The sequence below is a fragment of the Xanthomonas sp. NCPPB 2586 genome, from assembly GCF_041475775.2.
GTDB lineage: Bacteria > Pseudomonadota > Gammaproteobacteria > Xanthomonadales > Xanthomonadaceae > Xanthomonas > Xanthomonas campestris.
Map to the genome: position 1 here is coordinate 1,210,544 of NZ_CM192981.1, position 922,746 is coordinate 2,133,289.

Below are 922,746 nucleotides of genomic sequence, written 5' to 3' on the forward strand. Positions count from 1 at the left end.
GCAGGGAGTCTGAGATGACCAATGGAACAAACGACTATCTGACCCTAGAAGTGATTGCCGGCACGGCTTTTCGCTCGACTGCTGACACGGATGAACTGTCTCAGCGAGTCAAAGATCGACTTGGGTTCGGGTCCTTCAACATCCCTGCAAGACTGGCATTAGCCCGCTCTTTGGCCATACCTGCGCTGCCCTCCAAGGTGGAGGGCGAGGTGGGCCGGGTTATCAAGGGCGATGTGCTGTTTGGGACGGGGGCCGACCTAGCCAGTTGGGTGTCGCTCCTTATCGAGCATGCTGGCAGTTCGCTCACCATCAAGGATCTGCAAAGCGTCGTCCAGAGACACTGGGCCAGAGGCATGAAGATTCTGTCTGAGGAGCTCGATGCTTCAGATGGCGACAATTCCGAGTTCTGGCGCCGTCTGGCTGAGAGTGCTCTGCCAGAGGTGACGGAAAAGCGTCGTAGTGGAACTTCCCCAGTCGTGGCAGAGATATCGCGCGGCCCGGTGCCAGTGCGCATGGGTGAGATCGGTCACGACGTTTCGAACAATGAAGAGGTCATTTGGACGCTCAATGCTCCAGGAGGTAGTCCTCATAGCGCTTTCATGGGCGGCGTGGGCAGTGGTAAGACCCGGACGGCTGCTTTTGTATTGAGGTCTATCGCTGAGCAGACTAACGTCCCGTTGTTGGCGTTCGACTTCAAGGGGGACATGGCGGACAAGCACAACGCGTTGGACAAAGCCTTCGGCGCGGTCGTTCTTTCGCCGCCGAACATCACTATTCCGTTGGACGTGTTTGCCCTGTCAGACAACAGCAAGCATGGAGTAGTCAATACCGCACAACGCTTGCGAGACAGCCTGAGCAATCTCAAGCAAAACAAGCTGGGAGACCAGCAGCGCCGCAGGCTCAATGATGCATTGGAAGAGGCGTTGCGCACTCGCCATCCCTGCACGCTGGAATACGTGAAAGAGTGTCTTGAGGACGTCTACGCGTCTGCCGGGGTCAAGGAAGATGGCGCAGTCTCCATGCTGGTGGATCTGTGCAGGCTTCCGCTATTTGAGCCCAAGATGACGCCAGAGGAGTTCTTTTCCCGGTCTTGGATCATCTCGTTGCCCGCCAGTGTCCCAGAACTCGTTCGAGTGACGGTTGTGGCGTTGCTGACGGATGCCTTGGAGCGCTTTATCAACTCTAAGCAAGATTCGGACACCGATGCCGAAGGCAATCGTTCGCTGCGCATTTTGTGTGTCATCGATGAGGCTCACCGCGCTCTGGAAGCCAGGCTCCCAGGTTTATCGAACCTCATCCGGCTTGGCCGTTCGAAGGGTGCGGCCGTCATGCTCATCTCGCAGAAGCCGGACGATTTCGAAGGCGAGGACGACGATTTCTTGTCGGAGATGGGGCTTCTCGTGTGCTTTGGAACAAATGCACGAGAGGCTTCGGTCAAGCGCATCTTGGGGGCAGGGGCGTCTTTGACCTCCCTCAAGAAGGGCGAAGCTTATGTTCGCGCCCGCGGAGACATGAAATCGCGCAAGGTTTTGGCCTGGAAATAAAGATACATCTAGTCTGGAGTATGCGCCGGACCGAAATGGTCCAGCGCATGCTTATCAAATCAGAGAGGGATGCCTTGCCTAGCGGCATAGCGCATCGCAGGTGTGAGCAATTTTAGGTCAAACTCAGACACGTGCTCATGCATATATTTTGCAGCCGCTTCTCGTAAAGCAACGTCAGCTTGCACGCGCTTTAGATACGCACCAGGGACAAACTCTCTGCCATCAAAACCGGTTGAGAAGTAGCGTCGGGTTTTGGATCCGTTTGACGTCAGTAGGTCGAATACAACTTCGCCATTGACATGGCGCTGGCGCAGCTCTTGCGCTACTTCCTCAAGATTTTCTTGAGGAAGGGATGCACCCGTGGACATCACGACAACAGCGAAAGCCTCAGTAGGCGAGTGAAGAACAACAAAGTTTTTCATGTGCCTTCCTTAGTTCCTTCAATGTGTTGGTGAGCAACTTCAATGGTATCTAAAACATCGTTAACGAGCGCAACAGCAACATCGCGAGACTCAAGAACACGAGAATTGACGCCTTGTGCATCCATGTGGAACAACCTGTGACGCTGATCCCGCCAAAGTGCGTAGCACTCAACTAACTTGCCCTGAACCTGGGGCGTTGCCGTCCCATGGTAGATGGTAAGTAGCGATGGTGAAGAGCCTGTTGTATCAAAGAACTCACCCAACTTGCACTTGCTTTCAAGCTGAACCTTAACTTCTTCGGCCAAGAGCTGGAAGCAGTAGCCTTCGAGGCCTCGAAGCGCTGAAAAGGCGATGGCCGAATGATCTTCGAGACAAACGCCCACCTTCGTAAGCGCCAAAGCTGAAGACAGCTGAACCCGCACCTCTTCCCTTAATCGGTCATGGACATGTGGAATTCGGCTTTCCAGATCTTGCTTTATCTGCGTAACGGTTAAAGGAACCTCATATACAGCTTTCTGATGAGCTAACACCTCGTTCAGCGGCATTAAGGTCTGAACAATATCAAGCGCCCATGCCGCGACCTGGGCATGGAAACCTTGAAGCTGCAACGTCTTGCTGTTGAAATGCTTAACTGTAAGCTTGTCGCCGTTAGGACCCTTCACCCACACTAGACGATAAACGTCCCTTGCCTCGTCGGTCTCAACTTGAGCTCCCTGCTCTTGAAGGAAAAAAATTAAATGCTTGAAGCTCGCATCGCTGAATCGAGGAATTGATGTGTTTAAAGCTGAGGACGCGCCATACCCGCAAGTTTCGCAAATCGATCTGGCGAGGAAATCGAAGGTTTCGCGATCAAATCCAACGGCGTAGCCAATGGTGCATTTTCCGTTTCCTGACACGAAGACATTCAGTAGGAACCTCTTTCCATCATACGTTCCGCCGTGCTGTATCAGCTTCCCACCATTCTGCTGAACTTGGTGAAGGTTTTCACACCCTAGGCCCTCAAGCGAACTGCGGATCCTCGAGTGGTCCAGGGCAATGCTCTTGTATGGATTGACTGCCACTTCCGTGTGTCTCGATAGGTGTAACAGACTACTATAACAGGTTTTCCGGCTAGTCAAGCCTCACGGGTAAAACCTGGATGTATCCGACAGCTGCGAAGCGAACTGCCCCCGCTGGTAGCGCGGCAGCTCCACGTTGGGCTGATACAGCTCCAACGCGCTGATTTGCTTGCTACGCGTAATCTGCGGCTTCTTGTGGAGGTAGTGCCTGCGCAGCACCTGAACCCGGTCGCGGGGATCGGTGCTATGGCCGGTGACCAGCGCAATTTCTTTTTCTGGAACGTCCTGGACATCGAGCTCGGTGGCCAGCGTGTGGCGGAAGGCATGGAACCCGATGCCTTTGGGGAAGCCCAGACTCTTCAGGTAGCGCCCAAAGTCCACCACGAACTGTTGGCTGTAACGCGCATTGGTTTCGCCTGTTGTGCGGTTCACCCCAGCAGAGAGCAGCGGGAACAGCCGAGGATGGCCCGTTTCCTTCATGTCCTCCACGAACTCCAAGAAGCCTGCCTCCAATAGAGGCTTGGCGATGGGGATGATGCGCATGCAGCCCGCGCCTTTCATGCTTTGCCGGCTGCGCCGCCGTCGCTTTGGGTCTGCGGCCAGGTCTGGGTCGAGTGTCTTTTGGAAGGCGATGCACCAAACGCCGCGTTCCTCGATGATGTCGGTCAACTTCAGCTGGCAGACTTCGTTGACCCTGGCACCGGTATACAAGCCGATCATCGGTGCCCACCAATACTGCGGTTTCTTGGCCCAGGGGATGAAGGTTGCGGGGTCAAAAATGGCTTGCAGGTCTGCGTCCTCGAACAAGCGGATCGCCTTGTCGGGGTCGATGGTGTGATCTTCCTTGGGCTTCCGAAACGCCTTCATCGGTGACACGTCGATGGCTTGTCCGTTGAACAAGTGGTTGAAGAAGGCAACAAGGAATCGGCGGTGACGCTCTTCCGTGGCAGGCGAAAGCGGCGGCACGTCTTGCTCTTTCCCCAGCGCGATCGCTTCGTCGAAGGTTAGATCCTTCAGCAGCGGATCAGACACCAAGTTCCTTGGGGCCCAGCGCAGCAGTTTCCAGAGCGCCTGGATGTGGTAATAGTCCACTCGAGCCGCCGAGATGTTGCCGCAGGTAAGAAGCAGCAGCTTCAACGTGCGCTCGGTGGACTGGATGGTTTTGGGCTCCAGTTGCCGGCGACGCATGTCCGCCAGATGATCCTCGATCTCCTTGGCCAGAGGGCGTGACGGTGTGCCCATGGGCAGCTGCGCGGGGTAGCGTGTGTTGTTCTTCAGGCCGCTCTTTCGTCCGGTTTCGTCGAGCGCGGCGAGGATGCATTCTTGGAGATTGATGGCGGCTTCCCGGCCTCGGACAATAGCGAGGTCAATACGGTAGCGGCCAATGTGGATGCCTTCCAAATGCAGGAGGCCAAAGGGTGAGGCGATGTAATCGTTGAGTGCTGCGGAGGGGTTGCTGGTCATGGGTCACTTCCATCGAGAGATGGAAGTAGGGATAAAACAGGGCGCGAATTCGTCAATGGGGGCGATACAAAAATCTGCGGGGTCGGCGCAGTCCTTAGGCGTCAGGGTGTCCCCTCGGATGTGCCTGCCAGATTCGCTAATCTGTTACCTGGTGAGAAGCCTTATGGGCCAAGGGTTTTAAGAAGATCTGGGTCGATTTATCGCAGTCAATTCCGTACTGTTTGCAGTAAATAAGCTAACTAAATGGGTTTGGTGGCCGATTTTAAAAATGAATTTAAGTTAAATGTTAGCCTATTATTGTTAGCCTGAATTTAAATTCAAAACACCGATATGCCTGGATCGGAACTTTCTGACACACGATAGCGCGCGACACCGATGGTGCGGCGAATGCCAGGAGTGCAGTCTGACCTTGCCGGACGTGGGACCCGATGGTCGCTCACCCTGCGGACGCTTGAGCAGCGTCGTGCCGGCACCCGAAAGTGATTCCGCGCTGCCTTGGTGGATGCGTCTCAAGCAGTGCGACAAGGCTGCTGATACTCAAGCCCATGAACAGAGCCGAGCTTCGCCGTCACCTTGAGCGTCTGGATACCGCGGTGCCCGCCCTGCGGGCTTCCAGTCCTGATCGCCGCCACTTCTGGCAAGCCTTTGCCAACATGGCTGCTGCCATCGAGCAAGAGGCTACGACTGGTGAGGACGTGCAGTTCGTCGGCCGTCGGGCCGAGGAAATCTTGTCGTGGCACGGACTGGGAAACATAGACGAACACGTCTGAGCCCGTTGGTGCCGACCAGCCCATCCCGATGCCTGCGTAAGGCAAGCACAGGGTCGCAGTAGCCCATCACTGGCTACAAAGCCCAGTCATCGCCTGCTGACATCAATCGCCCCCGTCCATCCGAATGCCATTTAGCCCGCAGGCCTTGTTGGCATACATGGTGTTTTCTTCACCAGCGCTGGGCCTCTAAATGGACCTTAGCTCCGCTGTCCCAATCGCAAGGACAGGCCTCCTTCTCGGCGCTGGCGCTTTGTTGCGGCCCTTCACTGTGCGCCGCTTGCGCGGTGCTCACTCCCGGGTGCGGTCGGGCCGGACGCTTCGCCTGTCGGTTCCCACGAGGCGCCTGTCGCGCCGGTGGAGAAGAACCGATGAAGCGCACCCAAGACCTGAAGGCCCAATACCAACTCCAGATGGACGAGGAAGGCATCTTGCTCGCTGCCGCGACCATCCTTGAGCGACGGCTTCAGCGCCAAGGCCGCATCCAAAGCCCCGACCAAGCCGGCGACTACTTGGTGGCCCGCTGCGCTCACTTGCCGCACGAGGTTTTCGGCGCCGTCTTCCTCGACAACAAGCACCACATCATTTCTACCGAGCACTTGTTCTCCGGCACCGTCGACGGCTGCGACGTTCACCCGCGAGTCGTTGCCAAGCGTGCCCTGGAGCTCAACGCCGTCGCCGTCGTCCTCTTCCACAACCACCCGAGCGGGAACCCGGAGCCGAGCGAAGCAGACCGCAAGGTCACCGAACGCCTGAAGCAGGCGCTGGCGCTGCTCGATATCCGAGTCCTCGACCACTTGGTCATCGGCGGGCGTCAGCACACCAGCCTGGCGGCCAGGGGGTGGGCATAGCCCGCCCCTTCACCTTGGCAGCCTGCCGACGCTAGACTGCCAAGGCAGATGCACTTCCAGGGAGCAGGAAATGAAGGCGTTTCACGTGCGCGGGATTGTGTGGGGGACCGATGGCAAGCGTCCCGCGTTGCCGGCCGAAGCCACTGTTGAATGCGATAGCGAAGACGGTATCGCCAACGCCCTCAGTGACGCCTTTGGTTGGCTTGTGAGCGACTTTACGGTCGTAGAAGAACTTGAAGAATTAGAGTCTCTTGACGGGGCGCAACGTAGGAATACGACAATGAGCAATGAGCCCAAGAGAGGGGAATTCTTCCAAGTGCAGCCAGACGCTCGGCGTGGAGGAAAAGGGCATGGGGTGGTCTTTGAAAACGAGAAGGTTCTGCGAATACCCCCGCGCCTGATCGTAAAGCCAAAGAAGGGCGGTTTCCCGCCGTTGCGCGAAACCCCGCGCCTTGTTTACCACCCGAGTGAAGGTGTGTTGCCTGAAGACCTAGAGGGGGGCTTTAGCGGATATTGGTTAGTTTCCGAACGGCTGCGTCGTGTGATGGAGTCAGTAGATGCGGAAGCATTCGCCTTCGCTGACGCTGACTATCGTTTGGCCGATGGGTCCAAAGGTCCGACCGTCTTCCTCTGCGATGTCGTCCGCACATTGGACGCGTTGGACGAAGAGGCTTCTGAGCTCAACATCGAGATCAGTGACGACTTCGAAGCGGGAAAATACTACGACCTCACCGGCGATATCCGGCTGGCCTTCCGGCGAGATGTGCTGGGTTCTGCACATGTTTTCAGGTTGTCTTTCCATGGCGGCGTCTTCTGCGATAGAGCGTTCAAGGAGGCCGTTGAGGCGGCGGGCATTGTCACGCCCAGCAAGTCCAATGGGCTTTGGTTTTACGACGTTGTGAACTGCTGATTGCGAACACGGGCAGCAAGGAAGGAGCCTGATCCATGGCGAACTATCGGACGCTATTCCAAGACCATCACAACATCGAACAGCAGACGCTGAAGAACAGCGAGCTGTTGGCGAAGTTGCAAGAGGTCGGGAAGTTTCATATCCATGCCCCTGAGAACCGCTTATTTCTGCCGGCTAGTCCTCAACTGGCTGACGCGCTTGGGGTCACACCGCATAGCGGCGGCCCTTTAGCGGAATACCAAAAGGGCATGCTTGAACGGTTGAATCGCATTCAAGCGACGCGGGATGGTCAGGCGGCTCTGGAGGGTGACACGGCGGCGATGGATCGGGTCATTAAGCGCGTTGAGCAACTGCGCGATACAGTCAAGGTCGGACTGATCAACAATGACTTAAACACCAACACGCCAGTGGGTGAACTTCCGGTCCAAACCAACCAGAGAGTTCGCCAGTTCTTTCGTGATATCCCTGCTTACTACCAAGCCCACGCCCAGCAAATCGGGGCTTTGAAGGGTTTCACGGGGGTGGACCACGGATGGGGAGCTGTTGCGCATTCCGAGTCGCGCATCGTCACCACGCTCAGCCAGATACAGGTCAGTAACACCGCCATCATTCGAGGCGGGGACATCGAGCTTCAGCGCAGCGGATTGTCGCTCGCCGTCGCAAATGCTCACCACGATGGGCGCGTGGTCTTGTCCGAACAGGGCATCCTCAAGGTCGAGCAGGTGCTGGGTCCGGAGGCCGCACACAACCTGCGCGTGCCACGAGGCCAGCGCGGTTCGGCGTCCCTGGAAGTGCTGCTGGGCGATGCATCGGCCAGGAGCCTGGCGCGTTCGGGCGGTTTGTTGGCGACGGGGGCAGACGCAGTGTTGACCTCCCGCCGTTCCGCCGAGTTGCTGGAACAGGGCAATGCCACGGCCGCGCAGTCCGAGGTCACCCATGCATTGGCCCGTAACGTCGGCGGCTGGGCTGGCGGTGCATCCACGGCAGCAGCGCTGGGCGGAAGCGGCTTCGTGCCCGCGGCGTTGGTGGTCGGTGACGCGCTGCTGATGAGCAAAGCGTTCGACAAAGGTGCCGATCTGCTGGACGACCGAGCCATCTACCACCAGACCGACAAGGCGCGCGTGGAGTGGCAGTTCAACGGTCGCAACTGGCAGCGCGAAGCGGCCATCGACCTTGCCCAGGATGGCCGACGCACGAGCGGCGAGCAGCCTGTGGTGGCCAGCTACGAAAAGTCCCAGGAACTTGGCGCGCTGGCAAACGCAAAGGCAGTAGAACTGGCACTGGGCAAGGCGCCTCTACCCCAGGACCCATTTAACCTCCCTGCACGGGCCAGCGACCAAGTTGGGTTGGACAACCAGAACTGGCACCGCAATCCCGAGAGCCAGGCATGGGAGCGCCAAGTCAAAACCGCTGTGTCCGGTGCCAACGATCGGGGCAGCTACGAGCACCAGACCGCCTCCCCGGAGCGCGCGCAGCAGCTCAACCAGGAAGCCTTGGCGCGCATCGAAAACAGCATTGCCACCGGGCGCGAAGCCATCGCGGCCGCCTACTTGGAAAACCATGCCGCGCAACGGGCCCAGGCCTATGGAGTGGAAGTGCCGGCAGCCGTGGAAAGCGCCCTCGCCAAGCAAGGTCTCGTGCTAGGACACGACGGGCAGGTCTACCAGCGGAGCGAGGCTGGACAGTGGGCCGGCAAGAACGGCGTCGTTAGTGGCAATCTGGCGGTAGAGCTGGAACTGACCGACCAACTGCGGCAGCCCTCAATCGAGCGCTCCCAGGAAGCCTTGGCAGCGATCCAGGCGCTTCCCGCGCCCACGGCTGCGCAGATAGAGCACAACGAGCTGCTGCACCGTTACCGGGCCGCAGGTGTCGATTTGAACGTCAACCCGCAGACCCTGCAGGCAGTGGAGCTGGCCGCGCAACGGACCATGGAAGCCAACGGCATCACCGGGCCGACCATGCAGCAGCTACAACGCAATGAGTTGGGGCAATACGGGTATGACAGCCCCATCGCGCACTTTCAGCGGGGCAGCGATGGGGTGACTCGCGTGGTTGCCGTCACCAGCAGCGAAGAGATCCGGCAAGCGTTGAGCGAGGCGCAAGGCAATCGACTACAGTCGCCAAGCCTAGGGCGCGTGCCTGAGGGAACGGTAGACGCGGACACCTCGGCCTCCGAGTCGTCCAATCCGCAGCAGGTGCTGGATATCCAGGCGCGCATGCAAGCCTCTGTCGCGGCGCAGGCGCGGCAAGAACGCGAACAGCAAGATCGTCTTGCGCAAGAGCAACACGCCGCGCAGGTGCGCGAACACCTCCAGCAGGCACATCCGGAGCACGAGGATCGGGCGCAGAGCGAACAGGCGGTCCAGGCGCATGCGGTGCTGGAAGGTCAGCGCCAAGCCGAGCAGCATCGGGAGTCAGAAGAGCGGCAAGTGCAGGAGCGGCAAGCACAGACCAGCCAGCAACGCGAGCTGCAGGAGCGTGAGGAAAGGGATGTCCAGGAACGTCAGGCGCAGGAGCGCCAAGCCCAGGACAACCAGCAGCGGGAGCAGCAGCAAGAGCGCCAGGCTCAAGAAGCCACGCGGGTTGAGGTCCAGGAACATCAGGTTCAGCAAGCGCAGCAACAAGAGCAACGACAAGAAGCCTCGCAGCAACCGGACGCTCAGCTGCACGCTCCAGATGCGGCGCTGGATCAACAAATGCCGCAGCCCGAGTTGCAGCAGGCATATGCCCACCAGCAGCTAGATGCGCATAACCAACAGGCAGGCGAACGCGCGGCTGACACTACGCCCGACCCACGGACGCAGCCGCATCAAGCAAGAGAAGCGGGACGCGCGCTGGAAATGCAGGCAGTGGAAAGCCGCGATGCCTCGCGCCTGCCGATTCCTGCACCCGAGGGCCAGAAATCCGGCAACCAACCTTTGCAAAGCGCGGAGGCCGATGCGGTGTCCCTGGCGCTGTATCGCCAGGTGCAACCGCAGCAGGCCGAGATGGAGCAAGCGTCGGCCCGTCAGCAAGACGTGGCGCGTGAGCAGGAGGCAACACCGGTTCGGGCCATGGCCCCAACAGCAGAGCCGTTGACGGCATCACTTTCCAGAGCGTCTACTACGCCTGAGCGAGAAGCCGAGGCTGAACAGCCCCGTCCTTCAAAGGCTTTGCTCGCTGATCATGGTGCACCGGTGTTGCCCGCAGAACACTTCGCGCAAGCGCGTGAGGAGTCATTGGCAAGCAGTGCGGCCACTCGCGTGTCCGTCGGGTCTGCTGACGCAGAAAACCAACAAACGCAATCAACCCCAGCGCAGGATCACAGCGCCGCAGACCCGGGTGGCGCCCTGTTCCTGGAAGAGACCATGCGCTCGCTGCGCCAGCTGCAACAGGAAATTGAGGCGGCGGATCGGGAAGACGAACGCTTCCACCGGGAATGGAGGGGGTATCGCGAGCGCGGAGAACCTTATCCCTTCGCTCAAAAGAGGGCGCTAGACCAAGAGGGTAGCAGCATGGATGCATTCAGCGCGCACCAACCAAGTCGCCGCTCGCCCAGTGAAGCGGCTGAGCAAGCCGATGCCTTCCAATCTCCAGTTCAGCGCTTTGCCGGTCCAGGGGAAGGGAATGCGCCAAATGACTCGTCGAAAGCTGAGCGCAAATCGATCACGGGCGACCCGGATGTGGACGAAGTGCTCTACGCGCTCGACAGCAAGAACGAGTTGGCGATCGAGCAAGCGCTGAACCGAGTCGCCAACAGCGCAGCGACGCAGGCGCTCATCAAAAGAGGCAACGAGTTCCTGGAGGCGCAAGCCCAGCAGGAGGCCCAGGAGCTCGCCGCCACACGTCAGGCGCTGGGGATGGATGTCTCAGCGGAAATCAACACCAGTCGCGGGCCGGTGATGGTGATGACCTTGCCGGAGTTTGCCAAGGGGCCGATGCAGAGCGGTCCCCAAGGGGACGGCGGTGGGGGTGGAGACGGCGGTGGTGGTGGTGGAGGGGGCGGCGGTTAGTCAAAATCGCTTCCGTGACCAGCCGAGCTCAGGAGACCTCATGGACAGGCAAGACGCCGCCGCAATGGCGGAAATGATGGCCACGTTGAATGCATCGAACGTGTCGTTGCAGGAGACGGTCAAAGTGCTGACGACGCTGGTTGCATCCATGCAGCAGCGCGAACAACGGCTGCGCGAGGTGGTTGCCGAGCAACTTCAGGTAGTCCAACACGCGGCCAGCAGCGCCGATGCCAAGGTCACTCGGGTATTGGACAATGCACTGCCGAGGCTGACGCAGCTGACCAATCAGGCGTTGACGCAGACGCTGGAACCGGCCGCCAAGCGGTTCAATAAAGAGATGGCCCATGCGGACGAGACGTTGCAGCAAGCCACTCGGCGTTACGCGCATGCCCAGCAGTCCCTGGAAACGCGGAGCACGCGGCGCATGTGGATCGCATCGGCCACGATGCTCGTGGCGGGCGTCTTAGGACTGGGGGCGGTGGCTTACTCGGTGGGCATCATCAACGAGAAGCGCAGCGAGCTGGTGCATCTCCGCACTTCAATCGACTATTGGGAGCGTGTTGCGCGTGCTGACCTGGCTCCTTGTGGCGAAGGAAGGATCTGCGCCACGCTCGAAAAGAACGGCCCACGTTTCGGCAGTCAGAAGCAATACCGTGCCGTTAGCCTGCGCAGCGCCTCAGACGCGCGCTGATGCTCGTTGACCTATGGTCCTGGTGCGCCGTCGAGCTCCTGACAGCGCCGGGCGTGTTCTCTCAAATGGTCGGGATTGGGGCGGTTCTTCCTCGACTCCGGCTTACGCACGGTCTGGCCTCTGAGAGCAAGGTAGTCAGTGGTAAGCAACGACGGAGCCAACGCGACCTTGTTCTCTGGGGTGATCCAGAGCAGCAGGCAGTCGAAAAGGGTGTGGAGGTCGGCGCGGAGCAACAAGCCGTTGTCCACCCGGTCGGTGTGGTCTCCCCGGTAAGGCAATATATGCGCCGCCTCCAAGACCTCCTTCGCCGAACAGCCAGTGATGGCACAACGGCCGCCATACGCGTCCAACAATTGGTTTCGGAAAAAAGATTGACCGCGGCGCTGGGCTACCGCACGCATGGTCCAGACACGTGCGTCATGGTCTGAATCCAATGGAGGCAGATGCGCAAATGCCGCATCCTGCCCTTCGGCCTCGGCTTTCGATTGCGGGGTGGCGGGTAACTGCACAGCTTCCCAAATGCCGCCTTCATTCGGCTGTAGAGTCCAGTGGGCATGGATGCTTGGTCGAAAGGGCTCATACGTCACGCCTCGGGATTTGCCTCGCCGGAAAAGGAGATCACGAGGATGATTGGAGTTTGAGCGCCAATCCTTCCGCGTCTGGTCGTAATGCCGCCGATTAGTGTCGTTGACCGTCAAAAATGAAAGGTTGGCTCCCAAGTCTGAGTGGTCCTCGCCTGGGTAGCGTCCTTTGAGCCACTCTCGAATCTCTGCGGTGGAGGAGGGCTTGGCCAGTGCTTGCACGGCTTCGGCCACGTGCCAGTATTTCACGGTAGCCCGGTCGCGCAGGACCATCTCTCTTTCAGGGATCTCGCCAGTGCGCTCAAACGCAAGTTTAAAAGAATTGGCCGCGAGCGATACGACCTGCCCGACCAGGCTGAAGTCCGGCTCGAAGTCGTTGAAGACGCGTGCGGCATTGCCAGCCCTGACTTCCGTCGGATTGTCAGAGGTCGCCACCACGACTCGGATTGGCAAGTTTTCTGCCTGGGCTTGTTCGAGATGAGCGCGAAAAGTGTGCTTGCCTCTGCCCTGCCAATGGGCGGTCTCCATCGCATAGCGGGACATGTCGGAAGAAAAGTTGTGTGACCACAGGCTCAAAATGACCTGGCGCGGATTCTCAGACAGGGCGGACGAGTTGAACTGCGGGTCCTTGATCTCAACGCCATATCGGCGAAAGGCATCGCTCATTCGCATGGGGTGTCAGTGTCCTCGGCAACGGGTGTGCAGGCGTGGCGTTATGGTGTCGATCCAATCGGCGTGATCACAATCATGCGTTCGTCAATGGCTGGCCCTCGGTCGAACGTGTATTCGAAGCGGTAGCCATTGCCTTCCAGGGTAAGGTTTTTCTTGCCCTTGAACGCTTTAAGCAAGGCCTTGTCGTGGTCGCTGGGATAAAGTTTGATGAGGTCGTGGATCATCTTGTCCGCAGCTTTAGCGTCAGCGTGGAGCCCATAACCGCGATCCTTGAACCAGTCGTTCCATAGGAACTTCGTGGTGGAGACCCTGCCGGTTTCCGGCTCTTCGTTGATAAAGAACTTGACTGTCTCGGCCTCGCCGCCGATACAGCCAAACAGGGCCCCCCAGCCTGAGGTTCCTGGCGTGATCTTGGTTGACTTGCATGAAAGCACTGCCTTGCTGCGCTCGACCTCGTTTTGGAATGGAGTGACCACTGAACGATCGGCCGGCTGCTGCGTTGAGCTTTCCGTGGGCAGCGATGGCTCGGCCGGAGGCGGAGATGATTGGGAGCACGCAGTCAGCAGCAATACGGCACTGGGGAGCAGGCGACGGATCAACATCCGATGTGAGTTCCAGTTGGAGGCGTGGGCCACCATCTTCCCATTGCAAGTCGCTTTCGAACCAGCTGTTTGAACACGTCGGGAGATGGTGCAGGCCCTTGCCGCTTGTGGCGTCCTTGATTGCAGCGTGTATGCGCGGCCACCACGTTCTCGGGCACATCCAAACCGCCGTCTTGTTGAGCAATCAGGTGTTCGGCAGTGCACTGGTAGGGACGTGCAGAGCGGGGCCGCAAGCCCAGCTCGCTGGGCGAGGTTAGCCACATCGGGAGGCCGCAATAAAAACAGCAGCCCGACTGGGCGTGAAAGGCACGGATGCGAAGAGATTTGAGGCGCTTGTTGCTCATAGTAGGCTCCGGAATCAAAAGAAGATTCCCGTGCCTCCTAGTGGAGAACCTCGGGCACCCGGAGCCTAGTGGCTATGCGGGCACAACACCGGGGGATGCCCCCACTGGCAGACACGTTGTAACCGACCATCGGTGCGGCTGCAACCCTTCGACGCGCGATGGGCAGGGCGGGCGAGCAGGCTCAATGCGTGCTGTGACCTTCTTCGGCGTTCGAGATTTCCATTCGCAACGCGCCGAGGGAGCTCGCTTGGTTACGGATTGCCGCGTCGCTCCGATTTCCTACGTGAGCCAAAAGCGCACCCACCAACTCGGCATCCTCCAGCGATTCTGCTCCTGCAATGAACACGAGCTCTGCCACCCGTGTGCGTCGCTTGGCTTCTTCGCGGCGTTGCATCTCCTTGGCCTTCACCGCTTGGCGCTGTTGCGCTAAAAGCTCGCGCGCTTGATGCTGAGCCAAGCGCTCCGTGGCTCGTTGGATTTGGTCTCGGTAGTGATTGGTGGTGGTCATGGGTTTCTCCTGCGTTGCTGAAATGAGTCAAGCAGGAAAACGGCTTGCGTCAAGCATCCAGGTGGTCTCGAATTTCGCCCGCATCGAAAATCGGAAAGCTTGAAAAACAGAGCTTCAAAGAAAGAAGCAAGAGCGCACCTAGGCATTCCTACGGAACGCGTGCGCAAAGGGCTTCGCCCCTTGAACCCCAAGCGCCCAAGGCGCTTGCGAAAATCCAAAGCCGAGGCATAAACCAGGCAACCCCACTGCTTCGGAGTCGCCGCCTCATGGCCATCTACCACGCCAACGTCAAGACGTTTAGTCGCGCCAAAGGGCATTCGTCCATCGCAGCGGCGGCCTACCGCGCTGGGCTGCTGCTCGAGGACGCGCTCACCGGCCTGCGCCACGACTACCGCCGGCGGGACGGCGTGGTCGAGACGCGCTGCATCGCTCCCGAGGACGCGCCCGACTGGGCCCTGGTCCCCGCCGAGCTCTGGCCGGCTGCAGAAGCGGCTGAGCGTCGCAAAGATTCAACCGTCGCGCGCGAGTTCGAGTTTGCCTTGCCCCACGAGCTCGATGACGTCCAGCGGTCCGACCTGGCCGTGGAAGTCACGCGTGCGCTCGTTGGACGCTATGGATTCGCGGCGCAGGCCAGCATCCACAGCCCTGGCTCCAAGGATGGCCTTAACTGGCACGTCCACGTCTTGGCAACGACGCGTCGCATCGGGCCTGATGGCCTCACAGACAAAACCAGGGAACTCGACGGCGGGCCGTCGGGCAGGGCGGAGGTGGAGTGGGTCCGCGAGCTGGTCGCTTCCACCATCAACGCCCACCTTGAGAAGGCGGCGCTCGAGATTCGCGTGGACCACCGCAGCCTGGCCGCCCAGGCCGACGATGCCTTGGCCCGGGGCGACCTGGCCAAGGCTGCCGTGCTCTCCCGTGAGCCCACCCAGCACGTCGGCAAGAACGGCACCGCCTTGGCCCGGCGGGGTCAGCCGTCGGAGCGTTCGGATGCAAACCGTCGAATCGAAGAGACCAACGAGGAGACCTTCCAAAAGCTCATCGCCGTGTTCGAGCAGGAAAGGCGTGCCATGCCGGTGCCCGACGGTCACAGCCCCGCCCAGGCCGAGCGCGATGCTCGCCGACGTTCTGACGGGCTGTCCTTGCCGCTCAGACGCGGGGCAGGACACATCGAGGTGTCCCGCAGCATGGCGACCATTGCCCGTGGGCTGGGACTGATGGAGGCAGATGAGGCCAAGCCGCCCCGCGCCCCACGTTCGGTCGCCGAGCTTGCGGAGGAGGGCAACGACGAATGGGGTGTGGCTGTTCAAGCCGATCCCCGCTTGGCTCAGACGCTCCAAGCAACCCAGCGCCTGTTGCAGTGGATCAGGGAACACGTGGCTGCCTTCGCCGAAGAGGCCCGGCTACGCCCGGACCTCAACGAGTTGCTCCGTCGACTGCGGCGCTTCAAGGCAGCGACCATGAAGTTCGCCCGGCGGCTATTGGCGGTGCGCCGAGCGGAGAAGCTGCACCACATGGCCGAGAACGCGTGGCACGACTTTCTGGCGAACAATCCCGAGCCTGGGACCTCATGGACGCAGGGGGACTGGAAGCAGCGACGCGGGCGTCGGTTGAGCACCCTCGAAGCCCGGGCGTCGGAGCTGGCTGATGCAAGGGCCAGGGTGACTCCGGAGGAACAAGGCCTCTGCGAAAAAGAGGCCTCGGCCAGCGCGGCGCACCTCGAGGCCTGGAGCCAAGACATGCTCCAGCGCTATCCCCTCCAGGTCGACATGGCGAATCAACCGGACGGGCCCCGTCCAAGCCCTGCCGTCTCCGTCCCTCCGGTGCCTGTCTACGTTCCCAAACCGCCGCGCCTCCACTGAAACCAAAGAGCCCCGCACTGCGGGGCTCAATGTTTGCGTGCTTGCGTCCGTCTCAGTGAAGGGTCGGACGCTTCTTGCCGCGCACTGGATCTAGCTGCGTGTCTTTCTTCTTCCGGCCTGCGCGCCATTCCTCCACCGACGGGAACTCGCGCACGATGACGGCCTCGCGGGTGCGCACCGGTTGGGAGGGCTGGGGAGGGGCGTGATCCAACGATTGAGCGGCGGCGCCTCCGCCGGGCGGCTTCTTCTGGCTGTAGACGATCAGCTCGCCAGCAGAGGCCCAGGCATTGCAGACGTTGCGTTGGCGCATCAGCGGTTCGTCCGAGAGGGTTTGGCTCATCAGTCCGGCGAGCAGTTGGCCAGCGATTTCGAGTTGTTGGGGATGGGTGGTCATGAAAACTCCTGCTTGTGGGGGAAGTCCTCATCCAATCAACAATTTCCAAGCACGCAAGAGCTCGCTTAACGCTTTCTTTCACAAATTTGAATGCGGGCGAAGATTTCATCTCTGGTATGTCTGACGTTGATATGTGAGCTGCGGTCGATCTCCAGAGCAGCCAGGAAATTGTGGACCCACGCGCTGGGGGCGCACGACTCGCAGGCAAAGGGGCGAACGGCCGCCCTCCCGGCGGCGTCTGTCCGATCCCCGAGCAGTCCAAGGTTCGCAGGCACAGGGCCTTGAAGCGCTTCCGTTCGCTTGGCTATGATCGGGTATCACGCGGGGTATCACAAAAGGTATCATTTTTGGATCACCCCACTCCGGGATAAGCTAGGAAAATCAATTGGTTGGCGTGGTGTGATTCTGTTCCCATCGCCCGCTCCAGCCGTGGAAGGCCGTGATGGCAACTGACGGCGCTGGCTATCCCAGAAGGCGAGCACGAGCCTCGAACGGCCCGCCAGGCAGTGTTGAGGTGGCGTTTCCAAACCTTCGCGCCCTTAAATTTGGATGCCTTGAAGCGTATCTCTTGGTAGCTGCTGATTTGCAGCCCATAGATTTGCCTTTCCCTCGTGCGCTGTCTGATTGACTCCATGTGATGCTGTTAGCTGCCCGGCGATGTCACGATCGAAGCACCCATCGCAGGAAGGCAGAGGACGCTGGTGTATCTGGAAGACGCGCTGATGTCTGCACCTTCGCTCGATGTTCTTGCAGGTCAGCTAGTAATTGCCGCGTGGTTTATTGCGTTTGGTTGCTTGTTGCTGATCGTGTCGAGACGCATGTCTGTTCGTGCGCGCTATTACTTCCAAAGCTGCGTCATAGGAAGCATGGCCGTCGGGTTGCTGCTGGCCTTCCTGCTGCCGTCTTCGTTGTACGTGCTGAAATTTATGCTGATGCTTGCTCTTGCAGTCGTCATAAGTGTGATGGGGTTGAAGCATGGGCCGCGCAAATACGTATGGTTTGGTTTGCTCGCGGTGGTGCTGGCCTACGCTGCTGTAGCGCTTCAATACGTGCTTATGGAAACTGCAAGAGAGCGCGGCAGATCCATTGAAAGCGGCAGCAAGATGGATAAGCCTAAGGTTCGAAACTAGCTAATTCCACTGCCTCTCTAGTGCAGTACTCGTTACCTGACTGCTATACCGCTCAACGCTCCAGAGCGCATCGATGTGATCGCACAGCTGCGCGAAGACACGTTGATGGATGCGCCGCAAGAAACCCCACGTACTCTTGCGGTATCAGCTGCATGGGTGCTGGCGCGCCTCAGCATTCTGCACGGCCGGACACAATCAGGAGAGGCGTCTGTGTCACCGGCGCTGCGCCGTTTTCAGCGGGCTCAGCGGCTCAGCGGCTTGTCGAAGGCCGCTTCGTTTGATTTAAGGGTGTGCTTGCGAAGGCGCGATGCATCAGAGAGTTCGAATGCCCGGCTTGGGTATGCGCTCCATCCGCTCAACTGCGTGACATCTGCGATTCGAACGAAAAGCTCAAACACGCCATGCGCACCACCGCCTAACGGCCGGGCCGTCATGGCGCAGTCGATCGCACTCGCGCGCAGCGGATCAATCACACGTCAGGCTCACGCACCCTGAGCGACGGTGAGCAGGTGGCACTGTTGCCCTGGGAGAAACGCATGAGCACCGACAACGACAGCAATCAAGGCCCCTCCGATCCGAACCCGCCGGATGGCGTCAAGACGCCGGGCAAGCCGCATGCCCCTGTGCAGGAAGGTCCGGCACAAGACAGCGAGATCGATGATGACGACAGCATCGAGGACTAGGACGCTTGAGCATTCCGTCCTCTCAGACGGATGCCGGGCAGGTGTGTAGACCGCTGCTGGCGCCATCGTTGGCGAAGCGGCCGCGCAGTTTGCTTCGCAATTTCCTTCCCCACCGTCAGGAAGCTCCTGATTGAGCGGGGTCGAGCGTACGCCCATAGTGGCAACATCCTTCGACACACGCGCCATGGCCACCACGCACACCCAATTGGTTGGAGCACTCCTCAAAGGCATGCGGCGCGCCGAATATGCGCGAGCCGCGTCGGTCGCCTATGCCGCCGGCATGGCGGACCAGATGAACAGCGGCTTCGGCACCCTGGACGATGCCGGCCAGGTGCTGGAGATGTTCGGGCTGGATGCCGAGCAAATTCAAGAGCTTGGCTTGATCGGTGTGGAGGAGCTTGGGGAGACGGTGTTCCATGCCTGGTCGATCAATGCCGGCGAAGTGGAGCGCGTCAGGCAATGGTTTTGCGCGCCACGGGTCGAATTCGTCGGCAAGCACTGCAGCGAGCTGATCCGTACCGGGCGCATCGGCCCGGTTTTGACCATGGCGCGCGAGCAGGCGCTGCTGCGGCCACGCTGAGCGGGCCTGCAACTGCCGTGCTGCAGCCGCTTTACGCTGGGCGGTGCAACGGCAATACTCGCTGACCTGTCCAAGAATTTTGCTTCGCCCATGCGCCAAGGTTCGCCCGCGTCACCCTCCGCCGCCGCCAAAGCCCAACTGCTGGAAGAGCTGCGCAAGCTCGAGCAGGAAGAGGCGCAATTGAAATACGCCCAGACCCTGGAAGCGTTCGACCAGGTGATCGAGACGCTGACCCAGTTCGGTGGCCGTTTCAACACCAAGCAAAAAGCCCAGATCGCTTCGCTGGCCACGACCGGCAAGGTCAAGGGCCCGCTGACCTCGAACGGCGAGGTGGCCGCAAAATACTGGCTGCCGCATTCGGGCGAGACCTGGTCTGGCCGTGGTCGCACGCCGCGCGCGTTCAAGGCGTGGGAGGGCACCAGCTCCTATAAGGAATGGAAGGCCAAGCACCCGGACAAGCGCTTTCCGTTGTATCCGGGCTGAGCTGCGGTCGATCGCTACTTGTGGCACACACGCATAGAGATGGAAATCAAACGGCCGCGCGGGCGAGATCGACAGCCTCACACTTGGTAGCGCGGCCGCGCGCTGGGGGAGGGGTCAACACAGTCTGGCGGCCTCCGGCGTGACCCTTTGTCGGAAGTGATGCTGGCGCTCGCTGCGCGATAACCGTTTGCAAGCGCATCACGATCACGGTCGAACATCAGCCGCGTGCGCGTAAACAATAGGCCTAAGCGAGCGCGAGGCTGCAGGTGGCATTGCACCCTGCATGGCATCGCTGATAAGTCATCGCCTGTCCACACCAGCCGCGCGTGCCGCAGCATGTGGCGCAAGCTGGCCGTGATGGGCGCTGGGCCGGCTTGGCTACGCAGCCAAATCGAAAAGGCCCGCCATTGTGTCGGCTGCGCCCGCGCTGCAGGCTGCCAGATATCCGCATACAAACAAGTAGCCACAAAAAAGCCCGCCTTCCATCCAATGAAAGGCGGGCTTGCTAACGCACGCTCAGGCAATCAGCCCACCTTGCACTCGAACACCGTGATGCTGCGCGGCGGTGCCAGGAACTCGCTGGCGCCGGCCGGCATGCTGTCCACTTCCAGCGCTTCGTCGGTGGAGAGCGCAAGCTTCCAATGCACCGGTTCGTCGGAGGAGGGCAGGGTGAAGGTCACGCCCTCGTGGTAGGCATTGATCACGATCAGCAAGGTAGCGTCGTTGCCGCGTTCCTTGACGCCAGAGGTCTGCGCCTTGCCTTCCAGCAGCAGTCCCACCGAGCGCGCGCCGGCATCGGTCCAGTGCGCGTCGTCCATCTCGGTGCCGCCCGGATTGAGCCAGGTCAGATCACGCAGGCCAGCTTCTTCGTTGTACTGCCCGTTGAGGAAGCGGCCACGCGACAGGATCGGGTAACGTTTACGTAGCGCGGTCAGTGATTTGACGAAGTCGGTCAGGCGGCCGTCGGTGGGGTCGTTCTCCCAGTCGAGCCAGGTGATTTCATTGTCCTGGCAATAGGTATTGTTGTTGCCGCCCTGCGACTGCGCCCGCTCGTCGCCGGCCAGCATCATCGGCGTGCCTTGCGACAGCAGCAGCGTGGCGAGCAGGTTCTTCATCTGCCGCTCGCGAAGTTGCAGGATGTCGGCGTTGTCGGTCTCGCCTTCTTCGCCGTAGTTGCACGAGCCATCGTTGGAGGAACCGTCGCGGTTGTCCTCGCCGTTGTCGATGTTGTGCTTCTCGTTGTAGCTCACCAGATCGCGCAGCGTAAAACCGTCGTGCGCGGTGATGAAGTTCACCGATGCCCAGGGGCGGCGACCGCGGCGGTCGAACAGGTCCGCAGAGCCGGTGAAGCGAGTAGCAAACTCTGCCAGCTTGCCGTCCTCGCCCTTCCAGAACTCGCGCGCGTTGTCGCGGAATTTGTCGTTCCATTCCGACCAACCTGGCGGGAAATGCCCCACCTGATAGCCGCCCGGGCCGCAATCCCATGGTTCGGCAATGAGCTTGACTTCCGACAGCAGCGGATCCTGGTTGCAGGCATCCAGGAAGCCACCGCGTTGATCGAACCCGCTCGGCTCGCGGCCCAGGATCGTGGCCAAGTCGAAGCGGAACCCGTCCACGTGCATTTCGCCGGCCCAGTAGCGCAGCGAATCGTTGACGAACTGGATCACCCGCGAGTTGCTCAGGTTGAGCGTATTGCCGGTGCCGGTGTCGTTGATGTAGTAGCGCTTGTCTTCGGCGAGACGGTAATAGCTGGCGTTGTCGATGCCCTTGAACGAGAGCGTCGGCCCCAGTTCGCTGCCTTCGGCAGTGTGGTTGTAGACCACGTCCAGGATCACTTCCAGGCCTTGCTTGTGCATCGCCTTGACCATGTCGCGGAACTCGTCGCGATGGCCGCTGGAAAGGTAGCGCGACTTCAGCGCGAAGAAGCTGATGGTGTTGTAGCCCCAGTAGTTGCGCAGGCCCTTGTCCAGCAGGTGCTGATCATCCAGATACGCATGCACCGGCAGCAGTTCCACCGCCGTAATGCCCAGGTCCTTGATGTACTGCAGCACCGATGGCTGCGCCAGGCCGGCGAAGGTGCCGCGCACGGCTTCCGGCACCTGCGCGTTGCGCATGGTGTAGCCACGTACGTGGGTCTCGTAGATCACAGTCTCGTTCCACGGCTTGAGCAGGCGCGCGTCGTCTTCCCAGTCGTAGGTGTCTTCAACCACCACGCACTTGGGCATGAACGGCGCGCTGTCGCGCTCGTCGAAGCTCAGGTCGCCATCAGGATGCCCGACCGTGTAGCCATACAATTCATCGGCCCACACCAGGTCGCCATCGAGTTCGCGCGCATACGGATCCAGCAACAGCTTGTTGTGGTTGAACCGGTGTCCCTCGGTGGGTGCATAGGGACCGTGCACGCGGTAGCCGTAGCGCTGGCCGGGCTTTACGTCGGGCAGATAGCCATGCCAGATCTCGTTGGTGTACTCGGGCAGGTCGACACGGCTCTCGTTGCCCTGTTCGTCGAACAGGCACAGCTCCACACGCGTGGCGTGCGCGGAAAACAGCGCAAAGTTGGTGCCCTTGCCATCGAAGATGGCGCCGCGTGGGAACGGGCGGCCTTGGCGGATGCGGGAGGGGGTGGCGTAAGCCGCGCTGGCGGGATGTCGCATTGGGCAGGATCTCGTGAACCGGCACGCCGGCATTAGGGGGCTCAAGCATTGCTGGTGAGGCTGTGCAAGACACGTCACGGCCGCAGTGGGGCGGCGTGAGGGTCGCTGCGCATGCGTCGTTGGGTGATCAATCAACCATGCACGGTCAGCAACCGGCATCGTGATGCGTTGGTGCTTCGGCTCGATATCGCGCGTCATGTCGCGTCCGCTCCGTGTCACAAAACGCGGCGTTGCCATCACCCTTTGCTTGAGCAGCGCGCTGGCGCCCTGCTAGCATCGATCCCGGCTGAGGTCGCGCAGTTCGCGTTGCCACTTCCTCGCTGAGTCGCTTTCGCTTCCCATTCCTTGGGGCCGTCGCATACCAGTCGGATCGACGCGTGCAAGGCGCATGGCAGCCTGGCAACGATCGGCTCATTGGCAGCGGAACGGGCTTGGGGCTTTCGTCGCCATCAGATCCCGACCATGACCAGGCCGCGCCGCGCGAATGCCGCGATGAAAATCGCCATCCTCTCCCGCAACAGCAAGCTGTATTCGACCCGCCGCCTGATCGAGGCCGGCCGCACGCGCGGGCACACCGTGCGCATCCTCGACCCGCTGCGCTGCTACATGCGCATTGCCGCGGACGGTTTCAGCCTGCACTACAAGGGCAAGCCGATCACCGGGTTCGACGCGGTGATTCCGCGCATTGGCGCATCGGTCACCCGGTACGGTACCGCGGTGCTGCGGCAGCTCGAATTCATGGGCACGTATACGCCCAACCCCTCCGACGCCATCCTGCGTTCGCGCGACAAACTGCGCGCGCACCAGCTGCTGGCGTCGCAGGGTATCGATATGCCGGTGACTGTCTTCGGCGACAACCCCGACGACACCCAGGACCTGCTGTCCATGCTCGGCCCCCCGCCGCATGTGGTGAAATTGAACGAAGGCGCCCAGGGCGCCGGCGTCATCCTGACCGAGAAGGCCAGCGCGTCGCGCGGCGTGGTCGAGGCGCTGCGTGGGCTATACGCCAATTTCATCGTGCAGGAATTCATCGGCGAGGCCGAAGGCGCGGACCTGCGCTGCTTCGTGGTGGGCGACCGCGTGGTGGCGGCGATGCGGCGACAGGCCGCCGACGGCGACTTCCGCTCCAATCTGCACCTGGGTGGCACCGCCGCCATGGCCGAGGCTTCCCCGCAGGAGCAGGATGTCGCGGTGCGCTCGGCACGCGCGCTGGGCCTGGCCGTGGCCGGCGTGGACCTGATCCGCTCGCAGCGCGGGCCCTTGGTGCTTGAGGTCAACTCCACCCCGGGCCTGGAGGGCGTGGAGGGCGTCTGCGGCGTGGATGTGGCCGGCACCATCATCCAGCATCTGGAGCAGGCCATCCGTTGATCGGGACGCCGGCTGTTTTAGCGAAAAGTTAACGAAACTCTAATCCTTGCCCCGCTAACGTCTGACGACCGTAGCTCCGCTCTCGGCAGTGACGGTGATCGGGATGAACATTTGGCCCAGGTGCCTAGCCGCACCTGGGCCTTTTTGTGACGGCTTGCCGGCCCTCAGGTTCAGGTCTACATTCAGCAACAACTGCAATGGATCAGCGGACAACACGCATGACGCAACAGGGGGCGAGACCAACATGGAGAGAGGCGTCCGCACTCGGCGGCACGATCACCATTGCCGGCCAGGTTGCGCTTGGCCAGCGTGGGCATCTGCAGCGCGCCCTGCCCGCAGCCATCGTTGATCCCGCTGGCGTAGGTGTCTGGCAGTGGCGTCCGCGCTGCAACTTTCCAGCCTTATTGCCTGTCATAGCAGACGCTGTGCGTGCTTCAGCACATGCAGGCTGTTCAATGCGGTATGACCGGGCAGCGGGCCGGATGCATGTGGGCCACCTGCACGCGTTAGGCTACCGGCCCAGGCGCATGACGAATGACGGCGGCCGAATGGCGCCGGATGCAGAATGCCAACCAGAAAACGATAAGGCGCGGCGGCAACGGCAGATCGCCAACCGCCGCGTCAGTGACTCAAAACAATCGAGGTTCCAGTGCGAATTCTAGTAATCGAAGACAACAGCGACATCGCCGCCAATCTGGGTGACTACCTGGAAGACCGTGGCCACACGGTGGACTTTGCCGCTGACGGCGTCACCGGCCTGCATCTGGCGGTGGTGCACGAGTTCGACGCCATCGTGCTCGACCTCAACCTGCCGGGCATGGACGGCATCGAGGTCTGCCGCAAGCTGCGCAACGAAGCGCGCAAGCAGACGCCGGTGCTGATGCTCACCGCACGCGACTCGCTGGACAACAAGCTGGCCGGTTTCGATTCCGGCGCCGACGACTACCTGATCAAGCCGTTCGCGTTGCAGGAAGTGGAAGTGCGGCTCAACGCGTTGTCGCGTCGCGGCAAGGGCGTGCACACCCGCGTGCTGGAAACCGGCGACCTGGAATACAACCTGGACACGCTGGAAGTGCGCCGCCGCGGCAAGCTGCTGCAACTCAACCCCACCGCGCTGAAGATCCTGCAGGCGTTGATGGAAGCGTCACCGGCCGTGGTCACGCGCCAGGAACTGGAAACCCGCGTCTGGGGCGAAGAACTGCCCGACTCGGATTCGTTACGCGTGCATATTCATGGCCTGCGTGCGGTGGTGGACAAGCCGTTCGACGTGCCGATGATCCAGACCCGCCACGGCATCGGCTACCGCATCGCCTCGCCCGATGCCTGAGAGCTCCAGCGGAACGCGGCCCGCCCGCAGGCGTGGCCGCTACCGGCGGCGCCTGCGCAGCCGCATCATTCTCTCGTTCGTGTTGCTGGGCTTCTGCCTGACGACGCTGTTCGCCTTCGCCACCACCTGGGCGCGCTCGCGCGTGGAAAACCAGCTGGTGGAGGACGTGATGAACCGCAATATCGACGCGTTCGCACAGCGGTTCTATTCCGACCCGTTGCGTAACCCCGACCTGCCGGTGCAGCAGATGCGCGGCCGCGTGGTGAAGAGCGACAAGTTCGAAGCGCTGCGTCGCGAGCAGCCCGAGTGGTACCAGCTACGCGATGGCATTCACACCATCTCCGGCGTGGACGAAGGCGGCAACGCATATTCGTACAAGCTTGCGGTGCGCAAGACGCCCAGCGAGTGGTTCTTCCTCGCGTACGACATGACCCAGACGCTCAAGGGCGAGATCCAGCTCAAGCGCACCTTGACGTTGTCGGTGCTGGTTTTCAGCGGGCTGTCGCTGCTGATCGGCTGGTGGTCCGCGTCCAAGGTCATGCGCCCGGTGTCTGACCTGGCCGCGCGCCTGCGCGCCTACCGCGGCGGCACCAGCGAACCGAAGCCGCTGGCCGCACATTTCCCTGACGATGAAGTGGGCCAGCTCGCCGAAGCGCTGGACGACTACTCCGCGCGCCTCACCGAGGTGGTCCAGCGCGACCGCGAATTCAATGCCGACGTCAGCCACGAACTGCGTACCCCGCTGGCGGTGATCCGTGGCGCCACCGAGCTGCTGCTGACCAAACCCAACCTGGACGAAAAGGTGCTGCAGCGGCTGCAACGCATCCAGCGTGCCGAACAGCAATGCAGCGATCTGATCGGCTCGCTGCTGCTGCTGTCGCGCAACGAGCGCGGGCAGGGCAGCAGCAACGTGGCCAAGGTGGCCGAGCAACTGATCGACTCACACCGCGCCCAGCTCGGCGGGAAACCGCTGGAACTGCTGCTGGAAGGCGTGCGCGACCTGGTCATCGACGCACCCGAATCCGCGCTCTCGGTCGCGCTCGGCAACCTGATCGGTAACGCCGTCAAATACACCCAGGATGGCCAGGTACGGGTACGCGTGCTGGCAGACGCGGTAGAAGTCATCGACTCCGGCCCCGGCTTGAGCGAAGAAGACGCCGCCAAGCTGTTCCAGCGCGGCTATCGCGGCACCCACGCCGGCCACTCGCAAGGCGGCGGCATCGGCCTGTCGATCGTCAGCCGGTTGTGCGACCTATACGGCTGGCGCGTCAGCGTGCGTCCAGGCCAGGAGCGCGGCGTCATCGCAACACTGGCGTTACATCGCTAACCAAGCCGCGTGGTAGGAGCGCACTCGTGCGCGAGGGCCTTACCGGCAATGCTTCACCCGGCGATTGGTGGCAGTCCTGGAATCATGAAGCGCACCACCTTCCGCGACTGTCTCCCACCTTCTACCGCGTCACTCGACCAGATCACAGACTGGCTTTCAGGTCTTCCAGCGTGACGACCAGCACCATGGGATCCAGCGGGGAAGGTTCGCAGCCGATGCGCTCGTAAAACGCCTTGGCGTCCGCCGAGAGCGCATGCACGAGCAGCCCGCGAATGCCGATGGTGTCGGCCGCATGCAGGATGCGCTTGCCAGCATCCTGCATCAGGGCGCGGCCAAAACCTCTGCCATGCAGGGATTGGTCAACAGCAAGCCTCCCAAGCACCACCACGGGGATCGGGTCCGGCATGTTGCGACGGAAGCGGCCGGGCGTCGCGTCCACGGCGACCGCACTCGACGCCAGGGCGTAATAGGCCACCACGCGGTCATCCTCGCAGGCAACGAAGGTCCGTGACGCACCGGTTGCCTGATTTTTCAGGGCGCGGCGCTTGAGCCAGTGATCCAGGCTCTCCACGCCCGATGCTAACGGTTCGACCCGGTGATGCGCTGTCAGCGGTTCCGGCGCCGATACCGTCATGCCTTCTCCCAAGGAGCGGGCGTCTGCATCGTCTTGCGCAGGCGCGCGTTCGGCTGCGGCGGCATGTCCAGCCGTGCCAAAAAGGCGGCGTAGGCGTCCGGGCTGGCCGTGATGAGGGTCTGGTCCAGCAAGGCTTCCTCGGCCGCCGAGCGCGCTGCGTCCAGCATGAAATCGGTGCGGTTCTTCCCGCGCGCCTTGGCGGCCCGGTCGATCAGGCTGCGCTCCTCCGGCTTGATGCGGAGATTCAAGGTTTCGCGCTTGCCAGGCGTAGTGTTGGGTGTGGACATGGCGTTGGCTCCTGCTAGTTGGCGCAGTGTGGCGCTTCCGTAATGTCGATGTCATTACGAAGGCGTGTCACTGTTCATTGCGAGGGCGCGCGCTCCACCGTCACCACCAACTCGCCCTTGCGCGCAGTGATCTGCAGCTTGCAACCAACCGCAAACCCCAACTGCTCCAGCCACAGCCCGCGCAAGCGCACGCTGGGAATCCGCTGGCTGTGCGGCCGGCCAGGCTCCGCCTCGTAGAACGCATAACCCACCGTGCAGCTCGTGGGCGTGCGCGCCTTGCGCGGTGGGCGCGGCGGCAGATCGTCCACGCGGCGCCTGGGGCGACGGTCGAAGTTGAGGTTGTCCACGTCGAACGTGGGCGAGGGCACCAACCGCACGGGCTGTGCATCGATCGCGCGCTTAGGCTGCTTGGCGGTAGCGGTGCGTTTGGCATCCGGCTTGGACCGCTTCGAGGTTGGAGACTGCCCCCGGCTCATCCCCTCACCTCGGCCAGTACCAAGGAGCGACAACGCTCACCCATCTGCACTATCGATACATTTGCCATGACAACGCCTCCTTCGAAAAACAGGCACCGTCGCCGGCCGGCGACGGGATGTCGGGAGGTTAGAAACCGTGCATAGTCGGCGGGCGTATTCCTCCCGAAGGAGTGTTGTATTAGCCGCCCTCCCGACGCAGGCATCGCGTCGGCTTGCACCTGCAGGCAGGCACAAAAAACCCACCGGTTTGACGGAGGTGGGTACCGCTATGCATGGAGTTTCTACGCTCCTTGAGGCAGAGGTTGCTACTGGTTGCTTGCAATGTCAATTGCAGGAAAGTACATCAGGCGAAAGGTGAGTTCCTTGATTCCGGCTTGGAGTACATCACGCTGTGAGTGGCGCATGCCACATGTGCCGGCAGGCCTGCTGTGCAGGAATAGTGGATTCCGTGCATTGCATCCAAATCATTTTTAACCGATGTGATGGTGGCCGTGCGGCCGTGGCGCATATCGCATACGGGAGTATCAAACGTTAGTTTTCGATTCGATGGGTTTGAAGCGCCGCTCTGTAAGTCGCATCCAGCCGTTGCGCCTGTTGCGCCAACTGGTCCGTATTGCCCTCATTACTGACAACATCATCGGCGATGGCCAGTCGCTGTGCGCGAGAGGCCTGCGCGGCAATCATCTGACCGGCAAGGGCCGACGTACTGCCGTCGCGTTGCATCAGGCGGGCGTGTTGAAGCGCAACCGGTACGTCGACGACCAGGATGCGGTCGAGCCAGGGATAGGTCGCCCGTGCCCCTGCTTCAGCGAGTAATGGGATTGCCACGATAGCGTAGGGGTGATTGGCCGCTTTCGCCGCGCGCTGCAATTCGGTGCGAATGGCAGGATGGGTGATCGCTTCGAGCGCTCTCCGCTCGGTTGGATCCGCGAAGACGATCTTGCGTAAGGCCTGTCGATCCAGCGTGCCATCCGGCAACAAGATGCCTTGGCCAAAGCGGTTCGTGATGGCATCAAGTATGAGACCAGGCGCCACCACTTGCCGCGCAACGACATCGGCATCGATCACCGGCACGCCCAGCTTCTCGAACTCAGCGGCGAGCGCGCTCTTGCCGGAGGCGATGCCGCCGGTGAGGCCGACGATGAAGTTGCTCATCGTCGTGGCTTGCTCAGCGCAGGCCCGCGAAGCGCAGGTAGCCATCTACCAGGTCGTTACCCCAGAAGAACACCACCCAGCCGGCGATGGCCAGATAAGGCCCGAACGGAATCGGCGTGGCGCGGTCGCGCCCCTTGGCGAACAGCCAGATCGAACCGAGCACGGCGCCGACCAGCGAGGAGATCAGGATGATCGGCAGAATGCCCTTCAACCCACACCACGCCCCCAGCGCAGCCAGCAGCTTGAAGTCGCCGTGGCCCATGCCTTCCTTGCCGGTGAGCTGCTTGAACAGCCACCACACCGTCCAGAGCGAGACATAGCCGACCGCCGCGCCCAGCAGGGCGGGCTTGGCTGGCATGTAGAGGTTGTCCATCGAACCGACCAAGCCTAGCCACATCAGCGGCAAGGTAAGCTGATCCGGCAGCAGCTTGTGGCGCAGGTCGATACCCGACATCGCCACCAGGAAGCAGCTCAGCACGATCGCGCCAAAGCCCTGCCAGCCAAAGCCAAAACGCCAGACGCTGGCTACGCACAGGATCGAGGTCAGCAACTCGACCAGCGGATATTGGATCGAGATCGGCTTGCCGCTGTAGCGCGACTTGCCGCGCAGCATCACCCAGCTCAGGACAGGGATGTTTTCCCACCACTTGAGTTTGTCGCCAGTGACCGGATCGTGCGATGGCTCCACTACGATGCCCGGCGGCGGCGGCTCATAGATGTCCGGCAGCTCCAGGATCTCGCGCGCATCGCGCCGCCACTGCCACTCCATGCGCTTGGGCAAGCGCAGGATCACCACGTTCAGGAAGCTGCCGATCAGCAGTCCCAGTCCGGCCGCGGCGGGAAAGCCGAGACCGGGATGCTGGTCGAGAAATGCCATTACGTCTTATCCAACCACCGAAGCGAGCTTGAAGATGGGCAGGTACATGCCGATGACCATGCCGCCGACTACTGTACCAATGAACACCATGATCAGGGGTTCGATGAGGCTGCTCAATGCGTCCACCGCATTGTTCACTTCTTGCTCGTAGTACTCGGCCACCTTGAACAGCATGGCGTCCAATGCGCCCGCTTCCTCGCCGATCGCCGTCATCTGGATCACCATATGCGGAAACAGGTTGACCTGTTTCATCGACACGTTGACCGGATAGCCCACCGAGACATCCTCGCGCATGCGCAACACGGCTTTCTCGTACACCGAGTTACCAGTGGCGCCGGCGACGATGCCCAGTGCTTCGACCAACGGCACGCCTGCCTTGAAGGTCACCGCAGTAGTGCGCGCAAAACGCGCAATCGAGCTGTTGTGCATGATCTGGCCGATGATCGGTACCTTGAGCACCAACCGATCCATGCCATGCTGCATTGCAAGCGATCGCTTGTAGGCAAAGATGAAGCCCACGATCGAGCCGACGATCACAAGCAGCATCAGCCACCAATACGAGACCATGAATCGGGACGCATTGACGATCAATTGGGTAAACGCCGGCAGTTCCGCGCCAAACCCCTTGAACACGTCCTCGAACTGCGGAACGACCCAGATCAAGAGTATCGAGCTCACCAACAAAGCCACTGCCACGACCATCGCGGGGTAGAACAAGGCCTTCTTGATCTTGCCCTTCAGGGCTTCCAGGTTCTCCTTGTACGAGGCAATGGTATCCAGGACGGTTTCCAGCACACCAGCGCCTTCGCCGGCCTTGATCAGGTTGCGATACAGCTCGTCGAACTGCACCGGATGCTTGCTTACCGCTTCGTGCAGCGAAGATCCGCCTTCGATGTCGGTACGGATCTGCCCGACCATCTGCTTCATGCGCGGGTTCTTGTGACCATTGCCGATGATCTCCAGCGACCCGACAATTGGCACGCCCGACTTCATCATGGTGGCCATCTGACGGCTGAAGAACGCAATTTCCTTCGGCGTGATCTTCTTGCCTGCCGCCCCGAACAGTGGCTTAGGCTTTGCCTTCACAACGCTGGGCGTAATGCCCTGCCGGCGGAGTTCCGCACGCAACATATTGGCGTTGCGGGCGACCTGTTCGCCTTTCATCTTCACGCCGCGCTTGTCTGTTCCCTCCCAGACGAACGGACTCATCTGCTGTTCGGCGCTGATGCTCGCCGGTTTGTTTTTGATGGTGCTGCGGACTGCCGACATGTTTGATCCCCATCCGCCATCCCCAGGCGAATACCCAGGCGATGGTAACGGGTTCTTTACCTCATGGCATCTCCAGAGACGCCTGGCTCTTCAAGGAGGTAGTTGGCTGACCTGCCGCGTCACTTATTGACCCGGACAGGCCCTGGTGCAACTCTGTCGCAAATCTGAGAAAGATGTACGCCTATGCAGCAAGGAGTAGGGCATTATCCGGGCTCAGGAGTTGACTGGCAGTGGAGCCATAACGTTGGCACGCATTTTGCTTGATATCTCCTGCACGTGGCATCAGCTGCGCGGCGCCCAAAGGGAGTGGCCCGCGGGCGGACAACTTTCACCAAACTCTAGGGGATACCTATGAAGAAGCAGCAAGGCTTTACGCTGATCGAACTGATGATCGTAGTCGCGATCATCGCCATCCTGGCCGCCATCGCGCTGCCGATGTATCAGGACTATGTTGCCAAGTCGCAGGCGACTGCCGGTCTGGCAGAAATTAATCCTGGTAAAACGCAGTACGAAGTATTAGTTAACGAAGGCACGATCCCTACCAGCGCTACGCAGATTGGTTTAACGACTCCCACTGCGCGCTGTACTGTAACTGTCAGCAGCACCGGCATCCAGTGTCTTCTCAAAGGCAACGCGTCCAAGATCAATAACAAGACTATTCGCCTTAACCGTGATGCAACAGCTGGTACTTGGACATGTGTGACTGGCGCAGGGTTGGAAGATAAGTATAAGCCCGCCGGTTGTTCCTAATCGCTGGCTATTGATTTAATATTGGTGTGTCTGACATAACTACCCCGCTTACGCGGGGTAGTTTTTTGATGGATGAGTGCTTTGATATCCGTGGAGGAGGCTTCATGGCGCGAGACACAGGATTCACTCTGATCGAGTTGATGATAGTTGTCGCTATCATCGCCATACTTGCAGCCATCGCAATGCCGATATATACCGCTTATATTGGCCGAAGCCAAGTGGTGTCCGGTCTGGCCGACATCAGTATTGGAAAGGCTGGCTATGAGAGCCTTATGGCAGGGGAGCGTCCAAGCTCGGACTATTCTCCGGATGGTATAGGCATCAGGGATGTCACTGTCCGCTGCTCCAGCGTTGTAGTGGCTGCGCCTTCAGCAAGTGGAAATACGCAGGCAATTGCATGCGTGCTGAACGGAGGCAGCGGCGTGCAGGGCCGAACTATTCGGTTGGATCGTGATGGGAATGGCGCGTGGCAATGCAAAGGCAACATGGCTTCAAATTACCTGCCTGCTGGATGTGTTTCAGGGTAAGTGTGCGACGAAGTATTTGAATGGATGGGCGGACTCGACGTACCAAAGAGGCGGCTAGATGCGTGGTGTCAATAAGGCTGGTTGGCATAACCTGAGTGTTGCATTTGTTATAGCTTCGCTGCCTGTATTGCTGATGTGGGCTGGTGTGCATGGTGGTTTCATTTTTGATGACTATGGAAACATAGTATTCAATCAAAAAGTACATTTGCAGCAGTGGGACATGCCTTCTCTCAAGATGGCTTTGCTAGCATACGGTGGTCCCATCTCGCGCCCGCTGGTGACATTCAGTTTTGCCTTGAACTATTGGTTTGGCGGCCTGGATCCTTTCGGTTTTAAGGTGGTTAATCTACTGCTACATTCCATCAATGCCATCCTGGTTTTATTTTTTCTGCAGTTGCTATTCGAGTGTGTATGGGTTGGTGCGACGCGTCGCCGCAGTAAAACGGCTGCAGCGATTTCCGCCCTGACATGGGCAATACATCCGATCCAAGTTTCTTCTGTACTTTACGTTGTGCAGCGCATGGAAATAATGGCTGCTGCATTCGTCCTGATAGCCTTGATCTTATATTTGCAAGGTCGCGCAAGGATGTTGCGGGGCGAGCGTGGCTGGTTTTTACTTGTGTTGTCTTCACTGGCTACAGGTGCTGGCCTGTTGTGCAAAGAGAGCGCAGTTTTAGCGCCGCTATACACGCTCGGGCTAGAGCTATGTATCTTGCGATTCCGTGCAGATCAGCCTCGCGATAGGCGGCTGCTTCTTGTTTTTTACAGCCTTGCCGGCGTTGTGGCATTGCTGCTTATGCTTTGGGCCATTCCAGACGCTGAAGCAGCATATGTCAGTCGCAATTTCAGCATGCTGGAAAAGGTACTTACTCAGTTACGCATACTGCCAATGTACTTGGGTCAGATATTCTGGCCATCGTCCTCTTCGTTGGTTTTTTACTATGACTGGATCGAGCCCTCGTCGTCACTGTTGACACCGTCTACTACATGGCTTGGTGGACTGTTTTTGCTTGCTTTGACAGTTTCTGCGGCAATGCTACGTCGAATTCGGCCATTGTATGCGTTTGGGGTTTTCTTTTTTCTTGCTGCTCATTCCCTGACAAGTGGTTTCATCGCTTTGGACTTGGCTTTTGAGCATAGGAATTACATTGCGCTACTGGGAGTCGTGATTGCTGTTTGCGATATTGTGCGCCTGGTCTTGGCGAAGATATCTGCCTCTGTATTGACGGCGCTCGTTACGGCAGTTCTGATTTTGCTGGGAACTGCGACGACGATACGCGCTCTAACTTGGTCAAATCCGATCGTTCTCGCGAACAGCTTGGCCAAAGACGCACCAGAATCGCCGCGTGCCGCTTACACGCTCGGTGTACTAATGATTCGGAACTCGGGCGGAGACGCGGGCTCCATCGCCTATGGCTTGGGCATGATGCACCTCATGCGAGCATCTGAAATGAGATTTGCTTCGCCGCTACCAATGCAGGCAATGATCATTGTGCATGCCAAGACGGGGCAACCTGTGCCGGATGAGTGGTGGCAGGCGCTAATGAAAAAATTCGCAGAACGCAGTATGGGAGCTCAAGAGCAGAGCGCATACGGTACGCTGATATCTGAGCGAATTGCTGGTCTTCCCTTATCTGATATTCGCTTGCAGGAATTGAGCGAGCTGGTTGTTCGCCAGCGTCCCGATCTCAAGGAGCTGCACCTGTATTACGCTGATTTTGCCCGTGCTCGACTTAAAGACCGGGAACTCGCTACGCAGGAGTACCGGAAGGCTATCGCGTTAACGCCACCGAAGCAGCGGCTAGCATTTGTAGAGCAGGTAATGTCAAACCTCGTAAGTGAGGGGGATCCAGATATGGCCATGGCATTGGTCAAATAAAATGTCTCTCGCTTGCCATTACTGTCGCCGATTCCATCGCGTGCCAGTTTGGAACGTTTGGCGATTTGCATATCGGCACTGGCCATGGCAGTACAGTAGTGTTGCTTACAGGATGAATTGGAAATGAAAAATCCCGAGGATCTCTTCAACAGCTACGCACGCCACTATCGGGCAGGTTCTGAGTCTTACTTCATTGATCCCGCTCTTGCGAAAGCACGTCATAAAAGTCGCCTGCCTGCGTGGATGCGAAAGATGTCCCGCGAGATCAGCATCTTGGATGCTGGTTGCGCAGACGGGTACATGTTGTCGATACTTCAGAATGAGGGTTTTCATGACATCGCAGGAGTCGATGTATCTCCCGAAATGTGTTCAATTGCCCGTTCCCGCTTGGGGGGCGATATTAAGATCGAAAATAATTCGCTGGCTCAATTTTTAGCTGACGAAAAAGACAGTTATGATGTCATCCTGCTTCATCATGTAATTGAGCACGTGCCACGTGAGAAAGCTTTAGATTTGCTGCGTGGCCTCCGTCTGCGATTGAAGTCAGGTGGCTTTCTCGCTATCCGTACTCCCAATGCCAACACGTTGGCCCCTGGTTATCACTGCTACGGTGATTTCACCCATGTTGTGGCGTTCAACGAGCGATCAATGCTACAGGTTCTTGAAGGTGCTGGTTTCTTGTCTGATCGGATTTCCGTGCAAATTAATCCGCCGGAGCTTTTCTGGTCATTTAGGCATCCTTTGGGCATGATGTTCCGTGTGCTGAACCGTTTTCGATGGTCATTGAATCGATGGATCCATCTTGGGGTTTATATGCTCGGAGATCTTCGTCCATTACCAAAGTCGTTCGACTGGGAGTTGGAAGTCATTGCGCGTAGGTAGATTTACATTTCGACAGCATTTCCGCCTTCATTTGAAGAGATGCAAGAGGCTGGTCGAATGGATACTCTATGCTGTCTTTGATGCAGTGGTCTTGCGATTGCCGCCTCCTGTTTCAGGTCATTCTGCGGTATTCGTTTGTGCTCAGCTGCTCGGGGATTATGAGCTATGCAAGCCTTACATTCGCGCATGCTTTGAGCAGTGGCGCCGCGAAAATCTTAAGACTGTCCTGGTCTGCAATGCCGCGTGGAAGGAACTGGTGGCCGACGATTTGCATCCTGATCAGACCATTGATGTCGATGTGTATAAGCTTACGCACGACCTTAGATATAGAGTCGGGATGCTACGCGGCTTACGTCGATTGCAGGCTTGCATTGCGATATGTGCCGCTCACCCGCGTGACGGAATAGTCCATGATGCCTGCATGAAGTCAGTGGCTGCATCAAAGTCCTTTTGCTATCAGGACGAATATTCCGATAGAGCAGCGATAGATGGCAGAATGGCAAGGCGGCACTACACGAATGTTGTTCGGTGCCCCTCAGATATTCATCGATCGGAGCGGCATGCTCTGCTGATTGCAGCAGCAGGTATTTCGCCGCCTAGTGAGCCGGTCCCTTTGCCAAGGGGTAAGCTGCATTTGGAAAATCCGAAGACTCCTTATCTTGTGATTTCTCCAGGGGCAAGTAGACCCGAAAAGACTTGGCCATTAAGCCGCTTTGTGGCGATTGCGAACCGGGCTATGGTGGAGTATCCGGACCTTTCCTGTGTCTTAGTAGGCTCTCCTGCCGAGGCGGTATGGATAGATGCAATGTGTGCCGAACTCGGAGAGCGCACAACGAGCCTGGCCGGACGAAACTCACTCAGTGAACTGCAGGCTTGTATCCGGGATAGCGTAGCGGTGCTGGGGAATGACTCTGCAGCTATTCATATCGCTGCAGCATGCCGTGTGCCAAGTGTCGTGGCTATGAATGGTGCAACCTATGGGCATTGTCTGCCTTATCCGCATCGGGATAATCCGGTGTTTCCGATTGCGCCGACAATGGCAGTTGAGATCATGCCCTGCTTCCGCTGTGACTGGAACTGCAGATTTACTATTGCCGACGGAGCGCCATTCCCCTGCCTTGATGCGTTGAAGGTTGACCAGGTCTGGGACAAACTCAGCCCTATCCTCGCACAGCGGCAATAGTGTCAGGCATCGACCAAGGCGTGATAAAGCGCTTTCAAGGGCATGGTGCTTTTGTATCGAATGCAGCGAATCAATGCTCTCGTAGGTAGAATCAGTATCCTGCCAATCGTCATCATAAGCCTGTCGATTCCATTTTTGCTCAACTTGCTTATCAACATGATGTGTGCTTTTGCGATCCTCGTCTCGTAGAATCGCGTGGCCATGCCGCTACTGGCAGAGCCCTCATGTCGTACTAGTAAGCTTGGTACATGAATCATTGCGCCCGGAATAGACCCGAGGCGCGCCCCAAGCTCGATGTCTTCGCCGTACATGAAAAAGTCTTCGTCGAACAAACTGGTTCCAGTTTTGATCAAATTTATTAGGATGCAACATCCGCTTGGGTACGAGAATGATCCAGGTAACTTCTTATCAGTGATCAAGCCTGTGAGACGGTGATAGTAAACAGTGCCTCGAACCCATCCCCCGTGGTCAATGCTAGGGTAAACAAGCATCGCCTCAGGATTGAGTAGCAGCTGGGAGCAGAGTAGATCCAAAGCACACGGGAGCAAAATAGCATCGTTGTTTATGAGGAGAACTTGGCTGTCTGGGAACCTTGCAGCAATGTCTGCAAGACCTTTGTTTACTCCGGCCGCAAAGCCGAGATTGCATTCAGGTAAGACGATGCTTACTCGATGTTTCTGCTTTGTCATGGCATATAAAGAATCAGCGCTGTGTCCCCCGTCAGCACTATTGTCCACTACAAGAACGTGATGAGCGTTTTCTGATAGAAGCGAATTGATACAGGCAGCTGTTAGCGCAGCATTGCGGTGGTGAAGCGTCAAGCCGATGACTGTGGGAGTCAGCATGTTCCGGCACTTTCCATCAAGCACTCTCGGAATTGGGAGTAGGCTGTTCGATTGGATAAACAGTCTGCGTAGAAGCGGTTGGATGCTTCAGCCATCTGCTCTTGCAGCGTAGTGTTGTCTGCCAGGCGTACGATGGTATCCGCAAGCATCGCGGGATCGCCAGGAGGTATTCCGAGAAAAGGAGGCTGTCCGTAGTCCCGTGTTGCCTGTTTCAGCCAGGAAGAATTTCTAGTGATGACCGGACGTCCGACACTAGCATACGCATAAATTTTGTAGGGGCATACGCGATCAGCTTTTGAGGTGCTGCCAAAAATACCTAAACAAATACTTGAATTAATAATGTAACTGGCTAGCTGTTCGGGAAGCATCCACTTGCGTTCCCATATCAGATTGGAAGCTCCTTCGAGGATTGAGTTCTCCACTGCTTGCGCTTCCTGTCCGTCCCCGACGATTGTGAAAACTATATCTTCTCGACAGCTTAATAGTCTTGCGGCGGCTAGAACTACTTCGATCCCATGCAGTGGTATAAGCGTACCTACGAAGAGGACGTTGCATGTCCGCTTTTTTGATAGTGGGAATTGCGAGTAATTCTTTTCATTGGTTGATAAGGGGATGGGCCTGAATAATTGACGTGGAAGGTGAAAGGTCTCTGCGTAGAATTTTGCGTTCTGCTGAGTGTCTACGACAATCACGTTGGCGGTGCCAAAGGCTCGTCGCTCGGCACTTTTCAGTAGCTTGGAAACGTAGCCATCTCGGCTCAGGAGCTGGCGGTCATTTATGACGGTGTCGTAGATTGAGATGAATGCGTCGGCAACGATTCTACGCGGGCGTAGCTGCTTGGGAAAAAAAGACCATGCTAAAAGCAAGAATGTACTTGGATAGGGAATGTATACGCACCGCGGAGGTCGTAGGGTTAATGTGCTCCATAATACACCAACGTGGGCGGTCATAAACTTCAGTGCCGAGCTGAGACGACGGTTTCGCAACTTGATGGCACCTCCGGTTTCAGGAAGTAAAGGAATGTTTATTTCCTGCGGGGAAAGGTCGCTGCGTAGTTTTTCTAGTATATAGAGGGTGTTGGGATAAGCTTCGCTCGCAGTATGCACGCCTATTACAAAAAGATCTTTATCATTAATTTTCTGCCGGTGAGTCACTTGGTATTCCACTGGCTTATTCCATCTTTCAATCCGCGCACAAAAGAGCATATTTTTTTATTGCGATTACCCTCGAAAAATACGATGCCTGCGAGCTCTCCAATCAAGCGTGCAATCTGTCGTACGCACCAGACAGGATTTCTTAGAAAGTATTTTCGTATTGTCCAGAGTGTATTGCGCGCAATGTAATATTTGCGTATCGGTTCGTGTGATAGGGAGAGGGCTAGGGTAAATCTATTGCCGGCGCGATGGGTCCCAATTTGATGTATCATCAATGGGATTTTCGTAATCATTATCTTGGCCCCGTTTAGCGACGCGCGTAGACAGAATTCATGGTCGACGGAGTCGATGAAGTAATCATCTCGAAATCCACCAATCGCTTTTGCAAACTCAAGGCGCAGCAGCATCCCTGAAGTAATTACAGTTGTCTTGGGGAATGGGTCAACGCCGCTGGAGGGGGGCGGATGTGCAATGCGATCGCGGTGTGCATGATAATAATTTGCGCCGAGAAGGAATTCTGACGCACTTATTTTCTCGCTTGAGCGCTTCATCTCATTGAGGAAATTCGATAAAGGTTCGCAATCTTGATCGAAAGTAACCGCCCATGCGTATCCAGAATTCAAGGCATCCTCTAGGCCCTGATTAAGAGCCGTGGCGATACCTAAATTTTGTTCATTGTGACGAACTTTCAGCGAGGCTTTGACTTCAATTTCAGGAAAAAGCGCGGACCCATTATCGACTATGAATATCATTGAGAACTGCGTTAATAGTGTCTCAATGAGGTTGAGGAAACTGGATTTTGGGTTGTATGTGATGATGATGGCGCAGATATTATTTGCTGCTACTGGGTTGGAATTCATCTGCGATCCCGATGTATTTCGATATCTGACCAGTACTTTTGATGTTTAATTATTTCTTGTACGTCAGTGTCGTAATTTGTTCTGAAATAAGACCAATGAGAAAAATGATAACGGAGGCGCTGAGTAGTAGTGCGCTCATGTTGGTGAACCGATGCATGCTCGCGAAAGTGTAGCCGTAGTATCCTAGTCCTAATAAGAAAAAAGAAATTGCTACAGGTGCGAAAAGCTTTAGCGGTGAATACAATGTGGCAATTTTGAAAATGATGAGCAGAAAACGGGCGCCGTCTTTCAATGGGCGTATGTGGCTGCCGCTGCCCACGCGCCTGGCAACAGCGATGGGGACGTATGCCACAGGGTAAGCGCTACGAAAGAAAGCCATCGTGCTAGTAGTTGGATAGCTAAAGCCATTAGGAAGCAGGTGTAAAAATTCTCGAAACTTCTCTGCGCGAACGACTCGGAATCCAGAAGTGAGATCTCTCACCTCAAATCCTGTCATGCGGCTGGCCAACCAATTATAAAAGCGATTTGCAAACTCGCGGTGCAAGCTCGCCTGTCCACTGCTGTCTCGTGCTCCCACTACCATGTCGTAGCCTTGATCGAGCTTAGCAAGTAATTTTTCTATGTCATCCGGATCGTGCTGTCCGTCTGAGTCCATAAAGACGAGTATCTCCCCGTTCGCGGAGCGAGTTCCGCGCTTGATTGCCGCGCCATTTCCCATTGGGTAGGGGCTGCTTATGACCATTGCTCCATACTCCTGAGCAATTTTAGCGGTCAAGTCAGTGGAGCCATCATCGACGACAATGATCTCTGCTGAAGGCAGTTTTGCTTTTAGCTTCGGCAAGGTTTTGTTGAGTCCTGTAGCCTCGTTTTTGGCCGGCATGATGATGCTAATGTTTTCCACGGCTGCGCCCCTTGTACCCGGCCACTATAGTAATGCCTGAAGTAGTGTGGGTGCAGGCGTCTTTTTGAGAGGGCCGCCATGTAGTTCGTAGCGCCCACTTTCACACGGATTTACAGTATCGTTTGCCTTGATACGGTCATCAGGTGTTTTCCGCTATGAACGCAGTGATCTCAGCCAATCTCGTTGGCATAACCGGCATAGCTCGTCGGCTGGTTCAAGACGGCGCACTTGATGAAACGGCGGCCCGTACCGCCATGGAGCAAGCTGCTTCAGCCAGGGTTCCTCTGCCCCAGTGGTTTGCGGAGAGAAAGTTAGTGACTGCATCCCAGCTTGCCGCCGCAAACGCGGTTGAGTTTGGCATGCCTCTGATGGACGTTTCCGTGTTCGATGCCAGCCAGAACGCGGTCAAGCTGGTCAGCGAGGAGTTGCTCCAGAAGTACCAGGTGCTACCGCTGTTCAAGCGCGGCAACCGGTTGTTCGTGGGGGTGAGCAATCCGACCCAGACCAGGGCGCTGGACGACATCAAGTTCCATACCAATCTGGTGGTCGAGCCGATCCTGGTCGACGAGGATCAGATCCGTCGCACCTTGGAGCAGTGGCAGGCCAGCAATGCGGCGCTTGGCTCGTCGATGGGTGACGACGACGAGGGGATGGGGGATCTGGACGTCTCCACCGGCGACGAGGACATGGGCGCCGGCGGGGATTCCGGGGTCGATGCCAAGGGCGACGACACGCCGGTGGTGAAGTTCGTCAACAAGGTGCTGGTGGATGCGATCCGGCGGGGAGCCTCCGACATCCATTTCGAGCCGTACGAAGACGACTACCGGGTGCGCTTGCGGATCGATGGCCTCCTGAAGAATGTGGCCAAGGCGCCGGTGAAGTTGAGCCAGCGCATTGCGGCGCGCCTGAAGGTGATGTCGCAGCTGGACATCGCCGAGAAGCGGGTGCCGCAGGATGGGCGCATCAAGCTCAACCTGTCCAAGACCAAGCAGATCGACTTCCGTGTGAGCACCTTGCCGACCCTGTTCGGCGAGAAGGTGGTGCTGCGTATCCTGGACGCGAGTGCGGCCAAGCTGGGCATCGAGAAGCTGGGCTATGAGGCGGATCAGCAAAAGCTGTTCCTGGATGCGATCCACAAGCCTTACGGCATGGTGCTGGTGACCGGGCCAACCGGTTCGGGCAAGACGGTGTCGTTGTATACGGCGCTGGGCATCCTCAACGATGAGACGCGCAACATCTCCACGGCCGAGGATCCGGTCGAAATCCGCTTGCCTGGTGTCAATCAGGTCCAGCAAAACGTCAAGCGCGGCATGACGTTTGCTGCGGCGTTGCGCTCGTTCCTGCGCCAGGATCCGGACATCATCATGGTCGGCGAAATCCGCGACCTGGAGACGGCCGAGATTGCGATCAAGGCGGCGCAGACCGGTCACATGGTGTTGTCGACGCTGCATACCAACGATGCGCCACAGACCATCGCGCGTCTGATGAACATGGGCATTGCGCCGTACAACATCACTTCGTCGGTGACCTTGGTCATTGCGCAGCGTCTGGCGCGGCGTTTGTGCAACAACTGCAAGCGCAAGGCGCCGCTGCCGGAGCATGCGTTGCTGGCCGAAGGGTTTACCGCAGAGCAGATCGCTGCCGGAATCGAACTGTACGAGGCGGTCGGCTGCGATGAGTGCACCGAAGGCTACAAGGGGCGTACCGGTATCTACCAGGTGATGCCGATGACCGACGAGATCGGCGCGATCGTACTGGAAGGCGGCAACGCGATGCAGATCGCCGAGGCGGCGCAGAGGATCGGCATCCGCGATTTGCGGCAGTCGGCGCTGGTGAAGGCGGCGCATGGGGTGACGAGCCTGGCGGAGATCAATCGGGTGACGAAGGACTGAGCGCAGATTGCAGCGGTACCGCTGCTGCGCGTGCTTAACCGACGTGCCGAAGACGATTTTAGGTCAATGCCGTGTCATTGGATCAGCAGTGCCATCGGCAGCACGACCGGCAGTGCGGGCAGTCGCACATTTGACTCTGTAGATGTCTTGAATTCGACAATGTCACATTGACAGGCCTACGCCATAGGGCCGTTTGTGAGTGAGCGATCACAAATAACTTCCTGCTGACCTTTTTTGCATTGACAGTAGCTAAGTTGCGTTCAAATAATTCTTTCGATAGCAACTGTTTTTACAAATCATTTTTGCTGATCTGAGGTTTCTTCGACTGGCGTGGTCCTGAAGGAGTTGCGTAATGATTAGGCTGAAAGTCTGTAGTTTCGTCGCCCTGGTGTGCGGATTGGCCTGTTTTGGTTCGGTGAATGCTGCGGTTCAAACCATTACGGCCAGTGCTCGCAATGGTGGTTCAACACAAGGGAATGCGATAGCGTCAACGCTATCCGTTGTGACCTGCACCCAGGCAACAGGTGGGGGACAAGCAGGCACATTTTGCTCGGTGCAAGCTCCAGGGTGGAATGGCGTCCTGTCGGTAGGTGAGTCGATAGGTACCAATGCACCAGGCAATGTCGTCCTCAATTGCATCGGTTCCTACGCAGCTAGTGGTGGTGGTTTGAACTGCGCAGCAAGGATTGATGACACCACATGCTCACCGGAGCAAACGATCTTTGGCTCTGCACGTAATGGCAGCTCGTTCCGCGGCTTGGCCCCGGTCAAATCTGCAGCCATCATCCAGTGCACTCAGGCGTCGGGCAGCGTCACAGGTACCACCTGCGGGATACAGTCCCCGGGCTACAGTGGAAGTCTGACTCCTGGTCAGTCAGTTGCGTCAAATGGCCCGGGAACCGTGTCGCTATCGTGCGGTGGGCAATATTCGGCAAATGGTGGAGGCTTGTCCTGCTCTGCTCAGGTGAGCCAAGTTTGTCCTTGATCCATGAGTGGAGCTTTCTGTAAGCGCCCTCAAGATGGTTGATCCGACAACGTTATTTTCATCTACTACGAATGCAGGGCGTAGTTCATAGGAGCTCAGGGCTTGGTGGGCTTGAGCTCCAATCCTGGAATCCTGCCGACATCAACTGGATCGCACGATATGGCACGCGCGCCAGGTTGATCGATGGTCTTGCTCGGTTGAGCAGGAGCCTACTAGCCTGCATCAACGGCTCGATAGTGTTTCCCGCTGAGTAGTCTGCAGCGGCTCGTTCGTGTCACGTGCAAGAGACTTAAAGCGTTTCGCGCCCGAGATTCACGTGAGGGTGTTGTGGTACACCTGCTCGTCTTGTAGCCCTAGCTGCGGAATCGTTCGGAAGCAGGCATAGCAATAAAGCAGCAGCTACTCCATCCCCAACTTCTTGAGCTTGTAGCGCAGCGCACGAAACGTGATGCCGAGCTGCGCGGCGGTTCTGGTCTTGTTCCAGCGATTCTCCTCCAGCGCTTTCTGGATCGCGGCGCGTTCCAGTTGTTCGATGTACGAGGGCAGGGCGGAGGAGGCAGGGTCGATGTCGACCACCGCTTCGCGCGGTTCAACCGCAGCGGTGCCCGGGCTGGCGGCAAGGCGGTGGCCGCCATGGGCGGGCAGGCGCAGGTCGGTGGCGCTGATCTGGTCGTCTTCGGCCAGGGCCAGGGCGCGTTCGAGGATGTTTTCCAGTTCGCGCACGTTGCCCGGAAAGCCGTAAGTATCCAATGCATCCAGGGCTGACTGGGTCAGCAGCGGAATCGGGCGGCCATGGCTGCGGGCCAGCCGCGCAATGATGGCGGCGGCCAGTTGCGTCAGGTCGCCACTGCGCTCGCGCAGCGGTGGCACACGGAGTTCGATCACGTTGATGCGGTAATACAGGTCGTGACGAAAGCGGCCGTCGGAGACCAGGTCGCCCAGGTCCTTGTGCGTGGCCGACAGAATGCGCACGTCCACCAGCGTCTCGCCCGACGCGCCGACCGGGCGCACCGATTTTTCCTGGATGGCGCGCAGCAGCTTGACCTGCATCTGCAGCGGCAGCTCGGCCACTTCGTCCAGAAACAGCGTGCCGCCATGCGCGGCCTGAAACAGGCCGGGCTTGTCGGCATGCGCGCCGGTAAAGCTGCCCTTCTTATGGCCGAAGAACTCGCTCTCCATCAGCTCGGCCGGGATCGCGCCGCAGTTGACCGGAATGAACGGCCCGGCCGCGCGCGCGCCCTGCTCGTGGATGGTGCGGGCCACCAGCTCCTTGCCCACGCCGGATTCGCCGACGATGTAGACCGGCGCCTGGCTGCGCGCGACCTTGCCGATGGTGGAGCGCAGGCTCTCCATGGCGGTCGAATCGCCGAGCAGGCGGCTGGCCTGTTCCGGCGGGGGTGGTGGCGGCGCCGGCCGGTCGCGGTTGTTCAATTCCAGTGCGTGCTTGACCAGGCCGCGCAGCACGCTGATGTCCACCGGCTTGCTGACGAAGTCGAACGCGCCGGCTTTCAGCGCTTCCACCGCCAGGTCCATGCTGCCGAACGCGGTAATCATGGCCACCGGCGTCTGCGGGTATTGGCGCGCGATCTCGGTCACCAGTTCGATGCCGTTGCCGTCGGGCAACCGCATGTCCGTCAGGCACAGGTCGTACGGGTTGCTGGCCAGCAATTCGCGTGCTTCGGCCAGGTTGGCGGCGGTGCTGATGCGCAGCCCCATGCGGCCCAGGGTGAGAACAAGCAATTCGCGGATGTCACGCTCGTCATCGACGACCAGGGCACTTTTCGTTTCGTTCATGTTGCGCACGATAGCCCAGCGTGATGACAGTCGACAATTACCGGCGCTGTTGGACCTGAAGCGTCATGTGTTGCGCGTGCAGGGCTGCTACCGATGTTCGCCCCACGTTCGGCGCCACAAGGCCTCGCTCGCGCGGAGATCGATGCTGATTGCGAGCTGGTTGTCTGCACGTGCAGGACAGCCGGACCGCGTAGAGTCGCTCTGCTCGCCTACTTGCCGAATAGCCCATTCGGGCCCTGTAGCAGGATGCGGAAACACGCGCCGCCGCCGGGGACCGACACGTAATCCAGTTGTGCCTGATTGGCGCGGCACAGCTCCTGGGCGATGTACAGGCCGAGCCCGGTGCCGTGTTCGGAGGTGGTGTAGAACGGCCGGAACAGTTGCGCTGCCACCGTCTCCGGAATGCCGGGGCCACGGTCGATCACGTCGATGGCCACCATGCGCTCGCGCCGCTCCACCCGCAGCTTCACCCGTGCCGGCTCGTCCAGGACGCGGCCGTACTTGAGTGCGTTGTGCACCAGCGCGGTCAGGACCTGGTGCAGGTGCTTGGGGTCGATCAAGGCGTGCACCGAGGCGCCCTCGATGCTGGCTTCCAGGATGTCGGTCTCCATCGACAAGGTCTGCCGGTATTCCACGACGAAGCGGCGCACGAACGCGGCCAGGTCCAGGTTTTCCGGGTTGGCGCGCTCGCGCCGGGCCAGGCCGAGCACGCTTTCGACAATGCCGTTGGTGCGCTGGCATTGCTGGTGGATGATCTGCAGCAGGCGGCGGTCGGCATCGCCGATGTCCGGTGATTCTTCCAGCAGCTGCGAGGCGTAGTTGATGGCCGCCAGCGGGTTGCGTATCTCGTGGGCCAGGCTGGCCGAGAACCGGCCCATGGCCGAGAGGGTGAGCGATTCGGCGCGCCGCGAGACCACGCTGGCATCGTCCAGGAAGATCAGCACCAGGTCGCTGTCGGCAAGCAGGCGCACGAAGCGCGGCTGCACTTCGGGCCGGTCCGCGCCCAGCTGCAGCGGGGATTCTTCGTGGCGCCAGCCGCTGCGCCAGCGCTGCAGCCGGCGCGCCAGTTCCGGGGTGAGGGCGGCCAATGCCAGGTCGGCCGGGGCGTTGCGCTGGTCGCCGTCGCCGAGCAGTGCCAGGGCGGCTTCGTTGGCCAGGGTGATGCGGTTGTGGGTATCGACCACCAGCACGCCGGTGCGCATGCGGCGGATGATCAACTCGTTGATTTCGTAAAGGTTGGCGACCTGCGCGCCGCGCTGTTCGGCCAGCGCCTGGTTGCTGCGCGCGCGTGAGGCGATCTGCTGGCAGATGTAGGCCACCGCCACGTAGCTGGTGGCGAACATGGCCAGTTCGGCCACCGGGCGGGTGGTGCCGCCTTCCAGCAGCGTCCACAGGTACTCCAGTACGATCGCGGTGCTGGCCACCACCGCGACACTCATGCCATAGCGCAGCCGCAGCAGGATCGAGCCGGCCGCCACGTTGAACAGCAGCATCATCGCGATGCCGGCGCTGGCGCCGGGCAGGGCGTGCGTGGCCAGGGTCGCGGCCAGGATGTCGGCCAGCACCGCGCACAGCACGGTGGCGGTGAGGCGGCGCTCGCTGCGGCCCCAGAACAGCAGCGGGATGGCCATCGACAGATAGCCGATCGCCACGCCGGCGGCCAGGCGTGGGTAGCGCGGCTCGGGGATGGCGTCGGACAACGGGCTGAACACCAGCGCGGCGATCAGGCCGGCCACCAGCACGCGGTACAGCGAGAAGAAATACAGCTCGCGCTGCGGCGCCGACTGGATCCGGTCGATGAGCGATACGCTGGATGCCACGCCTGAACCCCCTGCTGAAACGAGCCGCGAGTATAGGCAGCTGCGCCGCCCACGGCCGCTTGCGCATGCATTCGCGCATTGCGCAAGCGCACAGATCTGGCTGCCAATGCCGGCGAATTTTGCGCCGCAGGGCGTGGTCGGCCACAATAGGCGGCCCGCTCGCGTCTCCCGACGTGACCGCCCCGTCGGTCTGCGTTGCGCGCAGCGGTCGTTTCCTTTTCCCACGGTGACGCATGAATTTCCACGAATACCAGTCAAAACAGCTGCTTGCCGAGTACGGCATCCCCGTCCCGGCCGGTAAGGTCGCGTCCACGCCGGACGAAGCGGTTGAAGTCGCCAACTCCTTGGGCAAGGGCCCCTGGATGGTCAAGGCGCAGATCCACGCGGGCGGCCGCGGCAAGGCTGGCGGCGTCAAGTTCTGCAAGACCACCGACGACGTGAAGGCCGCAGCAGACAAGATGCTCGGCACCAAGATGTCCACCTACCAGACCGCAGGCGTCGAGTTGCCGGTCAACCTGGTGCTGGTGACCACCGCCGGCGAGATCGTCAAGGAGCTGTACCTGTCGATCCTGGTCGACCGCGGCACCAAGACCATCACCTATATCGCCTCGAGCGAAGGTGGCGTGGAGATCGAACAGGTCGCCGCCGAGACGCCGGAGCTGATCCACTCGCTCAACGTCGATTTCGTCGAAGGCGTGCAGGGCTACCACGGCCGCGATTTCGGCTTCAAGCTCGGCCTCAATGCCAAGCAGGCCGGCCAGTTCGCCAGCATCATGGTGAACCTGTATCGCCTGTTCAACGACAAGGACCTGGCGCTGGTTGAAATCAACCCGCTGGCGATCCTGGACGACGGCAACCTGTACGCGCTGGACGGCAAGTTCGACAGCGACGACAACGCCGCATTCCGTCAGAAGGCGCTGGTCGCCATGCGCGACAAGACCCAGGAAGACGAGACCGAAGTGACTGCTTCGGAGCTGGACATCAACTACGTCACCATGGACGGCAACATCGGTTGCATGGTCAACGGCGCTGGCCTGGCCATGGCCACCATGGACGTCATCAAGCTCAACGGCGGCGAGCCGGCGAACTTCCTGGACGTGGGCGGCGGTGCCAACAAGCAGCGCGTCATCGAGGCGTTCAAGCTGATCCTGTCCTCGGACAAGGTCGAAGGCATTTTCGTCAACATCTTCGGCGGCATCGTCCGCTGCGACATGATCGCCGAAGGCATCATTGCCGCGGTCAAGGAAGTGGGCGTCAAGGTGCCGGTCGTGGTGCGCCTGGAAGGCACCAACGTGGAAGAAGGCAAGCAACTGCTGCGTGACAGCGGCATGGCCATCATCCCGGCCGACAACATCAACGACGGCGCCAAGAAGGTCGTTGAAGCTGTCAAGAACGCTGCCTGATCCACGACACCGAAGGAACTATCCATGTCCGTTTTGATTAACAAGAACACCAAGGTGATCGTGCAGGGCTTCACCGGCCAGCAGGGCACCTTCCACGCCACTCAGATGATCGAGTACGGCACCCAGGTCGTTGGCGGCGTGACGCCGGGCAAGGGCGGCACCACGCATATCGATCTGCCGGTGTTCAACACCGTGGCCGACGCCGTGCAGAGCACCGGCGCCGACGCGTCGGTCATCTACGTGCCGCCGCCGTATGCGGCCGATGCGATCCTGGAAGCGGCTGCGGCCGGCATCAAGGTCATCGTCTGCATCACCGAAGGCATTCCGGTGCTGGACATGCTGCGCGTCAAGAACGTGCTGACCCGCTCGCATCCGGACACCGTGCTGATCGGGCCGAACTGCCCCGGCGTGATCACCCCGGGCGAGTGCAAGATCGGCATCATGCCGGGCCACATCCACAAGCCGGGCAAGATCGGCATCGTGTCGCGTTCGGGCACCCTGACCTATGAAGCGGTCAAGCAGACCACCGAAGTGGGCCTGGGCCAGAGCACCTGCATCGGCATCGGTGGCGATCCGATCAACGGCCTGAACTTCGTCGACTGCCTCAAGCTGTTCAACGAAGACCCGCAGACCGAAGGCATCATCATGGTCGGCGAGATCGGCGGCGACGCCGAGGAAGCCGGTGCCGAGTACATCAAGCAGTTCGTGAAGAAGCCGGTCGTCGGCTTCATCGCCGGTGCCTCGGCGCCGGCCGGCAAGCGCATGGGCCACGCCGGTGCGATCGCATCGGGCGGCAAGGGCACGGCCGAAGGCAAGTTCGCGGCGATGGAAGCGGCCGGCGTCAAGACCGTCCGTTCGCCGGGCGATCTGGGTGCGGCGATCGCTGCGCTGGTGAAGTAAGTCTCACCAGTGTGGTGTCGTGGAAAGCCGCCTTCGGGCGGCTTTCTGCGTTTTGGGCGATGTCTTACCTGGATGGCAGGAATTGCTGACTGCCCCGCGCGCGTTGGGCCGACTGCCCGGCTCCCTGCTTGCAGCGATGCTGAGCTCTGAATCGCACAAGGAGCGTGTCATGCAAAGTGTGTCACAATTGTGCTACTGTGAGCCTGTCATCCGGTCTTCCGAGGTTGCCATGTCCACGACCACAATCCGTTTGCCTGACGAACTGAAAGCGCGTGTCGCCAGGGCGGCGAAAGATGCCGGAACTACGGCGCACGGCTTTATCGTCGACGCCATTGCGGAAAAAATCGAGGCGCACGAGCGCCGCACTGCATTCCATGCCGAAGCGCAGCAACGCTGGGCTGCTATCGAAGGCGGCGACAACACGCTGTCCTGGGCGGACGTACGCCAGTACATGCAGCAGCTTGCTGACGGAGAGAACCCCGCGCCACCGGTCGCCAGCGCCGTCGAGCGCTGACAGGTGACCAGGATCGCGCTTGCCGCGCGCGTCGCCGACGATGCGCGCCGTTTAGTCGCTTATCTGCTGGAACACGATGCAGCCAGTGTGCAGCGAAAGCTCGCTGGCATCTTCCAGGCGATCGACGCATTGGCGGACAATCCACTGATGGGGCGCGCAGTGCATGGCGGATTTCGCGAACTGGTCATAGGCCGCGATGCCAGCGGCTATCTGGCGCTCTATCGTTACGCACCGTTGGACGACACCGTGTATGTGCTGGCGATCCGTTCGCAGCGCGAAGCGGGTTACCTTGAAAGCCTGTTTTGATGGAGTCAGCAGTGACAGCACACACCCTTCGTATCGCCATGGCCCAGTTCGACTTCCCGGTCGGTGCCGTGACGCAGAACACCGATCGCATCATCGAGTACATCGCCGCGGCGCGCGACGAGTTCGATGCCGATATCGTGCTGTTTCCGGAATTGGCGATCAGCGGCTATCCGCCGGAAGACCTGCTGTTGCGCCCCGGGTTTCTCGCCCACTGCGAGCAGGCGCTGGCGCGGATTGCCGCAGCCACGCGTGGCATCGTCGCGGTGGTCGGCTGGCCGCAGAGCGCCGGCAGCGTGGTCTACAACGCCGCCAGCGTCTTGCGCGAGGGGCGCATCGAAGCGACCTACCGCAAGCGCGAATTGCCCAACTACGCGGTGTTCGATGAGCGCCGCTACTTCGACGTGGACCCGGACGGCGACAACTGCGTGGTGACCGTCAAGGGCGTGCAGGTGGGCGTGGTGATCTGCGAAGACCTGTGGTTTGCCGAGCCGCTGGCCAAGACCGTGCAGGCCGGTGCCGAACTGGTGCTGGTGCCCAACGCATCGCCCTACGAGCGCGGCAAGCATGCGCAGCGCGATGCCTTGCTGGCCGAGCGCACCCGCGAGAGCGGTGCGGCGATTGCCTATCTCAATGTGGTCGGTGGCCAGGATGCGCTGGTGTTCGACGGCGCCTCGGTGGTGGCCGACGGTGATGGCACCGTGCATCCGGCCGCAGCGGCATTCGTGGACCAGTGGCTGGTGGTGGACTATGCCGCCGGCGAGCGCAGCTTCACCCCGGTGGTGTGGGTGGACGATGGCGACGAAAGCATGGACGCGCTGGCCTGGCGCGCGGTGGTGCGCGGGCTCAAGGATTACTGCGGCAAGAATGGCTTCCGCAAGGTGTGGCTGGGCCTGTCCGGCGGCATCGACTCGGCGTTGGTGTTGGCGATGGCGGTGGATGCGCTGGGGGGCGAGAACGTCACCGCGGTGCGCCTGCCGTCGCGCTACACCGCCGGGCTGTCGAACGATCTGGCCGAAGAACAATGCCGCGCGCTGGGCGTGAAACTCGAAACGATAGCGATCGAGCCGGCGTTCGAAGGCCTGCTCGCGGCACTGGGGCCGCTGTTCGCAGACACCCAGCCCGACATCACCGAAGAAAACCTGCAGTCGCGCAGCCGCGGCGTGATCCTGATGGCGTTGTCCAACAAGTTCGGCGGGCTTGTGCTCACCACCGGCAACAAGAGCGAATACGCAGTGGGTTACGCCACCATCTACGGCGATATGTGCGGTGGCTACGCACCGCTCAAGGACCTGTACAAGACGGAGGTGTTTGGGCTGGCCAAGTGGCGCAACACCGTGGGCGGCGCGCCGGTGATTCCGCCGGCAGTGATTTCGCGCCCGCCCTCGGCGGAACTGCGCGACAACCAGACCGACCAGGACTCGCTGCCGCCCTACGACGTGCTCGACGGCATCCTGTACCGCTACGTTGACCAGGAGCAGTCGCGCGACGACATCGTCGCGGCCGGCTATGCCGCCGATACGGTCGAACACGTGCTGCGGCTGGTGCGGCTCAACGAGTGGAAGCGCCACCAGGCAGCGCCCGGACCGAAGGTGTCGCGGCGCGCGTTCGGGCGCGAGCGGCGTTACCCGATCACCAATGGCTATTCGGGTCAGTAACCGGGGGCACCGGGCGTCGTGCGCGCTGGCGCCGACGCCGGAGGCTGGGCGAAACCGGTGAGCAGCTCCAGCGTGGGCTTGGGGCGCGTCAGGTCGTACATCAGGCCGAAATGGCCTTCGACGCCCGAAATGGTGGTCTGGTCCAGCAGCTCGTAGACGTTCACCTCGGCCACCACGTCGGCATAGTGGTCGCGCACGGTGCGTAACAGCTGGGCCAGGCTGTCGTAACAGCCGCCATCGCCCTGGGCGCCGCCGCTGACATTGCCGGTATACACCTCGGCGCAGTTGAGTTCGTTGAAGAACACCGGCGTGTTGTAGGTCTGCGCGGCGGTGCGCAACTGCCCCAGATACAGGTCGGTCCAATAGCCGGCATCGTGGTGGAACGCGTAGTAGTGGAAGCTGATGTGGTCGAACGCAAAGCCGGCCGCCCGGGCCTTGGCCAGAAACCAGAGGGAGCCATTGCGATCGCCGGGGCAGCGCGCGGTGGCACTGTGGTCGTCGCTATTGCAGGCGGTGATGTTGATGGTGAAGCGCAGCCCTGCGCCCAGCTCGTTGGACGCCTGCCGCATGCCCTGGTACATCGTGGTCATCGCCGCGATCCTGGCGTCGGCCTCGGCACGCACCAGATCCTGTTCGTTACCGATCTCCCACACCTTGATGTCGGCGGCGTAGCGGCGCGCCAGCTGGTAGCCGATCTCGTGGGTCATCGGGTAGACCATCGGGCGCAAGGTGATGCCGTATTTGCGCGCGAGCGGAACCAGCGTGTCGAGCGTGGCGTAATCGCGTGGGTCCACGTCGAAGCGATAGCTGCGCAGGTTGCGCGCGGCCAATAGTTTGAAGCGGGCCTCGGCCTGCGTCATGGCGTAGGCGGGGCGGTTGTCGTGGGCGTTGACGCCGTAGACGATGGGGGCGGCATGGGCGGTGGCTGCGAGCAGCAGCAGCCCGAGCGCGAACACGATCCGCTGACCGGACATCGACATACAGCCTCCTTGGCGTACGCCGGCAGGATGTCGTACCTGCCTTATGCCTGGAGTATAGGAAGCCTCGCCAGGTCAGTCGGTGACCTGGTGCCGGGTCTCGGGCGCTTGCGCTGGCGATGTGGCCCGGATCCGGTTCGGGATGCATGAGCTCGCTCGGGCCGAGCATGGTTGCTGCTCAGGACTCGTGCGCATGCAGTTGGCAGCCGGACACACGGTGGCTCAGGGTGAGCATGGCAGCGAAGTCGATGGCGATATCCACCTCGCGTGACACCCAGGAAGACCACGCCACGGACTGCAGCCGGCGCTGGCCCGTACCAACGTGTCGCCTCGCGAGCACGTCCTGCCAAGGGAGCGCCTTGTCGCGCTGCCAGTTGGCGCTGCGGCAATCAAGCGTTGCGGCAATAAAAAAGGGGCCTTGCGGCCCCTTTCATCTCATCGCCGATCGATCTCTCAATCGCGACTCATCTGTGCATTGCGCTGGCCGGTGGCGGCGGACTTCTCGCCAGCGAACGGGTTGAGCTTGCGCACGGCCCACGGATACTTCGGCCAGTCGCCGGTCAGCCACGGGTGCTGCGGGCTGTTGAGCTCCAGCACGCGGCGCGCGTCGGCGGCCAGGGTCTTGTTGCCCAGGTGGGTGTAGGCCTCGGCCAGCACGGCGACTGCGTCGTACTGGAACGCGCTCTGCGGGTAGGTTTCCAGCAGGTAGTTGGCACGCCCTGCAGCCGACACCCAGGCATCGCGGCGCAGGTAATACAGCGCGTTGTCCAGTTCGTGCTGGGCGAAGATGTCGCGCAGCTCGATCATCCGCTTGCGCGCGTCCGGCGCGTAGCGGCTGTTGGGATAGCGGTCGGTGACGGTGTTGAAGTCGTTGTAGGCCTGCTGCGGTGATGACAGGTCGCGGCGGCTCGGGTCCAGCGACCACACGCGGCGCAGGAACACCGTGTCACGGTTGCTGTTGGCCAGGCCGCGCAGGTAATACAGATACGAGATGTTGCGGTGCGTCGGATAGGTACGGATGAAGCGGTCGACGCTGGACACCGTGTCGTCGTGCTTGCCGGCCTTGTACTGGGCGTAGGCGGTTTCGATCATCGCCTGCTCGGTGTACGGGCCGTACGGGTACTGGGCGATCAGGCGCTTGTAGCTGGCTTCGGCGCCGGCCCAGTTGCCTTTCTCCATCAGGCCGTGGCCCTTGCCGTAGAGCTGCTCGACCGGCATGCCCTCGTCGGGATTCTTGTCCTTGGCGCCGCGGTGGCAGCCGGTGACGACAAACGCCATGACCAGCATGAGGGCAATCAGGCGCGCAGGCGCGGAAAACGTGGACCGTCGGATCATGGGGTCTGGGCAGGACGCGTCAGGAAAACGAAAGGGCGATGATAGCCTAGTGGCCTGTCCGGCGACTGACTCCCGCCGCCCGGACCCCAAATTCCTTGGTTTTTGCCTGAGTACCCGCGTCCATGTCCGACCAATCCTCCGAACCCCTCGATTCCTCCCTGCGCCAGGCTGTCGTGCCGGACAGCGCCGCCGGGCGTCGCTTCGATGCGGTGCTGGCCGAGCTGTTTCCCGAATTCTCGCGCTCGCGGCTGTCGGAGTGGATCAAGTCCGGCGATGCGCTGCTGGACGGCGAGACCGCCCGCCCGCGCGACACCTTGCGCGGCGGCGAAACCGTCCAGGTGCAGGTGGTGCTGGAAACCCAGACCCACGCCGCGCCGCAGGACATCCCGCTGAACGTGTTGTACGAAGACGACCAGGTGCTGGTCATCGACAAGCCGGCGGGCCTGGTGGTGCATCCGGGCGCCGGTAACCCGGACGGCACCCTGGTCAATGCGCTGCTGTTCCGCGACCCGAACCTGGCTGCGGTGCCGCGTGCCGGCGTGGTACATCGCCTGGACAAGGACACCAGCGGTGTGATGGTGGTGGCGCGCACGCTGCAGGCGCAGACCGCGCTGGTGGAGCAGCTCTCCGCGCGCGATGTGCACCGCCAGTACCTCGCAGTGGTCGTGGGGGCGCTGGTCTCCGGCGGCACCGCCGATGCGCCGATCGACCGCCACCCGCGTGACCGGCTCAAGATGGCGGTGCGCGACGACGGCCGCGACGCGGTCACCCATTACCGTCTGCGCGAGCGCTTCCGCGCGCACACCGCCCTGGAATGCCGTCTGGAAACCGGGCGTACCCATCAGATCCGTGTGCACATGGCGCATCTGAAATCGCCGATCGTCGGCGACCCGCTGTACGGCGGCGCGCTCAAGCTGCCCAAGGGCGCCACCGACACGCTGGTGGCGGAGCTGCGCGGCTTCAAGCGCCAGGCCCTGCATGCCGAAACGCTGGAATTCCTGCACCCGGTCAGTGGCGAGCCGGTCCGCGCCAGCGCGCCGGTGCCGGAAGATCTGCAGCGGCTGATGAGCGCCCTGCGCGAAGACAGCGCACGCGCCGCCGAGTTGGCGCGGCGCTGAGGTGAGCGCCGTGCCGTCGTTTGTGTTGCCGGCGCAGTGGCCGGCGCCGCCGCGCATCCACGCGTTGACCACGCTGCGGCACGGCCTGGGCGTGTCGCCGGCACCGTTCGACAGCCTCAATCTCGGCAACCGCAGCAGCCCGCAGGGTGACCTGCCGGCAAACGTGGAACGTAACCGGGCGCTGCTGACACAGGGGCTGGGCCTGCCAGGCGCGCCGCATTGGCTGCGGCAGGTGCACGGGGTGGAGGTGGTGCGTGTGGACGCGCCGCGTGCTGTGGATGCGGCGCACGCGCAGCTGCGGGAGCTGGACGAGCCGGTGGCCGATGCCGCCGTCACCAGCGTGCCCGGCGTGGTGCTGGCCATCCTCACCGCCGACTGCCTGCCGGTGGTGCTGGTCGCCGCCGATGGCAGCGAAGTGGCGGCCGCGCATGCGGGCTGGCGCGGGCTGGCCGACGGCATGCTGGAACGCAGCGTGGCCGCAATGCGGACCCCGCCGCCACAGCTGGTCGCCTGGCTGGGGCCGGCCGCAGGGCCGCAGGCGTACGAAATTGGCGCGGACGTCTTCGAGGCGTTTGTGACGCGTGATCCGCAGGCAGCCAGCGCGTTCGTCGCCACGCGCCCGGGCCACTGGCGGGTGGATCTGTACGCGTTGGCGCGGCTGCGCTTGTGCAGCGCGGGCGTGCCGGCCGAGGCCATCCATGGCGGCGAGCTGTGCACCATCTCCGACCCGACGCGGTTTTTTTCGCACCGGCGTGATCGTCGCAGCGGGCGCATGGCCACGCTGGCCTGGATCGCGCCCTGAGCACGCCGCTGTTTGCGCAGGTGCTGGGCGCGGCAGCCTTCGCCCAATTGCCGGCGCCGGTGCGCGCGCTGCACGCGGTGCAGCAGCGGCAGCGCTTCGTTGGCCGTGCGCTGGTGCGCCGCGGTGCGCATCCGCTGGTGCCGCTGCTGGCATGGCTGAGCCGCTTGCCGCACAGCGGACAGGTGGCGGTGGAGGTGGAGTTCCTGGTCGATGCGAACGGCGAGCGCTGGCATCGGCGCTTTGCTGGCCTGCCGATGCACTCACGGATGTGGCGTCACGGCGCATGGTTGCGCGAACACCTGGGCGCAGTGCGTTTCGAGTTCGCACTGCACGCCGATGCCACCGCGCTGTGCTGGCAGGCGCGGCGGGTGTGGGCATTCGGCTGGCTGCCCTTGCCGGCGCACTGGTTCGAGCAGGTGCGTTGCCGTGAGCATGCCGACGACGGCCGCTATGGCTTCCTGGTCGACGTGCATCTACCGTGGGTGGGGCCATTTATTCGCTACGAGGGTTGGCTTGAACCGCACTGAGCACGCCGCGCCGCCTGCCACCATCGTGTTCGATGGCGTGTGCCTGCTGTGCAATGGCTGGGTCAGATTCCTGTTGCGCCACGACCACTGCAGGCGCTATCGCTATGCCGCCATGCAGGGCACGGCCGGGCGCGCATTGCTGGTCCAGCACGGGCTGGACCCGGAGGATCCGCTGTCGTTCCTGCTGGTGGACGCGGCAGGTGCCTGGACCGATACCGATGCAATCGTGCGGGTACTGAGCGGGCTTGGTGGCCCGTGGCGCGTGGCGGCAGTGCTGCGCCTGGTGCCGCGTTCCTTACGTGACATCGGCTATCGCGTGGTGGCACGCAACCGCTACCGCTGGTTTGGCCGCAGCACGCACTGCATGTTGCCCACGCCTGAGCAACGCGCGCTGTTTCTGGATTGATGCCGCCGCATGTGGAATGCGGTGCTGGGTAGGAGCGCGCTTGCGCGCGATGGGGCGTTATCGGCGAGGCCACGTCGCGCGCAAGCGCGCTCCTACGCAGGCTGCGATTTCTAGCGCTTTGGTGATGCCGCCACGTTGTCGATAGGCGCGCAAAACCTAGTCCGCAATGTCTGCCGATATCGGCTGGCACACGCGTGCACGCACCGCAGCTGGTTACGCAGTAGCTGCTTTCGATTGCAGTGCACAGATGGGGATTCGCGCCGCCGTTTTTTAACGACACACATGACGTAGGAGCGCGCTTGCGCGCGATGGGGCTTTATCGGTGAGGCCTCATCGCGCGCAAGCTCGCTCCTACGCGGGTTGCGATTTCTAGCGCTTTGGTGATGCCGCCGCGTTGTCGATAGGCGCGCAAAACCTAGTCCGCAATGTCTGCCGATATCGGCTGGAACACGCGTGCACGCACCGCGGCCGGTCACACAGAGGCTGCTTTCGATTACGGTGCACAGAAGGGGATTCGCGCCGCCGTTTTTTAACGACACACATGACGTAGGAGCGCGCTTGCGCGCGACGAGGCGTTACCGGTGAGGCCCCATCGCGCGCAAGCGCGCTCCTACGAATGCGGGTGGTGTGCGGGGTTACGCCGCCGCACTTCCAAAACTGCCGCGTACCACGTTCGAGCTACCGCGGGTGTCTGATTGCAGGCGGAAGATGGACACCGCATCGGCCAGTTCCACTGCCTGTTCTTCCAGGCTGCGCGCGGCGGCGGTGGCTTCTTCCACCAGGGCGGCGTTGCGCTGGGTCACTTCGTCCAGCTGCGCCACGGTGCGGTTCACCTGCTCGATGCCGCTGGACTGTTCGGCGCTGGCCGAGGTGATCTCGCTCATGATGTCGGTGACGTGCTTCACCGAGCCGACGATCTCGCGCATGGTCGCGCCGGCGCGGTGCACCAGACCCGAGCCCAGTTCCACCTTGTCGGTGGAGTCGGCGATCAACGATTTGATCTCCTTGGCTGCATCGGCCGAACGTCGCGCCAGGGCGCGCACTTCCGAGGCCACCACCGCGAAGCCGCGGCCCTGTTCGCCGGCGCGCGCTGCTTCCACCGCGGCGTTGAGCGCCAGGATGTTGGTCTGGAACGCGATGCCGTCGATGACGCCGATGATCTCGCCGATCTTGCGCGAGGCAGTGCTGATCTGGCTCATGGTGGACACCACATCGTCCATCACCTGGCCACCGTTCTGCGCCACTTCGCCGGTGCCCAGCACCAGCTTGTTGGCCTGCTGCGCGCTGTCGGCATTCTGCTTCACGGTGGAGGTGAGCTCTTCCATGGAGCTGGCGGTTTCTTCCAGGCTCGCGGCCTGTTGCTCGGTGCGTTCGGACAGATCGGTGTTGCCGGCAGCGATTTCCACCGCAGCGCGGCGAATGGTGTCCGACGCGGTCTGGATGCCGCCGATGATTTCGGTCAGGCGGATCACGGTCTGGTTGGTGTCGTCACGCAGGCGCGCGAAAATGCCATGCGCATCGCCATCCACGCGCTGGGTGAGGTCGCCCTCGGCCAGCGCGCTGATCACGCGCGCCAATGCAGCCAGATGCGTTTCCACCGAGTCGTAAATGCGGTTGATGCCTTGCGCCAGCGACAGCAGCACGCCGTCCATGCCGTCCATCTGCATGCGGCGGCTGAAATCGCCAGCGGCAGCGGCATCGATGATCTCGATCAGCGCCTGCTCGGCGTTGACCTGCGCGGTGACGTCCATCCACTGCGCGATGGTGCCGAGCTTGGTGCCGTCGGCGGCGATGATCGGGCTGTAGACGAAGTCGATCTGGCGGCCGAAGAACGGCGCACGCACGGCCTTGGAGGCGGTGAGCGCACGCATACGGTCGATGGCGGCCTGGCTGTCCGGATAGATGTCGCCGATGCTGCCGCCGACGAAACCTTCGGCATGGAAGCTGGGGCGGAAGCTCTGCACGTCCGGCTCGATCAGCTTGAGCATCTTGAGCAGTTTGCGGTTGGCGAACAGCACCTGGCCGTCGTCATCGGCGATGCGGATCATGGTGTCCAGATCGTCCAGCGCCTTGATCACGAACTGGCCGTGGCGCAAGCCTTGCTCCATCACGTCGAGGCGGAGGGCGAGCTTGTCCTGGGTGGCTTGCAGGGTGCGCAGCAACGGCGCGAGTTCGCCGCTGGCGCTGCGCGCGTCCAGGCGCTGGAAGCGGCCTTCGCCGATGGCGGCAATGGCGGTGACTGCCTGGTCGAGCTGGGTGGCAGTGCGCCGGCGCGACCACCACCACAGCCCCGCACTGGCGGCGCCGAGCACCAGTAATGCCGGTAGCAGCGTGCCCAGGGTGTGCCAGAAGCCGCCGGGCATGGCCGTGGCGGCGTAGACGGCAAGCAGGATCAGCAACGCGGCCTGCGCCGCGGCCGGCAACCAGGCTGTCCAGGTGGCACGCGCAACGTTCCGGCCGGTGGGCGGAGGAGAGGCGGGTGCGGCATCGAGGGTAGGCAACATAGGCTGGTGTCCGACTGGTGTTCTGGGTGGGGAGCGCGTCCGGCAGTGTGTAGCTGCAAGGGGGTATCGGCGGCCGGGCCCGAATCATGACGGTGTGAAGGCGCCGTTCGTCGGAATCAGCACGCCGGTACCCTAAAAATGCCGATGTGCTTGATTTGGAAGCGGTTTCAGTCCTGAGGCAGGGTTGGACGCTCCCGGCGATTTCCTGACGAAGCGCACATTTATTTTGTTATTGAAATGTGAACTTTCGGCCTGCCCGACAGTGCATGGGGTTCAAGACGAAGGGTGCAGCCTGCGCTCCGTATCCCAGGCAGGAACCCCCCGCGATGGCGAGGCTGGGCCGATCGCCGCTGCCGCATCGCAGCTCGCCCCGCGGGCAATGGCGTGCGCTAACTCGCTGTGATTCGCTTGCGGCCGCACGCACGACGCGGCGGGAAGTGCCCCTCGGAGCGCGGCGCTCTTCAGGCACGCACAAAAAAACCGGCCGTCTTGCGACGGCCGGTTCAACGTCACTGCACAACCTCAGACGTTATTTGGCGCTGGCGGCCGCGTCGTCGGGCAGTGCCCAGGCAATGACGCTGTCGCCGGACTTGGTTTCCATGCGGTCATGGCCACCCACCGCGGCAACGATGTACTGCTTGCCATCGATGGTGTAGCTCAGCGGCGCGGCCTGCGGGCCCGCAGGCACGCGGGTCTCCCAGACCTGCTTGCCGGTGCGGGTGTCAAAGCCGCGGATGAAGTTGTCCAGGCTGGCACCGATGAAGGTGACGCCGCCGGCAGTGGCCAGCGAGCCGCTGTTGTTCGGGGTGCCGATCTCGAACTTGGTCTTGGACGGGATGCCCATTGGGCCCTGGTCGTAACCGGTGCCCAGCGGACGGCGCCAGATCACCTGCTGCGTGCGCAGATCCACGCCGGAGATATAGCCCCACGGCGGTGCCACGCACGGCGTGTTGAGCGGCGACATCCACGGCTCCTTGCGCGCGCCATAGGCCAGGCCTTCCTGCGCCATGTAGCCCTTGGTCTTGCTGCTGCCGTTGAACACCGACATCACGCCCAGCTCGTTCATCACCGTGCGCGGGTAGACGTGCTCGGTATAGGGCAGGCGGTTGCTGTTCATCACCATGATGCCGCGCTGCAGATCGACCGACACGCCGCCCCAGTTGATGCCGCCATGGTTGCCGGTGAACGACAGCGAGCCCTGCAGGCTTGGCGGGGTGAACATGCCTTCGTACCGCAGCTTCTTGAACTCGATGCGGCAAGCGAGCTGGTCGAACGGGGTCATGCCCCACGCGTCAGATTCAACGATGGTCTCGTAGTCACGGCTGGGCGCACCCACGGTGTTGGGCATGCCCGGCGACACCGGCTGGGTGGATGCGGTCCAGTCGCCATGGTCGGTGCCCTGCGGCACGGCGATCTGCTTGACAGGCATGATCGGCTGGCCGGTGGCCCGGTCGAGCACGAACACCTGGCCGGACTTGGTGGCCTGGATCACGGCGGGGCGGGTGCCACCGCCGGCAACCGGCCAATCAACCAGGTTCGGCTGCGGGCCGATGTCGTAGTCCCACAGATCGTGATTGACGGTACGGAAGTGCCAGCGCTCCTTGCCGGTTGCCGCATCCACGGCCACCAGCGAGGCGGTGTATTCCTCTTCCTGCGGGGTGCGGCCCTTGCCGAAGAAGTCGCCGGCAGCGTTGCCGGTGGGCAGATACACCAGCCCCAGCTCGTCATCGGCGGCCATCAGCGACCACACGTTCGGGGTGGAGCGGGTATAGGTCTGGCCGGCCGGCGGTTCGGCGGTGATGGCCGGGTTGCCCAGATCCCAGGCCCAGCGCAGCTGGCCGGTGAGCGCGTCGAAGCCGCGCACCACGCCGGACGGCGCATCGCGTTCCTGACCGTCGCGCACCTGCCCGGTGGGCTGGATCACCACACCGCGCATGACCACCGGCGGCGAGGTCGGGCCGACGAAGCCCGGCTTGGTGTTGCCGGTGCCGGCATTGAGGTCCACATAGCCGTTGTTACCGAAGCTGGCGCAGAGCTTGCCGGTCTGCGCATCCAGCGCACCCAGGCGGCCATCGACCATCGGCCAGAAGATCCGCGTCGGGCACTCGGCAGTGCCTTCCGGCGCCTGGTAGTACGACACGCCGCGGCATGTGGTGGCGGCCACGCCGGCCATCGCCTTCGGATTGGTCTGCGGGTCGAAGCGCCAGCGCTCCTTGCCGTTGGCCGCCTCCACCGCAATCACCTTCTGGGTCGGGGTGCAGATGTAGAGCAGGTCGCCGACCTTGAGCGGGGTGTTCTGGAACGCATAGCCCAGCTTGGAATCCTTCGGCTTGAGATCGCCGGTATGGAATTCCCAGGCCACCTTGAGGCCCTTGACGTTCTCCGGCGTGATCTGCGCGCCGGGGGTGTAATGGTTGGACAGGTTGGAACCGGCGTAGGCGGTCCAGTTACTGGCATCGTGGTTGGCCGCCACGTTCCCGTCCGGGCTGGGCACGCTGCCACGGCTGAACGGCGTTGCCGCATCGGCCGGCTGCTTGGATGCATCGGCCAGTTCCACATTGCGCGGCACCAGCAGCGGCCACAGGATCAGCGCCGCACCCAGCACCGGCAGCACGCCGGTGACCACGACATAGCCGAGCCCGGACAACGGCTGCATGCGCCGCCGCGCCACGCCCCAGAACGGCAACAGCACCAGGCCGAGCACCGAGATCCAGGCCAGACGTGGGATCAGGCCCCAGCCATCCAGGCCCACTTCCCACAGCGCCCACACGATGGTGGCCGCCAACGTAGCGCCAAACAGCCACAGGCCAGCGCGTTTGCCCAGTGCCAGCAGCACACCGGCCACCAGCACGGCGATACCGGCCAGCACGTAATACCAGGAGCCGCCAACGGCCACCAGGCGCCCGCCTTCATAGGCGAGCGCCGCACCAAGCACGGCGAGCACCACGGCATAGGCTACCAACAGCCAAGTGCCGAGCCCGCGTTTAGAGGATTGATCAGTCATTTTGAGTTATCAGGAAGGACCCGGGCACCAAACAAACGGTGCAGGTCGTGGAGGGAGAGAGGCAGCGGACTGGCGAAAGCGGCCGCACCTGGATATGAACGCGCCGCCCCTCCCAGGGTCCTCGGCGCTAATCATGTGAATATTTTAGACCCATCCTTATCCCGTGTCCGTGACGGAATAGGAACCATCGGTCCAACCTGCACACCTGAAGCACACGAAGTAGGCAAAAACTAAACGCAATTGCTGATTCGTTGACTGATAGTCGTTAGTCGCCGGTCGCCTGTGCTGATTGCCGATACTAGTGACGGTGCCGATTCTTGAATTTCTCTAATCAGCTTCGGTGACGCACACGTAGCTCATATCCGTAGCCTCGCTGTCGCTGTCGCTGTCGCTGTATTGCCCTGTTTGCGATCAACACATCGATCGGCCGCCCCCCCAAGCCTGAGACTTGGCTCAGCACCGCTGTTCCGCTCTTGCTCCGCTTCACCCAGTCGCCTTAAAGCAAGCCGAGCACCGCAGCCACGCGTGGCCGAAGAGGTGCCCTTGTCTGAGCGTAGCGAGTTTGGGCGCCGTGCCGCGCGTGGCGAGGAGCGCAGGGCACAGGTGCGGCTTCACCGCACCGGATTGCGTCGGCGACAGCGGTTTTGGTTCCTTTCGCCAAGACAAAAGAAACTCGCGCCGCAGGCGCGAAAGCTCTGCACTTGCATTGTTTTGCCGTGAAGTGCCTTGCATCGAAAGACGCTATCAACAACTCAGCAGCTGAACCCCTGCGCGCAGTCATCTAGGCAACGCTTTCTCACGCTGACGGCGAGAAAATTGCATCAACGCAGTGACGCGAAACGCGACAGCGCGCATGAAACAGCCAGACTCAGATATCGGCCAACGCCTGCAAATACCGTTGCCGCCAATGATTGATGTTGTTCTTGCGCAAGTGATCCATCATCGCGTGCCAACGCTCCACCCGCGTCGCCAACGGCATGCTCGCCGCCGTCGCAATCGCGTCGGCCACACCATCCAGATCATGCGGATTGACCAACAGCGCCTCTTTCATCTCATCGGCTGCACCGGCCAGCAACGACAACACCAGTACACCCGGATTCTCCGGATCCTGTGCTGCCACAAATTCCTTGGCGACCAGATTCATGCCGTCGCGCAATGGCGTTACCAGGCCCACGGCCGCAGCGCGATAAAACCCGGTCAACGTGGCATGGCTGAAGTTCTGGTTGACGTAACGCAGCGGCGTCCAATCCGGCTCCGCATGACCACCGTTGATATGCCCGGCGATCTGCTCAAGCTGCCCGCGCAGCTGGCGATATTCGTTGACGTCCCCGCGCGAGACCGGCGCGATCTGCAGATAGGTGAGGCTGCCGGATTGATCCGGATAGCGCTCCAGATAGCGCTCAAACCCCTGGAAGCGCTCGGGCAGACCTTTGGAATAATCCAGGCGATCCACGCCGATCGCGAGCTGGCGCCCACGCAGGCTTTCGCGCAGATCGCGCACTGCCTGCTTGGAGACCGACGCCTTGGCCTGATTGGCAATCAGGTCGGTATCGATGCCGATCGGGAACGCAGCGGCGCTGAAGCGACGCCCACCCGGGCCTTCCACCAGGTCGCCCTCCAGCACGCGTCCGCCACCGAACAGGCGCACATACGCCTTGAAGCGTTCGGCATCGCGCTGGGTCTGGAAGCCAACCAGGTCGTAGGCGTAGAACGTGCTGAACAAGCGCGCGTGATCCGGCATTGCCTGCATCAAGTCGGCCGACGGCATCGGCACATGCAGGAAGAAGCCCATCTTGCAGCCCACACCGAGCTCGCGCAGCATCGCGCCGAGCGGAATCATGTGGTAATCGTGGATCCACAGCGTGTCGCTGTCCTTGAGCAAGGGCGCCAGCTTCTCGGCGAACAGGCGATTGACGCGCATGTAGCCCTCGCGGGTGGCGCGGTCGTAATCGACCAGGTCCAGGCGGAAGTGCAGCAGCGGCCACAGCGTGCGATTGGCGAAGCCGTTGTAGTAGGAATCGATGTCGCGCTTGTTGAGGTCCATGGTGACGAACTTGATGTCACCGTCGGTCTGCTCGTGCATGCCGCCGCTGTCGCCGCGCACGGTCTTGCCGCTCCAGCCGAACCACACCCCGCCGCGCTCCTTCAGCGCCGCCAACAAGCCCACTGCCAGGCCGCCGGCACGGCTTTCGCCAGGCACGGCCACACGATTGGATACCACCACCAGACGACTCATGACGCCTCCTGCCAACTCCGCGACAAGCGCATTGCTGCAATGATCAAGCCCACATGCGAATAGGTCTGGGGGAAATTGCCCCAGGCTTCGCCGTTTTCAAACGATAGGTCTTCAGAGAGCAAGCCGAGGTGATTACGGCGCGAAAGGATGCGCTCGAACAATTCACGCGCCTCGTCCTTGCGCCCGATCGCGGCCAGTGCATCGATGTACCAGAACGTGCAGATGGTGAAGCTGGTTTCCGGCTCACCGAAGTCATCCGGTGCGATGTAGCGGTATAGCGCGTCGCCATGCTTGAGCACGCGGCCGACTGCCTCGACCGTGTGCACGAAGCGCGGATCGTCGTTGGCCACGATGCCAATGTCGGCCAGCAGCAATAGCGAGGCGTCCAGGCGATGGCCACCCAGGGTGTCGGTGAAATGGCCGTGTTCGTCGCTCCACGCCTCGGCCAACACGCGTTCGCGGATGGTGTCGGCGCGCTCGCGCCAGTACATGCTGCGATCGTCCAGCGCGAGCCGTTCGGCGATCTTCGACAACCGGTCGCAGGCCGCCCAGCACATCGCCGCGGTATAGGTATGCACCTCGGCGCGGCCGCGGAATTCCCACAGGCCCGCATCCGGCACGTTGTGCAGGGCGAAGGCACGCTCGCCCAAGGGTTCGAGCTTGCGGAACGTGGACGCGTCGCCTTGATCTTTCAAGCGCAGGTCGAAGAACAACTGCGTGGAGGCCAGCACCACGCTGCCGTAGACATCGTGCTGCTGCTGGATCCAGGCCAGGTTGCCACGACGCACCGGGCCCATGCCGCGGTAGCCGTCCATGGTGTCGACTTCGTGCTCTTCCAGCTGCGATTCGAAGCCGATGCCGTACAGCGGCTGCATGGTGCCGTCGGTGGTGGCAATGTTGAAGATGTAGCCGATGAACTGCTCCATCGTGCGCGTGGCGCCCAGGCGATTGAGCGCACGCACCACGAAGGCGGCGTCGCGCAGCCAGCAATAGCGGTAGTCCCAGTTGCGCGGTGTGTTGGGCGCTTCCGGTATCGAGGTGGTCATTGCCGCGATGATTGCGCCACTGTCTTCGTACTGGCAGAGCTTGAGCGTGATCGCACTGCGGATCACCGCTTCCTGCCAGTCCAGCGGAATCGACAGATAGCGCACCCATTCGCGCCAGTACTCTTCGGTGCGTTCCTGCGCTTCCTGTACATAGCCGGTGAGCGAGCGGGTGAGCGATTCGTCCACGCCCAGCACCAGGCTGACCGGATGGCTGAGCACGAACGGCAGGCCGTCGCGGACAAAGCGCACCGGCACATCGGTGGTCAGGCGCAGGGTGAAGTCCGGCAGCACCCAGCGGATGTGGTTGCTGCCCCAGGTGGTATCCGGCGTGCGGCCGCCCCAATCGGCTAGCGGGCGTGCGCGCACCACGATGCGCGGGTTGCCGGCCAGTGGGCGGATCTGCCGGATGATGCTCACCGGCCGATAGAAGCGGCCGTTGTTGCGCCAGCGCGGGGCGAAGTCGATCACCTCGACTTCGCCGCCCTTGCTGTCGCGCAGTACCGTGCGCAGCACCGCGGTATTGGGCAGGTAGTGTTGTTCGCTGCTCTCGAAATCCTCGAGTTCCACCGCGAAGTCGCCACCTTCGCCCTTGGGCGAGAGCAGCGAGCAAAACGCAGGGTCACCGTCGAACGCCGGCAGGCAGCTCCACACCACGCGTGCCTGGCGGTCCACCAGTGCACCAAAACTGCAATTGCCGATGACGCCCAGATCCAGAGAAGACTCGGTCATGAAATGCGTAACGTCCTGGGGGAAAAACGATGGGGAGCGCGTAACGCGCTCACGCGGTATGCGCGTTGCGCTGCAACCAGGCATGCACGGCGGCGGTGCCTGACACGCGGAAACGTGCGTCGGTCTGCGCGCGGTCGCCGACCAGCACGCTCCAGCCGCCGAGGCGATTGGCCGCCTGGAAACCGAATTCGTCGGTGAGATCGTCGCCGACAAACACCGGCGTGCGGCCCGCAAATGCCGGCTGCTGCATCAGCTGCTCGACCGCCAGGCCCTTGTTGCTGCCTTCGGGAACAAATTCAACGACGTGATCGCCGGGCTGCAGGCGGTAACCAGACAGCGCCGCGATTTCCTGCTGTGCGAAGGCGAGTACGTCGGGGCCGGCAAGTGGTTGCGCGCGCCAATGCAGAGCGACGCTGACGCCTTTGTCTTCGACCAGCACGCCAGGATGTTGATGCGTGAGTGCAGCGGCGCGTTTATGCAAGCCGTGCAACCACTCGGACGTGTCTTGCGGCATCGCGGCGCGTGCAGCGATATCGCTGCGGAGTTCATGTCCGTGCAGGCCGGCTGCTGGGAGCAGCAGCGGTGCGAACAAGGCGTCCAGTTGCGACAGCGGTCTGCCGCTGACCAGAGCCACTGCGCCGTTGAGGCGATCGCTCAGACGCTCGATCGCCGCGCGGACCTCGGGCAAGAGCCGCACAGCCTCGGGGCTGTCGGCAAAGTCGATCAGGGTACCGTCCACGTCCAGGAACAATGCGCAGGCATCGTCCAGCAATGGCGGCGACGGAAGGGGGGAATGCAAGTCTGCCATCGCGCTAGTGTGCGCAAAGCGATGTGATATTCAGGTTATGCAACGGCGACTGCCATCCCTTCTCCCCTCGGGAGAATGTGCCCCGCAGGGGCGGATGAGGGTACGGGCAAAGCCTCGTGCAGTTGGAACGCCACGAGGGCTTCGCTCCGTACCCTCACCCCAACCCCTCTCCCGCAGGAGAGGGGCTAAAGCGGTAGCCTCGGTGTTCTCCCTTCTCCCCTCGGGAGAAGGTGCCCCGAAGGGGCGGATGCGGGTACGTGCGAAGCCTCGTGCAGTTGGAACGCCACGAGGGCTTCGCTCCGTACCCTCACCCCAACCCCTCTCCCGCAGGAGAGGGGCTAAAGCGGTAGCCTCGGTGTTCTTCCCTTCTCCCATCGGGAGAAGGTGCCCCGAAGGGGCGGATGAGGGCACGAGCGAAGCTTCGTGCAGTTGGAACGCCACGAGGGCTTCGCTCCGTACCCTCACCCCAACCCCTCTCCCGCAGGAGAGGGGCTAAAGCGGTAGCCTCGGTGTTCTCCCTTCTCCCCTCGGGAGAAGGTGCCCCGCAGGGGCGGATGCGGGTACGGGCAAAGCCTCGTGCGGTTGGAATGCCACGAAGGCTTCGCTCCGTACCCTCACCCCAACCCCTCTCCCGCAGGAGAGGGGCTAAAGCGGTAGCCTCGGTGTTCTTCCCTAGCCTCGGTGTTCTTCCCTTCTTCCCTTCTCCCCTTGGGAGAAGGTGCCCCGCAGGGGCGGATGAGGGTACGGGCAAAGCCTCGTGCAGTTGGAACGCCACGAGGGCTTCGCTCCTTACCCTCACCCCAACCCCTCTCCCGTAGGAGGGGGGCTAAAGCAGTCTCTCTGAGGAGAGAGGTCTCAAGCTCTTCGCTTTCGCTCAGAAGCTATACCGCACCCGTCCATACCAGTACGCGCCATTGCTGCCGATCGGCGATAGCACGTCGTAGGGCAGGTTGCCGAAGTAGGCGATGTCGTCGATGGAGCGGTCCGAGTAGTTGTCCAGGATGTTCTGGCCGCCGATCGCCAGCGTCCATTGCGTGCCCAGGCGGTATTCGGCTTCCAGGTCCAACTGCCATTCCGCACCGTAGGTCTGGCGCGGCACGAAGCCGGCACCGAAGTCGAACACGCGGGTGGCGCTGCCGTAGCGGTTGATGCGGCTCTGCAGGTTCCAGTGCTCGTTGCTCCAGTTGGCGGCGAGCGATGCGCGGGTGCGCGGGGCTGCATCGGTGAGCGTGTTGCTCTCTTCCACGCCGAACAGCACGTAGTCCGGATCCAGCGCCAGCAGTTGCGACGGCGTGGCGATGACGTTCTTCAACTCGGTCTTTGCGTAGCTGTAGGTGCCGGTCAGCAGCAGATCGCCGCCGAAGGCGTACTGGCGCCAGTTGGCGACCAGCTCGGCGCCGCGGGTGCGGGTGTCGGCGGCGTTGAGGAAGTAGCTGGCGCTCTGCACGGCGGTGACGCCGAAATTCTGCTGCACGAAATCGGTGAGGCTGCTGCCGGTGATGTCTTCGGACAGCGCGATGCGGTCGTCGATGTCGATCTGGAAGAAGTCCAGCGACAGGTCGAAGTGATCGCCCAGCTTGCTGGTGAAACCCAGGCTGGCGTTGATCGACTTTTCCGGCTTCAGATCGGTGGCACCGAGCGCGCGGGCGATCGGGTTGTTGACCGACAGCAGGCGGCCCTGGGTCAGGCGGCCGGCGGCGTCGTAACCGGTGGAGGTGGCTTCGTACCCGATCTGGCTGAGCGAGGGCGCACGCACGTTGTTGGAGACCGCACCGCGCAGCGCGAATACCGGTGCGAAGGCGTAGCGTGCAGCCAGCTTGCCGGTCCATTGGCTGCCGAAATCCTGGTAGTGCTCGTAGCGGCCGGCCAGATCGGTGGAGAACTTGTCGCCGAACTGGCTGGACACGTTGGCGTAGACGCTGGCCACATTGCGCGACAGGTCGGCTTCGTCCTGCGGGGTGAGCCCGCCGCCGGCCTGCGAGCCGGTGGGGCGATCGGTGAACGGGCCGGCCACGTAGCTGGCCGGGTCGCCGGCATGCGTGCGGTACTGCTCACGGCGGAATTCGGCGCCGGTGCCGAAGGTGTGGGTGGCACCGGCCGCATCGAACACGCGGGTCAAATCGAAATTGCCCACGGTCTGCGCAAAGGCGAAATCACCGGTCTTGAAGCGCGTGGTGCTGCCCGGCCCGAGCGAGGCGTTGAGCGAGTTGCGCAGCCGGTAGGTGAAGTCGTTGCGGCCGTAATCCAGGCTGGCGTCGTAGTCCCAGTCGCCCCATTGCCCGCGGGCGCCGGCCACGATCTGCAGATCGCGGTTTTCGCCTTCGGAAATCGGGCGGTAGCCGTTGGGGTAGATCTCGCGCCAGTTGGCGCTGCTGTCCGGGTAACGGAAGTAATTGGCGCCTTCGGTGTCGCGCTGGTTGTAGGTACCGAAGGCGTAGAACTCGCCGGTGGCACTGAACGGAATCTTGGTGTTGAGCCAGGCGTTCAGGCCCTTGGTAGCCCCATCGCCAAGCACGTAATTGCGCTGGCCGGCCAGGGCCAGGTTGGCGGGGGTCTGTTCTTCGAACGGCGGAATCTGATCGAACCCGGCGCGGTTGGTCGCCTCGCGGTTCTTCAGCTCCAGGCCCACCTTGAAGAAGCCACCGTCATCGCCCAGCAGCGTGCCGACCTTGGCGCTGGCGTAGCTGGTCTGGCCATCGGTGACGCGCCGATTGATCGGCTCCACATCGGTGTTGTACGCACCGAAGCTGGCTTCCAGTTCACCGCGCTCGGGGTTGTCGTCCAGGATCACGTTGATGACCCCGGCGATGGCATCGGAGCCGTATTGCGCACCGGCGCCGTCGCGCAGCACTTCGATGCGCTTGATGGCGTTGATCGGGATGGAATTGAAATCCACCGGCGTGGTGCCCTTGCCGATCTTGCTGTCGGTGTTGACCAGTGCCGAGGTGTGGCGGCGCTTGCCGTTGACCAGCACCAGCACCTGGTCGGGGGAGAGCCCGCGCAGCTGTGCGGCGCGGATATGGTCGGCGCCGCCGGAGTTGGACTGGCGCGGGAAGTTGAAGGACGGCAGCAGCGCCTGCAGCGCGCTACCCAGTTCACCGTTGACCACGCCGGCCTTGCGGATGTCCTCGGCGGTGAGCACGTCCACCGGCACCGTGGATTCGAGCACGGTGCGGTCGCTGGCACGGGTGCCGGTGACGATCACCGTGTACAGCGTGGTGGCGCCGGGCGCGGCTTGCTGGGCCTGGGCGCTGGCGCTGAGGACGGCGGCCACGGCCAGGCCGATAACCGAAAGGGTGGGGCGGGTCATGCTGTCTCCTGAAATACGGCAGGCCGCCGCGCGTCGGCATCCGGCCGCGCTGGCGTGCAAGGTGGGGACCGGGAGTGTTCCACTTCCATCCGGATGGAGAGATATTATCGTGTTGTTCAGGCCGGCGCGAGATGGCACAGTGCCCCCGCGCCGGCATGAGCTGATATCCCGCCTGCATGAGCCGGCCCCCCCCCTGGAGAGATCGATGAAGTTGTTGCCGTCCTGCCTGTTCGCCGCCGTGTTGGCGTTGTCTGCCTGCGCCACCACGCCGGGGCACGCGCCGGCCTCCACCACCGCCAGCCTGCAGGGCGATGCCGCGCGCCCGGCGGCAGCGCGGGGCTGGGTGCGGAGCGAGCTGTATTTTGGAGTGGGCGAGGAAACCGGCCCGGCCGACCGCCCGCAGACCCGCACCATCAGCGACGCGCAGTGGCGCGCGTTCCTGGACAAGGAAGTGACCCCGCGCTTTCCGGACGGGCTCACCGTGTTCGACGCCGACGGCCAGTGGCTGTTCCGCGGCGCCAAGGAACCGAACCGGCTCGGCACCAAGGTGCTGGTGATCCTGCACGAAGACAGCCCGCAGCGGCGCAACGACATCGAGGCGATCCGCCTGGCGTGGAAGCAGGCCACCGGTCACCAGTCGGTGCTGTGGGCGCGGCAGCCAGTGGACGTGTCGTTCTGAGCCGGATCCCTGCGGGCAGCCGCATGCGCCGCCGCTGGCAGGTGCCGCACCTTGGCACCGTGGCACGCGACGGTGTGCTTGCCGCAGCTGCGCTGCTCACGTGCGCCGCGTCGGCACGCGACACCCACGTGCAACTGATGCTCGATGCGCACACCCGCGCCACTGCCAGCCTGGTCGGCACGCGCCTGCATGTGGTGCTGGCGCCCGGCGGCCAGCAGCAATGGCTGGACGCGGACCTGGACGAAGGCGAAGCCACCGGCAGCGTGCGCAGCGACGATTACAACTTCGATGGCCATCCGGATCTGGCAGTGACCGTGATGCTCGGGCAGGTCAACGAAGCCACGCGGGTGTTCCTGTATGACCCGGCGCAGCGGCAGTTTCGCCTGCTGGCCGCGCCTACGCGCCCGCAGGTGCAATGCGCAGGGTTCTGGAATCTCACCCCGGACCCGCAGCAGCGCAGCCTGAGCAGCTCCTGCCGCAGCGGGCCAATGTGGTACGCGGACGTGTACCGCTACGACGCCGCTGGGCGCCTGTATGTGTCCACCACCCAGCAGCCGATTGCCGCGCAGGCGATCCTGGACGTGCTGGGCCCGGGTACCGAAGAGGGCATGCCGTTTTCGGTGTGGCCGCGTTTCGATGCGCAGGGCAGGGTGATCGGCACGGAGATCGGCCAGAGCCTGGAAGCGCCCCGGCCTGCCACATTTCAGGTGCAGGTGCCGCGCTTGCCGCTGTATGCCACGCCCACCGCGACCACCACGCGGCGCTATCTGATCGAGGGCGATCGCCTCGAAGCGCTGGACGTGAGCACGGACCAGACCCGTCTGCAGATGCGGTTTCGCAGTGCCGGCCATGCGGAGAGCACTGGCTGGATCCGCGCCGACCAGGCCATGCCCTGAGTCGTCGCGTGCATATGGATAACGCCGCAGGCGGTCCTCAGCGGCGGCGCTGCAGCAGCACGCTCTGATCCACCGCGCCGCTGTCACGCATGCGGGGCAGCGGCTACCATCGCCTGTCCCCACGCATCCTGGCTCCCATGTCGGCCCCTTCCTCGCGTACTGCGGCACCGCCGCGCTGGTTCGTCTCCGGCGACCTCAATGGCTTCTTCGGCCTGGTGGTCGACAATCTCTCCATCCTCGGCTTCATCGCGATGGCGTTGATCGGCCTGTTCCAGTTCCCGCCCGACGTGGTGTACGGCCGCATGTTCCCCGGCACCGCATTCGGCGTGCTGGTGGGCAATTTGCTCTACACCCTGATGGCGCGTCGCCTCGCCCGGCGCACCGGTCGTGACGACGTCACCGCCATGCCCCTGGGCCTGGATGCGCCCACCAGCATCGGCATGGCGCTATTGGTGCTGGGCCCGGCGTTTGCCAGCTTCAAGGCGCAGGGACTGGACCCGCAGGCCGCGGCGATCGCCACCTGGAAACTGGGCATGGCCGCGCTGGTGGTGATGGGGCTGCTCAAGCTGGTGCTGTCGTTTGTTGGCGAAGCGGTTACGCGCGCGCTGCCACGCGCCGCATTGCTGGGCTCCATCGCCGGCATCGCGCTGGTGCTGATGGGCCTGTTGCCGCTGCTGGAAACCCTGCGCTCGCCGGTGGCCGGCTTCGTCACCCTGGGCTTGTTGCTGTATGTGCTGCTGGCCAAGGGCCGCCTGCCGATCAAGTTGCCCGGGGTGCTGGTGGCCTTCGTGATCGGCACGGCGCTGTATTACGGCCTGGGGCTGGCCGGCCTGGGTGCGCCTGGATTTGCGGTCCCGGCCTGGGTGGCGCCCCAGGTGGTGTTGCCGCTGCCGAATCTGGGCTTTATCGATGGCTTGCCGTCCACCTTGCCGTATCTGCCGTTGCTGCTGCCGTTTGGCCTGTTGATGGTGGTGGGCGGGATCAACGTGAGCGAAAGCGCGCGTGCGGCCGGCGATGATTACCGCACCCGCGACATCCTGCTGGTGGAAGCACTGGCCACGTTGGTGGCCGGCGTCTGCGGCGGTGTGGCGCAGACCACGCCGTACATTGGCCAACCTGCTTACAAGCATATGGGCGCACGCACTGGCTATACGCTGCTGACCGGGTTGTTCGTCGGCATCGGCGGCATGCTCGGCATCATCAGCGGGTTGGTGCAGTGGCTGCCGTTGGCGGTGCTGGCGCCGATCATCGTGTACGTGTCGATCGACATCACCACGCAGGCCTTCCAGGCCACGCCGAAGCAGCACGCCGGTGCGATGGTGCTGGGCTTTTTGCCATCGGTGGCCTACCTGCTGGCGATCAAGGCACCAATCTGGATCGCGCCGGAGCAATTGGTGGCGCTGACCACCAAGGTCGACAGCCATGGCCTGCCGGAACTGGCCGTGGTCTTCGCGCTGGGCAATGGCTTCATCATCACCGCGATGTTGTGGATTGCGGCGGTGGTGGCGATGATCGACGGCAGGCTGCGGCGCGGCGCGGTGTTCCTGCTGGTCGCGGCCGGGCTGACTTTGTTCGGGTTGATCCACTCGGTGGACCCGCGCGGCGGCATCTATCTGCCCTGGTCGCTGCAGGGCCTGGCGCGTGTGATCAGCTGGCAATTCGTGGGTGCGTATGTGGCGATGGCGGCAACGCTGCTGCTGCTGTCGCTGCTGCCGGCACGTAAAGAGACGCTGGCATGAATCGGCGCGCGCACGCGCTGCGGGTGGTGCTGGCCGGTGCGGCGTTGCTGGCCAGCGGTGGCGCGTGGTCTGCATCGTTCGACTGTGCGCGCGCAAGCACGGCGGTGGAACAACGCCTGTGTGCGGTGAAGGCGCTGGGCCTGCTCGACGAACGCCTGGATGCGTCCTATCAGGAACTGCTGCAGACCACGCCGCGCAGCGCGGTGGCCGCTGTGCGCGAGCAGCAACGCGCCTGGCTGCGGCAGCGCAATGCCTGCGCGCAGAACGCCACGCCGGACGACTGCCTGCAGCGCAGCCTCACTGCCAGGGCCGATGCGCTGGACACGGCGCTGGCCGCGCAACAACAGGCCCTGGACCGCATCATTGCCAGCATCCCGAGCGCACCGGCGGCCGCGGCGCGCCAATTGCAGGCCTACGACACGCCGCTGGCGTCGGCGTGGTTGGTGTACCTGCATCAATTCGTGCCGGCCGCGGGTGTCGATGCAGCGCTGTCTGCGGCGCGTTTTCAGAGTGCGCGCGCGGCATTGCGCAAGGTCGACAGCTTTGCCGATTCGGTGCTGAACGATGAGGCCACCGGTCCTGACGTGCAGGAACCGGACAAGACACTGACGCTGTTGCGCATGTGGATCGAACGCAACGACAGCACGCGCCCGTATGTGCATTGCTTCATCTTCAGCACGCTTGGCGAGCCGGCGTACGAGGCATTCGGCCCGCTGTACGGTTCCACCCGCGACAGCTTCGCGCCGTTGTGCGAGCCGCCGGGCGGCCTGTTCGCGCTGCCGGCCTGGACCCAGCTCGATGCGGCGTTTGCGTCGTTGATCGAATCGATCAGCAAGGACGCCGGCACCATTCGCTACGCCAGCTACGCCGAGTGGGAGGTCATCGCGCTGCGTGCGTCGGTGTCGCCATTGCTGTATCTGCAGCCGGCCTTGCGCAAGCGCTATAGCGGCGATCCTGACCAGGCGTTGGCTGCCTGGACCGGCGACGCCAGCGCATGGCCGGCCGACGACCGCAAGGCCGCACGTGCACTGCTGCCGAAGGTGCGTGCCGACACCGCCGCCTGGCTGGTGCGCGAGAAGCACTTGCCGGCCGCACAGGCGCAGCAAGTGGCTGTTGCGATTGTCACTGCCTGGGTGGACGCCCGCCTGGACTTCGACAGCTGAGGCAGCGGCGGCCTGCAACCGCGACTGCATGGCAGTTGCGGATGCGCTGGTTGGCCGCGCGCTTTCGTTGCTTGCGGTGACGCACGTGTTTGCGGCGAGGCGTAAACGCGGGGCTCGTTTGTTATTTGCGAAAACCGACTATCGCTGGCGTGCTGCCGCGCTTGGAGGCCGCATGTAGCCTGCGTGTGCTGCAGCTTCCCTGCGGCGTTCGCAGTCTCTGGCACCTATTCACACGACTGAGCAGCGGCGCTTGGCTGCGCATGGCGGCTGCTGCGCTGCGCAGATGCGCGTGCAGCAGCCCGGACGCGTGCAGTAATCGATGGAACCACCGCGCGATCGCATGGTCACACCTTGGTGTGTTGTCGATTTCTAGGAGTTCCCTGATGCAATCCAGACCTTCGCGCTGGCCGTGGCTGCTGGCGATTCCGGTCGTGATCGGTGCCGGATGGTGGCTGTTCCGCGGCACTGTCGAGGCGCCCAATGCGGCTTCCACGCCCAAGCCCACAGCCGTGGCGGCTGCGGCGCCCACACCGCCCGCGCCCGCTGCCCCCAGCGCGCCACAGCACCCGCTGCCGGCGCACCCGGCCGATGCCGCCGATGCGGCAATTCCACCGCTGGCGAAAAGCGATAGCGCCGCCTGGGAGGCCCTGCGCGCGCTGGTGCCCGACGAGGCTGCGCTAGCCATCGTGCTGCGCGATCACCTGATCCAGCGTGCGGTGGTGATGATCGACAACCTCACCCAGCCCAGCATGAGCCGACGTGCCTCGGTGTTGCAGCCGGTGCCCGGTGAGTTGCAGGTGGCCGAGGCCGACGGGCGCAGCGTGATCGACACCCCCAACGCCACACGTTACGCACCCTACGTGGCCGCGTTCACCGCGCTGGATGCACAGGCGCTGGTCGCCACGTATGTGCGCTTCTATCCACTGATCCAACAGGCGTATGCGGAGCTGGGCGCGCCGGACCGTTATTTCAATGATCGCCTGATCGCGGTGATCGATCACCTGCTGCTGACCCCGGAAGCGGCGCAGCCGATCGTGGTGGTGAAAGACGAGCGCGGGCGTTACCGCTACGCGGATCCGGCGCTGGAGTCGCTTTCGGTGGGCCAGAAGGCCCTGCTGCGGCTTGGCCCGACCCAGGCGGCAGCGGTAAAGGCGCAGTTGCAGCGAATCCGTGCGGCGGTGCTGCGCGGGCGGTGAGCGGTATCTAGTCAGGCAGCGCGTCGATCACGCTGCCGAAGACCTGTGCTTAAACACGGCCGCCATCGGCCACACTGGTCGCAGCACGCGCTGGCGCGCGGCGACCGGTGGCGTGCTGGCCTGCTTCAGTGCGCGCCTGTGCTGTGCACACAGCGAGGCACATGCGCAACGCTGCGCGATCGCGGCGACCGCGTCACGCCGCATCCAGCTCCGGGTAATGCCGGAAGATGCCGTTGGTGTTGAAGGCGACGCGGCGTTCCGAGGCCAGATACGCGGCAATGCGCGGCCGTTGCGCAACGCGCTGCTGCAGTGCCTTCAAGCCCGGAATATCGGTGGCGAGTGTCGCCATCCGCTTGGGGAACATGTACTCCAGGCCGCTGACCAGCTGGAACAACGACAGATCCACATAGGAGTGCTCGCGCAGGATGTGGTTGCCGCCGGCGTGTTGCAGCACCTGCTCGAAATAGCCCAGGAACTTCGGCAGCCGGTTTTCGCGCAGGTCCTTGGCGCGTTGCTTGGCGGCGTCTTTCTGATCTTCGTAATACTGCATGCTGGCGATCGGGTGGTGTGTGTCGTGCACCTCGGCCACCAGGTCGGCGATGGTCATCTGCAACTGCAGCGCCTGCAGGCGGCGGGCTTCTGATTCCGGCACCAGCTGCAGCTGCGGGCCGAGGAAATGCAAGATCGCCGCCACCTGTGCCACCACCGTGCGGCCGGCCTTGAGGAAGGGCGGTGCAAACGGGCGTGCACCGTCTGCGCTGCCGTCCAGGAATGTGTTCATGACCTCGTCGCCTTCGACGCGGGCCACATCGGTGTAGTCGGCACCGGCGTCTTCCAGGGCCAGGCGGACGAATTCGCCACGGCCCTGCAGGCCGGTCCAGTAATAGAGCTGGTAGTGCATGTGCTGCTCCAGGAGAGGGCAGGGCAGGCTAGGCAATCAACGGCTAGGCGGGCGTGAGCGGCGCGTCGTCGGGCCGTGACTCGGCAGGCAGCAACCCCTGTGCCTGCAACCAGGCCAGCTTGCGTGCGCGCGGTTGCTGCTTGAGCAACCACTCCGCGCGGGAGGCGGCGGCCCGGTCCGGATAGGGATGGCTGGCCAGCACCTGCAGCGGCGGGTTTGCACGTGTGTAGCGGGCGCCGGTGCCACGCAGATGCGCCTGGAAGCGCCGCTCCAGATCGTTGGTGATCCCGGCGTAATAGCTGCCATTGCGACAGAGCAGCAGATAGAGGTGCCAGGGCTTGGGTGCATCCATCGGCGCATTATCGCCGCTTCGTGCGCGCCGCACAGCCGCGCGCGCATTGCGTGCGCCGGCTGCAACACAGACGGTTGCGTGCGTGAGCGAATAACCACCAAGCCATTGGTTATTTGACGCCTGTGGTGGTGGCAAACAGCGATGCAGACATCGCGCTGCGCGGCCGAGTCGGCTCGCGCGCCATCGCTGCCGCCATGCCTGGCATGGCGCATCCACAAGGAACTGCATGTCCGTGCGCTACCGGTCCCCGGCCGACTCCACTGCTGCCTCCACCGTGTTCTCGGCAGCAGCTGATCGTGCAGCTCTGGCGGCAGCATGGCTTCACCCTGGTGCTGGTGACCCACGACGTGGCCGAGGCCAGCGCGCTGGCCGACCGCATCGTGGTGATCGAGCACGGCCAGGTCGGTCTGGAGGTGGCGGTGCCCGCGCCGCATCCGCGCCTGCCCGGTGCGCCAGCGGTGGCAGCGATCCAGGCACAGGTGTTGTCGCGTCTGCTGGGGCCGCCGTCGCCCGGTGCCGCCGCGGCGGCAGAGGCGCAACCTGGCGCTGCCGCGCAGGTCGACAAACCGTTGCGGCGGTTCGCCTAGCGGCCCCTCTGCGGACCCGCGCCAGGCCAACAGCGGCGGCGTCACGGCCCGCTGCCAGGGGCGTGGACACGGCGCCCAGCCTTGAAACGCCGCCCGCCAGCCGCATCTGCACGGTATCGCCGGAAACGCCGGCCACCAGTTCAGAGGATTTCTCATGCGGATGGACAAGCTCACCTCGCGGTTCCAGCAGGCGCTGGCCGACGCGCAATCGCTGGCCGTTGGCCGCGACCACAACATCATCGAACCCGTGCACGTACTGGCCGCCTTGCTTGACCAGAGCGGTGGCAGCACGCGCCCGCTGCTGTCGCAGTCCGGCGTCAACGTGCCGGCACTGCGCGAGCGCCTGGGCGAAGCGCTGGACACCCTGCCCAAGGTGTCCGGGCAGGAAGGCAACCTGTCGATCGGCAACGATCTCAATCGCCTGCTCAACCAGACCGACAAGCTCGCCCAGCAGCACGGCGATGCCTTCATCGCCAGCGAGTGGTTCGTGCTGGCCGCTGCCGACGATGCCAGCCCGCTGGGCGTGGCCTTGCGCGCGGCCGGTGGCGACAAGAAGAAGATCGAAGCGGCCATCGATAAATTGCGCGGTGGCGAAACCGTGCAATCGGAAAATGCCGAGGAGCAGCGCCAGGCGCTGGAGAAGTACACCATCGACCTGACCGCGCGCGCGGAGAGCGGCAAGCTCGATCCGGTGATCGGCCGCGACGAAGAAATCCGCCGCACCATCCAGGTGTTGCAGCGACGCACCAAGAACAACCCGGTGCTGATCGGCGAACCGGGCGTGGGCAAGACCGCCATTGTCGAAGGCCTGGCGCAACGCATCATCAACGGCGAGGTGCCCGAAGGCCTGCGCGGCAAGCGCGTGCTGTCGCTGGACATGGGCGCGCTGATTGCCGGTGCCAAATTCCGCGGCGAATTCGAAGAACGCCTGAAGGCGGTGCTCAGCGACCTGTCCAAGAACGAAGGCCAGATCATCCTGTTTATCGATGAGCTGCACACCATGGTCGGCGCCGGCAAGGCCGATGGCGCGATGGATGCCGGCAACATGCTCAAGCCGGCGCTGGCGCGTGGCGAGCTGCATTGCATCGGCGCCACCACGCTGGACGAATACCGCAAGTACATCGAAAAAGACGCTGCGCTGGAGCGCCGTTTCCAGAAAGTGTTCGTGGGCGAGCCGACGGTGGAAGACACCATCGCCATCCTGCGTGGCTTGAAGGAGCGCTACGCGGTGCATCACGGCGTGGAGATCACCGATCCGGCGATCGTGGCTGCGGCCACCTTGTCCAACCGCTACATCACCGACCGTCAGTTGCCGGACAAGGCCATCGACCTGATGGATGAAGCCGCATCGCGCATCCGCATGGAGATCGATTCCAAGCCCGAAGAGCTCGACCGCCTGGAGCGCCGCCTGATCCAGCTCAAGATCCAGCGCGAGATGCTCAAGAAGGAAAAGGACGAGGCCTCGCGGCAACGCCTGGCCGATCTGGAAAGCGACATCGACAAGCTCGAACGCGAATTCTCCGACCTCAACGAAGTGTGGAAGTCGGAGAAGGCCGCGCTGCAGGGCACCACCAGGATCAAGGAGCAGATCGAGCACGCCAAGCTGGAGCTGGAAGCGGCGCAGCGTCGCCAGGACTACGCCAAGATGAGCGAGATCCAGTACGGCGTATTGCCGCAGCTGGAAAAGCAGATGCTGCTGGCCAACGAAGTGGAGCATCACGACTTCAAGCTGGTGCAGGACCGCGTGACCGCCGAAGAAATCGCCGAGGTGGTGTCGCGTTGGACCGGTATTCCGGTCAACAAAATGCTGGAAGGCGAGCGCGACAAATTGCTGCGCATGGAAGACGAACTGCACCGCCGCGTGGTGGGGCAGGAAGAGGCGATCAAGGTGGTGTCCGATGCGGTGCGCCGCTCGCGTGCGGGCCTGTCCGATCCCAATCGTCCGAGCGGTTCGTTCCTGTTCCTGGGGCCGACCGGCGTGGGCAAGACCGAGCTGTGCAAGGCGCTGGCGGATTTCCTGTTCGACAGCACCGAAGCGATGATCCGCATCGACATGAGCGAGTTCATGGAGAAGCATTCGGTCTCGCGCCTGATCGGTGCGCCTCCGGGCTATGTGGGTTACGAGGAAGGCGGTTACCTCACCGAGGCGGTGCGGCGGCGCCCGTATTCGCTGATCCTGCTGGATGAGGTGGAAAAAGCGCATGCCGATGTCTTCAACATCCTGCTGCAGGTGCTTGACGATGGCCGCCTCACCGACGGCCAGGGCCGCACCGTGGACTTCCGTAATACCGTCATCGTGATGACCTCCAACCTGGGCTCGCACCAGATCCAGGAGTTGTCCGGCGACGGCAGCGCCGAGGCCTACACGCAGATGAAGGCGGCGGTGATGGGCGTGGTGCAGGCGCACTTCCGCCCGGAATTCATCAACCGGCTCGATGACATCGTGGTGTTCCATCCGCTGGACAAGGCGCAGATCAAGTCGATCGCGCGCATCCAGTTGCAGGGCCTGGAAAAGCGCCTGGCCGAACGCGGCCTCAAGCTGGACCTGGACGACCCGGCGCTGGAACTGTTGGGCAATGTCGGCTTCGACCCGGTGTATGGTGCGCGCCCGCTGAAGCGCGCGATCCAGTCGCAGGTGGAAAATCCGCTGGCCCAGCAGATTCTCTCCGGCCAGTACACCAGCGGCGACACCGTGCGTGTACGCACCGAAGGTGGGCATCTGGCGTTTACCAAGGGCTGATCCTGAGGTTCACGCAGTCACGATCGCCCCGCTGATGCGGGGCGATGTGTTTGGCGGAGGATCATTGGTAGCGGTGGGTGCGCGCCGCATCGGCACGGCGCTATGATCGTGGCAGGCACTCAGGCAAGGAATGCAGATGCGCATCTGTCATCTGCTTTTTGGCTTCTGCATGTCGATCACGTTGGCAGTTGCGGCTCACGCGGACGCACAGCCCGATTTCAAGGCAGCTGTCGATGCGTATCAGGCGCAAGACTACGCGCGCTGCGCGGAGATCCTGGGTGCGCTGCAAGGTGCCGTCATTCCGTTTCCCAGCAATGGCGAGCTTCTGTATGCCGAATGCCTGGCGGCGGCCGGGCAGACCGATCAAGCATTACGGTATCTCGATAATGAAATGCCGAGCAGATGTATTGCGGTGGAGGATCTGCGCAGCAAGGATCGTCCTGGGCTCAATCGGCTGCGCACGACGGCTGGATGGCCCGCGTTGCTAGCGAAAGCGGAGCATCTCAGTGCGCAGCAGACTGCAGCAGTGGATCAGCCATTGCGCAACGAGCTGCTGGCACGGGTTGAACAGGATCAAAGAGTCCGCCATGCCGCGATTGCTGTCGGCGGCAAGCCGGAAGACTGGGTACGTACCGCGCCAGTCGATCGCGACAATACGGCTTGGTTGAAGCAGGTGATTGCTCGCAAGGGCTGGCCAGGTCGTTCGCTGGTTGGTGAGGACGGCGCCAATGCTGCATGGACGCTGGTTCAGCATGCCGACGCGGACCTCGCCTTTCAGGAGCAGGCATTGAAGCTGATGGAGGCTGCGCTCACCAGACGCGATGTGGCGCCTAGCGAGGTCGCGCTGCTGACAGACCGCGTGTTGGTTGGATAGAATAGGCCGCAGCGCTACGGCACGCAGTTCAGGGCAGAGGCCGATGGCAGCATGGCGTTGCGGCCCACCGAAGATATCGCGGGACTGGAGGGCGCGGCGTCGCGCCGTTGGGTTGCCGCCCATGGCCGAGTACAGACAAACCTTGCGTGAGGGGTATCGCGTGCCGGTGCGTTGATGGCATGCGTGCACGCGGTTGTATCCTGTTCGAACTTGGTGCGACTTCGATTCTGCGTTAGCGAACCTGCGCGCTGGCAATCTGCTCATAGCCGGTCGTCATGAGGCAGGCGCCGCAGGCCGGGTATCGTTGGGCCTCCTCCTGAGCGAGCCGCGCCATGACCGATCCGCAGTGGAAGCCTGAAACCATCGCCGTGCACGGTGGCTACCGTCCTGATCCCACCACCCGCGCGGTGGCGGTGCCGATCTATCAGACCGTGGCGTATGCCTTCGACGACACCCAGCATGGCGCGGATCTGTTCGACCTGAAAGTGCAGGGCAACATCTACAGCCGCATCATGAATCCCACCAACGACGTGCTGGAACAGCGCGTGGCTGCGCTGGAAGGCGGCATCGGTGCGCTGGCACTGGCGTCGGGGCAGGCGGCGGTGACCTATGCGATCCAGACCATTGCCGAGGCTGGCGACAACATCGTCTCCTCCAGCGCGTTGTATGGCGGCACCTACAATCTGTTCGCGCACACGCTGCCGCAGTTCGGCATCACCACGCGCTTTGCCGATTACCGCGATCCGCAGGCGTTTGCCGGCTTGATCGACGAGCGCACCAAGGCGGTGTTCGTCGAGTCGATCGGCAACCCGCGCGGCAACATCACCGACATCGAAGCGGTGGCCGCCGTGGCGCATGCGCACGGTGTGCCGCTGATCGTGGACAACACCGTCGCCACGCCGTCGCTGCTGCGGCCGATCGACTTCGGCGCAGATATCGTGGTGCATTCGCTGACCAAATACCTGGGCGGGCACGGCAACAGCATCGGCGGTGCGATCGTGGACAGCGGTCGCTTCCCGTGGGCGGCGCACAAGGCACGCTTTGCGCGTCTCAACGAGCCGGACGTGAGTTACCACGGCGTGGTCTATACCGAAGCCCTGGGCGAGGCCGCCTATATCGGTCGTGCGCGCGTGGTGCCGCTGCGCAATACCGGTGCGGCGTTGTCGCCGTTCAATGCATTCCTCATTTTGCAAGGCATCGAGACCCTGCCGCTGCGCATGGAGCGCATCAATGCCAACACGCTCGCGATTGCGCGGTATCTGCAGGAACACGCGCGCGTGGCCTGGGTCAATTACGCCGCATTGCCGGATCACCCCGAGCACGCGTTGGCGCAGAAGTATCTGGGCGGGCATGGCTCGGGCGTGTTGACCTTCGGCCTGCCGGGTGGACGCGCGGCGGGTGCGCGGTTTCTGGATGCGCTGCAGCTGTTCACGCGGCTGGTCAACATTGGCGACGCCAAATCGCTGGCCACGCATCCGGCCTCCACCACGCACCGTCAGCTCGGCCCCGCCGAACTGGAGCATGCCGGCGTCAGCGAGGACACCGTGCGGTTGTCGATCGGGATCGAGCACATCGATGATCTGCTGGCGGATCTGGAGCAGGCGCTGCAGGGCGCGTGATGCTTTTTTAGCCCATCTCCTGTCGGGGCGCGGAGCGGGGTTGGGGGTGAGGCCTAGCGGAGCACGATGCCTGCCGGGACTGGCTTCGGTAACGGGCGCCAGCGCGGCCGGTGATCGGCTCTTCGGCTCGGTCAGACATCCTGTCTGACTCGCCGCGCGGCACATCCGTGTGCCGCTCTCCGCCAATCCCCGGCCACGCTGCCGCTTCGGCACGTTACTTCCATGACCTGGAAATCTTGAACAAGCCAAGATGCGTGCTTGAGCCCCTCTCTCCTCGGCAACGGCTAGCCCCTCTCCCGCTGGGAGAGGGGTTGGGGTGAGGGTACGGGGGCAAAGCCCACTCCTATGTGCGAGATGAAGCTCAGTCGCGGACGTGCTGGCAACCCCGGCATGCGGCTCCATACATGGTATGCGGCTTCGCCCCGTACCCTCATCCGCCCCTTCGGGGCACCTTCTCCCGGTGGGAGAAGGAATCGGCAATTCACCGCCCCGGCGCGAGGCGTCGCGCTGCGCTTGGCCGGTTGCCGGAGACTGCCGAGGCGCCCCAGCCAATCCTGCTACCATGCGCGCCCCTGAGGTGACTGCCGGAATTCCGGTGGTTTAAACGGGAATCCGGTGCGCGCATCGCCTTGGCGAGACGCAAGTCCGGAGCTGCCCCCGCAACGGTGGGCGAGGTCAGGTGCCGCAACAGGCCACTGTGCACACGCATGGGAAGGCGCGGTACCGGAAGCGCAGGCTTCCACTCGCGAGCCCGGAGACCGGCCTGAGGGATTGACCCGGCACGCGGTGGGCGTGGCCTTGTGCGTCTGGTGCTTGCGCGCCGGACGCCTGGCCCGTGCTGCCTGCCGCCCCCATTGCCCCCGCGCGGGTTGGCGCGGTTCCTGGAGCAGCAGTTGATGTCCCTTTCTTCCGTTTCGCCGTGCCGTGCCGTGCTGGCCGTGTGCCTGTCGATGTGCGTGGCCGCGCTGGCCCAGGCCGAGGCCGCTGTCGATCTCGACCAGGTGGTGGTCACCGCCACGCGCACCGCGCAGACCCAGGACCAGACCCTGGCGCCGGTGACGGTGATCGACCGTGCGCAGATCGAGCGCCGCCAGATCAATTCGCTGCAGGACCTGTTGCGCGGCGAAGCCGGCGTGTCGCTGGCCAATAACGGCGGCCCCGGCAAGCAGACCTCGCTGTTCCTGCGCGGCACCGAGGCCGACCACCTGGTGGTGCTGGTGGACGGCGTGCGTGTCGGCTCGGCCACCGCCGGCGGCGCGGCGTTGCAGGACATCCCGTTCGAGCAGATCGAACGGATCGAGATCGTGCGTGGCCCGTTCTCCAGCCTGTACGGCTCCGAGGCGCTTGGCGGCGTCATCCAGTTATTTACCCGGCGTCCGGAAGGCCGCTTCGTGCCGACCTTCAGCGCTGCGGCCGGGAGCGACAATGCGCTCCGCTACAGCGCCGGCGTGGCCGGGCGCAGCGATGGCGATCTGGGCGAGCGCGGCGGTTGGTATTCGGTCAACGCGGTGCACGACGAGACCGACGGCATCAACGCCTACCTGGACACCCGCTCCAGCAGCTACGACCCGGACCGCGACGGCTACCGCAACGATTCGTTGAATGTGCAGGGCGGTTGGCGCTTCAACCGCCAGTGGGATGCCGACGTGCACGCCTTGCGCGCGCAGAGCCGCAACGAATACGACGGCTCGGCCTTTGGCGGCAACCTGTCCAAGGGTGTGCAGCAAGCCGTGGGCGGCCGCGTGCGGTATGCGCCGACCGACGCGTTCAAGCTCACGGCCAGCCTCGGGAGCAGCGTGGATTTCAGCGATGCGTCTTTCGACGGCACCTACGTGTCCACCTACGACACGCGGCGCAAGCAGGGTTCGTTGCAGGCCGATGTGGATGCCGGCCCGGGCTTGCTGACGGTGGGGTTTGACTGGCAGCGCGATGCGATTGCCAGCAGCGACACCTACGATGCCGACAGCCGCATCGACCGCGCCGCATTCGCGCAGTGGCAGCAGAGCTTCGGCACGCAGTCGCTGCAGGCCAGCTTGCGTCGCAACGACAACAGCCAGTTCGGTGGCAAAACGACCGGCAGCCTGCTGTGGGGCTGGGATATTGCCGCGCATCTGCGTGTGACCGCCAGCTATGGCACCGCGTTCAAGGCGCCCACGTTCAACGAGTTGTATTACCCGGACTACGGCAATCCGCTGCTGGGGCCGGAAACCTCCAGGAGCGCCGAGCTGGGCCTGCGTGGCAACTACGACTGGGGCAACTGGACGCTGAGCGCGTTCCAGACCCGCATCGATGATCTGATTGCCTACGACGCCGGGCTGGTGGATGCCACGCATCCGTTCGGCCAGCCAAACAATATCGACCAGGCGCGCATCCGCGGCGTGGAAGCCGGCTACGACACCGAACTGGCCGGCTGGACCGTGCGCAGCGCGCTGACCTGGCTGGACCCGCGTGCCGATGGCGACGTCAACCATGGCAACTGGCTGCCGCGGCGTGCACGCCAGAGCGGGCGCATCGACGCGGACCGCAGCTTCGGCGCGTTCGGCGTGGGCGCCAGCCTGTTCGGCGCCGGCAAGCGCTACGACGACCTGGCCAACAGCGACCGCCTGGCCGGTTATGGCCTGCTCGATCTGCGCGTGAGCTATGCGGTAAACGCAGACTGGAAGGTGTCGCTGAGCGCCAACAATGTGTTCGACCGCCAGTATGAAACCGCGCGCTGGTACAACCAGCCCGGGCGCGCCTACCTGCTGACGTTGCGTTATCACCCGGCGCAGTAACCCTGCGCCGTACAGCGTGCAGGCGGGCCACGGCGGCAACCGGAATCGCCACGCACGAGGCAATTCCGATTGCGTCGCCGCTACCTGCAGTTGATGTCACGCCCTGAAGGAGATTGCCGATGCTGCCGCTATCCCGTCCTGCCGAGCGTGCGGTGTTCATTGCCGCGCTGCTGGTGATGACCGCCACGCGCTTTCACCACACCAGTGATTGGCTGCATCTGCCGGATGCGTCCATGGCGCTGTTCTTTCTCGGTGGCCTGGCGCTGCGCCGGCACCGGTATTTCATCGGGCTGCTGCTGATGTCGGTGCTGATCGATTGGGCGGCGGTGACGCTGGCCGGTGTCAGCGACTTCTGCATCACCGCGGCCTACGCCGCGTTGCCATTCGCCTATGGCGTGCTGTGGTACGCCGGTAGCGCGTTGCACGCGCGCGTGGGCCGCAGTGCAGTGGCCCTGGGCGGTGTGTGGTGCGTGGGCGTGCTGGCTGCGGCGGTGTCGTTTCTGATCTCCAATGCGGCGTTCTACTGGTGGGGCGGGCGTTATGCCGATCCGCACTGGGGCCAGTATCTGGCGCGTGCCTGGCAGTGGGGGCCGCTGTTCGTGCGCACCACCGCGCTGTATCTGGCGGTGGCGCTGCTGGCAGGGTGGTGTGTGCTGCGCTGGCGTGCCACGCGACGCAACGCGGCCAGTGCATCTGCGCTGGAGCTGTCGTGAGCGCGGTGCGCTTGCCCTGGCGCGGCAGTGAGGGACTCACTGTGCACGGTGCCGCGGCCTGGGCCGGCGGGCTGCTGTTGGCCGCGTTGATGGTGTGTACGCGCGGCCAGCATGTGGCCAGTCTGGATGGCTTGCCGAGCGCGTCCTGGGCGGTGTTCTTCCTGGCCGGCGCCTTGCTGCGGCCGGTGTGGATGCTGCCGCTGTTGTTCGGGCTGGCCTCGGCGCTGGACCTGGCCGGCATGGCCGCCGGCAGCCTCTCCGATTGGTGCGTGTCGCCGGCGTATTGGACCTTGGCGCTGGCCTATGCGGCGTTGTGGGGCGGCGGCCGCGTGTATGCGATGCGGCTGCACCGCGGCGGGTGGGGCGATTTGCCGCGCCTGCTGCTGGCGCTGGTGCTCAGTGGCAGCGTGGCCTATCTGTTATCGAAGGGCGGGTTCTATGTCTTTTCCGGGCGCTACCCGCAGGCCTCGCTGGCAGGGTTCATTGCGCGGGTGCCGCAGTATTACCCGCCGGCGCTCGGTGGCCTGGCCGCTTATGTGGGCGCCGTGCTGGCCGTGCGTGCAAGCGTGCATGCTGTGATCCCACGTTCCACCCTTGGAGTTGGCACATGAGTACACCCGAGCACGACGACGCGCATTACCGCGAACGCGCGCAACGCAAGAAGGAACTGGTGGACCGGCGCATCGCACGTGCGGTGATCGATCGCGGCGTGCTGCTGGTCAATACCGGTAACGGCAAGGGCAAGAGTTCGTCCGGCTTCGGCATGCTGGCGCGCTCGCTGGGCCACGGGCTGTACTGCGGCGTGGTGCAGTTCATCAAGGGCACATTTTCTACCGGCGAAGAAGCGTTTTTCCGACGCTTTCCGGATCTGCTCGACTATCACGTGATGGGCGAAGGGTTTACCTGGGAAACCCAGGACCGCGAACGCGACATCGCCGCTGCACAGGCGGCCTGGCAGCTGGCGCGCGGCATGCTGGCCGACCCGCGCTACGACTTCGTGCTGCTGGACGAGCTCAACATCGCGTTGGTCAAGGAGTACGTTGCGTTGGAGGAGGTGCTGGCCGCTGTCGCTGCGCGGCCGCCACGCCAGCATGTGGTGATCACCGGGCGCGGCGCGCCGGCCGGCCTGATCGAGGCGGCCGATACGGTCACCGAAATGCGCCTGGTCAAGCACGCCTTCAACGCCGGCATCAAGGCACAGCTCGGCGTCGAGTTGTAGCCGTGACACTGCCCGCACACTGCCCCGCGTTGCTGGTGTCCGCGCCTGCCTCCGGGCAGGGCAAGACCAGCGTGACTGCTGCGTTGGCGCGCTGGCATACGCGGCAGGGGCGGCGCGTGCGGGTGTTCAAGACCGGGCCGGATTTTCTCGACCCACTGCTGCTCGAACGCGCCAGCGGCGCGCCGGTGTTTCAGCTGGATCTGTGGATGACCGGCGAGGCGGACATCCGTCAGCGCCTGCATGCCGCCGCGTGCGACGCCGACCTGCTGTTGATCGAAGGCGTGATGGGGCTGTTCGATGGCGCGCCCTCCAGCGCCGATCTGGCCGTGCACTTCGGCATTCCGGTGCTGGCGGTGATCGATGGCGCCGCCATGGCGCAAACCTTCGGCGCGTTGGCGCTTGGGCTGGCCCGCTATCGCGACGATCTGCCGCTGTATGGCGTGGCCGCCAATCGCATCGGCAGCGCGCATCACGCCCGCCTGCTGCGCGACAGCGTGCCGCCTCCGCTGCAGTGGCTGGGTGCATTGCCGCGTGCGCCGGCGTTGCAGTTGCCGGAGCGGCACCTGGGCCTGGTGGCCGCTGCCGAAGTGGCCGACCTGGAGCAGCGCCTGGACGCGCTGGCCGATGCCTGGGCCGCGCATGCGTCCACCGCGTTGCCGCCACCACTGCAGTTCGCGCCGCCGGACGCTCACGCAGCGATTGCACCCGTGCTGCAGGGCGTGCGCATTGCCATCGCCCGCGATGCGGCGTTCTGCTTTGTGTATCCGGCCAATCTGGAACTGCTGGCGGCAGCCGGCGCGCACCTGCAGTTCTTTTCGCCGATCGCCGGTGATGCGCTGCCGGACTGCGATGCGGTGTGGCTGCCGGGCGGGTACCCGGAACTGCATCTGCAGGCCTTGTCGCAGCGTCGCGATCTGGCTGTGGCATTGCGTGCGCACTGCGCGCAAGGCAAGCCGCTGCTGGCCGAATGCGGCGGCATGCTGTTCCTGTTGGAGGCATTGACCGGCAAGGACGGCGTCAGCGCACCGATGGCGGGCCTGCTGCCCGGCACGGCCGCGCTGCAGGCACGCTCGGTGGCGCTTGGACTGCAGGAGGTCGCATTGCCGGAAGGCACGCTGCGCGGGCATACCTTCCACTACGCACGCGCCAGCATCGCGCTCAGCCCCTTGGTGCATGCGCGCAATCCCAACACCGGGCCCAGTGCCGAGCCGGTGTACCGGCAATGGCGGATGACGGCGAGCTTCGTGCATTTCTACTTCCCGTCCAATCCGGGCGCAGCCATGGCGTTGTTTCTGCCATGACGCGCTGTTACGCCATCGCACCATGCTGCTGCTGATCGCCACCGCCGCAGTGTTGCTGGATCTGCTGCTGGGCGAACCCCGGCGCGCGCATCCGCTGGTGCTGTTCGGCGGCTGGGCGCAGCGCATCGAAGCGCGGCTGCACCGCGACATGCGCGCAGCCGGTGTGCTGGCCTGGTGCGTGGCGGTGCTGCCGTGGGCGGCCGTGGCCGCGCTGGTGCAACTCGCGCTGTGGTGGTGGTCGGCCTGGGCCGGCGCGGCATTCGCGGCGGTGGCGCTGTATCTGGCACTCGGCCTGCGCAGCCTGGGCGAACATGCGGTGCCAGTGGCACAGGCGTTGCGTGCAGGCAACCTGCCTGAGGCGCGCGCGGCAGTGGGGCGCATCGTCAGCCGCGACACTGCCGCTCTCGATGAGGCGCAAGTGGCCGCAGCCGCCACCGAATCGGTGCTGGAAAATGGCAGTGATGCGGTGTTCGCCGCGTTGTTCTGGGGCGTGCTGCTGGGCGCGCCGGGTGCGGTGCTGTATCGCCTGTCCAACACGCTGGATGCGATGTGGGGCTATCGCACGCCGCGCTATCAGCGCTTCGGCTGGGCGGCCGCGCGCATGGATGATGCGCTCAACTGGCTACCGGCGCGCATGACTGCGCTCACCTACGCCGTGCTCGGGCAGACCCGTGCCGGTGTGCGTTGCGCGTGGCGGCAAGGGCGCGGCTGGAAGAGCCCCAACGCCGGCCCGGTGATGGCGGCGGGCGCCGGTGCGCTGCAGGTGCAACTGGGTGGCTCGGCGCCGTACCACGGGCAGTGGCAACACCGCCCGCCACTGGGCGAGGGCGCTGCCGCCGATGCAGGCAGCGTGTTGCGTGCGCTCTGGCTGGTCCGCGCTGGCGTGGCGCTGTGGCTGTTGCTGGCGGGCCTGGCAACGGCGGTGCTGCGATGAGTCGGTATGTCCAACGCGGTGTGCGATTGCACCTTCGCCATGCGTCCTGCACGTCGGCGTTGCGCGGGCCAGTGCACACAACCGGTTGTGCATCCGGCAAGCCGTGTTGCGATTCCCATTGGATGACTGGAGCCAAGCATGCTTGAACACGGTGGACGCCTGCGCCGCGCTGCGCAGAGCTACAGCATTGCGCTGGAACACTGGCTGGATCTGTCCACCGGCGTCAGCCCGTTCGCCTGGCCGGTGCCGGCCATTCCGGCGCAGCACTGGCAGCGCCTGCCCGAGGACGACGATGGCCTGGCCGCATCTGCCGCCGCCTATTACGGCGCGCCGCAGCTGCTGCCGGTGGCCGGCTCGCAGGCCGCGATCCAGGCACTGCCGACGCTGCGCGCACCCAGCCGCGTGGGCGTGCTGGCACCGGGCTACGCGGAGCACGCACAGGCCTGGCAGCGCGCCGGTCACACCGTGCTGCCGATGCCGGCACAGCCGCTGTTGCAGCCGGATGCGCACTGCGACGTCATCGTCTTGATCCATCCGAACAATCCCTGCGCCGACACCTTCGACAGCGCCGCACTGCTGCAGCTGCATGCGCGGCTGGCTGCACGTGGCGGCTGGCTGGTGGTGGACGAAGCCTTCATGGATGCAACGCCGCAGCACAGCCTGTGCGCACACACGCACTTGCCCGGGCTGGTGGTGTTGCGCTCGGTGGGCAAGTTCTTCGGCATGGCCGGGGCGCGTGCCGGATTCGTGTGTGCGCATGCCACGTTGCTGGAGGCGCTGCGCGAGCAGCTCGGGCCGTGGACGCTGGCCGGCCCCACGCGCTGGGCTGTGCAGCAGGCGTTGATGGATACGCACTGGCAGACGCAGGCGCGCGCACGCTTGTACGGTGCCTCGCAACGCCTGGCCGCGCTGTTGACCACGCACGGGCTGCTGCCGGCCGCAGGCACCGCGTTCTTCCAGTGGTGCCGCCGCGACGATGCGCCTGCACTGCACACCGCGCTGGCGCAGCGCGGCATTCTCACTCGCCTGTTCGAGACGCCCGCCAGCCTGCGCTTCGGGCTGCCGCCGGATGCCGCCGGCGAAGCGCGCCTGGCCGCTGCCCTGCAGGAACTGCAGGCATGAGTGCGCGCGTGCTGATGGTGCAGGGCTGCACCTCCGATGCGGGCAAGAGCACGCTGGTGGCCGCGCTGTGCCGCTGGCTGCATCGTCAAGGCGTTGCGGTGGCCCCGTTCAAGCCGCAGAACATGGCGCTCAATTCCGCGGTCACCGTGGATGGCGGCGAAATCGGCCGGGCCCAGGCAGTGCAGGCGCAGGCCTGCGGGTTGCCGCCACACACCGATTTCAACCCGGTGCTGCTCAAGCCCAACAGCGACACTGGCGCGCAGGTGATCGTGCACGGGCATCCGGTGGCCACGCTGGATGCGGTGGGGTACCACGCCTACAAACGCACTGCGCGCACGGCGGTGCTGGCCTCGCACGCGCGGCTGGTGGAACGCTTCGACGTGCTGCTGGTGGAAGGCGCCGGCAGCCCGGCGGAAATCAACCTGCGTGAACACGACATCGCCAATATGGGTTACGCCGAGGCGGTGGATTGCGCAGTGATCCTGATCGCCGACATCGACCGCGGCGGCGTGTTCGCCCATCTGGTCGGCACGCTGGCGTTGCTGTCGCCGAGCGAGCGCGCACGGGTGGCCGGTTTCGTGATCAATCGCTTCCGTGGCGACCTTGCCTTGCTGCAGCCCGGCCTTGAGTGGCTGGAGCGCGAAACCGGCAAGCCGGTGCTCGGCGTGCTGCCGTATCTGCATGGCCTGCAGCTCGATGCCGAGGATGCGTTGCCGCGCGGCCCGGTGCACAAGCCGCAGGCGCGCCTGCGCGTGGTGGTGCCGGTGTTGCCGCGGATCAGCAACCACACCGATCTGGACGCCTTGCTGGCGCACCCGCAGGTGGACGTGCAGCTGATCGGGCCAGGCCAGTCACCACCGCCGTGCGACCTGATCGTGCTGCCGGGCAGCAAGTCCACCCGCCAGGATCTGGCCTGGCTGCGCGCGCAGGGCTGGGAAGCGGCGATCGCGCGGCATCTGCGCTACGGCGGCAAGCTGCTCGGCATCTGCGGCGGCCTGCAGATGCTGGGCGAACAGGTGCACGACCCGCACGGCATCGAAGGCGCGCCCGGCAGCAGCGCCGGGCTGGGCTGGCTGGCACTGCAAACCGCATTGCAGCCGCACAAGCAATTGCACCGCGTCGGTGGCCGGCTGCTGCCCAGTGGCGCAGCGGTCAGCGGCTACGAAATCCATTGCGGCCTCAGCACCGGTGCGGCGCTGGCGCGGCCGCTGCTGCAGCTGGACGATGGCCGTAGTGACGGTGCAGTGTCCGAGGATGGTCAGGTCATGGGCACCTATCTGCACGGCATCTTCGACCACCCCGCGGCGCTGGCCGCACTGCTCGCCTGGGCCGGGCTTGCCGACGCCGCACCGCTGGACCTGGTCAGCCTGCGCGAAGCCACGCTCGAACGCCTGGCCGACACCGTGCACGCCCATCTGGACATCGGCGCACTGACGCGGCTCACCCTGGGGGAGCCGGCATGCGCCAGTTGATCCTGGGCGGCGCGCGCTCGGGCAAGAGCGCGTTCGCCGAGCGCATTGCCGCCGCCTCCGGGCTGGAGGTGGTGTATCTGGCCACTGCGCAGGCCTTCGATGGCGAAATGGCCGCGCGCATCGCCCATCACCGTGGCAGCCGCCCGGCGCACTGGCAGTGCGTAGAAGAACCCATCGCGTTGGCCGCCACCCTGCAGGCGGTGGCCGCACCGGGCCGCTGCGTGCTGGTGGATTGCCTCACGCTGTGGCTGAGCAACCTGCTGGGCCACCCCGACAGCGCTGTGTTCGCCCGTGAGCGCGAGGCGCTGCTGGCCACGCTTGGCCAGTTGCCCGGGCAACTTGTGCTGGTCAGCAACGAGGTGGGGCAGGGCATCGTGCCGCTGGGCGAACTGACGCGCCGGTTTGTCGACGAAGCCGGCCGGCTGCACCAGGCATTGGCGCTACAGTGCGAGCGGGTCGTGTTCGTGGTGGCCGGCCTGCCCATGGTGTTGAAAGGAGAGGCGGTGTGAGTATCGAGTGGATCCAGGGTGCCTGCGCGGTGCCGGATGCGCGGGTGCAGGCAGCGGCGCTGGCGCGGCAGGAGCAATTGACCAAGCCGCCCGGTGCGCTGGGCCGGCTGGAGCAACTGGCGGTGCAATTTGCCGCCTGGCAACGCAATGAACAACCCACCGTACAACGCATCTGGATTGCGGTGTATGCCGCCGACCACGGCGTGGCCGCTGAAGGCGTGTCGATGTTTCCGCAGGCGGTGACCGGCGAGATGGTGCGCAACTTCGCGCGCGGCGGTGCGGCCATTGCGGTGCTGGCGCGCGAACTCGGTGCCCGGCTGGAAGTGGTGAACCTGGGCGTGGTCAACGACCCCGGCGAGTTGCCACGGGTCCGCCGTGCCTGGATCGCGCCGGCGTGCGCCAATATCTGCGAGCAGGCGGCGATGACGCCGGCGCAATTACGCGACGCACTGGCGGCCGGCGCAGAGAGCATCGCGCAGGCACGCACCTGCGGCACGCAGCTGTTTGTCGGCGGCGAAATGGGCATCGGCAACAGCACCGCCGCTGCCGCGCTGAGCTGCGCGCTGCTCTCGCAATTTCCGCAGGCCATGGCCGGCGCCGGCACCGGCCTGGACGCCGAAGGCATTGCGCACAAGGCCACCGTGATCACCCGCGCGCTGGCCGTGCATGCCGACGCCGCCACACCGCTGGAGCGGCTGCGCCGGCTTGGTGGTTTTGAAATCGCCGCGCTGGTTGGGGCGTATATCGCGGCTGCGCAGGCCGGCATCCCGGTGCTGGTGGATGGCTTTATCAGCACGGCCGCGGCGCTGGTGGCGGTGCATTTGAATCCCGGCGTGCGCGAATGGCTGTTGTTCGGCCATCGCTCGCAGGAGCGCGGCCACGCCGCCTTGCTCCGCGCGCTGGAGGCCGAGCCGCTGCTGCAACTGGACCTGCGCCTGGGCGAAGCCAGCGGCGCGGCAGTGGCCATCCCGCTGCTGCGCACCGCCTGCGCCCTGCACAACGGCATGGCGACCTTTGCCGAGGCGGGGGTCTCCGACGCATGAGCGCGCAGATCACCTTGCTGCGGCATGGCGACACCGGCCAGCGCAGCTACCGCGGCCAGCTCGACGACCCGCTCACCGCCACCGGCTGGCAGCAGCTGCGCGAGGCCACCGCCGCGGGCGAATGGGATGTGGTGGTGGCCTCCACGCTGCAGCGCTGCGCCTTGTTCGCGACCGAATTCGCCACGGCGCGCGGCCTGCCGTTGCAATTGGATCCCCGCTTGCGCGAATACCACTTCGGCCGCTGGCAGGGCGTGCCGGTGGCCGAGATCGATCGCGATGAAGGCGCGGCGCTGGGGCGCTTCTGGTCGGACCCGCTGCGGTATCCGCCACCGGAGGCCGAGCCCTTCGAGGCGTTCTGCGGGCGGCTGGCTGCGGCGCTGGATGCGATCGTGGCCACTTACCCTGCGCAGCGCGTGCTGGTGGTGACCCATGGCGGTGCGATCCGCGCGTTGCGCTGCCTGGTCGCGGGCGATGGCTTCGGCCACATGACCGAGCTGGCAGTGCCGCATGCCTCGCTGCATCCGTTGCGCTGGCCGCCGATGACTGTGGCCACCGCGCAGGCATGATCGATGGGCTGCTTGCGGCGGTTGGCTTCCTGACCCGCATTCCGGTGCCGGCCTGGGCATTTGCCCGCCCCGGCGCGCAGGCGCGTTCGTTGCCGTGGTACCCGCTGGTCGGGCTGCTGCTGGGCGTCTTGCTGCTGGCGCTGGCGTGGTGCCTGCGCGGCGCCGCTCCGCTGCTGGCCGCCGCCATCGTGCTGAGCAGCTGGGTCTGGCTGACCGGCGCGCTGCACGTGGATGGGCTGGCCGACAGCACCGATGCCTGGGTTGGTGGCATGGGCGACCGCGCACGCACGCTGGCCATCATGAAGGACCCCACCAGCGGCCCGATGGCGGTGACGGCGGTGGTGCTGATGCTGTTGCTCAAGTGCGCCGCGCTGACGACGTTGTTGCCGGCTGCGCCAGCGGCGCTGTGGCTGGCGCCGCTGTTGGCGCGCGCTGCGGTGGTGGCGGCATTTGCGAGCACGCCGTACGTGCGCGCCGGCGGCCTGGGAAGCGCGCTGGCCGGCGCCAGCCGCACGGTCTGCGTGCTGGCCGTGGCCGCTGCAGTGGGGGTTGCCTGCATGGCGGGCCCTGCACGTGCGGCGCTGGCCTGCGGGATCGCTGCGCTGGTGTTTGCGTTGTGGCGGCGCGCCTGCCTGCGCCGGCTCGGCGGCATGACCGGCGACACCTGTGGCGCACTGATCGAACTCAGCGAGACCGCCGTGCTGGTAGGCCTGGCGGTGTACGCCGGCTAGGCGGTGCCATGTGGCGTGGTTGAGCACGCTGCCCGTTGGCATGCTGCGCAAGATCGGGACCGCACACGCCCGCGTGTTCGGCGATGCTGGGCGCACAGACGAGGACCCGCCCATGCATGACGCAGCCACCGCGCACCGCCACCGCAACGTCGAACGTGTCGTGGCCCATTTGCAGGACAGCATCCGCGCAGGCAGCCCGCTGCCGGATCTGGCCGCGCTGGCCGCGGTGGCGCATCAGTCGCCGCACCATTTCCACCGGGTCTACCGCGCGCTGGCCGGGGAAACGCTGGGCCAGACCACCGCCCGCCTGCGCCTGAGCCAGGCCGTGCATCTGCTCGGCGAGCCAGGCCGCAGCATTACCGAGGTAGCGCTGGCAGTGGGCTACCAGACCCCGCAGGCGCTGGCGCGTGCGTTCCGCGCGCTGCTGCAGGTGAGCCCGAGCAGCCTGCGGCAGGCGCCGGCGATACGCGCCCAGACCCTGCAGCAGCTCGCCACGCCCGCGCTGGCACCGCACGCTGCGCCCGCGCCGCTGCAGGTCACCGTGCAATGGCTGGAGCCGCTGGAAGTGGTGGTGCTGCGCCAGCGTGGCGCCTTCGATGACCTGGACCGTGGCTTTGGCCGCATCGCCGCCTGGGCCGAGCGTGCAGGCGTGATCGAGCACCTGCACGCACTGATCGGCGTGCCACTCAGCGACCACCGCGACGTGCCAGCGCAGCAGCATCTGTTCGAGTGCGGCATGGCCTTCGCCACCGCTGTTGCGCCGCCCGCGCCGCTGCACGTGCGTGTGCTCGGCGAGGGCGCGCACGCCGTGCTGCGCCACACCGGCAGCTATGCCGGCCTGGAAGACGCGCTCGACCGCCTGCTCGCCGACTGGCTACCCGGCAGCGGCCACGCACTGCGCGACGCACCATTGCACTACCTCTACCTCGACGACCCCGAGACCGTGGCCGAAGCCGACTTGCGCGCCGACATCCGCGTGCCGGTGGTGGCGGTTGCCGATCAGGATTGATCGGAGTAGAGATTAATCACGGTGGCGAAGGAATACTGCTGCATTCAACGTATTGCAGATCCACGCCTTGAGAAGCGACGTGTGCGAGTGAGTGTGGGCTCCATCAATTGTTTGCTTCAAGCAGAGACCTGATCCGCTCTACATCCCTCTCCAAAAATTTCAGCTGGGCCGGAGGAATGAAGTTGTGCTTGATCTGGCTTTCGAAACTTGAGCCATTACACATGCCAGCCATGCATGCACTATCCATGCGAAAAGACCCGAGGCTGCACTCGGCTCCGGCACGGCAGGCAGCCAGCTCCCACGCATACTCGGAGTAGTTGCCACCAGGCTGCGATGCATAAGCCCCCAGGTCAACAGATGCCTTCGCTAAACTCAACATGTCCCCGAGCGCGAATATCGCTTCGGGATCTCTGCTCTGAAAGGCTTTGGCCACGAGTTCGCGATACGCCGCCTCAGTCGGCTGATTTTCGATGGTTGTCGCGACTTTTATCTGTGCGATCAAATCTCCGCGCCGGGCAGCTTCGGCATACCAGAGCTGGTACGCCACCATCGGGATGCGTTTGCCACTATCGATCGAATCGCAGTAGTGCGAAAGGCGTGCTCCAGCCGCTACATAGTGCTTCGAATTCTCCACATCCGCCTTTGCAAAAGACGCCAGCGTTCCCCTGAAATTCTCAGGCGACTGGCTGCAGAGCATGCAACGCTCGTAAATCTGTGCGAGCTTGCGCTGGGCCACAGGGTCGCCCGACTCCGCCCTGTTCCTCGTGTCGTGGAAATCGCGATCAATCTCAGCGCTGGAGGCCGATGCCCAAGTTGTTGCAGGCGTCGCATCATGCCCAGCGCTGGTTACCCGGTCGCTAGCCTCTGAAGCATCCACGGTAGCGACCTGCTTGCCGGTTGAAGGCGCGTTTTCCAGGACATCGGGTTGCCCGCGCACATAAAGCAAGGCGATGGTCACCAACGCCAGCACTGCCATCGCGGCCAATGCGATTCTTTTCAACGGTGTTCCACGCATAAGAAGTTGCACGGCTTCCATTCCCAGCAGGCACGACATGGTTGATACGTTGCCTGGTCGCGCAGGAGCTGCGCAAGTCGGCCAGGTGTTGTCGGATGTTGGCTTTGCACTGCAATCGCTGAGCCTCGCCTGGCAACTCAGTTCAATCACCGCTTTAAAGCTCTTTCCCCGGAATATCTTAGCTGAGTGACGCAAGCGCGGGACGGTCGCCTGGGCGACGACGACATGCAGGACGTTGGTGGGCCGCCAGCACGTAAAAGCTCAGTGCTGCACCGGCAAAAACACCCTCTGCGGCGGCGGGTGCATCAGGAACTGCTGATGCGAAATATTCCACGCATACGCACCCGCCAACGGGAAGGCCAGGCAGTCGCCGGGGGCGAGCGCTGCAACGCGCTGATTGCGGGCCAGCACATCCTTGGGCGTGCAGAGCTGGCCGACCAGGGTGACCGGGGTGTCGCGCAGCACCGGTGCGTGTGCACCGCGCACCACCACGCACGGATGGTCGTGGCCTTGCGCGGCCGGCGTGCGGAAGTGATGGGTGCCGCCACGGGCAATCGCAAACCACGCGCCGTGGCTGCGCTTGATGTCCAGCACCTCCATCAGGTACCAGCCGCAGCTGGCGCTGACATAGCGGCCCGGTTCCAGGCGCAGTTGCAGGCCGTCGCCGTGCGCGTGCAGCACCGCGGGCAGCCCGGCGCAGAAGCCTGCCCAGTCGAACGAGGCCTCTGGCGTCAGATAGTCCACGCCGAAGCCGCCGCCGGCATTGACCAGCAGCGGGCCCAGGCCATGGCGCTGCCGCCAGTGCTGCACGGTGCGCAGATACGCCGCGATCAGGTGCAGCTGCGCGGCGGCGTCGCGTTGGTGCGACATCAGGTGGAAATGGAAGCCGCGCAACTCCAGTGCCAGGCTGGCGCGTAGCTGCATCAGCGCAGCATCCAGGTCGTCCGGGTCCAGCCCGAATGGCGATGGTTGGCCGCCCATCATCAAACGCGTGGTCTGTGCACCGGGCACGGCGATGTTCATGCGCAGGAACACCGGGATGCGCCGGCGGTCGGGCTGGGCGATCTGCCGCGCAATGGCCGCCAGCCGCTGCAATTCGCCCACGCTTTCCACATGCACGGTGCAGTCGGGCAGGCGCACGGCCTGCGCCAGTTCGCTCTCCAGTTTGCCCGGCCCACCAAACAGCAACGCCGCATCCGGTTGCTGCTGGTGCAGCCAGGCGAGCTCGCCACCGGATGCGGCTTCGAAACCATCCACATAGGGCGCCAGCGTCTGCAGGATCTGCGGTTCGGCATTGGCCTTGGCGGCGTAGAACAGCGTGCAGCCGGGCGGCAGCTGCGCACGCATCCACGCTGCATGCGCATCCAGTGCGGCCAGGTCGTAGACGTACGCACATAGCGGGGTGTCGCTGTGTGCACGTAACTGCGCCACCGCTGCGCGCACCGCCGTGGCATCGATCTGCAGACTCATGCGGCCACCTGCTGCACTGCATGCATTGGCGCGATGGGGTTGGGCAGGGCGGTGTAGTCCGATTGGCGATCTGCACGTTGCAGCAGTCGTGTGCCCAGGTTGTTCTTGCCGGGCAGCGGTGCGCCGTCGATCAGGCCTTGCAGCGCCGGCTGCGCGCCATTGCGCTGCTGCCAGCGTGCGGCAATCTCGGCCACGCACTGCCACAGGCGTGCTTCCAGGACCGCGGCGCCATCGCTCAGGTGGAAGATCGCTTCGGCCAGATTGTTGACCAGCGCGCAGTAGGCCACGCGGTTCCAGGCCTGCTCGGGCGTGTAGTACAGCGATTGCCGTGCGCGCTCGCCCACGCCATGCAGGCGCGCAGCCGGCCAGCGTTGCGCGAGCAGCTTGGTGCCTTCCAGATCGCGGATCCACACGCGCGTGGGCCAGCCATCGCTGAAGCCAATCACGGTGTTCTGCAGATGCGGTTCCAGCGCAATGCCGTGCTGGAACAGCGCACTCCACACACCATCCAGCAGCAGCCCGGCATATGCGCGAAACCAAAGCACGGTGGCGGTGTGCCGGTTCAGGCGATGGACGCTGTGCGCACGCAGCGCAGCGGCGGCCACGCTGTGGCCCTGCGCATCGCAGGTGAACAGCGCGGCCGCCACTTGCGGGCGCCAGCGCGCACGTTGTGCGGCGGTGGGCGCCTGCCGATACAGGATGCCGAAGCTCTCGGCCAACGCACGCGTGGCCAGCGGATCTGCTGCGGCCAATGCCGGGTCGAACTGGGTGACATCCAGCGAAGTGGCAGCCGGCTCCAGCATCACGTCGAAGCCGGGCACCTGCGCGGCCAGTGCCTGCCAGCTCGGTGCCAGCAGGTGGGTCAGCGCCACCGCGCTTTCCAGCTCATACCAGGCGTTCTTGCGCACGCAGTTGGTCAAGCGCACATGTACCGAACACTTGAGGAAATACGCCAGCGCCGGGTGGTACAGCGTGCGCACCGACGAGGTGGGCCGCAGTGGCTCGCCCAACACGCCCACGGGTGTGATCGCGCCGCGTGCCTGCAATTCCTGCAGCAGTGGATCATCGCGCAGGCGTTGCACTTCCCATGGGTGGCAGGGGTACAGATCGTCGTGGCCGCTGAGCTGTTGCAAGGTGGCACGCACATCGCGGCCCTGCACGCGCAGCAGGCGCGGGTCGATGCGGAACCAGTACAACGCAAACGCCGCACGTGCTTCCGGTGCGCAGGCCAGGACCTGCGCCAGCGCCACACCTTCGCGGCTTTTGGGCGTGGGGTGCAGTGCGTGGCCCCATAGCAAGGCCTGTTCGGCATCGATCAACGTATCGCCGGTGGGCGTGGCGGCCTGTGCCTGGCGCAGTAACGCGGCGGTGATTGCCACGCTGTTGTCGCTTTGCGCCAACAGTTCCGGGTTGACCGCATGTGTGCTGCCCAGTGCCTGCAGCAGGCTGCGCGCCAAGGCATGCCCGTCCAGGCTTTGCCAGGGCTGCCCGGCGGCCTTGAGGAACGGCGTGGACACGAACCGGCAGCGGCCCAGCCGGTCGGCATGGGCAATGCGCACGCACAGCACGCCCGCGTCCCCCAATGCGATCCGCAGCCAGCGGTCGTCTGCGGTGAGTGCGCCGGGGCGATCCGGGCCGGTGTAGTCGAAGTCGGCAGTACCACGCGGGATGGCGAACTCGCGCAGGTAGCAATTCAACCAGCAGGCGCAGGCCTGCGCATCGGCCATGCTGTCGAACCAGGGGTCAGGCATCGTGTGCGGCGACATCGGCAATTCTCCTCGACGGAAAGCGCACCAGGACGGTGAGCGCAGCAGCGGCGGCCGCCAGGGCGGCGGCCAGGAACGGTGTGGTCGGGCCCCAGCGCTGGGTCAGCGCACCGGCGGCGACGCCGGCCAGCACGCCGGCCCATTTGCCGCAGGCATCGAAGCGGCCGAACAGACGCCCGGCGCCCTGGCCAGTGGCCACGGCAGCCAGGCTGCGGTTGAGCCCACGCAGGCCGAACAACATGCCCAGCCCGAACAGCAGGCGCGCGCCCGCCATGGCCACGGTGTCGTCGAGAAACGCCTGCCATGCGCAGGCCAGTGCAAACACCAGCAAGCCCGGCACCAGCCAGGCCGCGCCATCGCCGCGGCGCCACCACGGCAACACCACCAGATAGACCAGATGCGGCAGGCTGTAGAGCAGCCCAGCCAACGCGTCGTGCCCGGCACCGCGCGCCAGCGCATACGGAATGAAATACGGAAACGTCACAACCATCGCGAAGCAGAACAGGAACTGCGCCACCATCAATGCCGGCCAATTCGCGCTGGCCATGGAGGGCAGTGCCTGGGTGGCGCGTGGCGATGCGGTGCGCGGGCTGTGGGCGGGTGGAGCCGGTTGGTCGGCCGGCAAGCGCCAGGTCAGCGCGAAGGCCACCAGCGGCAGTAGCGCCAACGCGCGGTACAAGGCTTGCGCCGGCCCCAGCGCCACCGCAAGCCCGAGCAAGGCCGGCGCACTGACCATCGCCAACCGCGCCGAGTACTGGGTCCAGTCCAGTGCACGCGCCAATGGCCCGGCCTGCGGCTGGCTGGCCAGGTACGCGTTGGCGGCCGCCAATGAGCCGCCGCAGGTGCCCTGCACGATCAGCCCGACCACCAGCCAGGGCAGGGTGGGTGCGAAGCCGGCGATTGCAAAGCCCAGCGCCAGCCCGAGTTGGGCACGCAGCAGCGAGCGCTTGCGTCCATAGCGATCGGCCAGCCGCCCCCAGGTGCTCGCGGTGAGCGCAGTGCACAGGGTTGGCAGCACATACAGCACGCCGCTCCAGCCGATTGCCGCCGACGGTGCCAGTTCGGCCAGCACCTGCGGCAGAAACAGCGGCATGCCCAGTGCGGTGAAGGCGGCCAGGTAATGCGCAGCCAGCACCGGGCCGAGGATGCGCTTCATCGCTGCGCCACCTGCCGGCGCAGTGCCGCGTCCTCGGCATCGGCAAAGGCCGCGCCAAACGGGTTGGGTGCGCTGTCGCCGTAGAACTTGTTGATATCGCGTGCTCCGGTGTGCTGTTTGCTCAGCAGGCTGCCGGCGCTGAGCAGGTACTTCACCGGGAGCTGCGGTGCGGCGAGCAAGCGCCGCGCCGGTGCGGTGTCGATGCGCTCGGCGTCCAGCTGCGCCAGCGTCTGCGCCAGTTGCGCCTGCAGCTGCGCATACAGCGGTGCCCGCAACGCGGGTTGCCATTCGGCCAGGCCCTCGAGCACGGCCTGCAGATCCAGCTGCAACACGATCGTGCAGAACATCTGCGCCAGTGCCTGCGCATCGTCCACCGCAATGCGTGCATCGTGCAGCGGGCCGAGCGTGTCGATCTCGGGCAGCTGCGCGCGCAGCTGCGGCAGCGCGATGCGTGCGGCGTCGTTGTCCTTCATCAGCAGGCGCGTGGGCTGGCCGGGTGCATACACCAGCACGCTGTTTTGCTGGTTGGCTTCCAGCGCGATGCCATAGCGCAGCCATAGCCGCAGATGCACGGCAAGCAGCAGTTCGGTGTAGTCGCGCCACCAGGCCAGCAGGTCGCCACCGCTGAAGGTCTCGGCCAGATGGATCGCCATCGGCCGGCCATCGGGCATCAGGGCGCACAGCGCAGCCACGGGCACCAGGGTGGCGGTGTCCAGCGCTGGGTAGCGCCGCAGCAGGTAGGCCAGATGCCGGGTCTGCCCGACGTGCCCACCGTGGGATTCGTCAACGAACACGCAGCGCCCGCGCAGCGCGGCATCGTGCGCATCGATGCGGCGCAGCGCCTGCTCCAGCCAATGGCCGTCGTACAACGTGGAAGGCTTGATCAGGCGCAGGTTCAATGCGCCGAGCGTGCGCATCGGGATCGGCAGTTTGAGATGCAGGTGCGGATGCTGCATCGGCACCAGCGTGCGCACCGACAGCGTCGGGCGCACCGGCAGGTACGTCAGCGGTGCACGCACGCTACCGGCAGGAAGTGCAAACCCGTCCTGTTCCAGCCGCGCCCACACCAGCGGATGCACTGGCCAGAGCTGGTGTGTCTGCGCGAGTTCGGCCGGCAACCCCACGCGCGCAAGGTCCGGCCATAGCTCCGCAGGCGGCGTGCTGGTGCAACTCACCTGCGCCTGCGGAATGGCCAGCCACTGCAGTGCAAACGTTGGTGCGAATTCCGGTGCATAGGCGCGCAGTTCGGCGGGCGCCAAGCCGGTCTTGGCGCGTGCGGTGGGATAGAACGGATGGTCGCGGTAGCTGGCCAGCTGGTCGCAGCGGTACGCGCGCTCGGCAGCATCCGCTGCGCGCAGGGCCTGCGCCAGGTGCGGTGCCTGGGCGGCATACGCGTCGCGTGCCAGGCCGCGATGTGCGGCGGCGCACGCGGCTTCATCGGCGTAGGCGCGGTGCAACTGTTGCGTGTCCGGATCCAGCCCCTGGCTGAGGCGTTGCAGCCAGGCGGCTGCGCCGTGTTCCAGCTGCACCACCGTGCCGCGCTGCACCAGCCAGCGATCGGTGCACGCGCTGGTCCGCTGCAGATAACCCCCGTGGTGAATCGGTAGCCATACGGTGCCATCGGGCAGGTGTGGGATGCGCCACCACTGAGTGGGCGGCTGCGGCGCGGCCCAGTGCGCCAGCAGCGCGGCGTCGGGCATGGCCGCGCTGCCGCGGCTGGCGATGCCGCGCAGATCTTCGCGCAGGCAGGCATCGATGATGCGCGTGGTGATGTAGTGCTGATCGGTCGCGTTGCTCATGCGCGCAGCTCCGGTGGGTCGATCCGCCACTGCAGGCCGGCTTCGGCCTGGTGCACGGCCTGCTGCAATGCATCGGCATCGCGCGCCAGTGCGCTCAGCACGCCGAGGTAATCCTTGTTGGAATGGCTGAGCCGGATCTGCTCGCCGGGCACGCGCATGCGGCGGTACTGCACATCGCTGTGCGCGCTGCGGTGGTTGCGGTCGTCGCTGGCACTGACCAGCTCGCCGGCATGTTCGGCCACGTAATAGCGCAGCAGTGCGTGCGTGCGCTCGCTGTGCAGCAGTGGCAGCGGCTGGCCCAGGTGCGGTGCCAGCGCGGCGGCAAACCACTGCTGGCCGAACATTGCATCGAGCAGGAATTCGCGCCGGTCGCCGATGCTGCGGTAGTTGATCTCCACCAGCACCGGCCCGTCGCGGGTGAGGATGAATTCGCTATGGCATAGCCCGAAGCCCACGCCGAACGCCCGCAATTGCGCCAACGCCTGCGCGATCACCGGCGTGTCCACCTGCGCGTCCCATTGCGCCTCGCATTCGACAAAATGCGGTGGCGGCGACAGCCGCACCTTGAACCCGCCGATGGCCTGCAGGTGCTGCCCGTCGCCCAGCGTTTCCAGCGTGAAAAAGTCACCTTCCAGCAAGCCTTCCAGCAACACCGTGCGTTGCGGGTGGCGTTGCCACACATCGTCCAGATACGCCTGCAATTGCGCGGCATCGGCGCACTGGCGCACATCCAGGCTGGCCACGCCCTCGCGCGGTTTGGCCACCACCGGCCACGGGATCTGCGCAGGCAAGGCCGCGCCCGGCGCCAGCGTGCAAAACCAGGGCGATGGCATCCCACGCGCCTGCAGGCGCTGGCGCATCGCCGCCTTGTTCTTGGCGGCGTAGCACACCTGCCAGTCCTTGCCGGGCAGCCCCAGGCCGGCAGCCACCAGCGCGGTGCTGGTCTGCAGATGATCGCTGTTGCTGAACACCGCGCGTGGGTGCACGCCGGCGTCGTGCAGCACGTCCAGCACGCCCAGCGGATTGAACACATCGCAGGCGATCACCCGCTGCGGCGCGTGTGCCGGATGCGCGTTGAAGTGCGCAAGGTGCTCCAGGCGATGGTCGGTCAGCAGCCACACCGGCAGACCCTGCGCGTGTGCTGCAGGCAGGAAGCCATCGGTGATTGCCGGGTGGCAGACGTGGGTCAGGATCACCAGCGGTGCATCGGGTGTTGCGTTCATGGCAGCTCTCGTTCGACAGGACGGTGGGGTCAACCGGTGTAGAGCGGGCTGCCTGGCATCGCACACGCGACACGGGGTGGCCTACGACGCAGCAGGTCGCATCGCCGCAGGGCGGCGCGAAGTGCGCCTCATGCGCACTGTCTTCGGTAGTGCGGCAGCGTGATGCGGCTGCCGCGTGGCGCAACTCAGAACGTGTATTCGAGTCCTGCAGTCACGGTGCGCCCGGGCGCGGCCTGGCGGCCCCAGGGGCTGGTATCCACGCCGCGGAACCAGTACTGCCGGTCGAACAGGTTGTTGATCGCCAATGATGCGCTCAGCTTCTGCCCGCCGCGTTCCAGCAAGGTGTGGCTCACTTGCGTATTCCACACCCAGTACGACGGCAGTTCGCCAACCGAGGCAATGGCATTTTCCTGCACCGTGTTGGCGGCATCGCTATAGGCCTTGCTGAAGTAGTAACTCGACAGCGCGACAGTGGTATGACCGAGCGCGTAGGTGCCGCCCAAGGTGATCTGGTTGCGCGAGGTGTAAGGCACACGCAGGCCATCGAAGGCACCCGATTCCTGCCGCGCATCCAGATACGCGTAGCCGGCGTTGAGGGTCAGCGCACGCAGTTGCTCCGGGCTCCATTGCAGTTCCAGCTCGCCGCCTTGATGGCGGGTCTTGCCAAGGTTGCGGAACACCCGCGTTGTGTTGTCCAGCTGGATCTGCTGATCGAAATCAATGAGGTAGGCGCCCACCTGGATGCGGGTGCGCTCATTGGGTTGATAGCGTGTGCCGAGCTCGTAATTCCAGGCCAGCTCCGCGTCCAGATTGTTGCCGAAGATGATCTGGGTCACCTGCGGCGCGCGCATCGAGCGTTGCCCATCCGCATACACAAACCACTGGTCGTTGGCCTGGAAGCCAACCGTCAGGCCGGGCAGCACATCACGGGTCTGGTTGAGCGTACTCACGCCGGTGGCGCGGTTGAAATAGCGCGAATCCAGCCGCTCGTACCGTAGGCCCGGGGTGATGGTCAGGCGCGCATCCGGCAGCGTGATCGCGTTGCTGACATAGGCCGCCAACGCACGGTCTTCGAACTGCCAATCGCGCACGCTGGTGAACAGGCCATCGCGCAGGCGCAGATTGCCGACCAGAAAATCGATGTCTTCATGTACCGCGCGTACGCCGGCGGTCCATTGTTGCTGCACGCCGCCGGCATCGCCCATGCGCCAGGTCAGGCGCGGCTCACTGCCGACCACACGAAAATCACGCGGCGCCGTCTGGCGCAGTTGCGGTGGCAGATCCGAACGCCAGGTTTCGGTGGCGGCTTGGCGCATGCCGACAATGAAGTTGCGGCTGCTGCGCGCGCTGAAGTTGGTCCATGACAGCCGCACGTCCTGCAGCGGGCCCCAGTCGCCAAACACCTGCTCGTAGCTCAACGACGCGCGCGTGGTGCGGCCGTTGAAGCTGTCCAGCGGCCGAGTGGATTGGCGTGGATCGCGGCGGTAATCGTCCGGGCTCAGCGCGCCGGCCAGATCCATGTCCACCAGATACCGCTGCACGCTGGCCTTGAGCAGCTTGGTATCGTCGATCCACCACTCCGCACGCACGCGCAGGTTGCTGATGTCGGTGTCGCTGTGCGCGCGCCAATACTCGCCGTAGGTGCGGTTGGCATCCACCTGCAGGCCAAGGCTGTCGGTGACGTAGCCACCGCTGCTCAGCGCGCTGTCCTGCAGGAACTGGCCCTGGCCACCGGCAGTGATCTTGTGCGCCAGGGTGGTGGTCCAGTCGCTGGGAATCTCCTTGCTGACCAGGTTGATCACGCCGCCCACGTTGTTGGGCCCGTATTGCACGGCCGCGCCGCCGCGCACGATGTCGATGCGGTCGATCTGGTTCAAGCCGACCGGGAACAGCGAAAGGCTGGTTTGCCCGTACGGCGCCAGTGCGAGCGGAATGCCGTCTTCCAGCACCTGCACGCGCCCGCTGCGGCTCTCGTACAGGCCGCGCAGCATGAGTTGCGGCAGGGCGCCGGTGCCGGTTTCATCGAAGATCTTGATGCCGGGCACGCGCTGCAGGGCATCGTCCAATGAGCGATTGCCGCCATTGCGCAGTTGTTCGCGGTCGATCACCTGGCGGCTGCCGGCGTAGCGCTGCACGTCTTCGGGCTTGGAGCGGCCCAGCAGGCTGCCTTGCACCTGCACCGCATCAAGCGCGCGAATCGAAGTATCGGTCTCTACCGCAGTGCCGTCGGTCTCGCCGGCCCGCGCCAGCGGTGCAGCGCTCAAGGTGGTGGCGGCGATGGCAATGGTTAGGGCGTGGAAACGGAACGTCGGCATCTACGGCGTGCTCCTGCAGGCGGGTGATGAAATGGGTGCGGCAAAGGTGGCCAATTGGGCGCGTAATGCGCGTTGAATCAGGGCACGGTCTTCGCCGGCAAGCAGCCAGCGCAGATCCGGTTGCTGCAGCCAGTGCGTGCGTTGCGCGTCGGTACGTGGGTTGGGGCAGAACGGCACCGCAGCGCTGCGGCATTGCGCGTCCATTTGCAGCAGCAAGGCCCACACCTGTGGATGCGTGGGCTGTGGCCCAAGGCCCAGATCCAGCGCAAGATCGAGCGCGCCTTCCATCACCAGGGTCACGCCGGGCACGGCCAGAATCTGCGGCAACGCCGCAATGCCGGCCGCGCTTTCGATCATCGGCACAATGCGGATGTCGCGGTTGGCCTGCGCGATATAGGTGGGCAGATCTACGTTTCCGAAGCCGGTGACGCGGCCCCCAGTGATGCCGCGCCGGCCCAGCGGCGGAAAGCGTGCCGCGGCGATGGCGGAGGCCAGTTGTGCCGCTGACTCGGCGCGCGGAATCACGATCCCGCGTGCGCCGGCATCGAGCACGCGACCGATCAGTTTTTCGTCCACCTCCGGCACGCGCACCCAGGCCTCGCAGCCGGACAGCTCGCAGGCGCGGATGGCGTGTTCCAGCTCATCCGGCGCGCGCAGCACATGTTCCAGGTCCAGCACCACGAACCCGTAGCCGATGCGGCCCAGCAGTTCGCACAGCTGCACGCTCGGCAGTGCATTCAGAACGCCAACACGCAGTGACATGGATGAGTCCGCCAGTGGAACGGGCGCTCATCCTGCGCTTGATGGGAATGATTATCAAGTGTATTGAAGGGCGTTTTTATGGGTCGCGAGTCGCATTTCTGCATGGCGGCGCAGCGGAACTTGCACGGCAAAACGCCCGCCTACAGTGCGTGTTGGCGGGCGTCTTTTTGAAAGGCGATGTGTTGTCGCCAATTACGACGCGGGCACACGCAATGCGCGATACGGCGGGGTGGACATCACCATCTCGGCCAGCGAGTACGCCAGCTCGCGTTCGGCCAGCACGGCGCCGTCGGCACCGTGTTCGAGCAGGTGCTTCACTTCTGCATCGCTGTGCGCGCGGGCCAGCAAGGTCAGTGACGGGTTGAGTGCGCGCAGCTTGGCCAGCGCTTCGCCGGCTTCCAGCGGCTGCGGGATGGCCAGGATCGCAATCTTGGCCTGCTCCGGGCGCGCTTCGGCCAGCACGCGGTCGGCCGCGGCGCTGCCACGAATCCCGGGAATGCCCGCCGCGTGCGCCTTGGCCACATGGTCGCCGTTGTCGTCGATCACCAGTACCGGCACGCCGCGGCTGCGCAGCAGTTGCGCCAGCGCGCTGCCTACGCGGCCATAGCCGATCACGATGGCGTGGCCGTCCAGTTGCAGCGGCGGGCCGGGCGGCAGTTCCGGCTCCACCGTCGCCGGGGCGTCCTGCGCCTGCTTGGCCTGCCAACGGTCCAGCCACGAGAACAGGAACGGATTGGCCACGATCGACAACAACGCCCCGGCCAGGATCAGGTCGCGCCCGGTTTCAGGCAGGATCGCCAACTGCACGCCGAGCCCGGCCAGGATGAAAGAGAACTCGCCGATCTGCGCCAGGCTGGTGGAAATGGTGAGCGCGGTGCCGGTGGGGTGGCCGAAGGCACGCACGATCACGAACGCCGCCAGCGACTTGCCCACGGTCACGGTCAGGAAGGTGGCCAGCACCTGCCAGGGATGGGCGATCAGGATCATCGGGTCGAACAACATGCCCACCGACACAAAGAACAGCACCGCGAATGCATCACGCAGCGGCAGCGAATCGCTGGCCGCCTTTTGGCTGAGCTCGGACTCCTTGAGCAACATGCCGGCGAAGAACGCCCCCAGCGCGAACGACACGCCGAACAACTTCGCCGACCCGAACGCCACTCCCAGCGCAATGCCGAGCACGGCCAGGGTGAACAACTCGCGCGAGCCGGTGGCGGCGACCTTTTCCAGCGACCATGGGATCACCCGGCGCCCAACCACCAGCATCACCGCGACGAAGGCCACCATCTTCAGCAGCGTCCAGCCCAGTGCGGCCAGTAGCGAGGTCGACTCGCCGGCATGTTCGGCAGCGCCGGCGCTGCCGCCGAGCACATTGGCCAGCGCCGGCAACAGCACCAACGCGATCACCATCACCAGGTCTTCGACAATCAACCAGCCCACCGCGATCCGGCCGCGCTGGGTTTCCAGCAGGCGGCGTTCTTCCAGCGCACGCAGCAGGACCACGGTGCTCGCCACCGACAAGGCCAGGCCAAACACCAGCCCCTGTATCAACGGCCAGCCCATGCTCCATGCCAGCGCCCAACCCAGAAGCGTGGCCACCACGATCTGCGCCAGCGCACCGGGCACTGCGATCCACTTCACTTCCATCAGGTCGTCGAGCGAGAAGTGCAGACCCACCCCGAACATCAGCAGCATCACGCCCAGCTCGGAGAGCTGGTTGGCCATGGTCTGATCGGCCACGAAGCCCGGCGTAAATGGCCCGACGCATACGCCGGCCAATAAATAGCCAACCAGCGGCGACAGCTTGACTTTTTGTGCGAGCGTGCCCAGCACGAAGGCGACCGCGAGGCCGACGGCGATGATGTCGATGAGGCTGGTGTCGTGATGCATTTCAATCCGTTGTGAGAGTGTCCGGGAGACGGCGAGTTGCAGCCAGCCAACGGCACTGCGCCGGGCATCGCCTGCGGGCATGCAACCTGTTTGCTGGAGTCCGGCGCGAGGGGAACAGGACCGCGGGGCGGTCCGGTTGGCCGGACACCCATAGTACACAGCGCTCGATTAACGCGATGCGACACGCGTGGAGGTCTTTGCGTGGCTGCTGGCAGCGCGTGCGGCGGCAAGCAGCCTGTGCACGCGTCGCGTGGTCATCGTGGCGTGCTGATGCGCGCAGAGGCCGATGCCGGCGCGGGCACTCGGCACTGCTTTGCGTGGCTGTGGCACAGCCTGGGCTGTTGACCCACCGTGATGCGATGAGGCAGCGGCAAAGCGGTGATCGCGTAGGCCGTCAGTAGCAATCGTGGGCATCGTTTACCTTGCGTGTTGCGCCTCGCTCTGCAGGTGCAGATGCAGGTGCGGTTGCAGTTTGCAGTTGCACCTGCATTCGTAGTTCAGGGCAGCCGCACTTCGGGACAGTTGCAGTTGGCGCGTTACCTGTGGGGGCGACTCCGCATCAGCGAGCCCCGCAGCTCCGCTTTAGTGCACGTGCAGCGCCGTTGCTGCGGCGCAGCGTCAACGCCACACGCACCGCGATGCTAGCGAGCCCGACGCAGCCTTCCCGGCTTGTTCGCTCCACGAACAACAGCTGCGCCACGCCCGGCGGCAGCACATCGCGCAGCGCAAGAGCCTGCTTGCCTGCACGCCGCCGCCGCCGCAGCGGCGAAGACCGCAATCCACACCGCGCGGGGTTGTTGCCAGCGGAGCAGACACAGCGCCCATTGTCCCGCCGCGCAGTAGCCGCTGCGCCGGCCAACCTCTCCCAATAGCAGGTGACCGCCGAGTAGCCACTTCCAGCACGTGGCGCACCTCAACGCTCCGATCTCCTCGACTTTCCGGACACCGCTTCGCCCTGCGGCAGGGCATGTGCCGATGAGAACCCAACACTGGGCGCGGTCGATGTGTGCGGCGCCTGGCCGCACACGCGCCATACCGCCTTCGCGGCTGCGAAGGCAGGCATTGCACGGAACCACTATGCAGCTCAGCGACTTTGCAACACCGGCTTTTCGGCAAGACCCATACCCCATGTATGCGCGTTTGCGCGCAGCTGGCCCGCTGTTGCAGATCAGCGACAACGGCTGGGTGTCTGGCCACTACACCGTGGTCGATGCACTGCTCAGCGACCGCCGGCTGGGCCGCAACTACCTGGACAGCATCCGTGTGCGTTATGGCGCGAACGCAGCGGAGATGCCGCTTTTCCAGGGCATGAGCCGCATGTTTCTGCTGCTCAATCCGCCGGTCCACACCCAGCAGCGCGCATTGATGACCAAAGCCTTCGGGGCGCGCCAACTGGAGGCGCTACGTGAGGTGGCCGTCGACACTGCCGACGCGTTGCTCGATCAGCATGAAGACAGACGTAGCTGCGATCTGCTCAATGACTTCGCGATGCCGATGACGATCTCGCTGATCTGCCGGATGTTGGGGCTGGCGGTGACCGATGTGGTGGCGCTGGGGCAGGCGAGCAGTGCGCTGGCCAAGGTCTTCGACCCATTGATGCGTCCGGAAGACATGGCACAGGCCACCGCGGCATACACGACGTTGGAGCAGTATTTTCGCGCGATCGTGCTGCAGCGTCGGGATACGCAGGAGGATGATCTGATCGCGCGCCTCATTGCCGCCGAAGACCATGGCCAGCGCATGCCTGTGGATGACATCGTCTCCAATGTGATCATGCTGTTCACGGCCGGCCACGAAACCACCGCCAACATGATCTGCAATGCGCTCATCGCCTTGCACCGGCATCCCGAACAACTGCAGTTGCTGCGCGATACCCCCACACTGATGCCCAACGCGGTGCTGGAATGCATGCGCTACGACAGCTCGGTGCAGGTGGCCATGCGTTCGGTGTTGCAGCCCCTGCAGGTTGAGGGAACGACCCTGCCCGTTGGCGCCATCCTGTACCTGATGCTGGGCTCCGCCAATCACGACGCGGAGCAGTTCACCGCACCGCAGCAGCTGGATCTACGCCGCCAGCAAGGACGTGCACTGTCCTTTGGCGGTGGCGTCCACCATTGCCTGGGCAACCGGCTCGCATTGATCGAACTGGAAACCGCGCTGGAGCGCTTGCTGCAACGCGCGCCCGCATTGCGCCTGCCCGAGTTGGACAATTTGAGCTGGAACGAACGTGCCAATCTGCGCGGCATCCAGGCGTTGCACGCCACTTGGTAAGACGTTCGCTAACACCGGGATGACGCCGGTGGGCGATGTGCCGCGGGCAAAAAAAACGGGCCATCGCGGATACCGCGATGGCCCGGATCTCGCCGCAGTGGATCAGAACCGGTAGGTCACCCGGCCATACCAGTAACGGCCGTTGAAGCCGAACGGGGACAGCGAGGAATACTGCAGGCCGCCGGCACGGTCGTCGTAGGCGGTGGTCAGCTGCGCCTTGGTCGGGTACTGGTTGGTGAGGTTGTCCGCGCCCACGGTGAAGGTGAAGGCGTTCCAGGTCTGGCTGGCGGACAGGTTCAGGATCCAGCGTGCGTCATAGGTCTGGTCCTGGCTGCCGTCGACCGGGTCGCTGATGCGCTTGATCGAGCCGTACCGCGTGGCGTTGCCGTTGAGCGTGAATCCACCGATCGCCCAATCCGCCGAGGCCATGTACTTGGTGCGCGGCGTGGCATCGGTGAGCAGGCCCTGGCTGGCGCGGCCGAAGTTGGGGTTGGACAACTCCAGGATGGTGGTCTTGTTGTAGTTGGCGCTGGCACCCAGGGTCAGCTGGCCCAGATCGCCCAGATCGGCGATGTAGCTGTTGACCCAGTCCACGCCGCGCGTGCGGCTGGTGGCACCGTTGACGAAGAACTGCACCGCGGCCACCTGGCCGATCGGCTGCGCCAACTGCAACTGGTCCGAATACAGGATCTGGTCCCAGATGCGGATCTGGTACACGTCCAGGCTGGATGTGAAGTTGGCAGTTGGCTGCCAGACGCCGCCCAGGCCGTAGTTGCTGGATTTTTCTGGGCTCAGCGGGCGTGCGCCCAGCGCCAGTGCCACCGGGTCGGAGGTGCGGTAGGTGCCCACCTGCACCAGCTCGCCGTTCTGGATCAGCGTCACCACCGAAGCGTAGTTCTGCTGGGCCAGCGACGGCGCGCGGAAGCCGTTGGAGATCGTGCCGCGCAGCGAGAAGGTGTCGGTGAAGGCATAACGCGCCGACAGCTTGCCCGAACGCGTGGCGCCGGCATCGCTGTAGTTTTCATAGCGCCCGGCGATACCGCCGGAGAGCTTCTCGGTGAGGTTGGCTTCCAGGTTGGCGTAGACCGCGTTGCTATGCCGGCCGAACTTGCCTGCCACCGACGGCTCCAACCCGGAGAACACCTGTGCGCCACCGGGATACGGCGCGCCATCGGCCGGATTGATGGTGGTGGGATCGAAGAAATACGAGTCCGGCGAGCCGGCGGTGATGCGGTAGCGGTCCTGGCGATGCTCGGCGCCGAAAGCGACATTGACCGGATACGCCAGGCCCCAATCGAAGGCGCGGCTGATGTCCAGATTCACCGTGCCCTGCTGGGTTTCGAAGCCGCCGGAGTTGAAGTTTGTCGGCGATGCACCGGTGGTATAGAACAGGTTGGTGTTGATGCTGTTGAGGATATTGAAGCTCATGTCGTTCTTGCCGTATGACGCCGACAGATCCCAGTTCCACTCGCTCTCGGTGCTGCCCTTGATGCCGAGCACTGCCGAGCGATCGTTGACCGGGTTGTAGATCTGCGGCAGGAAGCCGTTCGGATAGATCGAGGGCACGTTGCGCGCGGGGTTGTCGGCGGCGCGGTAATAGCCGTTGGAGGTCACCTCGCGGCGGCTGGCACTGAAGTGGCCGTACAGTTCCAGGTTCGGCGAGAACTCGTAGCCGAACGCGGCCAGGCCCTGGTAGAACGTGGACTTCGGGTCGCCGTGGCGCTGGTACGGCACGCCACCGGGGTTGGGCGTGCCGGGCACGGTGGTGGCGCGGTTGGTGTTTTCGCCGCGGTTGGTGCTCATGGTGTTCTGGTAGTTCCACGACAGCCGCACCCAGCCTGGCGCGGTATCGCCGCCGGTGCCGCCGAAGCCCATGCCGACCGAGCCGTCGATGCCGTTCTGCTCGCCGTCGCCCTTGTCCATGAAACCGCCGTTGACCGACACGCTGTTGTCGCCGGTCTTGGCACCGTGCTTGAGCACGATGTTGACCACGCCGGCGATCGCATCGGAGCCGTATTGCGCCGAGGCGCCATCACGCAGCACTTCGATGCGCGCCACCGCCGACATCGGCAGCGAGTTGAGGTCGGCCGGCGCCGAGCCGCGCCCCACATACGGGTTGTAGTTGATCAGCGCAGAGGTGTGATAGCGCTTGCCATCCACCAGCACCAGCACCGCATCCGGCGACAGGCCGCGCAGCGTGGCCGGGCGCGCGGCATCGTTGCCGTCGGAAATGGCCGGGCGCGGGAAGTTCAAGGACGGCAGCAGCTTGCCGAGCGCGGTGGCGATGTCGGTCGCACCGGTCGCCTGCAACGACTGCTCGGTGATGATGTCGATCGGCGATTCGGATTCGGCCACGGTGCGGTCGGCTACGCGCGTGCCGGTGACGATCAAGGTGTCGAGGGTTTTCTGTGGGGGCGGCTGCTGTGCCTGCGCGGTACCGGCGAACGCGCTGGCGGCCAGCGCGATGGAAACCGCAATCGAAAGAGACGTGGACGTGTGCATGGGATGAGGCGCTCAGGAGGAAAGGGAAGCAGGGGGAAAGGGATGGAGCAGCAAACGCACGGCCATGCGGCATGCAGGAGCGCGACAGCGGCGGGCAGTTGCACTGCAACCGCAGCGATGGCGTCGTTCGTCCTTGCGTGGGGCAGGTGCAGTCAAATGCAGGTGCGCCGGTCGCCGCAGTGGCCGCGCCTGCAAACAGCGCGGCTTTAGGCCGATCAATGCACCGAATGAGGAGTCACCCCGGCGCGTCGTTGCCAAAGGCGCCGGGGCGGATACCGCGATGGAGCACCGGCAACGCCACCGCGAGGAGGCGTTGCCGGCTGTCCTAGTGACTTACCACTTGTAGTTCACGTTGGCGTACACCAAGGCGCCGTTGAAACCGAACGGCGAGGCGCTGCTGTAGGGCAGGTAGGTCCGCGTGCCCAGGCCGGCTTCCTGACGGTCGGGATATTCGTTGAGCACGTTGTCGCCACCGACAGTGAAGTTCCAGCTACCCAGCTTGTAGGAGGCGGCCAGGTCCAGCGTCCACTTCGCGGCATAGGTCTGGTCGCTGCCGGCGTTGGTGCCGAAGGTGGTGAATTCGCCCCAGCGCGTGGCGGTGCCGGTGAACGACCAGTTGCCCGGCGACCAGGTGCCGCCCAGGAAGAACTTGTCGCGCGGCGTGCCTTCGGTGATGCGGCCGAGCTCTGCACGGCCGATACGCACCGCGCCCGGATCGATGGCTTCCAGCGCGGGCGGATTGGCCGCGATCTGTTCGACCTCGGTCTTGTTGTAGTTGTAGCCGGTGGTCAGCTCCACGCTGCCGCTGTCCAGGTTCCAGCGATAGGTGCCGACCGCGTCCACGCCCTGGGTCTTGGTGTCCACCGCATTGGTGAAGTAGCGCCCGCCGCCGATCCCCGGGAAGCCATTGGCCTGCAGGTAGTTACGCGCCGCGATGGAGGTGAGGTTCTCCGACAGCACGATGCGGTCATCGATGTCGATGCGGTACGCATCGACGGTGATGTAGAGATTCTCCACCGGCTGCAACACCACGCCCAGACCGTAGTTCTTGGACTCTTCGGCCTTGAGCGGTTCGGCACCAAGCGCGATGGCGGCCGGGTTGTCGGTACGGAAGGTGCCGATCTCGAACGGAATCGCCGACACGCCGCCATTGGGCTGCGCCACGTTGAGGAACTGCGTGGCAATCGACTGGAAGTTCTGCTGCTGCAGCGACGGTGCGCGGAAGCCGGTGGAGGCGGTGGCACGCAGCGCCACCTTGTCGGTGAACGCATAGCGCAGCGACAGCTTGCCGGTGGCGGTGTCGCCGAAGTCGCTGTACTTCTCATAGCGCCCGGCCAGGCCGGCTGACAGCTTTTCGGTGAGATCCGCTTCCAGGTCCACATAGGCCGAGTGGCTGTTGCGGTTGTAGTAGCCGGCATCGGAGAGCTTGAAGCCCGGGAACACCTGCGCACCGGGAATCAGCGCGCCGTTGGCCGAGGGAATGCCGCCGTTGGCCGAAGAAGCCGCATCACCGGGCGATTGGTTGAACTTTTCGCCGCGCCATTCCGCGCCGAATGCCAAGGCAACCGGGTAGGCCAAACCCCAGTCGAGCGTCTTGGTGAAGTCGGCGTTGAGCACGTTCTGGGTGACTTCCAGGGTGCCTGCGTGGAAGTCGGTGGGGCTGGTCACGCCCAGGCTGTTGTTCAAGCTGTTGCGCACATCGAAGGTGAGGTTGTTCTGGCCGTAGTTGTAGCTCAGATCGATGTTCAAGCCGCCTTCGGTGGAGGTCTTCAACCCGCCCACCCACGACACGTCCTTGCTGACGTTGTAGATCTGCGGCAGGAAGCCGTCCGGATAGATCTCCGGGCGGTTGCGGTTGTCGCCGGCAAAGCGGAAGTAGCCGTTGGAGAGCACTTCGCGGCGGCTGACCATGCCGAACGAGTAGAAGGTCAGGTAATCGGTGGGGCTGTATTCGCCGTTGAACGACACCGCGCCCTGGTCGATCTCGGGATCGCCGTAGCGCTGCTCCACGCGGCCCTGGAACGGCAGCGCGCGGTTGGTCTGATCCGAATGCCCGGCCTGCGCGGCCAGGTGCACCTTGCCGGTACCGGCAAAGCTGAAGCCGGCATCGCCGGACAACTGATACTGCTCGCCGTCGCCGGCGCTGTACTTGCCGTAGCGGCCATTGACGCTGCCGCCTTCGCCGCTGCCCTTGAGCACGATGTTGATCACGCCGGCAATCGCATCCGAGCCGTATTGCGCCGATGCGCCATCGCGCAGCACTTCGATGCGCTCTACGGCGGCGATCGGAATGGTGTTGAGGTCGGCCGGCGAGGAGCCGCGCCCCTGGGTGTCATTCAGGTTGATCAGCGCGGTGCTGTGATAGCGCTTGCCGTTGACCAGCACCAGCACCTGATCGGGCGACAGGCCGCGCAGCTGCGCAGGGCGCACCGCATCCGAGCCATCGGAGATGGCCGGGCGGGGGAAATTCAGCGAGGGGATCGCGCGCGACAGCGCGGTGGCCAGCTCGGTGGTGCCGGTGGATTCCAGTGCCTGCGGCGAAATGATGTCGATCGGCGAGGCCGATTCGGCCACGGTGCGATCGGCCACGCGCGTACCGGTCACGATCAGCGTGTCGAGGGTCTTCTGGGTAGGCGCCTGCGACTGTGCGACAGCAGTTGAAGCGGAAAACGAGAGTGCAAGAACAACGGCAACAGCGAGTGGACTGGTCTTGCAATTCATGCGGTGACAACTCCGAGTGGGGAACGGATGCATCGCAGGGGGCCCCCTCCCGGGCCGCGTCCGTTGCGGCAGCTGCGGTGCGTTCCCAACCATTAACCACGCGTAACCACATGTCAAATTTTGGTTACGTTGCGCAAGTAACTGTCATCAATGACGTGCTACTGCCATCGTTGTCATCATGCACCAAAGTGATGCGTGGCTTGCACCACACCTGCAATGGTGCGGCCTGGTTTGCACCATGTTGGACAATGAATACCAGTTATGAAACTTCGGCATCAGTAGGTGATCTGCACCGCCTCCGCACTGCGTTGCGCAGGACCATGGAAGACCGCCTCGATGTTGTTGCCATCCGGGTCGAGCACAAACGCCGCGTAATAACTCGGGTGATACGGGCGCACGCCCGGCGCGCCGTTGTCACGGCCACCGTGTGCAAGTGCGGCGGCATGGAAGGCGTGCACCATCGCCACATCGTGTGCCTGGAAGGCCAGGTGATGGCGGCCGGTGAGTTCGCCCTGGGCAACGGTGTGGCGGTCGGACACGAACAGCTCGTCGGCCCAGAAGAATCCCTCGCCTTCGCCGCCCAGCGGCACGCCGAGCACATCGAGCACGGCGCCGTAAAAGCGCCGGCTCGCCTTCAGGTCCTGCACCACCAGATGCAGGTGATCGATCAAGCGTCCACGCGACAACTGTGCTGTTTCCATCGGAGCGCTCCACATGACAGGAGCGCACGTGATAGCACTGCCGAGGCGGGAAACCCTTCACCCGGCGTTGAGGCCTCCGGCAGCCACGCCATGCCGCAAACAAGGCCGCAGGGAGTAGCCGCCAGCGGCCCAAAACGCATACGCCCCGGGCAGGCCGGGGCGTGTGGACTTGCAGTATGGCAAGGCTTACCAGCGGTAGTTGATGCGGCCGTACACGTAGGCACCGTTGAAACCGAACGGCGACAGATTGCTGTACGGGAATTGCCCGCTGGTGGAGTTGGCGAAGTTGTTCTCGTCCGGGTACTCGTCCAGCAGGTTGTCCGCGCCCAGGGTGAGCGTCCAGCGGTCGATCTTGTAGCTGGCCGAGGCATCCACCACCCACTTGGCGCCGAAGGTCTGATCGTTAATCGCCGCGGCCGGGCGCGTGGTGTATTCACCGTAACGCGTGGCACCCAGCGCCAGTGTCCAGTGCTCCAGATTCCAGCTGCCGTTGATCAGGAACTTGTCGCGCGGGAAGCCTTCTTCGATGCGGCCACGTTCGGTGCGGTCGATGCGCTCCAGGCTCAACCCGTTGGCCGACAACGCGGCCGGGTTGGCGGCCACGCTGCGCACTTCGGTTTCCGAATAGTTGTAGCCGGCGGTCAGGTCGATGCTGCTGGCGGCGAGCTGCCAGCGGTAGCTGCCCACCACGTCGACGCCGCGGGTGCGCGTGTCCACCGCATTGGTGAAGTAACGGCCGCCGTTGATGCCGAAGATGCCTTGCGATTCCAGCAGCGAACGCACGCCGGTACCGGTGAGGTTGGAGGACAGCACGATGCGGTCGTCCACATCGATCTGGTACGCATCCACGGTGACGTACAGCGCGTCGGTCGGCTGCAATACCAGGCCCAGGCTGTAGGAGAGTGAGGTCTCCGCATCCAGCGGCTCGGCGCCGAGCGCGCGTGCCACCGTGCTGTCGGCCGGGAAGGTACGGATCTCGAACGGGTTCGGATTGCCGGCCAGGAAGGTGGTGCTGGTGGACTGGAAATACTGCTGCGCCAGCGACGGTGCGCGGAAGCCCGACGACACCGTGCCGCGCAAGGCGACCTTGTCGGTGAACGCATAGCGCGCCGACAACTTGCCCGATGCCTGGCTGCCGAAATCGCTGTAGTCCTCGTAGCGCCCGGCCAGGCCGGCGGAGAACTTGTCGGTGAAGTCGGCCTCGATGTCGGCATACAGCGCGTAGCTGTCGCGCGAGTACTGCCCGGACACACTCGGAGCAAACCCACCGAAGCCCTGCGCGCCACCGGCCAGCGTGCCGCTCTGGAAGTACGAGCCCACTTCGCCCGGCGACTGGTTCCACTTCTCGTTGCGGTATTCGGCGCCGAACGCCACCGTCACCGGATACGCCAGGCCCCAATCGAACCCGCGCTTGACGTCGAGGTTGACGATGTTCTGCGTGGTTTCCAGCGCGCCGTCATAGAACGACGTGGGCGAGGTCGGCCCCAGGCTCACGTTGAGCGTGTTGCGGGTGTGGAAGTCGATCTTGTTGTAGCCGTAGTTGTAGCTGGCATCCCAGTCCCAGCCGCTGGCGGTGGAGCCGCGCACGCCGGCGACCAGCGAGCGGTCCTTGGCGTAGGTCTGGATTTCCGGCAGGAAGCCCTGCGGATAGATCGACAGGATGTTCTGCGCGGTGCTGCCCGGCGCGCGGTAGAACGCGAACGCGGTGATGTCGCGGTTGCTCGCGGTGGCGAATGCGTAGCCGGTGATGCTGTCGCTGAAGTTGAATTCGGTGTTGGCCGACACCGCCTGTGCGTTGACGTCGGGGTCGCCGATCTTGAAGGCCTTCTGGCCAACGGCCGGCTGCGAGGCGCTGGGTGCGCCGGCGTAGGCGCGGGCGCGGTCGGTCGGGTCCTGCTGGTTGAGCTGGGCGGCCACGTGCAGCCAGCCGCGGTCGCCGCCGTAGGCCACGCCGGTGTCGCCGGACAGCTCGTAGTTGCTGCCGTCGCCGGCCGAATACTGGCCGAACCCGGCCTGCAGGCTGCCGCCCTTTTCCGCGCCCTTGAGCACGATGTTGACCACACCGGCGATGGCGTCGGAGCCGTATTGCGCCGACGCGCCGTCACGCAGCACTTCCACGCGCGCGATGACCGCGACCGGAATGGTGTTCAGGTCCACTGCCGCGGCGCCGCGGCCGATGGTGCCGTTGAGGTTGAGCAGCGACGAGGTGTGGCGGCGTTTGCCATTGACCAGCACCAGCACCTGGTCGGGCGAGAGCCCGCGCAGCTGGGCGGGGCGGATCGCGCTGGTGCCATCGCTCAACGCCGGGCGCGGGAAGTTCAGCGAGGGCAGCGCACGCGCCAGCGCAGTGGCCAGCTCGGAGGTGCCGGTGGCCTGCAGCGACTCGGCGCTGATGATGTCGATGGGCGATTGCGACTCGGCCACGGTGCGGTCGGACACGCGGGTACCGGTGACGATGACCGTGTCCAGGGTGTTGGCGGTGGCCGCCGGGGTGTTCTGGGCGAGGGCGGGGGAGGCAAGCAGCGCGGCGACGATGGCGGTCGCAAGCGTGGACAGCGGGGTATTCATGACAACTCCAAAACGAGGGCCCTGGCGGGACCAGCAAGGCTAGGCAGGCCGGGGTCGCGGCAAGGCGAAGACTGCCGCAGCCAACCTGAAGGCGCTAATTATTCGTTAACGCTAGAATGGCGTCGCAGGAATGCTGCTCATCTGCTCATTCCTTTTCGTTCTATCGGACTGTCCATCAATGATTTCCCTGCGCAACTTCTCCATGCGACGCGGCGAGCGTCTGCTGCTGTCCAACGTCGACCTGACCATGCATGCCGGCTACCGCGTCGGTGTGGTGGGCCGCAACGGCACCGGCAAGTCCAGCCTGTTTGCCGCGGTCAAGGGCGAGCTGGAAGCCGACAAGGGCGACGTCGACCTGCCCGGCAAGGTGCGCACCGCCAGTGTCTCGCAGGAAACCCCGTCCTTGCCGGACCCGGCGCTGTCGTTCGTGCTCGGCGGCGACATCGAGGTGTCCGCCATCCTGCAGAAGGAAGCCGAGGCGACCGCGCGCGAAGACTGGGAAGCGGTGGCCAATGCGCACCAGACCATGGCCGAGCTGGGCGCGTACGACGCCGAGGCGCGCGCTGGCAAGTTGCTGCACGGCCTGGGCTTCCCGGCCGATACCCACCATCGCGCGGTGTCCTCGTTCTCGGGCGGCTGGCGGGTGCGGCTGAACCTGGCGCGCGCGCTGATGATGCCCAGCGACCTGCTGCTGCTGGACGAACCCACCAACCACTTGGACATGGACGCGGTGCTGTGGCTGGAGCAGTGGCTGCTCAAGTACCCGGGCACCTTGCTGCTGATCAGCCATGACCGCGAGTTCCTGGACAACGTGGCCACCCACACGCTGCACCTGCACGGCGGCACCGCCAAGCTGTACGTCGGCGGCTACACCGATTTCGAGCGCCAGCGCATCGAGCACCTGCGCCAGCAGCAGATTGCGCACGACAAGGAACAGGCCGAGCGCGCGCATCTGCAGAGCTTCATCGACCGCTTCAAGGCGCAGGCCAGCAAGGCCACGCAGGCGCAGAGCCGCATGAAGCGCCTGGCCAAGATGGCCGGCACCGAGGCGGTGCGCGCCGAGCGCGAATTCCGCATCCAGTTCGCCCAGCCCAATCGGCTGCCGTTTTCGTTGATCCGGCTGAATCATCTGGATGCCGGGTATGCGGCTGCGCCGCGGGAATCGGGAATCGGGGATGGGGAATCGCAAAAGCGTGGGTCCAGCGATGCGATTACCGTGCTGCACGATGTTGGATTCGGGCTGGAGGCGGGCGACCGGATCGGGTTGCTGGGGCCCAATGGCGCGGGTAAGTCGACGCTGGTCAAAACACTGGTGGGTGAGCTTGCACCGCTGTCGGGCGAGCGCAGTGCGCACCCGGACCTGCGCATCGGCTACTTCGCCCAGCACACGGTGGAATCGCTGCACGAAGGCCAGTCGCCGATGGACCATTTCCGCGATCTGTCGCCGGACGGTTCCAATCAGGCGTTTCGCGATTTCCTGGGTAAATGGAATTTCGCCGGCGACCGCGCGTTTGAAGTGGTGGATGGCTTCTCCGGGGGCGAGCGCGCGCGCCTGGCGCTGGCGCTGATCGCCTGGCAGCAGCCGAACGTGCTGCTGCTCGACGAACCGACCAACCATTTGGATCTGGAAATGCGCGAGGCGCTGGCCGAGGCGCTGAGCGACTTCGAAGGCGCCATCGTGATGGTCTCGCACGACCGCCATCTGATCGGCCTGGTCTGCGACAGTTTCTGGCGCGTGGCCGATGGCGTGGTCGAGCCGTTCGATGGCGACCTGGACGAATACGCCGCCTGGTTGCGCAGCCGCCCGGCCGCGCAGGGCACCAAGCAGAAGATGGCCGAAGTGGCACCGACCCCGCCACCGCCGACCAAGCCACTGCCGCCAAAAAAAGCAGTCAATCCGCACAAGTTGGCCAGCGCCGAAAAGCGCGTGGGCGAACTGGAAGCCGCGTTGGCGGACCTGGACCGGCAGCTCGCCAACCCGGCCAACTATCCAGATGCCGACAAGATGGCGGTATTGGGCCGCGAGCGCGAAACCACCGCGCAGCAGCTGGCCGCTGCCGAAGCGGCCTGGATGGAGTTGCTGGACGGCGCGTAACGCGCAGGCGTTACGATGCGCAGCGAGCCAAGCACACGGATGTCGCGGACATGATCAGCGCCACCATCAGCCTGGAAGATCATCTGGCCGCGCAGCGGTTGCATGCGCGGCATACGGCCAAGCGGTTGATCGTGGTGCTCGTGGTCCTGCTGCTGATCGGGATGGGTTTGCTTCAACTGATCGGGGCCGGCGACATCATCGGGCCGGTGCTGATCGGCGCGGGCGGCGGCGGCTTGATCGGCCTGGCGGTGTTGCACGTCTGGGGCTTGCCACGAAAGATCAAGCGCCTGCATGCGCAGCAGGCCGCGCTGCGGCACACCTACACCTATGCGTGGGACGACACCGGGCTGGAAATCACCTGGGCAGACGGGCATCTGCGCCGTCCCTGGTCCGATTACATCCGCTGCCGCGAAAACGAGCGCGTGCTGTTGCTGTATCACAACGACCGGTTGTTCGAGCTGTTCGCTCCGCACTGGTTCGCCGACAGGGCGCAGTACGAAGCGTTTCGCCACTTTGCGTTGCAGGTGGGGAAGGCGTCCGCGCGTCGTTGAGCGCGGCACGCGGCGACGCCGCTCAATCGGCGCGCTGCTGTTCGGCCAGCAGCCAGGCGCGCAGCCGGGCTTCGGCGTCGCTTTCCGGGCGCGAGCGTAACCGGGTCAACCAGTAGCGCCCCGCATCAATCTCGATCGGGAATGGGCAGGCCAATCGCCCCGCGCCCAGGTCCTGGGCAAACAAGCGCAGCGGCAACAACGCCACACCAGCGCCAGCCGCGGCCGCACTGGCCAGTGCCAGCGACGAATCGAACATCGCGCCACGCGCAGGCACCTCCGAGGCGCCTGCAGCACGAAACCACTGTGCCCACTCGTCCGGCCGGTACGAACGCAGCAACGGCACGTGGGCCAGATCGGCAGGCGTGCGCAAGGCACGCGCCATCGCCGGGGCGCATACCGGCGCAAACGGTGCCTCCATCACGGCATGCGCAATCTGCCCCTGCCAGTCGCCGTCGCCGAAGCGGATTGCTAGGTCCAGCCCTTCGCCGGCCAGATCCACCCGATTGTTGTGGGTCGACAGGCGCAGTTCGATGTCCGGATGTGCTGCGTGGAAGGCGGCCACGCGCGGCAGCAACCAACCGGTGGCAAACGTGGCCACCACGCCCACGCTGAGCACCTCGCGATAGCGGCCGCCGGCAAAGCGCTCCAGCGTGGCGGCAATGCGGTCGAATGCGTCGCCCAACACCGGCGCCAGCGCGGCGCCCTCGTCGGTGAGCGCCACCCCGCGCGGCAGGCGGTGGAACAGGCTGGTGCCCAGCTGTTGCTCCAATGCCTTGATCTGGTGGCTGAGCGCGGCCTGGCTGACGCACAGCTCGCCGGCCGCGCGGGTCAGGTTCTGATGGCGCGCGGCGGCCTCGAACGCGCGCAGGGCATTGAGCGGGAGACGCGGTCTGGGCATGCCAGGAGATTAGTTCAATTCATGCCAGGGATCGAAACATTGCGGTGGTCGGCCAGCGCGCCGGCCCCGATACTGCGGGCTCTCTCAAGGAGGCGGCGCCATGTTGAACCGACGGCAGTTCCTGTCCATGACCGGCGCAAGCGTGCTGATTGCGGCGTCCCGGCCCGCATGGGCGCTCTCCCCGGCGGTGAACGTGGACGATATGTTGCGTGCGCGCTGGGCCGAGATCCAACGCGGCACCGGCGGCCGCCTGGGGACGTGCCTGCTCGACAGCGGCTCCGGATGGCGCATCGGCCAGCGCGAGAACGAGCGCTTTCCAATGTGCAGCACCTTCAAATTTGTATTGGCTGCGGCGGTGCTGCAGCGGGTGGACAAGGGGGAGCTGCGGTTGACGCAGCAGATCAAGATCCGCGCCTCCGACATGCTCGAACATGCGCCGGTCACCGAGCGCCATGTCGGCGGCTCACTGAGCGTGGCCGAGCTGTGCCAGGCCACGATGATCCATAGCGACAACCCGGCCGCCAACCTGCTGTTTCCGTTGATCGGCGACCCGCCGGGCCTGACCCGCTTCCTGCGCGGGATCGGTGATACGAAGACCCGCAGTGACCGCCTCGAGCCGGAGATGAACGGGTTCGCCCCAGGCGAGCCGCGCGACACCACCACGCCGGCGGCGATGGCCGCGACCTTGCGCACGCTGCTGCTTGGCGATGCGCTGCAACCGGCGTCGCGCAAACAGCTCACCGCCTGGATGATCGACAACCGCACCGGCGACGATTGCCTGCGCGCCGGCCTGCCGCGCGACTGGAAGATCGGCGACAAGACCGGCAGCAATGGCACCGACACCCGTAACGACATCGCGATCATCTGGCCGCCCGGGCGCGCGGCGCCGTTGCTGCTGACCGCGTATCTCAATGGTGCCACCGTCGATGCGGCCGCCCGCGACGCCGCGTTGAAGGCGGTGGCGGCAGCGGTGCGCGACCTCGTGGGTTGAGCGCGGCGGCCAGCGCAGCCGCGGCGGCCTGGTGCACCTGCATCGCGTGATGCGTCCGCGCCGCGCGTCGACTGCAACCCACGCCATCGCGGCGTGGGAAGCGGCGCGCGCCTGAGGCGATCCGCAGCGCATGCGCGAGATGCCGAAGGCATCGAGCACCACGTCAGCGAAGCCACCATCGCCGCGTTTCTGGAGCGGCGGGATGACAGCACCCCGTGAGCGCCAGGATGTTTCCGCTTCACTTCAATTCGGAGGTCGACAATGCACTGGCTTCGTGTTGCCCGGACTGCGGCGCTGGCGTTGCTGCTCGCTCCCGCCGTGGCGCCGGCGCGCGCCTGGCTGCCGCCACCTGGCCACGTCCAGACACCGCTCTGGCCGACCGTGGTGCCTGACGCGTTGCCTCACCCACGCCCCGAATCGGTCGGCACCGGCGAGGGCAAGCGCCCCTGGACCAAGGTGGGCGATGTCAGCCGCCCGACGATCACGGTCTATGCCCCCAAGGGGCAGAACACCGGCGCGGCGGCGGTGGTGTTTCCCGGTGGCGGCTACCAGGTGCTGGCCATGGACCTGGAAGGCACCGACATATGCGATTGGTTGAGTGGGCGCGGCATCACCTGCGTGCTGCTCAAGTACCGCGTCCCGAATTCGGGGCCGACCTGGACCAACGGCGGCCGCTATTACCCCAAGGTGCAGACGGCCTTGCAGGATGCGCAGCGCGCACTGGGCCTGGTGCGCCAGCATGCCGACGACTGGGGCGTGGACCCGCACAGGGTCGGCGTCATCGGATTTCCCGCCGGTGGCCACCTCGTGGCTGCGGTGAGTACGCATTTCACTCGGCGCACGTACCCATCGGTCGATGCGGCCGATGCACAGTCCTGCCGCCCGGACTTTGCCATTGCCGTCTATCCGGGCCATCTGTGGGCGCACGAGGACGCAGATCGTGCCAAGCGTGATCCAACGCATCTGCCGCTGCGGCCGGACATCACCGTGACCGCCGACACGCCACCCACCTTCCTGCTGCAGGCCGAGGACGACGAGGTGGATGGCGTCAGCCAGTCACTGGCCTACTACGTGGCCCTCAAGCAGGCTGGCGTGCCGACGGAAATGCATCTGTACGCCGAAGGTGGGCATGCGTTCGGTCTGCGCGCAGGCAAGCTGCCGATCGCGCAGTGGCCGCACCTGGTGGAAACCTGGCTGGGGACGATCGGCATGCTGGGCACGGCCAGCGTGCCGTGAGCGATGCGGGGCGCGGCAGTACGCACGACCGCATGCGTCGGGCTGCGTCTTCGCGTGTGGCCAACGCGCGACAGAAAGCCGCAGCGCTCAGCCGAGCGCGCCGATCGCGACTGGGTGGTCCTGATACAAGCGCGCCGGCCCGCCCATGGCCGGGTCGCTGACGCTGTCTGCTCCGGTTTCCACGCGGCCGGCCAGGCGTTGGCTTGCGCCGTCGTGTTCGATCCACAGGTCGTACCAGCCGCCGGCGGCCGCGGCGCTCCAGCTGCGCTGGTGACGCTGCCCGGGCGCGATGGTGACACCCTCGCGCGGTTGCGCGTTGGCAGACGCGGCCGGTTGCAGCGTGACCGCGACCGGCTCGTTGCCGGGGTTGTGCAGCGTCAGGCGGAGCGCCTGTGCATCACCGGGATCTTGCGCAACATCGGCGATCAAGGGAACGACGCCCACATTGCCGCGGTAATGGCGATGAAACCCGTTCGGCCCGAGAACCCACAGGTCGTAGCGGCCGTCGTAGGTGGTCCAGGTGCCGTCCAGCGGCGCATCGGCGCCGACGGTGTAGCGGCGCGGAATCGCGGCCAGGTCGTAGCGGTCGTAGACGTGCAGCACGGCCGCCGCGCCGGCATTGGCCATGCGCAACACCACGTCGCCGCGGGCCTGTACGACATCGAGTTGCACGCGGGGGCGATACGGCACCGCGCGCGAACGCCGGAGGCCGAAAGCTTGCTCCGGTGGCTGCAAGGTGGGCGGTAGCGGCGGCAACGTATGTTGGTGCAGGGCGGCGGCGCGCGTGGCGGTGGCGCTGATATCCGGCAGCGTGCCGACGAACGGGCGCGTGTCCGTGCGGCTGAAATCGAACGCCGCGGTGAGATCGCCACACACCGCGCGCCGCCACGGGGTGATTGCAGTGCATGGCACGCCAAACCGCCGCTCCAGCAGGCGCAGCACCGAGGTGTGGTCGTAGACCTGCGAATCCACCCAGCCGCCGCGGCTCCAGGGCGAGAGTACGTACAGCGGCACGCGCGGGCCCAGGCCGTACGGGCGCCCGCGCAACTCCGGCAGGTCCACCTTCTGCTCGCCCGGCGCCGGGTGGCGGTGATACTCGTCGTCGGTGGCGATGCTCGACGCACCAGCGAACCCGCCGGCCGCACGTGGGTCCGGCGAAGGCGGCGCCGGCGGCGGCATGTGGTCGAAGAAGCCATCGTTCTCGTCGAACATCAGCAGCAACGCCGTGCGGCTCCACACCCGCGGATCGGCGGTGAGCGCATCCAGCACGCGCGCGGTATAGGCCGCGCCCTGGGCCGGGCTGGAGGGATCGGGATGCTCGCTGCCGGCGGCATCGGCAATGATGAAACTCACCGAGGGCAGGCGCCCGCCGATGACGTCTTCGCGCAGTTGCTCCACGCCACGCGTACTCACCCCACGCGCGCGCAGCTGCGCATCATGGCCGGGCGTCTGGCTGTAGGCCTGGCGGAAGACGTCGAAGCCGGCCAGCGGGTTGTCGGTGAAGTTGTCGCGCATGTCCTGGTAGATCTGCCAGGACACGCCGGCACGCTGCAATTGCTCCACATAGGTGGTCCAGCGATAGGGCTCGGCGAACCCGCCCAGCGCGGGAAAGTTGTCGTGCGAGTTGCCGATCACCGGCCCACCGGCGCGCGCCTGCGGATCGTTGCCGCCGGTCCACAGGAACACGCGGTTGGAGTTGGTGCCGGTCTGGATCGCGGCGTGGTACGCATCGCAGACGGTGAACGCATCGGCCAGCGCGAACTGGAACGGAATGTCCGCGCGGCGGTAATACCCCAGCGCGTGGTTGTGCTTGGCCGCCGGCCAGTTGCCGAGCCGGCCGTGATCCCAGGCGCGCTGCGCGTCTACCCAGCTGTGCGGCGTACCCTGCACACGCATGTAGCCGAACTGCGCTGCGGTATCCAGCGCGAACGGGGCCAGCCATTGGCGGCCGTCCTCGCTGGGTTGCAGCCACACGGTACGCGCAGGCGCGCCCGGCAGCGGTGGTGCGGGAATCGGAAAGCGGTCGCCGAAGCCACGGACGCCCGGCAGGCTGCCGAAGTAATGATCGAACGCGCGGTTTTCCTGCATCAGGATCACCACATGCTGCAGGTCTTCCAGCGTGCCGCTGCGGCGGTCCGGTGCGATGGCCGCTGCCCGCGCGATGCTCGGCAGCAAGGTGGAAGCACCACCGGCAAGGCCGGCCTGCAGCATGCGGCGGCGAGGAAGATCGATCATTGCGTCACCTGCTGGGTTGATCCTTGGAGGGCGATTGCTGCATGAGTGGATGCGGCGGCTGCGCGCGACTGAGCAGTGATGGTGCCCGAGTGGGAAGGCGAATGCTTGCCCTCGCACGCTGCGGCAGCGGCCCGATCCTGCAGGAGTGCGTGTGCAGCCATTCGACGTCTCGGTGATGCGCCGTCGCGCGTGTTGCATGCGGACGAACGGTGCCAGCAGCGAGTGGTCTCATGCCACTAACCAAGCCTTCCGCGATCCGGAAGGCCGCCACCCCTGCAGGCAGCCACGGGTGACGCCGTTACTCCGTGACACCGGCTGAGTGACGATCCCGCCATCAACCCGCATGTCCGGAACACTGCCAGGCGCGAACGCACGACGCGCCCGGCATCTATTCCAGCGCAGTGCTTCGACCTCAAAGATCCAGCGTCAAGGTCAGCCCCAACGTGCGCGGTGCGGCAATAAACGCGCTGTCGCTGCCATCTACGCCTTCCAGGTAGCGCTTGTCGGTGAGGTTGCTGACATTGAGCGCCACCTGCATGCCCTTGAGGTGCGCGGAAAGTTGCGACAGTTCCAGGCCGAGATTGGCATCGAAGGTGGTCACGCCATTGAGCGCGGCGCGGTTGGAGGCATCCAGATAGCGCTTGCCCAGGTAGCGGCCGGAGACGCCGAAACGCCAGGCATCGCCGCGCCAATCCGCCGACACCACCAGCGTGTTGCGCGGTTGGCCGATGACCTGCGCACCGGGGGTGATCTCCAGTGCGGTGTCGCGCGCGGCATCGCCACTGCCAAGGTAATCGGCCTTGTTGTAGGTGTAGGCACCGTTGAGGCGCCAGCCGTTGTCCCAGCCGTAGCCCAGGGCCGCTTCCACACCGCGCGCATGCACGCCGCCGAAGTTTTCGTACACGCCATCGGTTTCGCCCAGGTAGTCGATACCGCTGACGAAGTTGGCCGGCACGTAGACGATGCGGTTGTCGAAGCGGATGTCGTACAGCGTGATGCTGCCGGTCAACGGCCAGCGGCTGATGCGCAGGCCCAGTTCGATGTTGTCGGCGGTTTCCGGTTGCACGCGGCTGAGCGCGACCGGGTCGGTCTCGCCCAGTACACCGGACGGAATCGCCGCGAAGTTCTGCGAATAGCCGGCGAATGCTTCCAGCCCTTGCACCGGCGTGGTCCAGGTCAGGCCGGCCGAGAGCAGTGGGTCCGGATGCGCGTCCGATTCCACATGCTGCGCATCGCCGATGCGGCGGTCGCGGGTCTGGTCGACGAAGAACTGCTTGACGCCCACGCGCCAGGCAAACGCACCGTACCGCATCACATCTTCGACGTAATACATCTGTTCGTCGGTCTGGTAATTGTCCTTGAACTGCACCCAGTACGGCTGATGGTCGAAGCTGATGTTGGTGCCGACATTGAGCAGGCGATGCCAGTCGCGGGTGACGCTGCGGTCGTAGCGCTCCAGCCAGGCGCCGGCGCGCACGGTGTTGTCGATCGGGCCCAGGTCGTGGCGCCATTCCACATCGGCCATGGCACCGGCGCGGTGATTGTCGTAATGGCTATGGCGATACGACTGCACCGGTACCGAACCTGCCGGATAGCAGGCCGGGTTGGATTCGGCCGGCACCGCATCGCTGCCGGTGCAGCCGGCTAGCTGCGTCGCCGCCGCGCCGTCCGGGGTGAGGTAATACAGCTTGCCCAGGTCGCTGCCGGCATACACCGTGTTGCCGCCGCGCGCCTCCGATTCCGGCGCGCCCGCGCCGTCGTTGGTGACGTCCACCAGGTAGGGCGGAATCCAGTCGCCGCGGCCTTGCATGCGATGCGCGTAGCCGGTGAGCGTGGTCTTGAAGCCGTTGCCGCCATCGAAGGCGCCGCGCAGATAGCCGAAGGTGTTCTCGCGCAATGCGCGGGAGCCGGAGCGGTAGTTTTGATCCAGATACGGAATGCCGGTGAGCGTGCCGGTGAGCAGGTCGTGCTCGGGATCGCGCGCGAACTGCTCGGGCGTCACGCTGGTGTATTCGGATTCGTCAGCATCGTCGTAGGACAGATAGCCGCTCAAGGTCCACTTGTCCAAGCTGCTGACGAACTTGCCGGCCAGATGATCGCGGCGGGTGTGGCCGCTGCCGTCGATCCAGTCGTCGTTGCGCGCCGAGGAGCCGCTGACCCAGGCGCGTGTATGGCCCCCGAGCAGGCCGGTGTCGTAACGCGCGTAGTACTTGCGCGCCTGGTTGTCGCCAATGCCGCCGATCACGCGCACGCGCTGTTCTTCGAGCGGCTCGCCGGTGAGGTAGTTCAAGGTGCCGCCCAGCGCTTCGTTGGAGCGCGAGGCGATATCGGCAGTGCCCTGGCTCACTTCCACGGTTTCCAGATCCGGCATGTCGATGAAGCGGTTCGCCTTGGAGCCGCCGCCATAGGCCGAGCCGCCGTTGGGCACGCCGTCGATGGTGGTGCCGATCTGCTGCGTATCGCGGTTGCTGACAAAGCCACGCATGCTGATCTGCGTGCCCCAGTCCGAGGAGCCGAACGCATCGGCTTCGGTGACCACCACGCCGGGCAGCTCGTTGAGCGCATCGTTGACGCTGCCCAGCACGAACTGGCGGTCCAGCATTTCCTTGCTCACCGTGGTCTTGGAATACGTCATCGCCTGGCCCACCACCTGCACCTGATCCAGCGTGGACACCTGCGTGCCGCCATCTGGTTCGGCCGCTGCCGGTGTCGACGCGGCGCCGTCGGGCGTTTGCTGGGCGTACGCGGGCAGGGCGAGCGGAACCAGCAGCAGGGCCAGCGTGGCCGGGTGGCGCACGCGCGAGGAGGACGTCGAATCCATTGCAATCCACGGGCAGGGGGGAGAACCCCCAGCCTGCCGCGCTTGCATTGCGTGATCATGACCGCGCTGCCGATGGGCCAGCGTCACGCTTGTCTCCACACAGCAACGCCCGGAGAGCCCGGGCGTTGCTGTGTGACTGTGCGTGTTGCAGCGCGCTCGTCGGCGCGTGCCTAGGCGACCGGCTCGGCCACCGTGCTGGCCGCCGCCAAGGGCACACGGGCATGTGCGCCACGGCTACGTGCCACCGCGTCCAGGAAGTCGCGCCCCCAGTGGTCGATGTTGTAGTACTCCACGCTGTCGTACAGCTGCCGCAGGCGCCCGGCCGCTTCGTCATCGGGCATCGCCAGTGCCTGCAACAGGCCGGCCGCCAGATCGGCCGGGTCGTGCGGGTTGGTCAGCACCGCGCCTTTGAGTTCTGCAGCCGCGCCGGCAAATTCGCTCAGCACCAGCACGCCGCTGCCACCTTCGATGCCTTGCACCGCCACGAATTCCTTGGCCACCAGATTCAAGCCATCGCGCAGCGGGGTGATCCACATCACCTGCGCGGCGGCGTAATGCGCCACCACCTGCTCGAACGGCAGCGCCTGTGCGAAGAAGCGCACCGGCGTCCAGTCCAGCCGCGAGAACCGCCCGTTGATGCGGCCCACCGCCTGCTCGATCTGCGTCTGCAAGGTGCGGTAGATGGTCATTTCGCGCGCCGCCGGCACGCACACCATCAGCAAGGTGACCTTGCCCAGCAGCTGCGGCTGGCTGTCGAGCAGGCGCTCGAACGCCTCCAGTTTCGCCAGCGTGCCCTTGGTGTAATCCAGCCGCTCCACCGACAACACCAGCTTGCGCGCACCGATCTCGCGGCGCAGCTTGAAGATGTCGTTGCGCACGTCCGGCTTGCTCAGCGCCGCGCGAATGCGGCGCAGGTCGGTGCCCACCGGATGCGCGCCCAGCGCCACGTCGCGATCGGCCACGCGCAGGCAGGTGGTCATGGTGTCCAGGCCCACCGCGCAGCCGTAGGTGAGAAACCGTGGCGCGCAGCTTTCCTGCGCCAGCCGTTCCACCGGCATCACGCCGCGCACCACGTCCACGAAGTTCTCCACCTGGCGCGGGATATGGAAGCCCACGTAATCGCAGCACATCAGGCTGCCGATGATCTCGCGGCGCCATGGCACCACATTGAACACGTCGGCCGAAGGGAAATAGGTGTGATGGAAGAAGGCGATCTTCAGATCCGGGCGCAGCTCGCGCAGGTACGCCGGCACCATCCACAGGTTGTAGTCATGGATCCATACCGTGGCGCCGTGCGCGGCCTCGGCCGAGGTGGCGTGCGCAAACTTGCGGTTGACCGCGAGAAATACCTGCCAGTCGTCCTCGCGGAAACGCGCGCGTTCCCAGAACACGTGCAGCATCGGCCAGAACGCTTCCTTGGAAAACCGCTTATAGAAGATGTCCACCTCGCTCTTGCTCAGCGGCACGCGTGCAGCAGTGAGGGTGGGGTAGCGCTGCGCATCCACCTCGGTGTGGGTCTGGAACGGCCCGCGCTTGGGGTCGTCCACGCTCCAGGCCACCCACGAGCCGCGCTGGCCGCCCTCGAAGAAACTCAGCAGCGAGGGAATGATGCCGTTGGGCGAGCGCGGCGCGCGGCGTACCAACTCGCCGTGTTCCACCACTTCGTCATACGGCAGGCGGTGATAGACCATCACCAGCTCGGCGCCGCCCTTGCGCGGGGCCTGCACTGCCGGCACATGCGGGTCGTCGTCGGCAAGCAGGCCGAAGTGCGCAATCGCCTCCAGGATGCCGCCACACCCGGGCGCACTGGCGTGATAGGTCGCCTCCAACTGCGCAGTGGCCTGCGTCAAGGCTGTTTCCGAATCGCCCACGCAGACGCCGCGGAAACCGGCCAGATACATGGAGAGATCGTTGAGCGTGTCACCGGCCACCAGGATGCGCTCGCGCGGCAGCTCCAGCTGGCGTGCCAACGCCCCCAGGGTGCGGCCCTTGTCGGTGTCCGGCGGCAGAATGTCCAGATAGCGGTCGGCCGAATACAGCACGTCGCAACCAAGCGCGCGCGCGGTCTGCTCGATCTGCGCACGCAGCGGCGCCAGCGTGTGCGGATCGCAGAAATACGAGCAGCGGCGCTCCTGCGGCACGTCCTGGCGCTGCAATTGCGGGAATGCGCGCATCGCCTGCGCCACCACCTGCTCGCCGGGCCAGTGCGCGTCAATCATCGATTGCAGGGGCTGCAGCGGTTGCAGCGTGTGGCCGTCCACCACGGTGGCACCCACGTCGCACACCACATAGTCGGGCCGGGGAATGGTGGGGTCGGTGAGCAAGGGCATCACCGCTTCGAGTCCGCGCCCGGTAATGAAGATCAGGCGGATCTCGGGATGCTGGTCGACCAGGCGATACAGCTGGTGACGGTGTTCTGCAGAGCCGGCCAGGAAGGTGCCATCCAGGTCGGTGGCCAGGATCACGGCAGGATCCGGGCGGGGGTGGGTCAGGGATGAGGTGTTCGGGAGTCTGGTTTGATCAGTCAATGTGTTTCCTTGTGAGGAGGGGAGGGTGAATCGGTTTCCGGCATCAGCTCCAGCGCCGATGGCGTGGTCCGCAACATCGGGCGGAACGCGATGGGATGGGTGCGCAGGCGCTGGAAGCGCAACAGGCGCGCCAGCGTGAACCCGGCCAGGGCCAGCAGCATCACCGCGAAATACGCAGGCAACGCCGCCGGGCCGAATTTCTGCATGGCCCCGCCGGCCAGCGCCGGGCCAATCGCCGCGCCCACGCCATGCACCAGCAGCAGGCTGCTGCAGCCGGACAACAGATCCTCGCGCGGCAGGTAATCGAGCATGTGCGCCACCGCGAACGGATACAGCGAGAACGCCAGCCCGCCATACACGAAGAACAGCAGGAACAGCACCTGCGTCTGCGCCTGCACAATCGGCAGCGCAGCGGCGATGGCGATGCCGGCGGCCAGCACGCTCACCGTGACCAGGCCAATGCGGCGGTCGTGGCCATCGCTGATGCGCCCGATCGGCCACTGCAACACCGCGCCACCCACGATGGCGGTGAGCATGAACATCGCCACGCCATCGGCATCCAGCCCGATGCGGTCGGCATACACCGGCAGCAGCCCCCAGAACGCGCCCATCGCCAACCCGGACAGGCCAGCGCCGATGGTCGCCACCGGCGCCAGCGCATACAGCGTGACCAGCCGCAGCCGCGACACGTGCGGCACCTCGGGCGGAATCAGCCGCGTGGTCACCACCGGCATCACCGCCGCGCAGATCAGGATGGCAGTGAGCGTAAACATCGCCGGCGCCGTGGCATCGCCCGCACTGAGCAGTACCTGGCCCAGCGCCAATGCCGACAGGTTGATCGCCATATAGACCGAAAACACCCGGCTGCGGCGGCGCGCGTCCGGCTCGGCGTTGAGCCAACTTTCGATCACCGTGTACAGGCCCACCAGCGCGGCACCGGTGACCAGGCGCAACAGGCCCCAGCCCCACGGATCGAGCCAGATCGGGTGCAGCAACACCGCGATTGCGGCCAACGCGGCATAAAACGCAAACGCGCGGATATGCCCGATCCGGCGGATCAGCGGCGGTGCGAAGAAGGTGCCCAGAAAGAAGCCGGCAAAGTAGCCGGACATGATCAACCCCAATGCACGCGCATCGAAGCCGGCTTGGCCACCGCGTACGGCAAGCAAGGTGCCCAGCAGCCCGCTGCCGGTCAGCAACAAGGCCACGCCAAGCAACAGCGCAGTCAGCCGCAACACGAATGCGGCCCTCGTGGGGGAAAAGGCGCGTCGGTCACGTGCCCAAGTGTACCAGCTCGACGGCAGTGGCCTGTTTCACCTGGGGCTGTGTGATGGCTGTCGCGCGCTGTTTTTGCGGTGTTTGCACACCTGCACGGTGCGTTTTTTGGTGGTGATCCGCTGCGTAAGTGGATAGCTGGATGGAAACGCGTTGCGCGTCATGTGCGGCTATTGCGCTGCGCGGATGTGGTGCATCGCTGTGCTGGTCCCTGCATGCGCACTGCGGTACCTGGCATTGTGCGGTGTAGATGAGGAGCAGCGGAGGCGAGGTATGGCGGGCGCTGCCGCAGCGACAGCCGTAGCGAGCGATGACTGCAAAGTGCGATGCAGGCCGCGCATATTGGCGTTCGTGGGGAACTAGGTAGAACGCTTCTGGCTTGTCTTTGCATCGGGCGAGGTGCACAGGCGAATTCGGGCGCTGACCTTTCACTGCAGTGGCAAACAGTCGCAGCGGCAGGGCGCTGCAGCGTGTAATGCCTGGCGCGCACGGCGGCCTTCGCAGGGCCTCGGCAGAACGCTCTCAGGTACTCCGCTCCGTCGAGCAACTACGGACAGACGAATCCGTCTGCCGATCACTCGGCCCCGCTGCGGCCAAACACGGCCCAAGCACGCAAAGCGCCGCTGCCTGCGGTACGGAGATTCCGTCACGCCGCCATCCGTCTCCCGCAGCCCAGCCCAGGTGACGATGCACGCGGCCCCAAGTCACGACCAGCCGGTAACGCTGCTGCCATGCGCGTCGGTGACCACATCTGCGCCGGGCCGTCCACGAGATGCCCGCAGCGCCGGCCCACGCGCGCAGCGGTCCGCGGCGGTCTAGAATCTGCGCCCTCGCGTTCTCTTTCCGCTGACTCACCATGCCTATCTACGCCTTCCAGTGCACCGCCTGCGACCATCAATTCGATCGGCTGCTGAAAATGTCCGACCCGGTGCCGGAAAGCTGCCCCGCCTGCAGCGCCAACGCCATCAAGCGTCAGGTCACCGCGCCGTCGTTCCGCCTCTCGGGCAGCGGCTGGTACGAGACCGATTTCAAATCCGCCGGCGAGAAAAAGAAGAACCTCACCGAAAGCAGCAGTAGTAGCAGCGGTGGCGATGCGAAGCCGGCCGCGGCCAGCGAGAGCAAGCCGGCCAGCAAGCCCGCGTCCGACCCGGCGTGACCTCTCTGGCGCGGCGGTGGCCTGGTCGCATCCGCGCCGGTCTGTGTCTGGTGGCGCTGGTCGCCGGCCTGGCCGGCTGCGCCACACCGCCGCCGCCAGCATCGGCCACCGCCACCGCGCCAGCCGACCAGTTTCTGGCCGCGCTGGCCGCCTACTGCGGGCAGGCCTTTGCCGGGCGCGTGCTGATCGACACGCCAGCGTCCAAGGCGCCCAGCCCATTTGCGGGGCAAGCGCTGGTGATGCATGTGCGCGGCTGCGATGCGCCCACCCGCGAACTGCGCGTGCCGTTCCATGTCGGCAACGACCACGCGCGCACCTGGGTGTTGACACGCACTGCCACCGGGCTGCGCCTCAAGCACGCGCATCGCCATGCCGACGGCAGCGCGGAAGTACTGAGCAATTACGGCGGCGACACCGTCAGCGCTGGCGCTGCCACCCGCCAGGAATTCCCGCTCGATGCCGACTCGCGCGCGCTGTTCCAGCAGCAAGGCGCGGCGGCGTCCCTGCACAACACCTGGGCCTTGGAGGTCCACCCGGGGCGGAGTGTGGTCTACGAACTGAGCCGCCCGGACGGGCGCCTGTTCCGGGTGGAATTCGACCTTACCCGGCCGGTGGCGCTGCCGCCGGCACCCTGGGGCGGCTAAGAGCGGCCAACAAAACGTAGCGATTAGTCGTCAGGTGGGTGCGCACGGCGCATGGGAACCGGGGTGTACGTAGGGACATGTCGATTTCGACCACCGGCCGCGCCCGCCTGGCGGCTGCGCGGTCGTTTTGATAGCGGCTCCAAGTCAGCGCACCGGCAATCGAACCACGCCGTATCGCCACGTCGTCGGCGTTGAAACAGCGACGTTCCGGCCTCGCTGCGGATCAAGCCGCAGCGACGCCAACCCGCGCTGGAATGCGCAGGCGCAGAGACACTTACCGCTCAGATTCCGACGCAGGCCTCAGCGCGCCTCGAAGCGTGCGCGGCAGCCGTCGTTGACCCACACGGTGGCACGGCGCGGGTCGTAACCCCAGCTGTGGCCTTCTTCGCAGCGGGTATCGGACAGCTGGCGGGTCAGCACCGGCCGGCCATACCGGCCATCCCAGCCGCAGGTGCGCAGGCGGCGGTCGTCGCTGCTGCAGGTGATGGTGTAATCGTTGCGCGGGCGGTCGTCGCGGCCGCCATAGCCGCCGTCACCACGGTCCCAGCCGCCGCCGCGTGCCTGCGCAAATTCGCCCCGGCAGCCGTCGTCCACCCAGATCCGGCCACCGTCCTGCCGCCAGTTGCGGCCTTCCACGCAGGGCGTGTTGGACAGCTGGCGCACCAGGATGGCGCGGCGCCAGCCGGTGTCGCAGATCTTCTGGCGCTTGTCGTTGCTCTCGCAGCGCACCGTGCCGGCAACCCCGCCTGGGCCGCTATCGCCGCCCCAGCCGCCGCCATTCCCGCTGCGGCCTTCGACGAAGCGCCCACGGCAGCCGTTGTCCACCCAGACCCGGCCGCGGTCGCTGCCCCAGTTACGGCCCTCGATGCAGCGGGTGCCGGAGATGTTCTCCACCAGCACCGCGCGGCCGCGGAACGGCGTATCGCATTCGCGGCGGCGGTTGTCGTTGCTGGCACAGGTGATGCTGGGGCCATTCCAGCCGCGGTCCTGCGCGGCGGCCGGGCGGCTGCCCACCGCGCCGGTCACGGTGATGAGGCAAAAGCCGGAGATCAGCAGGGCGGTGCGCAGCATCGTGGCGTCCTTGGGTATACGAGAGAGGCGTGGTGCCTATTCAGCCGGGCGCTCACTTAAGCGACCGTGACCGCCTCCGCATTTGCTCCCGCCGCCCGCCGGCCCCAGAATATCGGGCTCTCCGGCGCCGTCCTGTGCCGGGTTTTCAGCGGAGCTTTCGATGCGTACCCACTTTTGCGGCCTGGTCGATGAGACCTTGATCGGCCAAACCGTCACTCTCGCCGGCTGGACCGACGTGGCCCGCAATCTGGGTGGGGTGTGTTTCATCGACCTGCGCGACCACGAAGGCATCGTGCAGGTGACCGTGGAGCCCGCCGAAGGCGACGCCAACTCCGCCGAGGTGTTCAAGGTGGCCGCCAGCCTGGGCTACGAAGACGTGTTGCAGGTCGAAGGCGTGGTGCGTGCGCGTCACGCGGTCAACGACAAGATCCGCACCGGCAAGGTGGAAGTGATCGCCACCCGCATCACCATCCTCAACAAGGCCGCGCCGCTGCCGTTCCATGCGCACGAGAACCCGGGCGAAGACACCCGCCTGAAGTACCGCTATCTGGATCTGCGTCGCCCGGAAATGCAGCGCATGCAGCGCACCCGCATCAAGTTGGTGCAGGCGCTGCGCCGACATCTGGATGCACGCGATTTCCAGGACATCGAAACCCCGATCCTGACCAAGGCCACCCCGGAAGGCGCACGCGACTTCCTGGTGCCGGCGCGCATGCATCCGGGCGAGTTCTATGCGTTGCCGCAGAGCCCGCAGCTGTTCAAGCAGATCCTGATGGTGGCCGGCTTCGACCGCTACTACCAGATCGCGCGCTGCTTCCGCGACGAAGCGCTGCGTGCCGATCGCCAGCTGGAATTCACCCAGCTCGATATGGAATTTGCCTTCGTGCGCGAGCGCGACGTGCAGGATTTTGTGGAAGACATGATCCGCGCCATCTTCAAGGAAGTGGTGGACGTCGAACTGGCCGCGCAGTTCCCGCGCATGACCTGGGCCGAGGCGATGCGTCGCTATGGTTCGGACAAGCCGGACCTGCGCATCGCGCTGGAGCTGGTCGACGTGGCCGAGCTGGTCAAGACCAGCGAATTCCCGGTGTTCACCGCCGCCGCCAACGATGCCGACGGCCGCGTGGCCGCGCTGCGCATCCCCGGTGGTGCCACGCTGAGCCGCAAGCAGATCGACGACTACGCCGCGCACGCCGCCAAGTACGGTGCCAAGGGCCTGGCCTACATCAAGCTGTCGGAGACCGGCGAGGTGAGCTCGCCAATTGCCAAATTCTTCGGCGAAGAGGCCTTTGCAGCGCTGCTGGCCCATGTGGGCGCGGCCAATGGCGACATCGTGTTTTTCGGCGCCGGCGGCTACAACAAGGTGTCCGACTTCATGGGCGCGCTGCGCCTGAGGGCCGGCAAGGACTTCGGCCTGGTTGCCGCCGGTTGGGCGCCGTTGTGGGTCACCGACTTCCCGATGTTCGAATGGGACGAGGAGGCGCAGCGCTACGTGGCCCTGCATCACCCCTTCACCGCGCCTGCTGTGGACGACATCGCCGACCTGCGTGCCAACGCCCGCACCGCGGTGTCGCGTGGCTACGACATGGTGCTCAACGGCAATGAAATCGGCGGCGGCTCGATCCGTATCCACCGCCCGGACATGCAGAGCGCAGTGTTCGAGCTGCTCGGCATCGGCGCCGAAGAAGCGCGCGCCAAGTTCGGCTTCCTGCTGGATGCGCTGAACTACGGCGCGCCGCCGCATGGCGGCATCGCGTTCGGCATCGACCGCATCGCCGCGCTGATGGCCGGCACCGAGTCCATCCGCGACGTGATCCCGTTCCCCAAGACCACCGGCGCGCAGGACCTGATGACCGATGCCCCGTCGCCGATCGCGGCCGAGCAGCTGGCCGAAGTGCACGTGCAGGTGCGGCCCAAGCAGGCCTGACCTGCCGCAGTGCACGGCCATGCAGTGGCATGGCCGTGCCTGGTTGATCAGTCGGCGTTGACGGCTTTGCGTGAGTTGCCTCCGTCAGCAGGGCGCGGCTGCTCATCGGGCCGGTCTTCATCGGCAAGCATCATCCACCCGGTGCTTGCTCGGAGTGCATCAGTTGCCGCTCCGACATGCTGTCGTTGAGGACCACCGCGCCGGTGCAAGCAGATCCCTGCGTCATGCAGGGCTCACGGCCCTGGCATGCACCGCGCTGATCCCGCAGACCACCGTCCCGACCCAGGCTTGCGGGAGCGCCGCCGCATGCGGGAAGCTGCAACGTCACCCTGCACGAGACGCCCCGCATGACCCGCATCCGCCGCGCCACGCCCGACGATGCCGAAGCGCTGTCGCTCCTGGCCGCGCGGACGTTTACCGAAACCTTCGGCCATCTGTATCCCGAAGAGGACCTGCGCGGTTTCCTGGAAGAAACCTATGCGGTCGAGCGCGCACGCATCGTGCTGGCGCACCCCGACTATGCGATCTGGCTGCTGGAAATGGATGGCCTGCTGGTTGGCCATGCCGCAGCCGGCCCCTGCGGGCTGCCGCACGCAGATGTGCAGCCGGGCGATGGGGAGCTCAAGCGGCTCTACCTGCTGAAGGACTACCAGAACACCGGCTGGGGCAGCCGGCTGTTCGAGACCGCGCTGCAATGGCTGGAACGCCACGGGCCCGGCACGCTCTGGATCGGCGTGTGGTCGGAGAACTTCGGCGCGCAGCGTTTCTATGCACGCTACGGCTTCGAAAAGGTCGGCGAGTACGAATTCCCGGTCGGCCGCATCCTGGATCGCGAATACATCCTGCGCCGCGCGCCGGTGGTCGCGGAACCGTAATGCCGGGCTCGGTGGCTGCGCGCGGCGTGGTCGTGCACGCCACCGCATTGAATGCGGGTTGCGGTGGTCGATGTGTCGCTCCTGCGGTATTTCGCGCGGCGCCATCCTCCCGGAGCGTCCACGCATGAGCGGCGGCGACGACCTGCAGACACAGAGCGGGCATCCCGAGGCTGCCTCCGCCGATGTGTTGCTCGTGCATGGCATCTGGAACACCGCGTACTGGTTGCTGCCGCTGGCAAGGCGTCTGCGCACGGCCGGCATGACGCCGGCGCTGTTCGGCTATGCCAGCGTGCGCGGCGGCCCGGCGCAGGCGGTGCCCCAGCTGATCGCCCGCCTGCGCGCCACACGCGCACCGTTACTGGTTTGCCACAGCCTGGGCGGGTTGATGGCCTTGCAAGCCTTGCAGCAGGCGCCGGAGCTGCCGGTGCAACGCGTGGTCTGCCTGGGCTCGCCGTTGTGCGGCAGCGCGGCTGCACGTGGGCTGGCGCGGCGTGGCGGCCACTGGGCGATGGGGCGCAGTGCGGCGCTGCTGCAGCGCGGGTTTACGCATTGGGACGGCGCTGCCCAGGTGGGCCAGATTGCCGGTTGCGTGCCACGCGGCCTGGGCCGCTGGCTGGCGCCGCTGCAGGCCGGCTCGGACGGCACGGTGGGGCTGGACGAAACCCGTCTGCCCGGCCTGCACGACCATTGCGTGGTGCAGGCCAGCCATAGCGGCCTGCTGCGCTCGCCCGCCGCCGCGCAGCAGGTGCTGGCGTTCCTGCGCGATGGCCGCTTTGCGCACTGAACGGCCTCACCCCGGTGCGGGCAGGCAATCAGGTAAAATCCGCGCCCTGTCATCCAAGCCAGTCTGGAAACACTCATGGGTAGAGGCCCCTCCATCGAAGGCCGCAAGAACGCGTCCGACGCCAAACGCGGCAAGATCTTCACCAAGATCATCCGTGAGATCAGTGTGGCGGCGCGCGCCGGCGGCGGCGACCCGTCCAACAACCCGCGCCTGCGCACCGCCATGGACAAGGGCCTGTCGTCGAACATGTCCAAGGACGTGATCGAGCGCGCCATCAAGAAGGCGACCGGCGAGCTGGAAGGCGTGGAATACGAAGAAGTGCGCTACGAGGGCTATGCCCCTGGCGGCGTGGCGGTGATCGTGGACTGCCTCACCGACAACCGCGTGCGCGCGGTGGCCGACGTGCGCCATGCCTTCAGCAAGTGCGGCGGCAACATGGGCACCGACGGCTCGGTCGCCTTCATGTTCAGGCGCCTGGGCGTGCTCAGCTTTGCGGCCGGTGCCGATGAGGACGCCGTCACCGAGGCCGCCATCGAAGCCGGCGCCGACGACGTGGTGGTGTACCCGGAAGATGGCGCCATCGACGTGCTGACCGCCCCGGATACCTTCGCCCAGGTCAAGCAGGCCCTCGCCACCGCCGGCTTTGAACCGGCCCACGCCGAGATCACCTTCCGCGCCGAAAACGACATCGCCGTCGATGGCGATACCGCCGTGCAGGTGCGCAAGCTGCTGGACATGCTCGAGGACCTGGACGACGTGCAGGACGTATATTCGAACGTCGACCAGGCCAGTCTCGGCGCGTAAGCGCCGGGAATCGGGAATCGGGAATCGGGAATCGGGAATGGAGAATCGGGAATCGAAACAGCTGCACCCTGCATTGCTCGGCAGCGTCCGAGACTGCAGCAGGCCGCTCTACCCATTCCCGATTCCCGATTCCCCACTCCCGGCCCACAGATGACCCGCATCCTCGGCATCGATCCCGGTTCGCAGCGCACCGGCATCGGCATCATCGACGTCGACGAGAGCGGTCGCAGCCGGCATGTGTTCCATGCGCCGCTGGTGCTGCTGGGCGAGGGCGACTTCGCCCAGCGCCTGAAGCGCCTGCTGCACGGGCTGGGCGAGCTGATCGAGACCTACCAGCCGCAGGAAGTGGCGATCGAGAAGGTGTTCATGGGCAAGAGTGCCGATTCGGCGCTCAAGCTCGGCCACGCGCGCGGGGCGGCGATCTGCGCGGTGGTGCTGCGCGACCTGCCGGTGCACGAGTACGCTGCCACCGAGATCAAGCTCGCGCTGGTCGGCAAGGGCGGCGCGGACAAGGTCCAGGTGCAGCACATGGTCGGGATCATGCTCAATCTCAAAGGCAAGCTGCAGGCCGACGCCGCCGACGCGCTGGCGGTCGCCATCACCCACGCCCACGTGCGCGCCACCGCGCAGCGCCTGGGCGTCAATACCCAACAGGCGTGGAGCCGGAAAAGATGAGAATCGGGAATCGGGAATCGGGAATCGGGAATCGCAACGGCACACGCGGAGTCAGCTCTGACGATTCCCCATTCCCGATTCCCGATTCCCGGCGCCCCGCAGGCGGTGCCCAATGATCGGCCGTCTGCGCGGGATCCTGGCCTACAAGCAGCCGCCGTGGCTGGTGATCGACGTGGGCGGGGTGGGCTATGAACTGGAGGCGCCGATGAGCACCTTCTACGACCTGCCCGATGTCGGCCGCGACGTCATCCTGTTCACCCATTACGCGCAGAAGGAAGACAGCGTCTCGCTGTACGGCTTTCTGCGTGAGGGCGAGCGCCGGCTGTTCCGCGACGTGCAGAAGGTCACCGGCATCGGCGCCAAGATCGCGCTGGCGGTGCTGTCCGGGGTCACCGTGGACGAATTCGCGCGGCTGATCACCAGTGGCGACATCACCGCGCTGACCCGCATCCCCGGCATCGGCAAGAAGACCGCCGAGCGCATGGTGGTGGAGCTGCGCGACCGCGCGGCCGACTTCAGTAGCGGTGCGCCAATCACCGGCCAGTTGGGCCCGGATGCGGTGTCCGAGGCCACCGTGGCGTTGCAGCAGCTGGGCTACAAGCCCGCCGAGGCCGCGCGCATGGCACGCGAGGCCGGGGCCGAAGGCGACGAGGTCGCCACCGTCATCCGCAAAGCCCTCCAGGCCGCGCTGCGCTAGGCGCGGCGGTCCAAAACCACCGCGCCGCCGCCAAGCGGGCGCGGCCAATGCTCGGCATCGGCGGGTTGGGCCCGTACACTGCGCATCCCGAGCGCAGTGCCCAGCCTCACCTGGCGTTTGCCCGCAAGGCCGGGGCGGTGCCCCGGTAGCGCGCCGTCTTCCTCTTCTTCACGCTGTCTGGCGAAAACTCCTCACCTCATGTCCCACACCCCCACTCCCGCAGCCGGCTCCGGCCATGCGCCCGCCAATGGCCACATGGCCCTGGTCATCGGCGCGATCGGCGTCGTCTTCGGCGATATCGGCACCAGTCCGCTGTACACCCTCAAGGAGGCGTTCTCGCCGCACTACGGGTTGACCAGCGATCACGACACCGTGCTGGGCGTGCTGTCGCTGGCGTTCTGGGCGCTGATGATCACGGTGACGCTCAAGTACGTCACCATCATCATGCGCGCCGACAACGAAGGCGAGGGCGGCATCATGGCGCTGATGGCGCTGACCCAGCGCACCCTCAAGCAGGGCTCGCGCTCGGCGTATGTGGTGGGCATCCTGGGCATCTTCGGCGCCTCGCTGTTCTTCGGCGATGGCGTGATCACCCCGGCCATCTCGGTGATGGGCGCGGTCGAAGGCCTGGAGATCGCTGCGCCCAGCCTGCATCCGTTCATCGTGCCGATCACCGTGGTGGTGCTGCTGGTGGTGTTCATGGTGCAGCGCTTTGGCACCGAAAAAGTGGGCAAGGTGTTCGGCCCGATCACCTGCCTGTGGTTCCTGTCGCTGGGCGCGATCGGCATCTGGAACATCGTCGACGCACCCGAAGTGCTCAAGGCCTTCCACCCGTGGTGGGCGATCCGTTTCTTCATGGAGCACGGCTGGCACGGGGTCTTCATCCTCGGCGCGGTGGTGCTGGCGGTGACCGGCGGCGAAGCGCTGTATGCCGACATGGGCCATTTCGGTGCGCGCCCGATCCGCCACGGCTGGTATTTCTTCGTCCTGCCGATGCTGTTGCTCAACTACCTGGGGCAGGGCGCGCTGGTGCTGAACCACCCGGCCGCGCTGAAGAACCCGTTCTTCGAAGCGGTGCCGAGCTGGGCGCTGTACCCGATGATCATCCTCGCCACGCTGGCGGCGGTGATCGCCTCGCAGGCGGTCATTACCGGTGCGTACTCGGTGGCCCGCCAGGCCATGCAGCTGGGCTATATCCCGCGCATGCTGATCAAGCACACCTCGCGCGACACCATCGGGCAGATCTACGTGCCCGGCATCAACTGGCTGTTGATGGTGATGGTGATCGCGCTGGTGCTGATCTTCCGCAGCTCCACCAACCTGGCGGTGGCCTACGGCATCTCGGTCTCGATGACCATGCTGATCGATACGCTGCTGCTGGCCCTGGTGGCCCGCTCGCTGTGGCCGCGCTGGCGCAACTGGGTGCTGCCGCTGTGCGTGGTGTTCTTCATCATCGAGCTGGCGTTCGTGATCGCCAATGGTGCCAAGCTGCTGCAGGGCGCCTGGTTCCCGCTGGCGCTGGGCATCGTGGTATTCACCCTGATGCGCACCTGGCGCCGTGGTCGCGCGCTGCTGCGCGAGGAAATCCGCAAGGACGGCATCCGCATCGACAGCTTTCTGCCCGGCCTGATGCTGGCGCCGCCAGCGCGCGTGCCCGGCATGGCGGTGTTCCTGACCGCCGACCCAATGGTCGTGCCGCATGCGCTGATGCACAACCTCAAGCACAACAAGGTGCTGCACGAACGCAACATCTTCCTCAACGTCGACACCTTGCCGATCCCTTACGCACCGGCCGACAAGCGCCTGCAGATCGAATCGATCGGCGACGAGTTCTACCGCGTGTACGTGCGCTTCGGCTTCATGGAAACGCCCGACGTACCGTTGGCACTGATGCGCTCCTGCGACCAGGGCGGCATCCATTTCGACCCGATGGACACCACCTTCTTCGCCAGCCGCGAGACCATCGTGGCCAGCGCCAACCGCGGCATGCCGATCTGGCGCGACAAATTGTTCGCGCTGATGCATCGCAACGCCGCCCCGGCCACCGGCTTCTTCCGCATTCCCGGCAACCGGCTGGTGGAACTCGGCGCGCAAGTGGAGATCTGAGCGTGGCCGGCCTGGAATGGAAGGTCTACGGTCGCGCGCCGACCCTGGACACCTTCTGGGACGAAGCACTGAACCTTGGACGATCTCCGGCCACCGATGCGTCCATCGCCGCGGCGCAGGCGCGGCTCGGTGTCCGCCTGCCGGACTGGTTGCGGCATCTCTATGCACGCTACGACGGTGGCGCGGTGCAGATGGCGCGTGGTCAGTCGCTGCAACAACCGGACAATTGGCTTGCTGCCGAATGGCTGATTCCGCGAGCGCGCCTATTGGGTGCGGAAGCGCTGTTCTCGTTCGCGCAGGTGCGCGCCCGCGAGGACTACCGTGACGATGCCTACGCCGGCCTGGCCGCCAGTGGCGACGACCGCTGGTTGATTGCCATCGCCGCCGATGCCCGCGCGCCCAGCCGGGCGCTCTGCCTGGACTACGCAGCGCCCGACACCGAGCCGACCTTGGTCTACGTCGATGCGGGCAGCGGGCAGCGCTTGATCGTGTTCGATGGGGTGGAGCATCTGCTCGCGCAGCTGGTCGATGTCGTGTGCTGGTCGCCCGCGTTGCAGGCGAAATACGACGACAACGAGCGCGTGCAGTGGCAGCCGCAGCCGCCTGCACTGGAGACGTTCTGGAGCGGCCCCGGGCACTGGAGCGACGCACCAACGGTTGCGGACACCAAGGCCCTGGCAGCGGCCGAAGCGCGGCTGGGCGTGCGCTTGCCGGCATTGTTCAAGCGTCTGTACAGCGTCCAGGACGGCGGTGATACCGGCTGGTGCTGGGCGCCACGCACCCGTTTCCCTTCGGACCGCTACGTGGATTGGGAGTGCGTGCTGGTCGACCGCTACTTATCGCCGCTGGCCCAGATCGGCAGCGTGCTGGACTTCGCCGCCGCGTTCGAAGACCCGCAGGATTTCAGCGCAGTCGCAACTCTGCATGCCGGTCTGGACCAGGTCCTGGTGCTGTCGAGCCACAACGTCGACTGCCTGCTGTGCCTGGACTATCGGGGCCGCGGGCCGCAGTACGCGCCCGAGGTGGTTTACTTCGAACGCTGGGAAGGACTGCATCCGACCTGGCGCGCGCCGAGCTTCGAGGCGTTTTTCAGCACGCTGCGGCAGGCCGACCTTGATTTCTAGATGCTGCGCCGGCTGCGCGCGGCGTGAGAAGATGGCGGGATGACTGAACAGCGCACCATCGCCAGCAGCGCCACCCGTGAGGACGAGGCCGCCGATGCGAGCATCCGCCCCAAGCGCCTGGCCGATTACCTCGGCCAGCAGCCGGTGCGCGATCAGATGGAGATCTACATCCAGGCGGCCAAGGCGCGCGGCGAGGCGATGGATCACGTGCTCATCTTCGGGCCGCCCGGCCTGGGCAAGACCACGCTCAGCCACGTCATTGCCAACGAACTGGGCGTGAGCCTGCGCGTCACCTCCGGCCCGGTGATCGAAAAGGCCGGTGACCTGGCCGCGCTGCTGACCAATCTACAGCCGCACGATGTGTTGTTCATCGACGAGATCCATCGCCTTTCGCCCGTGGTGGAAGAAGTCCTGTATCCGGCGATGGAAGACTTCCAGATCGACATCATGATCGGCGACGGCCCGGCCGCGCGTTCGATCAAGATCGACCTGCCGCCGTTTACGCTGATTGGCGCGACCACCCGCGCGGGCCTGCTGACCGCGCCGTTGCGCGACCGCTTTGGCATCGTGCAGCGCCTGGAGTTCTACTCGCCGCAGGAGCTGACCCGTATCGTGATCCGCTCGGCGGCGATCCTGGGCATCGACTGCACGCCCGATGGCGCCGCCGAGATCGCGCGCCGGGCGCGTGGTACGCCGCGCATTGCCAACCGGCTGCTGCGGCGGGTGCGCGATTTCGCCCAGGTCAAGGCCGCCGGCCACATCGACCTTGCGGTGGCGCAGGCCGCCATGCAGATGCTGAAGGTGGATCCGGAGGGCTTTGACGAGCTCGACCGCCGCATGTTGCGCACCATCGTCGATCACTTCGACGGCGGGCCGGTGGGCGTTGAGTCGCTGGCCGCATCGTTGTCCGAGGAACGCGGCACGCTGGAAGACGTGATCGAGCCCTATCTGATTCAGCAGGGCTTCCTGATCCGCACCGCGCGCGGCCGCATGGTCACGCCGAAAGCCTATCTGCACCTTGGGCTGAAACCGCCGCGCGACCGTGCGCCCGCAATCGGCGAACCCGGAGACCTATTCTGATGTCGATCCGTTCGTCGCTCGCCCGGGTCGTCTCGACCAACAATCCGTGCCCATGACCGCCGATTCCCGACTCCCGATTCCCCAATCCCCGCCTGTATTCAGTTGGCCGACACGCGTGTACTGGGAAGATACGGACGCCGGGGGCGTGGTCTACCACGCGCGCTACGTTGCTTTCATGGAACGGGCGCGCACGGAATGGATGCGGGCACTGGGCTTTGGGCAGGAACGCCTGCGCCAGCAGCATGATCTGGTGTTCGCAGTCCGCTCCATGCAACTGGATTTCCTCAAGCCGGCTCGGCTGGATGACGCACTGTCGGTCTCGGCGGTGCTCACCCGGTGCAAGCGGGCCAGCCTGATATTTGCGCAGTCGGTCAGGCGCGAGGGCGAAGTTCTGCTGGCCGCCGAGGTGCGCATTGCCGCACTCGGTGGCAGCGACTTTCGCCCACGCGGAATGGACGATGCGCTGTTTGACGCGTTGAAAGCTCTAGAAACCATAGAATCCGATTACTAAGGAACCAACGGATGTCGATCGCATTGCTCCTGGCCCTGCAGGACACGGTAGTGGAAGCACTGCCGCAGGAAGTCACCGCCGCTGCGGCGCAGACCGCCAGCGTGGCGCACAACAGCAGCATCAACTATGCCGAGTTGATCCTGCGGGCCAGCATCCCGGTGAAGATCATCGTGCTGTTGCTGCTGATCGGCTCGTTCATCAGCTGGGTCATCATTTTCCGCAAGGCGCGTGCCTTCAAGCAGGCCAACCGTGAGGCGGACGAGTTCGAAAACCGCTTCTGGTCCGGTGCGGACCTGGCCAAGCTCTACGCCTCGGCAACCGATCGCAACCGCACCGTCGGTGGTCTGGAGTCGATGTTCGAAAGTGGCTTCCGCGAGTTCTCGCGGCTGCGCGACCGCCGTCGCCTGGATGCGCGCGTGCAGCTGGAAGGCGCACAGCGCGCCATGCGGACCGCCTTTACGCGGGAAGTGGACCAGCTTGAGCGCAATCTCGAATTGCTGGCCAACATCGGCTCCACCGCACCGTACGTGGGTTTGGTCGGCACCGTGTTCGGCATCATGGTGACCATGCACGACATGGTCAGCAGCGGCGAGCAGGCCGGTATTGCTGCGGTGGCGCCGGGTATTTCCGAAGCCTTGTTCGCTACCGCCATCGGCCTGTTCGTGGCGATTCCGGCGGTGTGGGCCTACAACCGTTTCACCACCCGCGTGGAACGGCTGTCGGTGCGCTATGAGACCTTCGCCGACGAGTTCAGCTCGATCCTGCAGCGCCAGGCCGGCGCGGACGAATAATGCGCGCCGCTGGCAGGCGCCCGCAGACAGGCGAGTCCCTCGCAAACACCCGCACCTGCATGTGCGGGGCATCCCTTAGGAACGTTCCGCGATGATGTCCGGTATTTCCCGCCGCAAGAAGCACAAGCTCAAATCCGAGATCAACGTCGTGCCGTACATCGACGTGATGCTGGTGCTGCTGATCATCTTCATGGTCACCGCGCCGCTGCTCACGCTGAGCACCGACGTGACCCTGCCGAGTTCGCGCGCCAAGGCGCTGGAGAGCAAGCAGGATCCGATCGTGGTGGTGGTGGCCGCCGACGGCCAGCTGGCGCTGCAGTTGCCCAAGGGCAAGCCGCAGGCGATGGACGTGGCCGGGTTGCAGGCGCAGCTGGCCGCGATCGTGGCGCAGGACAAAGAGGCCCGCGTGGTGGTGGCCGGCGACCGCGCCGCGCCGTACCAGAAGATCATGGATGCCATCGACGTCCTAAAGCAGGCCAAGGTCGAGAAGGTCGGCCTGATCTCCGACTCCGGCGGCGCTGCAGGCAGTGATGCACGCTGACGCTTTCCCCCAACAGACAGCGCGCGAGGATGGCTGGGCCCGCCCGGTCATGCTGGCTTTGGCCGTGCACATTCTGGTGGCGCTGGTGTTCATCGCCGGCTGGCTGTGGTCGCCCGAACGTTCGGTAGAGCCAGCCGCTGGCGACCCGAGCATGGAAGCCTCGCTGGATGTGTCGGCTGCCGAAGCCCGCGTTGCCCGCCAGGCATTGAACGCGACCCCGATCGCACCACCTCCGCCGCCGGCCCCCTTGCCCGAGCCTGCGCCGGAAGACAGCGTGCCGCCGCCGCAGCCGATTGCCGAGCTACGCCCGCAGGATGCGCCGACGCAGCAGCAGGCGCAGGCGCAAGAGCGCGTCGCCCAGCCCGACAAGGTGGATCAGGACAAGGTCGATGCATTGGCCATTTCCGAAGAAAAGGCCAAGCAGGAGCAGGAAGCCAAGCGCCGGCAGGAGCAGATCGACCTCACCGAACGCAAGCGCCAGGAAGAAGCCGAGCAGAAGCTGCGCCTGGCCAAGCAACAGGAAGAGGAAGACGCAAAGAAGAAGCAGGCCGCCGCGCAGCAGGCCGCACAGGCCGAACGCGAAAAGAAGATCGCCGACATCCGCCGCCAGCGCGAGCAGGCCGACAAGGAAGCCAAGCTGGCTGAGCAGAAGCTGCGCCAGGTGGCTGCGGCACGTGCGCAGCAAGCGTCTTCGGCCGCTGCCGCAACTGCCCAGCCCACGGCAGGGCAGGGCGGCACCAACACCGACCTGTCGGCCAAGTACGCCGCGGCGATCCAGCAGAAGGTGCTGGCGCAGTGGGTGCGTCCGCCGTCGGTCCCGCCGGGCCAGAAGTGCACCATCAACATCCGCCAGCTCCCCGGCGGCCAGGTGATGGAGGCGAAGGTCGCGCCGGGCTGCCCGTACGACGAGGCAGGCCAGCGGTCGATCGAGGCCGCCGTGCTGAGCGCCCAGCCATTGCCGTACCGCGGGTTCGAATCGGTGTTTCAGCGCAATCTGACCTTTGTGTTCACCGCGCAGGATCAGTAAGCGGGAGGTGCGTGCCGCGCGCCTGGCTCTGTGGCGCTGTACGCGCGAATCCCGCGCCGGGAGTTGCGCAGCACGCAGGCGCATGTGCCCGGACGCGTTGGCCGCTGCAAGGTCCCACGCCGGGCAGCATCAGCGCCTGCAACGGTTTTGCGCAGTCCCGGCACCACTCGCTTCATTTTCACGTTGTCTCGTTCATGATTGCGAGTATGTTCACTCGCTGATTGGTATCCCTTGCCCACTTTTCCTGCCCGATCCGAGCCGTCCATGAAGAAACCGCTGCGTTGGTTAGCTGCCTTGACCGCCCTGTTGCTGCCGCTGAGCGCGTTCGCGCAACAGCAAGGGCTCACTATTGATATTGTCGGCGGCAGCGCCTCGGCCACGCCGATCACTGTCGTTCCCATGCCGTACCAGGGCTCCGGTGCCGCGCCGCAGACGGACGTCTCCGCGGTGGTCAGTGCCGACCTGGACCGTTCCGGTCAGTTCCGCACCCTGCCGGCCGCGCAGATCGTTGAAAAGCCGACGCGCGGCACCGAGGTGCAGTTCCAGACCTGGCGCACGCTCAAGCAGAACTACATCGTGGTCGGCCGCGTGATGGACGCGGGCGAGGGCGCCTATCGCGTCGAATACGAGCTGTTCGACGTGGCCAAGGGCGAGCGCCTGCTGGGCCTGGCAATGACCGCACGCGCCAATGCGATGCGCGATGTCTCGCACCAGATGGCCGACGCCATCTATGAAAAAGTCACCGGCGTGCGTGGCGCGTTCTGGACCCGTATCGCTTACGTGACCGCCAGCGGCAGCGGCGGCTCGATGCGCTATGCGCTGATGGTGGCCGACTCCGATGGCTACAACCCGCAGACCATCGTGCGTTCGGCCGAGCCGTTGCTGTCGCCGAACTGGAGCCCGGACGGCAAGAAGCTGGCCTATGTGAGCTTCGAGCGTGGCAATTCCTCGATCTACCTGCAGGACATCGCCAGCGGCGCACGCGAACTGGTTTCCAGCTTCCGTGGCATCAACGGCGCGCCCTCGTTCTCGCCGGATGGCCGTCGCTTGGCGCTGGCCCTGTCGCGCAGCGGCAACCCGGAGATCTACGTGATGGACCTGGGCAGCAAGCAGCTGACCCAGCTGACCAACCACTTCGGCATCGATACCGAGCCGACCTGGGCACCGGACGGCGGCAGCATTTATTTCACCTCCGACCGTGGTGGCCGCCCGCAGATCTATCAGGTCGCAGCCAGTGGCGGCAGCGCCAACCGCGTGACCTTCCAGGGCAACTACAACGCTACCGCCAGTGTCTCGTTCGACGGCAAGAAGGTCGCCGTGGCACAGGGCAGCGGCAATACCTATCGCATCGCCATGATGGATCGCAGCCTGGGTTCGCCCAGCTGGAGCACGTTGTCGCCGGGTTCGCTGGACGAATCCCCGAGCTTCGCGCCGAATGCCAGCATGGTGCTGTACGCCGCACGTGAGGGTGGCCGGGGCGTCCTGTACGCCGTGTCCGCCGACGCACGGGTCCGCCAGCGCCTGGTTCTGGCCGACGGTGATGTAAGAGAACCCGCATGGGGGCCTTACCGAACCGCGCATTAATGTTAATATTTCGCTGCGTTAAACCACTCATTGGCCCAGAGCCTCCATAGGTATCCCATGAACAAGTCCACCCGCGTCTTGCTTGTCTCCCTGTTGTCCGTTGCAGTGCTGGCCGGTTGCTCCAAGAAGGTGAAGGAAACTCCGCCTCCCGCAACTGACACCACCGCCGGTTCCACCGCTCCGACCGGTCCGTCCACCTCTGGCCTGTACGGCCCGGGCGACCTGGATACCGATGCTTGCCTGCGCCAGCGCGTTGTCTACTTCGATCTGGATCAGGACTCCCTGAAGCCGGAATTCCAGGCCATCATGGCGTGCCACGCCAAGTACCTGCGTGACCGTCCGTCCTCGCGCATCACCCTGCAGGGCAATGCTGACGAGCGCGGTTCGCGTGAATACAACATGGGTCTGGGCGAGCGTCGCGGCAACGCCGTGTCGTCGGCTCTGCAGGCTGCCGGTGGTTCGGCCAGCCAGCTGACCGTTGTCAGCTACGGCGAAGAGCGTCCGGTCTGCACCGAAACCAGCGAAAGCTGCTGGTCGCAGAACCGCCGCGTCGAGATCGTGTACACGGCTCAGTAAGAAGCGATGCGCTTTCGAGTGACATCCCTGTTCGTCGCGGCGGCCCTTGTGGTCGCCGCGCCGGCATACGCGCAGCGGGCCAGTCTCGCTGACCGTGTTGCCGTGCTCGAGCAGCAGCAGGCCAATAGTCAGGCCAACAACGATCTCCTCAATCAGCTGCAGCAGGCGCGTTCGGACCTGCAGGCGTTGCGGGCGACAGTGGAACAGCTGCAGCATGACAACGAGCAACTCAAGCAACAGTCCAAGGACCAGTACCTGGATCTGGACGGGCGTCTGAATCGGCTGGAAGGTGCGGGTGGTGCGGTTCCGCCACTGCCATCGGCCACCGGCAGCGTCACCCCAGCCCCGGCACCGGCCGCGCGGCCTGCAGCGGCGGCGACTTCCGAGAAGCCGCCCACTGTCCACGGCGACCCTGGCACGCTGGCCATCAGCAACGAAGAGCGCACTGCCTACAACGTGGCCTTCGATGCATTGAAGAACGGCAAGTACGACGATGCGTCGCAGCTGTTCCTCAGCTTTCTCGAGCTGTACCCCAATGGCGTCTACACCCCCAATGCACTGTATTGGCTGGGTGAAAGTTATTACGCCACCCGAAATTTCCAGCTGGCCGAGGCGCAGTTTCGCGATCTCGTGAGCCGCTACCCCACGCATGACAAGGCCGCTGGCGGCCTGCTGAAGCTCGGCCTGTCGCAGTATGGCGAAGGCAAGAACACCGAAGCGCAGCAGACCCTGCAACAGGTCGCTACGCAGTACCCAGGCTCCGACGCGGCACGCGTTGCCCAGGAGCGTCTGCAGTCCATCCGCCTCGGTCAGCAACTGCGCTGAGCCGTTTCGCGCTGGCGCCTTCGGGCGCGGCGCATACTTTGCCCATGAACGCCGCCGCCGTCCCCAGCGAGATCGTCCAGTCGCCGTTGCCGCGATTGAAGATCACCGAGATTTTCCTTTCCTTGCAAGGCGAGGCCGAAGCGGCCGGCTGGCCGACGGTGTTCGTGCGCCTGACCGGCTGCCCGTTGCGCTGCACCTACTGCGATACCGCCTACGCCTTCCATGGTGGCGAGTGGCATGACATCGACGCGATCGTGGCCGAGGTCGCCAGCCACGGCGTGCGCCACGTCTGCGTCACCGGCGGCGAACCGTTGGCACAGAAGCGCTGCCTGGCGCTGCTGCACAAACTCTGCGACGCCGGCTTCGATGTCTCGCTGGAAACCTCCGGTGCGCTGGATGTGTCCGCTGTGGATGCGCGCGTCTCGCGCGTGGTGGACATCAAGACCCCTGCCTCGGGCGAGGACCACCGCAACCGCTGGGACAACCTTCCGTTGCTGACCGCGCGCGACCAGATCAAGTTCGTCATCTGCAGTCGCGCCGACTACGAATGGTCGCGCGATGTGGTCGCCACGCAGGCGCTGGATCGGCGGTGCACGGTATGGTTTTCGCCCAGCAAGGGGCAGGTGAGCGCGCGCGAGTTGGCCGACTGGATTGTCGCCGACCGGCTGCCGGTGCGTTTCCAGATGCAGCTGCACAAGATCCTCTGGGACGACGAACCGGGCCGCTGAAACGCCGGCCGTACCGCTGCGGTGCATGTGGAGGCGCGGATTGAGTTGAGGTGAGCGCCGCGGTGTGTGGTGTGTTGCTTGCGCCGGTGCGTCAGGCGCAGAAGATGAAAAGTCTTCTGCCTTATGCGCTGCGCTACCGCCTCACCGACCGACCCTGCTAGCCTTTCCGCTTCTGTTGTCTACTGCCTGATCCGTCATGAAAAAAGCCGTTGTTCTGTTGTCCGGGGGCATGGATTCCGCCGCCGTTATCGCGCTTGCGCAAGAGCAGGGCTTCGCGGTGCATGCGTTGAGCGTGCGCTATGGGCAGCGCCATACCTCCGAGCTGGACGCGGCGGCGCGCGTCGCCGCCGCGCAGGGCGTGGTGGCGCACAAGGTGGTGGACGTTGACCTGCGCAGCATCGGTGGCTCGGCGCTGACCGCTGACATCGACGTGCCGGAGGCAGGAGGCGCGGGAATCCCGGTCACCTACGTGCCGGCGCGCAACACCATCATGTTGTCGCTTGCCCTGGGTTGGGCCGAAGTGGTCGGCGCCAACGACCTGTTCTGCGGCGTCAACGCGGTCGACTATTCCGGCTACCCGGACTGCCGGCCAGAGTTCGTGCGTGCCTTCGAGGTGCTGGCGAATCTGGCCACCAAGGCCGGCGTGGAAGGCGCGGGCCTGCGCGTGCATGCGCCGCTGCAGTTCCTCAGCAAGGCCGACATCGTGCGTGCGGGCGTTCGCCTGGGCGTGGACTTCGGCCTCACCGTCTCGTGCTACAACGCCGACGCCGACGGACGTGCCTGCGGCCATTGCGATGCCTGTCGTCTGCGCGCAGCCGGCTTTGCCGACGCCGGCGTGCCGGACCCGACGCATTACGCGATTTCGTCTTGACGCCGGTGTAGGGTAGAATGCGCACCCCGGCGCACAGTCGGGCAGTGGGCCGTTAGCTCAGTCGGTAGAGCAGAAGACTTTTAATCTTTTGGTCGATGGTTCGAATCCATCACGGCCCACCATTCAATTCAGTCAGCAAAAAGGCGCCTTTGGCGCCTTTTGTTTGTCTGTACGAGCCGTTCTGGCTGGCACTCCGCGGCCCCGGTCGGTCGTTGCAGGGAGCGGGCCTGCGTTCCGAGGCGTCTACGAGTGGCCAAGATGGCAGCTCGTGTCCGACATGCATCCCCTGGGGCAACAGTCGTCGCGGCTGTCACGGCTGCCACCGTGATGCCGCGCGCGTAGCACGGCGGTCTGCGGTGAGCGCTGGATGCCGTCAGTCGGTGACGCCGGCCGAAGCTGCTGCCCCGGTCTTGCCCGGGGCCAGTGTCAGGTGGCGATGTGATCAGCCTTTGCAGATCCATTTGCCGGTGACGGCGTAGGTCCTGGCATTGATTGCACGTGCGTTGACCCGGCCCAGCCGCACGGCGGTGGTTTGCGGAAACGCAACGCGGCATTGCGTTGCGCCATCAGCCCATTGCTGACTAAAGATCTCGGTCCGGCCGGGCCCGCCAGCGGTGAAGGAGGTCATCTGAGTCGTTTGATAGACGAATTTCAAAGGCTTTGCGACGGCCAAATTGGTTCCCGCAAATAACAGAAAAATCGCGGAAGCAATAATGGTCTTTTGAATCGATTTTCGACGCAGGGGCTCGTGCATGTTCATAAGGGTCGCTTTGATAGGAAATGGAGTTATGCGGCTGGTGGAGCGTTGTCATCGCGCAGGCTACGGCGCGGATAAGACGATCCCATGATGCTTGCAGCCTCTTGTGTATTACCGATGTGCGTTATTCAGCATGCTGCGGCGAATGGTTGATTGCCTATCTCAGGATGCTGAGAATTGGACGCGTTCGATTCATTCTTCAGGCGTGTCGACGGCCTCGCCATAGATCTGCGCGCACTGCTCGGGTGACACAAAGCTGACCCTGTAGAAACTTTCCTGATCCTGGATCTGGCACAGCCATTGTGTCCAATGCCTGCGTAGCGTGAGGAAGGAATGCGCGGGAGCGATTGGTGCGTTTTCAGTGCCGCTTGAATATCGATGCGGCGAATGTATTTCATTTTGATAGAGAAAGAAGGCGGCCGTTAAAACCAGTAATGAAGGAATGACGCCCTGTCGGAATTTATTGAGTTTTTCGGGGATCTCTCTTGAGAGGGTCATATTGATCGGCCTCGCCCATTACCGCGTTGGCCGGACAGTACGCAATTTGGTCGCTCGTCTGGAAAATCGCATTCGCTCCGGCGGTTGGTTGTTCCGATCGATTCCCAATATTCAAAAAAGCGCTGCATCGCGGGAAGTGATGCAAGCCGGTCAGATCCCTATCGAAGTGACGCGCGATTGCTCGCACGTCGCCAATAGGTCGAGGTCATGGCACGCGATTCGATGCCAATGGTGCGCCTGGCGTGCGCAATGGATCAGTCCGCCTGCCGGGCGTGGTTCATGATGAGGCTTTCACATCAGCCTGCTATCGTGCACGCCAATTCCGGGGCCAGATGACGTGATAGCCGAGCAGCAAGAAGACGCCGCGAAATCGCGCATCTACAAAGCGCTTTTGCAGGCCACTCCCGATCTCCTGTACGTGTTCGATACCCAGCACCGTTTCATCTACGCCAATGAAGCGCTGTTGGCGATGTGGGGCATGGAGTGGGAGCAGGCGTCCGGCAAGACCTGTCTGGAGATCGGCTACGAGCCGTGGCACGCGGCGATGCACGATGAGGAAATCGAGCGCGTCATTGCCACCGGCCAGCCATTGCGTGGCGAAGTGCCGTTCCCGCACATCAGCAAGGGCGTGCGGGTGTATGACTACATTTTTACGCCCGTCTTCGGGCCAGATGGCCGCGTTGAGGCCATTGCCGGTGCCACCCGTGACGTCACCGAACGCAAGCAGCATGAGCAGCATCTGCAGCTGCTGATCAATGAGCTCAATCACCGGGTGAAAAACTCCCTGGTGATGGTGCAGTCCCTGGCGCGGCAGTCGCTGAAGAACGCTGAGAGCCTGGACGATGCCAATGAAAAGATCGACGCGCGCCTCATGGCGCTCTCCAGTGCGCATAACACCTTGACCCGCGAGAATTGGGTGAGCGCCGATATCGCCGAACTCACACGCGATGCGGTGGAGCTGTGCGAGTCACACCAGGGGCAGCGGTTCGAACTGCATGGCAGTTCCTGCCGGCTGGACCCGCGCCGCGCACTGGCGCTGGCGATGGCCTTGCATGAGTTGTGCACCAATGCGGTGAAGCACGGTGCGCTGTCGTCCGCGGAAGGGCGCGTACGGATTGCCTGGGAGTGCACCATGCGCGAGGGCGAGAATCGCCTGGAGTTGTTGTGGCAGGAAAGCGGTGGCCCGGAAGTGCGGCCGCCGCAACGCAAGGGCTTCGGCTCGCGATTGCTGGAGCGGGGCCTGAAGCACGATCTCAATGGTGATGTGTCCTGGGTCTTCGATACGGCGGGTATGTCCTACCGCGTGTCGTTGGCGTTGCCGGCTGCGACCGCGGAGCTGGCAGCATGAGTGCGCGCGTACTGGTGGTAGAAGACGAGTCGCTGGTGGCCATGTTGCTCGAAGATTGCCTGGCCGAACTGGGCTATGAAGTGGCCGGGACCGTGGGCGATGTCAGCACCGCGCTTGAGGCGGTGAAAAAGGGCAATCTGGATATGGCAGTGCTGGACGTCAATCTGGGCGGCACGATGTCCTTCCCGATTGCCGAAGAACTGGATGCGCGCGGCGTGCCGTATATCTTCGTGACCGGCTATGCCTCCAGCGGGATTCCAGAGAAGTTCCGTCACCGGCACGGGGTGCAGAAGCCCTTTCGTTTCCGCGACCTGCAGGACGCATTGGCGCTGTTGCAGAAAGCCTGATCGCGCCTAGCGTTGGCACGCACTGCGCCCGAATCGCTGAAGCGACTATGTCGTCCATGCGATCACCCTGCACGGCAAAACTCTCCGGAACGCCCGAAGATCGCGGCGTTCCGGGGAGTCCTTGTGCAGGATCGATCAGCGCTGCTTGTCCAACAGTTGCTGGCGCACCGCCACGATGCAGCTGTCCTTGATGGCCAGATGCTCACCGGCACTATTGTCGCTGGCCTTGCCGGTGCCCAGGTCCACCAGTGACACCTGGGTGCTGCCGCGCTGCTCGAAGGCGGCGATGGCAGTGGTTGCATTCTTCAGCGGCACGGTGGCGTCATTGGACGAGCCGCACAGCAGCGTCTTGGTCCGCGGGCGCCAGTCCAGCAGGTCGTTGCGGGCCAAATCCTTGCGGAAGGGATTGTTCGGGTTGCTGGCAAAGTCGCGGTAGAAATCGGCCTGGAAGTACTGTTTGACCTTGCCGATCTCCGGCAAATCGACAAACAGGTCCAGCAGGCTCTTGGTGCCGGGGAATTGTGATTCGACGGTGGCCGCCCACGGCGCGCGGAACACCTGCGATGGCGCGGTATAGATGTTTTGATACGCGTGCTGCATGCCGACGATGGCGTAGCTCGCCAGCACCAGGCCGAAGGTGCTTTCGCCGACCGTATTACGCCCGCTCCAGCTATCGACAAAGGTCTGTTCGAGCGCGTACGGGCCGGCAATCGGTGCGCTGGCGACCAGATTGAATTCCTTCGACAGATGCGCTTCGATCTCGCGTTGGCTGGCCATCGCCGCGTGCCCGCCGACCGAGTAACCCGACAACATCACCTTGCCCGACAACGGCGTGTTCAACCGGTCCAGCACGGTGCGGGCCGCGCGCAGCGCATCGATCATCGCGTTGGCTTCGGTCGCGCTGTGCAAATAAGGATGGAAGGGATAGCTGGACTTGCCGAGCCCGAGGTAATCGGTGCTGACGACCACATAGCCCTGACTGGCCAGGTGCGTTACCAGCGGGTCATTGCCCTTGGCATCGCGGATGTCCTTGGCCATCTCATCGCGCCGCAGCGTCTGCGTGCCGTCGCCCCAGCCGAGCAGGGGATAGGGCCCCTGACATTGCGGGCCTCCCGGTACCAACATCGCGGCGGAGGCCGTGGTCGGCTCGCCGTTGACACCAACGGTGGCATAGGTGAATTCGGCCAGCCGCACATTGCATTTGGGCTGTTCAAGCGGCTGGTCGTCTTTGACCAGCACGGCGATCACATCGCGTGGGTAACTGCTCAGGAAGTTGCTGTTCAATAGCGTGCCGAGTGCAGGCGCAGCCAACGCCATGCCGGGCAGCAAGGCGCCGGCAACGGCGATGGCAAGGATGTGGAGCGCTGTGCGGTGTTGGCGTGGAAACATGGGAGTGACCTTGTTTCAAGGGCCCAGGGCGGGCCGGAAGTAGGAGTTGGTCAGTGCGCTGATCGAGGTGATGCCGGGTGCGCGCGTCCGGCGTGCAAGCAGGCTGCAGCGGACTCAGGAGGGGGTGTTCATCGATCAAAGCTCAGCGCGTTGAGAGCGCGCACTATGTGCCTGCATACCGCCGCGAAGAGTCGGCACGGCGAAGCACATGGCCATCGTACGAATCGGCATGGCCTGCGCTGACACTGGTTTAGCCGGCAGGCACGTACCGGCGCACGCACTGCGTTTCACCGCTGGCCGTTGACTGCTGCAATGTGACAGGCGCTATCGTTTTGCCGCAGTGCGTGCGCCTGAGGACTCATGCGTTGGCTGCGCGTTGTCTGTCTGTGGCGCTGACCAGCAGGAGCGTCTGTTGTTCTCAGGAGCGCGCCGCGGCGGCCGGTGAAGTGGGCGCCGCGAGATGAAATACCCAGGGCTTCAACGTTGGCGTCCGCAGCGATGTTGCACAATGACGCATCCTCACTGCGCGCGTGATCCTGCTCTGCCGGGCAGGACGTGCATCTGCCCTCATGCAATCGCTACGCCTCCGCGTTTCCCGGTCCCTACAGCGTGCACGGGTCCCGCTCGATCTGCTGCTGGGCTGGCTGCGCCGGCAGTTTCGCGCCAACGATCTGTGGTTCATCAGCCTGGCTGCCGTGGTGGGCTTGATCGCCGCAGTGCTGACCGTGCTACAGGCAGGTCTGGCCCACACGTTGCAAACGTGGCTGTACGGGTTGGCGCCCGGCGAGCGGCTCAGTACGGCGGACGGCATCGGCGTGCAGCAATTGTTGGTGTTGCCGCTGGGCGGCCTGCTGGTGGGTCTGGTCGCATTGCTGGCGCGCCGCCGTCAACGGCCATTGGTGGACGCGGTGGAAGCCAATGCGCTGCACGGCGGGCGCATGTCGATGCGCGACAACCTGATCGTCGCGGTGCAGACCTTGCTCTCGAACGGGTTCGGTGCATCGGTGGGCCTGGAGGCGACCTACACGCAAATGGGCTCCGGTGCGGGCTCGCAGCTGGGACGGGTCCTGCGCGTGCGTCGTACAGACATGCGCACGCTGGTCGGCGCAGGCTCCGCGGGGGCGATCGCCGCCGCGTTTGGTGCTCCGCTGGCCGGCGCGTTCTACGCATTCGAGATCGTGATCGGTGCCTATACGCCATCGGCGCTGGCGCCGGTGGCGGCAGCCGCGCTGGCTGGCGCGTTCATGGCCAACGCCTTGGGTGCCACGCCATACGCACTGCCGGCGGCGGTGGCCTACCAATTGCAGCCGCGCGACTACGCGATCTATATCGCCTTGGGCCTGGCCTGTGCGGTGATCGGCATTGCGGTGATGCGGCTGGTTGCCGGCATCGAGCGTGGCGTCGGGCGGATCAATCTACCGCTCTGGGGCCGGCCAGTGATCGGTGGGCTGTTGCTGATTCCCCTGGCCGCGTATTCGCCGCAGGTGCTGTCCTCCGGCCACGGCGCCTTGCATCTGGATCTGACCAGCACCACCACGCTGCAGTTTCTGCTGACCTTGCTGGTATTGAAGTGCCTGGCCTCGGGCATCTCGCTGGGATTCGGGTTCCGCGGCGGCCTGTTTTTTGCGTCGCTGTTCATGGGCTCGTTGGTGGGCGCCTTGTTTGCGGTGGGCACCAATCTGCTGATGGGTGCGGCAGTGGTGGATATCACGAGCGCCTCGCTGGTAGGCATGGCGGCGCTTGCGGCGGCGATTGTGGGCGCGCCGATGACCATGGCAATGCTGATCCTGGAGGGCACGCACGATTTCGTGCTGGCCAGCGCTGTGATGGCCGCCGTGCTGGTGGCCAACACGGTGGTGCGTCAGGTGTTCGGTTATTCGTTCTCTACCTGGCGCCTGCACCTGCGTGGCGAGAACATCCGTAGCGCGCGCGATGTGGGTTGGGTGCGCCACCTGTCGGCTGGCAAGATGATGCGCAAGGATGCCAACCACACCCGCGACGACACCAGCGTCAGCGAATTCCGTCGGCGCTTTCCACTGGGCTCCACGCAGCGGGTGGTGCTGGAAGACGCCTTGGGGCGATACGCCGGCGTGGTGCCATTGGCCATCCTGTATGGCGATCGCGTGCGCGAGGATGCGCCGGTGAGCGACTACGCACAGCACCGCGACGCCGCGTTGCTGGCAGACACCGATATCGTGGCGGTGATGAAGGTCTTCGATGCCACCCAGGCCGATGAGCTGGCGGTGATCGATCAGCAGCGCACCGTGCTGGGCGTGTTATCCGAGGGCTTCGTGCGCAAGCGGTATGCCGAAGAGCTGGAGAAACGCGAGCGCGAGTTGATGGGCGAGCGCGGGACTGGCGAGGAGTGAGCGTGCGTTGGCCGCGTGGGCGTGGGCCGCGCGGAGCCTGGAACGCGACACGCGAAGCGCTTCGAGCAGCGCTCAGTGAGCGGGTCCCTGCTTGCCAACGCGCAAGCTCGCCGCCGCTGCGGTTCGCAAGCTATCGCCCAGGCGCTGCAAGGTCGTCGAGCGCACCGCGGCATGCTGCCAGTACAGCGGCACATCCAGCCAGCGCGTCGGGTCGATGATGAGCAGCGTCTTGCGCTCGACTGCCGGCAACACCATCGCCTCCGGCGCCAGGCACCAGCCCAGCCCACGCGCGGCGGCGTCCACGAAGCCGGTGGATGTGGGCAGGTAGTGGATCGGCGGCGACAACTGCATGCGCGTGATGCGTCGCGCAAAGCGTGCCTGCAGCGCGTCCTTGCGGTTGAACACCATCATCGGTGCGCGGCTCAATCCGGCGGCGTCCAGGCCGCTGCTGAAGTAGCGGGCCACAACATCCGGCGACGCGATGGCGTGGTAGCGCATGGTGCCCAGCGGCTGCACATTGCAGCCTTGCAGTGGCCGGCGTTCGGCGGTGACCGCACCCAGTACCGTGCCAGCGCGCAGCAGCTCCAGGGTGTGGTCCTGGTCATCCACATGCACGTCGAACAACAAGCCGTGCGCCTGGTGCAGGTCGGCCAATGCGGACAGCACCCAGGTCTGCAAGGAGTCGTCGTTGACGGCGATGGACAGCGTGCGCGGGGTGCCGCCCACTCCCGCGTCAGGCAGGAAATCGGCCATGGCCTCGGCTTGCAGCACCTGCATCGGCCGCAGCCTGCGGAGCAGACGCTGGCCGGCCGGGGTCGCGCGGCAGGGCGCTGTGCGCAACACCAGAACCTGGCCGAGCCGGTCTTCCAGTGCCTTGATCCGCTGCGAAATCGCCGAAGAGGTCACCGACAGCCTGCGTGCAGCCAACTCGAAGCTGCCTTCATCAAGCACGGCAGCGAACGCGGCCAGTTGGGGGTGCAGCAACTCCATGCGAACTCGGTGGGATTAGATTTCCTTTGGAGCATACAGAATATTTAGGTTTCCTAATCCTAGGGGCGGCGGCAGTCTTGCCGCACGCAACCAACAGACACCGCGCCATGGTCTTCAACGCAGCACTTTCCGGCTTCATTGCCAGCGCTGGGCTCATCATCGCCATCGGGGCGCAAAACGCATTCGTCCTGCGCCAGGGGCTGCAGCGGCGGCATGTCGGCCTGGTCGTGGCCATCTGCGCCTTTGGCGACATCACCTTGATCCTGGCCGGCGTCGCCGGCATTGGCGCGGTGGTGCAGCACTGGCCGCAGATCCTGCAGCTGTTCCGTTATGCGGGTGCGGCGTTCCTGGCGGTGTACGGGGCGATGGCCGCCCAACGCGCCTGGCGCGGGCAGGGCGCACTGGCACCTGCCGAACGCGACGATCAGCGCTGGCAGCAGGCGGCGCTGACCTGCCTGGCTTTCACCTTCCTCAACCCGCACGTGTATCTGGACACCATGGTGCTGCTGGGTAGTCTCTCCGCACGCCATGCCGGCGTCCTGCGCTGGGCATTCGCACTGGGTGCCTGCCTTGCCAGCATCACCTGGTTCTGCGCGCTGGGCCATGGCGCGCGGCTGCTGCAACCGGTGTTCCGTAACCCACGCGCCTGGCGGGTGCTGGATGCTTGCATCGCCGTGTTCATGCTGCTGTTGTGCGTGGCACTCCTGCTGCCGCAGCATACGACCTCGGGTTAAGCGCGGCGAACGCAAGCAAGTGCGCGGTCGTCGGTTGGTGCGGATGGTTTGAAGCAGCCTGAGTGGGCAAGCTGGCCGTGCCGGATTCTGCTCACCGGCCGCACGCAACTGCGGATGCGCACGTCGCTTGTTCGTCGCTCCACGCCCTTTGTCAGGACACTTCACATGCCGCACTTGCACGTCAGCGCCGACAACTCCCTGCTCGATATCGGCTTGATCCATCGCACGCTGTCACAAGATACCGATTGGGCCAAGGACATCCCCATCGCCCTTGTGCAGCGCGCGATCGATCATTCGTTGTGCTTCGGCGGGTTTGTCGATGGCCAGCAAGTCGCGTTCGCCAGGGTGATTTCCGACTATGCGACCTTTGGGTACCTGGGCGATGTGTTCGTGCTGCCGGAGCACCGCGGCCGCGGCTACAGCAAGGCGCTGATGGATGCGGTCATGGCGCATCCCGATCTGCAGGGGCTACGCCGCTTCAGCCTGGCCACCAGTGATGCGCATGGCCTGTACGCCCGCTACGGGTTTACGCCGCCGTTGTTTCCGCAGTCGTTGATGGAGCGGTATGTTCCTGGGTTGTATTCGACCTAGATTCCGGGCGCGCTTTGCAGCTTTGCTGCTGGCTAGTTGGCCAGCAATGCGCGGGGGTGACCCTGCGCGATGCGCGCCACTCGCGTGGTGCGGCCGTGGCGTACCACGTAGCCGTCGCAGGCGGCGGGTGCGAGAGGACACAGCATGCAACGTGCGCAGCCATCATCTCTGCGCGGCATGCATCCAGTCTTCTGCACATGCCAGGGCGTCGGCTTGGGTTGCGCTACAACCACCGGCCAGATGGCGATCGTGCGCAGGGTCGATCGCCTCCCATTCCCAATGTGGTGCAGACGGCCACACCGCGAGCATGCACATGCGCGCATCGGCCAGCCGGACATCGCGCTGCCAGATTTGCAGCGCGTCTACCCACACGCGGTGCCAATGCAGATGCATGCAGTCGGCGTCGGCAAGCACGCCTGGATCGCGCATGGACGACGCAGAACAGCCGGTGTTGGCACTAGCGCGCACGGAGCGCATCCGGAAGGAGTGAGCGGGAGCAGTGACGATCATCACGGGGATCCTTGGTCGAGCAGATGCGCCATGCGGGATGTGTCACTCCCACCCACACATCTGCGTTACCGGCAACGCCGGCTGCGGATGTCGTGGGTACCTGATGGCTAAGATGCCGCCTATCTGGCGGCGGCCGGGCTACCATCCGGCCTGCTCTCTTTCGACCGCGGCAGCGTACCCAGCTGGCGCCATCTGCGCAAGCACTCCCGCGCCTCGTTCGGTGCTTGTTTTTAACTGGTTTCTGTGTGCAAACAGGCGTGTGCCAGCGATGTATGCGTGACCGAAAAAACGCGTTCAACTGCGGCTGGCACATACGAACAGAGCGCCTGTTGGTACGCCCTTTCTTGTTGGCGTTTTCAGACATCGCAGCCGCGTCCCGGCGATGTGATCCCTATAGCGGGATTCTGGACTTACGTGCCTTTTGTCAACCGCGCTACCGGCCCGGTGTTGCGGGCGCTTGTGTCGCGTGACTGCCGCTATCGAGCTTGAAAAGCGCCACGCCGCAGCGGTGAGCTAAGCTATTTGCGGACCATCACCGCTGCGCCACATGCAGGCGCAGCCGGCGAGGGCGCACACGTTGGCCGTGATCAGGCTTCCAGTGCGGCGAGCACGTCAGCGTGCAACTGCTCGGCGCCTGCCTCGGTGTTGAAGCGTGCCACGACATCTTCGCCAGAGATCAGGCCGATGCGGACCGTGTGGCAATACGAACCAAAGTTCTCCCCGGCATTGAACGGATCGCTGATGACGGAGATATGGTTGAGGCGAACCCGGGTGGTGCCGAACGTGATGAACATCTGTGGTCTCCTGTGTGAGTGGCAAGTGTCCCACTTTGTGCGGCATGGCAGAAGCACGAGGCTTGCCGGGCCTTGGCTGGTGCCGCTGTGCGGATGAGCGAGGCGCACAGCGGCGCAGGGCTGCAGGCGTCGTACCGGCGGCAGCGACCACGTACACTGCCCGGCCCTGACGTAGAGCATGACCGATGTCCGATCCGATCCGTCTCGACAAGCACGTGGCTGCCGTGTTCGGCTGTTCGCGCGGCGAGGCGCAGCAATACATCGAAGGGGGATGGGTCAGTGTGGACGGCGTGGTGGTGGAAGAGCCGCAGGCGCCGATCACCGGCCAGCAGGTGAGCCTGGCGGCCGACGCGGTGCTTGGGCAGGCCGAGCCCGCCACCTTGCTGCTGAACAAGCCGGCTGGCATGAGCTGCGAGGCCGCCGTGGCGCTGGCCACGTCGCAAAGCCGCAGCAGCCTGGATCAGACCGAGATCCGCGTGCTGAAGCGCCACTTCCTGCGCCTGAGCGCGCCGATGCCGCTGGACGACGAGGCCAGCGGGCTGCTTGTGCTCAGCCAGGATGGCCGGATCCTGCGCAGGCTCACTGCCGATGCGGCCACGATCGAGCAGGAGTATCTGGTGGAAGTGCGCGGCGAACTGCGCCCGTACGGCATGGCGCGGCTGGCAAGCGGCCTGGTGTATCAGCAACGGAGCCTGCCGGCCTGCAAGGTGAGCTGGCAGAACGAAGAGCGTCTGCGCTTTGCCATCAAGCACGTACAGCCGGGGCAACTACGCTACATGTGCAACGAGGTAGGGCTGGAGGTGGTCACCATCCGTCGCCTGCGTGTTGGCCGGATTTCGTTGGGCAAACTCGCGCCAGGCGAATGGCGTTACCTGCCCACCGGCGAGCGCTTCTGATCTTGTGGCGTCTGTCGCCCGATAACTCGTGCGGTGATAAAAAAGCGGTTGGAATTCCGAGCGTTGCCTGATGTGCTGCGCTGAGGGCATCACGATGCGCCTGCCTCTGCCTCTGCCTCTGCAGATGGGCGAGGGCTGATCGTGATGTGAGCCGCTGCAGTAATCGGCAGGCTGATCGAGGCGCGAGAGTAAGCAAGCTTTCGTCGCGCTAGGCGATGTCCGCCATTGCACATGCCGCGAACAGACTGCCGATCCGCGAGGTACTTCGAACTCCCCCAAAGCTAGAGTAGAGACGCGCCTTTCAGCGCGCCGACGTGCTCCGCCGCAGTTGCTGCGTGTGAATCACTTCTTGTTGCGCTTCTTCTTGGCGCGGGTCACCAGCCACACGACCACGGCGATGATGCCAACCACCAGGATGACGAAGGCCGGTGACAGAAATGAGTTATCGCCCATGTGGATCTCCTGAAATTCAACAGCCAAGCGCTGCACTGGGTTTAGCCTAGCGAGCGCCTTGGGTGATAGCGTGAAATGGACACGCAATCGCGGATGCATGCATGCGGTCGCAGCGCTGCTGGCCTTTCTCCTAGTGCGTTCGACTGCGCGTTTGGCGTTGCCACGACGCACGCATCGACGTCAGGCGACGTTGATCGAAAGATTGATGGCAAAGCTCATCGCATGCGTGTCAAGCGTTCCTCCGGCTTGGTCGCAGGCTCGAACCAGGTGCGTGCAACCGGTCGGCAGGCGCTCATGGATAGACGCTGATGGACAGAACGGCGCAAGGACGCTCAAGGGCTGCGGATGCAGTGCATCCAAGGAAGGCCGCTGCCGGAAGTACGCCACCAAGGTGGATACAGCAAGCGTACTCAGCGATGCATTCAAAGTGCGCTGGTCGCAGCCGTGTGTCACTGAGCAACTGAAATGTTGAACGCGGCCTCAGGCGCCAAGCACCACGACAGAATCAGTTGATGCGGCGAGTTCGATCGCTGAACTTGAGAAAGCATCGATCGCAAGCGCGATGCGCATGCCTTGGTCTGGTGTGGCCACAGGCCAGAGAATTTGCTGATGTGCTGAACCGCAGTGCTCATTCAATCTTGCGCTGGATCGTAGACGTGCTAACTACTGACGCCATGCAGCTAGCGACTTACGCCGTGCAGCTAGGCACCTTTCACTACCGTCTGGCAGCGAGCGCAACCATTTCCGGGCAACGTCAGACAAAAAGCCAGGCAGACAGTCATCTTCCGCCTAAGGCAGTGACCATCATGATCCGGCGAGGGCGTGCTCCGCGCCCCGCGAGTTGAGCGGCCAACAGGCCTCGCGTCCGGCAGCTGCAGTATCAAGTGAGGTGTGCGTCACGAAAATCAGGGGCGAACTGACGGGCTGTCAGGGCGTTCCTGACAGCGGTCTCGGCCGCAAAACGCCTGCTGCGCCGGGCTTACGCCATCGGTGTGGACGGCACGCGGTGCTTGGCCATGACGCTGCGGATCGCATTCAACAGCTGCTCGGGCGTGTACGGCTTTTCGAGGAAAGCCACGCCGTCGGGCAGGATCTCTTCCACATATTCCACGGCCAAGCCGGAGGTCAGCAGGATCGGCAGGTTGTACGGCGCATGCGCTGCTTTCAGCGCGAGGTCCACGCCTGTGAGGCCGCCCGGGAAATGGATGTCGGAAAACAGCACATCGACGCGCGGGTCGCTTTCGATCAACGCCAATGCTTCTTCCACCGAACCGGCACTGCGGCAGGTGAAGCCATAGCTCTCCAGCACAAGGCAACTGAGTTGACGTGTTCCATCGCCATCTTCGACGACGAAGACAGCCGGTCGTTCCTTGTTCTGTGACATGAGCACATCTCGTGAGGCAAGCCACATTTTCCGCAAAGCAGGGGTGAACCCCTTGTCAATGCAGGCCGAGCTGTAGTGTTACCAACCGAATGGGCCAGGGCCGTAACCGCCAGGTGCGTAGCGCGGGCCGAAAATGGGGCCTTCGCCGCGGCCAACGCTGATGCTGACGCCGATCTGATGCGCCTTGCCGTCATCGTCGTAGTAGGTCTTGCACGAATTCAGATTGACGGCCTGCCAGTTGCTGTTGCCGCCACGGTTCGAATAGCCCATGCCGGTCTCGACCGCACCGTGCAACTTGCCCTGGCACTGTTCGGCCCGCTCGGCGGCGATGGAGGCAGCGGAAGGACGCGCCAACGCCGGTTGTGGGCCCGTCTTGTCGCCATAAAAGGTGCCCGGCGGATCGGTGCTGTATTCCGGATCGGAGCGGTACTGCACCGGCTCCTTGGGAATGCTCAAGTCCAGCGAACGGGGCGTCACCGCGTCGGTGCCGCTGTCGCCGGTCTGGGCGAGCGCACTGCCGGTGGCGAGCAGGGTGGCCAAAAGAAGCAGGCTGCGTTTCATCGGTTGGACTCTACAGGAGGGACTGGCGGCGCGCGCCAGATCGCTCCGTTGAAACTAGCAATGGCAGATTGAATGCGCGCTGTCGCTTGCGCGAATTTTGTGCAGGCCGCGACACCAGGCCGACACACACCTGGCGCATCAGCCCTGTTCGCGCACGATCTCGATCAGTTGCGCACCGTAACGGGCCAGTTTGCCGCCGCCGATGCCGCCCACACGCGAGAGGGCGTCGATGCTGGTTGGCCGTTGTTCGGCGATATTGCGCAGTGTGCTGTCGTGGAAGATCACGAACGCCGGCACGTTCTGCTCCTTGGCCAGCTCCGCGCGCAGGCCGCGCAAGGCATTGAACAGCCCCAGGTCCTGCGGCTGCACCGGCAGCCCGGTGCGTTGCGCGCCGCGGTCGCGCTCTCGCCCGGCAGCCGGGTTTTCGCGCCGCATCATCACCTGTCGCTCGCCCTTGAGCACCTGGCGGCTGGCATCGGTGAGGCGCAGGCCGCCATGGCCTTCGCTGTCGACTTCCAACAGGCTGGCGGCCACCAGCTGGCGGAACACGCCGCGCCAAGTGCGCTCGTCCATGTCGCGGCCGATGCCGTAGGTGCTCAGCTGGTCGTGGCCGAGCTGCTTGATGCGCTCGTTCTCGCTGCCGCGCAGGATGTCGATCAGATGGCCCACACCGAAGCGCTGCCCGCTGCGATACACGCAGCTCAGCGCCTTCTGCGAGGCCACGGTGGCGTCCCAGGCGGCGGCCGGGGTCAGGCAGTTGTCGCAGTTGCCGCAGGGCTTGGGATAGGTTTCGCCGAAGCCGGCCAGCAGCACCTGGCGGCGGCACTGCATGGACTCGCAGTAGCCGAGCAGGTGATCGAGCTTGGCGCGTTCCAGGCGCTTGCGCTCTTCGGCAGCCTCGCCCTGTTCGATCATCTGTTTGAGCAGCACCACATCGCCCAGGCCATAGCAGAGCCATGCCTCGGCGGGCTCGCCATCGCGGCCCGCACGCCCGGTTTCCTGGTAATAGCCTTCCATCGATTTGGGCAGGTCCACGTGCGCTACGAACCGCACGTCTGGCTTGTCGATGCCCATGCCGAAGGCGATCGTGGCGGCCATGATGATGCCGTCCTCGCGCAGGAAGCGGCGCTGGTTCTCCGCGCGCACTTCCGCCGGCAGGCCGGCGTGGTAGGGCAGGGCATTGAAGCCTTGCGCACACAGCTGTTGCGCGGTTTCTTCCACCTTGCGCCGTGACATCGCATAGACGATGCCGGCCGAGCCGCGGTGGCGGCCCAGGAACTCCTGCAGCTGCTTGCGCGCGTTGTCCTTCTGCACCACGGTGTAGCGGATGTTGGGGCGGTCGAACGAGCTGACGAAGTGGCGCGCCTCCACCAGGTCCAGGCGCTCGGCGATCTCGCGTTGGGTGGGCGGGTCGGCGGTTGCCGTCAATGCCATCCGCGGAATGTGTGGCCAACGCTCGTGCAACACGGTGAGCTGGCGGTACTCCGGGCGGAAGTCGTGGCCCCATTGCGACACGCAGTGCGCTTCGTCGATGGCGAACAAGGCGATGCGGCTACGTTCCAGCAGCGACAGGAAGCGCGGGGTGAGCAGCCGTTCCGGCGCCACGTACAGCAGGTCCAGATCGCCCGAGAGCAGGGCGCGTTCCACCCGCTGGGTGTTTTCCGCATCCAGGGTGGAGTTGAGGAATTCGGCGCGCACCCCGAGCTGGCGCAGGGCTTCCACCTGGTCCTGCATCAGGGCGATCAGCGGCGACACCACGATGCCGATGCCGTCGCGCAACAGCGCCGGGACCTGGTAGCACAGCGACTTGCCGCCGCCGGTGGGCATCAGGACCAGCGCGTCGTTGCCGGCGGCGACGTGTTCGACAATGGCTTGCTGGGGGCCGCGGAAGTCGTCGTAACCGAAGACGCGGCTGAGCAGTTCGTGTGCGGGGGAAGACATCCGCCTAGGATACCGCGCGGGTCAAGCCCGGGCCGGTGTCATGCGGGCGGTGTTGCGCAGTGGTGTGTCGGGGATCGCCGCGACGTGGTGGATGCGGTAGACGAAGACGTTCGCGGATGCAGTTGAGCGCTGGCCGCGTGGCGCTGGAGATGCCAGCCAGCGGGTGCAGGTGCGACAACCAGGGCTTCGCTCCGTACCCTCACCCCAACCCCTCTCCCGGGGGGAGAGGGGCTTAGTGTCTAGCACTGCTTACCGGTGGTAGGCGATTGCGCAGGGGGCCAAGGTTGGGCAGGGCTCAAGGTTGTGCCTTTGGCGAAACCTTGGACAAACCCGTGGAGGCTACGCCTGAAGGGTTTACTGCAGCAGCGAGCGCAGCATCCAGGCGTACTTTTCGTGGGTCTGCAGACGCTGGGTCAGCAGGTCCACGGTCGGGTCGTCGCCGGCGTCGTCGGCGGTGCCCAGCACCTTGCGGGCGGTGCGGCAGACCGCTTCATTGCCGCTGACCAGCTGGCGCACCATCTCGCGCCAGTCGGCGCTGTCGCTCAGGCCCGGCTCTTCCGGGATCGAGGTCAGCGCCACGAACTCGCGGTACGAACCCGGTGCGTTGTAGCCCAGGGCGCGGATGCGCTCGGCCACTTCGTCCAGCGCGCCCCACTGCTCGGTGTACTGGGTTTCGAACATGGTGTGCAGCGAGTTGAACATCGACCCGGTGACGTTCCAATGGAAGTTGTGGGTCTTCAGGTACAGCGTGAACGCGTCGGCCATGTAGCGGGCCAGGCCGTCGGAGATCTGCTTGCGATCGGCATCCTTAATCCCGATATCGATGTGTGGCGCCGAGGGAGCGGCGACCGGCAACGCGTCAGTGGGAGCCGCGGGTTTGTTTGCTGCGTTCTTCTTCTTGGACATGGATGGTCCTCCTTAGGAACTGATATGGCGTCACAATAGACAGGCTAAAGGATCACTTGTCATTCAATCTTTCACATTTTCCCATCGATGAGCGCTATCGACACTGACCTCGCCACCACGTTGCGTGAGCGCCGCGGCGCCGTGGATGCTGCCATGAGCCGCGATCGTGGCCGTTTGCTGGGCCTATGGTCGCGCTGGCAAGGCAAGCCCGGCAACCCGCAGCTGCGCCAGGCCTTCGAACAGGCGCTGGCCGCCTCGCAGGCGCAACGGCAGGCGCGTGCCGCGCAGCAGCCGGCGATCACGCTGGATACGCAACTGCCGATCGCGCGCGAAGCCGATCGCATCATCGCGCTCATCCGCGACCATCCGGTGGTGGTGATTGCCGGTGAGACCGGTTCGGGCAAGACCACCCAGTTGCCCAAGCTGTGCCTGGCAGCCGGGCGGGGTGCGGCCGGCATGATCGGCTGCACGCAGCCGCGGCGTATCGCTGCGCGCGCGGTGGCCGCGCGCGTGGCTGAAGAACTCAACACCCCGTTGGGCACCACGGTGGGGTTCCAGGTGCGCTTCACCGATCGCGTGGGTGAGGACTCGCGCATCAAGTTCATGACCGACGGCATTTTGCTGGCGGAGATCGCCAGCGACCGGTGGTTGTCCGCCTACGACACCATCATCGTGGACGAAGCGCACGAGCGCAGCCTCAACATCGACTTCCTGCTGGGTTATCTCAAGCAGCTGCTGCGCAAGCGTCCCGACCTCAAGTTGATCGTCACTTCGGCGACCATCGACACCGAGCGGTTCTCGCGGCATTTCGATGATGCGCCGGTGATCAACGTGGAAGGCCGCACCTTCCCGGTGGAGGTGCGCTACCGCCCCCTCGAAGGCGAGTCTGGCGACGGCGACACCGGCGATGGAGGGCGCGATGGCGAACGCACCGTCAACGACGCCATCGTTGCGGCGATCGACGAAATCACCCGCATCGACCCGCGTGGCGATGTGCTGATGTTCCTGCCGGGCGAGCGTGAGATTCGCGATGCGCACCAGTCGCTGGAGCGGCGCAAATACCGCGAGACCGAAGTGGTGCCGCTGTACGCGCGGCTGTCGGCGGCCGACCAGGATCGCGTGTTCAACCCGGGCCCGCGCCGGCGCCTGGTGCTGGCGACCAACGTGGCCGAAACCTCGCTGACGGTGCCGCGCATCCGCTACGTGGTGGATCCGGGCTATGCGCGCGTCAAGCGCTACAGCCCGCGGCAGAAGCTGGACCGGCTGCATATCGAGCCGATTTCGCAGGCCAGCGCCAACCAGCGCATGGGCCGCTGCGGGCGTATCGCCGAGGGCATCTGTTACCGGCTGTACGCGGAGGCGGATTTCGCTGCGCGCCCGGCCTTCACCGACCCGGAGATCCGGCGCGCGTCGTTGTCGGGCGTGATCCTGCGCATGTTGCAGTTGGGGCTGGGGCGCATCGAGGAGTTTCCGTTCCTGGAAGCGCCGGACGAACGCGCCGTGGCCGATGGCTGGCAGCAGTTGCTGGAGTTGGGCGCGATCGATGTCGAGCGGCGGCTGACGGCGATCGGCCGGCAGATGGCGCGCCTGCCGGTGGACGTCAAACTGGCGCGCATGCTGGTGGCCGCGCAACAGCACGGTTGCCTGCGCGAGATGATCATCATCGCCGCGTTCCTGGGTATCCAGGATCCGCGCGAGCGCCCGCCGGAAGCGCGCGAAGCCGCCGATAACGCGCATGCGCTGTTTGCCGATGCGCGCTCGGAGTTCGTCGGCATCCTGCGCCTGTGGGACGCCTACCGGCAGGTGCACGAAGACCTCACCCAGTCCAAGTTGCGCGATTGGTGCGGCCGGCATTTTCTCGGCTTCCTGCGCATGCGCGAGTGGCGCGAGCTGCACCGCCAGTTGCGCTTGCTGTGCGAAGAACTGGGCTGGAGTGAAGAGCCGGCCGGCGCGATGCTGGCGCCGCTGCTGGCCGGTGCCAGCGCGCCGGTGCGCGAGGATGGGCAGGCGCACCGCGCCACCCGTGGGCAGCTGCACCGTGCCGCGCGGCTGGCGCGCGAAGGCAAGCCGGATCCGGCGGCGCCACCCGCGCAGGCGAAGGCCGCGGCTGCAAAGAGCCCACCTGCCGATGCCACCGACGCGGCGGTGCGCACCACCGAGTGCGAACGTGCTGCCGCCTACCAGGCCTTGCACCGCGCACTGCTGGCGGGACTGCCGACGCAGATTGGCCACCGCACTGAAAAAGGCGATTACCTGGCCGCGCGGCAGCGCCGTTTCGTGCCGTTTCCGGGCTCCGCGTTGGCACGCAAGCCGCCACCGTGGATTCTTGCGGCGACCTTGCTCGACACCCAGAAAGTGTGGGGCATGACCAATGCGGCGATCGAGCCGGACTGGGCGATTGCCGAGTTGCCGCACCTGCTGGCACGCAAGCATTTCGACCCGCACTGGTCGCGTGCGCAAGGGCAGGTGGTGGCCTCCGAGCAGATCAGTCTGTTCGGCCTGGTGCTGGCGCCGAAGAAGCCGGTGCACTTCGGCAAGATCGACCCTGCCACCTCGCACGACCTGTTCGTGCGGCAGGGCCTGGTGCCGGGCGAAATCAACACGCGTGCGGCGTTTGTCGCCGATAACCTCAAGGTGCTGGAACAGGCGCGCGAAGAGGAAGCCAAGCTGCGCCGCGCCGGCATCGTGGCCGACGAAGACTGGCAGGCGCGCTGGTATCTGGATCGCATTCCGGCCGAGCTGCATTCGGCCAGCGGCCTGGATGCGTGGTGGAAGACCTTGCCTGCCGACAAGCGCCGCAGCCTGCATTGGTCGTTGAACGATCTGCTGCCCGGCGAAGGCAGCGAGGCGGACCGGTTCCCGAAGTATTTCGCGTTGGGCGATGCGCGGTTGCCGTTGCAGTACCGCTTCGAGCCGGGGGCCATCGACGATGGCGTGACGCTCGAGGTGCCGTTGCATTTGCTCAATGCGCTGGATCCGTCGCGCTTGTCGTGGCTGGCGCCCGGATTTGTGGCCGACAAGGCGTCGGCACTGATCCGCAGCCTGCCCAAGGCGCAGCGCCGCAATTACGTGCCGGCTCCGGATTACGGCCGCGCGTTCTACGAGGCCTTCAGCACGCCATCGGCGGACGATATGCGCGGCGAGCTGGCGCGCTTTTTGAGCAAGGCCACCGGTGCGCCGGTGGCGGCGCTGGATTTCGACGAAGAAGCGCTGGACACGCACTTGCTGATGAACCTGCGGCTGCGCGACGAGGACGGCAGGGTGCTCGCCGAATCGCGCGATCTGGTGGGATTACGTGCGCGCTTTGGCGAGCGTGCCGGGCAGGCCTTTGCCGCGCGTGCCGGACGCGCGCTGGCGGCGGAAGGGCTGCGCGATTTCCCGGCCACGCCGATCCCCGAACAGGTGGCCGGCGAAGCGGGCGTGCCCGCCTATCCGGCCTTGGTGGATCAGGGCGAGGATGCCGCGCTACGGATCTTTGCCGACCGCAACGAAGCGCTGCGGGCGCATCCGCGTGGTGTGCGCCGGCTGCTGGAAATTGCCTTGGCCGACAAGATCAAGCAGGCGCGCAAGCAGCTGCCGGTGTCGCCCAAGACGGGGCTGTTGTATGCAGCGATCGAATCGCAGGAGCGCCTGCGCGGCGATCTGGTCGATGCGGCGCTCAATGCGGTGCTGGCCGAGGGGCTGGGCGCGATCCGCGACCCTGCCGCGTTCGCACAGCGCCGCGAGGATGCGGTCAAGCGGCTGTTTGGCGAAGCGATGGCACGGTTGACGCTGGCAGAGAGCATTCTCGGCGCGGTGGCCGAACTCAAGCCTTTACTGGAAGCACCGTTGATGGGCTGGGCGCGTGGCAATCTGGATGACATGGAACAGCAGCTACGCGCGCTGGTGCATGCCGGGTTCCTGCGCGACACGCCGGCCGATGCGCTGGCCAATTATCCGCGCTATCTCAAGGCGATGATCCTGCGCACCGAACGCGCCAAGCGCGACCCCGCGCGCGACCAGGCACGCATGCTCGAGCTCAAGCCGTTCGTGGATGCACTCAACGACGCCGCGGCGCGTGGGCTGCAACAGCACCCGGATTGGCAGGCGCTGCGCTGGGATCTGGAAGAACTGCGGGTGTCGGTATTTGCGCAGGAGCTGGGCGCCAAATCCGGCGTCTCGGCGAAAAAGTTGTCGCAACGCGTGGCGGCCTTGCGAGGGTAAGGCGCGCGCTGGCAGATGGCGGCGGGTTGCCGCTGCCTGCGAGGCGTCGCCTTGCCGTCTGGTTTCGTGCGCGTGAGTCTGCGGATGTTTGGCGTGTGATGCGCGCTATTGCGTGTGCCGCTGCCCACTCCGCAGGCCTCAACCGCAGAGCGCAGCTTCGACACCGCAGCGCCGTGCAGGTCGTACTGACCCGCTAACACCACGGCGCCGGGAGCTGCTGCATTGCTCCCGGCGCCCTGGCATGCGGTAGGTCAAAACTTCAGGTGCAGGGTCGCCATGTAACGGCGGCCACTCTTGTAGCGCCCGGCCAGATGCTCCTTGTCGCCGAGATACTGCAGGTATTCCTCGTCCAGCAGATTTTGCGCGTCGATCTGCAGCGACCAGTTCGGGCTGAACGCATAGCCCACGCTGGCGCCGAGTTCGGCGTAGTCGTCCACGCTGGCGGGCGCGGCGCCGGCCACGTAACCGCCGGCCAGGTAGCTGTCACGCCAGTTGTAGGTCAGGCGGGCGTTGAGCGGGCCTTTTTCGTAGTACGGCGAAAACGCCACGCTGTTGCGCGACTGGTAGGGCAGCGGGTCGCCGGTGTTGTTTTCGCCATTGGCATAGGTGTAATTGGCAGTCAGACCGAAGCCGCTGTCGCCGAACGGCTGCTGGAAAGAAAGGTTGAACCCCTTGACCTTGCCATCGCCAGCGTTGCGTGGCCGCTGGATGCTGTAGTCGCAATAACCGTCGGCGGTGCAGCCGTTGCTGCCGATCAGCTGCGCCCAGCTTTGCGGCGCGGTGTCGCGCAGGGCGTTGTATTGCCGCTCCACGCTGACGCTGGTGTCGATGTAGTTGTCGATCTTCTTGTAGAACACCGACCAGGCCACCACCGACTGCGGCGCGAAGTAATACTCCGCCGACAGATTGAAGTTCCACGATTCGTACGGCGATAGCTCCGCGTTGCCACCGCTGCCGGTCAGTGTGGTGTCGTTGAGGAAGGTGTTGTTGACCATCTGGTTGTACGGCGCCCAGGCGATCACCTTGGCCGCGGCAAAGCGGAACACCCAGTCGTCGCTGGTGTCGTAGGACAGCGTGAGCGATGGCAGCAGGAAGTCTTCCTTGCGCGTGCGCGTTTGCCACAGGCTGTCGGCGTTGGCCAACGACGGGGTGCCGCTATAGACGAACCCGCTGCCTTCGGTCTTGGAGTCCACATAGCGCACACCGAGGTTGCCACGCAGGCCGCCGCTGGAGAAGTTCACCTGTGCGTAGGCGGCGTTGTTGGTCTGCTCCAGCGCCCAGCTGTTATTGAGATAGCTGGCCGGATCCGGCGCGCTGTAATCCACCGGGCTGTTGCGGATCCAGTTGAGCACATTGTCGCGGCCGGCCTGCACATGCTGCCCGTGGTCCGGGTAGAAACCTTGCAGGTCGGTCAGGCCGATCGTGCCCACATCGGCCAGCGTGCCCGGCGTGACGCCACCATAGACGTTGAGCTCAAAGCGCTCGTCGTGTTTGCCGTGGCGCACGCCCAGTAGCAGCTGATTGAACACGCCATCGAATTGCAGGTTGAAATCCAGCTGGCCGTAGGTGTCCTTGCTCTCGGTGGAGAAGATGCCGTTGTTGCCGAACCAGCCGCCGGCCGAGCCCCAGTTGGCCGGGTCGCGTGCAGCGGCCGGGTCATCGAAGCGGATGCCGCGGCGCGTATCCCAGCTGAAGCCGCCGTTGTAGAACGGCTCGATGAAATACTGCGACAGATCCTTGTTTTCGGACTTGCTCTGGCCCACCTGCCCGTTGAGACCCCAACCCTCGCCGCGGAGGGCGCCACGCAGGTCCAGCCCTTTGGTGGTCACTTCCGATTCGCGCACGTTGTTGTCGTAGATCACCGTGCCGCCCAAGGGGTCGGCGTTGGCGCTGGAATGGCCGCTGGTGACCACGCCATTGCGCACGCCACCCAGCTGGTCCACCGCGCCAACAGTGCCTGCATTCCAGGTGAGAAAGCTGTACATCGACTGGTTGTAGTTGTCGAAGTTCTCGTTGATGTACAAGCCGCTGAGATTGAACTCCAGCGCATCGCTGGGCTTGAGCTGCAGGTTGACCACGGCGCTGTCGCGTTCGCGGTCCTGCTGGAACCACGCGGCGTTGATCGAGTTGGGCACGTCCGCATCGGCCGGCACGCCGCCGGCTGCATTGGCGAAGGTGCTGGCTGGCGCATAGCCGAACACTTCCATGCCGCGCCGGTCCACGCGTTCTTCGTAGTGCTGCGCGGAGACGGTGACGCCGAAGGTTTCTGCCGGATTTTTCCAGCTGTACAGCAGCGCCGCATTCGGCTTGCCCTGGCTGGCCTGGTCGCTGTAGCTATAGCCGATGGAGGCGGCCACCTCGTTGGCCTTCAGGTCGAGCGGCTGGCGCGTGTGCATGAGCACGGTGCCACCCAGGCTGCCTTCGGTCAGGCGTGCTTCGGACGACTTGATGATTTCCGCACGCCCCAGGATTTGCGGTGCCAGCAAGGTGTAATCGAAACCGCGGCTGGGTTGTTCGCCGTAGAGCCAGATTGCCTGCGCCACCGGGTGGCCGTCGAGAAAGGAGAGATTGAGGCTGGGGTCGGTGCCATCGATGCTGACGCGCTCGCCCTGGCCAAAGCGACGGTCCAGGGTGACGCCGGGAATCTGCGACAGCGCTTCGGCCACGTTGGTGCTGGGGAACTTGCCGATGTCCTCGGCGGTGATCGCTTCGGAAATGCCGGTGTTGTTACGCTTGGTGTCCAGCGATTTTTCAAGGCTGGCGCGGATGCCGACCACCTGCACGGCATCCAGTTCGGTGGCCTGTGGGTCGGCCGTCTGCTGTGCCTGGGCGGCGAACACCAGCGACATGCCAATGGCGCTGGACAGCAGCGAAGTGCGGTATTTCATGATGTCTCTCCTCATCACGCAACAGGGATGGACGGCGGGCCTGCGCTCGCCGGATGCACGGGGGTACACGCCGCTCGCGGTCGGGAGACGCGAGTGGTGGAGCGCTTACGACACCTCGGTGTGGTGTTGCAGATACCAGCTGGCCGCGCCGAGCACGCCGAGTTGCCCGTGTTCGACCAACTTGACCGGAATGCGCTCCAGCACCGGGCGCATGCGGCCCTTGGCGAGGAAGCGTTCGCGGAAATCACTCGCAGCCAGAAACTGGCCGATGCTCGGCAGGATGCCGCCGGCCAGATACACGCCGCCGGAGGCGCCGTACGCCAGCGCCATGTCGCCGACCGCGCTGCCGAGCAGCGCGCAGAACAGCTCCAGACACCGCCGCGCCAGTGCATCGTCGCTGTGGAGCGCGGCGTGGGTGATGTCGGCGGGCAACGGGTGGATGGGCGTGGCCGCGTGCAGTTCGCACAGGGCCAGATACAGGTTGCGCAACCCGGGGCCGGAGAGCACATGCTCGATCGGCAGATAGGATGCGTCGCGCGCCAGGATGCGCAGCACCTGCGCGGTGTCGGGGTCATTGCTGGCCAGTGCCACCTGGCCGGCTTCGGTGGCGAGCACGGTCGGCTGGTGCGGTCCGTTGATCCACACCGCAGCGCCTAGCCCGGTGCCCGGGCCGACCACCAGGATCGGGCCACCGGGCTGCGCATGCCGCGGCGTGGGGCCGCTTATTTGCACCACCGCACGCTGTTCCATCTGCGGCGCGGCATACGCCACCGCTTCGAAGTCGTTGACCAGATGCACCGCACGCACGCCGAGCGTGTCGCGCAACTGACGCGGCGCGATGGTCCAGGGCAGGTTGTTGCTGATGAAGCGGCCGTCGTCCAGCGCGACACCTGCGCTGGCGATCACCACTGCATCGACGGCGCGGCTATCGCGCAGGAAATCAGCCAGGATCGCGTCCAGGCTGGCATGGTCGGCGCAGCGGTAGGTGCGGTACTGCGAGAGCTCGATCGGCGCATCCGCGCCATGCGAGACCCGGCCGACACGCACATGCGTGCCGCCGACATCGGCAGCCAGAAACGTGGTGGGAGCGGGGACAACGGGCAGAGCAGAAGCGCAAGCAGAGTGCGAGGTCGCAGCCACGGTCAGTCCTCTGGGACGCCTGGATCGGCCGATGCCGTCAGCGCGTAGTGGCCTGTTTAGGAGCCGATGACAACGCTGTCAATGGTCCAGTCGGGTTGGATCGATCTTGTTGACAGGCTCAAGCGCAAAAACAGCTCCGGGATGGACTTTGTGCAGAGTTCATTGCGCAAACTGTTGAAGCCATACCAATCGTTTGCAGGGATTTACCGGCCGTGCATGAGATCGTTGTGCCTGCGATGTGGCAGGCGCAGCGGTGTCCATTGCGACGGTCGAAGGCGGCCATGAGGAATGCCCAGGCCAGATTCCTGTCCTGCTCCAGCCACCAAGTCCTGCCGGCGTGCTCAAGTGGCGGGCGGCGGCGCGACCGCAGGCAAGGTCCGGCAGGCGGCGTTGTCCGAGGGCGGCGCCTGGGTCGGGTAGTCCTGCTTGCCGAGTACATAGGTCTGGCTGGTGGCGACAAAACTGTCTGCGTAGGTGGCTTCCACAAAATAGGCGCGCCAGCCGGCGTCAGGAATTTGCACCGGAACCGTCACCGCACCGCGCTTCCAGGTCACCGCCGTGGCGGTGTAACGGATGCCGCAGGCAAAGCGGAAGTCACGCGCCCGCGGGTTACTCGCGCTCCATACCTTCACCTGCACCGGGCGCTCGCTGGAACGCAGGCGGATCGCGGGCTGTGCGCCACCACGCAGGCTGCCGCGCAAGTCCGGCAGCGGGCGCTGCTGCTGCAGCCGGTTGACGAACGGCACCAGCGTATCCACCACCGATGCGCGGATGCCACCGTGCGATGCATTGGGCACCACGCGCAGCGCCTTGGCGCCGGGCAGTGCGTCATAGAAGAACTGCGCGTTGTCTGGCACGAAGAAGTCATCGCCACTGGCATTGACGATGTATTTGGGCACGGACAGCCGTTTGCGGTAGCGCGTGTGCAGGTACTGCAGGGGGTCCTGGATCTGCACCAGCTGCGCAAACGCAGGCGTGGTGAGCTGGTTGGTAATGCCTTCCTTGGCGTAGGCGTTGAACGCGACCGGCCAGTTCCCGCCATAGACCTTGGCCATGTGCGTGAGCACGGCCGGCATGTTCAGGATGTCGATCACGAAGGGCACCACGGCCTCCACGCGCTGATCGGCGATGGCCGCATGCCAGCTGGCCCAGCCGCGCTTGGACGCCCCGGCCAGGATGAAACGGTGAATCTGCAGCGGCGCCAGTTCGCGTTCGGCCAGGCTCATGGTGCGCGCGATCGCCGCGGCCATCGGAACATGCAGCGGCAAGGTCTTGCGCTGCGCCGGCGCTTTCATAAACAGCGACCAGGTGTGCGCAACGCTGTCGTCTTCGCGGCGTGCGGTGCCGTCATCGCGATACGTCAGGGCCTGGCTGGGGAGGTCGCTCAGCACGATCACCACGGTGCGCGTGCGCTGTGCCAGGGCCGCGATCGCCTCGGGGGTCAGTTCACTGGATGGCTGCGCCGGGCCACCATCGACGGGCTGGCGCGTGCCATTGCTGGAGATCAGCAGCGCACGCGTGGGCAGGGCATCGGGCGGCACATAGAGCGCAACGTCGTGCTGCCAGCTGGCCGGCTGGACCAGGTCTTCCGGTGACCAGTCCTGCGAGGTCAGCAGATAGTCGCGGCGTTCGACCCCGGCCACGCTGCTGGTGGCAGTACGCCGGTAGCTCAGCGGCTGCGCCTCCACCGCATCGTGGTAACACAGCAACGCCTCGCCGAATGCCACGGCGGGATCGGTGACGCAGCGCTGCGTTGCGGGCGATGCACAGGCCGAGCCGGCAGCGAGCAGGGCGAGGAGTAGAACGCTGCGACGAGCGAAGGACGTCATTGCATGTCTCCAGACGCAGGATGCGGGGCTAGCGGGTCTGCAGTGAGCAGGCGCGCCAGCATGTCACAGCGCTGATCGGCGATGGCCGGCCCTGCGAACCCATTGCAGCAAACACGCATCTGCGGCGTGCATGAGTTTCAGGCCAGGGCGTGTGCGGCGCGCCAGCAGGCGACGCCGCTGTGCGCGCGGGCTTGGGAACGGTGTGTTCCCGCCGGGTGATCGGAAACGATCCCTCCGCCGCCGGCACCCATCTCGCAAATGCTTACTTGACCCGGCGCACCTTGGCCTGGGTGTTGTAGCCCTCGATCTGCATGTACCACACGCCGATCAGGCCGGGCTTGATCTTGGTCTTGGGCGAATCCTTGCGCACGCCGGGCAAGGTCACGCTGTCGGTCTGCTCCCACTCCTGCCCATTGGCGAGGGTGTAGGTGCGGCCCTTGGAGAAGCCCCTGAATTCACCGACCACGGTGCTTTCAATCGGGTCCTTGATACCGAAATCGGAGAAGCCGCGATTTTTCACGATCACTTCCTGGCGGCCGGCTTCCTTGGCTTGCTCCACCACCACCGCCGCTTCCTTGGCTACCTTGCCTTGCAGCCAGTCGTTGAGCGCGGCGAGTTCGCGGGCATCGAGCTTGTCCAGGCCGGCGGCCTTGAACTGTTCAGCGCTCATCTGCGACTGCAGGTCGCCCTGCACGGCGCGCTGCGCCAGGACTGGCGTGGCGTGTAAGGCGAGGGTCAGGCAAACCAGGAGGGGAACGCGGCGCGCGAACGACATGGAGGCAACCCGGAGAGAGAGGCGGCTAGTGTAGACGCTCGGCCGCGTGCCGCCAGCGGCTCATTCGGTGTCGCTGATTGCGGCCTCGGCGGCGACGGCGGCAGGACGCTCCGGCCGGCGATAGATGAAGTCCGGTGCCGGCGATGCGGCCTCGCGTTCGGCGGTGGCGCGGATCCCGGCATGGGCCGGGGAGCGTTCGCAGACCGGGTCCAGGGTGGCGGCATCGCCGGCCAGTGCCAGTGCCTGGCAGCGGCAACCGCCCCAGTCGATCTCCCGCTTCGGGCAACCCTGGCAGACCTCGGGCATCCACGCGGTGCCGCGAAACCGCGCAAACGCCTCGCCGTGATTCCAGATATCGGCCAGCGAGCGATCGCGCAGGTTGTCGAACTGCAGGCCGTCGATGGTTTCGGCCGCATGGCACGGCAGCACGTCGCCACGCGGCGAGATATTGACGAAGCGCTGCGCCCAGCCGCCCATGCAGGGCTTGGGCTGGCGCGCGTAGTAATCGGGGGTGACGAAGTCGATGGCCAGCTGGTCGCCAAGGCTGCGCCGCGCGGTCTCCACCGCCACGATGGTCGCGGCCAGCTGCTCGCGGCTCGGCATCAAGGCGGCACGGTTGCGCAGGCCCCAGCCGTAGTACTGCGTATGCGCCACTTCAATGCGCTCGGCGCCCCATTCCAGCGCCAGCGCGATCATGCCGGGCACGCGCTCGGCGTTGTGCCGGTGGATCACTGCGTTGAGCGTCAGTGGCAGGCCGCGCGCGCGCACCGCAGCGGCGAAGGCACGTTTCTTGGACAGGCTGTTGCGGTAGCCGGCAATGTGGTCGGCGCCGGCCGGGTCCACGTCCTGCACGCTGAGTTGCACATGTTCCAGGCCGGCGGCCTGCAATTGGTCGAGCATCGGCTCGCCGCCGGCCACGCCGGAGGTGATCAGGTTGCTGTACAGGCCCAGCGCGCGTGCATGCGCCACCAGTTCGGGCAGGTCCTTGCGCAGCATCGGCTCGCCGCCGGAAAAGTGCGCCTGCAGCACGCCCATCTCGGCGGCCTGTTCCAGCAGCGAGCGCCAGCCGGCGGTGTCCATTTCCTCGCGCAATGCCGCCAGCGCGATGGGATTGGAGCAATACGGGCAGGCGAGCGGGCAGCGATGCGTCAGCTCCAGCAGTACCGACAGCGGTGGCGGCACAGTGCTCATAACCGCAGCAAGCGCTTCTGGTGCAAGGTGGTGGTGAGTTCGATCACGTCGGTCTCGATCTCGCTCGCATCGGCATCGAATTCGGCGGCCAGCGTCTGCGCGATCTGCGCCAGCGACTGCGTCCCGTCGTAACGCTGGGCCACCACCAGTGCGATGTCATCCAGCTCCACCACGCGTTCGGGCGCCAGCAATACCCACTGGTCGCGCGCGCGGTCGTGCTGCAGGCGTACGCCGGCACGCAGCGCAGGGCAGCTGTCGCGGCTGATGGTGCTCACGCGGCGGCCCGCTTGCTGTCGCGCTCCGGCACGAACGCATCCGGCCAGACAACGCCGGGGCTGACGTAGGCCACGTGCAATGCGTCGAGTTGTGCCCACAGTACCGAGCATTTGAAATGCAGCGCGGCTTTCACCAGCTGCTGTTTTTCGATGGTGTCGGCGTGTTGCTTGACGTAGTCCAGCGCGAAATCCGAATCGCGCGGCGCTTCGGTCAGGCGGTGCTCGAAATACGCCAGTGCTTCCGGCGAGACAAAGTCGTAGTGCTGCAGCATGCCGGCCACGCGCTGGCCGATGATGTTGGGCGCAAACAATTCGGTGAGCGAAGAGGCGATCGCTTCCAGCAGGCTCTTTTCGCGCACGAAGTGCAGATAGGCCTGCACCGCGAAGCGCGTGCCCGGCAGCAGGGCACGGCCCGATTCGACCAGCTCGCGTGGCAGGCCCAGTGCGTCGGTTAGGTGCAGCCAACGCGCGATGCCGCCATCGCTGGGGCTGTTGCCATCGTGGTCGAGAATGCGCTGGCGCCAGATGCGGCGCAGTGCGGGGTCTTCCATCCGCGCCAGGATCGCCGCGTCTTTCAGCGGAATGCAGCGCTGGTATTCAAAACGATTCAACGCCCATGCCTGCACCTGGCCGCGATTGAGCTTGCCGTGGTGCAGCAGTGCATGGAAAGGATGCTGGTCGTGATACAGCCGCGCGCCGATCGCGCGCAGATCCGCTTCCAGCTGGTCGGGCGAGAGCAGGGCAGTCACAGGGAAATCTCCAGGCCGTCATGTGCCACGTCCCAGCCGGCTGCGCGCACTGCGGCGTGCTCCGGCGAGTGAGCGTCGAGGACGGGGTTGGTGGTGTTGATGTGGATAAGGACCTTGCGCGCCACCTGCAACTGCGCGAACGCGGCCAGGGTGCCGTCAGTTCCGTCGATGCTCATGTGGCCCATGCGCTGGCCAGTTTTCTGGCTCACGCCCAGTTGCACCATTTCGTCGTCGCGCCACAGCGTGCCGTCGAAGAACACCAGCTCGGCGCCATGCAGGCGCGCGCGCAGGTCATCGGTCATGGCCGCGCAGCCGGGAATGTAGTGCACGCGGTGGCGGCCATCGTCGATGGTCAGCCCAAGCGTCTCTTCGTTGGAGCCGGCCAGGTCGCCGCCGCTGCGCGATTCCATAAACAACGGCACCTTGCCGGGAACCGAGAACGGCGTCAGCTGCAGGTCGCACAGGGTCAGCGGGGTATTCAACGCGAACGGATGCCGGTCCACGTACTGCGGATTGAGCGCGTCGAAGATCGGGTTCTGCGCGAGCAGGTCAAGCACGCGGCTGCTGGCATGCAACGAAAAGCGTTGGCTTTCGCGCATCGAGAGCAGGCCGGCAATATGGTCGATCTCACCACTGGTCAGCAGCACCGATTCGATCGGTGAATGGCGCAGGCCGTGTTGCGGCCAAAGCGCGGGCGTGGCGAGAATCTGTTGGCGAAAATCGGGAGAGGCGTTGATCAGGACCCAGCGCTGGCCGTCGGCACTGACGGCGATACTGGCCTGGGTACGACGCTGGGCACCGTCCGCTTGCTGCCATGCCCGCTGACTCGCGGGTGTGTGGCAATTCCACTGCGGGTGCCCACCGCCGGCCGCCGATCCCAAAACGATGATGCGCATGGAGAACTGTTACCTGTCTGCCGGCAACAGCCGGTCATGCATCGAAAGGAGGGCGGCAGGGTCGCTCAGAACTCGCCGGAAACGTAGCAGTTGATCTCGGCGCCACAATTGACTTCACGTACAACAGGCTTCTTCCAGGTCTTCATCGGCTACCTCGCAGTTGGTTGGAGTAACGCCGGCGCAGATTGCGCCGCGACGACGTGCAGGGAGCATAGGCACGCGGTTTGGGCCAGTTGTAAAGAGCATGTAAAAAGCTTGGGCCACGTCGCGCTTTGCAACGGCTTGGCGCCGCGATGGTTTGCGAATCAAGGCATTGTCGGGTGAACCGTGCGTAAGCGCAGCGGGCACGCATGGGCGTGAGGGCGCACGAAACACGCGTTGTGGAGATGGTGACGCGCACGTTACCGTAGCTGTCAGCCCCCATGTCCCTGCCGCCTTTGTGTCCACCGTTGTGAACAGCTCCGCCCCCGACCGCCTGCATGCCGTGCTGCAGCGTCCCGCCCTCGCATCGATCGCGCCCGCCTTGCGCGATGCGTTGGCCCAGGCCTGGGCAGCGTCCGAAACGGCGCAGGCAGACATCGTGCCGTGGGCCTTGCTCACCGATACGCTGGACGCCCTGGCGCACCTGGCGGCCGACGAAGCGACCCTTGTGGCCGCGTTGTTGTTCGATATTCCGGCGCTACGCCCGGGTGTTGCCACGCTGCCATGGCAGCCGGCGGAACGGCGCGGCGTGGTGGAGGGGCTGCTGGATGGCCTGGATGCCGCCGACCAGGTCTGGGCGCTGCATGCCGGGCGCGAGGCGGGGCGTAACAGCGAGGGCCTGCGCCGCCTGCTGTTGTCCATCATCCACGACCTGCGCGTGGTGCCGATCCTGCTTGCCCGCCAGCTGGCGCGCATGCGCGTGGCCGACCGGCAGAGCGAGGAAGAACGCCGCGCGCTAGCCCAGCTCACCCGTGACATCCACGCACCGTTGGCCAACCGGCTGGGCATCTGGCAGGTCAAGTGGGAGCTGGAGGATCTGGCGTTCCGGCACCTGGAACCGGATACCTACCGGCGCATCGCCCGCGATGTGGACGAAACCCGGGTGGCGCGCGAGCGCTACATCGAGGCGGTCAAGCGCACGCTCTCGGCGGCGCTGGCACAGCAAGGCCTGCGCGCGGATGTCAGCGGGCGGCCGAAGCACATCTACAGCATCTGGCGGAAGATGCAGAAAAAGCGGCTCTCCTTCGACCAGCTCTACGATGTGCGCGCGGTGCGGGTGATGGTGGACGACGTGGCCGCCTGCTATGCCGCGCTGGGTGCGGTGCACGCGCTATGGGCGCCGGTGCCTAGCGAGTTCGACGACTACATCGCCCGGCCCAAGGCCAACGATTACCGCTCGCTGCATACCGCGGTGGTGGGCCCGGAGGGGCGCACCATCGAGATCCAGATCCGCACCCACGAGATGCACGCCCAGGCCGAACTCGGCGTGGCCGCGCACTGGAAGTACAAGGAAGGCGGCAAGGGCGCGGAAAAGGCGTTCGATCGCAAGATCCTGTGGATGCGGCAGTTGCTGGAGCAGGTGCAGGACGGCGAGCACGGCGAACTGGCTGGCGCGCTGGATGCGGAGCTGATCGAAGACCGCGTTTATGCGCTCACGCCCAAGGGCGAGGTGATCGACCTGCCGCAAGGGGCCACGCCGCTGGATTTCGCTTACCACGTGCACACGATGGTGGGGCACCGCTGCCGCGGCGCACGCGTGAACAACCGCATCGTGCCGCTGACCTACCGGCTGCGCAGCGGCGACCGCGTGGAAATCATGACCGCCAAGGAAGCCGACCCGCGCCGCGATTGGCTGTTGGCCTCCAACGGGTTCCTGGCCAGCGGGCGCTCGCGCGACAAGGTACGCGCCTGGTTTCACAAGCTCGACCGCGCCCGCAACGTGCAGGCCGGCAAGGACGTGCTCGATCGCGAGCTCAAGCGCTTGGGGCTGCAGCATGCCGACCTCAGCGTGGCCACGCGCAAGTTCCACGCCGACAGCATCGACGACCTGTACATCCAGGTGGCGCTGGGCGATACCGGGCCCAACCAGATCAGCCGCGCGTTGCTGGAAGCCGAGCGTGCGGCGTCGCAGCCGGCCGTCCCGGCGCCGCCGCGCCCGACCGCGCGCCGCGACGGGCTGGGCAAATCCAAATTTACCGTGCAGGGCGTGGGCAATCTGCTGGTGCAGCTGGCGCGCTGCTGCCATCCGGTGGCGGGCGAGCCGATTGCCGGGTATCTCACGCGTGGCCGCGGCATCACCGTGCATCGGGCCGACTGCGTGGCGCTGTCGCGTCTGGCTGCCGCGCATCCGCAGCGGGTGCTGCCGGTGGAGTGGGGCCAGGCCGGGAGCGGTTACGAGGTGGACGTGCAGGTGCGGGCGGTGGACCGGCGCTGGCTGCTCAAGGACATCACCAACCTGATCGCGCAGGAAGACGCGCATGTGCTGGAAATCAACAGCGATAACGTGCGCGACAGTGGCCGCGCGCAACTGCGGCTGCGCCTGAAAGTGAGCGATTACGAGCAGCTCTCGGCGCTGCTGGGCAAGCTGGACGCCTTGCCCGGGGTGAACGAGGTGCGCCGGCTGGGCTGAGCGCACGCAGTCTTCGCAGCCGGGCCGGCTACCATTGCGTGGTGAACGCGTCCCCGTCAGGTCGCGCCAAGGACGGACGCCACCGCATGTTCCCGCTTCCGCGCTGGGCCAGATCGCCGCGCCTCTGGGCGCCGCTGCGCAGCCGTGCGCTGTGGCGCGTGGTGCTGGTGCTCGCCGCGTGCCTGTTGCTGAGTGTCATCGTGTTCCGGCGCCCGCTGGCCGATCTGCTGTGGCCGGACAGCCGCATCCAGCAACTCCTGCAACGCGGCGACGCGGCGCTGGCACGTGGTCAATTGAGTGCTGCCGATGGCAGCGGGGCGCGCGAATTCTTTGCCGCGGCACTGGCACTGGACGGCGACCGTAGCGAAGCGCGGCAGGGCCTGGCCCGCACCGGTGCGGCCGCGGTGGTGCAGGCGCGTGCGGCACTGGCTGCGGGCGATGTGCCGGCGGCCCAGCGCGGGGTTGCGTTGGCTCGCGCGCTGGAAGTGCCGCAGGCGCAGATTGCGCCGGTCGAGCTGCGCCTGCGGCAACTGCAGGCGCGCCGGGCCGGCCTGGATGCGCTGGTGGCCCAGGCCGTCGCCGCGCAACAGCAGGGCCGCCTGGACGGCACGCCCGACACTGCACTGCCGTTGTATCAGCGGGTGCTCTCCCTGGCCCCGGACCGCACCGATGCCCTGGAAGGCCGCGAAGATGCGCTGACCGACCTGCTGGCACAGGCCCGCCACGCGCTGGCTCGCGATGCGCTCGCCGAGGCGGCCGCCTTGCTGGCCGCGGCCAAGCGCTACGACGCCGGGCATGCCGATGTTCCTTCGACCGAGGGCCAGTACCACCGGCTACTGGATCAGCGCCGGCAGCGCGCCGATACGCTATTGCGGCGCGGCCGGCTGGCGCCTGCGGTGCGCGACTTCACTGCCGTGCTGGCTGCCGAGCCGGGCGATGCGCAGGCGCAACGCGGCGTGGAGCGGGTTGCTGCCGAATATGCCGCGCAGGCCACCCGGCAGGCCGCGGATTTTCAGTTCGATGCGGCAACACAGTCGCTGCAGCAGGCGCGCGCGCTGGTTTCCTCCGGCCCATCCATCGCCGCAGCCGAGCAGGCGATCGCGCGTGCGCGCGATGCGCAGCGCGGGCCGGAATCCGGGTTGTCGCGGGGGGCGCGCGAACGCCGCCTGCGCAGCCTGCTGCAACGCGTCGCCGCAGCCGAAGCGCAACAGCAATGGATGACGCCGCCTGGCGCCAGCGCCTACGACGCCGTGCGCGCCGCACAAGCGCTGGCACCCCGCGACCCGCGCGTGCTGCAGGCCGCCGCACGCGTGGCGCCGGCCAGCCAGCGCTGTTTCGAGGACGAGTTACGCAACAACCGGCTACGCGCCGCGCGCGGCTGTCTGGATGCCTGGCAGGCCCTGATGCCCACCGGCGAGGCTCTGGCGAGCGCGCGCCGGCGTTTGGCGCAGCGCTGGGTGGCGGTGGGCAGCGAGCGGCTGGGCCAGGAAGACGCGGCCTTTGCGCGCCGCGCGCAGAACGAGGCCCGTCAGTTGGATCCCTCGTTGCCGGAGTTGGCGGACTTCAGCCGGCGCGTCAAAGCGGTGAGTGAAGAGCGCTGAGCGAATGATCGGTTGAGGCGGTGTCTGTGAGAGCCCATGCAGTACACCAAACGGCGCATGCACGCCCACCTCGCCTCACTCAGCGATAAACAAAGTCCGCACCGTCGCGCGTGCGGCATCCAGCGAAAAATGCTGCGCCACGTTGCGCAGGCCGTTGTCGGCCAGGCGTTGCCAGAGCGCGGCATCCTGATACAGGCGCACGATGGCGGCGGCGAACGCATCTGCTTCATCTGCCACGCACACATCCTCGCCGTCGTGCAGGTGCATGCCTTCCACTGCGCAGGTGGTGCCTACGACCGGCTGGCCGTGCGCCATGCTCAGGTTGATCTTGCCCTTGACGCCGGCACCGAAGCGCAGCGGCGCCACTGCAATACGCAGCGTGTCCATGTACGGCACCAGATCCGGCACGTGCCCATGCAGCTGCACGCCCGGCGTTTCATCGGCCAGTAACTGCAGCGCGGCGGGCACGTCGGCGCCGATGCAGTGGAACACCACGTCCGGCAACTGCGCGCGCACCAGCGGAAAAATCGCACTGATGAACCACTGCACCGCATCCACGTTCGGTGGATGCCGGAAGCCGCCGACAAACACCAGATCGCGCCGCTGCGCGAACGGCTGGCCGCTGCCGGCAACCTCGTGCAGGTTGGAGAGCAGGGCAGTGCGGATTTGCGGCGCATCCGCGTGCAGCTGCGCCTGCTCGGCCGCCGACACCAGCACCGTCACGTCGGTGGCCGCCATGATCTCCAGCTCGCGCAGGCGCGTACGTTCGGCGCTGCGCAGCAGGTTGGCGTCGCCGGCAAGCTCGGCGCCACGGCGCTCGCGCAGATAGTGCAGATCCACCGTATCGAACAAGGTGCGTGCCTGCGGCGCGTAACGCTTGAGCAGTGGCAGGCAGGCATGGGCGACGTGGTGGCGCACCAGCAGCACCGCGCTGAAACGTGGGCCATGCGTGCGCAGCCAGGTGCCGATGCCGTCCAGGAACGGCGCATACCAGACTTCCACGCCGAGTTGCTGCAAGGCCTGCGTGTGGCGGCCGGCATGCTCGCGACGGGTGGGCACGAACACCACGTGTGCGCCTTCGGCGCACAGCAGGCGGATCAGGTTGAACTGCCGCAACGAACCGGAGTCACGGTCCGGCTGCGGCACGCATTCGTCCAGGATGAGGACCTGGCGTTGCTGGCGGTGCAGGCTGGCGGGGTCGGGGACGCTGCCAACCGGCAACTGCGCCTGCAGCACCTGCTGCCATTTTTCGGCGAACACGCTGCGGTTGCGCACCTGATACGCCTTGACGCCGGTGCGGGTGTCGGTGCCGTTGCTGGTGCCTTCGTCATGCACCACCACGCTAGCCGGCTGCACCAGCACGCTGTGCCCTGCGGCACGTACCGCAAAGGCCAGGTCGGTGTCTTCGTAATACGCCGGCATGTAGCGCCGATCCAGCCCACCCAAGGTCTGCAGCAGCGCACGCGGCAGCGCGATCGCCGCGCCGGAGCAATAGTCCATCTGCCGCACGTAGGCGTAGCGCGGATCTTCGGCCGACTCAAAACGCCCGTAGCTCCAGGCGCTGCCATCGCCGAACACCACGCCGCCGGATTCCTGCAAGCGCCCATCCGGATACACCAGCTGTGCGCCTACCAGGCCGGCGGATGGATGCGCGGTAAAGGTGCCGATCAACCGGTCCAGCCAGCCCGGCTGCGGCACGGTGTCGTTGTTGAGCAGCACCACGTAGTCGCCGCGTGCCAGCCCAATGCCGTCGTTGCAGGCAGCGATGAAGCCGCCGTTGCGTGCGCGCTGGTGGTAGTGCAGGCCCTGTACGTGCGGCAGATTGGTAGCGGTGGCGTCGCTGCTGCCGTCGTCCACCACCACGATCTCGATGCCCAGCGCCGGTGGATGCGCGGCCAGTGCACGCAGGCAGGCGAGTGTGTGCGCGATCTGGTTGTACACCGGAATCACCACCGTCACCTGCGGCGTGGCGCTGTGCGGCACCGCAAATGCCGTAAATGGCGCAGCCTCGGGCAACCACAGCGGCGTGCCGAGCGCGACCGGCGGCGCCTGCGTGTGCACGCGGATGCGCTGCCAGGTGGCGCGCCATCCGCGGGTCCGCATGCTGGCGACGCTGCGGTGGATCAGGCCAAGCACGCGATTGAACAGATAGCGCGCATCGGCCAAGGACATCGACATTCCGTTGGAACTCCAGCTTAAGCCACAGGGTCCGGCACGCCGCAGCCACGACAGGGCTGCGCTAGACTCGCCGGACTCTACATTCTCGCATCCCTGTGCCCCGACGCTACGATCACGACGCTCCCGACGATTTCGAGGACGACTCCGCCGAACAAGGCTTCCGCTGGCAACGCAGGCTGATCGTCTGGAGCCTGGCGGCATTCGCGCTGGCGCTCGGTTTCCTGATCCCGTACACTATGTATCTGAACAAGCAGGTGACCCAGCGTTTCGGGGAACTGCGCTGGCAGATCCCCACGCGTGTGTACGGCCGGCCACTGGTGCTGGTGCCGGGCAAGGCGCTGGACGCAGCCACGCTGAAGACCGAGCTGGACGCGGCGTCCTACCGTGATGACGGGCTGGGCAAGCTGGCGGGCACCTATCAGCAGGACGGCAGCCGCTTCGTGATTGCCAGCCGTGGCTATATCGACGTGGACGGGCAGGTGCCGGCGCGTCGGATCGAGGTTGCGCTGTCCGCTGGACGGGTAGCCAGTGTGCGCGATGCGGCCGACCGCAAGGCGCTCAAGAGCGCGCGGCTGGATCCGGCACGCATTGCCACGCTGTATGGCCAGAAGCAGGAAGAGCGCCGCCTGGTGCGCATGGAAGAAGTGCCCGAGCTGCTGGTCACCGGCCTGCAGGCGGTGGAAGATCGCGATTTCAATAGCCACCACGGCATCGACCTGAGCGGCATGGTGCGCGCGGCCTGGATCATGGCGCGCTCCGGCGGCCAGGTGCGTCAGGGTGCCAGCACGCTGACCCAGCAGCTCGCGCGCAGCGGCCTGCTCGGCATCGGCAAGGAACAGACGGTCACCCGCAAGTTCAACGAGATTTTGTATGCGGTGATCATGGAGGCGCGCTACGACAAGCGCACCATCCTGGAGGCGTATCTCAACCAGGTGTACCTGGGCCAGCGCGGCGGGCAGGCCGTACATGGCGTGTCGTCCGGTGCGGAGCTGTGGTTCGGTCGCGAGCTCGGCTCGATGACCACCGAACAGGTCGCGCTGCTGATCGGCCTGGTCAAGGGGCCGTCGTATTACGACCCGCGACGCAGCCCCGCACGCGCGCTGGACCGGCGCAATTTCGTGCTGGGCAAACTGCGCGAGAACAATCTCATCGACGAGGCCGAGTACAAGCGCGCGCTGGCCGCGCCGCTCGGCGTGCCCAAAGAGCCGGGCCTGGTCGCCGCCAATCGCTTCCCGGCCTACGTGGACCTGGTGCGCCGGCAACTGGCGCATGACTACCCGGAAAGCGTGCTGCAAGGCGCTGGCATGAGCGTGCTCACCGGCATGTCGCCGTCTGCGCAGGCGTATGCCGAAGGTGCGGTGACCGGCACCATCAAGCGGCTGGACAACAAGAAGCGCCCGCCGTTGCAGGCCGGCCTGGTGCTGACCGACGTGCATAACGGCGATGTGCTGGCGGTGGTCGGCAGCCGCGACGTGGCCAAGCCCGGGTTCAACCGCGCCGTGGAAGCGCAGCGCCAGGTCGGCTCGCTGCTCAAGCCCTTCGTCTACTTGCTGGCACTGGCCTCGCCTGACCGTTGGGCGTTGTCCAGCTGGGTCGACGATTCCCCGGTGACCGTGCAGCTTGCGCGCGGCAAGACCTGGTCGCCCGGCAATTCGGACAACCGCAGCCATGGCACGGTGCGCCTGATCGATGCGCTGGCGCATTCGTACAACCAGGCCACGGTGCGGGTGGGCATGCAGGTGGGTCCGGAGCGCGTGGCGCAGCTGATCCAGGTGCTGGCCGGCATCAAGGCCGAGACCAATCCTTCGTTGATCCTGGGCGCTACCGACCAGAGCCCGTATGGCATGGCGCAGCTGTACCAGTTTCTGGCCGCCGGTGGCGAGATCCAGCCGCTACATGCGGTGCGCGGCGTGCTCGATCCGCAGGGCAAGTTGCTCAAGCGCTACGACAAGACCCCGGCGCCTGCGCAGGAAGGCGATTCGGTCGCCGCCAACCTGATCAGCATCGGTCTGCAGCAGGTGGTCAGCGGTGGTACCGCGCGCCAGTTGCTCGGCGATGGCCTGGGGCGGTTGTCGCCGGCCGGCAAGACCGGCACCTCCAACGATGGCCGCGACAGCTGGTATGCCGGCTATACCGGCGACCATCTGGCGGTGATCTGGATGGGCAACGACCAGAACGCCGAAACCGGTCTGTATGGTGCCACCGGCTCGATGCGGGTGTGGTCGAGCATCTTTGCGCGGCTGCCAAGCGCGCCGTTGAAGGTCAGCGGCAAGGGCCTGGATTGGCAGTGGGTGGACGCCAGCGGCACCGGCGTGACCGATGCGGGTTGCCCCGGTGCGCGCCAATTCCCGTTCGTGGTCGGCTTCACCCCCGCATACGCGTCGTGCGCCGGCAACGCACCGTCCATCGAAGAGGCGCCTGCCGACGGCAGCGCACCGGCCGAGCAATCCAGCGGCGGCGGCTGGCGCCGGTTCTTCGGTCTGGACAAGAAGACCGAAACGCCCGCGGCCGCACCTGCCTCGCCCCCACCTGCGCACTGACAGGAACGACTCATGATCCGATTGCACCGTTTGCTTGCCCTTGTTGGCGTCCTCGCCACCCTGACCGCCTGCATCAGCGCGCCGCCCGCGCCACCACCGGCGCCGGTGGACACCACCACCCCGGCGCAACGGCTGGCCTTGATCGAACGCGAAGCCGGCGTCGACGATACCGAGCTGTCGGTGCAGCCGCTGCGCGACCCGCAAGTGGACGATCTGCGCGAAACCGCCAAGGCCAAGCGCCAGATCGGCGACCTGGCCGCGGCGGCGGCGGCGCTCGATCAGGCACTGGGCCTGGTGTCCGGTGACCCGGCGATTCTGCAGGAGCGCGCCGAAGTGGCCGTGTTGCAGGGCGATTGGAATGCCTCCGAGCGCTTTGCCAAGCAGGCCATCGAACTGGGTTCCAAGACCGGCCCGCTGTGCCGCCGTCATTGGGCGACCATCGAACAGGCGCGCTTGGCGCGTGGCGAAAAAGAAAACGCGGCCTCGGCCAAGGCGCAGATCGTCGGGTGCACGGTGCCGGGCGTGAAGCGGTATTGATCGAGCTGCAGGGCGGGTAGCCGCCCTGGGAGTGGGGTGAGGCACGGCGCGCGCGGCCGCCTGCGACGCGTTGATGTGTGCGGGCGGTTAGGTGGCATGTGCGAAGCGCTGCTCGCAGCCTTGAGGATGCGCACAGTCAACGGCCTGCTGTTTGTCTCGTTCGCTCGTGGCTGCCTGGCAAGTCATGCCGATGGTCCGAAACCGTGCCGGTAGGCCGGAAGGTCCTGGAGACCACGGCGTGCCCCAAGGCGCGGCGTCTGCAGCCGGGTAGCGCATTCAAGCTCCAAGCCGGCCCGTGGCCGCCAACGATTAGCGCCTCACGTTGAGGCCGGCAGTCGCGTGGTGCCACGCCGCCCGCAACAGGCTCCGCGCCCAGGCCCGTCCTTCACGCTCATGCTCGTCCTTCAACAGTATCGCCTGGCGTGCGATCCGCCATGCCCCGCCAAGGCAGCGGCCGCGCGCACGCGTTAGGCTGTTGCGTTCCCCACGCTGTCGTCGTCCGTCATGTCCCAACTTGCCACTGCCAGCATCGAGGCGCTTAGCGAAGGCGGGGCGCTCGCGCGCCAGCTCGACGCGTTCGCGCCACGTGCCGCGCAGTTGCGCCTGACCGGCGCCATTGCCGAGGCCTTCGAACAGCGCGACGTGCTGCTGGCCGAGGCCGGTACCGGTACCGGCAAGACCTATGCGTATCTGGTGCCGGCGTTGTTGTCCGGGCTGAAGACCATCGTCTCCACCGGCACGCGCGCGCTGCAGGACCAACTGTTCCATCGCGATCTGCCGCGCGTGCGCGCCGCGCTTGGCATCGGTCTGCGCAGTGCGCTGCTCAAGGGACGCGCCAATTATCTGTGCAAATACCGCACCCAGCAGGCGCGTGGTGAACCCCGGTTTGCCAGCCCCGAGCAGGTCACCCAGTTCCAGCGCATCGTGGCCTGGAGTGGGCGCACCCAGTTCGGTGACATGGCCGAGCTGGATGCATTGCCGGACGACTCGCCGCTGCTGCCGATGGTCACCTCCACCGTCGACAACTGCCTGGGCACGGAATGCCCGTTCTATTCGGAATGTTTCGTGGTGCAGGCGCGGCAGCGTGCCCAGGCGGCCGATCTGGTGGTGGTCAACCACCATCTGCTGCTGGCCGATCTGGCGCTCAAGCAGGAGGGGTTTGGCGAAATCCTGCCGGGCGCGCAGGCCTTCGTGATCGACGAGGCGCATCAGCTGCCGGAACTGGCGGCCAATTTCTTTGGCGAGAGCTTCGGCATGCGGCCATGGCAGGAACTGGCTCGTGATTGCATGGTGGAGGCGCGGTTGGTGGCCGGCGCGCAGGCCAGCCTGCAGGCGCCGATCCTGGCGCTGGACGACGCCCTGCGCGGGCTACGCGCAGGCATGGAAGGCCTGCCGCCGCGCGGCACGCAATGGCGCGCGCTGGCCAAGCCGCAGGTGCGCGAGGGCTTCGATGCGGTGCTGTCCGCGCTGGCGCGGCTGGGCGAGGCGTTGCTGCCGTTGCGCGAGGCTTCGCCGGGGTTTGACGGCTGCACGGCGCGTGCGCAGGAGGCGCTCAATCGCCTGTCGCGCTGGCTGGGCGAAGACGTGCCGGTGCCGGATTTCGAACAGGACCTGCCGGAAACGGTGGACAACGACGTGCTGTGGTACGAGCTCAGCCCGCGCGGCTTTCGTTGCCAGCGCACGCCGCTGGATGTGTCCGGCCCGTTGCGCGAGCACCGCGAAAAATCGCAGGCGGCGTGGGTGTTTACCTCCGCCACGCTGGCGGTGGGCGGGGAGTTCGACCACATCGCCTTGCGGCTGGGCTTGAACGACCCGATCACCTTGCTGCAGCCCAGCCCGTTCGATTGGGCGCGCCAGGCGCTGTGTTATCTGCCGCCAAATCTACCGGACCCGGCCGCACGCGGTTTCGGCACGGCGCTGATCGCCGCACTGCATCCGGTGCTGGAAGCCTCCAATGGCCGCGCGTTTTTGCTGTTTGCCTCGCATCGCGCCCTGCGCGAAGCCGCCGAAGCCTTGCGCGATGGGCCGTGGCCGTTGTTCGTGCAGGGCGAGGCGCCACGCGCGACCTTGCTGCAGCGTTTCCGTACCTCGGGCAATGGCGTGCTGCTCGGTTCGGCCAGCTTCCGCGAGGGCGTGGACGTGGTTGGCGATGCGTTGAGCGTGGTGGTGATCGACAAGCTGCCGTTCGCCGCGCCTGACGACCCGGTGTTCGAGGCACGCCTGGATGCGATCCGCCGCGACGGCGGCAATCCCTTCCGCGATGAACAATTGCCGCAGGCGGTGATCGCGCTCAAGCAGGGCGTGGGCCGGCTGATCCGCAGCGAAACCGATCGCGGCGTGCTGGTGTTATGCGACCCGCGGCTGTTGAACAAGGGCTACGGACGTACCTTCCTGAATTCGTTGCCGCCATTTTCGCGCACCCGCGAGATCGATGATGTGCGTGCGTTTTTCGGTGCGGAGCCCGAGGCTGGGCAGGCCGGATCAGAGATTGCGACGTTGCTGCCCGACTGAGCAGCTGTCAGGCGCGATTGCGTCGCTGCGCGCGGATGGATTCGCTGCGAAGACTGCTGCAGGTACGCATGCCGAACTGTGGCAAAGGCGCTGCCGACAGCGGCACTGCCGCACGGTCGCCGCTGATGCAAATCTTAGAGCAGCTATCAAAACGACTGCGCAGCCGGCAGGCGGGCGCGGCCGGTGCTCGGAATCGGCATGTACCCCCGTACACTCCGGTTCCTCCGCGCCGTCCGCACCCACCTGACGGCTGCTCGCTGCGTTTTGTTAGCCGCTCTTAGTCAGTGCTGCTGCGAGCCTCCCGTCACCGCAGCACGTGGCGTCATCCATCGACACAGACGCCCCGCCGCATGCCGCCAACCCGCTACGACCCGGCTTACGCCACGACTCGGGCGCCCCAGGTCGATCAGTTAAACTTTGCGTCTCTCCGGGCCCCGATTCCCGGTCCCTGATTCACGGTTCTCGCCCATGAAGCTCCTCGCATTCGAAACCTCCACCGAAGCCTGCTCCGTCGCGCTGCATGTCGATGGAGCCGTACGTGAGCGCTTCGAACTTGCGCCACGCCGGCACGCGGAGCTGGCGCTGCCCTGGGCCGAGCAGCTGCTTGCCGAAGCCGGCATCAGCCGCCGCCAGCTGGATGCGATTGCAGTGGGCCGCGGGCCCGGTGCCTTCACCGGCGTGCGCCTGGCGATCGGCATCGCGCAGGGCATTGCCCTGGCATTGGATCTGCCGGTGCTCGCCATCTCCACCCTGCAGGTCTTGGCGCTGCGCGCACCGGCCGAGGCCGCCCATGTGCTGGCCTGCATCGATGCGCGGATGGGCGAGGTGTATGCCGGGCTGTTCGAGCGTCAGGGCGAGGCGATGCTGATGCTCGGGTCCGAAGTGGTCTGCGCGCCGGAAGCCGTGCTGCTGCCGCAGAGCGCGCCGCAGTGGGCCGGTGTCGGCACCGGCCTGGCTGCCGGCGAGATGCCGCTGCAGCAGCGCTTCGCCGGCCGGCTGTCCAGCGTGGATGCGGCTGCGCTGCCACATGCCGCGGACCTGCTGGCCTTGGCGCTGCCTGCAGCGCTGCGCGGCGAGGGCGTGGCACCGGAGCGGGTGGAGCCGGCCTATCTGCGTGACAACGTCGCGCTCACCCTGGTCGAACAGCAGGCCGCACGCGCAGCGAAGGCGGCGGCGGTCCCGCGTTGATGGACAGCGCAACGGCACAGGCGCGTTTCCGTGGTTGCCTGCTGGGGCTGGCGGTGGGCGATGCACTCGGCACCACGCTGGAATTCTGCGCGCCCGGCAGCTTCACCCCGATCACTGACATGCACGGTGGCGGGCCGTTCGCCTTGCGCGCCGGGCAATGGACCGACGACACCTCCATGGCGCTGTGCCTGGCGCACAGCCTGCTGTATCGGCAGGGCTTCGACGCCGCCGATCAGATGAACCGCTATTGCAACTGGTACCAGCACGGTTATCTCAGCAGCACCGGCACCTGTTTCGATATCGGCGGCACCGTCCGCCAGGCGCTGGAGCGCTATCTGGATGGCGGCCCGGCTTTCAGCGGCAGCGACGACCCGCGCTCGGCGGGCAACGGCTCGCTGATGCGTCTGGCCCCGGTGGCGATGTTTTACGCGCAGCGTCCCGAGCAACTGGGCGAGCGCGCCGCAGACAGCTCACGCACCACCCATGCCGCGCCAGAGGCGCTGGATGCGTGCCGCCTGTTTGCGTTCCAGCTGCGTGCGGCGCTGCTCGGCAGCGGCCGCGATGAGGTGTTGCGGCCAGCCGCGTTGCCGTCGCAATCGTTGGTGACGCCGGCAATTGGCGCGCTGTTGGTGCGCGTGCATGCATCCGTGGCACGTGCGCAGATCCGCGGCACGGGCTACGTCGTCGATGCGTTGTCGGCGGCGTTGTGGTGCTTCGCCACCACAGACACCTTTGCCGATGCAGTGCTTCGCGCGGCCAACCTCGGTGACGACGCCGACACCACCGCAGCGATCTGCGGGCAACTGGCCGGCGCGTTCTACGGTATCGACGGCATTCCGGCGGCCTGGCGTGAACGGCTGCAGGATGCCGCCGAGATCCTCGCGTTGGCCGATCGCCTCTACGAAGCAGCGCAGGCGATGTGATAGCGGTTGCGAAGCGCTGGTAAGCCAACGAGGCGATCGATCGCCCGGCGTGCTGCATCGTCGCCGTGTGCGTGTGCGTAGCGATTGATTGGGCGACCGATCGCCACACATCGAAGCGCGCTGTACTCCAGTGCGCAACGTGGGCGTTTCTCAAGACGCTATCGATTCACCAGCAGCACTTGCCCAGGCAGTGCCCATGCAGCCCCTCGCGGATGCACGCTCAGCGGTCGTCGTGCAATTCCCCGCCGGGCAGGAACAACCAGGTGCGGGTGACCTGCAGGATGTCGACATCGTCCTTGCTGCGCGGCAGCGGCGGAAACGGCTGCGCCAGCTGCACCACCCGCAAGGCGGCCGCATCCAGCACCGGGGTGCCGCTGGAGACCAGCACGCGGCTGCTTTCCACGCTGCCGTCGCGGCGCACGCCAACGCTGATCACCACCTTGCCGCCCAGCCGGCGGCGGCGCGCTTCGTCAGGGTAATTGAGGTTGCCGACCCGTTCGGCGCGGTCCACCCAGGCACGCAGATAGTTCGCGTAGGCGTACTCGCGGGTGCTGGCAGAGACGAATTTGCGGTTGGGGCGCTTGGCGTACTGCTCCGAGCGCAGATGCACCTCGGCCGCCAGCCGCGCCATCTCGGCATCGCGCTGCACGCGTTGCGCGTCGGCAGGCGAGAGCGGGTCGGTCTGCGGATTGGGTTGCGGGGTCGGCACGGCCTGTTCGCCGCGGCGGCTGGACACCACCCGCGTCTGCGTCGGCAAGGGCGCCTGCACGGTGGTGGCACGCTGCGCCTGAGGCGCCAGCCCGGTGCGGTCTTGCGGCACCACGCCCGGTTGGCTGTCGCGCGGGCGCTGCGCGGTGTCGTGGTTGCCGCCGCCCTGCTGGTTGGCCTGGGCCAGGAAGTCGGCCTGCTTGGGCGTCAGCGGGGTGCTGGTCTGGCTGAAGATCACATCCAGGGTCGGCACCAGCGGTGCGTCTTCGCTCACCGCAAAGCCCACGCACAGGATCAGCAGGCCATGCAGCAGCAGCGAGATCACCAGCGTCGCGGTCAGGCGCTGGCGTTCGTCCATCGGTGCAGGCAAGGCCGCGGCCGTGCTCATTGCGCGGTGCCGGCCTCGATCGCGTCGAACAGCAGCCCGGCAATATTGAGCCCGAACTGTGCATCCAGCTCACGCACGCAGGTGGGGCTGGTGACGTTGACTTCGGTGAGGTAGTCGCCGATCACGTCCAGGCCCACGAAGCGCATGCCGCGGCGTTTCATTTCCGGGCCCACCTGCGCGGCGATCCAACGGTCGCGCTCGGACAACGGGCGGCCTTCGCCACGGCCGCCAGCGGCCAGGTTGCCGCGGAACTCGTCGCCCTGCGGGATGCGTGCCAGGCAATAGTCCACCGGCTCACCGTCCACCAGCAGGATGCGCTTGTCGCCGGCAGTAATATCGGGGATGAAGCGCTGCGCCAGGGTCAGCTTGCGGCCGCCATCGGTCAGCGTTTCCAGGATCACGTTGAGATTGGGGTCGCCGGTGCCGCTGCGGAAGATCGAGCGCCCGCCCATGCCGTCCAGCGGCTTGAGCACCGCCTGGCCATGTGCGAGCACGAACGCCTTCAGCGCGGCCGCATCGCGGCTAACCAGGGTCGGCGGGCAGCACTGCGGGAACAGCAGCGCGGCCAGCTTCTCGTTGTAGTCGCGCAGGCCCTGCGGGTCGTTGACCACCTGGGCACCGGCGCGCTGCGCCACGGCCAGCACCTGGGTGTCGTAGATGAACTCGGCATCCACCGGCGGGTCCTTGCGCATCAGCACCACCTGGCCGGGACCGAACACCAGCTCGGCGAACGCGCCCAGGGTGAACCAGTTGGACGTGTCCTCGCGCACGCTCAGCGGCGCGACCTGCGCCACGGCGCGTCCTTCGTGCAGGCTGAGTCCGCCGGGGCGCACATAATGCAGGCGGTGATCACGGCGCTGGGCTTCCAGCAACATGGCGAAGGTGGTGTCTTTGGCGATCTTGATGGAGGCGATGGGATCCATCACCACAACGACGTCGAGCGACATGGGGCTAAACCTTTAGAACAAGCTGCCGATGGTAACTTCAAGCGGTGGGCGATGGCGCGCCCGGCGGGTTGCGAATGCGCGACTTCCCGGTCCAAGGGCGCCCTGCTGCGGTCGGAACGTCCGCCTGGCGGGGCCCCGGCAACGCACCCTTGACAGTCGATGCGGGTCTTGGGATATACATGCAGTTTCGTAGCGACGTCGGAAGGGATGAAGCGTCGCGCGCCCGGGGATATTTGCATGACTGAAAACATGGCTGCGGGTGGGGAACTCGCAGGACTGAAGGTGATGGTTATCGATGATTCGAAGACCATTCGCCGCACTGCCGAAACGCTGCTCAAGCGCGAAGGCTGTGAAGTGGTGACAGCGACGGACGGATTCGAGGCACTGGCCAAAATTGCGGACCAGCAACCTCAGATCATTTTCGTGGACATCATGATGCCGCGCCTGGATGGGTACCAGACGTGCGCGTTGATCAAGGGCAACCAGCTCTTCAAGTCGACGCCGGTGATCATGTTGTCGTCCAAGGATGGCCTGTTTGACAAGGCACGCGGCCGCATCGTCGGTTCCGAGCAATATCTGACCAAGCCATTCACCCGTGAAGAACTACTGAGCGCGATCCGTACGTACGTCAACGCCTGACCAGGGGGAAAGGCAACATGGCTCGAATCATATTGATCGAGGACTCGCCCACCGACCGGGCAGTCTTCAGTCAATGGCTGGAAAAAGCTGGCCATACGGTCGTCGCCACCGACAACGCCGAAGAGGGACTTGAGCTGATTCGCAGCCAGGCGCCCGATCTGGTGCTGATGGATGTGGTGCTGCCCGGCATGAGCGGCTTCCAAGCCACACGTGCACTTGCGCGCGATCAGGCAACCAAGGACATCCCCGTGCTGCTGGTCAGCACCAAGGGCATGGAAACCGACAAGGCCTGGGGATTGCGGCAGGGTGCAAGCGACTACATCGTCAAGCCGCCGCGCGAGGACGATCTGATCGCGCGCATCAAACAACTGGTGCGTTGATGCGTTCTCCATTCGACATTCTCGAAGACTACGAGCGCCGTAGCCTTGCGCATGCCACGCCGCTGCCGGAACGTCAGTTCTCGGCCGATATCTGGCGTGGCGTGGGGTATCGCGTCGGCACCCGCCGGCTGGTCTCGGACTTCCGCGAAGTCGCCGAAATCGTGCCGATGCCGCCGGTGACGCCGGTGCCGGGCGCGCAACCCTGGCTGCTGGGCGTGGGCAACCTGCGCGGCAACCTGTTCCCGGTGATCGATCTGAAGCAGTTCCTGGAGGGCCGGCGCACGGTGCTGCAGGAAGGCCAACGCGTGCTGATCATGCGTCAGAGCGGCGGCGACGTCGCGCTGACCATCGATGAGCTGTACGGCCAGCGCAGCTTCGAACAGGCGCAGGCGGTCGAACCGGGCGAGTTGGCGCAAGGCCGCTACGCCCACTTCATCGACCGTGCTTTCCGCAACGAGACGCAGGACTGGGGTGTGTTCTCCCTGGCGTTGCTGTCACGCACTCCTGAATTCCGGCAGGCCGCGGCCTAAGCCGCGACCCCGCCACGTCATACAGATCGAGGTCGAACCATGAGTACCGCCCCGGACGCCCGCAAGACCAACAAGCTCGGCAGCGTCAGCACCAGCTTCTGGCTTGGCCTGCTGGTGTTGTCGATGATCGTGTTCGGCGCCAATACCGGCGTCGCCACCTGGCAAGGCAGCCGCCTGGCCGGTGCCAGCACCGGCGCGGCCGACCTGCAGGTGCTCTCGCAACAGCTGGCCAACCAGGGCCGCGAAGCGGTCTCCGGTGACGCCAAGGCCTATGCCGCGTTCAAGGAGACCAAGGGCCGCATCGACAGCACGGTGAGCGAACTGGATGGCCGCTACGGCCAGGAAGGCTCGGTCTCTGGCGCAATGGCGCAACTCAAGTCGACCTGGGTGCCGCTGAGCAAGAACGCCGACCAGGTGATCGCCAGCGAACCTGCCGTGCTCGGCCTGGCCGGCAATGCCGACCGCTTCTCCGGCAGCGTGCCGCAGCTGCAGGCGCAGTTGAACGAAGTGGTGCGCGCAATGACCGTCAGCGGCGCGCCCGCGTCGCAGATCTACAACACGCTGCAGCAGGTCGTGGTCGCCGGCACCATGGCGCGCCGGGTGACCGAAATGCGCGCTGGTGGCGCCAATGCGGCGTCCTCGGGCGACGCGCTGGCACGCGACTCGGTGGTGTTCACGCAGATGCTCGAAGGCCTGCGCGCCGGTAACGACGAACTGGGCATTGCCGCGGTGCGTAACCCGGCCGCGCTGTCGGCACTGGAGCAGTCGCAGGCGCAGTGGACGACGATGAAGAAGGACGTCGACGCCATTCTGGCCAGCTCGCGCAATCTGTTCGCCGCGCAATCCTCGGCCGCGGCGCTGACCGCCGGCTCGAGCAAGATGCTCGACGACAGCAAGAAACTGTTCGATGCGTTCTCCGCGTTCGGTTCGGTGCGTGACACGCGCCTGTTCCCGAACTTCTGGCTGGGCGTGGTCTCCGGTTTGCTGGCGCTGCTGGCGATTATCGGATTCGTGTGGAGTACGGTGCGTGCGCGCTCGCGCGAGCAGGACGTGCGCTACCAGTCGCAGGTGGAATTCAACAGCCGTAACCAGCAGGCCATTATGCGGTTGCTGGACGAAATCAGCTCGCTCGGTGAGGGCGACCTGACCGTCAAGGCCTCGGTGACCGAGGACATGACCGGCGCCATCGCCGACGCAATCAACTATGCCGTGGACGAGTTGCGCCACCTGGTGACCACGATCAACGACACCTCCGCCAAGGTGGCCGTGTCGACCGAGGAAACCCAGGCCACTGCAATGCAGCTGGCCGATGCGGCCGGCCAGCAGGCCAACCAGATCACCACCGCTTCCGAGCGCATCAGCGAAATCGCCGCCAGTATTGAGCAGGTGTCGCGCAACTCCACCGAGTCGGCCGAAGTGGCGCAGCGCTCGGTGGTGATCGCCGCCGAGGGTGCCGGCGTGGTGCGCGAGACGATCCAGGGCATGGATCAGATCCGCGACCAGATCCAGGAAACCTCCAAGCGCATCAAACGCCTGGGCGAGTCTTCGCAGGAAATTGGCTCGATCGTGGAACTGATCAACGACATTTCCGAGCAGACCAACATCCTGGCGCTCAACGCCGCGGTGCAGGCCGCCTCGGCAGGCGAGGCCGGTCGCGGTTTCGCGGTCGTGGCCGACGAAGTGCAACGCCTGGCAGAACGCACCTCCAGTGCGACCCGACGCATCGAAGGCCTGGTCCAGACCATTCAGGCCGATACCAACGAGGCGGTCAGCTCGATGGAGCAGACCACCTCCGAAGTGGTGTCCGGTGCACGCCTGGCTGAAGACGCCGGCACCGCGCTGACCGAAATCGAGCGCGTGTCCAATGCACTGAACAACTTGATCAAGAACATCTCCATCGCCGCGCACCAGCAGTCCGCTGCGGCGGCGGACATCACACAGACCATGGGCGTGATCCGTCAGATCACCAGTCAGACCTCGCAGGGTGCAGGCAAGACGGCCGCGTCGATCGGCAATCTGGCCCAGCTGGCGGCCGATCTGCGCCGTTCGGTTGCCGACTTCAAGCTGCCGGCGTGACCACGACGCGGAACGGGAAAGGATCAGCAGATGGCGCGTAGTCGCGTTACGTCGATGCAGGAATGGGCCAAGCGCCGCAATTGCGGTCGTGCGGTCGTTGTCAGGGGGCTGCAATGAGTGCGCTTCGCGATGCGATGAGCCACGCCGCACTGGGCTGGGTCAAGCCGGAGCTGGATGAAACGTTGCGCCAGGCGCGCAACGAGATCGAGTACTTCGCCGAAGAACCGTCCGACACCAGTCGGATGCGGTTCTGCGCGGGCTATCTGCACCAGGTGCAGGGCACGTTGCGGATGGTCGAGCTGTACGCGCCGGCGATGGTGGCCGAAGAACTGGAACTGCTCGCCAACGCGGTGCAGGCCGGTGAGGTCAGCGACCGCGACGAGGCCTGCGCGATGCTGATGCGCGGCACCGTGCTGCTGCCCGATTACCTGGAGCGCCTGCAAAACGGCCACCGCGACATTCCGATCGTGCTGCTGCCGCTGCTCAACGAGATCCGTGCCACGCGCGGCCAGCCGGGTCTCAACGAGAGCGTGCTGTTCGCCTTCGATCCGCAGGCCGGTGTTGCCACCGAGGCCGAGCTGGATCACGCCCGCGGCAGCCTGAGCGGACGTAACCGCGAATTGCTCGACACCGTCGGCAATGCGGTCAAGGAAGAACTGCTGCGCGTCAAGGACGCGCTGGACCTGCATCTGCGCACCGGTGGCGACATCGCCGAGCTGCAGACCCAGGTCAAGGAACTCGGCAGCGTGGCCGACACGCTGGGCATGATGGGCCTGGGTGTTGCACGCAACGTGGTGGTACAGCAGCGTGATGCGCTGGCCCGCGTGGTCGATGGCCAGGTGCAGATGGACGAAGGCGTGCTGCTGGATATCGCCGGCGCGCTGCTGTACGTGGATGCCTCGCTGGACGATCAGGTCGCCAGCCTCGGTGCCGACGTCGGCGAAGCCGGCGATGAAGCCAGCACCAGTGCCAGCGCGTCGGAAGTGCGTCGCACGGTCGACGTGCTGGCGCAGGAAGCGATTGCCAACTTCGGTGCCGCGCGCGAACACTTCGTCGCTTTCATCGAAACCAACTGGGACCACGCCCGCCTCACCGATGTGCCGCATCTGCTGGGCGAAGTGGGCGGTGCGCTGCGGATCCTGGAATTGCCGCAGGCCGCCGATTACCTGGAAGGCGTGCGCCGTTATGTCGATCTGGAACTGATCGGCAAGCAGCGCGTCCCCAGTGGTCGCCAGCTGGACACCCTGGCCGATGCCATGGCCAGCCTGGAGTACTACCTGGAAGCCCTGCGCGAGCGCCGTCCCGGCCGCGAGGAAATCCTCGACATCACCCGCAACAGCCTGGAAACCCTGCGTTACTGGCCGTTGCCGTCGGGCCAGCCGTCCGAACTGCCGGTGGGCGCCGACCAACCCGGCGCGGCCGAACCGCAGCCTGCGGTGGTGCCGTTCGCACAGCAGCTCAGCGGGCCCAACCCGGCCGCAAACGACGCCGCGCCCGCTGCGTCGCTGGAATGGGCCAACGAGACCGTGCATGAAGCGCCGTTTGCCGACAGCGCGGTGCAGGACACCGGCGCTGCGGCAACCGACAGCGTGTTCTCGTTCGACCCGGTGGCCGCGGAAGAAACCGTGTCCGGCCAGTCGCACGTGCCGTTCACCATTGCCCCGGTGGCCTTGTCCGATGACGGCGCGCAGGCGCCGGGCAGCTGGCAGCTGGACACCACCGAGCAGAGCGCACCGCCGACGTTGTCGGCGTTCGACCCGGTCTCGGCCGAGCAGGACGGCAGCGATGCCGAGGCCGCGCAGGTCAGCTATACCGTCGATCTGAGTGCGCTGGAACAGGACGTGCCTGTCGTGCCGGTGGTGGCCGAGGAGGCTCCGCTGCAGATCGAGCAGATCGACCTGCTGGGCGAAGACACCATTGCGCCGCTGGAGTTCATCACCCCGGTGCAGTCGCAGCGTGCCGGCAGCCTCGAGGATGCGTTCTCGCCGCCGCCCCCGCAGGAAGACGACAACCCGTTCGTGGAATCGGCGCCCGAGCCGACGCCGGAACCGTCCGAACCGACCCCCGAGGCCGCGGGCCCGCGCGTGCAGCAGGCCACGGTCAGCGAATTCGAGCTGGACGATGCGTCTGCCGCGTTCCTGGCGCAGCTGGATGCCGCTGCCCAACAGTTGGACGTCGATGGCGCACCCGCCACGCCGGCAACCGCCGATGCGGCAGCGACGCCGGTCCCAGACGCGCCCGCGCCGGTCGCGGCAGAGGCCGGTATTTTCGGCGGATTCGGCGACAGCGATATCGATGACGACATCCGCGACGTGTTCCTGGAAGAATTCGACGAGGAACTGGTCAACCTGGGGCAGTTGCTGCCGGTGTGGCGCGCTGCGCCGCACAGTCAGGAAAACCTGCGCCCGATCCGCCGTGTCTTCCACACCCTGAAGGGCAGTGGCCGTCTGGTGGGCGCCAGCACACTCGGCGAGTTCAGCTGGAAGATCGAGAGCATGCTTAACCGCGTGCTCGACAACTCCCGGCCGGCCAGCCCGGCGGTGGTGGCGATGGTCGAACTGGCCTACGAGGTGCTGCCGCAGTTCAACGCCGCACTGCGCGACCAGGGCCGCATCAGCGCCGATTTGCCGGACATCCAGGCCGTGGCCGAGCGCGTGGCCGCTGGCGAAGAAGCCTATTACGTGCCCGCCGTGCAGGCGGTGGCCGAGGCGCCGGTGATCCCGGCGCTGCCCGCCGGCACCCCGCCGATCACCGAAGGCACGCCCGCGTCGGTGGACAGCGTGTTGCGCGAAATTTTGGAAGCGGAAGTCGCCACCCATCTGGAAACCGTGCATGGCTGGCTGCAGGCCGCCCAGCACGGCCCGCAGTTGGTAACCGAAGAACTGTTGCGTGCCGTGCACACCATGAGCGGCGCGTTCGCCATGACCGATGTGCCGGAAATCACCCTGGTCACCACGCCGGCCGAAAGCTATGTGAAGCGCCTGCTCGGTGCGTCGGCCACGCCGTCTGCAGAGGGCGTGGAAGCGCTGGCTGCCACCGCGGCGGCGATCGCCACCACGGTGACCGCGCTGCGCGCCGATGCGCCGCTGATTCCGTCGTTCGCGCCGCTCACCGAGCGCCTGCGTGGGCTGGTGGACGAGCTGCCGGAAGCGCAGTGGCCGCCACAGGTGTTCCTGGACGAACTGGAAGAGGTGGATGCCGCGCAGGACACCGCCGGCATCGAACTGACGGGTGTGGAAGACCTGTCGCGCTACGTCAATGCGGATGCCTTGGCGACCACCGGCGATGTGTCTGCACAGGCCGCTGGCGACGCGGCGTTGGACGCCCAGCCGCAGGACGACGCGCCAACTGCAGTCGACGAACTGGCCACCGCCGAAGCCGACGACAGCAGCGCGCTGTCGCTGGACGACGCCGCGCCGCGCGAAGCGATCAGCGACACCGCCGAGCTCGAACAGCAACTGCGTGAAGCGATCGACGCGGTGCCGATGTCGGCCGATGCCTCGCTGGAGAACACCCAGCAGGCCGACAGCGATGCCGATGCCGAACTGACCACCGCCCAGGACACGGTTGCCGACGAACCGGTGCTTGCCGCCGATGCCTGGGACGCGACCGATCTGCAGACCACCGCGCCGGCCGCTGTCGATGCGCATGCAGGTGATCGGACGTACGAGGATGCGGCGACGGACCGCGCCGCTGACGAGGCCGAGCACACCGCGCACGCCGAGACAGAGGCCGCGACCTTTGCGGCGAGCGATGCGGTGGCCGTCGATGAACTCGCCGAGGCCGAAGCACGCCTGGGCGATGCGCAGACTCTGGACGTGCCGTCGCTGGATGAGGCGCCGGCCGAGCAGCACGCGTCGAGCGATCTGCAGGCCGAGCAGGGCGAACAGCCCTCCGAGCAGACGCACGCCGATGCCGATGCACTTGGCGAGCATGCCGAACAGCAAGATCAAGATCGCGACGAACACGCGGCCGATACGTCGGTCGAGACGATCGACGCGTTGGAAGCGGTGCACGCCGGGACCGACGCGAACGATGGCGCGTATGCGCCGGTAGCCGAAGAGTGGACACCGGAAACTGCCGCACTGGATAGCGTGGACACCACGCACGCGATGCAGGATTCCGGGCAGCAGCAGGAGCAGCACGAACTGCCGCACGACCACGTGCAGCCGTCCGAGCACTTCGACGCGCAGGACGGCGACGCCGGCCACGATCACGACCAGCAGGTGGCTGACGAGGCCGCGTTGCTGGCGGTGGATGGCGCGCAGCCACTCGATGCGTTTGCCGCATCCAGCGAGACCGACGCAGCGCAACTGGACGACGCACCGCTGGAGCACGCAGAGGCAGGCGACAGCGTGCCGGCGCAGACCATCGAGTCGGTGCAGGCGTTCGAAATGGCGCAGGTCGCCGACCGTGTGGAACAAGCCAGCGATCCGCTGGCCGATACCTTGCCGAGCGAGGCGATTGCCGACGTTGCACCGGCGCAGGACGCCGCCGCTGGCGATGCGGACAGCAGCAACGACCAAGTCGCCGACGATGCCGATCGCAGCAGCGATCAGGGCGCCGCGCAGCTGCACGACACCACGCGTGACGCGCAGGACGAGCACGTCGAGCACGCCGAGCACGTCGAACAGGTCGCGCAGGAAGAGCCCGCCGTCACCGCAGAAGATGCAGCAGCCAGCGCAGAAGAAGACACCGCGCCGGTGGCCTTCAGTGCGCCGGTGGAAGAGGCCGCACCGGCCGACACCACCGCCAACGATGCCGGCGCTGCCTTCGATATCGGCCCGCTCAACTTCGACGAGCTCGATGGCGAACTGGTCGACATCTTCGTCGAGGAAGGCCGCGACCTGCTCGACCATTGCGATGGCCTGATCGCGCGCATGCGCGAAGTGCCGGAAGACCGCGATGTCCTCAACGGACTGCAGCGCGATCTGCACACGCTCAAGGGCGGCGCGCGCATGGCCGGCATCAACGCCATTGGCGATCTTGGGCACGCGATCGAATCGCTGCTCGAAGCCGTGGCTGCCAACCGCACCGACATCGATCGCGATGACGTACGGCTATTCGAGCGCGGCTTCGATCGCCTGCACCAGTTGTTGACCCGCACCGGCATGCACCGCGCCGTGGCGATGCCGGTCGACCTGGTGGAAGCCTTCGAAACCCGCACCCGTGGCCGTAGCACCGCGCCGCAAACTGATGCCGATGTGCGTGCCATCGCCAAGGCCTCGGTCGAGCCGGCACCGCTGTCGGCACCGATCCCGGTGGATGGTCAGGTCGAAGAGGATTTCCTGCCGCGTGTGCAGCAGGAGCAGGTGCGCGTGCGCGCCGATCTGCTCGACCGTCTGGTCAACCACGCCGGCGAAGTGGCGATCTACCGTTCGCGGCTGGAACAGCAGCTGGGCGCCTTCCGCGGCGCCATGGGCGAACTGGATCGCACCAACGCCCGTCTGCGCGACCAGTTGCGTCGTCTGGATCTGGAAACCGAAGCGCAGATCGTTGCGCGCTATCAGCGTGAGCAGGACCAGGGCGATCGCACCTTCGATCCGCTGGAACTGGACCGCTTCTCCACCCTGCAGCAGCTCAGCCGCGCGCTGAACGAATCGGCGGCCGACTTGGGCGGCCTGCAAGGGGTGCTGGAAGACCTCTCGCGTCAGTACGACGGCCTGCTGCAACAGCAGTCGCGTGTCAGTTCCGAACTGCAGGACGGCCTGATGCGTGCGCGCATGGTGCCGTTCGACGGCCTTGTGCCGCGTCTGCGCCGTGTGGTGCGCCAGGCGGCGACCGAAACCGGCAAGCAGGTGCACCTGGTGCTGGAAGGCACCCAGGGCGAACTGGACCGCAACGTGCTCGACCGCATGGTCGCGCCGCTGGAACACATGCTGCGCAACTCGGTGGCGCACGGGCTGGAAACGCCCGAGCAGCGCCGCGACGCCGGCAAGCCGGAAGAGGGCAGCATCGCGATCCGTCTGCGCCGCGAAGGCTCGGAAATCGTGCTGGAAGTGGCCGACGACGGCGCCGGGCTGGACCGCGAGGCGATCCGTCGCCGTGGCGAACAGCGCGGCCTGATCGAGCCCGGCCAGGAGCTCAGTGAGGCCGAACTGGATGGCCTGATCTTCGCGTCCGGCTTCAGCACCTTCGACCAGGTCAGCCAGCTGGCCGGCCGTGGCGTGGGCATGGACGTGGTACGCAACGAAGTGCGTCAGCTCGGCGGCTCGGTGGACATCCACTCGGTGCGCGGCCAGGGCGTCACCTTCACCCTGCGCCTGCCGCAGACGCTGGCGGTCACCCAGGCGGTGTTCGTGCGGATCGGCGAAACCACCTTCGCGGTGCCGGTGGGTTCGGTCAGCGGTATCGGCCGCATCTCGCGCACCCGTTACGAGTCGGGCGAGGGCGGCTACCACTACGCAGGCGAGGAGTACGTGCTGCACGACCTGGGCTCGCTGGTCGGCCAGCCGGTTGCGCGTGCCGATGGCCAGGCACAGGTGCCGTTGCTGCTGGTGCGTGCCGGTGATCTGCGCGCCGCCGTGGCGATTGACCAGGTGCTGGGCAACCGCGAAATCGTGGTCAAGCCGGTGGGCCTGCAGATTGCCTCGGTGCCGGGCATCTACGGCGCCACCATCACCGGCGATGGCCGCGTGGTGGTGATCCTGGACGTCGCGCCGCTGGTGCGCCGTTACCTCACCCAGCCGGCACGTCCGGCACTGGAAACCCCGGCCGAAGCACAGCGCCAGGTACCGTTGGTGATGGTGGTGGACGACTCGCTCACCATGCGCAAGGTCACCAGCCGCGTGCTGGAACGCCACAACCTGGATGTCACCACCGCACGCGATGGTGTCGAGGCATTGGAACTGCTCGAAGAGCGCGTGCCGGACCTGATGCTGCTGGATATCGAAATGCCGCGCATGGACGGCTACGAGCTGGCCACCGCGATGCGTGCAGACCCGCGCTTCAAGGCAGTGCCGATCGTGATGATTACCTCGCGCAGCGGTGAAAAGCATCGCCAGCGCGCCTTCGAGATTGGCGTGCAGCGGTACCTGGGCAAGCCTTACCAAGAGTTGGATCTGATGCGAAACGTGTATGACCTGCTGGGGATCGCCCGTGTCCGAGAATAATGGCGCTATGGGAACTCCAGTGGCCCTGCTGGGCCGGCCCGGGCAGGCACGCGAGCGTCTGCGCGAAGCCCTGACACTGGCCGGTGCGCAGGTCGTGCTGGAAGACGAGCCGGCAGCGGTCGACGTGCAGATGCTGCGCGATGCCGAGCCGGTCGCGGTGCTGGTCGCGCTGGAGCCGGCAATCGAAGATGCGCTCGAAGCCCTGGAGCCGGCCTTCAACATGCCCGGTGTCACGGTGATCTTCGACGAAGCCGAGCTGACCGTGCGCCGCGAGGGCTGGGAAGCGCAGCGCTGGGTGCGCCATCTGGCGGCCAAGCTGCACGGCCATGCCGATGTGCTGCCGCCCGGCACCGAAAGCGAGCCATCGCTGCAGCCGGAGCCGGGCCTGGCGTTCGTCTCCAATCGTCAGGATTCGGACCTGCAGCTGGATCAGCACCTGGAAGCGGCTGCGCATGCCTTCGAACGCGTGCCTGGCGATGGGATGTTCAGTCACGTAGCCGAGGCCGCACCTGCGGTGTCTGGGTCGACATCGGCGCTGGGCGATTCCAGCACCTGGGGCCTGGTCGATGAGGTGGCCGTGGTGGTGCGTCCGCGCAGCGAGCCGGATATGGCCGCGCTGTCCACGGGCAGCCTGTCGCTGGTGGATCTGGATCAGGCCGCGGCCAGCAAGGGTGCGGTGCTGGTGATGGCCGGGATTGGCGGGCCGGATGCGATCCGCCGCCTGCTGGCCGCGCTGCCGCCGGCCTTCCCGCGCCCGCTGCTGGTGCGCATGGCCCTGGATGGCGGGCAGTACGGCAACCTGGTGCGGCAGATGGGCCGGGTGTCGGCATTACCGGTGGAGCTGGGAGAGATTGGCCAGCCGATCGAGGCTGGCAAGGTCTATGTGTTGTCCGACGAGGTCGGCGTGCAGCAGCAGGCCGGTGCACTGGCCTTTGCCGCGCAGACCGACCCGGCGGCGCTGGTGGCCGCGTTGCCGCCGGCCGACAGTGCGGTGCTGATGCTCAGTGGTGCCAACGAAGCACTGGTTGAGGCCACGCTGGCCCTGGCCGGGCAGGGTGGTTGGGTAGCCGGGCAATCTGCCGATGGCTGCTACGACCCGGCCGCCGCCGCGCGCCTGGCGCAGCAAGGCATGCTTTCCGGTGACCCGGCGCAGTTGGCGCAGGCGTTGGCTCAGCGTTGGCCGGCGTAAGCCGGGCGTTCCCACCCAGATTGGAAGACAAGCGATGAGCTACGCCAACAATGACGAAATCCGCGGCGTCCTGATCCAGGCCGGGCAGGAGCGCGTGCTGCTGCCCAACGCCACGGTGGCCGAGGTAATGTCGCGCGTGGCGGTGGAGCCGCTGGCCGACATGCCGCGCTGGATGGTCGGCCGCATCGACTGGTACGGCTGGAAGGTGCCGCTGCTGTCGTTCGCGCGCCTGAGTGGCATGGGCGAAGAGCCCACCGCGCTCAACAACAAGGTGATCGTGCTGAAGGCGCTGGGTGGCAACCCGGTGCTGCCGTATTTCGCATTGCTCACTGCCTCGTTCCCGCAGCTGATTTCGGTGCCGCGCGATGGCCTGCTGGCCGACGCTTCCGAAGATGTGTTGCCCGACGGCGTGCACATGCGCGTGCTGCTGGGCGAACAGAGCGCGTTGCTGCCCGACCTGGACGCCATCGAGGCGCAGGTGGGTCAGGCGCTCGCAGCCGCGGCCGCCTGACACCAACGCCCCACGGCTGCGTGACCGCCACGCAGCCATGTGTGCCATTGCCTCCGGTAGCGAACGTAGCGACGCGATGGATGCGTTGCAGCGCTGCTCGTTCAGAGCGGCCACCAGTGCTCTGTTTCAGCCGTCGTTCTTTCTATCCAGATGAGCCGCGCATGCTGCGGCTGCGTGCGGGCGTCGCCCTTGTTTCTGCGGCTACGCGCTGTGCGAATGGCCTGCCTAAACGCTGTCGTCAGCGATGCAGTTGATCGGCGCGAGCGTGCCGCGTTTGGGCAGGATGCGTCGTTCGAGCGCGCCACCGTGAGCATTCCGGTGTTTGCACCGCTACGGCATGCCGACGGCGTGGTGTTGTGCGACCTGGCCGTGGTGGACCCGGCAGCCATGGCCGACTACCACACCCGCAATCGCGCTCACCTGGCCGATGCCATGCCGGCACGGCCGCCGGCGTTCTACACGACCGATGGCTGGCGGCGCCTGTGCATCGCTTACCGCACCGCAGTGCCGGGCGAGCGCGAACTCCAGCTGGTGTTGCTGATGGAGAGCCAGGTGATTGGCACGCTGGGCTTTACCCAGATCCAGCGCGGCGCATTTCAGGCCTGCCACATGGGCTACGGGCTGGATGCGCAGCGGCAGGGCCGTGGCCTGATCCACTGGGCTGCCACCCAGGGCATTGCTTTTGTATTCGAGGCGCTGGGCCTGCACCGGGTGATGGCGCAGTACGTGCCCGACAATCAGCGCAGTGCGCGCGTTCTGCAGCGCCTCGGCTTCCAGGTGGAAGGGCAGGCGCGCCGCTATCTGCAGTTGAATGGCGTCTGGCGCGACCATGTGCTGACGAGCCTGCTGCGTGAGGATGGGTTTCCGGCCGAGGAGTGATGGATGGCCTTTGAGTAACCGTTGTATTCGGTTGCACGCGCTTGGTCGGTCACGCTTTCTCAGTCGCTGTTTGGGTTGGTGCTGAGAGCGGAGTTGCGGATGGACGCGCTTCTGGATGTATCGCGCTGTTTAAGAAGTCTGGATACGGCGAAGGCCACATGGAGTGGGGCGACACGAACGCCCGTGTGAGCGTCAAAGTCTTTGCGGCCCAGCGGCTACGGCTGCTCGACAGGCCGCTGGCATCATTCCTGCGCGTTGCTGGAAGAGACGTCCACGCGCAGCTGGTCCGCTGCCAGCTGCGTGTCCTGCAAAACGTCCACGCGCGTTGTCCAGCCGCGTTGCTGGATTTGCTCGCGCAAACCCGCGGCCCAGCGCTGTACAGCCGGTGTGTCGGGTGCTGCAGCCCACAGACGGATGCGCGGTGGCGCAGTGTTGGGCGCACGTTGGGCGAACCACGCGGTAGGGCGTACCGAAAGTGCGACGACCTCGCCTGCGGGTCGTGGCGCCGGGGATGGTTTGGCGGGGACCTGCATCGCAAGCGACGCTTCGGCAGGCAGCGGTGCCGACTGGATATCGCGCTGCGCGTCGTTATGGATGAGCGGTGCGCGACGCGCTGACGCGCTGAACTGACCGACCACGGTTGCAGCCGGGACGGATGCCATGTCGGCAGGCGATATGGAGGATGTGGATCTGCTGCGGTCCATCACCGAGGTTGGTGCGTCTGCCTCTGCCGCGGCCGCTGTGCGAGGCATCGCAGCAGGACGCATCGGTGTTGTCTGTGCAAGCGATGCATCGGCAGACGCATCTGCCTGGCTCGCGGCGATCGGTGCAGGCGGTGGTGGCGCTGCGGTGGGTGCGGCTTCGGCTGCAGCATTGCCTTCGGCCATCGGTTCCGGCAAAGACGGCGCCGCTGCGACTGCGAATTCGTAGGGCGCCGGTGGCGCTGGTGCCGCTGCCGGTCGTGCAACGGCAGGCGCCAACGGAGGCGCAGGGGCCGGCGGCGATTTGACTGTGACTGCGGGCGCTTCGGCGGGCGAGGGCGGAGCAGGCGGCGCAGATGCACGGGCAGATGCAGGTGCATCGATGGGCGCCTGCACGGCCATCGAAGACGCTGCGGGGGCATCGATCAGCTGTGCCATCGGAAGTGGTGGTTGGCCAGAATCCGTCGTTGCTTGATGTGCATCCGATGGCGGGGCTGGCGCTACGTCCATCGCCGCATCGGGCACGGGTTGATGGGCCTGCCATTGCAGCCCCACACCGACGGCGAGCGTGATCGAGGCGGCAAATGCGAGTGTCGGCATCCAGCGCCTCCGCCGTGTGCTCCTGAGGGCTGGCGTTGCGGGCACATGCGTGTCAGCCATGGCAGGTTGCGGTGCTTGCTTCGTTGCCGCTGCGGCCACCTCGCGCGTATCGCGTTCGGAGGCGGGCTGAGGAACAGGCCCGGTGGACGCTTGTGCCGCATGTGCGTGCACCTGCTTGCCCAGGCGATGATTGTCGCTGTCGCTGTCGCTGTCGCTGTCGCTGTCGCTGTCGCTGTCGCTGTCGCTGTCGCTGTCGCTGTCGGTTTTGCTGTTGCTGTTGATTTCAAACCGACGCGCTGAGGTAATCCCCGAGTGATCATTCACCTCAGCAGGTGCAGCCGTTCCCGCGGATGTCTCCGAATCCGACAATGCATCGCCGCGCGATGAAACGCTGCGAGCAAACGCAGTGGGCCGCTCCGCCAGCTCCATGTGCTGTTGCGCGTCGATCCACGCGCGCGCCTGCGCGCTCAATGGCGCACCGACTGCCTGCACGGCATCCACGCCGTGTGCCAGTTGCGTCTGCACAGCTTGTCGCTGCGACGCCTGTGCCTGATCGGCCTGCGCAGCAGCAGCAGAAAATGCTGCCTGCAGGCTGGCTGGTGGCTCGAAATCAAACGTCTGCGCTCCCGCAGCGCGGATCACTGATGCCGCCCCGGCTCGCGCCTGCGGTGCTTCTGCTGCGGCTCCTGCTGTGGTTGCCGCATTCGCTGCCGCTGCCCGTGCCGCCTGCACAAACCACGCATCCATCCCCGCCGGGGGCGCGTACGCAGGCAGTGCGCGCAGCAGCGCCGAGATGCCGTCTTCGCCCGCCAGGAACTGCTCGAACAGTGCGCTCATTGCACCGCATCCAGGCTGACGCGCAGCTTGGCGAATGCATAGCGCAGGCGGCTTTTCACGGTCTCGAAGCCTTCGCCCACCACGTGGGCGATTTCTTCAACACCAAGTTCGGCAAAGAACCGCAGCACCACCACTTCGCGCTGCGCATCCGGCAAGGCCATGACCGCAGCGCGCACGCGGTGCTGCTGTTGGCCAAGCATCGCCAACTGCTCGCCCGACAACTCCTGGTCGGGTAGTTGCAGATGCGCGTCGTCCAGCGCGGTCGAGGTGGTGTGGTGGGCGCTGCGGCGCGCGTCGATCCACGTATTGCGGCCGATCTGGAACAGGAATGTGGTGAACGCGCCCTGCCCGGGCCGGTAGTCGCTGCATCGGGTCATCAGCTTGACCCAGGTCTTCTGCGCCAGGTCTTCGGCCTCGCTGAGGTTGCCCTCGCAGAGCCAGGCCAGGAAATTGAACAGCGCACGGTTGTGACGCTGGAACAGCATGCTTGCCGGTTGCTCGATGAAGCCATTGGCGACGAGGAGCATGAGCTCCTCGTCGGGAAGTTGCGCAAGATCGGTCGATGGCATGCGCGCAGTGTAGAGCGCGTGCTGCGTGGCGCAATGGCTCATTGCCAGCTCAGCGCGCATGCCATCTCCCGGGGAACGTCCTGGGGGTCAGTCGTTAGTGGCAAGCGGCCGGCTGCTCAATGCGTCTGCCTGCTGCAGCAGTTGCAGGAAATCGGCGCGGTAGCCGTGCCGGTCGTTGCCCAGGCTGCCAGCCGCCAATGCGCGCAGCTGCGGGTAATCCCACCCGTGCAGCTGGCTGCCGCCACGCAGACGTTGACCAAAGCCGGCCACCGCTGCCGAAAAGCGGAACGCATCGCTGGTGGCAGCCAGCGCTTGCTGCTGGTTGGCACGCACGACGGTATCGAGCAGACGGCTGCGCTGCGCCTCCGGCAGCTTGTAGCGCAGCTTGACGTGCGCCAGCTCGTTGCCGGTCACCGGCTGCTGGCGCCGCGCCGCGGTGGTGGCGTAACGCAGCGGGTCGACGGAGGCGGCGCCCTGTGCCGGGGTGATTTCATACAGTGCGGTGACGGTGTGCCCAGCGCCGATGTCGCCGGCGTCGACCTGGTCGTTGTTGAAATCCTCGCGGCGCAAGGCACGGTTTTCATAGCCGATCAGGCGGTATTCCTTGACCGTGCCTGGGTTGAATTCGACCTGGATCTTGACGTCGCGCGCGATGGTGGCGAGTGTCGATCCCAGTTCGTGGGTGAGCACCTTGCGTGCTTCCAGCGCCGAGTCGATGTAGGCGTAGGCGCCATCGCCGGCGTCGGCCAGTTGCTCCATGAGCGTGTCGTTGTAGTTGCCGGTGCCAAAGCCGAGCGTGCTCAGTGCCACGCCGGAACGGCGCTTTTCGGCCACCATGCCCTTGAGCTGGTCGAAGTCAGTGACGCCCACGTTGAAGTCGCCATCGGTGGCCAGCAGGATGCGGTTGATGCCGCCGCGCAGATACGCCTGCTGGGCCGCTTTGTAGGCCAGCTCGATGCCACTGGCACCGGCGGTGCCGCCGCCCGATTGCAGGCTGTCGATGGCTTCGACGATGCGCGTTTGTTGGTCGCCGGATGTGGGCGGCAACACCACCGCGGTGCTGCCGGCGTAGGTCACCAGGGTGATGCGATCCTGCTTCCGCAGTTGCCGCACCAGCAATTTGAGCGATGACTGCAGCAGCGGCAATTTGTCTGGCGCGCCCATCGAGCCGGAGACATCCACCAGGAACACCAGGTTGGCGGCCGACAACGCGGCGGTTGGCACATCGCGGCCGGCCACGCCGATGCGCAGCAGCAGCGTGTCGGTGTTCCAGGGCGTGGGAGCCAGTTCTATGCGGACCGCAAACGGCGTGCCATCCGTCGGCGCCGGATCGTCGTAGCGGAAATAGTTGATCAGTTCTTCCACGCGCACTGCATCCACCGGTGGCAAGGTGCCGGCATTCAAGAAGCGGCGCACATTGCTGTAGCTGCCGGTATCCACGTCGATGCTGAAGGTGGAGACCGGCTGTTCGGCTGCCTGCACGATCGGGTTGTCGCTCAGCGTTTGATAGGTCTCACGGTTCTCGGTGGGCGGGCTGGGCGGCATTGGCATCAGCCGCTCGTGCATGTGCATCGGCTCTGCGAGTGCGGCCGCCGGGACAGGGGCTGCGGGGGTGGAAAGCACCGGCGGTGCAGGCAGCATTGGGCGTGAGGCTGTCTTGGAGGCCTGCACGTTCCCTTGTGCGCGCTGGCGCAGGGAGCTTTCGACCTGGGGCGCCACCATGCTGGTCTCGGGTAACGGCAGGTTTGCGGCCGAGTCCGCTACTGGTGGCTGCTGTTCGCGTGGTGTGGCGGCGTCGTGGGTGAGCGACGGGGTAGTGGGCTGATTGCTGCTGCAGGCGCCCAGGAGCAGGGCGAGCGCGAGAAGGCTGTGGCGCGGCATACAACGTCCTTTGCTTGTCGTGAACAAGCGTGGCGAGAGAAGAGGTCCGGAGGTCGCCGTGCACTGCGCCTCTGAACGTCTAAGGATGGTCTGATCAACGGCGTCGGAGGATGAGCCCAACTACATCGGCTAGGCTGACGGCGCTCAGATCCTCGATTTTTTTGCCGTTTCCGGCGCGTTTGCAGGGTGTTGCCTGCGTTACAGGCGCACGCTCCCCATAGCAGGCAATAACTGCTTTCGCTTCATCCACAGGTTTGACAGCGCAAACAGCGTCAGCACCTGCGCGGTGTTCTTCGCCAGGCCGCGATAGCGGACCTTGGTGTAACCGAACTGGCGCTTGATCACCCGGAACGGATGCTCCACCTTCGCGCGCACGCTGGCCTTGAAGTGTTCCCAACGCTGTTCCCGAGCACGCTCCCGCTTGTTGCCGATGGCTTGAAGCACCGAACGCTTGGCAGCAATGAAAAATGCAGCCTCGCAGTCCTGCAGTTCTTCGCGCTTATCCGCACCGGTGTAGCCGCTGTCGCCAAACACGCTGTCTTCTTTGCCATGCAGCAACGTGTGCGTCACCGTGACGTCGGCGACGTTGGCGGCTGTGCAATGGACGTGGTGCACCAACCCGGAAAATTCATCCACGCCGATGTGCGCCTTCATCCCGAAATACCACTGATTGCCCTTCTTGGTCTGATGCATCTCGGGGTCGCGTGCATGGTCGGCGTTCTTGGTCGAACTGGGCGCCGCGATCAGCGTCGCATCGACGATCGTGCCCGACCGCAGGCTCTGGCCCTTGCGCGCCAGATGCGCGTTGACCGCTTCCAGCATCCGCGCGGCAAGGCCATGGGTCTCCAGCAGGCGGCGAAAGTTGAGAATCGTGGTCTCGTCCGGAACGTTGTCCAAGCCACCGAGCTGGGCAAAGCGCCGCAAGGTCGGGATCTCGTGCAGTGCTTCTTCCATCGCCGGATCGCTCAACGCATACCACTGCTGCAGCAAATGAATCCGCAACATCGTCGCCAGTGCGTACGGCTGCCGACCTGGCCGGCCCGACACGGGATAGTGCGGCGCGACCAGCCCGAGCAATTGCTGCCACGGGACGACCTGCTCCATCTCGGCCAGGAAGATCTCGCGGCGCGTCTGCTTGCGCTTGCCCAGGCCCTCAGCGTCACCGAACGTCAGTTGCATGGATCACCCCTCAACATCAGGCGGGTAGTGTCGCGTATCTGTGGTGCGTTGTTCAGAGGTTCCCTAACGGGCCAGGATGGGAAACGGGGTTAACCGATGCGACATTTTTTCGCCGACTTGGCGGCTGCGCTCGCGCTGCCGTGGATCGCGTTGTGCGCGGATCCGCATGCACGGCAGCGGCGTTGTGGTTTATCGGCGCGCCACGCTGTCGCATCATGGGAGGCTGCCGCTGATCACGCGGTCACCTGTTTCCGTCACGGAGTGCATCTGGATGATCCAACGTCGTCACTTCCTCAAGAGCGCCACGCTGGGCGCCATTGCCTCAGGGCTGGCCGGGTGGGGCGCGCGTGCGCAGGCAGCTGCGGGTGCGGCTAGCACGGCACGCGTGCCGGTCCTGCCCGCTGGCGCGGCGCGGGTGATCTCCACCTGGGATTTCGGCATTGCCGCCAATCAGGCGGCCTGGGACATTCTGAAAGCCGGCGGCAAGGCGCTGGATGCGGTGGAAGCGGGCGTGCGCGTGCCCGAGGCCGATGCCAGCAATCCCACCGTGGGCCTGGGTGGCTATCCGGATCGCGACGGGCGGGTGACCCTGGATGCCTGCATCATGGATCACCTCGGCAATTGCGGTGCGGTGGCTTCGCTGGAAGATGTGGTGCACGCCATCTCGGTGGCGCGCGCGGTGATGGAAAAAACGCCGCACGTGATGCTGGTGGGCGATGGTGCGCGGCAGTTCGCGCTTGAGCAGGGGTTCCCCAAGACCAAGCTGCTGACGCCCACTTCGGAAGCGGCGTGGAAGGAATGGCTGAAGACGTCCAGGTATTCGCCCGAAGCCAATATCGAGAACCGCGCCTGGCGCGATGCCAAGCTGCCGGGTGGCAAGGACAACCACGACACCATCGGCATGCTGGCACTCGATGCGCACGGCAATCTGTCCGGCGCGTGTACCACCAGTGGCATGGCGTGGAAGATGCACGGCCGGGTCGGCGACAGCCCGATCATCGGAGCGGGCCTGTATGTAGATAACGACGTGGGCGGCGCCACCTCCACCGGTGTGGGCGAAGAAGTGATTCGCAATGTAGGCAGCTTTGCGGTGGTGGAAATGATGCGCCAGGGAAAGTCGCCAGCGCAGGCCTGCCGCGAGGTGGTGATGCGGCTGGTGCGGCGCAAGCCCGAGCTTACGCGCACGCTGCAGGTGGGCTTTCTGGCGATGAACAAACGCGGCGAGGTCGGCGCGTTCGCGATCCAGAAGGGTTTCAGTTACGCGGTCTGCGATGCGCAGCGCCAGGACCTGCTGGTGCCCGGTGAGAGCCACTACCGCAACGAGCCCGCCGCATGAGTGCGGCAGACGTCGTGGTGGGACTGGAAGTGGCGGCCGATTCGGTGGGCTCGGCATTGGCCGCGCAGGATGGCGGTGCGATCCGCGTCGAACTCTGCGGCGGGCTGGATGGCGGTGGGCTGACGCCCTCGTTCGGCACCTTGGCAGTGGTGCGCGAACGCTTACATATTCCGCTGTATGTGCTGATCCGCCCGCGCGTGGGCGATTTTGTTTTCGACGCCGCGGAAGTGGAGGTGATGCGGCGCGACGTGGAGCAGTGCGTGCGGCTGGGCTGCGACGGCGTGGTACTGGGCGCGCTGGATCTGCAGGGGCAAGTCGACCTGCCGGCGATGCGTGCGTTGATCGAGGCCGCAGGAACGCTGGGGGTGACGTTCCATCGCGCGATCGATGTCAGCGCCGATCCTGCGCGCGTGCTGGAGGATGCGATTGCGCTGGGTTGCGAGCGTGTGTTGACCTCGGGTGCGCGTGCGAGCGCGCTTGAAGGTGTAGAGACCATTGCCGCCCTGGTGCGACAGGCCGGCGAACGGATCAGCATCATGCCGGGTGCGGGTGTTTCGGCGGCCAATGTGCAGGTGTTGCGCGCAGGCACCGGTGCGCGCGAATTTCATGCCTCGGCGCGTGGCCCGGTGGCGGCACAGGTGCATGCACCGCATCCGTACATCACTGACCTGGGCGGCGATTATCAACGCACCGACGTGGCGCGCGTGCGCAGCATCGTGCAGTTGTTGCAGACAGCGTAAGTGGCGGGTGCGGGCGGGTTGCTACTAGGTGTTGTCTGCCTGTGCTCTAGGTCATCTGAGCGCGATGCGCCTGGGTCTATCAGCTGTCGGGACTTCGAGTGAAAACGCAGCCTGAAAACGTCTTCAGTGCAGCGGGCGTGTCGGCGCAAGGCGTCAGCGAGGACCTGCCAACACAAGCTCCTCCCGCCTCGGGAAAGGAAGCGAGGTTGAGGGCGCGATCGCTCGCCTTTTGAAAGCGATACGCGTAAATCGCAGCTGACTAAAAAGCGCAAGGCCGTGCCGGCTCATTTTCATCGAGAATGTTTCTCTCAGCTTGCTCCATCTTTTTTAATCGCAATGAGGCAACTCCGACGACTTAGAGCGGCTAACAAAACGCAGCGAGCAGTCGTCAGGTGGGTGCGGACGGCGCGGAGGAACCGGAGTGTAAGGGGGTATATGCCGATTCCGAGCACCGGCCGCGCCCGCCTGGCGGCTGCGCAGTAGTTTTGATAGCTGCTCTTAGGCCGTAGCAGCGTTTGCCGGGACGTAAACCGAGATCTGGATTCGGCTATGCGCACCATAGGGTTCGTGCCCCCAGCCCCCCCACCGCACCAGTAGGCGCAACCCTGCGATCCGCGCCATCAGATCAAGTTCCGATGGCCACACGTAACGCCGGCGCTCAGTGAAGATGCGCGTGCCGTCCTCGCCCAGGACTACCACGCGCTGATCGAGGCGCTGTTGCACTGGGTCGGGTTGCGAGCACACCAGCATCACTGCGGCGCCGGTGCCCCGCGTCTCCGGCACGTCGATCACTTGGCTCACCTTTCCGCCGCTGTCGAACACTTCGGCGCCGGGCACTGCAGTCTGGATCACGAGCTTGCCATCTGGCGCCAAGCAGCGCGTTGCATTGATGATGCAGCGCAACTGCTCGGCCTGGGTGAGCAGATAGCCGAAGGAGGCCACCGCGTAGATCAGGCCGAATGGCCCAGTTAACGGCATGTCAGCAAAATCGGCGCAAACCAGTTGCAGCTGCTCGCTACCGGGTTTTGCACGCAATGCGTCCAGCATCGCCGGTGAGTTGTCGATACCAGCCACCGGCACGCCTCGCTGCGATAACGGCAGTCCGATGCGCCCGCTGCCGATGCCCAACTCCAGTGATGTTCGTCCATCAGCCAGTTCGGCTAGGGTTTGCACGCATCGCTGCAGCGCCTGCGCCGGCCAACGATCATGAAAGCTGTCGTAGAAAACGGACATCCGATCATACTGGTGAGTGACAGGCATACACATCGCGCTCGCTTGCAAATCAACTCGACGATAACACGCGGTGACGGCTGCACTGCGGCGTTGGCGACAGAGGCTAGGTGCGCACCGTTCTTCGTATATCGCAACTTCTTTGCGCTATGTGGCTTGACTCAGGCAGCGCATAACCCGAACAATGAAACTGCGTTATCGAAAATTGTAGAAATGCTCCGTAACCAGTCCTCTCTCCTATCAAGGAAAATCTTCATGAAGCATTTTTTCAAAGCGCTGTCGCGTTGGATTCAGGTCATCAGTGGCCGCAAGCTCGGCTATATTTACGGATATTGACCATCCACACTGTTGCGGGAAAGGAGGTCTCTTTCTCGCAACCGCACACGTTAATGCATTGCTGGTCTGCTTTTATCTCCAGAATTCGTAACGTGCCAATTTTAGTCGCTGGCAACCTGCGATGCGCGCATGACTGCAGGTAGCAAGAGCGCTATCCCCCCGGGTCCGACCGGACACTGGGCATTCGGCAACCGGGGTCATTTTTCCGAAGATCCTTTGGCGTTCCTGCAAGACTGCGTTCGTAAACATGGCGATGTAGTCAAGGTTGCTAAACGAACCTATCTGCTCGCCGCACCGACCGTGATCAGTACAGTTCTTGGCGACGACGGTGCGCTTTACGGCAAGGTCGATTCTGACCCGGGCGTGCGGCGCCCTGCATTTCCTGCTTCTGTGATGAACAGCACTGGCGCAGTCTGGCAGCATAAGCGGCGGGCGCTACAACCAGCCTTTCGTGCGACGTTGGTCCGCGACGCGGCAACACACGCATTGGTGGCCACCCGATCTTTATTGCGCGAGCGGGGCGAATCCTGCGCGATACAGGACATGCGCACACTAATGACTGAGCTATGCGCGCAGTTGGGCGCCGGCTTCCTGCTCGGTGATCCGGCACACGCACCAGACCTGCTGCTTATGTTGCCTATGGTCGATGCCATCTTGCAGCAGACCCGCCGTCAATCCATGGCTCCCTTGTGGTGGCCATCTGCAAACCGGCATCGCTTGCGCCGCGCACGTGCGGATCTTGACATGGCATTGGACCGGATCCTGGCGCGAAGCATGCAGCGGCCGCCGCACGTAGCATCGGTCTTGGCGCTGCTGCTAGCCGAAACCGCACAAGGCGATGGAGACTGGCGCCGCGACGAAGCGGCGGCGATACTGATGTCGGCACTGGAGCCGATGTCTGCAGCGTTGACCTGGACCTTGTTGCTACTGGCTCAGCACCCGCAGATTGCCCAGGAGGTGGCGCAAGAAGCCAACGCACTGGACGATGCCGATGCCGCTCCAGGCACCAGCTTGCTCGATTGGTTGCCGCAAACGCGGGCCTGTGTGAAGGAGTCCTTGCGTCTGTATCCACCGGCCTGGATAACCGCAAGGATTGCGCAACGCGACGCCACATTGAATGGCTTCCATGTCCCCTGCGGCACCCAACTGCTCGTCAGTTCATGGGTCGTGCATCGCGACGGGCGCTATTTTTCCGATCCCGAGATTTTCCTGCCCGCACGCTGGCTTGACGATACCGCCACTCACTCGTTGGCGCGTTATAGCTACTTTCCTTTTGGAGGTGGCTCGCGCAGTTGCATCGGCAGCATGTTGGCGCTGACCCAGATGACCGTAGTCATCGCCACCATATTACGCACGTGCACCCTACATCTGGCTCCTGACGCGCGGCCCTCGCCCTTTCCCGCTCTTGTATTGCGGCCACTTGATGTGCGTATCGCGCTGCGGCCACGAGCGATACGCTCAGCCGCCCCGGCGCAGGCGCATGCCGCCACAGCGTTTTTCACTCCGGTATCGCCCGATGATTAGTCAGCAAGTTCGCAAGAAAACCCGGGAATATCGCAACCGATTTTTCGATTCCAGCGTATGGAATGATCTGGCGCCACGCGAGGGCGATATCGTGATCGCTAGTTACGCCAAAGCAGGCACGACCTGGCTGCAGCAGATCGTGGCCCAGCTAATTTTTGGCGGCGAACCGGACATTGATGTCTCGGCAATCTCCCCTTGGGTAGACAGCGTCTATCCGGACAAGGCGACCAAGCTCGCGCTGCTGAAGGCGCAGAGCCACCGGCGCTTCATGAAGACACACCTACCGGCCGATGCGCTGGTCACTAGTCCGCTCGCCAGATACCTTTACATCGGCCGCGACGGCCGCGACATGGCGCTGAGCCTGTACGACCATCAATGCGCGGTGAGCCAGGATGCGCAGGCACGCCTGCACGCTAATGGGGGCAAATCCGGCAAGTTGCGTGTGGTGTCGCCGCCGGGCCTGCCGCGTGATGCCTACGTGGCGCATTGGCTCGAATACGATGGAGCGCCGTTCTGGCCATTATGGGAAAACGTGCGGTCATGGTGGGAACGACGCGAGGACGCGAATGTGCTGCTACTGCACTACGCCGATCTGCTAGATGACCTGCCCGGCCAGATCCGTCTCATTGCCGCTTTTCTCGGCATTACGGTCGCTCAAGAGAGGTGGGATGCGATTGTGGCGCACTGCCGCTTCGACTATATGCGGCAGCATGCGGCGCGCTACGTGCCGCAGGGTACCGGTTTGTGGCGCGAAGACGGAAAGGCGTTTTTCAACCAGGGCCGAATCGGCCGCTGGCGTGAGGTCTTGCCGGCTGAGCTAAATACCGCTTACTCCCGGCGCGCAGAGGCGGAGCTAGGCCGGGACGCAGCGCAGTGGCTGGCCCACGGCCAGACGCAAACGTCGTGAGTCTCCAGTTCATTGGAGCCGGCCTGGGTCGTACGGGCACTCTTTCGCTAAAGCTGGCGCTCGAACGGCTCGGTGTGGGCCGGTGCTATCACGCTATGGAATTGGCGGCGAACCTGCGTCAGGACTTGCCGCAATGGGAGTCTGCCATCGACGGGCGCCCCGACTGGGACAGAATTTTCGCCGGCTATGCGGCGACCACCGACTATCCCGGCTGCTGTTTTTGGATGGAACTGGCCGCGCGTTATCCACATGCCAAAGTGATTCTGACCGTGCGCGATCCTGACGCGTGGTTCGATTCGGTAAGCGCGACGATTTTCTCGGGTAGTAACAATTTACCGTCGCTGTTTGGTAGCCGTGGGCAGCGCCTGAGTCAGTTCCTGCGCCGCGATCTGGGCGCGCGCCTTGGAGAGCGCGCTTTTATGACCGACTACTTCCGACGCTGGAACCGGGCTGTGATCACGCATATACCGGCGCCGCGCCTGCTAGTGCTCGATACCGATACCGAATCGAGCTGGGAACGACTGTGCGCGTTCTTGGCGCTGCCAGTGCCGGCGTTCCCCTATCCGCGTGTCCATATGCGCGGAGCCAGCGTGCCACAGCGTCCGCTTCCAACGGAGCCTGCACTAATCGAACAACGCATGCGCACTTATCTGGACCGGCTCGCCGAGGAGGCCTTTGCTCCGCCGACGGCCCCATAGCGGCGGCATATGTATATGCATGCGCATGAGCGAGACTGGGCGGGAGCAGCCTTGCATGCCGCGAGCGGGTGGAAAAGGTGCGCGGTTGGGTCACCTGTAACGTTCGGGACTTGGGGTTGACTGCGGAGGCGGTGCCTCGGTGACAAGAAGCGTTGCGTCTGAGCAATTAATCATGGCAGAGCGTGGGCATGCGGACATCAAGAGTGAACACGGCAGATGCAGGTGCGGTGGTATCCGAAGACATCAGTGACGCCCGCATGATTCTTCCTATGTCCTTGGGGGTCCACGCAGCATCCTCCGTTGACCACTCGCTGTATCAGCTGTCGCGAACCCTGCAACCGTCTTTATGGAGCATCAGACCCGCTCACTCAACGCACCAATCCCAATCAACGCACTATTAATTTCGCCGGGTCGATCACCACATGCTTGATGCGCTGGCGCTTCCAGGTGTAGCTGATGTGCACCAGGCCATCGCGGGTTTGGATCACGGCCGGGTACGAGAATTCATCTTTCGGGCTGTCTTCCAGGGTGAGCACGCGGCGCCACTGCACGCCGTCGTCTGACACCGCAACGGCCAGCGTGCCGCGGCCATCCCACCATTGCTTGCCGGCAATGCCCGGGTTGTAGACGAGCAGGGCACGGCCGTCGTGCAGCATCACGGCATCCGTGCCGCTGTTGGGGTTCTCCACGTCCAGCAATTGCATTGGCTGCCAGTGCAGCCCGCCATCGTCGGAGAAGGCACTGAACAGTTTGTTTTGCTGGCTGCGGCCAAGCGCCTGCAGGCGGCCATCGGCGTGCAGCAACAGGCTGGGCTGGATGGCGCCGATGGTGGCGGCGTCGTTGAGCGGCAGGCCTCGCTGCCAGTGCGCACCGTCGTCGTCGCTCCATTCCAGATGTGTGCGCCAGCCACGGTCTTCGCTGCTGCTGGGTGCGAGGATGCGGCCGTTCGGCAATTGCACCGGCTTGTTCTTGATCGGGCCGAGAATGCCGTTGGGCAAGCGCTGCGGTGGCGACCAGTGCACACCGTCATCCGTTGATGTAATGCGCAGGCCCCACCAATCGCGCGGATTCGGGCCGAGCTTGTAGTACAGCTGCACCGGCCCGGTGGCGGACTGAAACAGCACCGGATTCCAGGCCGGCAGTGCGGCGCCATCCACGCCTGCGTGTGCGCCGTCTGCGATGCGGCGCGGTGTCTGCCAGTGCTGCGGGCCGCGTTGGGCGAGCCAGATACCGACATCGGCCGCACCCTCGTGTGCGCCGCCGAACCAGGCCGCCAGCAGCGTGCCGTCGCGGGTTTCCAACAGCGTAGAGGCGTGCGCCTGTGGCGTCGGTGCCTGGTCGGCAATGAACTCGCTGAGCATGATCGGTGAGGGCGGCGGCATGGGCGATTTGGCTTGAACTGCGTAGGCAGCAAGGCTCGCAACAAGGCAGGTCAGCAGGCGTGACAGCGGCATTGTGGTCCAGTCCTGTGTAGATTTTAAAGATACCTATTTATCATCTATTAAATACCATGTGCTCTGGTCAACCCAGGCGGCCGTGGTCGCCGACCACTGCGAGGACCCGCGATGTCGTCACACCCGCTCTCCCCATTGCGCTGACTGGCCGCACTTGGCCTGACCGCGTTGACCCTGCCCACTGCCATCGCGCAGAACTTCGCTGCGCCTGCGATGTGCATTGCGTAGGTGTTGTGGGGATTCAGTCGCACGCGCGCAGGCCGTTATCGAGATGACACGGTGTGCGTGGGCTGCTGCATGGTCAGCGCACCGCGCGCAGTAGGCAGGTGCGGTTGGCTTCCAGCGCAGATCGGTCTGCAAACGCGCATGCCGTGTATCCGTCCACTCAGGAGCGCGCACATGGCTTTTCCAACCGCAGTCAACGATCACATCACCGATGCCGTCACGCAGACCAACGTCAAGGTGATCGGCGAAGCGCCTGCAATGGCGATGGGTACGATCTACCAGAGCATGGCGCATGCGACCGGCACCCTGTTTCAGAACGCGGCGCAACAACAGCAATACACCTTGGCGCAGGCGGCAACCACGCAGGGCGTGATGCAGATCTACAGCATCGATACGACCGCTACGGCGGCGGACGTCGAGAAGGTCGCGCAAGTGGGCGTGGCCGACAATCTGACCAGTCTGCTCACCGTGCTCAAGGCGTTCAACGGCGGCAAGTAATGGCGATTGGCGACAGCTGCAGTGCTGTCGCCACTGGTGCAGTTGCTGACGCGAGCGCGTCGTCTCGCTCAGGCCGCATCGTTGTCGCGCGCTTGTGGCGGCAGCAGGATCTGCGGCTGTTTGGCCGAGTGGGTCTGGCACAAGAACGTCATCAGGTGCGCCGCTTCGGTGCTGCCGATCGGCTGGCTGGGCGCGGGCTTGCTGTGGACGTGTTCGGCAAAGGCGTGCTGGGTCTGCTCCGGAACCGCGGAGACAGGGTCTTGCGTAACGGTGGACGACGACATGAAACGCTCCTGGAACTCACCAACCGACCGTCGCTCGATGGAACGACGGGAATGCGCCACTGCCTTCCACAACGGCGTGAGCCGGTGATCTTGCCTGGAATGCCATCCGTTCGATACAACAATTGGTAGCAGACGCTGCGCAGGCGGCGAACGTACAGATAACGGCGCGGGCGCGGCGGTCTGAAGGGCTATTGCTGAGAGATGCAAACATCTCTGGCAGATCCGGTTCACGTTCTGGCAACGCATGCAGCGGAGTCAGCCAAGAACCATTGCCCCAGCAGACAGCAGACAGCAGTCAGCAATAAGCAGTAAGCAGTAAGCAGTAAGCAGTAAGCCTCCACTACGCCGACCACCCGAACGCTTGCCCCAGGCGGTCGGAGAAGCCCGACTGATCTAATTGCTCAGTGACGCAACGCCAGCTCGGCCAGACTATCCAGGCGTTGTTTGATCTCCCGCCAACCAGGCATATGGGCAGCGAGCAGGCGATAGAAGCCCTTGCCGTGGTTGTGGATTTTCAGATGACACAGCTCATGCAGGATGACGTAATCGATACAGGCGCCCGGGACACGGATAAGACCGAGATTCAAGCTGATCCTTCCCGAGGGTGAACAACTTCCCCACTGGCGCTGCATCATCCGCAGTGAGAGAGGGGGCATCTGTTTGATCCAGCGGAGTTGGGCGGCCATGTTGGCCACGCGCTGCGGTATTAGCAACCTGGCGCGCTCGCGTTGCCAGTCTTCCAGCGCTGCGCGCACCACCTCGGGCGCACGGCTGGGCACCCGTGCTTCGACGTAACCGCAACGCAGGCGGACGTCATGCATCTGGTCGTCAAGGATCACCTTCAGCCGGTAGCGCCGCCCCAGATACAGCACAGTTTCGCCACTGACGTATTCACGCGGAGCGACGTGCCGCAGGCGGTTTTCGATCTCCACCAAGCGAAGGTCGATCCAGCGTGCGCGCTGGGTCAGCGCGCGTCTGATCTGAACATCGGTCGCATGCAGCGGCGCATCCAGCCGTACGCAGCCATCGGGCTCCACATGGATGGCCACGCGTTGGGTGCGCCTTAGCGCGGATCGCCGGATCTGGCAGTGGATGCGGCGCTCGCCGTAGGTCACCACCATCTCGGCGTCGGTCTGACCTGGTGTCACGTGCGGCTGAGCCCAATGCGCGTGATGTGCACGACCTGCTCCACGATGGCCTTGGCATGGTCCAGCCCGACCAGATCGAAGATGGGCGGAAGCAATGTCTGGCGAATCTGTGACTCGATGCTGTGCAGGTTCAACGAGTTCTCGGCCATGGCGGTGCGCACCACGCCATCGATCGTCAGTGCCAGATCGGCCAGATGCGCTGTCTCTGCAGCACTCTTGGCGTGCATGGCATCCTCGCCCAATTCCAGCAGGATCGCGCCGTAATAGGCACTGGCATGGGGGTTGTCGGCCAATGCCACCGGAATACTGGGGATCTGCCTGACCTCCAGGCGCTGCTCGAAGGCCTTGAACACGGCGTACTGCTTCAAGGGATGATCGAACATGGCTTCTGCCTCGGCAATGGCCTCACGCAACAGCTCGCCGAAGACTTTTTGCGCGTACGGGTCGCTGGCCAGCTCCTGTTCGATGGTCTTGCGCAGACGCGTCTGGATCAGATCGGCCTCGTTGCGGGTCTTCTCCTCCGACCAGGTCTGCGGATCTTCGCGCTTGCCCAATTCGTGCACGACGTAAGCACCCGAGGATTCACGCACCTCGCGGCCAATCACCTGTTTGTCCACCAGCTTGCGGATCTGCTCTTCGTAGATGCTGTAGTCCACGGTTTCCATCGCATCCTGGCGTGCGGTCCTGCGCAACCCGGAGAAAAAGCGCAGGTCGTGCTTGTAGCGGTCGATCAATGCATCCGGAAAAGCGGCGTCTTCAAAGAAGCTGCGCGAGGAGAGTGCAGTCTGCAGGCACAGGCCGAACTCGGTCAGCACGGCGGAGAAATCGTCGCGCAGTTTCTGCCGCTCGTCGTAATCGGCGCCCTCTTCGTCAGCGACGAAGCGCGGGCTCAGGCGCTGCCTGAACTGCTCCGGATCGTCATGGCTGGCTAGCCCGTCAAAGAACGCCCATAACCTTGCATTGAGCGCAGGCAAGCGTCGGTACTCGGTACTGATCGCCTGGTACAGGCCCTCGATATCGGCCACATCGAAGCCGCCTTGGGTACGGGTTTCCAGGTCCTGATACGCGCGTACCGCCGTGTCCAGTTCGGTCAGGATGCCGCGGTAGTCCACCAGGATGCCGTAGCGCTTGGCGTCGTGCAGGCGGTTCACCCGTGCCACCGCCTGGATCAGGTTATGGCCCTTGAGCGGTTTGTCGATGTAGAGCACCGCATTGCGCGGCTCATCGAAGCCGGTGAGCAGCTTGTCCACCACGATGAGCAGATCCGGATCGCCATCGCCACCGAAGTCGCGTACGGTCTGCCGCTCGTACTCCTGCGGATCCAGCCGTTGGTCGGTGATGGCCTGCTTCCACCATTTCTGTACGTCGGGCAGGGTGTCTTCATCAACGTCGCTGTTGCCCTCGCGGGTATCGGGCGGGGAGATCACCACCGCGCCTGTCACCAGGCCGGTCTCGTCCAGGGCGCGCTTGTAGCGGATGGCGTCGCGCTTGCTGTCGGTCGCCAGCTGCCCCTTCAGGCCCAACGGTTTGATGTTCTCGTTGAAGTGCGCGGCAATGTCCCAGGCGATCAGTTCGATGCGGTTGGCCGCCCCATAAATAGCGCGCTTGCTGGCGAACTTCTTTTTCAGATCCGCGCTCTGCGCGTCCGAGAGCCCGGCGGTGATCTTGTCGAACCAGCGCGTGACCGCCGCCGCGTTGACCTCTAGCTCCGGCACGCGTTCTTCGTATAGCAGCGGGGCCACGGTCTGGTCTTCGACTGCGCGCTGCATGGTGTAGGCATGCAGGATCGGGCCGAACTTGTTGGCGGCTTTCTCGTTCTTGAGCAGCGGGGTGCCGGTGAACGCCAGATAGGCTGCATTGGGCAGCGCCTTGCGCATGCGCTCGTGGGTTTCTCCGCCGTGGCTGCGGTGGCCTTCATCCACCAGCACGATCAAATCGGCCGAGGCGTTGTGGCACTCGGGCAGCTTGGCGGCGGTGGTGAACTTCTGCACCAGCGAGAAGGTGATGCGCTCGCTGCCCTGGCCGATGCGGCGCGCCAGATCGCGGCCGGTCGTGGCCTTGCTGCGCTCACCTTCTTTTTTGGTGCCGACGGCCGAGCCAAACGCGCCGCCGCTGATGAAGTTGCGCGACAGCTGCGCCTCCAGGTCGGTACGGTCGGTCACCACCAGCACCCGGCACTGGGTCAAGGCCGTATCCAGCACCAACGCCTTGGTCAGAAACACCATGGTGAAGCTCTTGCCCGAGCCGGTGGTGTGCCACAGCACGCCGCCCTGGCGTCCGCCGTCGGGGCGACGCGTGCGGATCTGCGCCAGCAACGCGCGGATGCCGAAGAACTGCTGGTAGCGCGCCACGATCTTGCCGACCTTGCGGTCGAACAGCACAAAACCGCGCAGCACCTCCAGCAGCCGGGCCGGGGTGAGCAACCCGGCCAACAGCAGGTCCTGCTCGGTGGGCAGCATGGGCTTGGCCCACAACGCCTGGCAGTAGGCCCGCAGCGGCGCCGGCTTGTCTGCCAGCAGGGCATCGCGGGTAGCCGCAGGCAGTGGCAGGTTCTTGAGGCGGCGCAGCTGCGCCTGGTCGAACTGCTCGTCGCGCCAACGCGCCCAGAATTTGGCCGGGGTGTGCGTGGTGCCGTAGCGCGCCTCGGTCAGGCTGATGGCAACCAACAACTGCGCATAGGCGAATAACTGCGGAATCTCTTCTGCCCGCTGGTTGCGCAATTGCTGGCTCACCGCTTCGGCCACCATCGACTTGCCGGCATGCCCGGCATCGGCGCGCTTGGTTTCGATCACCACCAGCGGGATGCCGTTGACGTAACCCACGATATCGGGCGTGCGCGTATGCGTACCGTGGGCGGAGAGCACCTCGCATTCTTCGGTGATATCCCACAGGTTGTGGGCTGCATCGCCCCAGTCGATCACCGCGATGGTGGGCTGGTGCTTCTTGCCGTCGGGCATGAACTCGGTGACGGTAATGCCCAGCGTCAGCAGTTGATACAGCCGCTCATTGGCGGCCAGCAGCCCATCGCCCAGCGGTAGCGCCGACAGCTCGCGCACGATCTGGTCGATGCCGCTCGGCGAGAGCGGGTAGGTCTGCCCCTTGTAGTCGAAGCGACGGCTCTGCAACGTCTCAATCAGACGCGGCAGCAACAGCACCTCGCGGGTGCTGCCGCGCAGCGCCAGGCAGTGCGCACTGCTCAGGTAGCGCCAGCCCAGGTTGCATAGCAGGTGCAATGCGGGCAGCTGCGCGCTGGCCTGTTCGCGGGTGTCCGGGGCGCTGTGGGTCATGCGTGTGCGGCTTCGTCGGTGGGCAGGCGCACGCGGCGTTTGCCGGTGAGGAGTTGGGACATCAGAATGACTTTTTCCGCCTTGAGTCGAGCAAGCTGATCGCGGAGGTTTTTTACTGTTGAATGGGCTCCGCCGAGGATCGATGCTATGCGCTTTTGCTCGGCAATAGATGGAAGGGCGAGTTCCATGCGCATCACATTCGCTTTGGAAATATTGAAGCGAGTCGAGCCTTGCGCGATTTGTGTCATGAGAGCCCTAATATGAGGTGCGCGCAGTACAAATCCTGCATATTCTGGCAATAAGGTTTTGAAGTCGTTTAGTCGATATCCAAAGCAAAAACTATTCAAGTAAAGTTCGTTCACGTCATCAAGCAGTACCGATGCCATGCCGACCTCATTGGGTGTTTCAGAAGAAATTGTGAAAATAATGTCTCCTGACTTGACTCGAGTTTGGTTTTCGTTTTCCGATATTTTTACTAAGGAAAAGTCTTCAATGTCAATACGATTATTTTTGAAAACGTTGGTGTATGGGATGAATTTAGCGCCGAATCCAAAGTCCTCGCCTTTTTTTCCGGAAAGGCCGCTATAAGTCCGACCAAGCTCACCAAGTGTGAACTTTGCCCAAGGTGAAGGTGTCGAGGTTGTTCGCTGTGTCCCGAGAGTTAGGTCGCGCAGAAGTATGTCCATTTGCTTCTGGCTATTTTTAAGCAATCGTTCCGTGGTGGCGATGGCTTGATCCCAGGTCGAAAGCACTTCGACAATTGCAGCTTGCTCTTGCTTAGGTGGCAGTGCCAACTCAAGTTGTTCAAGCCCGGATTTTGTCAGCTTGTAACGACCTACACCCTGCCGGGAAAGAGTCGCGGTCAGATCCCTGTGCATGAAGCAGTAGTAAAACCATTTCGCCAGGCACTCCTTCGAATCGCCGATAATGTGCGCATGATTGTTGACGTTTGCTTTTCCATCGAAATATAGGGTCATCGGGCGATCCCGAAACTTTAGAAAATGGTCGCCGTCTTCGCCTATGAGCGCAAAGGGTTCATCGATTCGGTAGTGATCGATCGCGTCGAGCTTTCCGGTCGGGCCGAAATACGGATACTCACCAGGCATGTTCGCCCGGTCCGTTGCATTTAGTGGAAATCGCAACGTGTTTCTGATTGTGCAACTCTTGCCGACAGTTGTTTTTACCCATCCATCAGGAAGCATTGCTGGATCCTTCCTTATTCAATTGCTTTGTTATTTCGGTTGGCTGTGCCAAGTTGACACCCCCAACACTTTGCGGTCCAAGCGCTTCTCTACCCGGCATCAACTTCAAATCATCAAGAGGCACGTTTGCCTCCTTACGTGCAGCTATATCCAACAATTCCAATGCCTTGATGTCTTCCACATCCGCCGCCAATGCTTCTGCCGTGCGTCGCTTCGTTTCGAAGGCGGCGTAGCGCTCATGCGCGATCTGCTGCATGCGCTCGTGACTGATGGTGCTGTCATCTTTCAGCAGCGGCCATTCGTTGAACTCGACAAAGCAGTCTACGCACTGGCGCGAGTCGTCCATGCGCAGATCCTGGCGCTGGCTGGCGCGGTCCTCGGCGTAGCCCAAAAACATCAAGGAGATGCGGTTCAACTGCGCGACCTTCTCTGGGTCGAGAGCGTTCCTGGCAATGATGAGATCGTTCTTGCGCACGTGGCTGGCTTTCCCGCCGGTCAGTGCGATGTTGGGCTTGCTGGGCTTGGCGGGTTCGACCGCCGGTTGCGCAGCGGTCTTCTGGCCGTCGGCGGCAGTTGTCACGTCCTCTTTGACAATTGATGCCTCAATCCGAGCCTGTGAGAGGGATGCCCATCGCTGCAAGCCAGGTAAGGCGGTTGTCCGGATGGCCCTGGGAAGGGGGGGGTCAAATTGACCCCCCCCTTTCGGCAAGTGGTTGATTTCCAAAGTGGCAAGGCGGCTGTTCATTTTTTGTCCTTGTCCTGACCCAGTGCCGGCCTGGCGTCCTTCTGCAGCCGCTTGATGCTGGTTTCCGGTGCAGGCAGGTTCTCCGGCAAGGTTCCGCCCAGCTCCTGAATGGTCTTGCGTACCGTCTGGCCCACCTCCAAATGCGTCCGGTTGGCGGCCGTCTTGCCCTGCACGTTGTCGCGGCGCAGCTTTTCTTCGGCCTGCGTGGCACGGAACAGGTTGGCGGCCAGTTCGGTGCTGCCCATGTGGTCGAGGATCGTCTGGCTCTTCTTCAGGGCTTTGCGCGCATGGATGTCCTTTGCGCCCAGGCCGCCATACAACCCCTTGTAGCCGTGGTCCTGGAAGACGGCGTACTCCAGCGGCGTCTCTACACCGGCCTGTTTCGCTGCGGCGGCCAGATCCTTGTTGTGCTGGCTCATCTGGTCGCGCAGGAACAGACGTCGCTGGTTCTCGCTCAGGGCATCGAAATCGACGGCTTCTTCGCCCTGGAGACGTTCGTTGCCGATGCGCGCCAGCCAGCGCTTGAAGGGTTCGGCCTTTGGCGAGGGGATCGATTGAATGATGCGTAATGCGCCTTCCAGCGTTGTGCAATTCAACAACTGCGGCCCGCCCGCCGTGGTGACGCGCAAGGGCATCACCAGGGCGTCCCAACTGCCGGAAAGTGCTTCGTCGCGGCGACGCAAGTTGCGTAGATAGTTTTCCGGACTCTCCGAGTCTGTGAGTGCGACGACCACGTCGATGACCGCAAACCACCATTGGCCTTGGTGCCATGTGCGCCGGACTGCGGCACTGTCGTGTGCCGGGAAGCCCTCGTCAGCATGTGTGGCGATATCTTTTTTTTCGTCACTCATAGCCAAGCTCCTTGAGATAGGCGGCCATCTGCATTTCGAGTGTTGCCAGCTCGCCCTTCAACTGCTCGCGCTCGCGGCGCACTGCCATCAGGTCGATCTCTGCTTCTTCCTCGAAGGTATCCACATACCGCGGGATGTTGAGGTTGTAGTCGTGGCCGGCGATCTCGTCCGGGCTGGCCAGGTAGGCGTACTTGTCTACATTCTGGCGCGCCTGCACCGTGTCCAGGATGCGTTGCAGGTCGCTCTCGCGCAGCAGGTTCTGATTCTTGCCGTCCTGGTACTGGCGGCTGGCGTCGATGAACAGCACTTTTTTGTCTTTCTTCTTGGTGCGGAACACCAACACTGCTGCCGGGATGCCGGTGCCGTAAAACAGCTTCTCCGGCAGGCCGATCACCACGTCCAGCAGGTTCTCTTCGATCAATTTCTGGCGGATGCGGCCTTCGGCGGCGCCACGGAACAACACACCGTGCGGCACCACCACGGCCATGCGGCCGGTGCGCGGCTTCATGGTGGCGATCATGTGCAGGATGAAGGCGTAGTCGCCCTTGGTGCGCGGCGGCAGCCCGCGACGGAAGCGGTCGTGCGGGTCGGTATCGGCGCTGTCGTGGCCCCACTTTTCCAGCGAGAACGGTGGGTTGGCCACCACGATGTCGAAGTGCTTGAGATGGTTGCCGGCCAGCAGCTTGGGATTGCGAATGGTGTCGCCCCATTCGATGCGGTGGTTGTCTTCGCCATGCAGGAACATGTTCATCTTGGCCAGCGCCCAGGTGCTGCCGATCGCCTCCTGGCCGTAGAGCGCGTACTTGCCGCTGCCGGTGCGCTCGCGGATCAGCCGGCCGCACTTGAGCAACAGCGAGCCGGAGCCGCAGGTGGGGTCGCAGATCTCGTCGCCTTGCTGCGGATCCATCAGACGCGCCATCAGTGCGGAGACTTCCGGCGGGGTATAGAACTCGCCGGCCTTCTTGCCGCTGCTGGAGGCAAAATTCTTGATCAGGTACTCGTAGGCATTGCCGATGATGTCGAGCTGCCCAATGCGTGAGGGGCGCAGGTTGAGCGCGGGCTTGGCGAAGTCTTCCAGCAGGTGCCGCAGCAGGTCGTTCTTCTGCTGCTCCTCGCCGAGTTTGTTGGCGTTGAAGCTGATGTCCTGAAACACGTCGCGTAGCTTGCCCAGGTTGGCGTCTTCGATGGCGTGCAGCGCGGTGTCGATGCGCTCGCCGTTGCCGGGGCGGTGGCGCTGGTCGTACAGGGTGTAGAAGTTGGCGCGATGCGGCAGTACGAAACGCTCATTCTTGAGCAGCTCTTCGATCAGGCCGGGCTTGTTGCCGTGCTTGGTTTTGTAGTCGTCGTAATGGTCCTGCCAGACGTCGGAGACGTATTTCAGGAACAGCATGGTCAGCACGTAGTCCTTGTAGACGCTGGGGTCCACGGTGCCGCGGAAGGTGTCGCAGGCAGTCCAGACGGCGGCGTTGATGGTGTCCTGGGCGATATCTGTCTTGTTCATGGGGGGGTTCCAACGTCTTAGGCGAGAAGGCGCTCGGCGAGGATCGCCAGCTCGGCGGTGCGGTTGTTGATCAGTGCGTGCAGGGCGGCGCGCTCTGCCTGTGCGGCCTGCTCCAGCGCAATGACCGCCTGTTGCAGTGACAGTGGAGGCAGGCGGATGGGGGTCATGTCCAACACCGTGCGGCGGATACTCAGCTGGTTGCTGCCCTCGGCCGACTGGCGCAGATAGCGTTGTGCCGGCGCCTGATTGAGTTGCCACGCGAGAAAGGCGGGCAACAACTGCTGCGGTGCCTTCACCCGGATGACATAGATGTGCGGGGAGCACAGCGTGCGTGGCGGCGGTGCCTGCACCAGCGCCGCGAAGGTGTTGGCCCCTCTGGCGATGAACACGATGTCCTGATCCAGGAGCCAGTCGGGGTGTTTACGACCTTCCACCTCTGTTGCGACAAGCGTGTCGTAGGTGCAGAGCCGGGTGCGTGGGACGTCCCTGATTTGGACGACGCGCACGCTGCCCCCGGCAACCTCAGGAATCGACCCGCGAAACGGATAGCCCATGCGGACGTCCGCGTGCTTGGCAAGGGTGGCGATAAGTGCATGATTGGCCATGAAGCGCACAATGAGGTGGAATCCACTTTTTGTCAATAAAATTTTGCTTCATTTGATTTGATGCAATAAAAATGGATGTGCGAAAGCCCGTTGCTTGGTAATCTCATGGTCAAGGAGCGGTGTCTCCTGACGTGAGAACAGGCCATGCGGTGTGCGATGGGAGAAAAGAATGCAGCAATCTTTTGACGGTGATGGCTCCGTGCTGGGTTATTACCTGCCCGAGCACGCGCAAGACCGCCTGCAGAAGCTTGGCGAGCACATGCGTTTTCTGGCGCGGATTGCGGAGCCGCGCACGCGCGCAGAAGAGCAGTCCCCGCAACTGGCGATTCGCATGGACGAGCTGGCGCTCTGTCTAGAGTTGCTGGCAGAGCAGGTGCGTCTGATTCTTGATGAGGCACGCTGGCCGGCGACGCTGCACGCTTCGGTTTGAAGGATGCGGGTGGGTGATGGTGTCGGCGCGGATGCGTGTCAATCCGTATGCGGCCCGTGCAGTGTTTAATGCGTTCGTTGCCCGCGATATGGATGCGTGGCAGCCAAGCCTTGTGCACTCGGCACTAAGCGACGTCCTCCCGCGCTGAGTAGCGATCGGGTTTAGAGTGCGGAGTGGATTTGACCCGCCCCCGATTCCAGGGCCATTAGTCGGTAGAGATTTCGGCCTGATTTGGCGCCTTTGATCGGCCAGTGAGAAGAGTCAGTGCGGTTGAGACACTCCGCTTGCAGGCGTCCGTTGAAGCTCTCTATCGAGGCGCTACCGGTTTGGCGTGCCGCGCCGGGAGAAGTTCAGCTCCCGCCCGTTTTGATACGCCAGCGAGTCATCAATTTATATTCGAGATGAATGCTGTTCGATTTCATGTCGGCTGTTCTCTCCAAGGCAAGGAATTTCGCAGTTGGAGCGAGTCCTGCAGATAGAAGGCAGACTATTTCCGCACCGCATCATGTGGATATTTGGCTATGCGCATTCAAGAGCACGCAAACAGCTCTGCCCGCTCGTTTGATTTGTCTACTCCCGACGCCCTTGCTTCAGCGAACGATCTGCCAGCTGCCGATGGCTGGCCCATGAGTCTGGAATCGTTAAAGCGAAAGGCTTCCCAACGAAAGCCCGTCTCCGGCCACGCTTCAAAACACAAAGCTGGCGAAAATGCCATGGCCGAAATTCAGGAAGCAGAGGCGGTCTATGATGCATTCGTGGTCGCCAAGTATCTTGCCGATCCACTGCATGGCACTGTAGACAATACGGCGGAACTGATCGCGGAAATGCCCAACGCTGGCGAACCGGAACATTCCCCGGAAGCCGACCAACCCGCGCATTCACACGAACACACGCCGATCGATCACACGCCAGTGTCGGCAGACCATCAGACGCAGCATGGTATCGGCGCGGAGCACTCTCTGGATCCGCATCCGGTAGAGCCTGCAGCGCAAGAGAGCCTCCTGCACACCCTGGCTGAGGAGGGGGCGCCGGAAGGCGTTGCCGATCTGGCAATGAGCTTGAGCATCAGTGGCGCCATGCTGCCGCTCTCTGGCCTTGCGATCTACGCCGCCTACAAGGAAACCCGCGAAGTGGCCGAACAACGCGGCGCCCTGCGGCAGCGCGAACGGCAGCTGCGGTCAGAGATGGCATCGTTGCGAACTGTGCCGGAGAGCGGCCCATTGAATGCAGTTGCAGGCGCTCAGGTCCATGCCTTGAGCGAGGCGATTGATACAGTCGCTTACCAACAACAGCGCAACGCACGTGATGGCGCTATCGCGGTGACCTCGATGGCGTCCGCAAGCGTGATCTTTACCAAGGCCACGACAGAACTCGGCATCCAGGGCGGGTTGGCACTCGGCGCCAATAACGCAAATGCTGCTGGCTTGATCGGCCACAGCACCGCCGCCGCAGGCGTCGCGTCGGCGGCCGGTATTGCCGGCACATTTGTGTTGGCTCCGCTGGCAAGCGTCGCTGCCACCGCGCTTGGCGGTACGTTTCTGCACCAGTCACGCAAGGAGAAAACGCGCGTGGTTGCCGATGTGGCGCGTGTCGAAGACTTCATGCAACGCCTGGAACCGGGCGAGCTCAGCCCTGGCGCACAACGCTACCAGCACTTCTTGAGCACCAAGCTGACCCAGCGCAGCGGATTCGCCGGCAGCTTCAACAACTGGAACAAGGGCTTTGTCGTTGGCGGCGTCACCTACACGGCCAGCACTTTGACCAAAACCGGAGTCAGTGCTGCTGTTGTGCTGGGTGCAGCCACCGTGACCGGGCCGGTGGGCACCGGTTTGGTGGTCGGTGCCGGTCTGCTGGGTGCGGTCACGATGGGTGTTGGTGGCCACCAGTTTCTGCTGGCGCATGGCAAGCAAAAACGGTATCGCAACTACGAGACTGCGGAGATGCCCAGCGTGGACCGGGCATTGCTTGCCATGGCCGACCTGCTGCCCACGCCCGAGGCGGGCGTCGCTGCCTCACCGGGGGAAGTGGATCCGCATGGCACACCACGCGTCAGTGACGGTGCCTCGGGAAAAGCGTCGGACACCGTCGTGACGACGGGCACTGGTGACCAGCTGGAGTCTGACCATGTCATGCCCGGCCCAACCGAACACACGGTGGCTGCCCAGTCGGTAGCGGCAAAACAGGCATCGCCTGCAGCCGACGACGCGTCAGCCGCGACGGAGGCGACTGTTGCCGTTCCGCAGCATGGATTCGAACTGCGCAGCGCCCTGTACGCCTGTATCGACGGTCAGGAAAAAGCACGGGACGCGCTCTTGCAGAGCTGCGCCAACGACATGAAGAAACGCTATCGGGCAGTGCCTCGCTCTACCGATCAGAGCCCAGCAACTGGTCAGGCGGCTCAACCGTCCTCGCTCGCCAAGCGAGCCAGGGCAGCGCTTTTTGCTGGGGCGACCTACGGGCGAGCAGTGCTCACCGGCAAACCCCGCGTCGCTGGCGAAAAAGCCGCGCGAAGCTATGCAAAACATACCGATACATTGACCGAAACAGCGTTGAACCAGTGGCTGCAAACGCCAGGCTCGGTCAAGTCGCAGGTTGCGTACATGCAAAGTTGCCTGGAGTTACAAAAGAAATATCTAGACTCGAAACTGCGCTTACGGGTGGAGCTGCCGGCGGAGGATGCTGCCAGTGGTGCAATCCCAGACACAGAGGCCACAGCCACGACGGCTGCGCAGGCGCACGCACGCTTGACCACGCAACTGCATCAAGCGCGTGAGCGCGACGAGTTCCAACTGCGATCTGTCAGCTTGATGTTGGAAGAACTGGGCATGGCAAACGAGGAGCTGGAAAGTTCGGACATGAGAAAAATCCAGCGCGCAGAAAACAGGATGCAGGGGCTGCAACAGCGCCTGATCGCTGCGTTGACCGCAAACGCGATCACGCCGCAGCCAGGAAGTGCGGGCTTTGCGCATTTCTGCATGAAACAGGCCCGGCGGCACACTAGCGATGTGCGCGGCACGTTGCTGGCCACCGAAATGCAGGCCGCGCGCATCCGCGAAGGCGCTGCGGCCGCGGCAACGCCGTCATTCAGCCCTTGAGCGATCAGCAACAGTGGCGTCGTTGCCAGTGGAATGCACACCTGCCGCCACGGCCTGGAGTGGCTGACAACACTTGGCGAGCAGTCTTCAGTGTATGCGGGCTGCGCGCTCAGAACCGCAGCGTATGAGTGGTACGTACCTGTCTACAAAGCCTTGGGCGTATCAATGCTTCGTCGCCTCAACCAGGACTTGGGTGAGCCACCGCGAAACGGAGCGCTGCTCGCCAAACCGCGACACGGGAAGATCGCTTTCAAGAAAACGGATTCGCCTCCGAGAGTTACTTGCATCGTGAATGCCTGACAACATCAACATCAACCCAAACAGGCATTTCAAATAATGGACAGATTATTTAATTTTGACTATAAAAACTATCTCGAAATGACGGAGGCGGCGGATGATCACCGCAATTCTCCGCCCCCTGAAGAACACAGGGAAAACTACAGCACGGGTTACAACATGCATCCGCTGCTTGAATCCCTCCCGCGAAGAAATCCCACGCAAGTGCCTGCCGATAGCTCGGTCCATCAGATGCGCGCAGCCGCGCCGACCTCCAATCGCCATAGGAGTTACTCAAGATTATTAGATCTAAGTGGCGCCTATGGTGATGGCAAAAAAATGTCAGAACTGCTAAGAAGCTTTCCAACTTTTGATTTTTATTTGAAAACCGACGGCCTATCACATCGGGCTGGCATGCAGATGCTTCGGGAATTGAGCGGAGATCAATGCGACCATGTCATAGGTCAAATAATAAGACGAGTTGAGAATTGCCTGGGTCCTGCAAAGCGAGAAATCGCGCTGAGCAACCTGGAGTTGGATTGCAGTCAAAACATTGTGCTGAGCCAACTGACTTTAGATCGCATTGCCAAAGCCAAAGCCAAAGTCAAAGGCAAAGCCAAAGCCAAAGCCGAAGCCGAAGCTAAAGCCGAAGTCGCAGTCGCAGTCGAAGTCGCAGCCAAATTCGCAGCCGAAGACGCAGCCACAGCCGCAGCCGCCGCTGCAGCCCAGAGTGTGATCAGTAAAATTATCGAACATCTACCAATATATGAAACATTACAGAAACTGCCGCGCCACGCGGAGGGTGTGAGCGGGTTCCAGAATTACTTGTGTAAAAATGGCTCATTTGGCCAAGCGTTAATCAACATCCTTGAATACGCCACCCCAGATCAGAAGGAAAGATTGAAGCAGGCAATTCAGAAGCGCCGACAGGCCTTGGCTGCACATAACGCCGTGGCTGCAACTAAGAGTAATGTGCCCAGAACTGGAGTATTCCGGACCCTTTATAAAAATCCAAAGTTAATTCTTGGAATCTCAGGCAAATTAAGCAAAAGAACATGCAGTATTAACGATGCAAGCAGCGGATATTTATCACAAGCAGACCTCGAAAAAATAGTCGACGAGAAAACCGGCGAACTGACTCCTCTGGGTGAAGAAGTGATTTCAGGTGCATCCGAAAGCATCCAGGATGCAATTCGCGCCAATTTCAGAATGCGTTACCAACAACCGGAACTGCCCCCCAACAGCCCCCCTCAGGCCTTTTATCCGCAGGAAGAAAATCCGCCGCCCTCATCGTTCTTCCAGGGGGTGAGCTCATATTGGAGACATGTGGGCTGCGAGCCGGAACCGGACACTCCGCAATACCCCCCTCAAAGCCCAGCTTCGACTTTTAGTGGCCTCTCCTCCATGAGCCATTACGGCCGCGAATTCGACCTCAATACGCCCCAGCAGATCGAGCAGCCAGGGTGGCAGGGCGCCACGCCCGCCCAAAGCACGGACTCGACCTTCGGCGGCCTCTCCTCCATGAGCCATTACGGCCGCGAATTCGACCTCAATACGCCCCAGCAGATCGAGCAACCAGGGTGGCAGGGCGCCACGCCCGCCCAAAGCACGGACTCGACCTTCGATGGCCTCTCCTCCATGAGCCATTACGGCCGCGAATTCGACCTCAATACGCCCCGGGAAGAGCAGCTTTGGAGCACTGATGGGGACTATGGCACTCAGGCTCCCGTGGGGCGCTCGGCCACCCCCGCCATGAGTCCCGAGAGGATTGATGTGGACAATCTGCCGTCGCCCCAGGACGTCCCAGACTCCGAGCTTCCTCCAGCGACGGCCACTTCGTGGCTGCTAGACGGCCATTTGCGCGCCTACACCGACGACCTCGCCCGCCGATTGCGAGGGCAGCCCAATGCCCATTTACTCCACTTTGCCGACTCGCAGGTAGTGACCATGCTGAGCTCCACAGATCCAGACCAACAGGCCCGCGCACGGCGCCTTCTTGTTGGAGACGACGTCCCACCTATCGTGTTCCTGCCGATCAATCAGCGCGACACTCATTGGTCATTGCTCGTCGTCGACCGTCGTAACAAGGACGCTGTTGCGACCTACCACTACGATTCCATGGCACAGATGCAGCAACAGCAACGCTACCTTGGGCAGATGGCGGTCTATCACCTAGACCTTGATTACCAACAAATTCATGAAATGCCCACCGCGATACAGCGGGATGGTTATTCCTGCGGCGATCATGTGCTGACCGGAATAGAGATGCTGGCTCACAGGGTGATCGACGGCACCTTCGACGATGCGGACGGCAGGGACCTGCGCGGTATCACACCAGACCGCGGCCTCATCAGGGGTCGTCTTGCCCAAGCGGAGCAAGCTCCGGCAGAAAGCAGCGTCAGGCAAGCTCCCGAACTGCCCATCGAACAGAAGAAAAAGAAAAGCAAGTGGTGGAAGTTCCAGTAATTCGACCATCGGCGGTAGAGGGGCGGCAGCAAGTCGTTAAAAAGTTCTTTGCTGGCAGCGGGCTAGCTTATTTTTGGCTATTTTTTACACGAATCCCTGCCGACCCTCATTCCGAGCACCAACTGCGACCGCCTGTTGGCCACGCAGTCGTTTTGTTGGCGGCTCTTAACCGATCGAAGCGAACGCTGCGCCCGTCTGATGATAAGCGCGGTGGTTTCTTGGCCGCGCTTACTCCTTCGGCGTGATCCACACCTGCTGCTGCAAACCACGCACGCTGGGCTTGGCGGTGCTGTCCAGATCGAACACCACCACGGTGTTGTCGCCCTTGCGCTGGAACGGTGCCGGGAAGTACAGCGCACGTTGCGCGCCGATGTTCCAGTGGCGGCCCAGGTTGACGCCGTTGGTCCAGGTCACGCCCTTGCCGAAGGCGCGCATGTCCAGATAGGTATCGGTCGGTGTGTCGATGCGCAGGGTGCCGCGATGGAAGGCAGGGCCATCGACGTGATTGCGGGTCCAGCCGCGCAGGCTGTCGGGCGAGCGCATCGGCAGCGGGAAGGCCTGCCAGCCGGTGAGTTGCCGGTTGTCCAGCAGCACCGGGTCGACCAGGCCGGCGCGGCCGTCGGCCATGCGCGGGCCGTAGTTGATGCGGCCGCTGTTTTCCACCAGCACATCGAGCGTGTGTTCGCCGGCCGGAATATCCACGTTGGTGGAGACCTGCTGCAGGCGACGTTCGACGCTGCCGACCGGCTTCTTGTCCAGATACACGCGTGCTACGTCGCGCACCTCGCCCAGGTACAGCGCGCCCTTGCGCGGGCCGGTGACGGTGGTGCGGTAGAGGATGTAGCCGTAATCCTGGCCGAAATGTTCCATCGGCTGCGGGGTGTCGATGGCGATCGGGGCGGGCAGGTTGTCCCATAGCGAGGCGGATTCGCGCAGTTGGGTTTCCGGCAGGGCGGCGATGGCGATCGGTGCCGGTAATGCAGGCGGTTGCACGCCGGTGACGCGGGTGATGGCATCGCGCATCAGTGCGAACTTGGGCGTGGCACGGCCGGCCTCGTCGAGGATGGCGTCGTAGTCGTAGCTGGTGGTCTGCGGGGCGTAATGGTCGCTGGGATTGCCCTGGAAATTGGCACCATTCATGAAGCCGAAACTGGTGCCGCCGATGAACATGTAGAGATTGGCCGAATGGCCCTGGCGCAGGATCCACTCGAGTTCTTCGGTCTGTTGCTTGGCATCGGTGCTGGCGTGCGGCTTGCCCCAGTGATCGAACCAGCCGGCCCAGTATTCGCCAACCATGCGCGGTTGGTCGGGGCGGAACTTGATCAGTTTGTCGAATGCGCTCTTTGCTTCGCCCGGCGCAAAATTCACCACCGCCAAGGTGTCCGGCAAGGTGCCGTTGGCGAGCATGTCGGCGCCGTCTGAGGTGAACAGCAAGGCGTCGTCGAAGCCGGCCTTGACGTACATGGCGCGGTTGTCGGCCATGTAGGCGTGGTCGTCGTCGTAGGAGCCGTATTCGTTCTCGACCTGCACGGCGATGATCGGGCCGCCGTTATGGTTAAGCAGCGGATGCACCTGTTTGGACACGGCATCCAGATAGGCCTGGCTGGCAGCGAGAAAGCGCGGGTCGCGGCTGCGTACGCGGATGTTGTCCTTGCCGAACAACCAGGCTGGATACCCACCGGTTTCCCATTCCGCGCAGGCGTACGGGCCGGGGCGCAGGATCACGTTGAGGCCTTGCGCGGCGGCCTCGCGCACGAACGCGGCCACATCGTTGTTGGCGTTGAAATCGAATTGCCCCTGCTGTGGTTCGACCAGGTTCCAGAACACGTAGGTTTCTACCGTGTTCAAGCCCAGCGCACGCGCTTTTTGCAGGCGGTCTTTCCAGTAGGCACGCGGAATGCGCTGGAAATGGATGGCACCGGAAAGCACTTGGTACGGCTTGCCGTCGCGCACGAACTGCGTGCCCTGGGTGGCGAAGGTGGGCCACTGGTCATCGCTGGCGGCCGTGGCGGTGATGGGCAGTGCGATGGCCAGGGCCAGAACGAGCGGGGCAAGCGTGGTACGCAACATGGGAATTCTCTGCGATGACGAATGACGAATGACGAATGACGAATCACGAATGACGTGGGGCGAGTGACACGGACGAAGGGCTGACAAGGCTGCAGTGCCGGTGCTGCGTGCGCACCGCAGGCTGTCTGTCGTTGCGCCATGCAGCAGGCCGCGGTGGCGCGCGAAGCGGCTTGAACGAGCGCGCCGTTGCGCTGCGATCATCCGAGCGCAGCGCACCAGGTGTGGCCGCCAACGCGTGGCGCTGACGCAACGATCGCGCGCGCTCAGGCGAACGACGGCGGCAGGTCCTCCTTGCTTGCACCGAATGCCAGGTTGGGGGTGGCCCCCATGCGGAATTCCAGCGTGCCGCCAGCGGCCAGATCGGCATGCCGCATCCAGCTGCGCGTGATCGGCGTGCCGTTCCAGGTCAGCGACTGCACGTAGAGGTTCTTGGCGCTGGTGTCGCGGGCAATGATGCGCAACGTGCGGCCGTTGCCCACGTCCAGCTCTGCGCGCTTGAACAACGGGCTGCCGAGTACGTAGTTGCCGCTGACCGGGTCCACGGCGTACAGGCCAAGTGCGCTGAGCACGAACCACGCACTCATCTGCCCGCAATCCTCGTTGCCGGACAGACCATTGCGCGCATCGTGGTATTGCTCGCGCAACAGCCGGCGCACCATCGCCTGGGTCTTGTAAGGCTGCCCGGCGTAGGCGAACAGGTACGCCACATGGTGGCTGGGTTCGTTGCCGTGCGCGTACTGGCCAACCAGGCCGTCGATATCCGGCGGTGCGTCGGCCGGCAACTCGGAGCTGGTGGAAAACAGCTCGTCCAGCTTGGCCAGGAAGCCATCGCGGCCGCCGTACAAATCCATATAGCCATACAGATCGTGCTGGTTGAGGAAGGTGGCCTGCCAGGCATTGGACTCGGTGAAATCGCGCCACTTGGCGATGTGCCCCATGCCGCGCGGGTCGAACGGTGTGGCCCAGCTGCCGTCTTCCAGGCGCGCCTGCACGAAGCCGCTGTCGCGGTTGAACACGTTGCGGTAATTGCGCGAGCGCTCGCGCAGTGCGCGTGCATCGTCGGTGGCGCCAGCGGCCTGCGCCAGGTGCGCGCAGGCCCAGTCGTCGTAGGCGTATTCCAGGGTGCGGCTGACCGCCTCGTCCACCTTGTCGGCGGGGATGTAACCGAGCTTGCGGTAGTACGCCAGGCCGTGGGTGGTGTCGTCCATCGCACGTTTGCGGTACGCCGGCCAGGCGGCTTTGTAGTCGATGCCGGTGAAGCCCTTGGCGTGCGCTTCGGCCAGCACCACCGCCGAGTGGTAGCCGATCATGCAGCCGGTTTCCACGCCCTGCAGCGGCCAGATGCCCACGCCGTCCGGGCACTCGTTGGCGCCGCGCACCAGGCACTGCACCAGGTCCGGCACGCGCTCGGGTTGCACCAGGGTGAGCAGCGGATGCGCAGCGCGGTAGGTGTCCCACAGCGAGTAGGTGCTGTAGTTGTGATACCCCTTGGGTGCGGTGTGGATCTGCAGGTCCATGCCGCGGTAGCGGCCATCGACGTCGCTGAACAACGTAGGCGCCAACAGGCTGTGATACAGGCCGGTGTAGAAGATGCGCCGTTGCGCCTCGTCGTCGCTGTCGATGCGCACGCGCCCCAGTTCCTTTTCCCACGCGGCCACGGCTTGCGCATGCACGCGGGCGAAGTCGAAGTCGGGAAGTTCGGCATCCAGGTTGGCCAACGCGTTGTCCGCGCTCACCGCCGAGATGCCGACCTTGATCAGCAACGGCGCCTCGGAGGCATCCGGATAATGCAGTGCGGCCTTGAGATGCACGCCATCGGCGCTGCGCAGCCCGGCGGCGAGGGGCTGGTCTTCGTTGTACAGCTGTACCTTTTCGAACGGGCGCGACAGCCGCATGGCGAAGTAGATATAGCGGCCCTTGGCCCATTGATAGACACGGCGACCGCCGGTGATGGTCTGTGCGTCGACCACGCGCAGCTGCGCATCGCTCACGCGGGTGGCGATGCCGGGTTTGTCCTGCATGCCATGGCACAGGTCCAGCAGCACATGCGCGGGCTTGCCCTTGGGAAAGTGGTACCGGTGCAGGCCGGCGCGCGCGGTGGCGGTGAGTTCGGCATGCACGCCGCTGTCCTTGAGCCGCACGCGGTAGTAGCCAGGCGAGGCCGCTTCATCCGCATGATCGTAGCGCGAGCGATAGCCGGCGTCGGGATCATCCAGCGGGCCGGGCACCAGCTTGACCTCGCCGGTGGCTGGCACCAGCAACACATCGAGCATGTCGCCAATGCCGGTGCCGGATAGATGCGTGTGCGAAAAGCCCATGATCGAGCCATCGGACTCGTGGTAGCCCGAGCACGAATCCCACACCGCGTTGTAGGTGTCCGGGCTGAGCTGCACCATGCCGAACGGCAGCGTGGCGCCGGGGAAGGTGTGGCCGTGGCCGCCGGTGCCGATGAAGACATCGACATGGCGGGTGAGGTCGGCGCGGGTGCGCGCATCGGCCGGCAGTGCGTAGGAGCCGGCGCGTGCGCGGGCGAGGCCTGTGGCCAGAGCGCCGCTACCGAAGAGGGCTGCTGCGATGGCGCCTTGTAGAAAACCGCGTCGTGTTGCCATGTGTCTGGTCTCGGAGTTTGCGGGCCGATGCCGGGGCACCCTCATCCGCCCTTCGGGCACCTTCTCCCGGCGGGAGAAGGGAAGATCAAGTGCTCTGTCATTCCGCCTGGAAAGGAAGATCTAGCGCTTCGGACGATCAACTACTGCGCAGCAACTGCGGTTTGCGCTGATGCAGGTCGATGATGAGTTCGCCGAACAAGGTGTTGGCCCAGGCGAACCAGTCACGCGTAAATGTGGCCGGGTTGTCCTTGTCGAAGGCCTCATGCATGAAGCCGGTGCCGGCATGCGTGGTCTTGAGCCACTGCAGGCATTGGCGCAGCTGCGCATCGTCGTCGCTGACCAGCGCGTACTGGACGATCGCCATTGGCCAGATGGTACCCATGCCGCTATGCGGGCTGCCCACGCCTTCGGCCGCGGTGCCGCGCGAGAAGTACGGGTTGCGCTCGCTCCAGGCCAGTTGACGTGTGCGCAGGAACACTGGGTCGGCGCGATCGCAACACCCCAGGTAAGCCAGGCTGAGCAGCCCGGGCGCGTTGGCGTCGTCGATGAACAACTGGTTGCCGTAGCCGTCCACTTCAAACGCCCAATACGCCTGCCCGTCGCTGTCGCGCATCTGCCCGAACTGGCGTGTGGCGGTTTCCACTTCGTCGGCCAGCGCCGTGCAGTCGGCCGCGAACGCGCTGTCGCGATGGATCTGCGTGCTCATGCTGGCCAGCTGCCGCAGCGAGGCCACCGCGAACAGGTTGGCCGGCACGAACAACGGGAATACGCAGGCATCGTCGGACGGGCGGAACATTGAATGGATCATGCCGTTGGGCTTGGTCGGCTGGCCGTAGCCTTCCAGCACCAGCGTCTCGGTGGCCAGCGGCGAGGGGCGCTGGAACACGTACGGGCCGCGGTTGTCCTTGCGCTGCTGTTCGCGGAAGGTGCGTACCACCACGTGCATCGCCTCGCGCCAGTCGTCGTCGAACGGCGCGGTGTCGCCGGTGGCACGCCAGTATTCGTGCGCGATGCGGATCGGGTAGCACAGCGAATCGATTTCCCACTTGCGCTCGCCCACACCGGGCTTCATCTCGGTGATGTCGTTGAGCGACCACTTCAGGCGCTGGGTCTGGCCATCGGGCAAGAACGCGTTGGCATACGGATCGAGCTTGATGCAGGCGGCCTGGCGCTGGATCAGGCCATGGAACATGCGCCGCAGCGCGGGGTCGCGCCTGGCCAGCGGCACGTACGGATGCACCTGCGCGGACGAATCGCGCAGCCACATCGCGTGGATGTCGCCGGTGATGACGAAGGTGTCCGGCTTGCCGTTGCGGGTGCCGGTTTCCACCGTGGTGTCGAGCGTGTTGGGGTAGCAGTTCTCGAACAGCCAGGCCAGTTCCGGGTCGGCGATGCGCGCTTTGATCTGGGTGATCTGCTGCTCCACCGCGGTGCTGACGAAGCGGCGCTGCGCCTTGGGCGGACGCTTGCTGACAAAACCCGAGGCCGGCGACGAGGTCGCTGCGCGTGCACCGGGAATGCCGCCGATCAGCGCGCTGCCTGCGGCGGCGCCGAGCATGCCCAGCATCGTGCGTCGCGAGACGCCGGCGGTAGTGGGTTGCGTGCTGTCGTCGCGCGCTGGCTCGGTGATGCTGTCTGTGGGGATCTTACGCATGGATACTCCTGATGCCGCGCCCGTGCTGCGGGCGCGTGGTGTTCGTGACGCGCATGCCGGCACTGCGCCGGCGCGCTGCGAATGGCCCTACTTTGGCAGCGGTGCGCGGCCCTGGATGGTGAGCGCCACGCTCTGGCCGGGGGCGCCGGTGTCTGGCTGGCCACCACCGACGAACAGCCGGTAATCGCCGGCTTCCACCACGCGCGTGCCTGTACGGTCCACATCGCTCAGGGCACGCGCATCCAGGGTGAAGGTGAGCGTGCGCTGCTCGCCGGGTTGCAGATGCACGCGCTGGAATCCAACCAGGCTGCGCAATGGCGACTGCGGGCGGTCTGGATACTGCAGATACACCTGCGCCACTTCATCACCCGCGCGTTCACCGGTATTGCGCACGGTGGTGGTCACCTGCAGCGGGCTGCCGGCCTGCAGCGTAGTGACGGACAGGCGCGGCGTCTCGTACGCAAAGCGGGTGTAGCTCAACCCGTAGCCGAACGGAAACAATGCCTCGCCCTTGAAATAGCGGTAGGTGCGGCCCTTCATGTCGTAGCTGACGTATGGCGGCAGGTCCTTGGTGGAGCGATAGAACGTCACCGGCAGGCGCCCGCCGGGGTTGTCGTCACCGGCCAGCGCACGGGCAATGGCGGTGCCGCCGGACTGGCCGGGGTACCACGCCGCCACGATTGCATCGGCATGGGTCTTGGCCCAATTCAATGCCACTGCGCTGCCGCTCATCAACACCACCACCAACGGCTTGCCGGAGGCCTTGGCACGCTCCAGCAAGGCCTGTTGCGCGGCGGGCAGGGCGATGTCGTTACGGTCGCCGCCGTCGAAGCCGGGCACGTCGATGCGCAACTCTTCGCCTTCCACATCGGGCGAGAGCCCAACGAAGGCCACCACCGCATCGGCCTGCGCCACGGCTTGTTCGGCTTCGGCCAACTGTGCGGCGGCCGGCGCCAGCCACTCCAGGCGCACGCCCTGGTCCTGGCCGCGGTGTTCGAGTTCCAGGCGGATCTTGCGCGGGCGGGTGTCGTCGAAATGCAGCACGGTCTCCACGCTGCGGCCATCGGCGTTGTGCATGCCGGCCGGCACGTGCTTGTCTTCGGCGTTGCCGGCGACCACCAGCTTGTCGTCGATGTACAGCCGCACCGGATCATGGCCGGTGCAATCGAAACAGCGCGCCACGCGTACTGCCAGCGTGTAATCGCCTGCACTCGGCGGCAGCAACTCGCCGCTCCAGCGCACCGCATAGCGATCGGCCGGCACGCCCTTCGCCGGTGCGACCTGGTCCCAGTTGAAACTCACCACGCGGTCCTGTCGCACCACGCGCGCAGCACCGGTCATGTCGACATTGTCGAAATATTCGCCACGCAGTCCCGGCTTGCCATCGCTGCGCAGTGCGGTCTCCGGAATCATGCCCGGCACACCGGCCGCCAGCGGCGCGCCTTGCGCGCAGCGCACCTGCTGCGCGCCGAAGCGCTGGCGCAGGCCGAGCAGCGGCGTCACCGGCTGCGATGAGGTGCCTTGGTAGTTGGCTTCCAGTGCAGCCAATGCATCGGCGTTGGGGCCGATCACCGCCAGCCGTGTGCCGGCCTTCAACGGCAGCGTGGCGTTCGCGTTCTTCAGCAGCACGATCGACTCGGCGGCTGCCTGCAACGCCAGCGCTCGGTTGCCCGCATTGTCGATGTCCTTGGCGCCGAGCCTGGCGTAGCGGTCCTTGCGCGGCGCCTGCAGCTCGCCCAGGCGGTAGCGTGCGGCGAACAAGCGCACCAGCGATTGATCGAGCAATGCTTCGTCCACTTCACCGCGTTCGATCGCGGTGCCAAGCGCGCGATAGGCAGTGCCGCAGTTGAGATCGTGGCCGGCCTTGAGCGATGCCGCCGACGATCCGGCGTTATCCGGGCGGAAATAATGGAACTGGGTCATGTCGTCCACCGCATCGCAGTCGGAGACCACAAAGCCCTTGAAGCCCCAATCGCCGCGCACGCGGCCGTTGAGCAACCAGTCCGCCGCGCATGCCGGCGTGCCGTGCAGGGAGTTGTAGGCGCACATCACCGAGCCGGCCTGGCCCTCGACCAGCGCGGCGCGGAACGCAGGTGTGTAGGTCGCTTCCACATCGCGCGGGGAGACGTCCACATCGAAACCATGCCGGCCCGGCTCCGGGCCGCTGTGCACGGCGATGTGCTTGGGCGTTGCAATCGTGCGCGGATGTTCCAGGTCATCGCCCTGCAGGCCGCGAATGAAGCCCACGGCCAGTTGCCCGGTGAGGAAGGGGTCCTCGCCATAGGTTTCCATGCCACGTCCCCAGCGCGGGTCGCGGAAGATGTTGATGTTGGGCGACCAGATGGTCAGGCCTGCGTAACGCTTGTGGTCCTTGCCCGGGCCGCCGGCCTGGTTGAACTTGGCACGTGCCTCGGTCGACACCACCGTGCCCACCTGCTGCATCAGCTGCGTATTCCAGCTGGCGGCCAGCCCGATCGCCTGCGGAAACACCGTGGCGTAGCCATTGCGCGCAATGCCGTGCAGGCCCTCGCTCCACCATTCGTAGGCGGGGATGCCCAGGCGCGGAATCGCTGGCGCCGCGTTCATCGCCTGGGCCACTTTTTCCTCGCGGCTCATCTGCGCGACCAGTGCAGCGGCACGCTGTTCCGGCGTGCCGGTGGGCGCTGCGGCCTGAGCGGGCGCACTGGTCAGCGGTGCAGCCAAGGCAAATCCGAGAGCGAGGGCCAGGCGATGCGGAAACACGGACAACGACATCATTTCACTCCTGCCGTGCGGCAGTGGCTGCGCGGCGTTGCATTGGGGTACCCGTCGCGTGGCGACGGGCAGGGATGGATCTGGATGCGGCAGGCCGTGTATCGGCGCTGCCGCGGTAGTGCGACTTCTGGCTCGCGCTGCAGTGCAGGTGCAAAGCGGTGCGATGGTGCGGGCGTGTGCGTCGCGCGTTGCACCAACGATGATGTTCACCGCGGTGCACGCGCCGCGCTCACTGAGCGCAATGTGCAGCGAACTGCAACGTCATTTGCTCTCGGCCGGCTCCGGTGGTGCACCCGCCAGCGTGCTGGCCAGGTCGCGGACCTGCAGCGCAGACTGCAACTGCGCCAGCGCTGTCTTGCTGGTCACGTGCACGGTCAGCGGCTCGCCCGGCAGCAGATCGAAGGCGTTGTCCGACAGCGCGGCGTCCACGTCGCCGAAGGATAGCCACACCTCGCGCGCCAGCGTCTTGCTGGACAGCGTGAGCGCGTAACCATCGCCATCAGCGCGCCACTGGCTGTCGATCGTGGCGGTGGGCAATGCCAGCTGCTTGGCGGCCGCGAAGAACACCACTTCGCGTGAAAGCACGGTATCGCCATCCAGCAGTTCGAACACCGCGTAGCTGCGCTTCGGATCGGCGTTGCCCAGCAATTGCTTGTCGCTGAAGTTGCCCACCTGCAGGCTGCTCAGCGGCTTGAGCGTGGCTTTTTCTTCGCGCTTGCTCAGCACCTTGCCCTCCATGCTCATCACGCGCATGCGCCAGCGCGCCTGCAGCGGCGTGGTGCGGTCGGACACCAGCGAGACCTCGGTCTGGCCCTTGTCGTTGCGCAGCGCGGCGATCATCTCCGGCGCATAGAAGCGGCGTGCGTGGTAGTGCAGCGCCTTCCAGCGGCCGTAGTAGTCCACGCTCGACCAGGAGGCGCCGGGCCACACGTCGTTGAGCTGCCAGTACAGCGAGCCCATCGACTGCGGACGCGAAGCGCGTAGATGCGAGGCGGCCAGGTTGATGCCCTCGGCCTGCATCAGCTGGCTCAGGTAGACGAAGCTTTCGAAATCCTTGGGCTCGCCGAATTCGCGGCGGATATACAGCATTAGCCGTTTGTTGCCGTTGCCCTTGTCGAACTTCTGATGCACGCGCATCACCGGCGATTCCGGATCCATGTCGCCGGGTTCGGCGAACGCGCGCACGGTACGCATGTCCGGGAACGACTGCAGGCCGTATTCGGACATGAAACGCGGAGTGACGTTGAGGTATTCGGTGACCGGCAGCGCCGGGCCGCCCCAGACCTTCCAGTAATGCATGTCGCCGTCATTGGCCTGGTCGGCGGCACCGTCGAAGTTGGTGCCGGGCGAGGTGGACCAGTACGGCACATCGCTGTCGTAGGTGGCGACCACTTCGCGGAACACGGTGCCGAACAGCGTGGTCATGCCGCGCTCGATGCGGCTGCGTTCTTCCGGGTCCACCGACTGCTTGAACTTGACCCGGTCGCCCCAGTTTTCCCAACCGGTCTGCACTTCGTTATTGCCGCACCACAACACCACGCTGGGATGGTCGCGCAGGCGTTTAACCTGCTCGATCGCTTCCTGGCGCGTGTTTTCGCGGAACTCCACGTCATACGGCGGCACCGCGCCACCGAACATGAAGTCCTGCCAGATCATGATGCCCAGCTCGTCGGCCACCTCGTAGAAGTGGTCGTCCTGGTAATGGCCGCCGCCCCACATGCGCAGCATGTTCATGTTGGCATCGCGCGCATCCTGCAGGGTGCTGCGCATGCGCGCCTGGCTGACGCGCGAGGGGAAGGCATCCAGCGGAATCAGGTTAGCGCCCTTGGCAAAGATCGGGATGCCGTTGATCACGATCTCCATGCTCTTGCCGAACTTGTCTTTTTCGCGGCGCAGCTCCACCGAACGCAGGCCGGTGATGCGCTTGATCTGCTGGCTGTCGCCATCGGCATCGCGCACCGTGGCCACGAAGGTGTAGCGGTCCTGCGCGCCGTAGCCGGCCGGGAACCAGCGCTTGGGCTTGGCGATGCGCACCGCCAGATCGATGCGGTTCTGGCCCGGGTCGACCACCGCGTCCTGGGTGAACTGGCCCACGCGTTGGCCATTCGGGCCGAGCACGTCAAGGTTGACCTGCACCGGGCCGCTGCGGCCGGCCTGCAACTCCAGCTGCGCCTGCAACTGCGCACTGTCGGCATCCACGCGCTGCTGGGCGATATGCAGCCCATCCACGCGCACCGCATCCCAGGCTTCCACACGCACGTCTTTCCAGATGCCGGCGTTGACCATGCGCGGGCCCCAGTCCCAGCCGAAGTTGTACGGCGCCTTGCGCACGTAGGTGGAGCTGTGCCGCGATTCGGGCTCGTCGCCGAAGGCCGAATCGTAGGCGCCCGGCAGCGCGTACGGCTGCTTGGCCAGCCACGGCTGGATCTTCTTGATCGGCGAAAACAGCTTCACTTCCAGCACGTTGTCGCCGCGCTTGAGCAGCGCCTTGGCGTCCACGCGCCACTGCCGGAACATGTTGTCGGCGCTGAGCAACGGCTTGCCGTTGAGGGTGACCTCGGCAAACGTATCCAGGCCATCGAACACCAGCTCCACATGCTCACGCGCGAGCGTGGTCGCATCCACGGTGAAGCGCGTCTGGTACTGCCAGTCGCTCAGGCCGGCCCACTGAATCTTGCCTTCGTTGTCGCGGTAGAACGGGTCCGGTACGACCTTGGCGGCGATCAGATCGGTCTGCACCACGCCCGGCACCTGCGCCGGCAACCAAGCCGCGGCCTTGGGGTAGGTCTTGGCCTGTTCCTGCCCCGGCACCAGCCGCACCTGCCAGCCGCTGTCCAGCGTCACGGCCGTGGGCGGCGCTGCCCAGGCCTGCGACATGGCGAAGGCGAGGGCAAGCCCGAGGCGGGCGGGTGCAGGAACACGACGTTGGCGGGACAGGGACATGCAGGGTTCTCCTTGGAGGGATCAGCGCGTGGCGGCGGGGGGCGCCTGCGCGGTGGTTTCAATCAGATGGACGGCGCCGATGGCATACAACGGGCCGGTGATGGGGGCGGTGAAGCGCAGGCACAGATCGTGCGTGCCGGTGCGTGCAGACAGCGCGCTTTCCAGTGTGAATTGTTCGCCGAGCGCGTTGCCCTTGGGCAGCGGGATGCGCGCGAGCAGCTCGCCTTCGCAACCCAGGCGCACTTCGAGTTCGCCGCCGGGTGTCTTGGCCGGGTACTTCTGCACCTTGGACTGCTCGTGCGCCAGGCCGAAGTTGCGCGCCAGGCGTGCGACGTCCACCTTGATCGCGCCCACACCATCCAGCCGCGCCTGCGGATACAGGCGGCAGGCATGGAACAGGTCCACGTTGTAGACCGGCGTGTCGGCGCCCGGCAGGTCCGGCAGCAGCGGCAGGCGCAGGCCCAGCGCCCCTTGCTCGACACAGTGGCGCAGACCCTGGGTGTCGCGGCTCAGCAGCGCGGCACGGTCAAAGGTGCGGCTGCGTGGGGCGGCCAGTGCAATGCCATCGTCGGTGAAGGCGGTGGCCTTGACGGTGGTGGGCAGCTGAATCGCGAACGGCGCCGTGTAGCGCGGTGCATCCGGCGTGGGGTCGCTGCCATCCACGGTGTAGTGCAGGCTGCCGGCGCCGCTCTGGTTGCCAAGCGATACCTTGGCCGGGCCACCGGCCAGTACCGCGTTGACGTCGCCGTCCAGATCGATGTCGGCGGCAAACGCGCCATCGCTGTAATCGATGCCCAGCGCCTGATAACGCTGCAGCTGCGCCGGCATCCGCGCCAGGAAATTCTTCCAGTCGCGCGCGGCCATCGGCGACCACGTCACTTCGGCTACCGCTGCCAGGCGCGGGAACAGCGCGTGGTCGACGTGCCAGCGCGAGGGGATGTATTCGGCCCACAACGCGCCCTGCGCGCCGAGCACATGCCTGGCCTGCTCGGCATTGAGCGCGGCCGGCACCGGGTTGAACGCGTAGACCTTCGAGAGCGGCAGCGTGGTCAGGCGGCCGTTGGGTTCATCGCTGCGCGTGGTCTGCAGGTTGTCCAGATACAGCGAATCGCCCGGTGCCAGCACCACGTCGTGGCCTTGCTTGGCGGCGGTCACCGCGCCTTCGATGCCACGCCAGGACATCACGGCCGCGCTGGCCGGCACGCCGCCTTCGAGGATTTCGTCCCAGCCGATCATGCGCCGGCCATGCTGGGTGAGGTACTGGGCCAGCTGTTCGTTGAACCAGCCTTGCATCGCGTGTGCGTCCTTGACGCCGAGCTTGCGCATCTGTGCGCGAACGGCCGGCGAGGCTTCCCATTGGTCCTTGACTGCCTCATCGCCGCCGATGTGGATGTAGGTCGACGGGAACAGCGTGAGCACTTCATCCAGCACATTGGTGATGAAGGTCAGGCTGCGTTCGCTGGTGTTGAACAGGTACGGGTTGACGCCCCAGTCCACACCCACCTGGGTGCGCACACCGGGGACGCCCACCTCTTCGGGGTAGGCGGCAACGGCCGCCTGCGCATGCCCGGGCATATCCAGCTCGGGCAGCACGGTGATGTGCAGGCGCGCCGCGTAGGCCACCACTTCGCTGATCTGTTCCTGCGTGTAGAAGCCGCCATAGCGCTCCGGTGTGCCGTGCTGGCCCGCGCCCGGCGGCGTGCGCCACGCACCCACCTCGGTGAGCTTGGGGTAGCGCTTGATCTCGATCCGCCAGCCCTGGTCATCGGTGAGATGCCAGTGCAGCACGTTGAGCTTGTGCACGGCCATCGTGTCGAGCACATGCTTGACCGTTGCCACGTCGTGGAAGTGGCGCGCCACATCCAGATGCTGGCCGCGCCAGCTGAAACGCGGCCAGTCGCGGATGGCCACCGCCGGTACCTCGACATCGCCCTTGCGTGCATCCGGGGTCATCAACTGCCATGCGCTCACGGTGCCGTAGAACAACCCGGCGCCATCACGCGCCTGGATGCGGAGGCCCTTCGCGTCGCTATCCAGGCTATAGCCTTCCTTCTGCGCTACCGGTGCCTGCGCGCTGCGTTCCAGGCGGATGCTGCCCGGTGAGGCGCTGGTTTCGTTGCGCACTTCCAGCGACAGGCCGCGCGTGCGCTTGAGCAGCTCGGCGAGATATTCGGCGCTGCGGCGTGCATCGGCATCGCCACCGACGATCGAAATCACCGTGCCGGCACCGATGTGGAAACTGCCACTGCCGCGTGTGACCTGCGCCGGTGCCGGAATCAGGGGCAGCGGTGTGTTGGCGGCAGGTGCCGCGGGGGCGCCTGCACTGGCAACGGCCGGTGCAGTGCCGGCCTCGCGTTGACCACATCCAAGCAGGGCGCTGACTGCAACGCAGCAGACAAGCAGGCGCGACGGCAATCGTGTGGACAGCAGCCGTCGCGACGACATCATGCGTGGAACAGGGCCGGTGTTGGAGATCATGCAATCACATCCCGATGTGGCAATCAGCGCGTGTCATGCAGCTTGCCACGCGCCAGGACACGGCAGCCACGCACAGTAGCAAAGCCGTGGCGAACAACGCAGGGACTGGCGCACGCTTCGTGCGCGCGCCGCCCTGTTGCATGGCGGGCTCAGCGCTGCGCCACCGGCAGCTCGTCCCACACCTTCGGATCTTCAGCGCCCAGCACCCAGCAGCTGAAGCCTTCCAGACCGTACTGCTTCACCATGTCGTAGCGTGCCTTGAAGCTGCGCGCATCCGGGCGGAATACCCACTCGCGCATATCGTCGCGGTAGAAGTAAAACCACGATTCCTGCTCCACCGGATCCCACTGCACGGTGGCGTTCTGTTCGATCGCCAGCGGGAAGGATTCGTCGGCATCGATATACGTGGCCGAGATGTTCGACGCTTCGGTGCCGTCTTCCTTCACCGGGTTGCCGGTGTACCAACGGTAGCCGTAAGTGGCAATACCCAGCGAGAGCTTTTCCTTCGGTACCTGGGTGATGGCGTAGTCCAGGTGCTTCTTCATCCACACCATGCCATCCACCGGGCCGGGCGTGGTCCAGCGGGTGTGCTGGTCGTAGGTCATGATGCTGACCAGATCGGCGGCCTGGCCCAGTGCTTTCAGGTCATACGCACCGCGCCAGTATTCCCACATCCACTTGGAAAACTGGCCGCCTTCGGCATGGCCCGGCGCATTGGGCACCACTGCCACCGACATCTTGAAACCGGCCTTGTGCAGCGCATCGGCGGTCTGCTTGACCATCAGCGTGTAGGCATCGCGATCGGTCCAGGCGATGTTCTCGAAATCGAACTGGAAGCCGTAGTACTTGTGCTGCTTGCCGTGGATCAGCAGCGATTCGATCATGCGCTTCTTGGCCGCTTCGTCATGCATCAGCTTGTGGAAGCCGTCGCGGCCGGTGGTCATCGACAGGATCGGCATCACGCGCAGATTTTTCTGCTTGGCGATGTCGTACAGATACATGTTGGGCGTGCCGTTGACCAAGCCGTTCTGATCCACGCCATACCAGGTGGGCACCACCACATCGATCTTGTCGACATTGGCCAGGAACGAATTGGTCGATTTCTGCGTGTTCATCAGATAGAACAGCGCCGTAGGGTTCTTGGCCAGCGCCAAGGTGGGCGCGCAGGCAACCGCCAGCGCGAGCAACATCCAGGTCAATCGCTTGATCATGAAGACAGGATCCGTCAGGGAGTGGAAGAGGGCGCAAGGTCGATGCGGAACACGTAGGCGCTTTCGCCGACCGGCTTGGCCGGCAGCCGCAGGTGCAAGCCATCGGCCTGTTGTTCGAAGGGAACCTTTTTGCCATTGGCCAGCAGCGTCACCCCGCGCACGCCATCGGCGGCGGTGAGCGAGCGGATCACCGCCTTGCCATCGGCCGGCCAGCCCAGTTCGATGGCATATAGCGCGCCATCGCGGGTGGTGAAGCGGAAATCTTCAGCCGTGTACGGCTTGGTCTTGACGTCCTGGAAGGTGCCGCCCACCACTTCGGTGGGGCCTTCGCCATACACGCGCCACGGCTTGCTGTCGTAGATCGCGCCGCCATTGGTCTTGAGCCACTTGCCGATCGAAAGCAGGATGCCGCGGTCGGTGTCGGGGATGGAGCCATCGGCGCGCGGGCCGATGTTGAGCATCAGGTTGCCGTTCTTGGCCACCACATCGGCCAGCATGTGGATGATGAAGGTGGGCGACTTGTAGGTGTCGTTTTCGATGTAGCCCCACGACGCATTGCTCACCGAGGTGTCGGTCTGCCAATGCGTGGGGTGGATGCCGGTGAGCTGGCCGCGCTCGATATCCAGCGTGCCGGCGCCTTCGGGGAACGCACCCAGCTTGTAGTTCACCACCACGCCACGGTCGGCTTCGGTCCGCGCCGCGCCCTGGTTGTAGTAGTACGCCAGCATGGTCGGCAGGCTGCTGCGGAAGGTGGGATGGGCGATCCACCAATCGAAATAGATCAGGTCCGGCTGATAGACATCAATCAACTCGGTGGTGCGCGCCAGCCAGTCGTCCAGCCACGCCTGCGACACCGGCGTCCAGTCGTTGGCGACATCGGCGTCGTCCTTGCCGGGCAGGCGCACCTGCGCGGGGCCGTACAGCGCCGCATAGCGCGGGTCGTTGACGTCCGAATCGAACTTGCGCCCGCCATCGAAGAACCAGTTGTGCTCGGCGCGGTGAGAGGACAGCCCGAAGTGCAAGCCTTGCGCACGGATCGCGGTGGACAACTCGCCCAGCAGGTCGCGCTTGGGCCCCATCTTCATCGCCGTCCAATCGGACAACTTCGAGTCGTACAACGCAAAGCCATCGTGATGCTCGGCCACCGGCACCACGTAGCGCGCACCGGATTCACGGAACAGCTTGGCCCAGCCAGTGGGGTCGAACTTGGGTGCGGTGAACTTGGGAATCAGGTCCTTGTAGCCGCTGCTGGCCTGCGGGCCATAGGTCGCCACGTGGTGCGCGAATTCCTTGGAGCCTTCCAGATACATGTTGCGCGAATACCACTCGCTGCCGAAGGCCGGCACCGAAAACACGCCCCAGTGAATGAAGATGCCGAACTTGGCGTTGTCGTACCACGCAGGTGATTGGTACGCCTTCAATGCGGCCCAGTCAGGGCGGAACGGCCCCTTGCGCGCGCCGGCTTGCGCTTCGCGCACCAGCCGTGCGCGTTCGGGCGCGTACTGCGCGGTGGCGTCGAGCCACTGCTGGTCGATGACCTCGGGGCTGAGCGTGGTGGCGGTCGGCGCAGTGGGCGATTGCGCAGCACTGAGCGTGGCGGCAGGCAACGCGAGCAACAGACCGAGCGCGAGCATTCGCGTTCTGGGTGCAGCTCCGGCGTGGCGGCGGGATGGAGCCGCAAGGCGGCTATCGGTCGTCATGGGAACTGCACTCCTGTGGGCAAAGACGCACCGGCATCAGGCATCCGGCCCGTGGTTGCGGAAGCGGGACTGGCCATCATCCTTCAGCGAAGGGCGATGGCCAGGTCCACTCAATGTGCACTGCATGCACTGTCGTTGCCCCATGCAACGACAGAAAAAAAGGCGCGCCACCGTGGAGGGTCGGTGGCGCGCCGTCACACCATCAGAACTTGAAGTTGAGCTGTGCCTGGTAGCCGCGGCCGTTCTTGTAGAACGCGGTCGGGGTATCACGCGTGTTGCTGAAGACCCGGTAGGTGGAATCCAGCAGGTTGGTCGCGCCGAAGGTGATGCCCATGTAATCGGTGATCTGGTAGGAGGCGTTCAGATCCAGCTGCTTGTAGGCATCTGCAAAGTCACGCGACTGCAGGCGACCGATCTGGGTGAAGTACTTCGAGCGGTAGCTGTAGTTCACGCGCACCGTCCAGTCGCCGTGTTCCCAGTACGGAATCACGTTGTAGGTATCGCGCGACAGGTACGGCAGGTTCAAGCCGGAGCTGGAATCGGATTCGGCAAAGGTGTAGTTGGCCTGCAAGCCAAAACCCAGACCGAAGGTCTGCTGGTAGTTGACCGACACGCCGGTGACCTTGGCGTCCGACACGTTGACCGGCGTGGTGACCTGGTAATCGCCCGGCCGGGCCGGCGGTGCCGGATTCAACGGCTGCGTGGTGGTAGTGCTTACGATGTAGGAGCTGATGTCGCGATAGAACACTTCACCGGACAACATGCTGGACGGGGCGAAATACCACTCGGCCGCCAGATCGTAGTTGGTGGATTCGTACGGGTTCAGATCCGGGTTGCCGCCGTTGGCGGTCAGGTCACCGGTACCGCTGTTGATGGTGAACGTGCCGGCCAGGTCGGCATAACGCGGACGTGCAATCACCTTGGCCGCCGAGAAGCGCAGCACGGCATCGTCGGTAACGTCATAGGCGATATTGAAGCTTGGCAGTGCTTTGCGGTAATCGTTGGTTTCGGCCACACGGTCGAAGTTGGCGCCGCCGTCGTTGCTCTGCCAGAACTCGGATTTATTGGTTGTGTCGACCAGGCGCACGCCGACGTTACCGCGCCATTGGCCGGATTCGAAGTTCAACTGCGTGTAGACGTTCTGGGTAATTTCCTTGACCTGGAACGAGGCGCCGAAGTCGGTGAGGTACGGACCCTGCGGCTGCGACAATAGATAGTTGCGCACCGAATCCAGACTCGCGGTCGACCAGTTGGTGAGATCGCCACTGGCACCCAAACCGTCGTACAGGCTGCTGGGCGTTCTGCCGGGATTGAACTGCGTCAACGACACTGCGTCGGTGGAGTTGATGCGATTGCCGCGTGCCTCTACGCCATTGTTGTGGTTGATGTACTTGTAGCCGAACTGCAGCTTGGTGAACGGGCCCCATTCCAGGTCGCGCGAGGCGTCCCACTGGAAGTACTTTTCGTCGTCCTTGCTCTTCTGGTAGGCGATACCGCCGGCCTGCATGATAGGCGTCCCTGTACCGGGAACATTACCCACCTGACCTGGTGCCAGGCCTGCCGGATTGCCCGGTAACACCCAGTTGGCCGCGCCACCATTCTCATAATTGACCGCAGTGTTGCGGCCATCAAAGGCGTAGTTATAGCCGCCATCCTGCATCAGGTACTTCATCAGGTATTCGGGGTTCTTGCCACCCGTCGCCTCGGTGTAACCACCCTGCGTGGTGAAGACCCACTTTTCGCCCGACCAGTCGTGACGCAGGTTCAGGCTTTTGGTGGTAACAGTACTTTCGCGATAGATCGTGTCCAGCTGCGAATAGGGTTGGGCAAGACCGTTATCGGCGAAATTTGCAGACGTGACCACGCCATCCTGTACTGTCGCCCTATCGATCAGACGCATATTGTTGATCTGGACCTGGTTTCCGTTCGCGTCCAGCGACCCATCGGCTGCCGGAGAAGAACAGTTCGGGCAGACATAGCGCGCCTGGCTGAAGTTGTTGTACTTGCCCTTGATGTACAGACCGGTCAGGTTGAACTCGTTCTGCTCGTTGGGCTTCCACTGCAATGCACCCTGCAGGCCGCTGCGCTCGCGGGTCTGCTGGAAGAATGCACTGCTGATGCCGGCCGGCACGCGGGCGGTGGCCACATCGCTGCCGTCGCCGGTGATGGTGGCGCTGGCGGGGATGTTGGCACCGGTGGTGTAGCCGAAGTATTCGATACCGGCGCGTGCCAGGTCCTGCTTGTCGTGCGTGGCGGAGATCAACGCGCCGAAGGTTTCGTCGTCGTTCTTCCAGCTCCACAACGCCGAGCCGCGCGGATTACCTTCTTCCGAGCGATCGTTGTAGTTGTAGCCGATCGAGCCGCGGATGGTGTTCTTGGGCAGGTCCAGCGGCTTGCGGGTGTGCACGATCACGGTGCCGCCGATCGAGCCTTCGTCGATGCGCGCCTCGGGGGTCTTGTAGACCTCCATCAGGCCGATGATTTCCGGCGACAGCAGCGTGTAGTTGAAGGTACGGCCGCTGGTGTCGGTCGGGTTGCCGCCCCAGTCGCCGGAGGCGATGGTCTGGCCATTGAGCAGCACGCGGTTCAATGCCGGGTCGGTGCCGTTGATGCTGACCTTTTCGCCTTCGCCGAACTGGCGGTCGACGCTGATGCCCGGCAGGTGCGAGAGCGATTCTGCGGCGTTGATGTCCGGGAACTTGCCGATGTCTTCGGCGCTGATGGCGTCGACGATCGAGTTGGCCGAGCGCTTGACCGCCTGGCTCTTCTCCAGCGAAGCGCGGTAGCCGGTGACGGTGATCGTGTCCAGCTCGGTGGTGGACGAGGGCGCGTTTGGAGCAGCTTGCGGAGCGGCTTGCTGTTCTTGTCCGGCAGCCATGGCAGCGCCGGAGTAGTACAGGGCGGCGGTAATACAGAATGCTAACGTCGTGGTGCGGCTGTGCATGGCTAAACCTCGTTGGTTAGTGCTTTGAGCGCGGATGGCCCGTGGTGAGGCGCAACGCGCTCGGCGTGGCCGGCAAAACAACACGCCCTGACCGATCGCGGTGATCGCCTGACCGAACTTCGGGCGAAGTGCGGCTGCGGTAATTCGCGTGGTAGAGGAGGTGTCCCCCGTGTGGTGGTGCAGTGGAGCGAACGCGACATCTGCGAGTGCAGCGCCCCATGACGCGTGGCTCGCAAATCTGGATGTTCCGGGCGAGGGGCGCGCCAATCCGTACAGTCGTAAAACAGTCCATGGCCCCTCCTGCCTGAACTCCGATTTCAATCGAGTCTCGCGTAGCGTTGACAGCGTTGTCAACACATCGTCACAGATCTCTGAAGTGGCTGCGATTGCGCTGCAATGCAGCATTTTTGTGCGGTGGTTTGCGGAACGCCAGCGGCGCTGCGCAATTGGGCCGCACGCGATGTGTGCAGCCATCGGCCGTTTCTATGGCTGATGTGCAATTCAAGCCGACATCACTAAAGTTTGTGCCGGAATCACCATTACCAGCGCTGATATTTGTTGGATGATGGAATTTGCCGCGCGCGCGACGCAGTACGCGCGCGACGGTTGCGTTACAGGACGATTGCTGACAACGTTGTCTACCCGCTCGCCGTTCGTCGGCCAGCAGGACGATGTCGGCCCCGCTGCCACTTATCAGGAGAATGCGTGAGCGCAAGCAGCCCAATGGAAGCGGTGGCATTTCCGCGCCCCGAAACCTTCGTTGCCGCCGATGTCGGAGGAACGCATGTGCGCCTGGCGCTGGCCTGCGAGAGCAACGATCCGCGCAAGCCGGTCACCGTGCTGGATTACCGCAAGTACCGCTGCGCTGATTACCCGGGCCTGGCCGAGATCATGGCCGCGTTCTTTGCCGAGCTGTCCTGCGCGCCGGTGCGCCGTGGCGTGATCGCCAGCGCCGGGTATGCACTGGAAGATGGCCGTGTGATCACCGCCAATCTGCCGTGGGTGCTGGCGCCGGAGCAGATCCGCCAGCAGCTCGGCATGCAGGCCTTGCACCTGGTCAACGATTTCGAAGCGGTCGCCTACGCGGCCAATTACATGACCGGCAATCAGGTCATGCAGCTGTCCGGCCCCGCCCAGGGCGCTCCTGGCCCGGCGTTGGTGCTCGGCCCGGGCACTGGCCTGGGCGCGGCGCTGTGGATTCCCAATGGGGGGAACTCGGTGGTGCTGCCGACCGAGGCCGGCCACGCCGCACTGGCGGCAGCCAGCGATCTGGAAGTGGCCTTGCTGCAGGAGTTGCGCCGCACGCGCACCCATGTGGCGACCGAACACTTTCTCTCCGGCCCGGGCTTGCTCACGCTGTATACCGCGCTGGCCACGCTGCGCGACGCGCCGGCGGTGCACGCCACCCCGGCTGCGGTCACTGCCGCAGCACTGGCGGGTGACGACGTGCTGGCGCACGAGGCGCTGCAGACGTTCTGCGGTTTCATGGGCAGCGTGGTCGGCGACATGATGCTGTTGTACGGCGTGCGCAGCGGTGTGTATCTGGCCGGTGGTTTCCTGCCGCAGATTGCCGACTTCATCGCCCGCAGCGACTTCGCTGCCCGCTTGCTCGACAAGGGCCCGCTGCGCCCTGCGCTGGAGCAGGTGCCGGTGCGCATCGTCGAACATGGCCAGCTTGGCGTGATCGGTGCCGCCAGCTGGTTCCTGCAGCACGGCCGCTAAGCGCCCGGGTTTCGCGGGGCGCGGAGGCAGCATGCGTTCGGTACGCAGCGCTACCACGCGCCTGGTGTAGCCGGACACACGTAGGAGCGCTCTCGGGCGCGATGAAGCTCTACCGGTAGAGCCCTCGCGCCCAAGGGCGCTCCTACATAAGAGCGGATCGCCTCACAGCCAGCGCCTGGTCCGCGGAATGCTTGGTCAGCGCGGTACGTGCCTGGCTGAAGTCCGCCCTAAGATTCCCAATTCGACTGCTGCGCGCCGTCATCACGCAACCCGCTGATGCCGATGTCGAGATGCGCGGCTTCGATAGGTAAGCAGGGATAAGTAAGCAGGAAAGTCACAGCACATCGTAGGAGCGCCCTCGGGCGCGATGAGGCTCTACCGATAACGCCCTCGCGCCCGAGCGCGCTCCTACAGAAACGTAGCCCTGACAGGGCGTGCCTGGCCAGTGCCGCACACACACGAACAACCGGCCCTACAAATCCCCAAATCGCGACTGCAGCGCCGCAATCGCTGCCAATCCCGCGGTTTCGGTGCGCAGGATGCGGGGACCCAGGCGCAAGCCGGTAAAGCCGGCCTCGCCCAGCGTTGTGCGGTCGCGCGGTGACCAGCCGCCTTCCGGGCCAATCGCCACAATCAGCTCTTGCCCGGGCTGCACCGCCAGCGTGCCCAGGCGATGTTCGCCGTGCGGGTCCAGCGTCAACCGCAGCGCCTGTGCATCGCTTGCACGCGCGGCGTCCTGCAGCGAGGAAGGCGGTGCCAGCGAGGGAATGCGTGCGCGCCCGGATTGCTCGCAGGCCGAGACAATCACGCTGCGCCAATGCGCCATGCGTTTTTCCAGGCGCGCGGCATCCAACTTCACCTCGGTGCGCTCGGCATTGACCGGCACGACCGCTGTCACGCCGAGCTCGGTGGCTTTCTGCAGAATCAGGTCCATCTTCTCGCCGCGCGCAATGCCCTGCAGCAGGGTGATTGCCAGCGGCGGTTCGTTGCTCACTGCCTCGACGCGCTCGACCACAGCCCGCGCCTCGCGCTTGCCGGCCACGGTGATGCGTGCGTGGTAGTCACTGCCGTCGCCATTGAACAGCACGCAGGCATCGCCTTCGCGCAGCCGCAGCACACGCAGCAGGTGGTTGGCCGATTCCTCCGGCAGCGTGACATCGCCGCCGCTGTGCAGCGGCAATGCAACATACGAACGGGTCAGGCGCATGCAACGGCCTTGGCGATGGCGTGGCGGGTGGTGTCGGCAAGCAGCGCAAGCTGTGCGTCGTCCACGCAATACGGCGGCATCCAGTACAGCACGTCGCCCAACGGGCGCAGCACCACGCCACGTGCCAATGCAGCGCGGTAAGCCTGCAGGCCCACGCGCGCGGCGGCGGGGAAGGGCGTGCGCTTGTCGCCGCCCTGGGTGAGCTCGAAGGCCACGATCATGCCGGCCTGGCGCACGTCGGCCACCGCGCTGTGCTCGCCGATCTGCGCAGCGAGCTGGGTCATGTGTGCAGCGGTACGTTGGTTACGCGCAATGATGTCGTCGTCGGCGAAGATCTGCAGCGTCGCCAGCGCCGCCGCACACGCCAGCGGGTTGCCGGTGTAGCTGTGCGAATGCAGGAAGGCGCGCTCGCGCGAGTCATCCAGAAACGCGTCATACAGCTGCTGCGTGGCCAGTACCGCCGACAGGGGCAGGAAGCCACCGGTGAGTCCTTTCGACAGGCACAACAGATCCGGCATCACGCCGGCCTGTTCGCAGGCGAACAAGGTGCCGGTGCGGCCAAAGCCGGTGGCGATCTCGTCGGCGATCAGGAACACGCCATGCGCATCGCACAGTTCGCGCGCGCGGCGCAGGTAGGCCGGGTGATACATGCGCATGCCGCCGGCGCACTGCACCCGCGGCTCCAGGATCAAGGCGCAGATTTCGCCCGGGGATTGCTCCAGCAGATGCTGCAGTGCATCGGCCGCCTGCAACGCGTAGTCCTCGGCGCTCTGTCCCGGCTCGGCCAGGTACGCATCGGGCGAAGGCGCGAAGATCGATTCCAGCAACAGCGGCGCGTACACGCGGCGGTACAGCGGAATGTCGCCCACCGACAGCGCACCGATGGTCTCGCCGTGGTAACCGTTCTCCAGCGCGATGAAACGCGTGCGGCGGTGCTCGTCACGGTTGTGGAAATAGTGGAAGGCCATCTTCAAGGCGACTTCCACCCCGGCCGAGCCATTGTCGGCGTAGAACACCTTGGCCAGTGGCGCGCGGTCGGGCTGGCGCGGCGCGATGGCCAACAGCCGCTCGGCCAGTTGCACGGCGGGCGCATGCGTGAAGCCGGCCAGCATCACCTGTTCCAACCTGCCGGCCTGCTGCGCGATGGCCGCGCCGATGCGCGGTTCGGCGTGTCCAAACAGGTTGGTCCACCAGCTGCTGACCGCATCCAGATAGTGGCGGCCATCGTGGCCGATCAGCCAGGCGCCGTCGCCACGTGCGATCGGCACCAGGGGTAGTGTGTGCGGGTGCTCGCGCATCTGGGTGCAGGGGTGCCACACCACCGCAAGATCGCGTTGCCGCCAATGTTCGGCAGCTTCGAAGGCTGCCGGGTCTGCTAGGATTTCGGGCTCATGAACATGTCGATGCATCTGCCTATTCTATCGGCCGGCTCCGCCGCTGCGTGCTGCGCATGAGCACGCGTCTGCCGACCATCCACAAGATCACCGATCTGGGCGAAGGGCCGTTCCGGCGTCAGCAGCTGGATCTGGAATTTTCCAACGGCGAGCGGCGCCTGTACGAACGTCAGCTCAGCCAGGGCCACGGCGCGGTGGTGGTGGTGCCGATGCTCGATGCGCAGACCGTGCTGCTGGTACGCGAGTACGCCGCTGGCGTGCACCGCTACGAGCTGGGCCTGGTCAAGGGCCGCATCGATGCCGGCGAGACGCCCGAGCAGGCCGCCGACCGCGAGCTCAAGGAAGAAGCCGGCTACGGCGCGCGCCAGGTGCAGGTGCTGCGCGCCATGACGCTTGCTCCTACTTATATGAGTCACCAATCCTGGCTGGTGCTGGCGCGCGACCTCTACCCCGAGCGTCTGCCCGGCGACGAACCCGAAGAACTGGATGTCATCCCCTGGCCCTTGGCACGCCTGGACGAACTGATGCTGCGCGAAGACTTCTCCGAGGGCCGCTCCCTGGCGGCCCTGTTCATTGCGCGCGAGTGGCTGGAGCGCAACCCATGATCCGCATCCCGATGGAATTGCGCGAGACCGTGATCGCGATCGCGCGCCAGGCCGGCGACGCCATCATGGAGGTGTACGCGCAGGATTTCGCTGTCGAGATCAAGGCCGACGCCAGCCCGTTGACCCAGGCCGACCTGGCCGCCAACCGCGTCATCGTGGAAGGCTTGCGCCGGGTCACGCCGGATGTGCCGGTGTTGTCGGAAGAGTCTGTCCACGTGGCCTGGGAAGAACGCCAGTACTGGACCAGCTATTGGCTGGTCGACCCGCTGGATGGCACGCGCGAGTTCGTCAAGCGCAATGGCGAGTTCAGCGTCAACATCGCCCTGATCCACATGGGCGCGCCGGTGCTCGGCGTGGTGCAGGCGCCGGTCGATGGGCGGGTCTGGTATGCGGCGCGCGGTGAGAACGCCTACCGCCGCGATGGCGACCGCGACGAAATGCTGCATTCGCGCACGCCCGCTGCTGCCCCGTTACGGGTCGCCGCCAGCCGCTCGCATCGCGATGCACGCACGGCCGCCGCGCTGGAACGCATGGGCCAGATCGACGTGGTGGCGCAGGGCTCCTCATTGAAGTTCTGCCGCATCGCCGAAGGCGAGCTGGATGTGTACCCGCGCTTCGGTCCCACCTCCGAGTGGGACACCGCCGCTGGCCAGTGCGTGCTGCATGCCGCCGGTGGCGCGTTGCTCGCGGCCGGCACCGGCAAGCCGTTCCGCTACAACCGCCGCGACACCTTGCTCAATGGCGACTTCATCGCCCTGGGCGACCCCGGCTTGCCGTGGCGCGACTGGCTGGTGTAAGCCTGCCGCCCCGCCGTACCCAACGAGAGATCCGATGAGCCAACCTCCTTCCAGCGGCGACGTCGCGCACCTGCTGCAGCTGATGGCGCGCCTGCGCGACCGCGAGCAGGGCTGCCCGTGGGATGTCGAACAGACCTTCGCCACCATCGCGCCGTATACCATCGAAGAAGCCTACGAAGTGGCCGATGCGATCGATCGCCACGACCTGCCCGGCCTGCAGGACGAATTGGGCGACCTGTTGTTGCAGGTGGTTTTTCACGCGCAGATGGCGTCTGAGCAAGGTGCCTTCGGGTTTGCCGACGTGGTCGCCAGCATCAGCGACAAGCTGGTGCGTCGCCATCCGCATGTCTTCGGCGCGCAGCAGGTGGATGGCGCGCAGGCAGTGAGCGCCAACTGGGAGCAGATCAAGCGCGAGGAGCGCCGTGCGGCGGGAGAGAAAGACAGCTCCGCGCTGGCCGGCATCGCACGCGGGTTGCCGGAGTGGCAACGGGCCACCAAGTTGCAGTCGCGCGCGGCGCGGGTCGGTTTCGACTGGCCCGGCCCGGCGCCGGTGCTGGAAAAACTGCAGGAAGAAATCGATGAGCTGCGCGTGGAGTTTGCGCGTGGCCCGGTCGCCGACAACCAGGCACGACTGGAAGACGAGTTGGGCGATGTGCTGTTTGTCTGCGCCAACCTGGCCCGGCATGCCAAGGTGGATGTGGGCGCGGCGTTGCGCCACGCCAACCTGAAATTCGAGCGTCGCTTCCGCGCGATGGAGGCATATGCCCAGGCCGACGGTACCGCGCTGGACGCGTTGTCGCTGAGCGAACAGGAAGCGTTGTGGCAACGCGTCAAGCGTGACGAGCCCGCCGCGCAGTGAGCGCAGCACTGACCACGCTGCTGTTGTTCGTGGCCACCGCGGTGGCCGAGTTGGTGGGTTGCTACCTTCCTTATCTTTGGCTGCGCAAAGGCGGCAGCGTGTGGCTGCTGCTGCCGGCGGCACTCAGCCTGGCGGTGTTCGTCTGGTTGTTGACCTTGCACCCGGCCGCCAGCGGCCGCGTGTATGCCGCCTATGGTGGCGTCTACATCGCCACCGCACTGCTGTGGTTGTGGTGGGTGGACCGGGTGACACCCACGCGGTGGGATCTGCTCGGCGCCGGCTGCTGCCTGCTGGGCATGGCCATCATCATGTTCTCGCCGCGCTCCGGTTGAGTGCGCTCGTGCGGGTGGGTCACAGGCATGCAGTGCCTTGCCATCGCGCTGCACGTTGAGGCAAAGCCTTTCCACACCTTCTTAGAACCTGTTCACGATCTTCTGAGTAATAGCGCCAAGAAGGCCAAATGGATGAACTGCAGGCTGGTGTTGAGTTTGCGCTCGCAGTTCTTCCATAGCCTTCGGTTCTTCTCCAGCCAAGCAAAACTACGCTCGACGATCCATCGCTTGGGCATGACCTTGAAGGTGTGCAGTTCGCTGCGCTTGGCAATCTGCACCGTGAGCTGCTCGCCTAAAATCTCTCGCACGCCGTCGGCAAACCGTACGCCGGTGTAACCGCTGTCGCACAGTAAGCTTTGTACATGCGTCAAATTTGACTGGCAGCGCTCCAACGCCTGCAGCGCACCTTTGCGGTCGGTCACCTCCGCCGTCGTCACCGCGATTGCATGGGGCAATCCCTGAGTATCAACAGCGATATGCCGCTTGATGCCCGACACCTTCTTGCCCGCGTCATATCCCTTTTGCCCTGCTGTGTCCGTGTTCTTTACGCTCTGCGCGTCCACGATCAAGAACCTGGTGCAGGCGTTGCGCTCCTGTCTGGCGCGGGCCACGCCAACCTGATTTTTTAAGTGCCTGCTCCAGCAGGCTCACTCCCTCATCGTTGCACTCGCTCCACTTGGCAAAGTACGAGTGCACGGTCCGCCACTTTGGAAAGTCGCTGGGTAGCGCTCGCCATTGGCAACCGGTTCGCAGCAAGTACAACACTGCGCACCACACCTCATACACATCCACACGGCGTGGCTTGGTGCGCTTACGCGCTTGTTCCAGGATCGGCAGCACGTGTTCGAACTGCTCCCGGCTCATGTCACTTGGATAGGTCTTTTGGCGCATCCGCATAGTCTGCACTGATCAGGAAAGATCGTGAACAGGTTCTTATGCGTCGCGGTAAGAACTGCCTTCGGCAGGTCCGAGACAGATCGCCGTGGCTGCTGCACTGCGCAATGCGAGGGGATCACGCGCGTACTGATCAAGCGCCGCGCACACGCGTAAGGTTGGTCATGCGCAGCGCCTATGCGCCGCCTGCGTGATTGCCCCCATCGATGATCTGCCGCGCGTGCGTTCCGTCTTCCAGCGCATTCGGGCACTCCACGCACAGGCCTATACTTGGGCAAGGATCGTTCGCTTCGGGGAAGGAGTCGCACATGTTTCCAACATCGTTCTTGGCAATCGTGGTTCTGGTCGCTGGCGTCATCGTGCTGTTCAAGACGGTGCGCATGGTGCCGCAGGGATTCGAATGGACCGTGGAGCGCTTCGGCCGCTACACCCACACGATGACGCCGGGCCTGCATTTCCTGATTCCGGTGGTCTACGGCGTGGGCCGCAAGATCAACATGATGGAACAGGTGCTCGACGTGCCCAGCCAGGACGTCATCACCAAGGACAATGCGGTGGTGCGCGTGGACGGAGTGGTGTTCTTCCAGGTGCTGGACGCGGCCAAGGCCGCCTATGAAGTGTCGAATCTGGAAATCGCCAGCATCGCCCTGGTGCAGACCAATATCCGCACGGTGATCGGTTCGATGGACCTGGACGAATCGCTCAGCCAGCGCGAAACCATCAACGCGCAGCTGCTCAGCGTGGTCGATCAGGCCACCAACCCGTGGGGCATCAAGGTCACCCGTATCGAGATCCGCGACATCCAGCCGCCGCGCGACCTGATCGATTCGATGGCGCGGCAGATGAAGGCCGAGCGCGAGAAGCGCGCGCAGATTCTCGAAGCCGAAGGTTCGCGCCAGTCGGAAATCCTGCGCGCCGAAGGCGAGAAGCAAGCCGCCGTGCTCGAAGCCGAGGGCCGCAAGGAAGCCGCGTTCCGCGATGCCGAGGCACGCGAGCGCCTGGCCGAGGCCGAAGCCAAGGCCACCCAGATGGTGTCCGATGCGATCGCTCAGGGCAGCGTGCAGGCGATCAACTATTTCGTTGCGCAGAAGTATGTGGAAGCGTTCAAGGCGCTGGCCACCGCGCCCAACCAGAAGTTCGTGCTGATGCCGATGGAATCCAGCGGCATCATCGGCTCTATCGCCGGCATTGCCGAGCTGGCCAAGGAGGCCTTGGGCAAGCCCGACGCGCCGGTGGTGCGCACGCCGCCACTGCCGCCGCGCGCGGGAGGCTGAGCGATGCGCTGGGACATGGTCGCCTGGGCAATGCTGGCCTTGCTGTTGATCGCCGCCGAGACGCTGGCGCCCGGCGCGTTTCTGCTATGGATGGGCATCGCGGCCGCAGCGGTGTGCGTGCTGGTGCTGGCCGTGCCCGGCATGTCGGTACTGTTGCAGATCTTGGCGTTCGTGGTGCTCAGCTTCGTCGCCATCCAGGTGTATCGCACCTGGTTCCGCGGCAAGGGCCGGCAGAGCGATCGGCCCTTGCTCAACCGGCGCGCCGAACAGTTGATCGGCCGCAGCGTGTTGCTGGATCAGGCGATCGTTGACGGACGTGGCCGCGCCAAGGTGGACGATGCGTTCTGGGTGGTGAGTGGCCCGGATCTTCCCGCCGGTGCGTTGGTGCGCATCGTTGCGGTCGACGGCATGACCCTGCAGGTGCAGCCCAACACCTGATCCACCCACGGGCGCGTGATGCGCCCGTAGTGCGCCGCACGCCACTCAATCGGGAACTCATCGGTCGCCGCTGGTCGGGTGCGTCCGAGCGGCGCACGCACCCCGATGCCCACGCACCGGCCGTGCGTTGCCTCAGCGCCAGCCCGCGGTTTCCCCCAAGCGTGGCCGGCCGGCGATAATGGTCCTCTTTCCCTTGGACCGGCGCTCATGACCCAGAAGACCATCCTCAACGACACCCATCGCGCGCTCGGCGCCAAGATGGTCGACTTCGGCGGTTGGGACATGCCGATCCACTACGGCTCGCAGATCGACGAACACCACCAGGTGCGTCGCGACGCCGGCATGTTCGACGTCAGCCACATGACCGTGGTCGATCTGCACGGCGCGCGCGTGCGCGAGTTCTTGCGCTACCTGCTGGCCAATTCGGTCGACAAGCTCAAGGTCTCCGGCAAGGCGCTGTACACCTGCATGCTCAACCCGCAAGGCGGCGTGATCGACGACCTGATCGTGTACTTCATGCAGGAAGAGTTCTTCCGCCTGGTGGTCAACGCCGCCACCCGCGACAAGGACCTGCAGTGGATCGGCGAACAGGCCGCACGCTTCGAGGTGCGCGTGGAAGAACGCGCCGACTTCGCCATGATCGCGGTGCAGGGGCCCAACGCGCGCAGCAAGGTGATCGATCTGCTCGACCCCGCCGATGCCAGCGCGGCGAGCAAGCTCGGCCGCTTCGCTGCGCTGCAGACGCGCACGCGCGATGGCGTTGCGTTGTTCCTCGCGCGCACCGGCTACACCGGTGAGGACGGTTTTGAAATCGTGTTGCCGCAGGCCGATGCGGTCGCGTTCTGGAATGCGCTGCTCGCGCATGGCGTGGCGCCTGCCGGCCTGGGCGCGCGCGACACCTTGCGTCTGGAAGCGGGCATGAATCTCTACGGCCAGGACATGGACGACGACGTCACTCCGTACGAAGCCGCGCTGGCCTGGACCATCACGCTCGACGAAGGCCGCGACTTCATCGGCCGCAGCGTGCTGGAGTCGCAAAAAGCGCAGGGCGCAGCCCGCCAGATGATCGGCGTGGTCATGGACGAGAAGGGCGTGCTGCGTCACGGCCAGAAGGTGCTCAGCGCAGGCGGCGAGGGCGAGATCCTGTCCGGCACGTTCTCGCCCACCCTGGGCAAGGCCATCGCCTTCGCACGCGTGCCGGCCGGCAGCATCGACGACCTGCGCGTGGACATCCGTGGAAAGCAGGTGCCCTTGCGCGCGGTGAAGTTTCCGTTTGTGCGCGATGGCCAGGCCCAGCCCGGCGTACTCGGCGCGTAAGCCTGCCGCTGCCGGTCGTTCGCGCGGCCGGCAGCAGCGATCCATCGGCATTGCCATCACGCGATGCCAGCACCTGACGCACGGCCTTGGTTAAACTAGCGCCTTGTCCCCGAACCCTACGTTTTCCCGGAGCACACCCATGAGCGAGATCCCTGGCGACCTCAAGTTCCTCAAATCCCACGAGTGGGCCCGCCTCGAAGGCAATGGCCGCGTCACTGTCGGTATCTCCGACCACGCGCAAGGCTTGCTGGGTGACCTGGTCTACGTCGAACTGCCAGCCGTTGGCGACACCGTCCAGGCTGGCAACGGCGCTGCGGTGGTGGAGTCGGTCAAGGCCGCCTCCGACGTCTACAGCCCGGTCACCGGCACGGTCGTCGAGGTCAATGCCTCGCTGAGCGACAAGCCGGAAACCATCAATGAAGACGCGTACGGCGAAGGCTGGATCTTCGTGGTGGAGATCGACGACAAGGAACAGCTCAACGAACTGCTGGCCCCGGACGATTACGCCGAGCTGCTGGAAGACGACGCGCACTGATCGCGCCGCCTGCTGCATCCCGATGGCCGCTCATCCGAGCGGCCATTTTTTTTGCCTGGCGGGTGGTGGTTCGCCGACCGAGCACAGACCTGCATGCCGTCGTTTTCTAGCTGGGGGTGATGCATGCGCACGTGCAGGGCGTCGGCGCGCGGAGCAGTGGTTGACCGAATCGATGTCATCGCGGTCGCATCCGTCACGGGCGATAGTCGGCCGATGCGCTACATGCGGGCGGTCGATTGTTGGTCAGGAGTGTGCGGTCGTTTTTCGTCGCGTCGGAATTCTGGCGTGAGCCACTCGTGAGGAGTTGGCGTGCGCTCGGTGAAAAAGTGGTCGTCGTACTGCCATTGCCGATGGCGCGAACCAACGCATGCGACTCCATCGGTGCGTGTGCGCCGCACCGCATGCAGTACAAAACGGCGCAAGAAGTTTGCGCATTTGTGCTTGTGCGACGCCGGAAGCGGCAACGCCGGCAAAAAAATTTTCAGCTGGCGGACAGGCGGCGCAGCGGTCATCGCAGACACCGCGTCGTGTTGCTGGCGCGCAGTGCCTGCGTATGTGCTTGAACGGCATGCATGAAAAAAACAGCGCAAAAGAAGTGCTTTTTAAAAAACCACTGCGCAAGCGCCTGTGCGAATGCGGGGTTGGTGATCGCCGGCAACGCCGGTTTGCGTCGCCGCTTGCCGACGCGTGGCGACACCAGACTGAAAAATATTTGCAAAAGAGTGTTGACAGTAAAAAAAAGCGTGATTAGGTTTCGCCCAGCAGACATTGCTGCGGAAGAGAGTGAGCAGAATCGACATCAGGCCGACACGCTTGTTCCAGATGTCCACCGAAGCACCATCAACGGTGGAGTCGGGTTCGCTTCTCTCCAAAAAAAACGCAGCGGTCGTTCCGATCACGCACCCGTGTCGCCGTTCGATGCGGGTGTTTCTGTATCCGTCCCGTCGCGCATCACCTGCGGACGGTTCCCGACGACGGCATGCCGTCACGGGGTTTGCTTCAACTGGGCGTTTTCCAACTCCATAGTTCACTGACGAGGAGCCAAACACATGGCCACCACTAAAAAAGCTGCGAAAAAGAAACCCACCGCCAAGAAGGCAGTGAAGAAGACTGCCGCCAAGAAGGCCGTCAAGAAGGTCGCGAAGAAGGCGACCGCCAAGAAGGCAGTGAAGAAGACCGCCGCCAAGAAGGCCGTCAAGAAGACTGCAAAGAAGGCAACCAAGAAGACTGCTGCCAAGAAGGCCGTCAAGAAGACTGCGAAGAAGGCAACCAAGAAGACTGCCGCCAAGAAGGCAGTGAAGAAGACTGCAAAGAAGGCGACCAAGAAGACTGCCGCCAAGAAGGCCGTCAAGAAGGCCGTCAAGAAGACCGCCAAGAAGGCAGCTCCGAAGAAGGCGACCAAGAAGTCCGCCACCAAGAAGTCTGCTGCCAAGAAGCCTGCTGTGAAGAAGGTCGCCAAGAAGAAGCCGGTCGCTCGCAAGAAGAAGGCCGCTCCGGTCGCGCTGCCCGCAACCCCGGCACCGCTGATCTGATTTGTAACACCCGATCGCCGTAAACATCGAGCTCTCTCCCCGACGCCCAGCGGGGAGGGAGCTTTTTTATTGGGCGGATGCAGTTGGGCGGGTTGCCGCGGCAGAGCATCGTCGCTGACGCGGCGGATGGATGCAGGCGGCTGGAGCACGCGCTTGTGGGTTCTTGGGTTCGTACACTGCGAATCGGCATTGCAATAGGGCAGCGGGCAGTACGTTAGGGTGCAAGTGCGGCCTGTTCCAGGCCCAGCCGACGCAGGACGTCGCGCCCTATGCTGCGGCGGGCTGCAGCCCAGGGATGGATGAGCACCTCGGGCTTGCAGGCTGCGTTCCACAGCCGACAAGGTGCCATAGCCGCGCCTGCCGACAGCTCGACGCGGCACCTTACTGGACCGATCAATGACCGCCGAGTTTTTCTGCGTCGGCTGTATCGCCCATCACCAGCGGCTAGCTCTTAGTCATAGCTGTAGTTGCAGCAACCGATCTTCAGCTCAGTTGACCACCACGCCAGCGACTTCCTTGCAGTCGTTGCAGATCCCCCGGGTCGATCCGCCGATTGCATTACCGGCATCGTTTTCGAAGCGCCTCAATGTGCATAACCGCCTGCAGATGGCGGTGACCCTGCCGCTACCTGCCTGCCATCGCCATTTCCCTTCCATCACCAAACGCGGAATCTGTTCGCAGCGACACGAGCTTCGGGGTCTGCCCGTCAGTGGCTGTCCATCCGACGTCCCCCCAATTTTGAGTAGCGCCTCAGTTTGGAGTCCAATTCCCTACCCCGAGGAGATTGGACGTGAAGAAACGTTTTACTGACGAGCAGGTCATCGGCTTTCTGCGCGAAGCCGAAAGCGGCGTCGCCATCAAGGACCTGTGCCGGCGGCATGGCTTCAGCGAGGCCTCGTACTACCTGTGGCGCAGCAAGTTCGGTGGGATGAGCGTGCCCGATGCCAAGCGGCTCAAGGACCTGGAGTCCGAGAACGCGCGGCTGAAGAAGTTGCTGGCCGAGCAGTTGTTCGAGAACGACCTGATCAAGGATGCACTGCGAAAAAAGTGGTAAGCGCACCGGCGCGTCGTACGCTGGTGCGCGAATGGATCGGGCGTGGTGCCAGCGAGCGTCGTGCGTTGGCAGTGATCGGCATGAGCGCCAGTGCACTGCGGTATTGCCCGCGCGAAGATCGCAATGGCGAACTGCGCGAACGCATCTGTGCGTTGGCACATCGCCATCGCCGCTATGGCGTGGGAATGATCTATCTCAAATTGCGGCAAGAAGGGCGCATCGTGAACTACAAGCGTGTGGAACGGTTGTATCGCGAGCAGCAGCTGCAAGTGCGCCGCCGCAAGCGCAAGAAGGTCCCAATAGGCGAGCGTCAACCGCTGCTGCGGCCATCGCAGGCCAACCAGGTGTGGTCGATGGACTTTGTGTTCGACCGCACCGCCGAAGGCCGGGTGATCAAGTGTCTGGTGATCGTGGACGATGCAACCCACGAAGCGGTCGCCATCGAAGTGGAGCGCGCGATCTCCGGGCACGGGGTGACGCGCGTGCTGGACCGACTGGCGCACAGTCGCGGTTTGCCGAAGGTGATCCGCACTGACAACGGCAAGGAGTTTTGCGGTAAGGCGATGGTCGCTTGGGCGCATGCCCGTAATGTGCAACTACGGCTCATCCAGCCAGGCAAACCGAACCAGAACGCCTATGTTGAATCCTTCAACGGCCGACTGCGCGACGAATGCCTCAACGAGCACTGGTTCCCGACGTTACTGCACGCGCGCACCGAAATCGAACGCTGGCGACGCGAATACAACGAGGACCGACCCAAGAAAGCAATCGGCGGCATGACGCCGGCTGCGTATGCCCAACATCTGGCAAACACCGATATCATCAACCCCGGACTCTAAACCAGGCCGCTACTCAGGGCGGGGGGACGTCGCATCACCAACCCCGGAATCTGTCTGCCAAAGGTCAACCGACACAAGCCTCGTCATCTGTCTGCCAGTGGTCAGCCGGTACGAGCTTTGGGAGCTATCTGCCAGTGGCAGGCCAACATGAGCTTCGGAAGCTGGCTGCTAGTGGCCAGCCGGCACAGAGCGTGCCGATCACCACGCCCTTAAAGATCAGTGCGCAGGTTCGCTTGGCCGAGTGCAAAGCACTCAGCGCTTGCGGGTTACCTGGTACGTAAATACAGCGACGAGCCACGTGTTGCTTCCGCCTCATGTGTGCCCGGGAGGCCGCTCAGCCGCGTGCTGCGCCGGACAACCCGCGCTAGCGCAGTAGAGCTAGAGCAGCTCATTGTCGTCGAGCTGGCCCACGGTGCTGCCGTGTGTGGCCTGCACTTCGTCCGCGTCATGGCCCTGTGGGTCGGATAACGTCGAGGCAAGCGCGGCTAGCAAGCATGCATAGCGAAACGGCATCTCACCTGCCATCGGCAACTTCAGTTGGCATGGGTGTCATCGCATCTCACGCACTCACGCACTCACGCACCAGCCGCAGGCTCGGGCGCAGGCCCGCCAATCCACGCACCAACGATCGGCTGCCCCGAAATCCATCGCATCGCCTCCCAGCAAGGCAACAAAAAAGGCGGCCGAAGCCGCCTTTCGATCTATGCGTTATCCAGCCACCAGGTCAGCGCGGCGATGCCACCGACTTGCCGGACGAGGCGCCCTTACCGGCAGGATCCGGACGCTCGGCCAGCATGTTCTCGCTGCCGAAGTCGCCGTCCACATCGATATCCAGCCAACGCTTGGCCGGCAGGCCAAGGGCGCGATCCAGGATGGTCGGCAGCATGCCCGAGGGCAGGCCGCTTTCGCCGTTCCACATGATGGCAATGCCGAGGTCGCGTTCGGGCAGCAACGCCACCAGGCCGCGATAGCCCTGCACGGCGCCGGCGTGGAAGATCACCTGATGCCCGGCGTAGTCGAACACGCGCCAGCCCAGTGCATAGCTGGCTGCGTCCACGCGCTCGTGGCGCCAGCCCGAGCGCATTTCGCCCGGTGTGGAGATCAGCGGTGCGTGCAATGTCGCCAGCAGCGGCGCAGGCAGGACGTCGGTGCGATGCCCGGTGTGGGCGAGCAGCCACTGCGCCATGTCGCTGGCGCTGGCATTGACGCCGGCGGCCGGTGCCAGGCGGTAGTAGGTCGGCTTGGGCGTCAGCGACACCCAGCCATTGCGGCTGCGCACATGCGGGCGTGCCCAATGCGGGCTGGCCTGGATACCGGCCAGGCCCATGCTGGCATCGTTCATGCCCAGCGGCTTGAAGATGCGGCGCTCCACTGATTGCTCATAGAAGCTGCCCGATGCCGCGAACACCACATCACCGACCAGGCTGAAGGCGACGTTCTGGTAGGCATAGCAATCGCCAGGCGCGCAGCGCAGTGGCGCGGCTGCCAGCTTGTGGCTGAGCGAGTAGTAGTCGGCGTTGGATTCGATGTCGCGGTCGTAGGCGTTGCGGGTCAGGCCGACGCGGTGGCTGAGGACTTCGGCTACGGTGAGCTGACGGGTGGCAGTGGAGTCGCTGAGCTGGAAGCCGGGGACGTAGTCCACCACCTTGCTGTCCCAGCGCAGCACGCCGTCGTTGACCAGCAGCCCGGCCATGGTGCCGGCAAATGCCTTGGACAACGACGCCAGCCGGAACACGGTGTGGCCGTCGACAGGCTGCGGATGATTGACGTCGGTGACGCCATAGCCGCGCGCGCTGAGCACCTTGCCGCCCTGCACGATGGCCATCGCCATGCCAGGTACGCGGTTGCCGTAGGTGAGCTGGTCGGCCATCGACTCGAACGAAGGCACATCGAAGCCAGCGGCAGGCGCCAGCACGCTGCTGGCAGGCAGCGACGTGCGGTAAGGCAACGGAGCAGTGGGCGACTGCGCGGCGGTCGCCGGCTGCAAGCTATTGGCAGTCAGGGCAGGGGTCTGCGCGGTGGAAGAAAGCGCCAGAGGCAGCAATGCCCCGAACAGCCCAACGGCCAACGGACGGAACCGTCGGCGCCTGCGTATTTCTGTCATGGTGTTCCCGCCTGTTCCACTGCCTCCGGCGATTCTAGCGCCGCGCTTTGCAATAGCACAAACTGCCGGAAGATGAATGGGCATCGTATTGATCCTATTGATGATTCTGCTTGTGAAAAAGCCCGCATGCAGCGCGCCTGGGCGGGCATGCAGACGCCACGATCAGGCAGCTGCAAGCCGCGTGCCCAGGTGCCGAGCAGGCCTCGCCAGGACCGTTAAAACCGCGCAAGTGCTTGGCGCCGCTGGCTGCGAACGCGTGCATCGGCTAACTTGCGCGCTTTCCTGCGGGCGCTGCGCTGTCATGGTCTTGTTGTCGAGCTCGCCGCACCGAGCGCTGTCATGCCGATGAACGGCCAGTCATCTTCGCGTCGATCGGTGGCCCACCTGGCGGGTGCTTTGCGCAGTTCCCCGCCGTTGGCGTGGTCGTTCCTGTACTTCTTCTGCCTGCTCAGCGGCTACTACGTGCTGCGCCCCGTGCGCGAAGCGATGGGTGCATCGGCGGATGTGGCGGCAATTTTTCCGGCCGGCATGATCGCGTTCTTCGGTGCACACGGCATGCCGCTGAAGGACTTCACCTTGCAGGTGCTGTTTACCTGCACCTTTTTGATCACCCTGCTTTTGCAACCGATCTACGGGGCCCTGGTGAGCCGCTACCCGCGCCGCGTATTTCTGCCGGTGGTATACGGCTTCTTTATCGCCACGCTGCTGCTGTTCTATGTGCTGTTCGACACCGGTGTGCCCGGGCGCGGAATGGCGTTCTTCCTGTGGACGGGGGTGTTCAACCTGTTCGCCGTGGCAGTGTTCTGGAGCTTCATGGCCGATGTCTTCAGCAATGCGGAGGCGCGCAGCTATTACGGCTATATCGGTGCGGCCGGCACCATCGGCGCGTTTCTGGGGCCGATCCTCACCCGCACCCTGGTGGAGCGGATCGGCATTGCGCACTTGATGCTGGTGTCGGCCGGCTTTCTGGGGATGTGCGTGGTATGCCTCTTGCGCCTGCGCCTGTGGGCGGTCGCACGCGAGCAGGAGCGCCAGGTGACCTCCGGCGAAGTGCCGATGGGCGGCGACGTGTTGGGCGGGCTGAAGCTGATCGTGCGCGAGCCGCTGCTGCGCTGGCTCGCGGTCATGGTGGTGTTTGGTGTGGGCGTTGGCACGCTGCTGTACAACGAGCAGGCCGCGCTGGTGCGGCGCCTGTATACCGATGCGGCAGCGAGCACCGCCTACTACGCCAACATCGATCTGGCGGTCAATGCGCTCACGCTGGTCCTGCAGTTGCTGGTCACGCGGGCCTTGTTGTCGCGCTTCGGCATTGCACCCGCGCTGCTGATTCCCGGCGCGGCGATCATCTTCGGATTCGCCGTGTTGTCTGCTTCACCGTTGCCCATGATGCTGGCGATCGTGCAGGTGATGACCCGCTCCAGCGAGTTTGCCCTGGCCAAGCCGGCGCGCGAGACGCTGTACACGCGCGTCGATCGCGAATGGCGCTACAAGGCCGGGGCCACGATCGACACCGTGGTCTACCGCGGCGGCGATCTGAGCGTTGTGTGGATCCACAAGGTGGTGTCGGCGTTCGGTTCCAGTGTGGTCTTCGGTGTGGGCGTGTTGATCGCATGCGGCATGACGGTGGGCGCCCTGGGCGTGCTGCATGAGGCACGCAAGCTCCCCGCCGAACGCGATGCGGCGGCAAGGCGCATCCGCGAGTAAGCCGCACGCCAGTCATCGCCGCTATGCTGGCGCCTACCTTGATCGAGCCAGTCCCTATGTCCATCGTTGCCATCGTTGCCGGCCTGTGTGTTGCGCTGCTGCACGTCTACATCCTGGTCCTGGAGATGGTGCTGTGGACGCGCCCACTGGGCCTGAAGACGTTCCGCAACACGCCGGAGAAGGCACAGGCCACCCGCGTGCTCGCGGCCAACCAAGGGCTCTACAACGGCTTCCTTGCCGCCGGCCTGTTCTGGGGCGCGCTGCAGGCCCGCATCGACGTGCTGGGCTTCTTCCTGGGCTGTGTGGTGGTGGCGGGCTGCTACGGGGCCTACAGCGTCAATCGCCGCATCTTCTTCGTGCAGGCGTTGCCGGCGCTGATTGCATTGGCACTGCTGTGGTTACCGGGTTGAAGTCGCTATTGCTTTGGTAGCGGTGAGCGGCCGACGCGCTGCAACCGGCGCGCAGGGCACGTTAGGCGGGAGTTTGGCAGCGCATCGTCGGTTTGCTGGGCGCGTTCCAGCGTGTCTTCCGTTGGCACTCGGGTAGGGCGCTGTGCTGCTGCCTGGCGACGCCAGCGCTAGAAGTGGAAAGAGATCACCTCCCGTTGCGCCGAACGAGATTGTGCAGGGTGCCAAGTGACCTCCGCAGCGATGCACAGCCAGGCCAATCAGCGCAGTAGTGCAGGTGCAATGACGATTGCTCTCTTGCGCGCGGCAAGCACTCGTTCGCCAGGCTCCAGAGACAACAGTGGCGAAGCACAATCCGCTCGCAGAGACGCTGTGCAACAAGCCTGCATCTCTCTGAGACAAAACGCGGCCGGACCCATCGGCGCAATCGCTCCACGCGATGCCTACAGCGTTTTGCACATTCGTCAGTGCGCATTTGCCACCTCAGAACAGCAACGGCCAGCCTGAGCCCGCCGTTGCAAAGACGCTGCGCGACGAGTCGCTCATCCCCTTCTCATCAACGCTGCCGGATCAGTCGGCATGACCATCCACTCGCTGACAACGGCACGTTCGCCTGCGCTCACGGGTCAAGCGCCAGAAACAACAACGGCGAGCCTGAGCTCGCCGTTGTGCTTGTTCCTCGTTGCTGCCCTTACGCGGCTTCGCGCGGCTGCTGTGCCTGCGGCTTGTCGTAGAAGCTGGCCGCGCGCAGTTCGTGCGGATCGAAATCGTCCACGGTGATCGTGTCCATCATGATCTCGCGCAGCTCTTCCAGCAGCTTGCGCTCGTCCAGGGTGAGCACGCCCTCGGCCACGGCTTCGTCCAGCTGCGCCGGGAAATCCAACGCCTCGATACCCTTGGTCTTGAGCGCCTTCAGGAACTTGCGTTCCACCGGCTCGGCCATCACGGCCTTGGTCAGGTAGCTGGCGATACGGCCGCCCGGATTGTTGGCGCATGGTGTGAGGAAGACGCCCTGTGCCAAGCGATCGCGTGCTTCGTTAGGTGCCATCAGGATCGATGCCACACGATGGCCCAGGCGGTCGCCCGGTGCTTCGGCACGGCGGCCCAGCGGGAAGATCAGCACCCACATCAGCCAGCCCACCGGGCGGATCGGGAAGTTACGCAGTGCCGCCGACAGCGCGGTTTCGATCTTGTGCACGCTGTCGTGGAAGGCCCAGGCCAGCAGCGGCTGGTCGGTCGCCGGTGCGCCTTCGTCGTGATACCGCTTGAGCATCGCGCTGGTCATGTAGATATGGCTCAGCACATCGCCCAGGCGACCGGACAGCGACTCCTTGAACTTCAACTTGCCGCCCAGCATCAGCATCGACACGTCGGCCATCAAGGCCAGGTTGGCCGAATAACGATCCAGCTTGCGGAAGAACCGACGCGTGTACGCATCGCCCGGCGCCGCACCGATGCGCGCACCGGTCAGGCCGAACCAGAACGAGCGCACGGCGTTGGAGATACCGAAGCGGATATGGCCGAACAGGCTCTGGTCGAACTCTTCCAGGCCGCGACGCGTATCCGGATCCTGCGCCGCCTTCATTTCCTTCATCACCCACGGATGGCACAGGATCGCGCCCTGGCCGAAGATCAGCAGGCTGCGGGTCATGATGTTGGCGCCTTCCACGGTCACACCGATCGGTGCGGCCTGCCAGGCGCGGCCGGCGAAGTTGCGCGGCCCCAGGATGATGCCCTTGCCGCCGATCACATCCATCATGTCGCTTACCACTTCGCGGCCCATGGTGGTGCAGTGGTACTTGGCAATCGCCGACGGCACCGACGGTACATCGCCACGATCAACCGCTGCGGCAGTGGCCTGCGCCAGTGCGCTAATCGCATACGCCTTGCCGCCGATACGCGCCAGCGCTTCTTCCACGCCCTCGAAACGGCCAACCGACAGGCCGAACTGCTTGCGGATGCGTGCGTACGCACCGGTCACCACTGCAGCGTACTTGCCACCGCCACTGGCGGTGGAGGGCAGGGTGATCGAGCGGCCCACGGCCAGGCACTCGTTGAGCATGTTCCAGCCCTTGCCGACCATCTCCACGCCGCCGATCAACTGGCTCAGCGGAATGAACACTTCTTCGCCATGGATCGGGCCATTCTGGAAAGGCGAATTCAACGGGAAGTGGCGACGGCCGATCTCCACCCCGGGGGTGTCGCGCGGCAGCAGCGCCAGGGTGATGCCGATGTCCTTCTTGTCACCGATCAGGCCGTCCGGATCATAGGCGCGGAACGCCAGACCGATCAGCGACGCCACCGGCGCCAGGGTGATGTAACGCTTGTCGAAGGTGAGCTTGACGCCGAGCACGTTGGCGCCATTCCACTCGCCCTTGCAGACGATGCCGTAATCCGGAATCGACGTGGCATCGGAGCCTGCGAACGGGCCCGTCAGACCGAAGCACGGCACCTCGGCACCCACCGCCAGACGCGGCAGGTAATAATCCTTCTGTTCCGGCGTGCCGTAGTGCAGCAGCAGCTCGCCCGGCCCGAGCGAGTTCGGCACACCGACGGTGGAACTGACCACGCTGGAGATCGACGACAGCTTCTGGATCACCTTGTGGTGCGCCAGCGCACTGAAACCCAAGCCGCCGTATTGCTTCGGAATGATCATGCCGAAGAACTTGTGCTTCTTGATGTAATCCCACAGCTCCGGCGGCAGGTCAGCGTGGACATGGGTGATTTCCCAGTCGTTGACCATCTTGCACAGCTCTTCCACCGGGCCATCCAGGAACGCCTGCTCTTCGGCGGTCAACTGCGGCTTGGGATAGTTGAGCAGCTTCTGCCAGTCCGGATCACCGGTGAACAGCTCGCCCTCGAAACCGACCGAGCCGGTTTCCAGCGCAATACGCTCGGTCTGCGAGAGCGGCGGCAGTACCTTGCGGAAGAACGCCATCAACGGCGTGGTCAGCAGTGGCTTGCGCAGGAACGGCAACAACACCGGCGCTGCAATCAGCACGACCAGCGCGGCTGCAACGATGGTGGCGGTGAGGTTAGCCCCCAACAGCCAGCACGCCACCAGCACGCAGGCGCTCAGCGCGACCCACGTGGCAAGGCGCATGCGGTGATAGGCAGCGATGCCCGCCGCCAGGATGACGAGGAGGAACGGTGCAACGATGCTCATGGTCTTGCTCCAGTGACATGCTCGGTAATGTTGGACGCGGTGCTGATGCCAACCGAGGGAAGTGCGTCCAGATAATGCAACACGGTGGCGGTAAACGTGGTGTTGTCGTCGCCGGCCAGCATGTGCGTGGCGTGCGGCAGTTGCACGTGCTGCGCATGCGGGGCGATCGACAGGAATTCAGTGATGGTTTGCGGCGTGACCAGATCGCTGCGTCCGCCGCTGATCAGCAGCATCGGGCACCGTACCTGTGCGGCAGCCTCCATCAGTGCCTGTTGCTGCGCCTGGCTATCCTGGCCCGCCAGTTCGCTGACCAGGCGCGGATCCCAATGCCAATGCCATTGCCCGTCGCTGCGCTGGCGCAGCAGCAACTGCAGTTGCGCCGCACTCTTGCGCGGGCGCTGCGGCAGATATGCGGCAATTGCATCGGCGGCCGCATCCAGCGACGCAAACCCCTGCGGATGCGCGGTCATGAAGCGCAGGATGCGCTCCACGCCGGTGGTATCCCAGCGTGGCGTGATGTCCACCAGCACAATCGCGCGAAACAAGCCCGGCCAACGCGCTTCGGCCAGCAGGCCGAACAGCCCGCCCATCGACGCAGCTACCAGCACCGGTGGCTCGGGCAACTCACCCGCCAGCACGATCAGGTCATCGGTAAATTGCGCCGCCGAATAGGGCAGGGACGCAGGATTGATACTGGAGTCGCCATGCCCACGCGCATCGAACGACAGCGCCTGATAGCCGGCCTCCGCCAGTGCCGTGGCCGTCGCTTCCCAGGCATGACGTGTCTGCCCGAATCCATGCGCCAGTAACACGGTGGGCGCATTGCCAGCACCACGCCGCGAAACCGCCAGCGACGCATCTCCCACGCTGATGCGAGCAAGGGATGCAGTCTCGGCGAGGCTAGAGGGATGGCTGACCATACCTAATGGTATGGATCCCGCCCGGGTGGTGTCAATACTCCCTGGTATGGACGGTTAAACCGTTGAATTGCCGCGCTTTGCGTTATCGGCAGATGGCGCATACTGCAACCGACCCGAGCGTATGGTTAAATCGTCACAATGAACGACATCACCGAATCCAGCCCTGCCACTCCCCGCGCCAGTTCCGGCCGCAGCAACCGCCTCAGCGCCGACGATTGGGCGCAGGCTGCGCTGGATCTGATTGCCGAACAAGGCGTTGGCGCCGTTGCAGTGGAACCGCTGGCGCGCCGTCTGGGCGTCACCAAGGGCAGCTTCTACTGGCACTTCCCCTCGCGCGACGCACTCTTGCAGGCCGCACTCGAACGCTGGGAAATCTTCGAACAGAAAGAAGTGTTCGGCAGCCTGGAGGACGTGCCCGACCCAAGCGCTCGCCTGCGCGCGCTGTTCCAGCTGGTTGCGCACGAGGTCAAGCCGCATGTGATCTACAGCGAGTTGCTCAAGGCGCTGGATCACCCCGCAGTACGCCCGGTCATCGACCGTGTCTCGCAGCGCCGCCTCGACTACCTGATCGCCTCGTTCCGCCAAGCCGGCCTCAGCCGCACCGACGCCCAACACCGCGCCCGCCTGGCCTACGCTGCTTACGTCGGCTTTCTACAACTCTCGCTGCAACTGCAGCAACCCAAGCAGGCCCGCGAAGATTTCGAAGCCTACGTCGAGCATGTGATTCAGACGTTGATTCCGGGGTAATTCAACGCATCTGGTGGCATCGATCAACGATACGAGCAGATAGAACTACGGCCCCAAATGGGGCCGTAGTTTTTCTTACCGAAGCTTCGAACTATCAGAAGCGCTGACGGTACTGCATGTACATGTAGCGGCCCGGGACGTCGTACTGCGGATCGAAGCGGTTTGCCGAAGTGCTGTAAGCGACCGGCGGACCCTTGTCGAAGGCATTGTTCAGACCAACCGAAACCGTGGCATTCCAGGGAGTGCTGTAACGAACCTGGATGTCGTGGTACGTCGTGGCACCGATGTGATTGCGCGGCTCAGCGCCATCAGCCGTGACGCGGTCAGGATCGGAGCAATAGGCTTGCGCCAGCGCCGTCGACAACGGGCAAGCTTCTGCCATGCCGGACTTATAGCGCAGGCCCCAGTTGATGCCGAAGTCGCCAAGCGACCAGTCGACATACAGATTGGAGCGGATGCGCCAGTAAGGGTCCTGATTCAAATAGCGACCCTGGAACTGCTCAAGCTCGGAATCCGCAGTTGCCTTGGTTTCCCAGCTGGACAGATAGGTCGAATCCCAGCTGATCGTGAACTGGCCGATCGCCGTTTCGGGCAGGCGGTAGTTCACCGCAAGATCCCAGCCTTCCACCTTGTAGGAGGCTAGATTCAGCAGCGGCATGTTGATGTTCGTAACGGTGTAAGCGCCATCCGCATAATTCGGATCACGCGTTACAAGCGCGCAGTACTCGGCCTGCTCACCTGCGCTGCCGCCGTAGCACTTGTCCAGGATGAACTGCGATTCCGGACGCGTGATTGCGTTTTCGATCTCGATCTGCCACCAATCCAGGCTGATATTCAGGCCCTGCGCAAAGCTCGGGCTGAAGACCATGCCCAGCGTACGGCTGGTCGACGTTTCCGGCTGCAGCTGGTCGTTGGACGTCCAGGTGAAGGGCTCAAGCGTCTGCTTGGCACCATTGCCAGCGCCCGGCTGCACGAAGTTCGCAGGAACGCCTGCTGCCGCACAATTCTGCGCCACGACCGGGTTGCTCAGCTGGCCGGACTGGCTCGAGCATGGATCGGCATAGGTTTCGAACGAATCGGAGTTGCCTGCGAACAGATTGTTGATGCTCGGAGCGCGGAAACCTTCGCTGTAGTTACCGCGGATCATCAAGTCCTGGATGGGCTTCCAACGGAAGCCGAACTTGTTGTTCACGGTATCGCCGAAGTTGCTGTAATCGGAATAGCGGGTCGCCAGGCTGAAGTCGAGCAACTGAGCGCCAGGCAGATCGGCCAGCACCGGAACCGACAGTTCGAGGTAGAACTCGTCCAGGCTGTAGGAACCCGCGGTAGGACGTGCGCCGTTACCGGTGCTCAAGCCCGCGGCGATGAATGCGTCGGGGTCGAACTGGCCGCTTTCCTTGCGGTATTCATAGCCTGCTGCAAAACCCAGGGGGCCAGCCGGCAGGGTGAAGAGCTCGCCGCTGATGTTGGCGGTGTAACCCTTGGACTCGACCATGGACGAGTCATGCGCGGTGAAGCTCGTGTAGTCCAGTGCGTCCTGAGTGATCGAGCCACGCGGTCCAAGCGGATTGACGGGCACGCAGCCCGGAATCACGTCGCCGCCCGGGCCCGAAACGCAGACCGGAACACCATTGCGCAGTTCTGAAGGGCCATAAGCGTTGTTGAGGTTGGCGAGGTTGAACAGACCATAGGTCAGAACATTCTCGTCGGACTTGTCGTAGCGATAGCCCACGTCCCAATCGAAGCTGCGATCAGCAAATTCAAAGAAGCCTTCCAGGCCACCGTAGAAATGCCAGTTCTTGACGTTCTGATTGAACGAGCGGCCACCGGTTTCGATGAAGCGACGGTTGACGCTGGTCAGGTTCTGATCAAACGGGTTGTAGAGGCTATCTGCGCTGAGAGTCAGGCCAGTAACCGGCATTGCGGCCAGCAGCTGCTCGGACTTGCGCTCGTTGTACATCGCCTCGGTGCGGAACGTCACGTTGTCCGTGAAGTTGAAGCTACCCTGGGTGAACAGCGAGGTGCGCTCCTGCGGAGTCAGCAGGTAGTTGTCCGGTGCGGTGTTGTAGCCGTGCACGTTAGCAACGTACGGCGTTTCAACACCATTGATGAGGATACGACGCGAACCATTGCGGACATACGAGCCGGGAAAACCCGTTCCGCTCTGGCCGCTGAAGAACGGGGGGCCGCCGGCGGAAATCTCGCGATCGCCAGCCATCACCGAATCTTCCTTCACGTAGGAGGCGCCAACCATCAAAGTCGCACGGTCGGTGGTGGTGCCCAACGTAAAGTCGTACGCCTGACGCTGACCATCACCGTCGCTGTACTGGCCAACGTTGACGCCGGCTTCGGCGCCGTCGAAGTTCTTGCGGGTGATGATATTCACCACGCCGGCGATTGCATCCGAGCCGTAGATCGTCGAGGCGCCATCCTTCAGGATGTCGATGCGCTCGACCATGGCGGTCGGGATGGTGTTGAGGTCGACGCTGCCGTCCAGGCCAGTGGTCCAGCGACGTCCATTGACGAGCACCAGGGTGCGTGCGCTGCCAAGGTTACGAAGCGCGATGCCGGAGCTGCCGTCGCCACCATTGTTGAACGTACGGTTCAGAGCCGCGCCATTGGCCGCTACACGCTGCAGAACATCCGCGACAGAGGTGACACCCTGCTTGTCAATGTCCTGACGGGTCAGCGTCAGCACGGGCTGCGACGTTTCGATGTCTGCGCTCTTGATGCGCGAGCCGGTGACTTCGATCTTGTCGAGGTTAGTGGTACCGGCTTCCTGAGCGATGGCGGTACCAGTACCGCCGACGCCCACGACAAGCGCGAGGACAACTGCATCGCGCAGCTTGTTGGACTTGCAATTCATTAGCTCTCTCTCCAAGTGATCTTGGGTACTGCCAAGGGTTTGTTGGCCCGGCGGGGGATCCGAAGAAGCGGATCCAAAACGTCAGGGTGAACCGATGGTATATCCGTTGCGTCAGGAATTAAAGTCCCGTTAATGAAAAAGAAGAAAGACGTGAAATAGGGCGACGAACGGTCGGCCACAACGCAAAACGCCACCGGCTGGTGACCGGTGGCGTTGTTAAATTCTTCTTCAGAATCAGAGGCTTACAGGTCTTGCTCATACCTGACGTACGGGATGGTCCCGTCGCTGTTGCTCTCGTTGTTCGGGGCAAACGGGTTCTTGCCGCGGGAAATGACGTTCTCCGCGCCGACCGTGAGCTGGCCGCTCCAGGGGGTGCGCCAGGTCAGGCCGAGGCCCAGGCCTTCCCACTTTTCCGGCTGGCCGGGGACGTCGACCACGCGCCCGATGACATTGGCGCTGAAGGCGCCGTAGCCGCCGCCGACGCTGAGGGTCTTGCTGTCCCATTGGTCGGCAATGGCCGGCGAGACGTCGGCCAGCGGCACCAAGCGGGCGCGGGCGTAGGTGCCACCGATGGACACGAAGCCTTCGCGGCCGATGTTCTTCTGGCCGAAGACGGTGAGATCGTTCTGCTCCACGCGGGTTAGTGGGGCCTTGCCGGCACCGATCAGCCAGGAGGGCAGGGTGTCGCGGCCGGTCCCCGCAGTCACACCGGCGCGTGCGCCATTGCGGTTGAAGCCCAGCGTGGCCGACACGCGGCGCGACGCGGCCGCGCTGTCTTCTTCGTCATCGCCGATACCTGCGAGCAGGCAATGGCTGGCAAGGCCACTGATATTGGTGCCGCGGCTGCTGTTGCACAGCAGGCCGAGCGAATCGCCGGAGGTCAGGCCGAACGCGGCATCGAGCGAATTACGCCCGAAATGCCAGCGCGCGCCGGCCTTCTGCTCGCCGGTCGGTTCCAGGTAGAGGAAGGCTTCGACCTTGCCGCTGCCTTTGTTCCATACCGGCAAGATGGTGCTTTCACGGATCTGGGCTGCCGACTGCGCGTGCACGCCGCTGGCTGCCGCGAGGGCAACCAAGAGAGCGAGCGGAAGGCGCAGAAGATGTCGCATACCAGAGTTCAGACCCAGAGGCAGGTGTTAAGTTCCCGATAGCGGGCAGTGGGGATGCTAGGGTGTTTATGAATATTTAACAAGTCCTCGCTCTCCCCAGAACGTCGCTTGCCAGATGCTCTCTACTGCAACCGTTCTGGCGCATCCTGCGATGGCTGCGCTTCGCTGAAAAGTACGTCCAGCTCGGTCAACGGGAAGTGATACTCACGCCCGCAGAACTCGCACCGCACCTCGACTTCCCCAGTCGGCTCCGCTGCCGCGCGCGCTTCGTCTTCGCCCAGCGACTGCAGCATGGCGGCGACGCGCTCGCGTGAGCAAGAACAGCCGAAGCTTAGCGCCTTGTTGCCCACCAATTCGGGCGCTTCTTCATGGAATAGACGATGCAGCAGGTCTTCGCCGGCGACCGAAAGCAGTTCCGGGGCGCCCAGGGTGTCGAACAGGGCGCCCACGCGGGTCCAGCCGTCGGTGTCGCCTTCGTCGCCGGGCAGCTTTTGCAGCAGCAGGCCAGCAGCCTGGTCTGGCCCGGCGGCCAGCAGCAGGCGGGTGGGCAGCTGCTCGGACTGCAGGAAGTAGGTTTCGAACGCTTCGGCCAGATCCGGCGCCTGCATGCCGACCAGGCTCTGGTAGCGCTGCGGTTCGCGCGGGTCCAGGCCGGGGTTCTCGATGGTGATGGCCAGCAGGGCGTCGTCGCCGAGCTCGCGCAGATCGGTGGGCGCATCGGTGCCGTCGGCGATCTGGACGATGCCGCGCAAGGTGCCGGCGGCGGTGCATTCGGCAAACAGCGTGCGCAGGCGCTCATTGCCGCGCAGCTGCACCGACAGCCGGCCGTCCACCTTGGTGTGGCCGGTGAACAGCGCGGACGCGACTGCGGCTTCGCCAAGCAACTGGCGTGCAAATGGCGGGTAGTGGGCAGTGCCCTGGATGTCGCGCCAGGCCTGGGTCAGACGCACATGCACGCCACGCACGCCGGCGGCAGGCAACAGGAAACGGGAAAGCTGATCGTGATCGGTCATGAGGGCGTCGGACGTAAGGGACGCCAGTGCCGGATAATGCGGCAGGCATCGGGATGAAGGTCGTAGCGAACAATGGGGACGGACGGATTGGATGACAAGCAGGTCAGGCCACCGCGTCGGGCGCGGCGCTGGCTGCGCTGGGTGCTGGCGGCACCGTTGCTGTTCGCTGCAGCGAGCGTGCTGCAGGTGTTGGCGCTGCGCATCATCGACCCGCCCATCAGCACGGTGATGGTGGGCCGCTACCTGGAGGCCTGGGGCGAGGGTGAGGCGGGGTTCTCGCTGCACCATCAGTGGCGCGACCTCGACGAGATCGCGCCCAGCCTGCCGATTTCGGTGGTGGCCGCCGAAGACCAGCAGTTTCCGTCTCACCATGGGTTCGATCTACAGGCGATCGAGAAGGCACGCGACTACAACGCGCGCGGTGGCCGCGTGCGCGGCGCCAGCACCATCAGTCAGCAGGTCGCCAAGAACGTGTTCCTGTGGCAAGGCCGCAGTTGGGTGCGCAAGGGGCTGGAGGCCTGGTACACGCTGCTGATCGAGCTGTTCTGGCCCAAGCAACGCATCCTGGAGATGTATGTGAACGTGGCCGAATTCGGCGACGGAATTTACGGCGCGCAAGCAGCTGCGCGGCAATTCTGGGGCAAGGATGCGTCGCGGCTGACGCCGACCGAATCGGCGCGTCTTGCAGCGGTACTGCCATCGCCGCGCCGCTATGACGCACGCCGCCCCGGCGCCTATGTGCAGCGCCGCACTGCGTGGATCCAGCGCCAGGCTCGCCAGTTGGGTGGCCCCGGCTATCTGCAGGCGCCATGAGCGCGACCGCGATGCTGCCGGCCGATCAGAACGCTCCGCTCACCGCGGAACGCCTGACCGTGGTGATTGCCGCCTTCAACGAAGCGACCAGCATCCCGTTGCTGCACCCGCGCCTGCAGGGTGTCCTGGCTGGCCTGAGCGGCGTGCAGACGCACGTGCTGTATGTCGACGATGGCAGCACCGACGACACCTGGCAGGTGCTGCAGGCGCTCACCGATGCCGATGCTCAGGTCAGCGCAGTGCGGTTGTCGCGTAATTTCGGCAAGGAAGTGGCGATCTCGGCCGGTCTGGACCATGTGCTGCCGGGCGCGGTGGTGCTGCTGGACGCCGATGGCCAGGATCCGCCGGAGCTCATTCCCGAGTTCGTCGCGTTGTGGCGCGCCGGGTACGACAACATCTTCGGCACGCGGGTGTTTCGCGAAGGCGAGAGCTGGTTGAAGCGTGCGGCCGCGCATGCGTTCTACCGGGTGATCCGGCAATTGTCGCGAACGCCGATTCCTGCCGACACCGGTGATTTCCGGCTGCTCTCGCCTCGGGTGGTGCAGGCGCTGCAGCAATTGCGCGAACGCCATCGTTTCATGAAAGGCCTGTTTGGCTGGGTGGGATTTCGCCAGGTGGCGCTCCCGTACCGGCGCGCACCGCGCCTGTCGGGGCGCAGCAAGTTCACGGTGTGGCGGCTGTGGAATTTCGCGCTGGACGGCATCACCAGCTTCTCCACCGTGCCGCTGCGCGCGGCCACCTACCTGGGCATGCTGACAGCGCTGGTGGCGTTCGTGTTTGGTGGCTGGGTGATCGTCAAGGCGGCACTGATGGGCGATCCGGTGCCCGGCTGGCCGACCATGATGTCGATCATCCTGTTCCTGGGCGGCATCCAGCTGATCGCGCTGGGCATGATCGGCGAATACCTGGGGCGCCTGTACGACGAGGCCAAGCAACGGCCGCTGTATCTGATCGACACGTATCGCGGCGTGGCGGGAGTATCCTCGGGCGACCAGTCCAATCGCGGAGCAGGCCATGCAAACGGTACGGCAGCTGTTGGGGATGAAGCAGGTTGAGGTGTTTTCCGTCGCGGCCGACGCCGCGGTGATCGAGGCCATCCGTCTGATGGCCGACAAGAGCATCGGTGCGGTGTTGGTGATGGAGGGCGAGCGCCTGGTCGGCATCGTGTCCGAGCGGGATTACGCGCGCAAGGTGGTGTTGCGGGACCGTTCCTCGTCCAGCACCAGCGTAGCCGAGATCATGAGCCACGCGGTGGTGACGGTGTCGCCCGCAGACTCGGTCGAGCACTGCATGCAGCTGATGACCGATGGGCGTTTCCGGCATCTGCCGGTGGTAGATAACGGCCGGGTGCAGGGCGTGATCTCCATCGGCGATCTGGTCAAGGCGGTGATCGAAGCGCAGCAACAGGACATCGATCAGTTGCAGCGCTACATCTCCAGCTGAGGCGAGGCGTTACTGCGCGTACTTGCCGCCGCAGTCGCTGTCCTTGCCGGGGCCGGGTTCGAAGGTCGCCAGCAGGGCAGCGGGCGGGGCGATGCTGCCCAGTGCAACCGCGATGGCGCCACGCACGCCCAGCGCCTTGAAATCCGGGCGGAACGACGGGTCCTTGAAGGTCCCGCCGATCCGCAGTGGCGAGCGCAGGCTGAGGATGCTGCGATCCTTCGGGCGCGGGCGCAGCAGCAGATCCAGCTGCTCGTCCTTCAAGCTGATGCTGCCTTCGCCGATGATGATGGTGTCGGTGCTGTCGAATGCCAGCGCGCGCGATTGCATCACGCCATCGCGCACACCGAAGTCGCCGAAGATGCAGCGCACCGGAATCTGCCGGTCGCGGGTGACAAGGTATTTCAGCGATTCGGCAATATCCAGGCCGGCCAGTTCCATGATCAGGTTGCCCACGTGACCGCGGCCCATGCCCACACCGATCGAGCCGTCGGCGGTACCGAGCATGGCGGCGATCGAGTTGCCACGTCCTTTCAGATCCAGATCGCCACCGATTGCGCCAGACGCCTGCTTGGCCAGGGTGGCATCGGGAAACAGCTTGTCCAGGCGGATACCGCGAATCGCGGCCTGCAGCTGGGTGGAAATCACCGGGTTGCGTGCGTCCATGCGGATGGTGGAGCGGATATCGCCGCCCGCCATGCCGAAATTGAGTGGATCCAGCTGCAGCAATCCATCCTTCAAGCGCAGCGATGCATCCATGTCGTCCAGCGGCCATGACGGTGTATTGATGCGCTGCGCGCGCCAGCGCACCTGCGCATCCATCGCCCGCAATTTGGACAGGTCATAGGGCGTGTCGGGCAGTACGCGGGTGTCGGCGGCCAATTGCGCTGCCCGCTTCTTTTGCTCGGCGTTAGCCGATTCGTTGGCGCCGGTCTTGGGCGGTGCACCGACAAACCCGGCGAGGTCGTCGAAATCCAGGCGTTTGGAGGCCAGATCGGCGCGCAGGAAGGGGCGCTTGTTGCGCAGATCCACTTCGGCGGTGCCTGAGAGATCGCTATCGCCGGCCTTGCCGGTGAAATCTTCGTAGCGCCAGATATCGCCGTTGCGGCGCAGGTGGCCATCCAGCGTGTACGGCGGGGTGGAGGGAATCGCCACGCCGGTTAGCGGATACAGGTCCTCCATGTCCTGGCCGCTCAATGCCATCTGCAGGTCGAACACCTGGAACTGAAACGGATTGGTCAGCGTGCCGCGCACGTGGGTGCGGGTGGCCCCGGCACTGCCGCGCAGGTCGATCCGGAACGGGTGCTCGGTCTGGCTCAGCTCCAGCGGCGAGGCGGTATTGCCTTTGAGCGTGAAGGGATACCCCTTCCAGCGACCCTTGCCGTCGATGCCGATCGGCGCGGCGCGCTGATCGCTGCGCGGTGGTGCCAGGCTGTTGATGGCGACGTCCACGTCAGACTTGTTGGCCGCATCGATGTACTGCAGCCGGCCGTCCTGCACCAGCAACCGGCCCAATCGCGGCAGGGTGCCATCGCCACCGCTGGTCTCGAACACCCAGTTGCCGGGGTGGGTATCGTCGCCGGCTTCCAGTACCACCTTGGTGTGCTCCAGCCGGATCTCCGGCAGGCGCACCTTGCCGCGCAGCAATGGCCAGAATTCGACATCGATTTCGGCTGAGCGCATCTGCGCCATGGGGCCGCGTTTGGACCATGCAGCATTGCCCAGGCTCAGCTGCTCACCGCGCACGGTGACGATGCGGCCCAGATCCACATCCAGATGGCCCAGGTGGAATTCGCGCCCCGTCTTGGCGCTGACTGCGCGCTCCACCGGGCCGCGCAACCAGTTCCAGTCGAACACCAGCACCAGGATCACGATCAGTGCCAGCACGATGCCGGTGCCGATCAACCAGCGGCGTCGGCGTGGTTGGCGGGAAGGGCGGGCGGCGATGGAAGCTGTCGGGGTAGTCACCCGACCCATGGTTGGCGAAGCCTCGTGCACGGCGCGCGAACGCGCCATCGGTCACACGATTTGCGCGGTCACCGCCACAAAGTGGCAAGCGCTGCCGGCGAGCACGAACAGATGCCAGATGGCGTGGAAATAGCGCTGCGTGTCGCGTTGGTAGAAGTAGGTGCCCAACGTATAGAAGAGCCCGCCGGCGAGCAGCCAGCATAGAGACCAGGTGTCGACCGCCGCCAGCAGCGGCTTGATCGCCACGATGATCAGCCAGCCCATTGCCAGGTAAAGGATGGTCGACAACAGCCGGAAGCGGCCGGTGAAAAACAGCTTGAAGATCACGCCCGCTGCGGCAATGGTCCAGATCGCAGCGAACAGGCTCCAGCCCCATGGCCCACGCAGGTTGATCAGCATAAACGGCGTGTAGGTGCCTGCAATGAGCAGATAGATCGCGCAGTGATCGAGCACCTGCAGGCGGGCCTTGGCACCCACGTGCGGGATGGCATGGAACAGCGTGGATGCGACATACAGCAGGATCAGCGTGGCACTGAAAACGATGGTGGTGGCCAGCTGCCAGCCATCGCCGTAGATCGCGGCCAGGGTGATCAGGACCGAGCCACCGGCCAGTGCGGCGATCGCGCCCAGGCCGTGGGTCACCGCACTGGCGATTTCATCGCGCAGGTCGGTGGAGGGGGGGGCATCTGCATTCATGCCCAAAAGGTACCGTAACCGCGCGCAAATCGCATCGCCAGCGGTGGCGCTGGCTTGTGGCGATTCAAGTGGCGGTCAATCGACCGCCGTGGCGTAGGCGTGTTCGCGCGTTGCGGAAAAGCGCACGTCCGGCGCGCGTTCCTGGGCCAGTTGCAGGTTGACCCGGGTGGGTGCGAGATACACCAGTTGCCCGGCCGCATCGATGCCCAGATTGCCGGCGTTCTTCTCGCGGAATTCTTCCAACTTCTTGGGGTTGTCGCAGTGCACCCAGCGTGCGGTGGTGACGCTCACCGGTTCGAAGATCGCATCCACGCCGTACTCGTCCTTGAGCCGGTAGGCCACCACGTCGAACTGCAGCACACCGACCGCGCCGAGGATCAAGTCGTTGCTCATCAGCGGGCGGAAGAACTGCGTGGCGCCTTCTTCGGACAATTGTGCCAGGCCCTTCTGCAACTGCTTGAGCTTGAGCGGGTCGCGCAGGCGTGCGCGGCGGAACAATTCCGGCGCGAAGTTGGGAATGCCGGTGAACGACAGCGATTCGCCTTCGGTGAAGGTATCGCCGATGGAGATGGTGCCGTGGTTGTGGATGCCGATCACATCGCCCGGCCACGCTTCGGCGGCGATCTCGCGATCGGAGGCCATGAAGGTCAGCGCGTTGGCCAGCTTCACGTCCTTGCCGCTGCGCACGTGCAATGCCTTCATGCCGGCGGTGAACTTGCCCGAGCACACGCGCATGAACGCCACGCGGTCGCGGTGCTGCGGGTCCATGTTGGCCTGGATCTTGAACACGAAGCCGCTCAACTTGGGCTCGACCGCTTCGACCCGGCGGCCGGTGGTATCGCGTGCCTGCGGCGGCGGTGCGTGCTCGACGAAGAAATCCAGCAACGGCTGCACGCCGAAGTTGTTGACGCCCGAGCCGAAGAACACCGGCGTCTGCTGCCCGGCGCGGTAGGCATCCAGGTCGAACGGATTGCTGGCGCCTTGCACCAGTTCCAGCTCCTCGCGCAGTTCGTCCAGCATCTGCGTGCCAATCTTTTCGGCAAGACCCGGTGCATCGAGCGAGGGAAAAATGGTGGAGTCCTGACGGGTGAAGTTGCGGCCCTGCTCGTACAGGTGCACTTCGCCGGTGATCAGATGCACCACACCCTTCAGGCGCTGGCCCATGCCGATCGGCCAGGTGACCGGGGCGCACTGGATGCCCAGCACCGTTTCCACTTCGTCCAGCAGGTCGATCGGGTTCTTGCCTTCGCGATCGAGCTTGTTGATGAAGGTCATGATGGGGGTGTCGCGCAGGCGGCAGACTTCCATCAACTTGATGGTGCGTTCTTCCACGCCCTTGGCCACGTCGATCACCATCAGCGCCGAGTCCACCGCGGTCAGCACGCGATAGGTGTCCTCGCCGAAGTCGGCGTGGCCGGGGGTGTCGAGCAGGTTGACGATCTTGTCCTCGTACGGGAACTGCATCACCGAGGAGGTCACCGAGATGCCGCGCTCTTTTTCCAGCGCCATCCAGTCCGAGGTGGCGTGGCGGGCAGCCTTGCGTCCCTTCACCGAGCCGGCCATCTGGATCGCGCCGCCGAACAGCAGCAGCTTTTCGGTCAGCGTGGTCTTGCCGGCGTCTGGATGGGAAATAATGGCGAAGGTGCGGCGGCGCGCGGCTTCGTTGGAGACTTCGGACATGAGGGGGCGCGCCCGGTCGGACGCCTGTGGAAACTGAGGAAGCCGGTGATTATAGCGGCTTCGGTGCGCCGGCCAGCGGTAGCCCAGGGCGCCTGGCTGGCGCTGGCGGCACGCGTCAGGGCGCGGGCGAGGGGAAGTGCAGCTCGCCTTGTGGGCCGCTCATCCGGAATGGCAGCGAGATCAGCCGCAGGCCGACATTGCGTTGCACCGCGAAATGCAGGTGCGGCGCGGTGCTGAAGCCGGTGCTGCCGGCGCTGCCGAGCCGCTCGCCGCTACGCAGGCGCTGGCCGGGGTGCACCAGCACGCCCGTCGGAGCCAGATGGGCGTAGATCGCCATGCTGCCATCGGCATGCAGCAGGCGCACCAGGTTGCCGCCGCCGGCGTCCGGCCCATGCGGGCCGGCTTCGTCGGCGCCTTGCTGGATCTCCATGACCACGCCGTCGCGGGCGGCCAGCACCGGGGTACCGGCGGGCAGGGCGAAGTCGATGGCATACCAGTTGGGATCGTCGCTGTGGCTGTACTGACCGCCATAGCCTTGGTCCACCTGGATCGGCACATCGCGGAACGGCAACTGGTAGCGCGCTTCCTGCAGTTGCGCCTGCGGGTCGCCGGGCACCACCTCCAGCCGCAGGCCGAGCCCGTCCAGGGTCCTGCGCTGGCTGACCGGGTACACGCGGGCCAGCAGGCGCCGTTCGCGCGCGCCCAGCAACTGCACCAACGGAAGCTGCGGCACGGCGCGGTAGTCGGCGCTGGGCGGTGCGCTCAGGCGCACTTCGGCCGGGCCGTCCAGTGGATTGACGGCCCAGGCCAGATACACCGGCGCCTGCCATTCGAGCTGCAGGGCCGGGCCCGGTGCGGCAGTGGTTTCGGCGCGTTGCGACGCACTTGCAGGTGGCATTGCGCCCGTTGCCGCTGCGCCAGGCCAATGCCAGCGCAGCTGCGCGACGACAGGCGCCGCGGGGGTGCACAACAGCAGGATGACGGCGGAAACGGCGGCACGAAGCATGGGCGAGCGACTGCAGTCGAGGTCGGGCGAGAGGGGCGCAAGTATGCGGTCCATCACAGCCAGGTGGTATCGGATGAAAATATATCTTTCCATCCGCATGAAGAGATTGACATCGCAAAAAGGCGGTGGCATCGTAGCCTCACCATCGAGACCGGCGGAGGGACAGGCCCTTTGATGCCGGGGCAGCCAGCGGAGCGCGCAAGCGCACGCGTTTGGTGCCAAATCCTGCGGGGACCTCCGCGTCCGCCGAAAGATGGTTCGAATCGTGCCCTCTGCACGTCGAACGCGAGCTCCCGCGAAGCTCGATGGCCGATCCACCCCGGATATCGCCATGAGCCTCGTGACCACAGCATCGCCACTCACCACCGCTGACACCTACACGCCCGCCGCTGATAGCGACGCCCCGCCTGCCGTGCGCGGCGAGCTCGTCATCAATCTACCGATGTGCCACGCCGGCCAACGCGAGCTGCGCCTGCGCTACGAACTGGTTGGCGCGGAGCAGGCGCCGGTGGTGTTCGTGGCGGGCGGAATTTCAGCCCATCGCCATCTCGCTGCCAGCGCTGTGTTCCCCGAGAAAGGTTGGGTAGAGGGGCTGGTCGGTGCCGGCCGCGCGCTGGACCCGGCGTCGCGCCGACTGTTGGCCTTCGATTTCCTCGGGGCCGACGGCAGCCTGGATGCGCCGATCGACACCGCCGACCAAGCCGATGCAATCGCCGCACTGCTGGATGCGCTGGGCATCGCGCGCCTGCACGGCTTTGTCGGTTATTCCTACGGCGCGCTGGTCGGCCTGCAATTCGCCAGCCGACATGCGGCGCGGCTGCACACGCTGGTTGCGGTGAGTGGTGCGCATCGCGCCCATCCGTATGCCGCCGCATGGCGTGCCCTGCAGCGGCGCGCGGTGGCGCTTGGCCAGTTGCAATGCGCCGAGCACCACGGGCTCGCCCTGGCACGCCAGTTCGCGATGCTGAGCTACCGCACCCCGGAAGAATTCAGCGAGCGCTTCGATGCGCCGCCGGAAGTGATCAATGGCCGCGTGCGCGTGGCCGCCGAAGACTATCTGGATGCCGCTGGCGCCCAATACGTGGCGCGCACGCCGGTGAACGCCTATCTGCGCCTGTCCGAGTCCATCGACCTGCACCGCATCGACCCGGCCGCGGTCGCCGTGCCCACGGTGGTGGTTGCGGTGGAAGGCGACCGCCTGGTGCCGCTGGCCGATCTGGTCAGCCTGGTCGAAGGGCTGGGCCCGCGCGGCAGTTTGCGCGTGCTGCGCTCGCCCTACGGCCATGACGCCTTCCTCAAAGAAATCGATCGCATCGACGCGATCCTCACCACTGCCCTTCGCACGACCGGAGAAACCGCATGAGCTTTCGTGACCCTGCCGACGCGCCCTGTAGCGCTGCCACCGCCGCCGTCCGTGCCGGAATCGACCGGGACACCGCCTACGGCGCGGTGACGCCGCCGATCGTGCTGTCGTCGAACTTCTCCTTCGACGGCTTCGGCAACAAGCGCCAGTACGACTACACCCGCAGCGGCAACCCCACCCGCGACCTGCTCGGCGAAGCTTTGGCCGAACTGGAAGGCGGCGCCGGCGGCGTGATCACCTCCACCGGCATGGGCGCGATCAACCTGGTGCTCAATGCCTTGCTGCAGCCCGGCGACACCCTGGTGGTGCCGCACGATGCCTACGGCGGCAGCTGGCGGTTGTTCAACGCGCTGGCCAAGAAGGGCCATTTCGCCTTGATCACCGCCGACCTCACCGACCCGCGCTCGCTGGCTGATGCATTGGCGCAGTCGCCCAAGCTGGTACTGATCGAAACCCCGTCCAACCCGTTGCTGCGCATCACAGATCTGCGCTTTGTCATCGAGGCCGCGCACAAGGTGGGCGCGCTGACCGTGGTGGACAACACCTTCCTGTCGCCGGCGCTGCAAAAGCCGCTGGAATTTGGCGCCGATGTGGTGCTGCATTCCACCACCAAGTACGTCAACGGCCACAGCGATGTGGTGGGTGGCGCGGTGATCGCGCGTGATGCGGAGCTGCACCAGCAGCTGGTGTGGTGGGCCAACGCGCTGGGCCTGACCGGATCGCCGTTTGACGCGTTCCTGACCTTACGCGGGCTGCGCACGCTCGATGCCCGCCTGCGGGTGCACCAGGAAAACGCCGATGCGATCGCGGTGCTGCTGGACGAACACGCGGCAGTGAACCAGGTGTATTTCCCCGGGCTGGCATCGCATCCTGGCCATGCGCTGGCGGCGCGCCAGCAGAAGGGCTTCGGCGCGATGATCAGCTTCGAGCTCAATGGCGGTGAGGCGGCGGTGCGTGCGTTCGTCGACGGGCTGCGTTATTTCACCCTGGCCGAATCGCTGGGCGGCGTGGAGAGCCTGATTGCGCATCCGGCCTCGATGACGCACGCGGCGATGACCGCCGAAGCGCGCGCTGCGGCCGGTATTTCCGATGGCTTGTTGCGGCTGTCGGTGGGCATTGAATCCGCTGAGGATCTGCTGGTCGATCTGCGCGCCGGCCTGGCACGTGCGGAAGCCGCGGTGAGCGCGGTCGCGCGCAAACAGGTCGACGCGTGAGCGCCGTGCTGCCTGTCTCGCGCCGTTCGCCGGTGGCTGCCGTGACGCCCACACCGCGGCTCGCCCTGTTGGGCACCGGCACGGTGGGGCGTGCCTTCGTGACGCGCTATACCGCCTTGCAGCAACGTCAGTTGCGCCTGCCGCGCTTTGACTGGCTGGCCAACTCGCGCATCGCCCACGACTGTGGTGCTGGCGCAGAGCAGGCACTGCAGCTGGCCAACGCGGCGCCGCGTGGCCGTGCGGAGCTGCAGCCGTGGGCAGAAACCACTGCGCTGCGCGCCGGCGATGTGCTGGTGGATGCCACCGCCAGCGACGTGGTGGCGGACTGGCACGTGGAGTGGCTGACCCGCGGCGTGCATGTAGTGACCGCCAACAAGCTGGGCCAGGGCACGGCGTTGTCGCGTGCGCAGGACCTGTATGCCGCGCGTCACGCCAGTGGCGCGTATTACGGCGACAGTGCCACCGTGGGTGCTGGGCTGCCCTTGCTCAGCAGCGTGCGTGCACTAGTGGCCGGCGGCGACCAGATTCATTCGATCGAAGGGGTGTTGTCGGGGTCGTTGGCGTGGCTGTTTCATCGCTACGATGGCAGTACGCCGTTCTCGGCGTGCGTCCGCGAAGCGATGGCGGCCGGGTACACCGAGCCCGATCCGCGCATCGATCTCTCCGGTGAGGACGTGCGCCGCAAATTGCTGATCCTGGCGCGTGCGGCCGGGCAACCACTGGAAGCCGAGCAGGTGCATGTGGAATCGCTGGTGCCTGCCGCGCTGGCGTCCGTGGGGCCGGAGGCGGTGGATGCGCACCTGGAAACACTCGACGCGCTGGTGCAGACACGTTGGCAGCAGGCCCGCGCCGCGGGCCGCTGCCTGCGATTCGTCGGCCGCGTGGACGGGCATGGGGCAAGCGTGGGCTTACGCGAATTGGCCCTGGACCACCCGCTGGCGGGCGGCGCGGGCACCGATAACCGTGTCGCCATCAGCAGCGATCGCTACCGCGACCAGCCGCTGTTGATTCAAGGGCCGGGCGCCGGTGCCGAAGTGACCGCGGCGGCGTTGCTGGACGATGTGCTGCGGATCGTTGCTGGCTGAGGTTGCGGTGCTTCGCACCCGACGTCTTGTTGGTGCTGTCGCGTGCGAAGGATGCTGCGGTTCGGCCCGTGCGGTGTCGCCGCTGCGCTGTCGGCTCCTGCGGTGCGGGCAAGCTGGGGCAGCGCGTGGGTGACCGCAGACAGCCCCCGTGGAATGCTTCTGACAGAATTGGATTTGCGCGCTAAACCACGTGTTCCCAATCGGCGTTAGGCGCGTGGTGATCGCGCACGCGCCTGGAGCTGGCAGGCGGCGCGCATGTCAGAGTCTGCGCGCCGCAACTGGCTAGCGGGAAATCGCCTTCAATAATTCAGAATTGAAGCGCACCGGATCCTGCACCTGTGGCGAATGTCCCAGGTCGGCGAATTCGACCAGCGTGGCATTCGGAATGGCCTCGGCGGCGCGTTTGCCCAGCTTGGTGTAGTCACCCACGCGCGCCTTCACCGCTGGCGGTGCGGTGTCCTTGCCGATGGCAGTGCGGTCCTTGAGCCCGATGAACAGCGTGGTTGGCACGGCGAGCTTGGGCAGCTCATAGACCACCGGCTGATTGAACACCATGTCGTAGGTCAGCGCCTGATTCCAGGCCACGGCCTGTTTGCCGCGGCCCAGCGACATGCCGGCCTGCATGCGCGCCCAGCGCTCGAATTCCGGCTTCCATTGGCCAGCGTAGTACACGTCCATCTGGTACTTCTTGATGCGCTCGAAGCTGATCTTCAGCTCATTGTCGTACCAGGCATCCACGCTGCGCCACGGAATGCCTTCGGCCTTCCAGTCTTCCAGCCCGATCGGGTCGACCAGCGCGAGGTGCTCGGTCGCTTGCGGGTACATCAGTGCATAGCGGATCGCGAGCATGCCGCCCATCGAGTGCCCAACCACCACGGCGCGCTGGAGACCGAGCTTCTGCAGCAGGGCATGCGTGTTGTCGGCGAGCTGTGCGAACGAGAACTGATAGGCGGCCGGTTTGCTGGATTTGCAAAAGCCCACCTGGTCCGGCGCGATCACGCGGTAGCCGGCCTTGCTCAGTGCGGCGATGGTTTGCTCCCAGGTGGCGGCGCAGAAATTCTTGCCGTGCAGCAGCACGGCGGTGCGCCCGTTGGCTTTGCCCGTTGGCGCAACATCCAGGTACGCCATCTCCAGCGCCTGCTGTTGCGACGTAAAGGCGTAAGTTTTCACTGGATATGGGTAATCGAAGCCTTCCAGGCGAGGGCCGTAACTGGCCTCCTGGGCCATCAGCGGGCCGCAGGCCAGCGCCAGGGCGAGAGAGCAGGCAAGGTGTCGCATCGCGATCTCCAGGTGAGCAATGCCGCAAGGCTACACAGCGCGCTGTGGTGAGCGCGTACAGCACGTGGCGGCCGCTACTGAGCGCCACCCAACGCTTGCGCTGTACACGGGCGTCGCGGCTGTACCTGGATCGAACTGTCGAGCAACGGTTTGGTTGGCAGCTAGCGTCGCGCTGACCATCGCGATTTGACGCGCGCTTGTCAGAACAGGCGAGTGGAGAAATAAAAGAAGCATCGCAGACGCGTGCGAGGGCAACACGGTGCCACGCGCACCACGCGGGCGATTGCGATCAACGTATCCACGGCGCGCCGCGGTGCCGTACGGCCGCTGCTTGGAACAAGCGCAGCGTCCGCGCGTAGTACTGTCATGTTGTCCAACCGGTCACCGCTTGCGTCCAGCAAATGATGGCCGGTCTTGTGTCACGCACGCACTAAGAGCAGCGATCAAAACGACTGCGCAGCCGCCAGGCGGGCGCGGCCGGTGCTCGGAATCGGCATGTACCCCCCACGTACACTCCGGTTCCTCAGCGCCGTCCGCACCCACCTGACGACTGCTCGCTACGTTTTGTTAGCCGCTCTAAACCACGCACTGGCTCAGCATTCGATGACATTCACCGCCAGCCCGCCACGGCTGGTTTCCTTGTACTTGTCCTGCATATCGCGGCCGGTGTCGCGCATGGTCTTGATGACCTTGTCCAGTGACACCTTGTGCTTGCCGTCGCCACGCATGGCCATGCGGCTGGCGTTGATGGCTTTCACTGCCCCCATCGCGTTGCGTTCGATGCAGGGGATCTGCACCAGCCCGCCGATCGGGTCGCAGGTCAGGCCGAGGTTGTGCTCCATGCCGATTTCCGCTGCATTCTCGATCTGCCCGGGGTTGCCGCCGAGCGCGGCGACCAGGCCGCCGGCGGCCATCGAGCAGGCCACGCCCACTTCGCCCTGGCAGCCCACTTCGGCGCCGGAAATCGAGGCGTTTTCCTTGTACAGGATGCCGATTGCCGCTGCGGTGAGCAGGAAGTCGAAAATGCGTTGTTCCGAAGCGCCCGGGCAAAAACGATCGAAGTAATGCAGCACCGAGGGAATGATGCCGGCTGCACCGTTGGTGGGCGCGGTGACCACGCGGCCGCCGGCAGCATTTTCTTCGTTGACCGCGAGTGCGTAGAGGTTGACCCAATCCAGCGTGGTCAACGGGTCGCGCATCGCCGCTTCGGGCTTGGAGGAGAGCTCGCGGTACAGCGCGGGCGCACGGCGCGAGACGTTCAGGCCGCCGGGCAGGGTGCCTTCTTCGCGAATGCCGCGTGCCACGCACGACTGCATGGCGTTCCACAGCTCCCGCAGGCCGGCGCGGATCTCGTCTTCGCTACGCCAGCTCTTTTCGTTCTCGAACATCAGTTGCGCAATGCTCAGGCCGCTGCGCGCGCACTGTGCCAGCAGCTCGTCGCCGCTGAGGAACGGGTAGGGCAACGGAGTCTCGTCGGCCACGATGCGGTCGTCGGCGGCGTCGTCCTGGTTGACCACGAAACCGCCACCCACCGAGTAGTAATCGCGCGTGGCAATCACCGCTTCGGTTGCATCGTAGGCGGTGAAGCGCATGCCGTTGGTGTGGTACGGCAGCTTCTGCCGCTTGTTCATCGGCAGGTCGCGCTTTTCGTCGAAGCTGATTGCGTGCTGGCCCATCAGGTTGATGCGCTTGCTGCTGCGGATGCGCTCAAGCGTGGCGGGGATGACATCCGGGTCGATCAGGTTCGGGCGATGCCCTTCCAGCCCCAACAGCACGGCCTTGTCGGTGCCATGGCCGCGCCCGGTCAATGCCAGCGAGCCGAAGACTTCTGCGCGCAGACGCGTCACCTCCTGCAAGCGGCCGGTATCGAGTAACCAGCGGTGGACGAAGCGCTCGGCGGCGCGCATCGGTCCCACGGTATGCGAGGAACTCGGACCGATACCGATCTTGAACAGGTCGAACGTACTGACAGCCATGCGTGCCGGAGAGGTGAGCAAGAAGCCCGCTATTCTAAGCGCTTGGCGATTGCAGCACGGCTGCAGCGCAGCATGAGACCCCCCGCATGGCCCTGACCCTTTACCAGCGCGACGACTGCCACCTCTGCGACCAGGCCGTGGAAGCGCTGGCCCAGGCGCGCGCAGGCGCGTTCTTCAGCGTGTTCATCGACGACGATGCGGCGCTAGAGTCCGCTTATGGTCTGCGTGTGCCGGTGTTGCGCGACCCGATGGGGCGTGAGCTGGACTGGCCATTCGATGCGCCACGTCTGCGCGCCTGGCTGGACGCTGCACCCCATGCATGAGACATAAAAAAACGGCGGACCCGACGAGGTAGTCCGCCGTTCAGTGGCCGCGTCCTGGTGCGGCCGGTGGCGCGTCACTTCGCCTTGAACACCACCTTGGTGCTGATTGCCGTTTCGTTGGGAATGGTCTTGGTATCGGTCCAGTCGCCGCCGCCCACGCCGAAGTCCAGGCGCTTGACGGTGGCCTTGCCGGCCAGCACCGGCTGCGCGCCGGGCGTCCAGGTGAAGGTCAGCGTGACCGGCTTGCTGACACCGCGCAGCTCCAGGGTGCCGTCGGCGGCGTACTGGTTGCCGCCCAGCGCGCGGAATTTCTCGGCGTGGTAGCGCGCGGTGGCGAACTTGGCCACGTTGAAGAAATCCGGCCCCTGCAGGGTGGAATCACGGTCGCCGTTGCCGCTCTTGGCACCGGCCAGCGGGATGCGCACATCGAGCTTGGCGCCGGCCAGGTTGGCGGGATCGAAGCTCAGCGTGGTGTCGAAGCCCGGGAAGGTGCCGGTGAACACTTCGCCGTCGTACTTGCTGGCAAACACCAGCGAGGAGCCGGGCGCCTGGACATAGTCGGCGGCCAGCACCGGGGCGGCGGCGAAGGTGGCGACCAGCGCGGACGCAACCAGCAGGGGGGAGGCAAACAGCCTGGAAGACATGCGACATCCTTTACGGTTTGGGGGAGAGCCAGCCACGCGGCAGCATGCGCGTCAGCGTGGCATCGCGTTGGAAGAGATGGTGGTAAAGCGCGGCGCCGGCATGCGCCAGGACCACGGCAATCAACAGCCAGAAGCCCCATTCGTGCACGGCGTGCGACACCGCGCGCAGCTGCTCGTCCGGTGCGCTGAGCTTGGGCATGTTGAACAGGCCGAACCAGCGGAACGGGCGCAGCCCGCTGGTGGAGTCGTACAGCCACCCGGACAGCGGCATCGCAAAGATCATCGCGTACAGCAGCCAGTGGGTGAACCCGGCGATGCGCTCCTGCCAGCTTGGCGTGCCCGGCACCGGTGGCGGGGCGCCGGCATACAGCCGCCAGCCCAAGCGGGCGATGACCAGGGCCAGCACGGTCAGGCCCACGGATTTGTGCGCGGTGTAGACCCAGAAATACTTGGGCGTCTTGGGCAGCTCGCCCATGGTCAGGCCCACGATGCCCAGCACCAGGATCAGCAGCGCGATCAACCAGTGCAGGGTCTGGCTGACGCCGCCCCAGCGCTCCACATTCTTCAGGCTCATCGGCCGCTCTCCGTATCGGTGGTCGCTGGCGCGGGTTGCTCCGGCGCGGCGGGCTCGGTGGTCTTGCCGGCATCGTCGTCGCTGTCGGCGCGGCCTTCGCGGACGGCCTCGGCTTCGATGCGCAGCTCGACGGTGTCGCCGATCATCGACTTCCAGGCATCCACGCCGAACGCGGCGCGGCTGAGCGTGGCCGTGGCCGAGAAGCCGGCGGTGCGGCGGAATGGCGGTAACGGATGCCGCTTGAGCGCGTTGAGGGTGACGTCCAGCGTGACCGGCCGGGTGACCCCGTGCAGGGTGAGGTTGCCGGTGACCTTGGCGTGGGTCGCATCGCTGGCCTCGACCTTGGTGGAGACGAAATGCGCGTCAGGAAAGCGCTCGGCGTCGAGTAGGTTGCGTGCCAGGGTGGCCTCGTTCCATTTCGCATCGCCCAGGTCCGCGCGTCGCAGCGGCACGGTGACCTCGAGCGTTGCCGCCGCCCAGTCGTCCGCGTCGAACACCAGGGTGCCGCTGCTGCCGGATACCGTGCCCAGAGCCTTGGAAAACCCGGCATGTTCCACCGCGAACAGCACCCGGGTGTGGACCGGATCCAGCGCGTAGCGCACCGGCGCGGCGGTGGCGGCGAGGCTGGTCAGGACCAGGGCAGGGAAGGCCAGCAGGCGGGCGAGAGGCGTCATGGGCGGATTCTAGACACATCCCGGCAGCGCGCGCTTGGCTTGCGTTCGCAACGATCCGTTGCGAGCATGCCGGCTGGACGTGGAAAGGATGCCCACATGCGTTTGCTGTTGTTCGTCGTGCTTGCTGTCCTGGCAGGGGTTCCTGCGTTGGCAGAGGTGCCGGCCATTCCGAGGTTCCGCATCGTGGGCCCGGCCGATGGGCTGCCGTCGACCATGATCACCGCCATTGCGCAGGATCGCGCCGGTTATTTGTGGATGACCACCGGCGACGGGTTGATCCGCTACGACGGCGCCGGGTTCAAGGTGTGGCGCAACGACCCAGCCGACCCACGCTCGCTAAGAAGCAATCTGCTGCAGGCGATCTATATCGACGCACAGGATCGCATCTGGCTGGCGTTGGGCGGAGCCGGTGTGGCGATGTTGAGCGCCGATCGCGCCACCTTGACCGCTTACCTGCCTGACAAGGTGCCGGAGTTGTCGTTCGGTGACGTCTACGCGATTGCAGGGCGCGGCGACGAAATCTGGTTCGGCATGTCCACCGGCAACGTGCTGCGCCTGGATGCAAAGGGAACGTTCACCTCGCTCGATCTGGCCAAGATGGACGACCCGCTGGCGCCCAGCGCGGTGTACGCGCTGGCGCTGGATGATCGCGATCGAATGTGGATCGGCACGCTCGGCGGCCTGGCGTATCACGATGGTCTGGCCGCGCACCGCGTTCACCCGGATGGCGACGACAGTGGCATCAATGCGCTGCAGTGGGTGGGGCAACGGTTGTGGGCCGCCACCGACACCGGATTGCGTTACATGGATCCCTCCGGCGTCTGGCACACACCGTCGTGGGCGCCGATGTTTGCGGCGGGCAACCGAGTGTGGACCGTTGCCGACGCAGGCGATGGCGAGTTCTGGCTAGGGACCGAGCAAGGTCTCTGGCATACACGGCCCGGGCAGCCACCGGTCCCCGTCAACAATGGTGATTCCCCGTTGGTGTCCAACCGGCACGTCACTACCATCTGGCGCAGCCCGCATGGCGGCATCTGGGTGCCGCTGCATGGGCGTGGTCTGGCCTATCTGCGTGAAGACTGGCGTCGTACTGCGGCCTTCAAACAGGTCAACGATCAGGGCAAGGGGCTGTCCTGCAGTCTTGCACCGGCAGCGCGATCCGGCGGGCTATGGCAGTTCGATGGCAACGGGCGTCTGCTGCGCTACGACACATCATCCGGCGCCCTGATTCAGACCGGCATCCAGGCTGCGGATCTGGGCACGATGCAGATCACCACCGCGCTGGAAGACAGCCGCGGCAAGCTCTGGTTGGCCAGCGGTGAATATGGATTGTCGCGCCTGGACCTGCGCACCGGCGCGCTGGAGCACTTCAGCGACGAAGGCCCGGCCGAAGCGGCACTGTGGATCGGTGAACCGGGCGACGGCACGGTGTGGGCCGCTTACGAGCAAGTCATCCAGCAGCGCGATCTGGCCACCGGACGCCTGTTGGAGACGATCGATCAACAGCATCCGCATGGGCTGACGGAAGTGGTGTCGCCGCAGATCCGCAAGGGGCCGGATGGGCGGATGTGGTTGAGCGCCTTCGGCGGCATGTATGCGTGGCAGGCCGCAACGCGGCGCTTCGTCTCGGTGCCAGGGCTGAAGACGGACGAGACGCTTCAGGCCTTCGTGGTCGAAGATGCAACGCACCTGTGGCTGTATCGCGCAGGCAGTCTTGAGCGTTGGTCCAGTGATGGCGAAGTCTGGAAACGGGAACGCCGCATCCGTTCTGCCGAGGGTTTTCCGGCGATGGACGCCTACGGGCTGGAACGCGATGGCGCCGGCCGGCTCTGGATGTCCGGGCCTCGCGGCCTGTGGCGCATCGATCCGCGCACGCCGCAGGCACGCATCCGCAGCTTCGGCGTGCGCGACGGATTGACCAGTCTGGAGTTCAGCCACCGCTGTCTGATGATGGCCCGTAACGGTGTACTCGTCGGCGGAACGGCCGATGGCTACACGGTGCTGATCGACACGCAGGCGCCGGACGTGCCCTCGTTCACCCCGGCAATGCGCCTGGAAACGGTCAGCGTGCAGCTTGCCGATCGGCGCCGCATGCTGCCGATCAGGGGTGGTTTTTCGCTCTCGCCAGATGATCGCCAATTGCGCATCAACATGCGGCTACTGTCGTTCGTGGACCCTATGGCCAACCGGTATCGCACCCGCCTCAGTTGCTTCGACACCGGCTGGGTGGATCACGATGCCAGCGGGATGCGCGAATTCTCGTCCTTGCCACCTGGCGACTACGTGCTGGAAATGCAGGGGATCGACCCGCTGGGTAACGCCTCCAAGGTGCAGACGCTTGAATTCATCGTCAATCCCCCCTGGTGGCGCAGCCGTTTCGGCATCGCCGTGATGGTCTTGGTCGGCATGATGTTGGGTGTCTTGCTCGCCGCCGCTTATCGCCGGCGCGTGCGTATGCGTGCGCAATGGCAACTGGCGCAGCACAAGCGTGAGCTCGCCGAACAGGCCTCGCAGGCCAAGACGCGTTTTCTGGCGACGCTTGGGCATGAAGTGCGCACCCCCATGACCGGTGTGCTGGGCATGAGCGAGTTGTTGTTGCAAACGCCGTTGGATGGGCGTCAGCAAGGCTATGCCAGTGCGATCCAGTCGGCGGGCAAGCACTTGCTGCGGCTGGTCAACGATGCGCTGGATCTGGCGCGTATCGAGGCGGGCAAACTGGCGTTGGACGATCGCGATTTCGATCTGCGTCAGTTGATCCGGCAGGTGGTCGACCTGGTGCGGCCCAGTGCCGAACAGAAGCAGCTTGCGTTCGAGTGCCACCTGGATGAGAGCCTGCCGCGCGCGCTGCATGGCGATGCGAACCGGGTCCAGCAGATCCTGCTCAACCTGTTGTTCAACGCGGTCAAGTTCACCGAGCGCGGGCAGGTGCGTCTGCGCGTGTTGCCCCTGCAGGCGGGCGGCGGCGGTATCCGCGTGGAGGTCAGCGACACCGGGCCGGGCATGAGTGAAGAGCAGCGTGGGCGGCTGTTCCAGCGCTTCGAACAGGCCGAAGGAGGGCGCACGACCACGCGGCATGGCGGCAGCGGGCTGGGCTTGGCGATCTGTCGCGAGTTGGCAGCGGCGATGGGCGGGTCGGTGGGCGTCAGTAGCGCGTTGGGCCAGGGCGCCTGTTTCGTGGTGGAGCTGCCGCTGCGCTGGGTGAGCACGCCGGCGCCTTCGACCACCGCGGTGGCACGTGCGGTTCCGCCGGTGCACCAGGCGCCGCTGCAGTTGTTGCTGGTCGAAGACGACGTGACCGTGGCGCAGGTGATTGTTGGCCTGCTGCAGGGGCGCGGGCATCACGTCACGCACGTGTTGCATGGCCTGGCGGCATTGGCCGAGGTGAGCGCGCGCAGCTTCGACGCGGGCCTGTGCGACCTGGACCTGCCGGGGCTCGATGGCGCGGCGCTGGTGGCGCAGCTGCGCGCACGCGGCGTGCGCTTCCCGATCGTGGCGGTGACCGCGCGCGCCGATGCCGACGCCGAGCCCCAGGCGTTGGCCGCCGGATGCAATGGGTTCTTGCGCAAACCGCTCACCGGTGACCTGCTGGCACAGGCCTTGGCCCAGGTCCTGGCCGACGATGCGATGGACAAGGCGCCGCCGGAGACGCCGGTCTGAGTCCTGAACGCCAGCGTGCGGGTACAGTGCGACTGGCGGATGGCATTGGGGAATGCAGGGACGATGGGGATCACAGTGCAGATGCGGAAACATGCCAGCTGGGTGCTGGCGGCGGTGCTGCTGCTGATGGGCGCGAGTGCGCTGGCGGCAGAGCAGATCGAAACACCACGCATGCGCCGGTTCGGTCCGGGCGATGGCTTGCCTTCGCGCATGGTGCTGGCCTTGGCACAGGACCGGCAAGGCTATGTCTGGGCCGCAACCAGCGATGGGCTGGCGCGCTATGACGGCATCGGCTTGCAGGTGTGGCAGCACGACCCACTGAGCGCGCGCTCGATCCCCGGCAACGAAGTGGAGACGCTGCTGGTCGATGACCGCGACAGGGTCTGGCTGGGCATCAATGGCTCGCCGCTGGCCATGTTCGATGCCGAGCGCGAGGGCTTTGTCAGCTTTCCCGCCGTCAGCAACGCCTGCGCCGGTCAGGTATGGGCGCTGGCACAGGCGCAGGGCGCACTCTGGATCGGAACCAGCAACGGTGGCCTGTGCCGGCGCGAAGAAGATGGCCGGCTCACGGTGTTCCGTGCCACGCCCGATGCGCCGGACGGGCTGCCCAGCGACACCATCATGAGCATGCTGACCGACGCACGCGGCCGGTTGTGGATCGGCACCGGCAGCGGGCTGGTGATGCGCGATGGCGAGCGTTTCGTGCGCATTGCACCCGAGCGCCTGAGTGCCACGGTCTTCAAGCTCAGCAAGGATCCGGATGGCACGTTGTGGGTGGGCAGCAGCAAGGGCCAGTACCGGGTCACGCCCGCTGGCGTGCTGGAGCCTGCGCCGTGGAAGGGCGCGGAGAACGTGCGCGCCGGGACCGTGGTGCACGACGTCCACGGGGGCTACTGGGTCGCTGCCGCCGATGGGTTCTTTCGCGTGGCCCCCGGAGAGACCGCGTTGCGGGTCATGGACGGTGACCGTGGCAGCGGGTTTCTCACCGCAGAAAGTGGCGTGCTTGATCTGCTGCAGGATCGCCAGGGCGGGCTGTGGCTGGGGCTGATTTCACAGGGCCTGGCGTATCTGCCGCCGGACTGGCAACGCTTTTCCACCATCTTGCAGACCCAGGGCAAACCGCTGGAAAGCCTGTACCTGGTCAATGCCGCTGCCGATGGCGACAGCTTTCTGGTGACAACCGGCGACGGGGTGTATCGGCTTGGTGCGCAGGGTGACGTGGTGCCGGTGGTGCACAGCGCGGCGCTGGGCGGGGACACCGTGCAATCGGTCTTGCCCAACGCCGACGGTAGCCTGTGGATTGCGCTGCGGGATGACGTCACCCACTACGTCCCTGCGACTGGCAAAAAGCGCCGGCTTGGGCTGCAAGTTGACCAGGACAAGAGCCAGCGACCGGAGTTGATGGCGCGCGGGATCGATGGCGAGTTCTGGCTGTCGATTGTGGGAGGTGGCGTGCAACGGCGTGCCGCAGACGGGCGCCTGCTGGCGGAGTTCCGCTTCGGGACCGATCTCAGCGAACCCGGCGGCATGGTGCAGCAGCTCACCATCCGGCCAGACGGCTCGGCCTGGGTAGCGGCTGGCGATGACCTGTGGGTCTGGCAGGGCGAGCGCTTCCGCCGGGTGATCGACGATGCCGAGCACGAGGTCTATGCACTGGCATTCGTGTCGCCACGCGAGTTCTGGGCCGGGCGCCCCGGGGCGCTGGAGCGATATGGCTGGGATGGCCACAAGGCCACGCTGCTTGAGCGCGTGGGCCATGCGCAGGGGATGCCGGCCACCGAGATCCGTGGCCTGGCGCTAGGGGGCACTGACACGGTGTGGGCCACCACCTCGCGTGGCTTGTTCGCCTACCGACGCGGCCAACCGCAGGTGCGCATGTTCGGTCAACGCGACGGCCTGCCGGACAGCGAATTTTCGATGCGTCCGCCAGTGACCGGCCCCAGCGGGCAGGTGTTGGCGCTGACCACCAGCGGCATCGTGTTGTTCGATCCCACGCGGCCGTTCGCCCCGGTGCCGCAGGCGCAGTTGGTGATCCAGTCGGTACAGGTACGCCGCAACGATGCCGAACGCCCGCAGCAGGTGCCACACAAGCGGCCGATCGTGCTGCAGGCCCGTGACCGCGACCTGCGCATCAGCGCACGGCTGCTGTCGTTCGTGGATCCGGGACTTGCCCGTTATCGCTATCGCGTGGACGGCTACGACGAGCGTTGGGTGGAGCAGGGCGCAACCGGTGAGCGTGTCATCTCGCGGTTGCCGCCGGGCGACTACCAGGTGCAGGTACAGGCACGCGCAGGCACCGGCGACTGGGTCGCTGCGCCAGCGCTGACGCTGCAGGTGCAGCCACCGTGGTGGATGAGTCCGGCGGCGCAGATGGTCGCAGTGGCGGTGTGCCTGTTGTTGTTCGGCCTGGGTGTGTGGGCGTGGCGGCGGCGGGTGCGGCGTCAGCAGGAATGGGTGCTGGCGCGGCAGCGTCAGCAGCTTGCCGAGCAGGCATCGATTGCCAAGTCGAACTTCCTGGCAACGCTGGGGCATGAAGTGCGCACGCCCATGACCGGCGTGCTGGGCATGAGCGAGTTGCTGCTGGCCACGCCGCTGGACGCAAAACAGCGCGGCCATGTCGATGCGATCCGCAAGGCGGGTGCGCATCTGCTGCGGCTGGTCAACGACGCGCTCGATCTGGCGCGCATCGAGGCCGGCAAGCTGGAACTGGTGCAACAGCCGTTCGAACCGTCGCAGCTGACCCAGGAACTGGCCGATTTCATGCATCCCATCGTTGAGGCACGCGGCCTGCGCTTTCACTATCGAAATCAGCTGCCCGCCGCGCTGGTGGTGGTGGGCGATGCCACGCGCGTGCGCCAGATCCTGATCAACCTGCTGGGTAATGCGATCAAGTTCGCCGAGCGCGGCGAGGTGGGGCTCACCGTCAGCCAGCATGGCGACTGCCTGCGTTTCAAGGTGCGCGATTCCGGGCCGGGCATCGGGCCGGAGCAACAAAAACGCCTATTCCAGCGCTTCGAACAGGGCGAGGGCGCGCGCACCAATGCGCGCTATGGGGGCAGCGGATTGGGGCTGGCCATTTCGCAGGAACTCACCGTGGCGATGAAGGGCAAGATTCGCGTGCGCAGCCGGCTCGGGGTCGGCACCCAGTTCACCGTGGATCTGCCGTTGCCGATCGACCGCTCGCCCTTGCGTCCGGTCGCCGGCGAGGCGCGTATACCAGCCGGCGCACCGCTGCGCATCCTGCTGGTGGAAGACGACCCCACTGTTGCCGAGGTGATCAGCGGCCTGTTGGCCGGGCGCGGCCATCGGGTGGTGCATGCCGCACACGGTTTGGCGGCCTTGTCCGAAGCGGTCGACGGCGAGTTCGATGTGGCGCTGCTGGACCTGGATCTGCCCGGGCTGGATGGCTTTGCGCTGGCGGCGCAACTGCGTCGGCTCGGGCACGCATTCCCACTGCTGGCGGTGACCGCACGCGCCGATGGCGACGCACAAACCCAGGCACAGGCCGCCGGATTCGATGGGTTCCTGCGCAAGCCGGTCACTGCCGACATGCTGGTCGAGGCGATCGCCGCCGTGCAGGCTGTGGCACGCGAGCGTGACCGGGCAACGCCGCTGCTTGGGTGACTTGGCGACGTCGGTCAATGGCGATCTTCTACTGGCGAGCGGATGCGAAACCCGGCGCAGCGCTGTTCAACGCCGCGCCAAGCGGGCGTGCAGCGCTTCGATTCGCCCAGCAATGCATGGCGCCGATCGCGCCTGGCAGTAGTTGATCCTGAGTAGTGGTAGAGCTGCGACCCGCCCCGGCCTGATGTGATGCGCCCCGCGTCGGTAACTACATGCGCGCTGCTCGGCCGTGGGCTGCCACACGCTGCCGGCCTGATCCGGGCAAGCCGGTTGACGCTAACGCAACGCTATGCGTTTGCAACTACAGATGCCTCGCTGCTGGTGCTGCTCTGCAGATACTCCAAGCATGCAGCCGATGGCTCACCGAAGCAGTGCAGCGCGCAACCCGTCGCGGATTGCCAGCGTGAACGCTTGAGGTTGCTCGCGCTTGCCGGCGCAGCGCGTGGCAAGCACTATGCGGCGACTTGTCGTGAAACGTGTCCAGTGCGCCTTTTTCCGTCTGTTCTCCATTGGGTTGTCGCCTTGTTGCTGCTGGGCCTGTGCGTGACCGTGTCACCGGCACTGGCCACGCGTGCGCCGGTGATGCCGGTGCCCAATCAGGTCACGGTTGCAGACGGGTTGCCATCGGACGTCATTGGTGAACTGGCCGAAGACAAGCAGGGCTACCTATGGCTGGCCAGCGACGACGGGCTGGCCCGCTTCGATGGGCGTAATTACCGCATCTGGCGGATGGAAGAGGGGCTGACCGGTAACGCGATCTGGACCATCTGCGTCGATCAGGACAACCGGGTCTGGATGGGCTTTGAAAATGGCGGTGCCGGGTTTCTCGAAGCCAAGACACGCACTTTCAAGCCCCTGGAGAATGCGCAGTTCCCCGAATTGCGCCAGATCACGGTGTGGTCGCTGGCGCAGACCCCGAACGGCGACATCTGGCTCGGCACTGCAGCGAACGGGCTGTATCGCCGCCGCCCCGATGGCAGCATGCAGCAGTTCTTGAACGTGCCCGGCGACTCGGCCAGCCTGCCCGCCGACGCGGTGAACGCACTCCGCGTGGCGCCCAACGGGACGCTGTGGATTGCAACGCCGGGCGGGCTGGTGCGCTGGGACGGCAAGCAGTTCACGCGTGTGGCGCTGCCGGGAAGCAGTCAGACGGTGGGCCGGCTGCGTCTGGAGCGCGATGGCAATACGTTGTGGGTGACCGATGGAGCAGGCGAGCTGTTTCGCCTGGATGCCGAGGGGCGTTTCAGTCCCCATCCGTGGCAAAACATGCCCGCGGACCAGCGTGTCTACAACGTCTTGTTGCGCGATCGTCGTGGGCGCTATTGGCTCGATACCAACGCCGGCATGGCGCTGTCTGAGACCGGCACCGACGTGGTCCGCGTGCCGATCTACAGTTTCACTGCCCACAGTTTGGTAAATCGCAACTGGATCGACTCCTACGAAGATCGGGAAGGCGGGCTGTGGTTTGCCGCGCTGGAAGGTGGCCTGTGGCACCTGCTGCCGCATTGGGACACTTTTGCGGTGTTGGCGCATCGCCCCAAGGAGCCTCACTCGCTGGCCAATACGTCCGTTCTGGCGACTGTCGCCTCGGCCTCGGGCGGGGTGTGGCTGGTCGGCAGCAAAGGTGTGCTGGAACGGCTCGACCCTGCCACCGGCCGTTTGCAGACGCATCTGGAGCACATCGACCCGCTGCATCCGCCCGACTCGGTCTTCGAGGACACACGTGGGGTGGTCTGGATTGGCGTCGAAGGCACGCTGGTGCGCTACGACCCGCGGACCCGGCAGGTCAAACGGTTGCCCATCCGTGCAGATGTGGCACCTGATGCCGAGGGGGCCGCCGATCGCCCCCTGTGGATGGCAGAGGATGGGCAGGGGCAGCTGTGGGTGTCGGTGCTCGAATACGGCCTGCAGCTGCGCGATGCACAGGGCAGCCTGGTGCGGACCATCGTCAACGGCACGCATGGGCTGGAGCCGCTGACCATCTTGGACATCGGCACCGGCCCGGACGGCCAGGTCTGGCTGTCCAATAACGCCGGTCTGCGGCGCTGGGACCCGCGTGCGGATCGGTTTGTGCCGGTTCCCGGTGCGCCGTCCCAGGCCACCTATGTGTTTCGGTTCGCCGAAGGCGGCGTGGTCTGGCTGGGAGTGGTCGGCGAAATACGCCGGTATCTGTGGGACGGCACCCAGCTCAAGCTGCTGGACACCATTGGCAAGGACCAGGAATTCCCGATGGTGGCGCCCAACGGGTTGGTGGTCCATGCCGGTGGGGTGGCCTGGATGTCGAGCCAGCGTGGGCTGATCCGGATCGACCCCGGCAGCAAATTGGTGCGCGTGTACGGTGTGCACGACGGGCTGCCTAATCCGCTGATGATCAACCGGACACTGGTGCAGGCCACTGGCGGGCAGATTGTCGGTGCGGCGCCGGATGGGGTGGTGGTGTTCGATCCCACCGCGATGCATCCCAATACCCGCAGGCCACCACTGCTCATCGAGCGCGTTGGCGTACGGCGTGGCGAGCGTGGTCTCGACATCACCGGGCAGGAGCCGCTCACCATTCTTGACGACGACCGCGACCTGCACATCGTTGCGCGCATGCCCACCTTTACGCATCCGGATTCGTCCAGTTACCGCTTCCGCCTCAGTGGCTACGACCCGGACTGGATCGATGTCGGCCCCAGCGGCGAGCGCCTGTTCTCGCGCCTGCCACCGGGCGACTACACGCTGGAAGTGCAGGGCCGCACTGCCGACGGCATCTGGTCGGCCAGCCAGACGCTGACCTTCCAGGTGCTGCCGCCGTGGTGGCGTAGTCCGTGGGGACTGGTGCTGCTCACCCTGCTGGCGTTGTGTGTCGTGGTGGCGGTGGTGCTGCTGTATCGGCGCCGCCTGCGCCGCCTCAACGCCTGGCAGCTGGCCGTGCACAAGCAGGAGCTGGCCGAGCAGGCGTCGCTGGCCAAGACACGCTTCCTGGCTACGCTCGGCCATGAGGTCCGCACGCCGATGACCGGTGTGCTGGGCATGAGCGAGCTGTTGCTGAAGACCCAGCTGGACCACAAGCAGCGCAGCTATACCGAATCGATCCGGCGCGCCGGCTCGCATCTGCTGCGGCTGGTCAACGATGCGCTGGATCTGGCGCGCATCGAGTCCGGTCGTCTGGAGCTGGATCTGCAGCCGTTCTCGGTGCGCCAGCTGGTGGCCGAAGTGGAAGCGCTGATGGCGCCGCTGGCGCAGGAGCGCGGGCTGCGTTTCAGCCTGGAAGTCGGCTTGCTTGGCGACATCACCGCCAGCGGTGACCCTACCCGTATTCGCCAGATCCTGCTCAACCTGCTCAGCAACGCGATCAAGTTCACCGAGCGCGGCGTGGTCGGGCTCAAGCTCAGCACGCTTGGTTCCTACCAGGGGCTGCGCTTCGAGGTGGCCGATACCGGGCCGGGCATCAATGCCGACCAGAAGGCGCGCCTGTTCCAGCGCTTCGAGCAGGGCGATGGCGCCAAGACCACCTCGCGCTACGGCGGCAGCGGCCTGGGCCTGGCCATCTGCCAGGAGTTGGCGATGGCGATGGGCGGGCATATCGAAGTGATCAGCCGCCTGGGCGCAGGTACGCGCTTTGTCGTCGACCTGCCGCTGCGCTGGGTTGCCTCCAATGCCGTGCTGGCCGGCGAGGTGGCACGCGACAGCGCAAACGTGGCGCCCTTGCGCATCCTGCTGGTGGAAGACGAACCCACCATCGCCGAGGTCATCGTGGGCCTGCTGCGCGCGCAAGGGCACTCGGTGGTGCACGCACCGCACGGGTTGGCCGCACTCACCGAGGCCGCGGATAACGCATTCGACCTGGCACTGCTGGATCTGGATCTGCCCGGGCTGGACGGGTTCGCACTGGCGCGGCAGTTGCGCGTCTTTGGCTATGACATGCCGCTGATCGCGGTGACCGCGCGCTCCGACGAAGCCGCCGAACCCACCGCGCAGCAGGCAGGCTTCGACAGTTTCCTGCGCAAGCCACTTACCGGCGACATGCTGGCCGATACGATTGCCGAGGCGTTACGGCGAGTGCGTCCGCGCGAGGAGTTGTAGCGCGGGCTTGGTGGGCAATGCAGAGATTGCCGTCGGCTCCGCAGGGCATGCCGTGCATGAGAAAAGCGGCAGCGACGTTCGCTTGTCCAAGTGCTGAAGCAGCATGCCTCCTGCATCCGTTGCCGGGGCGTCTCGGTTGGGAAGCATGCCTTCTGTGCATTAGGTGGTGAGGCGCTAGTGCACGTGTCCGCGATGCCGCGCGCATCAGAACGCGGCAGCGTGACTGATAGCCGGCGTCGTGATGACGGTATGCGCAACGCGCCGAAACTATGGGCGCCCACTGCAGTCACGTAACTGCCGTGACGAGCACCGCACGTGCATGCCGCGGCAGCCAATCAACTGCCATCAGCGCGCCGCCACCCGCATCACCCAAGCCCGCTCACTCGGCAACTTCTTCCACTTGCTTGGGATGCGGCAGCGTTTCGGCCAGCTGCCAGAAGATCAGCGTCGACGACAAGGTGATCGCGCCGACGCACAGGAAGGTGGCGTGCAACGCCGCAGTGGCGCCGTGGCTGTCGCCAAGATGCGTGTTGAACGCCGCCATCAAGCTACCTGCCGCTGCCGCGCCGAACCCGGTGGCCAGCATCATCACCATCGACAGCAGGCTGTTGCCGGGGCTGGCCTGGTCGCGATCCAGGTCGCGCAGGGTTACCGTGTTCATGACGGTAAATTGCAGCGAGTTCACCGCGCCGAAGCAGGCCAGCTGCAGCACGCGCAGCCACAGCGGCTGGCCCGCACTGATCAGCGCGAAGCTGGCCATCGCCAGGCCCACCAGCACGGTGTTGAGCATCAGGATGCGGCGGTAGCCGAAGCGACCGACCAGCTTCACCGCAGCGCGCTTGGCAGCCATGCCGGCCAGCGCCACCGGCACCATCATCAGCCCGGCATTCATCGGGCTCATGCCCAGGCCCACCTGCAGCAGCAGCGGGATCAGGAACGGCATCGAGCCGCTGCCCACGCGCGCGAACAGATTGCCCAGAATGCCGATGCGGTAACTGGCCACCTTGAACAACGCCAAGGGGAACAGCGCCGCCGGCGCGCTGGCCGCATGCAGCCAATAGCCGGCCAGCGCGGCCAGCCCGCCGATCGCCAGCAACATCACGAACGCATGCCGCAGGCCGAGCTCGGCAATGCCGTCCAACGCCAGCGAGAGCGCCACCATGCCGAACGCCAGCATCAGATAGCCGACCAGATCGAAGCGCTTGCGTGCGTCGCCGTAATGCTCCGGCATGATCTTCAGTGCGGCGATGAATCCGATCACGCCGATCGGCAGATTGATCAGAAACACCCAATGCCAGGAGGCGATTTCCACCAGCCAGCCGCCCAGCGTCGGCCCGATCAGCGGCCCGATCAGCGCCGGGATCGCGATGAAGCTCATCGCCCGCAGGAAGTCGGCGCGCGCAACGGTCTTGAGCACCGCCAGCCGGCCGACCGGCAGCAACATCGCACCGCCAATGCCTTGCACCACGCGTGCGGCCACCAGCTGCGGCAACTGCTGTGCGGCGGCGCACAGCAACGAGCCCAGCGTGAACACGATGATCGCGGCGAGGAAGGTCCGGCGCGTGCCGAAACGGTCGGCGATCCATCCCGAGGCCGGGATGAACATCGCCACCGCCAACGCATAGCTGAAGACCACCGACTGCATCTGCAGCGGGCTCTCGCGCAAGCTGCGCGCCATCGACGGCAGCGCCGTATTGACGATGGTCGCATCCAGCATCTGCATGAAGATGGCCAGCGACACCAGCCACAACAGCGGCTTGATGGTGGCATAGGCGCGCATGACGGGAACGGGCTGAGACATGGGGGCTCCGTCGAGAGGACGGGGCATTATCTCCGCCGCGCTGTGCAGGAACTCAGAAGGGTGTGCGCATTTGCGGGGCTTTATCGAGCGATGGGTTGGTTGTGCTCTCGACTGCGCCGCACCGGGGCCGGTGTTCGGTGTCTATCTCCCTGTCTGGTGGGCCCAGCGGTTGCGCAAGGCTGCATTGATCGTCGACTTGATTTGCCGCCGATCGCGCAGTGCCGTGCGGTAGCAAACTTTTTGGCGTCTGCGTCGTTGCCTTATGCGCTCAACGGTTGCGCAGGGCTTCATTGATCGGCGTCTTGGTTGTGCCGTCCATCGCGGCGGGCAGTCCAGGTGTTCGGCGTCTGCGCCTCAAGCTTGCGTGCTCAATGGTTATGCGGAGCGTGAGCAATCGATGAGTGGGTGGTGCTGTCGATCGCGTGGTGCCGCGCCGACGTTCGGCGTTTGCCAGTGTCTTGGTGTTCCCAACGGTCGTGCGGGGCTGCATCGATTGATGGCTTGGTTGTGCTGTTGAACGCTGCACCGAGGCCAAGCGTTCGGCGTTTACGCCGGTGCTTTTGCGCCCAGCCGTTTCCACGATGGATCTGTTGCAAGCCGCGCACGCCTTTCTGCAGGCGCGACCGCACACTGGGATCACCCGTTTCGATCAAGGCTTGACCCCGGTACCCGCAGTGGCATTGTCGGGGCCCGATACCAACCAGTTGGCACGCCTGGCGGCCCTGGTAGCACACGCGTGCGGCTGGCGCTGGATTGCGGCTGGGATGGCAAACGCAGGGCGGCACGTTCGCCGCCAGCTTGGCGCATGTCAGAAGGCTTGCTTGAGCACCACGTCCACGAGGTCGATGGGTTAGCGCGTGCCTTGTCAGTCGCTGTCGCATCGCGCGGACAGCACCCATCACACGGCATCGGTCGCCACCATCGGCTCAGACCGACATCGTGCACGATCGACAGCAGTGGCTGTCGATCGCTTGCTACTTCACCGCTTGCTCAGCGTCTGCACCGCTTCCACCAGCACGCCAACGTGATCCGGATTCATGTCCGGCGACATGCCGTGGCCGAGGTTGAAGACATGGCCTTCGCGCGAGCCGCCGTTGCCGTACGCGTAGCTGTCCAGGGTCTTGCCAACTTCGCTGCGGATTGCCTCTGGCGAGCCGTACAGCGTGGCCGGGTCCAGGTTGCCCTGCAGGGCAACACGGCCGCCGGCGCGCTCGGCGGCGTCGGCCAGCGAGATCGTCCAGTCCACACCCACCGCTTCGGCGCCGCTGGCCGCCAGCTCGGACACATAGGCGCCATTGCCCTTGCCGAACAGCACCAGCGGGGTGCGCTTTTCGCCGCTGCCGCGCTCCAGTTCCTGGGCGATGCGGGTGAGGTAGGGCAACGAGAATTCGCGGTACATCGCCGGCGACAACACGCCACCCCAGGTATCGAACACCTGCAGCGCCTGCGCACCGGCCGCGCGCTGTGCGGACAGGTAGGCGATCACCGCATCGGTGACTGTGCTGAGCAGGTGGTGCAGCAGCTGCGGCGCGTTGAAGGCCATGGCCTTGATGCGCGCGTATTCCTTGCTGCCGCCGCCTTCGATCATGTAGCAGGCCAGCGTCCACGGGCTGCCGGAGAAGCCGATCAACGGCACCGCGCCATCCAGCTCGCGGCGGATCAAGCGCACCGCGTCCATCACGTAGCGCAGCTCGGTTTCCATGTCCGGCACGCCGAGGCGATGGATGGCGTCGGCCTCACGCACCGGGTGGCGGAACTTGGGGCCTTCGCCTTCGACGAAATACAGCTCCAGTCCCATCGCATCGGGGATGGTCAGGATGTCGGAGAACAGGATCGCCGCATCCAGCGGAAAGCGCTCCAGCGGCTGCAGGGTGACTTCGCAGGCGATGTCCGGGTTCTTGGCCATGCCCAGGAAGCTGCCGGCGCGCGCGCGGGTGGCGCGGTATTCCGGCAAATAGCGGCCGGCCTGGCGCATCAGCCAGACGGGGGTGCGGTCCACGGGCTGGCGGCGCAGGGCACGCAACAGACGGTCGTTCTTGAGCATGGAGGTGATTCCTCAGCGCGGCGCGTCGGCGCCGCCGGTGATGACATGGAAGCCGCGTTTGAGCTGGGTGTCGCGGGCCTTTTCGAAGGCCCGGTCCGCCTCGTCCTGCAGCAGGTATTGGTCGCGTCGCAGTTGCGTGCGCCCGCCAATCTGGCCGCTCTCGCGCAGCAGTTCCCAGCCACCGAACAGATCCGGTTGCAGGGTCAGCTGGACGTAGCGAAGCGGCTCGTTGCCGCCCGGATCGTGTTGCAGGAGGATGCGCATGGGCCAATTGTAGCCGGGCGCTGCTGAAGGCTGCGTGGGCTGGGTGCGGGGCGATTGCCATGATCGCGAAGGCCTTGCATGTGGGGGTGGCGGGCGGCTGGCAGGGGCGGCTGGCGGATGAGTGGCGGGTTGTCAGATAGCAAGGGCAGAGGATGGCGCCGCGTAATGGCAGTGCCTTTGCGAGCGCGTGCAGTGAACGCGCAGCGTCTTGTTGAGTTGTCTGGCAGGCCGGGCAGGGCATGACCCATCAGATCGAGGGTGCTCTGTAGGAGCGCGCTTGCGCGCGAGGGGCGTTACCGGGAAGGCCCCATCGCGCGCAAGCGCGCTCCTACAAAGACGGGATATTGGCGCTGCGATTGCGTAGTGGTGCCTGCAGATGTGTGGTGGCCTGCGTGCAGCCGGCGAGCAGATTCGTTAGGTGCCTGGGCAACGCGGTCGATCAGGGCGATGGCTACGCGTAGGAGCGCGCTTGCGCGCGATGGGCTTTACCGGGGAAGCCCTATCGCGCGCAAGCGCGCTCCTACAAGTTCGGGGTATCTGCGCTGGGATTGTCTGGCTATTGCTGCAGATGTGTGGCGGCGGTCTGGCGGCCGGCAGAGCACCTTCGTTAGGTGCCTGGGCAACGTGGCTGATCAGGGCGATAGCTGCGTGTAGGAGCGCGCTTGCGCGCGACGGGCTTTACCGGGAACGGGAAGGCGTCGCGTGCGAGGGGCGTTCCCGAGAAGGCGTCTCGCGCGCAAGCGCGCTCCTACGAGGGCGGGCATGTCGACGCGGCCGCTTGCGGGCGTAACGCGGCACCCAGCATTCCGCGCCGGCCACACGTGACCACCGCAGCGGGCGCTCCACGCCAGCCGCACCGGGCCCGCGCCCGACCTCACCTGACCAGCGCCAAACCTCAGTCGGCTAGCGCAAACGTCAGCCGGCGAGCACAAACCTCAGTCGGCCAGAATCTCCAGCACCGCAGCTTCGTCCACGTCGGGGACGACTTCGGCCTTGCCGATCCCGCGCCACAGCACCAGGCGCAGGCGGCCGGCGATGTTTTTCTTGTCCAGCCGCATGCGGCCGAGCAGGGCTTCCGGTGCCAGGCCGGTCGGGATCTGGGTGGGCAGGCCGAATTCATGCAGCAGGGTGCGCAGTGCCTCGGTGTCCTGGGCGTCGGCCATGCCCAGTGCGGCCGAGAGCCGCGCTGCCAGCACCATGCCCACTGCCACCGCTTCGCCATGGTTGAGGTTGTCGTTACCCGGCGCGCCGTAGCCCTGTTCTGTCTCGATGGCGTGGCCGAAGGTGTGGCCCAGGTTGAGCAGGGCGCGCTCGCCTTTTTCCAGCGGGTCGCGCGCCACGATGTCGGCCTTGTGCTCGCAACTGCGTGCAATCGCCTGCGCCAGCGCGGCTGGGTCGCCGTCCAGCAGCGCGCGGCGTTCGGCATGCAGCCACTGGAAGAACAACGGGTCGCCGATGGCGCCGTACTTGATTACCTCCGCCAGGCCAGCGCGCAGCTCGCGCGTGGGCAGGGTGCGCAAGGTGTCGGTATCGGCAATCACCGCGCGTGGCGGGTGGAATGCCCCCACCAGGTTCTTGCCCTGCGGGATGTCCACCGCGGTCTTGCCACCGACCGAGGAATCCACCATCGCCAGCAGGCTGGTGGGCAGTTGCACGCAATCCACCCCGCGCATCCAGCAGGCGGCAGCAAAGCCGGCCAGATCGCCGACCACGCCACCGCCGAGCGCGAACACGCAGGCATCGCGGGTGGCGCCCAGTTCGGCCAGTGCGGTGATCGCCAGGGAGAAGTTGTCCAGGGTCTTGGAGGCTTCGCCGGCGGCGATGACCAGTTCGCCAAGCTGCAGGTCCGGCCGCGCCTGCAACAGTGCAGCGCGCACGCCGGCGGCATAGTGCGGCGCCACCTGGGTGTCGCTGAGCAGCAGCACGTGGCGGCCGCGTACGTGGCGGGCCAGGCGCGCGCCGTCGGCCAGCAGGCCCGGCGCAATGGAGATGGTGTACGGCTGCGCGCCGTCGACTTCGACGCTGCGCAAGGAGGGGGGAAGAGTCATGCAGGGGTACTCGACATGCGCCATTGCGCGGCCAGGCGCAGCACCAGCTGCGCGGTGGCCTCGGCGGGGGAAAGGTGATCGGTTTCCAGGGTGAGGTCGGCCACTTCCTGGTACAGCGGGGTGCGCAGCGCGGCCATGCCGTGCAGCACCTGTTCGCGGTCCGGGCGCTGCAGCAGCGGGCGATTGCGGTCGCGCGCCAGCCGGGTGAGCTGGGCCGGCACGCTCACATGCAGGTACACCACGAAGCCGCGCTCGCGGATGCGCTGGCGATTGCCCGCATCCAGGATCGCGCCGCCGCCGGTGGAGACCAGTTTGTTGCTCTGCGCGAGCAGGCCGTGCAGGGCCTCGGCTTCGTGCTGGCGAAAGCGCGCTTCGCCGTGCTGTTCGAAGATCGCGGGGATGCTGCTGCCGACCTGCTCGACGATGGCCTGGTCCACATCCACGAAATCCAGCCCGAAGCGCTCGGCCAGGCGGCGGCCGATGCAGCTTTTACCGGCGCCCATCGGGCCGATCATCACGAGATTGGGAGCGGGGTTCATGCGCCCGGATCGTAACATTGGCATTGCGGCCCAGGGCCGCGTGCGCCATGCGTGATCCTCCCGGCGGCGTGGGCTGTCGCTGCAGATCCTGCGCTGCCGGCCTTGGCCGCAGCCGCCACTGCGACACCAGGGCCATAGGCGCAGCGGCGGCGATGCGCCCACAATAGGCGTCTGTTTCGCTTCCCTTGCCTGCCATGACCGATCTGTACGCAGAAGCCCTCGCCACCTTCGCCACGCTGTATGCCGAGGCGCAGAACAGTGCCGAAATCGAGGCCAGCGCCATGACCGTGGCCACCGCCAACCTGGACGGCCGGCCAAGCGCGCGCACGGTGTTGCTGAAGGCGTTCGATGCACGCGGGTTCGTCTTCTACACGCATCTGGACAGCGCCAAGGGCCGCGACCTGCAGACCCACCCGCAGGCGGCGCTGCTGTTCCTGTGGCGCAGCCTGCGCGAGGCCGGCATCCAGGTGCGGATCGAAGGCGGCGTGCAACTGGTGAGCGCCGACGAATCGGACGCCTATTTTGCCTCGCGGCCGCGCATGAGCCAGATCGGTGCCTGGGCGTCGCTGCAATCGCAGACGCTGGGCTCGCGCGAGGAGTTCGAGGCGGCCATTGCCAAGGTCGAAGCCACCTTCGACGGCCGCGACGTGCCGCGCCCGGATGGCTGGGGCGGATTCCGCGTGGTGCCGCAGGCATTCGAGTTCTGGTACGGCGCCAAATTCCGCCTGCACGAGCGCTGGCGCTACGAGGCGGACGCGGCCAGCCACTGGAGCAAGCGGATGCTGTATCCGTAAGGCCACGGCCCTGCCGGGCCGCAGCGCCGGCCGTGCTTGATGGCAGCGAAGTGGCCCTGAATGCCCCCTGCCTGACGGCCGTTCTGCTGTTCACCAAGTCTCTGTAGTATGTCCGCCCATTGCTTGACCGTTGCGGCCTCACCGCCGCCGCACTCCGCCGCCGAATGACCAAAGGACAGGACATCCCATGACGCAGTACACCACTGTTGAACTGCACGGCCTGCTGGCCGAGCGCTACCGCGACCAGCCGATCGAGGTCGAACTGATCGACGGGCTGGAGCCGGCCATCAACCTCACCCTGGCCGATCACGGCGACATGCAGATCCAGGTGGCCGCGTCCGGTTCGCAGGTGTTCGTGTCCACGCTGCTGGCCAACGCCGACCAGGTCAGCGACCGCGCCGCGTTCAACGACGCGTGCCTGCGGCTTAACCCGCTCAATCCGCTCTCCAATCTCGGTCTGGTGCAGGTCGACGGCAAGGACGCCTACGTGGTGTTCGGCGAATTGTCGGCCTCCTCGACGCTCGACCAGATCGACGAGGAAATCCAGACCCTGGCGGCCAATACGCTGGATGCCGCCGAATCCCTCAAGCCGTTCTTTTCCTAAAGGCGTGTTGTCATGAGTATCTTTTCCAAGCTGATCACGCTGCTGCGTGGCACCGCACACGAAACCGGCCAGAAGGCCGTGGACGCCAACGCCCTGCGCATCCTGGACCAGGAAATGCGCGATGCCGGCGCCCAGCTCACGCGTTCGCGCGAAGAGCTCACCAAGCTGATGGCGCAGAGCAAGCTGGCGCAGCAGAAGATCGACGCGCGCGCCGGCAAGATGGCCGAGTACACGCGCTATATCGAAGGCGCGCTGGCCAAGAACGATGAAGCGCTGGCGCACGATGTGGCGGTCAAGCTGGCGGCGCTGGAAAGCGAGGACGCCGGCGACAAGGCCTCCAAGACCGCGCTGGATCAGTCGGTGGTGACGCTCAAGGCCACCATCCAGAAAACCGAAAACCAGCTGCGCGGCATGCGCCAGCAGATCGACACCGTCAAGGCCACCGATGCGGTGCAGAAAGCGCAGGCCGCGATTGCCGCGCGGCATTCCGGTGCGAGCAGCAAGATGGGGTCGGCGCTGGAATCGCTGGAGCGCATCAAGGCGCGCCAGGCCGAAACCTCCGCACGCATCGAATCAGCCGAGGAGCTCGAATCGTCCACCGGCGATGGCGATCTGAATCGGCGCCTGGCCGCGGCCGGCCTGATGGAAGGCGAGTCCAACGCCGCTGCAGTGCTGGCGCGCTTCAAGAAGCCGGCCGCTCAGCTCGGGCACGACACCGCCAGCGGCACCGCGCCGCTGATCGGCCAGGTCCGCGACGTGCAGCAGGTTCCGCGCAGCGACAGCTGACCGCACCCCCCCGGCACAGGACGCGCCATGATCATCGTCGGACGGCTGTACCGGGTCTTGCGGCGCCACGTGCGCCGCGTGAGCTGGGGCATGGTGGCGCTGGCCCTGCTGGCGCACATGGGGTTGAGCTGGGTGCTGTTCGTCCTGGCCGGTGAGCACAAGCTCGTCGGCCTGGACGCGTTTCCGTACTACTACATGACCACCGCCACCACCATCGGCTATGGCGACCTGTCGCCGGGCTCGGTGGCCGGGCGCTATATCGCCGCGTGCGTGCTGATGCCGGGCGCTGTGGCGCTGTTCGCCACGGTGCTGGCCAAGACCAGCGGCGTGCTCATCACCTTCTGGAGGCGCCACCACATGGGCAAGATGGCCTACGCGCAGTTGAGCGGGCACACCATCCTGATCGGCTGGCAAGGCGCGGCCTCGGTACGCTTGCTGGAGTTGCTGTTGTCCGACACCGCCACCGACGACGAAGGCGTGGTGCTGGTGGCCGAGGGCGTGGCCGAAAACCCGATGCCCGACCACATGCGTTTCGTGGCTGCCGAGTCGTACACCCACACCGATGTCTACCTGCGTGCGGGCATCGCCGGTGCAGCGCGGGTAATCGTCAATCCGCCGTCCGACGACCAGACCCTGGCCGCAGTCTTCGCACTGATGGCGCATGCGCCGCGCGCGCACATCGTGGCGCATTTCGATTCGGCCAGCGCCGCACGGCTGGTGGCCTGCCATTACCCGGCGATCGAATGCACGCGCCCGATGACTGCCGAGATCCTGGCCCGCGCCGCGCAGGATCCGGGCAGTGCGGCGATCACCGCCGAGCTGTTGTCGGTGGACGATGGCCCCACGCAGTTCAGCCTGGCCGTGCCGGCACAGCTGGAGGCGCTGGACTACAGCCTGCTGGCGGCTGACTTCAGCCAGCGCGGTGCCTTGTTGCTGGGCCTGCGCGCGCCCGATGGCGCGTTGCGGTTGAACCCGCCCGCACAGACCGCTGTCCCGGCCGGTGCCATGCTGTATTACCTGGCCGAGCAGCGCGTGCCTGCGCAGTCCATCGCGTGGCAGACCCTGCGCGCTGCGGCCGTTTCCGCTTCCCCATCGCCACGAGGTGCATGACGATGAGTTTTTTCAGCAAGTTGTTCGGCCAATCCCAGCCAACACCGCTGCCGACCACCGGCACCGGCGCGATCGGCCATGCGCTGCCGTTGGGGCTGCGCGTGGGTGGCCAGCTCGAGATCGACACCACGCTGTACCGCATGGCGCCCGAGGCGATGACCGCCGAATTGCCCGGTGGGCATCAGGGCATCCCGTGCTATGGCCACGTCAATCTGGGCGATGGCTATGCGCTGCACCGGTTCTATCTGGACGATGACGCGTTTCTGCAGATCACCACCGTGGGCGGCGATCTGGAGGCGATGAAGGCCTTCGTGTATTGCGAGACGGTGAATCCGCCGAGCAAGCAGGCCTTCCAGGAATTCGTGATGCAGCATCCGCACCTGGGTGCGGCGCAGATCGAGTACGCCGGCAAGCGCTGGGACCGTGCCACCCAATCCACCGACGATGCCGCGCGCATTCCGCCGATTGCCTACGACGAGGTGCTGTACCGCTATCAGCCGCCGCGCCGCGATGGCGACCTGACGCATTACGCCATGCTCTACAGCCGGCCGGTGCCGGAGCTGCAGCGCGAGGAGTTCCTGCTGGTCACCGGCGAGGATTCCGGCCCCAACGAATTCTGCGTCACCTACGCGGTCGGCATCGACGTCACTGTCGCCGATCTGGACATCACCTGAGCGCTTACCCGTCTTCCACCACCCTGGTCCTGTCATGAACCCGATCAATCTGCAGAGTTTCCTCGCGTTTCTTTCCTACTTCGGCACCGGCCTGGGCGTGTTGATCGTCGCGGTGGTGCTGGTGACCCTGGTCACCCCGCACAAGGATTTCACCCTGCTGCGCCAGGGCAACGTGGCGGCCGCCACCGCGCTGGCCGGCAACCTGATCGGCGTGGCGCTGCCGCTGCATTCGGCCATCACCCATTCGGTGAGCCTGGTGGATGCCTTGATCTGGGGCGTGGTGGCCTGCGGTATCCAGGTGGTGGCGTATCTGCTGGCCAACCTGGTGGCCGGGCGCATCTCGCGGCAGATCACCGACAACGTCGCTGCCGCCGGCATTTTTTCGGCCGGCGTGTCGATCGCGGTTGGCCTGATCAACGCCGCGGCGATCACGCCGTAACGGAGCGCAGGCATGAAGCGATCACGCAATCTCAAGCTCACCCTGATGGCCGCGCTGCCGGCCGCCTTCGTCACCGGTTGCGGCTCGGAGCCGGAAACCGGCGTGGTGTTGCAGTCGGCCTCGGACTGCTACCAGATCAAGCAGGAACAGGGCGACATCCAGCAGTGTCTGAAGGCGTATGACGAGGCCGTGGCCAAGCACCAGCAGGCCGCGCCGCGCTTCCCTTCGCGCTATGAGTGCGACGCGCAGTTTGGCAGCTGCACCGAAGTGCCAGGCCAGACCCAGGGGCAGCAGAGCTGGATCCCGCCGATGGGCGGCTTCCTGCTCGGCTACGCGCTGGGCAACATGAGCGGCGGCGGGTATCGCTATGGCGGCGCGATGCCGCTGTACCGCGATTACCGTAGCGGCGGCTATTACAAGCCCAACGGCGATCTGGCCAGCAACCGCATCGGCACCGTGCGCGGCCGCGCCGGCAGCGTGGACATGCCAACCCGCGCCATTACCGTGTCGCGCTCGGGTTTTGGCTCCAGCGCCGCGGCGCGCAGCTCGTTCGGCAGTGGCGGGCGCAGCTCCGGGTTTGGCGGCTGACATGCAACGCATTGCCATCGCCGAGCGCCCGGATTGGCGCACCCAGGCCGAATCGCTCGGCTTCCAGTTCCACACCATCGACGGCGAACCGTACTGGGACGAAAGCGCGTACTACGCGTTTTCGTTGCGGCAGATCGAAGACGACATCGAGACGCCGACGCAGGAACTGCACGATATGGCGATGCAGTTGGTCGACGAGGTCGTCGGCTCCGAAGCATTGATGACGCAGCTGGCACTGCCGCCGTTCTACTGGGACTGGATCGCCACCTCCTGGAAGAACCGCGCCCCGCATCTGTACGGCCGCATGGATCTGGCCTATGCCGGCAACGGCCCGGCCAAGTTGTACGAGCTCAATTACGACACACCGACGTCGTTGTACGAGGCGGCGTATTTCCAGTGGCTGTGGCTGGAACAGCAGATTGCCAGCGGCGCGCTGCCCAAGGGCACCGACCAGTACAACCTGATCCAGGATTTGCTGTGCGAAACCCTGGGTGCGCTGGCAGTGGATGGAGCGATTGGCCCGCAGATGCATTTCTCTGCAGTGCGTGATTCGCTGGAAGACCGCGCCACCGTGCGCTACCTGCGCGATTGCGTGCACCAGGTGGGCATCAGCGCCGAGGAAGTGGCGATCGAAGACATCGGCCTCAGCGCCGATGGCTGGTTCACCGATGAGCAGGACCGGGTGATCCACACGCTGTTCAAACTGTACCCGCTGGAATTCATGATGGAAGAGCGCTTCGGCCCGGCGTTGATCGCCAACCGGGTGCGTCTGATCGAACCGGCATGGAAGGCAGTGCTGAGCAACAAGGGCATCCTGCCGCTGTTGTGGGAGCGCCATCAGGGCCACCCCAACCTGCTCGCCGCGCGCTTTGCACAGGCCGGCGAGGCGCCTACTGCCGGGTGGGTGCGCAAGCCGCTGCTGTCGCGCGAGGGCGCCAACATCGCGCTGGTTACCGCGCAGGGCGAGATGGCACACACCGATGGGCCGTACCTGGATGGCCCGGCCATCCTGCAGGCGCATCATCCGCTGCCGGTGTTCGACGGCCGGCATGCGCTGGTCGGCAGCTGGGTGGTGGCTGATCGCCCGGCCGGCCTGGGCATGCGCGACGACGACGGCCCGATCACCCGCGATACCTCGCGGTTTGTGCCGCACGTGATCGTGGATTAAGAGCAGCTATCAAAACTACTGCGCAGCCGTCAGGCGGGCGCGGCCGGTGCTCGGAATCCTCATGTACCCACGTACATTCCGGTTCCTCCGCGCCGTCCGCACCCACCTGACGACTGCTCGCTACGTTTTGTTAGCCGCTCTAAGACGCTGCTGTGCGTGCACCGCCACTGCGAGGTGGCGGTGTGCGCTGCATGCGCGGGTCTGGTTTCGAGCAGCTACATCAGTGGTCTGCGTACTGACGCGCGGCGACGGCCGGCTCTCTGCTGAGTTGCTGCGCGCCAATCGCTTGGGCTCAATCTCGGCGTGCACTCCACGCGTTTGGAACCGGCAGTAGATGGTTGCTGTCGCCATGCGCCTCCATCGCAGCGCGCGGCCCTGCATGCAGCACATCGCATCAAGCCGCCTTGCACACACCGGCAACGGCACGCAAGCCGTGCCGCGCGCACTGCGTTGATCGGGTTTTCCACATCCCCTGTGGATGAAGACTGCACAAGGCTGTGGACAAGTGGGCGCAGGCCCCGGCCCGTCACGCTGTCAAGATGGGTGGCGAAAAAATGACCAGTCGGTTGCAGGTGTGTGTCTGCACCTGTGATCGGCGCGAACCCGGCAGACTCAGCAAAGTGATCGTGCGGCTGTGGACCGGTTCGGTCGGGTGCGTCTCTGACACGCGCGCTGCACCGTCCACGAATCCTGACGTGCCAACCACGCCCTCCAATTACGCCGGGTCAGCAGCCAGGCCCACGCGCGCGCAGCACGCCGCGGAGTGGCTCCGGGCCATCTGCTCGCAGCAACGCGACGCAGTGACGTTCGCCACCGCCACCCTCACACCCGGTGCGCCACCCAGAAACTGCTCAGCGCCAGCACCCACGCCAGCGCAAAGACGCTGGCATAGGCCAAGGGCGTGGCCGAGCCCAATAGCGCGGCAAACAGCGCGCCGGCCACCGCAAGGACGCCCGCCACCGCAATCGCCTCGCTGAGCTGCAAGGCCGAACTGTTGGCACCTTGCTCGGCGGGTGGCGACAGCGACAAGGTCAGCACCGACAGGCTCGGATACAACAGGCCCATGCCCAACCCGGTCACGGCCCAGCCGGCGATGGCGGCCGGCACAGGCATGGTCGGCCAGATTGCGCCCGCACTGATCACGATGCCCGCCGACATCAGCACCGCGCCGGTCTTGAGCAGCCGTGGCCGCGACCAGCCGCCGGTACTGTGGCCCTGGTACCACGAACCGCTGAACCAGCCCAAGGCGCCCACGCTCAGCGCAATGCCGGCCAGCAGCGGCGAGAGGTCACGTTCGCGCGACAACAGCAGCGGCAGAAACGCTTCGAAGCCGAAGAACGCTGCCGCCGCGATCCCGCGCAACGCGATCACGCTGGGCAGGCCGCGTGCCAGCCGCAAGGTGCCGGCCGGCAGCAGATGCCAGGCGCACACGCCGGTGACTGCCAACGCCGGCGCCATTGCCAGCACGGCGGGCAGGCCGTGCAATTGGCCACCGACATACACGCCCAGCACACCCAGCGCCGCGCCAATCGCCCAGCCCAGCACGTCCTTGCCGGGCAGCGCGGCCTGCGTGCTCCAGTCGCGCCCACGCAGCGCCGGCAGCAGCATCAGGCCGGCCGGGATCGCCAGCAGCGGCACCGACAGGAATACCCAGCGCCAGCCGGCGTGCTGCACGATCAGGCCACTGATGCCGGGCCCGATCAACGACGGCACCACCCAGCCCGCAGAGAACGCGGCAAACACGCGCGGGCGCAGGGCCTCCGGATACAGGCGGCCCACAATGACGTAAAGCGCTACCGAGTAACCGCCTGCACCCAGGCCCTGCAGCAGCCGCCCAGCGATCAGCAGCGGCATGTTCGGTGCCAGCCCGGCGATGACAAGCCCCAGTACGAAGCACAGCAACCCGGCGCCCAGTGCGCCTGCCGGCCCGCGCCGGTCGCTCCAGCGCCCGGCGGCGGTCATGCCCACCACGCTGGTCGCCAAGGTGCCGCCGAAAGCCAGTGCGTACAGCGGCAGGCCATTCAATTCGCGCGCCACCGTGGGCATGGCCGCGGCCACTGCCAGCGATTCAAACGCGTTGAGCGCCACCAACGCCACCATGCCCAGCGTGGTGGCACGGTACGGCGCAGCGAGAATGGAGGTGGCGCGCGCATCGGTGGGCGATGCAGTGGGCAGAGCGGTGTGGGTCGTCATTGAACATCCAAGAAAGCAAAGCGTGAAACGGCAGCGCGGGCAGGGCTTGCATCCCGCCATGGCCGCGCAGCATCCTGCCTCAACCAAGGTTGAGGTCAAGGCAATGCAGCGTGAGTTGTCCGTGGGAGATGTGGCCAAGCGCAGTGGCGTGGCGGTGTCGGCGTTGCATTTCTACGAGCGCAAGGGGTTGATCCGTAGCCTGCGCACTGCCGGCAATCAGCGCCGCTATGCGCGTGATGTGCTGCGGCGGCTCGCAGTGATCCGCGTGGCGCAGCGGCTCGGCGTCCCGTTGCAGCAGATGCTGGATGCGTTCTCGGTGTTGCCGGACCAGCGCACTCCCACGCGCGCGGAATGGGCGCGCATGTCGGCACGTTGGCGTGGCCAATTGGACGCACGCATTGCCGAGCTGCAGGCGCTGCGCGATCAGCTCACCGACTGCATCGGCTGCGGCTGCCTGTCGCTGCGGCGCTGCCGCCTGAGCAACCCCGGCGACACTCTGGCCGAGAGCGGTGACGGCGCAGTGCGCCTGTCGGGCACTGTCGGCGGCTGAGCGCGCACCGGGACCAATGGCAGTGCCTGGATGAGGTGGGCCGCCGTAGGATGGTTGTCCCCCCTCGTCGCAGGACTTCGCATGTTCCCCACCGTGCGCCGCTCGCTGGCTGTTGCGCTTGCACTCGCGTGTCTTTCGTTCACTGCACTGGCGGCCCCGCCAGCGGCCGCTCCTGCAGCGGCCAGCCCGTTCGACCCGCTGGCGCTGTTCGCGCCCTTGCAGCTGCCCGATGCGCCCAACGCGTATCGCGGCGGCAGCGGTAAGCCGGGGCCGCTGTTCTGGCAGAACCGGGCCGACTACGACCTCAGCGCGCAGATCGACCCGGCCACCCACACCCTCACCGGGGAAGCGGCGATCCGCTACACCAACCACAGCCCGGACACGCTCGACGTGCTGTGGCTGCAGCTGGACCAGAACCGCTACCGTGCCGACGCGCGTGCTGCCGTCAGCCGGCCATCGCGCCGCTCCCAGACCACCGAGGGCATGCAGATCGCCAGCGTCGAGGTGGACAGCGGCGGGCGCCGACAGGCGGTACCGTTCTTGGTGGACGACACGCGCCTGCGCGTGGACCTGCCGCAGCCACTGGCCGGGCAGGGCAAGGCGCTCACCGTGCATATCCGCTACCGCTACCGCATTCCCGGCACCTGGGGTGGGCGCACGGCGGTGAGCAACAGCAAGCAGGGCGAGATCTACGAGATTGCGCAGTGGTACCCGCGCATGGCCGTGTACGACGACCTGCGTGGCTGGGACACGCAGCCGTATCTGGGCTCGGAGTTCTATCTGGAATACGGCAGCTTCGACTACGCGGTGACGGTGCCCGACGGATTTCTGGTGGCCGGCTCCGGCGCGCTGACCAATCCCGATGAGGTGCTCAGCCGTACCGAACAGCAACGCCTGGCCCAGGCACGCGGCAGCGATCGTACCGTGCTGATTCGCACGCCCGCCGAGGTAGCCGCGCGTGCTGCGGCGCCGGCAAGCACGCGCACGCGTACCTGGCGGTTCCACATGGACACCACCCGCGATGTGGCCTTCGCCGCGTCGCCGGCCTTCGTGTGGGATGCCGCGCGTATCAATCTGCCCGATGGCAAGCAGTCGCTGGCGATGTCGGTGTATCCGGTGGAAGGCGTGGGCGAGGCGAAATGGAACCGCTCCACCGAGTACGTCAAAGGTGCGATCGAGCATTTTTCGCAGTGGTACCCATACCCGTGGCCGGCCGCGATCAACCTGGGTGGCTACGGCGCGGGTATGGAGTATCCGGGCATCGTGTTCGACGGGTTCGACGATGGCGGCAAGGACCTGTTCTGGATCACCGCACACGAGATCGGCCACACCTGGTTCCCGATGATTGTCGGTTCCAACGAGCGCCGGCATGCCTTCATGGACGAAGGGTTCAACACCTTCATCGACGTCTACGCATCGGATGCCTTCAACAAGGGCGAATACGCCCCCAAGCGCGACTCGGAATATGCGCCCAAGGGCGGCAACCCGGTGGACGAAATCTTGCCGTTGCTGGCCGACGCCAACGCACCGACCTTGATGGACACCGCCGATGCCACCAGCGAGACCTACCGCCACCCCTTGACCTACTTCAAGGGTGCGCTGGGCCTGGTGTTGTTGCGCGAACAAATCCTGGGGCCTGCGCGCTTTGATCCGGCCTTTCGCAAGTACATCGCCACCTGGGCGTTCAAGCATCCGACACCCTCGGATTTCTTTCGTTTGATGGAAAGCGAAAGCGGCGAGGACCTGAGCTGGTGGTGGCGGGGCTGGTACTTCAACAACTGGCAGCTGGACATGGGCATCAGCGAGGCGCACTACGTGGACCAGGACCCGGCGAAGGGCGTGCAGGTCACCCTGCGCAGCCGGCAGCGGCTGGTGATGCCGGTCACGCTGCGCGCGGACCTGGCAGACGGCAGCCATCTGGACCGGCGGGTACCGGTGGAAGCCTGGCTGCAGCAGACCGCACCCAAGCTCACGCTGGCGACTACGCAGAAAGTACTGCGCGTGCGCCTGGACCCAGACCATGCACTGCCGGATGCGGCACGTGCCGACAACACGCTGGAGCTTGCCCGCTAGGCGCCAGCACCGCCGCCGTCGCGCGCATTGCTGCGCGCTTTTTCCTGACGGCACGCACTGTTGAGCAAGGCCACAACGGCGCAATCGATTGCAGCGATTGCGCCGTTGTCGTGCGCGTCATGCAGCAACGCCACCGTTTGCACGTAGCGCTGCGCACGCGGGTTGCGGCTTGCACCGTTGCGCGTTTCTCCGATAAGCGATCTATACACCCGGCCACGTTGGCAGGGCGCTTGCGCAAGTGTTGGCATGGTCACGCCTGCAACGGTTATGCGGCCTGTTTTCAGCGCGTTTTGGCGGTGTGTTTTCGAGGCGTGCTTGGTAACGCTTACAGCCACGCCGTTGTTGAAGCTGCGCTGCGGGCTCAAGCGCAGCGCTTTTTGCAGGCCCGGTCGGGTTGTTAAAGATTTGCTGCAACGCACGGTGACAAGCGCTGTGGCCGGTGACTAGGCTGCGCCGCGTGTTAGCGCTATCACGCCGGCGGCCATTGCAGAGCAGGGCCACTGGCGCAGTCATCAGCTGGAACGGATCAGAGGAAGTCGCCGTCGTACGCGATGGGCAGGACACGACTGGCTCGGGGGATCCGTCGTTGGGTTGCACCGCAGGGGATCACAGAACTTGCTGCAGGCAGTTCGCCAGGCATCCGCAGGGATGCCGGCAAAGACAGTGGCGGTGTCGCATGTCGCGCGCACGGCCGTGGGCAGTTGCACACCACCCGAGGACACATCGATGCGTCGTACGTTGAAGAGCTTCAAGTCGAAGGCCATGTTCACCTTCGTTGGCGGTTTGCTGGTCATCAATCCCGCCTTTGCGCAGGACACGACGCCGCAAGCACCGCCGCCACAGTCCAGCAGCGACGCTGCCACCACGCTCGACACCGTCAACGTCACCGGCATCCGCAGCAGCCTGGACCAGTCGATGGGCATCAAGCGCGACGCCGCCGGCGTGGTGGATGCGATCAGCGCTGAAGACATCGGCAAGTTTCCGGATACCAACCTGGCCGAGTCGTTGCAGCGCATCACCGGTATCTCGATCGAACGCCGCGATGGCGAGGGTGCGCAGGTCACCGCGCGTGGCTTCGGCCCGCAGTTCAATACGGTCACGCTCAACGGGCGCTTGATCCCGGGTGCGGACGCCTTCGGCGCACCGGGCCAAACGCCAATCGGCGGCGTAGACGTGGGCACGCGCGCGTTCAACTTCGCGCAGCTGGCCTCTGAAGCGATCACCGGCATCGAGGTCTACAAGACCAGCCGCGCCACGGTGCCCAGCGGCGGCATCGGCGCCACCATCAATATCCAGACCGACAAGCCGTTCAACCATTCCGGCGTGGTGGCCAATGCCGGCTCTAAGATGGTGTCTGACCGCTCGCAGCCATTCGGCGATTCGCTCACCCCCGAAGTGTCGGGCATCTTCAGCTACACCAACCCCGACAAGACCTTCGGTATCGGCCTGAGCGCCAGCTACCAGAAGCGCCATGGCGGCTCGGTGCAGGCCACCGAAAACACCTGGAATATCCAGCGCTGGACCGGCACCGATCCCGCGCTGCGTCCGGATGCGGTGGTGACCAACGCACCGGCGATCGGCCAGCTGTACGGCATGCCCAATGACCTCCGCTACGCGTTCGCCGACTTCCAGCGCGAGCGCATGAATGGCCAGGCGGTGATGCAGTTTGCGCCCACCGATAGCCTGACCTTGACCCTGGACTACACCTATTCGTCCAATGAAATCCGCGAGGAGCGTGGCGAGCAGGGCATCTGGCTGCAGCGCGCCAACAGCTTCACCGACCTGACCTTCGATACCGGCCAGGCCGTGGCCACGCCGGTGTATCTGCGCGATGTGCCCAGTGGTGCCAAGGACTTCGGCATGGAGCAGCAGCGCAACGAGCAGAAGTACACGCTCGGCTCGCTCGGCTTCAACGCGGACTGGCAGGTGAGCGACCGCTTCCAGCTGAGTTTCGATGCGCACAACTCCAAGACCAAGAGCCTGCCCAACGACCCGGTCACCGGCGGCAGCGCCACCTATTTCAGCCTTGCCGGGACCAACAACTGCGCCAGCGGCCCGCTGTGCGGCGGGCAGTGGGGCCAGGAGTTGTGGTTCAACAATTCGCTGCCGATCGGCGCACGCACCTGGTACCCCACCGCGGCCGATTCGCTGGCCGGCACCAATGGCGTGGTCAACCCGGACTTCACCGCGGGCAACCTGGGCTCGCAGGTGTTGCGCATCTACTACCAATCGCAGGTGACCGAGATCAAGGAAGGGCGTGTGGACGGCACGTTCGACTTCGACGACGGCCGCTTCCAGTTCGGCGTGAGCTCGGCCAATACCAAGATGAACCGGCTCACCAGCGACACCAACTCCACGCTCGGTGACTGGAGCGTGGCCAATGCCGGCAATGAGCCGGGCATGGTGGCGTTGCTGCAGCCGGTCAGCATCACCGGCATGTTCAAGGACTTCAATGCCAATGGCGCGGCGCCCAGCGCCTGGCGTGGCGATGCCGACCAACTCGCGTTGTGGGGTGGCAGCCAGTACGGCGCCACCACGCGCTACAACCCGCAATACAGCGCCGATAACCAGGTGGAAGAGAAGACCCGCGCGGCGTACGTGCAGCTGGAATTGCAGGGCGATATCGCCGGCATGACCACCAATACGCGGCTGGGCCTGCGCTACGAGCGCACCGATGTGGAATCGGTGTCGCAGGTGGCCACGCCAACCGGTTTGCTGTGGCAGTCCAACAACGACTTCCAGCTGGTCCGTTCGGCAGAGCTGCAGCCCTTCAGTGAAAAGACCAGCTACAACTACATCCTGCCCAATCTCGATTTCAGCATCGACATCACCGACCAGCTGAAGGGGCGTGCCTCGTTCGGCCAGACCATTGCGCGCGCACCCTACAACAACCTGATTGCCGGGCCCACGCCCAACACGCCCAACGGTTCGATCCTGATCAACCCCTCCAACCGTGCCGGTGGCGACTCGCAGAACCCGCAGCTCGATCCGCTGGAATCGGACAACCTCGACCTGGCGCTGGAGTGGTACTTCGCCGACGCCAGCTATGTGTCGGCCACGTTCTGGAACAAGCGCGTCAGCAACTTCATCGGCAACACGGTGTCGCGCGAATCGCTGTACGGGCTCACCGACCCTACCTCCGGGCCGGATGCGCAGGCGGCGTTGGCCTTCCTGCAAAGCGGTGCCTGCGCAGCCCAGGTGGGTGCGTCCGGCAATGACGTTGCCGCGGCGTGTTCGGCCAACGACACCTCGCTGTTCGCGGCCATGGCGTTGTTGCGCAACGCCGCAGCCACCGGCGGCCTGGGTGCCTACAACGGGAGCTCCGCGCAGAGCCTGGCGCTGGAGAACGCCTACGACATCACCGGCAACAGTAGCGACCCGCTGTATCAGTTCGATGTCTCGCGGCCGATCAACCAGAACAAGGCCAATATTCATGGCTGGGAACTGGGCGGGCAGTACTTCTTCGGCAGCAGTGGCTTCGGCATCTACGCCAACTACACCATCGTGGAAGGCGATGTCGGCTTCGACAACACCGTGATCGACCGCGACCAGTTCGCCTTGCTGGGCTTGAGCGACACCGCCAATGCCATGCTGATGTACGAAAAGTACGGCTTCAGCGCGCGTCTGGCATGGAACTGGCGCGACGAGTATCTGATCGCCGCCAACCAGGACAATTCCAACCGCAACCCGTACTACGTCGAGGCATATCAGCAGTGGGACCTCAGTGTCAGCTACGCCTTCAGCAAGCAGCTGTCGATCGGCTTTGAAGCCATCAACCTGACGGGCGAGGACGTGCGCTGGCACGGGCGATCGGACAAGCAGATCATCCGCCTGATCGACCAGCAACCGCGCTATACGCTGGGCGTGCGCTACGCGTTCTAACCGCGGATGGGGCGCAGTTGCCGGTCTACGGCAGCTGCGCACTGCGCTTGCCGCACCGCTTGAGGCCGGTGCGTCAATGCGCCTCGCCTGGCGAGCGTGCTGCGCGTGCCGCACGCGGATGCGGTGCGTGCACGTCTGCAGCTGCATGGTGCTGTGCGGCTTGCCGGCGGCGCGCTTTTTCGCAATGCTCGCCTGCAGCAGACGCTTGATGCAGCGGCCGCTCCACCGCCGCCTTGCAGCGGAGAGTGCCGGGCAGGCCACTTACCCGCCGGAGTTTCGATGACGCGATACGCAGTGCTCAACAATGTGGCGCATCACGATGTGCGCGTCATCCTGCAGTTCGGGGCGCAGTTTGGCGATGCGGTTGGCCTGGTGCCGGCCTTCGTCACCGAATTTGCCGAGTTGCAACGCGAATACCCGCTGTTCTTTCGCAAGGATCCCGCCAGCGGCGCGTACCAGGCTGTGGCGGTGCTGGGCTTTGCGCACGACGAGAACCTCTTCCTGCAGGACCAACGCTGGAATGCCAGCTACCTGCCGGGAATCACTGCCAAAGGGCCATTTTTGATCGGCTTCCAGGAGCAGCGCATCGATGGCGCGCTGGTACAGGAGCCGGTGATCCATGTCGACCTGGAGCATCCGCGCCTGAGCCGCACGGACGGCGAGCCGGTGTTCTTGCCGCAGGGCGGCCATAGCCCGTATCTGCAGCACATCATCGATGTGTTGCGCGGCATCCGTGATGGCATGGATGCCGGGCAGCCGATGTGCGCGGCGTTCGATGCGCTCGGGTTGATCCAGCCGGTGCGGCTGGACATTACGCTGGACGCCAACCACGCCGCGCATCTGGACGGGCTGTATGCCATCGATCGCGAACGCCTGGCAGCCCTCGATGCGCCTGCACTGCATCAGTTGCATCAGGCCGGCTACCTGGAAGGTGCCTTCCTGATGCTGGCCTCGCAGCACAATCTGCGCCGCTTGATGGCCGAAAAACAGCGTCGTCTGCAGCAGGCCACCACCACACTCGCCGCCGCGCACGCGTGAGCCCACGCAGATGACCACGCCGTTCGACGCCATGGCACCAATCGCCGAGCGCAGCGATTGCACGGCCGATGCGCTGCCGCTGGCCGCGCTCTGTGCCGCGGCGGAGCCGGTGGTGTTGCGCGGGCTGGCACGCGACTGGCAGCTGGTGCAGGCCGGCCAGCGTGGCGATGCCGAGGCAATGGCCATGCTGCGCAGATTCGACCGTGCGCAGCCGCTGCAATATTCGTATGGCGGCCCGGAGATTGCCGGGCGCCCGTTCTACACCGACGACGCCACCGACCTCAACTTCGAAGTGCGCCGTGGCAGCTTGAGCAGCGTGCTGGAGGCGATTGAAGCGCATCGCAACGATGCGCCGCCGCCCACCTATTACCTGGCCTCGCTGCCGGTCGATGACTACCTGCCCGGGCTGCGTGCGGGCAACGACCTGGACATGCGCGCCAGCGGCAGCAACGTGCAGCCGAGCATCTGGATCGGCAACCGCGTGGTCGCCTCGTGCCACTACGACGTGCCGAATAATCTCGCCTGCTGCGCGGTGGGGCAGCGGCGCTTCACGCTGTTTCCGCCAGAGCAGATTGCCAACCTGTATCCCGGGCCGCTGGAGCCGACGCCCGGCGGGCAGGTGGTGAGCATGGTGGACCTGGCCGCGCCCGATCTGCAGCGCTATCCGCGCTTTGCGCAGGCGTTGCCGCATGCGCGTACCGCCGTGTTGCAGCCGGGCGATGCGGTGTTCATTCCCAGCATGTGGTGGCACCACGTGATGGCGCTGCAGCCCTTCAACGTGCTGATCAATTACTGGTGGGGCAGCATGCCCGCGCATGTGCCCGCACCGATGCCGGCGCTGTATCACGCGCTGTGGGCCATTCGCGACCGGCCCGCCGCGGAAAAAGCCGCCTGGCGCTCAGTGTTCGATTACTACGTGTTCGGTCCGGCCGAGCAGGCTGGCGCGCATCTGCCCGAGGCCGCGCGGCAGGTGCTGGGCACCATCGACCCGGCGCTCGCGCGGCAACTGCGCGCACTGCTGATCGCCCGGCTCAATCGCTGATCAGGTTCACTTTTCACCCTTCTTCGAGGAACACGCAGTGACGCAGGCACGCATTCGCAAGGTTGTCATTGCCGGCGGTGGCACCGCCGGGTGGGTTGCCGCCGCCGCGCTGGCGCATCAGTTTCGCGGGCTGCTGGAGATCGTGCTGGTGGAGTCAGAGCAGATCGGCACGATTGGCGTGGGCGAATCCACCGTGCCACCGATCCGCGCGTTTCATCGCTTCCTGCAGATCGACGAGCAGGAATTCCTGCGTGCGGTGGCCGGCACCTTCAAGCTGGCCATCTCTTTTGAAGATTGGCAAGGCCAGGGTGATCGCTACATCCACCCGTTTGGCAGTACCGGGCAGGGCACGCTGGTGTGCGCCTTCCACCACTTTTGGCTGGAGGCGCAGCGGCGTGGCATGCACAGCGGCTTCGACGAGTACTGCCTGGAAGCGCAGGCCGCGCGTGCGGACCGCTTCGCGGTGCTGCAGCAGCCCGCGGTGAACTATGCCTACCATCTGGATGCCGGCCTGTATGCGCGCTTTCTGCGCACCCACGCGCAGCGCTATGGCGCCACCCGCATCGAGGGCAAGATCCAGCAGGTGCGCCAGCATGCCGATAGCGGCTTCGTCGAGGCGCTGGTGCTGGAAGACGGGCAAGTGGTCGAGGGCGACCTGTTCATCGATTGCACCGGTTTTCGCGGGCTGCTGATCGAGCAGACCCTGCACACCGGCTATGAAGACTGGAGCCATTGGCTGCCCTGCGACCGTGCAGTTGCGGTGCAGACCGAATCGGTGGAGCCGCCGGTGCCGTATACACGCGCGATTGCGCATGCGGCCGGCTGGCGCTGGCAGATTCCGCTGCAGCATCGCGTGGGCAACGGGCTGGTCTACGCACGGGCGCACCTCTCCGACGATGAAGCCAGCGCCATGCTGTTGGCAGCGGTGCAAGGCACGCCACGGCGCGACCCGATGCTGGTGCCGTTCGTCACCGGCCGCCGGCTGCAGACCTGGAACAAGAACGTGGTGGCGCTGGGCCTGGCGAGCGGTTTCGTGGAGCCACTGGAATCCACCAGCATCCATCTGGCGATCGTGGCGGTGATGCGCCTGATCACGCTGTTCCCCGCCGATAGCATCGCGCAACCGCAGGTGGACCTGTTCAACCGCATCAGCCGCGCCGAAGCCGAGCACGTGCGCGATTTCGTGATCCTGCATTACCACGCCACCCAGCGCGAGGAGGCGCTGTGGCGGCAATGCCGCGCGATGGAATTGCCGGAATCGCTGCAGCTGCGCCTGCGTGCATGGCGCGAGGGCGCCCATGCTTGGCAGGATGGCGACGAACTGTTCCGTGTCGATTCCTGGACGCATGTGCTGCTCGGCCAGCGCGTTGCGCCCGCGCAGCATCATCCGTTGACGCGCGCCTTGCCCGACCAGCATCTGCAGCAGTTGCTGGATGGCATCCGCCAGCCACTGCAGCACGTGGTGACACAGCTGCCGACCCAGCAGGCGTTTATCGACAGCTACTGCAAGGTGGATCAAAGCACCTGGGGCTGACGGACAGCAGGGTCGTTACGCTGTAAAGCCGTCACGCAGCGGAGCGGCCAGCCAGCGCCGCTGTCGCTGTTTCGGTTATTCGCTGAGGCAGCGTTGCAGGTCATCGCGTTCAGCGGCCAACCGCGCACCGATGGTGGCGCAGGTCTGGGCGTGGGCAGCGGCTGTCTGGCATGCGGCGTGGACGCTATCCAGGCGTGCGTCCATGACGCGGTCCTGCTCATACACACACGCACTTGCCTCGGCATCCGGGTACAGGTGCGGCGGTACTTCAATCCATCCACGGCCATACCAGGGCGAGAAGCGGACAGACCGCCTCACCTGCGCCTGCGCCACGGTTGCCTGCAAGCGCGGGAAGGTGGTCAGCATCGATGCCGCCAGCAGGGCGGGCTCGGTGAGCCTGGGGACTTCGGTGAAGCCGGGGGCAGCAGCTGTAGGTGCACCCGCAGTTCCGTTGCGCTGGTGTCGGTACCGATAGGCCCCTCGCGCACCACGATGCCGGTCACGGTGTAATTGCCGCCGTGCGTGAATAACTGCGGTGCCGCGACATGCAGCGACGCACCGGGACGGGACGTGCCGGCACGACGCCCGCCGCACGCAGCTGATCAAGCGACTGCAACGGAACGCGCGCCTGCACAGCAAGGTCGCAGTCGCGTCTACTCGGGATGCTCAACGCAGGCGTTGCACAAACTCGCTCAGTGGCGCTGACCGATAGAAGGCCATGCACTGCGCAAAGATCCGGTTGTACGGCCCCAGCCGCTGCTCGTCCTTCATTGGCACCTCGGCGCGGTGGAAGTCGGCCGTCTGTTTTGCGACGAACTCGTGCAAGCGCGCAGTGGCCCCGGCCCGTGCGTTGTCGAGCGCGTAAGTGGTGGTCAGGAACGAGCGGTCGCGCAACTGGTCTTCGGCATATTTGCCTGCGCGTTGGTAATTGGCATCCAGGCACAGCTGCAGGGCATAGGCCTTGACGTCCTCGCTGTTGGCGGGCTTGGCTGCGGCCATGGCCGGCGCAGCGGTTGCGCCCAAGACCAGCACCAGCGTGGCAACGGCAGAGAAAGGGGAAGAGTGGCGCATACGCGTCCTTGGCTGAGCGGGGCCAACAGTGTGCATGATCGGCACACACACGTGGAGTGTGCAGGCCGTTGCACGCACGTGGCAGGCCATGCCGAAACACAAGACCACGTTAGCGCGCCGCGATGGTGCCGCCCGTGCGCGGCAGCCTCGTCTACGTGCTCGTGGCATCGGCTGGACGTGGGTTTAATCGGCCCGGATCAACACTACGCCTACGGTATTTCTGCCGTGTTCCACACAGTTGAGGAGTACACCAATGGCTGATCAAAACACCAGCAACCGTGGTTTCGCATCGATGGACGAAGACAAGCAACGCGAGATTGCGAGCAAGGGCGGCAAGGCCGCACACGCCAGCGGCAATGCACACGAGTTCGACTCCGAAGAAGCCAGGGAAGCCGGCCGCAAGGGCGGTGAGTCGGTGAGCCAGGACCGCGAGCACATGGCCGACATCGGCCGCAAGGGTGGCGAGAACAGCGGCGGCGGCAACCGCTGAGTCGGCACTGCTGGCAGCGGCACGGGTGCGCCTACCCCGTGCCGCCGATGGGTTAGGACGCGCTGTCTCGGCAGCGCAACCATGCGGAAAAGAAAGCGGGATGGTGTGGGGTGATGGCTGCTTCGCCAGCCGCCACAGGCCGCATGTACCTCTCAGTGACGAATCGCACCGCGCTTCAGCGCTGCACGATGACCGGTACCGCGTAACGCAGCATGCCAGGGCGATAGGTGCGCGTGCCTAGTGTGCGTAATGCCATGATTTCGCTGCACAGCGCAGTGCGTACTTCGCGCGCGGTCATGCCACTGATCTCCAGCGTGCTGATCAAGGCGGCAAAACCGTCCCAGAAGGCGCTTTCGTTTGCACGATGCAGCTCGCTCAAACGCCAGAGCTCGGCAAGCGCGTGCGCCAGGTCTCGACATCCTGTTGTGTCCGTCATGCCGGCTCTCGCCACGCAATGGAGCGCTGAGCCTAGCACCGCCGCGGATCGGCGCCGATACCGAAGGGTGCCTGCAGGCGTGCCATCACGCATTCAGATGCGAAGTGTGTGCACTGTGCTGCATGAGGTCGCTGCCCGCTGCCCGCTTCACCGATGCGAAGAGACCGTCTTCTTTCGTCGCCGTTTACACGGCTCTACGCACTGCGCCAACACGGCCCACGCGATGGTGAAACCGGCTCATCACTGGAGTAGCCTATGGTCGACAACGACCTGCACCGCCAGCAACACCGCGATGTCATCGTGATCGGTGGATCGGCTGGGGCCGGCGAGGCGTTGCGGCGCCTGTTGGGTGCGCTGCCAGCGCAGACGCCTGCCGCCATCCTGGTGGTGCTGCACATGTCGGCGCATGGTCACGGCATCATGCGCACGGTCAGTGCCGGTGCCAACGGCATTACCGTGGTCGAGGCCGCCGATGGCATGCGCATCGAACCGCACACGCTCTATGTCGCGGTGGCCGACCGTCACCTGATGGTGGCCGACGGGCGAATCGTGCTGGGCACCGGCCCGCGCGAAAACATGTCACGGCCGTCGATCGACGCTTTGTTCCGCTCGGCAGCGGTGGCCTTCGGGCCCAGAACGGTGGGGGTGCTGCTATCGGGGATGCTCAACGATGGTACCGCGGGTCTTGACGCGATTCACGCCTGCGGGGGCACGGTGCTGGTGCAGGATCCTGGCGAGGCGGTGGCCAGCGACATGCCACTGAGTGCACTGCAGCGCGTGCCCGCCGATGCCGTTCGCAGCAGCGCCGAGTTGGGCGGCCTGATTGCGGAACTGGCGCAGACAGCGGCAGGGCCGGCGCAGGTGATCACCGATGCATTGCGTCTGGAAGTGGCGATCGCACGCGGTGCATTGACCACGACCGACGACACCGCGCAGATCGCCACGCCGGTTGCAATGAGTTGCCCGGCCTGTGGCGGCGTGCTGTCGCAGATATCGGAGAGTTGCGTGCTGCGGTTCCGCTGCCAGGTCGGGCATGCCTACACAGGCGAGAGTCTGCTGTCGGCCACCGAAGGGTCGGTGGACGAGGCCCTGCGCATTGCCTTGCGCATCATCGACGAGCGGGCCACCTTGGTGGCGCGGATGGCCGATTCCAACACCCGTGCGCAACCGAATACCGCAGCGATGTACCGCCATCGCGCGGACGAATACCGTGGCTATGCGGACACCTTGCGCAAGGCGTTGCTGCGCAAATCGCCGCTCGCTGCGGCGGTGGAACCCTCAGAGTGAGCCCGCATTAGCGGTAACAGCTGGCTGTCGCGTTGCACGACATGCCTAACAACCACTTATGCATCGCCTGGCAAGACACCGAGCCACGCAAAGGTGCACGTCTTCAAATAGACGCGTGCGCGACCACAAGGATCGCGCACGCAGCACTGCTACACAGTCGCTCGACCCTCCATCAGGCCTTACGGGCCCAGGAAGGTGGAGATGGTGGAATACACATCCGAGAACCGCGAGTAATAATCCGGGTCGCTCTGCGCGGTGCAGTACGAATACCCACCATACAGGCCGCCCCGCAGCTGGTAGGCGCCACCACTGGCGACGGTGAACAAGGCCGAGCCCGACGAGCCGCCCTCGGTTACACCATCGTTCCAGACCACGCGGTAGAGCGGGGTCTTGCCATCGATGGAGGTGTTCAGCCCGGTGACCGAGCCCAGCGAGTACTTCTTCACGTCGCCAGAGGGGTGATGGATGCCGACGATCGACGTGCCGGTGGCCCCGATGGCCGCGCTATTCCACGCCGCGTAGAACGCGCCGCTGGGCGGTGCGGTCTTGAGCTCCAGCAAAGCGGTGTCACGCGTGGTGTTGGCATGGCGCAGGAACGCACCGCCGGTCAACGTGGTGGCCTGCGCACTGGCGGTATTGCCGTTGCAACTGGCTGCATCGTAGAACCAGTAGGTCTGTAGCGAATTGGCCACCGTCTGCGTGCTGATGCAGTGTGCGGCGGTCCAGAACAGATTGCGCTTGGGCGTGTTGGTGTTGTTGAGCAAAGTGCCCGTGCACAGGAACGAGCCCTGGCTGGTGGTGAACACCATGCGCGCCACGGCCTTGGACGCACTGGTGAAACCGGCGGTGGGGTTGGCGCGGCAAACGATGTCGTTCTGGCAGGAATCGCTCTCGCCAATGGCAATGGTCATCATATCGCGCGGGTTGGCGGTGGGGCTGATGTCCAGGTGCGACAACTGCGGCACCGACAGGCTGAAGTTCTGCGGGTATTGCCCAGCCGGCAGCGACAGCTCGACCAGCAAGGTGTCGCCGTTGACCGTCGGCGACCAGCCGATGTCATTGCCGCTGGTGCTGAAGCTGGTACCGGATTGCTCGAACACGCGACCATCGTCGCCGGCAAAACGCAGCGTCACCTTGGACGGGTCGCCCGGCGTTGCGCCGGCCCCCCGCAGCACCAGCGAGGCGCGCAATGCAGCGGCCTGCGCAGAGCTGAGCGTCAGCGTTGCCACGCGGCCGCCATCGCTGGTCATCTGCCAATCCAGCTTGGACAGGTTGACCAGTGGTTGCGTCACCGCTCGCGAGAAACCGATCTGCAACGGCAGCCCGTGCTTGACCTGCGCAATGCGACGCTCGCGCACGCGTGCCAGTTCGCTGCTGCCGGGTGCAGCCAATTGCGCAACACGGGTTGGCAGCACGCCACCACGCAGGCTGGCCGACTGCAGCTGTGCGGCACCCAACTTGGCGGCTTGCGGCGCCGTGGTCACCGGCGCGGCGTCCATTTCGGTCGGCGGCGCTGCCAGCGCCGTGCCGGAAAGTGCGGAGAACAACGCGAGATACAACGCATTCTTGCGATTCATGGATAGTCCTTCTCGTCAGGGAACGCTGGGCAACGGCGGGGGCCGTGGTCCGCGTGCGCCATCGATGGCGCGTCACGAGACTAGCGAAAGTTCAACTCTGAATATGTGCTTAAAATCTCTTTCATGAAGTGACTTTCACGAAAATGTGCGATCTGGCGCGTTGTATCGATGGTTGCCGCTTCAAACGGCAGTCCTTACCGGTGCTCGGTTGAATGCTTGAGCGCAGCGCGGCACGCGAACGTATGCAATTGCGCGACGCAACATTGAGTGTCGCCATGCTGCGCGACGGCGTAGCGGCATCTGCAGGCGGTGGCGTGCGCAGCACTGAGCAGCACGCATGACATCATCTGTACGCATTGCGTGCGGCATCCGCATGGAGACGCATGGCGCAGTCCATGCGCTGCATTCAACGTCGAAGATGGCGCGGTAGCTTCGACGTGCGCTCACCGCACGTACGCATGCACGCGCACACGCGCAGGCACGCACGCAGCATTGGAATTTACAACGCGTCAGTAGCGCGGAATTCGGTCGAGCGCCCGCTGAACTTGAGGAAGGCCAGCACGGCCAGGCCGACCACCATCCAGGCGCTGCCGCCCAGCTGCGCATGCAGGTCGGCATTGATCAGCACATAGGCCAGGATCACGATGCCGATCACTGGCACCACTCCGTGCAGCACCTTGCGGCCATGCGCGCGAAAGTGCCAAAGCACCGCCACATGCAGCAGCACGAAGGCGGTAAGCGCGCCCACATTGCATAGCGAGGACAGCAACGCGATCTGCCCGACGAACACTTCACCCAGCACCATGCTCAGGGCCGCCACCAGCAGGATCGCCCGCTGCGGCACGCCAGTGCGCGGATGGATGTAGCGCAGGAACGCGGGCAATTGGCGGTCGCGCGCCATTGCAAACAGTAGCCGCGAGGTGGCTGCCTGCGCCACCAATGAATTGGCGATCGCCGCACTGATGGCCACCGTCAGCGCAATCACGATCTGCATCCACGGCCCGGCAATCAGCCGCCCGATCTCGAAGAACGCATCGTTGGACGCTTGCGCGCTGGGGTAGCGCTGCAAGTGCGGCTGCAGCAACGCCGCCAGCCAGGTCTGCAGCACGAACAGGCCGGCCACCAGCACCAACGCCAACAATGTCGCGCGTCCAACCACCCGGTTGCCGCCGCGGGTCTCCTCCGACAGCGTGGAGATCGCATCGAAGCCCAGGAACGACACCACCGCCACCGACAGTGCACTGAAAATCAACTGCGGCGAAAATGCCTGCGGGTTGTAGAACGGGCGCAGGGTCCACTGTGCGCCGTTGACGCCGCGCTGGATGGCCAGTGTGGCCAGCACCACGAACAGCGCCAGCACGATGAGCTGCGCATACAGGAAGACGCGGTTGGCACGCGCGGTGGTCTCGATGCCGCGCAGATTGACCACCGTGTTGAGCACCACGAAGAAGGCGATCCACGCGGGCTGCGGCACCTGGGGCAGCACGTTGTGCATGGCGTTGGCGCCGACCACGTAGAGCAGGGTGGGTACCAGTAGATAGTCCAGCAGGATGGCCCAGCCGGCCAGAAATCCCATGCCGCCGCTCAAACCGCGCCCCACATACGCATACACCGAACCGGCCACCGGAAAGGCCTGCGACATCTGCTGGTAGCTCAGTGCGGTGAACAGCATCGCCACGAAGCCCACCAGATAGGTCAGCGGCACCATTCCCGCGCTGATGTCGAATACCCCGCCGAAAATCGAGAACGGCGCGGTCGGCACCATGAACACAAGGCCATAGATCAGCAGGTCCTTCAGGCTGAGCTGCCGCTTGAGTTCCTGGGCGTAGCCGAAGCGTTCCAGCGTGGCCGCGTCGCTGCGGCCTGGGGTGTCGGTCATGCAGATATCCGCTGAGTGGAGGGCCGGGCGGTGCCTGGCGGCGCTGGCGCGCGGCCAGTGCCGTGGGGGCGGGTGTTGCCCCGGCATTGTGAACATAAAGCGCCCGGCGAGCCCATCCATTGGTAAAAATGCTAGGTTTTCCATGCTGGATGTCATCCAGTGGCAGTCGCCGGCACCGAAGGACATGCACCATGTTTGACACATTGGCCAGCCTGGGCCGCGATCTCCAGGCCCGCGAGACGCTCAATGCCTGCCTGGACCGGGTGTTTCGCGATGTCTGCGCGCTGGGATTCCAGTCGCTGGTGTACGACTACGCGCCGGTGCCGCTGAGCATGGAGGGCGCGTTGATCACCCCGTCGGTGTTCCTGCAGCGCAATGCGCCCGACGACATGCACAACGTCTGGTGCGAACACGGCTATTACCAGAACGACCCGGTGCAGCAGCGCGCCACCCGCCGCACCACGCCGTTCGTGTGGTCGTACCGCACCGAAGGCCGCACCGAGGGCGTGGAATACGTGGGCGACCAGCACCGGCAGGTCACCCGCTACCTGTGCGACAGCGATATGGGCACCGGTGTCACCGTGCCGCTGCACCTGCCCGGTGGCGCGTTTGCGACCTTCAGCGCGGCAGTCAATGCCACCCAGGCCGAGGCCCCACGCCTGGCCGAAGCCCAGCTGCCGCCGTTCCTGCTGCTGGCGCATGCCTTTCAGGCACGCGCGCAGGAACTACTCGATCCGCAGGAGCGCCGCTGCCACCACATCGCCTTGACCCGCCGCGAGCGCGAATGCCTGCAGTACTCGGCCAAGGGCATGACTGCCAAGAGCATTGCCGCCACGCTCAACCGCTCCACGGCCACCGTGAACCTGCATCTGAATTCGGCAGCCCGCAAACTGGGCGCACGCAATCGCGTGGAAGCGGTGGTACGCGGCATGCATTACCGGCTGCTGGAGTTGTAGGAAGGCTCAGTTGGTCGGGTTTGTCGGCCGCGTCGTTGGCGCGGGCGTGGTTGTTCATGTTCGAGGGAGCGGTGGCAGACCGGCGTTCGCATGCAGGCCTCATGGCACATCGCACACACGACGGTGTCGCAATTCGCGCATTTCGCGATTGCCGCCCGGTGTCATCTCACTTAACATGGATGCTGACGACACGCGGTCTCCATCGTCAGATTGAACGAGTCGTGGTGTCCACGATTGGCACAGGCAATCAGCGCAACTGGCCAAGCACGCATCAAGCTGTTTAGCCCAGGCAGCAAGGGCGCGGGCATTCGCAGCGTAGACGGCATCCGCGGATCTGCTATGCCTCAAGATGCATGGCTAACCTGGCAAATTTGCCAGTTATCCCGACCCGCTGCGCTGGGTAGGCTCGCCGCTCTCATTGCCGTAAGTGGGCGCAGGTTATGCAGTGCACCGAGGGTTTCGTCGAATTTCGCGGCTATCGCACCTGGTACCGCATCACCGGCGACCTGCACAGCGATGCGTGCCCGCTGATCGTGCTGCATGGCGGCCCGGGCTGCACGCACGACTACGTCGACAGCTTTGCCGATCTGGCCGGCCGCGGCCGCGCGGTCATTCACTACGACCAATTGGGCAACGGCCATTCCACCCATCTGCCCAATGCCGACCCCAGCTTCTGGACGGTCGGCCTGTTCCTGGATGAGCTGCAGGCGCTGATCAGCCATCTCGGACTGGCACAGTACGCGCTGCTGGGCCAGTCGTGGGGCGGCATGCTGGCCGCCGAACACGCGGTGCGCCGCCCTGCCGGACTGCGCGCACTGGTCATCGCCAACTCGCCCGCGTCGATGGGCTTGTGGCGGGCCGCCGCGCTGCGCCTGCGCGCGCGCCTGCCCGAGCCCGTACAGGCCGCCCTGGACGAACATGAAGCCGCCGGCAGCCTGGATTCGCCCGCCTACCGCGCCGCCACGCAGGCGTTTTACGCACAGCACGTGTGCCGGGTGCTGCCGTGGCCTGCGGAGGTGGCGCGCACCTTTGCCGCGATCGATGCCGATCCCACCGTCTACCACGCGATGAACGGCCCGACCGAATTCCACGTGGTGGGCAGCCTGCGCAACTGGAGCATCATCGAACGCCTGCACCGCATCACCGCGCCGACGCTGGTGCTGTCCGGCAAATACGATGAAGCCACGCCGGAAACCGTGGAGCCTTACGCACGGTTGATTCCCGATGCGCGCTGGCATGTCTTCCCCAACTCCAGCCACATGCCGCATGTGGAAGAGCGCGAGGCCTGCATGCGCCTGGTCGGCAACTTCCTCGACGACCACAGCCCTTGGCCAGGCGGGCAGCTGACCCGCACCTCGGCGCTGGCCAATCGCACCGTCTGAGCGGGTGTAACGCTGCAGGGCCGCGGGTTGCTGGCCTTGGTAGACATGCCGACGACCGCGCGGTTCCGCAGACGGGCGCGCTTGGACACTTAGAGCTGGCTAACAAAGTAGCGAGCAGTCGCCAGGTGGGTGCGTGCGGCGCGGAGGAACCGGCGTGTGTGGGGGTACATGCCGATTTCGAGCACCGGCCGCGGCCGCCTGGCGGCTGCGCAGTCTTTTTGATGGCCGCTCTTAGTTAGACGTCATCGGGTGCCGAGCCGCACCAGCATCGCGCGGGCGTGGCAGCGTGTTCATGGCCACGCACAGGAGACGGGAGTGATGCGCAGCTCTGCCTTGGCTCCTACATGCACGTTGCGGCGTTGAGCCATGCGCGCCTTCGAGCCGTCTTGATCGCCGCCGCCTGTCCGGCCAGCCAAGCCCGCACCGTCGTGCCGAGCATGCGTACAGCATCATGCTGCGGCCTTGTCTGTTAGTGCTGCGCACTACGTTGCGCTTCATCCCCATAACTGTACGCAGCATTCGCCGCCGCGCTCGATAGCACCATCCGATGCGCGCGAACGCGCCACTCGCGCACGCTCGGCAGTGCTCGCCTTCGCCTGGCCGACTCAGCCGATCATCGCGTGCGCAGCATTGACCCATGCGCCATCCGTAAGACTCTGGGCGATCGCGCTGCTGCTGCAGGCGCGCATCTGCAACCTGTATCGATGATCGGTTTGGAAGAGCTTGCAAACACGACGCGATGGATCTCCTAGCGGTGATGCACGCGCGCGCGTGATTGATGCGGCAGCCGCGCATTAGGCCTGAAATTCCAACCAAACTGAGCTGCTGATCATCGGCGCGCTGTGGCTGCGTGGTGATCAAGCGCGGCCGTGACGCGTCGCGTTGAGTGTCGTTCGCTTCGCTGCAACGCGGCGCGGCGCGCTGCATAGCGCAGTAGCGCATGCACAACGGCATGCCATCGCAGCATGCAGCAATCACACGCACAAGACATGTTGCAGCGCAGTGGCACGGTGTCCTGTCTCCGCTGTCCATTGCTGTCTCTTTTGCGTGTCTCTCTGCGCGAATGCCGCGGTCTGTCAAATTTCCACAACTGGATAATTGTTTTCTGTTTCAAGACGCGCGAAGAATGCACGCCCCCACGCACCGCGTTGCCGTCGTCATGCACTCGCTGACGCCCTGCAGCGTTTTCGAATTCCATTGGGAGAGGCTGCATGACTAGCAAAACGCTTCAGGGCGCACTCGCGCTTGCACTGTCCGCTTGCGCTGCGGGCGCGATCGCAGGTCCGGTCGGCTACGGTGCCGCCACCACCGGCGGCGGCAATAAGGTTCCGGTGAATGTGGCCACGTTCGAGGCGATGCAGTCGGCCATCGACAGCTACTCCGGCAGCGGCGGCCTGGTGCTGAACTACACCGGCAAGTTCGACTTCGGCACCATCAAGGATGTCTGCGCGCAGTGGAAGCTGCCCGCCAAGACCGTGCAGATCAAGAACAAGAGCGATGTCACCATCAAGGGTGCCAACGGCTCGGCTGCCAACTTCGGTATTCGCGTGGTGGGCAATGCGCACAACGTGATCATCCAGAACATGACCATCGGTCTGTTGCAGGGCGGCGAAGATGCCGATTCGATTTCGCTGGAAGGCAACTCCAGTGGCGAGCCGTCCAAGATCTGGGTCGACCACAACACGGTATTCGCCTCGCTCACCAAGTGCTCCGGCGCCGGTGATGCCTCCTTCGATGGCGGCATCGACATGAAGAAGGGCGTGCATCACGTCACCGTGTCCTACAACTACGTCTACAACTACCAGAAGGTGGCGTTGAACGGTTACAGCGACAGTGACACCAAGAACTCGGCCGCGCGTACCACCTACCACCACAACCGCTTCGAGAATGTGGAATCGCGCGTGCCGCTGCAGCGCCGTGGCTTGAGCCACATCTACAACAACTACTTCAACAACGTCACCACCTCCGGCATCAATGTACGCATGGGCGGCATTGCCAAGATCGAGTCCAATTACTTCGAGAACATCAAGAACCCGGTGACCTCGCGCGACAGCAGCGAGATCGGCTACTGGGACCTGATCAACAACTACGTCGGCAGCGGCATCACCTGGGGCACGCCCGATGGCAGCAAGCCCTACGCCAATGCCACCAACTGGATCAGCACCAAGGTGTTCCCCGAATCGCTGGGCTACATCTACACGGTCACGCCGGCTGCGCAGGTCAAGGCCAAGGTGATCGCCACCGCAGGGGCGGGCAAGAACCTGGCCGAGTGATGGCGTGGCGCTACCCTGTATGACTGAAACCCCGGCCTTGGTCGGGGTTTCTTTTTCAAGCGGTTCGCCAAGCGAAGTGCCCGTTGCACCCACCGGCATCGCTGGGCCTACGAGGCGCTAACCGAGGGCGATGCGGCGTGGGCGAGGGGGGCGAGGACGACGCGGTGCTCACCGCATGGCGTGCGGCCTGTTCCGTCGCCGCCTGCCAGGTGCGTGGTTCAGCATGTCATGCGTGCCCGTGGCGATGTCCGCACGGCTGCAGCAAGGAGCGCACGGGCAGCGCACGGCCTGCACGTGCGTGGCCGCCGTTGCACCGCGCACGCCGCTACAGGGCTCGCGGCCGGAGGCGGTGGCGGTGCCGCCGTCAAGAGGCGCGGCGGAGCCCGCGACGCGGTATCGTGTCGCGTTCCCGTCATCGTCGATCCTGTCCATGCCGCTTCCGACCGATCCTGTTGCTGAGACTGCTTCGTCCGCTGCGCCTGCGCTGCGTCATGCGCTCAAACCCCGGCAATTGATGATGATGGGCCTGGGCACGGCGATCGGCGCAGGCCTGTTTCTCGGCTCGGGGGTCGGCATCCACGCGGCCGGCCCGGCCGTGCTCGTGTCCTATCTGATCGCCGGCGCGCTGGTGATCATCGTGATGAACGCGCTCGGTGAAATGGCCGCGGCCAAGCCGGCCAGCGGCGCGTTTTCGGTCTACGCGGCCGATGCCATGGGGCCGACCGCCGGCGCAACCGTCGGCTGGTTATGGTGGCTGCAGATCGTGGTGGTGATCGCCGCCGAAGCAGTGGGCGCGGCAAGTCTGCTGGCCACGGTGTGGCCGGCCTTGCCGGTGCCGATGCTGGCGTCGGTGTTCATGGCCACCTTCACCGTGATCAACCTGCTGGGCGTGCGCAATTTCGGTGAGTTCGAATTCTGGTTCGCCATCCTCAAGGTGGTGGCGATCCTGATCTTCCTGATGATTGGCGGTGCGCTGCTGGCCGGGTTGCTGCCGGGCGTGGCGTCGCCGGGGCTCTCCAATTTCACCCAGCACGGCGGGTTCGCGCCCAAGGGCCTGGCCGGCATCGGCACCGCACTGCTGGTGGTGGTGTTCGCCTTCGGCGGTACCGAGATCGTGGCGGTGGCGGCAGCGGAAACCGCCGACCCCGGGCGCAGCCTGGCGCGCACCATCCGCACGGTGGCCTGGCGCATTCTGGTGTTCTATATCGGCTCGATCAGCGTCATCGTCGCGGTGGTGCCCTGGACCAGTGATGCACTGAGTTCGCCGTTTGCCGCTGTGCTGGAAGTCGCGCGCATTCCTGGTGCGGCAACCGGCATCACGCTGGTGGCGGTGGTGGCGCTGTTGTCGGCGCTCAATGCCAATCTCTATGGTGCCTCGCGCATGATCTTCTCGCTGGCCCAGCGCGGTGAAGCGCCCCGTTGGCTGGGCAACACCAGCCGCCAGCAGGTGCCGCTGGTGGCGGTGATCGCCAGCGTGTTGTTCGGCTTTGCCGCCGCGGTGCTGGAGTTGCTGTATCCCGGCAAGGTGCTGCCGATGCTGCTGAATATCGTCGGTGCCACCTGTTTGCTGGTGTGGACGATCTCGTTGCTGTCGCAGTTGATCCTGCGTGCACGCGCCGACCGCGCCGGCATCGCCTTGCCGTTCCGCATGCGTGGCTACCCGGTACTGACGCTACTGGCGTTGGCGATCCTGGCGGTGATCTTCGTGCTGCTGGCATTGTCGGCCGACACCCGCGCGCAGTTCCTGTCGATGGTGGGGCTCACCGCCGGCATCGCGCTGGTGAGCGAGCTGGCGCGGCGGATGCGCAAGCGCTAGACCGTATTGGCTGACAGGCGGCGCCTGCGTGCGCCGCTAGCAGCAGCGTGGCGAACGGCGCTCACGTGGCCGTGTGTGTTGGTTGGCAGTCAATGGCAGACGCGTGATACCTGCGCGATAGCGCGATGCCGCGCGTTCGCAGTCGCCCGGTACGGCGCTGCAACGCAGCCGGATGCCTTGATTCAACGCAATTGCGACGCGACACGTTGACGCAGTGCGACGCCGTGTCGCATCGGGAACGGGCGCACGCGTCCCTATCATGATCCTGTCGCACGAAGGATCTGCTCGCACACCACAGGGATTCCTCGGCGATCGATCCGCAGCCTGCGCGCTTGCGGTCATCCCCACTTTCCTGGAGCTTTCTCCATGGACGCCCTGCTGTTGTCACGGATCCAGTTCGGGTTCGTCATCGCGTTCCACGTGTTGTTTCCCGCGTTCACCATCGGCTTGTCCAGCCTGTTGGCATTTCTGGAATGGCGCTGGTTGCGCACCCGCCTGCCGGTCTGGCGCGAGCTGTATTTTTTCTGGCAGAAGATCTTCGCCGTGTCCTTCGGCATGGGCGTGGTCAGCGGCATCGTGATGGCGTTCCAGTTCGGTGCCAACTGGCCGGAACTGAGCCGCATTGCCGGCAGCGTGATCGGTCCGTTGCTCAGCTATGAAGTGCTCACCGCGTTCTTTCTGGAAGCCAGCTTCCTGGGCGTGATGATGTTCGGCTGGGGCCGGATTTCCGAGCGCCTGCATTTCTTCGCCACCTGCATGGTGGCGCTGGGCACGCTGTTTTCCACGTTCTGGATCCTGTCGTCCAACAGCTGGCTGCAGACGCCGGCCGGCTACGAGGTGGTCAACGGCATCGTGCATCCGGTGGACTGGCTGAAGATCATCTTCAACCCGTCGTTCCCGTACCGGTTGGCGCACATGGCGCTGGGTTCGTTCATCACCACCTGCTTCGTGGTGGGCGCGGTGGGTGCGTGGTATCTGCATCGTGGCGTGCACCGCGAGGCAGGCCTGCGCATGCTCAAGCTGGCGGTGGCGTTTGCGGCGATCACCGTGCCCCTGCAGATCTTTGTTGGCGACATGCATGGCTTGAACACGCTCGAGCACCAGCCGATGAAGATCGCCGCGGTGGAAGCGCACTGGCACGACGAAGCGCCGGGGGAGGGCTTCCCGCTGGTGGTGTTCGCGGTGCCCAACGCGGCGAAAGAGCGCAACGATTACGAGATCGCCATTCCGCGGCTGGGCAGTTTGATCCTCACCCATCGCCTGGACGGCCGCATCGCGCCGCTGACCACGGTGCCGGCCGCCGATCGCCCGCCCGTGCTGCCGGTGTTTTTTGCGTTCCGCATCATGGTGGGGCTGGGCAGCCTGATGCTGGTGGTGGCCTGGGTGTCGGCGTTTGCCTGGTGGCGCGGCAAGCTGGTGCAGTGGCGTTGGTTGCTGGCCACCTGGCGCTGGATGCTGCCGAGCGGCTTCATCGCGCTGGTGTCGGGCTGGTTCGTGACCGAGATGGGGCGGCAGCCGTACGTGGTGTATGGGTTGCTGCGCACCGCCGATGCGGTGGGCCCGCAGTCGACGTTGATGACCGCCATCTCGATGGCGGTGTATGTGGCCGGCTACGCCTTCGTGTTCGGCTGGGGCATCTGGTACCTGGTCAAGATCGGCAAGCTCGGGCCCACCCCGCACGATGCGCCGCAACTGGATCACGGCGAACACACGCCCGCACGGCCGCTGTCGGCCGCCGACGAACCGATCGATGGAGCTGCCTGATGGACATGACGACCTTCCTGCCGGTGGCGTGGTTTGCGGTGATCGGTTTCGGCGTGTTGATGTACGTGGTGCTGGATGGCTTCGTGCTCGGCATCGGCATCCTGGCGCCGTTTCGCAAGGACGAAGCGCAGCTGGACCTGATGATGAACACTGCCGCGCCGATCTGGGACGGCAACGAAACCTGGCTGGTGCTGGGCGGGGCAGGGCTGCTCGCCGCGTTTCCCAAGGCGTATGCGGTGATTCTGTCGGCGCTGTATCTACCGGTGCTGCTGATGGTGATGGCGCTGGTGTTTCGCGGGGTGGCGTTTGAATTCCGCTTCAAGGCGCATCGCTCGCGGCGGCTGTGGAGTAACGCGTTTGCCGCCGGTTCGATCCTGGCGACCTTTGCGCAGGGCGTGATCCTGGGGGCGTTGGTACAGGGCTTGCCGATCGAGAACGACCGGTACGTCGGCGGCATCTGGGGCTGGTTCAGCCCGTTCGCGATGCTCACCGGCGCGGCATTGGTGGCCGGCTATGCACTGCTCGGCAGCACCTGGCTGATCCTCAAGACCGACGGCCACGTGCAGCAACTGGCGCGCCAGCTATCTCGGCCACTCGCGTTGACGGTGCTGGTGTTCATCGGCCTGGTCAGTGCGTGGCTGCCCTCGCTGCAATCGCACGTGATGGAGCGCTGGTTCGAAGGCGCGCACTACCTGTGGCTGATGCCGATCCCGGTGCTGGTGGCGGTGGTTGGCGTGGCGTTGTGGCGCGCCACCGACGCCGGCCAGCCGGACACGCCGCCGTTCCTGCTGGCGATGGCCTTGTTTGTGCTCGGCTTCCTCGGGCTGGTGCTGGGCATGTGGCCCTACCTGGTGCCGCCGGTCTACACGATCTGGCAGGCGGCCGCGCCACCGTCTTCGCAGCTGTTTGCGCTGGTCGGCCTGGTGCTGCTGCTCCCGCTGATCCTGGGCTACACGGTGTGGTCGTACCGCGTGTTCCGCGGCAAGATCACCGCCGAGACTGGCTATCACCACTGAAGGCTGCGGGCGTGCGCAGCCGAGCGCGCCGTGTGCGCGTAGCGCGCTGCGAGCACGAACAGCGACGGCAGGGCTGCGCGGGGAAGCCAAGCTAGGGCGGGGGCGGCTGGGTGCAGCGCCGAGTCGCCACAACGGCCTTGCCGCTGTGGTGACCAGTGGGCCGCAGCGCGATCTGTTGCGCTACAACGGCAGATCGAGCGAGACCAGCACGTTCACGCAGGAGATGCCAGCCGCGCCCTTGCCAGCGATGGCCAAGTCGAGGTCTTCCCAACCAGCTAGCGCAGGCGCTGCTTGAACATCCAGTCCCACATCGCCGGATCGGCGTAGGTGGCGTCCCAGGCGTTGTGGTTACCGTTGGGGTATTCGCTGTAACGCACGTTGGCGCCCACGCCCTTGGCGGCGCGGTACAGCGCGCGGTCGTCGTGCGGCGGGACCGCCTCGTCCTTGGCGCCATGGAACATCCAGATCGGCACGTGCTTCAGGCGCGTGACCGCCGCGGTATACGGGTCGGCTTCCTGTGCCACCAGGCTCACGTACAAGGTGCGGCGCTCATCGCGCGGGGCCTTGAGCGCGCCGCAGATCGGCACGATGGCGGCAAAGCGCTGCGGCTGCATCAGGCCGATTTCCCAGGCGCCATAGCCGCCCATTGAAATACCGGTGAGATAGGTGCGCTGCGGGTCGGCGGAAAACTCGGCAATGGTGGCATCCAGCGCGGCAATCGCCATGCGCGCATTGATCCCCAGCCATTCCTCGTCGTCCGGTACCTGCGGCAACACCACCAGCGCGGGAAAGTCGGCGGTGTGTTCGCTGAGGTAGGGGCCAACGCCCACCTCGGCCTGGTTACGGCCATTGTCGCCACGCTCGCCCGAGCCATGCAGGAACAGCACGATCGGCCGCGGTTGCGGCGACGTGCCCACCGGCACAAACACCTGGTACTGATAGTGCCGGCCTTCAATCTCCAGCGAGCGCGTCACGAAGTGACCGCGGCGGGTGTCCTGGTGCCGGTCAACCAAGCTGGAACAGCCGGCCAGCAGCAGCGCGAGCACCACCAGCAAAAGACAACGACGCATCACGCAGCACTCCCTGGCAAAGACAGGCCTGCAGTATCGCCGCCAACGCGTGTTGCGGCATGTCGCGTTGCGGCGAGGGCCCGGCGCGCGTCATCGGCTCAGCGCAACAGGATCAAGGTGGCCAGGCCGAGGAAGCTCAAAAAGCCCATCACATCGGTCAGCGTGGTCAGGATCACGCCGCCCGCCAGCGCAGGGTCGAAGCCGAGTCGCTTCAGCGTCACCGGCACCAGCACGCCACCAAACGCGGCGGTGAGCATGTTCAAGGTCAATGCGGTGCCAATCACCAGCGACAGCATCGGTTGGCGGAACCACACCAGCACAATCACGCCCAGCCCGATGCCCAGCACCATGCCGTTGATCAGCGCCACGGTCAGTTCCTTCTTGAGCAAGGTCATCACGTTGGACGAGCCGATCTGCCCCAGCGCCAGGCCGCGCACCATCAATGCCAGCACCTGGGTGCCGGCATTACCGCCCATGCCGGCCACGATCGGCATCAACGCCGCCAGCGCGACCAGTTTTTCGATGGTGCCTTCGAACTGGCTGACCACGCTGGAGGCCAGGAACGCGGTGCACAGGTTGATGCCCAGCCAGATCAGGCGGCGGCGGAACGCGCGCCGCGCCGGGCTGAACATGTCTTCGTCCTCGTCCAGGCCGGCGGCGCTCAACGCCTGGTGCTCGGCCTGCTCGCGGATGATGTCGACCACGTCATCGATGGTGATGCGGCCGAGCAGGATGTTGTTGTCGTCCACCACCGGGGCGGAGATCCAGTCATGGTCGGAGAAGCGGCGCGCCACTTCGTCCGACCCATCGCCGACATCGATCGCCGGCTGCTCGTCGTCGATCAGCCGATTGACCGGCGTGCTGTCTTCATGCGTGACCAGCGCCGCCAACGGCACCCGGCCCAGATACTGGTGGCGCCGGCTCACCACGTAGAGGTGATCGGTGTGGTCGGGCAGCTCGCCGCGCAGGCGCAGGTAGCGCAGCACCACGTCCACGTTGACGTCGGCGCGTACCGTCACCACGTCCGGGTTCATCAGGCGCCCGGCGGTGTCTTCCGGATACGAAAGCACCTGTTCCAACCGCTCGCGGTTCTCGCGATCCATCGACTTGAGCACTTCGTCGATGACGGTATCGGGCAGGTCCTCGACCAGGTTTGCCAGGTCATCGATGTCCAGGTCTTCGACCGCGGCGACGATTTCGTCAGGGTCCATGTCGGCGAGCAGGCTTTCGCGTACTTCATCGCCGACGTGCAGCAGCACCTCGCCATCGTCTTCCGGGTCGACCAGCCCCCACACCACCTCGCGCTTGCCCGGCGGCAGTGATTCCAGCAGGTTGCCGATCTCCGCCGGCGCCAACGTGTTGACCAACCGGCGTACCGGCCCGAGACGCCCGCTGTCCAGCGCGTCGGACAGCAGGCGTAGCTGGCGCGCGGTCTTGTCGTGGCGGACGGCTTCGGCCATGCGCGGCTCCCTGGTGGAGTGAACGCGTCTCTTCAGAGGCCGCGGTGCTGGATCAGCAGGGCATTATCGCTTGCGCACGGTGACGAAACATACAGTGCATGTGCAGCGGTGCCCGCGCGCTGTGGGCGCGGGTGTGGCGCAACTCAGTGCAGCAGGCCTTGCGCCACGCTTGCCAGCCATTTTTCGATGCCCTTGCGGTCGCGCGCGCGCAGCAGTTTTTCGCCGTGCACGCGCAGCTGGCCCAGATGCAGGTCGCGCACCGCGCGGCGCACCTCCAGCAAGGTGGCCGGATGCAGGCTGAACTCGGTGAGGCCCAACGCCAGCAGCATCGCCACGAAGCGCGGGTCGCCGGCGATTTCGCCACACACGGCCACCGGCTTGTTGTGCGCCCGCCCGGTGGCGATGACCTGCGCAATCAATCGCAGCACCGCCGGATGCAACGGCGAATACAGCTCGCCCAGCGCCTCGTTGTTGCGGTCCACCGCCAGCAGGTATTGCACCAGGTCGTTGGTGCCGATCGACAAAAAGTCGATGTCGTCGATGAAACAGTCCAGCGCCAATGCCGCCGCCGGTACCTCGATCATCGCGCCGAGCGGAATGTGCTCGGCGATCTCGTGGCCTTCGTCGCGCAGCTGCGCGGTGAGCTTTTTCAGCTGTTTGCGCACCAACAGGATTTCCTCGCGCCCGCTGACCATCGGCACCAGGATGCGCACCGGGCCGTAGCCGGACGCGCGCAGGATCGCGCGCAGCTGTGCCTGGGCCACCGCCGGCCGGGCAAGCGACAGGCGCACCCCGCGCAGGCCCAGCGCCGGGTTGTCCTCATCGCTCAGGGTGAGCCCGGTGCGGTCTGCCTTGTCCGCGCCCAGATCCAGCGTACGGATCGTCACCGGCCGGCCGCTCATGCCCAGCACGGTGTCGCGGTAAGTGTGGAACTGCTCGTCTTCGTCCGGCAGCTCGTTGCGCTGCAGGAACAGGAATTCGGTGCGGTACAGCCCCAGTCCGCTCGCGCCCAGCGCATGCGCCTTGGCCACGTCTTCCAGCGACTCGGCATTGGCCAGCAGGGTGATGTCGACGTTGTCGCGCGTGCGGGTCGGCTTGGAGCGCAACCGGCCCAGTTCGCGTTGTTCCTTGGCCAGCGTGCGCAGGCGTTCGCGGTAGTCGCGCAGATGCTCGGGCGTGGGGTCGACGATCACCTGGCCGGAGCCGGCATCGACGATCAGCACGTCGCCATCGTTGACCCGCTGCACCGCGTCGGCCACGCCGACCACCAAGGGCAGGTGCAGGCTGCGCGCCAGGATCGCGCTATGCGAGAGCGCACTGCCGGCAGTGGTGACGATGCCGACCACGCCTTGCGCCTGCAGCTGCGCCAGCTCCGACGGTGCCACGTTGTCGCACACCAGGATCTCGCCGGCCACGCCCTTGAGGTCCGGCGCGCGCTTGTGCAAAAACGCATGGATGCGGCCGATCACATGGTCCAGATCGTCCATGCGGCTGCGCAGGTAGGCATCTTCCATGCCGTCGAACACCGCCGCCAGACGATCGCGTTGCACGCGCAGCGCGTAGTCGGCGCTGTAGCGGTGCGTGCGAATCAGATCGTCTAGCCCCTGCAGCAGTTCCGGGTCGTCCAGTAACAGCGCGTGCAGTTCGAGGAATTCGCCCACTTCGCGGGCCAGCGCGCCATGCAGGCGGTCGCGCAGTTGCTGCATCTCGGTGCGTGCGGCGGCAATGGCCGCGTGCAGACGCTGCAGCTGCGTTTCGACCTGGTTGGCCGGCACGCGTTGCTCGGCCACCTCCAGTGTGTGGCTCTGGCGGACGCGGGCGCGCCCCAATGCGTTACCGCGCGAGGCGGCATGTCCGCGCAAGCGCAGACTCATGCGCGGCCTTGGCGCAGCCGCGCCGTGTCGGTCAGCACGGCACCGACGCAGCGCATGCTCAGCTGTCCTCGTCGAATCGGCGCTCGAACAGGTCCACCAACGCCTGCAGCGCCTCGGCCTCGTCTTCGCCATCCAGGCGCACCATTACGCTGGTGCCCTGGCCGGCAGCCAGTAGCATTACGCCCATGATGCTCTTGGCATTCACTTCGCGGCCCTTGGCCGCCAGCGTGGCGTTGGCGCGGAAGGACGACAGCGTCTGCACCAGCTTGGCGGTTGCCCGCGCATGCAGTCCCAGTCGATTGGAAACTATGAGTTCGCGTTCAAGCATCGTCGATGATCGCTCCGTTGCGGGTACCGGCCGCCGCGGTGGCGGGCAGCTCCTGCAAACCTTGTTCGGGGTAGTTCATCACCCGCAGCAGCATGGGCAGGCTGAGCGCAGACACACGGCGAACCGGGGTGCCCAGCTTGGCCAGCCGACTGGCGAGATTGCTGGGGCTGGCGCCGTACAGGTCGGTCATGACCAACACGCCGTCGCCGCTGTCGACCCGACGCATCGCTGCCGAGGCCTGGGGCAATAACGCGTCCAGGTCTGCATCGAGCGGAACCTCGAAGGATTCGGTCTTCAACGGCAAATGCCGCAACAGCCCCGTCGCCACGTCCAAGAACGCTGCGCCGATGCCGGGATGAGTAATGAGGAGAATGCCACAGGCCATGCCGAAACGTTAACAGGTCAGCATGACCACGCGATAGCGTTTGCCGGGCACCGATGTGTTGCGAAATGAATGGGCGTTTAGCCTGCTGCAATTGGGCGTGGATTGCAGGCGATGCGCGCTCCGCTGACAGCGTGACGATGTGACGTCCGTTGCGTCTGCACCGGTATTGCGGCAAGCGAGCGCTGCAGTGGGTTGATCAGCGGCGATGCTCGTAGCCTGCGCTACTTGGCGATGCCTTTGCCGTGTTTCCAATTCGCCATGCGTGCCGACCCCTATCGCTTGGGTCAGCGCGGTCGACCGCGTGGAGATGGAGCAATGCAATAAATGCGTCGGGCGCACGCTCTGCTCCGCGACGCCCAATCACATCAAGCGCGCACAGTAGCCGCATCAGGCAAACGCAAGGCTCCCTCCAGCTGACCAGCCACGCTGCAGACCGCATCACACCGCTTCAACGATTCCCAAATCCCGATTCCCCAATTCCGAGATTCAATCCTGCTCGCGATGAAACGTCGCTACTTCCGGCCAGCCCTGTTCGCGCGCATGCCGGGCCATGCGTTCGGCCAGATACACCGAGCGGTGCTTGCCGCCGGTGCAGCCGAACGCGATGGTGACGTAGCTGCGGGTGTCGTTGCGCAGGCGCGGCAGCCAGGTATCGAGCAGGTCCACGATCTGCGCCGAATAGCGGATCACGTCCGGCTCCTTGTCCAGGTAATCGCGCACGCCGGCATCGCGGCCGGTGAGTGGGCGCAGCTCCGGGTCCCAGTGCGGGTTGGGCAGCACACGCGCATCGAACACGAAGTCGGCCTCGGCCGGCACGCCGCGCTTGTAGGCGAAGGATTCGAACAGCAGCGACAAGCGGTCGCTGTTGCCCAGCGCGAACTCGGTGACAACGCGTCGGCGCAGTTGGTGCACGTTGAGCGCGCTGGTATCGATGATGGCATCGGCCTGCGCACGCAGCGGCGCGGTCAATTCGCGCTCGCGGGTGATCGCTTCCGGCAACGCCAGGCCGAGCTGGCTGAGCGGATGGCGGCGGCGGGTATCGGCGTAACGCTTGAGCAGGGCTTCGTCGCTGGCTTCGAAAAACAGCAGGCGGGCCTCGATGCCGTATTCCTGCGCGGCCTGCCGCCACTGCGCCAGCTGGGTCAGGTCGCTGCGGCTGCGCACATCGATGCCCACTGCCAGGCGCTGGTCGCCGAGCGGGTTGCCCCGCAGCCGGCTGCGCACAAAGTCCGGCAGCAACTCGACCGGCAGATTGTCCGAACAGTAATAGTCGAGGTCTTCGAAGGTCTTCAGCGCCACCGACTTGCCGGAGCCGGACAACCCGCTGACGATCATCAAGGTGGACGCGGCAATGCTCATGGGGTGCGTCGCTCCAGCAGGTTGCTGTGGCGGGCGATGAACATCGCCGCCGGGTCGATGCCCTTGGTGCGCAGGATGTGCAGGCGGGTGGCCGCCTCGGTCAGCACGGCCAGGTTGCGGCCGGGCATCACCGGCAGGGTGATCAGCGGCACGTCCAGATCCAGCACGTGGCGGCTGCCGGAATCACCGGTCAGGCGCTCATAGCCGGAAGGCGTGGGCTCGGTCATCGGCCGGGTCAGGTGCACGATCAGGCGCAGGTACTTGTTCTTCTTCACCGCGGTGTCGCCGAACATGTCGCGCACGTTCAACACGCCCAGGCCGCGCACTTCCAGCAGATCCTGCAACAGCTCGGGGCAGGTGCCGTCGAGTACGTCCGGCGCGATCTGGGTGAATTCCGGTGCGTCGTCGGCCACCAGGCGGTGCCCGCGGCTGAGCAGTTCCAGCGCCAGTTCGCTCTTGCCCGAGCCGGCTTCGCCGGTGATCAATACGCCGATCGAATAGATCTCCATGAACACGCCATGCAGCGTGACCCGCGGTGCCAGCGTGCGCGCCAGATGGTAGGAAAGGTGGTTGAGCAGCTCATGGCCGCGCTTGGGCGAGATCCACAGCGGGGTATTGGATTCATCCGCCGCCGCGCGCAAGTCTTCCGGGCAGGACTGGTTCTTGCTGATCGCCAGTGCCAGCGGCTGCACCTGGATGATCTTTTCGATCGTCTCCCAGCGTTGCCGCGCATCCAGTGAATCGAGCCACGCCAGCTCCTCGGTGCCGAGAATCTGCACCTTGTTTGGGTAGATCACATTGAGGTAGCCGGCCAGCGAGGGGCGGCGCGCATTATTGCTGCCGGCTTCGATTTCGCGGTGCTCGCCCTTTTGCCCGGCAACCCAGCGCAGCGCCAGCTTGTCACGCTGCTGGTCGAACAGCTCACGTGCGGTGATGCTGGTATTCATGCGGCGCTCGCGTGTGGGGGCGGTACCTCGGTCAGCAGCGCCATCAGCGCTTGCGCATCGGGCGCGGCGCGCAGCTGCTGGCGAAATTGGCTGTCAGAAAAGCGCTCGGCCAGTTCCGACAACAGCATCAGGTGCTGATGCGTGTAATGCGCGGGCACCGCCATCGCAAACACCAGGTCCACAGCTTCTTCGGCGCCGAACTCCACCGGCGTCTGCAGCCGCAGCAAGGCGCCGCGCGGTTCGGTGAGGTTGGGGCAGCGCCCGTGCGGAATGGCAATGCCGTGGCCGATGGCGGTGCTGCCAAGGGCTTCGCGCTCGCACAGGTTGGCAAATAGTTCGTCGGTACCGGCCTGGCGGCAGGACAGCAGCTCGGCGGCGGTATGCAGGACGGTGTCGCGATCGGCGGCCGGCGACACCATGGTGCGCACGGCCGCCATCAGATCGGTTAAAGGCATGAGGGCATCAAGCGAGAAGCGTCATGCAGGATTGTCGCGCACCTCGCGGGCGTGGTGGTTACATTTCTTCTCTTTGTGCTTGAGCACCAGGCGGTCGAGCTTGTCGACCAGCAGGTCGATGGCGGCATACATGGTGGAACCGCTGGCATCGGCGTGCAGGGTGCGGCCGGGGAGGTTGACGGTGGCAACCACATGGTGGTCTGGCTTGCGGACGGCCAACTGGGTTCGGACTTCACAGTGCTGGTCGAAGTGGCGCTGCAGGCGCTGCAGCTTGCTTGCCACGTAGTCCCGCAGGGCGGGGGTCACTTCAAGCTGGTGGCCATACGTCTCGATACGCATCGGATACCTCCATTGGTCGGTGGGCCAATGAACCTTTCCGGTGGTCCGGCGAACCCGGCATAGGCCGGCGTTGCGGTGGTTGCAACGTCAGGCGATGCGCACGCGTTCGTGGGAGGCGGAAATGTTCATGGCCTCACGATACTTCGCAACGGTGCGGCGCGCTACTGGTACGCCGGAAGTTTTCAACAGATCTGCCAACTTGGCGTCCGACAAGGGTTTGCGCGGGTTTTCCGCATCGATCAGGCGCCGGATCATCGCCTGGATCGCCGTGCTGGAAGCCTCGCCGCCGCTGTCGGTGTCGATGCCGGAGGCAAAGAACGAGCGCAGCGGGATGGTGCCGCGCGGCGTGCGCACGTACTTGCGGGCAATGGCACGCGAAATCGTCGATTCGTGCAGGCCCAGCTCACCGGCGATCTCGCGCAGGGTCAGCGGGCGCAGCGCTTGCGCGCCGAACTCCAGAAACCCGGCCTGGTGCTGCAGCAGGCAGCGCACCACCCGCAGCAGGGTCTCGCCGCGCGCCTCCAGGCTCTTGAGCAGCCAGCGCGCTTCCTGTAGCTGGCCGCGCAGGTAGCCGGCGTCGGATTCGCCGCAGCTGCGGATCAGTTGCTCGTAGCCGCGGTGGATGGTCACCTTCGGTTGCGCGCGGCCAGCCAGGGCGGCGCGCCAGACGCCACGCTGGCGCCAGATCACACAGTCCGGCACTACATAGGTGTCCTGCGACAGCGCGCTGATCTGCTTGCCCGGGCGCGGGTCCAGCGAGCGCACCAGCTGCACGGCCTGCTCGACATCGGCGGCAGAGCGCTTGAGTTCGTGGGCCAGGCCGGCAATGCCGCTGCGCGGCAGCCGCTCCAGCGGCCCGGCCACGATCTGCAGCGCCAGCTCGCGCGCCGGCGTCGCCGCATCGAGCACCTGCAGTTGCAGCGCCAGACATTCGCCCAGCGAGCGCGCACCGATGCCCACCGGGTCGAAGCGCTGGATCTGGTGCAGCACTGTCAGTACTTCGGCCTCGTCCACGTTGCCAAGGTTGAGCGTCTCCAGAATCGCGCTGAGCGGCTCGCGCAGGTAGCCGTCTTCGTCCAGGGCATCGATCAGGATCGCGCCGATCTGGCGGTCCCTTGGCGACAACGGTGACAGGTGCAACTGCCACAACAGGTGGTCGGCCAGGGTTTCGGACTCGGCCACGCGTTCGGCGGCGTCGCCGTTGTCGTCATCGTCGAAGCTGCCGCCACTGCCAGTGCCGGTCCACTGCAGCTCGTCCTGCGACCAGTCGTCGTCGCGCTCGGCAGGCGCCGGCTCGTCGCGTTGGCGTTCTTCGTTGGAGGCGGAGGGCGACGGTTCGACCGGCGCCTCGCTGGCCGCGTGCGCGGCTTCGTCGGCCCACTCCAGCAGTGGATTGGTCTCCACCGCTTCGGCGATTTCCACTTCCAGCTCGGTGGTGGACATCTGCAATAGTTTGATCGCCTGACGCAATTGCGGCGTCATGACCAACTGCTGTCCTAACGATGTCTGGAGCCGGGCTTTCATGCGGACACTAGCTGGATGACCTATGGCGCGGCGACGCGCTCAAAGGCGGAAGGTGTCCCCCAGATAGACGCGCCGCACGTCGGGATTGTTGAGCAAAGCGTCCGGTGCCCCCTGCGCCAGCACGCCCCCCTCGGCGAGGATATACGCGCGGTCGCAGATTCCCAAGGTCTCGCGCACGTTGTGATCGGTGATCAACACGCCGATGCCGCGTTCCTTGAGGTGGATGACGATGCGCTGGATCTCGCCGACCGAAATCGGGTCCACGCCGGCGAACGGTTCGTCGAGCAGCATCATGCGCGGTTTGGCGGCCAGCGCGCGGGCGATCTCGCAACGGCGCCGCTCGCCACCGGACAGGCTGGCGCCCAGCTGGTCGGCCACGTGGGTGATCTGCAGCTCTTCCAGCAGCGAGGCCAGTTCTTTCTCCTGGCCAGGCCCGTCGAGGTCGTCGCGCAGTTCCAGCACCAGGCGGATGTTGTCGGCCACGCTGAGCTTGCGGAACACCGACGGCTCCTGCGGCAGGTAGCCCACGCCGAGCTTGGCGCGCGCGTACATCGGCTCGGCGGTGAGGTCGCGGCCGTCCAGTTCGATACGCCCGGCATCGGCCTCGACCAGCCCGACGATCATGTAGAAGCACGTGGTCTTGCCGGCGCCGTTGGGGCCCAGCAGGCCGACCACTTCGCCGGCTTCCAGGGTCAGGCCGAACTCCTTGACCACTTCGCGCTGCTTGTACTTCTTGCGCAGACCGGTGGCGACCAGCATTACTTCTTCCCCTGCGGCTTGGCCGGTGCGGGCGCCGCGGCGGGCGCGGCAGTCTTGGGCTGGATGATGGTGCGCACGCGGCTGCCGTCGCCGCCGCTCTGCATGTTGCCGGTCTTGGTGTTGTAGACCATGCGCTGACCAGCGTTGGTGCCCTTGGGCGAATCCACCTTGTAATTGCCGGTGAGGATGATGATTTCGTCGGCGACCTTGTATTCGATGTTGTCGGCCTGGCCGTTCATCATCGCGCCGTCGTCCATCTCCTGCTTCAGCGTGGCCTGCTTGCCGTTGAGCACCACGCGGTCGGTCTGGCCGTTCTTCTGGAAGATGTCGGCGGTGTCGGCGTGGATTTCCAGCGTGCCCTGGGTGATCACCACCTTGCCGCTGAAGCGGCACTTGCCGCTGTCATCGAGCATGTTGCAATCGTTGCTGTTGGAGTCGATCGTCATCGGCTGATTGCGATCGCTGGTCTTGGCCATCGCCAATGCGGGCAGCAGCAGTGCGGCAAACGCCAGTTTAGCGGGCAGCATTCGGTTCATAGCGGGTCTTGACCTGGGAAAGGAGCTTGTACTGGCGTGTCTTGAGATCAGCCTCGAAGCCGACCCCGCTTTGCATGATACCCGGCCGGCGCATGGTGACCGGCGCGGCGGTCTTGGCCAGGTTCTGCTGCGGAAATACGTCCAGGCTCTCGGTGCGGAAAGTGGTGGGCGGGGTGTTGCCGGTGGTGGGGCTGTCGCCGGCGACGTCGCCGCGCAGGCGCATTTCATCGCCCTTGGGGCTGATCCAGCCGGTCTTGGAGCGCAGCGTCCACGGATTGTTGGCGTTGTCGGGCAGCAGGAACACCGGCGTGGTGATCTCCGAGGTCTGGTCGGCGCGGTTGCGGTGCATTTCCGGCGCGCGCAGCGTCATCGACTCCTTGCCGCTCTCCTTGTCCAGGGCAATCAACTCGAAGTCGCGCAGCACGTAGTCGGCCTTGGAATCGTCCACCGCCGCGGCAACCGGACGCGCGCGCTGCTGCCAGGCTGACCAGCCGCTGATGATCGCCGCCGCCAGCAGCACCGCGCCGAGCGTGGTGCGCCAGTTCCAGGTCATGCCGAGAACCTCGCGATGATGCTGTCGACCTGGCCCTGAGCGGCCAGCACCACGTCGCAGACTTCGCGCGCGGCGCCTTCGCCGCCACGTGCGCGGGTGTGCCACTGCACGCGTTCGGCAATCCACGGGTGCGCGTTGGCGGGCGCGACCGGCAAGCCGACCGCCAGCAACGCCGGCAGGTCGGGCAGGTCATCGCCCATGAACAACACTTCGTCCAGCGAGAGCCCGTGCTCCTGGCATAGCGCCAGCACTGCCAGGCGCTTGTTCTTGACCCCGATCTGCACATGCAGGCCCAGATCCTGGCCACGTTTTTCCGCCGACAAGCTGGCGCGTGCGGTGATCAGCGCCACGTGGATGCCGGCATGCTCCAGCTGCTTCAGGCCCTGGCCGTCGAGCACATTGAAGGCCTTGCTCTCGTTGCCGGCGTGGTCGTAATACAGGCGGCCGTCGGTCAGGGTGCCGTCGACGTCGAAACACGCCAGGCGCACGCGGGCGGCGCGGTCGATGAGGTCGGCAGGAAGGTCTTGCAGGGGGGAATAGGGCATCGGCACGAATCGGTGAGAACGGGGTCCGGCGGTTGAAAACTGAACCTGTTAAACCACCTTGGCGCGCAACAGGTCGTGAATGTTCAATGCGCCGACCGCGCGCTGCTGCGCATCGACCACGATCAGGCCATTGATCTTGTAGTCCTCCATCAGCCGCGCGGCCTCGGCAGCCAGCTGGTCGGCACCGATGGTCTTGGGGTTGCGGGTCATCACCTCGGCAATCCCGGCACTGCGCACGTCGATGTCGCTGTCCAGCGCGCGGCGCAGATCGCCGTCGGTGAACAGGCCGATTAGCCGCTCCTGCGCGTCCACCACGGCGGTCATGCCCAGGCGCTTGCGGCTCATCTCCATCAGCGCCTCGCTCAGGCTGGCGTCCTCGCGCACGCGCGGCAGCTCGTCGCCGCCATGCATCACATCGGTGATGTGCAGCAGCAGGCGGCGGCCCAGGCTGCCGGCCGGATGCGAGCGGGCGAAGTCGTCGGCGGTGAAGCCGCGCGCGTCCAGCAGGGCCACCGCCAGCGCATCGCCCATCGCCAATGAGGCGGTGGTGCTGGAGGTCGGCGCCAGGTGCAGCGGGCAGGCTTCGGCAGACACGCTGACATCCAGGTGCACGTCGGCGGCCTGCGCCAGGGTGGAGGCCGGGCGGCCGGTCATGGCGATGATCGGGTTGCCCTGGCGCTTGAGCACCGGCAGCAGCATGCGCACTTCGTCCGATTCGCCCGAATACGACAGCGCCAGCACGATGTCGGCCTCGGTGATCATGCCCAGGTCGCCATGCCCGGCCTCGCCCGGGTGCACGAAGAACGCCGGGGTGCCGGTAGAGGCCAGGGTCGCGGCGATCTTGCGCGCGATATGCCCGGATTTGCCCATGCCGGTGGCGACCACCCGCCCGCGCGAGGCCAGCACCAGCCGGCAGGCGGCGGCAAACGGCGCACCGATGCGCGCGCCCAGCGCGGCCAGGGCCGCCTGCTCGATCTCGAGCACGCGCTGCCCGCTGGCGACCAGGCTGGCGTCGCTGACGGTGGCGGAGGGTAGGTGCGAGACGGCCATGCAGGGCTCGGGTGAAGAGTAGAATGTGCGCTCATTTTATGAGGAAACGCCCTTTGGACGCCGAAACCATCCGTAAACTCATCGAATCCGGCTTGCCTGAGGCCCGCGTCGACGTGCAGGGCGAGGATGGCGTGCATTTCGAGGCGACCGTGGTCAGCCCGGCCTTTGTGGGGAAAGCGCCGCTGGCCCGCCACCGCATGGTCTACGCCACCCTGGGCGAGCTGATGGGCGGGGCGATCCACGCGCTGCAGCTCAAGACGCTGACCCCCGACGAGGCCTGAGCGGTTGGTAGCACCTGGCTGGACGCGCGCCCCTGCGCGTGACCGCCAGGCTCCAGCGCGCGCCTGACCGCCTCCTCGTTCCCCTGACTTCATTTCGGATTCCCTGAGTTCCCATGGCAAAAATCGTAGTGACCGGCGGCCAAGCGCTGCACGGTGAGGTCCATATTTCCGGCGCCAAGAACGCGGTGCTGCCGATCCTGTGCGCGACCCTGCTGGCCGATGCGCCGGTGGAGATCAGCAACGGGCCGCACCTGCACGATGTGATCACCACGGTGAAGCTGCTCAGCGAGCTGGGCGCCGAGGTCACCATCGATGAAGGCACGCTGGCCAAGGGGCGCTCGATCCTGGTCGACCCGCGCTCGGTCACCCACCAGATCGCGCCGTACGAGCTGGTCAAGACCATGCGCGCCTCGATCCTGGTGCTGGGCCCGCTGCTGGCGCGCTACGGCACCGCCGAAGTGTCGCTACCCGGCGGTTGCGCGATCGGCTCGCGTCCGGTGGACCAGCACATCAAGGGCCTGCAGGCGCTGGGTGCGGACATCAGCGTGGAAAACGGCTACATCAAGGCCACCAGCAACGGCCGGCTCAAGGGCGGGCGTTACGTGTTCGACATGGTCAGCGTCACCGGCACCGAGAACGTGCTGATGGCCGCCGTGCTGGCCGAAGGCACCACCGTGCTGGAAAACGCGGCGATGGAGCCGGAAGTCACCGACCTGGCCGACTGCCTGATCGCGCTGGGTGCACAGATCGAAGGCGCCGGCACGCCGCGCATCACGGTGCAGGGCGTCGAGCGCCTGGGCGGCGGCCACCATGCGGTGCTGCCGGACCGCATCGAGACCGGTACCTTTTTGGTGGCCGCAGCGATGACCGGCGGCAGCGTCACCGTGCGTCGCGCGCGCCCGGACACCCTGGACGCGGTGCTGGACAAGCTCACCGAAGCCGGCGCGACGATCACCACCACCGCCGACAGCGTCACCCTGGACATGCACGGCAAGCGCCCGCGCGCGGTCAACCTGACCACTGCGCCGTACCCGGCGTTTCCCACCGACATGCAGGCGCAATTCATGGCGCTCAACTGCATGGCCGACGGCGTGGGCGTGATCAACGAGACGATCTTCGAAAATCGCTTCATGCACGTCAACGAACTGCTGCGCCTGGGTGCGGATATCCAGGTGGAAGGGCATACCGCGATCGTGCGCGGCGCCGAACGCCTCAGCGGCGCGCCGGTGATGGCCACCGACCTGCGTGCGTCGGCCTCGCTGATCCTGGCCGGCCTGGTCGCCGACGGCGACACCACCATCGATCGCATCTACCACCTGGATCGTGGTTACGAAAACATCGAGGAGAAGCTGGGGGCGCTGGGCGCGACCATCCGGCGCATCGCATGATCCTGCGCGGCCAATTCACCACCCGCCGCAAGGTGCTGCTGGGCGTGATCGTGCTGATCCTGGCGTGGCTGGTCTACGCCTGGTCGGTCGGCATGGCCATCACGCAGGGCGTCGAGTTCAAGGACATGGACTGGAACGGCGACGGCACGGCCAGCCGCGAGGAAATCGCGCAATCGTTCTACGCGGTGGCGGTCAAGAAGACCGTCGAAGGCAAGCGCCACTGCGACCTGTTTTATTGGCGCTCAACCGAAGCGCAGATTCGCGTGGATTGCCGCACGGTGTTCAATACCGGCGATGACAAGGCTGCGGCCAAGCCCTGAGGTGAGTGCGTGAGGACGTTGAGAGCCTTACGCGTCTTGCATGTGCCTCGATCTGCGAGGTGGGTCGTGCCAGGTGCGAGCCGCGGCGAGACACATGCAGACACAAAAAAGCCCGGCACGCTGCCGGGCTTTTTGATGGTCGATGCGCAGCGCAATGAACCCGCAGATGCACCATCTTCATTCGTAGGAGCGCGCTCGCGCGCGATGGGGCTTTATCGATAACGCCTCATCGCGCGCAAGCGCGCTCCTACGTCCGGCCGCACACCCGAGATCAGGCGACGGCCTGGCGAGTCGTCAGCGCAGCGCCTTGATGGTCAGATCCAGCGCGTCCTGGCCTTTTTCCTTCTGCAGCAAGCGCGCAGGCACCGGCAGGTCCTTGACCACCCATGCGATCAATTCCTTGTCGCCGTCCACACGCGACACCTTGGTGGCCTGTTCCTGCTTGCCGTTGACGGTGATGGTTTCCTTGCCCACCACCTTGTAACTCATCGGCTTGATGCGGCCTTCGTCCACCATGCGGTAGTTCAGCGGCTTGCCAGCGGCCAGGTCGCGGGTGATGGCCAGATTGATCAACAGCGCATCCATATCGCCCGGCTGCAGCTTGACCGGGCCGCGGCGGTCCGGCTTGATGTCGCCGCTCCAGGTGGCCTGGCTGGTCTTCCAGTCGTAGTTCGCGGTGACGTTGCGCCGCTTGACCATCATCGAAGAGGTGTCATTGCTGCTGACCGGGCGCAGCTGGCCATTGGCCTCTTCGAACACCGTGCTCTGGGTCAGGTTGGCCAGCTGGTTCTGGATGGTGAGCGTGTAGCGCCACTGGTTGGCGCCGGCCGCGGCCAGGGTCATGGTGCCGTTGGCCTGCATGCCCATGTAATTGGCCGAGTAATCGGCCTGGAACGGCTGCACGGCCAGCGCGGGCAGGCTGGCAACCGCCAGGGCCGCTGCGGCAATCAACGAACTGGTACGGGAGAACGTCTTCATGGGTCAGGCTCCTTGGTATTCGACCAGGCGCAGATCGACCTGATCCTCACCTTTGTCACGTTGCAGGATGCGGACCGGCGTAGGTACGCCGTTGGCAATCCAGAGGATGGTTTCGTTGTCGCCGCTGTTGACGCGGTATACGCGCAACGCGTCGTAGCTGAGGTCGCCCACCTGCACCACTTCGGTGGCATCGGCGGCGCGGTAATCGTATTGGCGCACCCGGCCGACATCGACGTAGCGGTAGCTCAGGCTGCGGCCGGGTTGTGCGTCGCGCATCAGCGACAGATTGAGCGACAGCGCGCTCTGGTCGCCGCGCTGCAGCGGAATCGGCTGCTGACGCTCTTTCTTCAGGTCGCCGTCCCACTGCGCAGTGCCGGCCTGCCAGTTGTAGACGCCGGTGACCTTCTTGCCGAAGAACATCGCCTTGCGCACGGTGCTCTGGGTCAGCGGCACGTAGGTGTCGCCATCGACACGGAACACGGTGCTCTGCTCCAGGTTCAGTCCCAGGATGCTGGCAAAGCCCTTGCGCCCGCGCACGGCCATGTCGATACGCCATTGGTTGCCGTCGCCGTGACTGACCTGCATGGTGGCGTCGCCGGCTTCCTTGCCGCGGTAGAACGCCTGGTAGGTCGCCACGAATGGCTCCAGCGCGGGCGGCGTCCAGCTACTGGCCGGCAAGGCCGGAGCGGCTGGTTGCGCGGGCACGGGCGCGGCGGCCGGGGCCTGTTGCGCACGGCCGATACCGGCCTGGCAAAGCAGGGCCGTGGTGAACAACGCGACAGCGAAGGGCAGGACTTTCATGCGCGGGAGCGAGGCACGGGGCCGCAAGGATGTCCGAGAGGGAATGAGGGGCGCGTGTCCGCGCTAAACGAGCGCGATGCCAGCGGACTCTAGTCGCAGTGGTGTAAACAGGCACTGACCGTCGATATGCACGCGCCCGTCGGGCGTGGTGACCCGGCCGCTGGCCAGTAACCGCAGCGTGGCCAGCAGCAGCGGGTGTTCGCGGTCCAGCACCCGCGCCGCCAGTGACTCGGCGGTGTCGTCCGGCAACACCGGCACATGGGCCTGGGCGATCACCGGGCCGGCATCCAGTTCCGGCACCACCAGATGCACGCTGGCACCGTGCTCGGCATCGCCGGCCTCCAGCGCCCGCGCATGCGTGTGCAAGCCGCGGTATTTGGGCAGCAGCGAGGGATGGATGTTGAGCATGCGGCCGGTGAAGCGGCGCACCAGAGGCTCGCCCAGGATGCGCATGTAGCCGGCGCAGATCACCCAATCCGGCTGCACTGCGGCGATGGCGTCGCCCAATGCACTGTCGAACGCCGCGCGGTCGGCGAACGCGCGTGGGCTGGCGCTCCAGCGTCGCGACGCATCCACTTTCTGCAAGGCCGGCGCCTGTTCCCGGTCGGAAAACACACCGGCCACCTCGGCCGCCAACTGCCCGGCGGCAATCGCATCGAGGATGGCCTGCAGATTACTGCCGCGCCCGGAGGCCAGGACTGCAAGGCGCAGGCTCATACAATCACGCCCATCGTTATATCGGAGACGCAGCTCAAGCGGCTGCCGCGTTGGTGACAAACAACGCCTTGACCTGCGGCCGCAGCAGAACCACCAGCGTAAACACGCCGACCACGGTGCCGAACGGCATGAACGAGCAGGAAATGCCGGCGACGATCAGGTAAAGCAGATGCCGTCTGCGCTGGGCGATGCAGCGACCCGCATACGCCATGAAGCCGGCCAATGTCAGGCCGCAGGCGATGAAGCCTGCCGCGAACACCACGAAGAACCAGCCGAACCAGCGGGGATCCATCTCTGGCGCGTCGGCATTGGTCGTGGTCATCGGCAGGTGGCCGGTGACGATCGCCAGCCCCATGAACAGGTGGATCAACGGGAATAACGAAAACAGCCCGGTGATGCCGGCCAGCACGTAATGGAAGATCGACAGCAACTTCAGCTGCTGCAGATCCTCGGCGGTGGCAGTTGTAGAGACGTAAACGGGCGCGGCTTCCATGCGGGTGCTCCTTGGGTCAACCAATCCGGACGCGTTCGTCGCCCTGTGCCGTCACCACCTGGCCAATGCGCCAATGCGCCAGCGACTGCGCGTCCAGCGCCTGTTCCAGCGCGGCGGCCTGCGCTGGTGCGGCGACCAGCACGAAGCCGATGCCGCAATTGAAGGTGCGCCACATTTCGGCATCGGCCACCGCGCCTTCGCGCTGCAGCCAGGCGAACACCGGCGGCAAGATCCATGCCGTGGCATCGATGTCCAGGCCCAGGCCGTCCGGGATCACCCGGATGATGTTCTCGGTCAGCCCGCCACCGGTGACATGCGCCATGGCGTGGATCGCCTCGCCGTGCGACTTGAGCAGCGCCAGGATCGGCTTGACGTACAGCGCGGTCGGCGCCATCAGCGCATCGATCAGCGCCACGCCGTCGTCCAGCACCAGATCGGCCGGCGCCCCGGCACGCTCGTAGATCTTGCGGATCAGCGAATACCCATTGGAATGCGGACCGGAGGACGCGATGCCGATCAGCACGTCACCCTCGCGCACCTGCGCGCCGTCCAGCAGCTGCGATTTTTCCACCGCGCCAACGGTGAAGCCGGCCAGGTCGTATTCGCCCGGCGGGTACATGTCGGGCATCTCCGCGGTTTCGCCACCGATCAGCGCGCAGCCGGAGAGCTCGCAGCCACGCGCGATGCCGCCGACCACCGCCGCGGCGGTGTCGATATCCAGCTTGCCGGTGGCGAAGTAGTCCAGAAAGAACAGTGGTTCGGCGCCTTGCACCAGCACGTCGTTGACGCACATGCCGACCAGGTCGATGCCGATGGTGTCGTGGCGGCCGAGTTGCTGGGCGAGTTTGAGCTTGGTGCCCACCCCGTCGGTGCCGGAGACCAGCACCGGCTCCTTGTACTTGCCGGACAGGTCGAACAAGGCACCGAAGCCGCCCAGGCCGCCCATCACCTCCGGTCGAAAGCTGCGCTTGACCAGGGGTTTGATGCGTTCGACCAACGCATTGCCGGCATCGATGTCGACGCCCGCGTCACGGTAGGTCATGGGCGAGGGATTGGAAGGCGTTGGGCTGGTCACGGGTGGGGTGGCTCGGCGGTAAAGGCGGCGATTTTAACAGCCACGTTGGCGCTAGCGTCCCATTCGGGCAACAATTCACCCGGATACGCTTACGTCATGGAACCGTCGATGCGCCGCAGTCTCGCTTTCTTTCTCGCCCTCGTGGTCGCCATGCCCGTGTTGCCGGCCTACGCCCAGGCCGATCTGCGCACCGAAGGCGACGTCGCCAAGGCGCAGGGCGCCTACGATGCCGAAGTGCCGGTCAACAGCCAGAGCGAGTCCGATCGCCCCGGCGCGTTGGCGCGTGCTCTGGGGGCGGTGCTGGGCAAGGTGTCCGGCGACCGCAGCGTCATGAGCCGCCCCGGCGTGCCGCAGGCGCTGCGCAATGCGCCCAACTACGTCGATCACTACGACTACCGCCAGGATCAGGGCACCTCGCGCAGTGGCGCGCCGACCTTCCGCACCGTGCTGGTGGCGCGTTTCCGGCAATCCGACGTCGATGGCCTGATCGCCGCGCTGGGCCTGCCGGTGTGGCCGCAGCCGCGCCCGAAACCCGTGCTGTGGCTGGCCATCGACGACGGCAGCGGCCCGCGTCTGGTCGGCGTGGCGCAGGCCAACGCCGCGCGCAGCTTGCTCGACCGTGCGATCGAGCGTGGTTACCGGCTCGGCCTGCCGGGTGGCGCGGCCGCCGAACAGGCCCTGGCCGGCGCCATCTGGCGCAAGGACACCGCCGCCGTTGCGCGCGCGTCGGCCAAGTACAGCCCGCCGATGCAGTTGATCGGCAAGCTCTACCGCACCGATAGCGGCTGGACCGCCGACTGGGTGTTCGTTGACAACGGCAACGTGCTCTCCAGCTGGACCAGCAGCGACGGCGATGCCCGCCGCGCGATGGCCGCCGGTGCCGACGGCGCCGCCGATGCACTGGTCAAGCGCTACGCCAAGCGGGTGGACTCGGGCGTACCCGGGGTCTACCGCGTGGTGATCACCGGCATCAGCAGCGCCGACGACTATCTGCGTGTGTCCGCCGCGCTGCAGGGCGTGTCGGTGGTGCGCAGCATCCGCCCGGTGAGCGCAAATGGCGATCGCATGGAGCTGGACCTGGAGCTGCTCACGGGCATTTCCGGGCTCAACCGTATGCTCGGCGACAACAGCCCGCTGATCTCGGTTTCCGTGCCGACCGAAGGCCCCATCATTCTCGAAAACGAGCACGCCGAGTACCGCCTCAAATGATCCTGACCCCCGAGGCGGAAATCGCCCAGTTCCTGCGCCGCCTCAAATGGGCGGCGGTGATCGTCGGCGTGCTGTGGGTGGTATCGCTGCTGTCGCCGATCCTCACCCCGTTCGTGCTGGCGCTTCTGCTGGCCTGGCTGGGCGACCCGCTGGTGGACCGCATCGAACGTGCCGGGCGCTCGCGCAACATGGCGGTCACCCTGGTCTTCATTCTCATGGTGCTGCTGGTGGTGCTGGCGCTGATGATCCTGGTGCCGATGATGGAGCGCCAGATCATGACCCTGATCGATGCGCTGCCGCAGATGCGCGACTGGGCGATCGGCACCGCCATTCCCTGGCTGGAGCGCCGCACCGGCGTGGAGTTGATGGGCTGGCTGGACCCGGAACGCCTCATAGAGTGGATCCGCAGCCACTGGGAGCAGGCGGGCGGCGTTGCCAAGACCTTCTTCGGCTATGTCTCGCGCTCGGGCTTTGCAATGGTCACCTGGGTGATCAACCTGGCCTTGTTGCCCATCCTGGCGTTCTATTTTCTGCGCGACTGGGACCGCATGGTGGAGCGTGTGGCGGCGGTGATTCCGCGTGCCTACATCGGCACCGTGAGCCGGCTCGCGCTGGAGTCCAACGACGTGCTGGGTGGCTTCATTCGCGGCCAGTTCCTGGTGATGCTGGCGCTGGGCGCCATCTATGCCACCGGCCTGTCCATCATCGGGCTCAACCTGGGCTTGCTGATCGGCATCATCGCCGGCTTCATCAGCTTCATTCCTTACCTGGGCGCCACTACCGGCATCGTGTTGGCGCTGCTGGCAGCGATCGTGCAAGCGCAGGGGTTCGACCTGAAATTGCTGATCGGCGTGGGCGTGGTGTTCACCGTCGGCCAGTTGCTGGAAAGTTACGTGCTGACCCCGCGCATTGTCGGCGACAAGATCGGCCTGCACCCGGTGGCGGTGATCTTTGCGGTGATGGCCGGCGGCCAGCTGTTCGGCTTCCTCGGCATGCTGCTGGCGCTGCCGGTGGCGGCGGTGGCCAACGTGCTGTTGCGCTATGCGCATGAGCGCTACACCCAAAGCGATCTGTATGCCGGCGAGCGTGCCGGCATCGTGTTGCAATCCGGGCCCGAGCGCAGCGTGATCATCGACGCCAGCAAGGACGCGGATCGGTCGTGAGCGTGCCGCAATTGCCGTTGGCGTTGCGTGCGCCTTCCGACCAGCGACTGGACAGCTATATCGCCGCACCGGACGGTTTGATCGCGCAACTGCAGGCGTTCGCCGCCGGCCAGCTGAGCGACTGGCTGTATCTGGCCGGCCCAAGCGGCACCGGCAAGACCCATCTGGCCTTGTCGGTCTGCGCGGCGGCCGAGCAGGCCGGGCGCAGCTCGGCCTACCTGCCGTTGCAGGCGGCGGCTGGCCGCTTGCGCGATGCGCTCGAAGCATTGGAAGGGCGCAGCGTGGTGGCGCTGGATGGCGTGGACAGCATTGCCGGCCAGCGCGAGGACGAAGTGGCGCTGTTCGATTTCCACAACCGTGCGCGCGCTGCCGGGATCACGCTGCTGTACACCGCCCGCCAGATGCCCGACGGCCTGGCGCTGGTGTTGCCCGACCTGCGCTCACGCCTGTCGCAATGCGTCCGCATCAGTTTGCCGGTGCTGGACGACGTTGCACGCGCGGCGGTCTTACGCGACCGCGCGCAGCGGCGCGGGCTCGCGCTGGACGAGGCTGCGATCGATTGGCTGCTGACCCACAGCGAGCGTGAGCTGGCCGGGTTGGTGGCCTTGCTGGACCGGTTGGACCGTGAATCCCTGGCTGCGCAGCGGCGGGTGACGGTGCCGTTCCTGCGCCGCGTGCTCGGCGACCGCACGTCCTGACGACGGCGCTGCCGCGCTCAGTCGCGGCGCTGAGTCAGTTGTGCATCCAGCTCGGCCAGCCGCTGTGGTGTGCCTACATCGGTCCAGCGACCACGGTGGTGCACGCCATCGATCCGGCCAGCCGCCATTTGCGCGCGCAGGATCGGCGCCAACGGGAAGCGCGGCGGGGCCTCACCGGTGCTGGGAAGCGGCCCGATCACACGTTCCCACGCGTGCAGTAAGGCCGGGCGATACAGACCGATGCCGGCATAGGTGAGCGTCGGCATCGCCGTGCTGCTGATCTTGCCCTCGTGAGTCAACGCAAAATCCGCGCGTGCCGCATAGGCTGGCGCGTCGACCAGCACCAGCGTTGCCAGGCTGTCGGCTGCGATGTCGAGCGTGGCGAAGTCGATGTCGCTCCAGATGTCGCCATTGACCAGCAGGAAGGGCGCATCGCCCAGCAACGGCAGCGCGTGCAGCATGCCGCCGCCGGTTTCCAGCGGGGTGCTGCCTTCGTAGGAATAGGTCAGACGCAGCCCGAAGGCGCTGCCATCGCCCAGCACCTGCGGAAACTGCGCAGCCAGCCACGACGTATTGATGACCACCTCGTCCACGCCCAGTGCAGCCAACTTGCGCAGATGCCAGACGATCAACGGCGTGCCGCCCACCGACAACAGCGGCTTGGGCGTGTGTTCGGTCAACGGACGCATGCGCTCACCGAATCCGGCAGCAAAGATCAACGCCTTCATGCGGCGGTTCCATTGGCGTTGCCGTGTGCCATGCGTGCGGCCAGTGCGGGTTTGATCTGCTGGTCGAGCAAGTCGATCAAGGGTGCCAATTCGGCATGGCGCGGCAACACTTCGTCCAGGTAGGTGATGAAGCGCGGCACGTTGTCCAGGTACCAGTGCTTGCCATCGCGGTAACTCAATCGCGAAAAAATGCCGAGGTTTTTCAGATGCCGCTGCACGCCCATCCAGTCCGCATCGCGCAGGAACTGCGGCCACGCCGGCACCGGCAAGCCGGCCACCTGCGCACGTGCGTGGTATTGCGCCAGCCACGCGTCCACACGCGCTAGTGGCCAGCTCACCGAGGTGTCCTTGAACAGGCTGATCGGGTCGTAGGCGATCGGGCCGACCACGCAGTCCTGGAAGTCCAGCACCGCCGGGCCGTCAGCGACCGGCATCAGGTTGCGCGGCATGAAGTCGCGATGGGTGAACACGCGAGCTTGCGCCAGCGCGTTATCCATCAGACGGCGTTGCACCAGCTGCAATTGCTCTGCGTGCGCGCAGTCGAGCTGCAAGCCCAGGTGGCGGCCAAGAAACCATTCCTCGAACAGGCCGGCATCGCGTTGCAGCAGCGCTTCGCCAAACACGCCGCTGCCGTCGGGCGGCGGGATGTGCTGCAGCAACAGCAGTTGGCTGATCGCCGCCTCAAGCAGAGCATCAGCCGTGGAATCGGTGAGCGCCTGTGCCAGCGTCGGCACCCCCAGGTCTTCGAGCAACAGCAAGCCTGCGTCCAGGTCGCGCGCCAGCACCTGCGGCACGCGCACGCCGTGCTGCTCGAGCAGGTCGCGCATGCGCAGCCACGGCGCCACATTTTCCAGATCCGGCGGCGAATCCATCACGATGCGATCCGGCCCGGCGCCCTGGCTGCGCCAGTAACTGCGAAAACCGGCATCCACCGACGCACGCTGCAGCGTGGCCTGTGGATCGCCCAGCGCCTGCCGCGCCCACTGCAGGCGCTGGCTGTCACGCGAGGTATCGGAAGAAAGTGATGAAGTCATGGCAAAGCGCACAGTAAAACGGCGCACAACGCACGCCGCAGAAAGGAGGGATGTCTTAGCGCTTGCTGCCGCTGAACAGGCGCAGCAGTGCCAGGATGGCGATGGCGCCCAGCAACGCGCCCAGGAAACCCGCCGGTTCGCCGGCGTGGTACCAGCCCATGTAGCGGCCGAACCAACTGGCCAGCAAGGCACCGGCGATGCCCAGCACGATGGTCAGCAGGCAGCCCAACCGTTGCGTGCCGGGCGTGATGAAACGTGCCAGCAGACCGACCACGAAGCCGACCAGGATGATGTACAGCCAACTGTCGCTACCAAACAGGTTGTTCATTGCAGCACCAGCGGGAAGAAGAGCGGCAGACTAGCATTGCGCGTTACCGACGCCATGTGCAGATCGACGCGGGTGGTTGCACGGAGTGCTTGCAGCCGTGCGGTCAAGACAGCCGGCCGGCCCGCAGTGCGCCAGGCTGGCCGATCGTCGCAGTGCGCTGCCTCAGCAGCAGCCATGTCCACCATGTCGGGTACCGCTGTCCGCTGCCACCGGCGAGCCGCTGGTTTCGCCACGCAGGCAGGCGGCGTGGTGCTCGGTGATCACCTTAGAAACGCAGGCGGTGACGCGCTTGCCCATCGGGATGTGCAGGAATTCGTTCGGGCCATGCGCATTGGAATGCGGGCCGAGCACGCCGGTGATCATGAACTGCGCACCGGGGAATTTCTCGCCCAGCATGCCCATGAACGGGATCGAGCCTCCTTCGCCCATGTACATCGCCGGCTTGTCGAAGAAGGCGCGGCTGGCGTCGTCGATGGCTTTCTCCAGCCACGGCGCCATGCCCGGCGCGCTCCAGCCGGAGGAGGCCTTTTCCAGTTCCAGCGTGACCTGCGCGCCGTTCGGTGGGTCGCGCAGCAAGGCCTGCTTGAGCAGCTCGCCGCAGGCCTTGCCGTCAGCAGTGGGCGGCAGGCGCAGCGACAGCTTCACCGCGGTCTGCGGACGCAGCACGTTGCCGGCCGAGGCCAGCGGCGGCATGCCATCCACACCCGTGACCGACAAGGCCGGGCGCCAGGTCCGGTTCAACACCAGCTCGGTGAGGTCCTCGTGCATCGGCACCAGCCCGTCCACCATCGGAAACTTGTCGAAGATGGCCGTGTCCAGCGTTGCCGCCGCACTGCGGGCCTGTGCCAGTCGCTCGGCGGGCACGTCCACGTGCAGGCCATCGAGCAGGATGCGTCCGCTGGTTTCGTCCTCGATCCGCGACAGCAGCTGGCGCAGCAGGCGGAAGCTGGACGGCACCACGCCGGACGCGTCGCCCGAGTGCACGCCTTCCTCCAGCACCTTCACGGTCAGGTTGCCGCCGGTCAGGCCACGCAACGAAGTCGTGCACCACAGCTGCTCGTAGTTGCCGCAACCCGAATCCAGGCACACCACCAGCGACGGCTTGCCAATGCGCTCGGCCAGGTGGTCCACATAGGCGGGCAGGTCGTAGCTACCGGATTCCTCGCAGGCTTCGATCAGCACCACGCAGCGCGCATGCGGCAGGCCTTGTGCACGCAGCGCCATCACCGCAGCCAGCGAGCCGAAGATCGCGTAGCCATCGTCCGCGCCGCCGCGCCCATACAGTTTGTCGTCGCGCAGCACCGGCTCCCAGGGGCCGAGATCGGCATCCCAGCCGGTCATTTCCGGCTGCTTGTCCAGGTGGCCGTACAGCAGCACGGTGTCCTCGCCCGACTCCGACCCGGTGGCCGGGATCTCGATGAAGATCAACGGCGTGCGGCCTTCCAGGCGCACCACCTCGACCTGCATGCCGTCGATGGCCTGGGCGCGTGCCCAGGTTTCCATCAGGGTGACGGCCTGTTCCATATAGCCATGCGCGACCCAGTCGGCATCGAACATCGGCGACTTGTTGGGGATGCGGATGTAATCGACCAGTTGCGGGACGATCTCGCGATCCCACGTGTCGCTGACGAATTGGTCGATCTTGGCGCTATCCATACGGGCTCCGAATGCGTGACGTAATGGCACATTCTACGCCGCAGCCAGGGGGTAGGGATTTCCCTACAAGGCACCGCGCAGTTCACCGGCTGTGTGAAAAGTTCGTTGGCGATAGGATTGCTGCATGTGGCGCGGGACACTGGCTCCGCCGGCAGGAATGCTGGCTAGGACCATCACCCAAGCCACAAGGAGCGTTGCAATGAAGTCATTTACCGTAGTCCTGAAGTCCCTGCTACTGGCGTTGTTGTTGTCCTCGAATGCGTATGCACTCGATAAGGTCGATATCAACACCGCGTCTGCTGAGGAATTGGACAAGGTGCTGATGAATGTCGGGCGATCAAAAGCCGAGGCAATCGTCGAGCACCGTCAGGCAAACGGTCCCTTCAAAAGTGCCGAGGAACTGGCACTGGTCAAGGGCATCGGACTCAAGACGGTCGAACGGAATCGAGACCTGATCGAAGTGGGCGCCACGATGGCTCCCGCCAAGAAGGCTGCCATGGGGGCGGCGGTGAAACCGGTGGGACGGCGTTAAGGGGAAGGGATCCGAGATACGGTTCGACGCGAGGATGCGTGGCCGCAACCTAACTGGACAGGATGTCTGGGGGATGGCTGGAAGCCGACAAGGACGTGAAATCGCCCGGTGTTGCACTTGGATGTGCAGCCGGGCGTTTTTCGTTTGGGTGCTTCATAGCGGCCAGCTGCGCAGCCCGGGTTAGGTGGCTGTAGTGCCGGATCCGGTATGGGCGTGACGCTGATCTCTGGCTTGACGGTGGGCTGCGTGGTGTACGCGCGCGACCTTGCATACGTGTTCCGCACTGCCATGTGTTCTGCGGTACGCATCAGTACGCCGGAGACTGATGCTGATGTCTCGGCATCTTGATGATGGCACTTTCGGTATGGACGTACGCGATGGCAATTGCGCGCGTGCGCTCGTCTGGACATGGGCAAGTAGGCAGGCAAACACACTCATGCAGGCACACATGCACGCTTGCGGCACAATGCGCCGATGCAGCTGACAGACCTGAGCAGCCGGGTGATCCCGGCCACCGAGTACCGCCGTGAGCGGTGGCGCAACCAGTTGGGCTGGACCCGCGAGATCCTGCGGCTGGGAGAGCCCGACGATGCCTGGGCGCTGCGGCTTTCGATTGCCGAGATCGAACAGGACGCGGCGTTCTCCGCATTTCCCGGGATCGACCGCGAGCTGGTGTTGCTGCGTGGCAATGGCATGCAGCTGCAGTTTGGCGACGGGCGGCAGCACAGCTTGCTGCCGCCGTATCAGCGGCTGCGGTTCGCGGGCGAGGAGGCGGTCACCGCGGTGCTGAGCGACGGGCCGACGCAGGACTTCAACCTGATGTGGCGGCGCGCTGTGTTGCAGACCGAGCTGCTGCACCGCCCGCTGGTGGGCACGATGCTGTTCTTTGCCGACCCCGGCAGTGCCTGGGCGATCCATCTGCTTGCCGGGCAGGCAAGTTTTGGCCGCGATAGCGGGTTGCCGCCGTTGCTGGCCGGTGACACCGCGTGGTTGTCGGCGCGAACGCGCAGCCGCTTCGTGCTGGATGGCGGCGGCGAACTGCTGGCGATCCGGGTGAGTCCGGCTGGCTGAGGTGGTGGACTTTCAGATGCAGGTGCAGGTGCAGGTGCAGCTTCACGGGGCCGTTGCATGTGCAGATCCATGCAAGCCGCTGCACTGCGGCTAACAAGTGAAGCGCAACATATCCGTTCACAGCAGTGGAGTTTCGCTTGCAATAACGACCGTCAGTACACGTCGCGACGATACCGCCCGCTGCTGAGCAGTGCCTGTTTGAGGTCGGTTCCCAGAATGCTGTCGAGGGCGGCATCGACCTCCGGGGCCATGCCGCGCAGGCTGCCGCAGACGTACACGCAGGCGCCTTGCGCCACCCATGCGCGCACGTCCGCCGCCGCGGCGGCCAAGGCGTGTTGGACGTAGCGATGCGGCTGGCCGCTGTCGCGGGAATAGACGCGGTCCAGTCGTTCGATCCAGCCGTCGCGCTGCCAGTGTTCGAGTTCATCGCCATACAGCGTGTCGTAGGCTGCGTTGCGTTCGCCGAACAGCAGCCAGTTGTGGCGCGCACCGGCGGCGATGCGCGCGCGCAGGTGCGCACGCAAGCCGGCGATCCCGGTGCCATTGCCGATCAGCAGCATTGGTTGCGCAGCGGCGGGCGGGTGGAACCCGGGATTGGTCCGCACGCGTAGCGCGATGCGTGCGCCGATTGGAGCCGCCTGGCAGAGCCAGCCGCTTCCCAGGCCGGGCGTGCCATCGGCATGCAGGTGTTGGCGGATCAGCAGTTCGGCATGGCCTTCGTCGGGGAGCGAGGCCAGCGAGTACTCGCGGTGTGGCAGCGCCGCCAGTGTGTGTACCCATGTATCCAGCGAAGTGATGTCGGGGCCGTCGTCAGGTAGGGTCGTGCCGCTGAGCCATGCGTGCAACGAACGCCCCTGCACCTGTTGGGTGCCGTCCAGCCGATGCCGCTGCAGCCAGGCCTCCACCATCTGTGGCGAATGCTGCGGGCGGATTTCGGCGATGTCGCCCGCGCTCCACTGCGGCAAATGACCGTCGCAGGGGATCAGGCGCAGGCGATACACCGCGGCGCCCGCGCTGCCCGGATTGACATGCACGCGCTGCTGCAGCTGCCAGTCGGCATAACTGGGCACACTCCAATCCGCTTGCGTCGCCAGTGCCGGTGCCAGTTCAGCCAGCCGTTGCTGCCACTGCTGCAGGGACTGCGGCTCGGCGTTGTCGACCTCGATGCGTGCGAACAAGGGGGTTGCACCTTGCGCCTGCAAGCGTGCATCCAGGCGCCGCCCAAATGCGCAGAACTGCGCGTAACGGCGGTCGCCCAGCGCAACGACCGCGTAACGCAGCGCGGCCAGATCGGTATCGCTGCCGGCGAGCCAGGTGCGCTCGGCTGCTTGTACGTGATCGGGTGCATCGCCTTCGCCGGTGGTGCTGACGATGCAGAGCAGGCGCGGCACGCGCGATAGTTGATTGGCATCCAACGCGTCCAGCGGCAATGCATGCGCACCGACGCCGGCCTGCTGCAGGGCAGTGGCGCTGCGTTCGGCCAATTCACGCGCGAACCCGGTCTGGCTCGCCCAGGCGATCAGCACGTTGCTGTCATCGCCGCGCGCAGCCGCAACGCGTGGACGCCCGCGCAGCCACAGGCCGAAACAGACGATGGCGTAAGCCGCCAGGCTGAGGCCCGCCCATTGCCAACGGTGTGGGGCGGGGGCGCTCCACCACGGGCCCGCATGCAGGCTGCCCAACCAGGCGGCCAGTACCGCCAAGGCCAGCAGGATGACGCCGTTGCCAAGCCACACGCGTGGGGAGGCGAGGCTCATGCGGCAGCCAGATGCGTTTCAAACGCCGGGCTCATGGATTCCTGCAAATCCGCGCCACGGCGCTGCAGAAAGCGCACCGCCAGCCCTGCGTTCGTCGCATAAGCCAGGCCCGCGTCAACACCGAGCACGGTCATTGCGGTTGCCCAGGCATCGGCATGCATCGCATCGTGCGCCAGCACGGTGACCGCAGCCGCTGCATGCGCAACCGGCGCGCCCAGGCGTGGGTCGAAGGTATGCGCGTAACGTACGCCGCCGGCCTCGAAGCGGTGCCAGCGGTCACCGGAGGTGGCCACGGCCAGTCCATCCAGTGCCAACACGCGCGCGGGCAATGCGGCGCCTGCGTCTTCGTCAGGCGCTGATTCCACCAGTACACGCCATGCGCTGCCATCGGGTTTGCGGCCGTATCCAAACAGCTCGCCGCCGACATCGATCAACGCGCTGGTGATTCCCGCCTGCGCCAACGCGCGCTGCACGCAGTCCACACCGAAGCCCTTGGCGATGCCCGACAAATCCAATGCAAGCGCGCCGGGTTGCAGTGCGCGGTCTGCCTCCAGGTGCAGGCGCTGCCAGCCACAGCGCTGCCGGGCCAGGGCGATCTGCTCGGCACTGGGCACCTTGCGCGGCCCACCGGCGGCACCGAAGCCCCACAGGTCGACCATCGGGCCCACGGTCGGATCGAACGCGCCATCGCTGGCACGCGCAATCTCCAGCGCCGTGGTCAGCACGCGGTGGAATGCGTCCGGCAACCGCTGCCAGGTGCCGGCGGCAGCACGGTTGAAGCGGGTGATGTCCGAGTCTGCGTCCCAGGTGCTCATCTGCGCGACTACGCGATCGAGCGCACCCTGGATCACCGCATGCAACGGATGCAGGTCGCGGCCGCGCGGCGCCACCAGCTTCACGCTCCAGGTGGTGCCCATGCTGCGGCCGCCCAGGGTGGCAACGGCGTCATCTGCGGAAGAAACTGGGTGCATGTGTGGACCGGTCGAGCAGGCGCTGCCTTGAGGCAGCCATGGTGACGCGCAAACGTGCCGTTTGCATCACGCGGCGTGCTTTTGAAGCAGCAGAGGATGCGTCGGTTGGTGCAGCGTGCGCTGCGCACGCGGTAGACCGTACACGCCGATAGCATGTGCCGCCTCAACAGCGCCACTGCATTGATCAAAGGATCAATGCAGTGGCGTGCGTGCGGCGATTACTGCGGCAACACTTCCAGTGTGGCGACATAGCCGAGGCGGCGCTGCTTGGCCTGTGGCAGCGAGGTTTTGGTGTCTTCGGTGGTGGTTTCCAGCCAGTACATGCCCGGCTCCGGCCAGGTCACGCTGAAGCCGCCCTTGGCGTCGGTCTTGAGCTTGATCTCGTTCTGGGCATCGCGGTAGCGGGTACCGCCACGCACGATTTCGATCTCCAGGCCGGCCGCTGGTTTGCCATCCAGTTGCAGGGTGAACTGCGCGGCTTCACCAGCGACCAGGTCGTTGGGGTGAGTGACCGGAATCAGCTCGATGCCCTTGCCGCTGGGCTTGAACACGGTGGTGGTGGGCGCGCCGCGGGTCACGAAGGTTTCCACGCGATTGAGCGACTGGGAGACCTGCAGTTCCTGCGCGTTCTTCGGCACTTCGGTGGCGAAGCTGGTTTCGTTGCCGCGCCAGCGCTTGGGCTTGCCGTCTTCCTTCCAGCTGGCGAACAGGCCGGCGTTGGTGATGCTGAGCTTGTAGGTGCCGGGCTGGGTGAGCTGCAGATCGAACACGCTGCGGTACTTGCCGGTGGCCGGGTTCTCCGGCTTGAGCGCGCTGCCATCGGGCGCAGTGATGCTCAGGTTGTCCAGCCGCAGCGGCACGTGGTTGAAGTAGAACAGGTCGTTGGACACCGCGGCATCGACGGTGATCCATGGTGCTTCGCCGGCGAGGACGGTTTGCGAAGGCAGCAACCAGGCCTTGTGCGCGAGGGCGGTGACCGGCAGTGCGGCGAGCAGGGCGATCAGGACGAGAGGACGTTTCATGGCAACTCCTTGCAGAAGATGAGGGCGGTGGTCGCGTGTCTGGTCAGCGCACAGCTGCGCCGCGTGGATGCGTGGAAGATCGAATAACGCCGTGCGTGCGGGGGGACTCGTATTGCACTCGGCGCGTGCGAGCGACCGCGCGCAGCGCACGATCAGGGCTTGGCGACCATGCTGACCGTGCCCAGTTCGCTGCTGCCGCTGGCCTTGGCCGTCTGTGCAGCGGTGGCCGGCCAGGTGAAAGGCACCTTGACCAACTCGCGGCCGCCCACTTCACGCGCGGCCTCCACCACCAGCGTGTATTGGCCGGCCGGCAGCGACTTCAGCGCACCCTTGGTATCGGTGAACGACAACGCGTGCGCGCCGGCGGGGCGGGTCGGGCCGGTAACGCCGTCGACCGGCACCTCCAGGGTGCGCCCGCTCTTGCGCCACCACTGGCGCAAGTCCGGCAGCCACTTGGTGCCATGGCCTTCGGCGGTGTCCTTGGACTGGTACCAGACCGCCAGGTTGGCAGCGGCCTTCTGGTCGGCGCCTTCGACCCAGATCGCCACGTACGGGCGGTGGTATTCGGCGACATTGAGCTTGGGGATCTCGACGTTGATATCGAGCGTGGCCGCATACGCCGGCATGGCGAGCAGGCCGCTCAGGGCGATGGTCAAGGTGGCGCGCATGGTCGTCTCCGGAGGCGAGGGTCAGTGGATCAGCAACAGGGCAAGCAACAGCGGAATCAGCAAGCCCAGGCCAACCAACGGCCAGGTCATGCGCCGCTGACGCGCGTGCAGGTGCAGTAAAAACAGGCCGGTGATGCAAAACACCAGGCACGCGATGGCGAACACGTCGATAAACCAGCCCCAGGCTGGCCCGGCGTTGCGGCCCTTATGCAGGTCGTTGAGGTAGGCGATCGCGCCGCGCCCGGTGCGCTCGTATTACACCGCGCCGGTGCTGCGGTCCAGGCTCAGCCAGGCATCGCCACCGGGGCGCGGCAGTGCGAGATAGATTTCCTCCGGCGACCATTCGCCCTCGCGCGTGCCGACGCTGATGTCCAGTTCGCGGCCCAGCCACTGTGCGACGCGTGGCGGCAGTGGCGCATTGCCTTCCTGGCGCGTGCCCAAGGCCTGTAGCAACGCGGTAGGCAGCGTAAGGGTGCGGTGCTCGGTCGAAGGAGTGGCTTCGATGCGCGCGGCGTGATTCAAGGTGAGGCCGGTGACGGTAAACAGCAGCATGCCGATCAGGCACACCGCCGAACTGATCCAGTGCCACTGGTGCAGCATGCGCAGCCAGAAGCCGCGCCGTTGTTGCGCGGCGCCGAGCTGATCGGTGGAGGAGGCGGGCGCCATGTGGGTCAGGCCGCCGCCGTGGTGGCAGCGGGCGGCGCAGGCGACTGCCGCGCACGCACTTCGCTCAGCAATGCGCGCAGGCGGGGCTGTGGAGCGGCGGCCAGCAGCGGGGTGAGTTGGCGCAGGAACCCGGCATGCCCGCCGGCGATGGCGCGGCGCATCCAGGCTTCGGCCTGATCGATGTCGCCGTCGTCGGCCAGCACCGTCGCAAAACCGGCCTGCCCGCGGAAATCGCCGGCCTCGGCGGAGCGGCGATACCAGTCGCGGGCGGCGTGCGGATCTGCAGCGCCGGCCAGGCCTTGCTCCAGATAGCGCGCCACAAAGTTCATCGACTTGGCGTGCCCGTGTTCGGCAGCGCGGCGATACAGCGCCAACGCCTGGGTGTGGTCCTGCGCGACGCCGCGGCCGGAGGCGTACAGGTGGGCCAGGTTGTACATGCCCCAGTCCAGGCCATGCGCGGCGGCGCGGCGAAACCAAAGCGCCGCCAGTTCCAGATTGCAGGGCGTGCCGAAGCCCAGTTCGTGGCAGCGCCCGAGCTGGTTCATCGCTTCCGGATGCCCGGCATTGGCGGCCACTTCGTACCACAGCATTGCCTGGATCGGATCGGCCGCGACGCCGCGCCCTTCTGCGTAGAGTTGTGCCAGCAATAGCTGTGCTGCCACGTCCTGGCGATCGGCCGCCTTGCGCAGCAACGCCACCGCCTGCGCGGGCTGCGTGCGCAGTGCGGCGATCAACTGCGCGGTGTCCAGCGCCGACTCAGACATCGGCCCATTGCCGCAGCAGGTTGTGATACACGCCGGTGAGCTGGATCAGCGAAGGGTGGCCGGGAGTGTCTTGGGTGAGCCGGCGAATCGAGACATCCAGCTCGAACAGCAGGCGGCGCTGTGCATCGTCGCGCAGCATGCTTTGGATCCAGAAGAACGAGGCGACACGCGTGCCACGCGTCACCGGCATCACTTTATGCAAGCTGGTGCCGGGGTAGATCACCAGATGCCCGGCCGGCAATTTCACCGACTGCGTGCCGTAGGTGTCTTCGATCACCAGCTCGCCGCCGTCGTAGCTTTCGGGGTCGCTGAGGAACAGCGTGGCGGAGACGTCGGTGCGCACCGGATCGGCGCCACCGCGGCTGCGGTCGTAACGCACCGCGTTGTCGACGTGGTAGCCGAACGACTGCCCGCCGCTGTAGCGATTGAACAGCGGTGGATAGATCCGGCGCGGCAGCGCGGCGGAAAAGAACGTGCTGCTGCGCGACAGCGCGTCGAGCACCAGCGCACTGGCCTCGCGCGCGATTGGGCTGTCTTCGGGCAACTGCGCGTTGTCCTTGGCCTGCGCGGACTGATGGCCGGCGGTGATGCGGCCATCGGCCCAGTCGGCCGCGTCCAAACGCTCACGCAGCTGGCTCAGCTGGGCGGGCGTCAGGACGTCGGGAATGGGCAACAACATGCAGTGGTCTCCACGCCGTCCGCGGACTGCGGACGGCGCGTTGATGGATCAGAAGCTGAAGGTCGCGTTCAACACCGCCGAGCGACCATCACCCGGCAACGCCCAGCCACTGCCGGCGGTGACGGTACCCGCGGCGTTGACGGTGAGGTTGTTGCGGATGCTGGTGTAGTACTCCTTGTCGAACAGGTTGTTGACGTTCAACTGCAGGCTGAGCCAGTCGTTGACGCGCAGGCCGACCATCGCACGGTGCACCCAGTATGCGTCGGTCTTGCGGTAGACCGCGGTCGAGGTGTTGTTCGGATAGAAGCTGCCCTGGTAATTGACGCCGTACCCGAAGGTCCACTCGTTGAGCTGATAGGTGGTCCAGAGATTGCCGGCGTTGCGCGGGGTCTGCACCAGTTCGCGCCCGGCAATCGGGTCGCCGGTGAGGCTGGCGGTGCGGTTGGAAACGCTCTGCAGCACTTCGCTGTCCAGGAAGGTGTAGTTGGCAAAGACCGACCAGCGCTCGGTCAGGTAGCCGGCCGCGCCCAGTGCAATGCCATCCACGCGTGCCTTGCCGTCGAGCACCTGCTCGGGAATCAGCGGGTCGCCGCTGTTGACCTTGTAGTTTTCGCGCTCGTTGCGGAACACCGCCGCCGTCAGTGCCAGACGCTCGTTCAACACGTCCCACTTGCCGCCGAGTTCGATATTGACCGCGCTTTCCGGCTCCACATTGCAGTTGGCGCCGGCGGTGGCGGTGGCAATCGGCGTGCACGAGCCATTGACCGAGGCCTTGGACGGGGTCTTGCTGTTGGCGTAGGACAGATACAGGCTGGCGTTGTCGACCGGCTTGAACACCAGGCCTGCGCGGTAGGAGAACAGATCCTCCTTGCTGCCTGCCGGGAACCCCGGGGTTACGCCGGTCACGCCGCCGGTGGCATTGACGGTGTAGGTGGTGCTGTCGCCTTCGTTGTGTTCGTAGCGGCCGCCCAGGTTGAGCATCCATTGCTCGTTGAACTGCAGCGTGTCGAACAGGTATACCGCCTGATTGGTCAGGCTGCCCTTGCTGCGTCCGGTGCGGAAATAGTTCTGCGGGCCGGTCCAGATGTTGTACGGGTTGTCGAAGGTCTGCAGCGGGTAGGTGATGCCGGTGGTGGAGCCGTCGGCATTGCGGAAGATGCTGCCGCTATCGAGTTCGAAATCTTCCTTGCTGAAGGCCACGCCGGCGACCACGCGGTGCTCAATGGCGCCGGTGCGCAGGGTGGCGGTCAGGTCGGTCTGGCTGTGGGCGATGAAGTTTTCGGTCTCGCGCACCAGCCCGCGCGGGCCGCTGTTCGGGTTCCAGGTGGACGGCGGCTGGCCGACGCAGGCGCGGCCGGTGTAGGCGTTGGTGTTGTTGGGCAGGCACCAGGTGCCTTCCGGCGCGGTGGCCGTGGTGGTCTGGTCCACGCGCTGCACACGCGCCAGGCTGCGCAGTTTGACGTTGTCGTCAAAGTCCATTTCCAGCACGCCGGTCAGCATGTCCACGTCGATTTCCTGACGCGACACATTGCGATAGCCGTAATAGGTTTCGCGGTCCACGCCCGGCAGCGGGCCATCGTTGAACGGGCTGAGCGCGAACGGCACGCCGTACTGCGGCAGGTTGTTGTCGTGCTGGTGCAGGTAGCTCAGCGTGAAGCGCGTGTCCGAGCCCAGCCCGAACGCCACCGACGGCGCAAAACCCCAGCGATGACGGAATTCCTCATCGCGCCCCGGCACGTCCTGGGTGTGACCCATGGCGTTCAAGCGCACCGCGGTGCCGTTTTCGAAGTCGTAGTTGCTGTCGACGGTGAGGCGGCCGTAACGGTCGCTGCCGCCGCCGATCAGCACGTTGGTGAAGTCGCCCTGGCCGGCGGTCTTGGTCACCAGGTTGATGTTGCCGCCGACCGAGCCGGCGCCGGACATGGCCGAGTTGGCGCCGTTGATCAGCTCCACCGCTTCCAGGTTGAAGGTGTCGCTGCGGCTGTACTGCGCGCTGTCGCGCACGCCGTCGGTGGTGATGTCGCTGCTGGCGGTAAAGCCGCGCAGGTTGATGCTGTCGCCATAGCCGCCGCCGCCTTCGCCCGCGCCAAAGGTGATGCCGGGCAGGGTGCTGAGCACATCACGCAACGACAGCAGGTTCTGCTGGTCCATGGTCTGCTTGGTGACCACGGTGATGGTCTGCGGGGTGTCGCGCAGCGCCTCGGTGTACTTGGGCGAGGACGGCTTCTGCGCACGTTCCTGCTGCACCCGGATGGCATCCAGATCCACTGCGCCCGGAGGTGCCGGCGCGTCGCCAGGCTGGGCGAAGGCAGGAGCGGACAGCGTCAGCAACACGGCCGAAGTGAGCGGGGAAATCCTGGGAGTCATGGGACGTCTCGAAGAGGGAAGCGATGCTTCGGCCTGGCGATGGCTCGGCGGATGCGGGAAGGGAATGCACGCCTGTCAGCCCGATGCCGCCTGCTGCCAGGCCCGGCGTCCGGGCACGCGGCAGCGCTGCGCCGAACGGCACAGTGCGGACGAACACCATGAAGAAGAGGGCATGGACAGGGGCAGGCGCATGGGATCGCAGGAAGGCCAGTTGTTAAGAAGGCCTGAAGGGCTGCGATCTTAAATGCAAATCATTCTTCTTTGCAATCTTTGCCGATGGATGGCATACGGCTGAAAGATTGAGGCCTTGCGGTGCGCTGACAGTGGCGGCTGGGCACTGCGCTCAGCGGTCGTCGCGGGTCCAGATACCGCCGTGTTCCTGCTTCACCGGGAACTTGGGCACTGCGGAATAGGCCGGGGCGCACAGAGGACGCCCATCGCGGATATCGAAGCGCGCGCTGTGCAGCAGGCACTCGATGGTGCCGGCGGCCGCGTCGAAGGTGCCGGGCGAGAGTTCGTAATCTTCGTGGCTGCAGCGGTCTTCCAGCGCGTACAGCGCGCCGTCGAGGTTGAACACCACGATCGGCGCATCGGTCACTTCATCCCACACGGTCTTCAGCTCGCCCGGCAGCAACTCGCCGCTGGCGCAGACAAAGGTCCAGTTGTCGCTCACAACGCGGCCTCGCCGAGCGGCTTCTCCAGCACTTCGAAGCGCAGGTCCTGACGCAACGGCACGCCGAAGCGCTCGTCGCCATAGGGGAAAGGCTTGGACACGCCGGTGCGGCGATACCCGCGGCGTTCGTAGAAGGCGATGAGTTCGTTGCGCACATCGATCACGGTCATGCGCATCAGCGGCAAGGCCCACTCGGTGGCGGCGATACGTTCGGCCTCGGCGAGCACGGTCTTGCCGATACCGCCGCCCTGCAGGGTGGGGCTGACCGAGAACATGCCGAAGTAACCGGCGCCGTCTTCGTCGGCAACATGCGCGCAGGCCACCAGGGCGCCGTCCTGTTCCACCAGTAGCACCAGGCTGCGGTCGCGCAGGATGTCCTGCCGCAACACCGCCGGGTCGATGCGCGCACCGTCCAGGATGTCGGCTTCGGTGGTCCAGCCGACGCGGCTGCTGTCGCCGCGATAGGCGGAGGTGACGAGCGCGACGATGGCATCGATATCGTCGACGGTGGCGGTGCGGAAGGTGGTGGTCTGCATGTGGAACAGTTTATCGGGAATCGGGAATCGGGAATCGGGAAAAGCGTTGCGCCGCTCAATGAGCTACTCCCCCTCTGTCGACCAGCGACAGCATGTGGGAGACCCGCTTGTTCGATTCTCCATTCCCGATTCCCGCAGTCAATCAGCCCAAAAGCTGACGCACCTTCACCAACGCGGCAACAAAACGCTCGATCTCGTCATGCGTGTTGTAGAACGCCAGCGAGGCGCGGCAGGTGGCGGCCACGCCGTAGTACTGCAGCAGCGGGTGTGCGCAGTGCTGGCCGGAGCGGACGGCCACGCCTTCCAGGTCGAGCAGGGTGGCCAGATCGTGCGCATGTGCGCCTTCGATCAGGAACGACACCACCGCCGCCTTGTCCGGCGTGGTGCCGAAGATGCGTAGGCCGTCGATGCGCTGCAGCTCTTCGGTGAAGTGCGCGAGCAGCTCGGTCTCGCGCGCTTCCACGTGCGCCAGGCCGACTGCGTCCAGATAGTCAACCGCCGCGCCCAAGCCGATGAAGCCAGCGATATTCGGCGTGCCGGCTTCGAACTTGTGCGGGCCGTCGTTGAATACGGTGCCTTCGAAGCTCACTTCCTTGATCATCTCGCCGCCGCCCAAAAACGGCGGCATGGCCTGCAGATGTTCGCGGCGCGCCCACAATGCTCCGGTGCCGGTGGGGCCGCACATCTTGTGGCCGGTGATGGCGTAGAAATCGCAGCCGATGCCGGCCACGTCGACGCGGCGGTGCGGTGCGGCTTGCGAGCCGTCCACTACGGTGACGATGCCGCGCTTGCGTGCCTCACGGCAGATCTCGCGCACCGGGTTCACTGTGCCCAGCACGTTGGACACGTGGGTGATCGCCAGCAGCTTGACCTCGGGGGTCATCGCCTTACGCAGTGCATCCAGATCCAGCGCGCCCTCAGGCGTGATCTCGGCCACGCGGATGGTGGCGCCGGTGCGCTGGGCCACCAACTGCCACGGCACGATATTGGCGTGGTGCTCCATGCGCGATACCAGGATCACATCGCTCGGCCCCAGGCGCGGCAGCGCCCAGGAATAGGCCACCAGATTGATCGCGAAGGTGGTGCCGCTGCACAGCACCAGCTCGTCGGCGCGCACGTTGAGAAAACGCGCCAGCTTGCTGCGTGCGCCCTCGAACGCGTCGGTGGCTTCGGTGCCCAGTGCATGCACCGCGCGGCTGACATTGGCGTTCTGCCGGCGATAGAACTCGTCGGTGGCAGCGATCACCTGCAGCGGCTTCTGCCCGGTGTTGGCGTTGTCGAAATAGATCAGCGGCTTGCCGTGCACCTGCCGCATCAGCAGCGGGAAATCGGAGCGTACGCGCTCCCAGTCCGGTGCCGGAGTGGCGGCGACGGAGGCGTTCATGCCACGCCCGCCGAATTCAGGGCGCGGTCCAGCTGCACGGCCAGCAGATCGCGCAATGGCGACGGCAGTGCGCGCAACGGCTCATGGCAGAACGCGGCGCTGAGCAAGCGCTGCGCCTGCTGCTGCGGCAACCCGCGCGAGCGCAGGTAGAACAGCGCGTTGTCGTCGAGCTGACCCACGGTGGCACCGTGCGCGGCCTGCACTTCGTCCGCGTCGATCACCAGCACCGGCTGGGTGTCGATTTCGGCGTTGTCCGAGAGCAACAGGTTCTTGTTCGACAAACGTGCATCGGTGCCATCGGCGCCCTGGCGGATATGGATGCCGCCGTGGAACACCACGCGGCTGCGGTCGGCGCCGACGCCGCGCCAGACCAGCTCGCAGGCGGTGTCGCGGGCGATGTGCTCGATGCCCAGGCGGGTATCCACATGCCGGCGGCCATTGCCCAGCAGCACGCCATTGGCGGTGAGCCGTGCATTGTCGCCTTCCAGCCGCGCATTGAGTTCGTGCCGGGACAGGCCTGCGCCCAGCTCCAGGTCCACACGCTGGTACTGCGCATTGCGCGCCAGCACCGCATCGGTCCGCGCGAACGCGGTGGCGCGTGCGCTATCGGCCTGCACGCGTGCGTGCGAAAGCACGGCGTCCTGGGCCAGATGGACATGCATCACGCTGTTGTCCAGATGCGCTGCATCGCCTACGTGCAGGTGGTGCTCGACCACGCCGAGCGCGGCGTCGGCACGCAATTCGATCAGATGGCGGTGGTGCCAGGCCAGGTCGTGCTCGCCGCCCACGCTAACGAACACCAGCTGCAGCGGCAGCGCCACCTTGACACCTGCGTCCACGCGCACCAGCGCGCCTTCATCGGCCAGCGCGGCATTCAGACGCGCGAAAATTTCATCGCTGCGCTCGAAGCGGCGGCCAAGCAGCTGCTGCGCCGATTCATCGCCAACTAGTGCGGACGACAGCGTCTGCACCTGCACGCCTGCCGGAAGTTCGGACAGATCGCTCAGCGCATCCGACGCACTGCCATTGACGAACACCAGGCGCGGGGTGGGGATCTCATCCAGCACCGCGGCATCGATCAGCGCCGGCACCAACGGTGCAGGCTGGAAGCTGCGGCGTTCCAGCTGGCGCAGCGAGGTGTATTTCCAGGCTTCGGCACGCGGGCCGGGAAGGCCGGTCTGCAAGGCCGCGTCGAGTTCGGCGCGCCGTGCAGCGTTGCCGCTAAACCCGCTGGCAAGGGATTCCAACAAGGCACTCATCAGGCGGCGGCCTCCGGCACCACACGGTCCTTCAGGAAGTGGTAGCCGTGTTTTTCCAGTTCCAGCGCCAGCTCCGGGCCGCCACTCTGCACGATGCGCCCATCGGACAGCACATGCACCACGTCCGGCTTGATGTAGTCGAGCAGGCGCTGGTAATGGGTGATCACCAGGAACGAACGCTCGGTCGAGCGCAGCGCATTGACGCCGTCGGCCACGCTCTTGAGTGCGTCGATATCCAGGCCGGAGTCGGTTTCATCCAGGATCGCCAACTTCGGCTCGAGCACCGCCAGCTGGAAGATCTCGTTGCGCTTCTTTTCGCCGCCGGAGAACCCTTCGTTGACGCCACGGTGCAGCAGCTCGTCCTTCAGATGCAGCACCGCCAGCTTCTGCCGCACCAGCTTGAGGAACTGCATGGAATCCAGCTCTTCTTCGCCACGCGCCTTGCGCTGCGCATTGAGCGCGGCACGCAGGAAGTAGGTGTTGTTTACGCCGGGGATTTCCACCGGGTACTGGAAGGCCAGGAACAGGCCGGCCGCAGCGCGTTCTTCCGGCTGCAGGTCGAGCAGGTCGGCGCCTTCGAACTGCACGCTGCCGGCAGTGACTGCGTAGCCATCGCGACCGGCGAGCACATTGCCCAGGGTCGATTTGCCGGCGCCGTTGGGCCCCATGATGGCGTGCACCTGGCCGGGCTGGATGTCCAGCGACAGGCCCTTGAGGATGTCTTTGCCGGCGATGCTGGCGTGGAGATTTTCGATCTTGAGCATATGCGTATCCAGTGATTGAGCCCCTCTCCCGCCGGGAGAGGGGTTGGGGTGAGGGGCGCCGCAAACAACTTCGAAGGCGTCAGCGACTGATGAACGCGTCGCCACGCGCCATTGAAGTGAACATCCAGGAGCTCTTCGATTATTCACCTGACTGGCGCGTGGCGACGCGTTCGTCATAGCCAATCTTTTCGAGATCCTCCTGGCGCCCCTCATCCGGCGCTGCGCGCCACCTTCTCCCGAGGGGAGAAGGGGAAAGGTGTCAGCCGACGCTGCCTTCTAAGGAAACTTCGAGCAGCTTCTTGGCTTCCACCGCAAATTCCATCGGCAGTTCGCGGAATACCTGCTTGCAGAAACCATCCACGATCAACGACACCGCGTCTTCCTGGCTGATGCCGCGTGCGCGGCAGTAGAACAGCTGGTCGTCGCTGATCTTGGAGGTGGTGGCTTCGTGCTCGACTGTGGCGCCGGGATTCTTCACCTCGATATAAGGGAAGGTGTGGGCGCCGCACTGCTTGCCGATCAACAGCGAATCGCACTGGGTGTAGTTGCGCGCGCCATCGGCGTTGCGGTCCACCTTGACCAGGCCACGGTAGGTGTTCTGGCCGCGGCCGGCGCTGATGCCCTTGCTGACGATCTTGCTCTTGGTCCGCTTGCCGATGTGGATCATCTTGGTGCCGGTATCGGCCTGCTGACGATGGTGGGTGAGAGCTACCGAATGGAACTCGCCCACCGAATCGTCGCCGAGCAGCACACACGACGGATACTTCCAGGTGATCGCCGAACCGGTTTCGACCTGGGTCCAGGTCACCTTGCTGCGGTCGCCACGGCATTCGGCACGCTTGGTGACGAAGTTGTAGATGCCGCCGCGGCCTTCTTCGTCGCCCGGGTACCAGTTCTGCACGGTCGAATACTTGATCTCCGCATCTTCCAGCGTCACCAGTTCCACCACAGCCGCATGCAGCTGGTTTTCGTCGCGCATTGGCGCGGTGCAGCCTTCCAGGTACGACACGTAGGCCTTGTCTTCGCACACGATCAAGGTGCGCTCGAACTGGCCGGTGTGGCCGGCGTTGATGCGGAAGTAGGTGCTCAGTTCCATCGGGCAACGCACGCCCTTGGGAATGAACACGAAGCTGCCATCGGAAAATACGGCCGAGTTCAGCGCGGCAAAATAGTTGTCGCCCACCGGCACCACGCTGCCGAGGTACTGCTTGACGATCTCCGGATGTTCCTTGATCGCCTCGGACATCGAGCAGAAGATCACGCCCTTTTCGGCCAGTTCCTTGCGGAACGTGGTGCCGACCGAGACCGAGTCGAACACTGCATCCACTGCAACACCGGCCAGCCGCGCGCGCTCGTGCAGCGGCACGCCGAGCTTGTCGTAGGTGTCGAGCAGTTCCTTGGGCACGTCATCCAGCGAGGCGTATTTCGGGCCCTTGGGCGCGGAGTAGTAGCTCAACGCCTGGAAATCGATCGGCGCGATCTTCAGCTTGGCCCACTCCGGCATCGGCATTTTCAGCCAGTGACGGTAGGCCTCCAGGCGCCAGTCGGTCATCCATTGCGGCTCTTCTTTCTTGGCCGACAGTGCACGGATGATGTCTTCGTCCAGACCGGGCGGGAGCGAATCGGATTCGATCTCGGTGATGAAACCGGCGTCGTAACGTCGGCCCAACCGTTCGAGGATCTGCGCATTCTGCGGGGGGGCAAGTTCGGTGGCCATCGGCTGCCTACTGGGTCAGGTGGTCGCGACGCGCGCGGCGATGGAACGCCGACGGTTGTCGCCAGGGAGGGAGAGGGGGTGCAGCATCTGCGCCAGGGTCACGCGACGCAGGGCATCGCCCACCACATCGTTGATCAGGCGCCAGTTGGAGCGCACACCGCATTGGTGGGCGATCCCGCATTGACTGTGGTCCTGGCTGCATTCGGTGATGGCCAGCGGCCCTTCCATGGCCTCGACGATCTCCACCAGGGTGATCGCGCTGGCCGCACGTGCAAGCCGGTAGCCGCCGTGCACACCGCGCAATCCTTCCACCAGGCCAGCCTGCGACAGCGGCTTGAGGATCTTGCTCACGGTGGGAGCTTCCAGGCCGGCCTGTTCGGCCAGTTCGCTCGCGCTGAGCACCTGGTCGCTCCGTGCAGCCAGCACCGTCAAGACGACGGTGGCGTAATCGGTCAATTTGGTGACGCGCAACATGCGAGGACGGTGAATCCCTAAAGCGGACCGAAATTGTACTCTTTTGCTCCGCTCAGTCCAACCGCGCGGTTCAGCCGCCGGAAAGGCCAGCCCGTTGCGGTGGCAGGTGCGCTTGTGCTTGGCGCGTGGGCGCGCTGCGGTCACAATGAGCGGCCCCATCACCGGACCCTTTCATGTCGCGCAAAGTTGCCGCCCGCAAGTCACGTATCCATGGCAATGGCGTGTTCGCCGTCGCTGCGCTCAGCAAGGGCGAACGCATCATCCAGTACAAGGGGCGCCTGCGGACGCATGCCGAAGTGGATGCCGACGACACCGGCGATGTGGAAAGCGGGCACACCTTTCTGTTTACGCTGAGCGATGACTACGTGCTCGACGCCAACTACGAAGGCAATATCGCGCGCTGGATCAACCACAGCTGCAATCCCAATTGCGAAGCGGTGATCGAAGAGGCTGAAGGCGAGGACCGCAGCAAGGACAAGGTCTTCATCGAAGCCAAGCGCGCAATCAAGCCGGGCCAGGAGCTGACCTATAACTACGGCATCACCCTGGGCGAGCGGCACACGCCGCGCTTGAAGAAGATCTGGGAATGCCGCTGCGGCTCGAAGAATTGCACCGGCACCATGTTGCAGCCCAAGCGCTGAGCAACGGCGCGCGGCGGTCGGCATGACGCGGCGCGCACATCGGTTCACGGATGCGCAACACGCGCATTCCTAGGGTGCATGCTCCTTTGCAGATTGAGGAGTTCCTCATGACCCATTCGCTCTCCGGCAAGACCGTTGCCGTGCTCGCGACCAGTGGCTTCGAACAATCCGAGCTGCAGGAGCCCAAGCGCTTGCTTGAGTCCTGGGGCGCCACCGTCGAAGTGATCGCGCCCGGCGACGATGCACAGATCCGTGGCTGGAACCACACCGACTGGGGCGACAGCGTGCCCGTGGATACGCCACTTGCGCAGGCCAAGCCCGACCGCTACGACGCGCTCGTGCTGCCGGGCGGTGTGATCAACCCGGACAATCTGCGCACCAACACGCAGGCGATCGATTTCATCCGTAGCGTTGCGGCCAACGGCAAGCCGGTGGCTGCAATTTGCCACGGGCCGTGGTTGCTGGTGGAAAGTGGGCTGGTGCGCGACCGCAAGGTGACGTCGTGGCCGTCGGTCAAGACCGATCTGAGCAACGCGGGCGGCCGCTGGGAGGATGCCGAGGTGGTGGTGGATGGCCAGCTGATCACCAGCCGCAAGCCGGACGATATTCCTGCATTCACCGATGCGGTTGCCAAGGCACTGGCTGCCTGAGGTCACGCAGCAGCTATAAAAGAGAGCCCGGTGCAGCGTTGCGCCGGGCTCTTTTAATTTTACGTTGGCAGATGCGCGGTGTGCTCGCAGCGCCGATCGGTTACTTGCCTGGCATGGCGCCGGCCGGCACCAATTGCTCGATATTCTGGTTGAAGTTCACCGCCAGCCGGCCGTTCTGGATCGCCACCGACTCCACCTGCACATTGCCCATCACGGCCGCAATGGCGGGATCGATCTTGTAGATCGGCTCCTTGCGTGCGTAGTCGGCCAACCACGCGTTGAGCAACTGGCGCGTGCTGCTGTCCAACTTGGCACCGGCGTTGGCGGGGCGGAAATCATCGACCGTTGGCCGGTCGAGATAAAACCCCTGCTTTGCCGTGTCGTAACGCAGCGCGCTGCTCAAGGTGACGTTGCCCACCGGCGCCGGCGCGCCGCCGGCCGTGGCCAATGCAAGGTCGAACGCCATCTTCAAACGGTCGCCAGGTGGCAACGACAGCGCCGGGTTGCTGACCGTCATTTCGATCAACCCACCCAGCGCATCGTGGGTCTGCGGGAAGCGCCCGCCCAGGTACTGCTGCACGTCGGCGGCCTGCACGCTGATTTGCCGCCCCTGGATCTGAGGCGCCGCCCACGCTGCGGACAGTGGCATCGCCAGGGCGAGGGCAAGCAGGGATCCGGCAACTAAACGCAGTTTCATCGGGCAACTCCGGCGGTGGATGGCATCACCTTAGTCAGCGCCGGTGAACCACGGGTTAGCGTGCTGCGGTATGGCGGGATGAGTACGACACTGCGTGCCGCGGTGGTTGGGGTGCTCGCAGCGAATGCGCTTCGGTGTTTACGGGCGTCGACTGCGGATCTCGCGTATCCGCCACCTCTGCCTGCGAACGTGCAATTGCTTGGACGGCGGCTCTAACGCAGCACCGGCTGCAGGGTGGCCGAATAGATTTCCCACGTGTCGCTGCCAACGCGTGGCTGCAGACGGTAAGCACCGACCAGGCGTTCGGTGCCGGTCGTGGTGCGCACGGTCAGCTGCACCGGCACTTCGATCAAGCGCGGCGGGTGCTGTTGGTCCAGCGCGATTGGCGGATCGTTGTTGATGCGCAGGCTGATGATCTGCCCGATGTTGCGCAGCACCGCATCGTCCGACACGGGTGCGGGATGGCCGCCGGTCCACAGGGCATCCGCATCGGCACGTGCAGCACCGGGCAGTGCGCCCAGATAACGATGCACGGTTGCGCTTGCTTGCGCGTAGTTCGCACTTGCAAGCGCCTGCTTGGGATCGGTGGCGGTCGATGCAGCGCCGGGACGCTCGCTGGCCACGGGCGATGCAGCAGTTGTGGCGACAGTCGCCGATGCAGGCGGGCTGTTGGCGGCCTGTGGTTCGGGCGTGCGTTGGCAGCTGCAGCCGGCCAGCAGCAGTAGCGAAAAGACACTGATCAGTTGGCGCATCGCCGCTCCCCGTCACGATCGGCGCAGTGTAGCGGCTGTTGGCGCCGCGCGGATCAGCGCCCGGCAGCGGGATGCACGCGTTGCAGGCGCTCCAGCAATAGCTGCAATTTCGGCCGTAGCGCGTCCAGGGCATTGCTGGGCCGCGCGCGTGGGCGCGCCGCCAGGTCCTCGAGCAATTGCGAACCGACGGTGAGCGCGGCGCACTCGTCACTGCTCAGGTCGCGGCGCAGGTGCAGCTCTTCGAACAGCCGCATCCAGTCCGCGCGCGAGCGCTGTTCGAACTCGATGGTGCAGCGGTCATGGCAGGGGCTGCCGTCGTTTTCGATGGGCGTGACCGTAATGCGATAGCGTTTGCGGGACATGGAAGGTCGCGTCACTGTGGGGCTGGCTCCACCATAGGCGCGCGTGCGCAGGGTCTCGATAGGCCGGGCCATGACGCAGTGTTCCAGCGCGCTCAGGGTGCCTGCTGTGGCGCGGGTTGCCGGAGCAGTGGCAGCGGATCGTACGCACCGTTGCGCCCATAGATCCCGTAATGCAGATGCGGCGGCGTACCGCGCGCGTTGCCGGTGGTGCCGACCATGCCCAGTGCAGTGCCGGGCTCGACCACATCGCCGACTGCCAGTCCGGGCGCCCAGTCGTCCAGGTGCGCATAGTAGTGCCGTTCCATCGCCGGGCCGAGCACCCACACCTGTTTGCCACCCAGCCCTGTGTCGCGAATGGAACTGACCACGCCACGAGTGGCGGCCACCACCGCTGTGCCGCGCGGCGCGAAGATATCGACACCGGCATGGCTGCGGTCGCGTCCGCGTGGGGCGCCGAAGGTGTCGGCAATCTGGCGACCACGCACGCCGTCTACCGGAATGTGTAACTGCGTGGGTGCCGGCATTTGCGATAACTCCCAGCTGGTGCGCAGGCGTTCGGCCATCGGTGACAGCCAGGCCCAGCGCGCAGCAACACCCAGCGCGCACAGCATCACGATCGATACCAGCACGCTGCGCACGCGTCTGGCTGAGCTGCGTGTTGGCGATGACACGGTCACGGGCACTCTTGGTTGCGAACTCACCGCCAGGGTAGGGCAGCGGCGATGAGTGCGATGTGGTGTGCCTGTCAGGAGGCTAAGAAGACGTGGCAAGCGCGCAAAAAAAAGACGGCCCTAAGGCCGTCTCGATCAAACCGGATGCAGCGCGATTACAGCGCGGCGTCCTTCAACTTCTTCAGCAGGCGTGCCTTGACCTTGAAGTACGAAGGCTTGGCGGCAAAGGTCTGCTCTTCCTTGGTGAACGGGTTGATACCCTTGCGCTTCGGCTTGGCCGGCACGTGCACGGCGGTCAGCTTCAACATGCCCGGCAGGGTGAACGAGCCAGCGCCCTTCTTGCTCAGCGAGGAGTGCGCAACGGTTTCCAGCGACGCCAGCACGGCGCGGACGTCCTTCGGAGCCAGCTGGGTGGTTTCGGCGATGTGCGCGACCAGGCCGGTCTTGCTCAGGGCTTCCTTGATCGGCTTCGGCGCGGCGGTCTTGCTAGCGGCCTTGGCCGGCTTTGCGGTCTTGGAGGCGGCGACCTTTTTCACTGCCTTCTTGGGGGCAGCCTTCTTAGCGGCGGTTTTTGCCATGAGTTATGTGTTCCGTATTCGTTGGTGGTGTTTGGGTCTGCCGACCCAGTCGGCAACGCGAAATGTAGGGCAACTGCCGCGCGCCGCCAATAGGGAATCGATGAAACAACACGAAAAGACCGACTTGGCACGGGCATTCGTTCACTGGACGCCAAAAAACACGAGAAAAAAGCGCTCTGGGTTCGCTTGGCGTGGGATGCTGCGCGCGGTCTGACGCACAGCAGCAGATCAAGGTGACGCGGCATGGATCGCGGATTGGCGCGATCTGGGCAGCTGCTGCACAGGCGCATGTCGATCAATGCGTTCGCTTGGCGAGGCATGCCTCGACCCAGCCAGGACGCCGTAGTCGAGGAAAAGCCGCATGCCAATGTGGCGAAGAATGGCGTGCGTGCTGCCTGCCAATCGATTGCAGGCGCCAAACGAAGTGCATTCGATGAAGCCGGGGCTTGCATCATTCCGCATTCGGACAGCGATGCGCCGAATAGCGCGTCTCCAGGCAAGCGAGCGATCCAGCAAGCCAGCGACGACGCATCGCTCCCGCGGATCAGTCGTTGGCTGCCGACAAACTGCGGCCGCGTTCGGTCGCCGCGGCAATCGCGGTGGTGGTCAACGCTTCGAAACCGCCGGCCTGGAATGCCTCGATCGCGGCCTGCGTGGTGCCGTTGGGGGAGGTCACGCGCCGCCGCAACACCTCCGGTGCTTCGCCGGATTCGGTCAGCATGCGGGCTGCGCCGAGCAGGGTGTGCAGCACCAGCGTGCGGGCGGTCTCGGCGGGCAGGCCTTGCGCGCGTCCGGCGGCCTCCATCGCTTCGGCGAGCAGAAAGACATAGGCAGGGCCGCTGCCGGACACCGCAGTGACCGCATCCATCTGTGCCTCGTCGTCGAGCCAGACGGTGACGCCGGCGCTTTCCAGCAGCCGGGTTGCCTGCGCGCGCTGCGCCGCGCTGACGCGTGCATTGGCGTACAGGCCGGTCACGCCGGCGCCGAGCAGGGCCGGCGTGTTGGGCATGGCGCGCACCACGGCGGCCGTGCCGCCGCACCAGCGCTCCAGTTGCGTTGCGGTGATGCCCGCGGCGATCGACAGCAGCAGCGGGTGCTGTTGCTGCGCGAGATCGGCCAGCTGCGTGCACACGCTGGGCATGACCTGCGGCTTGACCGCCAGTACCCAGAGTGCGGCGCCCTCCACGGCGCTGCGCGCGTCGTCGAACACCTGCACGCCGAAGTCAGCGGACAGTGCCTGGCGCAATTCGGCGACCGGCTCGGCGACGCGGATGGCGCTGGCCGGCGCGCCCTGGCGCAGCAGCCCGGCGATCAGGCTGCGCGCCATGTTGCCGCCCCCGACAAAGGCAACCACCGGAGCATCGCCGTGTGCAACCACAGCTGTGGAGGAGGAAGGCTGGGTCATTGCAGCACCATCAAGAAGGAGGAAGGAAACGGCCGACGTGACAGGCGGCCGGTGGCGCGTTGCGCTGGCCAAATAGCGCCGTGCCCACGCGCACCATGGTGGCGCCGGCCGCAATGGCATCGGCGAAGTCCGCGCTCATGCCCATCGACAAGGTATCTGCCTGCGGATACTGGCTGCGCAGTGTCGCGAACAAGGCCTGCATGCGCGCGAATGCCTGGTGCCGGCGCGTGACCTCGGGAAACGGCGCGGGAATCGCCATCAATCCGCGCAGCTGCAGTTGGGGATGGGTGGCAATCTCCGCGGCCAGGGCGTCGATTGCCTCGGGCGCGCAGCCGTGCTTGCTGTCCTCGTCGTCGATATTGACCTGGATCAGCACATTCAAGGGTGCGCGGCCGTCCGGGCGATGCCGGGCGAGCAGTGCGATCAGCTTGGCGCGGTCCACGGTCTGCACCCAATCGAAACACTGGCTGGCCATGTCGGCCTTGTTGGATTGCAGGTGGCCGATCAGGTGCCACTCCAGCTGCAGCGCTTGAAGCTGCGCGATCTTGGTGGCCGCTTCCTGCACATAGTTCTCGCCGAAGGCCTGCTGGCCTTGCGCGGCTAACCCGGCCACGGCGTCGGCCGGCTGGGTCTTGGACACCGCCAGCAGGCGCGCGGGCGCGGCGTTGGGAGGGGCTGCCGCCTGGATGGCGGCCAGCATCTGGTGCAACGAGGAAGCGGGCACAGGTCAGCCAACGGGTAAGCAAGGCGGCCATAGTGCCGCGCCCGTGCCTTTCCTTCCAGTTGTGCCGGTGCGCGCCGGGCGCGGCGGATCTTCCTCGCGGCGAGGTGGGGTGGATAAAGGCGCGCTGCGGCAAACGATACCGCCGCCCCGGACATCGGAAACGCCGGCCATCGGCATTCATGCTGGCGGGCTGAACCGACGCACGGCGCGCTTCCAGGGCGCTGCCAGAACGCTATACTGCCGGCCGGGGAGTATCTTCCAATCGCAGCCTAGGGGAAAAGCAGCGCATGGATATCGCTGAACTATTGGCGTTTTCTGTCAAGAACAAGGCATCGGACCTGCACCTGTCTGCAGGCTTGCCGCCGATGATCCGTGTCGATGGCGATGTCCGCCGCATCAATATTCCGGCCTTGGACCATAAGCAGGTGCACGCGCTGGTCTACGACATCATGTCGGACAAGCAGCGCCGCGATTACGAGGAATTCCTCGAGGTCGACTTCTCGTTCGAGATTCCGTCGCTGGCGCGTTTCCGCGTCAATGCGTTCAATCAGAACCGTGGCGCCGGTGCGGTGTTCCGTACCATTCCGTCCGAAGTGCTGACGCTGGAAGACCTGGGCTGCCCGCCGATCTTTCGCCAGTTGATCGACCAACCGCAGGGTCTGATCCTGGTGACCGGCCCGACCGGTTCGGGCAAGTCGACCACGCTTGCCGGCATGATCGACTACATCAACAAGAACGAATACGGCCACATCCTCACCGTCGAGGATCCGATCGAATTCGTGCACACCTCGCAGAAGTGCCTGATCAACCAGCGCGAAGTGCACCGCGACACGCACGGCTTCAACGAGGCGCTGCGTTCGGCCTTGCGTGAAGACCCGGACATCATCCTGGTCGGCGAGTTGCGCGATCTGGAAACCATCCGCCTGGCACTGACCGCCGCGGAAACCGGCCATCTGGTGTTCGGCACCCTGCACACCAGCTCGGCGGCCAAGACCATCGACCGCATCATCGACGTGTTCCCGGCCGGCGAAAAGCCGATGGTGCGCTCGATGCTGTCCGAATCGCTGCGTGCGGTGATTTCGCAGGCATTGCTCAAGAAAGTGGGCGGCGGGCGTACCGCAGCATGGGAAATCATGGTCGGCACCCCGGCCATCCGCAACCTGATCCGCGAGGACAAGGTGGCGCAGATGTATTCCTCGATCCAGACCGGCCAGCAATACGGCATGCAGACGCTGGACCAGCATCTGCAGGACCTGGTCAAGCGCAGCCTGATCACGCGCAACCAGGCGCGCGAGTACGCCAAGGACAAGCGGATATTCGAGTGACTCGGGAATAGGGAATCGGGAATGGGGAATTGCAAAAGCACGTTTCCCTGACCGGTCCCGGTTTCCAGCTTCTCCAATTCCCGATTCTCGATTCCCTATTCCCTGCTCCGAGGGAGCACGCCATGAGCACCATCGACTTCACCTCCTTCCTCAAGCTGATGGCGCACCAGAAGGCGTCGGATCTGTTCATCACCTCTGGCATGCCGCCGGCGATCAAGGTGCATGGCAAGATCAGCCCGATCACCCAGGCGCCGCTGACCGCGCAGCAGAGTCGCGACCTGGTGTTGAACGTGATGACGCCCTCGCAGCGCGAGGAATTCGAAAAGACCCACGAGTGCAACTTCGCCATCGGCGTGTCCGGGGTGGGGCGGTTCCGTGTGAGCTGCTTCTATCAGCGCAACCAGGTGGGAATGGTGCTGCGTCGGATCGAGACGCGCATTCCCACCGTGGAGGAGCTGAGCCTGCCGCCGGTGATCAAGACACTGGCCATGACCAAGCGCGGCATCATCATCTTTGTCGGCGCTACCGGTACCGGCAAGTCGACCTCGCTGGCGGCGATGATCGGCTACCGCAACCAGAATTCCACCGGGCACATCATCACCATCGAAGACCCGATCGAATTCGTGCACAAGCACGAGGGCTGCATCATCACCCAGCGCGAAGTCGGCATCGATACCGATAGCTGGGAAAACGCGCTGAAAAACACCCTGCGCCAGGCGCCGGACGTGATCATGATCGGCGAGGTGCGGACCCGCGAAGGCATGGACCATGCCATCGCCTTCGCCGAAACCGGCCACTTGGTGCTGTGCACGTTGCACGCCAACAACGCCAACCAGGCGATGGACCGCATCATCAACTTCTTCCCGGAAGACCGCCGCAACCAATTGCTGATGGACCTGTCGCTCAACCTCAAGGGTGTGGTGGCGCAGCAGTTGATCCCGACCCCGGATGGCCGCGGCCGCCGCGTGGCGATGGAGATCATGCTGGGCACGCCGCTGGTGCAGGATTACATCCGTGATGGGGAGATCCACAAGCTCAAGGAGATCATGAAGGAGTCCACCAACCTGGGCATGCGCACCTTCGATCAGAGCCTGTTCGAGCTGTATCAGGCCGGCGAGATCAGCTACGAAGACGCACTGCGCTACGCCGACTCGCAGAACGAGGTGCGCCTGCGCATCAAGCTCTCGCAAGGCGGCGATGCCAAGACGCTGTCGCAGGGGCTGGATGGCGTGGAGATTGCCGAGGTTCGGTAAGGCGCACGGCCGCGCTCCATGACGCGGCGGCGGTGCGACCAGCGCCGCCGCGCACCAACGACGCGCTGCGGTCAGTCTGGGCGCGTCGCGCTTTTCAGCCAACGCCAGCGATTGAGTGCAGTGCGGCGCCAAGCCAGTGCAGCCGTACATCCAGCAGCGATGCACGGCTGACGTTTCAGATGTAACCAGGGTGGCCGATAGTGTCTAATATCCGCACCCCACCGCAGTTCCCAGACCCGTGAGCCTTCCCGATTCCGATCTCCGTCCGGAGCAAGAGCCGTTGCCCGACGACGGTGCCGTGTTCACCTCCGGCCCGCTGACGCCGCCGCCGGATTCGGCTGGTACCAGCGCCGATGACCACGCCTATCACCACTCGGTGGCCGAAGATGCGCAAGGCATGGTGCTGGCGACGTTGGTGGCCTCGCTGGGGCTGGCGATCTTTGCCAAGGGCGGCCTGATGATCGGTGGCATGGCCGGGGTGGCGTTCCTGCTGCACTACGCGCTGCACTGGAATTTCGGCCTGGTCTTCGTGCTGGTCAACCTGCCGTTCTATTGGTTGAGCGTGCGCCGCATGGGCTGGGAATTCACCCTGAAAACCTTCGCCGCGGTGGGCGCCTGCGGGGCCTTGACCGACCTGCTGCCGCGCTGGGCCGACTACGCGCATATGAGCACGTTGTTTGCGGCAGTGGTGGGCGGCGCGCTTGCCGGGCTGGGCATTTTGTTCTTCATTCGCCACCGCGGCAGCCTCGGCGGCATCGGCATCCTGGCGGTGTATCTGCAGCGCGAGCGCGGCTGGAGCGCGGGCAAGGTGCAGATGAGTTTCGACGCGATGCTGATGCTGGTCGCGTTTTTCGTGCTGACGCCGGACAAGGTGCTGTATTCGGCCATTGGCGCGCTGATGCTGAGCCTGGTGCTGATGTTCAACCACCGGCCGCACCGCTACATGGGCGTGTGAGCGCGCAGCGGAATTACACGACCTCCTCGCGCGCCGGGCAGTCGGTGGGCAGGTCCAGCCGCTGCATCAGGCCGCGCGCATCGAACGGTGCGTGCACTTTCATGTCGTTGTCGAAGTAGCAGTACACGTCGCGCCGTGCGCGCTTGCTGGCGCGCGGCCCTATACGCTGTGCATCGGAGGGCTCACCACCTGCGGCCCAGGCCGCAATCCGCTCGCCCCAGCGGTCCAGGGCGTGGTCGCTGTAGCCGCTGGCATAGAGTTGCGCGTCGCCATGCAGCCGCAGGTAGACGAAGTCAGCGGTGACATCTTCGAGATACGGAAATTTGCCAGCGGTATCGGCCACCACCACGCCCACCTTGTGCTTGCGCAGCAGCTTCATGCAGGACGGGTCGCAGAAGCTGGGGTGGCGCATCTCCAGCGCATGCCGTAGCGGGCGCTTGCGATCGATGCTCAGGGCCGTACGCCCATGCATCAAGGTGGTATCGCGTTTGCGCGCCAGGGCGAGTGCTGCCTCTGTATCGCGCGGCAGGCTGGAGAGAAATGCATCCAACACCGCGTCATCGAAGCGCAGGGTTGGCGGCAATTGCCACAGGATCGGCCCCAGCTTCTCGCCCAGCCGCAGCACGCCGGATGCAAAGAAGTTGGCCAGCGCCTGTTCGCAATCGCGCAGCCGCTTCATATGCGTGACAAAACGCGGGCCTTTGACCGCGAAGACGAAGTCGTCCGGCGTCTCGTCATGCCAGCTCTGGTAGCTCTCCGGGCGTTGCAGCGAATAAAACGAGCCATTGATTTCCACGCTGGGAAAACAGCGCCCGGCATAGGCCAACTCGCGCCGCTGGGCCAGGCCGGTCGGGTAGAACGTGCCGCGCCAGCGTGCATAACGCCAGCCCGAAATGCCGATGCGGATGCTCATGTGCCGACCATGCCGCGGCAGGTGTGCAGTGGTCGTGGATGCTGTGGCAAGGCCGCGTCATCTGGTGCGCCGGTGCGTGCGAGTGGATAAGCGGGGCGGCATTCTCGAAAGGATCGCGCCGCGCGAGGTGGGCGCAGCCGGTGCGTGGAGTGGGCATGGAGCGCGCACCCAGCACCCGACTGTGGTGCCATCACTGTCTGGCTGGCGGCTCGCTACGTGCGGTCAGTCTTGCGAGGCATCCACAGGCGCTGCCGTGATCAATGCAATGCCGCTGCGCGTGCGCTTTGACAGTAGCGGCAGGTTCGCAACCTGGTTGCCGGGCGCCTCGTAGAGCCACAGCACGCAGCACGCGGTATTGGCGCTTTGAAAGCTGCTGCGGAACGCCACCACGCTGGCGCTGTAGCACTCGCTGCCGTGGCGCACGCGAAGATTGGCGACAAAGTCGAACGTGTAATGCCCGGCGTCATGCCATGGCCATTGCGCCTCCAGCTCGGGGTCGCTGCTTTCGGCGGGACTCGGGCAGCGTGCCTCCGGATCAGGCGAACGCTGCCGGCCTTGTGCATCCAGGCGCAGGTGCTGCAACTGGGTGTCTACCGCGGCACGCATCGCCGGGTGTTGCGCCAGCCAGTCGTCCGCCTGCTGTTCCTCTAGCAAGCGCTCGGCAGCATCTTTTCGCCGCGGCGCCAGCGTGTGCTGGTAGCGATAGCGGATCTGCAGTGCCTTGGTTGGGTGGCGTTCGGCGGGCAGCGGCGACAACGGGCGCGAGAGAGTCAGCGTGTCCTGGAAATAGTCGCCGTCGCGGTAGGCCGCGTAGCTGCGTCCGTCGATGCGTAGCCAGTACAGCGCCTGGTCGCCGCCGCGGCCGTTGATGCTGAATCCAGCGTCCGCTTCTCTATCCGCTGGCGTACCTGTGGGCGTGGCGGTGGGGGCGCGGAAGCCATCGGTATGGCCTTGCAGCACCGTGATCTGCGTAAACAAACCAGTGCCGCCGACATAGGCCTCATCCAGCAGGTCGCGTTGGCCGTCCTCGTCCAGGTCGATCAGGGTGTAGTGGTGGCTGCGGTTCTCGGAGATATCGTCTGCTTCGCTGGTGGTGTGCGCGCCGTAGGCCTGCAGCGCGTGCCACTCGGCATCGGTGACGTCGGCCGGCTGCGTGGGCGGCACAGCCTCGGATGGGTCTTCCTCCGGATCCGGGCTTGCGATGTCGAAGCTTTGCCCGTGGGTATCGGCATAGCGCTTCATCACCGTGTCGATCGGCGTGGGGTCGCTGGCCGGCACGGCGGCAATGTCGCGGCGCAACTGGTCCAGCACCTGCGTCAGCGACAGCCTAGGCACCTTGTGCGCGTCTGCCTGCGGCACTGCCGCGGCGGAGGCAATCAGTAACCCAGCAATGCCCAGCAAGCGCCGCATGCGAAATGTGCGATGCGGTGTGATCGCAGCGCTGAGTACAGGCGCCTCGCACGCGGCACGCAAGGTGTCGCTCACGCGCTGCGCATCCATGGCGGCGACAGTGCCTGAATGTCCGCAAATACCGGGCAGTTGGCATGGTGCGCGCCGCGCAGGTAGCCCAGGCTCATCAGGAATTCGCCGGTGATTTCGCCGCCAGTGAAACGGAAGGTCTTCTTGAACACTTTCACCCAGGCCGGCTTGTCGAGGGGATGTTGTGCATCCAGCCAGTTGGCAAAGCTGCCGTGCGTTGCGCGCAGGCGCTGGATCACCTGCGCATTGTGGATGGCGGCCAGCACCTTCAGGCGATTGCGAATGATGCCGGCATCCTGCATCAGCCTGGCAATCTCCGCCTCGCCGTACGCGGCCACGGTGTCCACGTCGAACCCGTCATAGGCACGCTGGAAGTTGCCGCGCTTGCGCAGGATGGTTTCCCAACTCAGGCCGGCCTGGTTGATCTCCAGCACCAGGCGTTCGAACAGCTCGCGTTCGTCGCGCTGCGGGAAGCCGTATTCGTGGTCGTGATAGTGGCCATGCACCGGGTGGCCGGGCGCGATGCTGCAATAACCGCTCATGGGGTCTCCGTTGTCTTGCGTGCGTTGGCGGATGAGTTGATGCGCATCGGTTTACCGCCGGGAAACAGCAAGTCAGGCCAACGGCGTGGCAGCGTGGCGAGTTTGCCTTGGCGCACGGCCTCACGCAGGGCTTCTTGTTGCTGGCTGCGCTGCGGGAAGCTGTTCAATGTGTCCACCCGATACCAGCCCTGCGCATCGCGGGTGTACAGCGTGCAGGTGATACCAAACTTCCCTGAAAGATCGCACAGCATCACCTCGTCCTGGCCGTCCTGATCCAGGTCGCGGCGGATGATCACGCAGTCCGCATCGCGTTGCAGGCAGCTGTCGTTGTGCAAGCTGCCCTGCGCCAGGGCGCTCCACCAGGTTGGGTCCGGGCTGCTGCTGCCTGCAGCGAGCAGCAGGTGTGCCTGCAGCTCGGCCACGTCGTGCATGCGCGTGCGTCGCAGTGCGTCATCCGACTGCGGTTCCTGCCAACGTTGCGTCCGCGCGAGCAGCAGAGTGAGCTGCCGGCTGCGCCTGGCATCGTTGGCAAAGACGGGGGTGTCCCACAGCGCTTGCACCGCGTGATAACCACGGCGGCCGTTGGCAAACCGCAGGAATTCCAGATCGTCCTGCAGCAGGTCCGGGTTTGCAGTGCCGCCGCGCTGTGCCAACTGCTGCAGCTGGCTGGCCACCACAATCCGATACGGATCCAGCACAGGCGTATTGACCAATAGCAGCAGGGCGATGACCACCCACGACAGCATCTTGTTGCTGCGCGCCAGCGGCGCCAGCCACTGCCCCGGGCGTGGCCGCAGCACTGCAATGGCGTATCCCACTGCATAGGCGCTGGCCACCGCGGCCAGCACCACGCCCCAGAAGCGTTCGCCGGTCCAGCCGTACTGGGCAATGCGCACGCCCACCGCGTAAAAGGCCAGGCCTGCATAGAGCGGCAGTGTGAGTAGCCCGGCCTCGACAACGCGCCGCAACCAGCCGGGATACGCCGGCGGTGTCGCGCCATCCTGATACACCGCATTGGTGAACAGCACCAGCCCGAACACCATGCACAGCAGGATCGCCGCCGCCGCGCGGGTCTGCCACAGCGGCTGCAGGCCGGTCAGCGGCAGGGTGAGGATGAACAGCAGCGCGATACTGGCCAGCAAGGGCACCAGGCCGGTGCACAGGGCGAACACGATCTGCCGCATCACCTGCACCGCACGCTGGCGGGTGCGCCCGATCAGGATGCCCAGGCCGGCCATCGTGCCGGTGGCCAGGTAGATGAAGGCATCCTCGCGAAACAGCGTGCGGAAAAGATCGATCTTCACCAATGCGAACAACTCGGCCCATAACGTCAGCACGCCCCAGCACACGCCGACGAACACCAGTGCCAACGCAAGCGTGAGCGTGTTCTGCCAGGCGTGTTCGAACAGCGCGTGATAGCTGGCACGCCAGCTGCCATGGTGCTGACGGAACTGCAGCCAGGGCAGGGCGATCAACAGCGCGGCCGCCACGCTCAGGCCGAACGGGGTCAGCACCTTGTTGCTTTCCAGGCCGGGTGCCCCGGTTGCGCTCCACGCCGCCCAGCCGGCAAGTGCGGCGAACACGGCCGCCACCACGGCCAACTGCTGCCACAGGCGACGGTCGTGCAGGGTCTGCACGCTCAACAGCAGCATGCTGGGAACGGTGAGCACCAGGGTGTACCAGCACACGCGCCCACCCAGCGCAGCGAACGGCGCCACGCCGTGGTCTGCGCCCCATTCGGCCAGATACAGCAGGCCGCCTTGCAGCAGGGCCACCAGCACGATGAACGCGCGGGTCTGGCAGGGCAGGGGCAGATCGTCGGGGGCGGGGTGCAGCGCAGATGTGGGCAGCATCGGCAGTCCATGGCTGAGGCAAGCGCTCAGTATGGCAGCGCCCCAGCGCGGTTCGAAACGAACCGCTAGAATGGCCGCATGTCTGTTTTGCCCACGCCTCTGGCCAACCAACTGCTGATTGCGCTTCCGGCGCTGTCCGACCCTACCTTTTCGCGCAGTGTCGCGCTGATCTGTCAGCACGACGAGAACGGCGCCATGGGTGTGCTGGTCAACCGCCCGTCCGAGTACACCCTGGGCGAAGTGCTGTCGCAGATGGGGATCGACACCAGCGACGAGCGCCTGCGCGAGCAACCAGTGCTTAGCGGCGGGCCGGTGCACCCCGAACGTGGTTTCGTCATTCACGACGACGCGCGCGCATGGGATTCCAGCCTGGAAGTGGGCCAGGGCGTCTACCTGACCACCTCGCGCGACATCCTCGAGGCCATGGCCGCCGGCGACGGCCCGCGCAATGCGCTGGTGGCGCTGGGCTGCGCGGGCTGGGGCGCCGGGCAACTGGAATTCGAGCTCGGCGAAAACAGCTGGCTCACCGCGCCCTCGGACGCCAACGTGCTGTTCGATACCGCGCTGGAAGACCGCTGGCAGACCGCCGCCGGCCGCATCGGCGTGGATCTGTTCCGGCTCACGGATTACTCCGGGCATGCCTGAGGCGGGCGCGATCCGCCCCGACGCGACGGTGCTGGGTTTCGACGTGGGGTCGCGCCGGATCGGCGTGGCCGTGGGAACCGCGCTTGGCGCGGGTGCCCGCGCCGTGGCCGTGATCAACGTGCATGCCAACGGCCCCGATTGGGTGGCGCTGGATCGTGTGCACAAGGAATGGCGCCCCGCCGGCCTGGTGGTCGGCGACCCGCTCACCCTGGACGACAAGGACCAGCCCGCACGCAAGCGCGCGCACGCCTTCGCACGCGAACTGCGCGAGCGCTATGCGCTGCCGGTGGTGCTGATCGATGAGCGCTCCAGCTCGGTTGAGGCTGCGCAGCGCTTTGCGCGCGAGCGCGCCGATGGGCGCAAGCGCCGCCGCGACGCCGACGCGCTGGACGCGATGGCCGCCGCGGTGATCGTCGAGCGCTGGTTGTCGGCGCCCGAGCAAGCCACTCTTCTTCCCTGATTCTCCCGACCTGCGATGACCACCATGCAACTCGATTCGGACGGACGCCTGCGCCACCTGCTCACCCTGGAAGGACTGCCGCGCGCTACCTTGCTGCAGCTGCTCGATCGCGCCGGCCAGATCCGCGATGCGGCGGTGGGGCGCGTGGGCAAGCGCAGCGTGCTCGCGGGCACCGCAGTGTGCACGCTGTTCTTCGAACCCTCCACGCGTACCCGCAGTTCGTTCCACCTGGCCGCGCAGCGGCTGGGGGCAGACGTGCTCAATTTCGACGCGTCCACCTCGTCCACCCGCAAGGGCGAAACCGCACGCGATACCTTGAAGAATCTCGAGGCGATGGGCGTGCGCGGCTTCGTGGTGCGTCATCCCGAAGATGGCGCGGTGGAGCGACTGGCCGAAGCCGCCGGCGAGGGCACCGCGCTGATCAATGCCGGCGATGGGCGCAGTGCGCATCCCACCCAGGGCCTGCTGGACATGCTCACCCTGCGTCAGGCCAAGGGCACGGATTTTTCCAAGCTCAAGGTGGTGATTGTCGGTGACGTGAAGCACTCGCGCGTGGCGCGCTCGGACCTGCACGCCTTGCGTACGCTGGGTGCCGGCGAGATCCGCGTGTGCGGCCCGGCCAGCCTGCTGCCCGACGACGACATGCTGGACGGCTGCGTGGTCGGCGAGGACTTCGACGCGATGCTGGAAGGCGCCGATGCGCTGATGATGCTGCGCCTGCAGCGCGAGCGCATGGAAGAAGGCCTGGTGCCATCGCTGGAGCAGTACCACGCCGACTATGGCCTGACCCGCGAGCGCCTGGCACGCGCGGGACGCGACGCGGCAGTGCTGCATCCGGGCCCGATCAATCGCGGCGTGGAGATCACCGACGAGGTGGCCGATGGCGCGCAGTCCTGCGTGCTGCGCCAGGTGGCCAACGGCGTGGCCGTGCGCATGGCGGTCCTGGAAACCCTGCTGGGCTGATGGCCCGCATACGCTGCTGCAATTGCGTGACAGCGCGATCGTAGTGAATGCAAAAAGACTGCCTTCTCACGGGCGTCGCGACAATCATCGCGACGCCCGTTTTGTTTCGTGCTTGGCTGCGTTTCCGCCAAGCAAACCCGCAGCATGGCCAGTCGCTACATCCGAACAAACTCCATTCGTCCAGCGTGACAACACCCCCGCAACGCCGCACGCTCTTACGATTCCCGATTCCCGATTCCCGATTCCCGATTCCCGATTCCCGATTCCCAATTCCCAATTCCCAATTCCCAATTCCACCTCTCAACGCCATAACACCCGCTCGCCTAAGGTAACGGTCCCTTTCAATCGCAGGAGACCGCAATGGGCATTTCGCGTCACGCCACCGCACACTGGGAAGGCGACCTCAAGACCGGCAAGGGCCAGCTCAGCACTCCGCAGAGCGGGCTGATGGAGAACACCCGGTATGCCTTCAGCAGCCGCTTCGGCGACGAAAAGGGCACCAACCCCGAAGAGTTGATCGCTGCCGCGCATGCCGGCTGCTTCACCATGGCACTGTCTGCGCAGTTGACTGAAGCCGGCTTTCCGCCGACCTCGCTGGATACGCGCGCCGATGTGGACCTGTCGATGGAAGGTGGCCCGCAGCTGTCGCAGATCCGCTTGAAGCTCAAGGCCGTGGTGCCGGGCATCGATGAAGCCGAGTTCCGCGAGCTGGCCGACACCGCCAAGAAGAATTGCCCGGTATCCAAGGCGCTGAGCGCTGTGCCGATCAGCCTGGAAACCGAGTTTTCCAGCTGACCGCGGCGCTGGCTGCGTACATCCGCGCAAGCGTCGATGTACGCAGCTGGCGGCTTGCTGAATAGGGCTTTACGCGGGCCGTTCGGTTCAGGGCGGTTTCACTGCAGCTAGCCGAGGATCGGCAGCGTGTCCTCCCTGTGAAGCTGCCGCAATGAAAACTCTTCTGCTTGGTGCGCTGGTGATGGGTCTGGCTGTTGCGGGCAACGCGACGGCGCAGCGGTACGACAACGGCTACCGCGACAATGGCCGCGGCGGCTACGAGGATGGGCGCTACGAATACGCCCGCGTGGTGCGCGTGGATCCGATCATCGTCTCGGACGCATACACAGAGCGCACCAGCGAGCGCTGCTACAACCGCACCTCCGACGGGTACTACACCAGCAACGACGGCTACTACCGCAATGACGGTGGTTATGGCGGGGCCAATCCTTCCAACCGTGGGGTTGCCAGCGTGATCGGCGGCATCGCCGGTGCAGTGCTGGGCAGCCAGGTCGGTGGCGGCAATGGACGCCTGGTCGGCACCGCGGTCGGCACCATGGCCGGCGTCGCTGCGGGCCGTTCGATCTACGAAGCCAATCACCGCTCCTACCAGGGCAATGTCAGCGTCTGCGAGCCGGTGTCCTACCGCCGTGAGCGCGACCGTGTCGACGGCTATGACGTGACCTACGAATACGGCGGCCGGATGTACCACACCCGCAGCGACTACAACCCCGGTGACCGCATCCGCGTGCGCGTGGACGTGCGCCCCGACTGAGTGTCGATGATGGGTGCTGCATCCGGAGTGCGGATGCAGCGGTTGGGGCATGGCACGTGCGGGTTGTGCAGATGTTTTGTGAAGTGGTGTCTGGAACAACATCAGGCGGTGTAGGAGTGCGCTTGCGCGCGATGAGGCATTCCCGATAACGCCCTCGCGCGCGAGCGCGCTCCTACGATGTGGTGGTTGCTGGTCCTGAGGTTTCGAATAGACAAAATGCTGCGGGAGACCGCAGCGTTTTTTCATCTCGCGCGCGGTGCGCGCTGTACGCGAAGGCTTCAGCGTCAGAGTTGCCGCACTATCCGGCCCTGGCGTTTCTTGCGTTCAATGTTCCAATGACCGATCACGAACAGCTGTCCCGTCTCCCGTGCCGGTGATGGGCAAGGGAAGTCCAATCACTCCCAATCCAGCGTGCCGCGAACCACCGTCTGCACCTGTCCACCCGACCAGACCTCGCCGTTGGCATCGATGCGCAGCTCCAGCAGCGCGTCGAAGCCGATTTCGCGGCCCTGGCTGACCACGTAGCGGCCGTCGGTGCCGGGCAAGGCATCCTTGCTATCCAGCCAGGCCGCAAGCACGGCGTTGGCGGCGCCAGAGGCGGCGTCCTCGAAGCGGCGGCCATTGCCGACGAAGGCGCGCACCGCCAGATCGTACGCGCCGGTTGCCGCTGCACGCGCGTAGGCGAACACGCCCATGCTGCCGGTGGATTCGGCCAAGGTCGCAATGGCGTTCCAGTCCGGGTCCAGGCTGCGCAAGGCGGCTTCGCTGGCCAGTTCCACCACCCACCAGGTACGCCCGCCGTCCATCAGGGCTGGCGGCAATGCGCCCAGCGGCCAGCCGCGCAGGCTGTCGCTCAGGCGTGGGTCGTCGGCCTGCACCTGTTCGGTGACGCGCGCACGCGGCGTGCGGATGGCGATGCTGCGATGGCCGGCGATCTGCTCCACGCGCAGCGGCAATTGCCCGGCGATGCCGTCCTGCACCAGCACGCCGTCGCGCGGCGCGGCCAGGCCGGCGTCGAGCACTGCATGTGCGGTGCCGACACTGGGGTGGCCGGCGAACGGCACCTCTTTTTGCGGCGAAAACATGCGCAGGCGATAACTGCTGGCGGCGTCGGAGGCCGGAAACACGAAGGTGGTTTCCGGCAACTTGGTCCAGCGCGCAATGGCCTGCATCGCGGCATCGTCCAGGCCTTCCGCGTCGAGCACCACCGCCAACGGGTTGCCGCTGCCGGGGCGGGCCGAGAACACATCCAGTTGCAGGAATCGACGCGTGGTCATGGGAGCGGGTCCGCGAGCAGGGCGCGGCAGCTTACCAAGCGATGCGGCCTTCGATCACTTGCTGCGTCGCCCCGCCGATCCATACATCGCCGGCGGCGTCGACTTCCACCTCCACGCGGCCATCGCGGCCGACCTCGCGGCCCTGGCTGGCGACGTAGCGGCCCTGCCTGCCCGGCAGCCGGTCCTCGGCCAGCAGGCGCGCAGCGATGCAGGCATTGGCGCTGCCGGTGACGGGGTCTTCGGGGATGCCGTCGCCCGGGCAGAACTCACGCACCACCAGATCTTCCGCCTCGGTGGCTGCGGCGGCATAGATGGCCAGCCCGACCGCCCCGCTGGCGGCGGTGAGTGCGGCGATGGCGGCCAGGTCGGGCACGGCCGTCCGCACCGCGGCCTCGTCGGCCAGCTCCAGCAACCACCAGCTGGGCCCGTTGTTCCACAGGGCAGGCGCCTGCGCGCTCATGGCGAACGCTCGGGTGACCTGCGCCAGCGCAGCGGCGTGGTGCGTGCCGGTGTCACTGCACTGCGCGCGCGGCGCGCGCAGACGCACCAGCACCACGTCGTGACGGTCGAATACATCCACCGGCAGCACGCCGGCGGCGCATTGCTGGTACAGCCGGTTGTCCTGGCGGTATCCCACCAGGCCGTGCGTCCTGGCGACCCAGGCAGCGCCCACGCTGGGGTGCCCGGCAAACGGCAGCTCCGCGCGCGGGGTGAAAATGCGGATGTGGTAATCCGCGCCCGGCGCGCTGACCGGCAGGAAAAACACCGTCTCCGACAGGTTCAGCCAGGCAGCAATCTGCTGCATCTGTTGCGCTGACAGTGCGCCGGCATCGACGACCACGCCCAGCGGGTTGCCAGCGCCAGGGCGGTTGGAGAAAACATCCAGTTGCAGGTAGCGAAATGTGCGCATCAGGGCGGCCGTTACGGTGAAAGGACAGTGCGCGCAGACAGCGATGGCTGCAGCCGCGCGGGGTGCATGGGCGCGATGGTGCCTGGCAGCGCGGCTGTGACGCGAGGAGGGGTCATGGCTGGGATATTGGCAGTAGAATCGGAGGTTCCGCCCGGCGTACCGGGCAACTCCCCCCATCCTAAACGCCCACATCTAATGTCAGCTTCCCTTTCTACCGATCGTTGGATCGTCCTCAAGTTCGGCGGCACCTCGGTGTCGCGTCGTCATCGCTGGGACACGATTGGAAAACTGGCGAGCAAACGGGCGAACGAGACCGGCGGCCGCGTGCTGGTGGTGGTGTCTGCACTGTCGGGCGTCACCAACGAGCTCACTGCCATCGCCGATGGTGCTGCCGACAGCGCGCAGCGCGTGGCGGCACTGGAACTGCGGCATCGCGAATTCCTTGCCGAGCTCGAGCTCGATGCCGACGCAGTGCTGGGTGCGCGGCTTGCCGCGTTGCACGCATTGGTGGGCGATGCACGCGCTGCCAGCCGCACGCTCGACTGGCAGGCCGAGGTGCTGGGGCAGGGCGAATTGCTGTCTTCCACCATCGGTGCGGCCTATTTGCATGCCAACGGCCTGGACATGGGTTGGCTGGATGCGCGGGAGTGGTTGTCGGCGTTGCCGCCGCAGCCCAACCAGAGCGAGTGGTCCAAGCGCTTGTCGGTGTCGTGCCAGTGGCAATCCGATGCCGCATGGCGGGCGCGTTTCGATGCGCAGCCCACGCGCCTGCTGATCACGCAGGGCTTTATTTCGCGGCATGCCGATGGCGGCACCGCGATTCTGGGGCGTGGCGGTTCGGATACTTCGGCGGCGTATTTCGGTGCACTGCTCGGCGCCAGCCGGGTGGAAATCTGGACCGACGTGCCCGGCATGTTCAGCGCCAATCCGAAGGAAGTGCCGGATGCGCGTCTGCTGACCCGCCTGGACTATTACGAAGCGCAAGAAATCGCCACCACCGGCGCCAAGGTGCTGCATCCGCGCTCGATCAAGCCCTGCCGCGACTCCGGCGTGCCGATGGCGATCCTGGATACCGAACGCCCGGATCTGCCAGGCACCAGCATCGATGGCAGCGCCGAACCAGTGCTTGGCGTCAAGGCGATCAGCCGCCGCAACGGCATCGTGCTGGTGTCGATGGAAGGCATCGGCATGTGGCAACAGGTCGGCTTCCTGGCCGATGTGTTCACGCTGTTCAAGAAGCATGGCTTGTCGGTGGATCTGATCGGCTCGGCCGAAACCAACGTCACCGTGTCGCTGGATCCGTCCGAAAACCTGGTCAACACCGATGTACTGGCGGCGTTGTCGGCAGACCTGTCGCAGATCTGCAAGGTCAAGATCATCGTGCCGTGCGCGGCGATCACGCTGGTCGGGCGCGGCATGCGCTCGCTGCTGCACAAGCTGTCTGACGTGTGGGCCACGTTCGGGCAGGAGCGCGTGCACATGATTTCGCAGTCGTCCAACGACTTGAATCTGACCTTCGTCATCGACGAATCCGATGCCGACGGCCTGTTGCCGATTTTGCATGCGGAATTGATCGACAGTGGCGCCATGCCGGTCAGCGAAGGTGAGGTGTTTGGCCCACGCTGGCGTGAAATCATCGGTTCGGTGCGCCCGCGGCCCACGCCGTGGTGGCACGCCGAGCGCGCGCATCTGCTGACGCTGTCCAAGGCCGGCACGCCGCGTTACGTGTATCACCTGCCCACGGTGCGCGCGCGTGCGCAAGCGCTGGCACAGATTGCCGCGGTGGACCAGCGCTATTACGCGATCAAGGCCAACTCGCATCCGGCCATCCTGATGGCGCTGGAACAGGCTGGATTCGGCCTGGAATGCGTCTCGCACGGCGAATTGCGCCGTGTGTTCGACACGTTGCCGGAGCTGTCGCCGCGCCGCGTGTTGTTCACGCCGAGTTTCGCGCCGCGTAGCGAATACGAGGCCGCGTTTGCGCTGGGCGTGACCGTCACCGTGGACAACGTCGAAGCGCTCAAGCGCTGGCCGGAGGTGTTCCGCGGCCGCAACGTGTGGCTGCGCATCGACCTGGGCCACGGCGATGGCCACCACGAGAAGGTCAACACCGGCGGCAAGGCGTCCAAGTTCGGGTTGTCGTCCACGCGCGTGGATGAGTTCGTCGAGTTGGCACGCACGCTGGAAGTCACCATCACCGGAGTGCATGCGCATCTGGGCAGCGGCGTGGAGACCGGCGAACACTGGCGGATGATGTACGACGAACTGGCCGGCTTCGCGCGCCGCATCGGCACCGTGGAGACCATCGACATCGGCGGTGGGCTGCCAATTCCCTACAGCGCCGAAGACGAGCCGTTCGACCTGGAGCTGTGGGCCAAGGGGCTAGCCGAGGTCAAGGCCGTGCATCCGGGCTTCCGCCTGGCGATCGAGCCTGGCCGTTATCTGGTGGCCGAGGCGGGCGTGTTGCTGGCCCAGGCGACCCAGGTGATCGAAAAGGACGGCATCCATCGCGTCGGCCTGGATGCCGGCATGAACAGCCTGATCCGCCCGGCGTTGTACGACGCCTGGCACGACATCGAAAACCTCAGCCAGCTCGGTGCGCCTGCCGATGGCAGCTTCGATGTGGTGGGGCCGATCTGCGAATCCTCCGATGTGTTCGGCAAGCGCCGCCGCCTGCCTGCGGCTACCGCACCGGGCGATGTGATGCTGATCGCCGATGCCGGCGCGTATGGGTATTCCATGGCCAGCACCTACAACCAGCGGGAGTTGCCGCGCGAAGAGGTGATCGATGCGGCCACTGGCTGAGTTCATCGCGCTGAGCACGCTGGCCGGTGGTGTGTCGATGGTGGTGTCCACCGCCATCGACATGGCCGGCCAGGCGATGCCGTGGACCGATAGCCTGAAGTGGGCGCTGCCCGCGCTGGTCGCTGCCGGCGTAGGCGCATGGGGTGCGGCGCGCTGGCAGCGTTGGCGCCAGCGTCGCGCGCCGGCGCAGCATGCCGGCGGCATGGCGTTGCGCACGCTGGTGTTGAACGCACTCAGCTATCCGCCGCTGTTGTTGTTGTATCTGGTGATCGCGTTGGCAGTCACTGGCAGCGCAGAAGTCATTGGCTCGGAGGCACTGCTGCTGGTGTTCCTCATCGGTTGCCTGCCGCTGCTGTGGGCCGCTGTGCCGTTTTCCATCATCGAATATTTCCTGTGCCGGCGTTATCTGCGTCGCGCACGTGTGCCTGCAGGGTGTGTATGAGCGCTTTCGACAAACATCAGGTGTCCACGTTCCGCTTTGTCCGCTGCGCGCTGGATGCGCAGACCGGCGTGGCGACGCTGGTGTATGCCTTCGACCAGGGGCCGGAACTGGTGGAGACCGTGGCGGTGCCCGGTGCCCCGTTCGTGCTGGACGCCACGCGTGCGGCGGCCGTGCAACAGGCCTTGCGCCTGCTGCACCTGGTCGCCGGTGTCAGCTACTACAAGGCGGCGGTGCCGCCGACCATCCAGATCGACGACTACGCCATCGATGCGAAGACCGCCGCACTGGTGGAAAGCGTCTATCTGCACGGCCTGGGCGAATTCGCCTACCGCAATGGCTTGAGCCTGCACGGCAAGATCCACTTCCCGGTGACCGCGCCGGCGGCCGACCAGGCACCGGCCGCAGGGCTGCGCGAGCATGCGCTGGTGGCCATCGGCGGCGGCAAGGATTCGCTGGTCAGTATTGAAGCGCTGCGGCAGGCCGGGGTGGATCAGACCGTCAGCTGGATTGGCGGTTCGCAATTGATCCGCGCCTGCGCCGAGCGGACCGGGCTGCCGGTGCTCAACATCGGCCGCGTGCTGGCGCCGGAGTTGTTCGAGCTCAATCGTCAGGGCGCCTGGAACGGGCACATCCCGGTGACGGCGGTGAATTCGGCCATTTTGGTGTTGTCGGCGCTGCTCACCGGCGTGGACCAGGTGGTGTTCTCCAACGAGCGTTCGGCCAGCTATGGCAGCCAGATTCCTGGCACCGGCGAGGTCAATCACCAGTGGTCCAAGGGCTGGGCGTTCGAGCAAGCCTTTGGGGAGTACGTGCAGCAGCATGTTGCCGCCGACCTGCGTTATTACTCGCTGCTGCGCCCACTTTCCGAACTTGCGGTGGCACGGCAATTCGCCAAGACCGATCACTACGACGCGCATTTTTCCAGCTGCAACCGCAATTTCCACATCATGGGCGAGCGGCCGGTGCATCGCTGGTGCGGGGTGTGCCCCAAATGCCATTTCGTGTTTCTGGCGTTGGCGCCGTTCATGCCCAAGACGCGCCTGGTCAAGATCTTCGGGCGCAACCTGCTCGACGATGCCGCCCAGGCCGGCGGCTACGATGCGTTGCTGGAATTCCAGGACCACAAGCCGTTCGAATGCGTGGGCGAGGGGCGCGAGTCGCGTGCCGCGATGGCGGTGCTGGCCACCCGTGCGGAATGGAAGGAAGACGCGCTGGTGAAGCGGTTTATCCGCGAGATCCAACCGCAGCTGGAGCAGGACGCACTGCAGCTGCAGCCCCTGATGACCATCAATGGCGAGCACCGCGTTCCTTCGGCGCTGTGGGAGCGCGTGCGTGCGAATTTCGCAGCTTGAGGGCAAGGCGGTTGCGTTGTGGGGATGGGCGCGCGAAGGGCGCACCGCCTATTGCGCGCTGCGCCAACAGCTGCCTACGCAGGCGCTGACGGTCTTTTGTAACGCCGAAGAGGCACGCGACGTTGCCGCATTGGCAGACCCCGCGTTGCAGGTGCAGATCGAAGCGAGCGCACAGGCGCTGGCCGCGTTCGAGGTCGTGATCAAGTCACCGGGCATCAGCCCGTACCGTGAGGAGGCACGCGCCGCCGCCGCGCAGGGCACGCGCTTCATCGGCGGCACCGCGCTGTGGTTTGCCGAACACGCGCAGCCGGACGGCTACGTGCCGGGCGCGATCTGCGTGACCGGCACCAAGGGCAAGAGCACCACCACCGCGCTGCTGGCGCATCTGTTGCGCGCCGGCGGCCATCGCACCGCGCTGGTCGGCAATATCGGCCAGCCGTTGCTGGAAGTGCTCTCCCCACAGCCGCCGCCTGCGTACTGGGCGATCGAGCTGTCCAGCTACCAGACTGGTGAGGTGGGGCGCAGTGGCGCACGCCCGGAGTTGGCGCTGGTGCTGAACCTGTTTCCCGAGCATCTGGACTGGCACGGCAGCGAAGCGGCGTATGTGCGCGACAAGCTGGCGCTGGTGACCGACGGCCGCCCGCGCATCGCGCTGCTCAATGCCGCCGACCCGCATCTGGCGCAGCTGCAGCTGCCTGAGAGCGAGGTGCGCTGGTTCAATCATCCCGATGGCTGGCACCTGCGTGGCGACGTGGTCTATCGCGGCCAACAGCCGATTTTCGATACTGCCAAGGTGCCGCTGCCGGGGGAACACAACCGGCGCAACCTGTGCGCCGTGCTGGCGGCAGTGGAGGCCCTGGGCCTGGATGCGGCGGCATTGGCGCCGGCGGCACTGACCTTTCGTCCGTTGCCCAACCGGCTGCAGTGGCTCGGCAGCGTGGACGGCATCGCATACGTCAACGATTCCATCAGCACCACACCGCATGCCTCGCTGGCGGCCTTGGCCTGCTTCGCACAACAGCGTGTGGCGCTGCTGGTGGGTGGGCACGACCGTGGGCTGGACTGGCAGGACTTCGCCGCGCACATGGCGCAGCAGGCGCCGTTGGAAATCGTCACCATGGGCGCCAACGGCCCGCGCATCCATGCGTTGCTGGCACCACTGGCGCAGAGCGCCGGCTTTGGCCTGCATGCCGCCGATAACCTGGCGCATGCGATGCAGCTGGCACGCAGCGCACTCGGTGCACAGGGCGGGCTGGTGCTGCTGTCGCCCGGCGCGCCCAGCTTTGGCGTGTACAGCGATTACGTGGCGCGTGGCCGCCACTTTGCGCAGCTGGCGGGGTTCGATCCTGCGGCGATCAGTGCGATTCCCGGCCTGGGTGTGCAGTAGCTCCAAGCTGTTGGTCGCGTTACGCGTGCCAAGCCGGTGGTCTGTTTTGTCGTAATGGATGGCGGGCCAGCCACGGGCTGCGCGCCGTCACCATCCAGGCACCACGCAAACGCCTAGACTCGCTGCACATCCCCGGGAGCATGTGCATGCAGACGCAATCGAAATGGAAACGCGCCGGTCTGGCCGGCCTGTTGGCGTTGATGGCCGGTCCGGCCATGGCCGCGATGCAGGCCAAGCCGCTGGAATGGACCATCGGCAAGGACAGCTTTAGCGGCGTGCTGGTGTACGACGATGCCGGCCCTGCCAAGCGCCCGGGCCTGGTGATGGTGCCCAATTGGCGCGGGGTCAACGACTCGGCGGTGACCAAGGCCAAGCAGCTGGCCGGCGACGACTACGTGGTGCTGGTTGCGGACGTCTACGGCAAGGGCATCCGGCCCAAGAACGACACCGAAGCCGGCGCGCAGGCCAGGACGCTGCGCGATGACCGGGCCACGCTGCAGGCGCGTGCACTCAAGGCGGTGGATGTGCTCAAGGCGCAGGCCGGCAGCGCACCGCTGGATGCAGCACGTATCGGTGCGGTGGGTTTCTGTTTTGGCGGGACCACGGTGCTGGAACTGGTGCGCGCGGGCGCGCAGTTGGCCGGCGTGGTCAGCCTGCACGGGGGTATTTCCACACCCGCGCCGGCGGCCGCCAACTCCGCGAAGACGCCGATGCTGGTGCTCAACGGCGCCGATGACAAGAGCGTGACCCAGGCCGACATCGCCGCGTTCGAAACCGAAATGAACGGCGCTGGCGCGGACTGGCAGTTCGTGAATTTCAGCGGCGCGGTGCATTGCTTCGCCGAAGCCGATGCCAACAGCCCGCCGGGCTGTTTGTACAACGCGCGTGCGGCCAAACGTGCGTTCGGCATGCTGCACGGGTTCTTCGACGAACGTTTCGGTAAGTGAGTGGGGCGCTGGCGTGCGGCATGTCCTGCGCGCCAGCGTTTCCACGTGGCCGGCTGCAGCGGCCGTGTTTCAGCGCGTCACTGTTGAAGCGCGGTGGTGCATATCGTTTGGCTGAGCGTTGTCAGCTGTTGTGGCCTGCAGGACCGCCCTGCAGGGCGGTGCCGGACTGGCAACCACAAGCGCGTTGCAGGGCACTTGCTCGGTGGCGGCGCCGGAAAGTTGCCCAGCGCCGCGTGTTGCGATCAGTGCGTCCGTTCCACCGCATAACGCGCCAGGCCGCGTAATGCGGCCACTGCCGGGCTCGGCGGCAAGCCGTCCAGGGCCTGTTCGGCGGCGGCGGCGTATTCGGCGGCGCGCTGGCGGCTGTAATCGAGCCCACCGGTCGCGCGGATGGCCGTCAACACCTCCGGCATTGCTTCGGCATCGCCCTGTTCGACGATCTGCCGCAGGCGCTGCTGGGTGGCGGCATCGGAATGCGCAATGGCGTGGATCAGCGGCAGGGTGGCCTTGCCCTCGGCCAGGTCGTCGCCCAGGTTCTTGCCCAGGTCGGTGGCATCGGCGGCGTAGTCGAGCACGTCGTCGGCGATCTGGAACGCAAAGCCCAGCTGCATGCCGTAGTCGTACAGACGCTGCTGCACGTCGGCATTCGCGCCCGAGGCCAGTGCGCCCAGGCGCGTGCCGGCGGCAAACAGCACCGCGGTCTTGCGCTCGATCACGCGCAGGTACGCGGCTTCATCGGTGTCGGGGTTGTGTACATGCAAGAGCTGCAGCACTTCGCCTTCGGCGATGCGGTTGGTGGTGTCGGCCAGGATCTGCATCACTTCCATGCGGTCCAGTTCGACCATCAGCTGGAAGCTGCGCGAATACAGGAAGTCGCCCACCAGCACGCTGGGTGCGTTGCCCCACAGTGCATTGGCGGTGCTGCGGCCGCGGCGCAGGTCTGATTCGTCCACCACGTCGTCGTGCAGCAGCGTGGAGGTGTGGATGAACTCGATGATCGCCGCAAGCTGGTGGTGCTCCGGCCCGGAGCCGCCCGCGGCGTGGCCGGCCAGCATCACCAGCATCGGGCGCAGGCGTTTGCCGCCGGCGGAGATGATGTGATCGGCAATCTGGTTGATCAGCACGACGTCCGACGCCAGACGGCGGCGGATCAAGGCATCGACCGCCGCCATGTCGGGCGCGGCGAGGGACTGGATCTGGGGCAGGCCCAGTACGGTGGGGAGGTCTTGGGCGATGGTCATGCGCAGGCAAATCGAGATGTCGGCCGATTATAGGTGCCCGGGCCAGATCCGTCCCGCCGCGCCTGTTCCAGCCCTGGCGCGGTGGCCCCGGAACCAGCTGTGGCGGGCATTTCGCGGCTGCCGGTGCGCAGGATCCCGACCCCGCCACGCGCGGTTGTCCGGCCTGCCGGCGGGGGAACGCGTCAGGTGCGGTGGCGGGCAGGTGCGGTAACATTGGCCCCCAGAACAGACATTCATCGCCTCGCGCCCCACGGCGCCGGCGCACCATCTCGGAAGCACCTATGGCCCGCGGCATCAACAAAGTCATCCTCGTCGGCAACCTCGGCAACGATCCCGACACCAAGTACACCCAGGCCGGCATGGCGATCACCCGCGTGAGCCTGGCCACCACCAGCATGCGCAAGGACCGCGAAGGCAATAACCAGGAACGCACCGAGTGGCATCGCGTGGTGTTTTTTGGAAAATTGGGCGAGATCGCCGGTGAGTACCTGCGCAAGGGCTCGCAGGTGTATGTCGAAGGCGAGCTGCGCTACGACAAGTACACCGGCCAGGACGGCGTAGAGAAGTACAGCACCGACATTGTCGCCAACGAGATGCAGATGCTCGGCGGCCGCGGTGAAGGCGGCGGCGGTGGCATGGGCGGCGATCGCCCGCAGCGCACGCAGGCCCCGCGCCAGCAGCAGGGTGGCGGCGGTGGTGGTGGCGGTCAGGACTACGCACCGCGCCGTCAGCAGCCGGCCCAGCAGCAGTCGGCGCCGCCGATGGACGATTTTGCGGACGACGATATCCCGTTCTGATCCCGGCGATCGTTGCTTGCACACTCGAAAGGCCTGCTCGCGCGGGCCTTTTTCGTTGGCGGAACGGCGTGGTGAGCGACGCGGCAGAGTGACTTCTGCGCAAGCTTTCGCCATTGCGTCGTCAAATACTTGCCGATGCAATTCATGGCAATGCAATGCATTGCAGCCCAGCGCAATGCAGTGATCGCAGCGTCCCTCAGCCGCGCTCGCCGCATAGCACCGACTGCAGGAACGCGATGACCTGTGGCTGTCGCTGCATCCGGCTCAGCTGCGCGGCGGTCCAGCCGCCGAGTTCGTCGATGGGGTCGTGCTGGAACCAGCGGCTGGCTTCGTGCGCGGGTACGAGCAGGCCGGCCAGCTGAAGGAATGCGGTGTCGGGGCAGGGCGGTGGCGCGAGGTTCGCTGGCATCGGGTGGTATCTGGCGTCCAGGGGGCGGCACTGACCGTGGCAGGCCGATGTCGGTGACATGTCGTCAGCGCGCAGCGGCGGCGTTGTCTGCCACGACGACATTTGGCCGACATCGCTGCGGCACGCTGCCGCCGCACCGCTGCGATAGGCGCCAATCCGGTCGGCCACGACAGCGCGGCACTCCTTCCCCTCAAGACGCCCGCCCATGACTTGCTCCCGCCTTGCGCTCGCTGCGCTGTTCGCACTGCCCGCCATTGCCGTCGCCCAGACCACCCCGCAGACCGATCCATCGCTGTCCGAGCAAGGTCGGTATCGCTGGGGCATCGGCGTGGGCGTGGTGGCGTCGGACAGCCCGTTTGCCGGCGAGGGAACGCGCACCAATCCGATCCCGCTGATCCTGTTCGAAGGTGAGCGCTTCTTCTTCCGCGGCATCACCGGCGGGGCGCATCTGGTCCAGGGCGACAGCTTCGGCCTGGATGCCATCGTGGCGCTGCGCCTGGATGGCGTGGCTGCGGACGATCTGGGCGTGGCCGAACTGGCCCGCAATGGCATCGACCGTGCCCTGCTGGACGACCGCGACGACAGCCTGGACATGGGCCTGGTCGGTGCGTGGCGCGGTGCCGCCGGCGAGCTGGAACTCACTGCCAAGGCCGATGTCACCGGTACCAGCGAAGGCTATGAACTGACCGCCCGTTACGGCTACGCCTTCGCTGTCGGGCGTGGCCAGCTGACTCCGAGCATCAGTGTCAGTCACCTGTCCAAGGACATGGCCAACTATTACTACGGCACGCTCGATGCCGAGGTCGCTCGCGGCGTCGTGGACTACAAGCCGGGCGCAGCGACCGTGCCGACAGTGGGGCTGACCTATATGCGGCCGATCGGCAAACGCTGGCAGTTCCTGACCCGGCTGCAGTACAGCGTGTTGCCCGATGCGCTGAGTGACAGCCCGCTGCTCGCGCCGGATAGCGACGGAGTCGGCTCGGTGTTGATCGGGTTCTCGCGGGGCTTTTGATGGGCCGCACTCAAGTGATGCCCGGCGCCACAAGCCGCGCGGCCAGGGTAGTCCGCACATGATCGCCGCCACGCTGCTGTGTGTGATCGCCAGCTGGATTGCAGCGATGACCTACTTCTACCGTTTCCGCGGCCAGGCGCGCTACGCCAGCCTGCGCCAGTACCTGCGCAAGAGTTGGCCGGTGTTCGCGCTGCCGAACGTCATCCTGTATGCCTTCACCCGCACGGCGGCGCGCGGGCCGTTCGTGCCGCTGGAGCTATATCGCAAGCTTCCGGCCTTGGCGCAGCACTGGGAGTGCATCCGCGACGAAGCGATGGCCTTGCTGGGAGATGGCAGCTTTGACGAGGTGCGGCGCGACGGCTCACCGGCCGCGTTCGATGTGGGCTTCCGCACCTTCTACAAATACGGGTGGAGTCGCTACTACCTGCGCTGGTATGGCGCGCCGCATGCCTCCGCACGTGCCAGCTGCCCGCGCACGCTGGACCTGTTGGCCGGCTACCCGGAGATCCATGCGGCGATGTTCGCCGTGTTGCCGCCACGTTCGGTGCTGACGCCGCATGCCGACCCGTTGGGCTGCTCGTTGCGCTATCACCTGGGCCTGGCCACGCCCAATGCGGCGCAGTGCTTCATCAATGTGGACGGACGCAACCGTGCCTGGCAGGACGGCGACGCGTTCGTGTTCGACGAGACCTATCTGCACTTCGTGCGTAACGATACCGATGCGCCGCGGCTGATCCTGATGTGCGATGTGGAGCGGCCGATGCGCTGGCCAGGGCGGTGGTTCAACCTGGTCTATACGCAGCTCGCACGTGCGGCGCGGACGCCCAATGACGCGCGCGACCGGCGCGGCCCGGTGAGCGCGTTGTATGCGGCTGTCGCACCGCTGATGGCCTACGGAAGGCGCCTGCGCGCGCAGCACCGCCCGCTATATGCCTTGCTCAAGTGGACGATCAATCTGAGTCTGCTGGGCGCCATGCTTGCACTGCTTGCTGCCGGGGTTGGTGTGCTGCGATGGCTGCTGCATGGCTGAGCGCAGGCACCGTTGGGCGGTGCGCTGGTGGTGCGGCCTGCGGGCATCGGCCCAGGCCATGGAGCGCGCGCTGCGTATGATGTTTCCATTCCCGAGAATTGCCATGTCGATGACGCATCCGGTCGCCCAGGCGCAGGTTCTGCAGGTCCTCATCATCGAGGACAACCGCGCCCTGGCAGCCAATATCTTCGATTACCTGGAAGCCTGCGGCCACCGCCCGGATGCGGCGCCGGACGGGCAGTCGGGCTTGAACCTGGCGATCAGCAACCGCTACGACGCGATCATCCTGGACTGGATGTTGCCGCGCATGGACGGCATGAGCGTGCTGCGCAGGTTGCGCGAAGAACACGCCTGCCGTACGCCGATCATCATGCTTACCGCCAAGGACCAGCTGGAAGGCAAGCTGCTGGGTTTCGAGAACGGGGCCGACGACTACCTGGTCAAGCCGGTGGCGTTGCCGGAACTGGAAATCCGCGTGCGCGTGATGGTGAGCCGTGCCCGCGCCAGCGCGGCGGCGGGCAACGTGCTGCAGGTGCATGACCTGCGCTACGACCTGGACCGCCTGGCGGTGTCGCGCGGCACCCGCGCGGTGGTGCTGTCCGGTACCTTGCGCACGGTGCTGGAACTGCTGATGCGGGAATCACCGCGTGTGGTGCGGCGTGACCGGTTGGAGCAACTGATCTGGGGCGATGCGGTGCCCGAAGGCGACCTGTTGCGCTCGCATATGCATGTGCTGCGGCGCGCGCTGGATCACGACGGCGAGCAGAAGCTGCTGCAGACCGTCACCGGCGTCGGTTATCGGCTGGGCGGGCCGGCCGAATGAGCCGAGACGGCCGCCTGCGCAGCCTGCAGTGGTTGATCAGCGCCAGCCTGCTGATGTCGTGCGCGGTGCTGGCGTTGGGGTTGTCGGTGCAGGGCTTTTTGAGCCAGGAACTGATCGAAGATCCGATCTGGCGGCAGCTGCTCACCGCAAGTACGCAGAACGTCACGCGCGTGCCGCCCGAGCGCCTGCAGCAGGCCTTGCCCAGCACTGGCCCGGTGAAAGGCTGGCTGCTGCGCGACGGTGCGCCGTTGCCGGCGAGCATGCCGCCCTTCTTCGCCGAGCTGGCACCCGGTTACTACGGCGAAGGCCAGCTGGACACGCAGGGCGACCCCTCTATCGCGGCAAAATTCCTGTCCATCATTCGGCCGCACTGGGGGCCGTTCGCCAACGATGCAGATGGCACGCGACTCGATCGCAGCTATTCGGCGCTGGTCACCGCGCTACCGCAAGGGCGGCTGATCATGAGCATCGACATCACCGCGCTGGAGGACAAACAAAATGGCAGCGTACAGCTCAGCGTGCTGTTCTTTATCTGCAATCTGGCGATGATCGGGCTGGTGATCTGGTGGCTGTTCCTTGGCTTTGCGCGGCCGGTGCAGGACCTTGCCAGGCGCATGCGCCGGCTGGATCCGTTGCAGCCGGCGCAGCGGCTGCCCACCGACTACGGCAAGAGCGAACTCAACACCATCGCGCGCGAGGCGAACGCGCATCTGGAACGCGTGGAGCGCGCGATCGAGCGCGAACGCAGTCTGCTGGATCAGGCCAGTCATGAGTTCCGCACGCCCTTGGCGGTGATTTCCGGCGCGGCCGATGTGCTGCACAAGCAGCAACTGCCGGAGCGGGCGCAGGGGCCGTTGCACCGGATCGACGAGGCAGTGGACAACCTCACCCGCATCATGGAAGCGCTGCTCTACCTCTCGCGCGAATCCACCCCGGCCGAGCGGCAGCAGGTGACCATCCTGCACGCGCTACTGCCCGAACTGGTGCAGGACCACCTGTATCTGCTTTCGGAAAAACCGGTGGAGGTGGTGGTCACCGCGCTGGAGCCACTCACGCTGCACGCACCGGAATCGATGGTGCGCATTGCGGTGGGCAACCTGCTGCGCAACGCGGCCGATCACACCTACGTGGGGCAGATCGAGGTGAGCCTGCACGCGCACCGGTTGAGCATCCGCGACTCCGGCGACGGCTTCGATACCGCGCTGGCGGCGCAACGCTATACCGCGTCATTGAAGCAATCGGTGAAGCAAGGCGGTGGCGCGGGACTGGGGCTGTTCCTCACCCGGCGCATCTGCGAACGCTTCGGTTGGCGCCTGCATCTGGAATCCTCTGCGGCGCAGGGCACGCTTGCGGTGATCGACTTTCAGCCGTAGTCGCCGCGATTTGCCAACGCTGACAGCGAAGGGCAGTCACAGCGATCTCTCTGGCGATTGCAAACAGCCCTGGGCAACATCACGCCACCCGCGCGCAAACGACGACCACCCGCAAACAACGTGGCAGCTCAGGCAGACGTCCGGTCCCGGCCGCCCTGTTTGGCCCGATACAACGCTCCATCGGCGTCGCGCACGATCGCATCGGGTGTCAGCGGTGTTTCGCCCGGTTCAAAGGTGGCAGCGCCAACGCTGACGGTCACATGTGCACTGGTCGGGCTGGTCAGATGCATCAACTCCAGTTCCGCCACCGCCGTGCGAATGGCATCGGCCAGGCGCAGCGCGCCGGCGACGTCGGTGTGCGGCAGGATCATGCCGAATTCCTCGCCGCCGTAGCGCGCGGCGATGTCGTCGCTGCGCCGGGCGCAGCCGGCAATCGCGCCTGCGATCAGGCGCAGGCAGGCATCGCCGTTGACGTGCCCGTAGGTGTCGTTGTAGAGCTTGAAGTGGTCGACATCGATCATCAGCACCGACAGCGGCGCCTGCGTGTGTACGGCATCCTGCAAGGCCTCAGACAGGCGGTGGTCGAAGGCGCGCCGGTTGGCGATACCGGTCAAGGCATCCACCCAGACCTCCGAGCTGAGCCGCGCTTCATTGCGATGCATGCGGCGCAGCTGCAGGTCCAGCCAGATGCCCACCGCCAGCAGCAGCACGAAGCCGAGCACGGCAATGATGATGCGTTGGCGTGCGGATGCGCGCCAATTGGCCAGCGCATCGTCCACTGCCACGCCGGTGAGCACGGTGAGTGGATAGGGCCGGGCCGGCACAAAACTGGAGATGCGTTGCACCCCATCCAGCGGAGAGCGGTAGGCGAGCGTGCCGCGGCGCTCGTTGCGCATGGTCACGTACAGCGACGTGCCCGCGATCGAGCTGGCGGTCTGGTCGTCGCGCTCCGGCCGCCGCACGATCACCACGCCATCATCGTTGAACAGGCCGATGGTGCCGTGATCCCCAACCTGGAAGCGGCTGTAGTAGTCCTGGAAATACTTCAGCCGCAGCGTCACCAGCGCCACGCCATCGAACTCGCCGCTCGGCGTCGTGAGGCGGCGGCTCAATGTGATCACCCAGTGCCCGTCCGAGCGGCTCTGCACCGGTGGCCCGACGAACACCAGTGCGTCGCGGTGGTCGCGGTGGTACTTGAAATACGCGCGGTCGGCATTGTTGTGTGTGCGCGGCAGGCTGCCCAGCGACGAGTTCACCCAGTGGCCATCGGCGGCGTAGATGAAAATGCCATGCAGGCGCTCCGAGCGGCGGGCCTCACTGACCAGAAACGCATGCATCGCCGCATGTTCGTTTGCCGAGCCGCGGTCCTGCTGCAGGCGTGCAACCAGCCCCGACAACACCGCATCGGCGATGGTCATGGTGTCGCTGGCGTGCTGCGCCAGCGAGTCGGCCAGGTTCAACGACTGCGTCTGCGCGGCCTGCAAGGCGCTGACGCGCTCCTCATGGATCGACCAGTATTCGGAACCGAGCAGAAGTATCCACGATGCGGTCAACACGAAATGCAGCGCGATGCGCTGTGCACGTTGCCGCCACTGCTTGCTTGTCGACACCACTGTGTTTCCTTGTCCAGGACGCAGAGCCGATGCAACCGCCATGCCAGCGTACGTGGTGGCGCCCGATGCCAGCCAGGCGCGCCGCGCGTGCAATCCGGATTTGTGACTGACAGCTCAGCCCATCGCGGCCGCGGTTTCTGATGTCGCGGTATAGCCCGCTTGCCTGCTACGTTGGCAATGCACTGCTAACCCAGGTCCGCTGCAATTGTTCACGGCGTGGCAAGTGCACACAGCAGACGCGACCGCATGCGCGTAACGGCGCGCGTGGTATCCCGGGCGGCCCATCAGTATGAGGAGACCACGATGCGTGGCATTCGTTTGCAGCAACCAGCAGGCTTGGCGTCACTGACCTCCGTTGAGTTGCCCGATCCCGGCCAGCCCGCGGCAGGCCAGATCCGCGTGCGGCTGCATGCCAGTTCGCTGAATTTCCATGACCTGGGCATTGTCAGCGGACAGATGCCAACCGCCGATGGCCGCATCCCGATGTCCGACGGTGCTGGCGTGGTGGAAGCGGTAGGCGAGGCCGTCAGCGATTTCGCCGTGGGCGACCACGTGGTGTCTACGTTCTTCCCGCAGTGGCTGGACGGTGAGCCGTTGCATGCAGGCTTTGCCACCACGCCTGGCGACGGCGTAGACGGCTATGCACGCTCGGCCGTGGTCGCGGCTGCGCAGGCTTTCACGCATGCGCCGCGCGGCTATAGCCATGCCGAAGCCGCCACCTTGACCACCGCCGGCGTCACGGCGTGGCGCGCCCTGGTGGTCAATGGCCGGATCAAGGCCGGTGACACCGTGCTGGTGCTGGGCACCGGCGGTGTGTCGATCTTTGCGCTGCAGTTCGCCAAGGCGATGGGCGCCACGGTGATCGTCACCTCGTCGTCGGACCAGAAGCTGGAGACGGCGCGTACGCTCGGTGCCGACCACTGCATCAACTATCGTCAGCACACCGAATGGGCGGCGCAGGTGCTGGAGATCACCAACGGGCGCGGTGTGGACCACGTGGTGGAAGTCGGCGGCCCGGGCACGCTGGCGCAGTCCATCAAGGCTGCGCGCGTGGGTGGGCACATCGCCTTGATCGGTGTGCTCACCGGCGCCGCGGGCCCGGTGCCCACCGCCGAGATGATGGGGCGCCAGCAACGGCTGCAAGGCTTGGTGGTGGGTAGCCGCCGGCATCAGCAGGAGTTGGTGCGGGCACTGGACGGCTTGCCGTTGCGACCGGTGATCGATCGCTCGTTTGCGCTGGAGGACATCGCCGAGGCGTTTGCGTTGCAACACGCCGGTGGTCACCTGGGCAAGATCGTGCTGGAATTCTGAGCCTGGCGCGGCGCGCGCGGGCAGGGTCCAACACCTGCCTGCGGCGCGTCATGCGATAGCGCTGCTGATGTGCGGCGTGGCGGCAGAGGGTGTCAGCGATCTCGACAGAGGTGGCGATGCGGCATGCTCGGCACATCACTGAGTGAAGGGGCCGTCTAATTCGGGCGCGGCAGTGATGAGTGTGTTTCATAGACGCATGCGGCTACAGCAGCTAATGCCGGCAGAACCGCGCCTTAGAATCGGGACAACCTACTGCATTGCCGCCATCGCGCACAGCCGCGCTCACGCGCTTGTGACCGGCAGCGCTGCACATTATTTAAGAACTGTATAAGCCAGCATTGTTGGAGATGCCAGCCATGAGAGATATCAAGATGACCCGACGCGAGGTGTTGATCGCTGGCACGGCGTCTGCCGCCAGCGTCGCTGCCAGTCAGTCCATGGCTGCAGGCGCCGCCAACGCGCTGTCGCAGCGCCAGGCCGCCGAACCCGCCAACGCATCCAGCGAGGTGGCCTTTGAAGTCAACGGCAAGCCGGTGACGCTGACGCTGGACAACCGCACCACCTTGCTGGATGCGCTGCGCGAGCATCTGCATCTGACCGGCACCAAGAAGGGCTGCGACCACGGCCAATGCGGTGCCTGCACCGTCATCGTCGACGGGCAGCGCATGAATTCCTGCCTGTCGCTGGCGGTGATGCATCAGGGCGCCAAGGTCACCACCATCGAAGGGCTCGGTACGCCCGACAAGCTGCATCCAATGCAGGCGGCCTTCGTCAAACATGATGGCTACCAGTGCGGCTATTGCACACCGGGGCAGATCTGCTCGGCGGTGGCGGTGCTGGATGAGGTCAAGCGCGGCATCCCCAGCCATGTCACCGACGATCTCACTGCCAAGACGCGGCTCACCACGGTGGAGTTGCAGGAGCGCATGAGCGGCAACATCTGCCGCTGCGGTGCGTACTCCAACATCGTCGAGGCGATCACCGAAGTTGCCGGAGACCGCGCATGAAGGCTTTCAGTTACGAGCGCGCCACCTCCCCGGCAGATGCCGCAGCCAAGGCCGCGCGTCAGCCCGGCGCCAAGTTCATCGCCGGCGGCACCAACCTGCTGGATCTGATGAAGCTGCAGATCGAAACCCCCTCGCATCTGATCGATGTCAACGGCCTCACGCTGGATACCATCGACGCGACGCCCGAGGGCGGCCTGCGTATCGGCGCGCTGGTACGCAATACCGATCTGGCCGCGGATGCACGTGTGCGCCGCGATTACGCAGTGCTCTCACGCGCATTGCTGGCCGGCGCGTCCGGGCAACTGCGCAACCGCGCCACCACTGCGGGCAATTTGCTGCAGCGCACGCGCTGCCCGTATTTCTATGACACCAACCAGCCGTGCAACAAGCGGCTGCCGGGCAGTGGCTGTGCGGCAATCGGCGGCTTCAACCGCCAGCTGGCGGTGATCGGCGCCAGCGAAGATTGCATCGCCACCCATCCCAGCGATATGGCGGTGGCCATGCGCGCGCTGGATGCGGTGGTGGAAACCGTGCGCCCGGATGGGCAGACCCGCGCCATCCCGATCGCCGAGTTCTATCGCGCACCGGGCAAGACGCCGCATATCGAAACCGTGCTGGAGCGTGGCGAACTGATCACGGCCGTGACCCTGCCCAAGCCGGTGGAAGGCGCGCACGTCTACCGCAAGGTGCGCGACCGTGCGTCCTACGCCTTCGCATTGATCTCGGTGGCGGCGATCGTGCCGCGCAGTGGCAATGCGCAGGTGGCGATTGGCGGCGTGGCGCACAAGCCATGGCGGAACGAGGTCGCCGAAGCACAGACCCGCCAAGGCGGGCGTGCCATCACGGCCATCCTGCTGGAGGGCGCACAGCCCACCGAACACAACGCATTCAAGGTGCCGCTGGTGGAACGCACCTTGAGCGCCATCCTGGCGGACACGAGGGCCTGACATGAAATTCGACACTCCCGCCGGTACCAATCCCATCGACCAGGGCAAGATCGTCGGCAAGCCGGTCGACCGCATCGACGGCCCGCTCAAGACCACCGGCATGGCGCCGTACGCGTATGAGCATCATGATCTGCCCGGCAAGGCGGCCTATGGCCACGTGGTCGGCGCCGGCATTGCCAAGGGCACGATTCGCAGTATTGATTTGAGCGCTGCGCGCAATGCGCCCGGCGTGCTCGGCATCGTCACCGCGCAAAACGCCGGCAAGCTGCAAAAGGGCAAGCTCAATACGGCCAAGTTGTTGGGTGGCCCGGAGATTCAGCACTATCACCAGGCAATTGCGGTGGTGGTGGCGGAGACATTTGAGCAGGCACGCGCGGCCGGACAGTTGATCAAGGTGGACTACGGCCGCCACGTGGGCGAATACGATCTGGCACGCGCACGTCCCAAGGCCGAGGTCACCAAGGAAGGCGGTGCACCGAACAGCACTGTCGGCGATTTTGCCGGTGCGTTTGCGGCCGCACCGGTGCAGCTGGATGCCGAATACACCACGCCCGATCATTCCCACGCGATGATGGAGCCGCATGCCTCCATCGCCATGTGGGAAGGCGACAAGCTCAATGTCTGGACCTCCAACCAGATGATCAACTGGGGTGCCGGCGATCTGGCACGCACGCTCGGTCTTCCGCCGGAAAACGTGCGCCTGATGTCGCCGTATATCGGGGGTGGGTTCGGCGGCAAGTTGTTCCTGCGTGCCGACGCCGTGCTTGCTGCACTGGCCGCGCGCCAGGTGAAGCGGCCGGTGAAGGTGATGCTGTCGCGGCCGTTGATTGCCAACAACACCACCCATCGCCCGGCGACCGTGCAGCGCATCCGCATCGGCGCGCAGCGCGACGGGAAGATCACTGCCATTGCGCATGAGAGCTGGTCGGGCGATCTGCCTGGCGGTGCACCGGAAATTGCTGCCTCACAGACGCAGTTGTTGTATGCCGGTGCCAATCGCCTGATCACCACACGCCTGGCCGTGCTGGACCTTCCCGAAGGCAACGCCATGCGCGCGCCTGGCGAGGCACCGGGATTGATGGCGCTGGAAGTGGCCATGGACGAAATGGCCGAGAAGCTGGCCATGGACCCGGTGAAGTTCCGCGTCGTCAACGACACCCAGGTGGATCCCGAAAACCCGCAGCGGCCGTTTTCGCAGCGGCAGCTGGTCAAGTGCCTGGAAGACGGGGCAAAACAATTTGGCTGGTCCAAGCGCAAGGCCAAACCCGGCAGCACCCGTGATGGGCGCTGGCTGGTGGGCATGGGCGTGGCGTCGGCATTCCGCAACGCGATCGCCACCACCTCCGGTGCACGCATGCGCCTGGAGCAGGGCGGCCGCGTGGTGGTGGAAACCGACATGACCGATATCGGTACCGGCTCCTACACCATCATTGCTCAGACGGCCGCCGAGATGCTCGGCGTGCCGCTGGACTGGGTAGACGTGCGCCTGGGCGATTCGAGCTTTCCTGTCTCGGCCGGTTCCGGCGGGCAGTGGGGCGCCAACAGTTCCACCGCCGGCGTGTATGCCGCAGCGGTGAAACTGCGCGAGGCCATTGCCACGCAACTGGGCCTGGACCCGAGCAAGGCCGAATTTGCCGACGGCCACGTGCGTGCCGGCGGCAAGCGCATCGCCTTGGGTGATGCCGCTGCCCAGGGGCCGCTGGTGGTCGAGGACAAGATCGAGTTTGGCGACCTGGCCAAGAAGCAGCAGTTGTCCACCTTCGGCGCGCATTTTGTCGAGGTCGGCGTGGACGTGGTGACCGCCGAAGTGCGCATCCGGCGCATGCTGGCCGTGTGTGCGGCCGGGCGCATCCTCAACCCCAAGACCGCACGCAGCCAGGTGATTGGCGCGATGACCATGGGTGCCGGCTCGGCGTTGATGGAAGAGTTGGTGGTCGACAAGCGGTTGGGCTTTTTCGTCAACCACGACCTGGCCGGCTATGAAGTGCCGGTGCATGCGGACATCCCGCATCAGGACGTGGTGTTCCTGGAAGAAACCGACCCGATGTCCTCGCCGATGAAGGCCAAGGGCGTGGGCGAGCTGGGCATCTGCGGGGTCGCCGCGGCAATCGCCAATGCGGTCTACAACGCCACCGGCGTGCGCGTACGCGACTACCCGGTGACGCTGGACAAGCTGCTGCCACACCTGCCTGAGCCGCTGCGCGCGTGAATGCAGTGGCGGCTCCTGTCAGCCACGGTATGCCGGCTGCCACCGCGTGGCCGGCCTGGCCGGAGTACGCCCTGCACGATGATCTGTTGCCGACACTGTCTGCCTGGCACCGCGCCGGGCAGCGCGTGGCGCTGGCTACGCTGGTGGAGGTGCGCGGCTCCTCGCCGCGCCCGCTGGGTAGCCAGATGGCGATCAGCAGCACCGGGCAAGTGGCCGGGTATGTGTCGGGCGGTTGCGTTGAAGCGGCGGTCGCGCATGAAGCGTTGGCGGTCCTGCAGGATGGCCACCCGCGCTTGCTCGATTACGGCGAAGGCAGCGAGGTGCTCGATATCCAGCTGAGCTGCGGCGGGCGCATCGGCGTGCTGGTGTGTGCGGTGCAGGATCTGGGCGGGTATCTCGCGCGTTGGCGCAATGCGCGCCAGCACCGTCGCGCGTTTCATGTTGCGCTGGATCGCGTGCACGGCACGCTGCGTTATCTGGCTACACCGAGTGATGCCGCTCCCGGCGAATTCGTGTTCTCCAGGCGGCCGCCGCTGCGGCTGGTGCTGGTGGGGGCTGATCCGTCGGTACTGGCGCTGATCGCGCTGGCGACGCACGCCGGGATCGAAGTACGCGTGTTGCGCCCGCATGGCCCGGTCGAACCGCCACCGGGGCTGGCCCCCGAGCACTACGATCGCCGCGGTCTTGCGCAGGCGTTGGCAGAGGTGGAACTGGACGCACATTGCGCGTTGTACAGCCTTGCCCACGACGGCGACATCGATCTGCAGGTTGCCCATCGCGGGCTGTCGTCCCAGGTGGCCTGCATCGGCATCCTGGGTAGTCGCAACAAACGGCAGGCACGATTGCAGGCCCTGCGCGCGCTCGGTCATGACGATGCCGTACTGGAACGCGTGCGCCTGCCGGCCGGCATCCGCCTGGGGCCGTCGTCGCCGCATGGCATCGCGCTCGGCATCATTGCCGAAGCCACGCAGGCAGTGGCCGATTTACAGGCTGCAGCGCTTTAGGATCGTTCGGTTTTTTGCAGCAGTGGGCGCATTGCGCGTAGGGCGTCATGCGCAAGCTTGGGTTGCTGCTAGCGTGATCGCCGGGCGTTGCCTCGGCATCATCCCCGAAACGCTGTTCTTGGTGGTCGTTCTCTAGGTCGCAGTACGTCAGGACTTATCGATTCGCTTCGTGCCGACATCGCTCACCGAGCGTGACGCGCAACGTCGTAGTGCACTGTAGGTCGCGCTAGTCGCTATGGTGCGCGTGTCCCGGCTTGACGATAGCGCCATCGCGAAGAGTTCTCTCCAGCAGTCGTAATGTTGTGCGTAAAGCAGCGAAAAACTTGGTGGCCATGTCTGCACATCTGCTACACGCGGCTATGCGGCGCGATCAATCACTACGCAGATGAGACTTCTCTCGCCGTCGTGCGATTGCGCATAAAGATCCAGCGAGCGCCGTGGTCGCGCATCCACACCGCCGCTGCGCGCGGCTTTGCTGTGTGGTCACCCACTGCGCACATGTTTGGCCCTACGCTGCAGGCATCCTTACACGCAAGACAACCCGCTCATGATCGCTTTGCTTCCAGCGCACGCCGCGCCATCACGCACCGCCGCGCACGCGCGCCACACCGTGGTGGCAGCGCGATCATGTGTGCAGCATTGCAGTGCGCCGGCTGATACGTCAGTGCTTGCTGCATGGCGTGCGGAGCGCAGCGCGTGACCAGCGACCATGCCGCGTTGGTGTTGGCGGCAGGCGCGGCGCGGCGGCTCGGTCGCTCCAAGCAATTGCTGACGCGCGATGGCGAACCCCTCGTGCGGCGCGCAGCCCGCATTGCATTGCAGACCGCGCCGCGGCGCTGTGTGGTGGTGGTGGGGGCCGATGCCGATTTGGTGATGGAGGCCTTGCGCGGCCTGGATGTGGAAATCGTGCGGCATGCCGGCTGGGCCGACGGCATGGGCACCAGTCTTGCCGCGTTGCGCGCGCACGTACACGAAGACACCACGCTGCGCCGCAGCCTGATCCTCGGCTGCGACCAGCCCGCGCTGGACACGCCGCATCTGCGCAGCTTGCTGGAAGAAGCCGATCTGGCCGCATCGGGTTGCGCCACCAGCGGCTATGCAGGCGTGCGCGGGATTCCGGTGGTAGTCACGCACGCGGTGTGGAACGAAGTGCCGCTGTTGGCCGACACCGGCCTGCGCGCGCTGTTCGCCAGCCTGGATGCGCAGACGCTGGGCTGCGTCACCGCACCGGCACTCGCCCTGGACGTGGACACCCCGGCCGACCTGCTTGCTGCGCAAGCGCGTGGCTGGATCGATGCAGATTGAGCCGCGCGTGCTGTTGGTATAGATAGGCCGGTTAGCAAGTGTCCGCGGCACGTCGCGAAGTGCTGCATCGCCAATGCGTGCAGTGTCGATGCCTTGCTATGCCGCACGGATGTGCGTTATCTCAACCTACGCGAGGTGACGTACACACTGCACCAGCACGCGACGGCAGCGGGGCACGCGGCGAGCATCTCAACAACGCGTTGCGCTGAAAAACACACTGCGCGTAAGCGGCTGTAATTGCGGTGCGCGGTGGTTCAAGTGCATCGCCGAGTGCATCGCTATGAGACGCCTAGTCGCACCGCTGCATCGCCCAGCTCACGGCGCGGCACCGATCGCATGCGTGACGCGGGCATGACCAGTCGCGCGGTTGGTGCAAAGCAGCCAAACCAACACAGGCGGTGCAGCCATGCACCATCTACCAGACACTTCACGATCTAGCGGCAACGCGCAGTTTGTGACCATCGCCGCGTGCCGTCGCGCTCTGCTCCAAAGCGCCCACACCAACGCAAAAGGTGCCGCCCTGCACCTTCTGCGAGTCAGTTCAATGTGCGGTCGAAGCGCTCAGATCCAGAGCACCACGGCTTCGCGAATCACCAGGACATAGCCAACGACCATGGCGGTCTTGACCGGGAATTGGAACTTCCTCAGCAGATACATGCAAACCCTCCCCAGAGGCACTTATCTGTATCGGAATGTAGCGCTGCGCGTGACGTGTGTCACGTAAGAATTTTCCTACCGGCGAGCCAGTGTCCGCCTGACGGCGCCAGCCATAGCCACAGGCACATGCTGGCTATGCCGGACGCGGGGCCTTGGGCCACTCTCCCGCGGCCCCTTGAGTAAGGGCGCGCCGGCACACCCGCCAGACACCGATTCCCATGCAGGCACCGCCGCTCCAGGCCGGTTGTCTCGCTTCGCTGCATCACCGGCCGGAGGGCCAGATGGACGACTCCCGTTACGTCGTACGTATCCATTCGGAAAAGAACGGCTGGTGGGTCACGCGCCCGCAGTGGTCGCCACTGCGCTACCTGAGAGAGCAGGGCGCCCTGGCACAGGCCGAACTGATGGCGAAACTGCACTGCCTGACCACCGGCGAGCCGAGCGGCGTGGTGCTCAATACCGGCGACGGCGATCGTTTGGTCCGGCGTTACGGCTGAGCTTGCGACCTCGCGGACAGGAGCTGGCGGCGTCTTCCAGCGGCAAGCGCAACCAACTTGTCCTGAGATCAGCCGTCGGTGGAGAAGTCCCCGCAGGTGCCCGGTTGCCTGACAGACCGGTGCGCACATGTCCGAGGCGTGCGCACAGGAAAACCCGATCCATCCCCGCGCTTTGCGCAGGCACGCCGGTCGGCTAGATTCGGGTGATCGGCCACGCTTGGACGATCCGCCACTGCGCGGCCATCTGCCAGGATCTCCACCGCTCGTGACCCCACCCCCTGTTGCACTGATCCAGAACGACATTGTCGTGTTCGGTCTGATCGCCGCCACCCTCGGCGCCGTGTTCTGGACATCCGCCCGCGAACGCGGCCCCTGGCAGCGGTTCTACGCAGTGGTGCCGGCCTTGTTGCTCTGCTATCTGCTGCCGGGCATCTACAACACGGTAGGGCTGATCGATGGCGCCAACACGCGGCTGTACAACCCGATCGCCCGCGACGTGCTGCTGCCGGCCGCCCTGATCCTGCTGACCCTGAGCATCGACCTGCGCGCCATCCTGCGCCTGGGCCCCAAGCTGGTGGCGATGTATCTGGGCGCATCGCTGAGCATCATGCTGGGCGCGGTGGTCGCGTTCTGGGTGATGCGCTGGCTGCACCCGGCCACCGTGGCCGGCGATACCTGGGCTGGCATGGCGGCGTTGGCCGGCAGCTGGATCGGCGGTGGCGCCAACATGCTGGCGATGCGCGAGGTATTCGCGGTGAATGCCAGCACGTTCGGGCAATTTGCCGTGGTCGATTTTGGCGTGGGTTATGTGTGGATGGCGGTGCTGATCTTCCTGGCCGGGCGCGCCCGCAGCATCGATGCGCGCAGCGGCGCCGATACCCGCGCACTGGATGCCTTGCAGGAGCGCATGGCGCGCTTCCAGGCCGAGCACGCGCGCATTCCCAGCCTGTCGGACCTGATGGTAATTGTGGCCGTGGCGCTCGGCGGGGTGGGCCTGGCGCATGCGCTCGCCAACCCCTTGGCCGGCTGGTGCAAGGTGAACCTGAGCTGGGCGCGCCAGTTCAGTCTGGACACGCCGTTCGTGTGGGTCGTGGTGCTGGCGACCAGCCTGGGCCTGCTACTCAGCTTCACCCGCGCACGCACTTTGGAAGGCGCGGGCGCCTCGAAGATCGGGACCTTGCTGCTGTATTTCCTGATCGCCTGCATCGGCATGCAAATGGACCTGCTGGCCTTGCTCGATCGCCCGTGGCTGTTCCTGCTCGGGCTGAGCTGGATTGCCGTGCACATCGTGCTGTTGTTGGGCCTGGGCCGCCTGCTGCGGGTACCGTTCTTCTATTTCGCGATCGGCTCGCAATCCAACATCGGCGGGCCGGCTTCCGCGCCGGTGGTCGCTGCGGCCTTCCATCCCGCGTTGGCGCCCGTGGGTGTGCTGCTGGGCACCATGGGCTATGCCACCGGCACCTACCTGGCGTATCTGGTCGGCATTACCTTGCGGGCGATGGCCGGGGCAGGTTAACGCTGCCTTGCCGGCGTCATGGAGCGATTGCCTGCAACAGCTCCATGAGCTCTGCGGTGGGCTTGGTTGACCGCAGTAAACAGATGGTCACTTGCTGGACCTTCCCGCACCGCACGCGTCCACCTGACGAGGATTGCATGCGGCACGGTTTGCCAAGCAGCTTATTGCTGGATCACCCGGCGCTGCTCGTCCTGCTGCTGGGCCTGCGGATGCGCGTGCTGCTGGTTGTGCTGCTGCAGCTGGCCGACATTGGTCTGCGCCGGTTCGTTGGCCGCGGCCGCCGTCTGCACATGGCTGCGCAGATGGGTGGGGTCGTCCATGCGGCCCTGCACCGCGATCAGGCTATCGCCATCGCGGTTGGGCACCAGATGGTCGATCCGCTGCAGGCCGTCGTTGCCTGCACGCGCGGCCACGCTGGCGGCGGTGTTGAGAAACGCGGTGTCGTCGCGCAGCCCCAGCCGCTCGCGTTGGCCATCCAGTTGCACCACGGCATCGTTGAACAGCTGGCTGCCCGGCTGCAGCGACGCGCCGCGTGCCTGGTCGGGCGATTGCATGTCCTGCGCCTTGATCACCGAGTCCATCCCGTGCAGGTCCAGGCGGTGCTTGAGCATCATGCCGGGTACCAGCCGCTGCCCGAACGACAGCGGGTCCGGCTCCGGCAATTCGATCTGGTGGCCAGCCGCATTGGGCATCGTCCACTTCAGCGGAATGCTGTCTTCCTGCAGATGGGTGAGGATTTCGTTCTTGACGTGGTAACCGCGAATCAACTCCTCGCTGGCGTACTGCTTGGCTGCCGACGCATCCAGGCCCTCGCGTTCGAGGGTACGGTCGTTGACGCCGGCCGCGTTGTACGTCACCGCGGGAATGTCGTTGACCATGGCCGATGCCGATGCCAGACCACCGCCCAACGAATGGCCGGAGATCACCACCTGGTCGCCGAAGGCGTGTTTGGCCTGGCTGCCGAGCTGGATTGCCGATGCATATTGCGCATCGTCGAAGCCCAGGCCCTGGCCGATGTTGTGCTTCCAGTCCTTGCCTTCGTCGGTTCTGCAAAAACCGAGTACCACCTGGCCTTGATCGTTGCGATAGAACGCGGCATCGAAGCCGCTTTTTGCGTCGTGCAGCAGTGCCGGATCGATGCCGGCCTGCTGCAGCGCACTGTCGTCCATGCGCGACCAGCCGTTGGCCAGCGGCGCGAAGGTTTCTGCGCCGCCTTCGCGGCGTTGATTGGCAGTGGCATAGAGATCTTGCAGCAGCTCCGGAAATTGCCGGTCCTGCGGCTGCGGTTGTTGTCCGCGCATCGACTCTGCGAACGGAGTGGATGCGGCGGTGGAGGATGTGGGTTCTGACGGGGACATGCGCGGTTCCTTGCGTGCGTCGTGCGGAAAGCGCGCTTAGCGGCTGCTTTCCACGGGAATGTTGTGAGCGCTCAACCATGCGCGCACATCCGATCTGACCTGTTGTCCGGTGGCATTGAGCAGACGGTCCGGCGTGGTGAAGAAATACGCCTGGAAGGTCTTCTGCTGTGCATTGCGCACCGTGGGGTTCACACCGGCCTTGAGCAATTGCAACACTGTCGGGCTGGAGGCGCCGCTCTGCGCGGCCAGATGCAGCAGGCTGTTACCGGTATGGTCGACGCGCTGCACGTCGGCGCCTGCGTCGAGCAACAGGCCGATCTGCGCATCGCGCTTGCTCTGCACCGCGCGGAACAGCGGCGTCCAGCCGGCACGCGCGCTGACCACGTCGATCGGTGCCTTGTGCTGCAGCAGAATCTTCAAGTATTGCGGGTCCTGCGCCATGGCGGCCATGTGCACGACCGTTTCCTGGTCCATGCCCGGCAACGCCGGGTCCGCGCCTGCATCGAGCAGCGCGTCCAGGGCGCGGGGTTGTTCGTTCCAGATCGCCCATTCCAGCAAGGTCACGTTCTGATCGCCATGTGCGGCCAGATCGACGGTGGGGGCGAGCGTTTTGATCCGTGCGATGTCGCCGTGCGCGATGGCGTTGGCGATGTCGGTCAGACCGGGGTCGCGGAAAGCGACGGCATGGTCCTGCAGCGTAGCTGACATGGTGGTTTGCTCCTTGGCACCGGGCGAGGCGGTGCATGAGACCGCGAAGAACGAGGTCGCAAGAACGAGCAGGGTGGGGAATCGCGTCTGCATCGAAATCTCCTTCTCCTGATCGCATTCCTGATGACGCTGCGGCACGTCCCGCCACAGCGGGGCCGATCCTACCAGCTGTAAAAATCGCAAGCGGTAAGATTTCGTGACATAGGCGCGTAACCGGGCGTCTGGCTGGGTCTGCTTGGCGACTGACCTTGCCGACGGGCGCGCGGGCGTCTTCGTCCCCTGTGCGGGCGCTGCGCCACAGCCGACGGTCACGACCGGGTCGGCATAATGGCGCTTTGCAAGCAGATGGGTGCAATGGCGTACGAGCTACTGATCAGTGACTGCGATGGGGTTCTTGTCGACAGCGAAATCCTGGCCGACCGGGTAATGCGTGAGGCGCTGGCAGCGTTCGTGCCGGCCGAGCCGTTGGAACATCTGCTGGAAACCACGTTCGGGCAGACCACGCGCGAGGTATTGCGGCGGGTGGAAGAACACTTTGCGCTGCAGTTGCCGGAAACCTTGCTGGCGCAGATCCAGGCGCGCAGCGAAGCCTTGATCGCCGCCGAGGTGCAGCCGATTGCGGGCGTGCGACAGGCGCTGGAGCAGATCCCGCTGCCGCTGGCGGTGGCCTCCAATAGCCGCCGCCACAACGTGATTGCATCGGTGGAGCGGGCCGGGCTCACGGCGCGTGCGGCAGGGCGGATCTTCAGCGCCGACATGGTGGAGCGGCCCAAGCCCGCACCGGATGTTTACCTGCTGGCCGCGCGCACGGCCGGTGTAGCACCGGAGCGTTGCCTGGTCATCGAAGACAGCCCCACCGGTGCGACCGCCGCGCTGGCGGCCGGCATGCAGGTGCTGGGCTTTACCGGTGCCAGCCATATTCCGCAAGGGCACGGCGACACCCTGCGACGGATCGGCGTGCTGGAGGTGTTCGACGATATGCGCGATTTGCACGCATTGTTCGAGCGGCTCGCGCAAACGCGCGCTGGTTGAGGGTGTCGCGTCGTTGCTTCGTTTGGCTGCAGTCAGTGCTTGGATCAAAAGTCTGGTCGGTCGCGCGTGCGGTGCCCTCACCGCTTGCGGGACACGCCGCAAGTACCTCCCTGTAGGCTCGGTGGCGGCATCCATGCCGCCACACGGTCCCGCAAGCGGCGAGGGCACCGCACCAGAACGTTCGTAGGTCGCTTTGTTGAAAGCCTGCCTGTTAGTCGTCGCGTTGCGACGCTGATCGGACGCGCCGTCAGTCGCCGTCATCCAAAAAACGCGCTTATTGCGCTGCGTGCAACCATGCACACCGACACGCCTGACTGGTCCTTGCCCGCTCACCGTCGCGGGACCTTACGCGGCATGGATGCCGCGTAAGAGCTTACAAGGACGTACTTGCAGCGTGTCCCGCGATGGTGAGCGGGCAAGGGCCCTGCAGCCAAGCCACAGATCAGCCTGTCCAGCTTGCGACGTGTCCCGCGACGGTGAGCGAGCAGGCTGTGCAGCCAAGCCGCAGATCAGCCGCTCTACCTTGCAGCGTGTCCCGCGACGGTGAGCGGGCAAGGGGGCCTCCACCCAAGCCGCAGATCAACCGCTCTGCAGCCAATCTGCCGCACCGTCCAATCGCATAAAGAAAACCGCATTTCGCGTCCACATCAACGCAACAGGGCGCGATTCGCATCGCGCCCTGTTGCGTGTGCATCTATCGATCACGATTACCGATCAACAGCAGCGGAACCCGCCCTTGCCGCCGTAACGCGCTTCCTGGCGTTCGCGGAAAAACGCCGGGTAGTCCATGACCGGTTTGTCCGGATGTTTCTCCAGCATGTGGCGCACGTAGTTGTCGTAGTCCGGGATGCCGCAGCACAGGCGTGCGGTCTGCACCAGGCGGCGCCAGATGCGGCGATGGGCCTGGTATTGGCTGGCAAGAACGAGTTGAGTGCCCATTACAGATCCGCCATCTGGTGTGGCTGCAGTGCCACGTACGGGGTTTCGCGATCGCTGCGCTGCGGGCTGCGGCGGGCGACCACGATCGTTTTGACTGCGTAGATCAGGATCGAGCCCACCACGAACAGGAACAGCACCGTCAGCCCGGTGTTGACGTAGGCGTTGGTGACGATCTGCTGCATCTGCGGCACGGTCTTGGCCGGTGCGGTGATGGTGTTGCTGGCGATGGCGGCCTGGAACTTGTGCGCCTGCGCCAGGAAACCCTGCGCCGGGTTGCTGTCGAAGATCTTGATCAGCCCGGCGTAGGTGGTGCACAACAGCAGCCACAGCGCCGGCACGATGGTGACCCAGGCGTAGCGGTCACGCTTCATCTTGAACAGCACCACTGTGCCCAGCATCAACGCGATGCCGGCCAGCATCTGGTTGGAGATGCCGAACAACGGCCACAGCGTCTGGATACCGCCGAACGGATCGATCACGCCGGTGTAGAGCAGGTAGCCCCACAGCGCCACGCAACCGGCGGTGGCGATGATGTTGGCGGTCCACGATTCGGTCCTCTTCAGCGCCGGGATGAAGTTGCCCAGCAGGTCCTGCAGCATGAAGCGGCCGGCACGCGTGCCCGCGTCCACTGCGGTGAGGATGAACAACGCTTCGAACAGGATCGCGAAGTGGTACCAGAACGCCATCGTGTTCTCGCCCGGCAGCACGTGGTGCAGGATCTGCGCGATGCCTACCGCCAGCGTGGGTGCACCACCGGCGCGCGCCAGGATGCTGTGCTCGCCGATGTCGCGCGCGGTGGCTTCCAGCACTTCCGGGGTGATTGCAAAGCCCCATTCGCTGACCTTGGCAGCCACTTCCACGGGATCGCTGCCGACCAACGAGGCCGGGCTATTCATCGCGAAGTAGATGCCGGGTTCGATGATCGACGCGGCCACCAGCGCCATGATCGCCACGAACGATTCCATCAACATGCCGCCGTAGCCGATGTAGCGCATGTGCGCTTCGTTGGCGAGCAGCTTGGGCGTGGTGCCGGAGGCGATCAACGCATGGAAGCCGGATACCGCACCGCAGGCGATGGTGATGAACAGGAACGGGAAGATGCCGCCCTTCCACACCGGGCCATCGCCGCTGGCAGCGAACTGCGTGAGCGCCGGCATCTTGAGGTCGGGCATCACGATCAGGATGCCGATCGCCAGGCCCAGGATGGTGCCGATCTTGAGGAAGGTGGACAGATAGTCGCGCGGTGCCAGCAGCAGCCATACCGGCAGCACCGAGGCGATGAATCCGTAGCCGATCAACATCCAAGTGATCTGCTTGGCGGTGAAGGTGAAGGCCGGGCCCCAGGTCGGGTCGGCGGCCACCTGGCCACCCAGCCAGATCGCACCCAGTAGCAGGATCAATCCCACCACCGAGATCTCGCCGATTTTGCCGGGGCGGATGTAGCGCATGTACACGCCCATCATGATCGCGATAGGCATCGTCGCGATCACCGTGAACATGCCCCACGGGCTCTCGGCCAAGGCCTTGACCACCACCATCGCCAGCACCGCCAGGATGATGATCATGATCAGAAAGGCGCCGAATAGCGCGATGGTGCCGGGCACCTGGCCCATCTCTTCGCGCACCAGGTCGCCGAGCGAGCGGCCGTTGCGGCGCGTGGACAGGAACAGCACCATGAAGTCCTGCACCGCGCCGGCCAGCACCACGCCGACCACCAGCCACAGCAGGCCGGGCAGGTAGCCCATCTGCGCGGCGAGCACCGGGCCGACCAAGGGCCCGGCGCCGGCGATCGCGGCGAAGTGATGCCCGAACAGCACGTGCTTGTTGGTGGGCACGTAGTCCAGGCCGTCGTTATTGGTCACCGCCGGCGTGGCACGGGTGGGGTCGAGCTGCATCACCTTGTCGGCGATGAACAGGCCATAGAAGCGGTAGGCGATCAGATAGATCGACACCGCCGCCACCACGATCCACAACGCGTTGATGTGTTCGCCGCGCCGCAGCGCCACGGTGCCCAGGCAGAACGCGGCCAGCAGCGCCAGCGCGCCCCAGGCCAGCTTCGAGATACCTTTCATGCATGCCCCTCAGGAACGATCCCGCTAAGGGTCCTCCCGCCGGCTGTCCGCGGTCAATGGTGCCGCCCGGGGATCGGGTAAGCCTTTGGTCGTATGGTGTCTGGCATTGCAGTGCGGCATTGCGCCTGCGCGCCGCGGCGTTTTGGAACGGTCGGTTGCACGTGTCGCGATTGGGCGCCATGCCAGCGGCCTCCATCATGCAAGGCATCCACTTGCGCACAGGGAGCGTTCGATGAGCGACACCACCACCTCCACGGCGGCACACGTGCTGCGGACCATTCGCGGCATGCCCACCTCCGACGGTGCCGGGGTCAAGCTGACCCGCGTGATCGGCACACCGCAGCTGCCGGCACTGGACCCGTTCCTGATGCTGGACGAGTTCGGCACCGAACAGGCCGAAGACTACATCGCCGGCTTTCCGAGCCATCCGCACCGTGGCTTCGAGACCGTCACGTACATGCTCGACGGGCGCATGCGGCACAAGGACAACCACGGCAACGAAGGCCTGCTGACCCCGGGCAGCGTGCAGTGGATGACCGCCGGGCGCGGCCTGATCCATTCGGAAATGCCCGAACAGGAATCCGGGCGCATGCGTGGTTTCCAACTGTGGGTGAATCTGCCCGCGCGCGACAAGATGAGCGACCCCAAGTATCAGGAATACGCGCCGGACAAGATCCCGGTCGCGCATCCGGCTGCGGGCGTCACGGTCAAGGTGATTGCCGGCGCGGTAGGCGATGTGCACGGGCCGATCGTGCAGCCGGCCACCGAGCCGGTGTACCTGGATATCGCACTCACGCCGGACACGTCCTGGGACTATCTGCTGCCCGCCGGCCACAACGCGTTCGCGTACGCCTTCGAAGGCGCGGCCACGGTCGGCGAGGGCGAGGGCGCACGCCCGTTGCCGGCGCAGGAGCTGGCGGTGCTGGGCGGTGGCGAGCGGCTGCGGCTGCAGGCCGGTGCTGCCGGCGCGCGCTTGATCCTGGTCGCCGGCCGGCCGATCAACGAGCCGGTGATGCGGCATGGCCCGTTCGTGATGAACACCAAGCAGGAATTGATGCAGGCGTTCGTCGATTTCCAGGAGGGGCGGTTTTGAACCGGGGCGGGTTACCGCGTGGGAGAAGCGCACATGAGTGATCGCGCCGTCAGTGTCGTCACCGGCACGGTGCCCTACACGGTCACCATCCATGATGGCCAGCACCACTGGATCGGCGACACCCAGCCGGCCAACGGTGGCCAGGATGCGGGGCCGGATCCAGAGGCGCAGGTACTGGGCGCGTTGGGTGCCTGCACCGCCATCACCGTGTCGATGGTGGCCGCGCGCAAGCAATGGCCATTGGCCGCGGTGCACGTGCACCTGCATTACACCCAGCGCAGCGCCGCGGGCACATCGATCACGCGGGCGATCGTGCTGGACGGCGCACTGGACGATGACCAGCGTGCACGTCTGCTGGAGGTAGCGGAGAAGTGCCCCATCCATCGCCTGCTCACCGGCGAGGTCCGCATTGCCACCGAGCTGCAGCCGCACGCGCTGGTGGATGCTGCCAGCGGTTCGACGCGCTAATGCGCATTCAGCGCGCGCTGGCGGATGCCGGCGCGCAGCTGCATTAGCGCATTAAGAGCGGCTAACAAAACGTAGCGAGCAGTCGTCAGGTGGGTGCGGACGGCGCGGAGGAACCGGAGTGTACGTCGGTACATGCCGATTCCGAGCACCGGCCGCGCCCGCCTGGCGGCTGCGCAGTCGTTTTGATAGCTGCTCTAAGTCGTAGCGCGAAGCGATGTGGCTGACCGGCCGCCGCCGGTCTTGCCATCTGCGGGCGTTGTTTAGCGCTGCAGTGCCAGGCTGGCCGGCTGCAGGTCCATGTTCTGCACCAGCGACTGCATCGAGGCCAGTTCTTCGGTGCTGGCGCCGTCGATCCACAGCTGTGCATAGCGCTTCTTGCCCAGCTCCACCACGGTGACGCGGCGTGATTCCATGCCCGGGACCTCGCGGCCACCCAGATCGAGCTTGTACCAGTAGAACTCCTCTTCCTGGATCTGGCCTTTTTCCGCGCGGCGGTCACGCGCCAGCGCCATGGCCGGGTCGCGGGTGGTCAGCATCACGCCCACTACCTGGCGGCCATCGGCGGTGGTGGCTTTACAGACCAGGTAATCGGCGCCGGCAAGCTGGGTCCATTGCAGGCCGGAGGCCGGCGGCAATGGCGGACAGACCGGCGCGGACTGGGCATGGGCGGTCACGGCGGCCAACAGCAATGACAGGCCGACTAGGCAGGATGCGGACTTCATTCAAGTGTTCCCCGGCGATGGATGACAATGCGGGGCGCTGTCGTCTTTCGTGCCGCTGCACCGTCTCAAGCTCCCCGCTTGAGCGTGCCGTCCACGCAACGCGCTCCGACTACGCGGGTATCACTACCACAGTTTTGTGGGCGTGCTCAAGATGGGTCGCAGTTGCGTCTGGCATCGCTTGTGTGGCGTGGCACTCCCCTTCCGAGACCTGGCACGGTTGTGTCCGCCAGTGCGAATCCGCGCATGGTTTCAGGGGTAATTGACGGGTTTGGGCGCCGGCGTTTCCGGTAGCGGAATGAATTCCTGATCGTCGCCGGGGATGGTGCCGAAGCGGCCGGCCTGCCAATCGTCCTTGGCCTGTTCGATGCGCTCTTGTGAGCTGGAGACGAAGTTCCACCACAGGTGGCGCGGGCCATCCAGCGGCTCGCCGCCGAGAAGCATCGCCTTGAGGGGGGTCTTGGCGCGCAGCCGGCCGCGCGTACCGGCAGAGGGCACGATCAGATGCCGCGCCGGCACGTCGGCGCCATCCAGTTGCGCCTCGCCTTCCAGGATGTAGAGCGCGCGCTCGGCGTGGCCGGTGTCCAGATCGATCTCGGCATCGGCGTCCAGATCCAGTGCCACGTTGAGCGTGCCGCTGAACACCTGCACCGGCGATTCCTCGCCATAGGCGCGGCCAGCGATCACCCGCAGCCACACGCCGTTGCGGCGCTGTTGCGGCAGGCTGGTGGCGGCGTGGTGATGGAAGGCGGGCGCGGTTTCTTCGGCCGAGCGCGGCAACGCGATCCAGGTCTGCATGCCATGCAGTGCATGTTCGCGTGCGCGCTCGGGGCCCGGCGTGCGTTCGGAATGGGCGATGCCGCGGCCGGCGGTCATCCAGTTGACGTCGCCGGGACGGATCACCTGATCAGAGCCGAGCGTGTCGCGGTGGCCGATCTCGCCCGACCACAGGAAGGTGACGGTGGCAAGGCCGATATGCGGATGCGGGCGGACGTCGATGCCGTGATCGGGCTCCAGCACTGCCGGGCCCATGTGGTCGACGAACACGAACGGGCCGACGCTGCGCGCCTGCAGGGTCGGCACGGCGCGGCGCACCTGCAAGCCGCCGATATCGTGGACACGGGGAGCGATCAGCGTGGTCATGGCAGCGGCTCGTGCAGTGGGCATAGCGGCAGCTTGCCATGCAGGCGGCGGCGTGGGCGCGCTGCAACGCAAGATGGAATGTTCTGCGCGTGCCGCACGTGATGGGGCGATGGGGACGAGCTGGTGTCTGGTGGTGTGCTGCTGCGGCAAGCGGCCACGTTGGTGAATGCCGCACATCCAAGTACCAAAGCTACGAGCACCTGCACGTCGATCTGGTCGGCGTTGTCCAAGCCGCAAGACAACGGCGGCTGCGAGCTGCGAGCTGCGAGCTGCGCGCGAGAAGCTTGAAGTCAGAATCCACACGCCAGAACTGACAAGCCACATCCAACGAACCATGCATTGATGCCCGCAATTGCACGCTTGCCCCGCAGCACGCGGGCTACAGCAACGTCGGCTGCGTCTGCAGCTCGATTTCGCCGCGCCGTGAAGCCAGCCGGTCGGCCAGACGCGTCGGTTCGGGCAGGCGGTAGGTGCGCAGCGTGCGCAGGGTCCAGTCGAGTGCGCCCTGCATCGACACGCGATGACCGGGCGAGACGATCAACGGATTGCAGCGCGGCTTGCTGCGCAGTGCCCAGCCGATCTGCGCACCGGCCAGCAGGATGGGGCTGTGGTCGCCACGTTCCCCGCCGGGTTCGATGAAGGTTCCGGCCAGGCGTTGCTTGGCCACGCCGATGCTGGGCAGGCCAGTGACCACGCCGAAATGCGCGGCGATGCCGAACCTGCGCGGATGCGCGATGCCCTGGCCATCGATGAACACCAGATCCGGCGTGCGCGACAGCAGCGCAAGCGCGCGCAGCAATGCGGGCAGCTCGCGAAAACTCAGCAGGCCGGGCACATACGGCATCGAGGTCGGCACGCGCGCGACGTGGGTTTCCAGCGGCAGCAGCGTCTGCGCATCCAGCAACACGGCCGCCGCGCGCGTGGTCTGGCCCTCATCTTCGAAGCCCACATCGAAGCCGGCCAGTAGCGCAGGCGCGGCGGAAACTTCATCGCGCAGCGCCACGCGCTGGGCCAGTTGCTGCTGCAACTGTCGCGCCTGAGCGACGCTGCCGTCCCGACCTGCGAACACGGGGTCGATGGATGTCTGCATGGCCGCAGCATCGCGCGCACGCCGTAGCGATGCCGTGCACGCCAGGCAGGCATCGGCTGCCGCTACAATCAGCGGTTGATCGGCCCCCCAATCGGAGAACCGTAGTGACCCGCAAACTCGTACTGCTGCGCCATGGCCAGAGCCAATGGAACCTGGACAACCGTTTCACCGGCTGGGTGGACGTGGATCTCACCGAGCAGGGCCGCCAGGAAGCCGCCGCGGCCGGCAAGCTGATGAAGGACGAAGGGCTGCAGTTCGATGTGGCGTACACCTCGGTACTCAAGCGCGCCATCCACACGCTGCAGGGCGCGTTGAAGGAGCTCGACCAGGACTGGCTGCCGGTGCACAAGAGCTGGCGCCTCAATGAGCGTCACTACGGTGGCCTGCAGGGCCTGGACAAGGCCGAGACCGCGGCCAAGCACGGCGAAGAGCAGGTCAAGATCTGGCGCCGTTCCTACGACATCCCGCCGCCGGCCATGGACGTCGCCGATCCGGGCCATCCCGGGCATGACCGCCGCTATGCCACGCTGGACCGCAATGCATTGCCGGGCACCGAGTCGCTGGCGACCACGTTGGTGCGCGTGTTGCCGTACTGGCACGACGCGATCGCCCCGCAGTTGAAGGCCGGCCAGACGGTGCTGGTCACTGCGCACGGCAACTCGTTGCGCGCGCTGTACAAGTACCTCAACGACATCTCCAACGAGCAGATCCTGGAGCTCAACATCCCGACCGGCATCCCGCTGTTGTTCGAGCTGGACGACAACCTGCAGGTGCAGAGCTACCGCTACCTGGGCGACCCGGAAGCGGCCAAGCGCGCCGCCGAAGCCGTGGCCAACCAGGGCAAGGCCAAGTAAGCCGCGCAGCGGGCGTGCACGCAGCACGCCCGCTGCCGGATTGGCCGGTGCTGCCGCCATGCATGAGGCGTGGCGGCGGTGGCCGTGATGCAGCGGCGTGCCTCTTGGCGCGCACTGCCAATGGTGCTTCTTTCTTTGCGAGACATGATGTCCGGCAAACGTAAAACGCAGCAGATGAGTGCCCTGTACTGCCGCAGTTATCTCGCGACCTTGGGCGTGCTGGTGGCAGGAGTCAGTGGTGCGTTTGCCGCGCTGGCAGGCGGCAGTGTCTCTGCAGAAGCCACCTGGCTGGCCTTGCTGGTGTGCCTGGCCGGTGTGCTGCTGGTGGCGTTTGGCCTGTTTGGCCCATCGCGGCAGATGGAGTCCTGGGCGGAGGCAACGTCCAGTCACGATGCGGCGCTGGTGTTGATGGTGCTCGCCTTCCCGGTGTACCTGCTGTTGAAGCCGTTCTACAAACACTCCTAGCGCAGCGGCGCGTTGGAGTGCGATGCCGCAGCGGCTGGATGCGCGCGGTGGTGGACGTTAGGGCGTTCGCCTGTTGTGTGACTTTTGGGGGATCAGCGCAGTGCGCCGATTACCTACTCTTTTCGGCCGCGCGCACGCTGCGGCCCCTGTCCTGGAGAATTCAATGATCCTCAGCAAGTTTGCCCCGCTGTCCCTGGCGGTGGCCATCGCCGTGACGCTGTCCGCGTGCGGCGCCTCCGACGACACCAGCAAGCCGGCCGCCGCCGCACCTGCAGCGCCGACGCGCGTGGATGTGTCCAAGCTGGATGCGCCGATCGTGGCCTTCGGCAGCGGCGATCTGGATCCGGCCATTGCCGCATGCCAGGACCTCAACGGCTTCGTCAACGCCAAGTGGCTCAAGGCCAACCCGGTGCCGTCCGATCGCACCAGCTGGGGCAGTTTCGAAGTGCTGGCCGAGCGCTCGTTGACCATCCAGCACGCGCTGGTGGAACAACTGGCGCGCGGTAACCTGTCCGCAGGTTCGGTGGATGCCAAGATCGCCGACCTGTGGCGGACCGGCTCGGACGAGGCGGCCATCGACAAGGCCGGCATCACCCCGCTGCAGCCGCAGCTAAAAGCGATTGATGCGCTTAGCGATGCGCCGGCGATTGCCGCCTGGTTGCGCGACAGCTATGCCAAGGGCCAGGGCTTTTTGTTCTCGTTCGGCGCCAATGCCGACTACAAGAATTCCGAGCAGATGATTGCGTATGCGGGGCAGGGCGGTCTGGGCCTGCCGGAGAAGGGCTATTACACCGATCCGGCCCAGGCCAAGATCCGCGAACAGTACGTGGCCTATATCGCCCGCGTGCTGGAGCTGTCCGGCATTCCGGCAGCGCAGGCGGCCGAACAGGCCAAGGCGGTGATGGCGTTCGAGACGCAGCTGGCCAATGCCTCGCTCTCGCGCATCGAGCTGCGTGACCCAGCCAAGCGCTACAACCCGGTCGATGTGGCGGGCGCCAACGCGATCACGCCGCACTTCGATTGGCAGGCATTCTTCAGTGCACTGAAGGTGCCGGCCGGCACCTTCTCGCTGAGCCAGCCGGAGTATTTCCGCGCGCTGGACGGCATGCTCGTCAACACGCCGGTGGATACCTGGAAGGCATATCTGCGCTTCCACAGCATCGATGAGGCAGCGCCGTATCTGGCCAAGCCGTTCGAGCAGGCCAACTTCGATTTCTATGCCAAGACCCTGCGCGGGCAGCAGGACATGCTGCCGCGCTGGAAGCGCACCTTGAACGCGGTCAACGAGGCCATGGGCGAGGCACTGGGCCAGCTCTACGTGCAATCGGCATTCCCGGCCGAGTCAAAAGCGCAGATGCAGCAGCTGGTGCAGAACCTCTCCAACGCGCTGAAGGTGCGGCTGGAGAAGCTGGACTGGATGAGCGCGCAGACCAAGCAGCGTGCACTGGAAAAGTGGGCCAGCTTCACGCCCAAGATCGGCTATCCGGACCAGTGGCGTGATTGGAGCGGGCTGGAAACGCGGGGCGACGGGTTCCTGGCCAATATGCAGGCCGCGCAGGCGTTCAATTACCGCTACATGCTCGACAAGATCGGCAAGCCGGTGGACAAGCGCGAGTGGCATATGACGCCGCAGACGGTCAACGCGTACTACAACGCCACCCGCAACGAGATCGTGTTCCCGGCGGCGATTCTGCAGCCGCCGTTCTTCGATCCCAAGGCCGACCCGGCGCTCAATTACGGCGGCATCGGTGCGGTGATCGGGCACGAGATGATGCATGGCTACGACGACTCCGGCAGCCAGTTCGATGCCAAGGGCAACTTCGACACGTGGTGGACCGACGCCGACCGCAAGCTGTTCACCCAGCGCACCGATCAGCTGGTGGCGCAGTTCGATGGCTACGAGGCGATCCCCGGCGTGCACGTCAAAGGCAAGCTGACCCTGGGCGAAAACATCGGCGACCTGGGCGGCCTCACCGTGGCCTACGACGCGCTGCAGATGGCGTTGCAGGAACAGCCGGCCGCCAACAAGGAGATCGACGGCCATAGCCAGGACCAGCGCTTCTTCATGAACTGGGCCACGGTGTGGCGCCGCAACTTCACCGATGGCGAGCTGCGCGTGCGCCTCAACACCGATCCGCATGCGCCGGCCAACTTCCGCGCCAACGGCGCGCCGTCCAACATGCCGGCGTTCGCACAGGCGTTCCAGTGCAAGCCGGGCGATGCGATGGTGCGCGGCGACAAGGACCGCGTGGCGATCTGGTAAGCGTGATGGACCAGCGTGCAGGCGGCGACGGTCGCCTGCACGCGTTGCGCGCGGCATGCGCGCAAGGATGAGCCCGCTGCGATGCGCTGCGTCTGCACACCAGCCTGCTCGCAGAGCCTCTAGACTGCCGCGCACTTCAACGCGGAACCGGCAGTGACCAAACGCAAGATCTTCAAGTGGGCGGGCATCGGCGTGCTGGTGCTGGCGCTGGGCAGCGTGCTGTCGCTGTATGGCTACGGCCGCTTTGCCGATCGCGAGCGCGGCCCTGCCAGCCATGCCTTGCCGGTGGCGGCGCAGGCAACGCCAATCGACCAGGTGGTCGCTCCGTTGCAGCAGGCGCATGCCGGCAAGACCGGCATGGTGATCCTGTCCGACAACATCGATGCGTTTGCGGTGCGCGCGTTGACCGCGCGTGCGGCCGGCCGCAGCCTGGATCTGCAGTACTACATCTGGCATGCCGACTTCACCGGCAACCTGTTGCACAACGAATTGCTGCGTGCGGCCGACCGTGGCGTGCGCGTGCGCCTGTTGCTGGACGACATGAACATCCATGGCAGCGACTCGGTGCTGGCCGCGTTGGACAGCCATCCGCTGATCGAGATCCGCCTGTTCAACCCCACCCGTGCACGCGAGGGCACGCTGATGCGCGGCGTGGAAATGGTGCTGCGCATGTTCAGCATCAACCGACGCATGCACAACAAGGCGTGGATTGCCGATGGCCGCATCGCGGTGGTGGGTGGGCGCAATGTGGGCGACGAATATTTCGACGCCGCGCGCGACACCAACTTCATGGACATGGACGCGGCCTTGATCGGCCCGACGGTGCGTCAGTCCGAACAGGTGTTCGATGCCTACTGGAACAGCCCCAATGCATTGCCGCTGGCGGCGCTGGTCACCGCCAAGCCGCAGGCGCTGGAGCAACTGCGCGGCAGCCTGGACGCCGGGATGGCGTCGGTGGGCGCGCACCCGTACGTGGAGCGCCTGCGCCAATCGCCAAGCGTGCATGCCTTGATGCAGGGCAATCGCCCGGTGCATTGGGTGCAGCAGGCGCGCATCGTGGCCGACCCGCCGGAGAAGGCCGAAGGTGCGCCACCGCAACCGGACTGGATGACGCCGATCCTGATCGGCGAGATGGCCAACGCACGCCGCGAACTGAAATTGATCTCACCTTATTTCGTGCCCGGCGACGACGGCATGCGCTGGATCGGTGGCCTGCGCAAGCGCGATGTACGCGTCAGCGTATTGACCAATTCACTGGCCGCCAACGATGTCGTGGCCGTGCACAGCGGCTATGCGGACTACCGCATTCCGCTGCTGCAACAAGGCGTGCGCCTGCACGAGCTCAAGCCGATGGGGCGCCCGGATGGCAGCCTGTTCGGTTCCAGTGGTGCGAGCCTGCATACCAAGGCCTTCGTGGTGGACGACAGCGCCGGTTTCATCGGTTCGTTCAACCTGGACCCGCGGTCGATGAATCTCAACACCGAGATGGGCCTGCTATTCGAAGACCGCACCGTGACCGCGGAGCTGGAGCGGCTATACAACCACAAGGTGAGCGCGCCGGTGAGCTACCGGGTGACGTTGGAGCAGGGCGGATTGCGCTGGCACGACGATGCCGCGCAGCCACCGGCGGTGTGGACGCGCGAACCGGCCGCCAGTGTGTGGCGTCGCGGCGCGGCCAAGGTGTTGGGCTGGTTGCCGCTGGATTCGCAGTTGTAACTACGGGGAGAAACAGCTGGCGTAGCAGTGGGGGCAGGACTGCGTGCACTTTGCTGCGTGCCTGTTGGGCATTTACGACGTCGTACTGTCTTGCGCGTGGCGATCGCAATGACGTGCGTACGTTGACGGACGACCTGCCGGTACTGATTGCGCCTCTCGCTGGCTACGCGCAGGCGTGACGCGATGTGCCGTAAAGCCGGCACAGTGATGTCGCGATCGAAGAGCCGACCACGACGTTGCGCGAAGCACTTGGCGCAACCGCCAGCTTTCACCGCTGCCTGTCTCAGGCCGATGCATCGCTACTGCAGCTGTGTCACGATCTCCCGCGCCATCGCGCCAAGCGGCAGGATGCGGTCGGCACCGCCGCGTTTGATCGCTTCCTTGGGCATGCCGAACACGATGCTGGTGTGCTCGTCCTGCGCGATCGTGCGTGCGCCGGCCTGGCGCATTTCCAGCAGCCCGGCCGCACCGTCGTCGCCCATGCCGGTCATGATGATGCCGAGCGCATTGCTGCCGGCTGCGCGCGCGGCCGAGCGGAACAGCACATCGACCGACGGGCGATGCCGGTTCACCGGCGGGCCTTCCAGGACTTCGACGAAATATTGCGCGCCACTGCGGCGCAGCAGCAGATGCTTGCCGCCGGGTGCGATCAACGCGCGTCCCGGCATCACGCGGTCGTTGTTGGCGGCTTCTTTCACTGCGATCTGGCACAGGCCGTTGAGGCGTGCGGCAAACGCGGCGGTGAACTTCTCCGGCATGTGCTGCACGATCACGATGCCCGGGCACACGCGCGGCAAGGCGGTGAGCACTTCTTCCAGCGCCTGGGTGCCGCCGGTGGAGGTGCCGATGGCCACGATCCGCTCGGTGGTCTGCGCCAACGCACGGCCGGTTTGCGCAGGCAGGATCACATCGGCAGTGTGCTTGACCTCGGCTTCCAGCGGCGCGGCAGTGACGCGTGCGGCCAGGCGTTTGACGTTGGCACGCGCAGCGCTGCGCACGGTGGCCACCAGCTCGTCGGCCGAGTCGGTGAGGAACTGCTTGAGTCCCAGCCGCGGTTTGGTGACCACGGCCACTGCGCCGGCGGCCAGCGCATCCATCGTCACGCGCGCGCCTTTTTCGGTGAGCGTGGAGCAGATCACCACCGGGGTGGGGCGCTCGCTCATGATCTTGCGCAGGAAGGTGATGCCATCCATGCGCGGCATTTCCACATCCAGCACGATCACGTCCGGCCACTGCTGGCGCATTTTTTCGATGGCCAGCAACGGGTCGGCAGCGGTGGCGATGACCTCGATGCCGGGCGCTTCGTTGAGCACGCCCACCAGCACCTGGCGTACCACCGCCGAATCATCGACCACCATCGCCTTGATGGTCTGGGACTGCGGGATGGGGCGGTTGAACGCTGTGGACACGGTGGATCCCTGGCTCAGGCTTTACGGAAGATCGACGGTGCCACCTGGATGAGATCGATGTCGAGCTCGCTCAGGCTTTCCGAATGGCCGATGCAGAAGTGCCCGCCCGGTTTGAGGTTGGCCAGCACGCGCAGGATCACTTCGCGCTTGGTCTGGCCATTGAAATAAATCATCACGTTGCGCAGGAAGATCACATCGAAGCTGCCCAGCATCGGCAAGGCGGCGTTGAGATTGGCATGCACGAACTTGACCCGGTCACGCAGGCGGCGCTCCACCAGCAAGGTGCCGGCGTACTCGCCCTGGCCGCGCAGGCAGTAGCGCTTGAGATACGCCTGTGGAATGCCGTCGATGCGCTGCAGGGCGTAGTGGCCGGTGCGGGCCTTGGCCACCACGCGGCTGCTGATGTCGGTGCCGACCACCTCGAACGCACGGCCTTGCAGCGCGTCGTCGAGCACCATCGCCATGCTGTAGGCCTCTTCGCCGGTGGAACTGGCCGCGCTCCAGCAGCGCAGCGGCAGCCCACCACGGTGGTCGCCAGCCAGGCGGCGCAGCAGGTCGAAGTGCTTGGGCTCGCGGAAGAAATAGGTTTCGTTGGTGGTCAGCAGGTCGATCGCGGTCTGGATCTCGTCGCGATCCTGCCGGCTTTCCAGCAATTGCAGGTATTGGGTGTAGTTGTCGAACTGATGCTCGCGCAGGCGCTTGCCCAGCCGTCCGCACAACATGGCCTTCTTGCCGGAAGAAATGCTGATGCCGGCGGCTTCGAAAATGAAGCGCTGAAAGCGCCCGAATTCCTGTTCGGTGATCGCGGTCGACGTGCTCATGGGCTCAGACAAGGTCGGCATCAGTGGGAAGCTCGCTGCTGCAGAGACGGGCGATGCGGCTGGCGTGTTCGCGCCACCACTCCGACAACATCGGGCCCGGCATCGGGGAGGCCATCAGGTAGCCCTGGGCCAGGTCGCAGCCGAGTTCGCGGAGCAGGCGCCAGTCCTCCGGGGTTTCCACGCCCTCGGCCACGGCAGTGAGTTCCAGCCGGTGGGCCAGCTCCAGCGTGGATTCCAGCACGGTGCGCTGGCTGCGGCTGCGGTGCGCGGCATGCACGAAGCTGCGGTCGAGTTTGAGCTCGGTAAACGGGATGCTGGCCAGCCGCTGCAACGAGGAAAAGCCGGTGCCGTAATCGTCGATGGACAGGCCGAACCCATGCAGGCGCAGCCGCGCCAGCATGCTCAGCGCATTGGCCGGCTCCACGATGGCGCTTTCGGTGAGTTCCAGCACCAGGTCGGCCGGTGCCAGGCCGTTGTCGGCCAGCTTGGCGCACAGGTGTTCGAGAAAATCCTGCTCGCCGAGCAGATTGGGCGACAGGTTCAAGGCCAGCGTGAGTTGCAGGCCTTCGGCGCGCCAGTCGACCAGTTGCGCAACCGCCTTGTCGATCACCTGCTGGGTGAGTGCGTGGATCAAACCTTCGCGCTCGGCCAAGGGAATGAAGCGGTCCGGGCCGATCATGTCGCCTTGCGGGCGGCGCCAGCGCGCCAGGGCCTCAACGCCGCGCAGGCGGCCGTCGCGCAGGTCCAGCTTGGGCTGATAAGCCACGCGGATTTCGCCGCGGCGCATGGCGCGATCCAGCCGCGAGGCCGCCGCGCCGCCACTGGAGAGCAGCGGCGAGATCGGGGTGGACAGCGCGGTGGTTGTCTCGGCGAGCGGTTCGGGAATGCAGTCCAGCGTGGTGGCCAGGTCCTGCAGGCGCAGCGGTTTTTCCAGGCCGGCGAGCACGCGCACACCGGCGCTGCGGCTGAGTTGCATCACCGCATCGATCAGCGCGCCGCCGCGCTGCGAGACCACCACCACCGGCACGCTGTGCTGGCCGCGTGCCAGCGCATCGAGCAGCTGCACGCCGTCCATTCCCGGCATTTCCAGGTCGATCAACAGCAGCGATGGTGCGCTGGCGCGGCTCAGCCAGTCGAGCGCGGCATGGCCGTCGCCGGCACCTTCCACCACGCTGGCGCCCAATTGGCGGCACAGCGCCATGGCGTGTTCGCGCTGGACCACGCTGTCGTCGACCACCAGGACCGGGCCGGCCAGTGCGCAGTTGCAGGAAAGGAGTGGAGAGTGCATGAGAGTCCTGGCGTGCACGGAAAGAGTCAGGCCGCCAGCGCGGCGTCGGGCAGCTGCGCCGGCGCGTCGTTGGCCAGCACGGCGTCGGCATCCAGCAGGATCACGAAGCGCTCGTCGCGCTTGGCCATGCCGTGGATGAAATCGCGATGGATGCCGGCGCCGAAGCTGGGCGCATCGGCAATGTCGGCGGGCGCGATCTCCACCACTTCGCTGACCGCGTCCACCAGCAAGCCCAACACCTGCTGCTCACCGGCGCGTGCGATCTCCACGATCACGATGCAGCTGCGTTTGGTGATGGCGCTCGCACTGCGGCCAAAGCGCAGCTGTACGTCCATCACCGGCACCACCGCACCACGCAGGTTGATCACTCCACGCAGCGCCGGCGGCATCATCGGCACTTCGGTTGGAATTCGGTATTCAATGATTTCCTTGATGCCCAGGATGCCCAGGCCGAACATCTCACCGCCCAGCAGGAAGGTGAGGTATTGCTGGGGTGCGGGCATGGCGGGCGCGCCACCGGTCTCTACGCTGCGCTGTTGCATCGTCGATTCCTCAGAAGCTGGCGAACTGGGATTCGTCGATCACATCGGCGGCGACCGCCGCGCTGATCGGACGCACGTTGGCACGGCGCAGCGGCAGGCTGGCGGCAGGCGCAACCCGACGTTGCACCGGCTTGGCCGCCGGCACATTGCCACGCCCACCGTTGCCCAGCCGGAAGAAGCCCATCAACTGCTGCAACTGCTCGGCCTGCGCGCTCATCTCTTCCGAGGTGGCGGCCAGTTCTTCGGCATTGGCCGCGGCGGATTGGGTGGTCTGGTTCAACTGGCCCACCGCGGTGTTGATCTGGCTGACGCCGGCGGTCTGTTCTTCGGACGCTGCGGCAATCTCCTGCACCAGATCGGAGGTGCGGCGGATCGAAGGCACCATCTCGCCCAGCACGCGGCCGGCGCTTTCGGCCAGTTCCACGCTGGACCCAGCCACTTCGCCGATTTCCTGCGCGGCGATCTGGCTGCGCTCGGCCAGCTTGCGTACCTCTGCGGCCACCACCGCAAAGCCCTTGCCGTGTTCGCCGGCGCGTGCGGCTTCGATCGCGGCATTGAGCGCCAGCAGATTGGTCTGGTAGGCGATGTCGTCGATGATGCCGATCTTCTTGGCGATGTCCTTCATCGCCACCACCGTGGCGCGCACGGTGTCGCCACCGTCGGCCGCCTCGCTGGCAGCCTTGGCGGCCATGCTGTCGGTGACGCGGGCGTTTTCGGTGTTCTGTGCAATGGAAGCAGTCATCTGCTCAAGCGAGGCGCTGGTTTCTTCCACGCCGGCCGCCTGTTCGCTGGCGGCCTGGGCCAGTGCCTGCGCGGTGGCACTGACTTGTTCCGATGCGCTGGCTAGGTTCTCGGCGTTGCGGTTGACCTCATCGACGATCTCGGTGAGGCGGCTCATGGTGGTGTTGACGTAGCGCTGCATGTCGGCAAACGCGCCTTCATAGCGGCCTTCCACGGTGTGCGTGAGGTCGCCCTCGGCCATCGCGCCCATTACCTGGATCACCTCGGAGATGCTGCGCAGGTTGCCGCGTGCACGCTCTACGGTGTCGTTGATGAAGGCCTTCTTGCCGGGCAGCTGCGCCAGCGGCGCGTCGAAGTTGCCGCGGCCGAACTCTGCCACCACGCCCATTGCCAGCTTCTTGACCGCGATATGCGCACCCACCATTTCGTTGATGCCGGTGGCCATGCTGCGGAAGTCACCGTCGAAGCGCGCGGTATCGATCACCACATCGATGTCGCCGGCTTCGTGTTCGGCCGACATGTGGTTGATCTCGCGGATCAAGCCGGTGAGGTTGCCGCGCACCTGATCGATGGTCTCGTTGATGAAGCGCTTCTTGCCCGGCAGCTGCGGCAGTTGTGCGGTGAAGTTGCCGCGGCCGAACTCGGCCACGCAGGCGATGGCCTGCTTCTTGACCGCGATATGTCCTGCCACCATCGCATTGATGCCTTCGGCCATGCGACGGAAATCGCCGGTGAAGCGCTGCGTGTCGATCACGACGTCGATATCGCCGGCATCGTGTTCGACTGCCATGCGGTTGACTTCGGCGACCAGGCCGGTGAGGTTGCCGCGGATCTGGTCCACGACCTCGTTGATGAAGGCCTTCTTGCCGGGCAGGCGTTCCAGCTCGGCGGAAAAATTGCCGCGGGCGAATTCGGCCACGCAGGCCATGGCCTGCTTCTTTACCGCGATATGGCTGGCGACCATGCGGTTGATGCCGTCGCCCATGGCGCGGAAGTCACCATCGAACCGTGCCACATCGATGCGCGCATCGATCTCGCCGGCGTCGTGTTCGTGCGAGACACGGTTGATTTCGTCGTTGACGTGGCGGATGCCGCTCTGCACCTTGCGCAGGCCGCGCAGCACTTCACAGGCCTGCTCGTCGCGCACCTGCGGCAGGGCGACATCGAAGTTGCCGCGGGCGAAGGCGTCCAGCGTGGTGGTGGCGATCTCCAGCGAGCCGGTAGCGGTGCGGATCGACCAGGCCAGCAGCACACCGCTGGCGAGTGCGGCCAGCACGCTCGCCGCCAGCAGTGCAGCATGCGACAGCGTGAGTGCGAAGCCGGCAACCACCACCACAACCGGCAGGGCAATGGCGAAAGCGGCGGTGAACCACAGTTGGGTGGCGATCGGGAGACGGTGCGACATGGTGGCAGCTTCCTGGAGTCAGGGAACGACGTAGAACGGCGGCGTGGGAAGACGAGCGGCGGTTTGAACGGTCAGGCGGCCAGCGCGTCCTGGCCCGGATGCAGTTGCTGGATCAGACTGGGCACATCGAGAATCAGCGCGACCTCGCCGCTGCCGAGAATGCTCGAACCACTGATGCCCTTGACCTGCGCAAACACCTTGGACAATGGCTTGATCACGGTCTGCCATTCGCCCAACAAGGTGTCCACGACCAGCCCGAAGCGCTGCGCGCCCTGGCGGATGACCACGATGCTTTCGCGGGCCGGCCGCTTGCCGCCCAGCGCAAACAATTCCCGCAGGCGCACGTACGGCAGCACGCTGCCGCGCAGGTCGATGTAGTCGCTGGTGTAGTCGGGCGTGAACTCCACGCACTCTTCCACCACATCCAGTGGCACCACGAACACCGACTTGCCAATGCCCACCTGGAAGCCGTTGATGATCGCCAGCGTCAGCGGCAGCCGCACCGAAATGGTGGTGCCCACGCCGGCGGTGCTGTCGATATCCACGCAGCCGCGCAGCGCGGTGATGTTGCGCTTGACCACATCCATGCCCACACCGCGGCCGGACAGGTTGGTGACTTTTTCGGCAGTGGAAAAACCGGGCTCGAAGATCATCGCGAACACTTCGCGATCACTGAGCTGGCGGCCGGGTTCGACCAGGCCGCGTTCCAGCGCTTTGGCCAGTATCTTGTCGCGATTCAGCCCGCCACCGTCATCGGTGATCTGGATGACGATGCTGCCGGAATCGTGGAAGGCATTCAGGCCCACGGTGCCACGCGCCGGCTTGCCGTTGGCCACGCGCACGTCCGCCGGCTCGATGCCGTGGTCCATCGCATTGCGCACCAGGTGGGTGAGCGGGTCGCCGATCTTTTCCACCACCGACTTGTCCAGCTCGGTGTCTTCGCCGGCAACCACTAGCGCGATGTCCTTGCCCAGCTCGCGCGCCACATCGTGCACCACGCGCTGGAAGCGGCTGAAAGTGCCACCGATCTTGACCATGCGCAGTTGCAGTGCACTTTCGCGTACCTCTTCCACCAGGCCCGCCAGGATCGACGTGGATTCGAGCAGCTGCGCATCGCCGGTGCGCTGTGCATTGGTGCCGGTGCTGGCCACCGCGATGATCAACTCGCCAACCAGGTCGATCATGCGATCGAGCTTGTCGGCGTCCACGCGGATGGAGCGCGCTTCATTGGAACGTGGCGCAGTGTCGGCAGTCGTTGCAGCGGCGCGCGGTGTCGGCACCACTGCAATGGCCGGTGCCGGTGCGTGTACCGGTTCCGCAGTGACGGCGGCGGTCGCGGCGCTGGTGTCCAGTGGCGCGGGCACCGCGACGATCTCCAGGTCGCAGTCTTCGCGCACGAATTCGAACACGTCTTCAATTGCCGCGCGGTCGGCATCGCTGCGCAGCAGGATCTGGAATCCAAGGTAGTTGGCTTCAGGGTCGAGCTCCTCGAACACCGGCAATTTGCTGTAGTCGGTGCTGATCGATTCCACAGAGCCAAGCCCGCGCAGGTTGCGGATCAACTTCAATGGCGAGTTGCCAAAACGCAGCGCATCGGCAAACAGGGTCAGGTTGACGCGCCAGTAACCGCTTTGTTTTTCCGGCGTGCTGCGCTGCGCGTCGCTGACAGTTGCGCCGCAAACGCTGCCTTGCAGGTAGGTTTGCAATTGCGCCAGCAGGGGCTCGGCTTCGGCGGCCAATGCAGCGGGATCGGCATGGCTGGGGTCGGCGGCGGTCTCCACCAATGCATGGATGTGGTCGCAGCACACCAGCAGCAAGGCGATCAGTTCCGACTGCAGCGCCACCGATTCTTCGCGCACCAGATCCAGCACGCTTTCCACCAAATGGGTGAAGCCCACCAGCTGCGGCAGATCGAACAGACCGCCGGAGCCCTTGATGGTGTGCGCCGCACGGAAGATCGCGTTCACCGCATCCGGCGAGGACTCGCCACGCTCGGCCTGTAACAGGTGACGTTCCATGTCTTCGAGCAGATCCCGGCTCTCGGCCAGGAAGGTCTGCATCAGCTGGTTCATGTCCATGCGCGTCACCTGTCCGTGTTAATGAATTCGTTCGCCCAGACCGGTGGCGGCGTGCGGGTACAGCGCTTCCAGCAGGCCCAGCAGTTCGATCACATCGACCACGGCGCGGCTTGAGTCGGTCAACACAAACGGGCGTCCGTCAGCCTGCACCGCCTGCTTGGTGGCGAGCAGCAGCTGCAGGCCAGTGGTGTCGATCTCGCTGACCGCAGCCAGGTCCAGACGCACGCCACCCGGATGCGCCAGCGCCGGCTGCAGCAATGGCTTGAGCTCGGCAGCGCGACGGATGGTCATCTCGCCTTCGAGGGCAAGCGTGAGCGGGGCGGGTAGATCCAACGAAAAGATGTCCATTGCGGCCTCGTGAAGCGATGACACGTGCGTGGCATGACGCGGAGAAGTTCTCACCTCGACATCGGCTTCACGCGCTACCAAGTAAGCCCAAGTCGTGTCGGTCTATGCAGGTATCGGCGCGTGACAGAAATATTTAGGCCGAATTCAGCCAAGCGGCCGATTTGCGATGCGCATCACTGCGTGGGCGTTAACCGCTCAGGTTTGCGATGACGTGATTCGTGCTGCTTGTCGGCTGAGTCTGCTTTTAAGCGAGCGCTGCGACGGCATGGTGTTTTGGTTGCCATCAAAGGCGCATGCAGTTTCAAGGCATGCGTGATTGCTGTGCATGCGAAAAGCCTGCCTGTTGAGCACGCTAGTGATGGCTGACATGGATGTCTGACACAAGGTTCCGCGGCGAGCAGCACTCATTGCCCATGTCTGCGTCTGTATAGAGTGCGGCCAACGCGCAGCGCGGTTTTGCGAAACGCAGCTTGCTCGGTTGCGCTGCTCTGCTGCAGGCGATTGCCGCTGCACGCTTTCATGATCGCGCAGTACAGATGCACCGCGATCAGGCGCTGGGTTCAATCGTGGTTTGTGCCTGCGATGCTGGCGGGCAGTGCCTTGCACTGGGCATTCAATGCGCCAAAACAGGCCAAGGTAGATCGCTGATTACCGTCGGCGCGTTGCACAGTGCGTGCGCGGCCTTCAACACCACAGCTGCAGCGTGCCCGTGCAGTGCGCCCCAGCAGGGCGCACTGCACGGTGCAACCCCTCAGCGCGGTGCCAGGGCCGTCAGCAGCCCACGTGCCGCATTGAAGCGGTCGGCAGCCTCGGGCAACGGCAGCTTGATGCGCAGTTTGTCCGGGCCATCCATGGTGTAGATCTTCGGCTGCTTCTGGATCATCTGGATCACGGTCATCGGGTCGATCGACGGCTTGGCCTCGAACACCAGGCGGCCGCCATTCTCGCCAAGATCCAGCTTGCGCACACCCAAGGCATTGGCCTGCAACTTGAGCTCGGCGATCGCGAACAGGTGCTTGACCGGGTCTGGCAGCAGGCCGAAGCGGTCGATCATTTCCACCTGCAGCTCGCGCAAGGCATCGCTGTCGCGGGCACTGGAAATGCGCTTGTACAGCGTCAGGCGCGTGTGTACATCCGGCAGGTAGTCCTCGGGAATCAGCGAGGCCACGTGCAGTTCCACCTCGGCGCCGCGCACTTCTTCGCCGGCATCCAGGTCGGGCAGCTTGCCCTGGCGGATGCTGCGCACCGCGCGTTCCAGCAGTTCGGTGTACAGGCTGAAACCCACCTCGGCCATCTGCCCGCTCTGGTCCTCGCCCAGCAGCTCGCCGGCACCACGAATCTCCAGATCGTGCGTGGCCAGGGTGAAGCCGGCGCCCAGTTCGTCCATGGAGGCAATCGCTTCCAGGCGCTTTTCTGCATCGGAGGTCATCGAGCGGCGGTCCGGCACCACCAGGTACGCATAGGCGCGGTGATGCGAGCGACCGACGCGGCCACGCAACTGATGCAACTGTGCCAAGCCAAAGCGATCGGCACGATTGATGATGATGGTGTTGGCGTTGGGAATGTCGATGCCCGATTCGATGATCGTGGTCGACAGCAGCACGTTGAAGCGCTGCTTCTGGAAATCCAGCATCACCCGTTCCAGCTCGCGCTCGGGCATCTGCCCATGCGCGATGCCGATGCGCGCTTCCGGCACCAGCTCGGAGAGGTCGCGCTGCATGCGCACGATGCTTTCCACATCGTTGTGCAGGAAATACAGCTGGCCACCGCGACTGAGTTCGCGCTGGAACGCCTCGCGCAGCAGGGTGTTGTCCCAGGCGGTGATGAAGGTCTGCACCGCGAGCCGGTTCGGCGGCGGCGTAGCGATGATGGACAGATCGCGCAGCCCGGCCATGGCCATGTTGAGCGTGCGCGGGATCGGCGTGGCGGTGAGCGTGAGTAGATGCACGTTGGCGCGCATCGCCTTGAGCGCTTCTTTCTGACGCACGCCGAAGCGCTGTTCTTCGTCGACCACGACCAGGCCGAGATCCTTGAACTTCACGTCCGGCTGCAGCAGCCGGTGCGTGCCGATGATCACGTCGATATCGCCGCTGGCCACTTTTTCCAGCTCGGCCTTGATCTCCTTGGTGCTCTTGAAGCGCGACAGCACTTCCACCTTCATCGGGTAGTCGGCGAAGCGGTCGCGGAAGTTGCGGTAATGCTGTTCGGCCAGCAGCGTGGTCGGCACCAGCACGGCGACCTGCTTGCCGGCACTGGCCGCGGCGAACGCGGCGCGCACCGCGACCTCGGTCTTGCCGAAGCCGACATCGCCGCAGACCACGCGGTCCATCGGCTGGCTGCTGCCCAGATCGCGCAAGGTGGCATCGATCGCGGCCAACTGGTCGGTGGTTTCCTCGAACGGAAAGCCCGCCGCGAATGGTTCGTACATCGCGCGGTCCACCTGCAGGGCCAGGCCTGCGCGCGCGCGGCGGCGCGCCTGGATTTCCAGCAATTCGGCGGCGACATCGCGCACCTTTTCCGCGGCCTTGCGCTTGGCCTTGGTCCACTGCTCGCCACCCAGCGAATGCAGCGGCGCGGTGTCGGCCGAGGCACCGGAATAGCGGCTGATCAGGTGCAGCTGCGCTACCGGCACATACAGCCGGTCGCCCTTGGCGTATTCGATTTCCAGAAACTCGCCAGGCATGCCGCCGGCGTCGAGCACGATGAGGCCGCGGTAGCGGCCCACGCCGTGGTCTTCATGCACGATCGGCGCGCCTTCGGAGAGCTCGCCCAGGTCGCGGATGATCGCTTCCGGCTCGCGGCCCACGCGGCGCGTGCGGCGCGGTTGGTTGGCCCGCTCCGGGAACAACTGGCGCTCGGTCAGCACCGCAATCTGCGGCGTGTCCAATGCAAAGCCGTCTTCCAGCGGCGCCACGGTGATGCCGAAGCGCAGTTTGGTCGCGGCCAGGAACGCGGGCAGGTCGGCCACGACATCCGGCTTCAACTGCGCGGCGGCCAGCACTTCCATCAAGGCTTCGCGGCGGCCGGCCGAATCGGCGGCCACCAGCACCCGGCCGGGGTAATGGCCCAGGAACGAGGCCAGGGCCTGCCCGGCAGGCGCATCCTTGGCGGCGACCGGCAGCGGCGGCAACGGCTGGTCGCCCAGCGGCGCGGCCTCGTCGATACGCGGATGGTCGGCCGGCCACACTTCGATGCGCGCCAGCTTGTTGAGCCGCTCGCGCAAGGCATCCGGTGACTGGTACAGCTCATCGGGCGGCAGCAGCGGGCGTTCCACATCGTGGCGGCGCTGCTCGTAACGGTTTTGCGCCTGCAGCCAGAAGGCATCGGCCGCATTGGAGACGCCGGTGGCGATCAGCGGCAGCGCGCGCGTGTCCAGATAATCGAACAGCGTGGCGGTCTTGCTGAAGAACATCGGCAGGTAATACTCGACGCCCGACGGTGCGATGCCGGACTTCAGATCCTGATACAGCGCACTGCGCCGCGTATCCACGTCGAAGCGTTCGCGCAGGCAGGCGAGCACGCGCTCCACGCTGGCATCGTCCATCGGCACTTCGCGGCCGGGCAGCATCTTGACCGCGTCCACCTTGTCCAGCGAGCGCTGCGATTCCGGGTCGAAGGCGCGGATGGAATCGATATCCTCATCCAGCAGCTCAATTCGCAACGGGGTGTCGGCGCCCATAGGAAATACATCCAGCAGGCCGCCGCGCACTGCGAAATCGCCCGGGTCCATCACCTGCGGCACGTTGCGGTAGCCGGCGCTTTCCAGACGGCGTTTTTCCGCGTCCAGATCCAGACGCTGGCCAACCGTGAGATCGAAGCTGCCACCGACGATGTAGCTCAGCGGCGCCAGCTGTTGCAGCAAGGTTTGCACCGGCACGATCACCACCCCACGGGTCAGACCGGGCAAGCGATGCAGGGCCGCCAGGCGCTGGCTGATGATTTCCGGGTGCGGGCTGAACTGGTCGTAGGGCAGGGTTTCCCAATCGGGAAACGGCACCACCGGCAGCGTGGACGCGTCACCCAGCAGGGCATGCAGATCGGCTTCGATCTGATGCGCGCTCTGGTTGTCGCGGGCAATCACCAGCACCGGGCCGGCATGCGCTTCGGCAGCGCGTGCAATCGACCAGGCCAGGGCCGTCGGAGACGACGGAGCGCGCCAGTAGGCGCGGAGCTGGCCGGACTTGGGCAGCGGCGGAGAAGGGAAGGTAGGCGACGGCATCAGCCGGCGATTTTATCAGAGCGCCGCCAGGGGCCGGTCCATCTGGCGTGAAAGCTGCCGGCCTGGCCTGGCCTGCCGGGCTTCGGCGTCGTGCGATGGGGAGGGCGGGCAAGGGCCCTTGCTGCGACGTTCCAGAGTTGGGTGGGCTGCGACTGGCCTATCCGCATTCTCTAGTGCGCTTCCAGGTATGCGGGATTGCTCGTCTTGGCAGTCAACAGCCGAGTTGGTCGAGGGCGCGGTGCCCTCGCCGCTTGCGGGATACGCCGTAAATCCGTCCATGGAAGCTCAGTGGCAGCATCCATGCCGCCACATGGTCCCGCAAGCGGCGAGGACACCGCGCCTGACGGTGTACAGGCAGCTTTTTGGGGATGCCAGGCTAAGAGCAGCTATCAAAACGACTGCGCAGCCGCCGGGCGGGCGCGGCCGGTGCTCGGAATCGGCCTGTACCCACGTACATTCCGGTTCCTCCGCGCCGTCCGCACCCACCCGACGACTGCTCGCGACTTTTTGTTAGCCGCTCTAAGTCACCTGTTATCGGGGGCTTGTGGCGGCGCCTTTGCGAAACCTTGGGCGGCGCTCAGGCCGGCGGTGGAACTCACGTGCTGTCCCGCAATGCAGGGCATGCCATGCGAACACCCAGCACGCCCAGCCACCGCTTCAAAACAAATCCCAACTCCCGAATCCCCAATCCCCGCCCCTCAAGCATCCAGCTCCAGCACCATGCGCACCAGTTCCGGGGAATCCGGGTGGGGCTGCGGCTTGAAGCCCAGCGATTCGGCCAGCTGCAGCATCGGCAGGTTGCTTTGCAACACATCGCCGTACAGGCAATCGAGGTATTTGCGGCGCGCCCATTTCACCAGTTTGCGCATCAGTTGGCGGCCCAGCCCCTGGCCGGCCACAAAGCTGCTGACCAGGATGGTGTACTCGGCCTGGCGGGTGCCCGGCACCAGCGCGGCACGTGCGACGGCGCCCACCAGCGCTTCGCCGGGCGGCAACTGCTCGGCCGCCACCAACACGATCTCGCTCTTGGGGTTGGGGTGGGTGAGGCGTTGCACCATTTCGGGGGTGATTTCCGCCGAGGAGCGCACGAAACGGGCGCGGATCTCTTCCGGGCCCAACAGGCTGAAGGCTCCCTGCAGCGGCGGGCCGTCCTCGGGACGGATCGGGCGAAGCAGGAGCGTGCGGCCATTGGGCAGACTGAAATTTTCATGCCAGGGAGGCATGCGATTGCGGATGGCCATGACCGGGTGTTCCTTGAAGATCGGAAGATTCTGGCACCAGCCCAGCGCACAACCGTGAATGATTCCGGTGCGCCGCTGGGGGCCGTATGCGGGGGTGGCAGTGCTTCCCACGGCACTCTACCGAGCGATGCCGTGAGCCAGTCGTGACGCCGGGCGCCAACGCGGCCTAGCCCTCCTGGCGCAGCCACTCCAGCCGGGTCGAGGCACCGGCTTCGCCAAGGTGCGCCTTGAGCGCGGGCAGCGCCGGGGCCAGCACCTGGTCGAACTGCCAGGGGGCATTGACGATCAACAGGCCGCTGCCGGTCAGGCGCAGCGGTGAATCGTCCGGATGCACCTGCAGTTCGGCCATCAGCACCGACTTGGCGGGCAGCGCGGCGGCCTTGCGCATGAACGGCTGCAGGCTGCGACGCAGCTTGATCGGGTACCACACCATGCAGATCGCCTGCGGCCAACGCGCCAGCGCTTCGCGCACGCTGGCGATCACCTGCGGGTATTCGGCACCCTGTGATTCATAGGGTGGGTCGATCAGGACCAGGCCGCGGCCGATCTTGACCTCGCCGGCCCGCGGCGGCAGGAAGGCGCGGATCGCCGCATAGCCATCGCCGGCATGCACACGCACGCGGCTGTCGTTGGCGAACAGGGTCTTCAGCGCCTGGGCTTCGTCGGGCTGCAGTTCGCAGAACGCCATGCGGTCCTGCGCGCGTAGCGCCTGCGCCGCCAGCAGCGGCGAGCCGGGGTAGTGATTGATCTGGATGCCGGCGGTGGGCCGGGCCGCTTTCTGGCCGGGCAAGGCCGGGCGTGCGACGGCGGCGTTGTCGGCCTGCACCGCGCGCAGATAGCGTTCCACCACCTCCGGCAGCGTGGCTTCGGCCATCAACCGCATGACGCCGGCATCGGCTTCGTTGGTCTTGCGGCTCTCTTCGCCACCGAGCTGGTAGCGGCCACGGCCCGCGTGGGTATCCAGCACGAAGAACGGGGTGTCCTTGCGCTTGAGGGTGTCGATCAGCGCCAGCAAGGCGATGTGCTTGAGCACGTCGGCGTGGTTGCCGGCATGGAAGGCGTGGCGATAGTTCATCGCGGCAGTGTAGAGGGTGCGCGGTGGTTTGCGCTGTGCCAGGTGCGGTGGCGGTTTACGCCGGGTGGGGCGCAGCGAGGCGGGCGGGCGCCGGGGTGAGCGCGCCTGCAACGCCTCGGCGCCGCAAGGTGCAGCCAGCGTGGTGTGGTCGATGATTGCCCGCAGCGGACGTGCACGGTGGCCCGCGTGCTATTGGCCGCGCCGGCATGCGGCTATGCTGCGCGCCATGTCCGAGACCCCCACCCGTGTCCTTGTCGTCGAGGACGAAACCGCCATTGCCGACACCGTGCTGTACGCCTTGCGCAGCGAGGGCTACGTGCCCGAGCACTGCCTGTTGGGGCGCGAGGCGCTGGAGCGGCTGCGCAACGATCCCGCTGACCTGGTGGTGCTGGACGTGGGCCTGCCGGATATCAACGGCTTCGAGGTCTGCCGCACGCTGCGTGGTTTCAGCGAAGTGCCGGTGATCTTCCTGACCGCACGCAACGACGAGATCGACCGCGTGCTGGGCCTGGAACTCGGTGCCGACGACTACATGGCCAAGCCGTTTTCGCCGCGCGAGCTGGTGGCGCGGGTGCGCGCACGGCTGCGCCGGCGCAGCGTGGCCGTGGCCCAGGCCGAACCGGGCTGGCAGCCGCACGGCGCGTTCGCGATTGATCGCGACGGCAGCCGCATCCGCTACGGCGAGACGCTGTTGCCGCTGACGCGCTACGAATACGCGCTGCTGGCCGCGCTGCTGCAACGGCCCGGCGCCATCCTCAGCCGCACCCAGCTGATGGACCGCGGCTGGGATGCCAGCGCCGACAGCGCCGACCGCACCGTGGACACCCACATCAAGACGCTGCGCGCCAAACTGCGCCAGGCCGGCGTGCCGGCCGACCCGATCCGCACCCACCGTGGCCTTGGCTACGCACTGGAGGTCTGAGGATGGGTGCCGTGTTTCAGAAGCCGGCGGTCGGGGTGGTCGAGCGTGCTGGTTTGCGTGGTCGGCGTGGGCTGACAGAAGTGAACGGCCTGGCGGGCGGGCGCGATGTGTTCGCGCTGTCTTGCGTCGGCCATCATCAGGCGCGTGCGGAGGAGATCGACGTTGCGTGCCCCCGCAGTGCCGCAATTGCGCGATCCCTATGCACGCCCACCTTGCGTTCGTCGCTCCTGGCACAGACGCAAACGGCGCTGGCCGCATCCATGCCAAATGCGTCGGCTGCTGACGGCTACTTGACCACGCGGTGGTCGACCAACGACCACACACCTGCGTGCGCGGCCAACGGGATTCGGTGCTGACATGCGGCTCGGACTCAAGCTGTTTCTCGGGTTTTTTCTGATCGTCGGGCTGGCCGCGTTCTTCGTGATGCGGGTGTTCGTCAACGAGGTCAAGCCGGGCGTGCGCCAGGCGATGGAATCCACGCTGGTGGATGCGGCCAACGTGCTGGCCGAGATGGCCAGCCCCGAGCTCGCGGCCGGGCAGATTGCCACCGGCCGCTTTGCGCGCCACCTTGCACAGGCCCAGCAGCGCGACCCCAAGGCCTGGGTGTGGCGCTTCCGCAAGAACAACGTGGATTACCGCGTCACCGTGACCGATGCGCGTGGTGTGGTGGTGTTCGATTCGCTGGGTCGCGACGTCGGCCGCGACAACTCGCGCTGGAACGATGTCTACCGCACCTTGCGCGGCGAATACGGCGCGCGCTCCAGTCCGGAGCTGGATGGCACCCCCGGCGCCACGGTGATGCATGTGGCCGCACCGATCTATGCGCCTGACGCACCGGGCACACTGATCGGCGTGCTCACGCTGGCGCAGCCTAACCGCAGCATCGACCCCTTCATCGAAGCCAGCCAGCGCAACATCCTGCAACGGGGCGCCTGGTTGATCGGCATTTCCGCATTGATCGGCATCGGCATGACCTGGTGGCTGATGCGCGGCATCGGCCGGTTGAATCGCTACGCGCAGGCGGTGAGCGCGGGCATCCCGGTGCCGCCGCCCAAGCCGCGCGGCGATGAAATCGGCGACCTGGGCCAGGCGCTGGAAACCATGCGCCGCAAGCTGGAGGGCAAGGCCTACGTCGAGCACTACGTGCAATCGCTGACGCACGAGATGAAAAGCCCGCTGGCGGCCATTCGTGGCGCCTCGGAGCTGTTGACCGAGCCATTGCCGGAGGCCGACCGCCAGCATTTTGTGGCCAGCATCCGCGCCCAGGAGCAGCGCCTGACTGAAACCATCGACAAGCTGCTCGCCCTGGCCGAGGTCGAACAACACGGCTGGCTGCAGACCCGTGCGCGCGTGGCCGTGCCTGGCGTGTTGCACGCTGCGGTGGACGCGGTATTGCTGCGCGCCGCTGGCGCCGGCGTGCTGGTGGAGCTCGATGCGGCAAGCATGGCCGCCAGCGACCAGACCGTGCTCGGCGATGCCTTCCTGCTGCGGCAGGCCGTGATCAACCTGCTGGAAAACGCCATCGCCTTCTCGCCGGACGGCGGCACCGTGCAGCTGCGCACGCAGCGGGAGGACGGGCAGGTGCAGCTGTTGGTCGAAGACCGCGGCAGTGGCGTGCCCGATTACGCGATCGAACGCGTGTTCGAGCGGTTCTATTCGCTGGCGCGCCCGCAGACCGGGCAACGCAGTTCCGGCCTGGGCTTGCCGTTCGTGCGTGAGGTGGCCCGCCTGCACGGCGGCGACGTGCGCCTGCGCAATCGCGACGGTGGCGGTGCGATCGCCACCTTGCGATTGCCCACAGGCTGATCTGCACCGCAACGCCGCCCACTTCACATTCGCTTCAAATTCGCCTCAAACCCTGGACACCGAGGGCGCTCACCCTGACCACCTCCCAGACTGAGGATGGTCGATGAAATCCCTGAAACTGCTGTTGCGCTTCGCCACCGTTGGTGGGTTGATCCTGCTGTTGCTGATCCCGTTGTTGTTGATCCGCGGCGCGGTGCAGGACCGCGCGCGCTACCGCGACGAGGCGGTGGAGCGGGTGTCCAAAAGCAAGGCCGGCGAGCAGCAATTCATCGCGCCGGTGCGTGTGCTGCCCTATACCGAGCAGGTGCAGGTGAACGAGCCGGACGAGCAGGGCAACCAGCGCAAGGTGTGGCGCGCGCAGGGGGGGGCGCTGCTGCAGACGCCGCGCGCGCTCAAGATCAGCGGCGAGATGGTGCCCTCGGTGCGCGAGGTGGGGATCTACCGCGTGCAGGTGTATTCGTGGAAGGCAACGCTGCACGCCGAATACTACCCGTTCGAGTACGCCGCCGCGCCTACCCGCGTGTATGGCCAACCGTATCTGACGGTGGGCATTTCCGATGTGCGTGGGCTGGTGGGCACGCCCAGCCTGCGCGTGGATGGCCGGGCGCTGACGCTGGAAGGCGGTGCAGGCACGCTGGCCGGGCGGACCTCGGGCATCCATGCCGCGCTCAAGCCGGTGAGCGATGCAACTGCCGGGACGCTGCAGGACGGCAATGTGGTGGACATGCAGTTCGTGCTGGATGGCACGCGCCGGCTGGCGATCGCGCCGATCGGCGACACCAACGACATCGCGCTGCGCTCGGGTTGGCAGCATCCGTCCTTCGGTGGGCAGTTCCTGCCGAATGCGCCGAGCATCGGGCCGAAGGGCTTCGATGCCACCTGGTCGTTGTCGGCGCTGGCCACCGGCGCACAGACGCAGCTGCAGTCGGATGCGAGCGCGCTGGACATGCTGGAAGTGCGGCTGGTCGACCCGGTGGACGTGTATACCCAGGCCGATCGCGCCAGCAAGTACGGCATCCTGTTCGTGGTGCTGACCTTCGTGGCGTTTGTGTTGTTCGAGCTGATCAAGCGGCTGCCGATCCACCCGGTGCAATACCTGCTGGTGGGCCTGGCGCTGGCGATTTTCTTCCTGCTGCTGCTCAGCCTGTCCGAGCGCATCGCCTTCTGGCAGGCGTACCTGGTCTCGGCGGTGGCGTGTATTGGGCTGCAGTGCGTGTACCTGTCTGGTGTGTTGCGCAGCTGGGCGCGGGCCGGCGGGTTTTCGGTGATGCTCACTGCGCTGTACGGGGTGCTTTACAGCTTGCTGATCTCCGAAGACAACGCGTTGCTGATGGGATCGTTGCTGCTGTTCGGCATCCTGGCCTGCATCATGTGGGTAACCCGCAAGCTCGATTGGTACGAGCTTGGCAACAGCCTGCGCTGAGGTCGGCATGCTGATGCGCTCTCAGCTACACCGGCGGGCGCAGCGGTTGCTGCCCGCCGGGATCGAAACGGTGGCGCTGCTGTCCGCAGCGCCGCCCCACCAATGGGAATGCTCGCCGCTGTCCGCCTTGCCGCTGCCTGCAGCGGGGCGGCGTGGATGGATCGGCATGGCGCTGCACGCCCGCACCGCCGAGGATGTGCGCCGCGATGGCGCCAACGCACTACAGCAGCTGCAGTGCGCTGCGCCACGGCCGCCACTGCGCCAGTACCTGCCATGGCAGCGGCTGAGCAACGGCAGCTACTGGGCCCGCAGTAGCGATGCATTACTCGGCGCGCTGTTGGCGGTGGAAGATGCGGCCGTTTGGTTGCTGTGGCAGCAGTCCGCCGCTGCGGCCTGCACACGGAGCTGGCTGCGATGAGCGGCGCGGTTTGCAGGCGAGTTGTCTGTTACGCGCGGCTGCAGCAGGCAGCGCACCGTGTCGCCCGCTTACAGTGCGGTGGCGCATGCGTCACAGGACGCCTGCGGTGATCTGGGCGGCCGTAGTGATCTTTGTGGTTGCGGTGTTGACGCTGGCGTTGGTGGCCAGCGCCAGCTGGCGGGTGTTCGGTGGGTGCGTCGCCTGCGTCTGCGTGCTCTTGCCGGTGTTGTTGTTCGGCACCTTGATGCTGCAGCCCGGCGCCGGGCAGGATGCGTTCGCGTCGGCAGTGGCGGTGGAAGCTGCGATTTGCCTGCAGTTGGCCGCGGACGCCGCGTGCCTCCTGGCAGCGCCCCTGGGGCTGTTGGGCCGGCGCATGCTGGCGTGGCAGGCCGCGCGTGGAGCCGGCACGGCCGGCTGAGCGCACGCGCTGCAGCCATGGCTAGAATGCACCCATGCCTACTCCCACCATCAAGGCACTGCGCGGCAGCGCCATCACGCCGTTTCTGGACGACCTGGCGCGGCTGCGCAGTGTGGTCTTCCGCGCCTGGCCGTATCTCTACGACGGCGACCCCGCCTACGAGCGCGACTACCTGGCCGCCTATGCGGCCTCGCCAGACAGTGTGTTCGTGCTGGCGCGCGATGGCGATGCGGTGATCGGCGCCTCCACCGGCCTGCCTTTGCTGGACGATAGCGCGGCCTTCCATGCGCCGTTCCGCGCGGCAGGCATCGACCCGGCCAGCGTGTTTTATTTCGGCGAATCGGTGCTGCTGCCGGACTATCGCGGGCAGGGCATCGGGCACGCTTTTTTCGACCAGCGCGAAGCACACGCGCGTGCGCTTGGGCGGTTTGCCCTGACCGCGTTCTGCTCGGTCCAGCGCGACCCGCACGACACGCGCCGCCCGGCCGATTACCGGCCCAACGATGCGTTCTGGCGCAAGCGCGGCTATGCGCCGCAGCCCGGCATGCAGGTGCGGCTGGAGTGGGCGGAGTTGCAACACGGGGAGATCGACCACAGTTTGGAGGTGTGGACGCGCGCGCTGCAGGCGTAAGGCTGCTGCGCCACCTCCGCATCACCCACCCCACGTACGCATCGCAGGACGCTCACCCGATGAAGATTGCCGTTGCCAAATACCCGATCGGCAAGCCGGCCGATTTCGCTGCCTTCGCTGCAGGCCAGACAGCGTTGGTGGGCGAGGCCGCGGCAGCCGGTGCACGCGTGCTGGTGCTGCCGGAATATCTGTCGCTGGAGCTGGGCGCCACGTTCGGTACGCAGATTTCGGCCGGTTTGCCGGAGTCGCTGGCAGCGATCCAGGCGCTGCGCCCGCAGTGGATGGCGTTGTTCGCCGGGCTGGCCCGACAGCATGCGGTGCATTTGATCGCCGGCAGTTTCCTGTTGGAGGTTGGCAGCGGCCGTTACCGCAACCGCAGCGATTGGTTCACCCCCGACGGCACGCATGGCTGGCAGGACAAGTTGCAGCTCACCGGGTTCGAAAAGGCCACCGGCGTGATCGACCCAGGCGATGCGCTGAAGGTGTTCGAGCTGGATGGCGTGCGTGCGGCGATCGCCATCTGCTACGACAGCGAATTCCCGTTGCCGGTGCGCGCGCAGTACGAGGCCGGTGCGCGTTTGCTGATCGTGCCCAGCTGCACCGACACTGCCGCCGGTGCGATGCGCGTGCGCGTGGGTTGCCTGGCGCGTGCGCTGGAAAACCGCGTGTTCGTTGCGCAGTCGGTCACCGCCGGTGAGGCGCCGTGGAGCCCGGCGCTGGACGTCAATACCGGCGAGGCTGCGGTGTTCGCGCCGATGGATGTGGGCTTTCCGGCCGATGGCGTGCTGGCGCAGACCCAGGGCGCGCAGGTGTGGGCGTATGCGGAGCTGGATTTTGACGCGTTCGCGGGCAGCCGTGCGCAGGCCCAGGTGGCCAATGACCGCGATTGGCCCGGTCAATTGGCTGCTCACGTGACGCGTGCGAAGCTGGTTGGGTTCGATTGATCCAAGACGACCGATAGCCCCCGGGCGCTGCCGGCCGGTGGATGCGTAGCGCTTCCCATGCGCGCCGCGCCACCGGCCACGCGCCCGTGGGAGTCAGCCGCCTGGCAACTCCCGCCCGCCACCGACCAGGTCACCCATGTCCAAGAAAACCTTGATCCCGCATAGCGTCCGCCTGGAATTTGCGCCTGGCGCGCTGGTGCACAGCAATCTTTCCGGCGCTGCCTTCACCGACGATTGGCTGTGGGTGGCCGGCGATGAAGCCTGTGCGGTGGACCGCCTGCGCACGCTCGCCCCGCTGCAGCGCGAGACGCTGCGCTTTGGCGAAGGCCAGAGCTTTCCGCTGGCGGAGTTGCTGGATCTGCCCGGCGAAGCAGCCGAGGAAGCCGACCTGGAAGGCCTGGCACTTTCCGACGGCTTTTTGTGGGTGATCGGCTCGCATGGGCTCAAGCGCAAGAACGCCAAGCCTGGCCGCGACGATGCCGAAAATGCCAAGCGGCTGACCAAGCTCAAGCTCGATGCCAACCGCCGCCTGCTGGCCTGCCTGCCGATCGAGCGCGCTGCCGATGGCACGCCCACGCTGGTGCGCGAATCCGCCGACGGCCGCCGCGCGCTGCGGCTCAAGGGCGACGCCAAGCACAACCAGCTCACCGCGCTGCTGGAAGACGACCCGCATTTCGGGCCGTTTTTGAAGATTCCCGGCAAGGACAACGGCTTCGACATCGAAGGCATCGTGGTGGACGGCCAGCGCCTGCTACTGGGCCTGCGTGGCCCGGTGTTGCGTGGGTGGTCGGCGCTGCTGGAGATCCAGGTGGAAGCACATGGCGATCATCTGCGCCTTGCCCCGCTGGATGAAGAGGGCACGCTGCTGCGCAAGCACTTCCTGCAACTGGGCGGGCTGGGCGTGCGTGACCTGCACTATTCCGGTGACGACCTGTATCTGCTGGCCGGGCCCAGCATGGTGCTCAATGGCGAGATCCGCCTGTTCAAGTGGCCGGATGCGCGCAGCGTGCTGGCCGCCAACCAGGCGCCGGTGCGCTTCCAGCGCGAGCTGCTCAAGTCGGTGGTGCTGCCGCACGGCGAAGACAGCGACCGCGCCGAAGCCATCTGCAACCTGCCGCGCCAGTTGGCCGGCAACACGCCAAGCTGGCTGGTGCTCTACGACGCCCCCGGCGCCAAGCGCAGCGGCGGCGATTGCGTGGTCTACGGCGACCTGCTGCGCAACACCTGAGCGGGCGGGCCGGGCAGGGCACGGCTGCGCAAGGTAAAATCGGGCCACTCCCGTTCCGCCGAGCGCTCCATGACCTGCCGCACCCGTTTTGCCCCCAGCCCCACCGGTTACCTGCACATCGGCGGCGCACGCACCGCCCTGTACTGCTGGCTGGAGGCACGTCACCGCGGCGGGCAGTTCGTGCTGCGCATCGAAGACACCGACCGTGAGCGCAGCACCCAGGCCGCCATCGACGCCATCCTGGAAGCCATGGAGTGGCTGGGCCTGGGCTATGACGAAGGCCCGATCTACCAGACCCAGCGCATCGCCCGTTACCAGGAGGTGGCCGAGCAGCTGCTGGCGCAGGGCAAGGCCTACTACGCCTACGAGACCCGTGAGGAGCTCGACGCGATGCGCGAGGCCGCAATGGCCAAGCAGGAAAAGCCGCGCTACAACGGCGCCGCGCGCGAGCAGCAGCTGCCGTATCGCGACGACCCGAACCGGGTGATCCGCTTCAAGAACCCGCTCGCGGGCACGGTGGTGTTCGACGACCTGATCAAGGGCCGCATCGAGATCGCCAACAGCGAGCTCGACGACATGGTGATCTTCCGCCCGGATGGCTATCCCACCTACAACTTCGCGGTGGTGGTGGACGACTGGGACATGGGCATCACCGAGGTGATCCGCGGCGACGACCACATCAACAACACCCCGCGCCAGATCAACATCTACGAAGCGCTGGGCGCACCGGTACCCAAGTTCGCGCACATGCCGATGATCCTGGACGAGCAGGGCGCCAAGCTCTCCAAGCGCACTGGCGCGGCCGATGTCATGCAGTACAAGGACGCCGGCTACCTGCCGCATGCGCTGATCAATTACCTGGCCCGCCTGGGTTGGTCGCATGGCGACCAGGAGCTGTTCAGCCAGCAGGAGTTGCTGGACCTGTTCGACGTCAAGGACGTCAATTCCAAGGCCGCGCGCCTGGACATGGCCAAGCTCGGCTGGGTGAATCAGCATTACTTGAAGACCGACGACCCGGCCAGCATCGCGCCGCAGCTGGAATACCAGCTCCGCAAGCTGGGCATTGATGTGGCCGCCGGCCCGGCCGCTGCCGATGTGGTGGTGGCGCTGCGCGAGCGCGTGCAGACGCTCAAGGAAATGGCCGAAAAAGCCGTGGTCTGGTACCAGCCGCTGGAAACCTACGACGAAGCCGCGGTGATCAAGCACCTGAAACTGGGCGCGGAAGTGCCGCTGGGCAAGGCGCGCGAGATGCTCGCTGCGCTGAACGAGTGGAGCGTGGAGAACGTATCGGCGGCGCTGCATGCCGCTGCCGCGGCGCTGGAACTGGGCATGGGCAAGGTGGCCCAGCCGCTGCGGGTGGCCATCACCGGCACCCAGGTCAGCCCGGACATTTCGCAGACGGTGTACCTGGCCGGGCGCGAGGGTGCCTTGAAACGCATCGATGCGGCACTCATCAAGATTGGAGCGGCCTGACGCCGGAGCCTGTATGACCAAGCACACGCACACCCAAACGCACGACCAGGAACACGCCTGCACGGCCCCGCATCATCACGTGGACGATGCCAACAGCTTCGTACGTGCGGTGGAGCGCGCCTGCAGCGAACGCGGCCTGCGGCTCACCCCGATCCGCGCCAACGTACTGCGGCTGATCGCCGATGCCGGCAAACCGGTCAAGGCCTACGAGCTGCTGGACTGGGTGCGCGAAGGCAAGGGCGTGGGCGCCGACGCCCCGCCGACGGTGTACCGCGCGCTGGATTTTTTGATGGCCAATGGCTTCGTGCACAAGCTCGAATCGGTCAATGCCTTCGTGGCCTGCCATCACCCCAACAGCGCCCAGCACTCGGTGCCGTTTCTGATCTGCGACCGCTGCCATAGCGCGGTGGAACTGGAAGACCGCGATGTGGTCTCGCAACTGGAAGCCCGCGCCAAGGCGCTAGGCTTCCAACCGCAGGCACAGACACTGGAAGTGCACGGCCTGTGCGCCAAGTGCGCGGCAGCGGGTTGAGTGGTGTGAATCGCGCCGCTGCTCCCGTCTCCTAGCACGCGAGCGGCTCGGGTTAATCGCCCCGCGCAAGACGCTAAACAATCGCGATTCACCGTAGGAGCGGCCTCGGCCGCGATGGGGCGTTCCCGATGTTATTTCGGTGCTCGTACGTATAGCGCGGACTCACTCGCAAACACGTCACGCGCCGCCACTCACTTACCGCAGGGAATGCGAGCTCCTCGTAGGAGCGGCCTTGGCCGCGACAAGGCTTGCCACGTAGCGCGCCAATGTTGCAGCGCACAGCCGTTCGTTCCAGAACGACCGCATCCGGTAGTGCGTCAGCAATGCAGCGACGCTCTGCCAGCAGCACACATGGCATTGCATTGAGCGTCGCGTGCGGCGCCGCCTTTTTCAGCTCATGTGAGACACCGCCAACACGCGCGGTTTGCTCGAAACTGTTTGCGCTGTTTGCCCGCACGCCGCGTCGTTCACGCGCGCGCATGACGCACCCAAGAGTGTGCACATCTAACTCGGACCCCGCCCGTCGTTGATGCGCTCGATCAGGTAATGCCGCCCAGCGCACGTCAATCGTCGGGCGTTCCAAAACCTGCCAAGTCGCTCATCAGCGCAGCACGTCAGTCACCACACCACCTCCCCGCATCCGCAACCACACTCAAGCCGCCGCCGGCTTACACGCATACCCCACCAGAAACAGGTCCACCGCGCGCCGGGTAGCGTCGCGCAGATACTCCGGCGATGGGTTCTTGAGTGCGCCGAACAGGCAGGGCATCAGGGTTTCGGCTTCGACTAGGGCGGCGAACTGTTGGGCGGCAAGCATGGTGTCGTCGCAACGGAGCTGGCCGCAGTCCACCTGTGTCTGCAGGTATTCGGCGAAGCGCTTCAGGCCTTCTTCTTGACCTGCGCTGAAAAACAGCGCGCCGACGTCTGATCTGCCGGATACCCCGATGATGGTCTGCCAACTGGTGATATTGGGCGGTGCGCACAGGAAGGTGAGGACGTCCTCTCCGAAGCGCTGCAGGGCGTCGGCAATGGGGCCGCTGCTCCGCGAAAGTGCATCCAGTAGCGGATCGAAATAGCGGTCGGACATGTCCTTGGCCACCGCCACAAACAGCTCTTCCTTCGAGCCGAAATAGCCGTACAGCGTGCGCTTTGAGCCGCCGACACGGGCGGCGATCTGCGACATCGACGCGCCTTCGAAGCCCAGCTCAAGGAAGACCTCGCTGGCCGCCTGAACGATGGTGTCGCGCTTTTCTTCGGTTCTGACCCGCATCGCGGTGCTCCTAGGGGCGCTTAAGTATACCAACTGGGCAGAAATGCTTGACGCCCACGGATGATCTTATTAGGATACCGAACCGTACCGTTTAGATTTATCCATCGCGGTTTTCCCGGAGACCTTCCCCGTGCGTCCTGTCCCTTCGCTTCGCCTGCCGCTCCTCGCCGTTGCCGCCTCCGTCCTGATCAGCGCCTGCGGTAGCCCGCCGGGCGGGCCGCCCCCGCAGCAGGGCACGCCGGTGGTGGGCGTCATCACCGTCCGGCCGCAGCCGGTCACCCTTACCACCCAGTTGCCCGGCCGCACCGTGCCGTACCTGATCGCCGAAGTGCGGCCCCAGGTGGGCGGCATCGTGCAGACACGGCAGTTCACCGAAGGCGGCGACGTGAAGGCAGGGCAGACCCTGTACCAGATCGACCCGGCCACCTACCGCGCCAGCTACGCCAGCGCCCAGGCCACCCTGGCCAAGGCGCAGGCCAACCTGCGCACCGCACGGCTCAAGGCCGACCGCTACAAGGAGCTGGTGCAGATCAAGGCGATCAGCCAGCAGGAGGGCGACGACACCGCCGCCACGCTCGGCCAGGCCGAAGCGGATGTGGCGGCCGGCAAGGCCAGCGTGGAGACCGCGCGCATCAATCTGGCGTTCGCCCGCATGGATGCGCCGATCTCCGGCCGGATCGGCCGCTCCAGCGTGACGCCCGGCGCGCTGGTCACCGCCAACCAGGCCACGGCATTGACCACCATCCAGCAACTGGACCCGATCTACGTGGACGTGACCCAGCCCAGCGCCGCCGTGCTGCGGCTTAAGAAGGCGATGGCCCGTGGCGATCTGGCGCGTGCCGGCGACGGTGCCGCGCAGGTGAGCCTGGTGCTGGAAGACGGCAGCACCTATCCGCTGCAGGGCCGGCTGGCGTTCTCCGATGTCACCGTGGACCAGAACACCGGCTCGATCAGCCTGCGTGCGGTGTTCCCCAACCCGGATGCCGATCTGCTGCCGGGCATGTACGTGCGCGCGGTGCTGCAGGAAGGCGTCAAGGCGCAGGGCGTGCTGGTGCCGCAACAGGCAGTGACGCGCAATGGCGCCGGCAAGCCAACCGCCTTCGTGGTCGGTGCCGACAACAAATTGCAGCTGCGTGTGCTGGAGACCGACCGTGCGGTGGGCGACCAGTGGCTGGTGCGCAGTGGCCTGAAGACCGGTGACCAACTGGTGGTGGATGGCCTGTCGCGCGCCCGCGACGGTGTCCAGGTCAAGACCGTGCCGTGGCAACCGACGTCGGCATCCGTTGCCGGCAGCCCCTCCGCCCCAGCCGCACCGCGTGCGGCCAACTAAGGCGGACTCCAGCTCATGGCACGCTTCTTCATCGACCGCCCGATCTTCGCCTGGGTGCTGGCCATCATCGTGATGCTGGCCGGCATCCTGTCCATCGCCACCTTGCCGATCGCGCAATACCCCAGCATCGCGCCGCCCGCCGTGGCGATCACCGCCAACTATCCCGGCGCATCTGCGCAGACCCTGGAAGACACCGTCACCCAGGTCATCGAGCAGAAGATGAAGGGCCTGGACAACCTCAGCTACATGGCCTCCACCAGCGAATCCAGCGGTGCGGTGACCATTACGCTGACCTTCGAAAACGGCACCGACCCGGACACCGCGCAGGTGCAGGTGCAGAACAAGTTGTCGCTGGCCACCGCGTTGTTGCCGCAAGAAGTGCAGCAGCAGGGCGTCACGGTCACCAAGTCGGCCACCAACTTCCTCAACGTGCTGGCCTTCACCTCCGAAGACGGCAGCATGAGCGATTCGGATCTGTCCGATTACGTTGCCGCCAACGTGCAGGAAACCATCAGCCGCGTGCAGGGCGTGGGTGACACCACGTTGTTCGGTTCGCAGTATTCGATGCGCATCTGGCTGGATCCGGACAAGCTCAACAACTTCAATCTCACCCCGGTGGATGTGCGCACCGCGATCCAGGCGCAAAACGCGCAGGTGTCGGCCGGCCAACTCGGTGCGTTGCCGGCGGTGCCCAATCAGCAGCTCAATGCCACCATTACCGCGCAGACGCGGCTCAAGACAGCCGAAGAGTTCGAGAACATTTTGCTGCGTACCCGCACCGACGGTTCGCAGGTGCGCCTGCGCGATGTGGCGCGCATCGAGCTGGGCAGCGAGAGCTACAACACGGTGGGCCGCTACAACGGCAAGCCGGCCGCGGGCCTGGCGATCAAGCTGGCCACCGGAGCAAACGCGCTGGATACCGTGCGCGCCATCGACAAGAGCCTGGAAGAGCAGGAGAAGTTCTTCCCGCCCGGCATGAAGGTGCAAAAGCCCTACGACACCACACCGTTCGTGCGTATCTCCATCGAGCAGGTGGTGCATACGCTGGTCGAAGCGGTGGTGCTGGTGTTTTTGGTGATGTACCTGTTCCTGCAGAACTTCCGCGCCACGCTGATTCCCACCATCGCCGTGCCGGTAGTACTGCTGGGCACCTTTGGCGTGCTGGCGGTGTTCGGCTTCACCATCAATACGCTGACCATGTTCGCGATGGTGCTGGCGATCGGCTTGCTGGTGGATGACGCCATCGTGGTGGTGGAAAACGTCGAGCGGGTGATGGCCGAAGAACAGCTCTCGCCCAAGGAGGCCACGCGCAAATCGATGGACCAGATCACCGGCGCACTGGTGGGCGTGGCCTTGGTGCTGGCCGCGGTGTTCGTGCCGATGGCGTTTTTCGGCGGTTCCACCGGTGTGATCTACCGGCAGTTCTCGATCACGATTGTCTCTGCGATGACCTTGTCGGTGCTGGTGGCAATGGTGCTGACGCCGGCGCTGTGCGCCACCTTGCTCAAGCCCGGTCATGGCATGGCCACCACCGGGTTCTTCGGCTGGTTCAACCGGGTGTTCGACCGCAGCAATGGCCGTTACCAAGGCGTGGTGCGGCACATGCTCGGCAAGGGCTGGCGCTACATGATTGCGTATGTGGTGATCGTGGCGCTGGTGGTGGTGGGCTTCATGAAAACGCCGGTGGGCTTCTTGCCGGACGAAGACCAGGGCACCTTGTTCGTGCTGGTGCAGTTGCCGCCCGGTGCCACCGATGCACGTACTGGTGCGGTGCTCAAGCAGGTGGAACATCACTTCCTGGTCGACCAGAAGGACTCGGTGGCCGGCATCTTTGCGGTCTCTGGTTTCAGCTTCGCCGGTACCGGGCAGAACGTGGGCTTTGCCTTCGTCAAGCTGCGGCCATGGGACGAGCGCACCGGCAAGGGCCAGAGCGTGACCGATGTGGCGGCCAAGGCGGGCGCGTTCTTCGCCACCTTGCGCGATGCGCAGGTGTTTGCGGTGGCGCCGCCGGCCGTGTCGGAGCTGGGCAACGCCACCGGCTTCGATCTGATGCTGCAGGACCGCGCCAACCTGGGGCATGCCGCGCTGATGCAGGCACGCAACCAGTTGCTGGCCGAGCTTTCGCAGGACAAGCGGCTGGTGGCGGTGCGCCCCAACGGGCAGGAAGACACGCCCGAGTTCAAGCTGGAGATCGACCCGCACAAGGCCGAAGCGATGGGGGTGTCGATTGCCGACATCAACAACACTTTCTCCAGCGCGTGGGGCAGTACCTATGTCAACGACTTCATCGACAAGGGCCGCGTCAAGAAAGTGATGCTGCAGGCCGATGCGCCGTACCGCATGAACCCGCAGGACATCGACCGCTGGTTCGTGCGCAACAGCGCCGGCACGATGGTGCCGTTCAACGCCTTCGCCACTGCACGCTGGACACAGGGCTCGCCACGTCTGGAGCGCTACAACAGCCTGCCGTCGGTGGAGATTCTGGGCATGGCGCTGCCAGGTGCGGCGTCCAGCGGCCAGGCGATGCAGATCGTGGAGGCGGCAGCGGCCAAGTTGCCGGCCGGCATTGGCTTCGAGTGGACCGGGTTGTCGCGACAGGAAAAAGCCTCGACCGGGCAGACCGGGTTGTTGTACGGGTTGTCGATCCTGATCGTGTTCCTGTGTCTGGCCGCGCTGTATGAGAGCTGGTCGATTCCGTTCTCGGTGATTCTGGTGGTGCCGTTGGGCGTGTTCGGCACGCTGGTGGCCGCCGTGCTGACCTGGAAAATGAACGATGTGTACTTCCAGGTGGGCCTGCTCACCACCATTGGCCTGGCCTCGAAGAACGCGATCCTGATCGTGGAGTTCGCCAAGGAATTGCACGAAGGCGGGAAGAGCCTGGTGGTGGCGGCGTTGGAAGCGGCGCGCATGCGCTTGCGGCCGATTCTGATGACATCGCTGGCCTTCATCCTGGGTGTGGTGCCGCTGGTGCTGACCAGTGGCGCGGGCGCCGGCGCGCAGCACGCGCTGGGCACTGCGGTGATCGGCGGCATGATCTCCGGCACGGTGCTGGCCATCTTCTTCGTGCCGTTGTTCTTCGTACTGGTGCGTGGGCTGTTCGAACGCCGCGCGCAGCCTGATGCCTCCGTTCCGCAACATGCAGGGCACTGACATGACACCGATCCGAATGACGCTTGCCGCACTCGCGGTGACCAGCGTGTTGTCTGGCTGCACGCTGATGCCGCGTTATGCGCGGCCCGACGCACCGGTGCCGGCGCAGTTCGCCGGCGCCACCGCGGCGGCGACCGCTGCCAGCGAAGCGGCAGCGAGCGCAGAAACTCCCGTCATCGCCGATATCGGCTGGCGGGAGGTGTTCACCGACCCGGCGCTGCAACAGGTGATCCAGCTGGCGCTGGACAATAACCGCGACCTGCGTGTGGCAGCGCTCAATATCGAAGTGGCACGCGCGCAATACCGGGTGGAGCGCGCAGCGCTGGTGCCGGGTGTGGATGCCACCGGCACTGCCAATAACGCGCGCACGCCGAGCGAACTGGCGGTGCCCGGGCAGCCGCCGGTGTTCCGCACCTACAGCGCCAACGTGGGCGTGAGCGCCTACGAGCTGGATTTGTTCGGGCGCGTGCGCAGCCTGAAGGAACAGGCGCTGCAGCAATTTCTCTCCACTGCCGAAGCCCGCCGCAGCACCCACATCAGCCTGGTCGCCGATGTGGCCAGCGCGTATCTCACCCTGGCCGCCGACCAGGAGTTGCTGCAGCTGGCGCAGTCCACCCTGACCAGCCAAAGCGACAGCTACCGCTTGCAGCAGCGCAGTTTCGAGTTGGGCGTGGCCTCGCAGCTCACCTTGCGGCAGGCACAGACCACCGTGGAAAGCGCGCGTGTGGATGTGGAGCGTTACACCGCGCAGGTGGCGCAGGACCGCAACGCGTTGGTGCTGCTGGTCGGCACCCAATTGCCGGAGAGTCTGTTGCCACGCGCGTTGCCCGATGGCGCAAGCGTGGAAGGCAATGTGCTGGCCGCCGTGCCGGCGGGCGTGCCGTCGCAGCTGTTGCAGCGTCGCCCGGACATCCTGGAGGCCGAGCGCAACCTGCGCGCGGCCAATGCCAACATCGGCGCGGCGCGCGCGGCGTTCTTTCCCAGCATCAGCCTCACCGCCACGCTGGGCTCGTCCAGCAGCAGCTTGTCCGGATTGTTTGAGTCGGGCACGCGGGCCTGGAGTTTCGTGCCGCAGCTGACCTTGCCGCTGTTCAATGCCGGGCGTAACCGCGCCAATCTGGACATGGCCAAGGCCAACCGCGACATCGAAGTGGCCCGCTACGAAAAGTCGATCCAGACCGCGTTCCGCGAGGTGTCCGATGCGCTCGCGCAGCGCGACACCCTGGGCCGCCAGCTGCAGGCACAGCAGGCCCTGGTGGATGCCACCGCAGACAGTTACCGGTTGTCGCAGGCGCGCTTCGAACGCGGGATCGACAGCTATCTGCAGGCGCTGGATGCGCAGCGCTCGCTGTATGGCGCGCAGCAGACCTTGATCACCACGCAGTTGTCGCGCATCACCAACCTGGTGACGTTCTACAAGGCGATGGGCGGCGGCTGGCTGCAGGCCGATGGGCCGGACGTGGCGGCCGCGGACACGGCGCCGCCCCGTGGCTGACACGGCCTCGGCGCAAGGCCCGGCCTTGCCGGCGCCGGCCCGGCGCGTGCCGCATGCCAAGCGTGGCGCGATCCTGGCGGCCGCGCAGCAGTTGTTTACGCAGCAGGGCTTCGAGCGCACCAGCATGGACCGCATCGCCGAAGACGCGGGCGTGTCCAAGGCGACGGTGTATGCGTACTTCGCGTCCAAGGAGGTGCTGTTCCGCACCACGTTGGAAGCGATGGCGCATGCGGCGTCCAATCGCTGGGATGGTCTGCTGACGTTGCCCGGGCCGGTGGCGCAACGCTTGGCGGCGGTTGCCAGTGTGCTGCTGCAGGTCTGGACCAATGCGGCGCGGCAGGATGCCGCCTACGGACTGGTGCGGCCGCCGTCGCTGCCCAGCCAGATCCGCGAAGAAATGTGGACGCTGTGCTTCGAACGCTACGACAGCACGATGCGTGCGCTGCTGGCACGCGAAGTGGCGCAGGGCGCCTTGGTCATCGACAACCTGCCCGACGCCTCGGTGCAGTTCTTCGGGCTGATCACGGCAGTGCCGACCGAGGTGCCAGCGCCTGGCATGCCACCGGATGCAGCCCCAGCGCAGCGCTACATCGATGGCGCGGTGGCAGCGTTCTTGCGCGCGTATCGCCCGGTGCCAGCGGCGCCCGCAGCGACCGGCAGGCGAACGCCGCGCGCGCCGGCATCGCGCGCGGAGAGTGACGACGCACATTCATGAGCATGCGCGCCGTGCGCTGCACTCCGCGCGGTATGCCGGCTGACGTGTGCGCTTGGTGCCGTCCAATCCGCGTGTGCGCTGGCGAGCAACGCGGTGCCGCCGCAGGGCATGAGCGAACGCCACGCGGGCCGGCATTGATGATGCGCACTCATCACCGTGTGCGCGCCGCGCACTGCAATCCACCCGGCCTTGGCGGCTAACGTGTGCGCTCGGCGCTGCCACCTCACGTGGGACGCCATCGATCGACGCGGCGCTGCCGCAGGAGCACACGATGCATACACGCACACTAGGGCGCAGCGGGCTGCGGGTCTCCGCACTTGGCCTGGGCTGCATGGGGTTGAGCTACGGCTACGGGCCGGCCACCGAGCGCAAACAGGCGGTGGCACTGCTGCACGCCGCGGTGGAGCAGGGCGTGACCTTGTTCGACACCGCAGAGGCGTACGGGCCGATCGCCAATGAGGAATTGCTGGGTGAGGCGCTTGCGCCGTACGGCGCGCAGGTGGTGGTTGCCACCAAGTTCGGCTTTCGCGATGGACATGCCGATGCCGGTCTGGACAGCCGGCCCGCGCGTATCCGCGCAGTGGCCGAGGCCAGCCTGCTGCGGTTGAAGCGCGAGCGTATCGATCTGTTCTATCAGCACCGCGTGGATCCCGCGGTGCCGATCGAGGAAGTGGCCGGCACGGTCAAGGATTTGATCGCCGAAGGCAAGGTGGGCCATTTCGGCCTGTCCGAAGCCAGCGCGGACACCATCCGCCGCGCGCATGCGGTGCAACCGGTGGCCGCGGTGCAAAGCGAATACTCGCTGTGGTGGCGCGAACCGGAAGCCAGCGTGCTGCCCACGCTGGAAGAACTGGGGATTGGCTTCGTGCCGTTCAGTCCGCTCGGCAAGGGATTTCTGACGGGCGCGATCCAGCCCGACACGCAATTCGACCAGAGCGACTTCCGTAACAGCGTGCCGCGCTTTGCCGCGGAGGCGCGCCGTGCCAATCAGGCGCTGGTGCATCGCCTGCAAGCCATTGCGGACGACAAGGGCGCGACGCCGGCACAGGTGGCGCTGGCCTGGCTGTTGTCGCGCAAGCCCTGGATCGTGCCGATTCCTGGCACCACCAAGCGGCATCGCCTGGACGAAAACATCGGCGGCGCTGCGCTCGTCTTGAGCAGCGACGAGCTGGCCCGTATTCAACAGGCACTCGATGCGGTGGAGATTGTCGGTGAGCGCTACAGCCCGGAGCGGCAGAAGCTGGTGGGGAAGTGAGCACGGCGGTGTAGCCGCAGTGACGGTATCTGCAAGAGATGTGTCGTAGGAACGCGCTCGCGCGCGATGTGGCGGTACCGATAACGCTTCATCGCGCGCAAGCGCGCTCCTACCAAGCTTGGTGAAGTCGTGGACGGTGCTGTCTCGTTTCCACATGGGGGAACACAGGTCACCGCCGCGAACAGTTGTGGTCGATGGGCACACATGCTTCCCAACGCAATGCAACGCGACATAGCGGCAGTACTGCAGGTCCCGTAGGAGCGCGCTCGCGCGCGATGTGGCGTTACCGATAACGCCCCATCGCGCGCAATCGCGCTCCTACCAAGCTTGGTGAAGTCGGGAGCGATGCTGTCTCGTTTCCACATGGGGAACACAGGTCGCAGCCTCGAACAGTCGTGCTCGATGGCAAACGCATGCTTCCCAACGCAACGCAACCCAGTCGCAATACTGCATGTCCCGTAGGAGCGCGCTTGCGCGCGATGGGGCGGTACCGATAACGCTTCATCGCGCGCAAGCGCGCTCCTACCAAGCTCCGTGAAGTCGGGAACGTTGCTGTCTCGTTTCCACATGGGGGAATACAGGTCACCGCCTCGAACAGTTGTGGTCGATGGGCACACATGCTTCCCAACGCAATGCAACGCAACCCAGCGGCAGTACTGCAGGTCCCGTAGGAGCGCGCTCGCGCGCGATGTGGCGTTACCGATAAAGCCCCACCGCGCGCAAGCGCGCTCCTACGGTGCGCTACCGCACCAGGTCATGGCGCAGCGCGTCGATCACCACCTTGAGCGCGGCGGAAGACTGGCGCCGGCTTGGGTAATAGGCGTAATAGCCATCGAACGGGTCGCACCAGTCGTCCAGCACGCGGCGCAGGCGGCCGGCGGCGATGTGGTCCAGCACCATGGTTTCCGGCAGGAAGGCCAGGCCCGCGCCGGCCAGTGCCGCGCGCAACATGGCGCTGCTGCCGTTGAACGTCCATTGCCCGTCCACGCGCACTTTCTGCTCGCGTCCGTCTTTTTCGAAATCCCACGGCAGCAGGCCGCCATGCGTGGGCAGGCGCAAGCCGATGCAGTTGTGCTGCGCCAGCTCGGCCGGCACTGCGGGAATGGTGTGATGCACGAAGTAGCTGGGCGCCGCCACCACCGCCATGCGCTGGCGCGGGCTGATCGGCACCGCGATCATGTCCTTGGCCACCTGGTCGCCGAGCCGGATGCCGATGTCGTAGCGCTCGGCCACGATGTCGGCCAGGCCGTAATCGACGGTGATCTCCACCTTGAGGTCGGGGTAGTCGGGTAGCACCTTCGACAATGCCGGCCACAGATAGGCATCGGCGGCGTGGCCGGCGGTGGTGATGCGGATGGTGCCGGCAGGCTTGTCGCGGAACGCAGTCAGTGCCGACAACTCCTGGTCGATCTCCTCAAGCCGTGGCGCCACCGTGTCGAACAAACGCATGCCCGCTTCGGTCATCGACACGCTGCGCGTGGTGCGGGTGAGCAGGCGAATCCCCAGCCGGGTTTCCAGCGCACGCACGGTATGGCTCAGCGCCGATTGCGAGACTCCCAGCTGCGCTGCGGCGCGGGTGAAGCTGCCTTCGCGTGCCACGGTGACAAACTCCTGCAGGTCATTGAGGTTTTCTCGAGCCATGCTTGCCAGCACCACACATCAAACATGAAATCCATGCCGCTGCATCATGCGCGATGGCGCCTCCCGGCTTCAATCAAAACGGATTGATGCGCTGTGTTTCTAGGAGCATGCGGCCCCAGGTGGGCAGTTGCGCCGCACCTGCGCGCTACAGTGGCTGCACTTTGTAGCGAGGAGCACGTCAATGAGCCTGTTTGCCACCGCCATCTCCTTGTCGATGATGGCCGCCGCCGGCCCCGGTGCCGACGAGCACGCACCGATCAAGGTCACCAAAGCCGGCAGCGCTGCCTCTGCCGCCGGCCCGGCGAGCTATTTCACCGGCACCGTGCGCATCGATGCGCCATTCCAGACCGATGCGCCCGCACGCGTGGGCGGCGCCACGGTGACCTTCGAGCCGGGTGCGCGCACTGCCTGGCATACCCATCCGCTGGGCCAGACGCTCATCGTTACCGCCGGTGCCGGGCGCGTGCAGGAGTGGGGCAAGCCGGCGCAGGAGATCCGCCCGGGCGACATCGTGTGGATTCCGCCGGGCGTCAAGCACTGGCATGGCGCCAACGCAACGGTGGCAATGAGCCATATCGCCATCGCCGAGGCGGTGGATAGCTCGCCGGTGACCTGGCTGGAGCAGGTCAGCGACGCGCAGTATCAGGGCGACTAAGCAGGTGTGCTGGCGGCGACTTGCTTTGGTGCATGCAAGCGGCCGCACGCACCAGAGTGCCGCGCAACGCTGCGTTGTTCAGTGGCAGATCGCTGCGCGCGCGCTCAGCTGGCAGCCGCACACACCAGAGTGTTGCGTCACGCCGTGTTGGTGAGTGATCACTGCGCGCGTGCACCACGCCCACCGGCCGCTGTCGAGGCGGCCCACGCCGTCACGCCACTTCGATCGCGTCCTGCCGGCTGGCACGCAATTGTTGTGCATCGCGTGCGGGCGGCGTGCCGAGGATGCGGGCGTAGTCGCGACTGAACTGCGATGCGCTTTCGTAGCCGACACGGAAACCGGCGTCGGCGGCACTGAGTGCCTCGGCCACCATCAGCCGGCGTGCTTCCTGCACGCGTAGGTGCGAGCGAAATTCCAGCGGCGTCATCGAGGTGACTGCCTTGAAATGGGTGTGGAAGGTGGAGCGGCTCATTGCCGACAGATCAGCGATCTGCTCGATGCTGAAACGCTCCGCGTAGTGCGCACGCAGCCAGGCAATGGCCCTGGAAATCTGGTTGAGGCGGCTGTCGGCAATGGCCATCTGGCGCACGATGGCATTGCCCGGTTCGGCCATCAGCCGGTACAGCAATTCGCGCAGTACCAGCGGCGCCAGCGCGTCGATGTCGCGCGGCTGGTCGAGCAGGCGCGCCAGCCGCAAGGCGGCGTCGTGCAACTCCGGCGTGCTGCGATTGAGCAACAGTCCGGACGCTGGCGTGTCGCCAGCCTGCTCGGCCAGGGCCGGGTAACGGATCGCAAGGTCGCTGAGCACGGCCACGTCCAGATCCAGGCAAAAACACAGATACGGATGGGCCGGGCTCGCTTCGATCACCGAGCCGATGATCGGCAGGTCCACAGAGGCCACCAGATACATCGCCGGATGGTAGTGATACGCGGTGGTGCCGAGCATGGCCTGCTTGTGCCCTTGGGCGACCAGGCACAGGGTGGGCGTGTACACCGTGGGGATGGAGTAGGTGGGCGCGGAGCAGCGCATCAGCCGCAGGCCGGGCACGGCGGTGCTGAAGGTGCCATCGGTCGGTGCATGACGTTGCAGCACGTCGATCAGATGGGCGATGGAAAAGGCCATGTGGAACGCTCGTGCGGGATGCTGTGCGGCCGCGCCGCGGTGGCGCGATCGTACAAGAGCGGGTGTTAGGCGCGCAGCAGCGGCGGGTATTGCTACCCTGCGTAGTGCGGTCTGCCGGACCTGGCAACCGCAGCCAAGCGGCAGTGCACGCGGCGTACAGCACTGATCGCGCGCTCAAACGCAGCCCGTATCATGCGGCGCATCCCTGGTGCCCGTCCCCTCATGGCCGCAAAGCGTTCACTCCCCGCAGATCCCGCAACCCCTGCCGACTGGAAAGCGATCGAGCTGGCGGCAACGGCCGAGCTCGCACGGCGCACCCAACTGGCGCACCAGCAGATCCTTGGCCTGTTGCACACGCATGGGCATTTGCTCAGCGAGGTGCAGCGGCGCGGGTTGCGCAAGCGCCTGTACCGCACGAGTACGCTTAAGTGAACTGGATCGTCGGCAAACGCGTGTTCCCCTGAAGGACGAACACGGAGATCGCAGCGGGCGACGCATGATCGGGCCGGTTAACTCCTCCGTCAGTCGTGCCCGGTACATCACCGCCACCGTGTGAATCGTTCCACACGGTGGCGGCGGCTAGCACTAGCGCAGGCGTGGGACTGCCTGGATCACCTGAAGGACAACGTCGTCAACGCCGCCGCCGCGCCTTACGGTTGGTAGCGCTGCGAGTGCTTCCGGGACCGAACGATAGCCGATCACGCCCGTGCCATCCTGTGATGCTGCCAAGACAGCACCATTGGTTTGCCGCGCCAAGCGAACGATGGCATCGGCATCGCCGGCATACACCTGCAGGCGTGGTGACGCCACCACTGGCTGGCCGTTGCGCTGATTGATTGCCACCATCAACGACGGCTCCTCCACGTCGCCGACGGGCGTGGTACGCGGTGAGCGCGGTGAGTTGCCGCTGGAGATGACATACGGGCCAATGTGCTGCAGCGTTACGCCGGCAGCGGCAGTGGTGCTACGGCGCATTGCAGGCACATCTGCGCGGGGCGGCGGCGTTGTATCGCGTAGCACTCTGGCGTTGGGTACCAACCTGAAGTTGGTATCGCCGATGGTGAAGCCTTGCCCGGTTGCGGCACGCTGCAATGCGAGCCGGTCGGTGTCTTGCGCAGAGGCCGGCATGCTGGCAAGCGCGCAAAGGATGAGGGTCGTACCGAGAGCGAGGTTCATGTCAATGTCCCAGGATGCGCAGTTTGAAGCCCGTCAGTTGGGCGGGAACGTCCGAGCCGGTCATGTCGGTGACTTCCAGCGTCCAGGTGCCGGCAACGTTTTCGTCTAGGAAGGCATTGCTGGTCGAAAGCGGTATCTCAAAGCCGGCCCCCTGCGTGATCGTATCCAAGGCCTGGAAGGGAGTGAGCACGTAGCTGCGGGTGCCACTCGGCGAGATCAGCACTACCCGGAGATTGCTCGGTGTCTTGTGGGTGGTCTGCATCGACCACTGCACGGTGTCGATCTTGAGCGTGTCCCCGAGCCGCAACCGCAAGGTTGCCGCGGCATTTGGTCCGCCAATCGTCGATGTGCCTGCGCGTGCCGCTTTCCAGCCCAGATCGCGCTGGGGCGGAAGCGGCTGGAACCCATAGGCGCGATAGACCGCTTCGGCAGCGTCCACCAGGCCGAAACCGTACCAGTTGCTAAATGCATGGCCGGCCGCATTGGTGATCCAGCCCGGCTCGATCACGCTGCCTTGGTAGCGGATCACCTGCTGCGCAGGATCGATCTGGCGCGCGCTTGTTGCCAGGATGTACTTAAGGTCGCGCGCGGTGAGCGACGGATTGGCCTGCACGATCAGCGCAACCACCCCAGCAACCGTGGGTGCCGCTGCGGAGGTGCCGTTCATTGCCGCGGAGTAGTTGCAAGAGGCGTCGATCGGTGAGCTGCTTGAAGCCAATGCATTGATCGGCGGCTGGCCGGCGATGTCCCTGTTGTCACCGACGGCGCAGCCAGTCAGGTCGGTGGTGACGATGGCGGGATCGAACAACGCGGGCCGCGGCCGGTCGCCAAAGTAGCGGCGTTGCAGCCCGAACTCCCCGCCGAAGCCGGTGACCCATAGCGCCGCGCCGGCTGAAGAGTAGGACGAGCGCAGGCCGCGTGCATTGACTGCGCCCGTCGCGATGATCAGGGGTTGGTTACTCAACGGATCGGTAGCCGGCGTGGAGCAAGTGACTCCCAAGGTGCGGGCCAGCACAGGGCATCGCTCCACCCAGTTCCCCTGGTCGTCGAGAACCGTAAAACTATCGAACGTGTTCCCTGCTGCCTGGACATACAGACCCCCCTTGCCGTTTCTTGCTCGACGCATCAAGCGGTCAAGCGAGCGCTCTGCTGCTGGAGAGATTGTCGGGTAGTACGTCAGATCTGAGCCAAAGCTGTTATTGAATACATCCACATCCCGGGATTGCACCGAATCGCCCCAGGAGGCGCGTAGATTGGTATCGAAGTCGGTCGGGCTTTCTTCTGAGGAAAGGATGTTGAAACCTTTCAGGCGCGCATCGGGCGCAACGCCGCGACCACCAAGCCCGTTCCAGCCCACTGCCGCCATGATCCCGCCAACCATCGTGCCGTGGGAAGCGCCGTTGCGTGGCGTTGGATCATTCGATCCATCGACAAAGTTCTTGGAACCGCCGGGCACCACGTTGGCAACAAGATCCGGGTGGCGTAGTTCGAGTGCGTCGTCCACGACGGCGACGGTTACGCCTTGTCCACGCAGCCCCAACGTATGCAGCGGGCCCACATTCAGATCCGTTCCGGCGCGTGGCCGAGTGTCGGCAATGACCTCTTGCCCATCGTTGAGCAAATGCCATTGATAGCGGAAAAGCGGGTCACTTTCTTCTGGTGGCCTGGGTTGGGCGCGTGATGTTGCCGGTGTTTGCGCCAACACCGGTGCCGAGGATGCCGCACTACACAGCGCCAGCACGAGCGCGGAGAACAGCAATTGCCGTTGCGGAAAAGAAGTCATCAACAGAGTCCCATTTGGGTGCGAGCGGTAGATTTGCCGTAATCGACGGCGTAGCGCATGCAGGCGCTCGCAATGGCGCGCATGCGTCGTGCGTACACGGCCGCTATGGTCGTGTGTGATGCATCAAGGGCGTCGTGCGTCGTGCGCCGAGCGGGGAGTACGCGGGCGGTTAATGCGGGCTATCAGCGCTGATGTGGTGTGCGATATCGCAGTGGAACGGCGGCAGCGGACCACGCAACATCACGGGGCCGGCATGGCACGTACGGGTACATCAGGAGCGAAGGCATATCCATCTTCATCGAGTCCGGTCGGTATCTATCCATGCGCCCGGGTCATGCAACGACGCAGGCGATCCTGTGCAGCCGGCGAGCATTGGGAATGCTCGGCTCGGCGCGGTCGCGTGATCTGCAAGCGACTGGGCACAGATGTAACTGCAGCGATGCAGCACGACAAATCGCAGAACGCGGCGCCGGCTGTGATGCAGCAGCGATTTTTGCAGTGACATGTAGTTCTATGCGCAACTGCTGCGGATAACGGCACAGCATGTGCGTGCGATGGGGATTTTTTTGACGTGATCGATCCAAACAATCAATCGCAACGCGAAGTTATTCAGCGGCCGACGTAGGCTGAAGCGTGCTCTGAACCCAGGATACTGATGGCACGCTGCGGTGGCGTCACTCACCACCTCTTGCAGCACTAGGCAGTTCCCAGGGTGGCGTCTCGCCGAAGTGTTCGAGCAGAAAGTCCACAAACGCACGCACGCGGGGCGGCTGCAATTGCCGCGCCGGCATGACCGCGCTGATCTGCGAGGTGGGCGGCGGGTAGTCGGGCATCACTTCGACCAGGCGGCCGGCGCGCAGGTCCTCGGCAATGTGCCAGTACGAATGCACTGCGATGCCTTGCCCGGCGATCACCGCATCGCGCATCAGTTCGCCAAAATTGCTTTCGAAACGGCTCTGCATGCGCACCCGTACCTGTCCACCTTCCGGCGTTTGCAGGGTCCAGACATCCTGGCGCCCATCGCGGCCCATCAGCAGCACGCCGGCATGCTGGGCCAGCTCTTCGGGTGTGCGTGGCGTGCCGTGGCGCTGCAGGTAGGCAGGCGAGGCGCTCAGGGTGCGGCGGTTGGGAGCGATGCGCCTGGCCACCAACCCGGAATCTTCGAGCGGGCCGATTCTGATTGCCAGGTCGAAGCCTTGCTTGACCAGGTCGACCAGATCGTCGCTGAGATGCGCGCTGATGCGCAGGCGCGGGTGCCGCGCCTGGAATTCCGGCAGCAGCGGCGAAATGTACTGCTGCCCGAACGAGGCCGATAGCGTGACTCGCAAGGTGCCGCCCACATCCTGTGCGCTCTCGCGCAAGTCGTCGGCCAGGGCGTCCAGGTCGTCCACCAGCACGCGGCCGCGTGCGGCCAGTTGCTGGCCCTCCGCGGTGGGGTGCATGCGGCGGGTGGTTCGGTGCAGCAGGCGCACGCCAAGGTCGCGTTCCAGCCGCTTCAGGCGCTGGCTGGCCACCGCCACCGAGAGGTCCAGGCTGTGCGCGGCCGCAGTGATCGAGCCCAGGTCGAGCACGCGCAGGAACAGGGCGATGTCGCCGAGACGGTCCATGCATTATCAACGTTGTGTTGAGAGTGAATCAGCATAACAGGGGTTTTTGCAGAGGATCGCCCGGCGCAGGCTGTGCGCTGTTCCTTCGGGGTTCCTGCCATGTCTGCTCCTGCTACGTCCCGCCTGCCGCCCGCACTGTTGGCCCTGACCATCGGTGCGTTCGGCATCGGCACCACCGAATTCGTGATCATGGGGTTGCTGCAGCAAGTGGCTGCCGACCTGGGCGTGTCGCTGACCGCGGCGGGCCTGTTGATCAGCGGCTACGCGCTGGGCGTGTTCGTGGGCGCGCCGGTACTCACGCTGGCCAGTGCCCGCTGGCCGCGCAAGGCCGTGCTGGTGGCGCTGATGCTGGTGTTTACGCTGGGCAATATTGCCTGTGCGCTGGCGCCGGACTACACCAGCCTGATGATCGCGCGGATGCTGACCTCGCTGGCGCACGGCACCTTCTTCGGTGTTGGCGCGGTGGTGGCAACCTCGTTGGTCGCGCCCGAACGCCGCGCCTCGGCCATCTCGTTGATGTTCGCCGGCCTCACCGTGGCGACGCTGCTCGGCGTGCCGGCCGGTGCGTGGCTGGGCCTGCAGCTGGGCTGGCGCGCCACCTTCTGGGCGGTGGCGGTGATCGGCGTGCTGGCCACCGCCGCGGTGGCGCTGTGGGTGCCTGCTGCGGCCGGGGCCGCGCCGCCGGTGCCGTGGCGCCAGGAGGTGCGCGTGCTTGCGCGCGGCCAGGTGTTGCTGGCCCTGGCGATGACGGTGGTGGGCTATGCCGGCGTGTTCGCGGTGTTCACCTATATCCAGCCGCTGCTGGTGCAAGTGACCGGCTTTGCGCAAGCGGCGGTGTCGCCGGTGCTGCTGGTGTTTGGCGTGGGCATGATCGTGGGCAACTTGCTGGGCGGGCGCCTGGCCGATCGCCGGCCCACCGCGACCTTGTTGGGCACGCTGGCTGCGCTGGTGGTGGTGCTGGGCGCCATGGGCCTGGTGCTGCACAGCAAGCCGGCCATGATCGCCTTTGTCGGCCTGCTCGGCGTGGCGGCGTTTGCCACGGTGGCGCCGCTGCAATTGCGCGTGCTCGAGCATGCCCGCGGCGCCGGACAGAACCTGGCCTCCAGCTTGAATATCGCCGCCTTCAATCTGGGCAATGCGCTCGGCGCCTGGCTAGGCGGGGTGGTGATCGCCTCCGGTGCCGGCCTGCTCGCCACGCCGTGGGTGGCGGCGGCACTCACAGCGCTCGGCTTGGGCATTGCGCTATGGAGCGTGCAGCTGCAGCGCCGCCAGGCCGCGCTGCCGGCCGGCTGCGTGCAAGGGCGCTGAAACATCCATCAACGGAGGTGCTGCATGGAAACGCGTTTTCTCGGTCGTTCCGGTTTCAAGGTGCCCGTGTTGGGATTCGGTGCAGGGACATTTGGCGGTCAAGGCCCGCTGTTTTCGGCGTGGGGCGATACCGGTGTGGCGCAGGCGCAGCGCATGATCGACCTGTGCCTGGAGGCGGGTGTGAATCTGTTCGACACCGCCGACGTGTATTCGGATGGTGCCTCCGAGGAGATCCTCGGCCAGGCCCTGCAGGGCGCCGCGAGCAGGTGATCCTGTCGACCAAGACCGGCCTGCGCCTGGGCGATGGGCCCAACGATGCCGGTGCCTCGCGCTTCCGCCTGCTGCGTGCGGTGGATGCCTCGCTGCTTCGCCTGCGTACCGACTACACCGTTCGCGCGCGCAGCGTCGCCGCAGGCATCGATCACATTTCCGTCCTGGTCGCGTCCGCGCAAATTGAGAAAGCTGTTGCCAGCCGATTTGACATAAATCGCACCGCGCCCACTGCGGGTGGACTGCATCAATGCATCCCACGATTGCTGGTCTTGCAGCGGGAAGTCCCGATAGAACGGGCCGATATTGCCCCAGGAAAAGTTGAACACGTCCAGGGCCTTGACTGGGGCCCGTCTCCCCAGGCGTAACGAATGCCCGCGTCTGTCACCGAAGATGCTTCGCCAAACGCAAACCCCGCAGGCGAGGCCTCGGTGCAATACCGCGCCCGCCGCGCCCGTTCCAACCAACCGCGGCGACGATACCTGCGACTTACGTGCCGTGATCGTAGCCCGGCCCTGAGGGCGTGGGATCAGTCGAGCCATCCATGAAATTGTACGAGCCGTTCGGGATGGCATTCGCCGCCAGGTCTTCATGGCTGATCTCCAGACCGCTATCCACCACGCCGATGCGCACGTGTTTGCCGCGGATACCTGGCGCGTGGAGGATGTCCACATCCATGTCCACGCCTGCAACCGGGTGGCTGTCGCCGATGACCGCCTGGCCCTGGATCAACACGTGCCACTGGTAACGCAGTAGTGGATCGCCTGCCACGCCGCTGGCCGTGTTACCAGGTGGGGCTGCGTGTGCTGCAAAAGCTGCCAAAGCGATCAGCGTTGTACTCATTGATATTGCAAGATGTCGTCTACCAAATAAGGTCATTGCAATGATCTCCAACTGGAAGCGGAATGGCCTTGACACGTGGTGTTATCCGTGGGCGCGCGTGCTACACACGGCCGCTGACATCGCGCGTCGCACCTGTCAGGCAGGCCAGATCGAACAGCGCAGCCTGTGCGCCCGAAAGTGCTGGCCGCCGGCATCAGCCGGCAGCCAGCCTGCGCTCACATCGGTTGCATGATCGATTGCGCCACCACGAGCGAGAGCTGCGCGCCGCCACTGTTGGCCTGCAGGCGAGCCAGCGCCTGTTCCGCCTTTTCTACCGAGGAATAGGCGATTACCGCGCTGTTATCCACGGTCGATGTATAGACGATGGTGCCCCCGGAGGTGCGCGCCAGCGAGGTGGCGTGAGCTGGTGTGGTGCCGGCGAGTTTTAGCTGAGGCCTCACCAGCACCACGCGCCCGTTGCGCTCGTTCACTGCTGCGGCGAGTGGCCGCTCCGTGCTGGGGGCTGCTCGCAACCCGCTGCGCGCAGCGCCGGCCGGCGTGTCCAGAACCACCGCGTAAGGGCCGATCCGCGCGGCCACGTTTCCAGTGGGCCGCGCCGCAAAGGGAGTGGCACGATTTTTCGCAGCCGGCGATACCGCGCCATCTGCAAGCTCGGCCGGTAGCGGATCAAGCACCACCGTTCCCGGCAGCATGCGGTAGGTGTCCGGACCGGAGGTAAAACGTTCGCCGGTTGCCGCGGCACCGAGCGCCTGCGCGTCCATGAACTGCGCGGCCTGCGTGATGCCGCACGCACCGAAGGAAACGAGGAGTGCGGAAAGAACAAGCGTGGTCTTCATGTCAGTGCCCCAGGATACGAAGTTTGAAGTTCTGTAACGCCGCCGTGGTGGTCGGCTCGCTCATGTCGGTGATCTCCAGCGTCCACACGCCTTGCGCTCTCTCATCCAGAAACGCATTGCTGGACGTGAGGTCGATGTAGAAGCCGGTCTGCGCGTAGGCATCGGCATCCAGCAGCGAGAACGGCGTCATCACGTAGCTTCGCGTGCCGCTCGGCGACTCCAGCACCACGCGTAGATTGGCCGGCGTGCGGTGGGTGGTGGCCAATGACAGTTGCACCGCTTCCACCTTCATTGCCTGGGTGATGCGGATGCGTTGCTTGGCCGGTCGCGCCGGTCCACCGATCTGGCTTGCAGCCGCCGTGGAGGCAACCCATTGCGTATCACGCACCGCTGGTAGCGGCTTGAAGTAGGTCGCTTCGTAGACGGCTGCTGCGCCGTCGGCCAGGCCGAAGCCATACCAGTTGCTGAAATGATGCCCGGCGGCGTTGGTGATCCAGCCAGGGTCGATCACGCTGCCCTGGTAGACCGATGCGGGCTGCCAGGGATCAATCTGGCGCGCGGTCTTGGCCAGGATGTATTTGACATCGCGCGCAGTCAGGCTGGGGTTGGCACCGAGGATGAGCGCTGCAACACCGGAGACGGTTGGCGCCGCCGCAGATGTGCCGTTCATCAGCGCGCTGTAGTTGCAGGACGCGTCGATCCTTGACGTGCTGCCGGTCAGTGCGTTTTCCACTGTGGTGCCATCCACGTTGTCACCAGCGCTGCAGCCGCTGAGATCGGTGGTGACGATGGCCGGATCGTAGGCGAAAGGCGCGGTATCAGGAGCGAAAACCTGGGCCGCATTGGGATAGAACTTGCGCTGGTAGCCGAACTCACCGCCCAGACCGGAGATCCACAACGCCGAACCGGATGACGAGTACGAGGCCCGCTTGCCGGTGGCGTCCACGCTGGCGACCACGATGGTTGCGGGCAGATTGCTGAGTGGATCCACGTTAGTGAGCAGGCAACCGACATTCAAGGTGCGTGACAGGTCGCTGCAGAGATTGACGATCCTGCCCTCGGCGTCGCGGCCGCGGACACGCCTGAAGCTGTTCCCGGCTGACTTGATGTAGATGCCGCCCAGCCCGCCGCGTGTCGAGCGCATGAGCGCTTCCCAGGACTGCCCCTCTTCCAATGAAACGTCGGGGTAGAAGTCCGGCGCCGAGCCCCAGCTGTTGTTGAAGACATCGAGGCTGCGTGCCTCCGGGCCATCACCCCAGGAATAGCGGACCTGGGCGTCGCTCCCGGCGGAGTCGCTGCCCAGGAGATCGAATCCAGCCAGCAAGGCCTCGGGTGCAACGCCGCGACCGCCACGGCCATTCCAGCCAACCGCAGCGATGATGCCCGCCACCGAAGTGCCGTGACCAAAGCCCGGGTCACTAGGCGTGGGATCGTGCGAGCCATTGCCGAAATTGTGCGACCCATTCGGGATGATGTTGCCAGCGAGATCTTCGTGGCCAATCTCCAGGCCGTCATCCACCACGCCCACGCGCACGCCGCGGCCGCGAATGCCCAGTGCATGCAGGAGATCAACGTCCATATCAGCGCCAGGCACGGGACGGCTGTCGCCAATCACCGGCTGCCCCTGGTTGGAGAGATGCCATTGGTAGCGATACAGCGGGTCGCCTGCGGCGCTGGCACGTACAGTGCTTGCCGGCTGTGTGGCGGTGGCCAGCATGGGGGGAGTTCCGATCACCAAGGCGCTGATCACCAGCGCGAGGTATCGCCTGCGATGTAATTGCATTCGGTTTGACTCCAGTGGAGGGGTGACACAGTCGAAGTGGCACAGACCCGGCCGACCGATCAAAAATCGGCCAGCTCACACTCCATCGCGCAGGCGGGGCCGTCAGGCCTGCTGCGGTGGAACCTGTGTCTGTGGCATGGGGTTGCGGTGCTTACCGCATGCGGCAGCAGCCGCGCCTATGCGGCGCGGGGGCGTGCTGGCTGCACGCCGGGCATTCGGTGGGGTTTGTTGGAACAGGGCGAAGGCAGGAAGGCAGCAACAGGCGTCATGTCCATGTATCCCGAAAGAGCAGAAAAACGCATCCGCGTGCTTGACGATGGATGCGGCTGGTCCTCGATCGGCTCCCCTGTGCGCAGTTGCGCAGCCGACGCTGGCGATGCGAAGGCACCGGCAGTACCTTGATTAAAAGTGGGTGAGACCTCGGCTGCAAGGCGTGCACATGTGGCATCGCGCGTGACCGGCCACGCACTTTATGTCAGTCACGTCGGGTTGCGTCGCCAATGCGAAGTTTGCAGGCGTTAAATTGCCCTGTTGTGCGCTGCTTTGTGCGGTTGCGATAAGTACAAGCAATGGTGATGCGTGGTCTTACTTCGCATTTCGAGCGTGGTGTGCTGGTGTGGCAAGTGGCGGTGTGGGATTGGCGCGACGACGGCACAACTCACCAGCAGGCAAAACATAGGCGTGCCCAGCGCCTGTGTTTCGCAAGCCACTTGTAGAGGCGTCGTATGCGCCTACGCACTCATCGCGCAACAGCCTTAAGCTGCCGTGCGTGAAACGCCGCTCTGGTGCCTACCAGCGATACGCCACCGACATCTGGTACTGCCGCCCGGCAATCGGGCGGCCCATGAACACGCCGCCGGTCGCAGCGCCGGGCACACGCACATTGCCTTCGGTCAAGCCCAGGGTGTCGGTCACATTGCTGCCGCTGGCCGTGACTTCCCATTGGTCGCCCACGTGCAGGTTGGCGCCGATGTCCACCATGTCGTAGGACGGCAGGCGCTGGCTATTGGCCAGGTCTGCGAAGCGATCACCGATGTAGGAATAGGTGGCGAACACCTTGAGGTCGCCGAATGGCAGCATCCAGTAATAGCTGGGCGTCACGCGGAACTGGCGCTTGGGCTGACGCATCACCTGGTTGCCGGTGAATTCGCGGTAGTTGCGGTATTTCGCGTCCAGCCACACGCCGGTGCCCGCCAGCTCGAAGCCGCCAAACGGGCGGATGGCGCCTTCCACTTCCAGGCCGCGTGCGCGCGAGTCACCCACCGCGGTGAAATTCTCGCCATTGGCCAGGAACGCCTGGAACGGCGAATTCTTGAAGGTGTTGTAGAACGCGGTGAGATACAGGTCGTAATTGCTGGCGCCGGACTTCAGCCCGAGCTCGTACTGGTCCACGTCCTGCACGCGGGTCTGGCCATCGCGCAGATTGTCGAAGCCGGGAAACTTGACCCCGGAGTTGGCGCGCGCGAACAGGCTGTTGTTGTCGTTGAGTCTGAAGTTCAGGCCGGCCGTCCACGAGAAGGCTTCATCGTCCTGGTCGATGCGGCGGGTGCTGGCCAACGCCAGCGAGGTGGCGTTGTCGTACACAGTGGCCGGGTTGCCATCCAGGTCCACGGTGGCGGTGTCGTGCACGTCACCAGTGACGCTCTGGCGCTCGTAGCGTGCACCCAGGTCCAGGCGCAGGCGCTCGCTGAGTTCCCATTCGTCGGCAACAAAGGCGGCGATGTTCTCGCCGTCGTAGTTGGCGCGCAGATTGAGGAACGCGGTACTGGTAAATCCTTGACGCGTGGCCTGGCGCCCGTCTGCCAGGTCCACATCGATGCGGCGCGCGTTGTTCTGCGCGGTGAGCAACATGGTGTTGCCCAGGTACCAGGTGTCTGCGGAGGAATACTTGGCGTAGTACGCGCCCACGGTGAGCGTGTTGCCGGCGAACAGCTCGCGGCTCAGGCGCAGATCGTTGGTGAAGAAGTTCAAACGTTTGTCCACCGACCACCAGCCGGCTTCCAGCACTTGCTGGTTGGGGTCGACCGCGCCGCCGCCGTTGGTGAATCTGCCACTGCCGGTGGTGCCGTAACCGGCAATGAAGTCGCCCAGCCGCTGCGGCGCATCGCCGGTGAACAGGGCATAGGTGGGCGCGGTGCCCGCCATCACGTTGAAGCGATCAGCAACCGTCCAGCCGCCCACATCCCAGTTCAATTCGCCACCGAATACATCGATGTTGACGCCGCGCCCGTCGGCCAGGTCGCGCTGGATGGTTTCGCCGTTCGGGCCGACCAGTAGATCCACATTGCGGAAGTCGCGGCCGAGCAGGGTGCCGGTCTGCGCGTTCAAACCGGGGAAGCTGGACAAGTCGTTGCCGTTGTTGCGCGAGAGCAGCGGAATCGCGGTGTAGAAGGCGTTGTTATCATCGGTGTGGCGTGCATAGAACGACAACTCGCCGCTGTCCCAGCGCTTGCTCAAGGTGGCACTGAACTGGCCACCCTTGTCGGCGGAAAACTGTGGGTCGCGCACGCCATCGGTTTCACGGAAGAAACCGCCGATGCTGTAGTACCAGCCGTTGCCCATCGGCCCGCTGTTGAACACATCGATGCGACGCAGCGCATTGTTGCCGCCGGTCAGGCGCACGCTGCCTTCGGGTTCGTCCTGGCCTTTTTTCTGAATGAAATTGACGGTGAGGCCGGGCTGGCCGTTGGAGAAGATGGGGCTGGAGCCGCCGCGCAGCACCTCCATCCGCTCGACTGTGTCATCAACACGAAAGAGCGTGGAGTTTTCCAGGAACGATAAGGTCGGCGGCGGGAACAGGGGCGAGCCGTCCAGCTGCATGGTCACGAACGGCGCGTCGCCTTCGGAGGGCATGCCGCGCACGAAGATGTTCGCACCGGTGCCGCCACCGCTGGGCTCGGCCCACACGCCCGGCACGATCTTCAACAGATCCGCCGTGCTTTGCGGCACCGCTTGCTGAATCTGTTCGGGGCTGGCGGTGGTGATCGAAAAACTTGCATCGCGCTTGGCCAAACCCTTGAAGCGGGCCGTGCCGCTGACAATTACCGCGTCCAGCGTGGTGGCGTCTTGCTTGCCTGCATCCGGGGATGCAGTTTGCGCGTGTGCGAGCGGTGCAAGCAGGGCGCCGATCGCAAGCGACAGTGCGTAGCGGGGCATGGATGAGGTCATGGGTGCTCTCCTGGGTGGCAGCAAAGAGGCAGGCAATGCGGCGGGGCCGGCATGCCGCCTGAAAGGTGACCAGCCGCACATGACGGAACTGGCGCCTGCAACATGCCAACGCATGCTGCGTTGCTGTTCTAACGGAGTCGCCGGCAAAAGCTGTTGTGCGCCGCGTCAAGCGTGTCGATGCGCGCAAATACCGCCTGCAGCCACGCCGAAGATCAACGCAGCGTGTGCAATGCATTCACACGTGTTTTGCAAGCGCGTGCTTAGCGTGAGGCGTGCGGCATTGCTGTCGCACAGGCGCGCACTCGTTGCGCGACCTGCCACCCCCGGCACCCCCGGCAGCTGACGCGCCAACACGGCGCTGTCTGCCGCAAACAAGGGCACCTGATGCAACACGGCAGTCACTGCACCGTGGTCTACGACGGCAAGACGCTGCACGGCCAGGCGGATATTCCGCTGATCGAGTTTCTGAGCGGGCACGGCATCGACCTGTCCCACATCTGTTATCACCCCGCGCTCGGCGCACCGCAGACCTGCGATGTGTGTTGGGTCGAAGTGGGCGGCGAATTGGTGCGTGGCTGCACGCTGCGCAGCCACGATGGGCTGGAAGTGTCCAGTACGGTGGAGCGCGCGCATGCCGCGCGGCACGAAGGCATGGACCGCGTGCTGGCCAAGCACGAGCTCTACTGCACGCTATGCGAGCACAACACCGGCGATTGCACGCTGCACAACACGTTCGCCGACATGAAGATGCCGATCCAGCGTTACGCCTTCCAGCGCAAGCCGTACGAAAAGGATCACAGTAATCCGTTCTACACCTACGATCCGGACCAATGCATCCTGTGCGGCCGTTGCGTAGAGGCCTGCCAGAAGGTCGAGGTCAACGAGACCTTGTCCATCGATTTTTCGATGGAGCACCCGCGCGTGCTGTGGGACGGCGGCAAGCCCATCAACGCGTCCAGCTGCGTCAGTTGCGGCCACTGCGTGACGGTGTGCCCGTGTAATGCGTTGCTGGAAAAGACCATGCAGCCGGATGCCGGACCGCTCACCGCATTGCCGCAAGAGTTGAAGCGGCCGATGATCGATATGGTCAAGACGCTGGAAAACACCATCGGCGCACCGCCGATCACCGGTGTGTCGGTGCTGGACATGCACTGGCGGCAGCCGGAGATCAAACGCACCAAGACGGTATGCACCTATTGCGGGGTGGGTTGCTCGTTCGAGATGTGGACGCGCGACCGCCACCTGCTCAAGGTGCAACCGGTGGTAGACGCACCCGCCAACGGCATTTCCACCTGCGTCAAAGGCAAGTTTGCGTGGGATTTCGTCAACGACCCCAAGCGGCTCACCACGCCGTTGATCCGCGAGCACGGCCGCTTCCGCGAGGCAAGTTGGGACGAGGCCTTGGCACTGGTGGCGCGCCGGTTGCTGGAGATCCGCGACCTCCACGGCGCGCAGAGCATCGGCTTCATCGGCTCCAGCAAGGCCAGCAATGAAGAGGCCTACCTCACCCAGAAGATCGCGCGCCTGATCATCGGTACCAACAGCGTCGACAACTCCTCGCGCTATTGCCAGAACCCGGCCACCGAGGGTTTGTTCCGCACCGTCGGCTACGGCGGCGACGCCGGCACCATCGCCGATCTGCAGCAGGCCGAACTGGTGGTCATCGTCGGCAGCAACCTGGCCGAGAACCACCCGGTGATCGCCTCCAAGCTCAAGGCGGCGCGCAAGCTGCACGGGCAGAAGCTCATCGTGGTAGACCCGCGCAAGCACGAGATGGCCGAGCGCGCGGACCTGTTCCTGCGCCCCGTGCCCAGCACCGATATCGTGTGGGCGTCGGCGCTGTCGCGCTACATGTTCGACAACGGCTACGCGGATACGCAGTTCCTTGCACAGCGCGTCAATCAGGTGGACGAATACCGCCAGTCGCTGGAACCGTTCACGCTGGACTACGCGGCGCAGATCACCGGCCTGAGCCGCGAACAGTTGGTGGAAGCGGGCGAGATGATTGGCCGCGCGCGCTCGGTCTGCATCGTCTGGGCCATGGGCATCACCCAGCACACGCACGGCGCCGATACCAGCACCGCGCTCTCCAACCTGTTGTTGGTCACCGGCAATTACGGCCGCCCCGGCACCGGCGGCTACCCGATGCGCGGCCACAACAATGTGCAAGGCGCCAGCGACTTCGGCTGCCTGAAGAACATGTACCCCGGCTACGAAAGCGTCTCTGACCCGGCCGTGCGCAACAAGTGGGCACAGGCCTGGCACGTACCGGCCGAGCAGTTGTCGCTGGAGGTGGGCTCGGACAACTTCATGATGGTGCAGCAGGCCGACAAGGGCGAGATCCGCGCCATGTACGTGATCGGCGAGGAAACCGCGTTTTCCGACGCCGATGCGCGCAATGTGCACCGTGGCTTCTCCAAGCTGGACTTCATGGTGGTGCAGGACCTGTTCTTCAGCCGTACCGCCGAATTTGCGGATGTGGTGTTGCCGGCGTGCCCCAGCGTCGAGAAGGACGGCACCTTCGTCAACACCGAACGCCGTATCCAACGCTTCCACCAGGTGTTTCCACCGCTCGGCCAGAGCCGGCCGGATTGGCAGATCCTCACTGAACTCGCCGCGCGCATGGGCCACGATTGGGGCTATACCCACCCCAGCCAGATCATGGACGAGGTGGCCCGCATCGCTACGCTTTTCAAAGGCGTGAGCTACCAGCGGCTGGAAGGCTGGCGCTCTCTGCTCTGGCCGATGCAGGACGATGGCCGCGATACGCCGCTGCTCTACACCGAGCGCTTCCACACCGACGACGGCAAGGCACGCCTGCATCCGCTGCAATGGAAGCGCCCGGGTGAGGAGGCCGATGCGCAGTTCGATCTGATGCTGGACAACGGCCGCATGCTCGAACAGTTCCAGGGCATGAATCAGACCGGCCGCGGGCCGCGGCTGTGGTCGCTGGCACCGCACTGGTTTGTCGAAGTCAGCCCGCAGCTGGCGGCCGAGCGCGGCCTGCAGGAAGGCGATTGGGTCAAGCTCAGTTCGCGGCGTGGTTCGCTGGAGGTACCGGTGGTGATCACTGATCGCGTTGCCGGCAACACGCTGTTCCTGCCCATCCACCAGGGCAAGCCCGGCATCAATCTGCTCACCGGCGAGCATCACGACCCCGACGTCAACACACCGGCTTACAAAGAGTTGGCAGTGCGCATGGAGCCGCTGGGCCGCACCGGCAAACCGCCGCTGCCTGCGCATAACTTTCGCCACGGGCATCGCACGCCCAACGATGGCGTGCCGGTACAGCAGAAATGGGCACGCGAAGACTATGTTGCGCCGCCGGCCCGCGCACCGCACCCGGAGAGATTCTGATGGCCGAACCCCTGGACTACGACGTCAAACCCACACCGATCGGGCCCACCGCGCGCGAAGAACTCGACCGCCTGCTCGAGACCCTGCACCAGCGCGGGATACTGCGCCTGGCCAACGACCTGGTCGGCGCGCAGGACAAACTGGCCAAGGTGCTGGTTGATGGCATCAACCAGCCTGGGCCGCTCAATGTCCTGCAGAACGTCTCGATCCTGGCGATGGCGGTGTCGCGCATTCCGCCCAGCCAGTTCTACAAGGTGGTGTTTGCCGGCAAGGACGCGCTGGACCAGATCGCGCGCAGCCGTGCGCAGACCGCAGCCCAGGGCGAGGCGCCCGGCCTGCGCGGTGCGTATCGGCTGCTGCAGGACGAGGCGGTGTGGAATGCGATCACGCCAGTGCTCGATGGCCTGAAAGCCTTCGCCGCCGGCCTGGACAAGCAGGTCGACAAGCCGATCTCCGCCTTCAGCGGCAAGCCCAGCGAGAGCTGAGCCAGGCACGCCATGCAGGCTTCCGAACACGCCTTGCTGCTGGTGCGCGGCCAGTTCGCCTTCACCATCGGCATGCACATCGTGCTGGCCGCCTTCACCATGGGGTTGGCGAACTTCCTGGTGGTGCTGGAAGCGCTGTGGCTGCGCACGCGAAGGCGTGTGTACATGGACGTGTACAACTACTGGTTGAAGCTCTTTTCGCTCACCACTGCCGCTGGCGTGGTGACCGGTATCCCGATGGAGTTCGTGTTCGGCTTGCACTGGGGGCGCCTGTCCGGCGCGGCCGGTGCAGTGATCGGCCCGTTGATGTTCTTCGAAGTGCTGGTGGCGTTTTTCCTGGAGGCCGGGTTCTTGGGCATCATGTTGTTCGGCATGAAGAAGGTCGGCCACCGTGTGCATTTCTTTGCCACCTGCATGGTGGCACTGGGCTCGTTGGTGAGCGCGTTCTGGATCCTGTCCGCCAACTCGTGGTTGCACACGCCGGCCGGATTCGCACGTGCTGCCGATGGCAACTTCCTGCCAGTGGACTGGCTGCGCATCATCTTCAACCCATCGTTTCCCTGGCGCATGCTGCATATGAGCCTGGCCGCGTTGCTGGCCACTGCAGCGATCATCGCAGCGGTGGGCGCATGGCATGTGTTGCGCGATACCCGCAATCCGGGCGCGCGGCTGATGTTTTCGATGGGCCTGTGGGTGATCGCCATTGTCGCGCCCCTGCAGTTGCTGGCCGGCGACCTGCATGGGCGCAATACGCTGGAACATCAACCGCAAAAACTTGCCGCGATCGAAGGCAGTTGGCAGCGGCCGCCGGCAGGCGAGGGCGAACCGCTGCGGCTGTTCGCCATTCCCGATATGCAGGCGCAGCGCAATCGCCATGAGCTGGCCATACCGCGCCTGGGCTCGCTGTACTTGCGCCACAACTGGACCGGCACCATTGCCGGTCTGCGTGAATTTCCCCGCAGCGATCTGCCACCGGTGCCCATTGTGTTCTTCGCCTTCCGGGCCATGGTCGGGCTGGGCCTGTTGCTGATTGCGGTGGGCATGCTCAGTCTGGTGCTGCGCGCGCGCGGGCGCCTTTACGAGGCGCGCTGGTTGCAACGGGTGGTGGTGGTCATGGCGCCATCGGGCATGCTCGCCATGCTGTGCGGCTGGGTGGTGACCGAGGTCGGCCGGCAACCGTTCACCGTGTATGGGCTACTGCGCACCGCGCACAGCACCTCGCCACTGTCGCTGCCGATGGTTGCCAGCTCCAGCGTGGCGATCCTGGTGCTGTACCCGCTGGTCTTCGGGCTCGGCCTGTTCCTGTTGCTGCGCGTGCTGCGTCGGCTGCCGCATGCGCGCGAGCGCGGGCCATCGCCGGGCCTGGCCGATCAGACCGGCAACTGATGCATTTCGTGGAGCGTGTTTGTGCATCTCTCCGTTGAACTCATGCAACACCTGTCCGCCGCCGCGCTGGCCTTCACCGTGGTCACCTATGTGGTGCTGGATGGCACCGACCTGGGGGTGGGCATGTTGTTCGCGGCCAATCGCAGCGATGCGGATCGGCACCTGATGGCCTATTCGATCCTGCCGGTGTGGGACGGCAACGAAACCTGGCTGGTGCTGGGCGGCGGCAGCCTATTGGCGATGTTTCCCAGCGCATACGCCATTTTTCTCAATGCGACCTATGTGCCGCTGGTTGTCATGCTGCTGGCGCTGATCTGTCGCGGGGTCGCACTCGAATACCGTGACCAGCTCGGCACTGATCGCCGTCGCCGCGTGCTGGATGTGGTGTTCATGGTGGCATCGCTGTTGGCCACCTTTTGCCAGGGCGTGGTGGCGGGCACGTATCTGGCCGGCGTTGCGCACCGTGCCGGGCAATACGCCGGCAACGGCCGGGAATGGCTGCAGCCGTTCCCGCTGTTCTGCGGCGTCGCGTTGGTGGTGGGCTACCTGCTGCTGGGGGCGTGTTGGCTGGTGTGGCGCAGCGAGGGGCAGCTGCAACAGCGTGCACGGCACCAGGCGCGTGTGCTGGGCATCGTATTGGTCGCGCTGCTCACGCAGGGCGTGGTCTGGCTTGCACGGCTGACGCCGATCTACGCGCAGCGGCTGGGTGATGCGCACATCAGCGTGCCGCTGGGTACATCGGTGCTCGGCCTGATGGTGGCGATGTATCTGCTGATGCGCAGCCGCCACGCATTCCTGCCCTTGTTTGCGGTGCTGGGCGTGGTCGTGGCCACATACGCCGGTGTGCTGGCCATCGTGTATCCGATGGTGCTGCCGCCAGACATCACCCTCGCACAGGCGGCATCGCCCCCGGCAAGCCAGGGCGTGATGCTGTTGGCGTTCGCGGTGCTGGTGCCGTGCACGCTGGCCTACAGCAGCTATGGCTTTTACGTGTTCCGCGGCAAGGTCAAGCCACGCGGGCATGCGGCGGAGTGAGGCGTGCCTGGAGCAATCAGCGATGTAAGCCATCGCTTCGATAGGCGTCGCATCCGGCGTCTTGCCTAGACGGCGCCAGCCACCGCTTTGCCACTGCCACCGCCCGCCTTACGCCACCGCAACGTGGCGCACGGGCACTGCTTCACGAATCGGCAGGTTCACCAACGCCGCTGCAACGGCCAGCACGATGTCGCCGTACCACATCCACAGGTAGTTGCCGGAGTGTTCCAGCGCCAGGCCGCCCAGCCACGCGCCGAAGAAGCCGCCGAGCTGGTGCGACAGCAGCATCAGTCCGAACAAGGTGCCCAGATAGCGCGGGCCAAACAGCTTGCCGATCAAGCCGGCCGTGGGCGGCACCGTGGCCAGCCAGGTAAATCCCAATCCCGCGGCGAACAGATAGAACGTTAGTGGTGTAGGCGGCGCAATCAGGTACAGGCCGATCATCACCGCGCGGCTGGCATACATCGCGGTGAGCAACCACTTCATGCGGACGCGCTCGCCCAGCTTGCCGATCGTGAGGCTGCCGGCCACGTTGAACAGGCCGATCAACGCGATCGACACCGCCGACACGCTGGCCGGCAAACCACACAGCGCCACCTCGCCAGGGAGGTGCGTGACCAGGAAGGCGATGTGCACGCCGCAGGTGAAAAAGCCCAGATGCAAGCACCAATAACTGCGATCGCGCAGCGCCAGCTGCAACTGCGCACGCAAGCTGATCTCCCCCGCAACTGCGCCCGTGTGCGCACCGGTTGCAGATGGCACGCGCCGCAGCGGCCAGGCCAGCGGCAGGGTCAGCAGCGACACCAGTGCCAGCCCGGTCATCGCCTTCGCCCAGCCGGCCGCGCCGATCGTGAGCTGGACCAGCGGTGCGAACACGAACTGGCCAAGCGAGCCGCCCGCGTTGATCAGGCCGGCCGCGAACGAGCGCCGTTCCGGCGCGATGCGGTGCGCGGTGGCGCCGATCAGGACCGAAAAACTGCCCGCGCCGGCACCGGCCGCCGCCAGCACGCCGAGCGACACGATCAAGCCCCATTCGCTGGTCCACCACGGCGCCAGGCCCAATCCCGCTGCCAGCAGCACGCCGCCGAACATCAGCACCGGGAGCGGCCCGCGCTGATCGGCGATCGCACCGAACACCGGTTGCACCGCGCCCCAGACCAGTTGCCCGATCGCCAGCGCAAAACTGATCGACGCGATCCCGATGCCGGTCTGGCGATGGATCGGCTCCACGAACAATCCGGTGGTCTGGCGCGCGCCCATGGTCAGCATCAACATCGCCGAGGCGGTGACCAGCAAACCCCAGTGCGCACGCGCGCGTGGCGCCGCAGACGTGCTCATGCGTGTGTCTCCAGCACGGCATCCAGACGCGTCAGCGTTGCATGCAGCTGGGCAGTGGGGGCTGCGCCGAACAGCGTCTCCAGCTGCACCTGCGCCGCGTGCCAATGCGGGCGTGCGCGCACCAGCAACCCGCGGCCGCTGCGACTCAGACGCACCCATTTTTGCCGGGCATCCTCGCCGCGCTGGGTTGTGATCCAGCCGGCTGCCAGCAGCGGTTTGAGGTTGCGGGTGAGGGTGGTGCGGTCCATGCCCAGCGTGCTGGCCAATGTACCCAGCGACTGGGCCACCTCCAGCCGGCGCAGGATCGAGTACTCATTGAGGCTTAGCCCGACCGGCGCCAACGCGTGGTCATACAACTGCGAGACCCGGCGCGCCGCGCGGCGCAGATGGAAGCAGGTGCAGTGGGAGAGGCTGAGCATGCGGTGTCTCCACGAGGTTGCCGCATTCTGGGTGCATATGCACCTAGTCGCAACTGGCCTGCCTGAGGGGATCGGTTACGCGCCACCTGACTCCGGCGGCGGGTGAGCCGCTGCCTGCATCATGCGGCGATCAATCGCAGCATCTGCCCAGGAATGTCATGCTGCTGCAGAGCACTGTTCTGCAAAATATCGGCGGAGCGGTGTATCGGTCTCTGCGCCCGCAGTCTGGCAAGCGACGTAGCGCGCTCGACCGATGCACCACCACTACCAATTGGAATGGCGCAACGCGAATGCACTCTTCAAAAAAGAAGCGGCCGCCCGAAGGCGGCCTCGCTTGTGACGGCGGGAGAGAGAGCGCCGTCAGAAGAACAGGCGCACGCCGAAGGAGGCGTTGCGGCCGGGCAACATCACGTCGTCCTTGAGGAAGGAGGTATGCACGCGCGCATCCTGGTTGGTGAGGTTGTTTCCATCCAGAAACACTTCCCACGCGTTGGCGCCGCGATCCACGTGGTAGGCCAGATGCGCGTCCACCATGGTGTAGCCGTCGGTAGCGGTTTCGTTCACCGCCACCTTGTCCTGCTTCATGGTGCGGATCGCGCCTAGCGACGCGCGCCATGCATCGGCGTTCCAGCGCATTTCCGCGCCCACGCGGCCCGGTGCGATGCGCGGCAGGTTGCCGCCATCCTTCAGGCGCGCCTGCACGGTGTCGCCGAACACGCGCAAGTCCCATGCGCCGGTGTCGTTGTTGGCCAGGTGGAAGGTGGCTTCGCCTTCGAAACCGTGGAAGATGGCGTCAGCCTGCGTCCACTGGCGGATCGGCAGGAAGTCGTTGTCTTCTTCGTTGAACCACTGGCCGCCGGTATCGACGATATAGACGAAATCGTTGTAGCGGTTGTAGTACGCCGCGATCTTGGCATCCACCCAGTCGTTCTGGAAATTAAGCCCCAGCTCGGCCTGGTTGGCCTTTTCGGTCTTGAGATTGGCGTCGCCGATTTCGAAGGCCAGCGTGGCGATATGCGGCCCGTTGGCAAACAGTTCTTCCTCGGCCGGCGCGCGTTCGGCGTGGTCGAGGTTGGCGGTGAGGCGCCACTGCTCGTTGAAGCGGAAGCCGGCGCTGGCCGAGAAGCTGGTCGGGGTGAAGTCGCGGTCCACGCCGATGTCGGTGCTGTACTTCACCTTGTCCACGCGCGCGCCCACTTCGGCGGTCACGCGGTCCCAGCTGTTGCGGGCCACGCCGAACAGGCCGAGCGAACGGGTATCGGTCTTGGGCACGAAGGATTCTTCGCCCACCGCCTGGAAGGTGGTGTCGCTGCCCTGCAGGCCGAACGCAGTCTGCCAGCCGCCGCCGAAGGTGAAGGACGCTTCCACACGGCCTTCGTTGGCGCGCTTGGTGAACACGGTGCCGACTTCGGCGCCTTCGAATTCGGTGTGCGCGTAGTCGGTATGGCCGAAGCTGTAACGCAGCGCGCTGCCATCGCCCCACGGATCGGTCAGCCCGCCCTTGAGGTCGTAGCGGTCCTGCTGCAGTTTCAGCGAAACGCCGCGCTCGCCGATCGACAGATCGCCCGGCTCGCCCGGATTGCCGTAGTTGTCGCGGAACCGCGAGGCAGACAGGCCGACAAAGCCCCAGTCGCCCGCCAGCGACGCACCGATCGAGCCCACCTTGGAGTCCAGGAACGAATTGGCCTGGCGCCCTTGCGGGGTGTCGTAGTCGTTCTGGTTGCGGTACACGCCGTCGGCATGGATCGACAGCCCGCTGCCGTTACCGGCATCGACGCGGAACATGTCGGTGTTGCCGTCCTTGTCGCCGCCGTCGAAGCGCACTTCGGCGCGCCCGCTGAAGCCGTCCACCGGCGTCTCGGCAATGCGGCCGTCGACCACGTTGACCACGCCGCCGATCGCGCCGGAGCCGTACAGCAGGGTGGAGGGCCCCTTGAGCACTTCGATCTGGTTGGCCAGGAACGGCTCGATCGCCGGCGAGTGGTCCTGGCTGACGGTGGAGACGTCCTGCGTGGAGAGGCCGTCGCGCAGCACCGCCACGCGCGGGCCGTCCAGGCCGCGGATGATCGGCCGGCCCACGCCGGGGCCGAAGTTGGAGCTCTGCACGCCGGGCAGGCTGGCCACCGTCTCGCCCAGGCTGGAGGCGCGCACTTCGTCCAGACGCTCGCCGGCCAGCACCTCGACCGGGCGGCTCAGCTCGCCGGCCGCATCGCGCAGCGGGCTGGCGGTGACCACCACCTTGTCCAGGTCCTTGATATGGCGGCCGCTAGACGGCGTCGCGTCATGCCGGGTATCGGAACTGGGCGGGGTCTGGGGGTCGGCAGGCACCGGGGTGTCGTCGGCCATGGCCAGGGCGGGCATCAGCACACTGGCCAGGGCCAGCGTGAGGGCGGAGCGGCGGAGCGGGGAAGAAAGGCTGGGGGACATGGCTGACCGGACTCTATGGTTGTTACTTTGTATCAATGGAATGGCGCAGCTTGCCTGCTGCGCCGACGGCACACACCGCACCTGCGTGATGGACTGGTGCGGGGCTGGAACGAGGAAGATGTTATATTATTCCACGTCGCCGCGAGCCCCTGCTGAAAGTCATGCCCCTGCCAACGCTTCGCCATCTGCTCGATCGCTTCGGTGCCACCGGCTCATTGCTGTGTGCGGTGCACTGCGCAGTGCTGCCGCTGGTGCTGGCCCTGGCGCCGTCGCTGGGTCTGTCGTTCTGGCTCGGCGACGGGGTGGAGCTGGCCATCGTGGTGTTCGTGAGCCTGCTCGGGCTGTTCAGCCTGGTGCTGGGATACCGCCGCCACAAGGCGCTGCACGCCCTGGCGTTGCTGCTGCCGGGCCTGGGATTGTTGTGGCTGGGCCTGCTGTACGACCCGTTGCACCACTCGGTGGTGCCGCATGCGGTGGTGATGACCCTGGGCGGCGCGCTGGTGGGAATTGCGCACCTGGTCAACCTGCGTCTGAACCACGGTCATGGCCACGTCCACGACGCAAGCTGCGCGCACTGAGAGCGACGTGATAGGCTTGCCGGCCTTGCGCGAGGGCGCCGCCGGCGTAAACCTCGCCAGACCCCGTGCCAGCGCGGGGATTTGTATTCACATTCAGGAGTCGACGAAATGGGTAAGGGTGACCGCAAGACCGCCAAGGGCAAGCGCTACAATTCCAGCTACGGCAATTCGCGTTCGCACGCGGTGAGCAAGGTTGTCGTGGGTGCAGCTGCCCCGGTTGCCAAGAAGGGCGTAGTCAAGGCGCCGGCCAAGAAGGCCGTGGCCAAGAAGAGCGTTGCCAAGGCCGGCTGATCCCAGCCCGCTTCGCAACCAGAAACGCGGCGCTTGCGCCGCGTTTTTTATGCCTGTTGTTCGGGGGCGCGCAGCAACAGAGCGTCTGCCACCGATGGGTAACTGTCGTCTTCTGCGGCAGTGCCCGTGGGTCGAATGCGCCGCAGCCTGCCAGGCTGCGGCGCACCGTCAGCAATCAGTGCGCGCTTGGCGGCGGCGGTGTTGGGGGCGTAGGCGTGGACGGCGGCGCGGGCGTTGCAGCCGGCACCAGCAACTGTTCGGCCAGGCCGCGATAGATCGGCGTCTTGCAGACCAGCCCGGAGACCGCGCGTGCTAGCAGCACCGTGGCCAGGATCGGCAGCAGCATCTGGCTGGTATCGGTGAGTTCCAGCGAGATCACCGCCGAGGTCAGCGGGGCCTGGGTCACACCGGTGAGATACGCGCACATGCCCAGCAGCACGAAGGTGCGCGGGTCCACGCTGGGCATCAACACCGACAGGTTGTGCCCCAGCCCGGCGCCCACCGCCAACGCCGGCGAGAACAACCCGCCCGGAATGCCGGCCACGTACGACACCAGATTGGCCACCAGCTTCATCAGCCCGAACTCATGGCCGACCATCGCGTGCCCTTGCACCAGACTGCGCGCCTGCTCGTAGCCGGTGCCGAACGCACCTTGCCCGAACACCAGCGCCAGTCCCACCAGCGCGACCCCGCACAGCGCGGCCAGCAGCACCGGGTGCCGTTGCCGCAGTGCCGCCAGCCAGCGCGGCCGGCCGGACACACTGGCCAGCACCATGCGTGCGAACAGGCCACCGAGCAGCCCGGCCACGCTGCCGCATAACAGGATCGCCAGCCACGCCTTGCCCAGCGGCAAGGCCACGGCCACCTTGCCGAAATAGGTGTAGTTGCCGAGCAGGCCCAGCGACACCACGCCGCCCACGATCACCGCGGTGAGCAAGGTGCCGGAGAAACGGTGCTCGAAGCGCCCGCTCAATTCCTCGATCGCAAACACCACCCCGGCCAGCGGCGTGTTGAACGCAGCAGCGATGCCGGCGGCACCGCCGGCCAGCAGGAAGTGCGACAGCTCACGTGGCTCGCGGAAGCCGAACCAGCGCCCGAACACATGCATCAGGCTGGCGCCCACATGCACCGTGGGGCCTTCGCGGCCCACCGACGCACCACCCAGCAGCGACAAGGTGGTGAGTGCCAGTTTGCCCACCGACACGCGCAGCGAGAGATTGGTTTCGCGAAAGGCCGGGTCCGGGTGTTCCAGCGCGGCGATGACCTGCGGGATGCCGCTGCCGCGGGTGGGCCGCAACGCACCGGAGGTGAGCCAGGCCAGCAGCGCGAAGATGCCCGGGGTGAGCAGCAGCGCCCACCAGATGGAGTGGGCAGTGATGCGCTGGAACAGGTGGAAAGCCGCGTCGCTGGCTTTGGCGAACACGATGGCCACCAGCGCGACCGCAATGGCGCCGCCCCACAGGGCGACACGACGACGCCAGCCTTCGCTGGACAACAGCGGCCGCAGCCGCCGGGGGGAAGGATCGGGAGCAGACATCGCCCTATTGTCGCACCGCAGCGGCGCGCGCGGGCCGCCGCGATGGCTCAGGGCGTGCCGGGCGGTGGCGTACGCAGCGCTGGCAGCAGGCGCTGCGGGTTGCCGTCATTGGGCGCGGCCGGAATGCCGAGCAGGCGGGTCATCAGCGGGTAGACGTCGACATTGTCGAAGCCTGGCAGCTGCTTGCCGTGCGCGATGTCCGGGCCCTGCGCCAGGAATACCGCACGCATCGACGGCAGCGCCGGGTCGAACCCGTGCGAGCCGCGCATGCCCTCCCGCGGGCGCTTGGCCAGCTTGGCCGGGAACAGCGCGTCCCAGCCTTCGTGCATCTGGCACACGATCGGGGCGATGCGCGGATGGCTGCCGTAGTGCCAGCGCGCCGGCAATTCGCCCTTGCGCCAGCAGTCGTACTGCGCGTGCGCACCGAGCAACTGCGCTTCCGCGCGTGCCGTTTGACCAGGCAGCGGCTCGAAACCGATCACCTGGCCGTCGGTGGTGGCCGTGGCGAGCGTGGGCGGCGCCATGGCTTCCACGCTGAGCGCGTGCCCGGGTGGCACCTCGGCCATGCCATGGTCGGAGACCACGATGATGTTGGTGCGCGCGCGGGTGCCGTCGCGCTGCATGCCGGCCAGCAAGCGGCCGATCGCCGCATCCACGGCGCGCACGCTGTTGGCGTATTCCTGCGACTCCGGCCCGTGATCGTGGCCGGCTTCGTCCACATGTTCGAAATACAGCGTCACCAGCGTGTTGTGCTGTGTGCCCGAGGGCGCGAGCCAGCCGCGCACGGTGTCCACGCGCGCTTCCAGGCTGACGCCTTCTTCGTAATGCCGCCACTGCGTGGGGCGCACGCCCTGGATCGCCGCCTCGCTGCCCGGCCACGACCAAGTGGCCGCATGCAGGCCAGCGTTTTCCACGCCCACCCACAGCGGCTCGCCGCCCCACCAACGTGCATCGCTCACCGCGTCCTGCTTGCTCAGCCAGAAGCCGCCCAGGGCCGGGTCGCGCATGCTGTTGTGCACGATGCCGTGGTGATCCGGGCGCAGGCCGGTGACCAGCGTGTAATGGTTGGGGAAGGTGAGCGAGGGATACGAGGGCGTCATCCACTGCGCCCGCACGCCGTCGCGTGCGAGTTCCGACAGGGCGGGGGTGATGCCGCGGTCGAGCATGTCCGCGCGCAGGCCATCGATGGAGATCAGTAGCAGCGTGTGCGGCGCGGCCGCTGTGGCGGCTTGCGCGGCAGTGGCCGGCGGTGCGGGGCGTGGAGCGGTGCAGGCGGTGAGCGCTGCAACGGCGGCGGCGAGCAGAAGACGTCGGTCGATCATCGCGTCAGTTTACGTGGCCGCGGTGACGTGTCGAAGTCATCGGTGCGCTGGCGTTGTCGAAGATGCTGCGCGCTTGGTGGCCGACTCGGGCGGTAGCCGCGCAAGCGTGATCCGTGAGCTTGCGCTGTGCCCAAAAAATTGCGGATAAAACGGCGCGCGCGGCGTGCGGCCGCCGAATCGTTGCCAGCACTGCAACGGACCATCGTTGCCAGCGCCGCTGGCTTCGGCACGCAGGGTTTCAGGCTCCTGCAGGCCACTTACCTGTTGGCATTGTCCATGCGGCCGGTCACCAGCGCAGTGCGCGCGACGGCATTGGCGGCGGTGCTCCGCGGCGCCTGCCAAGGCCTGATGAGGCGATCTACGTTGCGCTCGCGTGTGGCAATGCGCGAGCGCAGATCGCGGGCACCTGCATGCGCACCGTGTGGCGTACACGGCAGCAGCGTTCGCCCAGCTCAGCGGGCGAACAGATCCTCGCCGACCACGGCTGCAACGCGGCGCGCCGACGCCTGCGGCGACCAGCCTTCCAGCTGCAGCAAGGCCTGTTTGGTCGGCAGCCCGCCACCGAATCCGGTCAGTGCGCCACTGGCACCGATGACGCGGTGGCAGGGCAGCACGATCGGCAGCGGATTGCGGCCGTTGGCGGCGCCCACCGCACGGCTGGCAGCCGGCCGGCCCACTGCCTGCGCCAACTGCGCGTAACTCCAGGTTTCACCGAACGGAATGCGGGCCAGCGTGTGCCAGACCTGCAACTGGAATGGCGTGCCGGCCGGGGCCAGTGGCAGGTCGAAGCTGCGCCGCCCGCCGTGCAGATAATCCAGCAGTTGCTCGCGCGCTGCGCGCACCGGCGCGGCATCGGGGCCGTGCTGCCAGAGTGCGCGCCCGGGGGCATCGTGGCGGTTCTGCGCGAACAGGATGTGGCGCACGCCGGTGGTGTCGGCCGCCACGGTCAGCGCACCAATCGGCGAGGGGAAGGTGTCGTAGTGCAGCATGCTCATGAGCGGGTGTCCTTTCGGTCGACGGCAAGATGCCACAGGTGCAGCACGGCGTAGGCGCGCCAGGGCCGCCATGCCTGCGAGCGCGCTTCGGTGGCACGTTCGCTCAGGCGCTCGGGGGCACCGAGCACCTGTTGCAGGATCAGATCTCCCGCCGGAAACGCATCGGGATGCGACAGGGCGCGCATCGCGATGTAGTGCGCGGTCCATGGGCCGATGCCGGGCAGGGCGGTGCATGTGGCGACGAAGTCGCTCAGGCGTTGCCCTGCACCGAAATGCAGGCGGCCATCGGCGCAGGCCAGGGCAAGCGCACGCAATGTGGCGGCACGTGCGCGCGGCAGGCCGAGGTGTTCCAGCGGCGCGTCGGCCAGTGCGACCGGCGTGGGGAAACTGCGATCCAGCCCGGGTGGCATGTCGGGGAGATGGCCGCCATGCCGGTCCACCAACCGCGCCGCCAGGGTGGCCGCGCCGGCTACGCTGATCTGCTGCCCCAACACGGCGCGCACCGCGACTTCGAATCCGTCCCAGCCACCGGGCACCCGCAAGCCCGGGCGGCGGGTGATGGCCTGTTCCAGCAGCGGGTCCTGCGCGAGCGTGGCATGCACAGCGTGCAGGTCTGCATCCAGATCGAACAGCCGGCGCACGCGGCGCACGATCTGCGGAATCTGGCGCGGGTCGGTGGCGCCGATCCGCAGCAGTAGTTCGTCGCGCGTTGGTGCAGCGCTGACATGGATCAACGTGGCCTGGCCAGGCGCGCCGATCACGCGCCGGTATCCATCGGCATCCACTTGCTCGATGCCGGGAATGGCGCGGCGCTGCAGGAACGCGAGCATCGCCGACAAATCCAATGGCGGGCGATAGCCCAGCCGCAGACACAGGTCGCCGCCGGGCACGTCGCTGCGTTGCTTGCGCAGCGCCGACGGCGGCATGCCGCAGCCTTGCAGGAATGCCGCATTGAAACGCCGCAGGCTATTGAAGCCGGCGGCCAGTGCCACTTCGGTGACCGGCAGGGCGGTTTCGGTGAGCAGTTGCTTGGCCAGCAGCAGCCGGCGCGTGCCATGCACCTGCAGCGGGGTGGCACCGAGTTGCTGCACGAACTGGCGCTGCAGTTGCCGCGCGCTCACGCCCACCGCATCGGCCAGGGCCTGCACCGGCTGCTCCTGCAGCACGCCCTCGGCCAGCATCGCCAGTGCCCGTTGCACGCTCTCTTCGCCCAGGTGCTGCTGCGCCTGCGGTGACAGCTCCGGCCGGCAGCGCAGGCACGGGCGATAACCGGCCGCGGTGGCCGCCGCAGCGGTGGGGTAGTAGCTGATATTGGCCGGCTTGGGCGGCGGCGCCGGGCACACCGGCCGGCAGTAGATGCCGGTACTGCGCACCGCGGTGAAAAACAGCCCATCAAAGCGCGCATCGCGCGCCAGTCGCGCGCGGTCGCAGTGGGTCCGGTCGGGCATGGCGGTGTGCATGGGTGCCAGTCTATGCGCTGCCTGTGCATGCGGCTGGCCGTTTTCGGACATGGTTGCGAAGGGGCCGCCGTGTTCATGGCAGGGTTCAACTGCTCGCCGCATTCAGCCATAGACTTGGCCTGACTTTCCGCCACGCGTTGCCTGCTCGCCGATGCTCAAATCGCTTTGCCTGTCCCTGCTGTGCGCGCTTGCGCTGGTCGCCTGTGATCGCAACAGCGCGACCTCCGCCGATGCCGATGTGGGGCAGCAGAGCAGTGGCGCGCAGGCGGCCGACGGCGACCACATGGTGTCGGTGGATACGCCCGAGCCGGTGGCGCCGCCACCGCGGCCGCGCGCGCAACCCGGCGAGGCCGGCTGGCCGCCTGCTGCGCTGGAGCTGGGGCAGGCCTGGATCAGCTGCGCCACCGATTACAGCCGCGAGGCCGGCGATGGTACGGTGCTGCCGGCGCTGGACCGCGCCAGCATGGAAGCGGCCCTGGCGTCCTGCCGTGAGACCGGCCTGCTGCGGGTGCGCTACGTGGGCAAGATCAATGCCGGCTTTGCGGACATGGTGTGGCGCCTGGCCACGGTGGCCGAGCAACTACGCCTGCCGCACCGCATCCTGGATCTGGATTCCAGCGGTGGGCAGGTGGAGGCGGCGATCCGCGCCGGCGATGTGATCGGCGAATCCAACTGGACCATCTGGGTGCGCGAAGGCTCCATCTGCCACAGCGCCTGCGTGTTCGTGCTGGCGGCCGGCGACAACCGCCTGGTGGCGGGCAAGGTGGGCATTCACCGGATGATGCGAATCAGCTCCAAGGCCACCTCGCGCGCCGAACTCAATCGCGAATTGCGCGAGGTCTATGGCAACGTCAAGGACTACCTGGAGCGCAACGGCGTGGCGGTGGCGGTGGCCGATCTGATGATGACCGTGCCCAATCGCAGCCTGCGCCTGCTCACCATGGACGAATTGCGCGAGTACGGCCTGGACGGCACCAACGCGGTGCAGGACGACCTGGAGCGGATCCGGCAGATGCGCAAGTGCGGCGACGCCTTCGTGCGGCGCAAGGATGCGTTCCTGGTTGCCTTCGATCAGAAGTGCAAGGGCGAGGGCGCCGAACTGGATGCGGTCAACGCCTGCGGCCTGGCGCTGAAGCAGCGCTTCGGCTTCCCCGATGCCGCCTGCCCCGAAGAAAGCCCGCTGGCCGAAACCGACGCGGCCGCGCTGCCCGCCGCCACGCCGCCGGCGGACGCGTCACCGTCACCTGCCAACGCAGCGCCCGCCAGCGCGCGCGATGCCGCGCCGGAGGCCACATCCGCACAGGAGGCGGCCTCCGATCCTCGGCAGGCACCGCCCGCCGGTCAGGCCGAAGGCTGAGCTTCACGCGTACCGCACTGCCGGCTGCCTATCGTCGCGGCATGTGATCGGAGCCGGGGGGCAACATGCTGGGGAAATCCAAAGGAATTGCGCTGGCCTACCTGCCCTCCGGGCTGCTGGTGTTGGCTGGCTTCGGTATTGCAGAGCTGTTGCGCGTCATCGCCGCCGCCAACCGCGTGCAGTGGCCGGCCACGCTGGCGGTGTGGTTGAGCCTGGTGGCGATCATTGCCGCGGTGGCCCGCGCGTTATGGATCAGCTGGCGGCTGTGGCGCCCACGCACGGTGGCCGCGGTGCCCCCCGGCGACGTCTGACGGCAACACCCCGCCGGCGCTTGCCTTGTGCGTGTGCCGGCCTAGACTGCTCCCGCCGCACGCGCTGTGACGGCGCCCTCATTCCCCGACGTTCCGTACAAGGTCCTTGCACATGCTTCGTTCCTGTCTGCTCGCCGCGCTGGCCGTGGCGCCTTCCGTGGTCTTCGCACAACAGCCGGCCCCGACTGCACGCCCGGCCGCAGCGCCCTCTGCCATCGCGCCCACTGCACGCCCGGCCGCGGCACCCGCTGCGACCGCGCCCAACGCCGCACAGCAGGCGCAGCTGACCAAGCAGAACACCGAAATGACCCAGGCCGCGCTGCGGGTGGCGCAGATGGTGGACGGCACCCAGGTCGGGCCGTTGTGGGACGGTGCCTCCAGCGTGGCCAAGAAGGCGGTGACGCGCGAGCAGTTCGTCGGCCAGATCGGCAGCCAGCGCACGCAGCTCGGGCCGGTGGTCGGGCGCGGGCAGGGCGCGGTGACGCGGGTGAAGTACGGCCCGGGGGCCCAGGTGCCAGAAGGTCTATACATCAACGTCAGTTTCCCGACCCGGTTTGCCAAGGCGCCGCAGCCGGTACGCGAGCTGGTGTCGTTCCGCCTGGACGAAGACAAGACCTGGCGCCTGGCCGGCTACAGCCTGCGGGCGTCGGCCAAGTGATCGTGGCCTTTGAGCGGAGCAACGCATGCAACTAAGCATCGAACTGCAGATGCTGGGCTGGGCCATGGTGCTCGGCCTGGTGCAGCTGCTGGCGGCATCGACCAGCATGACCGCCCAGCGCGGCACCAAGTGGAACGCCAGCGCCCGCGATGGCGAGACCAAGCCGCTGACCGGCGTGGCCGCACGGCTGGACCGTGCGTTCCGCAATTTTCTGGAGACGTTCGCGATCTTCGCCGCGGCAGTGCTGGCGGTCACCGTGGCCGGCCGCACCAATGCCGAAACCGCGCTGGGCGTGCAGCTGTATCTGTGGGCACGGGTCGCCTACGTGCCGGTGTATGCGCTGGGCATTCCGTACTTGCGCAGCGCGATCTGGGTGGTGTCGTTCTGGGGCATCGTCAAGCTGGTGCGCGCGCTGCTGGGCTGGTAAGGCGTGATCGCCGTGCCGCGTCCTGCGGCACGGTGCGCGGGTTGATCCTGATCAAGCCAGCGCGATACGGCCGCTCGTAGACTGTGCATCTCGCAGTACGCGGAGCGCAGCATGCAAACGGTGGATATCGCGGTGATCGGTGCCGGGCCGGTTGGCCTGGCGTTTGCACGGACGCTGGCCGGCAGCGGGTTATCGGTCACGGTGATCGACCAGCAATCGCGCGAACACCTTGCCGATCCGGCCTTCGATGGACGCGAGATCGCGCTGACGCATGCATCGCGCGCCTTGCTGGAAACAGGTGGCCTCTGGCAGCACGTGCCGCCCGATGCGATCTCGCCACTGCGCGATGCGCGAGTGATGGATGGCCATTCGCCGTTTGCGTTGACTTTCGCATCCGCCGCGCGGCAGGCAGGCGAGCTGGGCTGGCTGGTGCCCAATCATCTGATCCGCCGCGCCGCCTGGCAGGCCGTGCAGGCGCAGCCGGGGCTGGAGATCCGCTGCGGCACTAGCGTGCGCGGGCTACAGCACATGCCCACGCGTGTGTGCGTAGAGCTCGCCGATGGGGCGCGGCTGTCGGCGCGGCTGCTGGTTGCAGCCGACAGCCGGTTTTCCAGCACGCGGCGGTTGCTTGGCATCGGCGCGCAGCTGCGCGATTTCGGCAAGACCATGCTGGTGTGCCGCATGCGCCATGCAGTGCCGCACCACCATGCCGCCTGGGAGTGGTTTGGCTATGGCAAGACGCTGGCCTTGCTGCCGCTGCAGGGCAACCGCGCTGGCGCCGTGCTGACCTTGCCGCCACGCCAGGTCGAGGCCTTGCTGGCGATGGACGCGCGCGCATTCGGCGCGGCGGTGACGGACGCCTTCGAACACCGGCTCGGCCCGATGCAGCAGGACGGTAGTCGCCACGCGTATCCGTTGATCGCAACCTATGCACAGCAGTTTTCCGGTGAGCGTGCGGCGTTGATCGGCGATGCGGCGGTGGGCATGCACCCGGTCACCGCGCACGGCTTCAACTTCGGGTTGCAAAGCCAGGCGCGTCTGGCCGAGCGCGTGCTGGCCGCGGCCGCGCGCGGTGGCGATATCGGCGCCGCAGCGGTCGTGCAGGGATATGCGCGGGCGCATCGTCTGGCGACGCGCCCGCTATATGAAGCAACCAATGCACTGGCCGCGCTGTACACCGACGATCGTACGCCGGCCCGCTTGCTGCGACGTGGCGCCTTGCGTGCGGCCAATGCGGTGGCGCCGTTCAAGCAGGCGATCGCAGCGCATCTGACCCAGCGGAGCGTTTGAGGCGGTGAAGTGGCAGCGGCAAGCAACGCGTGCAGCGTTGCGCTGTCAGCATTTTGCGTCGCCTTGCAACGGCGTCCGATGCGTGGTGTTGCAGGACGGCATCCGCTGAGTCGGCAATGCCCGCGCGGCAATCGCGCAGACTGCGATCAGGGCGGCTTGCATCAGCCGCGCTGCAGTCAGGCGGGTGCGTTCACACGTGCAAGGATCGCATTGATCGCAGTGCGCGCATCGCCACTGCGCAGCACCGCTTCCAGCAGTGGAGTCACCCAGGCGCAACCGGCCTTGGTCACGTCCGCACGTCAATGCCGCGTCAGCCTTCCAGCGCATGCAATGCACTCATGCTGCCCCCGTCACGTTCGGCGTGACCACCAAGAAGCAACTGTTCGAACCAGAACGGTGTGGCCGAATCGGCCGCAATCGAAACACTGCAGACATCGCGCTACGGGTCGTCGGCCGAGTGCGCGATGGTGCGCCAGCTCACCTGCCCGCCGTCATTCCGCCGGGTCCGCCTCTGGATCCATCGCCAGCACCCGGATCTCCACATCGTCCAACTGCACCAGTTGGCCCGGCCGGATCTTGGCGGTCTTGCGCAGCTCCTGCACACCATCGACGCTGACCGCGCCACTGGCGACGATCGCCTTGCCCTGGCCACCGCTGTCGGCGATGCCGGCCAGCTTGAGCAGCTGGTTGAGCTCGATGTACTCGCCGTCCAGGTCGAATTCCAGAAATTGCATGGTGTGCTCGGTGACAGGGAGGGGGGCGATTATCCGCCTGGAGCGGCTGGCAACACCACCGCGATGACGTGGAACTACCGCCGAGGCGTTCTGTGCGCGAGGTCGCTTGATCAACTAACGGCTGCAGGTCACGGCGCGTGTGCGCTGCACAGTGAGTCGTGCAGGTCGCCCGGCGCACCCTAGTCGCGCTGGAAGCGTGCGATCTCTTCCAGCATGCGTTCGGCGCGAATGACGCCGGTACCGGCGTGCGCGCGGTCGATGCGTTCCAGCCAGGGATGTTGTGCGCGTTGTAGCCGCCGAAAGCCGAGCCAGGTGCCGATGCCGCCGGCCACGCCGACCAGCAGGTTGAGCGCCAGCCAATCGGTCGGCAGAGTTTGGCCGGTCAGGGCGCGCCAGAGCGCGTCGGCCACGGCGAACCACAGCACCCAAAACGCCACGCCCAGCCACGGCGTTACGCGCGTGCGCCAGCGCCGCAACCTGGTGAGCGCGCGTTGCGTGCGCAGCAGCGGCCCTGCGACATTGAACTGTGTCAGCAGCTGCAGCTGCACCATCGCGGAGATCGCCAATGCCATGCACCAGGCCTGCAGCAGCACGCCGCCAATGACCGCCACGTTCAACGCGATGCGGTACATCCAGGTGGAAAAACGGCGGTGCGGGTCGTAGCTGGGGAAGGCCCGCCACAGGTGCGTGGCGATGTCCTGGACCAGATCGGCGCGGTCATCGGTATCCCGGCAATAGCTCGCCGCAACCTTGAGCACGATGCCGCGGTGCTGCTGCAATAGGGCATTGAAGCGGGCGTGCAGGTCTGTTTGCTGGGGCATGGCAGCGGCGGCGTGGGTGGGCGAGGAGGGCATGTCTGAATGATTCGCCGGGAGGTGAAAATCCTCACAACCTGAACAAACTGTCACGAACCTTCGACAGCAGGGGCCTTCTGGGCGCACACTATGCTGCTTTGCGCCTGCCGGCTCCGTGCGGCGCCTCCGGAGTTACCCATGACCCAAGAATCTTCCGCGCCGCTGCTGTTTGCAGACCTCGGCCTCTCAGATGCTGTGATGAAGGCGGTTGCCGCCGTCGGCTACGAGACCCCTTCGCCGATCCAGGCCGCCACCATCCCGGCGCTGCTGGCCGGTCGCGATGTGCTTGGCCAGGCCCAGACCGGTACCGGCAAGACCGCCGCGTTCGCGCTGCCGGTGCTGTCCAATGCCGACCTGAACCAGGTCAAGCCGCAGGCGCTGGTGCTGGCGCCGACGCGCGAACTGGCCATCCAGGTGGCTGAAGCCTTCCAGAAATATGCCGAAGCCATCCCCGGTTTCCGCGTGCTGCCGGTGTACGGCGGCCAGCCGTATGCCCAGCAGCTCAGCGCGCTCAAGCGCGGCGTGCACGTGGTGGTGGGCACCCCGGGCCGGGTGATCGATCACCTGGACCGCGGCACCCTGGACCTGTCGCAGCTGAGGACGCTGGTGCTGGACGAAGCCGACGAAATGCTGCGCATGGGCTTCATCGATGACGTCGAAGCGGTACTGAAGAAGCTGCCGGAAAAGCGCCAGGTGGCGTTGTTCTCCGCGACCATGCCGCCGGCGATCCGCCGCATTGCGCAGACCTATCTCAAGGACCCGGCCGAAGTCACCATCGCGGCCAAGACCACCACCTCGGCCAATATCCGCCAGCGCTACTGGTGGGTGAGCGGCCTGCACAAGCTGGACGCGCTGACCCGCATCCTGGAAGTCGAGCCGTTCGACGGCATGATCATCTTCGCGCGCACCAAGGCCGCCACCGAAGAGCTGGCGCAGAAGCTGCAGGCGCGCGGTCTGGCCGCGGCCGCCATCAATGGCGACATGCAGCAGGCCGCCCGTGAAAAGACCATTGCCCAGCTCAAGGACGGCAAGCTCGACATCCTGGTCGCCACTGACGTGGCCGCGCGCGGCCTGGATGTGGAACGCGTCAGCCACGTGCTGAACTATGACATTCCGTACGACACCGAAAGCTACGTGCACCGCATCGGCCGTACCGGCCGTGCCGGCCGCAACGGCGACGCGATCCTGTTCGTCACCCCGCGCGAGAAGGGCATGCTGCGCGCGATCGAGCGCGCCACCCGTCAGCCGATCGAAGAGATGCAGCTGCCGAGCGTGGACGCGGTCAACGACACCCGCGTGGCGCGTTTCATGACCCGCATCACCGAGACCCTGGCCGGCGGTCAGATCGAGATGTATCGCGATCTGCTGCAGCGCTATGAGAGCGAGAACAACGTGCCGGCGATCGACATCGCCGCGGCGATGGCCAAGCTGCTGCAGGGCGATGCCCCGTTCCTGCTGACTCCGCCGGTGCGTGGCGCGCGCGAAGACTTCGCACCGCGTGAGCGCAACGACCGCGCCGACCGTGGCGAGCGCCCGCGCTTCGAGCCCAAGTTCGAGCGTGGCCCGCGTGCGCCCGACGGCGAGCGTGGTGCACGTCCGCCGCGTCCGGACCGCCCGGCCTATGGTGAAGACGCCGGCGCCGAGCGTCCGCGCCGCGAGCCGAGCGCACCGCGCGGTGAGCCGGAGTTCGGCATGGAGAGCTACCGCATCGAAGTGGGCCACACCCATGGCGTGAAGCCGGCCAACATCGTCGGCGCCATCGCCAACGAAGCCGGCCTGGAAAGCCGCTACATCGGCCGCATCGACATCCAGGACGATTACTCGATCCTGGATCTGCCGGCCGACATGCCGCGCGAACTGCTGACGCACCTGAAGAAGGTCTGGGTGTCGGGCCAGCAGCTCAACATGCGCAAGCTGGAAGAGGGCGAAGCGGCCGCTGCGGCGGCGGCCAAGCCCAAGTTCCCGCGCGGCCCCAAGCCGGCGGGCCGGCCCAACCGGCCGATGGACCGCGCCGGCGCGCCGCACCGCAAGGGTCCGCCCAAGCCGCGTGGCCCGCGCAGCGAGTAAGCGCGCCTGAGCGTGCCTGTGCGCGGCGTCCGCCAAGCGGGCGCTGCCATACAGACTCTGCCATTGCTGCCGTTACTGCCTTCAGGCGCCCACTGGGCGCCTGAAACGCATTGGGCAGCGGTGGACGGTGATGGCGAAAGCGCAGGCGGCACGAGGCACAGGTGGCGGCGGGACCATGCAGACGGTGCGTGGCTGGCTCACGCTGCCGTTGGCGCTGTTGATCGTGCTGACCGGCTGCATGGCGGTGCTGTCGGCACTGGTGATCGAGGTCCAGGCCGGTGCCACCAGCTGGATCATTGGCGAGAGCCACTGGTCCAAGGCCCAGCAGGAATCGGTGTACTGGCTGGAGCGCTACCTCGGCAGCGCCGATCCGGCGGATCTGCAGGCGGCCTGTCGCGCACTGGAAGTGCCGTTGGGCGATCGCGCGGCGCGGTTGGCGGTGGATGCCTCGCCAATCGACTGGGCCGAGGTCTATGCCGGTCTGGCGGCCGGCCGCAATGCCCGTGAAGACATGCCTCAGATGGTGCGCCTGTACCGGTATGGGCAGCGCCTGCCGTACCTGGGCAGCGCAATTGCGCTGTGGAAGCACACCGATGGCGACATCCTGCATCTGAGCCTGCTGGCCGACCGGGCGGCCTCCGCCCAGGCCACCGGCACGCCGGACGCGCGCGCACTGCAGTCCTTGCGTGCCGAACTGCATCTGCTGGATGGCCGCATGCGGCGCGATGCCGCCCAGTTCCTGACCTTGCTGACCCGCTGCGCGCGCATGCTGCACGATGTGATGGTGACCTGCAGCCTGGCCACCTTGCTGCTGGTGCTGAGCACCTGCGTGCTGGCGATCCGGCGCACCCGCGACTACCTGATGTCGCACGAAGGCCGCTTCCGCACCGCGTTTCAGCATGCCGCGCTGGGCATGGTGAAGTTCGACCTGAGCGGGCGCGTGCTCGATGCCAATGCCTCCCTGGCGAACATCCTGCAGTACCCGCCAGAGGCCTTGCAGGCCTGCACGCTGGCCGAGGTGATGCACCCCGACGACATCGTGCTGGACAGCCGCGGGCTGATCGACTGGCCGCGGCTGATGCAGGCTGGCGAGCTACGCTTTCTGCGCTCCGATGGCGGGGTGCTGTGGGGGCGCTGGAGTGCCTCGCTGGTGGAGCCGGGGCCGCAGGAGCCAAGCCTGGTGCTGGCGGTGATCGAGGATGTCTCGCAGGCGCACGAACTGGCCGACGAAGTGGCCTATCACGCGCGCCATGATGCGCTCACCGGGTTGATCAATCGCCGCGAGATCGAGCGCAGGCTGCAACGTCTGATCGACCCGCCGCAGTCACCGCAGCTGTGCCACGCGCTGTGCTTCGTGGACCTGGATCACTTCAAACTGGTCAACGACACTTTCGGGCATGCGGTGGGCGACAAGTTCCTGTGCCACTTCGCCGACGTGATCACCATGCAGCTGCGCCCCGGCGACTGGCTGGGGCGGCTGGGCGGCGACGAGTTCGCGATCCTGCTGGCCAACACCGACCTGGCGCATGCGCACACGCTGCTGGAGCGGATGCATGGCGTGCTTGGGCAGCCGTGGAGCCACCAGGGCGGCCGGCCGCTGACCCCCAGCTGCAGTTTAGGCGTGGTGGAGATCCGCCAGGGGGCCGACGACGTCAACCTGCTGATGACCGCGGCCGATCTGGCCTGCCATGCGGCCAAGGAAGAGGGCCGCAACCGCATCCGCAGTTTCGGCGAGACCGATCTGGCGATGGCGCGGCGGCGCCACGACGGTGGCTGGATCAGCGCGGTGCAGCAGGCGATCGCCGAGGACCGGCTGCTGCTGTACGCGCAGAAAATCCAGGTGCTCAGCGACCCGGGGCGTGTGCAATACGAAGTGCTGGTGCGCATGCGCACGCGCGACGGGCGCGTGCTCAGCCCTGGCGAATTCCTGCCGGCGGTGGAACGTTACGGCCTGGGCCGCATGGTGGATGCGCACGTGCTGGAAACCCTCTGTGCGCAGCTGTCGGCCAATCCGGCGCATGTGGCGAGCCTGGACCTGTGCCATGTGAACCTGTCCGCGCAGTCGATCGCGCAACGCGACTTCCTGGATTTTGTCTGCGCCTTGTTCGAACGCTACCCGGCGCTGGTGGCCAAGCTGTGCCTGGAAATCACCGAAACCGCAGTGATCGGCGATCTGGAGCACGCGCAGCGGTTCGTGCAGAGCGTGCGTGCGCGCGGCTGCCATGTGGCGCTGGATGATTTTGGCAGCGGCCTGGCTTCGTTCGGTTATCTCAAGCAATTTACGGTGGATGTGCTCAAGATCGACTGCGGCTTCGTGCGCAATTACGCGCATGACGCCGTGGACCGCGCCACCGTGCATTCGATCGCGCAGGTAGGGCTGGCGCTGGGGATCGAGGTGGTGGCCGAGGGCGTGGAATCGGAGGCCGACATCGCCGGCCTGCGCGAGGCCGGGGTCGGCCAGGTGCAAGGGTTTAGCCTGCACAGGCCATGCCCGCTGGACGACCTGCTGCATGTGCCGCTGGCCAGCCTGGCTGCCTCCTGAGCGGCCCTGACGCATGCAATGGCCCGCGCGGCGCCGCAATCGCCGATAATCCGCCGATGACGACCCGACTCAACAAACATATCGCCGAAACCGGCTTCTGCTCCCGCCGCGAGGCGGACCGCCTGATCGGCGAACGCCGCGTCACCGTCAATGGCGTGATCGCCGGCACCGGCGCGGTGGTCGGCGAAGACGACACCGTGCTGGTGGACGGCCAGCCCCTGCGCGTGCGCGAGGCCAAAAAGCCTGGTACGCGCCGCCACGTGTACATCGCACTCAACAAACCGGTGGGCATCACCAGCACCACCGAGAGTTCGGTGAAAGGCAACATCGTGGAGTTCGTGGGCCACGAGCAGCGCATCTTCCCGATCGGCCGGCTGGACAAGGACTCCGAAGGGCTGATCCTGATGACCAGCAACGGCAACATCGTCAACGAGATCCTGCGCGCGGAAAATCGGCATCAGAAGGAATACCTGGTGGCGGTCAACAAACCGGTCACCGACGAATTCCTGCGCGGCATGGCCCGCGGCGTGCGCCTGCACGACGAAACCACCTTGCCGTGCCGTACCGCGCGCATCGCCAAGTTCGGCTTCCGCATCGTGCTGGAGCAGGGCTTGAACCGGCAGATCCGCCTGATGGCCGCGGCGTTCGGTTTCCGCGTGACCCAACTGCGCCGCGTGCGCATCGATAACATCAAGCTGGCCGCGCTCAAGCCCGGCCAGTGGCGCAATCTCACCGACCAGGAATTGCAGGGGTTATTGCCGCAGCGTACTGATTGGTGAGTGTGGCTTGGCAGTGTGTTGGGGCGGTCGTTGCTTGGCGCAGTTTGATCGTCCCTCGGACGCTTCCCGATGCATCATCTGGAATGCTCATCGTAGGAGCGCGCTTGCGCGCGATGGGGCGTTACCGGTAAAGCCCTCGCGCGCAAGCGCGCTCCTACAACGGCCGGGTGCTTGTGACGCATTAGGACGCTGGTGCGCAGCGCGTGCTGAGCCTGTCGTGCGAATTGGTACTGCGATGACTTGGCGGCGCAGACACTCAGAAGGATTGGTGCCCGTAGGAGCGCGCTTGCGCGCGATGGGGCGTTCCCGGTAAGGCTCCTCGCGCGCAAGCGCGCTCCTACAACGGCCGGGTGTTTGACGCATCAGGACGCTGGTGCGCAGCGCGTGCTGAGCCTGTTGTGCGAATTGGTACTGCGATGACTTTGGCGGCGCAGACACTCAGAAGGTTCGGTGCCCGTAGGAGCGCGCTTGCGCGCGATGGGGCGTTCCCGGCAAAGCCCCTCGCGCGCAAGCGCGCTCCTACAACAGCTGGGCATTCGATGCTTTAGATGGCGGTGCCATAGCGAGTGCATGGCCTGCGGACGCATTGATTTTGTCGCATGCGACGACCAGGGCGGCGTGGACGCCCCGAGAAGGTTCGGTGTCCGCAGGAGCGCGCTTGCGCGCGATGGGGCGTTCCCGGTCAAGCCCCTCGCGCGCAAGCGCGCTCCTACAACAGCTGGGCGTTCGATGCTTTGGATGGCGGTGCCATAGCGAGTGCTTGGCATGCGTACGCATTGATTTTGTCGCGTGCGACGACCAGGGCGGCGTAAGCGCCCCGAGAAGGTTCGGTGCCCGTAGGAGCGCGCTTGCGCGCGATGGGGCGTTCCCGGTCAAGCCCCTCGCGCGCAAGCGCGCTCCTACAACAGCTGGGCGTTCGATGCTTTAGATGGCCGTGCCATAGCGAGTGCATGGCATGCGTACGCATTGATTTGGTCGCATGCGACGACCAGGGCGGCGTAGACGCCCCGAGAAGGTTCGGTGTCCGTAGGAGCGCGCTTGCGCGCGATGGGGCGTTACCGGTCAAGCCCCTCGCGCGCAAGCGCGCTCCTACGAAAAACATGGCCGTTCGGCGTGGCCGATCAATCGACGATGTTCTTCGCCTCGGCGGTGCCGAGCAATTCGGGATGCACCACTTTGCGGCGCCGTTCCAGCACCGGATGCAGGAACACCGCGCCCAGGATGATCGCCACGCCCAGGTAAAACAGCGGCGTCAGCTCGCGTTGTTCGCCCAGCAACACGATTGCCAGCACGATCGCGTAGACCGGCTCCAGGTTGGTCACCAACTGCACCGAATAGGCGCTGAGGTGGCGCAGCGCGACCAGCGCCAGGGCAAACGGCAGCAGCGTGCAGGCCAGTGCGAGGCCGAGCAGCAACATGCCATCGTGCAGGCTGGGCAGCACCAGCAGGTCGCCATGCAGGGCTGGCAGCACCAGTGGCAGGGCCGGCGCCAGCACCGTCAGGGCCAGCGTGCCGGCGCCCAGTTCCAGCGCAGTGACGGTGAGCGGGTCGGCGTGCGCCACCATGCGTTTGTTGAGCGAGCCGAACAAGCCGACGAACACCGCCGAGACCGCGCCGACCACCACGCCCGCACGCATGCCATCGGGCACGCCACCGACCACCAGCGCCACGCCCGGCAACACCGCCAGCCCGAACAGCAATTCGCGCGGCCGGAACGGGCGCTGCGCCACCCAGGGCTCGATCACCGCAGTGAACACCGGCGCCAATGCGATACAGGTGGCCGCCACCGAAGCGTTCGCCAGCTTGATAGCGCCATAAAAGGTGAGCCAGTGCAGCGCCACCAGCACGCCGATGCCGCAATAGCCCAGCATCACCGGCGCCGACATCGCACGTAGCCCGCGCCACACGCGCGGCAGCAGCAACAACGCCACCACCACGATCAGCATCCGCCACCACACCAACGGCAGCGCCTGCAGCGTGATCAGCTTGCCGAGGATCGCGGTGATGCCCCAGAGCAGCACGCAGAAATGGATTTGCAGTTGCGCTTTGCGCAGGTCGGTCATGGGCATGCGCCATTGTCGCCGAAACCGCTGGGCTGGCCTACGTGTTGTTGGCTCCAAAGCGGTGCGCGCAGAACTACGGAAGCGGGCGTCGGGTTGTCTCCACAGGCGGCGCAGGCTGAGTCAAGGCCAAGCCTGTAGCGGCATGTGTCTTCGGCCCCAAGGCGTTGTGCGCGGTACTGCAGAAGCGTCATCGGGTTTCTCTGGAGCTATCGCAGGTGTAGCCACCACCACAGCGGTGCGCGCCAGCCACTGGCACACCGAACGCAACCGTCGCGCCTGACCTGCGCGGTCGCGCCTTACGCCCCGCTAGCGGTCCATTGCCTGAAGAGGGATCATCATCGCTTCCGGCTTTAGTTGCTCAGGCGAGCTGATGAAAGACCAGCGCATTTCGCGCACAGTGGCCGTTGCCGTTGCCGCGCGTGTAGCGGCCGGCCGCTGGCACAACGACCGCACTCGTAATGCCTGAGCTGCGCCGCAGCGCCTCGCGCGCCGCTAGCGGTCCATTACCTGCAGAAGGACCATCATCGCCTTCGGGTTGCGTTGCTCAGGCGGACTGATGAAAGATCAGCGCCTCTCGCGCATAGTGGCCGTTGCCGTTGCCGCGCGTGTAGCGGGCCGGCCGCTGGTACAGCGACCGCACCGGTAACGCCTGAGCTGCACCGCAGCGCGTTGCGCGTCGCTAGCGTCCCAGCGCCTGCAGCAGCGCCATCGCCGCAGCCGGGTTGCGCTCCTTGGCTGCGCTGATGAAGAACACGAACACCTCGCGCGCAGTGGCCGCTGCCGGTGCATCGCCGACATGCGGAAGATCGGCCGGGTCTTCGCCGCGTCGCCAGGCCTGGATGCGCTCGGCCCACTGCGCCAGCGCAGGTGCCGGATAACCGGTGTGCAGGCGTGCCTGGCTGCGCATCAGCCGTGCATACACAAAATCCGTGGAGAGATCGGCAAACGAGGGGTGTTCGTCAGAATCAGTGAACACCGTGGCCACGCCATGTTGGCGCACCCGCGCGATGAGCGCGGAATCCACGGCGGCGTGGTCACGGATCTCCAGCACGTGCCGTAGCACGCGGCTGCCAGCGCGCTTGGGCAACAGCGACAGGAACCCCTCCAGGTCATCGGGCTGCAGGCGATGGCCTTGCTCGAATTGCCACACCAGCGGCCCGAGTGTGTCGCCGAGCTCGGCAATGCCACCGATGAAGTCCTCCACCTGCGCGCCGGTGCCAGCCAGCGTGCGCGACTGAGTGATACGCCGCGGCGCCTTGGCCGAGAACACAAAGCCGGGTGGCACCTCGTCGCGCCACTTCGCGTAGGTCGCCGGTTTCTGCGCACCGTAGTACGTGCCGTTGATTTCGATCGCGGTGACATGGCGGCTGGCGTATTCCAGCTCCCGGCGCTGCACCAGGCCCTCGGGATAGAACATGCCGGCGCGCCACGGTGCGTACACCCAACCGCCAATGCCGACATGGATGCCTTCCAGGGCAGGGGGCGCTGCAGCGAACAGATCGGTCATGGCGGGCTCCGCAGTGGCGAGGGGGGGGCATGCCGCGATGTGCCGGAACTGCGATCGCTGCAAGTGACCGATGATACCGACGCCGCCGCAAGACGCTGGCGACAGCGGGTACCTTGCGCTGTGCAATCAGCGTCTGAGGATGCTCTGTCGCTGGCAGCCGGCTACCATCGGGCTCCCCTTGCCGGAGCGTTGTCATGACCTGGACCACCCCCGATCTTTGCGACCGCTTTCCCGAGGTGGCGGTCGCCGAACCGCTGTTTCGGCACTTTGGTGGGCGCACCACCTTTTCCGGGCCGATCGCCACGGTGCGCTGTGTCGAGGACAACTCGCGCATACGCGAGCTGGCCTCCACGCCTGGCGACGGGCGCGTGCTGGTGGTCGATGGGCAGGGCTCCTTGCGGCATGCTTTGTTCGGTGACCAGATTGGCGCACAGGCGGTGGCCAATGGCTGGGCCGGCGTGTTGATCCACGGGTGCGTGCGCGACGTGGAGATCCTGGCGGGCTTGCCGTTGGGGGTGCTGGCGTTGGCGGCGTGCCCACGCCGCACCGAGCGCCGTGACCTGGGCGATGTGGACGTGCCGGTGAATTTTGCCGGCGTGGCGTTCGTCCCCGGGCACTGGCTGTATGCCGATGCGAACGGTGTCGTGGTGGCTGCGACGCCGTTGTCGTTGGAAATCGCCGGCGCGGAGCATTGATCGATGAGCACACAGCAGCACAGCAAGCCGAAGACCTGGATGATGGTGGGAGCGATGGCGATGGCTGGCATGACAGCGAGTGGTGTCACCTTGGCCGCTGAGACGGCTGCATTGCCGGCCGGCATGCAGCAGTTCGATGCGCAGATGGAGCGGGTGCGCAAGCAGTTCGATGTGCCCGGCATTGCAGTGGCCATCGTCAAGGATGGCCAGATCGTGCTGGAGCGCGGCTACGGTGTGCGCGAGCTGGGCAAGCCGGCGCCGGTGCAGGCCAATACGCTGTTCGCCATTGCTTCCAACACCAAGGCCTTCACCGCCGCATCGCTGTCGATCCTGGCCGATGAGGGCAAGCTCTCGCTGGACGACAGGGTCATCGAGCACCTGCCGTGGTTCCGCATGTCCGACCCGTATGTCACCAACGAAATGCGCGTGCGCGACCTGCTCGCGCACCGCAGCGGTTTGAGCCTGGGCGCAGGCGATCTGCTGTACTGGCCCACCACCAGTTACACCACTGAAGAAGTGGTGCAGCGGCTGGCCAAGGTGCCGCTCAAGGGCGGCTTCCGCGACCGCTACGCCTACGACAACATCTTGTACGCGGTCGCTCAGAAAGTGATCGAGCAGGTATCCGGGCAGAGCTATGCCGAGTTCCTGCAACAGCGCATTTTCACGCCGGTGGGCATGGCCGATACACGCTTCAATGCCGACCACCTGCAACCCGGCGATACGGCCGCCGTGGGGCATGCCAAGTACGACTTCAGCAAGCTGCGCACGGTAGCGCCGCTGACCTGGTCCAACAATTCTGGCGCCGGTGGTTTGTATTCCAGTGCGCACGACATGGCGTTGTGGATGAACGTGCAACTGGCCGGCGGCACGCTGGCCGATGGCAGCCCCTTGTTCAGTGCCAAGCGGCAGCGCGAGATGTGGTCGATGATCACGCCGATCAATGTGCCGGAGCCGGCGGTGCCCGAGCTGGCCGCGGCGCGCCCCAACTTTGCCGGCTACGGCGAAGGTTGGAGCCTGAGCGATTACCGCGGCCATCGGCTGGTGTGGCACACCGGCGGTTGGCCCGGCATGGTGTCGCGGCTGACCCTGGTGCCGGAGCAAAAACTCGGCGTGGTGGTGCTGACCAATCAGGAAGTGGGCGCGGCATTCAATGCAGTGACGCTGCAGGTGCTGGATGCGTTCTTGCAGCTGCCCGCCACCGACTGGACCGCCGCCTACGCCAAGGCCGCGGAAAAGGCAGATGCGGAAGCCGATACCAGCTGGAAACACCATGAGCAGGCGCGTGCCAAGCGCTCGGCGCCGTCGTTACCGCTGAGTGGGTACACCGCGAGCTATCGCGACCCCTGGTACGGCGAGGTGGTGATCCGCCAGGAGGGCAAGCGGCTGCGCCTGCAGTTCGCCAAGACCGCGCAACTGGTAGGCACGCTGGAGCACTGGCAGCACGACAGCTTCATCGTGCGCTGGGACGACCGCTCCTTGAATGCCGATGCGTTCGTCAACTTCGCGCTGACCCCCGACGGCAAGGTGCGTGAGATGCGCATGGAGGCCGTATCGCCATTGACCGACTTCAGTTTCGATTTCCAGGATCTGGTGTTGACGCCGGTGGCAGCGGCGGCAGCGCAGGAGTGAACTGGCGCGCACCGGTGGCCCTGCAGGGGCTGCCGGGCGCAGCGCAAGCAAACCCGCGGCTACCTGATTTCGGCCGAACTCATCTGCGTCGCGTGGCTGACCAGCGGCCACGGAGCGCGGCCTTTGAACGACCGGTGGCGGCCCATCGACGGCCACCGCAATGGGATCTCGCAGTTGCGCCCGCCTGTCGCGTAACGAACGCAACTGCGTGCAGATCACCATGCGCGCGCCGCCCGTCGGCGCTATCGCCCACCGCCCTGGCTCGCTATGATCCGCGCAACTCTCAGGGACGCCGTCCACGCATGACCACTCCGCAAATGTCGGTGTATTTCTTTTTGCAGGCCGCCGCGATCCTGCTGGCGTGCCGTGTGGTCGGTCTGCTGGCCAAGCGCATAGGTCAACCGCAGGTGGTGGGCGAGATGATTGCCGGCGTGATGCTGGGGCCGTCGCTGTTCGGACTGGTGCTGCCGGATCTGCAGACGGCGCTGTTTCCCAAGCAAACCATGGACGTGCTGTACGTATTCGCGCAGTTCGGCGTGGGCCTGTACATGTTCCTGGTCGGCACCGACTTTCGTGGCGACCACTTCAAGGCGCGCTATCGCAGTGCCATGAGCGTGTCGTTGGCCGGTATCGCGGTGCCGTTTGCGTTGGCGTTCGCGCTGTGCCCGTGGTTGATCAATGTGCAAGGCCTGTTCTCCGAAAAGGCCAAGCTGATGGAGGCTTCGCTATTCCTGGGTGCGGCCATCGCCATCACTGCCTTCCCGATGCTGGCGCGCATCATCCACGAGCGCGGCCTCACCAACAGCCCGTTGGGCACGCTGGCGCTCACCGCCGGCGCGTTCGACGATGCGGCGGCGTGGTGCATCCTGGCCGTGGTGCTGGCGAGCTTCGGTGGCAGCTGGGGTAGCGCGTATCTGGCCATCGGCGGCGGCGTGGCCTACGCGTTGTTCATGCTTTTTGTCGGGCGGCACCTGCTGCGCCGGTTGTCTGATTACGTGGTGCCCGATCAGCCGCTCGGCAACGGCGTGTTGGCGGTCATCCTGATGCTGTTCTGCCTCAGCGCCTGGGCGATGGATGCGATCGGTATCCATGCGGTGTTCGGCGGCTTCCTGCTCGGTGCCTGCCTGCCGAAGGGGGCGTTGACCGAAAAGCTGCGCGCGATGATGCAGCCGTTCGTGGTGGTGTTGCTGCTGCCGCTGTTCTTCACTTACTCGGGGCTCAAGACCCAGCTCAGCGTGCTGATGCAGCCGCAGATCATGCTGGCTGGCGTGGCGATCCTGGCGGCCTCGTTCATCGGCAAGGGCGTGGCCTGCTGGGCCGCAGCGCGTGCCACCGGCGAGAACAACCGCGACGCGATGGCGATCGGTTCGCTGATGAACGCGCGTGGCCTGATGGAGCTGATCATCATCAACATCGGCCTGCAGGCCGGGGTGATCGAACAAGGCCTGTTCTCGGTGCTGGTGCTGATGGCGATTTTGTCCACCTTGATGGCCACGCCGTTGTTCAACTGGATCATGCGCCGCCACGCGCATGTGGTGGACGCGGTGCCGAGCCTGCAGGGGCGTTGAGCCGGCAGCCGGTGCATGCCGCGTGCGTGCACCGGGCACAAGAGAATGCAATCGTGAAGTTGCTTGATGGCGGCGTTATGCGCGGCCGCCGCCTTGCGTGGCCAGCATTATCGGCTTTGAAGGAGCGCCTGCGCGGCTTCCATCGCGAACGCACTGCGCAGAATCTGGATGCCCTAAAAGGACGCTGAAGTCGGCAATCACGACGGCCGTGATCACACGCCTGCGCATGCCGTCGTCGCATTGCACCGCACGGCGCCACTGCGGCTTGACACCCGATCGGCTAGCCTGACCCCCCGATAGACCCGAAGTGCGCCCCATGTTCCGCTGGTTCGAATCCCTGATCGACACCTTTCCGCCGATCGAGCAGCAGATGCCGCCGCGCAGTGTCTGGCGCTTCTACCTGCATTACCTGCGGCCGTTGTGGCCGATCCTGCTGGCCACGCTGATCGCCGGCCTGTTGTTGGCGCTGGTGGAAGTGGCGATGTTCGACTTCCTCGGCCGCATCGTCGACATGCTGGCCGAGCAGCCGGGGCCGGAGTTCTTCCGTCGCCATGCTGGCGAGCTGGTGTGGATGGCGGCGATCACGCTGGTGGCGCGGCCGTTCTTCACCGGGCTGCATAACCTGCTGGTCAATCAGGCCATCGTGCCGGGCCTGAGCAACCGCTCGCGCTGGCTGATGCACAACTACGTGGTGCGCCAGAGTCTGGCGTTCTTCCACAACGATTTTGCCGGGCGTATCGCCAACCGCGTGATGCAGACCGGCACCTCGCTGCGCGAATCGGCGGTGCAGATGGTCGATGCACTCTGGTACATCGTGGTCTATACCGGCAGCGCACTGTGGTTGTTCGCGCAGGCCGACCCGTGGTTGATGGTGCCGCTGCTGTGTTGGCTGGTGGTGTATGTGGGGTTGATGGCGTTCTTCGTGCCGCGCATGAAGGCGCGTGCGTGGGTGGCATCGGACGCGCGCTCCAAGGCCACCGGCCGCATCGTGGATGGCTACACCAATATCGCCACGCTCAAGCTGTTCTCTCATGCGCGTAGCGAAGAGGCCTACGTGCGCGATGCGATCGACGAGCTGGCGGTCAAGCATCGCCTGCAGACGCGCGTGACCACCGCAATGGACACCGCCATCGCCATCGCCAACGGCTTCCTGATCGTGGGCACCTGCGGGCTGGCGTTGTGGCTGTGGAGCCGCGGCCAGATCAGCGTGGGCGCCATTACGCTGGCCACCGGGCTGGTGATCCGCATCCACAACATGTCTGGCTGGATCATGTGGACGGTGAATGGCATTTTTGAAGACATCGGTAGCGTGCAGGACGGCATGCAGACCATCGCCCAGCCACTGACGGTGCAGGACCAGCCCAGCGCGCTGCCGCTGCAGGTGACACGCGGGGAAGTGCATTTCGACCAGATCCACTTCCATTACGGCAAGCGCGGCGGGGTGATCGCCGGGCTCGATCTGCAGGTGCGCGCCGGCGAAAAGATCGGTCTGGTGGGGCCCTCCGGCGCAGGCAAGTCGACATTGGTCAACGTGCTGCTGCGCCTGTACGACCTGGAGCAGGGGCGCATCCTGATCGATGGCCAGGACATCGCCCAGGTCACGCAGGAAAGCCTGCGCGGGCAGATTGGTCTGGTCACGCAGGACACCTCGCTGCTGCACCGTTCCATTCGCGACAATCTGCTGTACGGCCGCCCGCAGGCCACCGAAGCGCAACTGCTGGACGCAGTGCACAAGGCGCGTGCAGATGGCTTTATCGACACGCTGGTGGATGGCGAAGGCCGCGGCGGTTTCGATGCACATGTGGGCGAACGCGGGGTCAAGTTGTCGGGTGGCCAGCGCCAGCGCATCGCCATCGCACGCGTGCTGCTGAAAGACGCGCCGATCCTGATCCTGGACGAAGCCACCTCGGCGCTGGATTCGGAAGTGGAAGCGGCCATCCAGGACAGCCTGGATGCGTTGATGAGTGACAAGACCGTCATTGCGATTGCGCACCGGCTTTCGACCATCGCGCGCATGGATCGCCTGGTGGTGATGGATGGTGGGCGCATTGTCGAGACAGGCACGCATGCGGAACTGATCGCGCACGGCGGCCTTTACGCCCGGCTATGGGCGCGGCAGACCGGTGGGTTTGTTGCGGCGGATGCGTGACGGAAAAAGCCACGCGTGAGGGCACGCAATTGGCTTCGTGTGGCTTGAAAACTTGCCAACGGGAAATTAGCAAGCATCCAAGCCCCTCTCCCGTCGGGAGAGGGGTTGGGGTGAGGGTGCGGGGCGTAGCCACTTGCTATGTTGGCCACACGAAGCTTCGCCCGCACCCTCATCCGCCCCTTTGGGGCACCTTCTCCCGAGGGGAGAAGGGATGCAGGCAGCTTTTCATCAAGCCCCTCTCCCGTCGGGAGAGGGGTTGGGGTGAGGGTACGGGGCGTAGCCACTCGCTAGTTGGACTACACGAAGCTTCGCCCGCACCCTCATCCGCCCCTTTGGGGCACCTTCTCCCGAGGGGAGAAGGACGCGGTCACTGAATCGGCTGATCCAGCATCAACTCGCGTGCAAAGCGCACCGGCGGTGCGCCGTAGGACAGGATCTTGTCGTGGTAGGCCTTCAGATTGAAGTCGCTGCCCAGCTTGTCCTGCACCGCCTTGCGCGTATCCAGATGTTCCTGCACGCCCACGAAGTAGGTCGGCAACTGGGCCGACGACAGCTGCGCACGCACCCACTTGCCCGACGCTTCGCTCTCCTGCTGGAAGGTGTCGTGGGTCATCAGGTGCATCGCCTTGTCGCGATCCCAGCCGTCCACGTGCACGCCCTGGTCGAGGATCGCGTTGGCAATCGTGCGCAGGTAGAACTTGAACTGCACCAGGTGGAACAACGGGTCGTTATCCAGGTAGCCCTGTTCCTGCATCATGCGTTCGGTGTAGACCGCCCAGCCTTCGGCAAACATGCCCGAGCGCAGCACCGCGCGCAGCGTGGAGGGGAACTTGCCGGAGTGCCAGCCTTCCAGGTAATGGCCCGGGGTGCCTTCGTGGATGCTGAGCAGGTGGATCATGCGGCTGTTGTATTCGCGCAGGAACGAATCGACCTGCTTGGCGTTCCAGTCGTCGGGGATCGGCGATACCGCATAGAACGTCTTGAGGTTCTTGTCGAGCGGGCCGGGCGAATCGCAGTAGGCCACTGCCACGCCGCGCTGGAATTCCGGCATCAGGATGATGTCCACCGGCGAATCGGGCAGGGTCATCAGATCTTTCTGGCGCACGAATTCGGTGGATTGCGCGAGCGCTGCCTTGGCATCGTCCACCACCTTGTCGCGTGCCGGCTTGTCGGCGTAGGCCAGCTCCAGCGCCGCCTCGATCGCGGCCTGCTGCTGGGCATCGCTGGGCGCATCCGGCAGGGCCGGCGCGCCGGGCTTGTCCTTGAGCACGGTGCGCGCAATGCCATACATCTCCGAGCGCACGCGCGTGAGCTCGGACTCGGCACGCTGCTTGATCTCCGCACGCGACAGCGACGACAACAGCGCGAACTTCAGCTTCTGGTCGTACTTGTCCGCGCCCACGCGGAAGTCACCCTTGGCGTTGGGCACCAGTACCGTGTCCAGCCAGGTTTGCTGCTCGGTCACCGCTTTCTTCAGGTTGTCGATGGCGGCCTGCGCACGCGCGGCATCGGGCGGGGACAGCTGGCCGATGTTGGGCGCGATGAAGGTGTCGACGATGCTGAGGATGCCCTTGTTCTGCTTGGCTACCGTCTCGGCATGGATCTTGGGCACGCGCGCCGGATCCAGGTTCTCGCGCGCTTACGCGAGCAGGCTGGGGATCTTTTCCATGCGCTGGGTAGCCGAGTCCAGGCGCTCGGGCAGCGGTGCGAATTCACGCGCCATCAGGCTGTAAAGCGCGCTGCCTGCCAGGCCGTTGTAGACCTGCGGGTCCCAGGCCCAGCTCTGCAACACCTCGGTGTTCCAGATTTCCGATTGCAGCTGGTTGCGCAGGATCGCTGCGTCCACCTGGTTTTCGCGCGAGAGCTTGCTGACGTCCAGCGCATCGAGCTCGGTCAGCAGCTGCTTGCCGGCGTCCAGGCTGCGCTGGCGGCCGGCGGTGCTCAGATCATCGAGCTGGCTGTCGAAGCGGTGGTCGCCGACCTGGGTGGCATTGACCGGCGACAGTTGCATCCAGGTGTCCAGCGCGTGCTTGGAGAGCGCGGCAAAGCGCGCATCCGGGCTCTGCGCATCCTGTGCAGTGACGGCGGCGGTGCCGGCACGCGGCGGTTCGGGCTGCTGGCAGGCGCTGAGACCGGCGAGCAGGGCGAGGACGAGCAGGCGTTGACGCATTCGTGAGTCCTGGGTGGTAGCAATCGCCCAGCATAGGCATCCAGGCTGCCGGCCGCATCCGCCATTGGTTTACCCTGGCCACCTTCCAAGGAGGTGGACCATGCACGACACCGGCAGTTTTGATTGCGGACGCATCGCGTTCGATCTGCACACCGAAACCCCCATCCGTGGCGTGGACGGCTGCAATTGCTCGCCGTGCCATGCGGCCGAAGGAGCCAGCCGATGAGCGCCGCGCTGCGCACGGTGCTGCTGGCGTTGTTGTCCTGTGGCCTTGTGGCAGGCTGCGCGAAACAGCAGCGCGAGCTTGCCGGCGGAGCCGCTGCGCCGGCGGCGCCGCCGTCCGGCCAGGGCAATTTGCTGGCGTATGAGCACGAAGTGCGGATCGACTTGGCCGCCGACCAGATCGGCCCACGCATCACCGCAGTGCGCACCGCCTGCCAGTCGGCGCAGTACGGCGATTGCGCGTTGCTGGCGGTGTCGCAGGAAGGCGGGCGCGCGCCCAGTGGCAGCATTCGCGTGCGCGTGGCGCCGGACGGCGTGGACCCGTTGGTGCAGCTGGCTGGCCAGCAAGGCGATGTGGCCGCGCGCACCACGCATGCCGAAGACCTGGCGCAGCAGATCGCCGACACCGGCCTGGCGCAAGCGCGCCTGCAAAACGAACATGCCCGGCTGCTGCAGCTGCAACAGCGGCATGATCTGGCGGTGACGGATCTGTTGGCCTTGTCCAAGCGGCTGGCCGAGATCGAAGCCGAAGCGCAGCAGACCCAGCAACAGGCTGCGCAACAGCAGCGCCGCGTGCGCACGCAGTTGCTGACCATCGAGTTCCGCGGGACAAGCGGCGAACAGGGCCGCGGCGAGATTGCCGAAGCGGCTGCCGAGTTCGGTCAGGTGTTTGCGTCCAGCGTAGCCTTCGTCATCCGTGCGGTGGCGGCACTGGTGCCGGTCGTGGTGGTGCTGGCCATTGTCGGCTGGTTGCTGCGGCTGGCGTGGCGCTGGCGGGCGCGGCGCCGCCGGGTGGTGTGACGCGTCAGGCAGGCCGACGCACAGCGCTGGCCTGCCCAGATGCGGCAGTGCGATGCGGGCTTAGAGCAGCTATCAAAACGACTGCGCAGCCGCCAGGCGGGCGCAGCCGGTGCTCGGAATCGGCATGTACCCACGTACATTCCGGTTCCTCCGCGCGGTCCGCACCCACCTGACGGCTGCTTGCTACGTTTTGTTAGCCGCTCTTAGCCCTCGTCGACCTCGAATTCAATGAAGACATCCAGCTGCAGCGCCAGTTCCTGCACGGCGTCGCGCACCTTTTGCGCGGTGGATTCGTTGCCGGCTTCCACTTCGAATTCGTGCGTGCCCGGACCTTCGTCGTCGGACAGACCTGCCGAACTGGAGTCGTCATCGTCCAGGTGCGGCATCAGATCGTCGACTTCCTCGACGTGCTCGATGCCTTCGATGCTCTGCAACAGATTGCCAATGGCGCGGGCATCGTCGTCGGTGCCGGTGATACGCATGCGAAGAGTCGGCATGGGCGTTGGTCCTGAGTGGTGGGAACGCAAAGCCTAGGTAGCGGCAGGCAAAGGCAAGGTGATGGCCTGCCGCCTCCGCGTCATGCGTTTCATGCCGGCTGCGGGCGCCAGCTTGCCTGCGCGTGCTGCGCCGTCTCCAGCACCTGCCGTGCGGCGCTGCCGAGCATGGCCGGCATGATGTAGTGACGATGGGTGCGGTGGATCGCCGCCATGTACAGGTGCCCGAACAGGTTGCGGCAATGCACCTGCGTAGCCATGGTCACCGCGAGCGTGTGTTCACCGGTACGGCGCACGCTGATCGCCGAGCGGAAACGCACGTGTTTGTCGTCCGCGCCCAGCAGCACCTGCACCTGCCGGCCATCGGCATCGCTGCGGTGGGCCAGCACCGGGAAACGGCCGGCGAACCGCTGCGCTGCATGCGGGTCCAGTAACGATGACACCGGGCAACCCAGCGGCGAGGTGCGCAGCCCCAGCGGTCTGACCATCAGGTTGCGCAGCCGCATCAATCCGCTCACCCCGCTCGGTGGCTGGTCGATGAAGGCCTGCAGCAGGTCGCACATCAGCTCCGGCAGCCTGTCGCTGCGCAACTGGCGCGTATCCAGTTGCACCTGATGGCTGTCCTGGTAGTGCATCGGCGCGCTGAAGTGCGCGTGCAGCAGCGCATCGTCGGCCACGGTGGGCAGTGCGCGCACACGCGGTGCCGGCGCACTGGTGGCCACGAAGCCGCCACGTTGCGTCAGCGCCAGGGCCTGGCGCAGGCGACCGGCCCAGCGCCGCGCACGGGCGCACGCACGCTGCTGCCAGCTCTGTGGTCTGACGTTGAAGGACAGCGCGGTGGTCGGCACCTCGCTGGCACGGAACTGGTCCGATTCCAGCAATGCGGTGACCGCCTCCGGCAGCAGCTCGGTGAGGCTGGCGATGGTGGCCTGGCCACTGCTGACCAACGCCTGCTGTGCGCTGTCCAGCGCGCCCGCGGCTTCATCGGGATGGCAGGACAGGGCGAACAACGCCGAATGGCTCGCGCTACCGCGCGCCGGCGCGAACTGATGCCAGGTGCCACCGCCAAAGCGCACCGTGAACAGGCTGTCGCCGGGCAGGTCCACATGGCGCAGCGCGTGCAGGAAGGCCTGCGGATCCTGCGCAATCTGCTGCGCCGAAGCGGTGGAGAACCGCAACTGCGCGCCGCCGCTGCCGGTCACCGCAGTGAACACGCGGTTGCCGGCATGGCAGTGGAACGGGTGCCCCTGCGGGCCGACCGAAAACGAGAACAGCGAGGCCGGGTCGCCCAGCTGGAAGTCCGGTGCCGACAGCTGCGCCGATGGCTCGTCCAGCGCAGCGTGATGGGCCGGGTGCTGCTGTTGCCGCCGGCCGGCCTGCGCGATCAGGCCGTCGCCGGCGCCTGGATCCAGCTGGGCGATCAGGATCACTTCCACCGGCCGCCCGCCGCTGCAGGAGGGCAGCAACACGCGGGGGAAACTCGCTTCGGCAACAACCTGTTGTGGGTACATGGCAATCCTTGCAGTCACGACGAAGAGCGGGAGTCAGCGCGGTTTCTTGGCTAATTTGCGCGATTCGCGTTGCAACGGACCGGCCTTGGGGCAGACCTCGAAGGCGAAACCGCTGAGCGTGTTGACCATGTTGTCCGGGGTCAGCCGGTACACCACGAACTGGCCGCGCCGTTCGCTGCTGACCAGGCCAGCCGCCGACAACACCGACAGATGCCGCGAAATGGCGGGCGCACTCATCGCAAAGCGCTCGCCGATCTGGCCAGCGGTCAGTTCCTGCGCCGACAGATAGGCCAGGATCTCGCGACGTGGTCGCGATGCCAGGGCTTCGAAAATGCGATCGATCGACATGATGGCTTAGCTAATTAACGAATTAGCTAATTAACTCGCTTGGTGTGCGAGGTGTCAAGCGATTTTTACTGGCGGGTCGAACTGGGAGCGTCGCCCGTCCCTGTTTGGAGAGGCGGAAGTGCGGTGCAAGGCCGTGTTGGCGTGCACGTCTACTGTTGCTTTCGCAGCCGCCTGACGCGCCACTGGGCGGCAGACTGATTGGATCGCTTGCACAACGGGAGACATCGCGGCGCAGTTGCAGATGGCGATGCACTACCTGCGGCGAAGGCTCACTCGGTTGCCGGCGCACGGCGCGATCGCCGCCGTCTGTCCGGCGCGTGCGCGGTCTCGCCGGTGGGCAATGCCAGCAGTTCGGCGGGCAGTGCCGGCATCGGCGTGCGCTCGTCCAGTGCTTCGCGTTTGAGCCAGTCGATGAACACGGTGGCCGCCGGGCTGGGCGCGCGATGGCTGGGGTGCACGATGTAGTAGGCGTAGCGCGCCTTCAAGGTCGGGCCGGGCAGGCGTACCAGCTCATAGCGCTGCAGATACGGTTGGGCAATGTGCTTGCGTGCCAGCACCGCGCCCAGTCCGTACACGGCCGCGCGCATCGCATCGGTGCTGTCGTTGAAGGTGTGCATCGGCGGCAGCGTGGTGCCGCGCACCTGCGCCGCGCGGAACCAGTCGCGCCAGCCCTGCGGCGACATGTCCGACAACAGCGGCAGTTGCGCAATCTGCGCCGGCGTCTGCAACGCGGCCACTTCGGGCAACGAGGGCGAGGCCACCGGGAACAGTTCGTCGTCCATCAGGTGGTGCGAGGTCAACCCCGGCCAGGCGCCTTGGCCGTAGCGGATGCCCACTTCCGGCCCGCCTTCCTCGAAGCGCGAGAATGCCGGGTCCGATTGCAGGTCCAGGCGGATATGCGGGTGCAGGCGGCAGAACCGCGGCAGGCGCGGCAACAACCAGCAATACGACAGCGAGCGCAGCGTGGTCACGCGCAGCGGGATGGCGTCTTCGCGCGGGTGCAGATTGCCCGCCACCGCGGCGATCTCGGCCAGCGCCGCGCTGGCGGCATCGGCCAGCTGGCGTCCTTCGGCGGTGAGCATTACGCCGCGCGGCAGCCGCTGAAACAAGGTTGCACCGAGCAGTGCCTCGAGCTTGCGCACGTGATGGCTCACCGCGCTGGCGGTGAGGTGCAGTTCTTCCGCCGCATGGGCGAAGTTCTGGTGGCGCGCGGCTGCGGCGAAGACGCCGAGTGCAGGCAGCAAGGTAGGACGCAGATGCATGATGCATGAGTGAGATTTGTGGCTCGCCCCGATACTACGCGCTTGTCGCGCCTGCGATGTGCGCGGATGCTTTGTCGCTCCCCATCTCGATCCCGCGCCATGACCGCTCGCCTGCCCGATGTTCTTTCACGCGTGCGCACCGCCGCATCGCAGGCCAGGAGGGTGCGCGCATGAGTGCACAGCCGTCACTGCAACCGGCGCTTGGCGTGCGCGATTGGCGCACGCCGCTGGAACTGGTGTTCCTGGGAATCGTATGGGGCTGCTCGTTCCTGTTCATGCGTGTGGCCGCGCCGCATTTCGGCGCCGCGGCATTGGTGGAAATTCGTCTCGCGCTGGGTGCCACGGTGTTGTTGCCGTTTTTGTGGGTGGCGCGCAGCCGCTTCCCGCTACACCGTTGGCCGATGCTGGCCGCCATCGGCGTGCTCAACTCGGCATTGCCGTTCCTGCTATTCGCCTGGGGCGCGCAGCATGCGCCCGCGGCGGTGGGCGCCATCTGCAACGCGATGACGGTGTTGTTCACTGCCCTGATCGCGTTCGTGTTCTTTGGCGAACGCATCGGCACGCGCCGCGCGGTGGCACTGTTGATCGGCTTTATCGGCGTGCTGGTACTGGCCACCGGCAAGTCCGCCGGGCTCAGCGTGGGGCCGGCCGCGTTGGCCGGCGCCACCGCGTCGCTGCTGTATGGCATCGGCTACAACCTGGTGAAACGCCACATGGGCGATCTGCCGCCGGCAGCGTCGGCAGCCTCCACATTGGGGTGCAGTGCGCTGCTGCTGGCGCCGGTGGCGTGGTGGCAGTGGCCGAGCGCGCCGGTGCCGGCCAGCGCATGGGCCTGCGCCGGTGCATTGGGCGTGGTGTGCACCGGGCTGGCCTTCCTGATGTATTACCGCCTGATCCAGCGCATCGGCCCCGCGCGCGCCTCCACCGTCACCTATCTGGTGCCGGTATTCGGCGCGCTGCTGGCCTGGGCACTATTGGGCGAGGCACTGACCTGGACCATGCTGCTGGCCGCGGTATTGATCCTCGGCAGCGTGGCCTTCAGCCAACGCGCACGCTAAGCATCGGCAGTGTTCGAGAATTCGCAGCAATCCGCTCCTGCGATTCCCCATTCCCGATTCCCCATTCACGCCGCAGGCGGCGTCCGCACCGGCAACGGCACATTGCACAGATCGATATGCCCGGCCGGTCGCTTGTAGAAATCGTCCTTGCGGTTGCGGCGTGCTTCGGCCACGTCGCGAAAGGTCTGGCTGTCGGTGCGCAGTAATTGCAGCGGCGTGCGCTCGGGCAACGGCACCTCGCTGGCGAGCCGGATCGCGCGCAGCGTGGTGCGCTGTGCGGCGTCTTCGTAAAAGCCCATTGGATCAGGTCCGCGCGGAATCACGCTCAACAATTCCATGCCCTTGACCACGCGGCCGACCACGGTGATGTTGCGGTCCAGCTGACGAGGCGATTGACCGGTGACCACGTAGAGCTCGGCGCCGATGCTGCTGTCTTCATCGTTATTGCGGCCCGCGCCCAAGGTGCCGTAGCAATGCGCCAGCCAGGTCTTGCCGCTGGCCGGATCGCGGCCCACCGGGAAACCCTCGACAAAGCCGACCTGCGGTGCCCAGCCGTCGCTGTCGGGCAGGCGCTGGAAATCCAGGCCCTGCGAGGCGCGTTCGAATTCGGCCGGCAGATGCGTTTTCGCCGATCCCAGCGATTTGGCCTTGGCCGGCGTCTCGCCGTCGGGGTCGCCGAACTGCACCACAAAATTGTCCTGCGAGCGATAGACGCTCAGCCCGTCCCAGAAGCGCTCATGCGCCAGGGTGCGGATGTTGCCCACATGCGCCGGCGCGAACTGCGGAGCCAATTCGATGATCACCCGGCCGCTGTCCAGTTCCAGATACAGCGTGCGCTCGGGGTCCAGGACGCGCCATGCGGAGGCGGGCGAGGCGTCGAGCAATTGCTGCGGGCTTCGGTAGGCAGCGCTGGCAGCGGTGGGCACCAACAGGGCGAGCAGGCAGGCAGAAGCGAGGGTGCGCAGAAGCATGAAGGCAGCCAGCGGGGAGGTGACTGATTCTTGCCGACGCGGCGCGCCAACGCAAAGGGCGGTGCGCTACCCATGCCATACGCCAGCAGCACAACGCCGGCACGAAGGCCGGCGTTGTGGCGATGCAAATGCAGCAGCGGCACGATAAATCAGCTGTCTGGACACAACCGGCTCAGCGCGCCGCCGATGCAAGGTTGGAGCGGCTAACAAAAACGGCGTTGTTGTTGCTAGCTGCGCTTAGTGGTTACGCACGTGCGGGCTGGTGTGGTGCTGTGCCGGCGCATGGTTGTTGCGGAACAGCGGGATCAGCTGCCACAGCGCAGACAGGCCGACCAGTGTGTACACCACGCGCGACAGGGCCGCGTTTTGTCCGCCAAACAGCGCGGCGACCAGATCGAATTGGAACAGGCCGACCAGGCCCCAGTTCAATCCGCCGACGATAAGAAGCACCAGGGTGATGACATTGATCGCTTTCATGGGAGGCAGTCCGTGTGTGGGTTTGGAGTGCCTAGATTCACCATCGCAGCGCAAATGCATCGTGAGCGTTTCAACGCTTCTTTTTGCATTGCAAAGACGCATCACTCACGTGGTGAGGACGGCAATCGACCTCGTCTGCGGCGTGCTGTGACACGCATTTCTCGCGCTCGTCAGCGCTGCGGTTTGCGCTTGATGTAGAGCTGCTTACGCACGCGCGCAACCACATCACCGCTGCGGTCGTGCACGTCGGTGTCGAACCAGTGCAGGTATTTTTCGCCGCTCTCGGTGGCGCTGCGCAGGGTGTCGAGGATGGCGTTGTCGAGCACGAAGTCCGCCGTCACCGTGCCACGGCCGGGCTTGATGAAGTCGATGCTGCCGGCCTTGTCCCAGACGTAGTAATCGCGTCCCAGGTTCTGCATCACCAGCAGCATCCAGAACGGGTCGGTCATGGCGAACAGGCTGCCGCCGAAATGCGTGCCCACGTAGTTGCGGTTCCATGGCCGCTGGCGCAGCTCGACCCGCGTGTAGCGGTAATCGGCCGACAACACGGTGACGTGGATGCCCGCGAACAGGAACGGCGGCCACAGGTTGAGGCCGAATTTGAACAAGGGTGCGCGCATGCTCGACGTCAGCTCTCCAGGCCAGCGCCGAGAATAACATTCGTATGCGTATGGAGTAATGCCGAAGGCACGTCGCGCTGCAGATGCGGCCGCGCCGGCCGGCATCTGCAGCGCGCAGGGATCAGAACAACAGCGCCGACATCTTGCGGCGGTAGCGGCCCACCAGGTCTTCGTCCTCGATCACGCGGAACGCATCGATCAGGCTGCGGCGCGGCAGGTTGTCCTCGAAACCGCGGTTCTGGCGCAGCATTTCCAGAAACTGCTCCAGCGCCGCTTCGTCGTCGCCGTCGAGCAGGTGACGGACCCCGAGCAGATGGCGCGCGTGCAGGTCGCTGCCATCGGCAGCCACCGTCGCCTGCAGGGCGGCGGCGTCGGGCGCATCCTTGAGCACGTTCGCAAAGCCCAGTCGCGCCTTGGCGCGCACGGCGCGGTCGTCGGTGGCCAGGTTGGCGGGCAGGGCGTCGATCAACTGCTCGGCCTCGAGCGTGTCGCCGGTCTTGAGCAGCGCCAGCGCCAGGTCCAGCTTGAGTTCGTCCTTGTCCGGCTCGGCGGCGATTGCCTCGCGTAGCGCGGCGACCTGCGCCTGCGGGTCCAGCGGTGCCAGCGGAACCTCTTCGGCCACCTGCGGCTCGGCCGGCAGCACGCCGTGCTGGGTCAGGAACTCGCGGATCTGGCCTTCCGGCATGGCGCCCGGGAAGCCGTCCACCAGTTCGCCACCCTTGACCAGGAACACGGTGGGAACCGAACGGATCTGGAAGGCCGCAGCGATCTGCTGCTCCTTGTCCACGTCGACCTTGGCCAGCTCGAAGGCGCCGTTGTAGTCGGCTGCCAGCTTTTCCAGGATCGGGGTCAGCGATTTGCATGGCCCGCACCAGGTGGCCCAGAAGTCCACCAGCACCGGTGTCGTCAACGATTTCTGCAGGACCTCGGTCTCGAAGGTGTCGGTGGTGACATCGAATACATGCGCTTTGTCGGACATGGGTTTCCAGGAGAATGACGGCAACAGTGGACCGTAATGGTGGCAAACCCGGCCCAGACAAGGCCAGCGTTGCCGCCGCCAGGGGTTCACGCCGCGACCGCCGCGCACGACAATGCCGTGCTCTGGCGTGGTGCGCGCCGCGACGTGGAGCAGGGCAATGGCGATCATCGAGGGTTTGCAGCGGTACCTGGGCTTGATCGCCGCCACTGCCTTTGTGCTGGCAGTGGCTGGATTCGGAGCCGCGCTTCCCGGCTACCTGCAGGGCAGCCACCCGGTGGCATTGCTGGGCGCAGCCGGGGTGCCGCATGCGCTGGGCTTCAATCTGCTGGCGTTCGTGCTGGTGGGCGGGCTGGGCATGGCCACCGGCATCAGCCTGCTCGCCCGCATGCCGCCCAAGGCCGGCTGGAGCCTGCGCGTGGGTGGGCAGTTGATCGTACTGGCGGGCCTGGCCTTCATCGGCATGGGCCTGTTGCCGCTGGATCCCACCGACCTGGACGGGCGCGCCAGCCAGTCGCATGCCACCGCCTGGCTGCTGTGGGCGGTGGCTTTCGTCCCCGGCATGCTGTTGATTGCCGCGCAGTTGCTCAACCAGCCCGGCATGCGCGCGCTGGCGTGGCTGAGCCTGGCCGCCGGCCTGCTGGTGGCGGTGCTGTCGTTCGGCCCGCCCGGGTTGCTGCGCCAGGCCGTGGCCCAGCGCGTGGCGTTCCTGGCCTGGGTGGGCTGGTTGGCGGTGGCGGGCTGGTCCTGGCCGGCGCTGGTGCGGCCGGGTAGCCGCCCGGTCTGAGCCAGCGGTTTGGAGCACCTGCTGCACTGCGGTACCCTGTACCGCTTTGCACCGCCCGAGCATCTGCTCCCAATGTCCACCGTCGAACCGAACGCCTACGACCCCCAGCAGGTCGAAACCTCCGCCCAGCAGTTCTGGGATGCCACCCGCGCCTTCCAGGTCGACGAGAACTCGGACAAACCGAAGTTCTATTGCCTGTCGATGCTGCCGTACCCCTCCGGTGCGCTGCACATGGGGCATGTGCGCAACTACACCATCTCCGACGTGGTCAGCCGCTACAAGCGCATGACCGGGCACAACGTGCTGCAGCCGATGGGGTGGGATGCGTTCGGCCTGCCGGCCGAAAACGCCGCGATCAAGAACAAGACCGCGCCGGCCAAGTGGACCTACGCCAACATCGAACACATGCGCGCGCAGCTGAAATCGCTGGGCTATGCGATCGACTGGTCGCGCGAGTTCGCCACCTGCACGCCGGACTATTACGTGCACGAGCAGCGCATGTTCACCCGGCTGATGCGCAAGGGCCTGGCCTATCGCCGCAACGCGGTGGTGAACTGGGACCCGATCGACCAGACCGTGTTGGCCAACGAGCAGGTGATCGATGGCCGCGGCTGGCGTTCTGGCGCGCTGGTGGAAAAGCGCGAGATTCCGCAGTGGTTCCTGCGCATCACCGATTACGCGCAGGAATTGCTCGACGGCCTGGATCAGCTGGATGGCTGGCCGGATTCGGTCAAAACCATGCAGCGCAACTGGATCGGCCGCTCGGAAGGGCTGGAAATCCAGTTCGACGTGCGCGACACCACCGGTGCCGCGCTGGATCCGCTGCGCGTGTTCACCACCCGCCCGGACACCTTGATGGGTGTGACCTTTGTGTCCATCGCCGCCGAACACCCGCTGGCGCAGCACGCGGCCAAGTCCAATCCGGAACTGGCCAGCATGCTGGAGACGCTCAAGCACGGCGGCGTGTCCGAAGCCGAACTGGAAACCCAGGAAAAGCGCGGCATGGCCACCGGCCTGACCGCGGTGCATCCGATCAGCGGCGAGGAAGTGCCGGTGTGGGTGGCCAACTTCGTGCTGATGGGCTACGGCACCGGCGCGGTGATGGCGGTGCCGGGTCACGACCAGCGCGATTTCGAATTCGCCAACAAGTACGGCCTGCCGATCGTGCAGGTGGTCAAGCTGCGTGAGCCACGCAATGAGGACGAACAGGCCTGGGATGCCACGCAGTGGCGCGACTGGTACACCGACAAGAGCCGCGAGCTGGAGTTGATCAACTCTGCCGAGTTCGATGGCCTGGATTACTACGGCGCCTTCGAAGCATTGGCCGAGCGCTTCGAGCGCAAGGGCCAGGGCCAGCGCCGCATCAATTACCGCCTGCGCGACTGGGGCGTGAGCCGCCAGCGCTATTGGGGCTGCCCGATTCCGGTGATCTACTGCGCCAAGTGCGGCGCGGTGCCGGTGCCGGAAGACCAACTGCCGGTGGTGCTGCCGGAAAACGTGGAATTTGCCGGCACCGGTTCGCCGATCAAGACCGACCCCACCTGGCGCCAGACCACCTGCCCGGAGTGCGGCGGCCCGGCCGAGCGCGAAACCGACACCTTCGACACCTTCATGGAGTCGAGCTGGTACGTGGCGCGCTACACCAGCCCGAACGCGCGCGACATGGTCGACCGCCGCGCCAACTACTGGATGCCGGCCGACCTGTACGTGGGCGGCATCGAGCACGCGATCCTGCACCTGATGTATTTCCGCTTCTATCACAAGCTCATGCGTGACGCGCGGCTGGTGGATAGCGACGAGCCGGTGACCAACCTGCTCACCCAGGGCATGGTCATCGCCGAGACGTTCTATCGCGACGCCGACAACGGCGGCAAGGACTGGATCAACCCGGCCGATGTGGAAATCCAGCGCGATGAGCGTGGGCGCGTGGTCGGCGCCAGCCTGATCGCCGACGGCCAGCCGGTTCATATCGGTGGCACCGAGAAGATGTCCAAGTCCAAGAACAATGGCGTGGACCCGCAGGCCATGGTGGCCAAGTACGGCGCCGACACCGTGCGCCTGTTCTCGATGTTCGCCGCACCGCCCGAGCAGTCGCTGGAATGGAACGAGGCCGGTGTCGACGGCATGGCGCGCTTCATGCGCCGGCTGTGGGTGCAGGTGCACAAGCATGTGGGCGAGGGCGCTGCTGCTGCATTGGATGTCGCCAGCCTGAGTGCCGAGCAGAAGGCGATCCGCCGCAAGACCCACGAAACCATCGGCAAGGTGGACGACGACTACGGCCGCCGCCACAGCTTCAACACCGCCATTGCCGCGGTGATGGAGTTGTCCAACGCGCTGGCCAAGTTCGACGACGCCAGTGCGCAGGGGCGCGCCGTGCGCCAGGAAGCGCTGGAAGCGATGGTGCTGCTGCTCAACCCGATCACCCCGCACGCCAGTCATGCGCTGTGGCAGGTGCTGGGCCGTGGCGAAACGCTGCTGGAAAACGTGCCGTTCCCGCAGGTCGATGCGGCGGCGCTGGTGCGTGATGCGCTGACGCTGGCGATCCAGGTCAACGGCAAGTTGCGTGGCACCATCGAGGTGGCCGCCGACGCAGCGCGCGAGCAGATCGAAGCACTGGCGCTGGCCGAGCCGAACGCAGCCAAGTTCCTGGACGGCCTGAGCGTGCGCAAGATCATCATCGTGCCCGGCAAGATCGTGAATATCGTGGCGGGCTGAGGGCTGCGCAGTGCCGGGTTGCCAGGCCCGATCCGGCCGATTTGTCGGATCGGCTTCTGGCGACGGTAGCTCAGGTTTTACCTGTGTTGCTGGCGATGCATTGCGTTGGTCAGTTGCAATGCGCCGTTGCGGGTGTTGCCGCGTTCCCGTGAGGAACTCCACTGGTGCGTGGTGACGCGCGCGGAGAGATTGCTCAGGCGGTTCATGGCAATCATCGCACTGGCGCGTGGCGACGTTTGTCAGATCTGTTGCCGTGTTCCCGGTGATTCAGTTCACTGGCGCGCGGCGACGCGTTTTTCATTTCCGGGCGCCGCAATGTAGTGCGGCGCCCTCTCAAGCCCCGTTCACGCCGTCTCGGGCAGGCTAGCCGCCTGTTGCCGCCGCCGGGGCGCTCCTCCAGACTGTGCCCATGATCCGATTTCCTACTGCCTTCGCCGCCTCCCTCGTGCTTGTCTCGAGCCTCACCGCCTGCGGCTTCCACCTGCGCAATTCGTTGGCGCTGCCGCCGGATACGCCCGCGGTCAAGGTGCAGTCGGCGTTGCAATACAGCGAGCTGGCCAAACTGCTGCGCCGTGGCCTGAAGGCCGCCGGCGCCACCCTGGCCGACGACGACGCCAAGAGCGGCTTTGCGAAGGTGCAGGTGTTGTCCGAGCGCTGGGGCGATCTGCCGATCGCCATCGACAGCCAGGGCCGTGCGCAGGAGTTCAGCCTGCGCTATGCGGCGATCTTCACGGTGACCACCGCCAACGGCGCAATCCTGGTGCCGCAGCAGGTGATCGAGCTGTCGCGTGATTACGTGTCGCCGCCGGTGGACGCCACCGGTACCGCGACCGAGCGCGAGATCCTGGCCGACGAGCTGCGCAAGGACATGTCCGCCTCGATCCTGCGCCGCATCGACAGCGTGGTGCGCGCCCGCGTGGAGCGCGGCGAATCGCTGGAAAGCACGCCTACCGCGCCGCTGCAGCCCAGCACCACGCCGCCGGTGCAGCCGTCCGGCACGCCGGAGTCGAGCGTGCCGGCCTCGCTGCCGCCCGCACCGCAGCCGTCGAACAACAACTAAGCGCTCGCGCGCTTTTCGTCCATGGAACTTCGCCCAGAGCAGCTGGCCGGCCAGTCCAGCCAGCCGTTGCAGCCGGTCTATCTGATTGCCGGCCCGGAAACCTTGCGTGTGCTGGAGGCCGCCGACGCGGTGCGCGCCCGCGCGCGCGCCGAAGGCATCAGTGAACGCGAGGTGTTCGACGCCGACGGGCGTGAGTTCGACTGGAACCAGCTGGACGCCAGCTTCAATGCGCCCAGCCTGTTCAGCCCGCGCCGCCTGGTCGAGGTACGCATGCCCAGCGGCAAGCCGGGCAAGGACGGCGCCGAGGTCATCACCCGGTTCTGCGCCAACCCGCCGCCGGACGTGGTGCTACTGATCACCGCCAACGACTGGAGCAAGGCGCACCAAGGCAAATGGGCCGATGCGGTCGGGCGGATCGGCACCATCGCCGTGGCCTGGGCGATCAAACCGCATGAGTTATCGGACTGGATCGAGCGCCGCCTACGTGCGCAGGGCTTGCGCGCCGATGCGGCCGCGGTGCAGCGGCTGAGCGAGCGGGTGGAAGGCAACCTGCTGGCCGCCGCGCAGGAGATCGACAAGCTCGTCTTGCTGGCCGATGGCAAGGTGCTGGATCTGGAGGCGATGGAGTCGCTGGTGGCCGATGCCGCCCGTTACGATGTCTTCCGCCTGGCCGAAACCACTTTTTCCGGGCAGCCGGCCGCGGTGGTGCGCATGCTCGCCGGCCTGCGCGCCGAAGGCGAGGCAGTCGCGGCGCTGATGCCCATCCTGATCAAGGAATTGCTGCGCACCGCCTCCCTGGCCAAGGTGCAGGCCGGCGGCGGCAACCTGGGCGCCGAAATGAAGGCCCAGGGCATCTGGGAATCCCGCCAGGCACCGTTCAAGCGCGCCTTGCAACGGCATCCCGAGCCGCGCCGATGGGAGCGCTTCGTCGCCGAGGCCGGGCTGGTCGATCGCATGGCCAAGGGGCGCGCCGAGGGTGACCCCTGGGTGGCGCTGGAACGCCTGCTGGTCGCTGTCGCCGAAGCCCGCGCGGTGAGATTGCTGGCGTGACAGCGGGGCAGGCCGGAACTGCTGAGCGGGGCGCCGGCGCCGCAGAGCGAGAGCCTCCAACCGCAGCGCAAGGCGCACGGCCGGTACCTCCCACCGGCGTCGCTCCAACGTCACCAGCCACCAACGCGCAGGCCGCCGCGTCAGACTCGCTTCTTTCCGAATCCCAAATCCCCAATCCCGAATCCCGGTCCCATACCGACTCCCGATTCCCGATTCCCGATTCCCGCCCCAAGCTCCACCTCTACTACGGCGGCACCTTCGACCCGATCCATCGCGGCCACCTGGCCATTGCCTGCGCCGCACGCGATGCGCTCGGCGCGCAGGTGCATCTGGTGCCGGCCGCAGACCCGCCACATCGCCCCGCGCCCGGTGCCACCGCCGCGCAGCGCACCCGCATGCTGGAACTGGCCCTGGCCGATCTCCCCGGGCTGCTGCTGGATACCCGCGAGGTGCGCCGCGCCGCGCAGGGCGGGGCGCCGTCCTACACGGTGGACACCCTGCACGAGGTGCGTGCCCAGCTTGGGCCCGCCAAGCCCATCGCCTGGCTGCTGGGTGCCGATGCCTTCGTTGGCCTGCCCGGCTGGCATGAGTGGACCGAACTCTTCGGGCTGGCGCATCTGGTGATCGCTGCGCGCCCCGGCACGGCGCTGGACTTGGCCGATGCGCCGGTGCTGGCGCAGGCGGTGCAGGGCCGGTGGGCCACCGACGCGCGCGACCTGCTCACCGCGCCGGCCGGTCGGCTATGGCGGCTGCCGCATCCGTTGCGCGGCGAATCGGCCAGCGCGGTGCGTAGCCGCATCGCCGCCGGTGGCCAATGGCAGGACCTGGTGCCGTCGGCGGTTGCCGCATTTATCGCCGAAGAAGGCCTGTATGGCTGCGTTCGGCCGGCTAGCTGAACACGCGAGCGGCCGGACTTGCCTATAATTCACCCAAATCTATCGAGTTGCCTGCTTTGACCAGCCAAGCCCAAGTCATCAAGACCTCCATTCCGAACCCGCCGCCGTCCGTGCCGGCTCTGTTGGCCACTGTGCGTGAGGCCGTCGAGGAGCTGAAAGCCAAGGACGTGGTCGAGATCGACGTGCGCGGCAAGTCCAGCGTCTGCGATTACATGGTGGTGGCATCGGGCACCTCGACCCGCCACGTGAAGTCAATTGCCGAAGAAGTGGTGAAGTTCGCCAAGCGTCTGGACGTGATGCCGCTGGGCGTGGAAGGCGAGCGTGAAGCCGAGTGGGTGCTGGTGGACCTGGGCGATGTGGTGGTGCATGTGATGCTGCCGCGCGTGCGCGAGTTCTATGCGCTGGAGCGCTTGTGGACTGTTGGCGACCAGCGTCCGTCCGATCTGGAAGAGGCAGACGACGAGCAGGCTTAAGTCTGCGCAGCTGCGTCACACCAACGAACGGCGCCCTCGGGCGCCGTTCGTGTTTGCGCGTGGTCGGGCGGCTTATAGCGGCCCGCGCTCCCACGGGCCGGTGATGGCCAGCGTGATCCCCGGGGTCTGGATGTTGACGAACAACGTCTGCGCGAGCGGGTCCCAGCAGGCGCCGCAGAACTCGGTGTCGCGGTAGTCGCCCTCGGCAATGGTCTTGCCGGCATCGGCGATCTGCTGCGAGGTCAGCTGCACGTTGTTCTTGGCAAGATAGAACGACTCACCATTGCGGGTCAGGCCCAGCAGACGCGCGCCCGGGCCGTATTCGTCCGGGCTCTCGCCGCCGTCTTCGCACAGCACCACGCCACCGCGCGCGCTGACGGTGACGTTGTCCGGGTTATGCGCCGCCAGCTGGTTGCCGCTGACGAACAGCGCGCTGAGCCGCTGGGTAAACAGGTCCAGCACCCACACCGCGCCATTGCCGTAGCCGCGCCGGCCCTGTGCATCCACGCCGGTGCTGGTGTCGACAATGAACAGCTTGCCGTAGCTGTACCAGATACCTTCGCCGCGGCTCATGCGCAGCGCGCCATCGGCCCAGGCCTGCGCGAACGGGCCGCTCAGGGTGTCGTTGGCGCCGATGTCGGCAAAGCCCGCCGGTGCGGCGATGCTGTCCAGATCCGGCTCTTCGATGTCGACCCATTCCAGCTGGAACTGCTGGCCGATGCTGGCCACGGTGAGGTCGGCGTTGCGCTTGCCACGCACGCGCGCGGCCTGCAGCCTGCCGCCGTTCTCCAGCGAGCCGTTGCGGCCGCGGCGGTCGTTGGGAATGAAGCGGTACAAGCCGGCCTTGTTGCGGTCGTCTTCGGTGAGATAGACGATGCCGGTGCGCGGGTCGATCGCCACCGCCTCATGGCTGAAGCGGCCCAGCCCGACCAGCGGCCGGCCGGTGGTGCGGTGGCTGTCCGGGTCCACTTCGAACACGTAGCCGTGCTTGCGCCCGGTGCTGGAGACCGCATTGGTCTTGATCTCTTCGCAGCTCAGCCAGGTGCCCCAGGGCGTCGGACCGCCGGCGCAATTGACCAGGGTGCCGCCCAGGCTCGGTTCCAGGCTGCCCCAGCCGCGCCGCCCATAGCTCAGCGTGGTGGTGCCGCCGCCGGCCTGCGCGGTGCCGCTGACGATGCCGGTGTCGTACATCGCCGGCGCACGGAACTGGCTGGCGGCGCCACGCTCATGGTTGCGGATCAGCACGTATTCCAGGCCGCGCAGGCCATCGGTGCCGGGGCGCCAGCCGGGCCGACGCAGGCTGACCACGGCCATGCCGTCATGCCGGTCGGGGCAGGGTTGGCCATCGTCCATGCGGTCGCCGCTCCAACCGAACGAGCGGTAGCTGAAGCCGCGCGGCAGCTGCAGCAAGGGCAGGCCGGTGCTCTGGTCGGCGACCGGCGCGAGCGGGCCGTAGCGGCTGGGCACCGGCGCCAGGCGCATGGAGGGCGTGGTAGCGGCCTGGGCCTGGCGCGATTGCAATGCGCTCAGGCTGCCAAGGGCACCGGCGGCCATGACGGCGGCGCTGCCTTTGAGGACCTGGCGACGGGCGGGATCGAAAACATGCATCGAACGACTCCTGCGGGCTGGGTGGTCGGGCGACACTAATTGCCGCCTGTAACCACGCCATGACACACAACGGCAAATCGCCACGGACTGCCCAGGCTGTGACGCGGATATCATGTACGGATGAAATGCCGACTCATCGCCACCGGCGAGCGCGCACCGGCCTGGGTGGCGCAGGGCTTTGCCGAATATCAGAAACGTCTCTCGCACTGGATGCCGCTGGAGCTGGTCGAGATCGAACCCGGCCTGCGCGGCAAGGGCCGCGACGCGCAACGCGCCATCGACGACGAAGGGCGCCGCGTGCTGGCGGCCCTTCCCAAGAATGCGCATGTGGTCGCGCTCGATGTGCCCGGGCGCCCGCTCAGTTCCGAACAGCTGGCCCAGCGCATGGAACATTGGCGCGGGCAGGGCCGCGATCTGGCCTTTCTGATCGGCGGGCCCGAGGGCCATGCCGCCGACGTGGTGAAGAGCGCCAACGAGAGCTGGTCGATCGGCCCGCTGACGTTGCCGCACATGCTGGTGCGCCTGATCGTCGCCGAGCAGCTCTACCGCGCGGCCGCGATGCTGGCCAATCATCCTTACCACCGGGCGTAGTGGCGTCATGGCACGTGCTGTGCAGCTGGCCTGATCAGCGCAACCGAGCGCTGATTGTGCAGCTTCCAGCTTGATGCACTCGGCAGTTGCGGCCTGCTTGTACACGCGTCGTCGCTATTTCAAGCAGGCAGGGCGTCCTCACCATCGCGCGTCATGGCGAGCGCCGTGCAGCTAACTTCATCAAGTGCCTGGTCGCCGATTGCGCTGTGTCCAGAGGGAGGCGTTCGGGAGTCGCGTCCAGCGTGTACCCCCGCGTCGTTGCCATTTTGATCGTGCCGGCGGGGATGACGCCTGGTCACTAGCCGGCCCCGTGTTGGTCGCTTCAAGCCTGTTGATGTGGCAGGTCATCGCCGGCCTTCCCTGGATGACGCAAAAGGCCACCGACACGGCAGCGTCCGTGGTTACGCTTGCTGCCGAGCACGCATGCCTGCTCGGCAGGAGGGGCGGCAGGTGGGGATTGGCAGCAGTGCGGCGGCTGCAGTTGCAGGCCGCCGCGTCGGTCAACGCTTCAATTCAACGAAAAGCTCACCGGCACCAACCCGTAGGCCTGCACCGCCTGGCCGTTCTGCATTGCCGGCTGGAAGCGCCAACTGCGCAGTACCTGGCTACGCGCGGCCAGATCGAGCGCGCGGTGACCGCTACTGGTTTGCACGCTCACTTCGGCCGGGCGGCCGTCGGTACCGACCAGCACGCGCAGCATCACCGTGCCTTGTTGCCCGGCGCGCAGCGCGGCCACCGGGTAACTCGGTGCGGGCGCTCTGAGATAGTGCAGTTGCCCGGCGTCCACCGGCCCGCTTGAAGGGGGGGCGGCCGGGGCGCTGATGGTCGGCGCCGTATCCGACACTGCCTCCAACGCCACGTGCGCGGTGTCGACCACCGCTGTCTGCGTCACCGATGGCTGCTTCACCACCGGATCGGCAATGACGGGCGTGCGCGTGCTGGGCGTCTTGAACTTCACCTCGACCGGAAACACGAGCGGCGGCGGAGGCGGCGTCGCCGGCACGGTGATCGGCATCAGCCAGCGCTCCTTCGGCGTGGGCGGTTGCATGACCTGGTGGTGCGACAACGGGATCAACAACAAGCCACCGGCCAGCAGATGCAGCGCAACGGCCGTGCTCATCGCCAGGACGCGCGATGTGTCGATGCCAAGGGGACGGGAAGAAACCTGCGATTGCGTGCGAACCATCATCCACCTCCAAAACGGAACTGCGGAAAGGACCAGCGCGGCCCGGACGCACTACACCATCCGGTAGCGTAGGTTTACCGCAGCGCGCACGGCTGCACAAGCGACGCGTAGCGTCGGCTGCAAGCAGCCCAGTCGAACGTGGGTGGAACGGTGCGTGGGCAATCGGCGCCATGCCCGAGTGCGTGAAGCGTGGGAGGTGTCGCCGTGTTGCTCGATGCGTCAGGAACGTGCGAGCGGCTGCGGGCGTGCTTGCGCCCCGCGTACCTCATTGACCAGTAGCCGCGGTGCGTGGTCAGCTCCCGCCGCCGTCGATTGGCTGCAACGACGCGTGCTGAAAACGATCCATTGCCCGCACGCAAAACCGACGCGAGCAGTGGCGATCAAGAAAAGCCCAGCCCCTTCCGGGGCTGGGGAAACGACAGTGACGGGAGAGACGTCAGTAGTCGTACGACACCGAGAACATGGCGTAGCGGGGCTGGGTGAAAAACGCGCCCATGCCGTAGGTGTTGGAGAGGGTGAAGGCGCCGTCCTCCCAGGTGGAATCGACTTGCAGCGGCTTGCGCTCATTGAAGATATTGAAGGCCTGCAGCGTCATGGCGAGCTTGTTGTCGGCGAACGCGGGGCGATAGGTCAGGCCCAGGTCGACGATCTTGGTCCACGGTAAGCGGCCGGCATCGCCCGGACGCGAAGGCTGCCCATTGCAGATGTGGTGGGCCGAGCCGTAGCCGATTGGATCGCCAGCGTCGGAATCTTCGCTGATGCCGTTGATGCTGACGTAGCCAAGGCATGACTTCGGCGTGCCCGACAGAATGCGGATGTTGCCGGCAATCAACCACTCCGGTGCGATCTGATACGAGCCGTATAGTTTGATCTGATGGCGACGGTCGTTGGCCAGATAGCCGCCGGAATACCACATCAATGCAGCGGCATCCCAGTCCTGCGTCTTGGAGACATCGGTCTGGCCGATATCGGATTTGATCTGGCCTTCGGTGTTGCCGAAATTGCGCGACCAGGTGTAGTCGATGCGGCCTTCCCATTTGCCGTCGAACGGATGCTGCAGGAACAGATCCACGGCCAGATAGGTGCGCTTGGCCTTCTTGTCGAAGCCCCACTCCGATGGCGACATTGACACCGACGTGCGACCGGAACCATCCAGGTTGGCCAGGTTGAAGGAATTGGTTTCGCCCGGATTGAAGATGATGCAGCCGGGCACGTTGACGCTGTCCGGATCGATCCCCGAGGCCGTGAGTTTGGTGCGCATCCGGTCGGCATCGCAGACGTCGTCGATGGTGGCGCCCAGCGTGCGGTAGGTGGCTTTGGCGCCGGTGACCCAGTTCTCGCCCAGCGTCTTGTCGAAGCCGAGCATGAACTCGTCCTGGTACATCGATTTGAGGTCGGTGGCGGCGATGCCGGCGGCATCCGGTGCCTGGCCGCATTCCAGGCCGGCCGACACGATATTGCCGGAGCAGGTGAATCCTGCGGACGGGTCGACCGCCACCGGCGTCAGCCCGGTGGGATTGCCTTGGGCATCGATGCCGCTGTAGGTGAAATACTCGTTGGTAAACGTGGACGGCGAGGCGCCACGGATTGCAACGCTGTTGGGCAGTGCCAAATAGTAGCGGCCTGCATTGCCATACACCTTGAGCGATGAGTCGCCGAACACGTCCCAGCTCAGGCCCAAACGCGGCGCCCATTGGTCGCCACTGGACACGTAGGCCACACCGGCATCATTGAAGTTGGTGAACTTGTCGTTGCGAATGCCCAGCGTCAGCAGCAGCGTATCGGTGACCTGCCATTTGTCTTCGAGAAAATAGGCTTTTTGTTCCACCGACATGCTGGTCGCGGTATTGAAAACGGTCTGATTGACGAAATAGCCATTGCCGCCTGCCGGGCCAACGCCGAGCCCGGCCCTGATCGGCGAGGTCGGTCGCGAGGAGCGGCCATAGGTCCAGGTGTAGCCAGGGCCGGTGGTGATCACGCCTTCGTTGCTTGCATCGAAGTGCATGTTGTCCACACCGGCGGTCAGGGTGTGGGCACCCAGCACATACTCCAGATCGATCCGCAAACCACGCGTTGTGTTTTCGCCATCCCGGGCCTGGCTGGAGGTCTGGTTGTTGCGGATTTCCTGGCCGCCAGTGATGGCCGGATCCTGCAGGTTCGTCCCGGAAAGAAGTGCTGCAGTACTGGGATTGTTGCGAAAGTCGGTCTGCCTGCTCTTGCCGTATGTCGCGCTCAAGGTCAGGTCGTCGGTGATGTAGCTGGTGTACTTGCCGATGTAGTAGCGGTCGTTGACCTTGACCGTATCGGCGAAGGCGCCGGCGGCATCGCCACCCAGGCCTTCGTAGCCCAGAAAGTCGCTGTAGGCGCCGCCTTCGCGGTAGTTGTTTTTGATGCCGGTGAGTTCGAGGATGTTGCTGTCGTTGATGTTCCAGTCGACCTTGGCGTAGACCTTCGGCTCATCGATGCGGTAGTTGTTGCGGCCAATCACCGGGTCGTCGCGGCGCGCCGTCGTCACACCTTCGCTGCGCTCCTGCTCGGCGGCCACGAAAACGAACAAGCGGTCTTCGATCAGCGGGCCGCCGGCATACACGCTGTACACCGTGTTCCAGAACTGGTCGTCCTTGCGGCTGCGGTACAAGCTGCCCGGCAGCGTTGGGTCGCTGTATTCATACCCGTCTGGCGGCGTGGTCGAGGGATAGAACACGTTCTTGTTGTCGCTGGACAGCGACTTCGGGCGCCACAGCACTTGTGCACCGAAATGCCATTCGTTGGTGCCGCGCTTGCCGACCTGGCTGAGCACGCCGCCGGCCGAACGCCCGTAACGCGCGCTGTAGCCACCGGTATAGGTTTCCTGTTGATCGATGGCACCGAACGGCAGGGTGACGCCGCCGATGTTGGTCAACGGATTGGAGGTGAGATACCCGTTGAGGTAGTAGGCGTTTTCGGTGACGCCTGCGCCACCGAAGGAAATGGCGTTGCCGAAATAGCCGCTGCCCTGGACGGCGCCGGGCGACAGCAGTGCAATCGCTTCGCCGGAGCGCGCCAGGGGCAGGCGTTGCAGTTGCTCGGCGGTGATCACCGTCCGCGACGCGGTGGCGGACACATCCACCGGCGAGATGTTCTTGCCGGTCACCGTGATGGTGCCCAGCGTGGCGGCATCGCTGGACGCCGGATTGCCGCCGAAGGACACATCGGTGCCGGCGCCGACCCGCAGCGCGATGTCCTTGCGTGTTTCCACCGCCGCTCCGTCACGTTGCAAGGTGACGGTGTAGGTGCCGACTGGCAGGTTGCCGATGGTGTAGCGCCCGTTCGCATCCACCGTTGCGGTGCGGGTGAAGCCGGTATTGCTCTGCACCGTCACACTGGCGCCGGCGCCGGCTGCCACCGTGCCGTAAATACCGGCGGTGGTGCTTTGCGCCGCGGCAGTACCGCTCGCCAGGATGCCTACGGCACCGCTGAGTGCCAGCGCGAGCACACTGATCCGGCGGTAACGTGCGCGGGAGGGCTGCAACGAACGGTGCACGGCGGGATGGCGGGTCATCTCTCTCTCCAGATGAGCGCCGCCAACGAATGTGACGGTGCGCTGACATCCGATGCTAGAGAGCGGTCGCGTTCGCTTAAAGAAAGATTTCTCTGAATTTCATGCGTCTTTAAGCACAACCGTCAGAATTGTCCTATTCATCTTGCAAACGGCTGCACGTTGCAGCCGCGCGATGGGCATGCGTTCACCGGCGAACGCAGCCAAGCTACGACGCTGGCGGATCAACGGGCAAAAAAAACTGCCCATGACGGGCAGTCTTTTTGAGCGCGCTATTGCGGTGCTAGCGCATCAGCGCCCCAGTTCGAACGTCACATCCAGGGTGATCGACAGGGTGCTTTCGCCCGGAGCCACCTGGGTGTCCATCTCGGCCTTGGCCGAGCGCATCGAGGCGGCCATCATCATCGGGCGCACCACGCCACCGCCGCTGCGGCCTTCGGAGATGCTGACGATGCGGCGCACCTTGAGCCCCAGCGACTTGGCGTAGGTTTCGGCGCGGGCCTGCGCCTTCTTGAGCGCGGCCACGCGGGCTTCGTCGTAGACCGGTTCGGGCTGGTCGATCGAGAAGCTGGGGCCGTTGATGTCGTTGGCGCCTTGCGCAACCAGGGCATCGAGCACCTTGCCCAGCTTGGCGATGTCGCGCACCTTCAGGCTGACGGTGTTGCTGGCCTGGTAGCCGATGATCTTCGGCGCTTCGTTTTCTTTGTAGGTGTACTGCGGATTGAGATTGATGCCGCTGGTCTGCACGTCCTTGTCGGCGATGCCGGCGGCCTTGACCGCGGTCATGACCTTACTCATCTGCTCTGCGTTCTGGCGCATCGCGGCATTGCCATCCACCGCCTGGGTCACCACGCCGGCCGACACCGTGGCGATGTCCGGCACGCGCTTGGCTTCTGCTTCGGCCGACACATTGAGCAAGGTGCCATCGTTGGGAATGGTGTAGCTCGGAGCGGTCTGGGCGTGGGCGGTCATGGCGGTTCCGGCAGCGATGGACAGGGCCAGCAACAACGGCTTGAGGGTGGTACGCATGGAGTCTCCTTGTCTGTGCGCGCAGCGTGTTGTGGGACCGATGAATATGCTGTGAGTCGATCGTGCGCGGCGATGGCGCGACAGGCAAGCGTGCAGGGACGGCCAACAGGTATGCTGGGTGGATGCTCTATCTCGCCTCCCGATCGCCGCGCCGACACGAACTCCTGCAACGCCTCGACGTGCCGTTCCAGACCCTGGAACTGGACGTGCCCGAAGTGCGCGCGCCGGGCGAATCGCCCGAGCACTATGTGCACCGCGTGGCCTTGGAGAAGGCGCGCGCGGGGCTGGCACTGGTACAGGCCGACGATGCCCAGGCCATCGTGCTCGGCTCCGATACCGAAGTGGTGCTCGGCGAGCGCGTGTTCGGCAAGCCGGTCGATGTCGATGATGCGGTCGCCATGCTCACAGTGCTGGCGGGGCGCACCCACCAGGTGCTCACCGCGGTGGTGCTGGTTGGAGCACAGCGGCCACCGCTGCAGGCGCTGGTGGTGTCGGAGGTCACCTTCGATGCGCTCGATGCGACCCGGATCGCCGCTTATGCGGCGTCTGGCGAGCCCATGGGCAAGGCCGGTGCGTACGCGATCCAGGGGCGTGCGGAGCGCTTCATTACCCATTTGTCTGGCAGTTATTCCGGCGTGATGGGATTGCCGCTGTTCCAGACTTCGCAATTGCTCACAGCCTTCGGAGCGCATTAGATGTCGGAAGAGATCCTGGTCAACGTCACCCCCCGCGAAACCCGCGTGGCCGTGATCGAGAACGGCATGTTGCAAGAGCTGCATATCGAACGCGGTTGGCGCCGCGGGGTGGTGGGCAATATCTACAAGGGCAAGGTGCAGCGGGTGATGCCCGGCATGCAGGCCGCGTTCGTGGAAGTGGGCCTGGAGCGCGCCGCGTTCCTGCATGCCAACGACGTGGTGCGCCCGGCCCCGGCGCCAGCGAGCGTGGTGGATACCGAAGAAACCCCGATCCCGCCACCGCCGGCCGCCTCGGTGCCGATCGTGGAGCTGTTGCGTGACGGCCAGGACATCGTGGTGCAGGTGGTCAAGGACCCGATCGGCACCAAGGGCGCGCGGCTGACCACGCAGATCAGCATTCCCTCGCGGTATCTGGTGCTGTTGCCGCAGTCCAAGGTGGTGGGTGTCTCGGCGCGGATCGAAGACGAGGCCGAGCGCCTGCGCCTGAAGACCATCGTCAGCGAGGTCTCGGCCCAGCATGGCGGCTTCGGCTACATCATCCGCACCAATGCCGAGGGCCAGCCGGCCGAAGCCCTGGCCGAAGACATCGCCTATCTGTCGCGGGTGTGGAACGTGGTCGAGCGGCGCGGCCGCGAGGCGTCGGCGTGCAGCATCATTTACGAAGACCTGAGCCTGCCCCTGCGTGCGGTGCGCGACCTGATCCGCAAGGACGTGGAGAAGGTCAAGGTCGACTCCAACGAGACGTTCGTGCAGCTGCAGGCCTTCGTGGCCAAGTACATGCCGGTGCTGGCCGAGCGGCTGGAGCTGTACACCGGCGACCGCCCCATCTTCGACCTGTATGGCGTGGAAGACGAAATCGGCCGCGCGCTGGACAAGCAGGTGCCGCTCAAGTCCGGCGGCTACCTGGTCATCGACCAGACTGAAGCGATGACCACCATCGACGTCAACACCGGTTCGTTCGTCGGCCAGCGCAATCTGGAAGAAACCGTGTTCCGCACCAATCTGGAGGCGGCGCAGGCGGTGGCCCGGCAGCTGCGGCTGCGCAACCTGGGCGGCATCATCATCATCGATTTCATCGACATGGATGATCCCGAGCATCGCCGCCAGGTGTTGCGCACGCTGGAAAAAGCATTGGCCCGCGACCACGCCAAGACCACCGTGTACGAGTTCTCGCCGCTGGGCCTGGTGGAGATGACCCGCAAGCGCACCGTGGAAAGCCTGGAGCGGCAGTTATCGGAAACCTGCGGCCAGTGCGGCGGGCGCGGCACCATCAAGACCGCCGAAACGGTCACCTACGAAATCTTCCGCGAGATCACCCGCGCGGTGCGCCAGTTCGATGCGGCGCGGCTGCTGGTGATCGCCTCGTCCAAGGTGGTGGCGCGCATCACCGACGAAGAATCCGCGGCGGTGGCCGAGCTGGAGGAATTCCTCGGCAAGAGCATCCGCTTCCAGTCCGACGACCAGTACCTGCAGGAGCAGTTCGACGTGGTGCTGCTGTGAGGCAGGGAATGGAGAGTCGGGAATCGGGAATGGGGGAAGAGCGAAAGGCTCTCTGCGGGATACTGTTAACGGCCTTAGAATGGGGGCGTGCGCGAACGGATGATCGTGCGTACGGGGCGCTGCGTGCTCTTACGATTCCCGACTCCCGACTCCCGATTCCCCGCCGTTAATGCCGACTCCGCTGCGCCGCCGTCTCCGCCTGTTTCGCCGTTATGCGATCACCGCCAGTGCGCTCGCGCTGGTGGCGCTCGCCGTGCTGGTGGGCGCGGCCAGCCAGGCGCTGCCGTTGGCCGAGCAGCATCCGCAACAGATCGCCGCGTGGCTGAGCCAGCGTGCCGGCCAGCCGATCCGCTTCGACCGCCTGCAGACCGAATGGACCCGCCGCGGCCCGTTGTTGCGTCTGGATGGGCTGCGCATCGGCCCCAACGGCGACGTGCGTGTGGGCCAGGCCGAAGTGGTGCTGGCGATGTACGCCGGCCTGCTGCCGGGCCATGCGCTGACCGAGGTGCGCCTGCGCGGGCTCGCTTTGACCCTGCAGCGTGGCGACGACGGGGTGTGGTCGGTGCAGGGGCTGCCCAGTGGCCGGCACGCCGATCCCCTGGACGCGTTGCGCCGATTGGGCGAAATCCAGGTGTCGGAGGCGCGGCTGCATATCGATGCGCCGTCGATCGGGCTGGACACCACGCTGCCACGGATCGATCTGCGGCTGCGCGTGCAGGGCGCAACCCTGCGCGTCGGCAGCCGCAGCTGGATCGACCCGGCACGCGCGCCGCTGACCTCGGTGCTGGAGTTCGACCGCGACAGTGGCGATGGCAGCGCGTACGCGCAGGCCGCGCCGGCGGACCTGGCCGTATGGGCGTCGCTGCTGCAGGCCGGCGGTGTGCGGGTGGATGGCGGCAGCGGACGGCTGCAGGCCTGGGCGCAGCTGCGTGCCCGCCGCGTGTCTGCGGTCACCGTGGTGGCCGATCTCACCCAGGTGCAATTGTCGGGAGCACCGTTGGCTGGCGAATCGGCGCGCCGCACGCTCAAGTGGGAACGCCTGCAGGCGCGTGCGCGCTGGCAGACCGTGGCGGGTGGCTGGCGGCTGGATGCACCACAGCTGCGCCTGGGCAGCGCGAACACGCTGCAGCATCTCGACGGCCTGAGCATCGCCGCCGGGCGCCGTTATGCGGTGGTGGGCGACGCGCTGGATGTGTCCGGGCTGATCGCCGCCGCTGCGCTGAGCGACCAGCTGTCGCCGGGCCTGCGCCGCTGGCTGGCGTTGTCCAGGCCGCAGTTGCGCGTGAGCAAGCTGCAGCTGGCGGGCGAGCAGGGCGGCGCGGTGCGCGCGCAGGGGCAGGTCGAGGAACTGGCATTCCAGCCGGTCGGGAAATCGCCGGGCATCAGCGGCCTGCGCGGGCACTTCGACGGCGATGCGCAGGCGATCGCGCTGCAAACCGCGCCCGACGCCACGCTTCGCTTCGACTGGCCCACCGGCTTTGGTGTGGTGCACGAGGTGCAACTGGCCGGCAGCATCGTTGGCTGGCGCGACGGCGACGGCTGGCAGGTCGCCACGCCGGCGCTGCGGGTGCAGGCCAAGGACTACGGCGCCAACCTGCGCGGCGGGATGTGGTTTCAGAACGATGGCACCCGGCCACGCATCTCCCTGGCGGCGCAGCTGGATGACGCCGCACTGCCGGTGGCGCGCAAGTTCTGGATCCGTTCGAAGATGAGCAAGGCCGCCATCGACTGGCTCGACATGGCGGTAGCCGGGGGCGTGATTACCGGCGGCACCGGCCTGGTCAGCGGCGACCTGGACGACTGGCCGTTCGACAACAACGATGGCCGCTTCGAAGCCTTCGGGCAGATTCGCGATGGCGAAATCCGCTTCCAGCCGGACTGGCCGGCGATGACCCAGGTGCAGGCCGACCTGCGCTTCATCGGCAATGGTTTCTCGCTGCAAGGCAGCGGCGCGCTGGCCGGCACGCCGGTGGCGCAGTTCGAGGCCGGTATCCCCAATTTCGCCACCTCCGAGCTGTACGTGCGCGCCTCCACCCAGGCCGACACCGCGCAGTTGCTGGGCATGTTGCGCAGCAGCCCGCTGGAGCGCCGCTATGGCGACACCTTGCGCAACCTCACCACCTCCGGCCCGGCCGCGGTCACCTTCGATCTGCTGCGCCCGTTACGCACCAAGGGCGTGGGCGGGCATCTGCAGGGCACCGTTGCGCTGCAGGGCGCCAAGCTGGCCGACGCGCGCTGGAACCTGGCCTTCGATCAGGTCAGCGGGCAGGCCGAGTACCGCGACAGCGGCTTCGGCGCCGAGCATCTGAGCGTGCAGCATCAGGGCCGCACGGGCGAGCTGGCGTTGCGTGCCGGCGGCTTTGTGCAGGACCCGGCGCAGGCGTTCGAGGCGCGCTTCGGGGCCACGCTGGATGCGAAGGAGCTGTTCGACCGCGCGCCGCAGATGGAATGGCTGCGTCCGTATGTGCATGGCAGCGCGCCATGGCAGGTGGGCGTGGATGTGCCGCTGGCGCGTCCGGGGCAGCCCGATGTGCCTGCACAGCTCACGTTGCGCTCGCAGTTGGTCGGCACCACGCTGGATCTGCCCGCACCGCTGGACAAGCCGGCCACGCAGCCGCTGGACACGTGGGTCAAGGTGGCGTTGCCGGTGGGCAATGGCGATATCGATGTGGCGTTCGGCCAGCTGGTGGCGGTCAAGGCCAGCAGCCAGGGCACCCAGACCGGCGTGCGCGTGGTGATGGGCACCGACACCGTGACCGAGCGGCCGCCGGCCAATGGCCTGGTGGTCAATGGCCGCACCGCCTCGCTGGATGCCATCGACTGGATCAGCCTGGCACGCGGCAGTGCCGAGCCCGACACGCCGCCGCTACCCGGCCAACCGGCGCAGCCAAGCGAAAAGCTGCCGCTGCTGCAGGTGGATGTGCAGGCCGATAAATTGTTGATGATTGGCGGCGTCTTTCCGCAGACCCGCCTGCGCTTGCGCCCCACCCGCGATGCGGTGGCGGTGACGTTGGATGGGCCGTCGCTGGCCGGCCAGCTCACCGTACCCAATGCCGACGGCGCCGCAGTGCAGGGCAAGCTCAGCACGGTGCGCTGGCAGCCCGTTGCCGCTGCGCCGGAACCGGCCGCGCCCGAGCCTGGCGACCCGCTCGCCGGCGCGTTGCCGGAGCCGGCGCGGCGCGCGGTGGCCGAGTTCGACCCGGTGTCGATCCCGCCGCTATCGTTGGATATCGACGACCTGCGCGTGGGCAAGATGACCCTGGGCGCTGCCACCTTGCGCAGCAGCCGGCTGACCGACGGCATGCAGGTAGACCAGCTGCAACTGCGCTCGGACGACCAGAACATCGGCCTGACCGGCGCCTGGCGCGGCAAGGGCGAGGCTGCCAGCACGCGGCTGTCTGCGCGCGTGGACAGCCGCAACCTGGGCAATCTGCTGCAGAACCTCACCCTGGGCGGGCAGCTGCGCGGCGGCGAAGGCCAGCTGGAACTCAACGCCGGCTGGCAGGGCTCGCCGACCGGGTTTGCGCTCGGCTCGCTCGAGGGCAACCTCACCGTGGACGCCCGCAACGGCCAGTTGTTGGAAGTGGACCCCGGCGCCGGCCGCGTGCTTGGCCTGCTCAGTGTGGCGCAGTTGCCGCGCCGGTTGATGTTCGACTTCCGCGACTTCTTCTCCAAGGGCCTGGCGTTCAACAAGCTTGCCGGCGAAGTGCGCTTTGGCCATGGCTTTGCGCGCACCGATGCAATCCGGATCGAAGGCCCGGCTGCCGACATCGCCATCCGCGGCCAGACCGACCTGCGTGCGCAGACCTTCGACCAGACCGTGGACGTGAACCCCAAGGCCGGCAATCTGCTCACGGTGGTGGGCGCGGTGGCCGGTGGCCCGGTGGGTGCGGCGGTCGGCGCGGCCGCCAATGCGGTGCTCGGCAAACCGCTGGGCGCGATTGGCGCCAAGACCTATCACGTCACCGGGCCGTGGAAAGAGCCGCAGGTGGACGTGGTGGACCGCGATGCGCGCGAGCGTGCGCCCGCCAGGCCGGCGCCGGACAAGGCGCCGCGCTAGGCAGTCAGTCGATCACTCGCCGGCTGGGTCAAGCGACGCGCCGGTACGCGTGAATAGCGGCAGGCGCAGCCGCGTGCGGTGCCCGGCCACCGGCGTCTGCGCAGGCGCAGTCACGCCACGAAAGTAGCCGCGCTGCCATTTCTCGCGCGCCGCCGCCGATTGCGCGTCCGGCAAGGCTTCCAGGAAACGGCTGCGGCTGTCGGTCCAGTCGGCATGCTGCTGCGCCAGCTCCGGCGTTGCGGACAACGGCTGCCACTGCGGCTGCACCTGTTCGATCAACTGCCGCTGCAGCGGGAACAGATGGCAAAACGGCTCGCCCGCCTCGAAGCGCACCCGCCCCGGCCGGGTAAAACGCCAGTTCATGGTGAAGGTGTACGGGCTCCAGTCGGTTTCCGCGATGCCGCTCAGCGCACCGATGCCGTCCTTGGGGCAGTTCAACGGCCCGCTGACGAACAGGTCCACACCGGCGTCGGTCCGAAACAGGCAGGGCACGTGGAAGGTCAGCATGCCGTAGCCGAAATGGCTGATCGCCGGCGCGGCGGTGCCGGCATCGGCGGTGATGACCACCGCGCCCAGCCCGTCGCCGCCATCCCAGACCGCCTCGAAACCAGCCTGGCACAGCAACTCCCAGCCATGCGCATTGGCGATGGCCAGCGGCAGGCAACGGTAGGCGTAGCGTTGGTCGGTGGCATCCATCCAGGCGCGTTCGTGCGGCGCGGGGCGAATATCCAGCGTGTGTCCGTCCAGAACGTGGGCAGTGAGCTTCATGCGTGCGCGGTGGCTGGCAGCGGGCTGGCGATGATAGCCGCGTGCCACGTTCAGCCGTGCGACTTGTCTCCCCGGCGCGCGACCCCCATCCTGACCGCATGACCGACACCGCCCTGACTCTGGCCGAATCCCGGCTGCTGCTTCCCTCCGGCCTGGATACCGGCCACCTCGACCGCACCTTCGGCGCCCTGCTGGGCCCCGGCATCGACTTCGGCGACCTGTACTTCCAGCATTCGCGACGCGAGAGCTGGAGTGTGGAAGACGGCATCGTCAAGGACGGTGCGCATTCCATCGAACAAGGCGTGGGCGTGCGCGCCATTTCCGGCGAAAAAACCGGCTTCGCCTATTCCGACGACATCCAGCGCGAAGCCTTGCTGGAAGCGGCCCAGTCGGCGCGCGCGATCTCGCGCGATGGCGGCGCGCAATCCACCCGCACGCTGGTGCGCGGCAACGGCCGTGCGCTGTATCCGGCCACCGACCCGATCGACGACATGGACAGCGCCACCAAGGTGGACCTGCTGCGCCGCATCGACCAGTACCTGCGCGCTGCGGACGCGCGCGTCAAGCAGGTGATGGTGAGTTTGTCCGGTGGCGTGGACACGGTACTGATCGCGCGCAGTGACGGTGTGCTGGCCGCCGACGTGCGCCCGCTGGTGCGCTTGAACGTGCAGGTGATCGTCGAACACGGCGGCCGCCGCGAGTCCGGCTATTCCGGTGGCGGTGGCCGTTACGGCTATGCCGAGCTGTTCGCCGATGGCCGTCCGGAAGGTTTTGCGCGTGAAGCATTGCGCCAGGCGCTGGTCAACCTGGATGCGATTCCCGCGCCGGCCGGCGTGATGCCGGTGGTGCTGGGGCCGGGCTGGCCGGGCGTGCTGCTGCACGAAGCGGTGGGCCATGGGCTGGAAGGCGACTTCAATCGCAAGGGCACCAGCGTCTACGCCGGCCGCATTGGCGAGCGCGTGGCCTCCAAGGGCGTGACCATCGTCGATGACGGCACTTTGGATGGACGCCGCGGCTCGCTCAATATCGATGACGAAGGCACGCCCAGCCAGTGCACCACGCTGATCGAAGACGGCGTGCTGGTCGGTTACATGCAGGACACCCATAACGCGCGCCTGATGGGCGTGGCGCCCACCGGCAATGGCCGCCGCGAATCCTTCGCGCACCTGACCATGCCGCGCATGACCAATACCTACATGCGTGCCGGCGAGCATGATCCGCAGGAGATGATCCGCTCGGTCAAGAAGGGCATCTATGCGGTCAACTTCGGTGGCGGCCAGGTCGACATCACCAGCGGCAAGTACGTGTTCTCCGCAACCGAGGCCTACCTGATCGAAGACGGCAAGGTCACCGCTCCGGTGAAGGGCGCCACCCTGATCGGCAGCGGCCCGGAAACCATGCAGAAGGTGCGCATGATCGGCAACGATCTGGCCCTGGACGAAGGCGTGGGCGTCTGCGGCAAGGACGGGCAGAGCGTGCCGGTCGGCGTGGGTCAGCCGTCGCTGCTGATCGACGGCATCACCGTGGGCGGAACGCAGGCCTGAGATGCCGGGATTCGGGAATCGGGAGTGGGGAATCGCAACGGCAGGGGCGCAGAGCGGTGCGCCGGGCGGTTGCGGTTTGCCGGTTCAGCGGAGGGGAATCGAGAGTCAGGAGCAGAGAATCGTAACGGCAGGGATGGCCGTTGCCTGGCTCTATGGATCGGGCCGATCCCTATTCGTCGCCTTCTTCGTCGCTATACGACGCCGACTCTTCGTCTTCCAATCCCGCATCCCCACTCTCCAATCCCGGCTTCTGAGACAGATCACGCAGTACCTGGAACAGCTCACGGTAGGCGCGCGGCGGCTTGTTCTTGGCCCGCTCGTGGATCGCGTTGCGCACCAGTTGACGCAGTTGCTGGCGGTCGGCGGCCGGGTAGGCTTCGAGCAATTCGGCCAGCGCGACGTCGCCTTCGGCGAGCAGGCGCTCGCGCCAGCGTTCGACGCGGTGAATCGCCGCCACTTCGCGGCGCGCGGTATCGCTGTTGGCATCCAGCGCATCGCGGATCGCATCCAGGGTTTCGTCGTCCTCGCGGCGCATGTGCTTGGCCAGAAACGCCAGCTGGCGCTTGTGCGCGATATGCGAGGTGATGCGCTTGCTCTCTTCGATGTGCGGGATCAACGACTCGGGCACCGGCAACTTGGCCAGCTGCGCCGGGGTGAGCGCCACCAGCTTTTCGCCCAGGTCGAAAATTTCCAACGCCTCGCGCCGTTGCTGGCTGCGGCTGGCGCCACGAAATTCACCGGTATCTTCATCGCGTCCGCGCATGCCACTACATCCCAAAACGTGTTTAGTTAAATTTCCGGCCATGAACGGCTGGACTCCGGCGGAAGACTCCGCACCAAATTCAGACACTGCGGCCATGGATGGCCGAGCGTTCTGCGGAAGGATCCGCATCCAAATTCAGACAGTCCGGCCACGATGGCCGGGCTTTCGCGGACGGATCCGCATCCAAAGGATAAAGCATTGAACGCACTCTCCTCCGAAACCCGTGTGACCGACGACAGCCTGCAGCGCCTGGAGGCACTCACCGAGATCTCCCAGCGGCTGCTCGAGCGTGCCCGCGCCGCCGGCGCGACCCAGGCCGAAGTGAGCTGCAGCGAAGAACGCGGTCTGGACGTGAACGTGCGGCTGGGCGAGGTGGAAACCGTCGAGTCCACGCGCGACCGCGGTATTGCGGTGACGGTGTACTTCGGCAAGCGCAAGGGCAGTGCGAGCACCGCCGACCTGCAGGAATCCAGCCTGGAGGCCACCGTTGCGCAGGCCTGCGCCATTGCCCGCTACACCGAAGACGACCCCGCTGCCGGCCTGGCCGATGCGGAGCTGATGGCGCACGACTTCCCCGAGCTGGACAGCTGGCACCCGTGGGCGCTGGACGCCGACACCGCCGTGGACCTGGCGCTGGCCTGCGAAAACGCCGGCCGGCAGGCCGATGCGCGGATCAGTAACTCCGATGGCGCCTCGGCCAGCACCGGGCTCAGCCTGTCGGTGTATGCCAACTCGCACGGATTCATCGGGCGCGAGCGTGGCACCCACCATTCGATCAGCTGCGCGCTGATTGCCGGGCAGGGCGACGGCATGCAGCGCGATGGCTGGTACAGCAGTGCGCTGGCGCGCGAAGACCTGGAAGCACCGGACGCGATCGGCCGGCATGCCGCCGCGCGCACCGTGGCACGGTTGCAGCCGCGCTCGCTGCCGACCGGCCAGTTGCCAGTGCTGTTCGCGCCGGAAGTGGCACGCTCGCTCGTCGGGCACTTGCTCGGTGCAGTGTCCGGCGGTGCGTTGTACCGCCGCGCCAGCTTCCTGCTCGACAGCGTCGGCACGCAGCTGTTTCCCGACTGGTTCGGGATCGAGGAATTGCCGCACCTGCGGCGCGGCATGCGCTCGGCCGCTTTCGACGGGGAAGGCGTGGCCACGCGCCGCTCGGCCTTGGTCGACGGCGGCGTGCTGCAGCGTTATGTGCTGGGCAGCTATTCGGCGCGCAAGCTCGGGCTGCAGACCACCGCCAATGCCGGCGGGGTGCACAACCTGCAGGTGACCTCCAATGCCGGCGACTTGGCATCGATGGTCGCCGGCATGTCGCGCGGGCTGCTGGTCACCGAGCTGATGGGCAACGGCGTCAACGCGGTGACCGGCGACTATTCGCGCGGTGCCGGCGGGTTCTGGGTCGAGAACGGCGAGATTGCCTATCCGGTCGACGGGCTGACCATTGCCGGCAACCTGCGCGACATGTTTGCCGGGATCGAAGCGGTGGGCAGCGATGTCGACCCGCGCTCGCACGTCAAGATCGGTTCGGTGCTGATCAACCGCATGACGGTGGCCGGCGACAGCTGAGTCGCCGGCCCGGTGCCTGTGCCCGCCAGCGTCCCGGCGCTGGCGGACCCATGGCTTCCCGCACTGGTGGCGCGCGGATTGGTTGCTATAGTCCGCCGCACACCACAACCATGCATGGGGAGACATGATGAGCGAGTTCGACACACACGCCGCGCCACAACCGCCGCCGCCGACGATCAGCACCGGCACGCCCTCGGAAGAGCGCACGCTGGCACTGGCCGCGCATCTGCTGGGCATCCTGACGTCCTTCATCGGCGCGCTGGTGATCTGGCTGATCAGCAAGGACGCCAGCCCGTCCAAGCCGTTTGCCACCGACCAGGCCAAGGAAGCGCTGAACTTCCAGATCACCGTGATCATCGCCTACGTGGCTGCGGTGATCCTGACCATCGTGTCGTTCGGCATCCTGTTCTTCGTGCCGACGCTGGTGTGGGTCGCCAACCTGGTGCTCTGCATCCTGGCGGCGGTCAAGGCCAACAGCGGCGAGAGCTACCGCTATCCGTTCACGCTGCGCCTGATCAAGTAATTCTGTATTGCACGTAAAACAAAGGCCCGGCAGTCATGCCGGGCCTTTGGCGTTTTTAGAAAGTCACGCGATCAGTTCTGCGCCGGGGTGTTCTCGGCAAAGTACTCGTGGCTGTCGGCATTGGTGATCGCCTGGGCCGGGTTGCTGATCGCCAGGCTGCGTGCGCCGGACTGGCCATACACGCGGTCCTGGGTGCCGGCCACCACGGTGAAGTGGCTGGTCTCGTGTACCAGCGTGCCGGCCTTGGAGTCGGTGCCGGTTGTCGACGCGCTCCAGAACGCGTTGCAGACATGGATCTCGTACGGCTGGTTCGGATAGACGTAAGCGAAGGCGTCCGCCAGATCCGCTTCGCAGCTGCAGTTGATCGTCAGCTGGCCATTGTTCTGGTCCAGCGCGTTGTCGATGTTGACGAAGTTGGAGCTGACCCGGCTGTAGCGCGCGGCATTGTAGGCGCCGAACCAGGTGGTATAGCGCGCGCCGGTGCTGCCGCCGTTGAGGTAGGTACGCGCGTTCTGCGAGTAATTACGCGCGGCAGCGACGCCACTGGCGGCCTGGTTGGTGCGGGTGGTGCTGCAGTTGAGATAGTTGATGCCGTTGACCACGGCGGTCGGGCCGATTGCGAGCTGGCGCTGTACGCCACGACGCGCGCCGTCCAGCCAAACGGTGAGCGGGGTGCTGGTGGCCACTGCCGGCAGGCCATTTGCGGCCTTCATCAGGCTGCCATCGGACAGCGAGGCGTACTGCAGCGACGAGCGCACCTGGATGGTGTAGTTGCCGCTGGTGGACAGGTCATAGGCACCGGCCAGATCCACCTCGCCCTGGACGCTCTGGCCCGGCTGCAGGATGGTGAAGTCGGCTGCCTTGGGCAGGCCGCGCTTGACCAGGCGCCCGGTGTAGTCCACCGGCTTGCCGTCGCGGCTCACCTCCAGGATGCCGTTGTCCAGCGACTTCAGCGGCAGCTGATAGGTCGGAACGCGGGCGACCTGGCTGCCGTTGTTGGTGACGGTGACCGCGATCTTGCCTTGATGTCGCCCGGCCTGGTCGGCCACTGGCGCCAGTTCGATGGTCAACGGAACCGGTCCGCGCACGGACTGTGCCTGCGCCGAACCGAGCACGCCGACGACGGCCAGCGTGCCTGCTGCAAACGATGCAAGAAAAACATTCTTCACCAGTGACTCTCCTTGGTCGGGGGATGCCCGCAAGCGCGGGCAGGCCAAACCTAGGCAGAGCGAGCGGACGCGACAAGTCGTTCAATTAGCGATATTTCTGGATGTAGCGCATGGGTTATGCATCCGGATACATCACTGGTGTAGATAATTCAGCAATAAAGCGTGCCGGCGATCATGGAATCGTGGTGCCTGTGTGTCGCCGGCTGACACAAACGCTGGCGACCAATGTGCCGTTTTGTGACCAGGCGCGCCTGTTGCCTGAATGGACCCGCGTGATCGACCGTGCGGTGGCGCACGGAATGCGCAAACGTGTCGCGTAACGCGAACACCGGGGAGGCGATGCATGCGGCAGCCGCTGTGATTGCGTTGGCGTCTGGCGGGGCGGTGATGTGGTGCGGAGCGATGCGTTGGAGTCCGCAGATGCTCGGCATCCACGCGCAATCACACGCGCTCGGCAGCCGCGCGTGAGGCCTGGTTAGCCCCGCCTAGTGGGCGCGGTCGACCGCGAAGCGGCCGAGGCTGGCCAAGGTAGCGCCGGGTTCGCCGTAGGGCTCCAACAGTTCGTGCATGTGGCTGGCCAGTTCCGCCAGCTTGGTCTTGGCGCCGTCCATGCCCAGCAAGGCGGGGTAGGTGGACTTGGACTGCGCCGCATCCTTGCCGGCAGTCTTGCCGAGCTGGGCGGAGCTTGATTCCACATCCAGGATGTCGTCACGCACCTGGAACGCGAGCCCCAGCGCGTCGGCAAACGCATCCAGGCGCTGCTGGTCGGCAACGCCCGCGCCGCCAGTCAGCACGCCCATGCGCACCGCGGCACGGATCAGCGCACCGGTCTTGAGCGCATGCATGCGCTGCAGTGCGTCCAGCGCCTGCACTTGGCCGGTGGCGTCGATATCCAGCGCTTGCCCGCCACACATGCCGGCCGCACCGGCGGCCGATGCCAGGCTCTGCAACCAGCCCACCCGCAGTGCCGCGTCTGCCGGTGCCTCGGCCAGCAGTTCGAATGCGCGTGCCTGCAAGGCATCGCCGGCCAGGATCGCGGTGGCTTCGTCGAAGGCGATGTGCACCGTGGGGCGGCCGCGACGCAGCGCGTCATCGTCCATGGCCGGCAGGTCATCGTGTACCAGCGAATACGCGTGGATCAGTTCCACCGCCACCGCTGGCGCATCCAGGCTGCCTTCTTCGGCGCCGAACAAGGCGCCGCTTGCATAGACCAGCAGCGGACGCATGCGCTTGCCGCCACCGAGCACGGCGTGGCGCATGGCCGCGTGCAAACGCTGCGGGGCGAGGGCGGGGCTGGGAAGGCAAGCATCCAGCTGCCGCTCGGTGCGAGCAACCCAGCGCTCAAACAACGCCGCGCTCACTCAGCCGCCATCCAGCGACGGCGGCTCGAATGCTTCTGCCTGTTCGGGGCGTGCGGGGTCGGTCACCAGACGCACGCGCAGTTCCGCCTGTTCCAGCGCCTGCTGGCAATCGCGGTACAGCCCGATGCCGCGCTCGTAGGCGGTGAGCGACTGCTCCAGGCTCATCTCGCCCACTTCCATCTTCTGCACCAGTTGCTCGAGTTCTTCCAGCGACTGTTCGAAGCGGGCGACGGGGGAGGATTCGTTCAAAGACTTCTTGGCCATCGACAAAGTGTGCGGCGCGCGCGCAGGCGGGTCAATTCGCGGGTGCAGCGCTGCGCCAGTGCAGGCGCGCGGCGTGCGCACGCAACCACTGGTCCAGCGTGGCAGACACGATCTGATCACCGGCGGCCAGCAATGTCTCGCCGGCCCACAACAAGGGCAGGCGCGCGCGCTCCCACGGCGGCAGGTCTGATTGCTGCAGCAGATGTTTGAGTTGATGCGAATGGGTCCGGCCCGGCAGCACGATGCGCTCGCCCCCCTGGCGCGCGCGCACCTGCAGTGGCTGCTCGAAGCGCAGTCCGGGCGTGCCGCGCAGTTGCAGTTGCGCACCGTCGGGCAATAACAGTGTGCTGTCGCCGTTCCACTCGGCCTGCCACTGCGCTGGCCACGTCGCGCGCGCACTGAGCAGGTACAGCTGCTGGCGCCAGCGGCGAATTTCTGTCTGTTGCCAGGCAAAGCAGGTCTGCCGATCCGGCTGCGCGGTGGCGATCTCGCGTTCAAGCGCGTGCACGCCTTGCGCCGGCAGCGGCGGCGCGTGCGCGGCGGCCACCCAGGCGCGCAACAGGCGTGCGCGGCGCGCGGGGGAATGGCTGCGCAACGGCTGCAGCTCCAGGGCGCCGGCGCTGTTGCAGACGGTGGGCAGCAGGTTGACGTCGTCGTCGTGCAGCAGGGTGCTGGCATCGCCGCACAGCTGCGCGCTGCGGGCCAGTGCATCGGCCGCCAGCGGCCAGCGCTGCTGCAGCGCCGGCAGGACCTGTGTGCGCAGGAAATTGCGGTCGTGCTGCGGATCGGTATTGCTGGGGTCGTCGATCCAGCGCACTGCATGCGCCTGCGCATAGGCCGCCAAATCGGCGCGTGCGTGGCCGAGCAACGGCCGCCACAGCGTGCCCGGGCCGAACGGGCGCTGCGGACGCATCGCCGCCAGTCCGTCAGGGCCGGAAGCGCGCAGCGCGCGCAGCAGGAAGGTCTCGGCCTGGTCGTCACGGTGATGCGCCAGTGCCAGCCACTCACCCGCTTCCAGGTTCGCTGCAAAGGCCGCATGCCGCGCGGCGCGTGCGGCCGCTTCCAGCCCGCTGCCGCTGTCGCGTGCCACCTGCACGCGCACGATGTGCAGGGCAATTCCCAAGGCCGCGCACTGCTGTTGGCAGTGCAGCGCCCAGGCGTCAGCATCCGCATGCAGGCCATGGTGGACATGCACGGCGCGCAGGCCGGCCTCGCGGTAGCCGGGGGTGGCGGCCAGGGCATGCAGCAACACGGCCGAATCCATGCCACCGCTGTAGGCCACCAGCACCGGTGCCGGTGGGGTGGCGGGGATCAACCCGGCTGCCTGCATCACGTCCACGTCAGGCCACGCCCGTCACGACGCCGACCGCTGCGGGCCGCGCACCGCATCGGTTGTGCGCGGTGCGCTCGGCCATCAGCGCTGGGTCGCGCGCTCGAAGGTGGCGGGTGCGGGCAGGTTTACCGGCACCCCGGCGCTGTCGCAGGTGCCGGCCTTGCACAGGCGCGCACGTAGACGCGGGGTGGCCTGGACGATGACGTGGTAGATCACGTTTTCTTCCAGCGTGCCGCGGAACGCCGCGCTGCCCGGGCCGGTGGCCCAGATGCCGACGTCTTCGCCGCCGTGGCTTTCGGACTTGGTCGGTACCAGCGATTCCTGCATGTAGCTGGGCGCCTCGGTATCAACATGGGTGAGGTCGGGGCGGCCGTGGGCCGGCTCGCTGCTGCTGGGCTCGTGCGGATACTTTTTCGGCCCGGCCGGCTGTGCGTTGGTCGCGCCGGTATGGCCGGGGCCATTGGCGTAGCTGAGGGTGGTGTAGGGCTGGCCGGCCAGATCGGTGGCCAGCTGGGTGCGGTCGCCTTCTTCGCCGCCGGTGCCGCGCACCTTGCCCAGGATCGGGTTGCCACGCACCGGGTAGCCCACGAAGTTGAGCGTGTGCGAATGGTCGGCGGTGACGATGATCAGCGTGTCCGGCGGCGCCGTCTGCACGGCGGTGCGCACCGCATCCGACAGCGAGACCGTTTCATCCAGCGCGCGGTAGGCATTGCCGGCGTGGTTGGCGTGATCGATACGGCCGCCTTCGACCATCAGCACAAAACCGTTCGGGTCGCGCGACAGCGACTGGATCGCGGTGCGGGTCATCTCGGTCAGGCTGGGCTCGCCTTGCGGCGTGCGGTTGCGGTCATGGTCGAACTGCATGTGATCGGGCTCGAACAGGCCCAGCAGCGCCGGTGCGCCAGCGGCGGCCTGCAATTGCTGTTGGTTCCACACGTAGGCGCCTTGCGGGTGGGACTGCTTCCACTCGGCCACCAGGTCGCGCCCGTCCAGGCGCAGGCCGACCTTGTCGTCGTACTCGGGGTCGCGCTCCTGCACGGTCTGGAACTGGCTGCGGCCGCCGCCGAGCACCACCTGCGGGCCACGCCCGAAGCGTGCAGTGGAGAGCAATTGCTGGGCGATGTCCTGGCAGCCGGCGGTGCGGGCGGCCTCGGGCAGGTCGGTGTCGTTTTCCCAGTTGCGCTCCGGTGAATGCGCGTAGGTCGCCGCCGGCGTGGCGTGGGTCAGACGGGTGGTGGTAACGACGCCAGTGGCCATGCCGGCGCTGTCGGCCAGTTGCAGCCAGCTCAGCAGGCCCTTGCCCAGGCTGTCGGCACAGTCGCTGCGGTTGCCGCTGCTGACCCCGATCGCGCCCATGTGCGACTTCACCCCGGTGGTGATCGCGGTCATGGTGCCGGCCGAGTCGGGGGTCTGCGAATCGGTGTTGTAGGTCTTGCTGAAGGCGGTGGCGGGGAATTGCTCCCACGACAGCAAATTCTCTTCGCCCGGGCCGCCCTTGCGCTGACCGTCCAGGATGCGTGCGGCGGCCACCGTGGTCAGGCTCATGCCATCGCCCAGGAACAGGATCACGTTGCGTGCCTTGCCGGCCATCGCGCCGTTGCCGGCCGCACGTGCGGCGCCGGAGCGGTACCACCATTGCGGAGTTTCGCCGGCCGGATGCGTTACCGGTGGCACGTCCACCTTGACCGAGGCGGGCGCCGCGGTGGTGGATCCGGCAGTGGAAGCGCAGGCGGCCACGCATAGCGTGGTCAGGGCGGCGAGGGCAGGCAGGCGGTAACGCATCGGCATCGAACTCGTGACTGAATCAATGCCCATTATGCCGGGATGCATCCGTCGCACTGATGACACGCCGCTGTTCCAGTCGTGGCCTCGCGGGCAGGGCGGCCCTGCGATAAGGTGCATGCACTCCCCCCGGATGATTTCACGCATGACATTGGTCTCGGCCTGGTTGCGCATTCCGTTCTGGCAACGCGTGGTGGCCGGCTTCGTGCTGGGCGCGATCGCGGGCGCAGCCATGGGCCCGGCCGCCGAGGTGTGGTTTGGGCCGCTGGGCGATCTGTACGTCACCCTGATCAAGATGATCGCGGTGCCGCTGGTGTTCTTTGCGGTGATCAACGCGATCTCGTCCTTGCACGGGCAAAAATCCGTTGCGGCCTTGGGCGGGCGCACCTTCCTGTGGTTCGTCATCACCGCCGCACTGGCAGTGGGCGTGGGCCTGGCGGTGGGCACGATCATGCAGCCCGGCGCCGGCCATTTCAGCCTGAGCGTGGACTCGGCGTGGAAGCCGCGCGATGTGCCCAGCCCGATCAAGGTGCTGCTGGATGTGGTGCCCTCCAACCCGTTCTACGCGCTGACCGGGATCGGCACCAAGACCAATGCCGCCGGCGAAACCGTGCTGGCCGCCGGGCGTGGCTCGATCCTGCCGGTGATCTTCTTTGCCGCGCTGCTCGGCTTTGCGATGGTCAAGCTGGGTGACCGCGTGGCCGAGGCACGCAAGCTCACCGGGCAGATGAGCGACATCATGATTCAGGTCACCCGCTTCGTGCTGGAGATGACCCCGCTGGGCACCTTCGGCCTGATTGCGGGCCTGGTGGGCAGCTACGGCTTTGCGAAGCTGCTGCCGTTCGGCAATTTCGTGCTGGCGCTGTATGTGGCCTGCGCGCTTCACATCGTGGTGGTCTACAGCAGCCTGTTGCTGCTGCACGGGCTGAACCCGTGGAAGTTCTTCCGCGGTGCGGCGCCTGGCATGCAAGTGGCGTTCGTGAGCTCGTCAAGCTTCGCCGCGATGCCAGTGGCGATGCGCTCGATCACCCACAACCTCGGCGTGAACAAGGACTACGCCGCCTTCGCCGTGCCGCTGGGCGCGAGCATCAAGATGGACGGCTGTGGCGCGATCTTCCCGGCGTTGTGCGCCGTGTTCATCGCGCAATACACCGGCGTGCCGTTGACCGCCAACCAGTATTTCGTGGTGCTGATCGCCTCGGTGCTGGGCAGCTTCGGTACCGCTGGCGTGCCGGGCACCGCGGTGGTGATGGCCACGGTGGTGCTTAGCGCCGCCAACCTGCCGCTGGAAGTGATCGGCTATCTGTACGCCATCGACCGGATCCTCGACATGATGCGCACCATGACCAACGTCACCGGGCAGATGCTGGTGCCGGTGCTGGTGGCCAAGGAGACCGGTCTGCTGGACAAGACGATCTACGAGTCTGCGTCCACCAATGTGGGGCTTGAGGATCCGCCCACCGATCGCGCCGCGCCGCTGCGCTGAGCCGGTGATGGAAGACGGGTTTCGCACCGTGCGCGGGCAATTGCAGGCGCTTGCCCCGTTGCATGTCATCGACGGTGTGCTGGTGCAGGACGGCCTGCCCGACGATCCGTTCGAGCAGCAGTACCTGCAGATCCGGCGCAAGGAAGGCCGGCTGTACACCGACGCGCAGGTGCGCAGCCTGCCGCGCCCCGGTGGCGCGCTGGGCAATACGCTTGAATGGCAGGTGCGCGCGCTGTCCAGCAGCCTGCTGGTGCAGCATCTACAAGCGCACACCGGGCATGGCGCCATTCTCGAACTGGGCTGCGGCAATGGCTGGTTGTCGCATCTGCTTGCGCAGTCCCTGCAGCGCGAGGTCTGCGGTGTCGACGTCAACCGCACCGAATTGACCCAGGCCGCGCGCGTCTTCGGCCATGACGCGCGGCTGACATTCGTCGCTGCCGACATCCACACGCTGGTGCTGCCGCGCGATGTATTCGATGTGATCGTGTTGCCCGCCTGTGTGCAGTATTTCAGCGATCCCGCCGCGCTCGTCAGCCGCCTGCTCGGTTGTCTGCGCGAAGGTGGCGAGCTGCACATCCTCGACAGCCCCCTGTACGCCACGCCGCAACGCGGCCGGGAAAGCGCCGCACGCAGCTTGCGTTACTTCACCGACCTGGGATGCCCGGCGCTGGCTGCGCACTATCATCAGCACACCTACGCCAGCTTCGACGGCTTCACCGTGCAGTGGTTGTTCGACCCCCGGCGCGCGGGCACGCGGCTGGGGCGCCTGTTCAAACGGCGGCAGCCGCATTTTCCGTGGTTGTGTCTGCGCAAGCAGGACAACTGACGGTCAGGCAATCGATCGGGGTCAGTGGGCTCGCAGGGCCTCCATCAGCGTGGTGGCCCCCGGGCCTGGTGCTGGGCAACCGCGCCCACCACGATGAAGAAGACGAGCACGCCCAGCAGCGGCCAGATCGTGTGGCGGACGCACAGCCACCACCAGCCCTGGGCCTGGATGCCGCGCATCCGCCGGTACAGCCCGCCGGCCAGCGCCGCGTCCACCAGAAGTTCGGCCATCAGCACCGGTGCCGACCACACCACCCAGACAGCAGCCACCAAGGCGGCTACGGACGCAGCCAGTAGCGCCACGATTGCCAGGACAGGCAATCCCGCATCGCCATCGATGAGGTCCGGAAGTACATCGCCCTCCGAAAGCCCCGAGCTGACTCGTGCGCCCCCTGTGCCGGAACGGCCCGCACCACTGGAGCCGCCACCGCTGGTCCAGCCGGGCGTTGTTGGTGTGCTACCGCCGTCGAGGTCGATGCTGTGATCCAGCAGCTCCTCGTACGCGTCATCCATGTCGTTGCGCCAACGCACCCAGGCCCACATCAGTAGCAAGAACAGGCCATAGGCGGCGAGGGTGGCCAGCGGATAGCGCAGCACCATCGCGTCGATGCCGCCATTGCGCAGCAGGTGCGAGCTCAGCAGCCCGCCACTGGCGGTGATCATCACGATGGCGCTCATCTGCAGCCGTGGCCAGCCGTCGCGTTCCAGGCGCTGGCGTGTCTGCAGGAGGTCGTGGATGTGCCGTTCGGGCATCGCGGTGCGTCCTGCAGCAGGCACGCCTGTGCCGGAATGCGGAGCGTAAGGAGTTTCGCGTGTGCGTGCATGTGCAGGCGCCTATCGATCCTGCGTGGTGGCGAGAACGGGAAAGGCATCCGCGGCGGGCATTCGTCGTTGCAAGTGGTCTTTGTCCAGCCTCCTGCTGGAGGAATGACGGATTCGCTCGCAATGCGCTGGCCTTCTGGTACGTGGAGACGCAGCTTGCGGTCGATGCCACTCAGCGGAATCCAGGCGGGGACGCGGCGCATTGAACGCCACACGATGCCCGCCTGCGCGCACGCACATGTCACACTTCAAGCTCATCCTTTGGCGAGAGACCCCGGTGATTGGCCAACAACGTGATCTGACATTTCGTTTCCTTGCTGAGCCCAGCGACGTCAACTTTGGCGGCAAGGTGCACGGCGGGGTGGTCATGAAGTGGATCGACCAGGTGGGTTTTGCGGCGGCCAGTGGCTGGAGCGGGCATTACTGCGTCACCGTGGCGGTGGGTGGCATCCGCTTCGTGGCGCCGGTGCGCATTGGCGATCTGGTCGCAGTGTCGGCCAAGCTGGTCTACACCGGCCGCAGCAGCATGCATTTCGCCATCGACGTACGCGCGCGCAGCCCGATGGGCGGCGACTCGCGGCTGTGCACCCACTGCATCATCGTGTTCGTGGCGATGGATCCAGACGGCGTCACCCCGGTGGAAGTGCCGTCATGGCGGCCGTCCACACCAGAAGACCAACGCCTGGCCGAATACGCGCTCAAGGTGATGGAACTGAGCAAGGGCATCGAAGACACGATGGCGCATTACCAGGCTGATAGCGGACGCTGACCAGCGGTGGTTATGCGGCCTCGCGTCACCTCTCTGATATTTCTGCGCTGCGCATGAGTGGCGCGTGCACTTATCTCTCGCTGCGCCGGGGAGGGGCAAGCCCCCCCCCCCCCCCCCCGCGGAGGGTGATATAGAGCCGCTCTTCTGCTGAAGATTGGTCAGCCCATGAAGGGTAAACGCATGACCATCACGGCCCCGCCCTCGGGGCTGTTGTGACCAGCGATCGTGCCCTTGTGCTCCTCGACGATGCGCTGAACGATGGCCAGGCCCAAGCCCGTTCCCTTCCGTCGCCTTGTGAAAAACGGGTCGAAGATGAGCGGCAGGTCGTCAGGCGCGAAGCCGCTGCCCGCGTCCTGCACGCGACACTCGACCGATGCGCGCCCATTCTCATCGAGCGTTCGGGCGGTGATAACGACGCGGCTACCGGCCGGCGCATGCTGCACGGCGTTTTCGATCAAATTGACGAATACCTGCAGCATCCGCGCGTGATTGAGCAGCAGCACGCCGTCATAGGAGTCAGCCTGATTGTCGATCACAACGTTCCCGGCGTCGGCAATTGGGGCGCAGATGCGCGTCGCTTCGGCGATGACGTTGCCCAGCCGCCCGGAGCTGAATTCCTCTGTTGGAGGCCTGCCGTACTCAAGGAGATCGGTCATCAGCTTGTTGAGCCTGCGGACCTCGCGGCGCAGCACTTCCTGATGCCTCCCGCCACTTCGGCCTGTGTTGAAAGTCGCCTCCATTGCATCCAGGGTCGATGAGATGCCGAACAGTGGGTTGCGCACCTCATGGGCGACGCCTGCCATCAAGGCACCGACCGCCGCCATCGCCTCGCTGCGTCGCAGTTCGGCCTGCAGCTTTCCGCGTTCGCGCTCGGAGCGCTCGCGTTCCGCAATTTCCTGCCGCAAGTCGGTGACCGTCAACTTCAGTTTCTGCTCGCTTTCCTCCAACAGTGCCTTGGAGACCGTGCTCTCTTGTAGCCGCGTCACCATCAGGTTGAACTGCCGTGCGAGGTCATCGAACTCGTCTTTACCTCGTTCGACGATACGGTAGTGAAGGTCGCCCGCGCCGATGGCTTTGGTTCCCGATGCCAGCTTTCGTAACGGTCTGACGATCGACAGAATCAGCAGCGCGCCAACCAGTAGCGCGACGATCAGATACAGCGGGATTGCATAGCCCAGCATGTTCAGTACCCGTACCGCGATGCGGTCTGCCTCTTTCTGTGGCGCGGTCAACCCCTTCGCCGCAAGCGGCTCTATCTCTTCATCGGAGACATCGTCCATGTGGTTTTGTAATCGAACAAAGTCGCTGGCAAGCGCGGTCATGGCATCTTCGCCGGTCAGCAGTGCGTCCACTCCGCGCTTGACCTGCACGTGCAAGGCTTCCACCTCACTGGCTAGGCGACGCTCCCGTGCCTGCAACGGCAGCTGGCGATACCCTGCAATTGCCCGATCGAGCTTGGCGGCTCTCTCCAGTAACTGGCGCGTCGTCAGTGCTGTTGGCCGACGCTCATAGGCGGACAGCCAGAAGCCCAGCTTTGCCGCCTCTGCTTCCACGTTGGCAAGTGCGGCAAGGGTTCGGCGTCGCATCGGTTCGGGCGTGGGGGCCACGTGCAGGATCTGCTGGTTGACGAGGGCATCGATGTCTCCCAGTAGCCCGTTGACCTTCTCGAACGTGACATCAAGACCGTCGCGTTTATCCATCAAGGTGGCGCCGATCCGTGTGAGATTGTCGAAGTCCCTTGCCAGGTGACGACCCAATTCGATTTCCCGCCTGGTGCTACTCAACTGCATGTAGTTCGCGTGGTACTGGGAAAAGTCTGCGCTGTCGTTAGAGGTTTCTGCGCGCACATCCGGCAACGGCTGTGCGACGTACTGCAGTACGCCGAAGGCATATTCGCCAACATTTTTTTCCATCTCGAGCGCTGCAATGCTGAAAGGCGCATCGACCTGCTCCAGCCTTGTCAGATGGCCCACGACATCAGCCAGGCCGCGGTACACGTATAGCATCGACATCACGCCGAAAAGAACGATGACCGTGATGCCCGCATAGATTCTTGCCTTGACCATGTGGCGCTCCTGCTCCCGTCGGGTGGCATTGCCGTGCTGATGCGCCATAGGACAGCGTGAGCCGGATCAGTCAGGATCACCCGGCGCTGCCGCAATCCCATGCAACTTGATCTTCTGGTAAAGCGTACTGCGTGGAACGCCGAGCCGCAGCGAGGCCTGCTCGACCTTGCCGCCCACGTCGTGCAGGACGCGCTTGATGTGTTGCCGTTCAATCTGTTGCAAGGTGAGATTGAGATCGCCTGCGTGTGCATCCTGTGCCGATGTCGACTCAAAGCGAAGGTCGCGCCGGGTGATGGTGTTGTCATTGCAGAGCAATGCTGCGCGCTCAAGCACATTACGGAGCTCACGGATATTGCCGGGCCACGCATACTCGCGCAGCGCCAGCGCGGCGTCATCGGTCAACTGCGGCGTACGGCTGGGGTCGGCCAACGAGCGTGCGAGGAGCCTGCGTGCAAGCGGCACGATATCTTCCTTGCGATCACGCAACGCAGGCATCGTCAATGGAATGCTGCTGATGCGGAAGTACAGATCACTCCGAAATGTGCCTTCTTTCACCTTGCTGGCAAGATCATGATGCGTGGCCGCAATCAGCCGGATGTCGACTTCGCGTTCCCGTACTGCGCCCAGACGACGGAAGCGCTTTTCCTCCAGCACCTTGAGCAGTTTGGGTTGGACGCGGGGGTCGACATCACCGATCTCATCGAGGAAGACGGTGCCGCCATCGGCGATCTCGAGCATTCCCTGCTTGCTCGCGGTCGCACCTGTAAATGCGCCTTTCTCGTGGCCGAATAGTTCCGTCTCCAGAAAGTCGGGCGACAGGCCCGCGCAATTGAGATCAACGAAGGCCTCGTCTGCGCGCATGCCATGATGGTGCAGCCATTTGGCGAGCAGGCTCTTGCCCGTGCCGGTTTCGCCCAGGATGAGGATCGGGCTGTCGGTGTGCATTACTTTGCTCGCCTGCTCAGCCAGGTCCCGGATTGCAGGGCTGCCGCCAGACAGTGGGTTGACCCGCTCCCGCCTGTCACGGGTCGCTACCACCTGCTGCTGTCGCTGCAGCCGTCGTGTGGCCAGCAGGCGCTTGAGGATCACATGCAGCGCAGGCATTTCGATGGGCTTGGTCAAGAACTGCTCTGCGCCCTCCTTGACGGCTTGCACTGCCAGGTCGATCGACCCATACGCCGTCAAGACAATCATCGGCACATCTGCATCGATTTGCCGAAAGTCACGGAGCAGGTCGATGGCGCTGCCGTCATGCAGACGGTAATCAATGACCGCAACATCTGGTGGCGAAGCTTGAAAGAGTTCGCGCGCGCGTTGGCAACTGTCAGCATCTACAACGCCATAGCCCCGCGACTCCAGGAAGTCTCGCATGCCAAAACGAATGCTGTCCTCGTCATCGACAATGAGTATTCGGGTTCTTGCCAAGGTTGCCTCCACGGTGGGCTGCGCGGTACGGGCTTAAAACGCCAGCTGCGCACGCATCAACAGAATCTGCGGGCTGTCTGCCTTGCCCCGACGTTCGCTGTGCACGTCGATGTAGTTGAGCATGATACGCAGGTGCTTGCTGGCGTAGTAGTTCACGCCCAGGGTGAGATTGTCTTCTTCGCCGCCCCGTACGTGCGCGTTGTCCAGATCCAGATGGCTGTACCGCGCGGTCACTTCCCAGGCACCGCCCGGCCGTTGGACGGGGACACCTTTGAATCTGCCGCTGCTGTACTGACGCGACTCGCCTGTGAGCACCCAACTCCCCATCACATACCAGCCTTCCAGCGTTGCATCCGTGCCGATGCCTTTGCGTTTGATCGCGGTCTGCATCCACTCTGCCTGTAAGGAGAGTGGGCCGGATTTCGCCGCAGCTTCCAGCCCGAGCCTGCCCACGTGGGTGACGTCGACCAGATCGCCCGTATTCAAGAATCTGACGTCCAGTGCACGAGATTCCGGACGCGCAGTGAACTTGACCTCACCGGTAGGGCGCTCGACCACCGCAGCAATACCAAGATGCAGTACGGTGTTGCCGCCGCCTGCATAAATCGGTGTGACAGTCGCGCGCGCAGCAAGGCCGCGTCCACGTTCGCGACCACCGAACGAGGAGCCGAACCCCATCACAGATACCGAGTAGTGATCGCGGTTTCTGCTCACTTCCGCGCCGAGCCGCCGGGACGGAGCGAACGCGTCGGTCGACAAGGCGCGCTCAATGAAGCTGATGGCATTCGAACTGTTCAATTCCTCCAGCCCGAACGGCACCTTGGTTTGGCCAACGTTGAGATCGGCCTGCTTCCAGCCGTCGTAGTGCAACGTGATGTCGGTGAAGCCTTCCTTGAAGTCGCCGTCCTTGACGGTGCCGGTGTTTGTCAGCGCATAGACATTGGCGAAGTCGTACGCCAGTTCAAACGACCAGTCACTGGTGAGCTTGCCGTCCATATCCAGGCGAGCGCGCCGCAGCAGCATGCCATTGTCCAGCTGCCTGACATCGGCGTTGTACCGCGCATAGTCCAGGTGCAGTCGCCCGCCAACCGTGACCTCCACTGCCGCAGCCTCCGACATGGCGCCCAGGCAGGCCATGAGTGCGACCAGTAGAGTGGTTTTCATGGGTGCACGAGCTCCGTACGATCCATGCTCATGGCCGTGTGAGCAGCACAAAGGTCGTGCCGTGAGTGACCAGTCCGCCGTTGTCGCTTGCGAGCAGAACATGCCGCGCATCCAGCAACGTCATGCCCTCAATATTGTCCGGCCCGACCGGCAGCACGATAATCGTCTGGCTCGCACATTGTTGGTCTCTCGTGCAGTTGGAAAGGTCCACGCGGCGCACGCTCGCCGACAGCGCGTCCTTCGCTCCTTGTCGGCTTCGCTCAAGAACAAGCAGCGAGCCATCGGGCAGGACGTCCATTCCCTTAAGCCGGCTGTCTGGCGCTTGGCGCACGAAGGACCAATGCCCGCCAATTGCGTAAAGTGCGTGTTGATCCTGCGGTTGCTGCAACAGTGGAGACTCGGGCGCAGTGATCAGGCCATGCGCTGGATGGATAGCCAACGATTCCAGGCCGCGTCCCTTTTTGCGATAGTTGTTGAGGTCGTCGGCTGGTGGTGGCACGGGCAGATTGCCCAGCACCGTGCCATCTGGACTGAAGCGGACAATCTTGGGCAGAGTGCCTTCCAGCGACGCAATGAGCTCTGTATCGCCAGGGATGCCGTTTGTGGCATTCACCAGCGTCAATCCCTCTGCGTTGAATGCCTCGGGCGTGCCACCTGCAAGGTGCGGGTCCGCCAGGGGCGCAGCGCGAATTGGCTGGATGTCGGCGATCGCATCGCCATCGAGCGTGAGACGGAAGTGAAACACGTAGCCCGTGTCGGAGACCGCGTACAGCAGCTCTTCGTCGGCATCCCAGGCCAGGCCGGAAAGCTCGGTCAGATGAATGTCGCCAACCATCGCTGTGGGAGGAAATGTGAAACGGGTGGATGCGGCTTGCATCGGGCCGGGTTGCGGATGTACTCGCTCAGCATGACCGGTCGCCACATCTGCGTCCTGATTGCACGCAGTCAAAAAGGCCCCGGCGGCCAGGATGATGGCCAGCAGTGTTTTAGGATGCATGCGCAAAACCTTTCGAAGAGTAGAGGCTTGTTGGGCAGGCACTTGCCTGGCGGGCGGCTATGCGGTCATGTCGGCGGTGTATCGCGCGTTGGCACCGCGTCAAGCTTGCGCAGTGCCGGTAGCAGCTTGTTGTACTTGGAGACCTTGCGCAGCGCAGCCAGGCTGACGCAGTACTTGGAGGCACTGTTGGTGGGGTGCTGGTGCAGGGCGCGGAGAATCTTGTCGGCAATGCCATTGGCGTTGCCCGATTTGGTTTCGACGATCACCAATTCTTCGCCAACGCGATAGGTTCCGGTCCCGTCCATGAACACCATGCTGCGGTCGATGGTCATCCGTTCGCCGCCTTCCTTGGCAACCAGCGTCATCCTGCGATAGCGCATCGATACGATCGGCTCGAGCGTTTGTGTGAGCTCGCGCGCGTAGAGGTCGCGGTAGGCTGCACGAATCCGTGCCTCTGTCTGTGGATCAAGGCGGCCGTACTGGTCTGGCGCGCAGGCAATCCGCTGCTTTTCAGTCTGTCCGCGTTTTCCTTTCAGTTTGATTTCCGCAAAGCACAGCTGTGCGTCGACATAGTTACGCATCCGGATCTTGCAGCGCTGGCGCCTGCCACGGTGGTGATCGAAGTAGCTGGTGTGGGCGGGGTCGTCGAAGTAGCAGGTGTCGTAGCGGAAGTCGCGCTTGCCATCGATCTCCAGCATGTCGAATTGCCTTGCCAGCTCCGGCCAGGCAGGCGCGAGGCGATGCTGATGCACGACATATTTGTTATCGCGTCGCACCAGCATCGACGCAGTTTCGTTGAGCCGTGCCAGACCAATGGCGCGAAAGTCGCCACCCTGGCTGACATCAGGGAGGGCCGTGTCGCCGCCGTCGCCTTGTGGGTTGTACTGTATGGCGTTTGCCGGGGTGATCACCGGTATGGGTGATGCGAACCGGTATGAAAGTGCGGCGCTGTTGATGTGCCTGTGCATGGTGGCCTCCTCAACGTTTGCGATAAAAGACGCGCATGCTGACCGTGTCATTGAGGTAATCAATGGCGCGGACTTCATAGGTCACCACCTCAACGCCAAGGCGCTCGGCAATGTTGGCGTTCATCACCTTGGGGTCGGAAAGTGCGTGAGCGTGGATCTGATCGAACGTGATCTTGATGTTCTCGACCGAATGCACGATCCGCGGGTGGTCGAAGACATAGGCGCCCAGCAAGACCAGCACCACCGTTGCAGCAATGAGCGGAAGCGTGGTGCCTTGCACGGAGCAGATCACCGCGACCGCCACACTGCCGAAGAAGTAGGTGATCTCGATCTTGGTGATCGGCTCGGATCGCAATGTAAACAAAGCGAGAATCGCGAACAGCCCGAAGCCTGCAGCGACACTGAATTCGACGCTCGACAAGATGGTGAGGACGGCGAAGACAAAGATGTTGAAGAGCGCCGCGGCGGTGACGAGTTCTTTGTCCTGATGGCGCCGGTAATACATGCCGAAGATCAGCACGAGCACGGCTGCGATGTCGATACAGAATCGCGCGAGCAATTCAAACAGTGGTGTGTGTATGAAAGTGGATAGCAAGGCCCTGCTCCGATAGAGGCGAAATGCCGCGTTCGGAGTGACCTAAGCAGAACCCGTGCCAAGCGTGCTGTACAAGACAGGCGATGGCCTGAGAGACAATAAAATCAGGGGGATGCGGTGGTGTGGCCGCTCTTCTCATGTGCGCCGCCGACTACTTTCGTCGCGACTAATTCCAGAGACTGGTCCAGGATCTGGATTCCATACAGCGTGGACACCTCAGTGCTGTCTGGGTCCGTTGTCGGGTGCGGGCGCAGGCCTAGCCGGTACGGATCCAGAGCGTCTTACACCACGGCCGCAGTACATCGCTTGGGCCAACATCGTGGCCTATGCACCCTGGCGGGTAATCGCCACGGCATTGCTTGGTCGGGTGCGTGGCTGCCTTACCCGTGCGGCTGCGTTCTTGGAAGCAGCAAGCCTGCAGCCCACAGGGCGGTGCGGGGCATCACGAGTGCACTGTATCGACCCTGGCCGGAGTCCCTTGCAGGTGTCGAGGAGCCAGCGCTTCTCGCGCCAAGGCCTTCGGTATGCGCTCAGACAACGCAGATGCGTGAACGAGGGCTTTGCCGATGGGTCAGGCTGTTGCTTTGTAGGCATGCGCTGCGCGGATGACTTGGCCGTGTCCAATCATCCCGCGCACAAGCGCAGCCCAGCTAGCGTTACGTCGCTGACCAACTTCCCTGGGCCTTCCAAGTCGAGCCCTGGGTCGTGCGCAAACGTCGGCGGGGCGAAAAAAAACCGCGGCAAGGCCGCGGCTTTCCGTGTTTATGCAGCCGGTCGGGCAATCAGAGCACGCGACGCGCCTGGATGAACTTTTCGCTCCAGTAGCCGCTGGCCAGCGAATCCACGCGCACGTCCTTGCCGCGGCTCGGCGCGTGCAGGAACTTGCCGTCGCCGACCACTAGGCCGACATGATCGATGCGGCCGCGGCGGCCGAAGAACACCAGGTCGCCGGCCTTGAGCGCGTGCGGGTCCTTGATCAGTTCGGCGGTTTCATCGCGGGCGATATCACGGGAGACGCGCGGCAGTTCGATGCCCAGCGCAGTCTTGAACACGTAACCGACCAGGCCGCTGCAATCGAAGCCTTCGGTGGACTCGCCACCCCAGACGTACGGCGTGCCCAGCAGGGCCATTGCGCGCTGCAGGATCACCTGGACCTTGCTGTCGGCCACGGCGTTCTGTGCCGCGTTGGCGGCGCTCTGCGAGACGTCGTAGTTGGCGAGCAGGCGGCTGAGGTCGCCAGCGAACATCGCCGAGCGGTCCATCAGGGGAATGGCGTCGTTGGCAGCCAGGTGCGGAAGCAGGGCGGCCAGCGTTGCAGTGGCAGCGGCATCGGCGCGGCTGCGGGTGGCGGCTTTCTCAGCGGCGACGGCGCTTTCAGATGCGGTCGCAGGCGGAACGGAAGAGGGGATTGGGGCGGTCTGTGCCAGGGCGGGAAGTGCTGCGAGCCAGAGCGCGGTGGCGCACAACAGGCGGAGCGGTTTCCGGGGCGGATGCGGTGCGGCGCCAGGGTTGAGCTGTTCGTCGTTCGTCACGCGGGAATCACAATTCTGCTGTCGATGCGGGATGATGCCTTGGTGAAAGGTTCGTTACGTTCAAAAAACGTTAACTTTCCGTTTTATGACTTGTTACGCACGTCACATTTCAATGTAAAACCCGCTTTGAACCTGAATAATGGTCACGCCAGTAAGCCCCGTCGAGGAAATCCAAGCGGACGGTACCGCCGCTGCTTGGGGCGTGCACGAAGCGGCCTTCACCGACGTAAATGCCGACGTGGCTCACGCTTCCACTGGAGCCAAAAAAGACCAGATCGCCAGTTGACAATTTTTCCGCTGGAATTTTTGGCCCCTGCACGGCGGCCAGGTCATGCGAGGTCCTGGGCAATGAGAGCGCCAGCACGTCTTTGTAGACATAGGTGACAAGCCCGCTGCAGTCGAAGCCGCTCTCCGGCGTGTTGCCGCCATACCGGTACGGCGTGCCGACCAGGCCCAGGGCGCGCATGAGGATGTTGTTGGCGGCAGCGGGGTTGGCCGGCGGTACCTGAGGCCAGACGCGTGCGGTGGCAGGTGCTGGCGCCGGGCGGCGGACGGGTGCCTGCGAGCAGGCGGCCAGCAGCGACAGACCCAGCATCAGGCAGGCCGCGGCGGTGCGGGGACGAACGGCAGCAACTGGCGTGATAGGCATCGAGCCGGGATAATGGGCGGTTACGAAGGTCGCCATGATGGCGGCGCACTCGACGGCCTACAAGCCGTCCTCAACCGTCTGCCACCGGGCAGCCCCATTCAGAGCCAGGCATGAAGATCGAAAAAGACAGCGTCGTCCGCTTCCATTACACCGTTTCCGAGCTCGGCCAGGAGCCGATCGAAAGCTCCAAGGAGCGCGACCCGTTGGCGATCCTGATCGGCCACGGCAACATCATCCCGGGCCTGGAAGCGGCCATGATGGACAAGGAAGCCGGCGAGAGCTTCGGCGTCGACGTCAAGGCGACCGAGGCTTACGGCGAATACCGCGAAGGCCTGAGCCAGCGCGTGCCCAAGAAGCACTTCGGCGCCACCAAGCTGGTGCCGGGCACGCAGGTGGTGCTGCAGACCAACTTCGGCCCGCGTGCGGTGACGGTGCAGAAGGTCGGCATGAGCGTGGTCGATGTGGATCTCAACCACCCGATGGCCGGCAAGGACCTGCACTTCGACGTGGAAATCATCGAAGTGCGCGAAGCCACCCAGGAAGAGCGTGACCACGGCCATGTGCACGGCGACGGTGGTCACCACCACTGAGTCACCGCTGTGCATCCTGACGGCCCGCCTCTTCGGCGGGCCGTTTGCATTGTGCGACCTGCTGTGTCGCCTGCCGTTACCCGGGTTTCGATGACCGAGCGTTCTGTATTGTTGCCAATTGCCGCGACCGAGCGGATTGCGGTGCTGGATGTGCTGCGCGGTTTCGCGCTGCTGGGCATCTTGCTGATGAACATCGAAGGCTTCGTCGGCCCGCTGGACCTGGCGGTGACCGGCGTCGATCCGCACTGGCATGGCCTGGGCCGCGTGGTCGATGCGCTGACCTATGTATTCGTGCAGGGCAAGTTCTACACCTTGTTCTCGCTGTTGTTCGGCATGGGGTTCGCGGTGATGGCGCAACGCGCCCAGCAGGCGCAGCGCCCGTTCCTGGGCATGTATCTGCGCCGCAGTGCCGGCCTGCTGGTGATCGGTCTTGCCCATGCGGTGCTGCTGTGGTCGGGCGATGTGCTGGTGACCTATGCGCTGCTGGCGCTGCTGTTGCTGGCCACCCGCTCCGTGCCCACGGCCACGCTGCCGTGGTTTGCGGTGTTCGTGTACCTGTGTGCGCCGGGGTTGATCCTGCTCTATGGCGCGGTGGGTGCGCTGGCCCAGGCGGATCCCGCCGCCGCGGCCGAGTGGAACGCGGCGATGCGCGAGGTGGCGCAGCAGGCGGTGGCCAATGTGCAGGCGCAGCGCAGTGCGCTGGGCAGCGGCACCTATGTGCAGGCCACCGTGCAGCGTTGGCACGATCTGCGCGAGGCCTTGATCGCGCTGACCATCAACGGCCCGGCCATGCTCGGGATGTTCCTGCTGGGTGGCTGGTTTGTGCGCAGCGGGGCGATTGCCGCGCCCGAGCGCTTCGTGCGTCTGTTCGGTTGGCTGCGTTACGGCGTGTTGCCACTGGGGCTGGCGCTGATGCTGGCGAGCTACCGGCTGGAGCCGTGGATGGACCCGGCCCGGCTGGATCTGCGGCTGTCGTTGGCGTTCGCGCTGGCACTGCTGGGCGGGGCGATGATGTGCCTGGGCTATGCGGCCTGGGTGATGCGTTTTGCAGCGCAGCTGCGCTGGCTGGCACCGGCCGGGCGCATGGCCTTGAGCAACTATCTGCTGCAGTCGCTGCTGTGTACGAGCATCTTCTACGGCTATGGCCTGGGCTATTTCGAACAGTTGCCACGTGCGTGGCAACCGCCATTTGCGCTGCTGCTCTTTGCAGTGCAGGTGGCCCTGAGCCACCTGTGGTTACGCTGGTTCCGCTTCGGTCCGGTGGAGTGGCTGTGGCGCTGCGTGACCTACCTGCAGGTGCCGCCACTGCGGCGTCATGCTGGCGCTGCGGGCTGACGCATGAGCAACGCACGCGTGGATGTGGTGGTCATCGGCGCCGGTGCAATCGGGCTGGCCACCGCGCGTGCGTTGGTCGGTGCCGGCCGGCAGGTGCAGGTGCTTGATGCCGGCGCGATCGGCGGGGCAACCTCGTATGGCAACTGCGGCACCATCACGCCCAGCCATGCGCCGCCGCTGGCAGCGCCGGGCATGCTTGGCCAGGCGCTGAAATGGATGTTCACGCCGGATGCGCCGCTGTACATCCCGCCGCGGCTGGATCCCACGCTGTGGCGTTGGTTATGGCGCTTTGCACGGCGCTGCAATCAGCGCGATTGGCGGGCCAGCGTGCAGGCGCGCGCTGCGCTGCTACACGATGCACGCCTGCGGCTTGCCCACTGGATCGAACGCGACGGGCTGGACTGCGAATTCCGCAGCGATGGCTTGGACTATGTATTCGGCGATGCGCGCAGGTTCGAACATTACCGTGCCGAATGCGCAGCGTTGGCGCAGTGGGGTATCCAGGCACAGGCCATCGACGGCGAAGACTATGTGCGGGACGACCCCGCCTTTCGCCAGGGGATTGCCGGCGCGATCCACTTCCCCGGCGATGCGCATCTGCGCCCCGAACGCTACACCGCCGAGCTGGCACGCGTGCTGCGCGCACGTGGCGGCGTGATCCAGGAACACTGCCGTGTGCACGCCGTGCGTCCGGATGCGCAGGGCGTGTGCCTGCACACCGCGCACGGACAACTGCATGCGCGCGAGGTGGTGATCGCCACCGGGCCGTGGTCGCCGCAACTTGCTGCACAACTGGGGCTACGGCTGCCGGTGCAGGCCGGCAAGGGGTATTCGATCACCTATAGCGCGCCGGCGCAGATGCCAAAACGCCCGGTGGTGCTGAAGGATCGTTGGGTGTTCGTGGTGCCATGGCGCGACCGCCTGCGGATCGGCAGCACCATGGAATTCTCCGGCCACAACAGCCAACTCAACGCGACACGCCTGGCAGCGCTGGAGCGCGCGGCAGCGCAATTCCTGCATGCGCCGAAAGGCCCTGTCGAAATCGAACGCTGGTATGGATGGCGCCCGATGACCTGGGACGATGTGCCGGTGTTGGGCGCGGTGCCGCGCAGTCCTCACGTCTGGCTCGCGGCCGGCCATGGCATGCTCGGCATCAGCATGAGTACTGCAAGTGGACAACTGATGGCCGACCTGATCACCGGGCGCGCACCCGCGCTGGACCCGCATCCCTACCGCGCAGAGCGTTTTGCATGAGCGCACGTTACGACTACGACGTGGTGGTGCTGGGCGGTGGCTCCGGTGGTCTTGCCGCGGCATTCCGCGCAGCCAAGCATGGCGCGCGCGTGGCGATCATGGAGCCGGGCGAGCTCGGCGGAACCTGCGTCAATCTCGGCTGCGTGCCGAAGAAGGCGATGTGGTTGGCGGCCGATCTGGCGAGCAAGATCGAACTGGCCGGTGCACTCGGGTTTGATGTGGTGCGCCCGACCTTGACCTGGCAGGAACTGGTCACCCACCGGCAGGGCTACATCGGCAATATCCACGCCAGTTACCGGCGCCGCCTCGACGATGATGGTGTGGTGCTGATCCCGCAGCGTGGCGTGTTGCAGGACCGGCATACCTTGATGGGCGCCGACGGCGTCCCCGTCACTGCCGAGCACATCGTCATTGCCACAGGTGCACATCCATTGCGCCCGCACGTGGAGGGCGCCGAGCATGGTCATGTGTCCGACGACTTCTTCAACCTCTGCCATGCGCCGGACCATGTGGCCATCGTTGGAGGCGGCTACATCGCGGTGGAGATTGCGGGGCTGTTGCAGGCGCTTGGCAGCCGCGTGCATCTGTTCGTGCAGGGCGAGCGGTTGCTGGAACGCTTCGACGCCGAACTCACGTTGCAGCTGGCCGATAACCTGCGCCATCTCGGCGTGCGCCTGCACTTCGGTTTCCGCACCACCGGTGTGCAGCGCGATGACACGGGCAAGCTACGCATGCGTGGCCACAGTGCGCATCCGGGCGAGTTGGGCAACGATGTCTTTGACCAGGTTTTCTTTGCGATTGGCCGCCGTGCCAACACCGCCGGGCTGGGCCTGGAAGCGCTCGGCGTGGAACTCGGTAAGAAGGGCGAAATCGTCGTGGACGACGGCCAGACCACCAACGTGCCCAACATCCATGCGGTAGGCGATGTGGACGGCAAGGTTGGGCTGACGCCGGTGGCGATCGCGGCGGGGCGCAAGTTGATGGATCGCCTGTTCGGTGGTCAGCCGGATGCGCGCATGGATTACGACAACGTGCCCAGCGTGGTGTTTTCGCACCCGCCGCTGGGTGCGGTGGGCCTCACCGAAGAGCAGGCGCGTGAGCGCTACGACGGTGCGGTGCGCGTGTACCGCAGCAACTTCCGCCCGATGTTGCACGCATTGGCCGATGCGCCGCAGCGCAGCGTGTTCAAGCTGGTGTGCGTGGGCGAGGAAGAGCGCGTGGTCGGCGTGCACCTGCTCGGCGAAAGCGCCGACGAGATGCTGCAGGGCTTTGCGGTGGCGGTCAAAATGGGCGCCACCAAGCGCGACTTCGACGAGACCGTGGCGATTCATCCCACCTCATCGGAAGAAATTGTGTTGATGCATTGAGCACTGCATGTTGGCCGCATGCGTTTGCGGTGGCCGCGTGGCAATCAGCGCAGAGGTCAGTCCCGGCACGTTGTTGCTCTGGCAAAGCTGCAGGTCTCTCAGCAGCCCAGCAAGGCGTTGTTGTCCGATGGTGTGTGGTGCCTTATCACACGAGCGCGCAGCTGGCCTGACGCGCATTGCCTCCGAATGGCATCATCCGCGCATGCCGTCACCTCGCCCCTCCAAGACTCGTGTCGCCGGCTCGCATGCCGGTGACGTCTCCGCCACGCGCGCTGCCGAGCAGGTTCGGCTGCGGATTCTGGACGTGATCCGCGCCATTCCCGCGGGCGAGGTTGCAGGCTACGGGGAAGTGGCGATGCGTGCGGGCCTGCCAGGGCGTGCGCGCCTGGTGGCCAAGCTGTTGAGCAGCAACCAGGATGCAGCGTTGCCCTGGCATCGGGTGCTCCGCAGCGACGGGCGCATCGCGCTACCGGAGGGCTCTGCCGGCTACCAAGCGCAATGCCAGCGACTGCGTGCCGAAGGCGTGCCAGTGGAGCGGGGCAGGGTACGGCGTGCCACTGCAGCGCAACGGCTGGATGCGGCCGTGTGGGGTCCTTCATAAGCCTGCCGTTATGATGAGCGGCAGTCCCGAAGGATGCCGCCATGCTGCCCCAACTGCCGCCCGTCACCAAAGCCCTGCTGATCGCCAATCTCGGCATGTTCATCCTGCAATGGGCGCTGGGTGACCTGGGTGCCGGTCTGCTGCCGTCCGATGCGGCGCTGTCGCCGCTGATGTTGTGGCCGCTCTCCAATGGCTTCGATGCGTTCTCGCCGGGCGCCAGCTTCATGCCGTGGCAGCTGCTGACCTATGCGTTTCTGCATGGCGGGTTCAACCATCTGTTCTTCAACATGCTGGCGCTCTTCATGTTCGGCGCGCCGCTGGAACAGACCTGGGGCCAGAAGCGATTCCTGACGTATTACCTGGTGTGCGTGGCCGGCGCCGGCGTGTGCCAGCTGCTGATGGCCTGGTTCACCCAGAGCGGGGCACCGGTGCTGGGCGCCTCTGGGGGGGTGTTTGGCTTGTTGCTCGCCTACGGCATGTTGTTCCCGAACCAGCGGGTGATGCTGCTGTTTCCGCCGATCCCGATGAAGGCACGGACCTTCGTGATCGTGTTCGGTGCGATCGAGCTGCTGCTTGGCGCAACCGGTTGGCAGCCGGGCGTTGCCCACTTCGCACACCTGGGCGGCATGCTGTTCGGGTGGTTGTTGATCCGCCACTGGCGCGGCCAGCCGCCCTTCGGTGGCAAGCGCGGCAAGGGGCGCAAGCCGCCGCTGCGTGTGGTGCGCTGAATCAAGCGACGCAATGCGCTGTGAACCTGTAGGCGCGGCCTTGGCCGCGACGGGGTTTGTCGGTAACGCTCCATCGCGGCCAAGGCCGCTCCTACAAAGCGTGCTTGGCGGTGGTGAGCAACGCGACGGTTCAAAATCCAGACAAAAAAGAGCGCGGATTCCGCGCTCTTTTTTATTACTGCCGATGACGCAGGGCGCTAACTCAGCGCCAGATCTTCAACTGGTCTGCATCCACACGCTGCATCGGCTGGCCCGGCTTGCAGCTGAAGGTGGCACCGAACTCCGGCAGGTTGGACAGCGGGCCGTTGGTGCGCCACTGGCCAGGTGCACGGATGTCAGCACTGGCACGCTGCACCGCTTCGTTCGGTGACAGCTGCTGCGCCCACAGGCCGGCCCAGGCGGTGAAGAAGGCCTGCTTGTCGGCCTGGGTTGCCGCCGGCTGCGCCTTGCTGAAGGCCTGCCACGCCAACTCCACGCCGGCCAGATCGGCCAGGTTTTCTTCGGCGGTCTGTGCGCCATTGACCTTGGCATTGGGCACGCCCGGGTAGGCGTAGGCACCGTACTGGTTGGCTACCTTGCCAGTCAGCAGCGTCCAGCTGCTCTTTTCGGCGGGCGTCCACCAGCTGCGCAGTTCGCCCTTGGCATCGACCAGCGCACCCTTGGCATCGATGGCACGCGTCATTTCATGCGCCACCAGCGCGCCGTAGGCACCGTATTGTGCAGCCGGCGTGGCGCCGGTGCTCAAGACCGGCGGCTGCAGCACCGCAGCGGTGATGATCAGGCGGTTCTGTGCGATGTCGTAGGCCAGCGCCGGCTGCTGCGGCAGCACGTCCCAACGGCGGTCGGCGTTGCCCTTGCCGATGCGCTTCATTTCTTCGCGGTGACGCCAGGTGGAGGCGATCAGCATGTTGGCGCCGAAGCTGCCACGGCCCATCGGCTGCACGGTGTAGTCGAGGTCGCGGCGCGGTGCGCCCACTTCGATCTTCATGGCGCTCAGCTTGGCCTTGGCTTCGGCGATGACCTCGCCATTGCCCCAGCCGGTGCGCTCCAGCGCGGCCAGCTGCGCATCGCGGATCTGGTCGGCGATGGCTTCGGCCTGGCGGCGGGTGTCGCTGCTGAGGTAACGGCTCACGTACTCGCGGCCGAGCATCGGGCCGGCGGCCACGTTGATGGCATCGAGCACCTGCTGCCAGCGCTGCGGCGGCAAGGCGTCGCCACGCAGCAAGCGGCCGCGGAACTGGTATTCGGCGTCATGGAAGCTCTTGGACAGGTACGGCGCCATGGCATCGCCCACGCGCCAGCGCAGGTAGGCCTTCCACTGCTCGGGCTTGATGCTGACGATCATGCTGTCGAGCTGCTTGAACATCGCCGGGTCGGCCATCGACACCAGGTCGTCCTTGACACCCTGGGCCTCGAGGAAGTCGCCCAGGCGCAGGTTCTTGTACTGCTTGGTCAGCTCCTTGGTGGCGATCGGCGCGTAGTTGTTGAACGGGTTGTTGATGCCCTGCACGGACTGCGCGCTGCGCGCCAGTGCGGTTTCGATCTGTAACACCGAGGCCGCATCGGCATCGAGCTTGTCGGCCGGGGTGCCGGTCAGCGCCAGGATCTGCTTGACGTAGGCGCGGTAGCGGCCCATCAGCGCCTGGGTGTCGGCGTCGGTGCGGGTGTAGAACGCCGGATCCGGCATGCCCATGCCGCCCTGCATGAAGTAACCGATGTGGCGGTCGAGCGCCTTCAGGTCCACGTCCGGGCCGAAGTTGAAGCCGACCGGGATACCGACCTGGTGCAGCGCGGCGATCGAAGCGGGCACATCCTTGGCCTTCTTGATCGCATCGATGCGCGACAGCAACGGGGCGATCGGATTGGAACCGTCCTTTTCCACGGCGGCCTCATCCAGGCCGCTGGCCCAGAAGTCGCCGAGCAACTTCTGCACGTTTCCTTGCGGGCTGTTCATCGCCGCATCCAGCAGCTCGCGCTGCTGCTGCAGGGCGCGGTCGGACAGCTGGCCCAGCGCGGTGACCGCGCCAGCCTGCGGCACCGGGTTGCTCTTGAGCCAACCGGCATTGGCGTAATCGTAGAAATCGGTGCAGGCGGCCGGCACAGCCGGGGCCTTGGGGGCTGCCTTCTTCTTGCGAGCGGCGTCGGCGTCAGGGGCGGACAACAGCGTGATCAGGCTGAAGCCAAGAGCGAGGGCAAGCGGACGAATGGTGGGCATCGAGACGAAGGGTGGCCAGATTGAAGTCGGCGGAGTTTAGCAAGGCTGCGCCTCGCGCAGGCAGGCCGCAGCGGCCGTTCGTCCGTGCGAGCGCTCGCTGGCATGAACGCGACAGGCCCGCGGGTGCGGGCCTGTGCGTGGTGCGTTGGCACTGGAAGCGATTGCAGGCGGCGCCTGCAACGAATTACCAGATCACCACGCGGTCTTTCTCCGGGCGCACCATTGCATCGCCCGGCTTGCAGGCGAAGGCGGTGGCGAACTGCGGCATGTTCGATGGTGATGCGATGGCGCGTAGCTTGGCTGGCGCGTGCGGGTCCGACGCCAGATAGACCAGCTGTTGTTGATCACGGACGCGTTGACGCCAGCTGCGGGCGAAGGCAAGGAAAAAGCGCTGGTCGGGGCTGTAGCCGTCGATGGCCTTGGCCCGTTCCGGATGCTGCTGCAAGGCGGTCTGCAACGCGTCATAGGCAACGTTGGTGCCGCCCAGGTCGGCGATGTTCTCGCCCAGCGTGAGTTTGCCGTTGACGTGCAGGGTCGGATGGCTGGGCAGGGGCGCATACGCATCGAACTGTTTGACCAACTGGTTGCTGCGTTGGTCGAACTTGCGCCGATCGTCTGCCGTCCACCAGTTGACGTTGTTGCCTGCACCATCGAACTGGCTGCCCTGATCGTCGAACCCGTGGGTGGCCTCGTGACCGATCACCGCGCCGATACCGCCGTAGTTCAACGCATCGTCGGCAGTGGCATCGAAATACGGAGGCTGCAGGATCGCCGCAGGAAAGTTGATCGAATTGGTCATCGGGTCGTAATACGCGTTGACCGTCTGCGGCGTCATCGACCAACGGCCGCGATCGGTGGGTTTGCCGATCTGCGCAATGTCGTAGCGATAATTGAACGTGTCAGCCGCCTGCAGGTTGCCGTAATAGTCGCCGGGTGTGATCTGCAACCCCGACCAGTCACGCCAGGTGTCCGGATAGCCGATCTTGGGCAGGAAGGTCTGCCACTTGGCCAAGGCTTTGGCCTTGGTCTCGGCACTCATCCAGTCGACCTGTTCGATACGTGTCTTGAGCGCCGCGCGAACGTTGTCGACCAGTTCGCTGGCGCGTTGCTTGGCATCTGGCGTGAACACCTTGGCCACATAGAGCTGCCCAACGCCTTCGCCCATTGCGCCGTTGACCGAACGCAGCACGCGCTTCCAGCGCGGCAGCTGCTCTGGCTGCCCGGACAGCGTCTTGCCATAGAACGCAAAGCGATTATCGGCAAATGCCTTGCTCAAGCGCGTGGATGCGTCATCGATCGCATGGAAGCGTAGGTAGGCCTGCCACTGCGCAATGGGCGCGCTGGCCAATGCCTGATCGAACGCGGCAAAAAACCGTGGCTGCGCGAGCGAGAAGCCGCTGCCGACCGGTACGCCTTGGGTGGCGAAAAAATCCTCCCACGGAAAGTGCGGAGTGAGCTTGTCCGCCTCGGCGAGGGTGACCAGGCGGTATTGGTTCTTTGGTTCACGCGCGTCCACGGGGGCCAGCGATGCGGCAGCCAGGCGCGTTTCGAGCGCAAGCACGTCGTTTGCCTGTGTCTTGGCCAGCGCGGCAGGGGTGCCGGTGAGTTCGAACGATTTGGCGATGTAGGCAAGGTAGGCTGCGCGGATCGGCGCGTGCTCCGCACCGGTGTAGTAGTCCTTGGTTGGCAGGCCAAGGCCACCTTCCTGTGTAAACGCAATCTGCTGGTCGGCATTGTGGAAATCTGCACCGGCACCGAACGCAAAGACCTGTGCGTCGCCTTCGCCATGCCGGCTGATGATGTAGGCAGCGACATCTTTGCCGGAGTGCAATGCGGCGATCTTATCCAGCTGCGGCTGGATCGGCTTGGCACCGGCGGCTTCGATTGCGGCCTCGTCCATGCCGGACGCATACAGCGCGCCGATCTTTTGCTCCAGCGATGGGGCCTGTGTACCGGCCTGTTTCGCCGCGGCTTCAAGCAGCTCGCGTTGGATCAGCAGGCTTTTTTCAGTCAGGAGTTCGTCGATGCCCCAGCTGGTGTGGTCGGCCGGAATCGGATTGGCCTTGGCCCAGGCGCCATTGACGAACTCGTCCAGGTTCTGGCACGCGCTGGCTGCAGGGCCCAGCTCGCTGATATCGAATGCGGGTGTGTTTGCTGCCGTGGTGGGCGGCGCGGCAGGCGCCGCAATGGCGGCTGATGCAGGGGCGCTCTCTGCATCGGAGGTGCGCTTGCAGCCGGGCAGGGCCACCAGCAGGGCCAGGGCAAGGGTGGAGGTCTTGAGCAAGGGCATGTCTGGCATCAGCGAGGAGATGAATGCCGAGCATAAGCGGACTCGGCCTTGCGAACGCCGGGATTGAGGTTTGTTGAGCTTGGTCTGGCGATAGCGGTTCACGAAGCGCATCCAGTGACTGGATGCTGCGATGGCAATCCATGCCAGTGCTCCACAAGCAGTTGTCTTGAGCGTGCCTGGTAAAGCACTCCCGAGAGCGTTGCAGCGAGATTGGTTGCCGAAGTGACGTGCCGACTTTCAATTGAGGCATTTGCACTGCCAGCGCGGAATAACGAGGTTGCACGCCCGCCAACGGCGCCACAGCACGCACAAAAAAAAGCGGCGACCCGAAGATCGCCGCTTTCTCTTAACACGGTTGCACGATTACCAGATCACAACCTGCTGATCGCCTTGACGCACCATCGCATCGCCCGCCTTGCACGAGAATGCGGCGGCAAATGCCGGCATGTTCGACGGCGCGCCGATGGCGCGGAAGTTGGCCGGCGCGTGCGGGTCGGTCTTCAGGCGCACCACCAATTCTTCCGGGGTGAAGTTGCGACGCCACACCGTCGCCCAGTTGAGGAAGAAGCGCTGGTCGCGGGTGATGCCGTCGCTCTTGGGGTCGTCCTTGCCGGCGGTGGCGGTCTTCATCGCGTCATAGGCGGTGTTGAGGCCGCCCAGGTCGGCGATGTTCTCGCCCAGGGTCAGGTCGCCCTTGACCTTGTCGCCTGCCGGCGTGCGGTAGCTGTCGAACTGTGCCACCAGCTTGCCGGTGCGTGCCTTGAACGCGTCCAGATCCTTCTGCGTCCACCAACCCGGATCGGCGATGAAGTTGCCATCGGCACCGAAGCGGCTGCCCTGGTCGTCGTAGCCGTGGGTCATCTCATGCCCGATCACCGCACCGATGCCGCCGTAGTTCATTTCCTCCGGCGCATTCGGGTCGAAGAACGGCGGCTGCAGGATGGCGGCCGGGAACACGATCTCGTTCTGCAGCGGGTTGTAGTAGGCGTTGACGGTCTGCGGGCTCATGCCCCATTCGGTCTTGTCCACCGGCTTGCCGATCTTGGACAGGTTCCACTTGTAGTTGAACTCGGATGCCGCCATCACGTTGCCCAGGTAGCTGTCACGGCTGGTGCTCAGGCCGTTCCATTCACGCCACTTTTCCGGGTAGCCGATCTTGGGCGTGAAGCTTTCCCACTTGGCGATCGCCTTGGTCTTGGTCTCCGGGCTCATCCAGTCGAGCTTTTCGATGCGCGCCTTCAGTGCGGTGCGCAGGTTGGTCACCAGGGTTTCCATCTTGGCCTTGGAATCGCCCGGGAAGGCGACCTTGACGTACATCTGGCCCAGCGTTTCGCCGGCCTGGCTGTTGATGGTGGCCAGCACGCGCTTCCAGCGCGGCTTGATTTCCTTCTGGCCGCGCAGGGTCTTGTTGTAGAACGCGAAGCTCTCATCGACGAACGGCTGGCTCAGGAACGGCGAGGCGCCATCGACGGTGTGGAAGCGCAGGTAGGCGCGCCAGATGGCCGGGTCGGTGTCGGCGATCATCTTGCTCACTTCCTGATGGAAGGCCGGGATCGCCAGCGAGAACATCTCCGGCGTGGTCACGCCCTGCGACTTGAAGAACTCGGTCCACGACCAGTTCGGAGTCAGCTTGTCGGCCTCGCCCGGCGAGATCGGGTTGTAGGCCAGCGAGGCATCGCGCGACATCTGGGTGCTGGTCTTGGAGACCTTGGCCAGACGGGTTTCGAATGCGACGACCTGCTTGGCCTGCGCGGTGGCATCGGCGGCGGCAACGCCAGACAGTTCCAGCACCTTGGCGACGTGCGCCTGGTAGGCGTCCAGCTTGGCCTTGTTGCCGGCGCTGGTGTAGTACTCCGGGTCCGGCAGACCCAGGCCGCCCTGCATCGCATAGGCGATATTCTGGCTGGACTTCTTGAAGTCCGCCTCGGCGCCGAAGCTGAAGAGTTCGTTGTTGCCCTTGGCCGCGCTGCTGCGCAGATAGTCGACCAGCTTGGCCTGGTCGCTGATGGCATCGATCGCGGCCAGTTCCGGCTTCAGCGGCTCGATGCCCTGGGCATTGATCTTGGCTTCGTCCATGCCGGTGGACCACAGGTCGCCGACGATCTTTTCGACGCCGGTAGCACCGGTGTCTGCAGCGGCCTGTTCGGCCAGCTGCTGCTGGATCGCGTTGGAGCGCTCATCGAGCATTTCGAACGCGCCCCAGCTGGTGCGGTCGCCCGGCACCGGGTTGGCGGCCAGGAACTTGGCATTGGCGTAGGCGTTCAGATCGGTACAGGCATTGCCGTTGGGATCCAGATCGGCAGCAGTGAACTGATTCACCGCCGGCAGCTTGCTTTGGTCCAGGGTCAGCGTCTTGGATGCGGCGGCCGCGCTGGCAGCGGCATCAGGCGCGGTGGCCGGTGCGGCGTCTTCGGGCTTCTTGCAGCCGCTCAGCGCGGCGGCGGCGACCAGGGACAGCGTCAATAGATGAGGGGTACGAATCACAAGGGCTCCAGGAGCAACAGTCAATTGGGAAGCCCCGTCACAGCGGAGCCGTGGCGGCACTCTACCTTTCTGTATGACAGCACGCATGGTGTCGAAGGTCATGGGTGGGGCACGCAGGTCAACGTGGCCTCTCGTTCTAGCAGGCTTCGGACAAAAAAACGGCCCCTCGCGGGGCCGTGGAGAGCATTACAGCCGTTACTTCTTACGCCAGCTTCCGGGGCTTGGAGCAGCTATCAAAACGACTGCGCAGCCGCCAGGCGGGCGCGGCCGGTGCTCGGAATCTCGTGTACCCCCGTACATTCCGGTTCCTCCGCGCCGTCCACACCCACCTGACGACTGCTCGCTCTGTTTTGTCAGCCGCTCTTAGAAGTCATACGAAGCAGACAGGCGAACAAAGCGCGGCGGGTTGAAGTAGGTCCCCATGCCATAGGTGTTGGACACGGTGAAACGGTCGTCTCCATACACTGCCTCGGCACGCGTTGCATCGCGGTCGTTGATGACGTTGAACACCTGCAGGCCGATGGCCAGCTTATGATCGGCAAACGCAGGACGGTAGGTAACGCCCAGGTCGAGATTGGTCAGCCAAGGCGTCCGGCCAGCGTCACCCGGCCGCGAGGGAGTACCAGCGCAATAGTGATATGCCGACTCGTAGCCGATCGGATCCTGCTCGCCCTGGCCGAAATAGCCCAGGCATGACTTTGGGGTTCCCGACAGGACACGAAGGGTTGCCGATGCCATCCACTCGGGAGTGAACTGATAAGCGCCAAACGCCTTGAACTGGTGACGGCGATCATTGGCCAGGTTGCCACCTGCGTAATACATCAGTTCTGCCGAATCCCAATCCTGCGTCTTGGACACGTCTGCCTGGCCGAGATCGGATTTCACCTGGCCTTCGGTATTGCCGTAAAGATGCGACCACGTGTAGTCAACCCGAGCAAACCACTTTTCGTCAAACGGATGCTCCAGGAATAGGTCGACTGACACGTAGTTGCGCTTTGCACCACTCGTAAAGCCCCAGTCTTCCTGGGACATGCGTACCTGCGTGCGGCCAGATCCATCAACATTTGCCAGATTGTAGGTGTTGGTCTCGCCCGGATTGAACATGACACAACCCGGAATCGCAACGCTCGACGCACTGACGCCGCTGGCCTCCAGCTTGTCGGCCATCCGGCCGGTATCACAGACGTCATCGATTGCAGTTTGCAACTTGCGGTACGTCACCTTGGCACCGGAATTCCAGCTTTGGCCCAAAGTCTTTTCGAAGCCTACTAGGAACTCGTCCTGGTACTGCGACTTCAGATCGCTCGGCGCGAAGGAGTTGGGATCTGGTGTCTGACCGTACTCGCCGTTTGACGACACCGGGCCCGGTCCGAGGGCCGTCAGGCCGGTCGGCTCGCCGTTTGCGTCCAGTCCCGAATATGCGAAGTATTCATCGGTATAGGTGGAGGCCGATGCGCCGCGAACCGCGACACTGTTAGGCAGCGCCAGATAGTAGCGGCCCGCATTTGCGTACAGCTTCAGCGACGAGTCGCCAAAGACGTCCCAGCTGACGCCCAGACGTGGGGCCCATTGGTCTCCGCTATCTACATACGGCTGACCTGCGCTGTTGAAGTTGGTGAACTTGTCGTTGCGGATACCGAGCAGCACCAGCCAGTTATCGCTGACTTGCCAGCGGTCTTCCAGGTAATAAGCCTTTTGCTCGACAGCCATGCTGGTGGTTGTGGTGAAGATGCGGCGCTGCGCATAGTAGCCGTCGCCACCCGATGGACCAACCCCGAGACTTGGACGAATGTCGACGGTCGGATCGGACTGACGTGCAAACAGCCACTGGTAGCCCGGGCCGGTCGTGCGGACACCTTCGTTGGAGGCGTTGAAGTACATGTTGTCCACGCCTGCAGTCAAATCGTGATCACCGATCCGATACTCCAGTTCAAGTCGCAAGCTGCGGGTCTTGTTCTGTGGGAGATTGGCCTTGGTCCGATTGCTCGCCTGATCATTCGTGATCGGTGTGCCACCCGTCAGTGCGGGGTTCTGGTTGGTTACGTTCTGAAGATAGGGAAGCGCGGAAACGTACGGATTGCTCTGCAAGTTGTCCTGACGGCTACGCCCCCAAGTGGCATTCAACGTAAGGTCGTCCGTCAGATAGCCGGTGTACTTGAAGATGTCGTAGCGATCTTTGATCTTGTACGTATCGGCAAATGTGCCACTACGCCCGCCGCCTGACAGGGTGTCGTAATCGAAGTCCGTGTAATAACCGGCGCGGCGGTCCGTACTCTCGATACGGGTGTATTCAAGGATATTGCTGTCGTTGATATTCCAGTCAATCTTGCCGTAGAACTTCGGCGCGCTGTACGCGTAGTTGTTACGTCCCAGAACGCTGGCCGCACTGGAGTTCGTCGACACACCTTCGGTTTTGTCGGATTCACCGGCAACGAACACAAACAATTTGTCTTCGATCAACGGGCCACCAGCGTATGCGCTGTAGACGGTACGCGTTGCGCCATCGTCCTTGCGGCTGCGATACAGCGTGCCCGGCTGATCGGGATTGGTGTATTCAAACCGGTCTGGCAAGGTGTTGTTGGGAAAGCGTACATTTTCAGGCGAACTCGCCAACGACTTTGGCTCCCAAACTGCCTGGGCACCGAAGTGCCATTCGTTGGTGCCGCGCTTGCCGACTTGGTTAATGACGCCACCGGTGGAACGACCATAACGGGCGCTGTAGCCGCCGGTGTAGGTCTCCTGCTGATCAATCGCACCGTACGGCAGGCTCACGCCGCCAAGATTGCTGAGCGGATTACTGACATTGAATCCGTTGATGTAGTAGGCATTTTCGGTGACGCCTGCGCCGCCAAACGACACAACCGAACGCGAGCCGTTGTCAAATGCACCGCTGCCTGCCACGGCACCCGGTGCCAGCAATGCGATTGCCTCAGCGCTGCGCCCCAGGGGGAGAATTGCAAGCTGTTGTGAGGTAATGACCGAGCGCGAGCTGGTGGAGCTGACATCGATCTTCGGCGCATTGGCGGCGGTCACCGTGATTGCGCCGAGCGTTGTGGCGTCGGCAGTACTTGAGCTGCCGGCATCCGCAAACGACACTTCGGTGCCGGAACCGACGCGCAACTGCACGTTCTTGCGGGTATCGACGACCTGATCACCGCGCTTCAGCGTGACGGTGTAGGCGCCCACCGGCAACGAACCTAGGTTGTAGCGGCCATTCGCATCGATGGTGATGGTGCGGCTGAGGCCTGTATCGCTTTGCACAACGATGGTGCTGCCGGCTTCGCTGGGGGCGCTGCCGTAGATGCTGCCGGTGGTGCTCTGCGCATACACCGCGCCGTTGGCTAGGCACGCACCGAGCACGACAGCGAGAGCGGTGCGCTTGAGGACCTGGCGACGAAATTGATTGCTCATTCCTGACCTTTGAACTGGGGAATCGGGAGAAGTGGCGGTCACCGAGGAGTCAGATGGCCTTAACCCGAACGTAATGAATCTGTGCCCGCCGTTGCAATAGCTATCAACGGTTCATTAATGAAATGACGGACATCCGCGTTGAAAGTGCGGAAGTCAGCACAATTTGTTGCCAGTTCGCACAATGCATGACGATCGGCGTCTGTGAATTCATCTTCGTAATCTCTTCAGATAACAGCCGATTAATGTGAGATCCATCAGCTATTGGTTTCAGTAAAAAACGAATAAGTACTGCAATAGGTTTCGAAAGAAACTAAAAAGGCCCCGACAAGCGGGGCCCTCCGGTGCTGCGGTTGATGCCAGCACTCAGAACTTCACAGTCGTTCCCAGGTAGAAGAACCGGCCCACGTTGTCGTACAGCGCGGAAGTAAAGTCCGAACCGAAGTAGTTACGCGGCGGGTCCTTGTCGAAGGCGTTGTCGATGCCGAGGTAGACGTCGATCTTCGAGCCGGGGAACTGATAGCCGAACTGGAAGTTGTGGTAGGTGTACGAGCCGTTGCGGATCGGGCTGGCCGAGCCCGGGTTGCTGTTGTAGCTCTCCGGGGTCACGCGCAGGTTGCCGTCCACATAGTTCATGTCCCACGAGGCGCGCCATTCGTTCCAGTTGTATTTGGTCTGGAACTGCGCACGCCAGCGCGGGTCGGTCACGTAGGTCACGTACTCGTCGTACTCTTCCGGGAAATCCTGGAACACCCATTCGCGCGACTGGATCAGCCGCGTGCCGACCAGGCGCAACACGGTGTTGCCTTCGCCCAGCTGGAAGCGGTAGTCCATTTCCAGATCCACGCCGACACGACGCGAGCGCGCCAGGTTTTCGTTGAGCGCCTGCCACCCGATGATGCTGTGTTCGGGATAGATCCGGCCTTGCGGGTCGGTGAAGCCACCCAGCGGTGCGCGCTGCACGAAGCCGCAGAAGCTGTTGTTGATGCCGCCCGGGTTGTCCACGCAACGCGTGGCATTGGTTTCGGCCGTCACCGAGCCAATCGCGTCCTGCAGGTCGATGCGCCAGTAGTCAACCGACATGCCGAAACCTTCGAAGAACTCCGGCTGCCACACCAGCCCGTACGACAGGCTGCGCGCGCGTTCCGGCTTCAACTCCGGATTGCCGCCGCTCACGCCGGGGCGGTTGGCGGTGTAGGTATCGATCCAGCCCACCGGAACGCCCAAGGCGCTGCAATTAGCCTGGCGTAGCGCCACATCGCCGGCGGTGCCGGGACGATTGCTGTTGCTGGAGAGGTAATTGCAGGGGTCATTGATGGTGGCGAAGTTTTCGCTCTGCGAGTCGTACAGCTCACCGATGCTGGGCGCGCGCACCGCCTGGGCCAGCGTGCCGCGCAGACGCAGCGACGGGATGATGGTCCAGTCCAGACCAATGTTCCAGGTCTTGGTCGAGCCGATGCTGCTGTAGTCCGAATAGCGGCCGGCCAGATCCAGTGCGAGCCGATCCACGCCGGGCAAACCCGCCAGCAGCGGAATGGTGCTCTCCACGAACACTTCCCGCACGGTGTACTCGCCGCCGCTGTTCGGGATGGCGTTGAGGAAGGTCACGCCCGATGCGGCCAGCGGATCGGTGATTTCTTCGCTCTGTTCCTTGCGGTATTCCACGCCACCGGCGATGCCGATGTCACCGGCCGGCAGCGACAGCAGGTTGCTGTTGGCCACCGAGGCGCTGAAGACCGTCTGCTGGATCTTGGCTTGCGAGCGGGCGATGGTGTTGAACCATGCTGCTGCTTCCGGGCTTACCGCGCCGTTGCCGAACACGCTGAAGGGCACGCAGCCTTCGCGGGCCAGCGCCGAATACACGCGATTGGTGTTGGGGTTAATGGCGGTGGGATCGAGCGTGGTACGGCACACGATATTGCCGCTGGCGTCACGTGCCGCATCGATACCGGCCTGCCAGCGCTCGTTGATGCGGTTGTTGAGGTTCTGGCGGTCAACCGTGGTCTTGCCGTAGTTGGCGGAAACGTCGTAAGTCCAGTTGTCGGTGAAGTTACCTTCGGCGCCGAGCACTGCACGATAGGTCTTGCGTTCGATGTTTTCGCCGCGCCGACCGGCATCGACGTTGAAGCGATTCATCAGGATCTGCATGGCACCGCGTGAATCCATCAGCGCACCCAGTTCGGGACTGACATACGGGTTCTGCCGACGCACGCGCAGCGAGCTGTCGAAGGCGGGCTGGCCGAAGAATTCCGAATCGGTCTCGCTGTACTTGCCTTCGAAGAACAGGCGATGATTCTCGCTGAGCTCGAAGTTGACCATCGTGTTGACGCTCTTGCGATCGAAGCCGGGCTGCAAATCGGCCACGGCGTTGAGGTCGGCAAAGTCGCAATCCACGCACGAGGTGTTGCTCACCACGGTGCCGTCATAACGATTACGGCGGAACGTGCCGTCTTCATTGAACAGGTAGCGGTTGCCGTAGCTGGCCGGGTTGCGGAAATCGAAGGTGCCCAGGTTGAAGGTGCCGCCATAGCTGGTGGAATGGTTGCCACCGGGGCCGCTGAGCACGTTCTGCGGATTGCGTTCGCTTGGCGGACGGGTGGGGTCGTAGGCGGGGTTGGGCACCGTCACCAGGTATTCGCGGCCGATGGCGCGGTTGCCGCGACCAAAGCGATCCTGCTTGCTGTATTCGCCGGAAACGGCGATGTTGCCGCGCCCACCGGCAAAGTCGGTGCCTGCCGAGAAACTGGCGAAGGAGCGGTTGTAGTTGCCTTCGTCGGCCAGGCCGGTCTGCGCGCGGGTTTCAAAGCCGGTGAACGATTTCTTGAGGATGAAATTCACCACGCCCGCCACCGCGTCAGCGCCGTACACCGCCGAGGCGCCGCCGGTAATGACTTCCACGCGCTCGACCCATTCCACCGGAATGGTGTTGACGTCGACCGCGGTGGAGCCCGGGCTGGAACCCACATGGCGACGACCGTTGACCAGCACCAGCGTGCGATCCACGCCCATGCCGCGCAGGTCGAGCAGGCCCAGGCCCGCGGTGCCGATGAAGCGGGTGGAGTTGCCCAGCGTGTAGCTCGGCGCCAACGCCGGCATGCGTGCCATCAGGTCGCTGATGGTGGTGGCACCGGTGGCGCGGATTTCTTCGGCGGTGATCGCGGTGACCGGCGAGGGGGTGACAAAGCCGGTACGCGCGATGCGCGAGCCGGTGACGGTCACCTTGTCCAGATCGGTGGTGTCCGGGGCAACGCCATTTTCGGACTGCGCAAGCGCCTGGCCTGCGGGGGCGACCAGCACGGCGAGCAACGCCGCGCTCAAACGGTGACGACGGGTACGGTGCAGAGAACGACTCGACATGCCTTGCGGATCCTCGCTGGGTTGATGCGACGGCCGTGCTCGCTGAGCGCCGGCTGAACTGATTTTCGAACGTAACAATTCATTAATCGTGTGTCCACCTTTGTGAAATATGTCGCGCGTTGACACGGTTGAGGCAGCCGGCTCAGCAGGGCAAGGCACCACAATCGCTCAAGCAACAGCGGCTGCGCCGGTACACTTGGCGGTCCATGGCGGATCGCGCCGGCCGCTGTTGCCGCTGGGCGTCGTCGACTTCAGTTGGGTAAGGCAATGAGCAGAAAAATCACACGCGCAGCGCCAACTGCGCAGCCGAGGCGCCGCGCATGAGTACCGAGCGCAGGATCGCCGCGCACGCGGTGCAGGGCGCCCTTGCGCCGCACGCGCGCATCCGCAACGTGATTGCGGTGGGCTCGGGTAAGGGCGGGGTGGGCAAGTCCACGACTGCGGTCAATCTGGCGCTGGCGCTCCACCAGCAGGGCGCGCGGGTTGGTGTGCTCGACGCGGACATCTACGGGCCGAGCGTGCCGGCGATGCTGGGTTTGAGCGGCAAGCCCGACAGCCCGGACAACAAGTCGATCGAGCCATTGCGCGCGTTCGGCATCGAGGCGATGTCGATCGGGCTGCTCGTCGATCAGGACACACCGATGATCTGGCGCGGCCCGATGGCCACCTCGGCGTTGACCCAGCTGTTCAACGACACGCTGTGGGACGACCTGGATTACCTGCTGATCGATCTGCCGCCAGGCACCGGCGACATCCAGCTCACCTTGTCGCAGAAGATCCCGGTGGCCGGTGCGGTGATCGTCACCACGCCGCAGGACATCGCCACGCTGGATGCGCGCAAGGCCTTGAAGATGTTCGAAAAGGTCGAAGTGCCGGTGCTGGGCATCGTCGAGAACATGGCGGTGCACACCTGCTCCAACTGCGGGCATCGCGAACATCTGTTCGGCGAAGGCGGCGGCGAGCGCATGGCCGCGCAGTACGGCGTGCCGCTGCTGGGGTCGCTGCCGCTGGATATCGGCATCCGCGAGCAGGGCGATGCGGGCCAGCCGATCGTGATCGCCGCGCCGGAATCGGCAGCCGCGCAGGCCTATCTGGCGGCGGCTGCGCGGCTGTCGGAGGAGCTGGCCAAGCGCCCGCGCGCCAGCATCCCGATTTCTGCCTCGCTGCTCTAATGCGTCGGCCGGCCTCCGGTGCCGGCCGCTGGTAGAATTCGCCGTCTTCGCGCGGGCCGCTCGGCCCGCCGCCTTCCGTCTTCAAGGAACACCGCATGAGCATCAAGAGCGACCGCTGGATCAAGCGCATGGCCGAGCAGCACGCCATGATCGAGCCGTTCGAGCCCGGCCAGATCAAGCACGACGCCGCCGGCCAGCGCATCGTCAGCTTCGGCACCTCCAGCTACGGCTATGACGTGCGCTGCTCGCGCGAGTTCAAGATCTTCACCAACATCAACTCGACGATCGTCGACCCGAAGCATTTCGACCCGGGCAGCTTCGTCGATATCGAATCCGATGTCTGCATCATCCCGCCGAACAGTTTTGCGCTGGCACGCACGGTCGAATACTTCCGCATTCCGCGCGACACGCTGGTGGTGTGCCTGGGCAAGAGCACCTACGCGCGCTGCGGCATCATCGTCAACGTGACGCCGCTGGAGCCGGAATGGGAAGGCCACGTCACGTTGGAATTCAGCAACACCACGCCGCTGCCGGCACGCATTTACGCCAACGAAGGCGTGGCGCAAATGCTGTTTTTCCAGTCCGATGAGGTGTGCGAAACCTCGTACAAGGACCGTGGCGGCAAGTACCAGGGCCAGACCGGCGTGACCCTGCCGCGCACGTGATGCACTGGTGCGGCCGTGACCCTGCCTCAGCAGGTCACGGCCGTGCGCTGCCGGTAGCGCAGCAGTTGGCGCACGCCAGCGGCGATCAGAAACGCTGGCCACCAGGTCGACACCAGGTTGCCAAGATCGAAACGGGCCAGCCCGAGGTTATCCAGCAGGAATAAGCTGCCCAGCGTGATCAGAAACAGTGCAGGAATCAGGCGGTAGCGCATGGCGATGTCCTCGGTAGGTGTGAGGCCATGCTGCGCGCGATGCGCGCGCCGATCAGGTGCCGGAAGTCAACAATTGCGGATGACAAAGGTCATGTCGAAGACCGCAAGGTCATGACTGCATTGGTAACCATGTCGCCTTCGGTTGATCGCTGGCAATCAGGTCGTCGACGTCTTCAGGGGTGCGGAACCCCTGTTTTTTTACGGTGCAGTCGAATGCACATGAGGCTTCGCGCGTACCCTCACCGCCCCTTCGGGGCACCTTCTCCCGATGGAAGAAGGGATCTTGGCGCTCTGATTACGCACGGGGCTGATTGACTGCTCACCCCATTCCCAATTCCCGGCTACTTGCCCCGCCCGAACAACATCCCCACGCCGCAAGCGACCAGCGCGGCAGGCCACCAGGTGGCGATCAGCTTGCCCAGGCTGAGATTGGTCCAGCCCAGGTTATTGGCCAGGAACAGCAGGCCGACGAGGATCAGGATCAGCGCGGCAACGACATTGGATTTCATGCGGAAGGCTGGTTGAAAGACGGGCGCCTATCGTAGCCGTTGCGCCCATGCCGCGACACGCTCCTGCAGTGCGTCGGGCGCAAACCGGTGCGCGCTGCCGCTGCCCCACACCGGCCCGGGCCAGGCCGCATCGCCGGGATGGCGGCCGACCAGGTGCACATGCAGCTGGCGCACGATGTTGCCCAGCGCGCCGATATTGAGCTTGCTCACCTGCGGCTCGACTCGCAGCAGCTGCGAGAGCTGGTTGATCTCGGCCAGCAACAGACGCTGCTGGCCGCCATCCAGGTCGATCCACTCGCTGACCTCGGCCACCCGCGGCACCAGCACCAGCCACGGGAAGCGGGTGTCGTCCATCAGCCGCACCTGCGACAGCGGGCCGTCGGCGACGAAGACGCTGTCGGCGGCCAGCCGCGCATCCAGTTCAAAGGCGCCCGTGGCGGGCGCATTCGAGACGGGTCCGCTCATCCCAGGTGGGCGTCGAAGAAGCCCAGGGTGCGCTCCAGCGCCCGCTCGGCGCTGTCGGCGTCGTAGTGGTTCGGGTCGATGCTGCGGTTGAAGGCGTGCCCGGTCGGGTAGACGAAGGTCTCCATCTGCGGCAGCTTTTCGCGGTGCGCCTGGATCGCTTCGGGCGGAATGCTGCTGTCCTGCTCCCCGAAGTGGAACATCACCGGCGCCTTGGGCGTTTCGTCCAGCAGCTGCGTATTGCGGCCGCCGTAGTAGCTCACCGACGGCAGGCCCAGGCGGATCGCCGACAGCAGCGCCACCGAGCCGCCCCAGCAATAGCCCACCGTGCCCACCTTGCCGGCACGGGTCAGCAGGGTGGCGGCAGATTTCACCACCTCCACCGCGCGCTCCAGGCCGACTGCATTGGCCAGTGCCAGGCCGCGCTGCAGGCTTTGCTGGTCGTAGGGCAACTGCACGTCCTTCTCTTCCAGGTCGAAGAAGGCCGGTGCCAGGACTTCGTAGCCGCGCGCGGCATAGTCGTCGGCCACCGCGCGGATATGTTCGTTGACGCCGAAGATCTCCTGAATCACCACCAGGCCGCCGCGCGGGCTGGTGGTCGGAGTGGCGTGCCAGGCGGCGACCTGGCCGTCGGGGGTGTCGAGCGTGGTCCAGTGACCCATGGAAAATCCTGCTGCAATACGGGGAGCGCGCATTATCAGCCGAATCGGCGACGCGAAAGGTGAGGAAGATGTTGCCACCAGGCGGCCGCAGGCCAGCGCGGTTCAGGACGCCGGCCCGGTGCCGCCGCTGGCGTAATTGAGCCAACGGAAGCCGTGGTCCGCGTTGGAACAGCCGCGGGCCGCACTTGCCGCAGTTCTGAGCATTGAGGCGTGTAGGTCTACTGGTGAACCTGGTTCATAACCGTGGCAATACCCTCCAGCGTTTCCAAGACAACCTTCTCCGGACTGACGCGCTTTCCCCCAAGAAATGACGCTGGCAGGCGGCTTGCTTCACCAACGGGCGGGGCAGGCGGCAAACCGTGCCGTTGCAGCGCCCAATCCATCGCAAGACGCGCTGTCCGGCCATTTGCGTCATTGAAAGGATGCAGACTGACCAAGCGCTGGTGAAGCTGTGCGGCAAACTCGATATGTCCCAACGCGTCACGCGCATGCGCTTGCTGTTCACTATGTTCGAGCCATCCGGAAAACTTCGCCATTTCGTCTTTCAGGGTCTCGGGCGGAGGGTACCGACACTCCGTCCATGTAATGCTAGGGGCAGCTTGTACGCCGACCTTGCGCAGTTGGCCGCCAATTGGGTCATTATCATCATCCCCCTCGGGGAGCAGCAGTTGGTTTAGTTTGAAAATCCGATCAAGTGTGATCGGTGCCCCTTCCTCTGCCCAACTGCTGACCTTCTCTGTGGCAGTCTTCCACGCGGCGGAGGCTTTGTGATCTTGACTGGAAAGTGTGGTCGATGCACCCTCACGCATTTGATCAACCCGTGCTCGCGCTTGCGGCGATAGATGATGCGATAGCGCGGCCCACCGGTCGCGCAGCGCTGAAGCTTGGTAGGACAACCTCTGTCTGGTCTCTGGATCGAACGTCGGCGCCTTGAATATTCGATGCATCAATCCCAATCGCGTCTGTGTGCTGTGCACAGCTACATCGTCCAGGTTCATATGCGGCGACAGCTCACTCAGTTCAATATTGGCTGCAACATCCAGCTTTTTCAGCTGCGTCAAGTTGGCAAGGCTTGCAGGCAATTTATTGATCTTGCAACCGGGCACCACAATCGTAGTCAGGCTGCTGCATTGGCCAATCGAATCTGGAAGGGTTCTCAGTTCATTGAACGCGAGAGAAATCTCACTTAGATTCTTGAGTGCACCGATTTTCGATGGCAGTGCCGCAATGGAGCAACCGTCAGCGTTGATCCGCTCAAGGTGTTTGCAAAGGCTCAAGTCTTCTGGCAGACGCGTGAGGTTCACGTTGTCCGCCACGTCGAGGTCTCGTAGGTGCGCAAGGCGGTGCAGTCCAGGCGGCAGCTGCGACAGGTTGAGGTCCCTGAGTGTCAGCTGCGTTCCAGCTTGTCCCGCATCTAAGCAACGCATAATCCGCTCCATGGCTTCGCGGCGCTGTTCGCGATGATCGCCCACTACTGGGGGCGCAGCACAACAACCCAGTTTGGCAAGTAGTGAGGGTTTAGTCTCAACGCGCTCGCACCAGGCTGCCAACTCAGCGTGCAGACGAAAACTTTCGTCGCTGGGCGAGGAGGAGCACTGCTGAAGGCCGTGCTTACTGCTGCGTGATTGGGAGCGCGCTCCAAGCCTGGCAGGCCGCGTTTCCTGAAGGCTTCTTAGCTCCTGAATCTCCGGCGAATGTGCTGAGGACGATCGCGGAGACGGAACGGTTTGCGGGCTATCTTCGGGTGTGTGCGTTGGATGATCTGCCGTTAGAGCGCCATACTGCTGGATGAAGGTGCTCATATCCCACAAATTAAGATTTTTATCCATCGATGAAGAACTAGTTTTTATGTTTAATCAAACGTAATCGAAAACAAAATCGAGCATCAAACAGAATTGCGAAGATTCGGCTTTCAAAGTGAACTGGGGGGTATGTCGCGATAAGGCCGCCGAGGACAATGACGCCATGTTGCCGCTACGCGTCCAGCTGGATAACTCGACCATGGGCAGGTGATCAAGCGACTGCGCTTCCCGCTGTAGGTGATGCGGAGTCTTCTTGTTCCTTGTGCGTTTTTATTCTCGCGGGATGCTATGGATGCATAGGGGCAGTGAAAGACGCGAGCGTCGCCGCGGCATTTTCACGCGCTTTCGCGCACAAGCAGGCCTTCGAAGAACGCGCCGATCGGCTGGTTGGCCCCGCACCTGGATCTCAATCAAGCACCACAGGCCGTCGCCAGGCGCGAAGCTCGCTTGCGTCGGCTTGTGGTGTCCGTAGAGGGCGTGCGGGAAATCTGACGCGCGGTGGCCGGCCATCTCGCGCACCAGCATGCAGCCATGTCGCCGTGCCTCGGATTCCACGAAATCGAAAAACGCCGACAGAGCGCTGCCCGGACGCCGCTATAATTGGCCTTGCCCAGGCCCCAGGCCGCTCCGTTTCCCAGGCTCCTGCTTCCATGTCCCAGCTGAACCCCAAAGTCGGCTTCGTCAGCCTTGGCTGCCCGAAGGCGCTCGTCGATTCCGAACGCATCCTCACCCAGCTACGCGTGGAGGGCTACGACATCGTGCCCAGTTACGACGCCGCCGACGTGGTGGTGGTCAATACCTGTGGCTTCATCGATTCGGCGGTGACCGAGTCGCTGGATGCGATCGGCGAGGCGATGAACGCCAACGGCAAGGTGATCGTCACCGGCTGCCTGGGCAAGCGCCCGGAGCAGATCCGCGAGGCCTACCCGCAGGTGCTGGCGGTCTCCGGCCCGCAGGACTACCAGAGCGTGATGGAGGCGGTGCACGCTGCGCTGCCGCCGCGCCACGATCCGTTCGTGGATCTGGTGCCGGACTACGGCATCAAGCTGACGCCGCGCCACTACGCATACCTGAAGATTTCCGAAGGCTGCAATCACCGCTGCAGTTTCTGCATCATTCCTTCCATGCGCGGCGACCTGGCCTCGCGCCCGGTCGACGAGGTGCTGCGTGAGGCCGAGCGGCTGGTGCGCGGCGGCGTCAAGGAGCTGCTGGTGGTCTCGCAGGACACCTCGGCCTACGGCGTGGACCTGAAGTATGCCGAGCGCCCGTGGCGCGACCGCATGTACCAGACCCGCATGAAGGCGCTGTGCGAAGGCTTGTCGGAACTGGGCGTGTGGACGCGCCTGCATTACGTGTACCCGTACCCGCACGTGGACGATGTGATTCCGCTGATGGCCGAAGGCAAGCTGCTGCCGTACCTGGACATCCCGTTCCAGCACGCCAGCCCGCGCATGCTCAAGCTGATGAAGCGGCCGGGCGCAGTGGAAAAGACCCTGGAGCGCGTGCAGCGCTGGAAGGCGATGTGCCCGGAGATCACGGTGCGCTCGACCTTCATCGTCGGCTTCCCCGGCGAGACCGATGCCGAGTTCGAAGCGCTGCTGGAGTTTATAGACCAGGCGCAGTTGGATCGCGTCGGGGCGTTTGCGTATTCGCCGGTGGAGGGCGCTAGCGCCAACGCATTGCCGGACCCGGTGCCGGAAGAACTGAAGCAGGAGCGCCTGGCGCGCTTCATGGCCAGGCAGGCGGAGATTTCCGCGGCGCGGCTGGAAGCCAAGATCGGCAGCGTGCAGCAATGCCTGGTCGACCTGATCGAAGACGATATCGCGGTGGCCCGTTCGCGTGCAGACGCGCCGGAGATCGACGGCCTGGTGCATATCCAGAACGGCGGCGAGCTCAAGTTGAAGGTGGGCGACCTGGTCGATGTGGAAATCACCGACAGCGACGAGCACGACCTGTTCGGTGATGCGCTGCCGTCTGATCCTGCGGCGCAGCCGCCCCGCGCATTGAACCTGCAGATGGTCTAGCCGCAGCGGCGTGCCAGCGAGCGGCCAGCGCCGCTGGCCGCTTGGTGTGTGCAATGACACTGGTGTGCGCCGAAATATCCAGCACACCAGCGCGCAATCGGCACACCCGCCTCTTAGGAGCGTGCTCGCGCGCGACGAGGCTTCCGCAGCGCAGATGGACTGTCCAAGGTGCGCTGCACTGCCACCGTACACGGCCAGCCGCGTAGGAGCGCGCCAGCGCGCGATGAGGCGTTACCCCAGAACCACACGCCTCCAACCGCGCGCATCGGCACCAGCAGGCAAGGATCCAAACCACCCGGATTGCCTCACGCACGCCCACACCACCTAAGTTGCCGCGTACTCCACCACCACCACCACAAAGGTGTGCTTGCCCGACGGGAGTTGTGCCTCGAACTCATCGTCCACGCGCTTTTTCAGCAGTGCGCGCGCCAATGGCGAATCGATGCTGATCCAGCCGCGCCCGGCGTCGGTCTCATCCGGCCCCACGATGCGGTAACGCAGCAGCTCGCCGCTGTCGGCATCCTCCAGCTCAACCTGCGCACCAAAGAACACCGCCTGCGGATCCGTCGGCGCGGTATCCACTACGCGCAGCGCTTCCAGCCGCTTGCTGAGGTAACGCACGCGGCGATCGATCTCGCCCAGCTGTTTCTTGCGATAGGTGTACTCGGCGTTTTCCGAGCGGTCGCCCTCGGCTGCGGCCGCCGCGAGCGCGCGCACCACCTCGGGCCGACGCAGGCGCCACAGCTCGTCCAGTTCGGCCTTGAGCCGCGCATGGCCTTCCGGCGTGATCAACGCAGTGCTTTTTTCGGCAGGGGGACGCCAGCGGCTCATGGGCGACCAACAGGGCAGGATGGGGGCGCGATGCTAGCGCGCATGGCGCGCTTGCGCATCCGCATCCGCCCGGCGAAGCTTTGCGCCTTGGGACACGGACGCCTGCCATGCTGATCATGCCGCTGCATAAACCCTGGTCGCGCCAGAACATTCCCTGGGTCACGCTGCTGCTGGTGCTGCTCAATGTCGTGATCCATGTGGGGTACCAGCGCAAGGACGACGGCCTCATCGCCAATGCGGTGCGCTATTACGTGGAGTCCGGCCTGGGCGCGCTGGAGGGCAAGGCGCACGCGCGCTACCTGGCACAGAGCGATGCGAAGGTGCGTGCGGCGCGCCAGGCGCAATGGGACAAGGTGCCGGCGCGGCAACGGGTGGCCTACCTGGCGCAGCTGACCATGAACGATGTGGCGTTTACCGATGCCCTGCGCAGCGGACGCCTGTTCGACGACGATGCGCAACGACGCGACTGGTACGCGTTGCGTGCGCCCTACGATGCGCGGCTGTCCAAGGTGTTCACCTTGCGCCACATCCAGCGCAGTTCGGAATGGTCGCCGCAGCGCATGCTGTCGGCCACCTTCCTGCACGGCGACCTGGACCATCTGCTGGGCAACATGGTGTTCCTGCTGGCGCTGGGCACGTTGCTGGAAGGGGCGATCGGCAGTGGCTGGTTCCTGCTGCTATACCTGCTCGGCGGGTTTGGGGCGAGCGCGGTGAGCCTGTGGTGGCGGTGGGGTCAGCCCGGTGGCGGGCTGGGCGCCTCTGGCGCAATCGCGGCGCTGATGGGCGCGTTCTGCGTGGTCTGGGGCCGCCGGCGGGTGCGCTTTTTCTACTGGTTTTTCGTGGTGTTCAACTATGTGCGGGGTCCGGCGATTCTGCTGCTGCCGCTGTGGTTGGGCTGGGAGCTCTACAACCTGCTCTGGCGCGATAATCAAGGCATTGGCTTCGATGCGCATGCCGGTGGGCTGGTGAGTGGCGCGCTGCTCGGTGTGCTGCTGGTGCTGGTGCGGCAGACCCGCCCGGCTTTCATGGAGGACGACGCGGTGGCGCAGGCGGACGACCGCTGGGAGCGTGCACAGCGGCATCTGGGGCGCATGGAAAATGCCGAGGCCGAGCGCCTGCTGGCAGAGCTGGCAAGCGAGCAGCCACGCAGCGCGGAGATTGCCTTGGCGCGCTATCGGGTGGCCCGTAACGCGGGCCGTCGCAAGGAACTTCAGCAGCACGCGGACACGCTGCTGCGGCTGCACGCGCACAGCGCCGAACAGACGCGCCTGCAGCTGGCGGTGGCGGCCGAATTAGCCAAGGACCACCTCGACTGCGATCCATCGGCACGGATGGCGTTGATCGGCAATTGCCTGCGCACCGGCCTGCTGGCCGACGCGGAACGGCTGTTGAAAGACAGTGCGCTGAGCACGCCGCGCGCGGAGCTTGCCCAGCAGTGGTTCGTGCTGGCGCTGCGGCATGGCGAGTTGCAGGCGGGTGAGCAGCGCACGCGCGTGCTGCGTCAGTTACTGGAGCAATTCCCCGAGCAGGGCCAGGCCAATAAGGCGCGGTTCCTGCTGGACAATGGGTGAGAGCGGCTGCGGAAAAGGCCACGCAGCCGCCACTTACGCCGGTTGAATCGCGACCGCTTTCAATGCCGCTGCCAGCTTGGCGTGCTGGGCTTCATCGTCGCAGTGGTCCAGCGCGTTCTGCAGCACCATGCGCGCGTCGTCGTCGCGCCCGAAACGCTCGGCCAACAGCAAGCCGGCGTCCAGCGACCAGGCCGGCAGCATGCGCTCGCGCGGCCACGCGCCGATCGCGGCCAACAGGCCATCGGTCGCCAGCTGGTATTGCCCGGCCATCTTCGCGCGCTCGGCCAGCAGCGTCGCCTGCTCGGGCAATAGCGGCGCAAAGGCGGGGTCGGTGTCCAATGCTTCGCGTTGCAGGGCCAGTGCGCGTCGCTCGTGTTTTTCCTGCAGCAGGCGATTGATGTACTGGCGGGTGTGGTCGCGCAGTTCGTCGTTGCGGTGGTGCTGGCGCAGCAGGCGCTGGTACAACTCATGCACCGCCAGGCTCACCACACGCGAGCGCACCGCGCCGCGCAAGGCCTGAAACGCTTCGTCCGAATGCCCCTCGCGCACGAACTGCTCTGCTTCGTCGAGCAGGCGTTGGTCGGGGTCTTCGCGCTGCAGGGCAACGCCGCCGCTGGGTTCGTAGCCGAGTTCCTCGTGGTACTGGTAGACCAGATAGCCCATCAGATGGAAGCTGGCGAACAGGCTCCAGATCGACGCCACCACGATGGTCAGCTCGCGTACCACCGGCGGCAGGTACTTCAATGCCACGAAGATCGCCGCCGTGCCGCTACCCTGGATGACGTAGAGCAAGCCATAGGCGGCCAGGTACGGCCAGCCGATGCGCAGCGCCATGTCGATGGAGACCGCCGGGTTGAGTGCGCGGCGCAGGCTGCCGTCGATGGCCAGGGCGATCATCATGCCGGGCAGCAGCAGCTGGACGGCCAGGTACGCGACGGTCAAGCCAGGTTTGCCGGCGATCACGCCGGCGGCGACGATCACGATACCCAGTGCAAAGGCCAGCAGGATCAGCCGCAGTACTGCGCTGTCGAAGCTGTTGTAGCCCCGCCGCGGCGCATCGTGCTCGCCGTTGGCGCTGTGCCGCAGGATGTCGAAGGCGTAGGTATAGGTGGCCATGCCGAGCACGCCCAGGACAACAAGCTTCAGGATGCCCGGCAAGACCAGCAGCGCGCTGCACAAGGTCAGCGCGATCAGCGCGTATAGCGCAGAGCCACGCAGCGGATAGGTGGCGATGGCCGGAATACGGGTCCAGAACGGTGCGGGCGCAGCCTGCGCCGCCACCTTGCGTGCGCGAAAACGGTCTTCCATGACGCTCCCCAAGCGTGTGGTCTGGCGCGATTGTGCGGCGGCGCGTGCCGGCGCGCAATTGGATGTCCCGGTTGTTCGGTAGTGGAAGAGCTCGGTAGCTGAGTTGGAGAGGGACAGGGGAGTGTGGGGAGTGCGCGGTAGAGAGCGGGGAGGGCGTTCCCTTGTTGATTGGCTAATCTGGCGTGCGTCCGCTCCGTGCCGAGTTGCTGTCACTGTTGGGGGCGCGCGATATCTGCATGAGCATGGGCGTCGAATGCGCATGACGGTGACGCATGGGAGTGCGATGTTTCGTCCAGTGGAGGCGTGCACCGATTGTTGCAGGATGCAGCGCGGCGATCAGCGTGAGTACCGGGTCGCTGGCGTGCGACTGCGTCAGGCGCACCTACGTCACGCGTCAACACACTCATCGGCATCACGTCGCGAAACAGGGCAGCCCTCATGCAGCAAGGCGCATCCCGTGCCTTGCGCCGGGTAAACTGCGCAGTCCGCGCAATCCCCGGCCAGACGGCGGGGCACGGTGTTGCGCTGTTGATCGGTCATGTCACAAGGAGTGTCGTCTTGCTTCCAACCGCCACCGGCAACCCGCAGGTTCGTGTTCGGTCCATCGATGTGCTCTCGGACAACTGGTATGTCCTGCGCAAGGTCACCTTCGATTTCCAGCGCAAGGATGGCCGCTGGCAGACCTTGTCGCGGGAGGCCTACGATCGCGGCAATGGCGCCACCATTCTGCTGTACAGCCGCGCCAGGCAAACGGTGATGCTCACCCGCCAGTTCCGGCTGCCGACCCTGCTCAACGGCAACCCCGCCGGCATGCTGATCGAAGCCTGCGCCGGCCTGCTGGATCAGGACGATCCCGAGGCCTGTATCCGCAAGGAAACCGAAGAGGAAACCGGCTATCGCATCGAGAACGTGCGTAAGGTCTTCGAGGCCTTCATGAGCCCGGGCTCGGTGACCGAACGTCTGTATTTCTTCGTCGGTGAATATGTCGACGGCGACAAGGTGAGCGCCGGCGGTGGGGTCGAAGAAGACGGCGAAGAGATCGAGGTGCTGGAACTGTCGCTCGACGCTGCGCTGGCGATGATTGCTACCGGCGGAATTGCCGATGCCAAGACCATCATGTTGCTGCAGTACGCCAAGTTGCATGGCCTGTTAGCCTGATCCGATCGGTCTTATTCGGGAGTGCCGTCTTAAGCTAAGCCTAGATGTGCGTCAGGTCTGAGCCCCTAAAAGCTTTGACATTACGGGCCTTGTCCCTTCTTGCCGGTTCCTGATGATGCGCGGCGAGCCGCAAGACAAAGCGGTGCGTCCCTCTAGAGGCCGAAGCGGAAATGCTGTCCGGCCCTTAGCGCAAGCCGCTACAAGCTCAGCTTTCTAAGTACCTTGTCGCCGTCTTCCGGTGGTCTGCCGCTGTGGCAGCTATCGCCGTCCTGAGCAAGGATATAGTTGGTGCGCATGGTGCCATCAGAGGCGGCGTCTGGTTCTACGCTGAACCCATAGATGGTAGGTCCAATCATCGGATCATTCGAATCCACGAAGTTGAGTATTAGGCAGCTACCGATCTTCTGGTCCATGTCCCACGAGCCGGTAATGGTTGCTGGTGCAGCATTGGCTTTGTCGCCGGCCATGCATGTTGTCTTCAACGTGTATCGCTGGATGGTGCTACTCGGTGTTGCCATCGAGAGAGAAAGCTCGGCATGGACAACCTGGCAGTCTTCCTTGTACGAGTTCAGCTTTCCGACGTAGGTGCCGATCAGCAGATACTGCCGCTGTAGGGGCCAGAGGTCACTTGGATGCGCCTGCTGAGCAGCGGCCATGCCTGGAAAGGCCGTCACAGTTGCACTGACAAAAGAAAAGACCAACAAGCTTTTTAAGGCGTTCTTGAACATGGATGAGTCCTTTCGTCGTTCGTACTCAACGCTTCCCACCAAAAATACTGCCGAAAATACCGCGCACGATCTGTTGCCCGATCTTGTTGCCCACGGTGCGCGAGGTCTGCTTGGCCATGGCCTCGAGCATGCCCTGGCGGCGCTTGGTGCCGAACACCGCGTCCTTGATCGCCTGGCCGAAGCCGCTGTCCTGCGCGTCGTCCTCTTCGCGGGTGCGCGCCGGCGGTGCGTTGGTCTGCTCGGCCACCTGTTCGACTCGCCGCGCCAACAGCTCGGCGGCCGATTCGCGATTGATCGCGGTGTCGTAGCGCGTGCCCACCGGGCTGGCGGCACGCACCTGCGCCCGCTCGTTGTCGGCTAAAGCGCCCATGCGGCAGCGCGGCGGCGCAATCAGGGTCTGCTGCACCGGTGCCGGCACGCCCTTGCCTTGCAGTGGAGACACCAGTGCCTCGCCGGTGCCCAGGCTGGAAATGGCGGTGGCCACGTCGAGCTTCGGGTTGGCGACAAACGTCTGTGCAGCGGTCTTGACCGCCTTCTGGTCGCGCGGCGTGTATGCACGCAACGCATGCTGCACGCGGTTGCCTAGCTGGCCGAGGATGTTGTCTGGGATATCGTCGGGGAACTGCGAGCAGAAATACACGCCCACGCCCTTGGAGCGGATCAGGCGCACCACCTGTTCGATGCGCTGCACCAGCGCAGGCGGCGCATCGTCGAACAACAGGTGCGCCTCGTCGAACACGAACACCAGCTTGGGCTGCTCCAGGTCGCCCACTTCCGGCAGGCGCTCGAACAGTTCCGACAGCAGCCAGAGCAGGAAGGTGGAATATAGCCGCGGCTTGAGCACCAGCTGGTTGGCGGCCAGGATGCCGATCACCCCGCGGCCGTCCGGTGCCACCCGCATCAGGTCGGCAAATTCCAGCGCCGGCTCGCCGAAGAACTGTTCGCCGCCATCCTGCGACAGCCGCAGCAAGGCGCGCTGGATCGCCGCCACCGACTGCGCCGACACCAAGCCATAGCTGGTGGAGAGCTCCTTGCGTTCTTCCACCACCAACGCCAGCAGGGCGCGCAGGTCGTCCAGGTCCAGCAACAGCAGGCCGCGGTCGTCGGCCAGCTTGAACACGATGTCCAGCACGCCGGACTGGGTGTCATTGAGCTCCAGGATGCGCGCAAGCAAGGTGGGGCCCATTTCGCTCACGGTCGTGCGCACCGGGTGGCCCAACTGCCCGTACAGGTCCCAGAACACCACCGGGTTGGCGGCCGGCACGTAATCGCCGACGCCGATCTCCGTTGCGCGCTGCAGCACGCCGGGCGCGCCATCGCCGGCCACCGCCAGGCCGCCCACGTCGCCTTTGACGTCGGCCAGGAACACCGGCACGCCCAGGCGCGAGAAGCCTTCGGCCAGGGTCATCAAGGTGACGGTCTTGCCGGTGCCGGTAGCCCCGGCCACCAGACCGTGCCGGTTGCCGAAGCGGCCCTCCAGAACCACCGGAATACCGTCGGTAATGCCTTTGCCGAGCAGGAACGAGGCCATTGCGCAGATCCGGTAGGAAAGGCCGGATTCTAGCCGTCAAACCTGGCCGGCACAGGGTATTTGCCCATTCGCCAATGGCATCTGCCGGCGGCAGGCCCGGTGCGGGCGCCGGGCTGCCGCTTTGCGCTGGATGCGGTAGCCAACCTAACGGCGCACTGACCCTGCCGGGCCCGCCGCCTTGCCCCGGTGTCACCCCGGCGGCTACCCTGCCTGCCTTTCCGCTGTACTGCCGACGATGCCGCTCGCTCATTTTGGTTTGCGCCCATGGCCCGTGTTGGCCGTGCTGGCGTTGTTGTCCCTCGCTCCTACCGCCCATGCCTTGTCCAAGCGCGATACCGAAAAGGTCGCCGCGCTGGATGCACGCATGGCCGCCGCCGAGAAGCGCTACCGCGACGCCCTGGTGTTGGTGAACAACTCCGACCCCAAGGGCACCGCCGAAGGCGACGCCGCACTGGAGGACATGGAAGACGTCATCGACGCCTGCATCAAGCAGCGTGGCTGCCTGGTGGCCAATCAGCTGTCGACCTACAAGCGCCTGCTCAAGGCGCGCGCGGATGCGGAAGCGCCGGCGTCCGACGAGCCGGAAGACGACGACACCCTGCTGCAGGCCGACCCGGACCACATCGGCCCGCTGGCGACCGACGTCCCCGCTGCGGCCCGCACGGCCAGTCTGCTCAACGACCAGCAGCACGACTTCGACAAGATGGTGCAGTACAACCCGGCGGTGCAGGCCGGCATCCGTCGCTGGCTGACCGACATGCGTCCATCGCTGCTGACCAGCTATGAGAACTACGCCAACCTGCGGGCGGTGATGTGGCCGGAATGGCAGAAACGCGCGCTGCCGGAGGCGCTGCTGTTCGGCATCATGGCCAAGGAATCCAACGGCAAGGTGCACGCCAGTTCGCGTGCGGGCGCCGCAGGGCTGATGCAGTTCATGCCGGCCACCGGGCGCCGCTTCGGACTGGGCCCGGACGGTACCGGTTTCGATACCCGCTTCGATGCGCGCAGTGCTGCCGAGGCCAGCGCCGCCTATCTCAACGAGCGCATGGTGGGGCTCAACCGCAGCATTGAACTCGCCTTGGCGGCGTACAACGGTGGCGAAGGGCGCGCGGCACGCGTCTTTGCCCAGTCCGGTGGCCGCGGGTTCTGGGAGCAGGACGTCTACAACCAGTTCCCGGCTGAAACCAAGGACTACGTGCCGATGGTGATCGCCGCGGCCTGGATCTTCCTGCACCCGCGCCAGTACGGTGTGGACTTTCCCAAGCTCAATGCACAGTCGGCCACCATCAAGTTGGCCAAGTCGACCACCATTTACGAACTCACCATCTGCCTGGGCAGCATGGGCACGCGCGACGGCTACATGCGCGCGCTGCGCAATCTCAACCCGCGCTACGAACCCGATGGCTGGATCCCGGCCGGGACCACCATCAACGCCACCAGCCGCATCGCCAGCCTGTACACCCGTTATTGCGTGAGCGGCCCGCGCGCCGACCTGGCCCGCGCGCTGATCACCGCCGACCTCAATAGCGCGATCGTGCGCACCAGCGCGCCGGAGTACGTGCCCAGCGTGGCGGTGGGCGATGTCAGCCCGATGGCCGGCGTGCCGACCACGGTGGCCACCGGCCAGCCGGCAGTCGCCAAGCCCAAGGCCAAGCAGGTGCGCAGCTACACCATTGCCAAGGGCGACACCCTGGGCCGGGTCGCGCAGAAGTACCAGTGCGAGATCAAGGAGCTGGCCAAGGCCAACGGCCTGAAGGCGCCGTCGTACGCGCTCAAGCCGGGGCAACCGATCAAGCTGGCTGGTTGCGATCGCTGAGAGCTACAGCTTCCCGACGGGACTCATGGCGTAGGCGTCGGCCAGCACGCGGTCGGCCGCGTGCTGCCGCGGATACCGGCCGGGACGCAGTCACTGCGTGGCGGGAGCGGGCGCTGCTGGAGCGGCATCCGCATTCTTGTCCGACGCGGGCGCGGCGTCCTGCCAGAAGGTCTGTGCCTTCGCCCACCAGCGTGTCCAGCGTGCACGCCAGCCCTGCCGTAGTGCGTCGGGGCCCAGTTTGCTGGTCTGCTGCTCGGCAAAACGCATCAGATCCCTGGTGGCAGGCGCCGCGTTCTGTTCGATCGCCTGCCACATGAAGCGGGTGAGGATGCGGGCGATCGCCCAGCTCGAGTCCAGGTCGCCACTCTCCGCTTCGATGCGGGTGATCAATGCCTGCAGTTCGGCGCGCACGTCCGGCGGCACCTTCGGGTTTTCGCTCAGGCGTTTGAGCCGGCGCAGGCCTTCCAGCAACCGGTGCTCGGCAAAATCCTGGCCCACGCGCGCCAGCTCGCCCAGCCAGGGTGTACGCAACGCCAGGCCGATCGCATCCGCATGCAGCACCGCCGCATCCCAGCGCTTGTCCTGGATGGCCGCATAAGCCATCACCACGTGCAGCATGAGCAAGGTGGTGAGGGTGTCGTCGGGATTGGCGTCGTGTTTCCACAGGCTGTCGCTGGAGCGCTGCGCAAGCTGCGGCCAGTGCTTGCGTTCGAACGCCACCGAGCGCAGTGCCGTGGCGATCAGCGCGCCCTGCGACCCGCAATCGCGCTCCAGCAGGTCCGCTTCGGCGATCGCGGGCAGCAGTTTGTTGGCGGACAGTGCGGTGTAGGACAGCATCGCGTGGAGCATGCAGATGTCGTCGGCAGTCAGTGGTTCCGGCGGCGTGTCCAGCAGGCTGCCGCCGCGCTGGTAGGCGGCAAAGGCGACCGGCAACCCATGCTCACTGAACTGCCGGTAGCCCCGGTATTGCAGGCCCGAACGCAGCGCATCCAGCTGCTGTTGCTCGCTCTGCTGGCCACAACCGGCCAGCACCGTGGCGAGGGCGACGGCCAGCGGCCATCGCAACATCCGTGTGGTCATGCAGGGTCCTAGGTGGGAAGTGTCCGGTGCGCCATGGCAGCGTACTGCGTTGGCGTAGCCGGTGCCGCACTTGTCTGTCAGTGGAGCGGCGTGTGCGCGTTTGGCCAGGTTCTAAAGCGTAGCCAAACGAAGCGCCGAAACGCCTGGCGCGTTGCGTCTTGCTCAACCACGCAGCAGTCTGCGGCACGTGCGCGTGTCAGAGCGCGGCGACGTCTGACGAAAGCACGATGACCGTAGCGTCGCGCGAGTGAAGTGTTTAAACGCCTGTCGCGCCGCTGCGCGTCAGGCCACCTGGCGTCGTGCCAGCGCCTGTCCCAGCCGCACCGACGATTCCGCAGCCAGCCCGCCTTCAAGCGCGGCAACGCCCGGCGGCAGCAAGACGATGACCGTCGATCCATAATTGAAGCGCGCCATCTCCGCAAAGCGCTCCAGCGTGATCCCCTTGCCGCGGTAATCCTTGCGCGTGATGCGGTCGCCGTAGCGCGGGATCTCCACACCGCTCCAGACGGTTTCCACGCCGGACACCAGCAGCGCGCCCACCATCACCGAGGCCATCGGGCCGAAGTCGGTATCGAAGTGGCACACCAGGCGTTCGTTGCGGGCGAACAGCCGCGGCACGTTGCGCACTGCATCGGGGCCAACACTGAAAAGCCGGCCAGGCACATGCACGGTTTCGCGCAAGGTGCCGCTCCACGGCATGTGCACGCGGTGATAGTCCTTCGGCGACAGATACACCGTGGCGAACAGGCCATTGTTGAAGGGCACGGCGGCGGACTCATCGCCGAGCAGTTCCGCAGCCGTGAACGATTGGCCCTTGGCCTGGAAGATGCGCCCGTTCTCGATCGGCCCGAGCTGGCTGATGCGCCCGTCCGCCGGCATCAACAGCGCCTGCGGGTCGGCGTCGGGCACGCGCGCGCCGGGCTTCAGCGCACGGGTGAAAAACGCATTGAAGGTGGGGTAGGCGCGCGGATCCGGCTCCTGGGCTTCGCTCAGATCCACGCCAAACTTGCGCGTGACCGTGTCGATCAGCCACTGCTTGGTCGCTGGCGACTTGGAATACGCCAGGGCGCGCGCCAGCGAGGACAGCAGCCGATGCGGCAGCACGTAGGTCAGGGAAGTGACAAGACTCACGGAGCGGTTACCTTGGTCAGCTGTTGGAGGTCGGCGGCAATCGCCTTCGGGTCGAGCGGCGGACGGATCAGGCCAGCGAGCCGGCCCTGCGGATCGAGCACGGCGATGCCGGCCGAGTGATCCATGCTGTAGTCGTTGGGGTTTTGGGCGAAATTCTTGCCTGGCACTTTCTGGAAAACGAACCCCAGCGCGGTGGCGAATCGCTCAAGCGACGGCTCATCGGCCGTGGCCGCCAGCGTGTCCTTGTGGAAGGCGTGCGCATATTCGCCCAGGCGTGCGGGCGGGTCGCGCTGCGGGTCCACCGACACGAACAGCACGCGCGGGCGCAGGCTCTCGGGAACGCTCTCCCACTGCCGCTGGGCCACCGCCAGATCGGTCAGCGTGGTGGGGCAGACATCCGGGCAGAAGGTGAAGCCCAGGAACACCAGAGTCCAATGGCCGTTCAATTCGCCGGGCACCAGCTGGGTGCCATCTGACTGGCGCAGGCTGAACCGCGGCAGCGGGCGCGGCTGTGGGTAGAAGGTGATGGTCTGGGTGGGCGGCCAGGGCGAGCGCGGGGTGCCGCCAAGGAACTTCTGGCCCAGCAACAGGCCCAGCCCGGCGGCCAGCGCCACCAGCAGCACGATGCCGGTATTGCGATTGAACATGGCGGTTTCCAGTGCAACGGACGCTCATGATACCGATCCGACCTCTATAATCGGGGGCCGAACACTTCTTAGTTGTTGCCATGACTGCCGCCGCGGCCGACGAACTGCACACCATCATCGACCTGATCCGCTACGGCACCAGCCGTTTCAACGAGGCCGGTCTCACCTTCGGCCACAGCTACGACAACGCGCTGGACGAAGCCACGCAGCTGGTCCTGCACAGCCTGCACCTGCCGCACGATCTGGGCCCGGCCTACGGCCAGGCACGCCTGCTGCGCGCAGAAAAGGAGCGCGTGCTGGCACTGTTCCAGCGCCGCGTCGACGAGCGCGTGCCGGCGGCATATCTCACCGGCGAGGCCTGGTTTGCCGGGCTGAGTTTCAAGAGCGATGCGCGCGCACTGGTGCCGCGTTCGCCGATCGCCGAACTGATCGAAGCTGGTTTCGAGCCCTGGCTGGGCGGCCGCGAAGTGACCCGCGCGCTGGACCTGTGCACCGGCTCCGGCTGCATCGCCATCGCGATGGGCCACTACAACCCGCATTGGGACGTGGACGGCGTGGACATCAGCGATGACGCGCTGGCGCTGGCCGCCGAGAACAAGACGCGCCTGCATGCCGACAACGTCAGCCTGCTCAAATCCGATCTGTTCACCGGCCTGGCCGGGCGGCAGTACGACCTGATCGTGACCAACCCGCCGTATGTCACCAACGACGAAACCGACGCGCTGCCGCAGGAATATTCCTATGAGCCGGAACTCGGCCTGCGTGCGGGCGACGATGGCCTGGACCTGGTGCTGAAGATCCTGCGCGATGCGCCGCAGCACCTCAGCGAAGACGGCCTGCTGATCTGTGAAGTGGGCGAGTCCGAGCAGCACCTGATCAAGCTGCTGCCGGAAGTGGATTTCGCCTGGGTCGAGTTCAAGGTCGGCCAGATGGGCATCTTCGCGGTCGAATGCCGCGAGTTGATCGCACACAGCGCGCGCATCACCGAGCTGGCCAGTGCGCGCTGAGGCACGCACGCACCGGCCACATCTGAGCGATGTCGTGCTGCTGGTGCCGGTGTCCGTGCTCGGCATGTGCATTCCGTTCGGACTGCTCGATGTGGTGTTTCGGTTGTTCGACCCGATGTACGGCGGCCCGGCACTTCAGCGCTGGGCCAGTGCCGCTGCAGAAATCACCTTCGGGTCCATGGCATTTTTCGGACTCGTCTGTGCCTGGGTCGTGATCACCAGCTCGGATGCCACATTACGTGCGCATCGGCGCCGCAGCTGGATCGTGGCCTTTGGCCTGCTGGTCGGAATCGGCGTGGCGGTGCATTTGCTGGCCAACTGGTTGCTCAGCGGCCATGCCCGGCTGAGCGTGTTCCTGCTCGTGGCAAGTGGTGTGCTGGCAGTGGCGCCACTGCTGGTCGCCGCACGTCACCTGCCGCGCATGCTGCACGCGCGGCAGCCTGCAGAGATGTTGAAAGGATGCCGTCATGGGCAGTAACAGTTTTGGCCGCTTGTTCACGGTCACCACCTTCGGCGAATCACATGGGCCGGCGATCGGCTGCATCATCGACGGTTGCCCTCCCGGCCTGGAGATCGCGCCGGAAGAGTTCACCCACGACCTGCAGCGACGTGCCACCGGCAAGAGCCGGCACACTTCCGCGCGCCGCGAAGCCGACGAGATCGAAATCCTGTCCGGCGTCTACGAGGGCCGCACCACCGGCACGCCGATCGGGCTGCTGATCCGCAACACCGATCAGCGCAGCAAGGACTACACCAACATCGCCCAGCAGTTCCGCCCCGGGCATGCTGATTACACCTATTGGCAGAAGTACGGCATCCGCGACCCGCGTGGTGGCGGGCGCTCGTCCGCGCGCGAAACTACCATGCGCGTGGCCGCCGGCGTGATCGCCAAAAAGTGGCTCAAGCAGCGCTACGGCGTGCTGGTGCGCGGTTTCCTGTCGCAGTTGGGCGAGATCCGCCCGAGCGGGTTTGATTGGGATGCGGTGGAAGACAACCCGTTCTTCTGGCCGCATGCGGCGCAGGTGCCGGAGCTGGAAACCTATATGGATGCGCTGCGCAAGTCCGGTGACTCGGTCGGTGCGCGCGTGGACGTGGTGGCCGGTGGCGTGCCGCCGGGATGGGGCGAGCCGATCTACGGCAAGCTGGATTCCGAACTGGCCGCGGCGCTGATGAGCATCAATGCGGTCAAGGGTGTGGAGATTGGCGATGGCTTCGCCAGTGCCGCGCAGAAGGGCACCGAACACCGCGATTTGATCACCCCGGAAGGCTTCCTCAGCAATCACGCTGGCGGCATTCTCGGCGGTATTTCCACCGGGCAGGCGGTCACCGCCTCGATGGTGCTCAAGCCGACCTCCAGCCTGCGGCTGCCCGGCGCCACCGTGGATGCCGACGGCGCCGTGGTGGATGTCATCACCACCGGGCGCCACGACCCGTGCGTGGGCATCCGTGCCACGCCGATCGCCGAGGCCATGATGGCGCTGGTGTTGATGGACCAGGCCTTGCGCCATCGCGCCCAATGCGGCGACGTGGGCGAGGTGTCGCCGCTGATTCCCGGTCAGGCCGATGTCTGAGACCGCGCGCCCCAAGGTCTGGGTCAGCCAGCCGTTGTTCGACGATGTGGTCGAACAGCTGGGCGCGCATTTCGAACTGGTCACCACCACGCAGGTCACGGCGTATTCGTCGGCCGACCTGGCCGCGCGGCTGGCCCCGCTGGATGGCGCGCTGGTCACGCTCAACGAGCGCATCGGTGCAGCGGAAATCGCCGCAGCACCGCAGCTGCGCGCCGTCGCCAATGTCGGGGTGGGTTACAACAATCTCGACATCGATGCGCTGAGCGCGGCGGGCATCCTGGCCAGCAACACACCGGATGTGTTGAGCGAAACCACCGCCGACCTGGGGTTTGCCCTGCTGATGGCCACCGCCCGCCGCGTCACCGAAGCCGAACGCTGGCTGCGCGACGGGCAGTGGGGGCAGTGGTCGTTCAAGACCATGCTCGGCGCCGATATCCATGGCAGCACGCTGGGCATCCTGGGCATGGGCCGGATCGGGCAGGGCATCGCCCGGCGCGGCGCGCATGGCTTCGGCATGCGCGTGCTGTACCACAACCGCAGCCAGCTGCCGGCCGAGACCGAACAGGCGGTGGGTGCGCAGTATGTCGACCTCGATACCTTGCTGGCGCAGGCCGATCACCTGGTACTGGTGCTGCCCTACACCCAGGCCTCGCACCACATCATCGATGCCGCCGCGCTGGCGAAGATGCGGCCCACCGCCACGCTGGTGAACATCGCGCGCGGCGGGATCGTTGATGAGATCGCGCTGGCCGATGCGCTGGCCAATGGCCGCCTGGCCGGTGCCGGTCTCGATGTCTACGAGGGCGAGCCGCGGGTGCGCCCGGAGCTGCTGGCACTGCACAACGTGGTGCTCACCCCGCATATCGGCAGTGCCAGCCTGGCCACGCGCCGCGCGATGGTGCAGCTGGCGGTGGACAACCTGATCGCCGCGCTGGACGTGGGCGCCAACGCCGGGCATCCGCCGAGCGCACTCAACGCCGACGCCGTGGCGGCTGCCAAACGTGGTGGCGCGATCGTGGGCGCAACCAAAACCGCTACGACCAAACGATAGGGAACCTCCGCGGCCAGCTTTGGAGGTTCCCCGAACCCAGCCCGCAGTGCTCCCTTTCTTTCCCCTTTCGATAAAGACATTCTCATGAGCAACGAAACCCGTCGTTTCAACGTCGCCGTCGTGGGCGCCACCGGCGCTGTCGGCGAAACCATGTTGAGCATCCTGGCCGAACGTCAGTTTCCGGTCGCCACCTTGTACGCACTGGCGTCGGCGCGCTCGGCGGGCGGGCAGGTCGAGTTCAACGGCGGCAAGGTCGACGTGCTGGACCTGGCCGACTTCGACCCCACCGGCGTGGATATTGCGCTGTTTTCCGCAGGCGGCAGTGTCTCCAAGGAATACGGCCCCAAGTTCGCTGCGGCCGGTGCGGTGGTGATCGATAATTCCTCGGCGTTCCGCTACGACGACGATGTGCCGCTGGTGGTGTCCGAGGTCAACCCCGAAGCGCTGAAGCAGCGCCCGCGCGGCATCATTGCCAACCCCAATTGCTCGACCATGCAGATGCTGGTGGCGCTGGGCCCGATCCACCGCAAGTACGGCATCGAGCGTATCAACGTGGCAACCTATCAGTCGGTGTCCGGTGGCGGCCGTTCGGCGATGGAGGAGCTGGGCAAGCAGACCAGCGAATTGCTGAGCTTCCAGCAGATCGACCCGCAGCGCTTCCCGGTGCAGATCGCCTTCAACCTGATCCCGCACATCGACGATTTCCAGGACAACGGTTACACCAAGGAAGAGATGAAGCTGGTCTGGGAGACCCGCAAGATCCTCGGCGACGAAAACATCCAGGTGAATCCCACTGCGGTGCGCGTGCCGGTGTTCTACGGGCATTCGGAAGCGGTGGCCATCGAGACCCGCGAGAAGATCACCGTGGCCGAAGCGCGCGCCTTGCTGGCAGCCTCGCCGGGCGTGGAAGTGGTGGACGAGCACAAGGCCGCCGGCTACCCGACCCCGGTGACGCATGCCTCCGGCCAGGACGCGGTGTTCGTTGGCCGCATCCGCGAGGATCTCTCGCACCCGCGCGGCCTGAATCTGTGGATCGTCTCCGACAATATCCGCAAGGGCGCCGCACTCAATGCCGTGCAGCTGGCCGAATTGGTCGCACAGGAAGGCTGAGCCTGCAGCGCCGTAGGAGCGCGCTCGCGCGCGATGGGGCTTGACCGGTAACGCCCATCGCGCACAAGTGCGCTCCTACGTTCATTCGTGTCGATGCCGGGTGTGGACCTCGCCGTAACGCCTGCGCCGGCGCAGTGCGCGGCAAGGCCTGAGCGCTCAGCGTCGTAGGAGCGCGCTCGCGCGCGATGAGGCTTTCCCGGTAACGCCCCATCGCGCACAAGTGCGCTCCTACGTTCATTCGTGTTGATGCCGGGTGCGGGCCTCGCCGTGACGCCTGCGCCGGCGCAGTGCGCGGCAAGGCGTGAGCGCTCAGCGGCGTAGGAGCGCGCTCGCGCGCGATGAGGCTTGCCCGGTAACGCCCATCGCGCACAAGTGCGCTCCTACGTTCATTCGTGTTGATGCCGGGTGCGGGCCTCGCCGTGCCGTCTGCCACCGCGCCGTGCGCAGCAAGGCCTGAGCGCTCAGCGGCGTAGGAGCGCGCTTGCGCGCGATGCGGCTTGCCCGGTAACGCCCCATCGCGCACAAGTGCGCTCCTACCTTTGTCCCTTGCCTCGTCGACCAACGGCTTGGTCGCGACGATCCTTGGACAACGCGCCAGCGCAGCGGGCTTGCAACGCACCGCCGTTGCCATCCGCGTGCAAATTTGCATCTGCTCCTGCCAGCGCGTTCATGGCCACACCGGTGCGCCTGCACGCATGGCGCGTTGCGGCATTACGCCAGCGCACGCACTCCGCATGATGAAGCCGACTCTTTCGCTCATTCAGCGGCTATATTGATGCGCATGAAACATAGGGGCCGGGGCGCGATGCGCCCGATACAAGGGGTGGGCGCGCTGCTGCTGGCGTTATGCAGTGGTGCGGCCATGGCGTTGGGGTTGGGCGATATCCGGGTGTTGTCCAAGCCCGGGCAGCCGTTGGTGGCCGAGATCCCGGTCATCTCCAACGAGCCCGGCGAGCTCGACAACGCGCGTGTGGCGCTGGCATCGCCAACCATTTTTGCGCGGGTCGGCCTGGAGCGGCCGCAAGGCCTGGTCAGCAACCTGCAGTTCCAGTTTGCGCAGGACGCCCGCGGCCGCGCGGTGATTCGCGTGACCAGCACGCAGGCGGTCGATCAGCCGGCCATCAACTTCCTGATCGAAGTGGAGTGGGGCCAGGGCCGCCTGGTGCGCGAGTATTCGGCGCTGGTCGATGCGCCCAATACCGCAGCGGCGATTGCCGAGCCGGGCATCGAGGCGCCGCGAGCCGGCGCCAGCAACACCATTGCGCGCGAACCGGCCGCGGCATCCGGCGCGCGACCAAGTCGCCAGGACAGTGCAGTGGAAAGGCCGGCCGCACGGCCTGCTGCCGCTGCGCCGGCAGCATCAGCCAGCGCAGCGGGCGACCAGCTGCCGGCCGTGCGCCCGGGCCAGACCTTGTCGGAGATCGCTGCCGGGGTGGCGCGTTCCAGCGGGCATTCGCTGGACCAGACCATGCTGGCGTTGTTGCGCACCAATCCCGATGCCTTCATCAACGGCAACATCAACCGGCTCAAGCAGGGCGCGGTGTTGCGCACGCCGCAGCAGGACGCGCTGGCCGAAGTGGGTGCCGCCGAGGCCGCGGCGCTGGTGCGCGAACAGGCCACGCAGTGGCGGCAGGCGCGTGCGCCCATGCCGCAACCGGCCGAGGCGGGCACCACTCCGGCCGCCAGCCCCGCGCCGGCGGCGGCCGCCGCTGCAGGCGCCGCCGGTGGCGCGCGGCTTGAGATCGCCCCCGCAGTGGCGGCGGATACCAACAAGGCCGGCACCACGTCCGGCACCAGTGGCGAAGGCGAGGGCGAGATGGCGGCCAACGAACAGTTGCAACAGGCCAAGGAAGACATCGCCACCCGCGATGCCGAGCTGCAGGAGCTGCGCACCCGCGTGGCCGACCTGGAAAAGCTCAAGCAGCAGCAACAGGCGTTGATCGCCATGAAGGACACCGACCTGGCCGCCGCCCAGCGGCGCCTGGCCGAAACCCCGGCGGCATCCGCGCAGGGCGGCGGATTCCCGCTGTGGTTGATCGGCGGGCTGGTGTTGATCGTGGCCGCGGTGGTGGCCTGGCTGGCCGCACGCCGCCGCAAGCCATCGCCGCTGCCGCCGTTGCCGCGCCGCAATTTCGATTTCATTCCGCCTGGCGCTGCGGCCGCTGCGGCCCAGCCGGATGCGGACGCCGCCGCCACCGTGCCCAGCGAGCGTGACGTGGTGCAGGAGACCGAGTTCGAGCAAATTGATCTCCACGAAGACGAACGCCCCGGTGGCACGCAGCCGCCGCTGTCGGACGTGCTGCGGCGCGAACCGCAGCTGGCCGAGCCGGTGCCGCACGCAGCTGCCCCGGTGGTGTCCAGTGACGATTGGCGCGCCTTGCGCGCGACGCCTGCCGCGCCGTCAGGCGATCTGGCCGACGCCAGACCTGCCCCGGCAGCGGAGCCTGCACGCGACGAACCCGCACCAGCGCCAATGACTGCCGCACACGCACCGCATTCACCAGCCACGCAGCAGGACAGCTTGAACTTCGACCCAGCCCCGCCGGCGCCGGCGCCGGTTGCCGACGCGCCGCATGCCGAGACGTTCAGTGCTGCTCCGCCGCGCGAATTCGCCTCGGCCGGCCGCGACCGTCTCGAGCTGGCGGTGGCCTACATGGACCTGGGCGACAAGGACACCGCACGCGGGCTGTTGCTGGAAGTCGCCGCCACCGGCGATGCGGCCACCCGTGCCGAAGCGGCCGACCTGCTCGACCGTCTGGCATGAGCCCGGCCATGGACACGCTTGGTGCACGCGAACGCCGCATCGATTACATCGAGTTCGCCTCCGCCGACCTGGAGGCCAGCCGCGCGTTCTTTGCGCAGGTGTTCGGCTGGCAGTTCCAGGCCTATGGCCCGGACTATCTGGCCTTCAACGATGGCCGGCTGGATGGCGGCTTCTATCGCGCAGCCGCGGCGGCACCCGCCGACACCGGCCCGTTGGTGGTGCTGTATGCCGATGACCTGGCCCCGGTGCTGGAGCAGGTGGTCGCCGCCGGTGGGCAGATCGTCAAGCCGGTCTTCGGCTTTCCCGGTGGCAGCCGGTTTCATTTTCGCGAGCCCGGCGGCACCACGCTGGCCGTGTGGTCCGAGCGCACCGTCTAGTCGGCTGCGCATGACCGGTATCCCAAGAGGCAGACACTGATGCGTTACGCGCTGGGCGTGGAATATGACGGCAGCGAGTTCCAGGGCTGGCAGCAACTGGGCGAGCACGGCGGGCCAAGTGTGCAGGCAACCCTGCAGGCGGCATTGTCGTCGGTGGCCGATGCGCCGATCCAGGTGGTCTGTGCCGGCCGCACCGATGCCGGCGTGCATGGCGAATGCCAGGTGGTGCATTTCGACAGCGATGCCCGCCGCGAACCGCGCGGCTGGATGCTGGGCACCACCGCGCGGCTGCCGCCCTCGGTGGCGGTGCGCTGGTGCGTGCCGGCAGCCGAGGACTTCCATGCGCGGTTTTCCGCGCGGGCGCGGCGCTACCGCTATCGCCTGCTCAACCGGCAGATCCGCCCGGCGCTGTACCGGCAGACCCTGAGCTGGGAGCGCCGGCCGCTGGATGCGCAGGCCATGCACACCGCCGCGCAGGCATTGCTGGGCGAGAACGACTTCGGCGCATTTCGCAGCGTGCAATGCCAGGCCCTGCATGCGCGGCGCAATCTGCAGGCCATCACCGTGCAGCGGCTGGGCGAGGTGGTGGAGGTGCAGGTGCAGGCCAATGCATTCCTTCATCACATGGTGCGGAATATTGTTGGCTCGCTGATTTTGGTCGGGACCGGTGAACAGCCGATCGACTGGATCGCGACATTGCTCGCCGGACGCGACCGCACTGTGGCCGGCCCGACGGCACCGCCGCAAGGCCTGGTGTTCATCGGGCCGCTGTATCCCGCAGAGTGGCATCTGCCCGCCGAGGTGACCCAATGAATCGATCGCTGTACCGCACCCGCATCAAGTTCTGTGGCATGACCCGCGCCGGCGACATCCGGCTCGCCGGCGAGCTGGGTGTGGACGCGGTGGGTTTCATCTTCGCCCATGGCAGCCCGCGCCGCGTGGCCCCGGCCGAGGCGCGCGCCATGCGCCAGGCCACCGCGCCGATGGTCGATGTGGTGGCGTTGTTCCGCAACAACTCCAAGGAAGAAGTGCGCGAAGTGGTGCGCACCGTGCGTCCCACCTTGCTGCAGTTCCATGGCGAAGAAGACGACGCCTTCTGCCGCAGCTTCAATCTGCCGTATCTCAAGGCGGTGCCGATGGGCGCTTCCGGCGTGAATGGCGAAGACGCCAACGCGCGGACCCTGCAGCTCGCCTATCCCAATACGGCCGGCTTCCTGTTCGACAGCCATGCGCCGGGCGAGGGCGGCGGGACCGGCAAGACCTTCGACTGGTCGCGCCTGCCCACCGGCCTGCATCGCCCGTTCCTGCTGGCTGGCGGCATCACCGCCGACAACGTCTTCGACGCGATCGTGGCGACCCTGCCGTGGGGCGTGGACGTGTCCAGCGGCGTGGAGCTTGCGCCGGGCATCAAGGACGGCCACAAGATGCGCAAGTTCGTCGAAGAAGTGCGCCGCGCCGACTGTCACGAGATGTCGTAACGGTGGTCTCTTGAGCGCGCTGCAGTGTGCTGCGGTATGAGCCCATGGTTGTGCCGCGCTGATGCCGACGTTCGCCAGATCAGATGCAGGCGTTGGCGAAGTGACCTGCACAGGCACGTCGCGCAATAAACCCGGAGCGTCATCAGACGCTTCGGGCAGCTGAGAACTCTTCAAGGCTCCGGTTTCCGGGGCTTTTTTCATGCGTGGTAGCGCGAAGACGCCGCTGCTCAATGTAGCGCCTCGCCTCTGATCAGGGCTGATCCGCCGCAAGCTCGCCGCGCAACCAGCCGGCAAGCTGTGCGATCCGCGGATCGGGATTGCGCCGCGCCGCGCACAGGCCCCAGCGGCCCCGGGTCGGGGTAAAGCCCCACGGCGCCACCAGCCGCCCGGCCGCCAGGTCGGCGGCGACCAGCGATTGCGGCGCGATCGCCACGCCCAGTCCGGCCGCAGCGGCTTCCAGCAGATACATCAGATGCTCGAACTCAGTGCCGAAGCGCAAGCTGTCGGCCGGGATGCCATGCGCCTGCGCCCAGTCCGGCCAGGCTTGCGGGCGTGAACGGGTATGCAGCAGCGGGTGCGCCAGCAGTGCGTGCGGCGGCTGCCCGGCCAGCTGGGTCGCCAGCGGGCTTTGCGGGCTGAGCACCGGCCCGATCCACTCCACGCCCAGCTCGTGCACCTGCCGGTCGCCCGGCCAGGGCGGGGTGTCGAGCAGCAGCGCGGCGTCCAGGCCGTCCAGGTCCGGCCCGGGCGGTTGCTCGTTTGCCGACAGATGCACGCGCAGATCGGGCAGATCGCGCTGCAGCCGGCCCAGCCGCGGAATCACCCAGCGCGCCAGCAGGCTGCCGGAGCAGCCCAGCACCAACGGCGCCTCGTTGCGCGGGCTGGCCAGGTCCGCCCAGGTGTCGGCGATCAGCGCAAAGCCCTCGCTGGTGGCATCGCGCAGGCGCGTGCCGGCGGCGGTCAGCACCAGCCCGCGGCCCTGGCGGGTAAACAGGGCGGTGCCCAATAGCTGTTCCAGAGAACGCACATGCCGGCTGATGGCACCGTGGGTCACGTGCAGGGCGTCGGCGGCGCGGCTGACACTTTGCAGGCGCGCCGCGGCCTCAAAGGCGCGCAAGGCAGCAAGCGGGGGCAGGGAGGTGGGCATATGTGAGTACAGGTCACAGGTTGCGGCGATCTTATCGATTTATCCGCTACGTCGCCTGCGTTAGAGTGCGTCTTTCCCGTATTTCCGCAGTGTTGCGGAGGAATAGCTCCCATGTCGGCCCAGCCCATCAGTGACTTTCATGCGTACCCGGATGCCGCCGGCCATTTCGGCAAGTTTGGCGGGCGCTTCGTCGCGGAAACCTTGATCGCGCCCCTGCAGGAACTGTCTGCCGCCTACGATCTGGCGCGCCAGGATCCGGCCTTCATTGCCGAGTACGACAAGGATCTCAAACATTACGTCGGCCGCCCCAGCCCGATCTACCACGCCGAGCGGCTGAGCCGCGAAGTGGGCGGGGCGCAGATCCTGCTCAAGCGCGAAGACCTGAACCACACCGGCGCGCACAAGATCAACAACACCATCGGCCAGGCGCTGCTGGCCAGCCGCATGGGCAAGACCCGCATCATTGCCGAGACCGGCGCCGGCCAGCATGGCGTGGCCAGTGCCACCGTCGCGGCGCGGCTGGGCCTGGAATGCGTGGTCTACATGGGCGCGACCGACATCGAACGGCAGAAGATCAACGTCTACCGCATGCAGTTGCTCGGTGCGAAGGTCATCCCAGTCACCTCGGGCTCGGCCACGCTCAAGGACGCGCTGAATGAAGCGATGCGCGACTGGGTCAGCAACGTGCAGGACACCTTCTACATCATCGGCACCGTCGCCGGCCCGGATCCGTATCCGCGCATGGTGCGCGATTTCAACGCCATCGTCGGCCGCGAAGCGCGTGCGCAGATGCTGGAAGACTACGGCCGCCTGCCGGATGCGATCAGCGCCTGCGTGGGCGGCGGCAGCAACGCCATCGGTTTGTTCCATGCGTTCTTGAACGACCCCGGCGTCAAGATCTACGGCGCCGAAGCGGCGGGTGATGGCATTGCCAGCGGCCGCCATGCGGCATCGATCGCCGCCGGGCGCCCCGGCGTGCTGCACGGCAATCGCACGTATGTGATCTGCGATGACGACGGCCAGATCATCGAGACCCATTCGGTCTCGGCGGGCCTGGACTACCCAGGCGTGGGGCCGGAGCATGCCTTCCTCTCCGACAGCGGCCGTGCCGTGTACCAAGGCATCACCGACGACGAAGCGCTGGCCGCGTTCCACTTGCTGGCGCATACCGAAGGCATCCTGGCCGCGCTGGAATCCAGCCATGCGGTCGCGCAGTCGATCAAGCTTGCGCGCGAAATGCCCAAGGACGCGCTGGTGCTGTGCAACCTGTCCGGCCGTGGCGACAAGGACGTGCACACCATCGCCGCACGCGAAGGCATGGTGCTGTGATCGCAGCGCACGCGCGCAACCTCGGCGGTGGCATGGCGCTGCTGTGCCTGTCTGCACTGGCGGCGGCCGCGGCATCGGCGCTCGCGCTGGATCGCAGCGGCGCGGTGCGGGTTGGCGAGCGCTTCGCCGAGCTGGCGCCGCGGGCCGCCTGGAAGCCGATGAATGCCGGCCCGATCGGACAGTGCGACTACGTGGAAGCAGGGCTGCTGCCCGCGGGCGTGGCGATGATGGTCGAGGACGGGCGCGTTGTCCGCTTCGACGTCACCGATGCCGGGGTCGTGGGCCCCTTCGGCGTTCGCATCGGCGACAGCGAGGCCAGCGTGCGTGCACGCCTGCCGGCCGGCTATGGCGTCGAGCCGCATCACTATGGCGGTGACGACGGCAAGGATCTTTATCTGACATGGCATGACCCCGCGCGTGGGCTCGCCGTTCGCTACGAAACTGGAGAAGGCAGCGTGACATCGATGTACTGGGGAAGCTGGGACGCCGTGCAACTGGTGGAGGGATGCGCATGAGCCGCGCGCCCGACCGTATCGCTGCGTGCTTCGACGCGCTGCGTCACTCCGGCCGCAAGGCGCTGATTCCCTTCATCACCGCCGGCGACCCCTCATTGGAAGCCACCGTGCCGGTGATGCATGCCCTGGTGCGCGCTGGTGCGAACATCATCGAGCTCGGCGTGCCGTTCTCCGACCCGATGGCCGACGGCCCCACCATCCAGCGCAGCTCCGAGCGCGCGCTGGGCCGCGGTGCCGGGCTGGCCTATGTGATCGAAGCCGTGCAGGAATTCCGGCGCGAGGACGCCACCACCCCGGTGGTACTGATGGGCTACCTCAACCCGATCGAAATCCACGGCACGCGGCGCTTTGCCGAAACCGCGGTGGCCGCCGGCATCGATGGCGTGCTGCTGGTCGACCTGCCGCCCGAGGAGGCCGACGAGACCCGCGCCATCTTCACCGAGGTCGGTCTGGCGCTGATCGCCTTGGCGTCGCCCACCACCGGCGAGGCCCGGCTGGACATGCTGTGCAGCACTGCGCAGGGCTATTTGTATTACGTCAGCTTCTCTGGCGTGACTGGCGCGGCCGACCGGCTGGACACGCACGCGGCCAGCGACCGCCTGCGCCAGCTGCGCGCCCGTGCCGGCGCACCCGTGGTGGCCGGCTTCGGCATCAAGGACGCCGCCAGTGCTGCCGCGATGGCGGTGGATGCGGACGGCGTGGTCGTCGGCAGCGCGCTGGTGGCGGCCCTGGCCGACGCGTCGGATGTGCGCAGCGCGCGTGAGCGGGCCGAAGACTTCCTGCAGCCGCTGCGGCAGGCGCTGGACGCCGGCTGAGGCGCCGCTGCCGGTCGCGTGCCGGTGGCATATGCAGGTACCCAACGGCGGCGATCATGCAGGCAATACGTTCCCGCATGGTCGCTTGGCGCTTTGGCTCAGGCCTCTCGGCGCCACCTAGCGCGGCCGCCCACTGCACCGCCATGGGGCGCTGGGATAGACTGTCGCCCCTCTGCGGCCTGCACGGCCGCCTTGCATGGATTGTCATACACGCATGAGCTGGCTCAGCAAATTGATGCCTTCCGGCATCCGCACCGAGAACACCCCCGCCAAGAAGCGCAGCGTCCCCGAGGGCCTGTGGGAGAAGTGCAGCAACTGCGGCAGCGCGCTATACGGCCCGGAGCTTGAGGAGAACCTGGAGGTGTGTCCGAAGTGTGACCACCACATGGCGATCCGCGCCCGCGCCCGTCTGGCCGCGCTGTTCGACGTGGACAGCCCACCCACCGAAATCGCGGCCCAGCTGGGCCCGGTGGACGTGCTCAAGTTCAAGGATCAGAAAAAGTACGGCGAGCGCATCAAGGCCAGCCAGAAGAGCAGCGGCGAATACGACGCCCTGATCGCCATGCGCGGCATGCTCAAGGGCAACCCGCTGGTGGCTGCCGCGTTCGATTTCGCCTTCATGGGCGGCTCGATGGGCTCGGTGGTCGGCGAGCGCTTTGCGCGTGCGGCCGAAGTGGCGCTGGAAGTGGGCTGCCCGTTTGTGTGTTTCTCTGCAAGTGGCGGCGCGCGCATGCAGGAAGGCCTGTTTTCGCTGATGCAGATGGCCAAGACCTCCGCGGCGCTGGGCCGCCTGCGCGAAGCCGGCCTGCCGTATATCTCGGTGCTGACCCATCCCACCACCGGTGGCGTGTCGGCCTCGTTCGCGATGCTGGGCGATATCAACATCGCCGAACCGCATGCGCTGATCGGTTTCGCCGGCCCGCGCGTGATCGAGCAGACCGTGCGCGAGACGCTGCCCGAAGGTTTCCAGCGCTCGGAGTTCCTGCTCGACCATGGCGCCATCGACCAGATCTGCGACCGCCGCGACATGCGCGACCGCATCGCCGAGCTGACCACCATGATGATGCGTCAGCCGCATCCGCAGGACGCAGACGCCGCATGAGCAGTCGTAAGTATTTCGGCACCGACGGCATCCGCGGTCGGGTCGGGCAGGGCGTGATCTCTGCCGATTTCGTGCTGCGCCTGGGCAATGCGCTTGGGCGTGTGCTTACCGCTGGGCGCAGCAAGCGCCCGTTGGTGCTGATCGGCAAGGACACCCGCATTTCCGGCTACATGTTCGAAGCAGCGCTGGAAGCCGGCCTGGTGGCCGCCGGTGCCGACGTGCAGCTGATCGGGCCGATGCCGACTCCGGCCATTGCGTTTTTGACCAGCACCTTGCGCGCGGATGCTGGTGTGGTGATCAGCGCATCGCACAACCCGCATTACGACAACGGCATCAAGTTCTTTTCCGCCGAGGGCGAGAAGCTCGATGACGCCACCGAAGCGGCCATCGAAGCGGCCCTGGATGCGCCATTCCACACCGTGGAATCCGAGCGCCTGGGCAAGGCGATCCGCACCCGCGATGCGATCGGCCGCTACATCGAATTCTGCAAGGCCAGCGTCCCGCGTGGCTTCACCCTGCATGGGTTGAAGATGGTGCTCGACTGCGCGCACGGCGCCACGTACCACATCGCGCCGATGCTGTTCCGCGAGCTCGGCGCCGAGGTGGTGGTGATCGGTGCGGCGCCGGACGGGCTCAATATCAACGACGGTGTTGGTTCCACGCATATCGACAATCTCGCTGCCAAGGTGCGCGAGACCGGCGCGCAGTTGGGCATCGCCTTCGATGGCGACGGCGACCGCGTGCTGATGGCCGACGACCAGGGCAACCCGGTCGATGGCGACGATCTGCTGTACGTGCTCGCGCGCTCGTGGCAGGCCAGCGGCCGGCTCACCGGCACGGTGGTCGGCACCTTGATGACCAATTACGGGCTGGAGAAAGCCCTGGCGGCGTTGCAGATCCCGTTCCAGCGCGCCAAGGTCGGCGACCGCTACGTGCACCAGGCCCTGGTCGAGAGCGGCGGCACCCTCGGCGGCGAAACCTCCGGCCACCTGCTGTGTCTGGACCGGGCCACCACCGGTGATGGCATCGTCAGCGCCTTGCAGGTGCTCGAAGCGCTGGGACGCGACGGGCACAGCCTGCGTGAGGCGCTGAGCAGCCTGAGCAAGGTGCCGCAGCAGACCGTCAACGTGCGTCTGGGCGGCGGTGCAGCCAAGGCCATTGTGGAAGCCGCCAGCGTGCAGCAGGCGCTGCAGCAAGCGCAGGCGGCGGTGCAGGGGCGTGGCCGCGCCTTCCTGCGCCCGTCCGGCACCGAGCCGGTGGTGCGCGTGACTGTGGAGGCCGACGAAGCGGAGTTGATGCAGGACACGCTCGATCGCCTCGCCGGAGCGGTGCGTGACGCGGCGTGAGTCGCTGATCATCGGCGTCTGCGTGGTCTTCGCCAAGGCCGCGACGTTTTATGTGCTGTATCGCCTGCTGTCCTGAGCGGCAGGCCTTCTTTCATCCTTGAGCAAGACATCCGTATGAGCGCGCGCATCCCCACCCTGGACATCACCCGTTTCGACAGCGACCGCGAGGCCTTTGTCGCCGAGCTCGGTGGCGCCTATCGGCAATGGGGCTTTGCCGGCATCCGCAATCACGGCATTGCGCAGTCCGACATCGACGCCGCCTATGAGGTGTTCAAGGCATTTTTCGCGCTGCCCGACGAGGTCAAGCGCAGCTACCACGTGCCCGGCAGTGGCGGCGCGCGCGGCTATACGGCGTTCGGTGTGGAAACCGCCAAGGACTCCAAGCATTTCGATCTGAAGGAGTTCTGGCACATCGGCCGCGAGATCCCGGACGATTCGCCGTACCGCGCGGTGATGGCGCCCAATCTGTGGCCGACCGAAGTGCCGGGCTTCCGCGAGCGTGGCTACCACCTGTATCAGCAGCTGGATCAGTTGGGCTCGCGCGTGTTGTCGGCGCTGGCGCTGCACATCGGCCTGCCGCAGGACTACTTCGCCGACAAGACCGACCACGGCAATTCGATCCTGCGCCCGATCCATTACCCGCCGATCACCAGCGACGACATCCCGAATGTACGCGCCGGTGCGCACGGCGACATCAATTTCATCACCTTGCTGGTGGGCGCCAGCGCCGCCGGCCTGGAAGTGCGTTCCAACGAAGGCGAGTGGGTGCCGTTCACTGCGGACGCCGACACCATCGTGGTCAATATCGGCGACATGCTGCAGCGCCTGACTAACCATGTGTACCCGTCCACCATCCACCGCGTGGTCAATCCGCCGGGAGAGGAAGCGCGCAAGCCGCGCTATTCGGTGCCGTTCTTCCTGCACCCGAACCCGGATTTCCTGATCGACGTGTTGCCGTCCTGCATCAGCGCCGACAACCCCAGTCGCTATCCCGAACCGATCACCGCACACGGGTTCCTGGAAGAGCGCCTGCGCGAGATCAAGCTCAAGTAAGCCGAACGGACCCAAGCGCGGCCTATGGCCGCGCTCGCAACATGGCGGATGACGCTCGCCACAGTTTGCTTGATGAACGTTCGCTCGCGTCCGGTTAAAGCTTGCGTTCACCTCTGCCGATATCCCAGTCTGGCCGCTAGCGCGACGTCGGATTTGCCTGGCGCCCGCTGCAGGACTGCGATGAGGTGCGGGCGCATGTGGACGCGAAAAGTAATCAACGTTGTTGGAACATCGGCACTGGTGCTGACCGGGTGCCTTGCGAGTGCGGCTTTGGCTACGCCGGTGACGGTGACTGTCCAGGACGCCGCTGGCGTGCTGGTTGATGCAGTGGTGAGCCTGGAAACCGCACGTCCGATGCCGGCGACCGGCACCTCGAAAACGGTGTCGATGGATCAGGTGAATTCGCAGTTCGTTCCCGCGGTGCTCGCGGTACGCACGGGTAGCCTGGTGCGCTTCCCAAACAATGATCAAATCCGGCATCAGGTGTATTCGTTTTCGCCTGCCAAGAAGTTCGAGTTGCCGCTGTTCCAGGGCAGCACGGCTGCGCCGGTACGCTTCGATCAGGCCGGGCTGGTGACGGTGGGCTGCAACATCCATGACTGGATGCTGGGGTATATCGTGGTGCTGGACACCCCGTATTTCGGCAAGAGCGGCAGCGATGGCCGTGTCCAGATCGATGCGCCCGCGGGCAGCTACACCCTGCGCGTCTGGCATCCGCGCATCAAGGGCGCTGCGCTGTCCGAGCCACTGGTGCTGAGCCGCGATGCGCTGCAGCGCCGTGTCACCGTGCAGACCACCGGCACAGCGCCAGCGGTCGCGCCGCCGGATGATCGCGTGCGCGCGCTGCAGGACAAGTTCCGTCGCGCCGCCGACCCGAAAAAGCCGTCTCCATGAAGGCGATGCGACTGCATACGCGCATCGCCGCGCTGCTGGTGCTGGTGGTGCTCGGCACCCAGGCGTTGACCTTCATTGCCGTGCAGGTGGCCACCGAGCGCAGCGTCAAGGCGCAACTCGGCGAAGAGCTGCTGATTGGCGAGCGGGTCTGGCAACGCATCAACCAGCGCCGCGACGAACAACTGCTGCAATCGGCATCGGTGCTGGCGGACGATTTCGGCTTCCGTGCAGCCGTTGCCAGCGGCGATGTGCCAACGATGCAGTCGGCGTTGCGCAACCACGCCGCGCGCATGGATGCGCAGACGGCGGTGCTGCTTTCGCCTGAAGGCGATTTTCTGACCGGGCTGGCGGATCTGCCGCAGGCCGAGCAGCTGCGTGCCGTGCAGGCCTTGCTGCAACAGGCCCAGCACGACGGGCGTGCCGTCGGTGTGGTGGCCTTGGATCAACACATCGTGCGCCTGGCAGTCGTGCAGGTACTGGCGCCGAGCCGGGTGGGCTGGATTGCGATCGGTAATGAATCCGGCGACAGCCTTGCGCAGGATTTCCGCAGCACCACGGGTCTGGATGCCACCTTCTTCATCGACGGTGCGCCGCCGCGCGTACTGGCGTCCACGCTGCAACCAGCCGAACGCACGGAATTCGCCCAGCAATTGCGCACCGCCGAACACGCGCAGGGCGCTGCAATCCCGCTGACCCTGGGGGACTCGCGTTACCTGGTGAAGTTGCAGTCCATCCAGGGCGATACCCGCGTGCGGGTTGCCTTGCAGGCGTCGTTGGACCGTGCAGTGGCGCCGTACCGCACACTCAAGTTACGGATTTTGCTGCTGGCTGGCCTGGCCACCGCCGCCGCACTGGGCGTGTCGATTTTTCTCGCGCGCAGCGTCAGTAAGCCGGTGGCGCTGCTGGTGCAGGCAGCACGCCGCATCCAGCGCGGTGATTACCACACCACCGTGCAATTGCCGCCCGGGCGCGAATTGGCGGAGCTGGCCGACAGCTTCGGGCGCATGCAGCAGCAGATCGCCACGCGCGAGCAGCACATCCTGCACCAGGCACGCCACGACGCACTCACTGGCTTGCCCAACCGCATCTGGCTGCTGGAGCAGCTGCAGCAGGTGGTGGATCAGACCGTGGCCTCGGGCGGCACCGCAGCGGTGTTGATCCTGGACCTGGAGCGCTTCAAGGAACTCAACGACAGCCTGGGCCACGACTTCGCAGATCAGGTCTTGGTCGAAGCCGGGCGCAGGCTTGCCGACGTGGTGCAGGCGCCCAACATCGTCGGGCGCCTTGGCAGCGACGAATTCATGGTGGTGGTGGCGCATGCCGACCCGGCCACCGTGCAGGAGGAAGCCCAACGCCTGCTGCTGCAATTGCGCAGCCCGCTGGCGCTGCCGCAGGCGCGCATCCAGCTCGAAGCCAGCATCGGCATTGCGTTGATTCCCGAACATGGCGCCGACCCGGACACGCTGCTGCGTCGCGCCGATATCGCGCGCGGCCAGGTCGGCGACACCGCCAGTGGCGCCAGCGTGTACCGGCTTGGCCAGGACGAGCAGCATCTGCGCCGGCTGCGTCTCACCGGCGATCTGCGCCAGGCCATCGGTGGCAACGAGCTGACCTTGCGTTTCCAGCCCAAGATCAGCCTGCGTACCGATCAGGTGGAGCAGGTCGAGGTGCTCGTGCGCTGGCATCACCCGGTGCTGGGGCCGATCGGCCCGGACGAATTCATTCCGTTGGCCGAGCATTCCGGCGTCATCCATCCGCTCACCCGCTTCGTGCTGGACGAGGCCTTGCACTGCCAGTCGCAATGGCGAGCGCAAGGATTGGAACTGGGCATGGCGATCAATCTGTCGGCCCTGGATCTGTCCGACCCCGGCCTGCCGGACTTCGTGCGCGGCTGCCTGCAGCGTCATGCGGTGCCGGCCACCTCGGTCACGCTGGAACTGACCGAAAGCGCATTGATGCGCGATGTCGAATTTGCGCTGCACATGTTGCATCAACTCCGCAATGTGGGCGTACGGCTGTCGGTCGACGACTTCGGCACCGGCTATTCCTCGCTGGCCCAGCTCAAGCGCATGCCGGTGAACGAATTGAAGATCGACAAGAGCTTTGTCATGCAGCTTGCCGAAGGCACCGACGATGCCTTCATCGTGCGCAGCACGATCGATCTGGGGCACAACCTCGGCCTGAGCGTGATTGCCGAGGGCGTGGAAAACGACACTGCGCTGGCGCTGCTGCGCGGCTACGGCTGCGACATGGTGCAGGGCTATCTGTATTCGCCGCCACTGGAAGAAAAGCCGCTGCTGGCATGGTGCATGCGCCAGCTCGGTCGCTCGCCCGTGGCGCAGGCGGGAGGTCAACGATGAAGCGCGTTCCACGTACGACAGCGGCCGCAATGCTGCTTGCCGCAACGGCGCTGAACCCACTGCTGTGCATGGCGGGCGAGGGCCGGTTGCTGGCCACCGGCGGCGTCTCGATGCTCGAAGGCAGCAGTGGCGGCGGCATCGTGCCCTGGGCCACGTTGTCGGGGTACGGCACGCGCGATGAACTCGGCACCGTGGCGTTCGCCACCCACGTCGATAGCGGCGATTACCGTCTGGATGTGCAGGGCGCCGCATTGACCGTTGGCAATCGGCTCGAGCTTTCGGTGGCGCGCCAGCGTCTGGACCTGGGCACCTTGCAGGACCGGCTAGGGTTGCCGTGGAATGCGCTTGGCCAGGATGTATTCGGCGCGAAAGTGCGACTGCATGGTGACCTGGTCTACGGGCGCGCGCTGCAGCTGAGTCTGGGTGTGCAGTACAAGCGGCTGCGCGACGGCACCTTGCCGCTGGCGATCGGTGCACGCGACGACCACGGCACCGATGTCTATCTCAGCGCCACGCGGCTATTGCTGCAAGGTGCTGGCGGCTACCAGTTGCTGCTCAACGGCACCGTGCGCGCTACCCGCGCCAATCAAACCGGGTTGCTGGGCTTCGGCGGCGACCGTCGCAACAGCTATCGACTGGTCGGTGAAGTCAGTGCTGGCGTGGTGCTGAGCCCGTCGTGGGTGGTGGGGCTGGAGTATCGCGACAAGCCGAACAATCTCGGTTTCGCCCGCGAGCAAGCCTGGGCCGACGGCTTCGTCGCCTGGTTCCCGACTAAGCACGTGTCGCTGACCGCCGCCTGGGCCGATCTGGGGGAGGTTGCCACCTTGAAGCGTCAGCGCGGACCGTATCTTTCCCTGCAGGTGGCGTTGTGATGACCCGATGGCTGCGCTATTCGCTGCTGTGCGTGCTGATGTTGAGCGGCTGTGCCACCACGCAACCGCGGCAGACGCTGTACGAAGAATTGGGCGGTCAGCCCGGCATCGAGGCCCTGGTAGAAACCATGCTCTCGCGCATCGCCGACGACCCGCGCATCGTCGAGCACTTTGCACGCGTCAACATCGTCATGCTCAACGAGCGGCTGGTGCAGAAGTTCTGCCATGTCGCCGATGGCCCGTGCCCGGACACTGCCAAGTCCATGGCACAGGCGCACCAGCATATGGCCATCCGCGAGGGCGACTTCAATGCCCTGGTCGAAGATCTCAACTGGGCAATGGATCAGCGCAACATTCCGCGCCGAACCCAGAATCGCCTGCTCGCACGGTTGGCCGCGATGCATGGCGAGATCGTCAATCACTGAGGATGGATAGGCACTCGAGTGGTTGACTGATGCATAAGTTTGCACGCGATCATAGTGGCCAGATCGTTGCCTGCTTCATATATTCGATGGGGTGGGGATGTAAGACTCGGGTCGGGAGTGGATTGGGCTGTCTGCCGACTTTGCGGCAAACGTGAAGATCGCTGCTGTCAAGATTGCTGTGCACGCTAGCTGCATTGCGATGGCTTCCTTTTTTATTCCACCAAACGCAAGGGCACAGTAGGAAAGGCAATGAATTGGCAAGAAGAAGCGAGTTTCAATGGCGCCGGGAATGATGGCTATGCAAGGCGCCAGGAGCACGAGCGTGTAAAGAACTCTGCGATTTACCGGCTCACTAGAGGCCTGAAAGAAGATTGCTCGGCCAAGTTGGGTCAGCCCAAATGAGACGATGCTAAGTAAAATCAGCGACTGAATATTTTTTTCTGACGTAGGGTTCCGAGTGTAGACCTCTCCATCCCTCACATCGAGAGCTAACGCAATGTGACGGAGATATATATTTATAAATGTAATTGGATGCTGGGTCATCAGGCCGGCTATTTTTACGACTGATTGATTGTTCTCAATGCCTCCATTTTGTTGGAGGATGAGTGCGCCATTGTTGTTTGCATAGAATACGGGTATGGCTTTTTTGGTCTGGGGGCCAATATGTGTTTCATATTTGTCAACGATCATTCCCCATGCCAGCTGCCGAGCAAATAGGGATGCGCCGCGGACATCCGTCACTACGAGTGGGGTGCGCGTTGAGTGGTGGCTGTAATTAATTGCCATTTGGGGGGCTGCGCCTACTAGTGCGCCTAGTAGAAAGCATGTCGATGCAAAAAATCTTTGCTTAAGGCTTTTTGAGAAAAAAATCGCAGCAATGACCATGAGTGTAAAGAAGGAAAATAAATAGATGGTTCGTGTGTTGTAGGCTAAATAGGCAAGTAGCCCTGCTACGATTAAAAGACTGAAGGACTGTGATTTGATGGCCTTGATGCAAGCATATAAGGCTAGCGCCATTATCCCAAAAGAAGGTGCGTCGCTGAGCGGGTAAGATATCAATCCGGGAAATGCAAAGGCCATCAGGAGTGCAGGGATGAGTCTGGTGAATGCCGACGGTTTGGCGTCAAATATGACCTGATAAAGGTTCGGAAGGAGGATCGAAAACAAGTAGCCGTATCCTATCGATTGCCCGAGCTTGAGTAATAACAATCCAGCCTGCTCTGAATGGTCAAAAGCGAATCTAAATGGTGTCAGTAGAAGTGGGTAGGAATATCCGCGAATCGTCTTGGGGAAGGTCCCTTCAGTAATTGCTGAGCTCAAGGCCCAGTAGGCTCCGGCATCTCCGGTAAATGCCTTGGCATCGATGGCAAGCTGGATTGCAAAGAAAGCCGATGATGCAATGAAGAGCGCAATGAGCTCCGCTTGATGGCGCATTATGAATCTTGTCGTCATTGATTTTCCCCTGTCCATCGCGTTGTTTGCCATGTTCCCGGTCGCGAGCGACGCGAGATGTGGCCTGTCAGTTGCAGTGTCGCTTACTTATGCATCGCTTGCGTTCTCCAAAGGGCGCACCCGGTGCGAGCCATGTGCCATCAGCCGCAGCAGCAGCGCGTGCGGCAACACGTGCAGTGCAACGTTCACCAGGCGGTAGCGCCACCCCGGTATCGCCAGCACCTGCCCGCGTTCCAGCGCGGCGATGCCGTACGCCGCCACGGCATCGGCCTGCAGCCACGCCCAGCCAGGCAGGGTGGACATCGCCGCGCGGGTGCCGGTGACATCGTGGAATTCCGACCAGGCAAAGCCCGGGCAGAGCGCGCCCACCTTCACCGCGCAATCGGCGTTCTCCAGCGCCAGTGACTCGCTGAAGCGCAGCATGAAACTCTTGGCGGCCGCATACAGCGTCTGGCCATCGGCACTGGGCGTCAGTGCGGCGAACGAGGCCACATTGAGGATCCGGCCCTGGCCACTGGCGCGGATCATCGGCAACAGCCGCCAGGTCAGTTCGCACACCGCCGTCACCATCACCTGCAGGAATCGCGCATGCGTCTGCCAGTCGTTCTGCAGATATCGCCCTGGCACGCCGTAGCCGGCATTGTTGACCAGGGTGCCCACGGTCCAGCCCTGGCGCTGGATTTCGGCGACCAGCCGGGCAGGGGCGGCGGGGTCGCCCAGATCCTCCGGCAGGATCTCCACCCGCACCTGCGCGCCCAATTCCGCCGCCAGCGCCTCCAGCTGGTCCACCCGCCGCGCCGTCAGGATCAGTGGCATCCCACGCGCTGCGTAGGCACGGGCAATCTCGCGACCGATCCCGCTGGAAGCGCCGGTGATCAGGGCGAAGACAGGCGAAACGGACATGGCAGGTTCCTGGTTGGGGTGAAATGGGACACGCATCGGACACAAGTCTGCCGGGTACCGACAGGGCATGGGCTATTCTCACGCCTGTCTTCAACTCAGGAACCTGCACCTGATGCGTCGAAAGATCGTTGCTGGAAATTGGAAGCTGCATGGCACGCGTGCCTTCGCCACCGAACTGGTGGCGCAGGTGGCCGCGCACATGCCCCTGGCGGGTGTCGATGTCGTCATCCTGCCGCCCTTGCCGTATCTCGGTGATCTGATCGAGGACTTCGAGGCCCACCACCTGGCATTCGGTGCACAGGACGTCAGTAGCAACGAGAAGGGCGCCTACACCGGTGAAGTGTCCGCCTCGATGCTGGTGGATGTCGGTGCCGAATACGGCCTGGTCGGGCATTCGGAGCGCCGTCAGTATCACCAGGAAAGTAGCGAGCTGGTCGCGCGCAAGTTTGCCGCCGCAATGCATGCCGGGTTGATCCCGGTGCTGTGCGTTGGCGAATCGCTGGAACAGCGCGAGGCCGGTCAGACTGAGGCAATCCTACGTGCCCAGTTGGAGCCGGTCCTGAGCCTGGTCGGCAGCACCGGATTCGCCCGCGCCGTAGTGGCCTACGAGCCGATCTGGGCCATCGGGACCGGGCGCACCGCCACGCCGGACCAGGCCCAGGCCGTGCACGCCTTCATTCGTGGCGAAGTCGCGAAGGCGGATGCTAGAATTGCCGATTCACTGCCCATCCTGTACGGGGGGAGTGTCAAGCCCGACAACGCCAGCGAGCTGTTTTCCCAGCCCGACGTCGACGGTGGGCTGGTCGGCGGCGCATCACTGGTTGCCGAAGACTTCCTGGCCATCGCGCGTGCGGCGGCCGCTTGTTAACCCATTAAGTTTTGTCCGGGGACGGATTTCGAAATGCTGATGTTGATCCTCAATGTGGTCTACGTGCTGGTCGCGCTGGCGATGATTGCGCTGATCCTGATGCAGCGTGGCGCCGGTGCGGCGGCGGGCTCGGGCTTCGGCGCGGGCGCGTCGGGCACGGTGTTCGGCTCGCAGGGTGCGTCGAACTTCCTGTCCAAGTCGACCAAGTGGCTGGCGGTGGTGTTCTTCAGCATCAGCCTGTTCATGGCCTGGTACGCCACCCATGGCGCCCGTCCTACCGACCAGAACCTGGGCGTGATGTCGCAGTCTGCCACGCCGGCTCCGGCCGCCGCGGGTGAGTTGACCCAGCCGTTGCCGCAGGCGCCTGCCGCTGGCGCAGTGCCCACCGCTCCCTCGCAGCCGTTGCCTGCTGCGGCCGAGCCGGCCACTGCACCTGCCGCAACACCTGTGCAGTCCGCACCGACGCAGCCGGCGCCTGCCGCACGCGAAGAAAAGACGCCGGAACCAGCACAAAAAGACTGAAGGCGGTTACAATGCGCTGCGCACTGGGATGCCCAGCGGCGCAACGTATGCCCAGGTGGCGGAATTGGTAGACGCACTACCTTGAGGTGGTAGCGACTTAGGTCGTAGGGGTTCGAGTCCCCTCTTGGGCACCATTGTTTGGTTGCAGTTCCTGCGCATCGCGGCAATGCCGGCGCGGGGTCTGCCTATACCCCATGCCGGCACGCGGCGCGTGCGGGCAGAGGCAAGAGAGAATCGCTGTGCTGGCCGAATATTTGCCGAGTCTGCTGTTTCTGGTTGTCGCCACTGGCATCGGCATCGTGCTGATGTTGATTGGTCGGTTCCTCGCTCCGCGCAGCCCGGACGCGCGCAAGCTTTCGCCGTACGAGTGTGGCTTCGAGGCATTCGAAGACGCGCGCATGAAGTTCGATGTGCGCTACTACCTCATCGCGATCCAGTTCATCGTGTTCGATCTGGAAATCATCTTCATCGTGCCGTGGACACAGGTGTTCATGGAGATCGGCGCACGCTCGCTGGTCACCATGGGCCTGTTCGTCGGCATGTTGTTCCTCGGTTTTATCTACGTGTGGAAGAAGGGAGCGCTGGAATGGGAGTGATTCAGACCCTGGATCGTCTGATGACCAACCCGATGCCGGAAGGCCGGGTCGAAGACATCCTGCGCCCGGAAGGCGAAAATCCGTTGCTCGAAAAGGGCTACGTGACCACCAGCGTCGATGCGCTGTTGAACTGGGCGCGTACCGGTTCGATGTGGCCGATGACCTTTGGTCTGGCCTGCTGTGCAGTCGAGATGATGCACGCCGGTGCGGCGCGCCTGGACCTGGACCGCTACGGCGTGGTGTTCCGCCCGTCGCCGCGCCAGTCCGACGTGATGATCGTCGCCGGCACCCTGGTCAACAAGATGGCGCCGGCACTGCGCAAGGTCTACGACCAGATGCCCGACCCGAAGTGGGTCATCTCGATGGGCAGCTGCGCCAACGGTGGCGGCTACTATCACTATTCGTATTCGGTGGTGCGCGGTTGCGATCGCATCGTGCCTGTGGACATCTATGTCCCGGGCTGCCCGCCGACCGCCGAGGCGCTGGTCTACGGCATCTTGCAGCTGCAGAAGAAAATCTGGCGCACCCAGACCATCGCACGCTGACACCCGTCTTCTCCTACCGAGAGCAGCCAAGCCCCCATGGCAGAGCAAGCATCTTCCTTCACTGACCGACTAGCGGCGCGTTTCGCCGGTGCGCAGATCTCCGTGGTCCAGCCGCGCGGCGAAGTGACGCTTGAAGTCGCTGCGGCACAGTGGCACGCCACCTGTCTTGCCCTGCGCGACGAGCTCGGTTTCGAGCAGCTCAGCGACCTGTGCGGCGTTGATTACCTGGGCTACGGCAGCGACGAGTGGGACACCGCCGACGTGTCGTCCCAGGGCTTCAGCCGTGGTGTCGAGGGCAAGGCGCTCGGTCGCTTTGCCTGGGGTGAATTCCCCAGCCAGGAAAGTTCCAACGGTGCCCAACCGCAGCAGCTGCCAACGCAGCGCTTCGCGGTGGTGGCCCAGCTGATTTCCTACCAGCACAACCAGCGTCTGCGCGTGCGGTGCTATGCACCCGACGAGCAGGTGCCGGTGGTCGCGTCGTTGACCGACATCTGGCCGGGTGTGAACTGGTTCGAGCGCGAGGCGTTCGACCTGTTCGGCATCGTGTTCGATGGCCATCCGGACCTGCGCCGCATCCTGACCGACTACGGATTTGTCGGCCATCCGTTCCGCAAGGACTTCCCGCTGATCGGCAACGTCGAAGTGCGTTACGACGACGAGCGCAAGCGCGTGGTGTACGAGCCGGTGACCTCGGTGGAGCCGCGTGTCGGCGTGCCGCGCGTGATCCGCGACGACGCGCGTTATGAGACTGCCGCTGGTGAAGTGGGCAAGTCGGAGACTGCCAAGTGAGTGAGTACCGCCAGGCAACCGATGCCTTCGCGAGCAATCCTGTGGAAAGCAAGCAGGAAATCCGCAATTACACGATGAACTTCGGCCCGCAGCATCCTGCGGCGCACGGCGTGTTGCGCCTGATCCTGGAAATGGACGGCGAAACCGTGGTGCGTGCCGACCCGCATATCGGCCTGCTGCACCGTGGCACCGAGAAGCTGGCCGAGTCCAAGCCGTTCAACCAGTCGGTTCCGTACATGGACCGCCTGGATTACGTGTCGATGATGTGCAACGAACACGCCTACGTACGGGCCATCGAATCCCTGATGGGGATCGAAGCGCCGGAGCGCGCGCAGTACATCCGCACCATGTTCGACGAGATCACCCGCATCAAGAACCACCTGATGTGGGTGGGTTCCAATGCGCTCGACCTCGGCGCCATGGCGGTGATGCTGTACGCCTTCCGCGAGCGCGAAGAATTGATGGACGTCTATGAGGCGGTCAGTGGCGCGCGCATGCACGCCGCCTATTACCGTCCGGGCGGCGTCTACCGTGATCTGCCTGATCGCATGCCCAAGTACAAGGAATCGCGTTGGCACAAGGGCGGGGCGCTGACCAAGCTCAACGCCGCGCGCGAAGGCTCGATGCTGGATTTCCTCGAGAACTTCACCGACACGTTCCCGTCCCGTGTGGACGAATACGAAACGCTGCTGACCGAGAATCGCATCTGGAAGCAGCGCACCGTGGACGTGGGCATCATCAGCCCGGATCTGGCGCGTGCCTGGGGCATGACCGGTCCGATGCTGCGTGGTTCGGGCATCGAATGGGATCTGCGCAAGAAGCAGCCGTACGCCAAGTACGACGCGGTGGACTTCGACGTGCCGGTCGGCACCAACGGCGACTGCTACGACCGTTACCTGGTGCGCGTGGCCGAGATGCGCGAGTCCAACCGCATCATCAAGCAGTGCGTGAAGTGGCTGAAGGCCAATCCAGGCCCGGTCATGGTCACCAATTTCAAGGTCGCCCCGCCAAGCCGCGAAGGTATGAAGGACGACATGGAAGCGCTGATCCATCACTTCAAGCTGTTCAGCGAAGGCTACTGCGTTCCCGCCGGTGAGACCTACTGCGCCGTTGAAGCGCCCAAGGGCGAGTTCGGCTGCTACCTGATGTCCGATGGCGCCAACAAGCCTTTCCGCGTGCACCTGCGCGCGCCGGGCTTTGCGCATCTGTCCTCGATGGACGCGGTGGTGCGCGGGTATTTGCTGGCCGACGTCGTGGCGATGATCGGCACTTACGATTTGGTTTTCGGTGAGGTTGACCGATGAAGGCGACGGGTAATTTCGAGGCGGCGCGCGACGTCGATCCGCAGGTAGTGCTGAGCGACAAGACGCGCGCGCACATCGATCATTGGCTGAGCAAGTTCCCGCCCGACCGCAAGCGTTCGGCCGTGTTGCAGGGTCTGCATGCTGCGCAGGAACAGAATCAGGGTTGGTTGACCGACGAGTTGATCGTGGGCGTGGCCAAGTATCTGGAGCTGCCGCCGGTGTGGGCCTACGAAGTGGCCAGCTTCTACTCGATGTTCGAAACCGAGAAGGTCGGCCGCCACAACGTGGCGTTCTGCACCAACATCAGCTGCTGGCTCAATGGCGCTGAAGATCTGCTGGCGCACGCGGAAAAGAAGCTGGGCTGCAAGTTGGGTCAGTCGACCGCCGATGGGCGCGTCTACCTCAAGCGCGAAGAAGAATGCCTGGCGGCCTGCTCTGCAGCGCCGATGATGGTCATCAACGGCCATTACCACGAGCACCTGACGAAAGAAAAGGTCGACGCGCTGCTGGACGGGCTGGAGTAAGGCATGGCACATCATCACGCACCCTCAGGCCCGGTCGGTCCGGCGCCGCTGCCGCATCAGGTCGTCTACACGACCCTGCACTACGACACCCCGTGGTCGTACGAAAGCTATCTGAAGACCGGTGGCTACGCCGCGCTGCGCAAGATCCTCGAAGAGAAGATCCCGCCGGCCGACGTCATCGAAATGGTGAAGGCATCCAACCTGCGCGGCCGCGGTGGCGCGGGCTTCCCGACCGGCCTGAAGTGGTCCTTCATGCCCAAGGGCACGATGCAGAAGTACATCCTGTGCAACTCGGACGAATCCGAACCGGGAACCTGCAAGGACCGCGACATCCTGCGTTACAACCCGCACTCGGTAGTGGAGGGCATGGCAATCGCCTGCTACGCCACCGGCTCGACCGTGGGCTACAACTATCTGCGTGGTGAGTTCCACCACGAGCCGTTCGAAAATTTCGAGCTGGCACTGGCCGATGCCTATGCCAACGGCTGGCTGGGCAAGAACATTCTCGGCAGCGGCGTGGATATCGATATCTACGGTGCGCTGGGCGCTGGCGCTTACATCTGCGGCGAAGAAACCGCGTTGATGGAATCGCTGGAAGGCAAGAAGGGTCAGCCGCGCTACAAGCCGCCGTTCCCGGCGAACTTCGGCCTGTACGGCAAGCCCACCACCATCAACAACACCGAGACCTACGCGTCGGTGCCGGCGATCATTCGCAACGGCCCGGAGTGGTTCCTGGGGTTGAGCAAGACCAAGAACGGCGGCCCGAAGATCTTCTCGGTGTCCGGCTGCGTGCAGAAGGGCGGCAATTTCGAAGTGCCGCTCGGCACCACCTTCGACGAACTGCTGGAAATGGCCGGTGGCCTGCGTCCGGGCCGCAAGCTCAAGGGCGTGGTGCCCGGCGGCGTGTCGATGCCGGTGCTGAAGGCCGACCAGGTCGCTGGCCTGCAGATGGATTACGACACCCTGCGCGCGCTTGGCACCGGTCTGGGTTCCGGCGCCATCGTGGTGCTGGATGACAGCGTGTGCTGCGTGCGGTTTGCCTGCCGCATCTCGCAGTTCTTCCACAAGGAATCCTGCGGCCAGTGCACCCCGTGCCGCGAAGGCACCGGCTGGATGCATCGCGTGCTGGAGCGCATCGTCGCCGGCAAGGCCACGATGGAAGACCTCCACCAGCTGCGCACCGTGGCCGGCCAGATCGAAGGTCACACCATCTGCGCGTTCGGCGAAGCGGCGGCATGGCCGATCCAGGGCTTCCTGCGCCAGTTCTGGGACGAATTCGAGTACTACATCGTCAACGGTCGTTCGATCGTCGACACGCACGTCGGAGTGGCCGCATGAGCGCCCAACCAGTGAACCCGAACGTGCCACCGGACCATGTCACCGTCGAGATCGACGGGCAGTCGCTGGTGGTGCCGAAGGGCTCGATGATCATCCAGGCCGCCGACAAGGCCGGCATCCCGATCCCGCGATTCTGTTACCACGAGAAGCTGCCGATTGCGGCCAACTGCCGCATGTGCCTGGTCGACGTTGAAAAGTCGCCCAAGCCGTCGCCTGCCTGCGCCACGCCGGTGATGGACGGCATGAAGGTCACCACGCGCAGCGAAAAAGCGCTGAAGTACCAGCGCAGCGTGATGGAATTCCTGCTGATCAACCACCCGCTGGACTGCCCGATCTGCGATCAGGGCGGCGAGTGCGAATTGCAGGACGTCTCGCTTGGCTACGGCCGTTCGGTGAGCCGCTTCAATGAGCGCAAGCGCGTGGTGCCGGACGAAGACATCGGCCCGCTGGTGGCGACCGAGATGACCCGCTGCATCCAGTGCACGCGCTGCGTGCGCTTCACCGCCGATATCGCCGGAACCTACGAGCTGGGCGGTATTTATCGCGGTGAGAACCTGCAGATCGGCACCTACGACGGCAAGCCGCTGACCACCGAAATTTCCGGCAACGTCATCGACGTTTGCCCGGTGGGCGCGCTGACCAACAAGGTGTTCCAGTTCCGTGCGCGTCCGTGGGAACTGATGGCACGTGAATCGCTCGGTTATCACGATGCGATGGGCTCCAACCTGTTCCTGCACGTGCGTCGCGGCGAAGTGCTGCGCACCGTGCCGCGCGAGAACGAAGCCGTCAACGAGTGCTGGCTGTCCGATCGCGACCGTTATTCGCATCAGGGCCTGTACGCCGAAGACCGTGCGGTGAAGCCGCTCAAGAAGGTCAACGGTGAATGGACCGAAGTGAGCTGGGCCGAAGGCCTGGCCGCTGCGACGCAGATCCTGCGCGATAACGCCGGTGATCAGCTCGGCGTGCTGGTGCACCCGGCCACCTCGAACGAAGAAGGCGCCTTGCTGGCGCGTCTGGCCGAGGGCCTGGGCAGCGGCAACCTGGATCACCGCCTGCTCAACCGCGATTTCTCCGACGCCGCTGTTGCCGAAGCCTTTGCCACGCCGCTGGCCGAGATCGAACAGGCCGATGTCGTGGTGCTGTTCGGCACCAACGTGCGCCATGAGCTGCCGCTGCTGCATGCCCGCCTGCGCAAGGCGAGCATCCAGAACCGCACCCAGATCCATTCGGTCAACCCGGTCGATTTCGATTTCGCCTTCACCCAGGCCAGCCGGACGGTGGTCTCGCCGACGCAGCTGGCTGGCGCGCTGGACGACGTCACGCTGCGTGATGCGGTCAAGGGCGCAAGCCGCGCCGTGATCGTGGTCGGCGCACTGGCAGAAAATCATCCGCAGGCGGCGACGCTTCGTGCAGCGGCACGTGCCTTTGCTGCGGCAACCGGTGCGTCGCTGTGCCGGATCCCGCAGGGCGCCAATGCGCTCGGCCTGGTCTCGCAGGGCGTGTTGCCGACTGCACGGACAGTCGCCGGCATGTTTGCCGAGCCGCGTCAGGCGTATGTGGTGTACGGCATCGAACCCGGTCTGGATTTCGCTGATGCGGCCGCTGCGCGCAGCGCGCTGGCCGGCGCGAAAGTCGTGGCTTTCAGCCAGTTTGCCTGTGCATCCACGCGCGACGTGGCCGATGTCATTCTGCCGATCGGCGCCTTGCCGGAAATCGATGCGTCGCTGACCAATCTCGATGGCCGCGTGCAGACCGCACGTGCTGCGGGTCGGTTGCCGGTCGAGGCGCGTGAGGGCTGGCGCGTGCTGCGCGCACTGGGTGGTGAGTTGGGTCTGGCTGGGTTCGAGTTCATCGACCTGGTCGGTCTGCGCGCCGGCATGCAGCAGCGCAGCGTGACTGCAGCGACGTCCGCGCAGCCGGCTGCTGCGAGCGAAGGTCTGGAGGTTGCCGCAACCGCTGCGATCTACCGCACCGATGCGGTGGTACGCCGAGCCGCCGCGCTGCAGTCGCACCCGCTCAACATCGCCCCGTGTGTAGCGATGCATCCGGAGCAGGCCGCGCAGCTGCAGGTCGCTGCCGGGCAAGTGGTCAAGGTCGGCACCGACGCGGGCAGGGCAACCTTGCCGGTGGTGCTGGACAAGCGCGTCGCACCGGGCACGGTGTGGATCGAATCCGGCCATGGCGCAACCGCGCCGTTGGGTGCCGGTCGGGTAACGGTGGTGGCTGCATGAACGAGTTGCTGTTGAACGTGGTCGACCCCCTGCACCAGTGGTTCCTCGGACTGGGCGATGGCGGCGTGTTGCTGTGGACCGTGCTGAAGATCCTGCTGATCGCCGTGCCGGTGATCGTGACGGTGGCCTTCTACGTGGTCTGGGAGCGCAAGCTGATCGGCTGGATGCACGTGCGCCATGGGCCGATGTACGTGGGCATGGGCATTTTCCAGGCCTTCGCCGACGTCTTCAAATTGCTGTTCAAGGAAATCCTGCAGCCCAGCAGCTCGCACAAGGCGATGTTCATCATCGCGCCGCTGCTCACCCTGGCGCCGGCGTTTGCCGCCTGGTCGGTGGTGCCGTTCGATGCGAAGCTGGTGTTGTCCAATGCCAACGTGGGTCTGCTGTACCTGCTGGCGATGACCTCGCTGGGCGTATACGGCATCATCCTGGCTGGCTGGGCGTCCAACTCCAAGTACGCGTTCCTGGGTGCGATGCGCTCGGCCGCGCAGGTGGTCAGCTACGAAATCGCGATGGGCTTTGCGCTGGTCGGCGTGATGATCGCCTCGGGCAGCGTCAACCTCAGCCAGATCGTGTTTGCGCAGGCGGGTAGCTCCGGCTTCTTCGACTGGTTCCTGATTCCGCTGTTCCCGTTGTTCATCGTGTACTGGGTCTCCGGCGTCGCCGAAACCAACCGCGCGCCGTTCGACGTGGTGGAAGGCGAATCGGAAATCGTCGCCGGCCACATGGTGGAATATTCGGGCGGCGCGTTCGCGCTGTTCTTCCTGGCCGAATACGCCAACATGATCCTGGTCAGCTTCCTGATCTCGATCTTCTTCCTCGGTGGCTGGCTGAGCCCGATCCAGGGCTGGGTCACGGCAGATGTCTCGCCGTGGGTCAATTGGCTGTGGACCGGTGGCTGGCCGTGGCTACTGATGAAGGTGTTCTTCTTTGCGAGTGCCTACATCTGGTTCCGCGCAAGCTTCCCGCGTTACCGCTATGACCAGATCATGCGTCTGGGCTGGAAGGTGTTCATTCCGCTCACGATCGTGTGGATCGCGGTGACGGCATTGATGGTGTTCTACGGCGTGATCCAGAAGGGCGTGTAATTGATGAACAAGATCACCCATTACTTCAAGAGCCTGCTGCTGCTCGAACTGCTCGGAGGGCTGTGGCTGACGTTGAAATACACGTTCAAGCCCAAGTACACCGTGCTGTATCCGATGGAGAAGTTCCCGCAGTCGCCGCGCTTCCGCGGTCTGCACGCGCTGCGTCGCTACCCCAATGGCGAAGAGCGCTGCATTGCCTGCAAGCTGTGCGAAGCGGTCTGCCCGGCACTGGCGATCACCATCGACTCGGCCAAGCGCGAGGACGGCACCCGTCGCACCACGCGCTACGACATCGACCTGTTCAAGTGCATCTTCTGCGGCTTCTGCGAAGAAAGCTGCCCGGTGGACTCGATCGTCGAAACGCACATCCTCGAGTACCACTTCGAGAAGCGTGGCGAGAATATTGTCAACAAACCGCAGCTGCTGGCGATCGGAGACCGGCTTGAAGCCGAGATCGCCGAGCGTCGCGCTGCCGATGCCGCCTTCCGTTGAGGTCATGATGGACTGGGTCACTATTGCTTTCTACGCCTTCTCCGCCGTCGCGGTCGTCTCCGCCGGTGCGGTGATCAGCGTGCGCAACCCGGTATATGCCGTGTTGTGCCTGATCCTTACCTTCTTCTCGATGGCCTGCATCTGGCTGCTGGTGGGCGCCGAGTTCCTGGGCGTAACCCTGGTGCTGGTCTACGTCGGCGCGGTGATGGTGCTGTTCCTGTTCGTGGTGATGATGCTGGACATCGACACTAGCCGGTTGCGCGAAGGCTGGGTCAAGTACATGCCGGTCGGCGTCATCGTGGCGGTCGCCATGCTGGCCCAGATGGTCACGCTGATCGGGGTCAAGGGACGCCTGGCCACTCCGTTCCCGGTCGACAACGCTGCCGCGCAGGCCGCCGATACGTCCAACCTGACCTGGCTGGCAAAGAGCCTGTACACCGAGTTCCTGCTGCCGTTCGAGTTCGCCGCGGTGATCCTGACTGTTGCCGTGGTGGCGGCGGTGATGCTGACCTTGCGCAAGCGCACCGGCATCAAGATGCAGAACGCAAGCGAGCAGTCGCGGGTGCGGTCCACCGACCGTCTGCGCATGGTCAAAATGGCGGTTGAAAAGCCGGTACAGGTTGCGCCGACCCTGGATGCGACCGACGGACAGGAGGCGAAGTCTTGATTACCTTGGGCCACCTGCTGGGCTTGGGCGCGGTGCTGTTCTGCATCTCGCTGGCCGGCATCTTCCTCAATCGCAAGAACGTCATCGTGCTGTTGATGTCGATCGAGCTGATGCTGTTGTCGGTCAACGTCAACTTCATCGCTTTCTCGCGCGAGCTCGGCGATACCGCAGGTCAGTTGTTCGTGTTCTTCATCCTGACCGTTGCCGCCGCGGAGGCCGCCATCGGCCTTGCGATCCTGGTGACACTGTTCCGTACGCGCCGCACGATCAATGTGGCCGAAGTCGATACGTTGAAGGGCTGACCTGTAGATGGAAATCACTCTCTCCAAGAGTCTGCTGATCGCAGTGGTGCTTGCACCGCTGGTCGGCAGCATCGTCGCCGGCCTCTTCGGTCGCCAGGTAGGGCGCAAGGGCGCGCAATACGTCACCATCCTCGGTGTGGCGGTCAGCTGCGTGTTGTCCTGCCTGACGCTGTACCAACTGGTGGAGCTGGGCGCCAGCCCGTTCAACCAGAACCTGTACACCTTCTTCGACGTCGGTAACTACTCGGCGCATGTCGGCTTCATGGTCGACCGCCTGACCGCGATGATGATGGTGGTGGTGACCTTCGTGTCACTGCTGGTGCACATCTACACCATCGGCTACATGGAAGAAGACCCGGGTTACCAGCGCTTCTTCAGCTACATCTCGTTGTTCACCTTCTCCATGCTGACGCTGGTGATGAGCAACAACTTCCTGCAGCTGTTCTTCGGCTGGGAAGCGGTGGGCCTGGTGTCCTACCTGTTGATCGGCTTCTGGTTCAAGCGCCCGACCGCTGTGTTCGCCAACATGAAGGCGTTCCTGGTCAACCGCGTGGGCGACTTCGGTTTCATCCTGGGCATTGCCGGGGTGCTGCTGTGGTTCGGCTCGCTCGACTACTCCACCGTGTTTGCCAACGCGACCACCATGGCTGGTGCCAAGGTGCAGCTGTTCGCCGGCCACGAGTGGAGCGTGATGACGCTGATCTGCATCTGCCTGTTCATTGGTGCGATGGGCAAGTCGGCGCAGGTGCCGCTGCATGTGTGGCTGCCGGACTCGATGGAAGGCCCGACCCCGATTTCGGCACTGATCCATGCCGCGACGATGGTGACCGCGGGCATCTTCATGGTGGCGCGCATGTCGCCGCTGTTCGAGCTGTCCGAAACCGCGCTGAACTTCATCCTGTTCATCGGTGCGACCACGGCCTTCTTCACCGGCCTGATCGGCATCGTGCAGAACGACATCAAGCGCGTGGTGGCGTATTCCACGCTGTCGCAGCTGGGCTACATGACCGTCGCGCTGGGCGTCTCTGCCTATTCGGCCGCCGTGTTCCACCTGATGACGCATGCCTTCTTCAAGGCGCTGCTGTTCCTTGCGGCCGGCTCGGTCATCATCGGCATGCACCACGAGCAGGACATGCGCAAGATGGGCGGGCTGCGCAAGTACATGAAGGTGACCTACTGGACCAGCGTGATCGGTACCCTGGCGCTGGTCGGTACGCCGTTCTTCTCGGGTTTCTACTCGAAGGACACCATCATCGAAGCGGCCGCGCACCACGCGCATGAGTCGCACAGCTGGATCGCCACCTACGGCTACTGGGCAGTGCTCGGCGGCGTGCTGGTCACCAGCTTCTACAGCTTCCGCCTGCTGTTCCTGACCTTCCACGGCAAGGAACGCTTCCGCGATGCGCATGCACATGACGTGCACGCCCATCACGACAGCGCCCATACCGATGCCGAGGCGCAGGTGCATACGCACGACAGCCACGGTCATGATGCACACGATGCGCATGGGCACGACGATCATGGTCATGGTCATGGTCACCACGGTGCCCACGAGCCGCACGAGCCGCACGAGTCCAAGTGGGTGGTCACGCTGCCGCTCATCTTGCTGGCGATTCCGTCGGTGGCGATCGGCTTCTTCACCATCGGCCCGATGCTGTTCGGTACCGACTGGCAAGGCCACCACGCGGCGCATGCGATGAAGGGGCAGGCCGTGTCGTTCTTCACCGGCATCGTCGACTTCTACGACCCGGCATGCGATACCGTCGGCGCATTGGCCGAAGAATTCCATGGTCCGGTGGCGTTCGCGCTGCACGGCATGATGGCGGCACCGTTCTTCCTGACGGTCGCCGGCCTGCTGCTGGCCGCGCTGTTCTATCTCTGGAAGCCAGAGCTGGCCACCAAGTCACGCAAGGCGTTTGCGCCGATCGTGTGGCTGCTGGAAAACAAGTACGGCTTTGACAAGCTGTGGATCAATGGCTTCGCCGGTGGTGGCGTGGTCCTTGGAAAGGCTTCCCGCGCAATCGACACCCACGTGGTGGATGGCGTGGCGGTCAATGGTTCTGCCCGACTGATCGACCTGGCTGCACATCTGCTGCGTCGCACGCAATCCGGTTTCCTCTATCACTACGCCTTCGCAATGATCATCGGTTTGATCGCCTTGTTGGCGGTACTGATGCATTTCTGGCGTTGACCTGTACGGAATAAGAAAACGTGTCGAACTGGCCTTTACTGTCTCTTCTGATCTGGCTGCCGATTATCGGTGGCGCCCTGATCCTCGCATTGCGCAACGCCGAGACCGCCCGCTGGGCGTCTCTTGCGGTGGCCGTGGCGACCTTCGTGCTGAGTCTGCCGCTGCTCGGGTATGACACGGCGAACGATGCCATGCAGTTCATCGAGCAACATGCCTGGATCCCGGCCTACAACATCGGCTACAACCTGGGCGTGGACGGCATTGCGGTCGCGTTGATCGTGTTGACCACGCTGGTGACCGTGCTTGCGTTGATCGGCGCCTGGCGCTCGATCGACAAGCGCGTCAACCAGTACGTTGCGGCCTTCCTGATCCTCGAAGGCGTCACGGTCGGCATCTTTGCGGCCACCGACGCGATGCTGTTCTACGTGTTCTTCGAAGCCATGCTGATCCCGATGTTCCTGATCATCGGTGTCTGGGGCGGCCCGCGTCGCATCTACGCGGCCATGAAGTTCTTCCTGTACACCTTCCTCGGCTCGGTGCTGATGCTGGTGGGCCTGATCTACCTGTACCTGAAGGGTGGCAGCTTCCAGCTCGCCGACCTGTACGCGCTGCAGCTGACCGCCAAGGAACAGACCTGGATCTTCTTCGCGTTCATGATCGCTTTCGCGGTCAAGGTGCCGATGTTCCCGGTGCACACCTGGCTGCCGGATGCCCACGTTGAGGCACCGACCGCCGGCTCGGTGATCCTTGCGGCGATCGCGCTGAAGATCGGCGGCTACGGCTTCCTGCGCTTCAACCTGCCGATCCTGCCTGACGCCAGCAACCAATGGGCCTGGCTGGTGATCGCGCTGTCGCTGATCGCGGTGATTTACGTCGGCCTGGTGGCGCTGGTGCAGGACGACATGAAGAAGCTGGTGGCGTATTCGTCCATCGCGCACATGGGCTTCGTCACCCTCGGCACCTTCATCGCGTTCACCCTGGTGCGCGAGTACGGCAGCACCGATGCGGCCCGTCTTGGCCTGCAGGGCGCGATGGTGCAAATGATTTCGCACGGCTTCGTATCCGGCGCGATGTTCTCCTGCATCGGCGTGCTGTACGACCGCATGCATACCCGCCGCATTGCCGATTACGGCGGCGTGGTGAATGTCATGCCGTGGTTTGCCACCTTTGCCATGTTGTTCTTCATGGCGAACGCCGGCCTGCCGGGCACGAGCGGTTTCGTTGGCGAATTCATGGTCATCCTGGCCAGCTTCCAGAAGCATCCGTTGGTGGCCTTTGCTGCGGCAACCACGCTGGTGATCACCGCGGCCTACACGCTGTGGCTCTACAAGCGCGTGTTCTTCGGCGAAGTGGCCAATGCGCATGTGGCGGAGCTGAAGGACATCAACGGTCGCGAGGCCTTCGTGTTGGGCGTGTTTGCTGCCGGTGTACTGGCGCTTGGCCTGTATCCGAAGCCGCTGACCGACCTGATGGAACCGTCGATCGCCAAGCTGGCGACCCAGATTGCAACGACCAAGCTCTAACCGCTTGCCGTCCGTATTGATTTTCAGGATTTGATGATGACCACGCCAACGCTCGCGCCGTTGACCACCGCTGACCTGGCTCCGCTCGCACCGGAGCTGGTGCTGATCGGCGGTGCCTTCGCACTGTTGATGATCGATCTGTTCGTGAGCCAGCGGCACAAGGTCTGGACCCACCTGTTCTCTGTCGCAGTCCTGGCCGTGGTGCTGGTGATGCTGGCAACCGGCACGGGCGGGCAGGGCGAAGCCTTCCACGGCATGTTCGTGCGCGACACCGCCGCCGATGTCATGAAGACGGTGATCGTGCTGGTCAGTGGCCTGAGCCTGGTTTACGGCTGGAGCTATCTGCGCGAGCGCAATCTGTACCAGGGCGAGATTCCGGTGCTGGTGCTGTTTGCGACTGCCGGCATGATGCTGCTCACCTCCGCCGGCAGCCTGCTGATGGTCTACCTTGGCCTGGAGTTGCTGGCGCTGTGCTCGTATGCGCTGGTGGCGTCCAACCGGGACAACGGCCTGGCGACCGAAGCGGCGATGAAGTACTTCGTGCTGGGTTCGCTGGCCTCCGGTCTGCTGTTGTACGGCATGTCGCTGGTGTATGGCGCCACGGGGACGCTGAGCCTGGCCGGCATCCACGACGCAATCGAAGGCTCGGGCGAGCGCACGCTGTTGCTGACCGGTACGATCTTCATGATCGCCGGTGTGGCCTTCAAACTGGGTGCCGCGCCGTTCCATATGTGGCTGCCCGACGTCTATCAGGGTGCGCCAGCGCCGATCGCGCTGTTCATCAGCTCCGCGCCCAAGCTGGCCGCCTTCGGCATGGCGTATCGCCTGCTCGAAATGGGCATGGGCCCGCTGTCGCCGCAGTGGCATCTGCTGATCGGTGGCCTGTCAGCTTTGTCGCTGGTGATCGGTAACCTGATGGCCATCGCGCAGAGCAACCTCAAGCGCATGCTGGCGTACTCAACGGTCTCGCATATCGGCTTCCTGCTGATGGGCGTGGCAGGTGGCGGCGAGGAGGGCTATGCCGCCGCGATGTTCTACGCGGTGAGCTACACCATCATGTCCACGGCGTCGTTCGGCGCGATCATTGCGCTGTCGCGCAGCGGCTTCGAAGCTGAGCACATCGACGACTTCAAGGGCCTGAACGCACGCAACCCGTGGATGGCTGGCCTGGTGCTCTGCATCATGGCGTCGTTGGCCGGCATTCCGCCGTTCCTCGGTTTCTGGACCAAGCTGGCCGTGCTCGGCGCGGCGGTGAAGGGCGACATGTTGTGGCTCGCGATGGTCGGCGTGCTGTGCGCGGTGATCGGTGCGTATTACTACCTGCGCGTCATCAAGGTCATGTACTTCGACGAACCGGTTGGCGAGCCGCTGCCTGCCAACAAGGATCGCGTGCTGGGGACGGTGCTGGGTGTCAATGCGCTCGCGTTGCTCGCACTGGGCCTGGCCTGGAACCCGATCATGGTGTGGTGCCAGCGCGCGTTTGCGGGCCTGGCCTGATCGCATAGCTAGTGCCCGCTGTGTGCAGGCACGTGTCCTGACTAAACTGGCAGGGCACTGAAATAAAGTCGTGATCGCTGTTTCGTTTTTGTGTCATCGCGGTTATCATGTGCCGCGACGTTGAGAGCCTCCAAGGTCTTCAACAGATGAAAAACTAGGGCTTGCAATTTTCTCCCAAGTTCTTCATAATTCCGCTTCTGCTGCGGGGTGGAGCAGTCTGGCAGCTCGTCGGGCTCATAACCCGAAGGTCGCAGGTTCAAATCCTGCCCCCGCTACCAAGTTTTGATATGTTGCCTTCGGGCAACTCATCAGCTTCTTGGATCGTAAGGACGCATGTTCCCGTCCTTGCGCCGACCCTGAGAGGTCGGGCTTTTTTCACGCAAGGGGCCCATCGGGCCCCTTGTTTTTTCCGGAACCGGAAAGTTTGCTGCCGGTTGCCGGGGGTTCTACTGGCAATCATCTGATCAGGGCAGTCTGTGAGCGAAAAAGCGACCGAAATCGCCAATCTGCTGGGTCCAACGGTTGAGTCCTTGGGTCTGGAACTGCTGGGTGTCGAATATCTTCCGGCCCCGGGTGGCGCAACGTTGCGCCTGTATATCGATGTGCCGCTCGCCGAGCAGCCCGATCGCATCATCAACGTCGATGACTGCGAGCGCGTGAGCCGCGAAGTGTCTGCCCAGTTGGACGTCGAAGATCCGATCAGCGGCAATTACACCCTGGAAGTCTCCTCGCCAGGTGTGGATCGTCCCTTGTTCACGCTGGATCAGTTCGCCCGCCATGTCGGCGAGTCCGCCAAGATCGTGTTGAAGCTGGCGCAGGATGGCCGGCGCCGCTTTCAGGGCCAGATCGTCCGCATCGACACTGAAGCTGCTGCAGTCGTGTTCTCGGTCGATGGCAAGGACGTGCAGATCGGCTTCGACAATATCGACAAGGCGCGCATCCTGCCGGACTGGGTCGCACTGGGCCTGGCACCGCAGAAACCGAATAAGCCCGGCCCGAAAAAACCCGGGCACGACAAGAAGAAACCATCCAACGAGCCGGCGGCTGGCAAGCCGCGCGCGGAGTGACTAAATGAGCAAGGAACTTTTGCTGGTAGTGGATGCGGTCGCCAACGAAAAAGGCGTGCCGCGTGAGGTGATCTTCGACGCGATCGAGGCCGCTTTGGCTTCCGCGGCGAAGAAGCGCTATCCCGACCAGGACGTGCTGACGCGCGTGACCATCGATCACAAGGATGGCAATTACGAAACCTTCCGCCGTTGGGAAGTGGTGGCCGACGATGTGGTGATGGAGTCGCCCGACCGCCAGGTGCGCCTGATGGATGCCATCGAGGAAGCCGACGGCGTCGATGTCGGTGACTACGTCGAAGAGCAGATCGAAAACCCGGACTTCGGCCGCATCGCCGCGCAGGCCGCCAAGCAGGTCATCGTGCAGCGTGTGCGCGAAGCCGAGCGGCAGCAGGTGGTCGATGCGTGGAAGGATCGCGTGGGTGAGTTGATCACCGGCGTGGTCAAGCGTGCCGAGCGCGGCAACATCTTTGTGGACCTGGGCGGTAATGCCGAAGCCTTCATTCCGAAGGACAAGGGCATTCCGCGCGATGTGCTGCGCCCGGGCGACCGTGTGCGCGGTTATCTGGCCGAAGTGCGCTCAGAGCCGCGTGGCCCGCAGCTGTTCATCAGCCGCGCCGCACCGGAATTCATGATCGAGCTGTTCAAGCTGGAAGTGCCGGAAGTGGGCCAGGGCCTGGTCGAGATCAAGGCCTGCGCACGTGATCCGGGTGACCGCGCCAAGATCGCGGTGATTGCGCACGACACCCGCACCGACCCGATCGGTGCGTGCATCGGCATGCGCGGTTCGCGCGTGCAGGCGGTATCTAACGAGCTCAATGGCGAGCGCGTGGACATCGTGTTGTGGAACGAGAACCCGGCCAACTTCGTGATCAACGCGATGGCGCCTGCCGAAGTGCAGTCGATCATCGTCGATGAAGACAAGCATTCGATGGACTTGGCCGTGGCAGAAGACCGCCTGGCACAGGCGATCGGCAAGGGCGGCCAGAACGTGCGTCTGGCCAGCCGCCTGACCGGTTGGCAGCTCAACGTGATGACCGCCGACCAGGTGGCCGCCAAGTCCGAGGCTGAACAGGCATCGGCGCGCCAGCTGTTCATGGATCGCCTGGAAGTGGACGAAGAAATTTCCGCGATCCTGGTGTCCGAAGGCTTCAACACGGTCGAAGAAATTGCCTACGTGCCGGTTGGCGAGCTGCTGGCGGTGGAGGGTTTCGACGAAGACATCGTCGAAGAACTGCGCGCCCGTGCCCGCGACGCGCTGCTCAATGCCGCGCTGGCCGAGGAAGAAGGACTGGAAGGGACTCAGCCCACCGAGGACCTGCTGGCGTTGGAGGGGATGGACGAGGAAACGGCCTTTGCTCTGGCCGAGCACGGCGTGCGCACCAGCGAGGACTTGTCCGACCTGGCAGCGGACGAGATCGTCGACTTCGGCATCGAGGGCATGACCCAGGAGCGCGCCGCGGCGCTGATCCTGGCGGCCCGCGCCGAGGAGATCGCCCGTTTGGAGCGCGGCGAATGAGCCGGCAATGAACCGCGCCCTGACCCCATCAGGGCTTAGAATCAGCGTTTCCCTTGCTCTGGGCGAGGGGGCGCCAACCAGATCATAGGATCCGAATGTCGCAGCAAACCACCATCCGCAAGCTTGCCGAACTGGTCAATACGCCGGTCGATAAACTGCTGGTTCAACTGGCCGAGGCCGGAATGAAGTTCAGCGGTCCCGACCAGGTCGTGACCAGCACCGAGAAGATGAAACTACTTGGCTTCCTGCGTCGCACGCATGGCAAGGCCGACACGCCCGCTGAAGCGGCGAGCGAAGCAGCCAAGAAGATCACGCTCAATCGGCGCAAGCTGCAGGAAGTCACGGTCAACGCCGGCCGCACCAAGACCACGGTCAACGTGGAAGTGCGGCAGAAGCGTACGTACGTGAAGTCCGATAACGAAGGCAGCGGCCGCGCCGCGCCGATGACGCCGGACGAAGAGCGCGCCGATATCCTGGCCAAGCTCGCCGCCTCGCGTCAGCGCAACCTGGACGAGCAGCAGCGTCTGGCCGAGAGCGATCGTGCCCGCGATGAAGCCATTCAGCGCAAACGCGACGAAGAGCAGGCCGCAAAAGACCGTGTAGAAGCCGAGCGCAAGGCTGCCGAGGAAGCCGCTGCGGCTGCCAGTGCGCCGGCCCCGGTTGCAGCTGCACCTGCGCCCTCGTCGGCACCTGCCGCGCGTGCGCCGTCTTCGCCGTCGTCGGCACCGCGTCCGGCTCGTCCGGCTGGCGCCTCGCCTGCCTCGCGTCCGGCGACGCCGGCACGTCCGGACGATCGCAACAATGCCGCCAAGCACAAGACGCGCGGTTCGCACGTCATGGTGGCTGGCGTCGAAGACGATGATGCGACCAAGCGCTTTGCCGGTCAGCTGCATCTGTCTGCGGCCGATCGTGCGCGCCGTTCCAACGTGCGTGGCAAGCCGACCGGCCGTCCGGGTTCGTCGTCGTCGCGTCGCAACGATGGTGGTCGCGGTAGCAATCAGAGCAACAGTGGCCCGCACGGGTTCGAGCGTCCGACCGCACCGGTGGTGCGTGAAGTGGCGATCGGCGAGACCATCACCGTGGCCGATCTGGCGCAGAAGCTCGCGCTCAAGGGCGGCGACGTGGTCAAGGCGCTGTTCAAGATGGGCGTCATGGCGACCATCACCCAGAGCATCGATCATGACACCGCGGCGCTGGTGACCGAAGAGCTCGGCCACAAGGCGGTGCGTGCGGACAATGCCGACTTCGAAGATGCGCTGCTGGCGCATGCCGAAGACGCCCAGGGCGAAACCACCTCGCGTCCGCCGGTGGTCACCATCATGGGTCACGTCGATCACGGCAAGACCTCGCTGCTGGATTACATCCGTCGGACCAAGATTGCCTCTGGCGAAGCCGGCGGCATCACCCAGCACATCGGTGCGTACCACGTCGAAACCGGCCGTGGCGTCATCAGCTTCCTGGATACGCCCGGCCATGCCGCGTTTACCTCGATGCGTGCGCGCGGCGCCAAGATCACCGACATCGTGGTGCTGGTCGTTGCAGCCGATGACGGCGTGATGCCGCAGACCAAGGAAGCGGTGGCGCATGCCAAGGCGGCAGGCGTTCCGTTGATCGTGGCGGTCAACAAGATCGACAAGGCCGGCGCGGATCCGCTACGGGTCAAGAACGAATTGCTGGCTGAAAACGTGGTGGCCGAAGACTTCGGTGGCGATACTCAGTTCATCGAAGTGTCGGCCAAGGTCGGTACCGGTGTGGACACGCTGCTGGATGCAATTTCGCTGCAGGCAGAAGTGCTGGAACTCAAGGCAGTGGCCGATGGCCGCGCCAGCGGTACCGTGATCGAATCGTCGCTGGACAAGGGCCGCGGCCCGGTCGCGACGGTGCTGGTGCAGCAGGGTGCGCTGAAGCGTGGCGACTACCTGGTGTGCGGCATTCAATACGGCCGCGTGCGTGCGTTGTTCGACGAAACCGGCCACCAGCCGGCCTCTGCTGGCCCGTCGATTCCGGTGCAGGTGCTCGGCTTGTCCGGCGTGCCGGAAGCCGGCGACGACTTCGTGGTCGTCGACGACGAGCGTCTGGCCAAGGACGTGGCGCAGCAGCGCGAAACCAAGCGCCGCGAATCGCGTCTGGTCGCCTCGGCCACCAACCGCATGGAAGACATCCTGGCCCAGATGGGCAAGGGCGAAGGCCAGCAGGTGTTGAACCTGGTGATCAAGGCCGACGTGCAGGGTTCTGTGGAAGCGCTCAAGCAGTCGCTGGTGGCGTTGTCCAATGACGACATCCGCATCAACGTGATCCACTCCGGCGTGGGCGGCATCACCGAGTCCGATGCGAATTCGGCAGCGGCCTCCAAGGCCACGATCATCGGCTTCAACGTGCGTGCGGATGCATCGGCACGCAAGATCGTCGAGTCCAACGGTATCGATCTGCGGTACTTCTCGATCATCTATGACGTGATCGACCAGGTGAAGCAGGTGGCGTCCGGTCTGCTCGGCGTGGAAATCCGCGAAGAAATCATCGGTATCGCGCAGGTCCGCGACGTGTTCCGCAGTTCGAAGTTCGGTGCGGTTGCAGGCTGCATGATCATCGAAGGTGTGGTGAAGCGCAGCAAGCCGATCCGCGTGCTCCGCGACAGCGTCGTGGTGTTCGAGGGCGAGCTTGAATCGCTGCGTCGCTTCAAGGAAAACGTCGACGAAGTGCGCAACGGTACCGAGTGCGGTATCGGTGTGAAGGCCTACAACGACGTCAAGGCGGGCGACCAGATCGAGTGCTTCGAGCGCATCGAAGTGGCGCGTACGCTGTAACACCATCGCCGGGGCCGCGCGGCCCCGACGCTGCATGACGCGGGCGGCCTGGCCGCCCACGTCTTTTTTTGGCTCCGGTGCCGTTCGGCCCGATGCATCAACCAGGTCCATGACCATGCCAACCAAATCATTCCACCGTACCGACCGCGTTTCGGCGCAGGTACGCCGCGACCTCGGCACCATCGTGCACGCCGCGGTGCGCGATCACGGCCTGCCGTCGGTCAGCGTGTCCGATGTCGAAATCAGCCGCGATCTGGCGCACGCCAAGGTGTTCGTCACCGCGCTGCAGCAGGAGCGTTCCGCCGAGGCGGTGAAGGGGCTCAAGGAAATCGCCGGGCAGTTGCGCACGCAGCTGGCACGCGCGATGAAGTTGCGCCACGTGCCCGAGTTGCACTTCCACTATGACGATTCGGTGGACCGCGGCGAGCGCATCGATAACCTGTTGCGCGATCTGGACGATATCGGCCCCGAGGCCGCGCCCGATGCGCAGGATGCCGAGCCGCGCTGAGCGCCGGCAGCACACGGCCGCCGCTCCGCGCGGCCTTGACCATGCGGGCCGCATCGCGCCCGAGCGAGCTTTGATCCCGTGAGACCCCGCATCACCTTCCGTCCGCTGCATGGCATTTTGTTGCTCGACAAGCCGGCCGGACTCAGCTCGAACAATGCGCTGCAGGCCGCCCGCCGGCTGCTGCGTGCCGAGAAGGGCGGCCACACCGGCAGCCTGGATCCGCTGGCCACCGGCCTGCTGCCGTTGTGCTTTGGCGAGGCCACCAAGATTGCCGGCCTGTTGCTGGGCTCGGCCAAGGCCTACGATGCCGACATCGTGCTGGGCGTCACCACTGATACCGACGATGCCGATGGGCAGCCGCTGCGTGAGCGCCCGGTACCTGCGCTCAGCGAGGCTGCATTGCAGGCGGCGCTGGCGCCGTTCATCGGCCGCATCCAGCAGCAGGCGCCGATCTATTCGGCGCTCAAGCAGGGCGGCGAGCCGCTGTACGCCAAGGCGCGCCGTGGCGAGGTCATCGAGGCGCCGGTGCGCGAGGTCGAGGTGCATGCCATCACGTTGACCAGCTATGCGTCGCCGCGGTTGCGGCTGCGCGTGACCTGCGGTTCTGGCACCTATATCCGTAGCCTGGCGCGCGACCTTGGCGAGGCGCTGGGCTGTGGCGCGCACATCGCCGCGCTGCGCCGCGTGTGGGTGGAGCCGTTCCGCACGCCAGAGATGATCACCCTGGAGGCGCTCACCGCGCTGGTCGAATCCGGCGCCGATGCGGCGCAATTGCTGCTGCCGGTGGCCGCTGGGCTGAGCGATTTTGCGCAGATCACGCTCGACGCCACCTTGGTGGCGCGCTTTCGCATGGGGCAGCGGTTGCGCGATCCGGCATTCCCGGAAGGGCAGGTTGCGGTGTTCGATACAGACGGCAGCCCAGCCGGGCTGGGCCTTGTCGACGCGGACGGACGCCTGTCGCCGCAGCGCCTATTCAACGGTCTGAACGCCGCTGCAGCTTGTTAAGGTTTAGTCAACTTGTTCCCGGGGCCGCGCGACGTTACAATTTTGCGGCCCCGATCGGGGCACCCTCAGCGCCAAGCGCGCACATTCCTAGCAAACGGCGAGTCCGACGGTGCGTCATGCACGTTCCTGTCGACCACGCATCTATCGAGAACACATCATGTCCGTCGACACCCAGAAAGTTATTGAAGACAACAAGCGCAGCGCCCAGGACACCGGTTCGCCGGAAGTGCAGGTCGCTCTGCTGACCGCGCGCATCGAGCTGCTGACCGGTCACTTCAAGACCCACAAGAAGGATCACCACAGCCGTCGCGGTCTGCTGCAGATGGTCAACCGTCGCCGCAGCCTGCTCGACTACCTGAAGAAGAAGGACGGCGAGCGCTACAAGTCGCTGATCGAGAAGCTCGGCCTGCGCCGCTAATCGAGTCCTACCGCCGCGGCGCAGCGATGCGCCGCGGTTTCGTTTTGGTCGTTCGCAATTTGTAATCCGTAAAGCGTCACATGCGTCATGGGCCGGAGCCTCCCGGCCGCCCGTTCTCGGCATGGGTCGACGACGGTCCAACGAAGACAGTTACACCTAAGGAAAAAACCTCCGTGGCAAAAATCACCAAAACCTTCCAGTACGGCAAGCACACCGTCACCCTGGAGACGGGCGAAGTCGCTCGCCAGGCGAGCGGTGCCGTCATCGTCAAGATGGACGACACCGTACTGCTGGTCACCGCCGTCGCCGCCAAGACCGCGCGCGAAGGGCAGGACTTCTTCCCCCTGACGGTTGACTATCAGGAGAAGTTCTATGCCGGCGGCCGCATCCCGGGCGGCTTCTTCAAGCGCGAAGGACGTGCGACCGAGAAGGAAACGTTGATCTCGCGCCTGATCGATCGTCCGATCCGTCCGCTGTTCCCGGAGGACTACAAGAACGAAGTGCAGATCATCGCCACGGTGATGTCGATGAACCCGGACATCGACGGCGATATCGCCGCGCTGATCGGTGCGTCGGCTGCGCTGTCGTTGGCCGGTACCCCCTTCAACGGCCCGATTGGCGCCGCCAAGGTGGGCTACAAGAACGGCGAATACATTCTCAACCCGACCATCACCGAGCTGAAGGATTCGCAGCTTGAGCTGGTTGTGGCCGGTACGGCGAACGCCGTGCTGATGGTGGAGTCGGAAGCGGCGCTGCTGTCGGAAGAAGTGATGCTGGGCGCGGTCACCTTCGGTCATCGCGAGATGCAGAAGGTCATCAACATCATCAACGAACTGACCGTCGAAGCCGGCACCAAGCCCAGCACCTGGGTGGCCCCGGCCAAGAACACCGCGCTGATCAGCGCGTTGAAGGAAGCGGTTGGCACCCAGCTGGCGGGTGCCTTCCAGGTGCGCGACAAGCTGCAGCGTCGCGACGCCATTTCGGCGATCAAGAAGGACGTGCTCGAGTCGCTGGCAGGCCGCGTGGCTTCCGAAGGCTGGAGCTCGGCCGAGCTGTCGAAGGAATTCGGCGAGCTGGAATACCACACCATGCGTGACTCGGTGCTGGAGACCAAGGTGCGTATCGACGGCCGTGCACTGGACACCGTGCGCCCGATCTCGGTGCAGGCCGGCGTGCTGCCGCGGACCCATGGCTCGGCGCTGTTCACCCGCGGCGAGACGCAGGCGATCGTGGTCACCACGCTGGGCACCGCCCGCGATGGTCAGGTGATCGACGCGGTCGCTGGCGAGTACAAGGAAAACTTCCTGTTCCATTACAACTTCCCTCCGTATTCGGTGGGCGAGTGCGGCCGCTTTGGCGCGCCGAAGCGTCGCGAGATCGGCCACGGCCGTCTGGCCAAGCGCGGCGTGTTGGCCGTAATGCCGAGCCTGGAAGAATTCCCGTACACCATCCGCGTTGTCTCGGAAATCACCGAGTCCAACGGTTCCTCGTCGATGGCTTCGGTGTGCGGCTCTTCGCTCGCACTGATGGACGCCGGCGTGCCGGTCAAGGCACCGGTGGCGGGTATCGCCATGGGCCTGGTGAAGGAAGACGACCGCTTCGTGGTGCTGTCCGACATCCTGGGTGACGAAGATCACCTGGGCGACATGGACTTCAAGGTGGCCGGTACTGCTGAAGGCGTGTCCGCGCTGCAGATGGACATCAAGATCGAAGGCATCACCGAAGAGATCATGAAGCAGGCACTGCAGCAGGCCAAGGCTGGCCGTCTGCACATCCTGGGCGAGATGTCCAAGGCGCTGACCACCCCGCGTCAGGAGCTGAGCGACTACGCGCCGCGTCTGCTGACCATCAAGATCCACCCGGACAAGATCCGCGAAGTGATCGGCAAGGGTGGCTCGACCATCCAGGCGATCACCAAGGAAACCGGTACGCAGATCGATATCCAGGACGACGGCACGATCATCATTGCTTCGGTCAACGCGATTGCCGCCCAAGCTGCGAAGTCGCGCATCGAGCAGATCACCTCGGACGTAGAGCCGGGCCGCATCTACGAAGGCAAGGTCGCCAAGATCATGGACTTCGGTGCGTTCGTGACCATCCTGCCAGGCAAGGACGGCCTGGTGCACGTGTCGCAGATTTCCAGCGAGCGCGTGGAGAAGGTCGGCGACAAGTTGAAGGAAGGCGATCTGGTCCGCGTCAAGGTGCTGGAAGTGGACAAGCAGGGCCGCATCCGTCTGTCGATCAAGGCAGTGGAAGAAGGCGAGGGCGTGCCTGCATCGGCTGAGTAATCGCCGCTGCATGTGCGTTAGAAAAAGCGGGCTTCGGCCCGCTTTTTCGTTGGGCGAAGTACGGTGTCATGCAGCTTTTGTTTGAGGGGTTGTTGTGCACGCATAAGGGAGTGCGTACATGTGCGAATGCGGCAAAGCCCAGCGCATATCGCTTTGGTTGGATCTGCTCGAATGGACGAAATCGTTTCTCCGAAACCTGGCTGACCAATGCCGCGGCTTTTCCCGCCGGGAAACGTACCCAAAGGGACGGATTGCGGTGTGTGGAAGGCAGCAGGATCGCTGCGCTCATCCCTTTAACCCCAATCACTTTCCGGTGGTAGAGGGGGGGGCGACTCGCATCGGTTCGATCAGCGAGCGGGCGGTTCTATCCGCGAGAAGCTGCTTCTGGCTCTCGTTGGGAGAACGTGCTCCGCGCGCACATGAGGGCGCAAAGGAATCAAGGGGCAGGGCGCCGCGGCTAAAGAAAGCGACAGCCAGCTGCTGGGAGGTCACCAGCTGGTGGGAGGTCAGTGCAGCACAGCTGACACTCGAAGGGCAGCGCTTCGCGTACGAGGCTTTGCTCGTACCCTCGCGCTTGAGCGAGGGGGGAGAGGCGGCTCAACTTTTTAGTTCGATGCCGAATCGGATCCAGAACCGGATCTGTATCGCTAACGCGACAAGCCAAAGTGCCGCCTGTCTATGTCAGATAGCACGGCACAACGCGGACCCTTCGGCCTTACCTCACTCCGTCTGCGGCTGTGCAGGAGCAGGCTGCCCTTGCGGGCGCGGCGGCACCACGCGCGGGAAGCCTGGCGGCATTGGCTGAGTTGCCGGTGGCGCGGTAGGCGCGGGTAATGGTTCGGTCGGCGGCGGTGCGGTCACTGCTGCGTCTGGGCGCAGCTTCAACAGCGCGGCCCAGTCGCGGCGGTTGAAGTCGCACAACTCCTCGTGTGCCGGTGTGCACTCGCGCGCCGCGCCTAGGCTGTCCTCGTTTTCGCTCTGGCCCTGGCTGGCGTCGGTCTGCGGCGTGGGCAGTACCACGCGGCCGGCGCGATCCAGCGGCATCTTGCGCATCATCACGGTGTTGAAGACGTTGCCGCCGATCAGGTAGAGCGTGCGATCGCCCCCGACATTGGCCGCCACCACCACGTCGCAATGCGACTTCCATGGCATCGGTGCGCTGCCGCCCAGTGCGGCCCGCAGGCCGGCATAGCCGAGCGAGACATCGCGCCCGCGCAACAGGCACAGCATGTCGCCAGGTGCGGGTTTTTCCACGGCCGGGTCGGTGAACTGGTATGGGCCGGTGGCCCCGTCGTGATAGGCGCTGCGGATGTAGTCCAGGTGACGCGCGGAGCGGCGGAAGCCACTGACGCCGGCTTGCGTCATCACCCACGAAATGAAGGCGGCCGACCAAGGGTTGTCGACTAGGAACGCGCGGCAATCACTGGCGGTGTAGCGGCTGCCGTCGAGGGCGGCACAGCTGGACGCGCCCGCGCTGCCCCCCATCGAGGCGAGCGTGCCGCTATCGCGCCAGTAGCCGGCGACACGTTGCCAGGCAATCATGCCGTCGTCGGCGAGTAAGGCGGACTCCGCCTCGGTCACGCCCAGGCTGGCGAGCTTGCCTTTGCTGTCGATAAAAGGGCGCTGCCACAGTCGGTGCTCGTTGCAGGCGCTGCGCACGATGGCGATGGCGGCCGGGCTGGTGCCGAAGCGTGGTGGGATATCGCACACTTCCGCTGCGGCGGCCGTGCCGCCCCAGCCTGCCAGCAGCAGGCAGATCCATGGCCAAGGTTTTGCAGTCATTACCGATTCCGCATAGAACACTGCGCGCAGGCTGACAGAGCTGCCTGCGGACAGGCGTGAAATCAGTAAGGCGCCGGCCCCAGCTTGAGCGACAGATCCACCGCCTGCACATGCTTGGTCAGGCCGCCGATGGAAATGCAATCCACGCCGTCCTGCGCAATGGCGCGAATGCCGGCCAGATCCACACTGCCGGAGACTTCCAGCGGGATGCGTTGCGCTGGCGGCAACGCGGCCACGATCTGCACGGCGGCGCGCCGCATTGCCGGGTCGAAATCATCGATGAGGATGCGTGTGCACCCCACCTGCAGCGCCTCGCGCAGCTGCTCCAGCGTTTCCACCTCCACCACCAGCGGCAACTGTGGTTGCTGCACGCGTGCAGCGTGCACGGCGGCGCTCAGCGAGCCCGCCGCACGGATGTGGTTTTCCTTCAGCATCACGGTGTCGAACAGGCCGATGCGGTGGTTGTCGCCGCCGCCGCAGCGCACCGCGTATTTCTGTGCGGCGCGCAGGCCGGGCAGGGTCTTGCGGGTGTCCAGGATGCGTGCACCGGTGCCGGCCACCGCTGCGACGTAGGCCGCGGTGGTGGTGGCCGTGGCAGAAAGTGTCTGCTGGAAGTTGAGCGAGGTGCGTTCGGCGCTGACCAGGCTGCGGCTGCGACCGTGCAGGGTGGCCAGCACGGTGCCGGCGCCGACGCGGTCGCCTTCCTGGATACGCCATGCGATCTGCACCTGCGGATCCAGCGCGCGGTGCGTGGCGTCGAACCACGGCCGCCCGGCGATCACCGCGTCCTGCTTGCACAGTAGATAGGCCGTGTCCGGCGCGTCGGGCAGCAGTGCGGCGGTGACATCGCCGCTGCCGATGTCTTCGGCCAGTGCGCGCGCCACGTCTGCCTCCACCAGCGCATCGGCTGGCGCGACAGGTGCGGTGGTGGTCATGGCCGAACTCACTTCTCGGGGAAGTCGGCGATCTGGCTGGGGTTGATGGCTTCTTCGGCCAGCAGCACCGGGATGCCATCGTCGACGCGGAAGATCTGTTTGCGGTCGCGGGTGATCAGGGCCTCGCGCAGCGGTTGGTCCTGCACGGCGCCGTCGACGCGTTGCAAGGTGCCGGCGGCGATGGCGCGGTTGAGTGCTTCCAGGCCCTTGCCATCGAGCAGCGAGAGCGGCTGGCGGGTGTCGGGGGAGCACAGCAGGTCGAGCAGTTTGCGATCCATCGAAGTCTTGTCTTGCGTGGAAGATGGCTAGAATACGTCTTTACCGCAGGGCAGGGCCATGACCTCCAACCACTCCGCGCCGCTGGTCGGCATCGTGATGGGTTCCCGTTCGGACTGGGACACCATGCAACACGCAGCTCAGAAGCTCGATGCACTGGGCGTGCCGTACGAGGTCAAGGTGGTCTCGGCCCACCGCACACCGGATGTGTTGTTCACCTACGCCGAACAGGCAGGCGAGCGCGGCCTGCGCGCGATCATCGCCGGCGCTGGCGGTGCCGCGCATCTGCCCGGCATGCTGGCGGCCAAGACCGCAGTGCCCGTGCTGGGCGTGCCGGTGCAGTCCAAGGCGCTCAACGGCATGGATTCGCTGCTGTCGATCGTGCAGATGCCAGCCGGTATTCCGGTGGCCACCTTCGCGATCGGCAATGCGGGCGCTGCCAATGCGGCCCTGTTTGCAGCAGCGATGCTGTCGCCGGAGCAGCCGCAGATCGGTCAGGCATTGGCGCAGTTCCGCGCCAAGCAGACCGACGATGTGATGGCCAGCGACGATCCCCGCCAATGACTACGGTCGGCATCCTGGGCGGCGGCCAATTGGCGCGCATGCTGGTGTTGGCCGGTGCGCCGCTGGGGCTGCGGTTTGCCGTGTTCGATCCGGCAGCCGACGCCTGCGCAGGGCAGGTGGCGCCGTTGCAGGTGGGCGCATTCGACGACGCAGCCGCACTAGCTGGCTTCGCCGCGCAGGTGGACGTGCTCACCTTCGATTTCGAGAACGTACCGGCCGCCAGCGCGCAGCAGTTGGCGACGCAGGTGCCGGTGTTCCCCAACCCTGCCGCACTGGCTATCGCGCAAGACCGGCTCAGCGAAAAAACCTTATTCCGCGAACTGGGTATCCCGGTGCCCGAATTTGCCGCCATCGATGACCGTGCCGGCCTGGATGCCGCACTGGCGCGCATTGGGGCGCCATGCGTGCTCAAGACGCGACGCTTCGGCTACGACGGCAAGGGGCAGTTCCGGATCAAGACGCTTGCCGACGCCGATGCTGCGTGGGATGCCTTGGGTGCGCAGGCGGCCACGGCTGGCCTGATCGTGGAAGCCTTCGTGCCTTTCGAGCGCGAAGTCAGCGTGGTCGCTGTGCGTGGCCGCGATGGTGAGTTTCGTGCCTGGCCATTGACCGAAAACTGGCATGTGGATGGCGTGCTCTCGGCCAGCCTGGCGCCTGCCAGCGTGGACGCCGGGTTGCAGGAAGCGGCTGAAGGGCATGCGCGTGCGCTTGCCGAACGCCTGGACTATGTCGGCGTGTTTGCATTGGAGTTGTTCGTGCGCGACGGCACGCTACTGGCCAACGAAATGGCGCCGCGCGTGCACAATTCCGGGCACTGGACGATCGAAGGCGCAGAGACTTCACAGTTCGAAAACCACGTGCGTGCCGTGCTGGGCTTGCCGCTCGGCAGCACTGCCATGCGTGGCCATGCCTGCATGCTGAACTGGCTGGGCGCCATGCCCGATGCAGCGGCCTTCCTGGCAGTGCCTGGTGGGCATTGGCACGATTACGGCAAGCAGGCGCGTGATGGGCGCAAGGTGGGGCATTCGACGGTGCGCGCGGATACGCCGGCGCTATTGGCGCAACTGCTTGGCGACGTTGGTCAGGCCTTGCAGCGCGATGCGCAGACGGCGCCGGTTGTGGCGCGGTTGGCGCCTTAGCGTGCGCGTGGCGCTGCAAGCGGGGCAGTGCCGCTAAGTGCTGAGTGAGTGTTTCAACTGCGTGCTGCGTCCTTGAAGCGTGAATGCAACTTCAAGGGCGCGCTGTGCATCACACCAGAGCTAACGCGGTGGCATCGCCTGGCGCGTTGGTGTCCCAGGCTGGTTGAGCGAGCAGCACCCAACGTAAGTGATGCCACTTCGACGCTGCATTTCTCAGCATGCGCCATCGCGCATCAGCGCAGACGGCTGGCCACAAAGTCCCAATTGATCAGTTTCCAGAAGGCATCCAGATACTGCGCGCGGTCCTGCTGATGATCCAGGTAGTAGGCGTGTTCCCACAGATCGCAGGCGAGCAGCGCGGTGTCCGGGCCGGTCAGCGGCGTGGAGGCATTCGGAGTGGCCACCACGGCCAATCTGCCATCCGGGCGCTGCACTAGCCACACCCAGCCCGACCCCACCGTGACGAACGCGATGCGGTTGAATTCCTGCTTGAAGTGCACGAAGTCGCCGAACGATGCCGCGATGCTGTCGGCCAGCCGGCCCAGGGGTTCGCCGCCGCCGCGCGGGCGCAGGCACTGCCAATAGAAATTATGGTTCCACACTTGCGCGGCAAGCTGGAACAACGTGCCCTGCGCCTGCGCGATGATCTCTTCCAGCATCAGCTCGGCGAACTCGCTGCCTTCGATGCGCGCATTGAGCCGTTCGACCTCGCTGCGATGGCACACGCCATGGTGGGCGTCCACTGTCGCAGCCGACAGATGTGGCTCCAGGGCGGCGCGGGAGTAGGGCAGAGCAAGGTGTTCGATCGGCATGGTGTTCGGGGCAGCGAAGGGAGTCCGGCGAGAGGGCGCGTTGAAGGCTTACAATGCGCGCCTTTGCGGAAGTCTATCCGACCCGGCGGTCGGGCCTGCCGCTCCCAGTCAGGAGAGTTCAATGCCGGTGATGGAACGGATCCAGGCCGAAGTCGAGCAGCACCCGATCGTGCTGTTCATGAAAGGCACCCCGCAATTCCCGATGTGCGGTTTTTCCAGCCGCGCCGTGCAGGCTCTGGTGGCCGCAGGCGCCGACCAGCTGCGCACCGTCAACGTGCTCGAAGAACCTGAAATCCGCGCCAATCTGCCGCGGTATTCGAACTGGCCGACCTTCCCGCAGCTCTTCATCCACGGTGAGCTGATCGGTGGCTGCGACATCACCATGGAGCTGTTCGAAGCAGGCGAGCTCAAGCGCATCGTCAGTGAGGCCTACCAGCCGTGAGCAGCACGCAGGCAGCCGCTGCAGCGGCGCTGGCCGGGCGGGTCGTGCTGGTCACCGGCGCCGCCGGCGGCTTGGGCGCTGCGGCCGCGCAGGCCTGCGCACAGGCAGGTGCCACCGTGGTGTTGCTGGGCCGCAAGCTGCGCCCGCTCGAGCGTGTCTATGACGCGCTGGCCGGGCAGGGCGCAGCACCATTGCTGTACCCGCTGGATCTGGCCGGCGCGACGCCGGACGACTATGCCGCGCTCGCACAGCGTCTGCAGTCCGAGTTGGGTGGACTCAGCGGCGTGCTGCATTGCGCCGCCGAGTTCGCCGGGCTCACGCCGGCTGAACTGGCCGCGCCTGCGGAGTTCGCACGCAGCATCCACGTCAACCTGACCGCACGCGCCTGGCTCACTCAGGCCTGTTTGCCGCTGCTGCGCCAGCAACAGGATGCGGCGCTGGTGTTCGTCGTGGATGATCCCGCGCGCGTCGGCCAGGCCTACTGGGGCGCGTACGGCGCTGCCCAGCATGCGCAACGTGGTCTGATTGCCAGCCTGCATCATGAAACGGCCGCCGGCTCGGTCCGCGTCAGCGGGCTGCAGCCAGGGCCGATGCACACCGCCTTGCGCGCACGTGCATTTACGCATCAGGAAGACAGCGACGCGCTGGATCCCGCGCGCTACGCCGCTGCCTGCGTTACCTTGTTGTGCATGGCGGGCGCCTCGCACCGCGGTGCGATCTGGAGCCCCCCCGCATGACCATCCTATCGGCAGCGCTGCTGCTGTTCCTGATCCTCGACCCGCTCGGCAACATCCCGGTGTTTCTCAGCGTGCTCAAGCCGCTGCCGCCGAAGCGCCAGCGCTTCGTGCTCGCGCGCGAGTTGCTGATCGCCCTGTTCGTCCTGATGGCGTTTCTATGGGGCGGCAAGTACGCACTGGAGTTGATGCATCTGCGGCAGGAATCGGTGGCGATCGCCGGCGGCATCGTGCTGTTCCTGATCGGCATTCGCATGATCTTCCCGCGCCCCGAAGGCCTGATGGGCGAGATTCCCGACGGCGAGCCCTTCATCGTGCCGCTCGCAATCCCGCTGGTGGCCGGCCCGTCCGGCATGGCCGCAGTGATGCTGATGGGCAGCAACGAACCCACCCGGTTATGGGATTGGAGCCTGGCGCTGATGATTGCCTGGATCGGTGCATCCACGATCCTGGCCTCGGCCCCGCTGTTGTACAAACTGCTCGGTCATCGCGCGTTGACCGCAATCGAGCGCCTGATGGGCATGTTGCTGGTGGCCATTTCGGTGCAGATGTTCCTGGATGGCCTGGGCACGTATTTCAAGCTTCCGGTGTCGATCTGATGTTTCGCCGCCGGCTGCTGGTGTTGATCTGGCTTTCGGTGGCCTAGCTGGCTTGATCTTGGCGCAGCTGGGGCTTTGGAGGGGCGGCTGGCGCGTTCGGCGCTGTAGATCGTCTCTGACTTGGTGGCCAACGAGCGCGTGGTGCTGCCGGCAGCACTTTATCTGTGGCGCCCGTGCGTTAGCGGCTAGATTGTTCGGAGCCCCACATAATTTGCCGGCCGCCCCGTCCATTTGTGGGCGAATGGATCCGAGCTCGATGTGGACGGCCAGCAACCGTCACTTGCGATGAGAACTCGCACGATGATTCGGAAACAGACACGAGCGCGGCGCGGACCTTAAAAGTCGCGCCCTCAGCAGAGACGTTGGCTCTACGAATCCCTTCTACAGAAGTCCATCTGTTTTGGGCGCGTAAGCGCACGTATTCTCAGAGCGCCTACGATGAGGACTGCAAAGTGCCCCGCGATGGCGTTCGGCTGCATGACGTTCGATGCCATTGCCGAGTCCGAGACGTCCATCTCACATCGCACGCGACTTTGCGCACCTTGGCGTTTCCGCCTTCACATGCGAAGTTCATGTTGCAGCGCGCGAAGTTTGTCACGCCGCCGTCACAATCAGGCCTTAGCGTGTTAATCTGTTGTTAACCGTTGCGGCAGCAACCAGCCGCGCGGCAAGGGACCCCAGATCATCGGCAGCCCACCCCCGGGAACGGTTGGGCTGACTGCGCCTTTTTGTCACTGCCCAACCTGTATCGAGGCTACCGAAATGACCCACCCCCGTTGTCTCCGCATGTCCAAGCTCACGCTTGGTCTCGTTGCTGCACTCGCCGCCGCCCCCGTGTTCGCACAGAGCACCTCCGCCGGCGTCGCTGGCCTGGTCACCAGCAGCGGCGGTCAGCCGGTGCCGAATGCTGAGGTCACGATCACCCACGTCGAATCGGGCACCGTCAGCCGCGCTACCACCGATGCCAGCGGACGCTACAACGCGCGCGGCCTGCGTGTGGGTGGTCCGTACACCATCACCATCACCAAGTCGGGTGAGGGCACCAAGACCGAAGAAGGCGTTTTCCTGAACTTGAATCAGGTCAACAGCGTGGATGCGGCTCTGGGTGGCGACGTGACCACGCTCGGCGCGGTGCAGGCCATTGGTGGCGATTACGGCTCGGCGCTGTTCAGCGCCAACAAGATGGGTACCGGCACCAACGTGACCCGCGAGCAGATTGAATCGCTGCCGTCGATTAACCGTAACTTGCAGGACTACGTACGCCTGGATCCGCGCGTGGCGCAGACCGACAAGGCGCGCAACGAAATCTCGGTGGGCGGTCAAAACCCGCGCTTCAACCTGATCCGCGTCGATGGCATCAGCACCAACGATGCGTTCGGCCTCGAATCCAATGGTTTGCCCACACCACGTCAGCCGTTCTCGATGGACGTCATCGACGAAATCTCGGTTGATGTCGCCAACTACGATGTGACCATTACCGGCGCAACTGGTGGTGTGATCAATGCGGTCACCAAGTCCGGTACCAACGAATTTCACGGTTCGGTGTACGGCACCTATCGCGACAACGATTGGTCGGGCAAGAACCAGAACGACATCCGTCCGCAGCTGTTCGATGATGAGACCACCTATGGCCTGACCCTGGGCGGACCGGTCATCAAGGACAAATTGTTCTTCTTCGCCAACTACGAAAAGTACAAGGGCAAGGGCGTGTTTACCGGAGCCTCCGGCTACGGTCCGATCGGTTCTGGCGAGAGCAATATCGTTCAAATCCCGCAGTCGGACATCGACCGTATCATCGACATTTCGCGCAATGTCTACGGCTTTGACCCCGGCACGCTCGCGCTGCCTGCGCTGGATTCGGAGTCGGAAGAAAAGGGCTTCAAGCTCGACTGGAATATCTCCGACAAGCACCGTGCCTCTTTCCGTTATGGCGAGAGCGAGCAGAGCACTGCCAACCTCAACGGGTTTGGCAACCAGGCGTTGTCGTTGAATTCGTTTCACTACGTGCGCGATTTCAGCCTCAAAACCTATACCGCGCAGTTGTTCAGTGATTGGACCGACACCTTCTCGACTGAAGCCAAGGTCTCGTACCGTGATTACTCGGCGGTGCGTACGGCCGCTTCGCAGTTGCCGGCCGTCGCTGTGCGTATCGGTAACAACACCGTCAACCTGGGCACCGAGCAGAGCACCCAGGCCAACGAGCTGCGTACCGAAACGTGGAATGCCTTCTTCGCGGGCACGTTGTTCTTGAATGACCACACCGTCAAGTTTGGCTTCGACTACGAAGATAACGATCTTTTCAACCTGTTCGGACAGCGCGTCTTCGGTTCGTACACCTTCAACTCAATTGCCGACTACGCGGCGAATCGCCCGCTGAACTATCGCTACTCGCGGTCCAATACCGGAAACATCGACGATGTCGCTGCGGACTGGGGCATGCGGAACGTCGGTGTGTTCCTGCAGGACACATGGGCCGTCAATAACAATCTGACCCTGACGTTTGGTGTGCGTTACGACGAGCCGATGGTCAAGAACAGCCCTGCCTACAATGCGGCGGCGTCAACGATCTTCGGCTTCCGTAATGACCAGACCATCGACGGTAATGGTCTGTTCGAGCCGCGCTTCGGCTTCAACTACACGTTCGACAGCGATCGTCCCACCCAGCTGCGTGGTGGCGTCGGCCTCTTCCAGGGTGCTGCCGCAACGGTATGGCTCTCGAACCCGTACTCGAACACTGGCTTGGCATACACGGATTACAACTTCTCCAGCCAGGCGTTGGTGAATTCCAACGGTATTCGCTTCACCCCTGACATCAATAACCAGCCAATCGGAAACGGGTCGGTGAATGGTGCAACGCAGTCTGTCGATTTCGTCGACAGCAAGCTGGGTCAGCCGTCGGTGTGGAAGGCCAACCTGGCGTTTGACACCGAGTTGCCTTGGTACGGCATCGTGGCGTCTGCGGAAGCAGTGGTGACTCAGGTCAACGAGGCGATCTACTACCAGCAGCTAAATCTGGGTAACACCACCCGAGTGGGCCAGGATGGTCGTAATCTTTACTGGAATACCCCGGGTCTGAATCCCGCTTGCTGGATGGCCGATGGTCGTAACCCGACAGGTACGAGCGCTCCAGCTGCGTGTGTGCGTGGCACCGGCTCCTTGGTCGATGCGCGCGGGTCGCGCGATCCGAACTACAACGACGCCATCATCGCGCGTCCAACTGACAAGGGTGGTAGCGAGAGCTTCACCGTTGGTCTGAACAAGCCCTTCAATGGCGGTGACTGGTCCTGGGGTCTGTATTACACCTATACCGATGCCGATGAAGTCAGTGGTCTCACCAGCTCGACCTCGGGCTCGCAGCTGGGCAACAACGCTGTTTTCCAGGCCAACGAAAACGTTGCTTCGACCGCAGCGTATGAAATCAAGAACAGCATCCTGGGTACCTTGAACTGGAAGCATGCGTTCTTTGGCGACTACGAGACCAAGCTTGGCTTGATTTACCAGGGCCGCAATGGTCGTCCGTACAGCTACGCCTTCGATAACGACGCCAATGGCGATGGTCGCCTGAACGACCTGCTGTACATCCCGGCAGGTCGCGGCGATGTGTTATTCGGTTCTGCTGGAGAAGAGCAGGCATTCTGGAACTACATTGAAGGCAATGAGTATCTGGCTGCCCGTCGTGGCCAGGTTGCCGAACGTAATGGCGCACGTAATTCCTGGATCAACCAGTTCGATCTGCATATCGAGCAGGAGATTCCCGGCTTCTTCAAGGGCAACAAGGCTTCTGTGTGGCTCGACGTCATGAATGTCGGCAACCTGCTCAACAAGAAATGGGGCCAGGTCGAGGAGTATGGCTTCCCGGGTATGCGTGGTGTCGTGGAATACGGCGGCATTGATGCAGCCAGTGGCAAGTACGTGTATCGCTTCAACACGCCGGATCAGGCCACGGTGTATGACGATCGCGGCATCTCCCGCTGGGCCCTGCAGCTGGGCTTCCGCTACCAGTTCTAATCTGGCCAGCGTGTTGCATGTTGCAAAAACGGCCGGGTTCTCCCGGCCGTTTTCTTTTGGGCGGGTGAGTACGTTAAAGTCCTGCGCAGACGACAGGAGCAAGCTATGGAACTCAGCAGTACGGCAGCACGGGCGCTGCCGGTAGTGGATGCGCGGATCTATCCGCGTGGTGGCCTGGACGTGCTGTCCAAGGCAGAAGTGGCACGGTTGCGTGATGCATCCAGTGGCGGCATGCATGAGCTGTTGCGCCGGTGTGCGCTGGCGGTGCTGACCAGTGGTAGCGCATCCGACGACCCGCGTGCCGCGCGTGACCTGTACCCGGATTTCGACATCCAGGTGAATCAGCAGGATCGCGGCATCCGTATCGATCTGATCAACGCGCCGGCCATGGCCTTTGTGGATGGCGAGATCATCCGCGGCGTGGCCGAGCTGTTGTTCGCCGTGGTGCGCGACCTGGCCTACATGGCCATCGAGCTCGAAGCGCAACGTGCGGACCTGGACACCAGCGAAGGCATCACCAATGCCGTGTTCGGCCAGCTGCGCAACGCGCGCATCCTGCAGCCGTCCGACCCGAATCTGGTCGTGTGCTGGGGTGGTCACTCCATCTCGCGCGACGAATACCTCTACACCAAACAGGTGGGCTACGAGCTCGGCCTGCGTGGCCTGGACATCTGCACCGGCTGCGGCCCAGGAGCAATGAAGGGCCCGATGAAGGGCGCCACCATTGCGCACGCCAAACAGCGCAAGCACCACACGCGCTATATCGGCGTCACCGAGCCGGGCATCATCGCCGCCGAATCACCGAATCCGATCGTGAATCACCTGGTGATCATGCCGGACATCGAAAAGCGCCTGGAGGCGTTTGTCCGCATCGGCCACGGCATCCTGGTCTTCCCGGGTGGCGTCGGTACCGCCGAGGAGATCCTGTACCTGCTCGGCATCCTGCTGCGCGAGGAGAACGCCGACCTGCCGTTCCCGCTGATCCTGACCGGGCCGACCATCGCCGCCCCGTATTTCGCCCAGATCGACCGGTTTATCCGCCTGACCCTCGGTGAATCTGTCGCATCGCGCTACGAGATCATCGTCGGCGACCCGGTCGCGGTGGCGCGCCGCATGGCCGAAGGTATTCACGAGGTGCGCGCACACCGCAAGGACCAGAAAGACTCGTACTACTTCAACTGGTCGGTGCACATCCCGCTTGAGTACCAGCAGCCGTTTGTGCCCAGCCACGAAGCCATGGCCGCGCTGGATCTGCACCACGGCCGCCCGGCGCCAGAGCTTGCGGCCGACCTGCGCCGCGCCTTCTCCGGCATCGTCGCCGGCAACGTCAAGGAAGACGGCATGCGCCGCATCGAGGAGTTCGGCCCGTTCGAGATCCACGGCGACCCCGACATCATGCAGGCCCTGGACGAGCTGCTGCGCGGCTTCGTCGAACAGCGCCGGATGAAGATCTCGGGGGATTACCGGCCTTGTTATCGGGTTGTGACCTAAGGCCGCAATGTAATCGTCGCTCGGAAGGTGGTATCAGATTGCTCTGTCGATAGCATTGCGTGGCTGCCTTCAAGGCGGCCACGCAATGCCGAGAGGCCAATGCCATGGCCAGTGCGGCTATGCGAGCTCGCACCTGCCGGGACGCTGTTGTGTACGTGGATTTCAACCAAGCCATTGGTGTTAATGATCGCAATGGTGATCTCTCCCCCTTCGCGTGCACCTTCAATTCCGTGATGTACCGCGTTCTCTACAAGTGGCTGAAGCGTCAGATTAGGGACGGAGATCTCTGGAAGGCTTGTCGGTAAATCCCATCGAACACTGAGCCTTTCGCCAAATCTGAGTGCTTCAATTTCAAGGTAGCGTTTTGTCAGTTCTATTTCGTCTGCCAACGGAACTTTGTCCTGGGTAGTGAGCGCCGCCCTGAAAAGCTCTGAGAGGTCGAGCAACAGCTTTTCAGCTTGCTGCGGCCGTGCATGGAGGAGCGCGATGGCCATATTGAGCGTATTGAATAGGAAATGTGGTTGAACTCTCGCGGTTAGTGCGTCGAGTTCTGCTTGCTTCGCTCTAATCGCCATCTGCTGGAGTCGCAAATGGTTGTGAAGTGCTCCCATCCCGAGCACTGCGATCAGAAACGAAATCACTGAAAGCTGTACAGAAAATTCTTTCCAGTCGCCTTGTCCCAAGTGCCAATATTCACCAAATAAGCCAAACATCACTGTGCTGATAACTGCTGTAACAAGTTGCATAAGTGCCAGTGCAGTGCAGGCGACCGTGAGCGCGCTACGACTAGCTAAAAGCCTGCGAAGCACCAGCAGGCTGGCAAGGGTGAGCAGGAGTACCCACTGGATTCCTAGCGACGCAAGCCCAAAGTAGACCCAGCGGTTACCTGTATAGCCCGGAGTTACTGCCAAAATTGCAGCAATGCACTCTCCGGTTGTCAATAACCACACCATACTTGACGGCTGGGCCAAGGCATCTAAGCGATCTGTTCTAGCTATTGAGGGCTGTGCCGCGTTGGTCATGCGGCATGATGCAGCCAAACGTGTAGCGACACTAGCCGTTCAGCTGCCCATCCTTGCCGCTGGTCGGTAGCTTGTGGCGACAGGCGAACGCTTTAGGTACGGTCGTATCGGGGATATTGGGGGTAAGAATGACTAGGCTTGCTAGCCGCACGTTGTCTGTCAGGCACCGCGGTGGCTTTACACTAATAGAATTGATGGTAACGGTTGCGGTGTTGGCAATCGTATTAGCAGTGGCCGTCCCAGCTTTTGGCACTCTGATCCGAAGTAGCCGACTGACATCTAACGCAAACGAGGTCGTGGCGGCCCTTCAGCTCGCTCGCTCTGAAGCAGTTCGCCAAAATTCTTTGGTAGCCGTGTGTCGAAGCGACAATGGAAGTACGTGTGCAACAGGGGGGGCTTGGAACCAATTTATCACTGTAGTGGTTAGAAGCGGTCAGGTGCTTCGCGTTAATCAAGTGCGTTCAGGCACGATCGTGGATGGGAGCCCTTCTTTAAATGCTTTGAATGACCGTATTTCGTTTTCGCCCGACGGGTTGGCACGCGCCAGCAGCGGAAGTCCTTTGAACGGGAAGTTATCTGTTTGTCTGGCGACTTCTTCCCCTGATCAGAATAATCGGACCATTGTGATTGCCAATGGAAGCCGAGTTTCTGTAGAGCGCACCGTCGTACCAACTTGTTCAGCCCCTGCGGATTCGTGAGATATAAAGATGACAGCCAATTCTCCGAAAAATATGGCAGGTGTGACTTTGATTGAAGTTATGATTTCCGTCCTGATCATGGGGATCGGAATGCTTGGTATTGCGGCCATGCAAACAACTGCCCTGAGAAATAATCAAGGCGCATTGCGTAGAACAGAGGTTGTCATGCAGACGTATACGATCCTTGACGCAATGCGGGCCAATCGGGATGTTGCTTTGATCGGCGGCTACAACACGACAAATATGCTTTGTACAGCACCGACCGGCTCGGGTTTGCCTGATAGAGACAGGGCTCTCTGGCTCACTGGATTGAAAAATGCATTGGGCAATTCTGAGTCGACTTGCGGATCAATTGCCTGTAATGACGGGAATTGTAGGATCACTATCCGTTGGGATGACAGCCGCTCCAAGAATCTGAATGCAGACGGCGAGTCAGCCGAAGAACTTACCACGGTGACCCAACTGTGAAGAACGCATGCTTTCGATTTCCAGCTGCAAGGCAGCAGGGATTCAATTTGATTGAGCTGATGATATCCATGTTGCTTGGGCTTCTGGTTGTCGGTGCTGCGATTGGAATTTTTCTGTCCAATCGTCAGACATATGCCGCTACGGAGGGCTTGGGCAGAGTTCAAGAAACCGCACGCATAGGTTTTGAAATGCTCGCGAGAGATATTCGGGAATCGGGGGCGAATCCCTGCGATAAAGCGTTGCCAGTCGCTAACGTGCTAACAAGTCCCACAGCTACATGGTGGAAAAACTGGGTTCAGCCGCTACAGGGCTTTGAAAATGGAGTCTTGAGCGGTTCCGCTTCTGGCACTGATGCAATACAAATATTGGCAGCAGCAACTGGAGGCGCAACGTTGAGTACTCATGCTGCTGCGTCACAACAAATAACTCTTTCGGCGACGGCGCCGGAGATCCAGAGCGGAAACCTTGCGCTGTTGTGCGATCGGCAGCAATTGGCAATCTTGCAACTCCAAACGGTTTCTGGCACCAGTGTTTCCTATGTATCGGCCTCATTGAATACATGTAATCGCTTGGGGCGCCTGCCGGGCGTTTGTGTCACGGGCTCTAATGCCTATACGTATGAAAGAAACGCCATTCTCACCAATCTACGTGCAGTCAGATGGTATGTGAAGGCAAATTCTCGTGGAAGTAGTTCGTTGTATCAAGATGTAATTGGCTCAGGCGGAACGTCCGTTACTAACGAAATAGCCGAAGGGGTATCGGATATGGAACTAGAATATCTGACCGCTGCGGGTGGAGCGCTGGCTGACGCGAACTATGTAAATGCTGCGGCGATCACTAATTGGGCTAACGTCCTCGCGGTAAGGCTGAGCCTAACTGTGCAGTCGCCGGATTCAGTAGGTTCTGACGGGCAGCCGCTTTCGCGCACCGTGACTTCGGTTATCAGTATTAGGAATCGAAATTCATGAGAACATCATCGGTTGTGCGCCGTGAATCGGGCATTTCATTAATTGTCGTTTTGCTCTTGCTTCTGGTCATGACATTGCTTGGTCTCGCGGTTCTACGTGGCACGCTGTTGGAGGAGCGTATGTCTGCCAACATGTACGACCGTAGCCTAGCTTTCCAAGTCGCTGAAGGTGCGCTTCGAGATGCCGAAAAGGTAATCCAGACCGCAGCTGCGGCGGGTCAGATCGCTGGATATACGTGTCCTACAGGAACTGTCTGTAATGCATTGCCTGCGAATACTTACACTGGGAATGCCTCTGGCTGTAGCGCGGGGAGCGCAGAGTGTTGGGTCAATGCAGTGGTCGTCCAGGACCTTCAAGTTGGACAGGCGCAGTATTACATTCAATATCTGGGTCAGCGGACGAGCGAAGATCAGCTTGGTCTGGGCTCTAGCGTGAATCAGAATCAGTATGGTGGATCGGGCGGGACATCCTTGGAGCATTACTACCGAGTGACTGCCCGGAGTGCCGACCCATCCGCCTCTGGGCAGCGCGCAATCGTTGTTCTGCAAACCAATGTTACTGTGAAATAAGGTAACGTCATGAGCACTCAAATGAAGAAATCTACGCTCAAAGATCGACTGCTCTTGGTCGTTGCCGGCGTTCTTATTGCGGTCGCTGGAGGTGCAGGCGCCGAGGTGGACGTGTCACAGTCTCCCTTATACGTGGGAAGTAATGTTCCAGGCAATTTGGCATTGGTGCCGTCAGTTGAGTTTCCTACAGTCATCAGCGTCGCTAATCTTGGCAACTTCGCCGTTGCGTCAAAATATGTCGGCTATTTCAATTCGTCTAAATGTTATAAATATAATTATGACGTGAATGAAGCGAATCGATATTTTTATCCTGTCGCTACGCCAGTGCCGGATGCAAATTTTCGTTGTAACGATGCGGCCACGTGGTCAGGAAATTTCCTGAACTGGGCGGTGACACAGACCATTGATCCATTTCGTTCTGCGATGACAGGTGGGTATCGGGTTGTGGATACCCCGACAACCACAATCTTGGAGAAGGCAATCGGCGAGCGCGTCAATACTGGTAATTTCCCGCGCCGAACGATTACGGGAAGTAATTTGGTTCAGAGTGTCATGGCGTCTAAGTGGAACAAGGCCATGATTCGAGTGGATGGCCTAGGAAATAAGATGTGGATAACTCAGGACATTAATTTGTCCTCGGCATCTACGCCCTTGGTTGTCTACGACCCCTCAGTACACAGCCTGGATGGGAACTGCGTTGCCCGCAACCGTTTCGGTCAATGCACAACGGATGATACAGACGTGGTTTTCGAATTAAGTGTCCGTGTTAAGGTTTGCGACAATGCTGCAGGCCTTGAGGATAACTGCGTCCGGTACTCCCAAGGTTATAAGCCTGAAGGCCTGATTCAGGAGTATTCGCAAAGGATCAAGTACAGCATTTTTGGTTATTTGAATATAGATGGTAACGGTGTAGATACCGGCGTGCTGCGCGCACGACAGAAGTTCGTTGGCCCTAAAACCTATAATCCGGAGGAGGGCGCTGCTGACAATCTTGCCAGGGAATGGGATCCAGTTACTGGCGTACTCCGTCAAAATCCTGATGGTGCGGATGCAACGTCGACATCCACTGCTGTTGGAATGACAATTGCGAATAGCGGTGTCATTAATTATTTAAATAAGTTTGGCCAGATGAATACTGGTAAGACCACCAAAAGTAATGATGACGTGAGTGAGCTTTACTACGCTGCATTGCGCTATTTTAAGAAGCAAGGGGATGTGCCGGCGTACTCCGCTTTCACTGCGACGAACGCGACTGGTAGATACCAGCAGGCAGATGCCTTCCCGGTGATCGCTGAATGGAATCAGAAGGGGCTGGATCCCGTTGCTTATTGGTGTCAAACGAACGTGATTTTAGGAATCGGCGATACCAATACGCACAATGATAAGAATCTTCCTGGCGTCTCAGCAAACGGGGGGACGCTGGATGGTACCCCTGTTCTGCCTGCGGAAGTGAGTGCGGATAATACAGTTGACGTTGTCCGCTTGCTTACGAATATACTAAGAATGGAAGGGCAGACTGCTGCGAATGCTTTTTCCAGGTCGACAACTCCGAACTTCAATGGCAATGGAAACTCCGGTTATATAGCATCTTTGGCGTATCACGCTCACACTACGGATATTCGTCCTGATCTCCAGGGGCAACAAAGTATTTCCACGCACTGGGTCGATGTGGTTGAGAATGGTGACTACAAGAGCAAGCTGACCAATCAATATTGGTTGGCTGCCAAGTATGGTGGTTTTACCGTGCCGGCTGGTTACGATTCTACGACGCGGACGACTCCTCTTTCCAATGCGGATTGGTGGACCACGACCGAATTGGTGAACAATGTTGCTGGCTATCAGCGGGCCGATAACTACTATATTGCGGCTGATGCCGGGAAGATGGTTGCTAGTCTGAAGCGCGCTTTCGAACGAATTATTGATGAAATGAAGGGCTCGGCTTCTTCTTTGGCGAGTAATACGACAAAGCTGGAAGCCGGGGCTATGACGTACCAGTCACTTTTCTACAGCGGCACATGGCGCGGTGATGTTGTTGGGTATAACGTTAATCAGTCGACGGGTGCGCTGACGCAAGCTTGGAGCGCAAATAGCGCGTTTCCTGCCTGGGATCAACGTACAATCAAGTTCGCCGGTGCGGCTGGCTTGGCCAACTTCGCGTTTGGTAACCTAGGCACAACTCCGCTCTCTTCCGCCACTCAGGTTCAGATCGATTATCTTCGCGGAAGCCGTGTTGCCGAGAGGGCCAATTTGGGCACCTTGAGGACACGCACCGGAATTATGGGTGATATCGTCAATTCCCAGCCTGTGTACGTTGGTGCGCCGAATTCCCGGCTGTATGCTGCTGCCACGTTTACAGGCGCGTCTGCATACCCTGCATTCGCTGCCGTGCAGGCTAGCCGCACGCCAACAATTTATGTCGGCGCCAATGACGGAATGTTGCACGGATTTAATGCTGGTACGGGCGCAGAGACATTCGCGTTTGTACCTAGGGGCGCAATGACTAACTTGCTGGCCTATACTAATCAGAATTATGAACACAAGTACTATGTTGATGGGGAGCTGACGGTTTCTGACATTTACGACACGGTCAACGGCCGTTGGCGTTCGATTCTCGTGGGTACGCTTGGGCGAGGGGGGCGCGGTGCTTTTGCGCTGGACGTAACGGATCCCGGCAATGTGACATTGCTTTGGGACAAGACGTCGGGCGAGATCACATCCATGGGGAATAACTTGGGCAAGCCGATCATTGGTCAGCTTACGTCTGGTGCTTGGTTCGCGATGATTGGGAATGGCCCTAATAGTCCGGGTGATGGAGCCGGGCTAGTTTTGATAGGGTTGTTGACTGGTGCCGTTACGGAGATCAATACCGGCTCCACTGGATCGAATGGATTATCCGGTGTGCTAGCGTGGTCGTCAGCGAATAATTCGATTGTGGATCGCATATATGCGGGCGACCTGAAGGGTAATATGTGGCGCTTTTCGATGGCGGGTACTGTTGCGACTGTCACTAGGCTATTTACCGCGTCTTTTGGTAGTCAAGTGCAACCGATCACTGCGGCTCCCGCAGCGGCGAAAGACCCGTCAACTGGCTCCACTTGGGTATTTTTTGGGACTGGTAAGTACTTGTCAGATGGTGACTTGTCAAATAAAGATGTACAGACTTGGTACGGGCTTGTGGATCGCAATGCGACGATTGCAAATCGTACCGGGCTCAATGCTGTAGATATCCTTAGTGAGGGAACCGTTGGCGGCTTTACGGCGCGGGTTATCGAAGATCAGGCCAATTCGGGAATTAACGGTTGGTACATGGATTTGATTTCACCTGTGTCCGGTCGTCAGGGCGAGCGAATGGTGGTTTCTAATTTCTTCCAGGGAACCGCCCTGATTGGTACGACGCGTATACCCGATGCGGGGGATGTGTGCAGTCCCAGCGGAAAGGGGTTCGTGATGGCGATTAATCCGTTTACCGGCGTACGCCTCCCTCAGTCTTTCTTCGATCTCGATGGCAGTGGAGGTTCCAGCACAGGGGATACGCTGAATGGCAGTCCTGTTTCTGGGCTGGGGCTTAACAGTAGCCCCAACAATCCTATATTCCTTGGTAACGTTATGCAGGTTGGGCTTGACGATGCCACGACTATCAGTGTGGGCACGAACAGTAGTGCCCTGAGCATGCGGCGTGTATCGTGGCGCGAGTTGGTGAGGAGCGAGTGATGGGAAATATTAGTGTGGCGAGGAAAGATCGCGGATTCACACTGATCGAGATCATGATCGTGGTCTTGATTGTGGGTGTCCTTGCTGCGATTGCTATGGCTAGCTACAAAAACTCTGTAATCAAGTCGAGACGTTCCGCAGCCGCGGTGTGTCTGCAGGAACGTGCGCAACTCATGGAGCGGTTTTATACAACGAGGATGACGTATGTCGGTGCGCCTGCTCCTTCGGTCTGCAACGCAAGCCTTGCCTCCTTTTACGATGTATCGAACGATCCAGCGCCCACGGCCAGCACTTTTCGCATCAAGGCTGTTCCGAAAGGGGCACAGGCGAGCGATACCAGTTGCGGGACCCTGGCCATTGACGAGAAGGGCGCGCGTACAGCGTCTAGCAGTAGCAACGATTGTTGGTAAGGACTCGCTGTTGGGTGCTTGCATGTTGTGGTGCCCTCCCGTACTATTTGCCTCCCCGCCCGAATAGCTCAGCCGGTTAGAGCACTTGACTGTTAATCAGGGGGTCGTTGGTTCGAGTCCAACTTCGGGCGCCAGAAACATCAAGGGCTTGCGAGAAATCGCAAGCCCTTTTTCGTTGCGCCGGGAAAATTGCCGGGAAAAATAGGTGTCCTCACGACGCTGAGGAGTCGAGCAAGTCGACGAACGCCAGTGCATTCGCCAGCGCCTCATCAGTGGGCAACTCCGGCGGTGCAATGACCTGGAGCTCGTGATCGTAGCGATGCGTCATCTGCGGCGTGACGTGTCCTGCAGCATCTTGCTTGTGTGCCCGCGTGCCACGTGTATCGGTGACACCGCGATGCTTGAGCCCGTGCAGCGTAAAGCGCGCCTCTTCCTCAATCACGCCGAACTCGATCGCTGCGGTGATCAAGCGCTGCCAGGCCGTCTTTAGTGTCGAGCGCGCCAAGCGGGTGCCAGTCTGGGTGACCAATAGCCCGCGCTGCTCGGGGCGCAGGGGCACCGGTCGCCTATGTGCCTGGATGCGTTGGGCGCGGTAGTCCCGCAGCCAGGTCCACGCCCACCAAAGATCATCGTTCCACAGGGTGATGTTGTCGCGAGAACCCTTCCGGCGCGTGCACCGCACTCCCTGCTGAAGCGCATCGGCGTCTGTCAGGTCTGTCACCTCGATCCCTCGCAGACGCGCGTTATAGGCCAGCACCATCACTGCCGGCATGTACGGCGGGACCGCGCCTTTGGCATGCAGTGGCAACGCAGCGCGCTCTTTAGCGAACTCAAGCACCGCCAGGAACGACTGCGGGTCCGGCATCTTTGCATCGGCACGCTCTTTGGCTGCCCGCACGCCGCCGGCCGGGTTGGTTTTGCAATGGCCAATACGTATGCCCCAAGCGAACAGCCGGTGCAGATAACGCAGCGTGTGATTGGCGGTGGATGGTCGGGCAAGCAAGGCGGGCTGGATAGCAGTTGCTTCCCGCCCCTTGGCGAGTGCCTCGACCAGGCGCTGCACCAAGGGAACGGACAAGCGATCGACCAGTAGGCTTCCGAACTTGCTGCCGTCCTTCAGCACGTAACCGCACGCCACCTCGGCATGGCGATCGTAGTCATCGCGAGTGCTGCGGGACAGATCGCGGTACTCGGTGGATTGCTTGAACGCGTTGGCCAGGTACTGCAGCGAGCCGACCAGGCCGGCCCCTCGCGATGCCTCCCTGGCTGCGTGGAGGTCAGAAAGCCGCGCATCGGCGTAGGCGATCGTGCGCTTCCTTGTCGGGCCGCCCTGCGGATGCGGCTCGATGATGTACCAGCGCCCATCGGCCCAGTAGACGCCCTTCGGGAGGGCGTCTTGGTCGATGTGCCGAGGGATATCCGGGTTGAACTTGCGCTTCCTGCCGCGTCCCATCAGATGAGTTCCTTGTTGTGTAGCTCGGTCGTTGCCTGGGCCAGGCCCAACGCCGCATTGAGTGCGTCTAGCGTGGTCCAGATCCCGCCTTGTCCGTCGTACCTATAGAGAATTCCTTGCTCGCGAGCCCAGCGCACTACCGTGGACGCGCGGGGAACAGGGCCGACCGGCGCGCAGAGGCGGCGCAGATCCTCGAACGTGATGACCGCACTGCTCACGCACGTTGCTCCATGTCCCACTCCCGTCTGCGTCGCCATTGCATGCGCATCTCCTCCACCAGCAAGTCAGCCGCCGCATAGCCGCGCTGGGCGGCGATGCGGAGCCGCAGCTCTCCTACCTTGGCCGCGCTCACGTAGCCCTGGCGGAGCCAGTGGCGCGCCTCACATGCCCGACGTAGGCCCTCGCTGCTCGCGCTATCGATCATCGCTGGCGCGTGCCGGTAAAGCGCAGGCCGAGCTGCACCACGTTTGCCGGGCAAGGACGTGGCTGACGCGGCGTGCGTATCCGATGGGCGCGGCGCCACTCGGTCATGGCCAGCTCGTAGCTGGGATGCTTCTGCGTGCGCCCGCACACGCACTCAATGAAGTGCCCGCCGCCCGCCTCAACGCGGCGGGCGTCAAGCATGTGTCGGGCCACATGGCCATTTGCGCAAGGCGGCAAAGTGTTGTCGTGGTCGACCTGACGTTGCGTCACGGTACCTCCAGGCTTAGTACGCGCTCGGCATCTCGCAGGTGCTGCACGGTGTCGGAGTCGATCCGGTCCAGCGCCTGGGCGGCGGTATATCCCATATCTGCCAGCCAGTCGTGGCGATTCAGCACCAGGGCGGCGGTGAGTGCCTCACCCGTGGACAGGGGGCCAGGCTCTCCCAACCGCGCGGCGGCGCGCGCAATCTCGATCGTGCGCTGCAGATTCATAGGGTCGCCCTCCAGGCGGCGCCCAGGCGGGCGCGCACAACATCGATGTGCACAACGGTCAGGCCCCAGCGCACTGACCACGTGCGGGCCTGCTGCTCGTTGCAGGTCAAGATCAGTTGTCCTTCTGGCTCCACCCGATCGGCGCGCAGCCCAAACAGCACTTCGTCGAGGTCGACGACAGCCTGCAGGTCATACAACTGGCGCATGGCTTCTGCGTTGAGTGTCTTGCCGCTTCCCTGGGGACCGACCACGACAACGGACTTAGCCATGAGCAACCTCCCGGCGGACGGCCATCCGAGCGCGACGGCGCAGCCGCTGCGGTACCTGGCCGACCGCCAAGCCGGTCTGAGTAAGGCGCGGGCGGCGGGTGGTCCACAGCCTGTACACCAGGGCGCCACCGGCCGCCGGGGCCAGGACCATCGCGAAAGCGAGCAACTCAACCATGGCTCACCTCCCGTGCGGCCTGGGCCACAGCGGCAGCTGCGGCCGCAGTTGGCCTGCGCGGCAGCATGTTGGCCAGGTCAAAGGGGAAGTCCAGGCCGTCCATGAATTCGGCAAGCTCTGTGCTGATGCAGCCTTCCGCCTTGGTCCACAAGCGAGGGCCGTCGATGAGCTTCCAGCCGCTACCGGGGCCGCGGCGGCGCTCCTAAGACTGGCGAGCTTCGCGGAGCGGCCCCATGCTCAGAGCGGCAGTGACCACGACCGAGCCATGCGTGACATGCATGGTGATGGTCGCTGAGCAGTCGCCCGTGCCTCTGTCGTAGGCGACGACGGCCGGCGTGGTAGCCTCCGGGCCGGGTCCGGTGCCCAAAGCCAGCGGACGTGCTGCCGTGGCTGGACGTGTTCCAGTTTGCTGTTGCATATCGACTCTCCTGAGTTGCGTTGGTGGAGGGCCTTGGGGCGGTGTTACAGCACCGCCCGCCGGCCCGCTGTTGCGGGGTTAGATCAGGTCGGCGCCAGATGGCGAAATGCTGGGATCAAGCTCGCGCAGGCACTGCGCGCCGCCGAGGACATCAAGCAGTTCGTGGCGGATGTACTCGGCCACTGCCGCCGGTCCGTCGTGATTGATGCCTGCCTCGATCGCGATGTCGTTGGTCAGCGCGGCAAGCAATGCCGCCGCGTGATACGCGCGCCAGAGTCGGAATTGTTCCTCTTCGCTGATCGAGAAATCAGCGTCCTCCGGCAGGTGTGTGTTCGGATGAGTGGCGTCCATCAAGCCACCTCCAATGCAGGCATTCGCTCTATCACCCATTCCTGCAGCGCGGCGGCCTCGGCTTCCGGCATGACCACGTGCAACGAGCCGATGACCAAGCCGGTGCCGTCATCGACAAGAAACAACGCGCTCGGCTCATCGATCGCGCTGCAGGCGAACATCACCGGTGGGCTGTCATGCAGACCGTCGGCGTACAGCTCTGCCAGCACGTCGGTCGCACGGATCTGCAGGAGCAGGTAGACGCCTGGAGCGATGCGCGTCGCCTTGTGCAAGTCGCGCCGGCTCACTGGCGCACCTCGGCCGGGTCGGCATTGATGCTGGAAATAGCGGCCTCGACATCGGCCAGTGTCAGTGCCTCGGGAGCTTTGCCCGTGGCTTGCAGCTTCGCCTGCAGGGCGAGCCAGGCGGTGTGATTCCAGTCGAGGGTGTCGGCGATCAAGCCAAAGAAATGGGCGATTTGACGCGCGGCATTAGCCGGCGCTTCTTGAGCGTCGTCGGACATGGTGGATTCCTTGAGTTGGCTGGAATCCGCCACTGCCGAGGCTAATCGGAGGTGGCGGACGGCACGGGTTAGCCTTACCGGACTCAAGGAACCGGCGGGCCTTGCGGCCCCCACGTACCGCCCGCCATAGAACTGGCCGGCAAGCGCCCGAACAAACGCAGGGCGATAAAAAAGCGCCTTGCATCGATCGATGGGCGCTGGTGCGCCTTGAGAAATCAGGAGGCTAATCCCGGTCGCCGATTTGGCGGCGACGGGGTAATGGTTGCTCCGCTGCTGGGCGGATGTCAACGAAAATTTCCCAAAATTTCCCACCTGGGCGAGCGCGCTCATTTCTGGAACACCCAACACTTGACCGTTGTGCCGACACCCGTCAGATCATCCTTGAGGACAGCGCTGTTGACGGCCACGTTCGCTCCGATGAATTTGTGCCGGCGCGAATCACCGAGCAACGCACGCAGCACCTTGAGATCGGGCACGGCTTGGCTGAACTGCGCAGCCCGCGCAGCGAAGTGGTTGAGGTTGATCGCAATCCGCTGTGCATCGCGGCTGTGATTGACCACAGCTTTGCCGTGTCCGGTGGCTTCGAGGTATTCGTAGACCTCCCAGAACTCGTTGACCATCGCGTGGTCGGCGCTGATCGCCTTCTGCCGTTCCAGCGCCATATCCAACAACGCGAGCCGCGTCTGCTCCACCATCTCGTCCGGGATAGCGATGACCAGGCGCAGGCAGTCGAACAGCGCCAGCATCTGCGCGTGGTTCTTGATGACGCGTTCAAGGCGGAGATCCTGCTGCGCCCGCAGCTTGGCCTCGAATACCTTCGCGCGCTCCGCGAACAGATCGAGGACGGCGCGCTCTTGCCGAACAGCACGCACAAGGAAGTGGCTGACTTCTTCGACCTGCAGCGCGTTGAGGTTGTCGGCCGCGATGCGGCTTTCGGTGGTGACCTGCGGCCGCCTGAAATGCAGCTTCACGATGCGCGTCAGGATTGCTTCGCTGGCGTCCACTGCAGCGTTCTGGGTGATCACGATGGTGCCGCGAAATGGCGGCTCGTAGGTCTCGTTGCCGCCGTTGCGCACGCCGCGTGTCGCCAGGGTGCCGCCGCCGAAGAAGTCCTTCAGCTCATCCCACTCGAACGTCTTGGAGTGCGCTTTGTCTGGCTCGCTGCGGTCCGCCTCCAGCAGGACGACGGGCATACCTGACACCTGGCCCATGGCGCGGGCACGGCCGGCCTTGGACGACTTGGCCGGGTCGAAGCCCTCGTAGTCTGAGCGGCCAAGCAGCTTCCACAGGAACGTCAGCAGCGTAGTCTTGCCGGCGCCGGCCTCACCGGTGGCTTCAAGGAAGGGAAAGCTCTTGTGCCCAATGCGGATCTGCTCGGCAAACAGTGAGCCAAACCAGAACGTCATCGCGACCATGCCGTGCGTGCCGAAGCACTGCCACAGCCATGGCAGCCAATCCACGCGGAACGCCTCGGCGTCGCGCTGGATCTCCAATCGGATGGACTTCTGCGTGGTCTTCAGGCGCAGCTTGTCGAACTCGAAATAGTCCTCCTCGTTGGCTGTCACCAGCTCGCCGTCGCGCACGGCAATATCGCCGAGCAGATAGGCGCGGTGTTCCTTGCTGTAGCCGACGAAATCGATAGCGTCCACCGTCTTGATCGCCTCGGTCTGCTCTTCAATCAGGCGGTCCAGCTGGTGGCCGCTGCCGGTGAACATCGCGCCGGCGGCCAGGGAAATGAGGCGCTTCTTGAACTCGGAAGCACTGGCGACATGCCCACCTGTAAAGGTGCCTTTGATGCTGGGTCCATCGTGCGGAAAGTCGACGCGGAAGTAGTACCAGCTTTCGTCGGTGACCTCCTGGCGCTGGAAATACAGGGCTTCCGGGAAGCAGTTGGCAATCTTCTGGACAGAGCAAGCGGCCCGCTTGATCTTCCGCAGATCCTCGGCTTGCAAGTCGTCCGCATCGTCAGCGTCGACGTCCCCCAACTTCTCTTTGCGCAGCTTGTCGAAGCGCTGGGTGTCGAAGTCGAACCAATACAGGCGGGAGCGGTACTCCAGCCAAAAGTCGTTACGGCCATCGTGCTCGAACATCAGCAGTCCTTTGTCCACCGCGGTGCGGGCCACGAGCAGGTCGCCCTGGTAGCGTGCTTCCTTGACGTCGTTGTCCCACTGCTTGGGATCATCGGAAGCGATCGCGCGCAGATGCAGGTCGTTCCAGTCGGTTTTCTTGCCGTCGCGCTGGACGATCTGGGCGGCCCGCGAATTGAAGCCCAGCGCCTGGGCGCGCTTGATGTGCTTGTGCGTGTACGCACGTGCCCCCGGCTCGTTGTCCAGTGCCCAGACGAGTGTCGGAAGATCGGCCATGCGTGCCTTGGCCAGCTCGCGCAGCGATTCTTCAGGGAATGCGTTGGAAGACATGGCCGATACCGCGCACATGCCGTGCTGCAGGAGCGCGATGGCATCGAAGATGCCCTCAACAATCCACACCTCGCGTGCCGTCTGCATGGCTGTCAGCGCTGCAGGCGCCGCCCACCACACCCCTGCATAGCTCTGGCCTGGCGCAAAGCGCGCCTTCTGCTTGCCGAAGCGATGCGGGCGGTCGATTAGTCGCTCCCACCAGCCGCCCTTGACCAGCGCAAAGCGCACGGTCGCAGTGCCGGCGCCGATCTTGCGATCGTAGTGGCTGTCCTGGCTGTAGAGGCCCTTGAGCGGCGCCAGATCAAAGCCGCGCGAGAACTGCAAGTAAGCGTCGGCCGCAGCATTGGGCGCTGCCGTCGTTGGCTGGAAGCGCTTGGACCAGTCGTCGAACAGGTCGTCGTACAGATCCTTGACGTGCAGTTCGCGACCGCACTTCGACTGACGGCCGCATTTCACGACCCACGGCTTGAGATGGTGGGTGTAGAGCTCTTTCTTGCTGCACGACGGGCACTTGCCGCCGCGCATGTACTCAGTGCCACTACGGTGTTTGAGTCCGTAATCCCGTTCCAGCCGGGACAGCACCTGTTGTCGCAGATCCTCTTGCATCGAGCTTCCTTAAACGCCGAGCACGCGCCGAGGCGCAGGCGGAGATGTGGCGTTGTCGATCACGTGATAGGCGCCGCCTGCGCGACGGTGCGCATCAATTGCCGCTGCGAGCAGGCGCGCTTCTTCGTGCTTGGCGTGCGGAGCGACGCGCTGTGGGACATTGCTCGCCGCATCGACGAAGCGCGGTTCCTGTGCGGTGAACCAACTATTGGCATGCCTCACGAGCCCACCTCACCATTCGCGTGCTGGAGGTGGAACAGAGCCGTGGCGGTGCCGGTCAGCACGACCAGGCGATCATCAGCAGAGGTCGCAAGTCCTTCCCGCATCAGCGTTGCAACGACGACCGCGCCAAAGCGCTGATCCGTGTCCGTCGGGGCTGTGCGGCCAATGTAGCCGTACGCGGTTTTCACCAGCCCGCCGTGGATGAGGGCGACCTCCAGGCAAAGCTTCGCCGTGGGCGGCAATGCCGCCCAATCAAGGGTCTTTCGCATTAAAAATGCCTCAGATGTGAGGGAAGAGCGGCTCGCCGCTGAGAGGAATCAGATCCAGCTGGCGGTCGCCTAACGACTCGCGGTAAGCCTGCAGAGCTTGTGCGCGCTCATATGCTGGTGTCGGCGGAAGCTCGCTGTGAGAGGTGGGCACACCGCTGGGGCTGGCAATGCCAGTCAACTCCGAATGGCCTGTATAGGTCGCGCCGCACATCGGGTTCTCGCACACATAGGAGTCGTGTCGAAGGAACTTGTGTGCGAGGAAGCTTGTGCGTTTGATCAGCCTTGCACTGCACGCTTCGCAGCGAAAAACGATTTTCTTCCGACCAAACATGCTCACCCCCTTGAGCTTTTTGCGGTTGGGATTTGTGTGGCACTATTGGGTGGTGCCTTGAGACCCAATGCGATTGCCGCTTTGTGGGACTCGCCGTATTTGCCCTGAGAGCGGCCACGGAGAAGGTCATGTACGACCGACCGATCCACGCCGTGCTGCCGTGCGAATGCCGAGACCGTAATGCCATTCGACTCAAGCCACTCTCGCGCCTGTTCCGGGCTGCGAGGCGTGAACTGCTGCATTTGACTCTTACGGGGCATGTGGCGGTTCCGTCTACTTTTGGGAATTTTGTGGACTTAACTCAACATTGTCAAGTAAGGGAATGCCTGTATGTCTGTAGGGAAACGCCTGAAGGAAGAGCGCAAGCGGTTAGGCCTCACCCAGGAAGAAATGGCCGTCCAACTTGGCTTGACGCGCTATGCGCAGCTGAATTTCGAAAAAGACGTCAACCTGCCGGGCGGAGCGTACCTACTCGCCGCATTGGATCGTGGTGTTGACGTCATGTATGTGCTGTCTGGACATCGGGCGCAGTTGGATCCCGCCGACAAGCTTCTGCTGTCCGCGTTCAAATGTGCATCACCGGCTGTTCGCAACGCTGTGCTCGCGGCGTTGGGCCTGTTGACCGATGGCTCTTCTTTGAAGACTGGGGGGAGCCCGGTCGTATCGTTCAACAACAACGAAATTGGTTCTGTAATTTCTACCAGGGCACCGATTGACCAAAGCAATTTGCAGATCAACATGGGCGGCCGGAAAAAAAAGAAATCCTGATCAATCTCAACATAGGACAGCTGGTCCTCGCAAAAGAGGGCGTTATCGGCACTAGCAGCCTGATGTTTAGGGATTGATTTGCCAATTTAAGCAGTCACTCACAAAAAGAGATGCGCTGGCAGCTCATCGTGAAAAACTAGGGGGCTACATGAAGGAAAGCTTTCTCGGCTACTACCAGCCTACTGAAGATGAATTCAATAAGCTTTGGAGCGAAGGGTTGGTCGTGCTTGACACCAATGTGTTGCTGCATCTTTATCGGGTTCCAGCGGGTTCAAGCGAGGAAATTCTTGAAGTTTTTTCTCTTTTGAAGGGAAGGCTTTGGATTCCACATCATGTGGGACTGGAATTTCACCGTAATCGACTTTCAGTAATAGCTAAGGCTCATCGGGATGCGCAGAGTTTATTTGATGACCTCGGAAAGAAGTTTGCAGATTACAATCGAAAAATTGATGAGCTTCAGCTGGCAAAGCGCGGAGTGGGTGATATAGATTCTCTTATAGAAGACATGAAGGCGACTTCGGAAAAAATCGAAGAGCGGTCGAAGATTGCCGTTGCTGCGCAGTTGAAGCCGAACGGCCCAGATCTGATTCTAAATGCTCTTGATGATCTTCTAAAAAACTCGGTCGGCCCTGCGCCATCTACTCAGGAAGAAGTTGATCGTATATGTAGAGACGCCGCGCTGAGGTTTGCCGTCAAGATGGGTCCTGGGTATATGGACGTAGACAAGGACAACGGCGGCGATCCTAAGTTCATGGCCGGCCATTTGGTGTTCGAGAAGCGGTACGGCGACTACCTGCTTTGGACGCAAATGATTGGGCATGTTTCCAGGGCGAAGACGAAGAATGTAATATTCGTGACCTCTGATGAAAAGGAAGATTGGTGGAAGAAAGTGTCGGGGGGATTCCAGGCTGGTCCCTTGCCAGAGCTGCGTGAAGAAATGAGGTCGCTAGGGGGCGTGGATAATTTTTGGATGTATACGCTCAAAGATTTTTTAAAGAAATCAGTTGCGCGGCTTCAGTCAAAAGTTTCATCTGTGGCAGTGTCTGACGTTGAGAGCGTGGATGTGCAAGAGAGATTATTAAAATCCAAGCTGTCTAGAAAAACTGCGAAGCCACAGAAGAAGCTTACAAAGCCTGTCCTGATAAGTGCTGCTAGACTCCTTGGTTATGTGCTTGGTTGGCGTACAGAAGGGTGCAGAATCGGTTTAAGTAGCAGCAAGAACAAGCACGCTGCCATATTCATTAGGGTCGAAAGGGCGCTTCGTACACCTGAAGCCTTGCCGCAGTTAATTGTTGACGCAGTAGCAACGATAGACGAATCGATCCCGATTATTGAGATAATTTTCGCAGCAGATGATCCGCCGTCCGGTGAGGTTGAAATGTATTTAGTGGATATTCTGCCATCTAAATTTTACAACGATGAATCTGACGTTAGGCTTTATTTTGTTGGTGTGCGCTTTGTGTGGAGCACGCTTGGGAATCCTATTATTAGTGATCACGAACTAACGCCCGGTTAAGAATTTATATATTTCTCGGCAAGCGCGAGGGCTGGCTAAACAATCGCACGCGTTAACGGTTGCGCTATGTTGTTGATGTTTCTTCTCTATTTAGGGTTGTTTAACGGCAGTTTCCAATTCAACCCGTGTAGTGAAGCCGCTGAAACCGCTGACGCTGTGGGCAACTTTCGCAATTAACCAGCGTTGCCCATCAATCTCGGGCTTGAAGCCGCTCACCGTGAGGATCTGCTCTGGGAACAGATCCGGCCGCCCGATCGCGAGTGCGTAGTCGAACTTCGCCGCGCCGCGCTTGATTCGCTCCAGCTCGGCGTGTGCATGTTGGCGTGCCGTCGCCTCATCTGCGTATGACTCGCGCAGGCGCTTGGCGTTTTCGTCTGTACCCACAAGCACCGACTGCCGCCGCGCCTTGCCCTTGTCCACCCAGTACGCACGCACGCCGGTGTAGGCGTCGCGGTCCGCTACCGAGTAGCGATGCCGGTCACCGTCGCGGCGCGTTAGCGTGACGGTGGGCAATGGCTTGCCGGTTGACGTTGTGGCTGCGCCGATCGGCGCAAACAGCAGCGCGCCTGCTTTGACGGTGGCCACTGCATCAAAGCGCTGCCCCAGGCGTGTGAGCAGATTCATGTCGCTCTCGTTGGCCTGGTCGAGGTGCGGCAGCTTCGTGCGCGCGAGCGCCTCTGCCACACGCGGCGTCAATCCGTGCTCGCCGGCCAGCGTGTTGAGCACGGCGCCCAGTGTCGTGTTGTGCCAGCTACGTTCGCGGCGCGTGCGCATGTCGGCGGTGAGATCCGCGCTGCGCGCCCGCACGGTGATGACGTCCGGCGCACCGCTGTACTCGACCTCGTCCACGATGAAGGTGCCTTTGTCGACCAGGCCGGTGTCTTTCCAACCCAACGCCACGGCCAGGCGCACGCCGCGCTTGGGGAGTGCCATCTTTCCGTCGTGGTCGTGGATGCGTAGATCCAGCTGGTCGGCTTCGCCGCCGCGGCATTCGGTGAGGGTGAGATCGAGCAGGCGCGGGGCAATGCGCTCGGTGAGGTCGATGCCATCGAGCACCACGCGCCACTGCGGAATCGGGTAGCTCATGCGGCGGTCGCCTCCGGCGTGGCGTCGTCTGCGCGGCGAAGGCTCAGCTGGAACTCAATGCGGCGCGGTGTGCCGTCCTCGAAGAACAGCGAGGCTGTCTCGTTGATGGACAGCAGCAGATACGGCCCGTAGACCACGCCTGCGCCGTCCACCAGCGGCAGCGGCTCACCATCGGCCGCGAGCTTGCGCAGCGTGTCCAGCGATGCCCGCGTGCCGGTGAGCTCGGGTGCGATCAAGCCAGACAGGTCGATGGTGTCATCGCCTGGGCCCAGGAACTGGCTGGCTGGCCGCGCGCCGACGCGCTCGCTGGTGGCATGGCGCCAGCTCATCTGCCGCTGCAGCTGCAGGAAGGCGGCGCTGTCGAGGGAAAACACGAAGGTGCCGTAGGACATCATCATCAGGGCGGATCCTCAGTCGTCGCGCAGGCTGGAGCGGCGGGCCGCCGCTGTGCGCCGGTCGCGCTCTTCAAGTTGGCGGGCGACTTCGCGCGCCAGTGCGGTGGCGTCCATGCCGGGCGCGGCGTGGACGTGGATGACGTAGCTGTTCCCGCCTGCAGGCGCGCCTGGTGCGCGCGCAGGTGCGGTCAATGGCGCCCGGCTGTCGATCGCTGCCACCGGCGCTGTGGCGGTTGCCAGGGCCAGCCCAGCGCCCACCGCACGCATCCGGTTGCCAAGCGCCGTCACGGCCTGCACAGGCGCGCCCTGGCCGCGCTGCAGGCCCACGGTGAGGCCTTGCATGGTGAAGTCGCCCAGCTGGGTGAACACGCGCGAGGGGCTGTGGATGCCCAGCAGGCCTTTGAAGCGATCGACCACGCCGCTGCCGACGCTGGCGATTGCATCGCCGGCGGCGCCGAGCTTGGAGCGGATGCCCTGGACAAGGCCGCTGATCATGTCTGCGCCGGCCTGCAGCATCCGTGCCGGCCAGTTGGCCAGCTGCAGGTTGATGCCGGCCCACAGCTGCAGCAGCCCTTGGCGGATGCGATCGCCGTTCCCGGTGAACACGCCCACGATCAGCGACCAGGTGCCCTGGACCGTTTGCCACACGCCGCCGAGGATCTGCTTGATGACGGGCAGCACGAACACGAACGCCTGCACGAGCCAGCCGATCGCCTTCACGGCCAGCTGTAGCTGGGTGACTAGCACCGCGCCCAGGATCTGCCCGAAGCCGCGACCGGCCTGCGTTGCACCATGCAACTGCGCGGTGGTGGCCTCGAACGGTGCCAGCAGCTGTTTCACCCACGCCCAGGCCTGGCCCATCGCGGCGGCCACCGTGTCCCACACCGGGCCCAGTGGCGCGAGCGCGGTCTGCAGCTCGGCCAGCACCGGCGCGGCCACATCGACGATGCCTTGCCACACGCCGATGGCAAAGGCCTTGATCGGCACCCAGTACTTCCACACCAGCAGCGCCACCGCCGCAACGGCTGCACCGATCGCCAGCACCGGCAGGCTGACGCCGCCGAGCAGCGGCAGCAGCAGGCGCGCACCGTTGGCGAGCATGGGCAGCACGCGGCCGCCGAACGCCAGCCCCTGCCGCAGCAGCGCACCAAAGCCGCCACCGCCCGACAGCAGCGCGACGGCGCCGTGGATCTGCGAGAAGGCCATTGCGGCCACGCCGCCGGCCACCAGCAGCCCGCCCAAGATCGTGACCAGCGCGGCGGCGCCGATCGCCACCTTGGCGATCGCACCGACCAGGGCTGGGTTGGCGCGGATCCACGTTGTGACCTGGCCGACCACGGCAGCGGTGCGTTCGGTCAGTTCCTTGAACTGCGGCAGCAGGGTCTGGCCGATCGACTGGGATACCACCACAGCGGTGTTCTTCAGCAGCTGCAGCGAGTTGGCCGAGGTGGCCACCCGCGATGCGTACTCTGCCGACATCGAGCCGCCGTAGCGCTGCGCGTCCGCGACCTTGGCGAAGTTGCCCTGCAGGAGCTCCAGATTGGTCAGCAGCGGTGCGATCGCGCCGATCGACTCGCGGCCGAACAGCTGCGTCATGGTCGCGGCCTGCTCGGCTTTGGGCAGTGCGCGCAGCTTCTGCAGCACGGACATGATTGCCCCGCCGGCGTCCTTCTGCATCACCTGGGCCATGGTCGTGGCCTTGATGCCCAGCTTGTCGAAGGCCTCGCGCTGGCTCTTGGTGGCCGACTCGCCCGAGGCCAGGGTGAGCAGCATGTTCTTGATGCCGGTGGCCGAAACCTCCGACTCGATACCCATACCGGCGACGGTGGCGCCGAGGGCCGCCAGGGGCCCGCTCTGCAGGCCGGCGACTTCGCCCAGGGCACCGATGCGGTTCACTACCGCGCTGATCTTGTTGACGCTCGCCGGGCCGGTGTTGCCGAGGTAGTTGATCTTGTCGGCCAGCACGACCACCTCGGCCTGGCCCATGCGAAACGCCGTGCGCCAGGTCGCCATCGTCTGGCCGGCTTCCTCTGCGCTGCTGTCGAATGCCACGCCCATCTTCGCCGCGTCCTCAGCGAAGCGGACCAGCTCCTGGCGCGGGATGGACGCTTGGCCGGCGGCCGCGACGATCTTGGCGATATCCGCCGGCAGCATCGGCAGGCGCATGGAGAGGTTCTCCACATCGCGGCCCATCTGGGCGAACTGCTGCGGCGTGCTGAAGTCCACGACCTTGCGCACGTCCGCCATCGCCGACTCGAATTCCATCGCATCGCTGATCGGCAGTGCGGAGGCGCGCAAGGCCCGCTGGCCGGCGAACGCCATACCGGCGCCATAGGCGCTTGCCTGCAGGCCGGCGCTCTGGATGCGGGCGCTGCTGCGCTGTGCGGCGTCGATCGCCACCAGGCGCTGCTGCTGGGCGCGCATGGCGGTGTTGGTGCTCTCGATCTCGCTGCGTAGGCGACGCTCGTGGGTGACGAGCTCGCGCGTGCTGATCCCGGCCGTCTCCAGCCGGCCGCGCAGCCGCTGCAGGCCGGCCTCCTGCGCGCCGTGTGCGGTCTTGAGCTCGCGGGCGGTGCGCACGGCGCGCTCGAACTCGGCATTCATCGCCGCCGTGGGTGTGCCGGCGGCCTTCATCTGTTGGGCAAGCGTGCGTACCGATTGCCGCTGCGCATCGAGCGCGGCCTTGGCGCGCTGTGCCAGCGCGACCTGCTCGCGATAGGCGCCGATGTCGCGGTGTTGGCTGTTGAGTTGACGCAGCGCGTCGCGCTGATTGCGCAGTGCGGTGGCAACGCCACGGCTGCCATTGAGCACACGCCGGAACGGGCCGGTGGCGCGATCGACGGCGGCCAGGATGACCTGCAGGCGCAGATTGTCGGAGGCCGCCATTTAGGCGGCCTCGTTCGTTGGGTGGGGCATCATTCGGCTCCGCTTCGCAGGCGGGCACGCTCGCGCCACGCCGTGAGTTCGTGCAGCGACCAGCCGTCCATTTCAGACGGCGGCCAATGGAAGATGGCCGCGATGTCGGCCATCGCATCCTCTACGCAGTCGGGAAGTCCGCTTCCCTCTGTGCCTTGGGCAAGAAAAAAACCTGCACCTCCTGGCCCACGGCCAGCAGGTCTGCCGGATCCATCGCGTTGACGTCGGCGGTGGTCAGCGTGGGCGAAGAAATACGCGGCAGCAGCGTTGCCAGTGCGGTGACATCCAGCTGCAGCACGTCGGTGAGCTTGAGGCCGCGCAGCTCGCCGGCCCCGGGCTTGCGCACGTTGATCTGGGTGATGGTCTGCTCGCCGCGCGTGATGGGCTGGTCGAGGGGAACGGCTGGGGAAAACGTCGGGGTCATCGGAATGGTCTCAGGACAAAGGCCCGGCGGCGCCAGGCCGGAAGGGTCAGGCGCCGATGGCGCGGCGTTGGGCGGCGAGCAGATCCACGCCATTGACGATCTCGGTCATGTTCACGAAATCGATCTCGATCACGGTGGTGCCGTTGATGGTCAGCTTGTAGTAGCTGGCCGAGGTCTTGACCGAAAACTCGGTGTCATCGCCGGACTTGCCGGTGCCCGGATCGATCTCGCTGTGGCGGCCGCGCACGACCACCTCCACTGCATCGACTTCTGCGGTGTCGTCGCGCTGGTAGGCGCCGGCAAAGCGCAGCTGCACGGCGTTGTGCGTGGTGGCGCCGTACTGATTCAGCACGCTGCGCATCATGCCGCCGCACTTCCATTCGAGCTCGATCTTCTCCTGGCCAAAGTCGATGTCGACCGGGCCATTCATGCCGCCACCGCGATATTCCTCCATCTTGCGGGACAGCGTGGGCAGCTTCACTTCGACCACCTGGCCGAGATAGCTCTCACCGTTGTTGAACAGGTTGAGCGCTTTAAGTTTCTTGGGCAAAGCCATGGGTTTCTCCGGGAATCTAAGGCGGGTGCGTTACGCGTTGACGCGTTCGGCGAAGTCGGCCAGGTAGCTGGTGGTGATCTTCTGGTACAGCTGCAGGTTCTCCAGCGGCGGTACTGGCGTGTAGTCGTAGTCGATGCGCAGCGCGCCATCGGCGAGCGTGGTGGCGCTGTTGACGGTGCCGTCGAACCAGGCGGTGGCATCGATCAGGTAGCCGGACGCCTTCAGGTCGCGGAACTTGGCGTTGATGTCTTCGACGATGTCTTTGACCAGCGAGGGATGCATCGGCTTGTCGACGTAGAACGCCACGCCCTCGGCGATGGTGTCGGCCAGGACCTGGGCGGTACGCGTGGCCGTCTCGAAGGCGAACATGTTGTCCTCCGCGCACGTGCGCGATCCCCAGAAGCGTTGACCGTTGAAGTTGACCAACGTGGTGATGTCGCCCTCGTTGAGCACACCCGCATCGGTGGCCGGATCCTGCAGATCCCAATGCACATCCTTGGAAACGCCAGTGACGCCGGCCACGGGCACATTGGACAGGCTCTTGTGCCAGCCCTGTTCGGTGTCGATCTTGGCGCGCAGGCCGAGCGCACGCGCGGTGGCATATGCGGCGGTCGTGGTGCTGGTGGTGGTATCGAACGCCAGGAAGTCCGGCCAGATCAGCATCAGCTCGCGGTCGCTGAACTGGCCGCGGTAGGTGACTGCCTCGGCGACGGTTTCGGCGACCGGCCGCACATAGGCCATGGCGCGCAGCTTCTTGGCGATGGTCGCCAGCGCCTTGGCCACCGGCAGCGTGTCCAGGCCAGGTGCGCCCAGGATGCGCGGCCGCACGCCCAGCTGTGCCTGCGCGGCGAGCAAGGCATACAGGCCGGTGTAGCCGCTGGACTTGGCCTCGCCGATGACGTTGCTGGACGTCTTGGCTGCATCTTCGCCGTCTGCCACACGCACGACGATGGTCACCTGGTTGGTCTGGTCGGCAATGCCCTGCAGCGTGGCGCGCAAGGTGCCCTTGGTGCCGGCGCTGGCGACCGCACCGAGCACGTCGGTGATCAGCACCGCCTTGTTGAGCGGGAAGATGGTCTCGTCCGCATCGGCGGCCGTGGCGACCAGGCCGACGACAGCAGTGGAGACGGTGCGGATGGTGCGCGTGCCCGCGCTGACTTCGATGACTTCGATGACGCGAACGCCGTGGTGGTAGGCAGTAGACATAGGTTCCTCGATCAGGACGAGCGGAAGCGGAGCGGGATGGTCATGCGCGAGCGCGCATTGGCGGGAGCAACGTCGGTGCGTTCGCCCTCAATCGTCAGCACGAAGCTGCCAGGCGTATCGCCGATGACCAGGGTGACGCGGGTCAGGCGCAGGCGCGGCTCCCAGCGCATTAATGCGGTGGCCGTAGCGCCGTAGAGCAGCGTGCGGGTGGCGCCGTTGAATGGCTGGTCGATCAGCTCGGGCAGTAGCGAGCCGAAGTCGCGGCGCTGCTCGCGCGTGCCGATAGGCGTGGTGAGGATGCAGGCGATCGACTGGGCCAAGTGCTGCTCGCCCTCGATACACAGACCAGTTGTCATATCAATTCCAACCACTTCGATATCCTTTGACTAGTTGAGATGGGGAATTTTTTTTCAGAATTTTGGTGCATTTGGCTGCTTTGAATATGTCACCATCGATTTACTTATTGTTGATCTGCAAATACAAATTCGACCTGTGGATAAATTATTTACGTAAACGGCTAACGGTTGATTGGACACTACAGCCATTGATTGGGAATGCTTCGCTACGGCGTTCTTCGATTCGGGATCCAGGACTTGTTATCGTTTTTTTTTCGCTAAATTCAAATTCTCAATCTAGCAAGAGATTCTGCTATGCCCGTCAATCGATCTGGCTCCTCAAGTTCAGTAGTTCGCGAATGGTCACCTCTGTGCGATATCCATGATGACCGCCTGCAAGAAATCACAGGAAATTTTTCACCTGATCCGGTTGCCGTTTCCCGTAAGACCTTTGAGGCGATGGGGCTGGCAAGCAGGGTTGTGAAGAAAACAGGTTATAAGACGTTCCCTGATGGCCCTGGAAATCAAGAGGCAGCAATATGCATGAGCGGCGGTCGTAGCTGGACTCGTATGAAATTAGCCCGTGACATGATTAATGGAGGGCATTGCTCTGACGAATTTGAGGAGCTGAAAACAGTTAAAGAGTTTGGCGGAGGCAGCTGTGGGGAACATCGACGATTGAGTGCAGCTGAACTACGTAGCATGCCTCGAAAAATGCCAGTAATTCAGGTTAGGGATAGTGGGCAGGATCACAATTACGTGATAATCGGAGACTGGCGCGATAGAACGGTAGGTGACCATGCAGTCGTGGTTGATCCGTGGCCAATGCTGAAGAAGGTTCATACTTATGGAGAGAGACTAGAAAGCTCCACTCCAATCCCCTTGATGTCTTATCCTCCAGGCCCAGCAGAGCCAAACCCCTCGCTTAGTGAAGCGCTTGCGGCAGAACCTGCAGAGAATTCAAAGATGGATCGCTTCACCAAAATGAGGACGAAATCTCCGGCGGGTCCACAGGCTGCTTCAGCACTGGTTCGTGGATTAAGAGAAAATAATAGTTGCTGGGACTTAGCCTCTAGCACGAACAATCTTAATCAAGTCTATGTGAGTCCAGATGGCGATTGGTCTGCTTTTAACGATGCTCCAACGGACTACGTGAATGATTATTTAAACGCAAAGGATTTCTTAAAAAGCATCTAAAAGTGGTTAAAAAATTTACAGAGCATTCGTCAGGTGGGTGTGGACGGCACGGAGGGACGGAAGTCTAAGATTGGTACATGCCGTTCCGAGTACCGGTCGTGCTCGCCTGACGACTGCACAGTAGTTTTGTTAGCCACTCTAAGGTTAATCTTGAGTACATTGGCCTATTGCTCCGGGCCGCCGCTGAGCGCGCGACCGGCGGTCACGCCGGTGGTCTTGTGGTGCTTGAGGCTGATCCCGCCGCCGAGCACGTCGGTGGTTGCCGTCGCGGTACCGGTGATGGTGGCATCACCATTGAGCATCGTTTCGCCGTTGACCGTCAGCGGGCCGTTGAGCGTGATGCCGCCATCGGCGGTAATGGTCGCGGTGCCGCCGCTGGGCAATGTCGCCTGCAGCGCGTGCGCCTCGGTGTCGTAGTGGATCTGCGCGCCATCGGTAAAGCGCAGCACGTGTAGCGTGTCGGATGCGGCAGGCGCTGCGAATTGGTCGGAGTACAAGCCGCGTAGCACCAGGCCATCGGCCAGGTCGCCGGCCGGCGACAGCACCACGACTTGCTCGCCGATTGCCGGCGCCGACCAGATGATGGTGGTGCCGGCCAGGGTGACCACCCAAGGCAGATAGTCGGTCAGCATCTCGCCGACCTGTACACGGCATCGCGCGGTGGCGAGATTCACCTCGGCGACAGTGCCGAGACGAATGGCGTTACTCAGTGCGGAGGATGCGTTGCCCATGCAGTCATGGTCGTCGCGCGCGTGCAGGATGACACCGCAGTTGTGCTGTAGCTGCGTGATTTACGCAGCGCAGCGATACTACAAATTGGCAGGCGGCTCAGGTGCGATGACTTCGCGCTGGGTGAACTGCGCGTCGAAGTAGTACAGCCCGTCACCGCGATTGAAGTACATGCCAGGCTCGCACACGGTCTTGTCTTGGAGTGCGCGGAACTCGAAACCGTCAATGGTGAAGCCGCTATCGGAAACGATGATGTTGACCACCACGTCGGTCCCGGTTTGGATCATCGCGTAACGTCCAATCGTCATATCAGCACCACTCGATGAAAACGAAGCCGGGGCACCCGGTGGCCCCATCCTTGCCGAACGTGCCAGCGCCGGCGCCGTTGGACACGCCGCCGCCACCACCGCCGCCAGCACCAAAGCCGAAACCCTTGCGACTGGCTGACGTGGTGTCGCCTGCACTGCGACCGCCAGGCCCGCCGCCGCCGAACGGGCACGAGCCACCGGTTCCTGCAGGGCCATAAGGAGCGACCGCAGCGATTGATGCGGAGTCCCCGCCGGCTGGGTAGCCATCTCCGCCGGTTGCACCACCCACCTGATTGGCGCCGGCGAACCCACCTCCGCCGCCCTGACCCCCGGCCAGGGTGATGAGGTTGCCGATGACCGTCGCACCCCCAGCATTACCGGCGGCTCCAGATGCACCATCCGTCCGTGAGCCTGCGCCAGCTGATCCACCGGCACCGATGACGATCGGAAGGCTGACGCCAGGTGTGACCGCAAAGCGCACGCGCTGAATCGACTGCCCAGCGCCTCCGCCGCCACCGCCAGTTGCGGTGTAGACCCCAGACCCATTGGATTTCTCGGCGCGGGTTCCGCCGCCACCGCCACCACCGCCGCCTGCACAGCCGCTGACGTAGATCCCAGTTACCCCGGCCGGAACGACGAAGGTGCCGGACGCCTCGAAGCGCGCACGGCCACTGCGGCTGTCGATCGCGGCTTTCAATGCGTCAGGTGTGACGGCACGCTGCGCGTCTGTGCCTGCAATGGTCTCTGCGCGCGTGGCAAGTTCAGCGATGCCTTCCTTCTCCGTAGTCGCGGCCGGATTGGTGAAGTTGGCATTGCCGAACGTCACCGAAGACACGGTGACGCCGGAGAACAGGATGTCGGCCGACATCAGCAGGTCAGATGCAGCCGCCTTTTCCATGATCAGTTCGGGCTGGGAATAGCTGCCAAGCAGCGTGCCGTTTTCCAGATACAGCCCAAAACCGCGAACCTCATAGGTGGCCCGGCTTGTGTCGCTGACAGTGACGTGGATGGTGGTGGACGACGTGGTGCCGCCTGAGATGCTGGAGAGCGTTAGGTGCTGGCCTGGGATTGTCTTCAAGTCATCTGTTGCAGTGAATGCCGCCGCCGTGAAACCGATGCTGGACACCTTGACGGCTGTGGTGCCGTTCTTCTCGGCGTTGATCAGCGCTGCACGACCAGCGGTGGTGAGAACCAGTTGTAATGCCATGGCTTATCCCTGCGCCGTCATCGACAGACGGCGGTAGTTGATGATGCGAATACCAGTCACCAGCGAGACGTTGCCGGTGGTTTGCAGCCCTTGCACGAAGCCAAAATGCGAGCGGACTGGCTTGGTGCGCTCGACCTCGGCGATGACCTCATCGACAAATCGAGCGCTCGCAGCCCGCCCATCGGATCCATTGAGCGTGAGCGTCAGCTCGAAGGTATGCGGCTGGCCGCGTGGCTGCTGCTGCCACCACTCTCGGATGGTTACCGCACCCCCAAACGAGGCCACCACCATGCGGACGCTATTGGCTGTGCCCTTGCGGCGCTGGATCGCCATGGCGCTGCGTAAGCGAGAGCGCTTGACCGCATCGCTCCAGTCGGCCTTCCAGTCGTCAACCGAGAGCGTCCACGCCAGCCACGGCAGATGGCCGGCTGGGCACGTGTCCGGATTCCACAGGTCTGGATATGGCAACGGGATCGCTTCCAGGCGCGCCGCAACGGCGGCCAGGGCGCGCTCCATCGGCGTGGCATTGGGCGGCAGCGGGGAGTTACTCATCGATGCCGGCGTGCACGATGTCGATTGATGTGCAGTACGCAGCCTGGGTGCGGCTGATCCGAATGTCGGCTGCAGGCGAGTCCAGCTCCACGCGCTGCACGCCATCTGCGAATAGCTTTGCCTTGATGGCCGACTCGGGTACGTCGCGCCCGATGCGGTGTGCCTCGTCCAGATACGCCAGCAGGCTACGCATCGCCTCGCGCATGACCACCGCCGAGTCGGGGCCAGCATAGGTGTAGACGCGCCCACGAATGGCATACGGGACGATCTGGGCGCTCTGGACCGTGACATTGTCGGTCAGCGGGCGCACGTCGTCGTTGGTGAGGATGGCAGCGACCTCGTCCAACAATGCCTGGGGAGCCGTGCCGTTGCCCGTGCGCGATTGGACCGTGACCAGAACTTGGCCAGGCGCGGGGCTGGTGGCGCTGGCGTCCATGACATCGGCTGCTGCACTGAGCGCGTGATAGATGTAGGCGCCCTCGGGGCCGGCAACACTGAAGCCCTCCGGCGCCAGCTGGATCCGGCGACGGAAGTCCACGTCCGACTCGTAGGTCGGTGCAATGCCCTTCTCCGGTTGGCCCGTATCGAGCACCAGGCGCGCGACGCCGAATAGCGCGCCCAGGTGATCGAGGTTGGTGCCGGTGGCGAAGGCCAGCATGGTCTGCTGGGCCTTGTCGTTGGCGCGTTGTCGGAGGAGTAGCTCGCGGGCTGCGAACAGTTGCAGAATTTTGTGGACCGGGTCGGCTTCCGTGAGCGCGGAGAACTCCGGCATCAGCTTGCGAAACTGGGCAAGCGCCTCGGCGAAGATCGTCTCGAAGTCCAGCGCCTCAATTAAGTTCGGGGCTTGGAGCTTGGAGAGGTCAACTGCGGTGAAGGAGGCCATTGCGTGAGCCAAGTAAACGGAGCCATAAGCGTCTCACTTGCCTCAAGACATTGTTATAGCTTTTACGCGTATAGCTGGAATTTACATCAGCAAATCTGGGCTGTCTAAAGCAATCAGCGCGGATCGAACGAGGAATTATCGCTGACTAGAGTGATCGAAATAATTCAAGTGGCAATGTTATTTTTTAAATTTCTTTATGCTTTTGTAATAGTGATCCATTGCTTCCTGAATTCTTTCTAGGAGAGGGACGAAGCCAGTGAAATCTATTTCGCCAGATTTTTTTGCAACTATATTTATAGCAAAGGCAGTTTTCCCATATTCTGATGAATCTTCAATTTCTTTTGATTTATTGAATTTCTTTCCACTCAGCTCCTCATTGAGTGTCGCATCAGCAAATAGGCACTCAATATCTGTATTGGTAATTCCCTTGGCCGGCGGTGTGGGTACAACATATATGTTTTCGATAACGTGGATGAACTTATTGCGGCCACTTGGTTTTGGCTTCTTAGTTATACCGGCTATCGCTTGGTAAATCTTTTGTGCGCCGCTGTCATTGTCGATTACTATTATCACGGGATGGGCTGGTTTCGGGCCAGAATTCCACATGCTCAGGTTTGAGTCAAAGTTCTTAAGAAGTTTGCATATCCCCCCAACACCTCCGCTCAGGTCGGTGACAACTCCCGTTCGACGCTCTGAGTATTTGAATAATCTAACTTTAAGCGTTGGGGGCGAGCCTGTACTCACCTCAACAATTTTTGGAAATGCAGCAGCATTTGCTTTAAGGGCACACTTTAAATAGATGTTGTCTGTTTTTCCCTCGCAGAGAATAACTGGCTGGTCGGGCATATAAAAATGATAGAAGTAAAGAAAATTTCGAAAAAGCTTTAATCTTCCCTCCGGAAGAGCTGAAGGCAAGCCATTTTTTTTTCGAATTAATTCATTAAATTGGTCAACATGATCAATGTGTGTAAGGCGCCCCAAGAGCTGCGATGCTCGCCCCTCGATCTCTTGAAAAATCTCTTTCTCACCATGTGAGTTTTTGACCTTATAGCAAAAAACAAACTTCCCATCCGTGAATAACTTGTGAACCATTGCTCTGGTGGTGTATCTGTAGTCTGCTGTTACATTAACTTTCTTATTGACGCTTAGCCCGGTGACCTCTTGTCTAGAGTCTTTGTATTGCATACGTGTTTTATTTTTGTTAAAACAAAACCCGCTCTTGGTGACAACTCCTAAAAGAGTGGCTCCAGGCTCCCATTCATTAGCACTAATTTTTTTTGCGATCAGGGCCGGAAAAACTTTTCTATTTGTACTGAAAGTGAGGTCATCAGCGTATCTCGTATATGTTGCGCCGTTTATTTTTGCTGCTTTTGCTAAAAGAGTATCCATTGAATGGCTAATAAGATTGGAGACAACAGGTGAACAAGGACTTCCTTGTGGGATACTCCCTTTGTAGCAAATAATGTGTGCAAGTATTTCGGAGACTTTTGGATTGAGCGCGAAATTTTTATTTTTCTGAAAAAAGGCGCGAACTCGGCCAAAGTTAATTGTCTCAAAAAAATCTTGAAGATCTACGTTGAACACAAATTGGCGATTAACATGCGGTCGCCCATTGGTCATTATTGAGTGGTGGCGTTTAAAACCATGCGCTATACCCTGTCTGTCAGGACCTTCTTTATGCCCGTTCAAAAGAGCTATTTCCAATTGACAGTCTTGCAGAATCTTGGAGAGTCGTGATTGTATTAATTTAAGGTGCTTTTCGGGTGCATTTATTTTGCGCACTCCACCATGCTTTTTCTTTATTTCAAAAGAGGTATACCAATCCGTCCTCTTATCTTTTTTATAAATCTGCATTGCTAAAACTGCAGGCTTCAGCTTGAGAAGCTGCGCAAGGTCATGTAACGATGTTGCGGCTTTAAGTGAATCAAGTACCGGAGTACTGTAAATCAGAGCCATGGACGTCCTTGCTTAGTTAAAGGACTCGCGGACACTCCCTGGCGCAACCATGCACCACGTACGTCCAGCAGAGGAACATCCGAGGGCATATCTAGAGACATTCATTTCACATGCCATGAATCGATGGCAAAAAATCTGTCCGCGAGTCCGACCCGAGACTAGCACAAGGTCTCATCATCTTTCAGCTTGCTTGAGTCGCAACAAAGCGTGCGACTGTTTAAGCGCCGAACTCATCTGTAGTGAGATTGACCTGCCCCCATCGTCCGTACCAGTGATTACTGATAAAGCCCGGGGTTGAAGGGTACTGCGTTGTTGGCTTGTTGTGTACGGTAGTTGGCGGCGAACTGTGCCGGCGGGATGCGACCACAACTGCTGTGCGGCCTGATCTGGTTGTAGTGGCGTCGCCAGTCTGCGATCACGTCCCGGGCTTGTGCCAACGAGGTGAACCAGTGCTCGTTGAGGCACTCGTCGCGGAACTTGCCGTTGAAGCTTTCGATGTAGGCGTTCTGCGTGGGGGCACCCGGCTCGATCAGGATGTGCTCAATGCCATGTTGCTGCGTCCAGGCAATGAAGGCGCGACTGGTGAACTCGGGGCCATTGTCGGTGCGGACCGCGCGTGGATAGCCACGGAAACACGCCGCCTGATCGAGCAGGCGCACTACGTAAGCCCCGCTGATGCCGTGATCCACGGCAATGTCCACGCTCTCGCGAGTGAAGTCGTCGACCACGGTCAGGCACTTGATGCGGCGTGCGTTGGCCAGCGCATCGAACACGAAGTCCATGCTCCAGGTGTCGTTCGGCATGGAGGACGCCAGCAGTTTCTGCCGCTCACCCACCGGACGCTTGGCCTTGCGCCGTTTGCGCACCTTCAGCTCGGCTTCCTCGTACAGGCGATAAATCTTTTTGTGATTCACGGATGGAAACTCCGGGCGCAACAAATCATGCAGTCGGCGATAGCCGAAGCGGCGGTGGGTCTGGGCCAGCTCGACCAGCCGCGCCGACAGCGCCTGCGTGGCTGGCGTCGGCACGGGTGCGTGGCGGAAAGCATCGCGGGACAGCCCCGCAAGGCGGCAAGCCCGGCGCTCGCTCAACGGGGTGTGTTCGAGCATTCGTCGGATTGCCTCGCGCTTGCGTTGCGGGGCTAGCGTTTTACCCCGAAGCCAACCTTCAGCGCTTCGATGTCCAGGTGCGCCTCGGCCAGCAACTTCTTCAATCGAGTGTTCTGGACCTCCAGTTCTTTCAGCCGCTTGGCCTCGTCGGCCTCCATTCCCCCGTACTTGGCCCGCCACTGATAAAAGCTGGCCGGGCTGAAACCATGCCGACGGCACAACTCTGCCACGGCCATGCCCGCGTCGGCCTGTTTGATAAACCCGATGATCTGCTCGGTGCTGAATCTGCTCTTCTTCATGTCCGTCCTCTTGGGTTCACGGACTTTATAGCTTCAGCTGGTACGGCTCAGTGGGGGCAGGTCAAGATGCCTGATCAGAAGGTCTCGAATCTTTACACTGTCTGCTGTGGTAAAGCCTAAAAGTACACGCTTTTCATACACCGCCTTTGGCCCGCTGGGTCGAACCTGCTCTTTCAGTCCGGCTTGATGCACGCGTGCGATACGCGACACGCGGCCCGCGAATCCCACGCTCACCGCGTTGGGGCTAGCGCTGACCTTGAAGAACTTGGCTTGCCGCAGCTTGGCAAACATCATCGCGCGTTTGACGCGCCCGGATTTCTGTCGCAGCTGCTGCTTGCGCGGTGCGTATGGCGTGCCATCAGGCGCTTGCTGCTTGCCGATACGTTGGCTCTGCGAGCGCCGCAGTTCCGTTCCGATCTTGCGTGCCAGCGTGCGGCGTTCACCGGGCTGCAGGCGCGCAAGCAGCGGTGCGGCCCAGTTCTCCAGCGCGGTCAGCTCATCCATGTGGGATCGATCACCGGCTCGGGCGCATGGGTGATGTCGTAGCCGCCACCGTCTTTCGCGGTCACGACCACGCGTTCGGTCAGCGGCAACTTGATCGACAGGTCCACGGCATCGTTGGCGAGGATGTCCGCCTCGAAGGCGATGTCGCCACGGCGCGCAGGATTTGACAGCAGCTCGGACTGATTGACCTGCACCCATTCCAGCAGCGGCAGCATCACGCTGTCCGGGTGGCCGGCATAGTCGGTCAGGATCAAGTTGAGGGTGTACTGATACTCGAACGACAGCCCGGGCTGGAATGTGCTGACCAGGCTGCCGGCGTCGATGAATACCAGCAGCCGGTCGGCATCGCGGGCCAGATCCGGCAATGCCGCGACCAGATGCGCGCGCAGGCTGGCGGGCTTGATCACGGCGCGGGCTCCGGCACGTGCTGGTCGATCCAATCCTGCAGTGCGCTCAGCTGCGCGGCGGTAGCATGGCAACTGGTGTAGTTGTCGGCGACGGTACCGGCAATGCCAGAGAGCGTAATGCCGGCGGCCGGCGCATCAGGATCTCCGGTGGACGGCCCGGCAGGGTTGCCCGTGGCGGCGGCGTCGTGCAGCCGCACAAAGCCAGCAGGGATAGCGCAAGCAGCGTCTGCTTTCTGGGTGACATAGATCGGGATCTCGCGGGTGATAGTGGCGCCGGCTTCGCGCACGATCTGCACGCGGTCGACGTACTCGGTGACGACAGTGGTGGACGCCTTCGCGCTGTCGCGCTCGGCCTCAGCCTTACGCTTAGCCTGCAGCGCGACATCACGGTCCTTCTGCGCGGCGCTGACGCGCTGCTCTTGCCACACGCAGCCGCCCACGAGCGCGGCAATCAGGGCAAGCAAGATGATCACGCGCGTGATCATCAGCTCACGCCCAGGATCTGCAAGGCGCGTTGCGTGCGGCTGACGCGATCGCTGTGACCTTCGGGCAAGCGCTTGGCGCGCACGTTGCCGAGGTTGATTTTGCGGCCCAGGCCGAGCACGTCGCCCGTATCGGCCAGCGCGTTCAGGCCATTGTCTTGCCAGTACGCTGCCGCACCCAGCGCGCTGGGTTCGATCTGCAGCAACAGATCCGGCTGCTCTTCCACCGGCAAGCCGATCAGCACGCCGATGCGGCGGTAGTTGCCCCGGAAGGTGTGCTGCATCGGACCGCGGCCCCGGAAGCTGTGACCATCTCCGCTGGCTTCGTTGCCGTTGCCCAGGCGGTCGGCGTAGACGAAGTTGGCCAGGCCGACCGGGTTGCGCAGGAACTTGGGCGCCTGGGCCGGGGTGATGCGTGCGCCGAACACTTCCAGCAGCCGAGCGCTGGTCGTGTAGTGCAGCCCTTCTTCCATGCGCGACAGGCTCAGGCTTTCGTGGCCAACCTGGCCGAGCCAGTGCGCGGCGCGGCGCTTGGTGGTGATGCCGAAGAGGTTGGCAGCGGCGAGCATCGGGCCATGCCAACGTTGGGCGCGTTGCGGCGAGCACTGCATGATCGAGGCGAGCTGGGTATCGGTGAACATCAATCGACCTTGAGGATGCGCGCCACGTTGCCCTGGGCGCGGTAGGTGAGCACTGCCAGCACGGTCAACGTGCCCAGGTGCCAGGGACTGACCTGCGAGCCGGCGCCGGCCAGCAGGATGTGTAGCGCCTGACCGCCGGTGCTGGCGATCAGCAGCCACGCGCACCAGCCGGCGCCGCGTCGGTGGCGCGCATCGACGGGGCGGTGGTAGGTAAGCAGGCGGACGCAGATGGCGAGTGAGGCCATCAACGTCAGGACGGTGACCAGGCTATGCACTGGGCGGACCTCCACGACGTAGGAAGGAAAAGTCAAACGACTTGCTCTTTTCGATCAGGCCCAGCGTGACCGTGATGGCGCACGCTGCACTGGCGAAGGCAGCCACGCCGCTGGACTTGATCGGCAGCCAGCGCAGCAGCTCCGGCGCCAGCTGGTAGCCGGCGATGACACTCACCGGGAAATAGATCAGCCGCGCCAACAGCGGCTGCTTGGCGGCCGACACCACGAACAGCGCGCCACCCGCGAAGGCGCCGATCAGCGCATCGCCGTCAATGCCAGGCAGCACGGAGGCAAGGCCCACACCGGTGGCGATCAAGAAGCCGCTCGATACGGAGGTGGGTTCGGTCATCAGGTCAGTCCCATAGCTGCACAAGCGGCGTCATCGCCGCCGTGGTGGTGGTTACCTCGGGCAACTCCACCGGCGTGCCGTGCGGTAGCACAGCGCCCAGTTCGGCCAGGCCGGGATTGAGGAGATAGGTGCGCTCGACCAGGCCGGCCGTGCTGCCCAGGTGGCGCCAGCACAGCAGGTCGACGGTGTCGCCTTGCATGGCATGCACGCGCATCAGATGAGCTCCACCGTGCTGCGCGGCAGGTTCTGCAGATCGCGCACGGCCCAACGCTGGTCGCGGCGTAGCTCGGTGATGCTCGGCGACAAGTCATCGGCGCGCTGGTTGGCGCTGTCCGTCGCATCGAAGCTGCGATAGCGCTCTGCCACCTCGACAGCGGTGGCACACGCCACAGCGCGCAGGTACAGCTGCACGCGGCGCGAGATGCCATCGACAGTGGTGCTGGGCACATCGGTCAACACCGCGTAGCCAGCCGCCTGCTGCGTCTGCGCCCAGGTCTGCAGCTCATCGTTGACCGCGAGCATTGCGGCCACGATGGCGTGGCGCAAACGCGCATCGGTGACGGTGCCATCCAGGCGCATGCTCGCCCGCACGCTGGTCGGTGCGATCGCCGGCCAGAACGGCGCATTGGCGATCGCATCGGGCGTGGCGCTGGTGGTGCCGGTGGCAGTGAATCCGCTCATGGATGGCTCGGAAGAGATCGCCGGTGGTCGGGGCGTCACCGCAGCGATGGAGTGCTGTGGATCAGCCCCGAGCCGGCGAGGGTTGCGGGGACGCTCGGTTATGCGTTGGTGCCCGCAGGCTCAACGCTGAACTTCTTCAAGAGCCGCTCGGCGCGCTCTAGATCCTTCTTGCCGCCGCAGCTGCCGTGCAGTGCGATGGCGCGCTTCAGGTCGGCCACAGCGGCGGCGGCGATGGGCTGCGCCTGGTCGGCCGGCGTCTCGTCGGTGATGTCTGCCAGCGAGGCGCGGGCCAGCGCCAGGTGCAGCTTGGCGCGCACCTCATCGGGCATGTCCTGTTCGGCGGTCAGCGCTGCGGTGTCGGCTAGCACGGCCGCATCGAACGGCTGGCCGGTCTTCTGCGCAGACAGCGCCGCCTCGGCGATCTCTTCGGCCAGCACGCAGCCCACCGTGCGCGAGAAGCGGTCAGGCATCTGCAGGTTGTGCTTGAGCACATAGGCGCCCAGTTCCAGCGCGCCGGCATAGTCGCCGGCATCAATGCGCCACACCATGCACGTCATGACGATCTCGTCCTGCGCGCCCTGGCCGCCGGCCAGCACGCCGGCCAGGTACGGCACGTAGGTCGGCAGCAGTTGCACCTTGAGCGCAGCCTTGCCTTGGGTGGACTGGATCTGCTTCAGCCGCAGGCGATCGCTCTGCAGCTGCGCCATGTGCTGCTCGTAGGCCGTGGCACCGGCCATCAGCTGGTGCGGGGCGCGCTGGGCCGCTTCCAGCTCGGCGAGCACGCGGCTGTGGTGACGCTTGGCGGGACTGTCGGCCATGGCTTAGGCCTCGATCTCGATGTGCTCGACCACGCAGCCCAGGCCATAGTCTTCGACCACGTAGGCATCGTTGGAGGACTCGTAGTTCTCGATGCGATCGCGCGCCGGCACTTCCTGGATGTAACGACGACGGCCGCCGGTCTGGTAGTAGATCGACAGGTTCGCAAGCGAAGTGACCATCAACGCGCCGTCGGGCAGGTACGGCACCTCGGCCACCTGCAGGCCGCCGACGCGGCGCTGGGTCAAGATTAGGTCGGTGGCGATCTTCTCGCTGGCCGCCTGGTCCTTGTTGACCATCGGGAAATACTTGTCGTGCATCAGGTCACGGCCGAGCACGACCACCAGGCTCGGATCCTTGCGGTGCCACGGATCCAGCAGGTTGCTCACCACATCGAACACCAGCGCGTCGAGATTGCGGTAGTCCGCGCCATCGCCAGCGCCGATGACCATCTTGCCGGCCGTCTTGCCGCTCGCCAGCACGCGCTGGGCAGCGTTGGTGCGGTACTGCTGCAGCCAGCCGATGTTGACGTCTTCCAGCAGCGGGAATGCGGCGCGGTCGGTGTCGGCAGCCGCATGGGTACCGTTGAAGCCGATCTGCAGACGGTCCAGTGCCTGACGCTTGACGATGGCATCGCGCAAGCGCGCCTGGAAGTCCGGGAACTTGGCCCACGCATCGAGCAGCGCATACGGGATCGCGGTGTCGAAGTCGGTCTTCTTGGCGACGTACTCGTTCTTGTCGAGCGCGGCGACGTTGCGCGGGGTGCGGGTCTTGCCGGCGCCGGTGTCGGTGCGGCTGGCGATGCTGCCAGTGACGCCGATGCCCACCTTCTGGCCGGACAATTCGTCCACCGGAATGATGTTGATCTTGGACAGGAACTCGCTGGATTCCTGCATGCGCGTTTCCAGCTTCTGCTGCACGGTCGGATCGACCGCGAAGGAATGGAAGGCGGAGGTGATGCCGTTGAGCTTGGCGATCTGCTCGGCAAACTGATTGAACTGCAGGCGGGTAGCGTTTTGCATGGTGGCTCCGAAGGTGGGGCGCTGGCGGCGTGTGTGTGGTGTGGGATCAGCAGTCGGTCAGCACAGCGGCGCAGCCGCCGGTGACCACCGGTCGTGCGGGCTGTGCGGGGTCGGGCTGCTGTGACAGCGACTCGCGCAGCTGTGCCAGGTCGTTTGCCAGCTGCTCGTGCTTGGTCTTCTGCTCGGCGTGTTCGGCCTGCAGGCGGTTGAAGCGTTCGTCCTGGCCGCGCACGTGCTCGGCGATCTCTTCAACGCCTTCGCCGAGGTCTGCGAACTGCTCGGGCGTGATGCCGGTGGCGTCTTCGCTTTTGAGCGCGGTGCGAATCCGGCTCAGCAGGCTGGCGACCGGGCCTTCGCTGATCTCGCTAAATTCCAGCGCGGTTTCTTCGGCAACGGTGAAAAGGTTGCCCGGTGACTGCTTGCGATCGGCCAGCGGATTGGCGTCGGGGTTTTGGCTGGCGAAGCTGAGCATGGAGGTGCCCAGGCTGGCCGGCGAATCGGTCACGGCCAGGCCGACCAGATACGCCTTACCGGTGTTGGCGAACTTCTCCTGCGCCTCGATGCTGGTGTAGAGCTTCTGCTTGGACTTGTTGATCGTGATCAGGTCGGCGGTCGGCTCGATCTGTGCAAACAACGCCAGACGCTTGGCACCATCGATCTCCACCTCTTCCGCCTTGACCGCGGTGACATCGCCATACGCACGGAACGGCGAGTCCGGCAGCAGGCTGCGCATGTGCTCGATCCAGATGCGCGCACCGTAGGTCTCGCGGTTGTAGGTGGCGGCCATGTCGTCGATCCAGCTGCGCTGAATCGTGCGGCCATCGGTGGTGGCGCCTTCGACGGCCACGCGGAACCAGTTGGAACGGAACTTCTTGGCCTTGGCCGACATGGGTGTCCTCTGCGCTGGATGCGTTTGCGATGACCCATGGTCAAACGCGACGCACAACGCAGCAACGCAATCACCGTGTAAACCAGGCGATTACGCGTCGTTGAACTGTCGGGATTAAGAGGTGGGCTGCACCCTGGTCGGCATGCAAAGCGTTGCCACCCAGCTCCCGATGGACACCCGCAGACAGGCCAAGTTCCTGTACTGGATGGGATGGCGCGTGACCGAAATTGCGCAGGCCATCGGCGAGAACGAGAAGACTGTACACAGCTGGAAGTCGCGTGACGAGTGGGATCGCGCAGACAACGTTGAGCGCATCGGTGGCGCACTGGAAGCGCGCCTGGTCGTGCTGATCATGAAGCCGGAAAAGTCCGGCGGCGACTTCAAAGAAATCGATCTGCTGCATCGGCAGCTGGAGCGCCAGGCGCGCATCCAGCGCTACCAGGGAGGCGGCAACGAAGCCGATCTTAATCCGGCTGTGGCGAATCGCAACGCTGCGCCAAAGAAAAAACCCAAGCGCAACGACTTCACTGAAGAACAGGTCGAACAGCTAACCACCGCGTTCATCGACGGCTGCTTCGATTACCAGCGCGATTGGTACCGGGCCGGCAACGAACGTACCCGCATCATCCTCAAGTTGCGCCAGATCGGTGCCACGTTCTACTTCGCTCGCGAGGCGCTGATCGACGCGCTCACCACCGGGCGCAATCAGATCTTCCTCAGCGCTTCCAAGGCGCAGGCGCATCTGTTTCGCGGCTACATGCAGCAGTTCGTGCGCGAGACGATCGACGAGACGCTCTCCGGCGGTGACAGCATCGTGTTTCCCAACGGCGCCGAGCTGTTTTTCCTGGGCACCAATGCGCGCACCGCCCAGGGCTACCACGGCAATTTCTACTTCGACGAGTTCTTCTGGACCTACGGGTTCAACGAATTGAACAAGGTCGCCAGCGGCATGGCGATGCACAAGAAGTGGCGCAAGACCTACTTCAGCACGCCATCGAGCATGGCCCATGAGGCCTACACGTTCTGGACCGGCGAACGCCGCAACAAGGGCAAGCCGGCTGCGCAGAGGATCCAGATTGATGTTTCGCATGACGCGCTGGCCGGTGGGCGCCGCTGCCAGGATCGCGCGTGGCGGCAGATCGTCAACATCCTCGACGCCCAGCGCCGTGGCTGCGACCTGTTCGACATCGACGAGCTGCGCGAGGAATACAGCCCGGACGCCTTCGCAAACCTGTTGATGTGCGAGTTCGTCGACGACGGCGCCAGCATCTTCCCGTTGGCGATGCTGCAGCCGTGCATGGTCGATAGCTGGGTCGAATGGGGCCAGGACTACAAACCGTTCGCCGCGCGCCCCTACGGCGATCGCGCGGTGTGGATCGGCTACGACCCTGCCGAGACAGGCGACACCGCCGGCCTGGTCGTGGTCGCGCCACCGCAGCAGCCGGGCGGCAAGTTCCGACTGCTGGAGCGCATCCAGTTCCGGGGCATGGACTTTGCCAAGCAAGCGGCCGAGATCGAGCGCATCACGCGCCGCTACTGGGTGACCTACATCGGCATCGACACCACCGGCATGGGCAGCGGCGTGGCGCAGCTGGTGAAGCAGTTCTTCCCGAATCTGGTCACCTTCAGCTACTCGCCCGAGGTCAAGACACGCCTGGTGCTCAAGGCGTTCGATGTGATCCACAACGGGCGGCTGGAGTTCGACGCCGGCTGGACCGACGTGGCGCAGTCGTTGATGGCCATCCGCAAGACCATGACGGCCAGCGGCCGGCAATCCACCTTCACCGCCGGCCGCTCGGAAGAGACCGGCCACGCGGACCTGGCGTGGGCACTGTTCCACGCGCTGCAGAACGAACCGCTGGAAGGGCGCACCGCGCGCAACTCCGGCTTCATGGAGATCTCTTGATGTTGACCGACCAGCTGCCCGCTGCCGAGCCTGCGCAGGCCACACGTGCCGAGGCCTTCACCTTCGGCGACCCGACGCCGGTGCTCGATGGGCGCGGGGTGCTGGACTATCTGGAGTGCTGGCAGAACGGCCGCTGGTACGAGCCGCCGGTAGCGCTGGATGGTCTGTCAAAGACCACCCGCAGCAATCCGTTTCTGCAGTCCGGGCTGATCTTCAAGCGCAACATGCTGGCGCGCACCTTCAAGCCACATCGGCTGCTGACGCGCGAGGCCTTCGAGCAGCTATCGCTGGACTGGATCACGTTGGGCAATGGCTACCTTGAGCGCCGCCGCAACCGCATGGGCGGTGCCCTGTCGCTGGCTGCCCCGTTGTCCAAGTACATGCGGCGCGGCATCACTGAGGGCGAGTACTTCCAAGTGCGCACCTGGCACGACGAACACGTGTTCGAGCCGGGCAGCGTGTTCCAGCTGCGCGAGGCCGATGTTGATCAAGAACTCTACGGCCTGCCCGAGTGGATGCCGGCGATGCAGTCCGCGCTGCTCAATGAGTCGGCCACGCTGTTCCGCCGCAAGTACTACAACAATGGCTCGCACGCCGGTTTCATCCTGTATCTGACCGACCCGCAGCAAAGCCAGGAAGACGTGGACGCGCTGCGCAACGCCATGAAGGGCGCTAAGGGGCCAGGCAACTTCCGCAATCTGTTCCTGTATTCGCCCGGCGGCAACAAGGACGGCCTGAAGCTGATCCCGGTCAGCGAGGTGGCGGCCAAGGACGAGTTCAGCGGCATCAAGGGCATCACCCGCGACGACATGCTGGCCGCGCTGCGGATCCCGCCGCAACTCATGGGCATCGTGCCGCAGAACGCAGGCGGCTTCGGGTCGATCCGTGAGGCCGCTGCCGTGTGGGCCGCCAACGAACTCGAACCGCTGCAGGCGCGCATGTTGAAGATCAACGACTGGGTGGGCGATGAGGTGATCGCCTTCACCCCCTACGCGCCGCCAGCGGCCGCGTAATCCTTTCCCACCGCAAGACCACGCAATGCTCAAGAACCTCCGTTGTGGCGAATGCGCCCGCCTGCTCTGCAAGGCCGGCGCATTCGATGAAATCCAGATCAAGTGCCCGCGCTGCGGCACGCTCAATCACCTGAAGGCCGAGAGCCTCACCTCCGATCGCCGCGAGCGAATCCAAGAAGGCTCTCACCATGAAAAACCAGCTGCTCCAGGGCGACGCCCTGACTATCCTGCCCACGCTCGAAGCCAATTCGTTCGACGCGCTGATCACTGATCCGCCGTATGCCAGCGGCGGTCTAACTGCTGCGGCACGGGCCAAGCCGCCATCGCAGAAGTACGTCCAAGGCGGTGGCGCGCAACTGCATGCCGACTTTGTCGGCGACGAACGCGACCAGCGCTCACACCTGAAGTGGATGCACCTGTGGCTGTCCGAGTGCGCGCGCGTGCTCAAGGATGGCGCGCCGGTGCTGCTGTTCACCGACTGGCGGCAGCTGCCGCTGACCACCGACGCGCTGCAGATCGCCGGCTTCACCTGGCGCGGCATCACAGTCTGGGACAAGACCGAAGGCGTACGGCCGCAACTGGGGCGCTTCCGCAACCAGGCCGAATACATCGTGTGGGGCAGCAAGGGCAACATGCCGCTGGATCGTCGTGCGCCGGTGCTGCCTGGTGTTATCCGTGAGTCGGTACGCAAAGCCGACAAGCATCACCTGACCGGCAAGCCCACTGAATTGATGCGGCAGCTGGTGCGGATCTGTGAGGCGGGTGGGCGTGTGCTTGATCCGTTTGCTGGATCTGGTACGACGTTGGTCGCCGCATATTTGGAGGGCTTCGAGTCCCTAGGGATCGAGATGATCGATCAGTACGCCGCCGTGCCCCGTGATCGCCTGGAGAAAACGCAGCCGCTCGAATAAAAGGCTAAGAGCCGCCCATACATGGGCGGCTTTTTACTACCACTTCGTAGAGAAATGTCTAGGGGCTACTTAGAGATTTCCGAAATATATAGTTCATCCATTTGTGCAGTCGGATCAAGTCGCCTTGCGCCTGGCTCCCTTGACGCGCGATCTTTTTTTCTGCGTTGGAATATGGCCCTTTCCTTAGTCTTAGTCTCGGAACCACTTGGCAGGAGTGTGATCGAGCCGAAAGTATGGCTTAGCCATTTCGCTATTACTTCGTCGATGTATCTGCTGCTTCTGATTTGAGTGAGGCCTCCTCTTATAACGGAGGATGATCGTTAACTCCGAACTAACAAGAAATTAACATGAAAATTAAATCGAAATATCTATTCGCCGCTTGTATCGTAGGTTGCGCGGCTAACGCAGGGGCGGCTACGCAGGTCTCCGCGATCAATCACGCTGGCCGCGCTGAGGCTATGTCTGCATGGGAAACGACCCTGAGGCAAGAAATTCCAGCGATGACGGGCTGCTTCATTTCGACTTTTCCTGACATGGGCTGGAAGGCGGTGCGCTGCGAGGCACCGCCGAAGGTAGTCATGGGGTCGCAGCACCTTGCCAATGACAAGGGTCGTACCACAATGGCCACCGACAGGGCGTTCATCACCGGTAACGGCAGCGATTATGCAGCGCGCTCAAGTAGGCTAACCCGCTCGGCGGTCGGTTCGTTCCCTAGCGTGAGCGGAGTGACCACCGGCGTGGTTCAATATTCTCTTCAGATTAATACCGACAATGCCAGTAATCCCGCCGCCTGCGCGCAGTTTGGTTTTTCCTCATGCAAGACCTGGCAACAGTACGTTTACTCCAGCGACTCAGATGAGAATTCCAGTAACGGTTTTCAGCCGGTTATCTTTATCGAAAGCTGGGTCTATGCGGACAGTTCCTCGGAGTACGACGCGGTAGGTTGCCCATCCGGCTGGGATGCGTACGAAGGTAATGCCTGCGTTATCAACAGCGACTCGGTGACGGTGCCTCTGGTGCCAGTGTCGGGCATTGGCGGCGTCAAGCTGACAGGTTCGGCAACCTCAGGGGGCGTGGACACCTTGACGTTCTCGGTGAATGGAAGAGCCTATAGCGTGAGCCAGAGCGCTTCTACAGTGAACATCAACAAGATCTGGCGCCAGTCCGAATTCAACGTCTTCGGTAACGGCGCCAACACCCAAACAGTGTCGTTCAACCCAGGCTCGCGTGTCTCGGTGAATTTAGCCGTAAATGATGGCACGACAAATGCCCCGGCCTGTCTGGGCGATGCCGGCACCACATTCGAGCAGAACAACCTGACGCGCGGTAGCTGTACCTCCTTTGGCGGTACGTCTCCGGGCATCAGCTTCCCCCAAAGCAACTAATTGTTTACGGCTGGGGAGGTTCCGACCTCCCCAGGCGTTCTTATTGCACCGGAATCTAACTACGTCGGAACGGGATGGTTGCCTTAGATATTGCGCCGCTCAGTGGGTCGCATCTGAGCGCAGGTTGATTAGGCGATACTGCCCGCGATCGCCATAGCGCGCTCCTTTCTTGTCGATCTCGGCGCATAGCCTGTCCTTGCCACAGGCAACGAGATTGGCACGAGCGACACGATCTAAAAAGGTGATTTCCGCCCTGAGTTTGGCGGCTTCAGCGACAGCCGCTTTTGTACTGTAGAGCGCGTAGCCGGCGACGACCACGCTGATGACACCCGCCACCAGCAGGGCAATCGATGCGATCCACATGCGCCGCATTGTCGTTGTTTCCAGGGAGCGCTGTGCGTGTGCATAGCGCTGGGTGGCCTGCTGAACCGCCTGCTCTGCATTTGCCATCTTCTTGTTAAATCGCTCTGCCGCCGGTTCCAGCGTCTGCGTCAGCGCCTGATTGCTCAATTGCGTCAGCCGGGGAAGTGCGTTTTCCACGACGCGATTGACGCGCTGATCGGCACTGTTGACGGCGCTCTGCAGAAGCTGCAGCTGCTCCCGGACCAGATCGTCCAATGCGTGCTCGCGGCGCTGCAGCGTCCCGATCATCGCCGCCAGGGCCTGGATCGATTCTTTTAGGGTGCGTTCCGACCCGTTGACATCGGGCAGCGCGGAGGTGTTCTGCATGTCCATAGTGTTCTCTCGATGATTCAACTTGCTACACGTGTTCCGGCTATCCACCACCACCACCACCACCACCACCGCCGCCGCCGCCGCCGCCATCTCCGCCACCACCGCCATCACCCTGCGGACCTTGCATCGCCGGTCCGTTGGCGAACTGCGGCAGTGTCATCACCATCACCGGGCCACGGCTGGTCTGCACCTCTGTCGAGACGTCCATGTTCAGTGCCTGGCGCGTACTCGCCTGCTCCTGGGCTTCCTGCATCGCCTGGGCATCCAAAAATTCGTGCCCTTGTTTGGCAAGTGCCTGGCTGTAGGGACTGTTGGCGACTCGTTTCAAGGCCTGTTCGATCGCCAGTTCGTTCTTGCAGTCGATGGCGTACAGCAACTCGTCCACATCCGGATCGCCAGTGATGTTCTTGCGCTGGGGCTGCGGCCGATCTTCCTGCTCGCCAGCGGCAAGAGACTGTGGCGCGGTGTCTGCCGGCGGGGCGCGTGGTGGTCTCAGTCCAGAGGGGCCATCCGGATCGTACCCATCACGCAATTCCAACTCGGTAAACGGCCGTTCGCCACGGTCCACGCGCGCCTGCCGCGCTTCTGCGACGCGGTTTTCTGTTTCGAGATCCTGTTCGAGTTGGATGCGCAGCTCACGCATGGAGCGCTCTATTTCCTCCCAGGAGTTCGGATCGACGGGCACAGCAGCAGGACGGTCATGCTCATCTGCCAAGGACGCGGAAAGCGGCTCGCGCGCATCGGCCCCGCCCTCGGAGCCGCCAGCGGTCGGCATTTCCAGCGATGGCCCTGTCGCTTGCGCCAGGTGTGCGGACACTGGCAACGCTGCAGGGGGATCTGGTGCTTTCGGTGCTTGAGCCGTTGGAATGAGCGCCTGCTGATCGTCGCGGTGTTCTGCGGCGACCGGCGTGGCGAGCGATGGCGCGTAAGGCGGGGTCGCCGCCTGGGCCAGGCGCGCGTCCGCCGGTTGCTCGGGCTGCTGGGCAGGTGCATTTTGCTGCGCATCCGAGGCTTGCGCCGTCATCGGCTGTTGGCCGCTGTGCAGGTCCGCAACCTGCTGCTGATCTGCCGGCGCTGTCTGCGCGATCGCCGCGTTCTGCGCTGTCCGCTGCTGGACTTCCTGCGGGCGCTCTTCTTGCGCTTGTTGGCTTTCCAGCTGCTGCTGCGCTACGTGGGATGCATGTGCTTGCGCAGGCTCTGCCAGCTGCTCCTGGGTCCGTTGGGTGACGTCATCCGGGGTAGACCGCTGCTCGGGCTGGCGCGGCGCCGTGTCTTGCGCATGGAGCGAAGACGGCTCGCGCGAGACGGCTTCCTGTGCCGGCTCCGGCTCGCGTTGTGGAGCCGCTTGGGCGTGCAGCGGCTGTTGCTGGGAATGTTGCGCATCCTGCGCCTGCAGGCGTTCCTGCTGGCTCTGCTGGGCGTCCTGGGCCTGGCGTGTTTCCTGCTCGCGCTGCTGCGTCTCCTGGGCCTGCTGCTGCGCTTGTTCGCGCTGTTGGGCGTCGTGCGCCTGCTGCTGGACTTGTTCGCGTTGCTGGGCAGCCTGTGTCTGGCGTTCTTGCTGCTCCAACTGTTGCGATTCTTGCCGGCGAAGTTCCTGCAGTGCATGCGCCTGCAGCGCCTGAGCGTCCTGCGCTCGGTCTTCGTGCGAGGTTTGCTCCTGCAGCGTGTGCGCGCGTACCTGCGCCAGCTGCTGGTCTTGCGCTTGCCGGTCCTCCTGCTGCCGTTCCTGACGCTCCTGCGCGGCGCTGGCCGCCTGGCCCCGCGCCTGCACGTCGAGCGCATGCTGGTTGGAGGGTGCGGAAGACGACGTGTCCGCATCTGCGGATCCGTCCGATGAGCGAGGCGCCGAGGCCAGCTGCTGTATCGGCAGGGCTGTGTTCTGCCGCGCCTGCACCTCCTGTAGTGCCTGGCGGATGTCCTCGGTGCTGGTGACTGCTGCAATACGCTCTACGCCATCGGGCCCGCGTTGCAGATGCGCAATCGGGCTATCGGCGCCGAAGCTTCCACCAGGGCCGCGCTGCAACTGCATCGCACCATCGCCCGCAAGTCCCTCTGCCTCGCGGGTGCGCTGAGTCGCCAGTTCGATCGCTTCACGCCATTGCGGCTGCAACTCGGTGCCGACAATGCGATAGCGGTAGAGCGTCTGCTCGCCTTGTACGTCCTGCGGAGACTGCCGGATGGTGGCAATGGCCTGCGCCTGCTCGGCCAGTGCCGGTTGCAGCATCGCGCGCGTGGTCTCCAGTTCCAGCACGCGGTTGCCATCGGGTGGGGCGCCGTTGCTGGTCCACTGGCCTTCGATGTTGCGGTAGTAGTGCTGGCCGTTCGAGGCGGTCAACGCATCCGGGTCGGGCAACGCCTGCAGCACTGCTGGCGACATCGGCAGCCCGTCGGCGGCCCAGCCGCTTCGGTGATGTGCCAGCTCATAGCGCGCGGCGATCGCGCCCGGACTGTTGGCGATGTTGCGCGCGATGACGTCCTGCGCCTGCGCGTCCAGTTCAGCCGCGCGGGGTGGCAAGGCTGTCTCCTGCAGGTAGCTGCCGCGATCGTTGGCGCCGGAAATCTCGGTTTTGACCTGGCGATGCCACTGGCCGTCCGATGCATCACGCCGCCAGTCGGCAGTGCTCAGGCTTGGCCGGTCTGTGGGGTTGGCAGGCTGGCGATACGGATCAGCGGGCGCGGGCGCATCCTTGAGGGCTAGCGCTGCGGCGGCGTTGGTGGCTTGGTAATCGAGTTCGCGGGCCTTCTCATAGCTGGCGACGATTGGAGTGGCGGTCGGGTTGTTCACTCCGTCGCGGGTGGTGTCGGCAATGCCCTCGCGTGCCCAGGCGCGGCCATCGAACGACCAGTGCGTCCCGTCGCGATCGGTCTGCTGGTAGATGGTGCGGTTGTCGAGCAACTCGGCGGCTTTTTCGCCGGCCTTGGTCATGAAATAGGCATCGGCCGCGATCAGCACCATCGGCCCCGCGCCCGAGCTACCCAGCGCGTAGGCAGCAGCAGTACCGCCGGCCCAGCCACCGACATTGCGGCCGGCGAAATGCGCCAGCTCCGATTGCGCGGCGAGCGGGTTGTCCTGGCCGAGGAAGCGTGTGGCGCGCTGACCGGTGACGGCGGTATCGGCGGCGGTGGCGAGCAGGCCGGCGCTGCGTAGTGCCTGGCCTGCCGACAAGTCGCCTGCTAGCAGCTCTGCAGTGGCGAAGCCGCGTTGCGACAGCGGCGTATATTGCGGCGATACGGCGCCCGCTACTTGGCGAATGCTGCGAGCAGCACCGCCGATGGTTGGCGTGTCATCCAACACCTGCCGGACCAACGCCGCATTGGACTCGGATAGCGTTACACGGCCGGCCTGTTCTGCGTGCGTGATCGCCAAGCGGAACTCCTCGCGCCCAGCGATCTCGCGCACAACCGGGTCGCCCGGGGCTGCGACCAGATTGGCCGAGGTGTCCTTTGCGGCGCCGATCACCGCGCCAATCCGATGCTCCGAGTGGGTGATAGCAGCCCATTCGGATTCCACCTCACTCATCGAACGCAAGGTTTTCAACTGTTCGGCATGCTCTATACCGTAATTTTTTAGATCGGCAAAAGTTCTGTGGTTCTGCGCGTTGGCTTCAATTTTGGTAAGTCGATCCGGCGTAGTCGTGAATACATCGCCGTTGATCAGGGCCACCTTCAGTGTGTCCTGTAGCTCAGATACTTGGGCCGACACTCTTTTAAGTGCAATAGGATCGCCTTCAAGCGCAGCAGTGCCCGCGCTTGTTTCAGAAAGGTTATCCAGCGTTTCGACAATCCCCTCTGTATATGAACTCCGCGTCCGGCCCCGGTGCGGCGACGTTTCAATCGCTTCAGCTAGTTTTCCATCGACAGGTAGATAGAGCCGATTTGCTGAGGCGTGTTCGTCGATTAGCCCATTTTTAACCAGCTCCACCAATAGGGGGTGTCTTTGTAAAATGCTCTGCTCTATAACATGGTGGCTTTGTAAAACGACGTTATTAGCAGGCATTTCCCCGATCCTTAAGGTGCTTGCGAAAAGCTATTGACTCACTAATCAGCAGCGTCGCAGAGCCAGACGCCGCGCGACTCGCGCGCCTTTCCAAATCCGTGTTCGATTAGCGCGTCTCGAAACAAGCGGTCGCATATGACGAGAGCTCCGTTATAGGGGGTACGGAAGACATGGGCTGAGCCCAACATATCTTTTTTAAAGGCGAGCCTGGCTCCACCCACTAGGCTGTAGTGTTTCCCTTTTGGATAGCCCTCGGTCAATATTTTTACTGTAGATGCTTCTTCGTCAAGCGCATCAATTTCTCTAATTACTTCGCAGAAATAATGTGGCGCAGCCTGCGATCCGTCATATAGGGTGAGTTCGCATTTGGCAAAAGAGAATGCCTCTGAATCAATTGATTCGAATACCTCCTTCAACGGCTCGGATACAAGCCAGTAACCCCGGAAGCTCGAATCTAAATCATTAACCATTTGATCGCGCTTACTCTGGCGCAGGCGAGGCGTATCTCTGAATTCTTTAATTCCGCCGCCAGATTCATCGAGACTCATATGACTAGGGAGCGGGAAATTCTTTTCGTTTTCGAACACGACGCCATGTCCTTGGCTTCCACGCATGTCGGGCCTAAGCCGATAGAACTCGCCCTTGCGAGGCTTCTCCGCCACTTGTCTAACTTCGTTCATATTCATGGGTTCGATTGTCTCATCCATCTAGGGGCCACTGGCAGGCAGGCCACCGCAATCATCCTGCGACTGCACCGAGGCGGACATCACGAACGCCGGCAGTTATGGCAGGTGCCCTGAGGGGTCTACTCGTTAATGGTGCCTGCCTTCTGAGGTGGGCGCAGTAGGAAAACTCCGACGCCTGTGCATGCCATTGGCCCTGGCGCGCGCAATCGTCGCCCCGCCACGCCTGCGGTCTTCATGCCCCTGTTTTTCGGCAGTCCCGCACCGGCTCACCAGCCAAGCTGCTGCTGGCGCCTGCGCCGATTCTGATAGCTCGCTAATCCCTGCGGATCCCTGCGTGAGGGGCACCCTATAGCGCCTCAAGCCGCGAGGCCACATGGGCAGTCTGACCGCCAGAATTTCCAAATGACCATCGGGAACAGGTAATCAGGTAATCCCTGGCCCTTAATCTATCGCAAGCAATTGATTTTAAAGATTAATTTATGATTACCCCAGGAGGTAATTCCAGGTAATCTGCCGATCCCAAAAAAGTAATGTCATTGATTTCAAAGGGTTTTTTTAGCCTATGAGGTTACCTCCTCAGAAGGTAATCCGATTACCTCAAGATTACTCTTTAATTACCTTTGAAAAATCATCTTATTTCATTGAATTTAATGGATAAATCAAAATTTTTCTAGGCAGGTTACCTAAATTACCTCTCTCCGGTGGTCATCTGAAAAATTGAGATTGGGGCGCGATAGAGTCGCCGCCCAACCACTCGCTCACTGGATCTCCCCGCGATGTCACTGTCCCGCGATGCTCAGCAGGCGCGCCTCAATGCGCTCGACGCGGTCGGCGGGAGCCATTGGAGGCTGCTAGACCAAGGCAGGCTCGAGCTCGAGCGCGGCGCCATCTTGGCCGACAGGCACGATTCGACGTCCCCCCGCCCTGAGTAGCGGCCTGGTTTAGAGTCCGGGGTTGATGATATCGGTGTTTGCCAGATGTTGGGCATACGCAGCCGGCGTCATGCCGCCGATTGCTTTCTTGGGTCGGTCCTCGTTGTATTCGCGTCGCCAGCGTTCGATTTCGGTGCGCGCGTGCAGTAACGTCGGGAACCAGTGCTCGTTGAGGCATTCGTCGCGCAGTCGGCCGTTGAAGGATTCGACGTAGGCGTTCTGGTTCGGTTTGCCTGGCTGGATGAGCCGTAGTTGCACATTACGGGCATGCGCCCAAGCGACCATCGCCTTACCGCAAAACTCCTTGCCGTTGTCAGTGCGGATCACCTTCGGCAAACCGCGACTGTGCGCCAGTCGGTCCAGCACGCGCGTCACGCCGTGGCCCGAGATCGCGCGCTCCACTTCGATGGCGACCGCCTCGTGGGTTGCATCGTCCACGATCACCAGACACTTGATCACCCGGCCTTCGGCAGTGCGGTCGAACACAAAGTCCATCGACCACACCTGGTTGGCCTGCGATGGCCGCAGCAGCGGTTGACGCTCGCCTATTGGGACCTTCTTGCGCTTGCGGCGGCGCACTTGCAGCTGCTGCTCGCGATACAGCCGCTCCACACGCTTGTAGTTCACGATGCGCCCTTCTTGCCGCAATTTGAGATAGATCATCCCCACGCCATAGCGGCGATGGCGATGCGCCAACGCACAGATGCGTTCGCGCAGTTCGCCATTGCGATCTTCGCGCGGGCAATACCGCAGTGCACTGGCGCTCATGCCGATCACTGCCAACGCACGACGCTCGCTGGCACCACGCCCGATCCATTCGCGCACCAGCGTACGACGCGCCGGTGCGCTTACCACTTTTTTCGCAGTGCATCCTTGATCAGGTCGTTCTCGAACAACTGCTCGGCCAGCAACTTCTTCAGCCGCGCGTTCTCGGACTCCAGGTCCTTGAGCCGCTTGGCATCGGGCACGCTCATCCCACCGAACTTGCTGCGCCACAGGTAGTACGAGGCCTCGCTGAAGCCATGCCGCCGGCACAGGTCCTTGATGGCGACGCCGCTTTCGGCTTCGCGCAGAAAGCCGATGACCTGCTCGTCAGTAAAACGTTTCTTCACGTCCAATCTCCTCGGGGTAGGGAATTGGACTCCAAACTGAGGCGCTACTCAAAATTGGGGGGACGTCGGATTGCCAGCGGCACTCTTTCTATATGTTGGTAGCGGCGGCATGAGCGCGATCGATGCCGGCGATGAGCCTGCGCTGCCGCCTGGCTTCTGCTGGGACCTGGCTTGGCAGCACGCGGATGGGCCGCCCACGGCGCTTCTCTTGGAAGGTGAAGAGGTGGCCAGGATGGATCAGAGGATCACGGGCGGATGGTATGTGCTACTCGACCGCCAGAGGCCGGCTCCACCTGGCAGCCCCTTCGCGCCCCTTGTTGTTCGCAACTGCAGCAGCTTCGAGCAGGGGCGGCGTGGCACGGTCATGTGGGTCTTGCGCCACGAGGCAAGAATTCGGGCCGACGTGGCGGCCAGGATTGCCTCCCGTCCACGCCACCTGGGGACGGGCCAGTGAGCCCGGCGTAGCGGGAAAATCGCTGGGACGGCCCAATGCGCACAAGGCCTCCGGCGATTGACGCCGGGAAAAATAGCCGGTGCAACTCGTTGATATGATTGCTTAGTAGAGCTAACTGTTAATCAGGGGGTCGTTGGTTCGAGTCCAACTTCGGGCGCCAAGATGTTCAAGAAGGCCGCGACTAGTCGCGGCCTTCTTGTTTTATGTCTGCGCAGGTGCCGGACAGCTCTGCATCACTGGGTAGCGAACGGATCGTGCTCTGCCAGAGTTGTTGATCACGATGTCGGCCACTCGCTCTGACTGGATGCAGAGGCTGATCGTGGCGTTGCTGCCGCCGCTGCGACCATCAGGCATGAAGCGGATCAGCGGCCTTCCTGCTGTGCTCGTGACACTCAAGCTCTGCGTCGTCGCGTGTTGTTCAACTCTCAAGACGGACAGTGCGCTGCTTGGTTGGCCTGCGTTGGCGGGATCCGCAAAAAGGATCCACCCTGCGGACCAGTTGCTGTCTGTTCGGCACATGGTTCCATCTGAGGAGGGGCAAACGCTGATCGCAGTCCGGCGCATGATCGCCATACTTCTGGCCAATGCCAGATGTGCCGTGAGTAGGTGGACGCGGGTCTGCAACCGCTGCCGCTCGATCAGTTCGCTGAAGCTCGGCAGTGCAATTGCGGCAAGCAGGCCGAGCACTGCCATCACGATGAGTAGCTCGGTTGCCGTGTACCCTTTTGCGGGTGACTGAGGTCCTGTCTGCATCGCGCCTCTCCGTTGGCTGGAGTAGCAGTCTCTGCGGTGATTGCGTGGTGCAGCAGGGGGCTTTGGCCTGGCGTGCTGTCAGGTTTCTACCTTCAAGGACCTCCGTTGTTTCGTACTGTCCTCCCCCGAGAGTTGCTCCATGACCGACCGCTTTGAGCTCGTATCCCCGTATTCCCCAGCCGGCGACCAACCTGCGGCCATCGACAAGTTGGTGGCCAACTTCGAGGCGGGGCTGGCCAAGCAGACGCTGCTGGGGGTGACGGGTTCGGGTAAGACCTACACCATCGCCAACGTCGTGCAGCAGGTTCAGAAGCCGACCTTGGTGATGGCGCCGAACAAGACGCTGGCGGCGCAGCTGTACGGCGAGTTCAAGTCGTTTTTCCCGAACAACGCGGTGGAGTACTTCGTCAGCTATTACGATTACTACCAGCCTGAAGCGTATGTGCCGTCGTCGGACACCTTCATCGAGAAGGACAGCTCGATCAACGAGCACATCGAGCAGATGCGTCTGTCGGCGACCAAGACGCTGCTGTCGCGGCGCGACTCGTTGGTAGTGGCCACTGTTTCGGCGATCTACGGCCTCGGCGCGCCGGAAGACTATCTGTCGCTGCGCCTGATCCTCTCGATCGGCGAGCACATTGATCAGCGTCAATTGATTCGCCATCTCACCGATTTGCAGTACACGCGCAACGAGTTCGAACTCACGCGCGGCGCGTTCCGTGTGCGCGGCGAGGTGCTCGACGTGTTTCCCGCCGAGTCGGACACCGAGGCGTTGCGCATCGAACTGTTCGATGGCGACATCGAGCAACTGACGCTGTTCGATCCACTGACCGGCGAGACGCTGCGCAAGCTGCAGCGTTACACCGTGTATCCCAAGACCCATTACGCCACCACGCGCGAGCGCACCTTAAGCGCGGTCGACACCATCAAGGAAGAGCTGAAGGAGCGCTTGGAGCAGTTGTATTCGCAGAACAAGCTGGTGGAGGCGCAGCGCCTGGCGCAACGCACCCAGTTCGATCTGGAGATGATGGCGGAAGTGGGCTTCTGCAACGGCATCGAGAACTACTCGCGGCACTTGACCGGCAAGGCGCCTGGCGAGCCGCCTCCGACGTTGTTCGATTACTTGCCGCCGGATGCGCTGCTGGTGATCGACGAGTCGCACGTGACCATTCCGCAGATCGGCGCAATGTACAAGGGCGACCGCTCGCGCAAGGAAACGCTGGTGGAATTCGGCTTCCGTCTACCGTCGGCGCTGGACAATCGACCGTTGCGCTTCGAAGAATGGGAGGCGCGTTCGCCACGCAGCATCTATGTGTCGGCAACGCCGGGCCCGTACGAGCTGCGTGAATCTGCCGGCGAGATCACCGAGCTGGTGGTGCGGCCCACCGGCTTGATCGACCCGGTGGTCGAGATCCGCCCGGTAGGCACACAGGTCGACGATCTGATGTCCGAGGTGCACGAGCGCATCAAGCTGGGCGATCGCGTCTTGGTCACCACCTTGACCAAGCGCATGGCCGAAAACCTCACCGAATACCTCGGTGAGCACGGCATTCGCGTGCGCTATCTGCACTCGGACATCGACACCGTGGAGCGCGTAGAGATCATCCGCGACCTGCGCCTGGGCAAATTCGACGTGCTGGTCGGCATCAATCTATTGCGCGAAGGCCTGGACATGCCGGAGGTGTCGCTGGTTGCGATCCTGGACGCAGACAAGGAGGGCTTCCTGCGCTCCACCGGCTCGCTGATCCAGACCATCGGGCGCGCGGCGCGCAACCTGCGCGGCAAGGCGATCCTCTATGCCGACAAGATGACGCGTTCGATGCAGGCAGCCATCGACGAGACCGACCGCCGGCGTGAGAAGCAGGTTGAGTACAACCTTGAGCACGGCATCACCCCGAAGTCGGTCGCGCGGCCGATCTCCGACATCATGGAAGGCGCGCGCGAAGACGCGGCCGAGAAGAAGGCTGGCAAGGGGCGCTCGAAGTCGCGCCAGGTGGCCGAGGAGCCCGCCGACTATCGCGCGATGGGGCCTGCCGAAATTGCCGGCAAGCTCAAGGCACTCGAGCAGAAGATGTACCAGCACGCCAAGGATCTGGAATTCGAAGCGGCGGGGCAGATCCGCGACCAGATCCTGAAGCTCAAGGCGGCCAGCCTCGCGTGAGGTGCCAGCACCGCGATCGCGCACAGGGAGGGCTTGTGGCAGCCAAATCCCTGCGCTAGAATGCGCGCCCTGCACAGCGCAATGCTGACGCAGGAAACGGGCGGTTAGCTCAGCGGTAGAGCACTACCTTGACATGGTAGGGGTCACAGGTTCGAACCCTGTACCGCCCACCACTACAAGTCCAGACGGCACAGCGACTTGAGTGGTTCAACACCGGCAGCGATGGCTGCCACTGACACCAAAGTGACCCCCTGGGAACGAGTAAAGTTCTGCATGTCTGCGGGTGCTTTTATTCTGGTGACAAGCCGTCCTCTCTGGCTTTGGGCCCAGCCCAGCGCGAAAGGCGGTGTTTCATCCAACGCCTCGCGCTGGCTGGTCAAGAATGGGCTAGGGCCTGCCTCAGGCCGCAAAAAATGCGGGAAAAATCGTACTTCGTGGTATTGCGGCCGTGAACGCCTCGCACCCGCTGTGTCATGGCGAGCCCGGCCGGGCATGCGCAGCGCTGAAATCGCTTTCTCAGACGCACGTCTTGCTTTAGCATCGCCTACCGCGCTGACGGAAAGGAAGACTGGCGATGGACGAGTACCAGCACCCCGTGCTGACCAGAGGGGGCTATCGCGTTGTGGCCATCACGCGTGAAGAGGTTTATGCCGCTGACAGCGTCGTGGCTTACGCAGTGGTCACGGACGCGGGCACGCGCTTGACGCCCGACCTCTCGCTGGATCAGGCCAAAGTCTGGATCGACTCACTGGTCGAAAGCGAAGGCGGTGGGCGCAAGTCCGACTCGCTGGATCACAAGTCAACTATTCGTCGCTAAACGCTGACAGAAGCAAGCCAGGGAGAAGGGCGCGTGTCCAAGCTCAAAATCGCCGCAATCGCCACCGTGGTGACGATGCTCATCGGGTATTGCCTGTCGGGCTACCTGACGTTGCTGCTATTGCGGCTGGATACCAAGCTGTACGCGTGGGACACCTACTATCGCTACGTCAGCGCCATGGGTCTTCCGGAAGTCGCGCCGTACGTGACCAAGATCAAGTTGGCTGGGGCGTTCGGTTTCGGCCTGCCGGGGATCGTCTGGGCAATCGGCATGGTGCTGCTGGTCAAGCCCAAGCAGAAGGCGCTGCATGGCGACGCGCGCTTTGCGGGAGCTGCCGACCTCTCCAAGCATGGGCTGTTCAAGCCAAGCCCGAATGGCATCGTAGTCGGCAAGTTCAATGGCAAGTTGGTCCGGCTCAGTGGCCAGCAGTTCGTCATCCTCGCCGCGCCGACGCGCTCCGGTAAGGGCGTGGGCGTGGTCATTCCCAATCTGCTCGAGTACCAGGAATCGGTGGTGGTTCTGGACATCAAGCAGGAAAACTTCGATCTGACCAGCGGCTGGCGTGCCAGCCAGGGGCACGAGGTTTTTCTCTTCAATCCGTTTGCCGAAGATCGCCGTACGCACCGCTGGAACCCGCTCACCTACGTGTCGGCCGATCCGGCCTTCCGCGTCTCGGATCTGATGAGCATCGCCGCGATGCTGTACCCGGACGGTTCCGACGACCAGAAATTCTGGGTCAGCCAGGCGCGCAACGCGTTCATGGCGTTCTCGCTTTATCTGTTCGAAAACTGGGACGAGGAGCTGTCGCTGGGCTTCCCGGGCGGGGCAGGGGCGCCTACGTTGGGTGGAATCTACCGTCTCTCGTCGGGTGACGGCACCGACCTCAAGAAATATCTGAAGTCGCTGTCCGAACGCAGGTTCCTCAGCAGCAACGCCAAGTCGGCGTTTGCCAACATGCTGTCACAGGCGGATGAGACCTTCGCCTCCATCATGGGCACCCTGAAAGAGCCGCTCAACGCCTGGATCAATCCCGTCCTGGACGCTGCTACCAGCGCCGACGATTTCCTGCTGACGGATCTGCGCAAGAAGAAGATGACCATCTACATCGGCATCCAGCCCAACAAGCTGGCCGAGAGCCGCCTGATCATCAATCTGCTTTTCAGCCAGATCATCAACCTCAACACCCGCGAACTGCCCAAGTCCAACCCTGAGCTCAAGTACCAGTGCCTGTTGCTGATGGACGAGTTCACCTCGATCGGCAAGGTGGACATCATCTCCACCGCCGTGGCCTACATGGCCGGCTACAACATCCGTCTGCTGCCCATCATCCAGAGCATGGCGCAGCTGGACGCCACCTACGGCAAGGACCTCTCGCGCACCATCATCACCAACCACGCCCTGCAGATCCTCTACGCCCCGCGCGAGCAGCAGGACGCGAATGACTACTCCGAGATGCTGGGGTACACCACCATCAAGAAGAAGAACGTCACCAGAGGCCGTGAGACGACCCATAGCGTTTCCGAGGAGCGCCGGGCGCTGATGTTGCCGCAGGAGCTCAAGGCCATGGGCAACGAGAAGGAAGTCTTCCTATACGAAGGAATCCCGCATCCTGTGAAGTGCGACAAGATCCGCTACTACGAAGACCGGTACTTCACGGCACGGCTGCTGCCGAAAACGGATGTGAAAACGCTTTCTGTCAATGTGTGATGTTCATCACATATCGACTGAGGCCATGTACGGGTAATTCTTGACTCATGTGTCCGTTAAGGGCAAAGTTACCCAGAATTCCTGCTTTGTTGGTTTTTTGTTAAGGGGACGGCGCCGGATGGGGTCGTATAGGAGTAAGGCTATGGATGGTTCTTTGATGTGCTCATTTGCTTCTTTTGCGCGTATGCGCAGCACTGCGTCGCCTGCCTGGGCGGTTCATGTGCGCCTCGCGTTTCCAGCCGGTTTCTCAAAGCCCTTGTTGCTCTGCCATCTTTAGGTGCGCGGGGCCGCTGTGCTGTCCATCATTAAGTCCGAAATTTCCTGAGTTGGAGAAGTCAGAGTGAATCCGATGTATGTGTCCAAGCTGTCATTGGTGTTAGCGGCTGCCATGTTGGCTGGCGCCTGCGCGACCAAGCCTGCTCCCGACTTTGGCGGGCGCTGGAAGCACGTCAATCATTTTGACGAGGCCCCGACCGAAATCCCGCTCTACACCTCTTACACGTATCAGGCCACGCCGATGGACGGCACGCTGAAGACCATGCTTGAGCGTTGGGCCGCAGACTCCAGCATGCAGTTGTCCTACAACTTACCGTCGGACTACACCCTGATTGCACCGGTTTCGAATATCAGCACCACCAGCGTGCAGCAGGCCGCAACAGAGCTGAGCGCGGTGTATGCCGCGCAAGGAGTCTCGGTGTCAGTCTCTGCCAACAAGCTGCTCGTACAGCCCGTAGCGGTATCAACCGGATCCAAGCTTTAAGGAAGCGTCGACTGATGCGATGCACCTGAGACATCACATTTACAAGGACGTCCATGCTTCCCCCATGCCCGCAACCCATCGCGGCAACAGTTTCAGGCCTGACAAGGCCCCACGGTGACGGATCTAGACATGTTGCGTAAGAAGGTCAGTGAGAAAGATGGATCTGCCCAAGTCGGGGCGGCCGTCCAAAAGGCGGTTAATTACGAGGTGAGCATCGCTGATCTTGCGCGCCGCAGTGAAAAGCGCGCGTGGATTGTGGCGACCTTGTCGATGGTCGTGACCGTCATGACTGCGGGCGGCTATTACTACATGCTGCCGTTGAAGGAGAAAGTGCCCTATCTAGTTATGGCAGATGCCTATTCGGGTACAAGCACTATCGCCAAGCTTGAAGCGAATTTTGGTGGGAGAACGATTACTACGAGTGAGGCCTTGGCGCGTAGCAATATCGCACGCTTCATCATTGCCCGCGAATCGTTTGATTTGTCGATCATCGGTCAACGTGACTGGAATACCGTGTCGGCAATGGGAACGACAAATGTTGTGAATGAATATCGCGCACTGCATTCTTCAAACAATCCGCTACGGCCGTTGAATACGTACGGCAAGCTTCGCGCAGTCCGCGTCAATATCCTAAGTATCACGCTGATCGGCGGGAAGGGGCAGCCCTACAAAGGTGCGACCGTGCGCTTCCAGCGGACCGTATATGACAAGAATTCAACGCTCTCCACGCTGCTCGATAACAAGATCGCCACCATGGGCTTCGTCTATCAGGACAATCTGGAGATGAGTGATAGCTTGCGTGTCGAAAATCCCCTGGGATTCCGGGTGACAGATTATCGGGTCGATAACGACTACTCCTCGCTGCCAGCAGCGCCTGCCACTGGTGCTGTCATCAATGCGCAGCCTCAGGCAGCGGCACAGCAGCCTGGCATAGGCGTTGTCGATCCCAACGCGGCAAATGTCTCCGGTGCGATTCCGCAAGGGGGCGTTCCGCTCCAGCAAGGAGTATTGCCGCAGGGGGGCGTGCCGCAACAGCAAGCACAGCCCGCGTTTCCGGATCAAATGCAGCCGGCGGGTCAGCCTGCGATTCAACCCCAAGGGACGCCGAATAATGTCAATGGAGCAAGCGGTCGATGAAACTTTTTAACCGGTACAGGGCTGCGTTATTTTTAGCGCTGCCACTTGCACTCTGTGCTTTCTCAGCTGCAGCCCAGGTTGTTCAGGAATATGAGTATGCGCCCGATCGTATCTACCAGGTACGTACGGGTCTGGGGATCACCACGCAGGTCGAGCTAAGTCCGAACGAAAAAATCCTGGACTACAGCACCGGTTTCACCGGTGGCTGGGAGCTCACACGACGCGAGAATGTCTTTTATTTGAAGCCGAAGAACGTTGACGTCGATACGAACATGATGATTCGTACGGCAACCCACTCCTACATTCTCGAACTCAAGGTGGTTGCAACGGATTGGCAGCGCCTCGAGCAGGCGAAGCAGGCAGGCGTTCAATACAAGGTGGTGTTTACCTACCCGAAGGACACCAGTTTCAACAATGTCGAAGATGCGGACACGTCGAAGAAAGGTCCGTTGTTGAACGCAAAGATCCTGAAGGATCGTCGTTACTACTATGATTACGATTACTCCACGCGTACCAAGAAATCCTGGCTGATTCCAAGCCGGGTTTACGACGATGGCAAGTTCACGTATATAAACATGGATCTGACGCGGTTTCCAACCGGGAACTTTCCGGCGGTCTTCGCTCGCGAGAAAGAGCACTCCGAGGATTTTCTCGTCAATACGACGGTGGAAGGCAATACCCTGATCGTGCATGGGACCTATCCTTTCCTGGTGGTTCGCCACGGCGATAACGTCCTCGGTCTGCGAAGGAACAAGCAAAAGTGAACTCGAATATTCCCAACGGCCCAGATGATCACTCCCCGAACAACCGCGGAGAAGCGTCGCATAACGGCGAGTACGAAGAGCGCAATAATCCGTACTATGCGCGTCAGCAGGCAGGTGCCGCGCCTGACCTGGACGCCAATGAACCGGTGCTGCGCTCCAGCGACATCAAACGGCTGAATCGTAAGGCGCTTGTCTTCCTGGCGGCCATCGCGGCCCTGCTGATTCTCGTCATTTTCTGGCTGGCGACGCAAAGCGGGGACGATTCGGCGCCGCCGAAGCCGCGCGCCGAGACTGTTGTGGCCCCCGCGCTGCCACAGAATATGACTGCGCCCGTCGAAGAGGCACCCGTGCCTCTCGCGCAGCAGCCGAGTCTGCCACCATTGCCGCCGATGCCCACCGACGAGAGCGAAGACACAAGTTCTGCGCCTGAGCGTCAGCGCGGTCCGACATTGTTGGAGCGCCGAATCCTCGCCGAATCCGCTGCGAACGGCGCAGGCATGCCCGGGCAAGCTGGCCCGCCAGCTGCGTCCGGAGAGGAGGATAATGCTGTAACACTGGCGAAGCCGATCAGCAACCCGGACGGATTGTTGGTGCGCGGGACGTACATTCGCTGCATCCTCGAGACCCGGATCATTTCCGATTTCGGTGGCTATACATCGTGCATCGTGACCGAGCCGGTGTACTCCATCAACGGGCACAACCTGCTGCTGCCGAAGGGTTCCAAGATGCTGGGCCAGTATGGTGCCGGGGAGCCGACGACACGGCGTCTGCAGGTGGTCTGGGATCGTGTCACCACGCCGACCGGTCTGGATGTCACGCTGGTGGGGCCCGGGATTGATACGTTGGGTAGCGCCGGCCATCCCGGCAACTACAACGCACACTGGGGCAACAAGATTGCATCGGCGCTGTTCATCAGCCTGCTGAGCGATGCCTTCAAGTATGCGGCTGCCGAATATGGTCCAGAAACGACCACAATCGGTGTTGGCAGCGGAATCGTCACTCAGCAGCCCTTCGAGAGTAATACTGCTCGCAGCATGCAGCAGCTCGCCGAGCAGGCGGTCGAAAAGTCTGGGCGTCGGCCGGCTACCTTGACGATCAATCAGGGCACCGTGTTGAACGTTTATGTTGCCAAGGACGTCGACTTCTCGGCGGTCCTGCCGAAGTGAATGACGTGGTTGCCATGACGATCGATGATTCCCCGACAGCGCGCATCTCGAATGACTTCCTGGATTACCAGTACTCAGTGCTGGGAATCCTGGATTACCTGAACTCGCCTGACGTGACCGAAATCTGCATCAATCGTCCGGGTGAGCTGTATCTTGAGACCATTCATGGGTGGCAGCGGGTTGATGTGCCGTCGCTCACTTACGACCGTGCTCGGCAGTTTTGTACTGCAGTCGTTAACGAGAGCAATACCGGGCAACGTATCACCGACGCCGACCCGGTGGTATCACTGACTTTTCCGACGGGGCAGCGCGCACAGTTCGTGATGCCGCCGGCATGCGACGCCGGCAAGGTATCCATCACGATCCGGTTGCCTTCCAAGCATACGAAGTCGCTGGAGCAGTATAAACACGACGGTTTCTTCGACGAGGTCCTGGAACAGTCGGCCGATGTCAGCGACCATGACCAGGAGTTGCTGGAATTGCGCCGTAAACGTGACTATGCCGAGTTCTTCAAAAAGTGCGTGCTGTACAAGAAGAATGTAGTCGTGGCTGGGGCAACAGGCAGCGGCAAGACCACCTTCATGAAGGCACTTGTCAATCACATCCCCAACGAAGAACGTCTTGTCACCATCGAGGACGCGCGTGAGCTGTTCATCAGTCAGCCCAATTCCGTGCACCTGTTGTATTCGAAGGGTGGACAGAGCGCCAGCAATGTGACTGCCAAGAGTTGCATGGAGGCATGCCTGCGCATGAAACCGGATCGCATCATCCTGGCCGAGTTGCGTGGTGATGAGTCGTTCTACTTCATCCGTAACTGCGCATCGGGACATCCGGGTTCCATCACCAGTTGCCACGCCGGTAGCGTCGAGCAGACCTGGGACCAGTTGGCCTTGATGGTGAAGGCATCCAACGAAGGCTCCGGTCTGGAGTTCGAAGTGATCAAGCGTTTGCTGCGAATGACGATCGACATCGTGGTTCACATCAAGGCACACGCCGGGCGCCGGTTCATCACGGGCATCGACTTCGATCCTCTGAGAACCTTGCGCGGCGGTTGAGGGGCAAATTCTTTCGTTAGAGCTGGTTTGGTTTTGCAAGGAGTAATGACATGTTGCCTGGCATGGAACTGATGGGGTGCACTGGACTTGCTGTTCCTGGCGAGGTGATGCAGCACGTTGTCCGTGTCGAGTCGTCGCGTAATCCGTATGCAATCGGTGTGGTTGGCGGGCGCTTGGTGCGTGAGCCACGGGGTTTGGCTGAGGCAGTCGCCACCGCCAAGATGCTGGAACAGAAGGGTTATAACTTCTCCCTGGGGTTAGGCCAAGTCAATCGCTACAACCTGCAGAAGTACGGGCTGACCAGTTACGAGATGGCATTCGACAAATGCCCCAATCTGGTCGCTGCTTCGAGGATTCTGGCTGAGTGCCATTCGCGCTCCGGCGCAAATTGGGGCAAGTCGTTCAGCTGTTACTACTCCGGTAACTTCGAGACCGGCTTCAAGCACGGTTATGTCCAGAAGATCTATGCATCCATTCGTCAGTCGGTAGCATCATCCTCTGGAGCCGAGCCCATTGCGGTCGTGCCGACGCGACAGGTGCAGTTGCGGCCTGCCAATCCGCTCAAGCAGGCAGCCGCCGAATTGGCAGATGCGATCGTGGCGCGTCGTATTCAGGACCTATCCGGGGCGGGCAACACGGTGGCTTCACCGTCCGGGCCTATGCTGTCATCACCTTCGGCACCTTACTCTCTGCCGAGTCGGGCCACCCCCGTGGCACCTACAGCGGAGAACGAGTTGTATGTGATAAAGCCGACAGGGCAGGGGCGTGGGGTGGCGCTGCCCGCCGTCTCACCCCAGACCTCGACGCAGACTGATCAACCCGCAAATCCCGTTTTAATGCCGCGTGCACCACAGGCGGCTCCGCAAGTAGATAGCGCATTTGTTTTTTAGGATGGAAGATCGCCAAGGACACGGCTGCTGGACCCCCTCTGTTCCCAAGGAGTTAGACATGAAGTTTGAAATCGACAAGAAGACAATGGCAGATGCCAAGATGGTTGGCACCCAGGCAGTGAAGGCGCTGGTATTCATCTCGCTGCTGATGGTTGCCGGTGGTGCAGCAGCAGAAAGCAACGGCCTTGGTGGCACGGACACTCAGGTTTGCGGCTTCCTGAATAATGTGAAGAAGCTTCTGAACATGGGTTCGATTGCAGTGGTCACCATTGCGGTTATCGTGGCCGGGTATCAAATTGCCTTTGCACACAAGCGTATCTCTGAGGTTTCCCCGATCCTTATCGGTGGTGTTCTGATTGGCGCAGCTGGCCAGATCGCCAACATGATTCTTCAAAACAAGGATGGTGCTGCTGCTAACGACTGCTCGGGAGTCGGTGCTGCGTTGGTGCAGATCGCTCAGTACTATGCATAAAGACGTCCTCTTCCGCGGCTGCACCCGTCCGGCGATGTTTCTGGGGGTGCCGTATATCCCTTTCTTCATCGGTGCGGGCGGTGGCTTGCTGTTGGGGATGTACATCAATCTTTGGTACCTGTTCACCATCCCCGTCATCATCTTTGGCATGCAGCAAATGGCAAAGAGGGACGAAATGATTTTCAGGTTGCTTGGATTGCGCTGGCTTTTCCGAATGCGCGCTCGAAACCTTCAGCGTTACTCCGGGATGTGGGTATTCACTCCCAACGAGTACCGCAAGGGCCCGCCGGGCAAGCCGCGATGAGCACTTGAGAAAGTTAGCCAACCCCATGCGTTCAATCCGCGTGGGGTTGGTGTTTTAGATAGTTCCTGGTGCGATGCTTTTCCTCTTAATTTGGTAAGACCATGTTCAGTCCAGACAGTCCGATCGGCGAATTTGTTTCCATTTCGACACATGTCGCTCCGTCCGTCGTCAAGACGACAGGTGGAGACTATCTGTTGATCTGGCATCTGGCTGGCCTGCCCTTCGTTGGGCGTGACGAGTTCGAACTCGAACAGCGGCACAACACATTTAATCGGTTGCTGCAAACCTTGCGTGCACCGGATTTCGCCAATATCGCGTTCTGGGTTCATGACGTTCGCCGTCGTCGAAAAATTGGCACGGGCGGGCGCTTCAAGCAATCGTTCAATCAGACGTTGTCCGACGAGTATTACGCAGCGCTATCCTCGCAAAAAATCATGCAGAACGAGTTGTACTTCAGCATGATCTATCGCCCGGTGGTGACGGGGCGGCGCCTAGTCGAAAAATCTGCAAATCCTGACAAGATCCGTGCCGAGGAAGAGCAGGCCATCTCCAAGATCGTCGAGTTGGCCACCAACGTCGAGGCGGTACTGAAGGATTATTCACCTTACCGGCTCGGCATGTATGAGGCCAAGAATGGTGTGGTGTTTTCCGAGACGCTGGAGTTTCTCGGCTACCTGCTCAACCGGATCGACGAGCCTGTTCCGGTGCTGCAAGCTCCTGTTCCGGCTTATCTGCCTGTCAGCAAGCACATGTTTGCCAACAAGACCGGCGATTTTGTCATTCGCACCCCGGATGGCATCAATCACTTTGGTGCGATCCTCAACGTCAAGGAATATGCCGACGGAACCTATCCGGGCATTCTCAATGGCCTGAAGTATCTTGATTTCGAATACGTGATGACGCATTCGTTCAGCCCGGTCGGGCGCCACGATGCCTTGAAGGTGTTGGAACGCACCAAGGGAATGATGATTTCGTCGGGTGACAAGTCGTCCAGCCAGATCCGCGACCTGGACCTGGCGATGGACGACGTGGCCTCCGGCAACTTTGTATTGGGCGAATATCACTTTACATTGGCGGTCTATGCCGATAGTCAGGAGAAGTTGGCCAGGCAGATCGCGACGACACGCGCCGAATTGTCCAACGCCGGTTTCGTATCCGCCAAGGAAGATCTGGCAATCGCCTCCTCGTTCTATGCGCAGCTGCCGGGCAACTGGCGCTTCCGTACACGTATCGCCAACTTGAGTTCGCTCAATTTCCTCGGGTTGTCGCCGCTGCACAACTTCGCCCAGGGCAAGCAGCACAACAACCCGTGGGGCGACTGCGTTACCACGTTGCAGACCACCAACGGGCAGCCGTATTACTTCAACTTCCACGCCACGCATCCGGCCGAGAATTCCCTCGGCGAGAAGGCGATCGGCAACACGATGGTGATCGGCAAGTCCGGTACCGGCAAGACGGCGCTGATCAACTTCCTGCTGAGCCAGGTGCAGAAGTTCGATCCGATCCCAACCATTTTCTTCTTCGACAAGGACCGCGGCGCGGAGATCTTCGTGCGAGCGTGTGGCGGCAATTATCTGGCGCTGGAAAATGGCGTGCCGACCGGCTTCAACCCGTTCCAGTGCGAGCGCAATGAAGCCAATACGCAGTTCCTCGCCGAACTGATCAAGGTGCTGGGCGGCAAGCCCGAATATAGCTCCCGCGAGGAAGAAGACATCTATCGTGCGGTCGAAGGCATGCTGGACACGCCCATGCATTTGCGCAGCATGAGCAATTTCCGCAAGAGCCTGCCCAACATGGGTGACGACGGGCTGTACGCGCGCCTGCGTCGCTGGACGGCTGGTAACTCGCTAGGCTGGGTGTTCGACAACCCCGTCGATACCATCGACCTGACGCGCGCCTCGATCATCGGCTTCGACTACACCGATGTGATCGATAACGCCGAAGTCCGAGTGCCGGTGATCAATTACCTGCTGCACCGCCTGGAAGCGTTGATCGATGGCCGCCCGCTCATCTACGTGATGGACGAGTTCTGGAAGATCCTCGATGGCAAGGGTGGCCTGAAAGAGTTCGCCAAGAACAAACAGAAGACCATCCGTAAACAAAACGGCCTGGGCATCTTCGCCACGCAGAGCCCGGAGGACGCCCTGGCCAGCGACATCGCTGCGGCGCTGATCGAGCAGACCGCCACAATGGTGCTTCTGCCGAACCCCAATGCCAGTCGCGACGATTACATCGAAGGCCTCAAGCTGACCGATGCCGAGTACCAGGTAGTGGTCTCGCTGGACGAGCGCTCGCGCTGCTTCCTGGTCAAGCAAGGCCATGCGTCTGCAGTGTGCCAGCTCAACCTGCGTGGGATGGATGACGCACTATCGGTCATTTCGTCCTCGACCGACAACATCGAGATCATGCATGAAATCCTGGGCGGCAAGGCCAGCAAGCTTGGCGTCACCGTCGACCAGCTGACGCCTGAGCAGTGGTTGAGCGATTTCTATGCCAACCGCAAGGGCTCTGGGAAGCGCAAGTCTGTTAAGGACAAGGAGGCCGAAGATGCGTAACGCCAACATTCATCAAGAAATTCATCCGGCAACATATCCATCTGTGTCACAGGAGGCGAAGAACACCATGACAACCAAGTTCAGACATTTTTCTCGGGTAGTGACGGGACTGGTGCTGCTCTGCATGGCGGGAGCGGCCAGTGCGCAGTGGGAAGTCGTCGACAAAGACCTCAACACCAAAGTAAAAGAGATCCAGAATTCACTGAAGCTCGGCAAAAAGCCCAAAGACAAGGACAGCGGGACAGAAGTCGACAAACCCAAGGAAGAGATCAAGGTGGTGCCGGATGACTACGGGATTGCCGATTGTTCAAGCACCACGGCGGGGACGCCGGTGGCGACCCAGCAGAAAGAAGGGTGCGAGCTGATTCAGCGCACGCGCAATTCGCAGTACAACTATATGGTGGCGATGTACGACATCACCAAAAAGCGTCTTGAACGCTTGCGCAAGATCGAACAAGAGCGCGCAGAGATCAAAGACACTGAACTCGGTAAGTTGGAGGACAATACCAACAAGCTGATCGCACTGAAGACACTGATGGACATTGATCGCCAGCAAATGGAATCGGCGATGTTTGCGTATCAAACGCGGCTGGGCTTCTTGACCAAGCAACAGGATGCGCAGGCATGGGCGGCGATGCGGGGCAAGAAGGCGCCCTCCGGGGATCCCTCTAGCCAAGGAGGCATCGGCAGCTTCTTCGAGAGTCTGGGCAACACCTTGGGGGATTTCGGCAAGTCGGTGGTCGCCGGGGTCGCCATGAAGGCGGCGTTGGATTCGGTCAGATCCGACAGACCTCGTGATATGGAGCCATTAGATTTGGGCAAGTGAGATCTCGGCACGCGCAGGATGCGCGTGCCGTCGCAGGTGTAATCGAACCCGGAGCAGCGAGTGCTCCACGGCCTGGCCGTCCAGTGGAATGTGGTGACATATGGATTTTCTGAGCAGTCTTGGTAATTACGCGTTCTTCTCGCTGATCAACGATTTCCTGCGCGACGAGATCGATATATTTCAGTGGACGCTACTGCAGCGCACCTCGGCCTTGATTGGCATTGTGTCCTTGACGGTGTTGACGCTGTGGGTCATGTTCCAGGGGTATCGCATCGTGACCGGCCAGTCCCGCGAGGCGGCGATGGGCCTGGTGGTGACGGCGTTGCGTGCGGCGCTGATCATCGGTCTGGCGACGAGCATGGCCGAAGGTTCGTCGAAACTGTACTGGACGCTGACTGACGGTGTTAGCCAGTCCATTACCCAAGTGGTGACCGGGGATTCGGAAAGTCCCTACGATGCGATCGACAAGAATTTGGGCTTGATGCAGATTGCGATGATGAGCATCGATCAGATCCAGACAGCAGGCAACCAACAGCGCGACGACGAGAAGACCCGTGCGCGCTGGTTCACTGGGGTAGGGATGGCAGGCCCCGGTGTGGTGGGGGGCTCACTGCTGCTGTTGAACAAGATTGGTATGGCGCTGTTTGTGGGCTTCGGTCCCTTGTTCATCATGTGCCTGTTGTTCCAGGCGACGAAGTCGTTGTTCAGCAAGTGGCTGCTATATGGGTTAGGTATGGTGTTTTCGTTGTCGGTGCTGAGCTTCACGGTGAGCCTGGCAACGAAGGTGATCGGCGCAGTGGCTGTCGCATTCCTGGTGAAGTACGCGATGCCAGGAAACAGTGGCGAGGGCATCAGCAGCATGGCATTGCAACAAGGAGGGCTTGGCCTGGTGATGACAACTCTAATTGTGACCGCACCACCGATGGCAGCGGCCTTCTTCCAGGGCACGCTGGGTCAGTTCACGGCGTACTCGGCGCTGGGGCAGCTTGACCGGGCCAATCAGGAGCCGGGGGCTGGTAGGCCTTATCAGCCTTCGGAGCCTGCTAAGGAGCGTAATGACTCTGGTGCAGATCATGGACGTAGAAATACCGTTATGCGGACCGAGCCTGCTCCATCTCAGGAGCCTGCAGCTGGTAGCCGCGGTATCGCCACGAAATAACTGACGAAATTGTAAAAAATAAGGTTATTTTTATGAGAATTAGAATATTTTTTTACGGTTTCATTTTTTTTGTATTTAATTCCTTCCCAGCTTTTGGACAAACCGCATGTCCAAATGGTGTCGCACCCGGTAGCCCACAATGTGGACCCGATTCAGGAACTTCAAGGGGGGAAATTGCATCTCCGCCTCCTCGGCCAACTGGAGAATGGATAAAGACGTGGGGCGCAATTGCAGGCTCAGACTCTACAGGCGAGTCTGGCGCAGTGGTTGGTAAGCTATCACAAGAGGATGCTAAGAACTCTGCACTTTATCAATGCTCTTTAGGGGGGGCTTCTGATTGCGAGGTTGATTTTGTTTATAAAAACCAATGTGCTGCTCTTGTTTCAAGCGATACGAGAGGTTTCTCTCAGGCTTCTGCTACAAAAGAGCGGGCAGTTGATCTGGCTACAAGCAGGTGTGAAAAAAGTGGTGGCAAGGACTGTAAATTAATGTATTCCGGATGCTCTGATCCAATATTTAAAAAATATTAAAAGGGTTTTCTATGTTGGAGCGTGCACTAGCCAGAGCTTTGGTGGGGGCGCTGTACTTAGGTTGTGTCGTCTCGATCACAGCGTGCAGTCCTAGCAATGCTCCGTCCGCAGAGACTGACGGAGCGGAAGTTGGTAAAAAGCCTGAATCCTCGCCGCAAAAGGATTTGAAAATGCCGTCAACCGTTAATGCCACACTCAATGGTCAGGGCGAGATAAGAGCAGATATCAGCGGTATCGCTGTTTCAATCAAAGCGCAGGGCTGCAACGAAGATAGTCCAGGGATCATGCTATGTAACCGTTCGCCGGTCGTGGAGGTGGCATTTCCGGGAGTCAGGGCAATTTCTGTCGAGCCTGAGGCATTGTACGTGGATAGCAATTCCACGTTCTATCATGGTCCGCTAGACGACACTTACAAGAAAAACCGCCACTCAATCATTTTGGCCGATATCAATGGCGATGGACACGAAGATGTAGTGGTGTGGTCTGGAAAAGAGGGTGGTTATGGTGGCCCCTCTTACAGTGTCTATCTTTTCGATTCTGCGCAAAGACGCCTTGTCTTCAATCAGTCGCTTTCCGATATCACGGTAATGGCCAATGGCTTATTCTCCGTGAAAGGAAATCTACTGACGTCTACTTCTGGGGATGGATGCTGTATCCATGTTTTTGATACCTACGAACTCAGAAAGGACGAGGCAGTGCTGATAGAGCGGGTAACCGAAGACACGAATGATCCGGCCAACCCGAAGAAACGGATCGAGCGACTTCAAAACGGTGAGATGAAGGAGGTAACTAAATAGGAAGTGGGTGGTAGTTTGTAGTGAGTACATGCAACGCATCTTCGGGTTTGTAGTGCCGATGATGCAACAACAAATTCTAATGACATGCACGTACGGAGAATACTATGAGTGATGGACGTGGCCGGAGCACCGAAGGCTTTGGTGTGGATCGAGAATATTCCGTTAGATTGATCGTCAAAACCGCGCTTGAGAACGGTGTGACCGATCCAAAGCAAATATCGTACATGTTGGCGACGGCTCAGCATGAGACGCGTAACTTTCAGGCGCCTGAAGAAGATTTCGGGCGTAGCCAAGCGCGCAAGCTTGGATATAGCGGCGGCGAAGAATTTTATGGCCGTGGCTACGTGCATCTCACCCATGACTACAATTATGCAAAGTTTGACAAGTTGCTGGGCCTGAATGGTGAAATGGTCCGCAATCCAGATATGGCGAAGGATCCAGAAATCGCCGCAAAGGTATTGGTTGTTGGTATGCGCGATGGCTTGTTTACTGGCAAGCCTCTTGATCGCTATATTGATGCCGATAGCCACGACTTCTATAATGCTAGGCGTGTAGTAAATGGTGTTACGCCCAGCAAACCTTGGAGTATTGAAGCAGCCAAAGACTGCCAACGGCACGCGGAAAGTTGGGAGCGTCGTGTTCCTGATTTGATCGAGAGCGTCAAGCGCGATGGTGTTGATCTCAAAGCCAGCATAGCGCCCAGTTCGACCTCCCATCACGCCGTGAAATCGCACGATGGCAAACTAGAACAGGGCGAGCGCGGTGAGTCGGTGAAGCAGTTGCAAGGCCAGCTTGCTCAGCTCGGCGCAACCGGCCGCGACGGCAAGCCGCTGCACCCTGATGGCGACTTCGGCGGCAACACCAAATACGCGGTCGAGCAATTCCAGCGCGAGCGTGGTTTGCAGGTAGATGGTGTGGTGGGTAACCAGACGCAGGCAGCCTTGGGGCAGGCACTGTCGCAGCAAACGGCCAGGCAAGCCGAGCAGACGGCTGCTCCCGCTGCACAGGCACAGTCAGCATCTGGTCCCCTGCTTTCCGACCCTCGTCATCCAGATAACGCGATGTACAACGGAGCAGTGAGTAAGCTCGAAGCGCTAGGCGAGCGTGGCGGTTTCGCCAACCGCAAAGAGCTTGAGCAAGCAGCTGGTCAGATCGTTTTCGAGGCGAAAGTCAGTGGGCTCGAACGCATCGATCATGTTGCGCCGAATAAGAGCGGTGACGGTTTCTTTGCAGTGCAGGGCGAGATGACCGATCCGGCGATGCGCCGGGTTTTTGTGGACCGCGACCAGACGCAGAGCCAATCATTAGAAAACAGCTCCCGACAAGCGGCCGAGGAAGGCCAGCGCCAGACGACACAGGTGCAGTCTCAGGTGCAAGAAACCGAGGCGCGTAGCAGGACGATTTGATCGTGCCGTAGGGGTCAATCGATGACCTTGGCATTTGACATAAGCATTGCCAAGGTCATCTTGTCTGCACATGAAGATCTTGCAGCGACGAGATCGATATATTTCAGTGGATGCTACTGCAGCGCACCTCGGCGTTGATTGGCATTGTGTCCTTGACGGTGTTGACGCTGTGGGTCATGTTCCAGGGGTATCGCATCGTGACCGGCCAGTCCCGCGAGGCGGCGATGGGCCTGGTGGTGACGGCGTTGCGTGCGGCGCTGATCATCGGTCTGGCGACGAGCATGGCCGAAGGTTCGTCGAAACTGTACTGGACGCTGACTGACGGTGTTAGTCAGTCCATTACCCAAGTGGTGACCGGGGATTCGGAAAGTCCCTACGATGCGATCGACAAGAATTTGGGCTTGATGCAGATCGCGATGATGAGCATCGATCAGATCCAGACTGCAGGCAACCAACAGCGAGACGACGAGAAGACGCGTGCGCGCTGGTTCACCGGGGTGGGAATGGCAGGCCCCGGCGTGGTGGGGGGCTCACTGCTGCTGTTGAACAAGATCGGTATGGCGCTGTTTGTGGGCTTCGGTCCCTTGTTCATCATGTGCCTGTTGTTCCAGGCGACGAAGTCGTTGTTCAGCAAGTGGCTGCTATATGGCTTAGGCATGGTGTTTTCGTTGTCGGTACTGAGCTTCACGGTGAGCCTGGCAACGAAGGTGATCGGCGCAGTGGCTGTCGCATTCCTGGTGAAGTACGCGATGCCAGGAAACAGTGGCGAGGGCATCAGCAGCATGGCATTGCAACAAGGAGGGCTAGGCTTGGTCATGACAACCTTGATCGTCACCGCACCGCCGATGGCCGCCGCCTTCTTCCAGGGCACGCTGGGTCAGTTCACGGCGTACTCGGCGCTAGGGCAGTTGGATCGCCCAGGTCAGTCGCCTGCCGCCGGACGGCCTTATGAGCCGGGTGCGCCGGAGCGTGAAACCTCGAGGCCTAGAGACAGAGATGAGGCCCGCGTTAACAGCGGTGTCCGCTCAGAATCTCCATCGAATCAAGAAAACGCTACAGGTAGTCGTGGCCTTGCAAAGAATTAATAAAACCTTTTAAGGGTGTCGCAATGAATCGTTCTCGATTATTCCTTATGGTAAATATGTTTTTATCTGGCGTTGCATACGGGCAAACTGCATGTCCTGTCGGCGTAGCGCCAGGCAGTCCGCAATGTGGGCCTGACTCGGGCACATCAAGAGGCGATATTCCGGATCCGCCGCCTAGGCCTACGGGCGAGTGGCTAAAAACTTGGGGTGCAATTGCAGGATCAAATTCCACAGGAGAAACTGGTGCTGTCACTGGTAAACTCAGTCGTCAGGAAGCCGAAAAAAGAGCCATTCAGTTGTGTGCAGAGGGCGGAGCTCCTGATTGCAAGATAAATTTAACTTACAAGAACCAATGTGCGGTGTCGGTTTCTTCAGAAAAAAAGAGTTTTTTTCAAGGCGCTGAAAGTAAAGAAGTTGCGACAAATCTTGCTATGAAATATTGTGAAAGTTATGGTGGTGGTAAGTGTAATATTATTTATTCCGGATGTTCGGATCCGATATTTAAAAAGTACTAAATCGCATTTAATTTTTTGAATGCTGTGATCGTTCCAAAAAATTTATTATATTTTCTATTGCTGTAATGTTTTGATATTGTGATTGGGCCTAAAATGCCATCAAAGAGCAAGTTTTTTTACCTTCTGGTTTCTGTTGCTGTGTTGTTGGGTGCATGCGAAAGCGAGGCGCCTAGTCAAAAAGTGAGCGCTAACTTTCAGGAAAGGAACACAGAGGCGCAGCAACGCAAAGTTAGATCCATGCCTCAGGTTGATGAATTGCAAGGACTAAGACAAATGACGCCACTCCATCAGGTCGTCTCTCAACTTGTCACTCAGGATAATGCTCCTTGGTCAAGCTTCGATGGCGCTAATAAAGTGCGTTGGCGAGAAGCTTCGCCGCAACCAAATCCTGATAGCAACAGTCCGGAGAACTTGCGTTTCCGAGAAGGTACTCTCCTTCTGGACGGTTTCGGCATGGTTGACGTGCCTGATGGAAATCAAGGTGCAGAGGCGGGAGTGAAGAAAGTAAATGAGGGCGAGTCAGGTATTACCCTTAGCGGAGATTCGCAGAGCGTGCACTCGATTGCGGTAAAGAAGTTCTATGTTAGTCCTGAGTATGCTGATGTAGTAAAGCGCCAGTTGCCCTCTGCAACGTCACTTCGGTTGATTGCGGGAGATTGCGCCGCAGACTTGGGGGAGGATGTTCCTGACACTCAGACGAAATTTTTCGAAGTGGTTCTCGATGGTCATCAACTATTCCTGGAAGCGTATGTTGACGACGGCGAGGGTTCGCGGGGGCCTGGCTACACCACTTTTTTGTTTACCAAAGAAAAGCCCGACATGAGGATAGAAAAGTTGCAATGTAAGGCGCGATGACCGCAGCATCCGGCACCGCTAGATGGTGGTGCAGTACCCAACCGTCATATCCAGAGGACATGAAACATGGCTGATAGACGAGAAAAAGCGGCGGCCACCGCTCAGGCTTATAGCCAAGGGAATATTGCTGGTCTTGATGACCATGCTACGCGCAGGTTGATCGCTTCAACTGTCATGACAGAAAGTAATGGTGGGGATCTATCGATAACTAATAGACAAGGTTATGTCGGCCGATATCAATCGGGTGCTGGTTGGCTTGCGGATGCAGGATATGTCGATAGTGCGAAGCTCAACTCTGCAATGCGGGATGCTGGTTTCGATCCGGATAAGGTTCGGGGTGCAGAGTGGAAATGGGCTACCAGTGGTGGAATGACAAGGTTTCTTGAAGATTCGTCCAATTGGAAAGATGGACTAAATCTTCAAAAATACAAGGGTTCTGCGGAGTTACAGGACGGCGCCTTTAAGATAAATAGTGATAAGTCGTATCGTCAGGCAGTGCGTGATGGGGTGCTCGATAGCGACGACAGTCCAACAAAAGTAGCCGGGTTCTTGAAGGCTCGTCACATCTCAGGTTACGGCGGCGCGCGCGCAGCGATAACTGGTGGACGAGAGTTTAGCGATAGCAACGGCACCAGCAACTATGACTACATGCACGACATCACACGTAATCGTGATGGAATGGATCAATACATGCAGCCGGGCCGTTCGCATGCCATGCATACGAATACCTCCGCTGTGCCTCAACAGCCGAAGCGCGATGCATCGCATGACGGCAAACTAGAACAAGGCGAGCGCGGAGAGCAAGTGAAACAGCTGCAAGGCCAACTTGCCCAGCTAGGTGCCATCGGCCGCGACGGCAAGCCACTACAGGCAGACGGCGACTTCGGCGGCAACACCAAATATGCGGTCGAGCAATTCCAGCGCGGGCACGGGTTGCAGATAGACGGCGTCGCAGGTCAGCAGACCCAGGCCGCTTTGTCCAAGGCGTTGACCCAGGCGACACCCAAGCAACCTGAGCACACGGCCGCGCCTGCTGCGCCGGCACAGGCAGCCTCCAGCCCCTTGTTGTCTGACCCGCGCCATCCCGACAACGCGATGTACAACGGCGCGGTGAGCAAGCTCGAGGCGCTGGGTGAACGTGGCGGATTTGCCAACCGCAAAGAACTTGAGCAGGCAGCCGGGCAGATCGTTTTCGAGTCCAAGGTCAGCGGTCTCCAACGCATCGACCATGTTGTGCCCAACAAGAGCGGCGACGGCTTCTTCGCAGTGCAGGGCGAGATGACCGACCCGGCAATGCAGCGGGTTTTTGTGGATCGCAATCAAGCGCAGAATCAGCCGTTGGAAAACAGCAGCCGGCAAGCGGCCGAGGAAAGCCAGCGTCAGGCCACCCAGGTGCAGACCCAGGAAACTGCTTCGCGCTCGATGTCCATGTAAGTCGAGCATGTTGGTCGTTGCACTTCAGCGAGCTGGTAAATGGCCAAGGCGGTCAGGAATGCTCGCCTTGGTTCTACTTTCAACGACCTGCGCGATGAGATTGCGATCTTTCAGTGGAAGTTGTTGCAGCGCACGACGTCCTGGGTGGGCATGGTGGCGCTGACGGTGCTAACGATATGGATATTCATTCAGGGCTACCGCCTCGCAACCGGCCAGTCACGTGAAGCGGCGATGGGGTTGGTGGTCACGGCGTTGCGCGCTGCGCTGATCATTGGGTTGGCAACGAGCATGGCCAAGGGCTCGCCCCAGCTGTATTGGACCCTGACCGACGGCATCAGTTCAGCGATTACCAAGACAGTCACAGGTGACTCCGATAGCCCCTACAAGTCGATCGACCAAAACCTGATGCTGATGCTGATGCAGATGGCGTTGGCCGGGTTGGATCAGATCAAGACCGGCGGCGATAAAGAAAGCGAAGACGCCAAGAACCGGGCGCGCTGGTTCACTGGTATCGGCATGGCCGGCCCTGGCGTGGTGGCCGGCTCAATGCTGTTGTTGAACAAGCTGGCGATGGCGATGGCGCTCGTGGTCGGGTTTGGACCATTGTTCATCCTGTGCCTGTTGTTTCAGGCGACCAAGTCGCTGTTCAGCAAATGGCTGCTATACGGATTAGGCATCATCTTTTCATTGTCGGTGCTGACGTTTACGGTGAGCTTGGCGACAAAGGTCGTGGGTGCGGTAGGCGTGGCGTTTCTGGCGAAATGGGCGGTCAGCGGCGGCAATGGGGAGGGCATCAGCAGCATGGCGCTGCAGCAGGGAGGAGTAGGCTTGGTATTGACGACACTCATTCTGACCGCACCACCGATGGCGGCGGCGTTCTTCCAAGGCACGCTGGGCCAGTTCGCCCCATATTCGGCGATTGGCTCGCTGGGTTCGTCCGATGCGGCGTCCAATGCCAATAGGCAGGGGGCTAACGCTCAGCAGTCTTACACACCACCCACTCCAAGTCGCGAAAGTAGTTCTGCTAACAGCAATATTCAGCAGGCAAACCAAGTCGGCACACGGAACAGTAGTGGTGAGATAAATTCCTCAACGAGCAATAGCGGTGATCGTGGTCTTGCTCAGAGGTAAATCATTAAATTACGGCGGCGCTATGAAGCGATTTTTTTTACCAATCTCAATATTGCTCCTAATTGCTTTTTACGGGAGCGTGTATGGGCAAACTCGATGCCCAATGGGTGTTCAGATGGGAAGCATTCAATGCATTCCCGACACGCCCGAGATGGGAGGTCAACAAATACCATCTCCTAAACCAATGCCCAACGGGGAGTGGATAAAAACCTGGGGTGCAATTGTTAACTCCAAGCAAATTTCTAAGGCGTGGGCTTCAGTCGGCAAACCTACTAAGAAAAGCGCAGAGGATGATGCTTTAGATCAATGTGGCTCGGAAGGTTTTCAAGAGTGCTACGTTAGCTTTACGTATATGAATCAATGTGTCGCTCTTGCATCACCAGCATCCGGGAACACGGGAAGTGGCGTCTCTTCTGCTGCTGATATCAATGTGGCTTCCAGAAATTCTTTAAATACTTGCCAAAAGAAAGGTGGGGTTAATTGTTCTGTAATATATAAAGAATGCACAGAGCCTTTCTTTAGAAAATATTGAATTGCGCGCCGGTTAATTTAAATTTAATAATAGTGAATTGCTATTTACGTGAGATTTAACGCATTCCTTATGGGCGGCGGCGTCGGCATGGCACTGTAGCAAGGAGGGGGGAGGATTGATGGTGACTACACTGATCATCACGGCACCACCAATGGCAGCAGCCTTCTTCCAGGGCACGTTGGGCCAGTTCACTGCGTACTCGGCGCTGGGGCAGTTGGATCGGGCAGGTCACTCGCCGGCGGCTGGGCGGCCTTATGAGCCTGGGGCGCCAGCTAAAGATTCTACAAGTGGTTCTACTCAAACAACTAGTGGTAACACTACTGTAATGCGTAACGATTCTTCGCCCTCTCAAGAGCCTAGTAGCGGTAGTCGGGGTCTAGCGCAAAAATGATCAGCAAATTCCTGAGTGTTCTATGACTCTTCCGCAATCAATTATTTTTTTAAGTTTTTTCTTTGCTGGTGCTTCACTGGCACAAACGGCCTGTCCAAATGGCGTGGCGCCTGGAAGTCCTCAGTGTGGACCTGATTCAGGTACTTCTAGGGGCGATATTCCAGCGCCTCCGCCCAAGCCAACGGGGGAATGGATTAAGACTTGGGGGGCAATTGCTCACTCCAGCTCAACTGGTGAAGCTGGAAGTACGGTAGGCAAATTGTCTGAAAATGAGGCAAGAGATAAAGCTACTCGCCAATGTGCTGCAGGTGGTGCTACTGATTGCGAAGTGAAATTAGTGTATCGAAATCAGTGTGCTGCTCTGGTTGCTTCGCAGGGCAAGAGTTTTTTTCAGGCTTCCGCTAGTAAGCAAAAATCTATTGAGTTGGCGACTAAAGTTTGCGAAGAGAGTAATTCTGGTGTCTGTAATACGGTTTATTCTGAATGCTCTGAGCCGATCTTCGAAAAATATTGATTTTCTTGATTGCTTTGAATCGTATTAAAAGATGGGGTGTGAAGTAATGGAATTTTTGCGAAATACATTTGCCTTTCTGATGTTCGCGTCTATCCTTTCGCTAGCAGCATGCGATCAGGACGCTAAGTCGCAAGGGTCAACCGGTCAATCGCAAAATTCACAGAAAAAAACCGATGAATCTGCGCGTCAGGAAGATGGCTCAAAAAGAGAAGCTTTGGAGCTAGGGGCTGCCCCTAAGGCAAGCGCAACTCCAACGACGTATCCTGAATCGGTTGATATCCATAAGCTCGCAGATGGATTTAAAGAAGGTATGCCTTACGGCGATCTCCGAAAAAAAGTTATTGCCGGAAACTGGAAGCCGGTAATGAGCGCTGAATGCAAGAAAAATGTTGTTGGCGACGATTTTGAAAGTGTGTGCTCAAAAGATCCAGGGCGGTGCGCAATCTGTGACGAGGTGCCAGAGCTAAATATTTGTAGTGGCGATGGGCATTGCATAACCGAATTTTCGAGTGCTGACCATAAACAATCACTTAAGGTTTCCACGTATGGGGAAGTTCAGGACACGTTAGTGGAGGGTGAAAAATCCAGGCTCTTCGTTTCTTGGTGGGATGTGTCCGCCAAAGCTAACTGATTAATGCGTATTTAATTTCACAGGAGGTGCTAGATATGAGCAGTCCTTTGGCAGATCTAATCCAGCGTGGAGAGTCTGGGCGAAATAACTACAATGCTTACAATCGAGGTACATATATTGCCGCAGACGGGCGGGAGCATATTCGTGGGAGCACTGGTCCCATAGAATTTTCGTCTATGACTGTTGGCGATGTCATGGATGCGCAGGCCCTGCCGCGGGGTGATCAAGAACGGCTTTTCGCAGTCGGGCGCTACCAAGTCATACCTTCTACGATGAAGGATGCGGTGAATAAGTTAGGTCTTGAGCGGTCCCAGGAATTCACCCCCGAGCTCCAAGATCAAGTGTTTTCAGATTATCTAATCACTCACAAGAAGTCTGCAGCTCGCAACTACATTACTGATGCGCCTGGCTCTTCGTTGAATAGTGCGCAGAATGCGCTCGCACAAGAGTGGGCTAGTATTGCTGATCCAGATACTGGGAAAAGCTATTACGACAAGCCAGGTGGCTCAAATCATGCATCGATTACCGGTGCAGAGACAGAGAATGCTCTGAACGCGATGCGGCAGTCATATCGTCAGGCAATCGAAAGCGGCGTAACGCCTGAGCAGGCATGGAAGCAAATCAATTCTCAGCCTCCCCAGCAGCTTGCACAAACCCAACAGCACAAACGCGATGCCGCACAGGACGGCAAATTGGAGCAAGGCGAGCGCGGAGAGCAAGTGAAACAGCTGCAAGGCCAGCTTGCCCAGCTAGGGAAGCTCTGAACAACGCACCACAGATACGCGACACTACCCGCCTGATGTTGGGGAGTGATCCATGCAACTGACGTTCGGTGACGCTGAGGGCTTGGGCAAGCGCAAGCAGACCCGCCGGGAGATCTTCCTGGCCGAGATGGAGCAGGTCGTCCCGTGGCAGCAACTGCTCGGGCTGGTCGCGCCGCACTATCCGGTATCGGGGCGGCCAGGTCGGCAGCCGTACGCACTGGCGACGATGTTGCGGATTCATCTACTGCAGCAGTGGTATGCGTTGAGCGATCCGGCGATGGAAGAAGCGTTGCACGAGATTCCGACCTTGCGGCGCTTTGCCCAGCTCGGTGGCTTGGACGACATTCCCGACGAGACCACGATTCTCAACTTTCGCCGCCTGTTGGAGACCCATGGCCTTGCCGCGCGGATGCTGGAAGCGGTCAACGCGCATCTGGCGCGCAAGGGCCAGAGCCTGCGGTCGGGCACGATCGTCGATGCGACGCTGATCGCGGCGCCCAGTTCGACCAAGAATGCTGACCATGCGCGCGACCCTGAGATGCATCAGACCAAGAAGGGCAATCAGTGGTATTTCGGGATGAAGGCGCACATCGGCGTAGATGATTTTCCGGGTTGGTGCACCACGTCCATTGCACAGCCGCCAACGTCGCCGATGTCACGGTGACGCACACGTTGCTGCATGGCAAGGAAGACAGCGTGTTTGGCGATAGCGGCTACACCGGTGCGGACAAGCGCGAAGAACTGCAGGCCTGCGAGGCTGCATTTTTCATTGCTGCCAAGCGTTCGGTGCTTCAAGCCATCGGCAACAAGCGGGAGCGTGCTCGGGAACAGCGTTGGGAACACTTCAAGGCCAGCGTGCGCGCGAAGGTGGAGCATCCGTTCCGGGTGATCAAGCGCCAGTTCGGTTACACCAAGGTCCGCTATCGCGGCCTGGCGAAGAACACCGCGCAGGTGCTGATGCTGTTTGCGCTATCGAACCTGTGGCTGAAGCGAAAGCAGTTGATGCCTGTCGTGGGGACGGTGTGCCTGTAACCCGGGCAACACCCTGCAAACACGCCGGAAACGGCAAAAAATCGAGGATCTGAGCGCCGTCAGCCCGGCCGATGTGGTTAGGCTCATCCTCCGACGCCGTTGATCAGACCATCCCTAGGGAAGGTCTGAACAATGAGGACTGAGAGTGCGGGATGTCGCATCGCTCTGGAGAGTCGCGTTTGGATCTTCGGATTTTTCGCAATTTCTGGAGCTTTCCTTGGGAATTCCCCGGGTTACAGGCGCACGCTCCCCATGGCAGGCAGTAACTGCTTTCGCTTCATCCAAAGGTTTGACAGCGCAAACAAGGTCAGCACCTGCGCGGTGTTCTTGGCCAGGCCGCGATAGCGGACCTTGGTGTAACCGAATTGGCGCTTGATCACCCGGAATGGATGCTCCACCTTCGCGCGCACGCTGGCCTTGAAGTGTTCCCAACGCTGTTCCCGAGCACGCTCGCGTTTGTTGCCGATGGCTTGCAGCGTCGAACGCCTGGCGGCAATGAAAAATGCAGCCTTGCAGGTCTGCAGTTCTTCGCGGTTGTCCGCACCGGTGTAGCCGCTGTCGCCGAACACGCTGTCTTCTTTGCCATGCAGTAATGCGTGCGTCACCGTGACGTCGGCGACATTGGCGGCTGTGCAATGGACGTGGTGCACCAGCCCGGAAAATTCATCCACGCCGATGTGCGCCTTCATCCCGAAATACCACTGATTACCTTTCTTGGTCTGATGCATCTCAGGGTCGCGCGCATGGTCGGCATTCTTGGTCGAACTGGGTGCAGCGATCAGCGTCGCATCGACGATCGTGCCCGACCGCAGGCTCTGCCCCTTGCGTGCCAGATGCGCGTTGACCGCTTCCAGCATCCGCGCGGCAAGGCCATGGGTCTCCAGCAGGCGCCGAAAGTTGAGAATCGTGGTCTCGTCCGGAACGTTGTCCAAGCCACCGAGCTGGGCAAAGCGCCGCAAGGTCGGAATCTCGTGCAGCGCTTCTTCCATCGCCGGATCGCTCAGCGCATACCACTGCTGCAGCAGATGAATCCGCAACATCGTCGCCAGTGCGTATGGCTGCCGACCTGGCCGGCCCGACACGGGATAGTGCGGCGCGATCAGCCCGAGCAGTTGCTGCCACGGAACCACCTGCTCCATCTCGGCCAGAAAGATCTCGCGCCGGGTCTGCTTGCGCTTGCCCAGGCCCTCAGCGTCACCGAACGTCAGTTGCATGGATCACTCCTCAACATGAGGCGGGTAGTGTCGCGTATCTGTGGTGCGTTGTTCAGAGTTTCCCTAGGTGCCATCGGCCGCGATGGCAAGCCACTACAGGCAGACGGCGACTTCGGCGGCAACACCAAATATGCGGTCGAGCAATTCCAGCGCGAGCACGGGTTGCAGATAGACGGCGTCGCAGGTCAGCAGACACAGGCCGCTTTGGCCAAGGCGTTGACCCAGGCGGCACCCAAGCAACCTGATCACACGGCCGCGCCTGCTGCGCCGGCACAGGCAGCCTCCAGCCCCTTGTTGTCTGACCCGCGCCATCCCGACAACGCGATGTACAACGGCGCGGTGAGCAAGCTCGAGGCGCTGGGTGAACGTGGCGGATTTGCCAACCGCAAAGAACTCGAGCAGGCAGCCGGCCAAATCGTGTTCGAGTCCAAGGTCAGCGGTCTCCAACGCATCGACCATGTGGTGCCCAACAAGAGCAGCGACGGCTTCTTCGCAGTGCAGGGCGAGATGACCGACCCGGCAATGCAGCGGGTTTTTGTGGATCGCAATCAAGCGCAGAATCAGCCGTTGGAAAACAGCAGCCGGCAAACGGCCGAGGAAAGCCAGCGTCAGGCCACCCAGGTGCAGACCCAGGAAACTGCTTCGCGCTCGATGTCCATGTAAGTCGGGCGTATTGGTCGTTGCACTTCAGCGATCTGGTACATCGCCAAGGCGGTCAGGAATGTCCGCCTTGGCTCTACTTCCTGCGACCTGCGCGATGAGATTGCGATCTTTCAGTGGGAGTTGTTGCGGCGCACGACGGCTCGGTAGGTATGGGGTCATTGATGGTGCCGACGCTCTGGATTTTTATCCAGGGTTACTGTGTCGACTCCCCTTAATTCAATGCTAGCTAAAACTAGAGGTCTGCGGTTGATGTTGATCGCCGAACTCGGCGGGCGTTAGCCCGCGCAGGCTGTCTTGCGGGATCTGTTTGTTGTAGTCAGTGAGTCGTTGCTCGGTCTGCGCGCGCTTTTCGCCCAGCGTGCAGAGGATGTGTCGTTCCCCGATGCCGTGGACGATGATCCTCCGACGCCGCTACGTTTAACTGCGCGGCCTGAGTGGAAACCTTTGGGAGGTTACACATGCGGTTGCTCATGAATACGTATGCACGAGCATGCTCTGGGTCTGTTGCGCCGCTACGCTAACGCTCTTGGCTGGGTGCTCCTTCGTGTGCCCGCATTGGCCCGGGAGGGGCGTATATGTCGCAGACACCATGGTGGCGCGGGGCCGTCATCTATCAGATTTATCCACGTAGTTTTCTCGATTCCAATGGCGATGGGGTCGGTGATCTGCCGGGCATCATCGCCAAGCTCGACTACATCGCCGGGCTGGGCGTGGATGCGATCTGGATTTCGCCTTTTTTCAAGTCGCCGATGGCCGATTTCGGCTATGACATCGCAGACTATCGTGCGGTGGATCCGTTGTTCGGGTCGTTGGCCGATTTTGATCGCTTACTCGAGAAGGCGCATGGACTCGGGCTGAAGGTGATGATCGATCAGGTGCTGAGCCATACCTCGATCGCGCATGCGTGGTTTCAGGAGAGCCGACAGGACCGGAGCAACCCGAAGGCTGATTGGTACGTGTGGGCCGATGCGCGCGAGGATGGAACGCCGCCGAACAACTGGCTGTCGTTGTTTGGTGGTGTCGCATGGCAGTGGGAGCCGCGGCGTGAGCAGTACTACCTGCACAACTTTCTGGTGGACCAGCCCGATCTCAATTTCCATAACGCCGAGGTGCAGCAGGCAACGCTCGATAACGTGCGCTTTTGGCTCGATCGCGGCGTGGATGGGTTCCGCCTGGATGCGATCAATTTTTGCTTTCACGACGCGCAACTGCGCGATAACCCGGCCAAGCCGGCAGACAAGCGGGTGGGGCGCGGCTTCAGCGCGGACAATCCTTACGCCTACCAGTACCACTACTTCAACAACACGCAGCCGGAAAATTTGCCGTTTCTGGAGCGGCTGCGCGGGCTGTTGGACAGCTACCCGGGTGCGGTAAGCCTGGGTGAGATTTCGTCGGAAGATTCGCTGGCCACCACCGCCGAATACACCGCCAAGGGCCGCTTGCATATGGGCTATAGCTTCGAGCTGCTGGTGCAGGATTACAGCGCTGCCTACATCCGCGACACCGTGAGCCGGCTCGAAGCCACCATGTTGGAGGGCTGGCCATGCTGGGCCGTTTCCAATCACGATGTGGTGCGCGCGGTAACGCGCTGGGGTGGGGCGCATGCGACGCCGGCGTTCGCGCGGATGGTGGTGGCGCTGCTGTGTTCGTTGCGTGGCTCGATTTGCTTGTATCAGGGCGAAGAGCTCGGGCTCAGCGAGGCAGAGGTGGCGTTTGAGGACCTGCAGGATCCGTATGGGATTACCTTCTGGCCGACCTTCAAGGGCCGGGATGGCTGCCGTACGCCGATGCCGTGGACCGACGCGCCATCTGCCGGATTCACCAGCGGCAAGCCGTGGCTGCCGTTGGGCGAGGCGCATCGCGCCCATGCGGTGAGTGTGCAGCAGGACGATCCGTTGTCGGTGTTGAGTGCGGTGCGTGCGTTTCTGGCTTGGCGCAAAACGAGGCCGGCGCTGCGGGAGGGAACAATTACGTTCTACGACACGGCGGAGCCTGTGCTGATGTTCCGGCGCGAACACGCCGGCCAGGTTGTGCTGTTGGCGTTCAATCTGTCCGCCGATCCTGCTGACCTGGCCTTGCCTGCCGGCGAGTGGGAGCAGATCGATGTACCTGGTGTCGAGCTTGGGGCGATGGATGGCGGACACCTACGGCTGGCCGGGCATGCGGTCGTTGCTGCTGTCGGTCGTGGCTGAGTAAGCGCAGCTGAAACCTCTCGGCTTGGAGTAGCTATCAAAGCTACTGCGCAGCCGCCAGGCGGGCGCGGCCGGTGCTCGGAATCGGCATGTACCCACGTACACTCCGGTTCCTCCGCGCCGTCCGCACCCACCTGACGGCTGCTCGCTACGTTTTGTTAGCCGCTCTTAGGCTTGAGAGGGTTTTGCAAGCGGGGCGACATTCTCTGCGATGCCGCTCTGTTTTCGTTGCACGCCGATCGTCTTGCGCGCTGGTAGGTCGGTTGATAATCGCTGCCGTGGCATTCCATCTCATTGTTGAGTGGCAGGCGTCATCAGGAATCGCTAGTCCGTCAGCTGGCTTTGCTCGCACGCGGTGTTATGGGCGGCGGCGACTCGGTACGGTTCTTCCTTAAAAACACCTTGCTGCCTTCGTGAGCGTGGTGCCAAGCGCATGTGTGCGGCGCGCGGTATGAAAGCCGGTCTCATGCCGAGTGATTTTCGGTGTTTGGATTGTGCAGGTGTGTAAGCGCTGCAAGTTGGCTTGCACGATTTCATGACGTTGATTTCGTTGCGAAGACTTTCAAAGAAAGACTTACCGGTTGATCTCCGCGGTTCTTTTTATGCGGGGGGCAAAATAGAAATGCCGTTTCGGCGTGACGCGTTTGATTGTCCGATCGTTGCTTGTTTCGTCAAAAGCAATGTCAATCGTTTAGCGCTACTTTGCGATCTGTGCCGAAGTGGCTGTCCCGTACCCTCACCCCAACCCCTCTCCCGGTGGGAGAGAGGCTTGTATTGCTGCGGCTTGTGGTCGCTGCAGCTTGCACTGTGTCGTTCGTCTTCCAATGTGGCCGGCGGATCTGGGCTGCGATACGCAGCCCAGATCGCGCTGGCGCTTCAGGCGCTTGGTCCCACGCACGTGATGCCAGCCACTCAGAACTTGTAATTCACACCCAGCACGAAGGTGCGGCCCCATTCGATGTATTCCAGCGGGCGGTCCTTGGTTTCGGCGTAAGTGCGGTACGGCGAGTTGCTGAGGTTGCTGGCCTGCAGTAGCAGGGTCAGGCCGGCCAAGCTGCTGGTGTCGGCAAAGTTGTAGCTGATCTGCGCGTCGGTGATGTTTTCGCCGACCACGTAGCGCAGTGTGCGGTTGCCGTTGAAGTTGCCGATCTCGCCGATGAAGTCCGAACGCCGGCGTTGGCTCACGCGTGCCTCGAAGCCCTTGTGCTCGTAATAGGCGGTGAGGTTGTACACGCGCTTGGAGAGGCCGGGCAGGCTGATGGCGCCGTCGCCCACGCTGGAGGCGCTTTCCGGGTCGCGGATCTGCACGTCGCTATCGTTGAAGGTGGCGCTGGCCTGGATGCCGAAGCCTTCCAGCGGGGCGAACACCAGGTCCAGCGGCAGCGAGGCGGTGAGTTCCAGGCCGCGCAGGGTGCCGCCCTTGCCGTTGAACGGGGCGCTGAAGGTGCCGGTGGTCAGCACCGGTGCAGAGCCCGGCGGCGGCACGTAGCCGGCCACCAGTGCCGAGAAATCATAGTTGTCGCGGCTCTGGGTGTAGATGTAGCTCTTGAGGTCCTTGTAGAAGAAGGCGGCCGCTACATAGGCGCGGTCGGCGAAGTACTTCTCGTAGGAGATGTCCAGCGCGTTGGCGCGCCACGGGTCGAGCATCGGGTTGCCGCCGCTGGCGCCGGGCCGGCCGGTGGAGGTGTCGACGCCGAATTCCAGCGATGCACGCAGTTGGTCCACGCGCGGGCGGGCGACCTGCTTGGCCAATGCGAAGCGCAAGGTTTGCTCGTACGGGAACTGGAACGCCAGGTTCAAGCTGGGCAGCCAGTCGCGGTAGGTCTTGCCGTCGTCGATAGGCCGCACTTCGCTGCCGACAGGCTGCGAGGCATCCCAGTAATTGGCCTGCGAGGATTGATCGGCGCTCTGCAGCTGCACGCCGATATTGCCGCGCACGCCGACTACGCCCCACTCGGTATCCAGGTTGGCGCGCAGCCAGGCGGTGGTGATCTTTTCTTCGACCGTCCAGGCCTTGGAGACCAGGAACGATGCGTCATCGCTGGGGTTGAACAGCATGTAGCGCGAGACCGTGGCCGGCACGTTCCAGGCGGGCAGGGCGCCGATGCCGGCAAAACCCAGATTGACCGGGGCGTACTGCAGGTCGGCGGCCACGGTGGCTTCGCCTTGCGCGCCGAGCGTGATGTTGCCTTCGGGCTGGGTCTTCTGCTTTTCGCGGTGCGCGTAGTTCACGCCCACGTCCAGATCGGAGAACCAGCTCAGTGCGTCGGGCATCGGGAAGCTGGCCTGCAGGCGCGCACCCTTGAGCACGTCTTCCACCCGCGGCACCTTGCCGTAGCCGGAGCCATAGATGGTGTTGGTGAGGAACAGCGCATCGGGGTTGGAATAATTCAGGCCCGGGCTGAGTTGCGAGAAGCCATTGCCGTTCACCGCCACGCCAACGGTGTCCAGCTGCGGCATCGGCGCGAGCTGGAGATTGTTCTCCAGATTCAGTTCGTCGCGGGTGGCCTTGGAGTAGTTGAGATCGGCCACGATCTTGACCGCGCCCGCGGTGATCTCGTTGTTCCAGCCGAATGCGTCGATCTTGTCTTCGCGCTTGTTGTACATGCCGCGCACCAGCGGGTACACGCCGCTGGCGTTACCGCCGAGAAACGTGTTGCGGTCGTTGACGCGCACGTCGGTGATGTTCAGGCCCGGCGTGTAACCGCCGTTGTAGTTGCTGAGGTTGAGCTCGAACTGATTGGCAGTATCGATCTGCTCGGCTTCGGTGTGGAAGGCATCCAGCGTGCTGGTCCAGGCGTTGGATGGGCGGTACTGCAGGGTGGCCATCACGCCATCGCGCTTCTGGTTGCCGGTGCGGCGCAACGCCTTGATGCCGTCGGAGAAATACACGCCGTCTGCGACGCCCGGGCGCTGCCGCTGGGCATTGACTTGCTGCCAGGGTTCGTACAAGCCGACCTGGTTTTCCTGGATCGGCATGTCGGTATGCGCGTAGCCGATGGTCAGGCCGATGGTGCGGTCGGCGAACTGGTCGATGTAGCTGACGTTGAAGCGGTTGCCGTACGGGTCCACGTTGGCGGCCTTGCCCAGCGAATTGCGCTGGTAACGGCCGCCGATGGCGATCACGCGCTCGTTGTAGCTGAGCGGGCGGGCGGTCTGCATGTCCACGGTACCCGACAAGCCCTGGCCAACCAGGCCGGCATCGGGCGTCTTGTACACGGTGACGCCGCTGACCAGTTCGGACGGGTATTGGTCGAACTCCACGCTGCGGTTGTCGCCGGTGCTGACCACTTCCCGGCCGTTGAGCAGGGTGGTGGAGAAATCCGGCGACAGGCCACGGACGCTGATCACCTGTGCGCGGCCGGCGACGCGCTGCGCGGCCAGGCCAGGCAGGCGCGCCAGCGATTCAGCAATGCTCACATCAGGCAGGCGGCCGATGTCTTCGGCCGAGATGGCTTCCACGATCGAGGTGGAATCACGCTTGACCGAAATAGCGCCTTCGATCGCGCGGCGCAGGCCGGTGACCTGCACCTTGTCCAATACGGTCACTGCACCGGCGTTCTGCTCGGTGCTGGCGGGTGCGTCTGACGGGGCTGCCGTTTGTGCGGCGGCCAACGTCGGTGCCATGGCAACTGCCATGGCGATACTCAGCGCGGTGCGCTTGTGGTTCAACATTTTCCCCTCCCAGGTACATGTTGTTCTTTGATGTTTTGATCCGGCAATTGCCTGGATGTGCTGCATCGCGCGCCAGGACGGCGATCACGCACTACGCGACTGCAACGTATGGTAGACACCGCGCTTGCATGCAAACGCGGCCTGCATACGTATTCAACGGCGATTACGCTGCTGAAATCGATTCCACTGATGCGTCATCGAGTGGCGAGTGCTTGCGCTGCGCTGCAGCGAAGGCTGCAGGTTGCAAACGCCGGCCAGCAAGGCACTTGGTGCAACCGATGGCAGCACTGCGCAGGCAAGGCACGCCCGCGCAGCAGCTGCATCAGCGTGCTGACTCCATCGGCACGAAGCGAATCGCCTGGCCACCACCGGGTGCCAGCCGCAGTTCCAGCGTGTCGATGCTGCTGACCTGGCGTTCTTCGCGGATAAAGGCGAACGGGTTGTGCACGTAGTCGGCGTCGTCGCCATCGCGGTAGATCTGTGCGCGATAGCGCACGCCCGGTTCCAGAAACCCCAGCGGCACCTGCAACAGGCGGCCATGTTCGTCGGTGATGCCGCCCAGGAACCAGTCGTGGCTATGCCGGTCCTTGCGCGCAATGGTGACGTAGTCGCCCACCTCGCCATTCAACGCGCGGGTCTGGTCCCAGTCCACGGCCACATCCTCAATGAAACGGAACGCATCGCGGTGCTGCAGATAATGCTCGGGCAGATCGGCCGCCATCTGGATCGGGCTGTAGAGCGTCACGTACAAAGCCAGCTGGCGTGCCAGCGTGCTGGGAATCGCCTGGCCATTGCGGCCTTTGAGGCTGACGATGCCGGGCGTGTAATCCATGGGCCCGGCGAGCAGGCGAGTGAACACCAGGTTGACTTCGTGTTCGGGTGGATTGGGTGGCTGGCCCCAGGCGTTGTATTCCATGCCACGCGCGCCTTCGCGCGAGATCCAGTTGGGATAGGTGCGGCGCAGGCCGGTGTCCTTGATCGGTTCGTGCGCATTGACTGCAAGGTGGCGCTCGGCTGCCTCGTGCACCACGTGCAGGTGATGGCGCGCCATCCACTGACCATCGTGCCATTCGCGCAACGGCGTGCCACCGGCCGGATTGCGCCGCTCCACCTGGCCGTCGTCGCAGACATAGCCGGTCTTGACCGAATCCACGCCGAAACGGGCATACAGATCCATCGCCTCGGCAATCTGATCTTCGTAATGGTCCACCGCACACCCCGTTTCATGATGGCCGATCAGATGCACGCCCTTGCCGGCGGCATAGCGGCTCAGCGCAGGTAGGTCGAAATCTGGCGTTGCTTTGGTGAAATCGAAGCTGTCGCCATTGCCAAACCACTCGCCGTCCCAGCCGGGATTCCAGCCTTCCACCAGCACACCGCGAAAGCCGTGTGCGGCGGCGAAGTCGATGTAGCGTTTGGTCGTGGCGGTGGTAGCCGCATGTTTCGGGCCGGTGGCCCAGGTCTGCTGGTTGAGATGCATCGACCACCACACGCCGACATATTTGGACGGTTTGACCCAGCTCACATCGCCCAGGGCGTTTGGTTCGTTGAGGTTGAGAATGAGGTTGGATTCGACCAGGCCGGTGGCCTGATCAGCGATCTGCAGTGTGCGCCATGGGGTATCGAAGGGCAGGGTGCGGCGCACCTTCCAGCCCTCGGCGGCGGGCGAGAGGTGGGCACGCAGCCGCTGCCCTTCGGTGCGGCGCAACCACATGCCGGCGTAGTCCACCAACGCGGCTTCGTGCAGTGCCACGTGCAGCCCGTTGCGGCTGCGCAGCGTGAGCGGCGTGTGCGCCAGCGCCACTTCGTTCAGTGGCGTGCGCTGATACAGGTATTCGTAGTGGATGGGCTCGCCGGCGGGAATCCACCATGCCTCGGAAGGCTGCGCAATGGCGAACTCGGTGACTTCTTCGTCGATGATGGCTTCGCGCAGCCCGGCTTGCGCCGGGAAGTGATAGCGCAGGCCGAGCCCGTCGTCGTACACACGCAGGATCACATCGAAGCGCCGTTGCGCGCCCTCGCGTTCGCCAAGGCTCACACGCAATTCGTTGTAGTGATTGCGCACCAGCCGGGTCTCGCCCCAGGGTTGTTCCCAGGTGTCATCGTGGCTGCTGCGCGCCTGCGACAGCACCTGCAGGCCGCGATCCAGGCGCCCATCGCGCAGCTGAAATCCCAGCCGCGAGCGCTCCACCACCGGCTCACCCAGCCGCTGCACACGGTAGTAGGGCGTGCCGCCATCCACTTCCACGGTCACCTGCAAAATCTTGCCGGGCGAGGCAACAGCGATCGCAGCCTCGGCCTGGGCAGTGGCAGCGGCGCCGCCCAGTGTGGCGATCACCAGCAAGCGCGCGATCCACGCCGCACCCAATGTCGAGCGTGCTCGACGTGAAGACAGCGGCATATCCCCTCCCAAGGTCACCGTTGCACAGGCGCCGACTATGCCGCGCCGTTGCGTGCAGGCGTTGTGCTGCATGCGACGTGTGGCCATGAATACGTATGCAGGGGTGCGGAACCGTGGAGTGCGGCACTACCATGTTGCCCACGGTACCTGGGAGGGGCCGCGGCCGTGGCAGGCACTGCCACGCATCACAACGCGTGCAACGAGGGAGGGAGGCCGACGGCGCAAGCTGTCTCGCCGCTTCGATGCTGAAGATGATCTGCATGGCAGCGACGCTGGGCGTCGCCGCAAGTTCGCCGGTAGCGGCCGATGAACTGGAGTTTCAAGGACGCCGGGCGCAAGCACAGGCGTTGGACGATGGTGGCTTTTTGTTGCGCTGGCCGCAGGGCGAACGCCGCATTCCCGCACAACCGATGCGCACAGACACCGCCAGCCCGTTGTTCGATGGGTTGTTCGCGCTGGCGCAACAGGAGCTGGCCGACGACCGCGTGGAGGCGATCCGCGATCCCGCTTTCAATCACGGCAAGCCGGTAGCCTGCGCGTGCTTTGAAACCGGCGAGCGCTGGCCGTATGTGTGGACGCGCGATGTGAGCTTTGCCGCCGATCTCGCGCTGGCGCGGCTGGAACCGGAGCGCACCCGCACCTCGCTGCGATTCAAGCTGTCGCAGGCGCGCGATGGACGCACGCCGGGCCTGTTTGTTGCGCAGGACACCGGCTCCGGTGGCAGTTGGCCGATCAGCAGCGACCGCGTGGTGTGGTTTCTGGCCGCACGCGGCTTGCTCGATGATCGCGCGTTTGCCGACGAAGTCTGGGCCGCGTTGCAAGCCACCGTGGCACAGGACCGCGATGCGGTCTTCGATGCCGATCTGGGTCTATATCGCGGCGAAACCTCGTTCCTGGACTGGCGCGAGCAGACCTATCCTGCATGGACGCGCGAGGATGTGCGCTTCATCGCCGAATCCTTCGCGCTGTCCACCAACGTGCTGCATTACCAGGCCCTGCGCCTGGCCGAGCAGCTGGCGCGGCAGCGTGGCGACGCGCGGGCCCGCGAATATGCGCGCTGGGCCGCGCAACTACGGCAGGCCATCGATACACGTTTCTGGGATGCAACACAGCAGCAGTACGTCAGCTACCTCGGCAGCGCGGCGCACCCGGTGCGCTACGCCAAGGTGGACATGCTGGGGCTGTCGCTGGGCGTGCTGGCCGATGTGTTTCCCCCCGAGCGCGCGCGTGAGGCGATGCGCCGCTATCCGGCCGTGGCCGGTGGCACGCCCGTGGTGTGGCCGCAGGAACGCATGCAGCCGATCTATCACAACCGCGCGGTGTGGCCGTTTGTCAGTGCCTATGCGCTGCGCGCCGCACGCACGCTCGACAACGCGCCGCGGATTGCACTCGAACTGGAATCGCTGATGCGCGCAAGCGCATTGGCCGGTTCCAACATGGAAAACTACGAGATGCAGTCGCTCGCCGTGCATGTGGAAGAGGGAGCACGCAGCGGCCCGGTGGTCAATTCGCCACGGCAGCTGTGGTCGGTGGCTGGGTACCTGTCGGCGGTACTGGAAGGCGTGTTCGGCGTTGCCGCCGATGGCAGTGTGACGCCCAAGCTGCCGCGTTCGTTGGTGCCACTGTTGTTCGGCGACCGTACCCAGATCGTGCTTGAACAGGGGGCGCGGCGCTACGTGTTGGTACGCCCCGAAGGCCGCGATGCTGACAGCGATCTGCTGGTAGCCGGGCACATCGAACACCAAGGGCAGACCACACGTGTGCAACTGGTTGGCCGTGCCGCGCAGATGCAGGCACCACCGCGACCCACCCAGGTATTCGCGCCGGAAACACCGCCTGCGCCGCGTGTTCAACCGCATGGCGATGGCCTGCGCGTTGCCATTCCTGCCGGCACCACGCTGTATCTGGATGGCCGCGCGGTAGTGGCCAGCACACGGTTCGACCTGAGCGACGACGGCCTGCTGCACGACCTCAGCCTGACCCGTCGCGCTGACGGTCTGGAGTCACTGCATAGCCCTACGGTCACCGTTGGCCCGATGCAGGCGCTGCCCGGCGCTGCGCAGTGGGCGTGGCAACCCGCACGTGCCGGGCGTCACCGCATCGCACTGCGGTATCGCAATGACAACGGCCCGATCAATACCGGCGTCACCGCGGCGGTGAAACGGCTGCGGCTGGAGTGCCCGGGCCATCCGCCGCAGACCCGCACCATCGTGATGCCGCATAGCGTGGGTGAGCAGGTGTCCACGCACGTGGTGTTCGATCTGCCGGCACTGCAGCGCTGCACGCTACGTCTGGAGGAAGGCTTCAACATGAGCGCACTTGCGCATTTTGCCGCGTACAACGGCGGGCGCGGCGGCGAGGATGGTGTGCGAAATCAGGCCACGGTGAGCGCCTTGTTGGTCGGGCCGGTCGCCTCAGCGGAGGCGGCGCCATGAAGGCCAAGCCAACGCTGAGTTTCTGGCAGATCTGGAACATGTGCTTTGGATTCCTCGGCATCCAGTTCGGCTTTGCACTGCAAAACGCCAATGCCAGCCGCATCTTCCAGACGCTGGGCGCGCAGGTCGACGATGTGCCCGGGCTGTGGATTGCCGCGCCGCTGACCGGGCTGATCGTGCAGCCCATCATCGGCTATCTCTCCGACCGCACCTGGACCGGCTGGGGCCGCCGCCGGCCGTACTTCATGATCGGTGCGGTGTTCACCACGCTGGCGTTGCTGGTGATGCCCAACGCGCCGGTGCTGTGGATCGCAGCCGGCACGCTGTGGGTACTGGACGCGTCCATCAACATTTCGATGGAGCCATTCCGCGCCTTGGTCGGTGACCAGCTGCCGGCCGAGCAACGCCCCAGCGGCTACGCGATGCAGAGCTTTTTCATTGGCGTCGGCGCGATTGTGGCGAGCTTTCTGCCCTGGCTGCTGACGCGCTGGGGCGTAGACAACACTGCACCTGCCGGCGAGCTGCCCGATAGCGTGCGCTACGCGTTCTACCTAGGTGCGGCGGTGTTGTTCCTGTCGATCAGCTGGACGGTGCTGCGCACGCGCGAATACAGCCCGGCCGAGCTGGCGGCGTTTGAACCGGCGCCGGCACCGGCTGCCGCGCAACTGGCCGCCACCGATCAACCCAGCCTGCAGGCCAGTGTGCTGTGGTGTCTGGGCGGGTTGCTGCTGGCCGCTGCCATCGCCTGGCAGCACGGCGATCGCATGTTGTACGTGCTGGCGGGCCTGTGCGTCGCCTATGGCGTGCTGCTGGCATTTGCGCGCGTGCTGCCGCGTGGCGGCATGTTGGTGGCGATCATGCACGATCTGCGCCACATGCCGCAGACGATGCGGCGCCTGGCCTGGGTGCAGTTCTTTTCGTGGTTTGCGCTGTTTGCGATGTGGATCTACACCACCGCGGCAGTGACGCAGGTGCATTTCGGCGCACGCGATACCGTCTCGGCCGCCTACAACGACGGGGCGAACTGGGTGGGTGTGTTGTTCGGCGCCTACAACGGCTTTGCCGCGCTCGCCGCCATCGTCATCCCGCTGATGGTGCGTGCGATCGGGCTGCGCTGGAGCCACCTGTGCAATCTGTGGCTGGGTGCGGCGGGGTTGTTGTCGATGCTGGTCATCCGCGACCCGTACTGGCTGCTGCTGTCGATGCTGGGCGTCGGTTTTGCCTGGGCCTCGATCCTGTCCTTGCCCTATGCACTGCTGTCCGACAGCGTGCCCGCCGCCAAGATGGGCGTGTACATGGGCATCTTCAATTTCTTTATCGTGATTCCGCAATTGGTTGCCGCCAGCGCCCTGGGCTTCGTGCTCCGCGTGTGGCTGGGCGGGCAACCGATCTACGCGCTGGCGATCGGCGGCTTGAGCCTGATCGTGGCCGGTGTGTGCGTGGTGCGGGTCCCAAGCGCCCAGGGAGGGCAATGATGCGCAGCGTCTTGATGGCAGCCATAGTGCTTTGGTCGGGAGCAGCCTGCGCTGCGCCTGCACCCGGTGATTACTACGGCACCCTGGAACCGTTCGCCGCCGATGCGGTGTATTTCGTGGTCACCGATCGCTTCGTCAACGGCGACACGGGCAACGATCACCGCGACCAGGGCGGCGCACATCGCAGCTTCGATGTGCCCACACCGTGCGACGGTGGCGTGGGCGACAACATCGGTTACCTCGGCGGCGACTTCAAGGGCATCGTCGATCATGCCGACTACATTCGCGGCCTCGGCTTTGGCGCGGTGTGGATCACCCCGATCGTCGACAACCCGGACGAAGCGTTCACCGGTGGCAAGCCCATCACCTGCGAGAGCACGCTCAGCGATCACGGCAAGACCGGTTATCACGGCTATTGGGGCGTCAATTTTTACAGGCTCGACGAACATCTCCCCAGCCCGGGGCTGGATTTCGCCGGGTTCACGCGCGCCATGCACGCCAATGACCTGAAGGTGGTGCTGGATATCGTCGGCAACCACGGCTCGCCCGCCTACAGCATGCCGGTGGCGCAGCCCGGGTTTGGCAAGCTCTACGACGCACAGGGCCGCCTGGTTGCCGATCATCAGAACCTCGCACCCGCACAGCTCGACCCGGCGCACAACCCGTTGCACGCGTTCTACAACACCAGCGGCGGCCTGGCGGAATTGTCGGACCTCAATGAAGACAACCCGGCTGTGCTGGACTATCTAGCCGGCGCCTACCTGCAGTGGATGGAGCAGGGTGCCGATGCGTTTCGCATCGACACCATCGGCTGGATGCCAGACCGCTTCTGGCATGCCTTCGTAGCGCGGATCCGCGAGAAACGCCCGGGCGTTTTCATGTTTGGCGAAGCCTTCGACTACGACCCGGCCAAGATCGCCGGCCACACCTGGGCGCGCAACGCCGGCGTCAGCGTGCTGGACTTCCCGCTCAAACAGCAGCTATCCGCCGTGTTCGGCCACAAACAGGCTGGCTTCGAACAGCTCGCCACGCCGCTGTATCTGCGCAAAGGCCCGTATGGCAACCCGTACGAGTTGATGAGCTTCTACGACAACCACGACATGGCGCGCCTGGATGCCAGCGATACCGGCTTCATCGATGCGCACAATTGGTTGTTCACCGCGCGCGGCATTCCGGTGATCTATTACGGCTCGGAAACCGGCTTCATGCGCGGGCGCGCCGAACACGCGGGTAATCGCAATTATTTTGGCGAAGAGCGCGTCAGCAACGCACCGCAGAGCCCGATCTTCGGCCCGCTGCAGCGCATCGCGACCTTGCGGCGCAATACCCCGGCCCTGCAGCGCGGCGTGCAGGTGGATCTGCAGTTGCGCGGCAACCAGGCAGCGTTCCTGCGCGTCTACCAGCATGCGGGCATGACGCAGACCGCGTTGGTCTTGCTCAACAAGGGCGACGCGGCGGCGGACATTGCGGTGTCCCGCTTGCTGCAGCCCGGCAGCTGGCGCGACGCCTTCAGTGGCGAGCAGGTGCAGGTGCAAGGTCGCGTGACGCTGCAGGTGCCGGCGCATGGCGTGCGCGTGCTGCTGTCGGATGCGCCGGTGACCGACGTCGCCCTACGCAAGCAGCTGGACGCACAGATGGCGGACCAGGCCGCGCGCGATGCACGCAACAAGTAGGAGCGCGCCAGCGCGCGATGCGGCGTTATCGGTGACGCCTCATCGCGCACAAGTGCGCTCCTACAAAGGCATCAGTCGGCTGCAATAGCGTCAGCAGGTCGCGACCAACAACGATGGCGACTCATCCGCGCGACGCATGCTCCAACGATTCCCGCTTCCCGCTTCCCGCTTCCCGATTCCCGATTCCCGATTCCCGATTCCCGAATCTCAGCGCGTCGCGTTTCCGCTCGCCGCCTTCCCGCGCAGCCCATCGCTGGACTCCGCAGCCGTCGACGGGTTCCACCCCAGCGGCGGTTGCAGGCCACTGCTGGTCGACGACTCGCGCACCGCCAGCCGAACCGGGATTGTGCGGCTCTGTGCAGCGTCACCACGAATCAGCGCCACCAGGCTTTCGACCAACAGGGCGCCGGCCTGCTTGGTGTCCTGTTGCACGGTCGATAGTGCTGGCGCCACCGAGGCAGCCAGGGCGATGTCGTCGAAGCCGCTGACGGCCACGTCCTGCGGCACGCGCAGTCCGCGTTCGCGCAGTGCCCGCATCGCGCCGATCGCAATCAAATCGCTGGCCGCGCACACCGCGTCGAACGCCTGCCCGCTGTCGAGCAGCGCCAGGCACGCGGTGTAACCGGACAGCTCGGTGGTAATCGCATCGAACTGCAGCGCGGCATCCGCCGCCACACCCTGTAACGCTAACGCTGCGACATGCCCGCGATAGCGCTCCTCGAACTCCGGGTAATGGTTGGAGGCGTGGCCGAGAAATGCGATCCGCCGGCAGCCCTGCGCGAGCAGGTGCTCGGTGATGTCCAGCCCGCCCTGATAGTTATCGCTGCCGATCGAAATACCCGGTTGACCCGGCAGCGCCGCGCCCCAGCGTACGAAGTGCGTGCCTTGTTCGACCAGCAGCTGCAGCCGCTGGCGTGATTCCTGATAATCGCCGTAGCCGAGCAGGATGATGCCGTCGGCCTTGTTGCTGTCTTCGTAATCGGCCTGCCAATCCTTGGACAGCTGCTGGAACGACACCAGCAAGTCGTAGCCCTGCAGCGCGCAGGCACGGGTGATCGAGCCCAGCATCGAGTGGAAGAACGGGTTGATCAGCGAGTCATCGGCGGTGGGGTCTTCGAAGAACAGCAGCGCCAGCGTGCCGGCGTTGCGCAGCCGCAGCGAGGAGGCGTTTTTGTCGACCTTATAGTTCAGCTCGCGGGCAATCCGCAGGATCCGCTGGCGGGTGTCCTCGTTCACCATCGGGCTACCGCGCAGGGCGCGCGAAACGGTCGGTTGCGAGACGCCGGCCAGGTAGGCGATATCCAGCGAGGTGGCTTTACCCTTGATGGTCATGATCGGCAACGGCAGGACAAGTGGCCGGCATCATGCCATGCGCCCGCCGGGCCCGTGCTGCCACGCGCATCGGCCCGCTGATTGGTTTACCATTCGCCCCAGACACCCTTGCGAGAAGGTGGCCCGCGCCCCGCGCCGGCCGAGCGTGCGACATGAGCACTAGCCCTGCCCACCGCTGATCCCGACCGGCGCCAGACCGCAAGGCGCCCGCGCGGCGCTTTTTTTGCGCCTGACTTCTTCGCCTGACCCTTTCGAGCCTGTCCCTGCGTGGACGGATCTCTCACTGCAGCAGCCACCGGCTGCGGCCAGACCAGACCCTATCGTTGCCCATGATCACCATTACGCTTCCCGACGGCAGCCGCCGCGAATTCGATGCTCCCGTGTCCGTCATGCAGGTCGCCCAGTCGATCGGCGCCGGCCTGGCCAAGGCCACCATCGCCGGCCAGGTGGACGGCCAGCTGGTCGACGCCAGCGACCTCATCGAACATGACGCCAGCCTGCGCATCATCACCGCCAAGGACGCCGAAGGCGTGGAGATCATCCGCCACTCCTGCGCCCACCTGGTCGGCCATGCGGTCAAGCAGCTGTACCCGGACGTCAAGATGGTGATCGGCCCGGTGATTGCCGAAGGCTTCTATTACGACATCTACAGCGAGCGCCCGTTCACTCCGGAAGACATGGCGGCGATCGAGCAGCGCATGCAGCAACTGATCGCGCAGGACTACGACGTGATCAAGAAGGTCACCCCGCGCGCCGAGGTGATTGAGGTGTTCGCCCAGCGCGGCGAGGAGTACAAGCTGCGCCTGATCGAGGACATGTCCGACGACATCACCGCGATGGGCCTGTACTACCACCAGGAATACGTGGACATGTGCCGCGGCCCGCACGTGCCCAACACGCGCTTCCTCAAGGCCTTCAAGCTGACCCGCATCTCCGGCGCCTACTGGCGTGGCGATGCCAAGAACGAGCAGTTGCAGCGCATCTACGGCACCGCCTGGGCAGACAAGAAGCAGCTCGACGCCTACATCCTGCGCATGGAAGAAGCCGACAAGCGCGACCACCGCAAGATCGGCAAGGCGCAGGACCTGTTCCACCTGCAGGAAGAGGCCCCCGGCCTGGTGTTCTGGCACCCCAAGGGCTGGTCGCTATGGCAGGTGGTCGAGCAATACATGCGCAAGGTCTACCGCGACAGCGGCTATGGCGAGGTGCGCTGCCCGCAGATCCTGGACGTGTCGCTGTGGCAGAAATCCGGCCACTGGGACAACTACCAGGACGCGATGTTCTTCACCGAATCGGAGAAGCGCACCTACGCGGTCAAGCCGATGAACTGCCCCGGCCACGTGCAGGTGTTCAATCAGGGCCTGCACAGCTACCGCGACCTGCCGATCCGCTACGGCGAGTTCGGCGCCTGCCACCGCAACGAGCCCTCCGGCGCGCTGCACGGCATCCTGCGCGTGCGTGGCTTCACCCAGGACGATGGGCACGTGTTCTGCCTGGAATCGCAGATCGAAGCCGAAGTCACCGCCTTCCATCAGCAGGCGCTGGCGGTCTATACCGCCTTCGGTTTCGACGACATCCAAATCAAGATCGCGCTGCGCCCGGAAAAGCGCCTCGGCGACGATGCGACCTGGGACAAGGCCGAGGCCGCGCTGCGCAGCGCGCTGGGCGTATGCGGCGTGGAATGGCAGGAGCTGCCGGGCGAGGGCGCCTTCTATGGCCCGAAGATCGAGTACCACCTCAAGGATGCGATCGGCCGCACCTGGCAACTGGGTACGATGCAGGTCGACTTCATGATGCCTGGCCGCCTCGGCGCCGAGTACGTGGACGAGCACAGCCAGAAGAAGCATCCGGTCATGCTGCATCGGGCCATCGTCGGTTCGATGGAGCGTTTCATCGGCATTTTGATCGAGCACCACGCCGGCGCATTCCCGGCCTGGCTGGCTCCGGTCCAGGTCGTTGTCGCCAACATCACCGACGCTCAGGCTGAATATGTGGACTCGGTTCGGAAAACCCTTGCAAATCAAGGCTTCCGTGTCAGCGCCGATTTGCGTAACGAGAAGATCGGTTATAAGATTCGCGAGCATACGCTGCAACGCGTGCCGTATTTGCTCGTGGTTGGTAACCGCGAGAAGGAAAATGGCGCGGTCGCCGTGCGGACGCGTTCGGGAGAGGACCTCGGAACCATGACGGTTTCGGCCTTCATCGAACGCCTGCAGGCAGAGCAGGCAGCGTGAGCCAACCCCGGCCGGTCTGGATGATCCGGATGCGCCGGTTCGATTCCCCTGGGAGATTGCAATATCAGTACCCCTGACAACAAACAGAACCGCAAGAACCAAGAAATCCGTGTGCCGCGCGTTCGCGTGATCGGTAGTGACGGTGAGATGGTCGGCGTGTTGTCGCGCGACGAAGCGCTCGCCAAGGCCGAGGAAGAAGGCCTGGATCTGGTCGAAATCCAGCCGCAGGCCGATCCGCCGGTCTGCAAGATCATGGATTTCGGCAAGTTCAAGTTCGAGCAGCAGAAAAAGGCCAACGAGGCCAAGAAGAAGACCAAGCAGGTCGAGATCAAGGAACTCAAGTTCCGTCCGGTCACGGACGAGGGCGACTACCAGATCAAGCTGCGCAACATGCGCCGTTTCCTGGAAGAGGGTGACAAGGTCAAGGTCAACATCCGTTTCCGTGGCCGCGAAATGAGCCACCAGGAACTGGGCCGCGAGATGGCGGCACGGATCGAGGCCGATCTGGGCGAAGACATCGTCATCGAGTCCCGTCCGCGCCTGGAAGGGCGGCAGATGGTCATGATGATCGCGCCCAAGAAGAAGATCTGATCCTGCGCCGCGGCGGGCCCGAGAGGGGCCGCCCAGGCGGCGACAGCGACGATTTGCAAGAATTCCCGGCAACGGGCATACTGCGCGGCCCGGTTTTGCCGGGGAGCTGTGCAAGCGGTACCAGGACCTGTCCTGATCGTGTTCGATCAAGGGCTTACAAGCAGGCAAGGGCAAGGATGGAAAGCGTGGCCACAAGGCTGCCGCCCGTGTCAGTGACAAAACACCATCAAGGACATAGCAATGCCCAAGATCAAGACCAACCGGGCGGCGGCCAAGCGTTTCCGCAAGACCGCCTCCGGCAAGTACAAGTGCGGCCACGCAAACCGTAGCCACATCCTCACGAAGAAAGCGACCAAGCGGAAGCGCAACCTGCGGCAGACGAATCACGTCCGTGCCGAGGACGCTGGCCGTCTTGACCGTATGCTTCCCTACCTCTGAGGACTGACCCATGGCACGAGTAAAGCGTGGCGTACAGGCGCGTCGCCGCCACAAGAAAATTCTGACCCTGGCAAAGGGTTACTACAACGCACGCCGCAAGGTGTTCCGCGTTGCCAAGCAGGCCGTCATCAAGGCACAGCAGTACGCCTACATCGGCCGCAAGCAGAAGAAGCGTAATTTCCGTTCGCTGTGGATCACCCGCATCAACGCGGCTGCCCGCATCAACGGCTTGAGCTACAGCCGTTTCATGAATGGCATGCTCAAGGCTGGTATCACCCTGGACCGTAAGGTACTGGCTGATATCGCCGTGCACGACGCCGCCGGCTTTGCCGCGCTGGCCGAGAAAGCAAAGGGCGCGCTGGCAGCGTAAATGCAGGTCCCTCTGCAGGCCTCGCACCTGTGTGCGGACGCTTGAAGAGAGAGTCCACATCAGCAACCCGCACCATGTGGGTTGTTGAAGAGGACAAGTCATCGCAAGTCATTGCATCGTCGTGTGCAGGGCTTCGGTGAGGGAAACGCAGATATGCAGGGGGAAGGGCGCGAGTCCTTCCCCTTTTGCGTTTCAGGGAGCGGCCACCGCAGCAACGCGCGGTGCGGCTTCCAGGTGTGCAAGGCGGCCCGGTGCAGTCCGGGAGTTCGTTCGGCTGAGCAGGTGAGGCACGAGTGCAATGAGTGAGATTCAATCCCTGACCGCGCAGGCGTTGGCCGATGTTGCTGCCGCGCAGACGCCGGACCAGCTGGAAACGCTGCGCGTCGCGCTGCTGGGCAAGAACGGCAGCATCACCGCCCAGCTCAAGCAGCTCGGCACGTTGCCGGCCGACCAGCGCAAGGCGGCTGGTGAGGCGATCAACCTGGCGCGCGATGCGCTGACCACGGCGCTGACCGAGCGCAAACAGGTGCTCGAAACCGCTGCGCTGGATGCCCGTCTGGAAGGGGAGCGCGTCGATGTGACGCTGCCCGGCCGACGCGGTGAGCGCGGCGGTCTGCATCCGGTGACGCGGACCCTGGAGCGCATCGTCGAGATCTTTGCGCGGCTGGGTTACGAGTTGTCCGACGGCCCGGAGATCGAGGACGACTGGCACAACTTCGAAGCGTTGAACTTCCCGCCGCATCATCCGGCGCGTGCCATGCACGACACGTTCTACTTCGGCGATGGCCGCCTGCTGCGCACGCATACCTCCGGCGTGCAGGTGCGTTACATGGATACCGCAGTGGCCACCAAGAGTGGCCCGCCGCTGCGCATGATTGCGGCCGGCAAGGTGTATCGCTCCGATTCGGATCAGACCCACTCGCCGATGTTCCATCAGGTCGAAGGTCTGCTGGTGGACGAGCATTCCAACTTCGCCGATCTCAAGGGCACCTTGTCCGAGTTCGTGCGTGCGTTCTTCGAGCGCGATTTCGAAATGCGCTTCCGGCCCAGCTATTTCCCGTTCGTTGAGCCTGGTGCGGAAGTGGATATCGCCTGGCAGCAGCCCGATGGCAGCACCCGGTGGCTGGAAGTGCTTGGCTGCGGCATGGTGCACCCGAACGTGCTGCGCAGCGTCGGCATCGATCCGGAGCGCTACACCGGCTTCGCCTTCGGTCTGGGCGTCGAGCGCTTTGCGATGCTGCGCTATGGCGTCAACGACCTGCGTGCCTTCTTCGAAAACGACGTGCGGTTTCTCAGGCAGTTTGCTTGAGGGCAGGAAATCGGGAATAGGGAATAGAGAATCGGAGCAGCCAAGCGCGCTCCTGGCTCACCTTCCAGATCCCCGAAGACCTCCCGCTGCTGCGATTCCCGATTCCCTATTCTCTTTTCCCGGCTCCCCATGAAATTCTCAGAAAATTGGCTGCGTAGCCACGTTCCGATCCAGGCGAGCCGCGAGGAGCTTGCCGCGACGCTGACGGCCATTGGCCTGGAAGTCGAAGCGGTCACGCCGCTGGGTGATGCGCTGGGCCAGGTGGTGGTGGCGCGGATCATCGCGGCGGTGCGCCATCCGGAGGCCGATCGCCTGCAGGTGTGCAGCGTCGACGCGGGGCAGGGCGAGTTGCTGCAGATCGTCTGCGGTGCGCCCAATGCGCGCGCTGGCCTGGTCGCGCCACTGGCCCTGGTCGGTGCGCAGATCGGCGAGCTGACGATCAAGGCGGCCAAGCTGCGCGGTGTGGCGTCCAATGGCATGTTGTGCTCGGCCAAGGAGCTTGGCCTGGACAGCGACGCCTCGGGCCTGTTCGAGCTGCCGGACGATGCGCCGGTGGGCCAGGCGCTGGCCGAGTATCTCGGTTTGCCCGATGCCAGCATCGAAATCAAGCTCACCCCCAACCGCGCCGACTGCTTCAGCGTGCGCGGTATCGCCTTCGACGTGGCGGCTGCCTGCGCCAGCGAAGTCGTCGCCTTTGATGCGGCTGCCGTGGCGCCTGTATCGACGCGCACGCTCGCGGTCGAGCTCAATGCCGGCAGCGAGGCGCCGCGCTATTGCGGGCGTGTGATCGAAGGCATCGATCCTGCGGCGACCACACCGGTGTGGATGGCCGAGCGCCTGCGCCGCAGCGGCGTGCGCCCGGTGTCGTTGCTGGTGGATATCACCCAGTACGTGATGCTGGAGCTCGGCCAGCCGATGCATGCCTTCGACCTGGATACGCTGCATGGGCCGGTTGGCGTGCGGCGCTCGCGTGCTGGCGAGCAACTGGCATTGCTCGATGGCCGTGAGGTCACGCTGGACGACAGCTTCCTCACCATCACCGACGCAGATCGCCCGGTGGCACTGGCCGGCTTGATGGGCGGGCTGGACACGCGCGTCACCAACACCACGCGCAATGTGTTTCTGGAGTCGGCATATTTCGAACCTGCCGCGATCATGGGCCGCGGCCGCAAACTCGGCCTGCACACCGATGCCGGCCATCGTTTCGAGCGTGGCGTGGATCCGGCGCTGGCACCGCAGGCGATCGAAGTCGCGACGCGCTTGGTGCTGGAGCTGGCCGGCGGCGTGCCCGGGCCGGTGGTGGACGCCGCGCTGCCGCAGCATCTGCCGCAACCGGCGTCGATTCTGTTGCGGCGTGCGCGCATCGCGCGCGTGCTCGGTATCCAGATCGACGATGCGGACGTGGCGCGGATCCTGACCGCGTTGGGCATGCACGTCGAGACGGTTGCAGAAGGCTGGCAAGTGACGGCGCCGAGCCGCCGTTTCGACATCGCGATCGAAGAGGACCTGATCGAAGAGCTGGCGCGCATCCACGGCTACGACCGTGTGCCGACCACCTTGCCCGGTGGCGCCAGCCGCATCGCCATGCCCAGCGAAACGCAGCTGGACGAGCTCAGCGTGCGCCGCCAGCTGGTGGCGCGCGAGTTGCAGGAAACCATCAACTACGCCTTCGTCGATGCCGCATTGCTGGAGCGCTGGCAACTGAACGATGGCGTGGTGCCGCTGGCCAATCCGCTGAGCGCCGAGCTTGCGGTGATGCGCCCGCGGTTGTTGCCGGGCCTGGTGGCCACCGTGGGGCGTAACGTTGCGCGGCAGGTCGGGCGGGTGCGCTTGTTCGAACTGGGCAAGGTGTTCTCCGCTGCAGGCCCTGGCGATGCGCCGGTCGAGTCGCAGCAGGTGGCTGCGGCTGTCTGCGGCGATGCACTGGCGCTGCAATGGGGTGAGCCTGCGCGCAAGGTCGATTTCCACGATCTGAAGGGCGATTTGCTGGCCCTGGCTGCGGCCAGCGGCGCGGTGCTGGAATTCCAACCGGCCACGCAGCCATTCGGTCACCCGGGCCGGTCCGCCGACATCTATCGCGATGGGGTATGCATTGGCTGGATCGGCCAGGTGCACCCGCGCCTGGCCAAGTCCCTGGACATCGACGTGGACGTCATCGCGTTCGAGCTGCAGCTTGCGCCGCTGGTGAAGCGGGCGCTGCCACGTGCTGGCGAGCTGTCGCGTTACCCCTCGGTGCGTCGCGACCTGGCTTTTTTGGTGCCGGATGCAGTGAGCTGGGCGGCGCTGTCTGCAAGCGTGCGCACCAGCGTCGGCCCGTTGCTGCGCGAGGTGCAGTTGTTCGACCGGTATGTGGGCCAAGGGGTCGAGCCAGGTTTCAAGAGCCTGGCTATGGGCTTGATTTTGCAGGATAACTCGCGCACTCTCACCGACCGGGACGTGGATGCGGTCGTCGCCGATGTGGTGGCCGTGATCGAGCGCGAACATCGCGCCCGGATCCGGGGTTGAGGCGGTAACAGGGGATTGGCATGGCATTGACGAAAGCGGAGATGGCCGAGCGTCTGTTCGACGAAGTCGGCCTGAACAAGCGTGAGGCGAAGGAATTCGTCGACGCGTTTTTCGATGTGCTGCGCGATGCACTGGAGCAGGGCCGTCAGGTGAAGTTGTCGGGCTTCGGCAACTTCGATCTGCGGCGCAAGAACCAACGGCCCGGTCGCAATCCCAAGACCGGTGAGGAAATTCCGATTTCGGCCAGGACGGTGGTGACCTTCCGCCCCGGCCAGAAGCTCAAGGAACGGGTGGAGGCTTATGCTGGATCCGGGCAGTAATCGCGAGCTACCGCCGATTCCGGCCAAGCGCTACTTCACCATCGGTGAGGTGAGCGAGCTGTGCGACGTCAAGCCGCACGTGCTGCGCTATTGGGAAACCGAATTTCCGAGCCTGGAACCAGTCAAGCGGCGCGGCAACCGACGCTACTACCAGCGGCACGATGTGCTGATGGTGCGGCAAATTCGCGGCCTGCTGTACGAGCAGGGCTACACCATCGGTGGCGCGCGTCTGCGTCTTGAAGGGGATGGCGCCAAGAGCGAGTCAGCGCTGAGCAATCAGATCATCAAGCAGGTGCGCATGGAGCTTGAAGAAGTCCTGCAGCTGCTGCGACGCTAGGAAAGCGCCGCATAAAGCCGCTATAATCGCAGGCCGCCTCAGGGCGGGACGCAACATCTTCGGGGTATAGCGCAGCCTGGTAGCGCACTAGTCTGGGGGACTAGTGGTCGTCGGTTCGAATCCGGCTACCCCGACCAAACAACAGGCCCATGTCGTAAGACGTGGGCCTTTTTGTTGCGTCGCAACATGTGAGTTCGATGGCATTCCAAGCTATGCCACTATGCGTAACGGCATATTGCAAGGCAGCATATGCAAGTCCTGTGCGCATTTATTTTGCGGTTCAGGCTGCTACGGGTCAAGATCAGTAGGCGTCCGTAAGTGCCCGGAAACGCTAGAGTTCGTATGCTGAGAATGACGACCCGGGTCACGTTCTTTTAACGTCGAGGCGACGAACTTGAATCAATAGGCCAACGCCGTCAAAAAAATGGCGTGTTGTGCCTTGCGATGTGTTCGTTCTATGCCATAGTGCACTGCAACACGCGATTCAACGTTGGTCCCGGCACGTGTCGGGTTGCAACTTCCTGTCGTACGTTCGTGCTGGCGCCTGAGCCGGTTGAATGCTGCGCGAGGTCCTGTCCCATCCAACAGAGGCAGCCAGCTACACGCATGAAGAAACTGATCGGACGACTCTGCCAAGGCCTCAGCCTGGCTCTGCTCTGCTCGATGTCGCTGGGCGCTTGCAGCACCGGCCCGGAGATGGCGTCTTCGCTGCCGCATCCGGACCCGCTGGCAATGTCCACGGTGCAGCCCGAATACCGTCTTGCACCGGGCGATCTGTTGCTGGTGAAGGTGTTTCAGATCGACGATCTGGAGCGGCAGGTCCGCATCGACCAGAACGGTCACATCTCATTGCCGTTGATTGGCGACGTCAAGGCCGCCGGTCTGGGCGTTGGCGAACTGGAAAAGCTGGTCGCCGATCGGTATCGCGCAGGCTACCTGCAGCAGCCGCAGATTTCGGTATTCGTGCAGGAGTCCAACGGGCGCCGCGTCACGGTCACTGGTGCGGTAGACGAGCCGGGCATCTACCCGGTGATCGGCGCCAACCTCACCTTGCAGCAGGCGATCGCGCAGGCCAAGGGTGTCAGCACGGTGGCAAGCCGCGGCAACGTGATCGTGTTCCGCATGGTCAACGGGCAAAAAATGATTGCGCGGTTCGACCTGACCGAGATCGAGAAGGGGGCCAATCCGGATCCTGAGATCTATGGCGGCGACATTGTCGTGGTGTATCGCTCGGATGCGCGCGTGTGGTTGCGCACCATGCTGGAACTGACCCCCTTGGTGATGGTGTGGCGCGCTTACCGATGAGTATGAATTCAGACAATCGTTCCTCTTCGTCGCAGCGTCATGGTCATCTGGAACTGGCAGATGTCGGCTTGATGGACTACTGGCGCGCCCTGGTCTCGCAGCTCTGGCTGATCATCCTGATCGCCGTCGGCGCGCTGTTGCTGGCATTCGGCATCACGATGTTGATGCCCGAGAAGTACCGCGCCACCAGCACCCTGCAGATCGAGCGTGACTCGCTCAATGTGGTGAACGTCGACAACCTGATGCCGGTGGAATCGCCGCAGGATCGCGATTTCTACCAGACCCAGTACCAGTTGCTGCAGAGCCGTTCGCTGGCGCGTGCGGTGATCCGGGAAGCCAAGCTCGATCAGGAGCCGGCGTTCAAGGAACAGGTGGACGAGGCGCTGGCCAAGGCCGCTGAAAAGAATCCAGAGGCGGGCAAGTCGCTCGATTCGCGGCAGGCGATCGTCGAGCGCAGCCTGACCGATACGCTGCTGGCCGGGCTGGTGGTCGAGCCGATCCTCAACTCGCGCCTGGTGTACGTCAATTACGATTCGCCAGACCCGGTGCTGGCTGCCAAGATCGCCAACACGTACCCGAAGGTGTTCATCGTCAGCACGCAAGAACGTCGTATGAAGGCGTCTTCGTTTGCGACACAGTTTCTGGCTGAGCGCCTGAAGCAGTTGCGCGAGAAGGTCGAAGACTCTGAAAAGGATCTGGTCTCGTATTCGACCGAAGAGCAGATCGTGTCGGTTGGCGACGACAAGCCCTCGCTGCCTGCGCAGAATCTGACCGATCTCAATGCGTTGCTGGCATCCGCACAGGACGCCCGGATCAAGGCCGAGTCAGCTTGGCGGCAGGCCTCCAGTGGCGATGGCATGTCATTGCCGCAGGTCTTGAGCAGTCCATTGATTCAGAGCCTGCGCAGCGAGCAGGTGCGTCTGACCAGCGAGTACCAGCAGAAACTGTCGACCTTCAAGCCGGATTACCCGGAGATGCAGCGCCTCAAGGCGCAGATCGAAGAGTCGCGTCGTCAGATCAATGGCGAAGTCATCAATATCCGTCAGTCGCTGAAGGCGACCTACGACGCCTCCGTGCATCAGGAGCAGCTGCTCAACGACCGCATCGCCGGTCTGCGCACCAACGAGCTGGATCTGCAGAGCCGCAGCATCCGCTACAACATGCTCAAGCGCGACGTCGACACCAACCGCCAGCTCTACGATGCGCTCCTGCAGCGCTACAAGGAAATCGGCGTGGCGAGCAACGTGGGCGCCAACAACGTGACCATCGTCGATACCGCAGACGTGCCTACGTCTAAGACTTCGCCGAAACTCAAATTGAACCTCGCGTTGGGCCTGATCTTTGGCGTATTCCTGGGCGTGGCTTTGGCTCTGGTTCGCTACTTCCTGCGTGGGCCTTCTCTGAAGTCGCGGTTGAACTGACATCGTGATGTTGCAAAACGATGGTTAATTGAAGTGACAACTGATTCAGCGTGGAAAAGGTGGGATCCCGTAAGGTGCGGGCTCCCTCGTTTGAAGGTTTGTCTCTGTTGAAACAAAGGGCTGTCGTGCGATCTGGGGTCGGTAGGTATTACCGCGGTGATCGGACGACAGGATGATTGAAAGCTCGCGTGCGATTCGTATGTTCCCCCGCATGCGCCGTATCGAGTTTGGAGGACATCCCCATGCTTTTGGCAGACTTGAGTAGCGCGACTTACACGACATCCTCGCCGCGATTGTTGTCCAAATATTCGGCAGCCGCCGACCTGGTCCTGCGCGTGTTCGACCTGACCATGGTCGTTGCGTCCGGACTGATCGCATACCGCATCGTTTTCGGTACCTGGGTACCCGCAGCGCCTTATCGGGTCGCGATTGCGACAACGTTGTTGTACTCGGTCATCTGCTTTGCGTTGTTCCCGCTGTATCGCAGCTGGCGCGGCCGTGGATTGCTGAGTGAGCTGATGGTGCTGGGTGGCGCATTCGGCGGTGTGTTTGCGCTGTTCGCGGTGCATGCCCTGATCGTGCAAGTGGGCGAGCAGGTGTCGCGTGGCTGGATTGGTCTGTGGTTCGTTGGCGGCCTGGTCTCGCTGGTGGCCGCACGCACCTTGCTGCGTGGCTTTCTCAACCACTTGCGTACGCAGGGTGTGGATGTCCAGCGCGTGGTAGTGGTGGGTCTGCGTCATCCGGTGATGAAGATCAGCCATTACCTGAGCCGTAACCCCTGGGTCGGTATGAACCTGGTTGGCTATTTCCGCACGCCGTACGACCTGGCAGTGACCGAACAGCGCCAGGGCCTGCCTTGCTTGGGTGATCCCGATGAGCTGATCGAGTACCTGAAGAACAACCAGGTGGAGCAGGTGTGGATCTCGTTGCCGCTTGGTGAGCGCGACCACATTAAGCAGCTGCTGCAGCGTCTGGATCGCTACCCGATCAACGTGAAGCTGGTGCCCGACCTGTTCGACTTCGGCCTGTTGAACCAGTCCGCCGAGCAGATCGGCAGCGTGCCGGTGATCAACCTGCGTCAGGGTGGCGTGGATCGTGACAACTACTTCGTGGTCGCCAAGGCGCTGCAGGACAAGATCCTGGCGGTGATTGCGCTGATGGGCCTGTGGCCGCTGATGCTGGCCATTGCGGTAGGCGTGAAGATGAGCTCGCCCGGCCCGGTGTTCTTCCGTCAGCGCCGCCACGGCCTGGGTGGCCGCGAGTTCTACATGTTCAAGTTCCGCTCGATGCGGGTGCATGACGATCATGGCACCACGATTCAGCAGGCGACCAAGAACGACACGCGGATTACGCGCTTCGGCAGTTTCCTGCGCCGCAGCAGCCTGGACGAGCTGCCGCAGATCTTCAATGTCTTGGGTGGCAGCATGTCGATCGTGGGCCCGCGCCCGCACGCCGCGCAGCACAACACGCACTATGAAAAGCTGATCAACCATTACATGCAGCGTCACTACGTCAAGCCGGGGATTACCGGTTGGGCGCAGGTCAACGGTTTCCGCGGTGAGACCCCGGAGCTGCGGACGATGAAGAAGCGCATCCAGTACGACCTTGACTACATCCGTCGTTGGTCGCTGTGGCTGGATATCCGCATCATCGTGCTGACGGCCGTGCGCGTGCTCGGACAGAAGACCGCGTACTGATGACGGTGGGGAGTGTGCGACCTGGCGCACCTTGCGCCGCGGGCGGCTGCATCGCAGCCGCCTTTCTCTCGCGGGCGCTGACATGCTGATTCAAATGAGCGAGCAGGCGCGGGTGCGTTGGCACAACGCGCTGATCGAGCTGACCCTGCTGACCGGCGTGGGCTACAACCTGCTGCTGGCGTTGATCAACGCCAACGTGTTCACCGTACGTCCGGTGATCACATATGCAGTGGAATTTCTGGTCTACGCAGCCTGTTTCCTGCTCGGGCTGGGCTCGATGAGCCGACAGCGCATCGCGATGATCTTCGGCGGGCTAGGCTTGATCGTGACGCTGATGTTCGTGCGTTTCCTGGTCAACTGGCAGATCGACCCCAAGTTCTTCCGCGATGCCCTGGTGGTCTTTGCATTTGTCGTGCTGGGGTCTGCTTACACCGGCTCGTTGCCCAAGCTGTTCATACGCATGACGATCATCGTGTCATTGGTCGCTGCGTTCGAGCTGGCGATGCCCTCGGCTTATGGCGATCTGGTCAACCCGAAGAGCTTCTTCGTCAATGCGCGCGGCATGAGTGCAGAAGGGTTCTGGAACGAGGACAGCAATCTATTCGTCAGTGCCACACGACCCGGTGAGCGCAACTTCCTCCCAGGCTCGAACCTGCCACGCGCCTCTTCCTGGTTCATCGAGCCGGTGACGATGGGCAATTACATCTGCTTCTTCACCGCGATCGTATTGACGTTCTGGCGCTGGATGCGGCCGTCGATGCTGATTCTGTCTATTGGATTGATCGGCTTCATGATTGTGGCATCCGACGGCCGACTGGCTGCCGGCACCTGTGTGCTGATGGTGCTGCTGTCGCCGTTATTGAAACGGATGGATCAGCGGTTGGCGTTCCTGTTGTTCCTGTTTGTGATCGCCTCTGCCTGGCTGCTGGTGTGGATGACCGGGATTACGGCCTACCAGGACACCACGATGGGGCGCATCTTCTTCACTGTGAATTCGATGAACAATCTATCGTTCGAGTCGTGGATGGGCCTGGATTTTGCGCAGGCCTACCGGTATTTCGACAGCGGTATTTCTTACTTTATTGCTTCGCAGTCGATTGTCGGCGTGCTGGCGTTCCTGCTGTCTTATTCGTTCCTGCTGCTGATGCCGAGCAAGGAAGGGCAGTTGTTCAAAAACCAGGCGATGTTTGCCTTTGCACTGAGCCTGTTGGTGTCTAACGGCTATTTCTCGATCAAGACTTCGGCGCTGTGGTGGTTTGTCTGCGGCTGCATGTGGCACCTGATGCCATCAGCGTCAGCCGTGCCGATGCGTGACACAAACAAGGAAGATCCAACGGACAACGGCGTGCATGTGCCGTTGCCCGCAGGAGCGCCGCGGTGAATACGGTGACAGGGGCATCGGGGGCGTGGGCGCCTGTGCAGGCTGCCGGCGCGCGTGCCTTCGCGAGCGGCCGTAGCCGCGATCCACGTATCGATGCGACCAAGGCGATCGCGATATTGCTGGTGGTGTTCTGCCACGCAAAAGGCGTGCCGCACGGCATGACCCTGTTTGCCTACAGCTTTCACGTTCCGCTTTTCTTCCTCGTATCGGGTTGGCTGGCTGCCGGTTATGCCTCGCGCACAACCAGCCTGCTGCAGACAATCACCAAGCAGGCACGTGGTCTGTTGCTGCCCTATGTCGTGTTCTATCTGCTTGGATATGTGTACTGGCTGTTGACGCGCAACATCGGCGAGAAAGCTGCACGTTGGGGGAGCCACCCGTGGTGGGAGCCGATCGTGTCGATGTTTACCGGCGTTGGCCCGGATCTGTATGTGCAGCCGCCGCTGTGGTTCCTGCCGGTGATGCTGGTCACCGTGATTGGCTACGTTCTGCTGCGGCGCTGGATGCCGCCACTGGTCATTGCGGCTGTCGCAGTTGTTCTCGCCTGGTTCTGGATGAACTGGTTTCCGCTCCAGCACATGCGATTGTTCTGGGGCCTGGATGTGCTACCGGTGTCGCTGTGCTTCTACGCACTGGGCGCGCTGCTGATCCACGTGTCGCCGTATCTTCCAACCTCCTTGCCTGGTAGCGCGTTGGTCACCGTAGTGCTGGCAGCATTGGTTGCCTGGCTGGCCGGGGTCAACGGCCGCATCGATGTCAACATGCTGGAATTCGGAAGGCAGCATGCCGTATTCCTGTTGAGTGCAGTGGCGGGTTCGTTGATGGTGATCTGCGCGGCGCGCCTGGTTCAGGAATGGACATGGCTGCAGTGGATCGGGCGCAACACCTTGCTGATCCTGTGCACGCACATGCTGGTCTTCTTTGTACTGTCTGGTGTTGCGGCCTTGGCGGGTGGGTTTGGTGGGGCGCGCCCAGGCCTTGGTTGGGCCATCTTCGTGACGCTCTTTGCGCTGGTCGCCAGCGTTCCGCTGCGCTGGTTTCTGATGCGTTTTGCCCCCTGGACCTTGGGTGCACGTCCGGTGTCGGCATGACGACGGCTGCGATCACTGCCGGTCGCGTCGACACAATCGCCTCAACTGTCGCGGAGCGCGACTGGCAGATCGACGTGGCCAAGGCTCTTGCGATCATTCTGGTCGCGCTGGGGCACGCCAGTGGCATGCCGCCTGCCTACAAGCTGTTTGCCTACAGCTTCCATGTGCCTCTGTTTTTCGTTCTTTCCGGCTGGGTCGGTGAACGCTTCGGGCGTCGTGCATTTGGCCGGAAGACGGTGGGAAAGCTTGCGCGCACGCTGCTGATTCCCTACGTCAGCTTTTTTCTGGTGGCTTACGGCTACTGGATACTGAGCGCAGTGCTCAACGGCACATCCCAGTCCTGGGCTGGCCACCCCTGGTGGCATCCGTTTGTTGGATTGCTGTGGGCCAATGGATCCAGCTTGTATGTGCTCCCGGCCTTGTGGTTTCTCCCCGCACTGTTTGTCGCCACCGTTGTCTACCTGGCACTGCGCGAAGACCTGAGCGCCGCAGTGCTCGCGGTCTGCAGTTTGCTGGTTGTGTGGGCGTGGACGCGTTGGTTCCCAGGGCTGCGGCTGCGCCTTCCGTTTGCACTGGATGTGCTGCCGGTCGCGCTGTTCTTCATTGCAGTCGGCGCATGGCTGTCACGCTTCGCAGAGAGAGTGCGCGCGCTTCCTGCGGTCGTTTGGGTCGTCGCGTTCCCGGTCCTGGCATTCGCCTGGGGGGGCGTTGCAGCCATGAACGGGCAGGTGGATGTCAATAATCTTCAGTTCGGAAAATCGTCGCTCCTGTTCCTGATCGCAAGCCTGCTGGGTACAGCAATGACGTTGTGCATTGCCTACTTCATGCAAGGGTGGCGCTGGCTGCGTTGGATCGGCGCCAATACGCTGCTGATCCTTGGCACGCACACGTTGGTGTTTCTGGTCGTGACCAGTGTCGTGGTGCGAACCGGGGTGATCGATCGCAAACTCATCGGTACACCTGTCTGGGCGCTGGCTCTCTGCGCCTTTGCCATCGCTGCCTGCATTCCCATGCGTGCCGTGCTGGTGCGCGCCGCGCCCTGGATGTTGGGATTGAAACGCAAGTGAGACATTTTCAGAATCATCAGTCGATGTGGCGTGTTCGTGTGAGTCACCGGCAAAGGAGATCGGCGCAATGAAAGTCGTGCATGTGGTCCGCCAGTTCCATCCGTCGATCGGGGGGATGGAGGAAGTCGTGCTGAACGTGGCACGTCAGCATCAGGCCAACAGTGCCGACACGGTTGAGATCGTGACGTTGGATCGTGTGTTCACCGATCCCTCTGCGCAACTGGCGCAGCACGAGGTCCATCAGGGGTTGCCGATCACTCGCATCGGCTATCGTGGTTCATCGCGGTACCCGATCGCGCCGTCGGTGCTGGGGGCGATCCGTTCGGCGGACGTGGTGCATCTGCATGGCATTGATTTTTTCTACGACTACCTGGCGTTGACCAAGCCGCTGCACGGCAAGCCGATGGTGGTCTCGACGCATGGCGGGTTTTTCCACACTGCCTATGCGTCGCGCATGAAGCAGATCTGGTTCCAGACGCTGACGCGTACTTCTGCGCTGGCCTATGCGCGTGTGATCGCCACTAGCGAGAATGACGGCGATCTGTTCGCCAAGGTGGTCGCGCCGTCGCGCTTGCGGGTGATCGAGAACGGTGTCGACGTGGAGAAGTATGCAGGGCAGGGCGCTCGAGCGCCGGGACGGACCATGCTGTATTTCGGGCGTTGGTCGGTCAACAAGGGCCTGATCGAAACGCTTGAATTGCTGCAGGCTGCGCTCACGCGTGATCCGCAGTGGCGGTTGATCATCGCCGGGCGCGAGTACGATTTGAATGAGGCGGATCTGCGCAAGGCCATCGCCGAACGCGGTTTGCAGGACAAGGTGCAGCTGAGCATGTCGCCATCGCAGCAGCAGTTGTGCGCGTTGATGCAGCAGGCGCAGTTCTTCGTGTGCCTGTCGCGGCATGAGGGGTTTGGGATTGCGGCGGTGGAAGCGATGAGCGCGGGGTTGATCCCGATTCTCAGCGACATTCCTCCGTTCGTGCGGCTTGCCACCGAGTCCGGACAGGGTGTGATCGTCAATCGCGACAGGATTCAGGCCGCGGCCGACAGCGTGCAAGCATTGGCGCTGCAGGCCGATGCGGATTTCGATGCGCGCCGCACGGCGACCATGGCGTATGTGGCGCGCTACGACTGGCGGCACGTGGTGGGGCGTTATATCGACGAGTACCACGCTGCGCTGGGAACACCACGTACGCAGGAGGCCGTGCGATGAGCGCGTCTGCTTCGCTGCCAGTGACGCGCGCTGCTGCGGCGCCCCGGATCACGGTGCTGTTCTCCACCGAAAAGCCGAACGCCAACACCAACCCGTATCTCACCCAGCTCTACGATGCGCTGCCGGACGCGGTGCAGCCGCGCTTCTTTTCGATGCGCGAGGCGTTGTTGTCGCGCTACGACGTGCTGCATCTGCACTGGCCGGAATATCTGCTGCGCCATCCCAGCAAGATGGGCACGCTGGCCAAGCAGGCCTGCGCTGCCTTGCTGCTGATGAAGTTGCAGCTGACCGGCACGCCGGTGGTACGCACCTTGCACAACCTGGCGCCGCATGAAGACCGCGGCTGGCGGGAGCGCGCGCTGCTGCGCTGGATCGATCAGCTCACGCGGCGCTGGATCCGCATCAACGCCACTACACCGGTGCGGCCGCCGTTCACCGACACCATCCTGCACGGCCATTACCGCGACTGGTTCGCGACGATGGAGCAGGGCACCACGGTGCCTGGTCGGCTGCTGCATTTTGGATTGATCCGGCCGTACAAGGGCGTTGAGGTGTTGCTCGACGTCATGCGCGATGTGCAAGACCCGCGCCTGAGCCTGCGCATCGTCGGCAACCCGGCGACGCCGCAGATGCGCACGCTGGTCGAAACCGCCTGCGCGCAGGATGCACGTATCAGTGCACTGCTGGCCTATGTCGAGGAGCCGGTGCTCGCGCGCGAAGTCAGTGCCTGCGAACTGGTGGTACTGCCATACAAGCAGATGCACAACTCCGGCACCTTGCTGCTGGCGTTGTCGTTGGCGCGGCCCGTGCTTGCGCCGTGGAGCGAATCGAACGCCGTGATCGCCGAAGAGGTGGGTCCGGGTTGGGTGTTCCTGTACGAAGGCGAGTTCGATGCGGCGTTGTTGAGCGGCATGCTCGATCAGGTGCGCGCCGCGCCGCGTGGCCCGGCGCCCGATCTTTCACAACGTGATTGGCCACGGATCGGGCAATTGCACTATCGCACCTATCTGGAAGCGCTCGGCAAGGATGGAGACGCCGCGCTGTGACCGCAGAGACATCGACCATGACTTCCCCAACACCGCCGCCGCGCAGCCTCGGGTCGCGTGCCGCTGGCGGCGCCGCCGTGACCATGATCGGGCAGTCGGCCAAGATGATCGTGCAGTTCGGCGGCATCGTGCTGCTGGCACGCTTGTTGACGCCGTACGACTACGGCTTGATGGCCATGGTGACCGCCATCGTGGGGGCCGCCGAAATCCTGCGCGACTTCGGTCTCTCCGCAGCCGCCGTCCAGGCGAAACATGTCAGCCGCGAGCAACGCGACAACCTGTTCTGGATCAATAGCGGCATCGGTCTGATGCTGTCGGTGGTGGTGTTCGCCACCGCGCACTGGATTGCGGACTTTTATCATGAGCCCGCATTGGTGACGATTTCGCAGGCATTGGCGGTGACCTTCCTGCTCAACGGGATGACCACCCAATACCGCGCACACCTCAGTCGGGGGCTGCGCTTCGGTCAGGTAGCGCTGAGCGATGTGGGGTCGCAGGTGTTGGGGTTGGGTGCTGCAGTTGCGGCCGCCTTGGCCGGCTGGGGCTACTGGGCGTTGATCGTGCAGCAGGTGGTGCAGGCCATCGTGAACCTGATCATCGCCGGCGCATGTGCACGCTGGTTGCCGCGCGGGTACGCACGGCAGGCGCCGATGCGCGATTTCATGAGCTTTGGCTGGAACCTGATGGCGGCGCAGCTGCTCGGCTATGCGAGCCGCAACGTTGGCCAGGTGATCATCGGCTGGAGAACCGGGCCCGATGCGCTGGGTCTGTACAACCGTGCCTTCCAGTTGCTGATGATGCCGTTGAACCAGATCAATGCACCGGCCACCAGCGTTGCGTTGCCGGTGCTTTCGCAATTGCAGGATGAGCGCGAGCGTTACAGCGCTTTTTTGTTGCGCGGCCAGACGGTCATGGTGCATTTGATCTTTGCGTTGTTCGCGTTTGCCTGTGCACTGGCCATGCCGCTCATCGTCCTGGTGCTGGGTGAGCAGTGGCGGGAAGCGGTGCCGCTGTTTCAGGTGTTGACGCTGGGCGGTATCTTCCAGACGGCGTCGTACGCAACCTACTGGGTGTTCCTGTCGAAGGGGTTGATGCGCGAGCAGTTGGTGTATTCGTTGGTCGGTCGCATCCTGCTCATCGCCTGCATTTTTGTTGGCTCCCGCTGGGGGGCCATGGGCGTGGCGATCGGCTATTCATTCGGCCTGCTGTTGATCTGGCCGCTATCGCTGGTCTGGATCGGCAAGATCACGGACGCACCGGTCGGTGCGTTGTTCGTCAATGCCATGCGTGCGCTGGTGGCCTACGGTATCGCCGGCGGCTGCGCTTATTACGCATCGGTCACTGTCGGTGGTCCATTGTGGCAGCAGCTGCTGGTCGGCGCCGGCGCGATGGCGCTGGTCTGTCTGCTCGCATTGGCATGGCCGGGATTCCGGCGTGACGTGGTCGCTATCGTCAATATCCGCAAGCTGCTCACGCAGGCGAAGGCTCGCCGATGACACTGCACTGCGGTACTGGAATGTTGGACTTCGAAACTTCCCACTCTTGCAAAGGACACGGCCTATGAGCGTCTCTCCCGCAGCTCCAGCTTCCGGCATTCGCCGTCCCTGCTATCTGGTCTTGTCTGCTCACGATTTCCGCACGCCACGTCGGGCTAACATCCATTTCATCACCGATCAGTTGGCTTTGCGTGGCACGACGCGTTTTTTTTCGTTGCGATACAGCAGACTCTCCCGCATGAAGGGAGATATGCGCCTGCCGCTGGATGACACCGCAAATACCGTTGTCTCGCACAACGGTGTGGACTGTTACCTGTGGCGCACGACAGTGCATCCATTCAATACACGCCGGAGCTGGCTGCGTCCTGTGGAAGATGCCATGTTCCGCTGGTATGCCGCGCATCCGCCAAAGCAGTTGCTGGACTGGATGCGCGAGTCCGATGTCATCGTGTTTGAAAGCGGAATCGCCGTCGCATTCATCGAGCTTGCCAAGCGGGTCAATCCGGCTGCCAAACTGGTCTATCGCGCGTCGGACGGGCTGAGCACCATCAACGTGGCGTCTTACATCGAGCGCGAGTTCGACCGCGTGGCTCCGACGCTGGACGTCATTGCCTTGGTGTCGCCCGCGATGGCCGCAGAAGTAGCGAGCCGCGACAACGTCTTCCATGTAGGCCACGGCGTGGACCACAACCTCGATCAGCTCGGCGACCCGTCGCCGTATGCCGAAGGCATCCATGCAGTTGCAGTCGGGTCGATGCTGTTTGATCCTGAATTTTTCGTCGTTGCCAGCAAGGCCTTTCCGCAGGTGACCTTCCATGTGATCGGCTCCGGGATGGGCCGCCATCCGGGCTACGGCGACAATGTCATTGTCTATGGCGAAATGAAGCACGCGCAGACGATTGGCTATATCAAGCACGCACGTTTCGGCATTGCGCCTTACGCGTCCGAGCAGGTGCCGGTGTATCTGGCAGACAGCTCAATGAAATTGCTGCAATACGACTTTTTCGGCTTGCCGGCGGTGTGCCCGAATGCTGTGGTGGGGCCGTACAAATCGCGCTTCGGGTACACGCCAGGCAATGCCGATTCGGTGATTGCCGCCATTACCCAGGCACTGGAAGCACCGCGTGTACGTTACCGCCAGTGTCTCAACTGGTCCGACACCACCGACCGCGTGCTCGACCCACGGGCGTATCCAGAAACCCGTCTTTATCCGCACCCCCCCACCGCCGCGCCGCAGCTCTCTTCGGAGGCAGCGCTCTCACATTGAGGCGGCGCTTTTTGACCACGTTTGAAGGAGGATCCCTGTCATGGCCAACGCTTTACTGCAGAAATGGGTGGAACGCGCGGAACGTCGCGCATTGTTCTGGTGGCAGCCCAAAAACGGTGGCGTGAACATGGGGGATCACCTGTCGAAGGTGATCGTGTCGTGCGTGTTGGCGTTGCAGGACAAGACACTTCTGGAAAAACGCGATTTGCGCAAGAAGCTGATCGCAACCGGGTCGGTGCTGCATTTCGCCAAAGATGGCGACACCGTATGGGGAAGCGGTATCAACGGCAAGATTCCAGCCGAGCGCAATACGTTCAGCACGCTGGACGTACGCGCGGTACGCGGTCCCAAGACCCGCGCGTTTTTGCTGGAACGTGGCATCGCCGTGCCTGAGGTCTACGGAGACCCGGGATTGCTGACCCCGATGTTTTTCCCCGCCGACGCCCTCGGCCCGGTGACCAAGCGTCCGTTCGCGATCGTGCCGCACTTCAACGAGCCGGTTGAGAAGTACAGCGCCTACGCCGAGCATCTGGTGTTCCCCAACGTCAAGCCGGCCACCTTCATGAGTGCGCTGCTGGGTGCAAAATTTGTCATCAGCAGTTCGCTGCACGGCCTGATCCTTGCCGAAGCCTATGGCATCCCGGCGGTGTATCTGGACTGGGGCAACGGCGAAGACCGTTTCAAGTACGACGACTACTACCACGGCACCAGGCGCATGCAATGGCATGCCGGCCACAGCGTGGAAGAATGCATGGAACTGGGCGGCAACGGCAGTTTCGATCTTGAACGCTTGCAGGCAGGATTGCTGGCTGCGTTCCCTTACGATTTGTGGTGAAACGACAATGCATGGCCAGCCAGCAGGTGTGGAGACGGCAACGGTGAGTCCAGCGACACCTGCGCAAGGGGTGGTGATTCCGCTGGGCGGCTTCCCGGTGTTGTCGACCACGCAGGAAGCCTTTGCGCTGGATCTGTTCCATGCGCTGGCCGCGCATCAGCCGCGGCGGGTGTTTTTCGCGAACACCAACTTCATCGTGCAGTGCCAGGCGCTGCGCGCGCGCATGCAGGCGCCGGCAGTGCGCATCGTCAACGATGGGATCGGCATGGATCTGGCGGCGCGCCTGATCCATGGCCGCCGATTCGCCGGCAATCTCAACGGCACCGACCTGATTCCGTACCTCTGCCGCGAGGCCGCGCAGCCGCTCAAGTTCTTCCTGCTTGGCGGCCGCCCGGGCGTGGGCAAGACCGCCGCAGCGACCTTGACCGGAACGCTGGGCCAGCAGGTCGTGGGCATGTGCGATGGGTATGGCGAATTTGCGGCGGCGGGCGAGGGCCTTGCCGAGCGCATCAATCGCTCCGGCGCCGATGTGCTGCTGGTGGCCTTCGGCAACCCGCTGCAGGAGCGGTGGATCCTCGACCACAGCGAGGCCTTGCAGGTGCCGCTGGTGTTCGGCGTGGGAGCCTTGCTGGACTTTCTCTCCGGCACTGCCAAGCGCGCGCCCAACTGGGTGCGCCGTTTGCATATGGAATGGATGTACCGGCTGCTCAACGAGCCGCGCCGGTTGCTCAAGCGCTATAGCTGGGATCTGCTGGTGTTCTTCCGCACCTGCCTGCGTGCGGGCAAACAGCTGGCGTGATGCACGGCGGCGGCGTGTGGCCTAGCATGCGTGCATGCATCCAACCGCCGCCGCGCTGATTCGAACATTTGGCCTTGCCCCCCATCCGGAGGGCGGCCACTACCGACGCGTGTATGCGTCGACGCGCCAGGTGCTGGATGACAGCGGTGCGCCGCCGCGTCCGGCGCTGACCGCCATCCGCTTCCTGTTGTGCGCAGGCGAAGCCAGTCGCTGGCATCGTGTGGATGCCGAGGAGTGCTGGCACTGGCAGCAAGGTGCTCCACTGGAGTTGCTGATCTTCGACGAAGCGAGCGGGCAGTTGCGGCGCGAAGTGCTGGACGCCGCAGAGCGTGGCGACGCCATGCACGTGGTGCCGGCCGGCTGCTGGCAGGCGGCGCGCTCGCTGGGAGACTTTACCCTGGTGGGCTGCACGGTTTCGCCAGGGTTTGTCTGGGAAGGTTTCGCGCTGCTCGAAGACGGCTCGCCGCTGGCGGCGCAGCTGGCCGCGTTGGTTGCCGAAGGCGCCGCGCCGGAGCCGCCAACGCTTCCCTAACGCGTGCGGGCCCGCGTTCGCGTAGTGTCCGCGTTCCAACCGGGAGGCGGTACGTGATGCAGCGCAGGGGGGCGGTGTGGCGGGCAGGAATCGCCTTGGTGTCGTTGTTGGCACCGATGCTGGCGTGTGCCGTCGAGGTGGCCGTACAGGCGCCGGCAGCGCCGCCAACGGTGGTCGATCTGGAAGCCATGGTGGTGCGCGGGCAGCAACCCGGCCCCGGCCTGTGGAAGGTCAGCAAGGGCGACCACGTGCTGTGGATCCTGGGCACATTGTCGCCATTGCCCAAAGACCTGGAGTGGCAAGCGACCGAGGTCGAAAACATCATCGGCCAATCGCAGCAGGTGCTGATGGCGCCGATGGTGCAGGTGGATGCCGACGTTGGCATGTTCGGCAAGCTGGCCCTGCTGCCGGCCGCGATGAAGGCGATGAAGAACGAAGACGGGCGCGAGCTGCGCGATGTGCTGCCGCCTGAGTTGTATGCGCGCTGGACCGTTGCCAAGGCGCGTTACATGGGGCGCGACCGTGGCGTGGAGCGCAAGCGGCCGATGCTGGCTGCCGGCGAGTTGTATCAGGCTGCGCTCAAACGCTCTGGCCTGGCCCGCTCGCCGGTGATCTGGTCGGTGGTGGAGCGCGCTGCCAAGCGCGCCGGTATCAAGCCGACCTCGACCACGCTCGAATACAAGATCGACAACCCGCGGCAGGCGATCAAGGATTTCCGTGCGGGCGGTATGGACGACACTGCGTGCTTTCGCAGCATTCTGGTGACTGTCGAACGCGATTTGCCGACGATGGTGGAACGCGCCAATGCCTGGTCGGTAGGCGACATCGAGACGTTGCGGCAGTTGCCGCGTGCCGACCCGCAAGCCGCGTGCATGGGAGCGATGGCCAGTACTGGCGTGGCCAAGAAGCGCGGCATCAACGATCTGGAAGGCCGGCTGCGCCAGCATTGGCTGGAGATCGCCACGCAGGCGCTGCAGCGCAACCGCAGCACCTTTGCGGTGTTGCCGATCAGCCGGCTGACCGCCTCCGACGGCTATGCCGCGCGCTTGCGTGCGATGGGCTATGAGGTGGAGGCGCCCTGAGTACGGTGCGAGGTTGTGTGACTGGCTCGACCTGATGTGCGCTTGGACCGGTGTATCGAATGCATGCTGCCCGCGGTGACGAAAGGAGAGGGCGGCGCGCGAGTTTCAGTGCCACCCCGGTGTCGGACGTTATTGCGAAAACCGCAGCGCGCCCAACATGTGCCCTGGCTCGCCACGCATGCGCCCGCGCGGCCAGGTGGGCGATGCCAGTCTCGACCCGCACCAAGTGCCGCCATCCCCATCCCATCGCTACGGATGGCGCTGTGCTCGCCGTGCAAGCCCCACGACTGCGCCAACATTGCGCAGGCAGCTGGGTCTGCCTGGCCGGCCACGGTATGCTGCGCGCCTTCACCAACGAGGCGGATCTGTTGAACGCATTGCCGCTGCGCATCCTGGGCACCGGGTGCCACGTTCCCGCCACGGAAGTGACGTCGCAAGAACTGGACGCACGCTGGCAGTTGCCGCCGGGAACCACGTTCGCGCGGCTGGGCGTCGCCACGCGCCACTATGCGGGCGAGGGCGAAACGGCCTCGTCCATGGGCGCCGCCGCCGCGCAAGCGGCATTGGTCAGCGCCGGTATCGATAGCGGCGAGATCGACTGCCTGATCTCCGCCTGCAGCGTGATGGAGCAGCCGATCCCGTGCCAGGCAGTGCTGATCCAGCGTGCCCTGGGGCTGGGTGACTCCGGCATCCCGGCATTCGATGTCAACGCCACCTGCCTGAGTTTTCTGGTCGCATTGGACATGGCCGCAAACGCGCTGGCCCTGGGCCGCTATCGCCGCGTGCTCATCGTCTCCAGCGAAGTGGCGTCGGGCGGGCTGGATGCGGCGGTGCCCTCAACCGCCGGCTTGTTCGGCGATGGCGCTGCCGCCGTGGTGGTGGGGCGCAGCGCGCCGGACGAAGACTCGGCGCTGCTGTCCAGCCGCCTGGCCAGCTACGGCAGCGGTGCCGAGCTGTGCCGCATCCGCGGTGGCGGCAGCCGCTATCCGCGTGGCGAAGACAGCACGCCCGAAGCCACGCGGGTCTTCACCATGGATGGGCGCGGTGCGTATCGCTTTGCGGCGCGCCACCTGCCCGTGTTCTGGGATCAGCTGCTGGGCGACGCCGGCGCCGAGACCACCGCACTGCGCTGCCTGATCCCGCACCAGGCCTCCGGTGGCGGCCTGGATCATGTGGTGCAGGCACTCGGCCTGCGCCCGGAGCAGGTGGTGCGCATCCTGCACGCACATGGCAACCAGGTGGCGGCATCGCTGCCGCACGCGCTGCATCAGGCCAGGGTCACGCAGCAGCTGCAGCGCGGCGAACTATTCGCCATGCTCGGCACCGGTGCCGGTCTGTCGATCGGCGGCATGGTGTTGAGGTACTGATGGCGACGCGGGTCTCGGTCGAGTTGTTGCGCATCGGGCATTGCCGCCACTGCGAACGCATGGTGCGCGCGGACGGGCATTGGCATGCAGTGGAATTCCCCGCGTTGAGTGTGCTGATCCGGCATCCGCAACGCGGTGCGCTGCTCTATGACACCGGCTATGCAGAGCATTTCTTCCGTGCAACCGATCCGTTGCCGGAGCGGCTGTATCGCTGGACCACGCCGGTGACTTTGCCCGCCCAGGAGCGTCTGCAGGCGCAGCTGGCGCGCCGTGATCTGGCGCTCGACGACATTGGCTGGTGCCTGATCTCGCATTTCCACGCCGACCATGTCGGCGGTCTGCGCGATCTGCCCACTGCGCGCTTCATCTGCCTGCACGCCGACTATGCGCAGCTGCGCGCGGCCTCGCGCCTGGGCGGCCTGCGGCGTGCACTGCTGCCGCAACTGCTGCCAGACGACTTCGCGCAGCGCGTGCAGTTTGCCGAGCAGGCGCCGCAGCGCGCACTCGGTGGCGCGTGGAAGGGCCTGGGCGTGGGCTACGACCTGTTCACCGATGGCAGCGTGATGGCGGTGGCGTTGCCCGGGCACGTGCCGGGGCAGATGGGGCTTTTGTTACGTGACCAGCACGATCGCGAGGTGTTGCTGTGCGCCGATGCGGTGTGGTCGTCAGCCACCTTTGCAAGCTTGGCGTGGCCGGCCTGGCCCACACGCCTGCTGATGCACGACTGGTCCGCGTTCCAGCGCACCGTGCGCGTGCTGCATAACTTGGTGCAGGCGCATCCGGAGCTGGCGATCCTGCCATCGCATTGCCAGCCCAGTCTGGACCGTTATCAACCGGAGTGGCGATGAGCCTGCGTATTCTTGTCACCGGCGCATCGGGCTTTGTGGGCGGCGCCTTTCTGCGGCGCTTTCAGGGCCAGCCAGGGTTGGACATCCACGGCATCGGCCGCCGCGCCTGCGCGTTGCCCAACTACCATCGCATCGACCTGAGCCAGCCGTTTACGCTCGACTGGCGCCCGGATGTGGTGATTCATGCGGCGGCACTGGCGTCTCCCTGGGGCACCCGCGCGCAATTCGAGCTGCACAATGTGCAGGCCACCGCGAATGTCATCGACTTCTGTGCCCGCAACGGCAATCCGCGTCTGCTGTACGTGTCATCGAGCTCGGTGTTCTACCGCGAAGAACATCAGTACGGGCTCAGCGAGGACAGCCCGATCGGTCCGCGCTTCGTCAACACCTACGCGCAGACCAAATACCTCGGCGAGACGCTGCTGGACGGGTACGCGGGCCAGAAGAGCATCCTGCGTCCACGCGCGGTATTCGGCCCCGGCGACACCGTGCTGTTTCCGCGTGTAATTGCTGCCGCCCGCAAAGGAGCGTTGCCACGCTTCGTCGGCCAGAGCCAGCCGGTGATCGGCGATCTGATCTACATCGATGCGCTCTGCGACTACCTGTACCGCGCCGCCGTCGCGCCGCAACTGCAACCGTCCTACAACCTCACCAATGCGCAGCCGGTCGATCTGCAGCAGCTGCTGCTGGATGTTCTGGCGCGCCTGCAGTTGCCGTTGCCGCAGCGGCAGGTGCGTATCAGCACGGCGTTGCGGATGGCCAGTGTGGTGGAGGGCGCCTACCGGTTGCTGCGCCTGCGTGGCGAGCCGCCGATCACGCGCTTCGGCGTGGGTGTGTTTGCGTACTCCAAGACCTTCGACCCGCGCCGCATGCTGGCCGACCTGGGCACGCCCAGCGTTGGCCTGGACGAAGGCATCGACGCCTTCGTGCGTTGGCAGGCAGCGCAGTGGGTGTAACCACGCTGCTGCTGGCGTTGGCCTATGTCGCCGTGCTGATGCTGCGTGCGCTGGGCGCGTTGTGGATTGTGCAGCGCCGCGCCGCAGTGCAGGTGCCAGCGGGAACGCAGGCGGAGGTAGCGATCCTGCAACCCATCCTTGGCGGTGATGCGCATCTGCAGCAGGTGCTCGCCGCCAACCTGCAGGCGCTGCCGCACGCCCAGTTCGTCTGGTTGCTGGATGCCGACGACGCAGCGGGCAACGCTGCTGCAGCAACCCTGGTCGCACAGCATCCTGGCGTGCGGATCGCACGCATCACAGTGCCGCCCGCACCGCTCGGCATCAATCCCAAGGCGTGGAAGCTGCACCACGCACTGCCGCAGGTAGAGGCACCCATCACCTTGATCCTGGACGACGATGCGCAGTTAAGCAGCGCTGCGCTGGCGCTCTTGCTGCACGACCTGGCGCACGCCGATCTGGTGACCGCGCTGCCGTACTACCAGGACGGGAGCACGTTGGCAGGGCGGCTGCTGGCGCAGTTCGTCAACAACAATGCCGCGCTCACGTATCTGGGGTGGCTGCCATGGGCGGCGCCTCTCACGATCAATGGCATGTGCTATGCCGGTCGCACGCAGCAACTGCAGGCCTGGGGCGGATTTGCGCCATTGTTGGACCAGCTGACCGACGATCTGGCCTTCGCCGCGCATGTGCGTGCGCAAGGGGGGCGGCTCTGGCAGTCCACCGCGCCGGTGGCGATGCGCACTGCGTTGCCCGATCTGGCCAGCTACGTGCGGCAGATGCATCGCTGGATGTTGTTCGCGCTGTTGCTGCTGCGCCGCCAGCGCCCGGCCGTGAAGCTGGCGATCGGCGCGCTGCATGGGTTGCCACCATGGTTGTTGATCGCCACGCTGCTCTCGGCCTGCCTGCAACCAGGAGCGCTGTCGTTTGCAGCGGTGGCTGGCCTGCTCACCGTGCGTACCGCGCTGCTGTGCCTGCTGCAGTGGCGCACCACCGGCGAGAGCCGGCACCGGCCACTGCTGTCGCTGGCGGCCGAGTGCCTGCAGCCATTGCACCTGCTGCATGCGGCGCTAGTGCGCACGATCCGTTGGCGTACCCGTCGCTACCGCGTGCTGCCGGATGGGCGGTTTCGTGCGCAGTGAGCCGCTGTTGCAGATCGCCTTCCTCACCGGGCAAAGCGATCCGCAGCGCTGCGCGCTGAGCGAGGAGCAGCGCCTGTTTCTGCAGCAATTGCGCGGGCACGGCAGGCGCCTGTTGGACTGCAACTATCCCTATCGTCCGGATGGCGCTGCGCATCGGCGCGTGCCGCTGTGGCGGGCAAGTGCGGCCAACGCGCGGCAGTATCTGGCCGCGCGCAGTGGCCCGGTGGCGCCGCCTGAGCGCGCAGCAGTCATCACGCAGCTGGAGCCAGTGCCGCTCACGCTGCTGCTGGTCGGCAGCTGCGGCCTGCAGCTATTGGCGGCGTTGCACCTGCCGGCGCCACTGCGTGCGCGCGTTGCGGTGTTCGCCTACGGGCCAGTTGCGAATGCGTTGGCACCGTTCGAGCGGCAATGCATCGTGCAGGGGCGCCGCGACTGGATCTCGCGCGCGCTGTATCGCGGGCCGGTGGACATGCAGCCCGCGTGCGGGCACATGGACTATCTGTGCGACAGCACGGTGCGCGCGGCCTGCAAGGCGTTCGCGAGCGAAGTGGAGCAGGCCGGGCGGCGAGGGCAGACATGCGCATCGATCTGATCGCGCCGCCGTACAGCGGGCACCTGCATCCGATTTTGGCGATCGCGCGCCAACTGGCGGCACAGCACGACGTGCGCGTGATCAGTACACCTGCGGCAATGGCGCGCATCGCAGCGTGCGGCCTGCACGGCATCAGCGTGCTGGATGCGCAGGCCGACCAGCTGCTGGCGCAGATCGCCAATCCGCCGCATGCGGTCGGCCACAATCCGTTGCGGCTGCGCCGCCAATTGCACGCAGCATTGGGCCTGATGGTGCGGCTGGGTGAGGCCCTGCAACAGCACTACCGCGGACGCAGGCCGGAGCTGGTGATTGCCGACTTCACCGTGCCCAGCGCCGGGTTGGCGGCGCAGGCCATGGGCATTGCCTGGTGGACCAGCCTGCCGTCTCCTTGCGTGCTGGAAACCGCCGATGGTCCGCCAGCGTATTTCGGCGGCCTGCTGCCCGCGAGTGGCAGGCCGCAACGGATCTGGCACGCCATCGCGCGCCGTCTGACGCGTGGCTTCAAGCGCAGCCTGCATCGCTGTTACCGGCAGCAGATGCGTGCGGCCGGGTTGCCGGCGCTGTACCGCGCGGATGGCAGCGAGGGGGTGTATTCGCCGCACTGTGTGCTCGCGCTGGGGCTGCCGTCGTTTGAATTTGCGCGGCGCTGGCCTGCCGCGGTGCGCTTTGTCGGGCCGCAGTTGTGCACGCCGCCCAATGACGTGCCGCCGCCCAGGTTCATCGACGGGCGCCGCCACGTCCTGGTGACGTTGGGCACGCATCTGCAATGGGTCAAGCAACGCGTCGACGCGGACCTGCGCGCCTTGGCGCCGCAGTTCCCGGACGTGGTGTTCCATTTCAGTGCGGGCGATACCACGCTGCCGCCGCAGCCAGCGCAGGGCAATTATCACTGCCTGCCGTATGTCGATTACGCACAGCATCTGCAGCGCTACGCGTTGGTGGTGCACCACGGTGGCGCCGGCATTCTGTACGCGTGCCTGGCGGCGGGGCTGCCATCGATCGTCTACCCGCTGGACTACGACCAGTTCGACCACGCGGCACGGCTGCAGGCAGCTGGTGCCGCGTGGTGGTTGCGCGATCTGGGCGGTTTGCCTGCGTTATTGCAGCAAGCGTTGAACGGCGACGCCGCGTTGCCCGGCGTCAACCGGCTGCAGGTGGAATTGCAGGAGATCAATGCGCAGGCACCGCTGCTGCAGTTGGTGCAGACCTTTGCGGCAATGGGCAAGTGACCACGCTTTAGCGTTGTGGTGAACACCAAAGCAGTACTGCAAAATTTTGAGCTTCAGAACGGAGTGCTTGCAAAGCGCTGGCATCAATTGCCAATCCGCTCACGTGCACGCATCGCAACACGGTGCTGCGTGCTGCAGGTGGTGGCCATCGGTCAGGCCTGCAGCATCGGATCGCGCTGCTGGCTACGCATCGCATCGAACGCGGTGTAGCGAAAGAAGACTCAGCCTCTCGCCAACGATCCCACGATGCGCGCAGGCCTCAGCCTGCGCTACTCACGCCATGCAGCACAGCAGGCCTCAGCCTGCCGCTGCATTCAATGCCTGCTGGCCCTTCGCCATCAGCTGCGGCCAGCGCTTGAGCACGGCGGCGCGGATGCCGGCCTGGTCAATACCGGCCTCGGCGAGCAGGTCTTCGCGGCTGGCGTGGTGCTGGAAGCTGTCCGGCAGGCCCAGGTGCAGCATCGGCATCAGCACGCCTTCGGCATTGAGCAGCTCGGAGACGCCCGAGCCTGCGCCGCCGGCCACCACGTTGTCTTCGATGCTGACAAAGGCTTCGTGGCACTTGGCCAGCTCCAGCAGCATCGCCTTGTCGAGTGGTTTGACGAAACGCATGTTCACCACGGTCAGGCCCAACTCGCGGCCGACCGCTTCAGCGGCATCCACCGTGGCGCCGAAGCCGAGCAGTGCGATGCGTGCGCCGCTGTGACGTAGCTGCGCCTTGCCGATCGGCAGGGTGGTCAAGGAAGCATCCAGTGCGGTGCCGGGGCCGGTGCCACGCGGATAGCGCACCGCGGCCGGGCCCTCATAACGCAGGCCGGTGGTGAGCATCTGGCGGCACTCGGCTTCATCGGCCGGCGCCATCACCACCATGTGCGGTACGCAGCGCAGGAAGCTCAGGTCCAGGTTGCCAGCGTGGGTGGCGCCGTCCGGGCCGACCACGCCGCCGCGATCGATCGCGAACAGCACATCCAGTTTCTGCACCGCCACGTCGTGCACCAGCTGGTCGTAACCGCGCTGCAGGAACGTTGAATAAATCGCCACCACCGGCTTGGCGCCTTGCGTTGCCATGCCGGCGGCCAGGGTGACCGCGTGTTGCTCGGCAATCGCGACATCGAAGTAGCGCTGCGGGTATTCCTTGCTGAAGCGCACCAGGCCCGAGCCTTCGCGCATCGCCGGGGTGATCACCAGCATCTTGGGATCGGCCGCCGCCATGTCGCACACCCAGTCGCTGAAGACATCGGTGTAGGTCGGCTTCTTGGCGCCGGCCTTGGCCACCAGGCCCTTGCTCGGGTCGAACGGGCCGACCGCGTGGTAACCAATCTGGTCGCCTTCGGCGAGCTCGTAGCCCTTGCCCTTGGTCGTGATCACATGCAACAGCTGCGGACCCTTCAAGGTCTTCAAGGTCTTCAGCGCGCCGACCAGGCTGGGCAGGTCGTGACCATCGATCGGGCCGGTGTAGTGGAAGCCCATTTCCTCGAACAACGTGGACGGCACGAACATGCCTTTCCAGTGTTCTTCCCAGCGGCGCACGAAGCGCGCGGTGGGGTTGTTCTTCTTGTCGCCGAGGATCTTCTTGCCGCCCTCGCGGATCGCGTTGAGCGTGCGGCTGCCGCTGGCACGGCCGAGCATCTTGGTCAGCCCGCCCACTGCCTCGGAGATCGACATGCGGTTGTCGTTGAGGATCACCAGCAGGTTGGGTTCCGGGTCCATGCCGCCGGCGTGGTTGAGCGCCTCGTAGACCATGCCGGCGGTCATCGCGCCATCGCCGATCACCGCCACCACCTTGCGGTCGTCGCCGTTGCGCTGCGCGGCGATGGCCATGCCCAGCGCGGCGGAGATCGAGGTCGACGAATGCCCAACACCGAAGGTGTCGTACACGCTCTCCTCGCGCTTGGGGAACGGCGCCACGCCGTCCTTCTGCTTGACCGTGTGGATCTGGTCGCGGCGCCCGGTCAGGATCTTGTGCGGGTAGGTTTGATGGCCCACGTCCCACACCAGCTGGTCGACCGGCGTCTGGTAGAGATAGTGCAGGGCGACGGTGAGTTCGATCACCCCCAGACCCGCGGCGAAATGGCCGCCGCTCTTGCCCACCGATTCGATCAGGTAGGCACGCAGTTCGTCGGCGACCGCGGTGAGGTCGGCCTCCTCGAAGCTACGCAGATCGTCGGGAGTCTGGATGCGCGACAAGCGCGGATAGCGGGTGGAGTCGATCATCATCGTGTCAATGTGCTGAAGCCATATTGTCCTCCCCATGCGAAGGCCCGGCAAGCAAACCGGTTCAGGTGTCAGCTGGAAGTGATGGCTGCAGCAGCCGTGATGCGCGCGTGGCGTGGCTGCAACGCGTGCCTGCGACGAACTGTCGCAGTCGCATGCGGGCAAGCGCGAGCGCGGTCTAGAGCGAGAGCTTGGAGCGCTTGGGCAGTTGCGCCCGCAAGAACGCCATCTGGTCGGACAGGATGTTGCGGTTGGACAGGATCAGATGTTCGATCCAGCTCGGCCGGTAGGGCACGGCCAGCAGCGGCATGTGCGCCTGCTGCGGCGTACGGTTGGCCTTGCGCGAGTTGCACTGGAAGCACGCGGTCACCACGTTTTCCCAGCTGTCGCGGCCGCCCTTGGACACCGGCATCACGTGGTCGCGGGTGAGGTGCGGGCGGCTGAAGTGCTGGCCGCAATACATGCACAACTGCGAGTCACGCGCGAACAGGGCGGTGTTGGTGAGGGTAGGCGTGGGGTCGAGCGCGCGCGAACGGGCGTGGCCGCGTGCCGCAATGATCGGATGCAGCTCCAGCACGCTGCGCTCGCCGGTGAGGCGCGAGACGCCGCCGTGGATATGCATGCAGGGCTCGCCCAGCGTCCACGACACCGCATCACGTGCATACAGGCAGGCGGCGTCTTGCCAGTTGATCCAGTCCAGCACACGGCCATGCGCATCCAGGGAGAGCAGGCGCACGGTGGGCAACGGCGGGGATGCGGCGACAGCGCTGCCCGTGACCGGGGCGGCGAAGCCTCCGGGGACGATCACATCACCTACGTGCGTGTCTGTCTCCATCGGGAAAACAGCTTATACCCGATCGTTGACAGTTTGTGTATCGGGTGGATCTCGCGCGGTTGTTCGACTGTGTGGGTGGCGGCGATGTGTGCTGTGTAGCCATGGGTGCCCAGGACGATCCCGCGAATGGCCGCACAGCGCCTACAGGCGCGCGCGGCAGACACGGGCGCCATCGACAACGGCGCCATGCACCGTAGGAGCGCACTTGTGCGCGATGTGGCGTTACCGATAAGGCTACGAAGCGTCACCGGGAAAGCCTCATCGCGCAAGCGCGCTCCTACGCGCGGCTGGTTTCTGATGCGTTGGCGCGCCCAGCCCGGCCCTACGCTGGTTGCTGCAGGCGCTGGCCGAGCACGTCGGCGTCTTGCATCTCTCTAGAGGGTGCATCTCAAGAACACCAAACCCGCTCGCGCCCACGCTTTGCCAACGTCGGCCGCCTGCTGAGCTGGCGCGCTGGCCCGATCGGCCCAACGGCCTAACTAGCGGCCGCGAGGCGCAAGCGGCACGCGAGCCACGCGAGCGATGCACTTGCGCCTGCCATCGACGCACTTGTGGGAGCGCACTTGTGCGCGAAGGAGCGTTACCGATAAGGCTTCGAAGCGTCACCGGGAAAGCTCCATCGCGCGCAAGCGCGCTCCTACGCAAGCGCGCTCCTACGTAGGGCTGGCGTCCGGGTAGGGCGCTTTCTTCAGCATGGCCGAAGGGTGACCAGCCGCAAACGCTTGCACGCACACGCACGACACGACACGACAGCGACGCCCGCATCGACACCCGACAAGCCCCACTCTCAAGGCACAGCGGTCACGCAGGGCAACATCGCAGCGACACGGCTGCTCACCCCTGCCCAAACAACTCCGCTTCCAGCGTCATCAAAGGGGCGGCGCCGCTGCGGATGGTGGCCGCGTGGGTGAGGGTGCGCGGCAGGATCCGGGCGAAGTAGAAGCGCGCGGTCTCGCGCTTGGCGCGCTTGAACTCCTCGCCGTGCGCGGAGGCGTCGGCGGCGGCCACACTGCGTGCCCACCAATAGGTCAGCACCACGTAGCCCGAATAGAACAGGTAGTCGTAGCTGGCCGCGCCCAGTTCGTCCGGGTTGCGGGCGGCGCGGTCGAGCACGTCGCGGGTCAGCATCGCCCACTCGCTGGCCTTGTCGCGCAAGGGCTTGATGAACTCGGCCAGGGCCGCGTTGTCGGCATGGGTGTTGGCAAAGGTTTCCACATCGGCCAGGAACAGCTTGAGCCCGGCGGCCTGGCTGCTGGCGGTCTTGCGGCCGATCAGGTCCAGCGCCTGGATGCCGGTGGTGCCTTCGTAGATGGTGGTAATGCGCGCATCGCGGGCCAGCTGCTCCATGCCGTATTCGCGGATGTAGCCGTGGCCGCCGAAGCACTGCAGCGCGTGATAGGTGTTTTCCACCGACCACTCGGTCTGGCACGCCTTGGAGATCGGGGTGAGGAAGCTCACCAGCGTCTCGGCATCGGCGCGCTCCTGTTCGCTGCCGCCGCGGTGCGCCACATCGACCAGGCTGGCAGCATGCAGGGCCAGCAGGCGGCTGCCTTCGGTCAGCGCCTTGATGGTCAGCAGCATGCGGCGCACGTCCGGGTGCACGATGATCGGGTCGGCCGGCTTGTCGGGGAATTTGGCGCCGCTGAGTGCGCGCGATTGCAGCCGCTCGCGGGTGTAGCGCAATGCGTTTTGATACGCGCGCTCGGAGAGGCCAATGCCCTGCAACCCCACGCTCAGGCGTGCGGTATTCATCATCGTAAACATGGCCTGCAGGCCCTTGTGCGGCTGGCCGACCAGATAGCCTTGCGCGCCCTCGAAATTCATCACGCAAGTCACCGAGCCCTTGATGCCCATCTTGTGTTCGATCGAGCCGCAGTGCAGCGCGTTGCGCTCGCCCACGGTGCCATCGCGGTCCACCTTGAACTTGGGCGTGACGAACAGCGAGATGCCCTTGGCGCCGGGCGGTGCGTCCGGCAGCTTGGCCAGCACCAGATGCACGATGTTGTCGGTGAGGTCATGCTCGCCGGCGGTGATGAAGATCTTGGTGCCGGTGATGGCGTAGCTGCCGTCGGCGTTGGGCTCGGCGCGGGTCTTGAGCAGGCCCAGGTCGGTGCCGCAATGCGGCTCGGTCAGGCACATGGTGCCGGTCCAGCGGCCATCGATCAGCGGCTTGAGGAACACCTCCTGCTGCCACGCCTCGCCGTGCTGGCGCAGCGCTTCCATTGCGCCATGCGAGAGCAGCGGGAAGTTGCCCCAGGCCAGGTTGGCGGCATTGATCATCTCGCTCAGCGGCACGCCCAGCGTGTGCGGCATGCCCTGGCCGCCGAATTGCGGCTCGGCGGTAAGCCCGTTCCAACCGCCTTCGACAAACTGGTCGTAGGCCGCGCGGAAGCCGGGCGGGGTGGTCACCGCATGCGTGCTCTTGTCGAAGGCGCAGCCGATTTCGTCGCCAATGCTGTTGAGCGGGGCCAGGACCTGGGCGGTGAAGCGGCCGGCTTCTTCCAGCACGGCGTCGACGATGTCGGCACTGGCGTCGGTATAGCCGAGCCGGGCGAACAGTGCCTCGGCACCGAGCACGTCGTACAGGCCAAAGCGGAAGTCGGTCAACGGTGCGATGTAGCTGCTCATGCGGGATCCTTGAAGCGTGTGCGTGGAGGCGTGCGCGTCAGCGCAGCACGCCGTTGAGGCCCGGAGCCGGGCTGAGCGTGTTGCGCGAATCAACTGCGAACTCGCGTTGTTTCTTGTCCTGCGGGGTGGCCCACACCGTGCCCTTGAGCGTGTACGGCAGCGAGCGGCCACCGGCCAGCACATCGGCAATGGTGATGCGGCCGAGCGAGGCGGGCTGCAGGCTCACGGTCACCACATCGGCGGTTTCCGGGCCGATCGAAATGCCCACCGCCTGGTCGAGTTTGCCGGCAACCCCATCGCCCATGCCGATTTCCAGCGCGACGCGTTCGAAGCGCATCGGAATGCTGCTGTAGTTCTGCAGGCGCAACTCCACCGACCAGCCACCGTCCGGGCGCACGGTCAGCTGCTGGATGCGGGCAGTCGGCTCGGAGACACGGCGAACCGCGCCGCCACCGCAGGCGCTCAACAGCAGGCCGCACGACAGCGTCACGATCAGGAGGCGAAAGGCACGGTGCATGAACTCGGTTCCTTGGCGGGTTGGTGCATTGCCAAGAATACTACGCAGTACGGTGCCCGCCGGGCGGTGGCCGCCCTCAGCGCAGTGGCGCCGCCACGATCAGGGGCGCCAGGTCGTAGCCCATCTGCGTGGCGGTGGCCTTGAGCTGCTCGAACTGCGTGCGCGGCATCTCTGGCGAGCGCGACAGGATCCACAGGTACTTGCGATCCGGCTCGCCGACCACCGCCCACTGGTAGTCGGGATCGAGCGCAATCACCCAGTAGTCCGCCCAGACCAGCGGGATCCACGACAGCCATTCCGGCGCGAAGCGCACCCGGGGTGCCCGGCCACCGGGCGTGCCACGCCATCGGCCTGGGTCAGGCTGCCATCGGCAACGCGGCAGCCATTGCGCACCCCGATCAGGCCATCGTCGCGCAAGGTGTAGCTGGCGGTGATATCGCTGCGGCACTTCTTCTGGAACGACACCGGCAGATGGGCGATCTCGTGCCACTGCCCGGCATAACGCGAGATATCCAACGCCGGCACGGCGCGCACCGGTTGCTGCGCAAGGGCAGCCAGCGGCAGCAGGGCGGCGAACGACAACAACAGGCGAGGCAGGCGCATGCAAATCTCCAAAGGACGCGCGCAGGCTAGGCCATCGGTGCCTCCGCTTGGCGTGAACCGGCGCAAGAAACCCGGCTGCGGCTCAGCCCGAACACGACCTGCGCGCGAACGCTTGCCGAAATCCCGCACGCTCGTTATGATGCGCCTCCTCGCAACGCAGGCATCGCGTCGCAGGCAGTGGCCGAGTAGCTCAGTTGGTAGAGCAGGGGATTGAAAATCCCCGTGTCGGCGGTTCGATTCCGTCCTCGGCCACCAGTTCTAAGCATTGCAGCGCGGGCATTCGCCCCTTCTAGTCGCTGCTGATATCAGGAATTTTGAAGTTTACCTGCGCAGATTTGCACCAGGCGCGAAGGTTCACTCTTGCGTTGCATCTGGCGATGGCGTCCAGTGACCGATCCATTCCATTCGGTGCGACGTGATCGGGATGCACGCCAAGCCACCGTGTTGCAGTCACGCGCACCGGCGTGCAGGTGTTGACGCTGCGGCCGAATGAAGTGCCGCGTTGCGTGCTGGGCTAAGAGCGACTAACAAAACGTAGCGAGCAGTCGTCAGGTGGGTGCGGACGGCGCGGAGGAAACCGGAGTGTACGTGGGTACATGCCGATTCCGAGCACCGGCCGCGCCCGCCCGCCTGGCGGCTGCGCAGTCGTTTTGATAACTGCTCTAAAACCTGATTGCACGCGCTGGCCGTAGTGCGGCGCACGCCTGGCCTTCCACGACCAGGCCGCGATCCAGGTGGTGGAAGGGCTGCATCCGGTGGTGGATACGCTTTGGCTGATCCAGCGCGCCGAACGGCCGTTGTCTGCGCGCGCGCAGCAGGTGGTGGCCTGCATGCACGCAGTGTTCGTGCAGCAGGTGCCGGCCACGCAGCAGCGCAGTGCTGTGCAATCGCGCCGAAGCAGAAAGCGCTGAGCCAGTTGGGCCCGCTTGCGGCTACAGCAGCGACACGCAATGCAGCTGCGTCTCCAGATATTTGCGCAGGATGCGGTAGCAATCGCGGTCGAATGCACCGTGTGTCGCCTGCAAACGGCGTGCGCCCGCCAACGAGGTGGCGCTGCCCAGATAGTGCCAATCGCGCAGCACATGGAACTGGGTGCGTTGCGCGCCTTGCTCCTTCAGCGCGATGGCGCCGGGAAATGGCCACGCCGCCTGTTCCAGATGCTGCAGCACGCTGCGTAGCCGTTCTTCGTGCGCGTCCAAGGGCTCGGCACCATGGCAGGCGCCGCTGCAGCGTTTCAGCATGGCGCGGAAACAGGGCCGGCCTGCTTGCAGCCGCTCCAGTCCCAACAAGCCGTAACAAAGATGATGCTGGTCGGCGAGGCGGCGCAACGTTTCCTTGGCCGCACGGGGGCTGGAATACAGCCCGTACAACCAGGGCGCTGCCGCCGGATCGATCTCGGCGGAATGTTCGATCGACACCTCGCCGCGATACAGCCGGATCGAAAACTGGCGGGGGATCCGCCGCAGCTTCTGGTTGTACAGCGGGCGCAGGGTCTTGATCAGCTGCGACTCCAGTAGCTGTGCGCCGATATCACCGGCCATTTCGATCACCTGGATGCTGCGCGTCTGACGCAGCAGCGAGGCTTCGGCCGCGTTACGGAAATGGTCCATGACGCGGTTGCGCAGGTGGATGCTCTTGCCGATGTACAACGGCAGCGTGCTGCTCTGTCCATGGAACAGATAGACCCCGGGCGTGGCCGGCAAGGTCTCCAGTTCTGCGCGCAGATGCTCGGGGTAGGTGTAGTCCGGAGCGCCCCAGCTGCGCTTTGCCCGCTCAGCGCGCCCCACCATCGCCGGCCTCCTGTCTCGGTGGTAACGCGTTGCTTGGCGCGATACCCGGCGCGCAGTGCCGCCGTTCGATCAATGTGGTGCGGCGAGTAGCCGTTGTGGTGCATGTCATCGGCGGCGATGCTGCCAAGCACGCGTCTCAGTGCATGAGACGCGTGCGCTCGTCGCTCAGCAGGCTGTGGCCGTGGCGCAGCGCTGCGCGCACCAGGCCGCGCGGCGGTGAACGGTTTAGCGTTTTGTCGCAGCACAACCACCGGCAGGCGGACGGAAGTTGTGGCGATGCTGGCGGGCGCGCTATCGTCTCGCCCGCGACGGGCACAACCGATGCCGCACGCGGGTAGTCTTCACGGGGAGTCGCTAACGCCATGGAGCATGCACGACGCTGTCGACCGCCCGCCGTTCGATGGCAAGACGCATCGCGCACGCCTGCCGTGTTCCCGGCAGTGGTCCACTCCAACTACGTCAGACGCGATGCCCGTTGATCACAGTGGTGAGTCGTTTTCCTTCCTTGCCGGTGATGGCGAAATGGGCGCGCGGATGCGTGCGCACGATTGGAGTGGCTCGGCGCTGGGGCTGCCGTCGCAGTGGCCGCAATCGCTGCGTTCGGCGCTGTCGATCTGCCTGAACTCACCGGTGCTCGCCACAGTGTTGTGGGGCCCGGACCTGGTGATGCTCTACAACGACGCCTATATCCCGTCGATGGCCGATCGCCATCCGTGGGCGTTGGGCCAGCCGGTCTCGGAGGTGTGGGGCGCGTCCTGGGAACAGGTGGCGCCGCCGTTCCGCCGGTGTCTGCAGACCGGCGAAGGTTTCGAGCAGCGGCATGTGGAACTGCCGATGGTGCGTCGCGGCGTGCTGGAGACGACTTACTGGAACTTCAGCGCCGCACCGATCCGCGGCGAAGACGGCAGCATCGTGGGCCTGTTCAACCAGGGCATCGAGATCACCGAGACGGTGCGCGCCGATCGCCTGCGTGTCGCCGAAGCCGAGCGGCAGCGCCGGCTGTTCGAACAGGCTCCGGGGTTCACCGCGATCTTGCACGGCCCGGAGCATGTGTTCGCTTTCGTCAATGCCGCCTATCTGCGGCTGGTGGGCGGTCGCGACATGCTCGGCATGAGCGTGCGTGCCGGCCTGCCGGAGCTCGAAGGCCAGGGCTTCTACGAATTGCTCGACAGCGTCTACAGCACCGGCGAGCGCTTCGTGGCGTCGGCCGTGTCGATCCAGCTGCAGCGGACCGGTACCGGCGCCGAGCAGCGTTTTGTCGATTTTGTCTATGAGCCGGTCAAGGACGATGCCGGCCGCGTCACCGGCATCTTCGTGCAGGGGTTCGATACCACCGATGCGCAGCAGACGCAGCAGGCCCTGCGCGAGAGCGAAAAACGCTACCGCATGCTGTTCGAAAACATCGACGCCGGCTTCTGCATTGCCGAGGTCAAGTTCGATGCGCAGGGCCAGGCAATCGACCACCGCATGCTCGCGGTCAATCCGGCCTTCGAGCGGCATACCGGCCTGACCGATGTGGTGGGCAAATGGTCGAGCCAGTTGCTGCCCGGCATCGAGCAGGTGTGGCACGAGGCGTATGGCCGCGTTGCCCGTAGTGGCGAGCCGCTGCGCTTCGAGCGCGAGGCTGCACGGCTGGGGCGCTGGTACGATGCCCACCTGTTTCCGGCCGGCACCCACGACAATCACGTGGCGATGCTGATCGTGGACATCACCCAGCGCCGGCGGGTGGAGCAGCAGTTGCGCGACTTGAACGAGACGCTGGAGCAACGCGTTGTCGAAGCATTGGCCGAGCGGCGCCTGTTCGCCGACTTCGTCGATAGTACCGACGCGGCCGTGCTCGCTTGCGACCTGGACTTCACCATCCTGGCCCTCAACACCGCCAGCGCCCAGGCTTTGCGGCTCGCCTATGGGGTATCTGCGCATGTGGGCGACAACCTGCTCGGTCTGCTGGACGGCTTGCCCCAACATCGCGCGCAGGTGGCGCGCCACTGGGGCCGCGCGCTAAGTGGCGACGAGTTCCTGGTGCTGGAGGAGTTCGGCGACCCGGCACGCGCGCTGCGGCATTACGAAGTGCGCTTCAGCCAGCTGCGCGATCGCCATGGCGGACGAGTGGGCGCCTTCCAGGTGGCGCAGGATGTCACCGACCGCGTGCAGACCGAAGCCAGTCTGGAGGTGGCACGCGAGGCGTTGCGGCAGAGCCAGAAGATGGAAGCGGTGGGGCAGCTCACCGGCGGGTTGGCGCACGACTTCAACAATCTGCTGACCGGCATTTCCGGCAGCCTGGAGTTGATGCAGACACGCATGGGCCAGGGCCGCTTCGACGATGTGGAGCGCTACATCGCGGTGGCGCAGAAGGCGGCCGGCCGCGCGGCAGCGTTGACCCATCGGCTGCTGGCGTTTTCGCGCAGGCAGACGCTCGCGCCCAAGCCGACCGATGTGAATGCATTGATTGCCGGCATGGAAGACCTGATCCGGCGCACGGTGGGGCCGTCGATCGAACTCGCCACGGTGGCCGAACAGGCGCTATGGCCCGCGTTGGTGGACCCATCCCAGCTGGAAAATGCGCTGCTCAACCTGTGCCTCAACGCGCGCGACGCGATGCCGGACGGCGGCCGCATCACCATCGAAACCGCCAATAGCTGGTTGAACCATTCCGCCACGCAACAAAACGAAGTGCCCGACGGCGAGTACCTGTCGTTGTGCGTGAGCGACACCGGCACCGGCATGCCCGAAGACGTCATTGCGCGCGTGTTCGAGCCGTTCTTCACCACTAAACCGATCGGCGAGGGCACCGGCCTGGGGCTGTCGATGATCTACGGTTTTGCGCAGCAGTCCGGTGGCCAGGTGCGGGTGTCGTCGACCGTGGGCGAGGGCACCACCGTCTGCATCCACGTGCCGCGGCATCTGGGCGATGCCACCGGCGATGCGCAAGCGCGCACGCTGCCGGCGATGCCGCGTTCGCAACAGGGCGGGACCGTGCTGGTGGTGGACGACGAACCCAGCGTGCGCATGCTGGTGGCCGACATCCTGGAGGAGCTGGGCTATACCGCGTTGCAGGCAGTGGACGGCGCATCCGGCTTGAGCGTGCTGCAGTCCGATGTGCGGATCGATTTGCTGATCACCGATGTTGGCTTGCCGGGTGGCATGAACGGGCGGCAGATGGCCGATGCGGCGCGGATCGCGCGGCCGCGCTTGAGCGTGTTGTTCATTACCGGCTATGCGGAAACTGCTGTGCTCGGCGCCGGCCAACTCGCGCCAGGCATGGCCGTGCTGACCAAGCCGTTCGGTATCGATGCGATGGCGGCGCGCATTCGCGAGATGATTCGCTAGGTGTTCGCGGCAATGCTGCGGTGGCATCGCGTTGCCGCGCCTACGCGAGATGCACAGACAGCAGGGCGCTCTCGGGCGCCCGGTCTCAGGTCAATGACGTCAAGCATGAGCGCTCCCGGAGAGCGCATGGCCCTCCGGAAGCGCCGCGCGGTCAGCGATTGCCGCCGCCGCTGGACTGGCCGCCCTTCTTGCCGGCTTCGCGTGCTTCTTCCGAGCTGAATTCGTGTGCGTTGCCGCTCTGATGGGCTGCCTTGCCGCCCTTGGAGGCGATTTCCCGCTGCTTGTCTTCATCCATCGAAGCAAAGCCGCGGTTACTGGTGCCGCCCTGGTTTTGGTTCTGATTTGCCATGGAGAGTTCTCTTGGTTCGTTGCTTGGGGAATGCACGCACGCGTTTGCGTGGTGCGGGGCAGAGCATCGCGCTGCCTGCATAAAACGCACGTCGGCGATGCGCCAATCGCACGTGAGCGGATAAGCGAACTTGACGATTTTTCTTCACTCCCAAGAAACGGCGATGGCGATGGCTAGCGCGTAGGCATGTGGACGGATGCATCCGCGCTAGGTCGCGCATGCCCAGACCCACAGGCAGTCGCACGGCCGGCTATGCTGCACGCCCGGCACGAAATGGATGAGCATGCAGATGCGAGGTCACGCAGCGGCGATGGTGTTGGCAACGGCGATGGCAACCGGCCCCTGTGCCGCAGCGGCGCTGCCGCCCGAGCTGAGCGCGCACCTGCCTGCCGGCTATACGCTCATCCAGGCGGTTGATGCGGATGTGAATGGCGATGGCCGGCGCGATTACCTGCTGGCGTTGCGGCGCGCCGACGAAGTAGCGCAGATTGCCGCCGGCAAGGATGCACCGCAGCGGCTGTTGCTGGTCCTGATGCAGACGGCCGACGGCCGCTTTGTCGAAGCCGCGCGCAACGCGCAGGTGATCTTCAAGGCCGATGACGGTGGGCAGTGCGATCCGTTCGATTACGACGGCCAGGGGTTGGTGGCCAAGGGCGCCTATTTCACCGTGCAAAATGGCGTTGCATGCGGCCAGCACTGGACCGACTACATCACCTTCCGCTACGACCGCACGCAGCGTGCAGTGTTGTTCCATGTGCGCATCATCGAAGACTGGGTGACCAACCCGGACGCAGGGCGCGATGGCGAGGCACTGCGCCTGAGCCGGCACGAGGTGATCAAGGCCGACCGGCGCAAGCCGGTGACGCTGTCTGCCTACAGCCCCATCGGTGGCTAGCGTCGCGCTAACGTGATGGCGTGATCCGCAGGCGAGTGCCGGGCCTGGCATCGGCGTGTGCGACGCGTTTGCTGCGTTATCTGCGCAGCGCCGGTGTGTGGCCAGCGCCTGCGACGTGCGGCGAGCCCGCAGCGTGGTCGCGCGGCTCAGCCAGCCGGTTGCCGCGGCTCCGCGCCACGCCGGTACACAAACAGGCGTGGCGCCTTGGCGACGTGTACCGAGGCCTGGCGTTCGCCGGCAATCAATGAAAAACCGATGTCGGCCAGCATGCGCGACAAGCTGTTCGCATTGCCGCGGCCGGGGTCGCTGATCACGATCTCGCAGGCCGGTTTGGCCAGGTCGGGAATCAGCTTGGCCAGCAAGCTGGCGTGGCGGGTTTCGTAGAGCACGTCGCTGGCGATGATCATGTCGAACTGGCCCATGTCCGCCGCGCCCGCATCCCAGTCCAGGCGCCGGTACGGCACCGATTCCAGCGCATTGAGCGCAGCGTTGTAGGCCAGGAAGACTTCGGCCAGCGGGTGATGGTCGCTGGCCACGATGTCGGCGCCGCGGCGGCGCAACACCAGGCTGGCCAGCCCCAGGCCACAACCGAGTTCGAGAATGCGTTTGCCGGCCACCGGCCGGGTGGCCATCGCTTCGGCCAACAGCTGGCCGGCGGGCCAGACCTGGCCGAACAGGCTCCACTGCGCCGAGGAAATTCCCGCATCTGCGGCTGTCTGGTCGGGGTCTGCGTATTGCTGCTTGTCCGCCAACGCACGGATGCTGAAGGTGTGCTGCCCGAAGGTCAGCGCATGGATCTGGGTCTGATAGCCCGACATGGTCGCGTCGCGTGATCGCCAGGCGCGCAGGCCGGCGGAGAGAGAAGAGCGCGCAACGGCGCCAGAACGGCCGGACGAGACGCAGGAGCTGCGTGGTGCACGCGCATGCTACGGCAAACCCGACCGTGGCGCGTTAGCTCGCGCGGTGCGTGCAGGCAATGGCGCACAGCCCGGCGCTTGCATGCAAGCCGGTAGCTGCCGTTATGGGGCGCGGCATTGAAGGCGTGGAGACGAGGATGAAGCACTGGGTGTTTCTGGCGGTGGCAATCGTTGCGGAGGTGATGGCGACGGCGGCGCTCACATCCAGCGAAGGCTTCACCCGGCGATGACCGTCGCTGCTGACCGTGCTCGGCTATGCCGTGGCGTTCTATTGCCTGGCGGCGACGTTGCGGGTGATCCCGGTCGGCATCGCGTACGCGCTCTGGTCCGGGGCCGGCATCGTGCTGATCTCGTTGGTGGCCTGGCTGGTGCATGGCCAGCGGCTGGATCTGCCGGCCATGCTGGGCATGGCGCTGATCGTGGCCGGCGCGGTGGTCATCAACGTGTTCTCGAAGATGGCGCCGCATTGACGGCGCACGGCGGGGACAGGTGTCGCCGCGCGCCGGGCAAGACCGGCAGTTGTCCGCATCGCGGCAGTCCACACGCTCGGCAGCGAGAGTGCCGGGCAGTCACCCGGGCGCAGCTACGTTCGGCCGCAATCAAAGGTTGCATCGCGGTCATTTGCCGGTCTGGAAAGGCTCACGGATGTGATGGGGGCCTCACCGGGCTCGTCTAAACTAGCGCCACGGGAATGGCCCCGCGGAGAGCACGCACTTGAACGATTCCGGTTACGGAGAGCCACGGGCGCCATTGATTGGCGAATCGCAGACGCTTCCGGTCAGCAAGCATCGCTCGGACATCTTCTTTGCTGCGGTGGAAACCACCCGCATGCCGATGACGGTGACCGACCCATACCTGCCGGATAACCCGATCGTGTTCGCCAACCGGGCCTTCCTGGAAATGACCGGGTACGCTGCCGACGAAATCATCGGCAACAACTGCCGCTTCCTGCAGGGCCCGGAGACCGACCGCCAGGCGGTGGCCGATGTGCGTGAGGCCATCGACAACCGCCGCGAATTCGCCACTGAAGTGCTGAATTATCGCAAGGACGGCTCAACATTCTGGAATGCGCTGTTCGTTTCTCCGGTCTTCGATGACACCGGCAAGCTGGTGTATTTCTTTGGCTCGCAGCTGGACGTCAGCCGCCGCCGTGATGCCGAAGATGCCCTGCGCCAGGCGCAGAAGATGGAAGCGCTGGGCCAGCTCACCGGCGGCATTGCACACGACTTCAATAACTTGCTGCAAGTGATGTCCGGGCATCTGGAATTCATCCAGATGATGGTCAGCAACGGCAACGGCAGCCCCGATCGCATCGCGGTCAGCGCGGAGCACGCCGCCGCGGCGGCGGCCAAGGCCGCGACCTTGACCCAACAGTTGCTGGCGTTTTCGCGTAAACAGAAATTGCGTGGCCGGGTGGTGAATCTCAATGGCCTGGTGTCGGGCATGAACAATATGGCCGAGCGCGCGCTGGGGGGCGGCATCAGCTTGCGTCAGGCGCTGGAAGAACGGCTGTGGAATTGCCAGATCGACACGACGCAGGCGGAAGTCGCGCTGTTGAACGTGTTGATCAATGCGCGCGACGCGATGGCCAATGCCGAGCGCAAGGAAGTGATGGTGCAGACGCAGAATGTGGAGATCACCAGCCACGATCTGTCGATGTATCACCAGCTCGCGCCGGGCCGCTACGTGAGTATTGCGGTGACCGACAGCGGCTCGGGCATGCCGCCGGAAGTGGTGAGCCGGGTCATGGAGCCGTTCTTCACCACCAAGGAGGAGGGGCAGGGCACCGGCCTGGGCTTGTCGATGGTGTATGGCTTCGTCAAGCAGTCCGGCGGCACCGTGCGCATCTACAGCGAAGTGGGCGAAGGCACCACGGTGCGGCTGTATTTTCCCGCCTCCAGCGATTACGAAAACGCGCTGCCGTCCACCAAGAACCGTGCCTTGGACAAGGGTGGCAACGAAACCATCCTGATCGTGGAAGACAAGGATGACGTGGCGGTGGTGGCCAAGATGTTCCTGGAAGGCGCCGGTTATCGCGCGCTGTCCGCGTCGAGCGGGCGCGAAGCGATCGAGGTGCTGGAGCAGCATCCGGAAGTGGACGCCTTGTTCACCGACCTGATCATGCCGGGCGGCATGAACGGCGTGGTGCTGGCACGCGAAGCACGGCGGATGCTGCCCAAGATCAAGGTGCTGCTGACCACCGGCTACGCCGATGCCAGCATCCAGCGCACCGATGTGGGCGGTGCGGAGTTCGATGTGGTCAACAAGCCGTACACGCAGAAGGAATTGCTCAAGCGCATTCGCATGTTGCTGGATGGTCCCACCGGCGTTGGTTGAGTACGTGCAGGTGCCGGCGCGGCCTTGAGTACCCCGGCAGTGGCCCATCCGTGAACGGGTGGCCAGGCACACGCGCACTTTCAACACGGCATGACATCCGGCGGGGCATGCTCAGGCGTCATTGCCGAGGTGTCCCATGCACAAATTCATTTGGATGGTCATCGCCCTGCTGAGTCTGGTTGGCTGCGCCACCGGGCGTCTGTCTGACGAAGAGCGCCTGCAGCTGTACCGCGCCAACGCCGGCGCGCCGGTGCGCGATTTTCGCTACGGCAACAGCTTGGCCGGCTGGACCGCATTGGGCGGCAGTGCCTTGGCGGTGTGGACGCGCCCCAATCAGGCGTACTTGCTGGAACTGCGCGCGAGCTGCAACGAGCTGGGGTATGCGCCGGCCATTGCGATCACGCAGCGCTTTGGTCAGGTGAGTGCGCGCTTCGACAATGTGATTGCGCTCGGTGGCCCGGGGATGATCCGTATTCCGTGCCGCATCGAGACGATTCGCCCGCTCGACGTCAAGGCGATCCGTGCCTCGGAGAAACAACTACGCGAGGCCAGGATGCAGGAGCGCACGGAGGCGGAAGCCGGAGAGACTCAGCAGGACTGAGCGTCGGTGCGTACTCCGGCGAGTCTTGATGTCGGCCCGCTGGTCGGCGGTAGTGGCGATGCACGACAGCGCCTCAGCGCGAACATGCGCGCAATACCGGGTCAAACGCACGCTGCAGCCAATCAGCGCATTGCCGCGCTCATTCTTCACCCAGCGGATCGACATACCCTTCCGGCTTGTCGGCATTGCGTTCGAACAGGAACTTCTGCAGTTCCGCCTCGAGGAAGGCGCGGTGCTTGGGATCGCGCGGCGAGAGCCGGTTTTCGTTGATCAGCATGGTCTGGTGCGCAAGCCAGGCCTGCCAGCCGGCCTTGCCAATCTGCGCGAAGATGCGCTGGCCGAGCTCGCCCGGATACGGCGCAAAATCCAGGCCTTCGGTGTCGCATTGCTGGTACTGGCAGAACACGGTGCGGGACATGCAAAGTTCCTTGTATGGGGCGCGCGTGGTGTGGGCGATGCAGGTGTGCAGGCTCAACCAGCACACGGTGCGCTGGAGTGGCAGTGTAAGCCCGTGTCCTGTCAAAGCCGAGCCGCGGTTGTCTGCGCACCTGGTTGTCGTGCGGCGCGCGTTTACAACGCGTCGAGCAATTTACGGATCGGCGCCGGCAGGCCCAGCGTTGCAAGGTCTGCGCGTGCCACCCAGCGCAGGTCGTCGTTGTCGCGCAGCACCTGGCGCAGCGCGACCTTGCGCAGACGCAGTGGCTGCAGGTGCAGGCGGTAGTGGCTGAAGGTGTGCACGATCATCGGCATCGCATCGGCACGGTCGTAATCGCCATCGATATGCGCGGCGAACCACTCACGCAGGTCGCTGTCGGTTTCGGCTTGTGGCAGCGTCCACAGCGATGCCCAGATGCCGGTGGGCGGGCGGCGTTGCAGCAGGATCTCGTTGTGCGCGTTTTCCAGCAGTAGCGCGGTGGCCTCGCGCTCGGGCAATTGCTTGCCGGGCTTGGGCGTGGGCAGTGCCTCGACCAGGCCTTCGCGGCGCGCCACGCAGTCGTCCTGCAGCGGGCACACCATGCACGCCGGTCTGGCGCGCGTGCACAGCGTGGCGCCGAAATCCATCTGTGCCTGCGTGTAGTCGGCCAGGCGGCCGGCGGGCACGTGGGCGACATGGTTCGCCGCCAACTGCCATAGCTGTTTTTCCACGACTGGCAAGCCGGGATAGCCGGCAATGCCGTGGATGCGCGTGAGTACGCGTTTGACGTTGCCATCCATGATTGGAAAGCGGTCGTTCCAGGCCTGGCTGAGGATCGCGCCGGCGGTGCTGCGGCCGATGCCGGGCAGCGCCAGCAGCGCATCGAAATCGCGCGGCAACTCGCCTGCATGCAAGGCCACGCACTGCTTGGCGGCGGCATGCAGGTTGCGAGCACGCGCGTAGTAACCCAGCCCGGCCCAGTGCGCCATCACCGTGTCGTTGTCGGCGGCGGCCAGATCGGCCAGGGTCGGGAAGCTGGCGACGAACTTCTGGAAGTACGGGATCACCACCGCGACCTGGGTCTGCTGCAACATGATTTCCGACAACCACACCCGGTAGGGCGCGCGCGGATGCTGCCAGGGCAGGTCGTGCCGGCCGTGGCCGTCGAACCAGTGCAGCAGACGGTCGACGAACGCATCGGTGGTGAGCGTGGCGGGTACGGGCATGGGGTCTGCTGGCGTGGGAAGGCGAAGGGTCAAGGCGGTTGGTGTGCAAAAAAAGCGGGGTGGTGACTTCATCCCGCATGCGGCTGCGCGCTTCGTGCGAGCTGAGACGCAATGCCACCATCGTGCAGTGTAGGCGTCGGTGGCTTGACCTCGGCACTCAGCAGCGCACCAAGGTGCGTGTTTGCTGCGTGGATAGGCATCGCGCCTTATGGCTAGCTGCACATCCGGCCGCCCTTGATGGCACTGCCACGCCGGTACTTTGTCGATCAGACGCTGCAGGGTCGATCACGCGCTGCAGATGGCAAACCTGCGCCGCGCCAGAGGCGCATGCCGCAGCGCCTCCCGCTGCATCGGCTGAAGGTGGCCGCTGCAGCGCAATCCCGCAGCTGCCTGGCCAGTGCAGACGCAGCGCGGTGAATGCATCCGCGCAGCCATCTGGACCCCAGTGCCAGTACTGCATGCGTGCAGCACTGCAGCAGGCGTGGAGTCAGCTGCCCAGCGCTTCTGGCAGCAGCGCATCGACGAACGCTTCCGGGTCGAATACGCGCAGGTCTTCCGGGCGCTCGCCGATGCCGGCAAAACGGATCGGAATGCCGAACTCGCGGGCCAGCGCAAATACCACGCCGCCCTTGGCGGTGCCATCGAGCTTGGTCACCACCAGGCCGGTGACGCCGACGGCGGCGTGGAACTGGCGCAGCTGGGAGATGGCGTTCTGGCCGGTGGTGCCGTCGATGACCATCAGCACTTCGTGCGGCGCGGCGGCATCGATCTTGCCGAGCACACGGCGGATCTTGCCCAGTTCGTTCATCAGCCCGGTCTGCGTGTGCAGGCGGCCAGCGGTATCGGCGATCAGCACCTCGGTGCCACGGGCCTTGGCGGCCTGCAGCGCGTCGAACGCCACCGAAGCGGCATCGGCGTTCTGTCCCTGCGCAATCACCGCTACGCCGTTGCGATCGCCCCAGGCCTGCAGCTGGGCCACCGCGGCGGCACGGAAGGTGTCGCCGGCGGCCAGCATCAGGCTGTGGCCGTCGTCCTTGAAGCGCTTGGCGAGCTTGCCGATGGTGGTGGTCTTGCCGACGCCGTTGACGCCGACGGTCAGCACCACGAACGGCTTGACCAAGCGGTCGATCACCAGCGGCTTGGAGACCGGCTGCAGCAGTGCGATGAGGTCGGCGCGCAAGGCCTTGAACATGGCCTGGGCATCGACGAACTCGCGCGACTTCATGCGCTTGCGCAGGCCTTCGACCAGCGCGGTGGTGGCGCCGATGCCGACGTCGGCGGTGATCAGCGCGGTCTCGATCTCGTCGAGCAGGTCGTCGTCGAGCTTGGGGTTACGGGAGAACAGGCCGCCAAAGCTGCGCGCAAAGGTGCTGTTGCGCAGGCGCTCGCGCCAGCCCGGCTTGCCGGCCGGCGCGGCGGGTAGGCTGTCGTGGGTGTCGATGCCGCTGTCCTGCACGACCTGCGTAGACGCAACCACTGGTGTGGTGACCACGGGCGCTGCCGGGACTGGCGCGTATGCGGCGGGCGGTGTCGCTGCGGGCACCGCAGGCGCAGCCGGTGCAGGCACCACGGGCGGTACCGCCACCTGCGGCGTGGCTACTGGGGTCGGCGCTTGCACCGGTGCAGCAGGTGCGGCCTGTGGTGGCGGCGTAGGCACCACAACGACGGGCGTGGCGGTGGCCGGCGCGCTCGGCGCAACCGGATCCGGCAATGCCTGCAGCGCCGACGGCGCAGCGGCGGGCGGCGGCGTGGGTGCGCTGGGCACCGCGGCAATGCTCTGCGCTTGCCCGGTGCGTGCGGCGATGTCCTGCGCCAGTTGTTCAGCGGGTGCGGCTGGCGTTGCTGGCGCTGGCGTTGGCGTTGGCGTTGGCGTTTCTGCCGGCGTATTGGGCGCTGCCACCGGCGCGACCGGTGTGGTCGGCGCGCTGGCAGGCGGTGTCCGGGCGGGCGCGGGCGGAGCGGCTGGCGTGGCAGCCGATGGCGCCGTGGGGAATGCGGCTGCCAGTTCTTCCAGGCTGTAGCGCGAGGTCCGCGAGCTGTCGGGCGTGGTTGGCTTGTTGCGACGGAAGAAGCTGGCCATTGGCAACGCAGTAGGGGAAACGCGGAATTCTACCATCCGGGCCCGGTTCGGCCCTTGACGCGTCCTTCAGCGCAGCCAGCGCCACGGGGCTCGCAGGCCGGCTGTAATCCTGCCGGATTCTGCATCTGCGGCACACGCGGTCAAGGCGTATTGCCGCGGTCTTAGAGCTGGCCTTTCAGCGCCCGGTAGTCGCGCGGGGTCATGCCCACCGTGGCCTTGAATTGCCGCGCGAATGCGCTCTGGTCGGCAAAGCCGCAGCGCTGGCCGATGCTGGCAATGCTGTCGTCGCCGTACAGCAGGCGCATCGCCGATTCGATGCGCAACTTGGTCAGCAGTTGCTGCGGCGTCACCTGGAACACGCGGCGGAAATGCCGTTCCAGCTGCGCCACCGACAACCCGGCCAGGTCGGCCAGCGCCTGTACGCGCAGGTTGTCGCCGAAGTTGGCCTGCATGTGGTCCATCACCTGGCTCAGGCGCTCGTACGCCGAGTGACGGCTGTCCGGCTGGCCAAGATCGCGCGAAATGCCGACCACTCCAATCACCTCGTCGCCTTCGCACAGCGGGCGCTTGAAGGTGAGGCACCAACCCGGCAGGCGATTGGGATACAGGTGCACTTCCAGCTGGTTGTCGATAAGCTCGCCACACAGCACGCGGCGGTCCTGCATCATGTAGCTGCCACCCAGCGGCAGCGGGAATACCTCCAGCGGCGAGCGGCCGATGATCTCGCTGCGCAGCTTGCGCCCGAGCCGGCGCACCAGGGTGAGGTTGCAATGGGTGTAGCGGCCTTCGCCATCCTTGATGAAGAACACCACATCCGGCAGCGCGTCGAACAACGTCTGCATTTCCAGCGCGGGCAGGTTGAGGTCCATCGGAGTCATCGTGGCGGTCGCATTTGTCGGTCGCGCGAAAGGCGCGGCCCGACCCCGATCCTAGCGCAAACGCGCGGCTGTGAATCAGGTCGGCGATTGTGCGGATTTCCGCATTTGCGCCTCGCATTGCGCGCTAGTCGCCCGCGCGCCGTGGATGGGAGCATGGCGGCATGCACACCATCGACGTCATCGACTCCCATACCGCAGGCGAACCGACCCGCGTGGTCCTGGCCGGCTTCCCCGACCTGGGCGATGGCGACCTGGCGCAGTGCCGCGAGCGCTTCCGCAGCGACTTCGACCACTGGCGCAGTGCCATTGCCTGCGAGCCGCGCGGCTCGGACACCATGGTCGGTGCCTTGTTGCTGCCGCCACGCGACCCGAGCGCCTGCACCGGGGTGATCTTCTTCAACAACGTCGGCTACCTGGGCATGTGTGGGCACGGCACCATCGGCGTGGTGCGCACGCTGGCCGAACTGGGCCGCATCGCGCCGGGGCAGCACCGCATCGAGACGCCGGTGGGCACGGTAGGCGTGGCGCTGGCCGACGACGGCACGGTGTCGATCGACAACGTCGAAAGCTACCGCCACGCCGCCGGCGTGGAAGTGGACGTACCCGGGCATGGCCGCGTGCGCGGCGACGTGGCCTGGGGCGGCAATTGGTTCTTCATCACCGAGCAGGCGCCGTGCGCGTTGGGCCTGGCCCAGCAGCGCGAACTCACCGCCTACACCGAGGCGATCCGCCTGGCCCTGGAAGCGGCCGGCATCACCGGCGAGGCGGGCGGGGAGATCGACCATATCGAGATCAGCGGCGTGGCCCCGGACGGCAGCGGCGCGGCACGCAACTTCGTGCTGTGCCCCGGCTTGGCCTACGACCGCTCGCCGTGCGGCACCGGCACCAGTGCGAAGCTGGCCTGCCTGGCCGCCGACGGCAAGCTGGCCGAAGGCGAGCGCTGGCTGCAGCAAGGCATCCTCGGCAGTGCGTTCGAAGGCAGCTACCGGCACAGCGGGCGTGGCATTGCGCCGCGCATCAGCGGGCACGCGTTCATCACCGCGCGGTCGCAACTGCTGATCGATCCGGCCGACCCATTCGCCTGGGGCATCGTGGCCTGATGCAGCCGCCACCGCGCGCGCAGGGCGGTACCGGTGCAGCGCCTGCTGCGGCGACTGCCGTGCCCGAAGCCGCACCGCCATCACATAGCGACACGCACGCCACCGCCGCTTCAACGCGCCGCAGCTACGACCTGATCGTGGTGGGCGCCGGCATCGTTGGCGCGGCCTGCGCGGAGGCCGCCGCCGCCGAGGGCTTGCGCGTGGCGATCGTGGAACCGGGGCCGATCGGCGGTGGCTCCACCGCCGCGGCAATGGGGCACCTGGTGGCGATGGATGACGACCCCGCCGAGCTGGCCTTGTCGGCGTATTCGCTGCGCCTGTGGGAGCGGTTTGCCGAGTTGAGCGAGGCCGAATTCAGCCGGTGCGGCACGCTGTGGGTGGCCCGCGATGCGCGCGAACTGGCGGCAGTGCCGGCCAAGATTGCGCGGCTGGCCGCCGCCGGCCTGCGTGCCGAAGCGATCGATGCCACGCAGCTCTATGCGCTGGAGCCACACCTGGTGCCCGGCCTGGCCGGTGGCATGCGCGTGCCTGACGAGGCGGTGGTATATCCGCCGCGGGTGGCGCGGCATCTGGTGAGCCTGGCTTGCACCGCAGGCGCGCATTTGTTTGCCGGCCGCAAGGTCGAGCAGCTGCAGGCCGGCGGCGCGCGTCTGGACGATGGGCAGGTGCTGGCCGGGCCGGTGCTGGTCGCCAGCGGCGTCGCCTTGCCCGCCTTGTTGCCCGAACTGGCGCTGCGCCCGCGCAAGGGCCATCTGGTGATCACCGACCGCCATCCGGGCCTGATCCGGCATCAGTTGCTGGAACTGGGCTATGCGGATTCCGCACATGGCGCCGACGACAGCAGCGTGGCCTTCAATGTGCAACCGCGGCCGACCGGGCAGATCCTGATCGGCTCCTCGCGCCAGTACGGCGCGGACGACCGCACGCTGTCGATGCCGATCCTGCAGCAGATGCTGCAACGCGCCTTCGCGTATTTGCCGGTACTGCGCGAGCTGCAGGCGATCCGGGTGTGGACCGGCCTGCGCCCGGCCACCCCGGATGGCCGGCCGTATCTGGGGCCGGTGCCGGGCCGGCGCGATGTATGGGTGGCGGCCGGCCACGAAGGCTTGGGGGTCACCACGGCGCTGGGGAGCGCACGGGTGATCGTGGACAGCCTGCTCGGGCGCACGCCGGCGATCGACCCGGCGCCCTATGCGCCCGCCCGCGCGGTACAGGGCGTGGCGGCATGAGCGGCACAGTGCGCCTGCATGTGGATGCGCAGCCGGTGGAGGTGCCGCTGGGCGCCAGTGTTGCGGCCGCCGTGGCGCAGGCAACGCTGCAGTTTCGCCAGTCGGCGAGCGGGCAGTCGCGCGCACCGCTGTGCGGCATGGGCGTCTGCTTCGAGTGCCGGGTGCGCATCGACGGCATCGGCCAGCAACGTGCGTGCATGGTGGATGCACGCGATGGCATGCAGGTGCGCACCGATGGCTGAGCGCGTGCGCCATTTCGATGTGTTGGTGATCGGCGCCGGCCCGGCCGGGCTGGCGGCGGCACGGGCGGCCGCCAGCCACGGCGTGCAGGTGGGCGTGGTGGATGCGCAGCCGCGCGCAGGCGGGCAGGTGTGGCGCAGCGACGTGCAGCACGGTGCGCCGGCCGATGCACGCACGCTGCTGGCGCAGGTGGCCGGCGATGCGGCGATCACGCTGCTCACCGGGCTGCAGATCGTGCTGGCGCAACCGGGCTGGCTGTTGGCCGACGGCGCGCAGGGCAGCGTGCAACTGCATTACGCCGCCCTGGTGCTGGCCACCGGCGCGCGGGAACTGATGCTGCCGTTCCCCGGCTGGACACTGCCCGGCGTGACCGGCGCCGGTGCCGCGCAAGCGCTGACCAAGCAAGGCTGGCCGGTGCGCGGCAAGCGTGTGCTGGTGGCCGGCAGCGGGCCGTTGCTGCTGGCCAGCGCGGCCACCTTGCAGCGGCACGGCGCGCAGGTGTTGGGCATTCACGAACAAGCCAGCGCGGCGGCGCTGCGCGGCTTTGCGCTGCAGTTGTGGCACTGGCCGGGCAAGGCCGCGCAGGCGGTGGCACTGCGGCTGCAGCTGCATGCGGTGGCGTACCGCAGCGGCAGCGTGGTGGTTGCGGCACATGGCGACAGCCAGTTGCGCGAAGTCGAGATCGACAGCCCTGCCGGGCGCAGCCGCATGGCCTGCGATCAGCTCGCAGTGGGGTACGGGCTGGTGCCGAATGTCGAACTGGCGCAGTTGCTGGGCTGCCAGCTGGAGCTGTGCGGTGCGCACCAGCAGGTACAGGTGGATGCGCTGCTGCGCACCAGCGTGGCGCAGGTGTTTGCCGCTGGCGAAGCCTGCGGGATCGGCGGGCGCGATTGCGCGTTGATCGAAGGTGCGATGGCCGGGCACATGGCTGCCGACGTGCCGGACGCAGCGCAACACCTGCAACCGCAACGGCTTAAGGCGCGTGCCTTCGCCGCACTGTTGCAGCAGCACTTCGCGCTTGATCCGCGCATTCGCCGCCTGGCCCAACCGGACACGCTGGTGTGCCGCTGCGAAGACGTGCCGCTGGGCGCGCTGGACCCCTTCAACGATGCACGCGATGCCAAGCTGGCCTCGCGCTGCGGCATGGGCGCCTGCCAGGGCCGCATCTGCGGCAGCGCGCTGGCCGAACTGGGCCGCTGCCTGCCCGCACTTTCCACCGACGCCGGCCGCCGGCCGCCGTTGTTCCCGGTCCGCCTCGCGGCGCTGGCCGACTCCTTCACTTCCGACTCGCAAGGGAATCATCCATGAGCATTGCTGCGTTCTGGCACGGCGTGTTGCCGGCCATCACCACCCCGTTCACCGCCAACGGCGACATCGACCACGACTTCCTGGCCAAGCACGCCAATCAGCTGGTGGACGCCGGCTGCACCGCGATCGTGCCGCTGGGCTCGTTGGGCGAGGCCGCCACCTTGAGCGTGGACGACAAGCTCGCCATCCTCAAGACGCTGGTGACGGCCTTGAAGGGCCGCGTGCCGGTGGTGCCGGGCATCGCCAGTCTGGCCACGGGCGAGGCGGTGGCGCTGGCAAAGGCGGCAAAGGAACTGGGCTGCGGCGGGCTGATGGTGTTGCCGCCGTACGTGTATTCCACCGACTGGCGCGAGATGGGCGCGCATGTGCGTGCGGTGATCGCGGCCACCGATCTGCCGGTGATCCTCTACAACAACCCGGTGGCCTACAAGACCGATTTCGGCCCGGCACAGATCGCCGAGCTGGCGGCCGAATTCCCCAATCTGCAGGCAGTAAAGGAATCTTCCGGCGATGTGCGTCGCTTCGCCGCGCTGCAGGAATTGCTGGGCGATCGCCTGGCGCTGCTGGTCGGCATGGATGATGCCATCGTCGAAGGCCTGAGCATGGGCGCCAAGGGCTGGATCGCCGGCCTGGTCAATGCGTATCCGAAGGAGTCGGTGCGCCTGTTCGAACTGGCGCGCGACGGCGGCTACCCCGCAGCCAAGGAACTGTACGACTGGTTCCTGCCGCTGCTGCGCCTGGACACCGTGCCCAAGTTCGTGCAGCTGATCAAACTGGTGCAGGAAAAGGTGGGCCTGGGCAGCGAGCGTGTTCGCGCGCCACGCCTGGTGGTGGACGGTGCCGAGCGCGAGGCAGCGTTGAAGGTGATCGACCACGCCATCGCCACCGCGCCCAGCCTGCACTGAGCACGCGCCGCTGCCGTCGCGCGGCCCTGCTTTGACGCAGCCGCGGTGCGTGCTGCGTTGCATGGGCCGGTGCCGGTAGTGGTCCACGATGCAAACGGGTGGCACGTCGCAGGCGCGTTACCCTCATCCGCTGTTCGATCGCCCGTGCTGCGTGCGGGCGCTTCCACGCAACCGAAGGTGCTGCGATGACCCAGACTCTCCAACCCGTGCTGCTGGCCGGCCAATGGCAAGCCAGCCGCGATGCCGCCGGCAGTTTTCGCGCTGCCGACCCCACCACCGGCGAGGCGATCGGGCCGCAGTTCCCGGTCAGCGGTGCCGACGATATCGACACCGCTGTTGCGGCGGCGCATGCGGTGGCTGCCGAACTTGCCGCCGCACCGGCCGAACGGATTGCTGCATTTCTGGACGCATACGCGGATGCGCTGGACACCGATGCCGACACGCTGGTGGCGCTGGCCCATGCCGAGACCGCACTGCCGGCGCCCACGCGTTTGCGCGGCAACGAACTGCCGCGCACCAGCGGGCAGCTACGCCAGGCCGCTCAGGCGGTGCGCAGCTATAGCTGGACGCACCCCATCATCGATACCGCCGCCGATCTGCGCTCGCATCTGGCGCCGCTGGGCAAGCCGGTGCTGGTGTTCGGGCCGAATAACTTCCCGTTTGCGTTCAACGCGATTGCCGGCAGCGATTTCGCTTCGGCGATTGCGGCGCGCAATCCGGTGATCGCCAAGGCGCATCCGCTGCATCCGGCCACCAGCCAGCGCATGGCCGAGCTGGCGCATCAGGCGCTGTTGACTGCCGGGCTGCCGGCCGCGGCGGTGCAGTTGCTGTATCACTTCGACAGCGCGCTTGGCCTGCGCCTGGCCGGCGATGCGCGGCTGGGCGCGATTGGCTTCACCGGCAGCCGTGCCGGTGGCCTGGCGCTGAAGGCCGCCGCCGATGCCGCTGGCGTGCCGTTCTACGCCGAGTTGTCCAGCGTCAACCCGGTGTTCCTGCTGCCCGGCGTGGTGGCCGAACGCGGCGCCGCACTGGCACAGGAATTCTTCGCCTCGTGCACGCTGGGCAGCGGCCAGTTCTGCACCAATCCCGGCGTGCTGGTGGTGCCACACGGCGAGGCGGGCGATGCACTGGTGGCCGCGGCCACCGCGCACTTTGCCGGCGCCGCACCGATGGTGCTGTTTTCGCAAGGCGGCGTGGATGGCGTGCACCGCGGCGTGGAGACCTTGCGCGCGGCCGGTGCCCAGGTGCTGGCCGGGGCAGCGGCGGGCGAGGGCGGCTACCGCTATGCGCCGACCTTGCTCAGCGTGGAAGCAGACGCCTTCATCGCCGCGCCGCACGCGCTGCAGACCGAAGCCTTTGGCCCGGTGAGCCTGCTGGTGCGCACCCGCGACAGCGCCCAGATGGCGCAGGTGGCCGCCGCATTCGAAGGCAACCTAACCGGTACGCTGTACCGCGCCAGCGATGGCAGTGACGATGCCGCCTGGCAACAGATCGCGCCGGTGCTGCGCGCACGCGTGGGCCGGCTGATCAACAGCAAGATGCCGACCGGCGTGGCGGTAAGTGCCGCGCAGAATCATGGTGGGCCGTTCCCCAGCACCGGGCATCCGGGCTTCACCGCGGTGGGCATGCCGGGTGCAATCCGCCGGTTTGCCGCCTTGCACAGCTATGACGCCGTGCCGGATGCGCTGCTGCCGGTGGAGCTGCGCCAGCGCAACCCCGGCGGTGTGGCACGCCTGGTGGACGGGCAGTGGAGCAGCGCCGACCTCGGGGCGCATGCATGAGCACGCAGATCGGCGGGATGTCGCTGGACCAGGCCCGTGCGCAGCTGGCGCCGTGGACGCAGCGGGCAGCGCCGATCGGCGCAGACGAATACCAGCAGCGCATCGAGCGCGCACGCGTGCTGATGCGCGCGCAGGGCGTGGATGCCTTGCTGATCGGCGCAGGCACCTCGTTGCGCTATTTCAGCGGCGTGCCGTGGGGCGCCAGCGAGCGGCTGGTGGCGCTGTTGCTCACCACCGAGGGCGACCCGGTGCTGATCTGCCCGGCCTTTGAAGAAGGCTCGCTGGATGCGGTGCTGCAACTCCCGGTGCGCAAGCGCCTGTGGGAAGAGCACGAAGACCCGTATGCGCTGGTGGTGCAGGCCATGGATGAGCAGCATGCGCATGCCCTGGCGCTGGACCCGGGCATCGCCTTCGCGGTGCACACCGGTTTGCGCGCGCACCTGGGCACCGCGATCCGCGATGCCGGCGCCATCATCGATGGCTGCCGCATGTGCAAATCGCCGGCGGAGCTGGCGTTGATGCAGCAGGCCTGCGACATGACCTTGCTGGTGCAGCGGCTGGCCGCCGGCATTGCGCACGAAGGCATCGGCACCGACCAACTGGTGCGCTTCATCGACGAAGCGCACCGCGCGCTGGGTGCCGACAACGGCTCCACTTTTTGCATCGTGCAGTTCGGGCATGCCACCGCATTTCCGCATGGCATCCCCGGCGTGCAGCATCTGCGGGCCGGCGAGCTGGTGTTGATCGATACCGGCTGCACCGTGCAGGGCTACCATTCCGACATCACCCGTACCTGGATCTACGGCACGCCCAGCGACGCGCAGCAGCGCATCTGGGAGCTGGAACTGGCCGCGCAGGCGGCCGCGTTTGCCGCGGTGCGCCCGGGCGTGGCGTGCGAGGTGGTTGACCAGGCGGCGCGCGAGGTGTTGCAAACGGCCGGGTTGGGGCCGGATTACCGCTTGCCCGGGTTGCCGCACCGCACCGGCCATGGCTGCGGCCTGGCGATCCACGAGGCACCGTATCTGGTGCGCGGCAATCGCCAGCCATTGCAGCCGGGCATGTGCGCCAGCAATGAACCGATGATCGTGGTGCCGGGTGCGTTCGGTGTGCGCCTGGAAGACCATTTCTATGTCACCGACACCGGCGCGCAGTGGTTCACGCCGCCGTCGGTGGCGATCGATCAACCGTTTGCATGAGCCAGCACGCGCGCGCAGTGCGCTGGTGCGGTGACCGGCATGGTGAGGTCGATCTCGTAGGAGCGCGCTTGCGCGCGATTGGGCGTTACCGGGAGAGCTTCATCGCGCGCAAGCGCGCTCCTACGGTGCGATGGGTCGCGTCTCTTGGAGTGAATGCATGAACGTGTTGCGCCCTGTTGTTGTCAGCCTGCTTGACGCTGCGCTGTTTACCTTGCACCGCTGCAGTGATCAGGCGGGCGCCACGTGCAAAAACGACCTGGATGTCGTAGGAGCGCGCTTGCGCGCGATTGGGCGTTACCGGGACAGCTTCATCGCGCGCAAGCGCGCTCCTAAGGTGCCGGTGGGTCGCGTTTCCTGGAGTGGATGCATGAATGTAGTGCGCCCTGTTGTTGTCAGCCTGCTTGCCGCTACGCTGTTCACCTTGCACCGCCGCACTGATCTAGCGGGCGCCACGCGCAAAAACGATCTGGATGTCGTAGGAGCGCGCTTGCGCGCGATGGGGCATTCCCGGGAAAGCGTCATCGCGCGCAAGCGCGCTCCTACGGTGCCGATGGGCCGCGTCTTTTTTGGAGTGAATGCATGAATGTATTGCGCCCTATTGTTGTCAGTTTGCTTGCCGCTGCGCTGTTCACTGCCTGCAAACCGGCAACGCCCGGTGCAAGCACCGCCGCCGCAGCAGCGCCTGCACCCACCAACGAACAGGCGGCCAAAGCCTTCGATGCGTTGCTCGATCAGCAATGGCAATACCAGCTGCAGCACAGCCCGGAATTTGCCAGCATCATCGGCGACAAGCGCTACAACGATCGCTGGAGCGACTATTCGCTGGACGCCGCGCAGGCCGAGCGCGTTGCCACGGCCGCATTGCTGCGCAAGTTCGAGGCGGTCGACGCCAAGGCGTTGGACGAGCAGCGCCAGCTCAGCCTGCAGATGATGCTCGGCCAGCTGCGCGACCGGCTGGAAGGGCTCGACCTCAAAACCTATGAAATGCCGCTGGAGCCGGTCGGCGGTATCCAGCTGGCACTGGCCGGGTACGGCGATGCGTTTGCGTTCGAGAACGCCAAGGACTACCAGGACTACATCACCCGGCTGAAGGCGATTCCCACGGTGATCGACCAGGTCATCGCGGTGTCGCGCCAGGGAGCGAAGGATGGATTGGTGCAGCCGCGCTACCTGCTCGAGCGGCTGCCCGAGCAGATCGACAAGATCGCCGCGATGCAGGGCGCGCAGAGCCCGTTTGCCTCGCCATTGAAGAAGCTCGACGGCGCGGTGCCGGCCGACCAGCGCGCTGCCTTGCGCACACAACTGATTGCAGCAATCGACCAGCAGGTCCGGCCCGCCTACACCCACCTGGCGGCATTCGTGCGTGACGAATACGACGCCCAGGGGCGCGCGCAGGAAGGCATCTGGTCGCTGCCCGATGGCGAGCGCCGCTATCGCTACGCCATCCACACCCAGACCACCACCGACATGGCGCCGGAGGAGATCCATCAGATCGGCTTGAAGGAGGTGGCGCGCATCGAAGGCGAGATGGCCGTCATCGCCAAGGCGCAGGGCTATCCGGATCTGGCCAGCTTCCGCAAGGCCGTGGATGCCGACAAACGCCACTTCGCCAAATCCGGCGAGCAGATCCTGCAGCAATACCGGCAGTACATCGCCGCGATGCAGCCGGAGCTGCCCAAGCTGTTCGGCAAGCTGCCCACGGTTGCGCTGGAGGTGCAGGCAATGCCGGCGTTCCGGCGGACCGCACCGGGCGCGGAGTACTGGCAGAGCAATCCGGAAGGCAGCAAGCCGGCCATCGTGAAGGTCAACACCAGCGACTACGCCAGCCGCACGCTGATCAATATCGAAACCACCGCCTACCATGAGGGCGTTCCGGGCCATCACCTGCAAATTTCGCTTGCGCAGACGTTGCCGCTGCCGCCGTTCCGCCAGCAGGCCGGCTACAACGCCTACATCGAAGGCTGGGCGCTGTATGCCGAGCGGTTGGGCAAGGACATCGGCTTCTTCAAGGACCCGTACAACGATTACGGGCGGCTCTCCGGCGAGTTGCTGCGCGCCAATCGCCTGGTGCTCGATACCGGCGTGCACTACAAGCGCTGGAACCGCCAGCAGATGGTGGATTTCTTCCACGCGCATCCGTCCGACGACGAGCCGAGCATCCAGTCCGAAACCGACCGCTACATCGTCTGGCCGGGCCAGGCGCTGGGGTACAAACTGGGTCAGTTGCAGATCCTGGCCTTGCGTGCCGAAGCCGAAAAAGAACTGGGCACGCATTTCGACATCCGTGGTTTCCATGATGCGGTGCTGGGTGGTGGCGCAATGCCGCTGGCGATGCTGCAACAGCGCGTGCGTGCGTGGATCGTGCAATCGAAAGCGGCCATTGCCACGCGGGATGCACGCGGATGAGCGCGCTGACCATATTGCGTAACAGCGTCCTGAGCAGCGTAATCGCGGCCAGCCTATGCAGCGTTACGCCCGTGCAGGCGGCGGCACCGGCGTCGGTTGTGCAGGCGTCTGCCGCACAGCGCTTCAAGGCGTTGTACACGCGCGAATGGCGCTGGCGGCAGGCGCAGCTGGCGGGTGCGGTGGACGAAGACAACCAGGCCACCCAGAGCGGGCCGGCTGATCACCTGCCCAAGGTCGACGTGGCCACGCAGCAGATGCGCACCGCGTACTGGCAACAGGTGCTCAAGGAGCTGGATGCGATTCCGATGGCGCAGCTCTCGGCCGAGGATCAGGTGAACGCGCAGGTGTATCGCCAGCAGCTCGACGTGCTGCTGGACCAGCAGCATTTCCGCGCCTGGGAGATGCCGTTCAACAGCGACTCGGCGTTCTGGAGCGACCTGGGCTTCAGTGCCGAGGCCACCTTGCGCACGCGCCAGGATTACCAGCGCTATCTGAAGATGCTGGCCGATATTCCGCGCTACTTCGGTGAGCAGACCGACAACATGCGCGCCGGCCTGGCGCGCGGTTTCAGCCAGCCCAGGGTCACCTTGACCGGGCGCGATCAGTCCATTGCCGATGTGGTGCAGGCCAAGGGCGAGGCCAATCCGTTCTACGCACCGTTCAAGCAGATGCCTGCCACCCTGCCGGCCGCCGAGCAGGCGCAGTTGCGGCAGCAGGCGTTGCAGGTCATCGCCCAACACGTGGTGCCGGCGTACGCCAAGCTGCTCAGCTTCATACGCGAGGAGTACCAGCCACGCGCCCGCGACACTCTGGCCGGCGAAGCGCTGCCCGACGGCGCGGCCTATTACCGCGCGCAGATCCGTGAGTTCACCACGCTGGATCTGAGCCCGGAGCAGATCCATCAGATTGGCCTGCAGGAAGTGGCCAAGCTGCGCACGCAGATGGACCAGACCATCGTTGCCAGCGGCTTCAAGCCGCCAGCCGGGCAGGCGGTGTTTCCTGCGTTTTTGCAGTTCTTGCGCACCGATCCGCAGTTCTATGCCAAGACGCCGGAGGAGCTGCTCAAGCAGGCGGCCTGGATCGCCAAGCGCGTCGACGCCAAGGTCGGCGACTACATCGGCCGCCTGCCGCGGCAACGCTTCGCTATCGAGCCGGTGCCGCCGGAGCTGGCACCGTTTTACACCGGTGGCCGCGGTGGGCCGGGTATCTATCTGGTCAACACCTACAACCTGCCATCGCGCCCGCTGTACAACCTCACCGCGCTGACCTTGCACGAGTCATCGCCCGGCCACGCGTTGCAGATGCCGCTGGCCGCCGAAGCGCAGGACCTGCCGGAGTTCCGCCGCTACAGCTTCATCTCCGCCTATGGCGAGGGCTGGGCGCTGTACTCGGAGTATCTGGGCCAGGAAATGGGCATGTACGAGACGCCGTACGACCGCTTCGGCTATCTCACCTACCAGATGTGGCGTGCCTGCCGGCTGGTGATCGACACTGGCATCCATCACCAGGGCTGGACGCGTGCGCAGGCGATCGCGTATCTGCGCGACAACACCGCGCTCAGCGAGCACGAAGTCACCACCGAGGTGGATCGCTACATCGCCTGGCCGGGCCAGGCGCTGTCGTATTACCTGGGCGAGTTGAAGATTCTGGAGCTGCGCCGCAAGGCAGAGGCGGCGCTGGGCGAGACGTTCGACCTGCGCCACTTCCATGATGCGGTGCTGCAGACCGGCTCGGTGCCGTTGCCGGTGCTGGAAGCGCGGATCGACCGCTTCATTGCCGATGGTGGTGCTTCGCCGTATCCGGATCCGCGCGCCGGCTCCGATGCCGATGCCAAGGTGTCGGCCAGCGACTGAGCTGCTTTGCCTCATGCCGGCGCACGCCGCGCGGTTTCACTGCTTTCCTCTCTGGGGGTGACGTATGACCACACACGGTGCGAGCGCACAGGGCAAGTTCCACAAGCGGCTCAGCCTGACCGACCTGACCTTCATCGGGCTGGGCTCGATCTTCGGCTCGGGCTGGCTGTTTTCCGCCAGCCACGTGTCCTCGATCGCCGGGCCGGCCGGCATCGTGTCGTGGATTCTCGGCGGCATCGCGGTGTTGTTGCTGGGGCTGGTGTATTGCGAACTCGGCGCCGCGTTGCCACGCGCCGGCGGCGTGGTGCGCTACCCCGAGTACTCGCACGGGCCCTTGCTCGGGTCGTTGACCGGCTTCATTACGTTGATTGCGTTTTCCAGCCTGATCGCAATCGAAGTGGAAGCGGCGCGCCAGTATGCGGCGGCCTGGTTCCCGGCGCTCAGCCAGGCCGGCAGCACGCATCCCAGCCTGCTGGGCTGGCTGGTGCAACTGGCGTTGTTGCTGCTGTTCTTTGCGCTCAATTACTTCAGCGTCAAGACCTTTGCGCTGGCCAACAACATCGTCAGCGTCTTCAAGTTTCTGGTGCCGATCCTGGTGATCGTGCTGCTGATGAAGCACTTCAATGCCGACAACCTGAGCGTGCATGGCTTTGCACCGTCGGGCATGGCCGGGGTGGAAACGGCGATCTCCGCCGGCGGCATCATCTTTGCGTACCTGGGGCTCACCCCGATCGTCTCGGTGGCCAGCGAGGTGCGCAACCCGCAACGCAATATTCCGATCGCCTTGATCCTGTCGGTGGCGCTGTCCACGGTGATCTACGTGCTGTTGCAACTTGCCTTTCTGGGCAGCATTCCGGCCGCGCAACTGGCGCAGGGCTGGAGCGGCATCGACAAGGCGTTTTCGCTGCCGTACCACGACATCGCGCTGGCGCTGGGCATGGCATGGCTGGCCGCGCTGGTGATCTGCGATGCGATGGTGTCGCCCAGCGGCACCGGCAACATCTACATGAATGCCACGCCGCGCGTGGTGTACGGCTGGGCGCGCAGCGGCGGGTTTCTGCCGGTGTTGACGCGGGTGGATCCGGCCTCGGGCATCCCGCGGCCGGCGTTGTGGCTGAGCCTGGGGTTGTCGATCTTCTGGACCTTGCCATTCCCGTCCTGGGAAACGTTGATTGGCGTGGTGTCGGCCGCGTTGGTGCTGAGCTATGCGGTGGCGCCGGTCACGGTGGCCGCGCTGCGGCGCAGTGCGCCCGGCCTGGCGCGGCCGTTCCGCGTGCGCGGATTTGCGGTGCTGGGGCCGCTGTCGTTCGTGGTGGCCGCGCTGATCGTGTACTGGTCCACCTGGCCCACGCTGTCCTGGCTGCTGGGCCTTCAGGTGCTCGCGTTCGCGGCGTACGTGCTGTATCGCCTGCCATCGCGCGCGGGCAGGGCCCGGCTGTTGCGCCAGGTCCGCGCGTCGCTGTGGCTGATCGTGTTTTTCGTGCTGGTGATGGCGGTGTCCTGGGCAGGAACCTTCGGTGGCCATGGCTGGATCGCGCATCCGTTCGACACGCTGAGCGTGGCGGTGATCGCCTTCGGCATCTATCACTGGGGCGCGCGTAGCGGCCTGCGCAGCGACGAACTGGCGCTGGAGGAGGACGATGGTGAGTGAGCACTGCAAACGCACCTACGTGCGGCAGTGGTTGCGCGGCGTGGTTGCCTGCGCGGTGCTGCTTGCTGCTGCGGCGCAAGCCGCGCCAAGCGTGGCCGACTACCAGCGGTCGCTGGGCCTGCGTGCGCAGTGGATGACCTTGACCGAGAACGTGAGCTGGCCGGCGCAATGGCACGACGCTGAGACGTTCTACTACCGCAAGACCGTGCCGGGCGGGTTTGCGTTCATGCGCGAAGACCTGGCCACGCTGCAGAAAACGCCCGCCTTCGATCACGCGCAGCTGGCGCATGGGTTGTCTGCTGCCGGCGGCAACAGCGTCACCGCGACGACGCTGCCGTTCGAGCGTTTTGCGTATGCCCAGGAGGCCGGGCGTGCCGATGGCGCGGTGGAGTTCGAGATCGGCGAGACCAGCTGGCGCTGCACGCTGACCCGCTACCAATGCGCGCCGGTGGCTGCCACCGCGCAGCCGCGCCCACGCGGATTTGGCGTGGTGCGCGATCCGGCTGTGGCGGCCGACGCCACGCCACGGCGCTCGCCCGATGGTGCGTGGGAGGTGGTGGCCGATGGCTGGAATCTGCAGCTGCGGCGCGTGGCCGACGGCCAGCGCACGCGGTTGAGCAGCGACGGCCGGGCCGAGGATTTCTATGATCTTGAAAGCGTCGCCTGGTCGCCGGATTCGCAGCACCTCGCGGTGTACCGCGTGCGCCCGGGGTATGCGCGGCGGGTGACCCGCGTGGAAGCGGCGCCGCCTGGTGGCGGGCAGCCGGTGGTGCACACGCAGCTGTACCCAAAGCCGGGCGATGCGGTGGACGTGGAGCGGCCGGTGCTGTTTGCACTGGATGGCAGCCGGCGTGAGGTGGACACGGCATTGTTCGGCAACCCGTATGCGCTGTCGCCGTTGCAGTGGCGTAGCGATAGCCGCAGCGTGAGTTTCGAGTACGTGCAACGCGGGTTTCAACGCATGCGCGTGATTGCGGTGGACGCGCAGACCGGCCGGGCACACGTGGCCGTGGGCGAGGACGCGCGCACGTTTGTGTATGCCGACCGCAGCTTTCGCCACGATGTCGAAGGGCGCGGCGATGAGATCCTGTGGATCTCCGAACGCGACGGCTGGCGCCATCTGTATCTGTTCGACGGCCGCAGCGGCAAGGTCAAACGCCAGCTCACCCGCGGTGCGTGGATCGTGCGCGATGTGCTGCGCGTGGACGATGCACAACGCCGCATCTGGTTCACCGCCAGTGGCATGGATGCTGGCAAGGACCCGTACTACCGCCAGCTCTACAGCGTGGATTTCGATGGCCGTCAGCTCACCCGGCTGACCCACAGCGACGCCGACCACGACGTGGCGATTGCCCCGGATGGGCAGCATTACGTGGATACCTATTCGCGCCCGGATCTGCCACCGGTGATGGAGCTGCATGCCATCGATGGCCGCCTGCTGCAGCAGGTGGAGCAGGGCAGCATCGATAAACTGCAGGCCGCCGGCTGGCGTGCGCCGGAGACCTTCGTGGCCAAGGGCCGCGATGGGCGCACCGACATCTGGGGCATGGTGGTGCGCCCGCGCGATTACGACCCGCGCAAGAAGTATCCGGTGATCGAAAACATCTACGCCGGGCCGCACGACTCCTTCGTGCCCAAGACGTTCTGGCCATTCGGCTATCACTCCGGTGGCGACAAGCAGATCGGCATGCAGGCGCAGGCGGACCTGGGCTTCATCGTGGTGATGATCGACGGCATGGGCACCGCCAACCGCTCCAAGGCCTTCCACGATGTGGCGTGGAAGAACCTGGGCGATTCCGGCTTTGCCGATCGCATTGCCTGGCACCGTGCGCTGGCCGCCAAGGACCCGTCGTACGACATCAGCCGGGTCGGCATCTATGGTGCCTCTGCCGGCGGGCAGAGCACCCTGGGCGCGCTCGAACGCCACCCGGAGTTCTACAAGGTGGGCGTGGCGTTTGCGGGCTGCTACGACAATCGCATGGACAAGATCAGCTGGAACGAGCAGTGGATGGGCTGGCCGGTGGATGCCAGTTATGCCGCCGCATCGGGCGTGGTCAATGCAGCAGCGCTGCAGGGCGATGTGTTGCTGATCGTCGGCGAGCAGGACAGCAATGTGGACCCGGCCTCCACCGCGCAGGTGGTGGATGCGCTGATCAAGGCCGGCAAGGATTTCGACCTGCTCAACGTGCCGGGTGGCGAGCATTCGGTGGGCCGCTCCAGCGGGCCGATCGACTACGTGCAGCGCCGCCAGTACGACTTTTTCGTTCGCCATCTGCGCGGCGACGCCACGCCGCGCTGGAATGCCACTGCCCAGGAGGCCCGTTGATGCGCCTGTTCCTTTCCCCTGGCGCCGTGCGCCGCCGTGTTGCGCAGGTGCTGCTCTGCACGCTGGCACTGCTGGGCGGCCCCGCTGTTGCCAATGCTGAAGAACTGCCACGTTTCGTCACCCAGAACGGCCGCCACGCCTTGCTGGTCGACGGCGCGCCGTACACCATCCTGGCCGCGCAGCTGCACAACTCCAGCGCCTGGCCGGCGGTGCTGCCGCAGGCGCTGGACCAGGTGGTCGCGCTGCATGCCAACACGGTGGAAGCGCCGGTGTATTGGGAGCAGTTCGAGCCGGCGCCGGGGCGGTTCGATACCACCAATGTGGATGCGTTGATCGCCGGGGCACGCAAGCGCGGCCTGCGCGTGGCGCTGCTGTGGTTCGGCAGCTGGAAGAACGGCCAGATGCATTACGTGCCCGAGTGGATCAAGCGCGACGACGCGACTTACCCACGCATGCGCGACGCCAATGGCGAGCCGGTGGACGTGCTGTCGCCGCACGTGGCGGCCAATGTGCAGGCCGACGCGCGTGCATTCACCGCGCTGATGCAGCACCTGCGCAAGGTCGATGGCGACCGCCACACCGTGATCGTGGTGCAGGTGGAAAACGAGCCCGGCGCGATCGGCACCGTGCGCGATCACGGCCCGGCCGGCGAAGCGGCATTCGCGCAACCGGTGCCGGCCGCCATTGCCGCGGCGCTGGGCAAGCCCGCCGGCAGTTGGCAGCAACTGTTCGGTGCGGAAGCGGCCGAAGCGTTCAATGCGCATGCCACCGCCGCGTATATCGAACAGGTGGCCGCAGCCGGCAAGCGTGCGTATCCGCTGCCGCTCTACGTCAACACCTGGCTGCGCTACAAGGGCAAGCGTTACCCCGGCATGGATTACCCCTCCGGCGGTGCCACGGTGAATGTGTTTGCGCTGTGGCGCGCGGCCACGCCGTCGATCGACTTCATCGGCACCGACATCTACACCAGCGACTACGGCGAATACACCAAGGTCATCGGCCAATACGCGCGCCCCGACAATCCGGCCTGGGTGTCGGAGACCGGCTTCGAGGCGGCGACGGCGCCGTATCTGTTTCATGTGCTGGGGCAGGGCGGGATTGGGTTCTCGGTGTTCGGTATCGACGGTAACCCGGACAGCGGGGCCAACCGCGCGGCCATTGCCGCGCACGCGGCCAACTTCCGCCAGCTGGCGCCGCTGCAACGCCTGATTGCCCAAGCCAATCTCGATGGCCGCCTGCAGGCGGTGGCCGAGCAGCCGGGGGCGCCGCAGCGCACGCTGCGTTTCGGTGACTGGGAGGCCAAGGTGTCGTTTGGCGCGCCGCTGTGGGGCGATGCGCCGGCCATCCTGCCGGGCACCGACGATCATGCCGGCCGGCTGCTGGTGGCGCAGCTGGGGCCGGAGGAGTTCCTGGTCACCGGTACCGCAGCGCGGATTGAATTTGTCCGCAGCGCGGCCGATACCCGTCATGGGCAGCTGTTGCAGGTGGAGCAGGGCCGGTATGTCGACGGGCGCTGGCAGATGGAGCGCCAGCTCAACGGCGACCAGACCGACTACGGGCTCAATTTCGGCCGCACCGATGCGGCTGGCCAACCGCCGCCGGTATTGCGGGTGCGGGTGGGCAGCTACTGAACGCGTAGCGGCTGCGGATTGGCCGCCGGTGATCGGCCGGCCGTGATGTGCTGGACGGGTGTGGCGCCTGGCTGGCGGTTCGCATCGCCCGGTTGATGGTTGCAGTAGGCGTTTGTCGTTTTTTCCTTGTTCTCAGTCCGGAGCCACCATGAGCATCAGCACCATCGCCAGTTCCGGAATGCAGGTGGCCGCCCTGCGCCAGCAGGTGGCCGCCAGCAATGTGGCGCGTCAGCCGGTGGAGGGCAGCCCCCGCCAGGCCGTGGCGGCGAGCACGCAGGCCGGCGGCGGCGTGACTGCCAGCGTGGTGGATGCGGCGGCGGATCCGTCCGCATTGGCCACCGATCTGGTGGCCGGCCTGTCGGCGCGCAACGATTTTCAAGCCAACGCCAATGTGCTGCGGCGCTCCGACGAAGCGCTGGGCAGCCTGTTGGACGTGCTGGCCTGAAGCAGGCGCGGTTCGCGGGCGTGAGCGCAATGCACGTGCGACACGCCGCAGCGGCTCACGGGGAAGGTGCGCCAAGCACCTGTTGCGCATCGACGATATCGATGCCTTGCAGTTGCCCCAGCAGGCTGTCGAACCACGGTTTATGCATTGCGCCAACGATCACTAGTACCCGTGCGCCTGGACGGTCGCCGAAGCTGGTGCGGATGTTGGAGACCATGCGCAGGTTGCGCGCTTCCCAACCGGCCACATACCGCTGCCCGTAGTGCTCCGGTGAGCTGTCGCGGAGCGCCGCGCGGAAATCGACATCCACCGCGAGCTGCGCGTTGCCGGGCGCATTGATCGCGCGATACAGCTCCAGCAGGCGGCCCTGCGATGCCAGCGCATCTTCCTTGTCGCGCATCGGCTTGGCGCGGGGTGCGGCCTGTTCCCACTGGGCCTGGATCACCTTGCCGTACGCGGCCGGGTCGCCCAGATCGATGTTGTCGCCGGTGTGGTCGTCCACCGGATACACCCGCTGCAGGCCGAGCTGCGTCGCCAGGCGTGCGGCAATCTGCTGGCTCTCGTTGGGGCGGTCCTGATACGCGCGCAACCAGGTCACCAGCGCCGGGTCCAGGCTATCGCCTGCACGTTGTTCGGCGGGCCGGCAGTTGCATCCATTGCACGCTGGCCGATGCAGGGTCGCCTGCAGCCAGGAACACCGCGGCCAGGTGGCGGCGCTGCGCGGGTGTGGATGTGCGCGCCATGGTCTTCAACAGCGTGCGCGTCTGAGCGATTGCCGAGGGCACGTCCAGCCCGGTGGCGGCCTGCGCGGCGGCCGTGTCCGGGCAATACGCGGCCACGTCCTCGGCCAGATACACCGCTGGATGCCGCCGCATCAGGTCGCAGGTTTCGCCAGACAGCCCTTCAATGGTGATGATGTCCGGCTTGAACGCGGCAAGGCGCTCCAGCAGCGGTTGCAGGCGCGCGGTGCTGACATCGCTCCCCTTCGGCAGCTGCGACAGATGCACGCTCCCCAACACCAGAACCGGCGTGCGCGGGCCGGCCATCTCCGCATCCAGCGTGGACAGGTCAACGTGTGTGGCCTGCGCCTGTGCGAGGCCAGGCAAAATAAGCGCGAACGACAGTGCCCATCTAACCATATGCAGATGCATCTTCATTCCTTGGGGTGGTGCGCGGATGCGGAACCGGTGAACGTGCCGGCCTGCAGATGGACGCGGCGCCGCGTGTGGTTGCGTTGTCGTTCGGTCTGGGGGTGATCGCAGTGCGCTGTGGAGCCGCTGGTGCGCGACGAGTGTCGTCGCCGCGCACGCTTGGAAACAATAGGCGATAAGTCACTGCGCCTGATGGCTGTGGGTGCGCGGGGTTCGCAGGCGGCCCGTTGCCGTTGAGTGCCTGTGCTGCGTCGTTGCTGATGCAGCTGCCTGATGTGCGTTGCGCTGTGTCGCTTGCGATTTAGCGATGTGGGTTCCTGCACGGTTGTTATTGCGGTGAGTCCGGGGCGCATGTCCGCATGCCACGCAAAGGGTCGGCAGGCGCTGGCATCTGCAACGTGCAAGCGCGTGACGTGTCTGGCACCGCGCGCACCGTGCATCCACCCACGTCGTCTTGTTGGTGGCATCCAGGCCGCTAATGATCCCGTCCGCGGTGACGCGAGCACCCGTCAAAGACTGCCTACGCTGATAACCCCGCTGGTTCGCTACGCGCGATGCCCCCACATGCCTGAGCTCCACGTGCCTGCAGCCTCCAGCGCGCCTATGCAGACTTCCGCACCCCTGCCAGGCAGCGGCCACAAGACGTGGCGCCAGTGCGCGCGCACGATGCGAAGTCGAGACTCGAATGGGGCGCAACGATGGACCGTCGAACGTTTCTGCGGCAGGGGATTGCCGCCACCGCCGTGGTGGGCGTGGCGGGTGCCAGTGCGGTACCGGCTGCGGTGGCCGGCGACGCCACGCCTGTGCCGCTGCGTCCGCGCCTGGAAGCGCTGCCTTCGGCGGCGCATGTTGGCAGCACGCTGTGCCGGTTTCGCCACCTCGAGCAGGACTGGACCGTCTACGAGCATCTCGACGACCCGCAAGGCCAGCTGACGCTCCGGACCGACAGCGGCATGCTGCGCCTGGACAAGCGCACCGAGCCTGCCTATCCCGCCGCAAGCAAACCGTATTTCGGCCTGCCACTGGCCGAGTTGGCGATGGCCGAAGCGGATCTGCTCGCCGACCGCTTGTTGCGCGATGGCGACCCGGACGAGGCGCAGGTGCGCGACGTGGCGCCACCGCCGGCCTCGCTGCTCGATCCCAAGGACAATGGCGGGCGCTGGCCTTGGACCACCTTTGTCGGCACGCGTGAAGCGCTCGACACCATGCCCATCCTGCCCAACGGCCGCAGCCGCACCTCGCGCCCGGAACACGCCTTCGCTGAGTTGGGCGACGAGGCGCTGATCAAGCGGCGCGAGGAGGGCATACTCGGTGGCTGGATGCCCGCAGTGCGCAAGGTCATGCGCCACGATGGCCAGGCCGATACGTGGTACGACGTGCTGGTGTTTGCCGATGTGCGCGCCACCGATCGCTTCGTGGTGCAGACCTGGCACCGGACCATGCAGGTGAAGGGTGGGCAGATCGTGGCGGTGCACTACACCCACAGCTACCCTGCGTTCGGCCCGGTGCGTGGCGAGGCCAGTGCCGAGCAGTTCTATGCGGCGCTGCTCGATTTTGCCGCGTACTGGCAGCACGCACTCAACGGCACGGTGCAGGCGCAGCTGCCCGATGCCAGCTGGAACGACATGGCGCAGTTTGCGTTTGCGCGCGAACTGGTGGTGCGCCCCGGTGGCGACTACCCCAAGTACGGCGCAGTGGAGCGCGACTACTACGGCAACGAGTACGATGGCTTTCAGGACACCTTTACCAGTTCCTTCTACGCCAACCTGGAGTGGGGGCGCTTCGACCAGGCCGCCGCGGTGCTGGACAACTATTTCGAGGGGTTCGTGCAGGACGACGGCCTGCCGAACATGCGTGGGCCGGAGGTCGGGCAATTCGGGCTGAGCTTGTCGCTGTTGGCGCGCTATCTGCAGTACACCGGTGATGTCACGCGCCTGCGCCGGCATCTGCCCAGGATCACCGCCACCGCGCAGGTGTTATGCACCTTGCACGACCAGGCGCTGGCGTTGCCGCGTAACGCCCATGGCCACGGCCTGCTGCATGGCTGGAACGAATCCGATGCCTGCCTGTTCCCCGATCCGTCGCTGTGGTGGAAGCCGTATTACGCCAATAGCGCGCTGACCATTCGCGGCTGGGAAGACATCGCACAGGTCTGGCGCACGCTTGGCGGCGAGCCATCTATCGCGCAGGACTGGCAGCGCCGCGCCCGGCAACTGCGCGCGCGTCTTGAAGCCAGCCTGCGCGCCAATGTGCGGCGCGATCTCTCACCACCGTATGTTGGTCCACTGCCAGGCACCACGCTGACGTTCCGGCAATCGCTGATGCAGGAAAAACCCAGCGAACAGCAATGGCCGCACCGTGCCTATGCCGAACTATTGCAGGCCGATGTGCTGCCGGATGCGTTGGCCAACCTGGTGATCGATTGCCTGCGTGGTCACGGCGGCACCAGCCTGGGCGTGGTGGCCAACATCGCGCCGCCCGAACCCGGCAGCCGCGATCTGCTCGGCTTTATTTCCTACGGCTATGCGCAACAACTGCTGCGGTTGGATCGCATCGAAGAGTACCTGCTGTTCCTGTACGCGCATCGCTATCAGGTGCACACGCGCGGTAGCTGGACGGCCGGCGAGGTCAGCGGCATCACCGGTGGCATGCCGCTGTTCTGCATTCCCGCGCAGATGACCATCCCGCTGCTGCTGCGCTGGATGCTGGTCAGCGATGACAGCGCCGGCGAGCAGCTATTCCTGGCACGTGCAGTGCCGCGCGCTTGGCTCGGCACCGGCAAGACGGTCGGCATCACCGCTGCGCCCACGCGCTGGGGCACGGTCACGCTGACGCTGCAGGCACTGCCGGAGCAGCGCCGCATCGATGCGCAGGTGGTGCTGCCCGCGCGCAGCCCGCAGCAGACCTGGCTCAGCATGCGCCCACCGCACGGCACGCGCCTGCAACGGGCAGAGGTGGACGGAAAGCCGGCACGCCTGCACGGGCCACAAGGCGACCGTGTGGCACTGCCTGGTACCGGTGGCGCGGTGAGCGTGCAGGGGTGGTACGGCTGAGCGTGCGCTGGTGCAGGCCTGCATGTTGGGGGCGCGTAGGCGTGTAGCCGCTCGCGAACCGCCTATGTTGCACCGGTAGCGGCGCGTTCTGGATGCTCGTCTTTTGACGTATCGAAGAAATAGCCGACCTGTGCGCCCAGCCACCAACTGCTATCGCGCTGCGGCGGGTTGGCGCTTGGCAAGTGTCGATGCCGCTCTCCACCCATCACCGGCTTTCTCACCTGGATCGACCCATGCTCCTGCAGTTGCAACGTCCCGCGCGCCTGTCGCACTTTCGTATTGTCATCACGTGCTGCCTAAGCATTGCCCTGCTGCCAACGCTGGCGCGCGCAGCGGCGCAGCCTGCCGAGCCCACACCTGCGCAGTACACCGCGGCGATCGGGTTGACCGACCGCTACGACGCCCTGGTTGACCGCCAGCCCAGCGCGCCGGTATGGGTGGATGCGCAGCGCTTTTTGTACCGGCGCGGGAGCATGCGCCAGGGCCAGGCGCCGGCGATCGAGTACCGGCTGGTGGACGCGGCCAGCGGGCGTAATACGCCGGCCTTCGACCACGCACGTCTCGCCGCCGCGCTGACCCATGCCGGCGCACATAACGTGGATGCGGCAGCGCTGCATCTGCAGGATCCAGCGCTGGAACAGCAGACGCTGCGCTTTCAGCTGGCAGATCTTGGCTGGCAGTGCGAGTTGGTGCGCTACCGCTGTGCGCACCTGCCCGAGCGTGATGCGCGGCCCGAGTCGATGGACATGAGTTTCCCGCTCAAGCAGGGCGAGCGCTATGCCAAGCACTCGCCGGACGGGCGCTGGCGGGTGTGGGTGGAGCAGGGCAATCTGCTGATCGCCCCGGTGAGCGGCGGCACGCCAACGGCGATCAGTCACGATGGCAGTGCGAGCGACTTCTACGCCATCGACACCGTGGTGTGGTCGCCCGACTCGCAGCATGTGGCGGCCTACCGGGTCAAGGCGCCGCCGCCGCACATCGTGTACTACATCGAATCGGCGCCGGCCGACCGCGTGCAACCCAAACTGCACCAGCAGGTCTATCCTAAGCCCGGCGACCCGTTGCCGGTGATGCAGCCAGTGCTGTTCGACGTGGCCACGCGCACCGCGCGCCCGGTGGACATGACCCTGCTGCCCAATGCCTTCACCCTCAGCAAGCTGCAATGGTGGAAGGACAGCCGCGGCGTGACCTTCGAATACAACGCCCGTGGGCATCAGCTGTACCGCGTGATCGAAGTGGATGCGGGCACCGCCGTTGCGCGCACCGTGATCGAGGAAACCTCGCCTACCTTTATCGAGTACTCGCCACTCAGTGGCGACAACGAAGACGGCGGCAAGTACGCGCGCCACGATCTTGCCGATGGCGCGCAACTGCTGTGGGCCTCCGAGCGCGATGGCTGGGAACACCTGTATCTCTACGATGGCCGCACTGGCAGCGTGGTTCGCCAGGTCACCCGTGGCGAGTGGGTGGTGCGCAGGCTTGATCATGTCGACGAGGCGGCCGGGCAGGTGTACTTCAGCGCCTCCGGCATGCAGCCCGGTGAAGACCCGTATTACCGCCACGCCTATCGCATCGGCCTGGACGGCACCGGCCTGACCGCACTGACCCCGCTGGCCGCAGATCATGACGTGCGTTATTCGCCGGACGGGCGCTGGTTTCTGGACCTGTCTTCGCGCGTGGACCTGGGGCCGGTACTGGAGCTGCGGCGCAGTGCGGATGGCAGCCTGGTACACACGGTGGAGCGCACAGATCTAAGCCACCTGCTGGCGGCCGGTTGGCAGCCGCCGTTGCCGTTCCATACCCCCGGGCGCGATGGCAAGACCGAGATCTGGGGCGTCATTTTCCGCCCGCAGCAGCTCGATGCCCAGCAGCCGTATCGCGTCGTCGAATACATCTACGCCGGGCCGCAGGGCTCGTTCGTGCCGAAGCGCTTCACCACGCGCACGCCGCCGCTGACCGGGCTCGGCTTTGCGGTAGCGCAGATCGACGGCATGGGCACCAACAACCGCTCGCGCGCGTTCCACGACGTGGCCTGGCGCAATCTCAAGGATGCCGGCCTGCCCGATCGCATCGCCTGGCACAAGGCGGCAGCTACACGTTACCCGTGGTACGACATTCGCGGCGGGGTAGGCGTGTACGGCACCTCGGCTGGCGGGCAAAACGCGCTGGGCGCGTTGCTGTTCCATCCCGAGTTCTACGTGGCCGGCGTGGCCAACTCCGGCTGCCACGACAATCGCATGGACAAGATCTGGTGGAACGAGCAATGGATGGGCTGGCCGGTGGGGCCGTGGTACGCCGAATCCTCGAACGTGGAAAACGCCGCGCGCCTGCAGGGCCATTTGCTGCTGGTCACCGGCGACATGGACAAGAATGTCGATCCTGCCAGCACCTTCCAGGTTGCCGATCGCCTGATCAAGGCGGGCAAGGATTTCGACCTACTGGTGGTGCCCGGCGGCGATCACGGCGCAGGCGGCGACTACGGCAAGCGCCGCCTGCTGGATTTCTTCCAGCGCTGGTTGCACCGCACTCCGACGCCGGAGTGGAATCGCGCTGCGGCAGCGCCCGCTACGCAGGCACCTTGGCGCGCTGTACGACGCTGCAGGGTGCGCAACACGCGCATGGAGGGTTGGATGCTGCGGCGCTGATGCATCAGGCGCCGTCGCACAGCACTGCGGTGAGGCATGCATGGCGCAACCTGCGCCTCTGCGTGAATACTGCGGCTTGTGCTCCAGAGTTGCAGTTGCGACTGCGGCGCCGCAGCTTGTAGTCATCCATCAACACGCGATCGTCCACAGACGAACCATGCGAATTTCCGCATGCACTGTCGCCAAATGCGACAAGACGTCGCGCATGCGTACAGGCACATTGTGACCAGCTGATGAAACCGGGCCGCATGGGCGGACCCGGTGCACGAACAAACGTTTGCAGCGACGACGTGCCTTGCGTGTGCAGCCGTGCATGCAAGGCACCGGAACGGTGCGCGCCGTGTTACGGGCATCTACGCGAAACATCGCGGATGCCATGTCTTTGTGAGGTGACTCGCGCTGGTGCACGCCGGCACGGGCACGTGTTGCCCGCCATTTCTCTACTGTCCGAACCAGGAGCCCTGCATGCCGATGTTGCCGTCGCGTTCCGCCAGATCTCCGCTCAGTGCGGTCACGCATGTGCAGACGACGCTGGGCAGCGCCGTGCTGCTTGCATTGGCTGCCACCGCTGCACCTGTCTGCGCGCAGCAAGCGGCCGGCACTGGCGCTGCAACACAGACACTCGACAGCGTGGTGGTCACCGGCTCGCGCCTGCGCCGCGTGGATACCGAAACCGCCAACCCGGTGGTGACCGTCAGCCAGGAGCAGATTGCCGCCACCGGCAAGGCCACGGTGGGCGACCTGTTGCAGGAGCTGCCATCGATCGCCGGCAATGCCACCAACCCGTACACCAACAACGGCGGCGGCACCGGTGCCGCCGCCGTGTCGCTGCGTGGTCTGGGCGACAAGCGCACGCTGGTCCTGGTCAACGGCATTCGGCTGGCCTACAACGACGTCAATGCCATTCCGGCCAGCATGATCGAACGCATCGAGGTACTCAGCGATGGTGCGTCGGCGGTGTACGGGTCCGATGCCATTGGCGGTGTGGTCAACTTCATCCTGCGTACGCGCTTTGACGGCGTGCAGTTCAGTAGCGACTTCGGCACCAGCAAGGAGCGCGATGGTAATCGCCGCAATTTCGCGCTCACCGCCGGCAAGACTTTCGAGCGCGGCAGCCTGATTGCCGGGCTGTCGTATCACAACATCGACCCGGTTTCTGCCGCCGCGCGTGACTATTCCAAGGATGCGCTGGCGCTCACCGATAGCGTGCCGGTGAAGCAGGGCTCCTCCGCAACGCCCACCGGCACCGTCAATTTCAACGATGGCTCCGAGGCGTCAAACCAGCTGCGGCAAGCGAATGGCTGTACGCGTGTCACGCTCAATGGCGGTGTCAGCGGCCGTGCCGGGCCCGGCGATTTTCATTGTTACGACGCCGCTGCCGATTCCTACAACTACCAACCGTTCAATCTGTTGCAGACACCGCAAAAGCGCACCAATGCCTTTGTGCTGGGCACGTATCGCTTCAGCGACAGTGTGGAGGGCTACGTCAACACGTGGTTCAGTAAAACCGAATCCGCCTCGATCATCGCGCCGATCCCGATCTTTTCCAACGGCGACAACATCCTGGTGTCGTCGCAGAGTTACTACAACCCATTCGGGGTGAATTTCGGCACCGATCGCAGCTCCGGCACCTCGTACAACGACCTCAATACCCGCGCCACCGTGCTGGGCAATCGCAGCTACCAGTACAACACCTACAACTTCCAGATCAGCCCCGGCCTGCGCGGGCGCTTCGGGGACAGCTCCTGGCAATGGGATGCCACGTTCAACTACGGCAAGGTCAAGCAGAAGTCGATCAACAACGGCTTCCTGGACTACGCCACCTTCAATCAGGCCATCGGTCCGTCGTTTCTGGACAGCGATGGCGTGGTCAAGTGCGGCAGCGCGGGCGCAGCGATCGCCGGCTGCACGCCGCTGAATTTCTTCAACCTCAACGACAGCTCCAATCTCGCAACCCTGCAGGGCATGGTGGTCAACCCGATTGTCACCAGCGTCTACACCGTCAAGCAGTTCGAGGCCAATGCCAACGGCACGCTGTTCGAGATGCCGGCCGGCGCAGCCAGCCTGGCGGCCGGTCTGTCGTATCGCAAGGAGCGCTCCACCACCACCTCCGACCCGTTGTGGACGGGCGATGAGGACGGCTTGTGCGGCGTGATCGAATACTGCGCCTCCACGTTGAGCGGCAGCTTTGATGTCAAGGAGGCCTATGCAGAAGCGCTGTTCCCGCTGCTCAAGGACCTGCCGGGTATCAATGCCTTGAACATCACCCTGGGCACGCGGTTTTCCGACTACAGCTCGGTGGGCAGCAAGACCAATAGCAAGGTGTCGCTGGAGTACCGCCCGATCGAAAACCTGCTGCTGCGTGGCACGGTCTCGCAGGTGTTCCGCGCGCCCAATATCAACGAGCTGTACGCCGGAGTGGCCGGCGATGCGGCCACCGTCAATGACCCATGCAATGGCTACACCGGCGGCAGCAGCGTGGCCTGTGCCAACGTGCCCACCGATGGCAGCTATCAGCAATCCGATGGCCAGGTGTCGGGCAAGGTGTCCGGCGCAGCGGTGGCTGGTTACCAGCTCAAGCCGGAAACCGGCAAATCCTATGACGTGGGCTTGGTCTACGACCCGCAATGGATCGATGGCCTCTCGCTGAGCGCGGACTGGTGGCGCATCGATCTGGAAGACACCATCACCACCGTCTCCGCGCAGACCGTGCTCAATCAGTGTTATGCAAATTCTGCCAGCGCGTTCTGCCCGCTGATCCATCGCAACGGCAATGGCACCATCAACTACATCGCCGAGCCCACCGTAAATCTGGGCAAGCTGTGGGCCAAGGGCATCGACTTCAACCTGACCTATCGCCTGCCGGAAACCGCATGGGGTAACGTCAATGTCGGCCTCAATGGCACCTATCTCACGCGCTACGACGTGCTGCCCGACACCACCGACCCCAGCTCGGTCACCATCCACAATGTGGGCCGCTACACGCAGGCCTATGGCAACTTCCCGCGCTGGCGTGGCCTGGGCACGGTGAGCTGGGCGTTGGGCGACTGGAGCGCAACCTGGCGCATCCGTTACGTCGGCAATACCGCCATCGGCAATTCCGATCCGGACCAGAGCCTGTCGGCCGATTCCAGCCGGCCCACCGTGGTGCGCAAGATCGGTGCCTATGTCTACAACAATCTGCAGCTGGGCTACGAGGTGCAACCGTGGCACACGCACTTTGAAGTGGGCGTGGACAACATCGCCGACAAGCAGCCGCCGCTGTACTACTCCAACAATGTTGGCAATGCCAATACTGACGTGGCTACTTACGATGTGTTGGGCCGGTTCTATTGGGCGCGTGCCACGGTGAAGTTCTGACTGGCGCAGTGGTGGGCGTGCGTGCAGCCGGCGCTTGCGTTCCATCGTCGCAACAACGCCGCAACACCGCCGAGCGCAAGGCCGACCACCGCAGACTGCAACCGCGTGCGCACTGCGCCGTTGCCCACAGGAGCTAAGCTGGTCCGATGACGCATGCACACCCCATTGATGACGTGAACGATGCTGCACTGAGCCTGTCGCGGCGTCGGTTTCTGGCCTGGAGCAGCCTGGCGGTGGCGGCCGGATTCCTGCGTTTTCCAGCCCAGGCCGCCGCTGCGCAGCCCGGCAGCATCCGCGCGGTGCCGCTGGCGCAGGTGCGGCTGACGCCGTCGCTGTTTCTGGATGCGCTGCACACCAATCGCCGTTATCTGATGCGCTTGCAGCCGGACCGCTTGCTGCACAACTTCGTGCTGTACGCCGGTCTCGATCCCAAGGCCCCCGCCTACGGCGGATGGGAAGCGGACACCATCGCCGGCCACACGCTGGGGCACTACCTCAGTGCGTTGGCGCTGATGCATGCGCAAACCGACGATGCGCAGTGCCGCACGCGCGCCAGCTATCTGGTGGCCGAACTCGCACGCTGCCAGGCGCATGCCGGCGATGGCTACGTGGCCGGCTTCACCCGCAAGAATGCGGCCGGCCAGATCGAGAGTGGCCGCGCGGTGTTCGACGAACTCAAACGCGGCAAGATCGAGCCGCTACCGTTCTATCTCAACGGCAGCTGGGCACCGCTGTACACCTGGCACAAGCTGTTCGCCGGCCTGCTCGACGTGCATGTGCATTGCGACAACGCGCAGGCACTGCAGGTGGCGGTCGCACTGGCCGGCTACCTGCAGGGTATCTTTGCCGCACTGGACGACACGCAGCTGCAGAAGGTGCTCTCGTGCGAGTTCGGCGGGCTCAACGAGTCCTTCGTCGAGTTGCATGTGCGCACCGGCGATGCGCAGTGGTTGGCACTGGCGCAGCGTCTGCATCACCACACCGTGCTCGACCCGTTGGTCGCCCAACGCGACGAGCTGGTGCATCAGCACTCCAACACCAACATCCCCAAACTCATCGGCCTGGCCCGCGAATACGAGGTGACTGGTGACGCGGCTTCCGGCGCGGCGGCGCGGTTCTTCTGGAACACCGTCACCGACCATCACAGCTATGTAATCGGTGGCAATGGCGACCGCGAATATTTCCAGCAGCCGGACAGCATCTCGAAATTTCTCACCGAGCAGACCTGCGAACATTGTTCCAGCTACAACATGCTCAAGCTCACCCGGCACCTGTATCAATGGGGCCCGCAAGCCGCGTACTTCGATTACTACGAGCGCACGCTGCTCAACCACGTGATGGCGCAGCAGCATCCACGCACCGGTATGTTCACCTACATGACACCGATGCTGGCCGGCGAGGCGCGCGGCTGGTCATCGCCGTTCGATGATTTCTGGTGTTGCGTTGGCAGCGGCATGGAGGCGCACGCCCAGTTCGGTGACTCGATTTACTGGGAGGACGGGCAGGGCGTCTATGTCAACCTCTACGTGCCCTCCAGCGTGCGCGATGCCGCCGGGCTGGACATGACCCTGCACAGCACGATGCCGGAGCAGGGCAGCGCCTCGCTACGCATCGACGCCGCGCCGGCCGAGCAACGCACGCTCGCACTGCGCGTGCCCGGCTGGGCGCAGTCGCCGGTGTTGCAGCTCAATGGTCAGCCAGTCGACACGGCCATCAGCGATGGCTATCTGCGCATCACACGCGTCTGGCGCGCAGGGGACATGCTCAAGCTGTCGTTCGAGATGCCGCTGCGCCTGGAAGCCACGCCCGATGACCCCGCCTGGGTCTCGGTGCTGCGCGGACCACTGGTGCTGGCGGCAGATCTGGGCGATGCCGCCACGCCGTGGTCGGGCAAGACGCCGGCGCTGATCGGCGGTGACGAGGTCCTGCAGCAGCTGCAACCAGCGGCAGAGCAGGGCAGCTACGTCTACAGCGACGGCGGCCAACACTGGCGCTTTTCACCGTTCTACGCGCAGTTCGACCGCCGCAGCGCGGTCTACCTGGAACACCGCAGTGCCAACGACTGGCAGCAACGCCAGGCCGAACAGGACGCCGCAGCCGCACGCCAGCATGCGCTCGATGCCAGCGCCCTGGACTGGGTCGCCCTGGGCGACGACGCCTCCGAAAAAGCGCACGCCCTGCAGAGCGACGGCTCCTACGCACTGAGCTACCGCCGCCGCGCCGGCCGTGACGCCCGCACCGGTGGCTTCATCACCTTTACCCTGCGCAACACCGCAACCGCCCGCGTGCTGCGCCTGCGCTACTGGGGCGATGAAACCCGCCGCCGCTTCCGCATCCTGGCCGACGGCGAACTCATCGCCAACGAACGCCTCGACGGCAACCGCGGCCTGGACTTCGTCGATGTGGATTACGCCTTGCCAGCAGCGGTGGCAGGCCGCGCCACCTTACAGATACGCATCGAACCAGAAACCGGCTACTCAGCCGGCCCGGCGTTCGGGTGTTGGGTGCTGGAGTCGGCGTGAACGCTGTAGCGAGCGCATACACAGTGTAGGGCGAGCTCTTGCGATGTACCGAAAAAGCAGGTCGCTAACAACTAAATAAATCCCTCACAGGCGCGAGAAAAATCAAGCGAGAATATGAGCCAAACTCTCCCTTTGCTGTAAAGGAGGAGGATAGTGTGCTAATAATGGCTTTAAATCTATGTTTTATGAATTTTTTTGCAGTTTTTATAGTTCTAGTTTTTTATGCTTTGTATAAAATTGATGTCGTCGTTGAATTGGATGACAATGACGTTAGTTTCCATGCATATGCAGAAAAACACCGAATCAGAGCTTTGAGGTTCAGGGATTGCAGCTAACTTTGCGACTTGTGTCACTTTATTCCCGCCTATTGCAGTCGAAATATCGTCCATGATGCAAAATGAAAAATAATTTTGAAGTTTATTGGTTTCTTCGGTATTTCCGTAGCGAAATTCTCGAAAAAGAAAAGGTTTGATTTGAACTTCAAGGTCACGAAGTCCGTGCTGAAGAACTTGAATGTTGCAAAATTCAAGATTAGGAAGCCAGTTGAAGTGGCTTTTTATAGCTGCTTCAAAAGAGTTTTTGTCTTTCAATGGGGCGATAAAGGCATAGGCTGAATAGTCTCTAATATTGCCGCTGAAAGATGCTAGTCCTGAGAGGAGTCCATCCAGTCTCGAGATAATTTTTTCCATATTTGATTCGCACATTTTTCTTATCCTGGGCAATCGCCACCACAAATATTTCGATAGGACGACTCAAGTTTTGCAAGTGCTGCTGATAATATTGCGACTCGTGTGGAGTGTCCTTTATAACTCGCGGAGCGCGGATTCAAGTCAGTTCGCTTCCACGAAATTTGTGCACGCAACACTCTGATTGCATGAGCTAGCTTTCTACATGCCTCATCACCGCCAAATGGATCTGGAACGAAATAAAGAGCCGATTTTTCTTGATAATGATCATAAGGTGCTGGGCCAGCGGCGAGTCCACCTTCAGACAACGCTCCTAGCTGTTCATCTAGCCAATTTCCAGCAGACTGTGCTGCTCTTTGACATGCACCCGTGACGTAGCAAGTACCAACTGCCACTGTCGCTCCCACAATTGCACAACCACCCCAGCCAATTCCAGGTATTAAGCATACTCCAACAGCAACTGGATTTCGGCCAGTTGGGTCCAGCAAAGTCAAAGGTTGCCCACCAACATAAGCATAAGTGTTGATGCCACCTTCGAGTCCAATCGGATCACTCTGTCCATACCGCCCAGTACCAGTGTCATAGTCCCGGAAGTAGTTCTGATTCAACCCACTCGCCGCATCGTACCGCTGCCCTGGAAAGCGCATATCCAACACCAGCGCCGCACCATCGCCATCTGGATCCTGATTCGGCGCGGTGTTGCCGAAAGCTTCGCCCTTCACACTCCACGTCCACACCGCCACATCGCGGGTTGGGTCGATCACCACGCGCGGGCTGCCCAGGTGGTCGGGTTCGATGTAGTGCAGCGTGTTTGTATTGGCCAGCAGGCCGACCGGTAGATCGTCCAGCCAGATCGCCTGCTGTTTGGGCGCGCCATTGGTGTCGTAGTCGCCCAGCCAGTGGCCGTCTTCATCGTAGAGCGTGTAGGTGTTGGTGGTGCCGAGGAAGCGGCGTACCTGCTCGCCTTTACCGTTGTAGCGGTAGTTCATGGTCACCGCGCCGGCGCGGCGGGCCTGGGTCATGCGGCCGGTGGTGTCGTAGGTGTACTGGCGCGCGGTGCCGCCGATGGCGGTGGTGTTGCCGGCGGCATCGTAACTGCGAGCGACGCCGGCCACTGCGCTGAGGCGGTGGCTGTCGGTCGGGTAGGTGTAGGCCTGCGTGGCCGTGCCGACCTTGGCGCTGAGGCGGTTGCCGGTGGCGTCGTAGCTGTAGCCATCGATCAGGGTGCCGGTGCGGCCGTCCTTGAGGCCGGTCAGGCGGCCCAGTGGGTCGTAGCCCAGGCCGATCTCCGGCGCGGGATTGCCGGCGGGGGTCAGTGTGGTGAGGTTGCCGGCCGGGTCGAAGCCGAAGCCGACTTCCAGCCCGCCCGGGCGGGTGTCCTGGATGGCCTGCGGGCGGTAGTCCAGATCGTAGCGGCGGGCGAGGGTGCGGCCATTGCCGTAGGTCCAGCCGGCAGTCGGGCCGAACGGGTAGTAGCTGGCGTTGCCCAGCAGCACCTGCCGGCTGCCGCCGGCCGGGGTCACGCCGACCTCGGTGGCCTGGCCTTGCGCGTTACGCACGTAATCGACCACTGCACCGTCTGGATACGTCATGCGGCGCAACTGGCCGCCGACGGTGTAGTCGTAGCGCAGCACCAGCGCCTTGCCGTTGCTGGTCTGCACCTTGGGCAACAAGCAGTCAAGTCAGTCGCGGCAGTTGCCTGGAGGACGATCGCGGCCTGGATTCCATCGGCATCGACTACCCGCTGCCCACAGTATTGATGAGCCGCGTCACCCTGCCAATTCGTATCGAACGGATACCGGCTTCTCATCAGCCGGGCCCGCCTTCGGGCATTGAGTACTGAAAGCGATGTGAGTCGTGAAGATGGGCTAGTTATCATCGCGGCGTGAGCGTCATTGGGTAGGCAGCAGCGGTCTTGCGTTCCATACTGACAGAATTAGAAATCACGAGTAGTGTCGTATGGATAATCCGCAGGCATTCAGTGTCGCCCTAAACGCAATCTGTTGCGTTCAAATACGTTCTCCGCACTTCATCACTTCAGCCGCGTGCGTACGCGCGCCGCGTAAAGGGTGATCCCATGCGCGCACTCGATGCTAAACACTATCTGTTGGAAATCAAGCTCAAGAGGAAAGGTCAGACCTTTGATCGCTATCCTTTTTCTCTTCCTGCAGTCCGTCACTTGGGTACTTTGGAGCTGCATCCGAAGGTAACCTTTATCGTTGGTGAGAACGGGAGTGGTAAGTCCACGCTGCTGGAAGCCACTGCGGTTGCCTTTGGATTCAACCCGGAAGGAGGCACCAAGAACTTCAATTTCCAGACCCGTGCCTCGCACTCGGAGTTGCATGAGTACTTGACGCTTGTGAAAGGGGTTGCGCGCGCCAAGGATGGATTCTTCTTACGGGCAGAGAGTTTCTTCAATCTTGCTACCGAGATCGAGCGGTTGGATGAGGGGCCTTTCGGGGGGGGCAATCATTGATTCCTATGGTGGAGTTGACCTGCCCCCACTGAGCCGTACCAGCTGAAGCTATAAAGTCCGTGAACCCAAGAGGACGGACATGAAGAAGAGCAGATTCAGCACCGAGCAGATCATCGGGTTTATCAAACAGGCCGACGCGGGCATGGCCGTGGCAGAGTTGTGCCGTCGGCATGGTTTCAGCCCGGCCAGCTTTTATCAGTGGCGGGCCAAGTACGGGGGAATGGAGGCCGACGAGGCCAAGCGGCTGAAAGAACTGGAGGTCCAGAACACTCGATTGAAGAAGTTGCTGGCCGAGGCGCACCTGGACATCGAAGCGCTGAAGGTTGGCTTCGGGGTAAAACGCTAGCCCCGCAACGCAAGCGCGAGGCAATCCGACGAATGCTCGAACACACCCCGTTGAGCGAGCGCCGGGCTTGCCGCCTTGCGGGGCTGTCCCGCGATGCTTTCCGCCACGCACCCGTGCCGACGCCAGCCACGCAGGCGCTGTCGGCGCGGCTGGTCGAGCTGGCCCAGACCCACCGCCGCTTCGGCTATCGCCGACTGCATGATTTGTTGCGCCCGGAGTTTCCATCCGTGAATCACAAAAAGATTTATCGCCTGTACGAGGAAGCCGAGCTGAAGGTGCGCAAACGGCGCAAGGCCAAGCGTCCGGTGGGTGAGCGGCAGAAACTGCTGGCGTCCTCCATGCCGAACGACACCTGGAGCATGGACTTCGTGTTCGATGCGCTGGCCAACGCACGCCGCATCAAGTGCCTGACCGTGGTCGACGACTTCACTCGCGAGAGCGTGGACATTGCCGTGGATCACGGCATCAGCGGGGCTTACGTAGTGCGCCTGCTCGATCAGGCGGCGTGTTTCCGTGGCTATCCACGCGCGGTCCGCACCGACAATGGCCCCGAGTTCACCAGTCGCGCCTTCATTGCCTGGACGCAGCAACATGGCATTGAGCACATCCTGATCGAGCCGGGTGCCCCCACGCAGAACGCCTACATCGAAAGCTTCAACGGCAAGTTCCGCGACGAGTGCCTCAACGAGCACTGGTTCACCTCGTTGGCACAAGCCCGGGACGTGATCGCAGACTGGCGACGCCACTACAACCAGATCAGGCCGCACAGCAGTTGTGGTCGCATCCCGCCGGCACAGTTCGCCGCCAACTACCGTACACAACAAGCCAACAACGCAGTACCCTTCAACCCCGGGCTTTATCAGTAATCACTGGTACGGACGATGGGGGCAGGTCAGAGTCTCGCTTCATCAGCAATCTCATGGCGAATCTTTCTTTGCGTTGATGATGAACCGTTTCGGTGGAAACGGTCTTTACATACTCGATGAGCCTGAAGCTGCGCTTTCGCCTCAACGGCAGCTGGCAATGATGTCGCGACTGCACCAGTTGGTACAGTCGCGATCACAGTTCTTGATCGCTACTCACTCGCCAATTCTCATGGCGTACCCTGATGCTTGTATTTACCAGATCGGCGATAATGGACTAGAGAAGGTTGGCTATGAGGATACGGAGCACTACATGGTTACCAAATATTTTCTCAACAACTACAAGCGCCAAATAGATCATTTGCTAGATTAGTGAGCAATAGCCGTCGATGTTTCATTGCCGGAATTTCGTAAGGTTTCTGTGCTAGAAATTTTAATGGTTTGGCTGTAGTGGCGCTGCGATGATCCCGTAGGTGGGTGAGGTCATCTGCTAGCATTCAGAATCCACTGCCTTCAGGGCCATCTTCCAGCCAGTTAATGGGGTTTCCTATTTTTTCTCCTAAGGCCAAGAGGTCTATACTAATCTTCTTCATCGCTAACTGCATCGCCTGGACCGAGTCCATTCCCATGGCATAGCTAAGTCTTCTAGATTCGCCATCATCTATTGTGTATTGGCACCGGAAGTCTTCGCCCTCTTCAGAGGGCTTGTTTATTGTAACGACGATGGTTCTGGATCCTGCTTTGAGTGTTCTTTTTAAGATGTGTTCTTGATTTTCTTTCATGATTTCACCATATCACTAATGGTGGAAGCGGATTTCCGGACCTGCATGCTCCCCAGCGCGCTTGAACGCTTTCCCAGCACCTTGCTCTCGGAGCCGTACCAGGAATCGTAGCCATTCTGCACATTTGCTCATCAGCTTGAGCCTGCTTTTCACATTTGTCCCCGTCATCATCTTCGCAGAGCGTGCCAGCTAACGCTATGGAAGTGTTGATCAGCTGGCCTAATGGAGACTGAGATGAACTTACCATCGGTGAGGCCAAAATTCCTCCCAATATCTGTTCTGCGGAAGGGTTGGGCGGATATGCTGGCTGCCCATTAGCACCGTAGTTGTTGGGATTGTTTGGATTTGTATATCCTCCGGGAAATCCTCCCTGCCCGGGTTGGGGTAGTCGTCTAACCCCTTGAAGACCAGTTGCATCCACTGATGTGAATGGAGTGGCTTCTACGTAACTGTATGTCGACAAGCCGCCAATGAGCCCGATCGGATCACTCTGTCCATACCGCCCAGTAGCCGCCTCATAGTCCCGGAAGTAGTTCTGATTCAATCCACTTGCCGCATCAAACCGCTGCCCCGGAAAGCGCATATCCAACACCATCGCCGCACCATCGCCATCAGGATCCTGATTCGGCGCGGTGTTGCCGAAGGCTTCGCCCTTCAAGCTCCATGTCCACACCGCCACATCGCGGGTTGGGTCGATCACCACGCGTGGGCTGCCCAGGTGGTCGGGTTCGATGTAGTACAAGGTGTTCGTGTTGGCCAGCAGGCCGACCGGTAGATCGTCCAGCCAGATCGCTTGCTGCTTGGCCGCGCCGTTGCTGTCGTAGTCACCCAGCCAATGGCCGGCTTCATCGTAGAGCGTGTAGGTATTGGTGGTGCCGAGGAAGCGGCGCACCTGTTCGCCACGGCCGTTGTAGCGGTAGTTCATGGTCACCGCGCCGGCGCGGCGGGCCTGGGTCATGCGGCCGGTGGTGTCGTAGGTGTATTGGCGTGCGGTCCCACCGATGGCGGTGGTGTTGCCGGCGGCATCGTATGTACGTGCCACGCCGGCCACGGCGCCCAGGCGATGGCTGTCGGCCGGGTAGGTGTAGGCCTGTGTGGCCGTGCCGACCTTGGCGCTGAGGCGGTTGCCGGTGGCATCAAAGCTGTAGCCATCGATCAGGGTGCCGGTGCGGCCGTCCTTGAGGCCGGTCAGGCGGCCCAGGGCGTCGTAGCCCAGGCCGATCTCCGGCGTGGGATTGCCGGCTGGCGTCAATGCGGTGAGATTGCCGGCCGGATCGAAGCCGAAGCCGACTTCCAGCCCGCCCGGGCGGGTGTCTTGGATGGCTTGCGGGCGGTAATCCAGATCGTAACGGCGGGCGAGGCTGCGGCCATTGCCGTAGGTCCAGCCGGCGGCCGGACCGAACGGGTAGTAGCTGGCGTTGCCCAGCAGCACCTGCCGGCTGCCGCCGGCCGGGGTCACGCCGACCTCGGTGGTCTGGCCTTGCGCGTTGCGCACGTAATCGACCACCGCCCCGTCGGGATAGGTCAGCCGGCTGAGCTGGCCCGACTTGGTGTAGGCGTAGCGCAGCACGAACACCTTGCCGTTGGTGGTCTGTACCTTGCGCACCAGGTTACCGAAGCGGTCGTAGCAGTAGTCGGTGCTGCCGCTTCCATCCTGCATCCGGGCCAGGCGGCCGATGGCATAGGTCTCACCGCTGGCGCACGTGGTCTGGCTCACGTCGTAGGTGTAGCTGACGTTGAGGCTGCTGGTTGGATACGCCACCTTTGTCAGCCGGTTCAGCGCGTCGTAGCTGTAGGTGGTCTTGATATTGCGCGCATCGGTCTGGGTGGCGCGGTTACCGGCGCTGTCGTAGGTGTACGTGGTAACGCCGGTATCCGGGCTGGTGAGCTTGGTCAGGTCCCCCAGGCCGTTGTAGGCGTAGCTGGTCTCCAGACCCTTCGGGTCGGTGACCTTGATCAGGTTGTCGAAGGCGTCGTAGTCGAACTTCGTCTCCGTGGCGATGCTGCCCACGTCTTGCAGGGTGCGTGCCAAGCGGTTGAGGGGATCGTAATCGTTCTGGGTTTTGTGGCCGAGCGCATCGGTGACTGTGTTTGTATTGCCATTGAGATCGTGTCCGAAATCGGTGGGGTCGCCTTTTGCCGTGGCTTGCGTGGCCAACTGGCCCAGCTGATTGTAGACGCGTGAAAGCGTGCGCTTCAGAGCGCCCGAGGCATCCTTCGTGTCTTCCTTGACCTGGTGCCCAGCGTTGTCCAGCGTGTAATGCAGCGTGTTGCCAGCGTTGTCGGCGATGTCGGTCAGGCGGTGCGCAGTGTCATAGGTGAAGGCGGCGAATGCACCATCGGGCTGCGTCACCTGCTTGACTAAACCGGTCGGCCAGTAGTCGATGCGGGTGGTACGGTCGCTGGCGGTATCGACGCCGCGCGCGGTGCTGGTCGCTAGCCAGCCGCGCTGGTGGTAGCTGAAGTCGGTAACGCTACCGATAGCGTCCTTCACCGCCAGCACGCGGCCAGCACCGTCGTACGACAGGTATTCGATCTTGTGGCCTAGGGCATTGGTGACTTTCCACAGGTCGCCCTTCCTATGCCCGCATGCGCCGGCCTGAGCGCAGCCTGCATCGTCCTCTGTGTAGTAGATGAACGTCGTGATATCGGACACGTCCACGCGCGGACCATTGGTGGATTTGAGCAGCCCTTCGAGCGCGCATCCCGCGCTTGACGCTGCCGCATCCGCGGCCGTGCAGTAGGTCAGTATGGTCTGACGGACATTAGTAGGCGCATTTGCCGCACTACTGCAAGGATACTTGTCGTCTGAACTGCTATTGTCATAGCTGCAGTAGGCCAACGGACGCACGCTTTCGTCTCGCTTGACGGCCTTAAGTTGCATTCCGAGTTCGGTTTGCTGCGTTCCCTCGACCAGCGAACGCACTACCTGCATCGAACGATCGCGCCGGAGGGTGGTCCTTCTTTCTTGGCTGGTAGAGGCGGCTTCGGTCACGACATTCGGATAAGTCCAGCCATCCGCATAGGCCATGTTGGTCTTTGCACCACGCGGGTCCGACGAACTGATCAACCAGCCAAGGCCATTAGACCAGGAGTAAAAATACTGGTAAGTGCCCAGGCCATAGCTCATTTCGGTAGTTTGAGGCCCAACGTAGTTATAGGCGCGTTGTTCACCGCTCGGGCGAACAACTGACGCAGAGCCATAGTAATCGTCATACGCGATCGTCGTGGTATCGGCTTTGTCATTGCCTGAGGCGTGCAGGGTGCTGCTGATGGGCCGCCCCTTTGCATCGTAGGCAAAGGTCGCGTAACGCACATTGTTTTCGGAAATGCCGGTCAGGTGATGCGGCATCTGCGCCGTCGTTAAGCCAGATTCAGCGTAGTGGTAAGTCCGCGTATATCCTGTGGTTTCAGCGCTGATAAGATTGCGATTGGCGTTGTATTCGTAGGTCACGGCCTGGCCGTCGCTTGAGCCGATTCCCGCCAGTAATCCCATTTCCGTGTCGTTGGTGTAATTGAAGAGCAGTTGGCGCCCGGTGGCGTCTGTCAAATAAGAAAGACGGCCCAATGTATCGTACGAGAGCGTTACGTTCTTCTGCGGGGTCTCCCTCGACTCGATGGCAATGAGATTTCCTGAAAGATCGAACGTCTTGATCAAATCGCCCTGGTCCGTCATCTTATAAGCGGAGCCAGTTTTCGTAACCACCCTGCCGGGAAATGACGCGGAATAAGCGCTGACGCCCGACTCGATTGTGACGTAGGCTTCAAGATTGCCTTTCTCGTCGATCGCGGTGAACGAACCTGCCCCTGCCACCATAAGCTTTTGGGCATAGCTGTGCGTCCATCCGGGCGCCATGCCTGGGGCGAACCCCTGTTGCATGGCGTGATAATTGCGGACGAAGGCACCCGCTGGGAAATCTAGGTCCTTCTCAAAACGTGCTTTATCACCTGTGGCGGGAAAACAGGGTTGGCCATTTGCAGCGCAACTGCTGACCTGCAATATTTTGCTTGCAATTGATGGCCTATAAGGACTGAAGCAAAGCTTGGAGAAATGCAGAGAGTCTGGTGTAGGTGGAGATCCGATAGCAGCTTGAAGGTACTTCTCCTTGCAAGTATACCTAGCTCTTTTCTCAATAGCGTATGTTGCTGTGCCGCCTTCTTTATTGCTTGCTATTATATTGCGATAGCCGAAAGAGAGGCCGCCATACGAAGAAGTCCCTAAAAAATTTGGATCTTCAGCATAAGACCCTTCGATTTTATAACTGAAATCCCCTAGTATGTTCTTGAGATGGGCTACGCCTACTGCAATAGCTGCTTCTTCAGAAGATTCGTCACCGTAGGAATACGTAATGGTTTCCGGCCGTTCAGTTGGTACGGCGAATTCTGCAGTCCATGTATTCTGGGTGTAAGTGACTTTAGATTGATAAAGCGGGTAATGCTTATCAATTGCTGCATAGGCGGAAGGATAATCGCGATAATCTGTACAGGCTAGCCGGTCGCAAAGTGTGAATTTACCAGTGGATTGAGCGCTGCTTATGCTGGGTGTGATTATCAGAATTAATAATGCAGGAAAAATTTGATATGCCGCAATGAAAGAGAGCTTTCCTCTTTTTAGAGTGCCAAGCATTTTATGTTTTTTCATAAAAATCCATTTAGTAAAGAATTTTCCTATCGCCTGAACTGCGAGCAATTGGTTTTGCGGATGCTCTATCAACACCCGACCCAGGACGAACGGTATCAGATCGCGAGTGGGTTGGTACCTTCATGTGACCTCCTCCCTGCGACTTGGACCAGCCAGAACTAGAAAGTTCGGCTTTGAGTGGGGATGCAAATTGGGCGGCGAACTCGGCCGGCGGGACATCGCCGATCGAGGAGTGCGTCCGGAAATGAGTGTAATCGACCCTCCAGTTTTAGATCTTCTGCCGTGGGTTGTCGAGCGACAGGAACCAGTGCGTGTTGAGGCACTCATCCCGGAAGCTGCCATTGAACGATTCGATGAACGGGTTGTCGGTCGGTTTGCGTGGCCGGGAATAATCCATGGTCATGCCATTGTCGGAGGGGATGCAACGAGAGGCCACTGAGAACTTGAGTTGCTGGGCAGGACGACCAGCTCTAAAACACAAAGACCGGCGATTAAGCCGGTCTTTGCGGTACGCAACTTTGATGCCGCTTAAGCCGACAACTCCAGCAGCAACTTATTCAACCGCTTCACATACCCAGCCGGGTCCTTGAGGCTGTCGCCTGCCGCCAGCGCAGCCTGGTCGAACAACACCCGGCTCAAATCGCCAAACCGGTCCATATCTTGTTCCGCATCCAGCTTTTCGATCAGCGGGTGTGCGGGGTTGAACTCGAACACCGGCTTGGTTTCCGGAACGGCCTGGCCGCTGGCTTCCAGCAGTTGGCGCATCTGCAGACCCAGGTCGCCTTGGCCGATGGCCAGGATCGCCGGGGAATCGGTCAGGCGGTGCGAGACGCGCACTTCGGCCACGTCGTCGCCGAGGGCGGCCTTGATGCGCGAGGCCAGGCCTTCCTTGGATTTGGCGACTTCTTCCTGCGCCTTCTTGTCCTCTTCCGAATCCAACTTGCCCAGGTCCAGATCGCCGCGGGCCACGTCCACGAACGACTTGCCGTCGAATTCGGTGAGGTAGCTCATCAGCCATTCGTCGATGCGGTCGGTGAGCAGCAGCACTTCGATGCCCTTTTTGCGGAACACCTCCAGGTGCGGGCTGTCCTTGATCTGCGCGTAGCTCTCGCCGGTGAGGTAGTACAGCTTGTCCTGACCTTCGGTCATGCGGCCCACGTAATCGGCCAGCGCCACGCTTTGCGCGCCGGTGGTGTCGTGGGTGGACGAGAAACGCAGCAGGCCGGCGACCTTTTCGCGGTTGGCGTAGTCCTCGGCGGGGCCTTCCTTCAGCGCCTGGCCGAAGTTGCGCCAGAAGGTGGCGTAGTCCTCCGGCTTGTCCTTGGCCAGTTTTTCCAGCATGTCCAGCGCACGCTTGGTCAGCGCGGACTTCATCGAATCCACCACCGGGCCGGACTGCAGGATCTCGCGCGAGACATTGAGCGACAGGTCGGCCGAATCCACCACGCCCTTGATGAAACGCAGGTACAGCGGCAGGAACTGTTCGGCCTGGTCCATGATGAAAACGCGCTGCACGTACAGCTTCAGGCCCTTGGCCGAATCGCGGTGGTACAGGTCGAACGGGGCGCGACCGGGTACGAACAGCAGCGAGGTGTAATCCAGCTTGCCTTCGACCTTGTTATGGCTCCACGCCAGCGGGTTGCCCGCATCGTGCGCGACGTGCTTGTAGAACTCCTGGTACTCCTCGTCCTTGATCTCGGACTTGGGGCGGGTCCACAGTGCGCTGGCGCGGTTGACCACTTCCCACTCGGGTTCTTCGGGCTTGTCGGCGTCTTCGCCGTAGTGCTCCTTGCGCATTTCGATCGGCAGGCCGATGTGATCGGAATACTTCTTGAGGATGTTGCGCAGGGTCCAGCCATCGGCAAAGGACTCTTCGCCGTCCTTGAGGTGCAGCACGATGCGGGTGCCGCGCTCGGGCTTGTCGATGCTGGCGACTTCGAACTCGCCCTCACCGCGCGAGGACCAATGCACGCCGTCGCTGGCGGGCAGGCCGGCGCGGCGCGAATACACGTCGACCTGGTCGGCAACGATGAAGGCGCTGTAGAAGCCCACGCCGAACTGGCCGATCAGGTTGGCGTCCTTCTTCTGGTCGCCGCTGAGATGCTTGAGGAAGTCGGCGGTGCCGGACTTGGCGATGGTGCCCAGGTGGGACACCGCGTCCTCGCGGCTCATGCCGATGCCGTTGTCGTCGATGGTGACGGTGCGCGCCTCCTTGTCGAAGTCGACGCGGATGCGCAGCTCGCCGCTGCCTTCCAGCAGCTCGGGCTTGACCAAGGCTTCGAAGCGCAGCTTGTCGGCGGCGTCGGCGGCATTGGACACCAGCTCGCGCAGGAAGATTTCCTTGTTGGAATACAGCGAGTGGATCATCAGCTGCAGCAGCTGCTTGACCTCGGTCTGGAAGCCCAGTGTCTGCTTGTCGGTATCAACGGTCATTGTGGTCGTGCTCCGTGGTGGCCTGGGCCGCAGTGCGGCCGATGGCCTGGGGGATGAGGCTGCATGCGAAATTTTTCAAGGCCTGATGGCAGGATTCAGCAATGCAGCGGCCGCCCGGAACACGGCGCGGCCATGGCGGCCGCAGCGCTATCATGGGCGCCGGTTCTTTCATTGCCTGCCCATGACGCCTGCCGCCCCGTTGCTGCCTTGCCTTCATCAGCCGACCACGTGCGTGCGCCGATGAGCCGCGCTGCACGGCCGGCCAGCGGCGCGGCGGAAGGGCAGGTGCGCATCGTGGGCGGGCGCTGGCGCAATACGCGTTTGTCGGTGCCACAGCTGCCCGGGTTGCGGCCCAGCAGCGACCGCGTACGCGAAACGCTGTTCAACTGGCTGATGCCGCGCCTGGCCGGCGCCCGCGTGCTGGACCTGTTCGCCGGCTCCGGCGCGCTGGGGCTGGAGGCAGTCTCGCGGGGCGCCGCGCATGCGTTGCTGATCGAACGCGACCCCGGGCTGGCACAACGCCTGCGCGAGCACGTGGCCCGGCTGGGCGCCGCCGAGCAGGTGCAGGTGCTGCAGGACGATGCGCTGCGCTGGCTGGAGCGTGCGCCCACCAGCCAGGTGGATCTGGTGTTTGTCGACCCGCCATTCGCTGCCGGGCTGTGGGCGCCGGTGCTGGAACGGCTCTCGCCGCATCTGGCTGCAGAGGCGTGGCTGTACCTGGAAACGCCGGCCGAGCTGCCGCCGCAGGTACCGCCGGGCTGGCACCTGCACCGTGAGGGCGCCACCCGTGAGGTGCGCTATGCGCTGTATCGCCGGGCCGCTGCTACACTGAACGGCGATCCGACCCCGGTAGCTTCCGTATGAGCGTGGCCAACAGCCGCACCGCTGTCTATCCCGGTACCTTCGACCCGATCACCAATGGCCATATCGACCTGGTTAACCGCGCCGCGCCGTTGTTCGAGCGTGTGGTTGTCGGCGTTGCCTACAGCCCGTCCAAGGGCCCGGCGCTGCCGTTGGAGCGTCGCGTCGAACTCGCCCAGGAAGCCCTGGCGGCGCATGCCAATGTGGAAGTGCGCGGTTTCGATACCTTGCTGGCGCATTTCGTGCGCGACATGGGCGCCGGCGTGCTGCTGCGCGGCCTGCGTGCGGTGTCCGATTTCGAATACGAATTCCAGATGGCCAGCATGAATCGCCATCTGATCCCGGAGGTGGAAACGCTGTTCCTCACCCCGGCCGAGCAGTACAGCTTCATCTCGTCTTCGCTGGTGCGCGAAATCGCGCGGCTGGGCGGGGATGTGTCCGGCTTCGTTCCGGCGTCGGTCGTCGATGCCTTGCGCCAGGTGCGTGAATCGCGCGCCCAGGTCTGAACCGTCTTAGCAGTCAACACCACCACACGCTTTTCAAAGGGAGGAGTTTCATGAAACACACCATGCGCGCGCTGGCGCTCGCTTCGATCGCCGCTCTGGCCGTCACCGCCTGCAAGAAGGAAGAGCCGGCACCGACCGCCGCTGCCGCTCCGGCTGCGCTGACCGCTCCGGCCAAGGACGACAACGCCGGCTGGAAGAAGTACCTGCAGGAAGTGGTTGGCCAGAACCTGGGCACCACCACCAATAGCCCGTTCCTGTACTACTTGCCGCCGGAATCCGATGCCGAGTTCGCCGGCAGCTACGAGCGTCAGCTGGAAAGCGTCAAGACCGCGCTGGCCCGTGGCGTGCAGCCGGGCAACATGCTGGCCTTCGGTTCGTCGGCCTCCACCAAGATGGCCGACCTGATCGAGGCCGCGTTCAAGGACGTGCAGCCGGATTCGATGAAGGGCGTGCGCGTGTTGTTCATCGGCAATGCCGCCGAGAACGCGCGCGTGCAGACCATCATCCAGCCCAAGGGCGCGGAATACATCTTCGTTGAAGCCAAGTAATGCCGTACCAGGCCGGGTGCGCGGGAGGGCGCATCCGGCCGCGGCGTGGAAACGCACCATGCTGCTGACGTTGCACTCCATCCGGGTCGGCCCTTCGGGGCCGTTCCCCGACACCGCCACCGGCGGCGTCCATCGCAGTGCCCGCGCCGTCGCGCGTGAGCAGCTGCTTCGCCTGGGCCTGGCCCCGCAGGTGGCCTCCACATGTCGCTGAAGATCAACGAGCTGTGCGTCAACTGCGACGTCTGCGAGCCGGCGTGCCCGAATCAGGCCATCTCGATGGGCGAAACCATCTATGTGATCGATCCGGCGCGTTGCACCGAATGTGTCGGCCATTTCGACGAGGCGCAGTGTGTGGTGGTGTGCCCGGTCGAATGCATCGACCCGGACCCGGCGATCCCGGAAACACATGATCAATTGCTGGCCAAGCTCATCCAGCTGCAGCGCGATCATCCCGAACTGTACGAACAGGAGCCTCCCGCCCCGTGATCACTTCCCCCCGACGCTTGTTCCCGCGTGGCCTGTTGTTGCTGGCCTTCGTGGTCGCCCCAGCCGCGTGGGCGGCCCAGCCCGACGCCGCAGCGGCCACGCCGCCGCCCGCCGGCACCACCACGCATCCGCCGGGTGCGGCGGTGGCCAGTGGCCACGCGCTGGCCACCGCTGCCGGGCTGCAGATCCTGCGCGAAGGCGGCAATGCCTTCGATGCGGCGATCGCAGTGTCGTCCACGCTGGCGGTGGTCGAGCCAATCAGCTCGGGGCTGGGCGGCGGCGGGTTCTTCCTGTTGCACGACGCCAAGACCGGCAAGGATGTGATGCTGGACGCGCGCGAGTACGCGCCGGAGTCCGCCACCTCCGCGCAATTCCTGGACAAGAACGGCGGGCTGGACCGCGACCGCTCGGTCAACGGCCCGTGGTCGGCCGGCATCCCCGGTTTGCCGGCAGCGCTGGTGGAACTGGCGGCCAAGCACGGCCGGCTGCCGCTCACGCAATCGCTGGCACCGGCGATCCGCATCGCTATCGACGGCTTCCCGGTGTATGCGCGCATGGCCAAGGGCTACGCCTCGCGGCGCGAAGTGATGGAGCGCTACCCCGGCACGCGCGAGGTTTACTTGCGCGGCGGAAAACCCATTGCCGAAGGCGACATCTTCAAGCAGCCCGAGCTCGCGCACACCCTGACGCTGCTGGGCGACAAGGGCTTTGACGGTTTCTACAAGGGCGAGACCGCCAAGAAACTGCTGGCCGGCGTCAAGCAGGCCGGTGGGCGCTGGACCGCTGCCGAACTGGCCGGGTATCAGGTCAAGGAGCGCACGCCGATCCAGTTCGATTACCGCGGCTGGAAGGTCACCACCGCGCCGCCGCCGTCTTCCGGCGGCATTGCACTCGCGGCGATGCTGCAGATCCTGGAAGGCTGGGACTTGAACACGCTCGACGACGCGCACCGCACCCATCTGGTGGTGGAAGCGATGCGCCGCGCCTACCGTGACCGCACCTTTTTCCTGGGCGACCCGGACTTTGTCGATGTGCCGCAGCGCGTGCTGACCAGCAAGGATTACGCGCAGGGCCTGCGTGCCACCATCAATCCGGACAAGGCCACGCCGAGCAACCTGCTGTCGGGCAACCCGACGCCGCTGGAAGACGACGAGACCACGCACTTTTCCATCATCGATGGCGAAGGCAACCGCGTGGGCGCCACCCAGACGGTGAACCTGCTGTACGGCTCCGGGCTGATCCCCAAGGGCACCGGCGTGCTGCTCAACGACGAGATGGACGACTTTGCGCTCAAGCCTGGCACCCCGAACGCCTTCGGCGTGATGGGCTATGCCGCCAACGCGCCCAAGCCGGGCAAGCGCATGCTCAGCTCGATGACGCCCACCTTCATGGAATCGGCCGACAAGGTCGCCGTGCTCGGCACCCCGGGCGGCAGCCGCATCATCACCATGGTGCTGCTCGGCATCCTGGGTTACGACGCCGGCCTGGACGCGCAGCAGGTCAGTGCCTTGCCGCGGTATCACCACCAGTGGTTGCCGGACGTCATCGAGGCCGAGAGCAATGCGTTCTCGCCGCAAACCGCCAAGGCGCTGGAAGCAATGGGCCACGCGCTCAAGTTGCCGGGCGACACCGCTGAGGGCGGCCGTGGTTCCAGCCACGTCTGGGGTAATTTCCAGACCGTGGAATGGGACAAGCGCCGCAACGTGCTCAGCGGTGGTAGCGACCCGCGCAATCCGGTGGGCAAGGCCGAAGTGCAGTTGGCAACGCCGGCACGGTGAGTCCCGCATGCCTGCGCCGTTCAGCGGAGCAGGCATGACGGAAGCGTTCGACGAAGCGCGCGCTTTTGCTGATGCGTGATCTTGTGCGCGATCTTGCTCAGCGGCTCGGCTCTGAGCGGCAAAGTGATCAGCAACGCCGCGCTGCGAAAGGTTTTAGGTGGGTCCGCGCACAGTGCGGACCCACGCTGGCCCAAGCGCTTGCACGCCACACCTTCGCTAGCAGCAATGCGGTTTGGCGCAGTGGCCTATGTCTGGATTGGACTTGTCGGTGTGCGTCGATTTGGCGACCATCGTGGCATGACCATTTTCCAGACCCTGCTCACCGCCATGGTGATCGCATCGCCCATCGCCGCCTGTGCGGCGGACACGACCGGCACTGCCGGCACCACGCCGGCCGCTGGCGCCACCATCCACGTCAATCAACTCGGCTATCTGCCGGGCTCGGCCAAGCTGGCGGTGGTCGGCTTGCCGGCGTCCGGTGCGGCCGGTCCAGACCGCTTCACGGTGGAGGATGCCAAGGGCGCTCGCGTGCTGGAGGGCAGCTTGTCGCCGGCGGCCAGTTGGGCACCGGCGGGGCAACAGGCACGCGTGGCCGACTTTTCCGCACTGCGCACGCCGGGTACGTATCGGTTGAAGATCGCCGGCATGCCGGCCTCGGATGCATTCCCGATTGCAGCGAGTGCCTACCAGCCGGTCGTGGATGCCTCGCTGAAGGCGTTCTACTACAACCGTGCCAGTACCGAGTTGCCGGCGCAGTTTGCCGGGCGCTACGCGCGCGCGGCCGGGCATCCGGACACCGAGGTGCGCATCCATCCGTCTGCGGCGTCTGCCACGCGCCCGGCCAACAGCGTGATCAGCGCGCCCAAGGGGTGGTACGACGCGGGCGACTACAACAAGTACATCGTCAATTCCGGCATCAGCACCTACACCTTGCTGGCCGCGTATGAGCACTACCCGGCGCTGTTCAAGGCGCAGGCACTCACCATTCCCAACGATGCGCCTGGCGTGCCCGGCATCCTGCAGGAAGTGTGGTGGAATCTGGAATGGATGCTGGCCATGCAGGACCCGGCCGATGGCGGGGTGTACCACAAGCTCACCGACAAGCAGTTCGATGGGCTGGTGATGCCGGACCAGGCCAAGCAGCAGCGCTATGTCGTGATGAAGGCCACCGCCGCCACGCTGGATTTCGCCGCGGTGATGGCGGCTGCCAGCCGCATGTATGCGCCGTTCGACAAGCAGTATCCAGGCGCGTCGGCGCGCATGTTGAAGGCGGCGCGTAGTGCCTGGGCGTGGGCGCAACAACACCCGAACGTGATCTATCGCCAGCCTGACGACGTGCGTACCGGCGGCTACGACGACGCCACCGTAGATGACGAATTTGCCTGGGCAGCAGCGGAGCTCTATGTGAGCACGCGCGAGGACGCGTTCTACGACGCCATGCTGGCGCGCAACGTACATGCGAGCGTGCCGGGGTGGAGCAACGTGGGTGGATTGGCCTGGATGTCGTTGGCCGCCCACCGTGACCAGCTCACGCCGCATGCCGACCGCGCACGTATCGAAGGCGAAATCAGCGGGCTGGCGCAGCGCCTGGGCGACCAGTGGCAGGCATCGCCGTGGCGGTTGGCCATGGCCGACAACGACTTTGTCTGGGGCAGCAATGCGGTGGTGCTCAATCAGGCCATGATGCTGCTGCAGGGCTACCGGGTGACGCAGCAACGTCGTTATCTGGATGCGGCGCAATCGCAGCTGGACTACATCCTGGGGCGCAATCCGCTGGGGCTGTCGTTCGTCACCGGGGTCGGGCAGCGCACGCCAATGCATATCCACCATCGCCCATCCGAAGCCGACGGCATCGATGCGCCCGTGCCGGGCTGGCTGGCCGGTGGCCCGCAGCCGGGCCAGCAGGACGCGAAAGACTGCAAGGTGGCGTATCCGTCCAAGCTGGCCGCGCTGTCGTATCTGGACAACACCTGCAGCTACGCGACAAACGAGGTAGCGATCAACTGGAATGCGCCGCTGGTGTATGTAAGTGCGGCGATCGAGGCGTCGACCCGCTGAGGCAGGCTTCAGCGCGTCGACGCGGTTTTTCCTTCTCCCGTCGAGAGAAGGTGGCGCATAGCGCCGGATGAGTGGCGCCTCAGCGAAATGCCGATGCCTGACATGACAAACGCGTCGCTACGCGTCGGCAGAAGTGAATCGCCGCCAGCATCGCTTGCCGTACCCTCACCCCAACCCCTCTCCCGTAGGAGAGGGGCTTAAAGCCGCCGATTCATCTTATCGGCGCGGTTGCAGCGCGGTCGGAGAGTGCAGCGCGCGTCGGTTCTTGATCTGGACGCTTGGGACGCTCATCTCAGCCGGGAAACTCACTTCAGCTGGAAAGCTCACTCCACCCGCGTGCCGAAGATCCGGTCGCCGGCATCGCCCAGGCCGGGCAGGATGTAGCCTTTTTCGTTGAGGTGATCGTCGATGGCGGCGGTATAGACTTCCACGTCCGGGTGTACCGCTTCCAGCGCTTTCAGCCCTTCGGGTGCGGCGACCAGGAAGATGCCCTTGATGCGCCGTGCGCCAGCGCGCTTGAGCATGTCGATGGTGGCGATCAGCGTGCCGCCGGTGGCCAGCATCGGGTCCAGGATCAGCGCATCGCGTTCTTCCAGGCGGCCGGTGAGGCGCTCGAAATACGGCACCGGTTGCAGGGTTTCTTCATCGCGCTGCAGGCCGACCACGCTGACGCGCGCGGCGGGAATCAGTGCCAGCACGCCCGGCAACATCCCCAAGCCGGCGCGCAGGATTGGTACCAGGGTGATCTTGGCGCCAGCGATGCGTTGCACTTCCACCGGCCCGGCCCAGCCCGGCTGCACGTGCGATTCGGTGTCCAGATTGGCCGTTGCCTCGTAGGCCAGCAGGGTGCCCAGCTCGGTCACCAGTTCGCGGAAGCCCTTGGTGCTCAACGCTGCGTCACGCAGCAGGCCGATCTTGTGCTGGACCAGGGGGTGACGGACTTCGACGATTTTCATGGGCGGCAGCGTGCGGGAGAGGCCCACAGTGTGCCGCAGCCGGCCGCAGCGTCGCCACACAGGGCCTGTGATGGTGCTCGCATATGTCATGTCGGTGAAACGTCGCAGACATAGTGTGCACACCCATTCTTAACCGATTGGGGAAGCACTCGTGTTGAACAAGACTCCGCTCTGCATGGCGATCACGCTGACGTTGGCTTCGGTCGCGTGGAGCCCGCTGGCACAGGCGGCAGAAGAGGCGGTCGCGACCGGTGCAGCCAGCGGCGCGGCGGCAATCGACCTGGAGCGGCTGGAAGTGCGGCCGCAGCTGGAAGCGCAGGAGCGCGCAGTCGATCTCAAGCGTGCTTCCGATGCGATCCAGGATGCGGTGGCCTCCGATGCGATGGGCCGCTACCCCGACAAGAATGTTGCAGAATCCTTGCAGCGCCTGCCCGGTGTCAGCGTCACCCGCGACCAGGGAGAGGGGCGCTTTGTGGTGATCCGCGGCCTGGATTCGTCGCTCAACAGCGTGACCATCGACGGCATGAGCATGGGCACGCCGGAAGACGGTACACGCTCGGCGCCGCTGGACGTGATTCCGTCCGATTCCACCGAGCGCTTGAAGGTCGTGAAGTCGCCCACGCCGGACATGCCGGGCGATTCGATCGGCGGCGCCATCCAGGTGGAATCCACCTCGGCGTTCGATCGCGACGGGCGCACCCTGCGCGGGTCGATCGAAGGCAGCCACCAGTCGCTGTCGGGCAAGACCAGCCCCAAGGGCGCGTTCAATTATAGCGACATCTATAACGGCACCTTCGGTGTGGCGGTGGGTGTGAACTATCAGGACCGTGAGTTCGAATCCGATAACACTGAAGTGGCGTACGACAGCTTCGACGGTGGCGCTGCCGATGACCTGTTCGCCGGCGAAGTGCAGCGTCGCAAGTACTTCATCGAGCGCACCCGCATGGGCGCCAACCTCAATCTGGACTGGCGCCCGGACGCCGACAACCGCTACTACCTGCGCTCGCTGTACAGCCGTTTCGACGATGCCGAAACACGTCAGCGCACCATCTTCGGCCTGGCCGATGGGGAGGTCAGCGCCAACGGCGATGGCACCTACGACGTGGCCGACCTGCCAGCGGACAGCATCTCCAAGCGGGTGCGCTACCGCACCAAGAAGGAAGACAACACGGCGATCAGCATCGGTGGCGAAAACCGCCTGAGCGCTGCAACGGTGGACTACAAGGTGGGCTACACCAAGACCACCGAACGCGTAAACGACGAAATGGAAGCGCGCTTTGACTACGACGGCGACGACCTGTCGGCCACCGTGGACCAGCGCAGCGGCATCCCGCGGCTGGGGTTTTCTGACAACGGATGGCAGAGCAACCAGGACTTCGTGTTCGACCGCTTTGTCGTGTCGCCCAAGACGGTGGACGACAGCGAGCACAGCGCGCAGGTCAATGTGCGCTTCGACGGCGAACATTCCAGCCTGAAGATGGGTGTGCTCGGTCGCTGGCGCGAGCGCGATGTGGACGTCAACGAACAGGAGCTGCGGCGTGGCCCGGCGATCGATCTGAGCAGCTGGACCACCGCCGCACCGGAGCACCGCGGCGGCACGCTGGGCGAAAGCATCGGCTCGGACGGCATGCGCCGCTACTGGCGCGCGTCGGGTGGGTTGTACAGCGCACGTCCGCAGGACGTGGGCGGCAACCAGCAGGTCTCGCTGCAGGACGACTACACCGCCACCGAAGACGTCTTCGCCACCTATGCCATGGGCACCTGGGACATCGGTGCGCTGCGCATGATTGCCGGTGTCCGCGTGGAAAACACGCAGTTCAACGCCACCGGCAACCAGGTGGACGTGGCCGAAAACGGCCGCACCGCCACGGTCACGCCGCGCGAGGCGTCCAGCAGCTACACCAATGTGTTGCCGGGCCTGCACCTGCGCTACGACAGCGGCAACGATTGGGTGCTGCGCTTTGCAGCCAACAAGACCCTGTCGCGCCCGTCGTTCGGCGATGTGTCGCCGCGCGTGAGCATCAACCGCGGCGATGAAGAAGTGAGCATCGGCAACCCGGACCTCAACCCGTACCGCTCCACCAATCTGGATCTGTCGTTCGAAAAATACATCGGCAGCACCGGGCTGGTGTCGCTGGGGGTGTTCAACAAGTCGATCGACGATTACATCGTGCAGACCCTCAGCACCACCGATGCCGAATTCCCGGGCCTGCAGGTGACGCGCTCGATCAATGGCGACACCGCCAAGGTGCGCGGCGCCGAGTTCAACTGGCAGCAGACGCTGGACTTCCTGCCCGAAGGCTGGAACGGCTTGTTGGTCGGTGCCAGCGCCACCGCCCTGGACAGCGACTTCGACCCGGGCCTGAGCAATCGCGCCGGCGACGACTTCATGCTGCCGCGCTCGTCCAAGCGCATCTACAGCGGCCATCTGGGCTATGAAAAGTATGGCTTCAGTGCGCGCGTGGCGGCTGTGTATCGCAGCGAATACCTGGACACCATCGGCCAGAGCCGCGCGTACGATATCTATGTCGCGCCACACACCCAACTGGATGTCAGCATGAGCTATCAGTTCAACAGCCACGTCAGCCTGTATCTGGAAGCGCAGAACCTGCTCGACGAGCCGTTGGAGCTGTACCAGGGCGTGCCCTCGCGCACGCTGCAGAACGAAGAGTACGGCCGCACCTATGCGCTCGGCCTGAAGGTGGCGCTGTGATGGCCGCGCGCCACATCCTGCAGACCACAGTGCTCGCCGCTGCGGCGGCGTTGGCCGGTTGCGCCAGCGCGCCAGCCGACCGCGAAGCCGACGAAGCGCTGCTGCAAGACCCTTTGCTCAGCGAGTCCAAGGTCGCGCATCAGGTGGTGCCGGAGGCCTTCATCACTGCGCTGACGCCCGCCGACAACCTGGATTCGCCGGCCAGCTGGATTGCGCCGGATGGTAGCCGCTGGCTGATCGCCACCGCCAAGGCCACGCATGCGCTGGTGGTGTTCGATGGCGACAGCGGCAAGCGGTTGCGCGTGGTGGGCGGTAAGGGCAAGGCGCCGGGCAAGCTGGATCGTCCCAACGGGATCTCGGTGGTCGACGATCTGGTGTTCGTGGTGGAGCGCGACAATCGCCGCGTGCAGGTGTTCTCGCTGCCGGACTTCAAGCCGTTGGCCGCCTTCGGCCAGGACGAACTGCGCGAACCGTACGGGCTGTGGGTGCGCAAGCACAACGGCGGCTACGAGGTGGTGGTCAGCGACAACTACATGTCGCCGGCCAACAAGGACACACCGCCGCCGTTGGCCGAGCTTGGCCAGCGTTTCCGCCGCTATCAGCTGCAGACCGCAGGGCAGGGCTGGAACGCCACGCTGACGCAGAGCTTTGGCGATACCACCGAGGCCGGTGCGGTGCGCATTGCCGAATCGGTCTTTGGCGACGAGGCCAACGCGCGCCTGATGATTGCCGAGGAAGATGTCGCGGTAGGCACGCAGTTGCGTGAGTACGGCATGGATGGCCGCTATCGCGGCCGCAATGTGGGCACGGGCTTGTTCAAGGCGCAGGCCGAAGGCATGACCTTGCTGCAGTGCGCCGACGGCAGCGGCTACTGGATTGCCACCGACCAGTTCAAGGACCGCAGCGTGTTCCAGGTGTTCGATCGGCAGAGCCTGGCGCCGGTCGGTGCGTTCGCCGGGCGGGTGACCGCCAATACCGATGGCGTGTGGCTGGACCAGCATGGCGATGCGCGCTTCCCGGGTGGGGTGTTCTACGCGCTGCACGACGACCAGGCCGTGGCTGCGTTCGATTGGCGCGACATCGCGCGCACGCTGCGCTTGAAGGACTGCGCACCGTGACAGTGATGCAGCAGTCGTTGAAGCAGCATTCGTTACGCGCCGTGCTGGCGTTGCTGGCGCTCGCCTGTGTGCCCGCCGTGGCTGCCGACAAGGCGGCCGAGCCGAACACCCAGGTGCCGCTGGGCTCCACGCACTATGTGGCCGATGGCTTCCCGGACCGGATCGTCGCCACCCCGGCGCAGGATGCCGCGCGAGGCTTCGCAGTGGCCTGGCGTACCGATGCCAGCGTCACTGCGCCCTGGCTGGAACTGGTGGTAGCCGGCGATTCGCCGGATGTGGGCACGCCGCGGCGCATCCAGGCCACGACCGCGACCTTGAGTTCGGAAAACGGCGCCTCGCATCATCACCGCGCCGACATCGACGGACTCACGCCGGACACGCTCTACGCGTATCGCGTGCAGGGCCAGGGCACCTGGGGCGCGTGGAATCACTTCCGTACCGCAGCCACGCCCGGCACCCCGCTGACGCTGCTGTATTTCGGCGATACGCAGAACAAGAATCTCAGCCTGGTGTCGCGGGTGATCCGTCAGGCCTGGCGCTCGGCACCGGAGGCGCGGCTGGCGTTGTTCGCCGGCGATCTGGTCAGCGGCAAGGACGGCCAGGACGACAACGAATGGGCCGAATGGTTCGAAGCCGGGCGCTGGTTGCTGGAAGGCACCGCGGTGGCGCCGGCACCGGGCAATCACGAATATCACGAAGACGCCGAAGACACCCCGCAGGCTACGCGCGTGCTCGGCGGCCATTGGCCGGTGACCTTCGCGCTGCCGCGCAACGGCCCGGCCGCCACCGCGCGCACCAGTTACTGGTTCGATTACCAGGGCGTGCGCATCGCAGTGCTCGATGGCACCTCGGCGCTGGATCTGGGCACCGGGCAGGCACAGGCGCAGTGGCTGGATGGCGTGCTTGCCGACAACCCGCATCCCTGGTCGATCGTGCTGATCCATCAGCCGTTCTTTTCGCCGCGTGCCGACCGCGAGAACCAAAAGCTGGTCGAGCAGGTGTTGCCGGTGATCCGCCGCCACAAGGTCGACCTGGTGCTGCAGGGCCATGACCACACCTACGGCCGGCGCGGCGATGACGGCGGCCGGCCAACGCCGGTGTTCGTGGTGTCGGTGGCCGGCCCCAAGCAGTACCGGCTCTCGGACATGGCGCGCAAGACCATGCGCCCGGTGGGCGAAGACACCCAGCTGTATCAGGTGCTGCGCATCGATCAACAGAAGCTCGTCTACGAGTCGCGCACGGCGACCGGACGCCTCTACGATGCGTTCGAGCTGCAACGCCGCGCAGATGGGTCCAAGCAGTTGATCGAGCACGAGGCGGGCCGGATTGCGCCACGCGATTGCCCGCGCAGTGCCACGCTCAAGGGGCGGGCGGATCGGTGTTGGGAATGACCCGTAAGTAACTGCGGCCTGACCGATTCAGCACCAACGCGAAGCGGCGTTGCGATCTTTATAAAAGATAACTGCGTCACACTATGGGTGTGATTAAAATCACCCGGGCTGACTCTGTGGCCCGAGGTGATCCGGGCTGATGTGAGGGCAGCGCCCCCCACTCGTGAGAGCCCACATGATTCCGCATGTGTTCCATCTGACCGCACCCACCAAGCACCTGATGTGGGAAGAGCGCCGCGTCCAGGCCCGGCTGCAACGTCTTCTTCCTGGCTGGACCTGCAATGTCTGGGACGACGCCGACAATTCCGCGCTGATGCGCAGCGCATTTCCGGAACTGGCCGATCGCTTTGAAGCCATCCGCTTCGGCGTCATGAAGGCCGACATCGCACGCTGTGCCTACATGCACGTCTACGGCGGTTTCTACTTCGATACCGACTATAAATTGCTGCGCACGCTCGGCCCGGATGTCTTGACCCAGGCCTGCGTGCTGCCCGTGGAAGAGGGCGCGCCAGACAATGCGGCGTTCAAGATCGGCAACGCGGTGTTTGGCTCGGAGGCGGGCCATCCATTCTGGCGGGCGTTCATCGAGCACATCTTCAGCGCGCACGCGCCGGAGTTGCTGGAGGACCATCGGCAGATCCCGATGATGTCCGGCCCACGTGGAATGACGCGGTTCTATAACGCCAATGGTGCGCAGTTCGCGGGCATCGTGTTCCCGGCGCGCGATGCGTTCCATCCCGACCGCACCTGGTTCGGGCTTGGTCACCGCGGCGGCGCCACGGCAGTTGGTTCGCATCTGTGCTGGGCGTCGTGGCGCGGCAAGTCGCCGCGCCGCGCCGTTACCAACTACCTGCGCCGGAAGTTGAGTGCTGTGCCTATCTGATGAAGTCCAAGCGGCTTACTGGCGTTTTACGTTTGTAAAAACAGTTGCGGCGACCTCATGGGTGGGTCGCCGCAACTGTTTTGTCGTATGGCTGTCGCGGTGCAGAGAACCAGCGAGACTGACGAACGCCCCACGACGCATCGCCATCAGGCGGTGCCAGATCCACTGCTCGGCGCGTTTCACATGCCGCCAGCACCAGTTGCACGGTGCTGGCGGCATGTCACCTCACCAGCACTCAACCTGCTCGCTCAGTCCTCAAGCTGCCTCGGCCCGTGCCTGCCGCGGGCCTTCCTTGAGTGCTTTGGCGATCAGCCCCACCAGCAGGTCGAGTTCGGCTTCGTCCATGCCGAAGTGCGGGGTGAAGCGCAGCGAATTCTCGCCGCCGTGGATCACGTTGACGCCGTGGTGGCGCAGCCACTCCTCGGTGGATCCGGCGCCGTAGCACTTGTAGTGCGGTGCCAGTTCGCAGGAGAACAGCAAGCCGGTGCCCTGCACTTTGGTGATCAGGCCGCCGAGCTCGGCCTGCAGCGCTTCGAGTTTGCGCAGTGCTTGTGCACCGCGCAGGCGGATGTTGTCGCGGATCTGCGGGGTGAACAGCGCCAGCGTGGCGCAGGCCACATCCAGCGCGCGTGGGTTGGTGGTCATGGTGTTGCCGTAGGTGCCCTTGCGGTACACCTGCGCGGCCTGCTCGGTCACCGCGAGCACCGAGAGCGGATATTGCGCGGCATTGAGCGCCTTGGAATAGGTTTCCAGATCCGGCGGATCGAGCTGTTCGAAACCGGGGTAATCCACCACCGACAGCACGCCGTGCGCACGCAGGCCGGCCTGGATCGAATCCACCAGCAGCAGGCTGCCGTGGTTACGGGTCAGCGTGCGCGCGGCAGCGTAGAACTCCGCCGGCAGCGCACGGCCCGGGTCGCCTTCGCCCATCACCGGCTCCAGGAACACCGCCTCGATGAACCAGTGGTTGCGCGCGGCCTCGTCAAAGGCGTGCTGCAGTGCCGCGATGTCGTACGGCGCAATCGCAATAACCGAGTCTTCGTCGCGGTAGCTGGCCAGGTACTTGCTGTAGGTCTTGCGGCTGGAATCGGAATACAGCCCCGGGCGATCGGTGCGGCCGTGGAAGCTGCCCTTGACCACCAGGCGCTTGATGGTGGCGCCGGCGTGGCGCGCACCCGGATCGGTGTGCAGCTTGGCGTTGGTGTCGACGATGCGCGCGGCCAGGCCCACCGCTTCGGAGCCGGAGTTGAGGCACATGAAGCGCGCGAACGGGCAGCCGCCGCGGGTGTGGCCGATCTCCGCACGCAGGGCGCGGTCGAGCTTGCGCTGCGCCAGGCTGGGCGTCATCACGTTGGCCATCACCTGCGGGCGCGCCATGGCGTCGAGCACCGCCTCGGGCGTATGGCCGAAACCGAGCATGCCGTAGCCGCCGGCGTCGTACAGCACCGCGCCCTTGAGCGTGATCACCCACGGGCCGCGCGCGGCCAGCGCCACGTACGGAGTTACCGCATCGTCGGCGTAGAAATTGATG

763 protein-coding genes, 7 tRNA genes, 13 other RNA genes, 20 pseudogenes and 2 riboswitches (2 of these 805 only partly in view) are annotated in these 922,746 nt (G+C 64.5%); of the genes and pseudogenes, 449 read left to right on the top strand and 354 right to left on the bottom strand.

What is annotated here, in order from left to right; translation table 11 throughout:
• Both dndD and ACCQ09_RS05100 read left to right on the top strand, forming a co-directional pair.
• Window positions 1-13, top strand: the 3' portion of a protein-coding gene (gene dndD, locus ACCQ09_RS05095) for a DNA sulfur modification protein DndD (RefSeq protein ID WP_014090893.1). The gene continues 2,066 nt to the left of window position 1, outside the view; 13 of the gene's 2,079 nt are visible here — the last part of the coding sequence; its start codon lies beyond the left edge, outside the window; the stop codon is at window positions 11-13.
• A 1-nt stretch (window position 14) separates the two neighbouring features.
• Window positions 15-1,544, top strand: coding sequence for a DndE family protein (locus tag ACCQ09_RS05100; protein WP_040940783.1), 1,530 nt, complete (start codon window positions 15-17; stop codon window positions 1,542-1,544).
• Window positions 1,545-1,603: 59 nt separating this feature from the next.
• Here the strand turns inward: ACCQ09_RS05100 and ACCQ09_RS05105 are convergent, their stop codons facing one another.
• The 3 genes from ACCQ09_RS05105 to ACCQ09_RS05115 all read right to left on the bottom strand — a co-directional run bounded on the left by ACCQ09_RS05105 (window position 1,604) and on the right by ACCQ09_RS05115 (window position 4,488).
• Window positions 1,604-1,966 (bottom strand): type II toxin-antitoxin system RnlB family antitoxin, encoded by a 363-nt coding sequence (locus ACCQ09_RS05105; protein WP_080640037.1) that lies wholly within the window; start codon window positions 1,964-1,966, stop codon window positions 1,604-1,606.
• Window positions 1,963-2,862, bottom strand: a complete 900-nt coding sequence (locus tag ACCQ09_RS05110; RefSeq protein WP_372386272.1) for a type II toxin-antitoxin system RnlA family toxin — start codon at window positions 2,860-2,862, stop codon at window positions 1,963-1,965. Before ACCQ09_RS05110 ends, ACCQ09_RS05105 begins: the two co-directional genes overlap by 4 nt.
• A 225-nt stretch (window positions 2,863-3,087) precedes the next feature.
• On the bottom strand, window positions 3,088-4,488 hold the full coding sequence (locus tag ACCQ09_RS05115) for a site-specific integrase (protein ID WP_040940784.1): 1,401 nt from the start codon (window positions 4,486-4,488) through the stop codon (window positions 3,088-3,090).
• 545 nt (window positions 4,489-5,033) lie between these two features.
• On the opposite strand from ACCQ09_RS05115, the gene ACCQ09_RS05120 reads away from it, so the two are divergent.
• The 5 genes from ACCQ09_RS05120 (at window position 5,034) to ACCQ09_RS05140 (ending at window position 11,699) form a co-directional block, all read left to right on the top strand.
• A complete protein-coding gene (locus tag ACCQ09_RS05120; RefSeq protein ID WP_040940785.1) occupies window positions 5,034-5,258 on the top strand; it encodes a hypothetical protein in 225 nt (74 codons plus the stop codon).
• Between the two features lie 368 nt (window positions 5,259-5,626).
• Window positions 5,627-6,106, top strand: a complete 480-nt coding sequence (locus ACCQ09_RS05125) for a JAB domain-containing protein (RefSeq protein WP_040940786.1) — start codon at window positions 5,627-5,629, stop codon at window positions 6,104-6,106.
• Window positions 6,107-6,386: 280 nt separating this feature from the next.
• Window positions 6,387-7,016, top strand: a complete 630-nt coding sequence (locus ACCQ09_RS05130) for a DUF1629 domain-containing protein (protein ID WP_040942248.1) — start codon at window positions 6,387-6,389, stop codon at window positions 7,014-7,016.
• 35 nt (window positions 7,017-7,051) lie between these two features.
• Window positions 7,052-11,008 (top strand): MAP7 domain-containing protein, encoded by a 3,957-nt coding sequence (locus ACCQ09_RS05135; RefSeq protein WP_040940787.1) that lies wholly within the window; start codon window positions 7,052-7,054, stop codon window positions 11,006-11,008.
• A gap of 64 nt (window positions 11,009-11,072) precedes the next feature.
• Complete coding sequence (locus ACCQ09_RS05140; RefSeq protein ID WP_197708550.1) at window positions 11,073-11,699, top strand: hypothetical protein; 627 nt, start codon at window positions 11,073-11,075, stop codon at window positions 11,697-11,699.
• Between the two features lie 11 nt (window positions 11,700-11,710).
• Here ACCQ09_RS05140 and ACCQ09_RS05145 read toward each other — a convergent pair whose 3' ends face one another.
• The 4 genes from ACCQ09_RS05145 to ACCQ09_RS05160 all read right to left on the bottom strand — a co-directional run bounded on the left by ACCQ09_RS05145 (window position 11,711) and on the right by ACCQ09_RS05160 (window position 14,406).
• Entirely contained in the window at window positions 11,711-12,946 is a 1,236-nt protein-coding gene (locus tag ACCQ09_RS05145) for an HNH endonuclease (protein WP_040940788.1), read from the bottom strand.
• Between the two features lie 47 nt (window positions 12,947-12,993).
• On the bottom strand, window positions 12,994-13,554 hold the full coding sequence (locus ACCQ09_RS05150) for a hypothetical protein (protein WP_040942250.1): 561 nt from the start codon (window positions 13,552-13,554) through the stop codon (window positions 12,994-12,996).
• Complete coding sequence (locus tag ACCQ09_RS05155; RefSeq protein ID WP_078515451.1) at window positions 13,548-13,898, bottom strand: HNH endonuclease; 351 nt, start codon at window positions 13,896-13,898, stop codon at window positions 13,548-13,550. The genes ACCQ09_RS05150 and ACCQ09_RS05155 overlap by 7 nt, the downstream gene beginning before the upstream one ends.
• A gap of 181 nt (window positions 13,899-14,079) precedes the next feature.
• Window positions 14,080-14,406, bottom strand: a complete 327-nt coding sequence (locus tag ACCQ09_RS05160) for a hypothetical protein (RefSeq protein WP_040940789.1) — start codon at window positions 14,404-14,406, stop codon at window positions 14,080-14,082.
• Window positions 14,407-14,672: 266 nt separating this feature from the next.
• Here ACCQ09_RS05160 and ACCQ09_RS05165 point away from each other — a divergent pair, with 266 nt between their 5' ends.
• Window positions 14,673-16,268 (top strand): MobA/MobL family protein, encoded by a 1,596-nt coding sequence (locus ACCQ09_RS05165; RefSeq protein ID WP_040940790.1) that lies wholly within the window; start codon window positions 14,673-14,675, stop codon window positions 16,266-16,268.
• Between the two features lie 52 nt (window positions 16,269-16,320).
• On the opposite strand, the gene ACCQ09_RS05170 is transcribed toward ACCQ09_RS05165, so the two are convergent.
• Entirely contained in the window at window positions 16,321-16,662 is a 342-nt protein-coding gene (locus tag ACCQ09_RS05170) for a hypothetical protein (protein ID WP_040940791.1), read from the bottom strand.
• 701 nt (window positions 16,663-17,363) lie between these two features.
• Between ACCQ09_RS05170 and ACCQ09_RS05175 the strand changes: the two genes are divergently transcribed.
• Window positions 17,364-17,792, top strand: a complete 429-nt coding sequence (locus tag ACCQ09_RS05175) for a hypothetical protein (RefSeq protein WP_012437589.1) — start codon at window positions 17,364-17,366, stop codon at window positions 17,790-17,792.
• A 242-nt stretch (window positions 17,793-18,034) separates the two neighbouring features.
• On the opposite strand, the gene ACCQ09_RS05180 is transcribed toward ACCQ09_RS05175, so the two are convergent.
• A complete protein-coding gene (locus ACCQ09_RS05180) occupies window positions 18,035-18,265 on the bottom strand; it encodes a hypothetical protein (protein WP_162866361.1) in 231 nt (76 codons plus the stop codon).
• Between the two features lie 63 nt (window positions 18,266-18,328).
• On the opposite strand from ACCQ09_RS05180, the gene ACCQ09_RS05185 reads away from it, so the two are divergent.
• The 3 genes from ACCQ09_RS05185 (at window position 18,329) to ACCQ09_RS05195 (ending at window position 19,538) form a co-directional block, all read left to right on the top strand.
• Window positions 18,329-18,475 (top strand): hypothetical protein, encoded by a 147-nt coding sequence (locus ACCQ09_RS05185; protein ID WP_040940792.1) that lies wholly within the window; start codon window positions 18,329-18,331, stop codon window positions 18,473-18,475.
• Between the two features lie 184 nt (window positions 18,476-18,659).
• Window positions 18,660-19,055: a hypothetical protein gene (locus tag ACCQ09_RS05190; protein ID WP_042594933.1), complete on the top strand. Its 396-nt coding sequence runs from the start codon at window positions 18,660-18,662 to the stop codon at window positions 19,053-19,055.
• Window positions 19,056-19,145: 90 nt separating this feature from the next.
• Window positions 19,146-19,538, top strand: coding sequence for an H-NS histone family protein (locus ACCQ09_RS05195; RefSeq protein WP_012437593.1), 393 nt, complete (start codon window positions 19,146-19,148; stop codon window positions 19,536-19,538).
• A gap of 524 nt (window positions 19,539-20,062) precedes the next feature.
• Here the strand turns inward: ACCQ09_RS05195 and glgX are convergent.
• On the bottom strand, window positions 20,063-22,192 hold the full coding sequence (gene glgX / locus ACCQ09_RS05200) for a glycogen debranching protein GlgX (RefSeq protein WP_016945001.1): 2,130 nt from the start codon (window positions 22,190-22,192) through the stop codon (window positions 20,063-20,065).
• 492 nt (window positions 22,193-22,684) lie between these two features.
• Between glgX and rimK the strand changes: the two genes are divergently transcribed.
• From rimK to ACCQ09_RS05215, 3 genes are all read left to right on the top strand, one after another.
• The gene (rimK, locus tag ACCQ09_RS05205) at window positions 22,685-23,560 is read left to right on the top strand and encodes a 30S ribosomal protein S6--L-glutamate ligase (RefSeq protein WP_011038222.1); all 876 of its coding nucleotides are present in this window, start codon (window positions 22,685-22,687) and stop codon (window positions 23,558-23,560) included.
• Window positions 23,561-24,209: 649 nt separating this feature from the next.
• Window positions 24,210-24,887, top strand: a complete 678-nt coding sequence (locus tag ACCQ09_RS05210) for a response regulator transcription factor (RefSeq protein WP_003490678.1) — start codon at window positions 24,210-24,212, stop codon at window positions 24,885-24,887.
• Window positions 24,880-26,214 (top strand): sensor histidine kinase, encoded by a 1,335-nt coding sequence (locus ACCQ09_RS05215; protein WP_057671653.1) that lies wholly within the window; start codon window positions 24,880-24,882, stop codon window positions 26,212-26,214. The genes ACCQ09_RS05210 and ACCQ09_RS05215 overlap by 8 nt, the downstream gene beginning before the upstream one ends.
• Window positions 26,215-26,356: 142 nt before the next feature.
• Here ACCQ09_RS05215 and ACCQ09_RS05220 read toward each other — a convergent pair whose 3' ends face one another.
• From ACCQ09_RS05220 to ACCQ09_RS05245, 6 genes are all read right to left on the bottom strand, one after another.
• On the bottom strand, window positions 26,357-26,848 hold the full coding sequence (locus ACCQ09_RS05220) for a GNAT family N-acetyltransferase (RefSeq protein WP_040940794.1): 492 nt from the start codon (window positions 26,846-26,848) through the stop codon (window positions 26,357-26,359).
• Window positions 26,845-27,135 (bottom strand): type II toxin-antitoxin system TacA family antitoxin, encoded by a 291-nt coding sequence (locus ACCQ09_RS05225; protein WP_011038219.1) that lies wholly within the window; start codon window positions 27,133-27,135, stop codon window positions 26,845-26,847. The genes ACCQ09_RS05220 and ACCQ09_RS05225 overlap by 4 nt, the downstream gene beginning before the upstream one ends.
• Before the next feature lie 74 nt (window positions 27,136-27,209).
• A complete protein-coding gene (locus tag ACCQ09_RS05230) occupies window positions 27,210-27,611 on the bottom strand; it encodes a SymE family type I addiction module toxin (protein WP_040940795.1) in 402 nt (133 codons plus the stop codon).
• A gap of 531 nt (window positions 27,612-28,142) precedes the next feature.
• Window positions 28,143-28,766: a dephospho-CoA kinase gene (gene coaE, locus ACCQ09_RS05235; RefSeq protein WP_040940796.1), complete on the bottom strand. Its 624-nt coding sequence runs from the start codon at window positions 28,764-28,766 to the stop codon at window positions 28,143-28,145.
• A gap of 13 nt (window positions 28,767-28,779) precedes the next feature.
• A complete protein-coding gene (locus tag ACCQ09_RS05240; protein WP_040940797.1) occupies window positions 28,780-29,643 on the bottom strand; it encodes a prepilin peptidase in 864 nt (287 codons plus the stop codon).
• 6 nt (window positions 29,644-29,649) lie between these two features.
• Window positions 29,650-30,912 carry a type II secretion system F family protein gene (locus ACCQ09_RS05245; protein ID WP_040940798.1) on the bottom strand — a complete coding sequence of 421 codons (1,263 nt, stop codon included), beginning with the start codon at window positions 30,910-30,912 and terminating at the stop codon, window positions 29,650-29,652.
• Between the two features lie 351 nt (window positions 30,913-31,263).
• Here ACCQ09_RS05245 and ACCQ09_RS05250 point away from each other — a divergent pair, with 351 nt between their 5' ends.
• The 5 genes from ACCQ09_RS05250 to ACCQ09_RS05270 all read left to right on the top strand — a co-directional run bounded on the left by ACCQ09_RS05250 (window position 31,264) and on the right by ACCQ09_RS05270 (window position 36,133).
• A complete protein-coding gene (locus ACCQ09_RS05250) occupies window positions 31,264-31,662 on the top strand; it encodes a pilin (protein WP_040940799.1) in 399 nt (132 codons plus the stop codon).
• 104 nt (window positions 31,663-31,766) lie between these two features.
• Window positions 31,767-32,189 carry a pilin gene (locus tag ACCQ09_RS05255; protein WP_040940800.1) on the top strand — a complete coding sequence of 141 codons (423 nt, stop codon included), beginning with the start codon at window positions 31,767-31,769 and terminating at the stop codon, window positions 32,187-32,189.
• Between the two features lie 58 nt (window positions 32,190-32,247).
• On the top strand, window positions 32,248-34,068 hold the full coding sequence (locus tag ACCQ09_RS05260) for a hypothetical protein (RefSeq protein ID WP_162866362.1): 1,821 nt from the start codon (window positions 32,248-32,250) through the stop codon (window positions 34,066-34,068).
• Window positions 34,069-34,191: 123 nt separating this feature from the next.
• Window positions 34,192-34,950 carry a class I SAM-dependent methyltransferase gene (locus ACCQ09_RS05265; RefSeq protein ID WP_080640038.1) on the top strand — a complete coding sequence of 253 codons (759 nt, stop codon included), beginning with the start codon at window positions 34,192-34,194 and terminating at the stop codon, window positions 34,948-34,950.
• 421 nt (window positions 34,951-35,371) lie between these two features.
• Entirely contained in the window at window positions 35,372-36,133 is a 762-nt protein-coding gene (locus ACCQ09_RS05270) for a glycosyltransferase family 9 protein (RefSeq protein ID WP_162866363.1), read from the top strand.
• A 2-nt stretch (window positions 36,134-36,135) separates the two neighbouring features.
• Here ACCQ09_RS05270 and ACCQ09_RS05275 read toward each other — a convergent pair whose 3' ends face one another.
• From ACCQ09_RS05275 to ACCQ09_RS05290, 4 genes are read right to left on the bottom strand one after another with little or no spacing between them, the layout of a single operon-like run.
• Window positions 36,136-36,978, bottom strand: a complete 843-nt coding sequence (locus ACCQ09_RS05275) for a glycosyltransferase (protein ID WP_162866364.1) — start codon at window positions 36,976-36,978, stop codon at window positions 36,136-36,138.
• A complete protein-coding gene (locus ACCQ09_RS05280; RefSeq protein WP_162866365.1) occupies window positions 36,972-38,144 on the bottom strand; it encodes a glycosyltransferase in 1,173 nt (390 codons plus the stop codon). The genes ACCQ09_RS05275 and ACCQ09_RS05280 overlap by 7 nt, the downstream gene beginning before the upstream one ends.
• The gene (locus ACCQ09_RS05285; RefSeq protein ID WP_080640041.1) at window positions 38,129-38,992 is read right to left on the bottom strand and encodes a glycosyltransferase; all 864 of its coding nucleotides are present in this window, start codon (window positions 38,990-38,992) and stop codon (window positions 38,129-38,131) included. The genes ACCQ09_RS05280 and ACCQ09_RS05285 overlap by 16 nt, the downstream gene beginning before the upstream one ends.
• 49 nt (window positions 38,993-39,041) lie before the next feature.
• Window positions 39,042-39,893: a glycosyltransferase family 2 protein gene (locus tag ACCQ09_RS05290; RefSeq protein ID WP_108133901.1), complete on the bottom strand. Its 852-nt coding sequence runs from the start codon at window positions 39,891-39,893 to the stop codon at window positions 39,042-39,044.
• Between the two features lie 155 nt (window positions 39,894-40,048).
• Between ACCQ09_RS05290 and pilB the strand changes: the two genes are divergently transcribed.
• Window positions 40,049-41,785, top strand: a complete 1,737-nt coding sequence (pilB, locus tag ACCQ09_RS05295; RefSeq protein WP_040940802.1) for a type IV-A pilus assembly ATPase PilB — start codon at window positions 40,049-40,051, stop codon at window positions 41,783-41,785.
• A 1,384-nt stretch (window positions 41,786-43,169) separates the two neighbouring features.
• On the opposite strand, the gene ACCQ09_RS05300 is transcribed toward pilB, so the two are convergent.
• Window positions 43,170-44,564, bottom strand: coding sequence for a sigma-54-dependent transcriptional regulator (locus tag ACCQ09_RS05300; protein WP_040940803.1), 1,395 nt, complete (start codon window positions 44,562-44,564; stop codon window positions 43,170-43,172).
• A 209-nt stretch (window positions 44,565-44,773) separates the two neighbouring features.
• Entirely contained in the window at window positions 44,774-46,384 is a 1,611-nt protein-coding gene (locus tag ACCQ09_RS05305) for a sensor histidine kinase (protein WP_227971326.1), read from the bottom strand.
• Between the two features lie 233 nt (window positions 46,385-46,617).
• Here ACCQ09_RS05305 and sucC point away from each other — a divergent pair, with 233 nt between their 5' ends.
• The 5 genes from sucC (at window position 46,618) to ACCQ09_RS05330 (ending at window position 51,162) form a co-directional block, all read left to right on the top strand.
• The gene (gene sucC / locus ACCQ09_RS05310; RefSeq protein ID WP_011038209.1) at window positions 46,618-47,787 is read left to right on the top strand and encodes an ADP-forming succinate--CoA ligase subunit beta; all 1,170 of its coding nucleotides are present in this window, start codon (window positions 46,618-46,620) and stop codon (window positions 47,785-47,787) included.
• A gap of 24 nt (window positions 47,788-47,811) precedes the next feature.
• Window positions 47,812-48,687 carry a succinate--CoA ligase subunit alpha gene (gene sucD / locus ACCQ09_RS05315; protein ID WP_011038208.1) on the top strand — a complete coding sequence of 292 codons (876 nt, stop codon included), beginning with the start codon at window positions 47,812-47,814 and terminating at the stop codon, window positions 48,685-48,687.
• 103 nt (window positions 48,688-48,790) lie between these two features.
• Entirely contained in the window at window positions 48,791-49,201 is a 411-nt protein-coding gene (locus ACCQ09_RS05320) for a CopG family ribbon-helix-helix protein (protein ID WP_029217117.1), read from the top strand.
• A 3-nt stretch (window positions 49,202-49,204) separates the two neighbouring features.
• Window positions 49,205-49,507 (top strand): type II toxin-antitoxin system RelE/ParE family toxin, encoded by a 303-nt coding sequence (locus tag ACCQ09_RS05325; RefSeq protein ID WP_011038207.1) that lies wholly within the window; start codon window positions 49,205-49,207, stop codon window positions 49,505-49,507.
• A complete protein-coding gene (locus tag ACCQ09_RS05330) occupies window positions 49,507-51,162 on the top strand; it encodes an NAD+ synthase (protein ID WP_016944993.1) in 1,656 nt (551 codons plus the stop codon). The genes ACCQ09_RS05325 and ACCQ09_RS05330 overlap by 1 nt, the downstream gene beginning before the upstream one ends.
• On the opposite strand, the gene ACCQ09_RS05335 is transcribed toward ACCQ09_RS05330, so the two are convergent.
• Together ACCQ09_RS05335 and ACCQ09_RS05340 are read right to left on the bottom strand one after the other, a co-directional pair.
• Complete coding sequence (locus ACCQ09_RS05335; RefSeq protein ID WP_227971325.1) at window positions 51,156-52,142, bottom strand: hypothetical protein; 987 nt, start codon at window positions 52,140-52,142, stop codon at window positions 51,156-51,158. The genes ACCQ09_RS05330 and ACCQ09_RS05335 overlap by 7 nt on opposite strands.
• 450 nt (window positions 52,143-52,592) lie before the next feature.
• Window positions 52,593-53,474, bottom strand: coding sequence for an outer membrane protein assembly factor BamD (locus ACCQ09_RS05340; RefSeq protein WP_011038204.1), 882 nt, complete (start codon window positions 53,472-53,474; stop codon window positions 52,593-52,595).
• A gap of 122 nt (window positions 53,475-53,596) precedes the next feature.
• Between ACCQ09_RS05340 and rluD the strand changes: the two genes are divergently transcribed.
• From rluD to ACCQ09_RS05360, 4 genes are read left to right on the top strand one after another with little or no spacing between them, the layout of a single operon-like run.
• The gene (gene rluD, locus ACCQ09_RS05345; RefSeq protein ID WP_016944992.1) at window positions 53,597-54,592 is read left to right on the top strand and encodes a 23S rRNA pseudouridine(1911/1915/1917) synthase RluD; all 996 of its coding nucleotides are present in this window, start codon (window positions 53,597-53,599) and stop codon (window positions 54,590-54,592) included.
• A 1-nt stretch (window position 54,593) separates the two neighbouring features.
• Window positions 54,594-55,394 carry a peptidoglycan editing factor PgeF gene (gene pgeF / locus ACCQ09_RS05350; RefSeq protein ID WP_040940806.1) on the top strand — a complete coding sequence of 267 codons (801 nt, stop codon included), beginning with the start codon at window positions 54,594-54,596 and terminating at the stop codon, window positions 55,392-55,394.
• A 20-nt stretch (window positions 55,395-55,414) separates the two neighbouring features.
• Window positions 55,415-55,921, top strand: coding sequence for a DUF4166 domain-containing protein (locus tag ACCQ09_RS05355; protein ID WP_040940807.1), 507 nt, complete (start codon window positions 55,415-55,417; stop codon window positions 55,919-55,921).
• A complete protein-coding gene (locus ACCQ09_RS05360; protein WP_012437616.1) occupies window positions 55,908-56,327 on the top strand; it encodes a thiol-disulfide oxidoreductase DCC family protein in 420 nt (139 codons plus the stop codon). Before ACCQ09_RS05355 ends, ACCQ09_RS05360 begins: the two co-directional genes overlap by 14 nt.
• A 635-nt stretch (window positions 56,328-56,962) precedes the next feature.
• Here ACCQ09_RS05360 and ACCQ09_RS05365 read toward each other — a convergent pair.
• The 6 genes from ACCQ09_RS05365 to ACCQ09_RS05390 form a co-directional block, all read right to left on the bottom strand.
• A complete protein-coding gene (locus ACCQ09_RS05365) occupies window positions 56,963-58,831 on the bottom strand; it encodes a methyl-accepting chemotaxis protein (RefSeq protein WP_040940808.1) in 1,869 nt (622 codons plus the stop codon).
• A 529-nt stretch (window positions 58,832-59,360) separates the two neighbouring features.
• On the bottom strand, window positions 59,361-61,796 hold the full coding sequence (locus ACCQ09_RS05370; RefSeq protein ID WP_228427793.1) for a glucose/quinate/shikimate family membrane-bound PQQ-dependent dehydrogenase: 2,436 nt from the start codon (window positions 61,794-61,796) through the stop codon (window positions 59,361-59,363).
• Between the two features lie 907 nt (window positions 61,797-62,703).
• Window positions 62,704-64,071, bottom strand: a complete 1,368-nt coding sequence (gene otsA, locus ACCQ09_RS05375; RefSeq protein ID WP_014508687.1) for an alpha,alpha-trehalose-phosphate synthase (UDP-forming) — start codon at window positions 64,069-64,071, stop codon at window positions 62,704-62,706.
• The gene (locus tag ACCQ09_RS05380; protein WP_040940809.1) at window positions 64,068-65,846 is read right to left on the bottom strand and encodes a glycoside hydrolase family 15 protein; all 1,779 of its coding nucleotides are present in this window, start codon (window positions 65,844-65,846) and stop codon (window positions 64,068-64,070) included. Before ACCQ09_RS05380 ends, otsA begins: the two co-directional genes overlap by 4 nt.
• A 49-nt stretch (window positions 65,847-65,895) precedes the next feature.
• Window positions 65,896-66,654 carry a trehalose-phosphatase gene (otsB, locus tag ACCQ09_RS05385; RefSeq protein ID WP_040940810.1) on the bottom strand — a complete coding sequence of 253 codons (759 nt, stop codon included), beginning with the start codon at window positions 66,652-66,654 and terminating at the stop codon, window positions 65,896-65,898.
• Window positions 66,655-67,528: 874 nt separating this feature from the next.
• Entirely contained in the window at window positions 67,529-69,964 is a 2,436-nt protein-coding gene (locus ACCQ09_RS05390) for a TonB-dependent receptor plug domain-containing protein (RefSeq protein WP_228427685.1), read from the bottom strand.
• Between the two features lie 205 nt (window positions 69,965-70,169).
• Between ACCQ09_RS05390 and ACCQ09_RS05395 the strand changes: the two genes are divergently transcribed.
• From ACCQ09_RS05395 to ACCQ09_RS05415, 5 genes are all read left to right on the top strand, one after another.
• Window positions 70,170-70,643 (top strand): DUF3574 domain-containing protein, encoded by a 474-nt coding sequence (locus ACCQ09_RS05395; protein WP_040940812.1) that lies wholly within the window; start codon window positions 70,170-70,172, stop codon window positions 70,641-70,643.
• A gap of 23 nt (window positions 70,644-70,666) precedes the next feature.
• A complete protein-coding gene (locus ACCQ09_RS05400; RefSeq protein ID WP_040940813.1) occupies window positions 70,667-71,539 on the top strand; it encodes an FG-GAP repeat protein in 873 nt (290 codons plus the stop codon).
• Between the two features lie 137 nt (window positions 71,540-71,676).
• The gene (locus ACCQ09_RS05405) at window positions 71,677-73,278 is read left to right on the top strand and encodes a hypothetical protein (RefSeq protein WP_040940814.1); all 1,602 of its coding nucleotides are present in this window, start codon (window positions 71,677-71,679) and stop codon (window positions 73,276-73,278) included.
• Window positions 73,275-74,441, top strand: a complete 1,167-nt coding sequence (locus ACCQ09_RS05410; protein WP_228427683.1) for a lysozyme inhibitor LprI family protein — start codon at window positions 73,275-73,277, stop codon at window positions 74,439-74,441. The genes ACCQ09_RS05405 and ACCQ09_RS05410 overlap by 4 nt, the downstream gene beginning before the upstream one ends.
• A gap of 383 nt (window positions 74,442-74,824) precedes the next feature.
• Entirely contained in the window at window positions 74,825-75,637 is an 813-nt protein-coding gene (locus tag ACCQ09_RS05415) for a DUF3014 domain-containing protein (protein ID WP_019237374.1), read from the top strand.
• Between the two features lie 193 nt (window positions 75,638-75,830).
• Here ACCQ09_RS05415 and ACCQ09_RS05420 read toward each other — a convergent pair whose 3' ends face one another.
• A complete protein-coding gene (locus tag ACCQ09_RS05420; RefSeq protein ID WP_040940816.1) occupies window positions 75,831-76,538 on the bottom strand; it encodes a glutathione S-transferase in 708 nt (235 codons plus the stop codon).
• A gap of 43 nt (window positions 76,539-76,581) precedes the next feature.
• Entirely contained in the window at window positions 76,582-76,890 is a 309-nt protein-coding gene (locus ACCQ09_RS05425; RefSeq protein WP_040940817.1) for a GIY-YIG nuclease family protein, read from the bottom strand.
• Between the two features lie 284 nt (window positions 76,891-77,174).
• Here ACCQ09_RS05425 and ACCQ09_RS05430 point away from each other — a divergent pair.
• From ACCQ09_RS05430 to ACCQ09_RS05510, 17 genes and pseudogenes are all read left to right on the top strand, one after another.
• Window positions 77,175-77,477, top strand: a pseudogene (locus ACCQ09_RS05430) (ABC transporter ATP-binding protein); the annotation flags it as partial.
• A gap of 154 nt (window positions 77,478-77,631) precedes the next feature.
• Window positions 77,632-80,217 carry an ATP-dependent chaperone ClpB gene (gene clpB, locus ACCQ09_RS05435; protein WP_040940818.1) on the top strand — a complete coding sequence of 862 codons (2,586 nt, stop codon included), beginning with the start codon at window positions 77,632-77,634 and terminating at the stop codon, window positions 80,215-80,217.
• Between the two features lie 130 nt (window positions 80,218-80,347).
• Window positions 80,348-81,091: a DUF6624 domain-containing protein gene (locus ACCQ09_RS05440; protein WP_323370231.1), complete on the top strand. Its 744-nt coding sequence runs from the start codon at window positions 80,348-80,350 to the stop codon at window positions 81,089-81,091.
• Between the two features lie 332 nt (window positions 81,092-81,423).
• Window positions 81,424-82,710: an O-acetylhomoserine aminocarboxypropyltransferase/cysteine synthase family protein gene (locus tag ACCQ09_RS05445; RefSeq protein WP_014508673.1), complete on the top strand. Its 1,287-nt coding sequence runs from the start codon at window positions 81,424-81,426 to the stop codon at window positions 82,708-82,710.
• 558 nt (window positions 82,711-83,268) lie between these two features.
• Window positions 83,269-83,491, top strand: a riboswitch (cobalamin riboswitch).
• A gap of 115 nt (window positions 83,492-83,606) precedes the next feature.
• Window positions 83,607-85,484 (top strand): TonB-dependent vitamin B12 receptor, encoded by a 1,878-nt coding sequence (gene btuB, locus ACCQ09_RS05450; protein ID WP_052844733.1) that lies wholly within the window; start codon window positions 83,607-83,609, stop codon window positions 85,482-85,484.
• Window positions 85,485-85,603: 119 nt separating this feature from the next.
• Window positions 85,604-86,197, top strand: coding sequence for a hypothetical protein (locus tag ACCQ09_RS05455; protein WP_014508671.1), 594 nt, complete (start codon window positions 85,604-85,606; stop codon window positions 86,195-86,197).
• A gap of 89 nt (window positions 86,198-86,286) precedes the next feature.
• On the top strand, window positions 86,287-86,808 hold the full coding sequence (locus ACCQ09_RS05460) for a hypothetical protein (RefSeq protein WP_225041451.1): 522 nt from the start codon (window positions 86,287-86,289) through the stop codon (window positions 86,806-86,808).
• Window positions 86,805-87,416, top strand: coding sequence for a cob(I)yrinic acid a,c-diamide adenosyltransferase (cobO, locus tag ACCQ09_RS05465; RefSeq protein WP_012437634.1), 612 nt, complete (start codon window positions 86,805-86,807; stop codon window positions 87,414-87,416). Before ACCQ09_RS05460 ends, cobO begins: the two co-directional genes overlap by 4 nt.
• A 2-nt stretch (window positions 87,417-87,418) precedes the next feature.
• Window positions 87,419-88,717: a cobyrinic acid a,c-diamide synthase CobB gene (locus tag ACCQ09_RS05470; protein ID WP_040940820.1), complete on the top strand. Its 1,299-nt coding sequence runs from the start codon at window positions 87,419-87,421 to the stop codon at window positions 88,715-88,717.
• Between the two features lie 22 nt (window positions 88,718-88,739).
• Window positions 88,740-89,651, top strand: a complete 912-nt coding sequence (cbiB, locus tag ACCQ09_RS05475) for an adenosylcobinamide-phosphate synthase CbiB (RefSeq protein ID WP_012437636.1) — start codon at window positions 88,740-88,742, stop codon at window positions 89,649-89,651.
• Between the two features lie 138 nt (window positions 89,652-89,789).
• The gene (cobD, locus tag ACCQ09_RS05480) at window positions 89,790-90,773 is read left to right on the top strand and encodes a threonine-phosphate decarboxylase CobD (RefSeq protein ID WP_040940821.1); all 984 of its coding nucleotides are present in this window, start codon (window positions 89,790-89,792) and stop codon (window positions 90,771-90,773) included.
• Complete coding sequence (locus ACCQ09_RS05485; protein ID WP_040940822.1) at window positions 90,770-92,245, top strand: cobyric acid synthase; 1,476 nt, start codon at window positions 90,770-90,772, stop codon at window positions 92,243-92,245. Before cobD ends, ACCQ09_RS05485 begins: the two co-directional genes overlap by 4 nt.
• Complete coding sequence (gene cobU, locus ACCQ09_RS05490) at window positions 92,233-92,754, top strand: bifunctional adenosylcobinamide kinase/adenosylcobinamide-phosphate guanylyltransferase (RefSeq protein WP_040940823.1); 522 nt, start codon at window positions 92,233-92,235, stop codon at window positions 92,752-92,754. The genes ACCQ09_RS05485 and cobU overlap by 13 nt, the downstream gene beginning before the upstream one ends.
• Window positions 92,751-93,797, top strand: a complete 1,047-nt coding sequence (gene cobT, locus ACCQ09_RS05495) for a nicotinate-nucleotide--dimethylbenzimidazole phosphoribosyltransferase (protein WP_014508664.1) — start codon at window positions 92,751-92,753, stop codon at window positions 93,795-93,797. Before cobU ends, cobT begins: the two co-directional genes overlap by 4 nt.
• Complete coding sequence (locus tag ACCQ09_RS05500) at window positions 93,794-94,363, top strand: histidine phosphatase family protein (protein ID WP_040940824.1); 570 nt, start codon at window positions 93,794-93,796, stop codon at window positions 94,361-94,363. Before cobT ends, ACCQ09_RS05500 begins: the two co-directional genes overlap by 4 nt.
• Window positions 94,360-95,094 (top strand): adenosylcobinamide-GDP ribazoletransferase, encoded by a 735-nt coding sequence (locus ACCQ09_RS05505; RefSeq protein ID WP_040940825.1) that lies wholly within the window; start codon window positions 94,360-94,362, stop codon window positions 95,092-95,094. Before ACCQ09_RS05500 ends, ACCQ09_RS05505 begins: the two co-directional genes overlap by 4 nt.
• Window positions 95,095-95,206: 112 nt before the next feature.
• A complete protein-coding gene (locus ACCQ09_RS05510) occupies window positions 95,207-96,103 on the top strand; it encodes an AraC family transcriptional regulator (RefSeq protein ID WP_227971314.1) in 897 nt (298 codons plus the stop codon).
• Between the two features lie 103 nt (window positions 96,104-96,206).
• On the opposite strand, the gene ACCQ09_RS05515 is transcribed toward ACCQ09_RS05510, so the two are convergent.
• Window positions 96,207-97,157, bottom strand: coding sequence for a hypothetical protein (locus tag ACCQ09_RS05515; protein ID WP_052844654.1), 951 nt, complete (start codon window positions 97,155-97,157; stop codon window positions 96,207-96,209).
• On the opposite strand from ACCQ09_RS05515, the gene ACCQ09_RS05520 reads away from it, so the two are divergent.
• Window positions 97,156-97,308 carry a hypothetical protein gene (locus tag ACCQ09_RS05520; RefSeq protein WP_162866366.1) on the top strand — a complete coding sequence of 51 codons (153 nt, stop codon included), beginning with the start codon at window positions 97,156-97,158 and terminating at the stop codon, window positions 97,306-97,308. The genes ACCQ09_RS05515 and ACCQ09_RS05520 overlap by 2 nt on opposite strands.
• A 71-nt stretch (window positions 97,309-97,379) precedes the next feature.
• On the opposite strand, the gene ACCQ09_RS05525 is transcribed toward ACCQ09_RS05520, so the two are convergent.
• From ACCQ09_RS05525 to ybaL, 8 genes are all read right to left on the bottom strand, one after another.
• Window positions 97,380-98,588, bottom strand: a complete 1,209-nt coding sequence (locus ACCQ09_RS05525; RefSeq protein ID WP_040940827.1) for a type III PLP-dependent enzyme — start codon at window positions 98,586-98,588, stop codon at window positions 97,380-97,382.
• Complete coding sequence (locus ACCQ09_RS05530; protein WP_228427678.1) at window positions 98,585-100,354, bottom strand: IucA/IucC family protein; 1,770 nt, start codon at window positions 100,352-100,354, stop codon at window positions 98,585-98,587. Before ACCQ09_RS05530 ends, ACCQ09_RS05525 begins: the two co-directional genes overlap by 4 nt.
• Window positions 100,332-101,510 (bottom strand): MFS transporter, encoded by a 1,179-nt coding sequence (locus ACCQ09_RS05535; protein WP_070690059.1) that lies wholly within the window; start codon window positions 101,508-101,510, stop codon window positions 100,332-100,334. Before ACCQ09_RS05535 ends, ACCQ09_RS05530 begins: the two co-directional genes overlap by 23 nt.
• Window positions 101,507-103,309, bottom strand: coding sequence for an IucA/IucC family protein (locus ACCQ09_RS05540; protein ID WP_228427676.1), 1,803 nt, complete (start codon window positions 103,307-103,309; stop codon window positions 101,507-101,509). Before ACCQ09_RS05540 ends, ACCQ09_RS05535 begins: the two co-directional genes overlap by 4 nt.
• Window positions 103,306-104,532, bottom strand: a complete 1,227-nt coding sequence (locus ACCQ09_RS05545; protein ID WP_076054234.1) for an ATP-grasp domain-containing protein — start codon at window positions 104,530-104,532, stop codon at window positions 103,306-103,308. Before ACCQ09_RS05545 ends, ACCQ09_RS05540 begins: the two co-directional genes overlap by 4 nt.
• Window positions 104,533-104,717: 185 nt before the next feature.
• Window positions 104,718-106,847 (bottom strand): TonB-dependent receptor family protein, encoded by a 2,130-nt coding sequence (locus ACCQ09_RS05550; protein ID WP_075285429.1) that lies wholly within the window; start codon window positions 106,845-106,847, stop codon window positions 104,718-104,720.
• Window positions 106,848-107,609, bottom strand: a complete 762-nt coding sequence (locus ACCQ09_RS05555; RefSeq protein ID WP_228427674.1) for an HpcH/HpaI aldolase family protein — start codon at window positions 107,607-107,609, stop codon at window positions 106,848-106,850. It abuts the gene before it with no gap.
• A gap of 192 nt (window positions 107,610-107,801) precedes the next feature.
• Window positions 107,802-109,499, bottom strand: coding sequence for a YbaL family putative K(+) efflux transporter (gene ybaL, locus ACCQ09_RS05560; RefSeq protein ID WP_228427672.1), 1,698 nt, complete (start codon window positions 109,497-109,499; stop codon window positions 107,802-107,804).
• A 1,077-nt stretch (window positions 109,500-110,576) separates the two neighbouring features.
• Between ybaL and ACCQ09_RS05565 the strand changes: the two genes are divergently transcribed.
• Entirely contained in the window at window positions 110,577-111,770 is a 1,194-nt protein-coding gene (locus ACCQ09_RS05565; protein WP_228427671.1) for a cytochrome P450, read from the top strand.
• Window positions 111,771-111,872: 102 nt separating this feature from the next.
• Here ACCQ09_RS05565 and ACCQ09_RS05570 read toward each other — a convergent pair whose 3' ends face one another.
• The 4 genes from ACCQ09_RS05570 to ACCQ09_RS05585 form a co-directional block, all read right to left on the bottom strand.
• Complete coding sequence (locus ACCQ09_RS05570) at window positions 111,873-114,272, bottom strand: TonB-dependent receptor plug domain-containing protein (protein WP_012437649.1); 2,400 nt, start codon at window positions 114,270-114,272, stop codon at window positions 111,873-111,875.
• Between the two features lie 333 nt (window positions 114,273-114,605).
• Window positions 114,606-116,993, bottom strand: a complete 2,388-nt coding sequence (locus tag ACCQ09_RS05575; protein ID WP_228427669.1) for a TonB-dependent receptor plug domain-containing protein — start codon at window positions 116,991-116,993, stop codon at window positions 114,606-114,608.
• 275 nt (window positions 116,994-117,268) lie between these two features.
• On the bottom strand, window positions 117,269-117,694 hold the full coding sequence (locus ACCQ09_RS05580; protein ID WP_043877724.1) for a VOC family protein: 426 nt from the start codon (window positions 117,692-117,694) through the stop codon (window positions 117,269-117,271).
• A gap of 186 nt (window positions 117,695-117,880) precedes the next feature.
• Entirely contained in the window at window positions 117,881-120,262 is a 2,382-nt protein-coding gene (locus tag ACCQ09_RS05585; protein WP_228427667.1) for a TonB-dependent receptor plug domain-containing protein, read from the bottom strand.
• Between the two features lie 178 nt (window positions 120,263-120,440).
• Here ACCQ09_RS05585 and ACCQ09_RS05590 point away from each other — a divergent pair, with 178 nt between their 5' ends.
• Together ACCQ09_RS05590 and ACCQ09_RS05595 are read left to right on the top strand one after the other, a co-directional pair.
• A complete protein-coding gene (locus ACCQ09_RS05590) occupies window positions 120,441-122,357 on the top strand; it encodes an ABC-F family ATP-binding cassette domain-containing protein (protein ID WP_228427665.1) in 1,917 nt (638 codons plus the stop codon).
• A gap of 50 nt (window positions 122,358-122,407) precedes the next feature.
• Window positions 122,408-122,908, top strand: a complete 501-nt coding sequence (locus tag ACCQ09_RS05595) for a YcxB family protein (RefSeq protein ID WP_223646287.1) — start codon at window positions 122,408-122,410, stop codon at window positions 122,906-122,908.
• A 22-nt stretch (window positions 122,909-122,930) separates the two neighbouring features.
• On the opposite strand, the gene ampR is transcribed toward ACCQ09_RS05595, so the two are convergent.
• On the bottom strand, window positions 122,931-123,806 hold the full coding sequence (gene ampR / locus ACCQ09_RS05600; protein ID WP_014508637.1) for a LysR family transcriptional regulator AmpR: 876 nt from the start codon (window positions 123,804-123,806) through the stop codon (window positions 122,931-122,933).
• A 100-nt stretch (window positions 123,807-123,906) separates the two neighbouring features.
• On the opposite strand from ampR, the gene bla reads away from it, so the two are divergent.
• The 3 genes and pseudogenes from bla to ACCQ09_RS05615 all read left to right on the top strand — a co-directional run bounded on the left by bla (window position 123,907) and on the right by ACCQ09_RS05615 (window position 126,033).
• On the top strand, window positions 123,907-124,797 hold the full coding sequence (gene bla / locus ACCQ09_RS05605) for a class A beta-lactamase (protein ID WP_040940840.1): 891 nt from the start codon (window positions 123,907-123,909) through the stop codon (window positions 124,795-124,797).
• A gap of 123 nt (window positions 124,798-124,920) precedes the next feature.
• Window positions 124,921-125,016: pseudogene (locus tag ACCQ09_RS05610) on the top strand (iron dependent repressor); the annotation flags it as partial.
• A 42-nt stretch (window positions 125,017-125,058) separates the two neighbouring features.
• On the top strand, window positions 125,059-126,033 hold the full coding sequence (locus tag ACCQ09_RS05615; RefSeq protein WP_040940841.1) for an alpha/beta hydrolase: 975 nt from the start codon (window positions 125,059-125,061) through the stop codon (window positions 126,031-126,033).
• Window positions 126,034-126,120: 87 nt separating this feature from the next.
• On the opposite strand, the gene ACCQ09_RS05620 is transcribed toward ACCQ09_RS05615, so the two are convergent.
• The 4 genes from ACCQ09_RS05620 to ACCQ09_RS05635 all read right to left on the bottom strand — a co-directional run bounded on the left by ACCQ09_RS05620 (window position 126,121) and on the right by ACCQ09_RS05635 (window position 134,855).
• Window positions 126,121-128,268: a phosphocholine-specific phospholipase C gene (locus ACCQ09_RS05620; protein ID WP_228427663.1), complete on the bottom strand. Its 2,148-nt coding sequence runs from the start codon at window positions 128,266-128,268 to the stop codon at window positions 126,121-126,123.
• A 412-nt stretch (window positions 128,269-128,680) separates the two neighbouring features.
• Window positions 128,681-131,089 (bottom strand): TonB-dependent receptor, encoded by a 2,409-nt coding sequence (locus tag ACCQ09_RS05625; RefSeq protein ID WP_254813397.1) that lies wholly within the window; start codon window positions 131,087-131,089, stop codon window positions 128,681-128,683.
• 170 nt (window positions 131,090-131,259) lie between these two features.
• Window positions 131,260-133,554: a glucosylglycerol-phosphate synthase gene (ggpS, locus tag ACCQ09_RS05630; protein ID WP_040940844.1), complete on the bottom strand. Its 2,295-nt coding sequence runs from the start codon at window positions 133,552-133,554 to the stop codon at window positions 131,260-131,262.
• A 59-nt stretch (window positions 133,555-133,613) separates the two neighbouring features.
• Window positions 133,614-134,855, bottom strand: coding sequence for an MFS transporter (locus tag ACCQ09_RS05635; protein ID WP_040940845.1), 1,242 nt, complete (start codon window positions 134,853-134,855; stop codon window positions 133,614-133,616).
• 893 nt (window positions 134,856-135,748) lie between these two features.
• On the opposite strand from ACCQ09_RS05635, the gene ACCQ09_RS05640 reads away from it, so the two are divergent.
• Both ACCQ09_RS05640 and ACCQ09_RS05645 read left to right on the top strand, forming a co-directional pair.
• Entirely contained in the window at window positions 135,749-136,048 is a 300-nt protein-coding gene (locus ACCQ09_RS05640) for an FmdB family zinc ribbon protein (RefSeq protein WP_011038148.1), read from the top strand.
• A complete protein-coding gene (locus tag ACCQ09_RS05645; protein WP_012437663.1) occupies window positions 136,045-136,692 on the top strand; it encodes a hypothetical protein in 648 nt (215 codons plus the stop codon). Before ACCQ09_RS05640 ends, ACCQ09_RS05645 begins: the two co-directional genes overlap by 4 nt.
• Window positions 136,693-136,696: 4 nt before the next feature.
• Here the strand turns inward: ACCQ09_RS05645 and ACCQ09_RS05650 are convergent.
• Window positions 136,697-136,771, bottom strand: a non-coding RNA gene (locus tag ACCQ09_RS05650) — sX9 sRNA.
• 221 nt (window positions 136,772-136,992) lie between these two features.
• The gene (locus ACCQ09_RS05655) at window positions 136,993-137,763 is read right to left on the bottom strand and encodes a DUF3011 domain-containing protein (protein ID WP_040940846.1); all 771 of its coding nucleotides are present in this window, start codon (window positions 137,761-137,763) and stop codon (window positions 136,993-136,995) included.
• Window positions 137,764-137,923: 160 nt separating this feature from the next.
• On the opposite strand from ACCQ09_RS05655, the gene aspS reads away from it, so the two are divergent.
• From aspS to ACCQ09_RS05750, 19 genes are all read left to right on the top strand, one after another.
• Window positions 137,924-139,690 (top strand): aspartate--tRNA ligase, encoded by a 1,767-nt coding sequence (gene aspS / locus ACCQ09_RS05660; protein ID WP_228427659.1) that lies wholly within the window; start codon window positions 137,924-137,926, stop codon window positions 139,688-139,690.
• A gap of 347 nt (window positions 139,691-140,037) precedes the next feature.
• On the top strand, window positions 140,038-140,565 hold the full coding sequence (locus ACCQ09_RS05665; protein ID WP_076054271.1) for a GNAT family N-acetyltransferase: 528 nt from the start codon (window positions 140,038-140,040) through the stop codon (window positions 140,563-140,565).
• Window positions 140,566-140,689: 124 nt separating this feature from the next.
• Complete coding sequence (locus ACCQ09_RS05670) at window positions 140,690-141,349, top strand: alpha/beta hydrolase (protein ID WP_040940848.1); 660 nt, start codon at window positions 140,690-140,692, stop codon at window positions 141,347-141,349.
• A 75-nt stretch (window positions 141,350-141,424) separates the two neighbouring features.
• Complete coding sequence (locus ACCQ09_RS05675) at window positions 141,425-142,153, top strand: YebC/PmpR family DNA-binding transcriptional regulator (protein ID WP_040940849.1); 729 nt, start codon at window positions 141,425-141,427, stop codon at window positions 142,151-142,153.
• Between the two features lie 150 nt (window positions 142,154-142,303).
• A complete protein-coding gene (gene ruvC / locus ACCQ09_RS05680) occupies window positions 142,304-142,828 on the top strand; it encodes a crossover junction endodeoxyribonuclease RuvC (protein ID WP_011038141.1) in 525 nt (174 codons plus the stop codon).
• Window positions 142,829-142,940: 112 nt separating this feature from the next.
• Window positions 142,941-143,525, top strand: coding sequence for a Holliday junction branch migration protein RuvA (gene ruvA / locus ACCQ09_RS05685; protein WP_006450983.1), 585 nt, complete (start codon window positions 142,941-142,943; stop codon window positions 143,523-143,525).
• 198 nt (window positions 143,526-143,723) lie between these two features.
• A complete protein-coding gene (locus ACCQ09_RS05690; RefSeq protein ID WP_040940850.1) occupies window positions 143,724-145,631 on the top strand; it encodes a potassium transporter Kup in 1,908 nt (635 codons plus the stop codon).
• A gap of 2 nt (window positions 145,632-145,633) precedes the next feature.
• Window positions 145,634-146,755 (top strand): SMI1/KNR4 family protein, encoded by a 1,122-nt coding sequence (locus ACCQ09_RS05695; protein WP_040940851.1) that lies wholly within the window; start codon window positions 145,634-145,636, stop codon window positions 146,753-146,755.
• Between the two features lie 39 nt (window positions 146,756-146,794).
• Window positions 146,795-147,835, top strand: a complete 1,041-nt coding sequence (gene ruvB, locus ACCQ09_RS05700) for a Holliday junction branch migration DNA helicase RuvB (RefSeq protein ID WP_012437668.1) — start codon at window positions 146,795-146,797, stop codon at window positions 147,833-147,835.
• Window positions 147,836-147,887: 52 nt separating this feature from the next.
• A complete protein-coding gene (gene ybgC, locus ACCQ09_RS05705) occupies window positions 147,888-148,346 on the top strand; it encodes a tol-pal system-associated acyl-CoA thioesterase (protein WP_040940852.1) in 459 nt (152 codons plus the stop codon).
• A gap of 11 nt (window positions 148,347-148,357) precedes the next feature.
• Entirely contained in the window at window positions 148,358-149,137 is a 780-nt protein-coding gene (gene tolQ, locus ACCQ09_RS05710; protein ID WP_011038137.1) for a protein TolQ, read from the top strand.
• Window positions 149,138-149,228: 91 nt separating this feature from the next.
• Window positions 149,229-149,678, top strand: a complete 450-nt coding sequence (gene tolR / locus ACCQ09_RS05715; RefSeq protein ID WP_011038136.1) for a protein TolR — start codon at window positions 149,229-149,231, stop codon at window positions 149,676-149,678.
• Window positions 149,668-150,705: a cell envelope integrity protein TolA gene (gene tolA / locus ACCQ09_RS05720; RefSeq protein WP_040940853.1), complete on the top strand. Its 1,038-nt coding sequence runs from the start codon at window positions 149,668-149,670 to the stop codon at window positions 150,703-150,705. Before tolR ends, tolA begins: the two co-directional genes overlap by 11 nt.
• 264 nt (window positions 150,706-150,969) lie before the next feature.
• Entirely contained in the window at window positions 150,970-152,289 is a 1,320-nt protein-coding gene (gene tolB, locus ACCQ09_RS05725; protein WP_040940854.1) for a Tol-Pal system beta propeller repeat protein TolB, read from the top strand.
• Window positions 152,290-152,346: 57 nt separating this feature from the next.
• Window positions 152,347-152,865 carry a peptidoglycan-associated lipoprotein Pal gene (gene pal, locus ACCQ09_RS05730; protein WP_011038133.1) on the top strand — a complete coding sequence of 173 codons (519 nt, stop codon included), beginning with the start codon at window positions 152,347-152,349 and terminating at the stop codon, window positions 152,863-152,865.
• Window positions 152,866-152,871: 6 nt separating this feature from the next.
• Window positions 152,872-153,690, top strand: coding sequence for a tol-pal system protein YbgF (ybgF, locus tag ACCQ09_RS05735; protein ID WP_011038132.1), 819 nt, complete (start codon window positions 152,872-152,874; stop codon window positions 153,688-153,690).
• A 44-nt stretch (window positions 153,691-153,734) separates the two neighbouring features.
• Complete coding sequence (queE, locus tag ACCQ09_RS05740) at window positions 153,735-154,418, top strand: 7-carboxy-7-deazaguanine synthase QueE (RefSeq protein ID WP_011038131.1); 684 nt, start codon at window positions 153,735-153,737, stop codon at window positions 154,416-154,418.
• A 196-nt stretch (window positions 154,419-154,614) separates the two neighbouring features.
• Complete coding sequence (queC, locus tag ACCQ09_RS05745) at window positions 154,615-155,289, top strand: 7-cyano-7-deazaguanine synthase QueC (RefSeq protein ID WP_011038130.1); 675 nt, start codon at window positions 154,615-154,617, stop codon at window positions 155,287-155,289.
• Window positions 155,290-155,335: 46 nt separating this feature from the next.
• Window positions 155,336-155,411: transfer RNA gene (locus ACCQ09_RS05750), tRNA-Lys, on the top strand.
• 320 nt (window positions 155,412-155,731) lie between these two features.
• On the opposite strand, the gene ACCQ09_RS05755 is transcribed toward ACCQ09_RS05750, so the two are convergent.
• Both ACCQ09_RS05755 and ACCQ09_RS05760 read right to left on the bottom strand, forming a co-directional pair.
• Complete coding sequence (locus ACCQ09_RS05755; RefSeq protein WP_162871121.1) at window positions 155,732-156,049, bottom strand: hypothetical protein; 318 nt, start codon at window positions 156,047-156,049, stop codon at window positions 155,732-155,734.
• A 189-nt stretch (window positions 156,050-156,238) separates the two neighbouring features.
• Window positions 156,239-156,544 (bottom strand): hypothetical protein, encoded by a 306-nt coding sequence (locus ACCQ09_RS05760; RefSeq protein ID WP_227971303.1) that lies wholly within the window; start codon window positions 156,542-156,544, stop codon window positions 156,239-156,241.
• 340 nt (window positions 156,545-156,884) lie between these two features.
• Between ACCQ09_RS05760 and ACCQ09_RS05765 the strand changes: the two genes are divergently transcribed.
• Window positions 156,885-157,892, top strand: a complete 1,008-nt coding sequence (locus tag ACCQ09_RS05765) for a sensor histidine kinase (RefSeq protein ID WP_040942257.1) — start codon at window positions 156,885-156,887, stop codon at window positions 157,890-157,892.
• Window positions 157,889-158,239, top strand: coding sequence for a response regulator (locus ACCQ09_RS05770; protein ID WP_011038081.1), 351 nt, complete (start codon window positions 157,889-157,891; stop codon window positions 158,237-158,239). The genes ACCQ09_RS05765 and ACCQ09_RS05770 overlap by 4 nt, the downstream gene beginning before the upstream one ends.
• A 135-nt stretch (window positions 158,240-158,374) precedes the next feature.
• On the opposite strand, the gene ACCQ09_RS05775 is transcribed toward ACCQ09_RS05770, so the two are convergent.
• On the bottom strand, window positions 158,375-159,628 hold the full coding sequence (locus tag ACCQ09_RS05775; protein WP_011269569.1) for an alpha/beta fold hydrolase: 1,254 nt from the start codon (window positions 159,626-159,628) through the stop codon (window positions 158,375-158,377).
• Between the two features lie 569 nt (window positions 159,629-160,197).
• On the opposite strand from ACCQ09_RS05775, the gene ACCQ09_RS05780 reads away from it, so the two are divergent.
• Window positions 160,198-161,997: a chloride channel protein gene (locus ACCQ09_RS05780; protein ID WP_011269570.1), complete on the top strand. Its 1,800-nt coding sequence runs from the start codon at window positions 160,198-160,200 to the stop codon at window positions 161,995-161,997.
• Between the two features lie 72 nt (window positions 161,998-162,069).
• Here ACCQ09_RS05780 and ACCQ09_RS05785 read toward each other — a convergent pair whose 3' ends face one another.
• Window positions 162,070-162,987 carry a LysR family transcriptional regulator ArgP gene (locus tag ACCQ09_RS05785; protein ID WP_012437676.1) on the bottom strand — a complete coding sequence of 306 codons (918 nt, stop codon included), beginning with the start codon at window positions 162,985-162,987 and terminating at the stop codon, window positions 162,070-162,072.
• Between the two features lie 107 nt (window positions 162,988-163,094).
• Here ACCQ09_RS05785 and ACCQ09_RS05790 point away from each other — a divergent pair, with 107 nt between their 5' ends.
• Complete coding sequence (locus tag ACCQ09_RS05790; RefSeq protein WP_012437677.1) at window positions 163,095-163,721, top strand: LysE/ArgO family amino acid transporter; 627 nt, start codon at window positions 163,095-163,097, stop codon at window positions 163,719-163,721.
• A 165-nt stretch (window positions 163,722-163,886) separates the two neighbouring features.
• The gene (locus tag ACCQ09_RS05795) at window positions 163,887-164,312 is read left to right on the top strand and encodes a GNAT family N-acetyltransferase (protein ID WP_012437678.1); all 426 of its coding nucleotides are present in this window, start codon (window positions 163,887-163,889) and stop codon (window positions 164,310-164,312) included.
• Window positions 164,313-164,474: 162 nt separating this feature from the next.
• On the opposite strand, the gene ACCQ09_RS05800 is transcribed toward ACCQ09_RS05795, so the two are convergent.
• Both ACCQ09_RS05800 and ACCQ09_RS05805 read right to left on the bottom strand, forming a co-directional pair.
• Entirely contained in the window at window positions 164,475-164,741 is a 267-nt protein-coding gene (locus ACCQ09_RS05800; protein ID WP_228427657.1) for a hypothetical protein, read from the bottom strand.
• Window positions 164,742-165,409: 668 nt separating this feature from the next.
• Window positions 165,410-165,616, bottom strand: coding sequence for a hypothetical protein (locus ACCQ09_RS05805; protein ID WP_016945258.1), 207 nt, complete (start codon window positions 165,614-165,616; stop codon window positions 165,410-165,412).
• A gap of 185 nt (window positions 165,617-165,801) precedes the next feature.
• Here ACCQ09_RS05805 and ACCQ09_RS05810 point away from each other — a divergent pair, with 185 nt between their 5' ends.
• A complete protein-coding gene (locus ACCQ09_RS05810) occupies window positions 165,802-166,512 on the top strand; it encodes an rRNA pseudouridine synthase (RefSeq protein ID WP_040940856.1) in 711 nt (236 codons plus the stop codon).
• Between the two features lie 1,432 nt (window positions 166,513-167,944).
• Here the strand turns inward: ACCQ09_RS05810 and ACCQ09_RS05815 are convergent.
• The 4 genes from ACCQ09_RS05815 to ACCQ09_RS05830 form a co-directional block, all read right to left on the bottom strand.
• The gene (locus ACCQ09_RS05815; protein ID WP_040940857.1) at window positions 167,945-168,349 is read right to left on the bottom strand and encodes a response regulator; all 405 of its coding nucleotides are present in this window, start codon (window positions 168,347-168,349) and stop codon (window positions 167,945-167,947) included.
• 78 nt (window positions 168,350-168,427) lie between these two features.
• The gene (locus tag ACCQ09_RS05820; RefSeq protein ID WP_014508595.1) at window positions 168,428-168,910 is read right to left on the bottom strand and encodes a hypothetical protein; all 483 of its coding nucleotides are present in this window, start codon (window positions 168,908-168,910) and stop codon (window positions 168,428-168,430) included.
• Between the two features lie 138 nt (window positions 168,911-169,048).
• Entirely contained in the window at window positions 169,049-170,851 is a 1,803-nt protein-coding gene (recQ, locus tag ACCQ09_RS05825; protein WP_011038070.1) for a DNA helicase RecQ, read from the bottom strand.
• A 354-nt stretch (window positions 170,852-171,205) separates the two neighbouring features.
• On the bottom strand, window positions 171,206-171,757 hold the full coding sequence (locus tag ACCQ09_RS05830) for a Dps family protein (RefSeq protein WP_011038069.1): 552 nt from the start codon (window positions 171,755-171,757) through the stop codon (window positions 171,206-171,208).
• A gap of 87 nt (window positions 171,758-171,844) precedes the next feature.
• Between ACCQ09_RS05830 and hrpA the strand changes: the two genes are divergently transcribed.
• A complete protein-coding gene (hrpA, locus tag ACCQ09_RS05835) occupies window positions 171,845-175,960 on the top strand; it encodes an ATP-dependent RNA helicase HrpA (protein WP_040940859.1) in 4,116 nt (1,371 codons plus the stop codon).
• Window positions 175,961-176,211: 251 nt separating this feature from the next.
• Here the strand turns inward: hrpA and ACCQ09_RS05840 are convergent, their stop codons facing one another.
• From ACCQ09_RS05840 to pqqA, 9 genes are all read right to left on the bottom strand, one after another.
• Entirely contained in the window at window positions 176,212-178,848 is a 2,637-nt protein-coding gene (locus tag ACCQ09_RS05840) for a TonB-dependent receptor (protein WP_011038067.1), read from the bottom strand.
• 105 nt (window positions 178,849-178,953) lie between these two features.
• Window positions 178,954-179,988, bottom strand: coding sequence for a glucokinase family protein (locus ACCQ09_RS05845; RefSeq protein WP_012437689.1), 1,035 nt, complete (start codon window positions 179,986-179,988; stop codon window positions 178,954-178,956).
• Window positions 179,989-180,329: 341 nt separating this feature from the next.
• Window positions 180,330-181,817, bottom strand: a complete 1,488-nt coding sequence (locus ACCQ09_RS05850; protein ID WP_228427655.1) for a PhoPQ-activated pathogenicity-related family protein — start codon at window positions 181,815-181,817, stop codon at window positions 180,330-180,332.
• Between the two features lie 262 nt (window positions 181,818-182,079).
• Window positions 182,080-182,592: a hypothetical protein gene (locus tag ACCQ09_RS05855; protein ID WP_040940861.1), complete on the bottom strand. Its 513-nt coding sequence runs from the start codon at window positions 182,590-182,592 to the stop codon at window positions 182,080-182,082.
• Between the two features lie 60 nt (window positions 182,593-182,652).
• The gene (pqqE, locus tag ACCQ09_RS05860; protein WP_040940862.1) at window positions 182,653-183,783 is read right to left on the bottom strand and encodes a pyrroloquinoline quinone biosynthesis protein PqqE; all 1,131 of its coding nucleotides are present in this window, start codon (window positions 183,781-183,783) and stop codon (window positions 182,653-182,655) included.
• Complete coding sequence (pqqD, locus tag ACCQ09_RS05865; protein ID WP_011038062.1) at window positions 183,780-184,058, bottom strand: pyrroloquinoline quinone biosynthesis peptide chaperone PqqD; 279 nt, start codon at window positions 184,056-184,058, stop codon at window positions 183,780-183,782. Before pqqD ends, pqqE begins: the two co-directional genes overlap by 4 nt.
• The gene (pqqC, locus tag ACCQ09_RS05870) at window positions 184,055-184,807 is read right to left on the bottom strand and encodes a pyrroloquinoline-quinone synthase PqqC (protein ID WP_011038061.1); all 753 of its coding nucleotides are present in this window, start codon (window positions 184,805-184,807) and stop codon (window positions 184,055-184,057) included. The genes pqqD and pqqC overlap by 4 nt, the downstream gene beginning before the upstream one ends.
• A complete protein-coding gene (pqqB, locus tag ACCQ09_RS05875) occupies window positions 184,804-185,703 on the bottom strand; it encodes a pyrroloquinoline quinone biosynthesis protein PqqB (RefSeq protein ID WP_011038060.1) in 900 nt (299 codons plus the stop codon). Before pqqB ends, pqqC begins: the two co-directional genes overlap by 4 nt.
• 65 nt (window positions 185,704-185,768) lie before the next feature.
• The gene (gene pqqA, locus ACCQ09_RS05880; RefSeq protein ID WP_002812057.1) at window positions 185,769-185,849 is read right to left on the bottom strand and encodes a pyrroloquinoline quinone precursor peptide PqqA; all 81 of its coding nucleotides are present in this window, start codon (window positions 185,847-185,849) and stop codon (window positions 185,769-185,771) included.
• A 305-nt stretch (window positions 185,850-186,154) separates the two neighbouring features.
• Here pqqA and ACCQ09_RS05885 point away from each other — a divergent pair, with 305 nt between their 5' ends.
• Window positions 186,155-188,314, top strand: a complete 2,160-nt coding sequence (locus tag ACCQ09_RS05885; protein ID WP_040940863.1) for a RelA/SpoT family protein — start codon at window positions 186,155-186,157, stop codon at window positions 188,312-188,314.
• Window positions 188,315-188,400: 86 nt separating this feature from the next.
• Window positions 188,401-189,915, top strand: coding sequence for a hypothetical protein (locus tag ACCQ09_RS05890; RefSeq protein WP_040940864.1), 1,515 nt, complete (start codon window positions 188,401-188,403; stop codon window positions 189,913-189,915).
• A 75-nt stretch (window positions 189,916-189,990) separates the two neighbouring features.
• Here the strand turns inward: ACCQ09_RS05890 and ACCQ09_RS05895 are convergent, their stop codons facing one another.
• On the bottom strand, window positions 189,991-192,093 hold the full coding sequence (locus ACCQ09_RS05895) for a glycosyltransferase (RefSeq protein ID WP_040940865.1): 2,103 nt from the start codon (window positions 192,091-192,093) through the stop codon (window positions 189,991-189,993).
• 95 nt (window positions 192,094-192,188) lie between these two features.
• On the opposite strand from ACCQ09_RS05895, the gene mrcB reads away from it, so the two are divergent.
• The 6 genes from mrcB (at window position 192,189) to ACCQ09_RS05925 (ending at window position 199,792) form a co-directional block, all read left to right on the top strand.
• Window positions 192,189-194,633 (top strand): penicillin-binding protein 1B, encoded by a 2,445-nt coding sequence (mrcB, locus tag ACCQ09_RS05900; protein WP_040940866.1) that lies wholly within the window; start codon window positions 192,189-192,191, stop codon window positions 194,631-194,633.
• Between the two features lie 12 nt (window positions 194,634-194,645).
• Window positions 194,646-195,170, top strand: a complete 525-nt coding sequence (locus ACCQ09_RS05905) for a hypothetical protein (RefSeq protein ID WP_011038054.1) — start codon at window positions 194,646-194,648, stop codon at window positions 195,168-195,170.
• A 504-nt stretch (window positions 195,171-195,674) separates the two neighbouring features.
• Complete coding sequence (yoaA, locus tag ACCQ09_RS05910) at window positions 195,675-197,681, top strand: DNA repair helicase YoaA (protein WP_040940867.1); 2,007 nt, start codon at window positions 195,675-195,677, stop codon at window positions 197,679-197,681.
• A 198-nt stretch (window positions 197,682-197,879) separates the two neighbouring features.
• Window positions 197,880-197,954: non-coding RNA, sX9 sRNA (locus ACCQ09_RS05915), on the top strand.
• A gap of 195 nt (window positions 197,955-198,149) precedes the next feature.
• Window positions 198,150-198,869: a tRNA (adenosine(37)-N6)-threonylcarbamoyltransferase complex dimerization subunit type 1 TsaB gene (gene tsaB, locus ACCQ09_RS05920; protein WP_040940868.1), complete on the top strand. Its 720-nt coding sequence runs from the start codon at window positions 198,150-198,152 to the stop codon at window positions 198,867-198,869.
• Window positions 198,869-199,792 (top strand): ADP-ribosylglycohydrolase family protein, encoded by a 924-nt coding sequence (locus ACCQ09_RS05925; protein ID WP_040940869.1) that lies wholly within the window; start codon window positions 198,869-198,871, stop codon window positions 199,790-199,792. The genes tsaB and ACCQ09_RS05925 overlap by 1 nt, the downstream gene beginning before the upstream one ends.
• Before the next feature lie 220 nt (window positions 199,793-200,012).
• On the opposite strand, the gene ACCQ09_RS05930 is transcribed toward ACCQ09_RS05925, so the two are convergent.
• Window positions 200,013-200,888 (bottom strand): energy transducer TonB family protein, encoded by an 876-nt coding sequence (locus ACCQ09_RS05930; RefSeq protein WP_040940870.1) that lies wholly within the window; start codon window positions 200,886-200,888, stop codon window positions 200,013-200,015.
• Window positions 200,885-201,835, bottom strand: coding sequence for a glutathione synthase (gene gshB, locus ACCQ09_RS05935; protein WP_040940871.1), 951 nt, complete (start codon window positions 201,833-201,835; stop codon window positions 200,885-200,887). Before gshB ends, ACCQ09_RS05930 begins: the two co-directional genes overlap by 4 nt.
• Window positions 201,836-202,072: 237 nt before the next feature.
• On the opposite strand from gshB, the gene pilG reads away from it, so the two are divergent.
• From pilG to ACCQ09_RS05985, 10 genes are all read left to right on the top strand, one after another.
• On the top strand, window positions 202,073-202,474 hold the full coding sequence (gene pilG / locus ACCQ09_RS05940) for a twitching motility response regulator PilG (RefSeq protein WP_011038048.1): 402 nt from the start codon (window positions 202,073-202,075) through the stop codon (window positions 202,472-202,474).
• Between the two features lie 17 nt (window positions 202,475-202,491).
• A complete protein-coding gene (locus tag ACCQ09_RS05945; RefSeq protein WP_011038047.1) occupies window positions 202,492-202,854 on the top strand; it encodes a response regulator in 363 nt (120 codons plus the stop codon).
• A complete protein-coding gene (locus ACCQ09_RS05950) occupies window positions 202,854-203,384 on the top strand; it encodes a chemotaxis protein CheW (RefSeq protein ID WP_014508568.1) in 531 nt (176 codons plus the stop codon). Before ACCQ09_RS05945 ends, ACCQ09_RS05950 begins: the two co-directional genes overlap by 1 nt.
• A 39-nt stretch (window positions 203,385-203,423) precedes the next feature.
• On the top strand, window positions 203,424-205,460 hold the full coding sequence (locus ACCQ09_RS05955) for a methyl-accepting chemotaxis protein (protein WP_011038045.1): 2,037 nt from the start codon (window positions 203,424-203,426) through the stop codon (window positions 205,458-205,460).
• 113 nt (window positions 205,461-205,573) lie between these two features.
• Entirely contained in the window at window positions 205,574-212,572 is a 6,999-nt protein-coding gene (locus ACCQ09_RS05960; protein ID WP_228427652.1) for an Hpt domain-containing protein, read from the top strand.
• 7 nt (window positions 212,573-212,579) lie between these two features.
• A complete protein-coding gene (locus tag ACCQ09_RS05965) occupies window positions 212,580-213,761 on the top strand; it encodes a chemotaxis protein CheB (RefSeq protein ID WP_040940874.1) in 1,182 nt (393 codons plus the stop codon).
• Window positions 213,762-213,795: 34 nt separating this feature from the next.
• Window positions 213,796-214,272, top strand: a complete 477-nt coding sequence (locus ACCQ09_RS05970; RefSeq protein ID WP_012437706.1) for a chemotaxis protein CheW — start codon at window positions 213,796-213,798, stop codon at window positions 214,270-214,272.
• 306 nt (window positions 214,273-214,578) lie between these two features.
• Window positions 214,579-215,151, top strand: coding sequence for a GNAT family N-acetyltransferase (locus ACCQ09_RS05975; protein ID WP_040942258.1), 573 nt, complete (start codon window positions 214,579-214,581; stop codon window positions 215,149-215,151).
• 1,491 nt (window positions 215,152-216,642) lie between these two features.
• Window positions 216,643-216,768, top strand: a complete 126-nt coding sequence (locus ACCQ09_RS05980; RefSeq protein WP_257791455.1) for a hypothetical protein — start codon at window positions 216,643-216,645, stop codon at window positions 216,766-216,768.
• 113 nt (window positions 216,769-216,881) lie between these two features.
• The gene (locus ACCQ09_RS05985) at window positions 216,882-217,097 is read left to right on the top strand and encodes a hypothetical protein (protein WP_162871128.1); all 216 of its coding nucleotides are present in this window, start codon (window positions 216,882-216,884) and stop codon (window positions 217,095-217,097) included.
• A gap of 188 nt (window positions 217,098-217,285) precedes the next feature.
• Here the strand turns inward: ACCQ09_RS05985 and ACCQ09_RS05990 are convergent, their stop codons facing one another.
• The 3 genes from ACCQ09_RS05990 to ACCQ09_RS06000 form a co-directional block, all read right to left on the bottom strand.
• The gene (locus ACCQ09_RS05990) at window positions 217,286-217,858 is read right to left on the bottom strand and encodes a sigma-70 family RNA polymerase sigma factor (protein WP_228427791.1); all 573 of its coding nucleotides are present in this window, start codon (window positions 217,856-217,858) and stop codon (window positions 217,286-217,288) included.
• A gap of 87 nt (window positions 217,859-217,945) precedes the next feature.
• A complete protein-coding gene (locus ACCQ09_RS05995) occupies window positions 217,946-219,430 on the bottom strand; it encodes a vWA domain-containing protein (protein WP_197708529.1) in 1,485 nt (494 codons plus the stop codon).
• 507 nt (window positions 219,431-219,937) lie between these two features.
• Window positions 219,938-220,918 (bottom strand): IS5-like element IS1646 family transposase, encoded by a 981-nt coding sequence (locus ACCQ09_RS06000; RefSeq protein WP_012438063.1) that lies wholly within the window; start codon window positions 220,916-220,918, stop codon window positions 219,938-219,940.
• A gap of 271 nt (window positions 220,919-221,189) precedes the next feature.
• On the opposite strand from ACCQ09_RS06000, the gene ACCQ09_RS06005 reads away from it, so the two are divergent.
• Together ACCQ09_RS06005 and ACCQ09_RS06010 are read left to right on the top strand one after the other, a co-directional pair.
• The gene (locus ACCQ09_RS06005; protein ID WP_040940877.1) at window positions 221,190-222,254 is read left to right on the top strand and encodes a glycosylasparaginase; all 1,065 of its coding nucleotides are present in this window, start codon (window positions 221,190-221,192) and stop codon (window positions 222,252-222,254) included.
• Entirely contained in the window at window positions 222,251-222,994 is a 744-nt protein-coding gene (locus tag ACCQ09_RS06010; protein WP_040940878.1) for a copper homeostasis protein CutC, read from the top strand. Before ACCQ09_RS06005 ends, ACCQ09_RS06010 begins: the two co-directional genes overlap by 4 nt.
• A gap of 362 nt (window positions 222,995-223,356) precedes the next feature.
• Here ACCQ09_RS06010 and ACCQ09_RS06015 read toward each other — a convergent pair.
• Window positions 223,357-223,431, bottom strand: a non-coding RNA gene (locus ACCQ09_RS06015) — sX9 sRNA.
• 61 nt (window positions 223,432-223,492) lie between these two features.
• Entirely contained in the window at window positions 223,493-224,227 is a 735-nt protein-coding gene (locus ACCQ09_RS06020; protein WP_040940879.1) for a class I SAM-dependent DNA methyltransferase, read from the bottom strand.
• On the opposite strand from ACCQ09_RS06020, the gene ACCQ09_RS06025 reads away from it, so the two are divergent.
• From ACCQ09_RS06025 to ACCQ09_RS06040, 4 genes are all read left to right on the top strand, one after another.
• A complete protein-coding gene (locus ACCQ09_RS06025; protein ID WP_141763444.1) occupies window positions 224,201-224,560 on the top strand; it encodes a hypothetical protein in 360 nt (119 codons plus the stop codon). The two genes, ACCQ09_RS06020 and ACCQ09_RS06025, sit on opposite strands and share 27 nt — an antisense overlap.
• A 216-nt stretch (window positions 224,561-224,776) precedes the next feature.
• Entirely contained in the window at window positions 224,777-226,084 is a 1,308-nt protein-coding gene (locus tag ACCQ09_RS06030; RefSeq protein ID WP_232521878.1) for a cytochrome P450, read from the top strand.
• Window positions 226,077-226,991 carry a sulfotransferase domain-containing protein gene (locus tag ACCQ09_RS06035; protein ID WP_228428383.1) on the top strand — a complete coding sequence of 305 codons (915 nt, stop codon included), beginning with the start codon at window positions 226,077-226,079 and terminating at the stop codon, window positions 226,989-226,991. The genes ACCQ09_RS06030 and ACCQ09_RS06035 overlap by 8 nt, the downstream gene beginning before the upstream one ends.
• Window positions 226,988-227,689, top strand: coding sequence for a sulfotransferase family protein (locus tag ACCQ09_RS06040; protein ID WP_040940882.1), 702 nt, complete (start codon window positions 226,988-226,990; stop codon window positions 227,687-227,689). The genes ACCQ09_RS06035 and ACCQ09_RS06040 overlap by 4 nt, the downstream gene beginning before the upstream one ends.
• Window positions 227,690-228,075: 386 nt before the next feature.
• On the opposite strand, the gene ACCQ09_RS06045 is transcribed toward ACCQ09_RS06040, so the two are convergent.
• Window positions 228,076-229,143, bottom strand: coding sequence for a sialidase family protein (locus tag ACCQ09_RS06045; RefSeq protein WP_075285458.1), 1,068 nt, complete (start codon window positions 229,141-229,143; stop codon window positions 228,076-228,078).
• 399 nt (window positions 229,144-229,542) lie between these two features.
• Here ACCQ09_RS06045 and ACCQ09_RS06050 point away from each other — a divergent pair, with 399 nt between their 5' ends.
• Entirely contained in the window at window positions 229,543-229,866 is a 324-nt protein-coding gene (locus ACCQ09_RS06050; protein ID WP_011038031.1) for a RebB family R body protein, read from the top strand.
• A gap of 68 nt (window positions 229,867-229,934) precedes the next feature.
• Here the strand turns inward: ACCQ09_RS06050 and ACCQ09_RS06055 are convergent, their stop codons facing one another.
• The 8 genes from ACCQ09_RS06055 to ACCQ09_RS06090 all read right to left on the bottom strand — a co-directional run bounded on the left by ACCQ09_RS06055 (window position 229,935) and on the right by ACCQ09_RS06090 (window position 239,489).
• Window positions 229,935-230,150 (bottom strand): hypothetical protein, encoded by a 216-nt coding sequence (locus ACCQ09_RS06055; RefSeq protein ID WP_006448659.1) that lies wholly within the window; start codon window positions 230,148-230,150, stop codon window positions 229,935-229,937.
• A 401-nt stretch (window positions 230,151-230,551) separates the two neighbouring features.
• Complete coding sequence (locus ACCQ09_RS06060; protein ID WP_012437715.1) at window positions 230,552-231,298, bottom strand: YgjP family zinc-dependent metalloprotease; 747 nt, start codon at window positions 231,296-231,298, stop codon at window positions 230,552-230,554.
• On the bottom strand, window positions 231,295-234,585 hold the full coding sequence (locus tag ACCQ09_RS06065; RefSeq protein ID WP_228428384.1) for a type I restriction endonuclease subunit R: 3,291 nt from the start codon (window positions 234,583-234,585) through the stop codon (window positions 231,295-231,297). The genes ACCQ09_RS06060 and ACCQ09_RS06065 overlap by 4 nt, the downstream gene beginning before the upstream one ends.
• A complete protein-coding gene (locus ACCQ09_RS06070) occupies window positions 234,582-235,787 on the bottom strand; it encodes a restriction endonuclease subunit S (RefSeq protein ID WP_228428385.1) in 1,206 nt (401 codons plus the stop codon). Before ACCQ09_RS06070 ends, ACCQ09_RS06065 begins: the two co-directional genes overlap by 4 nt.
• A complete protein-coding gene (gene rhuM / locus ACCQ09_RS06075; protein ID WP_228428386.1) occupies window positions 235,777-236,532 on the bottom strand; it encodes a RhuM family protein in 756 nt (251 codons plus the stop codon). Before rhuM ends, ACCQ09_RS06070 begins: the two co-directional genes overlap by 11 nt.
• Window positions 236,529-237,383, bottom strand: a complete 855-nt coding sequence (locus ACCQ09_RS06080; RefSeq protein ID WP_228428387.1) for a BRO family protein — start codon at window positions 237,381-237,383, stop codon at window positions 236,529-236,531. The genes rhuM and ACCQ09_RS06080 overlap by 4 nt, the downstream gene beginning before the upstream one ends.
• Complete coding sequence (locus ACCQ09_RS06085; protein WP_011038026.1) at window positions 237,376-238,884, bottom strand: type I restriction-modification system subunit M; 1,509 nt, start codon at window positions 238,882-238,884, stop codon at window positions 237,376-237,378. Before ACCQ09_RS06085 ends, ACCQ09_RS06080 begins: the two co-directional genes overlap by 8 nt.
• A 17-nt stretch (window positions 238,885-238,901) precedes the next feature.
• Complete coding sequence (locus ACCQ09_RS06090) at window positions 238,902-239,489, bottom strand: restriction endonuclease subunit S (RefSeq protein ID WP_016944158.1); 588 nt, start codon at window positions 239,487-239,489, stop codon at window positions 238,902-238,904.
• 169 nt (window positions 239,490-239,658) lie between these two features.
• Here ACCQ09_RS06090 and ACCQ09_RS06095 point away from each other — a divergent pair, with 169 nt between their 5' ends.
• Together ACCQ09_RS06095 and xopK are read left to right on the top strand one after the other, a co-directional pair.
• Window positions 239,659-239,919 (top strand): XAC0095 family protein, encoded by a 261-nt coding sequence (locus tag ACCQ09_RS06095; RefSeq protein ID WP_011038024.1) that lies wholly within the window; start codon window positions 239,659-239,661, stop codon window positions 239,917-239,919.
• A gap of 521 nt (window positions 239,920-240,440) precedes the next feature.
• Window positions 240,441-243,014, top strand: a complete 2,574-nt coding sequence (gene xopK / locus ACCQ09_RS06100; protein ID WP_268662248.1) for a type III secretion system effector XopK — start codon at window positions 240,441-240,443, stop codon at window positions 243,012-243,014.
• Window positions 243,015-243,075: 61 nt separating this feature from the next.
• On the opposite strand, the gene ACCQ09_RS06105 is transcribed toward xopK, so the two are convergent.
• Window positions 243,076-243,151: non-coding RNA, sX9 sRNA (locus ACCQ09_RS06105), on the bottom strand.
• 199 nt (window positions 243,152-243,350) lie between these two features.
• On the opposite strand from ACCQ09_RS06105, the gene ACCQ09_RS06110 reads away from it, so the two are divergent.
• Window positions 243,351-245,756 carry a Ulp1 family isopeptidase gene (locus tag ACCQ09_RS06110; protein WP_228428388.1) on the top strand — a complete coding sequence of 802 codons (2,406 nt, stop codon included), beginning with the start codon at window positions 243,351-243,353 and terminating at the stop codon, window positions 245,754-245,756.
• Between the two features lie 228 nt (window positions 245,757-245,984).
• On the opposite strand, the gene ACCQ09_RS06115 is transcribed toward ACCQ09_RS06110, so the two are convergent.
• The 9 genes from ACCQ09_RS06115 to ACCQ09_RS06155 all read right to left on the bottom strand — a co-directional run bounded on the left by ACCQ09_RS06115 (window position 245,985) and on the right by ACCQ09_RS06155 (window position 266,119).
• Window positions 245,985-247,826, bottom strand: a complete 1,842-nt coding sequence (locus tag ACCQ09_RS06115) for a glycoside hydrolase family 35 protein (protein ID WP_016944153.1) — start codon at window positions 247,824-247,826, stop codon at window positions 245,985-245,987.
• 263 nt (window positions 247,827-248,089) lie between these two features.
• The gene (locus ACCQ09_RS06120) at window positions 248,090-250,435 is read right to left on the bottom strand and encodes a GH92 family glycosyl hydrolase (RefSeq protein ID WP_040940890.1); all 2,346 of its coding nucleotides are present in this window, start codon (window positions 250,433-250,435) and stop codon (window positions 248,090-248,092) included.
• Window positions 250,436-250,571: 136 nt separating this feature from the next.
• A complete protein-coding gene (locus ACCQ09_RS06125) occupies window positions 250,572-252,002 on the bottom strand; it encodes a glycoside hydrolase family 125 protein (RefSeq protein WP_040942261.1) in 1,431 nt (476 codons plus the stop codon).
• A gap of 174 nt (window positions 252,003-252,176) precedes the next feature.
• Window positions 252,177-254,843 carry a glycoside hydrolase family 3 C-terminal domain-containing protein gene (locus tag ACCQ09_RS06130; protein ID WP_040942262.1) on the bottom strand — a complete coding sequence of 889 codons (2,667 nt, stop codon included), beginning with the start codon at window positions 254,841-254,843 and terminating at the stop codon, window positions 252,177-252,179.
• A 261-nt stretch (window positions 254,844-255,104) separates the two neighbouring features.
• On the bottom strand, window positions 255,105-257,786 hold the full coding sequence (locus ACCQ09_RS06135) for a beta-mannosidase (protein ID WP_228428389.1): 2,682 nt from the start codon (window positions 257,784-257,786) through the stop codon (window positions 255,105-255,107).
• A gap of 21 nt (window positions 257,787-257,807) precedes the next feature.
• On the bottom strand, window positions 257,808-260,264 hold the full coding sequence (locus ACCQ09_RS06140; protein WP_228428390.1) for a family 20 glycosylhydrolase: 2,457 nt from the start codon (window positions 260,262-260,264) through the stop codon (window positions 257,808-257,810).
• Window positions 260,265-260,413: 149 nt separating this feature from the next.
• Window positions 260,414-261,475 (bottom strand): glycosyl hydrolase family 18 protein, encoded by a 1,062-nt coding sequence (locus ACCQ09_RS06145; RefSeq protein WP_011038014.1) that lies wholly within the window; start codon window positions 261,473-261,475, stop codon window positions 260,414-260,416.
• Between the two features lie 14 nt (window positions 261,476-261,489).
• A complete protein-coding gene (locus ACCQ09_RS06150) occupies window positions 261,490-263,175 on the bottom strand; it encodes an alpha-L-fucosidase (protein WP_228428391.1) in 1,686 nt (561 codons plus the stop codon).
• 202 nt (window positions 263,176-263,377) lie between these two features.
• On the bottom strand, window positions 263,378-266,119 hold the full coding sequence (locus ACCQ09_RS06155; RefSeq protein ID WP_228428392.1) for a TonB-dependent receptor: 2,742 nt from the start codon (window positions 266,117-266,119) through the stop codon (window positions 263,378-263,380).
• Between the two features lie 723 nt (window positions 266,120-266,842).
• Here ACCQ09_RS06155 and ACCQ09_RS06160 point away from each other — a divergent pair.
• A complete protein-coding gene (locus ACCQ09_RS06160; protein ID WP_029216849.1) occupies window positions 266,843-267,841 on the top strand; it encodes a glucokinase family protein in 999 nt (332 codons plus the stop codon).
• Between the two features lie 472 nt (window positions 267,842-268,313).
• Here ACCQ09_RS06160 and ACCQ09_RS06165 read toward each other — a convergent pair whose 3' ends face one another.
• Window positions 268,314-269,048: a 16S rRNA (uracil(1498)-N(3))-methyltransferase gene (locus tag ACCQ09_RS06165; RefSeq protein WP_011038010.1), complete on the bottom strand. Its 735-nt coding sequence runs from the start codon at window positions 269,046-269,048 to the stop codon at window positions 268,314-268,316.
• The gene (bioA, locus tag ACCQ09_RS06170; protein ID WP_011038009.1) at window positions 269,039-270,457 is read right to left on the bottom strand and encodes an adenosylmethionine--8-amino-7-oxononanoate transaminase; all 1,419 of its coding nucleotides are present in this window, start codon (window positions 270,455-270,457) and stop codon (window positions 269,039-269,041) included. Before bioA ends, ACCQ09_RS06165 begins: the two co-directional genes overlap by 10 nt.
• Before the next feature lie 41 nt (window positions 270,458-270,498).
• Between bioA and nudE the strand changes: the two genes are divergently transcribed.
• The 4 genes from nudE to ACCQ09_RS06190 are packed head-to-tail and all read left to right on the top strand — an operon-like array spanning window position 270,499 to window position 273,035.
• On the top strand, window positions 270,499-271,047 hold the full coding sequence (nudE, locus tag ACCQ09_RS06175; protein WP_029216848.1) for an ADP compounds hydrolase NudE: 549 nt from the start codon (window positions 270,499-270,501) through the stop codon (window positions 271,045-271,047).
• A complete protein-coding gene (gene cysQ / locus ACCQ09_RS06180) occupies window positions 271,044-271,844 on the top strand; it encodes a 3'(2'),5'-bisphosphate nucleotidase CysQ (RefSeq protein ID WP_011038007.1) in 801 nt (266 codons plus the stop codon). The genes nudE and cysQ overlap by 4 nt, the downstream gene beginning before the upstream one ends.
• A gap of 34 nt (window positions 271,845-271,878) precedes the next feature.
• Window positions 271,879-272,703, top strand: coding sequence for a nucleoside triphosphate pyrophosphohydrolase (mazG, locus tag ACCQ09_RS06185; RefSeq protein WP_012437729.1), 825 nt, complete (start codon window positions 271,879-271,881; stop codon window positions 272,701-272,703).
• Complete coding sequence (locus tag ACCQ09_RS06190; protein ID WP_012437730.1) at window positions 272,700-273,035, top strand: YnfA family protein; 336 nt, start codon at window positions 272,700-272,702, stop codon at window positions 273,033-273,035. Before mazG ends, ACCQ09_RS06190 begins: the two co-directional genes overlap by 4 nt.
• A 92-nt stretch (window positions 273,036-273,127) precedes the next feature.
• Here the strand turns inward: ACCQ09_RS06190 and ACCQ09_RS06195 are convergent.
• Window positions 273,128-273,926, bottom strand: a protein-coding gene (locus tag ACCQ09_RS06195; RefSeq protein ID WP_100665827.1) for an IS5 family transposase whose coding sequence is annotated in 2 segments (ribosomal slippage) — window positions 273,128-273,656 and window positions 273,655-273,926 — 801 coding nt in all. Because the reading frame shifts where the segments join, the coding sequence is not laid out codon by codon here.
• 311 nt (window positions 273,927-274,237) lie between these two features.
• Here ACCQ09_RS06195 and ACCQ09_RS06200 point away from each other — a divergent pair.
• From ACCQ09_RS06200 to gcvH, 4 genes are all read left to right on the top strand, one after another.
• Window positions 274,238-275,203, top strand: coding sequence for an SPFH domain-containing protein (locus tag ACCQ09_RS06200; protein WP_012437731.1), 966 nt, complete (start codon window positions 274,238-274,240; stop codon window positions 275,201-275,203).
• 3 nt (window positions 275,204-275,206) lie between these two features.
• Window positions 275,207-275,641 (top strand): NfeD family protein, encoded by a 435-nt coding sequence (locus tag ACCQ09_RS06205; RefSeq protein WP_012437732.1) that lies wholly within the window; start codon window positions 275,207-275,209, stop codon window positions 275,639-275,641.
• A gap of 207 nt (window positions 275,642-275,848) precedes the next feature.
• Complete coding sequence (gcvT, locus tag ACCQ09_RS06210; RefSeq protein ID WP_016944147.1) at window positions 275,849-276,958, top strand: glycine cleavage system aminomethyltransferase GcvT; 1,110 nt, start codon at window positions 275,849-275,851, stop codon at window positions 276,956-276,958.
• A gap of 139 nt (window positions 276,959-277,097) precedes the next feature.
• On the top strand, window positions 277,098-277,493 hold the full coding sequence (gcvH, locus tag ACCQ09_RS06215) for a glycine cleavage system protein GcvH (protein ID WP_040940891.1): 396 nt from the start codon (window positions 277,098-277,100) through the stop codon (window positions 277,491-277,493).
• Window positions 277,494-277,711: 218 nt separating this feature from the next.
• On the opposite strand, the gene ACCQ09_RS06220 is transcribed toward gcvH, so the two are convergent.
• On the bottom strand, window positions 277,712-278,005 hold the full coding sequence (locus ACCQ09_RS06220; RefSeq protein ID WP_012437734.1) for a hypothetical protein: 294 nt from the start codon (window positions 278,003-278,005) through the stop codon (window positions 277,712-277,714).
• Between the two features lie 60 nt (window positions 278,006-278,065).
• Here ACCQ09_RS06220 and ACCQ09_RS06225 point away from each other — a divergent pair, with 60 nt between their 5' ends.
• On the top strand, window positions 278,066-278,527 hold the full coding sequence (locus ACCQ09_RS06225) for a hypothetical protein (protein ID WP_162871129.1): 462 nt from the start codon (window positions 278,066-278,068) through the stop codon (window positions 278,525-278,527).
• On the opposite strand, the gene ACCQ09_RS06230 is transcribed toward ACCQ09_RS06225, so the two are convergent.
• Window positions 278,521-278,973: a hypothetical protein gene (locus ACCQ09_RS06230; RefSeq protein ID WP_228428475.1), complete on the bottom strand. Its 453-nt coding sequence runs from the start codon at window positions 278,971-278,973 to the stop codon at window positions 278,521-278,523. The genes ACCQ09_RS06225 and ACCQ09_RS06230 overlap by 7 nt on opposite strands.
• Window positions 278,974-279,815: 842 nt before the next feature.
• Here ACCQ09_RS06230 and ACCQ09_RS06235 point away from each other — a divergent pair.
• Window positions 279,816-280,918, top strand: a protein-coding gene (locus ACCQ09_RS06235) for an IS3-like element IS1404 family transposase (RefSeq protein ID WP_100101058.1) whose coding sequence is annotated in 2 segments (ribosomal slippage) — window positions 279,816-280,074 and window positions 280,074-280,918 — 1,104 coding nt in all. Because the reading frame shifts where the segments join, the coding sequence is not laid out codon by codon here.
• A 724-nt stretch (window positions 280,919-281,642) separates the two neighbouring features.
• Here ACCQ09_RS06235 and ACCQ09_RS06240 read toward each other — a convergent pair.
• Entirely contained in the window at window positions 281,643-283,022 is a 1,380-nt protein-coding gene (locus ACCQ09_RS06240) for a serine hydrolase domain-containing protein (RefSeq protein ID WP_011037998.1), read from the bottom strand.
• A 339-nt stretch (window positions 283,023-283,361) separates the two neighbouring features.
• Between ACCQ09_RS06240 and ACCQ09_RS06245 the strand changes: the two genes are divergently transcribed.
• On the top strand, window positions 283,362-284,726 hold the full coding sequence (locus ACCQ09_RS06245) for an NTP/NDP exchange transporter (protein WP_011037997.1): 1,365 nt from the start codon (window positions 283,362-283,364) through the stop codon (window positions 284,724-284,726).
• Between the two features lie 56 nt (window positions 284,727-284,782).
• Window positions 284,783-285,136 (top strand): DUF1304 domain-containing protein, encoded by a 354-nt coding sequence (locus tag ACCQ09_RS06250; RefSeq protein WP_040940894.1) that lies wholly within the window; start codon window positions 284,783-284,785, stop codon window positions 285,134-285,136.
• Between the two features lie 688 nt (window positions 285,137-285,824).
• Here ACCQ09_RS06250 and ACCQ09_RS06255 read toward each other — a convergent pair.
• Together ACCQ09_RS06255 and ACCQ09_RS06260 are read right to left on the bottom strand one after the other, a co-directional pair.
• Window positions 285,825-288,299, bottom strand: coding sequence for an acyl-CoA dehydrogenase (locus tag ACCQ09_RS06255; RefSeq protein ID WP_011037995.1), 2,475 nt, complete (start codon window positions 288,297-288,299; stop codon window positions 285,825-285,827).
• A complete protein-coding gene (locus ACCQ09_RS06260; protein WP_029628891.1) occupies window positions 288,296-289,219 on the bottom strand; it encodes an alpha/beta fold hydrolase in 924 nt (307 codons plus the stop codon). Before ACCQ09_RS06260 ends, ACCQ09_RS06255 begins: the two co-directional genes overlap by 4 nt.
• A gap of 138 nt (window positions 289,220-289,357) precedes the next feature.
• Between ACCQ09_RS06260 and ACCQ09_RS06265 the strand changes: the two genes are divergently transcribed.
• On the top strand, window positions 289,358-289,966 hold the full coding sequence (locus ACCQ09_RS06265; RefSeq protein WP_040940895.1) for a TetR/AcrR family transcriptional regulator: 609 nt from the start codon (window positions 289,358-289,360) through the stop codon (window positions 289,964-289,966).
• 94 nt (window positions 289,967-290,060) lie between these two features.
• On the opposite strand, the gene ACCQ09_RS06270 is transcribed toward ACCQ09_RS06265, so the two are convergent.
• From ACCQ09_RS06270 to hslO, 3 genes are all read right to left on the bottom strand, one after another.
• The gene (locus ACCQ09_RS06270; RefSeq protein WP_016944144.1) at window positions 290,061-292,832 is read right to left on the bottom strand and encodes a TonB-dependent receptor; all 2,772 of its coding nucleotides are present in this window, start codon (window positions 292,830-292,832) and stop codon (window positions 290,061-290,063) included.
• Between the two features lie 242 nt (window positions 292,833-293,074).
• Entirely contained in the window at window positions 293,075-293,908 is an 834-nt protein-coding gene (locus ACCQ09_RS06275; protein WP_016944143.1) for an XOO1806 family protein, read from the bottom strand.
• A 155-nt stretch (window positions 293,909-294,063) separates the two neighbouring features.
• Window positions 294,064-294,954, bottom strand: a complete 891-nt coding sequence (gene hslO / locus ACCQ09_RS06280) for an Hsp33 family molecular chaperone HslO (protein WP_040940896.1) — start codon at window positions 294,952-294,954, stop codon at window positions 294,064-294,066.
• A gap of 72 nt (window positions 294,955-295,026) precedes the next feature.
• Here hslO and mtgA point away from each other — a divergent pair, with 72 nt between their 5' ends.
• The 3 genes from mtgA to ACCQ09_RS06295 are packed head-to-tail and all read left to right on the top strand — an operon-like array spanning window position 295,027 to window position 297,210.
• Complete coding sequence (gene mtgA, locus ACCQ09_RS06285) at window positions 295,027-295,767, top strand: monofunctional biosynthetic peptidoglycan transglycosylase (protein WP_040940897.1); 741 nt, start codon at window positions 295,027-295,029, stop codon at window positions 295,765-295,767.
• 11 nt (window positions 295,768-295,778) lie between these two features.
• Entirely contained in the window at window positions 295,779-296,822 is a 1,044-nt protein-coding gene (locus ACCQ09_RS06290) for a glycosyltransferase family 2 protein (RefSeq protein ID WP_040942263.1), read from the top strand.
• Window positions 296,782-297,210, top strand: a complete 429-nt coding sequence (locus tag ACCQ09_RS06295) for a CBS domain-containing protein (protein WP_040942264.1) — start codon at window positions 296,782-296,784, stop codon at window positions 297,208-297,210. The genes ACCQ09_RS06290 and ACCQ09_RS06295 overlap by 41 nt, the downstream gene beginning before the upstream one ends.
• Before the next feature lie 9 nt (window positions 297,211-297,219).
• Here ACCQ09_RS06295 and ACCQ09_RS06300 read toward each other — a convergent pair whose 3' ends face one another.
• From ACCQ09_RS06300 to ACCQ09_RS06315, 4 genes are all read right to left on the bottom strand, one after another.
• Window positions 297,220-299,184 (bottom strand): AsmA family protein, encoded by a 1,965-nt coding sequence (locus tag ACCQ09_RS06300; RefSeq protein ID WP_040942265.1) that lies wholly within the window; start codon window positions 299,182-299,184, stop codon window positions 297,220-297,222.
• 42 nt (window positions 299,185-299,226) lie between these two features.
• The gene (gene trhA, locus ACCQ09_RS06305; RefSeq protein ID WP_011037985.1) at window positions 299,227-299,871 is read right to left on the bottom strand and encodes a PAQR family membrane homeostasis protein TrhA; all 645 of its coding nucleotides are present in this window, start codon (window positions 299,869-299,871) and stop codon (window positions 299,227-299,229) included.
• 75 nt (window positions 299,872-299,946) lie between these two features.
• The gene (locus tag ACCQ09_RS06310) at window positions 299,947-301,551 is read right to left on the bottom strand and encodes a peptide chain release factor 3 (protein WP_011037984.1); all 1,605 of its coding nucleotides are present in this window, start codon (window positions 301,549-301,551) and stop codon (window positions 299,947-299,949) included.
• 115 nt (window positions 301,552-301,666) lie between these two features.
• A complete protein-coding gene (locus tag ACCQ09_RS06315; protein ID WP_016944139.1) occupies window positions 301,667-302,557 on the bottom strand; it encodes a M23 family metallopeptidase in 891 nt (296 codons plus the stop codon).
• A 139-nt stretch (window positions 302,558-302,696) separates the two neighbouring features.
• A riboswitch (SAM riboswitch) is annotated at window positions 302,697-302,817 on the top strand.
• Between the two features lie 71 nt (window positions 302,818-302,888).
• Here ACCQ09_RS06315 and metX point away from each other — a divergent pair.
• The 3 genes from metX to ACCQ09_RS06330 are packed head-to-tail and all read left to right on the top strand — an operon-like array spanning window position 302,889 to window position 306,219.
• Window positions 302,889-303,920: a homoserine O-succinyltransferase MetX gene (gene metX, locus ACCQ09_RS06320; RefSeq protein ID WP_016944138.1), complete on the top strand. Its 1,032-nt coding sequence runs from the start codon at window positions 302,889-302,891 to the stop codon at window positions 303,918-303,920.
• A complete protein-coding gene (locus tag ACCQ09_RS06325; RefSeq protein WP_012437745.1) occupies window positions 303,917-305,134 on the top strand; it encodes an O-succinylhomoserine (thiol)-lyase in 1,218 nt (405 codons plus the stop codon). The genes metX and ACCQ09_RS06325 overlap by 4 nt, the downstream gene beginning before the upstream one ends.
• Window positions 305,131-306,219 (top strand): homoserine dehydrogenase family protein, encoded by a 1,089-nt coding sequence (locus ACCQ09_RS06330; RefSeq protein WP_012437746.1) that lies wholly within the window; start codon window positions 305,131-305,133, stop codon window positions 306,217-306,219. Before ACCQ09_RS06325 ends, ACCQ09_RS06330 begins: the two co-directional genes overlap by 4 nt.
• Window positions 306,220-306,501: 282 nt before the next feature.
• On the opposite strand, the gene ACCQ09_RS06335 is transcribed toward ACCQ09_RS06330, so the two are convergent.
• Window positions 306,502-307,497: an alpha/beta fold hydrolase gene (locus ACCQ09_RS06335; protein ID WP_040940898.1), complete on the bottom strand. Its 996-nt coding sequence runs from the start codon at window positions 307,495-307,497 to the stop codon at window positions 306,502-306,504.
• Between the two features lie 495 nt (window positions 307,498-307,992).
• Between ACCQ09_RS06335 and ACCQ09_RS06340 the strand changes: the two genes are divergently transcribed.
• Window positions 307,993-308,070, top strand: a non-coding RNA gene (locus ACCQ09_RS06340) — sX9 sRNA.
• Window positions 308,071-308,090: 20 nt separating this feature from the next.
• On the opposite strand, the gene ACCQ09_RS06345 is transcribed toward ACCQ09_RS06340, so the two are convergent.
• Complete coding sequence (locus tag ACCQ09_RS06345) at window positions 308,091-309,473, bottom strand: L-serine ammonia-lyase (protein ID WP_040940899.1); 1,383 nt, start codon at window positions 309,471-309,473, stop codon at window positions 308,091-308,093.
• Between the two features lie 86 nt (window positions 309,474-309,559).
• On the opposite strand from ACCQ09_RS06345, the gene ACCQ09_RS06350 reads away from it, so the two are divergent.
• Window positions 309,560-309,796: a glutaredoxin family protein gene (locus ACCQ09_RS06350; protein ID WP_011037977.1), complete on the top strand. Its 237-nt coding sequence runs from the start codon at window positions 309,560-309,562 to the stop codon at window positions 309,794-309,796.
• Window positions 309,797-309,870: 74 nt separating this feature from the next.
• On the opposite strand, the gene ACCQ09_RS06355 is transcribed toward ACCQ09_RS06350, so the two are convergent.
• The 3 genes from ACCQ09_RS06355 to ACCQ09_RS06365 are packed head-to-tail and all read right to left on the bottom strand — an operon-like array spanning window position 309,871 to window position 311,688.
• Window positions 309,871-310,440: a YceI family protein gene (locus ACCQ09_RS06355; protein ID WP_011037976.1), complete on the bottom strand. Its 570-nt coding sequence runs from the start codon at window positions 310,438-310,440 to the stop codon at window positions 309,871-309,873.
• Between the two features lie 10 nt (window positions 310,441-310,450).
• Window positions 310,451-311,014, bottom strand: coding sequence for a cytochrome b (locus ACCQ09_RS06360; protein ID WP_040940900.1), 564 nt, complete (start codon window positions 311,012-311,014; stop codon window positions 310,451-310,453).
• A complete protein-coding gene (locus ACCQ09_RS06365; protein WP_040940901.1) occupies window positions 311,011-311,688 on the bottom strand; it encodes a YceI family protein in 678 nt (225 codons plus the stop codon). Before ACCQ09_RS06365 ends, ACCQ09_RS06360 begins: the two co-directional genes overlap by 4 nt.
• A 96-nt stretch (window positions 311,689-311,784) precedes the next feature.
• On the opposite strand from ACCQ09_RS06365, the gene ACCQ09_RS06370 reads away from it, so the two are divergent.
• The 3 genes from ACCQ09_RS06370 to ACCQ09_RS06380 all read left to right on the top strand — a co-directional run bounded on the left by ACCQ09_RS06370 (window position 311,785) and on the right by ACCQ09_RS06380 (window position 323,037).
• The gene (locus tag ACCQ09_RS06370; protein ID WP_040940902.1) at window positions 311,785-315,345 is read left to right on the top strand and encodes a hybrid sensor histidine kinase/response regulator; all 3,561 of its coding nucleotides are present in this window, start codon (window positions 311,785-311,787) and stop codon (window positions 315,343-315,345) included.
• Between the two features lie 81 nt (window positions 315,346-315,426).
• Complete coding sequence (locus ACCQ09_RS06375; protein WP_040942266.1) at window positions 315,427-318,969, top strand: sensor histidine kinase; 3,543 nt, start codon at window positions 315,427-315,429, stop codon at window positions 318,967-318,969.
• Between the two features lie 522 nt (window positions 318,970-319,491).
• Complete coding sequence (locus tag ACCQ09_RS06380) at window positions 319,492-323,037, top strand: hybrid sensor histidine kinase/response regulator (RefSeq protein ID WP_372386273.1); 3,546 nt, start codon at window positions 319,492-319,494, stop codon at window positions 323,035-323,037.
• Window positions 323,038-323,416: 379 nt separating this feature from the next.
• Here ACCQ09_RS06380 and mdtD read toward each other — a convergent pair whose 3' ends face one another.
• The gene (mdtD, locus tag ACCQ09_RS06385) at window positions 323,417-324,838 is read right to left on the bottom strand and encodes a multidrug transporter subunit MdtD (protein ID WP_228428397.1); all 1,422 of its coding nucleotides are present in this window, start codon (window positions 324,836-324,838) and stop codon (window positions 323,417-323,419) included.
• 623 nt (window positions 324,839-325,461) lie between these two features.
• Here mdtD and ACCQ09_RS06390 point away from each other — a divergent pair.
• Window positions 325,462-325,607 (top strand): annotated as a pseudogene (locus ACCQ09_RS06390) (peptidase M28 family protein); the annotation flags it as partial.
• 210 nt (window positions 325,608-325,817) lie between these two features.
• Here ACCQ09_RS06390 and hemE read toward each other — a convergent pair.
• The 4 genes from hemE to ACCQ09_RS06410 form a co-directional block, all read right to left on the bottom strand.
• Window positions 325,818-326,882, bottom strand: a complete 1,065-nt coding sequence (gene hemE / locus ACCQ09_RS06395) for a uroporphyrinogen decarboxylase (protein ID WP_076038593.1) — start codon at window positions 326,880-326,882, stop codon at window positions 325,818-325,820.
• Window positions 326,883-326,894: 12 nt separating this feature from the next.
• Complete coding sequence (locus ACCQ09_RS06400; protein WP_011037968.1) at window positions 326,895-327,146, bottom strand: WGR domain-containing protein; 252 nt, start codon at window positions 327,144-327,146, stop codon at window positions 326,895-326,897.
• 935 nt (window positions 327,147-328,081) lie between these two features.
• Window positions 328,082-329,194: a 3-dehydroquinate synthase gene (gene aroB / locus ACCQ09_RS06405; RefSeq protein WP_011037967.1), complete on the bottom strand. Its 1,113-nt coding sequence runs from the start codon at window positions 329,192-329,194 to the stop codon at window positions 328,082-328,084.
• The gene (locus ACCQ09_RS06410; protein ID WP_011037966.1) at window positions 329,191-329,733 is read right to left on the bottom strand and encodes a shikimate kinase; all 543 of its coding nucleotides are present in this window, start codon (window positions 329,731-329,733) and stop codon (window positions 329,191-329,193) included. The genes aroB and ACCQ09_RS06410 overlap by 4 nt, the downstream gene beginning before the upstream one ends.
• A 194-nt stretch (window positions 329,734-329,927) precedes the next feature.
• On the opposite strand from ACCQ09_RS06410, the gene pdxH reads away from it, so the two are divergent.
• The 9 genes from pdxH to ACCQ09_RS06455 all read left to right on the top strand — a co-directional run bounded on the left by pdxH (window position 329,928) and on the right by ACCQ09_RS06455 (window position 336,032).
• Window positions 329,928-330,527, top strand: coding sequence for a pyridoxamine 5'-phosphate oxidase (gene pdxH / locus ACCQ09_RS06415; protein ID WP_011037965.1), 600 nt, complete (start codon window positions 329,928-329,930; stop codon window positions 330,525-330,527).
• Window positions 330,528-330,714: 187 nt separating this feature from the next.
• Complete coding sequence (locus tag ACCQ09_RS06420) at window positions 330,715-331,131, top strand: YjfI family protein (protein ID WP_014508507.1); 417 nt, start codon at window positions 330,715-330,717, stop codon at window positions 331,129-331,131.
• A 12-nt stretch (window positions 331,132-331,143) separates the two neighbouring features.
• A complete protein-coding gene (locus ACCQ09_RS06425; protein ID WP_011037963.1) occupies window positions 331,144-331,917 on the top strand; it encodes a PspA/IM30 family protein in 774 nt (257 codons plus the stop codon).
• Between the two features lie 27 nt (window positions 331,918-331,944).
• Entirely contained in the window at window positions 331,945-333,027 is a 1,083-nt protein-coding gene (locus tag ACCQ09_RS06430) for a potassium channel family protein (protein ID WP_012437756.1), read from the top strand.
• Window positions 333,024-333,701: a YjfK family protein gene (locus ACCQ09_RS06435; protein ID WP_040940907.1), complete on the top strand. Its 678-nt coding sequence runs from the start codon at window positions 333,024-333,026 to the stop codon at window positions 333,699-333,701. Before ACCQ09_RS06430 ends, ACCQ09_RS06435 begins: the two co-directional genes overlap by 4 nt.
• Before the next feature lie 34 nt (window positions 333,702-333,735).
• Entirely contained in the window at window positions 333,736-334,140 is a 405-nt protein-coding gene (locus ACCQ09_RS06440) for a DUF350 domain-containing protein (RefSeq protein ID WP_011037960.1), read from the top strand.
• Between the two features lie 12 nt (window positions 334,141-334,152).
• Window positions 334,153-334,728: a DUF1190 domain-containing protein gene (locus ACCQ09_RS06445; RefSeq protein WP_012437758.1), complete on the top strand. Its 576-nt coding sequence runs from the start codon at window positions 334,153-334,155 to the stop codon at window positions 334,726-334,728.
• A gap of 1 nt (window position 334,729) precedes the next feature.
• The gene (locus ACCQ09_RS06450) at window positions 334,730-335,896 is read left to right on the top strand and encodes a glutathionylspermidine synthase family protein (protein ID WP_040940908.1); all 1,167 of its coding nucleotides are present in this window, start codon (window positions 334,730-334,732) and stop codon (window positions 335,894-335,896) included.
• 61 nt (window positions 335,897-335,957) lie between these two features.
• Window positions 335,958-336,032, top strand: a non-coding RNA gene (locus ACCQ09_RS06455) — sX9 sRNA.
• A gap of 686 nt (window positions 336,033-336,718) precedes the next feature.
• On the opposite strand, the gene ACCQ09_RS06460 is transcribed toward ACCQ09_RS06455, so the two are convergent.
• Entirely contained in the window at window positions 336,719-338,089 is a 1,371-nt protein-coding gene (locus ACCQ09_RS06460; RefSeq protein WP_040940909.1) for an MFS transporter, read from the bottom strand.
• A gap of 103 nt (window positions 338,090-338,192) precedes the next feature.
• Between ACCQ09_RS06460 and soxR the strand changes: the two genes are divergently transcribed.
• Together soxR and ACCQ09_RS06470 are read left to right on the top strand one after the other, a co-directional pair.
• Window positions 338,193-338,639: a redox-sensitive transcriptional activator SoxR gene (soxR, locus tag ACCQ09_RS06465; RefSeq protein WP_012437762.1), complete on the top strand. Its 447-nt coding sequence runs from the start codon at window positions 338,193-338,195 to the stop codon at window positions 338,637-338,639.
• Window positions 338,640-338,720: 81 nt separating this feature from the next.
• Window positions 338,721-340,712, top strand: coding sequence for a M1 family metallopeptidase (locus ACCQ09_RS06470; protein ID WP_040940910.1), 1,992 nt, complete (start codon window positions 338,721-338,723; stop codon window positions 340,710-340,712).
• On the opposite strand, the gene ACCQ09_RS06475 is transcribed toward ACCQ09_RS06470, so the two are convergent.
• The gene (locus ACCQ09_RS06475; protein ID WP_228428001.1) at window positions 340,709-341,077 is read right to left on the bottom strand and encodes a hypothetical protein; all 369 of its coding nucleotides are present in this window, start codon (window positions 341,075-341,077) and stop codon (window positions 340,709-340,711) included. The two genes, ACCQ09_RS06470 and ACCQ09_RS06475, sit on opposite strands and share 4 nt — an antisense overlap.
• Window positions 341,078-341,438: 361 nt before the next feature.
• Here ACCQ09_RS06475 and ACCQ09_RS06480 point away from each other — a divergent pair, with 361 nt between their 5' ends.
• The 4 genes from ACCQ09_RS06480 (at window position 341,439) to ACCQ09_RS06495 (ending at window position 348,208) form a co-directional block, all read left to right on the top strand.
• Window positions 341,439-344,594 carry a TonB-dependent receptor gene (locus tag ACCQ09_RS06480; RefSeq protein WP_040942267.1) on the top strand — a complete coding sequence of 1,052 codons (3,156 nt, stop codon included), beginning with the start codon at window positions 341,439-341,441 and terminating at the stop codon, window positions 344,592-344,594.
• A 279-nt stretch (window positions 344,595-344,873) separates the two neighbouring features.
• Window positions 344,874-345,632 carry a SapC family protein gene (locus ACCQ09_RS06485; protein ID WP_040940911.1) on the top strand — a complete coding sequence of 253 codons (759 nt, stop codon included), beginning with the start codon at window positions 344,874-344,876 and terminating at the stop codon, window positions 345,630-345,632.
• A gap of 10 nt (window positions 345,633-345,642) precedes the next feature.
• Window positions 345,643-346,674, top strand: a complete 1,032-nt coding sequence (locus tag ACCQ09_RS06490; RefSeq protein WP_012437766.1) for a cupin-like domain-containing protein — start codon at window positions 345,643-345,645, stop codon at window positions 346,672-346,674.
• Window positions 346,675-346,711: 37 nt separating this feature from the next.
• Window positions 346,712-348,208 (top strand): tryptophan halogenase family protein, encoded by a 1,497-nt coding sequence (locus ACCQ09_RS06495; RefSeq protein ID WP_040940912.1) that lies wholly within the window; start codon window positions 346,712-346,714, stop codon window positions 348,206-348,208.
• Between the two features lie 75 nt (window positions 348,209-348,283).
• Here ACCQ09_RS06495 and ACCQ09_RS06500 read toward each other — a convergent pair whose 3' ends face one another.
• On the bottom strand, window positions 348,284-348,574 hold the full coding sequence (locus tag ACCQ09_RS06500; RefSeq protein WP_016944126.1) for a hypothetical protein: 291 nt from the start codon (window positions 348,572-348,574) through the stop codon (window positions 348,284-348,286).
• 300 nt (window positions 348,575-348,874) lie between these two features.
• A complete protein-coding gene (locus ACCQ09_RS06505) occupies window positions 348,875-349,207 on the bottom strand; it encodes a hypothetical protein (RefSeq protein ID WP_225042213.1) in 333 nt (110 codons plus the stop codon).
• Between the two features lie 325 nt (window positions 349,208-349,532).
• Between ACCQ09_RS06505 and ACCQ09_RS06510 the strand changes: the two are divergent.
• Window positions 349,533-349,742: pseudogene (locus ACCQ09_RS06510) on the top strand (KGG domain-containing protein); the annotation flags it as partial.
• Between the two features lie 202 nt (window positions 349,743-349,944).
• Here ACCQ09_RS06510 and ACCQ09_RS06515 read toward each other — a convergent pair.
• Window positions 349,945-350,148 carry a hypothetical protein gene (locus ACCQ09_RS06515; RefSeq protein ID WP_016944124.1) on the bottom strand — a complete coding sequence of 68 codons (204 nt, stop codon included), beginning with the start codon at window positions 350,146-350,148 and terminating at the stop codon, window positions 349,945-349,947.
• 312 nt (window positions 350,149-350,460) lie between these two features.
• Here ACCQ09_RS06515 and ACCQ09_RS06520 point away from each other — a divergent pair, with 312 nt between their 5' ends.
• Window positions 350,461-351,492, top strand: coding sequence for a chemotaxis protein CheB (locus ACCQ09_RS06520; protein ID WP_012437770.1), 1,032 nt, complete (start codon window positions 350,461-350,463; stop codon window positions 351,490-351,492).
• Between the two features lie 179 nt (window positions 351,493-351,671).
• Here the strand turns inward: ACCQ09_RS06520 and ACCQ09_RS06525 are convergent, their stop codons facing one another.
• Together ACCQ09_RS06525 and ACCQ09_RS06530 are read right to left on the bottom strand one after the other, a co-directional pair.
• Complete coding sequence (locus ACCQ09_RS06525; RefSeq protein WP_040940914.1) at window positions 351,672-353,069, bottom strand: trypsin-like serine peptidase; 1,398 nt, start codon at window positions 353,067-353,069, stop codon at window positions 351,672-351,674.
• A 499-nt stretch (window positions 353,070-353,568) separates the two neighbouring features.
• Window positions 353,569-354,948 (bottom strand): APC family permease, encoded by a 1,380-nt coding sequence (locus ACCQ09_RS06530; protein WP_040940915.1) that lies wholly within the window; start codon window positions 354,946-354,948, stop codon window positions 353,569-353,571.
• A 191-nt stretch (window positions 354,949-355,139) separates the two neighbouring features.
• On the opposite strand from ACCQ09_RS06530, the gene ACCQ09_RS06535 reads away from it, so the two are divergent.
• A complete protein-coding gene (locus ACCQ09_RS06535; protein WP_014508487.1) occupies window positions 355,140-355,904 on the top strand; it encodes a LuxR family transcriptional regulator in 765 nt (254 codons plus the stop codon).
• Window positions 355,905-356,344: 440 nt separating this feature from the next.
• The gene (locus tag ACCQ09_RS06540) at window positions 356,345-357,286 is read left to right on the top strand and encodes a proline iminopeptidase-family hydrolase (RefSeq protein ID WP_040940916.1); all 942 of its coding nucleotides are present in this window, start codon (window positions 356,345-356,347) and stop codon (window positions 357,284-357,286) included.
• Between the two features lie 97 nt (window positions 357,287-357,383).
• On the opposite strand, the gene ACCQ09_RS06545 is transcribed toward ACCQ09_RS06540, so the two are convergent.
• Window positions 357,384-357,456, bottom strand: a non-coding RNA gene (locus tag ACCQ09_RS06545) — sX9 sRNA.
• A 1,041-nt stretch (window positions 357,457-358,497) separates the two neighbouring features.
• On the opposite strand from ACCQ09_RS06545, the gene ACCQ09_RS06550 reads away from it, so the two are divergent.
• The 4 genes from ACCQ09_RS06550 to cydB (ACCQ09_RS06565) all read left to right on the top strand — a co-directional run bounded on the left by ACCQ09_RS06550 (window position 358,498) and on the right by cydB (ACCQ09_RS06565) (window position 364,155).
• The gene (locus ACCQ09_RS06550) at window positions 358,498-359,559 is read left to right on the top strand and encodes a pectate lyase family protein (protein ID WP_011037941.1); all 1,062 of its coding nucleotides are present in this window, start codon (window positions 358,498-358,500) and stop codon (window positions 359,557-359,559) included.
• Window positions 359,560-359,989: 430 nt separating this feature from the next.
• Window positions 359,990-361,375 carry an amino acid permease gene (locus ACCQ09_RS06555; protein WP_011037940.1) on the top strand — a complete coding sequence of 462 codons (1,386 nt, stop codon included), beginning with the start codon at window positions 359,990-359,992 and terminating at the stop codon, window positions 361,373-361,375.
• A gap of 366 nt (window positions 361,376-361,741) precedes the next feature.
• On the top strand, window positions 361,742-363,139 hold the full coding sequence (locus ACCQ09_RS06560) for a cytochrome ubiquinol oxidase subunit I (protein WP_040940917.1): 1,398 nt from the start codon (window positions 361,742-361,744) through the stop codon (window positions 363,137-363,139).
• Window positions 363,139-364,155 carry a cytochrome d ubiquinol oxidase subunit II gene (gene cydB, locus ACCQ09_RS06565; protein ID WP_011269599.1) on the top strand — a complete coding sequence of 339 codons (1,017 nt, stop codon included), beginning with the start codon at window positions 363,139-363,141 and terminating at the stop codon, window positions 364,153-364,155. The genes ACCQ09_RS06560 and cydB (ACCQ09_RS06565) overlap by 1 nt, the downstream gene beginning before the upstream one ends.
• A gap of 275 nt (window positions 364,156-364,430) precedes the next feature.
• Here the strand turns inward: cydB (ACCQ09_RS06565) and ACCQ09_RS06570 are convergent, their stop codons facing one another.
• The 15 genes from ACCQ09_RS06570 to ACCQ09_RS06640 all read right to left on the bottom strand — a co-directional run bounded on the left by ACCQ09_RS06570 (window position 364,431) and on the right by ACCQ09_RS06640 (window position 377,339).
• Window positions 364,431-365,225 carry a carboxylesterase family protein gene (locus tag ACCQ09_RS06570; protein ID WP_040940918.1) on the bottom strand — a complete coding sequence of 265 codons (795 nt, stop codon included), beginning with the start codon at window positions 365,223-365,225 and terminating at the stop codon, window positions 364,431-364,433.
• A 98-nt stretch (window positions 365,226-365,323) separates the two neighbouring features.
• Window positions 365,324-366,685 (bottom strand): magnesium transporter, encoded by a 1,362-nt coding sequence (mgtE, locus tag ACCQ09_RS06575; protein WP_011037936.1) that lies wholly within the window; start codon window positions 366,683-366,685, stop codon window positions 365,324-365,326.
• A 143-nt stretch (window positions 366,686-366,828) separates the two neighbouring features.
• Window positions 366,829-368,559 (bottom strand): phosphoenolpyruvate--protein phosphotransferase, encoded by a 1,731-nt coding sequence (gene ptsP, locus ACCQ09_RS06580; RefSeq protein ID WP_040940920.1) that lies wholly within the window; start codon window positions 368,557-368,559, stop codon window positions 366,829-366,831.
• A 58-nt stretch (window positions 368,560-368,617) separates the two neighbouring features.
• Window positions 368,618-368,887, bottom strand: a complete 270-nt coding sequence (locus tag ACCQ09_RS06585) for an HPr family phosphocarrier protein (protein WP_011037934.1) — start codon at window positions 368,885-368,887, stop codon at window positions 368,618-368,620.
• Window positions 368,880-369,272, bottom strand: coding sequence for a PTS sugar transporter subunit IIA (locus tag ACCQ09_RS06590; RefSeq protein WP_011037933.1), 393 nt, complete (start codon window positions 369,270-369,272; stop codon window positions 368,880-368,882). Before ACCQ09_RS06590 ends, ACCQ09_RS06585 begins: the two co-directional genes overlap by 8 nt.
• A 486-nt stretch (window positions 369,273-369,758) precedes the next feature.
• On the bottom strand, window positions 369,759-370,631 hold the full coding sequence (gene rapZ / locus ACCQ09_RS06595; protein ID WP_014508477.1) for an RNase adapter RapZ: 873 nt from the start codon (window positions 370,629-370,631) through the stop codon (window positions 369,759-369,761).
• A complete protein-coding gene (gene hprK / locus ACCQ09_RS06600) occupies window positions 370,628-371,578 on the bottom strand; it encodes an HPr(Ser) kinase/phosphatase (RefSeq protein ID WP_016904610.1) in 951 nt (316 codons plus the stop codon). Before hprK ends, rapZ begins: the two co-directional genes overlap by 4 nt.
• Entirely contained in the window at window positions 371,575-372,033 is a 459-nt protein-coding gene (locus ACCQ09_RS06605; RefSeq protein ID WP_016944116.1) for a PTS sugar transporter subunit IIA, read from the bottom strand. The genes hprK and ACCQ09_RS06605 overlap by 4 nt, the downstream gene beginning before the upstream one ends.
• Window positions 372,034-372,054: 21 nt before the next feature.
• Window positions 372,055-372,372 (bottom strand): ribosome hibernation-promoting factor, HPF/YfiA family, encoded by a 318-nt coding sequence (hpf, locus tag ACCQ09_RS06610; RefSeq protein WP_011037930.1) that lies wholly within the window; start codon window positions 372,370-372,372, stop codon window positions 372,055-372,057.
• 87 nt (window positions 372,373-372,459) lie between these two features.
• Window positions 372,460-373,896, bottom strand: a complete 1,437-nt coding sequence (locus ACCQ09_RS06615; RefSeq protein WP_011037929.1) for an RNA polymerase factor sigma-54 — start codon at window positions 373,894-373,896, stop codon at window positions 372,460-372,462.
• A 39-nt stretch (window positions 373,897-373,935) separates the two neighbouring features.
• The gene (gene lptB, locus ACCQ09_RS06620; protein ID WP_011037928.1) at window positions 373,936-374,655 is read right to left on the bottom strand and encodes an LPS export ABC transporter ATP-binding protein; all 720 of its coding nucleotides are present in this window, start codon (window positions 374,653-374,655) and stop codon (window positions 373,936-373,938) included.
• Complete coding sequence (lptA, locus tag ACCQ09_RS06625; RefSeq protein WP_011037927.1) at window positions 374,655-375,191, bottom strand: lipopolysaccharide transport periplasmic protein LptA; 537 nt, start codon at window positions 375,189-375,191, stop codon at window positions 374,655-374,657. The genes lptB and lptA overlap by 1 nt, the downstream gene beginning before the upstream one ends.
• Window positions 375,169-375,744 (bottom strand): LPS export ABC transporter periplasmic protein LptC, encoded by a 576-nt coding sequence (gene lptC / locus ACCQ09_RS06630; RefSeq protein WP_014508474.1) that lies wholly within the window; start codon window positions 375,742-375,744, stop codon window positions 375,169-375,171. Before lptC ends, lptA begins: the two co-directional genes overlap by 23 nt.
• Window positions 375,741-376,289 (bottom strand): KdsC family phosphatase, encoded by a 549-nt coding sequence (locus tag ACCQ09_RS06635; protein WP_040940921.1) that lies wholly within the window; start codon window positions 376,287-376,289, stop codon window positions 375,741-375,743. The genes lptC and ACCQ09_RS06635 overlap by 4 nt, the downstream gene beginning before the upstream one ends.
• A gap of 48 nt (window positions 376,290-376,337) precedes the next feature.
• The gene (locus ACCQ09_RS06640) at window positions 376,338-377,339 is read right to left on the bottom strand and encodes a KpsF/GutQ family sugar-phosphate isomerase (protein WP_011037924.1); all 1,002 of its coding nucleotides are present in this window, start codon (window positions 377,337-377,339) and stop codon (window positions 376,338-376,340) included.
• A 53-nt stretch (window positions 377,340-377,392) separates the two neighbouring features.
• Between ACCQ09_RS06640 and ACCQ09_RS06645 the strand changes: the two genes are divergently transcribed.
• From ACCQ09_RS06645 to ACCQ09_RS06655, 3 genes are all read left to right on the top strand, one after another.
• Window positions 377,393-377,620, top strand: a complete 228-nt coding sequence (locus ACCQ09_RS06645) for a BolA family protein (protein WP_011037923.1) — start codon at window positions 377,393-377,395, stop codon at window positions 377,618-377,620.
• Between the two features lie 113 nt (window positions 377,621-377,733).
• Complete coding sequence (murA, locus tag ACCQ09_RS06650) at window positions 377,734-379,008, top strand: UDP-N-acetylglucosamine 1-carboxyvinyltransferase (protein WP_228427999.1); 1,275 nt, start codon at window positions 377,734-377,736, stop codon at window positions 379,006-379,008.
• The gene (locus tag ACCQ09_RS06655; protein ID WP_011037921.1) at window positions 379,005-379,328 is read left to right on the top strand and encodes a hypothetical protein; all 324 of its coding nucleotides are present in this window, start codon (window positions 379,005-379,007) and stop codon (window positions 379,326-379,328) included. Before murA ends, ACCQ09_RS06655 begins: the two co-directional genes overlap by 4 nt.
• Before the next feature lie 294 nt (window positions 379,329-379,622).
• On the opposite strand, the gene ACCQ09_RS06660 is transcribed toward ACCQ09_RS06655, so the two are convergent.
• The 5 genes from ACCQ09_RS06660 to purM form a co-directional block, all read right to left on the bottom strand.
• Window positions 379,623-380,306 carry a DUF3108 domain-containing protein gene (locus tag ACCQ09_RS06660; RefSeq protein WP_012437779.1) on the bottom strand — a complete coding sequence of 228 codons (684 nt, stop codon included), beginning with the start codon at window positions 380,304-380,306 and terminating at the stop codon, window positions 379,623-379,625.
• A gap of 3 nt (window positions 380,307-380,309) precedes the next feature.
• The gene (locus ACCQ09_RS06665) at window positions 380,310-381,107 is read right to left on the bottom strand and encodes a DUF3108 domain-containing protein (protein ID WP_011037919.1); all 798 of its coding nucleotides are present in this window, start codon (window positions 381,105-381,107) and stop codon (window positions 380,310-380,312) included.
• A 63-nt stretch (window positions 381,108-381,170) separates the two neighbouring features.
• Entirely contained in the window at window positions 381,171-381,824 is a 654-nt protein-coding gene (gene purN, locus ACCQ09_RS06670; protein WP_011037918.1) for a phosphoribosylglycinamide formyltransferase, read from the bottom strand.
• Window positions 381,825-381,858: 34 nt separating this feature from the next.
• Complete coding sequence (locus tag ACCQ09_RS06675; protein WP_040940923.1) at window positions 381,859-382,317, bottom strand: hypothetical protein; 459 nt, start codon at window positions 382,315-382,317, stop codon at window positions 381,859-381,861.
• Between the two features lie 16 nt (window positions 382,318-382,333).
• Complete coding sequence (purM, locus tag ACCQ09_RS06680; protein ID WP_012437781.1) at window positions 382,334-383,359, bottom strand: phosphoribosylformylglycinamidine cyclo-ligase; 1,026 nt, start codon at window positions 383,357-383,359, stop codon at window positions 382,334-382,336.
• 129 nt (window positions 383,360-383,488) lie between these two features.
• On the opposite strand from purM, the gene ACCQ09_RS06685 reads away from it, so the two are divergent.
• From ACCQ09_RS06685 to hda, 3 genes are read left to right on the top strand one after another with little or no spacing between them, the layout of a single operon-like run.
• Complete coding sequence (locus ACCQ09_RS06685; RefSeq protein WP_040940924.1) at window positions 383,489-384,601, top strand: DUF2066 domain-containing protein; 1,113 nt, start codon at window positions 383,489-383,491, stop codon at window positions 384,599-384,601.
• Complete coding sequence (locus tag ACCQ09_RS06690) at window positions 384,598-385,764, top strand: AI-2E family transporter (RefSeq protein ID WP_012437783.1); 1,167 nt, start codon at window positions 384,598-384,600, stop codon at window positions 385,762-385,764. The genes ACCQ09_RS06685 and ACCQ09_RS06690 overlap by 4 nt, the downstream gene beginning before the upstream one ends.
• Window positions 385,761-386,462 (top strand): DnaA regulatory inactivator Hda, encoded by a 702-nt coding sequence (gene hda, locus ACCQ09_RS06695; protein ID WP_012437784.1) that lies wholly within the window; start codon window positions 385,761-385,763, stop codon window positions 386,460-386,462. Before ACCQ09_RS06690 ends, hda begins: the two co-directional genes overlap by 4 nt.
• Window positions 386,463-386,479: 17 nt before the next feature.
• Here hda and murU read toward each other — a convergent pair whose 3' ends face one another.
• The 4 genes from murU to ACCQ09_RS06715 all read right to left on the bottom strand — a co-directional run bounded on the left by murU (window position 386,480) and on the right by ACCQ09_RS06715 (window position 390,208).
• On the bottom strand, window positions 386,480-387,190 hold the full coding sequence (gene murU / locus ACCQ09_RS06700) for an N-acetylmuramate alpha-1-phosphate uridylyltransferase MurU (protein ID WP_011037912.1): 711 nt from the start codon (window positions 387,188-387,190) through the stop codon (window positions 386,480-386,482).
• Window positions 387,187-388,224, bottom strand: a complete 1,038-nt coding sequence (locus ACCQ09_RS06705; RefSeq protein WP_011037911.1) for an aminoglycoside phosphotransferase family protein — start codon at window positions 388,222-388,224, stop codon at window positions 387,187-387,189. The genes murU and ACCQ09_RS06705 overlap by 4 nt, the downstream gene beginning before the upstream one ends.
• Before the next feature lie 55 nt (window positions 388,225-388,279).
• Entirely contained in the window at window positions 388,280-388,552 is a 273-nt protein-coding gene (locus ACCQ09_RS06710) for a GlsB/YeaQ/YmgE family stress response membrane protein (protein ID WP_011037910.1), read from the bottom strand.
• A 162-nt stretch (window positions 388,553-388,714) separates the two neighbouring features.
• Entirely contained in the window at window positions 388,715-390,208 is a 1,494-nt protein-coding gene (locus ACCQ09_RS06715; protein ID WP_040940925.1) for a M20 family metallopeptidase, read from the bottom strand.
• A 157-nt stretch (window positions 390,209-390,365) separates the two neighbouring features.
• Between ACCQ09_RS06715 and ACCQ09_RS06720 the strand changes: the two genes are divergently transcribed.
• Both ACCQ09_RS06720 and ACCQ09_RS06725 read left to right on the top strand, forming a co-directional pair.
• On the top strand, window positions 390,366-390,740 hold the full coding sequence (locus tag ACCQ09_RS06720; RefSeq protein ID WP_323370237.1) for a ComEA family DNA-binding protein: 375 nt from the start codon (window positions 390,366-390,368) through the stop codon (window positions 390,738-390,740).
• 474 nt (window positions 390,741-391,214) lie between these two features.
• Window positions 391,215-391,811: a HutD/Ves family protein gene (locus ACCQ09_RS06725; RefSeq protein WP_029628895.1), complete on the top strand. Its 597-nt coding sequence runs from the start codon at window positions 391,215-391,217 to the stop codon at window positions 391,809-391,811.
• A 152-nt stretch (window positions 391,812-391,963) separates the two neighbouring features.
• On the opposite strand, the gene ACCQ09_RS06730 is transcribed toward ACCQ09_RS06725, so the two are convergent.
• The 15 genes and pseudogenes from ACCQ09_RS06730 to ACCQ09_RS06800 all read right to left on the bottom strand — a co-directional run bounded on the left by ACCQ09_RS06730 (window position 391,964) and on the right by ACCQ09_RS06800 (window position 407,512).
• A complete protein-coding gene (locus tag ACCQ09_RS06730; RefSeq protein ID WP_040940926.1) occupies window positions 391,964-393,568 on the bottom strand; it encodes a sulfite reductase subunit alpha in 1,605 nt (534 codons plus the stop codon).
• Window positions 393,565-394,539, bottom strand: coding sequence for an FAD:protein FMN transferase (locus ACCQ09_RS06735; RefSeq protein WP_040940927.1), 975 nt, complete (start codon window positions 394,537-394,539; stop codon window positions 393,565-393,567). The genes ACCQ09_RS06730 and ACCQ09_RS06735 overlap by 4 nt, the downstream gene beginning before the upstream one ends.
• A gap of 218 nt (window positions 394,540-394,757) precedes the next feature.
• Window positions 394,758-395,561 carry a DUF4198 domain-containing protein gene (locus ACCQ09_RS06740; RefSeq protein ID WP_012437789.1) on the bottom strand — a complete coding sequence of 268 codons (804 nt, stop codon included), beginning with the start codon at window positions 395,559-395,561 and terminating at the stop codon, window positions 394,758-394,760.
• 152 nt (window positions 395,562-395,713) lie between these two features.
• Window positions 395,714-396,229: a DUF2271 domain-containing protein gene (locus tag ACCQ09_RS06745; RefSeq protein ID WP_040940928.1), complete on the bottom strand. Its 516-nt coding sequence runs from the start codon at window positions 396,227-396,229 to the stop codon at window positions 395,714-395,716.
• A gap of 21 nt (window positions 396,230-396,250) precedes the next feature.
• A pseudogene (locus ACCQ09_RS06750) lies at window positions 396,251-396,895 on the bottom strand (PepSY-associated TM helix domain-containing protein).
• Between the two features lie 5 nt (window positions 396,896-396,900).
• Window positions 396,901-397,659, bottom strand: a complete 759-nt coding sequence (locus ACCQ09_RS06755; RefSeq protein ID WP_040940929.1) for a tetratricopeptide repeat protein — start codon at window positions 397,657-397,659, stop codon at window positions 396,901-396,903.
• A complete protein-coding gene (locus ACCQ09_RS06760; RefSeq protein WP_040940930.1) occupies window positions 397,652-398,338 on the bottom strand; it encodes a Fe2+-dependent dioxygenase in 687 nt (228 codons plus the stop codon). The genes ACCQ09_RS06755 and ACCQ09_RS06760 overlap by 8 nt, the downstream gene beginning before the upstream one ends.
• A 48-nt stretch (window positions 398,339-398,386) precedes the next feature.
• Window positions 398,387-400,705: a TonB-dependent receptor gene (locus ACCQ09_RS06765; RefSeq protein ID WP_040940931.1), complete on the bottom strand. Its 2,319-nt coding sequence runs from the start codon at window positions 400,703-400,705 to the stop codon at window positions 398,387-398,389.
• Window positions 400,706-401,048: 343 nt separating this feature from the next.
• A complete protein-coding gene (locus tag ACCQ09_RS06770) occupies window positions 401,049-401,378 on the bottom strand; it encodes a non-heme iron oxygenase ferredoxin subunit (protein ID WP_040940932.1) in 330 nt (109 codons plus the stop codon).
• On the bottom strand, window positions 401,375-401,914 hold the full coding sequence (locus ACCQ09_RS06775) for a GNAT family N-acetyltransferase (protein ID WP_011037898.1): 540 nt from the start codon (window positions 401,912-401,914) through the stop codon (window positions 401,375-401,377). Before ACCQ09_RS06775 ends, ACCQ09_RS06770 begins: the two co-directional genes overlap by 4 nt.
• Before the next feature lie 142 nt (window positions 401,915-402,056).
• Window positions 402,057-403,298 carry a cysteine desulfurase gene (locus tag ACCQ09_RS06780; RefSeq protein ID WP_011037897.1) on the bottom strand — a complete coding sequence of 414 codons (1,242 nt, stop codon included), beginning with the start codon at window positions 403,296-403,298 and terminating at the stop codon, window positions 402,057-402,059.
• The gene (gene sufD, locus ACCQ09_RS06785; protein ID WP_050912118.1) at window positions 403,295-404,557 is read right to left on the bottom strand and encodes a Fe-S cluster assembly protein SufD; all 1,263 of its coding nucleotides are present in this window, start codon (window positions 404,555-404,557) and stop codon (window positions 403,295-403,297) included. The genes ACCQ09_RS06780 and sufD overlap by 4 nt, the downstream gene beginning before the upstream one ends.
• Entirely contained in the window at window positions 404,557-405,321 is a 765-nt protein-coding gene (gene sufC, locus ACCQ09_RS06790; protein ID WP_040940934.1) for a Fe-S cluster assembly ATPase SufC, read from the bottom strand. Before sufC ends, sufD begins: the two co-directional genes overlap by 1 nt.
• A 259-nt stretch (window positions 405,322-405,580) precedes the next feature.
• Window positions 405,581-407,038: a Fe-S cluster assembly protein SufB gene (gene sufB / locus ACCQ09_RS06795; RefSeq protein WP_011037894.1), complete on the bottom strand. Its 1,458-nt coding sequence runs from the start codon at window positions 407,036-407,038 to the stop codon at window positions 405,581-405,583.
• 15 nt (window positions 407,039-407,053) lie between these two features.
• Window positions 407,054-407,512 (bottom strand): SUF system Fe-S cluster assembly regulator, encoded by a 459-nt coding sequence (locus ACCQ09_RS06800; RefSeq protein ID WP_011037893.1) that lies wholly within the window; start codon window positions 407,510-407,512, stop codon window positions 407,054-407,056.
• 173 nt (window positions 407,513-407,685) lie between these two features.
• On the opposite strand from ACCQ09_RS06800, the gene ACCQ09_RS06805 reads away from it, so the two are divergent.
• Both ACCQ09_RS06805 and ACCQ09_RS06810 read left to right on the top strand, forming a co-directional pair.
• Window positions 407,686-408,153: an SET domain-containing protein gene (locus ACCQ09_RS06805; RefSeq protein WP_019237451.1), complete on the top strand. Its 468-nt coding sequence runs from the start codon at window positions 407,686-407,688 to the stop codon at window positions 408,151-408,153.
• 107 nt (window positions 408,154-408,260) lie between these two features.
• Window positions 408,261-408,803, top strand: a complete 543-nt coding sequence (locus ACCQ09_RS06810; RefSeq protein ID WP_040942269.1) for a type 1 glutamine amidotransferase domain-containing protein — start codon at window positions 408,261-408,263, stop codon at window positions 408,801-408,803.
• 100 nt (window positions 408,804-408,903) lie between these two features.
• On the opposite strand, the gene ACCQ09_RS06815 is transcribed toward ACCQ09_RS06810, so the two are convergent.
• The 7 genes from ACCQ09_RS06815 to ACCQ09_RS06845 form a co-directional block, all read right to left on the bottom strand.
• Window positions 408,904-409,500 carry a DUF1439 domain-containing protein gene (locus ACCQ09_RS06815; RefSeq protein WP_228427996.1) on the bottom strand — a complete coding sequence of 199 codons (597 nt, stop codon included), beginning with the start codon at window positions 409,498-409,500 and terminating at the stop codon, window positions 408,904-408,906.
• 212 nt (window positions 409,501-409,712) lie between these two features.
• A complete protein-coding gene (locus ACCQ09_RS06820; protein ID WP_040940936.1) occupies window positions 409,713-410,252 on the bottom strand; it encodes a hypothetical protein in 540 nt (179 codons plus the stop codon).
• 53 nt (window positions 410,253-410,305) lie between these two features.
• The gene (locus ACCQ09_RS06825) at window positions 410,306-410,614 is read right to left on the bottom strand and encodes a DUF3861 domain-containing protein (protein WP_016944107.1); all 309 of its coding nucleotides are present in this window, start codon (window positions 410,612-410,614) and stop codon (window positions 410,306-410,308) included.
• Between the two features lie 92 nt (window positions 410,615-410,706).
• On the bottom strand, window positions 410,707-411,225 hold the full coding sequence (locus ACCQ09_RS06830) for a M23 family metallopeptidase (protein WP_228428003.1): 519 nt from the start codon (window positions 411,223-411,225) through the stop codon (window positions 410,707-410,709).
• Window positions 411,226-411,440: 215 nt separating this feature from the next.
• Window positions 411,441-411,863 carry an HU family DNA-binding protein gene (locus ACCQ09_RS06835; protein WP_040940938.1) on the bottom strand — a complete coding sequence of 141 codons (423 nt, stop codon included), beginning with the start codon at window positions 411,861-411,863 and terminating at the stop codon, window positions 411,441-411,443.
• Between the two features lie 544 nt (window positions 411,864-412,407).
• The gene (gene proC, locus ACCQ09_RS06840) at window positions 412,408-413,268 is read right to left on the bottom strand and encodes a pyrroline-5-carboxylate reductase (protein WP_040940939.1); all 861 of its coding nucleotides are present in this window, start codon (window positions 413,266-413,268) and stop codon (window positions 412,408-412,410) included.
• Between the two features lie 10 nt (window positions 413,269-413,278).
• The gene (locus tag ACCQ09_RS06845) at window positions 413,279-413,992 is read right to left on the bottom strand and encodes a YggS family pyridoxal phosphate-dependent enzyme (protein ID WP_040940940.1); all 714 of its coding nucleotides are present in this window, start codon (window positions 413,990-413,992) and stop codon (window positions 413,279-413,281) included.
• Between the two features lie 287 nt (window positions 413,993-414,279).
• On the opposite strand from ACCQ09_RS06845, the gene ACCQ09_RS06850 reads away from it, so the two are divergent.
• The 3 genes from ACCQ09_RS06850 to ACCQ09_RS06860 all read left to right on the top strand — a co-directional run bounded on the left by ACCQ09_RS06850 (window position 414,280) and on the right by ACCQ09_RS06860 (window position 417,525).
• Window positions 414,280-415,317 carry a type IV pilus twitching motility protein PilT gene (locus ACCQ09_RS06850; RefSeq protein WP_003489919.1) on the top strand — a complete coding sequence of 346 codons (1,038 nt, stop codon included), beginning with the start codon at window positions 414,280-414,282 and terminating at the stop codon, window positions 415,315-415,317.
• Between the two features lie 122 nt (window positions 415,318-415,439).
• Complete coding sequence (locus ACCQ09_RS06855) at window positions 415,440-416,570, top strand: PilT/PilU family type 4a pilus ATPase (protein WP_040940941.1); 1,131 nt, start codon at window positions 415,440-415,442, stop codon at window positions 416,568-416,570.
• A gap of 280 nt (window positions 416,571-416,850) precedes the next feature.
• Window positions 416,851-417,525, top strand: coding sequence for a YitT family protein (locus ACCQ09_RS06860; protein ID WP_014508435.1), 675 nt, complete (start codon window positions 416,851-416,853; stop codon window positions 417,523-417,525).
• A 13-nt stretch (window positions 417,526-417,538) separates the two neighbouring features.
• Here ACCQ09_RS06860 and ACCQ09_RS06865 read toward each other — a convergent pair whose 3' ends face one another.
• The 4 genes from ACCQ09_RS06865 to ACCQ09_RS06880 form a co-directional block, all read right to left on the bottom strand.
• Window positions 417,539-418,438, bottom strand: coding sequence for a DUF72 domain-containing protein (locus tag ACCQ09_RS06865; RefSeq protein ID WP_040940942.1), 900 nt, complete (start codon window positions 418,436-418,438; stop codon window positions 417,539-417,541).
• A gap of 222 nt (window positions 418,439-418,660) precedes the next feature.
• Window positions 418,661-419,923 (bottom strand): hypothetical protein, encoded by a 1,263-nt coding sequence (locus ACCQ09_RS06870; protein WP_080640253.1) that lies wholly within the window; start codon window positions 419,921-419,923, stop codon window positions 418,661-418,663.
• Window positions 419,920-420,459, bottom strand: a complete 540-nt coding sequence (locus ACCQ09_RS06875) for a DNA-3-methyladenine glycosylase I (RefSeq protein WP_012437807.1) — start codon at window positions 420,457-420,459, stop codon at window positions 419,920-419,922. Before ACCQ09_RS06875 ends, ACCQ09_RS06870 begins: the two co-directional genes overlap by 4 nt.
• Window positions 420,456-422,312 carry a DUF4153 domain-containing protein gene (locus ACCQ09_RS06880; RefSeq protein ID WP_040940944.1) on the bottom strand — a complete coding sequence of 619 codons (1,857 nt, stop codon included), beginning with the start codon at window positions 422,310-422,312 and terminating at the stop codon, window positions 420,456-420,458. Before ACCQ09_RS06880 ends, ACCQ09_RS06875 begins: the two co-directional genes overlap by 4 nt.
• Before the next feature lie 78 nt (window positions 422,313-422,390).
• Between ACCQ09_RS06880 and ACCQ09_RS06885 the strand changes: the two genes are divergently transcribed.
• From ACCQ09_RS06885 to ACCQ09_RS06905, 5 genes are all read left to right on the top strand, one after another.
• On the top strand, window positions 422,391-422,957 hold the full coding sequence (locus ACCQ09_RS06885; RefSeq protein ID WP_011037878.1) for a YqgE/AlgH family protein: 567 nt from the start codon (window positions 422,391-422,393) through the stop codon (window positions 422,955-422,957).
• On the top strand, window positions 422,950-423,417 hold the full coding sequence (gene ruvX / locus ACCQ09_RS06890) for a Holliday junction resolvase RuvX (RefSeq protein ID WP_012437809.1): 468 nt from the start codon (window positions 422,950-422,952) through the stop codon (window positions 423,415-423,417). The genes ACCQ09_RS06885 and ruvX overlap by 8 nt, the downstream gene beginning before the upstream one ends.
• A 15-nt stretch (window positions 423,418-423,432) precedes the next feature.
• Window positions 423,433-424,380, top strand: a complete 948-nt coding sequence (locus tag ACCQ09_RS06895; protein WP_011037876.1) for an aspartate carbamoyltransferase catalytic subunit — start codon at window positions 423,433-423,435, stop codon at window positions 424,378-424,380.
• Window positions 424,381-424,740: 360 nt separating this feature from the next.
• Entirely contained in the window at window positions 424,741-425,175 is a 435-nt protein-coding gene (locus ACCQ09_RS06900; protein WP_012437810.1) for an OsmC family protein, read from the top strand.
• A 151-nt stretch (window positions 425,176-425,326) separates the two neighbouring features.
• The gene (locus ACCQ09_RS06905; RefSeq protein WP_040940945.1) at window positions 425,327-425,929 is read left to right on the top strand and encodes a glycine zipper 2TM domain-containing protein; all 603 of its coding nucleotides are present in this window, start codon (window positions 425,327-425,329) and stop codon (window positions 425,927-425,929) included.
• Window positions 425,930-426,324: 395 nt separating this feature from the next.
• On the opposite strand, the gene ACCQ09_RS06910 is transcribed toward ACCQ09_RS06905, so the two are convergent.
• Both ACCQ09_RS06910 and ACCQ09_RS06915 read right to left on the bottom strand, forming a co-directional pair.
• The gene (locus ACCQ09_RS06910; protein ID WP_040940946.1) at window positions 426,325-427,206 is read right to left on the bottom strand and encodes a PhzF family phenazine biosynthesis protein; all 882 of its coding nucleotides are present in this window, start codon (window positions 427,204-427,206) and stop codon (window positions 426,325-426,327) included.
• A gap of 31 nt (window positions 427,207-427,237) precedes the next feature.
• Window positions 427,238-428,116, bottom strand: coding sequence for a PhzF family phenazine biosynthesis protein (locus tag ACCQ09_RS06915; protein ID WP_040940947.1), 879 nt, complete (start codon window positions 428,114-428,116; stop codon window positions 427,238-427,240).
• A gap of 195 nt (window positions 428,117-428,311) precedes the next feature.
• On the opposite strand from ACCQ09_RS06915, the gene ACCQ09_RS06920 reads away from it, so the two are divergent.
• The 5 genes from ACCQ09_RS06920 to ACCQ09_RS06940 all read left to right on the top strand — a co-directional run bounded on the left by ACCQ09_RS06920 (window position 428,312) and on the right by ACCQ09_RS06940 (window position 435,049).
• Window positions 428,312-430,921 carry a bifunctional aspartate kinase/diaminopimelate decarboxylase gene (locus ACCQ09_RS06920; protein WP_225042155.1) on the top strand — a complete coding sequence of 870 codons (2,610 nt, stop codon included), beginning with the start codon at window positions 428,312-428,314 and terminating at the stop codon, window positions 430,919-430,921.
• Complete coding sequence (locus ACCQ09_RS06925; RefSeq protein ID WP_011037870.1) at window positions 430,905-431,363, top strand: hypothetical protein; 459 nt, start codon at window positions 430,905-430,907, stop codon at window positions 431,361-431,363. Before ACCQ09_RS06920 ends, ACCQ09_RS06925 begins: the two co-directional genes overlap by 17 nt.
• Entirely contained in the window at window positions 431,360-432,715 is a 1,356-nt protein-coding gene (gene murL, locus ACCQ09_RS06930) for a UDP-N-acetyl-alpha-D-muramoyl-L-alanyl-L-glutamate epimerase (protein WP_040940949.1), read from the top strand. Before ACCQ09_RS06925 ends, murL begins: the two co-directional genes overlap by 4 nt.
• Entirely contained in the window at window positions 432,696-434,102 is a 1,407-nt protein-coding gene (gene murD / locus ACCQ09_RS06935; protein WP_040940950.1) for a UDP-N-acetylmuramoyl-L-alanine--D-glutamate ligase, read from the top strand. Before murL ends, murD begins: the two co-directional genes overlap by 20 nt.
• 146 nt (window positions 434,103-434,248) lie before the next feature.
• Window positions 434,249-435,049, top strand: a complete 801-nt coding sequence (locus ACCQ09_RS06940; RefSeq protein ID WP_040940951.1) for a dienelactone hydrolase family protein — start codon at window positions 434,249-434,251, stop codon at window positions 435,047-435,049.
• 242 nt (window positions 435,050-435,291) lie between these two features.
• Here ACCQ09_RS06940 and ACCQ09_RS06945 read toward each other — a convergent pair whose 3' ends face one another.
• Window positions 435,292-436,290 carry a polyprenyl synthetase family protein gene (locus ACCQ09_RS06945; RefSeq protein ID WP_040940952.1) on the bottom strand — a complete coding sequence of 333 codons (999 nt, stop codon included), beginning with the start codon at window positions 436,288-436,290 and terminating at the stop codon, window positions 435,292-435,294.
• Window positions 436,291-436,571: 281 nt separating this feature from the next.
• Here ACCQ09_RS06945 and ACCQ09_RS06950 point away from each other — a divergent pair, with 281 nt between their 5' ends.
• The gene (locus tag ACCQ09_RS06950; protein ID WP_040940953.1) at window positions 436,572-437,087 is read left to right on the top strand and encodes a single-stranded DNA-binding protein; all 516 of its coding nucleotides are present in this window, start codon (window positions 436,572-436,574) and stop codon (window positions 437,085-437,087) included.
• A 196-nt stretch (window positions 437,088-437,283) separates the two neighbouring features.
• Here ACCQ09_RS06950 and ACCQ09_RS06955 read toward each other — a convergent pair whose 3' ends face one another.
• Window positions 437,284-437,703, bottom strand: a complete 420-nt coding sequence (locus tag ACCQ09_RS06955; protein ID WP_228427993.1) for a hypothetical protein — start codon at window positions 437,701-437,703, stop codon at window positions 437,284-437,286.
• Here ACCQ09_RS06955 and ACCQ09_RS06960 point away from each other — a divergent pair.
• The 4 genes from ACCQ09_RS06960 to ACCQ09_RS06975 all read left to right on the top strand — a co-directional run bounded on the left by ACCQ09_RS06960 (window position 437,702) and on the right by ACCQ09_RS06975 (window position 441,734).
• Complete coding sequence (locus ACCQ09_RS06960) at window positions 437,702-438,508, top strand: MipA/OmpV family protein (protein ID WP_040940955.1); 807 nt, start codon at window positions 437,702-437,704, stop codon at window positions 438,506-438,508. The two genes, ACCQ09_RS06955 and ACCQ09_RS06960, sit on opposite strands and share 2 nt — an antisense overlap.
• Window positions 438,509-438,566: 58 nt before the next feature.
• A complete protein-coding gene (locus ACCQ09_RS06965; protein WP_012437817.1) occupies window positions 438,567-439,538 on the top strand; it encodes an aspartyl/asparaginyl beta-hydroxylase domain-containing protein in 972 nt (323 codons plus the stop codon).
• Between the two features lie 139 nt (window positions 439,539-439,677).
• Window positions 439,678-440,361, top strand: coding sequence for a response regulator transcription factor (locus ACCQ09_RS06970; protein ID WP_197708554.1), 684 nt, complete (start codon window positions 439,678-439,680; stop codon window positions 440,359-440,361).
• Complete coding sequence (locus ACCQ09_RS06975) at window positions 440,358-441,734, top strand: sensor histidine kinase (protein WP_040940956.1); 1,377 nt, start codon at window positions 440,358-440,360, stop codon at window positions 441,732-441,734. Before ACCQ09_RS06970 ends, ACCQ09_RS06975 begins: the two co-directional genes overlap by 4 nt.
• Before the next feature lie 128 nt (window positions 441,735-441,862).
• Here ACCQ09_RS06975 and ACCQ09_RS06980 read toward each other — a convergent pair whose 3' ends face one another.
• Window positions 441,863-443,347 (bottom strand): GGDEF domain-containing protein, encoded by a 1,485-nt coding sequence (locus ACCQ09_RS06980; RefSeq protein WP_040940957.1) that lies wholly within the window; start codon window positions 443,345-443,347, stop codon window positions 441,863-441,865.
• A 303-nt stretch (window positions 443,348-443,650) separates the two neighbouring features.
• Here ACCQ09_RS06980 and ACCQ09_RS06985 point away from each other — a divergent pair, with 303 nt between their 5' ends.
• The 8 genes from ACCQ09_RS06985 to ACCQ09_RS07020 all read left to right on the top strand — a co-directional run bounded on the left by ACCQ09_RS06985 (window position 443,651) and on the right by ACCQ09_RS07020 (window position 453,800).
• Entirely contained in the window at window positions 443,651-444,658 is a 1,008-nt protein-coding gene (locus ACCQ09_RS06985) for a zinc-dependent alcohol dehydrogenase family protein (RefSeq protein ID WP_040940958.1), read from the top strand.
• A gap of 356 nt (window positions 444,659-445,014) precedes the next feature.
• Window positions 445,015-445,665 (top strand): aldehyde dehydrogenase iron-sulfur subunit PaoA, encoded by a 651-nt coding sequence (gene paoA / locus ACCQ09_RS06990; RefSeq protein WP_029216838.1) that lies wholly within the window; start codon window positions 445,015-445,017, stop codon window positions 445,663-445,665.
• A complete protein-coding gene (locus ACCQ09_RS06995) occupies window positions 445,662-446,612 on the top strand; it encodes an FAD binding domain-containing protein (RefSeq protein WP_011037858.1) in 951 nt (316 codons plus the stop codon). Before paoA ends, ACCQ09_RS06995 begins: the two co-directional genes overlap by 4 nt.
• A gap of 1 nt (window position 446,613) precedes the next feature.
• Window positions 446,614-448,821 carry an aldehyde oxidoreductase molybdenum-binding subunit PaoC gene (paoC, locus tag ACCQ09_RS07000; protein ID WP_011037857.1) on the top strand — a complete coding sequence of 736 codons (2,208 nt, stop codon included), beginning with the start codon at window positions 446,614-446,616 and terminating at the stop codon, window positions 448,819-448,821.
• Entirely contained in the window at window positions 448,818-449,825 is a 1,008-nt protein-coding gene (locus tag ACCQ09_RS07005) for an XdhC family protein (RefSeq protein ID WP_068573859.1), read from the top strand. Before paoC ends, ACCQ09_RS07005 begins: the two co-directional genes overlap by 4 nt.
• A gap of 696 nt (window positions 449,826-450,521) precedes the next feature.
• The gene (locus tag ACCQ09_RS07010) at window positions 450,522-451,130 is read left to right on the top strand and encodes a nucleotidyltransferase family protein (protein ID WP_029216837.1); all 609 of its coding nucleotides are present in this window, start codon (window positions 450,522-450,524) and stop codon (window positions 451,128-451,130) included.
• A 938-nt stretch (window positions 451,131-452,068) separates the two neighbouring features.
• Window positions 452,069-452,284, top strand: coding sequence for a hypothetical protein (locus tag ACCQ09_RS07015; protein WP_011037854.1), 216 nt, complete (start codon window positions 452,069-452,071; stop codon window positions 452,282-452,284).
• Window positions 452,285-452,549: 265 nt separating this feature from the next.
• Window positions 452,550-453,800: a DUF819 family protein gene (locus ACCQ09_RS07020; RefSeq protein ID WP_228427990.1), complete on the top strand. Its 1,251-nt coding sequence runs from the start codon at window positions 452,550-452,552 to the stop codon at window positions 453,798-453,800.
• A gap of 161 nt (window positions 453,801-453,961) precedes the next feature.
• Here ACCQ09_RS07020 and ACCQ09_RS07025 read toward each other — a convergent pair whose 3' ends face one another.
• Together ACCQ09_RS07025 and ACCQ09_RS07030 are read right to left on the bottom strand one after the other, a co-directional pair.
• Window positions 453,962-455,158: a Tle-like phospholipase domain-containing protein gene (locus ACCQ09_RS07025; RefSeq protein ID WP_040940961.1), complete on the bottom strand. Its 1,197-nt coding sequence runs from the start codon at window positions 455,156-455,158 to the stop codon at window positions 453,962-453,964.
• A 36-nt stretch (window positions 455,159-455,194) separates the two neighbouring features.
• Window positions 455,195-456,004 carry an ankyrin repeat domain-containing protein gene (locus ACCQ09_RS07030; RefSeq protein WP_016944098.1) on the bottom strand — a complete coding sequence of 270 codons (810 nt, stop codon included), beginning with the start codon at window positions 456,002-456,004 and terminating at the stop codon, window positions 455,195-455,197.
• 189 nt (window positions 456,005-456,193) lie between these two features.
• Between ACCQ09_RS07030 and ACCQ09_RS07035 the strand changes: the two genes are divergently transcribed.
• Window positions 456,194-456,898, top strand: coding sequence for an HAD family hydrolase (locus tag ACCQ09_RS07035; RefSeq protein WP_019237468.1), 705 nt, complete (start codon window positions 456,194-456,196; stop codon window positions 456,896-456,898).
• Between the two features lie 714 nt (window positions 456,899-457,612).
• On the opposite strand, the gene ACCQ09_RS07040 is transcribed toward ACCQ09_RS07035, so the two are convergent.
• Window positions 457,613-457,837, bottom strand: coding sequence for a YbdD/YjiX family protein (locus tag ACCQ09_RS07040; RefSeq protein WP_011037849.1), 225 nt, complete (start codon window positions 457,835-457,837; stop codon window positions 457,613-457,615).
• Window positions 457,837-459,909 carry a carbon starvation CstA family protein gene (locus tag ACCQ09_RS07045; RefSeq protein ID WP_012437827.1) on the bottom strand — a complete coding sequence of 691 codons (2,073 nt, stop codon included), beginning with the start codon at window positions 459,907-459,909 and terminating at the stop codon, window positions 457,837-457,839. Before ACCQ09_RS07045 ends, ACCQ09_RS07040 begins: the two co-directional genes overlap by 1 nt.
• A 232-nt stretch (window positions 459,910-460,141) precedes the next feature.
• Here ACCQ09_RS07045 and ACCQ09_RS07050 point away from each other — a divergent pair, with 232 nt between their 5' ends.
• Both ACCQ09_RS07050 and ACCQ09_RS07055 read left to right on the top strand, forming a co-directional pair.
• Window positions 460,142-461,002: a pirin family protein gene (locus ACCQ09_RS07050; protein ID WP_019237469.1), complete on the top strand. Its 861-nt coding sequence runs from the start codon at window positions 460,142-460,144 to the stop codon at window positions 461,000-461,002.
• A gap of 33 nt (window positions 461,003-461,035) precedes the next feature.
• A complete protein-coding gene (locus tag ACCQ09_RS07055; RefSeq protein ID WP_029628899.1) occupies window positions 461,036-461,470 on the top strand; it encodes an OsmC family protein in 435 nt (144 codons plus the stop codon).
• Window positions 461,471-461,529: 59 nt separating this feature from the next.
• On the opposite strand, the gene ACCQ09_RS07060 is transcribed toward ACCQ09_RS07055, so the two are convergent.
• The 4 genes from ACCQ09_RS07060 to nfi all read right to left on the bottom strand — a co-directional run bounded on the left by ACCQ09_RS07060 (window position 461,530) and on the right by nfi (window position 464,422).
• Window positions 461,530-461,604: non-coding RNA, sX9 sRNA (locus ACCQ09_RS07060), on the bottom strand.
• A 126-nt stretch (window positions 461,605-461,730) separates the two neighbouring features.
• Complete coding sequence (locus tag ACCQ09_RS07065; protein ID WP_011037845.1) at window positions 461,731-462,192, bottom strand: hypothetical protein; 462 nt, start codon at window positions 462,190-462,192, stop codon at window positions 461,731-461,733.
• Between the two features lie 249 nt (window positions 462,193-462,441).
• Window positions 462,442-463,332, bottom strand: coding sequence for a pirin family protein (locus ACCQ09_RS07070; protein ID WP_042598162.1), 891 nt, complete (start codon window positions 463,330-463,332; stop codon window positions 462,442-462,444).
• A gap of 379 nt (window positions 463,333-463,711) precedes the next feature.
• Entirely contained in the window at window positions 463,712-464,422 is a 711-nt protein-coding gene (gene nfi, locus ACCQ09_RS07075) for a deoxyribonuclease V (RefSeq protein WP_228427987.1), read from the bottom strand.
• Between the two features lie 104 nt (window positions 464,423-464,526).
• On the opposite strand from nfi, the gene gpmA reads away from it, so the two are divergent.
• The 4 genes from gpmA to ACCQ09_RS07095 all read left to right on the top strand — a co-directional run bounded on the left by gpmA (window position 464,527) and on the right by ACCQ09_RS07095 (window position 469,720).
• A complete protein-coding gene (gpmA, locus tag ACCQ09_RS07080) occupies window positions 464,527-465,276 on the top strand; it encodes a 2,3-diphosphoglycerate-dependent phosphoglycerate mutase (RefSeq protein ID WP_115001155.1) in 750 nt (249 codons plus the stop codon).
• A 147-nt stretch (window positions 465,277-465,423) separates the two neighbouring features.
• Window positions 465,424-465,741, top strand: a complete 318-nt coding sequence (locus tag ACCQ09_RS07085; RefSeq protein ID WP_228427984.1) for a hypothetical protein — start codon at window positions 465,424-465,426, stop codon at window positions 465,739-465,741.
• Window positions 465,742-465,904: 163 nt separating this feature from the next.
• Window positions 465,905-468,004, top strand: a complete 2,100-nt coding sequence (locus ACCQ09_RS07090) for a M13 family metallopeptidase (RefSeq protein ID WP_228427981.1) — start codon at window positions 465,905-465,907, stop codon at window positions 468,002-468,004.
• A 153-nt stretch (window positions 468,005-468,157) separates the two neighbouring features.
• The gene (locus ACCQ09_RS07095; protein ID WP_040940964.1) at window positions 468,158-469,720 is read left to right on the top strand and encodes a phospholipase D family protein; all 1,563 of its coding nucleotides are present in this window, start codon (window positions 468,158-468,160) and stop codon (window positions 469,718-469,720) included.
• A 299-nt stretch (window positions 469,721-470,019) separates the two neighbouring features.
• Here the strand turns inward: ACCQ09_RS07095 and ACCQ09_RS07100 are convergent, their stop codons facing one another.
• The 8 genes from ACCQ09_RS07100 to mfd form a co-directional block, all read right to left on the bottom strand.
• Complete coding sequence (locus ACCQ09_RS07100) at window positions 470,020-471,147, bottom strand: protein-glutamate methylesterase/protein-glutamine glutaminase (RefSeq protein WP_012437834.1); 1,128 nt, start codon at window positions 471,145-471,147, stop codon at window positions 470,020-470,022.
• Window positions 471,144-471,950, bottom strand: a complete 807-nt coding sequence (locus tag ACCQ09_RS07105; RefSeq protein WP_014508387.1) for a CheR family methyltransferase — start codon at window positions 471,948-471,950, stop codon at window positions 471,144-471,146. The genes ACCQ09_RS07100 and ACCQ09_RS07105 overlap by 4 nt, the downstream gene beginning before the upstream one ends.
• A gap of 4 nt (window positions 471,951-471,954) precedes the next feature.
• The gene (locus tag ACCQ09_RS07110) at window positions 471,955-473,238 is read right to left on the bottom strand and encodes an EAL domain-containing response regulator (protein ID WP_012437835.1); all 1,284 of its coding nucleotides are present in this window, start codon (window positions 473,236-473,238) and stop codon (window positions 471,955-471,957) included.
• A gap of 26 nt (window positions 473,239-473,264) precedes the next feature.
• Window positions 473,265-473,780: a chemotaxis protein CheW gene (locus tag ACCQ09_RS07115; protein ID WP_011037832.1), complete on the bottom strand. Its 516-nt coding sequence runs from the start codon at window positions 473,778-473,780 to the stop codon at window positions 473,265-473,267.
• Between the two features lie 10 nt (window positions 473,781-473,790).
• On the bottom strand, window positions 473,791-475,926 hold the full coding sequence (locus tag ACCQ09_RS07120; protein ID WP_019237476.1) for a methyl-accepting chemotaxis protein: 2,136 nt from the start codon (window positions 475,924-475,926) through the stop codon (window positions 473,791-473,793).
• A 71-nt stretch (window positions 475,927-475,997) separates the two neighbouring features.
• A complete protein-coding gene (locus tag ACCQ09_RS07125; protein WP_011269604.1) occupies window positions 475,998-478,004 on the bottom strand; it encodes a chemotaxis protein CheA in 2,007 nt (668 codons plus the stop codon).
• 18 nt (window positions 478,005-478,022) lie between these two features.
• Window positions 478,023-478,352 carry an STAS domain-containing protein gene (locus ACCQ09_RS07130; protein WP_011037829.1) on the bottom strand — a complete coding sequence of 110 codons (330 nt, stop codon included), beginning with the start codon at window positions 478,350-478,352 and terminating at the stop codon, window positions 478,023-478,025.
• Window positions 478,353-479,103: 751 nt separating this feature from the next.
• Window positions 479,104-482,571: a transcription-repair coupling factor gene (gene mfd / locus ACCQ09_RS07135; RefSeq protein ID WP_040940965.1), complete on the bottom strand. Its 3,468-nt coding sequence runs from the start codon at window positions 482,569-482,571 to the stop codon at window positions 479,104-479,106.
• Between the two features lie 441 nt (window positions 482,572-483,012).
• Here mfd and ACCQ09_RS07140 point away from each other — a divergent pair.
• A non-coding RNA gene (locus ACCQ09_RS07140) (sX9 sRNA) lies at window positions 483,013-483,087 on the top strand.
• 182 nt (window positions 483,088-483,269) lie between these two features.
• Here the strand turns inward: ACCQ09_RS07140 and ACCQ09_RS07145 are convergent.
• Together ACCQ09_RS07145 and ACCQ09_RS07150 are read right to left on the bottom strand one after the other, a co-directional pair.
• A complete protein-coding gene (locus ACCQ09_RS07145; RefSeq protein WP_011037827.1) occupies window positions 483,270-483,812 on the bottom strand; it encodes a GNAT family N-acetyltransferase in 543 nt (180 codons plus the stop codon).
• A 166-nt stretch (window positions 483,813-483,978) separates the two neighbouring features.
• The gene (locus tag ACCQ09_RS07150) at window positions 483,979-484,887 is read right to left on the bottom strand and encodes a 23S rRNA (adenine(2030)-N(6))-methyltransferase RlmJ (protein WP_040940966.1); all 909 of its coding nucleotides are present in this window, start codon (window positions 484,885-484,887) and stop codon (window positions 483,979-483,981) included.
• Window positions 484,888-485,101: 214 nt separating this feature from the next.
• Here ACCQ09_RS07150 and creB point away from each other — a divergent pair, with 214 nt between their 5' ends.
• From creB to ACCQ09_RS07200, 10 genes are all read left to right on the top strand, one after another.
• Complete coding sequence (gene creB / locus ACCQ09_RS07155; protein WP_197708532.1) at window positions 485,102-485,809, top strand: two-component system response regulator CreB; 708 nt, start codon at window positions 485,102-485,104, stop codon at window positions 485,807-485,809.
• A 357-nt stretch (window positions 485,810-486,166) separates the two neighbouring features.
• Window positions 486,167-487,615 (top strand): two-component system sensor histidine kinase CreC, encoded by a 1,449-nt coding sequence (creC, locus tag ACCQ09_RS07160; protein WP_040940968.1) that lies wholly within the window; start codon window positions 486,167-486,169, stop codon window positions 487,613-487,615.
• A 103-nt stretch (window positions 487,616-487,718) separates the two neighbouring features.
• Window positions 487,719-489,038 (top strand): cell envelope integrity protein CreD, encoded by a 1,320-nt coding sequence (gene creD, locus ACCQ09_RS07165; protein ID WP_228427978.1) that lies wholly within the window; start codon window positions 487,719-487,721, stop codon window positions 489,036-489,038.
• A 7-nt stretch (window positions 489,039-489,045) separates the two neighbouring features.
• Window positions 489,046-489,456: a hypothetical protein gene (locus ACCQ09_RS07170; RefSeq protein WP_012437844.1), complete on the top strand. Its 411-nt coding sequence runs from the start codon at window positions 489,046-489,048 to the stop codon at window positions 489,454-489,456.
• Between the two features lie 85 nt (window positions 489,457-489,541).
• Complete coding sequence (locus ACCQ09_RS07175) at window positions 489,542-489,874, top strand: hypothetical protein (RefSeq protein WP_228427974.1); 333 nt, start codon at window positions 489,542-489,544, stop codon at window positions 489,872-489,874.
• Window positions 489,875-489,908: 34 nt separating this feature from the next.
• Window positions 489,909-490,505, top strand: a complete 597-nt coding sequence (locus tag ACCQ09_RS07180) for a GNAT family N-acetyltransferase (RefSeq protein WP_012437846.1) — start codon at window positions 489,909-489,911, stop codon at window positions 490,503-490,505.
• A 59-nt stretch (window positions 490,506-490,564) separates the two neighbouring features.
• Window positions 490,565-491,449, top strand: coding sequence for a carbon-nitrogen hydrolase family protein (locus ACCQ09_RS07185; protein ID WP_011037818.1), 885 nt, complete (start codon window positions 490,565-490,567; stop codon window positions 491,447-491,449).
• Between the two features lie 136 nt (window positions 491,450-491,585).
• Window positions 491,586-492,677: a DUF3616 domain-containing protein gene (locus tag ACCQ09_RS07190; protein ID WP_228427973.1), complete on the top strand. Its 1,092-nt coding sequence runs from the start codon at window positions 491,586-491,588 to the stop codon at window positions 492,675-492,677.
• Between the two features lie 69 nt (window positions 492,678-492,746).
• Entirely contained in the window at window positions 492,747-494,150 is a 1,404-nt protein-coding gene (gene gltX / locus ACCQ09_RS07195; RefSeq protein WP_012437848.1) for a glutamate--tRNA ligase, read from the top strand.
• Between the two features lie 13 nt (window positions 494,151-494,163).
• Complete coding sequence (locus ACCQ09_RS07200; protein WP_011037815.1) at window positions 494,164-494,682, top strand: transcriptional repressor; 519 nt, start codon at window positions 494,164-494,166, stop codon at window positions 494,680-494,682.
• Between the two features lie 652 nt (window positions 494,683-495,334).
• On the opposite strand, the gene ACCQ09_RS07205 is transcribed toward ACCQ09_RS07200, so the two are convergent.
• Complete coding sequence (locus tag ACCQ09_RS07205; protein ID WP_040940971.1) at window positions 495,335-495,952, bottom strand: TetR/AcrR family transcriptional regulator; 618 nt, start codon at window positions 495,950-495,952, stop codon at window positions 495,335-495,337.
• Window positions 495,953-496,082: 130 nt separating this feature from the next.
• Between ACCQ09_RS07205 and ACCQ09_RS07210 the strand changes: the two genes are divergently transcribed.
• The 5 genes from ACCQ09_RS07210 to ACCQ09_RS07230 all read left to right on the top strand — a co-directional run bounded on the left by ACCQ09_RS07210 (window position 496,083) and on the right by ACCQ09_RS07230 (window position 503,897).
• The gene (locus tag ACCQ09_RS07210; protein ID WP_011037813.1) at window positions 496,083-497,282 is read left to right on the top strand and encodes an efflux RND transporter periplasmic adaptor subunit; all 1,200 of its coding nucleotides are present in this window, start codon (window positions 496,083-496,085) and stop codon (window positions 497,280-497,282) included.
• 15 nt (window positions 497,283-497,297) lie between these two features.
• Window positions 497,298-500,432: an efflux RND transporter permease subunit gene (locus tag ACCQ09_RS07215; protein ID WP_040940972.1), complete on the top strand. Its 3,135-nt coding sequence runs from the start codon at window positions 497,298-497,300 to the stop codon at window positions 500,430-500,432.
• A gap of 1 nt (window position 500,433) precedes the next feature.
• Window positions 500,434-501,927 (top strand): efflux transporter outer membrane subunit, encoded by a 1,494-nt coding sequence (locus tag ACCQ09_RS07220; protein WP_040940973.1) that lies wholly within the window; start codon window positions 500,434-500,436, stop codon window positions 501,925-501,927.
• 25 nt (window positions 501,928-501,952) lie between these two features.
• Window positions 501,953-502,642: a TetR/AcrR family transcriptional regulator gene (locus ACCQ09_RS07225; protein WP_029628904.1), complete on the top strand. Its 690-nt coding sequence runs from the start codon at window positions 501,953-501,955 to the stop codon at window positions 502,640-502,642.
• A 271-nt stretch (window positions 502,643-502,913) separates the two neighbouring features.
• Window positions 502,914-503,897 carry an aldo/keto reductase gene (locus tag ACCQ09_RS07230; protein ID WP_012437855.1) on the top strand — a complete coding sequence of 328 codons (984 nt, stop codon included), beginning with the start codon at window positions 502,914-502,916 and terminating at the stop codon, window positions 503,895-503,897.
• A gap of 741 nt (window positions 503,898-504,638) precedes the next feature.
• Here ACCQ09_RS07230 and ACCQ09_RS07235 read toward each other — a convergent pair.
• On the bottom strand, window positions 504,639-505,538 hold the full coding sequence (locus ACCQ09_RS07235; RefSeq protein ID WP_162808590.1) for a LysR family transcriptional regulator: 900 nt from the start codon (window positions 505,536-505,538) through the stop codon (window positions 504,639-504,641).
• Between the two features lie 181 nt (window positions 505,539-505,719).
• On the opposite strand from ACCQ09_RS07235, the gene ACCQ09_RS07240 reads away from it, so the two are divergent.
• Window positions 505,720-506,193 (top strand): (R)-mandelonitrile lyase, encoded by a 474-nt coding sequence (locus ACCQ09_RS07240; RefSeq protein WP_050912132.1) that lies wholly within the window; start codon window positions 505,720-505,722, stop codon window positions 506,191-506,193.
• Between the two features lie 211 nt (window positions 506,194-506,404).
• On the opposite strand, the gene ACCQ09_RS07245 is transcribed toward ACCQ09_RS07240, so the two are convergent.
• Window positions 506,405-507,316: an AraC family transcriptional regulator gene (locus ACCQ09_RS07245; RefSeq protein ID WP_228428403.1), complete on the bottom strand. Its 912-nt coding sequence runs from the start codon at window positions 507,314-507,316 to the stop codon at window positions 506,405-506,407.
• 222 nt (window positions 507,317-507,538) lie between these two features.
• Here ACCQ09_RS07245 and ACCQ09_RS07250 point away from each other — a divergent pair, with 222 nt between their 5' ends.
• The gene (locus ACCQ09_RS07250) at window positions 507,539-507,748 is read left to right on the top strand and encodes a hypothetical protein (RefSeq protein WP_014508361.1); all 210 of its coding nucleotides are present in this window, start codon (window positions 507,539-507,541) and stop codon (window positions 507,746-507,748) included.
• 153 nt (window positions 507,749-507,901) lie between these two features.
• Here ACCQ09_RS07250 and ACCQ09_RS07255 read toward each other — a convergent pair whose 3' ends face one another.
• From ACCQ09_RS07255 to ACCQ09_RS07265, 3 genes are all read right to left on the bottom strand, one after another.
• Entirely contained in the window at window positions 507,902-508,165 is a 264-nt protein-coding gene (locus tag ACCQ09_RS07255) for a hypothetical protein (RefSeq protein WP_230428490.1), read from the bottom strand.
• A 328-nt stretch (window positions 508,166-508,493) separates the two neighbouring features.
• A complete protein-coding gene (locus tag ACCQ09_RS07260; RefSeq protein WP_040940976.1) occupies window positions 508,494-510,275 on the bottom strand; it encodes a S8 family peptidase in 1,782 nt (593 codons plus the stop codon).
• 674 nt (window positions 510,276-510,949) lie between these two features.
• Window positions 510,950-511,882: a LysR family transcriptional regulator gene (locus ACCQ09_RS07265; RefSeq protein WP_011037803.1), complete on the bottom strand. Its 933-nt coding sequence runs from the start codon at window positions 511,880-511,882 to the stop codon at window positions 510,950-510,952.
• A 99-nt stretch (window positions 511,883-511,981) separates the two neighbouring features.
• Between ACCQ09_RS07265 and ACCQ09_RS07270 the strand changes: the two genes are divergently transcribed.
• Window positions 511,982-513,190, top strand: coding sequence for an MFS transporter (locus tag ACCQ09_RS07270; protein ID WP_228428402.1), 1,209 nt, complete (start codon window positions 511,982-511,984; stop codon window positions 513,188-513,190).
• 24 nt (window positions 513,191-513,214) lie between these two features.
• Window positions 513,215-513,576 (top strand): annotated as a pseudogene (locus ACCQ09_RS07275) (aldo/keto reductase); the annotation flags it as partial.
• Window positions 513,577-513,582: 6 nt separating this feature from the next.
• On the opposite strand, the pseudogene ACCQ09_RS07280 reads toward ACCQ09_RS07275, so the two are convergent.
• The 4 genes and pseudogenes from ACCQ09_RS07280 to ACCQ09_RS07295 all read right to left on the bottom strand — a co-directional run.
• A pseudogene (locus tag ACCQ09_RS07280) lies at window positions 513,583-514,339 on the bottom strand (S8 family serine peptidase); the annotation flags it as partial.
• A 179-nt stretch (window positions 514,340-514,518) separates the two neighbouring features.
• Window positions 514,519-515,139, bottom strand: a complete 621-nt coding sequence (locus ACCQ09_RS07285; RefSeq protein WP_040940978.1) for a hypothetical protein — start codon at window positions 515,137-515,139, stop codon at window positions 514,519-514,521.
• Between the two features lies 1 nt (window position 515,140).
• Window positions 515,141-516,922, bottom strand: coding sequence for a S8 family peptidase (locus ACCQ09_RS07290; protein ID WP_040940979.1), 1,782 nt, complete (start codon window positions 516,920-516,922; stop codon window positions 515,141-515,143).
• Between the two features lie 789 nt (window positions 516,923-517,711).
• Window positions 517,712-520,090: a TonB-dependent receptor gene (locus ACCQ09_RS07295; RefSeq protein ID WP_228428401.1), complete on the bottom strand. Its 2,379-nt coding sequence runs from the start codon at window positions 520,088-520,090 to the stop codon at window positions 517,712-517,714.
• Between the two features lie 384 nt (window positions 520,091-520,474).
• Between ACCQ09_RS07295 and fdhF the strand changes: the two genes are divergently transcribed.
• From fdhF to cydB (ACCQ09_RS07315), 4 genes are read left to right on the top strand one after another with little or no spacing between them, the layout of a single operon-like run.
• On the top strand, window positions 520,475-523,447 hold the full coding sequence (gene fdhF, locus ACCQ09_RS07300) for a formate dehydrogenase subunit alpha (protein ID WP_040940981.1): 2,973 nt from the start codon (window positions 520,475-520,477) through the stop codon (window positions 523,445-523,447).
• Window positions 523,447-523,932 (top strand): helical membrane plugin domain-containing protein, encoded by a 486-nt coding sequence (locus ACCQ09_RS07305; RefSeq protein ID WP_040940982.1) that lies wholly within the window; start codon window positions 523,447-523,449, stop codon window positions 523,930-523,932. The genes fdhF and ACCQ09_RS07305 overlap by 1 nt, the downstream gene beginning before the upstream one ends.
• A 12-nt stretch (window positions 523,933-523,944) precedes the next feature.
• Window positions 523,945-525,318, top strand: a complete 1,374-nt coding sequence (locus ACCQ09_RS07310) for a cytochrome ubiquinol oxidase subunit I (protein ID WP_011037792.1) — start codon at window positions 523,945-523,947, stop codon at window positions 525,316-525,318.
• Window positions 525,319-525,360: 42 nt separating this feature from the next.
• Window positions 525,361-526,353 carry a cytochrome d ubiquinol oxidase subunit II gene (gene cydB, locus ACCQ09_RS07315; RefSeq protein ID WP_040940983.1) on the top strand — a complete coding sequence of 331 codons (993 nt, stop codon included), beginning with the start codon at window positions 525,361-525,363 and terminating at the stop codon, window positions 526,351-526,353.
• Between the two features lie 108 nt (window positions 526,354-526,461).
• On the opposite strand, the gene ACCQ09_RS07320 is transcribed toward cydB (ACCQ09_RS07315), so the two are convergent.
• The 3 genes from ACCQ09_RS07320 to ACCQ09_RS07330 form a co-directional block, all read right to left on the bottom strand.
• Entirely contained in the window at window positions 526,462-527,691 is a 1,230-nt protein-coding gene (locus tag ACCQ09_RS07320) for an MFS transporter (RefSeq protein WP_040940984.1), read from the bottom strand.
• Entirely contained in the window at window positions 527,688-528,110 is a 423-nt protein-coding gene (locus tag ACCQ09_RS07325) for a MarR family winged helix-turn-helix transcriptional regulator (protein WP_040940985.1), read from the bottom strand. Before ACCQ09_RS07325 ends, ACCQ09_RS07320 begins: the two co-directional genes overlap by 4 nt.
• Before the next feature lie 360 nt (window positions 528,111-528,470).
• On the bottom strand, window positions 528,471-530,537 hold the full coding sequence (locus ACCQ09_RS07330; protein ID WP_040940986.1) for a TonB-dependent receptor: 2,067 nt from the start codon (window positions 530,535-530,537) through the stop codon (window positions 528,471-528,473).
• Between the two features lie 161 nt (window positions 530,538-530,698).
• On the opposite strand from ACCQ09_RS07330, the gene ACCQ09_RS07335 reads away from it, so the two are divergent.
• Both ACCQ09_RS07335 and ACCQ09_RS07340 read left to right on the top strand, forming a co-directional pair.
• Complete coding sequence (locus ACCQ09_RS07335; RefSeq protein ID WP_007964015.1) at window positions 530,699-531,115, top strand: MerC domain-containing protein; 417 nt, start codon at window positions 530,699-530,701, stop codon at window positions 531,113-531,115.
• A gap of 108 nt (window positions 531,116-531,223) precedes the next feature.
• A complete protein-coding gene (locus ACCQ09_RS07340) occupies window positions 531,224-531,406 on the top strand; it encodes a 30S ribosomal protein THX (protein ID WP_011037786.1) in 183 nt (60 codons plus the stop codon).
• 175 nt (window positions 531,407-531,581) lie between these two features.
• On the opposite strand, the gene ACCQ09_RS07345 is transcribed toward ACCQ09_RS07340, so the two are convergent.
• The 4 genes from ACCQ09_RS07345 to ACCQ09_RS07360 all read right to left on the bottom strand — a co-directional run bounded on the left by ACCQ09_RS07345 (window position 531,582) and on the right by ACCQ09_RS07360 (window position 536,720).
• Entirely contained in the window at window positions 531,582-532,943 is a 1,362-nt protein-coding gene (locus ACCQ09_RS07345) for a chloride channel protein (protein ID WP_040940987.1), read from the bottom strand.
• A gap of 47 nt (window positions 532,944-532,990) precedes the next feature.
• Window positions 532,991-534,265, bottom strand: a complete 1,275-nt coding sequence (locus ACCQ09_RS07350) for an alkaline phosphatase family protein (RefSeq protein WP_040940988.1) — start codon at window positions 534,263-534,265, stop codon at window positions 532,991-532,993.
• A 452-nt stretch (window positions 534,266-534,717) separates the two neighbouring features.
• Window positions 534,718-535,260 carry a methylated-DNA--[protein]-cysteine S-methyltransferase gene (locus tag ACCQ09_RS07355; RefSeq protein WP_040940989.1) on the bottom strand — a complete coding sequence of 181 codons (543 nt, stop codon included), beginning with the start codon at window positions 535,258-535,260 and terminating at the stop codon, window positions 534,718-534,720.
• On the bottom strand, window positions 535,257-536,720 hold the full coding sequence (locus ACCQ09_RS07360) for an AlkA N-terminal domain-containing protein (protein WP_040942272.1): 1,464 nt from the start codon (window positions 536,718-536,720) through the stop codon (window positions 535,257-535,259). Before ACCQ09_RS07360 ends, ACCQ09_RS07355 begins: the two co-directional genes overlap by 4 nt.
• A 151-nt stretch (window positions 536,721-536,871) precedes the next feature.
• On the opposite strand from ACCQ09_RS07360, the gene ACCQ09_RS07365 reads away from it, so the two are divergent.
• From ACCQ09_RS07365 to ubiM, 5 genes are all read left to right on the top strand, one after another.
• Window positions 536,872-538,077 (top strand): COG3904 family protein, encoded by a 1,206-nt coding sequence (locus ACCQ09_RS07365; protein WP_228428400.1) that lies wholly within the window; start codon window positions 536,872-536,874, stop codon window positions 538,075-538,077.
• A gap of 65 nt (window positions 538,078-538,142) precedes the next feature.
• Window positions 538,143-538,388 carry a hypothetical protein gene (locus ACCQ09_RS07370; protein WP_014508334.1) on the top strand — a complete coding sequence of 82 codons (246 nt, stop codon included), beginning with the start codon at window positions 538,143-538,145 and terminating at the stop codon, window positions 538,386-538,388.
• Window positions 538,389-538,500: 112 nt separating this feature from the next.
• The gene (locus ACCQ09_RS07375) at window positions 538,501-539,046 is read left to right on the top strand and encodes a DUF4019 domain-containing protein (protein WP_011037779.1); all 546 of its coding nucleotides are present in this window, start codon (window positions 538,501-538,503) and stop codon (window positions 539,044-539,046) included.
• Window positions 539,047-539,071: 25 nt separating this feature from the next.
• Window positions 539,072-539,473, top strand: a complete 402-nt coding sequence (locus ACCQ09_RS07380) for an MAPEG family protein (RefSeq protein WP_011037778.1) — start codon at window positions 539,072-539,074, stop codon at window positions 539,471-539,473.
• Between the two features lie 111 nt (window positions 539,474-539,584).
• Window positions 539,585-540,763, top strand: coding sequence for a 5-demethoxyubiquinol-8 5-hydroxylase UbiM (ubiM, locus tag ACCQ09_RS07385; protein WP_040940991.1), 1,179 nt, complete (start codon window positions 539,585-539,587; stop codon window positions 540,761-540,763).
• Between the two features lie 176 nt (window positions 540,764-540,939).
• Here the strand turns inward: ubiM and ACCQ09_RS07390 are convergent.
• The 3 genes and pseudogenes from ACCQ09_RS07390 to ACCQ09_RS07400 form a co-directional block, all read right to left on the bottom strand.
• Window positions 540,940-541,307, bottom strand: a pseudogene (locus ACCQ09_RS07390) (hypothetical protein).
• Window positions 541,255-541,497, bottom strand: a complete 243-nt coding sequence (locus ACCQ09_RS07395; protein ID WP_011037775.1) for an RNA-binding S4 domain-containing protein — start codon at window positions 541,495-541,497, stop codon at window positions 541,255-541,257. The pseudogene ACCQ09_RS07390 and the gene ACCQ09_RS07395 overlap by 53 nt, the downstream one beginning before the upstream one ends.
• 179 nt (window positions 541,498-541,676) lie before the next feature.
• Complete coding sequence (locus ACCQ09_RS07400; protein WP_372386285.1) at window positions 541,677-542,351, bottom strand: RNA polymerase sigma factor; 675 nt, start codon at window positions 542,349-542,351, stop codon at window positions 541,677-541,679.
• 138 nt (window positions 542,352-542,489) lie between these two features.
• On the opposite strand from ACCQ09_RS07400, the gene ACCQ09_RS07405 reads away from it, so the two are divergent.
• From ACCQ09_RS07405 to ACCQ09_RS07415, 3 genes are all read left to right on the top strand, one after another.
• Window positions 542,490-544,418 (top strand): DEAD/DEAH box helicase, encoded by a 1,929-nt coding sequence (locus ACCQ09_RS07405; RefSeq protein ID WP_040940992.1) that lies wholly within the window; start codon window positions 542,490-542,492, stop codon window positions 544,416-544,418.
• Between the two features lie 130 nt (window positions 544,419-544,548).
• Window positions 544,549-546,960 carry a putative bifunctional diguanylate cyclase/phosphodiesterase gene (locus ACCQ09_RS07410; protein ID WP_040940993.1) on the top strand — a complete coding sequence of 804 codons (2,412 nt, stop codon included), beginning with the start codon at window positions 544,549-544,551 and terminating at the stop codon, window positions 546,958-546,960.
• Between the two features lie 56 nt (window positions 546,961-547,016).
• Entirely contained in the window at window positions 547,017-547,739 is a 723-nt protein-coding gene (locus tag ACCQ09_RS07415) for a pseudouridine synthase (RefSeq protein ID WP_011037770.1), read from the top strand.
• 1,121 nt (window positions 547,740-548,860) lie between these two features.
• Here the strand turns inward: ACCQ09_RS07415 and ACCQ09_RS07420 are convergent.
• Both ACCQ09_RS07420 and ACCQ09_RS07425 read right to left on the bottom strand, forming a co-directional pair.
• Window positions 548,861-549,808 (bottom strand): DMT family transporter, encoded by a 948-nt coding sequence (locus ACCQ09_RS07420; RefSeq protein ID WP_012437880.1) that lies wholly within the window; start codon window positions 549,806-549,808, stop codon window positions 548,861-548,863.
• Between the two features lie 673 nt (window positions 549,809-550,481).
• Entirely contained in the window at window positions 550,482-551,309 is an 828-nt protein-coding gene (locus ACCQ09_RS07425; RefSeq protein WP_040940994.1) for a DUF72 domain-containing protein, read from the bottom strand.
• 194 nt (window positions 551,310-551,503) lie between these two features.
• Here ACCQ09_RS07425 and rraA point away from each other — a divergent pair, with 194 nt between their 5' ends.
• The 5 genes from rraA (at window position 551,504) to ACCQ09_RS07450 (ending at window position 557,350) form a co-directional block, all read left to right on the top strand.
• Window positions 551,504-552,004, top strand: a complete 501-nt coding sequence (gene rraA, locus ACCQ09_RS07430; protein WP_040940995.1) for a ribonuclease E activity regulator RraA — start codon at window positions 551,504-551,506, stop codon at window positions 552,002-552,004.
• Between the two features lie 39 nt (window positions 552,005-552,043).
• Complete coding sequence (locus tag ACCQ09_RS07435) at window positions 552,044-553,633, top strand: serine hydrolase (protein ID WP_040942275.1); 1,590 nt, start codon at window positions 552,044-552,046, stop codon at window positions 553,631-553,633.
• 302 nt (window positions 553,634-553,935) lie between these two features.
• A complete protein-coding gene (locus ACCQ09_RS07440; RefSeq protein ID WP_040940996.1) occupies window positions 553,936-555,201 on the top strand; it encodes a cation:proton antiporter in 1,266 nt (421 codons plus the stop codon).
• A gap of 53 nt (window positions 555,202-555,254) precedes the next feature.
• Window positions 555,255-555,389: a hypothetical protein gene (locus ACCQ09_RS07445; protein WP_256267732.1), complete on the top strand. Its 135-nt coding sequence runs from the start codon at window positions 555,255-555,257 to the stop codon at window positions 555,387-555,389.
• A gap of 128 nt (window positions 555,390-555,517) precedes the next feature.
• On the top strand, window positions 555,518-557,350 hold the full coding sequence (locus ACCQ09_RS07450; protein ID WP_040940997.1) for an ABC transporter ATP-binding protein: 1,833 nt from the start codon (window positions 555,518-555,520) through the stop codon (window positions 557,348-557,350).
• Window positions 557,351-557,717: 367 nt separating this feature from the next.
• Here the strand turns inward: ACCQ09_RS07450 and ACCQ09_RS07455 are convergent.
• Window positions 557,718-559,520 (bottom strand): annotated as a pseudogene (locus ACCQ09_RS07455) (DUF885 domain-containing protein).
• A 100-nt stretch (window positions 559,521-559,620) separates the two neighbouring features.
• On the opposite strand from ACCQ09_RS07455, the gene ACCQ09_RS07460 reads away from it, so the two are divergent.
• The 3 genes from ACCQ09_RS07460 (at window position 559,621) to ACCQ09_RS07470 (ending at window position 560,742) form a co-directional block, all read left to right on the top strand.
• Window positions 559,621-559,746, top strand: coding sequence for a hypothetical protein (locus ACCQ09_RS07460; protein WP_016944354.1), 126 nt, complete (start codon window positions 559,621-559,623; stop codon window positions 559,744-559,746).
• Complete coding sequence (locus ACCQ09_RS07465) at window positions 559,743-560,543, top strand: DUF4349 domain-containing protein (protein WP_011037761.1); 801 nt, start codon at window positions 559,743-559,745, stop codon at window positions 560,541-560,543. Before ACCQ09_RS07460 ends, ACCQ09_RS07465 begins: the two co-directional genes overlap by 4 nt.
• A 124-nt stretch (window positions 560,544-560,667) precedes the next feature.
• A non-coding RNA gene (locus ACCQ09_RS07470) (sX9 sRNA) lies at window positions 560,668-560,742 on the top strand.
• 4 nt (window positions 560,743-560,746) lie between these two features.
• Here the strand turns inward: ACCQ09_RS07470 and ACCQ09_RS07475 are convergent.
• The 4 genes from ACCQ09_RS07475 to ACCQ09_RS07490 form a co-directional block, all read right to left on the bottom strand.
• Window positions 560,747-561,040, bottom strand: a complete 294-nt coding sequence (locus ACCQ09_RS07475; RefSeq protein ID WP_014508313.1) for a hypothetical protein — start codon at window positions 561,038-561,040, stop codon at window positions 560,747-560,749.
• 89 nt (window positions 561,041-561,129) lie between these two features.
• Entirely contained in the window at window positions 561,130-562,464 is a 1,335-nt protein-coding gene (locus tag ACCQ09_RS07480) for a DUF2867 domain-containing protein (protein ID WP_228427970.1), read from the bottom strand.
• A gap of 117 nt (window positions 562,465-562,581) precedes the next feature.
• A complete protein-coding gene (locus tag ACCQ09_RS07485; RefSeq protein ID WP_012437889.1) occupies window positions 562,582-562,896 on the bottom strand; it encodes a metalloregulator ArsR/SmtB family transcription factor in 315 nt (104 codons plus the stop codon).
• 269 nt (window positions 562,897-563,165) lie between these two features.
• Window positions 563,166-564,158 (bottom strand): LysR substrate-binding domain-containing protein, encoded by a 993-nt coding sequence (locus ACCQ09_RS07490; RefSeq protein WP_011037757.1) that lies wholly within the window; start codon window positions 564,156-564,158, stop codon window positions 563,166-563,168.
• A 170-nt stretch (window positions 564,159-564,328) separates the two neighbouring features.
• On the opposite strand from ACCQ09_RS07490, the gene ACCQ09_RS07495 reads away from it, so the two are divergent.
• On the top strand, window positions 564,329-565,216 hold the full coding sequence (locus ACCQ09_RS07495; protein WP_011037756.1) for a DMT family transporter: 888 nt from the start codon (window positions 564,329-564,331) through the stop codon (window positions 565,214-565,216).
• 65 nt (window positions 565,217-565,281) lie between these two features.
• Here the strand turns inward: ACCQ09_RS07495 and ACCQ09_RS07500 are convergent, their stop codons facing one another.
• The 4 genes from ACCQ09_RS07500 to trxA form a co-directional block, all read right to left on the bottom strand.
• Window positions 565,282-566,187 carry a peptidylprolyl isomerase gene (locus tag ACCQ09_RS07500; RefSeq protein ID WP_011037755.1) on the bottom strand — a complete coding sequence of 302 codons (906 nt, stop codon included), beginning with the start codon at window positions 566,185-566,187 and terminating at the stop codon, window positions 565,282-565,284.
• Window positions 566,188-566,424: 237 nt separating this feature from the next.
• The gene (locus ACCQ09_RS07505) at window positions 566,425-566,664 is read right to left on the bottom strand and encodes a DUF378 domain-containing protein (RefSeq protein ID WP_011037754.1); all 240 of its coding nucleotides are present in this window, start codon (window positions 566,662-566,664) and stop codon (window positions 566,425-566,427) included.
• A 170-nt stretch (window positions 566,665-566,834) separates the two neighbouring features.
• Window positions 566,835-567,284 carry a DUF4442 domain-containing protein gene (locus tag ACCQ09_RS07510; protein ID WP_040940999.1) on the bottom strand — a complete coding sequence of 150 codons (450 nt, stop codon included), beginning with the start codon at window positions 567,282-567,284 and terminating at the stop codon, window positions 566,835-566,837.
• Between the two features lie 121 nt (window positions 567,285-567,405).
• On the bottom strand, window positions 567,406-568,263 hold the full coding sequence (gene trxA, locus ACCQ09_RS07515) for a thioredoxin (RefSeq protein ID WP_040941000.1): 858 nt from the start codon (window positions 568,261-568,263) through the stop codon (window positions 567,406-567,408).
• A 157-nt stretch (window positions 568,264-568,420) separates the two neighbouring features.
• Here trxA and ACCQ09_RS07520 point away from each other — a divergent pair, with 157 nt between their 5' ends.
• The 6 genes from ACCQ09_RS07520 (at window position 568,421) to rsfS (ending at window position 575,241) form a co-directional block, all read left to right on the top strand.
• Window positions 568,421-569,047, top strand: coding sequence for a DUF998 domain-containing protein (locus ACCQ09_RS07520; RefSeq protein WP_014508306.1), 627 nt, complete (start codon window positions 568,421-568,423; stop codon window positions 569,045-569,047).
• A 72-nt stretch (window positions 569,048-569,119) separates the two neighbouring features.
• Complete coding sequence (gene leuS, locus ACCQ09_RS07525; protein WP_040942276.1) at window positions 569,120-571,762, top strand: leucine--tRNA ligase; 2,643 nt, start codon at window positions 569,120-569,122, stop codon at window positions 571,760-571,762.
• A gap of 409 nt (window positions 571,763-572,171) precedes the next feature.
• Entirely contained in the window at window positions 572,172-572,822 is a 651-nt protein-coding gene (locus tag ACCQ09_RS07530; RefSeq protein WP_040941001.1) for an LPS-assembly lipoprotein LptE, read from the top strand.
• A 21-nt stretch (window positions 572,823-572,843) separates the two neighbouring features.
• Window positions 572,844-573,872, top strand: a complete 1,029-nt coding sequence (gene holA / locus ACCQ09_RS07535; RefSeq protein WP_014508302.1) for a DNA polymerase III subunit delta — start codon at window positions 572,844-572,846, stop codon at window positions 573,870-573,872.
• The gene (gene nadD, locus ACCQ09_RS07540) at window positions 573,869-574,768 is read left to right on the top strand and encodes a nicotinate-nucleotide adenylyltransferase (protein ID WP_040941002.1); all 900 of its coding nucleotides are present in this window, start codon (window positions 573,869-573,871) and stop codon (window positions 574,766-574,768) included. The genes holA and nadD overlap by 4 nt, the downstream gene beginning before the upstream one ends.
• Window positions 574,769-574,824: 56 nt before the next feature.
• Window positions 574,825-575,241, top strand: coding sequence for a ribosome silencing factor (rsfS, locus tag ACCQ09_RS07545; RefSeq protein WP_014508300.1), 417 nt, complete (start codon window positions 574,825-574,827; stop codon window positions 575,239-575,241).
• Between the two features lie 72 nt (window positions 575,242-575,313).
• Here rsfS and ACCQ09_RS07550 read toward each other — a convergent pair whose 3' ends face one another.
• On the bottom strand, window positions 575,314-576,849 hold the full coding sequence (locus tag ACCQ09_RS07550; protein ID WP_011037744.1) for an alkaline phosphatase PhoX: 1,536 nt from the start codon (window positions 576,847-576,849) through the stop codon (window positions 575,314-575,316).
• A 120-nt stretch (window positions 576,850-576,969) separates the two neighbouring features.
• Here ACCQ09_RS07550 and rlmH point away from each other — a divergent pair, with 120 nt between their 5' ends.
• Window positions 576,970-577,440 (top strand): 23S rRNA (pseudouridine(1915)-N(3))-methyltransferase RlmH, encoded by a 471-nt coding sequence (gene rlmH, locus ACCQ09_RS07555; RefSeq protein ID WP_011037743.1) that lies wholly within the window; start codon window positions 576,970-576,972, stop codon window positions 577,438-577,440.
• A 508-nt stretch (window positions 577,441-577,948) separates the two neighbouring features.
• On the opposite strand, the gene ACCQ09_RS07560 is transcribed toward rlmH, so the two are convergent.
• From ACCQ09_RS07560 to ACCQ09_RS07570, 3 genes are all read right to left on the bottom strand, one after another.
• Window positions 577,949-578,629, bottom strand: coding sequence for an energy transducer TonB (locus ACCQ09_RS07560; RefSeq protein ID WP_040941004.1), 681 nt, complete (start codon window positions 578,627-578,629; stop codon window positions 577,949-577,951).
• A 433-nt stretch (window positions 578,630-579,062) separates the two neighbouring features.
• Window positions 579,063-582,167, bottom strand: a complete 3,105-nt coding sequence (locus ACCQ09_RS07565) for a TonB-dependent receptor (protein WP_040941005.1) — start codon at window positions 582,165-582,167, stop codon at window positions 579,063-579,065.
• A 288-nt stretch (window positions 582,168-582,455) separates the two neighbouring features.
• On the bottom strand, window positions 582,456-583,193 hold the full coding sequence (locus tag ACCQ09_RS07570) for an SIMPL domain-containing protein (RefSeq protein ID WP_040941006.1): 738 nt from the start codon (window positions 583,191-583,193) through the stop codon (window positions 582,456-582,458).
• A gap of 122 nt (window positions 583,194-583,315) precedes the next feature.
• On the opposite strand from ACCQ09_RS07570, the gene ACCQ09_RS07575 reads away from it, so the two are divergent.
• The 3 genes from ACCQ09_RS07575 (at window position 583,316) to ACCQ09_RS07585 (ending at window position 589,448) form a co-directional block, all read left to right on the top strand.
• Window positions 583,316-583,888 carry a Maf-like protein gene (locus ACCQ09_RS07575; RefSeq protein ID WP_040941007.1) on the top strand — a complete coding sequence of 191 codons (573 nt, stop codon included), beginning with the start codon at window positions 583,316-583,318 and terminating at the stop codon, window positions 583,886-583,888.
• Window positions 583,889-585,388 (top strand): ribonuclease G, encoded by a 1,500-nt coding sequence (gene rng, locus ACCQ09_RS07580; protein ID WP_011037739.1) that lies wholly within the window; start codon window positions 583,889-583,891, stop codon window positions 585,386-585,388.
• Window positions 585,389-585,557: 169 nt separating this feature from the next.
• Window positions 585,558-589,448, top strand: coding sequence for a YhdP family protein (locus ACCQ09_RS07585; RefSeq protein ID WP_228427936.1), 3,891 nt, complete (start codon window positions 585,558-585,560; stop codon window positions 589,446-589,448).
• Between the two features lie 12 nt (window positions 589,449-589,460).
• Here the strand turns inward: ACCQ09_RS07585 and ACCQ09_RS07590 are convergent, their stop codons facing one another.
• A complete protein-coding gene (locus ACCQ09_RS07590; protein WP_228427937.1) occupies window positions 589,461-590,216 on the bottom strand; it encodes a DUF6065 family protein in 756 nt (251 codons plus the stop codon).
• A 98-nt stretch (window positions 590,217-590,314) separates the two neighbouring features.
• Here ACCQ09_RS07590 and tldD point away from each other — a divergent pair, with 98 nt between their 5' ends.
• Complete coding sequence (gene tldD / locus ACCQ09_RS07595) at window positions 590,315-591,760, top strand: metalloprotease TldD (protein ID WP_228427938.1); 1,446 nt, start codon at window positions 590,315-590,317, stop codon at window positions 591,758-591,760.
• 169 nt (window positions 591,761-591,929) lie between these two features.
• Here the strand turns inward: tldD and yjgA are convergent, their stop codons facing one another.
• Complete coding sequence (yjgA, locus tag ACCQ09_RS07600) at window positions 591,930-592,523, bottom strand: ribosome biogenesis factor YjgA (protein WP_228427939.1); 594 nt, start codon at window positions 592,521-592,523, stop codon at window positions 591,930-591,932.
• Between the two features lie 198 nt (window positions 592,524-592,721).
• Between yjgA and pmbA the strand changes: the two genes are divergently transcribed.
• Both pmbA and ACCQ09_RS07610 read left to right on the top strand, forming a co-directional pair.
• Window positions 592,722-594,089, top strand: a complete 1,368-nt coding sequence (pmbA, locus tag ACCQ09_RS07605) for a metalloprotease PmbA (RefSeq protein ID WP_014508289.1) — start codon at window positions 592,722-592,724, stop codon at window positions 594,087-594,089.
• A gap of 127 nt (window positions 594,090-594,216) precedes the next feature.
• Window positions 594,217-594,612, top strand: a complete 396-nt coding sequence (locus ACCQ09_RS07610; RefSeq protein WP_228427940.1) for a DUF4870 domain-containing protein — start codon at window positions 594,217-594,219, stop codon at window positions 594,610-594,612.
• Window positions 594,613-594,683: 71 nt separating this feature from the next.
• Here ACCQ09_RS07610 and ACCQ09_RS07615 read toward each other — a convergent pair whose 3' ends face one another.
• On the bottom strand, window positions 594,684-595,781 hold the full coding sequence (locus ACCQ09_RS07615; RefSeq protein ID WP_014508287.1) for a M35 family metalloendopeptidase: 1,098 nt from the start codon (window positions 595,779-595,781) through the stop codon (window positions 594,684-594,686).
• Window positions 595,782-595,891: 110 nt separating this feature from the next.
• Here ACCQ09_RS07615 and ACCQ09_RS07620 point away from each other — a divergent pair, with 110 nt between their 5' ends.
• Complete coding sequence (locus tag ACCQ09_RS07620; RefSeq protein ID WP_014508286.1) at window positions 595,892-596,101, top strand: hypothetical protein; 210 nt, start codon at window positions 595,892-595,894, stop codon at window positions 596,099-596,101.
• 165 nt (window positions 596,102-596,266) lie between these two features.
• Here ACCQ09_RS07620 and ACCQ09_RS07625 read toward each other — a convergent pair whose 3' ends face one another.
• From ACCQ09_RS07625 to ACCQ09_RS07640, 4 genes are all read right to left on the bottom strand, one after another.
• Window positions 596,267-597,142 carry a polyprenyl synthetase family protein gene (locus ACCQ09_RS07625; protein ID WP_076054633.1) on the bottom strand — a complete coding sequence of 292 codons (876 nt, stop codon included), beginning with the start codon at window positions 597,140-597,142 and terminating at the stop codon, window positions 596,267-596,269.
• Window positions 597,143-597,406, bottom strand: a complete 264-nt coding sequence (locus ACCQ09_RS07630) for an exodeoxyribonuclease VII small subunit (protein WP_011037729.1) — start codon at window positions 597,404-597,406, stop codon at window positions 597,143-597,145.
• A 31-nt stretch (window positions 597,407-597,437) separates the two neighbouring features.
• Window positions 597,438-598,736, bottom strand: a complete 1,299-nt coding sequence (tilS, locus tag ACCQ09_RS07635; RefSeq protein ID WP_040942278.1) for a tRNA lysidine(34) synthetase TilS — start codon at window positions 598,734-598,736, stop codon at window positions 597,438-597,440.
• An 84-nt stretch (window positions 598,737-598,820) separates the two neighbouring features.
• Window positions 598,821-600,527, bottom strand: coding sequence for an alkaline phosphatase (locus ACCQ09_RS07640; protein ID WP_016944344.1), 1,707 nt, complete (start codon window positions 600,525-600,527; stop codon window positions 598,821-598,823).
• Window positions 600,528-600,666: 139 nt separating this feature from the next.
• Here ACCQ09_RS07640 and ACCQ09_RS07645 point away from each other — a divergent pair, with 139 nt between their 5' ends.
• Both ACCQ09_RS07645 and ACCQ09_RS07650 read left to right on the top strand, forming a co-directional pair.
• Window positions 600,667-602,007 (top strand): dicarboxylate/amino acid:cation symporter, encoded by a 1,341-nt coding sequence (locus ACCQ09_RS07645; protein ID WP_011037726.1) that lies wholly within the window; start codon window positions 600,667-600,669, stop codon window positions 602,005-602,007.
• 7 nt (window positions 602,008-602,014) lie between these two features.
• Window positions 602,015-602,833 (top strand): class I SAM-dependent methyltransferase, encoded by an 819-nt coding sequence (locus ACCQ09_RS07650; protein WP_184395833.1) that lies wholly within the window; start codon window positions 602,015-602,017, stop codon window positions 602,831-602,833.
• Between the two features lie 21 nt (window positions 602,834-602,854).
• Here the strand turns inward: ACCQ09_RS07650 and ACCQ09_RS07655 are convergent.
• Window positions 602,855-603,609 (bottom strand): annotated as a pseudogene (locus tag ACCQ09_RS07655) (hypothetical protein).
• Window positions 603,610-603,931: 322 nt separating this feature from the next.
• Here ACCQ09_RS07655 and ACCQ09_RS07660 point away from each other — a divergent pair.
• Window positions 603,932-604,423, top strand: coding sequence for an acyl-CoA thioesterase (locus tag ACCQ09_RS07660; protein ID WP_040942279.1), 492 nt, complete (start codon window positions 603,932-603,934; stop codon window positions 604,421-604,423).
• 158 nt (window positions 604,424-604,581) lie between these two features.
• On the opposite strand, the gene ACCQ09_RS07665 is transcribed toward ACCQ09_RS07660, so the two are convergent.
• From ACCQ09_RS07665 to ACCQ09_RS07700, 8 genes are all read right to left on the bottom strand, one after another.
• Window positions 604,582-606,489 (bottom strand): sensor histidine kinase, encoded by a 1,908-nt coding sequence (locus tag ACCQ09_RS07665; RefSeq protein ID WP_228427941.1) that lies wholly within the window; start codon window positions 606,487-606,489, stop codon window positions 604,582-604,584.
• Between the two features lie 66 nt (window positions 606,490-606,555).
• Entirely contained in the window at window positions 606,556-607,914 is a 1,359-nt protein-coding gene (locus tag ACCQ09_RS07670; RefSeq protein WP_228427942.1) for a sigma-54-dependent transcriptional regulator, read from the bottom strand.
• A 33-nt stretch (window positions 607,915-607,947) separates the two neighbouring features.
• Complete coding sequence (locus tag ACCQ09_RS07675; protein WP_228427943.1) at window positions 607,948-609,078, bottom strand: OprO/OprP family phosphate-selective porin; 1,131 nt, start codon at window positions 609,076-609,078, stop codon at window positions 607,948-607,950.
• Between the two features lie 28 nt (window positions 609,079-609,106).
• Window positions 609,107-610,075 (bottom strand): esterase-like activity of phytase family protein, encoded by a 969-nt coding sequence (locus ACCQ09_RS07680; RefSeq protein ID WP_223645829.1) that lies wholly within the window; start codon window positions 610,073-610,075, stop codon window positions 609,107-609,109.
• A gap of 65 nt (window positions 610,076-610,140) precedes the next feature.
• Window positions 610,141-611,043, bottom strand: a complete 903-nt coding sequence (locus ACCQ09_RS07685; RefSeq protein ID WP_012437920.1) for a polyphosphate polymerase domain-containing protein — start codon at window positions 611,041-611,043, stop codon at window positions 610,141-610,143.
• Between the two features lie 10 nt (window positions 611,044-611,053).
• Complete coding sequence (locus ACCQ09_RS07690; RefSeq protein WP_011037716.1) at window positions 611,054-611,569, bottom strand: DUF4956 domain-containing protein; 516 nt, start codon at window positions 611,567-611,569, stop codon at window positions 611,054-611,056.
• 851 nt (window positions 611,570-612,420) lie between these two features.
• Entirely contained in the window at window positions 612,421-613,170 is a 750-nt protein-coding gene (locus tag ACCQ09_RS07695) for a C40 family peptidase (RefSeq protein WP_012437923.1), read from the bottom strand.
• 109 nt (window positions 613,171-613,279) lie between these two features.
• Window positions 613,280-613,855: a C40 family peptidase gene (locus tag ACCQ09_RS07700; RefSeq protein ID WP_228427944.1), complete on the bottom strand. Its 576-nt coding sequence runs from the start codon at window positions 613,853-613,855 to the stop codon at window positions 613,280-613,282.
• 74 nt (window positions 613,856-613,929) lie between these two features.
• Here ACCQ09_RS07700 and ACCQ09_RS07705 point away from each other — a divergent pair, with 74 nt between their 5' ends.
• The 6 genes from ACCQ09_RS07705 to ACCQ09_RS07730 all read left to right on the top strand — a co-directional run bounded on the left by ACCQ09_RS07705 (window position 613,930) and on the right by ACCQ09_RS07730 (window position 619,694).
• Window positions 613,930-614,409, top strand: coding sequence for an FKBP-type peptidyl-prolyl cis-trans isomerase (locus ACCQ09_RS07705; RefSeq protein WP_011037712.1), 480 nt, complete (start codon window positions 613,930-613,932; stop codon window positions 614,407-614,409).
• Window positions 614,410-614,499: 90 nt separating this feature from the next.
• Window positions 614,500-615,744 (top strand): DUF418 domain-containing protein, encoded by a 1,245-nt coding sequence (locus ACCQ09_RS07710; protein WP_228427945.1) that lies wholly within the window; start codon window positions 614,500-614,502, stop codon window positions 615,742-615,744.
• A 3-nt stretch (window positions 615,745-615,747) separates the two neighbouring features.
• On the top strand, window positions 615,748-616,998 hold the full coding sequence (locus ACCQ09_RS07715) for an NAD(P)/FAD-dependent oxidoreductase (RefSeq protein WP_014508273.1): 1,251 nt from the start codon (window positions 615,748-615,750) through the stop codon (window positions 616,996-616,998).
• A complete protein-coding gene (gorA, locus tag ACCQ09_RS07720) occupies window positions 616,995-618,365 on the top strand; it encodes a glutathione-disulfide reductase (RefSeq protein ID WP_011037709.1) in 1,371 nt (456 codons plus the stop codon). The genes ACCQ09_RS07715 and gorA overlap by 4 nt, the downstream gene beginning before the upstream one ends.
• Window positions 618,366-618,567: 202 nt before the next feature.
• On the top strand, window positions 618,568-618,966 hold the full coding sequence (locus ACCQ09_RS07725; protein WP_043890318.1) for an MGMT family protein: 399 nt from the start codon (window positions 618,568-618,570) through the stop codon (window positions 618,964-618,966).
• Window positions 618,967-619,010: 44 nt separating this feature from the next.
• Window positions 619,011-619,694 (top strand): rhomboid family intramembrane serine protease, encoded by a 684-nt coding sequence (locus ACCQ09_RS07730; protein ID WP_029216918.1) that lies wholly within the window; start codon window positions 619,011-619,013, stop codon window positions 619,692-619,694.
• A gap of 202 nt (window positions 619,695-619,896) precedes the next feature.
• On the opposite strand, the gene ACCQ09_RS07735 is transcribed toward ACCQ09_RS07730, so the two are convergent.
• The 3 genes from ACCQ09_RS07735 to ACCQ09_RS07745 form a co-directional block, all read right to left on the bottom strand.
• A complete protein-coding gene (locus tag ACCQ09_RS07735; protein WP_011037706.1) occupies window positions 619,897-621,909 on the bottom strand; it encodes a M13 family metallopeptidase in 2,013 nt (670 codons plus the stop codon).
• Between the two features lie 184 nt (window positions 621,910-622,093).
• Complete coding sequence (locus ACCQ09_RS07740) at window positions 622,094-624,199, bottom strand: M13 family metallopeptidase (RefSeq protein WP_075287645.1); 2,106 nt, start codon at window positions 624,197-624,199, stop codon at window positions 622,094-622,096.
• A gap of 363 nt (window positions 624,200-624,562) precedes the next feature.
• On the bottom strand, window positions 624,563-626,662 hold the full coding sequence (locus ACCQ09_RS07745; protein ID WP_165349509.1) for a M13 family metallopeptidase: 2,100 nt from the start codon (window positions 626,660-626,662) through the stop codon (window positions 624,563-624,565).
• A gap of 305 nt (window positions 626,663-626,967) precedes the next feature.
• On the opposite strand from ACCQ09_RS07745, the gene ACCQ09_RS07750 reads away from it, so the two are divergent.
• Window positions 626,968-627,042, top strand: a non-coding RNA gene (locus tag ACCQ09_RS07750) — sX9 sRNA.
• Window positions 627,043-627,046: 4 nt separating this feature from the next.
• On the opposite strand, the gene ACCQ09_RS07755 is transcribed toward ACCQ09_RS07750, so the two are convergent.
• Complete coding sequence (locus ACCQ09_RS07755; RefSeq protein ID WP_040941022.1) at window positions 627,047-630,094, bottom strand: TonB-dependent receptor; 3,048 nt, start codon at window positions 630,092-630,094, stop codon at window positions 627,047-627,049.
• A gap of 363 nt (window positions 630,095-630,457) precedes the next feature.
• Window positions 630,458-633,448, bottom strand: coding sequence for a TonB-dependent receptor plug domain-containing protein (locus ACCQ09_RS07760; protein WP_040941023.1), 2,991 nt, complete (start codon window positions 633,446-633,448; stop codon window positions 630,458-630,460).
• 320 nt (window positions 633,449-633,768) lie between these two features.
• On the opposite strand from ACCQ09_RS07760, the gene apbC reads away from it, so the two are divergent.
• Both apbC and dcd read left to right on the top strand, forming a co-directional pair.
• A complete protein-coding gene (apbC, locus tag ACCQ09_RS07765) occupies window positions 633,769-634,620 on the top strand; it encodes an iron-sulfur cluster carrier protein ApbC (protein WP_040941024.1) in 852 nt (283 codons plus the stop codon).
• A gap of 95 nt (window positions 634,621-634,715) precedes the next feature.
• Window positions 634,716-635,285 (top strand): dCTP deaminase, encoded by a 570-nt coding sequence (gene dcd, locus ACCQ09_RS07770; protein WP_010366727.1) that lies wholly within the window; start codon window positions 634,716-634,718, stop codon window positions 635,283-635,285.
• A gap of 26 nt (window positions 635,286-635,311) precedes the next feature.
• Here the strand turns inward: dcd and ACCQ09_RS07775 are convergent, their stop codons facing one another.
• From ACCQ09_RS07775 to xopAC, 5 genes are all read right to left on the bottom strand, one after another.
• A complete protein-coding gene (locus ACCQ09_RS07775) occupies window positions 635,312-635,497 on the bottom strand; it encodes a LiaI-LiaF-like domain-containing protein (RefSeq protein ID WP_011037699.1) in 186 nt (61 codons plus the stop codon).
• Window positions 635,498-635,838: 341 nt separating this feature from the next.
• Entirely contained in the window at window positions 635,839-636,006 is a 168-nt protein-coding gene (locus ACCQ09_RS07780) for a LiaI-LiaF-like domain-containing protein (RefSeq protein WP_011037698.1), read from the bottom strand.
• A gap of 27 nt (window positions 636,007-636,033) precedes the next feature.
• Window positions 636,034-636,471, bottom strand: a complete 438-nt coding sequence (locus ACCQ09_RS07785) for an HIT family protein (protein WP_011037697.1) — start codon at window positions 636,469-636,471, stop codon at window positions 636,034-636,036.
• Window positions 636,468-637,130: a dienelactone hydrolase family protein gene (locus tag ACCQ09_RS07790; protein WP_040941026.1), complete on the bottom strand. Its 663-nt coding sequence runs from the start codon at window positions 637,128-637,130 to the stop codon at window positions 636,468-636,470. Before ACCQ09_RS07790 ends, ACCQ09_RS07785 begins: the two co-directional genes overlap by 4 nt.
• A 218-nt stretch (window positions 637,131-637,348) precedes the next feature.
• On the bottom strand, window positions 637,349-638,959 hold the full coding sequence (gene xopAC / locus ACCQ09_RS07795) for a uridine 5'-monophosphate transferase XopAC (protein ID WP_040941027.1): 1,611 nt from the start codon (window positions 638,957-638,959) through the stop codon (window positions 637,349-637,351).
• Between the two features lie 623 nt (window positions 638,960-639,582).
• Here xopAC and rimO point away from each other — a divergent pair.
• Complete coding sequence (rimO, locus tag ACCQ09_RS07800) at window positions 639,583-640,956, top strand: 30S ribosomal protein S12 methylthiotransferase RimO (RefSeq protein ID WP_228427946.1); 1,374 nt, start codon at window positions 639,583-639,585, stop codon at window positions 640,954-640,956.
• Between the two features lie 324 nt (window positions 640,957-641,280).
• Here rimO and greB read toward each other — a convergent pair whose 3' ends face one another.
• Complete coding sequence (gene greB / locus ACCQ09_RS07805; RefSeq protein ID WP_011037693.1) at window positions 641,281-641,787, bottom strand: transcription elongation factor GreB; 507 nt, start codon at window positions 641,785-641,787, stop codon at window positions 641,281-641,283.
• 107 nt (window positions 641,788-641,894) lie between these two features.
• On the opposite strand from greB, the gene ACCQ09_RS07810 reads away from it, so the two are divergent.
• Window positions 641,895-643,358 carry a rhomboid family intramembrane serine protease gene (locus tag ACCQ09_RS07810; RefSeq protein ID WP_019237515.1) on the top strand — a complete coding sequence of 488 codons (1,464 nt, stop codon included), beginning with the start codon at window positions 641,895-641,897 and terminating at the stop codon, window positions 643,356-643,358.
• Window positions 643,359-643,391: 33 nt separating this feature from the next.
• Here ACCQ09_RS07810 and ACCQ09_RS07815 read toward each other — a convergent pair whose 3' ends face one another.
• Window positions 643,392-644,666 (bottom strand): hypothetical protein, encoded by a 1,275-nt coding sequence (locus ACCQ09_RS07815; RefSeq protein ID WP_228427947.1) that lies wholly within the window; start codon window positions 644,664-644,666, stop codon window positions 643,392-643,394.
• Between the two features lie 558 nt (window positions 644,667-645,224).
• On the opposite strand from ACCQ09_RS07815, the gene nudK reads away from it, so the two are divergent.
• The gene (gene nudK / locus ACCQ09_RS07820; RefSeq protein ID WP_057672025.1) at window positions 645,225-645,824 is read left to right on the top strand and encodes a GDP-mannose pyrophosphatase NudK; all 600 of its coding nucleotides are present in this window, start codon (window positions 645,225-645,227) and stop codon (window positions 645,822-645,824) included.
• Window positions 645,825-646,021: 197 nt separating this feature from the next.
• Here nudK and ACCQ09_RS07825 read toward each other — a convergent pair whose 3' ends face one another.
• Together ACCQ09_RS07825 and ACCQ09_RS07830 are read right to left on the bottom strand one after the other, a co-directional pair.
• Window positions 646,022-646,552, bottom strand: coding sequence for a hypothetical protein (locus tag ACCQ09_RS07825; RefSeq protein WP_057672028.1), 531 nt, complete (start codon window positions 646,550-646,552; stop codon window positions 646,022-646,024).
• 25 nt (window positions 646,553-646,577) lie between these two features.
• A complete protein-coding gene (locus tag ACCQ09_RS07830; RefSeq protein WP_228427948.1) occupies window positions 646,578-648,083 on the bottom strand; it encodes a helicase HerA-like domain-containing protein in 1,506 nt (501 codons plus the stop codon).
• A 235-nt stretch (window positions 648,084-648,318) separates the two neighbouring features.
• Here ACCQ09_RS07830 and ACCQ09_RS07835 point away from each other — a divergent pair, with 235 nt between their 5' ends.
• A complete protein-coding gene (locus ACCQ09_RS07835) occupies window positions 648,319-649,899 on the top strand; it encodes a transglycosylase SLT domain-containing protein (RefSeq protein WP_029628919.1) in 1,581 nt (526 codons plus the stop codon).
• Window positions 649,900-649,989: 90 nt separating this feature from the next.
• Here ACCQ09_RS07835 and ACCQ09_RS07840 read toward each other — a convergent pair whose 3' ends face one another.
• From ACCQ09_RS07840 to ACCQ09_RS07850, 3 genes are all read right to left on the bottom strand, one after another.
• The gene (locus ACCQ09_RS07840; RefSeq protein WP_228427949.1) at window positions 649,990-650,979 is read right to left on the bottom strand and encodes a hypothetical protein; all 990 of its coding nucleotides are present in this window, start codon (window positions 650,977-650,979) and stop codon (window positions 649,990-649,992) included.
• A 282-nt stretch (window positions 650,980-651,261) separates the two neighbouring features.
• Window positions 651,262-652,110: an archaetidylserine decarboxylase gene (gene asd / locus ACCQ09_RS07845; protein ID WP_228427950.1), complete on the bottom strand. Its 849-nt coding sequence runs from the start codon at window positions 652,108-652,110 to the stop codon at window positions 651,262-651,264.
• Window positions 652,107-652,757, bottom strand: a complete 651-nt coding sequence (locus ACCQ09_RS07850) for an SCO family protein (RefSeq protein WP_012437945.1) — start codon at window positions 652,755-652,757, stop codon at window positions 652,107-652,109. The genes asd and ACCQ09_RS07850 overlap by 4 nt, the downstream gene beginning before the upstream one ends.
• Window positions 652,758-652,837: 80 nt before the next feature.
• Between ACCQ09_RS07850 and prmB the strand changes: the two genes are divergently transcribed.
• The 9 genes from prmB to ACCQ09_RS07895 all read left to right on the top strand — a co-directional run bounded on the left by prmB (window position 652,838) and on the right by ACCQ09_RS07895 (window position 662,115).
• On the top strand, window positions 652,838-653,764 hold the full coding sequence (gene prmB / locus ACCQ09_RS07855; RefSeq protein ID WP_014508235.1) for a 50S ribosomal protein L3 N(5)-glutamine methyltransferase: 927 nt from the start codon (window positions 652,838-652,840) through the stop codon (window positions 653,762-653,764).
• On the top strand, window positions 653,754-654,242 hold the full coding sequence (locus tag ACCQ09_RS07860) for a hypothetical protein (protein WP_228427952.1): 489 nt from the start codon (window positions 653,754-653,756) through the stop codon (window positions 654,240-654,242). The genes prmB and ACCQ09_RS07860 overlap by 11 nt, the downstream gene beginning before the upstream one ends.
• A complete protein-coding gene (gene aroC / locus ACCQ09_RS07865) occupies window positions 654,232-655,335 on the top strand; it encodes a chorismate synthase (protein ID WP_042598384.1) in 1,104 nt (367 codons plus the stop codon). The genes ACCQ09_RS07860 and aroC overlap by 11 nt, the downstream gene beginning before the upstream one ends.
• On the top strand, window positions 655,328-656,386 hold the full coding sequence (locus ACCQ09_RS07870) for a 2-hydroxyacid dehydrogenase (protein WP_228427954.1): 1,059 nt from the start codon (window positions 655,328-655,330) through the stop codon (window positions 656,384-656,386). The genes aroC and ACCQ09_RS07870 overlap by 8 nt, the downstream gene beginning before the upstream one ends.
• 84 nt (window positions 656,387-656,470) lie before the next feature.
• A complete protein-coding gene (locus ACCQ09_RS07875) occupies window positions 656,471-657,496 on the top strand; it encodes an aspartate-semialdehyde dehydrogenase (protein WP_228427956.1) in 1,026 nt (341 codons plus the stop codon).
• Between the two features lie 805 nt (window positions 657,497-658,301).
• On the top strand, window positions 658,302-660,260 hold the full coding sequence (locus ACCQ09_RS07880) for a motility hub landmark protein FimV (RefSeq protein WP_012437950.1): 1,959 nt from the start codon (window positions 658,302-658,304) through the stop codon (window positions 660,258-660,260).
• On the top strand, window positions 660,257-660,637 hold the full coding sequence (locus tag ACCQ09_RS07885) for a VOC family protein (RefSeq protein WP_076036741.1): 381 nt from the start codon (window positions 660,257-660,259) through the stop codon (window positions 660,635-660,637). Before ACCQ09_RS07880 ends, ACCQ09_RS07885 begins: the two co-directional genes overlap by 4 nt.
• A gap of 39 nt (window positions 660,638-660,676) precedes the next feature.
• Entirely contained in the window at window positions 660,677-661,450 is a 774-nt protein-coding gene (gene truA / locus ACCQ09_RS07890; protein WP_011037676.1) for a tRNA pseudouridine(38-40) synthase TruA, read from the top strand.
• The gene (locus ACCQ09_RS07895; protein ID WP_011037675.1) at window positions 661,447-662,115 is read left to right on the top strand and encodes a phosphoribosylanthranilate isomerase; all 669 of its coding nucleotides are present in this window, start codon (window positions 661,447-661,449) and stop codon (window positions 662,113-662,115) included. The genes truA and ACCQ09_RS07895 overlap by 4 nt, the downstream gene beginning before the upstream one ends.
• A gap of 250 nt (window positions 662,116-662,365) precedes the next feature.
• On the opposite strand, the gene ACCQ09_RS07900 is transcribed toward ACCQ09_RS07895, so the two are convergent.
• Window positions 662,366-663,262, bottom strand: a complete 897-nt coding sequence (locus ACCQ09_RS07900; RefSeq protein ID WP_228427960.1) for a LysR family transcriptional regulator — start codon at window positions 663,260-663,262, stop codon at window positions 662,366-662,368.
• A 111-nt stretch (window positions 663,263-663,373) separates the two neighbouring features.
• Between ACCQ09_RS07900 and trpB the strand changes: the two genes are divergently transcribed.
• The 10 genes from trpB (at window position 663,374) to ACCQ09_RS07950 (ending at window position 673,973) form a co-directional block, all read left to right on the top strand.
• Window positions 663,374-664,591, top strand: coding sequence for a tryptophan synthase subunit beta (gene trpB, locus ACCQ09_RS07905; RefSeq protein ID WP_011037673.1), 1,218 nt, complete (start codon window positions 663,374-663,376; stop codon window positions 664,589-664,591).
• Window positions 664,588-665,106, top strand: coding sequence for a hypothetical protein (locus ACCQ09_RS07910; protein WP_012437952.1), 519 nt, complete (start codon window positions 664,588-664,590; stop codon window positions 665,104-665,106). The genes trpB and ACCQ09_RS07910 overlap by 4 nt, the downstream gene beginning before the upstream one ends.
• Complete coding sequence (trpA, locus tag ACCQ09_RS07915; protein ID WP_012437953.1) at window positions 665,103-665,921, top strand: tryptophan synthase subunit alpha; 819 nt, start codon at window positions 665,103-665,105, stop codon at window positions 665,919-665,921. Before ACCQ09_RS07910 ends, trpA begins: the two co-directional genes overlap by 4 nt.
• Before the next feature lie 214 nt (window positions 665,922-666,135).
• Window positions 666,136-667,023 carry an acetyl-CoA carboxylase, carboxyltransferase subunit beta gene (gene accD, locus ACCQ09_RS07920; protein WP_012437954.1) on the top strand — a complete coding sequence of 296 codons (888 nt, stop codon included), beginning with the start codon at window positions 666,136-666,138 and terminating at the stop codon, window positions 667,021-667,023.
• The gene (gene glmM, locus ACCQ09_RS07925) at window positions 667,020-668,369 is read left to right on the top strand and encodes a phosphoglucosamine mutase (protein ID WP_040941040.1); all 1,350 of its coding nucleotides are present in this window, start codon (window positions 667,020-667,022) and stop codon (window positions 668,367-668,369) included. The genes accD and glmM overlap by 4 nt, the downstream gene beginning before the upstream one ends.
• A 114-nt stretch (window positions 668,370-668,483) precedes the next feature.
• Window positions 668,484-669,422, top strand: a complete 939-nt coding sequence (locus ACCQ09_RS07930) for an isopenicillin N synthase family dioxygenase (RefSeq protein ID WP_040941041.1) — start codon at window positions 668,484-668,486, stop codon at window positions 669,420-669,422.
• Window positions 669,423-669,617: 195 nt separating this feature from the next.
• Entirely contained in the window at window positions 669,618-670,316 is a 699-nt protein-coding gene (locus ACCQ09_RS07935; protein WP_040941042.1) for a methylamine utilization protein, read from the top strand.
• On the top strand, window positions 670,313-672,676 hold the full coding sequence (locus ACCQ09_RS07940; protein WP_011037666.1) for a putative bifunctional diguanylate cyclase/phosphodiesterase: 2,364 nt from the start codon (window positions 670,313-670,315) through the stop codon (window positions 672,674-672,676). The genes ACCQ09_RS07935 and ACCQ09_RS07940 overlap by 4 nt, the downstream gene beginning before the upstream one ends.
• Window positions 672,677-672,705: 29 nt before the next feature.
• Complete coding sequence (locus ACCQ09_RS07945; RefSeq protein WP_040941043.1) at window positions 672,706-673,548, top strand: DUF3034 family protein; 843 nt, start codon at window positions 672,706-672,708, stop codon at window positions 673,546-673,548.
• Window positions 673,548-673,973 (top strand): group I truncated hemoglobin, encoded by a 426-nt coding sequence (locus tag ACCQ09_RS07950; RefSeq protein WP_014508218.1) that lies wholly within the window; start codon window positions 673,548-673,550, stop codon window positions 673,971-673,973. Before ACCQ09_RS07945 ends, ACCQ09_RS07950 begins: the two co-directional genes overlap by 1 nt.
• Window positions 673,974-674,048: 75 nt before the next feature.
• Here the strand turns inward: ACCQ09_RS07950 and ACCQ09_RS07955 are convergent, their stop codons facing one another.
• Together ACCQ09_RS07955 and ACCQ09_RS07960 are read right to left on the bottom strand one after the other, a co-directional pair.
• Window positions 674,049-675,458, bottom strand: a complete 1,410-nt coding sequence (locus tag ACCQ09_RS07955) for a glycosyltransferase family protein (protein ID WP_040941044.1) — start codon at window positions 675,456-675,458, stop codon at window positions 674,049-674,051.
• Between the two features lie 54 nt (window positions 675,459-675,512).
• Window positions 675,513-676,328, bottom strand: a complete 816-nt coding sequence (locus ACCQ09_RS07960) for an SDR family NAD(P)-dependent oxidoreductase (RefSeq protein ID WP_228427962.1) — start codon at window positions 676,326-676,328, stop codon at window positions 675,513-675,515.
• A gap of 112 nt (window positions 676,329-676,440) precedes the next feature.
• Between ACCQ09_RS07960 and tpiA the strand changes: the two genes are divergently transcribed.
• From tpiA to pnp, 25 genes are all read left to right on the top strand, one after another.
• Entirely contained in the window at window positions 676,441-677,196 is a 756-nt protein-coding gene (gene tpiA / locus ACCQ09_RS07965) for a triose-phosphate isomerase (RefSeq protein WP_014508214.1), read from the top strand.
• A 33-nt stretch (window positions 677,197-677,229) separates the two neighbouring features.
• Window positions 677,230-677,718 (top strand): preprotein translocase subunit SecG, encoded by a 489-nt coding sequence (gene secG, locus ACCQ09_RS07970; protein ID WP_011037660.1) that lies wholly within the window; start codon window positions 677,230-677,232, stop codon window positions 677,716-677,718.
• Between the two features lie 49 nt (window positions 677,719-677,767).
• Window positions 677,768-677,852: transfer RNA gene (locus ACCQ09_RS07975), tRNA-Leu, on the top strand.
• A 105-nt stretch (window positions 677,853-677,957) separates the two neighbouring features.
• Window positions 677,958-678,314 (top strand): NADH-quinone oxidoreductase subunit A, encoded by a 357-nt coding sequence (locus tag ACCQ09_RS07980; RefSeq protein WP_011037659.1) that lies wholly within the window; start codon window positions 677,958-677,960, stop codon window positions 678,312-678,314.
• Window positions 678,305-678,859 (top strand): NuoB/complex I 20 kDa subunit family protein, encoded by a 555-nt coding sequence (locus ACCQ09_RS07985; RefSeq protein ID WP_016944318.1) that lies wholly within the window; start codon window positions 678,305-678,307, stop codon window positions 678,857-678,859. The genes ACCQ09_RS07980 and ACCQ09_RS07985 overlap by 10 nt, the downstream gene beginning before the upstream one ends.
• Window positions 678,860-678,895: 36 nt before the next feature.
• A complete protein-coding gene (locus ACCQ09_RS07990) occupies window positions 678,896-679,648 on the top strand; it encodes an NADH-quinone oxidoreductase subunit C (RefSeq protein ID WP_011037657.1) in 753 nt (250 codons plus the stop codon).
• The gene (locus ACCQ09_RS07995; RefSeq protein WP_011037656.1) at window positions 679,645-680,952 is read left to right on the top strand and encodes an NADH-quinone oxidoreductase subunit D; all 1,308 of its coding nucleotides are present in this window, start codon (window positions 679,645-679,647) and stop codon (window positions 680,950-680,952) included. Before ACCQ09_RS07990 ends, ACCQ09_RS07995 begins: the two co-directional genes overlap by 4 nt.
• On the top strand, window positions 680,949-681,476 hold the full coding sequence (gene nuoE, locus ACCQ09_RS08000) for an NADH-quinone oxidoreductase subunit NuoE (protein WP_011037655.1): 528 nt from the start codon (window positions 680,949-680,951) through the stop codon (window positions 681,474-681,476). Before ACCQ09_RS07995 ends, nuoE begins: the two co-directional genes overlap by 4 nt.
• A gap of 3 nt (window positions 681,477-681,479) precedes the next feature.
• Window positions 681,480-682,814, top strand: coding sequence for an NADH-quinone oxidoreductase subunit NuoF (nuoF, locus tag ACCQ09_RS08005; RefSeq protein WP_012437962.1), 1,335 nt, complete (start codon window positions 681,480-681,482; stop codon window positions 682,812-682,814).
• Window positions 682,811-685,045 (top strand): NADH-quinone oxidoreductase subunit NuoG, encoded by a 2,235-nt coding sequence (gene nuoG, locus ACCQ09_RS08010; protein ID WP_040941046.1) that lies wholly within the window; start codon window positions 682,811-682,813, stop codon window positions 685,043-685,045. Before nuoF ends, nuoG begins: the two co-directional genes overlap by 4 nt.
• On the top strand, window positions 685,042-686,133 hold the full coding sequence (nuoH, locus tag ACCQ09_RS08015) for an NADH-quinone oxidoreductase subunit NuoH (protein WP_012437964.1): 1,092 nt from the start codon (window positions 685,042-685,044) through the stop codon (window positions 686,131-686,133). Before nuoG ends, nuoH begins: the two co-directional genes overlap by 4 nt.
• A gap of 3 nt (window positions 686,134-686,136) precedes the next feature.
• Window positions 686,137-686,625, top strand: a complete 489-nt coding sequence (gene nuoI, locus ACCQ09_RS08020; RefSeq protein ID WP_014508211.1) for an NADH-quinone oxidoreductase subunit NuoI — start codon at window positions 686,137-686,139, stop codon at window positions 686,623-686,625.
• Between the two features lie 4 nt (window positions 686,626-686,629).
• Window positions 686,630-687,292, top strand: coding sequence for an NADH-quinone oxidoreductase subunit J (locus ACCQ09_RS08025; RefSeq protein ID WP_016944316.1), 663 nt, complete (start codon window positions 686,630-686,632; stop codon window positions 687,290-687,292).
• A complete protein-coding gene (gene nuoK / locus ACCQ09_RS08030; RefSeq protein ID WP_005914274.1) occupies window positions 687,289-687,594 on the top strand; it encodes an NADH-quinone oxidoreductase subunit NuoK in 306 nt (101 codons plus the stop codon). The genes ACCQ09_RS08025 and nuoK overlap by 4 nt, the downstream gene beginning before the upstream one ends.
• Window positions 687,595-687,601: 7 nt before the next feature.
• Window positions 687,602-689,785 (top strand): NADH-quinone oxidoreductase subunit L, encoded by a 2,184-nt coding sequence (gene nuoL, locus ACCQ09_RS08035; RefSeq protein WP_228427964.1) that lies wholly within the window; start codon window positions 687,602-687,604, stop codon window positions 689,783-689,785.
• A gap of 20 nt (window positions 689,786-689,805) precedes the next feature.
• Entirely contained in the window at window positions 689,806-691,308 is a 1,503-nt protein-coding gene (locus ACCQ09_RS08040) for an NADH-quinone oxidoreductase subunit M (RefSeq protein ID WP_011037648.1), read from the top strand.
• A gap of 36 nt (window positions 691,309-691,344) precedes the next feature.
• Window positions 691,345-692,805 carry an NADH-quinone oxidoreductase subunit NuoN gene (gene nuoN, locus ACCQ09_RS08045; RefSeq protein ID WP_011037647.1) on the top strand — a complete coding sequence of 487 codons (1,461 nt, stop codon included), beginning with the start codon at window positions 691,345-691,347 and terminating at the stop codon, window positions 692,803-692,805.
• A gap of 201 nt (window positions 692,806-693,006) precedes the next feature.
• Window positions 693,007-693,083: transfer RNA gene (locus ACCQ09_RS08050), tRNA-Met, on the top strand.
• A gap of 198 nt (window positions 693,084-693,281) precedes the next feature.
• Window positions 693,282-693,872, top strand: coding sequence for a ribosome maturation factor RimP (gene rimP / locus ACCQ09_RS08055; RefSeq protein WP_011037646.1), 591 nt, complete (start codon window positions 693,282-693,284; stop codon window positions 693,870-693,872).
• Between the two features lie 4 nt (window positions 693,873-693,876).
• Window positions 693,877-695,388, top strand: a complete 1,512-nt coding sequence (gene nusA / locus ACCQ09_RS08060; protein WP_011037645.1) for a transcription termination factor NusA — start codon at window positions 693,877-693,879, stop codon at window positions 695,386-695,388.
• A gap of 95 nt (window positions 695,389-695,483) precedes the next feature.
• On the top strand, window positions 695,484-698,192 hold the full coding sequence (gene infB, locus ACCQ09_RS08065; RefSeq protein WP_016944315.1) for a translation initiation factor IF-2: 2,709 nt from the start codon (window positions 695,484-695,486) through the stop codon (window positions 698,190-698,192).
• 115 nt (window positions 698,193-698,307) lie between these two features.
• Complete coding sequence (gene rbfA / locus ACCQ09_RS08070) at window positions 698,308-698,700, top strand: 30S ribosome-binding factor RbfA (RefSeq protein ID WP_029216910.1); 393 nt, start codon at window positions 698,308-698,310, stop codon at window positions 698,698-698,700.
• 78 nt (window positions 698,701-698,778) lie between these two features.
• Window positions 698,779-699,705: a tRNA pseudouridine(55) synthase TruB gene (gene truB, locus ACCQ09_RS08075; protein WP_012437968.1), complete on the top strand. Its 927-nt coding sequence runs from the start codon at window positions 698,779-698,781 to the stop codon at window positions 699,703-699,705.
• A gap of 157 nt (window positions 699,706-699,862) precedes the next feature.
• The gene (gene rpsO / locus ACCQ09_RS08080; protein ID WP_011037641.1) at window positions 699,863-700,123 is read left to right on the top strand and encodes a 30S ribosomal protein S15; all 261 of its coding nucleotides are present in this window, start codon (window positions 699,863-699,865) and stop codon (window positions 700,121-700,123) included.
• Window positions 700,124-700,296: 173 nt separating this feature from the next.
• Window positions 700,297-702,411, top strand: a complete 2,115-nt coding sequence (gene pnp, locus ACCQ09_RS08085; RefSeq protein WP_011037640.1) for a polyribonucleotide nucleotidyltransferase — start codon at window positions 700,297-700,299, stop codon at window positions 702,409-702,411.
• Window positions 702,412-703,131: 720 nt separating this feature from the next.
• Here the strand turns inward: pnp and ACCQ09_RS08090 are convergent.
• The 3 genes from ACCQ09_RS08090 to ACCQ09_RS08100 form a co-directional block, all read right to left on the bottom strand.
• Complete coding sequence (locus ACCQ09_RS08090; RefSeq protein WP_040941049.1) at window positions 703,132-704,193, bottom strand: DUF2272 domain-containing protein; 1,062 nt, start codon at window positions 704,191-704,193, stop codon at window positions 703,132-703,134.
• A 62-nt stretch (window positions 704,194-704,255) separates the two neighbouring features.
• Entirely contained in the window at window positions 704,256-705,128 is an 873-nt protein-coding gene (gene nadC, locus ACCQ09_RS08095) for a carboxylating nicotinate-nucleotide diphosphorylase (protein WP_040941050.1), read from the bottom strand.
• Between the two features lie 8 nt (window positions 705,129-705,136).
• Window positions 705,137-705,406: a Trm112 family protein gene (locus ACCQ09_RS08100; protein WP_011037637.1), complete on the bottom strand. Its 270-nt coding sequence runs from the start codon at window positions 705,404-705,406 to the stop codon at window positions 705,137-705,139.
• Window positions 705,407-705,464: 58 nt separating this feature from the next.
• Between ACCQ09_RS08100 and purE the strand changes: the two genes are divergently transcribed.
• Both purE and ACCQ09_RS08110 read left to right on the top strand, forming a co-directional pair.
• Window positions 705,465-705,968, top strand: coding sequence for a 5-(carboxyamino)imidazole ribonucleotide mutase (purE, locus tag ACCQ09_RS08105; RefSeq protein WP_011037636.1), 504 nt, complete (start codon window positions 705,465-705,467; stop codon window positions 705,966-705,968).
• Window positions 705,965-707,107 (top strand): 5-(carboxyamino)imidazole ribonucleotide synthase, encoded by a 1,143-nt coding sequence (locus ACCQ09_RS08110; protein WP_075287194.1) that lies wholly within the window; start codon window positions 705,965-705,967, stop codon window positions 707,105-707,107. The genes purE and ACCQ09_RS08110 overlap by 4 nt, the downstream gene beginning before the upstream one ends.
• Window positions 707,108-707,340: 233 nt before the next feature.
• On the opposite strand, the gene ACCQ09_RS08115 is transcribed toward ACCQ09_RS08110, so the two are convergent.
• Window positions 707,341-707,919, bottom strand: coding sequence for a superoxide dismutase (locus ACCQ09_RS08115; protein WP_040941052.1), 579 nt, complete (start codon window positions 707,917-707,919; stop codon window positions 707,341-707,343).
• 121 nt (window positions 707,920-708,040) lie between these two features.
• Between ACCQ09_RS08115 and grxD the strand changes: the two genes are divergently transcribed.
• From grxD to ppnN, 5 genes are all read left to right on the top strand, one after another.
• Window positions 708,041-708,361: a Grx4 family monothiol glutaredoxin gene (gene grxD, locus ACCQ09_RS08120; RefSeq protein ID WP_011037633.1), complete on the top strand. Its 321-nt coding sequence runs from the start codon at window positions 708,041-708,043 to the stop codon at window positions 708,359-708,361.
• Window positions 708,358-709,098, top strand: coding sequence for an SDR family NAD(P)-dependent oxidoreductase (locus ACCQ09_RS08125; protein WP_040941053.1), 741 nt, complete (start codon window positions 708,358-708,360; stop codon window positions 709,096-709,098). Before grxD ends, ACCQ09_RS08125 begins: the two co-directional genes overlap by 4 nt.
• Window positions 709,095-709,694 (top strand): YhgN family NAAT transporter, encoded by a 600-nt coding sequence (locus ACCQ09_RS08130; protein ID WP_006450537.1) that lies wholly within the window; start codon window positions 709,095-709,097, stop codon window positions 709,692-709,694. Before ACCQ09_RS08125 ends, ACCQ09_RS08130 begins: the two co-directional genes overlap by 4 nt.
• Before the next feature lie 762 nt (window positions 709,695-710,456).
• Window positions 710,457-713,702, top strand: coding sequence for a TonB-dependent receptor (locus ACCQ09_RS08135; protein ID WP_012437977.1), 3,246 nt, complete (start codon window positions 710,457-710,459; stop codon window positions 713,700-713,702).
• Window positions 713,703-713,807: 105 nt separating this feature from the next.
• The gene (gene ppnN, locus ACCQ09_RS08140; RefSeq protein WP_040941054.1) at window positions 713,808-715,193 is read left to right on the top strand and encodes a nucleotide 5'-monophosphate nucleosidase PpnN; all 1,386 of its coding nucleotides are present in this window, start codon (window positions 713,808-713,810) and stop codon (window positions 715,191-715,193) included.
• On the opposite strand, the gene ACCQ09_RS08145 is transcribed toward ppnN, so the two are convergent.
• On the bottom strand, window positions 715,190-716,215 hold the full coding sequence (locus ACCQ09_RS08145) for a sensor histidine kinase (protein ID WP_040941055.1): 1,026 nt from the start codon (window positions 716,213-716,215) through the stop codon (window positions 715,190-715,192). The genes ppnN and ACCQ09_RS08145 overlap by 4 nt on opposite strands.
• 194 nt (window positions 716,216-716,409) lie before the next feature.
• On the opposite strand from ACCQ09_RS08145, the gene ACCQ09_RS08150 reads away from it, so the two are divergent.
• From ACCQ09_RS08150 to ACCQ09_RS08180, 7 genes are all read left to right on the top strand, one after another.
• Window positions 716,410-716,913 (top strand): GspH/FimT family pseudopilin, encoded by a 504-nt coding sequence (locus ACCQ09_RS08150; RefSeq protein ID WP_306677542.1) that lies wholly within the window; start codon window positions 716,410-716,412, stop codon window positions 716,911-716,913.
• A 9-nt stretch (window positions 716,914-716,922) separates the two neighbouring features.
• A complete protein-coding gene (gene pilV, locus ACCQ09_RS08155; protein WP_012437981.1) occupies window positions 716,923-717,381 on the top strand; it encodes a type IV pilus modification protein PilV in 459 nt (152 codons plus the stop codon).
• Between the two features lie 47 nt (window positions 717,382-717,428).
• A complete protein-coding gene (locus ACCQ09_RS08160) occupies window positions 717,429-718,349 on the top strand; it encodes a PilW family protein (protein ID WP_218619880.1) in 921 nt (306 codons plus the stop codon).
• Window positions 718,346-718,918, top strand: coding sequence for a pilus assembly PilX family protein (locus ACCQ09_RS08165; protein ID WP_012437983.1), 573 nt, complete (start codon window positions 718,346-718,348; stop codon window positions 718,916-718,918). Before ACCQ09_RS08160 ends, ACCQ09_RS08165 begins: the two co-directional genes overlap by 4 nt.
• 9 nt (window positions 718,919-718,927) lie before the next feature.
• Window positions 718,928-722,629 (top strand): pilus assembly protein, encoded by a 3,702-nt coding sequence (locus ACCQ09_RS08170; protein WP_228427966.1) that lies wholly within the window; start codon window positions 718,928-718,930, stop codon window positions 722,627-722,629.
• Window positions 722,629-723,039 carry a type IV pilin protein gene (locus ACCQ09_RS08175; protein ID WP_040941056.1) on the top strand — a complete coding sequence of 137 codons (411 nt, stop codon included), beginning with the start codon at window positions 722,629-722,631 and terminating at the stop codon, window positions 723,037-723,039. The genes ACCQ09_RS08170 and ACCQ09_RS08175 overlap by 1 nt, the downstream gene beginning before the upstream one ends.
• A 57-nt stretch (window positions 723,040-723,096) precedes the next feature.
• Window positions 723,097-723,173 (top strand) — tRNA-Asn (locus tag ACCQ09_RS08180).
• 77 nt (window positions 723,174-723,250) lie between these two features.
• On the opposite strand, the gene ACCQ09_RS08185 is transcribed toward ACCQ09_RS08180, so the two are convergent.
• The 16 genes and pseudogenes from ACCQ09_RS08185 to ACCQ09_RS08260 all read right to left on the bottom strand — a co-directional run bounded on the left by ACCQ09_RS08185 (window position 723,251) and on the right by ACCQ09_RS08260 (window position 731,226).
• A complete protein-coding gene (locus ACCQ09_RS08185; RefSeq protein ID WP_040941057.1) occupies window positions 723,251-724,492 on the bottom strand; it encodes a site-specific integrase in 1,242 nt (413 codons plus the stop codon).
• A complete protein-coding gene (locus tag ACCQ09_RS08190) occupies window positions 724,492-724,710 on the bottom strand; it encodes a hypothetical protein (RefSeq protein ID WP_040941058.1) in 219 nt (72 codons plus the stop codon). Before ACCQ09_RS08190 ends, ACCQ09_RS08185 begins: the two co-directional genes overlap by 1 nt.
• The gene (locus tag ACCQ09_RS08195; protein ID WP_040941059.1) at window positions 724,707-724,916 is read right to left on the bottom strand and encodes a DUF7696 family protein; all 210 of its coding nucleotides are present in this window, start codon (window positions 724,914-724,916) and stop codon (window positions 724,707-724,709) included. The genes ACCQ09_RS08190 and ACCQ09_RS08195 overlap by 4 nt, the downstream gene beginning before the upstream one ends.
• On the bottom strand, window positions 724,913-725,185 hold the full coding sequence (locus ACCQ09_RS08200; protein ID WP_162866371.1) for a hypothetical protein: 273 nt from the start codon (window positions 725,183-725,185) through the stop codon (window positions 724,913-724,915). The genes ACCQ09_RS08195 and ACCQ09_RS08200 overlap by 4 nt, the downstream gene beginning before the upstream one ends.
• Complete coding sequence (locus ACCQ09_RS08205; protein ID WP_040941060.1) at window positions 725,182-725,406, bottom strand: hypothetical protein; 225 nt, start codon at window positions 725,404-725,406, stop codon at window positions 725,182-725,184. The genes ACCQ09_RS08200 and ACCQ09_RS08205 overlap by 4 nt, the downstream gene beginning before the upstream one ends.
• On the bottom strand, window positions 725,403-725,675 hold the full coding sequence (locus tag ACCQ09_RS08210) for a hypothetical protein (protein WP_040941061.1): 273 nt from the start codon (window positions 725,673-725,675) through the stop codon (window positions 725,403-725,405). Before ACCQ09_RS08210 ends, ACCQ09_RS08205 begins: the two co-directional genes overlap by 4 nt.
• Complete coding sequence (locus tag ACCQ09_RS08215) at window positions 725,668-725,850, bottom strand: hypothetical protein (RefSeq protein ID WP_040941062.1); 183 nt, start codon at window positions 725,848-725,850, stop codon at window positions 725,668-725,670. The genes ACCQ09_RS08210 and ACCQ09_RS08215 overlap by 8 nt, the downstream gene beginning before the upstream one ends.
• A pseudogene (locus ACCQ09_RS08220) lies at window positions 725,843-726,268 on the bottom strand (hypothetical protein). Before ACCQ09_RS08220 ends, ACCQ09_RS08215 begins: the two are co-directional and overlap by 8 nt.
• A 78-nt stretch (window positions 726,269-726,346) precedes the next feature.
• The gene (locus ACCQ09_RS08225; RefSeq protein ID WP_040941063.1) at window positions 726,347-726,619 is read right to left on the bottom strand and encodes a hypothetical protein; all 273 of its coding nucleotides are present in this window, start codon (window positions 726,617-726,619) and stop codon (window positions 726,347-726,349) included.
• Entirely contained in the window at window positions 726,619-726,906 is a 288-nt protein-coding gene (locus ACCQ09_RS08230) for a hypothetical protein (RefSeq protein ID WP_040941064.1), read from the bottom strand. The genes ACCQ09_RS08225 and ACCQ09_RS08230 overlap by 1 nt, the downstream gene beginning before the upstream one ends.
• Entirely contained in the window at window positions 726,903-727,121 is a 219-nt protein-coding gene (locus ACCQ09_RS08235) for a hypothetical protein (protein WP_040941065.1), read from the bottom strand. Before ACCQ09_RS08235 ends, ACCQ09_RS08230 begins: the two co-directional genes overlap by 4 nt.
• Before the next feature lie 326 nt (window positions 727,122-727,447).
• On the bottom strand, window positions 727,448-730,144 hold the full coding sequence (locus ACCQ09_RS08240; protein WP_040941066.1) for a toprim domain-containing protein: 2,697 nt from the start codon (window positions 730,142-730,144) through the stop codon (window positions 727,448-727,450).
• Window positions 730,145-730,153: 9 nt separating this feature from the next.
• Window positions 730,154-730,366 (bottom strand): hypothetical protein, encoded by a 213-nt coding sequence (locus tag ACCQ09_RS08245; protein WP_040941067.1) that lies wholly within the window; start codon window positions 730,364-730,366, stop codon window positions 730,154-730,156.
• On the bottom strand, window positions 730,363-730,635 hold the full coding sequence (locus ACCQ09_RS08250; protein WP_040941068.1) for a hypothetical protein: 273 nt from the start codon (window positions 730,633-730,635) through the stop codon (window positions 730,363-730,365). The genes ACCQ09_RS08245 and ACCQ09_RS08250 overlap by 4 nt, the downstream gene beginning before the upstream one ends.
• A 10-nt stretch (window positions 730,636-730,645) precedes the next feature.
• Entirely contained in the window at window positions 730,646-730,966 is a 321-nt protein-coding gene (locus ACCQ09_RS08255; protein WP_040941069.1) for an ogr/Delta-like zinc finger family protein, read from the bottom strand.
• Between the two features lie 2 nt (window positions 730,967-730,968).
• Complete coding sequence (locus tag ACCQ09_RS08260) at window positions 730,969-731,226, bottom strand: DNA-binding protein (protein WP_040941070.1); 258 nt, start codon at window positions 731,224-731,226, stop codon at window positions 730,969-730,971.
• Window positions 731,227-731,296: 70 nt separating this feature from the next.
• On the opposite strand from ACCQ09_RS08260, the gene ACCQ09_RS08265 reads away from it, so the two are divergent.
• Together ACCQ09_RS08265 and ACCQ09_RS08270 are read left to right on the top strand one after the other, a co-directional pair.
• Complete coding sequence (locus tag ACCQ09_RS08265) at window positions 731,297-731,734, top strand: helix-turn-helix domain-containing protein (protein WP_040941071.1); 438 nt, start codon at window positions 731,297-731,299, stop codon at window positions 731,732-731,734.
• A 148-nt stretch (window positions 731,735-731,882) separates the two neighbouring features.
• Window positions 731,883-733,250, top strand: a complete 1,368-nt coding sequence (locus tag ACCQ09_RS08270; protein ID WP_040941072.1) for a PIN-like domain-containing protein — start codon at window positions 731,883-731,885, stop codon at window positions 733,248-733,250.
• 90 nt (window positions 733,251-733,340) lie between these two features.
• Here the strand turns inward: ACCQ09_RS08270 and ACCQ09_RS08275 are convergent, their stop codons facing one another.
• From ACCQ09_RS08275 to ACCQ09_RS08310, 8 genes are read right to left on the bottom strand one after another with little or no spacing between them, the layout of a single operon-like run.
• Complete coding sequence (locus tag ACCQ09_RS08275) at window positions 733,341-734,336, bottom strand: phage late control D family protein (RefSeq protein WP_040941073.1); 996 nt, start codon at window positions 734,334-734,336, stop codon at window positions 733,341-733,343.
• The gene (locus tag ACCQ09_RS08280; protein ID WP_040941074.1) at window positions 734,333-734,734 is read right to left on the bottom strand and encodes a phage tail protein; all 402 of its coding nucleotides are present in this window, start codon (window positions 734,732-734,734) and stop codon (window positions 734,333-734,335) included. The genes ACCQ09_RS08275 and ACCQ09_RS08280 overlap by 4 nt, the downstream gene beginning before the upstream one ends.
• A gap of 12 nt (window positions 734,735-734,746) precedes the next feature.
• Window positions 734,747-737,617, bottom strand: a complete 2,871-nt coding sequence (locus tag ACCQ09_RS08285) for a phage tail tape measure protein (protein ID WP_040941075.1) — start codon at window positions 737,615-737,617, stop codon at window positions 734,747-734,749.
• A gap of 29 nt (window positions 737,618-737,646) precedes the next feature.
• Window positions 737,647-737,760: a GpE family phage tail protein gene (locus ACCQ09_RS08290; protein WP_005922203.1), complete on the bottom strand. Its 114-nt coding sequence runs from the start codon at window positions 737,758-737,760 to the stop codon at window positions 737,647-737,649.
• An 8-nt stretch (window positions 737,761-737,768) separates the two neighbouring features.
• A complete protein-coding gene (locus tag ACCQ09_RS08295; RefSeq protein WP_040941076.1) occupies window positions 737,769-738,071 on the bottom strand; it encodes a phage tail assembly protein in 303 nt (100 codons plus the stop codon).
• A gap of 46 nt (window positions 738,072-738,117) precedes the next feature.
• On the bottom strand, window positions 738,118-738,627 hold the full coding sequence (locus tag ACCQ09_RS08300; protein ID WP_040941077.1) for a phage major tail tube protein: 510 nt from the start codon (window positions 738,625-738,627) through the stop codon (window positions 738,118-738,120).
• Between the two features lie 30 nt (window positions 738,628-738,657).
• Window positions 738,658-739,833, bottom strand: a complete 1,176-nt coding sequence (locus ACCQ09_RS08305; protein WP_228427968.1) for a phage tail sheath protein — start codon at window positions 739,831-739,833, stop codon at window positions 738,658-738,660.
• An 11-nt stretch (window positions 739,834-739,844) separates the two neighbouring features.
• Complete coding sequence (locus ACCQ09_RS08310) at window positions 739,845-740,204, bottom strand: GPW/gp25 family protein (protein WP_040941079.1); 360 nt, start codon at window positions 740,202-740,204, stop codon at window positions 739,845-739,847.
• Between the two features lie 279 nt (window positions 740,205-740,483).
• On the opposite strand from ACCQ09_RS08310, the gene ACCQ09_RS08315 reads away from it, so the two are divergent.
• Window positions 740,484-741,365, top strand: a complete 882-nt coding sequence (locus ACCQ09_RS08315) for a hypothetical protein (RefSeq protein WP_080640069.1) — start codon at window positions 740,484-740,486, stop codon at window positions 741,363-741,365.
• Between the two features lie 164 nt (window positions 741,366-741,529).
• Here the strand turns inward: ACCQ09_RS08315 and ACCQ09_RS08320 are convergent, their stop codons facing one another.
• From ACCQ09_RS08320 to ACCQ09_RS08405, 18 genes are all read right to left on the bottom strand, one after another.
• Window positions 741,530-742,096 carry a phage baseplate assembly protein V gene (locus ACCQ09_RS08320; RefSeq protein WP_040941080.1) on the bottom strand — a complete coding sequence of 189 codons (567 nt, stop codon included), beginning with the start codon at window positions 742,094-742,096 and terminating at the stop codon, window positions 741,530-741,532.
• 78 nt (window positions 742,097-742,174) lie between these two features.
• A complete protein-coding gene (locus tag ACCQ09_RS08325) occupies window positions 742,175-742,381 on the bottom strand; it encodes a hypothetical protein (protein ID WP_228438417.1) in 207 nt (68 codons plus the stop codon).
• Window positions 742,382-742,403: 22 nt separating this feature from the next.
• Entirely contained in the window at window positions 742,404-743,609 is a 1,206-nt protein-coding gene (locus tag ACCQ09_RS08330) for a glycine-rich domain-containing protein (RefSeq protein ID WP_040941081.1), read from the bottom strand.
• A gap of 3 nt (window positions 743,610-743,612) precedes the next feature.
• Entirely contained in the window at window positions 743,613-744,161 is a 549-nt protein-coding gene (locus ACCQ09_RS08335) for a phage tail protein I (protein WP_080640071.1), read from the bottom strand.
• Entirely contained in the window at window positions 744,154-745,044 is an 891-nt protein-coding gene (locus ACCQ09_RS08340) for a baseplate assembly protein (RefSeq protein ID WP_040941083.1), read from the bottom strand. The genes ACCQ09_RS08335 and ACCQ09_RS08340 overlap by 8 nt, the downstream gene beginning before the upstream one ends.
• 177 nt (window positions 745,045-745,221) lie before the next feature.
• Complete coding sequence (locus ACCQ09_RS08345; RefSeq protein WP_080640072.1) at window positions 745,222-747,000, bottom strand: retron Ec67 family RNA-directed DNA polymerase/endonuclease; 1,779 nt, start codon at window positions 746,998-747,000, stop codon at window positions 745,222-745,224.
• 275 nt (window positions 747,001-747,275) lie between these two features.
• A protein-coding gene (locus ACCQ09_RS08350; protein WP_087942069.1) for an IS3-like element IS476 family transposase occupies window positions 747,276-748,408 on the bottom strand; the annotation gives its coding sequence in 2 pieces (ribosomal slippage) (window positions 747,276-748,153 and window positions 748,153-748,408; 1,134 coding nt in all).
• Window positions 748,409-748,441: 33 nt separating this feature from the next.
• Window positions 748,442-748,912, bottom strand: a complete 471-nt coding sequence (locus tag ACCQ09_RS08355) for a phage virion morphogenesis protein (RefSeq protein ID WP_040942461.1) — start codon at window positions 748,910-748,912, stop codon at window positions 748,442-748,444.
• The gene (locus ACCQ09_RS08360) at window positions 748,900-749,319 is read right to left on the bottom strand and encodes a phage tail protein (protein ID WP_040942462.1); all 420 of its coding nucleotides are present in this window, start codon (window positions 749,317-749,319) and stop codon (window positions 748,900-748,902) included. Before ACCQ09_RS08360 ends, ACCQ09_RS08355 begins: the two co-directional genes overlap by 13 nt.
• A complete protein-coding gene (locus tag ACCQ09_RS08365) occupies window positions 749,316-749,804 on the bottom strand; it encodes a hypothetical protein (protein WP_040942463.1) in 489 nt (162 codons plus the stop codon). Before ACCQ09_RS08365 ends, ACCQ09_RS08360 begins: the two co-directional genes overlap by 4 nt.
• Window positions 749,804-750,442, bottom strand: a complete 639-nt coding sequence (locus ACCQ09_RS08370; protein ID WP_040942464.1) for a glycoside hydrolase family 19 protein — start codon at window positions 750,440-750,442, stop codon at window positions 749,804-749,806. The genes ACCQ09_RS08365 and ACCQ09_RS08370 overlap by 1 nt, the downstream gene beginning before the upstream one ends.
• On the bottom strand, window positions 750,442-750,717 hold the full coding sequence (locus ACCQ09_RS08375) for a phage holin family protein (protein WP_029220345.1): 276 nt from the start codon (window positions 750,715-750,717) through the stop codon (window positions 750,442-750,444). The genes ACCQ09_RS08370 and ACCQ09_RS08375 overlap by 1 nt, the downstream gene beginning before the upstream one ends.
• Window positions 750,710-751,066, bottom strand: coding sequence for a phage holin family protein (locus ACCQ09_RS08380; protein ID WP_005917737.1), 357 nt, complete (start codon window positions 751,064-751,066; stop codon window positions 750,710-750,712). The genes ACCQ09_RS08375 and ACCQ09_RS08380 overlap by 8 nt, the downstream gene beginning before the upstream one ends.
• Window positions 751,067-751,070: 4 nt before the next feature.
• Complete coding sequence (locus ACCQ09_RS08385; RefSeq protein ID WP_005917735.1) at window positions 751,071-751,280, bottom strand: tail protein X; 210 nt, start codon at window positions 751,278-751,280, stop codon at window positions 751,071-751,073.
• On the bottom strand, window positions 751,280-751,747 hold the full coding sequence (locus ACCQ09_RS08390) for a head completion/stabilization protein (protein WP_040942465.1): 468 nt from the start codon (window positions 751,745-751,747) through the stop codon (window positions 751,280-751,282). Before ACCQ09_RS08390 ends, ACCQ09_RS08385 begins: the two co-directional genes overlap by 1 nt.
• Before the next feature lie 98 nt (window positions 751,748-751,845).
• Window positions 751,846-752,565, bottom strand: coding sequence for a phage terminase small subunit (gpM, locus tag ACCQ09_RS08395; RefSeq protein ID WP_040942466.1), 720 nt, complete (start codon window positions 752,563-752,565; stop codon window positions 751,846-751,848).
• Between the two features lie 3 nt (window positions 752,566-752,568).
• Entirely contained in the window at window positions 752,569-753,585 is a 1,017-nt protein-coding gene (locus ACCQ09_RS08400) for a phage major capsid protein, P2 family (RefSeq protein WP_040942467.1), read from the bottom strand.
• A 46-nt stretch (window positions 753,586-753,631) separates the two neighbouring features.
• Window positions 753,632-754,474, bottom strand: coding sequence for a GPO family capsid scaffolding protein (locus tag ACCQ09_RS08405; RefSeq protein WP_040942468.1), 843 nt, complete (start codon window positions 754,472-754,474; stop codon window positions 753,632-753,634).
• 142 nt (window positions 754,475-754,616) lie between these two features.
• On the opposite strand from ACCQ09_RS08405, the gene ACCQ09_RS08410 reads away from it, so the two are divergent.
• The 5 genes from ACCQ09_RS08410 to ACCQ09_RS08430 all read left to right on the top strand — a co-directional run bounded on the left by ACCQ09_RS08410 (window position 754,617) and on the right by ACCQ09_RS08430 (window position 759,689).
• Entirely contained in the window at window positions 754,617-756,380 is a 1,764-nt protein-coding gene (locus ACCQ09_RS08410; RefSeq protein ID WP_197708557.1) for a terminase ATPase subunit family protein, read from the top strand.
• Window positions 756,380-757,393 (top strand): phage portal protein, encoded by a 1,014-nt coding sequence (locus ACCQ09_RS08415; RefSeq protein ID WP_040942470.1) that lies wholly within the window; start codon window positions 756,380-756,382, stop codon window positions 757,391-757,393. The genes ACCQ09_RS08410 and ACCQ09_RS08415 overlap by 1 nt, the downstream gene beginning before the upstream one ends.
• 25 nt (window positions 757,394-757,418) lie before the next feature.
• Complete coding sequence (locus ACCQ09_RS08420; RefSeq protein WP_040942471.1) at window positions 757,419-757,664, top strand: Com family DNA-binding transcriptional regulator; 246 nt, start codon at window positions 757,419-757,421, stop codon at window positions 757,662-757,664.
• Window positions 757,582-758,304 (top strand): DNA-methyltransferase, encoded by a 723-nt coding sequence (locus ACCQ09_RS08425; RefSeq protein WP_040942472.1) that lies wholly within the window; start codon window positions 757,582-757,584, stop codon window positions 758,302-758,304. Before ACCQ09_RS08420 ends, ACCQ09_RS08425 begins: the two co-directional genes overlap by 83 nt.
• Window positions 758,305-758,651: 347 nt before the next feature.
• Window positions 758,652-759,689 (top strand): hypothetical protein, encoded by a 1,038-nt coding sequence (locus ACCQ09_RS08430; RefSeq protein ID WP_040942473.1) that lies wholly within the window; start codon window positions 758,652-758,654, stop codon window positions 759,687-759,689.
• Window positions 759,690-759,788: 99 nt separating this feature from the next.
• Here ACCQ09_RS08430 and ACCQ09_RS08435 read toward each other — a convergent pair whose 3' ends face one another.
• The 5 genes from ACCQ09_RS08435 to ACCQ09_RS08455 form a co-directional block, all read right to left on the bottom strand.
• Window positions 759,789-760,532, bottom strand: coding sequence for a hypothetical protein (locus ACCQ09_RS08435; RefSeq protein ID WP_040942474.1), 744 nt, complete (start codon window positions 760,530-760,532; stop codon window positions 759,789-759,791).
• Entirely contained in the window at window positions 760,465-764,421 is a 3,957-nt protein-coding gene (locus ACCQ09_RS08440) for a hypothetical protein (RefSeq protein WP_237384657.1), read from the bottom strand. Before ACCQ09_RS08440 ends, ACCQ09_RS08435 begins: the two co-directional genes overlap by 68 nt.
• Window positions 764,422-764,462: 41 nt before the next feature.
• On the bottom strand, window positions 764,463-765,101 hold the full coding sequence (locus ACCQ09_RS08445) for an imm11 family protein (RefSeq protein WP_080640323.1): 639 nt from the start codon (window positions 765,099-765,101) through the stop codon (window positions 764,463-764,465).
• Between the two features lie 947 nt (window positions 765,102-766,048).
• Window positions 766,049-767,151 (bottom strand): IS3-like element IS1404 family transposase gene (locus ACCQ09_RS08450; RefSeq protein ID WP_100101058.1). Its coding sequence is split into 2 segments (ribosomal slippage): window positions 766,049-766,893 and window positions 766,893-767,151, totalling 1,104 coding nucleotides; the frame shifts between segments, so codons are not numbered across the junction.
• 655 nt (window positions 767,152-767,806) lie between these two features.
• On the bottom strand, window positions 767,807-768,358 hold the full coding sequence (locus tag ACCQ09_RS08455; protein WP_040941085.1) for a GspH/FimT family pseudopilin: 552 nt from the start codon (window positions 768,356-768,358) through the stop codon (window positions 767,807-767,809).
• A 139-nt stretch (window positions 768,359-768,497) separates the two neighbouring features.
• On the opposite strand from ACCQ09_RS08455, the gene uvrB reads away from it, so the two are divergent.
• The 29 genes and pseudogenes from uvrB to ACCQ09_RS08600 all read left to right on the top strand — a co-directional run bounded on the left by uvrB (window position 768,498) and on the right by ACCQ09_RS08600 (window position 795,748).
• Window positions 768,498-770,519 carry an excinuclease ABC subunit UvrB gene (gene uvrB / locus ACCQ09_RS08460; RefSeq protein ID WP_040941086.1) on the top strand — a complete coding sequence of 674 codons (2,022 nt, stop codon included), beginning with the start codon at window positions 768,498-768,500 and terminating at the stop codon, window positions 770,517-770,519.
• Between the two features lie 98 nt (window positions 770,520-770,617).
• Window positions 770,618-770,692: transfer RNA gene (locus ACCQ09_RS08465), tRNA-Val, on the top strand.
• Window positions 770,693-771,093: 401 nt separating this feature from the next.
• Window positions 771,094-771,336 (top strand): hypothetical protein, encoded by a 243-nt coding sequence (locus ACCQ09_RS08470; protein WP_040941087.1) that lies wholly within the window; start codon window positions 771,094-771,096, stop codon window positions 771,334-771,336.
• A gap of 33 nt (window positions 771,337-771,369) precedes the next feature.
• Window positions 771,370-773,043, top strand: coding sequence for a type IV secretory system conjugative DNA transfer family protein (locus tag ACCQ09_RS08475; protein ID WP_012437989.1), 1,674 nt, complete (start codon window positions 771,370-771,372; stop codon window positions 773,041-773,043).
• 349 nt (window positions 773,044-773,392) lie between these two features.
• Entirely contained in the window at window positions 773,393-773,803 is a 411-nt protein-coding gene (locus ACCQ09_RS08480) for a TcpQ domain-containing protein (protein WP_012437990.1), read from the top strand.
• 129 nt (window positions 773,804-773,932) lie between these two features.
• Window positions 773,933-774,940 carry a VirB8 family type IV secretion system protein gene (locus tag ACCQ09_RS08485; protein WP_040941088.1) on the top strand — a complete coding sequence of 336 codons (1,008 nt, stop codon included), beginning with the start codon at window positions 773,933-773,935 and terminating at the stop codon, window positions 774,938-774,940.
• A complete protein-coding gene (locus ACCQ09_RS08490; RefSeq protein WP_012437992.1) occupies window positions 774,937-775,704 on the top strand; it encodes a TrbG/VirB9 family P-type conjugative transfer protein in 768 nt (255 codons plus the stop codon). Before ACCQ09_RS08485 ends, ACCQ09_RS08490 begins: the two co-directional genes overlap by 4 nt.
• The gene (locus tag ACCQ09_RS08495) at window positions 775,701-776,870 is read left to right on the top strand and encodes a TrbI/VirB10 family protein (protein ID WP_040941089.1); all 1,170 of its coding nucleotides are present in this window, start codon (window positions 775,701-775,703) and stop codon (window positions 776,868-776,870) included. The genes ACCQ09_RS08490 and ACCQ09_RS08495 overlap by 4 nt, the downstream gene beginning before the upstream one ends.
• A gap of 5 nt (window positions 776,871-776,875) precedes the next feature.
• Window positions 776,876-777,925, top strand: a complete 1,050-nt coding sequence (gene virB11, locus ACCQ09_RS08500; protein WP_029216906.1) for a P-type DNA transfer ATPase VirB11 — start codon at window positions 776,876-776,878, stop codon at window positions 777,923-777,925.
• 62 nt (window positions 777,926-777,987) lie between these two features.
• Window positions 777,988-778,815: a lytic transglycosylase domain-containing protein gene (locus tag ACCQ09_RS08505; RefSeq protein ID WP_175611798.1), complete on the top strand. Its 828-nt coding sequence runs from the start codon at window positions 777,988-777,990 to the stop codon at window positions 778,813-778,815.
• A 58-nt stretch (window positions 778,816-778,873) separates the two neighbouring features.
• Window positions 778,874-779,287, top strand: a complete 414-nt coding sequence (locus tag ACCQ09_RS08510) for a TrbC/VirB2 family protein (protein ID WP_040941090.1) — start codon at window positions 778,874-778,876, stop codon at window positions 779,285-779,287.
• Window positions 779,280-779,591, top strand: coding sequence for a VirB3 family type IV secretion system protein (locus ACCQ09_RS08515; RefSeq protein WP_075285572.1), 312 nt, complete (start codon window positions 779,280-779,282; stop codon window positions 779,589-779,591). The genes ACCQ09_RS08510 and ACCQ09_RS08515 overlap by 8 nt, the downstream gene beginning before the upstream one ends.
• Before the next feature lie 101 nt (window positions 779,592-779,692).
• Window positions 779,693-782,146: a VirB4 family type IV secretion/conjugal transfer ATPase gene (locus ACCQ09_RS08520; RefSeq protein ID WP_040941092.1), complete on the top strand. Its 2,454-nt coding sequence runs from the start codon at window positions 779,693-779,695 to the stop codon at window positions 782,144-782,146.
• Window positions 782,147-782,213: 67 nt separating this feature from the next.
• The gene (locus tag ACCQ09_RS08525; RefSeq protein ID WP_052844744.1) at window positions 782,214-782,972 is read left to right on the top strand and encodes a hypothetical protein; all 759 of its coding nucleotides are present in this window, start codon (window positions 782,214-782,216) and stop codon (window positions 782,970-782,972) included.
• Window positions 782,973-783,072: 100 nt separating this feature from the next.
• The gene (locus tag ACCQ09_RS08530) at window positions 783,073-784,131 is read left to right on the top strand and encodes a TrbL/VirB6 family protein (RefSeq protein ID WP_047709431.1); all 1,059 of its coding nucleotides are present in this window, start codon (window positions 783,073-783,075) and stop codon (window positions 784,129-784,131) included.
• A gap of 32 nt (window positions 784,132-784,163) precedes the next feature.
• Window positions 784,164-784,661 carry a DUF4189 domain-containing protein gene (locus tag ACCQ09_RS08535; RefSeq protein ID WP_076036030.1) on the top strand — a complete coding sequence of 166 codons (498 nt, stop codon included), beginning with the start codon at window positions 784,164-784,166 and terminating at the stop codon, window positions 784,659-784,661.
• Window positions 784,662-784,831: 170 nt separating this feature from the next.
• Window positions 784,832-785,458 carry an XAC2610-related protein gene (locus tag ACCQ09_RS08540; protein ID WP_080640074.1) on the top strand — a complete coding sequence of 209 codons (627 nt, stop codon included), beginning with the start codon at window positions 784,832-784,834 and terminating at the stop codon, window positions 785,456-785,458.
• Between the two features lie 104 nt (window positions 785,459-785,562).
• Window positions 785,563-786,864 carry a peptidoglycan-binding protein gene (locus tag ACCQ09_RS08545; RefSeq protein ID WP_076036028.1) on the top strand — a complete coding sequence of 434 codons (1,302 nt, stop codon included), beginning with the start codon at window positions 785,563-785,565 and terminating at the stop codon, window positions 786,862-786,864.
• A 92-nt stretch (window positions 786,865-786,956) separates the two neighbouring features.
• A complete protein-coding gene (locus tag ACCQ09_RS08550; RefSeq protein WP_052862138.1) occupies window positions 786,957-787,949 on the top strand; it encodes a TrbL/VirB6 family protein in 993 nt (330 codons plus the stop codon).
• Between the two features lie 47 nt (window positions 787,950-787,996).
• The gene (locus ACCQ09_RS08555; RefSeq protein WP_274316787.1) at window positions 787,997-788,464 is read left to right on the top strand and encodes a DUF4189 domain-containing protein; all 468 of its coding nucleotides are present in this window, start codon (window positions 787,997-787,999) and stop codon (window positions 788,462-788,464) included.
• A 237-nt stretch (window positions 788,465-788,701) separates the two neighbouring features.
• Entirely contained in the window at window positions 788,702-789,319 is a 618-nt protein-coding gene (locus ACCQ09_RS08560; protein WP_228428439.1) for a hypothetical protein, read from the top strand.
• A 174-nt stretch (window positions 789,320-789,493) separates the two neighbouring features.
• Window positions 789,494-790,753, top strand: coding sequence for a peptidoglycan-binding domain-containing protein (locus ACCQ09_RS08565; RefSeq protein ID WP_047677031.1), 1,260 nt, complete (start codon window positions 789,494-789,496; stop codon window positions 790,751-790,753).
• A 39-nt stretch (window positions 790,754-790,792) separates the two neighbouring features.
• Window positions 790,793-791,884 (top strand): TrbL/VirB6 family protein, encoded by a 1,092-nt coding sequence (locus ACCQ09_RS08570; protein WP_052844661.1) that lies wholly within the window; start codon window positions 790,793-790,795, stop codon window positions 791,882-791,884.
• Entirely contained in the window at window positions 791,859-792,416 is a 558-nt protein-coding gene (locus tag ACCQ09_RS08575) for a DUF4189 domain-containing protein (RefSeq protein ID WP_227971701.1), read from the top strand. Before ACCQ09_RS08570 ends, ACCQ09_RS08575 begins: the two co-directional genes overlap by 26 nt.
• A 100-nt stretch (window positions 792,417-792,516) precedes the next feature.
• Window positions 792,517-792,807 (top strand): annotated as a pseudogene (locus tag ACCQ09_RS08580) (type IV secretion system protein); the annotation flags it as partial.
• 22 nt (window positions 792,808-792,829) lie between these two features.
• Window positions 792,830-793,321 carry a DUF4189 domain-containing protein gene (locus ACCQ09_RS08585; protein WP_080640076.1) on the top strand — a complete coding sequence of 164 codons (492 nt, stop codon included), beginning with the start codon at window positions 792,830-792,832 and terminating at the stop codon, window positions 793,319-793,321.
• 46 nt (window positions 793,322-793,367) lie between these two features.
• Window positions 793,368-793,952: a hypothetical protein gene (locus ACCQ09_RS08590; protein ID WP_162866372.1), complete on the top strand. Its 585-nt coding sequence runs from the start codon at window positions 793,368-793,370 to the stop codon at window positions 793,950-793,952.
• A gap of 35 nt (window positions 793,953-793,987) precedes the next feature.
• On the top strand, window positions 793,988-794,716 hold the full coding sequence (locus tag ACCQ09_RS08595) for a lysozyme family protein (protein ID WP_228428438.1): 729 nt from the start codon (window positions 793,988-793,990) through the stop codon (window positions 794,714-794,716).
• Between the two features lie 52 nt (window positions 794,717-794,768).
• Window positions 794,769-795,748, top strand: a protein-coding gene (locus ACCQ09_RS08600; protein ID WP_108133905.1) for an IS5 family transposase whose coding sequence is annotated in 2 segments (ribosomal slippage) — window positions 794,769-795,318 and window positions 795,318-795,748 — 981 coding nt in all. Because the reading frame shifts where the segments join, the coding sequence is not laid out codon by codon here.
• Between the two features lie 233 nt (window positions 795,749-795,981).
• On the opposite strand, the gene ACCQ09_RS08605 is transcribed toward ACCQ09_RS08600, so the two are convergent.
• On the bottom strand, window positions 795,982-796,962 hold the full coding sequence (locus tag ACCQ09_RS08605) for an IS5-like element IS1646 family transposase (RefSeq protein ID WP_108133906.1): 981 nt from the start codon (window positions 796,960-796,962) through the stop codon (window positions 795,982-795,984).
• Between the two features lie 63 nt (window positions 796,963-797,025).
• Here ACCQ09_RS08605 and ACCQ09_RS08610 point away from each other — a divergent pair.
• Window positions 797,026-797,625 (top strand): annotated as a pseudogene (locus ACCQ09_RS08610) (XVIPCD domain-containing protein); the annotation flags it as partial.
• Between the two features lie 222 nt (window positions 797,626-797,847).
• Here ACCQ09_RS08610 and ACCQ09_RS08615 read toward each other — a convergent pair.
• Window positions 797,848-797,991 (bottom strand): annotated as a pseudogene (locus tag ACCQ09_RS08615) (IS3 family transposase); the annotation flags it as partial.
• A gap of 209 nt (window positions 797,992-798,200) precedes the next feature.
• On the opposite strand from ACCQ09_RS08615, the gene ACCQ09_RS08620 reads away from it, so the two are divergent.
• Window positions 798,201-799,817, top strand: coding sequence for an alpha-glucosidase (locus ACCQ09_RS08620; protein WP_040941095.1), 1,617 nt, complete (start codon window positions 798,201-798,203; stop codon window positions 799,815-799,817).
• 89 nt (window positions 799,818-799,906) lie between these two features.
• Window positions 799,907-799,981: non-coding RNA, sX9 sRNA (locus ACCQ09_RS08625), on the top strand.
• A gap of 748 nt (window positions 799,982-800,729) precedes the next feature.
• On the opposite strand, the gene ACCQ09_RS08630 is transcribed toward ACCQ09_RS08625, so the two are convergent.
• Together ACCQ09_RS08630 and ACCQ09_RS08635 are read right to left on the bottom strand one after the other, a co-directional pair.
• The gene (locus ACCQ09_RS08630; RefSeq protein ID WP_040941096.1) at window positions 800,730-803,492 is read right to left on the bottom strand and encodes a TonB-dependent receptor; all 2,763 of its coding nucleotides are present in this window, start codon (window positions 803,490-803,492) and stop codon (window positions 800,730-800,732) included.
• Between the two features lie 322 nt (window positions 803,493-803,814).
• Window positions 803,815-805,893, bottom strand: coding sequence for a glycoside hydrolase family 97 protein (locus ACCQ09_RS08635; protein WP_228428261.1), 2,079 nt, complete (start codon window positions 805,891-805,893; stop codon window positions 803,815-803,817).
• 242 nt (window positions 805,894-806,135) lie between these two features.
• Between ACCQ09_RS08635 and ACCQ09_RS08640 the strand changes: the two genes are divergently transcribed.
• The 3 genes from ACCQ09_RS08640 to ACCQ09_RS08650 are packed head-to-tail and all read left to right on the top strand — an operon-like array spanning window position 806,136 to window position 811,476.
• Window positions 806,136-808,328 carry an MGH1-like glycoside hydrolase domain-containing protein gene (locus tag ACCQ09_RS08640; protein WP_040941098.1) on the top strand — a complete coding sequence of 731 codons (2,193 nt, stop codon included), beginning with the start codon at window positions 806,136-806,138 and terminating at the stop codon, window positions 808,326-808,328.
• Complete coding sequence (locus ACCQ09_RS08645) at window positions 808,325-809,803, top strand: MFS transporter (RefSeq protein ID WP_012438013.1); 1,479 nt, start codon at window positions 808,325-808,327, stop codon at window positions 809,801-809,803. The genes ACCQ09_RS08640 and ACCQ09_RS08645 overlap by 4 nt, the downstream gene beginning before the upstream one ends.
• Window positions 809,800-811,476, top strand: coding sequence for an alpha-amylase family glycosyl hydrolase (locus ACCQ09_RS08650; RefSeq protein ID WP_040941099.1), 1,677 nt, complete (start codon window positions 809,800-809,802; stop codon window positions 811,474-811,476). Before ACCQ09_RS08645 ends, ACCQ09_RS08650 begins: the two co-directional genes overlap by 4 nt.
• A 207-nt stretch (window positions 811,477-811,683) precedes the next feature.
• On the opposite strand, the gene ACCQ09_RS08655 is transcribed toward ACCQ09_RS08650, so the two are convergent.
• Entirely contained in the window at window positions 811,684-812,808 is a 1,125-nt protein-coding gene (locus tag ACCQ09_RS08655; RefSeq protein ID WP_014508157.1) for a LacI family DNA-binding transcriptional regulator, read from the bottom strand.
• Between the two features lie 329 nt (window positions 812,809-813,137).
• Between ACCQ09_RS08655 and thrS the strand changes: the two genes are divergently transcribed.
• The 29 genes from thrS to ACCQ09_RS08800 all read left to right on the top strand — a co-directional run bounded on the left by thrS (window position 813,138) and on the right by ACCQ09_RS08800 (window position 843,272).
• Window positions 813,138-815,042, top strand: coding sequence for a threonine--tRNA ligase (gene thrS / locus ACCQ09_RS08660; protein WP_228428263.1), 1,905 nt, complete (start codon window positions 813,138-813,140; stop codon window positions 815,040-815,042).
• Window positions 815,043-815,090: 48 nt separating this feature from the next.
• Entirely contained in the window at window positions 815,091-815,633 is a 543-nt protein-coding gene (gene infC / locus ACCQ09_RS08665) for a translation initiation factor IF-3 (protein ID WP_070690874.1), read from the top strand.
• Window positions 815,634-815,873: 240 nt separating this feature from the next.
• Window positions 815,874-816,071: a 50S ribosomal protein L35 gene (gene rpmI / locus ACCQ09_RS08670; RefSeq protein WP_002811096.1), complete on the top strand. Its 198-nt coding sequence runs from the start codon at window positions 815,874-815,876 to the stop codon at window positions 816,069-816,071.
• A gap of 10 nt (window positions 816,072-816,081) precedes the next feature.
• Window positions 816,082-816,441 (top strand): 50S ribosomal protein L20, encoded by a 360-nt coding sequence (rplT, locus tag ACCQ09_RS08675; protein ID WP_011037598.1) that lies wholly within the window; start codon window positions 816,082-816,084, stop codon window positions 816,439-816,441.
• 298 nt (window positions 816,442-816,739) lie between these two features.
• Window positions 816,740-817,750, top strand: a complete 1,011-nt coding sequence (gene pheS / locus ACCQ09_RS08680; RefSeq protein WP_040941100.1) for a phenylalanine--tRNA ligase subunit alpha — start codon at window positions 816,740-816,742, stop codon at window positions 817,748-817,750.
• 129 nt (window positions 817,751-817,879) lie between these two features.
• Window positions 817,880-820,255 (top strand): phenylalanine--tRNA ligase subunit beta, encoded by a 2,376-nt coding sequence (gene pheT, locus ACCQ09_RS08685; RefSeq protein ID WP_228428265.1) that lies wholly within the window; start codon window positions 817,880-817,882, stop codon window positions 820,253-820,255.
• Window positions 820,256-820,275: 20 nt separating this feature from the next.
• The gene (locus tag ACCQ09_RS08690; RefSeq protein WP_002811076.1) at window positions 820,276-820,575 is read left to right on the top strand and encodes an integration host factor subunit alpha; all 300 of its coding nucleotides are present in this window, start codon (window positions 820,276-820,278) and stop codon (window positions 820,573-820,575) included.
• The gene (locus ACCQ09_RS08695) at window positions 820,556-820,912 is read left to right on the top strand and encodes a MerR family transcriptional regulator (RefSeq protein ID WP_005995911.1); all 357 of its coding nucleotides are present in this window, start codon (window positions 820,556-820,558) and stop codon (window positions 820,910-820,912) included. The genes ACCQ09_RS08690 and ACCQ09_RS08695 overlap by 20 nt, the downstream gene beginning before the upstream one ends.
• Window positions 820,913-820,972: 60 nt before the next feature.
• A tRNA-Pro gene (locus tag ACCQ09_RS08700) sits at window positions 820,973-821,049 on the top strand.
• A gap of 469 nt (window positions 821,050-821,518) precedes the next feature.
• A complete protein-coding gene (locus ACCQ09_RS08705; protein ID WP_029216900.1) occupies window positions 821,519-822,217 on the top strand; it encodes a polysaccharide biosynthesis/export family protein in 699 nt (232 codons plus the stop codon).
• Window positions 822,199-823,638: a GumC family protein gene (locus ACCQ09_RS08710; protein ID WP_197708535.1), complete on the top strand. Its 1,440-nt coding sequence runs from the start codon at window positions 822,199-822,201 to the stop codon at window positions 823,636-823,638. Before ACCQ09_RS08705 ends, ACCQ09_RS08710 begins: the two co-directional genes overlap by 19 nt.
• 242 nt (window positions 823,639-823,880) lie before the next feature.
• Entirely contained in the window at window positions 823,881-825,335 is a 1,455-nt protein-coding gene (locus tag ACCQ09_RS08715; protein WP_040941103.1) for an undecaprenyl-phosphate glucose phosphotransferase, read from the top strand.
• Between the two features lie 94 nt (window positions 825,336-825,429).
• Window positions 825,430-826,716, top strand: coding sequence for a hypothetical protein (locus ACCQ09_RS08720; protein ID WP_040942285.1), 1,287 nt, complete (start codon window positions 825,430-825,432; stop codon window positions 826,714-826,716).
• Between the two features lie 35 nt (window positions 826,717-826,751).
• Window positions 826,752-827,807, top strand: a complete 1,056-nt coding sequence (locus ACCQ09_RS08725) for an acyltransferase family protein (RefSeq protein ID WP_014508148.1) — start codon at window positions 826,752-826,754, stop codon at window positions 827,805-827,807.
• On the top strand, window positions 827,804-828,874 hold the full coding sequence (locus tag ACCQ09_RS08730; RefSeq protein WP_057672151.1) for an acyltransferase family protein: 1,071 nt from the start codon (window positions 827,804-827,806) through the stop codon (window positions 828,872-828,874). The genes ACCQ09_RS08725 and ACCQ09_RS08730 overlap by 4 nt, the downstream gene beginning before the upstream one ends.
• A gap of 67 nt (window positions 828,875-828,941) precedes the next feature.
• Entirely contained in the window at window positions 828,942-830,084 is a 1,143-nt protein-coding gene (locus tag ACCQ09_RS08735; protein ID WP_040941106.1) for a glycosyltransferase family 4 protein, read from the top strand.
• The gene (locus tag ACCQ09_RS08740) at window positions 830,081-831,130 is read left to right on the top strand and encodes a glycosyltransferase (RefSeq protein ID WP_228428266.1); all 1,050 of its coding nucleotides are present in this window, start codon (window positions 830,081-830,083) and stop codon (window positions 831,128-831,130) included. The genes ACCQ09_RS08735 and ACCQ09_RS08740 overlap by 4 nt, the downstream gene beginning before the upstream one ends.
• A 17-nt stretch (window positions 831,131-831,147) precedes the next feature.
• Entirely contained in the window at window positions 831,148-832,626 is a 1,479-nt protein-coding gene (locus tag ACCQ09_RS08745) for a lipopolysaccharide biosynthesis protein (protein WP_029628934.1), read from the top strand.
• A gap of 64 nt (window positions 832,627-832,690) precedes the next feature.
• Window positions 832,691-833,893: a GumK N-terminal domain-containing glycosyltransferase gene (locus tag ACCQ09_RS08750; RefSeq protein ID WP_011037586.1), complete on the top strand. Its 1,203-nt coding sequence runs from the start codon at window positions 832,691-832,693 to the stop codon at window positions 833,891-833,893.
• Window positions 833,894-833,933: 40 nt separating this feature from the next.
• Window positions 833,934-834,728, top strand: a complete 795-nt coding sequence (locus tag ACCQ09_RS08755) for a polysaccharide pyruvyl transferase family protein (protein WP_011037585.1) — start codon at window positions 833,934-833,936, stop codon at window positions 834,726-834,728.
• Between the two features lie 7 nt (window positions 834,729-834,735).
• Window positions 834,736-835,527 (top strand): WecB/TagA/CpsF family glycosyltransferase, encoded by a 792-nt coding sequence (locus tag ACCQ09_RS08760; protein WP_011037584.1) that lies wholly within the window; start codon window positions 834,736-834,738, stop codon window positions 835,525-835,527.
• A 34-nt stretch (window positions 835,528-835,561) separates the two neighbouring features.
• On the top strand, window positions 835,562-836,059 hold the full coding sequence (locus ACCQ09_RS08765) for a cupin domain-containing protein (protein ID WP_040941110.1): 498 nt from the start codon (window positions 835,562-835,564) through the stop codon (window positions 836,057-836,059).
• Between the two features lie 56 nt (window positions 836,060-836,115).
• A complete protein-coding gene (locus ACCQ09_RS08770; protein WP_040941111.1) occupies window positions 836,116-837,141 on the top strand; it encodes a TraB/GumN family protein in 1,026 nt (341 codons plus the stop codon).
• A gap of 335 nt (window positions 837,142-837,476) precedes the next feature.
• Window positions 837,477-838,508: a 3-oxoacyl-[acyl-carrier-protein] synthase III C-terminal domain-containing protein gene (locus ACCQ09_RS08775; protein WP_040941112.1), complete on the top strand. Its 1,032-nt coding sequence runs from the start codon at window positions 837,477-837,479 to the stop codon at window positions 838,506-838,508.
• Window positions 838,508-839,356, top strand: a complete 849-nt coding sequence (locus ACCQ09_RS08780; protein ID WP_050911421.1) for an MBL fold metallo-hydrolase — start codon at window positions 838,508-838,510, stop codon at window positions 839,354-839,356. The genes ACCQ09_RS08775 and ACCQ09_RS08780 overlap by 1 nt, the downstream gene beginning before the upstream one ends.
• On the top strand, window positions 839,353-840,312 hold the full coding sequence (locus ACCQ09_RS08785) for an NAD-dependent epimerase/dehydratase family protein (RefSeq protein WP_228428267.1): 960 nt from the start codon (window positions 839,353-839,355) through the stop codon (window positions 840,310-840,312). The genes ACCQ09_RS08780 and ACCQ09_RS08785 overlap by 4 nt, the downstream gene beginning before the upstream one ends.
• Window positions 840,303-841,451 carry a glycosyltransferase family 2 protein gene (locus tag ACCQ09_RS08790; RefSeq protein WP_012438029.1) on the top strand — a complete coding sequence of 383 codons (1,149 nt, stop codon included), beginning with the start codon at window positions 840,303-840,305 and terminating at the stop codon, window positions 841,449-841,451. Before ACCQ09_RS08785 ends, ACCQ09_RS08790 begins: the two co-directional genes overlap by 10 nt.
• A complete protein-coding gene (locus tag ACCQ09_RS08795; protein ID WP_162808597.1) occupies window positions 841,429-842,043 on the top strand; it encodes a hypothetical protein in 615 nt (204 codons plus the stop codon). The genes ACCQ09_RS08790 and ACCQ09_RS08795 overlap by 23 nt, the downstream gene beginning before the upstream one ends.
• Window positions 842,028-843,272: a glycosyltransferase gene (locus ACCQ09_RS08800; protein ID WP_012438031.1), complete on the top strand. Its 1,245-nt coding sequence runs from the start codon at window positions 842,028-842,030 to the stop codon at window positions 843,270-843,272. The genes ACCQ09_RS08795 and ACCQ09_RS08800 overlap by 16 nt, the downstream gene beginning before the upstream one ends.
• Window positions 843,273-843,569: 297 nt before the next feature.
• On the opposite strand, the gene dxs is transcribed toward ACCQ09_RS08800, so the two are convergent.
• The 5 genes and pseudogenes from dxs to ACCQ09_RS08825 all read right to left on the bottom strand — a co-directional run bounded on the left by dxs (window position 843,570) and on the right by ACCQ09_RS08825 (window position 850,069).
• Window positions 843,570-845,486 carry a 1-deoxy-D-xylulose-5-phosphate synthase gene (gene dxs, locus ACCQ09_RS08805; protein ID WP_040942287.1) on the bottom strand — a complete coding sequence of 639 codons (1,917 nt, stop codon included), beginning with the start codon at window positions 845,484-845,486 and terminating at the stop codon, window positions 843,570-843,572.
• A gap of 178 nt (window positions 845,487-845,664) precedes the next feature.
• A complete protein-coding gene (locus tag ACCQ09_RS08810; RefSeq protein WP_040941116.1) occupies window positions 845,665-846,321 on the bottom strand; it encodes an HNH endonuclease in 657 nt (218 codons plus the stop codon).
• An 834-nt stretch (window positions 846,322-847,155) separates the two neighbouring features.
• Complete coding sequence (locus ACCQ09_RS08815) at window positions 847,156-848,949, bottom strand: acyl-CoA dehydrogenase C-terminal domain-containing protein (RefSeq protein ID WP_016944290.1); 1,794 nt, start codon at window positions 848,947-848,949, stop codon at window positions 847,156-847,158.
• A gap of 37 nt (window positions 848,950-848,986) precedes the next feature.
• Window positions 848,987-849,466, bottom strand: a complete 480-nt coding sequence (locus tag ACCQ09_RS08820; protein ID WP_012438035.1) for an LEA/WHy family protein — start codon at window positions 849,464-849,466, stop codon at window positions 848,987-848,989.
• A 76-nt stretch (window positions 849,467-849,542) separates the two neighbouring features.
• A pseudogene (locus ACCQ09_RS08825) lies at window positions 849,543-850,069 on the bottom strand (lipocalin family protein).
• A gap of 179 nt (window positions 850,070-850,248) precedes the next feature.
• Here ACCQ09_RS08825 and ACCQ09_RS08830 point away from each other — a divergent pair.
• Window positions 850,249-850,324 (top strand) — tRNA-Phe (locus ACCQ09_RS08830).
• Window positions 850,325-850,591: 267 nt separating this feature from the next.
• On the opposite strand, the gene ACCQ09_RS08835 is transcribed toward ACCQ09_RS08830, so the two are convergent.
• A non-coding RNA gene (locus tag ACCQ09_RS08835) (sX9 sRNA) lies at window positions 850,592-850,667 on the bottom strand.
• A gap of 139 nt (window positions 850,668-850,806) precedes the next feature.
• Between ACCQ09_RS08835 and ACCQ09_RS08840 the strand changes: the two genes are divergently transcribed.
• Window positions 850,807-850,980, top strand: a complete 174-nt coding sequence (locus ACCQ09_RS08840; RefSeq protein ID WP_075286521.1) for a hypothetical protein — start codon at window positions 850,807-850,809, stop codon at window positions 850,978-850,980.
• 21 nt (window positions 850,981-851,001) lie between these two features.
• On the opposite strand, the gene cho is transcribed toward ACCQ09_RS08840, so the two are convergent.
• Window positions 851,002-851,859: an excinuclease Cho gene (gene cho, locus ACCQ09_RS08845; protein ID WP_040941118.1), complete on the bottom strand. Its 858-nt coding sequence runs from the start codon at window positions 851,857-851,859 to the stop codon at window positions 851,002-851,004.
• A gap of 369 nt (window positions 851,860-852,228) precedes the next feature.
• Between cho and ACCQ09_RS08850 the strand changes: the two genes are divergently transcribed.
• On the top strand, window positions 852,229-855,189 hold the full coding sequence (locus tag ACCQ09_RS08850; protein ID WP_228428268.1) for a PAS domain-containing protein: 2,961 nt from the start codon (window positions 852,229-852,231) through the stop codon (window positions 855,187-855,189).
• Window positions 855,190-855,340: 151 nt separating this feature from the next.
• Here ACCQ09_RS08850 and ACCQ09_RS08855 read toward each other — a convergent pair whose 3' ends face one another.
• Window positions 855,341-855,538: a KGG domain-containing protein gene (locus ACCQ09_RS08855; RefSeq protein ID WP_014508120.1), complete on the bottom strand. Its 198-nt coding sequence runs from the start codon at window positions 855,536-855,538 to the stop codon at window positions 855,341-855,343.
• 289 nt (window positions 855,539-855,827) lie between these two features.
• Between ACCQ09_RS08855 and ACCQ09_RS08860 the strand changes: the two genes are divergently transcribed.
• Window positions 855,828-856,433: a hypothetical protein gene (locus ACCQ09_RS08860; protein WP_228428269.1), complete on the top strand. Its 606-nt coding sequence runs from the start codon at window positions 855,828-855,830 to the stop codon at window positions 856,431-856,433.
• A gap of 146 nt (window positions 856,434-856,579) precedes the next feature.
• On the opposite strand, the gene ACCQ09_RS08865 is transcribed toward ACCQ09_RS08860, so the two are convergent.
• Window positions 856,580-857,251, bottom strand: a complete 672-nt coding sequence (locus ACCQ09_RS08865; RefSeq protein WP_040941120.1) for a class I SAM-dependent methyltransferase — start codon at window positions 857,249-857,251, stop codon at window positions 856,580-856,582.
• A 236-nt stretch (window positions 857,252-857,487) separates the two neighbouring features.
• On the opposite strand from ACCQ09_RS08865, the pseudogene ACCQ09_RS08870 reads away from it, so the two are divergent.
• The 3 genes and pseudogenes from ACCQ09_RS08870 to ACCQ09_RS08880 all read left to right on the top strand — a co-directional run bounded on the left by ACCQ09_RS08870 (window position 857,488) and on the right by ACCQ09_RS08880 (window position 860,288).
• Window positions 857,488-857,820: pseudogene (locus ACCQ09_RS08870) on the top strand (SMR family transporter).
• Window positions 857,821-858,064: 244 nt separating this feature from the next.
• Entirely contained in the window at window positions 858,065-859,687 is a 1,623-nt protein-coding gene (locus ACCQ09_RS08875; RefSeq protein ID WP_228428270.1) for a hybrid sensor histidine kinase/response regulator, read from the top strand.
• Between the two features lie 136 nt (window positions 859,688-859,823).
• Window positions 859,824-860,288: a DUF6491 family protein gene (locus ACCQ09_RS08880; RefSeq protein WP_040941122.1), complete on the top strand. Its 465-nt coding sequence runs from the start codon at window positions 859,824-859,826 to the stop codon at window positions 860,286-860,288.
• Between the two features lie 139 nt (window positions 860,289-860,427).
• Here the strand turns inward: ACCQ09_RS08880 and ACCQ09_RS08885 are convergent, their stop codons facing one another.
• The 4 genes from ACCQ09_RS08885 to ACCQ09_RS08900 form a co-directional block, all read right to left on the bottom strand.
• Window positions 860,428-860,706 (bottom strand): oxidative damage protection protein, encoded by a 279-nt coding sequence (locus ACCQ09_RS08885; protein ID WP_011037561.1) that lies wholly within the window; start codon window positions 860,704-860,706, stop codon window positions 860,428-860,430.
• Between the two features lie 152 nt (window positions 860,707-860,858).
• Window positions 860,859-861,929, bottom strand: a complete 1,071-nt coding sequence (gene mutY, locus ACCQ09_RS08890) for an A/G-specific adenine glycosylase (protein ID WP_040941123.1) — start codon at window positions 861,927-861,929, stop codon at window positions 860,859-860,861.
• 487 nt (window positions 861,930-862,416) lie between these two features.
• Window positions 862,417-864,009, bottom strand: a complete 1,593-nt coding sequence (gene ftsY / locus ACCQ09_RS08895; protein ID WP_040941124.1) for a signal recognition particle-docking protein FtsY — start codon at window positions 864,007-864,009, stop codon at window positions 862,417-862,419.
• 161 nt (window positions 864,010-864,170) lie between these two features.
• Window positions 864,171-864,887 carry an AraC family transcriptional regulator gene (locus tag ACCQ09_RS08900; RefSeq protein WP_011037558.1) on the bottom strand — a complete coding sequence of 239 codons (717 nt, stop codon included), beginning with the start codon at window positions 864,885-864,887 and terminating at the stop codon, window positions 864,171-864,173.
• Between the two features lie 161 nt (window positions 864,888-865,048).
• Between ACCQ09_RS08900 and ACCQ09_RS08905 the strand changes: the two genes are divergently transcribed.
• The 14 genes from ACCQ09_RS08905 (at window position 865,049) to ACCQ09_RS08970 (ending at window position 882,958) form a co-directional block, all read left to right on the top strand.
• Window positions 865,049-865,987, top strand: coding sequence for a proline racemase family protein (locus tag ACCQ09_RS08905; RefSeq protein WP_011037557.1), 939 nt, complete (start codon window positions 865,049-865,051; stop codon window positions 865,985-865,987).
• The gene (locus tag ACCQ09_RS08910) at window positions 865,987-867,216 is read left to right on the top strand and encodes an NAD(P)/FAD-dependent oxidoreductase (protein WP_040941125.1); all 1,230 of its coding nucleotides are present in this window, start codon (window positions 865,987-865,989) and stop codon (window positions 867,214-867,216) included. Before ACCQ09_RS08905 ends, ACCQ09_RS08910 begins: the two co-directional genes overlap by 1 nt.
• Window positions 867,213-867,458: a 2Fe-2S iron-sulfur cluster-binding protein gene (locus tag ACCQ09_RS08915; RefSeq protein ID WP_040941126.1), complete on the top strand. Its 246-nt coding sequence runs from the start codon at window positions 867,213-867,215 to the stop codon at window positions 867,456-867,458. Before ACCQ09_RS08910 ends, ACCQ09_RS08915 begins: the two co-directional genes overlap by 4 nt.
• A complete protein-coding gene (locus ACCQ09_RS08920) occupies window positions 867,451-868,764 on the top strand; it encodes an NAD(P)/FAD-dependent oxidoreductase (RefSeq protein WP_197708537.1) in 1,314 nt (437 codons plus the stop codon). Before ACCQ09_RS08915 ends, ACCQ09_RS08920 begins: the two co-directional genes overlap by 8 nt.
• Window positions 868,761-869,669, top strand: coding sequence for a dihydrodipicolinate synthase family protein (locus tag ACCQ09_RS08925; protein WP_040941128.1), 909 nt, complete (start codon window positions 868,761-868,763; stop codon window positions 869,667-869,669). The genes ACCQ09_RS08920 and ACCQ09_RS08925 overlap by 4 nt, the downstream gene beginning before the upstream one ends.
• A 185-nt stretch (window positions 869,670-869,854) precedes the next feature.
• The gene (locus tag ACCQ09_RS08930) at window positions 869,855-871,450 is read left to right on the top strand and encodes an aldehyde dehydrogenase family protein (RefSeq protein WP_040941129.1); all 1,596 of its coding nucleotides are present in this window, start codon (window positions 869,855-869,857) and stop codon (window positions 871,448-871,450) included.
• The gene (locus tag ACCQ09_RS08935) at window positions 871,447-872,646 is read left to right on the top strand and encodes a M24 family metallopeptidase (RefSeq protein ID WP_040941130.1); all 1,200 of its coding nucleotides are present in this window, start codon (window positions 871,447-871,449) and stop codon (window positions 872,644-872,646) included. Before ACCQ09_RS08930 ends, ACCQ09_RS08935 begins: the two co-directional genes overlap by 4 nt.
• 157 nt (window positions 872,647-872,803) lie before the next feature.
• Entirely contained in the window at window positions 872,804-873,229 is a 426-nt protein-coding gene (locus ACCQ09_RS08940; RefSeq protein WP_237384608.1) for a hypothetical protein, read from the top strand.
• On the top strand, window positions 873,226-875,052 hold the full coding sequence (locus ACCQ09_RS08945; RefSeq protein ID WP_040941132.1) for a DUF885 domain-containing protein: 1,827 nt from the start codon (window positions 873,226-873,228) through the stop codon (window positions 875,050-875,052). Before ACCQ09_RS08940 ends, ACCQ09_RS08945 begins: the two co-directional genes overlap by 4 nt.
• Entirely contained in the window at window positions 875,049-876,905 is a 1,857-nt protein-coding gene (locus ACCQ09_RS08950) for a DUF885 domain-containing protein (RefSeq protein WP_040941133.1), read from the top strand. The genes ACCQ09_RS08945 and ACCQ09_RS08950 overlap by 4 nt, the downstream gene beginning before the upstream one ends.
• A gap of 64 nt (window positions 876,906-876,969) precedes the next feature.
• Window positions 876,970-878,556, top strand: coding sequence for an APC family permease (locus tag ACCQ09_RS08955; RefSeq protein ID WP_040941134.1), 1,587 nt, complete (start codon window positions 876,970-876,972; stop codon window positions 878,554-878,556).
• Window positions 878,546-880,882 (top strand): S9 family peptidase, encoded by a 2,337-nt coding sequence (locus tag ACCQ09_RS08960; RefSeq protein WP_228428272.1) that lies wholly within the window; start codon window positions 878,546-878,548, stop codon window positions 880,880-880,882. The genes ACCQ09_RS08955 and ACCQ09_RS08960 overlap by 11 nt, the downstream gene beginning before the upstream one ends.
• Window positions 880,882-882,513 carry a DUF5597 domain-containing protein gene (locus tag ACCQ09_RS08965; protein ID WP_228428273.1) on the top strand — a complete coding sequence of 544 codons (1,632 nt, stop codon included), beginning with the start codon at window positions 880,882-880,884 and terminating at the stop codon, window positions 882,511-882,513. Before ACCQ09_RS08960 ends, ACCQ09_RS08965 begins: the two co-directional genes overlap by 1 nt.
• 148 nt (window positions 882,514-882,661) lie before the next feature.
• A complete protein-coding gene (locus ACCQ09_RS08970; RefSeq protein ID WP_011269640.1) occupies window positions 882,662-882,958 on the top strand; it encodes a hypothetical protein in 297 nt (98 codons plus the stop codon).
• 55 nt (window positions 882,959-883,013) lie between these two features.
• On the opposite strand, the pseudogene ACCQ09_RS08975 reads toward ACCQ09_RS08970, so the two are convergent.
• Window positions 883,014-884,109: pseudogene (locus ACCQ09_RS08975) on the bottom strand (DUF5694 domain-containing protein).
• Window positions 884,110-884,807: 698 nt separating this feature from the next.
• Between ACCQ09_RS08975 and ACCQ09_RS08980 the strand changes: the two are divergent.
• The 4 genes and pseudogenes from ACCQ09_RS08980 (at window position 884,808) to ACCQ09_RS08995 (ending at window position 895,689) form a co-directional block, all read left to right on the top strand.
• On the top strand, window positions 884,808-887,162 hold the full coding sequence (locus ACCQ09_RS08980) for a hypothetical protein (protein WP_040941137.1): 2,355 nt from the start codon (window positions 884,808-884,810) through the stop codon (window positions 887,160-887,162).
• Between the two features lie 233 nt (window positions 887,163-887,395).
• Window positions 887,396-889,738: pseudogene (locus ACCQ09_RS08985) on the top strand (S9 family peptidase); the annotation flags it as partial.
• Between the two features lie 534 nt (window positions 889,739-890,272).
• Window positions 890,273-893,167, top strand: coding sequence for a TonB-dependent receptor domain-containing protein (locus ACCQ09_RS08990; protein ID WP_040941138.1), 2,895 nt, complete (start codon window positions 890,273-890,275; stop codon window positions 893,165-893,167).
• A 146-nt stretch (window positions 893,168-893,313) separates the two neighbouring features.
• Complete coding sequence (locus ACCQ09_RS08995; protein ID WP_040941139.1) at window positions 893,314-895,689, top strand: glycoside hydrolase family 127 protein; 2,376 nt, start codon at window positions 893,314-893,316, stop codon at window positions 895,687-895,689.
• 212 nt (window positions 895,690-895,901) lie between these two features.
• On the opposite strand, the gene ACCQ09_RS09000 is transcribed toward ACCQ09_RS08995, so the two are convergent.
• Together ACCQ09_RS09000 and ACCQ09_RS09005 are read right to left on the bottom strand one after the other, a co-directional pair.
• Complete coding sequence (locus tag ACCQ09_RS09000; protein ID WP_162871130.1) at window positions 895,902-896,393, bottom strand: hypothetical protein; 492 nt, start codon at window positions 896,391-896,393, stop codon at window positions 895,902-895,904.
• A gap of 5 nt (window positions 896,394-896,398) precedes the next feature.
• Window positions 896,399-898,048 (bottom strand): annotated as a pseudogene (locus ACCQ09_RS09005) (RHS repeat-associated core domain-containing protein); the annotation flags it as partial.
• Between the two features lie 404 nt (window positions 898,049-898,452).
• Between ACCQ09_RS09005 and ACCQ09_RS09010 the strand changes: the two are divergent.
• The 3 genes from ACCQ09_RS09010 (at window position 898,453) to ACCQ09_RS09020 (ending at window position 900,433) form a co-directional block, all read left to right on the top strand.
• On the top strand, window positions 898,453-898,851 hold the full coding sequence (locus ACCQ09_RS09010; RefSeq protein WP_228428274.1) for an AAA family ATPase: 399 nt from the start codon (window positions 898,453-898,455) through the stop codon (window positions 898,849-898,851).
• Between the two features lie 79 nt (window positions 898,852-898,930).
• Window positions 898,931-900,063 (top strand): IS3-like element IS476 family transposase gene (locus tag ACCQ09_RS09015; RefSeq protein ID WP_087942069.1). Its coding sequence is split into 2 segments (ribosomal slippage): window positions 898,931-899,186 and window positions 899,186-900,063, totalling 1,134 coding nucleotides; the frame shifts between segments, so codons are not numbered across the junction.
• A gap of 79 nt (window positions 900,064-900,142) precedes the next feature.
• A complete protein-coding gene (locus ACCQ09_RS09020) occupies window positions 900,143-900,433 on the top strand; it encodes an AAA family ATPase (protein WP_207206383.1) in 291 nt (96 codons plus the stop codon).
• A 124-nt stretch (window positions 900,434-900,557) separates the two neighbouring features.
• On the opposite strand, the gene ACCQ09_RS09025 is transcribed toward ACCQ09_RS09020, so the two are convergent.
• The 4 genes and pseudogenes from ACCQ09_RS09025 to htpG form a co-directional block, all read right to left on the bottom strand.
• Window positions 900,558-900,842: a DUF6968 family protein gene (locus ACCQ09_RS09025; RefSeq protein ID WP_101378132.1), complete on the bottom strand. Its 285-nt coding sequence runs from the start codon at window positions 900,840-900,842 to the stop codon at window positions 900,558-900,560.
• A 4-nt stretch (window positions 900,843-900,846) separates the two neighbouring features.
• On the bottom strand, window positions 900,847-904,698 hold the full coding sequence (locus tag ACCQ09_RS09030; protein WP_228428424.1) for an RHS repeat-associated core domain-containing protein: 3,852 nt from the start codon (window positions 904,696-904,698) through the stop codon (window positions 900,847-900,849).
• 970 nt (window positions 904,699-905,668) lie between these two features.
• Window positions 905,669-905,890: pseudogene (locus ACCQ09_RS09035) on the bottom strand (integrase core domain-containing protein); the annotation flags it as partial.
• 122 nt (window positions 905,891-906,012) lie between these two features.
• The gene (gene htpG, locus ACCQ09_RS09040; protein ID WP_040941141.1) at window positions 906,013-907,917 is read right to left on the bottom strand and encodes a molecular chaperone HtpG; all 1,905 of its coding nucleotides are present in this window, start codon (window positions 907,915-907,917) and stop codon (window positions 906,013-906,015) included.
• 240 nt (window positions 907,918-908,157) lie between these two features.
• Here htpG and rsmD point away from each other — a divergent pair, with 240 nt between their 5' ends.
• The 7 genes from rsmD to ACCQ09_RS09075 all read left to right on the top strand — a co-directional run bounded on the left by rsmD (window position 908,158) and on the right by ACCQ09_RS09075 (window position 914,154).
• Window positions 908,158-908,781 (top strand): 16S rRNA (guanine(966)-N(2))-methyltransferase RsmD, encoded by a 624-nt coding sequence (gene rsmD / locus ACCQ09_RS09045; protein ID WP_014508078.1) that lies wholly within the window; start codon window positions 908,158-908,160, stop codon window positions 908,779-908,781.
• On the top strand, window positions 908,778-909,284 hold the full coding sequence (gene coaD / locus ACCQ09_RS09050; protein WP_011037533.1) for a pantetheine-phosphate adenylyltransferase: 507 nt from the start codon (window positions 908,778-908,780) through the stop codon (window positions 909,282-909,284). Before rsmD ends, coaD begins: the two co-directional genes overlap by 4 nt.
• Before the next feature lie 50 nt (window positions 909,285-909,334).
• Window positions 909,335-909,832 carry a hypothetical protein gene (locus tag ACCQ09_RS09055; RefSeq protein WP_014508077.1) on the top strand — a complete coding sequence of 166 codons (498 nt, stop codon included), beginning with the start codon at window positions 909,335-909,337 and terminating at the stop codon, window positions 909,830-909,832.
• Window positions 909,833-909,890: 58 nt separating this feature from the next.
• On the top strand, window positions 909,891-910,043 hold the full coding sequence (locus ACCQ09_RS09060; protein WP_162866375.1) for a hypothetical protein: 153 nt from the start codon (window positions 909,891-909,893) through the stop codon (window positions 910,041-910,043).
• Window positions 910,034-910,318, top strand: coding sequence for a YfhL family 4Fe-4S dicluster ferredoxin (locus tag ACCQ09_RS09065; RefSeq protein ID WP_011037531.1), 285 nt, complete (start codon window positions 910,034-910,036; stop codon window positions 910,316-910,318). The genes ACCQ09_RS09060 and ACCQ09_RS09065 overlap by 10 nt, the downstream gene beginning before the upstream one ends.
• Entirely contained in the window at window positions 910,315-912,096 is a 1,782-nt protein-coding gene (gene ggt, locus ACCQ09_RS09070; RefSeq protein ID WP_040941142.1) for a gamma-glutamyltransferase, read from the top strand. Before ACCQ09_RS09065 ends, ggt begins: the two co-directional genes overlap by 4 nt.
• A 297-nt stretch (window positions 912,097-912,393) precedes the next feature.
• Window positions 912,394-914,154 carry a glycoside hydrolase family 9 protein gene (locus ACCQ09_RS09075; RefSeq protein ID WP_040941143.1) on the top strand — a complete coding sequence of 587 codons (1,761 nt, stop codon included), beginning with the start codon at window positions 912,394-912,396 and terminating at the stop codon, window positions 914,152-914,154.
• Between the two features lie 323 nt (window positions 914,155-914,477).
• On the opposite strand, the gene upp is transcribed toward ACCQ09_RS09075, so the two are convergent.
• Entirely contained in the window at window positions 914,478-915,110 is a 633-nt protein-coding gene (upp, locus tag ACCQ09_RS09080) for a uracil phosphoribosyltransferase (protein WP_011037528.1), read from the bottom strand.
• Between the two features lie 151 nt (window positions 915,111-915,261).
• On the opposite strand from upp, the gene ACCQ09_RS09085 reads away from it, so the two are divergent.
• From ACCQ09_RS09085 to ACCQ09_RS09100, 4 genes are all read left to right on the top strand, one after another.
• The gene (locus ACCQ09_RS09085) at window positions 915,262-917,823 is read left to right on the top strand and encodes a TonB-dependent receptor (protein ID WP_040941144.1); all 2,562 of its coding nucleotides are present in this window, start codon (window positions 915,262-915,264) and stop codon (window positions 917,821-917,823) included.
• On the top strand, window positions 917,823-918,941 hold the full coding sequence (locus ACCQ09_RS09090; protein WP_076037643.1) for a phytase: 1,119 nt from the start codon (window positions 917,823-917,825) through the stop codon (window positions 918,939-918,941). Before ACCQ09_RS09085 ends, ACCQ09_RS09090 begins: the two co-directional genes overlap by 1 nt.
• A 5-nt stretch (window positions 918,942-918,946) precedes the next feature.
• Complete coding sequence (locus ACCQ09_RS09095; protein WP_076037644.1) at window positions 918,947-920,332, top strand: purple acid phosphatase family protein; 1,386 nt, start codon at window positions 918,947-918,949, stop codon at window positions 920,330-920,332.
• Window positions 920,333-920,507: 175 nt separating this feature from the next.
• The gene (locus tag ACCQ09_RS09100; RefSeq protein ID WP_040941147.1) at window positions 920,508-921,215 is read left to right on the top strand and encodes a glycosyltransferase family 32 protein; all 708 of its coding nucleotides are present in this window, start codon (window positions 920,508-920,510) and stop codon (window positions 921,213-921,215) included.
• A 255-nt stretch (window positions 921,216-921,470) separates the two neighbouring features.
• Here the strand turns inward: ACCQ09_RS09100 and ACCQ09_RS09105 are convergent, their stop codons facing one another.
• A protein-coding gene (locus tag ACCQ09_RS09105; RefSeq protein WP_040942292.1) for an aminotransferase class III-fold pyridoxal phosphate-dependent enzyme crosses the window boundary here: on the bottom strand, window positions 921,471-922,746 show its 3' portion. The gene runs 221 nt beyond the window's last position; the window shows 1,276 of its 1,497 coding nt (coding positions 222-1,497); its start codon lies beyond the right edge, outside the window; it ends in the stop codon at window positions 921,471-921,473.

Coding starts and splice junctions, on each gene's coding strand:
- pheT (WP_228428265.1), top strand. CDS start 817,880: ATGAAATTCTCAGAAAATTGGCTGCGTAGCCACGTTCCGATCCAGGCG.
- ACCQ09_RS08090 (WP_040941049.1), bottom strand. CDS start 704,193: ATGACTGCAAAACCTTGGCCATGGATCTGCCTGCTGCTGGCAGGCTGG.
- ACCQ09_RS05965 (WP_040940874.1), top strand. CDS start 212,580: ATGGGAACTCCAGTGGCCCTGCTGGGCCGGCCCGGGCAGGCACGCGAG.
- rsmD (WP_014508078.1), top strand. CDS start 908,158: ATGAGCCGCGCTGCACGGCCGGCCAGCGGCGCGGCGGAAGGGCAGGTG.
- ACCQ09_RS06995 (WP_011037858.1), top strand. CDS start 445,662: ATGAAGGCTTTCAGTTACGAGCGCGCCACCTCCCCGGCAGATGCCGCA.
- ACCQ09_RS07785 (WP_011037697.1), bottom strand. CDS start 636,471: ATGAGCGGACCCGTCTCGAATGCGCCCGCCACGGGCGCCTTTGAACTG.
- ACCQ09_RS09010 (WP_228428274.1), top strand. CDS start 898,453: ATGCGCGCACTCGATGCTAAACACTATCTGTTGGAAATCAAGCTCAAG.
- ACCQ09_RS06660 (WP_012437779.1), bottom strand. CDS start 380,306: ATGAAGACGTTCTCCCGTACCAGTTCGTTGATTGCCGCAGCGGCCCTG.
- ACCQ09_RS08145 (WP_040941055.1), bottom strand. CDS start 716,215: ATGACCAACGCGGCACAGCCCTCAATAGCTAGAACAGATCGCTTAGAT.
- ruvB (WP_012437668.1), top strand. CDS start 146,795: ATGACTGAACAGCGCACCATCGCCAGCAGCGCCACCCGTGAGGACGAG.
- ACCQ09_RS05815 (WP_040940857.1), bottom strand. CDS start 168,349: ATGTCACAGAACAAGGAACGACCGGCTGTCTTCGTCGTCGAAGATGGC.
- ACCQ09_RS06470 (WP_040940910.1), top strand. CDS start 338,721: ATGTTCCCCACCGTGCGCCGCTCGCTGGCTGTTGCGCTTGCACTCGCG.
- holA (WP_014508302.1), top strand. CDS start 572,844: ATGGAACTTCGCCCAGAGCAGCTGGCCGGCCAGTCCAGCCAGCCGTTG.
- ACCQ09_RS08585 (WP_080640076.1), top strand. CDS start 792,830: ATGACTCTTCCGCAATCAATTATTTTTTTAAGTTTTTTCTTTGCTGGT.
- cobD (WP_040940821.1), top strand. CDS start 89,790: ATGCTTGAACACGGTGGACGCCTGCGCCGCGCTGCGCAGAGCTACAGC.
- ACCQ09_RS06095 (WP_011038024.1), top strand. CDS start 239,659: ATGCAGCAATCTTTTGACGGTGATGGCTCCGTGCTGGGTTATTACCTG.
- ACCQ09_RS06420 (WP_014508507.1), top strand. CDS start 330,715: ATGACGCAGTACACCACTGTTGAACTGCACGGCCTGCTGGCCGAGCGC.
- ACCQ09_RS07935 (WP_040941042.1), top strand. CDS start 669,618: ATGTGGACGCGAAAAGTAATCAACGTTGTTGGAACATCGGCACTGGTG.
- ACCQ09_RS08335 (WP_080640071.1), bottom strand. CDS start 744,161: ATGAGTAACTCCCCGCTGCCGCCCAATGCCACGCCGATGGAGCGCGCC.
- purN (WP_011037918.1), bottom strand. CDS start 381,824: ATGAGCCTGCGCCTTGCAGTCCTGGCCTCCGGGCGCGGCAGTAATCTG.
- ACCQ09_RS08775 (WP_040941112.1), top strand. CDS start 837,477: ATGCTGCGCGCCTTCACCAACGAGGCGGATCTGTTGAACGCATTGCCG.
- ACCQ09_RS06855 (WP_040940941.1), top strand. CDS start 415,440: ATGAGCACCATCGACTTCACCTCCTTCCTCAAGCTGATGGCGCACCAG.
- ACCQ09_RS07710 (WP_228427945.1), top strand. CDS start 614,500: ATGACCGAGCGTTCTGTATTGTTGCCAATTGCCGCGACCGAGCGGATT.
- ACCQ09_RS05895 (WP_040940865.1), bottom strand. CDS start 192,093: ATGTCGATGTCCTTGGCCGATGCGCGCTATCTGTTCAATCGCGTGCTT.
- ACCQ09_RS07085 (WP_228427984.1), top strand. CDS start 465,424: ATGTCCGGCAAACGTAAAACGCAGCAGATGAGTGCCCTGTACTGCCGC.
- ACCQ09_RS06705 (WP_011037911.1), bottom strand. CDS start 388,224: ATGACTTCATCACTTTCTTCCGATACCTCGCGTGACAGCCAGCGCCTG.
- ACCQ09_RS07185 (WP_011037818.1), top strand. CDS start 490,565: ATGAAGATTGCCGTTGCCAAATACCCGATCGGCAAGCCGGCCGATTTC.
- rraA (WP_040940995.1), top strand. CDS start 551,504: ATGACCTGGACCACCCCCGATCTTTGCGACCGCTTTCCCGAGGTGGCG.
- ACCQ09_RS05525 (WP_040940827.1), bottom strand. CDS start 98,588: ATGAGTCTGCAGATCGATGCCACGGCGGTGCGCGCAGCGGTGGCGCAG.
- ACCQ09_RS05540 (WP_228427676.1), bottom strand. CDS start 103,309: ATGAGCAACGCGACCGATCAGCACTACATCACCACGCGCATCATCGAT.
- ACCQ09_RS05440 (WP_323370231.1), top strand. CDS start 80,348: ATGCAGATGCGCATCTGTCATCTGCTTTTTGGCTTCTGCATGTCGATC.
- ACCQ09_RS06225 (WP_162871129.1), top strand. CDS start 278,066: ATGAAAAAAACAGCGCAAAAGAAGTGCTTTTTAAAAAACCACTGCGCA.
- ACCQ09_RS06365 (WP_040940901.1), bottom strand. CDS start 311,688: ATGACGCCTCTCGCCCGCCTGCTGGCCTTCCCTGCCCTGGTCCTGACC.
- ACCQ09_RS06920 (WP_225042155.1), top strand. CDS start 428,312: ATGTCAGCTTCCCTTTCTACCGATCGTTGGATCGTCCTCAAGTTCGGC.
- ACCQ09_RS08820 (WP_012438035.1), bottom strand. CDS start 849,466: ATGCACCGTGCCTTTCGCCTCCTGATCGTGACGCTGTCGTGCGGCCTG.
- ACCQ09_RS07675 (WP_228427943.1), bottom strand. CDS start 609,078: ATGAAAACCACTCTACTGGTCGCACTCATGGCCTGCCTGGGCGCCATG.
- ACCQ09_RS07055 (WP_029628899.1), top strand. CDS start 461,036: ATGAGTGATCGCGCCGTCAGTGTCGTCACCGGCACGGTGCCCTACACG.
- nuoN (WP_011037647.1), top strand. CDS start 691,345: ATGACCACGCCAACGCTCGCGCCGTTGACCACCGCTGACCTGGCTCCG.
- ACCQ09_RS07410 (WP_040940993.1), top strand. CDS start 544,549: ATGGCGAAAGCGCAGGCGGCACGAGGCACAGGTGGCGGCGGGACCATG.
- ACCQ09_RS08205 (WP_040941060.1), bottom strand. CDS start 725,406: ATGAATCTGCAGCGCACGATCGAGATTGCGCGCGCCGCCGCGCGGTTG.
- ACCQ09_RS08510 (WP_040941090.1), top strand. CDS start 778,874: ATGAAGTTTGAAATCGACAAGAAGACAATGGCAGATGCCAAGATGGTT.
- ACCQ09_RS07260 (WP_040940976.1), bottom strand. CDS start 510,275: ATGACTTCTTTTCCGCAACGGCAATTGCTGTTCTCCGCGCTCGTGCTG.
- sucD (WP_011038208.1), top strand. CDS start 47,812: ATGTCCGTTTTGATTAACAAGAACACCAAGGTGATCGTGCAGGGCTTC.
- ACCQ09_RS07035 (WP_019237468.1), top strand. CDS start 456,194: ATGGCGCTTTGCAAGCAGATGGGTGCAATGGCGTACGAGCTACTGATC.
- ACCQ09_RS08760 (WP_011037584.1), top strand. CDS start 834,736: ATGCATGGCCAGCCAGCAGGTGTGGAGACGGCAACGGTGAGTCCAGCG.
- ACCQ09_RS07400 (WP_372386285.1), bottom strand. CDS start 542,351: ATGCCCTCCTCGCCCACCCACGCCGCCGCTGCCATGCCCCAGCAAACA.
- metX (WP_016944138.1), top strand. CDS start 302,889: ATGAGCCTCGTGACCACAGCATCGCCACTCACCACCGCTGACACCTAC.
- ACCQ09_RS06400 (WP_011037968.1), bottom strand. CDS start 327,146: ATGCGCATCCTCCTGCAACACGATCCGGGCGGCAACGAGCCGCTTCGC.
- ACCQ09_RS06255 (WP_011037995.1), bottom strand. CDS start 288,299: ATGAGCATCGTTGCACCGTTCCTCCTCGTCATCCTGGCGGCGGGCATC.
- ACCQ09_RS08900 (WP_011037558.1), bottom strand. CDS start 864,887: ATGACTCCGATGGACCTCAACCTGCCCGCGCTGGAAATGCAGACGTTG.
- nudE (WP_029216848.1), top strand. CDS start 270,499: ATGAGCACGCGTCTGCCGACCATCCACAAGATCACCGATCTGGGCGAA.
- ACCQ09_RS07875 (WP_228427956.1), top strand. CDS start 656,471: ATGAGCAACGAAACCCGTCGTTTCAACGTCGCCGTCGTGGGCGCCACC.
- ACCQ09_RS07735 (WP_011037706.1), bottom strand. CDS start 621,909: ATGCCCACCATTCGTCCGCTTGCCCTCGCTCTTGGCTTCAGCCTGATC.
- ACCQ09_RS05970 (WP_012437706.1), top strand. CDS start 213,796: ATGAGCTACGCCAACAATGACGAAATCCGCGGCGTCCTGATCCAGGCC.
- otsA (WP_014508687.1), bottom strand. CDS start 64,071: ATGAGTCGTCTGGTGGTGGTATCCAATCGTGTGGCCGTGCCTGGCGAA.
- ACCQ09_RS08645 (WP_012438013.1), top strand. CDS start 808,325: ATGAAGGCCAAGCCAACGCTGAGTTTCTGGCAGATCTGGAACATGTGC.
- ACCQ09_RS05270 (WP_162866363.1), top strand. CDS start 35,372: ATGAAGTCAGTGGCTGCATCAAAGTCCTTTTGCTATCAGGACGAATAT.
- ACCQ09_RS08480 (WP_012437990.1), top strand. CDS start 773,393: ATGTATGTGTCCAAGCTGTCATTGGTGTTAGCGGCTGCCATGTTGGCT.
- ACCQ09_RS08175 (WP_040941056.1), top strand. CDS start 722,629: ATGGGAAATATTAGTGTGGCGAGGAAAGATCGCGGATTCACACTGATC.
- ACCQ09_RS06045 (WP_075285458.1), bottom strand. CDS start 229,143: ATGCCGCTGTCACGCCTGCTGACCTGCCTTGTTGCGAGCCTTGCTGCC.
- ftsY (WP_040941124.1), bottom strand. CDS start 864,009: ATGGCCAGCTTCTTCCGTCGCAACAAGCCAACCACGCCCGACAGCTCG.
- nfi (WP_228427987.1), bottom strand. CDS start 464,422: ATGCAGACATCCATCGACCCCGTGTTCGCAGGTCGGGACGGCAGCGTC.
- ACCQ09_RS08880 (WP_040941122.1), top strand. CDS start 859,824: ATGCACAAATTCATTTGGATGGTCATCGCCCTGCTGAGTCTGGTTGGC.
- ACCQ09_RS05250 (WP_040940799.1), top strand. CDS start 31,264: ATGAAGAAGCAGCAAGGCTTTACGCTGATCGAACTGATGATCGTAGTC.
- ACCQ09_RS08130 (WP_006450537.1), top strand. CDS start 709,095: ATGACCATCCTATCGGCAGCGCTGCTGCTGTTCCTGATCCTCGACCCG.
- mgtE (WP_011037936.1), bottom strand. CDS start 366,685: ATGGCCGAAGCCGTCCGCCACGACAAGACCGCGCGCCAGCTACGCCTG.
- ACCQ09_RS07345 (WP_040940987.1), bottom strand. CDS start 532,943: ATGTCTGCTCCCGATCCTTCCCCCCGGCGGCTGCGGCCGCTGTTGTCC.
- ACCQ09_RS06550 (WP_011037941.1), top strand. CDS start 358,498: ATGACTAGCAAAACGCTTCAGGGCGCACTCGCGCTTGCACTGTCCGCT.
- mutY (WP_040941123.1), bottom strand. CDS start 861,929: ATGCCCGTACCCGCCACGCTCACCACCGATGCGTTCGTCGACCGTCTG.
- ACCQ09_RS08195 (WP_040941059.1), bottom strand. CDS start 724,916: ATGATCGATAGCGCGAGCAGCGAGGGCCTACGTCGGGCATGTGAGGCG.
- ACCQ09_RS05260 (WP_162866362.1), top strand. CDS start 32,248: ATGCGTGGTGTCAATAAGGCTGGTTGGCATAACCTGAGTGTTGCATTT.
- ACCQ09_RS08265 (WP_040941071.1), top strand. CDS start 731,297: ATGTCTGTAGGGAAACGCCTGAAGGAAGAGCGCAAGCGGTTAGGCCTC.
- ybgF (WP_011038132.1), top strand. CDS start 152,872: ATGCGCTTTCGAGTGACATCCCTGTTCGTCGCGGCGGCCCTTGTGGTC.
- queE (WP_011038131.1), top strand. CDS start 153,735: ATGAACGCCGCCGCCGTCCCCAGCGAGATCGTCCAGTCGCCGTTGCCG.
- ACCQ09_RS05665 (WP_076054271.1), top strand. CDS start 140,038: ATGACCCGCATCCGCCGCGCCACGCCCGACGATGCCGAAGCGCTGTCG.
- ACCQ09_RS07520 (WP_014508306.1), top strand. CDS start 568,421: ATGGCGATCATCGAGGGTTTGCAGCGGTACCTGGGCTTGATCGCCGCC.
- ACCQ09_RS07930 (WP_040941041.1), top strand. CDS start 668,484: ATGAGCGCGCGCATCCCCACCCTGGACATCACCCGTTTCGACAGCGAC.
- ACCQ09_RS08365 (WP_040942463.1), bottom strand. CDS start 749,804: ATGATCACGCGCGTGATCATCTTGCTTGCCCTGATTGCCGCGCTCGTG.
- ACCQ09_RS07245 (WP_228428403.1), bottom strand. CDS start 507,316: ATGGCCTTTTCCATCGCCCATCTGATCGACGTGCTGCAACGTCATGCA.
- ACCQ09_RS05770 (WP_011038081.1), top strand. CDS start 157,889: ATGAGTGCGCGCGTACTGGTGGTAGAAGACGAGTCGCTGGTGGCCATG.
- gcvT (WP_016944147.1), top strand. CDS start 275,849: ATGACCCAGAAGACCATCCTCAACGACACCCATCGCGCGCTCGGCGCC.
- ACCQ09_RS05155 (WP_078515451.1), bottom strand. CDS start 13,898: ATGAGCAACAAGCGCCTCAAATCTCTTCGCATCCGTGCCTTTCACGCC.
- ACCQ09_RS05255 (WP_040940800.1), top strand. CDS start 31,767: ATGGCGCGAGACACAGGATTCACTCTGATCGAGTTGATGATAGTTGTC.
- ACCQ09_RS05840 (WP_011038067.1), bottom strand. CDS start 178,848: ATGAAATACCGCACTTCGCTGCTGTCCAGCGCCATTGGCATGTCGCTG.
- ACCQ09_RS08370 (WP_040942464.1), bottom strand. CDS start 750,442: ATGTTCACCGATACCCAGCTCGCCTCGATCATGCAGTGCTCGCCGCAA.
- ACCQ09_RS07815 (WP_228427947.1), bottom strand. CDS start 644,666: ATGGAAGACCGTTTTCGCGCACGCAAGGTGGCGGCGCAGGCTGCGCCC.
- ACCQ09_RS06055 (WP_006448659.1), bottom strand. CDS start 230,150: ATGTCGTCGTCCACCGTTACGCAAGACCCTGTCTCCGCGGTTCCGGAG.
- ybgC (WP_040940852.1), top strand. CDS start 147,888: ATGACCGCCGATTCCCGACTCCCGATTCCCCAATCCCCGCCTGTATTC.
- yjgA (WP_228427939.1), bottom strand. CDS start 592,523: ATGCGCGGACGCGATGAAGATACCGGTGAATTTCGTGGCGCCAGCCGC.
- ACCQ09_RS07150 (WP_040940966.1), bottom strand. CDS start 484,887: ATGAACTATCGCCACGCCTTCCATGCCGGCAACCACGCCGACGTGCTC.
- ACCQ09_RS07175 (WP_228427974.1), top strand. CDS start 489,542: ATGCGTCACAGGACGCCTGCGGTGATCTGGGCGGCCGTAGTGATCTTT.
- ACCQ09_RS08270 (WP_040941072.1), top strand. CDS start 731,883: ATGAAGGAAAGCTTTCTCGGCTACTACCAGCCTACTGAAGATGAATTC.
- ACCQ09_RS05520 (WP_162866366.1), top strand. CDS start 97,156: ATGGTTGATACGTTGCCTGGTCGCGCAGGAGCTGCGCAAGTCGGCCAG.
- ACCQ09_RS06730 (WP_040940926.1), bottom strand. CDS start 393,568: ATGAGCCTCGCCTCCCCACGCGTGTGGCTTGGCAACGGCGTCATCCTG.
- ACCQ09_RS07050 (WP_019237469.1), top strand. CDS start 460,142: ATGAGCGACACCACCACCTCCACGGCGGCACACGTGCTGCGGACCATT.
- ACCQ09_RS06480 (WP_040942267.1), top strand. CDS start 341,439: ATGCGTCGTACGTTGAAGAGCTTCAAGTCGAAGGCCATGTTCACCTTC.
- ACCQ09_RS06910 (WP_040940946.1), bottom strand. CDS start 427,206: ATGACCACGCGTCGATTCCTGCAACTGGATGTGTTCTCGGCCCGCCCC.
- ACCQ09_RS08945 (WP_040941132.1), top strand. CDS start 873,226: ATGAATGTATTGCGCCCTATTGTTGTCAGTTTGCTTGCCGCTGCGCTG.
- ACCQ09_RS07985 (WP_016944318.1), top strand. CDS start 678,305: ATGGGAGTGATTCAGACCCTGGATCGTCTGATGACCAACCCGATGCCG.
- ACCQ09_RS05820 (WP_014508595.1), bottom strand. CDS start 168,910: ATGAAACGCAGCCTGCTTCTTTTGGCCACCCTGCTCGCCACCGGCAGT.
- ACCQ09_RS05115 (WP_040940784.1), bottom strand. CDS start 4,488: ATGACCAGCAACCCCTCCGCAGCACTCAACGATTACATCGCCTCACCC.
- ACCQ09_RS06005 (WP_040940877.1), top strand. CDS start 221,190: ATGATCCAACGTCGTCACTTCCTCAAGAGCGCCACGCTGGGCGCCATT.
- murL (WP_040940949.1), top strand. CDS start 431,360: ATGAGCGCTTTCGACAAACATCAGGTGTCCACGTTCCGCTTTGTCCGC.
- ACCQ09_RS05620 (WP_228427663.1), bottom strand. CDS start 128,268: ATGATCGATCTTCCTCGCCGCCGCATGCTGCAGGCCGGCCTTGCCGGT.
- ACCQ09_RS05445 (WP_014508673.1), top strand. CDS start 81,424: ATGACCGATCCGCAGTGGAAGCCTGAAACCATCGCCGTGCACGGTGGC.
- infB (WP_016944315.1), top strand. CDS start 695,484: ATGTCGCAGCAAACCACCATCCGCAAGCTTGCCGAACTGGTCAATACG.
- recQ (WP_011038070.1), bottom strand. CDS start 170,851: ATGTCTTCCCCCGCACACGAACTGCTCAGCCGCGTCTTCGGTTACGAC.
- queC (WP_011038130.1), top strand. CDS start 154,615: ATGAAAAAAGCCGTTGTTCTGTTGTCCGGGGGCATGGATTCCGCCGCC.
- ACCQ09_RS06560 (WP_040940917.1), top strand. CDS start 361,742: ATGGACGCCCTGCTGTTGTCACGGATCCAGTTCGGGTTCGTCATCGCG.
- ACCQ09_RS08930 (WP_040941129.1), top strand. CDS start 869,855: ATGACCCAGACTCTCCAACCCGTGCTGCTGGCCGGCCAATGGCAAGCC.
- ACCQ09_RS05505 (WP_040940825.1), top strand. CDS start 94,360: ATGATCGATGGGCTGCTTGCGGCGGTTGGCTTCCTGACCCGCATTCCG.
- ACCQ09_RS05930 (WP_040940870.1), bottom strand. CDS start 200,888: ATGAGCACGGCCGCGGCCTTGCCTGCACCGATGGACGAACGCCAGCGC.
- ACCQ09_RS07570 (WP_040941006.1), bottom strand. CDS start 583,193: ATGCGTACCACCCTCAAGCCGTTGTTGCTGGCCCTGTCCATCGCTGCC.
- ACCQ09_RS06135 (WP_228428389.1), bottom strand. CDS start 257,786: ATGTCCCTGTCCCGCCAACGTCGTGTTCCTGCACCCGCCCGCCTCGGG.
- ACCQ09_RS06090 (WP_016944158.1), bottom strand. CDS start 239,489: ATGGCCAATCATGCACTTATCGCCACCCTTGCCAAGCACGCGGACGTC.
- nuoI (WP_014508211.1), top strand. CDS start 686,137: ATGAACAAGATCACCCATTACTTCAAGAGCCTGCTGCTGCTCGAACTG.
- ACCQ09_RS08235 (WP_040941065.1), bottom strand. CDS start 727,121: ATGTCCGACGACGCTCAAGAAGCGCCGGCTAATGCCGCGCGTCAAATC.
- ACCQ09_RS08910 (WP_040941125.1), top strand. CDS start 865,987: ATGCAGCCGCCACCGCGCGCGCAGGGCGGTACCGGTGCAGCGCCTGCT.
- ACCQ09_RS05410 (WP_228427683.1), top strand. CDS start 73,275: ATGAATCGGCGCGCGCACGCGCTGCGGGTGGTGCTGGCCGGTGCGGCG.
- ACCQ09_RS05365 (WP_040940808.1), bottom strand. CDS start 58,831: ATGTTGCCTACCCTCGATGCCGCACCCGCCTCTCCTCCGCCCACCGGC.
- ACCQ09_RS07755 (WP_040941022.1), bottom strand. CDS start 630,094: ATGAGCAATCAATTTCGTCGCCAGGTCCTCAAGCGCACCGCTCTCGCT.
- ACCQ09_RS05925 (WP_040940869.1), top strand. CDS start 198,869: ATGGACAGCGCAACGGCACAGGCGCGTTTCCGTGGTTGCCTGCTGGGG.
- ACCQ09_RS06685 (WP_040940924.1), top strand. CDS start 383,489: ATGGAACCGTCGATGCGCCGCAGTCTCGCTTTCTTTCTCGCCCTCGTG.
- ACCQ09_RS07205 (WP_040940971.1), bottom strand. CDS start 495,952: ATGCGGGTCAGAACCGAAGAAAAGCGCGACACCATCGTTCAGGCGGCC.
- secG (WP_011037660.1), top strand. CDS start 677,230: ATGCTGATGTTGATCCTCAATGTGGTCTACGTGCTGGTCGCGCTGGCG.
- ACCQ09_RS08740 (WP_228428266.1), top strand. CDS start 830,081: ATGAGCGCGTCTGCTTCGCTGCCAGTGACGCGCGCTGCTGCGGCGCCC.
- ACCQ09_RS07955 (WP_040941044.1), bottom strand. CDS start 675,458: ATGGCAAACAACGCGATGGACAGGGGAAAATCAATGACGACAAGATTC.
- ACCQ09_RS08135 (WP_012437977.1), top strand. CDS start 710,457: ATGACCCACCCCCGTTGTCTCCGCATGTCCAAGCTCACGCTTGGTCTC.
- ACCQ09_RS05485 (WP_040940822.1), top strand. CDS start 90,770: ATGAGTGCGCGCGTGCTGATGGTGCAGGGCTGCACCTCCGATGCGGGC.
- cho (WP_040941118.1), bottom strand. CDS start 851,859: ATGGTGGGGCGCGCTGAGCGGGCAAAGCGCAGCTGGGGCGCTCCGGAC.
- greB (WP_011037693.1), bottom strand. CDS start 641,787: ATGAGCCGCTGGCGTCCCCCTGCCGAAAAAAGCACTGCGTTGATCACG.
- ACCQ09_RS08485 (WP_040941088.1), top strand. CDS start 773,933: ATGTTGCGTAAGAAGGTCAGTGAGAAAGATGGATCTGCCCAAGTCGGG.
- creC (WP_040940968.1), top strand. CDS start 486,167: ATGCGGCTCGGACTCAAGCTGTTTCTCGGGTTTTTTCTGATCGTCGGG.
- ACCQ09_RS06440 (WP_011037960.1), top strand. CDS start 333,736: ATGAACCCGATCAATCTGCAGAGTTTCCTCGCGTTTCTTTCCTACTTC.
- ACCQ09_RS07945 (WP_040941043.1), top strand. CDS start 672,706: ATGCTGCTTGCCGCAACGGCGCTGAACCCACTGCTGTGCATGGCGGGC.
- ACCQ09_RS05185 (WP_040940792.1), top strand. CDS start 18,329: ATGAGCACCGACAACGACAGCAATCAAGGCCCCTCCGATCCGAACCCG.
- ACCQ09_RS06070 (WP_228428385.1), bottom strand. CDS start 235,787: ATGCTTCCTGATGGATGGGTAAAAACAACTGTCGGCAAGAGTTGCACA.
- ACCQ09_RS07235 (WP_162808590.1), bottom strand. CDS start 505,538: ATGGCTCGAGAAAACCTCAATGACCTGCAGGAGTTTGTCACCGTGGCA.
- ACCQ09_RS06085 (WP_011038026.1), bottom strand. CDS start 238,884: ATGAACAAGACAGATATCGCCCAGGACACCATCAACGCCGCCGTCTGG.
- ACCQ09_RS08505 (WP_175611798.1), top strand. CDS start 777,988: ATGGAACTGATGGGGTGCACTGGACTTGCTGTTCCTGGCGAGGTGATG.
- ACCQ09_RS07320 (WP_040940984.1), bottom strand. CDS start 527,691: ATGAGCACGTCTGCGGCGCCACGCGCGCGTGCGCACTGGGGTTTGCTG.
- ACCQ09_RS05945 (WP_011038047.1), top strand. CDS start 202,492: ATGGCTCGAATCATATTGATCGAGGACTCGCCCACCGACCGGGCAGTC.
- ACCQ09_RS06905 (WP_040940945.1), top strand. CDS start 425,327: ATGAAAACTCTTCTGCTTGGTGCGCTGGTGATGGGTCTGGCTGTTGCG.
- ACCQ09_RS07990 (WP_011037657.1), top strand. CDS start 678,896: ATGGCAGAGCAAGCATCTTCCTTCACTGACCGACTAGCGGCGCGTTTC.
- hrpA (WP_040940859.1), top strand. CDS start 171,845: ATGAGCGCTATCGACACTGACCTCGCCACCACGTTGCGTGAGCGCCGC.
- ACCQ09_RS06425 (WP_011037963.1), top strand. CDS start 331,144: ATGAGTATCTTTTCCAAGCTGATCACGCTGCTGCGTGGCACCGCACAC.
- ACCQ09_RS06065 (WP_228428384.1), bottom strand. CDS start 234,585: ATGACCCACAGCGCCCCGGACACCCGCGAACAGGCCAGCGCGCAGCTG.
- ACCQ09_RS05380 (WP_040940809.1), bottom strand. CDS start 65,846: ATGACCGAGTCTTCTCTGGATCTGGGCGTCATCGGCAATTGCAGTTTT.
- ACCQ09_RS05755 (WP_162871121.1), bottom strand. CDS start 156,049: ATGAACATGCACGAGCCCCTGCGTCGAAAATCGATTCAAAAGACCATT.
- accD (WP_012437954.1), top strand. CDS start 666,136: ATGAGCTGGCTCAGCAAATTGATGCCTTCCGGCATCCGCACCGAGAAC.
- ACCQ09_RS07265 (WP_011037803.1), bottom strand. CDS start 511,882: ATGGACCGTCTCGGCGACATCGCCCTGTTCCTGCGCGTGCTCGACCTG.
- ACCQ09_RS05790 (WP_012437677.1), top strand. CDS start 163,095: ATGGTCTTCAACGCAGCACTTTCCGGCTTCATTGCCAGCGCTGGGCTC.
- ACCQ09_RS06885 (WP_011037878.1), top strand. CDS start 422,391: ATGTCTGTTTTGCCCACGCCTCTGGCCAACCAACTGCTGATTGCGCTT.
- ACCQ09_RS06525 (WP_040940914.1), bottom strand. CDS start 353,069: ATGAATCGCAAGAATGCGTTGTATCTCGCGTTGTTCTCCGCACTTTCC.
- mdtD (WP_228428397.1), bottom strand. CDS start 324,838: ATGTCTCAGCCCGTTCCCGTCATGCGCGCCTATGCCACCATCAAGCCG.
- ACCQ09_RS08470 (WP_040941087.1), top strand. CDS start 771,094: ATGGACGAGTACCAGCACCCCGTGCTGACCAGAGGGGGCTATCGCGTT.
- cysQ (WP_011038007.1), top strand. CDS start 271,044: ATGATCCGCATCCCGATGGAATTGCGCGAGACCGTGATCGCGATCGCG.
- ACCQ09_RS09030 (WP_228428424.1), bottom strand. CDS start 904,698: ATGGCGCCCGGATGGACGCACAGCTATGCCCAAAAGCTTATGGTGGCA.
- ACCQ09_RS05640 (WP_011038148.1), top strand. CDS start 135,749: ATGCCTATCTACGCCTTCCAGTGCACCGCCTGCGACCATCAATTCGAT.
- ACCQ09_RS08455 (WP_040941085.1), bottom strand. CDS start 768,358: ATGCAGACAGGACCTCAGTCACCCGCAAAAGGGTACACGGCAACCGAG.
- ACCQ09_RS07485 (WP_012437889.1), bottom strand. CDS start 562,896: ATGTCGATCGATCGCATTTTCGAAGCCCTGGCATCGCGACCACGTCGC.
- ACCQ09_RS06450 (WP_040940908.1), top strand. CDS start 334,730: ATGCAACGCATTGCCATCGCCGAGCGCCCGGATTGGCGCACCCAGGCC.
- ACCQ09_RS05160 (WP_040940789.1), bottom strand. CDS start 14,406: ATGACCACCACCAATCACTACCGAGACCAAATCCAACGAGCCACGGAG.
- ACCQ09_RS08315 (WP_080640069.1), top strand. CDS start 740,484: ATGCCCGTCAATCGATCTGGCTCCTCAAGTTCAGTAGTTCGCGAATGG.
- ACCQ09_RS05995 (WP_197708529.1), bottom strand. CDS start 219,430: ATGCACATGCACGAGCGGCTGATGCCAATGCCGCCCAGCCCGCCCACC.
- ACCQ09_RS08305 (WP_228427968.1), bottom strand. CDS start 739,833: ATGTCTACTGCCTACCACCACGGCGTTCGCGTCATCGAAGTCATCGAA.
- tpiA (WP_014508214.1), top strand. CDS start 676,441: ATGCGTCGAAAGATCGTTGCTGGAAATTGGAAGCTGCATGGCACGCGT.
- bla (WP_040940840.1), top strand. CDS start 123,907: ATGTTGAACCGACGGCAGTTCCTGTCCATGACCGGCGCAAGCGTGCTG.
- xopK (WP_268662248.1), top strand. CDS start 240,441: ATGCGCATTCAAGAGCACGCAAACAGCTCTGCCCGCTCGTTTGATTTG.
- ACCQ09_RS07740 (WP_075287645.1), bottom strand. CDS start 624,199: ATGCCCTTGCTCAAGACCTCCACCCTTGCCCTGGCCCTGCTGGTGGCC.
- ACCQ09_RS07015 (WP_011037854.1), top strand. CDS start 452,069: ATGGACGACTCCCGTTACGTCGTACGTATCCATTCGGAAAAGAACGGC.
- ACCQ09_RS08380 (WP_005917737.1), bottom strand. CDS start 751,066: ATGACCGAACCCACCTCCGTATCGAGCGGCTTCTTGATCGCCACCGGT.
- ACCQ09_RS06655 (WP_011037921.1), top strand. CDS start 379,005: ATGATCCTGCGCGGCCAATTCACCACCCGCCGCAAGGTGCTGCTGGGC.
- ACCQ09_RS06240 (WP_011037998.1), bottom strand. CDS start 283,022: ATGACAGAAATACGCAGGCGCCGACGGTTCCGTCCGTTGGCCGTTGGG.
- ACCQ09_RS05595 (WP_223646287.1), top strand. CDS start 122,408: ATGATCAGCGCCACCATCAGCCTGGAAGATCATCTGGCCGCGCAGCGG.
- ACCQ09_RS07510 (WP_040940999.1), bottom strand. CDS start 567,284: ATGCGCGCACCCTTGTTCAAATTCGGCCTCAACCTGTGGCCGCCGTTC.
- ACCQ09_RS07115 (WP_011037832.1), bottom strand. CDS start 473,780: ATGCAACAGCGCAGCGTAGAGACCGGTGGCGCGCCCGCCATGCCCGCA.
- rplT (WP_011037598.1), top strand. CDS start 816,082: ATGGCACGAGTAAAGCGTGGCGTACAGGCGCGTCGCCGCCACAAGAAA.
- ACCQ09_RS05390 (WP_228427685.1), bottom strand. CDS start 69,964: ATGACCCGCCCCACCCTTTCGGTTATCGGCCTGGCCGTGGCCGCCGTC.
- ACCQ09_RS07335 (WP_007964015.1), top strand. CDS start 530,699: ATGCCCCTGCCAACGCTTCGCCATCTGCTCGATCGCTTCGGTGCCACC.
- ACCQ09_RS08655 (WP_014508157.1), bottom strand. CDS start 812,808: ATGACCATCAAGGGTAAAGCCACCTCGCTGGATATCGCCTACCTGGCC.
- ACCQ09_RS08170 (WP_228427966.1), top strand. CDS start 718,928: ATGAGCACTCAAATGAAGAAATCTACGCTCAAAGATCGACTGCTCTTG.
- cobU (WP_040940823.1), top strand. CDS start 92,233: ATGCGCCAGTTGATCCTGGGCGGCGCGCGCTCGGGCAAGAGCGCGTTC.
- ACCQ09_RS08445 (WP_080640323.1), bottom strand. CDS start 765,101: ATGAACGAAGTTAGACAAGTGGCGGAGAAGCCTCGCAAGGGCGAGTTC.
- ACCQ09_RS06150 (WP_228428391.1), bottom strand. CDS start 263,175: ATGACGACCGATAGCCGCCTTGCGGCTCCATCCCGCCGCCACGCCGGA.
- ACCQ09_RS06780 (WP_011037897.1), bottom strand. CDS start 403,298: ATGAACGCCTCCGTCGCCGCCACTCCGGCACCGGACTGGGAGCGCGTA.
- ACCQ09_RS08320 (WP_040941080.1), bottom strand. CDS start 742,096: ATGGGCAACGCATCCTCCGCACTGAGTAACGCCATTCGTCTCGGCACT.
- ruvC (WP_011038141.1), top strand. CDS start 142,304: ATGACCCGCATCCTCGGCATCGATCCCGGTTCGCAGCGCACCGGCATC.
- nuoE (WP_011037655.1), top strand. CDS start 680,949: ATGAAGGCGACGGGTAATTTCGAGGCGGCGCGCGACGTCGATCCGCAG.
- ACCQ09_RS08745 (WP_029628934.1), top strand. CDS start 831,148: ATGACTTCCCCAACACCGCCGCCGCGCAGCCTCGGGTCGCGTGCCGCT.
- ACCQ09_RS07070 (WP_042598162.1), bottom strand. CDS start 463,332: ATGACCACGCTGATCGCTCCCCGTGTCCACGATATCGGCGGCTTGCAG.
- ACCQ09_RS08785 (WP_228428267.1), top strand. CDS start 839,353: ATGAGCCTGCGTATTCTTGTCACCGGCGCATCGGGCTTTGTGGGCGGC.
- ACCQ09_RS07565 (WP_040941005.1), bottom strand. CDS start 582,167: ATGACCCGCCATCCCGCCGTGCACCGTTCGTTGCAGCCCTCCCGCGCA.
- ACCQ09_RS07285 (WP_040940978.1), bottom strand. CDS start 515,139: ATGAAGACCACGCTTGTTCTTTCCGCACTCCTCGTTTCCTTCGGTGCG.
- ACCQ09_RS07825 (WP_057672028.1), bottom strand. CDS start 646,552: ATGTTCAAGAACGCCTTAAAAAGCTTGTTGGTCTTTTCTTTTGTCAGT.
- ACCQ09_RS07810 (WP_019237515.1), top strand. CDS start 641,895: ATGCTGATCATGCCGCTGCATAAACCCTGGTCGCGCCAGAACATTCCC.
- ACCQ09_RS06115 (WP_016944153.1), bottom strand. CDS start 247,826: ATGTTGCGTACCACGCTTGCCCCGCTCGTTCTGGCCCTGGCCATCGCA.
- ACCQ09_RS06505 (WP_225042213.1), bottom strand. CDS start 349,207: ATGGCCGCAGCCAAGCCCGCCAACAGCGAGGACGTCAAGGCCTATGCC.
- ACCQ09_RS06265 (WP_040940895.1), top strand. CDS start 289,358: ATGAACGACATCACCGAATCCAGCCCTGCCACTCCCCGCGCCAGTTCC.
- ACCQ09_RS06675 (WP_040940923.1), bottom strand. CDS start 382,317: ATGGAAGCCGCGCCCGTTTACGTCTCTACAACTGCCACCGCCGAGGAT.
- trpA (WP_012437953.1), top strand. CDS start 665,103: ATGAGCCGCGCGCCCGACCGTATCGCTGCGTGCTTCGACGCGCTGCGT.
- ACCQ09_RS08430 (WP_040942473.1), top strand. CDS start 758,652: ATGAAAATTAAATCGAAATATCTATTCGCCGCTTGTATCGTAGGTTGC.
- ACCQ09_RS07240 (WP_050912132.1), top strand. CDS start 505,720: ATGAGCCTGTTTGCCACCGCCATCTCCTTGTCGATGATGGCCGCCGCC.
- rluD (WP_016944992.1), top strand. CDS start 53,597: ATGTCCGACCAATCCTCCGAACCCCTCGATTCCTCCCTGCGCCAGGCT.
- tilS (WP_040942278.1), bottom strand. CDS start 598,736: ATGCAGGCAGCCGGGTTGATCCCCGCCACCCCACCGGCACCGGTGCTG.
- ACCQ09_RS06155 (WP_228428392.1), bottom strand. CDS start 266,119: ATGCACAGCCGCACCACGACGTTAGCATTCTGTATTACCGCCGCCCTG.
- ACCQ09_RS07125 (WP_011269604.1), bottom strand. CDS start 478,004: ATGGACATGAACCAGCTGATGCAGACCTTCCTGGCCGAGAGCCGGGAT.
- ACCQ09_RS06490 (WP_012437766.1), top strand. CDS start 345,643: ATGACCACGCCGTTCGACGCCATGGCACCAATCGCCGAGCGCAGCGAT.
- ACCQ09_RS05615 (WP_040940841.1), top strand. CDS start 125,059: ATGCACTGGCTTCGTGTTGCCCGGACTGCGGCGCTGGCGTTGCTGCTC.
- ACCQ09_RS06245 (WP_011037997.1), top strand. CDS start 283,362: ATGCCGATGAACGGCCAGTCATCTTCGCGTCGATCGGTGGCCCACCTG.
- ACCQ09_RS07230 (WP_012437855.1), top strand. CDS start 502,914: ATGCATACACGCACACTAGGGCGCAGCGGGCTGCGGGTCTCCGCACTT.
- ACCQ09_RS06000 (WP_012438063.1), bottom strand. CDS start 220,918: ATGCAACTGACGTTCGGTGACGCTGAGGGCCTGGGCAAGCGCAAGCAG.
- ACCQ09_RS05190 (WP_042594933.1), top strand. CDS start 18,660: ATGGCCACCACGCACACCCAATTGGTTGGAGCACTCCTCAAAGGCATG.
- ACCQ09_RS08490 (WP_012437992.1), top strand. CDS start 774,937: ATGAAACTTTTTAACCGGTACAGGGCTGCGTTATTTTTAGCGCTGCCA.
- ACCQ09_RS06125 (WP_040942261.1), bottom strand. CDS start 252,002: ATGCTGGGCATGCTCGGCGCCGCCGCAGGCAGCGCGCTGATCGGCGGC.
- ACCQ09_RS06345 (WP_040940899.1), bottom strand. CDS start 309,473: ATGGCTGTCAGTACGTTCGACCTGTTCAAGATCGGTATCGGTCCGAGT.
- ACCQ09_RS08115 (WP_040941052.1), bottom strand. CDS start 707,919: ATGCCGATCGAACACCTTGCTCTGCCCTACTCCCGCGCCGCCCTGGAG.
- ACCQ09_RS07065 (WP_011037845.1), bottom strand. CDS start 462,192: ATGAAGTCCGCATCCTGCCTAGTCGGCCTGTCATTGCTGTTGGCCGCC.
- ACCQ09_RS06945 (WP_040940952.1), bottom strand. CDS start 436,290: ATGACCATCGCCCAAGACCTCCCCACCGTACTGGGCCTGCCCCAGATC.
- htpG (WP_040941141.1), bottom strand. CDS start 907,917: ATGACCGTTGATACCGACAAGCAGACACTGGGCTTCCAGACCGAGGTC.
- ACCQ09_RS07215 (WP_040940972.1), top strand. CDS start 497,298: ATGGCACGCTTCTTCATCGACCGCCCGATCTTCGCCTGGGTGCTGGCC.
- ACCQ09_RS08280 (WP_040941074.1), bottom strand. CDS start 734,734: ATGATGATGTCCTACGGCACCTTCGTGTTTTCCCTCGACAGCGCCGCC.
- grxD (WP_011037633.1), top strand. CDS start 708,041: ATGCCGGTGATGGAACGGATCCAGGCCGAAGTCGAGCAGCACCCGATC.
- ACCQ09_RS07350 (WP_040940988.1), bottom strand. CDS start 534,265: ATGATCGACCGACGTCTTCTGCTCGCCGCCGCCGTTGCAGCGCTCACC.
- ACCQ09_RS07045 (WP_012437827.1), bottom strand. CDS start 459,909: ATGAAAGGTATCTCGAAGCTGGCCTGGGGCGCGCTGGCGCTGCTGGCC.
- dxs (WP_040942287.1), bottom strand. CDS start 845,486: ATGATCGACTCCACCCGCTATCCGCGCTTGTCGCGCATCCAGACTCCC.
- ACCQ09_RS06530 (WP_040940915.1), bottom strand. CDS start 354,948: ATGACCGACACCCCAGGCCGCAGCGACGCGGCCACGCTGGAACGCTTC.
- ACCQ09_RS06165 (WP_011038010.1), bottom strand. CDS start 269,048: ATGCGCCTGACCCGTTCGTATGTTGCATTGCCGCTGCACAGCGGCGGC.
- ACCQ09_RS06445 (WP_012437758.1), top strand. CDS start 334,153: ATGAAGCGATCACGCAATCTCAAGCTCACCCTGATGGCCGCGCTGCCG.
- dcd (WP_010366727.1), top strand. CDS start 634,716: ATGAGCATCAAGAGCGACCGCTGGATCAAGCGCATGGCCGAGCAGCAC.
- soxR (WP_012437762.1), top strand. CDS start 338,193: ATGCAGCGTGAGTTGTCCGTGGGAGATGTGGCCAAGCGCAGTGGCGTG.
- ACCQ09_RS06640 (WP_011037924.1), bottom strand. CDS start 377,339: ATGGCCGTCTCGCACCTACCCTCCGCCACCGTCAGCGACGCCAGCCTG.
- ACCQ09_RS07590 (WP_228427937.1), bottom strand. CDS start 590,216: ATGAAGCTCACTGCCCACGTTCTGGACGGACACACGCTGGATATTCGC.
- ACCQ09_RS08750 (WP_011037586.1), top strand. CDS start 832,691: ATGAGCGTCTCTCCCGCAGCTCCAGCTTCCGGCATTCGCCGTCCCTGC.
- ACCQ09_RS08965 (WP_228428273.1), top strand. CDS start 880,882: ATGCGCCTGTTCCTTTCCCCTGGCGCCGTGCGCCGCCGTGTTGCGCAG.
- cobO (WP_012437634.1), top strand. CDS start 86,805: ATGAGTACACCCGAGCACGACGACGCGCATTACCGCGAACGCGCGCAA.
- ACCQ09_RS08695 (WP_005995911.1), top strand. CDS start 820,556: ATGCTGGATCCGGGCAGTAATCGCGAGCTACCGCCGATTCCGGCCAAG.
- ACCQ09_RS06950 (WP_040940953.1), top strand. CDS start 436,572: ATGGCCCGCGGCATCAACAAAGTCATCCTCGTCGGCAACCTCGGCAAC.
- ACCQ09_RS06895 (WP_011037876.1), top strand. CDS start 423,433: ATGACCACCATGCAACTCGATTCGGACGGACGCCTGCGCCACCTGCTC.
- ACCQ09_RS06900 (WP_012437810.1), top strand. CDS start 424,741: ATGGGCATTTCGCGTCACGCCACCGCACACTGGGAAGGCGACCTCAAG.
- rhuM (WP_228428386.1), bottom strand. CDS start 236,532: ATGAACAGCCGCCTTGCCACTTTGGAAATCAACCACTTGCCGAAAGGG.
- ACCQ09_RS06270 (WP_016944144.1), bottom strand. CDS start 292,832: ATGAATTGCAAGTCCAACAAGCTGCGCGATGCAGTTGTCCTCGCGCTT.
- ACCQ09_RS06690 (WP_012437783.1), top strand. CDS start 384,598: ATGATCCTGACCCCCGAGGCGGAAATCGCCCAGTTCCTGCGCCGCCTC.
- ACCQ09_RS06825 (WP_016944107.1), bottom strand. CDS start 410,614: ATGTCCCGCAAACGCTATCGCATTACGGTCACGCCCATCGAAAACGAC.
- ACCQ09_RS05955 (WP_011038045.1), top strand. CDS start 203,424: ATGAGTACCGCCCCGGACGCCCGCAAGACCAACAAGCTCGGCAGCGTC.
- ACCQ09_RS05460 (WP_225041451.1), top strand. CDS start 86,287: ATGGTGTGTACGCGCGGCCAGCATGTGGCCAGTCTGGATGGCTTGCCG.
- nuoL (WP_228427964.1), top strand. CDS start 687,602: ATGGAAATCACTCTCTCCAAGAGTCTGCTGATCGCAGTGGTGCTTGCA.
- cbiB (WP_012437636.1), top strand. CDS start 88,740: ATGCTGCTGCTGATCGCCACCGCCGCAGTGTTGCTGGATCTGCTGCTG.
- ACCQ09_RS06615 (WP_011037929.1), bottom strand. CDS start 373,896: ATGAAAGCCCGGCTCCAGACATCGTTAGGACAGCAGTTGGTCATGACG.
- ACCQ09_RS05585 (WP_228427667.1), bottom strand. CDS start 120,262: ATGAATACCCCGCTGTCCACGCTTGCGACCGCCATCGTCGCCGCGCTG.
- rpmI (WP_002811096.1), top strand. CDS start 815,874: ATGCCCAAGATCAAGACCAACCGGGCGGCGGCCAAGCGTTTCCGCAAG.
- ACCQ09_RS05905 (WP_011038054.1), top strand. CDS start 194,646: ATGATCCGATTGCACCGTTTGCTTGCCCTTGTTGGCGTCCTCGCCACC.
- ACCQ09_RS05335 (WP_227971325.1), bottom strand. CDS start 52,142: ATGTCGATGTCCGGTCAGCGGATCGTGTTCGCGCTCGGGCTGCTGCTG.
- ACCQ09_RS06130 (WP_040942262.1), bottom strand. CDS start 254,843: ATGTCGTTGTCCGTGTTTCCGCATCGCCTGGCCCTCGCTCTCGGATTT.
- pqqB (WP_011038060.1), bottom strand. CDS start 185,703: ATGCGCATCATCGTTTTGGGATCGGCGGCCGGCGGTGGGCACCCGCAG.
- ACCQ09_RS08925 (WP_040941128.1), top strand. CDS start 868,761: ATGAGCATTGCTGCGTTCTGGCACGGCGTGTTGCCGGCCATCACCACC.
- ACCQ09_RS07090 (WP_228427981.1), top strand. CDS start 465,905: ATGATCCTCAGCAAGTTTGCCCCGCTGTCCCTGGCGGTGGCCATCGCC.
- ACCQ09_RS08435 (WP_040942474.1), bottom strand. CDS start 760,532: ATGGCGGTGGTGGCGGAGATGGCGGCGGCGGCGGCGGCGGTGGTGGTG.
- ACCQ09_RS05165 (WP_040940790.1), top strand. CDS start 14,673: ATGGCCATCTACCACGCCAACGTCAAGACGTTTAGTCGCGCCAAAGGG.
- ACCQ09_RS07170 (WP_012437844.1), top strand. CDS start 489,046: ATGCTGATGCGCTCTCAGCTACACCGGCGGGCGCAGCGGTTGCTGCCC.
- ACCQ09_RS06605 (WP_016944116.1), bottom strand. CDS start 372,033: ATGCCTTTAACCGATCTGATGGCGGCCGTGCGCACCATGGTGTCGCCG.
- ACCQ09_RS07310 (WP_011037792.1), top strand. CDS start 523,945: ATGCAGGCTTCCGAACACGCCTTGCTGCTGGTGCGCGGCCAGTTCGCC.
- ACCQ09_RS05230 (WP_040940795.1), bottom strand. CDS start 27,611: ATGAGCCGGGGGCAGTCTCCAACCTCGAAGCGGTCCAAGCCGGATGCC.
- ACCQ09_RS08780 (WP_050911421.1), top strand. CDS start 838,508: ATGGCGACGCGGGTCTCGGTCGAGTTGTTGCGCATCGGGCATTGCCGC.
- ACCQ09_RS05265 (WP_080640038.1), top strand. CDS start 34,192: ATGAAAAATCCCGAGGATCTCTTCAACAGCTACGCACGCCACTATCGG.
- ACCQ09_RS08150 (WP_306677542.1), top strand. CDS start 716,410: ATGGTAACGGTTGCGGTGTTGGCAATCGTATTAGCAGTGGCCGTCCCA.
- ACCQ09_RS06375 (WP_040942266.1), top strand. CDS start 315,427: ATGCGGAAACATGCCAGCTGGGTGCTGGCGGCGGTGCTGCTGCTGATG.
- ACCQ09_RS06520 (WP_012437770.1), top strand. CDS start 350,461: ATGGTCGACAACGACCTGCACCGCCAGCAACACCGCGATGTCATCGTG.
- ACCQ09_RS05145 (WP_040940788.1), bottom strand. CDS start 12,946: ATGAGCGATGCCTTTCGCCGATATGGCGTTGAGATCAAGGACCCGCAG.
- ACCQ09_RS05990 (WP_228427791.1), bottom strand. CDS start 217,858: ATGCCATCGACCGATCTTGCGCAACTTCCCGACGAGGAGCTCATGCTC.
- ACCQ09_RS07220 (WP_040940973.1), top strand. CDS start 500,434: ATGACACCGATCCGAATGACGCTTGCCGCACTCGCGGTGACCAGCGTG.
- ACCQ09_RS05510 (WP_227971314.1), top strand. CDS start 95,207: ATGCATGACGCAGCCACCGCGCACCGCCACCGCAACGTCGAACGTGTC.
- ACCQ09_RS08815 (WP_016944290.1), bottom strand. CDS start 848,949: ATGAGCAGCTACATCGCACCGTTGACCGACTTCCGCTTTGGCCTGTAC.
- paoA (WP_029216838.1), top strand. CDS start 445,015: ATGAGAGATATCAAGATGACCCGACGCGAGGTGTTGATCGCTGGCACG.
- ACCQ09_RS05340 (WP_011038204.1), bottom strand. CDS start 53,474: ATGATCCGACGGTCCACGTTTTCCGCGCCTGCGCGCCTGATTGCCCTC.
- ACCQ09_RS07960 (WP_228427962.1), bottom strand. CDS start 676,328: ATGTCCGTTTCGCCTGTCTTCGCCCTGATCACCGGCGCTTCCAGCGGG.
- ACCQ09_RS07725 (WP_043890318.1), top strand. CDS start 618,568: ATGCCGTCACCTCGCCCCTCCAAGACTCGTGTCGCCGGCTCGCATGCC.
- ACCQ09_RS08950 (WP_040941133.1), top strand. CDS start 875,049: ATGAGCGCGCTGACCATATTGCGTAACAGCGTCCTGAGCAGCGTAATC.
- ACCQ09_RS06350 (WP_011037977.1), top strand. CDS start 309,560: ATGGCCCTGACCCTTTACCAGCGCGACGACTGCCACCTCTGCGACCAG.
- ACCQ09_RS05575 (WP_228427669.1), bottom strand. CDS start 116,993: ATGAATTGCAAGACCAGTCCACTCGCTGTTGCCGTTGTTCTTGCACTC.
- ACCQ09_RS05415 (WP_019237374.1), top strand. CDS start 74,825: ATGCAATCCAGACCTTCGCGCTGGCCGTGGCTGCTGGCGATTCCGGTC.
- pheS (WP_040941100.1), top strand. CDS start 816,740: ATGAGTGAGATTCAATCCCTGACCGCGCAGGCGTTGGCCGATGTTGCT.
- ACCQ09_RS06010 (WP_040940878.1), top strand. CDS start 222,251: ATGAGTGCGGCAGACGTCGTGGTGGGACTGGAAGTGGCGGCCGATTCG.
- tolA (WP_040940853.1), top strand. CDS start 149,668: ATGCACGCTGACGCTTTCCCCCAACAGACAGCGCGCGAGGATGGCTGG.
- ACCQ09_RS06985 (WP_040940958.1), top strand. CDS start 443,651: ATGCGTGGCATTCGTTTGCAGCAACCAGCAGGCTTGGCGTCACTGACC.
- hprK (WP_016904610.1), bottom strand. CDS start 371,578: ATGAATACCAGCATCACCGCACGTGAGCTGTTCGACCAGCAGCGTGAC.
- ACCQ09_RS05240 (WP_040940797.1), bottom strand. CDS start 29,643: ATGGCATTTCTCGACCAGCATCCCGGTCTCGGCTTTCCCGCCGCGGCC.
- ACCQ09_RS08705 (WP_029216900.1), top strand. CDS start 821,519: ATGAAGAAACTGATCGGACGACTCTGCCAAGGCCTCAGCCTGGCTCTG.
- ACCQ09_RS07585 (WP_228427936.1), top strand. CDS start 585,558: ATGCCGACTCCGCTGCGCCGCCGTCTCCGCCTGTTTCGCCGTTATGCG.
- ACCQ09_RS08995 (WP_040941139.1), top strand. CDS start 893,314: ATGACGCATGCACACCCCATTGATGACGTGAACGATGCTGCACTGAGC.
- ACCQ09_RS08865 (WP_040941120.1), bottom strand. CDS start 857,251: ATGTCGGGCTATCAGACCCAGATCCATGCGCTGACCTTCGGGCAGCAC.
- ACCQ09_RS06850 (WP_003489919.1), top strand. CDS start 414,280: ATGGATATCGCTGAACTATTGGCGTTTTCTGTCAAGAACAAGGCATCG.
- ACCQ09_RS06940 (WP_040940951.1), top strand. CDS start 434,249: ATGCAGACGCAATCGAAATGGAAACGCGCCGGTCTGGCCGGCCTGTTG.
- mtgA (WP_040940897.1), top strand. CDS start 295,027: ATGGGGACGGACGGATTGGATGACAAGCAGGTCAGGCCACCGCGTCGG.
- rimO (WP_228427946.1), top strand. CDS start 639,583: ATGTCCCAGCTGAACCCCAAAGTCGGCTTCGTCAGCCTTGGCTGCCCG.
- ACCQ09_RS06205 (WP_012437732.1), top strand. CDS start 275,207: ATGCGCTGGGACATGGTCGCCTGGGCAATGCTGGCCTTGCTGTTGATC.
- ACCQ09_RS09060 (WP_162866375.1), top strand. CDS start 909,891: ATGCTGCTGACGTTGCACTCCATCCGGGTCGGCCCTTCGGGGCCGTTC.
- glgX (WP_016945001.1), bottom strand. CDS start 22,192: ATGCGACATCCCGCCAGCGCGGCTTACGCCACCCCCTCCCGCATCCGC.
- ACCQ09_RS07700 (WP_228427944.1), bottom strand. CDS start 613,855: ATGGCGACCTTCGTAACCGCCCATTATCCCGGCTCGATGCCTATCACG.
- bioA (WP_011038009.1), bottom strand. CDS start 270,457: ATGCATCGACATGTTCATGAGCCCGAAATCCTAGCAGACCCGGCAGCC.
- ACCQ09_RS06050 (WP_011038031.1), top strand. CDS start 229,543: ATGGCTTTTCCAACCGCAGTCAACGATCACATCACCGATGCCGTCACG.
- hemE (WP_076038593.1), bottom strand. CDS start 326,882: ATGCTCAAGAACGACCGTCTGTTGCGTGCCCTGCGCCGCCAGCCCGTG.
- proC (WP_040940939.1), bottom strand. CDS start 413,268: ATGACCCAGCCTTCCTCCTCCACAGCTGTGGTTGCACACGGCGATGCT.
- ACCQ09_RS05655 (WP_040940846.1), bottom strand. CDS start 137,763: ATGCTGCGCACCGCCCTGCTGATCTCCGGCTTTTGCCTCATCACCGTG.
- ACCQ09_RS05420 (WP_040940816.1), bottom strand. CDS start 76,538: ATGCACTACCAGCTCTATTACTGGACCGGCCTGCAGGGCCGTGGCGAA.
- ACCQ09_RS06775 (WP_011037898.1), bottom strand. CDS start 401,914: ATGCAGACCACCACCTTCCGCACCGCCACCGTCGACGATATCGATGCC.
- ACCQ09_RS08540 (WP_080640074.1), top strand. CDS start 784,832: ATGCCGTCAACCGTTAATGCCACACTCAATGGTCAGGGCGAGATAAGA.
- ACCQ09_RS06250 (WP_040940894.1), top strand. CDS start 284,783: ATGTCCATCGTTGCCATCGTTGCCGGCCTGTGTGTTGCGCTGCTGCAC.
- ACCQ09_RS08250 (WP_040941068.1), bottom strand. CDS start 730,635: ATGCGAAAGACCCTTGATTGGGCGGCATTGCCGCCCACGGCGAAGCTT.
- ACCQ09_RS06535 (WP_014508487.1), top strand. CDS start 355,140: ATGTTTGACACATTGGCCAGCCTGGGCCGCGATCTCCAGGCCCGCGAG.
- ybaL (WP_228427672.1), bottom strand. CDS start 109,499: ATGCATCACGACACCAGCCTCATCGACATCATCGCCGTCGGCCTCGCG.
- mazG (WP_012437729.1), top strand. CDS start 271,879: ATGAGCCAACCTCCTTCCAGCGGCGACGTCGCGCACCTGCTGCAGCTG.
- aspS (WP_228427659.1), top strand. CDS start 137,924: ATGCGTACCCACTTTTGCGGCCTGGTCGATGAGACCTTGATCGGCCAA.
- ACCQ09_RS07325 (WP_040940985.1), bottom strand. CDS start 528,110: ATGCTCAGCCTCTCCCACTGCACCTGCTTCCATCTGCGCCGCGCGGCG.
- ACCQ09_RS05530 (WP_228427678.1), bottom strand. CDS start 100,354: ATGTCGCCGCACACGATGCCTGACCCCTGGTTCGACAGCATGGCCGAT.
- pilV (WP_012437981.1), top strand. CDS start 716,923: ATGACAGCCAATTCTCCGAAAAATATGGCAGGTGTGACTTTGATTGAA.
- ACCQ09_RS08570 (WP_052844661.1), top strand. CDS start 790,793: ATGGCCAAGGCGGTCAGGAATGCTCGCCTTGGTTCTACTTTCAACGAC.
- ACCQ09_RS07340 (WP_011037786.1), top strand. CDS start 531,224: ATGGGTAAGGGTGACCGCAAGACCGCCAAGGGCAAGCGCTACAATTCC.
- ACCQ09_RS07105 (WP_014508387.1), bottom strand. CDS start 471,950: ATGAGCACGTCGACCGCGATCACCGAACAGGAATTCGGGCGCTTTCAG.
- sucC (WP_011038209.1), top strand. CDS start 46,618: ATGAATTTCCACGAATACCAGTCAAAACAGCTGCTTGCCGAGTACGGC.
- purM (WP_012437781.1), bottom strand. CDS start 383,359: ATGACCTACCGTGACGCGGGCGTCGACATCGATGCCGGCAATGCGTTG.
- ACCQ09_RS07775 (WP_011037699.1), bottom strand. CDS start 635,497: ATGCGCTACCGCCTGATTCCTGCACTGTTTCTGATCACGCTGGGCAGC.
- ACCQ09_RS06145 (WP_011038014.1), bottom strand. CDS start 261,475: ATGATCAAGCGATTGACCTGGATGTTGCTCGCGCTGGCGGTTGCCTGC.
- coaE (WP_040940796.1), bottom strand. CDS start 28,766: ATGAGCAACTTCATCGTCGGCCTCACCGGCGGCATCGCCTCCGGCAAG.
- ACCQ09_RS05170 (WP_040940791.1), bottom strand. CDS start 16,662: ATGACCACCCATCCCCAACAACTCGAAATCGCTGGCCAACTGCTCGCC.
- ACCQ09_RS08755 (WP_011037585.1), top strand. CDS start 833,934: ATGGCCAACGCTTTACTGCAGAAATGGGTGGAACGCGCGGAACGTCGC.
- ACCQ09_RS08560 (WP_228428439.1), top strand. CDS start 788,702: ATGCCTCAGGTTGATGAATTGCAAGGACTAAGACAAATGACGCCACTC.
- tldD (WP_228427938.1), top strand. CDS start 590,315: ATGACCGACACCGCCCTGACTCTGGCCGAATCCCGGCTGCTGCTTCCC.
- ACCQ09_RS06035 (WP_228428383.1), top strand. CDS start 226,077: ATGATTAGTCAGCAAGTTCGCAAGAAAACCCGGGAATATCGCAACCGA.
- ACCQ09_RS07900 (WP_228427960.1), bottom strand. CDS start 663,262: ATGCCCACCTCCCTGCCCCCGCTTGCTGCCTTGCGCGCCTTTGAGGCC.
- ACCQ09_RS06760 (WP_040940930.1), bottom strand. CDS start 398,338: ATGTTGTTGCCCATTCCCGACGTCCTGACGCCCGCCCAGCTGAGCCAG.
- ACCQ09_RS06865 (WP_040940942.1), bottom strand. CDS start 418,438: ATGAGCATCCGCATCGGCATTTCGGGCTGGCGTTATGCACGCTGGCGC.
- ACCQ09_RS05760 (WP_227971303.1), bottom strand. CDS start 156,544: ATGACCCTCTCAAGAGAGATCCCCGAAAAACTCAATAAATTCCGACAG.
- ACCQ09_RS07355 (WP_040940989.1), bottom strand. CDS start 535,260: ATGAGCATGCTGCACTACGACACCTTCCCCTCGCCGATTGGTGCGCTG.
- upp (WP_011037528.1), bottom strand. CDS start 915,110: ATGAAAATCGTCGAAGTCCGTCACCCCCTGGTCCAGCACAAGATCGGC.
- ACCQ09_RS05245 (WP_040940798.1), bottom strand. CDS start 30,912: ATGTCGGCAGTCCGCAGCACCATCAAAAACAAACCGGCGAGCATCAGC.
- ACCQ09_RS06295 (WP_040942264.1), top strand. CDS start 296,782: ATGCAAACGGTACGGCAGCTGTTGGGGATGAAGCAGGTTGAGGTGTTT.
- ACCQ09_RS07620 (WP_014508286.1), top strand. CDS start 595,892: ATGGGTTATGCATCCGGATACATCACTGGTGTAGATAATTCAGCAATA.
- ACCQ09_RS05220 (WP_040940794.1), bottom strand. CDS start 26,848: ATGACGGTATCGGCGCCGGAACCGCTGACAGCGCATCACCGGGTCGAA.
- ACCQ09_RS07790 (WP_040941026.1), bottom strand. CDS start 637,130: ATGGGTCACTGGACCACGCTCGACACCCCCGACGGCCAGGTCGCCGCC.
- glmM (WP_040941040.1), top strand. CDS start 667,020: ATGAGCAGTCGTAAGTATTTCGGCACCGACGGCATCCGCGGTCGGGTC.
- ACCQ09_RS05960 (WP_228427652.1), top strand. CDS start 205,574: ATGAGTGCGCTTCGCGATGCGATGAGCCACGCCGCACTGGGCTGGGTC.
- ACCQ09_RS07200 (WP_011037815.1), top strand. CDS start 494,164: ATGACCAAGCACACGCACACCCAAACGCACGACCAGGAACACGCCTGC.
- cydB (WP_011269599.1), top strand. CDS start 363,139: ATGGACATGACGACCTTCCTGCCGGTGGCGTGGTTTGCGGTGATCGGT.
- ACCQ09_RS08920 (WP_197708537.1), top strand. CDS start 867,451: ATGGCTGAGCGCGTGCGCCATTTCGATGTGTTGGTGATCGGCGCCGGC.
- ACCQ09_RS06315 (WP_016944139.1), bottom strand. CDS start 302,557: ATGCTTCGTGCCGCCGTTTCCGCCGTCATCCTGCTGTTGTGCACCCCC.
- ACCQ09_RS06635 (WP_040940921.1), bottom strand. CDS start 376,289: ATGCCCTATTCCCCCCTGCAAGACCTTCCTGCCGACCTCATCGACCGC.
- ACCQ09_RS06310 (WP_011037984.1), bottom strand. CDS start 301,551: ATGTCCGAAGTCTCCAACGAAGCCGCGCGCCGCCGCACCTTCGCCATT.
- gcvH (WP_040940891.1), top strand. CDS start 277,098: ATGAGCGAGATCCCTGGCGACCTCAAGTTCCTCAAATCCCACGAGTGG.
- ACCQ09_RS08800 (WP_012438031.1), top strand. CDS start 842,028: ATGCGCATCGATCTGATCGCGCCGCCGTACAGCGGGCACCTGCATCCG.
- ACCQ09_RS08620 (WP_040941095.1), top strand. CDS start 798,201: ATGTCGCAGACACCATGGTGGCGCGGGGCCGTCATCTATCAGATTTAT.
- paoC (WP_011037857.1), top strand. CDS start 446,614: ATGAAATTCGACACTCCCGCCGGTACCAATCCCATCGACCAGGGCAAG.
- fdhF (WP_040940981.1), top strand. CDS start 520,475: ATGCAACACGGCAGTCACTGCACCGTGGTCTACGACGGCAAGACGCTG.
- ACCQ09_RS09020 (WP_207206383.1), top strand. CDS start 900,143: ATGAACCGTTTCGGTGGAAACGGTCTTTACATACTCGATGAGCCTGAA.
- ACCQ09_RS06815 (WP_228427996.1), bottom strand. CDS start 409,500: ATGAAACTGCGTTTAGTTGCCGGATCCCTGCTTGCCCTCGCCCTGGCG.
- ACCQ09_RS06715 (WP_040940925.1), bottom strand. CDS start 390,208: ATGGATAGCGCCAAGATCGACCAATTCGTCAGCGACACGTGGGATCGC.
- tolQ (WP_011038137.1), top strand. CDS start 148,358: ATGTCGATCGCATTGCTCCTGGCCCTGCAGGACACGGTAGTGGAAGCA.
- ACCQ09_RS05195 (WP_012437593.1), top strand. CDS start 19,146: ATGCGCCAAGGTTCGCCCGCGTCACCCTCCGCCGCCGCCAAAGCCCAA.
- cydB (WP_040940983.1), top strand. CDS start 525,361: ATGCAACACCTGTCCGCCGCCGCGCTGGCCTTCACCGTGGTCACCTAT.
- ACCQ09_RS08400 (WP_040942467.1), bottom strand. CDS start 753,585: ATGCAAAACGCTACCCGCCTGCAGTTCAATCAGTTTGCCGAGCAGATC.
- ACCQ09_RS07835 (WP_029628919.1), top strand. CDS start 648,319: ATGCCGCTCGCTCATTTTGGTTTGCGCCCATGGCCCGTGTTGGCCGTG.
- ACCQ09_RS08690 (WP_002811076.1), top strand. CDS start 820,276: ATGGCATTGACGAAAGCGGAGATGGCCGAGCGTCTGTTCGACGAAGTC.
- ruvA (WP_006450983.1), top strand. CDS start 142,941: ATGATCGGCCGTCTGCGCGGGATCCTGGCCTACAAGCAGCCGCCGTGG.
- ACCQ09_RS07425 (WP_040940994.1), bottom strand. CDS start 551,309: ATGACCGATCTGTTCGCTGCAGCGCCCCCTGCCCTGGAAGGCATCCAT.
- ACCQ09_RS08535 (WP_076036030.1), top strand. CDS start 784,164: ATGAGAATTAGAATATTTTTTTACGGTTTCATTTTTTTTGTATTTAAT.
- ACCQ09_RS05425 (WP_040940817.1), bottom strand. CDS start 76,890: ATGGATGCACCCAAGCCCTGGCACCTCTATCTGCTGCTCTGTCGCAAT.
- ACCQ09_RS05805 (WP_016945258.1), bottom strand. CDS start 165,616: ATGTTCATCACGTTCGGCACCACCCGGGTTCGCCTCAACCATATCTCC.
- ACCQ09_RS06300 (WP_040942265.1), bottom strand. CDS start 299,184: ATGGGTCGGGTGACTACCCCGACAGCTTCCATCGCCGCCCGCCCTTCC.
- ACCQ09_RS06220 (WP_012437734.1), bottom strand. CDS start 278,005: ATGACCGCTGCGCCGCCTGTCCGCCAGCTGAAAATTTTTTTGCCGGCG.
- ACCQ09_RS08390 (WP_040942465.1), bottom strand. CDS start 751,747: ATGAGCGGATTCACTGCCACCGGCACCACCAGCGCCACGCCCGATGCG.
- ACCQ09_RS06325 (WP_012437745.1), top strand. CDS start 303,917: ATGAGCTTTCGTGACCCTGCCGACGCGCCCTGTAGCGCTGCCACCGCC.
- ACCQ09_RS06110 (WP_228428388.1), top strand. CDS start 243,351: ATGGACAGATTATTTAATTTTGACTATAAAAACTATCTCGAAATGACG.
- ACCQ09_RS08970 (WP_011269640.1), top strand. CDS start 882,662: ATGAGCATCAGCACCATCGCCAGTTCCGGAATGCAGGTGGCCGCCCTG.
- ACCQ09_RS06585 (WP_011037934.1), bottom strand. CDS start 368,887: ATGCTTGAACGCGAACTCATAGTTTCCAATCGACTGGGACTGCATGCG.
- pilB (WP_040940802.1), top strand. CDS start 40,049: ATGAACGCAGTGATCTCAGCCAATCTCGTTGGCATAACCGGCATAGCT.
- ACCQ09_RS09100 (WP_040941147.1), top strand. CDS start 920,508: ATGATTCCGCATGTGTTCCATCTGACCGCACCCACCAAGCACCTGATG.
- ACCQ09_RS07395 (WP_011037775.1), bottom strand. CDS start 541,497: ATGCAATTTCTGGAATTCGACCTGGACGGCGAGTACATCGAGCTCAAC.
- gpM (WP_040942466.1), bottom strand. CDS start 752,565: ATGGCCGACAGTCCCGCCAAGCGTCACCACAGCCGCGTGCTCGCCGAG.
- ACCQ09_RS08410 (WP_197708557.1), top strand. CDS start 754,617: ATGCAAAGCGTTGCCACCCAGCTCCCGATGGACACCCGCAGACAGGCC.
- ACCQ09_RS05810 (WP_040940856.1), top strand. CDS start 165,802: ATGTCCGATCCGATCCGTCTCGACAAGCACGTGGCTGCCGTGTTCGGC.
- ACCQ09_RS07885 (WP_076036741.1), top strand. CDS start 660,257: ATGAGCCCGGCCATGGACACGCTTGGTGCACGCGAACGCCGCATCGAT.
- ACCQ09_RS05775 (WP_011269569.1), bottom strand. CDS start 159,628: ATGTTTCCACGCCAACACCGCACAGCGCTCCACATCCTTGCCATCGCC.
- ACCQ09_RS05515 (WP_052844654.1), bottom strand. CDS start 97,157: ATGTCGTGCCTGCTGGGAATGGAAGCCGTGCAACTTCTTATGCGTGGA.
- ACCQ09_RS07780 (WP_011037698.1), bottom strand. CDS start 636,006: ATGAAATCCAATGTCGTTGCCGCGCTGATCCTGATCCTCGTCGGCCTG.
- pqqE (WP_040940862.1), bottom strand. CDS start 183,783: ATGAGCACTGTGCCGCCACCGCTGTCGGTACTGCTGGAGCTGACGCAT.
- ACCQ09_RS08595 (WP_228428438.1), top strand. CDS start 793,988: ATGAGCAGTCCTTTGGCAGATCTAATCCAGCGTGGAGAGTCTGGGCGA.
- ACCQ09_RS08440 (WP_237384657.1), bottom strand. CDS start 764,421: ATGCCTGCTAATAACGTCGTTTTACAAAGCCACCATGTTATAGAGCAG.
- ACCQ09_RS08640 (WP_040941098.1), top strand. CDS start 806,136: ATGCTGAAGATGATCTGCATGGCAGCGACGCTGGGCGTCGCCGCAAGT.
- ACCQ09_RS07840 (WP_228427949.1), bottom strand. CDS start 650,979: ATGACCACACGGATGTTGCGATGGCCGCTGGCCGTCGCCCTCGCCACG.
- ACCQ09_RS06665 (WP_011037919.1), bottom strand. CDS start 381,107: ATGAAAGTCCTGCCCTTCGCTGTCGCGTTGTTCACCACGGCCCTGCTT.
- ACCQ09_RS05590 (WP_228427665.1), top strand. CDS start 120,441: ATGATTTCCCTGCGCAACTTCTCCATGCGACGCGGCGAGCGTCTGCTG.
- ppnN (WP_040941054.1), top strand. CDS start 713,808: ATGGAACTCAGCAGTACGGCAGCACGGGCGCTGCCGGTAGTGGATGCG.
- ACCQ09_RS06810 (WP_040942269.1), top strand. CDS start 408,261: ATGACCCATTCGCTCTCCGGCAAGACCGTTGCCGTGCTCGCGACCAGT.
- ACCQ09_RS07375 (WP_011037779.1), top strand. CDS start 538,501: ATGCTTCGTTCCTGTCTGCTCGCCGCGCTGGCCGTGGCGCCTTCCGTG.
- trxA (WP_040941000.1), bottom strand. CDS start 568,263: ATGTCCGACAAAGCGCATGTATTCGATGTCACCACCGACACCTTCGAG.
- ACCQ09_RS05105 (WP_080640037.1), bottom strand. CDS start 1,966: ATGAAAAACTTTGTTGTTCTTCACTCGCCTACTGAGGCTTTCGCTGTT.
- ACCQ09_RS05890 (WP_040940864.1), top strand. CDS start 188,401: ATGTTCCCGCTTCCGCGCTGGGCCAGATCGCCGCGCCTCTGGGCGCCG.
- ACCQ09_RS08940 (WP_237384608.1), top strand. CDS start 872,804: ATGAACGTGTTGCGCCCTGTTGTTGTCAGCCTGCTTGACGCTGCGCTG.
- ACCQ09_RS05850 (WP_228427655.1), bottom strand. CDS start 181,817: ATGACGTCCTTCGCTCGTCGCAGCGTTCTACTCCTCGCCCTGCTCGCT.
- ACCQ09_RS05565 (WP_228427671.1), top strand. CDS start 110,577: ATGCAGCTCAGCGACTTTGCAACACCGGCTTTTCGGCAAGACCCATAC.
- ptsP (WP_040940920.1), bottom strand. CDS start 368,559: ATGAGTCTGCGCTTGCGCGGACATGCCGCCTCGCGCGGTAACGCATTG.
- ACCQ09_RS08415 (WP_040942470.1), top strand. CDS start 756,380: ATGTTGACCGACCAGCTGCCCGCTGCCGAGCCTGCGCAGGCCACACGT.
- ACCQ09_RS09095 (WP_076037644.1), top strand. CDS start 918,947: ATGCAGCAGTCGTTGAAGCAGCATTCGTTACGCGCCGTGCTGGCGTTG.
- pdxH (WP_011037965.1), top strand. CDS start 329,928: ATGACCGATCTGTACGCAGAAGCCCTCGCCACCTTCGCCACGCTGTAT.
- ACCQ09_RS05135 (WP_040940787.1), top strand. CDS start 7,052: ATGGCGAACTATCGGACGCTATTCCAAGACCATCACAACATCGAACAG.
- ACCQ09_RS06735 (WP_040940927.1), bottom strand. CDS start 394,539: ATGCACCCAGTTTCTTCCGCAGATGACGCCGTTGCCACCCTGGGCGGC.
- ruvX (WP_012437809.1), top strand. CDS start 422,950: ATGCCTGAGGCGGGCGCGATCCGCCCCGACGCGACGGTGCTGGGTTTC.
- ACCQ09_RS07040 (WP_011037849.1), bottom strand. CDS start 457,837: ATGGGCACTCAACTCGTTCTTGCCAGCCAATACCAGGCCCATCGCCGC.
- ACCQ09_RS06485 (WP_040940911.1), top strand. CDS start 344,874: ATGACGCGATACGCAGTGCTCAACAATGTGGCGCATCACGATGTGCGC.
- ACCQ09_RS08565 (WP_047677031.1), top strand. CDS start 789,494: ATGACAGAAAGTAATGGTGGGGATCTATCGATAACTAATAGACAAGGT.
- ACCQ09_RS08885 (WP_011037561.1), bottom strand. CDS start 860,706: ATGTCCCGCACCGTGTTCTGCCAGTACCAGCAATGCGACACCGAAGGC.
- ACCQ09_RS05570 (WP_012437649.1), bottom strand. CDS start 114,272: ATGCACACGTCCACGTCTCTTTCGATTGCGGTTTCCATCGCGCTGGCC.
- ACCQ09_RS05785 (WP_012437676.1), bottom strand. CDS start 162,987: ATGGAGTTGCTGCACCCCCAACTGGCCGCGTTCGCTGCCGTGCTTGAT.
- ACCQ09_RS07250 (WP_014508361.1), top strand. CDS start 507,539: ATGGCCGCAAAGCGTTCACTCCCCGCAGATCCCGCAACCCCTGCCGAC.
- ACCQ09_RS07550 (WP_011037744.1), bottom strand. CDS start 576,849: ATGCATGTTTTCGATCCCGCCCGTCGCCAGGTCCTCAAAGGCAGCGCC.
- ACCQ09_RS06160 (WP_029216849.1), top strand. CDS start 266,843: ATGGAAGCGGTGGCATTTCCGCGCCCCGAAACCTTCGTTGCCGCCGAT.
- ACCQ09_RS06590 (WP_011037933.1), bottom strand. CDS start 369,272: ATGGCCTGTGGCATTCTCCTCATTACTCATCCCGGCATCGGCGCAGCG.
- ACCQ09_RS08555 (WP_274316787.1), top strand. CDS start 787,997: ATGGTAAATATGTTTTTATCTGGCGTTGCATACGGGCAAACTGCATGT.
- ACCQ09_RS07650 (WP_184395833.1), top strand. CDS start 602,015: ATGGAAGACGGGTTTCGCACCGTGCGCGGGCAATTGCAGGCGCTTGCC.
- tolR (WP_011038136.1), top strand. CDS start 149,229: ATGATGTCCGGTATTTCCCGCCGCAAGAAGCACAAGCTCAAATCCGAG.
- ubiM (WP_040940991.1), top strand. CDS start 539,585: ATGCAAACGGTGGATATCGCGGTGATCGGTGCCGGGCCGGTTGGCCTG.
- prmB (WP_014508235.1), top strand. CDS start 652,838: ATGACTGCCGCCGCGGCCGACGAACTGCACACCATCATCGACCTGATC.
- ACCQ09_RS08025 (WP_016944316.1), top strand. CDS start 686,630: ATGATGGACTGGGTCACTATTGCTTTCTACGCCTTCTCCGCCGTCGCG.
- ACCQ09_RS08330 (WP_040941081.1), bottom strand. CDS start 743,609: ATGGCATTACAACTGGTTCTCACCACCGCTGGTCGTGCAGCGCTGATC.
- ACCQ09_RS05500 (WP_040940824.1), top strand. CDS start 93,794: ATGAGCGCGCAGATCACCTTGCTGCGGCATGGCGACACCGGCCAGCGC.
- ACCQ09_RS07495 (WP_011037756.1), top strand. CDS start 564,329: ATGAGTGCACAGCCGTCACTGCAACCGGCGCTTGGCGTGCGCGATTGG.
- ACCQ09_RS08770 (WP_040941111.1), top strand. CDS start 836,116: ATGCAGCGCAGGGGGGCGGTGTGGCGGGCAGGAATCGCCTTGGTGTCG.
- ACCQ09_RS07880 (WP_012437950.1), top strand. CDS start 658,302: ATGCGCCCGATACAAGGGGTGGGCGCGCTGCTGCTGGCGTTATGCAGT.
- ACCQ09_RS07405 (WP_040940992.1), top strand. CDS start 542,490: ATGACCCAAGAATCTTCCGCGCCGCTGCTGTTTGCAGACCTCGGCCTC.
- mfd (WP_040940965.1), bottom strand. CDS start 482,571: ATGCCGTCGCCTACCTTCCCTTCTCCGCCGCTGCCCAAGTCCGGCCAG.
- ACCQ09_RS06370 (WP_040940902.1), top strand. CDS start 311,785: ATGCGTTTGCTGTTGTTCGTCGTGCTTGCTGTCCTGGCAGGGGTTCCT.
- ACCQ09_RS07440 (WP_040940996.1), top strand. CDS start 553,936: ATGACCACTCCGCAAATGTCGGTGTATTTCTTTTTGCAGGCCGCCGCG.
- ACCQ09_RS05555 (WP_228427674.1), bottom strand. CDS start 107,609: ATGTCACTGCGTGTTGGCGTTCTGAATGCACTGCCGAGCGTGCAGCTG.
- ACCQ09_RS08300 (WP_040941077.1), bottom strand. CDS start 738,627: ATGGCTTTGCCCAAGAAACTTAAAGCGCTCAACCTGTTCAACAACGGT.
- ACCQ09_RS08405 (WP_040942468.1), bottom strand. CDS start 754,474: ATGTCGGCCAAGGCCAAGAAGTTCCGTTCCAACTGGTTCCGCGTGGCC.
- ACCQ09_RS09075 (WP_040941143.1), top strand. CDS start 912,394: ATGACCATTTTCCAGACCCTGCTCACCGCCATGGTGATCGCATCGCCC.
- ACCQ09_RS07610 (WP_228427940.1), top strand. CDS start 594,217: ATGAGCGAGTTCGACACACACGCCGCGCCACAACCGCCGCCGCCGACG.
- ACCQ09_RS06025 (WP_141763444.1), top strand. CDS start 224,201: ATGAAAGCTGTCGTAGAAAACGGACATCCGATCATACTGGTGAGTGAC.
- ACCQ09_RS07950 (WP_014508218.1), top strand. CDS start 673,548: ATGACCCGATGGCTGCGCTATTCGCTGCTGTGCGTGCTGATGTTGAGC.
- creB (WP_197708532.1), top strand. CDS start 485,102: ATGCTGCGCGCCATGTCCGAGACCCCCACCCGTGTCCTTGTCGTCGAG.
- ACCQ09_RS06555 (WP_011037940.1), top strand. CDS start 359,990: ATGCCGCTTCCGACCGATCCTGTTGCTGAGACTGCTTCGTCCGCTGCG.
- ACCQ09_RS08285 (WP_040941075.1), bottom strand. CDS start 737,617: ATGGCGGCCTCCGACAATCTGCGCCTGCAGGTCATCCTGGCCGCCGTC.
- pqqA (WP_002812057.1), bottom strand. CDS start 185,849: ATGAAGACCTGGAAGAAGCCTGTTGTACGTGAAGTCAATTGTGGCGCC.
- ACCQ09_RS08290 (WP_005922203.1), bottom strand. CDS start 737,760: ATGGCCGACATCGCGGCCATCTTCCATTGGCCGCCGTCTGAAATGGAC.
- ACCQ09_RS05780 (WP_011269570.1), top strand. CDS start 160,198: ATGCAATCGCTACGCCTCCGCGTTTCCCGGTCCCTACAGCGTGCACGG.
- ACCQ09_RS05285 (WP_080640041.1), bottom strand. CDS start 38,992: ATGAATTCCAACCCAGTAGCAGCAAATAATATCTGCGCCATCATCATC.
- ACCQ09_RS07630 (WP_011037729.1), bottom strand. CDS start 597,406: ATGGCCAAGAAGTCTTTGAACGAATCCTCCCCCGTCGCCCGCTTCGAA.
- ACCQ09_RS07180 (WP_012437846.1), top strand. CDS start 489,909: ATGCCTACTCCCACCATCAAGGCACTGCGCGGCAGCGCCATCACGCCG.
- ACCQ09_RS08795 (WP_162808597.1), top strand. CDS start 841,429: ATGGGCGGTTTCGTGCGCAGTGAGCCGCTGTTGCAGATCGCCTTCCTC.
- otsB (WP_040940810.1), bottom strand. CDS start 66,654: ATGGCAGACTTGCATTCCCCCCTTCCGTCGCCGCCATTGCTGGACGAT.
- ACCQ09_RS07940 (WP_011037666.1), top strand. CDS start 670,313: ATGAAGGCGATGCGACTGCATACGCGCATCGCCGCGCTGCTGGTGCTG.
- ACCQ09_RS08215 (WP_040941062.1), bottom strand. CDS start 725,850: ATGGTTGAGTTGCTCGCTTTCGCGATGGTCCTGGCCCCGGCGGCCGGT.
- ACCQ09_RS06740 (WP_012437789.1), bottom strand. CDS start 395,561: ATGAAACGTCCTCTCGTCCTGATCGCCCTGCTCGCCGCACTGCCGGTC.
- ACCQ09_RS08720 (WP_040942285.1), top strand. CDS start 825,430: ATGAGCGAGCAGGCGCGGGTGCGTTGGCACAACGCGCTGATCGAGCTG.
- ACCQ09_RS07715 (WP_014508273.1), top strand. CDS start 615,748: ATGAGCAACGCACGCGTGGATGTGGTGGTCATCGGCGCCGGTGCAATC.
- ACCQ09_RS08525 (WP_052844744.1), top strand. CDS start 782,214: ATGACAACCAAGTTCAGACATTTTTCTCGGGTAGTGACGGGACTGGTG.
- ACCQ09_RS08715 (WP_040941103.1), top strand. CDS start 823,881: ATGCTTTTGGCAGACTTGAGTAGCGCGACTTACACGACATCCTCGCCG.
- uvrB (WP_040941086.1), top strand. CDS start 768,498: ATGACCGACCGCTTTGAGCTCGTATCCCCGTATTCCCCAGCCGGCGAC.
- ACCQ09_RS07120 (WP_019237476.1), bottom strand. CDS start 475,926: ATGTCGCACCGTCTCCCGATCGCCACCCAACTGTGGTTCACCGCCGCT.
- ACCQ09_RS07895 (WP_011037675.1), top strand. CDS start 661,447: ATGAATCGATCGCTGTACCGCACCCGCATCAAGTTCTGTGGCATGACC.
- ACCQ09_RS05140 (WP_197708550.1), top strand. CDS start 11,073: ATGGCGGAAATGATGGCCACGTTGAATGCATCGAACGTGTCGTTGCAG.
- ACCQ09_RS05405 (WP_040940814.1), top strand. CDS start 71,677: ATGTCGGCCCCTTCCTCGCGTACTGCGGCACCGCCGCGCTGGTTCGTC.
- ACCQ09_RS06200 (WP_012437731.1), top strand. CDS start 274,238: ATGTTTCCAACATCGTTCTTGGCAATCGTGGTTCTGGTCGCTGGCGTC.
- ACCQ09_RS08635 (WP_228428261.1), bottom strand. CDS start 805,893: ATGCCGCTGTCTTCACGTCGAGCACGCTCGACATTGGGTGCGGCGTGG.
- apbC (WP_040941024.1), top strand. CDS start 633,769: ATGAGTACCGAGCGCAGGATCGCCGCGCACGCGGTGCAGGGCGCCCTT.
- ACCQ09_RS07575 (WP_040941007.1), top strand. CDS start 583,316: ATGCTCTATCTCGCCTCCCGATCGCCGCGCCGACACGAACTCCTGCAA.
- ACCQ09_RS07110 (WP_012437835.1), bottom strand. CDS start 473,238: ATGCACTCTCCACTCCTTTCCTGCAACTGCGCACTGGCCGGCCCGGTC.
- ACCQ09_RS06820 (WP_040940936.1), bottom strand. CDS start 410,252: ATGCGCCAACTGATCAGTGTCTTTTCGCTACTGCTGCTGGCCGGCTGC.
- ACCQ09_RS05580 (WP_043877724.1), bottom strand. CDS start 117,694: ATGGAAACAGCACAGTTGTCGCGTGGACGCTTGATCGATCACCTGCAT.
- ACCQ09_RS06355 (WP_011037976.1), bottom strand. CDS start 310,440: ATGTCTTCCAGGCTGTTTGCCTCCCCCCTGCTGGTTGCGTCCGCGCTG.
- tolB (WP_040940854.1), top strand. CDS start 150,970: ATGAAGAAACCGCTGCGTTGGTTAGCTGCCTTGACCGCCCTGTTGCTG.
- ACCQ09_RS08590 (WP_162866372.1), top strand. CDS start 793,368: ATGGAATTTTTGCGAAATACATTTGCCTTTCTGATGTTCGCGTCTATC.
- ACCQ09_RS09025 (WP_101378132.1), bottom strand. CDS start 900,842: ATGAAAGAAAATCAAGAACACATCTTAAAAAGAACACTCAAAGCAGGA.
- ACCQ09_RS07190 (WP_228427973.1), top strand. CDS start 491,586: ATGTCCAAGAAAACCTTGATCCCGCATAGCGTCCGCCTGGAATTTGCG.
- ACCQ09_RS06710 (WP_011037910.1), bottom strand. CDS start 388,552: ATGAACAACCTGTTTGGTAGCGACAGTTGGCTGTACATCATCCTGGTC.
- ACCQ09_RS05670 (WP_040940848.1), top strand. CDS start 140,690: ATGAGCGGCGGCGACGACCTGCAGACACAGAGCGGGCATCCCGAGGCT.
- clpB (WP_040940818.1), top strand. CDS start 77,632: ATGCGGATGGACAAGCTCACCTCGCGGTTCCAGCAGGCGCTGGCCGAC.
- ACCQ09_RS06540 (WP_040940916.1), top strand. CDS start 356,345: ATGCAGTGCACCGAGGGTTTCGTCGAATTTCGCGGCTATCGCACCTGG.
- ACCQ09_RS07270 (WP_228428402.1), top strand. CDS start 511,982: ATGTCTGCTCCTGCTACGTCCCGCCTGCCGCCCGCACTGTTGGCCCTG.
- ACCQ09_RS08240 (WP_040941066.1), bottom strand. CDS start 730,144: ATGCAAGAGGATCTGCGACAACAGGTGCTGTCCCGGCTGGAACGGGAT.
- ACCQ09_RS06965 (WP_012437817.1), top strand. CDS start 438,567: ATGATCGCCGCCACGCTGCTGTGTGTGATCGCCAGCTGGATTGCAGCG.
- ACCQ09_RS06410 (WP_011037966.1), bottom strand. CDS start 329,733: ATGAACCCCGCTCCCAATCTCGTGATGATCGGCCCGATGGGCGCCGGT.
- ACCQ09_RS08260 (WP_040941070.1), bottom strand. CDS start 731,226: ATGCCCCGTAAGAGTCAAATGCAGCAGTTCACGCCTCGCAGCCCGGAA.
- ACCQ09_RS06880 (WP_040940944.1), bottom strand. CDS start 422,312: ATGCTGCCCACATCTGCGCTGCACCCCGCCCCCGACGATCTGCCCCTG.
- ACCQ09_RS08100 (WP_011037637.1), bottom strand. CDS start 705,406: ATGGATCGCAAACTGCTCGACCTGCTGTGCTCCCCCGACACCCGCCAG.
- ACCQ09_RS08355 (WP_040942461.1), bottom strand. CDS start 748,912: ATGGATGAGCTGACCGCGCTGGAGAACTGGGCCGCACCGCTGCTTGCG.
- ACCQ09_RS07295 (WP_228428401.1), bottom strand. CDS start 520,090: ATGACCTCATCCATGCCCCGCTACGCACTGTCGCTTGCGATCGGCGCC.
- ACCQ09_RS08210 (WP_040941061.1), bottom strand. CDS start 725,675: ATGGCTAAGTCCGTTGTCGTGGTCGGTCCCCAGGGAAGCGGCAAGACA.
- ACCQ09_RS06720 (WP_323370237.1), top strand. CDS start 390,366: ATGCTGGCTAGGACCATCACCCAAGCCACAAGGAGCGTTGCAATGAAG.
- hpf (WP_011037930.1), bottom strand. CDS start 372,372: ATGCGTATCGAGACGTATGGCCACCAGCTTGAAGTGACCCCCGCCCTG.
- ACCQ09_RS06500 (WP_016944126.1), bottom strand. CDS start 348,574: ATGCTGACCACCTTCCCGCGCTTGCAGGCAACCGTGGCGCAGGCGCAG.
- ACCQ09_RS08765 (WP_040941110.1), top strand. CDS start 835,562: ATGCATCCAACCGCCGCCGCGCTGATTCGAACATTTGGCCTTGCCCCC.
- ACCQ09_RS07830 (WP_228427948.1), bottom strand. CDS start 648,083: ATGGCCTCGTTCCTGCTCGGCAAAGGCATTACCGACGGTATTCCGGTG.
- gltX (WP_012437848.1), top strand. CDS start 492,747: ATGACCTGCCGCACCCGTTTTGCCCCCAGCCCCACCGGTTACCTGCAC.
- ACCQ09_RS08530 (WP_047709431.1), top strand. CDS start 783,073: ATGGATTTTCTGAGCAGTCTTGGTAATTACGCGTTCTTCTCGCTGATC.
- ACCQ09_RS05950 (WP_014508568.1), top strand. CDS start 202,854: ATGCGTTCTCCATTCGACATTCTCGAAGACTACGAGCGCCGTAGCCTT.
- ACCQ09_RS06745 (WP_040940928.1), bottom strand. CDS start 396,229: ATGCGCGCCACCTTGACCATCGCCCTGAGCGGCCTGCTCGCCATGCCG.
- ACCQ09_RS07490 (WP_011037757.1), bottom strand. CDS start 564,158: ATGCATCTGCGTCCTACCTTGCTGCCTGCACTCGGCGTCTTCGCCGCA.
- ACCQ09_RS06960 (WP_040940955.1), top strand. CDS start 437,702: ATGACTTGCTCCCGCCTTGCGCTCGCTGCGCTGTTCGCACTGCCCGCC.
- rimK (WP_011038222.1), top strand. CDS start 22,685: ATGAAAATCGCCATCCTCTCCCGCAACAGCAAGCTGTATTCGACCCGC.
- ACCQ09_RS06360 (WP_040940900.1), bottom strand. CDS start 311,014: ATGAGCCTGAAGAATGTGGAGCGCTGGGGCGGCGTCAGCCAGACCCTG.
- murA (WP_228427999.1), top strand. CDS start 377,734: ATGGCAAAAATCGTAGTGACCGGCGGCCAAGCGCTGCACGGTGAGGTC.
- trhA (WP_011037985.1), bottom strand. CDS start 299,871: ATGAATGCAGATGCCCCCCCCTCCACCGACCTGCGCGATGAAATCGCC.
- ACCQ09_RS07370 (WP_014508334.1), top strand. CDS start 538,143: ATGCTGGGGAAATCCAAAGGAATTGCGCTGGCCTACCTGCCCTCCGGG.
- aroC (WP_042598384.1), top strand. CDS start 654,232: ATGGGCAGTAACAGTTTTGGCCGCTTGTTCACGGTCACCACCTTCGGC.
- ACCQ09_RS06830 (WP_228428003.1), bottom strand. CDS start 411,225: ATGCTGTGCGCGCTGGGTGTTGCTGCGCGCTGGGCCTGGCTGTCACCG.
- ACCQ09_RS09055 (WP_014508077.1), top strand. CDS start 909,335: ATGAAACACACCATGCGCGCGCTGGCGCTCGCTTCGATCGCCGCTCTG.
- ACCQ09_RS05795 (WP_012437678.1), top strand. CDS start 163,887: ATGCCGCACTTGCACGTCAGCGCCGACAACTCCCTGCTCGATATCGGC.
- ACCQ09_RS05855 (WP_040940861.1), bottom strand. CDS start 182,592: ATGTCGTTCGCGCGCCGCGTTCCCCTCCTGGTTTGCCTGACCCTCGCC.
- rapZ (WP_014508477.1), bottom strand. CDS start 370,631: ATGAGCATTGCCGCGTCCACCTTGATGATCGTCAGCGGGTTGTCCGGC.
- ACCQ09_RS08425 (WP_040942472.1), top strand. CDS start 757,582: ATGAAAAACCAGCTGCTCCAGGGCGACGCCCTGACTATCCTGCCCACG.
- ACCQ09_RS08345 (WP_080640072.1), bottom strand. CDS start 747,000: ATGGCTCTGATTTACAGTACTCCGGTACTTGATTCACTTAAAGCCGCA.
- ACCQ09_RS08515 (WP_075285572.1), top strand. CDS start 779,280: ATGCATAAAGACGTCCTCTTCCGCGGCTGCACCCGTCCGGCGATGTTT.
- ACCQ09_RS07705 (WP_011037712.1), top strand. CDS start 613,930: ATGAAGATCGAAAAAGACAGCGTCGTCCGCTTCCATTACACCGTTTCC.
- ACCQ09_RS05550 (WP_075285429.1), bottom strand. CDS start 106,847: ATGCCGACGTTCCGTTTCCACGCCCTAACCATTGCCATCGCCGCCACC.
- pilG (WP_011038048.1), top strand. CDS start 202,073: ATGACTGAAAACATGGCTGCGGGTGGGGAACTCGCAGGACTGAAGGTG.
- ACCQ09_RS06755 (WP_040940929.1), bottom strand. CDS start 397,659: ATGTCTGAGTCGGCGCTGGACACCGCGCAGTTGATCGCCGCACTGCGC.
- ACCQ09_RS06120 (WP_040940890.1), bottom strand. CDS start 250,435: ATGGCAACACGACGCGGTTTTCTACAAGGCGCCATCGCAGCAGCCCTC.
- ACCQ09_RS07530 (WP_040941001.1), top strand. CDS start 572,172: ATGATCCGATTTCCTACTGCCTTCGCCGCCTCCCTCGTGCTTGTCTCG.
- ACCQ09_RS07145 (WP_011037827.1), bottom strand. CDS start 483,812: ATGGCCATCCGCAATCGCATGCCTCCCTGGCATGAAAATTTCAGTCTG.
- ampR (WP_014508637.1), bottom strand. CDS start 123,806: ATGCCCAGACCGCGTCTCCCGCTCAATGCCCTGCGCGCGTTCGAGGCC.
- ACCQ09_RS08185 (WP_040941057.1), bottom strand. CDS start 724,492: ATGGGACGCGGCAGGAAGCGCAAGTTCAACCCGGATATCCCTCGGCAC.
- ACCQ09_RS07870 (WP_228427954.1), top strand. CDS start 655,328: ATGTCTGAGACCGCGCGCCCCAAGGTCTGGGTCAGCCAGCCGTTGTTC.
- gshB (WP_040940871.1), bottom strand. CDS start 201,835: ATGTCGCTCGACGTCGTTGTGGTGATGGATCCCATCGCCTCCATCAAG.
- ACCQ09_RS05400 (WP_040940813.1), top strand. CDS start 70,667: ATGCGCCGCCGCTGGCAGGTGCCGCACCTTGGCACCGTGGCACGCGAC.
- ACCQ09_RS07640 (WP_016944344.1), bottom strand. CDS start 600,527: ATGCCGATGCGTTACCGCCTGCCTGCCCTCGCCGCCCTGACCACGCTA.
- ACCQ09_RS06260 (WP_029628891.1), bottom strand. CDS start 289,219: ATGGTCAGCCATCCCTCTAGCCTCGCCGAGACTGCATCCCTTGCTCGC.
- ACCQ09_RS07500 (WP_011037755.1), bottom strand. CDS start 566,187: ATGCTTCTGCGCACCCTCGCTTCTGCCTGCCTGCTCGCCCTGTTGGTG.
- ACCQ09_RS08730 (WP_057672151.1), top strand. CDS start 827,804: ATGACGACGGCTGCGATCACTGCCGGTCGCGTCGACACAATCGCCTCA.
- murU (WP_011037912.1), bottom strand. CDS start 387,190: ATGAAGGCGTTGATCTTTGCTGCCGGATTCGGTGAGCGCATGCGTCCG.
- nusA (WP_011037645.1), top strand. CDS start 693,877: ATGAGCAAGGAACTTTTGCTGGTAGTGGATGCGGTCGCCAACGAAAAA.
- btuB (WP_052844733.1), top strand. CDS start 83,607: ATGTCCCTTTCTTCCGTTTCGCCGTGCCGTGCCGTGCTGGCCGTGTGC.
- ACCQ09_RS08520 (WP_040941092.1), top strand. CDS start 779,693: ATGTTCAGTCCAGACAGTCCGATCGGCGAATTTGTTTCCATTTCGACA.
- ACCQ09_RS05300 (WP_040940803.1), bottom strand. CDS start 44,564: ATGAACGAAACGAAAAGTGCCCTGGTCGTCGATGACGAGCGTGACATC.
- ACCQ09_RS05215 (WP_057671653.1), top strand. CDS start 24,880: ATGCCTGAGAGCTCCAGCGGAACGCGGCCCGCCCGCAGGCGTGGCCGC.
- ACCQ09_RS08960 (WP_228428272.1), top strand. CDS start 878,546: ATGGTGAGTGAGCACTGCAAACGCACCTACGTGCGGCAGTGGTTGCGC.
- ACCQ09_RS08325 (WP_228438417.1), bottom strand. CDS start 742,381: ATGATCCAAACCGGGACCGACGTGGTGGTCAACATCATCGTTTCCGAT.
- ACCQ09_RS08935 (WP_040941130.1), top strand. CDS start 871,447: ATGAGCACGCAGATCGGCGGGATGTCGCTGGACCAGGCCCGTGCGCAG.
- ACCQ09_RS06975 (WP_040940956.1), top strand. CDS start 440,358: ATGAGCCGAGACGGCCGCCTGCGCAGCCTGCAGTGGTTGATCAGCGCC.
- ACCQ09_RS06335 (WP_040940898.1), bottom strand. CDS start 307,497: ATGCGACACCTTGCCTGCTCTCTCGCCCTGGCGCTGGCCTGCGGCCCG.
- ACCQ09_RS08295 (WP_040941076.1), bottom strand. CDS start 738,071: ATGACCCCGACGTTTTCCCCAGCCGTTCCCCTCGACCAGCCCATCACG.
- ACCQ09_RS08225 (WP_040941063.1), bottom strand. CDS start 726,619: ATGGACGCCACTCATCCGAACACACACCTGCCGGAGGACGCTGATTTC.
- ACCQ09_RS06955 (WP_228427993.1), bottom strand. CDS start 437,703: ATGGGCGGGCGTCTTGAGGGGAAGGAGTGCCGCGCTGTCGTGGCCGAC.
- ACCQ09_RS07360 (WP_040942272.1), bottom strand. CDS start 536,720: ATGCACACCGCCATGCCCGACCGGACCCACTGCGACCGCGCGCGACTG.
- ACCQ09_RS08165 (WP_012437983.1), top strand. CDS start 718,346: ATGAGAACATCATCGGTTGTGCGCCGTGAATCGGGCATTTCATTAATT.
- ACCQ09_RS08275 (WP_040941073.1), bottom strand. CDS start 734,336: ATGAGCTACCCGATTCCGCAGTGGCGCGTGGTGCTCGATGGCATCGAC.
- ACCQ09_RS07330 (WP_040940986.1), bottom strand. CDS start 530,537: ATGTCCCCCAGCCTTTCTTCCCCGCTCCGCCGCTCCGCCCTCACGCTG.
- ACCQ09_RS05120 (WP_040940785.1), top strand. CDS start 5,034: ATGAACAGAGCCGAGCTTCGCCGTCACCTTGAGCGTCTGGATACCGCG.
- ACCQ09_RS07645 (WP_011037726.1), top strand. CDS start 600,667: ATGACATTGGTCTCGGCCTGGTTGCGCATTCCGTTCTGGCAACGCGTG.
- ACCQ09_RS07025 (WP_040940961.1), bottom strand. CDS start 455,158: ATGTCCCCGTCAGAACCCACATCCTCCACCGCCGCATCCACTCCGTTC.
- trpB (WP_011037673.1), top strand. CDS start 663,374: ATGTCGGCCCAGCCCATCAGTGACTTTCATGCGTACCCGGATGCCGCC.
- ACCQ09_RS08915 (WP_040941126.1), top strand. CDS start 867,213: ATGAGCGGCACAGTGCGCCTGCATGTGGATGCGCAGCCGGTGGAGGTG.
- ACCQ09_RS05545 (WP_076054234.1), bottom strand. CDS start 104,532: ATGAACGCAACACCCGATGCACCGCTGGTGATCCTGACCCACGTCTGC.
- ACCQ09_RS06460 (WP_040940909.1), bottom strand. CDS start 338,089: ATGACGACCCACACCGCTCTGCCCACTGCATCGCCCACCGATGCGCGC.
- ACCQ09_RS07420 (WP_012437880.1), bottom strand. CDS start 549,808: ATGCCCATGACCGACCTGCGCAAAGCGCAACTGCAAATCCATTTCTGC.
- ACCQ09_RS08650 (WP_040941099.1), top strand. CDS start 809,800: ATGATGCGCAGCGTCTTGATGGCAGCCATAGTGCTTTGGTCGGGAGCA.
- ACCQ09_RS06800 (WP_011037893.1), bottom strand. CDS start 407,512: ATGTTGCGCGTCACCAAATTGACCGATTACGCCACCGTCGTCTTGACG.
- ACCQ09_RS07290 (WP_040940979.1), bottom strand. CDS start 516,922: ATGCAATTACATCGCAGGCGATACCTCGCGCTGGTGATCAGCGCCTTG.
- lptA (WP_011037927.1), bottom strand. CDS start 375,191: ATGAACCGAATGCTGCCCGCTAAACTGGCGTTTGCCGCACTGCTGCTG.
- ACCQ09_RS08850 (WP_228428268.1), top strand. CDS start 852,229: ATGCACGACGCTGTCGACCGCCCGCCGTTCGATGGCAAGACGCATCGC.
- ACCQ09_RS05675 (WP_040940849.1), top strand. CDS start 141,425: ATGGGTAGAGGCCCCTCCATCGAAGGCCGCAAGAACGCGTCCGACGCC.
- ACCQ09_RS09065 (WP_011037531.1), top strand. CDS start 910,034: ATGTCGCTGAAGATCAACGAGCTGTGCGTCAACTGCGACGTCTGCGAG.
- truA (WP_011037676.1), top strand. CDS start 660,677: ATGCGTTACGCGCTGGGCGTGGAATATGACGGCAGCGAGTTCCAGGGC.
- ACCQ09_RS08545 (WP_076036028.1), top strand. CDS start 785,563: ATGAGTGATGGACGTGGCCGGAGCACCGAAGGCTTTGGTGTGGATCGA.
- ACCQ09_RS05535 (WP_070690059.1), bottom strand. CDS start 101,510: ATGAAGCGCATCCTCGGCCCGGTGCTGGCTGCGCATTACCTGGCCGCC.
- sufB (WP_011037894.1), bottom strand. CDS start 407,038: ATGGCCACCGAACTTGCCCCCCCGCAGAATGCGCAGATCCTCGAACGG.
- ACCQ09_RS08855 (WP_014508120.1), bottom strand. CDS start 855,538: ATGGCAAATCAGAACCAAAACCAGGGCGGCACCAGTAACCGCGGCTTT.
- ACCQ09_RS05455 (WP_014508671.1), top strand. CDS start 85,604: ATGCTGCCGCTATCCCGTCCTGCCGAGCGTGCGGTGTTCATTGCCGCG.
- rpsO (WP_011037641.1), top strand. CDS start 699,863: ATGTCCGTCGACACCCAGAAAGTTATTGAAGACAACAAGCGCAGCGCC.
- ACCQ09_RS07760 (WP_040941023.1), bottom strand. CDS start 633,448: ATGTCGAGTCGTTCTCTGCACCGTACCCGTCGTCACCGTTTGAGCGCG.
- ACCQ09_RS06020 (WP_040940879.1), bottom strand. CDS start 224,227: ATGTCCGTTTTCTACGACAGCTTTCATGATCGTTGGCCGGCGCAGGCG.
- ACCQ09_RS05830 (WP_011038069.1), bottom strand. CDS start 171,757: ATGTCCAAGAAGAAGAACGCAGCAAACAAACCCGCGGCTCCCACTGAC.
- nuoF (WP_012437962.1), top strand. CDS start 681,480: ATGGCACATCATCACGCACCCTCAGGCCCGGTCGGTCCGGCGCCGCTG.
- ACCQ09_RS09090 (WP_076037643.1), top strand. CDS start 917,823: ATGGCCGCGCGCCACATCCTGCAGACCACAGTGCTCGCCGCTGCGGCG.
- ACCQ09_RS06080 (WP_228428387.1), bottom strand. CDS start 237,383: ATGAGTGACGAAAAAAAAGATATCGCCACACATGCTGACGAGGGCTTC.
- ACCQ09_RS08110 (WP_075287194.1), top strand. CDS start 705,965: ATGACTACGGTCGGCATCCTGGGCGGCGGCCAATTGGCGCGCATGCTG.
- ACCQ09_RS05395 (WP_040940812.1), top strand. CDS start 70,170: ATGAAGTTGTTGCCGTCCTGCCTGTTCGCCGCCGTGTTGGCGTTGTCT.
- creD (WP_228427978.1), top strand. CDS start 487,719: ATGAAATCCCTGAAACTGCTGTTGCGCTTCGCCACCGTTGGTGGGTTG.
- aroB (WP_011037967.1), bottom strand. CDS start 329,194: ATGACTCTTCCCCCCTCCTTGCGCAGCGTCGAAGTCGACGGCGCGCAG.
- sufD (WP_050912118.1), bottom strand. CDS start 404,557: ATGAGTGCCTTGTTGGAATCCCTTGCCAGCGGGTTTAGCGGCAACGCT.
- ACCQ09_RS06430 (WP_012437756.1), top strand. CDS start 331,945: ATGATCATCGTCGGACGGCTGTACCGGGTCTTGCGGCGCCACGTGCGC.
- ACCQ09_RS08905 (WP_011037557.1), top strand. CDS start 865,049: ATGCACACCATCGACGTCATCGACTCCCATACCGCAGGCGAACCGACC.
- ACCQ09_RS08735 (WP_040941106.1), top strand. CDS start 828,942: ATGAAAGTCGTGCATGTGGTCCGCCAGTTCCATCCGTCGATCGGGGGG.
- ACCQ09_RS06875 (WP_012437807.1), bottom strand. CDS start 420,459: ATGAGCGGTTATTGCAGCATCGCGCCCGGCCACCCGGTGCATGGCCAC.
- ACCQ09_RS05125 (WP_040940786.1), top strand. CDS start 5,627: ATGAAGCGCACCCAAGACCTGAAGGCCCAATACCAACTCCAGATGGAC.
- pal (WP_011038133.1), top strand. CDS start 152,347: ATGAACAAGTCCACCCGCGTCTTGCTTGTCTCCCTGTTGTCCGTTGCA.
- ACCQ09_RS08340 (WP_040941083.1), bottom strand. CDS start 745,044: ATGGCCTCCTTCACCGCAGTTGACCTCTCCAAGCTCCAAGCCCCGAAC.
- ACCQ09_RS08990 (WP_040941138.1), top strand. CDS start 890,273: ATGCCGATGTTGCCGTCGCGTTCCGCCAGATCTCCGCTCAGTGCGGTC.
- coaD (WP_011037533.1), top strand. CDS start 908,778: ATGAGCGTGGCCAACAGCCGCACCGCTGTCTATCCCGGTACCTTCGAC.
- ACCQ09_RS08420 (WP_040942471.1), top strand. CDS start 757,419: ATGCTCAAGAACCTCCGTTGTGGCGAATGCGCCCGCCTGCTCTGCAAG.
- ACCQ09_RS08605 (WP_108133906.1), bottom strand. CDS start 796,962: ATGCAACTGACGTTCGGTGACGCTGAGGGCCTGGGCAAGCGCAAGCAG.
- ACCQ09_RS05130 (WP_040942248.1), top strand. CDS start 6,387: ATGAGCAATGAGCCCAAGAGAGGGGAATTCTTCCAAGTGCAGCCAGAC.
- lptC (WP_014508474.1), bottom strand. CDS start 375,744: ATGACCTGGAACTGGCGCACCACGCTCGGCGCGGTGCTGCTGGCGGCG.
- ACCQ09_RS06915 (WP_040940947.1), bottom strand. CDS start 428,116: ATGCGCACATTTCGCTACCTGCAACTGGATGTTTTCTCCAACCGCCCT.
- lptB (WP_011037928.1), bottom strand. CDS start 374,655: ATGCTGGTCGCCACCGGTCTGCGCAAGAAGTACAAGCAGCGCGAAGTG.
- ACCQ09_RS06765 (WP_040940931.1), bottom strand. CDS start 400,705: ATGACTCCCAGGATTTCCCCGCTCACTTCGGCCGTGTTGCTGACGCTG.
- ACCQ09_RS07465 (WP_011037761.1), top strand. CDS start 559,743: ATGAGCGCCGCGCTGCGCACGGTGCTGCTGGCGTTGTTGTCCTGTGGC.
- ACCQ09_RS07305 (WP_040940982.1), top strand. CDS start 523,447: ATGGCCGAACCCCTGGACTACGACGTCAAACCCACACCGATCGGGCCC.
- ACCQ09_RS06140 (WP_228428390.1), bottom strand. CDS start 260,264: ATGATCTCCAACACCGGCCCTGTTCCACGCATGATGTCGTCGCGACGG.
- ACCQ09_RS07475 (WP_014508313.1), bottom strand. CDS start 561,040: ATGCCGACTCTTCGCATGCGTATCACCGGCACCGACGACGATGCCCGC.
- ACCQ09_RS05330 (WP_016944993.1), top strand. CDS start 49,507: ATGGAGTCAGCAGTGACAGCACACACCCTTCGTATCGCCATGGCCCAG.
- ACCQ09_RS07380 (WP_011037778.1), top strand. CDS start 539,072: ATGCAACTAAGCATCGAACTGCAGATGCTGGGCTGGGCCATGGTGCTC.
- hslO (WP_040940896.1), bottom strand. CDS start 294,954: ATGACCGATCACGATCAGCTTTCCCGTTTCCTGTTGCCTGCCGCCGGC.
- gorA (WP_011037709.1), top strand. CDS start 616,995: ATGAGCGCACGTTACGACTACGACGTGGTGGTGCTGGGCGGTGGCTCC.
- ACCQ09_RS05625 (WP_254813397.1), bottom strand. CDS start 131,089: ATGGATTCGACGTCCTCCTCGCGCGTGCGCCACCCGGCCACGCTGGCC.
- ACCQ09_RS08385 (WP_005917735.1), bottom strand. CDS start 751,280: ATGCGCGTGCATGCCATGCAAGGCGACACCGTCGACCTGCTGTGCTGG.
- ACCQ09_RS07435 (WP_040942275.1), top strand. CDS start 552,044: ATGATGGTGGGAGCGATGGCGATGGCTGGCATGACAGCGAGTGGTGTC.
- ACCQ09_RS07560 (WP_040941004.1), bottom strand. CDS start 578,629: ATGATGGTTCGCACGCAATCGCAGGTTTCTTCCCGTCCCCTTGGCATC.
- ACCQ09_RS07450 (WP_040940997.1), top strand. CDS start 555,518: ATGTTCCGCTGGTTCGAATCCCTGATCGACACCTTTCCGCCGATCGAG.
- ACCQ09_RS08630 (WP_040941096.1), bottom strand. CDS start 803,492: ATGTTGAACCACAAGCGCACCGCGCTGAGTATCGCCATGGCAGTTGCC.
- ACCQ09_RS06290 (WP_040942263.1), top strand. CDS start 295,779: ATGCTGCCGGCCGATCAGAACGCTCCGCTCACCGCGGAACGCCTGACC.
- sufC (WP_040940934.1), bottom strand. CDS start 405,321: ATGCTCAAGATCGAAAATCTCCACGCCAGCATCGCCGGCAAAGACATC.
- ACCQ09_RS05225 (WP_011038219.1), bottom strand. CDS start 27,135: ATGTCCACACCCAACACTACGCCTGGCAAGCGCGAAACCTTGAATCTC.
- ACCQ09_RS06570 (WP_040940918.1), bottom strand. CDS start 365,225: ATGCGTCGTTGTCTTTTGCTGGTGGTGCTCGCGCTGCTGCTGGCCGGC.
- ACCQ09_RS05150 (WP_040942250.1), bottom strand. CDS start 13,554: ATGTTGATCCGTCGCCTGCTCCCCAGTGCCGTATTGCTGCTGACTGCG.
- ACCQ09_RS08860 (WP_228428269.1), top strand. CDS start 855,828: ATGCGAGGTCACGCAGCGGCGATGGTGTTGGCAACGGCGATGGCAACC.
- ACCQ09_RS09000 (WP_162871130.1), bottom strand. CDS start 896,393: ATGTGCGAATCAAATATGGAAAAAATTATCTCGAGACTGGATGGACTC.
- leuS (WP_040942276.1), top strand. CDS start 569,120: ATGTCCACCGTCGAACCGAACGCCTACGACCCCCAGCAGGTCGAAACC.
- nuoH (WP_012437964.1), top strand. CDS start 685,042: ATGAACGAGTTGCTGTTGAACGTGGTCGACCCCCTGCACCAGTGGTTC.
- nuoG (WP_040941046.1), top strand. CDS start 682,811: ATGAGCGCCCAACCAGTGAACCCGAACGTGCCACCGGACCATGTCACC.
- rbfA (WP_029216910.1), top strand. CDS start 698,308: ATGCCAACCAAATCATTCCACCGTACCGACCGCGTTTCGGCGCAGGTA.
- rng (WP_011037739.1), top strand. CDS start 583,889: ATGTCGGAAGAGATCCTGGTCAACGTCACCCCCCGCGAAACCCGCGTG.
- ACCQ09_RS07460 (WP_016944354.1), top strand. CDS start 559,621: ATGCACGACACCGGCAGTTTTGATTGCGGACGCATCGCGTTCGATCTG.
- ACCQ09_RS07415 (WP_011037770.1), top strand. CDS start 547,017: ATGACGACCCGACTCAACAAACATATCGCCGAAACCGGCTTCTGCTCC.
- ACCQ09_RS08980 (WP_040941137.1), top strand. CDS start 884,808: ATGGACCGTCGAACGTTTCTGCGGCAGGGGATTGCCGCCACCGCCGTG.
- ACCQ09_RS08810 (WP_040941116.1), bottom strand. CDS start 846,321: ATGGAGACAGACACGCACGTAGGTGATGTGATCGTCCCCGGAGGCTTC.
- ACCQ09_RS07685 (WP_012437920.1), bottom strand. CDS start 611,043: ATGCACAGGCACATCAACAGCGCCGCACTTTCATACCGGTTCGCATCA.
- ACCQ09_RS06835 (WP_040940938.1), bottom strand. CDS start 411,863: ATGGCAAAAACCGCCGCTAAGAAGGCTGCCCCCAAGAAGGCAGTGAAA.
- ACCQ09_RS08255 (WP_040941069.1), bottom strand. CDS start 730,966: ATGTTTGGTCGGAAGAAAATCGTTTTTCGCTGCGAAGCGTGCAGTGCA.
- ACCQ09_RS05100 (WP_040940783.1), top strand. CDS start 15: ATGACCAATGGAACAAACGACTATCTGACCCTAGAAGTGATTGCCGGC.
- ACCQ09_RS06435 (WP_040940907.1), top strand. CDS start 333,024: ATGACGATGAGTTTTTTCAGCAAGTTGTTCGGCCAATCCCAGCCAACA.
- ACCQ09_RS08955 (WP_040941134.1), top strand. CDS start 876,970: ATGACCACACACGGTGCGAGCGCACAGGGCAAGTTCCACAAGCGGCTC.
- ACCQ09_RS07505 (WP_011037754.1), bottom strand. CDS start 566,664: ATGAAAGCGATCAATGTCATCACCCTGGTGCTTCTTATCGTCGGCGGA.
- yoaA (WP_040940867.1), top strand. CDS start 195,675: ATGTCCCAACTTGCCACTGCCAGCATCGAGGCGCTTAGCGAAGGCGGG.
- ACCQ09_RS05690 (WP_040940850.1), top strand. CDS start 143,724: ATGTCCCACACCCCCACTCCCGCAGCCGGCTCCGGCCATGCGCCCGCC.
- xopAC (WP_040941027.1), bottom strand. CDS start 638,959: ATGGATAAAAATCTTAATTTGTGGGATATGAGCACCTTCATCCAGCAG.
- tsaB (WP_040940868.1), top strand. CDS start 198,150: ATGAAGCTCCTCGCATTCGAAACCTCCACCGAAGCCTGCTCCGTCGCG.
- purE (WP_011037636.1), top strand. CDS start 705,465: ATGACCTCCAACCACTCCGCGCCGCTGGTCGGCATCGTGATGGGTTCC.
- ACCQ09_RS07665 (WP_228427941.1), bottom strand. CDS start 606,489: ATGGTCAAGGCAAGAATCTATGCGGGCATCACGGTCATCGTTCTTTTC.
- ACCQ09_RS07365 (WP_228428400.1), top strand. CDS start 536,872: ATGCTCAAATCGCTTTGCCTGTCCCTGCTGTGCGCGCTTGCGCTGGTC.
- thrS (WP_228428263.1), top strand. CDS start 813,138: ATGATCACCATTACGCTTCCCGACGGCAGCCGCCGCGAATTCGATGCT.
- ACCQ09_RS07680 (WP_223645829.1), bottom strand. CDS start 610,075: ATGCATCCTAAAACACTGCTGGCCATCATCCTGGCCGCCGGGGCCTTT.
- ACCQ09_RS05275 (WP_162866364.1), bottom strand. CDS start 36,978: ATGCTGACTCCCACAGTCATCGGCTTGACGCTTCACCACCGCAATGCT.
- ACCQ09_RS05800 (WP_228427657.1), bottom strand. CDS start 164,741: ATGCGCGATCCAGGCGTGCTTGCCGACGCCGACTGCATGCATCTGCAT.
- ACCQ09_RS06725 (WP_029628895.1), top strand. CDS start 391,215: ATGCAGCTGACAGACCTGAGCAGCCGGGTGATCCCGGCCACCGAGTAC.
- ACCQ09_RS07850 (WP_012437945.1), bottom strand. CDS start 652,757: ATGTTCAATCGCAATACCGGCATCGTGCTGCTGGTGGCGCTGGCCGCC.
- ACCQ09_RS06805 (WP_019237451.1), top strand. CDS start 407,686: ATGTCGCGCAAAGTTGCCGCCCGCAAGTCACGTATCCATGGCAATGGC.
- ACCQ09_RS06925 (WP_011037870.1), top strand. CDS start 430,905: ATGCGGCCACTGGCTGAGTTCATCGCGCTGAGCACGCTGGCCGGTGGT.
- ACCQ09_RS07130 (WP_011037829.1), bottom strand. CDS start 478,352: ATGGACATCTTTTCGTTGGATCTACCCGCCCCGCTCACGCTTGCCCTC.
- nadC (WP_040941050.1), bottom strand. CDS start 705,128: ATGACCACCACCGCACCTGTCGCGCCAGCCGATGCGCTGGTGGAGGCA.
- rlmH (WP_011037743.1), top strand. CDS start 576,970: ATGAAATGCCGACTCATCGCCACCGGCGAGCGCGCACCGGCCTGGGTG.